This is a genomic window from Rhizobium sp. BK379 (genome assembly GCF_014193955.1).
Lineage (GTDB): Bacteria > Pseudomonadota > Alphaproteobacteria > Rhizobiales > Rhizobiaceae > Rhizobium.
The window spans coordinates 1,443,173-2,171,198 of record NZ_JACIAD010000001.1; the positions used below are offsets into that span (position 1 = coordinate 1,443,173).

Consider the following 728,026-nt stretch of genomic DNA (forward strand, 5'->3'; position numbering starts at 1 on the left):
AGCGCAAGGATGGAAAGAAGCAGTGGGCCAAGGACGGCATGCCGCTCTATTACTGGGTGAAGGACACGAAGTCCGGCGATATCACCGGCGATGGCGTCGGCGGTTCCTGGGATGTCGCGAAGCCCTGATGAGGCCAGCGTGAAGACGCCCCCACCCGATACGTTCGAGGGCCAGATCCTGGCCCTCCTCCCCTCGCTTCGCCGCTATTCCCGCAGCCTCACCCGCTCGGATGCCGAAGGCGAGGATCTGCTTCAGGATTGCGTGGAAAAGGTCCTGGCCCGGCGCGGCCAGTGGCGCGGAATCAACCTGCGCGGCTGGGTCCTCACGACGATGACCAACCTTTACCGCAACGCCCGCCGCGCAAGCCCCCGCGACCGGCTGGTCGAACTCGATGCCGCCGAGGATATCGCCAATTCCGATACCCAGGCCGATCCGCTGGAGCGCCTGCGGCTGGAACAGGCTCTCGACAGCCTGTCGGAGGACTACCGCTCCGTACTGATGCTCGTGGTCATCGAGGGCTACAGCTACAGCGAAGTCGCCGCCATGCTGGAGATCCCGATCGGCACCGTCATGTCGCGCCTGTCGCGCGCACGCCAGCGCATGAGCGAACATATGAAAGCCGACAACGTGATTACGCTTCGGAGACCGAAATGAACGAAACCAATCGAGCCGTGACCGAAGCGGACCTGCACGCCTACGCCGACGGGCAATTGCCGGAAGCTGCCCGCGCCCGCGTGGAAGCCTACCTCGCGGAAAACCCGGAGGAGGCCGCCATGGTCGCCGCTTGGCAGACGCAGAATGCCGGCATCAAGTCGCTTTTTGCAGGTTATGAGAAGAGCCGCGATGCCGATCTCCGGATGGTGACATCAGTAGTTCAGGCAACCTCCCCCTGGAAGATACGCTCGGCATTCGCCGCAGCCGCCGTGATCCTCTTTGCGCTTGGCGCCGTCAGCGACCGCTTCATCCCGCCGCTCTTTGAGCGCCCACCGTTACAGCTTGCCGAATCCGAGACCCTGCCGAAGCAGGCCGAAACCGCCTTCCTTGTCTATGCGAGCGAAGTGCGCCACCCGGTCGAAGTCTTCGCCAATGAGGAAGCCCATCTGGCGACCTGGCTCGGCAAGCGTCTGGCGATCCCCGATCTCAAGGTTCCGGACCTGAAATCCCTCGGCTTCCACCTTGTCGGTGGTCGCCTGCTACCGGTCGATGACAGGCCGGGCGCCATGTTCATGTACGAGGATCAGGGCGGCGAGCGCCTGACGGTCATCGTCGGCCGCAACAAGGAAAACAGGACGACGAGCTTCCGCTTTGCCTCCGCCAAGGATGTCGAGACCTTCTACTGGATCGACGGCGAACTCGGCTATGCGGTGACGGGCGAAATCTCCCGCGACATGCTGCGCAAGGTGGCAGAGGAATGTTATAGGCAGTTCCCATCCTGAGGCGGGAACTGCATCTGAAACTCAGCGCAGCGGATCGTTCGCAAGCTCGATCGGCTTGCCATGCGGCGTTGCTTCCGCCGCCCTTTGCCAGCTCTTCTGCAGGTCGACGATCACGGCGGCATCCGCAACGCCGCGGCTGACGAGCAGTTCGGAAAGAGCAGCCACCCAGCAGTCGAAATAGTCGCTCCCGTCTTCGGCGCGGCCGGGTTTGTGCAGTTCCTTCGACAGGGTCTCAGCCCATTCGTTCCAGGCAAACAGCCCCTTCTCATGCAGATGCACGGTCATGGCGAAGGCCTCCGCAGCCCAGGGCTCCGGGAAAACCGGATCGCCTTCCGGTGACTTCGGCAGGCTGGGCGATTGGGCCAGTTGAGACGGCACCTCACACACGCTCAAGATAGCTCTCCCACGCATCGATCGAGACCGTCAGCGATGGGTCTGCCCCCTCGCCCCAGATCTCGCCACCGTCGAAGACCACGGTATAGAGCCATTGCGGGTTCTCGCCCTTGCCATGCGCATTGTCATCGGGGAAGACGAAGGAGCCCTGCACCGCCTCGATGGTGCCGGTCTTGGCGCGGGCATAACGCGGCAGCCGGGTATGGGTGGCCGGATTGAAATTCTTGGTCTTTACAGTTTCACCGACGACGAAGAGCGGCGCCGCCTCGACAGGCCGGTCGCAAGGCCCACCCTTGGCGAGCACGCCGGCGACCATGTCGGCCTTCAGCACTCGCTTCGGCACCGAGCCATCCTGCAGCTTGGAGCCGGACAGCAATTCCTCGCGGCTCGCAAAGCCATGGCGCTCCAGAAGCATGTCGATGCCGCGGATCCAGATCTCGTAATAGCTTGCTGCAAGATATTCGGCCGGCGGAATGCTTTCGCGCGCATGCCGGCTCTCGTCGATCGTCCAGGCACCAAAAGCGCCACAGGAGAGCGTGATGCCGAGCGCCCGCTTCTCCCATTCGGCATGAAAATAGGGTTCGTTGACTTCCGGCGCGACGGGGCCGAAGCCCATCTGGCCACCGAGATCGTGTGGGCCGTTCATCGGGCCACCTCCGGGTTGCCGGCACCCGAAATTTTCGGGCTTCCCGCAATTGCAGTGCCGATCATCGCATCGCGGCTGACGAGATCGGCAAGCGCTTCCTCATCCATGCCCTCCGTTCCCTCGGGCCGCTCGGGGATGACGAGGTAACGCAGCTCCGCCGTCGAATCCCAGACGCGAACCTTCTTGCTCTCAGGCAGCGTCACCCCGAATTCAGCCAGCACGCCGCGCGGATCGATGACGGCACGCGAGCGATAGGCGGGAGCCTTGTACCAGACCGGCGGCAGGCCGAGCACCGACCACGGATAGCAGGAGCAAAGCGTGCAGACGACGAGGTTATGCGTGTCAGCCGTGTTGAAGACGGCGCGCATGTGCTCGCCCTGCCGACCAGTATAACCGAGGCTCGCAATCGCAGCCGTCGCGTCCCGCTTCAGCCATTCGGCAAAGTCGGGATTGCTCCAGGCTTTCGCAACAACACGCGCACCATTGCGCGGCCCGACCTTTGTCTCATAGGTCTCGACAATCGCATCGATCGCCGCCGGATCGATCAGCCCCTTCTCCGTCAGCAGCGTTTCCAGCGCCTTCACGCGCGCCTGCATGTCCGAATAATGGTTGTCGTGGTGATGATCATGGTGATCGTGGTCATGATCTGCGTGGTCGTCTCTGTGCCGCATGGCGCTCTCCAGGCTAGAGCGCTCGATCTTATGCGGCGATCGGAGGACCGCCAAGCGCATTTCTCGTCAAGAAGTGTCCCAAATGAATGCCGTCGGCAATGACTGAAGATGCAGCTAATTAAGCAACTCCTTATTTTTCGCCGTGATCCTAACCAAACGTTAACGGCTTCATCTCAACATCGCACACATGAAACTTCCGACATTCGGCCGCAGCACCAGATCAAACGCGCCTCCGTCCGCGCCTCCGCGAGACGAGATGGAGAGCCTTGCCGATAGCTCGGCCTCTGTCGATCCGCGCCGGCAGGAGACCGAAGATACTGTCGAGAGCCCAGGGCTGGTTGCACGCGCCCTGCTGGATCATGTGATTCAGGAAATGGCGACGGACGGCCATGTTCAGCCGATCGATCTGTTTGGAGCCCTGGGATCGGTTGGCGGTTTTTCGTGCGTCCTCACCGCCTTTGATATTGCTTCCGCAGGAGATCTCAGCGACGACGCTGATCTCATCGCCATGGAAGCCGAAGACGGCTCCCGCTATTATACCGGCAACCTGCCCAATGCCTTCCTTCTGGAAAGCCACGATTCCCTGCTCAACCTGACATACGGCGCGGCGAGAAGGTCCGGTGCTCTGATCTCGCAAGAGATGGCGATGGAAACGCTTCGTTACGTGGTCTCAACAATCGGACATCCGCAGTTCGGAATACCGCGATTGACCGATGAGAACCGTCCAGCCGAGACGCCCGTTGCCTACGTTCGCCGCCTGTGGCCGAAGTTGGCCGATGCTCTCGATCGAAATCGCGTACCCCTCAGCAGGCGACCTTTCGCGATCGGCCTGGCGCTGGAACTTGCCTTCTTCCACGTCAGGCCGCCGCTTGACCCGTCCCTGGCGGCCCGGATCGTCACCGAATGCGCTATTCCCATGGCGAGACTCGATCCCCGCCTTATCGCTTGAGCTATCCGGCATGAAAGGCAGACAATTTCTTGCAGGCGTTATACCGCCCGCCCCTGCCCGACATGCCGTTTTTGGGTAGTCTCCCATCATGAACATCCTGATTCTCGGTGCCACAGGCTTCATCGGCTCGGCGATCGCAGCGCGGCTGCTTGCGGACGGCTGGACCGTGACCGGGCTAGCCCGCAATCCCGACCGGGCGCGGGTTCGCCAGCCCGCTATCCGCTGGATCAGGGCCGACCTGGAGAAGATGACCAATGTGGCCGACTGGGCCTCCGTGCTGGAAGGCCAGGACGTGGTCGTCAACAGTGCCGGCGCCCTCCAGGACGGTCTTTCTGACAATCTCGCGGCCACCCAGCAACGCGCAATGATCGCGCTCCAGCAAGCGGCGCGACCGGCCGGCGTAACGCTCATCGTCCAAATATCCGCCCGAACGGATGGCGCCGGCAGCGACTTGCCCTTCCTCGCCACCAAGCGCGCTGCCGATATCGCGCTTGCGGCATCCGGCCTGCCTTATGTCATCCTTCGCCCGTCCCTCGTGCTCGGCCGCAATGCCCATGGCGGCACCGCACTTCTGCGCGCACTCGCATCCTTCCCGTTTGCCCTGCCGCTCATCCATGCCGACAGCCCGGTTGAAACGGTCGCCGCCGAAGATGTCGCCTCTGCAGTCTCGGCTGCGATTTCAGGCACGCTTCCCTCCGGCAGCGACATCGAACTGGCTGCTACCGAACGGCACACGCTGACAAGCCTCGTCAAACTGCATCGTTCCTGGCTTGGCCTGCCGGATGCGCCTGTTATCTCTATCCCGCCGGCACTCGCACGGCCCGTCTCATGGCTTGCCGATCTCGCCGGCCATCTCGGCTGGCGCTCGCCGCTGCGCTCCACCGCCATGACCGTAATGTCCGAGGGCGTCAGGATGGACCGCCCCACCCGGCAGGATCTGCCGACGTTTTCGGCCGCAGAGACGCTTGCCGCCAACCCCTCCGGCGTTCAGGACCTGTGGTTTGCCCGCCTCTATCTCCTGAAGGCGCCCATCATTGCCGGCCTGTCGCTCTTCTGGCTGCTATCGGGCCTCATCCCGCTTCTGGCACCTGAACAGGCAAGCGCCCATTTCCTGCCCTTCATGCCAGCCGATGCGGCCATGGCGATGACGATCATCACCTGCCTGATCGATATCGCGCTCGGCGCCGCAGTTCTCGTGCGCCCCTTCGCCCGTCGCGCCCTTGCCGGCATGCTCATCGTCTCGCTTGCCTATCTCGCAGGCGGCACCGTTCTGGAGCCGGCGCTCTGGCTCGATCCGCTCGGGCCGCTGGTCAAGGTGCTGCCGTCGCTGCTGCTGACACTTGCGGCACTCGCAATCCTGGATGAACGCTGATGCTCGCCGAATTGCTGCTTCTTGCCCATGTCGTGGGTGCCGCCGTGCTCTTCGGCACCGGCGCCGGCATCGCCTTCTTCATGGTGATGGCCCATCGCACCCGTGATCCCGGGCTTATCGCACACGTCGCCGGCACTGTGGTCGTTGCAGACACGATCTTTACCGCCACTGCCGCCATTCTCCAGCCGGTGACAGGCTATCTTCTCGCCCGTATCATCGGCTGGGACCTGACGGAAAGCTGGATTGCGCTCTCACTTTTGCTCTATGTCGTGACCGGCATGTTCTGGCTGCCGGTCGTCTGGATCCAGATCCGGCTGCGCAATCTGGCGCGGGCCGCTGCGGCTTCGGGCACCGCCCTGCCATCGGCCTATTTCAGCCTTTACCGCGTCTGGTTCGCCTTCGGCTTCCCGGCTTTCTTCGCGGTAACAGGCATTCTCTGGCTGATGCTCACGAAGCCGACGCTATTTTAGCATCGGCCAGAGGCTGAGAACGAGCAGCAATGCCATGGTGATATTGAACCATTTCAACCGCACCGGATCGGACAACCACTCGCGAAGCGCCGAGCCGAAGCCAGCCCAGGTGGACACGGAAGGCACGTTGACCGCCGCAAAAGCAAGACCGACGAGCAGCACGCTGGCCAGATAAAGCTCAGGATTGGTATAGGTCGCCATGGCCGTCACCGCCATCACCCAGGCCTTCGGATTGAACCACTGAAAGGCCGCGGCACCGAGGAAGGACATCGGCTTCACGCCGCTCGTGCCCTCGCCCAGCGAGCGTGACGTTCCGATCTTCCAGGCGATCCAGACGAGATAGGCGCCGCCTGCGAACTTCAGCGCGGTATAGACCGCCGGCACCATATGCAGCAGCGCTCCGAGCCCAAGCCCGACGCCAAGAAGCAGCGACAGGAAACCTGCCCCGATGCCGAACATGTGCGGGATGGTGCGACGGAAACCGAAATTCACGCCCGAGGCAAACAGCATCATATTGTTCGGCCCCGGCGTGATTGACGTTGTGAAGGCAAAGAGCAACAGAGCCAGAAACGTATCCAGCGGCATGAAACCTCCCGGAAAGCATGTGTCGATGATGTGGCCGACTTATTGGATTTAGGTCAGCATAACTGCCCTAAACCCTTGTCACCATAACATGATTGTCACGGTGACAGGATTACCTGATAGTCTGCCGGAGACGCAAAGGACCAGAACCGCCATGGACGACCCGATCCCCGCCATCACTTTCCCCGATGGCACCGAAGTCCCCGCTCTCGGCCAGGGAACCTGGGGCATGGGCGAGGATGCCGGCCACGCGAGGCAAGAAATCGCAAGCCTCAAGGCCGGCCTCGATCTCGGCATGACGATGATCGATACCGCCGAAATGTATGGTGACGGCGGCGCCGAAGAAATCGTCGGACAGGCAATCAAGGGCCGCCGTGAGGAGACCTTCATCGTCAGCAAGGTCTATCCCTGGAATGCCAGCCGCACCGGCACGATCACCGCCTGCGAAAATAGCCTCGAGCGCCTCGGCACCGACCGCATCGACCTCTACCTGCTGCACTGGCGCGGCAACTATCCGCTCGCCGAGACCGTCGAGGCCTTCGAAACGCTGAAGGCTTCGGGCAAGATCCGCGCCTGGGGCGTCTCCAATTTCGATACCGACGACATGCAGGAGCTGCTGTCTGTTCCCGGAGGAAAGAACGTCGCCGCCAATCAGGTCCTCTACAATCTCGCCCGTCGTGGTATCGAATACGATCTCCTGCCCTGGTGCCAGAGCCGCAATATCCCCATCATGGCCTATTCGCCGATCGAACAGGGCCGCATCCTGCACCATCCGGACCTGATCCATATCGCCAAGGCCTATCAGGCCACCCCGGCGCAGCTGGCGCTTGCCTTCGTGCTCGAACGCGACGGCGTCTTCGTCATCCCGAAGACCTCCAACATCGAGCGCGCCCGCGAAAACCGCGACTGCGTCTCCCTCGACATCACCGACGAGGACTGGGAAGCGCTCGATGCCACCTTCCCGCCACCGGCAAGGAAAACGCCGCTGGAAATGCTCTGATCTCCAACGGCGCAATTGTTTTGCTATTGTGTTGCAGTTTCTACATGCCCCGGCTGTAGTTTCTACATGCCCGGGCTGTAGTTCCTACATGCCGGGGCTGTAGTTACTACATGCCCTGAGCGCCGCGGTTCATCGCGGCAATGCCGGTGCGGCAGACTTCGATGAGGCCGAGCGGCTTCATGATCGCGATGAACTGGTCGATCTTCGAAGACTTGCCGGTAATTTCCAGGATGAAATGATCGATCGTTGCATCCACCACCTTGGCGTGGAACGCATCGGCAAGGCGCAGCGTCTCGGCGCGGGTCTCACCGCTGCCGATCAACTTCAGAAGCGCCACTTCCCGTTCGATCGGCCGGTCCTGGCCGAGTTCACGGGCACGCACCGTCAGGTCCACCACACGATGAACAGGCACGATGCGCTCCAGCTGCGCCTTGATCTGCTCCAGCACCTGCGGCGTGCCGCGGGTCACGACGGTGATGCGCGACAGATGCGCTGCATGCTCCGTCTCGGAAACCGTGAGGCTTTCGATATTGTAACCGCGGCCGGAAAACAGGCCGATCACGCGGGCGAGAACGCCCGGCTCGTTATCGACGAGCACCGAAAGCGTATGGTTCTCGACGGCCGCCGTTTCCGGAGAGATGAAATAGGCAGAGCCGGTGGGTTGAAGGTGTGCGTTCATGATCCTGGGGTTCCTACCTATCTGTTTTTATACTAGCTGACGGCCCTTGGCGTCGATCGCATTAGCGACCGCCTCGTCGGTGGCTTCGTCCGGCAGCAGCATTTCATTATGCGCCTTGCCCGATGGGATCATCGGGAAGCAATTGGCGAGATTGGCGACGCGGCAATCGACGATGACCGGCTTCTTGACATCGATCATTTCCTGGATCGTCGCATCGAGATCATCAGGCTTTTCGCAGCGCAGGCCAACCGCGCCATAGGCTTCGGCGAGCTTCACGAAGTCGGGCATCGCTTCCGTATAGGAGTTGGACAGGCGGTTGCCATGCAGGAGCTGCTGCCACTGGCGCACCATGCCCATGTACTGGTTGTTCATGATGAAGATCTTGATCGGCGCATTGTGCTGGATCGCCGCCGACATTTCCTGGATGCACATCTGGATCGAGGCATCGCCGGCAATGTCGATGACGAGGCTCTCCGGATGGGCGATCTGCACGCCGAGGGCTGCCGGCAGGCCGTAACCCATCGTGCCGAGGCCACCCGAGGTCATCCAGCGGTTCGGCTGCTCGAAACCGTAGAACTGGGCTGCCCACATCTGGTGCTGGCCGACTTCGGTCGTGATGTAGGTGTCGCGATCCTTGGTCAGTTCATAGAGACGCTCCAGCGCATATTGCGGCATGATCACGTCGTTGCTCTTCGTGTAGGCGAAGGAATTGCGCGCGCGCCAGCGGGCAATATCGGCCCACCACGCGTCCAGGCGCCCCTTCTCCGGCTTCTTCGGCAGCGCCCGCCACAGGCGGATCATGTCTTCCAGGACACTGCCGACATCACCGCGGATGCCGAGGTCGACGCGTACGTTCTTGTTGATCGAGGACGGATCGATGTCGATATGGATCTTCTTGGAATTCGGGGAGAAGGCATTCAGGCGGCCGGTGATACGGTCGTCGAAGCGCGCGCCGATGCAGACCATGACGTCGCAATCATGCATTGCCATGTTGGCTTCGTAGGAGCCGTGCATGCCGAGCATCTTCAGCCAGTTCTTGCCTGAGGCCGGATAGGCGCCGAGGCCCATCAGCGTCGAGGTGATCGGGAAATCCGTCAGCTCGACCAGTTCGCGCAGCATGCGGGAGGCTTCCGGGCCGGAATTGACGACGCCGCCGCCGGTGTAGAGGATCGGCCTGCGGGCATTGGCCATCAGCTCGATTGCTGCGTGAATCTGGTTAATGTCGCCCTGAACCTTCGGCTGGTAGCTCTTCTGGATCGCGTGATCGGCCGGCGGCGTGTAGGTGCCGGTGGCGAACTGAACATCCTTCGGAATATCGACGACGACGGGACCGGGGCGGCCGGACTGCGCAATGCGGAAGGCTTCATGGATGACGGCGGCGAGCTCGTTGACATCCTTGACCAGCCAGTTGTGCTTGGTGCAGGGGCGCGTGATGCCGACGGTGTCGCATTCCTGGAAGGCGTCCGAACCGATGAGCGAGGTGGGAACCTGGCCGGAGAGGCAGACGAGCGGAACCGAATCCATCAAGGCGTCCTGCAGCGGTGTCACGGCATTCGTGGCACCCGGACCTGACGTGACCAGCATGACGCCGACTTTGCCGGTGGAGCGGGCATAACCTTCGGCCGCATGGCCGGCACCCTGCTCATGGCGCACGAGGATATGCTTGATCTCTTCCTGCTGGAAGATCTCGTCATAGATCGGAAGAACCGCACCGCCGGGATAGCCGAAGATGTGCTCGACACCATTATCCTTCAGCGCGCGGAGAACGATTTCCGCTCCCGTCATTCGATTGCTGTCCGCTTGATTGTCCGTGCTCGCCATGTATCTGTTCCGTTTGATGCTGAGGAGTTGAGGTTCGTGCCGGAAGCCCTGATTTCGGGCATAAAAAAAGGCCCCTGAGGAGCCTTCGTCTTGCGCATGGGTGGCTACCGCCGGATGGTTACACCATCCTGCCCATGCGCTTTCCCACCACGATAAGAACGTTCGAAATTGTCATGGGCGGAATTGATAGACAGAAAATTTCGCAGCGTCAACGCATTCCGCAATAAAAAATCCGCGGCCGGCCCACCGATCACCCCTCCCATAGCCCGTCCAATTCTGGGGCTGAAGGATTTATTAAAGGATCGGTCATATCCTGTCCTTTACTGCGGGGAGTAACCCTTTGCTGAACAACGACATGATGACGACAGGCAAGGCAGGCGAACAGGATCGCCGCGATAGCCTTACGCCGGGGAACCGCTTCCTCGGGCGTGTCGTTGCGTGCAGCGGCTCGCGCGCCACCATCGCCGCCGTGGCGGAAGCCGGTGGCACCGATCTCACCGAACTATGGTCCGTCGGTCGGCTGATTTCGATCAGCGTCGGCAGGAATCGTGTCGTCGCCCTCGTCTTCTCCATGAATACCGGCAACCAGGGCTGGGGCGAAGGCCAGGACAATGTCTTCCGCATCGAGACGGAACTGCTCGGCGAAGTCCGCGTCGACGAAGACGGCCGCGAGGAATTCTCGACCGGCATTTCGTGTTATCCCCATCTCGGCGCCATCGCCCATCGTATCCGCGCCGCGGACCTGATGCGCATCTATGATGCCGGCAAGGGCGCCACCGCCGTCATCGGCAACCTGACACAGGATGAAAGCATCGAAGCGGCGATCCATGTGCCCTCGATGCTGTCGAAGCACTTCGCCGTGGTCGGCTCGACCGGTGTCGGCAAATCGACTGCCGTCTCGCTGCTTCTGCACAAGGCGATCGAGGCCGATCCGAAGCTGCGCGTGCTGATCCTCGATCCGCACAACGAATTTGCCGCCGCCTTCCCCAAACACGCCGTTACGATCGATACCGATACGCTTGACCTGCCCTTCTGGCTGATGCGGCTCGAGGAGTTCGCCGAAGTGGTCTTCCGCGGCCGCCCGCCGGTACCGGAAGAGCTCGACATGCTGCGCGATATCCTGCCGGAGGCCAAGCGCGCCTTCCGTGGCAGCGACAGCTCGCTGGTGCGCCGCCAGACGGAAAAGAGCTCGATCACTGCCGATACGCCGGTGCCATACCGCATCGCCGACCTGCTTGCTCTCATCGACGAGCGCATCGGCCGGCTGGAAGGCCGCACCGAAAAACCCTTCCTGCGCTCGCTGAAGATGCGCATCATCGCGGCGATCAACGATCCGCGCTACCACTTCATGTTCTCCAACAACACGATCAGCGACACGATCACGGAGACCATCGCCCAGATCTTCCGCATCCCCGGCGACAACAGGCCGATCTGCACCTTCCAGCTCGCCGGCATCCCCTCCGAAGTCGTCAATTCGGTCGCGTCCGTGCTCTGCCGCATGGCCTTCGAAATCGCGCTCTGGAGCGAAGGCGCCATTCACATGCTGGTCGTCTGCGAAGAGGCGCACCGCTATATACCCTCGGATCCGAACCTCGGCTTCGTTCCGACGCGCCAGGCGATTGCCCGCATTGCCAAGGAAGGCCGCAAATACGGCGTCTCTCTGGGCATCATCACCCAGCGCCCCGGAGAGCTCGACCAGACGATCCTGTCGCAGTGCTCGACGCTGTTCGCCATGCGCCTTGCCAACGACCGCGACCAGGAAATCATCCGCTCGGCCATCCCCAATTCCTCGATCTCGACGACGAGCTTCATCTCCTCGATCGGCAACGGAGAGGCAATCGCCTTCGGCGAGGCGATCCGCGTGCCGATGCGCATGCGCTTCCTGCGCGTCGATGAAACCCTGCTGCCGAAGGCCCATAGTGCCACCAGCAAACATGCCGAGGAAGACCCGGACACCGTCGACCTGCGCCGCATCGTCACCCGCATGCGGGCGATCACATCAGGCCCCGATATTTCCACCTTCCAGCAGAGCTACAGCTCCGCGATGACGGATTACGAGCCGGACGAGGATTTCGAGGACGAGGACGCCGCCCAGCCCTACGCCGCTCCGTCGGCAACCGAGGCGCCGCTCGAGCCTTATCGGCCAGCACTCCTGCCACAGACCCGGGCCCCACTGCCCGAGCCTCCGCCGCTCTCGCCGCAAACCTCTATCGACGCGCGCCTGGAAGCGCTGCGCCGGGAAATGCGCCGCGACGAGCAGCCGAAGCCGGCCTTCGGCGAACAGACATCACAGCCACGCCGCGAGGGTGGCATGTCACTGCGCGAAAGCATCCTGAAGAAGCCGCTGAGCAGCCTTTATAATAAGGATTGAGCCGTTGGCTCAGTGGAAATAGGAGATCGCCTCGATCCGCATGGTCTCGTCTGCGACCGCCAGCTTTATCACGGTTGGCATCGTGAGGAGCTTCCACAATTCGTAACCGGACGTCCCAGAGAGATTCCCGAGGAAGCTGCAGAGAATGCGGCCGTGGGAAACAACGGTGCATCGCGTCGCTCCGTCCAGCCGAGAGGCGATATGGCTCAGACCGGCTCTGAATCGCGCTGCCGTTTCGGCATGGGAATCGCCCCAGACCCGGTTCTCCCGATCGCTGAAATAGCGCTCGACCGATATCGCGAAATCGTCGCTTGATATCCACGCCACTTTGTCGGATCGATGCTCGCGAAATTCTTGAACAGCCGTCACCTCCAGGTGCGTCAACTGTCTTGCCGTCTGCATTGCCTTCGCTTCGGGGCTGCTGAAGACCAGTTCGGGCAATAGGCCTTTGAGAGATGCAGCCACGGTACGGCCAGCCTCGGTCAACTGCCAGGAGGCGGGAGGGCGCTCCGGATCGGGCATCGTCTCTGCATGGCGAACAAGATATATTTCACGCATTTCTGGAACACTTCATGTCAACCGCTCCCAGCTTTCATCCATCTGGTTGCGGAACCATGTCATCTGCCGCTTGGCATATTGCCGCGTGGCGGCCGACCCGCGCTCGATCACCTCGCTGCGGCTCATCTCACCGCGCAGCATCGCCGCGATCTGCGACACACCGATCGCTTTCATGACAGGCATCTCGGCGGGAAGATCGAGCGCCAGCAGCGCCTTCACCTCTTCCTCTGCTCCCTGCTCCAGCATCTTCTCGAAACGGCCATTGATGCGCTGGTGCAGTACGGCGCGATCCGGCAGCACGACGATCTTGCGCGCCGTCTCGGGATCGACGATGACTGGCCCCGCCTGCCCCTGGAATTCGGCGATCGACTGGCCCGTCGCCTCGAAGACTTCAAGCGCCCGCACGATCCTCTGCCCGTCCTGCGGATTGAGGCTTCGGGCGACGGCAGGATCGGCCTTGGCAAGGTCCGCATAGAGCACATCCTGCCCCTCCTGCAGCAGTCGGCCCCTCAGCCGCTGGCGGATCGCCTCGGGGATGACAGGCATCTCCGAGAGCCCGCCTGTCAGCGCCTTGAAATAGAGCCCCGTGCCGCCGACGAAGACCGGCAGCTTTCCCTCGGCGCGGATGCGCGGCAAGAGCGCCGTCACATCCCGCAGCCAGGCGCCCGTCGAATAGGCCTGCCCCGCCGGCACATGACCGTAGAGATGGTGCGGCACGCCTTCCATATCCTCTTCCGAAGGCCGTGCCGTCAGCACCCGCAGCGTGTCATAGACCTGCATGCTGTCGGCGTTTATCACCACGCCGCCATGCTGTTTGGCCAGTTTCGCAGCGAGCGCGGACTTGCCGCTGGCAGTCGGCCCGGTTATCAGGATCGCATTCAAAGTGCTCAGAAGGTTTTCCATCATGGCCCTCGTTGCCACGCTTGTTGCCAATCCGTCAAACCCCGTTCTTTCGCCTGCGATCGCCGAGCGCGCCGCCGACGCCGTCAAGTCATCGGGGCTCTATTGGCTGGCGGACGGTATTGCCTGCGATATCGTGCTCGCGGACGGCTCCGACGGCAAGGTGGCCGAAGCCAGCCTGCACGCCGTAATCGCCGGCAACCCGATCGATCTCGTCATCCAGGAGCAGGAGACTCGCCGCAAGAAGCTTTTGATCGCCGATATGGATTCCACCATGATCGGCCAGGAATGTATCGATGAACTCGCCGCCGAAGTCGGCCTCAAGGACAAGGTCGCGGCGATCACCGCCCGCGCCATGAACGGCGAGATCGCCTTCGAGCCGGCATTGCGCGAACGCGTCGCGCTCCTGAAGGGCCTGCCGATATCGGTCGTCGATGAAGTCATTGCCAAGCGCATCACGCTGACCCCGGGCGGCCCGGAACTGATCGCCACCATGAAATCGAAGGGCTATTACACCGCCCTCGTCTCCGGCGGCTTCACGGTCTTTACCAGCAAAATCGCCGCGACCCTCGGCTTCGACGAAAACCGCGCCAATATCCTGCTTGAGGAAGGCGGCGTCCTCTCCGGCTATGTCGCCGAACCCATTCTCGGCAAGCAGGCCAAGGTCGATGCCCTCAACGACATCGCCGCCCGCCTCGGCATCTCCCCTGAAGACGCCATTGCCGTCGGCGACGGCGCCAACGATCTCGGCATGCTGCATCTGGCCGGCTCCGGCGTCGCCTTGCACGCCAAACCGGCTGTCGCCGCTGAAGCCGGCATGCGGATCAACCACGGCGACCTGACGGCGCTGCTCTATATCCAAGGCTACCGCAAGACGGATTTCGTCACGGCTTGAGCGCAGGGAGCCACATCTGAAAACAGAAAAGGAGCGGCTAACCGCTCCTTTTTGATCTTCGGAACCGTATTCGAAGCCCTTACTCCATCGGCACGGCTACGAAGCGCAGATCGCCGTTGGCAGCGGCGACCATCATCTGCGCATTGCGCCGGCCTTCCTGCTTCAGCGTCTGCACTTTCGTGGCAACCGCATCCGGCGACTTCATGAATTCCTGCGCGACTTCGACGATCACGTCGCCGGGCTTGAGACCCTTTTCGGCCGCAGCAGAACCCGGAGCGACCTCGGTCACGACGACACCGTCGACGCTTTCGGCGATGCCGAAGGCCTTGCGGGTTTCGGGGCTAAGCAGCGAGAGCGACAGGCCGAGCACATGCTTTGGCGTGGCCTGGCCCGGTGTCGCCTGATCCTGCCCCTTTTGATTCTGACCCTTTTGATCTGGGCCTTTCTGATCCTGTCCTTGATCCTGCTGGTGCGGGTCCTGGCCGTCCGGCGCGGTCTGCCCCTGATCGCCGCCCTGATCCGGTTCGTCCATATCGTTGTTTTCGCCGGGATCGGGATTGATGACGCCGTCATCGCCGGAATTGTCGCCGGCAGCAGCCGCCTGATCGCTGTCTTCGAGACGGCCGAGCGTCACCTTCACGGTCTGCTCCTTGCCGTCGCGCAGCACGATGACATCGACCTCCTTGCCGACAGGGCTTTCGGCGACCACGCGCGGCAGGTCACGCATCTCGCCGACGACCTTGCCGTCGAATTTCAGGATCACATCGCCCGCCTTGATCGAACCGTCGTCGACAGGTCCGCCCTTGATGACCCCGGCAACCAGAGCGCCCTTGGCGCTGTCGAGGCCGAGGCTGTCGGCCACCTCGTCGGTGACGGGCTGGATGCGTACGCCGAGCCAGCCGCGGCGCGTCTCGCCATATTCACGAAGCTGATCGACGACGCCTGAAGCGAGTTCCGACGGCACCGAGAAGCCGATGCCGATCGAGCCGCCCGAGGGAGAAATGATCGCCGTATTGATGCCGATCACCTCACCCTTCATGTTGAAGAGCGGACCGCCCGAATTGCCCTTGTTGATCGCCGCATCCGTCTGGATGAAATTGTCATAGGGGCCGGCATTGATGTTGCGGCCGCGGCCCGAAATGATGCCGACCGTGACCGATCCGCCGAAACCGAACGGGTTGCCGATCGCCATGACCCAGTCGCCGATGCGCATGACGCTGGAATCGCCGAACTTGACGGATTTCAGCGGCTGCTTCGGCTCGACCTTCAACACCGAAAGATCGGTCTTGGTATCCGTGCCGATCAGCTTGGCCTTGAGCTTGGAGCCGTTGGCGAAATTGACCTCGATGTCGTCGGCGCCTTCGATCACGTGGTTGTTGGTGACGATATAGCCGCTGGGATCGATGACGAAACCGGAACCAAGCGAGCTGACATTGTGGTTGGGACCGCGATTGCCCTGCTGCTTATTGAAGAAATCGTTGAAGAATTCCTGGAACGGCGAGCCATCCGGCGCGCGCGGAGCCGGCCCTGCCCCCTCGTCATCCTTCACGTTCTGCGAGGTCGAAATATTGACCACGGCATCGAGCAGTCCCTCGGCGAGATCGGCAACGGAAGCCGGCCCGTTGCCCGGCGCCGTCATCTGCACGGGCGGAGCCGCGGGTGCGACCGCAGCAGGAGAAACCGCTGGTGCTTGAGGCGCCGCAGGGGCCGGTGCTGCCTGTTCAGGTGTCGCTGGTGCGGGAGCGGTTTGCGCATGCGCAACACCGCTTGCGCCGACATTTGCCAGAAGGGCGGTGCCGGCCAGGAGCGCGAGCGTTCGTCTGAAGGGCGAGCGATTCGTGGGGGCCATCAAGCTTCCTCTGCTGGGGTAAAGGCGCACATACAGCATCAGCATACGGCGGAATGATGGAGGGCGAAATCACCTTTTCGCGAAATCCCCTTCCGAATGTGACCTACCCTCGCAAAAGCCAGACCCCTCCGACGCCAAGCGCCGTCGCTGCCAGGCCGAAGGCTCTCAATTGCCACTCTGGAATGCTGGGAAGAAGCTTCGCCATCCCGACAAGAAAACGAGGGGCCAGTGCATAGACCAGCCCCTCGATGATGAGGAAGAATGCAAGTCCCGTCAGGAAATCCTGCATTCTCTATGTCGTCAGTTCGCCGCCGGAGCAGGCGCAGGCTGCGCGGCCGGCGGCGGCACAAGGCCACCCGTCTGGCCGGGTACTGCAGGCTGATTGCCGTTCGAATTTTCGAAGTAGCGGAAGAACTCCGAACTCGGCGACAGAACCAGCGTCGTATCCTGCGAGGACATGGCCGTGGAATAGGCCGACATCGAGCGATAGAACTCGAAGAAGGCCGGATCCTTGCCGAAGGACTCTGCGAAGATGCGGTTACGATCCGCGTCACCCTGACCACGCAGGATTTCCGAGTCACGCTGGGCATCAGCGGTGATCTCGACGACCTGACGGTCGGCGACGGCCCGGCGGCGCTGGCCTTCTTCGTTACCCTCGGCGCGAATACGCTCGGCCTCGGCCAGACGCTCGGAGCGCATGGCGTTATAGGTATTCGGAGCCACTTCCGGCGACAGGTCGGTCCGGCGAATGCGGACATCGTCGATATGCAGGCCGAGATTTTCGGCGTCGGTGCGCAGATCGTCCCGGATTTCGAGCATCATCGCCACGCGCTCTTCGGAAAGCGCGGCATTGTAGTCGCGCAGACCGTAGACGCGGCGAAGCGAGGAATCGAGTTGCGCGCGCAGACGTGCCTCGGCAGCGTCACGATCACCCGACACCGTTTCGCGGAAACGGCGCACATCCGAGATGTTGTAGATCACGAAGGCATCGACATCGAAGGTCTGGCCGTCCTGAACCTGAACGCGGATATTGTCGAGGTCGAGCCTGAGTGCGCGCTTTTCGACATACTGCACCCGATCGGCATCCATGAAGCCGAAGGGCAGCTTGAAATAGAGGCCCGGCTCGCTCTTGACCGACTGGATCTGACCGAAGCGGACAACGATTGCCTGCTCACGCGCATTGACCACGAAGATCGACGAATAAAGAATGGCGAGAATGATCGCGAGCCCGATGAGGATTACGGGAAGTCTGTTCGATAGCATGGTTCAACCTCCCTGCCGTGCCGGTGCCGCCGGTCGATTGATCTCGTTGAGCGGCAGGTAGGGCACGACGCCCTGCTTGTCGTCGATCACGACCTTCTTGGAGTTCTTCAAGACCTGTTCCATCGTTTCCAGGAACAGGCGCTTGCGCGTCACGTCGGGAGCTTTCGAATATTCGTCATTGATGGCGGTAAAGCGCTGGGCCTCACCTTCGGCTTCCTTGACGACGCGATCCTTGTAGGCGGCTGCGTCTTCGCGGATACGGGCGGCATCGCCTCGCGCCTGGCCGAGCTTCTGGTTCGTATAGCGGTTGGCGTCCTCGATCGTGCTGTCGCGGTCGCGGCCGGCACGCTGCACTTCTTCGAAGGCATCGGCGACTTCACGCGGCGGCGCCACGTTCTGGATCGTCACACCGGTGACGGTAATGCCCGCGCCGTAACGGTTCATCGTATCCTGAACGATGTTGAGGACCTGTGTCTCGATCGGCTGACGATTGCTGCGGAACGCATCCTGTGCCGGACGGCGGCCGACGATCTCGCGCATGGCGCTGTCGGAAACCTGCTGCAGCGTCTCGGCCGGATTCTCGACGCCGAAGAGGTAGGCCTTCGGATCGCTGATCGTGTAGAAGACGGCAAACTGTACGTTGATGACGCTCCTGTCACCCGACAGCATCAGCCCGCTCGAAGAGCCGGCCGTGGTGGCGCCGATATTCTGCTGCTGCACCGTCACCTTGACCATCTCGACAGTTTCGAACGGCCAGAAGTGGAAATGCAGGCCCGGCATGGAAATTTCTTCCTTCGGCTTGCCGAAGCGCAGTTCCACGCCGCGCTCGTCCGGCTGGACGACGTAAATGCATTGGAAAAGCCAGAAGATCGCAATGACCGCGACGATGATCGCAACGACACCGCCGTTGAAACCACCGGGAACAATGCCCCGCAACTGATCCTGTCCGCGACGGATGATATCTTCCAGATCGGGCGGACCGCCCTTGCCGCCGCCACCGCCGCGTGGACGGTTCGGCCCCTGCCCCCATGGTCCCTGATTGTTATTTCCGCCGCCGCCGCCCCAAGGGCCGCCGCCGCCATTCTGATTGCTCCAGGGCATCAAAACCTCGTTGTTCGTTACGTCATACACATCCGACCGCCGTGGGGGCTACCGGCGGATGCGATGGGACCGTTATAGGTATCACCGCATCTGCTTTCAACGCGGCGTCAGAAACTTGGTCAATATAATTGGAAAATAGTTCCTTTTCAGGCATCTCGACGTTCATAAACGACGAAACGCGTGGGATAGGTATCCCTCTCCCCTGCCGGAACATCAAGACTTTCGGTCGCCACCCAGGCGGCCGCATCGATCGCCGGAAAGACAGTATCGCCATCCACATCGGCCTCGACATGCGTGATGCACATGCGATCGACGAAAGCTATGGCCTGCGCGTAGATCTGCCCGCCGCCAAGGATGGAGATTTCGTTTTCGCCCTGCTTGCGGGCGAGCGCCTCGGCCATTGTGATCGCTTCGTCGAGCGAGCGGGCCATATGAACATCGGGATGGTCGATATCGGCATCCCGCGAGATCACCACGTGCTGGCGTCCCGGCAGCGGCTTTCCGCCGAAACTCTCGAAGGTCTTGCGGCCGACGACGACGGGCTTGCCCACCGTCATCGCCTTGAAGCGCTTGAGGTCTGTCGAAAGCCGCCAGGGCATGTCACCGTCGCGGCCGATGATGCCGTTGCGCGCAACGGCGACGAAGATGGTCTTGCGGATATCGGACATCGGCCTTCCCGGCTTGGAGCATGCCACGCAAACCTGTGAAGCGGTCCGCGGTCACGACATGCGAAACAGAAACCTGAAGCAGGCGATCTGAAAGATCGCAACACGCTTTAGACGGCGATCGGCGCCTTGATACTGGCATCGGCCTCATAGCCGACGAGCTCGAAATCCTCGTAGACGAAGCCGAATATATCCTTGACGTCGCGCTTGATCACCATGCGCGGCAGCGCATGCGGCTGGCGCGTCAGCTGCAGTTTCGCCTGTTCGAAATGGTTGTGGTAGAGATGCGCATCGCCGAGCGTATGGACGAATTCGCCATATTTCAGCCCTGTCACCTGCGCCACCATCATCGTCAGCAGCGCATAGGAAGCGATGTTGAAGGGGACACCAAGGAAGATATCGGCCGAGCGCTGATAGAGCTGGCAGGAAAGCTTGCCGTCGGCCACATAGAACTGGAACAGGCAGTGACAAGGCGGCAGCGCCATCTCGTCCACTTCGGCCGGGTTCCAGGCCGAGACGATGTGACGGCGCGAGTTCGGATTCTTCACAAGGCCTTTGACGAGATTGTCGATCTGGTCGATATGGCCGCCATCCGGCGCCGGCCAGGAGCGCCACTGGGCACCGTAGACCGGTCCGAGATCGCCGTTCTCGTCGGCCCATTCGTCCCAGATGCTGACGCCGTTTTCATGCAGGTAGCGGATATTGGTCTCGCCCTTGAGGAACCACAGTAGCTCGTGGATGATCGAGCGCAGATGCAGCTTCTTCGTCGTCAGCACCGGAAAGCCGGCATCGAGATCGAAGCGCATCTGGTGACCGAAGACCGAGCGCGTGCCGGTACCCGTACGGTCGCCGCGGTCGGTGCCGTTTTCCATCACATGGCTCAAGAGGTCGAGATATTGCTTCATGGTCGCCACCGATTCCTTTTGCGCCTAATTTAAGGGGAAAACGGCCGCAAACCAATGCGCGTTGCTGATTATCCAAGCAAAATCGCTGGAAAGCACGAAGCTTTTGTGACGTATCCCCTTTCCTTGCGATCACAAAAACACTATATCACCCGTGCCGGCTTTCGGGCCGGCTATGGCGATAAACGGGCGATGGAATAAGCCTATTGGACCCGGGGGCGGTACCCGGCGCCTCCACCAAAAACAGACGGCTTCCCTGATGGGAAAAGGACTGCTTTTGATGGGGGCGAAATAGGATCGACAAGGGTGTAAAGATCGACTTTTTGCTCGGCATGATACCGCCGTTATCGGGTCACAAGTGTAGTTGCAAACGACAACAACGCTAAGGAATACGCTCTCGCTGCCTAATGGCGGTGTGAGAATTCCGAACTAAGCCCTTACGGTTAGCCCCGTAAGGCGGGGTCCGAAGGCACCTGGCAACAGAAGCCTTCACCTTCTCCCCTTTTTCGACGAAATCATGTATGCTGATGGGTGCATGAATCGGCTTGCGCCTTTCCCAAAGCGGCCGGACGTGCCATAGAAGTTCGTGAAAAGACTTCCAAACCGACGAAAGACAGGAAAAGCATGGGGCAGGATCATATCCGCTACGACATTCTGGCACAGGACGCGTTGCGCGGTGTCATCCGCAAGGTCTTGACCGAAGTCGCAACGACGGGCCGTCTGCCCGGCGACCATCACTTCTTCATTACGTTTCTGACCGGTGCTCCCGGCGTGCGCATCTCGCAGCACCTGAAGTCCAAATATCCCGAGCAGATGACCATCGTCATCCAGCACCAGTTCTGGGAACTGAAAATTACGGAATCCCACTTCGAGATCGGCCTGTCCTTCTCGGACGTGCCGGAAAAGCTCGTCATTCCCTTCAATGCCATCAGAGGCTTCTACGACCCCTCGGTCAATTTCGAGCTGGAGTTCGATGTACCGCTGAGCGATGGCGAGGAACTGCCGGCAGCCGAGATCACCGCCTATCCGGTCGATGCAGCCAAATCCGAGGATGCGGCGGCAAAACCTGCCGTGGAAGGCGAGGAAAAGAAACCGGGCTCGGTCGTTTCACTCGATTCTTTCCGCAAGAAACAGTAATGCCAAGGGAGGCGAAAGCCTCCCTTTTTCTTTCATGACGGAGGCAACCGCATGAGCGCCGAAATCGTCAACCTGCGCCAGTTCCGCAAGCAGCAGGCTCGCTCCGAAAAGGAGAAGCAGGCAGAGCAGAACCGTATCTCGCACGGCCGTACCAAAGCTGAAAAGCAATTGACCCGTGCCCTCAACGAGAAAGCCGAAAAGGTGCTCGATCAGGGCCGGATCGAAGACGACAAGACCTGATCGCCGACGCCTGAAAGGCTTGGGCGATCAAACAGATGCGATTCCTTACTGAATCACTTTCTCAATCAAGACGAAGCAGGGCCGATGATCCGCAAACATTCGGCGACGTTGCACGGGCACCGCACCAGTTTTTCGCTGGAAGATGAGTTCTGGACCGAGTTGAAGGCGATTGCCGCGAGCCGCTCCATGCCGCTCGCGGCACTGATATCAGAGATCGACGATAACCGCATGCCCGACAGCAACCTCTCCTCGGCATTGCGGCTGCACGTCTTGTGCTGGCTGAAAAATGCCGCGGCGAACGCCTGATTGGGCGTGTTTGACCGCCGCCCTTTTTACTGCGCCTGAACGCCTGGCAGCTGATCGAAATTGAGCTGGCCGGGCGGCGACGGTCGTTCGGTCCGGCGGGCAGCCTCGGCCTCCGACGCAGCCCTCGCCTCCGCCTCCGCCTTGGCACGCGCCGCCGCTTCAGCCGCTGCCTTCGCCTCGGCTTCGGCCTTGCGCTGAGCCGCATCCTGCGCCAGAGCCCGCAGCCGCTGTTCTTCTGCCTGCCGCTGCCGCTCGATCTCGGCAGCTGCAACCCGCTGGGCGTCATTGAAGCGATAGAGCGCCACCTCGCGCCGCAGCCGCTGCTTCTCCAACACGTTGGCCTGCAGGCGTTCGACGCGCCGCCGCTCGCGCTCGAAGGCACGCAGCGAAAGATAGCTGGTAATGTCGGTCACATCCATCGTCTTGCCGGGCGAAGCCAGCAGGCCGGAGAAGTTCAGGCGGATACCCGGCTCCGCGCCTGAAAGCGCCTCGGCGCCAGGGTTGAAACCGATGCCGAGCGTTGCGCTGATACGCTGCTGCGGCAGCTCGATCTGCGCATCGGCGCTCAGATGCGCCAGATCGTTGGAGACACTGACGTTCTGGATACGCAGCGTACCGTCGGTCACGTTGAAGGGAATACCGAGTGGCGGCAGTTTTGCCTCGCCGTTGTTCAGCAGCGTCTCGACGATCGGATGCACCTTGCCGGCATTGATCTGGTCCTGCATCGGATCGGTCGCAGCCAGAAGCGGCGCCAGGATCGCAAGGTTCAGCCCGCGAACGCTCGTTTCGCCAAGCCGGATTTCACCCGAGCCGTTCAGCGAGCTCGCAATCTCCGAAACCGTCTTGCCCGAGGCTTCGAGCGCCAGAGACATGCCGAATTTTCCGTTGGCGACAGGTGCGCCGTCGCGCGGCCAGATGACGCCGCCGAGATCGGAATCGGCAAGTGCCAGTCGCGACTGCAGGAAGCCCGTGCCATTGGCATTGGTGAAGAGCAGGTTGCCGGAGAGTGTGCCGCCGTCCCAGTTGCCCGCAATGTCGTTGAGCTGCAGCTCATCACCCTTGTAGGCAACATTCGAGCTGAAATCGTTCACAGCCGTGTTGAAAACACTCGGCCAAAACTGCTTGGCTGTGAGCTTCAGATTGACGTCGAGATCGCGGAAGAGCGGCATGCCAAGGGCTGCCGTCGTCAGCTGGCCATTGGCGGGATCATTGATCTGCCCGAACACGGCCTCCCCGAGCCAGCCGAGATCGGCCGTGGAAAGCGCAAGCGCGCCGCTCGCCGTCGTCTTTGCCGCCTTGCGATCGAAGGTCAGCGCACCGGCAAATTCGTTGTCGGCCGCGTGCCCGTTGAGATCGGCCAGCACCACCTTGTCGGCATCGATGGTCGCATTGGTTTGGAGCTTGAAGGGCAGCCCGGTGCCAAGCTCGGGCAGCGCAATGCCGTTCATGACCAGATACGGGTCGAGATCGGCACTTTCGAGCGACACGGCGACCTTGCCGTTCATGAAAGTGTCAGGCCGAACGTCGACCTTGCCGTTTGCCGTAAACGAGGTCCGATCGGTCGCAAAGGTCAGCGCGGCGTCGGCGGGATCATTGTCGGTCGCCGTCACCTTCAGCGTCATGCGGCCATTGGCGCCGGCATCGACCGGTAGCGGATCGAGGCCCGCCTGCCCGAACAGGATCGACGGCACGGCATTGTCGAGCGTTGCCTCCAGCGTCGTCGTGCCGTTGCCGGTCAGCGCCAGCAAGTCGGACATGCGGTAATCGAGATTGACGCGGCTGCCGTTCGAAACGCCCGCGAGCGTCACCGCCAGCGCATCGCCATCATCGCCGCCGAGCGTCAGCGCACCGCGCAGCGCCGTATTGCCATACCAGCCCGCATTGCGCACCAGCCGGTCCATGACGGGATGATGCGGCAGGTGCTCGCGCAGCATGGCGAAGAAGGCGCCGGGATCGGCAGCCTTGAAGGTGATCTCACCGGTGCCCTTATAGTCGAGCAGCGATCCCTCCGCCTTGCCCGTCGCCGTCAGTTCGGCGCCAGCAAGGTTCTTGATCGCCAGCCGGTCGACTGAAAGCGCCCCGTCTGCGAGCGTGAAAGTCGTTTCGACATTGTCGGCCTGCACGCCGAAGGCGGTGAACTTGTCGGCCTTGAGCTGCGCGGCGATCTTGTGATCGAGCACGTTGTCACCGGCATCCTGGCCGGTAAAGAGACCGGTCAGCGCCCTCAGCGCATCGAGATCGAGTGAATCACCGTTAAGCGCAACGGAAAGCGACGGTGTCTGGCCGTTGGTCGCCTGCCGCTCCAGGCGCCCCCTCAGCGTCGCGGCACCGATCGCGATCTCCAGATTCTCGAAACGCTGCAGATCGTGCGTCAGGCTGACATTGGCGGAGAAACCCGCCTGCCTTAGTTGGCGGATCGCCGGATCGACCGAACCTGCCAGCCAGGAAGCAAGCCCGGTCGGCTGGTTGGAGGCAACCACCATCTGACCGTTGAAGGACGGTTCGCCCGTAAGCGTCAGCTTGCCCTTGCCTTCCACCTGCGTGCGGCCGGGCAGCGTGCCGACAGCACTGTCGATCATCCAGCCGTTGCCGGCAGGCTCCAGTTCCAGAGCCACGTCGCGGATCGTCGTATCGCCCGCAACGATCGCCGGCAGGCGCACGGTCGCCTTGCCCGGCACCTGCGGGATCGGCACCTGGCCGACAATTTCAAGCAGCGAATTCAATCGCTGACGTGCCGAAACCGCTGGGTCGCGGTTGGTCTTGCCGGCGGCACCCTGATTGCCGATACGGTTGACGTCGATTTGCTGTCCATCGGCGGTCAGCAGGAATTCCGGCGCCTTTCCGGTATCGAGCGTCGCCTCGCCGGTGATCACATAGGGGTCGCTGGTGGAGCCGACCTCCATGCGGTATTCGGGAATGCGGATGCGGTCGTTGGTAAGCTCGAAACGACCCTTGAGGCGCGGCGGCGCCTCCCCTTTTTCAGTCTTGCCCTCGCTGCTCTCGATCGCGGCCGAGAGCGTGCCCTGGTAATTCGGCCGGCTGTCGACGAGCTTGAGTTCACCGTCGAGATCGATGCTGACGGGATGTTTGTCGGGCGCAAGTCGGGTGCGCACGCGCAGCACGCCGTTTTCGTCCGGCTGGTTGCTGGCAATCGAGAAGCTGCCATGCTCGCCGTCAAGCGCGCCGTCGCCCTCGATGCGCCAGGGACCGGCGAGCGACTTTGCCGACATCTCGGCATTCAGCCCGGTTACATGGCGCGAACGGCCGGATTGATCATCGATGAACTCGATCTCGCCGCCGCTGACATGGACATTTTCCAGAACCACCGTCTTGGCTGGAATTTCCGGCTGACTGCCGCGCATCCAGTCCAGCGAACCGTCCTTCAGGAGCCGCAGCTGCACCTTGGGATTGACCACGCGCATGTCGAAGATCAGCGCTTCGCCCGAAAGGAAGGGCGCAAGCTCGGCATCCATGGAGAACTGCTCGACCTGCACGACCGGCGTGCCGTCTTCCTCCTGGCCGACGCGCACGTCATGCAGCGTCACAGAGGGAAACGGCAGCAGCCGAGCATCGACCGTGCCATGCACAGTCACCTTCTTGCCGATGATGCGGCTTGCCTGATCCTCGAAATTCTTCCGGAAATCCGTCCAGTCGATGAATAGCGGTGCCAGCAGCGCCACGAAGAGCACTACGACGATCACTCCTCCTAGAAAGACGAGGAACCGGCCTATCAAGTCAGGGATTCTCCATTCGGGATTCTGTTGCCGACACTAGCGCTATTCATGCCGGGGGCAAGGGCCAAGATCATGAGATTGTTCCATTTTCAGCCCAGATGAAAAATCTTGCCGGGATTGAGGATATTGTCCGGGTCGAGCGAGCGCTTGATCTGGCGCATCAGATCCACCGTACCCCCGAGCTCCTGCTCCAGAAATGCCATTTTCCCCTGCCCGATCCCGTGTTCGCCAGTGCATGTCCCGTCCATTGCCAGCGCCCGCGCATTCAGCCGGGCGACGAATTCCTCGGCCGTCGCGATGTCCGCGGCGCTCTTGTCGTCGAACAAAAGCTGCACATGGAAGTTCCCGTCGCCCGCATGGCCGACGATCGGCGCCAGCAAACCATTTGCCTCGATATCCGCCTGCGTTTCGGCAACGCAATCCGCAAGCCGGGATATCGGAACACAAACATCGGTCGAAAGTACGGCAAGCCCGGGCGCCAGCGCCCGCACCGACCAATAGGCATCGTGACGCGCCTTCCAGAGCTTCGTGCGCTCCTCCGGGCTCGACGTCCACTTGAATTCACCGCCGCCGCATTCGGCCGCAATCTCGGCAAAGGCGGTCGATTGCAGCGCCACCGTCTCGTCCGTGCCATGGAATTCGAGGAAGAGCGCCGGGCTCTCCTCATAGGGAAGATTGGCATAGGCAATGCTGGCGCGCATCTGCAGCGCATCGACAAGCTCGATACGCGCCACCGGAATGCCCATCTGGATCGTCATGATCACGGCGTCGCACGCCGCTTTCACGCTCGGGAAGGCACAGACACCACCGGCGATCTTCTGCGGAATGCCGTGCAGCCGCAGCGTCACCGAGGTCAGAATGCCAAGCGTACCTTCCGCCCCGACGAAGAGCCGCGTCAGATCGTAACCCGCCGACGACTTGCGGGCGCGGCGCGCCGTGCGAATTTCCTCGCCGGAGGCCGTCACTGCCGTCACGGCAATCACATTGTCCTTCATCGTTCCATAGCGCACGGCATTGGTGCCGGAGGCTCGCGTCGAGGTCATGCCGCCGATCGAGGCATTGGCGCCGGGATCGATCGGGAAGAAAAGGCCGGTATCGCGCAGATGGGTGTTCAGCGCCTCGCGCGTGACGCCCGGTTCGACCGTGCAGTCGAGATCCTCAGGATTGACTTCAAGCACTCGATTCATGCGGTTGAAATCAATGGAAATGCCGCCATTCGGCGCGTTGACCTGCCCTTCGAGCGAAGAGCCGGTGCCGAACCCGATGACCGGCACCTTATGATCGGCGCAGGCCCGCACAGCGGTCTTCACATCGTCGGCCGTCTCGGCAAAGAGCACGCCGTCGGGCAGCTGGGCGGGAATATAGGTGGTCGTGTGCGCATGCTGGGCGCGAAAAGCCTGGCCGGTCTGGAAGCGCTCTCCGAAGCGCTGTTTCAGGATACCGGTGACGGCCTCGATACCCGCCTCGTTTCGCATCCCAGCCTTCGCGTCGCGCAGTGCCATGCCCTTGATCTCCCTGCATTCCACAGCCTGCTACAGCATCTGTAGCAGGCCGGGTATGAGGCAAGTCAAAGCGGCTGTCCAGCCAAGATTCAGGGAAGATTTCATCCCATCCTTGTTGTGGGGATCGCGGGCGGGTTCAGCCGCGCAAAGCCCTCCTGCCGATAATAGGGGAAATAGGGATAGGGCGGTGTCACGGCACTGACGGCATCCAGCCGCCCGATCTGTTCCGGCGTGAGGCTCCAGCCTACCGCGCCGAGATTTTGGCGAAGCTGTTCCTCGTTGCGTGCGCCGATGATGACGCTTGAAACCGTCGGCCGGCCGATCAGCCAGTTGATGGCGATCTGCGGCACCGTCCTGCCGGTCTCGGCGGCAATCTCGTCCAGCACGTCGACGATATCGAAGAGCCTTTCGTCATCGACAGGCGGGCCGTGTTCCGCCGTCTGATGCAGGCGGCTTCCCTCGGGCAAAGGCGCACCGCGGCGGATCTTGCCGGTCAGCCGGCCCCAGGCGAGCGGGCTCCAGACGAGTGCACCGACCTGCTGATCAGCGGCAAGTGGCATCAGTTCCCATTCGTAATCCCGTCCGGCGAGCGAATAATAGACCTGATGGGCCACGTAACGCGGGTAGCCATAGCGCTCGGAAAGCCCGAGCGCTTTCATCAGCTGCCAGCCGGAGAAATTGGAAACACCGATGTAGCGAACCTTGCCGGCAGCCACGAGCCCATCGAGCGTCGCAAGCACCTCTTCGACAGGCGTCGAGGCATCGAAGGCATGAAGCTGCAACAGGTCGATATAGTCAGTGCCGAGCCGGCGCAGCGCATCCTCGGTCGCGCGGATCAACCGCGCCCGCGAGGTGCCCCAATCATTCGGCCCCTCGCCCATCGGCAGCGCCGTCTTGGTCGAGATCAGCACGGAGTCGCGCTTTCCGGAAATCGCCTGCCCCAGCACCTCCTCTGAAGCACCGGCCGAATAGACGTCCGCCGTGTCGAACAGCGTCACACCCGCCTCCAGGCAGATATCCACCATCCGCCGCGCCTCTTGCGCATCCGTCGTGCCCCAGGCACCGAAGAGTGGACCGCTGCCGCCAAAGGTGCCGGCCCCGAAGCTCAGCACCGGCACTTTCAAGCCCGATGCGCCCAGATTTCTGTATTCCATGGTTCGATCTCCTGTTTCCCAAAGAGATAGACCCGGCCGGAACGATGATATAGATTGCCTTAGAGCATATCATCTGTGATTTGAATTCATCATGAGCCGTCAGGACATCAATCGATCGGGCGAAATGGAAGTCTTCGTCAGCGTCGTCGAACGCGGCGGTTTTTCCGCTGCCGCGCAGGCGCGGCGCATGACGCCATCGGCCGTCAGCAAGCTGGTCGCCCGGCTGGAGACAAGGCTCGGCACCCGCCTCGTCAACCGCTCGACGCGCAAGCTGCAGCTGACACCGGAGGGATGCGCCTTCTATGAGCGCAGCGTGGCGATCCTTGCCAACATATCGGAGGCGGAGCGTTTCGCTTCGGCGGGAGAACAGGCGGCCGGCCGCATCAGCATCAACACCAGCGGTTCCTTCGGCAATCATGTTCTGGCCCCGCTCGTCCCAGCCTTCCTCGCCGGGCATCCGGGGGTGACGCTCGATATCACCCACACCGACAAGGTCGTCGATCTGCTGGAAGAGCGTGCCGATGTGGCGATCCGCGCTGGACCGCTGAAGACATCGAGCCTGATCGCGCGCAAGCTCGGCGCCGCCAGGAAGATCATCGTCGCCTCCCCCGATTATCTCGCGCAATATGGCGAACCGCATTCAGCCGCCGAACTCCAAAACCATCGCCGCATCGGCTTTTCCTATGCTCGGGCGCTGGAAGGCTGGCCGATCCTGGAGAACGGCGGGGAAATCACCATTCCCCTTACCCCGGGCCTGCAGGTCGGCGATGGCGAGGCCATGCGTTATCTGGCGCTCTCGGGCGCCGGCCTTGCCCGCATGACGGAATTCACCGTGCGCGCCGATATCGCCGCCGGGCGGCTCGTTCCCCTGCTGGAAGACCTCAATCCCGGCGATGTCGAGGAATTCTACGCAGTTTATATCGGCCAGGGCGGGCCACTGCCGGCCCGTGTTCGCGCCCTGCTTGATTTCCTCGCGAAACACACCCGCCTTTAGGGGCAAAGGGCCAGATTCTGCAATTGACCCTTTGGCTGCCGCGTGCCTATACCGGGTCTGCGCTTGCCGGCCCTCAGCCGGCCTCTTCATGCTGCCGGGGCCTCCTCCCGCCTCCGCCTTCGGGCTCGCTCCGGTCGAAAAGTTCGGGGATCACAATTTTGGACGCAAGCAGCTTCCAGCAGAAAGCGAGCCTGCCCAAATGGGCATTGCTGCTCGTCTTGTCCGCCATTCTTGTCCTGTTCCTCGAACTCTTCGCCCTGCCCGCCTCGCTGCTGATCGGCCCGATGGTCGCGGCAATCGTTCTCGCCCTTACCGTCAGCAAGGGGCAGTTGCGCGTCCCCTACTGGCCGCTGCAATTCGGTCAAGTGCTGGTCGGCCTCCTGATGGCGCGCAACATCACGCCCGATATCCTCGGAACCATGGCCAAGGATGCGCCGCTCTTCTTCGTCTTCATCGTCTCTGTGGTCGCCATTGCCGCCGGTCTCGGCTGGCTTTTGACACGTTGGCAGGTTCTGCCCGGCACGACGGCTGTCTGGGGCTCCACGCCCGGCGGCGCCTCGGCGATGGTCATCATGTCCGAGGCCTATGGGGCGGATGCCCGCCTCGTCGCCTTCATGCAATATCTGCGCGTTGTCTTCGTCGCCGTCGGCGCCTCCGTCATCTCCCGTCTCTGGGCCGCCGCCGATGGGCAAGAGCCGCCGCCGGTCATCTTCTTCCCGCCGGTTGACTGGCCGGCCTTCGCGATCACGATCATCTTCGCCGCCCTTTGCTGCTACGGCGTCTTCCGCTTCCGCATCCAGGGCGGCAATATCGTCATCCCGCTGATCGGCGGAGCCGTTTTGCAAGGTTTCGGCCTGCTGAAGATCGAACTGCCGACCTGGATCCTGGCGCTCAGCTACGCGCTGATCGGCTGGAGCATCGGCCTGCGCTTTACCCGCTCGATTCTCGAACACGCCGCCCGCGCCCTGCCCCGTGTTTCCGCCTCCATCATCATCCTGATGGCACTCTGCGGCTGCATGGCCGTCGCCCTCCACAAATTCGCCGGCATCGACCCGCTGACGGCCTATCTCGCCACCAGCCCCGGCGGCGCCGATTCCGTCGCCATCATCGCCGCGTCGAGCGATGTCGACGTGCCCTTCGTCATGGCCATGCAGACCGGCCGCTTCATGATGATCCTGTTGATCGGCCCGGCTGTCGCCCGCTTCGTCGCCCGCCGCTCCGGGCTTGCGGAAAACGCTGCTTGAGCATCAAGACTCTCGGCAGCCCGCAGCCACTCAACGACCGCTGAAGCGTTGCCTCGCGGCCTCCGTAACGGGTGTATAGAGCGCCACGCGGGTTCCCTCCGGGTCCGAGAACTGGACCGTGCGATTTCCCCACGGCATGTCCCTGGGCTCATGCACCACCTCGACATGATCCTTGAGCCGAGCGAATTCAGCGTCGACATCAGACACCATGAATTCAAGAATGGCGGTTCTGTTGGCCCGCGGCTCCGCACTGCCCTCTTTGAACAGGGCGACCGTCTCCACGCTCCCTATCGCCACGACGGCCCCGGGTGTGACGATCTCGGCAAAGACGGGAGCAAGCCACTCCGCGCGATAGCCCGTCACGAGCTCATAGAAGGCCACCATGCTTTTAATATCCGAGGCGACAAGACGGGTGGATGCGAGCTTCATCAATTTCTCCTTCAGGCGTAACGATCTCTTTGCCCGCTCTTGTGACATAGTCATCCTGCCAGCGTTGTGGCAGCAGGAGTCACCAGCATGCGGAAAGCGGAACGGCTTTTTCAGATCATCCAGATACTTCGAAGATCAAACCGTCCGGTCACCTCGGCACAGCTTGCCGATGAACTCGAGGTCGCGCGACGTACCGTCTATCGCGACATCGCTCATCTGATCGGCCAGCGTGTTCCCATAGAAGGGGAAGCGGGGTTCGGTTACGTCCTCGATCCGCAATACGACATGCCGCCACTAATGCTGACACCAGAGGAAATCGAAGCCGTTCTGCTCGGCGTCCAGATGGTTGCAAAACTGGGTGACCCGGCGATCACGAATGCCGCCAGAGATGTCATCGCCAAGATTACCGACACGGTACCCGACGACCTCCTTCCGTTCATCGCCGAACCGGCAGTCGGCCTGAAGCCCGAGGAGGTCACCAACAGCCTGACGTTCGATACCCGCCCGGTCAGGCGGGCGATCAGGGAGGGGCGAAAGATCGACCTCGAATATCGCGCAGCCAGTGGCGAGATAAGCCACCGCATCGTGTGGCCGGTGCTTCTGGGCTATGCAGACACGCATTGCCTCCTGATCGCGTGGTGTGAATCGAAGCAGGCCTTCCGCCATTTTCGCACCGAACGCATCCTCGACTTCGAGGTTCTCGAAGAGACTATCGGCGTATCCAGAGGCAGGTTGAGACAACAATGGCTGCATTGGCGTGAAACCGAACTATCCCGTTTGCGCGCTGCTCGGTGACTGGCGGTCTGCGGAAAGCGCCGTCTAAATGCGGGGACCCATCAAACTGCGTGGCCTTCGAAACAGGCTCTGAATTGTCCCGCCTATGCCTGACTAGCCGCGGGCCCGGTTATTCCCTAGACTGGCTTAATGAACATCACTGTGCTGAAAAATGGATAACACCGGACTGTCTCTCGACCGAATGCGCACCTTTGTTCGCGTGGCCGAGCGCGGCAATCTGTCTTCTGTGGCAAGGGAGCTCGGTATCGGTCAATCAACCGTGACGCGGCACCTCAATGAACTCGAGGAGGCAGTCGGCGTACCTCTCCTCAGCCGAACCACGCGTCGCGTCATCCTAACCGATGAAGGCAGCCGCTATTATAGCAGCTGCCTTCAGGTATTACGCCTGGTCGAGCAGGCTGCCGAGGAAGCCAGGAATGCCCGTCGGGCGGCTGCAGGCGCTGTCAGGCTTTCATGCACTGCAGCGCTTGGCGTGATGCACATCACCCGCCTCATCTTCGAATTTCAGGACCAGCATCCTGATATCAGCGTCGATCTCAACCTGACCGACGAGCGCATCGATCTGGTTCGCGAGGGCGTTGACGTGGCACTGCGGCTCGGACCTCTCACCGACAGTTCCATGAAGCTTCATGCGCTCGGAAAAAGCCATCGGCTGATGGTCGGCGCTCCCGCTTATTTCTCCATCCATGGGCGGCCGGAGCGACCGGACGATCTCTCGCGATACGAAACCGTCATAATGTCCAATGTGGCCGGGAGCGATCAGATTGCTCTCTCCTCCCGCCATGGCGCAATGTGACGGTTCCAGTCAACGGGAAGCTGCGCGTCGATCACGGGCTTGCGGCGCGCGAAGCCTTGGCCGCAGGACGCGGCATCGGCCCCGCTCACCTTTGGCTGGTCCACGATCTCCTGGATCGCGGTCGGCTCGAGGCCGTGCTCGAAGACTATCGTCCGGCGTCCGTGCCGCTGAGCCTGCTCATCGTGCCCGAGCGTTCAGCCATTGCCCGTGTCCGCCTTCTCACCGACTTTCTTGTCGCCGAGATCCCCAAACTGCCGGGAATCCGCCCATCATGACTCAGAGCCCGAACGATTTCTTGTCGCCGCGCCAGCCCGTGGTGCGAAGATACTGCTCCCAGTCGAGTGTATCGGGATCCAGTCGGCGGCTCCATTCCAGGTCATGCCCCTTGCCGAAATAGCCGTATTCGACGGCATACTCGACCATCCCGACAAGCTCTCGCACGAGGAATTCGTTGGCGGCAAACTCCGGAAAATACTGCAGCAGGCCATCCCTGGTGAAAGCGTTTCGATATTCTGCCCTGAGGCCGGTTACCGCTCGGAAAGTCTCGACCATCTCCCGGGGCGAGATGATATCGCCGACAACAGGCAGCGTTTTCCCGTTGTATCGCTCGGGATTTGAGAAGATTTCGAGCACGACCGGCCCGGTCGCCGTCAGTGGATCGACGAAAGGCGCCCGGAAATCTTCCGGCAGATAGATCGGCAGCACGAGCGTGTCGCCTTCCATACGCGGCGGATAATATTCGAGAAGGTTCGTGTAGAAGAATGCCAGCATGACGAAGGAATGCGAGATCGGCAGACCGCGAATATAATCTGCAACGCGTGCCTTGTCGGTGAAGTGCGGAGCAAACTTCGTCCCGCCCGAGATCGCATCGACATTTTCGAGCGTGCTGAACACGATATGTCCGACGCCTGCCTCAACCGCGGCATCCGCCAGCTGGCGGCCGATAGGAGCCTCTATCGTTGCCGGCGGTGTAACGGGCGGCGTCATCAGGAACGCCCCGTCCGCGCCTTCGAAGGCAGCGACGAGATCTTTCTGGAAGCCGATCTGGAGAGGAACGGTTACAATTTCAGCTCCAAGCTTCTCCAGGCTCAAAGCCTCGGGTGAATCCTTTTGTCGGGTCAGGGCGCGCACGCGGAAACGCCCGCTGCGAAGGAGCGTCGTTGCGACGCTGCGACCCTGTTTGCTGGTTGCACCGACAATTGCGATAAGTGGCTTATCATTTACAGACATAGTTGCGCCTTGAACCTTTTCCCTGTCGCTCGCCGCAGACTGCGTAGCCAAGCGTCATTTCGGGGAGAGCATTCGGCTGATGCCGCTAGCTCCAACTCGGGAGCAAGTTATCTCATCAGGTTTTCTTGCTGTAGGCATGCGCAATGCATATGATAATGCCGTTTTCTGGATAGATGCCACGGCTTCACACGTCAGTATCAGCGACTGAACGGGCCAGTCTCTGTCGTATAAAGACGTTGAAGCCCCGCCCATCGCCCGGGCGTTACCCCATAGGCCTTCTTGAAATGCCGGATGAAATGCGCCTGGTCGGCAAAGCCGGTAGCCGCCGCCACATCGGCAAACCCCTCGCCCTCGCCCATCAGCGTCTTTGCCTGCTGCAGCCGCCGCATCAGCATGTAGCGATGCGGACTGGTGGCGAAGGCCGTGCGAAAATGCCGTGACAGCGTGAAGCGGTCGAGGCCGGTAACGGTCTCCAGCTCGCCGGAGCGCACCGGCCGCAGTGCATGTGCCTCCAGATAGTCGCGCGCTGCCCGCACCTGTTTCCACGCAACCGCGCCCAGCGCACGGCGGCGCACCTGCGAATGCCGCGACAGGCCGCCTGCCACGCGGCTGACGAAGTCGTCGACGAAGAGGTCGTCCAGCTCCCGGTCGAGCTCGCCGAGTGCGGCAAGCAACACCTGCGCCAGCGCCCCATCGGCAATGACCGGCTGGTCGACGAAGGGAAGGCCGATCTTCTCTGCCGCCAGACACTCCATCAAGAGCGCCGGCTCCATGTAAAGCATGCGGTAGTGAAGGCCTGCCTCGGTCGCTGCCCCGCCGTCATGTTCCTCGTCCGGATGCAAGACGATCACCTGGCCTGGCATGCTGAAGCGCCGCTCGCCGCGATAGGTGAAGGTCTGCACGCCATGAAGCGTGACGCCAAGGGCATAGGTATCGTGCCGATGCGGCTCAAAAACATTGCCCGAAAACTGCGCCTCGATACGCTCGATGCCTGGAAAGGCAGGCGCAGTCAGAATGCCGCTGCCGGCAGGTGCCGCCAGCATGCCGCTGCCCACGGGCGCGGTCAGAATGCCGCTGCCCCCCTGCGGCGCGCACAAACGTTCAAGACCCTCGAAGACCTGCGGCGTTAGATCCTGGCTCAACGCGTTTCGATACCTTGATGAGAGAGACTGGAATGTTTGATACCAAAATTGCGATCGTCCTGCGAAACAATCTTGCCGGCTGGCAGAAGCTGAATGTCACGGCCTTCCTCTCGACAGGCATTGCCGGGCAGTATCCTGAGATCATCGGCGAGCCTTACAAGGACCGCGCCGGCAACCTCTACAACCCGCTATCCATCCAGCCGATCATCGTCTTGTCGGCCGACGAAGCGACGATATCGACGATCCATCGCCGCGCGCTGGAGCGCGACGTGACCTCTTCCGTCTTCATCGAAGAAATGTTTGCAACCGGCCATGACGTAGCCAATCGCGCTGTCTTCGCCGAATACGCCCCCGATGACGCCAAGGTGGTCGGCATCGCCCTGCGAGCCGACAAGAAGATCGTCGACAAGATCACCAAGGGCGCAACGATGCAGCATTGAGGCAATCGGCGGAAACGAAAAAAGGCCGGGCGATGACCCGGCCTTTTGTCGTCTGAAGGCGACCGATCAGCCCTGCGTGATCGGCGCGATCTGGATTTCGACGCGGCGGTTCTGCGCGCGGCCGGCTTCGGTCGCGTTGGAAGCAACCGGCTGCGACGGGCCAAAGCCGACGGCCGAAACGCGGCGCTGGTCGATGCCCTGGCTGCCGAGATAATCGGCAACGGACAGCGCGCGGCGCTGCGACAGATCCTGGTTGTGCTGCAGGCTGCCGGTAGAGTCCGTATGACCGTTGATGTCGATAAGTGTCCGGTTGAACTTACGCAGCACGATCGCCACCGAATTCAGCGTCGGATAGAAGCCCGCCTTCACTGCGTCCTGGTCGACGTCGAAGGTGATGTTCGACGGCATGTTGAGAATGATGTTGTCGCCCTGGCGGGTGACCGAAATGCCGGTGCCTTCGAGCTGGGCACGAAGCTCGGCTTCCTGCTGGTCCATGTAGTTGCCGATCGCGCCGCCGGCGAGCGCGCCGATGCCGGCGCCGATCAGCGCCGCGTTGCGCTTGCCATGGCCGCCGCCGCCGACGGCGACGCCGACGAGAGCACCGCCAAGCGCGCCAAGGGCAGCACCGCCAGCGGTATTGGATACCTTCTGCTCACCAGTATAGGGATCGGTCGTCGTGCAAGCTGAGAGGTAACTCGCCGCAACGGCCAGAAGGATGAATTTCTTGATCATGGACAGGAGGTTCTCCGTTCGAAGCTGGTGCGAGCAGATATTAGGGAATGCGGCAACAAGATGAAGATACCAATCTGATAAGCCAAATTCCCCATGGGAAACATCGGTCTGTTGCAGCCGCGCACCGATATCACCAGCTTTATTGGCAAACCGCAGGTCTTCAGTCGAGGCCGCGACGTTTGGCATAGGCCGCCCGTGCCTCGTCCATGCGTGCGGAGTTTGCAACGACCCACTCGGCAAGCCCCCGAACCGGATCCAGGAACTCCCGGCCGAGATCCGTCAGCGCATACTCGACCTGCGGCGGTGTGGTGGGCGTGACGGTCCGGGAAACAAAGCCGTTCTCCTCCAGCTCCCGCAATGTCGATGCCAGTACCTTCTGGCTGATTTCGCCCACTTCGCGACGCAAGGCGTTGAAGCGGAGCGGACCGTGACCCAGCACACGCACCACCAGCAAGCTCCACTTGTCGCTGATGCGCGCCAGCATGCGGCTGATGTGATCGCAGGCGTGAACCTGCCCGCAGTCTTCGGCGCCCTCGCAGCCAGCGGTTTCCTCGTGGTTATCTGGTTTCAATAAAGTGCCTCCTTGTGCTGCTCCACGAACCATCCGTAATCTGGTTACTGTTGGAAACCAGCATACAGGAGGTTACTATGAATTCTAAGCCCCGTATCGCCGTTATTATCGGCTCTACCCGCCCCACCCGTTTCGCCGATGCCCCGGCACAATGGATACTGAAACAAGCTCAGGCACGTGACGACTTCGACGTCGAGCTGGTCGACCTGCGCGATCACCCGCTCCCCTTCTTCGAGGAAATGGCATCTAACTTCTGGATGCCAAGCCAGAATCCGGAAGCGGTGCGGTGGCAGGAAACGATCGGCCGCTTCGACGGCTATATCTTCGTCGTCGCCGAATACAATCATTCGATCACCGGCGTTCTCAAGAACGCGCTCGACCAGGCCTACAAGGAATGGATGCGCAAGCCGTTCACCGCGATCGGCTATGGCGGCACGGGTGCCACGCGCGCGGTCGAACATCTGCGTGGGATCGGCGTCGAGCTCCATATGGTCTCGACCCGCAGTGCCGTGCATATCGGCGGCAGCGACTTCATGTCGATCCACCCGGCCTTCGGCAACAAGCCGATCGAGGAGATCGAGGCGAACCTGCTGCCGACGGCAAAGGCAGCCCTCGACGAACTGGTCTGGTGGGCCAAGGCAACGATGGCCGCCAAGGCTGCCTGAAGCCAAAGAAAACCGCGCGGCGAGCATCGCTGGCCGCGCGGCCGGCACTACAAAACCGAAATCAGAAATTCTGGAAGAGCTGACGAACCGTGTCGTAGGATGCGTTGGCGATATTCAGCGATTGCAGACCGAGCTGCTGCTGGGTCTGCAATGCCTTGAGTTTGCTCGATTCCGTCTCCATGTCGGCATCGACGAGGCGGCCGATACCCGTGGTAAGATTGTCGGACAGGTTCTTGGCGAATTCGTCCTGGATGCTGATGCGCTTTTCCAGTGCGCCGAAAGCCGAACCGACGGTCGTCAACTGTCCGAGCGCGGCATCGACGACGCTGATCATCTCGTTCAGGTCCTGTTTGCTGGTACTTGCCGTCAGGCCGATTTCCACCTGGCCGGCCGTGTTGCCGTTCTTGCTCTTCGTCAGCACCCAATTCTGCGCCGCGCCCAGTTCGCTTGCGAAGAAGTCGGAAGTCAGAACGCCATATTCGCCGGTGCCGCCTGCCCGGTCGTCGATCACATAGCGTGCATCCTTGGAGGAGGTCGCGCCGCTCGGCGGGATATCGATATGATAGCTCAGCATGCCCACCGATACCGTCCCGTCCGAATTGCGGATGAAGGAGGCCGGGATCTGGCGCGGCTGCGTCGGCGTCGTCGTATTGTCGAGGATGATCCAGTTGTCGTTGTTGAAGCCCGCACCCTCGGAAACGCTGCGCAGCTGCGCCTTCAACTGCTCGAGCTCTTCACCGATCTTTGTCTTGTCGACGCCCTGCTCGGTTGCCGCCACAAGCTTTGCCTTGATCTCGGTGACGACGTCGACGACGCTGTCGACGCCCGCCGATGCTGTACCCATGGTGGCAGCCGCCATGCCGAGGGCATCCTGAATGGCGGAAAGCGCCTTGTTGTCGTGGCGAGCTGTCGTCGCAACCGACCAATAAGCGGCATTATCTTTTGATTTTTCGACGCGCAGACCTGTCGTGACATGGTTCTGCGTCACCGTCATGTTCCGATTAATATCACGCAGCACATTAAGCGCCGCATCCACGGAGGTGCGCTGATAAATACTCACGGTACGAACTCCAAAAACACAACAAGACGCAACACAACAGGATGTACCGAAATCAAGCGGACGCTCATGTCCGCCGTCGCTGGAAAATCAGCGCAGTGGCCTTCGGAAAAACTGGGGAAGACCGGCCGGTTACTGATCGCGATCATTGCCGCTTATGCTTAATAAACGGCTAAAGTTCAGAAGTAATTTATCTTATTTCACAAGACTTCATACACCATAAAAACGCCTGCCGGAGAGATACGGCAGGCGTTTTCGAAAGTATTAAAAAAGCTTGTTCGCCCTCTTACTCGGCAGCCTGAAGCTGCTGCGGATCCGGCTTCGGACGCGTCGCATGCGTCATTTCCTCGTGCAGGCGCGCTTCCTCATGGGCATGCGGCTTGGCGAACCGGGCAATCAGGAGATAGGCAACCGGCGTGATGAACAACGTCACCAGCGTCGCGAAGCCGAGGCCGCCGACGATGACCCAGCCGAGCGCCACGCGCGCTTCCGCACCCGCACCATGCGCAAAGACCAGCGGAACGCCCCCAAGAATGGTCGCGATCATCGTCATCATGACCGGGCGCAGGCGAAGCGCGCAGGCCTTCTCGATGGACGAGCGTACGTCCTCGCCGCGGTCACGCAGCTGGTTGGCGAATTCCACGATGAGGATGCCGTTCTTCGCCATGACGCCGACAAGCAGCACCAGGCCGATCTGGCTGTAAATGTTGAGACTGGAGCCGGTGATGACAAGCGCGAAGACCGCGCATGCAAGACCGAGCGGCACCGTCGACATGATGATCAGCGACGACAGCACGCTTTCGAACTGTGCCGCGAGCACCAGAAAGATGATGACGATCGCAAAGCCGAAGGTCAGCGCCATGCCGCTGGAGTTCTCCTCCAGCGTCGCAGCTTCTGCGAGCGGCAGCAGGCGCGCGCCGGCCGGCAACAGCGGTGCTGCCATTTGCGTGACATTCTTCACGGCGTCGCCAAGCGACATACCGTCCTTCAGGCCGGCGGTGATCGCCACCGAGGCGAGCTGCTGTTCACGGTTGAGCTGCGGGGCGACCGAGCCTTCCTTCAGCGAAGCGATGACCGACATCGGCACGATCTTGCCGTCGCCGGTCTTCAGGAAGACGTTTTCAAGATCGGTCGGGTCGTCGATCGGCCGCATCGTCGAGGTCAGAAGCACCGGATAGGATTCGCCATTGACGAAGACGTCGACCACCGATCTTCCTTCGAGCAGCGACTGGATGGCGGTCGAAAGGCCGGTGATATCGATACCGAGATCGGAGGCCCGTTCACGATCGATTGCGACGGAGACTTGCGCCTGCGACGGTTCGTTGGTCAGGCGTGGCGTATCGTACTGGCCGCTGGCATCGAGCTGCTGCACGAGCTTGGCGGCCGCCGCCGTCAGCGCCTCGTGATCATTGCCGATCAGCGCCATCTGCAGGCCGCTGCCGGCGCCGCGAATACGCAGGCTGTTCGACGAGATCGCATTTCCGCGCAGCGCCGGCACCTTTGACGCAGCCTGGTTGATGTCGCGGACGATATCGGCCTGCGTGCGGTGGCGCTCGCCCCAGGGCGCCAGCGTCAGCACCATGAAGCCGCTGTTGGAAGCGCCGCCCTGACCGGAGATCGAGAAGACGTTCCTGATATCGCCGCTGTCGACAAGCGGCTGCAGATATTCCTCCACGAGCTGCAGCTTGTCGCGCGTATATTCGAGGCTGGAACCCTGCGGCGTTGTCAGCCGCATCATCACCATGGCGCGGTCTTCCTCCGGCGTCAGTTCGCTCTTGACCGTGCCGAAAGCGACAACAGCTGCACCGCCGAAGATAAGGGAGAAGACGATGACGACGACAGGCGCGTTCAGGCAGGCATGCAGCGCCCATTTGTAGAGGCCGGCGAAAGCCTCGCCGAAGCGGCCGAGCAATCCGTGGTCCTCGATCATCGGCTTGGTCAGCATGCGAGAGGCGAGCATCGGACACAGCGTCAGTGCCACGATCGACGACAGGCCGACCGAGAAGGCAAGCACGAAACCGAATTCGCGGAAAAGACCACCCACCTGCCCCGGCAGGAAGGACAGCGGAATGAAGACGGCGGCAAGTGTGGCCGTTGTCGCGATGACGGCGAAGAAGACTTCGCGCGTGCCGAGCACGGCCGCCGCGCGCGGCCCCATGCCCTCCGAGCGTCGACGCACGATGTTTTCGAGCACGACGATGGCGTCGTCGACCACGAGACCGGTCGCGAGCACGATCGCAAGCAGCGTCAGGATGTTGATCGAGAAGCCGACCATATAGATCGCCGCCAGCGTGCCGATCAGCGCCACCGGCATCGAGACGGACGGGATCAGCGTTGCGCGCCAGTCGCGCAGGAAGAGATAGATGACGACGGTGACGATGACTGCCGAAAGCAGCAGCGCCAGCACCACTTCATGGATCGCGCCCTCGATGAACACGGCATCGTCGCTGGTGATTGCGATCGTCGTGCCCTTCGGCAGCGTCTTCGAAAGCTGGTCGACGGCAGCATGAATGCCGGTGGAAATATTCAGCGTATTCGACTGCGCCTGGCGGATGATACCGAGACCGATGCCCGGTTTGCCATTGGAACGCAGCGCCGTCTCGCCGTCGCGCGGCCCGAGCGTCACGGTCGCAACATCGTCGAGACGCACATTGTGCTGCAGGATGACGTTCTGGAAGTCCTCGGGTGTCTGCAGGCTGGCGGTTGCGCGCACCACGATATCCTGCATCGGGCTCTTCAGCGAACCGGCCGGCACGTCGAGCGCGGCATTGTCGAGCGCCTTGGTGAGATCACCGATGGTCAGCCCGCGGCTTGCAAGTGCCCCCTGATCGACGTCGACACGGAAGACCTTTTCCTGATCGCCGTATTCTTCGACATCGGCAACGCCATCAACAGAGGCCAGACGGTCGACCACCTCGTTCTCGACGAGCAATGTCAGATCGTCCATGTTGAGCGTATCCGACGTCACCGCGAGGCGCATGATCGCCGAAGAGTCCGAATCCGCCTTGACGATCTGCGGCGCATCCGCCTCATCGGGCAGGTTCTGGGCGATGCGGCCGATTGCGTCACGCACGTCATTGGCGGCAACGGCCAGATCGATGGAATCGGAAAATTCCAGCGTGACACGGCTCTGGCCGAACTGGGAACTGGAAGAGATGGATTTGAGACCGCTGACGCGCGCGACCGCGCCTTCGATGACCTTGGTCAATTCCTGGTCGATCGTCTGCGGCGAAGCGCCGTCGAATGTCGTGCGCACGGTCACGACCGGCCGGTCGACATCGGGCAGCTCGCGCACTTCGACGCCCACATAGGCCGCAAGACCGGCCACCACCATCAGCGTATTGAAGACCAGCGCCAGGATCGGCCGGCGCACGAAGAGTGCGGTGAAGGTCGCCTTGCCGGATTCCGGTTTGTCCTGGTGGATCTCTGTCACGCTCATTGGGCGGCGACCTTGTCGTTTGCGGCAACATCGGTCGCCGTGCGCACAGCGCCGTTCTCGCGCACGCGCTGCAGGCCCTGGGTGACGATCTGATCGCCATCCTTCAAGTCAGCCTTGACCAGCACATAGTCCGGATTGCGCTGCACGACCGTGACCCGCACCTTGTGCGACTTGTCGTCGGTCACCCGCCAGACGAAGGAGCCTTGGGCATCCCACTGGACGGAAAGCGGGTTGACGGCTGGATATTTATCGCCGGCAAACTTCATGCTGACAGCGAAGGACATGCCCGCGCGCAGCTCGTCCGAGCTGTTGTCGATCCGGCCGCGCAGGCGCAGCGTCCGGCTTGCCGCGTCGATACGGTTGTCGACCGCTTCAAGCACGCCCGAAAAGATTTTGCCCGGCCGCGCCACGGACGTTGCCTCAACCACTTGGCCAACGGAAACCGTATTGGCGAAACGCTCCGGCACCCAGTAATCGACGAGGATTTCGGTGCGATCGTCCAATGTCACGATCGGCGTCGAGGTGGTGACATTGTCACCGATATTGACGGGCACGATGCCGACGATGCCGTCGATGGGGGCCACGATATTGCGGCGCTGGAGATTGAGATCGGCGGCCTGCAATTGCAGCCGCGCATTCTGCTCGGCGATCTCGGAATCGAAGACATCCATGCGCGAAACGCTGGACTTGATATTGTGGTAGAGGCTGGATTTCTCGAGCGCGCTATTCAGCGCCACCTGCGCCTGCCCCTGGGCAATGACCTGCTCCTCGCTGTCGAGCTTGGCGAGAACCTGCCCCTGCTTCACCATATCGCCTGACTTGATCAGGATCTCGCGGATCGTACCCGTCGCCTGCGGCGTGACCGCAACGGAGCGGATCGCGTCACCCGTGCCGATCGCATTCAGCCGGTCGTTGACGACGCCCTGCACCACGGCCTGGGTGACGACAAGCACCGCGCCATTGCGTCCGCCGCCACCGCCGCCATTGCGGCGGTTCTGCCCCTGCCCCTGCCCTTGCGCTTGGCCACCTTGAGTCTGCCCCGCGCCGGCATCGGCTGCCTCTTCGCTCTTCGGTGCGATCCTGGAAACGATGCTGTCGGGAATACCGGCATTGCGCATCGTCTCGCCGGCGCCGGGCACAAAATAGACCCACGCGGCAAAGCCGGCGATAATGACGACAAGACAAAGTACAAATTGCTTCCAAAAGGGCATTCACGTCTCCGGAGGGACTCGAGGTTGTCCAGGGTCGGTCGAAAGAGGCGCGCGAGACAAAAAGTCTCACCTGGTGCGACAATATCGCACCTTTCCCCGGCCGGCAGCAAGCACAACCACCCGTCATTACCGATTTGTAATATCAGCAAACTTTGAAAATAACCCGTGCGCTCACTTTTACTTGAACGACGCTAAAGCAGTGTCGGCAAAACTGCGCAGCGATTTCCGTCCGGCACCGCGCCAGGCTTCAGATGCGCCTCTCCCGTCGCCATGTTCCGGGCGAGACGCCGTGGAGCGCGGTGAAGATACGCGTCAGATGGCTCTGGTCGGCAAAACCGCAGGCAACCGCGATCTCGGCAATGGAGGCGGTGCCAAGCAGCATCTGTCGCGCTTTCTCCGCCCGATATTCGAGCAGCCACCGGTGCGGCGTGCGGCCGGTCGATTTCTTGAAGGCGCGAATGAAATAGCTGGTCGACAGCCCGCATTGCGCCGCGACATCCGAGATCGTCGCCTCCCGCGCCGTCAGCGAAGCAAGGAAAGCTGTCGCCATGTTGAGCTGACGCCCCGAGAGCCCGCCGCTACGTTCGGCCGGCAGGTTGATCTTGCCGTAACGCGTCACAAGATGCGCCTGCAGCGCCAGCAGGATGTGATCGATGAAGAGCGCGCTCGCATGCGCCGGCTGGCTGAGCGCCGGGAGCAACGCCGTCGCAAGCGCCTGCACGACAGGATCAAGCTGGCCCTGCCCGCAATCGAGCCCATTGAAGCCCGACCGTCCCGCCTCGTAGCTGAAATCGGCAAGCCCCTGCCGGGAAATATTGAAGCGCATATTGTCGAAAGAGGAGCGATGGTGGCAGCGCCATTCCTCCCCGAGATCGGTGATCGCCAGCGCGCCTGCCGAATGGCCGCCGTCGTGAACGAGCTTGCCGCCGCGCCAGAGGCGATGATTGTCGAAAGGTTTCAACTGGGCGATGACGCTGAAAGCCTCCGCCTGGGGAATCGGCCCGCTTTCGTCATGGTCGGCGCTGGTGCTGCGCATGCGCACGATCGAGACTGCACCGGCTTTCAACAATGAAACCTTTGGCCGAGATGCCAATTCAATCACCCCCGTTTTCGAATTGCCTCCCACTGTCATAATCGCATTGTTTGCTTTCGAAATCCACCTGGCGAAATCGAAACGGCAGCCCCTTCGAGGCTGCCGTCCGCTCGCGTCGCATCGATTCCCTGGTGTCAGGCGGCTTCCTGAAACGCCTGCTCCAGGGTAGCGACGTCGATCTTGATCATCTTCAGCATTGCTTCGGTCATCTTCTTGGCATTGCCCTTGCGCGTGCCGCTCATCATCTCGGCCAGCGCCTTGGGCACGATCTGCCAGGAGAGACCCCAGCGATCCCTGAGCCAGCCGCAATGTTCGGCCGTTCCGCCATTGGCGAGGAAGCCATCCCAGATGCGGTCGAGCTCCGCCTGATTCTCGCAGACGACCTGCACCGAGAAAGCATGGTTGAACTGCTCGAACGGCCCGGCCTGCATGGCGATGAAATTCTGATTGCCGAGCGTGAATTCCACGATCTCGACGCTGCCGGGAGGCCCGCTCGGGGTTTCAGATGGCACTGTCGTGATATCGCCGATCGAAGAATCGGGAACCAGCGAGACATAGAATTCGACCGCTTCGCGCGCCTGTTCGGCAAACCAGAGAAAGGAAATGACCTTGACCATGAACTGTCCTCCTTGAGCTGTTGGTCACTATGGCCCTAGGACGCATGGGCATGGCCTCTCCCGACAGGACGGCGCAATTTTTTCTCGAATAGCGATTTTTCAACGTCTCCGGGGCCTTCCGCGGAGCCTCTTCAGCCGAGAGCAATTTTCGACAAAAGAGGGTCAGAACCGACAATCGGATTTGCCGTTTGCCAAGTAGGTTCGCCGTCAATTCGCAGCCTCGCTCTTGCGGGGAAGCGATGCCGACCGACGCCCGCCAGCCTCTTTTGGCGACAGCCCGGCAGCCCGTTTATTGGCCGCAAGGCCCCACGACCAGGGAGAACGCTCAATGTCCAGATATCTCGAAGTCCTGACACCGGAAAACAGCCAGTTGATCTTCATCGACCAGCAGCCGCAAATGGCCTTCTGCGTCCAGTCTATCGACCGCCAGGCGCTGAAGAACAACGTCGTCGGCCTCGCCAAGGCGGCCAAGACCTTCAAGGTTCCGACCACCATAACCACGGTCGAGACCGAAGCCTTCTCGGGCCACACCTATCCGGAGCTGCTCGCCGTCTTCCCCGAAAACACGATCCTCGAACGCACTTCGATGAATTCCTGGGACGATCAGAACGTTCGCGACGCATTGGCGAAGAACGCCGCCGACGGCCGCAAGAAGGTCGTCGTCTCAGGCCTCTGGACGGAAGTCTGCAACACCACCTTCGCGCTCTCCTGCATGCACGACACCGATTACGAGATCTATATGGTCGCCGATGCCTCGGGCGGCACCTCCGCCGATGCCCACAAATACGCCATGGACCGCATGGTCCAGGCCGGCTGTGTGCCCGTCACCTGGCAGCAGGTGCTGCTCGAATGGCAGCGCGACTGGGCGCGCCGCGAAACCTATGATGCGGTGACGGCTATCGTGAAGGAACATTCCGGCGCTTACGGCATGGGCGTCGATTACGCCTATACCCATGTCCACAAGGCGCCCGAGCGCATCGCGCATGGCAAGCGCATCGGCCCGAACCCGGCCAGGTGAGTTCTCTCCGGGGAGCGGCTTCGTCGCCGCTTCCCCGTTGCCGCATGCCGAAATGAATCGAGGCCCCAAATGAAAATTTATCTCCTCTCCCTCGGCGCCGGCCTGCTCGTCGGCATTGTCTATAGCCTTCTCAATGTCCGTTCGCCTGCGCCGCCGGTCGTGGCCCTCGTCGGCCTGCTCGGCATCCTCGTCGGCGAGCAGGTCATTCCTTTCGCCAAAACGCTGATCAACAAGGAACCGGCAGCGGTCTCGTGGTTGCATCAGATCAAGCCGCACATGTTCGGCCACATGCCCAAGGGCAGCACGCCTTCCGACGCCAAGCCCTCCGACAAGGCTTGATAGCGCTCGCGCTCGAGGACGAAGACCATGGAAAACACGACCGCCGACCTCATCCTGCATCACGGGCTGATCACCACGCTCGACCGCTCCAACCCGGCCGCCACCGCCGTTGCCGTGAAGGACGGCAGGTTCCTCGCCGTCGGCCACGACGCCGAGATCATGGCGCTCAAGGGACCGGAGACCAGGGTCGTCGATCTCAAGGGCAAACGCGTCCTCCCCGGCCTGATCGACAATCACACCCACGTCGTCAGAGGCGGTCTGAATTTCAACATGGAGCTGCGCTGGGACGGCGTGCGCTCGCTCGCCGACGCGATGAACATGCTGAAGCGCCAGGTGGCCATCACCCCTGCACCGCAATGGGTGCGAATCGTCGGTGGTTTCACCGAACATCAGTTCGCTGAGAAGCGCCTGCCGACCATCGACGAAATCAACGCCGTCGCGCCCGATACCCCGGTCTTCATCCTGCATCTTTATGACCGCGCCCTTCTGAATGGCGCCGCGCTGCGCGCCGTCGGCTATACCAGGGACACGCCGAACCCGCCCGGCGGCGAGATCACCCGCGATGCCCAAGGTAATCCGACCGGTCTGCTGCTTGCCAAGCCCAATGCCGGCATTCTCTATTCGACGCTATCAAAGGGGCCGAAACTGCCCTTCGACTATCAGGTCAATTCCACCCGCCACTTCATGCGCGAGCTGAACCGCCTGGGCGTCACAGGCGTGATCGATGCCGGCGGCGGTTTCCAGAACTATCCCGATGACTATGCCGTCATCCAGAAACTCGCCGATGACGGCCAGATGACCGTCCGTCTCGCCTACAATCTCTTCACCCAGAAGCCGAAAGCGGAGAAGGAGGATTTCCTGAACTGGACGGCGTCGGTGAAATACAAGCAGGGCAACGACTATTTCCGCCATAACGGCGCCGGCGAAATGCTGGTCTTTTCCGCCGCCGATTTCGAGGATTTCCGCCAGCCGCGTCCCGATATGCCGCCGGAAATGGAAGGCGAGCTGGAAGAGGTCGTGCGCGTGCTCGCCGAAAACCGCTGGCCCTGGCGCCTGCACGCCACCTATGACGAGACGATCAGCCGCGCGCTCGATGTCTTCGAGAAGGTCAATCAGGATATCCCGCTCGAAGGCCTCAACTGGTTCTTCGACCATGCCGAGACCATTTCCGAACAGTCGATCGACCGCATCGCAGCCCTTGGCGGCGGCATCGCCGTGCAGCACCGCATGGCCTATCAGGGCGAATATTTCGTCGAGCACTACGGCGTGGGCGCCGCAGAAGCCACCCCGCCCGTTGCCCGCATGCTGGAAAAGGGTGTGAAGGTTTCGGCCGGCACCGATGCCACGCGCGTTGCCTCCTATAATCCCTGGGTCTCGCTCTCCTGGATGATCACGGGCCGCACCGTCGGCGGTTTGGCGATCTATCCCCGCCGCAATTGCCTGGACCGTGAAACGGCCCTGCGCATGTGGACGGAAAACGTCACCTGGTTTTCCAATGAGGAAGGCAAGAAGGGCCGCATCGAAAAGGGCCAGTTCGCCGACCTCATCGTGCCGGACAAGGATTTCTTCGCCTGTGCCGAAGAGGAAATCTCCTTCCTCACCTCGGAGCTCACCATGGTCGGCGGCAAGATCGTGTATGGATCAGGCATTTTCGCCAGTCTCGACGAAAACCCGGTTCCGCCGGCCATGCCCGACTGGTCGCCGGTGCGCAGCTTCAGGGGATATGCTGCCTGGGGCGAACCCGAAGGTGCCGGCAAGAACTCGCTGCACCGCCGCCTGATCTCCGCCTGCGGCTGCGCCAATGATTGCAATGTCCATGGCCATGCCCACGCTGATGCCTGGGGTTCGAAGGCGCCCGTCTCCGATCTCAAGAGCTTCTGGGGTGCGCTCGGCTGCGCCTGCTGGGCCGTTTGAGGATAGATGCATGCATGCCTTTGAAATCCAGCTTGCATCCTTCGTCCGCCCTCTTTTCGGGGCAGCGTGGATGCGCTTCATCGCCTATCTCGGTCTCTGCGCCGCCTATCTGCAGGGCGGCCTCAACAAGCTCACGGATTTTCCGGGCGCGATTGGCGAAATGACCCATTTCGGCCTGTCGCCGGCACCGGTCTTTGCGGCGATCGTCATCATCATGGAACTTGCCGCCTCGCTCATGATTCTCGCCGGATTCCTGCGCTGGCTCGGCGCTCTCGCGCTCGGCGGCTTCACGCTGATGGCTACTTTCCTCGCCCTGCGTTTCTGGGAATTGCCCGTGGGAATGGAGCGCTTCATGGCCACCAATTCCTTCTTCGAGCATCTCGGCCTCGTCGGCGGCTTCCTGCTCGTCGCCTGGCTCGATCTTGGGCACAAGGCATAGGCAACCTACACCAAAGGATCGCTTACACGGCCATTTGAAACATGTTTCCTGATCGCGTCACGCACCACGGTGCAGAAAATCGCGCCAGCAGGCGAATACCTCCCAACCCCAAGCATAGGACAGAGACGATGCCGACGATCACCACCAAGGACGGAACGACGATCTATTATCAGGATTGGGGCAACGGCCAGCCGATCCTCTTCTCCCATGGCTGGCCGCTCTCGGGCGATGCCTGGGAAGTGCAGATGCTTTATTTCGCCCAGCAGGGCTACCGTGTCATCGCTCATGACCGCCGCGGCCATGGCCGTTCCTCCCAGCCGTGGAACGGCAATAATATGGATCAGTATGCCGATGACCTCGCCGAGCTCATCGAGAAGCTCGATCTGAAGAACCTCGTCATGATCGGCCACTCCACCGGCGGCGGCGAAGTCGCCCACTATATCGGCCGCCATGGCACGAGCCGCGTCGCCAAGGTCGTGCTCGTCGGCGCCGTGCCGCCGCTGATGCTGAAGACCCCTGCCAATCCCGAGGGCACGCCGATCGAAGTCTTCGACGGCATCCGCAAGGGCACGGCCGGCGACCGCTCGCAGTTCTACCGCGATCTGACAATGCCCTTCTACGGCTTCAATCGCGACGGCGCCAAGGTCAATGAGGGCCTGCGCGAAACCTTCTGGCTGATGGGCATGGCCGGCGGCATCAAGGGCCATTACGACTGCATCCATGAGTTCTCCGAGGTCGATTACAGCGACGACCTCAGGAAGATCGACGTCCCGGCGCTGCTCATTCACGGCGATGCCGACCAGATCGTGCCGATCAAGGCCGCCGCCGAAAAGGGCATCAAACTTTTGAAGAACGGCACGCTGAAGGTCTATCCGGGTGCCCCGCACGGCCTTGCCCAGACCGAAGCCGACAAGTTCAACGCCGACGTTCTCGCCTTCATCAAGGCGTAATCCATGAGAGCGGCCGGCCGGGCCGAAGGAGATACATACATGCTTCGTCTATCGTTAGCCCTTGTTGCCCTTCTCGGCCTGACCGGCGCTCCGGCCCTTGCCACCTCGCCACAGTCAGGCGTCGGCCCGCAATATGATACGACCCATGTCTATGTCGCCCCCGGCGACGTGGACGCCTTCGCCAGGAGCTTCCTCGCCACGTTCGGCGGCACCAGCACCAGGCAGGTGACGGCAACGGTGACGCCGACGCCAAGCAGCACCACGTCGCAGCTCCTGCAGACACCGGTTGGCACCGTCTCGCTCTTCGGCTTCAAGACGCCGATCCCCTACCCCTTTGGAAGCGAACGCACAGGCTACCTCGTCACCGATCTCGACAAGGCCGTGGCCGCCGCCAAGGCTGCCGGCGCCGATGTGATCGTCTCAGCCTTCCCCGACCCGATCGGCCGCGACGCCGTCATCCAGTGGCCGGGCGGCATCAACATGCAGCTTTACTGGCACACGACCACGCCGAATTATCCGGCCTTCACGACAGTCCCGGAAAACCGGGTCTACGTGTCGGCTGATCGGGCCGCGGCTTTCACCCACGCCTTCCTTGCCTTCTCGCACGGCAGGGTCGTTTCCGATGAAGAGAAGGCGCCGGGTATCGAGATCGGCCTTCCGGATCAGACCTTTCACCGCTTGCGCATCGAATCCGTTTTCGGCCGCATGACCGTACTGGTCACCGACGGCCATCTGCCCTTCCCCTACGGCCGCGAGATGACCGGCTATGAGACGGCCGATCTTGACGCGACGCTCCAGAAAGCCAGGGACAGCGGTGCCGAGATCCTCGTCGAGCCCTATCAGTCTGGCGAGCGCCGAGCAGCCATGGTGGAATTTCCGGGCGGCTATATTGCCGAAATCCACGCCGCCGCGGCACACTGACGAACGAATATACAGAGGGGGAAAAGACCGATGCGCCCAGCCCTGCCCGTGCTTCTGAGCTTTACCGGTGGTTATGTCGATACAGCAGGCTTCCTGGCACTTGGAGGTCTCTTTCCCGCCCATGTCACCGGCAACTTCGTCACCCTCGGTGCAGCGCTGACCCACGGCACATCGGGCATCATCGCCAAGCTTCTGGCGCTGCCCGTCTTCTGCCTGACGATCCTCCTGTTGCGCTACCTCACCTACAAGGTACCCGCCGGTGACGAGAAAGGTTTGCGCATCCTGCTCGTCATCAAGCTATTGTTCCTGATCGCTGGCGGCGCCTGCGCCATCTGGCTTTCGCCCTTCACCAATCCGGATGGCCTGCCGCTGGTCGCAACCGGCATGCTGCTCGTCATCGCCATGGCGGTCCAGAACGCCGCTCACCGCATCCATCTCGGCGCGTCACCGCCGAGCACGCTGATGACCGGCACGACGACGCAGATCATGATCGATCTCGGCGATCTCGCCCATGGCATGTCAGGAGATCAGGCAAAGACAGTGAAAGGCCGCCTGTCGCGCATGGCAATTGCAGTGGCCGCTTTCGCGCTCGGCTGCGGCCTGGCCGCCCTGCTCTTTGCCACCGTCGGCATCTGGTGCCTGGCGCTACCGCCGCTCTTTGCCCTGGTGTCGGTCTGCCTGGCCTTTGCCGGGCCGAAGGCTGCCTGAGAACAGCGCTTAGCCGCCGATGCCGCTGCCGGCGGTCGCAGCCTCAGCCACGGCAATGCGCTGTCGCAGTGTCGCCTTGCGTGCCCGAATCTCAAGCGAAATGAGTTCAGCAACCGATCCATTGCGGCGCAGCAAGGCGATCGTGCTCAACACGGGAGACACGATGGCGGCGAGGACGGTTCCGAGGCCTTCACCACTGTCCGGCAAACCATTCGCCGCGATCAGCGCGACAACGGCGATCAGCAGGATCAGATTGGCAAGAATGGCGATGACATGCATATGGCTCTCCCGACGGCTGGCGCGAAACCATAGTTGAGGTCCAGGAGGACCACAACTCCTGCGCAGGCTTCCCGACCGGGCAACCAAACCTGCTGAGGATAGCGCAGCCGCTGGGAATGAAAGCAGAACATCTTTTCTGGTCTTTCCTTCCCGAATCACTACATTACGCGCCATGAGCAATAGTTTCGACGATATGCCCTTCTTCGACGAGGAACCGGGCGATGCGCCGCGCAAGCCGCAACAGCCTGCCGCTCCAGCAAGGGCGCCCGCCGCCGGCGGCGGCATTGCCGCCCGCGCCATGGCAGCCCGCGACGGCGGCCGCCCCGATTATCTCACCGGCCTGAACCCGGAACAGCGCGAAGCAGTCGAGACGCTGGAAGGCCCTGTTCTCGTGCTCGCCGGCGCCGGCACCGGCAAGACGCGCGTGCTCACCACCCGCATCGCCCATATTCTCCAGACCGGCCGCGCCTTCCCCTCGCAGATCCTCGCCGTGACCTTCACCAACAAGGCCGCCCGCGAGATGAAGGAGCGTATCGCGCTTCTCGTCGGCGGCGCCGTTGAAGGCATGCCCTGGCTCGGTACCTTCCACTCGATCGGCGTCAAGCTCCTGCGCCGCCATGCCGAGCTCGTCGGCCTGCGCTCCGATTTCACCATCCTCGATACAGATGATGTGGTCCGCCTCATCAAGCAGCTGATCCAGGCCGAAGGCCTCGACGACAAACGCTGGCCGGCCAAGCAGTTCGCCGGCATGATCGATACCTGGAAAAACAAGGGCCTCGGCCCTGCCGATATTCCTGAGGGAGATGCGCGCGCTTTTGCCAATGGCCGCGGCCGCGATCTCTATTTCGCCTATCAGAACCGCCTGTCGACGCTGAACGCCTGCGATTTCGGCGATCTCCTGATGCATCCGATCGCGATCTTCCGCAAGCAACCGGACCTCTTGAAGGAATATCACCAGAAGTTCCGCTACATCCTCGTTGACGAGTACCAGGACACCAACACCGCCCAATACATGTGGCTGCGGCTTCTCGCCCAGCGCGCCAAGGGCGAGCCACAGAATGTCTGCTGCGTCGGCGACGACGACCAGTCGATCTATGGCTGGCGTGGCGCTGAGGTGGACAATATCCTGCGCTTCGAAAAGGATTTTCCAGGCGCCAAGGTCATCAAGCTGGAGCGCAACTATCGCTCCACAGCCCATATCCTCGGTGCCGCCGCCCATCTCATCACCCATAATGAAGGCCGCCTCGGCAAGACGCTCTTCACCGATCGCTCCGATCCTGACGACGTCAAGGTGCAGGTGCATGCCTCCTGGGATTCCGAGGAAGAGGCCCGCGCCATCGGCGAGGAAATCGAGCGCCTGCAGCGCGGCGATGCTGACGGCAAGAAGCATCTGCTGAACGACATGGCGATCCTGGTGCGCGCCTCCTTCCAGATGCGCGAATTCGAAGACCGCTTCGTCACGCTTGGCCTGAACTACCGCGTCATCGGCGGCCCCCGCTTCTACGAGCGCCTCGAAATCCGCGATGCCATGGCCTATTTCCGCCTGGTCTCGCAGTCGGCCGACGACCTCGCCTTCGAGCGCATCATCAACACGCCCAAACGCGGCCTCGGCGATACGACGGTACGCGCGCTTCATGATTATGCCCGTGCCCGCGATATCCCGATGCTGGCGGCCGCTGCCGACATGATCGAGACGGACGAGCTGAAGCCGAAGGCCCGCAAAGCCCTTTTCGACGTGATTCAATCTTTCCGCCGCTGGCAGGAACTGCTTGAAAACACACCACATACCGAGCTTGCCGAGCAGATCCTCGAAGAGTCGGGCTATACCGACATGTGGAAGAACGACAAGAGCGCCGAAGCGCCGGGTCGCCTTGAAAACCTCAAGGAACTCATCCGCTCCATGGACAGCTTCGAATCCATGCGCGGCTTCCTCGAGCACGTCTCCCTCGTCATGGATGCCGAGACCAACGAAAATCTCGACGCCGTCTCCATCATGACGCTGCACTCGGCCAAGGGCCTCGAATTCGACACCGTCTTCCTGCCCGGCTGGGAAGAAGGCCTCTTCCCGCATCAGCGCTCCCTCGATGAATCCGGCCGTGCCGGCCTGGAGGAAGAGCGCCGCCTCGCCTATGTCGGCATCACCCGCGCCAAGCACCGCTGCCACATCTGGTTCGTCTCCAACCGCCGCATCCACGGCCTCTGGCAATCGACCATCCCCTCCCGTTTCCTCGACGAACTGCCGGAAACCCATGTGGAAGTGGCCGAGATGGAGCAGAATTACGGTGGCTACGGCCGCGGCGGCGGTTATGGCCAGTCCCGCTTCGACAAGGCCGACCCCTTCGCCAATTCCTATTCGACGCCGGGCTGGAAACGCGCCCAGGCCAACAAGACCGACGCCACCCGCGACAACTGGGGTACACGCTCCGGCCATGCCGTGGAACGCATCGGTTACGGCGAAAGCGGCCCGCGCGGCCGCACCATCGAGGGCGAACTGGTGGCGAAATCCACAGCCACCGAACCCTCACGCTTCGCCCTCGGCGACCGCGTCTTCCACATCAAATTCGGTAACGGCTCCATATCTGGCATCGAAGGCAACAAGCTGACGATCGATTTCGATCGCGCCGGCCAGAAGAGGGTGCTCGACGGATTTGTAGAGCGGGTCTGACCGCTCACCTTCCTTGGCGTGTGGTCGGGAATCACATGCGCAGCCGAACGCGCTTCTCCAGATGACAAAACGCCGCTTTGACCCGACTCGCGAACAGGCTTAGCCCGGTCATTGCCCGCCCATGAAAGGCAGGCTTCACAAGACCTTCAAAGGAGGTTCAAGTGACCAGTGTTTCAGCTCTGGGCAGCACGCTGACCCAGTACCAAGCCCCTCTCAATCCTCTCGACAAGAACGGTGACGGCGTCGTCTCTGCGGACGAGCTTGCCGCCGCTTCAAAGTCCTCATCCACCAACGCCTCGTCCGCCGGTGATGACGATTCGTCCGGCTCCGATGTCGTTCAGAAGATCGCAGCCGATATTCTGGCGCTCATGCTCTCGCTCCAGAAGACGGACGACGACAACAAGGCCGGCACCGATGACAACGGTGACGATTCCAAGGGTGCGCTCACTGCCCTGGATGCGAATGGCGACGGCAAGTTGACCACATCGGAACTTCTTTCCGCCGACCCGCAGAAGATTGCCGCCGCCGGCGGTGACGATCAGGACGGCGGCCTGATGGCCAAAGTCCTGACCGACATGCAGACCGCGCTTCGCGCATATCAGACGACCTACGGCAACTCGCCCACCGCAACCGGCGACAGCGACCAGACGGCCTGATACAATGAGGCTCCGCCGGGGGAGCCTCGCTGATCGGGCCAACGCTTTACGAAGTCGCAGACTTCTCCCTTCGCCTCTGCTTGCGCGGGCCCGATTTATCGGAGAGGCTGCAGAAATGGCTGATCATTCAACAGTTGATATGAAAATACTGCGCCGGATTGGCTGGGATCACTGGGATCCGATCGGCATCAGGCAAGTCGATGATCCGGCATGGCGAACCATCGCCACCAGCGAATACGATTCCTATCTTCTACACGCCGCCAATATGCTCCTTCACGGCTCGATGCCCGCGGCAGTCGCTGCTTACCTGGAAGAGATCGTCGTCATCAAAATGGGCCTCGGGCCCGTTAATGATGCGATTCAAGGTGCCGCGATTCAAACCGCGGATGCAATTGCGACTTACCTTCAGTCCAGGTCCACGCAGGCACAAGACATCCGATGACGACCATACCGACCCTTCACACCGAACGATTGATCCTGCGGGCTCCCGCAATGGCGGACGGGCCGGACTATCATGCACTGATGATCTCCGACCGCGCCCTCTATATGGGCGGTCCGCATTCGACCAAGGTCGCCTGGGGCATGTTCTGCCACGATGTCGCGCTCTGGACGCTCGAAGGCCATGGCGCCCTGATGATGGAAGATCGGGTTACGGAGCAATGCCTCGGCCAGGTCGGCATCAATCACGGCCCGCTGTTTCCTGAAAAGGAACTCGGCTGGCTCGTCTATCCGCAGGCCGAGGGTAAAGGTTATGCCTATGAGGCAGCCGTCGCCTTGCGCGATTGGGCCTTCGCTGTGCGTGGCCTGAAGACACTGGTGAGCTATGTCGCCCGCCCTAATGTGAGGTCAATCCGGCTGGCCGAGCGGCTGGGCGCCGTGCCGGATGCAACGGCAGCGCGCCAGGAAGGCGATCCCGATGATCTCGTATTCAGGCATCCGGCCCCATCATCGCATGCATAAATCCTAATATAAAACGCGAAATACTTGCCGCTTTCGCGTAAAGCGCGAACGGCAACAGAAAAATACGTTGATGCAGCGATTTGCCACTCTTCATACTAGAAATAGGACTTGCGCCCGGCCCCCCGGAAATCCACTAGTTGATTGCGCCGAATGTGATTGGCATTTTGCGATGCGATATGCGTAAGGGATAGCTTGATGAAGGCGCTGCTGCTTGTCGATATTCAGAATGGCTTCTGCCCCGGAGGCAACCTGCCGGTTCTCGAAGGCGACGAAGTCGTCCCCGTCGCCAACAGCCTCATCGACAGCGGCAAATACGATCTTATCGTCGCCTCGCAGGATTGGCATCCCGCCGATCACGGAAGTTTCGCCTCCTCGCATCCTGACAAGCAACCTTTCGAGATAGGCGAACTCTCCGGCAAGCCGCAGATGTTGTGGCCGGATCACTGCGTGCAATATACGCGCGACGCCGAGCTGCATCCCAAACTCCACTCGGCTCAAATCGACCTTATCCAGCAGAAGGGCGAAAACAGGAACGTCGACAGCTATTCCGCCTTCCGCGACAACGATCAGCATGCCCTGACAGGCCTGGCCGATTTCCTGGTCGATCAGGGTGTGACGGAGCTCGATGTCTGCGGGCTGGCAACCGACTATTGCGTCAAATTCTCTGCGCTCGATGCGCTGGAACTCATTCCCGGCGTCAAGGTCCGTCTCATCGAGGACGCGAGTCGTGGCATCTCGCCCGAGGGTGTGGCTGCTGCGATCGACGAGATGCGCGGGCACGGCATCGATATCGTCAAGAGCGCGGATATTCTCGCCTGATGCAGGCCGCGTAAAGCTTTTGCGATAAAGACATGCGCAAACTATGGCTTGTTCAGTCTTTCGTCCCTTCCTCACGCTCCAGCAGATAAATCTCTTCGCCGAAATCCTCCATCTTCTTCACGAAGGCGGCGTGCGCGTCTCTGAGCCCGCGATTATAGAAATAGGGTCCGATCTTCTCGGCGAAGAATTCCAGCAGGAATTCGGCCGGCAGCACGCCGATCGGGTCGAGTTCGCGATCGAAATATTGGCGGATGTGCGAAACGATCTCTGCCTTTTCTTCCTTGGAAAATTCGATCTTCTTCATTGTCTCCCTCGCCTTGCCGGTGACGTAAACCGGTAACGCTTCAGCAAAATCGATTGGTGAATCAAGGAAATTCAATTGCCGCCGCAGGTGAGACACCATAGAGGGAAATTTCAATTCCAACAGGACGTAATCCCATGAATCGCGCCGACTTTGTCGAAGGGTTGCGGGGCGGCTTTCCCGTGGCGCTCGCCTCTGCCCCGTTCGGAGCGTTGTTCGGCGCCCTTGCCGCCGAGCAGGGCATGTCGCTATCAGAACTTACTTTCATGAGCGCCTCAGTCTATGCAGGCGCCAGCCAGCTGGTCGGTATCGAGCTTTTCGGCCATAATGTGCAGGCTTGGGTGATCGTTCTCTCCATCCTCGCCGTCAATTTCCGCCACGTGCTCTATTCAGCAGCAATTGCCCGCTACATCAGGCACTTCACCGCGCTGCAGAAGTTCTTCACCTTCTTCCTGCTGGTCGATCCGCAATTTGCCGAAACCGTCAAGCGCGGCGAGGCAGGGACGCCGGTTACCTTCACCTGGTATCTCGGCTTCGGCATCATCATCTACATTCCCTGGGTTCTGATCAGCCTCATTGGTGGCATGCTCGGTACCCTTATCGGCGACCCCAAGACGATCGGCCTCGATATCCTGCTGCCGACCTATTTCCTCGGCATCGTGCTCGGCTTCCGCAAACGCGACAATTTCCTGCCGGTGGCGCTGACGAGCGCCGTCGCCTCGGTCATTGCCTATCATTTCGTGGGCTCGCCCTGGCATGTCAGCCTGGGGGCTGCAGCCGGCATCATCCTTGCTGCGCTGATGCCTCTGCCTGCCGAGGAGCCGGATCTCGAAGCCGACGCCCTCAACACCGAAAATCACGAGGTCTGAGATGCAATTCGATCTCCACATGGCTCTCGTGATCCTGGCCGCCGCAGCCGCGACCTATGCGACGCGCATCGGCGGCTACATCCTGATCACCAAGATGAAGCGCATTCCGCCGCGCATGGAAGCAGCACTCAATGCCGTACCGGCGGCGGTGCTGACGACGCTGGTGGCGCCCGCCTTCTTCATCGGCGGCTGGGATTCGAAACTGGCGCTCGCCGTCGCCCTCGTCATCGGCCTGCGCTTCTCGCATACCTGGATGCTCGTGGCCGCCTGGATCATCGTCATGACCTGGCGGCACACGATCGGTCTTTAAACCTCAGGCTCAGTATTCCAGCGGCAGCGTCGCATTTTCCAGCCATGCCTTGACGTCATGGTCGTGGATCAGCGGCATCAGCGCTTCGCGCGTGCGATGGTGATAGTCATTGAACCAGTGCAGCTCGTCATGCGTCAGCAATTCAGGAATGACGATGCTGCGGTCGATCGGGCAGAAGGTCAGCGTTTCGAAGCCGAGCATCGGCATGTCGCCGCCCTCGACGGCTTCCGCCTCCCGCACATAGATCAGGTTCTCGATGCGGATGCCGAAATGGCCCGGCCGGTAATAACCCGGCTCGTTTGACAGGATCATGCCCGGCAGCAGTTCCTGCGTCGAAAGCCGCGAAATGCGCTGCGGCCCCTCGTGAACCGAGAGATAGGAGCCCACGCCATGGCCGGTGCCATGCGCGAAATCAGCCCCTGCCCGCCATAGCGCGATGCGCGCCAGCGGATCGAGATCGCAGCCGCGGGTGCCCTTCGGGAAACGCGCCGTGCTGATCTGGATCATGCCCTTCAACACCAGCGTGAAGAAGCGCTTGTGCTCCTCGCTGACGGTACCGATGCCGACCGTGCGGGTGATATCGGTCGTGCCGTTGATATATTGCGCGCCGGAATCGATCAGGAAGAGCTCGCCCGGCTGGATAGGGCGGTCGGTCGCCGTCGTCACCCGGTAATGCATGATGGCCGCATGTTCGCCGGCACCCGAGATCGTGTCGAAGGAAATGTCCTTCAGCGGATTCTGCATGCTCTGGCCCATCCGGGCGCGAGCCGCCTCCAGCCGCTCGGCAGCACCGATTTCGGTGATCGTGCCGGGTTTGCTCTGCGACAGCCAGTAGAGGAATTCCACCATGGCGGCACCATCCTGCAGATGGGCTGCAGCCGAGCCGTTGATCTCGGTACTGTTCTTCACCGCCCGCGGCAGCTTCGCCGGATCGGTGCCCTCGACCACCTCGCCGCCCGCCTTGCGTATGATCTCGGCAAGCGCATAGGAAGCGATATCGGGATCGATGAGGATACGCCCGCCTTCCTTGGCGACCGCAGCAAGCTTCTCGTCAAGCAGCGAAGGCGCAAGCTGGGTGGCGATCTGCGCCAGATAGGCTTCCGGCTCGATACCGGTCTTGCGCTTGTCGAGGAAGATCTCGGCCTTGCCGTCGGCATGGATGATGGCGCGCGCCAGCGGATGCGGCGTGTGCGGCACGTCGGCGCCACGAATATTGAAGATCCAGGCAATGGAAGAGGGATCGGCGATCAGCACCGCCTTGAGGTTCTTCTTGCCGAGATCGGCGGTGATCGTTGCGATCTTGTCTTTTGCAAGGACACCGGCCTGGGCGACGTTCTGGATGGTGACCGCCCCGAGCGGCTCTGCAGGACGGTCGGCCCACAGCTTGTCGAGCGGATTATGCGGCAGGAACACCAGTGCGCCGCCGATCTCCGACAGTGCCTTTTCGAGCTTGCGAACGTCCGCACCCGAATGCAGCCATGGATCGATGCCGAGCTTCAGCCCCTTTTTGCCATGCGCCGGAAGCCAGACATGCGGCGGCTCGTTGACGAGATCGCCGCCGGTAAAGACCGAGCCGTCCACCTGCTCCGCAAGCTGCGTCACGTAGCGGCCGTCGACATAGACGATCGCTTCCGTGCGGGTGATCAGCGCAATGCCCGCCGAGCCGGTAAAGCCCGTGAGCCAGGAGAGCCGTTCCGCACAGGCAGGCACATATTCGCCGTTGAACTCATCGGCGCGCGGCACGAGGAAGGCATCGATGCCTAGCGCGTCGAAACTGGCGCGCAGTGCGGAAACCCGTTCCCTGCCGAACTGTGGCGTGGAGGTGACTTCGAAAGACTGAAACATGCTGGAAACCCGAATGAATGAAACGAATCCGGTTAATGGGATAGCGGCCATGTTAGCGAAATTTCAGTTATTGGGGAGAAAAAGCGACGCGAAGCACCCGGAAAGGCTCGGCCGCCCAATAATTTGGCAGAAATGTGTCTCGATGTGGGAAACTGGCACGCTTCATGCATTGCACGCATGGCTGCAATGAAACAAACCCTCTACCACCGCATGTCGGAATAGCTACATAGGGCGCATCGAACGGTTCACGACGAACCACAAACAAAGGATTTTTTGAAATGACCGCCTCTCTCTCGCGCTTCGCTTACAGCAGCCCGGTACAGGCTGGCGAACGCCAGACTGTGCGTCATATCATCGGCGCCCGCCGCCCGCAGCATGAGGACAGCCTCAAGGTGCTCGCAGCAGGCCAGCGTTCCACGCGCCACAAGGGCGCACCGAGCTACGCATTCTGAGCTTAAAGCCTTTCCGATCCTCCTCCCCTCCACCGGACGGGCCTATCGGAATGCAGTAGTGCCCGCTTGAGCATCCTCCTCCTTCGAGCTCGCGGGCAAGACCGGATTTAAATGCCGGTCCAAGGCGGTGCCACTGGCACCGCCTTTTTTCTTGTCTCGATTTCTGGAAAACAAACCCTCGCGGACGCGTCAGGGACGATCCAGATGGATCGTCACCCAGCCATTGCGCCAGATGGTGCGCACATGCCGCAGCCTCGCGCCATTATAGGCGGCCAGCACCTTCCAGCGCTGACTGGCGAGAATGCCGGACAGGACGACCGATCCGCCCGGCGCCAGGTTGGCGACGAGCTGCGGCGCCATCTTGATCAGCGGCCGCGCCAGAATATTGGCGATGATGAGATCGAAGGGCCCGTTCTCCGAAAAAGCCGTCGAATGGAAGCCGGGCGCCGTCACCGTGCGGATGCCGCTGGCAATGCCATTGCGGCGAACATTCTCTGCCGCGACACCAACTGCGATCGGATCGATATCCGTTGCCAGCACCGGAATATCTTTGAGCTTGCGCACGGCAATCGCCAGAACGCCGCTGCCGGTCCCCAGATCGAGCGCATTGCGCACCTTGCGCGCCCTGACAACCCGGTCGATCACTTCAAGGCAGCCGGCGGTCGTGCCGTGATGACCCGTGCCGAACGCCTGGCCGGCATCGATCTCGATGGCGATATCGCTTGATCGCACCTTGTCCCGGTCATGCGAGCCATGCACGAGGAAGCGCCCTGCCCTGACGGGCTTCAGCCCCTCCAGAGATTTGACGACCCAGTCCACATCCGGAATGACCTCACGCGACAGCACGGCATCGGGAAATGCCGGTCCCAGCGCCTCCTCGATGCGACTGCGCACATCCGCCTCGTCCTCCGCCATCATGTAGACGGAGGCTTCCCAGATATCTTTCTTTTCGTCGATCTCGGTGGTGCCGATGGCGAAATCTTCTTCGCCGAAGACCTCGCTCAGAAGGTCGAGGATCTCTTCGGCCTGCTTTTCACTTGTCGACACGTAAAGGCGGATTTCACTCACGATAGGCAATCTTTCCGGTTGCGTCGCTCGCGACCGGCGCGATGCTTCAAGCTGCCGATCATCCCTTGGCGACGAGATTCTCAAGCTTCTTTATCGCCGTATCCGGGTTTTCGCCATAGGAGATCGTTCCCGAAAAACGCCCGGCTGAATCGAGCAGGAAGACCGAGGCCGTGTGGTCCATCGTGTAGTCTCCATCAGGATTGTTCTCGTCCACCGGCACCTTCTTGGCATAGACGCGGAAGCCCTTGATGACGTCGGCGACCTTCTCCGGCGAGCCGGAAATGCCGGTGATGCGCTTGGAAACGTTGGATACATACTGGTTCATGATCTCGGGCGTATCGCGCTCGGGATCGACGGTCACGAAATAGGCCTGCAGCTTGTTACCCTGCGGATCGACCTTCTCCATCCAGCCGTTGAGCTCGAAGAGCGTCGTCGGGCACACTTCGGGGCAATGCGTGAAGCCGAAGAACAGGGCGGTAGGCTTGCCGCGCAGTGCCTGCTCCGTAATCGGCTGGCCGCTCTGCGATACCAGCGTGAACGGCACGCCGAACGGGCCCTCGGCCACCACCTCCCTCGTCCGGCTCTGGTCCAGCGTGAACCAGCCGAGCACGCCCGCAAGCGCAAGCACGGCGATCCAGACGGCGATACGGAAATTCTTCATGATACTTTCCTTACTAGCAACTCCAGCAAAAGTGCGCAGCGGTTTTGCGTCCGGAATTGCCTAAAAACAAAAGTGCGGATGCCCCATCCGTCCCGCCCGTGTGATTATAGTCGCGATCGCAGCCACGCAATTCAAGAATGCGTTTTCTCACCCGTGATTAATTGCCCCACCTTGATGAATGCCAAATGCGGGCAAACGCGCCGCGAAAAGGTCGTACAAAGACGAATTATCACGCCTTTCTAAAGGCTTGCCGCGAAGACCTCCAAGCAACCCCAAGAAATACATCGTTAGGAAAGGCTTAATAGCGCATATCTATATTTAGTAATGCACACAGCGCTTCGTCGCTGTTCCGACATGATGTCGGCCGGAACACGGACCGGATCAGCATAAAAATCGAGGGAACTGAAAACCGCCTGGGGCGGAGGGTGGCTTTATGACAAATTCGACGGTTCGCAGAAGCCTTTCGGTCGGCCAGCGGCTCTGGACGCTCGGCGGGGCCGCTTTCATCGGCTTCGGCTCGATGATCGCCATCGGCTGGTACGAGAATATGCAGGTCGATGCCGGCCTGCGCCGCACGGACGAAATCCAGCAGAGTATCGACACCGTCAACGACATGCGCGTTGCCAATCTGACGCTGGTCCTTACCGCCATGGACATGATCGTCGACAAGGACGAGAAGACCATCCAGCCGGGCCGCCTGAAGCTCATTACCGACTCGCTCGCAACGCTGTCCAGCGGCTCGAAGGGAATAGGCGCGCTCGCCGAGGAGCTGAAAGCCGGCGACCTCCTGAAGAGCTACGATGCCGATGTCGACGCGCTTCGCCAGGCCATCCAGGTGGATCTCAAGGCGCTCGTCGAACAGGGCGCCGCCGATGACGAATTCGACAAGATCGACGACCGGATCGACAGCGCCGGCGACAAGCTCACAGGCACCCTCGACAAATTGGCCAATGACGGCACCGCCATTGCCCGCAATCGCATCGAAAGCGCCAACGACACCTCCCACAGCTCGCTGATCATCCAGATCGCGCTCGGCCTGATCGCCATCCTCACCATGGCCGCCCTGCAATACATTCATGGCGGCTCCATAAGCCGCGGCATTGCTTCCGTGCGGGAAAGCATGCTGCGCATTATGAACGGCGACCTGACGACCAATGTCGCCGGCAAGGAGCGTGGCGACGAGATCGGCGAAATGGCCCGCGCTGCCGAAAGCTTCCGCCTTGCGGCAATCGAAAAGATCGATCTGGAAGCACGCACCGAGACCGACCGCAAGCGCAGCGATGCCGAACGCCGCGAGCGCGAAACTGCCAAGCTTGCCGATACGGAAGCGCTGAACAACGCTGTCACCGCTCTCGGACAAGGCCTGACCCGCCTTGCCAACGGCGACCTGACCGCAAGCATCGACCAACCCTTCCGCGAGGAGCTGGAAAGGCTGCGTCAGGACTTCAACCAGACGGCCGTGCGCCTGCGCAGGGCGATGAGCGACATTGCCCTGAACAGCACCTCGATCCAGGCCAACAGCCATCAGATGCGCGCCGCCGCCGATGATCTCGCCAAGCGCACGGAGCAGCAGGCCGCCTCGCTGGAAGAAACCTCAGCGGCGCTGGACGAGATCACCGCCACCGTGCGCAACGCCACAAGCCGCGCCGAAGAAGTCGGCAACATGGTTGCCCATACCCGCCAGAATACCGAGAAATCCGATGCCATCGTCGGCGATGCCATGGCGGCGATGGAGCGAATCGAAGGTGCTTCCCGCGAGATCGGCACCATCATCAACGTCATCGACGAGATCGCTTTCCAGACGAACCTGCTGGCACTCAACGCCGGCGTCGAAGCCGCACGTGCGGGTGAAGCCGGCAAGGGTTTTGCGGTCGTCGCCCAGGAAGTGCGCGAACTGGCCGGTCGCGCGGCCGGAGCAGCCAAGGATATCAAGGCCTTGATCAGTAAATCCGGCGCCGAAGTCAAAACCGGTGGCGAGCTGGTGACAGCTGCCGGCGAGGCTCTGCGCCAGATCGGCGAAGATGTTCTTCGTATCGACGGTCATGTTAAATCAATCGTAACCTCTGCGCGCGAACAATCAGTCGGACTGAACGAGATCAATACAGCCATCAGCCAGATGGATCAGGCGACGCAGAAGAATGCGGCCATGGTGGAAGAAACGAACGCCGCCAGCCACACTCTCGCAACCGATGCGGAAAACCTGACGCAACTGGTACGGCAGTTCAATATCGGCGAGGGCATGAACGCCCGTCAAACGCCGCGAGAAGCCTCCGCAGCCTCGCATCCGAAAACCTCACCCGCACGGAGCCTGATTGGCAAGGTCGCGGGCGCCTTCACGGGCGGCTCCGCCGCCAAGAAACTCGCCTCCTCTCCGGCCGGAGACAACTGGGAAGAATTCTGATCATGAGCAACAACAACGCCATCAAGCAGTCGGGCGCCTATCTGGAAATCGTTTCGTTCCACCTCGGCGATCAGGAATTCTGCATCGATATCATGGCCATCCGCGAAATCCGCGGCTGGGCGCCGGTGACTCCGATGCCGCACACCCCGCCCTACGTCCTCGGACTGATCAACCTTCGCGGCGCCGTGATCCCGGTCATCGACATGGCCTGCCGCCTCGGCATGAAGATGACGGAACCATCCGAGCGCTCCGCCATCATCGTAACCGATATCGCCGGCAAGCTTGTCGGCCTGCTGGTCGAACAGGTCTCCGACATGATGACCATCAAGAGCGAAGACCTGCAGCCGGCGCCAGAAATCATTCCGGAGGCCCAGCGCGCCTTCTGCCGCGGTATCGTCGCGCTGGAAAAGACCATGGTCTGCTTCCTCAACCTCGACACCGTCATCGCCGACGAACTGGCGCGCGAGGCTGCCTGATACGTTTCGATATCTCGAATGCGAAGGCCCGGCTTGTCCGGGCCTTTTTCATTGCGGTTTCCCATTCTTCCAAACCACATCCTGGCCATAGAGCGGGATCGTCGAAATCGACATCTTCGCCGACCCATCCGTCACCTGCCGCGAATGGGCGAGATAGATCAGCGTGTTGTTTGTCCTGTCATAGATCCTGTTGACGGCAAGCGTTTTCCAGATCAGCGACATGCCCTGACGGAACACCTCGCTGCCATCCTTGGACATATCGATATTGCCGATCTCGATCGGCCCCGTCTGGCGGCAGGCGATGGAATTGTTCGAAGGGTCTTCGAACCAGTTGCCGTTCTTGAACCGGTCGATCAGGCTGCGGTCGAAATAGGTGACATGGCAGGTCACCCCCTTCACCTCAGGGTCGGAAACCGCCTCGATGATGATGTCGTTACCGATCCAGTCGACCCCGACCTTGCCGACGACTTCCGCAGAAGTCGCGCCTGCGGAAATGGTCAGGAACGCTGCAGAGAGGAAAAGATTGCGCAAAGCGGACATGGCAACTCCCGTGTTGATCCGGAAGCTAAGATAAGAATGGCCGGACCCTTTGCAAGAAAGCGCCCGAGCCTTTGCAGGAAAGCAAAAATCACGCCTTGCGGCAGGTGCAGGGCTCGTAGCCGGCAGAGGTCAGCCGACCGGGTTTCATGCCGATCGCAGCGGGAATGGCGGCAACCGTCGCAGCCTTGACGGCCCTCGCCATCTCGATTGCTGCTGCAGCGCAGACGGCGGCATCCTCGGCTGCATTATGGTGAACGAAGCGCAGACCGAGATGTTCGGCAATCAGGTTCAGCCGGTGCGACAGAAAATGCGGCCAGATGCGCTGCGCCATCTTCAGGCTGCAGAGATAGGTGAGCTCCGGATAGGACTGCCGGTAAAGATCGAGGCTCGCCCGCCACACGCTAAAATCGAAGGCGGCATTGTGGGCGATCATCGTCGCGCCCCGGAAATCCTCGTGGAATTCGTCCATCACCTCGGGAAACTCAGGTGCATCTTCGACATGCTCGGGGCGAATGCCGTGGATCGCGATATTCATGCCGGAAAAGCGCATGTCCCGCGGTCGGATCAGCCGCTCCTCGACCCGCGTCACCTGCCCGTCCTCGATCCAGGCAAGACCGACCGAGCAGGCACTGCCGCGCTGTTCGTTGGCTGTCTCGAAATCGATGGCGATGGTCTTCACGGGCAAACATCCGAATCGTCTATCCTACCGGAATAAAGACTGCCGCATCCGAAGGCAAATTTTGACCTGTTGACATCTGCACGCGAATGGCGAAACTTCCGCTCATGATCAACTCCGTGACCCACAATATGCATCTTATCGCCACGACCCTTGCAGGGTGCGCGGGAGAGATGGTGCGTCACTAGCCGTCTGATCATCCCCGAGAACCCTGCCGAGGCGAGCAGGGTTTTCTGAAACTCCGCTCTCCTCCTTTTGAAACCCAAGGAGAGCATGATGTCAGTCAATCAGGATACCCCGCCCGAAAAGCCTTCTCTGGAGGGCCTTAACGTTCGTGCCCTGCGCATGAGCGACGCCGAAGCCGTCACCGAACTGATAAACCTGCCGGGCTACCGCGCCGGTACGCTGCGCCCGCCGTTTCAAGGCATCGACGCAGTGCGCAAGCGCATGGAGAACCCCTCACCCGGCGCGCTCAACCTCGTCGTCGAACTCGATGGCAAGCTCGTCGCCAATGGCGGCATGAACCGCTTTGAAGGACGGCGCCAGCACGCCGCCAGTCTCGGCATGGGCGTACACGATGATTTCACCGGTCGCGGCATCGGAACCTTCCTGATGGCCGCCATGCTCGACGCCGCCGACAACTGGCACGATATCAAGCGGGTGGAATTGACCGTCTATACGGATAACGAGACAGCCATCCGCCTCTATGAGAAATTCGGCTTCGAGAAAGAGGGCCTGCTCCGCTCCTTCGGCTATCGCGACGGGCAATATGTCGATGCCTATACGATGGCGCGGCTGAGGGCGTGAACCGCTCACACGTCATGCTCGGGTTCGTGTCGCAGAGGATGACACCGAGGAGGAAGCGGGCGCGCCAAACAGAAACGCGGTGTCTGGCACAGAGCTTCCTCACCCGCCGATCAACGCCAGCCACTCATCCTCGTCCATCGTCTGGACGCCGAGTTCGCGTGCCTTGTCGAGCTTGGAGCCGGCGCCGGGGCCGGCTACAACGATATCGGTCTTCTTGGAGACGGAGCCTGCAACCTTGGCACCAAGGCTTTCGGCCCTGGCCTTCGCCTCTTCGCGGGTGAATTTCTCCAGCGAACCGGTGAAAACGACGGTCTTGCCGATGACCGGGCTCCCGGTGGTCACCGGCTGTTCGGCCTCCTGTGGCGTCACCTCGTCAAGCAGGCGGCCGATCACCTCGATATTGCGCGGCTCCTTGTAGAATTCGACAATGGCGCGCGCCACCACCTCGCCTATGCCTTCGATGGCGTTGAGGTCATTCCACGCATCGCCGGAAAGCGTTGCCGCTTCCTTCATGGCCGTCGCAAAGGCCTCATAGCTGTTGTAGGAGCGCGCGAGCAGCTTTGCCGTCGTCTCGCCCACATGGCGGATGCCGAGCGCGTAGATGAAACGATGAAGGGCAATGCTGCGCCGGTCGTTGATCGCCGCATAGAGCTTGCCGACGCTGACCTTGCCGAAGCCGTCGATATTCTCCAGCTTGGTGATTGACTGCTGCTGGCGCTTCTCCAGTGTGAAGATATCAGGCGCGGTGCGGATCTGCAGCGCAGCATCGTCGCTCTCGAAGAAGAAGTCGATCTGCTTGGAGCCGAGCCCCTCGATATCGAAGGCATTGCGCGAGACGAAGTGCTTCAGCTCTTCCGTCGCCTGCGCGCGGCAGATGAAACCGCCCGTGCACCGGGTGACGGAATCGAGCTTGCCGGTCTTCTCGTGCCGCTCACGCACCGCATGCGAACCGCAGACCGGGCACACCTTCGGAAACTGATAGGGCGTGGCATCCGCCGGCCGCTTTTCCATGACGACGTCGAGCACCTGCGGGATCACGTCGCCGGCACGCTGCACGATGACGGTATCGCCGATGCGGATATCGTGCTCCTCCTCGCGGATGCGCTCGCCGCTATTGCCGATGCCCTTGATATAGTCTTCGTTATGCAGGGTCGCATTGGTGACGACCACGCCGCCGACGGTAATCGGCGTCAACCGCGCGACCGGCGTCAGCGCACCGGTGCGGCCGACCTGGATGTCGATATTCTCGACGACGGTGAAGGCTTGTTCGGCCGGGAACTTATGCGCCGTCGCCCAGCGAGGGCTGCGCGAGCGGAAACCGAGGCGCTGCTGCAGCTCGAGGCTGTCGACCTTGTAGACGACACCGTCGATATCGTAATCGAGCTCCGGCCGTTCGAGGCCGATCTCGGCATAGTGGGCGAGGATATCGTCCACCGAGCTCAGCCGCTTCATCAGCGGATTCACCGGGAAACCCCACTCCCTGAACTTCTCGACCATGCCCAGCTGCGTATCCGCGGGCATCTCCGACATCTCGCCCCATGCATAGGCGAAGAACCTCAGCTTACGGCTCGCCGTCACCTTCGCATCGAGCTGGCGCAGAGAGCCTGCAGCCGTATTGCGCGGATTGACATAGGTCTGCTTGCCTTCGGCTTCCATCTGCGCATTGAGCGCCATGAAATCGCTCTTGGCCATGTAGACCTCACCGCGCACTTCCACGACGGAGGGAACGCCCTTCGGCAGTTCGTTCGGAATTTCCTTGATGGTGCGGATATTGGCCGTGACATTCTCGCCGGTCGTGCCGTCGCCGCGGGTCGCGCCCGTCACCAGCTTGCCGTTCTCGTAACGGATCGACATGGAAAGCCCGTCGATCTTCGGTTCGGCCGTGAAGGCGATGGAATTGTCCGGCAGGCGGCCGAGGAAGCGATAGACACTGGCAACGAAGTCGCGCACATCCTCCTGTGAAAAGGTGTTGTCGAGCGACAGCATCGGCCGGGAATGAACGACGGGCGCAAAGGTGTTGGACGGTTCGGCCCCCACGCGGCGCGACGGACTGTCCTCGCGGATGAGCTCTGGAAAGCGCGCCTCGATCGCATCGTTGCGGCGCTTCAGCGCGTCGTAATCCGCATCCGAAATCTCCGGCTGATCCTTGCCGTGATAGAGCGCGTCATTGCGCGCAATCTCCTTGGCAAGCCGCTCCAGTTCGGCGGCGGCGTCTTCAAGCGTCAAGTCCTCAACAGCGACGGATTCGGTCGACATGCAGCTTCACTCCAGAGAATCTGCAATGGTTTTAGAGCAAAATTCGGCGATTGAAATAGTACCGAGGTTTGGAATTTACGGCCGGGCGTTGCTGAGTCTGATGGCGCTCACATGTAAAGTCGTATGCTGCAAGGCCTTCATCGGCAGAAGACTGTCGACCACCTTTAGCTCGATACCGCGCGGTGCAAATTCCCGGTCGAGCCCGGAATGGGCCGTGAGCGCGAGCGGCACGACATTCCTCCGCGATACCCACATTCCCGCGTCCTCCAGATCCTCGAAACTCTCGGTCGGCATCTCGTAGCGGTGGATGGTCCCGGCCCGCAATCGCTCCAGCCAGCCTCGCTCGACATAGGCGGCACCCCGCCAGTTCCCGAGCAGGCGACGATCCTCCTGCGATGTCTCCGGCTTTGCCCAAACAAGGATGCGCGGGCAATCACGCGGGAAGAGATACATGAAGTCGTGGACTTCATCGATCGCCCAGACGAGCGGCCCGTTCAGCCACGCCTGGCCCGGCCGCCGTTCGGAAGAAATGCGAACCGGACGCGGCTCGAAAACATCGATCGTGGGATCGTCGCTGAAATGGAAAAGCCGCATGGATAGACCTCACCGGTAGCTGAGGTCAGATAGCGCAACGCCTTGCGCTTGTCACCGATGGGGAAACCTACCCGTTACCTGCCAGCAGCCGCGCGGCAGCAGCCCTCGCCTCTTCCGTCACGGAGGCACCGGCAAGCATGCGGGCGATCTCTTCCGTGCGGTCCTTTTGCGCCATGGTGGCGACGCGCGTGGCGATCTTGTCGGCCCCCTCGCCTGATGGTCCCTTGGAGATCAGAAGATGCGTGGCCGCACGGGCCGCTACCTGCGGCGCATGAGTGACGGAAAGAACCTGCACCTTTTCGGAAAGCCGCTTCAGCCGCTGTCCAATCGCATCCGCCACCGCGCCCCCCACACCGGTGTCGATTTCGTCAAAGACGAGGGTCGGCGCCGAACCGCGATCGGCAAGCGCCACCTTGAGCGCCAGCAGGAAGCGCGAGAGTTCGCCGCCCGAAGCGACCTTCATGATCGAGCCGGGACGCGTGCCGGGATTGGTCTGGACATGGAATTCGACGACATCGATGCCCTCGGCCGTCGCCTCCCCTCCATCGGTGGTGATCTCCACCATGAAGCGGGCGCGCTCGAGCTTCAGTGCCGGCAGCTCGGCCATGACGGCCTGCGCCAGCGCATCGCCGGCATGATGACGCTTCTCCGAAAGCCAGCGGGCAGCCGTATCGTAATTCGCCTTGGCGACCCCCACCTCCGCATCGAGCTTCGACAGTCGCTCTTCGCCGGCATCGAGATCGGCAAGATCGGTGATCATGCGCACGGCAAGAGCAGGAAGCTCGGTGACCGGAACGGAATATTTGCGGGAGGCAGCGCGCAGCGCAAACAGCCGCTCCTCGACACGCTCCAGTTCCTTCGGATCATATTCCGTCTTGCGCAGTGCCGCCTCGACTTCCATCTGCGCGTTGGAAAGCTGGTCCAGCGCCGCATCGAGCAGCGCTACGGTGTCTTCCAGCAATCCGGGCGCCTCGTGGCTCTTGCGCTCGAGACGGCGCACCAGCGAGGCGATATGGGGCACGGGAGAGGCGTTGCCGTTGAGGAACTCGGAAGCCTCGGCAATATCGCCAGCAATGCGCTCTGCCTTCATCATCTTCTGGCGGCGATCGGCAAGCTCGTCTTCTTCGCCGTCGCGCGGTGACAGCTTTTCAAGCTCCTCGACGGAGGAGCGCAGATAATCCGCCTCGCGGGCAGCGGCTTCGACCTTTTCGCGGTGTTTCTTCAGCGTGCGCTCGGTATCGCGCCACTGGCGGTAAAGTGCGCCGACACCCTGCACGTCATCGCTGATGCCCGCAAAGGCGTCCAGCAACGTCCTGTGTGCATTTGTATCGACAAGCGCGCGGTCGTCGTGCTGGCCGTGGATCTCGACCAGCATCTGGCCGGCCTGACGCATCAGCTGAACGCTGATCGGCTGATCGTTCACATAGGCCTTGGTGCGCCCGTCGGAGGATTGCTGGCGGCGAAAGATCAGGTCGCCTTCGTCATCGATGCCGTTTTCGCGCAGGAGCTTGCGGGCGCCGTGATCCATGCCCACATCGAAGACGGCCGTCACCTGCCCCTTGTCCTCGCCGTGGCGCACAAGACCGCCATCGCCGCGCCCGCCAAGGGCCAGCGACAGACTGTCAAGCAGGATGGATTTGCCCGCGCCCGTCTCACCCGTCAGCACGGAGAGGCCGGTCTCGAAGGCAAGATCCAGCCGCTCGATCAGAACGATATCGCGGATCGAAAGCTGGATCAGCATTGGCCTCAGGAACCGAGAAGGAGTTTCTTGCCCGCTGCCGCGATCCACGAACCCTTGTTTTCACGCGGCTCCGCGCCACCCGACTGCAGCAGCTTGTAAGAATCAGCATACCACTGGCTGTCGGGATAATTGTGACCGAGAACGGCAGCAGCGGTCTGCGCCTCCTCGACGACACCCATCGCGTAATAGGCTTCGACGAGACGGGCGAGCGCCTCCTCGACCTGATTCGTGTTCGGATATTTCTCGACGACGATGCGGAAGCGCGAGATCGCGGCGAGATATTCCTTGCGTTCCATGTAGTAGCGGCCGACCTGCATCTCCTTGCCGGCGAGCTGGTCGCGCGCAAAGCGCATCTTGGCCTGCGCATCGTCGACATATTCGGAGTCAGGATAATTGTCGACGACGGCCTGCATCGCCTCGATCGTCTTTTGCGAGGCGCGCTGGTCCTGCGTCACGTCGACGATCTGCTTGGAATAGGTCAGGCCCACCAGATACTGGACGTAGGCGGCATCCTTGGACTTCGGATATTGCGCCATATACTTGTTGCCCGATGCCAGCGCATCGTCGAAGCGGCCCTGGCGGTACTTGACGAAGGTGCTCATGACAAGTGCCTTGCGCGCCCATTCGGAGAAGGGATTCTGCGCATCGATCGCGTCGAACTTGCGCGCCGCCTCGGCCATGTTGCCGGCCTTCATGTTGGCGAGGCCCTGCGTGTAGAGCACGTCCGGCGGATCGGTTTCGAGGCCGAGCTTGGTGATGTCGATATCAGGGTCCGACTGGCAGCCGGAAATCAAGGCACCTGCGCTCAGCACCATCAAGGATGCGAGCAAAGCACGCGCTGTCTTCATCATCATGTCAGACCTTGCATAAGCCATTCGAAAGAATCCCACCGCCGCCGTCCACTCCACAGCAGCCACGCCTAGCTGGCGTTTCTAGCCACAAATACCTATCGAGAGCAACGCAATGATCACGCATTAACGCATTTTTGTGGCAGCATTGCCGAGAATGTCGGGCTTTTCACCGCCATTCACATGAGGAGCGGCTAAATATATGCCGCGAAACATCTATCGACGCGCTGTCTGCCCCTTCCCCATAAAAAAACCGCCCCCGTTAGGAGGCGGCCCTGGCCTTAATTGGTATACTGGAGGTCATGCCGACCAGGGGGCGAATTCCGGAGCGCTGACTGCAATGAATTCGCGAACGGCAACGCGCTGGCGCGGCGTCGATGTCTCGACTACTTCATAGGCCGAGGGATCGCTGAGCAGAGCCTTGAGAGCGTTGGCGTTCATCTTGTGGCCGCCGCGATAGGAACGGTAGCAGCCGATGAACTGTGCGCCGGCAAGCGCCAGATCGCCAACGGCATCGAGCGTCTTGTGACGCACGAACTCGTCCTTGGCGTAGCGCAGGCCTTCGACATTGATGACGGTGTTGTCGTCGGAAATGACGACAGAGTTTTCGAGCGAGGAACCGAGAGCATGGCCCGAAGCCCAGAGGCGCTCGACATCACGCATGAAGCCGAAGGTGCGCGCGCGCGACAATTCGGTCTTGAAGACGGAAGCAGTGAGATCGCCTTCCCACTTCTGGCGGCCGATCAGCGGGCATTCGAAATCGATCTCGACTTCGAAGCGCGTGCCGTCATAGGGACGGAACTCGCTCCAGGAACCGCCATGCTCGATACGAACCGGCTTGGTGATGCGGATGTAGCGGCGCTTGACGCCGAGAGAAACGAGACCGACCTGTTCGATGGCTTCGACGAAGGGAACCGAGCTGCCGTCCATGATCGGCATTTCGGCGCCGCTGACTTCAATGACGACATTGTCGAGGCCGAGAGCGTAAACGGCCGCCATGACATGTTCGATCGTCGCGACGGAATGAGCAGGCGAGAAGCCGAGAACGGTGCAGAGATCAGTATTGCCGACTTGTGAGGAAACAGCCTTCAGTTCGGTGACATCGCCATTTTCATGCACGCGCTGGAAAACGACGCCGGTGCCGGCTTCGGCCGGATTGAAGGTGATCGAAACATCGGCACCCGAATGCACGCCGATGCCCGAAAGTGTCACCGGACGCGATACCGTCGTCTGAAAGCCCAGCAAGCCAAGTCCCATAAAATTATGCCCTTATTCTTCCATACCCGTCGTTGCCAACCGGTCGGATCTTTCTTCTATACTGCCCGCAGCGCTCGAAGCGGACTCTTGGAGCAGTTCGCTTGCCTCATACTTACGTGGAGCGGCGCTGCAATCCAAATCACTGTTCGTTTCGATTTGTTACGAAATCCGCAGCGGCAAAAGCATTTAGAATTCAAGCATGTAGAAATGCAAACGCCCGGGGTTTCGGTCCCGGGCGTTTTCTGTGGAGAAGTGCTTTCTCAGTTCGACTGGCGGCGCAGGAAGGCCGGGATTTCCAGCTGGTCATCTTCCTGCATCATGCGGGCCTGCGGAACCGCACGGCCCTGGTCGTCAAGGTTGCCGCGACGCGGTGCGTAGAGGCTTGCTTCCGGCGACAGCGGACGGCGCTGCTGCGAAGAAGCAGCCGGCGCAGAGGTCATTTCCGGAGCGACTTCCTCTTCGCGACGGCCGAGCGAGTTGGTGATTCGCTTGAGCAGACCCATCGGACCGCGCTCTTCCTGGACATGCGCGGCAGCAGGCTGCGTGCGATGATCGATCTCAGCCTGGACGACCGGCGGGAAGTCCTCGACCTTCGGCATGCGGACCTGCTCGGGAGCCTGGCGAATGACCGGCTCATGGCGAACTGGCTGGTGCATCGGCTGCTGCATGACCGGCTGCGGAGCCGGCTGGTGCATGACGGGAGCCTGCTGCTGGACCGGAGCCTGACGGAGAACCGGGGCCGCTTCCGGCGCAGAAGCGAAGATCTTGCTCTGCGGACGGAAGGTTTCCTGCATCACCGGCTGCTGCACCGGAGCGGCGGCACGCGGGGCCGGGATTTCCAGTTCGCGTTCCATCGCGACTTCAGCCTCGCGGATGGTCTGCGCAATCTGGTCGGCCTTCGGTGCCTGCATTACCGGAGCAGGCTGAATTGCGGCCGGTGCAGGAGCAACGGCCGCGGAGGGGCGGATAACCGGCTTTGCTGTCGGCTGGAATACGCGGTCGGTGCCCTCGCCCATGGCGCGGTCGATGCCGGTGGCGACAACCGAGACGCGGATGATGCCTTCGAGCGATTCGTCGAAGGTTGCGCCGAGGATGATGTTGGCGTCCGGATCGACTTCTTCGCGGATGCGGGTCGCAGCTTCGTCAACTTCGAAGAGCGTCAGGTCGCGACCGCCGGTGATGGAGATCAGGAGGCCCTGTGCACCCTTCATCGAGGTTTCATCGAGCAGCGGGTTGGCAATTGCCGCTTCGGCGGCCTGCATGGCGCGGCCCGAACCGGAAGCTTCGCCGGTACCCATCATCGCGCGGCCCATTTCGCGCATGACCGAGCGGACGTCGGCGAAGTCGAGGTTGATGAGACCTTCCTTCACCATCAGGTCGGTGATGCAGGCAACGCCCGAGTAGAGAACCTGGTCAGCCATGGCGAAAGCGTCGGCGAAGGTCGTCTTGTCGTTAGCGATGCGGAAGAGGTTCTGGTTCGGAATGACGATAAGCGTATCGACAGACTTCTGCAGTTCCTGAATACCGGATTCGGCCAGACGCATGCGGCGTCCGCCTTCGAAGTGGAACGGCTTGGTGACGACGCCGACCGTCAGGATGCCCTTGTTGCGGGCCGCCTGCGCGACGACAGGAGCAGCACCCGTGCCGGTGCCGCCGCCCATGCCGGCCGTGACGAAGCACATATGCGTGCCGTTCAGGTGGTCGATGATCTCATCGATGCATTCCTCGGCAGCCGCACGACCGACTTCAGGCTGCGAACCGGCGCCGAGGCCTTCGGTGACGTTGGCGCCGAGCTGGATGATCCGTTCGGCCTTCGTCATGGTCAACGCCTGGGCATCCGTGTTGGCGACGACGAAGTCGACGCCCTGGAGGCCTGCTGAAATCATGTTGTTGACGGCATTGCCGCCGCCGCCGCCGACGCCGAATACAGTGATGCGCGGCTTCAGCTCAGTGATGTCAGGCTTTTGCAGCTTGATAGTCATGGTACCCGTTCCTTCTCTCTCTGGCCGCATCGCCACGCCGGCCAATTCACTCAATTTCAAAAGCTTTCCTTCAGCCACTGGCCCATGCGGGCGATACGGCTGTTATTACCCCCAAGCGACATGAGCAGATTGCTCTGTGACGCATGTGTCTCCATGTCCGCGACCTGCGGATAGATCATCAGCCCGACGGCCGTCGAAAAGGCCGGCCCCTTGGCTGCCGTCGGCAGACCCGAGACACCCATCGGACGGCCGATGCGAACGTTGCGGGCCAGAATGCGCCGCGCCACTTCGGCAAGGCCGGTCAGCTGGCTGGCTCCACCCGTCAGCACGACACGCTTGCCGACGATCGGGCTGAAGCCCGAACGCTGGATCCGGTCGCGGATGAGCTCCATCGTCTCTTCGATGCGCGCCGAAACGATGCGCGAGACCAGAGCCCGCGGCACCTGCGTCGGCTGATCACGATCATCCTCACCGATCGGCGGAATGGAGATCAGCTCGCGCTCATCGGAAGAATTGGTCAGCGCCGAAGCGTGGACCACCTTCAAACGTTCAGCATCCTCGATCCGTGTGGAAAGGCCGCGTGCGAGATCGGTCGTCACATGATGACCGCCGAGGCCGACAGCATCGGTATGGACAAGCTTGCCCTCGGCAAAGACCGAAATCGTCGTCGTGCCGCCGCCCATGTCGATGGCCGCACAGCCAAGTTCGACTTCATCGTCGACCAGTGCGGCAAGACCGGATGCATAAGGTGTTGCAACGATTCCTTCCACCGAAAGATGCGCCCTGTTGACGCTCAGTTCGAGATTTTTGAGCGCCGAGCGCTCCGCCGTCACCACATGCATGTCGACGCCGAGCGCATCGCCGTACATCGCCAGCGGATCGCGGATGCCGCGCTCGCCATCCAGCGAGAAGCCGGTGGCCAGCGAATGCAGGACGGCGCGGTCCTGACGCAGCGACTGCTGGCAGGCCGCCGAAAGCACCTTCTTCAGGTCGTTCAGTTCGACTTCCTGGCCGCCGAGATCGATGGTGGCCGTGTAGATGTCGCTGCCGAGACGGCCGGCCGTCAGATTGACGATCAGGCTCTCAACGGTCAGGCCCGCCATGCGCTCAGCCGCATCGACGGCGAGACGAATGACGCCTTCAAGCGCGTCGAGATCGGCGATCACGCCGGTCTTGATGCCGCGCGAACGCTGATGGCCGATACCGATAATCTCGATATTGTGCGTGCGGCCCGGCAGGATCTGGCTTTCCTCGCGCGGCGTCAGCCGGCCGATCATGCAGACGACCTTGGTCGAGCCGATGTCGAGCACCGAAACGATATGCGACCGCTTCGACGAAAGCGGCTTCAGGCGCGGCAATCCAAAGTGGGATGAACCGAACAAGCTCATATATTCTGCCCCGCCTTCTTCAATTCCTTGGTACGCGTTGCGACCGCTGCCTCCCGGCGCGCTGCCGCCTCCGGTGTCAGCTGGATCGTCGTGCGATCCGGCAACCTGAGATCGACTGCGGCGATATCGCGCTCCAGAAGCTGCTGATCCCTGTCGAATTTCGAAAGCGTCGCGAGCGCCTGGTCGATATCATCTTCCGGCAGCTTGACGACGACGCCATTATCCATGTGCAGGTCCCAGCGACGGCCGGAAACCCAAACGAACGCCTTCACGCGAGCCTTGACATCAGGCCACTTCGAGAACGCGTCCTCGATGGAAGCCGCGGCCGTTTCAGCGTCACGGCCGACGACCAGCGGCAGGGTAGAAAATTTATTGTCACGAAGCGGCGCGATCACGCTGCCGCTCTTCTCAATCAGAGAAAGCTCCTGGCCGTGTTGCCAGATAGCGTAGGCAGCGCGCTCCGAGAGCTTCACCTCGATCGTCTTCGGATAAATCTTGCGGACTTCGACATTCTCGACCCAGGGAAGGCGCGCAATCTTCTGGCGCGCAGCATCGACATCGAGCGCGACGAGCGATGTCGCGCCATCGAGGCCGAGAAGCTGAAGAATCTCGATTTCCGAGGTCTGGTTATTGCCGGAAACCTTCACATCCTCGATGGCAAATCCGACAGCGCTGGTCGTCGCCTGGGCGACCGCTTCCGTATGGCCGCCAAGCGACATGCCGTAGAGACCAGTCGCAGCCAGGAAGCCGAGCGCGGAAACGGTACCCGTATGGGCCGGAATGTCGATACGGCCACTTCCGAGACTTACAAGGAAGCGGACGACGCGACGCAGCGGACGCGGCAGCACGCGACGGTCATCGGCTTCCACATAGGGAAGCTCGGCATGACGGCTGGGGCGTCCTATTTTTTTGACCGTCAACGCAAACAAGACGCGTCCTCCACCATCCACCGGAGAAATGCACCAAAGGAATATCCGGCATGGCCGGCCATTTCGGGCACAAGGGAGGTTGGCGTCATGCCTGGCTGGGTATTGACCTCCAGCCAGATGAGCTCGCCATCTTCGGAGAAACGATCGTCGTAACGAAAGTCGGACCGACTGACGCCGCGGCAACCAATTGCTTGATGCGCCCTTAACGCCAATGTTTGTATTTTTTGGTAAATTTTCGGTGAAATTTTAGCCGGCAAGACATGTTTTGAACCACCTGCCGCATACTTGGAGTCGTAATCATAGAAATTGTGGCCCTGCGGCACCACCTCGATGACATCCATGGGTTGATCGCCCATGACGCCGCAGGTCAATTCGCGACCATGAATATAACGCTCGACGATGACTTCCTCGCCATAGCGCCACTCGGCCGAACCAATGACCTGAGGCGGGTGCGCCTGATCCTCGCCGACGATGACGACGCCGAAACTGGAGCCCTCGCGCACTGGCTTGACCACATAGGGCGCCTTCATCGGATGATCCGACGGGAACGAGAAGCGGTTCAACACCTGCGATTCGGCAACGGGAACACCGGCGGCAGCCGCCACACGCTTTGCCCGGCTCTTGTCCATGGCAAGCGCCGAGGCAAGCACGCCAGAATGCGTATAGGGGATCTGCAGATATTCGAGAATGCCCTGTATGGTGCCATCCTCGCCGAACGGCCCATGCAAGGCATTGAAGACAACATCGGGCTTCACGGCAGAGAGCTTCTCGGAAATGTCGCGCTCGACATCGATGCGCGTCACCCTGAAGCCCTCACCTTCGAGAGCATCGGCGCACGCCTTTCCCGAGGAAAGGCTGACAGGCCTCTCCGAGGAAAATCCGCCCATCAGGACAGCTACGTGCTCGCGACTCATCAACACCCCCAAAAATAACTTCCACTCTGCCGGACCAAGGCTTGCGCGGAGCTGGTCTGCGCGGTTCGTGGCCTTTGTCTGACTTGGGTGCATTAGAGCATCATTATGGTTAACGAACCGTTTACTTTCGTTAACTGTTGGCTCCTACCCTCTGCAATTTTTTGCCTTCTGCAGATTTGCAGGCTTCGCGGCCTCACGTGATACGCAAGCTTGAAAAACACCGGAAAAACCCATGCCTTCAAGGACATATGGAGTCGCGCTCATCCGCACCGGAATAAGGCGAGCGAAGCGGCGGTCCTGTTTGAACCGTCGACTTGCGGGAACGCCGACAAGACACGGCGCCGTCATTAATTAATGCGAGTCGCCCCTCGCATGCCTGTCCGCACCCGTTGAGGTCAACGCAAGAGAAGCAAAATGACCTGGATGGAAACAAATCCGCCGCCTGAAAGGGGATGCTCTGATCGGCGGAGGCAGCGGCGGAAAAATAGTACAATTTCCGTTATATTCTTGCGTCTTTTGGCGTTGCGCGTGATGAAAATTGCGTTAAGACCCGTGGGGCCTTCCCGAGGCAATCTGTAAACTGAATGGAATAATAATGTCTGACGCGGTATCCGTATCGCCGACTCCCGCTTCGAACAGCACGCAAGTCAATTCCCCGGCTCGTGTTCTGATCGCGAGCCTCATCGGCACCACCATCGAATTCTTTGACTTTTATGTCTATGCAACGGCAGCGGTCATCGTCTTCCCACACCTGTTCTTCCCGTCGAGCGACCCGACTTCTGCGCTCCTGCAGTCGCTGGTGACCTTCTCGATCGCCTTCTTCGCCCGCCCCTTCGGCGCCGTGGTCTTCGGCCATTTCGGCGACAAGGTCGGCCGCAAGGCGACACTCGTGGCGGCCCTCATGACCATGGGCCTGTCGACCGTCGTGATCGGTATCCTGCCCGGCTACGATGCGATCGGCATCGCCGCGCCGCTGCTGCTTGCGCTGTGCCGCTTCGGCCAGGGCCTCGGCCTCGGCGGCGAATGGGGCGGCGCCGTGCTGCTCGCAACCGAAAATGCTCCTCCCGGCAAGCGCAGCTGGTACGCCATGTTCCCGCAGCTCGGCGCGCCGATCGGCTTCATTCTTTCTTCCGGCTTCTTCCTGATCCTGGCGGAAACCATGAGCAACGAGGACTTCCTCGCCTATGGCTGGCGCATTCCCTTCATCGCCAGCCTCGCGCTCGTCGCCGTCGGCCTTTATGTTCGCCTGAAGATCGCCGAAACCCCGGAATTCCAGAAGGCTGTCGAAAAACACGAGCGAGTCGCCGTTCCGGTCGCGACCGTCTTCCGCGGTCATCTGCGCAGCCTAATCCTCGGCACGTTCATCGCCGTTGCCACTTTCGTCCTCTTCTACCTGATGACGGTCTTCACACTGTCCTGGGGCACGACGAAACTCGGCTACACGCGTGAGCAGTTCCTGGTCGTCCAGCTGGTCGGCGTCGTCTTCTTCGGCCTGACGATCCCGCTCTCCGGCTGGCTGTCTGACCGCTACTCGCGTCGCATGATCCTGACTCTGACGACGATCGCCATCGCCATCTTCGGCTTCTTCTATGCAAGCCTTTTGACGGCTGGCCTGACCGGCGCCTTCCTGTGCTCGATCATCGGGCTCGGCCTGATGGGCTTCACCTATGGCCCGATCGGTGCGGCCCTTGCCGCCCCCTTCCCGACCATGGTGCGCTACACCGGCGCCTCGATGACCTTCAACCTCGGCGGCATCTTCGGCGCTTCGCTTGCTCCCTATATCGCCACCTGGCTTGCGACTACCTACAGCCTCAATTACGTCGGCTACTATCTCACCGCCTCGGCTGCGATCTCCCTGATCTGCATCCTGCTGTCGGGTCGCGAAGAAGTCTGAGCTACTGACTGTCTGGACAAAAAGCCGCGACGGTCGCCGTCGCGGCTTTTTTTATTGATGCGATCGGCAGTTCCGGCTAGCGAGAGCCTCCATCGGCAAACAGGGAGAAGATCATGCGATGCCTCGTCACCGGCGCTGCCGGCTTCGTCGGCGCCCCTCTCGTCGAGCGTTTGCACAGGGAACGGATTTGGGACGTGACGGCCACGACACGATCCGCAAATTCTGCCTTCCCATTGGATGTCAGGCATGTTCCCGTCGACATCACCGAGACGACCGAGTGGACCGCTGCCCTCCAAGGCATCGACGTTATCGTCCATCTCGCCGCCCGCGTTCACATTATGAACGACAAGTCGAGCGATCCATTGGCGGATTTTCGCCGCGTCAACACTGCCTCTACCCTCAATCTCGCCGGACAGGCCGCCCGCGCCGGCGTGAAGCGCTTCGTCTTCATCAGCACGATCAAGGTCAATGGTGAGGAGAACGATCGCCCCTTCCGGCACGACGACCAACCGAAGCCCATCGATCCCTATGGCATTTCGAAAATGGAAAGCGAAATCGGCCTGCGCGAGATTGCCGCGCTCACCGGCATGGAGGTCGTCATCGTCCGCCCGCCGCTGGTCTACGGCCCCGGTGCACGCGGTAACTTCGCCCTGCTCGTTGGCCTTGTCCGCAAGAAGCTGCCGCTGCCCTTCGCGTCGCTGAAGAACCGTCGCACACTGGTCGCTGTGCAAAACCTTGTCGATCTGATCATCACCTGCATGCAGCACCCCGCCGCTGCAGGAGAAACCTTCCTTGCAGGAGATGGGGAGGATCTTTCGACACCAGAATTGATCGAAGGGATCGCCGCAGGGCTTGGCGTAAAGCCAGCACTCCTTCCCTTCCCGCCGTCGCTGATGCACATGGCAGCGAGGATTACGGGAAAGGAAGCCGTCTTTCAGCGCCTCTGCGGCTCATTGCAAGTCGACATATCCCACGCACGCGACGTCCTGGGCTGGTCGCCCGTCGTCACGCCGCGTGAAGGCCTCAAGCTCGCGGTGAAGTGAAGCCTATTCTGACGTAATGCCATGGAAGGGGCGAACCTCGCGGCCCGGCATGAAGAGGCCAAGACGCTTGATTTCCCACTCGAGCTTGATGCCGGCCGTTTCGAAAACCTTGCGACGCACTTCCTCGCCAAGATATTCGAGATCGTAGCCCGTAGCCTGCCCCATGTTGATCATGAAGTTGCAGTGAAGCGACGACATCTGAGCGCTGCCGATGACGAGGCCGCGGCAGTCCGCCTCGTCGATCAGCTTCCACGCGGAATGACCCTCGGGATTCTTGAAGGTCGAACCACCGGTCTTTTCACGAATAGGCTGCACCGTCTCGCGGTGATTGCGCACCGCATCCATTTCGGCGCGGATCTTCGCGCGATCATCCGGATAGCCTTCGAACAGCACCGAGGTGAAGATCAGATCATCGGCAGCATCCGAATGGCGATAGGAATAGCCCATCTCGGCATTCGTCAGCACATGCTTGTTGCCCTTGCGGTCGATCGCACGGACCTCGACCACACGATCCTTCGTCTCGGATCCATTGGCGCCGGCATTCATGCGGGCAGCGCCGCCGATACCGCCCGGAATGCCGTAATAGAAGGCAAAACCACCGATGCCATTATCCATCGCCATGGCCGCCACATGCTTGTCCGGGCAGATCGCGCCGGCAACGATGCGGTTTTCACCGGCGAGCTCGACAAAGCCGAAGCCCTTGGCCGAGAGGCGCAGCACCACGCCCGGGATACCGCCGTCACGCACCAGGATGTTCGAGCCGACACCAACCACCGTCAGCGGCACTTCATCCGGCAGTATCTTCAGGAAGGCGATCAGGTCTTCCTCGTCATGCGGCTGGAACATCAGCTCGGCCAGACCGCCGGCGCGGAACCAGGTGACGCGATCCATTGGAGCATCCGGCGTCAGCCGGCCACGAATGTCCTTTACGCCCTCTCCAAGAGAGGCAAGTAGCTTTTCTCCGTTAACCTGTTTCATGCGGATTTTCCTGAAAGGTCTTGCAACTGCTTCGGCAGCGCTGCTGCCCAATATGTAATGCTACCAGCACCCAACAAAACTACAAAGTCTCCGGGTTTTGCAATCTCTGCTACCATCTGCGGTAGAGCTTCCGCCGAAGGAAGGAAGCGCGCATCGCGATGGCCACCCGATTTGATGCGGGAAATCAGCGATTCCGAATCCGCGCCCTCGATCGCATCCTCACCCGCGGCATAGACGGGTGCGATGAAAATGCTGTCGGCATCGTTGAAGCAGGCCGCAAATTCCTCGAACAGGCTCGACAGGCGGGTGTAACGGTGCGGCTGGTGCACGGCGATGATCCGGCCCTTGCAGGCCTCGCGGGCAGCGCGCAGCACTGCCTTGATCTCGACCGGATGGTGGCCGTAGTCATCGAAGATCTGCACGCCGTTCCACTCGCCCGTCAGCGTGAAGCGACGCTTCACGCCGCCGAAGGAGGCAAGCCCCTTGGCGATATCCTCACGGGAAATGCCAAGCCGGTTGGCAACGGCAATGGCCGCGGTGGCATTCGAGATATTGTGACGGCCAGGCATTGGCATGACAAGATTGTCGAGCCGTGTGACCTGTCCCGTGCGGCGACGGCGGATCTCCACATCGAAGATCGAGCGCGTGCCATCAATGCGGACGTTCATGAAGCGAACGTCGGCCTGCGGGTTTTCGCCGTAGGTAATGACCTTGCGGTCTTCGATCCGACCGACCAGCGCCTGAACCTCCGGATGATCGAGACACATGACGCCGAAACCGTAGAAAGGCACGTTCTCGACGAACTGGCGAAACGCGGCGCGGACGGCATCGAAATTGCCGTAATGGTCGAGATGCTCGGGGTCGATATTGGTGATAACGGCGACATCGGCTGGCAGTTTCAGGAAGGTGCCATCGGACTCGTCGGCCTCGACCACCATCCACTCGCCCTCGCCCATGCGCGCATTCGTGCCATAGGCATTGATGATGCCGCCGTTGATGACGGTCGGATCCAGCCCGCCGGCTTCGAGAAGCGTAGCGACCAGCGAGGTCGTCGTCGTCTTGCCATGCGTACCGCCGATCGCGATGGCATTGCGGAAGCGCATCAGCTCGGCCAGCATTTCGGCGCGACGGACGACCGGCAGGAGCTTTTCGCGCGCGGCAACGAGTTCCGGATTGCTCTTCTTGATCGCGGTCGACACGACGACCACTTCGGCGTCACCGAGGTTTTCCGCCTTGTGGCCGACGAAGACCTCGATGCCCTTGTCACGCAGGCGCTGGACATTGGCGCTGTCGGACTGATCCGATCCCTGCACCCTGTGGCCGAGATTGTGCAGCACCTCTGCGATACCGCTCATGCCGATACCGCCAATGCCGATGAAATGGACAAGGCCTATTGCCTTCGGCAGCTTCATGCGCGTGCCCCCTTGAATTCTGCAACTGTCTTGCCGGCCGCAATAGCCTCAACCATGTCGGCAAGCAAGTTTGCTGCATCCGGTTTTCCCGCGAGTTTGGCGGCCGCCGCCATGTTGGCAAGTTTTTCCGGGTCGTTCATCACATGCGTCAGGATGGAGGCGATACGCTCCGGAGACAACTCCGACTGTGCGATCACCTTGGCCCCACCGGTTGCCGCGAGCGCCGCCGCATTCGCCGCCTGATCGTGGTCGAGCGCATGCGGATAAGGCACCAGCACCGCCGGACGCCCTATCACCGAAATTTCCGAAACCGTCGAGGCGCCGGAACGGCAGATGACGAGATGCGCTTTGGCAAGGCGCTCCGCCATGTCGTTGAAAAACGGCGCGATATCCGCGCCCATCTGCAACTGCGCCACACAGCCGCTCACCATATCCATATCTTCAGTGCGAACCTGCTGCGTCACCTTCAGCCGCGCGCGCAGCGCATCGTCGATCAGGCTGATGGCCGTCGGCATCGCCTTGGAGAAATATTGCGCGCCCTGGCTGCCGCCGAAGACCACGAGGTTGAAATCCTCGCCCGGATGCGAAGGCTTGTAAGGCTGTTCGGCCGCGGCAAGGATGGCCGGCCGGACGGGATTGCCGGTCGCAACCGTCTTGTCGGAAAAAGTGCCGCCGCTTTCAGGCAGGAAACCGCCGGCAATCGCCCTGACGCGCGGCGCAAGCGCCTTGTTGGCGCGCCCCATCACAGCATTCTGCTCATGCAGCATGGAAGGCACGCCGAGGCGCGTGGCGGCAAGCAGCGGAGGCACGGTCGGATAGCCGCCGAAGCCGACGACGACCACCGGCTTCAGCCGCTGGATCAGCCGCTTTGCGCTGCGCATTCCGGTCCAGAGCGTCCACAGAGAACGGGCAACGGCCACAGGGTTCTTGGAACCGATCGTTGCCGACGGCACGACATGGATCTCGTCAGCCGGGAACTTGCCGGCATAACGCTCGGCGCGGCTGTCAGTTACGAGATGCACGGAATAGCCGCGCTCTCTCAGCTTGAAGGCCAGCGCCTCCGCCGGAAAGACGTGGCCACCGGTGCCCCCGGCGGCAAGAAGGACGATGCCCCTGCTCATAATACCCTTACTCCGCCGGCATGCCGTGCGGCACGCGGAAGAGGCTCCGGTCCTGCGCACGTTTTTCCGGGCGATGGCGTGTCAGCGCCAGAATGAAGCCGGCCGTCACGCAGATTGCCACCATGGACGAGCCGCCATAGGAAATCAGCGGCAGCGTCATGCCCTTGGCCGGCAAAAGTTCGAGATTGACGCCGATATTGATGATCGACTGGATGCCCATCTGCAGCACGAGGCCGGCAACGGCAAAGCGGTTGAAGTCGTTGCGTTCGCGATAGGCATGAGACAGGCCACGCAACACCAGCACGGTGAAGATGGCAACGAGCGCGATGCAGAAGACGATGCCGAACTCCTCGGCCGCGACCGAGAAGATGAAGTCGGTATGCGCGTCCGGGATGATGCGCTTGACGATACCTTCGCCCGGTCCCTGCCCGAACCAGTCGCCGCGAATGATCGCTTCGCGGGCCGTATCGATCTGGAAGGTGTCGCCTTCGCCGGTGAGGAACTTGTTTATTCGGCCCGCCACGTGCGGGAAGACGTAATAGGCGGTCACGAGGCCACCGGCACCCCCTGCGCCCAGCACGATGATCCATAGCCACGGCATGCCAGCCATGAAGAACATGCCGCCCCAGACGGCCGTCGTCAGGATCGTCTGACCAAGGTCTGGCTGAGCGACAAGAAGAGCGACGACAATGCCAAACAGGATGATGGCGAAGAGATTACCCGGTATCTCCGGCTGGCGCGCATGTTCGGCAAAGAGCCAAGCGCAAACGACGACGAAGGCCGGCTTCATGAATTCCGACGGCTGAATGGAAAGTCCGGCGATCCAGATCCAGCGCCTGCCGCCCTTGACCTCCTGGCCGAAGAACAGCACCAGCAGCATCATCGCGAGTGCAACGATCAGCAGGATGATGGCGGTGCGCCGTATCTGGCGCGGCGTCAGGAAGGAAAGGCCGAGCATGACCGCGATCGACGGGATCATGAACGCGGCATGGCGCTTGACGAAGTGGAAGGGTTCGAGGCCGATGCGCTCGGCAACCGCCGGCGACGCCGCAAAGGACAGCATGAAGCCGATGCCCATCAGGAAGAGGAACAATGCCAGGAAAAAGCGGTCGATGGTCCAGAACCAATCGGCCAATGCTCCACGTTCCGCGCGGCTCACCATGTCATTTGCCTCCTGTTGCCGAATTGATCAGCATGGTCACGCCGTCAAGGGCGGCCACATGGCCGACAAAGGTATCGCCCCTGACTTCAAAATTCTTGTACTGGTCGAAGCTTGCGCAAGCCGGGGATAACATCACGGCCACGGGACCGGTCTCATCCTTGTCCGCATCAGCTGCCGCATGCGCTACGGCCCGTTCCAGCGTGCCGGATATCTCGTAGGGTGCTGCCTCGCCTAGCGTCGCGGCAAATTCCGCCGCCGCCTCGCCGATCAGATAGGCCTTGGCGATGCGCGGAAAATAGGGCGCAAGTGTCGTGATGCCACCGGCTTTCGGCAATCCGCCGGCAATCCAGTAGATCCTGCTGTAGCTCGAAAGTGCCGGAGCCGCAGCATCGGCATTCGTCGCCTTGGAATCGTTGACGAAGACGACATTGCCGCGCTGGCCAACGGGCTGCATGCGATGTTTGAGACCGGGGAAGGATGCAAGGCCGGCGCGGATCTCTTCGGCGGAAACGCCGACGGCAAGGCAGGCGGCGACTGCAGCCGCCGCGTTCTGCGCATTATGGCTGCCGCGCAGCGTCTGGATGCCATCGAGATCGACGAAGGGCAGCATGGCGCCGCTCGTGGCCTGGATGAGTTTCGTGCCCTCGGCGTAGATGCCGTCGGCCAGAACATTGCGGCGCGAGATCCTGATAACCTTTACCCCTGCCCGCTCGATGCGATCGGCAATCAGCGCCGAATGGCTGTCGTCGACGCCGACAACAGCGACGCCGCTACCGGCGACCAACCGTTCCTTGACATCGGCATAATGCTGCATCGTGCCGTGGCGATCGAGATGATCGGGCGTCAGGTTGAGAAGGATCCCCGCGGACGGGTTGAGCGTTGGCGCAAGATCGATCTGATAGGAGGAGCATTCGACGACGAAGTAGCGCTCGGCCTTCGGGGGATCGAGTGTCAGCACGGCCGTGCCGATATTGCCGCCGAGCTGCGTGTCACGGCCGCTCGATTTCAGGATATGGGCAATCAGAGCCGTCGTGGTCGATTTACCGTTGGTTCCTGTGATCGCGATGAAAGGGCAATCGGGAGCATGCGCCCGCCGCTCGCGCACAAAGAGTTCGACGTCACCGACGATATCGACGCCGGCGGCACGCGCGAGGTCGACCGTCCAGTGAGGCTTCGGATGGGTGAGCGGCACGCCGGGCGAAAGCACGAAGAGCGCCTGAGCGCTCCAGTCGATCCCATGCAGATCGGCAGTGGTGATGCCCTCTGCCGCGGCCTTGGCGACGCTGTCAGGATTGTCGTCCCAGGCAATGACATCGGCGCCACCCGCAACGAGCGCCTTGGCGGTCGCGAAGCCGGAACCGCCGAGACCGAAGAGGGCGACCTTCTTTCCTGCAAGCGTCGTGACGGGGATCATGACGGCCTCACCGGAGCTTCAGGGTGGAAAGGCCGAGCATGGCAAGGCCGACGGCGATGATCCAGAAGCGGATCACCACCTGGCTTTCCGTCCAGCCCTTCTTTTCGAAGTGATGGTGGATCGGCGCCATGAGGAAGACGCGCCGGCCTGTCATCTTGAAAAAGCCGACCTGGATGATGACCGAGAGGGTCTCCATGACGAACAAGCCGCCGACGATCGCCATGACGATCTCATGCTTGGTGGCGACAGCGACGGTACCGATCGTGCCGCCGAGCGCGAGGGATCCGGTATCGCCCATGAAGATGGCGGCCGGCGGCGCATTGAACCACAGGAAGCCGAGGCCGGCACCGATGACGGCGCCCAGCACGACGGCAAGTTCGCCTGTACCGGGCACAAAATTGATCTGCAGGTAATTTGCAAAGACGGCGTTACCGGCGAGATAGGCGATGATGCCGAAGGCGGCCGCGGCAATCATGACGGGGACGATGGCAAGCCCATCGAGGCCGTCGGTCAGGTTCACGGCATTGCCAGCGCCGACGATGACGAAACCGCCGAAGACAACGAACATGATGCCGATATTGATCATGAAGTCCTTGAAGAAGGGGAAAGCGATCGAGGAGCCGAAGGTCGAGCCGGCGGGGCCGGAGGCAAGGGCCGCGCGCATCATGAAATAGACGGCAATACCCGCAATGATAAACTCGATGCCGAGGCGCGCCTTGCCGGAAAAGCCCTTGTGGTTCTGCTTGGTGACCTTGAGATAGTCGTCATAGAAGCCGATCGCGCCGAAGCCGAGCGTCACGAGCAGCGTCGCCACCACGTAGACGTTGGAAAGATCGGCCCAGAGCAACGATGCGCCGACAATGCCGGCCAGGATCATCAGGCCGCCCATGGTCGGCGTGCCGGCCTTCTTGAAATGCGTCTGCGGCCCGTCGGCGCGGATCGGCTGGCCTTTTCCCTGCCGGATGCGCAGCGAGTTGATGATGGCCGGGCCGAAAAGGAAGACGATCAAAGCGGAGGTGAAGAGAGCAGCACCAGCTCGGAAGGTAATGTACCTGAACAAATTCAGAAATTTGAAATATTCCGACAGTTCGACTAGCCAAATCAGCATTCAAGGCCCCTTTTACCCGATCATAGTTCGCGTTGCGTGTCTGAAACTGGTGGGTACTTGTCAAGGAGCGCGGCGACAATCTTGCCGAAACCGATCCCCAGAGACGACTTCACCATCAACACGTCGCCAGGTGCGACCGAGTTCAGTACGAATTCCAGCAATTCTTCCGTCGTCTCGCGGTGCTCGACCGCGACGCTGTCGGGAAGCGATTCTTTCAGCGCCACCATCTCGGGCCCGGCGAGCCAGACATGTTCGAGACCGGCAGCCAGCAGCGGGCCGGCAAGTTCCGTATGGACCTGCTCGGCAAATTCACCCATTTCCAGCATGTCGCCGAGCACGGCAATGCGGCGTCCGCGGCCGCTCGGTTCGGCATCCGCAAGCAGCGCGATCGCCGCGCGCATGGAGGCCGGATTGGCGTTGTAGCTCTCGTCGATCAGCGTGAAGCTGCCATTGCCGATCGGAAGCCTATGGCGCTTGCCCCTGCCCTTCTCCGGCTTCAGCGTCGCAAGTGCCTCGATTGCCTTGTCGAGGCTGGCGCCGACGATCGTCACCACGCCCAACGCGGCCAACGCGTTTTCAGCGATGTGGCGCCCGGGTGCGCCGATGCGCACCTCCTTGGTATCCCCTCCGACGGTCATCCAAAGCGTCGAGCTTTCGTCCGAGCCGTTGAATTCAGCCAGCCGGAACTCGGCCTTGGCATGCTGACCGAAGGAATGGATCTTCATGATGCCGAGCGCCTGGGCGGTTTGCTCCAGGAAATTGAACTGATCGTTGTCGCGGTTGAGGATGACGTCGCCGTTGGGTTCCAGCCCTTCGAAAATCTCCGCCTTGGCGGCAGCGATTTCCTGAACGTTCTGGAAATTGCCGAGATGGGCTGGCGCAATCGTCGTGATGACCGCGACATGCGGGCGGATCATCTTTACCAGCGGCCGGATCTCGTCCGGATGGTTCATGCCGACCTCGAAGACCCCGAAATAGGTGTCGATCGGCATGCGTGCCAAGGTCAGCGGCACACCCCAGTGATTGTTGAAGGACGCAACGGATGCGTGGACCTTGCCGGAGGGAGAGAGCACATGGCGCAACATCTCCTTCGTCGTCGTCTTGCCGACCGAACCGGTGACGGCGATGATCTTGGCCCGCGAGCGCTCGCGTGAAGCCAATCCCAGCTTGCCGAGCGCGGCAAGCACGTCCTCGACCACAATCATCGGCACCGTCAGGCGCCCCATGGCCGGCAGGCGGGCTTCGCTCACGACAAGCAGCGATGCACCGTTTGCCATCGCCATCGAAGCATAATCGTGGCCATCCACGCGGTCGCCCTTGATCGCGAAGAAGGCCTCACCGGGCGCGATCGAGCGGCTGTCGATGGAAATGCCGGTGATGCCCTGCGGCAGCGAGCCGAACGGACGGCCCGCCATCGCGGCGATCATGTCTTCGGTGGTCCAGAGCCAGTTCATGGTACCCGCTCCTCCAAAGCCTTGCGCACTTCGGCATGATCGGAAAACGGCAGCGTGACGCTGCCGACCGTCTGCCCCTCTTCATGTCCCTTGCCGGCAACAATCAGCGTATCGCCGGATTTCAGCTGCAGAACCGCTTCACGGATAGCCTTGGCACGGTCGCCGATCTCCGAAGCGCATGTCGCCGCCGTCATGATCTCGGCACGGATCGCCGCTGGTTCCTCCGAACGCGGATTGTCATCGGTGACGATGACGACATCAGCGAGCCGGCAGGCGATCTCGCCCATGATCGGCCGCTTGCCGCGGTCTCGGTCGCCGCCGCAGCCGAACACGACAATCACCCGACCCGTCGTAAACGGACGCACCGAGCTTAGCACATTTTCCAGGGCGTCGGGCTTGTGCGCATAGTCGACATAGGCTAGCGCGCCGTCTTTGGTATGACCGACCAGCTCAAGACGGCCGGAAGCGCCCTGCAGCTTTTCGAGTGCCGCCATCGCGACCTTTGCCGGAACGCCTGTAGACATGGCAAGAGCAGCCGCAACCAGCGCATTGGCGATCTGGAAATCACCGGCCAATGGAATATCGACCTCGAAAATCTCACCCTCGGCGTGAATTTCCGCGACCTGCTTGTGACGAAAATGCTCGACGCGCTTCAGCGCCAGATAGGCACCCTTGCGCCCGACCGTGCGAACATCGTGGCCGGCGGCCGTTGCCGCCTTGATCGCCTGCTCCGACCATGGATCGTCGGCGAAGATGATCGCGGGCGAACCCTTCGGCAGCACCCGGTCGAAGAGGTGCATCTTCGCCGCCATATAGTCTTCGACCGTCGGATGGTAATCCATGTGGTCGCGGCCGAGATTGGTGAAGGCGGCTGCCGCGAGCTTCACGCCATCGAGGCGATACTGGTCGAGGCCATGGCTGGAAGCCTCCATCGAGGCACGCGTGACGCCTTCATCGGCGAGTTCGGCGAGCAGCTCGTGCAGCGATACTGTATCGGGCGTCGTCAGCGAGCCGTATTCATTGCGCGTCGGCGAGATGACGCCGGTCGTACCGATCATTGCGGCGGCATGGCCGGCATGCGCCCAGATCTGCCTGACGAAGGAAGCAACAGAGGTCTTGCCGGCCGTGCCCGTCACGGCAACCATCGTCGCCGGCTGACGGCCGTAGAAATGCGAAGCGGCAACGGAGAGAAAACGGCGCGGCTCGGAAACGACCAGAACCGGTACGGAGGCCTGAGCCGCATGCGATGCGATAACGACGGCAGCACCCTTTGCTACCGCATCGGCGATGAAGCCCGCGCCATCCGCCTTGGAGCCCGCAATCGCCACGAAGGCCATCCCGGGTACGATCTTCCGGCTGTCGGAAGACAATCCCGTTACATCCAGCGCGCCGGCCGGCCCTTCGAGTTCAGCTTTGAGTTCCGGAAACGCATTTCCGGCGAGGTCCCGCAATTTCATCGAATGCACTTCTCTGGTTCAGGTCGACCGCCCCTTACGAATCGACGCCGACATTGATTCACACTCAATAAGACACCAACAAGGCCGAGCCGTCTTCGCCAAATTCCGGCTCGACACCGAGGATGGGCGCAGCACGGCGCACGATGTTCTTGACCATGGGGGCTGCCGTATAGGCGGCGATACGCTGATGCTGCTCGCCGTCAAGCGGTTCGTCGCAGAAGGTCAGCACCACATATTTCGGATTGTCGATCGGGAACGCCGCCAGAAAAGCGTTGAAATTCAGGTTGCTGGCGTAGCGGCCGTTGACGACCTTGTCGGCCGTGCCGGTCTTGCCGCCGACATGGAAGCCCGGCACATCGGCGTTGCGGCCGGAGCCCTTTACGCCATTCAGCTTGAAGAGATAGCGGATATCGTCGCTGGTGCTTTTCTTGACGACCATTTCGGCGACTTCATCGGCCTGCTCGCGATTACGCGGCAAAAAGGTCGGCTCGATCAGCTTGCCGCCATTGATGAGCGCGGCACCGGCGACCGCCGTCTGCAGCGGCGTCGTGGCCACGCCATGGCCGAAGGAGATCGTAATCGAGTTGATCTTCTTCCAGACACGCGGCTGGCTCGGCATCTTCACTTCGGGAAGTTCCGTCTGCATCTTGGTCAGCAGGCCGAGGCGCGTCAGATAATCCTTCTGCATCTCCATGCCGACGATATCGATCATTCTCGCCGTGCCGATATTGGAGGAGTATTCGAAGATTTCGGGCACGGTCAGCCAGCGGCGCTGGCCATGGAAGTCGTGAATGGTGAAGCCGCCGATGCGGATCGGGTTGGTGGCGTCGAAACTGTCCTTCAGCGAGACCTTGCCGCTATCGATCGCCATGGCGGTGGAAAAGGTCTTGAATGTCGAGCCCATTTCGAACGTGCCGTTCGACATGCGGTTCAGCCAGCCGTCCTTGGAGCCTTCCTGCGGATTGTTGGGGTCGAAATCCGGCGCGGATGCCATGGCAATCACTTCGCCGGTATGCGCATCCAGCACGACTGCCCCTGCCCCCTTGGCCTTGTAATTGACCACGGCATTGGCAACGACATCGCGCAGGATTGCCTGCACGCGCACATCGATCGAAAGACGCACCGGCTCCAACGGCTGGTTGCTCGTCATGCCCACCGAAGCGAGATCGGCGAGCCCCTGATCGTCTATATATTTTTCCATACCGGCAACGCCGCGGTTGTCGATATTGACGTAACCGAGGATATGGGCGGCCGTCGCGCCGCCCGGATAGAAGCGGCGCTTTTCCGGACGGAAACCGATGCCGGGAATGCCGAGTGCCAGGATCTGGCTCTGCTGCTTCGGCGTCAGCTGACGGCGCAGCCAGGCGAAATGCGAGGTGCGGTTCGAGAGCTTCTTGTATGTATCCTTGACGTCGAGGTCGGAAAGCACCGTCTGCAGCTTCTCGACTGCCTCGTCCGCATCGACGATCTTGTTCGGCTCGGCAAACAGCGAAACGGTGCGGATATCGGTCGCCAGCACTTCGCCGTTGCGATCGACAATATCGGGGCGCGATGCCATCAGCCGGTCGGGCGGCAGGATAGACGAGACCGATTCCGGCTCCTTCATCGCATATTCGACCATGCGTGCGCCGATGACGGCATAAAGCGCGGTAAACCCGACGATCAGCAGGCCGACACGGCTTCTGGCCTGCCCCGACTTGCGTTTGCGCGAGCCTTCGATCGCCATACCCGAGGGAGCGCCGAAACGATTGTAAACGCCAGCGGAAAAATGCGCCTGGCTCTTCAGCACCATGATGCGGGAAAGAAAGGACATTATTCCAGCGCCCCCGTCTCGATCTGGTCCGCGTCTTCGGCTTCGCGTGGCGCCCGCGTTGGGACCGGCTGAGACTTGGCGACGGCACCCGGCTTGGCGCCGGCCTTTGCTTCGGTAATGTCTGGCGGCGGAACCTGCGATTTCAGCATCGGCAACTCGCGCGCATGGGCAAGCGATGTCGAATCCGTCGGCTGCAACTGCAACTCGCTGTTATAGGCATTGACCAGCCGCTCCAGCCGGTTGGGCTGCGACTGCAACGCCCAGTCGGCCTTCAGGAGATCGATCGTGTCCTTCTCCAGCTTGATCTCCGCCTCGAGGCGGTGAACCTCCTCGAGCTTCAGCTCGGCGCGGTGCTTGATCGTATAGGTGACGGCGGCTGCCGCCGTCATGATGCCGATGAGGACAAGATCGAACGTTCTCAGCATATCAAGCTCCAAGCTTTCCGAGGCTGGCAAGATTGGGGAATCCGAAGAGCGACATGTCTTCGGCTTCAGCGGGAGCGCTGGTGCGCTGGCCGGCGCGCAGCTTGGCGGAACGGGCGCGCGGATTGACCTGGGCTTCCTCTTCGCTGGCGGAAACCATCGGCTTGCCGACCGGCTCGAAGGTCGCGGCGCGCTCATGCGCAATGGGCAGATGGCGGGAGCCGGAGGCCTTGCCGGCCCGGTCGGAGAAGAATTTCTTGACGACCCGGTCCTCCAGCGAATGGAACGTGACGACAACGAGACGACCGCCGGGCTTCAGAGCCCGCTCGGCGGCAAACAGTGCCTGCGCCAATTCGCCGAGTTCGTCATTGACGAAGATGCGCAGCGCCTGAAAGACGCGCGTTGCCGGATGGATCTTGTCCTTCATCTTGCGCGGCGTCACCAGCTCGATGAGGCCGGCGAGATCCCGCGTCGTCTCGAAGGGCTTCTCGGCGCGATGCTTCTCGATGGCATGGGCGATGCGCGGTGCCTGGCTTTCCTCGCCGAGATAATGGAAGATCCTGATGAGATCGGCGACTTTGGCGCGATTGACGACATCGGCGGCAGAAACGCCTGAAACCGACATGCGCATATCGAGCGGGCCGCTCTTTTGAAAGGAGAAGCCGCGCTCGGCCTCGTCGATCTGCATGGAGGAAACGCCGATATCGAGCACCACGCCGTCGAGCCCACCTTCCGGCGCATGATCGGCAAGTTGCGAAAACTGCGAATGGATGAGCTTGAGATGACCGCCATGCGCTGAGACAAGCGCCTGGCCCGCGGCAATCGCCGTCGGGTCGCGATCGAGCGCGATCACATCGGCGCCGACGCCAAGAATGGCGGAAGTGTATCCGCCCGCACCAAAAGTGCCGTCAAGAATGACCTTGCCGGAAGAAGGCTCCAGCGCCGCAAGCACTTCCTTGAGAAGAACCGGAATGTGGCGAACCGGTCCGCCACCGGCTTCAGTTGAACCTCCGCCAGGATTCGCCACCATTCCGTTCCCTCGTCCTCTCAGGAACGCTTGCCCGCCAGCTTGCGCTCCCCTCGTGCCTGCGCCTGCGCGGCCGCGAATGCTTGCGGCTGCCAGAGCTGAAAGTGATCCGCCCGACCCACGAAGGTCACCTCGTCCGAAATGCCGGTGAAGTCGCGAATGAAATCCGTGACCATCAACCGCCCCTCGGCGTCGAGCTTCATGAAGACCCCGCCCCCATGAATGAGAAGCGACATCTCGTTTGCCTCCGGCGAAAACGGATCTTCCGCCGCAATCTGCCGCTCGAACCTCTCCAGAAGATCCGGGCCGCCGACGCTGATCGCCGGAAACACAAAATCCTGGAAGCAGTAAAGCTCCGGGATATTGCGCTGCGCCAGCACGGAACGAAACGCCGCCGGCACGGAAACCCGGCCCTTGGTATCGATCCTGTTGGTCGCATTCGAAAGGAAGCGGCTCATGACACGAAACATCCGTTTCCGAAAGAGCCCGGAAAGCATTTTGCCGCCCGAAACCCCTTAAGTCAGGCACAGCTTCGCAAGCCGGAAGAACCAAGGTCCTCCCGACGCTTCCGGTCCGGAAGGCGCCTTTGCTTTGCGATGAATGGGCAGATGATTGCCCTGATGCAGTGCGCATTTGGGATAGCATGGGACCATATGGGCGTCAATGGGATGAGCCCCTTTTAAGGTGGGCGCAGTATCGAACATTTATAAGCTGTTAAGTTTAACAAAGGGTTAGGAAAGCGATTCTCCGACGCCGCCTGAAGTACCGCAGCCGAACGGGAAAATCGGCCGCGCAAGACCCGTAGACCTCGCCTCGGTTTCAGGCATTTCAATGACTTGTCAGGAAAGAAATCGGATTTTGCGGCAATGGAAACGCCGCGGTGTTAATCGCCAGTTGGCCTGTAAGCCGGGTTCTGTATGGCTCCGGCGAACCGGAACGTGGCAGCCATTCATCTGGGACAGCGCTTGCACGCTGCCTCACGCAACCCACCCGGATGACTGACCCAGAAACAGGCCGGAAGGCTTTCGCCAACCGCGTCATCCCTATTCGGTTTTGCTCCCGGTGGGGTTTACCGTGCCATATCCGTTGCCGGAGATGCGGTGGGCTCTTACCCCACCCTTTCACCCTTACCTGTCATGACAGGCGGTTTGCTTTCTGTGGCACTTTCCCTGAGGTCGCCCTCGCCGGACGTTATCCGGCACCGTGTTTCCGTGGAGCCCGGACTTTCCTCACCCTACCGCCTTTCGGCATTGGTAAAGCGCGGCTGCCCGGCCAACTGGCAGGGGCTCCCTTAAACGAGGAAGCCCGTAAAAGCCAACGAAATATCGGGGGCAGGCTTAACGGAAATAAGGTGCGAAATCCGTGGCGTAGCCCTGATCATTGATTCCGCCTGCCAGAATGAGTTCAGCCCCCAGCCTGCCGATCTCGTCGGAGCTCTTGGCTGACGTCCCCATGCAGCCGGTCAGAACAGCGATATGCGGCGAAGCGGTATAGCCGATCATCGGGTAGCGGCTCCTGGTATAGGAGACGACGCAGGATGCACTGGAAATGGACCGCGCCTCGAGTTCGGGCAATATGCGTGCGACAATGCTCTTGAAGTGTTCGCGGGCAACCTCCCTCCCGTCGGTGCGGAACCAGGAACGCATGTCCTTGTCGTTGTTCAGCACGAGATTGTCCGGATCACCACCGATCTTCAGATAGAGCTTGCCATCGGAGTAACGGATTGGCGGCAGCAGATAGATATCGATGCCGGGCGCATCGAGGATTAGCGACGGCATGCCGGCAAAGCGGTGCGCATCCTCTTCCGCCACCTCGAAAAGGGTCACGGTGCGCCCGTAAACCGTCATATCAACGGATTGCGGCAAGAGATTCTGCGAAATGGAAAAACCACCGGCCGCAAGCAGCACTTTCTCGGCTCGCCAAACCTCGCCGCCATCAGTCGTGACGACAGCCACCCCACCCTCCTCCCGGATCGAGGTGGCGTGATCGCGGATGACAGTCGCACCTACCTTTTCCAAGAGCAGCGACTGCGCCTTTACCAGCTTGCGCGGACTGATATGGCCTGCGCCCTTTGCTTGGAAAATGCCGGTACTGCCGGCAGGAAAATCAAAGTAGGGAAATTGTCTCCTCAGCCCGGCTTCCTCGAAAGAAGCGGTGTCGACACCGAGCGAGGTTGCAGCCCGTCGCGTGGCGGCAAGATAATCGCTGCCCGGAGGCCCCACAGCGAGGCAGCCGACTTGCGTATAGAAATCAACGCCACTTTCTTCGGCAATCTCGCCATAGCGGGCGATGGAGCGGTTGGCGAGCAAGGCCCAGTCGCGGTCCGGATCGATGGTGCGGGTGATGCGGCCTTCGTCATAGTGACTGGCGAAGACGCCTTCATGCGCCTTGCGGTCTTCAGGCTCATCCGGGCCGATGACGGCAACGCCGTCGGTCCGGCGGGCCAGATATTTTGCGGCCGCGGCACCCATCATGCCGCGGCCGATAACGATGAACCTGAAGTCGACTGCCATATCTCACCTCTTTTGGAGGTAGCGATAGCATGGCAATCGCCGTGAAGCATCAAGCTCCTGTCAGAGACGGGCGCCTGCGGTTCAGAGCATCGCAAGAACCTTGCCGCAATAGGATTTGGAGACAGGGTTCATGCGCGTCGCGCCGTGGCCGGCATTGTACTTGAGGATGGTATTGCAGGTCTGCCCACCACCGAGATCATGGGCGGCCGCCAGGTACTTCATGCCGTACTTGATGTTGGTTTCCGGATCGAACAGGCCCTTGGCGCTGCCGGAATAGCCCATCATGCGGGCCGTTGCCGGCTTGATCTGCATCAGGCCGATCTCGCCGTGGGTGCCGCGCGCCATCGGATTGAAATTGCTTTCGACACGGATGACGGCAGTCGCAAGAGCCACCGGCACATCATACTGATTGGCATATTTGCTGATCAGTGCGGAATAGGAATCGCCGGAAACTTCGGCGACGGGATAGCCGCTCTGGCGCTCGACCGTCTTCAGCGGACGCTGCGCTTTCTTCTGCACGCGCTGCGCCGTCTTCTGCGGGCGTTCTTTCTCGTGCACGCGCTCCGCAGTCTTCTGCGGACGCTCGATTTTCTTCACAGGCGCATCGGCCCGCACACCCCAGTCATTCGCAAAGGCAAAGCTATTTCCTGCCAGCACCATGCCAACGCATGCTGCAGCAACAACAATCAGTTTTCTCATGTAGTCTTGATCACTCCGACCCAAAGAATTACCGGACTGCGCGCCTCGCGGTCCTGATGTATTCCTGACCAATAACTGATCAGGCCTCGCAGCAATTCTTATCGTTTCACATGACGCCTTCGATTTAGCTTGGGAACAACCATCGGCGTCGCTTAGCGGAAGCCCTTAGACCATCGCAATGAGGAGATAATAGGGAAATGATGTGGCAGTCCGATTTTCGCGCCCAAACATGGAAAATCGGTAATGTTGGAAACTGTGAAAAATCAGGAATAACGCGGCAGCGCCGAGAGCAGGCGATGCAGCGTGTCGATCGTCGAGAAATCGGCGATTCCGTCCACCTGTTCGGGGCGGAAATGCCGCTGGAAGGCTTCCACGTCACCCGCCGTCTTGTCACTGAATTCGCCCGTGATCTCAGTGCCGTAACCATAAAGCGAGAGCATGGATTGCAGCGCCTCGATCGGTTGCCCGCGGTCACCGCGCTGGAAGAAGCGTCCGCCGGTAATAGCGGCCGGTTCCACCCAATGGCCGACGCCAGCCTCGTAGAGTTCGCGCCAGGGGAATTTTTCGCCGGGATCGACCTTGCGAACGGGGGCGACATCGGAGTGCCCAAGCACCCTTTCAGGCACGATTGACCAGCGATCGCCGCAATCACGACATAATTCGATCACGGCAGCAATCTGCTCTTTCGGGTAATCTGGAAGCCCGCCCGGATGGCCGGCATTGGCGATTTCGATGCCGATCGACCGCGAATTGATATCCGTCTCGCCGTGCCAGAAGCTCTTGCCCGCATGCCACGCGCGGCGGCTCTCCGGCACGAGTTGCAGGACCTCGCCGTCAGGCTGCACGAAATAATGGCTGGAAACCTGGCTTTCATCCCGACAGAGCCAGTCGAGCGCTCCTTCAGCGCTCGGCATGCCGGTATAATGCAGCAGGATCATATCGGGTTTTTGGCCATCGGCACGTTCGCCATGGTTCGGCGAAGGCCGGACGCGCGCTCGGCTGTAATCGGCCTCGAATGAGGTCATGCGGCGCGGCGTTCCTTTTCGATCGCCGCATAAGCGTCGTTCAGCGCTGCCATCCGTTCGTTGGCAATCGCATGAAACTCTTCCGGCACGCCGCGCGAGATCAGCCGATCCGGATGATGCTCACTGACGAGCACATGGTAGTGGCGGCGGATGGTCGGGAAATCGTCTGCCGGCGAAACGCCGAGAACCTTGTAGGGGTCGCGCCCATCAGAGACGTGGCGGGCGGCGATCTGATCGAAGCGGGCGTCGCTCATCTGGAAGATTTCCGCGATATGGCGCAGGAAATACATTTCATTCTCGTGGATCAGCCCGTCCGCCTTGGCAATATGGAACAGGCCATCGAGCACGTCTTCCAGAACCGGGCAATTGGCAGCGCAGGTCGAGCAGAGCGTCGACAGCTTGGCCGCATAGGCTTCGTAACCGGCAACGTCCTGGCGGGCGAGATTATAGAGACGCGCGACATTCTTTGCTTCGCTCGGCGGAAACTCGAAAATATCGCGGAAAGCCTGAACTTCCTTTTCGCTGACAATGCCATCGGCTTTTGCCATCTTGGCCGAAAGCGCGATGACGGCTACGGAAAAGGCGACCTTGCGGCGCGTCTCCGGATCGCCTTCGAAAACTGTTCGAATAGCCTCGACCACCGCAAAGAGCGCATTGCCCGCGGTATTGCCAATGGCATTCACCAGTTTTTCCCAGAAAGACATCGTCATCTTCTCGCAATGCAGCAAGTTCTAGAAGAAACACCTTGACCAAATAATCGTTGCCATTGCAAGGCGGCTATTGGTCGTAGGTTTGAAAACAGTTTTCACAATTCGGTAATTGTCGCTGATCCCGCGACCATCCGCTGTGTCCGCTATTTTCTGTATTATTCGCAGAACGCCCGGCGATTTCCACAACACTTATGGATAGGTGGACCGGCATTGAACCGATTATATCGACGGTTCCGGCACCTGCACTGCAGAATGGTCCGTTTTTCGTAAATTCTTTACTTTACAGGGCACTTTCCCTGCCGCATCCATGCGTTACCGGAAGCATGTCGCGCAAAAACGTGCAGCGGTTTGCGATACCGGCATGCGTAAAACAGAGACTTGAGCCGCCGCAATCGCGCGCATCGGGCGCCAAAGGAGGGATCTATGGCCAAACAGAAAGTCGCAATGCTGACCGCCGGAGGCCTGGCGCCCTGCCTCTCATCCGCCGTCGGCGGCCTGATCGAGCGCTATAGCGACATCGCACCCGATATCGAACTCATCGCCTACAAGTCCGGCTATCAGGGCGTGCTGCTCGGCGACAGCGTTGTGATCGCCAAGGAGATGCGGGAGAAGGCGCCGCTCCTGCACCGTTATGGCGGTTCGCCGATCGGCAACAGCCGCGTGAAGCTCACCAATGCTGCAGACTGCGTGAAGCGTGGCCTTGTCAAGGAAGGCGAAAATCCACTGCGGGTCGCCGCCGAACGTCTTGCCAATGACGGCGTCACCATTCTGCACACGATCGGCGGCGACGATACCAACACGACCGCTGCCGATCTCGCCGCCTATCTCTCGGCCAATGGCTATGACCTGACGGTCGTCGGCCTGCCGAAGACTGTCGACAACGACGTCGTGCCGATCCGCCAGTCGCTCGGTGCCTGGACGGCCGCCGAAGTCGGCGCCCATTTCTTCGACAATGTCAGCAACGAACAGACCGCCGCTCCGCGCACGCTCGTCATCCACGAGGTCATGGGCCGCCACTGCGGCTGGCTGACTGCCGCGACCGCCCGTGCCTACCTGCAGCGCACCAAGGGCAACGAATATGTCGACGGCCTGATGATGAACGCGCATATGAAGAGCATCGACGCCGTCTACCTGCCGGAAATGGCCTTCGACCTTGATGCCGAAGCCGCGCGCCTGAAGGAGATCATGGACAGGACCGGCCATGCCACCGTCTTCGTGTCGGAAGGCGCCTGCCTCGACGCCATCGTCGCTGAACGCGAAGCCGCGGGCGAGACGGTCAAGCGCGATGCCTTCGGCCATGTCAAGATCGACACGATCAATGTCGGCGCCTGGTTCCAGAAACAGTTCGCGAGCCTGCTCGACGCCGAACGCTCTCTCGTCCAGAAATCCGGCTATTTCGCCCGCTCGGCACCGGCAAACGGCGAAGATCTGCGGCTGATCCAGAGCATGGTCGACCTCGCCGTCGAAAGCGCCCTCAACAAGATTTCGGGTGTAACCGGCCATGATGAAGCGCAGAACGGCAAGTTGCGCGCAATAGAATTTCCCCGCATCAAGGGTGGCAAGCCGTTTGATCTTTCAACGGCATGGTTTGGTGAAGTAATGAACCAGATCGGGCAAAAATACACCGGGGCATGATTGACGGATGGCTAATATGATGTCTTTGCTTGTTCTCTAGGAATAGGAGGAGATTCCATGTCGCTTGAAGCTTGGCTCGCTTTTGCAGCCGCATCCGCCATCATGCTGGCCATACCGGGACCGACCATTCTTCTGGTCGTTTCCTATGCGCTTGGTCATGGCCGGAAAACGGCGCTGGCGACCGTTTCAGGCGTGGCTCTCGGCGATTTCACGGCCATGACGGCATCGCTTTTCGGATTGGGCGCCCTGCTCGCCGCATCCGCGACGCTGTTTACCGTGCTGAAGTGGGTCGGCGGCGCCTACCTCATCTGGCTCGGAATCAAGCTCTGGCGGGCACCGATCATTGGCGAGCACATCGCTGACAACGATAACCTGCCGGAAGAAAAGTCCTTGCGGATCTTCCTGCATGCCTATGTGGTGACTGCGCTGAATCCGAAGAGCATCGTCTTCTTCGTCGCCTTCGTACCGCAGTTCCTGAACCCTGCCCTTCCCTTCTTCGATCAGATGCTGATCATGGAAGCGACCTTCCTCGTGCTCGCCACCATCAATGCCTCCTGTTACGCCCTTGCCGCTCACGCCGCCCGCGGCCTGATTCGCAAGGCGAGCGTGCAGCGTGCTGTTAACCGCACCGGCGGCACTCTGCTCATCGCAGCAGGCGCCGTAACCGCCGGGTATCGCCGTATTGCAGCTTAGAGCCTTTCCCGGTCAGATTGCAGCATTCTGCCGGAGCAGGTTTTCGACAGGGCAAAGGCGATTGGCGAAGGGCATACCTCCAGGTACGTCCGAATCGACCGCCTTTGATCCTGGCGCAAAGATGCCTGGCCCTTCGGGTTGGCTGAAACGGGCCGCCTGATCGACCGGCCGGCTTGGCCGTAGATCTGGGCTGCGACGTGCGCCTGCCGGTCGACCATCCAACTCCGTTTGAGCCAACAGAATGCCGCAATCTGACCGGGAAAGGCTCTAATAATTTTCCGTGGTTGCTGGAAAGCCACGAATAGGTTAATGGCTATCCCCGGGCTTAAGGTATTTGATAACTTTTAAGACGCTGCCGGGGCGGCGCGATTCACGAAAGTGAGAGAATGGTAGCGATCGGATTTTCCGGCCTGAAACGCAGTCTCGTGGTCTCGACCATGCTCTGCGGCGTCATTTCCGGATGCGCGAGCGTTGAATATACCTCTCAGGCGGAACTGACCGCCGCACAGACCGTGATTCCCATGCCGAAGCCGGGTGAAGACGCAACGCTGGCTGCTATCCCGACTGCCGAAGGCGCAACTGCTCCGGCCGTCGCCACGCTCAATGCGCAGGCAGCAACTGCCGCACCTGTTCTCACCGCAGCAGCCATGCCGAATGTGGTGTCCCCCGTTCAGCAGCAGGCCGGCGATTTCGCCATGCAGGGCGGCGTACAGCAGGTTGCCGTCAATGGCTATGCTCCGATCCCGCTGACACCCGAGATGACGGCAATCCAGTCCGTCATTCCGACGCCGCGTCCGGGCTCGCCCGCAAGCCCCTCCACACAACTTGCCTTCGCTGCAACGACACCGCAGAACGGCGCGCTCGCAGCGCTTGCCGCCGTCGATACCACGCCGCGCTTCGCCATGGACTACGGCTTTGACGAGTCCGGCCCGATCGATCCGCCGGCCGCGCCGCCGATGTTCAGCGATGACGACGGCGACGATGCTCCGACCGTCGAAAAGAGCCTCGTCAGCAAGCTCATCAGCAAATATTCCAAGCTTTACGCAATTCCGGAATCGCTGCTCCACCGCGTCGTCCATCGCGAGAGCCGCTACAATTCCAAGGCCTATAACAAGCGCGGCTACTTCGGTCTCATGCAGATCAAGTACAACACCGCAAAGTCGATGGGTTACGATGGTAATCCCGCCGGCCTTTTCGATGCCGAAACCAATATCAAATATGCAGGCAAGTACCTGCAGGGCGCCTGGCAGGTTGCCGACAGGAAGGAAGACGACGCCGTTCGTCTTTACGCCCGCGGTTACTATTATGACGCCAAGCGCAAGGGCATGACCGACATCGCCCAGGGCAATTACTGATCGTCCAATAATTGATACAGACTGTCTGTGATGGGCCTCAGCCGGCTTTCGCCGCCTGAAGCGTATTGAGGATTTCCTTCAGCACGATCTGCGGCCTGTAGCGCAGCCAGCTCGGGGTCAGTCCCATGCGGACGAAGACGAGATTTGCCGAGGGAACGATTGCCATCGTCTGGCCGTCATGCCCCTGCAGCCAGAACGTATCCTGCGGCAGGCCGAACTCCGCGCTCGTGCCGCCGCCAGGTCCGGCAAGCCAGGCCTGGCCTTGCGTATATTTGCCCCCCGAACTTGCTGTCGGTGTCCGCATCGTCGCAACAAAGCCTTCCGGCAGAAGCCTCTGTCCGTTCCACACACCGTCCTGCAGCAGGAACTGGCCGAAGCGTGCCCAGTCATGCGCCGTGGCATAAATATAGGAACTGCCGGTAAACGTCCCGCGCTCATCGGCTTCGAAGACCGCGCTCGTCATGCCGAGCGGAGAAAACAGCGAATCGCGGGGATAATCGAAGGCTGCCCGCGGATCACCGACCTTATCCATCCAGATACGGGACAGAAGCACCGCCGTTCCACTGGAATAATGGAAATCCGTACCCGGCGCGGCCACCAGAGGTGCGCCCGCCGGCAGGGAAACCATATCGGGGTCGAGATAGAGCATGCGCGTCACATCGGCGACGGCGCCATAATCTTCGTTGAAGGCGAGCCCGCTTTCCATGCCGAGCAGGTCGGAGAGTTTGATGTCTCCGCGCGGATCACCGGCCCATTGCGGCAGGAGATGCGTGTCATCGAAGGAGATCTTGCCTGACAGCATCAGCCGGCCGATCAGCGCCGCATTCACGGTCTTCGTCATCGACCAGCCGATGAGCGGCGTATCGACGCCGAAACCCGGCCCATAATTCTCGGCAATAACGCGACCATCCTGGATGACGACCATCGCCCGCATGGCAGGCCCGGCAAGCGCGGTATCGGCCAGAAGGGCTGCGACCTTCGCATTGCCGGTCGCAGGATCGACACCCTCACCGTCCGGCCATGATGCATCGTTCGCCCCCGCCCGCAGCGCCGGCACCAGTGGCACGGCTCTGGCGGCGGCATCGAAATTGCCGTCAGGCACACTCGTGCAGCCGAGGGCGCCGCGATAAAGCGCGTAGCTTGGCGCAAACAGGCCCATGAAACGCGAAGTCACCCGCCCGCCGTCGCGATCGATCTCGACGCGCATCAGCCTGAGCAACGGATTTCCTGGTGCCTGGACATCATCGTGGAGAACTGTGTCGGGATCGCGCCCCGCGATGAAGACATTGGAGCAGACGATCTTGGCGGCATAGCCATTACCCACCTTCAGGAGTTCCGGCGGAGCTATGGAGAGCCACGCGACTGCGCCTACGACGACGAGAATGACGAGCAGGGCCAAGCCCTTGAAGATACGCGGAACAACTCGCATGCAATCCTCCACGGAAGGGAGAGAAGCAGGAAACGCTCCCCGCGAAAAGGGCGAAGCGAAAAAGAAGTGTTTCAATCGCCTTCAATTTTCGCTGAGGTCTTCGCGGAGCGCCGTTGAAACCCTGGCCCACAGGGCGCGTCATCAAACTGTAGCAGAGGCGGGTTACACGCCCTGAACGCTAAAAAGGTGACAGACTCATGTCGGAATTTGCACCGGATACCGGCTTCCGCAAGAACCGGAAACTCAAGGCAGCGCTTCTCCGCCACAAGGCTTTTTCCAAGGACGGCTTCTCGGAGCGTCTCTTCGGCATGCTCTTCTCGGGCCTCGTCTATCCGCAGATCTGGGAAGACCCGGACCTCGACATGCAGGCAATGGACCTGAAGCCCAATCACCGCATCGTCACGATCGGTTCCGGCGGCTGCAACATGCTGGCCTACCTCTCCAAGGCGCCGGCTTCGATCGACGTTGTCGACCTCAATCCGCACCACATCGCGCTGAACAGGCTGAAGCTTGCGGCCTTCAAGAACCTGCCAGGCCATTCTGATCTCGTCCGTTTCCTGGCCATGCCGAACGAGAAGTCGAACAGCCGGGTTTTCGACCGCTATCTGTCATCCAATCTCGACGATACGACGCGCGCCTACTGGAACACCCGCAAGTTCGGCCGCCGCCGCGTCACGGTCTTCGACCGCAACATCTATGAAACCGGCCTGCTCGGCCGCTTCATCGGCGCCGCCCACCTTCTTGCCCGACTGCATGGCGTAAAGCTGCAGGAAATGATCAAGGCCCGTACGATCCGCGAGCAGCGCCAGTTCTTCGACGACCAGATCGCTCCCCTCTTCGAAAAACCCATCGTTCGCTGGATCACCAACCGCAAGAGCTCGCTTTTTGGCCTCGGCATTCCGCCGCAGCAATATGACGAGCTGGCAAGCCTTGCCGCCGACAATTCCATCGCGCCTGTTCTGAAGCACCGCCTTGAAAAACTCGCCTGCCATTTCCCCATGCGCGACAACTACTTCGCCTGGCAGGCTTTCGCACGCCGCTATGCGGATGGCGAGGAAGGCCCGCTCCCGACCTATCTGAAGCCCGAGCATTACGACGTGATCCGCGCCAATGTCGACCGCGTCAACGTCCATCATGCAAGCTTCACCGAGCTTCTGGCCGGCGAGCCGGCTGCCTCGCGCGACCGTTACATCCTGCTCGATGCACAGGACTGGATGACCGACCAGCAGCTCAACGATGTCTGGCGCGAGATTACCCGCACCGCCCGTGACGGCGCCCGCGTGATCTTCCGCACGGCGGCCGAAAAGAGCATCATCGAAGGCCGCCTCGCCCCTGTAATCCGCGACCAGTGGCACTATTTCGAAGAGCAGTCACGTGAAATGACCAGCCAGGACCGCTCGGCAATCTACGGCGGCTTCCATATCTACGGGAAGAAGGCGTGAGCAAAGTCAGCGAGATGACCGTCAAGAGCGAGGAACATGCCGACCTGATGGACGGCATGTATCGCTACCAGCGCCATTTCTACGATCTCACACGCAAATATTATCTTCTCGGCCGCGACCGTACGATCCGCAACCTCGACGTTCCCAAGGGCGGCACGCTGCTTGAAGTCGGCTGCGGAACCGGTCGCAACATGGCGCTCGCCCACAAGCATTTTCCGACGGCCAAACTCTACGGTCTCGATATTTCCCAGGAAATGCTGATCTCCGCCCGCAAGACCTTCGCCACCAAGGCGACGATACCGGATTTCCGGGTCGCGGATGCCACGGCCTATACGCCGCGCGAATTCGGCGCTGCCGGTTTCGATCGCATTCTGATTTCCTACGCGCTGTCGATGATCCCGGATTGGGAACGCGCGGTGGATGCGTCGATCGCCGCGCTCAATCCCGGCGGCCAGTTGCACATCGTCGATTTTGGCCAGCAGGAAGGCCTGCCTGCCTGGTTCCGCCGCCTGCTGCAGGCATGGCTCGCCAAGTTCCACGTCACACCGCGCTCCAATCTGCGCGAGGTTCTGGAAGCGCAAGCAGCTGAAAACAGCGCGACATTGTCGTTCGACAGGATCGGCGGCGGTTATGCGTGGCGAGCCGCTATTATCAGCAAGCGCTCATAATTCGCTTGTAAATAACCAATTTTTTACGTTGATATTAGAAAAGAGGGTTATACCCTCTGCTGGGCGCGTGTATTCGAAGGTCAGGCTGTGGGGCAGATCCATCATCACGACGGGACATTCATGCGTCGGCTTCTGTTTTGCGTCGTGCCGCTTGCCCTGCTGCTCGCCGGTTGCAGCTCCACGGGTTACGATTATCTCGAGACCGCTTCCATAAAGCCGAAGACCCGCTTCAAGGATACCGATCCGCAGGATTTCGGCCCCAAGCGCCCGCAGCAAAACGCAGTCCACGGCATCGACATCTCCAAATGGCAGGGCGATATCGACTGGCAGACGGTGCGCAAATCAGGCGTTGCCTTTGCCTTCATCAAGGCGACCGAAGGCAAGGACAGGATCGACCCGCGCTTCGACGAATACTGGCGCGAGGCAGCGGCCTCAGGCATTCCGCATGCGCCCTACCACTTCTATTATTTCTGCTCCTCCGCCGACGACCAGGCCGACTGGTTCATCCGTAACGTCCCGAAGGAATCGATGCGCCTGCCGCCGGTGCTGGATGTTGAGTGGAATGCAGAATCGAAGACCTGCCGCTTCCGCCCCGATCCGGCCACGGTGCGATCCGAAATGCAGCGGTTCATGAATCGCCTGGAGGCCTATTACGGCAAGCGGCCGATCATCTATACCTCTGTCGATTTTCACCGCGAGAACCTCGCCGGCTATTTCCAGGACTATCATTTCTGGGTCCGCTCCACCGCCAAACATCCAGACGTGACCTATGCCGACCGCCGCTGGGCCTTCTGGCAATATACGTCGACGGGCGTCATCCCCGGGATCCGGGGGCCGACGGATATCAATGTCTTCGCCGGTTCTGCGAAAAACTGGAACAACTGGGTGGCTGACGTTTCCAAGGATAGAAATTCTTAGTAACGTACCCTAATCTTTCTTGCTTCCGTCACATTCCTCTGGGAAAGCGACGGAATTCCATGTGTTTTTACGAGGATCGTTTCATGCACCGCTCGCTTAAAGGCCGCTCTGCACTTGCCCTTCTGTTTGCCTGCGCCATTGCAACAGGCGCTGCCGCCCAGCAGGCTCCGAATGCGGCAGCTTCGGCCCCTGCGGCACCCTGCGGCGGCGATCTCTCTGCCTTCCTCGAGGGCGTCAAGAAGGACGCGATTGCAGCCGGCGCCAGCGCCGAAGCTGCAGACCAGGCGCTCGCCGGTGCTCAGATCGACCCCAAGGTTCTGAGCCGCGACCGCGCCCAGGGCGTCTTCCGCCAGACCTTCCTCGAATTCTCGCAGCGCACCGTTAGTCAGGCACGCCTCGACATCGGCCGCCAGAAGATGAAGCAATACGCCGATGTCTTTGCCCGCGCCGAGCAGGAATTCGGCGTTCCCGCCGGCATCATCACCGCCTTCTGGGCGATGGAAACCGATTTCGGCGCCGTGCAGGGCGATTTCAACACCCGCAACGCGCTGGTGACGCTCTCGCATGACTGCCGCCGGCCGGAGCTCTTCCGCCCGCAGCTGATCTCCCTCATCGAGATGGTCCAGCACGGCGACCTCGACCCGCAGACCAATACCGGCGCCTGGGCCGGCGAAATCGGCCAGGTGCAGATGCTGCCGCGCGATATCATCGCTTATGGCATGGACGGCGACGGCGACGGCCATGTTCGCCTCAAGCAGAGCGGCCCGGACGCGATCCTGACGGCTGCCAAGTTCATCCAGCATCTCGGTTTCGAGCGCGGCCAGCCCTGGCTGCAGGAAGTCACCGTGCCGGATAATCTTCCCTGGGAAAAATCGGGCCTCGGCGGCACGATGACGGCAGGCGAATGGTTCAACCTCGGCGTCAAGCCGCGCGACGGCAACACTGCCTTTGCCAATCTCGAAGGCGATCTCGTGCTGCCGCAGGGCCGCCTCGGGCCGGCCTTCATCGCCTATCCCAATTTCAAGATCTATCTGGAATGGAACAAGTCGTTCATCTACACGACGTCGGCCGCCTATTTCGCGACCCGCCTCTCCGGTGCCCCGACCTATCAGAAGGGTACGCCGGAACAGGGCCTGTCCAACGAAGAGATGAAACAGCTGCAGACCAAGCTCGACTCGCTCGGCCATGACGTCGGCGAAATCGACGGCATCCTCGGTTCCGGCACCCGTGTCGCGATCCAGAAGGAACAGCAGCGGCTAGGCATGCCGGCAGACGGCTGGGCCACCCCCACCCTGCTCAACGCGCTCTGAGTAACGAGACGACCTCCTGCCACCCGGTCGCATGAATCGGGTGGCGGTCTCCTGCCGATCGGATATCAGTACTCCAACATCGGGAGGCATCGGCATGGAACAGAGAATGACCGCATTGACCTGGGGCCTGCTTGCCCTGCTCGGTCTCATCTGGGGCGGCTCCTTCTTCTTCGCGCGCATTGCCGTCATCGAGGTGCCGCCGCTCACGCTCGTCTTCCTGCGCCTTTCGATTGCAGCCCTTGCGCTGCATATCTATATCGCCGGCCGTTTCGGCATCTACCCGCTCTTGAGGAGCCGCTGGCGCGAATTCCTCGTCCTCGGCATCCTCAACAACGCCCTGCCTCATGCGCTGATATTCTTCGGCCAGACGCGCATCGGCGCCGGCCTCGCCTCCATTCTCAATGCCACGACGCCGATCTGGACGGTGTTGATCGCCAATTACCTGACATCGGATGAGAAGCTCTCTTCGGCCAAGATCATCGGCTGCCTGACCGGCCTGCTCGGGACGGCCGTGCTGATCGGCCCCAGTGTCGCGGCTCGTGGCGATCTGCCGGTATGGGCGCTGCTTCTGCCGGTGATCGCCGCAATCTCCTACGGATTTGCTGCAACCTACGGCAAGCGGTTCCGGGGCATCGCACCGCCGGTTATTGCCGCCGGGCAGATGACGGCCTCCTCGCTGGTTGCATTGCCGCTGTCGCTCGTCATGGATCACCCCTGGACACTCGCCATCCCCTCGGGCAACGCGATCGCCACGATCCTGGCAATCGCCCTCCTGTCGACGGCCCTGGGCTATATTCTCTATTTCCGCATCATGGCAGTAGCGGGCGCGACCAATACGTCGCTGGTGACACTGCTCGTACCCCCGAGCGCGATCCTCCCCGGCTTCCTGTTCCTTGGGGAACGGCTGGAAACAACCGAGATCGCCGGCATGGCGCTGATCGGCCTCGGGCTAATCATACTCGATGGGCGCATCTATAGTCGCTCACGCGCCCTCGCCTGAAAGGACTATGCTGCAGCGCGCCATTCTTCCGCCAAAAGGATGAATCCCGATGCGCGGTATGTAACAAAGTGTTAAATTTTGAGAGCGCGATTTTCCGATTAAATTTCAGAAACTTACCGGATCGTCTCTAGACTTATCCACTGCCCTTTTCGGCAGTGCAGCACAAGAAGCGCTTCCCAACTAACACATTTCCGACATATTATTAGCTGGTTAACGCGAGGAGGCAGACATGGGACTTACGCAATCCTTGAATGTCCTGTTGGTCAGTGCAGCGTTCGCATTCGTCGTATCCATGCTCTTCATTTGAGCGGTTGCGAAGCGTAAAGACTGAAATACCGAACTCCTGAAACAATCAGCCCCAGATATTGAAAAGCGCATGCCCCGCCCGGCATGCGCTTTTCCTTTGTCCACGGGCGACTGTTGGATCAGGCCGCCGCGCCGGCGCTTCTGGCCGTCTGGCGCGAGAGGCCGAGATTGTCGAGAACGGCAGAGACAAGCGGAGCGCGGTTCATCGTATAAAGATGGAATTCGTGCAGACCGCGACGCACGAGATCTTCGATCTGCTCGGCTGCGACATCGGCGGCAACCTTGGCCCGCTCCTCCGGCTTCTCCTCATACCCGTCAAAGCGCTCGTCGAGGAAGGCCGGAATGATCGTGCCGCAGGCGCCGGCAAAGCGCTTCAGCTGCGTCAGGTTCTGGATCGGCATGATACCAGGTACGACAGGGATCTTGACGCCGGCCGCACGCACCTTTTCGAGGTAACGCTCGAAATTGTCGTTGTCGAAGAAGAACTGCGTCAGAGCGCGATCGGCGCCATTGTCGGCCTTCCGCTTCAGCATCTCGATATCGGCCGCCTGGTCGCGGCTTTCAGGATGCTTTTCCGGATAGGCCGAGACGGAGATCTCGAAATCGCCGATCTGCTTGAGGCCGGCCACCAGTTCGGCTGCGTTGGCGTAACCACCCGGATGCGGCTGGTACGGCGCACCAACGCCGCCAGGCCCATCACCGCGCAGTGCCACGAAGTGCGTAACGCCTGCCTTGCGGAAGCTGTCGACCACCTGATGCGTCTCTTCCTTGGTGGCGCTGACGCAGGTCAGGTGCGAGGCTGTTGCAAGCGGTGTGTCGGTCAGGAAGCGCGTGACCGTGGAAAGCGTCGGCGCCTTGGTGGTGCCGCCGGCACCATAGGTCACGGATACGAATTCCGGGTTCCAGTCCTGCAGCTCGCGGACCGTGTTCCAGAGCTGGCCCTCCATCTCCTCGGACTTCGGCGGGAAGAACTCGAAGGAGATCGCGATATCGCGGCGGCGAGCGTCGTTGTTCTGGGTCATTTATTCTCTCCCGGCAAATGTAGGTATGGCGCCTTCGCTCTCCAGCGAGGCCATCAGGCGCCTCGGGTCGCGCGCGAGCCAGATCGTGACCGTGAGGCCCTTCTCGCCCTGCTGACCCGGATGAAGATCGACGACCTGCTCGACATCCAGCCCTGCCTTGCGCACCCATTCCGACATGGCCTGATGCGAGAAGCCGAGACGGACATGGGCATGCTCGTCGCGAAGATATTCAAGGCCGTGCGGCGCCAGGTCGATGATAACAAGGCGACCGCCCGGCCGCAGCATGCGCGCAGCTTCGGTGATCGCGATCTCGGGCTGGTCGAAAAAATGCAGCACCTGGTGGATCGTCACCAGATCGAAGTCCTGCCCCTCGAAAGGCAGATTGAGGATATCGGCGTGGCGTACCGAAGCCGTGGTGATGCGGGACTTGTCGAGATTGGCGCGTGCCACACTCAGCATGTCGCGGCTGGCATCGACGCCAATTGCCCGGCGATAGCGGCCGGAGAGAAGCTCCAGCATGCGGCCGGTGCCGGTGCCGAGATCGAGCAGGGAATCGATCGGATTGCTGCCGAGCAGCTTGATGACGGCGGCATCCACCTCTTCATCAGCCGCATGCAGGCGGCGAAGCTCGTCCCATTCGGCAGCGTTACGGCTGAAATAGGCCTGTGCCCGCTCGGCGCGGTGGCGTTTGACGGAGGCAAGACGCTCGCCGTCCCGCTGTACGACCGGATCGTTTTCGGAGACATGCTTCAGGAGGTTACGCACCAGCGCGGCGGCCTTGCCCTCATGCGCCAGCCGGAAATAGGCCCAGGCGCCCTCCTGATAGCGATCGATGAGCTCTGCCTCGCCGAGCAGCTTCAGGTGCCGCGAGATGCGGGGTTGGGATTGGCCCAGGATTTCAGTAAGATCGGTAACGGTGAGATCACCTGCCGCCAGCAGCGCCAGCAGCCGCAGGCGCGTCGGTTCGCCGGCCGCCTTCAAGACGTCCACCAGCGCATCCAGTCCAAGCCTCAGGGGTTCGCTCATACTCTACCCAATCAAGATATAAAGATATCTTTATGTGATTTGGGTAGCTGAGGCAAGCGGCATTTCACCGAATTGCGAACTTGCCTGTGCTGATCGCGCCAACAGAAGGGAAGATCGCGAGGCATCAAAAAAGCCCCGGAACAGCCGGGGCTTTTGAAAGCGGTGAAGAACCGATCAGCGCGTCAGGCGCTTGTGAGCCTGGCTGCCCGGGTTCAAGGCATCAGGGCCGAGGCGGCGAACCTTGTCCTGCTCGTAGTCCTCGAAGTTGCCTTCGAACCATTCGACATGGCCCTCACCTTCAAAGGCGAGGATGTGTGTCGCCAGACGGTCGAGGAACATGCGATCATGGCTGATGATGATGGCGCAACCGGCAAATGCTTCCAGCGCGCTTTCCAGCGCACCGAGCGTTTCCGTGTCGAGGTCGTTGGTCGGTTCGTCGAGCAGCAGCACGTTGCCGCCGGCCTTCAGCATCTTGGCAAGGTGAACGCGGTTGCGCTGACCACCCGAGAGATTGCCGACCTTCTGCTGCTGATCACCGCCCTTGAAGTTGAAGGCGCCGCAATAGGCACGCGAATTCATGTCGAACTTGCCGAGCTTGATGATTTCGGCGCCGCCAGAGATTTCCTCCCAGACGGTCTTGTTGCCGTCGAGCGCGTCGCGGCTCTGGTCGACATAACCGAGATGTACGGTTTCGCCGATGCGGACCGAACCGGCATCCGGCTTTTCCTGACCGGTGATCATCTTGAACAGCGTCGTCTTGCCGGCGCCATTCGGACCGATGATACCGACGATGCCGCCCGGCGGCAGCTTGATCGACAGATCGTTGATCAGCGTGCGGCCTTCGAAGCCCTTGGTGATGCCTTCCATCTCGATGACCACCTGGCCGAGGCGTTCGCTGACCGGGATGATGATCTGCGCGTCGCCCGGACGCTGCTTCTCGGCGGCCTCAACCAGCTGCTCGTAGGACTTGATACGCGCCTTCGACTTGGCCTGACGGGCCTTCGGGCTGGAAGCAATCCATTCCTGTTCGCGGCTGATTGCCTTCTGGCGGCCGGCTTCTTCGCGGTTTTCCTGCAGCATGCGCTTGGCCTTCGCCTGCAGATAAGCCGAGTAGTTGCCTTCGTACGGGATGCCGCGGCCGCGATCGAGTTCGAGGATCCAGCCGGTGACGTTGTCCAGGAAGTAGCGATCGTGGGTGATCATCATCACGGCGCCCGGATAGTCGCGCAGGTGCTTTTCGAGCCAGGCGATGGTTTCGGCGTCCAGATGGTTGGTCGGTTCGTCGAGCAGCAGCAGGTCCGGCTGCGAGAGCAGAAGGCGGCAGAGCGCGATACGACGGCGTTCACCACCCGACAGGCTGGTGACTTCGGCGTCGCGCGGCGGGCAGCGCAGCGCTTCCATCGCCATCTCGACCTGGCTTTCCAGATCCCAGAGGTTCTGGCTGTCGATGATGTCCTGGAGCTTGGCACCCTCTTCCGCCGTCTCGTCGGAATAGTTCATCATCAGCTCGTTGTAGCGATCGACGATCGCCGTCTTGGAAGCAACGCCTTCCATGACGTTTTCGAACACCGTCTTGTTCGGATCGAGCTTCGGCTCCTGCTCCAGGTAGCCGACCGTCGCACCTTCGGCGAGCCAGGCTTCGCCAGTATATTCCTTGTCCTGGCCGGCAATGATGCGCAGCACGGTGGACTTACCGGCGCCGTTCGGGCCGAGAATACCGATCTTTGCATCGGGATAGAAGGAAAGATGGATGTTCTCGAGGATCTTCTTATTGCCATAGGCCTTGTTGAGGCCGGACATATGATAGATGAACTGACGTGCCATGCTGGGATGCTCCGGGCGGAAACTTGAAATCGTGGCCGCTATGTAGGCGAAACCACGCCCGCGGGCAACGCCGAAACCCTGTTTCGTCAGGATTTCGGCATGTTTCCGTCAGAAGCCGGCTGCATCCACAAGGCCTTCGTCACAGCCGAAGGACGTCTGCCCTGCCCCCTGGATCAGCCCGCCGAGACCCTTCTCCTTCGCTTGGGCCGAAACGGCATCCTGCGAAAGTCCGATCGTCAGTTCGCTGATCACGCGCTTGTTGCCGACGCGCCGGCAGCTCATCTTCACGCGGTCGCTGGCACCGGCCCCAAAGCTCTTGTCGAAAGCCGCCTTGATCGCGTCGGATTTCAGCGTCTTGCCGACATTGGCGGCAAAGAGATCGCGCACCGCCGAAGCATTGAGATCGCCCATCAGGTGGATAGCAGTGGCAAAATAATCATCGGCACTCATCTTGGTGCACGTGCCGTGTTTGATCCACTCATGCCGCTCGAGCCCGGATTGCGTGCCGGGCATTGCCTTGTCGAGAGCGGTCTTCGTCTCGGCTGTAAGGTCTACTGACGGCAGGTCCGTCCACTGGCCGTCCTTGTCGGCGGCCTTCTGCTCGGCAGGCACGCCGCAATAATCCTGGCGCATCGGCCACAGACCGTGGAGAGAAAAATTGGTGGCATCATAGCGCTCGCCGCTCTGCGTGGCGCATTCGGCCTTCTTCTGATTGGTCTGGCAGAATGCCGGCTGCCAGCTTGCGGCGAGAATGAAGCGCGTTCGCCCGCTTTCTTCGGCGGATACGGAGCCGACAGACGACAGCGAGAGGAACAGGATGGAAACCGAGAGTAGAAACTTGACCATTATTAGCCCCGAAATAGTTCCGACAAAGAACAATACAAGAACAAACAAGCACGAAGCCGTGACTTGCGCAACCCTGAATCGCAGCAGGAAGCACGCTTTCTCGTGTATGAGCGACGCCGCAATATTGCATTTGCCTTGATATCTGGTCTTTTGGGCCCGGGAGGAATGCATGTTTTCCGAGACATTGCGGCTTCAAAACGCCGGGGCTTCGCTTGCCTGTCACTACCAGCCTGCAGAAGGACAAGTGCAAGCTATCCTGATGATTTCACACGGGCTTGCCGAACATTCGCGTCGCTACCGGCGCTTTGCCGAGGCCATGGCGGCAAGAGGCTACCACGTTTACGCGCATGACCATCGCGGCCATGGCGAGACAACCGCATCCGATGCGCCGCTCGGCCGCTTTGCGAGACGCAACGGCATCGAACACGTCGTCAGCGATATCGCCGCCGTGCACAGCTTCGCCACGGGCCGTCACCCCGGCCTGCCCGTCATTCTGTTCGGCCACTCAATGGGCGGCCTGATCGCACTCAATGCCGCAGCCGATCTTGCCGGCCGTTTCGCCGCCGTCGCCATCTGGAATTCGAATTTCGCCGTCGGCCTTTCCGGCCGCGCCGCGCAGGCGATCCTGCTTGCCGAGCGCGCGCTGAAGGGCTCCGACGTGCCGAGTGACATGCTGCCAAGGTTGACATTTTCCGCCTGGGGCAAGTCCGTCCCCAATCATCGGACGGAGTTCGACTGGCTGTCGCGCGATCCGGCCGAGGTCGATGCCTATATCGCCGATCCGCTTTGCGGTTTCGATGCTTCGGTATCGCTGTGGTTGGACGTCTTCGCGCTCACCTTCCGCGGCATCGCGAAGGAACAACTCGCCAGACTGCCGAAGGACATACCGATTCACCTGGTCGGCGGTGGAAAGGACCCGGCTACCAACAATGGAAAAGCTGTGCTCTGGCTGTCAGAGCGTTTGAAAAGCCAGGGCTTCTCCCGTATCAGCACTGAGATATATCAGGATATGCGGCATGAGACGCTGAACGAAATCGGCGCCGGCGCGGCAATAGCGGATTTGGCCGACTGGTGCGACGAGGCGATCCGCAACGGTCCGGAGCGAAAGGACTGAGATGACAAGCCCGAGCTATACCCCCCATCACGCCTCCTCCGAAGTGACGTTCGGCCTGCTTTTCATGCTGCTCTCGGTCCTGATTTCGCCGCTGATCGACATTTTCTCGAAGCTCGCAACGGCAACGATCTCGTCCACCGAGGTCGCCGCCTTCCGCTTTGTCATCCAGTCGCTCACCATGCTGCCCATCGTCTTTCTGCGCGGCGCCAAGATCCAGTTCTCGCTGAAGCAGAGCTGGTATCATGCAATCCGCGGCGCCATGGTCACGACGTCGATGATAAGCTTCGTCACCACGCTGAAGGTCATGGCGGTTGCCGATGCGATCGCCATCTTCTTCGTCGAGCCGATCATTCTGACGATCCTCGGCAGCATCTTCCTGAAGGAGACCATCGGCTGGCGCCGCTACAGCGCCTGCGCCGTCGGCTTCCTCGGCGCCATGCTGATCATCCAGCCGAGCTTCGAAGAGGTCGGCTATATTGCCCTTCTGCCCGTCGTCAGCGCCTTCTGTATCGCCGTCTTCGCGCTGATGACACGCGTGCTCTCGCACCGGGAAGATCCCTGGGCCATGCAGTTCCAGACCGGCCTCTGGGGCATCTTCTTCTGCGCCGTCATCCTGTTCTTCGGCTATGGCAGCGGTTCCAACATCATCGACACCACCATGCCCGATCTTCCCGCCTTCGGCTACCTGCTGGGTACGGGCATCGCCGCCGCCATCACCGGCATCCTCGCCGCCTATGCCTATCGCGCCGCACCGGCTTCAACGCTGGCACCGCTGCAATATCTGGAAATCGTTTCGGCCACCGCCTTTGCCTGGCTGGTCTTCGGCGATTTCCCGGATGCACTGAAATGGCTCGGCATCCTCATCGTCATCGCGTCGGGCCTCTACATCATCTGGCGTGAGCAGCGCTTTGCTTCCAAACCCGTATCCGATACATCTGAGGCAACGCGGGCGCCCTGAAATCCGACAGCCATGGGAGAAGCCCGGGAGGAAACTGGGAGGAACATGACGCAGGACGAAAAGAAGAAGCCGCCGCTTGCGGGCATCCGGGTCATCGAGCTCGCACGCGTGCTCGCCGGCCCCTGGGCCGGACAGATGCTGGCTGATCTCGGCGCCGACGTGATCAAGGTGGAAAACCCCGACGGAGGTGACGACACCCGGCATTGGGGGCCGCCCTTCGTCGAAGGAGCGGATGGTGAAAATCTCTCGGCCGCCTACTACCATTCCACCAATCGCGGCAAGCGATCCATCACCGCCGATCTCAAGAGCGAGGAAGGCCAGTCGCTGGTGCGCCGCCTCGTCGCCACCGCCGATGTGCTGATCGAGAATTTCAAGCTCGGTGGCCTCGTCAAATATGGTCTCGACTATGACAGCCTGAGAGCGATCAATCCCCGTCTCGTCTACTGCTCCATCACCGGCTTCGGCCAGACCGGCCCCTATGCCAATCTCGCCGGCTACGATTATATCGTTCAGGGCATGTCCGGCTTCATGTCGATCACCGGCGAGCGGGATGGCCAGCCAATGAAGGCGGGTGTGGCAATCGCCGATATCTTCACCGGCATCTATGCGGTATCGGCGATCGAAGCCGCCCTCATCCATGCGCTGAAGACGGGTGAAGGCCAGCTGATCGACATGGCGCTGCTCGATGTACAATCGGCAGTGCTTGCCAACCAGAACATGAATTACCTGGTCTCCGGCCGCGCGCCCGTGCGGCTCGGCAACGCGCACCCGAATATCTCGCCCTATGAAGTCGTGCCGACGGCTGACGGCTATCTCATCCTTGCGGTCGGCAATGACGGTCAGTTCCGCAGGCTTTGCACCATCCTCGGCCTCGTCATCGGCGATGACGAGAATTTCGCGACAAACAAGGCACGCGTTGCCAATAGAGACGCGGTGCGCCGGATTGTCTCGACCGAAACGCTGAAATGGCAAAAAGCCGATCTCCTGAAAGCCTGCGAAGACAATGCCGTTCCGGCAGGTGCCATCAACACGATCGAGGAAATGTTCGCCGATCCGCAGATTGCCGCGCGCGGCCTGCGCATCGACCTGCCGGATGCCGCAGGCACGGTGATCCCGGGTGTACGCACGCCGGTTGTTCTGTCGGAAACGCCACTGCGTTACGAACGGCCGAGCCCGCGCCTCGGCGAGCACAATGAAGAGATTCTGGCCGAACTTCTGCAATGGGAGAGGAAGACATCGCCATGAGGAGAATGGGGCCATGAGGAGAATGGGGCCATGAGGAGAATGGGGCCATGAGGAGGAAGAGGCCATGAAGAGGACAGGCGGACAATTGGTCGTCGAGGCGCTGAAGGCAAACGGCGTCAAGCGCCTCTCCTGCGTGCCCGGGGAAAGCTTTCTCGCGGTGCTCGACGCCCTGCACGACAGCGACATCGACGTGATCGTCTGCCGCCAGGAAGGCGGGGCGGCGATGATGGCGGATTGCTGGGGCCGGCTGACCGGCGAGCCCGGCATCTGCATGGTCACCCGCGGCCCCGGTGCGACCAATGCCTCTGCCGGTCTGCATATCGCAAGGCAGGATTCGATCCCGATGATCCTCTTCATTGGCCAGGTCCAGCGGGAAGCGCGCGAGCGCGAAGCTTTCCAGGAGGTCGAATTCCGCCGCGCCTTCACCGAATTCGCCAAATGGGTCGGCGAGATCGATGATGCCGCCCGTATCCCGGAATTCGTCACCCGCGCCTTCGCGATCGCAACATCAGGTCGTCCGGGTCCGGTCGTGCTGACGCTTCCTGAAGATATGTTGCGCGACGAGGTCGAGGCTCCGAAAGCCAGGCGCTACGCGCGCGTCGAAGCCCATCCCGGCCGCAGCCAGATCGACGATCTCTATCTGCGCCTGCTGAAGGCCGAGCGGCCGATGGTCATCCTTGGCGGCACCCGCTGGGATGCTGATGCGGTCGCCGATTTCCAGACCTTTGCCGAGCGCTTCCGCCTGCCGGTCGGCTGCTCCTTCCGCCGGCAGATGCTGTTCGATCACCTGCATCCGTGCTACGCCGGCGATGTCGGCATCGGCATCAATCCGGCGCTGGCAAAGGAGATCAAGGAGAGCGACCTCCTGATCCTGCTCGGTGGCCGCATGTCGGAAATGCCCTCCTCGGGCTATACGCTCATCGATATCCCCTACCCGGCGCAGTCGCTCGTCCACATCCATCCGGATCCGTCGGAGCTTGGCCGCGTCTATCGCCCCGATCTCGCGATCTGCGCCAGCCCCGCCGATTTCATCGCGGCACTCGCCGATCTCGAAGCTCCTGCCGAGCCGCGCTGGGTCGAACGCACCGAGCGCATGCACCAGGCCTATCTCTCATGGTCGAAGCCGCCGGCGACAGGTCCGGGCGCCGTTCATATGGGGCCGATCATGGAATGGTTGGAGGCCAATACCGGGCCGGACACGATCTTCACCAACGGCGCCGGCAATTACGCCACCTGGGTGCACCGCTTCCATCGCTTCCGCCGTTTCAATACACAGGCGGCCCCGACCTCAGGCTCCATGGGTTACGGCCTGCCGGCAGCAGTCGGTGCCAAACAGCTCTTCCCCGACAGGGACGTCATCTGCTTTGCCGGCGACGGCTGCTTCCTGATGCACGGACAGGAATTTGCGACCGCCGTGCGCTACGGCCTGCCGATCATCACGGTCGTGGTCAATAACGGCATCTACGGCACGATCCGCATGCACCAGGAGCGGGAATATCCCGGCCGCGTCAGCGCGACCGACCTCACCAATCCGGACTTTGCAGCCCTTGCCCGCGCTTATGGTGGTCACGGCGAGACGGTGGAAAAAACGGAGGATTTCGCGCCGGCTTTCGAGCGCGCACGCGACAGCGGCAAGCCAGCGATCATCGAGGTCAAGCTCGATCCTGAAGCCATTACGCCGGCGCGGACACTGACGCAGATCCGCGAGAAATCCTAATTGAAAAATCAGCGCATTGGAGAACGAGAACTCAGCGCGCAAGCTCGCGTTTCAGCATTCTATCCAGCTGATCGCAGCTCTCTTTGGAATATTGCCGGGTCGATTGCTGCGTAACGCCGCGGCGAGCCGTGCTGAAGGCCCGTTCCGTTGCAGCTTGCGGGTCTTGCAGTTCCTTTCGAGCAAACTTCAAAAACAGCGCTTTTGCATTCCGAACGAGCTGCGGGCGCTTGTAATTCATGTCGCAGATCAATGCGATGGTCATGCTCATAGAGGCGACGCCAAGCCCATCGCCCTTGGGAATGGGCGGAAGCTCCTCCGTAAAAGCCACGGAAGCAACGAGGCAACCGGCAAAACACACCGTCAGCAGGCGCCTCGTTGACATTCCGTGTCCTTAAGATCAGATCGCCGCGGTGACGATGAATTCAACCTTGTACTTCGGCGCAGCGAGCTTGGCTTCGCTGGTGGCACGGGCCGGCGGGTTTGCCGGGTCGATCCAGCCTTCCCAAACGGCGTTCATCTCAGCGAAATAGGCGATATCGGAGAGATAGATGATCGTCTGCAGGATCTTCGACTTGTTGCTGCCGGAAGCGGCGAGCAGACGGTCGACTTCGCCGAGTGCAGACTTGCACTGATCGGCAACGCTTTCGCCTTCGCCGACCTGGCCTGCGAGGTATACGGTGTTGCCGTGGATGACGGCGCCGCTCATGCGGGCACCGATGTCGATACGCTTGATGCTCATCGTGTTCTCCTGTTCATCAAATAAAAGCGCCGCGTTAGCGCGGCGCAGGACTGGTTCGGGTAAAACCGGCTCAGGCGCGGATGTGGTGCGTCTTCTGATAGATCGCCGTCGAGCGCGCGCCGGAGCGGCAATAGCCGAGCATCGGCCGCTCGAATTCGTCGAGCGCGTCGACCATGCCCTGCACGGCCTCCTCGGTCACACCCATCGGCCCGACCGGCACATGGGTGATCTGCAGGCCGATTTCCTTGGCGCGGGCTTCGATGACGGCAAAGGGCGTCTGGTCAGGGCTTTCGCCATCCGGACGATGGCAGACGATGGACTTGAAGCCGAGTGCCTTGATCTGGTCGAGTTCGTCAACCGTGATCTGGCCGGAAACGGAGTATTCATCGTCGATCTGGCGGATATCCATCGTCTCAATCTCCTCTAAAATGGTGGGCTGAAGGTCTACGACGCGTCCCCTTGGGCGTCAACACGTCTTCGCCGAACGCCCCCGGATTAGGCTATAAGCTTAGACGAAGCCGAAACGAAGGCCGTAGCTGCGGCTTTCGCCCGGCTTCAGCCAGTTGAACTCACCGGCCGCCTCCAGCTCATGGCGCAGCACCCAGCGGTGCGACACCGGCTCGATACCGATAATATCAGCCGGCGCCTTCTGGTTCCGCCAGATCTGCAGATGCGGCAACGTATCGGCACGCACGCGCACCCTGAGCGTCTTGCCGCCGATTGCGGCAACCGGCCCGAGCCGGACTTCGGCAAGACCGTCCTCCGTTGCCGGAGCCTCGACGCAGAAGATGCCGCCCGGCTCCTCGCCGAAGGTCCAGGGAAAACCGCTGCCCTCGAGCATCCTCCCCTCGAGCCGCGTGCCCGCGTCCAGCCATTTGCCGCCGATATTCATATGGTACATCAGAAAGGTCGGCACCTTTTGGTCGCTCGTATTGACGACGCGATCCTCAAGCGAGACCTCGCCCGTTTCCCCGTCGATCCGCCACAGGCGCTCGATGCGCTGGGGCAGGCCCTCGACCGTGATGATGTCGATATCGGCGCGGCATTCGGCATTGCCATTTTCGAACCTCGTCCACAGCACTTTGGCGGCATGGCCGGAGGCAGACCCGTGCAGGGGATAGATCTTGCCGTCCGTCCCGGGAACAGGTTGACGATGACGTATGTGATCGGGGCCGCAGGTGAAGAGAAAGCCTTCCAGAGAATGATCGATTCGCGGATCGCCATCGTCGGGGATGGCGCGCTTGGGCGCGATATCGATGCCCTCGACGATGCAGCCGCCGATATCCAGCACCGATCTTTCATCCAGCATCAGGCGCGGTCCGCGTGCGGCGGCAAATTCGATCATCGGCTTATCCTCCCGGGAATCTTGGCTGCGGTAGGGTTAGGGGGTGCCGTCACCCTAGTCAATCAAGGACAGGAACGGCGATCGGCAGCACCGCAACCATCGCCTTCACGGGAACGCCATCTTCGCGCAAGCGTTTATGAGTAAACGCAAAACACCGTTGTTTTTATCTTTTGTTCAGCACGGCTTAAGAAATTCCACACTAGCGTCAAAATTCGCAGGTGTGTGTCTGCCGAGCCACTGATCGAGGTGTGAGACGTGAATCGCTTTATGAAATCGGCCCTTTCCCTTTCGGCCCTGCTTTTGGCGCTCGCCGCGTTCACGCCGCAGCAGGCCGACGCGCAGCAATACGGTCGCAACAGAAGCGATATCGTACTGGTGACGCCGACCGGCGAAATCCTCGAATACGTCCCCCCCGGCCGCGGCTTCGTTTATGCCCACGACTATCGCGGCAATCGTGTGCTGATTGACCGCTACGGCAACATCGTCGCGACCGAGATGCGTGCTCGCGGCTACTATTCGCCGCGCACCAATCGGGAAGTCTATAACGACGCCTACAATAACGACCCCTATTATTCCGACGACAACCGCTATGGCGATACGCGCTATTCCGAGCGCGGCCCGGTAACGGGGTCCATCCCGCAGGACGCCTCCATAGAGCGTCGGCCACTCGATCAGGCCTACCCCGGCGATCCGCAGGGCCAGGATGATTATGCAGCGGTCGAGCCCGACCAGCAGATTCCACCCGCCGACGAGCCGCGCGCGGCGCCACAGGATCCTGTGATCACGCTCAAGGACAAGTCCAAGCCTGAGATCGTCGCCCTTCAGGTGTTTCTGGATCGCGCCGGCGTTTCTCCTGGTGTCATCGACGGCCACATGGGCTCCAACGTCACCAAGGCGATCTACGCCTATGAACAGATGACCGGCACGAAGCTTGATCCGAACAATACGGATGCGATCCTCGAAGAACTGCGCATGAATGGCGGCCTGCCGGTCGTCAACTATACGATCACGGACGCGGATGCGGCCGGTCCCTATGTGGCGCAGATACCGGAAGATTATTCACAGAAGGCACTCCTGCCGTCGCTTGCCTATACCACGGTCACCGAAGCGCTCGCCGAGCGCTTCCACATGGACGAGAACTTCCTGAAGGAAATGAACCCCGGCGCGGATTTCACGATCCCGGGCACAGTCATCAAGGTCGTCAATCCCGGCGCGAACAAGACCGGCGCTGTTTCAAAGATCCTCGCCGATAAGGGCCGCAAGCAGGTCTTTGCCTATGACGACGCCGGCAATCTTGTTGCCGCCTACCCGGCCTCGATCGGCTCCACCGACACGCCTTCTCCGTCAGGTACCGTGACCGTCGAGCGTGTCGCCTTCAATCCGGGTTACACCTACAATCCGAAGATCAATTTCCAGCAGGGCGCCAACGATAAGATCCTCGACATTCCGCCAGGCCCGAATGGCCCGGTTGGTACTGTCTGGATGGCGCTTTCCAAGCCCACCTATGGCATTCACGGCACTCCGGACCCTTCCAGGATCGGCCGCACCCAGAGCCACGGCTGCATCCGCCTGACGAACTGGGATGCGACGGAGCTTGCTAAGATGGTCAAGCCCGGCGTGACGGTCGAATTCGTCGACTGAGGAAATCTATTCGCCCGGTGTTTCTGGCGGGCGCTCGCCGAACTGGATCAGACGCAGGAGCTCCACCTGCTTCCTGGCACCCGTCTTCAGATAGACGGACCGCACCTGCGAGCGGATCGTCTCGCGCGAGCGGCTGGTTTCGGCAGCCAGGCCCGAAACCGAGCCTCCCGAAACCAGCGCCCTCACGACCCTGATTTCAGCCTGCGTGAGACCGAAATCTCTGCGCAGTTTCTCATCGCTCAGCCCTGCAGAGCTTTGTTTCGGCTCGATCAGGATGGCGACGACCGGTCGCTCGAAGAAGCGTGGCTGGTGGCTCTTCTCAAGCTTGAGCAAGGTGATCTTCCGGCCATCGTCCAGAACCGTCTGTTGACGCTCTGCCTCCTCCTCATGCCGCAGCATCAGTGTGAGACGGTCGTCAGCATCCTGGTCGGCAAGATGCAGCATTCCGAGCGGTGAAAGCCAGACACCCGCCCCCTGTTCGAGCACCTGCTCTCCGAAGACAGAGGTGGAGACCAGTTGCCGCTCCGAATTCAGCAGCAGCACACCGACGCCAATAGCATCGAACAGCCTCCCGTTGATCTCCGAAACATTCTTCTGTCGGCCGCCGGATTCGACCGCGATGAAGGCGCGCCTCAGATGAGGTCCGATCCGTGTCAGAAGCGCAGCGCAGGCCCGGCTCTCATCCGGGTCGGTCCAGCGGGTCGTGGTGATCGAAAGATTGAACGACCGGCTGCCCTCCCGCAGGATCGCCATGCCGACGGCGCCGTGACCTTCATGCCGATGCCAGAAGTCGTTGAAGAACTCGGTCCTGGAAAGCTCTGCATAGGATATGAAATCCTCGCCGATTGCCCCCTGCCCGGGGGGCGTTCTGTTCAGGCCCGATATCCAGGGGTTCAGCCGGCAGTAATAGCGTGTGTAGGTGTCGATCCACGCCTGATCCATATTGATGTGGAATTGCGACGAACCTTCCGCCCGCGCCGCATCATGATAGAAAAGGCTGGTTCCCGCCCCTGGCAGCAACCCGTTCAACTCTGTCAGAAACGTATCCCATCGCGCTTCACCAAAAACGATCCCGTAAATAGAATCGATAAGCTTGTCGTCGACTTGCTGGCTTATGCTCATGCGTTGCTTCGCGCGTGAAGAGATTTTTACAACCTGATCATCATTACAGCAGTGAGCAAATGTAATTTCAAATAGAAAATGCCCCGGCCGAAGCCGAGGCATCAATTTCCCTACCCCTGTCTATTCTGATCAGGCAGCCCGGCCCATGGCATTTGCCAGGCGGATCGCAACCGGCAGCCGGCCGGGCACCTTGCGAATGATTTCCTCTGCGAAACAGAGAGCGTTTTCACGGGCCTTGTCGAGATTGCTGACACGCGTTGGATCCATCGTATGCAGCGTGCCGCCACAATCGAAGATGTCACGGAAGGCGGAGCGTTCGATGATGGCCGTATCCAGAACCGACACGTGGCGTTCGTTCAACAGGGCCTTGACCAGCTGCAGTGCGCGGGTCGTGACCATGGAGTTGACGCGGGTCAGCACGACCGAATGCCCGATCTTGATGCCGGCCTTCTCCTCCAGATATTGCAGCAGTTCGAGAACCTGGGCGCCGCCACGAGCATCCATGGCGCAGCCCTGGATCGGGATCAGCACATGATCGGAAAGGCCGACTGCCGTTGCCAGCAGCGGGTTGCGCGCGCCGGGCAGGTCGATGATGAAATAATCGGTATTATGTTTGTTTTCGCTGATGTGCTGCGGCAGCGAGGCGGTTGTTACGAAGTCGATGACGCTGATGTTGGGCACATGACCGGAGATTTCGTGCCAGCGCGAAATCCAGTGCTGCGGGTCGGCATCGAGGATGGTGACACGGTAGCCCTGACGGGCCAATTCGGTTGCAAGCAGCAACACGGCTGTGGTCTTGCCGGCGCCGCCCTTGGTATTTGCGAATGTGATGACTGGCATATTCTTAGTCCTCGAACGGAATGGGCGTGAGCCGGCATCGCTCTTGTTGATCGCACAGTCGGAGCATCGTGCGGTTAACCCATCCTTTCCAATCGTGGTTAACAAATTCTAAACGCGCCCGCCGAAATTGCGGTCCGCATTTTTCACATCATCAAAAAATGGGATGGCCCGAAGCGCGAAAAACAACAAAAAAGCCCGGAAAACCGAGGTTTTCCGGGCCAGTTTAGAGGTCCGCCTTTATCTGTTCAGAAGCAATCCTTAAACAGGGTCTTGGTATTTTCGAGCGTCAATGCAACCGGATTGCCACCAGCACTCGGATCTTCGATCGCCATTGCGGCCAGTTCGTCGATCCGGTCGGGGGTGATTCCCATCGCAGTGAGATTTTCGGGCACGCCGAGTTCGGAGCGCAGCTTCAGCACGTAGTCGTAGAAGCCGTCGAAACCGCCGGATATGCCGAGATAGGCAGCCGCACGCGCAATCTTCTCTTCAATAGCCGAGCGGTTGAAGCGCAGCACCGCGGGCATGACGACGGCATTGGTCATGCCATGATGGGTATTGTAAACCGCGCCGATCGGATGCGAGAGCGCATGAATGGCGCCAAGCCCCTTCTGGAACGCAACAGCGCCCATGGCGGCTGCCGACATCATGTTGGCGCGGGCTTCCAGATCCGTACCTTCCTTGTAGGCGCGCGGCAGGAATTCCTTGACGAGGCGCATGCCTTCCAGCGCGATGCCGGCTGACATCGGGTGATAGAAAGGCGAAGAATAGGCCTCCAGGCAGTGCGCGAAGGCATCCATGCCGGTGCCGGCCGTGATGATCTTCGGCATGCCGACCGTCAGTTCCGGATCGGCGATGACGACGCCCGGCAGGAATTTCGGATGGAAGATGATCTTCTTCACATGCGTTGCGGAATTGGTGATGACGCTGGCACGGCCGACTTCCGAACCTGTGCCGGCCGTCGTCGGCACGGCAACGATCGGCGCGATGCCTGCGACATCAGCCCGCGTCCACCAGTCACCGATATCCTCGAAATCCCAGACGGGGCGCGTCTGGCCGACCATGAAGGCCACGCACTTGCCGAGATCGAGACCCGAACCGCCGCCGAAAGCGACGACGCCGTCATGGCCGCCGTCGCGGAAGGCCTTGATACCGGCTTCGAGGTTCTTCTCATTCGGATTCGGATTGACATCGGCAAAGATCGCCCGGCCGAGGCCGGCATCTTCGAGAATGTCGAGCGCGTTCTTGGTGATCGCCATCGCAGCGAGGCCGCGGTCGGTGACGAGCAGCGGCTTCTTTATGCCGAGGCTCTTGCAGGCGTCTGCGAGTTCCTTGATGCGTCCGCGGCCGAGCTTGACGGATGTCGGATAGCTCCAGTTGGCGGTGATGTTGGCGCTGCTCATGCTGTGACTTTCTTCAGGTGGTAGGATTTCGGGCGCGTCAGATTGTGGAAGCCGATGATCGACAACGAGCCGCCGCGGCCGGTTTCCTTGACGCCGGTCCAGCAGAGAGCCGGATCGAGATAATCGGCGCGGTTCATGAAGACGGTGCCGGTTTCGATGTCGCGGCCGAGCCGCCCTGCCCGCTCCGCGTCCTTGGTCCAGAGCGACGCCGTCAGCCCGTACTGGCTGTCATTCATCAGCGCCAGCGCCTCATCGTCGTTCTTCACCTTCATGATGCCGACGGCCGGGCCGAAGGTTTCTTCGCGCATGAAGGCCATGGAATGATCGACATTGACGAGGATCTGCGGTGCCAGATAGGCGCCGCCGTCATCGGCCGGGAAGAGCTTGGGATCGACGAGCGCCTTGGCGCCCTTGCCGACGGCATCGGCGATCTGCTCGCGCACCACCTTGGCGAAGCGCTTGTGCGCCATCGGGCCGAGCGATGTCTCCGGATCGAGCGGATTGCCGAGCTTGTAGTTCGAAACCCAGGCAACCGACTTCTCGACGAAGGCGTCATAGAGCGATTCATGCACATAGATGCGCTCGATGCCGCAGCAGCACTGGCCGGAATTATAGGTCGCGCCATCCATCAGCGTATCGACGGCAGCGTCGAGATCCGCATCTTCCATCACATAACCCGGATCCTTGCCGCCGAGCTCGAGGCCGAGACCGGTAAAGGTGCCGGCCGCAGCCCGCTCCATCGAGCGGCCGCCTTCGACCGAGCCGGTGAAGTTGACGAAGTTGAAGCTGCCGGCGGCGATCAGCGCCGAGGTCGTCTCATGATCGAGGAACACGTTCTGGAACACATCCTCGGGAACACCCGCCTCGACGAAAGCCTGCACCAGCCGCTCGCCGACGAGCAACGTCTGCGAGGCATGCTTGAGCACGACAGTGTTGCCGGCCATCAGCGCCGGCGCAATCGTGTTGATCGCCGTCATGTAAGGATAGTTCCAGGGGGCAACGACGAAGACGACGCCATGGGCTTCGCGCTCGATCCGGCGCTCGAACTTGTCGCTTTCCTCGACGACGAGAGGCGCGAGCGCATCGGCCGCAATCGAGGCGACATAATTGGAACGCTCGTTGAAGCCCCGATATTCGCCGCCATACTTGATCGGCCGGCCCATCTGCCAGGCAAGCTCGGGCACGACGACGTCGGACATCTCGTTGAGACGGGCGACACCTTTCAGCACCAGCTGGACACGATCTTCTAGCGGGCGCCTGGCCCAGGTCTTCTGCGCCTTGCGCGCACGCGCAACGGTTTCCTTCGCCGCTTCAAGCGAAAGCGCCGGACGCTCCGCATAAACAGAGCCGTCGATCGGCGAAATGCATTGGATCATTGTCATGATCTGAATCCTGTTTTCTTCTGAGCCGCAGGGAAAGACACCATGACCGATCCCCGAGAAGGAATCCGGTCAGGCGGTTTTCCGCTTCGGATATGTTCTTAAGCTCTCTCGAAGCCGCGCGCCACTTCCCAATCGGTGATGCGGCGGTCGTATTCTTCCTGCTCCCATTCGGCAGCGCGGGTATAGTGATCGATGACCTCGTCACCGAAGGCTGTGCGCAGCATCTCCGATTCCGTCATCGCCTTGGTCGCAGCCCGCAGCGTACGCGGGATTTCGCGGATATCCTTGCCGAAATAGGCGTCACCCACATAGGGCGCCTCCAGTTCCAGCTTCTTCTCGATGCCGTCGATACCGGCGGCAAGCAGGGCTGCGAAGGCAAGGTAAGGATTGAGGTCGGAGCCGCCGACGCGGCATTCGATACGAATTCCCTTGGTCTCCTCGCCGCAGAGACGGTAGCCGGCCGTACGATTGTCCTTGCTCCAGACGGCCTTGGTGGGCGCGAAGGTACCGGCCATGAAGCGCTTGTAGGAATTGATATAGGGCGCCAGGAAATAGGTGATCTCGCTCGCATGGCTGAGCAGCCCGGCAATATAGTGCTGCATCAGCGGCGACATGCCGTGATGGCCGGTATGATCGAAGAAGAGCGGCTTTTCTTCGAGACTCCAGAGTGACTGATGGATATGCGATGAGCTGCCGGCGGCATTGTAGTGCCACTTGGCGAGGAAGGTGATCGCCTTGCCCTTCGACCAGGCGATTTCCTTGCAGCCGTTCTTGATGATCGCATGGCGGTCGGCCATGGCGAGTGCATCGGCATAACGCACGTTGATTTCTTCCTGGCCGGCAGATGCCTCACCCTTGGAATTTTCGACCGGAATGCCGGCTCCCTGCAGGCCCTTGCGGATCGCCCGCATGACCTCTTCTTCCTTGGTCGTCTGGAAGATGTGGTAATCTTCATTATAGGCGCTGGCGAGTTTCAGGTCGCGGTAACCCGACGCCTGCGCCGCCTCATAGGTCTGGTCGAAGAGGAAGAATTCGAGTTCGGAGGCCATGTAGGCCTTCATCCCCATGTCTTCGAGCCGCTTGACCTGCTTCTTCAGGATCGCGCGGGGCGAATGGGCCACTTCCTCATGCGTATGATGATCCAGCACGTCGCAGAGAACGAGGGCCGTGCCTTCGAGCCAGGGAATGACCCGCAGCGTCGAAAGATCGGGCTTCATCGTGTAGTCGCCATAACCTTTTTCCCAGCTGGTCGCCTTGTAGCCGGAGACGGTCTCCATCTCCATATCGGTCGCCTGGAGGTAGTTGCAGCTGTGCGTTTCCTTCCAGGCACTTTCGAGGAAGAATTCGGCCTGGAAGCGCTTGCCCATCAGGCGCCCCTGCATGTCCACCTGGCAGGCCAGCACCGTATCGATGCGCCCGTCGGCAACGTCCTGTCTGAGATCGTCGAGAGTATAGTTGCTCATGATGTATCCGCCTGAAATTGAACTTGGAAATCGGGACAACGAAACGGCATGCGACGCCGGGATCAACCCATCCGATGCCTTTTCGTTGAACCGTGAGGGGGCCGCGTGACGCGGCCCCGCCATGTGAGAGGGAAGCCTTGATCTATCAGTGTTCGCCGACAGCCTTTTCGGCCGCTGCGATTTCGGCCTGGCGTCGTGCCACTTCCTCGCCGATCGGCGGCCCCTTGAAGCGGCGGCTTTCGAAGCCAAACCAGACAATGCCGGTCAGAACCAGGAAGCCGACCGTCACATAGAGTGCCGGTCCGTTCGGCGGTTGAATGCCGAGTACGAAGATCAGGATCATCGCGAGGATCGAGAGAACCGCGAAGAGCTTGAACATGCCTTCGCCGAGGTTCCACGGACCCATCTTGTCCCACTTCGACGTGCCCCAGGCAAAGAGGCCGAGTGCGATCGGGATCGCGAAGGAGAAGAATAGGAAGATGACCGTGCACGACACGACGATCGTGTAAACTGGCGTCTCGCCGATCGAAACGAGCGACGAGCCCCAGACGAAGAGCACCGAGAGGATCGAGCCCGTCCAGATGGCGGCAACCGGCGTGCGGTAGTTCGGGCTGACCTTCGACAGTCCCTTCGATGCCGGCAGGCCGCCGTCACGCGAGAAGGCGAAGATCATGCGTGAGACCGAAGTGACGGTCGCAAGACCGCACAGCCACTGGCTGATGAGGATCGCGAAGTAGAGAATGTCCTTCACGGTCGAATTGACCTGCGTGTCCATCGCCCAGAAGAACACGTTCCAGCCCTGCTTTGCAGCATCGTCCATGTTCGGCAGCATGAGCACGAAGGAGCACAGCATGATGTAGCCGAAGAGCGCCGACCAGAGGACGGAAGAGACCATACCGCGCGGAACGGAATGCGCCGCCTTGACCGTTTCTTCCGACGTATGGGCCGAAGCGTCATAGCCGGTGATCGTATAGATCGGCAGCAGCAGGCCGAGCAGGAAGACCCAGAGGCCCGAGGTCGAGGGCCAGACATTGCCGCCCGCTTCGCCCGAATAGTTGGCGAAGGTGAAGAGCCGGCCGAACTCGTAAGACGGCGCCGAAATCAGGCACACCGCGGCAAGCGCGATAGAGGTCGCGAAGATGAGATAGCCCGAGAAATCGGTGAGCTTGGCCGTGAGGCCGATACCCATATGGTTCACGAGGGCCTGCGCGCCGGTGATGATCACCAGGAAGACGATGCGCACCGTCGTCGTGTCCGTCAGGCCGAGATAGCTCGTGCCGAACGTGCCCATGAAGAAATAATAGGTACCGACATTGATGGCGCCGAGAACGGTGACGAGGCCGAGCAGGTTGAACCAGGCGGTCAGCCAGCCGGTGAAGCGGTTACCGAGGATCGAACCCCAGTGATAAAGCCCGCCTGCCGTCGGATAGGCGGAGCTGATCTGCGCCATCGCAACGGCGAACACCAGCGAGACGAAGCAGCCGAGCGGCCAGCCGATACCGATCGCGGCACCGCCTGCACCCGCGGTTGCCTGCGCGAGCGAGTTGATGCCGCCCGACAGGATGCAGATGATCGAGAAGGATACGGCAAAGTTCGAGAACGAGCTCATGCGTCGTTCAAGTTCCTGGGCATAGCCCATGGAATGCAGGATGCTCATATCCTGCTTCTTATCATTTTCGGAATAGTCCGACATGACTTCCCCCTGTTGACAATCGCCCGCGGAATTGCGGCCGATCCTGTGCCAAAAGTGCCCGTGGCTTTTCGCCTTGCGGGCTGTTCGCAGTTAAACTGCTCCCCGGGGTCTTCTTTTATTCAGGCATCCAGACTCTGCTGGAGAAGCCTTGTGAGATAGTCGGCCACGACCCCTTGGCCGGTATCTTCACTGATAAGGTCGTTACGGACCTCGATCATGACATTGCGAAGCCCGTTGGAAATGCCGTGCAGGATCAGCGTGTGGGTCACGCCGTCAGCAGGCCCGTAGGGTTCGTTGCGTTCTGTACGATAAAGCGGCGCCTCGGCCGCAAAATCCAGCATGCGGTCGGCGAGACGGCTGTCCTCGTCATGGAGGATGCCGAGTTCGACGGCGCGCTGCTTTCCATTATAGACCGGAGTGAAGCTGTGGATCGTCACGATGACGCTATCCTGCCCCCTCGCCTGCCGATCCCGGATCAAGGCGCGCACGCCATCATGGAACGGCAGGTAAAGCGCCTCCGTGCGGGCCAGGCGCTCGCCCTCACTCAAATCCTTGTTACCCGGAATCGCATAGATCTCGCTGACCTCGGGCATGGCGCCCGGCGAGCTCGGCGGCCGATTGCAGTCATAGATCAGGCGCGAGAAGCGCTGGTAGATGAGCGTTGCATCGAGCGCTGCGGAAATGGCGCGCGCAACCGCAAGGGCGCCTGGATCCCAGGCGATATGGCTGGAAAGCGCTTCCTCGGAGAGGCCCAGATCGCCGAAATGTTCAGGAAGCGTGCGCGATGCATGCTCGCAGATAAGCAGCACGGGACTCTTGCCGTGGACACGCTCGATTGCAACGCAATCGCCGTCCGCCTCGCTGAGAATTTTGGCCTGAGCCAGCACCAACGGCGCTTCCCCCATCGCTTAATAAATTCTTTACAAGAAAAGAATTCTTCAGCTTCACCGCAGTGTCAAGCGCACTCTGAAAATTTCTTTTCATGACAGTTATTGACATGGATTGTGACAGCGTTGTTAACTTTCAGTGGGAAAGTGGCACTAGACCATCCCGGGGAGCAAAATCACGTGAGTGTCGCGGCAAAGACCGTTTCGGACGTCATTCATTCGCATTTCGGCGTGCTCACGCGCGCCGAGAAGCAATTGGCTGAAAGCCTTCTCGACAACTATCCCGTCTCAGGTCTCGGCAGCATCACCACCATCGCTGAAAATGCCGGCGTTTCCACGCCGACAGTCGTGCGCATGGTCCAGAAGCTCGGCTACAAGGGCTATCCGGATTTCCAGCAGCATCTGCATCAGGAAGTCGAGGCGACGATCTCCAACCCGATCGCCAAGCACGACCGCTGGGCCCAGAACGCGCCAGGCACCCATATATTGAACCGCTTCGCCGATGCCATCATGGGCAATCTGCGGCAGACGCTTTCCGATCTCGACACAGCGACCTTCGACAATGTCGCCACCCTGCTCTCGGATCGCAAGCGCACGCTCTATTTCGTCGGCGGACGCATCACCGGCGCCCTGGCCGAATACTTCTTTACCCATATGCAGGTCATTCGCCCGAACACGGCGCTGTTGTCGTCCAATTCGTCGAGCTGGCCCCAATACGTCCTCAACATGAACCCGGGCGATCTGCTCATCATCTTCGATATCCGCCGCTACGAGCAGGAGATGGTGAGCCTGGCCACCGCCGCCCGCAAGCGCGGCGCCGAAATCATAGTCTTCACCGACCAATGGGCCTCACCCGCCGCCAAGCTCGCACGGCACGTCTTCCGCGTGCAGATCGAGGCGCCGTCGGCCTGGGATTCCTCCGTTGTGACACTCTTCATTGTCGAGGCGCTCATCGAAGCGGTGCAGAACTCGACCTGGGACGAAACGAAGGAACGCATGAAAACGCTGGAAGGCCTGTTCGAACAAACCCGGCTTTTCCGCAAACCCGGTTAGGAGGGACAGCTAAAAAAAGGGCAAAAACAATGGCGGCTTTCGCGGAAACAGGACAGCCTGTCGCAAATGAAACATTTGCCGCAAGCGACTGCTATTCATAGAAAAATTAACGTCATGCAACTGTCACACAAGCTTCATCTAACGACAGTAACAGCACATCGGACACTGAAAACCTGAAGGAGAACAACAGTGATCTCTAACATTTCTCGACTGCTTTCGCTTTCTACTGCGATGATCGTAGCTTCGACTGCGATCGCAGCCGCTGAACCGAGCGCCGATCTTATCGCTGCCGCCAAGAAGGAAGGCACGCTGACGACGATCGCTCTCCCGCATGACTGGTGCGGCTACGGCGATGTTATCGCAGGCTTCAAGGCGAAGTACGGTATCGAAGTCAACGAACTGAACCCGGACGCCGGTTCGGGCGACGAAATCGAAGCCATCAAGGCCAACAAGGGCAACACCGGCCCGCAGGCTCCTGACGTGATCGACGTTGGCCTCTCCTTCGGCCCGTCTGCAAAGGCTGAAGGCCTGATCCAGCCCTACAAGGTTTCCACCTGGGACTCTATCCCGGACACCGCCAAGGACGCCGACGGCTTCTGGTATGGCGATTATTACGGCGTTCTCTCCTTCCTCATCAACAAGGATCTCGTCAAGGAATCCCCGGCTGATTGGGCTGACCTTCTGAAGAGCGATTACGCAAACTCGGTTGCCCTCGCCGGCGACCCGCGCACCGCCAACCAGGCAGTTCAGGGCGTTTATGCGGCCGGTCTGTCGCGCAGCAATGGCGATGCGGCAAAGGCTGGCGACGAAGGTCTCAAGTTCTTCGCCGAACTGAACAAGGCCGGCAACTTCGTACCGGTTACGGGTAAAGCCGCACCGTTTGCACAGGGCTCGACGCCGATCATCATCTCCTGGGACTACAATGCTCTGTCCTGGGGTGAGAGCCTGAAGGGCAACCCTCCGTTTGAAGTCGTCGTTCCGAAGACGGGCGTTGTCGCAGGCGTGTACGTTCAGGCGATCTCCGCCTTCGCACCGCATCCGAACGCTGCCAAGCTCTGGATGGAATATCTTTACTCGGACGAAGGTCAGATCGGCTGGCTGAAGGGCTATTGCCACCCGATCCGCTTCAACGATCTTGCCAAGAACAACAAGATCCCGAAGGAACTCCTCGACAAGCTGCCGCCGGCAGCGGCCTATGAAAAGGCTGTTTTCCCGACTCTTGAGGAACAGGCTGCCGGCAAGGAAGCCATCAGCAAGAACTGGGATTCTGTCGTCGGCGCCATCGTCAAGTAACACCTGATCCTGCCTCCTCGCCTCAGGGCGGGGAGGTTTTCTCACTCCGACGCCCCAGGATGAGCTTTCCATGAGTACCGTTTCAACACCTATGGTAAGCAGCGCCCCCTTGATCAACAAAGACCGCGTGATCGACTGGCTGGGCATTGCACCCTTCATTATTTTTTCACTACTGTTCCTGATTATCCCCACGCTTTATCTCGTGGCGGGCGCGTTCTTGACGCCCGAGGGCGAACTCACGCTGAAGAATATCGGCGATCTCTTTACGCCATCCATTTTGAGCGCTTACTGGATCAGTATCCGCGTCTCGGTGGCGTCCGCCCTTGGCGGCGCCCTGATCGGTTTTTTCCTCGCCTGGGCCGTCGTGCTCGGCGGCCTGCCGAACTCGGTGCGCTCGACGCTTCTGACATTCTCCGGCGTAGCCTCGAATTTCGCCGGGGTACCGCTCGCCTTCGCCTTTCTCGCAACGCTCGGCCGCACCGGCCTTGTGACCCTCTTCCTGCGCGACTGGTTTGGCTTCAACCTTTACGGCACCGGCTTCAACCTCCTCTCGTTCTTCGGCCTCACCATCACCTACATGTATTTCCAGATCCCGCTGATGGTGCTGATCCTGACGCCGGCGTTGGACGGTATGAAGAAGGAATGGCGCGAAGCCTCTGAAATTCTCGGCGCTACCAACCGTCAATATTGGACGATGGTTGCCCTGCCGATCCTCTGGCCGAGCCTGCTCGGTACCACGCTGCTGCTCTTTGCCAACGCTTTCGGCGCCATTGCCACCGCTTTCGCGCTGACCGGCAGTTCATTGAACATCGTGCCGATCCTGCTCTATGCGCAGATCCGCGGCGACGTTCTGCACAATGCCAACCTCGGTTACGCGATCGCGCTCGGCATGATCGTCATAACCGGCGTATCCAATGTCCTTTATCTCATGCTGCGCATGCGCGCCGAACGGTGGCAGAAATGAAAGCTCAACGTCTCGGAGCCTGGATCGCCATCATTCTCGGCGCGTCCTATTTCATCATCCCGCTGATCGGCACGATCGAATTCTCGCTGCGCATGCGCCGCGGCACCTATAGCTTCGATGCCTATCAGTCAGTCTTCTCGGACGCTCAGTTCCGCGAGACCTTCGGCTACTCCATGGGAATGGCGTTTCTGACCATCATCTTCGGCATGCTGCTCGTCGTGCCGACAGCCTACTGGGTGCGGCTGCGCCTACCGCAGATGCGTCCGGTCGTCGAATTCATCACACTGCTACCGCTCGTCATTCCGGCGATTGTCATCGTTTTCGGCTACCTCAGGATGTACAATTCATCGTCCTATCTGCCGCTGACGAATTCGTCGATGGGCACCAACGTCCTGCTGGTTTTCTCTTACATCACCTTGTCGCTGCCCTACATGTACCGCGCGGTCGATACAGCCATGCGCGCCATCGACGTCCGCACACTGACGGAGGCGGCTGAAAGCCTCGGCGCTCGCTGGACCACCATCATGTTCAAGTGCATTTTCCCGAATGTCATGAGCGGCGTGCTCTCGGGCGCTTTCATCACGCTCGCGATCGTCATGGGCGAATTCACCTTCGCCGCGCTCCTCAACCGTCCGGCCTTTGGCCCCTATCTGCAGCTCGTCGGCGCCAACAAGGCTTATGAGCCTTCTGCGCTCGCCGTTATCGCATTTTCGATCACCTGGCTCAGCATGGGCCTGCTCAATCTCGTTTCGCGCTTTGGCAAAGCCCGCCCGGCTAAAGCATAAGGTATTTGGCTCATGTCCTTTCTTACGCTGACCAACATTCAGAAATCCTTCGGCCAGACCCAGGTCGTCAAGAACTTCAACATGAACATCGAGAAAGGGGAATTCGTTTCCTTCCTCGGCCCGTCGGGCTGCGGCAAGACGACCGTGCTGCGCATGATCGCCGGTTTCGAGACGCCGACCGGCGGCACGCTGACGATCAACGGCAAGGACCAGCGCGCCCTGAAGCCGAACCAGCGCAACATCGGCATGGTCTTCCAGGCCTACGCCCTTTTTCCGAACATGACGGTGCATGACAACGTCGCTTTCGGCATGAAGGTCGCGGGCGCTGCGAAGCCGGAGATTGACAAGCGCGTCAAGGAAATGCTCGGCCTGATCAAGCTCGATCACCTGGCGGACCGCTTCCCCTACCAGATGTCGGGCGGCCAGCAGCAGCGCGTCGCACTTGCCCGCGCCCTTGCGGTCAAGCCGCAGGTTCTGCTGCTCGACGAACCGCTCTCGGCGCTCGATGCCAAGATCCGCGTGTCGCTGCGCGAGGAAATCCGCCAGATCCAGCAGTCGCTTGGCATCACCACGGTTTTCGTCACGCACGACCAGGAAGAAGCGCTCTCGATCTCCGACCGCATCGTCGTCATGAACGGCGGCAAGGCCGACCAGATCGGCACGCCCTTCGAAATCTACAACACGCCGGCAACGCGCTTCGTCGCCTCCTTCGTCGGCACGCTGAACCTCATCGAAGCCAAGGTCGTCGATCCCGACAGCAACCGCATCCAGATCGGCGATCAGGGCATCACGCTGAAACAGTCGGTCCAGACCTACAAGGCTGGCGACACCGTTCAGCTTGCGCTCCGTCCGGAAGCCGGTTCGCTCGCCGAAGGCGCCCAGAGCGACACCGCCCTGACCGGCGAGGTCGTATCTGCCCACTTCCTGGGTTCGGTCATCCGCACCCGCATGAATGTCGGCGGCAACGTGATCTCCTTCGACATGTTCAACAGCCCCGGCGTCAGGCCGCCGGCCGCTGGCGAGACCGTGACGCTCCGCTTCATGGCCGCCGACCTGCTCGTCATCCGCGACTGATCGAGACGGACTGAAACAAACGAAGGCGCCGCAACGCGGCGCCTTTTGCATGCCTGCTACCTATTTTTCATGAGCCCCTGCCCCTCCGAATATCCAGATCGGGGAGATAGCATCGAAACGGAAGGCAGCGTAAAGACCAAACGGCTTGCCTCGAATCCGGGCAAGCAATACAGACCGGACGGACATCCGCTCGGTCGTTCCACAACGGGGTCTTTCAATGATTACCTGCCATCTGCGATACGTCATCGACCCCTACAAGCTCGCCGAATTCGAACAATACGCCCGGCTCTGGATCCCCATCGTCAACAGGATGGGGGGCGCCCATCACGGCTACTTCCTGCCATCGGAAGGCGCCAACAACATTGCAATTGCGCTGTTTTCCTTCCCTAGCCTTGCCGCTTACGAGGACTACCGCACCCGAATGGCAAGCGACCCGGAATGTCAGGCCGCCTTCGAGCTCGACAAGCGCAACCGCAGCATCATCAGCTATGAGCGCAGTTTCATGCGCCCGGTTCTCGGCTGAGAGCCCCGGAATTTAGTCCAGGCATATCAATCCCGCCGATCGGGTTAGGACAGCACCAGATTCCATAGAATTCGGATATCGGGATCGTTCCGTCGCTGTTGCCCGCCCGCACGGGAGATAGACTGCAGGGCTTGTCTCCATTCATGGATGAGGCTTTGCGCACCGAAGCGATGACACAGTCAATGTCAGCGAAGGATTGGGGCCAACTAACGCTCCTGGGCGCACTTTGGGGCGGGTCCTTCTTCCTCGCCCGCGTCGCCGTGTCCGAAATTCCGCCGTTGGCCCTCGTGCTTTATCGCGTGGCGATTGCCGCGCTGGTCCTGCATCTCTGGTTGAGGCTGCGCGGCATTTCCTTCGCGCCCGTCCTCGCCCGGCCGGGCTCTTTCCTCTGTCTCGGCCTTCTCAACAACGTCATTCCGTTCTCGCTGATCTTCACCGGCCAGACGGAGATCGGCGCCGGTCTCGCCTCGGTCTTTTATGCAACGACACCTCTTTGGACGATCCTGTTAGCAAACACGCTGACGCCGGATGAAAAGATCTCAACCGCGAAGATCGCAGGCGTCGTCATCGGCATCGCGGGCGCCGCCGTCATGATCGGCCCGGGACTTCTGTCCAATCTCGGCGGCCCCACCTGGGCAAAGCTCGCGGTCATCGGAGCCGCTGTCTCCTATGCCTTCGCCGTCGTCTACGCCAGACGCTTCAAAGGCATAAGCCCGACAGTCGTTGCCACCGGCCAGCTGACAGGTGCTGTCATCCTCATGCTGCCGATCGTCTTCATTTTCTACAGCCCGGCCGACATCGTCACATCGTCTGCTCCGATATGGATGGCCGTGCTTTTTCTCGCGATCCTGACGACCGCCTTCGCCTTCATTCTGTATTTCAATCTCATCGCCTCGGCCGGGGCGACCAATGCATCGCTGGTGACGCTGCTGGTGCCTGTCAGCGCGATCCTGCTCGGCACGGTCTTTCTCGGCGAAAGACTGGACACGTTCGAGCTTGGCGGGATGATCCTGATCATGACGAGCCTGATCGTCATCGATGGACGGCTTTTACGGCGCTGATTTGCCTTCAATACCGCCTTAAACAAAAAGCCCCGCTCGATGGCGGGGCTTTTCGTTCCGGTTGCAATCAGCGGATTGCCCTGTCGTTCGCATCGAAGCGGTGAATATGGCTGCCATCCGGCGTCGCATAGACGATCTCATCCGGTTCGTACTTGTGTTCGCCGAAGAGACGTGCGGTCAAGAGACCGCATTGATCCGATTCCAGATAGACGATCGTATCGGCGCCGAGATGCTCGACATGCACGGTCTTGGCCTTCCAGCTACCGCTGTCGCGCGAGAGCGTCAGATGCTCCGGACGAATGCCGACCGTCTTGGCCTGCGCATCGCCGACCTTGTCGGCAGGGATGAAGTTCATTTGCGGCGAGCCGATGAAACCGGCGACGAACGTGTTGGCAGGGCGATTATACAGTTCCATCGGCGAGCCGATCTGCTCGATCGCGCCGGCATTCAGCACCACGATCTTGTCGGCAAGCGTCATGGCTTCCACCTGATCGTGGGTGACATAGATCATCGTCGCCTTCAGGCTGCGATGGAGGCGAGCGATTTCGAGACGCGTCTGCACGCGCAGAGCCGCATCGAGGTTGGAGAGCGGCTCGTCGAAGAGGAAGAGTTCCGGCTCGCGCACGATCGCACGGCCGATCGCCACGCGCTGGCGCTGGCCACCCGAAAGCTCGGCCGGGCGGCGCGCCAGATATTGCTCGAGCGACAGCATGGACGAGGCCTTGGTCACGCGCGTCTCGATTTCATCCTTCGCCGCCCCCGCCTGTTTCAGACCGAGGCCCATATTGTCCTTGACCGTCAGGTGCGGATAAAGCGCATAGGACTGGAACACCATGGCGATGCCGCGCTTGGCCGGCGGCGTCAGCGTCTCGTCGCGGCCATTGATGATGACGGCGCCCGAGGTGACGTCTTCCAGGCCGGCAATGCTGCGCAGCAGGGTCGATTTCCCGCAGCCTGATGGACCGACGAAGATGACGAATTCGCCGTCCTTGACCTCAAGGTCGATGCCCTTCAGCACTTCGTGCTTGCCATAGGCCTTGCGGATGGATTTGAGTTGAAGCGATCCCACTAGTCTTTCCTTATAGTCTAACCGGTCGGCCGGTGCGCACGCTTTCGTCAGCGGCAAGGCAGATGCGCAGCGAGGCCACCGCATCATCCATATGGCGGTTGAGGTCCAGATCCTCGTTGATGGCGCGCAGCACGAAGGCCTGTTCCAGGTCGCAAAGCGCCTGATGGCCGGGCTCGCCTTCCATCGTCATGTCCTGATCGGGACGAACGAACTTGCCGTCAGGCCCGGTCTCCGCCGTATGCAGGCGGATGACGGAGGTTTTTGTATGCGTGTCGATATCGTCGGACTTCGCGTTCGGATCCATGACGATCGAGACGGCGCCGTTCGGCGACATCACATCCTTCACGAAGAAGGCCGTCTCGGAAATCATCGGCCCCCAGCCGGCCTCGTACCAGCCGACGGAACCGTCCTCGTAGAGCACCTGCAGATGGCCGTAATTATACATGTCCGGCGCGATCTCGTTCGACAGGCGCAGGCCCATGCCGCGCACTTCGACCGCCCTTGCATCGGTGATCTGGCACATGACATCGACATAGTGGACGCCGCAATCGACGATCGGCGAGGTCGTCTGCATCAGCGACTTGTGCGTCGCCCAGGTCGGCCCGCTGGACTGCTGATTGAGGTTCATGCGGAAGACATAGGGACCACCGAGCTTCCGCGCCTCCTCGATCAGCTTCTTCCAGGACGGGTGATGACGCAGGATATAGCCGATGACCAGCTTCTTGCCCGCCTTCTTTGCGGCAGCCACGACGCGCTCGGCATCGGCAACGGTCGTTGCCAGTGGCTTTTCGACGAAGACGTCGCAGCCGGCCTCGAAGGCGGCGACGGCATAATCGGCATGGCTGTCGGAATAAGTATTGATCGAGCAGAGATCCGGCTTCAGCTCGGCAAGCGCCGTGATGAAGTCGGGATGGATAGTGTACTGCTCCAGCTCCGGCGCAAGCTGGCTCGGCTTGGAGCGGTTGACGAGGCCAACGATCTCGTAGCCCGGATTGTTGTGATAGGCGAGCGCATGGCTGCGGCCCATATTGCCGAGGCCGGCAACAAGGACACGGATCGGCTTGTCGGATTGGCTCACTTGACGGCTCCCGAGGTAATGCCGCGGATCAGCTGCCGCGAGAAGATGACGTAGAGGACGAGGATCGGCAGGATCGCCAGCGACAGGGCAGCGAGAACCGCATTCCAGTTGGTCACGAACTGGCCGATGAAGATCTGCGAACCGAGCGTCACGGTCTTGGTGGCTTCTGACGGAGCCAGGATCAACGGGAACCACAGATCGTTCCAGATCGGGATCATCGTGAAGACAGCGACCGTCGCCATGGCCGGCCGTACCAACGGCAGCACGAGGCGGAAGAAGATCGCATATTCCGAAAGCCCGTCGATACGCCCGGCATTCTTCAGGTCGTCGGACACGGTGCGCATGAATTCCGAGAGAATGAAGATCGCCAGCGGAATGCCCTGCGCCGTATAGACGAGGATCAGTGCCGTCAGCGTGTTGACGAGACCGGTCGCGACCATGCCCTGCAGGATGGCGACCGTGCCGAGGCGGATCGGGATCATGATGCCGATCGCCATATAGAGACCAACAAGGGTATTGCCCTTGAAACGGTATTCCGACAGCGCAAAGGCGGCCATCGCTCCGAACAGCAGCACAAGGAAGATCGCAACGATCGTTACGATGAAGCTGTTCTGGAAATAGGTGGCGAAGTCACCCTGCCCCAGCACCGTCTGGTAACCAACGAGGCTGAAGGTCGAGGGGGTCGGCACCTGCAGCGGCGACCGGAAGATCGAGTTGCGGTCCTTGAACGAATTCACGATCGTCAGGAACACCGGGAAGATCGCAATCAGCGTGTAGCCGATCAGCGCCAGATGTACGAGGCCGGTGCGGATGGGGGATGTGCGCGCTCTGTTCGACATGGGCTCACACTCCTCAGAACTGGTAGCGGCGCATGCGCCGCTGGATGGCAAAAAGATAGAAGGAGACGCCGGCGAGGATGATCAGGAACATGACCGTCGCGATCGTCGCGCCCATGGAGCGGTCGCCAAGCTGCAGCTGGAAACCGAAGAAGGTGCGGTAGAGCAGAGTGCCCAGAATATCCGTCGACATGTCGGGGCCGGCAAGCGCACCCTGCACGGTATAGATCAGGTCGAAAGCGTTGAAATTTCCGACGAAAGTCAGGATCGAGATGATGCCGATCGCCGGCAGGATCAGCGGCAGCTTGATTTTCCAGAACTGCGCCCAGCCGGTAATGCCGTCGCATTCGGCAGCCTCGATCACTTCCTCGGGAATGCTCAGAAGTGCCGCATAGATCAGCATCATCGGGATGCCGATATATTGCCAGTTCGAGATCAGCGACACCGCGATCAGCGCCGGGCCGGACTGGCCGAGCCAGGGAGCGAAGGCCCACTTGAGGCCGACGAGGCTCATCAGCCAGGGTGCGACACCCCAGATCGGCGACAGGATCAGCTTCCAGATGAAGCCGACAATGACGAAGGAGAGCAGCGTCGGCAGGAAGATAGCAGTGCGGTAGAAGGCAACGAAGCGAAGCCGGGGCGTCGACAGAAGTGCGGCAAGTGCAATCCCGATCGGGTTCTGCACGCACATATGGATGATGAAGAAGATCACGTTGTTGCGCAGCGCATTCCAGAAGTCATGCACCCAGCGGGCATCGCCGAAGAGAACCTTGTAGTTGGCAAAGCCAACGAAGGCCGGTGCGCCATCGACCGTATTGTAGAAGGAAAGTCGGAGCGTTTCGATCAGCGGCAGGATCATGATCGCCGTATAGACGATGAAGGCCGGAAGAAGGAAGATTCCGATATGCCAGCGAATGGGACGCTTGATCGGGATCACGTCGACTGCGGTGTCGGCTTCGCTCATGGCTTTTGCCTGTTTTTATTGGCTGGACCATCAGGCGCAGCGCAGGTGGAAATCTTGCCCCTCATTCCCCTCTCCTTCTTCGGAGAGTCGGACCATGCCCATACCTGAAAACCACGGGCCAGGAGGCGGCTGCGAGTCTCTTGCCCCTCGCGGGACAAGATGGCCGGCAGGCCGATAAGGGGCGGTCCAACAGGCCGCCCCTCACCTTCAAAACCTTACTTGCCCGGCTTGTACCAGCTGTCGAGGCCCTTTTGGAGCTTTTCGGCAGCGACGGCCGGAGTGTCCGTGCCGTTGATGACGTTGGCCGATTCAACCCAGGTCTCGTTTTCGAGGTTCGGCGTACCGCGCGACAGGATCTGATAGGTCGAGCGGACGGTCGACTTGTACGGGCCGCGCCAGGAAACGAATTCCTGAGCGAGCGGATCGCTCATCTTGACCGGGTTGGAGTTCAGGCTGAAGAAGCCCGGCAGGGAGTTTGCGTAGATGTCGGCAAACTCAGGCGAAGCGACCCAGGTGAGGAACTTCTTGGCTTCTTCCTGGTGCGTGCTCTTGGCATTCAGGGCAACGCCGATATCCGGATGGTCGGAGATGTAGCCCTGGTCGCCAGCCTTCGGAACCGGCGGCGGGAAGGCGCCCATCTTGAACTGAGCCTGCGTGTTGAACAGCGCGATTTCCCACGAACCGGCCGGGTAGATGGCGGCGCGGCCGAGCGTGAAGAGGTTCTGGCTGTCCGAGTAGGTCTGGGCTTCGAAACCGTCGCCGAGATAGGGCTTCCACTTGGCAAGCTCTTCATAAGGCTTGACCCAGTCGGCGTCGGTGAGCTTCTGCTTGCCAGAGATCAGGGCTTCGCGGCCCTCTTCACCCTTCCAGTAGTTCGGGCCGATGTTCTGGTAGCCCATGGTTGCGGCTTCCCAAAGATCCTTCGTGCCCATGGCGAGCGGGATGTAGGTGCCGTCAGCCTTGATCTTGTCGAGGGCTGCGAAGAACTCGTCTTCCGTCTTCGGAATAGCGATGCCGAGCTTGTCGAAGGCATCCTTGTTGTAGATGAAGCCGTGGATGACCGAAGCCATCGGCACGCAGAAGGTCGACTTGCCGTCGTCCGTAGACCATGCAGCCTTGGCGACCGGCGAGAAGTTTTCCATGCCGGAAAGGCTGGTGAGATCGACGAGCTGCTTCTTGTTGAAGAGTTCGAGCGATGCGTCGAACGGACGGCAGGTGATGATGTCGCCTGCAGAGCCGGCATCGAGCTTGGCATTCAGCGAAGCGTTGTATTCAGTCGGGGCGGTCGGCGAGAAGACGATCTTGATGCCCGGGTTCTTGGCTTCGAAAGCCGGGATGATCTTTTCCTGCCAGATCTGCAGGTCGTCGTTACGCCAGCTTTCGACGGTGAGCGTCACGTCGGCGGCATGAACGAGGCCGGCTGACGACAGCAGGCTGGAGGCAAGCAGCAAACTTTTCAGAGCAGTGTTTTTCATTTCCCTCTCCTGTTTTACGCGCCGCTAGGCGCTGTTTTCGGTCTGAAACAAGCGGTTGGCGTGCCTGAGGAAACACCCAACGCCCCTTTTAGAGCCGCCAAGACTGGCGGCCCTGAAGCTCTGCCGACACGAAGGACGCTAGCCTCCGGCCGAACGGTGCGCCCTCCCGATACGCTGAACCGGGCGCTTGAAATAAGCGAAAACTTGGAAAGATACCGCACGCCTCCGCGAGCCATTCCGGCTCCTGCGATCACCGTCTGCACCTTTCTCGAAACATGGCCGACGCTGTTTTTCTTTGCCGGTTTTCACATGCCTCGATACGCTGTTCCCTTTTCCGGAATTAAGGCCAAAAAAATACCAATTGTCCAGCCAAAATTAACTTCTGAACCCGAGAAAATTCATTAAAAATTTTTATCGTTTGAAATCAATAAGATAAAAACGGCATAATTCACGGTCATTTCCGCTTGGTAAATGGTATTTTTTTGGTATTGTATAAGAAAACATAAGGGAACGGCTTAACCGGAGGTCCGATGACGGAACTTGCAATCGGCATAGATGGTGGCGGAACAAGCTGCCGGGCAGCAGTTGCGGACAGAATGGGCAATGTCATAGGCCTCGGCAAGGCTGGCCCTGCCAACATCCTTTCCGATCTGGAAAACTCTCTCGTCAATATCGTCGAATCCGCGCGCCAGGCGCTGCGTGACGCCGGATTTGGGGATGAAACCGCTTCCACAATCTCCGCAGTCGTAGGTGTTGCCGGCGCCAATGTCGGCGATTACGGCAAGCGCATCGAAAGGGCCTTGCCCTTTGATGACGGTCGGGTTGTCACCGATGCGCTGATATCGTTGCAAGGGGCACTCGGCGATGCCGACGGCATAGTCGGCGCCGTCGGAACCGGCTCCGTCTACAATGCGCGCCGAGAGGGCAAGCTGCACGGCATCGGCGGCTGGGGTTCGATTGTTGGCGATCAGGCGAGCGGCGCACGCCTCGGCCGCGACCTTCTGGAAAGGACCCTGCTTGCCTATGACAAGGTTCGCCCCACCTCACCTCTGACGGAAAAGATCATGGCCGAATATGGCAATGATCCCGAGCGGGTCGTCGAATTCGCCCATACCGCCCGCCCCCGGGATTTCGCACGATATGCACCGACAGTATTCGAGGCTGCAGAGGCCGGTGATGCGATCGCAATTGAAATCGTCAGGGAGGCGGCAGATGCGATCGATGCGAGCCTCGACGCGCTCTCATGGCCCGAATGCCCGACGATCTGCCTGCTCGGCGGCCTTGCCAGACCCTACCATCCCTGGCTCGCGGATCGGCACAAGACGTTGCTGGCAGAGCCGAAAGCCGATGCGCTGCAGGGTGCGGTCGATCTCGCCGTCAAACTGATGAACGACCGGCAGGGAGGTGTGGCATGACCGATGATCTCGCCTCCATTCTGTCTCCCGAGCGCCTGCAGGCCGGCGGCACTGGCCCCCTCTATGTAAAGCTCCGCCGTACTCTGGAAGAGGCCGTCCGCACCGGCACGCTCGCCCATGGCGATGCCCTGCCCCCGGAACGCGACATTGCCGAATTTGCGGCCGTCAGCCGCGTGACCGTGCGCAAGGCGATCGACGAACTGGTAGCCGACGGCCTGCTCGTGCGCCGTCACGGCTCCGGCACCTTCGTCGCTAAGCCGGTGTCCAGGGTCGAACAGCGCCTGTCCCAGCTCACCTCCTTTACGGAAGACATGGCCCGGCGCGGCATGACCGCCCGCTCCGAATGGCTGCACAAGGGCGTGCACACACCATCGCCCGACGAGATGATGATCCTCGGCCTCGGCACGGACATCAAGGTTTCACGCCTGTCGCGCCTGCGCATCGCCGACGACCAGCCTCTGGCGATCGAACATGCAAGCGTATCGGGCGAATTCCTGCCTGATCCCTCTGCTGTCACCAATTCGCTCTATGCCGAGCTGGAGCGGCTCGGCGTGCGCCCCGTCCGCGCCGTCCAGCGCATATCTGCGACCAACATGAAGGAAGCCGACGCTCAACTGCTCGGCGTACCCGTCGGCCAGGCCGGGCTTTCCATCGAGCGTATTTCCTATCTCGGCTCTGGCCGCGCGGTGGAATTCACTCGCTCGCTCTATCGCGGCGACGCCTATGACTTCGTCGCCGAGTTGACGATCGGCGCGACCTGATTTTTCTTCCAATTCAAAAAGATGAAGCCGGAAAGTGAATCACTTCCCGGCTTCATCGTTCATTGAATCAACGACTGAGCGCGCCGCCTCAAGCGACGGAAAAGACTCCGCAATCAGGCAGCGTCTTCGATCTCTTCAGCAGTCTTGCGCGGCACGTAGTTGAGCACCGGTCCGAGCCAGCGCTCGACCTCGGTGACATCCATTCCCTTGCGCTTGGCATAGTCTTCGACCTGATCGCGCTCCACCTTGGCGACACCGAAATAGTAGGAGTCCGGGTGGCCGATATAGATGCCGGATACTGAGGAGCCGGGCCACATCGCATAGCTCTCGGTCAGCTTCACGCCGGCAGTGTTCTCCGCATCGAGAAGACCGAACAAGGTCTTCTTCTCGGTGTGATCGGGCTGGGCCGGATAACCGGGCGCCGGACGGATACCGGCATAGGCCTCGGTAATCAGGTCCTCGTTGGAGAGATGCTCGTCCTTGGCGTAACCCCAATATTCGCGGCGCACGCGCTCATGCATGCATTCGGCGAAAGCTTCGGCGAAGCGGTCGGCAAGCGCCTTTACGAGGATCGAGGAATAGTCGTCGTTCGAACGCTCGAAACGTTCGGCAATGGCGATCTCCTCGAAGCCCGCCGTTACTACGAAGCCGCCGACATAGTCCTGCACGCCGCTGTCCACGGGCGCGACGAAGTCCGACAACGCCACGTTCGGACGGCCATCGCGTTTCGAAAGCTGCTGGCGCAGCGTGTAGAACGTCGCCAACTCCTCCTTGCGCGCATCGTCCTTGAATAGGCGGATATCGTCGCCAACGGTACCCGCCGGCCAGAAGCCGATGACGGCGCGCGGGCGGAACCACTTCTCGTCGATGATCTTCTTCAGCATCGCCTGTGCGTCGGCCCAGAGTGCGCGGGCTGCTTCGCCCTGCTTCTCGTCTTCGAGGATCGCCGGGTAGCGGCCGCGCAACTCCCAGGTCTGGAAGAACGGCGTCCAGTCAATGTACTTGGCAAGGTCGGCCAGATCGTAATCTTCGAATACCTTGGTTCCGAGGAAGCTCGGCCTGGTTGGCTTGTAGGCCGCCCAGTCGACCTTCTGTGCGTTCTCGCGGGCACGTGTGAGCGGCAGACGCACCTTCTCGGCTTCGCTGCGCGCATGGGCCGCGGCGACCTTGGCATATTCGGCCCTGATATCGTCGATATAGCCCTGACGGGCGTCCGGCGACAGCAGCGAGGACACGACGCCGACAGCACGGCTGGCATCCGTCACGTAAATGGACTGGCCCTTGTTGTAGCCCGGATGGATCTTGACGGCGGTATGCACACGACTGGTCGTGGCCCCGCCGATCAGCAGCGGGATATCGAAGCCCTCCCGCTCCATTTCAGCAGCCACATGCACCATCTCGTCAAGCGAAGGCGTGATCAGGCCCGACAGGCCGATCACATCGACCTTCTCGGCGATGGCGGTCTCCAGGATCTTCGTCGCCGGCACCATGACGCCGAGGTCGATGATCTCGTAATTGTTGCAGGCGAGCACGACGCCGACGATGTTCTTGCCAATATCGTGCACATCGCCCTTGACGGTCGCCATCAGGATCTTGCCGGCGGACTTGCGCTCCTCGCCGCCATTCAACCGCTTCTCCTCTTCCATATAGGGAAGGAGAACGGCAACGGCCTGCTTCATGACGCGGGCGGACTTGACCACCTGCGGCAGGAACATCTTGCCCGAGCCGAAGAGATCGCCGACGACGTTCATGCCGGCCATCAGCGGCCCTTCGATGACGTGCAGCGGACGCGCCGCCTGCTGGCGGGCTTCCTCGGTATCGGCCTCGATATATTCGGTGATGCCGTTGACCAGGGCATGTTCGAGGCGCTTCGCAACGCTCCATTCGCGCCAGGAGAGATCCTGAACCTTGCCTTCCTTGCCGGCGGCACCGCGGAATCGCTCGGCCACTTCCAGCAGCCGCTCGGTTCCGTCGGGACGGCGGTTCAGCACCACGTCTTCGCAGGCCTCGCGCAATTCCGGATCGATCTGGTCATAAACGGCAAGCTGGCCGGCATTGACGATGCCCATGTCCATGCCCGCCTGGATGGCGTGGTAGAGGAACACGGCATGCATCGCCTCGCGCACCGGTTCGTTGCCGCGGAAGGAGAAGGACAGGTTCGACACACCACCCGAGATATGGACGAGCGGCATGGTCTTGCGGATCGTGCGCGTCGCCTCGATGAAGTCGACGCCGTAATTATTGTGTTCTTCGATACCGGTCGCGACAGCGAAGATGTTCGGGTCGAAGATGATGTCCTCGGGCGGGAAACCGACTTTCTCGGTGAGCAGCTTGTAGGCGCGCGTGCAGATATCCACCTTGCGCTGGTAGCTATCGGCCTGCCCTGTCTCGTCGAAGGCCATGACGACGACGGCAGCGCCGTAATTGTGCAGGAGGCGCGCCTGGGCGAGGAAATTCTCCTCGCCTTCCTTGAGCGAGATCGAGTTGACGATCGCCTTGCCCTGCACACGCTTCAGGCCGGATTCGATGATCGAGAACTTCGACGAGTCGATCATCACAGGCACGCGGGCGATGTCAGGCTCGGCGGCGATCAGGTTCAGGAACTCGACCATCGCCTTTTCGGAATCGATCAGGCCTTCGTCCATATTGATGTCGATCACCTGCGCGCCGTTCTCGACCTGGTCGCGGGCGACATCGAGCGCTGCCGTGAAATCGGCATTGGTGATCAGCTTGCGGAACTTGGCCGAACCGGTGACGTTGGTGCGCTCGCCGACATTGACGAAAGGAATGTCCTTGGTCAGCTCGAAGGGCTCGAGGCCCGACAGCGACATGAAGGGGCGATGCTCAGGGATCGGCCGCGGCTTGTACTTGGCCACCGTCTCGGCGATGACGCGGATATGTTCGGGCGTCGAGCCGCAGCAGCCGCCGACGATATTGACGAGGCCTTCGCGGGCGAAGCTGTCGATCTGCGCAGCCATCAGTTCCGGCGTCTCGTCATACTGTCCGAATTCGTTCGGCAGGCCGGCATTCGGATAGGCGCAGACAAACGTGTCGGCAACGCCAGAAAGCTCCTGCAGATGCGGGCGCATCGCATTGGCACCGAGCGCGCAGTTGAGGCCGATCGTAAAGGGATTGGCGTGGCGCACGGAATTCCAGAATGCAGTCGGCGTCTGGCCCGAAAGCGTACGACCCGAAAGGTCGGTGATCGTACCGGAGATCATGACCGGCAAACGAATGCCCTTGGCCTCGAAACGCTCTTCGCAGGCAAAGATCGCAGCCTTGGCGTTCAGCGTGTCGAAGATCGTCTCGATCAGGATGATATCGGCGCCGCCATCGATCAGGCCATCGATCTGCTCGGCATAGGCATCACGCAGATCGTCAAAGGTGACGGCGCGGAAACCAGGATTGTTGACGTCAGGCGAGATGGACGCCGTGCGGTTCGTCGGGCCGATAGCGCCGGCGACAAAACGGCGCCTGCCATCCTCGCGCTCTGCACGTTGCGCGGCGCGGCGCACGATCTCGGCGCCTTCCTTGTTCAGCGCATAGACCTCGCCTTCCATCGCATAATCAGCCTGCGCGATGCGGGTCGAGGAGAAGGTGTTGGTCTCAAGGATATCGGCGCCGGCCTTGGCGTATTTGTAATGGATTTCTTCAATGGCGTCCGGCTGCGACAGGATCAGCAGGTCATTATTGCCCTTCTGATGGCAGGCACAGCCGATGAAACGCGAACCGCGGAAATGGTCTTCATCGAAGCCCAAACCCTGGATCTGCGTGCCCATGGCACCGTCAAGGACGAGAATGCGTTCGCTGGCGGCCTTCTTCAGCGCCGCGAATACTTCACTGCCATCACGTTTGCCCCCTTCGGGGCCAAAGAGATTATCGAACACGGGAAGGCTCCTTGATATTACAAGATCTAAAACGACCAATCACATAAAGATATCTTTATGTCAACATATGCCTGTTGCTTTAGGGACATTACGAGCCTTGGCGGATGACAGACTCGCACGACCTCTATATAGGCGTTTTCCTAAAGGCATTGTGCACGAATTCGGAGGAGTATCATGGCACCTGCACTCGGCAACTGGTCTACCCGCGCCTACCACCGAGGCTGGCTGCTTGCGCAGGCCAACGGTCTCTTCGATTTCTTCCAGCACAATTCCATCAATCCCAAAGGCGGCTTCTACGACCTCGACGACGCCGGCAAGCCGCTCAATGCCGAAGGCCAGGTACGGCCACTCCATATTGCCTCGCGCGCCGTGCACTGCTTCTCGATCGGGACGCTTCTCGGCCGCCCCGGTGCCGCAGATGTCGTCGATCACGGCATGAACTACATCTGGGACCAGCATCGTGACCGCAAGAACGGCGGTTACTTCTGGTCGCTGGACAACAACGGTCCCGTCGATTCCAACAAGCAGGGCTACGGCCACGCTTTCGTCCTTCTCGCCGCCTCTTCGGCAAAGACGATCGGCCATCCGCTCGCCGATGGCATGCTCACCGATATTACCGAGGTCCTGAACACGAAGTTCTGGGAAACCAGGCACGGCGCTATCGCCGAAGAGTTCACCGCCGACTGGCAGCCTCTCGATGGCGGCACCTATCGCGGCCAGAATTCCAACATGCATCTGACCGAAGCGCTGATGGCCGCCTTCGAGGCGACAGGCGACCGCGATTACCTCACCAAGGCCGAAAGCATCGCCGATCTCGTCATCCGCCGTTCGGCCGGTTCCGTCGACTGGCGTGTTGCCGAGCATTTCGATACCGAATGGAACCTCGATAAGGATTACTATCATCCGAACGAAATGTTCCGCCCGGCCGGCACGACGCCCGGCCACTGGCTGGAATGGACCCGCCTCATCCTGCAGCTCTGGGCGCTCGGCGGCAAGAAGATCGACTGGATGCCGGATGCGGCAAAAGCCCTCTTCGAGCAGTCAATGGTGCTTGGCTGGGACAACGACAAGGGCGGCTTCTTCTATACGCTCGACTGGGCCGACAAGCCGGCCAAGCGCAACAAGCTCTGGTGGCCGGCCTGCGAGGGTGCTGCCGCCGCGCACTTCCTCAACGAGCACCTGCCGAGCGATTATCATGAAGAATGCTACCGCAAGATCTGGAATGTGATCGAGCGCAGCTTCATCGACCATGAGCATGGCGGCTGGCACGAGGAACTGACGGAAGACCTCGTTCCCTCACACTCGCTCTTCCCCGGCAAGGGCGACATCTACCACGCCCTGCAGGCCTGCCTCATCCCGCTCTTCCCGGCAACGGGGAGCCTGACCAAGGGCATTGGCGAAGCCGGCGGCAAGCTCTGAGGCGAAAGCCTCAGTAGCCAGGCATGGCAGGCGGCGCTGCGTTCGGATTCTGCTGGAACCACTGCACTTCCGCGCTGGTATCGTCGAGTTCGTCCTGAACATCACGCTGCTCCCTGCGGATGCGGCGCATATCGTCTTCGAGATCGTCCATTCGACGGCGGATATCGCGCCGGTCTGCATCCGGCGCATCCTTGAGCTTGCGCGACAGGTCGTCGATCTCTGCTTCCTTCGATCCGTAGTCGCTCTGAAGCGAACTCAGCCGCGACTGCTGTGAATTCTGGCGGTTGCCGAGCGTGTAGCCACGCAGAAAACCGGGCGCTGTCTCTGGCGGGCAGACATTGGAATAGCCGTGACCCGCCTGCCCGTGCATCAGCCCGCTCATCGGCGTGCAATAGCGCACAAGACCTGCCTGATAGCCCTGATACCAGATGGTCTGGTCGGGTACGATCTTCACCCGCTCGCAGGACTTGGCATGCGCGGCAAAACGCTCCTGCGGCTCGTATCCGGCAGCGCCGTCGGATTCACCGATCACCCGCCAGTCAGCGGCGACGCATTCTTCCTTCGAGAGCGTATTGCAGGAGGCGAGGAAAAGGCTGAAACCAATGGCAGCAAAGGCAAAGAGCAAACGTAACATGGCGTCCCGGCAATAACTTACAAATCCGGGCGCACCTTATCGTCACGAAATACGTCAGTCACCGGGAACGGATCGCGATCTTGTGCTTTTCGTGGCTTTTATTTGTCAGAAATGCGGCAGAATTCACGCCAGCCGCAGCGTATCGAGATCCTTCGCCAGAATCAGCGCCAAGGCTTCGACCGCGAGGTTGTGATCGTCCCGCTGCGGCAGGCCCGAGACGGTGACGGCGCCGATGCAGCCAGTGCCTCTGACGTTGATCGGGAAACTGCCGCCATGTGGCGCGTAGTCGGTGCCGGAAAGACCGTTGTCCTCGACCGTCTTGCCTTCCTTCTGCAGCTTGAGGCCGGAAGCGTAGCTGCTGCGGAAATAGCGGAACACCATGTTGCGCTTGCGGCGCACCCAATTGACGTTGTCAGGTGTCACGCCCGGCAGGGCCGCGTAGAAGACCGGCATGGAATGCAGCGTGATATCGATCGCGATGCCGAGCCCGCGTTCGGTGGCAAGCTCCTGCAAGAGCTTGCCGAGCTGCCATGCAGTCGTCAGATCGAAGGCATCGAAGCTCAACGCCTTTTCCTGTTCCGCAATACGGATCAGATCCTCGTCGATCGACATGGCACGGCTCTCCTCTAACGTGATAATCGGCTGCGACAATTCTCACGCGAGGGGAAAAAGTAAAGTCAAAACTTGGCGCTATGCACCATCAAGAGTTTTCGCCTTATGTTCAGCCGGCCGCCTGGATCGGCGCAAAACCGCTCATCGCGCCCGTGAAATGTTTCGGCAGCGGCGAGGCATAGGAGCCGCGTTTGCTGGTCGAAAGACCGAGCGAAACCAGCGCTTCCGCCTGCTTCACGGCAGCGGCAACCCCATCGATGACAGGCACCCCGTAGACATCCTGCAGTTCGCGCGCCAGATCCGTCATACCGGCGCAACCGAGCACGATCGCCTCCGCTCCATCTTCCGAAAGCGCCCGTTCGATTTCCGCTTTCAGCCTGCCGATCGCGCCAGATGCAGCATCTTCCAGCTCCAGCACCGGAATATCCGATGCCCTCACCTTCGCACGATCGCCCATGCCATACCGGCGCACGAGATTGTCGATCAGCACCCGGGACCGTTCCAGCGTCGTCACCACCGTAAAGCGTTGGGCGAGGAAACCCGCTGTAGCGACAGCGGATTCGCAGAGCCCGAGAACGGGCACGTCAGCGAAGGTGCGTGCCGCATCAAGCCCGGTATCGTCGAAGCAGGCGACGATCGCCGCATCGTAACCGGCGTCCTGCCGCTCCTTCATCTCCGTCAGCAGTCCGGGGATGGCGAGCGCGCCGTCGTAGTGCCCCTCGATCGAGACCGGCCCCATGCGCGAGGTGGCGGCGATGATCTCGGTGCCGGCGGCGGCGACCGCACGGGCGGCGGTTGCCGCCTTCTCGGTCATGGAAGCGGTCGTGTTGGGATTGACGATCAATATGCGCATGTCAGCGTGTCTTTGCCTGCCGCCGGCCGAGCATCGTCATGATGCCGAGCGCGACGAGAATGATGGTGAAGGAGAAGAGCGTCGTGACCGTGCCGAGCGCATAGAGCACCGGCGTCGTGACGTTGGTGGTCATGCCGTAGATTTCGAGCGGCAGCGTATTGTAGGTGCCTGATGTCATCAGCGTGCGGGCGAATTCGTCATAGGAGAGTGTGAAGCCGAACAGACCGACGCCGATGAGACTTGGAGCGATCATCGGCAGAACGACATGGCGGAAGGTTTGCCACGACGTCGCGCCGAGATCGCGCGCGGCCTCCTCGTACGCCGGCGAGAAGCGGTTGAAGACGGCAAACATGATCAGCACGCCGAAGGGCAGCGTCCAGGTCAGATGCGCGCCGAAGGCTGAGGAATACCAGGCAGGTCGCAAGCCGCCCTGCTGGAAGACCACGCCGATGCCGAGCGAGATGATGATCGACGGCACGACGAGGCTCGCGACCGTCGCATAAAACAGCACCGACGAGCCGCGGAAGCGCCGGCGGAAGGCAAGGCCCGCCATCAGCGAGACGACGACGGTCACAATCATCACCATCAGGCCAAGAATGAACGAACGCTGGAAGGACGCGCCGAAATCGCCGACCGCCTGCTTCTCGAAGAGATTGAAGAACCAATGCGTCGAGACGCCGTTCAACGGAAAGGTCAGGCCACCATCCGGCCCCTGGAAGGAGAGAATGACGATCGCCGAGAGCGGCCCGTAGAGAAAGAGAACGAAGACGGCGAAGAAGATGGCGAGCACATAGAATTCGAGGGAGCGTTTTTCGCGGTACATTCTAAAGCTCCTTGCGGATATCGACGACACGCAGGATCGCCGCGACCATCATCAGCACCACCACCAGCAAGACGACGGCATTGGCGGCAGCGGCCGGATATTGCAGCAGCGACATCTGGTTCTTCATCATCAGCGCCACCGAGGCGCTCTGCCCGCCGGACATGACCTGCACGGTCGAGAAATCGGCCATCACAAGCGTGACGACGAAGATCGTGCCGATCGCCATGCCAGGCTTGGCAAGCGGGATCACCACGTTCCACAGGACTTGCCAGCCGGAGGCCCCGGCATCGCGTGCCGCTTCGAACAGCGAACGGTCGATGCGCATCAGCGTGTTGAAGATCGGCGTGACCATGAAGAGCGTGTAGAGATGCACCATGGCGAGCACCACGGCGAAATCCGAATAGAGCAGCCATTCCACCGGCTGCGGCACGATGCCCATGTCCACCAGCGCCGAATTGACGAGCCCGTTGCGCCCGAGCACCGGGATCCACGAGATCATGCGGATGATGTTCGACGTCATGAAGGGCACGGTGCAGACGAGGAAAAGGATCATCTGCGTCGAGGTCTTGCGGATATGAAAGGCCAGGAAATAGGCGACCCAGAAGCCGATGAAGAGCGTCAGCGCCCAGACGATGACGGTGAATTTCAACGTATTGAGATAGGTCTTCCACGTCACCCATGAACCGAGCGTGTCGGTATAGTTCATCGTCAGGAAGTCGGGATAGATGCCGGCGAAATCATAGTCCCAGAAACTGACGACCGCGATCATCAGAATCGGCAGGATGAAGAAGAAGCCTAGAATGGCGATCAGCGGCATGGCCTGCAGATAGGAGATCGCCCATGGCGCAAGCCGGAATGCGCGTTTGGGCGTCTCCGCTGCCGGTATCGTCTGCTCTGAAGCGATCGTGGCCATGCCTGGTCCTTTCCTTCATCGAGGTGAGAAAGGAGAGGTCATCAAAGACCTCTCCCTAACCCTCCCCACAATGGGGAGGGAGAACGGTGCCGCGCCCTCGACAAGTTCCCTCCCCTTGCGGGGAGGGTTAGGGAGGGAAAGCCGCAGATATTTAAGCCGCGATGAACTCGTTCCAGCGGCGGACCATGTAGCGGTCTTCGTCCATGACGGAGTTCCAGCAGGCGATATGGCCGATACGGTCTTCGAAGGAACCGCCGTCGCGTACAGAGCCGGCCTTCTCCATGACCTTGCCTTCGGGCGAGAGGATATCGCCCTGCGCTGCCTTGCCTTCCATCCAGTAGCCCCACTCGTCGGCGGTCATGAAACCCTTGGCGGTTTCAAGGCAGGCCGAGTAATAGCCCTGGCGGTTGAGATAGGCGCCGACCCAGCCGGACGTGTACCAGTTGATATATTCATAGGCTGCATCGAGCTGCGCACCCTTCAGATGCGCGGCAAGGCCAAGACCACCGCCCCATGCGCGATAACCTTCCTTGAGCGGCTGGAAGCGGCACGCAATGCCCTTGGAGCGGACGGCGGCAACGGCCGGCGACCACATGGACTGGATGACCACTTCGCCCGAGGCCATCAGGTTGACCGACTCGTCGAAGCTCTTCCAGAAGGCGCGGAACTGGCCGTCGCCCTTGGTCTTGATCAGGAATTCGATCGTCTTGTCGATCTCTTCCTTGGTCATGTTGCCCTTGTCGGCATATTTGATCTTGCCGGAGGCTTCGGCGATCATCGCCGCATCCATGATGCCGATCGACGGCACGTTGATGATCGCCGTCTTGCCCTTGTAGGCCGGATCGAGAATATCGGCCCAGGAGGTGATGTCGCGGCCGGTCAGATCAGGACGAATGCCGAGCGTATCGGCATTGTAGATCGTCGGCATCATCGTGAACCACTGGGTCTGCTCCTTGGCGAACTTCTTGGAGTCCTGCGCCTCGACGAAGCCGACCGTGTGCGGCGCCGTGCCCTGCGCGATCGTGCTGTCCGCCTTCAGCTTGCCACTCGTGAAGATCGGCACGACCTTGTCGAAATATTTGAGCTTCTTGACGTCCATCGGCTGAAGAACGCCGGTCGGGAACACCTTCTTGCAGATCCAGTATTCGATATCGGCAATATCGTAGCTGTCGGGCTGGGTGACGGCACGCTGGGCGGCGGCATCGGAATCGGTCGCGGTCATCTCGAGCGTGATGCCGAGGTCCTGCTTGCACTTCTCGGCAATCGCATTGATGTTCGAAACGCCGGTGCCGAACTGGCGAAGCGTGATGTTGGACTGCGCCCAGATCGTCGGGAAGCCGGTGATGGCACCCGAGCCGGCGATGGCGCCGACGGCGGCGGCACCCGTCTTCAGAAGCGAGCGTCGGGAAATTCCCTTTTCCGCCTTGGTGGTTTTCGTTTCAGTCGTCATGGCAGTTCCCCTTTTCTTGATATTGAAGGTCATGCGGAAACGCGGCCAAGGAGGACGGCATCCTCCAGGGCCCAACTCAGAGCCACCGCATCGCCGACCGAAACCGGCTTTGCGAAGTAATCGCTGTCGCTTGCGATGACGGTGAAATCGTCGCTGCCAGCCCCCAAAACGGTGATCTTCACCGAGGAGCCGCGATATTCGATGTTGGAGACGATGCCGTTGAAGCCGAGGGTCCATTCGGTCGCCACCTGAAGGCGCACGCGGTCGGTGCGGATGCCGATATCGACGGCTTCGCCGACCTCCCTGCCCGTCCCGCGTACGGAAAAACTCTGCCCTTTCGGCACAGTCATCACGATCACGCCGTTCTCGCTCGAAGTGACCCGACCGGAGAGCACATTGTGATCGCCCATGAAGCGGGCGACGAAGGCGGTTGCCGGCTTTTCGAACACCTGCCGCGGAGACGCGGCCTGCTCGATCTTCCCGTCATTCATGATCACGATGATGTCGGCGAGCGCCATCGCCTCTTCCTGGCTGTGCGTCACATGTACGAAGGTAATGCCGAGCGTCTTCTGCAGCTTCTTCAGCTCTGCGCGCATGCGGATCTTCAGGAATGGGTCTAGTGCGGAGAGCGGCTCGTCGAGCAGCAGTGCCTCCGGATCGGTAATCAGTGCGCGGGCCAGGGCGACACGCTGCTGCTGGCCGCCAGAAAGCTGTGCCGGCCGCCTGCTGGCGTAGGCCTCCATCTGCATCAGCTTCAGCATGTCCAGCGCCTTCGCACGGCGCTCGTCCTTGTCGACACCCTTCATCTTCAGGCTGAAGGCGACGTTGTCGACGAGGTCGAGATGCGGAAACAATGCATAGGACTGGAACATCATCGCCGTGCCCCGCTTGGCCGGTGGGAAATCGGTGACGACGACGTTGCCGAGGCGGATATCGCCCGATGAAATCGTCTCGTGACCGGCGATCATGCGCAGCGTCGAGGTCTTGCCGCAGCCGGACGGCCCCAAGAAGCAGCAATAGGAGCCAGCCGGGATTTTCAGGCTGATGGCATGGACCGCCGTGGTCGCGCCATAGACCTTGGAAACGGATGCTATATCGATCTCTGCCGCTTTCGACATCGTGTCTTCCCCTGTTCGAGAAAGACAATGCATCTGCCGTGCCAGTTTGGTGGGCGTATCTTAAACCCTTGCAAACCAAGAATTTTTAATAGCTTCATCTGGACTGGCGAAATTTCTCGCACTTTTCGCACTGCACACAAAATGGGCTTTCGTCCTCAATTCGTGCAGAAAATCGTATACGATTTGGCCGATGCAGTGCGTACAAATTCATTTAACTTTTGAGACGAAGGCAGCTATAATTTGCTGCCATCAAGGAAACCGATTTCATGAAATCCGCCGCCAGCGCCATAAGCCAAGACGACCCTCAGGAAACGGGCGTCCCGCAGATTCGCGATGCAATCAGGGAAGCTATCGTCGAGAGGCGCCTGTCACCCGGAACGAAACTGTCGGAAAGCGATGTCGGCAATCTCTTCAGTGTCAGCCGCACGCTGGCACGCGCCGCCTTGCAGGCGCTGTCCTACGAAGGTCTCGTCAGCGTCGAGAAAAACCGTGGCGCCTTCGTCGCCTATCCCTCTCCCGATGAAGCCCGGCAGATATTTGCCGCCCGCCGCCTGGTCGAGCCCGGCATCCTTCGCGAAGCCGCCGCCCGCATCACGACATCGGATATCCAGCACCTGAAGCAATTGCTTTTGGAAGAGGGCCGGCTGATGAGCGAGCGCGGCCAGACGGCAAGGCGGGCCGAGATCAAGGCATCGGGCGATTTCCACCTGACGCTTGCAGTCATATCGGGCAATGCGATCATGCAGCGCTTCATGGAAGAACTTGTCGCCCGTTCATCGCTTGTGATCGCGCTTTATGGGCAATCGACCGTTTCGAGCTGTGGCCATTCCGAACATGGGGACATTATCGAGGCGATCGAAAGCAGGGAACTCGATCGAGCCTGCCATCTGATGCTCCACCACATCGCCCATATCGAGGCCGACCTCGACCTGCGCGAACGCAAGAGCCTCGGCCTCAAGGAAGCATTCGAACTCTAATGGTTCGGCGAAGGGATATCGGCGGCGCGGCTGATATCCTCCACGCTCATCGGCTCGCTGGAACGCAGCTTCACTTTGCCGTCAGTGCCGACAAGCACCAGCCCGAATTCACCGCTGAGTGGCCCCTGCAGCTCATCGCGCACATCGTCGGCATCGAGATCATGTCCGTCCTCGAACAGAGAAAATGCGCCGCCGCCGGCAATCGTGAAAACTTCGATATCTTCTTCGATGAGCCGCATCTGTGATTTGCGCAGCAATTCGTCCTGAATGATCGGCCTGTCGTCCTCTGCATCTGCGAAGACGATCAGCACGTTCTTTTGGCCGAGGAACTGTTCCAGCGACCGCGGCAGACCGGCCTCGTGAACGCCTGTTCCCATGATTTCGTGAAGAATGGATCTCAACATGGTGCTCATTCCTTTTCTGCCTGTTTCAACGGCTGGAAATGAGCTGGGTTCCCTGCGGGAAACAGGATCGCGGCCAGTGCCGCGATCCCGAATGCCTAATCGCGGGGTTCCGCTTCGGATCCGCGCGTCGACAGCGCGACGATATCAGGCGTGCCATTGGCAAGAAGGCGCTTGCGCACCAGAACGCGCATCACGCGCGCCGCCGTAGAGAAAGTCATCTGGTCCAGCGGCCCCTCGCCTTCCCACGGCTTGGTCAGCCGTTCGGTAACGGCGCCGACGATATTGGCCGGGACGATATCAGTGCATTCCCGCATGGCTTCGAAAACGAAGCTGATCGGAATGACCCTGCCTTCATGGGTGACAATAGGCTCCGTCAGTTCGCTGTCCCATTCCTCGTAGGCATAGAGGGCCTCACGGAACAGCTGTTGCAGGGTAAACGGGGCATGTCCGTTGTGAAGTGGCGGCAGTGCATTCATCATGTCTGTCTCCTCTGATGGATTAAGCCAGCTTCCTCAAGACCCGGCCCGGATCGACGCGGAAACAACAGCTCGGCTCCTCCCTTCGGACCGGATACACGATTCATTTTATAGAGTAACACACGTGTGATAAAGCCATTTCTGGCTGTCCGGCCGGCGCGAGGATCTAACCGATTGAAATTCATGCACACTCAAGAGCATTTTTTTGCTGCGGGATGCGATGCGGGGCTCTTTTCCTCTGTAAACCCGCACCGAATCCGGTTTCGGAACTTTTAACGGACTGACTGGTTTTTCCTAGGCATAAAGCCTGGGGAGATTAGCAATGACGGAAATTCACCAACCTGAACGCCGTAGTCGGACCCTGCGTGGTCGCCCTTACAGCCTTCACGAGTTCGCCGCCAAATATGGCTTGAAAAACGAACAGGCAGAAAGCCTCTTTACCCGCTTCGGACCCTCTTCCATAGAGCTGGACCTGCTGATGGCCGCCAAGCGCCGGCCGCCGGTATTACCGGACCACATGAGCGAATAGCCATGACGAGCGATGGCAAGAACAAGATCCGCAAGGACGCCGAAGGACAGTTCGCACGTTCTGACGAGGGCCGCCGCAACAGCGGCGTCTCCAGCGCCAAGCCGCGTGATATCACGCATTCCGACGACGCGACCGTTCATCGCACGCCGCCCGGCGAGAAGCCGCGCAAGGATTGGGCCGTCAAGCACGACGAGGCCAACAGCGAGCGGTCCCGGTCCGAATGATCGCCCGATCTCAGGGCAAAATTTCACGAAATATATCTGGAACACACGTCGGGTGAAAACCGTTCCTACCGCGAGCATGACCAAAAGCCATGCCGCCCATCGAAATCCCGGCGCATTGCCGGGTCCATCTACAAGGTGAGCTTCAGGTACCGTCTTCGGCGGGAGGCCAGCCGTGTGGATTCGATGAGGTCAAACAGCGGCTCAAGAAGGACGCAACGATGAGCAATACCTCCCGGCACGACTGGATATGCAAGCGCGCCTACGCGATTTGGGAAGCGGAAGGAAGGCCGAATGGCCGCGACGCTGAGCATTGGCTTCAGGCAACTGCCGAACGCGACAGGCTGGAGCGGACGCGCGCTTCGACCGATGGCAACGAGGTTCTTGTCAAATTCCGCCCGAAAGCCCCAGAACCTCGCAAACCTGCCGCCCAGATCGGCGAACGCCACAAGCTTCCGCGAGCGGTATGACCAGGCCGTCTAATCCAGGCTGAGTCGGAAACGGGTGGAAAAATCGCCTTCCCACCACATGGGGAAGTTGGTTCCCCACTTGTTGTTATGCAGGTTGAAACGGATTCCCTCTTCAAAATCCGGCAATCCCCTGCAGAATGTCATGAAATCCCAGCTCTGCGGGGCAACCAGCGGCGTGTCGAGCGGCTGAACGACGACAGGTCCGACATCGGCGATTTCGCCGCTGACGGCGTTGACCGCCTGCAGCTGTGCACCCCCGGATCTGGCGAAACTGCCGGCCGGGTGCCACAGCCCCATCTTCCTGAAGAGCCAGTCCTTTGCACCGGCAGGCATAAACGATAGGAAGCTCGCCTCCGGCATGCGATTGGCCGGCTTGTCGCGCAATGAGAGCCGCAATTGCAGCACACCGTCATCCGGCAAAAACTCCAGAGCCAGTTGCCTTGGAGCCCCAAATCGCTCGACTGCTTCGGCCGGCATCGACAAGAGAACGCCGCCATCGCCCGTGCTTTCGAGGCTCGGCACAAAAACCGTCGAAAGCGCCGCCCCCGAAGCGCCAAGCCCCGGCTTGTCGTGATCAAGCACGGCCCATTCCTGCCGATGCGTCAGATAGGTGTCCATATGCCTGTTGATGTCGTCAGCATCGTAGCTCTCGTAGCGATAGGCGATCAGCGAACCACTGCGGCCGGCAATCCGGCGCCCTTGCGGCGATGTAAGCGTAGCGATATCGCCCGTCACCTCATTGAGCTCGATCGACCAGCCGCCAATGGCGAGCTGCGTCTCGCGGCTCGCAGTTCCGACGAGCGCTGGCGCAAAGAGTTCCGCGAGCGCTGCCTGTGCCTGCTGCTGGTCGTCGGCATCGAGTTCGGCCACAGCCTGGTCAACATACCCGCGCTGCTCATCCCATGACGCTTCGGTATAGGCAAAACGGTAATCCGTTTTGCGGGCGGCTTCGAAATCGGCTCTCGCCCAGGCCTTGTCGTCGCGCAGATAGGATTTGATATCAACGCCGCAGGTATGCTCCGCCACCATGGCGAGCCCGCGGCCGAAGGCGAGCCTGCGCCCATTGAGCCCCTCGCCCGCAAAGCGATCATAAAGCCGCTGCAAAGCGAGAAATTTCGCCGTTTTCAACGGATCGGTGGCGCTGCCATGGATCCAGCTATCGCCCAGTTCCAGCTCCAGCACCGGGAAACGCTCACGCTTTTCCCAGAGGATCGCACCATAATCCTCCAGTGTCGCGCCGCGGATGACGGCATCGGGCTCGATGCGGTGAATGTCGCGATAGGCTTCAGCCGTCTGCGGCACGCTCTGCGGACCGATATTATCCTGCGTATGCGCAAAGCTCAGCCCATCGTCGAAACCTTCCGGGAAATAGGTCTCGCCATAAGAGCGCTGGTACATGACAACGACTTCCGCGCCATCAGGCGCGCGCCAGCGGAAAATGTCCGGCACCTCGGGCGGCGGGGAAGCCGTGTTGACGCCGAGATGCAGGAAGCGGATGCCGGCCTCGGCCAGCAAGGGCACCATGCCGAGCGTGTGGCCGGGAACGTCGGTCATCTTCGCCGCAATCGTCTGCTTGCCGAAACGGCGGTCGAGCTCCTGTGAGTACGAAAGACCCGCTCGGAAAAGCTCCGGCGACATCAGCTCGGTATGGGTGGTGAACGGCAGGCCGTGCCAGCGGATGAGCCCGCGTTCGATCGCCTGTTCCAGTGCCGCGACTTCGGCGGGCGAACGGGAATTCAGATGATCCCAGATCAGCCAGGCGCCCGTTGTCCAGATGAACTTCGGCTCCTCGGGGTTTTCGGCATGGAAATGCGCACCGGTCTCGATCGCCTGCGGGATGAAGCGCTCGTGATATTGACGCCGGACCTTCTCGGCATGGTCGGTAAAACCGATATCGAGATGGGTCTTGAAGACCAGGTGCACGCGCTTTTCTGTCATCTGCATTCCGCTAGATCAGTCCTGCCGTCGTCAAGCAGCTCTTGCGAGACACAACGCAAATGATTTTGCGCACGACACGCAATCCTGATCCCCTCCCAATATGGCACAATGGCATTTTGTGTAATCGTTTCCACAAACACCTTTGCGCTTCACGGTAACGATCCGTCAAGCATATTTGCTGGAGGAACCCCGAATACACTGGATATTTCGTCGGCCAGGACTTCGGCCATCTTGCTTCCAGCAGGCAACGCAACTTAAGTGACGACAAAATGTGAAAACGTGTTCATACGCCATTAACCTGACTGACCATGGCGATGCACGCGCGATACACCTGTCATCTTGCTGCTTTACACGACATAGCCGGGACCTTCGCCAATGGCATCTTCATGATCGAACTCACCGTCCGTGCCGCACGTTCCGATCAGGCGAACGAACGCCTTGTCCCGCGTGCAATTCTGCTGGGAAATGTCGGCACTGCCATATCCGGGCGCGCCTCTCCAAAGGCAGTTGCGTGCCATCGGGATAAAGCCGCGATCCATCCGGTGTACGAACGTCGATATCGAAGGAATTTCGAGACCGAAACAACGGCAAAGAAGCGGCTACTTCTCTTCGCAGAGTGCCCGGTGAACCTCTGTCCAGAACAAGGCGAGCAACGTATCGCCGTTGCGCTCGGCAACGAGCGCGCGGATCAGCGCCTCGGAGCCAGCCATGTCCTGCCAACTCGATCTCAGCCCTTTTGCTGCCTGATGGCATTCGGCGATATCGAACGTTCTCTTGCTGTCCATCTGGAGCCTCCCCGAAAAAGGCGCTAACAGACGGACCTGGAAAAGTCATTCCCCGCATATGTGGGGATGCCTTGTATTTTCGACATTCCTCGCGGTAGGATTGAATGGTTTAAGGCAGGCGACACGATGACGGAAAACAATTATTCCCAAAAGTTCGAACCCGTTTTCGAACAGATCAAGGCCGCGGCCAATGTCGATGCTTCCATCCGCATTTTCCAGGCAGACTATGCCGTTGACTATGTCACCTATCACCTCGCTCAAACCATTGCGGCAAAGATCGACGCTCCTTTCGTGCGCACCACCTATCCGGATGCCTGGGTGTCGCGGTATCTGCTCAACAGCTATGTGAAGGTCGACCCGATCGTCAAACAGGGCTTCGAGCGCCAGCTGCCTTTTGACTGGAGCGAGGTGGAGCCGACGCCGGAAGCCTATGCCATGCTCGTCGATGCGCAGAAGCACGGGATCGGCGGCAACGGCTATTCGATCCCCGTCGCCGACAAGGCCCAGCGCCGGGCGCTGCTGTCGATCAATGCCCGCGTTCCGCTTGATGATTGGAACGCCATGGTCAAGCTCTATCGCAATGAATGGATCGAGCTCGCCCATATCATCCACCGGAAGGCCATCTACGAGCTTCACGGCGAGAACGACCCGGTACCGACGCTGTCCCCGCGCGAAATCGAATGCCTGCATTGGACCGCACTCGGCAAGGACTATAAGGATATCGCCGTCATCCTCGGCATTTCCGAGCATACGACCCGCGATTATCTGAAAACCGCCCGCTTCAAGCTCGGCTGTGCCACCATTTCCGCGGCCGCCTCGCGGGCCGTGCAGCTGCGCATCATCAATCCCTAGCTTTTCCTTCCGGCCGGATCGAAACCCTCGCTGGTCAAGCGTCGGACGTGCCGGAAGGCATGGCCTCCCCCGATCTTTTCCACACTGACGAGATCCGCTCTGCGGCATGCTTCCGGCTGCCCGCAAGAGGCTTGAGCGATCCCCCCATATGCGGGGGCTCATCTGTAGGCGCCCATATGAGGGAATTTCCGATCCCGCCGTCCTGAACCATTCTGCTCTCACGAACCCAACACGCTGGAGGGAAAAATGTTCGTTATCATTCAGGCACATGAGTATCAGAAATACGCTTTCATACTCGACCAGATGTTCCGCCTGCGCAAGAAAGTCTTTGCGGACATCCTTGGCTGGAACGTTCCGGTAATCGGCCCCTTCGAGCGCGACAGCTATGACTCGCTCTGCCCGGCCTATCTCGTCTGGTGCGACGAAACCCGCACCCGCCTTTACGGCGGCATGCGCCTGATGCCGACGACCGGTCCGACCCTCCTCTATGACGTCTTCCGCGCAACCTTCCCGCAGGCAGCCAATCTCGTCGCCCCCGGCATCTGGGAGGGCACCCGCATGTGCATCGACGAGGAGGCAATCGCCGACGATTTTCCCGAAGTCGATGCAGGCCGCGCCTTCTCGATGCTGCTGCTGGCACTCTGCGAATGCGCCCTCGATCACGGCATCCACACCATGATCTCCAATTACGAACCGCACCTGAAGCGCGTCTACAAGCGCGCCGGCGCAGAAGTCGAGGAACTCGGCCGCGCCGACGGCTACGGCAAATATCCGGTTTGCTGCGGCGCCTTTGAAGTTTCCGAACGTGTGCTCACCAGGATGCGCGCATCCCTCGGCATCGATACACCCCTCTACACCCGCTACGTCCCGACGCGTTCCGTCGTGACTCAATTTCTGGAGATGGCAGCATGAACCGCTTGAGCGAAACCACCGTACAAAAAGACATCGGTGCGCTGGAACGACATATCCTCGCATCCCGCGATATCGCAACGCAGATGGGAGACCCCTTCCTCTCCTATCTCCTCTCGATGGCTCTCTTCACGATCTATGAGAAGAAGGCGCATCAGGAAAACGACCTGCTGAAGAGCAGCTATAATTAAGGCCCCCCGGGGCCAGCGGCCGGGCTTGAAGCAGACCTCCCTTCAGGCTCGGCCGCACCTCCCGATCTCAGGCACCTCGCCGGAACATTCGGCTCCCCCACCGGTTTTGCGATGATCGAAACCACGGGAGATAGCCATGACGGACCGGAACGAGGACAGCGTGCGCGAGCGCGCCTACGCAATCTGGGAAGAGGAAGGCAGGCCGGACGGCCAGGATTTGCGCCATTGGAGCGATGCCGAAGCCGAACTGCACGGCGAAGCGACGAGGGCCAACAAACAGGCTCGCAGACAGATCGAAGAAACCGAGGCCGCGACCGGAGCAACCGACGTTCCCATCCCGCCGCCGTCTTTGTCGAGCCCGGATTGACCGCTCTCGCCTTACTACCGCGTCATGGAATCAATCGCCGAAATCAGCGCCTCGTGCTGATAGGGTTTCGGCAGGAAGGCCGTGTTGGCCGGCAGCGACATGGGATCGAGCCGCACCATGCCCGAGGTGATGATGATGCCGATATTCGGCCGCATCGCCCTCACCCGCTTGGCCAGTTGTATGCCGTCCATCGAGCCGGCCATATTGACGTCGGTAAAGAGAATATCGACATCGTTACGAGCCTTCAGGAGCACCATCGCCTCGTCCGCATTCCCGGCCTCAAGCGCAACGTGTCCCACGTCTTCAAGCACATCCAGAATATTGAACCTGATCAGCGGCTCATCCTCGACGATGAGCACCACGGCACCTTGGGAAGCCACCATTCTGCGATTGCCCTCTTCAGATCCAGTCTGACGGGAGTAAATGTAGCCCGCCTGCGAAGGTTCCAGAGGGCAAACCGGAAATATGCATCGTCCACAGATGCTTGCGCTCATGGCTTGTGACTGTCCCGGATTTGGGTTAAGCGGACAAAAGCCGCGGGTGCCATTGCCCCGGCTCACCGCACCCTGGGTGCCGGGCCTGTAGCTCAATGGTTAGAGCCGGCGGCTCATAACCGCTTGGTTGGGGGTTCGAGTCCCTCCGGGCCCACCACTCAATTTCTATCCGTTTGATTTGACAAAGGTTTTGGTCTTACTTCCCGCACCGGAAACTAGGTGCGGGGAAACTTTGGTCCTGATCTGTTCTTCGACCAGTCGCGAAGAGGCCTTGCCGAGGAGCGCCCGATCGGCTCCCTTGGTGTAGATTTCGGCTTGCTTGACCGTGACCCAACCGAATTGCGCCATCAATTGATGACTCGTTGCGCCCGCCTCTGCGGCCAGGGTGGCACTGAATTTCCGCAATCCGTGGGCGCTCTTGTGAACACCCGCCGCCCTACATGTATCTCGGAACCAATTGCCGAACGACTCTTTCGTCATCGGTAGGCCTTTTTTGCCAACAATGAATGCCAGGTCTCCGGTCTGAGTTTGCTCGATGAGGTCCAGAATTCGCGGCGAAAACTCGATCGTCACTTGCGTGTTCGTTTTCTTGGTGCTGATCTTCAAGACGTCGGCGGTCATATGCTGGCGTCCAGCACGGACGGCGTCCGACCTCCTCAGGCCTGACGCTACGATGAGTTCAAATGCCAGTCGTTCTCGGGTCCCCAGAGGCCAGTGGCTAATGAATTTTTCGATTTCTTCGATCGTCCAGATCGGAAAGCCATCAGTGCTCAAAGGTTTCAATCGTTTGACACCAACGGTGGGATTTGCGCTGACGTGGCTGTTGTCCACTCCCCAATTGAAAAGGGCTGACAGCGCCTTCTTGAAATTGTTGGCAAGGGATGGCGTCGTTTTTCTGCGCTCCAAAGCCTTCTGGACGTCGGCCTTTGTCACAGCCCTGCAATCCACGTTTCCACTGGCGTCAACAACTTGCTTGTAGAAAAGGCCGCGCTGCTTCCGTGTGGCGACGCTCAGTCCAGCCCATTCTGCGCTCTCCATGTATTGCTGGACGAGCCACCGCAAAGACCGGACGATCGTGGTTGCCTCCACATGCTCGATCTTCTGGCCTATCAGAGCCGCCTGGTATGCCTTCTTGAATTCCTTGGAACCGGGTATGCCCGGCAGCCGGACGCGGTCCCCTTTTCCGATGCGGAAATAGAAGACGATCTTGCCGTGTCTTGTGGTTTCTTTGACGACATGGAGAGGGAGTTTTCTGGGCATGAAGATGGTCATAGCACAACTCCCCCGCGTCTTGTATACGAGGTGCCACCATAATCTCCCATCGGCATCGGAGACACCCGAACAATACGTCCGTCGAACTCCATCTCCACCATGACCTGCTCACGCTTCGCAATATCTGCCAGACGTGCAATGTCAGCCTTGCTAATTTGCTTTCGAGATACCCCGAGACCCGCCAAGTTCTTGCCGGTGCCCGTGTCGTCGTTCTTTATCAAGTCAATTTCCATGTTCTCTGCCGCCGTGCGGGTTTATGAGAAAATGGTGAGTCCAAAGCCTGCGTGTTGCAACAAAAAAATTCATTGCAAATCAAAAACTTAAAACAGAGCAGGAGTTTACTGGCGCACTTTACTATGGCTAGGAAGCGGCCATAGTAAACTGTGGCCCCCGTTCTAGTGAACAACGTGATTACTGACCGGTGTGGCCTGTCTTCAGGGCCGCCTGACAGACACGAGGTCGTTGCATGGCTCTGGCGATGTCCGCCTTCCCGGCCTCATTTCCGCAACGGACATGAGATGAGCGACGCCCTTGTCGGCCAACGCTGGGTCTTCGCTGATCATGGTGCGAACATGGTCGATGCACTCCAAGATTTCACGAGCGCTCTTGTGCTTCCGGCTCACATTTCGGACCTGCTCGGAATGAAGCTCCTTAGCCTGAGCTTCTTCGCGATATAGCGCTGACTCGCCTCCTGAGACGGCTATTTGCAGCCGCTGCTTCTCCTTCTCAGCGGCGATTAATGCTCGTTCGAGGTCTTGAATTCTCCGGCGGCGGCGGGCCGCCAATCCGATGGCGTAACACCACCATTGCACAGGAGGGGCTTTCGAAAGCTGTTCGTGGATGTCCCAACGACGGTCTCGTGTAGCCTTCAACTTCGCGTTCCCATCCCTGAGTTCTTCCTTTATCCGCTTAATCGCTGACGTCGGTTGGAACACCGGAAACGACGTCAATAGGTCATTCGACGCCTTCCTCTCCATAACCCTGAGTTCCTCGGCTATCTGGGCAAATGAAGACCTCGCAATGTGCGGCGGTTCTGGCTGCGTCGGTTGCAACGGAACAATGAAGTCCGGGGCCCTCCTTTCTTTGGGTCCTTGTGAAATCGAATGGTCTTTGCTCGTCGGCGGCTTCTCGACTGGTGCAGTCGAAACAGCGGGTTCCATCAGCATATTGACCTCTAACTTGCGTCGGCTGGCCAGCATATGCAGTGCGCCCACCAAGATGCCGTCGACAGTTTTCACGACGATCCACGTTCCCGGCTTGTCCCCGGCTTTGACGTCCAATCCCGCAGTCGATAGCGCCTCTACGAGGTCAGCTCGCGTAGTTGCGTCACTTGCAGCGTCTCTTACGATCTGCCGCAGCGCGGGCAGGTCTAATCTAAGACGTTTCTTCTCCTGGTGTTGAGCATGGGTGAACGCCTCCGCCGGGATCGGGGGCATCGGAAGCAGCGTCCGCTCCAGACCATCGGCAGCGCAAGTCATTCCTCGCTTGCGTAGCCCCTTGATGACCGTCTCGGTGTGTTTGCCTGCGACGAACGGATGGCCGAAAGCATATTCGCTCGCTCTCGCCACCAGCTCGTGCACCACCCGATCAAACGACGATTTCAGAACGCGACCGGTCACCGGGTCAACTTCGCCGACGAGCACATGCCAATGAAGGTCGGTGGCGTCTTGAGTAGATCGCTTCTTCCGATGCTCAACCACTACAGCACGGTGGGCGTCGAACTCGAACTCGTTGGCGATCATATCGAGCACTTGTCGCATCTGCGGCCTGTCCATCATCTCGTGCGGTGCAACGATCCAATGCCGCACCGAATAGGCCGCACCCCTAGCGAGGGAGTCCCTGTGCATGTCTTGAATATCCGCCGCCGTGCCTCGCAGGAACGTGACCGTCTCGTTGTCGTCGCCATTTTGCAAATGCCGGATTATGCGGTTGACGCCCGATTTTGAGCGAATGCGCAGCCCCTTGACGATCATTTGCATTGTATCAGCTCTTGAGCCGCTTTCCGCAGCGTTGCGGCTTCCTCACGCACCCGGCGAGGATCGAGCGGCGTCGAATTCATGAAGTCGAGCAGCCGATTGGCGGAGCGGCGGACGTCGGCGCAGGCTTGGCGGAGTTTGGTGCCAGGGACCTCGCCGCGAACAGCGTCGGCTGCAGCTCGGCGCAGAATCTCGGAAACAGAACTACCGATCCGTCGCCCGCAGTCTTCAATTCGGCACTTCTCGACCTCCGAAATCCTGAAACGTATAGATGAGTCCTTCATCGCTCTTCCTTTCTTGGGGTTCCACAGGGGGCAGCGCCCCCTTGGCCTGCTGCGTGTGTTCACACACGCATGGCTGGCAACCGCAGGTCACTCGAAATAATGTGCCTACAGAAAGAGTCCGCCGATACGCTGCCGGCGGCAAGTCGAATGCTATGAATATAATATCGGGCGGGCGACCACCTAAGCCGCCAAGGCGAAGCCGCTTAGGTAATTCGCCTCATCGTTGGTGATTTTCGTCAACACTTGGGGGGGGTGAAAGCCATCACGCATGACACGAAGATACTCAATAGAGATTGGCTCGATTTTCTGCACCGATGACAACTCAATGCCGACGCCCCGATCTGTACCCAAAAAATACGCATCGAAGTCGTCTCGCGGGATCGCTGCGTGTCTCGCGTAACGAACCCATAGTTCGGCCGGCGAAGCGTAGTGAAAATCCTGCGCGATCGCAGCTCCTACAACCGCGCCAACTGGAAGAGTCGCATAAATCCAGAGCTTGGTTCCAATATCGATCGATGGGATTCGCCGCCTGAGCTCGACTGTTTTCGCTCCCGATAAAATAGCGTCTACAAACAGCGGTCGGATTGAGATGATCGCGTTATGTGGCAATAGGCCATCCCTCAGCAAAAATTTTGCTCATCCTGTCACTGTTTAAAGCGACTGGTGAAACAAGATTGGCACGTCCCATGGCATCAAATTCTTTCAGCTTTTTGACCATTACGGGATGTGGGAAGACCATGAGATTGTCAAAGGTCGTCAGCAGCACATCGCTCGTCTTCGAAAAACGGTCGACGTCATCGACCACGAGCCGGCGCATGCCATCGGTTGAAATCTCGCTCTTCTTCATGATCAACGAGTCTACGACGCGCCCGCCAGCTACGACAGCGCCCCGACCTTTACCGTCCCGTTTCGATTCGTAAAACAGTATTGGCATATCGGGGCGGATCAATTTGGAAGACCTGGGGTCATTTACGTAGCCTCGCTTCGAAAGAAATGCTGCGTCACCGCTTTCAACAAAAGAAAATTGCTGTTGTCGATTGGTTCCGAGGAGCTCATCCGCGTACGCTTTGGTAATTGGCACGATCACGCCCTCTCGATCCGGCCCAACAATCAACGTAGGGCTCAGCAGAGTTTCGAGTTGCTGCAACGACAAGTTCAAGTTTTTGCCGCTCCCATCGATAACCGACATCTTATCGCCAATGCCGCTCGTAGGGATGGTCAGCCCAGCGCGCCGCCTCAATTCCTGGGCAGCACGAGCCCAGTTGCTATTAGTTAGCGGTCTGCCCAATGCTACTTTCGCAAGACCTCCCGAGCTGCCGCTGGACACGAAGCCACGTGATTTAGCGACCTGATTGACAATTGTCTGTCCTGGAAGATGCTCAAGTGCCAACCTTATCGGTAGGTGTTCGCATGCTTCTCGAATGAGAACGTCGAGCAGATACTCAGCAAAAAGTCCGCTTTCTGGGTGTTCAGGGCGAACGTGAACAAGCAGTTCCCCTGTTGGTTCGATCGACCGTGGAAGGCGCAGACTGCCAATCGCGAGGGTGTTGCCGTGCTGAAAAAATCCCAAATAGCGTGCAGACCCGCCTTCAGCCGGCAGCGGACATGCCTTTGCTATAATTGTCTCGTTGACACCAACCGAGGAGAGGTAGCGCCGAGCATCCTCCGGTGACATTTGGCCAAAGGAGAACTCGCGGCCAGAAACAGGTGGTTGCGGTTGTGGCATTGCTTGGGCGGGAAGAAGGCTTACAAGCTCATCTAATGAAATGACGTCAATTCCTACATTCGCTAACAACTCGTCCCGAGCCCCAATGAGAGCTTCATCGCGGGTTATAAACGCTGATGCACGGGTGAGAGCTGCGTGCGCGAGATGCTGGGCGTCGCTACGCGCCTGCACCGTTCCGGCGTCACGGTGCTTTCGTTGAGTGAACACGAGATCATGAATTTCGTCGGCAAGTCCGTTGCAAGCCTCGATCGATACATTCGGTAGTCGCGGAAGAGCCAATGCCATTTGTAAGATCGGATCGCTTTTCACGTCCCTCGATCGCTTGGCAAGTTCTTTAGCGAATTCGTCTGCGACGACCAATCGGAGATCGTGACCGAGGGCCGCGGAGAATAACTGTCTCGCTGCATCACTGTGTTGTCGTTCCTTCACCAGATCGAAGAAGACATTAAGGTCAAACGCATATATCGGCGAGTTGCCCGCACTCCTTCTCCGAATCCCTAAATCAAGGCCCTCACGTTGAGTTTGATTGGCAAGCGAGAAAAGGCTGTCATTTTCAAGTTCCCTAACATGGACCAGGATTTTCCTGCTTCGTGCTTGTCCTCCTGCACGTTCTGTAACAATTTCGAAGCCGTTCCTTGCATAAAAACTACGGGCTTGCGTCAAATCCGATGCAACATCTGCACGCAAAGCCATGAAGCCCCGCGCTTCTAAGTCCGCCACCAAGGTGTTCATCAGAGCGCTGGCAACCCCTGCAGATCGATACTCTGGGGCTACCGCTATTTGCTGTATCTTCGCGTTGGGAAACACGCCGCTAAAGAGAAGATAGCCGGCGAGAACCTCTTTTTCGGCAGCATGCGATACCATCGCAAAGAGTCTGCGTCGAACTATGGCATCTCGAAAGGCAGTCTCGGGGAGAAATCCAAGAGCGTTTCGTTGGGAGTCCGCCAGTGCCTGTATCTCGGAAAGTATCCCAACTAGCCCTTCGATGTCTTTTTTGATGACAAATCGCCTATTTGACATGGCGGCCTCTTTTAAGCAGGGATGACCGGCGCTTCCGGCGCATGAGGCCCCGGCACATGCCCCGCAGGCACGACACCGGCGGCACTTAGGACATGTTTTTCTTGATCGTCGAAAAAGATATGCGCGCCGAATGCTTTTAAGATCGGGCCCTTTGGCCACGTGCCAACGAAATGCGCTTCATCCGCCGGCGTACCCCAAGCGCGCAGCGTGTGCACTACTCGGGCGTGTGCGTGCCTGTCGCGCGCCGTGACGATACCTATGCGGACTTTGCTGACGCCATCATCGTTCATGTAAATCTGGCGTAGGATCGACAGCTTTTTCAGGAACTCACCGAGCGGCCCGCCTTCCATGGGCTTTGTAGCGTTATCCTGTTCGTGTCTCCGAAATGCTTCTAACCCCGACGTCTTATATATCTCGTCGGACTCTGCGCTGAAGACAACGGCGTCGCCATCGAATGCAATACGCACCTCATCGGCGGGCACGTATTCCCAGTTCCTCGATATAGGGCCGAGATGTGCAGCCGCTGTTCCAGCCGAGACAGCGGATTGGACGTCGCTTCGATCATTTGAGAGGAATAGGTCGATTTCCCACGCAGGAATAAACGGTGCCAGTGAACCGCCACTGGTGAAACTCCCAGTAATTACGGTTAGACCGTAGTGCTCTATCGACAGGAAAGCGCGGAGAGATAGGTCAGGAGAGTTCTTCGACAAAAGCACGACTTCGACATACGGCTTTTCGCCGGTCTCATTGAGTTTGAGTAATCGCTCAATGACTTCGAAACCCGAGCCGCGGCCGACAATAGTGCTCTCTCGTTCCCGCTGCATCTGGGCGTATGCCTGGACGCCACGAGATCGAAAGACACCGTGCTCTTCTTCGAGGTCAAACAATGCCCTAGTCGAAATTCCGATACGTAGCGGGCTAGAACGCAATTTTTGTTTGAGGTCTTGGATTTCCGTCACCTGATTTCCCCGCGCAGCGTGGTGGGTCAGCCAATAGTAAGGCGCGCTGCCACTATCGGCTCGATTTTTAAACGTTGCCCGTCGTCTGTTATCCAGACCAGATCGCTCCCTTTCGACAGGATTGCATCGTGCCGGAAGATGTAAGCCTTGGGCTTAGGTAATAGCGCTTGCGGAACCACATAGATGATGTAGTCCGCGCGATGCTCGGACGAGTGCATTTTGGCGTATTCATTGGGCGTCAACTCGACTATGAGGTCTTTGCCGGAAAGTCCCTTGACCTCGACTTTGAGGACGCTGCCTTCGTCAGCGAACGCTTCCAGGTCCCATCCGACGCCGTCTTTCTCGACGGACTCCACCCGGTGCGAGCCTCCCTCGTCGGACTTGAAATATGCGATCGCATGGTTGATTGCGGCTTGTTCCACCTTACGGCGCAACTCGGGGTCAGTCTGCCGTGGGGACTTGGTCGGTCGTTTGGCACGTCGTCCGCCTCGGCCGATGTATTCAGCGACGTCCTTGTTGAAGGCCTCTCCCTTGCCGTACCAGACCGGGCTTTGGCCCAAGTTGCCAGACTCCTTCGCCGTCGGAATGACATACGATCTGGCATCGACTGGCAGCAGCACCGCGTCGGCAGCAGGCGCTTCGATCTGATAGCCGACATCGAAACCTGACGAACGTTCGAGACGTCGATTTTCGGCGTTCCGGTTTATGCGAGCGTTCCGATACCAGCCGACGATGACTGTCTTCTTGGTGCGTGGATTTCGCGCGATCCAGACAACCGTGACGCCATCGATCGTGGCATCGCCTCTTTGGGCTCCCAGTCTTGAAATCTTGATTTCGGCAGAACGGGGCACATAACCATAGACCTTGCCCCTGAGCGGCTCGAAGTTCCATGATTCATGCGCGATCTCATTAGTCTTCAGAAAGCCGAAATTGCCCTCGGCCTTGTCACCCTTCGGCCCCCGGTAATACGTCATCCAGGCGTGGTTTATAAAGACCAGTTTCTCAGTCAACACGTCCCCCTGCCACATCTACCGGATTCTTCGGATCAAATTTCCAGTTTGGGCAGCGCCCGCACGATCTTCATGGTCTCAAGACTTACCGTGATGACACGCTGGAAAAGTTCAAGCGGATAAGCCGCGTCTCCTATCGTTTCGATAGCATACCGGTTGGCATCATTGACAATCCCGCTCGCGGCGTCGGTCTTGACGCCCTGCCTCTCCATGACCCATTCCAGCGCCGGCTTGCCGTTAACGACGTAGTCGTATGCCTCAATGGGAATACCGGTCATTGTGATGTTGCTGTTATAGACGACAGTCGTCTTGTCGACGTTTGGGCGCTTACCGCCGAACTTCATCTTCTCCACCCGGTAAAAAGCTTCGCGGTCTTTTATTACCGCAAGCTCTAAGCTGCCCTGCTTGAACGTAACGGGATAGGGATCAGCCTGTTCATAGTTGCAATGGAGCTCGCCAAGTTTACGTCCTGCCTCGGCAATAGCACGGAAATCTGCAGCATTCTTCACGGCCGGAATTCGGGGCAACTGTTTAGACAAATTATCTGCAAAGCGGCTGAGGTAATCCTCTGAGTGCAACAATCCATAAACATAGTAGAACAGTTCATCTTTAGTTACAGTAACTCCTGGATAAAGTGCTTGAAAATGCGCAAGCCCATAGTCGGTGATGCCGTCGTTCATCCCACGTTGATGGGTACCTAGAAGGTCGCCACTCCTCTCTTCAAGGACATATAGAGGGAAGCACTGACAACCTCCGTCGGGCATGAGCGCGTGAATGCTGTCACACATGATTGCGAGATAGCCGTTTTGCCGCCAGCTTCCCTCAATTACGATCATTCGGTTTTTGGTGACGCGGTCAGGAAAAATGAGCGGCATTCGATACGCGCTCCAGTTCAATGTCTTGTCGAAGTATAGCCATTGCCTGAAGAACGGACGATAGGTAGCCAAGGTTATCTTCGAATTATCAAACGTATATGATTTTCCAGCCCGATAGTCTTTTATTGTGTTTTCACACCATTTGAACCCGTCAACTGATTCTACCGGACGTTTCTCCGCTTGACTGCGGTTAAATGTTGAAATGCTTCTATCGACGATGCGGGCAAGAGTATCTTTGGAAGAATTATAAACCCAAGCATCACGAGCTGTAGCTACGCCGCGTGAGTAGGTTTTGAACAAAGAGGTTCCGCTCTTGTCCCTCTTATCACCAATATTGATATAGGCATCGAACTCAGCTTCTCGTTTTTGGAGCCAATCGCCATGCTTGTCGGGATGAATTTTGAGCCATTGGCCTTGCTCCTCGATTCCTTTGATCGATCCTAACGATGAAACCCTCTCAAGCTTTTCTTGCCTAGTCAGGTAATCACCGATGTCGTGGAAAAAAATGTTCCCAGTCGTTGAAGCGTCGGGGTTCTTCACGAGGATATTAATGGAAATAGGAGCGCGGCTACCGGAACCAAAAATCTTGCCGCCTTCCTTCCTTGACCTTTCCCCGGATGTGCGTTGGTTGCCTCTAAGATGGAAAACAAAAATGGATGAAAACTCAGCTTCCAAACTTTTCCTGAGGCCGTCCAACGCAGTGCCATCAACCCATGCTGCGCTCGTCACGAACCCGACGACGCCGCGGTCGCCAAGGCGATCGGAGGCCCATCTAATGGCTCGGGTATAGCTATCGTAGATCGCACGTTTATTCGCGTTTCCGGATAGTGCAACAAAGGTGTCACGAATCCGCTCGTCAAGTTTCGGATAATCTATGTTGGCAGCGTGGTCGTTTGCGCTGTTTTGCCCTGAAGAATAGGGCGGATTGCCCACGATCACCCGAATATCTAGCTCTTTTTGCTTGGTGCGACGGCTGCTGTTATCCGCCATAAGGTCGCTGACAAGATCGCGTTCTTGCTCGTAAAGCTGGAACGTATCCGTAAGGCAGATGCCCTCGAACGGCACGTAGTCACCGCCCGCCAAGCCGTGATAGGTCGCTTCTATATTGATCGCCGCGATGTAGTAGGCCAACAGCACGATTTCGTTAGCGTGAATTTCTTTCCGGTATTTGTGCTCAAGCTCGTCTGGCCTGATAAGGCCGGATTGCAGCAGGCGTGTGATAAACGTCCCCGTTCCTGTGAAGGGGTCAAGGATATGGACGCCCCGGCTGCCGAGGGTCTGGCCAAACTCCGATTGCAGGACCTCATTGACCGAGTGAATGATGAAGTCCACTACTTCGACAGGGGTATAGACTATGCCAAGGCGCTCGGTCATCTTCGGAAAGGCGTTGCGGAAGAACTTGTCGTATAGTTCGACGACGATCCTCTGTTTACCTTCTGCGTTGTCGATGCCAGATGCCCGAACTCTGACATCGGCATAGAATTTCTGAAGGCTGGCGGATTCCTTTTCGAGATTATGCTCGTGCAAAGCGTCCAGAACGCCCTGCATGGCGCGGGAAACCGGGTTTTCCTTGGTGAAGTTGTAGCCTTCGAACAGTGCCTCAAAGACTGGCTGGGTGATCAGATGCTGCGCGAGCATTTCAACAGCTTCGTCCTCGGTAATGCTGTCATTGAGATCGTCGCGCAGTTCTGCAAGGAATTCTACGAAAGCTTTCCGCTCGCCGCTGTCGGGCTGATCCACCAAGGCCTTAATACGGGTAATGTGAGTTTGGGCGACCCGGCCGATGTCCGTTGCCCAATCTTCCCAATAGGAACGACGTCCACATTTCTTGACGATACGGGCCAGAATGGCCCGGGAGATTTCGTCGAATACGAACGACGTCTGCGCCGGCTCGGATATTGACGCCCCGGTGGTGTCTTCCCTTTCGTCGGCGCTGCCGCCCTGACCAATACCGAGTCCGGCCCTCTCTGGCTTATTCCTGTTCGGCAAATCATTGGTGACCGCAACGATTTCGATTTGGTTTGAGACGTCGACGCCCAAATCCATTTTGTTGATAGTGGCATCGAACCTGTCGTCATGGGCGCGAAGTGCGTTCAAGATTTGCCAGACGACACGGTATTTCTCGTTGTTGTTCAGCGCCTCCTCGGGCTCGACGCCAGCCGGAATGCCGACCGGTAGGATGACGTAACCCATCTTCTTGCCGGGGGCACGCCGCATGACGCGGCCGACTGATTGCACGACGTCAATCTGGGATTTGCGCGGATGCAGGAACATGATGGCGTCCAGCGCCGGAACGTCAACGCCTTCTGACAGGCAACGTGCATTGCTGAGGATACGACACGTGCTCTCGTCAGTGTCTTCTTTCAACCAATTCAGACGTTCGTTGCGCGCCTTGGCATTAAAGGTCCCGTCGACATGCTCCAGCTCACACTGGAGTCTATATTTTTCGGCAGCGAAGCCATCCATGACGTTGCCGCTCGTCAGGTACTCATCGAGAACCTTGGCGAATTCGTCGGTAATCAGCTTCGAGCTCTTGATGTCTTTGCAGAAGGCGAGCGCCCGTTTCATCGGCAGGGGATCAGTCGAGACGTCCTGCTTGAGGTCTTCCTTTGTCAGGGCCTTGTAGCAGCCGATGATCTTGGTGGCATCATCGAGGACAAGTTCGCTGTGCTCGTCGGCGAGCCGGTGCTGGACGCCAGCAGAGACCACGGCCTCATCCACCGCCAGCACGACAACCTTGTAGTCCGTCAGAAGACCATTCTGGACGGCCCAGGAGAAGCCTCGTTGAAACAAGACCTCGCCATAAAGCGAGGCATCGTCCATTGAACAAAGCTCGACGGACGCTTCGCCCGCCTTGGTCTTGACCGCGTCACCGAAAATGCGCGGCGTCGCGGTCATATAGAGGCGCTTCTTGCCTTGAATGAAGTCCTGATTGTGGACCTTGATGAAACTGGACTCTTCCTCGCCTTCGAATTTCGCGCCGGTCGTCCGGTGCGCCTCGTCGCAAATGATCAGATCGAATTCCGGAAGGTCGAATTTTTTCTGGGCGTCAGATATGGTTTGGATGGATTGATAGGTGGAGAAGACAACTGTCATCCGGAGATCGGGATGTGCGTTGACTTTAGCGGCCAGTACCTTCGCGTCCGTCGTGGCCGGATAGGCGAGGTCATGAATATCGATGTCGCCAAGGTCGTCGCCGCTCCTCCGCCTGCCAACTTGGACGTCGGAACAGACAGCGAAGCAACGCAGCGGCGTCTCGGTGTCAATGGACCATTCACGGACTGATTGAGACATCAAGGCGAGCGATGGCACGAGGTAAAGGACCATTTTGCCGACGCCCGCGAAATCCTCGGCAATCTTCAAGCCCGTAAAAGTCTTACCCGTTCCGCAGGCCATGATCAGCTTGCCACGATCGGCGGCGGCAAAGCCGTCCTTCACAGCAGCGAGCGCCTCCTTCTGATGAGGCCTAAGTTCTTTCTTTTGGGTAAGGACGACTTTCGAGTCCTTGATATAGGTCGTCCAGTCGATTGGGCTCTGCTGGATATCCGAAAAGCCGATCCGCTGCGTGCTGATGTTCTGGTCCTGCAACGCACCCTCGGCGTGCTCACTCCAGTTCGCGTTGGTCGTGTCGATTATGAGGCGTTCCGTGAAAGGCCTCTTGCCCGAAGCCGTGAAGAAAGAGTCGATATCGCTCTTTTGGATGCGATGACCTTCGCGATAGAATTTGCACTGGATGGCGCAGAATCCGCCTTCGTCCCGCACCCGGGCTACCAGGTCGATGCCCGTGTCTTGGGCGCTGATGTCTTTCTCAGACGCGAACTCGGCATAGGTCCAAACTTTGTCGAATCGCTGCACGTATTGGGGGTCATTCTCAAAGAAGACCTTGGCAAGGTTTTCGAAATACGTTCCTTTCTCACGTTCGCTCTTGGAGCCGGTGCGATAGCGGTCGAAAAGTTCTTTGAGTGCACTGGACATGGAATCGCTCGAAATACGGGAATCTTCGGAATCTTGTATCGCATCGAGATTTTCATGTGTCCACGACGTCTTCGCCGCCTGCTAGAGCAGGCCACAAGAGAATTGTAGAGAGCATCGGAGCCGGGAGCATAGCGCCCTCAACTACGACCCGGCGGGAATTGGCGCATGTGAAATCGGGAAGACTGGTAACCGCACGAGCGATAGATGTCGCGGGACCGACTTCCCCCGATTTCGCATTCCATCTTTGATCTTGCTCGAACGGTTTGTGCCACATAGAAAAAATGACGAAATTCGTGACGGCTTGCCGCCGATGAAAACTAGATTCACCATCAGTCTCATAAACGACCGTATTCGTGACGGATTGAAGAGGCGATATCTATGGGTGAGTTGATTGGGTATGTTCGGGTATCGAAATCTGACGGTAGCCAAATCCTAGACCTTCAAAAAGACGCGCTCCTTATCTCCGGCGTCGAAGTCCCGATGATTTATGAAGACCTTGCGTCCGGAAAGAAGGATATCCGGCCTGGACTTGAGGCCTGCCTGAAGGCGCTGCGATCAGGCGACACGCTCGTGGTTTGGAAGCTGGATCGGCTCGGCCGTGATCTTCGCCACCTGGTCAACACCGTAGACGATTTGTCGAAGCGCGGCGTCGGATTTAAGGTGCTCTCGGGGCAGACGCCAATCGACACTTCGACAGCACAGGGTAAGCTGATGTTTGGCATCTTCGCGTCCTTGGCGGAGTTCGAACGTGAACTGATACGAGAGCGAACGATAGCTGGGCTTGCCTCCGCCCGCGCCCGCGGTCGTGTCGGTGGTCGAAAGCCGGCGATGACGCCTGCTAAAATAAGGCTTGCGCAGGCAGCAATGGGTAAGCGAGAAACTGTCATATCTGAACTCTGCCACGAACTCGGAGTGTCTCGCCAAACGCTTTATCGCTATGTTTCGGCCGACGGCGACCTACGCGAAGACGCTAGGAAGCGCCTTCGGTGAAGAGGTGTGCAGCTCGATGGGGCGCTCAATGCTTGAAATTCGGTGTCGTACTGCGAACCCCGAGATAGAGGGTCGGAGCCTCAGCCAGCCCGTCTCCACCAACATGAGACAGGAGGCTATTAGGCCCTGTCAACCACCAGTCGAACGCCCTGTGTGCCGCTTGGGCGATATTTGCCAATATTCTCCCTGCTGAACGGATTTCCAAGCTCGTGAACTGAAATGAGCGATGGATTGAGCGCGAATGACACGTAGAGTATCTTCCATACCCCCTTACGCTCGTTAGCATGCTCCGTCGCGGCAGCAACCTGACTGCGACCAAGGTCCACGTAACCTGGATCGCCAGTGTGGGCCTTTACTTCGAAGAAGAGGCCGCCACGGCTGCGCGGGATGTGGAAGTCGTAACCGTCATCATCTTGCTTGGGCGAAAGAGCCAAGTATCGTCGGCCAAATGCAGATATCCAGTGATCATCCGCAAAGTTTTTCACTGTGCGCCGGAGGTAGTGATAAGCGGCGAACTCGCCAGCAAAACCAATAAGATTGCGCTGCTCGTCACTCAGATAAACTGGATCGGTCTCACGCTCTTTGGTCGAACCTCGGCCGCGATTCCGTTGCGGGTTCTCAGCAATTGGCTTGAGCTCCGCTGTACCCGACCGCTGGCGAAATGCCTTATCTTCAAGGCCTTCGCGTAGCGCCTTCGCAATTTCTTCGAAATCTCCCTGCACACCGCCGCGGATACTCGCGCCTCCGATCACCACAGAGCGCTTTCGTGCATCTTCCTTTTCTTGCCTTCGTCTTTCCGCAGCCGCTTGATGATCCAGATCGTCTTCAACCAGTCCCAAATCAGCAAGGTTGAGAGACTTGGGCATGCCGAACGGCCAGAGGCCCGCGTGGCCGAGTGCCGAAGGCAGGTCATCCGCCGCCAAAGCCACGAAATCAAAAATCCCGGACGCGAGCGCTTCGCGGGTGACTTGTTCTGACTTGTCACTCCAAACAGATTTCGCTGATCTTTCAATGGGTGCCTTCGCGACCCAAGCTGAAATCACCTGACGTAAGTGGTCCAAATTCTGAGAAATCAATGCTCGGTTTGTCTGCCGTAGGATATCGATGCTGACAGAGGTTCTTTGCGAGCCCGCTGGGAGCGCTACAGCGCTAAGGAGTGTGACCCGATCGTTGAACTCCGTTTCCGACAACTCGTCATTTGTATCAAGCCAACTTTCATCAAAGCTCAGCCAGTCAAGGTTCCGCGCACTTCCGTAATCTTGCAACCTTATCTGCGACAGCTCCGCCATCCAGTAGCTATCCCTAACGCGCGCCGCCAGTTCATGCCTCGCTTCCTCTTTGAAGTCATCGAATTGCTGGCGCAACTGTCGCTCGAATCTCAGCGGACGGAATGATGCTCCCAGCGCGAATATGGCTTCGTTGAGGGCTACAAGCGTAATTCCCAGCTCTCGCCGGAACCCGTTCAACGACTCTGCTTCGCGACATTTTTGGATCATCCCTTTCACGTCGTCAGGATTTACGACGCCGGAAAGGGCGGCAACGATGTCTTCGTCGTCGACGATGACATGCTCTCTGTCTAGGATTCTGGCCGACGCGGCGTCTCCGAAACGGGCCTGCAAACCTGGTAGAAGCCAGTCCAGTAGGCGTCTACTGCTGTTTCGGAGCGATCTTCGAAGTTCCGTGATGCGCTCTTCCGGTTGTCCGAAAGCCCTCGCGAGAATGTCATCGTCAGGTGGTCCCACCACTCCTGACGGATCGAGTCCAAGATTTGAGATGGCGTAGATCACCGCTTGAAATGCCGCGGCTAATGGCGGCCGTCTGATTGCCGCCGCCAGGCCGCGGGACAGCCGCGAAAGCTTTGCCCATGTCAAAACCCCGTCGGGACTTTGCAAAATTATAGCAGGATTCTCAGCGTCGGGAATTGGTAGGACGCCATCAAGCGCGTAGGGTAGTCTTCCCCGCAAACCGTTGATCTCCACCTCGATCGCGTCCCCTTGGACAAGGCGGAGCCTCCGGAAATCTTCATAGATTGCCTGACGCGTTCGGCTAGTGCTTCTAAATGTCAACGTGCTGTTGAACTCGAGGACAAGGACGGCAATCTCGGCGAGCCAGTCTCTCCCTTCATCGATCAAACGCTGATGGGAGCTTTGGGGATCAAATAGCTGCCCATCGATAATAATCTTGGGTTTGACGTCGTCGATTAGCAAGAATTGCGTGGGAAACGCGCTTTCAAGGGCGTCGAACGCCTCGCGAGCGGTCCCGGGAGGCAAGGAAATTTGCCGGTGCCCTAACGCCAGCAGCAAATTCTCAAGGAACGGGTGCGCGTTCTCGCCCACAAATATCGGCTCGGCAACAGGGGTTTCCGCGTCAATGCTTTCGGCGATCAATCGCCCGCCCTGTTGTATTGCCATTGTTATTGGTGATTGGAGCGATAGACGTGGTTCGTGGTCGTGCCAGTCGAGCCACGCTTGCCTCCAAGCGCTTCTGAAGACCTCCAGTTCGTGCTCTGTCAGTCCCCGAGAAAGGATTTCCCCGAGGACGACCAGCCTTTCTACTGCCGTAGTCGGGTTCGCCCAAAACTTCATTCCCAGTTGTTCGGAAAAAGAACGGCGCAGCGCTTGGGAACTTTCGAGCTCGTCTCTAATCGATCGGTCAATGCGAGGAAGAAAACGAGGGAGTTCCTGTCTGCTCGCAAACCAGCAATCGCAGGGCCTTTGCCAGATAGTCTCTTCGTTTACAACGACGGGAATCCAGGCCGCTTCTCGAAGGAAAGCAAGCAAGGGACTTGGAAAGCGAACATTGTCATAGCTCCCCCCTGTTCGCCGCAATGAAGTCTCGAAGTACCTACTCAAGCCGTCGGCCGCGGCACCTATCACCAACCTAGCATAGGCTCTCTTCGCTCTGTCGTTCATCTGAGCGAAATCGGCCTGCATCTGGAGAATGTAGAGGGTGTTCTCCGATGTGTATGCTCCGCTTTTATAGCTGAAACGAAGCTGTACGTCCGGTCTTCTGATCGCCTGCTGCCAATACGGGCCGCTGGCCTGCTCAAGTGACTGCTGCTTAGACCGACCGCTTCTAATCGCTTCCCATTCCCACTGGGACATCGACAGTGTTTTGTGATGAAAGACCGCCAGGCCATCCTTGACGCCGAGCAATGTCATAAACTTCGTCCAGTCGACCGCCGATCCTTTGTCCTTTAATGGCCAGGATTCCCAACTCGGTAGAAGGCCCTCGCAGATTGGTTTGGCCCGCGCTAGCCCAGCGACGGCGTCACAGAATTCGGCCATCACCGCACCTCTGGTGTCGCGCCAGCCGTGGGAGAAATATGCCGCTTGTGCTTTCCTTAATCCGCCGGCACACGGGATCGGAAGAGAAGCTGACCGCAGGGCCGCCTCGACTTCCTGAGTGGGATGTGATTTCCACGCGTCAAACGCCCATCCAATTGCGGCGATAGCGACTTGGCGCATGGGACGCTTGCCTTGCAGCCTCCCAAGGCCCGCAATGACGCGCGTGACATTAAACTCGGTGGCTAAACCAGCGGCTATAAGCGCCTTCGTTACGGCAGGAGGCCACCGTAGGGATGGGTCAGCAAAATGCATCCGTTTGGCGATGCTCTTGGGCGGAAATCGCGTGCTAGCCTTGCGGCTCCTTTTGTTCGAGCCACTGATGTCGGTATCGGGGTCTATGAATACTTCGCGATCGAAAAGCGTTTCCTGAGAGTTGGCATTGCCCAATTCACCATCTTCCAACCTGAATATTGGCTTGCCCCGCATTGCAGCCAAGGCTGCTGGATCAAATCGTGCTAAATCGCCGTAATATTTTTCCCAGTCGTCGCGAGACGTTTTCCGCCGACGCTCTGCCAGACTTGCCGCAACGGCCGTTCCCCAGTCTGCGCAAGTCTGTGTTTCTGGCTCGAAGCCGAAATCCGTAGAGAGCACAAACTCGCGAAGCGCTTCCATACGCGCCTCTCCCAGCCCCCGCCGCAGCATCGGCACGTTGCACACCCGAGAAAGTAATCTTGCATCCACTAGATCGAATTTCTCGTCATCCCAATCAAAGACTTCGCCGAGAATACTCCATCTGGTTTCGGGCCGACGGATGGCGGGTAGCGGAATTTGTCCGGCATCCCCGAGGGCGCGGATGCTGGCATCCACCATCCGCTGGGAATCCGAAAACCAAGCTACGCAATCAACTGCAGCCGCGGCCAACTCGGCGGCCGGTTCGTCAGAAGATGAGATTGTCCTTGCCAAGGCAAGAGAGAGGTCAGCAATACAGTCCAGCAAGTATGAGTTCAGCGGATTATCGAGGGACAGCCCCTTACGATCGGCATCCGGGTGAAACGGAGCATCAAGGCAGCCGTTGAAAGGTGCACGCGTCTCCATCGGCAGGAAAGCGAAGAAAAAGCCTGCTTTAGCGTCTTGGGAAAGAGGCAAGGCTATCGACACCACAGGAGCGCCTTTCCATTCCAGCCACTTTTCGACTGGATCGCTCCTATCGACGGCCGCCTGAACACTGGCCTTGAACGCCTTTTCGTCAACAGCCATGCGCGCCAACAGGAACCGACGCTTATCGACCGTAATCTCCTCAACTGTCATCGACTGACCAAACGCGGACGGACGCCTATTCTTCGAGGCCCTTGTAAAAACCTTCCTGAGAACCTCGCCGCTCTTCTGCACGTGCTCGATCGTCAGCGAATGCAGTTGCTCCAGAAAAAGCACGAGCGGAGCGCTCTCATTGATCAGCCCGCTGATTTCCTCAATGACCCGCTCGCCAGCCAGTTGATCCTTCAGCTTTAGTCGGACTACCGTTGAAAATCCGGCAGCAGCGAATGGGGGGATGTCGCGAGGATCATCTTGGATGGGCACCGGAAGCTGAAGACGATGGGCACGGCCGACAACCGACGAGGAGAACACTGACTCCCCACGATCAGCTAGCCAAGCTTCTTCGTCGGATGGATTCGCAAACCGAAAGCAGAAACCGTCGAAAACGTTGCTTGATTGATCGTGTTTCGAATAAATCTGGACGTCCTGAGACAATAGCTCAACACTTCGGAACCCAAGGCCCTTGTGGCCGATGAAATTTCCGGGAAGCTTGTTGCTCAGGGCGGGATTCGTGATCGCGACAACGTTGTCTTCTGTGAAGCCGGAGCCCGTATTGGCAACGTAAAGGGTACCGAACCCTTCGCTTTGATCATATTTGAGGAGTATGCGTGGCTCGGGCGACTGTGCCGCTGCATCAAAAGCGTTTTGGATGAGTTCCCTAAGGATACGCTTTGAATAGAGGTTCGCGGCCTGCTTCGTCAGCTCGCGCATGGCATCATCGCGCTTCGAACCTGCCTGGGAGTTGCGAAGCGTAACATCCATCTCGCGGTCAAAAATCGATGCTACGAACGCCTGAGCGATCGCTCGGGTCGAATAAGGGGTCGACACCCCGTACGAAGCACGCCCCACCGCTTCCTCCACAATTCCTCCTTTGCAACTCAAACCCACAACAACGAATCTTCCATTTACTAGATTCGCGGTTTGCGGGAAAAGCAATTGAAGAAATTGCAGTCGAACTGGCAGCTCTTCGAATACGTGTACAATGGTGGGGGCCACCGGCAAATGCTGGGGCCACCACTATTAGCTATGCTACTACACGAACAAGAAATCGAGCTGTACCCAACGCCGGAACTTATCCCAAGAGGTGTCGTCAAGAGGTAGTCTGCAGTCAAATTCCGCCCGACGACCGTTGCGTAAGGCATAAGCTTTGAGTGCTTCAATCTCAGACTTGAGTTCGTCCTGCAGGCTCCACGCTTCTGCTTGAAGGCTAGGGCTTTGGTCCGAGAACGATTCGACCAAAGGGATGGCCATCGCGATGTAACCGTCGCTATCCCTGGCAACGAAATGGGTTTGTGCGAACAGACGCATGTATCCATCCTGATCTTCGTACTCACGACTGACCAAGACGACGTACTCTCCCGGGGTCCCATTCTCGATCCGCTCGACGAATCTTACGCCGTGCTCATCAATTGCAAATTGTCCCACCGAAAAGATGATATCTTCAAGTTCACGCATGCCATATTCCTTCTAGTTCGTGAGGCGTCCATCGCGGTGCGTTGGTTCGCTGCCCAGAATCTAGCCGGCCTCATTCGGAGAGCACTACAGACGATTGATTGAATTTAATAAATAAAATCAGAGTCTTGAATTATTTTTAATCATCGCGAATGCAAGACGCTGGAGTCTTCCAATTTGCCGTTCGGAAGACTCCGAGACTACTTTCGGTGTGGTGTTCTCAGCGACGCAACTGTGGCGGAAGCAACGAAGGCATCGATGAAGCTCAACCTTTGCTTGCGCATCAGTTACCTGTTCGTCGAGTTGATTCGGCCCTTTTCGGTGTTTTCGCCTCGTGTTAGCAAATCGTGTTTCGCGCGCTGCCGTCGCGACCGCGGCAATAGACTTGATCCGAATGCCGATAAGCCTGACGATTTCGGCTGCCTTAGCCCAAATTTTCGAAATTCGGCTTTTCGTGTGTCCTGGAGCCGTTGTGGCAGCCTTCTGACTGGTCCCAGATCGCCCCTCGCACCGCTCTTCACTGGCGTCGTCGTTCGCGGACGTCACTTCCTGAGTTGCGACAATAGTCGCTGAAGAACACTCTGGAGCTCGGTCGTTTCGAACGTCTTCTGCGATTAAGGGGGCCATCGACTGGGTTTCGAAAAGAAGCGCGGCAATCTTCGTGCCTCCAAAGCGCACCCTTACTCTGGACAACAACCTATCGCCTGTTTGAACCGGCTGCCTCGAATATGCGGTATCTTGACGATTGCGTTGTATCGCCGCCTTGTCCAGGCCGGGCACTGACTGCGCGGCAGATGCTGGACGAGATGATCTCCACTTGGCGAACACACCTCCAGTGCGAAAAAACCGAAACCGATGCTGGGTGAGGCTCCAGGCAGATTGCAGGGCATGATCAGGCCACGTCAACATGTCCTTGTTTCGCCAGATACCCCACAGCATGTAGGTCGATACCGCTGCCGCGTTTCTTATGGGGGCTGTCCTCAGGTCGATCTTAGAGAATTTGGTCATCAATCTGCGGTGAACCGCTTCCCGGTGGCCAGGCGGTACCCGGCACACGAAATGGGCGTGCAGGTCGAAAAGACCGGTTTGGTGATCAAAACGGGGATGAATGGCAATTAGCAAGACTTCGAACGAATGCCTCTTTCGAAGTTCGCTGAACTCGGTGTTGATTGTGCAATTGAAGGTTTTCATTGCGGTCGTTAGATCGTCCGGCGTCGCTTTGTGGCCTGGGAGACCGATGCACCAGAACATACAATCTGCAAGGCCATCCGCACGAGCGAAGTCCACGAAGTCGGCGACTAGGGGGATATTTTTCCGGGTAGCGTGGGTGCCGAAAATTCGGGTACCCCGAAGCGGTTTGCCGAGATCGATAATTTCCCCGGGGCTGTCTTGAAGAAGGACTAGGTAACGCTCGTTCCGTGAGGCAAAGGCGTCAATGCCCATCCCTTCGAACCGTCTCGCCAATTCGCGGGCGTGGACGCCAAGCCTTTCATTTCCTGATGCTGAATCTAGCATTCTGAAGCGCTCTTTCGGTCAAGAGCGGTGCGGGGTGTGTTCCAATTTAGGAAATCAATTCAATAGCCGCTTTTCTGTAGGTGCGGGGCTTTAAGTAACTGAATTCCTTCGATTATGTGACAACCTCCGGGCCCACCATTTCTCGAGATTACGCACACCAAGCCCGATTTGTAGGGTTGCCGCACCAGACGCGGCGCTGTTTGCTGGCTCAGTGAACCGAATGGATTGTTGTCGATCTTGTTCCACGTCCTTTGCGAGCTCACGCGGATGCTCGCCTTAGTCCCAGTGAAAAGTTCCCCAGACCTTAAGGGACTCAATATAGCTGATGACGTCGCCGTTTATTGCCGCCCCCTCATATTCATGATAGCTTAACTACACTTTCGCGCTTGTAAGCCAGTAATGGCAAGACGGGGGTGCGCGATGAATGTCTTTTGGGTCAGCTTCATTTGTTTCGGCATTGGAATTTCCGCAGCGTCCGCGGGCCCATTGCACGATGCCGCGCGCGAAGGCAATGTCGAGCGCGTCAAGCAGCTTGCCGATCAGGGCGCGAACCTCGCTGAACTTGATAATACCGGCGAGCCGGCGCTGCTGATCGCGGCGCTATCAGGCAAGGCCGATGTCGTTACCCTTCTTCTCGATCGCGGTTGCGACATCGAGATCCGCAACAAGGGCGGGCTCACGGCGCTGCATGCGGCCGCCTATGGCGGCCATCTCGATATCGTGGAGCTGCTGGTGGCAAGAGGTGCTTCCGTCAACGACCACGAGAACTTCTACAATATGACCCCGCTGCATGCGGCATCCGAGGAAGGTCATGCCGATGTCATTGCTTTCCTGCTCGCGCAGAAGGCCGATATCGAGCCGAAGGAAAGAAACGGCTACACGCCGGTGACCCAGGCCGGATGGCGATCGCATTGGGACGCCGTCACTCTTTTGTTGAAAGCAGGCGCCGCCTGTCAGGGAGCCGACCTCACGGGTCAGTGGCTCTATGACGAATGCACGAAGCGAAAATGAGCGTGCGCGCCTGAAAAACGGGAGCATTGAAATGTCTCACTGGAATGGATTTGTGAAGGCTGCAGCGATAGGCGGCATCGCCGTCCTGCTGCTGGCGAACGAGGCCACGGCGGAAGACTTCGTCAACACCGGCTATTTCGGCGATGTAGCGATCAAGGGCTATGACCCTGTCGCCTATTTCACCGATGATAAGGCCGTGGAAGGATCGCCGCAATATTCCCACCACTGGCTTGGCGCCACCTGGTATTTCGCCAGTGCCGAGCATCGTGACATGTTCGTCAAGGATCCCGGCAAATATGCCCCGCAATATGGCGGCTACTGCGCCGACGGCGTGTCCTTCGGAACGGTGACCACCAACATCGATCCGAATGCCTGGCGCATCATCGAAGGCAAGCTCTATATCAGCTATGATCCGGGTGCCGCAGAAGGGTTGGTGAAGAACCCCACCAAGGTGGTCGACTCCAAAAAGCACTGGTCGGAAGTGCAGAACATCCTGATCTCGGAAAAGACACAGAAAGACTGGCAGCACCCCTCTGCCCAATAGCTGTCCGCGGCAGTCAGCCCCCGATCGAGAAGAATTTGAGCGCCTGCGGCGTGACATGCACATATGTCGCGCCGGGCTCGTCGGGAGCGCGATTGCGATAGACGTTGCCGCAGACCATCCTGTCGAGGAAATAGCCCGCGAATTTCTCGCAGAGCCAGTCTCCCCTGATCTCGACGGTGCCGGTAATATTCGTGTTGGCGCTGCGATAGGCGGTATTGCCCGCTTTGTCGAAGAACTGGACGAACTGTGTGCCGTTGCGGTGTTTGCCGGCCCAGCTCTTGTCGCTGATGAGATCGCGCAACTGCTCGCCGGTAACCTGATCGGCCTTCTCGCCCTGAAATCCGAAGGGCCATTCGGGAATGCCCGCCTTCTGCAGCCTGCTCAAATGCAGGTTCAGATCGTCCTTGCGCCAGTAATCGTAGAGATAGCTGTAGTAGGTGAGATTGCTTTCGGGAAAGAGCGCCAGCAGCTTCGTCTTCTCCTGCAGGCTGCGTTTCCTGTCGCCATCCTCGATATAGGCCGCGGTCAGGAATTCGCGCGCAGCCTCCGCATTGGGAAGCGCGTCGCGGGCCGCCTCCATCAGCGAAATCGACCGGTCGTCATCACCGATGATGTAGAAGACGATACCCGCCAGCAACTGGAAGCCGGGCGATGGCGAAGGATCGAAGCGTAGCGCCTTTTCCATTTCGGTGGTCGCCTGGTCATGATTGCCGATATGAGCGAGCACGAGGGCCAGATTGCCATTGGCTTCGGCGTCGCTCGGCTGCGCCTGCACGGCACGGTTCGCCGATATCAGCGCCTCCGTCTGGCGACCATCTACCAGTTGCAGAAGAGCAAGGACGGTATGCGCCCGCGCATTGTTCGGGTCGATCTTCAAAGCCTGCCCTGCAGCGTCATAGGCGATCTTGCGGGCGACTGCCGCCGACCAGAGGATATTATAGTCGTTGCGCCAGACATCGACGGCGATCCGCGCGATCCCCGCATGCGCATCGGCAAAATTCGGATCGAGGTCGATCGCCTTCTGGTAATAGGACAGCGCTTCGCGGTAGGTCGCGACGTCTCCATAGGTGAGGCCCGCCTGCTCGGCGCGCATATAATAGTCGTAGGCCTCGAGATTCTCCGTAGGGATCTGCGCCAATTGCGTGCGCTCGCCCTCGCTGAGCCGGATGGCAAGTGCTGCGATGATCTTACTGATGACATCATCCTGGACCGCGAAAAGGTCGGCATATTCCCGGTCGTAGCGCTCGGCCCAGAGGGAAAGCCCGGTCAGGGCGTCGATCAGTTTGACGTTGATGCGCAATCGCGAGCCTGCGCGCTGCAGCGTGCCTTCGAGAACGTAGTGAACGCCGAGCTCGGCTGCCACATCCTGTATCTTGCCGCCATCGTCACCCACCGCAAAGACGGAGTGGCGCGCGATGACGAAGAGGCCGGAGACCTTGGAGAGCTCGGTAATCAGGTCGTCGGTCAGGCCTTCGGCAAGATGATCGTGCTCGACGTCGCCGCTGACATTGATGAACGGTAACACGGCGACGGACGGCTTGTCCGGCAGCGGATAGGCAAACCGCCCGGCAACCGAAGGGCCTTCCAGCAACGCCCATGGCTGCCACCATAGCGCAGCTCCGGCAAGAACGAGCAGCAAGGCGCCAGCAGCCATCGCCACGATGCTCCGGCGGCCCGGATATCGGCGCGCCTTGGCAGCTCTTTTTGCTGCCAACGGGCTGAGTACGACACGATAGACTCGCACGGGCTCGGCAAGGCTTTTGACCTTCTGCTCGCCAAGCGAGATGAAACCGACATCGAGCTTCGATCTCACCTGGTCGTAGGCTGGGCCCGTGATCGCTATTCCGCCGGGTTCGGCGAGCGACTGCATGCGATCGGCGAGGTTGACGCCATCACCGTGGATATCGTCTCCCTCGACGATGATATCACCGAGATTGATGCCGATGCGGAAATCGAGACGACGGTCGTCCGGCATCTCAGCATTGTGCCTTGCCTTCAGCCTCTGGACATCCACTGCGCAGCGCATGGCATCGACGACGCTGTGAAACTCGACCAGCAGCCCGTCGCCCATGGTCTTGACCAATCGTCCGCTATGCTCGGCTATCGAAGGTTCGACGATCTCCCTCAGGTCTGCCTGGAAACGCAGACGCGTCCCCTCCTCGTCGACCTGGCTCAAACGGCCGTAGCCCACGACATCGGCAATCAGGACAGCGGCAAGGCGGCGCTCCATGTCAGTCTCTTCCCCCGAAAGGACGACAGCGGGAAGCATCTTACAGCACCGCCATAGCCGATACCATCGACGGCGAGAGGAAGGTCGCCGGCCCGTGACGGGACGGCAGACGGAGCCATTGTCATATAACTGTCATATTATGCATAGGTGGCATGCCAAAATGCCCATTGTTGGAGCAACGCGCACAAATTATATGCTCGCCGGCTAACAAAAATAAAAAAAGTGAGCTTGATATGCCTTTGATTTTCAAACGCCGCAAAAGCGGCCTCATGCGACGGATCGTCAATGGTCTTGGTTCTGCCCAGCAGCGCTATCGTGATGCGCGCGAGGCAAGGAAGACTGCGATCCATCCTTCGTTTCTTGACGATTTCGGTATCTGACCAGACGGGCGCTCAGCTTGAGAGCGCTCGAATCCCTTCCAGGCGGGCTTCCATCGCCCTCTCAGGCAGCCTTCTGATCCCGGGATATCATCCCGGTATCCTGCCCGATCTCCCCCTTCTTCAGCATGATCCCGCAGGCAAACGCGACGGCGGAGAATACGAAGAAGAACGATTCGCCGATTGCCAGCCGGTTGTTGGAATTGGACAGGATCGTTCCGAGGAAGAATAGTGTCACCATGCTATAGGCCAGCAGCGCGCTGAGGCTGATCAGCCCGGCCCTCCAGGCAGCGAAAACCCGCCTATACATGGCTGTTGCCAATATGGCGAAAACGATGATGCCGAACAGCCCGTGGCGAACAAGCATCTCGAAGTAGCCGTTATGGAGCAGAGTATAGGGCACGCTGGCATAGGTGGTCGAATTCCAGAGGATGAGCCAATGATTGCCGGCACCAAAGAGAGGCGCCTGGGCAATCACTTCCGAAGCATTCGCCCAGAGCTGCAGCCTTTCACTCATCGATTCCGGCGTAGCTCTTGACGCGATCGCAGCAGCGACGGCATCCCGAACGCCATGTGCGGAGATTTCGGTCTCGATCCGAACGGTGGCCTCATAAGTGGGGCCGGCAAACCTCCAGATATCATCGCCGCCGACAAAAAGCGCTGCTGCCACGAGAGCAACGACAGCAGCTCCTACCAGCGCAGCCCGGCGTCTGTTTGCATAAAGCAGCATCGAGGCCAGCATGAGAGGTCCGACAAGGACAAGGCTCAGCCAGACGCCTTTCGCCTTCGAGCCGTAAATGTTGAAAAGGCAGAGCGCGATGATGAGCGTCGCGACGGCAATGATCCAGGTGCCGGAACGGCGCTCGAGCTTGCCGGTCTCCCAGGCGTGCAACAGCCAGTAGAAGGCGCCGATCATCAGAAAACCGCAGCCGATGGCGCCATGGATCAGGTTGTTATGGAAGAGCGGCGAAATACGGTCGTCGCCTGCAAGAATCGGTTGGTAGTCGGTGGAGATCAGCAGCGCTGCAAGTGCGATCGGGAAATAGATCGCCAGGACCGTCCCGACCTCTTTCCGGCTGGAATAAAGCGCGATGCCGACGGCTGGGAAAAACAGCGGAAAGGCGTAGAGCCAGTCCGACGCACCCTTCTCGCCGTAGACGATCAGGCCGAAGAGGAAGCGCAGCAGCGCATAGGCGCCCCAGGCAACGCAGGCGTTGGCCAGCCAGTCTCGCTTCAGCAGGCTCAAATTCGGTTTGAACCAGACAAAGGTCGTCCCGATCAGCAGCAGCGCCGCATAGCGATAGCTGTCGCTTTCCAGAATGGGTGCCGAAATCAGCAGCAGCCACAGGATGATGAGGACAGGCTTGAGGCGGGAGGGCGTGGCGGTGGGCTCTTCGCTCGCTACCATGGAGAATATTGCACCCTTCTAGCATAGTCGGCAGCACGAAGCAGTTGGGTGACGGAGCGGTGTATTCCCTTGAATTACTGCCGCCTGTAGTCGAGCTTCGTCGCAATCGCCGTGTCGTGGCTGTTCGGCCCTAGCTCTATCAGATTGTTCTTGACCGTAAAGACATTAACCTCGGCCGACCACCACCCGCGCTCTAACGCCACATCGAAGGGATAGACCGGGATGGTCATCGTCCGCAGGAGCAGCGAGAGGTTCGGATTGTCTACCATGCGTTGATTGCCCTTACACTCTTTGGTCGAAACCAACCATCATGATAAAGCAGTCCCCGCATCGATTTCTGCCGCAATAGCTTCACAATCCGCAGACACAAAGCTCGCAGGGACGCAAACAGCCGAGGAACAAACATGGCGCCGAACTACACCAAGACTGCCCTTCTGACAGCCTTTCTGAGCCTGCCGCTCGCGGCATCCGCTCCACTTCTCGCAGAGGAGAATCAGCCGCGCGAAGCGGTCATTAACGTGTCCGGAGAGGGCGAATCGGCATTGGCTCCCGATATGGCCGTCGTCAATCTGTCCGTGGTCAAGCAGGCCAAGACTGCCCGCGAAGCGCTTGATGAAAACAACAAGGCAATGAACGAGGTGCTGGCCGCACTGAAGAAGAGCGGTATCGCCGACCGTGACCTGCAGACGTCAGGCTTTTCGATCCAGCCGCAGTACAATTACCCGCAGCCGGTCGACAATCAGCCACAGCCGCCGCAGTTGATCGGCTACCAGACCAGCAATTCGGTCACCGTTCGCGTCCGTGACCTTTCCAAGCTGGGCGAGATCATCGACCAGTCCGTCACCCTCGGCATCAATCAGGGCGGTGATATCCAGTTCACCAACGACAAGCCGGAAGCAGCCCTGGAGGCAGCCCGCAAGAACGCAGTCGCCAATGCGATCAAGAAGGCGAAGACACTGAGTGAAGCCGCCGGCGTGAAGGTCGGCCGCATCGTCGAAATCAGCGAAAATGTCGTGCGTCCGATGCCGCAGCCGGTTTATCGCGCAGCGATGATGAAGGAAGCTTCCGACGCCGCTGCCGTTCCCGTTCAGGGCGGCGAGAACAGCTACAATGTCACCGTCAGCGTGACTTTCGCAATCGAACAGTAAGTCTCCGCAGGGCGCTTCGGCGCCCTGCCCCGACGGGAAAGCCGCTCAAAAGAAAACCGCCCCTGCTGTCTGCAAGGGCGGTTTTTTTACGCACTGAACGATCGCGCCTGGCTTCAGCGGCGCAGGAGCGGGCAGCCGCGAACGTTGCCGAAAGTCATCTCGCTTGGGCCACGGCGGCTCCAGCCCTGCACGATCACACGACGCGGCGTGATATCAACGACGCGCGTACGGCGCAGGCCGTAATCCTCGGCGATGTTTGCAGCGATGCGCGGATCGCAGCCGCCACGGGGCGGACGCCCGTAACCCGGCGGAGGCAGAGGCGGACGGCCATAGCCCGGCGGCGGTGGCGGCGGACGGCGCCAATCCGGCGGGGGCGGACCACGGTCCGGTTCACCGATAATGATGTTTACCTGTGCTGCAGCCGGCGCAACGGTGCCGGCCAGCGCAGCGGCGGCAAGAAGGGCGGCAAGCCCAGCCTTCGCCATAAACTGCATCATAAAAAAGATCCTCATGGTTGATAGCCACGCGGGCAACTGCCGGAGCCTATTTCGGAATCACTTGCATACGGTTCCGAGAGAAGACGGGCGAAAGCATCGCGGTCAAGGCAAAACAGGCGGAGGCGAGGTTTTCCTGCTTCAAGTTCCCCTGCCTCCGGTCCACCGATCAGCGATACATAAGCGGGCAGCCGCGCACGTTGGCGAAGGTCATGCGATCCCAGCCACGGCGGTCACGACCGGCAACGACGACCCGGCGCGGTGTGATGGTTGAAATGCGCACATCGCGCAAACCGGAATAGCGGGCTTTGCGGATAGCCTGCATCGGCGAGCAGCCGCGAACCGGCGGGCGATTATACTGCGCCTTGACGACAAAATCGGACTGCGGCGCCGCGAAAGCGGCGGAGCCAGCAAAAGGAATGGAACTCAGGGCAAGCAGTGCGGCAAGCGAAGCCTTGGCAAGGAAATGCGACATTCGGGTTTGTCTCCTCGTGGTGTTTCCTCAATCTCCCTTTTGGGATTGTCTCGAGACTAAACGCATGAAGCTGAATGCTGTTCGAACCGGCCATTCAGTTGGCATTCAGGACGGTTAACGGCGCAGAAACAATGCCCGGCAAAGCGGCGCAGTCGCTTTCGTCCCGGAATGCGCAAGCCAATCTACGGGCCGAGATGCAGGACCACGTCGCGCCGATGCGGGCGATCACGGTGTTCGAAGAGATAGATGCCTTGCCAGGTGCCGAGCATCAGCCGGCCGTTGCCGACGGGAATGCTGATCGAAACCTGGTTCAGCGCCGCCTTTATGTGTGCCGGCATGTCGTCCGGCCCCTCGCTCGTATGGATGACCCATCGCATCGATGGGTCGGATGATGGCGGCACGAGGCGGCGGAAAAAATTGTTGAGGTCCGTCTTCACGTCAGGGTCGGCATTTTCCTGAACGAGCAGCGAACAGGAGGTATGGCGCACGAAGACAGTCAGCAGCCCCTCGTCCATGCCGGACTGTCGCACGAAGGCATTAGCCTGATCGGTGAATTCGTAGAGGCCCTGACCGCGGGTGGATAGTGTAAGCATCGTCTGGGGCAAGGCGGTCTCCGTCGCAGATTGTCTCTCGCGAGGTGGCGTGCCTTGCCCCCGAAGTCAATGCCGCATCTCTGAGGTTACAGCCGCAGCAGTTCCTCGAAGCCGCCATAGATCATGCGCTTGCCGTCAAAAGGCATCTGCCACTTGTCGCTGGAAAGGCGTGGATCGGCCATTACCTTGGCATTGACCTCGTCGCGCTGCTGCTTGGACTTGTAGAGGATCCAGGAAAAGACCACGACCTCGTCGTCCTTGGCCATCACGGCGCGTGGAAACGAGGTCAGCTCACCATAGGGCACCTCGTTGCCAAGGCATTCGACATATTCAAGCGCGCCGTATTCTTTCCAGATCGATCCGGCATAGGCAGAGAATTCCTTGTAGGCATCGACATTCCCGCGGGGAACGGCGACGATGAAACCATCAACATAGGACATTGCAGATCTCCCTTCGTTTTAACGTCCGAAGGACGTTCGACGCCGGCGGCATCCGACATAGGCGCGTCAATTAATGCCCACGGCCTATGCGGCAAGGAGATAGGGCCTAGCCCTGAAGGGTCTTCACCTTGAGGAGATCCGGGAAAAGCCGCGTCCACAGGAGCACGACGGCAATCGTACCGACCCCGCCAACGATGCCGGCCACGACCGGGCCGATCACGCCGGCAAGCATGCCGGACTCGAATTCACCGAGCTGGTTGGATGTGCCGATGAAGAGCGAATTCACGGCATTGACGCGGCCACGCATCTCGTCAGGCGTCAGAAGCTGCACGAGAGAGCTTCGCACGACGACGCTGACCGTGTCGGACGCGCCGACGACGAGCAGCGCGATGACGGAGACCGCTATATTGGTCGAGAGCGAGAAGACGATTGTGGCGACACCGAAGACCGCCACTGCCATCATCATCTTGCGGCCGACATCCGATGTCAGCGGCCGGCGGGCCAGCACGATGGACATGGCAAGCGCACCGATCGCTGGTGCCGCCCGCAGCAGGCCAAGGCCCCACGGGCCGGCATGGAGAATATCGCGTGCAAACATCGGCAGCAGGGCCGTCGCGCCCCCGAGCAGCACTGCGAAGAGATCAAGTGAGATGGTGCCGAGCATCACCGGTCGGCTGCGGATGAAGGAAACGCCGGCGAAGACGGAAGTAAGTGTTACCGGCTCGCGTTTCGAAGGCGTCCACTGCATGCGGATCGAAATCACATTGAAGCTCGCCACCGCAAAAAGCACGGCTGCGACCGCGAAGGGCGCAATGGGGCTCACGCCATAGAGAAGGCCACCGAGCGAGGGGCCGATGATCAGCGCCGTCTGCATCATCGAGGTCGACGTGGCAACGGCTCTCTGCAGCATCGAAACCGGCACGATACTGGGCAGGAGTGCCGCCATGGTCGGCCGCTCGAAGGCGACAACGGCGCCCATGATGGTGACTGCGACCAAAATTCCGGCCGGTGTCAGCCATTGCTGCCAGGTTGCGATCGCCAGAACCAGCGAGGTAACAGCCTCGATCAACTGACAGGCAAGCCCGATCCGCCGGCGATCGAACCGGTCGGCGACGTGACCAACGACAAAGGTCAGCACGGCCATCGGCAGAAACTGGCAGAAACCGACGAGCGCGAGCGCGAAGGCGCTATGCGTCTGATCGTAGATCATCCATCCCATGGCGATCGCCACGGACTGGAAGGAAAGTGAGGAAAAGACCCGGGAGGCGGCGAAGTTCAGATAGCCGGGATGGCGCAGAACGCTTTCCCGCTCTTTCACTGGTATGTCCATGGTTCAGTCACCGGCCTGCGGCCAAGCCACAGGCGCCTATAGGAATCTTATAAGAGCGGAACGGTGTTCTGCCTGAAAGTGATCCATGTCAACCGGAATAAGCTCCGATGCGTAATTGCCGCATCAAGTCGAGCGCGGACAGCAGCCGACCATCTGGCACGCCGCAGTATGGAGCTGGTCGCGCATATCGAGCAGCCACATGGTCTCTTCCATGACGTCAATGATTGCCATACGCAAATCCGGACCAATGAGAGCGAGCAGCTCATTTTGCGAACTGCCTATGGTCGCTGCACCACCAAGAAGCTTCCTCATCTGCTCGACAGTGGGGGCGGTGGAAATCTCGACCCTATCCAGAATGTCGGGAGATGGAATGCCCATCCAGGAAAGTGCGGAGGCGACCAGCAGCTTGGAAAGCGCTCGGCACAGAGGACAGGACAATTCTTCGGATGTATTGACGATCTTCCGCTTGAAGCAGGCGATCGTCGCCCGGACCTTGCTGTTGACGGCTGCAAACATGCCGACAGCAATCCTGCGAGTAGCGTCGACCGGTCTCAGTATATAGACCCTTTGCCGGCTCCGGAGGGATGTGGCCGCGCTATTTTCTTCACTGAAACCCTGAACAAGGAAATCACCCCTTCCCGCCAGTATTTCCAGCAGGATCAGAACATATCCGTCACTGCGAAAGACATCGAACTCAAAATTGAAAGAACCATCGCCGATGCTCTCTACGATGCGGATATCCAATACTTCGGAACGAAGCTCCACCTGGTCCAGTTTCATAGGGCCCCCGGGTCTGCAATACCCCGCGCGCGGCAAAGATACTGCAACCTGAAGGGTATTCATATTAACCCAATACGCTTACGCATCCATCGTCATTTGACTGATGCGTAGGTCATAGGTGGAAGTCCGGTTATCCCTTAGAACTGGCCTGCTTCGGGCGACGGCAGCTCTTCAATGGAATCGACCCTGTCAGGGTAAAAGGCCAGATGGTCCCTGATGTTGGCAACGGCGGGATTGGGCGCCTCGTAGGTCCAGATCGCATTCGTCGAACGCTCGCCGCCATCACGAATGCTGTAATAGGAGGCATCTCCCTTATAGGGGCAATGGCTCTCGTGTTCGGTGCGTTCCAGCAGCGACATATCCACATCCTTGCGTGGAATATATTGCACCGGCGGATAGGAAGCCTCGCGCAGGGTCAGCGCATCATGCGTATCGGCGATCACGCGGCCGCCGAGCTTGACGACGACACGGGAGGGATTGTGTTCGACGGTGATCGGATGATCCGGCCCGGGAATCTTGATCGGCTTGCCTGACATGGACGTCATCTCCGGATTGATATCTCTCCGAAAGAGATAGGGTGTGCAAGCGACCATCCCAAGGGGCCGCGCGACCATTCTCGTTCGGCAGATTTCATAGGCCGCAGATGTGCGCATCGACGATGCGGAAAGAGCCGCGGAGACGTTGACCTCCGCGGCTTGTGACCTGCTATCTGCTTACCAGCGGTCGAGGCCGAGCAGCTTGCGGCCGAGCGGCGTCAGCTCGGCGGTCTTGGCATTGTGCTTTTCCCATTCGCGCGGATCGCCGGGGAAGGCATCGCGCTTCGGATGATCGAGCTCCCGCCACAGGCGAATGCGCTCTTCGCGCTCTTCGGCATTATCGTATTCGGCCGGATGCATGGAGATATATTGCGCCATGCGCACACGGTTCTCCGCATGGTTCGGGCGAACGCCATGGGCGAGCAGCGAGTTGAAGATCATCAGGTCGCCCGGCTCCATGTCGATATTGACAGTCGAAAGACCGGTCATGTCTGGATGCATCGGATCGCGGTCCTCGGGCTGCGTCTTCACCCATTCGTCGAAATGCTCGAAGAGATAGGGTACGCACTGGAAGCCGCCGACATCGCCGTCCTGCTTCTTCAGGCTCAGGACTGCCTGCACGCCGATCGGCATCGGCCGGATGGACGTATCGACATCCCAGTGGATGAAGCCGTTGGGATTGCCCTTGACCTTCTTCGGCGGGTTGAGATTGGCGCGGTCGATCGTCACCCACAGGTCTTCGCGGTCCCAGATATCGACGAAGACGTCATAGACGCGCTTCTCCATCCGGTTATCCCACATTGCCTGGTGATTATAGATTTCCAGCATGCCGGTATTGTTGAGCTCTTTCATCTTGTGCTCACGGCGCTGCGGCGCATACCAGGTGGAGGAATCGTTCGGATCCTTCTCGTCAAAACGCCAGAGCACCTCCGCAAGCCGCTCGACATTGGCTGCAGGAACGGCCTGGCGAACGATGACATAGCCCTTCGTCGTCCAGTGCTGCCAGTCCGCTTCCGAGAGCACGCGCAGCGGCAGTCTCTTCTTGATGTCCTTGAGCTGCGTGGTGACCGACGAGGCCGTCGGATGAGCGTCGCGTTTCACTGCCAGTTCCATGAGATCCTCCCATCATTTGATCCATTCCTGTTGTTTCAGGCGATGGAGAGAGTGTAGCGGCTCATCGCAGCTCATGTTGTGCCAACTTGGCAAATTATGATACTATCATGGCGTCAAATATCTGAGAGGCGCTTGATGAGGCCGTATCTCGAAATCCTGCCACGCCACGCCGACAGCTCCTGGAGCATGCTGAACCGGCGGCTGGATGACGCGATCCCCTTCCAGTGGCACCACCACCCCGAATTCGAACTGACGCTGACGCTGAACTCCATCGGTCAGCGCTTTATCGGCGATCACACGGGGGAATATGAGGATGGCGACCTCGTGCTCGTCGGGCCGAACCTGCCACATACCTGGGTATCGCGGGCCAAATACGACGAGGCAAACCCGCATATCGCCCTCGTGCTGTGGTTCCATCCGGACTGGATGCGGCAAATGACATCAGGCGCGGTGGAACTGCGCCCCGTCGAAGCAATGCTTGCTCGTGCCGATCGCGGCTTGCACTTCTCGAAGGAAGCGGCCGCTGCCGTCCGCAGCAATATCGAGGCCATCTTCGCAAAGCCCCCAGCCGAACGGCTGCTCTTGCTCTTTAACATTCTCGACGCCATTGCCGCAGACCGGCAGGCATCTCCGCTTGCCAGCACACCCGGCCAAAGCCGTGAATTGCAGGAAAGCCGCGAACGGATCGACAGGGTGCTAACGTATGTGCATCTGAACTATGCCCGCACAATCACGCTGGAAGAACTTGCCGATATAGCCGCACTCAGCGTCTCGGGCCTGCACCGGCTGTTCCGCCGCCACACCGGCACCACCGTCTCGGACTATCTGATCCGCATGCGCATCGGTGATGCCTGCGCCCGCCTTTCGGCCACGGTCCAGCCCGTCGGCCATATCGCCGATGCCGTCGGCTATGGTTCGCTTGCCAATTTCAACAGGCAGTTCAGGACGCAAACCGGAATGACGCCGCGGCAATACCGCAACGTCTTCCGCCCCGCTTAAACCTTGGCCGTTCGCCGCAGGCTGGCGAGGCCAAGGCCTATGACCGCGGCCAGAACGCAGGCGATCCCGAAAATCTGGTTGGCACCAACCGCCTCTCCAAGAACCAGGAAGGCAAAAATGACGGCTGTTGCCGGCGCAACAGCCGTAAACAGGGAGGCCTCCGCGCCACTGACGCGCTCCGCTCCCGCATACCAGAGGATGAAGCCACCGACAGTCGGCACCAGCGCATAATAGAGGACCGCAAGCAGAGCAGGCTGCGAAGCGATGCCAATATCGTGATGCTCAAACAAGGCGGGCACACCCGCGACGACGAAGCCGATGGCTGTCATCAACGCCGACTGCGTCAATGGCGGAATCGACGTGCCAAGCCGCTTGTTGAGCAGGATGAACAGCCCCTCGCAGATGACCGCGCCGAAAATCAGCATGTCACCGACGAGAGACCCGCTACCGGCAGCCGGCGAAAAGGCAATGGAAAAGACGCCGGCAGCCGCAAGCCCGATTGCCAGAAGCAGGAACCGTTGCGGCCTCTCGCCAAGCACGAGAATGGAGATTGCCGCCGAGACGACGGGGAGCGTGCCGATGATGACGCCTGCATTGGCCGCCGATGTCAGCGACAGGCCCGAAATCAACAGGGTCGTGTAACTCACGCTCCCAGCACCTGCCTGCGTGACGAGGATCAGCCAATCCCGTCCGGAAAGCTGTAACAGCCGCGCTCCTGTCCATCGCATCAGGAAGACGAAGAAGGGAAAGGCCACCGCAAAACGCAGGGCCGTCGCCGTAAAAGGCGGCAACCCGGAAGCAATGACCTTGCTGGCGACAACGGTACTGCCGACCGTCGTCATGGCCAAAGTGAGATAGATATAACCTTGAAATTCCCTGCTCATCTGCCGCTCCCTTAGAGACAGCGCAAGCAAACAGGCTGAAAGGCCAGGGGTCTTGAACGAAATTGCAAGGAAACAGGCAAGCGATCAGGAATGCCCGCGTGCATAGGTGCCGGGCGTCAGGCCATAGCGGGAAACGAAGGCGCGCGTCATATGGCTCTGGTCGGCAAAGCCGCTTTCCGCTGCAGCCTCCGCCAGTGCAGCACCACCGGCGATCAGCCGCCGGGCAAGATGCACGCGGGCCTGAACGTGATAGGCATGCGGCGTGAAACCCGTCTCCCGCGCAAAGGCGCGCAGCACCTGAAACCGGCTGAGGCCGCTCTCCCGTGCCAGATCGGAAAGCGAGATCTCGCCCGCCGGATCATCATCGATCATGTTACGCGCATGGACAATGGAATGCGGTGCCGGCGCCGGCCCCTCCGTCATCGCGGTTTCCCGCAGGGCATCGGCAATGACCGACAGAAGCAGCTCTTCGCAGCGCATCCCTTCCTCATCCTCGGTCACGGCGGAAAATAGCGCGCGAAATCGATCGGCGAGCAGCCTGTCATGAATGACAGGGCGCGGAATTTCCGACCGATTGGTCCCGCCTTCTGCAACCTCGCGCGCAAGCCCCTCCATCACCGCAGGATCAAAATAGAGAATGCTCCAGGAGCGCGCCTCGCCGATCGGCGCGCCGTCATGAACCTCGTTCGGGTTGACGGTGATAAGATCGCCGGCCTCCGCCTCGACCATGCCGCGCCCGCTCAGCGATCTTTGAGCCCCGGAAAAGATGAAACCAATGCCGAACTGCTCATGCGTGTGGCGCGCGAAACGATGGCCTGATGTCGCCACCACCGCCTCCACGCCGGGCACGGACGAACGCAGCATTCTGAACTGGCTGGCGGGCATGGAAAACTCCTTCGCGACCGACTGTGCCAGCCGGCAGCGAGCCTAGCAAGCCCAGAATGGGCAGCAGTTTCGCGTGCGGAATTGCGCCAAAACAGGAGTTCTAAAAGAACTCATCGAGGAGCTGATAATAGTCCATCTTCACAGGATCGATGATCGAAAGGCCATAGGAATTGAGAAACAGCCGTACGAATTCCTCGCCGAAATTATAGCCGATGCTATGGCAGGCGAGCGCGACATCCTGATAGCGGTCGGCAACACCAAGGCGGCAGCAATCGATATAACCGGCAAACCGCCCCTCTGCGACCATGAAGTTCGGCAGGCAGGCATCGCCATGCGCAATAACAAGATTTTCGCTTTCCGGTCGCAGCCGCTGCAACTCGCCGAAGAGGGAGAAGGCGCTTTTGCCGAGCCGTTCCTCGTCGAAATCCGCTTCGTCGACAACGCCGGCCCGCATGCGCACTGCAGCGGCGGCAAGGCGCTTCTCCAGCCGATGATCGAACGGACAGGCATTGATATCGAGGCTATGGAGCGCACTGAGCGCAGAGGCGAGGATCTCGATGCGCTCTTCGGGCAACAGCGTTGCGGCAGTGACGAGATCCACGCCCGGCAGCGCCGTCATCAGAAGAAAATTGCGCTCTCCGTCGCTCTCATGGGCGATGACTTCAGGGCAGTCGAGGCCCTGGCTGCGAAGCCAGACAAGTCTCTCGGCTTCCTCGGCGAGCTCGCAAAACGGTCCGGCCTCTTCGACCTTCAGGTAAAGCCCCGGACGCCCTTCGCCCTCCAGACGAAAAACACAGGCCGAGGACCGCCCGAGAGCGTCCCGTCGCCATTCATAGCCATCGAGATGGTTCCGGAGCGAGGCCGGAAGCCTGCCATATTCCTGAAGCGGAACGACCATGATGATCCCTAGGGGAAAAGGCTCCTTCGGGAGCTTGGGTGACGGCCTTAGTGAAAGGTTCCGACCGGCGCGCTTTCAGCGAGAATTTCGAAAGCTTCTTCCAGGGCTGCGACGAGAATATCGGTCAGCTCGTCGGCCTTATTTTCCAGAAACATCAGGCTGACAGCTTCTTCCTGGCGCTCGAAGAAGTGCTCGATCTCGTTCGACATATCATGTGTCCCTTCGCTACCGTACCATAACGGCTATGGGGAAACGATAGAGATGATGCCTTGCGTGTGGCTGTTGCGCGAATGAAGCAAGGCTAGCGAACAGCTATCGGCGAGAGTTGTAAATCGGATACTGGCTCTCGGGAAGCGGCCCACCGAACTTAAATGCAAACGACAGTATCCTCTTTGCGTCGGGATCCACTTCACATCGGAACTGTACGTTGTACCATTTTCCGCTCTTGAAAAAGGCCCCCTTCCTCGTTTCGATAACAGTTTCGTTGGTTAGCGAATATGACGGTAGCTCGGCACCCCGAAATCTCGGATTCTCATGAATTATCTGCTGATCGAGTTCTGACCTGCATAATTGGTTCATGCGCTCGCCGCGCTGCATGTTACCCATTGCCGTCTGCGCAATCTGATCGTCCGTCATATTCTGCGAAAACAACGTTTTTACCTCGGGCAATGGCGCCTTCGACACTTGATCTTTTTGCAGTGCGGGCTTCTTGGGCACCGAAGGCTTTTCGGGTTCGAAACTGGTCTTCACCTCTTCGGTTGTCGCAGCGGCAGGCGCGTCGCGTTCCGAATGTGTATCGGCAGCAGCGATCTGCGGCGGTTCTATTTCTTTTGGAACCGGATTTCCGGCGGGCTGCTCAAGCGGCTGAGACGTACTGGTAGCTTCCGCTGTCTGCTCTTCCGGTGGCTGCGGAGGCGAAGGCGGTGGAGGAACCGGTGTATCCTTTTTCTCTCCTTCCGAGGCGTTTCCATTCACGGACTTCATCGGGCCGGTGTTCTTGTCTCCAAATTCGAAAACAGGTGAACTCCCGCCCGCCCGCTTCTCGGACGAAGGTGGAGGCAGACTCGGTGGCGACGGAGAAGGAGGCGGTGCTGGTGGCGGTGGTGGTGGCGGTGGTTCGGCCTTTGCCTGTTCCTGTGGTTTCTTTTCCTCTTTTGGCTTTTCCTCCGGCTTTTTCTCGTCTTCCTTCTTCTCTTCCGGCGGCGGCACGAGCTCGACCTTCACGCTCTCGTCCTCGGCGGGTTGCGCCTGGATCTTAGGGAGGCCGAAAATCAACAGCGCGACGATGGGCACATGCACCAGCACGGACGCGATAACACCCCAGCGAGCGCGGGGCTCCTGGTGTTCCGTCTCGTGATCGGTATCTGCCGGTTCGACTTCTTCTTCTGTCACAGCAGCGATGTGGCCTTTAAAACCGGCAGCATCAAGCCACAAATGGAAAAAACCTTGTGATGATGACCTTCGTGACTGTTGGCAGCGGACTCACTGATCGGCCTCGCCATCCTCGGCCACCAGATTGTGCTCCTGCCACAGGTCCTTCGGAATGGCATCGCCAATCGCAAAGGCAAAGGCGGTGACAGTCTTTCCCGCGGGATCCACCTCGCAATGGAAGCGGATATTGAACCAGTTCCGCTTGCTTCGGAAAGCCCCGCCATCCACCTCGATGCTGTTGCCCCTCACCTTCTCCGGCTTCATGGCGTAAGGTGCCACGAGATCGGGCACCGATCCCGGACGGGAACGGTTGACCTGCTCCAGCGCTTCGAGGTTGCAGAGCTGCAGATTGCGCTCCTCACCGGACAGCGTGCCAAGCAGCTGACGTGCGTTGCGGCTGCGCGGGCTGCCGAGTGTTTTTGCGGAAAAGAGTTCCGTCGCCTGCATCAGCGGCGGTGGACCTGATACCGCCGGCTTCGCCAGCGCCGGCGCAGACGGAAGCACCTCTCTGGACGCCGTCTCGGGCATCAACGGCAGGATGTCCCCATCCGCCGGACTTCCGCTGTCCCCACGGCTTTGCGGCGGCGACAGGGCCGCAGGCTGCGGAACGGGAATTGCGGTGGCAGGCGGCGGTGATACGACCTCGACGTCGACACTCTCCTCCGGCGGCGCCCTGAGCGGCTTCACGTCGGGCAGGAATGCCAGCAGGATTGCGATGATGGCAAGATGCAGTGCGAGCGATGCCGGCCAGGCCGGATCGAATCTTCCTCTCTGCAACAGGCCGGCATGTTCCATCGAAGGCAAGTCCATGCTCTGGGTTCAAGGCGCAACGACACTGCCAGCGCTGCGGACCAGCCACAACGCCATATCTGGCTCATCACCACTTATCGACCATCCTGATCTATGCGAGCGACGCGATGATGTCGCGATAATTCACTTCCGAAAATGCCTTCAAGGTTTTCGTGCGCACATTGCCGCCCATGCCAAGCGATAGCGTAAATCGCGCTATCACCCGGTCGTCGGGTGCCTCGCAAATAGCCACCATGTCATATTCGCCCATGGTGAGATAAAAGCGCTCGAAGGAGCCGCCCAAGCTGCCCATCAGAGCTTTTGCCGCATCGAGCCGTTTGGCAGATTCCTTCACATTGCGGATGCCCTGATCCGTCCAGTTTATCATGAGAATGTAAGTGGTCATGTTACACCTCCCGGCGGAGGCCATGGTCATCCAAGCAGGCTTGCGAAACCGTTCGCATGCTGCGACCGCTCAATTCCCCCGCGAGGGAAATTATAGGCCCATCACCACAGGGCGACAACAAAAAGCGAGCCATCAATCCGGCTTAGCAATAGCCCGAAAGGCTCATTTGTAGTGACTGAAACCAAAGAAAAACCCGGTCAGCAAGGCTGGCCGGGTTCTGGTATCGGTCGTTGGATGCGTGAAAACGCTCAGCTGTCCAGGAACGAGCGCAGCTTGCGCGAGCGGCTCGGATGCTTGAGCTTGCGCAGCGCCTTCGCCTCGATCTGTCGGATACGTTCGCGGGTGACCGAGAACTGCTGGCCGACCTCTTCGAGCGTGTGGTCGGTGTTCATGCCGATGCCGAAGCGCATGCGCAGGACGCGCTCTTCGCGCGGCGTCAGCGATGCCAGAACGCGGGTCGTCGTCTCGCGCAGGTTCGCCTGGATGGCGGCGTCGATCGGCAGCAGCGCGTTCTTGTCTTCGATGAAATCGCCGAGGTGCGAATCCTCTTCGTCACCCACGGGGGTTTCGAGCGAGATCGGCTCCTTGGCGATTTTCAGGACCTTGCGGACCTTTTCGAGCGGCATGGCGAGCTTTTCGGCCAGTTCTTCCGGCGTCGGCTCGCGGCCGATTTCATGCAGCATCTGACGCGAGGTACGAACGATCTTGTTGATCGTTTCGATCATGTGCACCGGAATGCGGATCGTACGGGCCTGGTCGGCGATCGAGCGGGTGATCGCCTGACGGATCCACCACGTCGCATAGGTCGAGAACTTGTAACCGCGGCGGTATTCGAACTTGTCGACCGCCTTCATCAGGCCGATATTGCCTTCCTGAATGAGGTCGAGGAACTGCAGGCCGCGGTTCGTGTACTTCTTGGCGATGGAGATGACGAGGCGAAGGTTCGCTTCGACCATTTCCTTCTTGGCGATACGCGCTTCGCGCTCGCCCTTCTGCACCATGTGCACGATGCGGCGGAATTCCGAGATCGAGATGCCGGTTTCCGTCGCGAGATTCTGGATCTCCTGGCGGATGTCGCGGATCGTCGTGTTTTCGCTCTTGGCAAATTCCTTCCAGCCGCGAGCGGCCAGATTGCCGATCGACTTCATCCAGTTCGGATCAAGTTCAGCGCCCTGGTACTGTTCCAGGAACGAGTCGCGCTTGACGCCGTAGGATTCAGCCAGACGCAACAGGCGGCCTTCGTTCTGCACGAGGCGCTTGTTGATGTCGTAGAGCTGCTCGACCAGCGCATCGATGCGGTTCTGGTTGAGCGACAGCGACTTCACGGCCTTGATGAGTTCGTCCTTGAGCTCCTTGTAGCGGCGCTCCTGGGCGGAAGACAGCGTGCCGGTGGCGGCAAGGCGCTGCTCGACCTGCTGGTCCTGCAGCTTGCGCAGCTTCTTGTAGGTCTCGGCGATGATGTCGAGCGTTTCCATGACCTGCGGGCGCAGCTCAGCTTCCATCGCCGCGAGAGAAAGGTTGGATTCGTCCTCGTCCTCTTCTTCCTCTTCAGGAGGCATGCCTTCGCCGCCGACATCGGTGATGTCGTCGTCACCAGAGCGCGCGCGCCGGGTCTTTTCCTTTTCCTCGGCAGCCTTGCGGTCGGCCTCGATCTTCTCGGGGCTCTGGAACTGCGGGGCAGCCTTGGCTTCCGGACCGGAATAGGTGGTTTCGAGATCGATGATCTCGCGCAGCAGCGTCGTGCCTTCGTTCAGTTCGTCGCGCCAGATGATCAGCGCCTGGAACGTCAGCGGGCTCTCGCAGAGGCCTGCGATCATTGTTTCGCGGCCGGCCTCGATGCGCTTTGCGATGGCGATTTCGCCTTCGCGCGACAGAAGCTCGACGGAACCCATTTCGCGCAGATACATGCGCACCGGGTCGTCGGTACGGTCGGTCGGCTCTTTCTTCTTGGCGGTCGCAAGTGCGGTGCCGCTGGAAGGCGCAAGCTCGCCGCCCTCGCCGTCTTCGCTGTCGGAGCTGTCGTCGTCATCGCTACCGGAAGCGCCGGCTTCCTCGGCTTCTTCGTCTTCGATGACGTTGATGCCCATGTCCGACAGCATCGACATCGTGTCTTCGATCTGTTCGGACGTCACTTCTTCGGAAGGCAGGACGGCGTTGAGCTCGTCCATCGTCACATAGCCGCGCTTCTTGGCGGCCTTGATCATCTTCTTGACCGCGTCATCGGAAAGATCGAGAAGAGGGCCGTCGCTTGCGCCGTCGCGTTCGACTTCCGCTTCTTCGTTCTCTTTGACCTTCGTTGCCATTTATATCGTCGCCTTCCTGACGCTATTCATACTCGCTGCGGTGAATGGCCCTGTCGTGGCCTGGCACGTGCGCGCCGGCCTCGAATCACCTATACCCCACCTAACGGGATGACATTTAAAGCCTGATTAACCACGATTGCCGGCATCGGACAGCAAAACTTCATTGCCATTGGATTTCCGGCCATGGTTGTGCGATCCGCCTTGACCCAGTTCACCGCTCAAGTGGAACGGTGATTCCCACAAAATTTGTTCTCGTCAAGCTTTTCCAGAAAAAAAGCCACCGAAAACCCGGAAAAAGCCTTATCCACAGGCTTTGAACCGCGCCAGCGATTGCGAAGCTTATCTAGTATGTCACGGGCAAAAGACAAGGGCTTTTGCGCAAACACTGGAAGAACCGCAACTCGCTCCAACCGTACGCCATAGATTCTTCGCAAATCGCCAACATGAGTTGTGAAAAAAGAGGCGCGCACGATTATGGCGAATTCCGCTCCGGTTCTGCTTGCACTTGTCGCGTTGTTCGCCGTCTTCCCGGCAAGCGGCTATCCCGAGGATACCAGCAGCACAATCAGCTTCGGGATTTTGTTCGCAGATCGCGATCCGATAGCTGGGTCCGCCACTTGCTATAACGGCAAGACCTGCGAACTGGTCAAGGACATCGGACCAATACATTCGCTGAACATTACCGACTTCTCGAAATCACCCGATCGCGGAAGTCAGCTGAAAATCGAATGCGCCTCCGATTGCTCCTTCGGCAATCAGCAATTCAGCACGGAAATAGGCCGTGAGCGTAAATTTCACTTCTTCAACGGGTCCGACACATATACCGCGAAGCTGCTGGTCATCAGAATACGCGATCCCATCGGGCAGATCCTGCTCAACTACTGACGTGGCATTCGGCTAAAACGGTGTGGCGATTTCGTCAGCTCAAGGATTGGGATCGTGATGTTCAGAAGAAAGTTGATCATTTCAGCCACCGTCGCCCTCAGCGTGCTCGCCTATACGAAAGTCATGGCCAAGATCAGCTCAGGCACCCCGCCCCCGGATGCGCCCTTGGAGCAACAAGCCAACCTAATTCGCGTTGATAAATCCGATCGCCGCATGGTTCTCCTTCGAGGCGAAACCCCTCTTTCGGCATATCGGGTTTCTCTTGGAAGCGCTGCCGATGAAGGGCCAAAGCAGCGAGAAGGCGACGAGAAGACACCGGAAGGCCGCTATGAGATCGACTGGAGAAATCCCCGGTCCATGGCGCATCTCAGTCTGCATATCTCCTACCCCAATCCGGCCGATCGGCAGAATGCCGAATTGAAGGGCTATCCTCCCGGCGGCGACATCATGATCCACGGCCTTCCCAATGGCTGGGGCTTCCTTCAGACAATGCACCTGCTTTGGGATTGGACGGATGGCTGCATTGCCGTCACCGACCAGGAGATGCGCGATATCTGGGCACGCGTCCCCGATCATACGCCCATAGAGATCACGCCCTGAACCGCCGACCTAACGCGACAGCCCATCGTATGCATTCACCGTCAGGGCAGACAGATCGAGCGCTGGAATGCAGCGCAGATTGACGGATGCCATCTCCATGCCATTGGGCGCCGTTGCTTCCCCGAAGGGCGCGATGCCGCACTTGGCGCAGAAGTGATGTTTGATGGCATGACTGTTGAACGTATAGGTCGAGAGGTTTTCTTCCGGCACCGTCAGGTGCAGCTTCTCCCGCGGCACGAAGCCCAGCAATCCGCCGCGCCGGCGGCAGAGCGAACAGTTGCAGTCGAGCGCTTCGGTGAATGCGCCTTCCACCGTGAAGGCGATATTGCCGCAATGGCAGCTTCCCTCGTATTTCATGCCCGTCTTCTCACATCCAATCCATCACGACCTTGCCGGAATTGCCCGAGCGCATCGCCTCGAACCCGTCGCGGAATTCGTCGATCTTGATGCGATGCGTAATGACCGGCGAAAGATCGAGACCGCCCTGCACGAAGGCGATCATCTTGTACCAGGTCTCGAACATCTCGCGGCCATAGATGCCCTTGAGGTTCAGCATCTTGAAGATGACCTTGTTCCAGTCGATCTCGAAACCAGCAGGCGCAATGCCGAGAATGGCGATCTTGCCGCCATTGTTCATCTTGTCGATCATGTCGCGGAAGGCGGGTGCCGCACCCGACATTTCGAGGCCGACATCGAAACCTTCGGTCATGCCGATCGCCTTCATCACATCGGCAAGGTTTTCCTTGGATGCATCGACGACATAGTCGATGCCGAGCTTGCGGGCGAGATCGAGCCGGTTCGGATTGATGTCTGTGATGACGACCTTGCGTGCGCCGGAACGCTTGGCAACGAGCGCACCCATGATGCCGATCGGCCCCGCACCGGTGACCAGCACATCTTCGCCGACGAGATCGAAGGAGAGAGCGGTATGGACGGCATTGCCGAACGGATCGAAGATCGCTGCGATTTCATCCGGGATATCGTCCGGGATCGGTACGACATTGGCTTCCGGGATACAGACGAATTCGCCGAAGGAACCCGGGCGGTTGACACCGACGCCGAGCGTATTGCGGCAGAGATGCCCCCTGCCCGCGCGGCAGTTGCGGCACTTGCCGCAGACAATATGCCCTTCACCCGAGACACGTTCACCGACATGATATTTTGTGACGGCAGAGCCGATCTCCGCTATCTCGCCGCAGAATTCATGGCCGACGACCATCGGCACCGGGATGGTCTTCTGCGCCCACTGGTCCCAGTTCCAGATGTGCACGTCCGTGCCGCAGATCGCCGATTTCTTCACCCGGATGAGCACGTCGTTCGGGCCGACCTCCGGCACCGGCACATTCTCCATCCAGAGGCCGACTTCAGGCTTCGCCTTGACCAGCGCTTTCATCATGTTGGACATGATCTTTTCTCCTCAAGGCTCTCAGATAACACCGAGTTCGCGGCCGGCTTCGGCAAAGGCCGCAATCACCCGCTCGACATCCGCCTTCGAATGCGCCGCCGACATCTGCGTGCGGATACGCGCCTGCCCTTTCGGCACGACCGGGAAGGAGAAGCCGATTACATAGACGCCCTTCTTCAGCATCAGCGCGGCCATATCCTGTGCGAGTTTCGCATCTCCCAACATGACCGGGATGATCGGATGCCCTTCGCCGGCAAGCGTGAAGCCGAGCTTGGTCATTTCGGTGCGAAACAGCGCGGCATGGGCAGAGAGCCGCTCACGCAGCGCATCGCCATTGTCGATGAGGTCGAAGACCTTGAGCGAGGCAGCCGCGATAACAGGCGCCAGCGTATTGGAGAATAGATAGGGGCGCGAGCGCTGCCGCAGCCACTCGACAATCTCGGCTTTGGCCGACGTATAACCACCCGATGCACCGCCAAGCGCCTTGCCGAGCGTACCCGTGATGATATCGACACGGCCTTCGACGCCACAATATTCCGGCGAGCCACGACCATGCTTACCGACGAAGCCTACGGCGTGGCTGTCGTCCACCATGACCATCGCACCATATTTTTCGGCGAGATCGCAGACGCCCTGCAGGTTGGCGATGATGCCATCCATCGAGAAGACACCATCGGTCGCAATCATCTTGAAGCGGCTGCCTTCGGCCTTCTTCAGTTCTTCTTCCAGAGCCGCCATGTCATTGTTGGCGTAACGGAACCGCTTGGCCTTGGAGAGACGCACGCCATCGATGATCGAGGCATGGTTCAATGCATCGGAAATGATCGCGTCCTCTTCACCGAGTAACGTCTCGAACAGGCCGCCGTTGGCGTCGAAACAGGAGGAATAGAGGATCGTGTCTTCCATGCCGAGGAAGGAGGAAATGCGCGCCTCGAGTTCTTTATGCTCTTCCTGCGTACCGCAGATGAAGCGAACCGAGGCCATGCCGTAGCCATAGCGGTCGAGCGCCTTCTTGCCGGCTTCCGCGAGCTCCTCATTATCGGCAAGGCCGAGATAGTTGTTGGCGCAGAAATTCAGCACCCGCTCGCCCGAGGCGATGGCGATCTCGCCGGCCTGCTTGGAGGTGATGACACGTTCGGACTTGTAGAGGCCAGCATCCTTCAGCGCAGCCAGTTCGCCGCGCAGGTGCGAGAGGAAATTCGAGGTCATTGAGGGCCCTTCTCTTGATGTTTCCCGTCTGAGCGTCGGTTAGCACATCGCCACCGGCTTGTCTTGTTCAACGCTCGGCCATGACAAGCAGAAACATCGGCCGGTCGAGTTCTTCCACCCATTCCGGATGCTCGGCCAGATCCTGCTCGCTCGGCGCCCATTCCTGGACATGGCGAATGGTGAAACCCGAAGATATCAGCGTATTGAGCGTGGTGCCGAGACGACGGTGCTGCTTGACGACACCCTTGGCGAGCCAATCCGTCGTGCGGCTTCCTTCGATAGCATAGCTGTCCAGCGGCCATATGCGCCGCCCATTGGCATCAGTGCTCCAGCCGGCATTGCGCGGCGCCATGAAGATCGGATGCTCGATCGTAAAGACGAAACGTGAACCGGGAACGAGCGCCCGATAAACCGTGGTGACAAGCCGCTCGAAATTATTGACATAGTGAAAGGCGAGCGAACTATGCGCGAAATCGAATGAGGTTTCCGGCAGTTCCAGCTCTTCGAGATCGGCGATCCCATAGGTGATCGCCTCATCATGCGTATCCGCCCTCGCGCGGCCGATCATGTTCTCGGATATGTCGAGGCCGAGGACGCTTGCAGCACCCACCGAGCGGGCATAGCGCGCAAACCAGCCGAAGCCACAGCCCAGATCGACAACGCGTTTCCCTGCGAGCTCCGGCAATTGAGCGCGGACCGCCGGCCATTCGGCGGCGCCCTCCAACCCCTCGATCGAGCGGCGCATGGTGCTGTATCCGGCGAAGAACTCCGCCGTATCATAGATATTCTGGCTCATGATAATCCTCCGGACGGTACTTATAGGATACCACCCATCATGATCTCAAGGATCGGGCATCTTAAGGATCAGGACCGTCGCCGATCTCAACGAGGCCGAACCTGTTCTGGATCGGCAAGATCGCTTCAGGGGTCGCCGCACCAGCCCGTTCGAGCTCCAGGAAGAAATGCTCGAACCCACCAGGCGTGACGAAGCCCATCATCCGGCCCATGCCATCGCTGACATTGCGCCAATGATGCGGAACATTCGGCGGCAGTACGACGACGGAGCCGACGGGCGCCTCGATCATCTCGTTGCCGCACCAGAAACGGTAGTTCCCTTCGATGACGCGAAAGACCTCCGTCTCCCGCGTGTGCATATGCCGCGAGGGGCCGGTGCCTGGTGCCGAAAAGGTCTCCCATATGCCGTAAGCACCGGCGGTTTCCTCCGCCGTTGCATGAATGAACACCTGCCCACCATGCGGATGTCTGGCAATCCGCTCGCGCCCGGGCAGTGATGCGACTGCTCTGTTGAAATGCGCCATTGAAGTTCCCCCAAACTCTGAAACGACCCTAGCAGAGATCCGTGCAGATTGCAGCGGAAGGTACGTGCAACCGGACTATTCGTCGTGGGAGAGAATAATATCGAGGAAGGCGTCGCCGTAGCGCTCGAGCTTCGACTGGCCGACACCGGAAATACCAAGCAACTCCTTGCGGCTGCGCGGCCGCTCGGTGGCAAAGGCAATCAGCGTCGTATCCGGGAAGACGACATAGGGCGGCACGCCGAGCGACTTGGCAATCGACATACGCTCGGTTCTCAGCGCTTCGAAGAGCGAACCATCCGCCCCCGAAAGCCCGGTCCTGCGCTCCGCGCGCTCGGTTTTCTTTGCTCTTCGCTCCGAGGGAGCGCGGTCCTTGCGGAAAAAGACTTCGCGTTCGCGTTTGAAAACGGCCCGCGCCTCGGGCTCGAGTTTCAGGGCGCCGAAAGCTTCATGATCGACCCGGATCAGCCCCATCGCCATCAGCTGGCGATAGACCGATTGCCAGGTACGAACAGCAATATCCTTGCCTGCGCCGAAAACCGGCAGATCGACATGGCGGAAGCGTTCCGTCTTCTCGTTGACGTTGCCGACAAGCACATCGATGACATGGCCGGCGCCGAAGCGCTCGCCGGTGCGGTAGATCGCAGCCAGCGCCTTGATTGCCGCTTCCGTCCCATCCCAGGTCTCGACCGGCTTCAGGCAAGTATCGCAGCCGCCGCATTTGCCGCTATGCGCTTCGCCGAAATGCGCCAGGATTGCCTGCCGCCGGCAGGAGGCCGTCTCGCAGATCGCCAGCAGCGCATTCAGCTTGCCACGCTCTATGCGCTTGATCTCGTCGGCCGCGCTACCCTCGTCGATCATCCGCCGGCGCTGGATCACATCGGCCATGCCGTAGGCCATCCACACCTCGCACGCCAGGCCGTCACGCCCGGCGCGGCCCGTCTCCTGATAATAGGCCTCGACCGAGCCCGGCAGATCGAGATGGGCGACATAACGCACGTTCGGCTTGTCGATGCCCATGCCGAAGGCGACGGTCGCAACGAGGCAGAGCTCTTCTTCCTTCAGAAAGGCATCCTGGTTGGCATCGCGCAGCGCCCGATCCATGCCGGCATGATAGGGCAGCGCCCGGATACCTTGCGTGTTCAGCCAGTCCGCCGTCTCCTCCACCTTGGCGCGCGACAGGCAGTAGACGATGCCGCTATTGCCCTTGTGGCCGGAGAGAAAGCGCAGGAGCTGCTGGCGCGGCTGATCCCGCTCGACGATTTCATAGGAGATATTCGGCCGGTCGAAGCTTGTGGTGAAGACCGCGGCATTATCGAGCATCAGCCGCTCGATAATGTCCTCCCGCGTATGCGGATCGGCCGTCGCCGTCAGCGCAATACGCGGGACGCCTGGATATTGCTCGGCGAGCTTGCCGAGTTCGCGATATTCCGGCCGGAAATCATGACCCCATTGCGAAACGCAATGGGCCTCATCGATGGCAAAGAGCGCAATCTTCGCGCTACCGATCAGTTCGCGGAACCCATCCATTAGGATGCGCTCGGGCGTGACATAGAGCAGGTCAAGATCGCCGGAGGAAATACCGCGACGGATGGCGACATATTCTTCACGCGAAATGGAGGAGTTCAGCGCCGCGGCCCGAATTCCAAGCTGCTTCATCGCCTCCACCTGATCGCGCATCAGCGCAATCAGCGGCGAAACGACGATGCCCAGACCCGCGCGGCAAAGAGCCGGGATCTGGAAGCAGAGCGATTTGCCTGCACCTGTCGGAAAGAGCACAACCGCATCGCCGCCGGCAACGACATGCTCCACCACTTCTTGCTGCCTGCCGCGAAAGGCCGAATAGCCATAAACGCGCTTCAGCACGTCGAGCGGCTTGGCCGCGCCTGTAAACAGCGCATCGGATGCGGAGAAGGATGTTTCGCTTTGCTCGGCCTGCGACATCAGTGGCTCGCAGCGCCCTTGACGCGGCCCGAGAGCACACCGAAACCGTCGATGATGGCTTCCTGGTTTTCAAGCCGCAACGCCTCATAATGCACTTCCTGCGAGGCGCGCATCAGGCGGTCGATCTCGGAATCATCCCCGGCTTCGGTCGCCTGGGCAATGTCGCGCTCCAGCTCGATCTTCTGCCAGCGCAGATCCTTGGCACGCTTGTGGAAGGCAAGCGCCTGGCGGTAACCCTCGCGCGCGTCTTCCGTCGCCGCTTCCTCCGTTGCCGTCCAGAGCCGGGCATTGCGCACCTGCTGGTCGAGGTTTTTCAGGAGCGGCGCAAAACCCGCAACGTCGAGGCATTCCAGGAGATAGTCGCGCGTCAAATGCGGCCCGGCAACGACGGCGGCCGCGCCCAGCATCGCCGACCACAGCTTCTGAAGCTCGCGATTGTCGTAGTCGATGGCGGCAATCTCGTCATAGTCGTCGAGCATCAGCGACGGATGGTTGATCACGGTCAGCGCGAGCACGCATTCTCTCAGCGCCGCATTGTCCTGATGGCCGCGCACGAGGCCCGAACGGGTCAGGCGATCCGATGCCGCAACGGGGGTACGAGGCCCTGCAGGAGCTCCGCCCTTCTGTCCGCGGAAATTGCCGCCGCCGAAATTGCGCCGTTCGCCGCCTCCGCGATTCTGGAACTGCGGCTGGAAGAAGCTGTTCAGCCGGTCGCGCATGTCCTGCTGGTAGTGGCGGCGCACATTCTCGTCGGCAATCACCGCGACGAGCTGTCTCAGCCGCGCTTCCAGCTCGGCGCGCGCTTCCGGAGTATCGAACTTGCCGCTGCGTGCTTCGCGATCCCAGAGCATTTCCGAGAGCGGCTTGGCCTGCGCCATGACCTTGTCGAACGGGGCCCTGCCCTCGTGCTTGACGAGATCGTCCGGATCCTTGCCATCGGGCAGCAGGGCAAAACGCACGCTGCGTCCGGGTTTCAGGTGCGGCAGCGCCAGATCGGCAGCGCGGTTGGCCGCACGAATGCCGGCGCCGTCGCCGTCGAAGCAGAGCACCGGCTGCGACGTCATCTTCCAGAGCAGATCGAGCTGGTTTTCGGTCAGCGCCGTGCCGAGCGGCGCGACGGCGTTTTCGACGCCTGCCTGATGCAGCGCGATAACGTCCATATAGCCTTCGACGGCAATGATCGTGCCTTCGCCATTCGCGCCCTGCATCGAGCGGCGCGCCCGCGCGAAATTGTAGAGCACGTTGCCCTTGTGGAAGAGCTCGGTCTCATTGGAATTGAGATATTTCGCCGGCGCATCCGGCGACATGGCGCGCCCGCCGAAGGCGATGACCTTTTCGCGCGAAGACAGGATCGGGAACATGATGCGGTCGCGGAACCGGTCATAGGAAACGGGCACATTCTCGTGCACGACAAGGCCGCAAGCCTCGATCTGCTCCTTGCTGACACCTTTGCCGGCCAGGAATTCCTTCAGCGCATTGCGGCTGTCAGGCGCAAAACCGAGCCGGAATGTCTCGATCGTACGCCCCGTCAGGCCGCGATCGCGCAGATAGGCGCGAGCGCGGGCGCCATTGGCCGTCTGCAACTGATCCTGAAAGAACTGCGTTGCCATTTCCATGACATCGAGAAGCGAGGTGCGCTCCTTCTCCCGCCTTTCCATCTGCGGATCGGCAACCGGCATCGGCACGCCGGCCATATCGGCAATCGTCTGCACCGCCTCGGGGAAACTCTGGCCCTCAAGTTCGGTGAGGAATCGGAAATGATCGCCGGTAACGCCGCAGCCGAAGCAATGGTAGCGGCCCTTGCGATCTTCGCAATGGAAGCTCGGCGATTTCTCGCCATGGAACGGGCAGCAGGCCCAATAGTCGCCACGCGACACATTGGTCTTGCGCTTGTCCCAGCTCACACGCCGCGCAATCACGTTCGAAATGGGAACGCGGTCGCGGATATCGTCCAGGAAGGTGGGGGAAAAGCGCATCTCTACCTCTTGCAGAACATCCATATAAGCAGCTTTGCCGCGCCGCGCCACGAAACTTCTGCCGTAAATCCCGCTTTTCACAGGGCGCGAGAGATTGTCACAAACGCCTGCCAACGCCACTCAACAACCTGTTATCGGACCCTCACAGGGGGTGCGACATTTTTGACATTTTCCAAGTCGGGAGAGGTCGCAGATGTCAATCTTGCCGAAAGCTGGCACGGAAAAATAACACGCAGAAACAATAGGTTAAAAGAAAAATTGCGGGATTGCACAGGCTTTCTCGGCATGCGTGGCCCAACCACATTGTCGCGTCCGGAAAGGCCGAATCCGAGATTATTATATTTTTGTAATTTGAATAAGCCGGGGGCTGGCCATAAGTTCGATCTCAACAAAGCGATCCCCAAGCGAGGCACCATCCCTACCCCCGGCGCCGCCTCGCAAGGGTGCCTTTGCAAATACCCGCCGGCTTGGGTTTCGACCCTGCGTCGCTGACGGAAGCAAAGAGCAAGAAGGCAGGAGCGCCCCCAGCTCCTGCCTTCTTTATTTTGGGCTTATGCGCTGCAGCTTTTATTGAGCTTTACCTTACCAATTAACCCCTGAAATACAAAAGCATTGACACTTCCAATAGGCGTGGCAAATGAATGCGCGGAAATCCTGGACAGCGCTATGGCCTACACCGCAGAAAATCTTGCAGCCAACGATAATTTTCTTGCTGCAATTCTTCATTGTGCCAATGAAATGCTCGCGATTTATCGCGACAGCCCGCGTATTGCGTCGATATTCGCAGCACAGCAGCGCTGGCTGATGGCGCATACAGGTTTTGCTCTCTATTACGGCTATCCTGGTGATGAGAAGCGCGGCCTCTATTCCGGCCGCTTCATCGATTTCGTCATGCAGAACAAGATCGCCAGCCGCAACACGGCAGCCGCCTTCGTGCAGGAAATGCTGGCCTACCGTTTTCTGCGCCCCATTCCGGGCGATGACAAACGCACCCGCTTTCTTGAGCCGACGGAAACGGCGGAGCACCATTTTACCAAATGGCTGGTCGCCCACCTGATGATTCTGGATAGCCTGGATGGCGGCGGCCGCGCAGAAAATCTGACGGCCGATCCCACGTTGATCGCCCGCCTGCAGCCGCTCATCGCCAAGAAGATCATCGAAACCGAAGCTGTGCGCGATCCGGGCGCTACCTTCAATCTCTTCAACTGGGCCAATTCCGGCGGCCTCGTGATGGATTATCTGATATCGCGCCTGCCGGGCTTTCCGCGTTCTGCCGACCGCATCATCGTCGGTCCGGTATCGCTGCGCGAGATTCGCGACCAGTTCATGATTTCCAACACGCACCTGAAACGCCTGCTCACACAGGCCGCCGAGATGGGAAGCGTGGGCTGGACCGAGCCGCCGAGAAAGGGCGACTTCTGGCTCTCGCGCGGTTTCGTACTCGAATATTGGAACTATCAGGCGGCGAAATTTGCCATTATCGATTCTGCCGCCGAAGCCGTGCTTGGGCCTGCGGTCGAAGAACAACCGCAGGCAAGACGTCTTACTTCAAGAGCTCTTTGACCGTACCGGAAGCCTTGGCGAAATCCATCTGGCCCGCATAGCGCTCCTTCAGAGCAGCCATGATCTTGCCCATGTCCTTCGGCCCTTCAGCGCCGACTTCCTTGATGATGGCGGCGATATTGGCACGCACCTCATCGTCGGAAAGCTGCTTCGGCATGAAATCCTGGATAACGACAATTTCTGCGCGCTCCTTGGCTGCAAGCTCGGGACGGGCGTTCTCTTCGTAAATCTTCGCCGACTCATCGCGCTGCTTCACCATCTTGGCGAGGATCTGCAGCACTTCGTCATCGCCCGCCTCTTCCTTGCCGATGCCACGATTGGCGATGTCGCGATCCTTGATCGCGGCCTGGATGAGGCGGATGGTGCCGAGACGGTCCATCTGCTTCGCCTTCATGGCTTCCTTGAGCTGGGTGGCGAGTTGATCGCGCAGCATATCTTTACTCCTTCTGAAGCACCGGGCCGAAAAGTGTGAGAGAGCTTTTCCGATAGGCCGATGCTTGAACAAAAACTTCAAGCGGCGAATCCGTTTCCCGGCCCGCCGCTCTGGAATGGCGCTTTCATAAACCACGCTGATGTGTGGGATCAAATAAATTGCGAGAATCCCGGCAATATCGGCAGGAAAAGTGCCGCAATCTGCAGTACAAAGATTGACCTAGGCAGAGAGCGTGGCTATCTACCGCCACCTGCACCAAAATTCGTGATCAGGCGTCAAACGCGGCCAAAGCCGCGCGCCTGCACCTGCGAGATCAAATGGCCGGCTCGCGTTGCCAGAACGCCAAGCCCGCCGGAAACGGGATGAAGATGACCGCGACAGCACCCTGGACAACCGAAAAGCCGACCGCCCTGCTCGTTCTTGCCGACGGCACCGTCATCGAAGGCAAGGGTATCGGCGCAACCGGCAAGATCCAGGCGGAGGCAGTCTTCAATACGGCACTGACCGGCTACGAGGAAATCCTCACCGACCCCTCCTATCTCGGCCAGATCGTTACCTTCACCTTCCCGCATATCGGCAATATCGGCACCAATGACGAAGATATCGAAGACCTGACGCCGGCAGCACGCCATGGCGCGGTCGGCGTCATCTTCAAGGCCGATATCACCGAGCCTTCGAACTACCGCGCCGCCAAGCATCTCGATGCCTGGCTGAAAGCTCGCGGCATCATCGGCCTCTGCGGCATCGACACCCGCGCACTGACCGCCTGGATCCGCGAAAACGGCTCGCCGAACGCCGTCATTGCTCACGAGCCCTCCGGCAATTTCGACGTCGAAGCGCTGAAGGCGGAAGCCAAGGCCTGGAGCGGCCTCGAAGGCCTCGACCTCGCCAAGATCGCTTCGTCTGGCCAGTCTTCGCAGTGGTCGCAGACCCCTTGGGTCTGGAACGAGGGCTATGGCGAACTCGGCGCCGCCGACACGAAGTACCATGTCGTCTGCCTGGATTACGGCGTGAAGCGCAATATCCTGCGCCTCTTCGCCGGCCTCGACTGCAAGGTCACCGTCATGCCGGCAACGACGAGCGCAGAGGACGTGCTTGCCCTGCAGCCCGACGGCATCTTCCTGTCGAATGGCCCCGGCGATCCGGCAGCTACAGGCGAATATGCCGTTCCCGTCATCAAGGATCTGATCAAGACCGATATCCCCGTCTTCGGCATCTGCCTCGGCCACCAGATGCTGGGCCTTGCGCTCGGTGCCAAGACCGAGAAGATGCACCAGGGCCACCACGGCGCCAACCATCCGGTCAAGGATCACACGACCGGCAAGGTCGAGATCGTCTCCATGAACCACGGCTTTGCAGTCGACACGAAGTCGCTGCCCGAAGGTGTTGAAGAGACTCACGTATCGCTGTTCGACGGCACAAATTGCGGGTTGCGCGTCCTCGGCAAGTCGGTCTTCTCCGTCCAGCACCACCCGGAAGCCTCTCCCGGCCCGCAGGACAGCCACTACCTCTTCCGCCGCTTCGTGAACATGGTGCGCGAGAAGAAGGGCGAACCGGCACTCGCCGAACGCTGACATCAGATCAAGGCCCGCACAATGCGGGCCTTTTTCTTTGCCCGCGTATTGACCTCAACTTAACTTGAGGAATTACAGAACTGCCTTCAACACATCAGATGCAGGAGAAGACTGGATGAGCGGAGCTTTCTACAGGATAGACAAATTCGTCGTGCCGGCTGCGGCGCGCGAGGAGTTTCTCGTCAATGTGATGATGACCCATAAGGTGCTGGAGGCACAGGACGGCTTCATCAATCATACGGTGCTGGAACAGATTGCCGGTCCCGGCGAATTCAATTTCGTGACTGTTGCCGAATGGGAGAGCGCAGACGTCGTCGAACGCGTTCGGGCAGTCATTGCCGCAGCCCACAAGGCGGCCAATTTCGATCCTCAGGAAATGTTCGCGCGGCTCGGAATTCGCGCCGATATCGCCAGCTACAAACCGGTTGCGGCATGACAGCTGAGATATGACGGCCGGCTTAAGCCCCGGCCGTCGCGCCCTCGCGGCGTACGAGAATATAGAAGCGGGCGCAGAGCATGGCGGCAGCGGCCGCCAGCCCGACGAGAAAGCCATACCAGATTCCAAGCCCGCCGAAGCCGAGCGGGAAGGCAAAGGCCCAGGCGAGGAAAAAGCCGATCGGCCAATAGGCGATCAGCGCCATGACCATCGGCACGCGCGCATCCTTCAGTCCACGCAGCAGTCCGCTGGCGATTGCCTGCAGGCCATCGACGAACTGGAAGAGACCGGCAACGACGATCAGCGGGCCGGCATAAGCCAGCACCTCGGGTGCCTCCGGCAGACTGACATCAAGGAAGAGCCGCGCCAGAACCTGCGGTATGGCCGCAAAGATGATGCTGCCGATGATGGACGCAGCGGCGGCAATGATGAGCACTGTGATAGCCGCCCGCACCAGCCCGGCATGATCGCCCTGCCCGTGCGCAACGCCAACACGAACGGTTGCCGCCTGGCCGAGGCCGAGCGGGATCATGAAGGCCATCGAAGCCCATTGCAGGGCGATACCATGCGCGGCAAGTTCGATCGTACCGATACGGCCCATCAGCAGCGAGGCTGCCGTGAAGAGGCTGACTTCGGCCAGGATGGTGATGCTGATCGGCAGACCGAGGCGAACGACCTCGAAGAAGGCATGCCAGTCCGGCTTCCAGAAGCGCACGAAGATCTCATAGCGGCGCGTCTCGTCCCTGCCCTGCACATAGGAGAGGATGAAGAGGAAGCCCGCCGTCTGCACCACGACGGACACGATTGCGGCCCCCTCCAGCCCCATGACCGGAAAGCCGAAATGGCCGAGCACGAGGATATAGGCGCCGATCGCATTCAGCACCAGCATGGCAATGGTGACATTGAGGATGACGCCGGCCTTGCCGATGGCGCTGACGAGCGCACGCATGACGTTGTAGAGCAGCCCCGGCAACACGCTGAGCTGGCCGATGATGATATAGCCATGGGCAAGCTTCGCCACTTCAGGCTCCTGCCCGAAATAGCGCAGGATTCTCTCGGAGTTATAGAAGGCAGGCTGCATCAGCAGCCAGTAGCAGATGACGACCCAGATGCCCATGCGCAGCGACCGGCGCACGGTCACGACATCGCCGCGGCCATAGGCCTGGGCCACCATCGGAATAACGGCAATCGCAAAGCCCGAACCGAAAATCAGGATCGTGAACAGGAACTGCGCAGAAAGCACCATGGCGGCAAGATGCTCGGCTCCGAGCTGACCGACGATCATTACGTCGGTCATGCCGATGCCGAACTGCGCGAGCTGGGCGCCGATCAGCGGCACGCCGAGCATCAGCGTGGCGCGAAAATGCGCAGACCAACGGTTGTCCTTTGCAGGCGCGACGGCGCGCACATCGATTGGCGTGTCCATGACACTGTTCCTGAGATTGAATTATTGAGAGCCGCAGTGCGGCAAAATATCACGCTGGCTTAAAGCAAGGCGGCGCAAAGAACTACCCCAAAACAAGCAGATGCTGAAAAATTCATCACAGCTTCATTGTTTTTGATGGATCATTCCGCCGCGTTGAAGGCTTGTACCGGCGCTTTCGCTATCCTCACACGCGTCAGAAATACAACCGTCCCAACCATGATGAAGAAAGCGGCCAGCAGATAAGGCGCACCGGCAAAGGTGATCGGCGCATCCGGCTTGGTGAAATAGCCGAACATCTGCGTGAAGATCAGCGGGCCGATGATCGTCGTGATGCTGCTGATACTCGTGAGCGCACCCTGCAACTCGCCTTGCGCCGACGGCGGCACCTTGCCGGCGGCTATGCTGCGCAGCGGCGGATCGGCGACATTCTCCATGACGGTCAATACGATCACGGTGTAGACGACCCAGCCCGCCCAGGCGAAAGCGTAGCCTGAAAGCGCCACCATCGAGAAACAAAGGCCGAGGACCGCCGTCTTCCATTCGCCGAGAACGGGCACGACACGCGGCAGGACAAGCCCCATGACGACAGCCGCACCGATGCCGTAGATGCCGAGCGACAGGCCGATCTGCCCTTCGCTCCAGCCATAGCGGAAGGTCGAGACGAAGGGCCAGACCGAGGGATAGACGGCATGGGCGAGGAAGAACAGGAACATCACGAGGCAAACCCAGCCGATCCCGGGATAGTGCCGCATCTGCCGCAAAGCGCCGAGCGGGTTTGCGCGCTTCCACTCGAAGGTACGGCGGTTCTTCGCTTCGAGCGTTTCCGGCAGCAGGAAACAGGCGGCAACGAAATTGACGAAGGAAAGCGCGGCCGCACCATAGAATGGCACGCGCGGCCCGAACTCGCCGAGGAAACCGCCGATGACGGGACCGACAGTGAAACCGACACCGAAGGCGATACCGATCAGGCCGAAATTCTTGGCGCGGTTCTCTTCATTGCTGATGTCGGCAATATAGGCCGAGCAGGTGGCAAAGCTGCCGCCGCTGATGCCGGCGAGCACACGGCCGACGAAGAGCATCCAGTAACTGGTGGCGATGGCGCAGATGAAATTGTCGAACGCGAAGGTCAGCACCGAGAGCAGCAGGATCGGCCGTCGCCCGAAACGGTCGCTCAGGTTTCCGAGCAGCGGCGCAAACAGGAACTGCATCAGCGAATAGATCAGCATCAGCCAGCCGCCGTCGACGGCTGCATCGCTGACCGTGCCGCCCGTCAGTTCCTCCAGATAGACAGGCAGGACCGGCATGATGATCGCGATGCCGATAACATCCAGAAAGAGAATGATGAAGACCAGGAAAAGGCCGCGGCGAACGAATTTCGGATCAAGCATAAGACATCTCTACAGCCGATATTTTCTGGAAAGACGATCTCGTCGCCGAATATATGACATAGCCGATTGAATTGAGCGAAACAATCCGTGAACATTTCAATGTTTTTGATGGAGAAGCCGCCAAAACAGATCATTCACGCGCTTTTTCGCTGCTCCACCCGCACGAAGTCCACAAAGGCCCGCAATGGCGCGGGCATGTGGCGGCGGCTCGGATAATAGAGAAACGGGCCGGAAAATTCGCTGTCCCACTCACTCAGGATCCGCACCAGCCGGCCTTCCGCAATCCCCGGCGCGAGCAGTTCTTCAAAGGTGCGGATGACACCAAGACCTGCAAGCGCGGCCTCGATTTCCATCTCCACTGCATTGGCGATGACGGGACCGGACGGCGCGATCACGAGCGTTTCGTCACCCCTTTCGAATTCCCAGGCAAGCGAAGCGCCGCTGATGAAGCGATGGCGAATGCAGCTATGTTCCAGCAGATCCCGTGGATGCTGCGGTGTGCCCCGCCTTTCCAGGTAAGCGGGAGCGGCCGCCGTGACGTAGCGCTGCCGGCGCGGACCGATCGGCACGGCAATCATGTCCCGTTCCAGCCGCTCGTCATAGCGAATGCCGGCATCGAAGCCGGCGGCCAGCACGTCGATGAATGTATCTTCGCCAATGATTTCCAGGGTGATCTGTGGGTAGAGCGTCAGAAACCGGGCGGCGAGTTCCGCCATGAAAAGTTTGACGACAATGCTCGGCACGTTGAGCCTGAGCGTGCCCGCCGGACTATCGCGAAAACTGTCGAGCTGACCGAGCGCGGCGGCCACTTCCGAAAGCGCCGGAGAGAGCTTCTCAAGCAATCGCTGGCCGGCTGCCGTCGGCGTGACGGAACGCGTCGTGCGATTGAGAAGCCTGACGCCGAGCCGCTCTTCGAGACGTCGCAGAGAATCGCTCAGCGACGATGCGGAAACCCCGCGCTTGCGGGCTGCGGAGCGGAAGCTGCGCTCTCTTGCAATCGCGGCAAAGGCATCCAGATCACTGAGGGGAAGATCATCCATTGTGCATTTTTCCGTACGGCCCGTTCGATACCATCCGGATTATCGCACAAACATGGCTGCTATAAAACGGCATCCGAAGACGCCATCGGGGCGTCGCTGAAGGAGAAGAAGATGCAGACCTATCGTTTGGGAAAAACCGGTCCTGATGTTTCGGCCATCGGTCTCGGCTGCATGGGCATGTCGGGCATGTACGGCCCGTCCGACCGTGCCGAAAGCATAGCAACCATCCACGCAGCACTCGATGCCGGCGTCAATCTGCTCGACACAGGCGATTTCTATGGCATGGGCCATAATGAAATGCTGATTGGGGAAGCGCTCAAGGGCCGCAAGCGCGAAGAGGCCGTCATCAGCGTCAAGTTCGGCGCCTTGCGCGATCCCTCCAGCGGCTGGAATGGCTACGACGCCCGCCCGATCGCCGTGAAGAACTTCCTTGCATATACGCTGCAGCGCCTCGGCGTCGACTATATCGATATCTACCGCCCTGCCCGCCTCGATCCTAACGTGCCGATCGAGGACACGGTGGGTGCCATCTCCGATCTCATCAAGGCCGGCTACGTCCGCCATGTCGGCCTCTCCGAAGTCGGCGCCGATACGATCCGCCGGGCTGCGGCCGTCGCACCGATTGCCGACCTGCAGATCGAATATTCGCTGATCTCCCGCGGCATCGAGGATGAGATCCTGCCTGCTACCCGCGAGCTCGGCATCTCCATCACCGCTTATGGCGTGCTCTCGCGCGGCCTCATCAGCGGCCACTGGCAGAAAGGCCAGCAGGGTGCAGGTGACTTCCGCGCCGTCAGCCCGCGCTTCCAGGAAGGCAATATCGATGAAAATCTCGCTCTGGTCGAGGAGCTGAGAAAGATCGCCACCCTCAAGGGCGCCTCAGTTGCGCAGGTGGCAATCGCCTGGGTGGCGGCGCAGGGCAAGGATATCGTGCCTCTAGTCGGCGCCCGCCGCCGAGACCGGCTGACGGAAGCACTCGGTTCGCGTGCCGTCGAGCTCACCAAGGATGATCTCTCTGCCATCGAACGCGCCGTACCAAAGGGGGCTGCCAAGGGCGCCCGCTATCCGGAAGCCCAGCTCAAGCATATGGACAGCGAAAAGTAAGCTGCCCGGCGTACCGGCACCCCGCCTGCAGGCAGGGTGCCGGATATTCCGCTCAAATCGGGTTGGAGAAAGTATCGCAGGCCGAAAGCTGCCCGCTGTCGAAGCCCCGCTTGAACCAGCGCACGCGCTGCGCCGACGTGCCGTGGTTGAAGCTCTCCGGCACGACATAGCCCTGCGAACGCTTCTGCAGCGTATCGTCGCCGATCTGCTGCGCAGCGTTCAAGGCCTCTTCGAGATCGCCGGCATCGAGAATGCCCTTCTGCTGTGTGAACTTGCCCCAGATGCCGGCAAAGCAATCCGCCTGCAGCTCGACGCGGACCGACATCTTGTTCGCATCCGCCTCGCTCATGCTCTGGCGTGCCTGATTGAATTTCGGCAGGATGCCGAGCAGGTTCTGCACATGATGGCCGACCTCGTGGGCGATCACATAGGCCTCCGCAAAATCGCCTGAAGCGCCGAACTGATCGGAAAGCTGCTGGAAGAAGGCAGTGTCCAGATAGACTTTATGATCGCCGGGGCAATAGAACGGACCGGTCGCAGCCGATGCGAAACCACAGGCCGATTGCGTCTGGCCGGAGAAGAGAACAAGCCGCGGCTCTTCGTAATCCTTGCCCTGCGACTGGAAGATGCCATGCCATGTATCTTCGGTTTCGGCGAGAACCGTGCGCACGAAGGCGGTCATCTCGTCATTGGCAGGCGCCTGCGGAGACGATTGGCTTTGCTCGTAACCGGGACCTCCGACCGAACCGCCGCCATCCATCACCTGCATCAGGTCGATACCCATCGCCTTGAAGATCAGGTAGATGACGACGAGAAAGATGATCGTGCCGATGCTGAGCCCGCCACCGCGACGGCCAACCCCGCCGCCCGACGGAAAACTGAAACCGCCACCGCGGCCAAAGGGATTGCCGCCACCGGACGGATCGCTGCGGCGATCCTCGATATTGTCGGATTGACGCCGGCCTTTCCATTCCATCTTCGATCTCCCCGGCTATGCATTGAAGCATGCTCTTAGGAGTCAGTTATATATCCGGTGCGAGAACGAATTCCAGCCGCCTCCTTACGCCGCCCGGCTGCGGCGCGGCGCGAACCGGATGGCACCGACGACCGCAACGGCGACCAGCACGAGCACCGCTACCGCCATCCAGCTGTCGCCGGAAAAGGCGACGGCATTCATCAACCGGCCCGGCAGCAGAGTGGCAAGGCCGGCAACGACGATGCCGCCGAAATACATGCCCGATACGACCCGGCGATGCGTACGGATATCGTGCCGCCGTGCAGCCAGAATAGCCCGCCAGCTTCCAGCAAGCACCGCGATGGAAAGAAGGTGGATCGGGCTGAAGCCATGGAACAGATTGATCCTGTGGATGAAGAAGCTCGAGAGCGCCGTGATGACCATCAGCGCCATCCAGACCTTGCCGAGCAGCCGGTGCCTTGGCGTGCCCTTCGGCCGGGCCAGCAGATAGGCGCCAAGGATTGCTGCCGGCACGACGGCAAGGACGTGGATCTGAATGGCAAGGGGCGCATTGAACAGTGGCTCGAGGGTCATGGTCGGCTCCGGTTGAAATCGCCCCCTGTTTCCGGCATGACTGCGTTCCTCTCAACAAAGATGGCGTAAACGACGAGGAAACTTCGTGGATCACCCGTCCTTGCAATCCACGCTTCGCGAATTGCAGGTTTTCTGGCGCTCTCCGCGCTTCTGGGGAACCTTCCTCGCCGTCGTTTTGATCTTCGCGGTGACCGGCCCCTACGGCACGATGGAAAGCATGCCGGCCGGCAAGCGCTTCGCCTATTGGCTGATCCTGCACGCTGCCGCATGGTCGATCGCCATCCTGTTTTCGGTGTTTGCCGATGCTCTGCTGCGCAAGGTGCTGGACGGTATGTTCTGGCGCATGATGATCGGCTCGCTGGTCGCAGCCTTGCCGATCGGCTTTGCGATCGGTCTCGTCGACTACATTTTCAGCGGCGATCCGGTCCTGCTGGAAAGCAGCCTCTACAGGGCCTTCTTCGCGCTGCCGCTCTGCGCCCTCTTCTGCTTCCTGACCTATCTCACCATGCATCGCCAGATCGAACAGGCAAAGGCGGAAATATCCTCATCAACCTCGATCCTCGATCGGTTGAAGCCGCAGAATCGCGGCGCCCTGCTGCGTCTATCCGTGCAGGATCACTATACCGAGGTCGTTACCAGCCGCGGTCGCGAGCTGGTGCTGCTGCGTTTTTCCGACGCGCTGCGCGAGATCAGCGGGACACCAGGCCTCCAGGTGCATAGGTCACATTGGGTGGCCGACGCCCATGTTGAAGCCCTGAAACGCGATAACGGCAAGATCCTGATCCTCACGCGCGACGGCACGCAGATTCCCGTCAGCCGGAGTTTTGCCGAGGAAGCCCGCCGGCGCTTCGGCTGAAGAAATGCCGGCAACTGCTTGACGCGACTCCTGCTTTCCCGCTTCCTGATGATGAGGAGACCTTGAGGAGAATGCCGATGAAAGCCGTGCGCCTGGAAGCGACCGGAAAGCTGTTCCTGCGCGAGGTCGAAAAGCCCGTTCCCGGACCGGGTGACCTGCTGGTGCGCGTCGAAGCCTGCGGCATCTGCGGCACCGATCGCCATCTTTTCCTCGGCGAGTTCCCCTCCCATCCACCGGTGACCCTTGGCCACGAATTCGCCGGCATCATCGAAGCGGTCGGCTCCGAGGTCAGCGGTTTCCGCCCCGGTATGCGCGTTACGGGTGATCCCAATATCGCCTGCGGTCGCTGCGAAGAATGCCACAACGGCCGGGTCAATCTCTGCCGGAACCTACAGGCGATCGGCATCCACAAAGACGGCGGTTTTGCCGACTATGTCATCCTGCCGCAGAAACAGGCCTTCGCCCTGCCGCCTGGCCTCGATCCGCTGCACGGCGCCTTTTGCGAGCCGCTCGCCTGCTGCCTCCACGGCCTCGATCTCGCAAATATAAGGACCGGCGCTTCCGTCATCGTGCTCGGCGGCGGTGTAATCGGCCTTCTCACCCTCCAGCTTGCCCGGCTTGCCGGCGCGACGCATGTTCTCCTCGTCACCCGAAATTCAGATAAACGGACGCTCGCTGAAACACTTGGCGCAACGGCCACCTTCGATCCATCGTGGAAGGATCCAATCAGCGGCATTACCGGCGAAGGCGGATTGCTGCCAGGCGGTGCCGACGTCGTCTTCGAATGCGCTGGCGTGCCGGAAACCATGATGCAGGCGCCGAAGCTCGCAAGGCGTGGCGGCACGGCCCTCATCCTCGGCGTCATGCCGCAAGGCGCAAAGATCGAGGTCGAGCCCTTCGATCTGCTGTTCCGCGAGGTGAGCCTCGTCACTTCCTTCCTCAACCCTTTCACACACGGGCGTGCGGCCGATCTTATCGCGTCGGGCGCAATCAGGGTCGAGCAGCTGATTTCGCGTCGGATCACGCTGGAACAGGCGCCCGAAGCGATCGCCAATCCGGCGCTCGGCGGCGAGATTCGCGCGCTCGTCGTGCCCGGTCAGCAATAGGCTTCCAAAGGGCGGTCCGGATTCCTGTCGATTCCTTGATTTATGGGGTTCCGTTTGCAAAAACATTTGCCTATAAGCCGCTTCTAGCCTGAAAAGACCCTCAATGCGCGACCCGACCCGGTGACCTCCCACCCTGGCCGGCTTTTTGCGCAGCTAGAAATGGATATCGCCCATGCCGAAGCGCCAAGACATCAAATCGATCCTCATCATCGGCGCAGGACCGATCGTGATTGGCCAGGCTTGCGAATTCGACTATTCCGGCACCCAGGCCTGCAAGGCGCTGAAGGAGGAAGGCTACCGCGTCATCCTCGTCAACTCCAACCCGGCCACGATCATGACCGACCCGGGTCTCGCCGACGCCACCTATGTCGAGCCGATCACCCCTGAAGTCGTCGCCAAGATCATCGCCAAGGAGCGCCCCGACGCACTGCTGCCGACCATGGGCGGCCAGACGGCGCTGAACACCGCGCTCTCGCTGAAGCGCATGGGCGTGCTCGACCGCTATAATGTCGAGATGATCGGCGCCAAGCCCGCCGCCATCGACATGGCCGAGGACCGCGCGCTGTTCCGCGAGGCGATGGCCCGCATCGGCCTTGAAACGCCGCGCTCGATGCTGGCAAACGCCACCGACATCAAGGACGCCGACCGCAAGACCCATGAAGCCGAGCGCACCAAGCTGCGCGAAAGCCTCTCCGGCGCCGAGCTCGACAAGGCGCTCGACGAACTGGAAAACCAGTGGAACCTCGGCGAGAGCGACCGCAAGCAGCGCTACATGAGCCATGCGATGGCGATTGCCGCCCAGGCGATCGACCATGTCGGCCTGCCGGCCATCATCCGCCCGTCCTTCACCCTCGGCGGCACTGGCGGCGGCATTGCCTATAACCGCTCTGAATTCTTCGAAATCGTCGGCAGCGGCCTCGATGCTTCGCCGACCACCGAAGTGCTGGTCGAAGAATCCGTCCTCGGCTGGAAGGAATATGAGATGGAGGTCGTCCGCGACAAGGCGGACAACTGCATCATCATCTGCTCGATCGAGAACATCGACCCGATGGGCGTCCACACCGGCGATTCGATCACCGTCGCCCCGGCGCTGACGCTGACGGACAAGGAATACCAGATCATGCGCAACGCTTCGATTGCGGTGCTGCGCGAGATCGGCGTCGAGACCGGCGGCTCGAACGTGCAGTTCGCCGTCAATCCGAAGGACGGCCGCCTCGTCGTTATCGAAATGAACCCGCGCGTATCGCGCTCCTCGGCGCTCGCCTCCAAGGCTACTGGGTTCCCGATTGCCAAGATCGCCGCCAAGCTCGCCATCGGCTATACGCTCGACGAACTCGAAAACGACATTACCGGCGGCGCGACCCCTGCCTCGTTCGAACCGTCGATCGACTATGTCGTCACCAAGATCCCGCGTTTCGCCTTCGAGAAATTCCCCGGCGCTTCCCCGGTTCTGACCACAGCCATGAAGTCGGTCGGCGAAGTCATGGCGATCGGCCGTACCTTTGCAGAATCGCTGCAGAAGGCGCTGCGCGGCCTCGAAACCGGTCTGACCGGCCTCGATGAAATCGAGATCCCCGATGCCGAAGAAGGCGAATCCAGCCTGAACGCCATCCGCGCCGCGATCGGTACGCCGACGCCGGATCGCCTGCGCATGGTCGCCCAGGCGCTGCGCATGGGTCTGACCATCGAGGAGGTGCACGAAGGCTGCAAAATCGACCCATGGTTCATCGCCCAGCTGAAGAATATCGTCGACATGGAAGCCCGCATCCGTGAACACGGCCTGCCAACCGACGAAACCAACCTTCGTATGCTGAAGGCCATGGGCTTCTCCGATGCCCGCCTCGCCACGCTGACCGGCAAGCGCCCGAAGGAAGTGGCAGAGCTGCGCAACTCGCTGAACGTCCGCCCGGTCTTCAAGCGCATCGACACCTGCGCTGCCGAATTCGCCTCGCCGACCGCCTACATGTACTCGACCTACGAGACGCCCTTTGTCGGCGCTGCGCGCTCCGAGGCGCTGGTCTCCGACCGCAAGAAGGTCGTCATCCTCGGCGGCGGTCCGAACCGTATCGGCCAGGGCATCGAATTCGACTATTGCTGCTGCCATGCCGCCTTCGCGCTGAAGGATGCCGGCTATGAAGCGATCATGATCAACTGCAACCCGGAAACGGTTTCGACCGACTACGACACCTCCGATCGCCTCTATTTCGAACCGCTGACGGCCGAAGATGTGATCGAAATCCTGCGTGCCGAGCAGGAAAAGGGCGAAGTCGTCGGCGTCATCGTCCAGTTCGGCGGCCAGACCCCGCTGAAACTCGCCGAAGCACTCGAAAAGAACGGCATCCCGATCCTCGGCACCGCGCCCGACATGATCGACCTTGCCGAAGACCGCGACCGCTTCCAGAAGCTTCTGATGAAGCTCGACCTCAACCAGCCAAACAACGGCATCGCCTATTCCGTTGAACAGGCTCGCCTGGTCGCTGCCGAAATCGGCTTCCCGCTGGTCGTTCGCCCCTCTTACGTGCTCGGCGGCCGCGCCATGCAGATCATCCATGCCGAGAGCCAGCTGCAGAGCTACCTGCTCGATACGGTTCCGGAACTGGTGCCTGAGGATATCAAGGCACGCTACCCGAACGACAAGACCGGCCAGATCAACACGCTGCTCGGCAAGAACCCGCTCCTCTTCGACAGCTACCTGACGAACGCCATCGAAGTCGACGTCGATTGCCTCTCCGACGGCACCGACGTTTATGTCGCCGGCATCATGGAACATATCGAAGAAGCCGGGATCCACTCCGGCGATAGCGCCTGCTCGCTGCCGCCACGCACATTGTCTCGCGAGATGCTCGACGAGCTGGAGCGCCAGGCCAGGGCCATGGCGAAGGCGCTGAACGTCGGCGGCCTGATGAACGTGCAGTTCGCCATCAAGGACGACACCGTCTACGTACTCGAAGTCAACCCGCGCGCCTCCCGTACCGTGCCCTTCGTCGCCAAGACCATCGGCGCGCCGATCGCCAAGATCGCCGCCCGCGTTATGGCCGGCGAGAAGCTCGATGCGACCTTCGCCGCCTATGGCGAGAAGCCGGATCCCCGCGCGCTGAAGCACATTGCCGTCAAGGAAGCCGTCTTCCCCTTCGCCCGCTTCCCGGGCGTCGATACGCTGCTCGGCCCGGAAATGCGTTCAACCGGCGAAGTCATCGGCCTCGACAGCGATTTTGCGCTGGCCTTTGCCAAGTCGCAGCTCGGCGCCGGCGTCGAACTGCCGCGTGAAGGCACGGTCTTCGTATCCGTGCGCGATGCCGACAAGCCGCGCGTTCTCCCCGCGATCCGCATCCTTGTTGAACAAGGCTTCAAGGTGCTGGCAACCGGCGGCACAGCCCGTTTCCTCGGCGAAAACGGCATCGAGGCGACGAAGATCAACAAGGTTCTGGAAGGCCGCCCCCATATCGAGGACGCCATCCGCAACCGTCAGGTCCAGCTCGTCATCAACACGACCGACGGCAACAAGGCGATCTCGGATTCGAAGTCGCTCCGCCGCGCCACGCTGATGCAGAAGGTGCCCTACTACACGACGATGGCCGGCGCCGAAGCCGCCGCCCAGGCGATCAAGGCGCTTAAGGCTGGAAATCTCGAAGTCCGCCCGCTGCAGAGCTACTTCTGATCCCGCGAAGAGGCATGGCCTCTTCGCCTTTATCCTGGCGTCGCAGTAAAAACTGCGACCCAAAATTGCAGAGGCGAAAACTTGATGTTAGCCTGCTCCCGAGCTGTATCGGGGGAGCAGCATGTCGAAGAACATCGTCATCCTGTTCGACGGCACGTCGAACGAGATATCCGCAGACCGCACCAACATTCTCCGGCTGTTCGGAACGCTGAAGCGCTCCGACGAACAGATCGTCTATTACGACCCCGGCGTCGGCACGCTTGGCGCGGCAGATGCCTGGTTGCCCCTCTACCGCAAGTCCATTGAGGTCTGGGGCCTTGCCACCGGATGGGGTCTCGATGAGAACGTCAAAGGTGCCTACCGTTTCCTCGTCGAAAATTACGATGCCGGCATGCCCGATGATCACGGCGGCCATCCCGACAGGGACCGCATCTATATTTTCGGCTTCAGCCGCGGCGCCTATACGGCCCGGGTTCTCGCAGGTTTCATCCACGCCTTCGGGCTCTGCAGCAGATATCACCTGAACCTGCTCGACTACGCTTACAGAACCTATAAGGGCATTCCCGAACAGGAACAGCACGCAGATGGCGGAGATCCGTCATCTGCCTTCAAGAGCATGCGGCTCTATGAGCGCATGCTGCGCAACGACCGCCCGCCGATCAAGCTGCTCGGTCTGTTCGATACCGTTGCCTCGGTCATCGAAAAGGGCAAAGGGCGAATCCAGTTCAAGACGCACCCTTTCACCAGAAAGAACCCCAGTGTCGAATATGTGCGTCACGCCATGGCAATCGACGAACGACGAACGATGTTCCAGCCGGAATTGTGGACGCCGGATCAGGATTATCGCGGCAATCCTTTCAAGCCCGCGACCGCAAAGCAGGACTTCAAGGAGGTCTGGTTTGCCGGTGTCCATGGCGATATCGGGGGCGGTTATCCGGAGGCTGAAAGTGCTCAGATCAAGATACCGCTCGATTGGATGATCCGTGAAACCGGGCTTGCAGGCCTGCTTTACGTTTCGCGCACGGTCAACAATATCGTCCTTGGCAGGAGCGACAACAGCTATGTCGAACTCAACGCCGCCGCACCGCTGCACGACTCGATGACTGCGGGCTGGAAACTGCTCGAATATATTCCGCGGCGAGTCCCTGAAAACTCCTGGCGCAAACGCGGCAACAGAGGAGGAATTTATCTGCCCCTCGAGGACCGGCGTTTCATCCCCGATCGCGCAAACCTGCATGAATCCGTGAGAGTGCGCATGGTGACCGGATACAATCCGTCCAACATGCCGAAGGATCCGGTCTTCGTTCCCTGAATCGAATTCTACGCTCAGTGAGCCAGAGCCTTGATCTGATTCATGTCTTGCCGGAAACGGGCAAGCTCGTGCGCCTTCCTGTCCTCGTCCGGAAGCCGCAACAAGTAGGAAGGATGCACCGTCACGAAAAGCAGCCGTCCTTCCTCCATCGCAATCGGCCGACCGCGCACGTCTTCCAGTTTCTGCTTGTCGCCGGTCAGCGAGTAAAAGGCGGTTGCGCCCATCGCCACGATCAGCTTCGGCTTGACGAGATCGAGTTCCAGCTTCAGCCACCAGCGGCAATGCTGCACCTCGCCAAGATTGGGCTTCTGATGAATCCGCCGCTTGCCACGCGGCTCATATTTGAAATGCTTGACGGCATTGGTGACGTAAAGCCGTGACCGATCGATACCGGCCTGCGCAATGGCCTCGTCGAAGACCTTGCCCGCCGGTCCGACGAAGGGTCGGCCGGCAAGATCCTCCTGATCGCCCGGTTGCTCGCCGACGAACATGATGTCTGCATCGGCAGGACCTTCGCCGAAGACGGTCTGCGTCGCCCTGGCATGCAGCGGGCAGCGATTGCAGACCGCAGCTTCGTCGCGAAGTGCCTCCAGCGTCCCGGCCGGCGCCATTTCCGGCATCGGCAGACGAGCCGCCGCTTCCTGAATTCGGTTGTGATAGGGGAGCGGCATCGTCGCTTCGCGCTCCGCCATGGCGAGTACCTTTGCTTCCGCATCGGCAATAAGGCCGGGAATGAGATCGGCCTCCGGCAGGTTCTTCCAGTATTTTTTCGGCATCTCCGCCTGCATGGCCTTCACCTTCAGCCGCGCCGGATTGAAGATGCTGGCATAATAGATGCGCCAGAGATCGTCGGTCGCGTCGCTGATATCAGGCTTTTCGCAAGGCGCATCGCTCGTCGTCAGCCGCTCGCCATCCCAGGCGGCCGATCCCTTTGGCGTTGCGATCAGCCAGTCCATGTCGGTGAAGCGGCGCTGGAAGAACGGAGCCGTGCGCGCGACGATGTAGTGATCGGGCTCGAACCAGGCGATGAATTTACGCCGCCCGCCGGCAGCGGCCGCCACCTCCTTGAAGCGGACGAAGGCCGTCATCTTGTGGGCGTCGCGATGCACGCTCTTCTGCATCAGCCGGGCGCGCGACACCTCTTCATCGGATGCCAGCTCCAGCAGGTTCCGGTTTTCCTGTGTTCGCCAGAGCAGGCTGTAAAGCAGTGAGAAGCGCCTGGCATCGCTATGGCAGATCACCGCCTCGGCCAAAGCCATGAAGGCCGGCGGTACGCTCATCGTCCTGGCATCGACGGGAGGATCAGGCGGCAAGGCATCACGCTGGAAGGCAAACCCCGGTTCGCTGCTTCTTTCATGCCAGTCGATTTCATCAGGCAGAATTCCAGCTGCGGCAAAGGCGCGAGCTGCCTTGCGCCACTCCTCGAAATTCCCCCTGCCCTCCAGAACGACACGGCGCATCATAGCAGCGACAATTGTTCGGGTTGCGGTTCGAACATGGCGCGCAGGTCCGGTCGATCGGCCAGGCGACGCGGCGTCCAGCCCTCGGCAGTGATGAAGGCCTGCACCTTGCGAAGGGAGACACCAAGCCGCGGCAGATCCTCGAGCCGCAACCGGCGCTGCCGCCTCTCCGTCAGGATCGCCTTCACCGTTTTGGTGCCGAGCCCCGGTACGCGCAGGAGCTTCTCGCGATCGGCGCGATTGATATCGACAGGGAAGTCCTCGCGATGGCCGAGGGCCCAGGCAAGCTTGGGATCGAGATTGAGATCCAGCATGCCGCCCTGCTGTGTCGAGGTGATCTCGTCGATGCCGAAACCATAGAAGCGATAGAGCCAGTCCGCCTGATAGAGCCGGTGCTCTCGCATCAGCGGCGGCTTGATGAGCGGCAGGTTCTTCGAACTGTCGGGGATCGGGCTGAAGGCGGAATAATAGACGCGTTTGAGACCGTAGCTGCTGTAAAGCTGACCGCTGGTCGACAGGATCGTCGCATCATTGGCGCCGTCAGCGCCGACGATCATCTGGGTACTCTGCCCGGCCGGCACGAAGCGCTTGCGCCGCTTGGTCTGCAGCGTCGGCTCTCCCGCCGCCTCGATCTTCAGCCTCAGATCGCCCATCGAGCGGCGGATGCTGGCGGGCTTCTTCTCCGGCGCAAAACGGCTGATGCCGCTATCGGTCGGCAGCTCGATATTGAGCGACAGGCGATCGGCATAAAGCCCCGCCTCCTCGATCAGATGTGGAGACGCCTCCGGAATGGATTTCAGGTGGATGTAGCCGCGAAAATGATGCGTGACGCGCAGTTCGCGCACGATGCGTACCATCTCCTCCATCGTATGGTCGGAAGAGCGGATAATGCCCGAGGAGAGGAACAGGCCTTCGATATAGTTGCGCCGATAGAATTCCAGCGTCAGCCAGACGACCTCTTCCGGCGTGAAACGGGCGCGCTCGACATTGCTGGACGAGCGGTTGATGCAATAGGCGCAATCGTAGATGCAGAAATTGGTAAGCAGGATTTTGAGCAACGAAATGCAGCGCCCATCCGGCGCATAGGCATGGCAGATGCCGGCGCCTTCGGTTGAGCCGAGCCCGCCGGAGGCAGCCGAATCCCGTTTGACCGTGCCGCTGGAGGCGCAGGATGCATCATATTTGGCGGCGTCGGAGAGGATCGCCAACCGTTCTCTAAGCGATTTCTTCATCATCTTGTTCACTAAATGTTCACGGTGGCGAAATCAAGACGAAGAAATGAGCTTCCCTGCAAGTTCCCTTCAAAAGCAGGCACTTCTGCTGATGATAAAAAGCGCCGATACGAATTTTATGGAAATTGCGCGTGCCGATCTGCTATAAGCAATGAACTAGGTTTGTAACACGGTTCCGAAGTCCCCTTCGGGACCTGTTTTCTTTTGTGTCTGCGCGAACTGCGGATGCGGGGAGAGAAGGACGAAAAAATGGTTGATAAGGTACCGATGACACAGGGTGGTTTCGTCAAGCTGCAGGAAGAACTGCGCTGGCGTCAGCAGGAGGAGCGCCCGCGAATCATCGAGGCAATTGCGGAAGCGCGCGCCCATGGCGACCTTTCGGAAAATGCCGAGTACCATGCGGCCAAGGAAGCACAGAGCCATAATGAAGGCCGCATCACCGAGCTCGAAGACCTGACGGCGCGCGCCGAAGTCATCGACCTCTCCAAGATGTCGGGCGACAAGATCAAGTTCGGCGCCAGGGTGAAGCTCGTCGACGAGGACACCGAGGAAGAAAAGACCTACCAGATCGTCGGCGATCAGGAAGCCGACGTGAAGCAGGGTCGCATCTCCATCTCCTCCCCGATCGCCCGCGCGCTGATCGGCAAGGAAGTCGGCGACTCCATTGAAGTCAATGCGCCGGGCGGCTCGAAGGCCTACGAAATCCTTTCCGTTTCCTGGGGCTGATCGCCCTCGCCTTTCTTCGCACGAGCAGCCAGTGCCGGACATCAGTGACGTCGAGATCATCGCGCCCAACCTGAAACGCCGGCTCTCCGGCGTCACGTCCACGATCGTTCAGCTCATCCCCTGCCAGATCCGGTTGGGGATCAAGATCGCCGCTCTCGGCCCTGGTCTTCCGCCGGAACTTCCGCGGTTGAAATGGCCGCAACTTGCCGGCCTCTGGCGCCCGCCTGCCGGGCGCCGGCAGCGCGTCTGGCATGCGCGCCGCAACAACGAAATGGCCGTCGGCATCCTCATGCGCCACGTCCTGCGCATGCCGCTGAAGCTCGTCTTCACCTCCGCCGCCCAGCGCCGCCACACCTCCTATACCCGCTGGCTGATCCGCCGGATGGATGCCGTCATCGCCACCAGCAGCCGCTCCGGCTCCTTCCTCAAGGTGCCGCATGTGATCATCCAGCATGGCGTCGATCTGACGCTTTTCCATCCGCCCGAAGGGGCTGACGATACGATCGCCGCCAGCGGTCTGCCCGGCCGCTATCTCGTCGGCTGTTTCGGCCGCGTGCGCCATCAGAAGGGCACCGATCTTTTCGTCCAGGCGATGATTGCGCTGCTGCCGCAGCACCCGGACTGGACGGCCGTCATTTCCGGCCGCGTCACGCCGGAGCATACGGCATTTGCCGACAAGCTGAAGGCCGATATCGCCGCAGCCGGTCTGACCGACCGCATCGTCTTCATCGGCGAAGTGCCTGATATCAAGGTCTGGTATCGCCGCCTGAGCCTCTATGTCGCCCCATCCCGCAACGAAGGTTTCGGGCTGACGCCACTGGAGGCCATGGCTTCGAATACGCCGGTCGTGGCATCCGACGCCGGCGCTTACGCCGAAATGGTCGTACCGGGCGAAAACGGCGTCATCGTGCCGCCCGGCGACGGCGACGCACTGACGGCGGCCATCGCCACCTATCTTGCCGATCCTGCGCTGACTTCAGCTCAAGGCGAAACGGCGCTCCGGCATGTGCGTGAAAACTTCGCGCTGGAAAAGGAAGCAACGGCCATCAACCGGATTTACCGGCAGCTTCTCGGCGCTTAAGCCGATCCCAGGTGACGGACAAATCAGGAAGGCGGAGAGACGGAGATGTCGACCGCAAATAGAAACGACACGTGAAAACAAGAGCCTGAAGCGTGGCAAGCGGATCTGAAAGATCGCGACACGCTTTGGATTATAGCTCGACGAGCCCGAGCTTCTTCACCTGTCGGATCGTCAGCATGGTGCGAACAGTATCGACATGCTCGTTGGCCGTCAGCACTTCGATGACGAAATCCTGGAAACGGGTGAGGTTCTGGGCCACGCAATGCAGCAGGAAATCGCTGTCACCGGAAACCATCCACGCCTGGCGCACCAGCGGCCACTCGGCGGTGGCGGCAGCGAAGGCCTTCAGATTGGCTTCGGACTGGTGCTTGAGGCCGACCATGCAGAACGCGACGAGATCGAGCCCGAGCCTCGGGCTGTTCAACATCGCGTGATAGCCTTCGATGACGCCCGCTTCTTCGAGTTTACGCACCCGACGCAGGCAGGGCGGCGCTGAAATTCCCACCCTGTCGGCAAGTTCCACATTGGTCATGCGGCCGTCGGCCTGCAGTTCCCGCAATATCTTTATGTCGATAACGTCAAGTTCAGCGCGAACCACGCTCAGGCCTTTCTTTAATTCCCCGTGGGCAGCTTCTATATAAAGCGACGGAATACGCAAGAAAGTTTCAGGCCGATGACGGAATCTTGCACGGCGCCTGCATTTGCCTTGTTGGTAATGCAAGGCTGCCCTTGAATAAAAGCATTGGTCGTTCATAAATGGCGCAGGGATCGCGAAACGGCCTTATTCGCCTCTTAGCCGCCGCATCCTGCTATCGAAAGGAAATTCCATGTCTGCCCGCCATACCAAGGTGCTCATTATCGGTTCCGGACCTGCCGGTTATACGGCAGCGGTCTATGCCGCGCGCGCCATGCTGAAACCGGTTTTGATCGCCGGTCTGGAACAGGGCGGCCAGCTCATGATCACCACGGATGTCGAGAACTATCCGGGCTTTGCAGATCCCATCCAGGGTCCCTGGCTGATGGACCAGATGCTGCAGCAGGCTCAGCATGTCGGCGCCGAAATCGTCAACGACCTGGTGACCGAAGTCGACCTCAACCAGCGCCCCTTCGTTGCCCGCACCGATAGCGGCCAGGTCTGGACTGCCGATACGCTCGTTATCGCGACCGGCGCCAAGGCCAAGTGGCTCGGCATCGAGAGCGAGCAGCATTTCCAGGGCTTCGGCGTGTCTGCCTGCGCCACCTGCGACGGCTTCTTCTATCGCAACAAGGATGTGATCGTGGTCGGTGGCGGCAACAGCGCCGTCGAAGAGGCACTTTATCTCTCGAACATCGCGAAGTCAGTCACTGTCGTGCACCGCCGCGACAGCTTCCGCGCAGAAAAAATCCTGCAGGAGCGTCTCTTCTCCAAGGAGAACGTCAAGGTTCTCTGGAATACCGAGGTCGCCGAGATCACGGGCACGCCGGCAAAGCCCCCCATGCCGCCGTCCGTATCCGGTGCTCGCCTGCGCGATACCCGCACCGGCACTATTACCGATGTCGCCGTTGACGGTGTCTTCGTGGCAATCGGTCACGCGCCCGCAACGGAACTTTTCAAGGGCAAGCTGAAGCTGAAGGACAATGGCTACCTCTGGACCGCACCGGATTCGACTGCGACCAGCCTGGAGGGTGTCTATGCCGCAGGCGACGTGACGGACGACACCTTCCGCCAGGCAATCACCGCCGCAGGCTTGGGATGCATGGCCGCCCTCGAGGCAGAACGTTATCTGACGGGCCATATGCCCGTTGCCGTAGCAGCGGAGTAATAGTGGCATGAGGGGTGGGGGAATGCCATTGGACTGGGACAAGCTGCGTATTTTCCACGCAGCTGCCGAAGCCGGATCGTTTACGCATGCGGCCGACAAACTGCATCTGTCCCAGTCGGCCATCAGCCGTCAAGTAAGTGCGCTCGAGCAGGACGTGGGCACCAAGCTCTTCCATCGCCACGCGCGCGGCCTGATCCTCACAGAACAGGGCGAGCTGCTTTACCGCACCGCCCACGACGTGCTGCTCAAGCTCGAAACCGTCAAGATGCAGCTGACCGAGACGACGGAAACGCCGTCCGGCAAGCTGCGCGTCACGACGACAGTCGGCCTCGGCCAGGGCTGGCTGACCGACAAGATCCAGGAATTCCTGCAGCTCTATCCCGACGTCCAGATCCAGCTCATCCTCGACAACGAGGAAGTGGACGTGAACATGCGCCATGCCGATTGCGCCATCCGCCTTCGCCAGCCGCAGCAATCGGACCTGATCCAGCGCAAGCTTTTCACCGTGCATATGCACGTCTACGCCGCCCCCTCCTACATCAATCGTCACGGCGAGCCGCAGACGATCGAAGATCTCGACAACCACCGCATCATCACGTTCGGCGAGCCGGCGCCAAACTACCTGCTCGACGTGAACTGGCTGGAAATCGCCGGCCGCTCGTCGGACAACAAGCGCATCCCGCATCTGCAGATCAACAGCCAGACCTCGATCAAGCGGGCCTGCCTGCTCGGTATCGGCATCGCCTGCCTGCCCGATTATATCGTCGGCCGCGACCCTGGCCTGATCCAGCTGGCGATCAATGCCGACGTCCCCTCTTTCGACACCTATTTCTGCTATCCGGACGAGATAAAGAACGCCGCCAAGCTGAAAGCCTTCCGCGATTTCATCGTCAGCAAGGCCCGCAACTGGAACTTTTGATTTCCACTTTTGTGGAATGAATCTCAAATCATGCAACCCACGCATGACTGACATGCACAAAAAAGGGTTGTTGTTTGCTCATTAAAGCACCATATCGCACATAGCTGATGCACACGGTGGCTTTTCCTCCCAGTTCCACCGCATTAGCTGTTCCCCTCTGGAGGTTTTTGACCTTCACACTTATAAAGGGCCCTGGTTTTCCGGTGGCCCTCTTTTTTTGCCCGATTTTTGCTTTTTGCCTGAATTTTTATCGGAAGATACCGCAGTGCGGAAAAATTTTGTGCAGCGCATAGCTGGCATGCACAAAAGGCTATTGAAAGCTGCACAAAGAACCACCATATCGCTCATAGCCGATGCAATTCGTGGTTCTCTCCCAGTGCCACCGCGTTGGCTGTTCCCCTCTGGAGGTTTTTGACCTTCACACTTATAAAGGGCCCTGGTTTTCCGGTGGCCCTCTTTTTTTGCTTAAGATTTAAGCAGAGCCAGGAAATCAATCGCTCACGCCTCCGTGATTTGCATATCGAAAATCATCGATCCATATATCGGGAAAATCCGATTTATAGTTCGATGAACGACGATGGACAAAGACGAGATTCTCAAGGCCCTGGCCAATCCTGCCCGGATGGACATCCTCAACTGGCTGAAGAAACCGGAAGAGCACTTTCCGACGCAGGAACACCCGTTTGAAATGGGCGTCTGCGCCAGCCAGTTCGAACGCTGCGGCCTTTCCCAATCCACTGTTTCCGCCCATCTTGGTACCCTGCACCGCGCCGGCCTCGTTACCAGCAAGCGTGTCGGCCAGTGGATCTTCTACAAGCGCAATGAAGAAACGATCGCTGCCTTTCTCCAGCAGCTAACGCAGGATCTCTAGTCATGCCCCTTGCCCTGCTCGTCCTTGCCTTGAGTTCATTTGCCATAGGCACCACGGAATTCGTCATCATGGGCCTCCTGCCCGAAGTCGCCGCCGATCTTTCTGTGACGATCCCCCAGGCTGGCTGGCTGGTGACGGGTTATGCCCTAGCCGTCGCGCTCGGTGCGCCGATCATGGCGGTCTCCACCGCTAAGCTGAAGCGACGCTCGACGCTCATCATGCTGATGGCCTTCTTCATCGCCGGTAACCTGCTCTGCGCAATCGCGCCCAATTACTGGGTGCTGATGATCGCCCGCATCGTCACCGCGCTTTGCCATGGCGCCTTCTTCGGCATCGGCTCGGTGGTCGCCGCCAATCTTGTGAGCGAAGACCGCAAGGCCCGCGCCGTCGCCCTGATGTTTACCGGCCTGACGCTGGCAAACGTTCTCGGCGTTCCAACCGGCACTGCCATCGGCCAGGCTTTCGGGTGGCGCTCCACCTTCTGGGTCGTTACCGCCATCGGCGTCGTCACCATTGCCGGCCTGATCGCCATCCTGCCGCGCGACAAGCAGGAAACGCAGAGCAGCATCCTGCGCGAGATCGCGGCATTGAAGAACGTCCGCCTCTGGATGGCGCTCTCGGTGACCGTCTTCTTCGCGGCCTCGATGTTCACGCTCTTCACCTACATCGCCCCGCTGTTGCGTAACGTGACCGGCATCTCGCCGGAAGGCGTCACCTGGACCCTGTTCCTGATCGGCATCGGACTGACAGTCGGCAATCTCATCGGCGGCAAGCTTGCCGATTGGCGGCTTGGAGCCACGCTTGCCAGCGTCTTTGCTGTAATCGCACTCACCTCCGCAGTCTTTTTCTACACCAGCCGCTTCGTTATCCCGGCCGAGATAACGCTCTTCCTTTGGGCTGCCGCAACCTTCGCTGCGGTCCCTGCCCTGCAGGTCGGTGTCGTCGGCTTCGGCAAGGATGCGCCAAACCTCGTCTCGACCATCAATATCGGCGCCTTCAACACCGGCAATGCGCTGGGCGCCTGGGTCGGCGGCATGGTCATCAATGCCGGTCTCGACTTCGTTCATGTTCCCCTCGCCGCTGCCGCCATGGCCCTGATCGGCCTCGCAGCGACGGCGCTCACCTATCTCTCCGGCCGGGCACAGACTAACCCCGCTACCGCCGAGTGATCCCCCAAGCAGAAAGGACCTTCCATGGCCAAGCTTTTCCAGCCGACGCAGGTCGGCGATATTTCCCTCAGGAACCATATCGTCATGGCGCCGCTCACCCGTAACCGCTCGCCGGGCGCAGTCCCGAACGATCTCAATGTCGAATATTACCGCCAGCGCGCTACAGCCGGCCTCATCATCACCGAAGCGACCGCCATCACGCATCAAGGCCAGGGTTATGCGAACGTTCCCGGCCTCTACAGCAAGGAAGCGCTCGACGGCTGGAAGCGCGTGACGGATGCGGTCCACGCCGGAGGCGGCAAGATCGTTGTGCAGATGTGGCATGTCGGACGCATCTCCCACAACACGCTGCAACCCGACAATGCCAAGCCGGTCTCCTCGACCAACCGCATCGCCAAGGCCAAGACCTATCTCGTCAATGCAGACGGCACCGGCGCCTTCGCCGAAACGTCCGAACCGCGTGCACTCGAAACCTCCGAAATCCCCGGCATCATCGAGGATTACCGCAAGGCCGCCCGTGCTGCGATCGACGCCGGCTTCGATGGTGTCGAAATCCACGGCGCCAACGGCTATCTGCTCGACCAGTTCATGCGTGATGGCGTCAACGACCGCGCCGATCAATATGGCGGCTCGATCGAAAACCGTGCCCGTTTCCTCTTCGAAGTCGTTGAAACCGTGACCAGGGAAATCGGCGCGCGCCGCACCGCGATCCGCATCTCGCCGGTGACGCCGTCGGGTGAATCCTATGATTCAAACCCGCAGACACTCTTCACCCATGTCGTTGAAGGCCTTGCCAGGTACGACCTCGCCTATATCCACGTCATCGAAGGCCAGACCGGCGGCGAGCGTGATTATCGCCAGGGCGACAACCCCTCCTTCGACTACAAGGCACTGCGCGCTGCCTATGAAAAGGCTGGCGGCAAGGCTGCCTGGATGGTCAACAATGGCTATGTCAGAGACATGGCGATCGAAGCCGTCGAAAACGGTACGGCCGATCTCGTCGCCTTCGGCAAGCCCTTCATCTCCAATCCTGATCTCGTTGAGCGTCTGGAGAAGAATCTTCCGCTGAACCCACCGGACCAATCGACCTTCTATGGTGGCGATGCCAGGGGCTATGTCGACTACCCCTTGCTTGAAAAGGTCGCCTGATCCTTTTCGCCGAAGCGAAATCCCGCCATCCGGCGGGATTTCCATTCGTGACCATTGCCGCTAGCATGCGCGCATGTTCTCACCCTATCTCGAACGCTGGTCGCTTACCTCGGACGGCGAACCCATCATCACCCATTCGAGCCGCCTCCTGCCGGTCACCTGGCAGGACAAACCCGCCATGCTGAAATTCGCAACCGACAGCAGCGAGCGCGAAGGCGCATTGCTGATGAAATGGTGGGATGGTGACGGCGCGGCCAAGGTCTATGCGCAGCAGGACGACGCCGTTCTTCTCGAGCGCGCGGCCGACAGGCACTCGCTGCTGGAAATGGCCCTGAACGGCGAGGATGATGAAGCAAGCCGCATCATGGTGCGCACCGCAGCAAGGCTGCATGCGCCGCGCCCTACGCCTCTCTCCGGTTCCCCGACACTCGAGCGCTGGTTCCGCAGTCTGGAACCGGCAGCGCGCACCCATGGCGGTACGTTTGTCGATAGCTGGAGGATCGCCAACAGCCTGCTCGCAACACCGCAACAGCTCAGCATTCTCCACGGCGACATCCACCACCGCAACATCCTCGATTTCGGCGAACGCGGCTGGCTGGCGATCGATCCCAAGCGGATCTACGGCGAACGCGGCTATGACTTTGCCAATATCTTCGCCAATGAAGACCTGCCGACGACGACGGATCCCAAGCGGCTCCAGCGCCAGCTTCCGATTGTCTCCAAAGAGGCAGATATCGAACCGTCAAGGCTGCTCAAATGGATCGCTGCCTATTCCGGTCTTTCCGCTGCCTGGTTTCTTGAAGATGGCGACCACGCCTCGGCGGAAAAACCTCTGACGGTTGCCCGTATCGCCCTCGCGGAACTGGGCTAGCTTAATTTCCGATCGTGAGAGAGTGCGCTGGCGTCGCTGCAGAATGCGGTTCCGGCAGAGATCCCTGCGCGATGAGGGTTGCGCGCACGGCCTCGTCGATCGGCGTATGTGGCTCGGTTCCGATTTCGGCCACCAGCTTGTCGTTCCTCATACGCACCGTCACCTTCCACAGGTAACGCATCTCCTTCAGCTCATGCATGACGGTCATAAAAGGAGCGAGCAGCGGTACAATGAACCAGGGGAAGCGACCGATCTTTGCCGCGCCGCCGGCAACACGCCGGACAGCCTCCGCCATCTGCTGGCCGTCACCATCCCAGAAGCCGTTCAGGTGATAACAAGCGAAAGCTGGCAGGCGCGCTGCCCGCTCGACGAGTTGCACCATCGTCTCGGCAACATCGGGCAAATAGGCCCATTGGTGACCAATGCCCGGTCTCGCCGGATTCTTGATCGTACCAACAGGCTTGCCCGGCGTGGCGAAGGCGGCGGAGAACCAGCTATTGCTCGTCGCGCCCGGCCCGAAGAAATCGCCGGCGCGAACGATGATCACACCTATGCCGGTCTCTGAAGCCGCCTTCAGACACTTCTCCATCTCGACACGTATCTTGCCCTTCTTCGTCACCGGATGCTGCGGACTATCCTCCGTCACAACGGGAAACGCATCGGGCCCGAAATTATAGACGGTGCCCGGCAGCACGATGCGGGCGCCAACGGCACGAGCTGCGGCAATCGTATTATCAAGCATCGGCAGAACCAGCTTCTCCCAGTCGCGATAACCGGGCGGATTGACGGCATGCACGATAAGGCTGGCACCCTCAGCCGCCTTGCGCACATCCGCCGCATTCATCGCGTCCCCCTGCATCCAGTCGAAACCCTGCCCGCTCGCCGATGCTTTCGCGGCGTTGCGGTTGAGCGCCCTCACCGTCCAGCCGCGGGCCTGCAGCTTGCGGGCCACCGCACCGCCGATGCCGCCGGTAGCGCCGAGAACCAGCGCCAGTTTCTTATCCTGATATTCACTGCTCATGATCATCTCCTTGTTCGATGAGACGACTATGCCTTCTATCCACGATAAACAAAATTGACGAAATAAGTTCCGTCGCTATACATAATTATATGGATACCGAACCAAGCTGGGATTTCTATCGCTCTTTCCTCACTGTCCTGCGTCAGGGATCGCTCTCGGCTGCCGCGCGCGAACTCGGCCTGACCCAGCCGACGATCGGCCGTCATATCGACGCGCTGGAGCAGGCTGTCGGTGCGGAGCTTTTTACCCGCTCTTCGAATGGCCTGCTGCCGACCGATATGGCGCTCGACCTGAAACCCTATGCCGAGACGCTCGCAACGACGGCCGACGCCTTCCTGCGCACGGCATCCAGCCGGCGCGACAGGGTGGAAGGCACCGTGCGCATCAGCGCCAGCGAAGTGATCGGCATCGAAGTGCTGCCGCCGATCATCGCCGATCTGCAGGAGGCCTATCCGGGTTTGCAGGTGGAGCTGTCGGCATCGGATGCGCTGGAAGACCTCATGAACCGGGAGGCGGATATTGCCGTGCGTATGACCGAGCCGCAGCAGGATGTGCTGCTGGCGCGGCGCATCGGCGATATCCCGCTCGGCTTCCACGCCCATCGCCGCTATCTTGAACGCCACGGCACACCGCAGACAATGGCCGATCTCACTGGTCATCGTATCATCGGCTTCGATCGGCAGACGGCCTATATCCGCATGATGCGCAAGCTCTATCCGGCAGTTGACGAACTCGCTGCGGCCTTTCGCACCAGCAATCATCTCGCCCATCTGGCCGCGATCCGCGCCGGGATAGGCATCGGCATCTGCCAGACGGGGCTCGCCCGCCCGAACCATGATCTCGTCCACATTCTGTCGGATGAATTCGAGATGCGGCTTGGCACGTGGGTTGTCATGCACGAGAGCCTCAGGACCTCGCCGCGCTGCCGCGTAACCTTCGACGCGCTGGTTGATGGTCTGCTGAGCTACATCAAGTCATGCAGGGGAAACGCGCGCCTGATGACGCGCTGAATGAGGTCAGAAAATCGGCGGGAGATCAGGGCTCGGGGGAAACCTCGGGCGAACGGCTCTTGGTGAACCCGTCCACAACCTCGGTTTCGGGACGATCGCCACCTTCGGCATATTCCTCGTGCCACTTGCCCTGCGCGTCCTGCCAGCTGATCTCAGCGGAGTCGCCGCCGACCTGCTGCTCGGCCGCAACGATGCGGGCAGCTTCTAGCGCCTCGGAGTGGCTCGGAAATGCCTCGGAATAGACGTCTCCAAGCTTGTAGGCCCAGCCGCCGTCATGCGGTACGACCTCATAAACCACCTTGACCATGCATGTGTCTCCTCTTTCTTCTCGTTGCGCATCCGTAGGCTCCCGGATCATGTCCGGTTCAGCGCGGGCCGCTTGAGAAGATTTCGAGGACGCCGCGATCTGGGTTCGGCTGCCGTATGAAAAGCAGTATTTCATTAATCGTCACAGACTGCAAATTCCATCAGTTACGACTCTGCTTGCCTAGAAAAATCACCGGCTTAGATTCCCGGAGGGAATCAAACTCGGCGCTGGCGGTAGACATGGCATTGCATCTTAAGGAAGAAAAATTCTTGATCGTGGCGGTCGTGGTCGCGATCATCGCCTACATGCTGGAGCATTCGGTCATGGAGGCCGGCCGGACCATGGCGCTTGTCGCGGCCGCCGCTCTGATCGCGACCATTGTGCTCGCCTCCATGCGCGTCGCCCATCACGCCGAACTGTTGGCCGTCAAGGTCGGCGATCCCTACGGCACCATGATCCTGACGCTCTCGGCCGTCGCCGTTGAAGTCATCATCCTCGCCATCATGATGAGCGGCGAGGAAACGTCGCCAACGCTCGTGCGCGATACGATCTATTCAGCGCTCATGCTCGATATCAACGGCATCCTAGGCCTGGCCGCGCTGCTCGGCGGCCTGAAACATGGCGAGCAACCCTATAACGACAATTCCGGCAAGACCTATGGCGTGATGATCCTGACCGCCATGGGCATCTCGATGATCGTTCCGGAATTCGTGCCCGACGACAAATGGCACTATTATTCCGGCTTCACCATCATTGCCATGATCGCCCTCTACGGCCTCTTCCTACGCATGCAGGTCGGGCAGCACAGCTATTTCTTTTCCTACAGCTATCCACGCTCGGAACGGCAGAAGGAGCGTCCCGAAGAACACCACGACGAGGGGTCGGTCGCGACCTCGATCACCATCATCCTGATCGGCGTGGTCATCATCGGTGCGCTCGCCGAGTTCATGTCGGGCTTCATGAATGAGGGCCTGCGGGATAGCGGTGCTCCTGTGGCCGTGACCGCGATCGTGGTTGCCGCTATATCCGCCGCTCCTGAAATTTTGACGGCCCTGAGGGCCGCACTCCGCAACCGCATGCAGGCAACCGTCAACATCGCCATGGGCGCATCCCTCTCGACGGTGATCCTCACCGTGCCGGTCATGGAAGCGATCGCGCTCTATACCGGCCAGCCGTTCATCATGGCCATGTCGCCGGTCCAGACGGTGATGGTCATGGTCACGCTGATCGCCGCGGCAATCAACCTCAACGACGGCGAAACCAATGCCATCGAAGGCATGACACACTTCATCCTCTTCGCCACGTTCATCATGCTGACGGCGATCGGACTTTGAACCTGAAATCAGCGACTTAGCGCCAAGAGCGGAATCGCTTTCGAAGCACGTTGAATCAAAAAGTGAGACAAAGAAAAAGCCCGCCATCTCTGGCGGGCTTTTCGATAGGGCTGATGCTGCCGATCACTTGCAGGCGCCGCAGAAGCGCTGGATGCGGCGGCAAGCTTCCTCAAGCAATTCTTCCGACGTCGCATAGGAGATGCGGAAGTTCGGGCCGAGGCCGAAGGCCGAGCCATGAACGACGGCAACGCCTTCCGATTCCAGCAGTTCGGAAACGAAATCCTCGTCCGTCTCGATCACCTTGCCGGACGGGGCTGTCTTGCCGATGAGACCGGCGCAGGACGGATAGACATAGAAGGCGCCTTCCGGCACCGGGCAGACGATGCCCTTGGCCTGGTTCAGCATGGAAACGACGAGGTCACGGCGGCCTTCGAAGATCTTCTTGTTCTCGGGGATGAAGTCCTGTGTGCCGTTCAGCGCTTCGACGGCCGCCCACTGGGCGATCGAGGTCGCACCCGATGTCTGCTGCCCCTGGATCATGTCCATGGCCTTGATCAGCTGGATCGGGCCTGCCGCATAACCAATACGCCAGCCGGTCATCGCGTAGGCCTTGGAGACGCCGTTCATCGTCAGCGTGCGGTCGTAGAGCTTGGGCTCGACTTCGACGGGCGTGACGAATTTGAAGTCACCATAGGTCAGGTGCTCGTACATGTCGTCCGTCAGCACCCAGACCTGAGGATGCTTCATCAGCACGTCCGTCAGTGCCTTCAACTCGTCATGCGTATAGGCAGCGCCCGTCGGGTTGGACGGCGAATTGAAGATGAACCACTTGGTCTTCGGCGTGATCGCCTTTTCGAGATCGGCGGGCTGGAGCTTGAAATTATGCTCCTGGGTGGCCGAAACGAAAACCGGTGTGCCGCCGCAGAGCGCCACCATCTCGGGATAGGATACCCAGTAAGGCGCGGGGATCACGACTTCATCGCCGGGGTTCAACGTCGCCATGAAGGCGTTGAAAAGGATCTGCTTGCCGCCCGTGCCGACAATCGTCTGCTCCCAGGAATATTCCAGACCGTTCTCGCGCTTGAATTTGGCGGCAATCGCCTTACGCAGCTCGGGGATACCGGATACCGGCGTGTATTTCGTTTCGCCGCGATTGATCGCGTCGATCGCCGCTTTCTTGATATTCTCGGGCGTATCGAAATCGGGCTCGCCGGCGCCAAGGCCGATCACGTCGCGTCCTTTTGCTTTCAGTTCGCGCGCTTTCTGAGAAACGGCGATGGTGGCTGAAGGCTTCACGCGGGAAAGGGCATCGGCAAGGAAGGCCATGATATCGGTCCTACAAGGTTGAAACGGGCAGAAGGCCGGGACCGGAGTTCTGCGCTAAGCTCTATGTCCAATGTATGACATCATTTCAAGCGCAAAGGCATGATTGCCGCGATGATTCTTATTGATCAATTGCCGCATCTGCGTCTGGAAATTTGAATGGAGCTTTGAAGTGGCGCTGCGGGTGGCCGACCCACGCACACGGGAAGTTGATTCAATTTCTGAGGTCGGCCCTAATTTATTACTAAAAATCAAGGTTATCGCCCGTTTACCATTTGCCATGAATAAGCCGCAACAAATGCCGTGGCGCGCCGCAATTCGGTCGTGAGAGTGCCGAGATCGAAACGATATTCTCCGCCATCCGACACTGGTTATTGAGGGCATACCATGTTTCTGGAAGACGAACGCGCGGCAGAACGCCTGCGTGCAATCCGGGTTTCCCTATCGCTGATGGTGGCAGTCATTGCTTTTGCAAGTTGCATCGTCGCGACGTTCTGCCTGTTTTCGGCCGCCGAAGCAGGGCCGGCCATGGCCTCCAGCTCCCTCAAAACGTCCTATGCCGATCAGAAGATCCTTGATGGCGCAACCGTACTTTTGGCCGCGTTCGTCGCCGCGAACGGACTTGCCATCTGGCTGCGCCGCATCAAGGGCCGTCTCTCGGAGGGGCCGCGCCATGTCCGTTAAGCCGCAGCGGTCCGGCTGGACCGAGGAAACGGGCTCGTTCGAGCCGCTGCCGACCTATCTCGAACTGGCAATGGCTGCCGCGTCTGCCCATGAGGCCCCGCCTTCACCGCCGAGACCTCGCCTCCCCGGGCTTTCTGTCGTCGAAAAACTGGTCGCCGTCGGCATCGTTTGCCTCGCCTTCTACGGCATGGCCCTGATCGGCTGCGGCCTCTTCCTGAAAGCGGAAGCAAAGCGCACCGGCTTCATCACACAGCGGATGATGAGTGCGGAGCTGCAGGATGCCGATTTCGATATCCGCTTCTCTCCCCGCATAATCAACTGACCCGCACTCGTTCAACCCGAGAACACAAAACCGTTATGAGCGGCGATTGCGGTTGAAGCGCCCCATGCCCCGCGCCAACTTCCCCTCAAAATGACGACGGGGAATATGATGGATACGATCTCGCCATTCCGTTTTATCCTGCTCCTCGGCGGGGCCATGGCTTTTTCGGGGCCAGCCCTTGCCCAGATTGGAGACATTGTCAGGACAAAGGAAGTTTCGGTTCGAGTCGAAAAGCTCGCCGAAGGGCTCGAGCATCCGTGGGCGGTCGAGGTCCTGCCCGATGGCAGCTATATCGTCACGGAGCGACCGGGGCGGCTCCGCATCATCCGTGACGGCAAGGTTTCCGATCCGATCCGCGGCGTGCCAGAAGTCAGCGCCCAGGGCCAGGGCGGCCTGATGGATGTCGCCCTCGCCCCGGATTTCGCGACCAGCCGAAAGCTTTATCTGACCGCTGCAACCGCCAGCGACCGGGGTTCGGGCACAGAGGCGTTCAGCGCAACACTTTCCCCGGATGAAAAGAGCCTCGAGAACGTCACGCCGATCTTCACCATGCGGCGCTTTACCCGCGGCAACATCCAGTATGGCTCGCGCATCGCGATCGCCCCAGACGGCTCGCTGTTCATCAGCGTCGGCGACCGCGGCAACCGCAACCGCTCGCAGGATTGGAAGGATGATGCCGGCTCCATCGTCCATCTCAACGCCGATGGCAGCATTCCCGCCGACAATCCCTTCAAGGATAGCAATAAGGTCCTGCCGGAAATCTGGTCCAAGGGTCATCGCAACCCGCAGGGCATCACTTTCGACAGCGCCGACGGCAAGCTCTACACTGTCGAACATGGCGCGCGTGGCGGTGACGAGATCAACAATCCCGAACCCGGCAAGAATTACGGCTGGCCTGTTATCACCTATGGCCGCGATTATTCCGGCGCCAAGATCGGCGAAGGAACAGCCAAGGAGGGCCTCGAACAGCCCCTGCATTACTGGGACCCGTCGATCGCCCCGGGCGCCCTCGTCGTCTATCGCGGCAAGATGTTTCCGGAATGGAACGGCAATTTCATCGTCGCAGCGCTGAAGTTCCAGTTGCTGTCCCGCATGCAGCGGGATTCGAGCGGCGCCTTCACCGCTGAGGAGCGCTTGTTTGAGGGTGACTATGGCCGCATCCGGGACGTCATCGTCGCCCCCGATGGCGCATTGCTGATGGTGACCGACGAGAATGACGGCGAACTGCTCCGGGTTTCCCGCGCTGAAAGCCGGGCCGGCTAGAGCGCGTTCCGCAACTCCTTGCGGATCATGAATTTCAGCCCGGACCAGACATCATCGACAGCGCAGACTTTGACGTCGACGAGACCTGTCGGCAACAGGACCTCCCTAAGGGCGTCCTCGGTGATGCTGGTCGGGACTTTCGAACTCTTCTTCGGCCAGGATATCCAGACCATGCCATCCGGCTTGATCGCGGAAAACAAAGCCGCTGCCATGTCTTCCAGCACCGCGCGCTGCGTCTCAAAGATATGGACATAGTCGAACTGCCGATGAGACCCTTGCGATAAGATACGTGCGACCGAAACAAAGCCCTCGAACTCGTCGATCTCCTTCAGCCCATCGGGGACATTGACGAGCAAAGCCGCCTGCCCCGCTTTAAGCCCCAGCTTCTTTGCGAGCGGCGTGCCGGAATAGCCTGTCGTCATTGGCGCTTCCACACGAGCGGCCACGTTGCCGGACCGCCGTCGGCCCTGGCATCGCATTCTTCCTTGATGCGCACTTCCTCGAGAACGAGAAAATCCGTGCTATCGAGCCCGGCGGCACGCCACGCATAATAGCTGCCGCAATCGCCCAGGCCGCGCCCCTTCAGCAAAGAGGTGAAGCGTCCTTCCGCAGCGTCGTAGCGGATATTGACGGCCGTATCGCCGGTCGTTTCCGAAAACTTCAGCGGAAAGACCGTTCGAGAAATCCGGTCGCCGTAACCGCCATAGATCGCGAAAGGCATGTTGTAGGCGCCGGACTGGCCGCAAGGCACGATGATCAGTCTCTTCCCGGTCTCGCCGGTCACTTCGAAAGCATCGCCATAGGCTAGCCGCTGCTCTTCGATGTGGCAGTCGCCGTCATCGGGCTCGACATCCGCGCGCACCACATCGGGCAAATCGGCAAAGTGTGCAATCGGCCGGACGGGTGATGAAGCCTCGGCCGAAACATTCCCGGGCCCAGCCAGGGCAGCTGCCGTAACGGCCGCAATCAGTTGCCGCTTCATCCGTGCCTCCGAACCATTTGAGGAATTCCCATCCTTGTCGAAAAGAGATGCGCCTGCTAACCCGGCAACACAACTCTTAAATGCTTCCCGAACATCGAGGGCGAGATGACGCGCGTTCAGGCGAACCTCCTTCTATTGCTTGCAGCTGCCATCTGGGGCGGCGGCTTCGTCGCGCAGTCGACGGCAATGAAGGCGATCGGCCCCTTCTGGTTCATCGGCCTGCGCTTCGCCATCGCCGCATTTGCCGCCCTGCCTTTCACACTGATCGAAGCGCGCAAGGCGAAGGTCGCAACCAGCCACCGGCATCTCGGCCTCTATCTGATGATCGGGCTGGCGCTCTTCGGCGGTGCTTCGACACAGCAGATCGGCCTGCAGACGACGACCGTCACCAATTCCAGCTTCATTACCGGGCTCTATGTGATCTTTGTGCCGCTGATCGCAGTCTTCTTCCTGCGCCGCTCGCCGCACTGGATCATCTGGCCGGGCGCCATCATGGCCGTATCGGGCATCTACATGCTGTCGGGCGGCCAGCTTTCGGCCCTGACGGTGGGAGATCTGCTGACGGTCGTCTGCGCCGTCTTCTGGTCGATCCAGATCACGCTTGCCGGAACGACGGTCAGCGAAACGGGACGGCCGCTTGCACTGTCCAGCGCCCAGTTTGCGGTCACGGCAGCCTGTGCGCTCATCATCGCCGCCCTTTTCGAACCGGTGAGCCTGACAGATATCCGCGTGGCTGCACCCGAAATCCTCTATGTCGGTATCTTCTCCTCGGGCGTCGCCTTCGTGCTGCAGGTCGTCGCCCAGCGCTACACGACGCCATCACAAGCGGCGATCTTCCTCTCCGCCGAAGCGCTGTTCGGCGCCACGCTTGCCGCACTTCTTTTGGGCGAGAGCATGCCGCCACTCGGCTATATAGGTTGTGCGCTGATGTTTATCGCTATGCTTGTAGTCGAGCTCGTGCCCGAAATGACCCGCCGCCGCTCCCCCACGGCCTGAACACGCGTCCATTTATGGGGCGTTCAGTACCATCTGAAATTTTTTTTAAGCCAACAACAAGACGCGCTAGCGTTGCATTTTTGGTAAAATCTGCCCGGAACTTATATTGCAGACGATATAAAACGTTAATCAATTGCTCCCGACGAGGATTTTTTGGCGTTTTTGCGAAAACAGGCCATATTTGCGGGGGTCTTCTTAGGAACCCGTTAAAAAACTTTTGCTTGCCAAAATCCTTCAAACGCAGCACTCTTCGCGCGTTCGGGCATTTTGCGAGCATGGGAAGTCCTTAAGAATTTGCGAGCCGGAAACGCTAATATTCCGGTCAGCCGGTCCCAATGAAAGCGGGCGTTAAGTCCTGCCTGGAACCGGTGGAGGTAGAGGGGACCTTTTTCTCACATTTCAAGATCTGCCTGCCAGCGTCTTCGCGAGAAGGCAATAGCGTAATGCTGCCCGTGTGGATGGCGGGCGGAGACAAAAGGACCTGAGGCATGGCCGAGACTGGCACTGTAAAATTCTTCAATACCGACAAGGGCTTCGGCTTTATCAAGCCGGACAAGGGCGGCGCCGATATCTTCGTTCACATTTCTGCCGTTCAGGCTTCCGGCCTGGCCGGTCTGACGGAAAACCAGAAAGTAAGCTTCGACACAGAGCCGGATCGCCGTGGCAAGGGCCCGAAGGCCGTCAATCTGCAGATTTCAGGCTGAACCCTCGCATAGGCGTGGAATCGAGTTGAAGCCCGGCAGCCATGCCGGGTTTTGTCGTTCAGACTCCATTCAGCATGCCGCCGCTAGTTTCGGAACCATAGAGAAGGGACCGCTTCCGGTTTCCGATACTGGGATTTTACGCGATGAACAGGCTTGCAAAGACCATTCTTCTGACAGCAACCGCCGCTGCCCTGACCCTCGCAGCTATCGGTGAAGCTTCGGCTGGAGATCGCTACTGGCGTCATGGCCACGACCACGGCAACGATGCACTGGTCGGCGGCGCTGTCGGCCTTGCGACCGGCCTGATCGTCGGCTCTGCCATCGCCAATGCCAACAACGGCCCGGTATATGAAGAGCGCCGCTACATCGACCCGCCGGTCTATGAGCCTGAATATGCTCCGCCGCCGGTCTACCGCGCGCGTCCCGTCTACTCCGAACCCGTCTATTCCGAGCCGGCCTATGGCCGCCCGGTTTACGGACGCCCCGTCAGCGCCATGGAACCCTGGAGCGCCCAGTGGCAACGCTATTGCTCCTATCGCTATCGCAGCTTCGATCCGCAGAGCGGCACCTATGTCGGCAATGACGGTCGCGAGCACTTCTGCGTCGCAAGCTGATCGGCTGAAGATGTTTTGACGAAAAGCGCCGCCACAATGCGGCGCTTTTCTTTTGTCCGCACCTCAGCCGGCCTTCTTATCCCAAGGCATGGGCCGGGCATCGCCGCTCTGTTCGAAATCGGTCGACTGGCTGACGACACGCCAGTTGCGATCGGCCTCCATTCGCGCTGCATCCGCCTTTTCCACGGCTGCGGCCGCATCGCTGCCGAGCAGCAATCTCAGCGGCGGCGTATCGAGCGAAGCGATATGCAGCACCGCGGCGGCCGCCCTGGCCGGATCGCCGGGCTGGCGGCCATTATAGTTGCGCTGATATTCCGCCATGGCGCCGACCGTTTCGGCATATTCCGGACGGCCTTCGTAGATCGCCGTCGATGAACCTGCAAAGTCGGTGCGGAAGCCGCCGGGCTCGATCACCGTCACCTTGATGCCGAGCGGCCCGACCTCCTTGGAAAGCACTTCGGAAAAGCCCTCAACGCCCCATTTCGCTGCCGCGTAGGGCGCGCGCCCGACAGGCCCGATCCTGCCGCCGACGGAGGAGAACTGGATGATATGGCCTGCCCCCTGCCCGCGCATGACCGGGATCGCCGCCTTGGTCATGATGATCGTGCCAAAGAGATTGGTCTCGATCTGCGCCCGGAATTCGGCAAGGCTCGTATCCTCGATCGGCGCGACATTGCCGTAACCGGCATTGTTGACCAGCACGTCGAGCCGGCCGAATGTATTGACCGCGGTCTTCACAGCCGCTTCCGCCGCCGCCTCGTCGGTCACATCGAGCGCCAGGGCGAGAACGCGCGAGCCATACGCATCAACAAGATCGGCAAGCTGGGCGGGATCGCGCGCCGTCGCGACCAGCTTGTCGCCGGCCTCAAGCACGGCATTCGCGAGCGCGCGGCCAAGGCCACGCGAACTTCCGGTAATCAACCAAATCTTTGACATGGGAAACCTCCTTTTCGGTTCTCAATCCATTTAGGATCTATTGTTTCCTTTAGAAAGAAGGTACCCAATGGATCTATACAAACCTGAAGGTAACTGTAATGAAAGACGACATCTTTGATTTCTGTCGTAACATGAGCGATGAGCAGGATGCGCGAGCCCGGCAGATGCTGGAACGTGCCGCTGCAAAATGGCCGCTACGCGTCCTGCACGTGCTTTCGGAAGCGAACGGGCCTCTACGCTTTTCAAGAGTGCTGGAGCGGGTGGAGGATATCAGCCAGAAAGTCCTGACACAGACATTGCGCACGCTCGAAAGCGACGGCCTCGTCATCCGCACGCTCTATCCGCAGGTACCGCCGCGCGTCGAATATGAGTTGACGCCGCTTGGCCGCGAATTGCTGACGCAGGTCGTCTCGCTCTGGCGCTGGATCGTCGTCCACCTCAATGAGTTTGACGCCGCCAAACCTGCAGCCAGCCGCTAAGCCGGAATACGCACCGTCGCCCTCAGCCCGCCAAGCGGACTGTCGCCGAGCGTGATATTGCCGCCGTGGCTACGGGCAATGTCCCTGACGATGGCGAGCCCGAGACCGGTACCCGAGGCATCGAGATTGCGTGCACTGTCCAGCCGGAAGAACGGCTTGAACACGTCCTCCCGATACTTCTCGGGGATGCCGGGGCCATCGTCGTCAAAGACAATCGTCAGCCACTTTGCGCTATGCTTGGCCTCGATATGAAGCGTATCGGCATAACGCCTTGCATTCGAGGCCAGATTGGTAACAAGCCGCGTAAAGGCATTGGGGCGCACGGCGATATGGTCCTCGCCATCGATGGAATAGGTCAGCGCCTTGCCGTGCAGGTCGAAATCGGCCTCGAGTTTCTCGAAGACTTCACTGAGCTTCAGCTCCCCGACATCCTCCTCGACCTCGCCCCTGGCAAAGGCCATGTAGGCCTCCAGCATGGTCTGCATGTCGTTGACGTCTTCGTTGAGGCCGGCAAGATCGGGATTCTCGCCGGCGAGCGCCAGCTGCAGTTTGAAGCGTGTCAGGATGGTCCTAAGGTCGTGGCTGACACCTGAGAGCATCGCCGTGCGCTGCTCGATCTGCCGCTCGATTCGCTCACGCATGAGGATAAAGGCAAGACCGGCGCGCCGCACTTCATCGGCGCCGCGTGGATAGAAATTGTCCGCCTTCTGCCCCTTGCCGAAACTTTCCGCCGCCCGTGCGAGATTGAGGATTGGCCGGATCTGGCCGCGCAGGAACAGGATCGAGATGGCGATCAGCACAAGTGACGCGCCGACCATCCAGAGAATGAAAATATGCGTGTTCGATGCATAGGCCTGACTGCGTTTCGTGATCACGCGCAGGATGCGATTGTCGAGTTTGATACGGATCTCGATGAGATTGGAATTGCCCACCGTATCGATCCAGAACGGCCGGCGGATTTCATCGGTGATCTCGTCGCTCAGGATGCCGTCGAGGATCGAGAAAAACGGCTTGTTGCGCGGCGGCGGCAGATCGCCATCCGGCTCGATCGAAATTTGCAGGCTGAGCTGGTCGCGGGCGATGCGGGTTATGTCGCTGTAATCGGCATCCTGCGGATAGGTGTCGATGACCTCGATGATGGCGGCAATATCGCGGGTCACGGCGAGCGACAGCCGCTCCGTCACCATCTGCCAGTGACGTTCCATGAAGACGGCTGCGACGACCGACTGCAGGAGCACCATCGGAATGATGATGATCAGCAGCGAACGCGTATAGAGACCCGTCGGCAATCGCCGGCGCAGCCAGCGGACGAACCAGCGCCAGCCGGGTGCAGGAGAGCGGTCTTCCCGCCGCAAGCTGTCGAATGTCACCATTTGCGCCGGTCCCGAACCCGTCGTTTCAGTCGATACTCAGTCTGTATCCGATCCCGCGCACCGTTTGCAGCCAGACCGGATTGGCGGGATCATCCTCGATCTTGCGGCGCAGGCGGTTGATCTGCACGTCGATCGTACGTTCGCCGACTTCGGCATCGTCTCCGATCAGCTCGTGGCGCGGGATCGTGTCGCCGGCCCGGCGGGCAAAAAGCAGCATGATCTCCTGCTCACGGTCCGTCAGGCGGATCACTTCCGCAGCCTTCTTCAGCTCCTTGCGCGTGAGCGAGAAGGTGTAAGGACCGAACATGATCTGCTCGATCTTCGGCGTATCGCCACTGCTGTTGCGCCGCAGGATATTGTTGACGCGCAGGACAAGTTCGCGCGGATCGAAGGGCTTGGGAAGATAATCGTCGGCTCCGGCTTCAAGCCCGGCAATACGGCTGTCGGATTCTGCAAGCGCCGTCAGCATGATGATCGGCACGTTCTTCACGGCCCTGAGCCCGCGTGTCACTTCGATGCCGGATTCGCCGGGCATCATCACGTCCATGATGATCAGGTCGAAATCGAGCCCTTCCAGCTTGCGCTGCGCCTCCGCCCCGTCAGAGGCAATGGTCACCCGAAAACCGTTTTCCGTCAGGTAGCGGTTCAGGAGCGCACGGATACGGGTATCGTCGTCGACGACGAGAAGATGCGCCGCGTCATCGGAAATGCCTGTCTTGACCGCCATTCAATCCGCCTTCTGTCTGTCTCGCATGCCTCTGAGGAATGCCTTTACGCCCTCCCGTGCCTCCGGGGTAGATCCCCCGAATGCCCGTTCAATACGGCGTGATTGCGGCTCGGCGAGCGCCAGAGCCAGCTCCCTGCCCGATTTGGTGGGATAGAGCTTGCGCTGTCGGCGATCCTCCGGGCCTGCCACCTGCCGAATATAGCCTGAATCGATCAATTGTTTCAGCACTCTTGCAAGGCTCTGCTTGGTGATCTTCAGCGTATCGAGCAGATCGGCGACCGTCATTCCCGGATTTCGGTTGACGAAATGTACGACGCGGTGATGCGCGCGACCAAAACCACTCTTTTCGAGAATGGCGTCGGGATCGGATACGAAGTCACGATAAGCGAAGAAGAACAGCTCGATGATCTCGAAATCGATGATCCCGGTATCTTCCATCGGCGTGGCCAGCGGCTCAGGTTTGCCTGCTTTCGAGCTGGTCTGTCGTGGCACTCGGCATTCCCTTCCTCTTGGCGCGATATAGCGAAGCTTGCACAAAAGCATGCCCGCCTTATTGGCATTACGTCGGTGGTCGCTTCCCCGGACGTTGCAGGAGGCCTCGCACGGACTCCTCCTTCCGGAAACTAAAGCCCGCCCGGCAAATCTCCAATACAACGCGCAATTTCCCCCAACGTCAGTGGATAGAACGTAATGGGGACAACAATCAACTGACATGGCGCAAAAGCGCCGGGAGAGGCGAGGATGCATTCTGATCTGCGGCCGATCGCATGGCGCAGCTGCGATGGCGTTTTGTGTCAGGCGAACCGCAATCGAGGTCCATCCCGGCCTGTTTGAGGACCGGCACACCCGCAGACGGTGATCAAGTTCACCGGCCGCCGCGGCATTGAAGCCGTCGAACAATCAATCTTCCCGGAAGAGCCAAGCGGCTTCTCCGGATGCGTCCTACGGGCGCGGAAATTACTCCCGTATCCGGAATCGGTTGTAGCATCGCGCCGGCGACCATCTCCGAACGCTTGAGGAGCAACCCATGGAGGAAATCTATCCGGCCGCGGCAATCGCTGCCGAATAAATCAGTCGCCAATCATGACAGCCCAGCCAGACGTGTCGTCCACGGGCCATTTGGTTGTCCTGCGTCGGGCGTGCCGAACCTTCAGCGTGCCTTGGCCATGACCAGCCCGGCAAGCGTCGAAAGGATGCCGCCGCCGATCAGCCCGCCGATACCGTCGGCGATCAGCCCGGTCGCTGCAGCTTCACCGCCGAGCATGCTGAGCAGCATGCCGCCGCCAATACCGCCAATTGCGCCCGCAATCGTTCGAGCAACGACGTTGATCGCCGTCTGTTTCAGTGCGGCGCTCGCAGCATTGCCGCCGACTGCCCCTGCAATCACTTGTGTGATGAGCGGAAGTAGAGCTTCCATCATTTCCTCCTCTGGCGATCTCCCCGATCGCCGACTCATGCCATCACCGGATGACATGTTAGAATATTATCATATTCCAGAGAGGAAGTAGAGATACATAACAACCCACGCGGGAGCTGTGACATATGAGAAAGGCGGCCCGAAGGCCGCCTGTCACTTCTGCCGCTTATTGATAGACGTAGACGATGCGGCGCGTGCCCGGGTCGACCAGCACCGGTCGATCGTTGATGCGCACGTAGCGATACTGGTAATCCGGAATCGTCTGGAAGGTTACGTCCGCGGGCACTTCGGCGCCGACGACCACATCACCGCCAAGCTGTACCGCCTGCCCCGGCGTCGTGTCGATATAGGTGCGGACTTCCTCCGGTGGCGTGATGGTCTCGACCGAGCCGACCGGGCCAATGAGTTCGTCGCCTGGCGCAGGCATCGGCTCTGCCGGCACGACGCTGGCGGTTGTCTCATAGGTCACCACAGGCACACCGAGATCGCCGCGATGCTGCTCTACGATGACGGGAGAACCGCCCTGATCGACCTGCAGATATTCGGCATAGACCCAGCCGCGCACGCCATTCACATCGACGCGGCACCAGCGGCTGCCTTCAATGCAGCCATCGAGAACGGCGGTCGAGCCACGCGTGGCAAGACCGACGGACGGATATTGCGGACCAGGCCCCGAACGGATGTTCAGGTCGTTGATGGACGTCGCCACCATCTCCGCCTGAGCAAGGCCGGCACTCGCAGCCAGAAAGGCGCCTGCCAGCAAAAGGTTTCTCTTCAAGGTCATTGTAAGGTCTCCTTGTTGCGATGGGCTGACAACGCGCGGGTTGCGTGGTTGTTCCGCGGCATCAGGCAAGGCGGAAGAATGGCGTAAAGAAGACAGTGGCAAACATTTGAAATCGCTTCATAAAGCGTCCACAAGTCGAAGCCGCGCAACTCTCCCGAACCCGATAAATTCCTGTTGCGACCTGTCGTTTCCGCGTGAACCAGCCGAAAATTCCGGCTGCCTTCGACCGCAATTGCGCCTATAGAGACAGGCGATTGAAAAGACGAAACGAGGCATTCATGGGCATGCTCCAGGCCGGCATCATTCCGGTAACCCCCTTCCAGCAGAACTGCACCATTCTCTTCGATCCCGATACGAAGGAAGGGGTGGTCGTCGATCCCGGTGGCGACGTCCCGGTCATTGTCGGGGTAATCGAGGAGCACGGCCTGAAGATCAAGGAAATCTGGCTGACCCACGGTCATCTGGACCACGCCGGCGGCGCCAAGGAACTGAAGGAAAAGCTCGGCGTCGATATCGTCGGCCCGCACGAGGACGACCTGCCGCTCCTGCAGCGCATCGAAACTCAGGCCACGAAATACGGCGTCGAGGGCCTGCAGAATGTCGTGCCCGACCGCTGGCTGAAGGATGGAGACAAGATCTCCTTCGGCTCTCACGAATTTGAGGTCTATCACACGCCGGGCCATGCGCCGGGCCACGTCATCTATTTCAACCGTGCGCAGAAATTCGCCCATCTTGGCGATGTGCTCTTCAACGGCTCGATCGGCCGCACGGACCTGCCCGGCGGCAATCATCGCCAGCTTCTGGACTCCATCAGGGACAAGGTGCTGCCGCTCGGCGACGATGTCGGCTTCATCTGTGGTCACGGCCCGGGAAGCCGCATCGGTGACGAACGCCGTGAAAATCCCTTCCTGAAGGAGATCTAATCATGAAGCACATGAGCTGGCTGAACCCGCCGCCCTTCTTTGAAGAGTGCGACGGCGCGCTCCATGTCCGCTCCGGCGAAAAGACCGATTTCTGGCAGGGCACCTATTACGGCTTCCATCGCGACGATGGTCACTTCCTGCATGAAAGCCGCAAGGGTGACTTCACCGCCGAGGTTACCTTCTCCGGCAATTACGAAGCGCTTTACGATCAGGCCGGCCTGATGATCCGCGCCAATGAGAAGCACTGGATGAAATGCGGCATCGAATATACCGACGGGGCCAGGCACTTCAGCACCGTGGTTACGAACGGCAATTCAGACTGGTCGGCTTTCCGCATAGGCCATGATTTCGATGCCATATCGATCCGCGCCACCCGCAACGGCGACGCCCTGTTCATTCAGTACAGTACGGACACTATGGACGAATGGCGCATGGCCCGCCTCGCCTGGTTCGATCCGGCCCTCGAGGAAGTGCTGGTCGGCCCGGTCTTCTGTTCACCGCAGCGTGCCGGCTTCGAAGCCGTCTTTCACGATTTCACGATGGGCGATCCGCTCTCGCGCGACATTCACTGAGGCTGCTTGCCGCGATGCCGGTCGACGATAGGGAAGTCTGACGACCTACATCAGCTTCTGGCCGTTCGGCACCGGCCGCTCGACCGCAGCAAGGACGATATCGCCCTTCTCATCGGCAAAACCGAGTGTCAGCACTTCCGAGCGGAACGGACCGATCTGCCGCGGTGGAAAATTGACGACGGCGAGCACCTGCCGCCCGACGAGCCGTTCCGGCGAATAATGAATCGTGATCTGCGCCGAAGATTTCTTGACGCCGATCTCGGGGCCGAAATCGATCAGAAGCTTGATCGCCGGCTTTCGTGCTTCCGGAAATGGATTTGCCTCGATGATCGTGCCGACACGAATGTCGACGCGCTCGAAATCTCCAAAGCTTATCTCTTCGGCCATGACCGCCTCTCAGCCGGCAAGTTCTTCGGCGCGTTTGCGAGCTGCCGCAAGCGCCTGGTCGAACAGCGGCTGCATACCGTCTTCCGCCATCAGCACGGAAAGAGCGGCAGCGGTCGTACCGCCGGGAGAGGTCACATTCTGGCGCAGGCGCGCAGCGTCGTCGGGGGACTGGTGCAGCAGCTCACCAGCCCCCGCCACAGTTTCCCGCGCAAGACGCATGGCAAGGTCCGCCTGCAGGCCAAGTTTGCGGCCTGCTTCTGCCATGCACTCGACGAGATAGAATACATAAGCAGGCCCGCTGCCGGAGACCGCCGTCACGGAATCGATATCGGATTCGGAAGGCACCCATTCGACAGGACCGGAGACACGAAGAAGCGCATTGACGCCATCGCGCTGTTCGGCGCTGACACGCGCATTGGCAAAGGCGCCCGTCACGCCGCGCCCGATCATGGCAGGCGTGTTCGGCATGGCGCGCACCATCGCCGCCTCGCCGAGATGCTTTTCAAGAAAGGCCAGTGTCTTGCCGGCCGCGACCGAAACCACCACTGTCTGAGGCCCGACGACACTTTTGACCGTGGGAAGCACGGCTTCCATCACCTGCGGCTTCACCGCAAGAAATAAGACGCCGGCTTTAAGATCGGCAGGAGCGGCAGTGACATGCGCGGCGCCGGCATCGGCAATCGTCGACATCATCGCCGGCGATGGGCCAGGATCGACAACGACGACAGCAGAGCCCGGAACTCCGCTCTTCAGCCAGCCCGAAAGCATCGCTCCGCCCATATTGCCGGCCCCGATGAGGACGACCGGATTGGTGGCGGAAAAGGTAATCGCAGGCATGTTACGCCTCGCCGACAGTTTCGAAGAGTACGGCCTCCATCGCCTTGTTGGCTTCCATGCCGGACCAGACGACGAACTGGAAAGCCTGATAATAGGCCTCGCAGGTGTCGAGTGCACTCGAAAGCAGCACCTCGACCTGACGATTGGTGGGCTCGGCACCGCCGGCAAGCAGCAGCGACTGCCGGAAGATGACGACATCTTCCTGGCGCCACAGGTCGAAATGACCCATCAGCACCTGGCCGTTGATCGCCGAGAGCAGCTTCACCACCTCGTTGACCCTGATTTCAGGAACCCGGATGTCGAAGGCGCAGCCGAGATGCAGCGCTTCGAATTCCTCCATCCAGGAGAAGGAGACGTGATAGTCGGCCCAGCGGCCCTCGACCGTCATCGCGATCTCGTCTTCGCCGGAGCGCTCGAAGGCCCAGTCATTGTTTGAAGCCACGTACTCGATCATGTCGACCGGGTTCGACTGGCGTTCGACTTCCAATTCCATAAGGCTCATGCAGCACCTTCTTGACCGGAATGAATGCGGCCTAACTTCGTGAAAAACACAAAACGAGACACACGCAATACCGGAAACAACCACTGGGGATGATCGTTGAACCGCTGCCAGACTAACGCAGTGAACCTGCCCGGAGCTTACCATTCGCTTCGAATCATCATTTAAAATCAGTCTATAATGGCCCTCGCGGCCTGCCAGCCCCCTTCACGGAAATTTGGCCGGACCTGCTGTGGAAAGCACTTATGGAATCAGATTCAGCGGGGGAGGTAAAAGACTCTGCCCATTGGCTTTTTTGGCAGTGTCCACAGGTGAAAAATCACACCCGATTTTTTTATCGAGGATGCGGCATGTTACATATGGGCCACGCCGCACCTTATACAGCATCTTCTTTAAGCTGAGATCACTTGCCCTTTGCGGCGAGCTTGGCTTCAAGCACAGCGATGCGGGCGGCGAGCGCCTCGTTCTCGTCCCGGGCCTTGATAGCCATTTCGCGCACGGCTTCGAATTCCTCGCGCTTGACCACATCCATGCTGTTCAGCCAGCGCTCGGCATGGGCGTTGAAGGCGGTTTCGACTTCCTTGCGCACGCCCTGCGCGGCCCCCGCGGCATCGGTCATCAGCTTGGCGAATTCATCCATGATGCGGTTCGTTCCGGTCGTCATGGCGTATATCTCCCTTCGCACGACGTGAATATCAGGCCCTGCGGCCTCTGAAATGGAGGTAGGGCTTCGCCGTTAAGGATGCAAGCGCTTTACACGGGATAAGCCCTTGCGCGCAGGGCCGTGACGAACAATGCACTTGACCCCCAGAGATCGCAGGGTCATGTTCCGCGCATCTCAACGGGTGGGAAAACCTTGCCGATAGCCGCTGATCTTCTTGCTATAATGCCTTTCCCTGATATCGATCCGATCGCTTTTTCGATCGGCCCAATGGCGATTCATTGGTACGGCCTGGCCTATGTCGCCGGCATCCTGCTTGGCTGGGCCTATGCCCGGCGTATCGCGGCAAACGATGCGCTCTGGCCGGACAATAAATCGCCAATAACAAGGGCCCAGCTCGACGACTTCATCGTCTGGGCCGCACTCGGCATCGTTCTCGGCGGGCGCATCGGCTACATCCTTTTCTACGACCTCGGCGCCATTATTGAAAATCCGATCCGCGCCGTGCAGATCTGGAACGGCGGCATGTCCTTCCATGGCGGCCTGGCCGGCACGACGATCGCCATGATCCTCTTTGCTCGCCGCAACCACATTCCGATCTGGAACCTTTTCGATATCGTCGCGACTGTCGTGCCCTGCGGCCTGTTTTTCGGCCGTATCGCCAATTTCATCAACGGTGAGCTCTGGGGCCGGTTGACGGATGTGCCATGGGCAGTGGTCTTTCCGACGGGAGGCCCTTTTGCCCGCCATCCGAGCCAGCTCTACGAAGCCGGCCTTGAAGGTATCGTGCTGCTCCTCGTCCTTGCCGCCCTCGTCTATGGCCCCAAGGCGCTGAAAAGTCCTGGCTTGATCACCGGCGTCTTCGTCTGCGGCTACGCGCTCTCGCGCATCTTCGTGGAATTCTTCCGCGAGCCGGATGCGCAGCTCGGCTACCTGCTGGGAACGAACTGGCTGACGATGGGAATGGTCCTGTCGTCCCCGATGATCCTGCTCGGCCTTTGGGCGATCTTCCGCGCCCGCCGACAGGCCGCTGCCTTGCAGCACTGAAGCTACCGGAATTGTTGCCATGACCACCGCTTTGGGCGAAAAGATCAAGACGATCATCCAGGCAAACGGGCCGATCAGCGTCACCGACTACTTTTCGCTTTGCCTGGCCGATCCCGAACACGGCTATTATCGCACCCGCGAACCCTTCGGCCGCTCCGGCGATTTCGTCACCGCGCCTGAAGTCAGCCAGCTCTTCGGTGAAATGATCGGCGTTTTCGTCGTTCACGCCTGGCAGCGCCATTCAACGCCTGCTGGCGTTCGCCTGGTCGAGATCGGCCCGGGCCGCGGTACGATGATGGCGGACATGCTGCGTGTGATTTCACGTATCGCTCCGCCGCTCTTCGACAACATGACGATCCATCTCGTCGAAACCAGCGAACGCCTGCGCGATGTCCAGAGCCAGGCGCTGGAAGCCTATGACGGCAAGATCAGCTGGCATGCCGGCTTCGACGAAGTACCGCCGGGCTTTACCCTGATGGTCGCCAATGAACTCTTCGACGCGATCCCGATCCGCCAGTTCATCCGCACGTCGACCGGCTTCCGTGAACGCATGGTCGGTCTCGATGCCGATGGCGAGCTGATGTTTGCCGCCGGCGTCGCCGGCATTGATCCGGCGCTGCTGCCGGAGCCCGCGCAGAATGTCCCCGTCGGCACGCTCTTTGAGATTTCGCCTGCCCGTCAGGCGGTCATGAGTGCCGTCTGCGAAAGGCTGCGGGCCTTCAGCGGCACGGCGCTTGCAATCGACTACGGACACCTCGTCACCGGCTTCGGCGATACGCTGCAGGCCGTGCGCATGCATGAGTTTGATCCGCCGCTTGCCCATCCCGGGGAAGCGGACCTCACAAGCCACGTCGATTTCCAGCAGCTGGCAGAAACGGCGGCGTCCGCCGGTCTCCACATCAACGGCGCGCTGCATCAGGGCGATTTCCTGACCGGCCTTGGCATCCTTGAGCGCGCCGCCGCACTCGGCCGCGACCGCGAGCCGCATACTCAGCAGATCATCCAGAGCGCCGTCGACCGTTTGGCAGGAGCTGGGGAAGGCCGCATGGGCGAACTTTTCAAGGTGCTGGCCGTCTCGCATCCGGCAATCGACCTGATGCCGTTCCGCCCGGTGGATTGACAGACAACGTCGCGCTCGCCAACATCCAGGCAAATGACAGTGCTTCGCCGGACAAGAGCCGGCGGAGACGACGTCGATCCCTCTCCAAAAAACCGGAATATCACATGACAGATGCGGACTCTCCGGCACCGATCGAAAGCGCGCTGCTGAACGACGCGGCCGGCAGCACGATCCGCCACGGCTATTTCACCCGTGCGGGTGGCGTTTCCCAGGGAATCTATCGCGGCCTCAATGTCGGCCTTGGCTCGCATGACGAACGCGAAAATGTGCAGGAGAACCGCAGACGCGTCGCCGCCTGGTTCGGCCTGCCGGTCGAGCGGCTGGCGACGGTCCATCAGGTCCATTCCCCCGATGTCGTCACAATCGGACCGGACTATGATGGCGACCGGCCGCAGGCAGATGCCATGGTCACGGCAACACCGGGCATCGCGCTCGGCGTGCTTGCGGCCGATTGCGGCCCGATCCTGTTTGCCGATCCGGAAACTCGGGTGATCGGCGCGGCCCATGCCGGATGGAAAGGCGCGCTGACCGGCGTGCTTGAAAACACCATCGATGCCATGGAGGCCCTTGGCGCGACCAGGGACAACATCGTCGCCTGCCTCGGCCCTTCGATCAGCCAGGCAAGTTACGAGGTCGGCCCGGAATTCGTCGAGCGCTTCCTTGCCTATGATCCGACCTACGAACGCTACTTCATCCCCTCCCCGTCAGCGGGCCATGCAATGTTCGATCTGCCGGCACTGACCGTCGAACGGCTGAAAAACGCCGGCGTGCGCGCCGAAAGCTTGGGGGTCTGCACTTATCCCGACAGCGAGCGCTTTTTTTCCTATCGCCGGACCACACATAAAAAGGAGCCGGATTACGGCCGCCAGATTTCGGCGATAAGCATCAGGGAGATGTAAGCAGCATGGCACTTCATTTCGAACCGGCTGAATTCGCCAGCCGCCTCGCCCGCCTGACGGACAAGATGAAGGAAGAAAAGCTCGATGCGCTGCTGCTTTTTGCACAAGAGAGCATGTACTGGCTGACCGGCTACGACACCTTCGGCTACTGCTTCTTCCAGACGCTGGTCGTCAAGGCTGACGGCACCATGGCGCTCCTTACCCGCTCGGCCGACCTGCGCCAGGCCCGGCACACCTCCGTTATCGAGGACATCCATGTCTGGGTCGATCGCGTCAACGCCGACCCGACGATGGATCTCAAGAATCTGCTGGTCGAAATGGACCTGCTCGGCGCCCGTATCGGCGTCGAATATGACACGCATGGCATGACCGGCCGCGTCGCCCGGCTGGTCGACGCGCAGTTGACGACCTTCGGCCAGATCAGTGACGCCTCCTACCTCGTCAGCCGCCTGCGCCTCATCAAGAGCCCGACCGAAATCGCCTATGTCGAGCACGCGGCCGTGCTGGCCGACGACGCGCTGGATGCTGCGATCCGCCTGGCCAAGCCCGGCGCCGACGAAGCCGATATTCTTGCCGCCATGCAGGGCGCGGTCTTCACCGGTGGTGGCGACTATCCGGCCAACGAATTCATCATCGGTTCAGGCGCCGACGCCCTGCTCTGCCGCTACAAATCTGGCCGTCGCAAGCTCGATGCCAATGACCAGCTGACACTCGAATGGGCCGGCGCCTACGCGCATTATCATGCCGCCATGATGCGCACGATCGTCATCGGCGAGCCGACACACCGCCACCGCGAGCTCTACAATGCCTGCCTCGAGACGATCCAGGCGATCGAGACCGTGTTGAAGCCCGACCACACCTTCGGCGATGTCTTCGACATGCATGCAAGGATCATGGACGAGCGCGGCCTCGCCCGCCATCGCCTCAATGCCTGCGGCTATTCGCTGGGAGCCCGTTTCTCGCCCTCCTGGATGGAGCATCAGATGTTCCATGCCGGCAACCCGCAGCCGATCGAGGCCAACATGTCGCTCTTCGTGCACATGATCATCGCCGATTCCGATACTGGTACGGCCATGACGCTCGGACAGACCTATCTGACGACAGATGAAGGCCCGCGTGCGCTTTCGCGCCATCCGCTGGATTTCATCGGCGCCTAAGTTCTGCAATCACCGGCAAGAATCCGGAATTGACAGACAGGTCCCCCCACCCCCATAAATTCGCACGGGGCTGATGCTGACGTGGGAAGGGACGAACCGAGGGATGACGCGAGTTGCGACTGCGCCCACGCTCCTGATCTGTCTTGCCTTGCTTTCTGCTTGCAACACGACCGATGCATTGACGCTCACGCCGCCGATGGAAATCGGCGACTCCTCGACGGACCAGCGCTCATCCACACCGGTGACGCAGGGCGAAGCCGAACGCATGGCCGGAGCGCCGCAGCAGACATTTCCAGCCGCACCCCGTCGGAACGGTTATACGCCAGCCTATAGCCAGCAGACATATCCGACCCAGCCAGATTATCAGGCGCAGACCTACCGGCCCGGCACCGGCGCTCCGCCGACGACCATGCAGGCCCAAGCCGATGCGCTGTCCCGCAACGGCTCTTCGCCCGCTGCGTCCGGACCGATCGAAAGCGGGTCGCTTGCGCCACCGACCGTCGCTGCCGAACAACCGCCGTCGCGTCAGCCGACACAGACGGCAGCGCTTGATCCGTCCGTTTCTTCATCGACGTCGGCGCGCGGCAATACCGTGCGCTTCCTGCCCATCATCGGTGCGCCGGTGCAGGCCGTGACCCCGCTGTCCCGCCAGCTCGGGACGGAAGCCCGCGCCCATGGCCTTGCCATCAAGAGTTCCAACGACACCAGCAGCGACTATATTCTGAAGGGTTACCTCTCCGCCTTCAGCGACGAAGGCAAGGTCACCGTGGTCTATGTCTGGGATGTGCTGGACAATGCCGGCGGCCGGCTGCACCGCATTCAGGGACAGGAAAGCGTGCCGACGGCGGCGACCGATCCCTGGGCCGGCGTGCCCGCCTCCGTGATGCAGCAGATCGCCTCCAAAACGATTTCGGAATTTACATCCTGGCGGCAAAGCCAGGGCGGTTAGTCACAAGCTTTTTATAAATATAAAAGTATGTGATGCCTTAGCCCTTGCATTCACCGGGAAGCTGGCTAAAAAGCGCGGCTATCAGCGCATAACAGGCGGACCAAGATGAAGGTTTTCGCAGGCAATTCGAACCGGCAACTCGCCGAAGCGATCTGCAACTATCTCAATGTTCCCTTAGGGAAAGCCAGTGTCCGAAGGTTTGCCGACCAGGAAATCTTCGTGGAAATCCAGGAAAATGTCCGCGGCGAGGACGTCTTCCTCGTGCAGCCGACCGCCTTTCCTGCCAATGACCACCTGATGGAGCTGCTGATCATGATCGACGCCATGCGTCGTTCGTCAGCCCGCCGCATCACCGCCGTGCTGCCGTATTTCGGCTACGCCCGCCAGGATCGTCGCGCCTCCGGCCGCACGCCGATCTCCGCCAAGCTGGTCGCAAACCTGATTACTGAAGCAGGCGCCGACCGCGTCATGACGCTTGACCTCCATGCCGGTCAGATCCAGGGCTTCTTCGATATACCGACAGACAACCTCTTCGCCCTGCCCGTTCTGACGCGCGACATCAAGAGCCACTATGACCTCAGCAACGTCATGGTCGTCTCGCCTGACGTCGGCGGCGTGGTGCGCGCCCGCGCGCTCGCCAAACGGCTGGACTGTCTTCTGGCCATCGTCGACAAGCGTCGCGATCGGCCCGGTGAATCCGAAGTCATGAACATCATCGGTGACATCACCGGCAAGGACTGCCTGCTGATCGACGATATCGTCGATTCCGGCGGCACGCTCTGCAACGCCGCCGACGCCATGCTCGCCAAGGGCGCTTCCAGCGTCACCGCCTACATCACCCATGGCGTGCTCTCCGGCGGCGCGGTCACCCGCGTAACGTCGTCGAAGCTGCGCGAACTCGTCATCACGGATTCCATCCAGCCGACGACGGCCGTCCTCTCGGCCCACAACATCCGCGTCGTCACGACAGCACCGCTGATCGGCGAAGCCATCAGCCGCACGGCACAGGAAGAGTCCGTCTCGAGCCTCTTCGACTAAAAAGAGCCGGTATTCGACCGGCTCTTTTGTTTCGGCTTGCATGCTTGTTACTGTCCGGTCTCACTCAGCCCTATCAAGGGCTGATTATTCACCGTCACAGAACCATCCGGATGTCGAACAACGGCCCACAATGGTCGGCCGTCCCCCTCTTGAGCAAAGCCCTTCGCCACTGTCATCCAGAGGCTGACTTGACCTCGACTTTCGGTGCCGGATCTAAAAAGCCGGCACGGAGCCGGCTTTTCATTTTCAGATTGCAAGCCGAAGGCCTTATTGCGGCTGTGCCGGCTCCTGACCTTGTTCCTGTTCCTGATCGGGTTCCTGCCCTTGATCCTGATCCTCGCTCTGATCCGGCTCCTCGGCATCCGGTCCCTTGATCTGCTGACCGTTGACCGCCACCGAACCGTCGCCGGCAACGCTGATATCCCAGCGCGAGCGGCCATCCGGATCGGTCTTGGCAAAGCCCTTGGCCATCATCATGCCGAAGGAGACCTGCTGGAGGTTCGGATCGCTCTTGGCAAGCTCCTGAATGGCGGCGATCGACTTGTCGAGATCGCGCGCAAGGACCGAAGCCTGAACCGAATAGTCCTTCTGCGTATCGATGCGGCCCAGCAGTTTGCCGGTGACGTCGATATCGTAGACGTCGGAGACCGCGGTAAACTTCGGCAAGTCGACGACGAGCATACCATCATGGAAAAGCTTCTCGGCCGCCTGCTTGCCGCTTTCCTCCGAATTGCTGCCGGCCGAGAAATCGATCTTCATGAACTCGTCGCCGAAAGCGGCAAAATCCATATCGGGGACGGCGATCTGCATATCGATGCTCTTCGGCAGGAAGGCGTGGTAGCTCGCCGGCACGACAGGGCTATCGAGCGTCACATCTGCAGCGTTCATACCGAAGGCAAAGCGGACGGCGTCGCTCGGCCCGGCGATCGAGAAATCATAGCCGAAGGCCTTCGCGCCACCGTTACCCGCGGCGGTACCGACCGTCAGGTTGTTCGCCGTGATCGATTCATTGAGGGAGGAGAATAGCGGGAAGGATGCCTTGAGCACCGATTTCAGCTTTTCGCCATCCTCCTTGCTCAGTTCCTTCTCGTCCATATGCTCCAGGATGAAGAAGACGATATCGCGGATTTCCTTCGCCGGCAGGCTGGCGACATCGGCGTTGAAGTCTATCGAATCCGCCTTGATGTTGACCGGTGGCATCTGCGGGCTCGTGACGGTCTCCGACAGCGCGGAAAGCGAACCGTTGGCCTTGAAATCGAGACGACCATTACCGCTGGCGCTGTCGGTCGAATCGAGCCGGTAGTCCATGCCCGCAAATGTCGCGTCGACCTGGTCCATATCGGACTTTGACGTGACGCGGATGTCAGTGGCCTTGAAATTGCCGGAGCGCAGATAGGCGATCGCAGGATCGAAAACGCCGTCATAGACCATCGATGCTATCGAGTAGGTAAAATCCGTGGCCTTGTCATCCGGCCCCTTGAGGTTGCCGGAGATATTGAAGCTGTTATTGCCTTCAAGGTTCCACAGACCGCTGTCGAGCGGCGTGGCAAAAACCGACCATGGTGTCAGGCCATTCACCACGACCTTGGTCGTGTCGACCTTGCTGAGCAGCTTGGCGAAATCATAAATGATCTCGTAGCGGCTACCCGCCGGGTTGACGGTTAGAAAACCGCTCTTTGCAAAATCGTCAGGCAACACTTTCGTCAGGCTGTCGCGAAGCTTGTTGGCTCCATCCTGATTGATCTCAGCCGCATTCGCTGCCCCGAACAGCGATAGGGCAATAATGCTCGTCGTGGTGACAAGTTTGAGACGCATCCGTACTCTCCTCAGCCGCTTTGAATGCGGCATAGGAAGATCGGATATCTTCCGGTGTCAAGCCGCAGTGTTGAGTGCAGCGGCTTGTTTTTCCATTCGTGCCGGGCGGCCAAAGTAGTAGCCCTGAGCCTCATCGCATCCTTCCGACGTCAGCAGCTCGAGCTGGCTCAGCGTTTCCACGCCTTCCGCCAGCACCGGAATCGACAGCCCGCGTCCGAGGGCAAGGATGGACCGAATGACCGCTTTCGCCTCCTGGCTCGTCTCGACTTCGTTCATGAAGCTGCGATCGAGCTTGATCTTGTCGAAGGGGAATGAGCGAAGGGTCTCGAGTGACGAATAGCCTGTTCCAAAATCGTCGATGGCGATAGCGACCCCCTGCTGCTTGAGCGCGCGCATTGCAACCAGCGCCTTGTTCTTGTCGACGATGATCGACGACTCCGTTATTTCAAGTTCGAGCCGCGATGCCGGCAGGCCGGTTTCCTGGAGCACGGCGCGAACGAGTTCGGCTATGTTTGCATGGGCGATCTGGATGGGCGAAATATTGACGGCGATCTTGATGTCGTCCTTCCAGCTGATCGCTTCCCTGCATGCCTCGCGAAGGACCCATTCGCCGATGGGCACGATCGCGCCGCATTCTTCGGCAATCGGAATGAAATCGACGGGCGAGATGTTTCCGCGTTCAGGATGGTTCCATCTGAGCAGCACCTCGTAGCCGGTCGTCTTGCCGGTCGCGACCGACTTCTGCACCTGATAGTGAAGGTACATCTGGTCACGCTCGATCGCGGTCCAGAGGTCACGCGCCAGCCTTCGTCTGTCACGAGACGCTTCATCCATGGATTCTTCATAGAAGCAGACATTGCGCCCGACCTCGTGCTTTGCGCGATACATGGCCAAATCTGCGTTTGCGAGAAGCGTTTCGGTATTTTCGCCGGCCTCGGGGTAAAGTGCGACGCCAACGCTGGCGCCGGGGACGATATGGTGTCCCTCGAAATCCATCCTCTCCATGAGCGTGGCTTCCAGCCGCGCAACGAAGTCGTCAAGCTCTGCCATGTCGTTGAAGCGCTTCACGGCTGCGAACTCATCGCCGCCCAGCCGGGCGACGAGCTCCTCGTCACGCAGGATCCCGTTCAAGCGCGCGGCCAATGTGCTCAACACGAAATCACCTGCGACATGACCCATCTGGTCATTGATTTCCTTGAACTTGTCCAGGTCGATGCCAATCACCGCAACCTTGCTCGACAGCCTTTTGGCGATTGTCAGCTGATGTGAGAGATAGTCGTTGAACGTGGGACGGTTCGGCAGGCCGGTCAACGCATCGTGCTTGGCCATGAACGCGATTTTCTCTTCGCGTGCCAGCCGTTCGGTAATGTCTTCGAATGTCGTAACCCAGCCGCCATCCGCCAGAACGTTGAATGTCGCAAGAATTGAGCGACCGCTCGTCGTCTGATGCACCAGGGTCTTCTGGCCGGAGCGCATGGTCGCCATATGCCGGCGATAATGATCGGTCGCCCTTGTATCTGCGGCGTCGCCATCGCCAAAGACGATCTGATAGCCGCTGCGAACGATCTCGGAATAGGCAAGGCCCGGGCGAATGAAATTCTCGGGAAACCCGAAGAGCTGGCTATATCTGGCGTTTGCGAGGATCAGTCGCTCATTGCGGTCGAACATCGAGATGCCCTGGCTCATATTCTCGAGTGCCAGATCGAGGTTCCTCGATACTTCCCTGATCCGATCCCCGTCGATCTTTGCCTGCGTGATATCGCGGGTAATCTTCACGTATCCGATGAGATGATGGTCATCATCATACACGGGTTGGATGACGACATGTGCCCAGAACGAGGATCCATCCTTGCGAAAACGCAGCCCTTCCGCTTCAAATCTGCCGTTGGCGAGAGCGGATTGGAGCGCGCGCTGCGGAAGACCATTCTTCTGATCCTCTTCGGAGTAGAACCGTGCGAAGCTCTGGCCGACGATTTCGGCGGCGCTATAGCCCTTGGCGCGTTCCGCCCCGGTATTCCAGTTCGACACGATGCCTGAAGGGTCGAGCATGTAGATTGCGTAGTCCGTCACGCCCTGCAGGAGCAGCTCGAACCTGGTTTCGCTTGCACTCGCGTGCCTGGCGGCGCGAAACGCAATGATCGATGCCGAAATGCCCGAGGCGAGCATTGAGATCGATACGGCAAGAATGGTCGCCAGAAGAAACGGCTTCGAAAGCGCCTGCGGCTCGATCGCGTTTGCGCCTCCTTCGATAATCGTCAGCGCCCCCATCGCGGTGAAATGCATGAGGACGATGCCGAGTGACAGCGCGGACGCTGCAGCGAGAATGCTCCAGTTCGAGCCCTTCCAGTTCTTTGTGAGCGTAAATCCCCAGGTCGCCATGGCCGCCGATATGATCAGCGCAACAACAACGAGATACCGATCCCAGACGATGGTCCCTGGAACCTGGAGTCCGGCCATGCCGATGAAATGCATGGCTGCGACGCCGACGCCAAAAGCCAGGCCCGCGGCAATATTGGCCTGGGAGCCTACAAGTGACACGGCAGCAAGGCCGGCCACAAAAGTGGAGGCAAAGGCCGCGCCGAGTGAAATAAGCGTCAGGTCGCGATCATAACCGACGACGATGCCCGGATCATAGGCGAGCATCGCGACGAAATGCGTCGACCAGATACCGAAGCCGCCCGCTGCCCCGGCCACGGAAAGCCAGATCCAGCGCGGCACGCCTTTTGACCTGCCAGCGCTTCTCAAGAACAGGATCGTTCCCAGATTGGACACGAGGCATAGTGCGGCAGCCAGGAGAACCAGCGTCAGGTCATGTTGGTATGTCAGGCAGTATGCGATCGCAAACATGAGAAAACCCATTCTTTTCAAGCCTGACATCGGTCTGACCGCGTTAAAGAAGGGATAATCCGGCGCCTTTGCAGGCAAAGTGGAACCTTCTGTTCGACTTTGTGATTAACGCCCGGACAACGAAAGCTTATCATTGGTTTTGGAGTGACCCTCTCAATACCAAAGATTGCATCGCGCGGTTTTTCGGGTGTATTACTGCAAGACGCGATCGGCAGGATATGGCCGACGGCATGCTCTTCTCGACAGAGCCTGTCACCGCTTGCGTTTCCGTGACACTTATATTATAGGCCACGCGTCCGCGTAGACACCCTTGGAGGCAACGCGGATGAGGACGGGCACGCCCGCCTCCGGTCCGATGGCACAAGGCTTTTTGCCAGCCGCGGGCTCTCCAAATAACCTCGAAAGGACTAGCCATGAGCCACGAAACTTACGAGCTCAAGGCCGAGGCGCGCGAACGGGTTGGTAAGGGGTCCGCCCGTGAACTCCGCCGCAACGGCTTTATTCCCGCTGTCATCTATGGTGACAAGCAGGCCCCGATTTCCATCGCTATCAACACCAATGAGGTGACGAAGCGCATTCATGCCGGTGGCTTCATGACCACCGTTGCGACCATCGACGTCGACGGCAAGAAGTACCAGGTTCTGCCGAAGGACTACCAGCTCGATCCGGTCCGCGACTTCACGATGCACGTCGACTTCCTGCGCGTATCTGGCAACACCCAGGTTACCGTTGAAATCCCGGTTCACTTCGTCAACGAAGACAAGTCCCCTGGCCTCAAGGTCGGCGGCGTTCTGAACATCGTTCGTCACGAAGTCGAAGTTCAGTGCCCGGCAAACGCGATCCCGGAATTCTTCACGGTTGACCTCTCCGGCCACAAGATCGGCGACAGCATCCACATTTCGGAAGTCACGCTGCCGAAGGGTGTTACGCCCACTATCGCCGATCGCGACTTCACGATCGCAACGATCGTTGCTCCGGCTGCAGGCATCGACGAGTCCGCTGCCGAAGGCGAAGCAGAAGCCTGATCGCTTCTACCAATTTGTAAAGCATAAGCCCGTTTTCCCTGAGGAAAGCGGGCTTTTTCATTTCCGGAAAAGGCCCATTTCAGCAACATTTAACACATTCATGGAAGCATGTTCCGGCTGGTTGCGAAGTCCCCGCCCTGCTGCGTGACCGCAGAATATTCCGACCCCGTGGAGCAAACGGAACCATGAATAATTCCGTTGAGAACAGATTTTTTGCGATTGTTTGCGGCGCGCTGCTTGTTTTTGTAGCCCCCCTTTTTGTTCTTTTTCTTTTCCTTTCCTCCGAACGCGCCGACAAGGAAATACGCGACCATATTTCCGTTCTTCTTGTTGCCAATGCCCAGGCGCTTGCCAAGCCGCTTTGGGATCTTGATGCTGACAGCGTAACCCAGATCAGCGCGACGGTCGTTTCGCAGGGTGCCATCGTCAAGGTGGAAGTCCGCGATCAATCCGGCCAGCTCGACGTCAGCCAGTCGACCATTCCGAGGTCATTCGACGGCAAGCTGGTTCAGGTATCACGCGCCATCATCTACAACACCGTCGATGGGCCGAAAAACCTCGGCAGCATTTCCGTCTTCTATCCGGCACTCGGCCTGTTTTCCGGCCTGAAGCAGGAAGAGGTCGTTTTCGTCTCGATCTTCATTTTCGCGGTGCTGGCTGTTTTCGCCACCGCGCTCATCGGCAACCGCATCTTCGTCATCCAGCCCCTGATGCGCCTGACGGCCGCAATCGAGGCGACACGCCAGCTCGGCTCCCGCCATCATGTCGACTGGCGGTCGAACGACGAAATGGGCCGCCTCGCCCAGAGCTTCAACGAAATGCAGACGAAGCTCGAGAATGAGGAAACCGAGCTGAAGCTCGCGCATCGCCGCACCACCGATATCTATGACCTGACGCCCGCCATGCTCTTCTCGCTCGACGACGAAGATCGCATCACCGCCGTCAGCGACTATTGGCTGCTTGCAACCGGTTATCACCGCGCCGCCGTCATCGGCCGGAATTTCTCCGATCTCGTGACCTCCTTCACCCGCGACAAGTTCGTCAATCGCAAGAGCCAGCGTGAGAACGGCACCGGTGACGTCACCGTCAAGTTCATCTGCATGGACGGCCGCATCATGGACGTCCTGATCATGGAGTCGGCGCTGACGACCCAGGGACAGGAAGGTCAGTCGCTCTCCGTTATGACCGATGTGACGGAACTGAAGGCCTCCGAAGACCGCAATCATCGCCAGGCGATATCGGACCATCTGACAGGTCTGTTGAACCGCCAGGGCTTCGAAGCCGTACTCGACAGCAAGATCGCAGCCGCCGATGCCGCCGATCAAGAACTCGCCTGCCTCTTCGTCGACCTCGACCGCTTCAAGTGGATTAACGACAATATGGGCCACGCCGCAGGCGACGCGGCCCTCATCGAACTCGTCGAGCGGCTGAAGACGCTGCTTGCTCCCTCCGATGAAGCTGCCCGTCTCGGCGGCGATGAATTCGCCATCCTGCTGCCCGCCAAGAATGCCGAGAAGCGCGCTCGCGCCATGTGCGACCAGATCGCTTCGATCTTCGAGACCCCTTTCGGCCCGGACATGCATCTCAGCGCCTCTGTCGGCATCGCCATCTATCCGCGCCATGCTGCGACGGCAGCCGAACTGCTGCAGAAGTCCGACATGGCCATGTATGCCAAGAAGCGCGACGGCAAGAACGGCGCACGGATTTTCGACAATGGCATGCTCGACCATGCCCGCCGGCGCGCCGAGATCGAAGCGCATATCGAAGCCGGCCTCGCCGACGACTGGTTCGAGGCCTATCTCCAGCCGATCGTCAACCTGAACGGCCGCGGCATCGCGGGCTTCGAGGCGCTGATGCGCCTCAACCATCCGCAGAAGGGTCTCATGCCACCGGCCGAGATCATCAGCGTGGCCGAAGAGACTGCCAAGATCGTTCGCGTCGGCAATGTCATCATGGAAAAGGCGATCGCCAATCTGGCGAAGATTTCTCGCCTGCCCGGCATGCAGAATAGCTATCTCGCCATCAATTTCTCGCCGCTGCAATTCGAGCCGGCGCTCGCCGCGCGCCTCGCCGCCATCCTCGGCCGCCACGGCATCCTGCCGGATCGTATCGTCGTCGAGATCACGGAAGCGGTGCTGATGCACGACAACCCGCAGATCCGCATGATCGTGACGGAACTGCGCCGTTTCGGTTGCCGCATCGCGCTTGACGATTTTGGTACCGGGTACTCGTCGCTGAGTTATCTCAATCGTTTTCCGGTCGACATCATCAAGATCGACCAGTCCTTCACCCGCGCCATCAATGACGCTGACGATGACGTGCGCCAGAAGAGCCGCATGCTGATCGAGGGCATCACGACGCTGTCGCACAAGATGAACTGCACCGTGATTGCCGAAGGCATCGAGACCGAGGAGGAATGCGGCACCCTGCACCAGATGGGCCTCGATTATGGTCAGGGCTATCTGTTCCACCGTCCGCAGAACGCCGCCAGGCTGATCGAGGAATTGAGCAGCTCGCTCTCGGATGTGGCGCGCGCTTCATGAATTGACGAGATACGGGAGGTATCGCAATGAAAAGGCTGCTGCTTCTTGCACTTCTTGCCCTGCCCTGCTTTTCCGCGTCGGCGTCAGCCCAGACGGTAGCCTTCGTGACCGAGGAATACGCCCCTTTCAACTACCGCGACGGAAAGGTTATCAAGGGCGCGACCGTCGAACAGGTTCAGAAGGTGATGGCCGATATCGGCGTCGATTATACCCTCGACGTCATGCCCTGGGCCCGTGCCTTCAGTCTCGCACGCACGACATCGATGACCTGCGTCTTCGCGACCGCCCACAATGCCTCGCGCGACGGCCTGTTCAAATGGGTCGAGCCGCTTCTCGTCGACCGCAACATCCTGATTACCCGCCAGGGTTCAGGCGTCTCTGCCGCCAACCTCGAGGCGGCAAAGAAATACGTTATCGGCACACAGCGTGACGACTATACCGAAGTGACACTCAAGGAGAAGGGCTTTACCAAGCTCGACGTCGCCAGCGATTTCAACGCGACGCTGCGCAAGCTGCTCGGCGGCCGTATCGACATGATGCCGATCTCCGAACTCTATTTCGACAAGCTGAAGGCTGACCAGCCGCTGGAAATGGTGACCGTGCTGTCCTCCCAGCCGATGGGAATTGCCTGCGAGAAGAACTTCCCGGACGATCTCCTGGCCCGCATGCAGGCCTCGCTGGACAAGCTGATTGCCAGCGGCGAACAGAAGCAGATCTTCACGAAATATGGCCTGCATCTGCTGAATTGATCGGCCGCCCGCCGTTCAGGCCCGCCTTTGCCACTTGACTTTGCCGCCGTTTCGCGGTGGTGAACGCCAACAGCTCTTGCAAGGAAGACAGGCCATGCTGATCATCGCGGGTCTCGGCAATCCCGGCGCGAAATATGCCGGCAACCGGCACAATATCGGCTTCATGGCGGTGGATGCCATCTATCGCCGCCACAGCTTTTCGCCCTGGTCGAGGAAATTCAAGGCCGAGATATCAGAAGGTGAGCTGGCGGGTGAGAAGGTGCTGCTGATCAAGCCGCAGACCTTCATGAACCTGTCGGGCGAAGCGGTCGGCGAAGCCATGCGCTTCTACAAGCTGCAGCCTTCCGATCTCGTGGCGATCTATGACGAGCTCGATCTCCCGGCCGGCAAGGCGCGGCTGAAGACCGGCGGAGGCCATGGCGGCCACAATGGCATCAAGTCGCTCGACGCCCATTGCGGCAAGGAATACCGCCGCCTGCGCCTCGGCGTCGGTCATCCAGGCGCCAAGGAACTCGTGCACAACCATGTGCTTGGTGATTTCGCCAAGGTCGACCGGGATTGGCTGGAACCGCTGCTCGACACGCTCGCCGACAACGCCGACATGCTGGTCCGCAATGAAGATTCCCAGCTGATGAACAAGATTGCACTCGCGCTCGGCGGCAAGGCGGAAGAGGAAAAGCCGAAGCCGGAGAAGAAGCCGGCAGGAAAGTCCCACATTCACCAGGCCCGCAATCACGGCCAGCAGAAGCTTCCGGCGACTGGCCCCATGGCCGAGATGCTGAAAAAGATGTTCGGCAACAAGGGCGACTGAACGCGATGGCAGGCGGGGACTTCAGCATCCGGCCCGCGGCCGTCGGCGATTTACAGGGCCTGACCACCCTCTACCAGCACCTCAACCCGACCGATCCGGTCCTCTCTGCCCATATGGCAACGGAACGTTTTTCCGCCATTCTGGCGCAGCCCGGCATGACGGTCTTGATCGGCTTTGCCGGCGAGATCGCTGCCGCGACCGTCACGCTGGTCATCGTGCCCAACCTGACGCGCAATGGCGCCTCATACGCACTGATCGAAAACGTCGTCACCCACGCTGATCACCGCAAGCAAGGTTATGCCGGCAAACTCATCCGGCATGCGATTGAAGAAGCCTGGAACGTCGGCTGCTACAAGGTCATGCTGCTCACCGGATCCAAGAATCCGGCAACCCTGCGCTTCTATGAAAACTGTGGTTTCATGCAGGACAAGACCGGCTACCAGATCCGCCGCCCGTCTTGAGACGCACGTCCTTTCCTCCGGCCACTATTCCTCAGGCTCCGTCGTGAACATCAGTGGAAAGCCCATCTCCTTGGCAAGGTCGATGGCTTCCTTGGCCTTCGTCTCCGCAATATCTTTGGTACAAACCACGACCACGCAGGAGCCGAGCTTGTGGGCCGTCATCATCACGCGGTAACCGGCCTCTTCGCTCATGCGAAAAACGACCTTAAGAACCACGGTGACAAATTCGCGTGGCGTATAATCGTCATTGACGAGAATGACCTTGTAGAGCTTCGGCTTGTCCAGCTTCGGCTTCACCCTGGTCTTGGGTTTTAAGGCAATGTCGTTGTCAGCCATCGGAAATCCGCCCGTTGATGACATGGGAAGGGGTTTGGATCTAACTAAGCTTTTTAGATTGCAGAATTTCGACACCTGGTGCCGGGGGAAATCCCGCGAGGGTAAGAATAATGCTGCTAAGCCCCGACGGCAAGGGAGCGGCGAGAAAAGCGCTCTAAGACTTGACCGCTCCCCTCCTTTATCCCATAGCCACGGCCAAGGATTTCTTGAGAACAGCAGGTTTCAGCCATGGGCTTCAAATGCGGTATCGTCGGTCTGCCGAATGTCGGCAAGTCGACCCTCTTCAACGCACTCACCAAGACGGCGGCAGCGCAGGCGGCGAACTATCCCTTCTGCACGATCGAGCCGAACACCGGCGAAGTGGCCGTTCCCGACGCCCGCATGCAGAAGCTTGCCAATATTGCCAAGTCGAAGGAAATCATCCCGACCCGCATCAACTTCGTCGATATTGCCGGCCTCGTGCGTGGCGCATCGAAGGGTGAAGGTCTCGGCAACCAGTTCCTCGCCAATATTCGCGAAGTCGATGCCATCGTGCATGTGCTGCGCTGCTTCGAGGACGGCGACATCACCCACGTGGAAGGTCGCATCGATCCGGTTGCCGACGCCGATACGATCGAGACCGAACTGATGCTCGCCGATCTCGAAAGCCTTGAGCGCCGCACGGAGCAGACCCGCAAGCGCGCCGCCGGCAAGGACAAGGAGTCCTTGGCCATGCTGCCGATCATGGAAGCCTCGCTCGCCCTGCTGCAGGACGGCAAGCCGGTTCGCACCCTGCTCGCGAAGCTGGACGCGGAAGAGATCCGTATCCTCCAGGGCCTTAACCTCCTGACCTCGCATCCAGTCCTCTATGTCTGCAACGTCGCCGAAGGCGACGCTGTGACCGGCAACCAACATACCGAGGCTGTCGCCGTGATGGCGAAGGCGCAAGGCGCCGAAACCGTCATTATCTCGGCTGCGATCGAATCCGAAGTCGCCCAGCTTCCAGATGAGGAAGCCAAGGAGTTCCTTTCAGCCCTCGGCCTTGACGAAGCTGGCCTCGACCGTTTGATCCGCGCAGGCTACAAGCTGCTCGACCTTATCACCTATTTCACGGTCGGCCCGAAGGAAACGCGCGCCTGGACGATCGCGCGCGGCACCAAGGCGCCGCAGGCAGCCGGCGTGATCCACTCGGATTTCGAACGCGGCTTCATCCGCGCCAATACGATCGCCTACGACGACTACATCCAGTTCAATGGTGAAGTCGGCGCCAAGGAGGCCGGCAAGGCGCGCGACGAAGGCAAGGAATATGTCGTCCAGGACGGCGACGTCATCCACTTCCGCTTCAATACCTGATGCATAGGCATGTCGCGCAAAAGCCCGCAGCGTTTTTGCGATAACGACATGCGTCAAACAGAAAAACCAAAGCTGCCGCTCAGCCGGGCGGCAGCCTTTCTACTGCGCCTGACGGCAAGGCACGCAACACGATGCGCCGAAGCGGCATCCAGCCCGTACCGATGATGAGCACGATCACGCCGACGATAATGAGCGTTCCGAAAATATAGGTATCGACGGTCGCACTCCCCTGCCGGAATATCCCATAGATCGCCAGTCCCAGCGTCAGCAGCCCAGACGTGACGAAAGCGCGCCGGTCGATGATCAAGCCGATCAGCATCAACAGCGCGACAATTACGACGACAACCGGGGTCTTGAACGAGTTGGCGTCCATGATGTCCAGCCAGCCGCCGTCGAGTGAGAGCAAGATCCGGATGCTGTAGAGCAGCGCAGGTGCGGCAACGAGATGAAGCCAGAAGGCGACATCCGATCGCGTCGTGCGGCGAAGCCTGTCGCTGAGATCGAAACCGAGTGCAGCGATGAACAGGCCGACGGCGCAGGCAAACAGGATGACCGACACAAGAGTCGGATGGTTGAGGATGAAGGCATCGTCGCCGCTCGCCCATTGCAGCAGGCGGAAGACAAGCGCAAGCACGAGGGCCAGACCCGAGAAGATGGAAAGCGCAAGCGCAAGCGGCACACGGTAGCGCAGATAGAAAAGCCCCATGATAACGGGGAATGCGACGATGAACCTGTCGATGCCATCGCCGGTCAGCCACAGATCGGCATTGGAGGGATAGATCGACAGCATCATCCGGAAGGTCCAGGCAAAAACCGCTAGCGTCAGCACCACGGCCGGCAGCGCGAGGCGCTGGCGCTTCACGAGGATTTCTGCCAGCACAAGAATTGCCGGCAGCACCGCATAGAGCGAGGCAAGTCCCCAGAGGCCCGCCAGCGCGATCAGGATGCCGATGGTGATGAGGACGTCATGAAAGCCCCTGACGAAGCGTGGCGTCTCTGTATCCGACCATGCCGGCTCCAAAGGCCCCGCCGCACGCGCGTCGACGACAACACCGCGTGCAGCCAGGAACGGCACCAGCCGCTCGCCAGCCTCGGCGGTAATCAGCCCCTCGCGCGCCGCCTCGTCGAGTATCGACCTTAGTTCAGCCATGCCGGTTCGTTCCTATGGAATCATTGAGCCCGCGCGGATGCTATTGTAAGCAATGACGCCTGCCTATGATGAGGACCCCTAATGCCTGCAGAAAAGCTCGCCTATGAGGATTTCCAGCCCGGCCGGCGCTTTCCGCTTGGCCCGAAGCCAGTGACGGCACCCGAAATCATCGAATTTGCCGCAGAGTTCGACCCTCAGCCCATGCATCTGGACGAGACCGCGGGCCGTGCCAGCATCCTTGGCGGCCTCGCCGCTTCCGGCTGGCATACGTCGGCGATGTTCATGCGCATGATGGCCGACAGTTTCGTCCTGAACTCGCTTTGCGAAGGTGCACCGGGCGTCGATTTCATGGAATGGCGCAAACCGGTGTTGGCAGGCGACACGCTCTCCGGCCATTCGACGGTGCTGGAGGCACGTCCGATGCGCTCGCGTCCAGGCCTCGGCATCGTTAAATTCCGCCACGACGTGGAAAACCAGCGCGGTGAACTGGTCCTCCTGTCGGAAAATTCCGTCATCTTCGGCATGCGTGGCAGCCTGGAGGTCAGCGCATGAGAATGACCGAACTCTACGCCGCCGGTGAGAAGAGTGAGATCGGGACCTATGTCTTCACCGAAGAAAAGATCCTCAGCTTCGCCCGGAAATACGATCCGCAGCGCTTCCATACCGACAAGGATGCGGCCGGCGACACGATGTTCGGCGGGCTCTGCGCCTCCGGATGGCATACGACGGCCGCCTGGATGCAATGTTTCCTCAAATACTGGATGGCGGAGATCGACCGGCTGAAGAGCGAGGGCCTGGCCCCGCCGAACCTCGGCCCCTCACCCGGCTTTCAGAAGCTGCAATGGCTGAAACCGGTCTTTGTCGACGAGACGGTCAGCTATTCCGTGACCTTTCTCTCCGGCCGCCCGCTGGCGTCGCGGCCGGGCTGGCATGTCAACAGCATCCTCTGCGAAGGCGTCAATCAGGACGGTATTGCCGTCATCCGCTTCGAAAGCAGCGTGCTCGAATTCGAGTGATGCGGGCAGAAGCAATTCCAGCAAACGCCTAAAACGGCTCTGCTGGAATTGACAGGTTCAATGGCCGGAAAACTCGACGAGCGTATGCACGTCGACCCCGAGATCCTCAAGCTTCTTGCGGCCGCCGAGATCCGGCAGGTCGATGACGAAGCAGGCGCCGACCACTTCCGCGCCGATCTGGCGGAGAAGCTTTGTCGCCCCCACAGCCGTGCCGCCCGTCGCAATCAGATCGTCGACGAGGATCACCTTTTCGCCTGGCTCAACGGCATCGCGATGCATCTCCATTTCGTCCACGCCATATTCCAGGCTGTAGGCGATGCGCACCGTGTCATGCGGCAGCTTGCCCTTCTTGCGGATCGGCACGAAGCCCGAGGAAAGCTGATGCGCAACCGCGCCGCCGAGGATGAAGCCCCGCGCTTCCATGCCGGCAATCTTGTCGACCTTCAGACCAGCATAGGGCTGCACGAGTTCATCGACCGCGCGGCGGAAGGCCCGGGGATTGCCGAGCAACGTGGTGATGTCGCGAAAGATGATGCCGGGCTTGGGATAATCCGGAATGGAGCGGATGCTGGCCGCAAGCTCCGAAAGCGTGTTGTTCATCGAAAATCCGTATCTGCGAGGGGCACAAAACGCCCGCACACTATCAATTGCGCCGGGTCAAACCAAATAAAAAAGGCGGCTGAAAAGCCGCCTTTTCCCATGAGACCGATTATATCTCAGTGGTCGGTGCGCCCGTAGATCGAGCGCTTGGTCAGATAGACCAGCACCGTGAAGATCAGCAGGAAGACCATGACCATGAAGCCGGTACGCTTGCGCTCTTCGAGATGCGGCTCGGACGCCCACATCAGGAACGACGAGACATCCTTGGAATACTGATCGACCGTCTGCGGCGAACCGTCGTCATAGGTGACCTGGTCGTCGGAAAGCGGCTTCGGCATGGCGAGAACGGCAGCGGCATGGAAATACGGGTTGTAATGCGAACCTGCCGGAACCTGGAAGCCGGCCGGCGGCTCTTCATAGCCGGTCAGCAGCGAGTGGATATAGTCCGGACCGCTTTCCTGATACTGGGTGAAGATATCGAAGACGAACTGCGGGAAACCGCGTTCGACTTCGCGGGCCTTGGCAAGCAGCGACATATCCGGGGGAGCCGCACCGTTGTTGGCAGCAGCGGCAGCTTCCGCATTCGGATAGGGCGATGGGAAGTGGTCGGATGGAACTGCCTTGCGGGTGAACATTTCACCGCTGGCGTCAGGGCCGTCCTGAACTTCGTAATTGGCTGCGAAGGTCTTGACCTGTGCATCCGAATAGCCGAGTGCGCCCAGCGTACGGAAGGGCACGAGGTTCATCGAGTGGCAGGCGGAACAGACCTCGGTATACACCTTCAGGCCGCGTTGGAGCTGGCCCTTGTCGTAATGGCCGAACGGGCCGGCAAAGGTCCAGTCGATTTCCTTCGGTTCCTTCAGCGGATAGTGCGGGGTAGCACTTTCCTCATGATGGGCAGCCGGGGCGGCAGCTTCCTGGGCGAACGCGACGCCGCCAAGGCCGGCTGCGACAGCGAGCGAGAGGATGCTTGCAACAAGCTTTTTCATATTTCTATTCCTTCCCGTCCGCTCGCTCAGGCCTTGATCGCAGCAGTCTTGTTGCGCTTTTCGAGCACCGCTTCAGTGATCGAGTTCGGAATGCGGCGCGGTGTTTCCACCAGCCCAAGGACCGGCATCGCGACCAGGAAGAATGCGAAGTAGAGCAGCGTGCAGAACTGCGAGATCGTCGTGTACAGGCCTTCCGCAGGCTGCGAGCCGAGCCAGCCGAGGATGATCGCGTTGATCACGAACAGCCAGTAGAACAGCTTGAACCACGGACGATAGACCGCCGAGCGCACCTTTGAAGTGTCGAGCCAGGGCAGGAAGAACAGCACGATGATGGCGCCGAACATGACCAGAACGCCGCCGAGCTTGGAGTCGATCGGGCCGACATTGAAGGTGATCGAGCGCAGCATCGCGTAGAACGGCAGGAAGTACCATTCCGGAACGATGTGGGCCGGGGTCTTCAGCGGATCGGCCGGGATGTAGTTGTCGGCATGGCCGAGATAGTTCGGCAGGTAGAAGACGAAGTAGGCATAGACGATCAGGAAGACCGAAACGCCGAGCGCATCCTTGAGCGTTGCGTAAGGCGTGAAACGAACCGTATCCGTCTTGGTCTTGACCTCGACGCCCGTCGGGTTCGTCTGGCCGGTAACGTGCAGCGCCCAGATGTGCAGGACGACGACGCCGGCGATCATGAAGGGCAGCAGGTAATGCAGCGAGAAGAAGCGGTTCAGCGTCGGCTGGTCGACGGCAAAGCCGCCAAGCAGGAACTGCTGGACCCATTCGCCGACCAGCGGAAAGGCCGAGAAGAAGCCGGTGATGACGGTTGCGCCCCAGAAGGACATCTGGCCCCAGGGCAGGACATAGCCCATGAAGCCGGTTGCCATCATCAGGAGGTAGATGACGACGCCGAGGATCCAGAGGATTTCGCGCGGCGCCTTGTACGAACCGTAATAGAGGCCGCGGGCGATGTGCAGGTATACGGCGACGAAGAAGAAGGATGCGCCGTTGGCATGCAGGTAACGCAGCAGCCAGCCGTGATTGACGTCACGCATGATCTTTTCAACGGAGTTGAAGGCGATCGTGGTGTCGGCGGCATAGTGCATGGCGAGCGTTACGCCCGTCAGGATCTGCACGATCAGCATGACGGCGAGCATGGCGCCGAACGTGTAGGCATAGTTCAGGTTCCGCGGAACCGGATAGGCAATGAAGCTGTCATAGACCATGCGCGGCAGCGGAAGGCGCGCATCGACCCATTTTTCCAAGCCGGTTGATGGCTCGTAGCTGGAATGGCCACTCATTAATCAGTCTCCCCTCAACCGATCTTGATCTTTGTGTCGGACAAAAATGAAAAGGTCGGGATCGCCAGGTTCTGCGGCGCCGGGCCTTTGCGGATACGGCCGGCCGTGTCGTAGACCGAACCATGGCAGGGACAGAACCAACCATTGTATTCGCCGGCCTGACCGAGCGGAACGCAGCCGAGATGGGTGCAGGTGCCGATCATGACGATCCAGTTTTCCTTGCCCTTGCCGCCGGAGCGGTCATCGCCCGTTGCAGGCGCGTCGGCAGGAAGGTTTGCATTGCGGGCGATCGGATCCTTGAGGTCCGACAGCTGGACATCGGCTGCAGCCGTGACTTCTTCCGGTGTGCGGTTGCGGATGAAGATCGGTTTGCCGCGCCACTTGACAGTCAGCGACATGCCGGGCGTAAGGCTTGTGACGTCCACTTCGATGGAAGCCAGCGCGAGCGTCGACGCATCCGGACGCATCTGGTCGATGAACGGCCAGGCAACCGCAACGGCGCCGACCGCACCGGCCATGCCAGTGGTGAGATAAAGGAAATCACGGCGAGTGGGCTCTGAAGCCTCGCTTGTCGTTACGTGTTCGCTCACGGCTTAACCATCCTCTGCGCAATTGTCGCGGAATTCCGCCCTGCCCCTCCAGAGGCGGCGAATCTATCAGAACATATTTCGGCCATAGATTCCCCACCAATCCGGCGCGTTCTATGCTTGATCGCAAATTATGTCCAGCCTTGACAAGGGGATGGGGGCACAATGTCGCGGGAAATTTGAGTGAATTTTTTAAGGCAATCACTGGCTTGCAACTTTGCTGCATTGCAACAAACTGGGGCGCGTGTTAGGCGCTGGTGAGTTTGCCATACGAATTTGGATTTGCGCCGATGAGGCATACTGTTTTCTGCGTATTGAGCGTCCTCATCACCATTGTTCTCGCCCTCGTTTCGCTCCGTTATCTTACCGATTTCTGGCTGCTTTCGCTCGTTTACAGCTTCCAGGTTCATCTCAGCATCATCTGTGCTGTCGGTGCCGTTATTGCCCTCTTTTTCAAGCGGCACTGGTATGGGTTCCTGATGCTGGCGGTGGCAACCTTCCTGAATATCCACGGCGTCATCATGCTGCGCGAATTCGCCGGCAAGCCGCCTTCGGAGAACGCCCCTCGCCTTTTCCGGCTCATGTCCTTCAATATTGAGAATGACAATTTTGAAAACGGCGGGCGGATTGCTGATGCCATTCTGGCCTCGGGCGCCGACGTGGTCGACATCATGGAGGCCGAGCCGGTCTTCGCGCAGTTGCCACGGCTTCAGCAGCTCTATCCCTACCGGATCGGCTGCGATGCGAGCGCGACATGCGATACGCTCGTGCTGTCGAAACGTCCCTTTGCCCGGCAGGAGATCCGCGACATTGGCGAGCTTTGGAAACAGCGGCTCGTGTCGATTTCGATCGACTTCGACGGGACGCCTGTCGATCTGCTCTTCCCCCATCTCTCCAAGCCGTATTTTGATGATTTTCAGGCTGACGAGCTCGAGGATCTCACCGCTTTCATGAAGCCTCATACAGGCGCACTGGTGGTTGCCGGAGATTTCAATTCTTCAATCTTGGCGCCGACCATCCAGCACTTTTTGCGCGGAACGGGACTGAAGACGGATTTCCCGGAACCAACCACCTGGCCCGTCAGCGCCGGTTCATTCGGCATCAGCATCGACCATATCTTCGCAAGGCCGCCGCTGCTCATCCGCTCGACGAGCCGTCTGGAAGACAGCTTCGGCTCGAACCATTACGGCCTAGTCAGCGATTTCGTTCGCGAACACTGAACGCGTATCGTCGTCGTCGGAAGCGAGGAAGCCGCCGGACTGGCGTGCCCAGAGCTCGGCATAAAGGCCGCCCTGTTTCAGAAGCGCATCATGCGTGCCTTCCTCGATGATCTTGCCGCGATCGATCACGACAAGCCTGTCGAGCGCGGCGATGGTCGAAAGCCGGTGAGCGATCGCAAGCACCGTCTTGCCTTCCATCACGCGATTGAGGTTCGACTGGATCGCCTCTTCCACTTCCGAATCGAGCGCCGAGGTCGCCTCGTCGAGAACGAGGATCGGCGCATCCTTCAGCATCACCCGTGCAATGGCGATACGCTGACGCTGGCCGCCCGAAAGCTTGACGCCACGTTCGCCGACATGGGCATCAAAACCCTTGCGCCCCTGCTGGTCTCGCAGCCGCTCGATGAAATCGAGCGCCTCGGCGCGTCTGGCGGCCTCGACAAGCCGTTCCTCACCGGCATCAGGCCGACCGAACAGGATATTGTCCCGCACGGAGCGATGCAGCAGCGACGTATCCTGGCTGACCATGCCGATCTGCATGCGCAGCGATTCCTGGGTGACGCCGGCAATGTCCTGCCCGTCGATCAGGATGCGCCCGCCTTCGAGATCGTAGAGGCGCAGGAGAATGTTGACGAGCGTCGATTTGCCCGCACCGGAGCGGCCGATGATGCCGACCTTTTCGCCCGGACGGATCGTCAGCGAAAATTTGTCGATGACGGCATTCTCCTTGCCGTAATGGAAAGACACGTTCTCGAAACGGATGCCTGGCTGCTTGATGACGAGTTCTTTCGCATCGGGGCGGTTGACGAGATGCAGCGGTTGGGAGATCAGCTCGGCCGCGTTCTGGATGGTGCCGAGATTGCGCATAATGCCGTTGAACTGCGTCATTAGACGTCCGAGCAGGAAGTTCAGTCTCAGAACCAGCGTCAGCGAGAAGGCGACGCCCCCGGAACTGATCAGTCCGCGCAGCCAGAGATCCACACTGATTCCGGCCATGGTCACGATCATCAGGCCCGAAAGCAGCGCCATCGAAGCGCGCACGCCGGTGATGAAGCGTGTGAACTGCAGCACCGTGTCCTGATAGGTGTTGAAGCCATTGAGCATATAGCGATCGCTCTCTTCGTCGCGGGCGAAGAGCTTCAGCGTCTGGATATTGCTGTAGGCATCGACGATGCGGCCATTGAGCAGCGAGGCTGCCTCAGCGGTTTCACGCGAATGATAGCGGATACGCGGCACGAAATAGCGGGCAAGCACGCTGAACGCCACCAGCCAGAAGAGCACCACCGCAGCCAGTGAGAAATCAAGCTGCCCGACCAGAACCAGCGTGGTGACGGCATAGATGCCGACAAACCAGACGCTTTCCATCAGCGATGTCACGAGATCGCCCGTCGCCTGGCCCGCTGACCAGACCTTGGTGACGATGCGCCCGGAAAAATCGCTCTGGAAGAAGGCGAGCGACTGGCGCGACACATGCAGATAGGACTGCCAGCGCGCAAGATTATAGAAACCGGGCGTAATCACCTGCTGGTCGATGAGCGCGATCAGGAAGGCGACGACGAAGCGAACGATGCCGATCAGTGCCAGCATGCCGAAGATCTCGCCGCCATGGGCGGCCAGAAGCGTGCTCCAACCGGCTCCCGGCTTGATCGTGCTGAGGATGTCGACGAGCCTGCCGACGAACCAGAAGAGCGCCGCTTCGATCGCAGCCGACATGCCCCCGAGGATCAGCATGGCGATAAACGGCCACTTGGCCTGGCCGATATAGAAGGCGATGAATCCAAATGTACTGCGCGGCGGCTGAAGATTGTCGCGAGCGCGGAAGGGATCTATCCAGGTTTCGAACAGGCGAAGGATCGGAGTGAGCAGCATCACCGCGATATAGGCCCGTTCAGAATTGTGGCAAAGAGAATATAGGGCCGCCAAAACCTTATATTTTGGTAATGATCGGTAATATCGGCGTCATCACCATTGATACGGGTGGCAGCGACCACGATCTCGTGCCATGATCGCTACTTACCGGAGACCGCGGATATGGAAACGAAAACGCTCAATGCGCATCTTCCGCTTCCCCTTGCGGAAAAGCTCGACGCCCTGGCCGACGCGCTCGATGTGCCACGCGACAGCATCGTGACGGAGGCGATCGCGAGCTGGATCGAACGGGAAGAGCGGCAGCGCATCTTCACGCTGCAGTCGCTTGCCTCGAACTCAATCATGGTAGTGGAACATCATCGCGTCATCGACTGGGCCGATAGTCTCTGCGCGGATCGGGTCCGCACGCTCTAGCGATATGGCCGGACAAGGAAAAGCCCTCCCCGCTCATGCGGGAAGGGCTTTTTTATTGGGCTGCGACTTCAGCCTCTTCCTCGTGATCGGCAAGGAAGCCGCCGGACTGGCGGGTCCAGAGGTCGGCATAAATGCCACCGTGGCTCACCAATTCGGCATGTGTGCCGCTTTCGATGATGCGGCCCTTGTCGAGCACGATCAACCGGTCCATCTCCGTCAGCGTCGACAGGCGGTGAGCGATCGCGATAACGGTCTTGCCTTCCATCAGCGCGAAGAGGTTTTCCTGGATCGCCGCTTCCACTTCGGAATCGAGCGCCGAGGTCGCCTCGTCGAGCACCAGGATTGGCGCATCCTTCAGGAAGACACGCGCGATCGCGATACGCTGTCTCTGGCCGCCGGAAAGCTTGACGCCGCGCTCGCCGACCTGTGCATCCAGCCCCTTGCGGCCCTGCATGTCGACAAGCCCTTCGATGAACTCCCAGGCGTTGGCCCGCCTTGCCGCCTCGATGATGTCCTCGTCACTCGCATCCGGGCGACCATAGGCGATGTTGTCGCGGATCGAGCGATGCAGGAGCGAGGTATCCTGCGTCACCACGCCGATCAGCGCACGCAGGCTGTCCTGCGACACCGCAGAAATATCCTGTCCATCAACGGTGATGCGCCCGGACTCAAGATCGTAGAACCGCAGGAGCAGGTTCATCAGCGTCGTCTTGCCAGCACCCGATCGACCGACGAGACCGACCTTTTCGCCGGCTCGGATGTCGAGCGACAGGTTCTCGATGATGCCCTTGCCCTTGCCATAGTGGAAGCCGATCCGGTCGTAATGGATCGCACCTTTCTTCGCCGTCAGTGGGGCGGCGCCCGGCTTGTCGACGATATCGTGCTGCTTCGACATCATCTCCATGCCGTCATAGACGGTACCGATGTTTTCGAAGAGCGCGGAGACTTCCCACATGATCCATTGCGACATGCCGTTGACGCGCATCGCAAGACCAATGGCGATGGAAATCGCGCCGACCGAGATCGTACCGTTCAGCCACAGATAGATCGACAGGCTGGAGATGACGAACAACGAGATGCAGTTGTTCAGATAGACGCTCATGTGAAAGAGCGTCACCTTGCGCATCTGCTGGTGAACCGTATCCAGGAACCCGTCCATGCTTTCCCGCGCATAGACCTCTTCACGGCCGGCATGGGAAAACAGCTTCACGGTCGCGATATTCGTATAGCTGTCCACCACGCGGCCCGTCATCAGCGAGCGTGCATCGGCCTGCTGGGCCGCGATCTTGCGAAGCCGCGGCACGAAATAGGCAACGATACCGATGTAGATACCAAGCCAGGCGAGGACAGGCAGCATCAACCGCCAGTCGGCGGCCGCTATGATGACGATCATCGAAAGGAAATAGGTCACGACATAGACGAAGACGTCGAGGATCTTCATGACCGTTTCGCGCACGGCAAGCGACGTCTGCATGACCTTGGTGGCAACGCGTCCGGCGAACTCGTTGGCGAAGAAGGTCATGCTGTGACGCAGCAGGAAGCGGTGCATCTGCCAGCGCGCGATCATCGGGTAATTGCCGAGCATCATCTGGTGCATGATAAGCGAATCGAGACCGGCAACGAGCGGCAGGCCGATCAGCACCAGCGCACCCATCCAGATGAGCTTGTGGCCTTCGTTCTGCAGGAAGGTCGCGCGGTCGGCATTCGTCAGCCAGTCGACGATATCGCCGAGGAACTGGAACAGCGCCACTTCGCCGATGGCGATCGTCGCCGTCAGAACGGCCATGAGTGCAAGCCATCCTGCCGCCGGCTTCGTATAGTGCCAGCAGAAGGCAAAAAGGCCTTTCGGGGGAGCAACCGGCTCCTCGCTCGGAAAGGGATTAAGTCGCTGCTCGAACCAGCCAAACATGAAAATCGCTCCGGAATTTCCGCGTTCCGGCCCCGTCTTCGCGCCCGCAGGGGCGCATGCAAGCACATATGGGAACCGGAGGCTCAAGGGGCGAGGCCATAACGGCCGCGCAATGAATCAAATGGGCAATTAGGGAAGAAAAGCGCTTTATACGCGCCAGATCACCAACAGCGGCATCACAGGCGGGAGACGCATCAGCACAAAAATATCCATGTCGGCGCTCCCTGTTGGCGATTGAAGATATGCACCGATAACGCGAAAATGCCCAAATTTCCAGCCCCGCCGCATCGGAAAATGACCATCAAATGGTCAAAAAACGTCCTGTTGCGTCAAAATCACAGTTCGGATAGGCCATTTTTGCATCATCGCAACGGACAACTTCCCATGGCAGACCTCAGGCTTGCGCTCTACCAGCCCGATATTCCCGGCAATACCGGCACAATCCTGCGCCTAGCCGCCTGCCTTGGCTTTGCAGTCGACATCATCGAACCGGCCGGCTTCGACATTTCCGATCGCAACCTGAAGCGCGCGGGCATGGACTATCTGGCCGCTGCCGCACTCACGCGCCATGTCAATTGGGACCGCTTCGAGGAATGGCGTGCAGCCACCGGCCGCCGCCTGATCCTCGCCACGACGAAAGCATCGCAGCGCTACACGGATTTCGCCTTCCGCACCGACGATATCCTGCTCTTCGGCCGTGAAAGCGCCGGCGTTCCCGACCACGTGCATGAACGTGCCGATGGGCGCGTCCTGATCCCGATGGTGGAAGGCCAGCGTTCGATCAACCTCGCCGTCTCCGCCGCAATGATAACAGGCGAGGCAATGCGCCAGACCGCCTGGTCGTGAACCTGCACCCATGCCGATGCTTGGCGGCCTCGATGTCGCAAACACCGCTTTGAATCGACGCGAAATCGCCTATATTAATTAGCCAGGCAATCAATAAATCTGCACAAGCGGTGAGATTCCAATAATTTACTCGACTGCGCAAATGTAGAATCGGGAAAAGCTTCTCAAGAAGAAGAAAAAGACCAGGACCATGGAATCCACAATCGTCATGATCAATCTGTTCGGCGCGATCGCGCTGCTGCTCTTCGGCCTAGCACAGGTCAAGGACGGCGTCACGCGCGCTTTCGGAGCACGTCTGAGGACCGGGCTTGCAACCGGCACGGCGAGCGGCCCACGCTCGATCCTGTCAGGCTTCCTGGCAACCATCGCCCTTCAGAGTTCGACGGCGACGGCCCTGATGACGGCGTCTTTCGTGGAGCGCGATCTCATCAAGCCGCGCATGGCGCAGATCGTGTTGCTCGGCGCCAATGTCGGAACGGCTGTGACCGCCTGGATCGTCGCAACCGGCATCGAGTGGCTGTCGCCGCTTCTCATCCTCCTCGGCATCGTGCTCTATCGCGGCAAGTCTGCTGCCCGCCACGGCGGAGGTGCGGCCATGATCGGCATCGGCCTGATGCTGCTCTCCCTGCATCTGCTCAGCAACGCGACGGAACCGATGCGCAGCTCTCCGGCGCTGGCCGCCTTCATCGGCCTTCTCGGAGATGCCTGGCCGGTCGCTTTGGCCCTTTCGGCGGCCCTCGCCTTCATCTCGTCGTCCAGTCTCGCCGTCGTCGTGTTGATCCTCTCATTGGCCTCGACCGGCATCGTCTCGCCTGAACTGATCGTCATTCTCGTGCTTGGAGCCAACCTGGGCGGCGCAATCCCGCCTGTCATCGCCACCCTTTCCGGTCCGGCATCGGCAAGGCGGGTGACGCTTGGCAATCTTATCGTTCGTACGGCCGGCTGCCTCGTGGCGTTGCCGCTTGCCGGCTACGCGGCGCCGCTCCTCGAAATGCTGCCTTTTGGCCCTTCCAAACTGCCGGTCGATACGCATCTGATCTTCAATATCCTGCTCGCCGCCGTCGCGTGGCCCTTTTCCCCGATGCTTGCCGCTTTGACCAGCCGCCTCGTGCCCGACGATGTTCAGCCGGATCAGGGGCCGAAGTTTCTCGACATGCAGGAATTGTCCACACCCGTGGTGGCGCTTGCGAGTGCCACCCGCGAAGTGCTCGGTGTCGGCGACCTGATCGAACGCATGCTGATGCGCAGCTCGGAAGCTTTCCAGCACAACGACATGTCGAAGCTGGCCGAGATCCCATCTCTCGAGAAGAGGGTCGATCTCCTGCAACAGGAGGTGAAGATCTATCTTTCCAAGCTCGGCCGCGTCGGCCTGAGCGACGAGAATGCACGGCGCTCGATCGTCATCATCGACTACGCGATCAATCTCGAGCACATCGGCGACATCATCGAGAAGGGCCTGCTGGAACAGGTCGGCAAGAAGGTCTCGCTCGGCCTGAAATTCTCGGAGGATGGTTACAGGGAACTGCACAAGCTGTTTGACCTGACGATCGACAACTTGCGCGTCGCGCAGACGATCTTCGTCACCCGCGACTTCAACCTTGCCAAACAGATGATGGAAGTGAAGGTCGAGGTCCGCCGCATGGAGAAGCAATCTGCCGAGCGACATCTCGAGCGGCTTCGTGACGGGCGTGCCGACAGCCTGCAGACGAGCTCACTCCATCTCGACATGCTGCGGGATCTGAAGCGTATCAACGCTCATATCGTCTCGGTAGCGCACCCGATCCTCGATGAAAGCGGCTTGCTGATCGAAAGCCGTCTGCGTGATGCGGCGGAATAAGGTCAGTCGGCGGATGGCAGGCGGCGCATGGTGAATTCGATCTGGTCGCCTTCAAGCTGGCGCCAGCTCTCCACCTCTGTCCAGTAGGCAGCTTTGGGATATTCATCGAACCATTCGCGCGCCTTGGCGCGGGCTTCCAGAAGCCCCATCCGATAGGTCTCGCGGACGAAGTGATCTTTCTGACGGGCGGACGCTTCTGCCCGATGCTTTGCGATCCTGCGCTTCAAGCCTTCAAAGGGCGGAGGCCCCGGAATTTTCGCCATAAAACCTACCTCTTGATCGAAAGGTAGTATCGAAATCGCCCCTTTGCGAGTCGAATCTTGCAAGCCCTTGCAGCTGCCTCCCTGTGCTGGCGGGCGCCTGCTGCACCTGCTAAACGATAGTCATAATCAGGAAAGAGCGAATCGCATGGAAAGACCGGAACTGCCGATCGGCCTGCCCGAAGACATAGAGGACAAGAAGACCGCCGCCCGAACATGGTTCGAAGGATTGCGCGACACGATCTGCTCTTCCTTCGAGGCACTGGAAGACGAACTCGAAGGCCCGCTATCCGATCAGGAGCCCGGCCGTTTCGTCGCCAAGGACTGGTCGCGCGAAAACGGTGCAGGTGGCGGTGGCCGCATGTCGATGATGGAAGGCCGGGTCTTCGAGAAGGTCGGCGTGCACACCTCCACCGTCTACGGCGAGTTCTCGCCGGATTTCCGGGCGCAGATACCAGGCGCCGGTGAGGATCCGCGCTTCTGGGCGTCAGGCATTTCGCTGATCGCCCATCCGGTCAATCCCAATGTGCCGGCCGTTCACATGAACACCCGCATGGTCGTCACCACCAGCCGCTGGTTCGGCGGCGGCGCTGATCTGACCCCGGTGCTCTCTCGCCGCCGCACGCAGGAGGACGAGGACACGCTGCTCTTCCACAAGGCCATGGAAATCACCTGCCGCAACCATACGGTCGCCGATTACGACGCCTACAAGAAATGGTGCGACGATTATTTCTTCCTGAAGCATCGCAATGAAGCGCGTGGCGTTGGCGGCATCTTCTACGACTGGCTGCATTCCGCCGAGGAAGCCGGCGGCTGGAATGCCGATTTCGCCTTCACGCGGGATGTCGGCCGGGCCTTCGCCATGGTCTACCCCAAGATCGTCCGTTCAAACTTCAACAAGGATTGGACGGAAGCCGACCGTGACGAACAATTGATTCGCCGTGGTCGCTACGTCGAGTTTAATCTGCTCTACGACCGGGGAACGATCTTCGGCCTGAAAACCGGCGGCAATGTCGAATCCATTCTCTCTTCGCTGCCACCCGTCGTGCGCTGGCCATAAGCCAGCGCCAAGCGTGCAGGCAAAGACCGGCACGCTGATAAATTTGAAACACAATTCCGGTAAAATCGCGTTGAAAGGCCTTCATCAGAACTGAGTGCGTCCTAAATTAGCTTCTGTGCGTTACAATCGGAGGAGGATTGTCATGACGGTACAAAGCAGCCCCCCTGCTTCTGCAGGTGTTCAGGAAACGTCCCGCGCAATCGAAGCGCCCGAGTTTCTAACGCGCATCGCCGAAGACTTGAGAGCGAAAAGCGGCTCCGACCTGCCGCTGTCCTGCTTTGTCGAGCAGGTGAAATTGCAGCTCGCAGGCGGCAAGACCCCGGAAGAACTTGAACAGCAGGCAACAGGTGCTGCCAACAGCAACAAGCCCGCACACCTTTCGGACACTTACATGGCCTGGGCAATGCCCCACCAATAACAGAGCCTTTCGGCCGACTTCCAGGTCGGCCGGAGCTTTCCTCCGACGGAACCTTCTCCATTGCCGCACATTCCCCAGTCGCGCGAAAGCGCGATGGTTCTGCATTTCAGAGACAGGAGAAGACCATGCGACTTTTCGAATGCGGTACGCTCGTTCCCGGATGCGATTGGCACACAAGGGCCGATAATGATGCTGAAGTTGTTCGCCGCGCCGTCGAGCATATGAGAACCGCCCACGGCGAAACGACCATTCGCGAAAACATGGTGGACAATATCAAGGCCCGCATCCGCGACGAGGCGAACGCGGCCTGACCTCAACCTGCAATCTCCGAGAGCCGGGCGAGCAATGCCGCCCGGTCGGAGACGAAATTCTCTTCCACCCACTGGTTTTCCAAGGTCGACAGGATTTCGCCGACCTTCGGGCCGGCCGGTATGCCTGTGGCCATCACGTCCCCACCATTCAACGGAAACTGCGGTTTTTTCCAGATACGCGCATGATCCAGAAGCTTTGAAAGCCGCGCCGAACGGCTCATCTCATCGAAACTGCCATTCTCTGCCTTGCCGCGGGCAACGCCAAGCGCCAGCTTCAGCCGCACGACGATACCGTCTGGGCCGTCTCTGTAGAGCAGCTTTTCGAAGGCTGCGGCGGAAATCTCGTCATTGACCGGAGCAGCCTTCGCCCAGGCCCGCAAATAGGCCGCTTCCGTATTTGAGAATTTCAGCCGTGCGGCCAATTCCTCCAGCCGCGCCGCATCGGGCGGGACGATCGAGGCAAGCCGCAGCAGGGGATCAGGCGTCCAGCCCAGCGCTTTTTCGGTTGTAACGAGCGCCGGAATGGCATCGATGCCCCATTTCTCCGTTTCCGGCAGGATTTCCGAGAGAACCGCAACCTGTCGCATCCAGAGAAGCGCCCGGCCTGGATCTTCGGCCGAGAGCAGCTTCCGCAGTTCAGACCAGACCCGTTCGGCCGACAGTGTCTTCAGCTTCGACCTTGCAGCCGAAGAGGCCTTCAGTCCCTCCGCATCGGGCCGGCCGGAACCATACCAGGCAAAGAAGCGGAAGAAGCGCAGAATGCGCAGATAATCCTCTTCGATCCGCGTCGCTGCATTGCCGATGAAGCGGATGTTGCGCTTCTCGATATCGGCAAGTCCTCCGACGAGATCGATCACCTCACCCGAGGCATTCGCATAAAGCGCGTTGATGGTGAGGTCGCGCCGCTCGGCATCGGACTGCCAGTCCATGCTGAAAGCGACCTTGGCGCGGCGTCCATCCGTCTCCACGTCGGTGCGCAGCGTCGTCACCTCGAAGGGCCGTCCGTCGATGACGAGCGTCACGGTGCCATGCGCGATGCCTGTCGGCACCGCCTTGATGCCGGCCGCAGCCGCCCGTTCCATCACGGTCTCCGGCAGCAGGGTTGTTGCGATATCAATATCGGCGACCGCAAGCCCCATCAGGCTGTTGCGCACGGCACCGCCGACAACGCGCCCTTCTCCGCCATCGGCGTTCAGGAGCGCAAAGACGCGGCCGAGCGCCGGATCCTGAAACCATGGCTGATCGACCACTGAGGTCATGCATAGAGCCTTTCATAGAGCGTGCGGACGATGCCGGCGGTGATGCCCCAGATCATCCATGTTTCATATGGCATGCGATAAAAATGCCGGTCGATGCCATCAACAACGCGCTTGTCCCTGTTGTGATTGGCCGGATTCATCAGGAAGGAAAGCGGCACCTCGAAAACATCGTCCACTTCGATCGGATTGAGTTGCAGTGAGAAACCGCGCTGCACCACGCCGAGGACGGGCGTGATACGGAACCCGGTGGATGACAGATAGTTCGGCAACCGCCCGACCGTCTCGACGAAACCGCCGTCAAGGCCGATCTCCTCTTCGGTTTCGCGGATCGCGGCCTTCTCGGGCGAGACATCGTCCGGATCGATCGAACCACCGGGAAAGGCGATCTGGCCGGAATGCTTGCGCAACGTCGACGTCCGCTTGGTGAAGATCACCTTCGCCTCATCGCCATCGTCGACGACAGGCACCAATACGGCCGCATCGCGCAGCTTCAAGGTCTCGGCCAGCGCCACGATATCGGGATTGAGCACATGGTCGCCATGGTCGCGCCAGGCATGGTCGACAGGCGCGCCGACCTGATTGAGCGCGCGGCGGCGGAACTCGGCAGCCGAAAACGGGGGATAGATCCTGCTGATCGCTTCGCTCATCGGGAGGCTGCTTCCAGTTCATCCGCCGGCATGATCGGAAAGATCTCGCCGCCGGAGCGAACGACGAACATATCCCGGCCGGCAACCTCGGCCACTTCCCCGAGTTCTACCATTTCATACATCACGGCGCGTGACACGAGCGCTTCAAGCCGCCCCCGCACATGCAGATAGGGCTTCAGTTCGCTGTCTTTCCCATCTGCTGGCCCATCTCCCGGCCCATGCCCTGGAAAACGCAGAGGATGATCCTTGCCGGCCTCTATGACATCGCCGACGTTGGTGCGGAAGGTCAGAACCTTCTGTCCGTCCTTCTCGCTCGCATTCATCTCGACGGCGACAAAGGGCGCGTCGACGACCCTGATGCCGACCTTTTCCACAGGAGTTACGAGGTAGGTCTTGCCGTCTTCATCTTTCCTCAAAACGGTGGAAAAGAGCTGAACCAGCGGCTGCCGGCCAATCGGGGTGCCCATATAGAACCAGGTGCCATCCGCCCTGATTTCCATGTCGATATCGCCGCAAAAGGGCGGATTCCATTTCTCGACAGGCGGCAACCCGCGCTTTTTTCCGGATTTCGCCTCGGAAGCGCGCGAAATCAGCGCGGCAAGCCCCGCTGCATCCGCCATATGCTTCATTTCCTCGGCTGCCATTCTTCTGTCCCGGTTTGCTCTTAACGAAATAAGTCACGAGATAGTCATTTGAAACAAACTTGTCAGCCCGCAACATCTTCATAACTGTATCGGGTATGAGGCACGCCTAGTAAAATCAGACGATTCGCAGCCGAATGATTTCAGCCGTTGGAGACGCCCGTGGGTATGATCAAGACCGAAGCCAGCCTCGATGAACAGGCGATTGTCGCCGCCGCAGAACGAGCGCTATCCGATATCGCCGCCATCCGCACGGAAGTTTCCAAAGTCATCTTCGGTCAGGAAAGCGTGGTTGAAAATACGCTTCTCGCCGTTCTCTCCGGTGGTCATGCCCTTCTCGTCGGCGTTCCCGGCCTTGCCAAGACCAGGCTCGTGACGACGCTTGGCGAAGTCCTCGGCCTTGCTGCAAACCGCATCCAATTCACCCCCGACCTGATGCCATCTGATATCCTTGGCTCTGAAGTCATGGACCAGGACGACAGTGGCCGCCGCTCCTTCCGTTTCGTCAAGGGTCCCGTCTTCGCCCAGCTTCTGATGGCTGACGAAATCAACCGCGCCTCGCCACGCACCCAGTCTGCTTTGCTGCAGGCGATGCAGGAATATCATATCACCATTGCCGGCCAGCGTTATGACCTGCCCTCGCCCTTCCACGTTCTGGCAACGCAGAACCCGCTGGAGCAGGAAGGCACCTACCCGCTTCCCGAAGCCCAGCTCGACCGTTTCCTTCTGCAGGTCGATGTCAACTATCCTGAACTTGCCGCCGAGCGCCAGATCCTGCTGGAGACCACAGGTCTCACCGAAGCCAAGCCGGAACCGGTCATCAATGCGGCACGTCTGTCCGAAATCCAGACGCTCGTCCGCCAGATGCCGGTCAGCGACACCGTCGTCGATGCCATCCTCTCGCTCGTACGCTCAGCCCGCCCGGGCCAGGGCAATGCCTCCACCGACAAGCATGTCGCCTGGGGCCCCGGCCCGCGCGCCGGCCAGGCGATGATGCTCTGCGCCCGCGCTCGCGCGCTCTACGAAGGCCGTCTGGCACCCTCGCTCGACGATATCTACGCACTCGCCGAGCCCGTTCTCGAGCACCGAATGGCCCTGACCTTCGCCGCCCGTGCCGAGGGCATGTCGGTGCGCGACGTCATCGCCGGACTGGTCAAGCAGGCAAAGGGATAAGGAAGCGTAGCGCGTGGCATCCATCGGACAGATCGTCAACCCGACGTCAGGCAATGATGCCCTTTCCCGCGCAAGGCAGCGGGCCGCTCTCGTGCCGGATTGCCTGGTTGAAGCCAAGCGTATCGCCAATACCGTGATTGCCGGCTGGCATGGCCGACGCAAACGCGGCATCGGCGAGAATTTCTGGCAGTTCCGCCCCTATAGCGAAGGCGAAAGCCTGTCGCGCATCGACTGGCGACGCTCCGCCCGCGACGACCATACCTATGTGCGCGACCGCGAATGGGAGGCCGCCCACACGATCTGGCTCTGGGCCGATATGTCGCCCTCGATGATGTACAAGTCGACCTATGGCAGCGCATCGAAGGAGAGCCGTGCGCTGGTCATCATGCTGGCGCTGGCCGAGATCCTCGCCCGCTCCGGGGAGCGTATCGGTTGTCCCGGGGTGATGGAGCCCGTCTCCGCCCGCAACGCCGCCGAAAGGCTTGCAGCTGTCCTGATGCACACGCCGTTGACCGGCGGCCTGCCGGAAACTGCGATGGTGCGCGGCTGGAGCGATCTCATCCTCATCGGTGATTTTCTTGATGATGCACCCGCCATTATGGCCCGTCTCGGGCCGCTTGCCCGCCGCGGCCTGCGCGGCCATGTAGTCGAAATCGCCGATCCGGCCGAGGAAATCTTCCCCTACAACGGCCGCACCGAATTCACCGATCCGGAAACCGGCGAAAGGCTGACCTCCGGACGAGCCGAGAGCCTGCGCGAAGCCTATCGCAACGCATATCTCGCCCGGCGCGAAAACCTCGGTCAATCACTGCGCCATCTCGGCTGGACCTTCGTCAGCCACCGCACCGATCACCTGGCGTCCGAAGCGCTGGTCGCAATCCACATGTATCTTTCGGGAATGCCGGCAAAGGCAACGCATGGAGGACAGCTTTGAGCGCTCTTCCTTTCGCCTTTGCCTATCCCGCCATCCTTGGCGCGTTGATTGCCCTTCCCGTTATCTGGTGGTTGCTCCGGCTCACGCCGCCGCGTCCGCAGGCAGAAGTCTTCCCACCGCTGAAGATCCTCGCGACCGTGCTGAAGCGCGAGGAAACGCCGGCGAAAAGCCCCTGGTGGCTGACGCTGCTGCGCATGCTTCTGGCCGCCGCGATAATCTTTGCGATCGCCGATCCGGTCTTCAATCCGCGGACCAGCACGCTTGCGTCCGGTGGTCCGCTCGTCCTTTTCGTCGACAATAGCTGGGCTTCGGCACCCGACTGGGAGCGCCGTGTCCAGACGGCCGACGCACTGATCGACGATGCCGAGTCCGCCGGTGCTGTCGTCTCGGTCGCCTTCACCGCAGAGCCCACAAACGACGCGACACCCGGGACGGCCTCGGCCGCCCGCGAAAAACTGCGTGCCGCCCAGCCGAAGCCGCTCGTGCCCGATCGCCAACGGGCATTCGAGGCCCTGCGCTCGGCGCTCAACGGCACGCATCCGGGTACGCTTGTCTTCCTCACCGACGGCGCGGCAAGCAGTGATAACGACGCCATCGTGCGTCAACTCTCCGACCTTCAGCCCACCGAACTGCGCGTGATCGAAGGCGATGCGGCCCAGACGGTCGCAATCTCCGGCGCCGCCAATGCGGCTGACGCGATGACGGTCAAAGTGACCCGCCTCAGCCCCGGTGGCGCGATCTCCGTCCCCCTCAACGCGCAGGACGCACAGGGCCGCGTGATCGCCACCGGCAGGGCAGATTTCGCCCCCGGCGAGACAGCCGTCAATGCCGGCATTTCCGCTCCTTTCGAGATGCGCAACGATTTTGCCCGCGTCAGCATCAATACTGGCGCCACCGCCGGCGCCGTGCATTTGCTCGACGATGCCTTCAAGCGTCGCAGGGTCGTGCTGCTGTCGGGCGAAAGCGGCGATGAATTCCAGCCGCTGCTATCCCCGCTCTACTACATTCAGCGGGCGCTTGAACCCTATGCGGACCTGGTGCGGCCGACCGATGCCAATCTTTCGGTCGCCATCCCGAAACTGCTCGCCAACAATCCCTCCGTCATCATCATGGCCGATATCGGCCGTCTTCCGGAGGATACCTACGCGCCTCTGCAGCGCTGGATATCGAATGGCGGCATGCTGCTGCGCTTTGCCGGCCCGCGCCTGGCTGCAGCCCCTGCCGAAGACCCGCTGATCCCGGTCACTTTGCGACAAGGCGAACGGGCGCTTGGCGGCAGCCTGTCCTGGAGCGAACCGCAGGCGCTTGCCGAATTCCCCGCTTTCGGCCCGTTTGCCGGCATACCGCGCCCGACCGACGTCACGATCAACCGTCAGGTTTTGGCGGAGCCGACGCCTGATCTTGCCGAACGCACATGGGCAAGCCTTGCCGATGGTACGCCGCTCGTAACGATGAATAAGATGAATGCCGGCCAGATCGTTCTCTTCCACGTCAGCGCCGAAGCCACCTGGTCGAACCTGCCGATTTCAGGCACTTTCGTCGAAATGCTGCGACACCTCATCCAGATCTCGCGTTCTGGCGGCGTGACCTCGGAATCGACAGGCAGCGCGCGTGTCGCCGAAACCCTGCCGCCCTTCCGCATGCTGACGGCCAAGGGCACGTTGGTGACGGAAACCGGCAATGCCCGTCCGCTGATACCGAATGCCAAGGCCGCACCCCTTGCCAATTTTGACAACCCGCCCGGCCTCTACGGTTCGGAAGATGGCTTTGCGGCACTCAACGTGCTGCCCGAAAACGCGAACCTGAAACCACTCGACATTGCTGGCGTAAATGTCGTCCGCGCCGGTCTCATCGGCGGCGAAAGCTGGTCTGCCAAGCCCCTGCTCTTCTTCATCGCCTTCCTGCTGCTCCTCGCCGACAGCCTGATCGTGCTCTTCATGAACGGCGCCTTCTCCCGCATGCGCCCGCGCGCCAGGGCTGCCGCGACGATCGCCGTGGCGCTTGCGGCCGGCCTCATGCTGCGGCCAGACATCTCGCATGCCAATGATACCCAGCCGGGCGACGACATCATCATGCAGCGGCTGGACAATACCCATCTCGCCTATGTCGTGACCGGCGAACAGGATGTCGACAATATTTCCGAAGAGGGGCTCGACGGCCTCACGAAATTCCTGACTTACCGCACGACGCTGGAGCCGGCTCCGCCCGTCGGCGTTGACCTGAACAAGGACGAGCTGTCCTTCTACCCGATCATCTACTGGCCTGTTTCCGCAACTGCGCCGATGCCGTCCAACGCCGCCATCAGCCGTATCGACGCCTACATGCGCAACGGTGGAACGGTGCTTTTCGATACGCGCGACCAGATCGACTCTCTCGAAGGCGGCAGCGACACGACTGCCAACGGTCAGCGCCTGCAGCAGATCCTCGCCAATCTGGATATTCCGCCACTGGAACCCGTACCGCACGACCACGTGCTGACCAAGTCCTTCTATCTGCTGTCCAGCTTCCCCGGCCGCTACGCCGGCAGCCCGCTCTGGATCGAAGCGCGGCAGGGAGGTCAGAACCAGAGCAATGCCAATAGGCCGGCCGCTGCCGCAGACGGCGTCTCGCCGATCCTGATTACCGCGAACGATTTTGCCGGTGCCTGGGCCGTCGACGATAATGACACACCGCTCCTGCCCACTGTGCCGCCGGATGAAACGCAGCGCGAATATGCCTTCCGCGCAGGCGTCAACATCATGATGTACATGCTGACCGGCAACTACAAGACGGACCAGGTCCACGTGCCCGACCTGCTCGAACGGCTGGGGCAGTGACATGACGATCGATTATTCGCCTTTCCTTCCCTGGCCCTTTCTGGCGGTGCTGACAGGCATCGTCCTTCTGATCGCAATATTCGCGATCTGGCGCGGCATTCGCGGCGCGTGGATTCGCACGCTTGCCGCTCTCGCCCTCCTCGCAGCACTTGCCAACCCGGTATTGCTGCAGGAAGACCGCGATCAGCTGTCGACCATCGTCCCCGTTATCGTCGACCGCAGCCAGAGCCAGCAGACGGCCGATCGCATGACGATGACCGATGAGGCGCTCGCCTCTCTGAAGACGCAGCTGGCGCGCTTTCCGCAAATCGAGCCGCGTTTCGTGGACGTGAACGAGGACCGCAATTCCGATGTGCCGTCCACCCGTCTCTTCGATGCGCTCTCGGCCTCGATCGCCGATGTGCCGCCTTCGCGCGTCGGCGGCGCGATCATGCTGACGGATGGCGAAGTGCATGATGTGCCCGGCGTCAATCAGGCGCTCGGCTTCGACGCACCGATCCATGGCCTGATCACCGGCAAGCCGAACGAGTTCGACCGCCGCATCGAAGTCATCAAGGCCCCCCGCTTCGGCATCGTCAACGAGGAGCAGCAGCTCGTCCTGCGGGTCTTCGACGACGGCCCGAGCCCGGGCGGCACGGCAAATGTGACGGTGCGCCTTAATGGCGACGAGATCGCCACCCTTCAGGCAACGCCTGGCCAGGATACACCCTTCTCCTTCAAGGTGGCCCGCGGTGGCCCGAATGTGCTGGAATTCTCCGTTGCCGGTATTCCCGGTGAGGTGACGGATGCCAATAACCGCGCCGTGCACATCATCGATGGCATCCGCCAGAACCTGCGTGTCCTCCTCGTCTCGGGCGAACCGCATGCCGGCGAGCGCGCCTGGCGCAACCTCCTGAAATCCGACGCGTCGGTCGATCTCGTGCATTTCACCATTCTGCGCCCACCGGAGAAGCAGGACGGCACGCCGATCAACGAGCTGTCGCTGATCGCCTTCCCGACGCGAGAGCTCTTCGTCGACAAGATCAAGGATTTCGATCTGATCATCTTCGACCGCTATCAGGACCGCGCCAATGTGCTGCCGATGCTCTATTACGATAACATCGCGCAATACGTGGAAAACGGCGGCGCGCTGCTGATTGCCGCCGGCCCCGAGCATGCAAGCCCGGAATCGATCGCCATGACGCCGCTCGCCTCCGTGCTGCCGGCAGAGCCGACCGGCCGGATGATCGAGCAAGCCTTCTACCCCCGCCTGTCAGAACAGGGCCGCAAGCATCCTGTCACGCGCGGGCTTGACGGCTCCGGCGACGAGCCGCCGCATTGGGGCCGTTGGTTCCGCAGCGTCGATGTCGACCGGCCACAGGGCCAGACCGTCATGGTTGGCGCCGACAACCATCCGCTGCTTGTTCTCAACCGCGCCGGGCAGGGACGGGTCGCCATGCTGCTTTCCGACCAGGGCTGGCTCTGGGCGCGTGGCTTCGAGGGCGGCGGCCCGCATGTCTCGCTCTATCGTCGCATCGCCCACTGGCTGATGAAGGAACCGGCGCTGGAAGAAGAGGCACTGACGGCCCGCACCTCCGGCCGCACGCTGGAAATCACCCGCCAGACGATCGGCGATGCTCCCGGTGACGCGGTCGTGCGCTACCCCTCGGGCAAGACCGAGAACCTGCCGCTGACGCAGACCGAGCCCGGCCTCTACAAGGCCGAAAAGCGCATGGACGAGATCGGCCTTTTCGAAATCCGCAATGGCGACCTGACGACACTCGCCCATGTCGGAGCCGTCGATGCCCCGGAATTCAAGGCGATGATCTCGACGACGGCGGCTCTGAAGCCTATCACCGACAAGAGCCGCGGCCTCGTGACCCGTGTCGTCAACAATGCCGGCGCCATCAGTGTCCCGCCGATCCTTCCCGTGCGGGGTCAGGTACGCGTCACCGACAATGACCGCATGCAGATCCGCATGACCAACGAGACCGTGTTGAAGGGCATCAACACCTTGCCGCTCTTCGCAGGCTTTGCAGGTGTCGGCATTCTGCTTCTTGCCTTTGGCGCCATGTGGTGGCGCGAAGGACGATAACGATGCCGGAATTCGAGCTCACCGCTTCCCCTTCACCGGAAGAGCTCGCCGTCATCACCGATGGGCTGACGGCTTTCAACACCGAGGATGTCGGCCCGTCCGAGCGGCAGGCGCTTGCCGTTCTGATCCGCGATACCGACGGCAAGGTTTCCGGCGGTCTGTCCGGCTACACGGCCTGGGGCTGGCTCTTCGTACAGTTGCTCTACATTCCCGATACGCTCCGCGGCAGCGGCATGGCCGGCAAGATCCTTGCAAAGGCGGAAGAAGAAGCCGCTGCCCGCGGCTGCCGCGGGGCCTGGATCGATACGTTCAATCCGAATGCGCTCAGCGCATACAAGAGTCAGGGCTACGAGGTCTTCGGCGAACTGCCGGATTTTCCCGACGGCCGAACGCGGACCTTCCTCAAGAAGATGCTGTGACGAGAGCAATTCCAGCAAAAAAGGACGGAAATGCCCTACTTCCGCCAGGCAATCTTGCCCTTCAGCCGGGCATGCGCATCTTCCGCGAATGGCACGACGAGAACGCGGCCCGGATCGACCGGACCGGGAAAGGTCAGCGCGCCATAGGCGACCTTTTCGAAGCCGAGCGGGCAATAATAGGGCGGGTCTCCGACCAGTATGACGGCTTCCGAGCCCTTGCGTTTGGCAGCTTCCACCGCAATGCGCACCAACTCCCGGCCAATGCCCTTGCTTTTGTGCGACGGCCGCACCGCAAGAGGTCCGAGCAGGTGCCCCTTCACCGTTCCGGCCATAACCGGCGTCATCCGCACAGAAGCGATCGTTTCGCCGTCATCGGCGCAGATGAAGGAGAGCGACAGGTCATGCGGTCCCTGCTCGCGGATGCGTGCAGCGGCGCGCGTATGCCGGCCCGGGCCGAAGGCTTCTTCGTTGATGTGTTCGATAGCAGCGTCGTGAGACGCATCCTCGGTGAGGTAGACGAGATCGTGCTTGTACATGAGCATGGGAACAGAGACCGTATAGACGCAGATATATGGGTTCGCGAACACGCCCTCAGGCGTTCGGGAACATCAGCGTCGTCGCAGGCCTCTGAGAATAGACATCAAGCAGGATTCCAGAATTTTGTGAGGAAGGCGGATAGCAGGAAAAATTTCCGGCGTCCATTGCAAAAATTCGGTCAAGAGCTGGGTGGCCGAGACGCAGTGTTCAATCTTTGCCAACCTGCAAAATGCAGCGCACTGCAATATCTATGCTGCAACAACCAATTTCAGAGGTAGAAAACATGGGCATGCTGGTAGACGGCGTCTGGCATGACGTCTGGTACGATACGAAGGAAACGAAGGGTCATTTCAAGCGTCAGCCATCGCAGTTCCGCAACTGGATCACGGCCGACGGAGAAGCCGGTCCCAGCGGCAAAGGCGGCTTCAAGGCGGAAGCGGGTCGCTATCATCTCTATGTTTCCCTCGCCTGTCCCTGGGCGCATCGCACGCTGATCTTCCGCAAGCTGAAGAAGCTCGAAGACTTGATTTCCGTTTCGGTCGTCGATCCGCTGATGGTGGAAAACGGCTGGGAGTTCAAAGTCGGCAATGGCGCCACCGGCGATCATCTTTTTGGCTCCAAAGCGCTCTGGGAAATCTACGTGAAGGCCGATCCGCACTATTCCGGCCGCGTCACTGTCCCTGTTCTCTGGGACAAGCAAACCGGCACGATCGTCAACAACGAGTCGGCCGAAATCATCCGCATGTTCAACAGCGCCTTCAATCACCTGACGGGCTCAACAGCGGATTATTACCCGGAAGCCCTGCGGGCAGACATCGATGCGCTGAACGACGTGGTCTATGACACCGTCAACAACGGCGTCTACAAGTCAGGCTTTGCCACCACGCAAGCAGCTTACGAGGAAAATGTCGTCAAGCTCTTCGAAACGCTGGACAGGCTCGATGAGCGCCTTGGCAAGGGCCGTTACGTTTTCGGCGACCGCCAGACCGAAGCCGACTGGCGGCTCTTTACGACGCTCGTACGTTTCGACCCCGTTTATGTCGGCCACTTCAAATGTAATATCCGCCGTATCGAGGACTACCGCAACCTGCCGGCCTATCTGCGTGACCTCTATCAGACCCCTGGTGTTGCCGACACGGTGAACCTGCGACACATCAAGGAACACTATTACCGGAGCCACAAGACCATCAACCCGACCGGCATCGTGCCCGTTGGTCCGGCGCTCGATCTCGACCGGCCGCATGGCCGTGACAAGCTGGCAGCCGCAGCGTGAGCTTTACCAGTAATGTGCCGGCTCCGCCTCGCCGCGGAGCTCGGTCAGCCTCCTATGCGTCGCTTCGGTCGTTTCCGCCGGCAGGTTGTCGATCTCGAAAAAGCCGCTATCGGCAATTTCCCAGTCCGGCGGTCGAGGCGCCGTCTGTTCCACGGTGGCCCTATAGAAGACCACATGGTCGCGCCGGGTGATAGTGGTGTTGAAATAGACGTGGAAGAGCTTCGGCTTGCCCACGATCCTGAGATTGCCCTCCTCCCGCAATTCCTTGATGAGCGCTTCTTCTGCCGTCTCGTTTCGCTCCAGCCCGCCGCCTGGCATATGCCATCCGCCGGTATAGCCGTGACGAACGAGAAAGAGGCGTCCCTGCTCGTCGAAACAGGCTGCACGGACCCCCATCGTCATTCCGCGCGCAATGGAAAAATACACGTGCAGCAGCCGCACCAACACTTTCATGTGAAGGGGCCATGTTTGTTTGTCTGCCATGGGCTCTTTCATACTCTCATCGCGCGGATGTGTTTGAATTGTAAATAAGCTGGTCTATGTGTCGTTGCATGTTCAAGCTAGCGCATATCTCCGACGTCCATCTCGGACCCCTGCCCCGCCTTTCCATTCACGAACTTTTTTCAAAACGTATTACGGGCTTTGTGAACTGGCACCGCAACCGGCGCAAGCATCTTTTCGGCAGCACGCTCGATCTGCTGCTGAACGATATCCGTTCGCATAAGGCTGACCATCTGGCGGTGACCGGCGACCTCGTCAACCTCGCAAGCGGCATCGAAATCCGCGCCGCCGCAGCCTGGCTGCGCGAACTCGGCGATCCCGCCGCGACCTCGGTCGTTCCCGGCAACCACGATGCCTATGTGCCAGGCTCCTATGAGAAGTCGATGCGCGCCTGGTACGACTATGTGCGCGGTGACCTCGCTCCGCCGCAATGGGAAGAAGACCGGCACATCTTCCCCTACCTTCGCATCCGCGACAAGGTAGCAATCGTCGGCTGCTCGACCGCCGTTGCAACCCCGCCCTTCGCGGCCTCCGGCTTCTTCGGCGCACGCCAGGCGCGCGATACGGTCAACATGCTGCGCGCTGCCGGTGAAGCCGGCCTCTTCCGTGTCGTCATGATCCACCATCCGCCCATCCGCGGCGCGACCTCCTTTTACAAGCGCATGATCGGCATCCGCCGTTTCGCAGCCGTCATTTCCACCGGCGGAGCGGAACTCGTGCTGCATGGCCATACGCATCTCAATACGCTCTACTGGCTGCGCGGGCAGACAGGTCCCGTCCCTGTCATCGGCATCGCCTCTGCCTCGCAGGGACCTGGTGGTATCAAGCCCCGCGCCGCTTACAATCTCTTCTCCATTTCCGGTTCTCCCGGCGCCTGGGAGGTGAAGGGCGAGCGCTTCAGCATCAACGACACCGGTGACGGCATGATGCCGGAAAGCGCTGATATTTTCGCATTTTAACGGCGATTGCGGAATCAGTTCCGACAGCGATTGAAGCAACGCGTGAAGAGCGTTTGCCAGTGACGCAAGATCAGCAATAAAGGCCGCCGGGGCTCTTGGTATTTTCAATCGTCGGCGTACAATCCAGCAACCGCAGCGTTTCAAAACGGAGTACGCCCGATGACTGCTTCTCTTCGTCGCCTGTGCAGACTTTCGCTTGTTTCCGTCTTTGCTTTAGGCCTCGCCACGTCCGCCTTCGCGGTCGGCGACAACAATGACGAGACCTCGCCGCCGCAGAAGACCCAGACGACCAAGACCTGCACCAAAGGCAAGGTGTGGGATGCCAAGAAGAAGGAATGCGTCGACCCGAAGAAGCAGAGCTTCAACGATGACGATCTCTACAAGTTCGCTCGCGAATTCGCCTATGCCGGCCAATATGAAAACGCCATCACGGTGCTCAATCTCGCCAAAAATCAGGACGATCCGCGCATCCTGAACTATCTTGGCTATGCCAACCGCAAGGCCGGCCGCGTGGAGCTCGGCATGTCCTACTACAAGAAGGCGCTGCAGCAGGATGAGAACTACATCCTCGCACGCTCCTATATGGGCATGGCGCTTGCCGAGCAGGGCGACATCCAGGGCGCCCGCGTCCAGCTCGTCGAGATTCGCGATCGCGGCGGCGAAAACACTTGGGCCTATCGCGCTCTGCTGCAGAGCCTGAACGGCTACAGGACATATTGAGACAAGCTCCGCGGGGTATCGTGCGGAAATCCCCTGGCAAGGGATGGATGAAATGAACCCCGCGCTTGCGAACTACAGGCGACCTGTTCCATAAAAGCCGCCTGTATGGCCGGGATGAATACGATGGCTTCGCGCCCGCCGGGCAAGCCCCGCATGCGAAGCTGGCCCATATTCGATGCTGGTATGAGTTTCGGCCAATGTGAATGCTTCTTGGAAAGACCATGCGCCAACCCGCAACCACCACCGATATCCGGCGTGACCTCGTCGGTCTCTTGCCCCGCCTCCGCCGCTTTGCCATTACGCTCGCGGGAGAGACGACCGCGGCCGATGAGCTTGTTCAGTCGGTGTGTCTGCGCGCTATTTCCAAGGGACATCAGTGGAACGGCGAAGGCCGGCTCGAAAGCTGGATCTATATGTTGGCCCGCCAGCAATGGGCGGAAGACAGTCGCAAGCGCAAGCCGCGTCCGGCCGCGCGAGGCAATGTGACCGATATCCGCGACGCCATTCGCGACCGCGTGGCCGCCGTCGATACCGACGCACTGCACCGCATGCTTGCGGAGATGCCCGAGGGCGTGGCCAGCATTTTCGTGCTGATCGACGTGGAAGGCCACAGCTATCAGCAGGCAGCCGAAATCATGGGCATCGCAATCGGCAATATTGCCGGCCAGCTTTCCACCGCACGACTCCATTTCGCCGCATTGTCCGGTCACAATCCGCCCGTTCACAGGTACTGACTGATTTGCTCGATTTCAAAAAACAGCCGCTCGAAGCCCAGCTCGCCGCCCTCCTCGATGGCGAAACCACACCGGAACAGAAGCTGGAGCTGGAAGGCCGGCTGGCCACGGATGAAAGTGCCCGCAAGATCTACGACAAGCTCCGCCACGGCGTCGATTTCGGACGCCGCAAGCTGGACGACATGTTGAAAGAACCTGTTCCGCTGGCGCTTGTCCGCTCCATCAAGAGCACGCAGCCGCCGAAGACGCCGATCGCCCCGCGCAGCGCGCGCCCGCAGCTGAAGCTCGCGCCGAACGGCCGCCAGGCGCTTGCCGCTGCCCTCATTCTCTTCGTCGTCGGTGGTGGCATCGGCTATTTCATCGGCAATGCGCCGGATACGGATGACGCTGCACCGGTCGCCGCGGCGCAGATCAACACCAATGACTGGCTGGGCGACGTCACCGCCTTTCAGCGGCTTCTCGTGCGCCAGCCGCGTCACCTCGTCGAGGTGCCGGCCTCCCAAGCCGAGGAAATCTCCTCCTGGCTGACAACGGCGATCGGCGTGCCGTTCCGCGTGCCGGATCTTTCCGCTGGATCCTGGACCTTCCAGGGCGCGCGCGTGATCCTTGGCGACAACCGCCCTGTCGGCCAGCTTGTCTATTCCAACACAGATGGCGATATCATCTCGATATGTTTCCGCAAGGATGCGCAGCCGCCGGAAACGGAAGATTTCAAGGAAACGATCCGCGACGAAATTGGCCTTGTGACCTGGCACAATGCGGGCACGTCCTATGTATTGGCTGGCCCCTCCGCCGAGGCTTCTCTAGGCCAGCTCGCCATGGAAGTCGCCGCCGCCATTTGATGGTCAAGGCACCAGAACGACTTTTCCGCTGACCCGGCGCTCTTCGAGCACGCGATGCGCCTCAGCCGCTTCATCAAGCGAAAAACTTCCGCCGTGCACGACCTTCAACGCTGCGGTTGCGGCGAGATCGAAGAGGAGAGCGAGATCGCTCTTCCATTTGTCGGCGGCAATCAACGGCAGCAGCGAAAAGCCCTTCAATGACTGGTTTGCATCCAGCATGGAGCGGATTTCGGAAAGCTCGAGCGAGAACCGCCCCATGGCCGCCAAGAGCATTTCTCCGGCCGGAGCAAGTGCGGCCAGAGACGCCCTCGCGACATCGCCGCCGACCGTCTCGTAAATGACATCGGCGCCCTGCCCTCCGGTCGCTGCCTTGACGGGACCGGCCCAATCTCTGGCGGTGTAATCGACCGCCAGGTCGGCGCCGAGCGAAAGTGCGATCGTCCTCTTGGCCTCGCTGCCTGCTGCGGCAATGACCTTGCTCGCTCCTTCCAGCCTGGCAAGCTGCAGCAACAGCGATCCGACCCCGCCGCCGGCAGCGTTGACGAGCACCACCTTTCCCTTCGGCGGACTACGACGCACCATGTGCAGAGCCGTCAGGCCCTGCACCATCAACGCCGCCGCATCTGCAAAGGAAAGGCTGTCCGGCAAACGCACCGCCGCTCCAGCATCAACAACCACATATTCGGCATAACCGCCAAAGCCACGCCCGATTGCAAAGAGCGGGACAGCGACGCGCGCACCGGAGAGCGACGGATCGGCATCCGCCCCAATGTCTTCGACGATGCCTGCCACTTCCACGCCGGGAAAGACAGGCAGCGGCGGCGTGACGGCATAACGATCCGCCCGCATCAGAACCTCGAAGAAATTGACACCGGCAGCATGGACACGCACCAGCACCTCACCGCCTTTGGGTTCCGGTTTCGGCACCTCGATAGCTTCGAGAACTTCAGGCGGACCGAAGCGGGTGAATTGAACGGCTTTCATGGCGGACCTCACGTTTTGATGGCGTGAAGCAGGCCTTAGCACTCGATTTACAGTTCAAATACACACATATCAGTGCCATACCCACCAGGAGGTGACCATGGCCGAGCCCATGAAAAGATTGCCGAAACTGCCTGTGGAACGCGCTTTGAAGGTCATTTCCGGGCGATGGAAACCCGTCATCCTCTATCACGTCTTCTCAGGACCCAGGCGACTTTCGGAACTCAAACGCATGATGCCTGACATCACCCAGAAGGTGCTGATCCAGCAGCTACGGGAAATGGAAGAGCACGGCCTTGTACGCCGGGAGATCTTTGCCGAGGTGCCGACGCGGGTGGAATATAGCACAACCGAACTCGGCCTCGGACTGGAGCCAATCCTTCTTGCTCTCTGCCAATGGGGACAGAACCACGCGGAGGCGCAGGGCGAACTCGATGAGCTCGCCGATTGCATCGTCAGGCCGCGTCATCCTGAGGCGATCGCGGCCTGATCGGAATTGCGTCAGGCCTTGCCGGCCTTCACGTCGAGCACGCGGTTCGCAGCCGACACGATCGCTTCGAGCGATGCCGCAACGATATTGGTGTTGATGCCGGCACCAAAGAGCTTGCCGCCCGGGTAGGACGTCTCGACATAGGAGATAGCGGCAGCATTGGAGCCGTGCTGCAACGAATGTTCCGAATAGTCTTCGACTGACATCTCGATACCGAGATAATGCGACAGCGCATTGATGAAGCCGTCGATCGGGCCATTGCCGCGGCCTTCGATACGCTTGATCTCGCCATTGTCGGTGATTTCGGCCGCGACGATCCTCTGTCCCTTGCGCTCGGTGTCAGGGTAGGTGTGATGATCGACGAACTTCAGGCGGCCATCCGGCTGGGTCACATAGCGCTCGATGAAGCGGTCGTGGATACGCTTTGACGGAAGCTCCTTGCCTTCTTCATCGGTAATGCGCTGGATGTCTTCGCGGAATTCGACCTGCAGGTTGCGCGGCAGGTTGAGCCCGTAGTCCTGCTGCAGGATATAGGCGATACCGCCCTTGCCGGACTGCGAATTGATGCGGATGATCGCCTCGTAGGAGCGGCCGACGTCGCGCGGGTCGATCGGCAGGTACGGCACTTCCCAGACCGGATGGTTAGCGACTTGTGCTGCCTTCATGCCCTTGTTGATCGCATCCTGATGCGAGCCGGAGAAGGCCGTGTAGACCAGCTCGCCGACATAGGGGTGACGCTCGGTGATCGCCATCTGGTTCGAATATTCGAACACTTCCTTGATGCGCTCGATATTGGAGCAGTCGATCTGCGGATCGACACCCTGCGTGAACATGTTGAGCGCCATGGTGACGACATCGACATTGCCGGTGCGCTCGCCATTGCCGAACAGCGTGCCCTCGACGCGGTCCGCACCAGCCAGCAGAGCGAGCTCGGCAGCGGCGATCCCGGTGCCGCGGTCATTATGCGGATGCAGAGAGATGATCAGGTTCTCGCGGTTGTCGAGATTGCGGCACATCCACTCGATCTGGTCGGCATAGACGTTCGGCGTCGCCATCTCTACCGTCGAAGGCAGGTTGATGATGAGCTTGTTGTCAGGCGTCGGCTTCATCACCTCGATGACGGCGTTGCAGATTTCCAGCGCCACATCCAGCTCGGTGCCGGTGAAACTTTCGGGCGAATATTCGAAACGATAGCCGCCTCCGGCCTTGGCCGCCATGTCGCTGATCATCTTGGCGGCATCGACGGCAATTTGCTTGATGCCGTGCACATCCTTGGCGAAGACCACGCGGCGCTGCAATTCACTCGTGGAATTGTAGAAGTGCACGATCGGCTGCTTTGCGCCTTCCAGCGCCTCGAAGGTGCGGGTGATCAGTTCGGGCCGGCACTGAACCAGCACCTGCAGCGAGACGTCGTCGGGCACATTGCCCTCTTCCACGCACCAGCGGGCGAAATCGAAGTCGGTTTGCGAGGCGGACGGGAAACCGATCTCGATTTCCTTGAAGCCCATTTCCAGGAGCAGGTGGAACATGCGCGCCTTGCGGTCATGGCCCATTGGATCGACGAGTGCCTGGTTGCCATCGCGCAGGTCGACGGAGCACCAGATCGGCGCCTTGGAAATGGTCTTGGTCGGCCAGGTGCGGTCGGGGATATTCACCTGCGGATAGGGCCGGTATTTGACGGCGGCGTCGGGCATGCCCTTGGCGCCTGCGGAGGATCGGCGGGTGGTCGTGTCCATTGTCTTGTCTCCTCGTCCCGGCATTTGCCTCGCGTCTTAGCCGATCATATCAGGCTTGGCGACTGCAAATGCGGACCTTTGATCGGTCGTTTGGTCAATTTTGAATGTGAGTCGCGAGGAGCGATGGCCGGGCGGGCTTTCGGCCGCCGGGCGCTCCTCAAAGGACCCGGCAACCGCGCGTAAGGCCGAGGAGAAGAAGCGAGGTCAGGGCGCGCGTATTATCACGCAGGGCCGTGCGGCCGCGTGCAATCGTCTCGGAAATCCGTGCGCTTGTGCTCTTCATGTCCGCGCTTATAGCCTCCGCCGGAAAATCCGGCAACCCCTCGCCTATTTTTTCCTCGCCTGCACGATACGGGACAGCGCCAGCATCAGCCCGCCCGCGATCAGCCCCCAGAAGGCGCCGGATATGCCGCCGAAGGAAACGCCCGACGCAGTGACGAGGAAGGTAATTGCCGCTGCCTCACGCGATTCCGGTGCCTGGAAAGCCGCCATGGCCGAACTGGAGAAGGCGCCGACAAGTGCCAGACCGGCCACGGCCTCGATCAGGATCGGTGGCGCCAGCGCGACAAAGGCCGTCACCGCTCCGGCAAGCAGGCCGAAAATGATGTAGCCGACGCCCGAGATCAGCGCCGCCCAATACCGCCGCGTGGGATCGGCATGCGCGTCCTGCCCGGCGCACATCGCTGCGGTGATCGCCGCCAGGTTGACCGCATGGCCGCCAAAAGGCGCCGCCAGAAGCGAGAAGACGCCGGTTACCGCGAAGAGCGGCCCCGGCATCGGATCATAGTGATTGACCTTCAGCACCGCGATGCCAGGAATATTCTGCGACGCCATGGTCACGATGAAGAGCGGCAGGGCAATCGACACGAAACCCGAGAGATTGAAGACCGGATGCACGATATCGATGACCGGCACCAGCGACTGCTCGAGCGAAGAGAAGGCACCCGCGGGAATATCGACACCGAAGGCCAGTACCAGCACGAAAGCCACCAGCGCCGCCGGCACCGCCCAAAGGCGCTTGAAGGCGCCGACCACGATCCAGGTCAGAATGATCGGCAGACCGAGCAGCGGATTGAAGGCGACGGCCTTGACCGGCGCAAAACAAAGGCCGAGCAGCACGCCCGACAGCATTGCATTGGCAAGCGGCGCAGGAATGGCGGCAACCGCCCGTCCGAGCGGCTTGAACAGCCCGGCAACAACGATCAGCACGCCGCAAAGAATGAACGCGCCGACCGCTGCATTGAAGCCACCATCAATCGTTCCGATGCTCGCAAGCAGCGCAGCCCCAGGTGTCGACCAGGCGATACTGACCGGCAGACGCGTGACGGCGCTGAGTACGACAGCGCAAAGACCCATCGAGATCGACAACGCCATCAGCCCCGAAGCCGCCTGCGCATCCGTCGCACCCACCGCCTGAAGCCCATGCAACACGACGGCAAAGGAACTGGTGAACCCGACGAAAGCCGTCAGAAGCCCCATGAACAGGCTCTGTACGGAGAAATCTTTGAGCATGGCGCGACTCCGGCTGCGAAGATTGCGCATGGAGCAGCATAAGCGAATTGCGCGCAAGCCGGATTGCCCCTGGAAATGATCGCTTACGCGGCAATCCCGCGAGATTGCATGGCAGCATGCGGGCAGACATGGAAACGCCCCGCCTGCGGATCGCAAACGGGGCGTCAATTCAAGGCAAAATCAGCGAAAAAATCAGATTTCGCTCTGCGAGGTCACGACGCGAGCGACGAGACCATAGGCAACGGCGTCTTCAGCCGAGAGCCAGTAATCGCGGTCGATATCCTTGGCGATCTTTTCTTCCGACTGGCCGGTAGCCTTCGAGAAGATCTTGATCAGGCGCTCGTTCATCTTGATGATCTCGCGTGCCTGGATCTCGATATCCGAAGCCATGCCGCGGGTGCCGCCGGACGGCTGGTGCAGCAGGAAACGGGTGTTCGGCAGGCAGATGCGGCGTTCCTTCGGAGCTGCGGCATAGATGAGCGCGCCGGCCGAGGCAACCCAGCCCGTACCGATCATCCAGACCTTCGGCTTGATGAACTTGATCATGTCGTGAATGGAATCGCCGGATTCGACGTGGCCGCCGGGCGAATTCACATAGATGCGGATGTCTTCGTCATTGGCAGCGGCGAGCGCCACGAGCTGGGTGCAGACCTTCTGCGCCAGTTCCTGCGTGATCGGCCCGTAGATGAAGATCGAACGCGACTTGAAAAGGTTCGCCTCCGTTTCCTTGCCGAGCGGCAGTTCCTTCGTCTTGTCGTCCTGTTCTTCTTCGTCGTTCATTCGAACCTCTCTCGTCCAATGCGGTTCCTCGCACATAGTGCGACTCAATGCGTAAAACAATGCGGGAAAAAGAGGAAGCAGGAAGCGGTGAAGATATTCTTATGACAAACGGACGATATCATCGCATCATCTGAAAAGCCCGGGAGAAACATAAAATGGCCTCCTCCTTTCTGCGTGCTGCCATCAGCAACAATGCATTCTGGTGCGATGCCGTCTGCAAGGCGCTGGGCTCGCCAGGTGAGTTCACGTCCACACTCTGGTTTCACCGCCGGGACACGCCGCCCTTCTATCCCGACATCGTGACGCTGACGGAGGCGGATAGCGAGCAAGCGGAGGCGATCGCGACGCTGGTCAACAGCGAGGAACGCGTTTGGGCGATCAAGGATAGCTATGCGGCCCTCGATCTTGAGCCGCTCGGTTTCACGCTGCTGTTCGAGGCCGAATGGATCGGAATGCGCACGCCAGTTTCAGTGCCATCCCCCATCTCCTGGAAGCGCATGGAAAGCGCTGCCGATCTTGCCCGATGGGAGGTGGAATGGAGTAAGGCGAACGGCCCGGTAGCGCAGAGGATCTTTAGCGAACCCTTGCTCCACGCCCCCGAAATCGCCTTTCTGCTCGGCTTCGAACACGACAAGCCGATTGGCGGCGGCATCCTCAATCTCGATGCCGGAGTAGTCGGCCTGTCGAACCTGTTTGCCGAAGGCCGGCACGGCGAAACTATCCGCCGCGGGCTGATTGCGCAGGCGGCCGAGCTCTATCCGCGAGAGCCGCTTGTCGGTTACGAACGCGGCGACGATCTGGACGAAGCGGTGCGCGCGGGCTTCGAACTTCTGGGACCTCTGCGCATCTGGCTGAAGGAGGTCTGAGCTTACTGAAATGTAAGTCGCCAAGGCTTTGAAATGCCCTAATCGCTTCCTAACTCAGCTTTACGCGGCCCATCCGCCGAATGTCAAGGCCGCAGAACTTTAAAGGAGACAGAACATGTCACCGGAAGAACGCCAATTGCTGACCTCCCTTTTCGATCGCGTCCGCACCGCAGGCACAACACCGCGCGATCCGGAAGCCGAAGCGCTGATATCGGAAGCGACCCGCACGCAGCCCTCCGCCACCTACTATCTGGCGCAGGCCGTCATCGTGCAGGAAAAGGGCCTGGAGGCGGCGGCCAACCACATCAAGGAACTGGAAGAGCGTGTACGGCAGTTTGAAGCAGGCGCCGGTGATCACCGCCAGGCCGAGCAGGGCGGCTTCCTGAGTTCGATCTTCGGCAGCACCCAGACGCAGCAGCCGGCCCCCGCTCCCGGTCCCTGGGGCAGCGCGCAGAGGGACAGCTACGAACAGCCGCCGCGTGGCTATGACGACAGTCGCCAGATGCCACAGCAGCCGACCGGCCCTTGGAGCCAGCAGGCCTCTGCACCCTCTGCCGGCGGCAGTTTCCTGCGTGGCGCTCTCGGCACCGCGGCCGGCGTGGCTGGCGGCATGCTTCTCGCCAACTCCCTCTCAGGCATTTTCGGCAACCACATGTCGTCGCTCGGCTTGGGTTCGCCTTTTGGCGGCGCCAATCCCTTCGGCAATGCCAGTGCGCCCACCGAGGAAACCGTCATCAACAATTACTACGGCGACAACAGTCAGGCGGATGATTCCAGAGCTGACAACAATGATAACAACGACAACATCCAGCAGGCCGATTACGACGACAACGATGACTTCACGGATGATTCCGGTGACGACACGACGGATGTTTAGGATTTAGCTTTAAGGAAAGAGTGGCAGTTGGTTTCAATTGCCACATCGTTTCCCGGCCCTTCGCCTTAAGCTCAGGGCGTTCGCCGTTGCAATCGATTCACTGGATCGATCGCTGGCTGCGCCCGACCACGTCTCACCCACGTCCACGATAGGTGGCGACACCCTGATCCGGCAGCCATACGCCTTCCGGCGGCTTACCGGTCTGCCAGAAGACGTCGATCGGAATGCCGCCGCGCGGATACCAGTAGGCGCCGATGCGCAGCCACTTCGGATCCAGAAGCTCGACGATGCGCTTGGCGATATAGATCGAGCAATCCTCGTGGAAGGCGCCGTGATTACGGAAGGAATGCAGGAAGAGCTTCAGCGACTTCGATTCCACCAGAAATTCATTGGGAATGTAATCGATGACGATATGGGCGAAATCCGGCTGTCCGGTCATTGGGCAGAGCGAGGTGAATTCCGGCGCGGTGAAGCGCACGACATAATCGGTGCCGGCATGATTGGATGGCACCTTTTCCAGAATCGCCTCTTCGGGGTTCTTGGCGGTTTCCGTCTGCTGGCCCAGCATCGAAAGGCTGGAAACGTCTGTATTGGGCATTACGCCTCCTTGATCACTTTAACACGGATGCCATGGGCCTTTTCGCCCTCCGGCTCCACGTGAATGGCAATTGTCGCGCCCGCATGCACGGCGCGGATGGCATCTTCAAGGCGGTCGCAAATATCATGCGCTTCGCGAACCGTCATCTTGCCGGGCACGACGAGATGGAAATCGACGAAGGTCACCGAGCCGGCACGCCGGGTCTTGAGATCATGCACACCGATAGAGCCTGCCGCATGGGTGGCGATCGCCTGCTTGATCGCCTCCTGTTCCTGCGGCTCGACCGCCTGATCCATCAGTCCGCCGATCGACTGCGAGATCACTTTCCAGCCTTGATAGAGAATGTTGAGCGCAACGAGAATGGCGAGAATGGGATCGAAGATCGCATAACCGGTCGCAAGCGCCAGAAGCAGGCCAACGAGAACGCCGACCGAAGTGACCACATCCGACATGATGTGCTGCCCATCCGCCGTCAAGGCTGCGGAGCGGTGCTGTCGCCCGGTACGGATCAAAAGCCGCGCCCATACGGTATTGATGACACCAGCGGCAATATTGATTGCAAGGCCGAGCACGGGCGCCTCGAGCATGCGCGGGTTGGCGAGATGGCTGACGGCCTGCTGAACGATCAGCAGCGCGGCAACGACGATCATCACGCCTTCGGTGACGGCCGAAAGATATTCAGCCTTGTGATGGCCGAAGGGATGGTCATGGTCTGCCGGCTTCTGCGCATAACGGATGACGAAGAAGGCGATGAAGGCCGCCACCACGTTGACGAAGGATTCCAGCCCGTCCGAAAGCAGAGCCACAGAGCCCGTCACCCACCAGGCGACCATCTTCAGTCCCATGACGCCAAGCGACATGGGAATGCCCCAGAACGCCAGTTTCCGAACCGTGAGATTGCCCTCGTCGCTCATATCGTCCCCCTGCGGTTGCGAATGAATTGCAGCATTTAAGCCATTGAAACGCAAAACCGCCCGCGCGGGAATCGCGCAGGCGGCTGATGCGGGTGATATGGGCAATCGCACTCGAAATGTCAAAGGCTTTGGCACTTCGGAACAAAGACAGATCTGATTGACGAAAATTTTATAACCATTTATATAACCTGTAATGCAAATGGGAGAAACGGCCTTGGTGGAAGATGTCGTGAAATCGCTGGGCTACCTTTGCCTGGGCAGCCGCTTCCGCCGCATTGGTGAGCGTCTGCAGGCCGATACGCAACAGGTGATCGAGGAACGGGGCGTCTCCATCCAGGCGGCGCAATATCCTTTCCTCGGCGCCATCGACAGGCTCGGCCCGCTGACGATAGGCGAACTGGCGCAAGCCGTCGGCATCACCCAGCCCGGCGCGACCCGCACCGCCTCCCAGCTGATGGAACTCGGCCTCCTCGACATGCAGCCATCCGCTGAGGATCAACGGCGCAGGGTCGTGTCGCTGACACCAAAAGGACAGGAACTCGTCGATTATTCCAGGCAACAGGTTTGGCCGCATATCGCGGCCGCCGTTGCCGATCTCTGCCGGGATCTCAACGGCCCGTTGCTGGAACAGCTTGCCGCAATCGAAGACGGCCTCGCCGAAGCACCGCTTACTCGCCGGACGAGCGCCCTGAAGGAGAAGACCCCATGAGCCATATTCTCGATCGGCCTATCTGGAACGCGCTCCACACCGCACATGCCGATCTCGCCGAAGGCGGCGAACGGGCGATGCGCTATCCGCCGTCAATCGTCCCCTTCGCGGCCGCCGCCGACGATACGCGCGAAAGCCTCGAAGCGCTGGAGAACCTTCCTGCCGTTGATGAGGCCATGGCGATTGTCGAAGCCGGCCCCGTCATCATACCGCAGGGACTGACGGTCGTCGCCGAGGGAAAGCTGGTGCAGATGATCGCCGAGCGGCCTTACGAGCGCATTTCCGACAGCCGGTTGCAGCCACTGACCTCTGACGATGCGGAGGAAATGCTCGCGCTGGCGACGCTGACCAAACCCGGCCCCTTCACACTCCGCGCCCAGAGCCTCGGCACTTTCTGGGGCGTGAGGATCGATGGCCGTCTCGTCGCCATGGCTGGACAGCGCCTGCGCCACCCGGGATTTGGCGAACTCAGCGGCCTCTGCACCCACCCGGATTTTCAGGGACGCGGCCTCGGCACCCTGCTCTTCCGCTATGTCGCGGGCGAAATCTCCGCCAGGGGCGACACAGTTTTCCTGCATGCCTATTACACCAACACGCCGGCCATCACGCTCTACAAGGCGCTCGGCTTCAAACTGCGGTCGGAAATGAACCTGCGCGTCGTCAAGCGAGGCGCATAGGTCGGCCAAAACGCCGCGGTCTCCTGCTTTTGCCGTTTGTGCCATGATAGCGACCCAATTGCATGGTGTTGACGGCCCTGCAGTCAATTGGGGACCGCGCGGATATGCATTGGATCAATCGCTACATCGACCAACCGTTGCTCGACGGTGCGGCCAGCTCCTTGCGGGCCTGGCATAGTCGCACCGGCCTGTCGCCTGAGCGGCTGGAGCCGCTCTGGAATATTGCAGTGACAGGCCTCCTGCTCTTTGCTGCCGGCCATTTCCTCTCCGGGCCGGCGCTGCTTCTATGTTACGGCGGCCTGGTCATGTTGACGCTTCCCTCCGTCTGGATGCTCTTTACATCCGGCCGCGACGTGGGCGGCTACGACGTTGCTGCCTACAAGAAGCTGAGAACCAGGGCGTTCATGAAGCGCGAGGCGGAATGGGCCGTACGGCTCGCCATCCTCTTCACTGCTATCTGCCTTCCCTTCGTCTCGCGCTCGGATGATGCGACGGCCGCCTATTTCATGATCGGCGCCAGTCTCTGGTTCGTGCTGACCGGCCCGGCCAGATCCTATCTGGCAGCTGCCGAACCGCCGATGCCGCGTGACGGCGATCCCTCATTCAAGGCCGACCTGCAGTTCAGCTGAAAAGCACTGGTCCAGCACGTAATTCAATTGGTCGCGGCACCAATGGAACGAAGCGCTCTCGTTTCCGTTATATTGCCAGCAACCGATAAAGGAGATCGCGATGCTGTATTATGCTCTGGTATTTCTCGTCGTAGCCCTGATTGCAGGCGTCCTTGGATTTGGCGGCATTGCCGGCGCATCCGCTTCGATCGCCCAGGTCCTGTTTTTCATCTTCCTGGTGCTGTTCGTCGTATCCATCGTCGCCCGGCTCATGCGGCGCGTATAGACGAACATCCCAAACACAAAAAACCCGCCGTTTCCGGCGGGTTTTTTGTGGGTTCAAGAGGCCGCCGGCCGTCAGGCCGCCTTGGTCTTGGCACGGCGGGCGAGATGCGCCACCACATTCTCGATCATGCGCATGCCGGCATCGCCGCCGAGCGTCATGATCGATTCCGGATGGAACTGCACGGCCGCGATCGGCTCCTTGGCATGCTCGATGCCCATGATCGTACCGTCCTCGCTTTCGGCAGTGATGATGAAATCCCGCGGCAGCGTCGAAGGATCGGCAAAGATCGAGTGATAACGGCCGACCGTGACTTCCTTGGCAAGGCCCGAGAAGACGATGCCCGGCTCCAACACGCGAATGCGTGACGGTTTGCCATGCATCGGCAGAGCCAGATGACGAAGCTCGCCGCCATAGGCTTCGGCCAGCGCCTGCAAGCCCAGGCAGACGCCAAAGATCGGAAGGTTGCGAGCGCGGGCCTTCTTGATCGTCGCCTTGCAGTCGAAATCCTTCGGGTTCCCAGGTCCCGGCGACAGAACGACGAGATCAGGGTTCAGCCGATCGAAGATTTCTTCCGGCACCGGCGTACGCACAGTCGAGACGGTCGCCCCCGTCTGGCGGAAGTAATTCGCCAGCGTATGCACGAAACTGTCTTCGTGGTCGATCAACAGGATGTTGACGCCCTTGCCAACAGAGGCGACATCGCGCTGGGTCTTGCCGGAATTGCCGGTCTTGGCATCGCGGATGGCGGAAAGCATGGCAGAGGCCTTCAGTTCGGTTTCGGCTTCTTCTTCCTCGGGAATGGAATCGTTGAGCAACGTCGCACCGGCGCGCACTTCGGCAATTCCATCCTTGATGCGCACGGTGCGCAGCGTCAGGCCGGTATTCATGTCGCCATTGAAGCCGACCATGCCGATCGCCCCACCATACCATGCGCGCGGGCTCTTCTCATGCGCTTCGATGAAACGCATGGCCCAAAGCTTCGGCGCACCGGTTACAGTCACGGCCCAGGCATGGCTCAGGAAGCCATCGAAGGCGTCCATATCGTCCCGCAGACGGCCTTCGATATGGTCGACCGTGTGGATGAGGCGCGAATACATCTCGATCTGGCGGCGACCGATGACCTTGACCGAACCCGGCTCGCAGACGCGGCTCTTGTCGTTGCGGTCGACGTCCGAGCACATGGTGAGTTCGGACTCGTCCTTCTTCGAGTTCAGGAGCTTGAGAATCTGCTCACTGTCGGCGATCGGATCGTCGCCGCGCTTGATCGTGCCCGAGATCGGGCAGGTCTCGATGCGGCGACCGGAAACACGCACGAACATTTCCGGCGAGGCACCGACCAGATATTCCTGGTTTCCAAGGTTGATGAAGAAGGAATAGGGGGACGGATTGATCGCCTTCAGCCGCTTGGAAATATCCGAAGGCTTGCTTTCGCAGCGCTCCATGAACTTCTGCCCGGGCACCACTTCGAAGAGATCCCCCTTGCGGAAGCTCTCCTTCGCCTTGACGACGAGCTCGGCATATTCCCCCGGACGATGATCGCTCTTCGGCGGGATCGTATCCGTTCGGATAAACGGCTCGGCTGCAATGTCGCCTGCCCTGCCCTCGGTCGTCTTGCCGTTCTTGGAGAAATCGTAGCGATCAACCCAGGCCTTGGCAGCATAGTTATCAACGACGAGGATTTCATCCGGCAGGTAAAGCACCATGTCGCGCTGGTCGGAAGGTCGTTCCAGCTTCAGATCGATCGCGTCGAACTGGAAGGCGAGATCGTAGCCGAAAGCGCCATAGAAGCCGATGCTGGCATCGGCTTGCGAATAGAAAAGATCAGTGATGGCGCGAAGTACGGTAAACACCGTCGGCATCTTCGAGCGCTCTTCTTCGGTGAAAACGCGGTCAGGCATCTTGACCGTCAGATCGAGCCTGCGCGCGGTCAGTGCGCCGAGTTCCAGTTCGCTGACGGTCTTCAGTCGCTCGACGATGAACTCGAGGATGACCTCGCCGCGCTCGTTATAGGCTTCGATCCAGACATTGCGGCCGAAGGAGGAGACACCGAGCGGCGGATCGACGACAGCCGTATCCCAACGCGTATAGCGGCCCGGATATTCGTAGTTCGACGAGAAGACGGCGCCGCGCCGCTCATCGAGCTTATCGACATAGGACGAAACAGCATCGGCATAGGGAATGGCCCGCCTTTGCCGCGTGACGGTAATACCGCCCTTTGTCTCGTAGATTTCCGCACCATCATCCCGCAGGATCGTTACCATAGTTCCACTCCGTTATCGGGCCCGGACGAAAGGCGGCCTTTGAAACAAAAAAGCCGCCTCGAAGTTTCGGGCGGCTCGTTCGTCGTCTTTGGACACGATTGGTCGAGGCCGCCTCAGCGAGCCCACCACCAAACTGCAATGTTCAAGGACTTCTTCATGGGCGAAATTGTTAGCCTGAGATGAAGCCAAGCGCAAGAGGCGATCAGCCCACGAAAAAGGGCGGCCCGAAAGCCGCCCCTGCCCCAGCCTTGAAGGCTGATTTCTCATCAGAATGTCTTGGTGACCGAGATCTTGAAGGTACGGCCCGGCTCCGAATACCACTCCTTCGGCTGCGAAGACGTCGCGCTGAGGTTCACGTCGCGAACGGCGAGCGCACTGTAATATTCCTGATCGAAGATGTTGTAGACACCACCCTGGATGCGCAGTCCCTTGACCTGCTCCGGCGTCCACCATGCCGTCAGGTCGACGATACCATAACCAGGTGCGTCAAACGACGTCAGTGCATTGTCGTTGCCGGTCATCTGGGACGAGAGCGTCGAGGAAAGGTCGAAACCGTATTCGTCATTGCTCCAGCCACCGCCGATGATCGCCTTGAACGGCGCCACGGAACGCAACCGCTCCTGCGTGTCGTCATTGCGGCCATAAGTGTAGGCCAGCGAGGTGTGAAGGTTGATACCGTTGTCGAACGTCTTGATGAGGTTGGCTTCGAGACCGGAGATCGAAGCTGAAGAAACGTTCGTGTAGTTGAACGTCGTAAAGCCGCCCGCGTCAACGGTTGTCACGGTCTCGATGAAGTTCTGATAGCGGGTATGGAAGGCCGCAACCCGCCCCTGCAGGCCACCTGTGTCGAAGTTGGCGCCAATCTCGATACCACGGCCGATTTCCGGATCCAGATCCGGATTGCCGAGCTGTGCGTAGCGACCGGTCGGGTTGTAGAAGCGGCTGTAGAGTTCATCGACGGTAGGAGCACGGAAACCGACGGCAAGCTGTGCGTAGAGCTGCACGTCGGGCGTCAGATCATAGGTCGCAAGCAGCTTCGGCGACATGGCGGCTTCCGTGCGGTCATGCAAAGTGCCGAAACGCGTAACACCGGTATTTGTCGCGAAGCCACCGCCGGCCGAAGGATTGTAATTGAACCAATCGAAGCGGAAGCCGGGCGTCAAAGCGAAACCGGTATTGCCGATCTCGATCCGGTCTTCAAAAGTCAGCGCAAGATTCTGGCTGTCGACATCAGGCACTTCCGCCTGGTTGTTGAGCGACGGGCACGTGGTTGGGGTCGGGCAAAGGGCCGAGCTATACTGCGTCCACTTGGAAACACCGATATCAAGACCGATGCGAACCGAGTGATTGAGGCCGGAATATTCGAAATCCTTGGTCGCCGTGCCGCTGAAGCCCCAGGTTTCGTTTTCGATCTCGTTGTTGCGACCGTAGGCAACGTTGGCAGCAGTTCGACCGTGGCTGCCGGCTTCCTTCTTCAGATCAAGCCAGTAGAGTGTCGCCCGAGCACTGCTGAAAAAGGCGTCGGAAGACTGCGCTTCATAGTCATAATCGAGCGAGACACGATCACGATCTCGCAGGTCGCGGCCGTCGAAATTGTTGATCATGTAGGTGCGGCCAGTGCCCTGCTGCTCCCGGAGATCGGTTTTCAGGTCACGCCGGAAACGCTCGGCCGTCAGCCCGATGCGATGACCGCCTTCGAGATCCTGACGCAACTTGAAGAGCAGGTTGTGCTGATCGAAATCCGCAGGATCCGCCTCGGTGCGCAAACGCCCGTAGCTGTCATTGTCACCCTTGTTGTCGCGCTCATGGCCCTTGCGGTAGCTACCTTGGAAGAGGATCGACGTATTGCCGACCTTCTTGGCAGCGGCTGCGGATCCGGAAATGCTGCGATCTTCGCTGTCATAGGTCGATTTGACGATCGCGCCCCAGTCGCGGTCTTCCGGAATGAGGTCTTCGGGCTCGAGCGTATTGAGGACGAAGGCGCCGCCCAGCATGCCGGAACCACCCTTGCTCGAATCCGCGCCGCGCACGATGTCGAGAGAGGAAAGTGAATCGAAATCGAACGTGTCGCCGCCGCCATTGGCGTTGCTGGTCGCAAAAGCCCCCTGCCGGGAGCTGTTGGACAGATACGGGATCGGGATCCCGTCGATCGTCGTCAGGATACGCGGGCCGGAAAGGCCGCGCAGATTGAAGCCGGCGTCTGCACGCGAATAGTTCACCGTCGCATCGACGCTGCGGCCGATATCGTCGTAATTCGTGACCTGCTTCTGCTCCAGTTCCTTCTTGTCGATCTCAGTCGCAAGCGGCGTGTCGGCAATACTGCCGGGAGCCGCGCGATTTCCCTTGACGACGATTTTCTGAAGGACCGTTGCGCCTTCGGCATTCGTGGCCGGCGTGCTTGCCGGAGCGCTCTGAGCGAAAGCGTTTGAAACTGGAAAAACAAGTGCGGCTGCTGTGCAGACCATTAGAACCGAGCGCCAATGCCGGACGATCATAACCTACCCTCAAATGGAAATTACCGGGCTGGCTGTCGTGGCGTTTCGGGCGCTCGAGGGGCTGGCTAGGTTTGCGGACGACGGCGGAGATTTCCGCCTTCTTTTTGCCGCATAAAAAACATGAGTTTTATTGTCAATATATTCAGCCAATTTATGTTGAATAATACAATCAAGTTTTACCGATGTCGACAAAACGTTGCGCAATTGCAACGAAACCGGTCCTTTCGCGTTAACTCTCCGCTCGATCAACGACGGGAAACGACGTGTGAGAGAATTTCGGAAGATGGCGGTCCTCCTCGCCGCACTCGCCCTGCTCCCTGGTGCAAGATTGCCGCGAACCGGCCCCTTGCCGGAACCCAAGCCAGAGACGGCAACCGAAAGCCCTTCGGTCCAGCCTGAAAAAAAGCCGGAAACGGAGGCAGTTCCTGAAGCCAAACCGGAGCTAAAACCCGATACGCCGCCGCAGGCTTCCGACATTCCGACGCCGGAGCCGAAGCCCAGCGAAGCCTCTGCCACGCCATCGGCTGAAAAATTTGGCCCGCCGCCGCCCCCGCTGGAAGACCAGAAACCACCGAGCCCGGCCGAGCAGACGCTCGAAGAACAGCACCTGACCATCGAGCCGGAGAGCGACGCGGACCATGCCGAATGCGTGAAGGAATTGCAGAGCCTTGGCGTCGTCTTTCGCGAAACACCCCGCATCGACGACGGCAACGGCTGCGGCATCGACAAGCCCATCATTGTCTCGCAGGCTTTGCCCGGTATTACGTTGAAACCCGAAGCCACACTTCGCTGCCCGACGGCACTGGCGCTTGCACAGTGGATGAAGGGTAGTGTCATTCCAGCAGCTTCGGTCGCACTGCCGGCCAACGGTGGCATTACCACCATCAATCAGGCTTCGGCCTATATCTGCCGCCTGCGCAACAGCGCCGAGACCGGCAAGATTTCCGAACATGCCCGCGGCAATGCCATCGACATTGGAAGCTTCAGCTTCAACAAGGGCGAGCCTGTCGAGGTCCGCTCACGACGCGAGGACTCGACACTGACAGGCGCATTCCAGCGTACCGTCAGCGCCGCAGGCTGCCTCTATTTCACGACCGTGCTCGACCCCGAAAGCGATGCCGCCCATGAGACCCATTTCCATCTTGACGTGATCGAGAGAAAGGGCGGTTATCGCTACTGCCACTAGAAATTTCAGACACTTGAGATGACAGCTTGAATCAGATCCTCAAATACCCAGATCAAAGTCTCGGGACGACGATGTCGAGGATCGCAAGTGCATGAAGGCTATCGCAGCCTGCATTATCTTCGGACTGCTTGTTACTGCCATAGGCTTGCTGTTTTCAGGCCATGTCTTTTGGCTCCTGCCGATAGCGATATTGGCTGGCGGAAGCTTTCAGCGGCTGTTCGTTTGGCTATTCATCGACCCCGACGACGAGAAGCGTCGACGCCATCTCGTCACGAGCAGCGCGAACGCCACTGGGGATCAGAACAACCCTTCGATATAACCCTGATCGTTGAGGAAAATCCGTTCCGCCGACGGCGATTTCGGCAGGCCGGGCATAGTCATGATCTCGCCGGTAATGACGACGACAAAGCCGGCGCCCGCCGACAGCCTTACTTCGCGCACCGACACTACATGCCCCTCCGGCGCACCGCGCAGGTTCGGATCTGTCGAAAAGGAATATTGCGTCTTCGCCATGCAGACCGGCAGCTTGCCATAGCCTTGTGCTTCCCAGGCCGCCAGCTGGTCGCGGACCGCCTTGTCGGCCGTCACCTCGCCGGCATGATAGATCTTCGAAGCGACGATCTCGATCTTTTCGATGAGCGGCAGGTCGTCGCCATAAAGCGGCTCGAACCTTGCCTGTCCGGATTCGGCTAGCTCCACGACCTTGTAGGCAAGGTCCTCGATGCCGGCAGAACCTTCCGCCCAGTGACGGCAAAGGATGGCTTCGGCGCCATGACGCGCGACATATTCCTGCACGGCGGCGATTTCAGCATCGGTATCCGAAACGAAATGATTGATCGCAACGACGACAGGAACGCCGAACCTGCGCACATTGGCGATATGGCGGCCAAGATTGGAGCAGCCGCGAACCAGCGCCTGAACATTCTCCGCGCCGAGATCGTCCTTCTTGACGCCGCCATTCATCTTCAGCGCCCGGACTGTCGCGACGATCACCGCGGCACTCGGTTTCAAGCCGGCCTTGCGGCATTTGATGTTGAAGAATTTCTCCGCGCCGAGATCCGCTCCGAAGCCCGCTTCCGTCACGACATAGTCGCCGAGCTTCAACGCAGTCTTCGTCGCGACCACCGAGTTGCAGCCATGGGCGATATTGGCGAATGGACCGCCATGCACGAAGGCCGGATTATTTTCGAGCGTCTGCACGAGGTTCGGCTGCATGGCATCCTTCAGCAGGACGGCCATCGCGCCATCGGCCCTGAGATCGCGGGCATAGACCGGCGTCTTGTCGAAGCGGTAACCGATGATGATCTCTCCGAGCCTTCGCTCCAGATCCTTGAGATCGGTCGCAAGGCACAGGATCGCCATGACTTCGGACGCGACGGTGATATCGAAGCCGTTCTGCCGCGGGAACCCGTTGGATACGCCGCCGAGCGAGGACACCATGCTGCGCAGTGCCCGGTCGTTCATGTCCATCACCCGTCGCCACGTGATGCGGCGCAGATCGATATTCTCTTCGTTGCCCCAATAGATGTGATTGTCGATCATCGCCGCCAGCAGATTATGCGCCGAGGTGATCGCGTGGAAATCGCCGGTGAAATGCAGGTTGATGTCTTCCATCGGCACGACCTGGGCATATCCGCCGCCTGCCGCTCCACCCTTCACACCGAAGCAGGGACCGAGCGAGGCCTCGCGCACGCAGACGATCGCTGTCTTGCCGATGCGGTTGAGCCCGTCGCCGAGACCGACGGTGGTCGTCGTCTTGCCCTCGCCTGCCGGCGTCGGATTGATGGCAGTGACAAGGATCAGCTTACCGTCCTTCTTGTCCTCCTGGGCGGCGATGAATTCGGCGCTGATCTTCGCCTTGTCGTGACCGTAGGGAACGAGCTGCTCCGGCGGGATGCCGAGCTTGGCGCCGATCTCGAAAATCGGCTTCTTTGTTGCCTCACGCGCAATTTCGATATCGGATTTGATGGCAGCCATGGATCGTGTTCCCGTTTTCTCTGCGCGCCCGATTTCTCTATGCGCGACGGACTCGGCGCTTATTTCAATCGGATAGCGAAATATGCCCAAACTGTGAATAGCGCCGCGCCTTGCCCTGCGGCTATTCCATTGTTTATTAGGGGTCAGCGATTCTAAGACTTACGGGGGTAGACCGTGAAATCACTCGAACTTTTGGTCGAGCGCATCATCCTTTCCAGCCGTTGGCTGCTTGTGGTCTTCTATATCGGCCTTGTCCTTGCCTTGGCCGTCTATGCCGTGGCCTTCGCTTTCAAATTCCTGAAGGTCGCAGGAAGCGTGTTCGAGCTCGGCGAGGCCGAAATGATCCTCGCCATGCTCGGTCTCATCGATGCGGCACTCGTCGCAAGCCTCATCGTCATGGTCATGATCTCCGGCTACGAGAATTTCGTCAGCCGCTTCGACGAGGCTGAAAAGGAAGGCGAAGTCTCCTTCCTCGGCAAGCTCGATTCCGGCAGCCTGAAGATCAAGGTCGCCTCCTCCATCGTCGCCATCTCCTCCATCCACCTGCTGCAGGTCTTCCTCAACGTCGATCAATATACCGACGGCAAGATCATGTGGCTGACCCTCATGCATCTGGCCTTCGTTGTGTCTGCGGTCATGCTCGGCTTCCTAGAAAAGTTGATGAGCGTGACCTCGAAGAACGACCTGAAGGACAAGGGCTAAAGCGGCGTCAGGCCGTGAAAGACGGCGGTGTGAAGCAGAAGCGCCGTGTCGCGGCGGCGCCTCTTTTCGAAACTCGGCATCAGTTAACTGAAGCAGACGCCGGAACGATTGCCGCCTCGGATTTTCTGGGGCACAGAACGCTTTCCTTAGCGTTTGGTCCGCAGACATGAAGGCCGGGCTCCTCATCGTAGGGGATCACACCATCGATGATCTCAAGCCTGAGCGCCTGAGGCGGATATATATCTCCTCTCCCGAAAGACGGCGTTATCATCATCGTGTCGAATGTGTCGGGACTGACGCCCATCTCACTGAAATAGGCAATGAATTTTCCGCGCTCAGTCTCCGTAACCTTGCTCGCCGGTTGGCTGAGGCCGAGAGCGGAAGTTCGTCCCACGAGCCGCGACGTTCCGCCCATAAAGGCAATGGTGCAGCTCGAAAAACAGTACGCCCCACCGGCAAAGACTTCCCCCTCGGTCGGCCCGCTTTTGGCCATGCTCGCGGTACAACGCGGATCCTGCATCGGACAATTCGGCAGGCGCGTTCTGCCAATTGACGTATCGAGGCCCGCAGCGCGGATCATACGTCCCATTGCGAAAGCTGCATCCTTGTCGCCACCAAAGGACTGAAAGACGACCGGCAACTTTCTGTCGCCGAGTGTCTTCAAGATCGCTTCCAGCTGAGCCGGTGTATCCGGCATGATGTCGCCATCCGCCGAGATCCACTGCGTGCATTCTTCCTGGCAATTGCCTTTGTACATCAGGAGGAAGTCCATCGGATGGGTTTTAGGCGCAGGATAGCTTGGGGATACGGTCGCACTCTTCACGGGCGGCTCAGGCACAGCAGCTTTGGGCGCCGGATGGCGATAGCATGCGGCATCGGCCGCTGCGTCCTGCGCGCAGAGCGGCATGCCGGGCCATTCATTGTAAGCCAGCATATCTGTGATCAGACCTGTCCGAAGTGCTTCAGTCGGCACGACCATCGCCATGCTGTCGGGTGTGGCGCTCATCATCAGGTCAACGATGTCATCGCTGACCCCCATCTCTTTCAGATACGCCTTCAGGGTCGCGCTAGCTTTTTTGCCGAGCTTGGTGGAACTGCTCTGCCCGGTAACTTTGCGGCCAATCTCCTTACGGGAAACTTCCTGCTTCTTCCCATTCACCATCTTGTATTCGATGCGATAGGAGACGCGCATCTTGTTGTAGACGGTCGTGATCTGATGGACGCCGATATAGGCCCATTGAGACGAGACTCGCGTCGTGCCGCCCGCCAAAGCCAGCGGGCACGCAGAAACGCAATATGCGCCATACGAATAGGTGGATCCAGCTGCAGCGCCATTCCGGCCGATGGCAGCCGCGCAACGCAAATCCTCAGGCGGACAGCCTTCCAGCCGCGTACCACCGACCGCCGATTCCAGCCCAGCCTTGCGAATCATTCGTCCCATTACATAGGCGGCATTCACATCCCCACCTTCGGAACGGAACACGATCGGCAATTTCCGATTCCCGATCTTCCTGAGAATTTTTCTCATTTGGGCAGGTGTGTCGGAGGTTATGCGCCCCTCTGCCGAAATCCATTCCGGACAGTCTTGCTTGCAGACAGATTTATGCACGATGACGAAGCTCATCGGTGGATGTTCCGGCTGCTTCTGCTCTGCGGCCTGCAATAGCGCAATTGGAAGGCTGGAAAGAACTAAAGCAAGTATTATTCGAGAAAACAGATACTTTACGGAAAGGAAAATTGCAAAGCGCACGAGTAGATTGCCTCAGTTGCATCCGATCATACGCTTAGCAATTGGTTTGAACGGCAGCAAGCGGGGTTCCCACAGACTTGCTGCCATTTCATTACTTCATTCGCCCATCGCGATCAGGCTGGCATTGCCACCAGCCGCGGCGGTGTTTACCGAGATCACCTGTTCCAGCGCAAAACGCTGCAGATAGGCCGGACCGCCAGCCTTGAAGCCGGTGCCGGAAAGGCTAGAGCCACCAAACGGCTGGGTGCCGACAACGGCGCCGATCATGTTGCGGTTGACATAGATATTGCCGGTATCGAGCGCATCGGTGACGGTGCGGATCGTGGATTCGATACGGCTGTGGATGCCGAGCGTCAGGCCGTAGCCGGAAGCCTGGATCTCCTGCAACACTTTCGGCAATTCCTTCGCCTTCCATCTGACGATGTGCAGAACCGGACCGAAGACCTCCTTGGTCAGCGCGGCAGCCTTGTCGAGCTCGACGATATGCGGCGCAAAGAAGCTGCCGCCCGCAGGCGCCTTGCCGGCAAAACGCACCTTCTGCGTCTTCTGCATGTCGGCGACATGGGCCTCCAGCATAGCCTTCTGCTTGTCGTCGATGATCGGGCCGACATCGGTGGTTTCGAGTGCGGGGTCACCGAGCTGCAGTTCGCGCGCCGCGCCTTCGATCATCTTCGTCATGTGCTCGGCCACATCCTCCTGCAGGAAGAGCAGGCGCAGTGCCGAGCAGCGCTGACCGGCAGAACGGAAGGCCGAGAGGACCACGTCGTCAGCCACCTGCTCACCGAGAGCCGTCGCATCGACCACCATGGCATTGAGCCCACCGGTTTCGGCAATCAGCGGCACGATCGGCCCATCCTTGGCGGCGAGCGCACGGTTGATCGCCCAGGCCGTCTTCGTCGACCCGGTGAAAGCCACACCGGCAAGGGCTGCATGTGCCGTGATCGCAGCACCGACATCGGGACCGCCGGGCACGAAAAGCAGCGCATCTTCCGGCACGCCGGCTTTGTGGAACAGCTTGACCGCCTCATAGGCAATGAGAGGGGTCTGCGGCGCCGGCTTTGCGAGCACGGCATTGCCGGACACGAGGGCTGCCGAAACCTGCCCGAGGAAGATCGCCAGAGGGAAGTTCCAGGGCGAGATGCAGGCAAAGACGCCACGCCCGCGCCAGAGGTAGCGATTGTCCTCACCGGTCGGCCCCGGCATCTTCGTGACAGTGCCAAACAGCCGGCGTGCCTCATCGGCATAGTAGCGGCAGAAATCCACGGCTTCGCGTACTTCGGCCACACCGTCATCGAGCGTCTTGCCGGCCTCAGCTGCCAGAAGCACCAGCAGCCTGTCGCGGTTTTCCTCCATGAGGTCGGCCATGCGCTCCAGTGCCGATGCACGTTCCTCGACGGAGCGCCGCGACCATGTCTTGAAGCCCTTGGCCGCAATCGCAAAAGCCTTGTCGATATCGGCTGCGGTGGCATTGCGCACCGAACCGACGGTCTTCGAATGATTGGAGGGCGAAACCACGGAAACGTCGGAACCGCTGGCAGCGACGCCGGGGATCAGCGGCGTGGCGGAAATGGCAGCAATGCCCTTGCCGATATTGCCCATCAGCCTCTCGAGCGTCGCGCGATGGCCGAATTCCAGCCCCGCACTGTTCTTGCGCTTGCCATAGAGCTGCAATGGCAACGGAATCTTGCTGTTGCGCGCGCTGGCCCCGACATCGAATTCGAGCTTGTCCACCGGACGCTCCAGCAGCGCCTTGATCGGCACGTTCTTGTCGCCGGCCATGGCGACGAAGGAAGAGTTGGCGCCATTTTCGAGCAGACGTCGGACGAGATAGGCGAGTAGGTCGCGATAACCGCCGACCGGCGCATAGATGCGGCAGGCGATGCGGTCGTTGGTATCAAGAAGATGATTGTAGAGGCTCTCGCCCATGCCATGCAGGCGCTGGAACTCGAAGCCGGAGCGATCATTGCCCGCAAGCTCGAGAATGGTGGAAACCGTCAGCGCGTTATGCGTGGCAAATTGCGGAAAGATGCGCGCCCGTTTGGCAAGCATGTGCTGCGCACAGGCAAGGTAGGAAAGGTCCGTCGCCTGCTTGCGTGTCCAGACCGGATAATCATCAAGCCCGCGCTCCTGGGCGCGCTTCACCTCGGTATCCCAGTAGGCGCCCTTGACGAGACGCACCATCATGCGGCGCCCGAGCTTTGCGCAGAGTTGGTCGATATAGTCGATCACGGCAACTGCACGCTTCTGATAGGCTTGGATAGCCAGGCCGAAACCATCCCAGCCGGCGAGCGACGGATCGGAAAAGACGGCGGCGATCACGTCCAGCGAAAGCTCCAGCCGGTCGGCCTCTTCGGCGTCGATGGTGAAATTGAGCTGATGCGCCTTCGCCATCTGCGCGAGCTTCAGGAGATCCGGCACCAGCTCCTTCATCACCCGGTCGCGATGCGTGGCGAGATAACGTGGATGCAGCGCCGAAAGCTTGACGGAAATACCCATGCGGTCGGGCAGATCCTTGCCCTTGCCGTTCTTCGCCATCCAGCCGCCGATCGCCTCGATCGCCATCGCATAGGATTGCCAGTAACGCTTGGCGTCTTCGGCGGTGCGGGCACCCTCGCCCAGCATGTCGAAGGAATGGCGATAGCCCTTTTCCTCACTCTTGGCAGCGCGGTTCAGCGCGTCCTTGATCGTCTCGCCAAGCACGAAATGATGACCGAGGAAACGCATGGCCTGCTTGGTGGCGTTGCGGACGGTCGGCAGGCCCATGCGTTTGACAAGACCCCGCACCACACCTTCAGGCGTTTCGCCGGGCCTGATGATGCGGGCCGAAAGGCCAAGTGCCCAGGCCGAAGCGGAAACGAACCAGCTGTCGGCCTTGCCCTCATGCTCGCTCCAGCCGCCTTCCTTCAGCTTGTCCTCGATCAGCTTGTCCTGCGTCAGCGCATCGGGTACGCGCAGCAGCGCTTCGGCAAGCACCATCAGTGCCAGGCCCTCCTTGGTGGAAAGCCCGTATTCCCTGAGGAAGTCCTCCACGCCGCCGATCGATCCGGAATTGCCGCGGATCGCCTCGATCATGCCGCCGGCGCGCTTGTCGATCGCCCCGTCCTGGGAGGCCGAAAAGCGCAGGCCTTCAGCAAAACCATGCAGCAGTCGGTCATCGTCACCGGCAAATGGAGCGTTGAACAGGGCAAAAGGCGTGGAAATCTGGGTCGGCATGTAGTGTTCTCCGTGATTTCGGCAACATAGCTGTTCATTCGTGGTGTTTTTCACTAAACTGAGGCCGACCAACACGATCTTCGCCTACCGACCGCCTGAAAGGCCGCGAAAAATGAAAGAACTCGACCGTCTTGACCGCAAGATTCTCCGCGCACTGCAGAAGGAAGGGCGGCTTTCCAACATAGAGCTCGCTGAACGCGTCAACCTGTCTCCCACGGCCACTGCCGAGCGCGTCAAGCGACTGAGCCGGGACGGTTATATCACGGGCTATATGGCAATCCTTTCACCGGAAAAACTCGGCCGCAGCCTCCTCGTCTTTGTACAGGTTAAACTTGACCGCACCACGCCTGATGTTTTCGACGCATTTGCTGCGGCAGTAAAACGCAGCGACGACGTGATGGAATGTCATATGGTCGCGGGAGGATTCGACTATCTTGTAAAGGCGCGCATGGCGGGGATGGATGCTTATCGCCAATTCCTCTCGGAAGTGATTCTTTCCCTCCCCGGCGTACGCGAGACACACACCTATGCGGTCATGGAGGAAGTGAAAGGGACGGCGCTTCTACCCGTATAGGCGGTAAATCAACTTAGGCGCGTTTTTCGCTGGTTAATTTTTCAGAAAATGAATTAATCAGTGTGTGCTAAGTCAATTAGGGCTAGCATGCCCGCGTATTTACGTATTTGATAGCGGTAACATGGGGACCTGCGGGGGCACATAATGTCTTACATGACTACCTCTGAAAGGCAGTCATTGCTATCGAGCGAATTGGCAGTGGCCCGCACGCGCGGCCTGTTCGGGCAAGCGCTTGGAAGGGTGGCAGCCGCATTCGGTTTTGAGCATATCACTCTGCTGAACGCCCCGGCGAAAGAAGATTTGCTGCTCAAACCACTGATCATCGAGAGCTCGCTCCCGGTTTCCTACATCAGGGATTTCGATCGTGGACATATGTTGCGGGCATGTCCCTTCGCCGCGCGCATGAGAGAATCGGCGGTGCCGCAGGTCTGGCATCTCAACGATCCCGCCCATGCCCAGTCTTTCCCGGCCGGCATCAGGAATTTGATGCTGCAGCATGGCATGACCGCCGGTATCGCGATGCCCGTCAACTCCGGGGATGGACAGCGCCTCGTCTTCTGGTTCGGTGGCGAACGCGCATCCCTTGGACAGAGCGAGATCAATGAACTCGCGATGATTATTCTCTACGCCCTCGACACCTACAATACGGTCAAGCGCAATGAGGAGAGCTCCCACAACGCGCTCTCGGCACGCGAGCTTGAGGTCGTGCGATGGACCGCGCAAGGCAAGACCTCGATCGAGATCGGCCAGATCCTGGCGCTCTCGGATCACACGGTAAATGCCTATATGACCAACGCAATTAAAAAACTCGATTGCGTCAACCGCACTCAGTTGGTAGCAAAAGCCATCCGATTGAAGCTGATCAACTGAGGAATCAGAAGAGAATCAGCGCGTCATCCCAATCAGGGGGAAACCGTGCCTCTTCGTTTCGAACAGCCGGCCGTCGAACATCGGCTGCAATCGCGTGCCCACATTGGTGTGACAGATGCCGAAGCGCTCACCATGTTCGCGGCCTACCGCCTCTTCGGCTTCTGGCGGATGAACATCGAGACCGGACATTTCTTCGCCAGCGAAGACGTACATGAGATTTTCGATCTTCCCTACAGCGAAGGTCCGGTCAACCTGACCGAACTCATGTCGCGCATCCATCAGGAAGACCGGCTACTGATCGCCGAAACCTTCGAGCAGGCGAGCCTTCACCGTGTCGGCTTCCACTATGTCTATCGCGTCGACAACGGGCTCGGCGGCTACAAGATGGTGCGCTCCGTCGGGCAGTTCCGCGACGATGCCAGCGGCGGCGGCATCGTCGGCATCACCTATGAATTCGTCGAGAAGCTGCGCATCCTCGGCTTCGAAGACAACGGCGATCCTGCTTAGCGGCTAAGAAGCCAGGGCATCTGCCGTGCGTCCGAATGGACGTTCCGCGCTCTAGCGGTCCAATACCGAGCGAATTTCAACGAGATTCGAACGCACCCTCAATATGTAGAAGCCCATCGTGGCGAGGTGGCTCGGCATGATCCAGCCGTCTTCACGTCCGTTGGAAATGATCGCCGGCTGGATGCGAAGTGCTGCCTGGAACTGGCGTGTCGTACCCGACCAGATGGCGCCGAGATTTCGCTCCGACACAACCTGAGAGAAGTCTGCCTGTGCGGCCGACAAAATCGCGTAATAAGCGTAGAGCTGACCATATGCGAACCAGAATCGGTCGTCAGCACGCGTGTCGAACCAGCCGCGATCATGATTTTCCGAGCGTTCGGCCAGCATGTCGGATGTGCTGCCGAGATCGTTGGCGATACGGTCGATGAACTGGATGAGGTTGTCGGCGCGACCGTCGAAAACGGCATTGCAGGCAGCCAGATCCGTATTGAATTTCCGCAGGCTATCAATCGCCGTGCGATAATAGGCCGGCGTCGGTGTCTTCGGTCCGAACGGGTTCAGGCCGAAATACCAGCTATATTCATCGAACTGCAGATTGCCGCGCGCATTCTGCAGATCGCTATTTATGCCGGACGTACCGCGTACGCGCCCCAGCGTATCCACCAGTTCCACGGACGTACGGCGAACGGCCTGATTGATGCCGCGCTGGAAGGATGCCTTGTTGTCGAGAAAGGGCGTGTGATCCCAATCGATGCCGAAGAAGCCCATCTTGTAGAGCACCATCGACGAAATCCAGGCATTCTGGTTGACGTTGAAATCCGTCAGATCGGCAGCGACATCGACGATTGCCGAACGCTGGCAGCTCTTGGCAGCAGTCCCGTCCGCCGTCGGAATTTCCTGCCCTGCCGGCACCTTTCGATCCGAAAGACGATACTGGTCGACAAAGTTCGTGTTGAAATTCGACCAGACCTGCGTCTGCCAGATGAAATAGCCATAGAGGACGACGAGAAGTGCGAGAAAGCCGATTATCGGCAGCCGGATCGCCCAAGTCCGCCGCGCATACCATCCGTGCGCGGCCAGGAAGGGCCAGAAGGCCCAGGCGGCAAAAAGGCGAACCCAGCGGCCGATCGTCTGGCCGATCAGTCTGAAAAAACCGGCAATCCGGTCGAACATCGTCGTCTCCTGTCAGGCGGCGAAATGAGGGTATCCCTACCCACCACATATGCGCTCGATCGCTCAAGTACAACAACAGACAAGGATATTTCGGCCGATGGCACGCGATCTGTCAGGGACGGCAGCCTGCCCTCGCCACCCTGTCAGGAACGCAGCGAACGCAAGAAACCGAGGCCGAATACGGGAGATTTTCGCACCACGTCGATCAACGGTGCATCCGAGGGCTCATCGGCATAGGCCGGAAATTTGCGGGCAAAGTCCTGGTCTGCGCGGCTCTTTCGCTGGACCAGATCCTGAGGCACCAGCATGCCCTTTTCGAAAAGCGCTATGGATGCGGCGATATTTGGGAAAAGCTCCGGCTTGATCCTTACTTTCATGCCCGGACGGTCGGTGTCGACCTGTGCCTGGTAGATGACGAGCCGCTCCTCCGTATCGACCGAAAGCTTGCGGATGAGCGCATTGCAGCCGGCGATACGGCCATTCAATCTGTCGACGAAGGTCTGGAACATGCCGATGAAGCGTTCGCGCCGCTGGCTTTCGTCGCGCATCGCATGTTCCTCGACGGAAATGCGCTCTGCCTCCGCTTTCAGCGCGAGGCGCTCCGCCTCCATCTGCTCCCAATGCGCCTTGTTGCCGTAGACGCCGATGCGACCCTGTGCGTTCAATGCCTTGGCGTTGAGCTCCTTCATCCGCATTCGCGCAATATCAATCTCGTCGACGAGTCGTCGCCGGTGCTCGACAATGTCGACGAGGCTCAGTTCGGCGCTCTTGTGACGCTCGACAAGCGATTGCCTCTGGTCCTTGAGCAGCGTTGCCAACAGATCGGATTTCGCCAGGAGATCGAGCAGTTGCTCCACGACCGGTGCCTCGCGCACCCGCGCGCTGTGCATACGCCACATGCGCTGTCGGGAAAACCAGCCGGCGATCTTTTCGCGCCGCGTCAATCCGCGAAAACTGTCGAGGTCCGCCGAGACTTTGGCAGTGAACTGGTCGAGCGAGAAGACGAGTTCCGCAAGCAGCACATCAAGCGTGGAACTGTCGGTTAAGAAGGCCTGGAATCGCGCATTCTGCTCCAGGAAAAGCTCATCGGACGAGCGCTGCCCGTCACCATCGAAGCCTGCGATGCAAGCGGCACAATAGTCCGCCTCCCCGCCCATGGCCTCGGCAAGGTCGCGGGCGGCATCATACTGGCTGTCGAAGGGCGGGCTCTTGCGCACCGGGCACTCCAGGGAATCTACGGATTGCAGATTAGTCATTTGCATCGCCGAAGAAAACAGGCCTTTGCCTGCTCAGACCGGCTCGGCAATCCATTCGCCGTTCATCGCGTCATCCCAATGGCGGCGACACAGCGAAACATATTTCTCGTTCCCCCCGACATCGATCTGTGCGCCTTCGTGCAGCACCTTGCCCTCCGCATCGAGCCGCACCACCATGGTGGCCTTGCGCCCGCAATGGCAAATGGTCCGCACCTCCCGCATCTCGTCGGCGATTGCCAGGAGTTCCTGAGAGGCCGGGAAGAGCTTGCCCTGGAAATCCGTTCTCAGGCCGTAGACCATGACGGGTATGCCAAGCCTGTCGACCACGCGGGCAAGCTGCCAGATGTGATCGCGGGTCATGAAATGTGCCTCGTCGACGAAGACGCAGGAGATCGCCTGCCCTTCACTGCTGAGTTTGCGCACCAGCGCATAGAGATCGCTGTCGCCTTCGAAGGGGATTGCCTCTGCCTCGAGCCCGATGCGCGAACCGATGACACCCCGCCCGACCCGATCGTCGAAGGCCGCGATCAGGAGAACCGTGCGCATGCCGCGCTCGTGGTAATTGTAGGAGGCCTGCAGCAGCATGGTCGACTTGCCGGCATTCATCGTCGAGTAGTTGAAATAGAGCTTTGCCATCGAATTCTCCTTATCTGGCTTCTTGGAAGCTGGAGAACGCAAAGAAAAGCCCCAAGAAATCGATAATCACAGGAAATCCAGGCGGCGAAATCGCCAAAAGCCTTGAAATTCAAGCTTTCTCAAAAAACGCCGGAGCGTCGCAATCATATAGTCCGGAACGCCGCAAACGCGCCGAGATCGCTTGTAAAACTGGTCTATTGATGGTTGGCTTGGGAACGTAAGACTGGGAGTCTAAAATGAAAACAACAAGCGCATTCAAACTCGTCACCGCAACTGCAGTCGCCGCGCTCTCTGTCGCGACCGCTGCTTTCTCCGCAGATCCTGAAAGCTGCTCCACCGTCCATCTCTCGGACATCGGCTGGACGGACGTCACCTCGACCACTGCGACCGCTTCCCTGCTTCTGAAGAAGCTCGGTTATGAGGCCGATATCAAGGTTCTCTCCCTGCCGGTCACCTATACCTCGATGAAGAACAAGGACATCGACGTCTTCCTCGGCAACTGGATGCAGTCCCAGAAGGCCGATATCCAGCCCTATCTGGACGACAAGTCGGTCGAATCCTACGGTCCGAACCTCGTTGGCGCCAAATATACGCTGGCGACCAATGCCAAGGGCGCCGAACTCGGCATCAAGGACTTCAAGGATATTGCCGCTCACAAGGACGATCTCGACGGCAAGATCTACGGCATCGAGCCCGGCAACGACGGCAACCGCCATGTCATCGACATGATCGACAAGGACACCTTCGGCATGAAGGCCATGGAGCTCGTCGAATCCTCCGAGCAGGGCATGCTGGCGCAGGTCGCCCGCGCCGAGAAGGAAGGCAAGCCCATCGTCTTCCTCGGCTGGGAACCGCATCCGATGAATACCAACTTCAAGATGACCTATCTGTCGGGTGGCGACGACACGTTCGGACCGAATTTCGGCGGCGCCGAAGTCTATACCAACGTTCGTGCCGGCTATCTCGGCGAGTGCCCGAACGTCGGGACGCTGGTCAAGAATCTCAAGTTCTCCCTGAAGATGGAGAACGAGATCATGAACAAGATCCTGAATGAGGGCGAAGATCCGGAAAAGGCAGCGGGCGAATGGCTGAAGGCCAATCCGTCCGCGGTCGAGCCCTGGCTCGCCGGCGTCAAGACGCGCGATGGCAGCAGCGACGGCCTCGCAGCCGTCAAGTCCGGCCTCGGCCTCTGATGAAATGAACGGGGCGGGTCTGCCGCCCCGTTTTCGTTTTCATCCCGATCTTCGTTCTCAAAAGACAGGCGCGCCTCGTGAATTGGATCACCGACGCTAAAATTCCCATTGGCCCCTGGGCTAAGTCCTTTGTCGATTGGCTGACATCGAACGGCGAATGGTTTTTCAACCAACTCTCCGCCCTGTTGTCGCACGTCATCAATGCCTTGCTTTTCGTGCTGCAGACGCCCAATCCGCTGGTTGCGGTCCTTGCGATCAGTCTCCTCGCCTGGTGGCTGCGCCGGTCGATTGCAGTAGCGGTCTTCACCTGTCTTGGGCTGCTGCTCATCATGAATCAGGGCTACTGGAAGGAGACGACGGAAACGCTGGCGCTCGTGCTCGCCGCAACTTTCGTCAGCATGGTGATCGGCATTCCGCTCGGCATTGCGGCTGCCCGCCGCGCCTGGATCTATGCCGCCATGCGGCCCGTCCTGGACCTCATGCAGACCATTCCGACTTTCGTCTATCTGATTCCAGCGCTTATCCTTTTCGGCCTCGGCATGGTGCCGGGCCTGATTGCAACCGTCATCTTCGCCATCCCCGCTCCCATCCGCCTCACCCGCCTCGGTATCATCTCGACGCCCCCCTCCCTCGTCGAAGCAGCCGTCGCCTTCGGCGCAACGCCGATGCAGGTTCTGCGCAAGGTAGAGCTGCCCTTCGCGACGCCGCAGATCATGGCCGGCCTGACACAGACCATCATGCTCTCCCTCTCGATGGTCGTCATCGCCGCCCTCGTCGGCGCTCCCGGTCTCGGCGTACCGGTGGTACGTGCCCTGAACACCGTCAATATTGCCAAGGGTTTTGAGGCAGGCTTCTGCATCGTTATCCTGGCAATCATTCTGGACCGCATGTTCCGCACCGCAGGCGAAGGAGACGGCGCATGACCGCGGTCAGTTTCAAGGACGTCAGCATCATCTTCGGCGACCGGCCGGAAATTGGGCTCGCGATGGTCGATCAAGGTCGCTCACGCGACGAGATCAGCGCTGAGACCGGCCTCGTTCTCGGTGTCGCCAATGCCTCGCTGACGATCCAGGAAGGCGAAATCCTCGTGCTGATGGGCCTTTCAGGCTCCGGCAAGTCCACGCTCTTGCGCGCCGTCAACGGACTCGCCCCCGTCGTGCGCGGCGACGTCGCCGTCTCGGCGGCAACGGGACTGGTAAACCCCTACAGATGCAATGCCAAGGCGCTGCGCGACCTGCGCACGCATACGGTTTCCATGGTGTTCCAGCAGTTCGCCCTTCTGCCCTGGCGCACAGTCGCGGAGAATGTCGGCTTCGGCCTCGAACTCTCGGGCGTACGGGAAGCCGAACGCAAGAGCCGGGTCGGCGAGCAACTCGAACTCGTCAACCTGACGAAATGGGCGGACCGCAAGGTCAACGAACTCTCCGGCGGCATGCAGCAGCGCGTCGGCCTTGCCCGCGCATTTGCCACCGGCGCCCCGATCCTCCTGATGGACGAGCCGTTCTCGGCACTTGATCCGCTGATCCGCACGCGACTGCAGGACGAATTGCTGGAATTCCAGCGGCGACTGAAGAAGACCATTCTCTTCGTCAGCCACGATCTCGACGAGGCCTTCCGCATCGGCAACCGCATCGCCATTATGGAGGGCGGAAGGATCATCCAGTGCGGAACGCCACAGGAGATCGTCAAGAACCCGGCCGATCAATATGTCGCCGATTTCGTGCAGAACATGAACCCGATCAACATGCTGATGGCCTCTGACATCATGCAGCCCGGGCTTGGCGAGGCGGCAATCGGCATGTCGGTCAGCGCCACCGCGCGCCCCACGACGCCGCTCGTCGATGTCCTCGATGCCCTCGCCCGGCAGCCCGGCAGTATCGGTGTCGTCGACAACGGCCAGATCGTTGGCACTATCTCGGCGCAGGATGTCGTCACCGGCCTCACCCGGCACAGGCGCAAGGCCTGAAACAGGTTGGCGATACGGCACCGAAAACAAAGCACTGAAGCGCGGCGAGCAAATCTCGGAGATCACGCCACGCTTTAGACTTGATCCTTCCACTCCGCTTTGCGACAACGCGGATATGAAAGAGCCATCCTCTACGCTTCACGAAACCGACGACGAGGCCCGCAAGCTGGCGCGCACCCTCTTGCGCTCTGCCCGCTATGCGGCTCTCGCCGTTCTCGATCCTGAAACCGGCTTTCCCTTCGCAAGCCGGGTTCTCCTCGGCACCGACATAGACGGCGTTCCAGTCATTCTCGTTTCCGCGCTCTCGACCCACACGAAAGCACTTGCCGCCGATACCAGAGCCTCGCTCCTGACCGGCGAGCCCGGCAAGGGCGATCCGCTTGCCCATGCGCGGTTGACGACCCAGTGCCGTGCGGAACGGGTGGAGCGGGATACGCTCCTTCATACGCGCATCCGCAGCCGCTTTCTCGCACGTCACCCAAAGGCGAACCTCTATATCGACTTCCCGGATTTCCGCTTCTTCCGCCTTGTCCCGCAATCGGCGAGCCTCAATGGCGGCTTCGGTCGTGCATACATTTTGGACGGCAGTGATCTCGTGATTCCCTCCGCGGCAAATGATGACATCGCGGAAAAAGCTGACGCCGCAGTGCAAGATTTAATAGCGCGCCATCCGGACCTGATGTCAGCGCTGACATTGAGGCTAAAGGCTCCGGAAGCAGGTCCCTGGCGCATAAGCGGTGTCGATTCCGCCGGTTTTGATATGATTTCAGGTGACTTATTGTTGCGTTGCGAGTTCGATATACCCGCTGAGGATTTGGATCACATTTGTTCAAACATATCTAAAATAGCATACCTGATACCTTAAATTTAGGTATATACAATCTTCAAACCCAATTGCTAGTTTTCGCCGTCAGTCAAAGAACCGTCTGACGGCCTGTGCCTGTACGGATGATGTACGTTTCGCATTAGGAAGAAGAAAATATGGAAACCTCTGATTTGGCCGAGCACACCAATGTGGCGGCAGCTTTATTATCGGCCATGGCCAACCCCAAGCGTTTGCTGATCCTCACCAGCCTGGTAAAGGGAGAAGTGCCTGTCGGCGTTCTCGCTACCCAGGTTGGCCTGAGCCAGTCGGCCCTCTCCCAGCATCTGTCGAAATTGCGCGCTCAGAAGCTGGTCAAGACCCGTCGTGATGCACAGACGATCTACTATTCCAGCAACTCCGAGCCGGTCATGAAGATCCTTGCAACACTCGAGGATATCTACGTGGCTCAGAACCGGAGCAGGTCTGCAGCCTGATGTTAGCGCTGACATGATGTCAGTCTGAGCAACGTTCAAGGAGATGTTTCCGCGGACGCTGCTTATGCTATTTTCAGCACGTGAAGCCTTAGAGGCCGGCAATTCGCAAGAATTGCCGGCCTTGTTTGGTTGGAGAAGCGGGCTTAGCTGCCCACCACTCCGTTCTTGCTGCGCGTCAGCACGACAAGCGACGGACGGGCCGGTACGCCCGGCTTGAAGTCCGGCCAGCTGGTGCCGGCATCTTCCATCGAAGTCGCATCCTCGTTGTCGGCCATGCGCAATTCGCCCGGATGTTGGACCGAGAGGAAGACGCTGGAACCATCAGAGGTGAAGGTCGGAGAGCAGGTCTCCGAACCGACGGGCGCGATATAGATGAGCTTCGGCAGCGCGCGGCCCGGACCTTCTGTATCCATCACATAGACGGAATCGGCGATGCCTTCCGGCGGCGGACCGTCGGTCGTCACCCAAAGACGACCTGCCGGATCGACGGCAAGATTATCAGGATCAGTAAACCATCCGGCCGAAGTGGTCGCCGGATGGAACATCGCCTGGTCTTCGGGCTTTGCCGGATCTCCGCAAAGGACGAAGACATCCCATTTGAAGCTCTCGGCTGCGTAGTCAGGCTTGTCCGGACCGCCGGGGGTTACGAGTTCCAGCAGGTGCCCATGCGGATTGGGGCCACGCGGATTGGCAACGTTGACCTGTTCCTTCTCGTCGTCACCCTGGCCCTTCGGCAGGCGGTCCTCATTCTCCGTCATGGCAACATAGAGCTTGCCGGTGCCGAGATGCGGGATGAAACCTTCCGGGCCGTCCATCGGTGTCGCACTGACGAGATCGGCCGCAGCGCGCGTTGCGAGGACCACATCGGCCTGCGTCTTGAAACCGGCTTCCGCCGTCAGCGGGCCTTCGCCGGCAACGAGCGGGATCCAGCGCATCGTGCCGTCGCTCTCGAACTTGGCGACCGACAGCGTGCCGTGGTCGAGCAGGTCCTTGTTGGCGGCACGATCGTCAGGGTTCCACGGATCGCGGGTGACGAAGCGATAGATATATTCGAAATCGTCATCATCGCCCATGAAGACCACGACGCGGCCATCCGGCGCCACGCAACACTGTGCGCCTTCATGTGTCATGCGGCCGAGCGATGTACGCTTGACCGGCTTTGCCGAGGGATCGAAGGGATCGATTTCGACGACCCAGTCGAAACGCATCCATTCGTTCGGCTCTTCCTCGAACTTGAAGCGCGGTTCGACGCGGCTGACGGAATAGATGTCGTTCTCATCCTCGTCCCAGCCCTGGCGCTCGACCAGTTCCTGGTTCGGGAGCTTTTTATAGTCGCCGGCAAAGACGTCCATTGCGCCTTCTTCACCTGAGAGCATCGTGCCCCAGGGCGTGATGCCGCCATTGCAGTTCGAGATCGTGCCGAAGACGACCGTACCGGTCGGATCGGCCTTGGTCTTGAGGCGGTCGTCACCGGCAGCCGGGCCGGAAATGCCGATTTCCGTGCTCATGTGGATGCGGCGATTATATTTGCCGTCCTTGACCACCTGCCACTGATTGCCGTCCTTGCGCACCTCAAAGACGGAGACGCCGACAGCGGCCATGACCGCACGGATCTGGTCCTCGGTCAGCTTCTCGCGATAATTCTCCGCCGTCAGGCCCGGGAACATCAGGAAGGGCGTCGCATATTCGTGGCTGACGACCATCAGGCCGTGGTCCGAGCTCTTCTCGCCCCAGGGCAATGGCAGGAACTGCGTGAAGTCGTTATTGTAGCCGAACTGGCGTTCGGCGGCCTTGCCGTTGAGCTTGGCCACGTCGAATTCCGGGCTGTCGGCAAAGAGTGCATCGCCCCAGCGAATGAGGATTTGGCGCTCGTAGCCTTCGGGCCAGTGGTCGGCCGTGTCGCGCACGCGCTTCAGTTCTGGGAAAGTGAGCGTCGACTCGGCAGCTTCTGCCTTGGTGGCTTCAAAAGCCGGCGCAAAGGCGGCCGCGCCCATGGCTGCGATGAAGCCTTTCAGAATGGTACGGCGACGAACGCCTTCTTCGAGAATGGTGCCGTAGCTCGGCGCAAATGCACGCCGCGGATTGGGGCGCGGCCTGGTTTTCTGGCGGTCCGTCATGACTACCTCCGGTAAAAACGGTTGAATTTCAAGGAAATGAATGAAATGCCCTTGGCCATTGCGGCCATCGATTTCTGTAGCAATGCCCAGCGAAGGATTGATGACGCTTCAAGCGTCTCGGGAACGGCATTTGGCGGCGCTTCTTCGGCTTGACGCCTTGCCCGGCGCTGATAATTTGACCGGGCAGTAAAAATAAACGGCGCCAAGCCTTGAACGGGATGGCCTCCCCAACGGCCAGGAGAACAGCATGTCCAACCGCCTGAATGCAACGCCAAACGACCTTCGCGCCTTTTGGATGCCCTTTACCGCAAACCGCCAGTTCAAGAAGGAACCGCGCCTCTTCGTGAGTGCGAAGGATATGTACTACCAGACCCATGACGGACGTCAGGTTCTGGATGGTACGGCTGGCCTCTGGTGCGTGAATGCCGGACACTGCCGCCCGAAGATCACCGAAGCGATCCGCGAGCAGGCGGGCGAACTCGATTACGCCCCCGCTTTCCAGCTCGGTCACCCCAAGGCCTTTGAACTCGCCAACCGCTTGGTCGACATCGCCCCCGAGGGATTGGATCACGTCCTCTACACCAATTCCGGTTCTGAATCGGTGGAAACGGCGCTCAAGGTGGCGCTTGCCTATCACCGCGTGAAGGGCAATGGCTCACGCTTCCGCCTGATCGGCCGCGAGCGCGGCTATCACGGCGTCAACTTCGGCGGCATCTCCGTCGGCGGCATCGTCACCAATCGCAAGATGTTCGGCACGCTTTTGACCGGCGTCGACCACATGCCGCATACCCACCTGCCCGGAAAGAACAATTTCACCCGCGGCGAGCCTGAAATTGGCGGCGATCTCGCCACTGAACTCGAGCGCATCGTCACCCTGCATGACGCCTCCACGGTCGCCGCCGTCATCGTCGAGCCGGTCGCCGGCTCCACCGGCGTGCTCATTCCGCCGAAGGGCTACCTGCAGAAACTGCGCGAAATCTGCACTAAGCACGGCATCCTGCTGATCTTCGACGAAGTCATCACCGGCTTCGGCCGCCTCGGTGCTCCCTTCGCGGCCCAGTATTACGACGTGAAGCCCGACATGATCACCGCCGCCAAGGGCCTGACCAACGGCGTCATCCCGATGGGCGCCGTCTTCGTGACCTCGGAAATCCACGATGCCTTCATGAACGGCCCCGAGCATATGATCGAGTTCTTCCACGGTTATACCTATTCGGGTAACCCGATCGCTTCGGCAGCAGCCCTTGCAACGCTCGACACCTACAAGGAAGAAAGCCTGCTGACGCGCGCAGCCGAACTCGCCGACTATTGGGCCGATGCGCTGCATTCGCTGAAGGATTGCCCCAACGTCATCGACATCAGAAATACGGGTCTCATCGGCGCCATCGAGCTCGACCCGATTGCCGGCGAGCCGACCAAGCGCGCCTTCACGGCCTTCCTCAAGGCCTATGAAAGCGGCCTGCTGATCCGCACGACAGGCGACATCATCGCGCTCTCGCCGCCGCTGATCATCGAGAAGAAGCACATCGACGAGCTCTTCGGCAAACTGCGCACGATCCTGCAGAACAACATCTGAGCGCAATCATCCCGGATGAATTCAAGGGCGAGGCTCCGGCCTCGCCCTTTCTTTTTGATGTCGGCGACCTCGATCGCGTTATCGGTCTCCGGTGTGACGGATTTCCTGCAGACAGGGCAAATCACCCCAATGGAGATCCCATGCAAAGACTCGTCTTCCTTCTCTCCCTCGCCCTGCTGCTGGCACCTGCAGCACACGCCGGAACCGGTTTTCGTGAAATCACCCTGGCCGACAAGAATAGCGACAGCCCTGTTCATGTCAGCATCTGGTATCCAACCGCATCCGACGCCGCGCCGGTTCTTCTCGGCGAAACCCCGGCCTTTATCGGTCAGCCCGTGATCCGGGATGCCGCACCCATGACCGGCCCACATCCGCTGGTCGTCCTCTCCCATGGTTACGGCGGCAGCTGGCGCAACCTCGCCTGGCTTGCCGCCGACCTCGTTGACGCAGGCTATGTCGTTGCCGCGCCCGATCATCCGGGTACGACGACATTCGACATGCGGAAACCCGACGCCGTCGAACTGTGGAAACGCCCCGGCAACCTCAGCCGCGTGATCGATGCTCTGCTCGGCAATCCCGATCTGACGGGCGGCGTGGCATCCGGTCGGATTGCCGCCATCGGCCATTCACTCGGCGGCTGGACGGTCGTCGAACTGGCGGGCGGACGCTTCGATGCGGCCAGGGTAACGAGGAATTGCGCGGCTGAATTCAGCCCGATTTATTGCAAGATATTCGAGGCACTGGGTGTCGGCCGCGATGCAGCCTCCAGCGCGGCGCTGGCCGCCGATCTCAGCGATACGAGAATCCGCGCCGTCGTGGCACTCGACCTCGGCCCCGGCCGCGGGCTGACGCCGGAGAGCCTTGCGGCAATCCACATCCCCGTCATGGTGCTGGGTGCTCAGGCGGACGTCGATGCGGAGACGGCAACCAAGGCGGACATCGCCGCCACGAACAAGGACTCCGGCTATATTGCCCGCTATCTGCCGCCAGCAACCACTACCTACAGCCTGATCCCCGGATCGCTGCATTTCAGCTTCATGCAGACATGCAAACCTGGCGCCGCCGAACTGATCGAGAAAGAGGCGCCCGGCGAGAGCATCGTCTGCCGGGATGGTGTCGGCGCCGATCGCGCAGCCATTCACCGGCAGGTTTCCGGCATGGTTACGGATTTCCTGGGAACTGCGCTCGCGGATCAATAGACAAGGCCCCTCATCCTCGCGCCTCAGAGAGCCGTGAATGACGAAGACGCAGGCTGCGGATCAGATCCGCAGCCTGCCCCTCAAAACGGATACGTTCAGGAGACGGAGGCGACCGAAAGGCAGAGGGCAAACTTTTTGACGAGCCGGCGATCGAAATGTCCTTCGTTGGCCAGCATCCAGGTCAGCGCCTCTTTCGCGCTCCACGCTGACTTGTAGGGGCGCGCCGAAGTGACCGCGTCATAGACATCGCAAATCGCCGCAAGGCGTGCGTGAAGGCTGATTTCGCCATGGGAGAGCTTGCGCGGATAACCCTTGCCGTCGATCCGTTCATGATGATTGAGGCAGACGTCGAGAACAATTTCCGACATGCCCTCCTGACGCGCCAGGATCGCATGCCCCTTTTCCGGATGATCGCGGATCAGTTGCATCTCGTCTTCGTTCAGGCGCCCCTCCTTATTGAGCACTTCGAGCGGAATTTCGAGCTTGCCGACATCGTGCAACAGCCCCGCCGTACCGAGCGCCTGCACCACTTCCTCATCCAGTCCGAGGTGGCGGCTGAAAAGGATCATCAGGGCACTGACAGAAAGGGAATGCAGAAAGGTGACTTCGTCCTTGGATTTCAGCCGGGTAACGCTGATGAAGACGGCAGGATGGTCATCCATCGATTTGGAAACAGAGGAAATTACCGGCTCGACCTGGTCGACGGAGATCGCATCTCCGCCCCGCAGCCGGCCGAAGACATTTTCCAGCACTTCCACGGATTTCTGAATGGTCTCGCGCGCCGCCTTGATGTCGATCTCGATCTTGCGGGAGGTACCTCCGACATCGATACCCTTGGTGGTGTTGATCACGACACCTGCATCCGCACATTCATTGAGCTTCAGCGTATCGCTCTCACGCCGCAGTAAGAACCGTCGCCGGGATAGAAGAGGATGGTCCCAGACACCCTCGACCATCTCGATAAACATTCCGGTCCGCACTTGCCTAGCTTCAATACGCTTGAGCATTCAGATATCTGTTCCCGCTATATGTCTGAATCGACAAATCGAATATTTTATTGCACCGCAACAATATACTAGGGAATAGTAGTTATACTCGGATTCTCAGAATCAATTGTTAACTCGCTAAAACAGCAAAGCAAAAACAGCGGTCAGCGGCGCCATGACCAGATATGGGCTTATCCTCAGCCGCCGATATGCTCTGTTGAGGACAGCTTCGCCCTACAAGTCCGCACGACTGAACGTATGGGGCCGGAAGAACCCAACTCTGACAATTGCGGATTGAGATTGCCCTGACAGGGGTGCCGTGATCTGCCGATCAGCCGGGCAGGACAGACCGAAAATTGCGAGAAATGGACTGAAAAATCAAAAAATCGGGCGCAATCTTTTCAGATTTGGCGAAATCGGCCCCGATCTTGTTATCATCTTGCGGAATCTCACCGAAATTTCTAGAAATCTTGCCATGCGCCGGGCGAGCCAAATATGGCCGCGGGGCTCATTGATCGTGCAGCTTTTCCTCGTCCTTGGCACGCTCCCAACGGGATCGCTGACAAAAGAATGGCCTGCGCGACAAGCAACCGGTGGTCGAAGACGACCCTACCCAAGGAGACAGAACATGACCCTGAAGACTCTGACGGCGACGCTGGTCGCCTCGCTGGCATTTGCCCCGCTCGCGCATGCGGATATCGTCATCGGCCTCATCGCGCCGCTGACCGGTCCGGTGGCAGCCTATGGCGACCAGGTAAAGAACGGCGCGCAGACCGCCGTCGATGAAATCAACAAGAGCGGCGGCATTCTCGGCGAGAAGGTCGTGCTCGAACTCGCTGACGATGCCGGTGAGCCGAAGCAGGGCGTTTCTGCTGCGAACAAGGTTGTCGGCGAAGGCATCCGCTTCGTCGTCGGCCCGGTCACCTCGGGCGTTGCCATCCCGGTTTCTGACGTTCTGGCCGAAAACGGCGTGCTGATGGTCACCCCGACCGCCACGGCGCCTGACCTCACCAAGCGCGGCCTGACCAATGTTCTGCGCACCTGCGGCCGGGACGACCAGCAGGCCGAAGTCGCCGCCAAATACGTTCTCGAACATTTCAAGGACAAGCGCGTCGCCATCATCAACGACAAGGGCGCTTACGGTAAGGGTCTCGCCGACGCCTTCAAGGCAACGCTGAACGCTGGTGGCATCACCGAAGTCATCAACGACTCCATCACGCCCGGCGACAAGGACTTCTCCGCGCTGACCACCCGCGTCAAGGCTGAGAAGGTCGATCTCATCTATTTCGGCGGCTACCACCCGGAAGGTGGCCTGCTTGCCCGTCAGCTGCATGACCTTTCGGTCAATGCCCAGATCATCGGCGGCGACGGCCTTTCCAACACGGAATTCTGGACGATCGGCACCGATGCGGCAGCTGGCACGCTGTTCACCAATGCCTCCGACGCCACCAAGAGCCCGGACTCCAAGGCTGCAGCTGATGCGCTCGCCGCCAAGAAGATCCCGGCCGAAGCCTTCACCCTCAACGCCTATGCTGCCGTTGAAGTCCTGAAGGCCGGCATCGAGAAGGCCGGCAGTGCTGAGGATGCAGAAGCCGTTGCTACTGCCTTGAAGGGCGGCGAGCAGATCCCGACGGCGATTGGCAAGCTCACCTATGGCGAGACCGGTGACCTCTCCTCGCAGAGCTTCTCGCTCTACAAGTGGGAAGGCGGCAAGATCGTTGCTGCCGAGTAATCGGAACGAATGGAACATGCGACCGGGCGCCAATGGCGCCCGGTTTCGTTTGCGGGCATCGAATCCGCAAGCAGATGCGCTATAACTCGCGGAATCGATTGCATCGCGAGGGTAGTCATGACCACCAAGCTCGAACGTCTTATTGATCAGGGTGTGGGTCGTGTGCCGGCCGACATCGTGCTGAAAGGCGGACGCTTCTTCGATCTCGTAACCGGCGAACTCGTCCAGTCGGACATTGCCATCGGCGGCGACCGCATCGTCGGAACCTGTGGCAACTACAGCGGCCAAACCGAGATCGACATTTCCGGCAAGATCGTCGTTCCCGGCTTCATCGATACGCATCTGCATATCGAATCCTCTCTCGTCACGCCGCACGAATTCGACCGCTGCGTCCTGCCCTATGGCGTCACGACCGTGATCTGCGACCCCCACGAGATCGCCAATGTGCTCGGCAAGGAAGGCATCGAGTTCTTCCTCGCTTCGGCGCTGGAAACGATCATGGATATCCGCGTCCAGCTGTCCTCCTGCGTGCCGGCTACCCATCTGGAGACATCAGGCGCCGACCTGCCGGTCGAAAGCCTCCTACCCTACCGCGACCATCCCAAGGTCATCGGGCTTGCTGAATTCATGAATTTCCCGGGCGTGATCCATAAGGATCCCGTCTGCATGGCAAAGCTCGATGCTTTCCAGGGCGGGCATATCGACGGCCATGCGCCACTGCTCTCAGGCAATGATCTGAACGGTTATCTCTCGACAGGCATCCGCACCGAGCACGAATGCACGAGCGCGGCCGAAGCCCTGGAGAAAATCCGCAAGGGCATGCACATCCTCGTCCGCGAAGGCTCCGTCTCGAAGGATCTTCACGCCCTGATGCCCATCATCACCGAGCGCCTCTCGCCCTACCTTGCGCTCTGCACCGATGACCGCAATCCGCTCGATATCGCCGAGCAGGGCCATCTCGACTACATGATCCGCACGGCGATCACCCATGGTGTCGAACCACTCGCTGTCTACCGCGCCGCCTCGATCTCGGCTGCCCGCGCCTTCGGCCTGCGCGACCGTGGCCTCGTCGCGCCCGGCTGGAGAGCCGATCTCGTCGTCATCGACAGCCTGGAGAATTGTCGGGCGGAAATGGTCTTCTCGGCCGGCCGTCACGTCACCGATGCGCTTTTTGCCACCCGCAAGTCCGTGTCGCCAGTTGGCCTCGACAGCGTCAAGGCTCGCCCCGTCAATGCAGCCCATTTCGGCGTGCCTGTTTCGGAGGGAGAAACGCCCGTCATCGGCGTCATGCCCGGCAAGATCATCACCGAGCATCGCCGTTACCGCCTGCCGGCGAAAGGGAATCAGACGACCGTCGATCTCGGCAACGACATCATCAAGGTCGCCGTCATCGAGCGTCACGGCAAGAACGGTAATCACGCCAACGGTTTCGTTCAGGGATTCGGATTAAAAAAGGGCGCCATCGCCTCGACGGTCGGCCATGACAGCCATAATATTTGCGTCGTCGGCGTCAGCGAGGATGACATGGCGCTTGCAGCCAATCGCCTGGGTGAGATCAAGGGCGGCTTCGTCGTCGTCGAAGACGGCAAGGTCACGGGTGAGATTGCGCTCCCCGTCGCCGGCCTGATGAGCCTGGAACCCTATGAAACCGTGCGCGACACGCTGCATGATCTGCGCAAGGCAGCCTATGCCCTGGGCACGACCCTGGAGGAACCCTTCCTGCAGGTCGCCTTTCTGCCCCTGCCCGTGATCCCGCATCTGAAGATCTCGGACAAGGGGATGGTGGACGTCGATCGCTTCGCGCTGATCAGCTGATACGAGCGCAGAAGGCGTCAAGCGCCTTGAGCTGCACTGTCTTGGCGCTGGCGGTGGCTTTGAACCCGGGCATGGGCAATGGAGCGCCCAGCACCATGCCGGCAGGAAGCTGAAACTCCGCGGCCTCACGCGTCAGGTTGAAGACGAAGAGCAGTTTCTCGTCTCCCTTCTGCCTGATGAAGGCGAGCAGGTCCTGATTGCTGCCAACGAATTCCATGCTGCCGTCGATCAGCACCGGATAGGTCTTCCGGAATTCGAGCGTACGCCGGTAATGATGCAGCACGGACCTGTCATCATTTTCCTGGGTGTCCACGGAAAGCGCCGCCTGTTCATAGGGCACCGGCAGCCAGCTCTTCTCAGCGCTGGTAAAACCGGCATGCGCCTTGCCGGCTTCCCATGGCATCGGCGTACGGCATCCGTCACGGCCCTTGAAGGCCGGCCAGAAGCGAATGCCATAGGGGTCGCGCAGGTCTTCGAAGGCAAGCTCTGCCTCCGGCAGGCCCAGCTCCTCGCCCTGATAGAGGCAGATCGAACCGCGAAGCGCTGCCAACACCGAAATCGCCAGCTTGGCGATGACGGGCCGCTCCTCTTCCGTTAGCGCGAAGCGGCTGACATGGCGGTTGACGTCGTGATTGGAGAAAGCCCAGCAGACCCACCCATCTTTCACCATGCGCTGGAAGGTCTCTACGCAGCTTCGGACATGCGTGGCGGTAAATTCGGGGCCGAGCAGATCGAAAGTGTAGCACATATGCAGCTTGTCGCCGCCGGTCGTGTAGGCAGCAACGGTCTTCAACGAGCGCGCCCCATCGCCCACTTCACCTACCGTCGTGCGTCCCTCGTATTGATTGAGAAGGGCCCGGAAGCGCTTGAGGAATTCGAGGTTTTCCGGCTGCGTCTTGTCATAGAGGTGGTTCTGCATGCCATAGGGATTGCTGTCGGGCGCATCGAGACCGGCCTGATCCGGATCCGGAACATGCGGCGGATTGTCCCGGAGCAGCTTGTCGCAGAAATAATAGTTCACCGTGTCGAGGCGGAAACCGTCGACGCCGCGGTCGAGCCAGAACTTTACCGTCTTCAGCAGTGCATCCTGAACCGGCTTGCTGTGGAAATTCAGGTCCGGTTGCGAGGTCAGGAAGTTGTGCTGGTAATATTGCCGGCGCACGCCATCCCATTCCCATCCCGGCCCGCCGAAGATCGACAGCCAGTTGTTCGGCGCCGTGCCGTCCGGCTTGGGATCGGCCCAGACATACCAGTCCGCCTTGTCGTTCGTGCGGCTGGAGCGGCTTTCCACGAACCATGGATGCCGGTCGGACGTATGGGAAATCACCTGGTCGATGATGATTTTTATGCCGAGCCTGTGGGCTTCCGACATCATTGCGTCGAAATCGTCGAGCGTGCCGAAAATCGGATCGACATCGCAATAGTCGGAGACGTCATAGCCCATGTCGGCCATCGGCGACTTGAAGAAGGGGGAGAGCCAGATCGCATCGACGCCGAGGCTTGCGATATGGGAGAGGCGCCGGGTTATCCCCTTGAGATCGCCGAGCCCGTCACCATTCGTATCCTGAAACGAGCGCGGATAGACCTGATAGATCACCGCGCCGCGCCACCAATCCGCATTCCCGCCTGTCTGCAACGCCATGAGCCGCCGTCTCCTGCTTCATTTCGCCCGCAAGACTAATGGCGGCGAAGCAAAAAACAACAGTTCAATGGCCCATTCTCGAGCAAAGATCAGCTAGTCGCGATCGGACAAAAGGGAGACGCTTATAAGCTTGTCCACACCCGAATGCTACCCACTGGTTTAGGGGTTGCAACGCCAAACCTTTGCGTTAAGGTGCCGTTGACCTGCACGTAACAGGTCAAACCGGGAACAAATGACCAAAGAAAAGGCGAAAAGCCTAGAAAGGTGGACCCTCCATGTCCTTTTTCACGAAAAAATTTCTCGCGTCTGCAATGGTTGGCTCATTGCTCGCATTTTCGGCCCATGCGGCCACACTGAATATCCATAATGGTGGCGACCCCACCTCGCTGGATCCGCAAAAGCTCTCCGGCGACTGGGAAAACCGTATTGCCGGCGACATTTTCGAAGGCCTTGTCACTGAAGACGCCAAGGACAACCCGGTTCCCGGCCAGGCCGAAAGCTGGACCATTTCCCCCGATGGCAAAGTCTACACTTTCAAGCTGCGTGACGGCATCAAGTGGTCCGATGGCCAGCCGGTAACGGCAGGCGATTTCGTCTTCGCCTTCCAGCGCCTCATCGACCCGAAGAACGCGGCCGACTACGCCTATCTGCAATTCACCATCAAGAACGCGGAAAAGATCAACAAGGGCGAGATCACCGATCTCAACGAACTCGGCGTCAAGGCGATCGACGACAAGACGCTCGAGATCACCCTCGAGAACCCGACCCCCTACTTCATCAACGCCCTGATGCACTACACGGCCTATCCGCTGCCGAAGCATGTCGTCGAGGCCAAGGGTCAGGACTGGGTCAAGATCGGCAACATCGTCACCAACGGTCCGTACAAGCCGACCGAATGGGTCCCCGGTTCGCACGTCACGACCGTCAAGAACGACCAGTATTACGGTGCCAAGGACATCAAGATCGACGGCGCGAAGTTCTTCGTGCTTGAAGACCAGGAAGCCGCCCTGAAGCGCTACCGCGCCGGCGAATTCGATATTCTCACCGACTTCCCGACCGACCAGTATGAGTGGATGAAGAAGAACCTGCCGGGCCAGGCGCATGTCGCTCCCTTCTCCGGCCTTTACTACTACGTCATCAACTCGACCAAACCGCCCTTCAACGACAAGCGCGTCCGCCAGGCTCTGTCCATGGCGATCAACCGCGAAGTCATCGGCCCGCAGATCCTCGGCACCGGCGAACTGCCGGCTTACTCCTGGGTCCCGCCGGGCACTGCAAACTACGGTGAGCCCGCCTATGTCTCCTGGAAGGATCTTTCCTACAAAGACAAGGTCGAAGAAGCCAAGAAGCTGCTGAAGGAAGCAGGCTTCGGCCCGGATCACCCGCTGACCACCGAGCTCAAGTACAACACCAACGACAACCACAAGCGCATTGCCGTCGCGATCGCCTCCATGTGGAAGCCGCTTGGCGTCAATGTCGAGCTCGTCAATGCTGAAACGAAGGTCCACTACGATCAGCTGCAGCGTGGTGAAGTGCAGATCGGCCGTGCCGGCTGGCTCGCCGACTACAACGATCCGGACAACTTCCTGAACCTGCTCGTCACCGGCGTTCAGATGAACTACGGTCGCTGGTCGAATGCCGACTATGACAAGCTGATCAAGGACGGCAACGCTCAGACCGATCTGACGAAGCGCGCCGAGATCTTCAAGAAGGCCGAACAGCTCGCGCTGGACGATTCCGCAGCACTTCCGATCTACTACTACGTCTCCAAGAACGTCGTCTCGCCCAAGATCGAGGGCTTCGTCGACAACGTTCAGGACATCCACCGCACGCGCTGGCTGTCCATCAAGGAATAAGGATGAAAGGCTCTTCCCGGTCACCCCGGGAAGAGCCGCTCCACGCCCATGATCAAATATGCACTCCGTCGATTGCTGTCGACGATCCCCGTCCTGTGGATCGCCGTCACAGCTTGCTTTTTCGTTTTGCGCCTCGCCCCCGGCGGCCCCTTCGATGGCGAAAGGCCATTGCCGCCGGTGATCCTGAAAAACCTCGCGGTTCATTACAACCTGGATAAACCGCTCATTCAGCAGTACCTGATCTACGTTGGTGATCTCCTGCACGGCGACCTCGGCCCCTCCTTCGCGAGCGAGGATTTCACTGTCGCCCAGCAGATCGCGATCGGTCTGCCCTACACCTTCACCATCGGTACGGCTGCCTTCCTGATCGCCATCATCGTCGGCGTCGCCGTCGGCTGTCTTGGGGCGCTCTATCAGAACAAGGCACCGGACTATATTCTGAGTGCTCTCATTCTGGTGGGCGTCGTTCTGCCGAACTTCCTGATCGCACCCATCATGCAGCTCGTCTTCGGCATCCATCTCGCGTGGTTTCCGGTCGGCGGCTGGGGTGATGGCTCGATCAAATATCTCGTCCTGCCGATCTTCGTTCTGGCGCTGCCGCATGCCGGCCGCATCTCGCGCATCACCCGAGGCTCGATGATCGAGGTGATGAACCAGAACTTCATCCGCACTGCCAAGGCCAAGGGCATCGGCCCGCGTCTGACGGTCATGCGTCACGCGCTCAAACCCGCCATGATGCCCGTCGTGTCCTATCTCGGACCGGCGGCAAGTTATCTTCTCACCGGCTCGCTGGTTGTCGAAAGCATCTTCGGATTGCCCGGCATCGGCCGCTATTTCGTCAACGCAGCGCTGAACCGCGATTACGGCATGGTTCTCGGTACGGTCATCTTCTACATGGTGCTGATCGTGTTCCTGAACCTTCTGGTCGACATTGCCTATGCCTGGCTGGACCCGAAAGTGAGAAACAGATGATCCTCAATCCCGCAAAAAGGGAGCTGCTCGCAGCCGAACTGCTGGAAGCCGAAGGCCTGTCTCCGGAAGGCCGCTCGCTGACCAAGGATGCACTGCGTCGCCTCTCGCGCAACAAGGCGGCCGTCATCTCCATCGGCGTGCTGGTGCTGCTCATCATCGTAGCCTTCCTCGGCCCGAACTTCATCCCCTTCAACTATGAAGACCCGGATTGGGCCGCCTTCCGCGCGCCTCCGTCCTTCGAAAGCGGCCATTATTTCGGCACTGACCCGAACGGCCGCGATCTGCTCGCCCGTGTGCTCTACGGCACGCGCGTTTCGCTTGCCGTCGCGCTGACGGCCACGCTCGTCTCCGTCGTCATCGGCGTGCTCTATGGCGCCGTTTCCGGCTATATCGGCGGCAGGCTGGACTCGATCATGATGCGCTTCGTCGACATCATGTACGCGCTTCCCTACATCCTCTTCGTCATCCTGCTGATGGTGATCTTCGGTCGCAACGTTTACCTGCTCTTTGCGGCGATCGGTGCGCTCGAATGGCTGACCATGGCCCGCATCGTGCGCGGCCAGACCCTGTCGCTCAAACACCGCGAATTCGTGGAAGCCGCGCGCGCCTCCGGTCAGAAACCCTTCAAGATCATCACCAAGCACATCATCCCGAATCTCGTCGGCCCCGTCGTCATCTTCGCGGCGCTGACGGTACCTGAGATCATCGCGACCGAGAGCTTCCTCTCCTATCTCGGCTTCGGCGTGCAGGAACCGCTGACCTCGCTCGGCACCCTCATTGCCGAAGGCACCGACGCCATGGAAAGCATGCCCTGGCTGCTGGTCTTCCCGGCAAGCTTCCTTGTGGCCCTGCTGCTCAGCCTGCTGTTCATCGGCGACGGGCTGCGCGACGCATTCGACCCGAAGGATCGATAGGATGACCCAGGAAAACAAAAACGAAAAACAGCAGGATACCCTTCTCGAGCTGAAGGACTATTCGATCACCTTCGAGACGCCGGAGGGTCAGGTCAAGGCGGTCTCCAACATGAACCTGACGGTCCGTCGCGGCGAGCGCATCGCCATCGTCGGCGAATCCGGTTCGGGCAAGAGCCAGACCTTTCTCGGCGTCATGGGCCTGCTTGCCAAGAACGGCAGGACCACCGGCCAGGCCCTGCTCGAAGGCAAGGACGTGCTGGCGCTGAAACCGCGCGAGCTCGACCATGTCCGCGGCAAGGACATGGCCATGGTCTTCCAGGATCCAATGACGGCACTCAACCCGTCGCTGCGGATTTCCCGACAGCTGACGGAACAGCTCGAAATCCACCGCGGCTTCACGGCCAAGGCGGCATCGGCTGCGGCTCTCGACATGCTGAAGCGTGTCGGCATCCCCGACCCGACGCGCCGTTTCGGCCTCTATCCGCATGAGCTTTCGGGCGGCATGCGCCAGCGTATCGTCATTGCCATGGCGCTGCTCACGAAGCCGAAGCTCCTGATCGCCGACGAGCCGACGACAGCGCTCGACGTGACGATCCAGGCGCAGATCCTCGATCTCTTCAATGATCTGACGGCAGAGATGAACACGGCGCTGATCATGATCACCCACGACCTCGGCGTCGTGGCCGGTCTCGCCGACAAGGTGGCCGTCATGTATGCCGGCCGTATCGTCGAGGAGGCCCCGGTCGACGAACTCTTCGAGAACCCGGCGCACCCCTATACCGCAGCCCTGCACGCGTCGATCCCGCGCCCGGATCAGGATGTCGACGACCTCGTCGTCATCCCCGGCCGCCCGCCGAACCTGCAGCACCTGCCGAAGGGCTGCAATTTCTCGCCGCGCTGCTCGCAGGTTCAGGACGATTGCATCGACCGACCGCCGCAGCTTCAACAGCAGGGGGCAAACCACTGTGCCGCCTGCTTCCATCCCTTCCCCCGCCGCGAGGAGTTGCTGGTCCATGGCTGAACGCTCGCTTCTGAGGGTCGAGAACCTGACGACCCAGTTCGAGATTCCCTCGAAATCCTTCTTCAAGCCACCGCTGATGCTGACGGCCGTCAACAATGTCAGCTTCGATCTCGCCGAAGGCCGCACGCTTGGCATCGTCGGCGAATCCGGGTGCGGCAAGTCGACGCTCGGCCGCTCGATCCTGCGTCTCCTGAAGTCGCAGAAGGGCCGTATCCTCTGGCAAGGCCGCAACCTGCTCGACCTGTCGGATGAGGAAATGCGTGCCGCACGCCGCGACATGCAGATCATCTTCCAGGATCCAATTGCCTCGCTCGACCCGCGCATGACGGTCGGCGACATCATCGCCGAGCCGCTAACCGTCTTCGAACCGAAGCTTTCGAAGGCCCAGCGTCTCGACCGCGTGCGCGAGATCATGACCGCCGTCGGCCTGGTGCCGGAGATGATCAACCGCTATCCGCACGAATTTTCGGGCGGACAGGCGCAACGTATCGGCATTGCCCGCGCCGTCGTCACCAAGCCGAAGCTCATCATCTGCGACGAGCCGGTATCGGCTCTCGACGTGTCGATCCAGGGTCAGGTCATCACGCTGCTTCGCAAGCTGCGCAAGGAGTTTGGCCTCACGCTGATCTTCATCAGCCACGACCTCTCGGTCGTGCGCCTGATCTCCGATGACGTGCTGGTTCTCTATCTGGGCAAGGTGGTCGAAGCCGGCGATTGCGCCACCGTCTTCGAACATCCGGCCCACCCCTATACGCAGGCGCTGTTCTCCGCGGCCCCGATCCCGGATCCGAAGCTCGCGCGCCAGCGCAGCCGCATCCGCCTGCAGGGAGACCCGCCCTCGCCGCTCAACCCGCCGAAGGGCTGCGTCTTCTCGCCGCGCTGCTGGAAGGCGACCGACGTCTGTCGCACCGAAATGCCGCCGACGGAACTGGTCCGTCCCGGCCAGACAGCCGCTTGCTATCATATGGACCGGCCCTGACATGATATTCTCCATCGCCCCGCCCTCGGGGCGATGGACTTTCAACTCTCCTTGACTTGTCTCCTCCCGCCTCTTCGCGTATCCGCAAGAGCAGAAAAAATCCGGGAGGAAAGCTTGAGCGGACGGTTTCTATCGATCGGCGAATGCATGGTGGAGCTCTCGCAGGCCGGTGAAGGCCTGCTGCGCAAGGGCTTTGCCGGCGACACTTTCAACACCGCATGGTATGCTCGCGCCTGCCTGCCGCCCGCCTGGTCGGTCGACTATTTCACCGCGCTCGGCGATGATCCGATGTCCGACGAAATGGCAGCTTTCATGGACAAGGCCGGCGTCGGCACCGGTCTCATCCGCCGCATCAAGGGCAAGACGCCCGGCCTCTACATGATCAATCTCAGGAACGGCGAACGCTCCTTCAGCTACTGGCGCGACAGTTCCGCCGCCCGCAGCCTTGCCACCGATCCTGATCGCCTGCGTGAGGCAGTGGAAAGTGCTGACGTCGTCTATTTCTCCGGCATTACGCTCGCCATCCTCTCCCATGACGACGCCGACACGCTGCTTGCAGAAATCCGTCGCGCAAAGGCAGTCGGCAAATTTGTCGTCTTCGATCCAAACATCCGTCCCCGCCTCTGGTCGAGCTACGATGTGATGCACACGACGATCAGCGAAGGCGGCCGCGCTTCCTCGCTGGTCATGCCGAGCTTCGACGACGAGGTTGCCCATTTCGGCGACGCCTCCATCGACGCCACCATTGAACGCTATCTTGCACTCGGCGCCTCGCACGTCGTCGTCAAGAACGGTGCGGAAGGTGCAACGCTGAGCTTCGCCAACGACAAAACCCATGTGCCGGCAGAAAAGGTCGAAAAGGTCGTCGACACGACAAGCGCCGGCGACAGCTTCAACGGCGCTTTCCTGGCTCATTATCTGGAACATCGCGATGCACCGACAGCCGCCGGCTTCGCTGCGAAAGTCGCGGCTCGTGTGGTCAGCGAACACGGCGCGCTGGTGCCGAAGGAAAAGCTCGGCCTTTGACATCAGGTTGAAGCCTGCGCATGTCGCTTTATCAAGCGGCCCGCGCAGGCTCGCCCCCGCCTTAGCGGTCAATCATATCAATCGTCAGATCAGGAATTGGGCTTCTTGTCGTCGGTGCGGACGGCCTCATCGTGATACCAGCAGCTGTCGAGCGCATCGCACACTCCGGCAGCCTCACGCTCCATCATCCGAAAGCGCTCGAAGCGGTTCGAGGCCTGAACGGCCTTGATCGGAAACTGGTAGATCGTCGCAGATTCGCGATGGAAATCGATTGCCATGAGATAGCCTTTCTTCAGCTCGGCCTATCAACATTCACGGTCGCTACAATAGCACAATGCACATAGTTTATGCAAATTGCACAAAATAGATGCAATGTCGCAATTATAAACGCTCGATGCGGCATTTGCTGATTAAGGCCCTGCTGATTTGGTCAAAACTTCATCCATTGCTGACAACGCCGGAATTTTGATCTGGTTCCTGCCTCTTAAATGGCCTCTGCCAAGGACGATAGCCGCGAACCCTCATCGCCTCGCGGGCCGGAAACCTCTCTCGCAAACGACTGCAACACGGTGATTCGTAAATTTTTTATGTCAGCCGTCCGAACTGGCACGCTACGTGCTTTAGAATAGGCATCCCCTGGCGAGAGGGCGCGCGCTTGCGCCCTTGCCTCAGGATTGCTCAAGTTCGCAGCAGAGAGAGACGCGATGACAAAGTATAAGCTCGAGTACATTTGGCTCGATGGGTACACTCCGGTACCGAACCTGCGTGGCAAGACTCAGGTCAAGGAATTCGACAATTTCCCGACACTCGAACAGCTCCCGCTCTGGGGCTTCGACGGTTCGTCGACGATGCAGGCCGAAGGCCGCAGTTCTGATTGCGTGCTGAAGCCGGTTGCCATCTATCCGGATCCGGCCCGCACCAACGGCGTTCTGGTGATGTGCGAAGTCATGATGCCGGACGGCGTCACGCCGCATGCGTCCAACGCTCGCGCCACCATCCTCGACGACGAAGATGCCTGGTTCGGCTTCGAACAGGAATATTTCTTCTACGAAAACGGGCGCCCGCTCGGCTTCCCCGAGTCCGGCTACCCGGCTCCGCAAGGCCCCTACTACACTGGCGTCGGCTATTCGAACGTTGGTTCGGTTGCCCGCGAAATCGTTGAGGAGCACCTCGATCTCTGCCTCGCTGCCGGCATCAACCACGAAGGCATCAATGCCGAAGTGGCAAAGGGCCAGTGGGAATTCCAGATTTTCGGCAAGGGCTCCAAGAAGGCCGCCGACCAGATCTGGATGGCGCGCTACCTCCTGCAGCGCCTGACCGAAAAGTACGGCATCGACATCGAGTATCATTGCAAGCCGCTCGGCGACACCGACTGGAACGGTTCGGGCATGCATTGCAACTTCTCGACCAAGTTCATGCGCGAAGTCGGCGGCAAGGCCTATTTCGAAGCGCTGATGGCCCAGTTCGACAAGAACCTGATGGACCACATCAACGTTTACGGCCCTGACAACGACAAGCGTCTGACCGGCAAGCACGAGACGGCTCCGTGGAACAAGTTCTCCTACGGCGTTGCCGACCGTGGTGCCTCGATCCGCGTTCCGCACTCGTTCGTCAAGAACGACTACAAGGGCTATCTCGAAGATCGCCGCCCGAACTCCCAGGGCTGCCCCTATCAGATCGCCTCGCAGGTTCTGAAGACGATCTCGGAAGTTCCGACCTCCGGCTTCGCTTCGGCTGCAGCCTGAGTTTTACTGCGGCGCCGACCTCCCCGTCGGCGCCGTTCCTTTTTCAAGGCACAGCGCCCGAAGGCGATCCATCGCGGACATATTTGCCGGTTTCTCCTGCCATAAAGCCCTGTAAATACTCGCAGAGGGCTGTAATATTTCCATCATGCACTTCCGCCAAAATAGATAAGCGGGAATCGCCATTCCGGAACCCCGCCAGGGGTGGTGCGTTGCCAGAACCAAGCGACGCTGATGGAAATAAAAGCATGCTGCAACGTCCGTCAAATTCATATAGCGGCGAAAGCTGGGCTAGTGCCGCAGCCGCTGGAGCCGTGCCGGAGCGGCTGGTGATCGTGACTGACGCCTGGCACCCGCAGGTCAACGGGGTCGTCCGCTCGATTGAGAATACGAATCGGGAACTCGCCAGGATGGGCGTTGAAGTCTCGATGGTGACGCCGGAGCGTTTCGCCAGCATCCCCTGCCCCACCTATCCCGAAATCCGCCTGTCGATCGCCTGGTACAGCCGCATTGCCCGCGAGATCGAAAAGCACAAGCCTTCCTATGTTCACATCGCGACGGAAGGCCCGCTGGGACTGACGGCGCGCCGCTGGTGCCTTCGCAAGCGCATGCCTTTCTCCACCAGCTATCACACCCGTTTTCCCGAATATGTCTCGGCCCGGCTGCCCATCCCCTCAAGCTGGCTCTACGCCTTCGTGCGCTGGTTTCACAATGGTGGGGCCGGCTGCATGGTCGCGACCCCGAGCCTCGCCCGCGAGCTCTCCGCAAAGGGTATCAAGAACCTCATGCCGTGGAGCCGTGGCATCGATGCCACGCAGTTCCATCCGATGCCGCTGGAAGAAAAACCGTTCGGCCTTGCCCGCCCGATCTTCATGACAGTCGGCCGCGTGGCGCTGGAAAAGAACCTGCCGGCTTTCCTCGACCTCGACCTGCCCGGTTCGAAGGTGGTGGTCGGTGACGGCCCAGCGCGCGCCGAGCTGGCAGAGCGCTATCCGAATGTGCATTTTACCGGCGTAAAATTCGGTGAGGAACTGGCAAAAGCCTATGCGCAGGCCGATGTCTTCGTCTTCCCGTCGCTGACGGATACGTTCGGCAACACCATTCTGGAAGCGCTGGCCTCAGGCGTCCCCGTCGCGGCCTATCCCGTCACTGGCCCGCTGGACATCATCGGCGAAGAAAGCCTTGTCGGCGCGCTCAACGAGAACCTGCAGACTGCCTGCCTGGCCGCTCTGTCGGGCTCGCGGGAGAAGGCGCGCGAGCTTGCCATGCAATATTCCTGGGAAGCAGCCACACTGCAGTTCATCAACAATATCCGCGCCGCCAATGGCGTCATCACGCCAAAGTGGAAGAAAGCGTGGCAATATGCCACCAAGTCCCTTCCAAGAAGCAGAAAGCCCGGCGATAGCACCGGGCCTCTTCCATCATCTGATTGAGCCTTACTTGTGAAGGGCGGCCCGCAGCGTGTCGTTGGCCACTGAAATTGCGCTTCGGACAGCAGGCGTTTCGGCAATTGCATTCAAGAGCACGAAGTCATGGATCGTGCCATTGAAGCGGATCGATGTGACCTTTACGCCTGCCTGGGACAGCTTGCGGGCATAGGCCTCGCCTTCGTCACGAAGCACGTCATTTTCGTCGACGATGACAAGCGCCGGCGGCAGGCCGTTCAACTGCTCGAGCGAGGCCTGAAGCGGTGAAGCGGTCGGTTCCTGGCGCTTGGCCTCGTCAGGCAAATAAGCATTCCAGAACCACTTCATCGCTTCCTTGGTCAGCCACGGGCCGTTGGCGAACTGGTTGTAAGAACCGGTATCGAAATTGGCGTCGGTGACGGGGTAGAACAGCACCTGCTGGTCGATGGCAGGTCCGCCGCGCTCCTTGGCGAGCAGCGTCACCGCAGCCGTCATATTGCCGCCGACGCTATCGCCGGCGACGGCGAAGCGGCTGGCATCGACGCGGAATTCCTTCGCGTGCTCGGCGACATATTTGGTCGCGGCGTAAGCCTGTTCGATGGCAACAGGATAACGGGCTTCCGGCGAACGGTCATAATCGACGAAGACAACGGCGGCCTGTGCGCCATTGGCGATCTCGCGCACCAGCCGGTCATGCGTATCGGCGTCACCCAGCACCCAGCCGCCGCCGTGGAAATACATGACGACAGGCAGCATGCCCTTGGCGCCTTCCGGGCGGATGATGCGCAGCTTGACGCTGCCGGTCGGGCCAACCTTGATAACCTTGTCTTCTTCCTGGGCTGCGAGCTTCTTCACTTCGCCCTTCTGGGCACCGGCGAGAATGTTGCGGGCATCGGCAGGCGAGAAGGTGTAGATCGGCTTGGAGCCGGCCAGGCTATCGATGAATTTCTGCGTTGTCGGTTCGAGCACCGGATCGGCAAACGCTCCGGCTGCGGAAGCTGCCAGGATTGCTGCTGCGGAAACTGCGGTCTTGATGCCAGACATTGTCGTATCCTCTTGGTTCGTTGCGTTCGTCCTGAACACGCCTTTAATATCGCACGCGATTATTTATTGTACGATATAAATTGTTGCATGGCTGCCATGCACTAAAAGCGGATACGATTATTTATCGCACGATATAACATCGGCGGGTTCGGAGATTGAGCCATGTCAGACCAGCTGAAACTCGACACTTTCATCTGCTTTGCCGTCTATACGGCCAGCCACGCCTTCAATCGTGTCTACAAGCCTCTGCTCGACGAGCTCGGCCTCACCTACCCGCAATATCTGGCGATGGTCTGCCTGTGGGAAGAAGACGGCCAGACCGTCGGCGGCCTTGGCGAAAAGCTCTTCCTGGAATCGAGCACGCTGACTCCTCTTCTGAAGCGCCTGGAAATGGCCGGCTACATCCACCGCGAACGCAGCAAGCAGGACGAGCGCGTCGTCGTGTTGCGACTGACGGAGGAAGGCAAGCGGCTGAAGGAAAGGGCGGAGACCGTGCCGGGCTGCATCATCGACGCAAGCGGCCGCAACGCCGACCAGCTCGCACGACTGCAGGCAGAGATCGTCGCGCTGCGGGAAGCACTGAACAAGAGCGCATCCTGACGCCACGCCTGCTCGGGCAAGCTCATCCCGGCTTGCCCGGCAACGCTGGAAAACGCGCTAGGTCCGCTTCTTCTTCCCCTCAAAGGGATTGTCCGGCGAGCGGTAATGGATCCGGATCGGTACGCTCGGCATATCGAAATCCGCACGCAGCCCGTTGATCAGGTAGCGCGTATAGGATTCCGGCAGAGCATCCGAGCGGGTGCAGGACACCATGAAGGCCGGCGGACGGGCCTTTACCTGCGTCATGTATTTGAGCTTGATACGGCGACCGGAAACGGCCGGTGGCGGGTGCTGCACCTGCTGCTGCTCCAGCCAGCGATTGAGCTTGGCGGTGGAAATGCGCTTGTTCCAGACACGGTCCGTATCGATGATCGACTGCATGAGCTTGTCGAGCCCCCAGCCTGTCTGGCCGGAGATCGGAACGGCGCGGATGCCGCGTGCCTGCGGCAAGAGGCGGTCGGTCTTTTCGCGCAGGTCCGCCAGCACCGCCTGACGGTCCTCGATCATGTCCCACTTGTTGAAGGCGAGCACGGCCGCGCGTCCTTCGCGCAGCACGAGATCGACAATATGGAGATCCTGCTTCTCGAAGGGGATCGTCGCGTCGAAGACGATAACCACGGTCTCGGCAAAACGAATGGCGCGCAGCGCATCGGCGACCGAAAGCTTTTCGAGCTTTTCAATCACCTTCGCCTTGCGGCGCATGCCTGCCGTATCGAACATCTTGATCGTGCGACCGCGCCATTCCCACTCCACGGAGATGGAATCACGCGTGATGCCAGCCTCCGGGCCGGTCAGCAGCCGGTCCTCGCCGAGGAAACGATTGATGAGCGTCGACTTGCCGGCATTGGGGCGACCGACGATCGCGACACGCAGCGGCTTGCTGTCATCGTAGACGGGTTCGTCGTCTTCCTCGTCCTCCTCGCCTGATGACTGCGGCAGATCGACATCGGTGACCGCGACATCATCCTTCGGCGGAAAGGCAATATCCTCGCCGACTGCCGCGACGATGGCATCGCGCAGATCGAGCATGCCCTGCCCGTGTTCGGCTGAGATCGCCACCGGTTCGCCAAGCCCGAGCGAAAAGGCGTCGTAGAAACCGCTATCGGACCCGCGCGCTTCGGATTTGTTGGCAACGAGCACGACGGGCCTTCCGCGTCGGCGCAGCATCTCGCCGAGAGCCGTATCAACAGGCGTCAGTCCCGTCTTGGCATCGACGATGAAGAGCGAAAGGTCGGCTTCGTCGATCGCCGCTTCGGTCTGCTGGCGCATGCGGCCCTGCAGGCTTTCGTCGGTCGCCTCTTCCAGACCCGCTGTATCGATGATCGTGAATCGCAGATCGACAAGGCGCGCTTCACCCGGCCGGCGGTCACGCGTCACACCCGGCGTGTCATCGACAAGCGCTAGCTTCTTCCCAACCAGACGGTTAAAAAGCGTCGACTTGCCGACATTCGGGCGTCCGACGATGGCGACCGTAAAACTCATTCTTTTCCCTTAAGCCTTAACCCTGCGCGGCGGGCGCCTTGCCGGATGCGGTGATGAGATCAAGCATCATATGAGCACGATTGCCAACAGCGCGCGGGCTGTCCGGATCGTCAACGATAGCCTGGAACCACTGGCGCGCCTGCGCCATGTTGCCGGCCTTGTAAGCGGCAAGACCAAGCGCCTCGCGCGCCGAGTGGCGGAAGGCGTTGCCTGGGACGGCCATTTCCTCGACAGCAGCAGAAACCTGGTCGTAGGTGCCGTTCTCGATCAGCAGCCAGCCGGCGCGCATCTTGGCGGCATCCTGCACGGCAGCCGGAACGGACTTGTCCTTGGCTATCTCCTGGAACGAGGCGATGGCACCGGCATTGTCGCCCTTCTGGGCCTGGACGGTCGCGGCACGCATACGCGCCAGAACCGGATAGGCGCCATGGCCTTCCTTCTCCAGTTTATCGAGTGCAGCAAGCGCCTCGTCGGTCTTGTTCTCGTCGGCAAGCTTCATCGCCGCCAGGAACTGGTCGCCGGCGCCGGAGGACGCGTTATTGTCCCAATATTCATAGGCAACCTTGCCGATGGTTCCGAGCACGATAAGAACGGCAATGGCAATGATATAGCGGCCAAACCGGCGCACTGCGCCCTTCATCTGGTCGGAACGCAGTTCCTCGTTGACTTCACGAATGAAGCTGTCGTCGTTGAATGCCATTCTCGTCTCCGGCCGCGGATACCCATACACAGTGCAAAACGCACATTGTCGGGCCTTCTACTCCATTTTGCGGCCGTTGTAAGGGGGATATCGCAGAATCGTCACGAAGCAAGCATCGGCAGTGGCGCAACGCCGATCAGCCATTCGTGAACGCGCCAGATCATCAGCGCCCAGACCACCACGCCGATGATGACGGCATAGACGTCATATTTGGCCGAAACGAAAGCCGGCAGCGTTATCTCGCCGCGGCGCTGGCGCCGCTTCAGCGAAATGCGCAGCACCACACCCCAGGCAAGGAATGCCGCAAAGAGCAGAACCGAATAGGCCTCGCCATTCGACAGGAGATGGGCCAGCGCCCAGATCTTCACCGACAATACGATCGGATGTTTCGTCTTCGTCTTGATGTAACCGGCCGGCAGGAAACCAGCGACGAGACAGATTACCGCAATCAGCATCAGGGTGACGGTGAGATGCGCCATACCCATGGGCGGATTGTAGAGCATGCCGATCGGCTCTCTGCGTGCCGCCCCGAAGGCATAGATCACGAAGATCAGCGTCAGGATGCTCGCGATCGCATGAAAAGCGATCCAGGCCGGCTTGCCGACCTTGTCGATCATCGCCTGCCGGAAGCCCGGCACGACGACGCGGATCAGGTGCAGGCCGAGGAAGAGAATAAGACTGAGGACGAGCAGAGCCATGGTGATCTTGTTTTCCCGTTTCTTGGTCAGCCATGAATTACCGGCACAAGATGAAAAATGCCAGCGAGACCGCAGCTTCGCCGCATTTCTGTAACAGGAAAACCGCAATGCAAATTGTCGCGGTGCCCATGTTTCGTTCCATTTTTTCTGCGTCCCTCGCCCTCTCCCTGTTTTTTCCTGCTGTCGCTGGCGCCGCCGACAAGCCGAAGCAGCTTGTCATCATTTCCTTTGACGGCGCACACGACAACGCGCTCTGGCAAAAGAGCCGCGAGATGGCGGCAAAGAACGGCGCCCATTTCACCTATTTCCTCTCCTGTACCTTTTTGATGAATCAGGAAGCGAAGCAGGCCTACCAGGCGCCTCATCAGAAACGCGGAAGATCCAATGTCGGCTTCGCACAGACCGACGACGAAATCCGCGAGCGGCTCGGCAATATCTGGCACGCCCACCTCGAGGGGCATGATATTTCCAGTCACGCCTGCGGCCATTTCGACGGCCGCCAATGGAGCGAAGCGGACTGGTCAGCCGAATATACGACTTTCAAGACCACACTGAAGAACGCCTGGAAAAGCGTCGGCCTGCAAGAGCCGGCCGGCTGGCAGGATCTTGTCGATCGCGGCATCAGCGGCTTTCGCGCCCCCTACCTTTCGACAGGCGGCGGCGCCGACATGATCGCAGCCGAGAAGAAGGCCGGCTTTACCTATGACGCAAGCCTCGTCACCAAAGGCCCGGCCCTGCCGGTTGATGAAGACGGCATCATACGTTTCGGCTTGCCGCTCATTCCGGAGGGCCCGGGCGAGAAGCCGATCATCGGCATGGATTACAATCTCTTCGTGCGTCACTCCAAGGGCGAGGAGGATGCAGCCGACAGCGCCGCTTTCGAAGAGCGCGCCTATGCGGCGTTCAAGGAAGCCTTCGACAAGCAATATGCAGGCAGCCGCATCCCCCTGCAGCTCGGCTTCCACTTTGTGGAAATGAACGGTGGCGCCTACTGGCGCGCGCTCGACAGGCTGGTCAGCGACGTTTGCCACAGATCAGATGTTGCCTGTGTCAGCTATTCCGACGCAATTCCGATGATCAAGGCCCGCGGCAAGCTGCAGGAGACATCCGGGTTGTAAGCTTCTGCGCTTAAAACCTCTGGATATCAAAAACAACCGCACGTATTGATTGCATCGCGGCCACACTTCGATAAACATTGCCTCAAACGTGCTGCAAGCATGGGGAGGTGACGTCATGACCTTTATAGAAAACCTGGAGTGCCTGGCCGACAAAGACGAATTTCCGGTCTGCGAAACCGGCTTTTTCACCTGGGATATCGTTGCCAATCTGCTCTATGGCGACGGAGCAGTCGCCGAAATCTTCGGACTCGACGCCGCGGCGACGGCAAGCGGCCTGCCGCTCGAAGCCTATGTCGCCCGCATCCATCCAGACGATCAGCCCGCCGCCGCCAAAGTCATCCGTGATACGATCCTCACACAGGAGCCGGAGCAACAACGCTACCGGGTCCGTCGCGCCAACGGCGTCTTCCAGCAGGTCATGGCATTCGGCCGGTGCTTCCGCGACAAGAACGGCGTCCCGTCTCTTTACGGCGGAATCATCTTTCCGCTCCCCGAGGAGGCCCCTGCGGCGGCGACACCGCTGCTCGATCATTGCCTGGCCGCCTATGACATCGCCATCAAGGAGGGCAACATGGCCGTGGCCGACCACATCGTGGAAGCCCTGATGGCTATGGACTGGAAAAATACGGGCTGCACGCGCCCGAACTGACAGTTCTTGAGGAGATGATAAAAAAGAAGGGCCACCGCAGCGGTGGCCCTTTTTCATTCCGCGTCAGCCGTCGACATGTACGACACCGGCCTCGCGCTCGAGATAGCGCTGGTCGATATCCGGCAACGGCTCGTCGTCGATCGCCGCCTCAAAGGCCTTGAGACGCTTGTGGATGGACAGCAGTTCGATGATCGTCGTCCAGGAGTTTACGAGATACTGGAAGGAATTGCTGACCTGTCCAAAAGCCGTCGCGATCTGCTGGAAGATACCGTAGGTGATGGCGCCGGCAACGATGGTCGGGGCCATAAAGAAATAGACGAAAAGATTGTCGGCCTGCAGATAGAACGAGCGGGCAACATTGAAATACAGATAGTGAAAATAGAGCGTGAAATAATTTCTTCGCACTCTTGAGAACAACTCCTGCATCGTCGGCGGCTGTGCTCGGTCGGCATGATCCTCGCCATAGACCAACTCTTTGCGATAGGCCGCCTCTACGCGCTGGTTCTTGAAGTTCAAGCCAGGCAGCTTGATACCCGCGAAAGCCAGCAGAACGGTACCAAAAGCCGACCAGAAGATGGCAAGCCAGAAGAGAGAGTTCGGCACTTCACCGAGAAACGGCAGGCTCGTCACGTAATGTGACAGCGCCAGCATGATCGGCAGGAAGACGACCAGCGTCATCACTGAATTGATCAGGTTGATGCCGAGCCCTTCCAATGTCTGGGAAAAGCGCATCGTATCTTCCTGTACGCGCTGAGATGCGCCTTCGATATGACGAAGCTTTTCCCAATTGGCCATGTAGAAATTGTTCATCGCCGTTCGCCAGCGGAAGATGTAGTGGCTGGTGAAAAAGTCGGTCAGGATCGACACGAGCATGCTGAGGAAGGCGATTTGCGCGAAGATCAGAAATAGGTCGTAGAAATTCTCGACGGTGATACCCGGCTTTTTCGTCAGCGCATTTTGCAGCAGATCGCCGAACGGCCGGCGCCAGTTGTTGATGACGACAGTGATCTGCACGCCAAAATAGGTCACGAAGATGATCAGCGCCGAGCCCCAGATGGACCACATCTTCCACGGATGGCTGAGTGCCTTCAGATGCCAGAAACCGCAAAAGATCAGAGCCGCTAAAAGGAAGTATCCGTAAAACCAGAGATTTTCCGGCAGCAGAAAGAACGAGAGATCGATCGGCTGCTGCTCTTCGGGAACCGCCGTAAAACCAAGTGAAGCACCGAGACCGGCGGCGAAGAAATACCAGCCGAAAATTGCGGCCAGCGTCCAGACTACGAGCGAAGTAAAGAACGCCTTTGGCTGGGGAAAGAAGGAATGAAACACGGGAGGTTTTGCTTTCCTGAACAGGAGTCACGGAAGAGTGGCGAACCACTGATTGCCCGGAAATTAAGGCAGTTCGAAGAAAGCGGCAATGGGCTCAAGCCATTGTTACGCACTTGTAACCACTTAAGGGATTTTCTTCATCACAGGCATGACGAGAGCCGCGCAGAAAACCAGCACAACCGCGGCAATAATGGTCGGCAGCACGAAATTACCCGTTACCTGCGCGATCCAGCCGGCGACGACAGGCCCGATGATCTGGCCGACACCGAAGGCGGCTGTCATCAGCGCGAGAATGCGGCGCGGGCTATCGGGCGAGAGCCGGCGGCCGATCTGCAAACCATAGGCGGTGATGGCAAGGAAGGTCGCCCCGAACAGTGCGCCGCCGATGAGCGGCGCCACCGAATGCGGCAGCGCTACTGTCGCAAGCACGCCGATCGCTTCGATGATGAGAGCCGCGACATAGACGCCGCCAAGTCCGAGCAGCCGCACGAAAGGCTTCCAGATGAACAGCGCGATCGTTGCCGTCACCCCGGCAATGAACCAGCAGAGAAATTCGACGATCGGCCCTGAGGCGCTCATGCGGGCGATGGCGACGAGGAAGGTCGCGGTGATGACATAGCCGAAGCCGAAGGAGCCGTAAGAGAGCGTCAGCAGCACCATCGGCCGGTTCCAGACAAGCGCTGGTTCCTTCGCCTGGCCCGTATGCACCGGCGCCTTCGGCAGCAAGGCCCAGGCCACACCTAAGCTGACGAGGCAGAAGAGCGCGCCACCGATCCAGTCCGCGCGCCAGCCGCCGGCCGCGTCGTCAAAGACATAGCCGAGCGCAAGCACCATGACGGAAGAAATCGCAATCCCCGCCCCCGGCCCGCCGAAATGCGCGGCCTGGACATGATCGTTGCCTGCGACAGCCCCGTGGCTCAGCACGATTGCAGACGTGAAGACCAAAGTGAAGGCGCTCGCCACGCCTGCAAGGAACCGGATGACCGCAAAGACCAGGACAGATTCCGTTGCCGCCATGGCAGCCAGCAGGATCGCAGTCGCAAGGAGGGAAAGAAGCGCCACCAGCCGCTCGCGCCCTGCCGCCCAGCCATAGGCGCCGAGAACCGCACCGACGAGATAACCGATAAAATTGGCCGAGGCGATGAAACCGGCATCGGCCGCCGATAGCGGCACGCCGGCCATCATGCCAGGCAAGATCGGCGTGAAGGAAAAGCGCCCGAAACCCATGGCCGCCGCCATGGCGACGGCGCCTGCTAGCGCTGTGGTGAAGAGATTGACCGGACGGTCATTATTGGGAGCCAACATGCCACTTTTATCGCGCCGCAACATGGTCGTCTCAAGTGAGTAATTCTGATGGCTTCTTCAATTTCACGAACAGATTTTTCGCACCGCCCCTTGAACGACATATCTTACGATATATGTTTTACGACATAGTGAGCGATACATCTGATACAAAGGAGTTCGTTATGAGAGGTTTTCGAGGCGGCTTCGTCGGCGAGGCCATGCGCATGGGAATGGGCCGCAGGTTTTCCGCGGGCGAATTGCAGACGATCCTGCTGGCGCTGCTGGAAGAGCGTCCCAGCCACGGTTATGAACTGATCAAGACGCTGGAGGAGCGCTCCGGCGGCTTTTACGTCCCGAGCCCGGGCGTCATCTATCCGGCGCTGACCTACCTGGAGGAAACAGGACTGGCGGAAGTGGAGAACGACGGGACAAAGAAGCTCTACAAGATCACCGATGCCGGCCGCCAGAAGGTGGAAGAAAACCGCGTCATGATCGACCAGGCACTTGCCAAGCTGGAGCGCATTGCCGAGGGCATGGCGTTCGTCAACCGCATGTTCGACCCGGAGCAGCACCAGGGAGGTGGCGGTGGAGGGCGCCGGCGCGACGACGAGGACGACGACTTCGGCCGCGACGACGGCAACGTCCGCGCCGCCCGTCAACTGCTGCGTTCGGCACTGCGCATGCGCCATCCCTGGTCGGCAAGCGAAGCAGCCAGGATTTCCGGAATTTTGGAGCGCGCTGCCATGGAAATCCTGCAGGGCGGCAAGACCGAGCCGCAACGGGATTGAGGCCATATCGACGATTGGCGGCGTGAACCGCCGCCCCGTCGGTGTCAGGTCTTCAGCAGGCCACTCGCAAGATCGCGAAAGGCCTCGACAACCTTGGCGAGGAGGCTGTGCGGGTCTTCCACGGCGGCGATCCAGAGAGCAGCGCTAAGCGACGCCCCGTTGAGCAAGCGCGCGGCAGCTTCCGCATCGACAGGCTTGACGATGCCCTCATCGATCAGCGCCTGAATTGTCTGGGTTGTCGTTCGAAGGCACACATTCTGACTGGGCCACTGCGAGGGATCGCCGAGCACCGCCGGCCCATCGAGCAGCATGATGCGCTGGATTTCCGGCTCCAGAGCCATTTCGATATAGGCGGTATATTCCGCCAGCAACCCGAGCCAGGTCGTCTCGGCGCGATCCCGCTCGATACGCAACCGCTCCCCCATCTCGCCGTCGATCTGGTCGATCACGGCCTGCAGCAAGCCCTTCTTGTCACCAAAATTGTGGTAGAGCGCGCCGCGTGTCAGCCCCACATCGGCGGTCAGATCGTCCATGGAAGCAGCCGCGTAGCCCTTGACTGCAAAGGCTTTTCGGCCCGCCTGGATGAGCTTCGCCCGCGTCTCCTCCATCATCTGCGCCCGGGTCTTTGCGACCATCACTATCTCCCAAAATACACATACGGACCGTATGTGTATTGACATACGCGTCGTATCTCTGATTATATCCACATACGGAGCGTATATCAATTGCTCCGGAATGGGCTGGCCATACCCACAAATCCTCGTCGCCATCGACGAGCAAATGCCCGGCGAAAGGCACCCTTTTGCCTGAACAGGAGAAAAGCAATGACCAAACGCGAAGCAATCTTTCCCGCCGGCCGGCAGGCTCTCTATGAGATCAACCGCTATTCAGCGGCGATCCGCTCCGGTGACCTTCTCTTCGTCTCCGGCCAGGTCGGCAGCCGTGAAGACGGCTCGCCCGAACCCGATTTCGCAAAGCAGGTACAGCTTGCCTTCGATAATCTGAAAGCCGTGCTGAAGGCCGCCGGCTGCAGTTTCGACGACGTTGTCGACATCACGTCCTTCCACACCGATCCTGCCGCGCAATGGCCCGTGATCTCCGATATTCGCTTCAAGGAAATCGGCGAAGCGCCCTATCCGAACTGGACGGCCGTCGGCGTGAACTGGCTGGCGGGCTTTGATTTCGAAATCAAGGTCATTGCTCGCCTTCCTCAGGCTGCCTGACCGGCCCTCTCAAAAGCAGTGAATTGAACGCGACGCCGGAAACGCGTGCGGCGGTCAGGAAATCTCGATGATTTCGAGTTCCTGATCGCCGACGACAGCGATATCGCCGACGGCCTTGCCCGTGAGAACCCGGGCGACCGGCGCGACATAGGAAACCGACCCGGCTTTCGGATCGGCTTCATCCTCTCCCACGATACGATATGTCTGGACGCGCCCATCGTCACGGCTGAAGGTGACAGCGCTTCCGAAGGCGACCGTCTCCGTCGATGTCGGGGCCGGAACAGGCTGGGCCGTGCGAAGGCGCTCGACGAAATAACGCAGGTCACGCAGAGGATTTGCTTGCTGCCGCCGCCGTTCGTTGACGTCCTCGATCGTACTTGCCGCCTCATAGGCCTGGCGCGCTTCCTGCATTTGCAGTTCGAGAGCTTTCAGCCCGGCCTCCGTCACGAGATTTGGATGAGGCGAAATCGCGCGGTCGGGTAGCAGCGTTTCCGCTGCGGTTTCGGCACTCTCTTCCTTGGTGAAGGCAACTGCCATCTCGACCTCCAACAGCGAGGGGAAATCCCCCTCAAGCCGCCAATGTCAGAATGATCGGTCCGTTGCGGGTCGCAACGACCGTATGTTCGTATTGCACTGTCGGGGCCTTGGGATCGGCGTAAAGCGTCCAGGCATCATCGCCGCCTTCAGCCCACGTGGCACCAAGCGAAAGAAAAGGCTCGACGGTAAAGACGAGGCCTTCCGTCATCATGCGCCGTTCTGAAGGATCAGGCCAGGTGGAAAGTTCGGCCGGTTCCTCGTGCAGCGAGCGGCCGACGCCGTGGCTCGCGAGATTGGCAACGAGCGTATAGCGGTTCTTCTGTGCGAAGGCGCCGACGGCATTGCCGATCTTCGCCAGCGGCTCGCCCGCCTTGATCTGGTTGAGACCCACCCAGAGCGCCCGTCTGCCGTCCCGGCAGAGCCTCTCGATGCGGGATGCGACCGGCGGCACGGCGAAGGAGGCGCCGGTATCCGCAAAGAAGCCGTCCTTTTCCGCCGAAACGTCGATATTGACGAGATCACCTGGACGAATGACGCGCGGGCCAGGAATGCCGTGGGCGATTTCCTCGTTGACGCTGATGCAGGTCGCACCCGGAAACTGGTAACAGAATTCGGGTGCCGAGCGCGCACCGGCGTCTTCCAGCACCTTGCGGCCGATCTGGTCGAGCTCCAGCGTCGTCATGCCCGGCTCCATCGCTGCCGCCATGACCTGGATGGCATTGGCGCAGATACGGCCGATCTCTTTGAGCTTGGAAAGTTCTTCGTCGTTCTCGATAACCATAGACACGTTCCGGCTTTGCCGAGAGCGACAGGCTCTTCGTCAGGCGGTGGCTTTCGCGCCTTCGGAAGTTTCAGTCAATGCCTTTCTGACGATCGGCGCCACTTTTGTCCCGTAGAGCTCGATGCCGCGCATGACCTGATCATGCGGCATCAGGCCGATCGCCATCTGCAGCAGGAAGCGATCGTTGCGGAAAACCTTGTGTGCAGCAACGATCTTCTCAGCCACGAGTTCCGGATCGCCGAGGAAGAGATTGCCGGTCGGGCCGCGCGACATGTCGAAATGCGCCCGGCTCGTCGGACCCCAGCCGCGCTCGCGGCCGATGCGGTTCATCACTTCAGCCTGCGGACCGTAAAACTGGTCTGCCGCCGCCTCGGTCGTATCGGCGATGAAACCATGCACATTGATGCTGGTCTTCAGCTTTGCCGCATCCTGCCCTGCCCGGCGGGCGGCCTCCCGATAGAGGTCGAAGAGTGGCGCAAAGCGCGGGTATTCGCCGCCGATGATGGCAAGCGCGACCGGCAGACCAAGCGCGCCGGCACGCGCCACGGACTGCGGCGTGCCGCCGACGGCGATCCACAAAGGCAGCGGATCCTGGAGCGGCCTCGGATAGACGCCGCGCCCATTGATCGGCGCGCGCAGTTCGCCCTGCCAGTTGATGATCTCGCTGTCGCGCAGAGCCAGAAGAAGATCGAGCTTCTCTTCGAAGAGCTGATCATAATCTTCGAGATTGTAGCCGAAGAGCGGGAAGGATTCGATGAAGGAACCCCGCCCCGCCATGATCTCGGCGCGCCCGTTGGAAATCAGGTCCAGCGTCGCAAACTGCTGGAACACCCGCACCGGATCGTCGGAGGAAAGAACTGTGACGGCGCTGCTGAGACGGATGTTCTTCGTCTTCGCCGCAGCCGCCGCAAGCGCCACCACCGGCGCCGATGCCACATAGTCAGGCCGATGATGTTCGCCGAGCCCGAAGACATCGAGCCCGACCTGATCGGCAAGCTCGATCTCCTCGATCAGTTGCTTGATCCGCTCGGCCGCTTCCACGCCCTTGCTGCGGGACGGATTGGGGTTGACGTCCGCGAATGTATAAAGGCCCAGTTCCATGGTCGGCATCCTGTTTAACTTGCGCCTGAGATAAGGTCCGGCATGGCTCGGAGCAAACGGAAATTCTGGAACGGATTGTTCGATAAAGTTGATGGCCGCGTCGGACCGATACCCACCACGGATCGAAGATTTCCACGCCAGTGCCCCGAAAGTCGCGGGCGGCATCGCATGAAGGTACAGCTTATTTCGCCGCCGGCTGCGCCGCTTCTTCCTGCATCTTGTCGATCTGCCGGCGGATATGGGCAGCTTCCGCCGCCGAGTGCGCAAGCGCAATGGCGCGGTCGAAGGCAATGCGGGCCGGTGCGATACGGCCAAGCTGCTTGAGCAGATTGCCGCGCAGCCCGTGATAATAGAAGTAGCCGTCGAGCTTCTCGCCCAGAGGTTCGATGAGATCGAGCGCTTCCTGCGGTCCATTGAGCTTTGAGACCACGACCGCCCGGTTGAGCGTCACGACCGGTGAAGGCTGGACGCGCTCCAGCGCGCGGTAGAGCAGATCGATTTCCACCCAGTCAGTATCCGCGGCGCGTTTTGCACGGGAATGGACGGCGGCAATTGCTGCCTGGAGCTGATAGGGGCCGGGCTTGCGGTGACGCAGCGCCTTGTCGAGCAGAGCCAGCGCTTCGTTGATCAAGGGCTGGTTCCAGAGCGAACGGTCCTGATCCTCGAGCAGCACGATCTCATCTTCGGCGCTGAAGCGTGCCTGCCGACGCGAAATCTGCAAGAGCATGAGGGAAAGCAGCCCCATGAGTTCCGGTTCGGCGGGGAATATATGCAGCATCAGCCGCGCAAGCCGGATCGCCTCGTCGCTGAAGGCAGCCGCCTCCTGTTCCGGATCCGCCTGACTGTAGCCCTCGTTGAAGATCAGATAGATCATCGTGCTGACGATCACCAGCCGCTCGGCCCTCTCCTGCGGGCTCGGTGTCTCGAACGGCACACCGGCTTTCGCCACGCGCGCCTTGGCCCGTGTGATGCGCTGCTCCATGGCGCTTTCGGAGACCAGGAACGCACGCGCGATCTGTGTCACCGACAGGCCGGAAACGATGCGCAGCGCCAGCGCGATCTGCTGGGTGGCCGGCAGGTCCGGATGGCAGCAGATGAAGAGCAGCCGCAGGATATCGTCGCGATAATGGGAATCGTCCAGCCGATCGGCAATATCGCTTTCGGCGTCCTCTTTGTCCGAAATCTGATCCTCATCCGGCAACGCCTGGATTTTCGCCCGCTTGCGCACCGCATCGATGCCGCTGTTGCGACCAACGAAGATCAGCCAGGCCGTCGGGTCGCGCGGCGGCCCTTTTTCCGGCCAGGTCCGGATCGCCCTCAGGCACGCCTCCTGAAACGCCTCTTCCGCAGTATCGAGATTGCGGAAATAGCGTAGCAGAGCGCCAAGAGCCTTCGGCCGGGCCGAGGCAAGCGCGAGGTCGATCCAGGCAATGTCTGTCATGATGCGATCTCTCCCGGCCTGAAGGTGTAGAACGGCCGAATTTCGTAAGAGGTGGAACCCGGATTGACCGCCGAAAGCTGTTTGGAGAAGGCGATCGCCTCATCCAGCGTTTCGAAATCAACCGTATAGAAGCCGAGAAGCGCCTCTTTCGTTTCCGCAAACGGACCATCGACAACGAAGGCCTCGTCCCTGCCCTTGCGCACGGTCGCTGCGGCCGTCGTCGGCATCAGCCGGCCGGTCGGGCCAAGCTTGCCGGCAACGGCGAGCGGCTCGATCACGGCATGCAGATTTCCCATGACGGCAGCCTCTTCCTCCTCGGTCCAGGCAAAAACGGTTTCCTCGTTGGCGTAGCAAAGGATTGCGTAAAGCATCGGTAACTCCTCTTTCCGAATGACGAAGGAGTAACCGTTTGGCCGACAGGCCGCATCAAAAAATTACGAATAGGAAAATCAGTAAATCTGATCGAAGCGCTGCAGTTAGCCTATGACAGGGCTTCGAAATCCACGCCATTGAGTTGCCTGATTTGACCCTGAGAGCTGTCGGCGCTTCCATCACCTTTCCATTCGAGAACGCCGTGAACAAATCTCAGAAACTTCTCGCAGCACTTGCCACCCTCATATTGTCGACGCAGGCTGCCCATGCCGCGTCCGCCCCGGAAAATTTCCTCTATATGGGGGCCGGCGACCTCGCAGCTGCAAAGGCGACACTCGCCCGGCCCGATATCGGTGGCGTACAGGTCGTCTATGCCTGGAAGAACCTGGAAACGGCAAAAGGTCAGTATGATTTTTCGGCAATCGAACAGGACCTGGCCATCGCCAAAAGCCTGAACAAGAAGATGTTCATCCAGGTGCAGGATCGCTTCTTCAATCCGAAGGCGCGCAACATCCCTGACTATATGCTGACCGAACCGGAATATGATGGCGGCCTGACCCCGCAATTCGACAATCCCGGCGAAAACAAGCCGGTGGGTTCCGGCTGGGTCGCCCAGCAATGGAACCCGGCCGTTCGAACTCGCTATCAGGCTCTGTTGCAGGCACTTGCCGAAAAGTTCGACGGCCAGGTCTATGGCATCAACCTGCCGGAAACCTCCATCGATCTCGACCCGAAGCATGAACCGAAGGGCTTCTCCTGCGACGCCTATTTCTCGGCCGAGATGGAAAACCTCGCCTTCGCCCGCAAGGCCTTCGAAAAGTCCTTGGTCGTGCAATATGTGAACTTCTGGCCCTGCGAATGGGAGAATGACCATAATTACATGGGCCGCCTCTTCGATTTTGCGGCGAAGAACAATGTCGGCCTCGGTGGCCCTGACATCGTACCGAACCGCAAGGCGCAGATGAAGAATTCCTACCCCTTCTTCAACAAGTACAAGGGCAAGCTCTCCTATGTCGGCCTCGCCGTGCAGGAGCCGACGCTGACCTACAGGAACCCCGCGACCAGGAAGCCCTTCACCAAGGAAGAGTTCACTGCCTTCGCAGAGGACTATCTCGGCGCCGACGTGATCTTCTGGAGCACGGCAACGCCCTGGCTGAAGAAATGACGATAACAGGCAGGCGGTCACCAAGCCGCCTGCCACCGCCCCTAGGGCTTAGCCGCCCCACGCCGAATTGCGGATCACGCTGCAGAAATTACCCCTGTGGAAATGCGGTTCCTTGTCGGCTATCACATCCGCCTTCACATTGCCGAAGGTCGTTTCCGGCTTGTGCTTGATGCCGTCATAGAAAGTCTGGATGATATCCTCCTTGAAATGCGGCGTGCGCGGATGGGCGTGCACCACCGCTTCGCGATCGGCATCACCGAAGCCGTGATAGTCGATGCCGAGCACATCCATCTCCACACCTGCCGTCACCAGGGCCACGACCGGATGCATATGCTTCGGAATACCGGCTGTCGTATGCAGCGCGATTGCCGTCCAGACGGTGTCGATATTGGCCTGCGAGATGCCGTAGCTTTTCAGGAAGTCACGAGCGGCATTGGCGCCGTCGACCTCGAAACGCTCATGCTCCGAACTATGCTGGTGTGTCAGCCCCATGTCATGGAACATGGCGCCGGCATAAAGCAGTTCCGGGTCAAAATTCAGCCCGCGGCGTTGGCCCGAGAGCGCACCGAAATAATAGACCCGGCTGGAATGATGAAAGAGCAGCGGCGATTCCGTGTCCCTGACAAGTTCGGTAATGTCGCGTGCCAGCTTGCTGTCGGGAATGCTGATGCCGCCGATCGTCAATGTCATCGTCTTTCTCCTTGATGGTGGATGCCAAGGAGCGTAAAAGCGGCTGGATATGTCAGCAATCGACGCTATCCGTCATTTTCTGCCAAAACCATTCCGCTGCGGACATGAGGCCGTCAGATGAAGCCCAGGACCATCGCCATCCTTGCCGTTCCCGGCGTTCAGCTTCTGGACGTTTCCGGTCCGCTCGATGTTTTCGCCGAAGCCAATCTGCAGAGTGGCAGGCAAGTCTATCGCCCCGTCGTCATCGCCACCACGCACGGCCATATCCGCAGTTCCTCCGGCATCCGCCTGATCGCCGACTATACGATCGAGGACGAGACCGGCCCGCTCGATACTCTGCTTGTTGCAGGCTGCCCCAATGCGGCTGAAATCGAGCATGATGCAAAGCTGCTGGCATGGCTCGGCAAGGCCGGACCCGGCGCCCGCCGTTACGGCTCGGTCTGCAGCGGCGCATTCCTGCTCGCAGCCGCCGGCCTGCTGGAGGGCCGGCGGGTAACCACGCACTGGGCCGTCGCAGAGAGGTTGAGACAGGCCTATCCCGCCGTGATGGTAGAGGAGGACGCGATCCATGTGGCCGACAGAGAGTTGAGGACCGCTGCCGGCGTCACAGCGGGACTGGATCTTGCCCTCTCCCTTGTCGAAGAGGACCTCGGCCGTGACGTGGCGATGCGTATTGCAGCCCAGCTCGTCATGTTCTTCAAGCGCCCCGGTGGCCAGATGCAGTTCAGCCGCAAGGGCGAAGCTGCTCCTGCCGGACGCTCGGCCCTTCAGGAAGTACAGCGCTGGATCGCCGCCAATCCCGCTGCCGACCATAGCGTCGCAGAACTCGCCCGCCGGATGGAACTCAGCCCGCGGCATTTCGCCCGGCTCTTCCGCGACGAGGTTGGCATGACGCCGGCAGCCTGGGTCGAATCCACCCGCATCGCCGCCGCCCGCCGGTTGCTCGAAAGCGGCCATGCGCCGAAACAGGTAGCCGGCGAATGCGGCTTTGCCGATGACGACACCTTGCGCCGCGCCTTCACGCGCCATCTCGGCGTCACGCCTGCGGAATACCGCAAGCAATATGCACACATGAGCCCGGTGAGTTGAGCGATCAGAGCTCGCTCAACGTCCGCTTCACCGCATTCCTCCAGCCCCTGAGCTTTACGGCACGGGTCTTCTCGTCCATCGAAGGTTCGAAGCGCCGGTCACGCTTCCAGGTCGCGGAAAACTTCTCCCTGTCCGGCCACACCCCGGCTCTGCTGCCGGCCAGCCAGGCAGCGCCCAGCGCCGTCGTCTCCAGAATGACGGGGCGGTCGACCGGTGCTTCAAGCAGGTCGGAGAGACGCTGCATCGTCCAGTCGGAAGCCACCATGCCGCCATCGACACGCAGCACCGTGTCGTCTGTGCCGTTCTTCCAGTCCTTTTGCATCGCCTCCAGGAGATCGCGCGTCTGGTAACAAACAGCCTCCAGCGCCGCCCTCGAAAGCTCGGCCGGGCCGCTATTGCGGGTCAGGCCGTAAATCGCGCCGCGCGCCTTGGCATCCCAATGCGGCGCACCGAGGCCGGTAAAGGCGGGTACGAGATAGACCTCCTGTGTCGGATCGGCTTTCTCTGCCAGGCCATTGGTATCGGATGCCCTGTCGATGATGCCAAGGCCGTCGCGCAGCCATTGGACCGCCGCGCCGGCAATGAAGATCGAGCCCTCCAGCGCATAGGTCGTCTCGCCGTCAAGGCGATAGGCGATGGTCGTCAGCAATCGGTTCTTCGATCGCACCATATCGCTGCCGGTATTCAGAAGCGCGAAGCAGCCGGTGCCATAGGTCGATTTCAGCATGCCTGGCTCGAAGCAGGCCTGACCGATGGTCGCCGCCTGCTGGTCGCCGGCAACGCCGAGGATGGGGATCGCGGCACCAAACAGCTCGGGATCGACGATGCCGAAATCATCGGCACAATCCTTCACTTCCGGTAGCATGGCGGCCGGTACGCGCAGGATGTCGAGCAGATCCTCGTCCCATTCGTTGGTGGCGATATTGAACATCAGCGTGCGCGAGGCATTGGTCGCGTCGGTCACGAAGCTCTTGCCGCCCGTCAGCCGCCAGATGAGGAACGTGTCGATCGTGCCGAAGCAGAGGTCGCCGCGCGCTGCTCTCGCCCGCGCGCCCTTCACGTTTGCAAGCATCCAAGAGAGCTTGGTGCCCGAGAAATAGGGATCGAGAATGAGCCCGGTCTTCTTCGTGAAGGTGCGCTCCAGATCCTGCCGCTTCAGATTGTCGCAATAGCTTGCCGTGCGCCGGTCCTGCCAGACGATGGCATTCTGGATCGGCTTGCCGCTCTCGCGCTCCCAGACGACGACGGTCTCGCGTTGGTTGGTGATGCCGAGTGCTGCAATATCCTTTGCCGTCACCTTGGCTTCGCGCAGCGCCATATGGACGGTGGAAACGACCGAATCCCAGATTTCCTCGGGATCATGTTCCACCCAGCCGGAGCGCGGATAGAACTGCGTGAATTCCTTCTGGCCCATGCCGGCGATCTTCATGTCGCCATCGAAGACGATCGCCCGCGTCGAGGTCGTTCCCTGATCGACCGCCAGAACATATCCACCCATGCGATTCCTCCCGCTGCATGCTGTTGCCGTGGCAAATCAATAGGGCAGGTCCGCCCGGCTTGGAAGGGCGTAACTGGCAGTGGCGCCCTCAACCACTTCCCGATTGCCAGCCCGACGCCTTTGAGCATAACCTCGCTCTAACGCTGCAATGCAGCATCTCATTGTCAGGGAGGAAGTAGCATGAGCAGATCAGTCGTCGTCACCGGGTCCACCAGCGGCATCGGGCTTGCGATTGCCACTGCCTTTGCCGCCAGGGGCGACAACGTCGTCATCAACGGCTTCGGAAAAGAAGATGAAATCAAGGCGATAGTCGAGCGCCTTGAATCATCGTCGAAAGCCAAGGCCCTCTATCACCCGGCCGATATGACGAAGCCATCAGAGATTGCCGATCTGGTCGAAACTGCGGCCAAGACCTTTGGGACAGTCGATGTGCTCGTCAACAATGCCGGGATCCAGCATGTCGAAAAGATCGAGGATTTCCCGATCGAAAAGTGGGATCAGATCATCGCCATCAATCTGTCCAGCTCTTTCCATACGATGCGTGCTGCGATCCCGCTGATGAAGGCGAAAAAACACGGCCGCATCATCAACATCGCTTCGGCGCATGGCCTGGTCGCCTCGCCCTTCAAATCTGCCTATGTAGCGGCGAAGCATGGTATATTGGGTCTGACAAAGACGGCCGCCCTTGAACTCGCCGAATTCGGCGTGACGGTAAATGCGATCTGCCCCGGTTACGTGCTGACCCCGCTGGTCGAAAAACAGATCCCGGATACAGCAAAGGCGCGCGGCATGACGGAGGAGCAGGTCAAGACCGAGGTCATCCTCAAGGCGCAACCGACGCACGAATTCGTCAAGGCCGAGGAGATCGGCGCGCTGGCGCTCTACCTCGCAAGCGAGGAAGCCCGGCAGGTGACCGGCACGCATATCTCGATTGACGGGGGCTGGACGGCGGCATAACGATTTTAGAAAACATCCGGGAATATCATGAACGACAGCATCCGTTTCATCCTCAATGGCGAGGACGTTACTTTGGGCAACGTCCGGCCGACGGAGACTCTTCTCGATTTTCTCCGGCTGAAGCGACGGCTGACAGGCACCAAGGAAGGCTGCGCCGAGGGCGATTGCGGCGCCTGCACCGTGCTGATCGGCCGGCTCATTGACGGCAAGCTCTTCTATGAATCCGTCAATGCCTGCATCCGCTTCATCGGCTCGCTGCACGCGACCCACGTCGTGACGATCGAGCACCTGGCTGCAAAGGATGGCACGCTGCATCCGGTGCAGCAGGCCATGGTCGATTGCCACGGTTCCCAATGCGGCTTCTGCACGCCTGGCTTCGTCATGTCCCTGTACGGGCTCTGGCTCTCCAACGATAAGCCGGATCGTGCCGAGATCGAAAAGGCGCTGCAGGGCAATCTCTGTCGCTGCACCGGCTACGAGCCCATCGTCAAGGCCGCCGAGCAGGTGAGCCTGCAGCGCCCAAGCACGCTTTTCGATCCACTTGAAAAGACCCGCGCCGAAATCATTGCCCGTCTCTGGGCCATGCAGGCATCCGAGACGATCTCGATTGCGTCAGAAGAGGGCCGCCTCATTGTGCCCCGCTCTGCCGACGCGCTTGCGCGGGTGCTGGCCGCCGAGCCGACGGCGACCATCGTTGCCGGCTCCACCGATGTCGGCCTCTGGGTGACGAAGCAGATGCGTGAGCTAGATCCCGTCATCTTCATCAATCATCTGACGGAGCTTCAGTCGATCATTGCAGGCGAATACGGCATTACCATCGGCGCCGGCGTCACCTATACCCGTGCGCTTGAGACCATCGCCCGTAAGATACCCGCCTTTGCCCGCCTCATAACACGCATCGGCGGCGATCAGGTGCGCAACATGGGCACCATCGGCGGCAACATCGCCAACGGCTCGCCGATCGGCGACAGCCCGCCGCCCCTCATCGCGCTCGGCGCACAACTGACGCTGCGCTCGATCGAAGGTGTGCGCAGGCTGCCGCTCGAGGACTACTTCATCGCCTATGGCAAACAGGATCGGAAACCGGGCGAATTCGTCGAGAGCGTCTTCGTGCCCTACCCGGTCGCAGACGCCAAGTTCGCCGCCTACAAGATCAGCAAACGCCGAGACGAGGATATTACCGCCGTGCTCGGTGCCTTCTATCTGGTGCTGGACGAGGCCGAGCGCGTCACCGAGATCCATATTGCCTTTGGCGGCATGGCGGCAACACCGAAGCGCGCCCGCAGCGTCGAGGCCGAGCTGATCGGCAAGCCCTGGCGCGAAGCGACCATCGAGGCTGCACGCCCTGCCTTTGACGCCGACTTCCAGCCGCTGACGGACTGGCGCGCCACAGCGGAATATCGCCAACTGACAGCCAAGAACCTGCTGACGCGGTTTTACCTCGAAACGGTCGGTGCGCCCGCCGAGCTGAAGCGGTTCGAGGAGGTGGCGTAATGGACAAGTCCACCTTCGAGGATCGCAAGCTCATCAACGGCCAGATGCATGTCTCGCTACGCCATGATTCAGCGCATAAGCATGTCACCGGAAGTGCCGATTATATCGACGATATTCCAGAACCCGCAGATCTCCTGCATGGCGCGCTCGGAATGTCTGACCGCGCCCATGCCGAGATCCTCTCGATAGATCTCTCCGAGGTCGCGGCCTGCCCCGGCGTCGTCTGGGTCTTCACCGGCAAGGACATTCCCGGCGTCAACGACGTCAGCTCGAACGGCAGCCACGATGAGCCGCTGCTTGCCGAAACCAAGGTCGAATTCCACGGCCAGCCGATCTTTGCGGTGATCGCGCAAACCCGCGAGATCGCGCGGCGCGCAGCGCGCAAGGCGAAGATCGAATATCGCGATCTCCCCCATTGGAGCGACATCGACGGCGCCATTGAAAATGGCAGCCCGCTCGTCATAACCCCGATGACGCTGCAGCGTGGCGAAGCGAAAGCGGAAATGGAAAATGCTCCGCGCCGGCTGAAGGGCCAGATGCGCATCGGCGGCCAGGAGCATTTCTACCTTGAGAGCCATATTGCCATGGCGATCCCTGGTGAGGACGATGAGGTCGCCGTCTGGTCCTCTACCCAGCATCCGAGCGAAATTCAGCATATCGTCGGGCATGTGCTGAACATTCCCTCGAACGCCGTCACCGTCAACGTGCGCCGCATGGGCGGTGGCTTCGGCGGCAAGGAAACGCAAGGCAATCAATTCGCAGCGTTGGCCGCAGTGGCAGCCAAGAAGCTGAAGCGCGCCATCAAGTTTCGCCCGGACCGTGACGAGGACATGAGCGCCACCGGCAAGCGGCACGACTTTCGTGTCGACTATGAACTTGGTTTCGATGAAGAAGGCCGGATCCACGCGGTCGACGCCACCTATTCGGCCCGCTGCGGCTTTTCCTCCGACCTGTCCGGCCCCGTCACCGACCGCGCGCTGTTCCATGCCGATTCCAGCTATTTCTATCCGCATGTGCATCTGATCTCGCAGCCGCTGAAGACCCACACCGTCTCCAACACCGCGTTTCGCGGTTTCGGCGGCCCGCAGGGCATGCTCGGCGCCGAGCGCTTCATCGAAGAGATCGCCTATGCCGTCGGCAAGGACCCGCTCGATATCCGCAAGCTGAATTTCTACGGCCAGCCGGGCTCGGGGCGCACGACCACGCCCTATCATCAGGAGGTCGAGGACAACATCATCGCCCGCGTCGTCGAGGAACTCGAAGACAGCGCCGACTACCGTGCCCGGCGCAACGCCATCGTCGCCTTCAATCGCGACAACCGCTATATCCGCAAGGGCATTGCGCTGACGCCAGTGAAATTCGGCATCTCCTTCACCATGACCGCCTTCAACCAGGCCGGCGCCCTCGTCCATATCTATCAGGATGGCTCGATCCATCTGAACCATGGCGGCACGGAAATGGGCCAGGGCCTCTACACCAAGGTGGCACAGGTTCTGGCCGACAGCTTCCAGGTCGATATAGACCGCGTGAAGATCACGGCGACCACGACGGGCAAGGTGCCGAACACATCGGCGACCGCCGCCTCCTCTGGTTCGGACCTGAACGGCATGGCCGCCTATGATGCGGCCCGCCAGCTTAGGGAACGGCTGGTCGCGTTCGCAGCGGAGAAATGGGAAGTGCCGGTCTCGGAGGTCATCTTCCTGCCGAACCGCCTGCGGGTCGGCGAGATCGAAATCCCCTTCCCTGATTTCATCAAGCAGGCCTATTTCGCCCGTGTTCAGCTGTCGGCCGCCGGCTTCTACAAGACGCCGAAGATCCATTGGGACCGCAAGGCCGGCCGCGGCACGCCGTTCTATTATTTCGCCTATGGCGCCGCCTGCACCGAGGTCACGATCGACACGCTGACCGGCGAATATCTGATCGACCGCACCGATATCCTCCACGATGTCGGCCGTTCGCTGAACCCGGCAATCGATATCGGCCAGGTCGAGGGCGCCTTCGTCCAGGGCATGGGCTGGCTGACGACCGAGGAACTCTGGTGGGATGACAAGGGCCGCCTGCGCACGCACGCCCCCTCCACCTACAAGATCCCGCTCGCCTCCGACCGGCCGAAGATCTTCAACGTGCGCCTCGCCGAATGGTCCGAGAATGCGGAAGCCACGATCGGCCGTTCCAAGGCCGTCGGCGAACCGCCCTTCATGCTGGCGATCTCCGTGCTGGAAGCGCTCTCCATGGCCGTCGCCAGCGTCGCCAACTACCGCGTCTGCCCCCATCTCGATGCCCCCGCAACGCCCGAACGCGTGCTGATGGCGGTCGAGAGGATGAAGAGGGTGTAGCCATGACCCGGCGCGAAATCCTTTCCGGTTTTGTGCCCGGCAGCGACTTCCGCGCCTTTCTGACCCTCCAGCCCGATGTGATCCTTGTCGAAATAACTGGCACGCAGGGCTCGACACCGCGCGAGGCCGGCGCCTTCATGCTGGTTTCGGGCAGCAGCCTCTGGGGCACGATCGGAGGCGGCCAGTTCGAATTCATGGCGATCGGCAATGCCCGCGACCTGCTCGCCGGCACTGGCGGTACTGACACCATGGATATTCCGCTCGGCCCCGAAATCGGCCAGTGCTGCGGCGGCCGCACGCAACTGCGCTTCCGGCCTGTAACGGATGCAGTCAGGAACGAGCTGGAGAAAAAGCGGGAAAGCGAAGCCGAACAGCTGCCGGAAGTCTATGTCTTCGGTGCCGGCCATGTCGGCCGTGCGCTTGCCGCGGCACTCGCGCCGCTGCCGCTTTCGGTCACCGTCATCGAGACCCGGAAAGACGAACTCGCCAATCTTCCGGTCTCGACAAAAAGCCTGTTGGTGCCGATGCCCGAGGCATTGGTGAAGGACATGCCTGCAGGTGCGGCACTCGTCATTCTCACCCATGACCATGCGCTGGATTTTCTGATCGCGCGGGAAGCACTCGCCCGCGCAGACTTTGCCTATACTGGCATGATCGGCTCAGCCACCAAGCGGGCGACCTTCGCGAACTGGCTTTCCCGCGAGGCAGGCGGCGAACGCTCCTGGCTCGATCGCCTTACACTGCCGATCGGCGGATCGGCAGTGAAGGACAAGCGCCCTCACGTCATCGCCGCCATGACGGCCGCCGAGATCCTGACCGCACTGGCCTCCTACCGCGACCGATCGTCCTCGTAGTGCGGATCGCGTCCGTCCAGGAAACCGAGATCGCGCTTGATGCGATCGGGCATGGCATCCATATCCAGCCGCGGTATCCGGCTGCCGATTCCGCCGGCCAGCCGGCGAATGACGGTGGTGATTAGCGCCTCTCTTGCTGGAGTACGGCTGTCGTCGATAGCTTGGCAATCCATGACATCACCTCGATGGCTTGATGAGATGATTGCAGTTTGCCGGGAAAAATGCTGCAATTCCAATCGAACAACCGTCTGCATCCATAAAGAGAACTTATTCATGAAACTGTCGAAACAGTTCCCGCTGAATGCGCTGCGCGTCTTCGAAGCCGTGGCCCGGCTCGGCAGCTTCACCAGGGCCGGGGATGAACTCGGCATGACGCAGACGGCCGTCAGCTACCAGATCAAACTTCTGGAAGAGAATATCGGTGAGCCCCTCTTCCTTCGCCGCCCGCGTCAGATCGAGCTGACCGAAGCAGGCGAACACCTGGCGCCGAGGGTCTCGGATGCATTCAACATCCTGATCGAAGCCATGGCCTCGATGCGCAAGACGACGGAGGAAACGCTGACGATCCATTCGACGGCGACTTTCGCCCAGCAATGGCTGTCGCGCTATATCGGTTCCTTCCAGCTGCAATACCCCAATATTGCCGTCAGGCTGGTCACCTCGGGCAATATCGTCGATTTCCAGAAAGAGGCCGCAGATGTAGCGATCCGCTGGGGTCGCGGCGACTGGCCGGGGCTCATCAGCCACCGGCTGATGAAGCTCGACTATTCCCCCATGCTGAGCCCCAAGCTCGCTGTCGAAATGGGCGGCATTCACGAACCCGCAGATCTCCTGAAACTGTTCCTGATCAGCGCCGGCGATTCCTGGTGGGCGGAATGGTTCGCGGCCGCCGGCGTCAAGGATGCCGATCTCTCCCGGTATCCGAAAAGCGAATTCGGCACCCAGATCCTCGATGCCAGCATCGCGATCGCCGGCGGCGGTGTCGCCATGCTCAATCCCGGCCATTTCCAGGACGATGTCGCGGCCGGCAGGCTTTACCAGCCCTTCGAACTGACCGGCAATGACGGACGCGACTATTGGCTCGCCTATCCAGAAAACAGGCGAAACGTTCCGAAAATAAGAAATTTCCGGAAATGGCTGCTCGAGAAATTCAACGTCGAGCAAGCCTGACTATACAGCGCGTTAAGAAATGCGCATCGCTCAGTATCCCATGTCGGGCGCATAGAAACATCGCGGCGTATCCTCGTTCGGAAACAGGCAGAGATGGTAGTCGCTGTCACCCGAATGCATCGCCTTGGTCATCGGCAGCAGAAAAACATGGTCGCGCGTCACAAGCCGGTGATCGCCGGGCCTTAACGTCAGAAGATAGCCATTGGGAGTAATGGCCACGGTTTTGGACGGGATCATCTGGCAATCGCCGTTATGAGCATCTCCATTGCAACAGTAAGGGTCGTAACTCCAACCCGTAGCGGCGTCGTGGGCCGTCGCAAACGACGCATATGCAATCATCACGCATGTCAGAATGCTGCGCATGGGCATCTTCTCCGTCGATGAATGCGCCGCCAGTGTCGTGCGGTTTCCACCTCGTTCCGGCGGCCCAATATTTAACAACTGTAATTCGATCTGCACATTTCAAGGAACCTTCTGTTCCACGTTGAGGCATTCACGACGGATAAAATGTCGCAGAAATCGGCCGTTTTTTAAGGCACGCGAAACACACGTCTGCTTGGCAGCAGGATGCACAACCAGATTGCCACCTCAAATTGCGCGGATATAAGTATTCTGATGGAAGACCCGCGATATGCTTTTGGCCGTTTCATGCTCGACCCCGCCAGCGGCATTCTGCGGCGGGATGGGCAGCCAGTCCCGCTCGGCCAGCGCGCAATCGCTCTGCTCACGGCACTGCTGGATGCGGACGGCAGACCGGTCGGAAAGGATGCCTTGATCGAAGCGGGCTGGCCGGGACTGATGGTCGAGGAAGGCAATCTTTCCGTACAGATCGCGCATCTGCGCAAGGCGCTCGGGCAGCGACCCGACGGGCAGGAATGGATCGTCACGCTGCCACGCCTCGGTTATCGCCTCTTCAGGAGCCAGACGCCGACCTCTGATATCGGCGACGACATATTCCCGTCTCTCGCGATACTGCCTTTCGAAAATCTCAGCGGCGACCCCGAGCAGCAATATTTTGCCGATGGGGTTGTTGACGATGTCATCACCGCGCTCAGCCGCTTCAGGTCCTTTGCGGTCATTGCCCGCAATACCAGCTTCGTCTATCGCGGCATGGGTGACGTCAGGAAGATCGCCGGAGAACTCGGCGTCAAATATGTGCTGGAAGGAAGCCTGCGCAAATCCGGCAACAGATTACGCATCTATGCCCGGCTGGTGGATGCCGCCGCCAATATGCAGCTCTGGGCGCAAAGCTTTGACGGCGATCTCGAAGATGTCTTCGAGTTTCAGGACCGCATTACCGAATCCGTCGCCATAGGGATCGAGCCCCATGTCCAGCGCGCCGAACTGGAACACGCACGGCGGGAACGGCCCGGCAGCATCTCCGTCTATGATATCTGCCTGCAGGTCCTGCCGAAGATTCTTGCCGAGACCTCCAGGCAGAATGCAGAAGCCCATGCTCTGTTGACCGAGGCGCTCGAACGCGAGCCGGATAATGCCCGCATTCTGGCGCTCGCCTCCTATACTCTCGAACATCGCAGAACGATGGGCTGGCCGCCCTTTGGGCCGGATGATGCAGAAAAATGTGTCGCGCTCGCGCGCCGGGGCATCGAACTGGCCAGAGGCGACGCCACGATCATGGCCACCTGCGGCATGTCGCTCATTCAGGTCGGGCGCGAATATGATTGGGGTCTGGCAATCATGCAGGCCGCCGTCGATCTCAATCCCAACAGTCTGAGCGTTGTCGTAAGAGCCGGAATTGCCCACGTTCATTGCGGCAATCTTGATCGGGGGCAGCAATATCTCACGCGTGCCCACCGGCTGAGCCCGCTTGATCCCTACGCCCACATCACCTTCTGCGGCCTCGCCGATATCGAGATGATCCGCGGCAATTATGAGCAATCGCTTCTGTGGGCATCGCGTTCACTGGCATTGAACCCGAATTTCGATCCGACGGTCTGGATCCTGATCACCGACAATATGAACCTCGGTCGTGTCGAAGAGGCCAAACGCTTCCTGCAACATCTGTTGCGCATCGCGCCCGATAGCACGCTGGCAAGCATCGCGGCCGGGCAGGCGACCAAAATTCCCGAACGCCGGGCCCTTGTCCTGGAGGGTCTACGCAGCGCCGGCCTGCCGGAGGCTTAGGGACGCTTCGGAATTTTTTGGATCTTTTAGGGGGTCGCTAAAGGACCCTGCGCACGCCCGCGAAGCAATCTCCTCTTACCGCGCAGGGAGCGCGGCACTTTGGGAGGTTTCGATGTTATCGCCCTTGATGATACTGTCACTCGATCAGGGCAGGCCCGCCCCTGCACCACGATCCGTCGGCCAATTCGATGCCCGCCTGCTGGAGGACATTGCCGACTGCATCGCCGAGCCAGAGGTTCGAGCCTCAGCCGATCCGAAGATTGCAGGAATGATTGCCTTCATCCGCAAAAGCTTGCGAAATTGGCCAGCGCTCCCCGGGTATGGGATTTTGCTTCGTCCGGCTCAGCCGCACCGGCCGAAACCGTAGATCAGTGTTTCTTCTGCTGCTGTTCGGCAGCGGCAACCCGGTTCAGCATCGCCACCATCTTGGTCTTGATCGATCCGTAAGTGCCGAGTTCGAAATTGCAGCTGAAGCAAGTGATGATGTCGCTGTCGATCGGCTGCGGGCGCGGAAATTTCATGCGCGTGTTGCGGCACTTCGGGCAAGGGACTTCGATCTGCATGTTTCAGCGGCTCCTTATTAGCTTCGTTGCGATGCCTTAGCACATATGCCGCACCCGGCAAGCTCTTACTGCAACGTCCACTGCGGCAAGAAACCCCAAGTTCCCCCTTTCCTCCCGCTTGAATTTCTCGCAATCTCACGAGTCGGGAAGAAGAACAGGGGAACTGAATGTATGAGTATGCAATAGCCTGGGAATGGCTGGCCTTTGCGGCGCGATGGTTCCACGTCGTTACCGCGATCGCCTGGATCGGATCGTCCTTCTATTTTATCGCTCTCGACCTCGGCCTGGTGAAGCGCCCGCATCTGCCAGCCGGAGTTCACGGCGAGGAATGGCAGGTCCATGGCGGCGGCTTCTATCACATCCAGAAATATCTGGTGGCGCCGGCCGAGATGCCGGAACACCTGACCTGGTTCAAATATGAGAGCTATTTCACCTGGCTCTCGGGCTTCCTGATGCTCTGCATCGTCTATTACGGCGGCGCCGACCTCTTCCTGATCGATCGCCACGTGCTGGATATTTCCAAGCCGGCCGCCATCCTGATCTCGCTCGCATCGCTCGGCTTCGGCTGGATCGTCTACGACCTGCTCTGCAAGTCGCCGCTCGGAAAGAACACCTGGGGCCTGATGGCGGTGCTCTATGTCGTGCTGGTCTTCATGGCCTGGGGCTATACCCAGGTCTTCACCGGCCGTGCCGCCTTCCTGCATCTCGGCGCCTTCACCGCCACGATCATGTCGGCCAACGTCTTCATGATCATCATTCCCAACCAGAAGATCGTCGTGGCCGACCTGATCGCAGGCCGCACGCCGGATGCCAAATATGGCTATATGGCCAAGCAGCGCTCGCTGCATAACAACTACCTGACGCTGCCTGTCATCTTCTTCATGCTGTCGAACCACTATCCGCTGGCCTTCGGCACCGCCTTCAACTGGGTGATCGCCGCACTGGTGTTCCTGATGGGGGTCACGATACGCCACTGGTTCAACACCACCCATGCCCGCAAGGGACGACCGACCTGGACTTGGATCGTCACAGTCGTGCTCTTCATCCTCATCATGTGGTTGTCGACTGCACCGAAGATCCTGACCGGCGAGGATCAGAGCGCATCCGTGGCACCCGCCTTCCAGCAATTTGCCGGCGATCCACATTTTCCCGCCGTCAAACAGCTGATCGGCACGCGCTGTTCCATGTGTCATGCGGCAGAGCCGGTCTATGAAGGTATCGCCCGGCCGCCGAAGGGCGTAATCTTGGAAAATGACGCAGAAATCGCTGCGCACGCCCGCGAAATCTATATACAGGCGGGCCGCAGCCATGCCATGCCGCCGGGGAACGTGACCGACATTACACCGGATGAGCGCAAGCTGCTCGTCGCCTGGTTCGAAAGCGCAGTCGAAGGCAAACAAGAATGACCATGACACTCCTGCGCGGGCGCCTGCTCTCCTTCCGCCGCGCTCCGCTCAGCCTCGCCGATAGCGAGAGCTATTTCTACGAGACAGACGGCGGTCTGTTGATCGAGAATGGCATCATCGCTGCTATCGGCGCCTATGCTGACGTCAAGGCCAAGGCGCCTGCCGAGGTCGCCGAAATCGATCACCGTCCGCATCTGATCATGCCCGGCCTCATCGACATGCATCTGCATTTCCCGCAGATGCAGGTGATCGCTTCCTATGCCGCAAACCTTCTGGAATGGCTGAATACCTACACATTCCCCGAGGAATGCCGCTTCGTCGAAAGCGCCCATGCCGAGAAGATTGCCACGCATTTCTACGACGAACTGATCCGTCACGGCACGACGACGGCCGTTGCCTATTGCTCTGTGCACAAGACCTCGGCGGATGCCTTTTTTGCGGAAGCCATGCGCCGAAACATGCGCATGGTCGGCGGCAAGGTGATGATGGACCGCAATGCGCCGCAAGGCCTGCTCGATACGCCTGAGATGGGCTACGACGAGACCCGGCAGGTGATCGCCGACTGGCACGGCAGGGGCCGCAACCACGTTGCCATCACGCCGCGCTTCGCAATCACCTCGACGCCGGAGCAGATGGAGGCGACGGCAGCGCTTGCCCGCGAGTTTCCCGATCTGCACATCCAGACGCATCTGTCGGAAAACCACGACGAGATCAAGTTCACCTGCGAACTCTATCCTGATGCGGCCGACTACACCGATATCTATGCCCGCTATGGCCTGCTCGGACCGAAGAGCCTCTTCGGCCACGCCATCCATCTTTCAGACCGTGAGGCCGATGCCATGAGCGAGGCCGGAGCGGTCGCCGTCCATTGCCCGACCTCCAACCTTTTCCTCGGCTCCGGCCTCTTCCCGCTGAAGGCGCTCGCCCGCCGCGAGAAGCCCGTTCGCATCGGCGTTGCCACCGATATCGGCGGTGGTTCCAGCTATTCCATGCTGCGGACCATGGACGAAGCCTATAAGATCCAGCAGCTTCTCGGCGAACGGCTGAACCCACTCGACAGCTACTATTACATGACCCTCGGCAATGCCGAGGCGCTATCTTTGGCGGACAGGATCGGCACGCTGGAGCCGGGCTCGGACGCCGACCTGGTCGTTCTCAACGCGGCCGCAACACCGGCCATGGCCCTGAAAATGGATGTCGTAAAGACGCTTTCGGAGGAACTGTTCCTGCTGCAGACCATGGGTGACGACCGCGCCGTTGCGGAAACTTACGTCGCGGGCGTCGCGATGAAAAGCGGGCTCTAGCAGGGCGGTGGCCTGACGGCAAAATCCTCTGAAATCAAATACCAAAGGCTGAACAAGCGTGGTATTCGACCACGTCTCAGATGTGAAAGTTCGCTCATGACCAAGCCGCTGACCATCGCCGATCTCAAGAAAATGGCTCAGCGCCGCGTTCCGAAGATGTTCTTCGACTACGCGGATTCCGGCGCCTGGACGGAATCGACCTACGCCGCCAACGAAGCCGATTTTCGCGATATCAAACTGCGCCAGCGCGTGCTGGTCGACATCACCAACCGCACGCTTGAAACCACGATGATCGGCCAGAAGGTGTCGATGCCGGTGGCCCTTGCCCCGACGGGCATGACCGGCATGCAGCATGCCGATGGCGAGATGCTGGCGGCGCGCGCGGCGGAAGAATTCGGCGTGCCCTTCACACTCTCGACCATGAGCATCTGCTCCATCGAGGATGTCGCCTCCGTCACGACGAAGCCGTTCTGGTTTCAGCTTTATGTCATGCGCGACAGAGGCTTCGTGCTCGATCTCATCAACCGCGCCAAGGCCGCCAAATGCTCTGCGCTGGTGCTGACCGCCGACCTGCAGATTATCGGCCAGCGCCACAAGGACCTGCGCAACGGCCTCTCGGCACCGCCGAAACTCACGCCGAAACATATCTGGCAGATAGCGACGCGCCCCTTCTGGTGCATGGAGATGATGAAGACGAAGCGCCGCAGCTTCGGCAACATCGTCGGCCACGCCAAGGGCCTCGCCGATCTTCCCTCGATCACAACTTTCGCGAATGAACAATTCGACCCGCAGCTGTCGTGGAGAGATGTCGCCTGGATCAAGGAACAGTGGGGCGGCCCGCTGATCATCAAGGGTATCCTCGATGTCGAGGATGCCAGGCACGCCGCCGAAACCGGCGCCGATGCCATCATCGTTTCCAATCACGGCGGCCGTCAGCTCGATGGCGCCCCCTCTTCGATCAGCATGCTGCCGAAGATCGTCGATGCAGTCGCCGATCGTGTCGAAGTGCATATCGATGGTGGTATCCGCTCCGGTCAGGATGTGCTGAAGGCCGTGGCACTCGGCGCGCGTGGCACCTATATCGGCCGCCCCTTCCTCTATGGCCTCGGCGCCATGGGCAAGGACGGCGTTACGCGGGCGCTCGAGATCATCCGCAAGGAGATGGACATCACCATGGCGCTCTGCGGCAAACGCGACATCAAGGATATCGATTCCTCGATCATTGCCGGCCGGCAGTAAGTTACGGCATCCGGCCCGTCGCGAGTGCCACGGCCCATTCCGGGCGACCATTGGTTCTTGCCAGCGCCGACATGGCCATGTTGTCATAGCGGATATTGCGGAAATGCGCCGTCCATCCACTGGCTAATTTTTCCAGCACCGCGTAACTCGCCATCGCGTGGCCGGTCTCGACCTTGTGTGGATAAGGCTTGTCATCGTCATAGGCCGGGCCGCCGACACTGCCGGGATTGACGACAAGACGACCGCCGGAAAGTGCTGCCATGCGCGGAATATGCGTGTGGCCACACAGGATCAACGGGCTTTTGATGCCTTCCGCCAGCGCCTCGATCTCCGCCTGCGGCCGCAGCACCACGCTGCCATCGGCAACGGCCATATCCAGCCAGTAGAGATTGTCGTCCTCAGGGGTCGCGTGGCAGAGATAGACCTCGTCCCTGTAGATCAGGTCGACCGGCAGCGATCGCAGCCAGTCGAGATGCGCCGCGCCAAGCTGCGCATAGGCCGCGGCATCCGAAATATGCATTTCTTCCGGCTGCTGCTCGATCAGATAGCGGTCGTGGTTGCCGCGCACGGTCGGAATGGAGAGCGACAACAACCGCTCAGCCACCCTGCCTGCCTCCAGCGGACCGCTGAAACAATCGCCGAGATTGACGATGCCAGTAATCCCCTGGGCAGCGATGTCAGCCAGCACGGCTTCAAGCGCAAGGTAGTTTCCATGGATATCGGCGATCGCGGCAAAGCGCATGTCAGCTCCCGCGATAGGTGGAATAACCGTAGGGCGAGATCAGCAGCGGCACATGATAATGCGCCGCAATGTCGGCAATGCCGAAACGGATCGGCACGAGATCGAGGAAGGCCGGATGCGGCAGAGGCGTCCCGCTTGCCCTCAGATAATCTCCGGCGTGAAAAAGCAGTTCGTAGGTGCCGGCACGAAAGCTCTCGCCGGTCAGGATTGGCCCGCCATCGACGCGGCCATCGGCATTGGTCTCCACCGTCTTGATAAGGTGGCGAAGCTCCCCCTCGATGTGAAAGAGATCGATCCGCAGCCCTTGGGCCGGTTTGCCGAGAGCCGTGTCGAGAACATGGGTGGTCAGTCCGGTCATGGCGCGGGCTCTCCGATGATGAAGGCGCTGTCGAAGAAGAATTCTTCCAGATTGTTGCCCGGACCGTCACGGTCGACAACGAGAAAGTCGCTCGGCTCGCCGAGCGCCATCAGCGGATGATGCCAGACATTGCGCCGATAATTCACGCCCTGGTCGCCGCCCGCGAGAAAGACCTGCGGACGCCCCGGACGGCCGCCTTCATCTTCGGAAACGACGACGAGGAAGGGTCGGCCCGATATCGGCGAGAAGCTCTGGCTACCGAACGGGTGCCGCTCCATCATGCCGACCTCGTAAGGAAAGCTGCGCGGCTGGCCGCGGAAGAGATTGATGATGACGCGCGCGCCCTCGCCCGCAGCCTCGGGCGCTGCAAGCGCATGGAAACGCTCGGTATTGCCGCCGTTGATATAGCGCATGCTCGTAGGATCGGCTTCGATCACGTCGCCGAAGGGCGCGAAGGCGGATTTTGTTAGAGACTGTATTTCGAGATATTTGGACACGGAATTACTCGCCCTGAACGCGCCAGTGGCGAACATTTTCAAGTTGGGAAACCAGAGCCGGAAGGTCGGTCCTCGCCGTCTGCCAGATGACGGGCAATTCTGCCCGATAATAATCGTGAACGATCAGGTCTCGCATGCCCTTTATCCGGGTCCACGGAATATCCTGATGATCCTGAATAAAGCCGGGGTCGCCAGCCGCAATTCGCGCCGCCGCTTCGCCGACGAGGACCAGCGACATCGTCACTGCCAACTGGGTGCGAATATCATGGAGAAACTGCTCCTGGCTCATGCCCTCTGTCAGGTCGAAGGCCTGCTGCGCGGCCTCCTGCATGCGATCCACATGTTCAAGAAGGCGCTCGCGGCTCATATGGCGGAGGCTTCCGACAGAACACGGTGTTTGATGCGCTCCGGCAATCCACCCGCAGTAACCAGATCCACCTTAACCCCCAGAATATCCTGCAATTCTTCCAGCAGCCCGCCAAGATCGAACAGCGTTGTCCCTGGCAGCGCATCCACGAGAATATCCAGATCGCTGTCCGGCCGATCCTCGCCGCGGGCAACCGAGCCGAACACACGCGGGTTTGCCGCGTTGAAGCGCTTGGTCGCTTCGCGGATCGCCTGCCTGTTCTTCTCCAGCACTTCCGACGGTCTCATCGCGGCATCACTCCTGATGCCGCGAATATAAGGGACGGGACTGAAAGAGGAAAGAACTCAAGCCTTCACTCCGAAGAGCCTGAGGCGCATCGTGCCGCCATCCGGATGCATGGCATAACGCACATGCGTGATCGGGCCGATATCGGCAATCGCGTCGCTGCCATATTCATGGATATGGTCCATCTGCAGCTTGCTGCGCGGCAGGATCGGCTTCCAGTTTTCCGAAGCCGCGATATCGGCCTCAGACAGCGTATCGCCGAGATCGGGCAGATAGGCGCCGAAGAGTTCGCACGTATCGGGGAAATTGCCCTTGAAAAAGGCAGTATCGACGATCACGCGCTTGATCGTGCCGGCATGGCCAAGCCGAATGATCGCCCAGTCGTGACCGGGACCACGGCGGCGCTTGGTTTCCCAGCCGTCGCCCATGTTGAGGCCGCGTCCAGGACCGAGCAGCTTGTCCGGATGGCCATAATGGGCATCCGACCAGGCAAGCGCTTTTGCACCGTTGAAAATATAGGCGAGATCGACTTCCTCGCCGGCGCCGACTTTCGACCAGTCGAAATAGGCCGAGCCATAGACGCGAAGACGCGCCACACCGCCATCCGGATAGATATGCAGGCGAAGATGCGTCCAGATCTTCTGCTTGTCGGCATTTTCGAAGAAATGGTGCGCGCTGGAGCCGAGCGGCGACTTTACCAGGATTTCGGTCCACTGGGTCGCATCATCAGGATCGCCGCTTTCGAGAAAGGCAGCCTCGATCGAGCAATGCGGCGGATAATTGCCGGTGAAATAGCTGGTATCGACATCGAAGCCGAAGATGCGGCCCGGCATGGCGAGCTTCACGATCGCCCAGTCATGGCCGGGGACGCGCTTGCGGCGGCTTTCCCAGCCGTCCATGTACTTGCCGTTATCGTCATAGAGATCCGGATCGAAGCTTGCCGGCACGTCCTGCAGCATGCGCTCCAGCGGCGCGAAGAATTCGTCCGTGGCGTAGAGACCCTTGGCGCCGAGACGGGCCGAGGCAAGATTGATGGCGCCCGTGGCGAAAGCTGGCAGGCTGGTATCGGTCGTATCGGTCATTCAGGTCTCCGGAAGCATGGATGTCAGGCGCAGCAGCGCGATCTTTTCGACCTCGGCTGCAGCAGTCACGAATTCTTCGTCGCTGGTATTGTCGATCCGCTTTTCGAAAGCGGCAAGAATATCGTCCTTGTTCAGCCCCTTCACAGCGATGATGAAGGGAAAACCGAATTTCTGCGTGTAGGAGGAATTAAGGTCGGTAAAACGCGCATGCTCTTCAGGGCTCAACCGGTCGAGCCCGGCACCGGCCTGTTCCTTCTTGCTGTCTTCCGTCAGCTCGCCCGCGACCGCCAGCCGTCCGGCAAGATCGGGATGAGCGCGCAACACACCGAGGCGCTCTTCCCTGCTCGCCGCGCGGAAAATGGCGACGAGCTCCGTATGCACACGATCCACCGTCAGCTTCTCACCGACAAAGCCATCGTCATAGGCCCGCTCGGCGATGAAGGGCGAATGCTCGAAGACGCCACCGAAGCGAGACACAAATTCGTTGCGCGAAATCATCAGATCGTTTCCGGCTTGTGGTTCGCATGCCAGTGCTGCGCAATCTCGATCCGGCGCGGGACCCACACCTTGTCGTGCTTCAGCACATATTCCATGAACCGCTTGAGCGACGCCACGCGTCCCGGCCGGCCGACGAGGCGGCAATGCAGTCCGACCGACATCATCTTCGGGCTGCCCTCCTTGCCTTCCTCGTAGAGCGTATCGAAGGCGTCCTTGAGGTAGGTGAAGAACTGGTCGCCGGAATTGAAGCCCTGCGGCGTGGCAAACCGCATGTCGTTGGTCTCGAGCGTGTAGGGAATGATGAGGAACGGATTTTCATCGGCACTCTTCACCCAATAGGGCAGATCATCGGCGTAAGAATCCGACGAATAAAGGAAGCCGCCCTCCTCCTGCACCAGCCGCAGTGTATTGTCCGAAGGCTTGCCCTGGTACATGCCGTAGGGCCGCTCACCCGTCAGTTCCGTATGCAGGCGCACGGCTTCGAGGATGTGCTTGCGCTCCAGATCCTCCGGGAAATCCTTGTATTCCAGCCAGCGATAGCCGTGGCTGGCAATCTCCCAGCCCGCCTCCTTCATCGCGGCGACCGCTTCCGGATTGCGGGCCATGGCGAGCGTGACGCCATAGACGGTCGCCTGCATCTTGAGATCGGTGAAGAGGCGCCAGAGCCGCCAGAAGCCGGCGCGCGAGCCGTATTCGTAGATCGATTCCATGTTGAGATTGCGCTGGTTCGGCCAGGGCTGCGCGCCGACGATTTCCGACAGCAGGTTCTCCGAAGCCGGATCGCCGTCGAGGATGGAGCTCTCGCCACCCTCTTCGTAATTGATGACGAACTGTACTGCGACGCGTGCCTCGCCCGGCCATTTCGGGTCGGGCGTGTTGCGCCCGTAACCGACGAGATTGCGCGGATAGGTCTCGGATACCATCAAATCACCTTTTGAAAAGACAGGTGAAACGGTAGCATCCGTGACCGGAATGTCGAGGCGTAAAAGTGCGTATTTGGCCTTCGACTTGTCGCGTGTAACTCAGGCGATCTTGCGCGCGCTCACCTTGCCCATCGGATGCAGCGAGTGCACCCGGAACGGGCCACCGGCCCCTTCCTCGATCATCAGCGCGACATTCGAGACCGTTACCGGCTCGGCAAGAACCGGATCGAACATCGCCCGTAGTGCCTGCTCGATGCGCGGCATATCGACCGCGTTCACCGGGCCGGTAACCGGCATATGGAAACGGAACTCGTCCATCACATAGGGGTTGCCCCAGCGATGCAGGTTGGCAAATTGCGCCGCCGAAAGTCCGTCAGGATCACTGCGCTCGATATCCGCCTCGGAGAGTGGCGCACGAAAACGGTCGAACTCCTGAACGATCGCCGAGGAAAGAAAGTGAACCTGATCACAGGGGCGGATCGGTGACAGGCTGTAGAAAGTGCCGAGGCGCGCAACTTCCAGACGCGGAATCTGGAAGGGTGACAACGTCCCGCAAAAGCGCATGAGGTCGCGCAGGAGTTGCGGTTCGGAGACCTCGCACGAAAGGTGGAAAGGGGCTTTCAGCACGCCGTGGAATCCATAGCGACGCGGCACCGCCGTATGAAAGGCGATCTCGTGGATGCCAAGCCCGCGGATTGCCGGCGGTTCGACCATCTCGCCTGAAAATACGTTGCGGCCAAGCCAACTGGCCGCCACATGCGAGAGCGGATCGCTCGCTGATGGCGTGAAGCAAATGGCATAGCGCATGCGATTTCCTCCATCTGACTGAGGTAGGCGCGGACCAATTCCCGCGCCATCGATGCGCAAGCAGATAGGTGATTTGCATGACAGAATAACGAAGCGGAGCGCCTTCTAATTCACGTTTAACGTGAAGAGACCGCGATGTGGTTTGAAATTGCAAAGCTTTCCGGCAATAAAAAATCTGTATTTACATCGCTTGCAATGCATATCGCCGCTTCCGCCAGCCGATGTGCGAGCCCGAAACTGACCTTGAAACCGCCGGTCAGGGCGATGAGATTTTGATTCTCCGGATGCGCGCCGACCATCGGATCGCGGTCGATCGCCTTGGGGCGCAATCCGGCCCAGCGCTCGATAACGGGCGCATCGCGCAAGCCGGGAACCATGTCGCGGGCGGCTTCGATCAGCGCATCGAGCTGCTCGTCGGTGGAAAAGGGATCGGCAAAGCTGTTCTCGCTGGTGCTGCCGACGGCCACATGCCCACCCTCATGGGCAACGACATAGAGCCCGTCGCGAAATATCGTGGGCAAGCCGGGGTCGACATCAGCGACAAGCAGTGCCGCCTGTCCCTTGACGGCCTGCCCGAGAGGTTTCTGCAACCCCGATGTCAGCGACTCCAGTAACGGAAAGGACCGATATCCGGCGGCAAGGATTGCACGGCCGAAGGCGAGACTTTTGCCGCCTATGGATACCGTTCCCCGCGCCGGATCAAGCGACGTCATCTCGGTACTTTCGAGTATGCGAACATGCCGTGCCGTGCGCAGAAACGCCGCCAGTGCCGCGACCAGCGAGCGCGGTGCGACGCGGGCTGCGAGCGTGTCATGCACGAAACCGCTTTCGCCTGCAGCCGGATCGATCCAGCCGTCACCCGGTGGCCAATCGAGCACATGCCAGTGAAAGCACCGCTCTCCCGCTCTCCAATGTGCCTTTGCATCTTCGGAATGGCCGAGCGCGATCTGGCGCAAATGCGCCTTCGGCAGCGGGATCAACCGGCCAGAGCGCCGGTATCCGGCCGAAAGCCCGGTCGCCGCTTCGATATCGCCAATGTCGGCTTCCAACGACACCAGCGCATCGAACTGGAACTGTTTCTTTTCCGACCAGCGGTCCGGCATATGCGGCATCAGCGCGCCGAGCAGCCCGCCGCTTGCCCCGCCGCCGAGACGCCCGGCATCGACAAGCAGCGTTTTCATGCCGCGGCGCTCGGCATGCACGGCCGCCCACAGGCCCATGATGCCGCCGCCGATGATAATGACATCGATCGATGATTGACCCGAGGCCGGGGCAGGACTATCGGCTTTTTCCATGACAGACATCAATCCGGATCAGATCGGCGCGGGCAAGCCGCAGCCTCTCGAATGGCGCGACGGCGATATGCCCTATTCGACCGCCTTTGGCGACCATTTTTATTGCCAGACGGACGGGCGGCTGGAATGCGGCCATGTCTTCCTGTCGGGAAACGGCCTACCTGAACGGTGGAGCGGCCGCTCGGCCTTTCTCATCGGCGAACTCGGCTTCGGCACGGGGCTGAATGTCTCGGAAACCTGGCGCCAATGGAAACTTCACCGCCTGCCCGGACAGCATCTGCATTTCATGTCCTTCGAGCTCTATCCGATGCGCCGCGAGGAAATCGACCGAGCGCTTGCCCACTGGCCCGAGATCGATGCCGAGCGCCAGGCGCTGGCCGCCCTCTGGCCGGAGAGTCCCGAAGGCATTGTCTCACTCGCCCTGGACGAGCAGACGAAGCTCAGCGTCGTCTGCGGCCAGGCCTTCGACGGCGTTTCTCGGGCTGCCGCCGAATTCGATGCCTGGTATCTCGATGGCTTCGCTCCGTCGCGCAACGGCGACATGTGGTCGGCAGAGTTGATGCGCCTCGTCTGCGAAAAGACCGTTCCGGGCGGAAGCTTTGCGACTTATGCCGCAGCCGGCTTCGTGCGCCGCAACCTCGCGGCGGCCGGATTCACTGTCGAACGGCGCCAAGGGTTCGCAGGAAAGCGGGAAATGCTCTGCGGCACAAAGCCTCAATAACCGGAACGGCCGGGCTTCAATTCGCCGCCAAGCCATTGGCGGATCTTGTCTTCCAGGAGTTCCGGGCTGATCGGCTTCGACATGTAGTCGTCCATGCCGGCATCGAGGCAGAGTTCCCTGTCGCTTTCCAGCGCATGCGCCGTGACACCGATAACAGGCACGCGATGGCCCTGCCCCTGCTCCTTCTCGCGGATCAGCATGGTTGCCTGATGGCCGTTCATGACGGGCATTGAGACATCCATCATGATCAAGCGTGGCGTATGCCGCTCCCATGCCTCCACGGCCTCTTCGCCATTATTGACGACGAGGAAGGAAAGCCCGGTACCTTGCAGGATCTGCGTGAAGACGATCTGGTTGACCTCGTTGTCTTCGGCCACGAGCACGTCGACGAATTCGGCAGCCCGTTTTTGCGGAACAGGCGCAGGTGCCGGCGGCGGTACCTCCGCCTCTTTCTGCAGCCGCGTGATCTCGGCCTCGGAAGCCTGTTTGACACGGCTTGCCCGCACCACCTCGACGACCGTATTGCGCAGCAAGTTGGCGCGCGCCGGTTTCATCAGATGCGCATGGCCGTTCAGCGCCGCAAACTCCTTCTCGGTGCCCGAAATATCCATCGAGGTCAGGAAGATGATCGGCAGCTCCGCGAAACGGCTGTCAGCGCGAAGACGGCGGGCGACCTCGGCGCCGTTCATGTCGGGCATATGATAGTCGAGCACGACGGCATCGACCTTGATGCCGAGATCGGCAGCAGCCTCCAGAATGGCAAAACCGGTGGCGCCGCCTTCCGCGGCAACGCCGTCGAAGCCCCAGAGGCCCAGCTGTTCAGTCAGGATACGGCGATTGACCTCGTTGTCATCGATGACGAGGATACGCGCACCCTGCACATTGATCGGCAGCGGTTTCGGCTCGATCCGGGCGGCAGCGACCGCAAAGGGCAGCCTGACGGTGAAGACCGAACCCCTGCCCCATTCGCTTTCGACATTGATATAGCCGCCGAAGAGGTCGACGAGACCCGCCGTGATCGCAAGACCGAGGCCCGTGCCCTCATGCCGCCGGGTCGATGAGGAATCGACCTGAGAGAACTTGTCGAAGACCGACTCCACCTTCTCGGGCGGAATGCCGATGCCGGTATCCTCGATGCGGATGCTGGTCATGATCTCGTCGCCGCCGGAAGCCTCGAAACCGATATCGACGAAGACATGGCCGCGCTCGGTGAATTTCACGGCATTGCCGACGAGATTGGTGACGATCTGGCGGAAGCGGCCAGCGTCGCCGATGACGGCAGCCGGCAGATCCGGTGCTGCCCGAACCAGAAGCTCGATATCCTTTTCCGCCGCAGGCGAAGACAGCAGCGTCGCCACGTCCTCGACGGCCTCGACGAGATCGAAGGCGGCCTTGCGCAGCTTCATCTGGCCCGCATCGATCTTCGAAAAATCGAGGATGTCGTTGATGATCGTCAAGAGCGCATTGCCCGATTTGACGATGATATCGACAAAGGTCTTCTGGCGGGTATCGAGATTGGTCTTGGCGAGCAGTTCCGCCATGCCGAGCACACCGTTCATCGGGGTGCGGATCTCATGGCTCATGTTGGCGAGGAACTCGGACTTGGCGCGGTCGGCAGCCTCGGCGCGCGACAGAAGCTCAGTCAGATCCTCTTCGCGCTGCTTGAGTTCGGTCACGTCGGTAAACAGCGCCACCCAATGCTGCCGTTCGCTGATGGTGGCTTCCATATTCACCCAGCGCTCGCCGCCGACATGGAAGACGGTCGAGATCGGCTGGCGCGCGGCAATGTTGGCGCGCCACTCCTCGAGCGTTTCGACTGCATTGTCGTGGAAATCGCCACGATTGGCACAGAACTGGAAAAGGTCGATCCATTCCCTTCCCGCCTCGGTCAGCTCGGCCGGGATGCGCAGTACTTCGGCAAGCCCGTCATTGGAAAGCTTGATCACGCCGTCCCGAACGATCGCGAGCCCCTGCGACATGGCATGCGTCGCGTCACGCATCATCTCGCCGAGGCTTTCCAGTGCGGCGCGCGCCTCGTGGATTTCCTGCTCGCGCTCGCGCACGGCGGAAATATCGGAATAGGTCAGCAGGATGCGGTTTGAGGAAATGCGCCTGGAGTCGAAGATGACGGACTTGCCGGCAGCCCAATCGAGCTGGATCGGCTCGGGGTTTTCATCTTCGAAAAGCCCCTTGCGGAACGAATAGATTTCGTCCGGCGTCTGCGTATCGCCGTAGCGGCCGAGCTCGTAATTGCGCTTGACGACATCGATGAACGGCCGCCCATCGAAACGGTCGTCGAGCGGCAGTTCCCAGATGCTATAGAACTCATCATTGACGTAGAGAATGGTGTGATCATTGTCGAGGATCAGCACGCCGACCGGAAGCGAGCGCAGGATGCTCTCGATTTCCTGATGTAGGATTTCCTCTTGCTGGCGCGCGTCTATCAGTTCCTTCTCACGCGCTTTCAGCGGCGTGATATCGGAGAAGGAACCGACGACATAACGCTTGCCGTCAGGCGTGACGACCCGGTTGACGCGGGAGATCACCTGGAAGATTTCGCCGTCCGTATTCGGCAGATAGCTCTCGACCTCGATCAGCACGCCGTTTTCGAGCGCGAGGAGGTTTTCCCGATAGATCGCCTCACCAGCCGCCGGTCCGAACATGTCGTGCTCGGTCAGGCCCAGCGCCCTGGAACGGGCATGACCGGTGAAGGTCTCGTAATACTGGTTGGCATAGACCAGCCGATGGTCTTCGTCGCGCACGAAAGCCGCGACCGGAAGATCCTCCATGATGGTGCGCAAGAGGTCGCGCTCACGCACGCTTTCGTGCCAGGAGGCTTCACCTGCCGGCACGGTAGTGGCGCCCTCGGGCGCAAACTGGCTGCCCTCAGGCGCATACCTGCTGCCCTCGGGCGCATACCTGCTGCCGCCGCGGTAGGCGGCATTGACGACCAGCGGACGGCCGTCTTTGGCAAAGATGCCGATCGGGTGATCGAGATTTTCAAGCGCCTCGCGGATATGGCCAAGATCGGTCGCCATCGTATCGGCGACCTCGGGAATGGCACGTCGCGGTTCGCGTATATCGAAGATGCCTAGCACGTAAGCCCGGTCCTGCGAGGGCGAAAAACTCTCGATCAGCACGCGCTCATGGCTGAGGCCGGCGGCATCAAAGGAGATGGCGCTCTCTTCGGTACCGAACACAAGCGCACGACGTTCGCGATCCTCGCGCTCCTCTTCTTCCGGTCGGTCGAACAATTCGCGGCTGCGCCGCCCGATGAAATCGGAAATCTCGCGGCCGAAGAAGCGGGCATAGGCCTCGTTGACGGCGACATAGCGGAGTTCGCTGTTTTTGACATAGGCCGGGGTATCCAGATCAGCGATCCGGCGGCAGGCCAGTTCCAAGAGTTCCCCGGTAAAGTTCAAAAAATCTTCACTCCCGCAATGAACGAAATATCCCCCACAACAACTATAACGCCAAGGCTTTTAACAAGCTGTTAACCATAAAATTCCACTGACAAAAATTCCAAGCCGGCTCATGAAGTTGATGAATCAGACTGACAACAAAGGCTTGCACGAAACTGAAATGGCTTGAAGATTCACGGGGAAACCCGGCCGGACATGGCGAACGCGCCATCCGACGACGGCCGAGCATGGAGAAAATTTAATCCCGGCACGGCTTGCGCAACCATCAGCGCGCCGCGATCGCAGCAGATTCTGGCAATGGCTTCAATGACGAGCCTACCACGAAAGGGATTCGACATGTCCGTTCTTCATAAGACAATGGCGGCGGGCCTGGTTGCACTGACATTTGCAGGCGCCTCGCTGGCAACGGCCGATACCGCAAGCGCTCACTCCGGCGATGCCTTCTGGGGCGGTGTTGCCGGCGGTGTCGTCGGCGGTCTCGTGGGTGGAGCAATCGCCTCTGGTCCGGCCTATCCGGCACCTTACGCCTACTATCCCCGCCCCTATGCTTATTATCCCGCCTACCCTGCCTATTACGGCCCGCGCTACTGCCATCCGGAATGGCGCTATGATCGCTGGGGCCAGCCCTATCGCATCGAAATCTGCAGACGCTGAGGGCTTTCCAGGCATCGCTTGACCTCTCGCCTTCATCGGGCCATGCATCGCATGACCCGAGGGGAGATTGCGCCGATGCCCGAACCACTGAAGAACCTTCTGCATCCAGCGCTCGTACGCGCGATGGCGGACATCATCTCGGCAAATGCGCCCTCCTTCGACCGCGACCGCTTCACCGCACTCGCAACGGATGGCATCGAATCGCTGGAGCTCATGGAGCGCGCCACACTGATCCGCGACGCGCTGTTTGCGACCCTGCCCGAAAGCTTCCCCGAGGCGGCAGCCATTCTCGGCGCAAGCCTGCCGGCCGCCGGCAAGGCCGGGCTGACAGGCTGGATGCTCCTGCCCGTCAACCAGTTCATCGCCGCGCGCGGCCTTGGGCATTTCGATATCGCGCTTGATCTTCTCAAAGCGCTGACGCGGCATTTCACGGCGGAGTTCGGCATCCGTCCGTTCATCCATCAGGACCAGGATCGCGCGCTGGCGACGATCATCCGCTGGGTCGACGACGCCAACCACCATGTCCGCAGGCTCGCGAGCGAGGGCACACGCCCGCGCCTGCCCTGGGCGATGCGCCTGCCGCAATTGATCAAGGACCCCTCGCCGATAATCCCGATCCTTTCCGCGCTGATGGACGATCCCGAAGACTATGTCCGCCGCTCCGTCGCAAACAGCCTGAACGACATCGCCAAGGATCATCCCGATCTCGTCGCGGCCTTTATCGCCGAGCATATCGAGGGCGCCTCGGCCGAGCGCCGCTGGCTACTGAAACACGCCTCCCGCACGCTGCTGAAGAAGGGCCATGCTCAGGCGCTTGCCAATTTCGGCTTCGGCGCGGCTGCCGCTCTGGAATGCGAATTGCGGCTGCCAAATCCATCGGTGCTTTTCGGAGAAGGCGTGGATTTCGAAATCCGCCTGCGCAATGCCGGCGATATCGCGCAATCGCTGATGATCGACTATGCCATCCATCACGTGAAGGCGGACGGCTCGCTCTCGCCGAAGGTCTTCAAATGGAAAACGGTCACGCTGGCTGCAGGCCAAGACCATGCCCTGCAGCGCCGACACGCCATGCGGCCGATCACCACGCGGCGCTATTATCCCGGCCAACATCGCATCGTCATTCTCATCAATGGTGCCGAAACGGCCTCGGGTCATTTCGTCCTCTCCATGCCCTGAGGCACCGAATGGCGGCGCATGCTCTTGACTTCCGGCGGGAAATAGACCACATGCACCGCAGCTTTCACCTTCCGGCCGCCGCGTGAGCGTGCCACTGCAACAGATGCTGAAGAAGGATAGAGCGCATTCGACAATGCCGCGACCCAAGAGCGGCAAGACGCGCAGGAAGCTTTTTCCAACTTACAAGTTCCCATTTCACGCGGGGTTCTTGACGCCAGATTGACACCGGACCGCAATGTCGCGATCCGGCGTTTATGTTTGGCGCGCCCTAAAAGGTTATGACTTGACCAATTTTGAATCGCTCGGTGTCTCCAAGCCGGTCGTCGCCACCCTGTTTCAGCTCGGGATCGAAACGCCGACGCCCATTCAGGAACAGGCTATCCCCCTTCTCATCCAGGGCCGCGACCTGATCGGCCTTGCCCAGACCGGCACCGGCAAGACCGCTGCCTTCGGCCTGCCGCTCATCGAGCGCCTGCTCAAGGAAGAAAAGCGTCCCGACAACCGCTCCGTTCGCACGCTCATCCTGGCCCCGACCCGCGAACTGGTTAACCAGATCGCCGACAACCTCCGGAAATTCATCCGCAAGTCGCCGCTGCGCATCAATGTCGTCGTCGGCGGCGTCTCCATCAACAAGCAGCAGCTGCAGCTCGAGAAGGGCACCGACATTCTCGTCGCCACGCCCGGCCGCCTGCTCGACCTCTGCAACCGCAACGCCATCACGCTGACGGCCGTGCGCTACCTCGTGCTCGATGAAGCCGACCAGATGCTCGACCTCGGCTTCGTGCATGACTTGCGCAAGATCGCCAAGATGGTACCGAAGCGCCGCCAGACCATGCTCTTCTCGGCCACCATGCCGAAGGCGATTGCCGATCTCGCCGGCGATTACCTGACCGATCCGGTCAAGGTCGAAGTGACGCCTCCGGGCAAGGCTGCCGACAAGGTCGAGCAGTATGTTCACTTCGTCCCAGGCAAGAACGACAAGACGGTTCTGCTCAAGAAGACGCTGACCGAAAACCCCGATGGCCGCTCCATCGTCTTCCTGCGCACCAAGCATGGCGCCGAAAAGCTCGCCAAGCATCTGGAGCAGGTCGGCTATTCCGTTGCCTCCATTCACGGCAACAAGAGCCAGGGCCAGCGCGAGCGTGCGCTCAAGGGCTTCCGCGACGGCGCCATCAAGACGCTGATCGCCACCGACGTCGCCGCCCGCGGCATCGATATCCCGGCCGTCAGCCACGTCTTCAACTACGACCTGCCGGAAGTGCCTGACGCCTACGTGCATCGCATCGGCCGCACGGCGCGCGCCGGCCGCGACGGCATTGCCATTGCCTTCTGCGCCCCCGATGAGGCTCGCCTGCTGCGCGACATCGAAAAGCTGATGGGCATCGACATCACCGTTGCCAGCGGCGAACCGCCGGCTGACCTGCGTGCTGCACCCCGCAGCAACAATCGCGGTCGTGGCGGCCAAGGCCAGCAGCGTGGCCAGGGCGGTCGCGGTGAAGGCCGTGGTGAAGGTGGACAGCGTGGCGAACGCCGTGAAGGCGGCCGCAGCGAAACCCGCAATGGCAGCGGCCGTCCCGCCGGCCATGGCGACCGCCGTCCGCGCCATGAAGGCGATGTCTCGGAAGTGCGTGGCGGTGAAGAACGTCGCGCTCGCCCCCAGCGCAACAACCGCAACCAGGACTTCCGCGGCCAGCGCCGTAACGAGCAGGCACCGGATCTCGGCCCGGACAATGATCTGGCCTCGACCTCGGATTTCCGCCCGGCTCGCAATCAGCAGCAGCGCCCGGCCCAGACGGAAGCGACCGGCCATCACCGGGGCAACAAGCAGCACGTCCATGGCCGCCCGCCGCGCAACCACGGCGACCAGCAGCCGCAGGGCGAACAGCGCCGTGACGGCAATGGCGGTCTCCGCCGCAAGGGCCGCAATGGTGGTGGCCCGCGCCGCGAACGCGCTTAAGCCAATGATATCAGGAAGGGCCGGAGTGATCCGGCCCTTTTCTTTTGACCGCCTCGGTCACAGGCGCGGGCAGAGTTTGGTCCGTCGCCCGGGCATGAAATGATCACCTGCCCATCTTTTGTGCGCCAAGTCAGGATTGCCAAAAGCACACCTCGCACCAACTGCCGATAAATGCCCAGTTTTTGACCCGTTTTTGCATTGCAGAAGATTTTATGAATCTTCCATGCGAACTGTGCATGGTTCTTGCATTGCCTATTGCGTTGTATTCAAATGAACAAAAAAGGGGAGCCACACCTTTGGCATTTGATGAAATGATCACCGGAGACGAAAGTCCCCGAGCGCCATATGACAAATACTTTGAGTGGTACAACAGCCAAGACCGGGCACACCTGATTTCAAAGTCCCGCGACGCTGAAAACATCTTCCGCAAAACCGGCATCACCTTCGCGGTTTACGGCCACGCCGACAGTTCCGAAAAACTCATCCCCTTCGATATCATCCCGCGCATCATCTCGGCCCGCGAATGGCGCAAGCTCGCCCAGGGCATCGAGCAGCGGGTGATCGCGCTGAACGCCTTCCTCGACGATATCTATCATAAGCAGGAAATCATCCGCGCCGGCCGCATTCCGCGCGAACTGATTGAGAAGAACGTTGCCTTCCTGCCCGAGATGATCGGCTTCCGGCCGCCGGGCGGCGTCTACACCCATATCGTCGGCACGGATATCGTACGAACCGGCGAAGACCAGTTCTATGTGCTGGAGGATAATGCCCGCACACCCTCCGGCGTCAGCTACATGCTGGAAAACCGGGAAACCATGATGCAGATGTTCCCGGAACTCTTCCATGAGAACAAGGTGCAGCGCGTCGAGGACTACCCCTATCTCCTGCGCCAGAGCCTCGCTTCGCTCGCCCCTCCCGGCTGCAAGGGCAAGCCGCGTGTCGCCGTTTTGACCCCCGGCATCTACAACTCCGCTTACTACGAACATTCCTTCCTTGCCGACACGATGGGTGTCGAGCTGGTCGAAGGCTCTGATCTGCGCGTCATCGACGGCAAGGTGAAGATGCGCACGACGCGCGGTTACGAGGCGATCGACGTGCTCTATCGCCGGGTCGACGACGACTTCCTCGATCCCCTCACCTTCCGCCCGGAATCGGCCCTCGGCATTCCCGGCATCATGGATGTCTACCGCTCCGGCAATATCACCATCGCCAATGCGCCCGGCACCGGCATTTCAGATGACAAGGCGATCTATTCCTACATGCCGGAGATCGTCGAGTTCTATACCGGCCGCAAGCCGATCCTCGAGAACGTGCCGACCTGGCGCTGTTCGGAAGCCGGCAGCCTGAAATATGTGCTGGAGCATCTGGAGGAACTGGTGGTCAAGGAAGTGCATGGCTCCGGCGGCTACGGCATGCTCGTCGGCCCGACCGCTTCCAAGAAGGAACGCGCCGATTTCGCCGAGAAGCTGAAGGCCAAGCCCAGCAATTACATCGCCCAGCCCACGCTTTCTCTGTCCACCGTTCCGATCCTCGTCAACAAGGGCATCGCACCCCGCCATGTCGACCTGCGCCCCTATGTGCTGGTCTCCGACAAGGTGCAGATCATTCCGGGCGGGCTCACCCGCGTGGCGCTGAAGCAAGGCTCGCTGGTGGTCAATTCCAGCCAGGGCGGCGGCACCAAAGACACCTGGGTATTGGAGGACTGATGCTCGGAAGAACTGCAAACGGGCTCTACTGGATGTTCCGGTATATCGAGCGCGCCGAAAATATCGCACGTCTTGTCGATGCCGGCCTGCGCATGTCACTGACGCGCAGCGACGCCGGTGATGACAATTGGGACGGCGTGCTGCAAAGCGCCGGCGTGCGCGAACTCTACGACGAGAGCCATTCGAAGCTGACCGGTCCTGATGTCATCGACTACATGTTGCGCGACCGCCAGAACGCGTCGAGCGTCATGTCCTGCATCGATTTCGGCCGCAACAACGCCCGCATGGTGCGCACCGCGCTGACGCGCGAAACCTGGGAAGCAACCAACGAATGCTGGATCGATCTCAAGGAGCTTCTGTCGAAAAAGCTGAAGCCGGCGGAACTGCCCGAGGTCATCGATGTCATCAAGCATCGCGCCGGCCTCATCCGCGGCGCCTTCCATGGTTCGATGCTGCGCAACGAACTCTATAATTTCGCCCGCATCGGCACCTTCATCGAGCGCGCGGACAATACGAGCCGCATCCTCGACGTGAAATATTACGTCCTGCTGCCGTCGATCTCGCAGGTCGGTTCTTCGGTCGACAACGTTCAGTGGGAGTCGATCCTGCGTTCGGTCTCTGCCCACCGCTCCTACAGCTGGGCCTATGACGGCGAATACCGGGCCATGAACATCGCCGACTTCCTGATCCTGAACGGTCAGATGCCGCGTTCGCTTGCCTATTGCTACGAGAAGATCGTCAGCAACCTCGGCTATATCGCCAAGGACTACGGCGAGCGGCTTGCAGCGCACGATACGGCGGATGCCATTCGCGCCACGCTGCAGACCCTGAAGATCAAGGATGTCATGGATCAGGGCCTGCATGAGTTCCTCGAAGATTTCGTCTCGCGCAACAACAAGCTCGGCAACGAAATCTCCGATGGCTACCGGTTCTATGTTTAAGCGGGTCAGATCATGAGACTGAAGATCAGCCACCTCACCGAATACCGCTACGACGAACCGGCGCAGTTTTCGCTGCAGCGGCTGCGCCTGACGCCGCCGAATGCCGTCGGCCAGACCGTGCTCAACTGGTCGCTGCATGTCGAGGGCGCCAAGCCGGAAGTCGAGTATGACGACCAGTTCGGCAATCACGTGAACCTCGTCTCGCTGGAAGGCGAACAGCAGGTGACGCGCATCGTCGCCGAAGGCGAGATCGAGACTGAAGACCGCAACGGCGTCACCGGCCCCCATACCGGCTTCTGCCCGCTCTGGCTCTTCCTGCGCGAAACGCCGCTGACGAAGAGCGGCAAGCTGGTGAAGGAATTGATCAAGGGCGTGACAGGTGAGAACGATCTTGCCCGCATGCATGCGCTGATGACGGCAATCCACGAGGCGGTGGAATACAAGCCCGGCACCAGCAGTACGGAGACCACGGCCGAACAGGCACTGGAGAAGAAGAGCGGCGTCTGCCAGGACCATGCCCATATTTTCGTTGCCTCCGCCCGCGCACTGGAGATCCCGGCGCGTTATGTCTCCGGCTACCTGATGATGGAAGAAAAGGTCGATCAGGCCGCCACTCATGCCTGGGGCGAGGCGCATATTCCCGGCCTCGGCTGGGTCGGCTTCGACCCTGCCAACAAGATCTGCCCGGATGACCGCTATGTTCGCATGGCCTCCGGCCTCTGCTACCGCGATGCCGCGCCCGTATCGGGCATGCGCATAGGCACGCCGGGCGAGAAGCTCTCGGTCACGGTAAAGGTCGAAAATGGCGACCAGATGCAGAGCCAAAGCCAGAGCTGACAAAAGCAGGCGAAGTTGCCATGGCGATTATGCGCGTTCAAACACGCAATAATTGCTGTTGCAACCAATTCTCTACTTCAAACTAACCCGATATTAAAGCCGCAGACGGAAGCTGTGCGCTGTGAGCTCGCATTTGTGGGCACCGGCGCAAAGCGCGCCGGCCAGTTTTGAGATTTCAGTAGGTTGTTTTATGTCTCTTCTTCTTATCGATGACAGCAAATCCAGCCTGCTTGCCCTTGAAACCGCCGTCCGCCGCTTTGCCGGCTGCGCGATCGAAAGCTTCACCAATCCGCTGGAAGCACTCGAGCGCACGACGCACGTCGAATTCGATCTTGTCCTGGTCGACTATATGATGCCCGAACTCAACGGCGTCGCCGTAATCCGCCGCCTGCGCAGCCAGCGCGGCTATGAGACCGTGCCCATCGTGATGATCACCTCGCAGACGGAACGCGCCGTGCGGCTGGAAGCGCTCGAGGCCGGTGCCACGGACTTCCTCGCAAAACCCTTCGATCCGCTGGAGCTCGAAGCCCGCATCCTGAACCTTCTCGCCCTGCGCAGCGCCCAGCTTGCCCTCGTCGATCGTGCCCGCTCGCTTGATCAGGCCGTCCGCCGCGCCACCGAACGGGCCGATATCCGCGAACAGGAAATCGTCTGGTGCCTGGCGCAAGCCATGGCCTCGCGTGACGGCAATACCGGCGATCACATCGAGCGTGTCGCCAACATTGCCGAACTGATTGCCGAAGGCCTCGGCATGGACCGTATCCAGCGCCGCAACATCTATCTCGCTGCCCCCCTGCACGATATCGGCAAGATCGGCATTCCCGACGCCATCCTGCAGAAGCCAGGCAAGCTGGAGCCGGATGAGATCGAAAAGATGCGCGAGCATGTGCCGATCGGCGTTTCGATCCTGCGCAATAGTTCCGCCGAGCTTTCGCGCGTTGCTACCGCCATCATCGGCGGGCATCACGAAAAATGGGACGGCACCGGCTACCCGCAGGGCTTTGCGGGCGAAGAGATACCGATCGAGGCCCGTATCGTCGCCGTTGCCGACGTCTTCGATGCACTCTGCTCCGAACGCCCCTACAAGCGGGCATGGCCGATCGACGAAGCCTTCCGGGAAATCATCGCCTGCAGCGGTACGCATTTCGATCCGGCTTGCGTGGCGGCTTTCCGCCGCAAATGGCCGGAGATCCGTCTGCTCTTCGATCAGTTTGAGATGGAAGAAGACCGCCTGCGCTCCAGCGGTTGACATCCGATCGGGTTCCGCGACGCTTTCCCCGCAGGTCGGCGATCCGGTACCGGCAGCCAATTGCCGAAATCCTCCGTATGAGCCTATGGTGCAGTCATGTCTCGCATGAACCTTCATTTTCTTGATGCACGCGGCGCGCTCTCGGACCTGCGGGATTGGCTGGACGACCGGCTGTCCGACGCATTCGATAAGGGGAGCGCTTTACTGCGCATAGAGCCCGTCGATGTCGTGGTGAAAGCCGGAGCCCGCGTACTTCCTGAAAAAGGTCATGTTGGATATGCGCCGGAGCCCGGCTTGATCTATGTCACGGTCGACCCCGCCAACCCGGTTCTTGCTGCAAACGCTGACGCATCCCTGGAGCGGATGTTTGTGCATGAGCTGCATCACGCCGCCCGATGGGATGGACCCGGATACGGAAATTCACTGGGGGAAGCATTGGTCTCTGAAGGCCTGGCGGGGCATTTTGCGCAGGAAATCTATGGCGGCCCGCTTGAGCCCTGGGAAAGACTGCCGAGGGATGAAATCCGCAAATATGTGACGCATGCGGCTGGGGAGTGGGACAGCCGCAGCTATGACCATGAGGCCTGGTTCTTCGGCACTGCCGATTTCCCTGGCCAGCTGGGATATTCGATGGGTTTCCAGCTCGTCGCTGATCACCTGATGCGAACGGGCCAAAGATCATCTGCTCTGGTTCACGAGGCAGCATCGGCATTCAGACCTTCTCTGGATCAAATCTAGAATTCGCTCCGCCCGGCGTTTCAGCCAACACAGGTGACATTTTCGGGATAATTGGTTTGGCGAAACTATAGACGAGGGAGAGGCTATGTCGCTTAGCGAGCAGCAATTCATGGAGTCTGTCCGCCGCAACCCGATAAACGCCGAATTGTTGACCCGGTTGCGCACCCTGGGGGTTCCCGAGGCCATTCTGACTGCCGGCTGCCTCGTGCAGACGGTCTGGAACCTGAAATCGGGTTATGATCCGCAGTACGGGATAAAGGACTACGACGTCTTCTACTTCGATGACGCCGACCTGTCATGGGAGGCCGAAGACCTCGTTATTCGCAACGTGCAGAAGGCGGTCGACGATCTGCCCGTCAAGGTGGAGGTCAGGAACCAGGCTCGGGTCCATCTCTGGTATAGGGACAAGTTTGGAGCCGAATACCCAAAGCTACAAAAGGCGGAGGATGGCATCGACCGTTATCTCACCCTTTGCACAAGGGTCGGCATCCGCCTTCATGACGGCAGCCTTTATGCGCCTGACGGCCTGGATGACATGTGGAACGGCATCCTGCGCCTGAACCCTGCCAATCCTCAGCGTGGCCTATTTCTGGATAAATGCGCACAGTACGTGCAGCGATGGCCCTGGCTGACGATTATCGATGATCAGATCGGGGGGTGCGATCCGCAGCCACATTGACGGTTCGCATTTTCCGCGTTCCGTCTTCTTTGCGGAACTCGGAACCTTCAAGACGAAAGCGTCGGCCCTGACCTTCCCGCAAATTTCTGTCGCGAAACACCACGAGGGGCGGAATTTCGCGACAGAAGTATTTCACGATAGCGGGGTTCTCACCCCGCCTTTCCATCGGCCTATGTCTGGAGGACGGGCCTGTTAGTGGCTATCCTTGCCGACTGCACTTCCGCGACATCCCTTCAGGAAGTCGAGGTCGGCGCCGGTATCTGCACCTTCGACATGCTGCTGATGCAGGAAGGCGTAACCCGAGGTCGGCAGGTCATGGTTCGGCTGCCATTCGGCCAGACGCTTCGCCAGTTCCTCTTCGGAAATGTCGAGATGCAGGCGGCGGTTCGGCACGTCGAGCTCGATCATGTCGCCGTTGCGGACGACGGCGAGCGGGCCGCCGACGGCAGCTTCCGGCGAGGTATGCAGAACGACGGTGCCGTAGGCCGTACCGGACATGCGGGCATCGGAGATGCGCACCATGTCGGTGATGCCCTTCTTGAGCACCTTCGGCGGCAGACCCATGTTGCCGACTTCGGCCATGCCCGGATAGCCCTTCGGACCACAGTTCTTCATGACCATGACGCAGTTCTCGTCGATATCGAGATTGTCATCGTTGATCTTGGCCTTGTAGTCGTCGATGTCTTCGAAGACGACCGCACGGCCCTTGTGCACCATCAGATGCGGCGAAGCGGCGGACGGCTTCAGAACAGCGCCCTTCGGCGCCAGATTGCCGCGCACCACGACGATGCCGCCGGATTGCGTCAATGCCTTTTCAGCCGGCAGGATGACGTCTTCGTTCCAGTTGACGACATCCTTGACTTCGTCCCAGACGGTCTCGCCCGAAACCGTCACTGCATCCTTGTGCAGGAGGCCGGCTTCGCCGAGGCGCTTCAGGACGACGGGCAGGCCGCCGGCATAGAAGAACTCTTCCATCAGGTACTTGCCCGACGGCATCAGGTTGACGATCGTCGGCACGTCGCGACCACAGCGGTCCCAGTCGTCGAGCGTCAGATCGACGCCGACACGGCCGGCCATGGCGAGCAGGTGGATGACGGCATTGGTCGAACCGCCGATGGCCGCATTGGTGCGGATGGCGTTTTCGAAGGCCTGCTTCGTCATGATGTCGGAAGGCTTCAGGTCGTCCTTGACCATCTGCACGATACGGCGGCCGGTCAGCTGCGCCATCACCTTGCGGCGGGAATCGACGCCCGGGATTGCGGCATTGCCTGACAGTGCCATGCCGAGCGCTTCAGCCATGGACGCCATGGTGGAAGCGGTACCCATTGTGTTGCACGTGCCCGACGAGCGGCTCATCGAAGCTTCAGCCTCGAGGAATTCGGCCTGCGTCATCTCGCCGGCCTTCACCATTTCGGAGAACTTCCACAGATGCGTGCCCGAACCGACTCGCTCGCCGCGGAAATAGCCGTTCAGCATCGGACCGCCGGTAACGACGATCGACGGCAGGTCTACGGAGGCAGCACCCATCAGGAGCGAAGGCGTGGTCTTGTCGCAGCCGACGAGCAGCACACAGCCGTCCATCGGCTGGCCGCGGATCGCTTCTTCGACAGCGAGCGCCGCGAGGTTGCGATACATCATCGCAGTCGGACGGAAGGTGTTTTCAGAGGCCGAGAAAACGGGCACTTCAAGCGGGAAACCACCGGCTTCCCAGACACCGGCCTTCACCTTTTCGGCGAGCTCGCGCAGGTGGCCGTTGCACGGCGTCATGTCCGACCAGGTATTGAGGATACCGATGACCGGGCGGCCGTCGAACAGGTCGTGCGGGTAACCCTGGTTTTTCAGCCAGCCGCGGTGGTAGATCACGTCGCGGCTCGTGCCGCCGTACCATTCCTGCGAGCGCAACTTGCGCGGCCATTCTGCTTTCTTCTTCATAATTTCTGTCCCTCAGGATATCCCCTGACCGCCTCGTACGATCAGGGTTATCGCGCTTTGTCTTAGGCCAGCGTATAGGCGGTTTTGACGGTTGTGTAGAATTCGGCGGCGTACTTGCCCTGCTCGCGCGGGCCGTAGGACGAGCCCTTGCGGCCGCCGAAGGGAACGTGGAAGTCGACGCCGGCGGTCGGCAGGTTCACCATCACCATGCCAGCCTCGGAGTTGCGCTTGAAATGCGTCGCATGCTTGAGGCTGGTCGTGGCAATGCCGGCAGACAGGCCGAATGGCGTGTCGTTGGCGGTCGCGAGTGCCTCTTCGTAATCCTTCACGCGAATGACGGAAACGACAGGTCCGAAGATCTCTTCGCGCGAGATGCGCATCTGGTTCGTCGCTTCGGTAAAGAGAGTCGGCTGAAGGTAGAAGCCGGGTGTGTCGCGCGAGATGAGCTCGCCGCCGAAGGCGAGCTTGGCGCCCTCTTCCCTGCCGATCTTGATATAATCGGTATCGGTCTGGAGCTGGCGGGCATCGACGACGGGGCCGATATGGGTGCCGGGCTTCATGGCATTGTCGACGACGACGGTCTTCAGCTTTTCCGTGAGCGCCGCAACGAACTTGTCGTGAATGCCTTCGGTGACGATCAGGCGCGACGAAGCGGTGCAGCGCTGGCCCGTGGAGAAGAAGCCGGAATTGGCGGCGGCCTCGACGGCAACGGTGAGATCAGCATCGTCGAGCACGACCATCGGGTTCTTGCCGCCCATTTCCAGCTGGAACTTGCGGTTATGCTCGATGGAGGAAGTGGCGACGCGTTTGCCCGTACCGGTCGAACCGGTAAAGGTGATGCCGGCAATGTCAGGGCTGTCGAGCATGGCCTGGCCAACGACCGAGCCCTTGCCCATGACGAGGTTCAGAACGCCCTTCGGCAGGCCTGCGCGATGCAGGATGTCGGCAATCGCCCACGAACAGCCGGGGACGAGATCGGCCGGCTTGAAGACGACGGTGTTGCCGTAGCAGAGCGCCGGCGCGATCTTCCAGGCCGGAATGGCGATCGGGAAATTCCAGGGCGTGATAATACCGATGACACCGAGCGGCTCGCGGGTGATCTCGACGCCAATGTTCGGGCGCACCGAGGGAACGACCTCGCCCGCAAGGCGCAGCGCTTCGCCAGCGAAGAATTCGAAGATCTGCGACGCGCGGATCGTTTCGCCGATCGCTTCGGGAAGCGTCTTGCCTTCCTCGCGGGCGAGAAGAGCGCCAAGCTCGTCCTTGCGCGCCATGATCTCGTCGCCGGCCTTCTTCAGGATGACGTGGCGCTCCCAGATGCCGGAACGCGACCAGGCCGGAAAGGCAGCCTTCGCGGCAGCGATGGCAGCCTTCGCATCCTCGGCGCTCGCCTGAGCGTAGAGACCGACGACTTCGTTCGTGTCGGACGGGTTGATGTTCTCGGCGGCATTCGTGCCGGTCCATTCGCCGGCAATAAGATTCTGATGGACGGTCATGGCCTTGGAGCCTCCTCTATGTCAAATGACCGGCGGCTTTCGCGGCGGCCGGCCCCTTGAGATCACAGTTGAAATCAGAGCTGCTTGACGGCGATCTCTTCTTCGGCGGCAACCTTCAGCGGATTGCGCAGCGGCAGGCCGAATTCGGCAACCTCGATTTCAAAGACATCGCCCTCTTCCGCCTTGATGCCATCGGCAAAGGAAAGCGTCGCCGTACCGAACATATGTACATGCACATCACCCGGCACGCGGAAGAGGCCATATTTGAAATGGTGATATTCCAGATTGGCGAAAGTGTGCGACATGTTCGCTTCGCCCGACAGGAACGGCTTTTCGAAGATGACCTTGTCGCCGCGCTTGATGCGTGACGTCCCGCGGATATCCTCGGGAGCTACGCCGATCCGGATTTCCGGACCGAAGCTTGCCGGGCGCAGCTTGGAATGGGCGAGGAAGAGATAGTTGATCCGCTCGGTGACGTGATCGGAAAATTCGTTCGACAGCGCAAAGCCGATACGGAACGGAGTGCCGTCCTTGGCGATCACGTAGATACCGGCCATTTCAGGCTCTTCGCCGCCGTCGAGCGCGAAGGACGGCGAGACGAGCGGAGCGCCCGGAGCAGCGGCGCCATAGCCATTGCCCTTGTAGAACCATTCGGGCTGCACGCCCTTCTGGCCGGCCGCCGGCTTTCCGCCTTCGAGACCCATCCTGAACATCTTCATGGAGTCGGTCAGCGTTTCCTCTGCCGCTTCCGTGGTCTTCTTGTGCATGGAATCGCGCGTTGCGGCCGAACCCAGATGCGTCAGGCCCGTGCCGGTCAGGTGCAGGTGTGCTGCATCCGGATGCGTGATCGGCGGCAGGAAACGGCCTTCGGCATAGGCCTTTTCAAGATCGACGGCGTCGCCATATCCATGCGCCTCGATAACGGAGACGAGCGACTTGCCGCCATCTGCGGCTTCCATCGCCAGAGCGTAGACGCTCGTAGCACCCTTGACGGTCTTGGCGGCGGCACCCGGCTCGCGCGCGGCGACGATGATCTCTCCGTTGGAGCCTTTGATCTGCGAAATAAGCACGGTCCTGATCCTTTTCGTTCGGCGACGGCAAAGCTACGCCGCTCCGGCTCCCCGAGGAGCCGGAATTCGTTTTCATACGACTGCGAATGCGCAGGCTGAGTTAGGCCTCAGCCCTTGTTCTTGTTGTAGACGTCGAAGAAGACGGCAGCGAGAAGCACGGCGCCCTTGACCATCTGCTGGAAGTCGATGCCGAGACCGACGATCGACATGCCGTTGTTCATGACGCCCATGATGAATGCGCCGATAACCGCACCGGTGATCTTGCCGACGCCGCCCGAAGCCGACGCACCGCCGATGAAGCAGGCCGCAATGACGTCAAGTTCGAAACCGACACCGGCCTTCGGCGTTGCCGAGTTCAGGCGCAGCGCAACGATCATGCCGGCGAGACCCGCAAGCACACCCATGTTTACGAAGGTGAAGAAGCTCAGGCGCTCGGTGTTGATACCGGAAAGCTTGGTCGCCTTTTCATTGCCACCCATGGCGTAGATGCGACGACCAATCGTCGTGCGGCGGGTGACGAAGCTGTACGCCGCGATCAGGACCAGCATCACGATCAGAACGTTCGGCAGACCCTTGTAGGTCGACAGCAGCCAGCCGAGCCAGACGATGGCGAGCGAAATGAGGACATTCTGGCCGATGAAGAAGCCCATCGGCTCGACGTCGATGCCGTGGCTCTCATTGACCTTGCGGCGGCGCCAGGCGAGGTAGAAGAGGATGACCGGCATGATGACGGTCAGGATCAGCGAGGTGAGCTGGGTCGGAATACCGAAGATGTCGATCATGTCGCCCGGCAGGAAGCCGGTGCTGATGACCTGGAATTCCTTCGGGAACGGGCCGATGTTCTTGCCACCGAGAACGGTGAGCGTCAGGCCGCGGAAAACCAGCATGCCGGCAAGCGTCACGATGAAGGACGGGATGCGGTGATAGGCGATGAAATAGCCCTGTGCCGCGCCGATGAAGCCGCCGATGATCAGGCAGAGCAGACCCGCCAGCCAGAAATTCATGCCCCAGGAAACGGTGAAGATGGCCGCCAGCGCGCCGACGAAGGCAACGATGGAGCCGACCGACAGGTCGATATGCCCAGCAACGATCACCAGCAGCATGCCGAGGGCCATGATGATGATGAAGGAGTTCTGCAGCACGAGGTTCGTCAGATTGACCGGCTTGAACAGGATACCGCCAGTGTAGAACTGGAAGAATATCATGATCGCGACGAGTGCGATCAGCATGCCATATTCGCGGATGTTGCCGCGGATATAGTCGGCAATCGAAACGACGTTGCTTTCCTCTGTGGATGTCGGGTTGACAGGAGTCATTGTTTCTTCTCCCCTGAGCGCATGATAGCGCGCATGATGGTTTCCTGGCTTGCTTCTCCTTTCGGCAGTTCGGCGACGATGCGTCCTTCGTTCATCACGTAGATGCGGTCACATGTGCCAAGCAGTTCAGGCATTTCTGACGAGATCATCAGAACGCCCTTTCCATCGGCGGCAAGCTGGTTGATGATAGTATAGATTTCGTATTTTGCGCCAACGTCGATACCACGTGTGGGCTCGTCCAGGATCAAAACATCGGGATCGGAGAACAGCCACTTCGACAGCACGACCTTTTGCTGGTTGCCGCCCGACAGGTTGACCGTTTCCTGGAAGATGCCCGATGACCGTATGCGCAGCTTCGAGCGATAGTCCGTCGCGACTTTCATCTCCTTGATGTCGTCGATGACGGTGTTCTTCGAAATGCCGAGCAGATTGGCGAGCGTGGTGTTGTGCAGGATGTTGTCGTTCAGCACGAGGCCGAGATGTTTGCGGTCTTCCGTCACATAGGCGAGACCGGCGTCGATCGCCTTACGCACCGTCGACGTATCGACCTTCTTGCCGTCGACGAAGACGTCGCCGGTGATCTTGTGGCCATAGGACTTGCCGAACACGCTCATGGCGAATTCGGTGCGGCCAGCGCCCATGAGGCCGGCGATGCCAACGACCTCGCCCTTGCGGACATTGACGTTGATGTCGTGAAGGACCTGGCGGTCGCGATGCTGCTGGTGGAAGGCGTTCCAGTTCTTCACCTCGAAGATGGTCTCGCCCACCGGCACGGAGCGCGGCGGATAACGGTCGGCGAGGTCGCGGCCCACCATATTCTTGATGATGATGTCTTCGCTGATCTCGTCCTTGTGACAGTCGAGCGTCTTGACGGTCATACCGTCGCGCAGGACCGTGATCTGGTCGGCGACCTTGCGGATCTCGTTCAGCTTGTGGGAAATGATGATCGAGGTGATACCCTGCCTGCGGAATTCCATCAGCAGGTTGAGGAGCGCGTCTGAATCGCTTTCGTTCAGCGATGCCGTCGGCTCGTCGAGGATGAGCAGCTTGACGCTCTTCGACAGCGCCTTGGCGATCTCGACGAGCTGCTGCTTGCCGACGCCGATGTCGGTCACGAGCGTATTCGGAGATTCGCGAAGGCCTACCTTCGCCAGAAGCTGCTTGGTGCGATTGAATGTGTCTTCCCAGCTGATGACGCCCTTCTTGGCGTTTTCATTGCCGAGGAAGATGTTTTCGCCGATCGACAGGAGCGGCACGAGCGCCAGTTCCTGATGGATGATGACGATGCCGATTTCTTCCGAATCCTTCAGGACTTTGAAATTGCGGACATCGCCCTCATAGACGATCTCGCCTTCATAGCTTCCTGCCGGATAGACGCCGGAGAGCACTTTCATCAGGGTCGACTTGCCGGCCCCGTTTTCGCCCACCAATGCGTGGATCTCACCCTGGCGAACCCTGAGGTTCACATTCTCGAGCGCCTTCACGCCCGGGAACGTCTTGGTGATGTTCCGCATTTCGAGGATTGTATTGTCCATGACTAAAAACCCAACGCCGCGACCGAAACTGGCCCGGCGATCATAGAATCGAAGACCGGAACCCGCAATCACGCGGGTTCCGGCCATTCATAATTACTTCAGCTGATCTTCCTTGTAGTAACCGCTGTCAACGAGAACCGTCTTGTAGTTCTCCTTGGTCACGGTAACCGGCTTCAGCAGGTAGGACGGAACGACCTTGACGCCGTTGTCGTAGGTCTTCGTGTCGTTGACTTCAGGCTCCTTGCCGGACATGACGGCGTCAACCATCTGAACGGTGACCTTTGCGAGGTCGCGGGTATCCTTGAAGATCGACGAATACTGTTCGCCAGCGATGATCGACTTGATCGACGGGATTTCCGAGTCCTGGCCGGAGACGACCGGCAACGGCTGGTCAGCCGAACCGTAGCCGACGCCCTTCAGCGACGAGATGATGCCGATCGACAGACCGTCGTACGGAGACAGGACAGCGTCAACCTTGGCGTCGGTGTAGTTAGCCGAGAGCAGGTTGTCCATGCGGGCCTGGGCCGTTGCCGGATCCCAACGCAGCGTGCCGACCTTGTCCATGCCGGTCTGGCCGGACTTCACGACGAGCTTGCCGGAGTCGATGTAGGGCTGCAGGACAGACATCGCGCCGTCATAGAAGAAGAAGGCGTTGTTGTCGTCCGGCGAACCGCCGAAGAGTTCGATGTTGAACGGGCCCTTGCCGTCCTTGAGGCCGAGCTTGTCGACGATCGTACCAGCCTGGAGAACGCCAACCTGGAAGTTGTCGAACGTGGCGTAGTAGTCAACGTTGGCAGAGTCGCGGATCAGGCGGTCATAAGCGATGACCTTGATGCCGGCGTCATGGGCCTTCTGGAGAACGTCCGAAAGGGTCGTGCCGTCGATCGAAGCGATGACGAGAACCTTGGCGCCCTTCGTGACCATGTTTTCGATCTGCGAAAGCTGGTTCGGAATATCGTCGTCAGCATACTGCAGGTCGGTCTGGTAGCCGGCTTCCTGGAGCTGCTTGACGATGTTGTTGCCGTCGTCGATCCAGCGAGCGGAGGACTTCGTCGGCATTGCGATGCCAACCAGGCCCTTGTCTGCCGCCAGAGCAGGCATAACGAACGATGCGACGCCGAAGGCGGCCGCAGCCATCAATGAGATAATGGATTTCATTTCTCTCTCCCTTGTTAAAGATTCACGGACGAAAAATCGCCCGCCCCGAAACTGTGGCAGGTTCCGTATTGGATAGTTACTTCAGATGGTGAGAAACGAAGTAGGTCTCCTCCACGATCTCACACGTGTTGAGTGCCAACCAGCACACGGCGGCAAACTGGTATGGATTCCTATAACTGTCAAATAGAATAACTGGTAATGTGCATAACAATTTTGGTATATCGTTAAAAAGTATTACTTTTGATGGAACGCAGTGGGGAGGCTGCAACCATGACGATTATCTCCGAGCTCTTTTCATTGGAACATGTCGACATTCATAGCGACAATTTTGGCGATGACAGCTTTCTACGAGCGGGCCTTAAGCTGAATCACCTGCGTATGATTGTCGCAATCGAAGATAGCGGGCAGATTTCGGCTGCCGCGGAAGTACTCAACATATCGCAGCCGGCAGCCTCCCGAATGTTGTCCGATATGGAGTCGATCGTGAAGACACCACTCTATGAGCGGGTCGCCCGTGGCGTGGTGCTGACGACCTTCGGGGAAGCGCTCGCGAGACGCGCTCGCAAGATCCTTCTGGAGCTTCGTGAGGCAAGCCGTGAGATCGGCGAATTGAAGAGCGGCAAGGGCGGATCGGTCTTCATCGGCGCGGTCACCGCACCCGCCATGAGCCTCGTCGTTCCCGCCATCAACACGGTGCGCAAGACCTTTCCCGGCATCGAGGTCAACATCCAGGTCGAGACCAGCAATGTCCTGGCGCGCGAACTTCTCGCCGCCCGCCACGACTTCATCATCAGCCGCATCCCCGACGATCTCAACCCGCGCCTTTTCGAAGTCCGCGAGATCGGCGTCGAGAAAGCCTGCCTCATCGTCCGCAGCCGCCATCCCCTATTGAAGAAGAAGACGGGCCCAAGCAGCCTGTCGGAGATCAAGGATTACGACTGGGTGTTCCAGCCGCCGGGCACGCTGCTGCGCCGCACGATAGAGGATATCTTCCTGTCGCGCGCCGTTCGGCTTCCGGAAAACATCGTCAACACCTCTTCGCTGCTGCTGACCTGCGCGATCATCTGCGAGACGGATGCAATTGCCCCCGTCGCCGTCGATGTCGCACAGTTTCTCGCCTCGCAGAGTTCGAACGCCTCGGACGTGCGCATCCTGCCGATCGATTTCGAGATCAACGTCAAGCCCTACAGCCTGATCACCGTCCGCGAACGCGCCCTGCCCCCGAGTGCCCGGCTCCTCTACGATCTCATCCTGGAAGAAAGCATCCGGCAGGCAGAGGGCTAGCGCCGAGCCCCAGACTGCGATCGTTACGACAACCTTCTATAGACGCCAGGATAGTCCAGCACGATGCCGTCGCCATCGACCTCAAGCTCGGCGGCAAAGCCGGTTGACAGGCCTTCATAGAGAAAGCGGTTCCCGGCAAGTTTGGTATAACGCTGCTGGACAGGTTCGACGATCAGGTTCGGCAGGGAAACATAGGCAACGCTGATCTTCTCGGCGACACCGGTTTTTTGCCCTAGCCGTCGAATTGGCAGGGTATTGGTGAATGGTGTCGCCGCAATATCGACATCCAGGCATCCGGCCAGCTCGGAAAGCTCCGCGCCATCCTCGCTGATCCAGCGACCGCGCCCGTCGGACAGAATATGCAGTCGCTGACCATTGGCGATCTGAACTCTGACGTCTCGCACCCGCCACTGCCGATCTATCGTCAACCGGTAGGTCAGATCGTATTTGCCGGCTTCGAACTGTCCACTCACGATACCTTCCGCAAGCACGCCCTCGTCATTGTGGGCGATGGAAAGGGTCTCAAGTCCGTCTCCGTTCCAGTCGGTCCATTGCACTGTCCGTTTCCAACCTGCCATCCATGCCCCCTTTTCTCATCCGCATCTGTCTCCTGCCGCGGCATCCGGCTCTGGAGAGATCCCGTGATCCTGCCTCGAATCCAGCCCTGCGCCAACTTGGCGCCGTTTAATGCGCCGCTCGAAAAGGAAGGCGCATGCTGTTCGGACAATCGATATTCCAATCCGTTCTCGAACGGCTGAAGGCGGAAGACGAAGCCTCCGGCGATGCCCAAGAACCGGCCGTCCATCGCGTCTCCGGCTTCTCGACCGGCCTCGCCTTCGATGTGATGGAGGGTGTCTCGGCCGGTTCGCAAAGGGTCGGCGAGGCCTATTTCGACAATCTCGGTGCCGAACCCGCGATCGCAGAGCCGCCGGCGCCCGAACCCGAACCGGTCATGCCGGCGCATCTGGGCCGCATTGCCCCGGAACAGATCGCCGCCGAACTTGCGATTTCCGCCGCCGACACGCTGCAGATACTCAATGAGAAGCGACGCGCCTTCGCCAAGGCCAATCATCCCGACAGCGTCGCCCAGCCGTTCCGCGACAATGCCAACAGACGCATGATGATCGCCAACCTCTTGATCGACGAGGCGACGCGCCGTCTGCCGCGCAGCTGAAACTTCCCCCTCCGACCGGAGGATATGATAGATTCCAGCGTTTGAAAGACTGGAGCTTTCGACGCGTTTTCGATGGGTCTTCAAGCTGCTTCGCCCGATGGCCCGGGCGGCGCATCTAGGTGGTGTGCTGTGTCGTCATTTTTTCGCGCATCGATTGCATATACCTCATCAGCTTTTGGTGCGTGTGACGGCATAACTTCTACAGGTCCGCCATACTACGCCCTACTCCCTTTTCATTAACCCTCGCGCTATTAGGCGAAGTTGTATGCAATGCAACCTATTGTAACATGGCTCGATGTGATTGTTTTCAAAGGAGATCGCCATGTCATCCACGGAAGATCCGAAACTTCTGCCGCACAATACTGCGCGCAGACATTTTCTAGGTGTCGCTGCTGCCGCCGGTGTTCGGCTCGCCGGCGTGGCGGCATTGGCCACGGCAATTTCCACATCTCCCGCGAGTGCATTGGGACGCCGTTGGGGGCACGGTGGCTCGGGTGGACACGGCGGTTCCGGCGGGCATGGAGGCTCCGGGGGGAGCGGTGGTTCCGGCGGAGGTGGTGGCGGCGGCGGTCCGCAGTGCTTCCTGCGGGGAACGGGGATCCTCACGGATTGCGGTGAAAGGCCTGTCGAGGATCTGCGTGCCGGCGATCGCGTTGCCCTTCCGGATGGAAGCACTCGTCCGATCAGGTGGGTCGGCCGCCAGGCCTTCAGGAAGAACGGCGCACGCTGGCAGGAAGCCGTCGTGCCGATCCGCATTCGCCGCCATGCGCTGGACGGCCGCACCCCGCACTCCGATCTCTACCTGTCATCCGGCCATGCGCTGTTTCTGAACGGCGTCCTGATCCGCGTGAAGGATCTCGTCAACGGCACGACCATTGCGCCGGTCACTCCGGCCGACGACATGCCGCTCGAATATTATGCCGTTCTGCTCGATACGCATGAGGCCATCCTGGCCGAAGGTGCGGCGGCCGAGAGCTTCCATCTCGTGGACAACAACCACGAGGCCTTCTCCAATTTCGCCGAGTTCAAGCGCCTCTATGGCGAAAGGCCCGGCGTGATGACATCTTATGCCCCGGTGCTGGGCGAGGAAGGTGGCTGGAAGCACCTGAAAGCGCTCCTCCTCCTTGGCGTTTCGCCCCTGGTGCCGGCGCGCGACCCGTTCGGGGATGCCTGCAGGAAGATCGACGCGCAGGCCAGGGAACTGTCGCTCTGATCTGCAGCCGGCTTGCTCGCCGGGGCGCATCTCGAACCCGGAGAGCTCAGTCGCGCAAACCGCCCAGCGGTCTTGCCAGACGACATGCATAGAAGAAAGAATAGCGTGGCGCGCATCGGAAAGATCGCGCCGCGCTTTTCTTATTCGCCCTTCTTCTCTTCTTCCGTTGCCGGCTTGTCTGCCTCTTCCTCATCATCGGAAGTGACCACTGCCGCCGTCTCCGGCGGTTTCGGATCAAAGGTCCAGATCAGCATATAGAAGGAATAGGCGCCGGCGCCGCCCGCGAGCACGCCCCAGAAGGGGTCGCCGCCGATGAATTCGAAGATCGCCCATCCGAAGCAGACCACCACGATAAGGATACGAACCCAAAGGTGTCGATAGGTCGGATGGTTGGGATCGATCAGCTGCATCTTTGTCTCATTGTTGTGATAACGCGCCTCACTGCTGTGATGACGCCCGTCTCGCTGTTGCGATGACATCACTTGTCTTTAGGATGGAATTCACAAATGTGAAAGAGCCGCGGGCTTGACGCGGCGAATGGAAAATGGAATGAAAATTCCAAACTTATATCAATTCGGTTTATTTGTTCCGAATATAGGGAGGCAGTAAATGACAGTGAGATTTGGTCTTCTCGGCGCCGGCCGCATCGGCAAGGTCCATGCAAAGGCCGTCAGCGGCGATGCCAATGCAAAGCTCGTAGCCGTCGCCGACGCCTTCCCGCAGGCTGCCGAAGCAATCGCTTCCGCCTATGGCTGCGAAGTGCGCACGATCGAAGCGATCGAAGCCGCCAAGGATATTGACGCCGTCGTCATCTGCACGCCGACCGATACCCATGCCGACCTGATCGAGCGCTTCGCCCGCGCCGGCAAGGCGATCTTCTGCGAAAAGCCCATCGATCTCGATGTTGCCCGCGTCAAGGCCTGCATCAAGGTCGTGGAAGAGACCGGCGCCAAGCTGATGGTCGGCTTCAATCGCCGCTTCGACCCGCATTTCATGGCCGTGCGCAAGGTCATCGACGACGGCAAGATCGGTGACGTCGAGATGGTGACGATCACCTCGCGCGATCCGGGTGCCCCGCCGGTCGATTACATCAAGCGTTCGGGCGGCATCTTCCGCGACATGACGATCCACGACTTCGACATGGCCCGCTTCCTGCTCGGCGAAGAGCCGGTCTCGGTCGTCGCAACCGCCGCAGTCCTGGTCGACAAGGCGATCGGCGAAGCCGGCGACTATGACAGCGTCTCCGTCATCCTGCAGACCGCCTCGGGCAAGCAGGCCATCATCTCCAACTCGCGCCGCGCCACCTATGGCTATGACCAGCGCATCGAGGCACACGGTTCCAAGGGCGTCGTCTCGGCCGAGAACCAGCGCCCGGTCTCGATCGAAGTCGCAAATGGCGAAGGCTATACCCGCCCGCCGCTGCACGATTTCTTCATGACCCGCTACACTGAAGCCTATGCCAACGAGATCGCAAGCTTCATCTCCGCGATCGAAAAGGGCTCGAAGATCTCTCCGTCGGGCGCCGACGGCCTGGCCGCTCTCGCACTCGCGGATGCCGCCGTCCAGTCCGTCAAGGAAGGCAAGCTCATAAAGATCGGCTGACCGCCCTCTCCCGACGGTCGCCATCATGAGAAATGGCCGGGCACCCGCCCGGCCATTTCTCGTTTGATGACATGGGTAACTGGATGATGATCCGAAGACCCCTCCCAACAAGGCAAAGGGAGATTGCCACGGTGCCTGTCCCCTTCGCCCCATCGGGGAGAAGGTGGCCCGAAGGGTCGGATGAGGGGGCCGAGAGCATAAAGGTCGGCTGGTCCAACCTAGCAGCGTGCATTTAGGCATAAAACATTATTATAACAGATACTTAAAGAAATACCTGTCGGCGGTTAGGCCCCCTCATCCGCCCTTCGGGCACCTTCTCCCCGATGGGGCGAAGGGGGGAGCGACTAATCTCCGCCCTGCACACCCGCCACGACGATATCCTCATCAATCACCGCCAGCGCGCGATTCAAATGTCCTTCGAAGACGAGAATCTGCTCGTCGGCGACGACCCTGAGGTCAGGCATGCCTTCCATGCGCACCACATGGGATTGGCCGAGCCCCTCCTCGATCCCCTGCCGCAGCAGATCGTAATAGCGCGTGCCCGGCCCGGTGATCGCGATCGGCATGCGCTCGGTCAGGCTCAGCATGCGCGACAGGCCGTTTCCGAGGGCAAGCCCCGCCTGCCGGAACGCAAAGCCCGAAATACGATGGCCCTGCCGCGCCCTGGCTGCGATCTTGTCGAGCTCGGCGAGCGGCACGAACTTTGCCGGGATCGTATCCAGCGGCACTTCGAAGGCGGTACGCAGGATGGCGTAGAAACCGGCATAGGCCTCGATGCAGCCGCGCGTGCCGCAGCGGCAAAGCCCGCCATTGGCCATATGCAGCATGTGCCCGAAATTGGGCGCCGAGACGTCATGCCCGCCATGGCTGGTTCGCCTGATAATGCCGAGCCCGATGCTGTGGCCGAGCGAAAGGGCCGCCAGCGAGCGGAAATCGCCGCCCTTCACATTCTCCTCATGCGCGCCCAGCGCCGCGGCGACCAGCAGCGTCTCGTTGTCGAGAATGACCTTCGCCTTCCACTCCGGCTTGAGCGCCAGTTCGAAATCGATCTGGTCGCTGCCGAAGATCGGCGACCAGACGAGAACCGGCTCGGAGGAATTGACCAGCCCCTTGCTGCTGATCGAGATGAGCAGCACCTTGTCCCGCTCGATGCGCGAGCGTGACAGGATGCGCTCGAGCCCCTGCCGCACCCCGTTCACGAACCGGCCCGCGCCTGCGGGATCATGCGACCTGTCTTCGCTGAAACGATCGATCAGCTTGCCCGAATAATCGACCAGCGAATATTGCACGGCATCCGAGGAGATGATGACGACGATGAGATAGCCGCAGTCGCGCCGCTGGCGCAAAAGCACGCGCGGGCGCCCTCGCCCGCTGGCCGCCTGCTGCTCGGATTTTTCGATCACATGCGCCTTTTCGAGATCGGCCGTGATCGCAGAAACGGTCGCGGACGAAAGCCGCGTAAAATCGGATATTTCAGTATGAGCAAGCGCCCCGTGGCGGCGGAGAGTGGCGAGCACGAGCACGCTGTTTCTCTGCCGTACGAGCTCCGTGCTCGACTTGGTCAGCATCTATCGCCGCCCTCTTCCCCGTTCGTTCCGCCCCTCATTGCCACAGCATCTCCGGCCGCTTTCGTCAAAGGAAATTAAGCCGGTAGTGCGGTGTTGACAGTTGAAAAAATCTCTGACACTAAATTTCTCGACTGTCGAGAAAAAAATCCAAACCTTTCTGGACAGGCTTTCGCGGTGGCCGGAGGAGCAATGGCTGGGCCGGCTGCAATTCACTCGGGAGGACATTATGAAGTCTATTTATAAGCTGATGGCAGGCGCTGCCATCCTCGTTTCGCTGCAGTCGGCTGCCATGGCTGCCGACCTCGTCGTTGGCGTTTCCTGGTCGAACTTCCAGGAAGAGCGTTGGAAGACGGACGAAGCAGCGATCAAGAAGGCTCTGGAAGCCAAGGGCGCAAAGTACATTTCCGCTGACGCACAGTCTTCGGCTGCAAAGCAACTCACCGACGTTGAGTCGCTGATCTCCCAGGGCGCAAACGCTCTCATCATTCTCGCTCAGGACTCCGACGCAATCGGCCCGGCTGTTGAAAAAGCCGCCAGCGAAGGTATCCCGGTCGTCGGTTACGACCGCCTGATCGAAAACCCGTCTGCCTTCTACATCACCTTCGACAACAAGGAAGTCGGCCGCCTGCAGGCTCAGGAAGTCTTCAAGGTCAAGCCGGAAGGCAACTACGTCTTCATCAAGGGCTCGTCCTCCGACCCGAACGCTGACTTCCTCTTCGCAGGTCAGCAGGAAGTCCTGAAGGCTGCAATCGACGCCGGCAAGATCAAGAATGTCGGCGAAGCCTATACCGACGGCTGGCTGCCGCAGAACGCTCAGCGCAACATGGAGCAGTTCCTGACCGCCAACAACAACAAGGTTGACGCCGTTGTTGCTTCCAACGACGGTACTGCCGGTGGCGCCGTCGCCGCTCTCGACGCACAGGGCCTCGCCGGCTCCGTTCCGGTTTCCGGCCAGGACGCCGACAAGGCTGCTCTGAACCGCATCGCTCTCGGCACGCAGACGGTTTCGGTCTGGAAGGACAGCCGTGAACTCGGAAAGCGCGCTGCTGAAATCGCTCTCGATCTCGCCGGCGGCACGGCCCTCGACAAGGTTGCAGGCGTGCAGACCTTCGAAGGCGGCCCGAAGAAGGTGAAGATGCAGTCGATCTTCCTGACCCCGCTTGCCATCACCAAGGACAACCTGAACGTCGTCATCGACGCCGGCTGGATCTCCAAGGCTGAAGCCTGCCAGGGCGTCAAGGCCGGCTCCGTCAAGGCTTGCGACTAATCATCGCCTGACGATCTGAAATACCGGCGCCGCAGCGGCCCTCCGCTGCGGCGCCGGATACGGATGAAGCCCGCTCGATGGGGCTTCTCCGTTCTCGCGCACATCGCGGATGCTTTGATTCCCTGCCAGAATAGTGCCGTTGTGATCGGCTATTTTCGGAAGCGTCCCGGTGGTCACAACAAGAACAGGGCGGTCATCGGCCAGCTATTCCCATCAGGAGCAGGCCTGCGCCCAAACAAATGGGGGAAACGGCAAACCCATGGCAGACATCACCCAATCGACCTCGTCCGGCCCGCGCACGGCAGTTGAAGGCCCCTTCACGCGCTTCCTGCGGGCAACGGAAATAGACACCCGCCTTCTCGGCATGATCGGCGCATTGCTGGTCATCTGGGTCGGCTTCCACTTCTATACCGGCGGCCTGTTCCTCACGCCCCGAAACCTCTGGAACCTCTCTGTCCAGACCACCGAAATCGCGGTTCTCGCGACCGGCATGGTGCTGGTCATCGTCACCAGAAACATCGACCTGTCGATCGGCTCGATCCTTGGCTTCGTCGCCATGATCATGGGCGTGGTCCAGGCGAAGTTCCTGCCGCAATATCTCGGCTTCGACAATTCCTTCACCTGGGTGATCACGCTCATCGCCGGCCTCCTCGTCGGCTCGGCCATCGGCCTGCTCCAGGGCGTCATCATCGCCTTCCTCGGCGTGCCGTCCTTCATCGTCACGCTCGGCGGCTTCCTCGCCTGGCGCGGCCTTGCCTGGTATGTGACGAGCGGCCAGACGGTCGCTCCCCTCGACACCACCTTCCGCATCATGGGCGGCGGTGCCGAAGGCGCGATCGGCGCCACCTGGAGCTGGATCATCGGTGCGGCTGCCTGCGTGCTGATCGTCGTCTCGATCATCGGCTCGCGCCACCAGCGCCGGCGTTTCAACTTCCCGCGCCGTCCGCTCTGGGCAGAATATGTCCTCGGCATCCTCGGCTGTGCCATGGTGCTCGGCGCGATCTGGGTATCCACGATCTATTACTGGCCGCCGGCGATCGCCAAGCGCTATGCCGAGGCCAATAACATCACCATGCCGGAAGGCGGGCTGATGATCCCCTACGGCATTGCCGTGCCGGTGCTGATCGCCATCCTCGTCGGCATCGTCATGACCTTCATCGCCACGCGTCTCCGCTTCGGCCGCTATGTCTTCGCGATCGGCGGCAACCCGGAAGCAGCCGAGCTCGCCGGTATCAAGACCCGCTGGGTCACCGTGCGCATCTTCGCGCTGATGGGCTTCCTCGCAGCCGTCGCCGCCGCGATCTCCACGGCACGCCTCAACGCCGCCGCCAACTCGCAGGGCACGACCTACGAACTCTATACGATCGCGGCAGCCGTCATCGGCGGCACGTCTCTGGCAGGCGGCACCGGGACGATCGCCGGCGCCATGCTCGGCGCGCTCGTCATGCAGTCTCTGCAGTCGGGCATGGGTCTCGCCAATGTCGACACGCCCATCCAGAACGTCGTCGTCGGCGCGGTGCTCGTCATTGCCGTCTGGCTCGACACTGTCTATCGCTCCCGTGCGAAGTAAGAGGAGTACGAACCATGGCTGAACAACGCACTCCCCTTGTCGAACTGAAGAACATCTCGATCTCCTTCGGCGGTATCCACGCCGTCGACAATGCCTCCGTCGATCTCTACCCTGGTGAAGTCGTGGCCCTTCTCGGCCATAACGGCGCCGGCAAGTCGACCCTGATCAAGATCCTCTCCGGCGCCTACAAGCGTGATAGCGGCGAGATCCTGATCAACGGCGAACCGGCCGACATCCGCAATCCGCGCGATGCCAAGAAGTTCGGCATCGAGACGATCTACCAGACGCTCGCCGTCGCCGATAACGTCGACGCCGCCGCCAACCTCTATCTCGGCCGCGAGCTGAAGACCCGCTGGGGCACGCTCGACGATGTCGCGATGGAACATTCCGCCCGCGAGGTGATGGGCCGCCTGAACCCGAACTTCAAGCGCTTCAAGGAGCCGGTCAAGGCACTGTCGGGCGGCCAGCGCCAGTCCGTCGCCATTGCCCGCGCCATCCTGTTCAACGCCCGCATCCTGATCATGGACGAGCCGACGGCAGCCCTTGGCCCCCAGGAAACGGCGCAGGTCGGCGAACTCATCAAGCAGCTGAAAAAGGAAGGCATCGGCATCTTCCTTATCAGCCACGACATCCACGACGTCTTCGACCTCGCCGACCGCGTCTCTGTCATGAAAAACGGCCAGGTCGTCGGCCACGCCCGCACCGAGGATGTCACCAAGGACGAGGTGCTCGGCATGATCATCCTCGGCAAGGTGCCGCCGAAGGCCATCCCCGGCCCCGGCGCCATGCAGGTCTGACATAAGCAGCATCCAGCAAGCAAACTCCGCCGCCCGAAAGGCCCGGCGGAGTTTTCATTTGTGGCATCAGTCCGCAGCCGCAGCACCCGCAGCAAGGGTCGCAAGCCGCGCCAGCCTGACCGGCTCATCCCGCACGAAGGACGCATTCTCCGAGAGGATCGCTTGCGCCCGCGCCGCAAAGCGCTGCGCTTCCGCCATCTCGCCCTTTACCGCATAACACTCGGCCAACTCTTCATAGACATAAGGCGCCGCATCATTGGCCGCATCCGCTAGCGCCACGACCCTCTCCCCAAGCGCAATCGCCTCATCCACCCGCGACAATGCGCGGAGCGTACGCACGACCGCATACCGCGCCACCTTCAGCGTCTGTGCGTTGCCGGAGGTCTCCCGGATCGCCTCATCCCGCCGGAAGGCGCCAAGCGCATCCTCGAAGCGCCCCGCCTCGAAATAGGTCCAGCCGAGATTGTGATGCAGCATGCCTCGCCAATGCGGGCTTGCGCGTTGCGCCTCGATATAATCGAGCGCCACCTCCACCCACCGTTCTGCCGCCTCGACATCGGACGCGATCGCCAGCATATGCGCCGCATCGACAGCCAGATCATGGTCCCCTGCCCGCTGCGCTAGTTCCCATGCCTCGCTAAAGAACGGCAGCGCCCGCGCCGGCTCCCCCGCACTGTTGAAAAGCCGCCCCCGCTCGATCGCAATCCACGCCCGCGCCCCGGCATCCTCGCCAGCCTGCGCCACGGCTCCATCCAGGATCTCATGCCCCAGCGAAAAATTCCCTGAAAGCCCCGCAAACCGCGCCCGCCGCGCCAGATCGAAAACCGCTTCGCCCATCTCATCCCCGATGAAAACCTAACCATCAGAGGAAGCTTTTAGCGACGCCCCATCGCCTTGAAAATCCCGGATAACAGCAACGAGCCGAAATTCCGCGAACTTCGCGATTGAAGCAGAGCCAAAGCTAGGCTAAGAACCACGACATCGGACGACGAGTCACATCGTCAGGCATGCACCCGTAGCTCAGCTGGATAGAGTGTTGGATTCCGATTCCAAAGGTCACAGGTTCGAATCCTGTCGGGTGCGCCATATTTCTCACGCTTACCGTCTTTGCGAAATGGCTTGGCACATAAGCCAAACCGGCTTGGCATCCGTGTGAAACGGCCCCGCGACGTCGTATTTCGCCCGCATCGCCAACTCCATAGTATCTAACCAGATCATTATGTTGAAGGATTCACCGCTTTGCGGAGTCTTCTCGGTCGAGCATTGATATTTTCGCGTGACGATGCGGACTGAATCCTTCAAACAGCATTGTGACCTCGCCGCTTTGCATGGCTCGCAAATCTGTACTTCGGCGGCACCGCATAGATCGTTCAAGTGGATTTGAGGTGCTGGCGACCAGATCGAAATGTAGGCGAAGCATCGTAATGTAAATGTCGCGCTCGACCGTCTTCTTATATACCAGTATTTGTCTGCCGATCGCCCGACAACGGGAAACGCCCCTAAAATATCTCGGGATCCGCGTCGAATCCTGTGGAATATCTCTGAAAAGCAGGGATTCGAGATGCTGTATGTTCGCCAGAACCAGATACCTTGGTTGCAGTGATTCGCCTCAATTAATCTAGCGAGAATTGCATGGCCAAGGGCACGACAGGAAAGACCGGCGGAACCTCCAAGATACGCTTTATAATGGTCGAAGCGGAGATTGCCGATGGAGACATCGGACAGATCACCCAGGCGATCCAAAACGCTCTGAAGACGTCTGCTCCCGTCACCGCCCAGCGCATCGCCGGTCCGAGTGTTAAGGCGGTCGCCAGAGATGCCGAGATCGACGCGGACGACGAGGTAGAAGAAGCCGAGGTCGTGGAGATCGAGACGCCGGTGCGAGCGCCGCGGCCGAAAGTGCAGCGCGCCGCCAAGCCTGCTCCGGAAGTCCTCGAACTCGACATGACATCCGGGACGTCTCTCGCAACCTATGTGCATGGAGCGAACCCCAAGAGCAACGTTAAGCGTTACCTGCTCATAGCTGCCTGGTTCAAGGGGCACCGGGAGACGCCCGCGGTAACGGCCGCACACATCTATACGGGGTTTCGGAGTCTTAAGTGGTCCGTGAATATCCCGGACTTTTCGCAGCCACTACGCGATCTAAAGTTCGCGAAGTTGATGACCGCGCCCGAGAAGGGGCACTATGCCATCAACCATCTCGGCATCGCCGAGGTCGAAACGATGCTCTCGGGCGGCGATTGATGCTCCTTGCCGATTTCGTGCAGCAGGTCGATGGATTCGACGCACTATCGCCGAAGGACAAGATTAAGGTCTTCGGATGGTATCTCCATGTCCACAAGTCGCTGGCGTCTTTCGACAACGAAGCGATCAGAACGTGCTTCAAGCAGCTTCATCTGACGTCGCCAGATGTTTCGGTGTACCTGCCACGCATGGCCGCCACGAAGCCTCCGGAGCTCCTCAAGGAGCGAAGCAGATATCGGCTGGCGCGCAACGTGCGTTCCGATCTCGACAAGAAGTACGGCGTGCATCAAACCGTCATACAGGTTGGCAAGCTTCTGTCCGATCTTCCTGACCGCGTACCGGATATCGCCGAACGGGCCTTCCTTCGTGAAGCGCTGGCCTGTTACCGGGCTGAGGCGTTCCGCGCCTGCATCGTCATGTCGTGGAACCTCGCCTTCGATCATCTACTTCGTTGGATCCTCGCCGATATAACGCGACTTTCGGACTTCAATGCCGCCATCGCTCGCCGCTTCCCGAAGAAGACCGGCACCTCGATCTTTACAATCGAGCATTTCGAGGAACTGAAGGAGGCCGAGGTCGTCGACATCTGTCAGACGGCATCGCTGATCTCGAAGAACACCACCGAAATTCTCCGGGAGAAACTAAAGAAGAGGAATATGGCGGCCCACCCCTCGCAGGTGACCATTCAACAGTCCCAGGCCGACGACGTCATCACCGACCTGGTCAACAACGTTGTTCTCGCGCTGAGCTGACAACAATCGCTCGCCACGCAAGCTTAAACGGTCAAAATGAGATCTCCCCGCTTCAACATTCGCGCGAAGAAGCTGCGCTCGATCTTCTCGGCTAAAAACATCGAAAGAATCTGGAAGGATAAAGTCAGAATCTCGATGCGAGAGCAGTTCATATGTGACGGGATCGAAAACTTCGACTTCCATGTTGCCCGTAGCGTCGAGAGCCAAAAGCTTTCTCACCTCATCCTGTCCGGAGATTATGTACCCCAGAAGGCTCAGCGCATCCTCGTCGAGAAGAGCAAGGGTTTATGCCGACAGCTTGTCATCCCGAGTGTGCGGGATGCAATAGTTCTGCAGTGCCTCTCTGACGCTCTTTACGCCGAGATCAAAGGCAAGGCACCGACTACGAAAGCATTCTTTGAACCGAAGGATCACAAGTTCTCATCCCCACCAAGCGGATACGGCACGTTTGCCTCGTGGTTGAACTTCCAGAAGGGCCTCTTTGAATTTTCCAAAACACGGAAATTCGTCGTCGTGACGGATATCGCGAATTACTACGATAGCATTTCCTACGTGCATCTTCGCAACGCCATTGCCTCGATCAGCGGCGTTGAGGAATGCGTCATCGATATGCTGATCTATATTCTTGGCGATCTGCTTTGGCAGCCGGACTATACGCCTCGAATTGAAGTCGGTCTGCCGCAGGTCAACCTCGACGCGCCTAGACTGCTTGCACATTGCTTTCTATATGAACTCGACGCCTACCTCGCGAGCGACCCTGACCGCGATTTCGTCCGATACATGGACGACATCGACATTGGCGTAGATACAATTGTTCATGCAAAGCAAACCTTAAGATCCGTCGACCTGGTCCTTCAGACCAAGCAGGTTCGATTGAATAGCGGAAAGACGCTGATCCTAACTCAGCCAGAAGCAATTCGACATTTCAGGGTCTTGGAAAACGCCAGGCTTGATTCAGTCCAGGCCAGTGTCGATCACCGCCTGAAGCATGGGCTTCCGTTGGATCGCCAACGCTCGCTCGTCGAGGCTAGGATTCGACAAGGAGCTCGAAAGAAAGCATTCGACGCGGGCAACGGCGAAAAGGTCCTGAAACGATGGCTGGGGCTTGCCGACAAAACCGACGCCGTCGTAAAGCCAGAGCTTCTCGAAGACCTAATCAAACGGAGACCGTCCGTTCGAAGCAATGTCTACTCGCTAATTCGAAGCCGCCCTCTCGTCCCGTCTACCGCTAACCTTCTATCGCGTTGCGCGCAGTCTGGGCTCCTTGTCGACGACGCAGCGATGGTGGAGATGAGCAACTATCTTGTAGAGACATTGGTCAAAACAAGGCGGTGCCAACCGATGCTTGCGACGATCATCAATAGCAACGACCAAGAAAGCTATTTCGGTCTGTACTCGAAGCTCTGGCTTCAATCCAAATACGGCACGATGTCCGAACTTCTCGCAACGCTTCGAAGCACACAGAACGTCTGGGTGCCTCACGAACGGTTGGGACGCCTTGCCGGTTCATTCTTTCCTCTTTTCCGAGGCACCGCGGAGGAGGCTCCATTCAAGACGCTTCTTTCGTCCACCCTGAACGCGGGAGTGCGCGAAGCTTACAAGTTTCATGATAACCTCAGCAGCGACCTCCAAACGTTCAATGCTATGTTTCAGGCGCTGGAAAAACCCAATCCATCGCGCGGCACCGGTATCACTCACGCGAAGTTCCTATGCTTGCTGTCTGCGATGAGGAACACCGCTGCTCCGGCTGCTCGGGTAGCAACTCTGAGAGCAAACCATTCGCTCGCGTTTCAGGATAGCTACTATAAAGCCATCGGCAAACGTCTGGGCGTGTAGAAACCGCATAGGAAGCGTGGACAGTCGGCGGATGAACGGCAAGCTGCGCGGCAGGATTCAGGCTCCCTGGAAGCTCGCCGCTGATGAACTCGTCGGGCTGGCTGCGCAGCAGCTTGACGTTCGGTCGAGATTGACGGGGAAGGCGGTGCTGAAGGAAAATCGTTGTCCCGGACGGCTGGTGAACTTCGTGCTTGCTCGATAGCATCAAGCCGTTCTGGCTCGTGGCCGAGACTGTCGGTCACGGCTTCCTTTGCAACTGGTCGCCCAGGTTTGGTCAAGACAAGCGGACCAGGGCATTCTCATGAAATAGAGTTTCGTTGCTTGAAGCTGCCGCAAGGGAGGCCTGCTTTTCCTTGTAAAGGCGCTCCCTGCTATGGAACTTCGGCATAGCGGATGATGCTCTGATTTTGAACGTTGGCGACCAATTCATCAGAGCGAGACAAAAATCGGCGGAGCAAAGGCGAGGAATTTGAATCGTTGTATCCTAAGGTGAGATCAATTGTCGGAGGCACACCCTCAAGTGCTCTGGCAACGACATTCGGTGTAAGCATATTTTGCGCATAAAGCGGAATAAGCGTTATTCCACCCGTCGATACGACGAGTGACATTGCTGATGGCAGGCCTTCGCCTTCGTACTCTGCCTTGAGGGTGATCCCGACGTTCGACGCGTAATCCTGGATCACGGATTGCAGTACGGGAGAAATTCTAGCCGAACTGACGTAAGTTTCGCGGGCAAGGTCCTGCGGCAGGATCTTTTTGCGCGACGTCAAGCGATGGTCCGCCGGCAGCACGGCGATCAGTGGCTCCTTGGCCAGAAACTTGAAGGACACACCGACACTCTGCGTCTCGGGGCGAAGGAAAGCGACGTCCAGCTTGCCCCGCATCAGTGCCAGAGCAAGGTCCGGGGAAGACTGGCTGGACAATATGATTTCAACCTCCGGCGCTTCCTCCCGAATAATGCGCAATGCATGGGGTAGCCACACGACCTCTTGCCCTGCGAGAAAACCGATCGTGAACGACTGCTTTTCCGGCCGCTCTGCCCGCCGGGCCCCTTCCGCAGCCGCCTCGACTTGCAATAACGCCAGCCGCGCGTGATCAAGAAACACTTTACCGGCGGCGGTGAGCGTCACGCCGCGCGACTGCCGTTCTAACAGTTTGACACCGACTTCGGTTTCCAGATCGCGAATTTGCCTGCTGAGCGAGGGCTGGGACGTGTGAAGCCGCCGCTCTGCTGCGGTCAGTAGGCTTCCCTCCTCCGCAACGGCAACGAAATAGCGCAAATGCCTGAGTTCCATCGGGTCCTCGCTATACCTTTGAGGCATAGCTCGAACGTACAAGGTATTTGTCTTCGATAAAGAGGGAATTTAACTAACGTCGCAATTTTCGGATATGATCGAACACGCCTCACCGGAGGTATTTCGCAATCAACTGTATCCCAAAACGAATGTTCAACAGGGCAGATGGAGCGACACGATGCCTACAATCACGACCACGGACGGCGTAAACATCTTCTACAAGGACTGGGGCTCGGGCCAGCCGATCGTTTTCAGCCACGGCTGGCCGCTGTCGGCGGACGACTGGGACGCCCAGATGACCTTCTTTCTTGGCCACGGCTACCGGGTGATCGCCCACGACCGGCGCGGTCACGGCCGGTCCGACCAGCCCGGCACCGGCAACGACATGGACCACTGGGTTGCCGACCTCGCGGCCCTGACCGAGCACCTCAACCTGCGCGACGCGATCCACATCGGCCACTCCACAGGCGGCGGTGAGGTCGCTCGCTATGTCGCCCGCCACCAGGAGCGCGTCGCGAAGGCGGTACTCGTCGCTTCCCTGACGCCGAACATGTACCGGAGCGAGGAAAACCCGTCCGGTCAGCCGCCGGAGTGGTTCGAAGCGATCCGTGCGGGCGTGCTGGGCAACCGGTCGGAATTCTACCGTTTCGTCCCTGAGAACCCGTTCTACGGGTACAACCTCGATGGCGCCAAGCCTTCGGAGGCGATCATTGCGAACTGGTGGCGCCAGGGCATGGGCGGTGGTGCTCTCGCTCACCACGCGACTGTCGCCTCCTGGCTGGAAGATTATACCGAAGACCTCAAGAAGATCACCGTGCCGGTGCTGGTGATGCATGGCGAGGCCGATCAGGTCGTCCCCTTCGCAAGCTCCGTGCCGCGTGCGGTCAACCTGCTCAAGAACGGGTCGCTGAAGACCTATCCGGGCTACCCCCATGGCATGCTGACCACACATGCGGATGTCCTCAACCCCGACCTGCTCTCGTTCATCAGGTCTTGACGACATTTGACATGCGCATCGCCGATGTTATGCGCCGGCGCAGTTCCGCGGTCTCGCCTAGGAAATCGGTCTCCTACGCGCCGATTCTAAACGAAAGGCGGAAACGGCAGATTACTCGGGATAGGCCTCAGCGCCCTCCAGCGCCGCCTTGTGGAAGAGGATGAAGACCAGGGGGTTGCCGGGCTCGGACATTGCGTCGCTGCGCTGGCCCGTTATCTCCCCGGCCACGCCGCTTGTATATTCCGCGACCACCTCGCCGAAGCTGTTGCGCTGGATGGCCACCTTCTGTCCCGGTTCGACCTTGTCGTTGAGCTTGACAAGATGCTCGACGATCCCGCCCTCGGTTGCCAGGATCGGGAAGGCGCTGTTGCCGACGAAGACAGTCACGTCCTTGCCTGTCCGGCCCATCGGCCCGGCAACGATGCCGTAATGCTTGAGGACGTTCATCGTGCCTTCCACGAAGAGCGCGATCATCTCGAGGTCCAGAACGCGGGCAGCACCGATCTCCGGCGTAAACGAGGGGATACCCACCTCCATGAAGGCGTTGTGCAGGACACCGGGATAGACATGGTTGTCGAAGATCTGGCCGACGGGATAGAGCTCCAACATGGCCTTGACCTCGGGCACATCCATGCCGCCGATATTGAATGCGGTGACTTCGAACCCGGTCGTTCCGGTGTGAAAGTCGATCGCGAAGTCGGCGTTCGGCCGCAGCAGCCGGTTGAACAGCAGCCCGGCATGCCGGCTGGGCGCGGTGAGACCGTTCTCGTTCCCCGGCCATTCCCGGTTCATGTCGACCAGATCGACGCCCCTGCCCTGATTGGGCCACCTGCGCTGCATGCTTTCAAGGGCCGGGCGCGCCACATCGGTGACCGCCATGACCGTGCCCGACATCTGTGTCGGATCGAGTTGGTTCATCACGGTTTGGACCGTGTGAATGTTGCTCATTTCGTCGCCGTGCACACCACTGGTCAGGATGCCGCGCTTGCCCGGCCTTGCCCCCTTGGCGACGGTCACGGACACATACCAGTACTGCCCCGTGGGCATCTGCGCACCCTGAAAATACAGGAAATGCTTCTGCCCCGGCTCCAGATCGTCGACGTCGAGCGCGCTGACGACCTTTTTCCCTTGGATGACATCGCCGGTATAGACCGTTCCCGAGGCCGTATTGGCAGCGGGTTTCGCTGCCTCCTCTGCGTCAGCGGCATCCGCGCTGACCGCGAGAGCAGCCGACGCGCCGACCGTTGCCAGTGATGCAATCATGAAATCACGGCGATCGATGCCGTTCTTCGATTTGTCCGACATGATGGAAGCCCCTCTGTGATTTGAAAAATTCAGTTAGAACAATGGCATGTGCATCGGCCGAAAAGTTCCGTACGTCTTCAACTCAGGGTATGCTGCTGAAAATTAGGGCACGCTGCCGAGTTCACAAGTCCAAGCGGATCGGACGGCGGGCGGGCAAGCAGCATCGTCCGGTCGCTGAATTCATCCAGCGCGAGCATTCCTCGCGCGTCGGGGTGGTGCTCCAGCATCACGGTCCAATTGAGCGTGAGGCCAGGAAGGGGATTGCCCTTGTCATTCGTCTTGAGCATGGCGAGCCAGTCGCGCGGCGGCGCGTATGCAGTCATATGTGGCATGAGGTTTCCGTGGGGAATGTGGGCGTCCTCGTCTCCCCGGCGGGGAGAAGGCGAAGCCGCATCCGCCGCAAGCCCGTCCTGCTCTGAACACTCGGACGGCGGATGATCCTCCTTGCCATTGACCGGTTCCCTGTCTGGAGTCTTTCCGACCTCGCCAGACCTATTTGGAAACACTCGGGAAATAGAAATGAGACCGGGAAAGAAGGGATCGCGGTGGCGCGCAATGATCGATATCAGGCCGCTCGTCCACCGACATTTCGGCCCCATTGTCCTTTGCCCACTACGCAGGAGTGGAGCTTCAACACCATCTGACACCCGGAAATCAGATCGCCGGCTACGGGACAAGCCGGCGGTCTGACCTCAAGTGGTCGCCATCTGTTTTTCGCCTGTGCCGTTTCCGCGGGCATCAGGTGCTTTCGGCGCGGGGTGTCGCCGTCTTGGCTTAATGACCACTCAAATTGGGGTTCATTGCCGAAGTTACGTCTTTGCCAGGGCCTCCAGCGCATCCGCCACGGTGCTGGCTGGATTGCTCTTGCAATAGGCGGCGACCTTTTCCGCGTTCGCGTGCGCCTTGTCACTGTCGACTGTCGGATTGCCCGCCTTGCCGTGAACGTAGCCGTTCACCCACATGGCAACGGCAATCGATTTTGCAGGCGCCATTGCGCCGACCTCTTTACAAGTGAGCTTCGACGCATCCGCTTCGGCGGCCAGTGCTTGGCAAGCCAAGCCGATACCTGCAAATGCGAGTGCAATTGAAAGATGGTGTTTCATCGTCCTCTCCCAAAAAAGCGCTCCTGAATCGGAGCAACTGGTTGCGCTTTGCTAAGTATTTTCCGAAAAACCATCGATACCAACCAATCAAGATAGACGATACCAGATCACGATGAGTTTTACGGCAGCAAACCATAACATATTATTTGAGCTAATGCTTATATATTCATCGAAGCAGCGCATTATTTTCCGAATTAGATTACGAATCTGCAGCAATACATAAATTTATACACAGTTATACACCGCTCGATTTCGATGATACGCTGATAGCATCGAATCAAGGTGTGCAATGTTTGCAAATCTATAGGCGCCGTTGCCGGCCTGCTTACCCAGCCAGGCCGCGGCGACTCCCCATTCATCTCTGTCTGTGGCCACTCCGGATTAAGCATCGTGAGACGTCGAACCACCCAGACCTCGGCTCTCCGCCATCTGGACGAATCCCAGATCTTCCGAATGGCGAATGTCGCGGCCTGTTCGAGGGTCGCTCCGGGCCGAAGGCGATCGGCGGTCGGGAAAGTGGGGCACACGGTCGCAACGCGGCACGGCTGCCCCTCAAGCGCGAGCGTTCACGCCTTCGAACCAGAAGCGGCTATAAATCAGTATTTGAGATCACGAGCTGTCTGGCGGCCGCCTTGCTTGGTCTGTCGCTTGTCCTGTCGGCACCCGGCATTGCTCTTTTCGTTCGACGCGCGACACGCCTGTTTCGTGTCACGTGCGCCTTGCCGCGTATCCTGTCTGACGTCACGCCCGGCGCGCCGTTGCTGGGCCTGTTCTGTGCCCCACGACAAATCCGGCAGAGTTGCAAGAAACATCGTGGCCAACAGAGCGGTAAACAAAAGTTTCAATCTGACCATTGCCTGACTCCTCTGAGCAGCCTCCGAATCCCTTCGGAAGGCCTCGGTTTCAGATGGGGCGCAAGCAAGACATGATCATAGACGCGAGCATCCTTGCTGTGCGGACTCCCGTAGAAGATCTTGATTGAACAAATCGCCTCCCATTCCCGATCCACGAAGATCGGGACGAAGAATTATGCATCAGGCGACGGGATACTGGAGGTATATTACTGTATTATACCCTCCTGCGGGCGACCCGGCCGGAAGGTGTCCAGTTGTGCTTGCGCCCATCCATCCTCAACCGCATCGACGCAGCCCGGGCCGCGACAGCGAAAGCGGTCCGCCCGCCAAGGGCGCCCGAGAGGGCAGGATCAGAAACGATTGTCAGGCGGTAAACGCCGTCGTCAACGGTTTCAGTGCCGCCACCGGGCGGGCCTCGGCTTGGAAATGAATTCGTTCTGCGCCTTCCGCAGAGGCCCATCGGGCCGAGAGTGAACCGGCTTGTTGCAAGCCTCCGATATCGTTGAGGCAATTGCGTCGAATAGGTACTCGCCACAGTTGCTTGTGGCGGTGGTTTGGGGAATATTCGTGCTCTGGCCCTGAAGGCCTGCGCGGTGACTGATAAGGGGGACAATGTCATGTCTGCAAGATACCTTTTGGCCGCGGTAGCGATCGCGCTTCTGACCCTTTCAGGGTGCGCGACCACCGGCACCGGCGGCGACAACACGACCTACGCAACGCCACTGGGTATTGGTCCCGTTCGCGGCAATTACGGTGGCTATTAGTCGCTGCTGAATACCGTTGAGAGCAGATCCACCGCTGGGTTCGGGAAACCGGCCTGTCGATCACGGTTTTCGAAACCTGTCTGGTCAGAGCAATTCCAGCAAAAGTGCATAGCGGTTTTGCGTCCGGAATTGCGTAAAAACAAAGAGATAGAGTGGTTCCATACCCACTTCCGGCTGCCTGAGGCTTCGCTTGAGCGGCAGGCCCGACAAATGTCTCGGCATCGGGGCCGTAGTTCTCCGCAACAAATGATGGATATATGCGGTGAGCGGAAAACATTCGTAAAGCTCTATCGCCGCGACAAGGCGAGGAGCCGTTCAGAAGCGGAGCCTGGGATTGCTTTCATGGTAGATGACGTGAGCGCGGTGCGCCGCCAAAACGCCGCCGGTCTGCGCGGGTTGCTCGATCTCGATCAGCAGCGCGATTGGATGCTGGGTGGGACGATCCCGGCCGACGCCGACGAGCGTCCGGAATCCCTGGAATTGCGTCTCAAATACGTCGCGAAGTTCGAGAAGCTGCTGCGCCGGCCGCAGGCACAGGCGGTTCTCGACATTCTCAGGCGCTACGGGAGCGACTGCATCCCGATCCCGCGCCGGACGGAGCGGCATTATTGGTCGGTTTCCTGTCTGCCGTCGACACCGGGCAAGGCCCTCATTCGCGTCAATGCGAGCTGGATGGAGCTCTTCTCGCTCTATGCCGATGGTGACGATATCCGCGCGCTCTTCCTGGTGCATCTTTCCGATTTCACCACCGACCACTCGCTCGATCACGGGCAGGTGGATGAGGATTTCCTCGGGTCCTGTGTCATGACGCCTGAAGACGTCAGCTATTTCTTTCCCAGAGGCCAGGACATTTTCGGCGTCAAGGTCCGCGGCTTCTCCTCGATCGGCAAATTCCTCGCCACGCCCCGTGCGCTGCAGGCGATCCGGGCGTTCAACCTGACGCACATGAACCGCGGCCGGAACGCCTATCAGGCGAGCCACTGCTACAGGCTGGCGGATTACATGCTGGGTGACGACGGTCGCTGAACAACGGACCGGAACCGGCATCCCCTCCGATAAATGCCCGCCCATAAACCGTCGCGCGCATTGGCACGCCTCTTGCTCCGTTAAAATTACACTATCCCATCTGGAGTATTGTGTAATGGAATGGGACACCCCGATCGAATTCGCGCCTGTGATCCTGATGTTCAAGGATCCGGAAAGGGTGTTTTCCATCAGGACGGCAATGGGGGCCGCCAATGCGCTCATAAGGGAATTCCCCTGCGATGACGGAGAGGAGTTTCTTCTGGCCATCAAGCTCTGCCTCGATGTCGTCAAGGGCATCGCTGATCCCGAGCAGCTCAGAGCCGCGATCATTCGCGCTGCAGAAGAGGCTGGCGTTACCGCGATCGCCGTCCTGCACTGACCGCCTTTGAGCAGCGGCGGCATTGAAGCGTCGGGAATCCACTATAATTCTGCGCCATGAGCCACTGGCGTGCCAAAGGACGTGCGGTTCACCGAACGGGAGCGAAATGGGCGTCAGGAACTATCTCATCGAAGGCGTGTCCGGCACCGGCAAGACCACGGTCGCGACCGAACTCCAGCAGCGCGGCTACCACGTCATTCATGGCGACCGTGAGCTGGCCTATCGCGGCGATCCCCGCACGGGCGAGCCGCTGGACAGGCCCCGGCACGAGCAGGAGGATGTCGCCTTCGTGCACAGGCAGCACCTATGGCATGTCGGCAAGGTCCGATCGCTCGCGGCCGATAAAAGCCACCCGGTCTCCTTCTTCTGCGGCGGCTCGAGGAATTCCCATCACTTCATCGATCTGTTCGACGCCGTCTTCGTTCTCGAGATCGACCGAGAGACGTTGGAGAACCGGCTTGCAGGCAGGCCCGAAGACGAGTTTGGCGGAAGGCCGGCCGAGCGGGACCTTGTCCTGCACCTGCATGCGACGCGGGAAGACATTCCGGCGAATGCGACTACCATCGACGCCACTCGGCCGCTCGCCGCAGTCGTCGACGATATCCTGTCGAAATGCCGGGGGGCCGGCTGAAGCCGGGCTCGCTGCTCTCTAGAAAACCGCTCGAAACAAGCAAATCCATGCTAGTCTCGCAGGCCATCAGACCGATGGTGGATGCAGCGATGCTGGAAACGGACAAGATCTTCGCCGGCTCGATCCCGGAAAACTACGACCGCTATATGGTGCCACTGATTTTCGAGCCCTTCGCGGCAGACCTTGCCCGGAGAGCAGCGGTCTTGTCGCCGAATGCCGTCCTGGAAATCGCCGCAGGCACCGGGGCTCTCACCCGCGTTCTCGTCCCGAAACTGTCCTCGGGCGCAAGCTATACCGCAACCGACCTCAGCCAGCCGATGCTCGATTATGCCGCTTCGCAGCAGGCTTCCGACCGCCGTATCGAATGGTGCCAGGCGGATGCTCTGGCGCTGCAATTTGAAAACGCAGCCTTCGATCTCGTCTGTTGTCAGTTCGGGGCGATGTTCTTTCCCGACCGTGTAACTGCCTATCGCGAGGCAAGACGGGTTCTGAAGCCCGGCGGGCACTTCCTCTTCAATGTCTGGGATCGCATCGAGGAGAATGACTTTGCGAATGATGTCACCAATGCTTTGGCGGAGATGTTTCCGGACGATCCGCCGCGTTTTCTCGCGCGCACGCCACACGGCTATCACGACAAGGCCGTGATCCGGCGCGATCTCGAGTCAGCGGGTTTTCAAAGCCTGGCGATCGAGACGACGACCGAGCAGAGCCGGGCGCCCTCCCCGCGTCTTCCTGCCGTTGCCTATTGCCAGGGGACCGTTCTTCGCAACGAAATCGAGGCGAGAGACGCCGGAAAGCTGCAGGCTGCGACCGATCACGCCACCTCCGCGATCGCCGGCAGACATGGCAGCGGCGCGGTGGCCGCCAGGATCCAGGCGCATGTCATCATGGCCGTGGCATAGGCCGGGCAGGCGCTGGCGCCGCTGCGCCTAATGCGCAGTATAGGCGCCGTCCGCCAGGTAGTGCGCGCCGGTGATGAAGCTCGCCTGTTCGGAAAGCAGGAAGCAGACGAGGTTGGCGATCTCGTCAGGCGTCCCGCGCCGGCCCATGGGCTGAAGGGATGCCATCCGGCGCGTGCTCGCTATGTCCAGATGCTCTGACAGCAGTGGCGTATCGATCCAGCCGGGGCCGACAGCGTTTATCCGGATGCCGAACCTCGCATATTCTATCGCGGCAGCCTTCGTCAGACCGACAACTCCGTGCTTGGCCGCCGTATAGGCCGCTGCGGTCGGCAAGCCGACAGCGCCGAGCGCCGAGGACATGTTGACGATTGCGCCCCCGCCCGATCTCAGCATCACGCCGATCTGGCATTTCATGCAGTAGAAAACGCTGTTCAGATTGACGTTCATCAGCTTGTGCCAGTCATCGAGCGGATAGTTCCCAACTGCCGCCCTGACACCATCGATCCCGGCATTGTTGACCGCGAGATGAAGGCCGCCGCATGTCTCGACGGCAAAATCGACAAGGCGCTGCACGCCCTCGAAATCGGTCACATCGACAACGAATGCCCGCGCCCGGCCGCCATCAGCGCAGATTGCCGCCACGGTCCGGTGCGCAGCCTCCTCATTGATATCGGCAATGACGACCTCGGCTCCCTCAAGTGCGAGCTGCCGGGAAACGGCCGCCCCGATACCGGAGCCCGCCCCCGTCACAACTGCGACTTTTCCTTCCAAGCAAAGTTTCATCGCTTCCTTCCATCTAGGTATTCTAATATTCTTGCAAAACGAGTGGCCGAAGCAAGGAGATTCGTGCATGGTCGAAATGCATACTATTGCAAGTTGCGCAGCTTGTCCGCCTGCCAGATAAGCAATTCCACAGAAGCGAATGGGCCGGAAACGGGCCCGCCACTGAACGGAAAACATCGAAGCTGACTGAGGGTAAGTGGAAATGAACGAAAGGGCAGTTGTGACACGCCGGGGTCTGGTCTTGGGTAGCCTGGCTCTGATGCTTCATGGATGCAGTACGACATCGGATGGCCCGCCGCTGGGCTACCGGGTTTTGGGAAGGGATCCGGATGCCGATCCCCGCTATCGGCGGCAGGAAGTGGCTTATGACGGAGGCGAGCCGCCCGGCACCATCGTCGTCGATACGCGTGCACGCTATCTCTACTTTGTCGAGAACGGCGGCTTTGCCACGCGCTACGGCGTTGCCGTCGGCGAGGAAGGGTTGAGCTTCAAGGGCGAAGCCACGATCGGCCGCAAGGCGGAATGGCCCTCCTGGAAGCCGACCGACGACATGATCGCCCGCAAGCCGCGGCTTGCCCAATATGCCGAGGGCGTGCCGGGTGGTCCGGACAACCCGCTGGGGGCTGCCGCGCTTTACCTCTACCAGGGCGGCCAGGACACGCTCTTCCGATTGCATGGAACCAATGCTCCCTGGTCGATCGGCCAGGCGGTATCCAACGGCTGCATCCGCCTGACCAATGCCAATATCGTCGACCTCTACTCCCGCACCCGCATCGGTACGCGCGTACTCGTCATTTGAACCATGTCGCGCAAGACCGGGCCACGGTTTCGCGATACCGAGATCGCGAAATCGACAGCCGGAAGTGTGGCAGGTAAGCCACAACGATCACGGCATGCTTCAATGGCGTTTACCATGTGAAATTGCAGGGTTGGCCACACCGGTAAGTATCTGCTAATGTAGATTCGTTGCACATTGCATCACTGCCGCACTGTCCAAGGTGCCGATTATCGTCAAACTATGAGGTGCAGACTTTCAAGCCTGCACCAGGATGAGGAGAGGACTTAATGAGCAGAATTTTATTCTTGATCCTCGCAACGCTTGCGGTGGCCAATCTGAGTGCCTGCGGGTCGATTGGTAAAGGCAAGGGGAAAGCTCCACCGCCAGCAACAGCCGTCTACAAGTAAAATTCGCATAACGCTTGGGAAGGGCTCGGTAGGCCCTTCCTCTCTCTCTAACATCCCAAAACGGCCAGGATTGATCCCGCCTGCCATTCAGGACGCAGGAACGGCGCATCAGCCGGCATCAGGCCCGCATTCGCAGGAGCCTGCACATGGAGCGTGTTGATGGCGCTTGAAAGAAGCCGCTTGTGCGTGGTCGCCATTTTGGCGGTTGTGGTATCATCGTGTCAGTCAGAAGACAAAGCCCCCCAGCCACATTATACATCCGATGCCCGTGACCTTGGGAAACCGGCCGCGGCTCAAGCCCAGGCGGGGCGGCGCTTCATCGAATTCCGCTCGCGTTACGCGCTGACCTACGGTCACACTTATGTCGTCTTCGGCAGTGCCGACAGGAACGGAAGAATGATCAGTCCCGAGGTTGCGGGACTTGCCCCGGCATCGCCAGATGCCGCGCCCTATGTGTTGGGCCACTTTATCCCCGTCCCCGCCACGACAGGCGAAACGGACGGCGATCTCGAAGAGCAATACCGCTCGGCGAGCTGGCGCGTGATGTTGACGGACGCCGAATATAACGACACGGTCGCCTATATTCGCAAACTCCAGGCGCGCAGCCGTCTCTGGGAAGCGACCGTCTATAATTGCAACGCTTTCGTGGCCGATATCGCCAAACATATGGGCTATAAGACGCCAGGCATCTGGCTTCGCCCGCAGCAATTCATTACAAATCTGCGGGAGATGAATACGGGTTGATAGAAAAGCAGAGCGATCCCGGAAAGAAGCGGATCGTGGAAAGGTTCTGGTGCCGATTTGAGCTTGTCAGTTCACACCATTGGCGAGATCGTCTGGGTCCTCGGAATTATCGCATGGTACGTCATCCGCTACCCATTTGAGCGCCGCGGCAAGCGCGTGCCCATCGTGAGCAGCCAGCGGAGCGCGGCAGAGAAGATCGCGCTCGCGACGGCCCTTGCCGGGCTTGCGATCGTGCCGGCCTTCTACGTCGCGACAGGCATCCCGAGAGCTGCCGACTATCCTGCCCATATCTGGGCGGTCGTAGTCGGAGCAATCACATTCGCGCTCGCCATGTGGGTCTTTCGGCGAACGCACAAGCAGCTCGGCCGAAACTGGTCCATCACGCTGGAAATCCGCCAGAAGCATGAACTGATATCGTCAGGGCCCTACGCGCTGGTGCGCCACCCCATGTACACGTCCTTCATGCTGATGGGGCTGGCGCAGGCCTTCCTGCTGTCGAACTGGGTGGCGGGCCTTGCGGGCCTCGTCGGCTTTGCCGTGCTTTTCTTCCTGCGGGTGGACAAGGAAGAGCGTATGATGCTCGACGTTTTTGGTCCTGAATACCGCGCCTATATGGACAGGACGAAACGGATCATTCCTTATCTCTACTAGGGCAGTTCCAGCAAAACTGTGCAGCGCTTTGCGTCCGGAATTGCATGAAAACAAAGAGATGGATCATTTGTGCGTTTCGAGGGAAAACGGAAGTGATCTAGGGGGAGGACAAGGATGAGGGGACGGACAGTCAGGCTTTCGGCTGCGAGGCGGCTTGTCGGAGATCTCATGCGGTTTTCGATCGGCATACCGCGCGTCACCGTGCAGCGGCAGATGAACTTGCGCGCGCTGGTCGACGCCAGGAGCGCCTGCGACCCGCGCCCGTCATGGACCGTGCTGTTTCTGAAGGGATATGCGCTCCTGTCGAAGGAGACCCCGGACCTGCGGCGCGCCTATATCAAGTTTCCGAAGCACCAGCTCTATGAATATCCCGAAAGCGTTGCCTCGGTCGCCCATGAGCGCGAGCACGAGGGCGAGCGAATCGTTCTCCTGAGCACGATCAAGGGTCCCGAACAGCGCCCCATCCCGGAACTGGAAAAACTGATCCAGGAAGCGCGCTCGCGCCCGATTGCCGAGATCAAGGAATTTCGCCGCTCGCTCAAGCTTGCCCGCGCGCCGGCCTTTCTCCGCTGGTCGCTGATGTGGCTCGGGCTCAACCTGGGGCGAAAGCGGGCGCGCTATTTCGGCACCTTCCAGCTGTCGGTCTATTCCGGCCTCGGCGCCGAATCCCTAAACCCCCTGACGCCGCTCACCACGCTCCTGAACTACGGGCCGATCGACGCGGATGGGACGGTGACGGTCCGCATCCACTACGACCACCGGGTCATGGACGGCGCCAGCATTGCCCGCGCGCTGGAACGGTTCGAAAGGATCCTGAACGGCGGTGTCGTCGACGAGGTCAGGGGGCTCAAGCAGGCGGGAAAGCCTGCCGGCATATCGATTGCTGGAAGGGCACCATGAGCGTCGGCGCCGAACTCCGCCTGGCTGTCGTGGTCCTCGGTGCATCCCGGGGCATCGGGCGGGCCATTGCCCGGGTTGCCGCGCGCGATGGCAATATCGTGGTTCTGGTGGCGCGCTCCCCCGAGGACCTTGCGGCGGCGGCCGCCGAAATCGTCGGGGCAGGCGGAGAAGCCTTCACGATCGAACTCGACCTTGCCTCCCAGGATGCATCGTCGCGCATGGAGGCTTTTCTTGCCGCAAAAGGTCTGGCCTGCGGCGTTCTGGTCAATAGCGCCGGCTATGGCCTGCGCGGCGCCGCTACCTCCCTGCCCGCCGATGAGCAGCTCGGCATCATCGACGTCAACATCCGCGCGCTCGCCGACATGACCCTGCGCTTCCTGCCGGGCATGGTGGCGCGGCGCAGCGGCGGCGTCATCAATCTCGGCTCCGTCGCCGGTTTCGCGCCCGGCCCCTACATGGCCTTCTACTACGCCAGCAAGAATTTCGTGCGCGCCTTCTCGACCGCCCTGCATGAGGAGGTCCGCCGCTTCGGTGTGACGGTCACCTGCGTCGCCCCCGGCCCTGTCTCGACCGACTTTCTGGAAAAATCCGGGGCCGACCGGGCTGCCCTCTTCAAGGTGCTGCCCAAGCTCGATGCCGACTATGTGGCCCATGAGGCATGGCAGGGTTTCAAGTCCGGCCGCCGCCTCGTCGTTCCCGGCATCTCTTCGAAGCTCGCCGCCTTCATTGCGAGAATCTTGCCCTCGGCGATGGCCCTGCGCCTGATCGGTCGCGCTCAGCGCCGCAAGAGGGATCCGAACCCCCGTCGGCCGGAAACCAGCATTGCGGCACCGGCTCGTAAACCGGAATCGGCTTTCGGAAAGCCCGACGCCTAGGCTCCGGGAGTTAGGGCATCCTTCGTGCCTGCGGCCGGACATGCAGCGCTTCAGCTAAGGCTGCAATGCCCGGGATCATCGCTGGTCGGTGCTGCGCGCAAAAACCTGCTTCGAACCCTCAGGCTGATCGGCCTGCGGTGCCTCGCGCCTGATCCGCAGCCACCAGTTCGCGCTTAGCCGCGGGGCCGTCAGCTGTCCATCATGAGGAGATGGTTTGACCACCTCGTTCTGAATGCGATTGCCTTTTCCGGGCGCAATGTCGTCAGCGCAAGCCATGGTCAAGGGAAGAGCAAGAGCCGCGCTCGCAAGGAGCGCTCTCCAGGCATGTCTCGCAGTGCTCGGCATGACGGGCAGGTTTCTCATCCTCCCATTCAGCCAGAATATTAGCCTTTACGGAAGTACGAAACGGTAAATGTATCGGCAGTAGACGTAAATATACTGACGGTTGGCCCCCGCAACGCTCATTCCCAGGGAGCGCAGATACGGCAAGATAAACATTCATTCGATTGACTGAAATCTCCGTTGGAGTTATAAGTCAGTCATGAGCGATGAACAAAACCAACCGAACCGCGCCGAAATCACCCGGGAAAAGCTGCTTGCCGCAGCACTCGACGTCTTCGGCCGCCATGGCTTCGACGGCACCTCGACACGGCAGCTGAGCGAGGCGGCGGGTGTGAACCTGCAGGCCATTCCCTATTATTTCGGCGGCAAGGAAGGGCTCTATATCGCGACGGCGGAATATCTGGTGTCGCGCATCGAGCGTCATGTCGGCGCCCTGCGCCAGCAGATCGTCGCGCATATCATGACGCTCGATGCCGCCGGGCAGATGCTGACGGCAGACGATGCCCGCCATTTCCTGACACAGCTCACGGAGACGATGATCGGCATCTTCGTCAGCAAGGAATCGGAGCCCTGGGCGCGCTTCATCACACGCGAACAGATGGAGCCGACGGAGGCCTTCACCCGCATCTACAAGGGCCTGATGGGTCCGATGATCGAGATGGCGCGACGGCTGATCGGCACCATCCTGCGCGAGGATCCGGCTTCCGAGCATGTGCGCCTGCGCACGCTGGCCTTTGTCGGCAACATCATGATCTTCCGCCTCGCCCACGCCGCCGTCCTCGCCCAGATGGAATGGCAATCGGTCGGATCAGAACAACTCCAGAGCCTGCGCAAACTTGCCGCAGAACTTGTCGGCCTTTTGGAGCCGGCGAAAGGAAATACCCCATGAAACGGATCGTCCCCCTTGCCATCGTTATTCTCGTAGCCGCCGGCGGTGCCGCCTGGTGGTACGGCCTGCCGCAGAAGTTCGGCTGGTTGCCGGAACGATCAAAGGAATTCGCGCTCTACGGCAATGTCGATATCCGCCAGGTCTCCCTCGGCTTCCGCGTCAATGGACGGCTGGCCTCGCTCGCCGTCGATGAAGGCGATACGATCAGCAGCGGCCAGGTGCTCGGCAAGCTCGACGCGACACCTTACGAGGCTGCCGTTACGTCCGCAGAAGCCAATGTTGCCGCCCTGCAGGCCACGCTCGACAAGCTGAAGGCCGGCCCGCGCCAGACGGAAATCGCCCAGGCCCGCGCTGCCTATGACGAAAGCGTCGCGGCGCTGCACAATGCCAATCTCACCTATGAGCGCGCCCGGCAGCTTCGCCCGCAGGGCAATATCTCGGAAGCGAACCTCGATCTGGCAACCGCCAATCGCGCAATGGCCGCGGCCCGCGCCGATTCCGCCAACGAAGCGCTGAAGCTGCTGCAGGAAGGCAGTCGCGTGGAAGACATCGATGCAGCCGACGCCCAGTTGAAGGCAGCGCAATCCGCTCTGGTCTCCGCCCGCATCTCGCTTGCCGATACGGAACTGCGCGCGCCGAATGACGGCGTCATTCTGTCCCGCGTACGCGAACCCGGCGCCATCGTCGCGCCCGCCGACAGCGTCTATGTCCTGTCGCTAACGCAACCGGTCTGGGTGCGCAGCTATGTGGCGGAAGGCGATCTCGGCCGCCTGCATCCCGGCATGAAGGTCCAGGTGACCTCGGATACGCAAGCCGACAAGCCCTATGACGGCACGATCGGCTTCATTTCGCCGGTCGCCGAGTTCACGCCGAAATCGGTCGAAACACCGGAACTACGCACCGATCTCGTCTATCGCCTGCGCATCGTCATCGACAAGCCCGGCCCGGATCTGCGCCAGGGCATGCCGGTCACCGTGCACTTTCCCTCGCTGGCAGCGCGATGAGCCCGGTTCCCTCCAAGGCAGATGAAGCGCTGGTCCGGCTTGCCGATGTCACCAGGCGCTTCGGTGATGCCCCGCCGGCTCTCGATGCCGTCTCCGGCGAGGTCAGGGGCGGCGCCATCACCGGCCTCGTCGGCCCCGACGGCGCCGGCAAGACGACGCTGATCCGGCTGATGACCGGCCTCATGCTGCCCGACAGCGGCACTGTCGAGGTGCTGGGCTTCGACACAGCCCGGAACCCGGCCGCCATCCAGGCCTCGATCGGCTACATGCCGCAGCGCTTCGGCCTCTATGAGGATCTCTCGGTCCAGGAGAACCTCGATCTCTATGCGGATCTGCGCGGCCTGCCGAAGGCCGAGCGCGCCGCCGCCTTCGACGAGCTTCTGACCTTCACCGACCTGAAGCGTTTCACGACCCGGCTCGCCGGCAAGCTCTCGGGCGGCATGAAGCAGAAGCTCGGCCTTGCCTGCGCGCTCCTGAAAAAGCCGCGCCTGCTGCTGCTCGATGAGCCGGGCGTCGGCGTCGACCCGATCTCGCGCCGCGACCTCTGGAAGATGGTCGAGAACCTGACGCAGGAAGGCATCGGCGTGCTCTGGTCCACGGCCTATCTGGATGAGGCCGAAGCCTGCGATCATGTCCTGCTGCTCAACCAGGGAAAGCTGCTCTTTTCCGGCAAGCCGCACGACCTGACCGGGCGCGTGGAAGATCGTGTCTTCAAGGTCTCCGGCGTCAGCGGCCGCAGGCGCCAAGTGCTCGCCGAACTGCTGCAGACGAAAGGCGTGATCGACGGCGTCATCCAGGGCGATGCCATCCGCCTCGTGACATCGAAGGATGAGACGCCCGATATCGGCAAAACCGGCGGAGTAAAGCTGACACCCACCCCTCCCCGCTTTGAGGATGCCTTCATCGATATGCTTGGCGGCGGCCCCGGCGGGCGCTCCAAGCTCGCGGAGGCACAGGGCTCGCCGAGCGAGACGGGCGACCGCCCCGTTATCGAAGCCCATGGCCTGACCAAGCGTTTCGGCGATTTCACCGCCGCCGACAATATCACCTTCGATATCGGCCGCGGCGAAATCTTCGGCCTGCTCGGGCCGAACGGTGCCGGCAAATCCACCACCTTCAAGATGCTCTGCGGCCTGCTGAAACCGTCAGGAGGCGAAGGCCGGGTCGCCGGTTTCGACCTTCGCAAGGATGCCGCCGAGGCGCGCAACCAGCTTGGCTACATGGCGCAGAAATTCTCGCTCTACGGCGATCTCACCGTCATGCAGAACCTCGAATTCTTCGCCGGCGTCTATGGCCTCTCCGGCAGCCGCCGTCGCGAGCGCATCGAACTGATGACCGAAATCTTCGATTTCGGCCGCCACGGGCGCTATTCGGCCAAGGACCTGCCGCTCGGCCTGAAACAGCGCCTGGCGCTTGCCTGCGCCGTCATGCACGAGCCGCGCGCCCTGTTCCTGGACGAACCGACCTCCGGCGTCGATCCGATCACCCGGCGCGAATTCTGGACCCATATCAACGCCCTCGTCGAAAAGGGCGTCACCGTGCTGGTGACGACGCATTTCATGGACGAGGCCGAATATTGCGACCGCATCTCGCTGATCTATCGCGGCCGCTCGATCGCACTCGGCTCGCCCGACGAGTTGAAAGCGCGGGTCGCCACCAGGGAACAGCCGGACCCGACGATGGAGGATGCCTTCATCGCCCTCGTTCAGGACTCCGAAAAGGGCCAGGAAAAGGAGAAAGCGGCATGAGCGCTTCCTCCCGCAGCCGCCGCTTCATCGCCCTCGTACGCAAGGAAAGCTATCAGGCGATCCGCGACCCCAGCACCATTCTCATCGCCTTCGTACTGCCGCTGATCCTGCTCTTCCTCTTCGGCTACGGCGTGTCGCTCGATACGACCCGCACCCGCATCGGCCTCGTCCTGGAGCAGGCGACGCCGCTGACGCAGGATCTCGCGGCAAGCTTCCAGGCCTCGCGCTACTTCTCCGTCACTGTTGGCCGCGACCGGCGCATGTTCGAAGACGATCTCGTGCTCGGCAATGTGCGGGGCATCGTCGTCATTCCCGCCGATTTCGCCGCGGACTACGCCGCCGGCAATCACCCGCAGGTCCAGGTCCTCGTCGACGGCTCCGATCCCAACACCGCCAATTTCGTCCAGAACTATGTGCAGGGCGCGGTCGCCAACTGGGAGCGCCAGCGCCAGTCCGAAACGGTCGCCGCCGGTCCCCCCATCTCCATCGAGCAGCGTTTCTGGTTCAATCCCGAGCTGACGAGCCGCAACTTCCTCGTCCCCGGCTCGATCGCCATCGTCATGACGCTGGTCGGCACGCTCTTGACCTCGCTGGTCGTCGCCCGCGAATGGGAGCGCGGCACGATGGAAGCGATGATGGCGACGCCGGTGACATCGGCCGAACTGCTCGCTGGCAAGATCCTCCCCTATTTCCTGCTCGGCCTTGCCTCCATGACGCTCTGCGTGCTGCTCGCCGTCTTCCTGTTCGGCGTGCCGTTTCGCGGTTCCGTCATCGCGCTCTATGCGCTCTCTGCCGCCTTTCTCATCCCGGCGCTCGGCCAGGGCCTGTTGATTTCGACGGCGACCAAGAACCAGTTCCTCGCTTCACAGCTTGCGCTGATCTCCGCCTTCCTGCCGGCCTTCCTGCTCTCGGGCTTTCTCTTCGAGATCAATTCCATGCCTGAAATCATCCAGTGGATCACCATCATCGTGCCAGCGCGCTATCTCATCCCCAGCCTGCAGACAGTCTTTCTCGCCGGCGATATCTGGCCGATGTTTGCCCGCGCGATCGCCGTGATGCTCACGATCGGCGGCATCATGTTCCTGCTGGCTGCCCGCAGCACCAGAAAGAGGATCGGCTGAGATGTGGTGGACCCGGCTGAAAGCCCTCATCATCAAGGAACTGCTGGCCGTACTGCGTGACCCCAAGGGTCGCTTCGTGCTCATCGTGCCGCCCGTCATGCAGCTTCTCGTCTTTTCTTATGCGGCGACGCTCGAGGTGCGCAATGTCGATATCATGGTGCTCAACCGCGACAGCGGCCATTGGGGGCAGGAACTGATAGAGCGCATCCACGGATCGCCGACCTTCCGCCGCATCAACACAGCAGACAATCAGACCGATATCCGCGAAGCCATCGATGGTCAGTCGGTCATTGCCGCAATCGAGATCGGCCCCGATTTCTCCCGTAATATCGAGGCGGGCATTCCGGCCGATCTTCAGATCATCCTCGACGGTCGCCGCTCCAACGCCTCGCAGATCGTTTCCGGCTATCTCACACAGATTGGCATGACGCTCTCGGCCGAGACGCCGGCAGGCCAGCGCGCCATGGCCAAAACAGTGGCGACCGTGCCGCGCAACTGGTTCAATGCCAACCTCACCTATCAATGGTTCATGGTGCCGAACCTGATCGCCAGCATCGCGCTCCTCATCGGTCTCATCGTCACCGCGCTGTCGATTGCCCGCGAGAGGGAACTCGGCACCTTCGATCAGCTGATGGTCTCGCCGCTGCGCGTCCATGAAATCCTGGTCGGCAAGCTCATTCCGCCAATGATGATCGGCCTCTTCCACATGACGCTCTATATCCTGGCGGCGCTATTCATCTTCGGCGTGCCGCTCAGGGGATCGCTCTTGCTGCTCTATGGCAGCTCCATCTTCTATCTGGGTTCGGTCGCCGGCCTCGGCCTCTTCATCTCGGCGCTCTCGATGACGCAGCAGCAGGCAATCCTCGGCGCCTTCCTGTTCATGGTGCCCGCCATGCTGCTGTCGGGTTTCGCAACGCCGATCGAGAACATGCCGGCATGGCTGCAGCCGGTGACGACAATCAATCCGCTGCGTTATTTCCTCATCATCGTCAAAGGCGTCTTCCTCAAGGATCTTCCCGCGGAGGAAGTGCTGAACCAGACGATTCCGCTGGCCCTGATCGCGACCGCAACCCTCGGCGCCGCCGCCTGGCTGTTCCGCCGCAGGCTGGAATAGCCATCTCACGCACTATAACCCGCACGGCCAATCCGTGACTCCTGCGATCAGGAACAACGACTGATCCGGCTCGTTTCCTCAGCGCAAACCAAGGCAATTCCCATAGCGCTTATCTGCCCGGAATTGCTGAAGAAGCAATGAGATAGAGCATTTCCGTCTTTCCCTGAAAAACGCAAATGCTCTCGATCGAAGGAGTATCAAAATGCATAAGATCATTCTCGTTTCCGGCGCGCTGGCGCTTTCGTCGCTCGCCACCAATGCCATGGCCGACGGAGCGGTGACGGGTGCAGCCGGCGGCGCAATCACCGGCGCCATTGTCGGCGGCCCCGTGGGCGCTGCAATTGGCGGCGTGGCAGGTGGTGTAGCCGGTGCCGTCGTCGATCCGCCGCCGCGCGAGGTCGTAACCTACGTCCAGCAGCAGCCGGCCCCGCCGTCGGCAGTGGTGGTGCAGCAGCCGATCGTCGTTGGCAAGCCGCTGCCATCAGATGTCCAGGTGATCCCGGTGCCGGATAATCCGCGCTATGCCTATACCGTCATCAACGATCGCCATGTGATCGTCGAGCCGCAGACCCACCGCGTGGTTCAGGTGATCGAATAAACGCAAAAGGCCCCGCTTTTCGGCGGGGCCTCTTTCATGCGCAGTTTTCAGAAATGTCAGGGCTTGCGCGGCGTCGTCAGAGCCGCGTCAGCCGTATCGACCACAAACACGGCCAGCAGCTTTGCCGGTTTCGTCTTGCTGGCGTTGGCGCTGACATCGTGCCGGTCGCCGGGAAGTTCCGTGAAGTTCATTCCCTTGGTGAAGGTCTTCACCTCGCCGCCATTCACGCCGCTCAAAATGGCGCCTTCGAGAACAGTCGCATAAATAAGCGCCGATTTGGCATGGGTATGCGCCGAGCTGTAGCCGCCGGGCTCGTACTCGACCAGGACACCTTTCACGCTCTTGCCCGGAACATCCGGAAGCGCGTGCGCGTAAACCTCCGTCACTTTCGCGCCCTTCGACTCGTAGACGAGTTCACCCTTGGTGAGGTCGTGCGCCGAGGCGACGGTGACCGGCAGAACGAGTGCCATCATGGCATAAAGGATCGTTTTCATTATGCTTTCTCCACTTGCGATGCATGATTCTGGTGGCGGAGCCAATCCGCAAGCGCGGTCTGCCCCTGCATGAAGGCGCCCGTCGGAACGAGCGAGGTGGCCGTGACCGGCGCCCCGAAATAGCCAAGGGCTGCATCGACGCCGACGCTGCGGCTGTCGCCCTTTGCGGCCAGGTATGTCCGCATGCATTCGCCAAAGCCGGCGCGGTCCGGGCCGGCAAGGTCGACGATGCCATTGTGCGGCTTGCCAAGCGCAACGCTGACCAATGCCGCCGCGACATCATCAGCTGCGATCGGCTGGAACTGGATATCGGGGACATTTACCGCGCCGTCAGCGGAATAGGCCTCGGCCAGCGTCTCCATGAATTCGTAGAATTGGGTGGCGCGAACGATCGTATAGTCCTGGCCGGAGGCCTGCACCGCATCTTCCTGCGCCTGCTTGCCGCTCACATAGGGATTGCCCGAGAGGTCGCTGGTGCCCACGATGGACAGGACGACATGGTGGCGAACGCTGGCCGATTTCTCGGCTGCGGTCAGGTTGCGGGTGGAGGTCGCAAAGAAATTGCGAATGACCGGCTCGTCATAGGAAACGATGTTGGAGACGTCGATGACGGCATCCGCCCCTGAAAGGGCGGCTTCGAGCCCCTCGCCGGTAAAGGCATTGATCCCGTTTCTGGAGCTGGCGACGACGACCTCGTGCCCGGCATTGCGAAGAATGGTGACTGCCCTGGAGCCGACGAGGCCCGTGCCGCCAATGACGACAACCTTCTTGGACGTGCTTATTGTAGCTTCTCCTGTGACGAGGCCCGATTGCCCGTCTTTCTTTCGTTGAGTTCAAGGAAAGCGCAGCCGCGGGCGGCGATACCGCCGTCGTCGTCTGCCATGACATCAGCCGCGATGTCTGCGATGGTCACTTTGGCGAGCTCGGCGCGATACGCTCTTTCCGCCTTCAGCATCGCGGCATTGATCTGGCAGGGCTTGGTGAAGTACCGCCCCGGCAGAGGATTGGGTCCGCGCTGGCGGATCTCGGCACAGCGGAAGGCCGGTGCGGGACCTTCCACCGCCAGCACGACGTCGAGGAGAGTGATCTCCTCCTTCGCCCTCGCCAGCCTGTATCCGCCCTTCGGCCCCGGCGTCGTCACGAGCAGCCCGGCGCCCGACAATGCCTGCAGATGCTTCAGCAGGTAGCTTGGGGAAACCCCGTGAAGCTCCGCAAGTGCTGCCGCCGACAGCACCCCCTCCTCCGACAATCCGGAGAGGAAAGTCACACAATGAATTGCCTGCTCTACGCCGTCGCTGAGTTTCATGTGCCGTCTCCAATCATGGATAAACTTTATCCGCGATTTAGAGCGTCGTCAATATGCCCGGGGTGAACGATGCGTTCAGCGAAGTTTCCACGCGGAACGGGCGCGCAATTCCGGTCAGCGAACAAAAGAAAAAGGCCCCGCATTTGCAGGGCCTTAAGCAGGTGCACGACATCGAAAAGGCGGGAGGTCTTGTCCTAACCGCGATTGCGCAGCGCTTCCGCCTGCGCGTAGAACTTCTTTTCCCATTCCTTGTGATTATCGAGCCCTTCGCGGATGAACGGCGTGAAAATCGCAAGATTGAGCAAGGTCCAGTTGATCAGCCGGGCCGGGAATTTCAGCGGCTTGACGAAATCGATGAAGAGAACGACGCGCGTCTTGTCCGTGTGGTTCCACGCTTCATGCTCATAGGCATCGTCGAAGATCAGCGCCTTGCCTTCCTGCCAGTGGCAAATCTGGTCCTTGACGCGGATGGCAAGCTTGTCGGCCGGCTCTGGCACGATCATGCCGAGATGCAGGCGCAGCACGCCATTATAGGGGCCGCGATGCGCCGGCAGGTGTTTGCCGGGTTCGAAGATCGAAAACATCGCAGTCTTCAGGCCGGGGATCTTCTGCACCGCCTTCCAGGTTTCCGGGCAGGCCTGGATGTTCTGCTCGGACTTCACCCCGAAACCGACGAGAAAGAAGGTTTTCCAGCGATTGTCCTTGGAGATGGTCTGCACGTCGGTGGAGATATCCTGGAAGCTCGGCAGCTCGCTCTGGCGCACCAGCACGCGGTCGAGTTCGGCGCGGATCTGCGGCCAGGCCTTCTCGACCTCCTTCGCCCAGGGAAAGGCGGCATTGTCGTAAACCGGCGGATTGCCGAGTTTGGCATATTTGAAATTCAGGCCCTCGGCCCATGCGACGATGCCCATGAAGAAGCGCGTGATAGCGCTCGGCCGGTCCATGGGAGAGATCCCGGCAGTGGCAAAGTCTTGTGTCTCGGGGGCGGTTTTTGCGGGAAGGGATGTATTGGCGATAATGTCAGTCATGTGTTTTCCGTTGCCGACTAGAGCAATTCCAGCAAAAATGCACAGCGGCTTTGCATCCGGAATTGCGTCATAACGAAGAAAAGCGCGCTTCCGTATTTTTGAGGAAAGACGGAAATGCTTTGGGTATGACATGGCCTTCCGCAGGAGCCGTTAGGACGGTTTCCGCGTTGGCCATCGAGTAAATATGGCTAGTGCTGGGCGTCGCTCAAGTACACTTAAGTACAGGTTTTAGCGATCAATTGCCGCATGACACCGCCGCGCTGCGAGCGCGTCGGTGTTCAATCTGCAAGGGAAAATATCAGACTTTAAGCTCGCGGCGTTCGCGCTCGGTTACCATGGCAAGGTCGAGCACCTTCTGCAGGTTCGCCGCATGACGGAAGTTCGGATCGAGCTGCACGCCTGTTGCCACAGCCTCGGCAAAGCGCTGGTAATTGGTTGGAACCGGCGGCACGTCGACCGGCTTCCAGGTCGCCGTTTCGACATCGTCGCCGAGGCAGCCATGCAGCTCGGAACCGCTTGGGCGGTGGATGACTTCCAAGCTGCCTTTCTCGCCATAGATGCGCAGCTTCAGCTCGTTCAGATGACCGGTCGCCCAGCGGCTGGCATGGATGACACCGAGGGCGCCATTGGCGAAATCGACCGACATGGTGAAGCTGTCATTGGCATCGAGCATGTATTCGCCGATCTGCCCGCCGGGTGCCTTGTTGAAGGTCTTCAGTCGCGCAAAGACGTGATCGATATCGGTCGCCGCGCCATAGGCGGCAAAATCCAGGATATGGATACCGACATCACCGAGCACGCCGTTCGATCCGTGGCCGGTAGACAAACGCCAGAGCCAGGTCGATTCCGTGCGCCAGTCGCCCCAGGCGCGGGATACCAGCCAACTCTGCAGGTAGGACGCCTCCACATGCTTGATCGTGCCGAGCTCGCCCGATAGCACCATCTCGCGGGCGCGCTGCAGGGGAGCGACATTGCGGTAGGTGAGGTTCACCATGTTGATGACGCCGGCCGCTTCCGCGGCTTCCGTCATTTCCAGCGCCTTCGGATAGTTCTCCGCCAGCGGCTTCTCGCACAGCACATGCTTGCCGGCAGCAATCAGCGCCATGGTGGTCGGATGGTGGATCCGGTCAGGCGTGATGTTGGTCGCCGCATCGAACTCGCCCCAGGCGATCGCCTCGTCGAGCGTCAGAAACCGCTTCTCGATGTTGAACTTGTCGGCAAAGGCGGCCAGACGGTCTGAATCCGTATCGACGGCACCGACTACGGTCACGCCGTCGATATTCATGAAGTGGGCGAGCTGGTTCTTCGCCATCACGCCCGTACCAAGAACGAGTAGTCGCATGGATGCTCCTCAGCGGTAACCGGCTTCGCCGGCCTGATGCAGTCTCGGGCCGCGTTCGACGATCGGCTCCAGTGCTTTTTCTACCGGCACATTTGGAGCATCGGTGATGCTCTTCAATGCACCCTCGGGGTTATAGGCCCACTTCACGCCGTTGATCAGCACCTTCTGCACGGTTGCATCGTGATAGGTCGGGTAGGTTTCGTGGCCCGGACGGAAATAGAAGATGTTGCCGGCACCACGCCGCCAGGTCAGGCCCGAACGGAAGACTTCGCCGCCCTGGAACCAGGAGATGAACACCGTCTCCAACGGCTCCGGCACGGAAAACTGCTCGCCATACATTTCCTCGTTTTCAAGTTCGAAATGCTCGCCGATACCGGCTGCGATCGGATGGCGCTGGTTGATCGTCCACAGGCGCTCGCGCTCGCCCGCTTCACGCCACTTGAGTGCGCAGGGAGTGCCCATCAGCCGCTTGAAGATCTTCGAGAAATGGCCGGAATGCAGAACGAGAAGGCCCATGCCTTCCCAGACCCGCTTGGCGACACGCTCGACGACGACATCGGAAACCGCGCCATGATCCTTGTGACCCCACCAGGTCAGGACATCGGTTTCGGCAAGCCGGGCTTCGGTGAGGCCATGCTCGGGCTCCTGGAGTGTCGCCGTGGTCGCCGAAATCGCCGGATCGGTGTTCAGCGCCTTGGCTATGGTCGTGTGCATGCCTTCGGGATAGATGCCCCGGACGATCTCATTGGTTGTCTCATGGATGTTCTCTCCCCATACGACGGTGCGAATGGCCATGACTATGCTCCTCTAGAACCTTTGGATTTTTGGCAAGCAGGAAGGCGGGATTCAAAGCGCTTTGGGAAGATGGCCAGCCAAAGCAGTCCCTCCTCCGCATCAGAGGAAGACATAGACCTTTGTCGGTATTTTGACAAAGAGGATTTTTCCCGTCCCTGCGGTCGGGAAAAACCCCTTTTCACATCAATGGGAAACGGTCTTGGAGAACAGGTTGACGACGACCACGCCTGATATGATCAGGCCGAGACCGATAATGGCGGGCGTATCGAGCCGCTGCTTGAAAAACACGAACCCGACGGAGGAAATCAAGACGATTCCCAAAGCGCTCCAGATCGCATAGGCGATACCAACAGGGATATGCTTCAGCGTCAGCGACAGGCAGTAGAAGGCAGCCCCATAGCAGGCGACAACGAGCGCCGTCGGCCCGAGGCGGGTGAACTGCTGGGAGAGCTGAAGGGCGGTTGTGCCGATAACTTCAAGCACGATGGCTGCAACGAGCAGCCCATAGACGGCAGCCGGGTTCATGACGGTATTCCTTCTTGATCTACTTGTGGGTCAGCTCGATGAGGCGGGCAATCAACTCTCGCCTCAGAGCGCCACTGATATCATGGCTTTCCAACGTATCTGCGAACCACAGACCGTCGGCGGCAAAACGCACGATCAGCGTGTCGAGCGCGGAATCGGTACCGATATATTCCTCGGCCCTCGCCGCCACCCATTGGCGCCATCGCAGGCGCAGCCGGGGTTCGGCGAGAAGCGCGATCGTCACCTGCGTCCAGCTTCTGGAATCGTCGGGACGATCCTTCAGCCCGGATACCGCCTGCAGATAGGCGCGAGAGAAACGGCCCTGCGGCAGCGGATCGGCGCGCATCAGCTCGTCTATATCGGCGTCGAACTTCTCCAGCAGGCTTTCGAACAGGGCGTCCAGCAGCGCATTCTTCGTGGGGAAGTGATGCAGCAACCCGCCCTTGCTGACGCCTGACGCAGCCGAAACCGCATCGAGCGTGACAGCGCCCATGCCACTCTCACCAGCAAGACGCGCGGCGACCTCCAGCAACTGCTGGCGCACGAGCACGGGTTGTTTCTTGCGATGATGAGCGTTTGACATGAATTTATAAAGATACCGTCTGGACGGTTTTGTCAAGGAGAATCGACTGAAGGCGCTGCCTCGCAAGGGATTATGCGCGAAATGCCGCGGTGTTTTGATGACAGTTGCGATCCTTTTTGATCGGGTGCATCTAAGCGGTGGGCCGATAAGCCGGAAACGGCGTTCGGATGCTATTAAAACCTGGAGCGGCGCAGGGGACGTACCGCGCCGGGACTGGTATTGAGGGATGGTTTTGTGCCGGAAGAGAAGACCACTACGAACGTCACCACACTATACGACGCGATCGGCGGTGATCCTGTTGTCCGCGCCTTGACGCATCGCTTCTACGAACTGATGGATACGCTGCCGGAGGCTAGGCACGTGCGTGCCGTGCATCCGCCGAGCCTTAAAGGCAGCGAAGAGAAATTCTACGAATATATGACCGGCTATCTCGGCGGCCCGCCGCTCTATACCGACAAACGCGGCCACCCCCGCCTGCGCAGTCGCCATTTCGTCGCCAAAATCGGCCCCGTCGAACGCGACGAATGGCTGCTCTGCTTCCGCCAGGCCATGGATGAAACGATCGCCAGCCAGGCATTGCGAGACCTCATATGGGCGCCGGTCGAGCGCCTCGCCCATCACATGCAGAACAAGGAATAGCCATGAGCCTGAACGCGCGCCTGGAGCCGGTGCTCTATCTCTTTGCCGGCCTGTTCGGCCTTGCGGGCGTGGCCCTTGCCGCCCTTGCCGCCCATGGCGGCGGCGATGCACATCTCGCCGCCTCGGCCTCCGCCATGTGCCTCGCCCACGCCCCCGCCCTGCTGGCGCTGGCAATTGGCGCCGCCAAGATTAGAACCGCCTGGCTCGCCGGTTTGCTGATGATTGTGGGAACGGTGCTGTTTGCGGGTGACCTCGTGACGCTGCGTTTCACCGGCTCCGGCATGTTCCCCTATGCGGCCCCGACAGGTGGCTGGGCGATGATGCTGGGATGGCTGGCGGTCTCAGCGAGCGCATTTTGGCGGGTGCGGGCGTAGAATTTCGGAAGGCTACAGAGCGGGCCTCCCCTCTCCCCGTGGAGAAGGGGATGCTAGCTGTTCGCCTGCGGTATACGCCCGAAGCGCAAAAGATTGCCATGCGGATCATGGATATAGAATTCCTCCATGTTCCAGGGCCGCACCGCCATATCCGACAGGCGCTCGATACCCTTCGCACTGTATTCCCTATGAAGCGCGCCAATACCGCCGCCACGTAGATAGACGGATGTCTTTTCCGGCAGGCTTCGATCGTCGGTCAGCCAGAAATGCAGTTCCATCTCACCGCGTCTGACGATCAGATAGTCACTCGCCTCGTAGACGATTTTGATGAAGCCGAGTTGGTCCCGATAGAAGGCAAGCGTCTCGGCGATATCCAGCGACGGCAGAACCGGCATCACCTCGATGCGATCGGGATCGCAGCTCATATGCCATCCACAACGTTGAAGCCTTCGAACACCGGCGGTCCCTTGTACAGGCCCTTGTTGTCGCCGGCATTGCGGTGGGCTGCGCGGAAATTCTCCGACTTCGTCCAGTTCAGAAAATCCTCTTCGCTGCGCCAGAGCGTGTGCGAGGAAAACAGCGTATAGCCCTCCTCCGCATTGGCCTTGCCGCGCAGCAGGCGGAATTCGACGAAACCCGGAACCTGCGACAGGTTGGAATCACGATTGCGCCAGATACTCTCGAAATCGCCCTCAGCGCCGGCAGCCACCTTGAAACGGTTCATCGCGATATACATCAAAAGCTCCTCACGCCTTTTTCTGGGTCGCACGTCCGGCATAGGACGGAAAGGCGACGATATTATTGCCGTCGGTCGCGTCCGCGCCAATGGGCTTTACAGACGCTTCGCCGGGCATGCGTGCTTCCCAGGCGGGAAACAGCACGACATTGGGATAGCTGCGCTGGCGGGCGGCATTCTCAAGGAAAACTTCGTAAAGCTCCGGCACAAGGCCGTCACCACCGTGAGCGGCGAGCTTGTGCAGGCCGATCATCGTAAACCCGTCAGGGTGCCCATCATTCATCGGGAATTGTCTCGTTCGTTCATCGTCTGCAGCGCACGTTCCAGGCTGGACTTGCTGCCGTTACGCAGCGGAATGAAGGCCTTGCTGAATTTCTTGCAGCCGGTCTTCACGCGCAGGCAGGCATCATGGCTGATACAGTCGATCGGGCAGAAGACGCAGTCGACGGAAGGAAGCAACGTGTCGATGCGCGAAACGGCTTCGCGAAGGCCGCCGTCGTGGTGGATCAGCTCTGCGCCGAAGCTGCTGGCGATCTGGCGAAGATGCGCCACCTGGCAATCGCGGCCGCCGACATAGAGGAAACTGCGGCCATCCAGCTTGGAGCGCCCCGAGGAGGACTGTTGCGCCTCCTGATCGGCCTGAACGCGGATCTCCCGGTTCGCCCCCTTCTTCGCCTTTCGAGCCATTTACCACCCGTTCGCTCGTTGATCGTCACACGATTCCTGCGTGTGCGAGCGGGACCTTATTAAACTTGATTTTTAGAGTAAAGTATAAAGTTGATTATTTTTATCATATTTAATTCCTACCAACCTGAATTTCCTGCTTGAAACTCACGGATTGCCCACCCGGCGGCGGGCTGAACGGCGATGCGCGCCGCACGGCATCGGTAGCGGCCTGATCGATCTCAGGAACGCCGGAACTCCTGTAGATGACGGCAGAGACAAGATTGCCGCCGCCGCCGATGGTCAATGTCACGCCGGCCGTCCCGTAGACGCCGCGAGGCTCGCGAAGCGCGCGGCGAATGCGGGCGCGAACCTTGCCGCCGTAATTGGCGCGCTCAGCGGTGCCGATCCCGTTGTTGTTGCTGGCGGCTTGCGAATTGCGGTCCGACTGGGCCGACGGATCGCCGTCGGCAACGCCGCGCTGCGAATTCTGCTGCTGCTCGCCATTCCTGCCGGCAGCCTTCTGCGGCGGACGCTTCTTCTCAACCGGCTTCGGCTTTTCCTCTGCTGTCACCTTCGGCTTAGGGGTCGGCGTGACAACCTCCTCGGGCTGTTCCGGCTCCGGCTGGACTTCAGCCGTTTCGACAGGTTTCACCTCTTGCGGGGTCTGCGCAACCTCGGGCTGGGTCTCGGCAGGCTGCACCTCGGTCGGCTGGACCTGAGTGGGTTGCACCGCAGTCGGCTGTATCTCGGTCGGCTGTACTTCGGAGGGCTGTATCTCCGGCGAAACCGCATCGACCGGCACCTGCTGCTGTTCCGGAACGATCGTGGACATCGGCTGCGCGACGGACTCCTCCGCCGGCACTTCGGATACCAGGATTTCGGGCTCGACAGCCGCGGCATTTTCCGGCGAGACCCGCGTCACTTCCGGCGCCGGCGCCTGTTGAATGGCCTCCTGCATCTCGACGGGCGAAACCTCGCTCGTCGTCACAGGCGAGACCTCGGTCGGCTGCACGGTCTCCGGCTGCGCCTCCGCTGTCTGCATCGGCTGGATCGTGTCGGGCTGGACAGGCTCTGGAATAATTTCCTGCTGCACGGTCGTTTCCGTCTCGCCAGCTGCCGCTTGGTCAACATCGGAATCGCCGTACATGACGACGCTCATCGCCTGGCCGGCTTCTTCGATCGCCTCTTCAGGCGCTTTCGGAAAGGCAACGATCAGCGCAGTCGCCAATGCTGCATGAAAAATCAGCGAGCAGATGCAGGTCAGTGTCAGCCGCCGCCGCACCGGCGCCTTCTCGTCCTCCTGCTTCTCCACCGCCGCATCCATCGGCAATGGTGTCACCGGAGCAGCGGGAGCGGCTTCCGGGTGATCGGGGAAGGAGGAGATCTGCGCAAACCGCGCATAGTGGATGACCTGTTCTCCGGCCGGCTGGCGCTGCGCGTTGCGCAGATCGGCCAGCTCGTGGCCGGGATGCATGCCGGGATTGTTGTCGTTCAGGCCCTCGTCAGCGCCCTCCTCCTCGATGAGCACGTGTCTCGATCTGGATTTCGCTGATATTGCCATTTGACGCCTCGGACAACCTGAAACATGCGCACCGGGTTTCCTCCCGGCCCGGTCTTGGCCTTCGACCTGGTCTTAGCCTTCGAAAGGAACTGAAATCTGCGAGCGGGTCACGAGCCCCTTCATGCATTCGCCGGCTGCCGGCCCGTCACAGACGGGCGTGTCGTTGATCAACACGCGCGTGACCGTCTCGCACTTTACGTTCGGCATATCGAACTGGCGCACGCGCTTCTTGCCCTGCGGCAAGTCACGGAAATCGAGCACCGTGATACGGTCGACGGCATTCTTGTCGTTGAAGAAGGCAAGCTCGAAGGAGACCTTGTTGATCGGCGTCGCCAGATTGTTCTCGGCAACGAAGGTCATCATGCAGCCCTTCTGCGAGGGCGTCAGCGCGTTGAGCTCGACATCGAGCTTGGAAGCCGCTGCATCCTGCGCAAAGGCCTGCGCCGCGCCCGAAACCGAAAACAGCACACCAGCCGCAAAAGCGGCAAACCGACCCGTCATTATCGCCTCTCCAAAGACCAAATTGACCGCCATCAGGCGGCTTCAAAACAGTGCCGTCAAAAACTTGACTGCTTTTGTCTTCTATTATTGCGTCTTTAAAAAACTATGAGTATGAGAGTCAAGATAAATGTAGCCGGAACGGGGCCTTCAACCCCGCAATCACGGGAAAAGCCGACCGAAATGATGGTTGAAAAGCCAGATAATTTTAAGCTCGCACAGCTGCGCAACGAGCCAGCAGTGGCCGAGATCCGTGTTCTCGAAAGCGGCGATCTTTTTGCCGGCACCAACGAGATCATGATCAGGCACGACGGCGTGATCTACCGCCTGAAGATCACCCGTCAGGGCAAACTCATTCTCAACAAGTAAGCTCACAGCAGGGTAGAACATGACCGAGCAGACCAGACCGGCACCATCAGAAATCCGCGCGTTCCGCGCCGAAAATCCGAAGATGCGCGAGCGCGACATTGCCGCGCAGCTCAAGATTTCCGAGGCCGCCCTCGTCGCCGCCGAAGTCGGCATCAGTGCCGTGCGCATCGATGCCAGTGCCGCGAAACTCCTGCAGCGCGTTGCCGATCTCGGCGAGGTCATGGCCCTGTCGCGCAACGAAAGCGCCGTGCACGAAAAGATCGGCGTCTACGAAAACATCAAGATCGGCGAGCACAATGCCATCGTGCTCGGCGAGAATATCGATCTGCGCGTCTTCCCGAGCCGCTGGGTTCACGCCTTTGCCGTCACCAAGAAGGATGGCGACACAACACGCCTCAGCCTTCAGTATTTCGATAAGACAGGCAACGCCGTCCACAAGATCCACCTGCGCCCGGCATCCGATGTCGAAGCCTATCATCGCATCGTCGCCGAACTGAAGCTCAACGACCAGAGCCAGGAATTCGTCGAGGCCGAAACCTCCTTTGCCTCCGACGAAGACGGCAATGTCACCCAGGAAGAACTGCGCGACAACTGGAGCAAGATGACCGATACGCATGAATTCTTCGGCATGCTGAAGCGCCTGAAGATCGGCCGCCAGGCCGCGGTGCGTTCCGTCGGCGACGACTATGCCTGGAAGCTCGACAATACGGCGACGGCAGAGATGATGCATGCCTCCGTCAAGGCAGGACTGCCGATCATGTGCTTCGTTGCCAATAACGGCATCGTGCAGATCCATTCCGGCCCGATCTTCAATGTCCAGCCGATGGGTCCGTGGATCAACGTGCTCGACGAAACCTTCCATCTGCATTTGCGCCAGGACCACATTGCCGAGACCTGGGCCGTACGCAAGCCGACCAAGGACGGCCACGTCACCTCGCTCGAAGCCTATGATGCTGACGGCAACATGATTATCCAGTTCTTCGGCAAGCGGAAGGAAGGTTCCGACGAGCGCAGCGAATGGCGCGAGATCATGGAAAACCTGCCGCGGGCCGCAAGCGTCGCCGCATAGGGATCAAAGCGATGAAAATCCGAAACAACCTGCGCCGGCTCCGTCTTTGGGAACTGGCTTTGACTGCGGCTGTCATGATCCTGCCGCTGGTTCCGATGGCACTGACCGGCGGTGCCTTTGTGCGCGCCGCCCATGCAGAGGACAAGAAGCTCGATACATCGCGGCTCGTTTCGGTCGGCGGTGACGTCACCGAGATAATCTACGCGCTCGGCGAGGAGAACAGGCTGATCGCCCGCGACACGACGAGCCTGTATCCGGAAGCGGCGCTGAAGCTGCCCGATGTCGGCTACATGCGCGCGCTCTCGCCGGAAGGCATTCTTGCCATGAACCCGACGGCGATCATCGCCGTCGAGGGCTCGGGCCCGCAGGAAGCGCTGAACGTTCTGAAGAATGCCAGCGTGCCCTTCGAGACCGTTCCGAATGCCTATACGCGCGACGGCATCATCGCCAAGATCGATCGTGTCGGCACGCTGCTAAACGTGCCGGACAAGGCGAAAGCCCTGGAAGAAAAGGTCGGCGCCGATCTCGATGCCGCCGTCACCGATGCCGAAAAGCGCCCCGAGGCCGAGCGCAAGCGCGTGCTCTTCATCTTGAGCGCCCAGAACGGCCGCATCATGGCATCAGGCACCGGCACGGCTGCCGATGGCGTCATCAAGCTTGCCGGCGCCGTCAATGCGATCAGTGAATTCCCGGGTTACAAGCCGCTGACCGACGAGGCGATCATCAGCGCCAGGCCTGATGTGATCCTGATGATGAACCGCGGTGATGGCGCCGGCACGAAAAACGACGACCTGCTTGCCCAGCCCTCGATCGCGCTGACACCGGCCGGCGAGAAGAAGGCGATCATCCGCATGGATGGTCTGCATCTCCTAGGCTTCGGTCCGCGCACGGCAAGTGCAGTTCGTGAACTCAACACGGCAATCTACGGGGGCTGATGATGGCCGTACCGGAAGCCATGATGGAAAACAGGCGATCCTTTTTGCCGGTCTTCCGCAGAAACCGGCAGGCGGGCGACAGAACCGAGCTTGCCCTGCTGGCGATCGCCTTCCTCGTCCTGGCTTCCGTTTTCGCCCTGCTCTTCTCCGTCACGACGGGAGCGTCCGACGCCTCCATTCTCGACGTCGTCAGAAACATGGCAGGCAACGAAACGGCGCTCAGCGCCCGTGACCGGATCATCATCTTCGACATTCGCCTGCCCCGCGCCATCCTCGGCTTCCTGATCGGCGGATCGCTCGCCGTCTCGGGCGCGGTCATGCAGGGCCTGTTTCGTAATCCGCTCGCCGATCCCGGCCTTGTCGGCGTCTCCTCGGGCGCTGGCTTCGGCGCGGTCGTGATGATCGTTCTCGGCGGCACGGTCGCCGCCCCCCTCTACCTCGCACTCGGCATCTACGCCCTGCCGCTCGCAGCCTTCGGCGGCGGCCTGATCACCACGCTGCTGCTTTACCGGGTCGCCACCAGCAACGGCCAGACCTCAGTCGCCACCATGCTGCTTGCCGGAATCGCGCTCGGCGCTCTGACCGGCGCGTTGACGGGCGTGCTCATCTATATGGCCAACGACCAGCAGCTGCGCGACTTGACCTTCTGGGGCATGGGCTCGCTTGCCGGTGCGACCTGGATCAAGATCGCGGCGGCCGGTCCGATCATCCTCCTCTCCTTCATCGCCCTACCCTTCATGGCCCGTGGCCTGAACGCCATCACGCTCGGCGAAGCGGCTGCCTTCCATATGGGCGTGCCGGTCCAGCGGCTGAAGAATATCGCCATCGTCACCGTTGCCGCCGCAACCGGCGCCTCCGTTGCCGTCAGCGGCGGCATCGGCTTCGTCGGCATCGTCGTTCCGCATATCCTGCGCATGGTGATCGGCCCGGACCATCGCTTCCTGCTGCCGGCCTCGGCACTGCTCGGCGGTTCGCTGCTGATTTTCGCCGATGTGCTCGCCCGCACCATCGTCGCACCCGCCGAAATGCCGATCGGCATCATCACGGCGGCTGTTGGCGGTCCCTTCTTCCTCTGGATCCTGTTACGGCAGCGCTCGCGCCTTGCCCTGTGAGTGTGCACCGATGATCGAAGTTTTCGGCGCCAGCGTGCGCCTTTCCGGCAAGACCATCGTCCGCGATGTCGCATTCACCGCAAAGGCCGGCGAACTGACCGCCATTGCCGGACCGAACGGCTCCGGCAAGACAACCACGATGAAGGCCGTTTCCGGCGAGCTTGCCTATGAGGGCTCTGTATCTCTGAACGGCGAAGAGGTGCGCACATTGAGGCCGTGGCAACTTGCCTCCATCCGCGGGGTCCTGCCGCAGGCAAGCGCCATCTCCTTTCCCTTTACCGTTCGCGAGATCGTCCGCATGGGCCTGACCTCCGGCCTCAACCTCCACGCCGATCAGGCCGATGAGACTGCCGCAAAGGCGCTGGCCGCCGTCGATCTCACCGGCTTCGAAGGCCGCTTCTACCAAGAACTCTCCGGCGGCGAGCAACAGCGTGTGCAGCTCGCCCGCGTGCTTTGCCAGATCTCCGAGCCGGTCGTCGATGGCAGACCCTGCTGGCTGCTGCTGGATGAGCCGGTCTCCAGCCTCGACATCAGCCACCAGCTGACCATCATGACGCTCGCGCGCGATTTCTGTGAGCGCGGCGGCGGGGTGATTGCCGTCATGCACGATCTCAATCTGACGGCTCTCTTCGCCGACAGGATCGTGCTGATGAAATCCGGCCGCCCGGCCGCTGAAGGCAGCGTCCGCGACGTACTGACAGACAAAATGTTGGAGACGGTGTTCGGTTGCCCGCTGCGCGTTAACACGGTGCCTGGCGACGGCACGCCTTTCGTCCTGGCCCATAGCGCGCTGGCCAACTCAGGAACCTTTCCAGCCTGAATGCGTTGTCCGCAATGATTTGGGTCAAAGCCGGGCGCTCTCTTCCGTGCCATTGATGGTGCTGACCCCGCGTGAAACCGGGCGGCGCTGATCGCGCCCAGCAATGGAGACAGTCATGGCCTACTCCTTCTTCCAGTCCAGCCGCAGCCGCCGCAACGGCGCTCTTCACAATCTCGAAACCAGCGTCGAAGACCAGATCGCAGCCCTGCGCGAAGAGCTCGCCGAGCTCACCCATGTTCTCGGCAAGACCTCCCGCCATCAGGGTGAGAAGCTGCGTTCTCAGGCATCCGCAAGCTATGAAGACATCCTCGGCCGCAGCGAGGATCTGCTGAACGAATTGCAGCAGCGCTACCTGCGCGGCGCCGGCGAAGTGCGAAACACCGTGCGTCGTCATCCGCTCGCAACTGTCGGTGCCGCTGCTGCCTTTGGCCTGCTCGTCGCCATGCTTGCGCGCCGCTAGGAGGCTCGATGCTCTTCCCGATCCTGAGCCTGCTCGTCGGCAACAGCGTTCACCGCACGGTGGAACGCACCAAGCGCAACGGCATCTTCATCGCCGTTGCGTTGCTTTTTCTGCTGACTGCCTACGCGCTTGCCGTCACCGCCGGAGCCATCTGGCTGGCAGGCATCTACGGCGCCATCGGCGCATCCCTCTTCCTTGCGGCCTGCGCTCTACTGATCGCGATCATCGTTTTCGTGATCATGACGATCATGAACCATCAGGAAGCCCGCCGCGCCCGGGAACGCCGCGCAGCACTTGAATCGCTGGCAACCGTTGGCCTCGGCTTCGTTCGCACCCAACCGCTCCTGACCGCGGGCGTCGTGGCTGCTCTCGTGGCTGCCAATCTGGTGGGTTCGAAGCGGGACGACTAATCCGCATCCTCCTCATTTTTCGATTGCCGCAAGAAGCGCAGCGCGCGCAATGATGCGCTGCGCTTTTTCTCTGTCGTTGATTGAGGCAATCGCGCTATCGGTCCAACAAAAAAGCCGGCGCCCCGCAGGGCAGCCGGCCATCCTTCCTCCCAGGAAAGGCGTCGTTCAGAAGGCAAAAGCCTTCGAGGTAAGTGGCGCCGACGTAGCGTCGGGACCGAAATCCGCCTCGCCTGATATCTGCAGGAGATCCTGCAACCGCTGGCGCGCGCGGTTCACGCGGCTCTTGATGGTGCCGACGGCACAGCCGCAGATTTCCGCCGCTTCCTCATAGGAGAAGCCCGATGCGCCGACGAGGATGATCGCTTCGCGCTGGTCCGGCGGCAGCTGGTCCAGCGCCTTCTTGAAGTCCTGCAGGTCGAGTGCGCCATATTGGGAAGGGTGCGTCGCCATGGATTCGGTAAACAGGCCATCGCTGTCCTGCACCTCGCGGCCGCTCTTGCGCATCTGGCTGTAAAGCTCGTTGCGCAGAATCGTGAAGAGCCAGGCCTTCATGTTGGTGCCCATCTCGAAATGATCCTGCTTGGCCCAGGCTTTCATAATGGTGTCCTGAACGAGGTCGTCGGCGCGATCATGCCGGCCGATCAGTGATATGGCAAATGCACGAAGGCTTGGCAGGGCCGCCAGGAGTTCGCGCTTGAAGCTCGGTTGCGCTTTTTCCATGCGGGTATTCCTATTCGGCCATCTTTGCGGAAGCCATCATTTCGGCCTGATCAAGCTTTTCCAGCAGGTCGAGGAAACGGTCGGGAATGGTCTCCTCCTGCGCGGCAGCATAAAGCGACCGCAACCTGACGCCGATCTGGTTGTTCGGGTCCAATAGGTCGCTCGCCCGCAGCTCCAACTGGCGCTCGTCCGGTGCTTCTGTCTTTTGTGTCGTCATCAACTGATCACTTCTTGCCTGTTGTCTTGGGTTGAAAGGCAAAGTCGCTGTAAAAGGTAAATGGAACGGATAAGCGATCGATCAAGCAGGTTATTTCAAACCCTTGATGTCGTAGATCCATTCCGTTCACATGGGTCAAAACGTGACGCCCTTCATTTGTCGGCTAGGATAATGCAACGCCGCAAAAATAGTTCCTCACCTCAGGAACTTTTTTATGGAGGCCGCGTTTTCTGGTCATTGCAGCCATTTACCTGCCTGTAGACGGGAGTTTTTAATGACACTATCCACTCGAATTGCGCCGCACCTTCCTTATCTGCGTCGCTATTCCCGCGCTCTCACCGGCACTCAGACTTCTGGCGATGCTTATGTCGCCGCCGTTCTGGAAGCGATCATCGCCGATCTCTCCATATTCCCGGATACCGCGAATGACCGCGTCGCACTCTACAAACTCTTCACGCAATTGTTTGGTTCCACTGCGGTCGAGATTCCCGAGCCTTCCTCACCCTATGCCTGGGAACAGCGCGCAACGCTGAACCTCTCGAAGGTTTCGCCGCTTGCCCGCCAGGCTTTCCTGCTCGCCTCTGTCGAGAATTTCCGCGTCTCCGAGATCGCAGACATTCTCGAAATCACCGAAGAGGAAACGATGCAGCTGCTCGACAAGGCCTCGCATGAAATCTCGCGTCAGGTCGCGACCGATATCATGATCATCGAGGATGAACCGCTCATCGCCATGGATATCGAGCAGATGGTCGAAAGCCTCGGTCACCGCGTTACCGGCATCGCCCGCACCCATACCGAGGCCGTCGCACTCTATAACAGGACCAAGCCGAGCATGGTGCTCGCCGATATCCAGCTTGCCGACGGCAGCTCCGGCATCGATGCCGTCAACGATATCCTGAAGACCTCGAGCGTGCCCGTGATCTTCATTACCGCCTTCCCCGAGAGATTGCTGACCGGGGAGCGACCGGAACCCACCTTCCTCGTGACCAAACCCTTCAATCCCGACATGGTCAAAGCGCTGATCAGCCAGGCTCTTTTCTTCAACGAAACGACCCGCGTGGCGGCCTGAAACATGAATCTTGGCCATACCGGAACTATTCCGGCAACGATGCGTTCCGGCTCTGCCGGAGCGTATTGGCGGCTTTAACGGTTTTTGCAGCGCTTGCTTTTAGAATGACCGGCAGGTTTGTCGGGAGAGCAACATCCCTCCGTTAGTTCGAAGGGACCGAGGAGAGGCGGCCGAGTGAATACGACTGGACCATTGTCCGGAACGCCTTTCACCACTGAAGGCAAGGCGGCAATAATGGAGCGCGCGCTCGCCAGCGCGGCTATCTCGATTCTCTATCAGGATGCCAGCCTTGCCATCATATACGCCGAAAATCTTCTCCCCTATTTCCAGACCCGTTTCGTCGCCGGCGGCGATGACGGCTCGCTGTTTGGCGAAGCACATGGAAAATCGCTTGCCGCGATAAAGCGGACGGTGCTTGAAACCGGCGCCTCCAGCAATGCCGAGGTAGATGTTGCAATCGACGGCGAAGTCAGGACGTTCGAACTCAACGTTCAGCGCACCGGCGGGCGCGGCAATTACGGTCTGCTCTCCGTCATCTCGGAGATTACCGAAAGCCGGCATCGCGAAAAGGTGCTGAAATCGCTGCTTCGCGAGCTTTCCCACCGCTCCAAGAACCTGCTTGCCATCATCCAGGGCATCGCCACGCAGACCGCCCGCAATACCATTTCTCTCGATTCTTTCCTGATGAAATTCCGCGGGCGTCTTCAATCGCTCTCGAACTCTCAGGATCTGATTACCGATTCCAGTTGGCGCGGCGCCTTTCTGTTCGAACTTGCCGAAAAACAGTTCGCCCCCTATTGGCCGGAAACATCAGGCTCCCTGCCGATATTCGGCATCAACGCGCATCTGACGCCGAATGCCGCGGTCCATCTCGGACTGGCCCTGCATGAATTGATCGTCAATTCCGCCTCCTATGGCGCAATCGCCAGCGGAGCGACCTCGATCACCCTGAACTGCCGGGAGGCTGAGATCGCCGGCCGCCAGGCAATCGAACTCGCCTGGGTGGAAGTGCTTCCAAACAGTGGCGACGTCCACGAATTCAGCGAAAACAGTTTCGGCCGTACAGTGCTGGAGCGCGTCGTGCCCTCTTCCGTCAATGGCAAGGCCGAATTGGCGCTCGTACCCGGCCGCATCGAATATCATCTGACGGTACCGGAAACGGAATTCGAAATCCTGAAGCGCACCTGAGATTCCGTGGTTTTACGCGGTTCCGGACTCGAACCACACGTTTCTGCTGGAATTGCCTGAGCCAAACGGAGAAACAGCCGGTGCGAGGGCGGCGCACCGGCTGTCTCCACTCACCGGGAGGGGACCGTGAGTTCGTCCGAATGATGGGTTGGGGGCGCGCATGTTGGGTCGATGCGGTCATCATTCGGATATCGCATTAACTACGCTCGTTAACTTTGGTTCCCTCCGATTGGAAAAAAATTGGACTTTCGTCAATTTTTTTCTCGGATGGCCGATTTGGGTTGCTGCTCATATCCATCCAATCGGAATTCAAAGCATGCCTAAAGAAATAGCACGGCAAACAAATTCAATTACTTACACTGAACAGACGAAAGAAAATTGCCAAAATTTTACCGTTTGATAAATTTTTGAACCTGAGTTACGATTCCCTCACTAGTCGTTACCAATAAAGAGGGAACTTCAATGGAACGCCTGGAAACTGGGATTCGTGCCGGCCGGCTTTCGTCCGCCGAGTACGAGGCTAATTTTTCCGATCTTCATCCGCGCCTCGACAATCACGAAGCGCTGGTTGCCGCCGACCGCTGTTATTTCTGCTATGACGCGCCGTGCATGACGGCCTGTCCCACCTCCATCGACATTCCGCTCTTCATCCGCCAGATCTCGACCGGCAATCCGATCGGCTCTGCGAAGACCATCTTCGACCAGAATATCCTTGGCGGCATGTGCGCCCGCGTCTGTCCCACCGAAGAGCTCTGCGAACAGGCCTGTGTGCGCAACACCGCCGAAGAGCGTCCCGTCGAGATCGGCCGCCTGCAGCGTTATGCGACGGATGCGGCGATGACGGCCGACAAGCAGTTCTACCGGCGCGCGGAACCGACCGGCAAGAAGATCGCCGTCGTCGGCGCCGGACCTGCCGGTCTCGCCGCTGCCCATCGCCTTGCCGTTAAGGGCAATGATGTCGTCATCTTTGATGCCAAGCCGAAATCCGGCGGCCTCAACGAATATGGCATCGCCACCTACAAGACAGTCGACGACTTCGCCCAGAAGGAAGTCGATTACGTCCTATCGATCGGCGGCATCGAGGTGAAACATGATCAGCAGCTCGGCCGCGATTTCTCGCTCGCCGACCTGCAGAGTCAGTACGATGCCGTCTTCCTCGGCCTCGGCCTTGCCGGCGTCAACGCATTGCGCGTCGATAACGAAACCCTGCCCGGCGTCGATGACGCAGTCGATTTCATCGCTGAGCTTCGTCAGGCCGGGAACAAGGGCGACATCGCCATCGGTCGCCGCGTCGTCGTCCTCGGCGGCGGCATGACGGCGATCGACGCCGCCGTGCAGGCAAAGCTGCTTGGCGCGGAAGAGGTGACCATCTGCTACCGCCGCGGCAAGGAACATATGAACGCCTCGGAATTCGAGCAGGATCTCGCCACCTCCAAGGGCGTCATCATTCGCCACTGGCTGGCGCCGAAATCCATCCTCTCGCAGGATGGCAAGGTGGCCGCGATCGAGGTGGAATATACTGCTCTCGTTGATGGCCGCCTCACCGGCACCGGCGAGACCGGCGTCATCACCGCAGACCATATCCTGAAAGCCATCGGCCAGACCTTCGAAGCCTCCAGCCTCGGCGCGCTGCGCATGGAATCCGGCCGTATCGCCGTTGACCCGGAAGGCCGCACATCGCTCGAAGGTGTCTGGGCCGGCGGCGACTGCGTGTTCGGTGGCGAAGACCTCACCGTATCTGCCGTCGCCCACGGCCGCGACGCGGCCGAATCCATTCACCGAACCCTCACTGCTGCAGCCGCTCCGGCTGTCGCTGTCGCCTGAAGGGGAGAATGAACAATGGCTGATCTCCGCAATAATTTCGTCGGCATTAAGTCTCCGAACCCCTTCTGGCTCGCCTCCGCACCGCCGACCGATAAGGCCTACAATGTCGAGCGCGCCTTCAAAGCCGGCTGGGGCGGCGTCGTCTGGAAGACGCTGGGCGAGGAAGGCCCGCCTGTCGTCAACGTGAACGGCCCGCGCTACGGCGCGATCTGGGGTGCCGACCGCCGCCTGCTCGGCCTCAACAACATCGAGCTCATCACCGACCGCGACCTGCAGACCAACCTGCGCGAAATGAAGCAGGTGAAGATGAACTGGCCGGATCGTGCTCTCATCGCCTCGATCATGGTTCCCTGCGAGGAACAGGCATGGAAGGCGATCCTGCCGCTGGTCGAAGAAACCGGTGCAGACGGCATCGAGCTTAACTTCGGCTGTCCGCACGGCATGTCCGAGCGCGGCATGGGCTCGGCCGTCGGTCAGGTGCCTGAATATATCGAAATGGTCGTGCGCTGGTGCAAGCAATACACGCGCATGCCCGTCATCACCAAGCTGACGCCCAACATCACCGATATCCGCCGCCCTGCCCGCGCCGCCAAGGCCGGCGGCACGGATGCCGTCTCGCTGATCAATACGATCAACTCGATCGTGTCGGTCGATCTCGACAACTTCGCCCCCAACCCGACCGTCGGTGGCAAGGGCAGCCACGGCGGCTATTGCGGCCCGGCCGTCAAGCCGATCGCGCTCAACATGGTCGCCGAGATCGCCCGCGACCCGGAAACCTATGGCCTTCCGATCTCGGGTATCGGCGGCATCACCACGTGGCGCGACGCAGCCGAATTCCTGGTGCTCGGCGCCGGCAACGTGCAGGTCTGCACAGCTGCCATGACCTACGGCTTCAAGATCGTGCAGGAAATGATCACGGGCCTCTCGGACTGGATGGATGAAAAGGGCCACAAGACCCTCGACGACATTACCGGCCGCGCCGTCCAGAACGTCACCGACTGGCAGTATTTGAACCTCAACTACATCGCCAAGGCGAAGATCGACCAGGACGCCTGCATCAAATGCGGCCGCTGCTACATCGCCTGCGAGGACACCTCGCACCAGGCGATCACCAACTTCGTCGATGGCGTCCGCCATTTCGAGGTGATGGACGAGGAATGCGTCGGCTGCAATCTCTGCGTCAGCGTCTGCCCGGTCGAAAACTGCATCACCATGGAAGAGCTTCCGGCAGGCGCCCTCGACAAGCGCACCGGCAAGCCAGTCGATCCGAACTACGCCAACTGGACGACGCACCCGAACAACCCGATGGCCCGCCAGGCCGCGGAATAACCATTCGCTCAATGTATATAAGATCGACGCCCTCCTGGAGGGCGTCGATTGCTTTTAAGACCTAGGCATATTGCCTGCTGTCAAAGCTTGAAGGCCTTGACCTCATTGCCACGCTCGATCGTGCGGTTGGCAATGAAGCGCCCGGCTTTCGCCGCCTCCTGCTTTTCCGCTTCGATATCCTGCAGCATTGCCTGCAGACGCCGGATTGCCAGCGCCTTGTTGCGATGCTGCGAGCGCTCGTCCCGGGCCGTCACAACGAGACCGCTCGGGCGATGCAAGGCGCGAACAGCGCTGTCGGTCGTGTTCTGGTGCTGCCCGCCAGGCCCGCCTGCCCGCAACGTCTCGAACTGCAGGTCGGCAGGATCGATCGTCACCGCAACACCTTCAGCCGGAAGATCGATGCGCCGCACGGCCACATACCAGTTTTGCCGCTTGTGGCCGGGGCGGACCCCACTCTTGAAGGTGAAGCGGATCGTACCGCAATAGCCTGTTGCAATCCGCTGTGCCGCTTCGCCCTCGATAGTGACGATCGCCGACTTCGCACCATGATGATCCGGCATAGGCCCGAGGTTGACATGGACGACGCACCCTTGCTGTTTCGCCTCGTCTTCAAGGATGCGTAGAAGCGCGGAGACGGCGATCCGGCACTCGACCGGACCGTTGCCCGACGTGATAAGGAGATCAATAGCGCTCACGGCTACGCCCTCCTTCCCGACGGTACTCCGGCTTGCGGCGACGCTGCTCGACCTCGGCTTCGTCCACCGCCTTTTTAAAGGTGACGAGCGGCCGGAAGCTGGCAGCGACGCTCACCAGCTTTTCGTTTTCGAGATCGGCAACCACCTGCCCCGCATCCTTGTAGGCGGACGCCGCCTCTTCGACGACGAGAGCCCGGTCATCGCAAATGGCGATGCCGCCCCAGACATTGCGCAGCAGCTGCTCACGCTCGGACCTGTTACGGCCTGTCCGCCCATGCATGCTGGCCCGGTCATATTTGCGACCGGCCCCATGCGATATGCCGCCGAGCGAACGGGATACATCCGCTGTCGGGCAAACCACATAGCTGAGGCTCGCACGCGATCCGGCGATAGGCGCGAGTTCCCCCGGCGTGACCGCCGCGGCCCCCTTGTAATGCACGAAATCACGTCCGGAAGACCGGACGAGATTGTGCGGCACATCGGCGACGAGGCGCAGATCCGCACGCAATGCGGCGGCTGCCCGTGCTGCGATCAGTCGACGGTTCAGCGATGCCCAGACAACGCACTGGTCATGACTTGCAAGCCACGTGACAGCATCTTGTGAACCCGGCACGAGCCCGGCCGCAAGATCGGGATGAGCGCTGATAGCCTCGGAAAAGACTGCAGCACCGAGGGAACGCGAGCCGGAATGGACAAGCAGGTAGAGAGCCTGACCATCCAGAGCAGCGGAAGCACCGCCATCGCCAAGCGTATCGATGGCCTGCAGCTCGCAAAAATGGTTGCCGCCGCCAATCGTACCGAGTGCATCCGGCGCCAGGGAGGCTGGCAGGCGCGCCTCCTCCAGCAAGACAGCGGCATCGCCGATCTCCTCAGCCTCAAGCTGGCGAAGCCGTTCCGCCGCCTTATCGATCTTCAGTTTGCGCAGCGGCAGATCGAGCTGGAAAAGCGACATGCCGCAGCCAATATCATTGCCGATAAGCAACGGAAGCAGCCGGTCGGACGCCAATGCGACACCGGTTGCGCCATATTTGCCGGGATGCAAATCCGGAAAGGCAGCGATCTGCGAAACGCCCGGAAGACGGGACATTTCGCCAAGTTGATCTAGCGCCGCGCCTTCGATCCAGGTGCGGCCGGAAAAGAAATGATGGATGAGCGCAGGCGCATTGGCCTGCGTCGTCGGGGAGCTTCCGCCCCCGATGGAATTGCCCATGATAATGAACTCTGGATATGAATGGTCTTTCATCGCGCAGACGGCGATGGTCAACCGGCATGCGTCAGCCCAGAGGCTGAGTTACGCCGAAACCCTCTCGGGGCGTGCTGAGATTTTTGTCATCGTGCGCTCCCTTTCCAGAAACAAATGATGCCGCCCCTTTAAGCGATGCAAAAAACAAATGCAAGCCTGGGACGTATTAATTGCCGAACGACTTCCGATAAGTGCTCGGGCTGGTGCCAAGCCGCCGGCGGAAATGGTGGCGCATGGTTGCAAGCGTCCCGAAGCCGCTGGCAAGCGCAATATCGTCGAGCGACACCGCAAGCTCCTTCTCCAAGAGATCGCGGGCATGCCGTAACCGCTCCTTCAGCAGCCATTCGCCGACGCTGTCGCCCGTCGCCGCCTCGAAGCGGCGCTGGAAGGTGCGCATGCTCATCCCGGCCTTGTCGGCAAGCAGGCTGATGGGCTGGTCTTCGGACAACCGCTCGCGCATCCACTCGATCAGCGGCCCGAGGCGAATGCCCTCGCGCTCTTCCGGCACGGGAGCGGCGATGAACTGCGCCTGCCCGCCTTCGCGATGCGGCGGCACGACGAGCCGTCGCGCCACGCTGTTGGCGGCATCGGGGCCGAAATCGCCGCGCACCACATGCAGGCAGAGATCGATGCCCGCCGCACTGCCGGCCGCCGTCAGGATGTTGCCCTGGTCCATGTACAGCACATCGGCATCGAGCGCGATGTCGGGGTAGCGCTCGGCAATCGAGGCGACATAGCGCCAGTGCGTCGTCGCCCGCCGTCCGGCCAGCAGGCCGGATGCCGCAAGCACGGCAACACCCGAGCAGAGCGACATGACGCGTGCACCGCGCTCATGTGCTGCCCGCAAGGCTGATGTCAGCGGCTCCGGCACCGGCGCATCGATCGCCCGCCATCCCGGCGCGATGATGAGATCTGCCTTATCGAGCAGTTCCAGCCCGTGATCGACAGCAACCGTCAGCCCGCCGGCAGCGCGCAGCGGTCCCGGCTCGATACCGGCGACGGAGAAGCGATACCAGCCCTCCCCCATCTCCGGCCGCGACAGGCCGAAAACCTCGTAGGCAATGCCGAATTCGAAGGTGCAGAGCCCGTCATAGGCGAGCGCCACCACATGTGGTCCCTGCGTTCGATGGAGATCCGATTTTGGCATGATCTTTACGCTGTCAGTCACGATGGCCAATTTCGCCCATCCGTAGCATCGGCAATGATCGGCTGCAACAGCAACCAGGAAAGGACAAGACCTATGCCAAGCCCCGTCTCCGATATCCCTGCCGCTTCTCCCGAATCCGCCGCCGATCATTTCGCCGGCAAGCTCGCCTTCGAGACCGATTGCTCCGACGTGAACGCCGCCTCCGCCTCCGGCAAGGTCGATTTCGTGCTGCTCGATGTGCGCTCGCCCGCACTCTTTGCGCAGTCGCATGTGCCGGGCGCCCTCAATCTGCCGCATGGCAAGATGACCGCGCACCGCATGTCGGAATGGCCCTCCGATACGCTCTTCGTGGTCTACTGCGCCGGCCCGCATTGCAACGGCGCCGACAAGGCCGCCCTGCGCCTCTCCCGTCTCGGCCTCTCCGTCAAGCTGATGATCGGCGGGCTGACCGGCTGGGCCGATGAAGGTCTCGCCTTTGAAGGCGAGGCAAGCGCCGCCGCCTGATCCGGGATCCCCGCGGCGAAGGAAAATTTCATCCGTCACCGGACATGCTTCTCGTGCCGGCGACGGATGACACCATAGACAACCAGTCATGGCAGACAGATCCGGAGAAATCGGATTGCCAAGCACGCCGAAATCCATGTTTTTCTATAGGTTTCTCTGGAAATAAGCAGAGGCTGCCGTATATCGCTAGTTTCGCCGACCCTATCCGGCCGGCATACTATGCGACATTACTTGGAACACGGTCAGCATGTCACTTCGCAGTGCCCTTCGTGCACAAACAGCAGATTGCCATGCCGGGGTGGACGCCCTTTTCGGCAATTTCAGCCTCTTCGATATCAGGACCTATAAAACCTTCTTGCGCGCCCATGCCCGCGTGGTTCCGTCCGTCGAAGCCGCCCTGGAGCAGGCCGGTATCGAGCAGCTGCTGCCGGATTGGCCGGAGCGACGGCGCGCGCACCTTCTTCTTGCCGATATGGCCGAACTCCAGGAGCCCCCGCCTCCGCTTCTTGCCAGGCCCGATCTACGCGGCGGGGCCGCGCTCTGGGGCGCGGTCTATGTGCTGGAAGGATCGAAGCTTGGCGGCGCCATGCTGGCAAAAGCCGTGCCTGATGACCTGCCGAGCAGCTACCTCAGCCCGCACGGTCCGAAGGGTTCGATGCGCGCGTTTATGGAACGTCTTGATACCAGCGGCATTGACGATATGGCAGCCGCGGTTGCGGCTGCGCGCGGCGTTTTCGATCTCTTTCTGAAGGCTGCGCAACTCGAACTGGAAGCTGTCTGATGAGCAATGCGACCGGACCTGTCGATCTGACCAATTGCGACCGCGAGCCGATCCATCAACTCGGTTCCGTCCAGCCCTTCGGTTTTCTGCTTGCGGTATCCTCTGACTGGATCGTCACTCGGGCCTCGGCAAATCTCGCCGAATTCCTGGGCATAACTCACAGCGAAGCCGCGGGCCGGCCCGTGTCGTCGATCATTGTGCCCGAAGCTCTCCACGCCCTCCGCAACAAGCTTGCAACCCTGCGCGGCCCCGATACCGTCGAACGCATTTTCGGCATTGCCCTGACATCAGACCCTCAGCGTTTCGACGTCGCAGTGCATGTGAGTCACGGCCAGGTCATCATCGAAGGCGAGCGCTGCAACGAAGGCCAATCCAGCGCCCCGTCGCTCTCAATCCGCAGCATGATGTCACGTCTTGATCAAACGGAAACGCTGGAAGCCTTTTTTCGCGAAGGCGCACGGCAGGCCCGCGCCCTCACCGGTTTCGACCGCGTCATGGTCTACCGATTTGATGACAGCGGTTCCGGTGAGGTCGTGGCGGAGGCTGCCCGGCCGGGCATCGGCTCGTTCCTCGGCCTGCACTATCCTGCCTCGGATATTCCTGTGCAGGCGCGCGCGCTCTATCTGCGCAATCTGTTCCGCATCATTGCCGACATCAACGCGACACCGGTTCCGATCCTGCCCGAACTCGACGAACATGGCCGGCCCCTCGATCTCTCGATGTCGGTGCTGCGTTCGGTGTCGCCCATCCATATCGAATATCTCGCCAATATGGGCGTCGGCGCCTCACTCTCGATCTCCATCGTCGTCGATGGCAAGCTCTGGGGCCTGTTTGCCTGCCATCATTATAGTGAACGCCTGCCTTCGGCCGAAAGCCGCTCCACTGCCGAACTCTTCGGCCAGATGTTCGCATCCCGCCTCGAAAGCCGCGAGCGACGCCTGGCGCTTGACTACGAGACCAAGGCACGTCGCATCGCCGACCGGCTCCTGACGTCCGTTGCCGACAATGCAAGCCTGCTCGACGATCCGACCTGGCTGATCGATGCCCTGGCGGACGCCATTCCCGCAGATGGTATCGGCGTCTGGATCAATGGACGGCTGGCGATTGCCGGCCTCGGTCCGGACGAGAAGAGCTTTGCCGCTCTCATCCGCCACCTCAATCGCAATGCTGCCGGCCGGGTCTATGCGGTGGACCGGCTTGCGGAGACCTATCCCGATATCGAAATCGATGATGCCGTGGCGGGCATGCTCGCCATTCCGATCTCCCGTTCGCCGCGCGACTATGTCGTGTTGTTTCGTCAGGAGATCGTGCGCACCGTCCGCTGGGCCGGCGATCCGCACAAGCCGGTGGAATATGGCCCGAACGGTCCGCGGCTTACCCCGCGCAAGAGTTTCGAGGCCTGGTCCGAGCTGGTACGCGGCCGCTCCCTGCCCTTCACCGAAGCCGAGCGTCGCGTGGCAGAAACGATCCGCGTGACCCTGATCGAGGTGGTTCTGCGCCTGACGGACGAAGCGAGCATGGCGCGCCAGCTCGCCAACGAGCGGCAGGAGCTGCTGATCGCCGAGCTGAACCATCGTGTCCGCAATATTCTCGGCCTCATCGGCGGTCTGATCCGACAATCGCAATCATCGGCCATCAGCCTGCCGGATTACGTCCGGCAGCTCGAAGGCCGCGTCCAGTCGCTCTCCAGAGCCCACGACCAGATCACCCGCGACCACTGGGCGCCGGCTTCGCTGCGGCAGCTGCTGCTGGCCGAAGCCGCCGCCTATCTCGGCAAGAACGCCGAGCGTATCAGGATGACCGGCGAAGACGTGCTGCTGGAGCCGCAGGCCTTTTCGACGACGGCGCTTGTCTTCCACGAGCTGGTTACCAACAGCGCCAAATATGGAAGCCTGTCGGGATCCGGCTTTGTCGATCTCGGCTGGCTGAGGGATGAAGAAGGCAATCTCAATATAGGCTGGCGGGAAAGGAATGGCCCTCCGGTCACCGAGCCCAAGCGTCAGGGCTTCGGCTCGACGATCATTCGCCGCTCCATCCCCTACGATCTCGGCGGCAAGGCTGAGATCCGCTACATCAAAGAAGGGCTGGAAGCCGATTTCTCGATCCCGGCGAGGTATGTTGAAACAGTCAGCTCGGCAGACGAACACCCCGTTTCTGCGCCTGTCGAAACCGCGGCAGGCAAGGTCGTTGCTTCAGACAAGGAACCGCTCGCTGGTCTCAATGTGCTGCTGGTCGAGAATAACCTCATCATCGCCATGGATGGCGAAGACATTCTGCGCCGCTTGGGCGCGGAAGTCGCAACAGCGCCAAGCGTTGCCGATGCGATGGAATTCCTCGCCGGCCAGTCCTTCGATCTGGCACTTCTCGATGTCAATCTCGGTGACGAAACCAGTTTCGCGATTGCCGACCGGCTGGCCGCCAACAACGTGCCCTTCGTCTTCGCGACAGGTTACGGCGAGGGTATAGCGCAGGCCCACAGCCATTCGGATGCACCGATCCTGCAGAAGCCCTACACGATCGAGGGGGTGACGGACATTCTTGTCCGCATTTCGCTTCCGGCCAAGCTCTGAAGAAATTCGAACAAACGCGTAACCGTTAGACCGCCGATCGGCAGCTCAGTCCGGCCGCAACCCGCTTATGAAGAGCTGCTCCAGGAAACGCGCCGCATCCTCGAAGCGGCCGTCGCCGGAATGCGCTTCGCCGAGCACGGCGCGAACCTGCACGTCGAAATCGGCATAGTGCTGCGTCGTCGACCAGATCGAGAAGATCAGGTGATAGGGGTCGCAACGGGCGATCTTACCGCTTTTGATCCAGGTGCGGATGACCGCCGCCTTTTCGTCGACCAGCTCTTTTAGCGGCCCTTTCAGCATATCGAGAACATGCGGCGCACCCTGCAGCATCTCGTTGGCGAAGAGCCGGCTTTCCCTGGGGAAATCGCGCGCCATTTCAAGCTTGCGACGGATATAGCTGCGGATCTCCGATTCCGGATTGCCTTCCGCATCGAAGGCCCTGAGCGGCTCCAGCCAGTTGAAGAGCACCCGGTCGATCAGCGCCCGGTGCATCGCCTCCTTGGTGCGGAAATAGTAGAGCAGGTTCGGCTTCGACATGCCGGCCACTTCGGCGATCTGGTCTATCGTCGAGCCACGAAAGCCGCTGACCGAAAACACATCGAGCGCCGCTTCCAGGATTTGCTCTTCCTTCTCTTCCTGGATCCGTGTCCGCCGAAGTGTCTTCGCCGCTCTCGGTATGGCCATCCGCTCTTTTCCCCTTGAAATTCAACTTCTTCGCTCAAGATTCGAAGAACGGCCCTCCTGCCGCTTTAAAAGGCAACTGCCCGTATTTTTTGCCGGTATTTTCTAGCTGTTTTTCGTGATTTTCGTCTTGAGCGCGGCGATGGAAGTTGTAATGTTTACCAATCGGTCAAATTATCTGCCAGATAAAAAACAAAGGCAACTGGCGATTTTCCGGCGCTGAACAGAACAGAAAGCAGCAGCTGGATTTGACCACGGGAACATGGCGGCATGTACTTTGCATGACTGCCGCAAAACAGGTGAGGACTTTCAATCATGGTGGCAGCGCCAGGCGAAAACATGCGCGTCAACGGGGACCGTCTCTGGGACAGTCTCATGGACATGGCGAAAATTGGCCCGGGAATTGCCGGCGGCAACAACCGCCAGACGCTGACGGATTCGGACGCGGAGGGCCGTAGCCTCTTCCGCAAGTGGTGCGAAGACGCTGGCATGACGCTTGGTGTCGACAAGATGGGCACGATGTTTGCGACCCGCTCCGGCACCGATCCGAACGCTCTCCCCGTTTATGTCGGCTCGCATCTCGATACGCAGCCGACCGGCGGCAAATATGACGGTGTCCTCGGTGTGCTCGGCGCACTTGAAATCGTCAGGACAATGAACGATCTCGGCATCAAGACGAAGCACCCCATCGTCGTTACCAACTGGACCAATGAGGAAGGTGCGCGCTTTGCGCCTGCCATGCTGGCCTCCGGCGTCTTTGCCGGCGCGCACAGCCTGGATTTCGCCTATAACCGCAAGGATCCCGAAGGAAATCTCTTCGGCGACGAACTGAAACGCATCGGCTGGGTCGGTGACGAGGAAGTCGGCGCCCGCAAGATGCACGCCTATTTCGAATATCACATCGAGCAGGGCCCGATCCTCGAAGCCGAAGACAAGCAGATCGGCGTCGTCACCCACTGTCAGGGCCTGTGGTGGCTGGAATTCACGCTGACCGGCAAGGAAGCCCATACCGGCTCGACGCCGATGAACATGCGCGTCAATGCCGGCCTTGCCATGTCGCGCATCCTGGAAATGGTGCAGGGTGTCGCAATGGGCGAACAGCCTGGCGCCGTCGGCGGTGTCGGCCAGGTCTTCTTCTCGCCGAATTCCCGCAACGTGCTGCCAGGCAAGGTGGTCTTCACCGTCGATATCCGCTCGCCCGACAAGGCCAAGCTCGACCGCATGCGGGCAAAGATCGAGGCCGAGGCGCCCAAGATCTGCAATGCGCTAGGCGTCGGCTGTTCCGTCGAGGCGATCGGCCATTTCGAGCCGGTCACCTTCGACGAAAAGCTCGTCACCTCGGTCCGCTCCGCCGCCGAACGCCTCGGCTACTCCCACATGAACATCATCTCCGGCGCTGGCCACGACGCCTGCTGGGCCGCCAAGGTCGCACCCGCCACCATGGTCATGTGCCCATGTGTGGGTGGTCTTTCGCATAACGAGGCTGAGGAGATTTCCAAGGAATGGGCAACGGCTGGCGCCGATGTGCTGTTCCATGCTGTGGTAGAGACGGCGGAGATCGTCGCGTGATGGCGTCAGACTTGCCAACGACTTATCTCGACTATGCCGATGCCTTTAAGTTCGGAATTCAACGAACTGCCGACGATCTCGCATGGGCCACCGCCAATGCGACGCCAATGACTGAAGGACCGTGGGGCGACGTCCCCAGTGTGGAGGTCTTCTACATTGGCATCGATGCAGCAGGCAAGCGGATCAGCCTTCCGCAAATATCGAGCTTTTGGCGATATAAACCTTCGGGGGTTCAACTGGCCAATTCAGATGACCACGACCCAAATGCACCCCTTCAAACCTATTATGTCTATGGACCTGGACCCCGTGTCGTTCGCATCGAACTCGGCCCTTCCATGCCCGGGATGCTGATCAAACGCCCCCAGGGCAGCCACCCCGTACAGTCGACTGGGCTGATCGACGGCAAGGATTTCTACTTTCGCGAAAGCGACGGTTTCTGGTCATTGTCAGTCGGCGGCGCTGATGTCGTTGGCCAACCCGACTGGTATTACGAGGAAGAGCATGACGCGCACGATGAACTGAGTGAAGATGCAGTTTACCGCCTCATCACCAAAGGCGCAGCGCTCCTGCGAAGTGGCACGCCCACGATGGCAGTCGAGCAGTAACAGCTAGGAAAAGGAGCAGCAGCCATGACTACAGTCATCAAGAACGGCACCATCGTCACGGCCGACCTCACCTACAAGGCGGATGTGAAGATTGACGGCGGCAAGATCGTCGAGATCGGCCCGAACCTTTCCGGCAACGAAGTGCTTGATGCCACAGGCTGTTTCATCATGCCCGGCGGCATCGACCCGCACACCCATCTCGAAATGCCCTTCATGGGCACCTATTCCTCCGACGATTTCGAGAGCGGCACGCGGGCGGCCCTTTCCGGCGGCACGACCATGGTCGTCGACTTCGCCCTTCCCTCGCCCGGCCAGTCGCTGCTCGAAGCGCTGACCATGTGGGACAACAAGTCCACCCGCGCCAATTGCGACTATTCCTTCCACATGGCGATCACCTGGTGGGGCGAGCAGGTCTTCAACGAGATGAAGACCATCGTTCAGGACAAGGGCATCAACACCTTCAAGCATTTCATGGCCTACAAGGGCGCGCTGATGGTGAATGACGACGAGATGTTCGCCTCCTTCCAGCGCTGCGCCGAGCTTGGCGCCCTGCCGCTCGTCCATGCCGAAAACGGCGATGTCGTCGCCTCGCTGTCGGCCAAGCTGCTCTCGGAAGGCAATAATGGCCCGGAGGCCCATGCCTATTCGCGCCCGGCCGAAGTCGAGGGCGAAGCCACCAACCGTGCTATCATGATCGCCGACATGGCCGGCTGCCCCGTCTATATCGTCCACACCTCCTGCGAACAGGCGCATGAAGCGATCCGCCGCGCCCGCCAGAAGGGCATTCGCGCCTATGGCGAGCCGCTGATCCAGCACCTGACGCTCGACGAGACCGAATATTTCGACAAGGACTGGGATCATGCCGCCCGCCGCGTCATGTCCCCGCCCTTCCGCAACAAGCAGCATCAGGATAGCCTCTGGGCGGGCCTCGCCTCCGGTTCGCTACAGGTGGTGGCGACCGATCACTGCGCCTTCACCACGGCGCAGAAGCGCTTCGGCGTCGGTGATTTCACCAAGATCCCGAACGGCACCGGCGGCCTCGAAGACCGCATGCCGATGCTTTGGACCTATGGCGTCAATACCGGCCGTCTGACGATGAATGAATTCGTCGCCGTCACCTCGACCAACATCGCCAAGATCCTCAACATTTACCCGAAGAAGGGCGCCATCCTCGTCGGCGCCGATGCCGATCTGGTTGTCTGGGATCCGAAGCGCTCCAAAACCATTTCGTCGAAGCGCCAGCAATCGGCGATCGATTACAACGTCTTCGAGGGCAAGGAAGTCACCGGCCTGCCGCGTTACACGCTGACGCGCGGCGTCGTGGCCATCGAGGAGGATACGGTTAAGACCCGCTCGGGCCACGGTGAATTCGTCAAGCGCGAGCCGGTTACCGCCGTCAGCAAGGCGCTGTCGACCTGGAAGGAGATCACGGCTCCGCGCAAGGTCGAGCGTACGGGCATCCCGGCAAGCGGGGTATGATATTGATGCGCGGCCATCTGCTTTTGACAATCGTCTGCCTGGCCGCTCTTTCCACTGCGGCAAATGCAGATACGCTGCCCATCAAGGGCAGTTACGGCAACAAGGATGGCTGCGCCTATGCCAAGACCGGCGAAAGCACCGGCTCCGACAACTTCTTCCTGCTGACATCGGAGGCCATCACCACGGCTGCGTCCTATTGCGAGGTCAAGAAGATCTTGAAGACCGAGGGCAAGAACTTCTCCGCAACCGTTGCCTGCCAGGCAGAAGGCGAAGAAAGCAGCTCCGACGATACCGCCAGGATCACGTCTGGCCCGAAAGGCTATACGATCGGGCTTGCCTCGGATGCCAATATCAAGTGGGGGCCGCTGCCGCTATGCAAATAGCCTCACGCAGGCACCAGCTGATCGAGCTCGGGCAGCAGGACGACACTCTCCTGCTCGTTCGGATCGGTGCGCGCAATGATCGCCGTGCACGGCGTACTGCTGAGGTTTGCCGGGAGATGCGGCACGCCGGCCGGAATATAAAAAAGCTCGCCGGCGCGCACGATCACATGGTTTTCAAGCTTGTCGCCGTACCAGGTATGGGCCTCGCCGGAGAGCATGTAGATCGCCGTTTCATGCGCCTCATGCAGATGCGCCTTGGCGCGCACGCCGGGCGGGATCGTCAGAAGATGCATGCAGATGCCCTTCGCGCCCACGGTTTCGGCCGCAATACCCTCGAAATAGCTGAGCCCCTGCTTGCCGTCATAGGTGTGGTTGGGGCGAACAATATGGCAGGTGGGCTTTGATTTTGCGTCCATCCTCATCCTCCAAGGACTGTGCTGCCGGAAAGGCCGGCGGCGATGATATCATGGAAAACCGCGCAGGCGCGGCGAAAACAAGACTGGTTTATTGATGCAAGCACCCTCCGTCGTATCCGCCAAGGATCTCTGTCTCACCTACCAGACGAATGACGGGCCGGTGCATGCGCTGAGCAATGTCAATCTCGATATCCGCAAGGGCGAATTCGTCTCCTTCATCGGTCCCTCCGGCTGCGGCAAGACGACCTTCCTGCGTGTCATCGCCGATCTCGAACGCACCACATCGGGCGAGATCGCCATCAACGGCATGACGCCGGAAGAGGCGCGCAAGGCGCGCGCCTATGGCTACGTCTTCCAGGCGCCGGCGCTATATCCCTGGCGCACGATCGAAAAGAACATCGCCCTGCCTCTGGAGATCATGGGCTATTCGAGGTCCGACCGGAAGAAGCGCATTGCCGATGCGCTCGATCTCGTTGAACTCTCAGGCTTCAACAAGAAATTCCCCTGGCAACTCTCGGGCGGGATGCAGCAGCGCGCCTCGATCGCCCGCGCGCTTGCCTTCGATGCAGATCTGTTGCTGATGGACGAACCCTTCGGGGCGCTGGACGAAATCGTCCGCGACCACCTGAATGCAGCCCTTCTGAAGCTGTGGGCGCGCACCAACAAGACAATCTGCTTCGTCACCCATTCCATTCCGGAGGCGGTCTATCTCTCCACCAAGATCGTGGTCATGTCGCCCCGCCCCGGCCGCGTGACGGACGTGATCGACTCGACCCTGCCAAGCGAGCGTCCACTCGATATCCGTGAAACCCCGGAATTCCTGGAAATCGCCCATCGTGTGCGCGAAGGGCTGAGGGCGGGGCATAGTTATGAGCAGTAAGGCTTTGCATCCGGTTGCCGGCGGAACAGGGTGGGGCAACCTCAACCTCCCCAAGTGGAGGGACGCCGCATGAAACCCGACACCTTCAAGGACAAGATCGTCCCCGTCCTCACAATCCTGCTGGTGCTGGTCGCGATCTGGTATGTCGCAGCCGTCATCCTGAACACGCCGTTTCAGCGCGACATGGATACGCGCAACAGCATCACCTCGACCACGATGGAATTTGTCGGCAAGACGCTCTCCCAGCCGAAACCCGTCCTGCCGGCGCCGCATCAGGTGGCGCAGAATGTGTTCGAAAACACCTTCCTCAGAAAGCTCTCGAGCAATCGCAGCCTCGTCTATCACGCAGGCGTCACCCTCTCGTCCACCGCACTCGGCTTTGCCTTCGGCACGCTGCTCGGTATCGTCATTGCCGTTGCCATCATCCACATCAAGGCGCTGGACCGCAGCCTGATGCCCTGGATCATTGCCTCGCAGACCGTGCCCATCCTGGCGGTTGCGCCCATGATCATCGTCGTTCTCGGCTCGATCAACATCACCGGCCTGATCCCCAAAGCGCTGATATCGACCTATCTCTCCTTCTTCCCGGTCGCCGTCGGCATGGTGAAGGGCTTGCGGTCGCCCGAGGTCATGCATCTGGATTTGATGCGCACCTATAATGCCACCGCCGCACAAACCTTCTGGAAGCTGCGCGTGCCCGCCTCCATTCCCTTCCTCTTCACGTCGATGAAGGTGGCGATCGCCGCAAGCCTGGTCGGTACCATCGTCGGCGAACTGCCGACCGGCGCTGTTGCCGGCATCGGCTCGAAATTGCTTGCCGGCTCCTATTATAGCCAGACCATCGACATATGGGCGGCACTGGTCGCAGGTTCGGTCCTCGCGGCGATCCTCGTCACGATCGTCGGCCTCGTTGCGAAGATCGTCGATCGCGCCATGGGCGGGAGACCGGCATGAAACAGATGACGCTTTCCTGGCAGGGCCTGGTCGCCCTCCTCTGCGCCATAGCGGCCATGTTCACGCTGCCTCTCTATGCGGCCGGAGCCTCTGAGCCTCCATCATCCATGACGACCACGCTGATCACCCTGTTCGTCGTCGCCGCGGCGCTGATTTCCTTCGCGCCCATATCCAGAGCGCTCACCGCCACGGTCCTCTTCATCGGCGCCCATGGCGCAGCCTGGCTGTTGCTCAACACGCTCTCGGGCAACGAGCGCTTTGCCACCCTCTCCTTCTTCCTGCTGCTTGCCGCAGGCTGGCTGCTTGCCTCGCGCTGCGTCACGGAACTGTCCGAACTCCAGCCGCCAACGCCTGTCGGCAAATGGTTGTTGCGCCTGCTGATTCCCGCCATTTTCGGCGCCTGGATCCTCATCATCTGGGAAGCGGCCACGCGCGGCCTCGGCATTCCCTTCGTCATCCTGCCGCCGCCAGGCGCGATCTGGGCGCGCATATCAGGCTCGCTGCCAACCCTTGGCGAAGATATCAGGCAGACGATCTTCAAAGCGGTCCTCATCGGATACGTCATCGGCTGCACGAGCGGCTTCGTGGTTGCCATCCTCGCTGACCGCTTCGCTTTCCTGCGTCGCGGCCTGCTGCCGATCGGCAATATGGTGTCCGCGCTGCCGATCATCGGCGTCGCACCCATCATGGTCATGTGGTTCGGCTTCGACTGGCAGTCAAAGGCCGCCGTCGTCATCATCATGACCTTCTTCCCCATGCTGGTGAACACGGTCGCCGGCCTCGCCGCCTCCGGCAACATGGAGCGCGACCTGATGCGCACCTACGCATCCAACTATTGGCAGACGCTGCTGAAGCTCCGGCTTCCCGCCGCAATGCCCTTCATTTTCAACGCACTGAAGATCAACTCGACGCTGGCGATGATTGGTGCCATCGTTGCGGAATTCTTCGGGACGCCGATCGTCGGCATGGGCTTTCGCATCTCCACCGAGATGGGCCGCATGAATGTCGACATGGTCTGGGCCGAGATCGCCGTCGCGGCGCTTGCAGGCTCGATCTTCTATGGTGTCGTCGCCCTTGCCGAGAGGGCGGTGACGTTCTGGCATCCGTCTATCCGTGGTGGTTAGGCGCGCCCCGGCCTCCCATAGCGGCCTGGGCATAACTTCAGAGGGAAAAAAGAAAATGAAAAAGTTGATGGTTGCAATGATGGCGAGCGCGATGTCGCTTGCCGCGGCCCATGCAATGGCCGCCGACAAGGTGACGCTGCAGCTGAAATGGGTCACCCAGTCGCAGTTCGCCGGTTATTACGTCGCCAAGGACAAGGGCTATTACGAAGAAGAAGGCCTCGACGTCGATATCAAGCCGGGCGGCCCCGACATCGCGCCGGAACAGGTGATTGCCGGCGGCGGCGCCGATGTGATCGTCGACTGGATGGGCGGCGCGCTGGTCGCCCGCGAAAAGGGCGTTCCGCTCGTCAATATCGCCCAGCCCTATCAGAAATCCGGCATGGAAATGATCTGCCGCAAGGATGGTCCGATCAAGACCGAAGCCGACTTCAAGGGCCACACGCTCGGCGTCTGGTTCTTCGGCAACGAATATCCCTTCTTCGCCTGGATGAACAAGCTGGGCCTCAAGACCGATGGCGGTGCTGACGGCGTGACCGTGCTGAAGCAGAGCTTCGACGTGCAGCCGCTGCTGCAGAAGCAGGCCGATTGCATCTCCGTCATGACCTATAACGAATACTGGCAGGCAATCGATGCCGGCCTCAAGCCGGAAGACCTTGTGGTCTTCAACTATACCGCCATGGGCAATGACCTTCTTGAGGACGGCCTTTATGCAATGGAAGACAAGCTGAAGGATCCGGCCTTCAAGGAAAAGATGGTCAAGTTCGTCCGCGCTTCCATGAAGGGCTGGAAATACGCGATGGAAAATCCTGACGATGCAGCCGGGATCGTCGTCGACGCCGGCGGCCAGGACGAAAACCACCAGAAGCGGATGATGGGCGAAGTCGCCAAGCTGATCGGGGATGGTACCGGCAAGCTCGACACCACGCTCTATGACCGCACGGCCAAGGCCCTGCTCGACCAGAAAATCGTCAACAAGGAGCCGTCGGGCGCCTGGACCCACGACATCACGGACGCTGCCGCCAAGTAGCAGCATATCGATGCCGAAATGCAACGCGCGCGGGAGAATCTCCCGCGCGTTTCTGTTTTTTGCACTCGATGGAAAAAATCGCCTTGCAACTGTCGCATTTGTCAGGCGTCAAACGTCAAACCTTGTGCGGGCCGATCAATCATCGTCATGTTCACATAACCCTTAGGTGATTGATGGGCATCGCAATGGTAATTAATGGTATCTCATGGGGAATTATTTTCTGCCGGGCTTGCACGTGGAGCAAATCAATACCACGTACTAGCCGGATTTGCCGGATTGGGACCATAAGTTCCGGCGAACGGGATGCGGGTAAATACCTCTGAGATTTGGAAGACGGCATTCGCCCGACCGCGAGCCTGTTTGAGAACGCGCGAGTTCGGCCGATCCCGTCAAGAGATTGGACGACGACGCATGGCACTCAAGCCGCACGCATTACTACGCGCCTCCACTTTTCCCATCGCCGCTTTTGCGGCCTCGGCTCTTCTTGCCGCTACTTTTGCGGCCCCGGCTGTATTTGCCGAGGAACCCCAGGCCACGCAGGCCCAGGCCTCCCAGAACCTGCCCGCAATCGTCGTCACCACAGCGGCGAACCGCACCCTCGTCGACCGTGTCATCGGTACCGGAACGGTCAAGCCCGTCGAGGAAGTCTATATCCAGCCGCAGGTGGAAGGCCTCTCCATTCGCAGTCTGAAGGCTGATGTCGGCGACAAGGTTCAGGCCGACAGCACACTGGCGACGCTGAACGATGACGCTCTGGTCCTGACCAAGAGCCAGATGATGGCGACGAAAGCCAAGGGCGAGGCAAGCCTCGCTCAGCTGCGCGCCCAGCTCATCGAGGCGCAGGCCAATGCCGAACAGGCAAGGCAGCAGCAGGCTCGCGCCCAGGAAATGGGCAAGAAGGGCACGGTTTCGACCGCCCAGGTCGAACAGGCCGATGCGACCGCCGCCGCCGCCAACGCGCGCGTCGCTTCCGCCGAGCAGGCGATCGAAGTCGCCGAAGCCGACCTCAAGGTCTTCGACAGCCAGATTGCCGATGCGGATCTGAAGCTCGCTCGAACCGACGTGAAGACGCCGGTCGCCGGCACGGTCTCGGCAAAGAACGCCAAGGTCGGCGCCATTGCCGCCGGCAACGGCGATCCGCTATTCACGCTTATCCGCGACGGCGATATCGAGCTTGTCGCCGAAGTCGCCGAGAGTGACATCGTCAGGATCATGGCCGGCCAGAAGGCGACGATCTCGCTTTCCGGCAGCCGCGAGAAGCTTTCCGGCGCAGTGCGCCTGGTGTCGCCGACCGTCGACCCGGTCACCCGCCTCGGCCTCGTCCATATCTCCATCGACGATGACAGCAAGGCGCGTTCCGGCATGTATGGCAGCGCCGAGATCATCGTCCGCGAGACTGAGGGCGTGTCCCTTCCGCTGACGGCAGTGCTCACCGGCAGTGAAGGCTCCTCCGCCCGCAGGGTCGAGAATGGCGTGGTGAAATTCGCCAAAGTCGAGACCGGCATCCAGGATGGAGCCTATGTCGAAATCACAAGTGGATTGAAGACCGGCGACGAAGTCGTGGCCAAGGCGGGCGCCTATGTCCGCGACGGCGACCACATCACTCCGGTGCGCGAACAGCCTTCGGCTTCCAACTAAAGAGACCATCCGATGAATTTTTCAGCCTGGTCCATTCGAAATCCGATCGCACCGCTTCTGGCCTTCTGCCTGTTGATATTCATCGGCATGCAGTCCTTCAACAAGCTGCCGATCACGCGCTTCCCGAACATCGACGTACCGCTCGTTTCGATCAGCGTGACGCAGAGCGGTGCTTCGCCGGCGGAACTCGAAATGCAGGTGACGAAGGAGATCGAAGACGCGATCGCCTCGATCACCGGTATTGACGAAATCCAGTCGACGGTGACCGACGGCAGCTCGCAGACCAACGTCATGTTCCGGATGGAAGTGCCGACGGAACAGGCTGTACAGGACGTCAAGGACGCGATCGACCGCATTCGCAGCGATCTGCCGGCAACGGCCGAGACACCGATTGTCACCAAGGTCGATGTCGAGGGCCAGGCAATCCAGACCTTCGCCGTTTCCTCGCCTGATATGTCGCTCGAAGAACTCTCCTGGTTCGTCGACGATACGATCAAGCGTGCGCTGCAGGGCCAGGCCGGCATCGGCCGCGTCGACCGTTATGGCGGCGCCGAACGCGAAGTGCGCATCGAACTCACGCCCGGCAAGCTCGATGCCCATGGCATCACCGCTGCAAGCGTGAACCAGCAACTGCGCGGCACCAACGTCGATCTCGGCTCCGGCCGCGGCCAGGTGGCAGGCAGCGAGCAGGCGATCCGCGTTCTCGGCGACGCCCGCAATGTCGCCGAGCTTGCAGACACGACGATTGCGCTGCCAAGTGGCCGTTTCGTCAAGCTATCCGATCTCGGCGTCATCAAGGACACCTACGAGGAGCCGAAATCCTTCTCGCGCTTCAACGATACGCCTGTCGTCACCTTCGGCGTCTTCCGCTCGAAGGGCGCCAGCGAAGTCAGCGTCGCCGAAACCGTGGCGCAGAGCCTCGACAAGGTCAGGAGCGAAAACCCGAATGTGAAGATCGAGATGATCGACGATTCGGTCTATTTCACGTACGGCAACTATGAAGCCGCCATTCATACGCTGCTCGAAGGCGCGCTGCTCGCCGTCATCGTCGTCCTTCTGTTCCTCAGGAACTGGCGCGCGACCCTGATTTCAGCCATCGCGCTGCCGCTCTCTGCGATCCCGACCTTCTGGGTCATGGACATGATGGGCTTCTCGCTGAACCTCGTCAGCTTCCTGGCTCTGACGCTCGCGACAGGTATTCTCGTCGACGACGCGATCGTCGAAATCGAAAACATTGCCCGCCATATCAAGATGGGTAAGACGCCCTATCGGGCGGCGATCGAAGCGGCGGACGAAATCGGCCTTGCCGTCATCGCCACCACCTTCACGATCATCGCCGTCTTCGTGCCCGTTTCCTTCATGCCGGGCATTCCGGGTCAATACTTCATCCAGTTCGGCCTGACGGTCGCTTTCTCCGTCTTCTTCTCGCTGATGGTCGCGCGCCTCATCACTCCGATGATGGCCGCCTATCTGATGCGTGCCGAAGACGGCATGGAAGACCATCATGACAATGACGGTCTGCTGATGCGTGGATACACGCGTCTCATACGCGGCACGACCGGCCACTGGTACACGCGTTATGCGACGTTGCTTGTGGCGATCGGCTTTCTGGTCGGTTCTGTCATGTTGCTCATGCAGGTGCCCGGCAGCTTCCTGCCGCCGGAAGATGCCTCGCGCATCGTTCTTTCGGTCGAACTGCCGCCCAACGCACGGCTTGACGACACGGAGAAGACGACGGATGCGATCTATGACCGGGTCAAGGACATCAACGGCGTCGATAGCGTCTTCGTCCTCGGCGGCGCGTCTCCGAAGGGCGAACTCGAACTGCGCCGAGCGACCATCACGCTCGCACTCGACAAGCTCGACCAGTCGCTGGTCAAGAAGGTGGTCAATGACGTGCTCGGCCATCTCCCCGTTATCGGCCCGATGCTGCCGAAGGTGGAGGTCCACGGCCGCGAGCGTCCGCAATGGGATATCGAAAAGGAAGTCTTCGCCAAGCTGCGCGACATTCCCGACGTCCATATCCTGAAGCTCAACGACCGCGGCGAACGCGACCTCTCGTTCAACTTCCTTTCCAAGAACGAGGAGGACCTGAATAACGCGGTCGGCATTCTGGAATCCAAGCTGCGAGCTGATCCGCTGCTGGCCAATGTCAGCGCCGATGGCGCCCTTCCCCGTCCGGAACTGCAGGTCCGTCCGCGCAAGGACGAGGCCGCTCGCCTCGGCATCACGCCGCAGCAGATCTCCGAGACGATCCGCGTCGCCACCATCGGCGACGTCGATGCGGCCCTTGCCAAGATCTCGCTCGACGATCGCCAGATTCCGATCCGGGTTCAGGCCTCACTCGACATGCGCCGCGATCTCGCCGCCATCCGGGCATTGAAGATCCAGACGGCCAGTGGCGGCACCGTGCCGCTCGCGACCGTCGCCAATATCGACTATTCGGAAGGTGTGAGCTCGATCAAGCGCAACAACCGTTACCGCGTCGTCTCGATCGGCTCTGACCTGCCGCAGGGCGTGGCGCTCGACACGGCTTCGGCCCGCTTCCGCCAGATCGTCAACGACGCCAAGCTTCCCGCCACCGTGCACCTTGCTGAAAGCGGCGACACCAAGGTGCAGACGGAGATGCAGCAGAGCTTCGTCAACGCCATGCTGATGGGTCTCCTCCTGGTGCTGACGGTGCTGATCCTGCTCTTTAAGGATATCATCCAGCCCTTCACCATCCTGTTCTCGCTGCCACTCGCAATCGGCGGCGTGGCCGCAGGCCTGATCGTCACCAGCAACCCGCTGTCCATGCCGGTCATGATCGGCATCCTGATGCTGATGGGTATCGTCACCAAGAACGCCATCCTGCTCGTCGATTTCGCGATCGAGATGCGCCACCAGGGCATGGCTCGTGTCGAGGCCATGGTCGAAGCCGGCCGCAAGCGCGCCCGCCCGATCATCATGACCTCGATCGCCATGTCGGCCGGCATGCTGCCTTCCGCCCTCGGCGTCGGCGAAGGCGGCTCGTTCCGCGCACCGATGGCGATCGCGGTGATCGGCGGCATCATCGTCTCGACGGTGCTCTCGCTTGTCGTCGTGCCCTCCTTCTTCCTGATCATGGACGATCTTTCCCGCCTCCTCGGCTGGATCTTCGGTCGTCTGGTCGGCAAGAAAGACAAGGAGGACCTGCCGATGTCGAGCGACGACCTCACCCGCGCTGCCCGCGAGAACCGCAGCGACATCGACTCGCTGGAGGAACGCCTGACCGCGATCGAAAGACCGGAAAGCAAGCGTAAGACGGGCAACGACACCAACGTGCTGCGCCTGCCGCCCTTCGCGGCTGAATAGGACAGAAATCATAACGCAAGAGGCCGGGCATCGACCCGGCCTTTTGTTTTTCGAATTAGCGCGATCGCGGCGGCGCCGTGCTGTCTCTTACGACAAGCTCGAGATTGAGCGCCTCGTGGTTCTCAGGCAACGCATTTTCGAGGATCGCAGTCACCGAGCGGCGGGCAATTTCGGCAAAGGGCTGGGCGACGGTGGTCAGGCGCGGAAGCGAGGTTGCGGCTTCCGGCACACCGTCGAAGCCGATGATGGATACGTCTTTCGGCACTTTCAGCCCGCGCTCGGCGAGCCACTGCATGGCAAACAGCGCAACCTTGTCCGACATTGCCAGAATGGCCGTCGGCGGACTGGCGGAAGAGAACAGGGTCTCCATGGCCATGATAGTGCTTGGCCTGTCATGCAGCGTCCCCTGGATCGGAACGGCTTCGCGAGGAATGCCGTATTCGGCCAGCGCCTGCCAGTAGCCATGCATGCGGTCACGCGGGGTCGCCTCCATCTCGGGATCGACACGCTCAGGCGCCACCGGGCCGACAAGGCCATCGACATCGCCGATCGACAGGATCGCGATGTCACGGTGCCCGAGCTCCAGCAGATGCCGTGCAGCCGCCGCTCCGCCCGCCACATTGTCGATGCCGATTGCCGGGATCGTCTCATCCTCGATGCCGAGCGCCAGCGCGATGAACGGCAGCTGGCGCTGACGGGTGAGTTCCACGAGCCTCTCTCCGCCTTCCACGCAAAGCAGAATGAAGCCGTCGACGAGCGCGCTGTTGATGTTCCAGGCAAGCCGCTCCTCGTTCATCGCCGATACGACAGCGATCCCAGTACCGCTGGAATCACAGACTTCACCGATCGCCGTCATCAGTGAACGCGCCCAGGGATCATCGAAAAAATAGGTGAGCGGCTCGACGGCGGCGACACCGATTGCGTTCACCCGCCCTGCCCTCAGCAGCCTGCCCTTGACGTCAGGCCCGCTGTAACCGAGCTCCCGGGCGACCTTGAGCACCCGCTCGCGTACTTCCTCCCGCACCACGTCCGGACGGCTGAAAACATTCGATGCCGTGCCCTGCGATACGCCTGCTGCCTTGGCGACATCAGCCAGTCTCACATGCCCTTTGCCCAAAGCTGCTCCTTGCTGGCGCCAAAATCCGATCTACTCTAGCAAAAGATTGTATCGGTTCAAAATAAACTTGACAGGACGGCGGTCGAGGAACAGAATTGAATCGGTTCAAAAACTCCATCTGAGTTTTGAATCGATTCAACAACCAGGAGAATGAAGCGATGATTCCGGTCAGTTCGCTTTTCAAGGATCTCTATGAGGATCGCTGGGGCAACCCGCGCGACAACAAGCCCGCTGAAGAAACCGAGCACGGTAAACGCCTGTTTGTCTTCCTGCCGTTCATGCGCCGGTTGATGAGCGGCCGCGAACACCCAAACGCGTGGTCCTTCACCATTCCAACCGATCACAGACCTCGATAGAGGTGCGCAACGCCAGCGTTTGATCAAAATCAATTTCCTCGCGCCTTGCTTCCCCTATTCTGGCATCATCAGGGGAAAATTGGTGGCGTAGATCGCTGCCGGAGGTCGGAACATGAACAGGATGCTGATGCCAGGCAGCCGCGAGCGGGCGCTGCTCTCAAGGGCTGGAATTTTTGCGGAGCTGAATGGTGCTGAGGCCGAGGCCTTGCGTGCCTGCTCCACGGTAATCTCTTCCGCTTCACACGACATTCTCTTCCAGGAAGGCGAACCCGGCGTTTATTTCTACAGCGTGCTGGAGGGCTACGTCCGGCTCTTTCGCCTCAACGGCGAAGGCAGGGAAGCAGATATCCGTATCTGCGAGCCAGGCGACAGCTTCGCCGAATGCCTGATCCAGGCCGGCGGCACCTATCGTTACGGAGCCCAGTCGATGGACAACACGGTGCTTGCCCGCTTCCATATCGGCAAGGTGCGCGCTCTTTTGGCGGAATACCCGCAGATCGGCACCGCGATCATGCACAGCCTGTCGCTGCATCTGCTGGCAACTATGGAATGCCTGGCCAACGACCGCATGCAGACTGCACCGCAACGCGTCGCACATTACATTCTCTCTCATTGCGTAGAGGAGAGCGCCGCAGCGGCTTCGCTACGGCTGCCATTCCCGAAGAACCTGCTCGCCCGAAAGCTGGGGCTCGCCCCCGAGGCGCTCTCGCGCGCCTTTTCGACGCTCAAATCCGCAGGCGTGACCGTGCGCGGCCGCGTCATCGCCATCAGTGACGTCAACACGCTCAGGCGTATCTAGCCCTTAAAGACCGCCCTGCACGCGCAGAAAGTCGACAATCGAACTGATGCCATCACCGCGCTTCATGTCGGAAAAGACGAACGGACGCGTCGCGCGCATGCGCGTTGCATCCCGGTCCATCACTTCGAGGTCAGCCCCGACATAAGGCGCCAGATCCTTCTTGTTGATGACGAGAAGATCCGATCGGGTAATGCCCGGCCCGCCCTTGCGCGGAATTTCCTCACCCTGGCAGACGGAAATCACATAGATGGTGATGTCGGCAAGATCAGGCGAGAACGTCGCCGCCAGATTGTCACCGCCGGATTCGATGAAGACGACGTCGAGATCGGGAATGCGCTCGTTGAGGTTGGCAATGGCCTGCAGGTTGATCGTCGCATCCTCGCGGATGGCCGTATGCGGGCAGCCGCCGGTCTCAACGCCGACGATCCGGTCTGATGGCAGCGCCTGCATGCGCACCAGTGCTTCGGCATCCTCGGTCGTGTAGATGTCGTTCGTCACGACGGCGACCGAATAATCGTCGCGCATCGCCTTGCAGAGCTTTTCCGTCAGCGCCGTCTTGCCCGAGCCAACCGGTCCGCCGATGCCGACCCGCAGAGGTCCGTTTCTTGATTTCATGTGTCTTACTCCAATCGAAGTCGGATGATAGCGAAGCGCCAGCTTCCCGCCACCGTCAAATGACGCAGATGCAGGGACGATCTCCCTGCTCAGGAGCGGAACAACCGGGTCTGCTGAGTCTCGTGGCGAAGCCCAGCAATGTCGGCCTGAACCGTTGCCGAACCCAGATCGTCGAGGCTGGAGCGGGCAGCGCGCGCGGCAATATCCATCACATGCGCTTCAAGCCCGGCGAGAATGGCAACGCCATCCCTCTGTCCTGCGACACCAAGCCGGATGCCGGCAGATACCGCCTGGGAAAGATAGGCGTGAAGAAAAGCAGCGAGCGCCTGCTCAAGCGCTATCCCATGTGCGCCCGTCACCGCACCGACAGCCACCGGATAGGCGACCCTCTTCGGCAATCGGCTGAACACGTCGTCAGGCCAGGCCTGTGCAGCCGTCAGAAAGGCTTCGCCAAGCAGCATCGTCTCCTGATGCCGCTCGCGCGAACCGGCAAGCGCTGCAGCAAGCCCGGCGAGCTCCGCAAGACGATCGCCATCGTGATAACCCCGATGGCTCCCGGCAAAAAGCACGGCGTCGTTCCAGACGGAGCCGTTGCCGGTCAGCGTCTGCAGCCAGCGCCGCAACATGTCGGCATCGCGCACCAGCCCATCCGCCACGGCCCGCTCCAGCCCGCCGGAATAGGCGAATGAACCAACGGGAAAAGCCGGCGAAAGCCACGCCGTCAGGCGCAACAAGGCCTGCAGCTCACGATCCTCGGCCATCAAGCGTCAATCGTGTTTATGATTGTGGTGGCCGTGGTCATGCCCATGCTCATGGTCATGGTCATGACGATCATGGTCGTGATGGTCATGGTGATCATGGCCGTGGTGATCGTGGTCGTGGTGATCGTGACCATGGTCATGGCCGTGATCGTGATCGTGATGATCATGACCGTGCGAATGTCCGCCATGGGAATGATAGGCGCCACGCGCCGGCTGGAAGGGCTCTTCGATGTCGAGCACCATCGCGCCCAACCCCTGCAGCATGGTGCGGATGACATGATCGCGCAGGATCACGATGCGATCCTCCTCGATCTGCGCAGAGAGATGACGGTTGCCGAGATGCCAGGCAAGTTCGATCAGATGCGCGCGGTCGCGGCCGCGCACCTCGAACAGCTTTTCGTTTGCGGCAAGGATTTCGATCAGTTCACCATCCTCGCGCACCAGCATGTCACCATTGGCAAAAAGCACCGGCTCCTTGAGATCGAGCATCACCATCTCGCCGTTCTCCAGATGCAGGAGCTTGCGGCGCAGGTGCCGCAGATCGTGCGGCAGCTTGACCTGTGAGGTCGGGTGGGAAGAAGGGGTGCCGGCGGGCAGATAAGATGTAACGCGCTGCATGAGATATCCGTTAAACTGGGACCTAGACCATGCAAAATAGCCCTTCGCGATGCAAGCACCAATGCACGTTTCGTAACTGGCAGCTCTAGATTCCCGACGCCTGCAGCAGGCCCGCCTCGTCAGGCGCAATACCCTGAACGCCGAGGCCATTTTCGACGAGCCCGTGCCAGGCGTGATTCAGCCCTTCCCTCTCGTGGACGACACGATTGCGGCCGAGTGCCTTGGCGAGATAGAGCGCCTTGTCGGCGGAGGCATAGACCGCCTCTTTGTCGCGCCCCTCATGGAGATCGGCAATGCCGCCTGATATCGTGATCGTGACGTCGTGCCCATCCGCCGGAATGGGCTGCGCTGCAATCTGCGCCCTCACCCCTTCGATGCGCGCTACCCGCTCCTCCGGCGTCCCGCCCTGAACGACGACACCGAATTCCTCCCCGCCGAGCCGCGCCACGACCGAAGCGCCATCGAAAGCCGCAGAAAGCATGGCTGAGACGGCCGTAATGACGGCATCACCGCAGCCATGGCCGAAACGGTCGTTGATCGCCTTGAAGCGGTCGACATCGAAAATGGCGAGGCAAGCGTCTCCCTCCACCCTCTCCAGGGCATCGGTGAAAGCGCGCCGGTTCAGGAGCCCGGAGAGCGTATCGGTGCGGCTGAGCTTTTCGAATTTGGCACGGGAGACAGTCAGGTCATGGATGGCAAAGCCTGCCACGAGCGACAGCACGCCGGACACCATTCCGCCGATCAGCCAGGAGAGGATGATGGCAAAGATCATGGCATGCCCGAGGGTAATCGGCAGCACACCCATGAAGTTGAGCGGCGGCAGCGTGATCACGATGATGAAGCCGGACAGTATTACTGCCAGAAAACTCATCTTCAGCGCAAAAGTATAAACGGTTTTGCGATGCTCGAAACTGCCTAGCTCAGCCTGAAGCGATATCCAGTTTTCCATGAGAATCGGCCTTCCTGCCCAGCGTCTTCAGGCCATTGATAGGGTCGCAGTTGCTGCGGAGGTCTTAATTCAATCGCTAAAATTCGAGTGATTTCGGGGGATTCAACCGTTCTGTTTTTTCTAGCAGGAAGTGCAACTTTTCGGCACAGACCTGACCACTATGGGAAATACATCTAAAAACTTGATTTCAAAGGGATTTTACGGAGCACAATCGGTGCCTGTTCCAGAATGACCTATGGCTTAAAAACCACAGTCTATCCACTGATTTTCACAACTAGTCGGGGAATGATGCTCAGAATTCACTTTAAGGGTAACAGCGGGGGACAGTGCGTCGAAAACACAAGGGTTAAAACGAAAAATAGCGCCGCGCCGTCAGCGGCGCCAGGTTGCAGGAGATCCTCTATACTTCAATTATAGAGGCTAAGCGAAAGCACCAGCGTCTGCGGCAACGGGTTCCAGAAACCCGTTCGCAAGCCGCCTGTCCGTAGCGCAGCGGCAGTCCATGTATTGCAACCAAATAGCGCATTGAAATAGCCCCTCGCCTCGAAGAACCTGTCGTAATCGCCATATCCCCTGTCGCCGACCGACACGACAACTCCGTTTTCCCGGATGAAACTGTCATTGATGAAGCCGAGCAGCTTCTCGAACCGTTCGCCATCGACATCGAGAACTTTCACCGCTGGATGGGTCTCCGAAATACCTCCGGCAACATCGACATGCATCACCGAGTTGTCGATCGTCAGGGCGCGAAACACCGGCATCGGCTTCAGATCGGCCCAGGTCGGCGTCTCCAGATAGAATGAGCGCCCGCCCCACCCGAAGACCAGCCATTGTGCGGCAGGATCGCTCACCGGAATGCCGGCATCTTCGAGGAATAGAAAGGAAGCCCGGAGCCGATCATCGAGCGGGATCGCTATATCCGTGTGGATCGGCCCGGAAAGCAGCAGAATATGCTTTGAAGGCACTGCCGCCGAAGATGCTTCGGCTGCCACGAGCAGCGGTCTTGGGATGAAGGTGCCGCCGGCCATCAATAACAAAAGCACCGCGACTGCCCGTATCAGCCATCGCACTGCCAGCTTCGCACCGATCATGAAGGAAACTCAGAACAGGAAATAACGCTGCGCCATCGGCAGCACTGTCGCCGGTTCGCAGGTCAGCAACTCCCCATTCGCCCGTACTTCGTAGGTTTCCGGATCGACCTCGATATCGGGAGTGAGGTCGTTGTGGATCATCGACGCCTTGGAGATGCCGCCGCGTGTGTTCTTTACGGCAACCAGATTCTTGGCGACGCCGAGGCGACCCTTGAGCCCGGCATCGAGCGAAGCCTGGGAGACGAAGGTGACGGAAGAATTCGTCAGGCTCTTGCCGAAAGAGGCAAACATCGGACGGTAATGCACCGGCTGCGGCGTTGGGATCGAGGCATTCGGGTCGCCCATGGGGGCTGCCGCAATGGAGCCGCCAAGCAGTACCATATCCGGCTTCACGCCGAAGAAGGCCGGATTCCAGAGGACGAGGTCGGCGCGCTTGCCGACTTCGATCGACCCGATCTCATGCGACAGGCCGTGCGCAATCGCCGGGTTGATCGTGTATTTGGCGACGTAACGGCGGACACGGAAATTGTCGTTATCGCCCTTTTCTTCTTTCAGACGGCCGCGCTGGCGCTTCATCTTGTCTGCCGTTTGCCAGGTGCGGATCAGCACTTCGCCAACTCGGCCCATGGCCTGGCTGTCGGAGGAAATGATCGAGAAGGCGCCGATATCGTGCAGGATGTCTTCCGCCGCGATCGTCTCCTTGCGGATACGGCTTTCGGCAAAGGCGATATCCTCCGGGATCGATGGCGACAGGTGATGGCAGACCATCAGCATGTCCAGATGCTCGGCAATCGTATTGACCGTGTAGGGCCGCGTCGGGTTGGTGGACGAGGGAATGACGTTCGGCTGGCCGCAGATCTTGATGATGTCGGGCGCATGACCGCCACCCGCACCCTCCGTATGGAAGGCATGGATGGTACGGCCCTTGATGGCGCCGATCGTATCTTCGACGAAGCCGCTTTCGTTCAGCGTATCCGTATGGATCATCACCTGCACGTCATATTCGTCGGCAACCGAAAGGCAGCAGTCGATGGCGCCGGGTGTCGTGCCCCAATCCTCATGCAGCTTCAGCGAGGTCGCGCCGGCGAGCACCATTTCCTGCAATGCGCCGGGCAGCGACGCGTTGCCCTTGCCGGCAAAAGCGAGGTTCATCGGGAAGGCATCGGCCGCCTCGATCATGCGGGCGATATGCCAGGGGCCGGGCGTGCAGGTCGTCGCAAGCGTGCCGTGCGCCGGCCCGGTGCCGCCGCCGAGCATACAGGTGAGCCCGCTCATCAGCGCTTCCTCGATCTGCTGCGGAGCGATGAAATGGATATGGCTGTCCATGCCGCCGGCTGTGAGGATCTTGCCCTCGCCGGCGATCGCTTCCGTACCCGGGCCGACGATGATGTTGACATCGGGCTGCATATCCGGATTGCCAGCCTTGCCGATCGCGGCAATGCGACCATCCCTCAGGCCGATATCGGCCTTGTAGATGCCGGTATGGTCGACAATGACGGCATTGGTGATGACGGTGTCGACAGCCCCGCCTGCCCGCGTCACCTGGCTCTGGCCCATGCCATCACGGATAACCTTCCCGCCGCCGAACTTCACCTCTTCGCCATAGGTGGTGAAGTCGTTTTCGATCTCGATGAATAGCTCCGTATCGGCAAGGCGGACCTTGTCGCCGGTGGTCGGACCGAACATGCCGGCATAAGCCGCGCGGGAGATCTTGTATGGCATCTATCAGGCTCCTTGGGAGGAAGAGGCGAGCGGCTTTCCGGCAAGCCGCGTCAGGCGGCCGGCCGCAACATAGGAATCGACGAGCTGCTTTTCTGCGGCAAAGGGATGCCACGCCCAGCCCACATGGCCGAAGCCGGCAAGCGTCACATCATCGTCGGGAAATCTGTCGAGCACGTCGCCGATCACGATCATGCCGCTGCTCGGCACGACGTAAGGTGCCGGCGAGAAGGCAGAAAGCGCCTGATCGATGCTTTCATGAATCTTGATATCAACGACCCGATGTAGCTTGCCAGCTTGCACGCAGAAGTCGTTGAATTGGCTTGTGTAGTCATCGCAGAAATCATCGAGCTCAGGATGCGAGACGGCAAGCGGCGCGCGCAGGGCTGCAAATTTTTCGGGATCGCGCACGCTCCAGATTTCCGCGGCTTCGAGTGTGGCCGGATGGATGCGCCAGCTTTCCGAAGCGAGCATCGCCTTGGCGGGCCGACCGGTATTGCACACCGCAATCACATCGGTGCGCGTGCCGCCGGCGCCATAAGAACGGCACTCGTTGAAGCGGATGACGAAGTCAGCGGCGTCGATGACCTCTGCTCCGCCTTCTCCCACGTCGCCATTACCCACGATCATGATTGCCCTGCCCACCTTACTGGCCCATCCCTTCGGCAAGCTCCTTGAGCTCCTTGGTCCTGGCATCCGTGAGGTCGGCCAGGCAGCCCGCCACCAGCATCGGCTCCATCGTGCCGCCGCGGGCCTGGAAACCGTAATTCTCGCATTGCGCGTCGCGATAGTTGATCCAGGCGCGCTGTGTCTTGAGCAGCGCCTGCTCGGCACCCTTCATGTCATCGTCGAGATCCTTGTCGATTGCCACCATGGCGGCGCGCGTCAGCTTGTACTGGGCGTTGAGGCCCTTGTCGGCCTCGTCATAGCGCGCCTGCGCGCAACTGGTCATATCGGACTGTGTCTGCGCATTGTCGCAATCCACGTCCTCGGCATGGGCGCCACCTGCGGCCAGCAGCATCAGCGCCGCACCGATGAACCCGATCTTCAAGCGCATGTATTTCCTCCTGTCATTTTCTTTTTGATCAGAGTCGGCCCATGACCAGCTGGCGGAAGCCATAGACTTCACGCTTGCCGGAGACCGGTATGAGCGTCACCGAACGGGTCTGGCCCGGCTCGAAACGCACAGCCGTGCCGGCGGGAATGTCGAGGCGCATGCCGTGAGCCTTGTCACGATCGAAGGACAGGCCGGCATTGGCCTCGGCAAAATGATAGTGGCTGCCAACCTGAACCGGACGGTCACCGGTATTGGAAACCTCCAGCGTCACGGTCGGCACGCCGGCATTGAGCTCGATCTCGCCGCTTGCAGCAATGATTTCGCCAGGGATCATTTGTCTCTCCTTAAGCCACCTTGGGCGCGCAGCCCTCGGCCTTCAGAACACGCTTCGTGGACGCCGGATTATTCAGGAGCTTCGCCGCAGGCCGGATCGGTCTGGCTACGAGGTTGCCGCCGCAATTCGGGCATACGCCCTTGAGGACATTGTCAACGCAATCCGCACAGAACGTGCACTCGAACGTGCAGATCATCGCTTCCGCACTGTCGGGCGGCAGATCCTTGTCGCAGCATTCGCAATTGGGTCGAAGCTCCAGCATGGCGTACTCCTCAGCGGATCGGCTCGTGAACGGTCACCAGCTTCGTGCCGTCGGGGAAAGTCGCCTCGACCTGCACGTCGTGGATCATCTCGGCAATGCCTTCCATCACCTGGTCGCGGCTGATCACATGGGCTCCGGCCTCCATCAGTTCGGCGACCGGGCGGCCATCACGTGCGCCTTCGACGACGAAGTCGCTAATGAGGGCTATGGCTTCCGGATGGTTCAGCTTGACGCCGCGCTCCAGCCGCTTGCGCGCCACCATGGCGGCCATGGAAATCAACAGCTTGTCTTTTTCTCTCGGAGTGAGGTTCATCGTCTACCCGCTTGTTGAACTTACAGATTCCAGACTTTCGGCACAGGCGCTCCGTTGCGCAAGGCGGAAATGACCGGGATCAGGATTTTTCTCAGCGCAAAACCATCGGCTGCCGCAAGGCGCACGACGATCTTGTCGCTCCAGGCACTCGCTCCGCCCATATGCCCGTCCAGCAGCGGCCGCACCTTGGCGAGATAGGGTTCGGACATCGGCCCTGCGTAAAGCACCGTCGCAAAGGCCACCTGCCCGCCGAGCACCGCCTGCTCTGCAGCAAGCAGCGCCACCGCATCAGAAAGGCGCAGTTCCTCGGCATGAACAAGCTGGCCCGAGCGGCGGATGCGCCAGCGGTCGCGAAACAGCCCCGTCTCCATCGTTTCGCCCATGGCGGTGCGGCCGAGCAGGATGGCTTCGACGGCAAGGAACTCCGCGCTGTCATCGAGATCGACATCCAGCCGGCGAAACAGCGAGGCACGATCGAAAAGAATGGTCTCCTGCGGCAGCCAGTCGACGCGGGCGCCCGGTCCGACCGCGATCTGTGTCGTCACCTCTGCCGTTCCGGCCGATGCCTTGTAGATCTTCTCGCAGGCTTGCGTCGTCACATCAATGCGCGTACCCGCTCCAGCCGATATGCTCCAGTTCATCCGGTCGCCGCCGGTCAGCCCGCCGGCCGTATTGATGATGACGGCCTCCATCGAGGCATCGAACGTATCCGGCAGGCGGATCTTTGCCGCACCTTCCTGATAAAGCTCTTGAATCCGCGTACGCCCGCCCTGCACCTTGGCGGCGAGATGCCCGCGTCCTTCCGCTCTTTGCGGTCTCGTGATGCCCGCCGCCGCACCTGTCATGCCACCCCCGTGCAGAAGCCATCCTGTCTGGCAACTTGCGTTGAATGTCTCTGTTGATTGCAACAAAGCAAGTCCCGTGCCGCTTTCCAAAAGCCCATGCCCCCACGGGCCATAAGGATGACGCGCAAGGCATCTGCCGCAAAATGCGGCATCTGCCAGCGCGATCGCCAGAGAGGTCATACGGTCAGATGGCGGCGCGCTTCCGGCGTATCCAGCGTTTCGGCAAGGCCCTCATGCACGATCTCGCCGCGGTCCATGATGTAGACGTAGTCGGCAAGCTCGCGGCAGAAGTCGAGATACTGCTCGACAAGCAGGATCGCCATGCCGGTGGAATCGCGGAGATAACGGATCGCCCGGCCGATATCCTTGATGATCGACGGCTGGATGCCCTCGGTCGGCTCGTCGAGCACCAGGATCTTCGGCCGCGTGACCATGGCACGTCCGATCGCCAGCTGCTGCTGTTGCCCGCCCGAGAGATCGCCGCCGCGACGCGACAACATCGACTTCAGCACCGGGAAGAGACTGAAGATATCGTCGGGGATGTTGCGGTCGCGGCGGCCAAGCGGAGCAAAGCCGGTTTCGAGGTTTTCCTTCACCGTCAGCAGCGGGAAGATTTCACGCCCCTGCGGCACATAGCCGATGCCCTGCTTGGCACGGGCAAAGGGCGGCAGGCCGTTCAGCTTCGCATCGTTGAAGGTAATGGTTCCCGCCGATATCGGATGCTGGCCGGTGACTGCGCGCAAGAGCGAACTCTTGCCCACGCCATTGCGCCCGAGCACACAGGTGATCTTGCCCATCTCGGCCTTGATCGAGATGCCGCGCAACGCCTGGGCCGCGCCATAATGAAGATTTGCGTTTTCGACTGTCAGCATCCGTTCACCCATTCCCCATCAGTTCATCAGCGTACGCCTCAGCACCTGCAAGGCGTTTTCCTGTTCTTTCGTTTTCTCGCCACCGACGGCGGCCACGTCCTCGGCAATGCCGATGAGTTGCTGACGCTCCTGCATGTCGAGCGCCTGCAGCCACAGGTCGCGGAAGCGGCGGATCGGGTCTTCGGGGCTGATGGCGTTCTTGGACGCCCATTCGCCGAAAACCAGCACCTCTTCCATGTCGCCCGGCCGGATGATGCCGTGCATTCGATCGCGCACGACATCCTTCGCCGCGTCGAAATACATCGGCTTCTCCTTGGCGAGGCAGAAGAAGAAGGCCACTGCCGCAATCGCCGGATCGGCAATCGAAGCGAGCGGTGCCACCGCTGCCTGCTTGCGGAACTTTCCGCGCTTGTAGGCCCCGCATGCGCTCGACGGAATCGATGATCTCCCTTCCTGCCTCACGCATCATTTTCAAACGCCAATACCAGACGGCCGCGCCGCCGATCGCCATGACCAGAATTCCGAGAAAAGCCATTATGAAACCCCACCGTAAAATCCGCTCGTTCTAGAGCGCCTTCTCCTGCCAGGTTCAAGCCTAGAAGTTGCATTTTTAGCGACCTAGATAGTTCTCGATCACCTTCGGATCGTTACTGACGAAGTCGATCGATCCCTCGGCCAGCACCGAGCCTTCCGCAAGGCAGGTCACTTTCACACCGAGATCGCGGATGAAGCCCATATCGTGCTCCACGACGACGACAGACCGCGTCTTGGCGATATCCTTGAGCAGGATTGCCGTTTCCGCTGTCTCGGCATCGGTCATGCCTGCCACGGGCTCATCGACAAGTAACAGCTTCGGCTCCTGCGCGAGAAGCATGCCGATCTCGAGCCACTGCTTCTGACCATGCGAAAGGTTGGCCGCAAGCTCATCTCGGCGATGCGTCAGACGCACCGTTTCCAAGATCTCATCGATACGATCCTTGTCCTCGCCGGAGAGGCGATAGAAGAGCGTCGAAAACACCGTGCGCCGGCGGTTGAGCGCCAGTTCCAGATTGTCCCAGACCGTATGGCTTTCGAAGACCGTCGGCTTCTGGAATTTCCGGCCGATGCCAAGCTGGGCGATATCGGCCTCGTCCTTCTTGGTGAGATCGATCGTGCCGTTGAAGAACACCTCACCCTCATCCGGCCGGGTCTTGCCCGTGATGATGTCCATCATCGTCGTCTTGCCGGCGCCGTTCGGGCCGATGATCGCCCGGAGTTCGCCGGGTTCGATGACGATGGAGAGCGAGTTGAGTGCCTTGAAGCCGTCGAACGAGACCGAGACACCGTTGAGATAGAGCACGCTGTTGGGTTTGACGTCGGGGATCATGGGTCTACTCCGCAGCCTGGATTTTTGCTTCGACGCCCTCCTCGGCGGCAACAGGCGTCACGCCGTTCGAGACCAGCTTCCGCTTGCCGAGATACTGGGCGATCGTGCCGACGATGCCCTTCGGCAGGAACAGCGTTACAAGCACGAAGAGGCCGCCGAGCGCAAAAAGCCAGTAATCGGGGAAGAGGCCGGTGAAAATTGTCTTGCCGCCATTGACGAGGATGGCGCCGATGATCGGCCCGATCAGCGTCGCCCGCCCGCCGACAGCCGTCCAGATGACGACTTCGATGGAGTTGGCTGGCGCGAATTCGCCGGGATTGATGATGCCGACCTGCGGCACATAGAGCGCGCCGGCAATGCCTGCCATCATCGCCGAGACGACGAAGGTGAAGAGCTTGAAATGCTCGACGCGATACCCGAGGAAGCGGGTACGGCTTTCCGCATCACGCACGCCGACCAGCACCTTGCCAAATTTCGAGCGCACGATCGCCGAGGCAATCATCAGCGAGAGCGCAAGGAAGATCGCGGTCGCCGCAAAGAGCGTAGCACGCGTGCTATCCGCCTGCACATTGAAGCCGAGGATTTCCTTGAAATCGGTCATGCCGTTATTGCCGCCGAAGCCCATGTCGTTGCGGAAGAAGGCGAGCAGCAGCGCGTAGGTCATGGCCTGGGTGATGATCGAGAGATAGACGCCGTTGACCCTGCTGCGGAAGGCAAACCAACCGAAGACGAAGGCAAGCAGGCCGGGTACGAGCAGCACCATCAGCGCCGCAAACCAGAACTGGTCGAAGCCGTGCCAGAACCAGGGCAGCTCCTTCCAATTCAGGAACACCATGAAGTCGGGGAGGACAGGATCGCCATAGACGCCGCGCGGGCCGATCTGCCGCATCAGATACATGCCCATCGCATAACCGCCGAGTGCAAAGAACGCGCCATGCCCGAGCGAGAGAATGCCGCAAAAGCCCCAGACAAGATCGAGCGCCAGCGCCAGCAGCGCATAGGTCAGGTACTTGCCGAACAGGGCCATAATGTAGGTCGGCACATGCAGCGGATTGTCCGCCGACGTCGCCAGGTTGAGCACCGGCACGAGAACTGCGACCACCAGCAGGATGGCGATGGCAATGGAAATCCGGCGATCGAGAGACCGGAGAAGGAAGGCCGTAATCATGCTTCCACCGCCCTTCCTTTGAGTGCGAAGAGCCCGCGCGGACGCTTCTGGATGAAGAGAATGATGAGGACGAGCACCAGGATCTTGCCGAGCACGGCGCCGGCGAAGGGCTCGAGGAATTTGTTGACGACACCGAGCGAGAGAGCGCCGACCAGCGTGCCCCAGAGATTGCCGACACCGCCGAAGACCACGACCATGAAACTGTCGATGATGTAGCTCTGGCCGAGGTTCGGCGAGACGTTGTCGATCTGCGAGAGCGCGACACCCGCCATGCCGGCAATGCCGGAGCCGAGCGCGAAGGTGAAGGCATCGACCCAGCCGGTGCGGATACCCATGGAGGAGGCCATGCGGCGGTTCTGGGTGACAGCGCGCATCTGCAGGCCAAAGGCGGAGCGCTTAAGCAGCATCAGCAGCGCCACGAAGACGGCCATGGAGAAGACGATGATCCAGAGACGGTTCCAGGTGATCGACAATCCGCCGAATTCAAAAGCACCCGACATCCAGCTCGGATTGCGTACTTCGCGGTTGGTCGGGCCGAAGACCGTGCGCACCGCCTGCTGCAGGATCAGAGACACGCCCCAGGTGGCGAGGAGCGTCTCCAGCGGCCGGCCATAGAGGTAGCGGATGACGACGCGCTCGATGATAAGGCCGACGAAACCGGTGAACACGAAGGCGGCAGGCACGGCAAAGGCCAGCGAATAGTCGGCCATGCCGGGAAAATTCGCAGTGATATATTCCTGCACGACATAGGTCGTGTAGGCGCCGATCATCACCATCTCGCCATGCGCCATGTTGATGACGCCCATGACGCCGAAGGTGATGGCAAGGCCGATGGCCGCAAGAAGCAGCACCGAGCCGAGCGACAGCCCGTACCAGACGTTTTGGACGATATTCCAGAGGGCCAGGCTGCGGTTGATGGTGCTGATATGCGCCTGGATGGCAGGCTTGAGATCATCCGGAGCCGTCGCCAGCGCCGTGGTCAGGATAGTCAGCGCATCACGGCCGCCGCGCGCGGCAACCGTATCGATGGCCGCCCTCTTCTCGTCGGCGCTCATATCGCTCTTCAGCACCATGACGGCGCGGGCCGCTTCCATCGTGCTCTTGATCTCGGCGTCCTTTTCACCAGCCAAAGCGGAATTCAAGAGGTCGAGATTGGCCGGATCGGCATCCTTCAAAAGCCCCTGGGCAGCCGCAAGGCGGGCGCCGCGATCGGGGCTCAGCAGCGTCATCTGGCTCGTCATCGTGCCGATGAGCGTGCGCAGCGAATTGTTGATCTTCACCTTCGACATCGTATCGGGATCGATATCGGCAACGGCTTCGCCGGTGAGTGGATCGGAATAGGTCGGCTCATCATCCGTGCCGCCCTGAACGAGCACAGGACCGCCCTCGTCGGAATTCACATAGAGCAGGCCGTCGCTCAGTTGCTGCAATATCTGGCTGACATGCGCATCCTTGGAAGCGACGAGCGCCTTGATGGCCGCTTCACGCTCCGGAAAGCCGCCAACGCCAAGCGCATCGACAAGAGCGTGGACATCATCCTGGGCCTTCAGACCAGCCGTCAGTCCTGTCAGTGTCAGGCAAACAGTCAAAAGAAAGATCTTGATGGCGCGATACATCGGCTTTCCCGCCTAAATTATCATGGCAACCGCTAGGACGAAGCTTCCGCCCGGATTTGAAGTCCGGACGGAAGTCTTGTGGCTCATGTCGGACGGGCTAACTCAGGAACCCTTGCCGCCGCACTTGCCGGTGGCAACGTTGAAGTTGCCGCAGTTCATCGGCTTGCGCCAATCGGAGATCAGATCCTTGGAGTCCGGCAGGAAGTCGGACCATTCGTCGCCGACGACTTCAGGAGTCTGCTGGACGATTTCGAACTGACCGTTGGCCTGGATTTCACCGATCAGCACTGGCTTGGTGATGTGGTGGTTCGGCATGACGGTTGCGGTACCGCCGGAGAGGTTCGGAACGGAGACACCGATGATATGGTCGAGAACTGCATCCGTATCTGTCGTCCCGGCAGCCTGAACGGCCTTAACCCAGGCATTGAAGCCGATATAGGCAGCTTCCATCGGGTCGTTGGTCACGCGCTTGTCGTTCTTGGTATAGGCATGCCACTCCTTGATGAACTTCTTGTTGATCGGCGTATCGACCGATTCGAAGTAGTTCCAGGCGGCGAGATGGCCGACGAGCGGCTTGGTGTCGAGACCGGCAAGTTCTTCTTCGCCGACCGAGAAGGCAACGACCGGAATATCGGTTGCCTTGACGCCCTGATTGCCAAGTTCCTTGTAGAAGGGAACGTTGGCGTCACCGTTGATGGTGGAGACGACAGCGGTCTTCTTGCCGGCCGAACCGAATTCCTTGATCTTGGAAACTTCCGTCTGCCAGTCGGAGAATCCGAACGGCGTATAGTTGATCAGGATGTCTTCCTTCGGAATGCCCTTGGATTCGAGATAGGCTTCCAGGATCTTGTTGGTCGTGCGCGGATAGACGTAGTCGGTGCCTTCGAGCACGAAGCGCTTCACGCCTTCGGTGTTCATCAGGTAGTCGACCGCCGGGATCGCCTGCTGGTTCGGCGCGGCACCCGTGTAGAAGATGTTACGCGAGGATTCTTCCCCCTCATACTGGACGGGATAGAAGAGCAGCGAATTCAACTCTTCGAAAACCGGCAGGACCGACTTGCGCGAAGAGGAGGTCCAGCAACCGAAAACGGCCGCAACCTTGTCCTTTTCGATCAGCTCGCGTGCCTTTTCGGCAAAGAGCGGCCAGTCGGAAGCCGGGTCGACGACGACGGCTTCAAGCTTCTTGCCGAGGAGACCGCCCTTCTTGTTCTGCTCGTCGATGAGCATCAGCATGGCGTCTTTCAGCGTCGTTTCGGAAATCGCCATCGTGCCGGAGAGCGAGTGCAGAACGCCGACCTTGATCGTGTCGTCGGCAGCAACTGCGCCATGGAAGGCAGCCGATGCGGCCATGACCGCGCCGAGTGCTGCGCCCGTAATGGTGGATCTGAGATTCATCTGGTTGAACTCCCCTCTTCTTGTTCCGCAACAGGCCGGAAACGGTGATTAACTGTTGCTTAAAGAACTATCGGGTGCTGCACCGCAAAACCGTATACGTCGATTGACGTAGTCGACGGGGCGAAATGTGCAGCTTTGCGCTGCATCGCACTCTTAAGCCCCGGAATGATCCGTGTTACGAAAGCGTCATAAGGGGAACGAAAGCCTGAAGGAGCCGTATGGCAGCGCGCCAACGCATCATTCCTGTGCGCCGCGAATACAATCGCTGGGTCGCCAACCAGACGCTTGAAGACTACGCGCTGCGCTTCACCGCCAAGAGCGCCCGGCGTTTCTCCTCCCAGCGCATCTCGCAGACGGCGATCGGCGCCATCTCCTTCCTGGCGCTGGAGGCGATCGGCGGCGCCATCACGCTCTCTTACGGTACCACCAATGCCTTCTTCGCCATTATCGTCGCCTCCATCGCGATGCTGGCGATCGGCCTGCCGATCAGCCGCTACGCCATCCGCCACGGCGTCGACATCGACCTTTTGACCCGCGGCGCCGGCTTCGGCTATATCGGCTCGACCATCACCTCGCTGATCTATGCCAGCTTCACCTTCATGCTCTTTGCCATAGAGGCCTCGATCATGTCCGGCGCGCTGGAGCTGACGCTCGGCATACCCCTATGGATCGGCTACATCATCAGCGCCGTCATGGTGATCCCGCTCGTCACTCATGGCGTGCGCCTCATCAGCAAGTTCCAGCTGATGACCCAGCCCTTCTGGATCGTCCTGAATATCCTGCCCTTCATCTTCATCGCCCTGATGGACTGGCAGCAATTCGATGTCTGGCGTGCCTTTGCCGGCATTCGTCACGCCTCTGGCCCGCCCGGCACGACAGCGGATTTCAACCTCGTCGAATTCGGCGCGGCATCGGCCGTCATCCTGGCGCTGATGTCACAGATCGGCGAACAGGCGGACTTCCTGCGCTTCCTGCCGCCGGACCCGCAGCGCAAATGGCGCCATCGCCTCGCGATCTTTCTCGCCGGTCCGGGCTGGGTCATCATCGGCGCGCCGAAGCTGCTCGCCGGTTCCTTCCTCGTGGTGCTGACCTTCACCTCGGGCGTACCTGTCGACCGCGCCGCCGACCCGGCACAGATGTATTTGACCGCCTTCGGCTACATGATCCCCTGGCACAATGCCGCTCTGCTGCTGATGGCCGCTTTTGTCGTGGTCTCGCAGCTGAAGATCAATGTGATGAATGCCTATGCCGGGTCGCTTGCCTGGTCGAACTTCTTCTCGCGCCTGACCCACAGCCATCCCGGCCGCGTCATCTGGCTGGTCTTCAACGTGGCGATCGCGCTGCTGCTGATGGAACTCGGCATCTACCGGCTGCTCGAGGAGACGCTCGGCATATTCTCGATCATCGCCATGGCCTGGCTTTGCACGATCTCGGCCGACCTCTTCATCAACAAGCCGCTCGGTCTCGCCCCTCCCGGCATTGAATTCAAGCGCGCCCACCTCTACGACATCAACCCGGTCGGCCTCGGCGCCATGACACTGTCGGCAGGCGTCGCTCTGATTGCCCATTTCGGGGTTTTCGGGTCGGTCGCCGCCTCGCTTGCCCCCTACATCACGCTGGTGATCGCACTGATCGCCTCACCTGCCATCGCCTTTATAACGAAGGGCAAATTCTATCTCGCCCGCAAGCCGCGCCATGCCTGGAAGAACCTGACAACCATCACCTGCTCTGTCTGCGAACATCCGTTCGAGCCCGAGGACATGGCCTGGTGCCCTGCCTATGCCGCGCCAATCTGCTCGCTGTGCTGCTCGCTCGACAGCCGTTGCCACGACATGTGCAAGCCGAACGCCCGCTTCAACGCGCAGGTCGGCGCCGTCGCAAAGACCCTGCTGCCGGAAACCATCGTCCAGAAACTAACCACACGCCTCGGCCGCTACGGCATCGCTGTGGCATTGGCGCTGACGGGCGTCGGGGCAATCCTTGCGATGATTGCCCATCAGGTGAGTTCCGCCTCGCCGGAGACAGCCGAAGTGGTCAACCGCACGATCCTGATCGTCTTCTTCGTCTTCTCTGTTATCGCCGGCATCGCCTGCTGGTTCTATGTGCTTGCTCATGACAGCCGCGTCGTTGCCGAGGAGGAATCCTCCCGCCAGAACACGCTGCTCCTCAAGGAGATCGCCGCCCACAAGAAGACCGACGCCGCGCTGCAGACTGCCAAGGAAACGGCCGAGGCCGCCAACCGCGCCAAGAGCCGCTACGTCGTGGGCCTCAGCCACGAATTGCGCACACCGTTGAATGCCGTTCTCGGCTACGCGCAGATCCTCGAGCGCGACGAGACGATCCCGCCGCCGCGCCAGTCTTCTATCAAGGTCATCCGCCGCAGCGCCGAACATCTCTCCGGCCTGATCGATGGCCTTCTGGATATTTCTAAGATCGAGGCCGGCCGCCTGCAGGTGTATTCGAACGAGATCAACATCCAGGACTTCCTCGATCAGATCATTGATATGTTCCGCCCGCAGGCGCAGGCAAAGGGCCTCACCTTCATCCACAACCGCTCTCAGGCACTGCCGCAATTCGTGCGTACCGACGAGAAGCGGCTTCGCCAGATCCTCGTCAACCTGCTTTCGAACGCCGTCAAGTTCACCGATGAAGGCAGCGTCACCTTCGATGTCGGCTATCGCAGCCAGGTCGCCACATTCACTGTCTCCGACACAGGCCGCGGCATTGCAGAGAAGGATCTGGCGCGCATCTATGAGCCCTTCCAGCGCGGCGAGGCCGAGAGCGTGCGCCCGATGCCCGGCCTCGGGCTTGGCCTCACCATAACGAGACTTCTGACCAACACGCTCGGCGGTGAAATCTCCGTGGCGAGCGAAAAAGACAAGGGATCGACCTTCCGTGTCCGCCTCATGCTGTCGGCGGTCATGCGCCCCGCTGCCCCGCCGCAGGAGAAGAAGATCGTCAGTTATGACGGCCCGCGTCGCACCATCGTCGTCGTCGATGACAACGAGGACCATCGCGAGATGATGCGCGAAATTCTTGTCCCGCTCGATTTCATCGTGCTGACGGCCGCAAGCGGCCCCGATTGCCTGACGCTGGTCGAAGGCATCGAGCCGGATCTCTTCCTCGTCGACATTTCCATGCCCGGCATGAACGGCTGGCAGCTCGTTTCCCGGCTGCGCGAAACGGGGCGCACTGCACCGATTGTGATGCTCTCAGCCAATATCGGCGATGCCGCCGCTCACAGCGACAGCGACGACAGTCATAATGATTCGATCGGCAAGCCGGTCGATCTCAAACAACTGCGCGACAAGCTTGCCCTGCATCTCGGCCTGAAATGGCTCTATGCCGACGATCAGACACCGGTGCCGGCAGCAACCAGCTTGCCGCTCAGGAGCCCCGGTGCTGCACATGTGCAGGAACTGCTGCGCCTCGGCGAAATAGGCTACATCAGGGGCATAGAAGCCAAGCTCGCAGACCTTGCCAAGGTAGAGGCAAATCAGCCATTCACCGAGGAACTCCGTTCCTATGTTGGCGCCTTCGATCTCGCCGGCTTCCTGGATTTCCTGCACAAGTTCGAAGAAAAGGGTGAACCCGTTGGCTGAGCTTCCGCGCGATATCGTTCTGCTGGTCGACGATTCGCCAGAAGCGCTTGGTTTCCTGACGGATGCGCTGGAACAGTCTGGTTTTTCCGTCCTGATCGCCACATCGGGCTCGGCGGCTCTCAGTATCGTCGAGCGCATCACGCCCGATCTCATCCTGCTCGATGCTGTCATGCCGGCGATGGATGGTTTCGAGACCTGCCGCAGGCTAAAGGCCAATGCCGCCGTCGCCCAGGTGCCCGTCATCTTCATGACCGGGCTCACCGAAACCGAGCATGTAGTCCATGCGCTGGAATCCGGTGGCGTCGATTACCTGTCGAAGCCCATCAACATCGACGAGCTGCGTGCCCGCATCCGCGTTCACCTGCGCAATGCCCGCTCGGCGCAAAGCGCCCGCGTCGCCCTCGATGCCGCTGGCCGCCATTTGCTGGCTGTGAAAGGCAACGGCGCGATCCATTGGTCGACGCCGCAGGCAACCCGCCTCGTCAACGCCGCGATGGGGAGCGACGACGGTATGGAAGTCGTCTCCCGCACGATCGGCAACTGGATGAAGGAACGCGCCGCAGCCGCGCGCGATGCCCTGATTTCCATCGCCCATGCCGGCCAGGCTGCCCTGCAGCTCGCCTTCCTCGGCGCCATCGGCCCGGACGAATATCTCTTCCGCTTGACCGCCGCCAATCAGCGCAACGACGACGAAGTACTGCGCCAGCATTTTGCGCTGACACAGCGCGAATCCGAGGTGCTGATGTGGATCGCCAAGGGCAAGGCCAACCGCGATATCGGCGAGATCCTCGGACTTTCTGCGCGAACGGTGAACAAGCACCTCGAACAGATCTATGTGAAGCTCGGGGTCGAAAACAGGGCATCCGCCGCCGTCAAGGCGGCGCATGCCCTGCATGAGATGTGAGGGATAGCAAGCAGCGCCCTCAGATGACGCGGTCCGGCGCCTCGCGGCCTTCGAAAAACGCCGTCACATTATCCACGACCTTCATCCCCATCGCCGTGCGCGTCTCTTCCGTCGCGCTGCCGAGATGCGGCAGCAGAACGACATTCTCCATCCTTCGCAGCGCTTCCGGCACTTGCGGCTCCGCCTCGTAGACATCGAGCCCGGCGCCGCGGATCGTGCCGTTCGCGAGCGCCGCTGTCAGCGCCGTCTCATCGACGACATCGCCCCGCGCCGTATTGATGAGGAAAGCGCCCCGCTTCATTGCTGCAAATCGCTCTGCATTCATCAGATGCCGGTTCTCGGCTCCTCCAGGGCAATGGAGCGAAACGAAATCGGAAGCCGCGAGCACCTCTTCCACCGAACCGAGCTGACGCGCACCGTAACGTGCCGCCTCCCCCGGGTCGACCTGGGAACGGTTATAGAACACGATGTCCATGCCGAAGCCAAAATGGCAGCGCTGCGCGAAAGCCTTGCCGATTCGCCCGAAGCCGATAATACCCACAGTCTTGCCGGACACCTTCGTGCCGATCATATGCGTCGGGCACCAGCCCTTCCATTCGCCGGCACGCACCTGCCGCTCGCCCTCGCCGCCGCGACGGGCCACGGAAAGCAGAAGCAGCATGGCGATATCGGCAGTGCAATCGGTCAGTACCCCAGGCGTATTCGTCACCACAATGCCTTTGGCCTTTGCGGTGGCAATATCGATGTGATTGAAACCCACCCCGAAATTACCGAGGATCTTCGTACGGATATCGCCGGCAAACACCGCTTCCGGCAGCTTGTCGGAAACGGTCGGCAGCACCGCGTCATGGTCCGCCAGCGCCTGGCGTAGCTCGCTTTCGCCGAGCGGCACATCATCCCTGTTGAGCGAGACATCGAAACGCTCTGAGAGCACGGCCTCTACCGAGGCGGGCCAGCGCCGGGTGACGAGAATGCGGGGTTTTGGCATGAATCTGGGTCCTCCATCCTTTACCTTGGCTTAGGCCATGAAAGCCAGGAATGGAATGGCCTTCAAACCCGTAGAGACTGCGATCTTGAACTGCGCAGGCCAAACGAAAGAAGCCCGGTCGATGACCGGGCTTCCATGAAAGGCATATCTGCCAGAGACTGAAATTAGTCGGCCTTCTGGAAGTAGCTGTACTTGCCGTCGTCGCCCTTCTTCCATTCGTACATGACGTAGCCCGGAAGCTTCGGGTCGCCCTTTTCGTCGAAGGAGATCTCGCCGAGAACGGTCGGGAACGGACCCTTTTCCTTCATGGCCGCGGCAACGGCTTCAGCGTCCGTAGAACCGGCAGCCTTGGCAGCAGCAGCGATCGTCTGCAGCGCAGCGTAGGAATAGAGCGTGTAAGCTTCCGGGTTGAAGCCGGCGGCCTTGAACTTCGCGACGAGGTCCTTGTTGGCCGGGTTGACAGTCGGATCCGGGCCGAAGGTGTTCAGCGTACCGGCAACGGCGTCACCAGCGATGGAGGCGAGTTCGTTCGAGACGATACCGTCACCCGAAACGAGCGCTGCCTTCAGGCCCTGGTCGGCCGACTGGCGGATGATGAGACCGGCTTCGGTGTGCAGACCGCCCCAGTAGATGATCGAAACGCCGGCTTCCTTCATCTTTGCGATGAGAGCCGAGAAGTCCTTGTCGCCGACGTTGACGCCTTCGTACATGGCTTCGGTGACGCCAGCGGCATTCAGAGCCTTCTTGGTTTCGTCAGCGAGACCCTGGCCGTAAGGTGTCTTGTCGTGAATGACGGCGATCTTGGCGTCCTTGAAGTGGTCGGCCAGATACTTGCCGGCAATGGCGCCCTGCTGGTCGTCACGGCCGCAGGTGCGGAAGGTGTTCCACAGGCCACGCTCGGTGAAAACCGGGTTCGTAGCAGCCGGGGTGATTTCGAGGATGCCGTTTTCGGCGTAGACTTCGGAAGCCGGGATGGAAACGCCCGAGTTGAAGTGGCCGATAACGAACTTCACGCCGTCAGCAACGAACTTGTTCGCGACGGAGATGCCCTGCTTCGGGTCGGAAACGTCGTCGCCGAGCTCGATCTTGATCTGCTCGCCGTTGATGCCGCCAGCAGCGTTGATGTCGGCGGCTGCCTGCTCGGCACCCTTCTGAAGCTGTGCGCCGAACGCAGCGTTTGGACCCGTCAGCGGGCCGCCAACGCCGATCACGATGTCAGCTCGTGCGACGCCGCCGAACGCGACGATCGCCGTCAGTGCCACCGCTGACAAGAGAGACTTCTTCATATTGTTACTCCCAATTTTTGGGCGGGTTCTTCCAAGGCCCGACGCAAACCCCACCTTTGACTGCGCCGGGAAAGCTGTTCCGCTCTGAAGGCAATTCATGCCTAGTTTCAACGGGCTGTCAATGTTTCTCCTTCCACGAAAACGCGGAAGTTTTTTCGTACAGCCAGTAATAGTTGTTGACCATTTGATTGGTACGGCGATAGCGGAACCCGGCTGTCGAGAAGACCAGCAGAGTTACGAAATCGATGATGTAGAAGAGGGCGCTGAGCATCGGGCCGTCAAACAGCGCATGATGCAGGAACTGCATCGCCCAGGCGAGCAGGAAGGTGTAGACGACAACCAAGGAGTAGTTGTTCCAGCCGTCCGCAACCGCCCTGCCGGCGCGCCACGCCGTCCAGAAACCGATGAGCACAACGAGCGCTCGGATGACGAGCTTCACGCCGTTGTCGCTTTCGAAGAAAAGTCCCTGCATAATCAAACTCTCCCTTCTGCCGCGATCAATGCCGCCCGCCTTCGAGATAGGCAGCACGCACCTCGGGATTCGCAAGCAGTTCCTTGCCGCTGCCGCTCATCGTTACCTTGCCGTTGACCAGCACATAGGCCCGGTGCGACAGCTTGAGCGCTGCGAATGCGTTCTGCTCCACGAGGAAGACGGTCAGCCCCTCCTTCTCGTTCAGCATCTTGATGGCTTCGAAGATGCCCTTCACGATCAGCGGAGCGAGGCCGAGCGACGGTTCGTCGAGCAGCAGCAGCTTCGGGCGCGCCATCAACGCGCGGCCGATCGAAAGCATCTGCTGTTCGCCACCCGAAAGCGTGCCGCCACGCTGCGACTGACGCTCCTTAAGACGCGGGAACATAACGAAAATCTTTTCTACATCCTCATGGAAGTATTTGAGATTATCGAGGCCGGCGCCCATCTGGAGATTTTCCAGCACGGTCATTCGCGGAAAGATGCGTCGTCCTTCGGGCGACTGCGCGATACGCAACCGCGCGATCTCATGCGTGGGCAGCTTGGTGATATCCTGGCCGTCGAAGACAATCGAGCCGGTACGGGCCTGCGGGCTCCCGCAGATCGTCATCATCAGCGTCGACTTGCCGGCGCCGTTGGCGCCGATCAGGCTGACGATTTCGCCCTTCTTCACCTCGACATCGATGCCGGCGAGCGCGCGAATATTGCCGTAATAGGTCTCGACGCCCTGAACCTTGAGAAGCTGTTCACCGGCCGCCATCAGATTGCGCCCCCTTCTACGGTCGCAATGACCTCTTCGACTTCTTCATCCTCGACACCAAGATAGGCTGCAATAACCCTCGGGTCGTTCTTCACGTGGTCGGGGCTTCCGTCGGAAATCTTCTGGCCGTATTCCAGAACGATGACGTGGTCGGAAATTTCCATGACCACCGACATGTCGTGCTCGATGAGCAGGATCGAGGTGCCGGTTTCGGTGCGAATGCCTTTCAGCAAGGCATTGAGCGCTGCCGATTCACGCGGATTGAGACCGGCAGCCGGCTCGTCGAGGCAGAGCAGCTCCGGGCCGGTGCACATGGCGCGAGCGATTTCCAGACGACGCTGGGCGCCGTAAGGCAGGTCGCCGGCCGGATCGTCGGCGCGGTCGATAAGGTCGGCCTTCTCCAGCCAGTGACGCGCAAGCTCGATGGCAGCAGCCGCTTCACGCTTGTAGGGACCGATACCGAGCAGACCAAGCACCGTGAAGCCCGAAGCCTTCATCAGTTTGTTATGCTGGGCGACCAGCAAGTTTTCCAGAACGGTGAGGCCCGAGAACAGGCGGATATTCTGGAAGGTACGGGCAACCTTGGCTTCCTTGGTGATGCGGAAGTCCGGCAGGCGCTCGAGAAGGTACTGCTTGCCGCTGTTCTGCGTCAGCGTAATCATGCCCATCGTCGGCTTGTAAAAACCGGTGATGCAGTTGAAGACGGTCGTCTTGCCCGCACCGTTCGGGCCGATCAGCGCGGTGATTTCACCGCGCTTGGCCTCGAAGGAGAAGTCGTTGATGGCCATCAGGCCGCCGAACTTCATCGACAGGTGCTCGACCTTGAGCAAAGTGTCATTCGACATCGTGTTCTCGACAGGGCTCATCAACCATGGCCCTCCTTGGTAAAGCTTCCGGAGACCGCTTTGCGCTCCTTGAGGAAGGCGGTCGGCTCACGCGAGCCGACGAAACCGCGCGGCTTGAACAGCATGACGATGACCATCGCAAGGCCGAAGAGCAGCATGCGGTAGAGTTCCGGCGTGAAATCCGGTCCAAAGACCATCTTGAGGAAGTCCATTTCGCGCAGCACTTCCGTACCGCCGACCATGACGACAGCGGCGATAGCGATGCCCGTCAGCGAGCCCATGCCGCCAAGGACGACGATGGCGAGAATGACGGCCGATTCCAGGAACACGAAGGATTCCGGCGAGACGAAGCCCTGACGAGCGGCGAAGAAGGAACCGGCGAATCCGCCGAACATCGCGCCGGTGGCGAAAGCGGTCAGCTTCGTCGTCACCGTGTTGATACCGAGCGAACGGCAGGCGATTTCATCTTCGCGAAGCGCTTCCCACGCACGGCCGATCGGCATGCGGCGCAGCCGAATCGTCACATAGGCGGTCAGCATGCAGAGAGCCAGGATGACGTAGAACAGGAAGATCTTGTAATAGGCCGAAGACGACGGCAGGCCGAAGACCTTGGCGAAATTGTTCGCCTTGCCGACATCGAAGCTCCAGATGCCAAAGACCGAAGCCTTGGCGATACCGGAGATACCGAAGGTGCCCTTGGTGACTTCCGTCCAGTTGATGATGACGAGACGAATGATTTCACCGAAGGCAAGCGTCACGATCGCCAGATAGTCGCCGCGCAGGCGCAGCACGGGGAAGCCGAGAATGACGCCCCAGAGAGCGGCAAAAATACCGGCGAGCGGCAGCAGCACCCAGAAGGAAAAGCCGAAATGGGCCGACAGCAGCGCATAGGAATAGGCGCCGACTGCGTAAAAGGCGACATAGCCGAGGTCGAGCAGACCGGCGAGACCAACGACGATATTCAGACCCCAGGCGAGCATCACGTAGATCAGGATCTGGATGCCGAAATTGTCGACCCATTTCAGCGCGCCCTGCGGACCGAGGAAATAGGCTGTCAGCAGCGGATAAACCACCAGGAAAAGCAGGGCAAACTTCAGGAAATGCGTCCGGAAGAAGCCTTTTTCCGTCGAGATCTCCAGATCGCCATGACGCGCCTTCAAAAGCTTGCGCTGATCGAGATGCGGCCTGACGAAAACGACCACGATGAAACGGCCGATGGCGGCGACCAGCACGAAAATGGCCAGCAGTCCCCAACGCTGAACGATAATCAGCTCGTTGTTGATGTTCTGCTGCGTGCCGAGACCGACATAGAGAACGAACAGGCCAAGTGCGATGAGGCCGGAGAAGAAGGCTTCCCTAAGCCCCTTCTGGACAAGCCCGGCGTCGGACTTGCCAGCGGAAGTGTCGATGTTTGCCATGACTTATACCTTCTCGACTTCCGGCCGGCCGAGAATGCCCGTCGGCTTGAAGATCAGCACGAATGCAAGAATGGCGAAGGTAGCGACATCCTTGTACGCGATGGTGAAATAGGCCGACCACAGGGATTCGATGAGGCCGATCATCAGCCCGCCGAGAACAGCACCCGGCAGTGAGCCGATGCCGCCGAGAACGGCTGCGGTGAAGGCCTTGACGCCCGGGATGAAGCCATCGTTGAACGATGCGACACCATAGTACATCAGATACATCGTGCCGGCGACGGCCGCGAGTGCCGCACCCATGATGAAGGTGATGGAGATGGTCTGGTCAACATTGACGCCCAGAAGGGCCGCCATCTTGCGGTCCTGTTCGGTGGCGCGCTGAGCACGTCCGAGTGCCGTCTTGTTGACGAGATACCAGAAGGCAGCAAGCAGGACGACGGTCACGACAATGATGATGATCTGCTTCAGCGAGATCGAGAGACCACCAACATTATAGACCGTGCCGACGAGCGGCGGGATCGGCTTGTTGCGCGGACCCTGCGTCACCTGGATGAAGTTGGACAGCGTGATCGACATGCCGATCGCGGTAATCAGCGGCGCCAGGCGGAATGAACCGCGCAGCGGGCGGTAGGCGACGCGCTCAATCGTCCAGTTCCACAAACTCGTCATCAGCATCGCGACCACAAGCATCGCCAATAGCAGCACGGCTACCGGAAGACCTGCAAAGATGGATGTGAGAACGAGAAAGACGATAAGAGCAGCGAAACCACCAAGCATGAAAATATCGCCATGGGCGAAGTTGATCATGCCGATAATGCCGTAAACCATCGTATAGCCAATAGCCACAAGGCCATAGATGGATCCGAGAGTCAGCCCATTGAAGAGCTGCTGGACGAAATACTCCATATGTCATTTCCCCTGGATGCGAACCAAATTTAAGTTGCATCTCTTATTGGTTTTATCGCTCATGCTTTCACATGAGCCTCTAGCTCGCATTGCATAGCGGTTTCGTTGGAAATGTGAAGACAAAAAGGATTTACTGCGCCAGAATCTTGGGCAAACAGCGGTAAATGGCGCAATTCAAACCAAAATCCACACAAAAGCGGCATCGTTTGGCAATTTTTTAGTCAGATCCGGCTTTGTCAATTAATCTTTGTGCACTGAACCAAGCCAGAAACGCTCGCGTCGCGCGTAAACTGTTCCACAAGTAAGGAAGTTGACGAAATTTCAAACTCCAAGATGCTGTTAATTGCAAATGCCATTTCACCGACCATTGCCGCTGACGGCTTCATGCAAATCCTGCGGGCCTGTGTTAATGTTACGGGATTCCGGCAAGGGGTGCGGCAACACCTCCGATAGACTATATATAGCGCAGTAGTCTCAGGACAGATTTACGGGCGAACGGCAGGAATATGCTGAAGACATTCGAACGGGCGGCACTCGAAGCCGGCAAGGCCATCACAGAGGTCTTCTGCGACGGCTGCCCGGTGGAAATGAAGGCCGACGAAAGTCCGGTGACGATCGCCGACCAGGAGGCAGAGCGCATCATACTGGCGCATCTGGAACGCGATTTCCCCGAGATCCCCGTCATCGCCGAAGAGTCAGTGGCTGCGGGCAAGGTGCCCGACATCGCCGGAAAGTCCTTCTTTCTCGTCGACCCGCTCGACGGCACCCGCGAATTCCTGGATAAGCGCCGGGAGTTTACCGTCAATATTGCCTATGTGGAAAATGGCATTCCGGTCGCCGGTATCGTCTACGCCCCGGCGCTGGGCATCGCTTTTTCCGGCGAACGCGGAAGCGCGGAAAAACTGGTAATCGACGAAAACTTTGCAGTAACGGAGCGAAATCTTATCAAGGTGCGCAAGCAGCCGGCAGAGAGCATGGCTCTTGCAAGCTTTCGCCACGATAGTCCCGAGACTGGCCTTTTCCTGGCCAGGCATGCCATCTCCAAATGCACCAACATCGGCTCGTCCCTGAAATTCTGTCTGCTGGCAGAAGGCAAGGCCGATGTCTACCCGCGGTTCACCCGCACCATGGAGTGGGATACAGCGGCTGGCGATGCGGTGCTGCGCGCAGCCGGCGGATCGACTGTCACTATGGACGGCCAACCGCTCCTCTACGGCAAAACCGGTACGGCTGCCGATTTCGACTTCGCAAATCCCCATTTCGTCTCTTGGGGCGGTACGAAACCTGCAATCGCACAGACGCGGTGATCGTAGAAAGTCGATATCTTCCAACTCTTTTCCCGCAATATCCCGGCGGTCATCGGCGATCGGTTCTTCGATGTCTCCGGCCGGAAAAATCCCTGGGCACTTTCCGAAATCGGTCGTTCCCTTGATTCGAGGGGTGCGCCCTTCGGTTTTCCGATGGCATGTTTTCTTGCCACGTTCTCGCCACAATTGACGCCGCCGCCGTGATGTGACTTCGGTAACATCTTGGCACACACAGACGCAATTATGGAATCAATATCTTAATTACAGAATATCGTCGCCGATAACTTTTCCCGCTCTTATCCCCTCAGGCTGGACGGCAAATTCGATCCCGGCCGGACCATGATCTCTCAGGCGCCGTGGGCAATGGAGCGTTTTGGTACGGTGTAGCCCTCAACCTTTGCAACCGTCGTCTGCCGTCCCGAATCCGGTCAAACACCTAAGATTCCTAATAAAAATCCCGGTTGAAAAATAAAACTCCTGATTTTGCATAAACTTAACGCAACTGCGAAGTTTGCTGCGATGCGAAATTTCTCTGGACTCGGTTAAACAAATGTCGCAAATTTAGGATGTAGTAGGGTTAAACGTCGCCTAACATTCTGGCGCCTTAATGTGGCGCTAACCAAGCCATCTAATCACACCGCCGAAAGCTTCAAAATACAAAGGGTAGATCCTTGAGCGTCATGGACCTTAACAAGAGTATTTCTGAAGAGAGCTTTCGCGTTACGCCTGTTCGACAGGGCAACGCGAGGTTCCCAGTTACCGCACTCGACAGCATCGTTCCGCCACCTGCCTCCGTGCAGTTCTTGATGAAGCGCGCCTTCGATATTTTTGCCTCGATCAGCGCGCTCGTCGTGCTTGCTCCACTGCTTCTCGCCGTCGCAGCCCTGATCAAGATGGACAGCCCCGGTCCAGTCCTCTTCAAGCAGACGCGCTGGGGCAAGAACTGCCGGGCCATCAAGGTCTACAAGTTCCGTTCCATGCGCACGGACATGCAGGATGTCAGCGGCGTTGCACAGACGGTCAAGAATGACCCACGTGTCACCCGCGTCGGCGCCTTCCTGCGTCGCTCTAACATTGATGAGCTCCCGCAGCTTCTCAACGTGCTGAAGGGTGACATGTCCGTTGTTGGACCGCGCTGCCATGCAATCGGCATGCGTGCCGGCGGCATGCTCTATGAAGAGCTGGTTCCGGAATATCATCACCGCCATGCCATGCGTCCGGGCATTACCGGCCTGGCGCAGATGCGCGGCCTGCGCGGCCCGACGGACCGCCCGGCCAAGGCGCGCGCCCGCATCGCCAGCGATCTCCACTATGTCGAGAACTTCTCGGTATTGATGGACATCCGCATCATCTTCGGAACGCTGATTTCCGAACTGAATGGCGGCAAAGGCTTCTGATTGGAAAAGAAGGGTATCGGCTGTTACAGCAGCCGATACCGAAATGCCCGGGCAACGGCCTGCATCCGGTTGACCGAATCCAGCTTGCGCATCGCGCTCTTCAGATATCCCACCACCGTATGAGACGAGAGATCGAGAATGATTGCGATCTCATCGCTGCTCTTGCCGGCAGCCGACCAGCGCAGACATTCGATCTCCCGCCGGGTCAGACTTTCCGATGGCTGGTCCTCGGGCTTCTCGTCGCTCGGCAGCGTGTCCAGAAGCTCCATGCAGCCATAAAGCAGCGCCATTGTTTCTTCGCGAGAGGGCATAGCCTGTGCGCCTGAAAAAGCAAAAATGTATTGTTTCAGGTCAGCGTCGTGCAGGGCGAAGGCAAAGGTATGCTTCAGCCCGTGCATCTGAAACATCGTGTTCAGACGGCGATTTTCCTGATTCGCTGCATTGCCACCAAAAGGGCCCTCCTCACAGAAGACAGGCATGATGGTTTGTTTCATGACAGCGACCAGCTTGCTGCAATAGAAGAGGTCCGCCTCCTCGTAAAAGTTGACGAGGCTCTGAGGCCAGTTGCTGATCAGCTTGTTTTCGAGAAAGGCCGTCCTGTCCCCACGCGGGAATACGGAAAACAGGTAGAACTCGAACCCCGCAGCCTTCGCCAGCTCGTCCAGGCGGTTTGCGCCGTCGACGGCGGAAACGCCCGCAGAACGGGCTCCAAAAGGCGAAAATGCAGCATCATCGGCGCAGTCGCGGACTGCGCGTTCACGTCTCTTCATTCTCTTGTTCCTTCACGGGCCTGGCTTCGGCTCGGTCTCGCAGCCGGCCGCGGGTTGGACGCGCCGGACGATCACGAAAGACGCGATTGCCCCGCATCCGAAGGATACGAAGCATTCAAACGGCAATCTTCAATGATACTGCGAGAAGAACGGAGACGAAGTCTTTGCGCTCATGCTTATGTTGCAGCGCTTATAAATTGTCCGGAAAATAATATGTAACATTTATTCCGCATGGCTCCCATGCAGCCGGGTCAAACTGACGCAACGGCAGGAGCCGGCAAATCAGCCTCGGACGCGCGTCTAAAGTTGTTATCAAAGTCTTACGATGCGTTTAGGCAATTTTTAAATGTGGCAAGTTAGAGTGGCACCCGTGGTCTTGCGTTGTGTAGAGAGTCCAATGACCGAAATGATACGTCCCCGAGTAAAATATGTCATCGGCCCCGATGGCAGCCCCCTGACGATTGCGGATCTTCCGCCGCCCAATACGCGGCGCTGGGTCATCCGCCGGAAGGCAGAGGTTGTCGCGGCTGTGCGCGGTGGCCTGTTGAGCTTGGAAGAAGCCTGCGAGCGTTACACGCTCACTGTCGAAGAATTCCTTTCCTGGCAGTCCTCCATCAACAGCCACGGCCTTGCCGGCCTGCGCACCACGCGCATCCAGCAGTACCGCCACTGACCCCACTCCCTTCGATTTGATCATTTCGGGCCGGACGCATTTCCCTTGAGGGAATGAAGAAGGCCCGAAATCATTGCCGAGGCCGCGTAACACCAGAGGCCGGGCTGCGTGAACGCATTTGCAAGTCCTGTCGTCTTCGCCGCCGCAATCACGATCGCAACGAGCAGCACATCCATCATGGACCACTTGGACAGATGCGGCACGACGTTGCGATAAAACAAGCTGCCGGTGCTGCCGGCAGCCGTCAATTCAGCCGCGATCCCGATCATTTTCAAGACCGGCAGTACGATCGAGACGAGCCCTACCAGCGCCGCAAGCGCAACGTCGCCGCCATTCCAGAGCGAAACCACGATTTGCAGGAGCGACGGCGTCTCGTCGAAGAACCAGAGCTTCTCGAAACGAATAAGCGGAAGCACAAGGCCGAGCGCCAGAAGAAACGGCGCCGTCACCAATAGAACCGGCCGAATCACTAAAAGCCTGTTCAATTCCCGCCTCCCCTTTTGAACACACTGTCTCCCACCGCCATGGCTTGGCATGCCGATGCCGTCGTGTCACGTTCCCGACCACACAATTCGTCAGGAGACACGGACATGGATATCAGGATTGAGGAAAATACCTCCGGCGGCCGCTACGTTGCGGTGCTGGAAGGCCATGAAGCGGAAATGACTTATTCCCGGACATCGCCGAAACTCATTATCATCGATCATACCGGCGTGCCGGACGCTTTGCGTGGCAAAGGCGTCGGCCAGGCACTCGCCCTCCACGCGGTCGAGGCAGCCCGCCAGGGCGGCTGGAAGATCATTCCGCTCTGCCCCTTCTTCAAATCACAGGCGCAGCGCCATCCGGAATGGAACGACGTGGTAAACTGAAGAGGCCACCTCACACGACAGAAACACCAAAAGCCATGCATGACGGACACTTAGCCCGTCATGCATGGCTTCTGTGGTTATCCCCCAGGGCGCCGGTACCGGCGCCTGCAATATTCGTCAGGCCCGGGCGCGAACTGCGCCGTCGCGCTCTTCGAGCGCCGTTGCCCTGGCATATTCCGCCTGCATTTCCTCAAGCGCCAGTTCCAGCGCCTCCTCCTGAACCTTCAGTTCCTTGATCGAGACCTGAAGATTGTCGGCGCGCTGACGTGCGGCCTTGGCGAAGGTCGGATATGCAAAGTGATTCGGGTCGGAAATACCGGACTTCTTTTCCTCGACGACGATCTGGCTCTCCAGATCCTTCGTCATCCGTTCAAACTCGGACATCATCATCTGCAACTGCTGCAGCTGACGACGCTTTTCGTTAACCTGAAACTCTTTCAGGCGAACGAGGCTCTCTCGCGACTTCATACGCATTACTCCCGTGATGCGAGACCCCGGCTCAACTTGAAACCGCCCTTGCGCGCCGCTTTGACACGGTTTGCCGAAAAATTTCCTGCGATATTAACAAAAACCTACCGCTGGTAACCTTTCGTTTACGGGCATCGTTAATGATAGGTGAGATGATTTAAGGCTCGGTAAACACCAGGACAGGAAAACCGAACCTTTTCATTAGCGAGTCGGATGAATCACTTAGCTCGATTTCTTAATGTCAAAGTTGAGAACTGAGTTTCGAGATTCCCATTGGAAAACAGAGAAATGGAAAAATTATTTAATAAATTCGATACTCCTTGCCAGAGTGAATTAGAATTTGTTAACCATTTCGTGGCAGCTTCCAAATCACGTAGCTTATTCGGTATCGCGTAGGGGGCCATGCCACCTTTCGGCGGCGGTAAAGGGGATAATTATGCGGGTACTTCTCATCGAGGATGATAGCGCTACGGCGCAGAGCATCGAACTGATGCTCAAATCTGAGAGTTTTAATGTTTATACGACAGATCTCGGCGAAGAAGGCGTGGATCTGGGCAAGTTGTATGATTACGATATCATCCTTCTCGACCTGAACCTTCCCGACATGTCCGGATACGAAGTGCTGCGCACTCTCCGTCTGTCGAAGGTCAAGACTCCGATCCTGATCCTCTCGGGCATGGCCGGTATCGAAGACAAGGTTCGCGGTCTCGGCTTCGGTGCCGACGATTACATGACCAAGCCCTTCCACAAGGATGAGCTCGTCGCTCGCATCCATGCGATCGTCCGCCGCTCCAAGGGCCATGCACAGTCGGTTATCATGACCGGCGAACTGATCGTCAACCTCGATGCAAAAACCGTCGAAGTCGGCGGCCAGCGCGTTCACCTGACGGGCAAGGAATACCAGATGCTGGAGCTTCTCTCGCTCCGCAAGGGCACCACGCTCACCAAAGAAATGTTCCTGAACCACCTTTATGGCGGTATGGACGAGCCCGAACTGAAGATCATCGACGTCTTCATCTGCAAGCTGCGCAAGAAGCTTGCAAATGCCGCCGGCGGCGCCAACTACATCGAAACCGTCTGGGGTCGCGGCTATGTGCTGCGCGAGCCCGATGGTGCCGAATACGCCGAAACCGCCTGATCCGCCAAATCCGCTTATCCCTAAAAATCCCGCCCTTGTGGCGGGATTTTTGTTTTGGTGCTCTATCCCGAAATGAAAAAGCCGCCCGGAAGGACGGCTTGCGTTAACGATTTGCGCGACCTGCTCAGGCGGCGATTGCGCGATTTCCGAACACGGCGGTGAGGATCTTGCGGTCGAATGGCTTCAGCAGGAAGTCGGTTGCCCCTGCCCGCTTGCCGGCCATCAGCTTCTTCAGGTCGGCTTCGATGACGCAATAGTAGATCTTCACCTCTTTGCCGCCGTCCAGGGCGCGGATGGCGGCGATGAGCTCGAGCGCCCCCTCCATACCTGAATCAACGATCAGATATTCGGGAAGCTCGGCCTGGCAGCGTTGCAGCGCCTCTTCGGCATTCGACGCTTCGCTGACCAGGAAATCGAGTTCGGAAAGGATTCGCTTGCCGACCTTGCGAACAATGTCCGAACTGTCGGTGATCATGAATCTCTGCATGGCGGCTCCTTATCCCTCGCGCTGTCTCCATCGAGGGCCTTCCTGACCTTCAAGGATAGGTTGATCAGGCTAAGGAATCGTTACCGCCGTTGCTTCGATCAGCAATCGGTAAACTACGCTGCAGCGATCTTGGCAGTGAAGATGATCTCTTCGGCGCTGACTTCGTGACCCAGAACCATGCCGCATTCTTCAGCCAATAGCACGGTATAGTAGGGCTGGATCGAATGCGCATCGATCGCTTCTTCGACAGTGCCGGTAGCGATTTCGATGAACTTCGGCGGCATGCGCATCAGCTTGCCCTTGGCGACGAGCTTGAAGCTTGCATCGAATTCGGGATTTTCCAGAGTGATATCCAGATTGCCGCCGCGCGGTATGGAAGAATATGCGACGAGGAAAAGGTTCAGAAGGAGTTTGACCCTGTTCTTGGCGACGATCGCGCGCGGACCGCTCCAGGTCACCTCGGTCTTCTTTTCGGCCACAGCGAAATCCTTGGCCGCACGTTCGGCCTCACCGGTATCGATCGAGGCGCCGACGGAACCGGAAGCACCAAAGGCAAGGCGTGCGAATTTGAGACGGACCGAGGCATTCACTGCGCTGGTGCGGATGAGATCCATCGCATCCGAATCTGCTCCGCCTTCGTCCAGAAGCTCCAGGCCGTTGTTGATGGCGCCGACTGGTGAGATCACGTCATGGCACACGCGGCTGCACAGAAGTGCTGCCAGGTCCGGACCGGACAGAGTGAGATTGGGGTTCTTGGACATCATCGTCTCCTGAGGGCGGCAGTGTCATTCCACCCGGTAGTGTGCCTGATCAAAATTGAGCGAAGTTTGCGACCGTACTCACCGCCATAATGACACCATATTTGGTAAACCGATTGTTAAGACGATCGGCGCAAAATGCATCAAATGCTAATACTCCTGACAATGACGAATGGATGACATCATGCGCCTCCAATTTCTCGGAAGATTTATCGGCTTCTGCAAGTTGCTGACCGCAATCGTGATCTCGTCGATGATGATTACAGGGCAGGCCGCAGCGCAGCAGAGCAACGGCCAGTATACAGTGCAGGAAATCGTCGATGCCGGTCATTCCTTCTTCGGCGAGACCAGCGGCGGCCTTGCCAAGGTCGTTGAAAGCGCCTTCCAGAAATATGGCCTGCCGAACGGCTATATTCTCGGCCAGGAAGGCGGCGGCGCCTTCATCGCCGGCCTGACCTACGGCGAAGGCCAGCTCAACACCAAGAATGCAGGCGAACACCCGCTCTACTGGCAAGGTCCGTCCCTCGGTCTTGACTACGGCGGTCAGGGCTCGCGCGTCATGATGCTGGTCTACGACCTGCCGTCCATCGATTCCATCTATGCCCGCTTCGGCGGCGTCAGCGGCTCGGCCTATGTCATCGCCGGCTTCGGCATGACGCTTCTCAAGAACAACAATGTTCTGGTCGTACCGATCCGCACCGGTGTCGGCGCCCGTCTCGGCATCAATGTCGGCTACCTGAAGGTCACCGCGAACCCGACGTGGAACCCCTTCTGAAAAGCTCAGATCAGCGCTAATATTCCTGGGAATATGGTCCTGCCGACGCCCGCAGCCTTGCCGATGTGCCCCCTGCGTGCTTAATCAACGGACTGTATCAACCTTCGAAGCGATGGCCGCGCCGTGATCGAATATGCTCTTTTGTTCGGATTGGGTTTCCTGACCGCGGCCTTCCTCGTCTTTCTGGTCTCGCCTGCTGTCCATCGCCGCATCGTCTGGTACACCGAGAACCGCCTCAAGGCGACGATGCCGTTGAGCCCGCAGGAAGTGCGGGCGCAGAAGGACATGGTGCGCGCGCTCTACGCCGCTGAAAATGCCCGTACTGCGCAGGATCTGCAGCGCGAACGCGAGAAGTCGCTCTCCCTGCAGCTGCGCCATGACGCGCTCGCCGTCGATGCCGGCAGGCTGGCCTCCGAAGTCAACGAGGCACGCGCGCAGATCGGCGAAATGCAGGTGGAGGCCGCAGAGCAGCGCTCCCATCTTCGCAAGGACGAAAACTATATCAGCCAGCTGAAGACGAGCCTGCATATTGCCGAACAGGCAGGCTCCAACAAGGATAGCGAGCTGGAGACGCTGCGTGCGCGGCTTTCCAAGCTTGCGGAACAGGCCGACAGTCTGAAGATCGACCTTGCCGCCCGCGAGACTGAAGCCGAGAACCTGAAGTTTCGCGCCAATGCCATGCGCGACGAACGCGACACGATGCGCAAGGACGTGACCGTTCTGCAGAAGCGCGCCAAGGATGCCGAGCAGAAGCTCAGCCAGCAGCAGCACATGGTCATTCGCCTCGAGGACAAGGCCGCCCGAGAAACCGCCTCCGCCGCGGACAAGGAAGCCCTGCTCGGCCGCCGGCAGCAGGAAATCGCCAAGTTGAAGGACCAGCTGAAGGCGGCCAATGCCGAGCTGCGCAAGATCACCAAGCTGCTGCGCGATGCCGGTCTTGCCAACGCTGTTGCCGATCTTCCCGCCGAAGCGAGCAGCGAAGCCGAAACCTCGGAACTCGATCTCACATCTATCACAGCGCAGATGAGCGACAATGTCCGCAGGCGCAGCGCGGCACTGGCCGAGCACCTGCAGAAGGCAAGAAACAATACCAGTCGTGATGGTGCGCTTCGCGAGGAAATCACCTCGATCGCCGCCAGCATGGTGGCGCTTACGGCGCTCAACGAAGGTCCGTCCTCTCCGATCCTCTCCCTCCTGCCTGACAGCGGAGAGAAGAAGGGAGCGAACGACCGCGTGAATCTCGCTGACCGCGCAGCTGCGATCATCGCCGATCCGCAGCGCTGACCCCTGTCAGATTCGAGCCATAGCCGAAGATATGGCAAAGAGACCAATGCCGGTCGCTGTCGCCACGTTGAGACTGTCCAGCCCTTCAGATTGCGGAATGCGCGCAGTGCGAAAACGGGAAAGCACGGCCTCCGGCAGTCCCTCACCCTCGGTGCCGACGACGAGCGCCATGCGATCGGACGCCGGTATCTGCCGGATATCCGTCTCGCCGCGTGGCGATAGCGTCCAGATTGCAAAGCCGCGCCCGGCGAGGCTTGAGAGAAGATCAAGCGCATTACCGCCGCGGCGATAGGGCGTGCTGAGGACCGAGCCGACCGAAACGCGCAACGCCTTGCGGTAGAGCGGATCGCAGCAGGTCTCATCAAACAGGATCGCATCCGCTTTGAAGGCAGCGACGTTGCGAAACATCGAGCCGGCATTGTCGTGGTTGGAAATGCCGCAGCCGACGAGGACAAGCGCCCGTTCAGGCAGCGCGTCGAGAAGGACACTTTCCGCTGCCTGCTCCCGGCGGCCAAGGGCGAGCACGCCGCGATGCATGTTGAAGCCGACGATACCATCAAGAACGTCGCCATCCGCCACATAGACCGGCACGTCATCGGGAAAGCGTTCGAGAATCTCGGACACTCCGTCGAGCCGATTACGCAGCAGCAGGATCTTCTCGGCCGAAAATCCCGTGCCCGCCGCATGCGCTTCGGCAAGCATGCGCAGCACGACCGTGCCTTCGGCGATGAAGCGGTTCTGCCGGCCAGTCAGGTCGCGTTCGCGAATATCGCGAAATTCCACAATCCGCGGATCCTCGGGACTTTCGATCGTGTGCGGTATCGCGGCCATACCGGCCTCAGTTGCCCGACAGCGTGATGTCGGCCACGATGCGGCTCGCATTGATGTCGAAGACCAGCGCCTTGCGCTTGCCATTGACATCAGTGCCGTAAAATAGGATCTGCCCGCCCGAAAGCGACGTCTGCTCGATCTTGAAGCCAAGCGGCAGCGAAGCCGTTACCGACACCGGCGCGTCCGAAGGCACGCCCGAAGAGTTCGTCGATGCTGTGGCCTGGGATGGCTCCGTGCGCGTCACCTTGTAGACAACGGCACCGAAGACCGCCATAAGGCTCACGAACATGATGGCGCCCGAGACGATCTGCAGGCGAACCATCTTGCGCCGGACATTTTCCATAGCCGGGTCGAGGGGCTTTTCTTCCTGCTCATCGTCAGCTGGCTCGAATTTCGTCATCTATGGCGTCCCGTTCTAAAAATACGTCGGAGAAGAAGCGTCTTGAGCGACCCCTTTAAACAAGCAGATGACAATAGAAAAGTCCTGACCGCTGACGAGACCGCCGAAGGCCGCCTGGACGCCTGGCTGACAGCACAGGTCGGCGAGGAGTTTTCCCGCAGCCGCATCAAGGCGCTGATCAAGGATGGCCAGGTCCTTTTGAAGGGCGCACCGGTTACCGATCCGCAACGAAAGGTGCGAGCCGGCGACAGCTACGAGATCACCTTGCCGGAGCCCGAAGATCCGGCGCCAAAGGGCGAGAATATCCCGCTCGATATCCTCTATGAGGATGAAGACGTCATCGTCATTTCCAAGCCGGCCGGCCTCGTCGTCCATCCCGGCCCCGGCAACTGGACAGGCACGCTCGTCAACGCGCTGATCCACCATTGCGGCGACACCCTCTCAGGCATCGGCGGCGTGCGGCGCCCCGGCATCGTTCACCGCCTCGACAAGGATACGACCGGCGTCATGGTCGTCGCCAAGAACGATATGGCACATCGCCATCTCTCGCTGCAGTTTGCCGATCACGGCCGCACCATGCCGCTGGAACGCGCCTATCAGGCGATCGTCTGGGGGCGTCCGCGCTCGCTCTCGGGAACGATCGACGCGCCGCTCGGCCGTGCCACCGGCGATCGCACCCGCCGCGCCGTCAAGCGCCCCGAAAACGAGAGCGCCGACGAAGCGATCACCCATTACGAAGTGCTCGAGCGCTTCCATGAAAGCCCGGATGCGAGCGCGCTTGCCTCCCTCGTCGAATGCCACCTGGAAACCGGCCGCACGCACCAGATCCGCGTCCACATGGCACACATCGGCCATCCGCTGCTGGGCGACGCCGTCTACGGCGCCGGCTTCAGGACCAAGGCCAATCTTCTGCCCGACGAGGCTCGCAGGATCGTCAAGGCGTTCGACCGCCAGGCGCTGCATGCCTACATGCTGCAATTCGAGCATCCGCGCACCGGCAAGGTGATGCATTTCGAAGTACCCCTGCCGGATGACATGGTGGAGCTCGCAGACGCCCTACGCGGATGAGAGATGATCGCCGTTACTTTTTGGAGCCGGCGCCCAGAACCCGATGCGTGGCATTATCGAGAGCGTGGCTGGTGTCGCGCCCGTCCTGTGCAAGTCCCCTTGCAGTGTTGCCGCAGGATATAAGAGCAGCGGAAAGCGAAAGCAGCAGTATGGCGGCAAAGGCTGGTCTGATCATCTGGTTCCCCTCATGAAAGCGCCCGGCGCAAGAGTGCCGACGCCACCGGAAAAATGCGGCAGCAGCCAATAAAATCAATGCCTCCGGCTCACTCTGGCCGAGCCCGGATAACGCCCTCGTGAACGCCGGGGCGACCTTGAATCCCTGTTTTGCCATACTTATCTGTACATAGACTTATTGCGGGCTTGGAGAGAGCCGCATGTCCCGGTTTGCCTTTAGCGCGAGGGCGCGTTCCATCGGGAACCGGAATCCATATAAGGAGGGTGCATCATGGCCCGAAATAACTTGCCGTCCATTACCGCCGGCGAAGCCGGTCTCAATCGTTACCTCGACGAAATCCGTAAATTCCCGATGCTGGAGCCGCAGGAAGAGTACATGCTCGCCAAGCGTTACTCAGAACACGGCGATCGCGATGCAGCACACAGGCTCGTCACCAGCCACCTTCGCCTTGTTGCGAAGATCGCCATGGGCTATCGCGGCTACGGCCTGCCGATCGGTGAAGTCGTGTCCGAAGGTAACGTCGGCCTCATGCAGGCCGTCAAGAAGTTCGATCCGGAACGTGGTTTCCGTCTTGCCACCTATGCAATGTGGTGGATCAAGGCCTCGATCCAGGAATATATCCTGCGCTCATGGTCTCTGGTGAAGATGGGTACGACAGCGAACCAGAAGCGTCTGTTCTTCAACCTGCGCCGCCTGAAGGGCCGTATCCAGGCCATCGATGACGGCGACCTGAAGCCGGAGCATGTGACCGAGATCGCGACAAAGCTGAACGTCTCCGAGGAAGAGGTCGTTTCGATGAACCGCCGCCTTTCTGGCGACGCATCGCTGAACGCTCCCATCAAGGCCTCCGAAGGTGATAGCGGCCAGTGGCAGGATTGGCTCGTGGACGACCACGACAGCCAGGAGGACGTGCTGATCGAGCAGGATGAGCTCGATACCCGTCGCCGCATGCTGTCGAAGGCCATGAGCGTGCTGAACGACCGCGAACGCCGCATCTTCGAGGCCCGCCGCCTCGCCGAAGATCCGGTGACGCTGGAAGACCTTTCGGCCGAGTTCGACATCAGCCGCGAGCGCGTCCGCCAGATCGAAGTCCGTGCCTTTGAAAAGGTGCAGGATGCGGTCCGCAAGGAAGCGCTGGAGCGTGCCAAGGCAGTGCGTGTGGTCGAAGCCACCGCATAAGCTGGTTCGTCATTCGAAATCAGAAAGGCGGGTCCTTGCGGCCCGCCTTTTATTTTGCGTGATTTCCGAAGTTCGGGGCGACTGGCCTTACTGGCTTGTCGAGAGGTCTCCGAGCGCCGTCCATTCCTTGATTGCCGTGTTGAAGGCATCTCCGCCTGTGGCGCCCTTCTGCATGGTCAAAAGCGCACGGCGGCCGTTGCGATAGGTGATCGGAATGTCGATCCAGTCGCGTGTGGCAAGCAGGTCCAGGTTGGCCTTGCGCGCATCCGGATAGTCATTCAGCGCGATCATGTGGAAATCGTCGGTGATCTTGGCCGGCACTGCGATCAATGGATCACCCCGATCCTGCTCCGTACGCTTCATCGAGATGCGCTGAACGCTGTCGATGCTTCCGCCTTCGAAATTCGGGGGAACGGAGAAGACGATCTCGACAAGATGGCTTGCGGGCAGCGAAGGGTCGGAATTGCGCTTGAAGGTCACAAGCGCCGAAAGATTGCGCTCCGGCACGGTGACGTTGCCCTGCACTGTCGCTTCCTGGCGGCCATCCTGTCCTGCTTCATGCTGCACGGTCCAGACGACCGACCCCTGGATCGCCGTCGGCGAACTTTCACCGATCCGCTCCTCATAGAGGAACATCTTTTCCGTAGCGCCGATCGGCGTGTTCTGCGCAGCAGGTGCGGCTGCGGGACCATTCGGCGTCAGGTTTTCCGCAGGCGCAGCATCGGACTGGACGCTCGGCGAGCTGGTATCGGCTGCGGCGACGTTCTGCTCGGCAACCGACTTGCCTTCCGCCGTCGGCGTTCCCGGTACTGCTGCCGGACCGTTGTCGACTTCGGTACCATCGGCGAGCAGCCGCTGGGTGAACTTGCTATTGGCAGCCGAACCGTCCAGCGAGGCAACCTCCTGGTTGGGTCGCGCCGGCGGTGTTGTAGCACTGTGATCTGGCGACTGGGTCGTGGCCGGCGCGCTGTTTTGCTGCGCCGGAGGTGTCGTCGCCGGCGTTGCCGTATCATCACGCGCCGCCTGTGACGGTGCGGAGCTGACGAGACCATCGACCATTTCCATCACCGCCTGGCGGTTCATCCAGCCGGCATAGGCGCCGCCGCCAAGGATGCCCAGCGTCACAAGGATGGCCAGGATCGTGCCGATGCCGAAGCGGCGGCGCTTGGGCTCCATGCGGAAGCTCTTGCCCTGCAGCTTGGAAGCGACGATCTGGTCCAGATCCATCGGCGGATTGCTGTCATCGTCATCGGCGGCAGCATTGCGGCGGTCGTAACCACGCAGCGCACGCGCCTCGCGCCAGTCTTCGCTCGGCGTCGCGGCCGGTGCGGGAGCTGCAGAAGCGGAACCATTGCCGGCATGCACTTCCGCAAAGATATCGACGTCGTCGAAATGCGCGGAAGCTGGTGTCTTCTTGTCCGTGCCTGCCTCGATCGGCGGCAAGTCGTCGAAAGCGGCAGCTTCCCAGGAGAAGTTTTCCTTGGCTGCCGGCATGACGGCCGGCGAACCGCCATTTCCGAGCGTCGAGATTTCATCAAAAGCGCGTGCCGAAGCATCGGCGGGAACGGCAGGCGTGGTCTCGGCATAGGAATGGAGCTCTTCGCGCGCCCATTCGGTCTCGGCCTCCTGCGGCAAAGGCGCGGGCGTGTCGGCAGCCGGCTCGGACCACATGCGATCGAAATGTGCTGCTGCATCCACCGCAACAGGTTCTTCGCGCGCGTGCTCGATGAAGTCGCTGGTTTGCGCCTGCGATTGCGGCTCGAAATCGGCCATCGGCTCAACGAGCCGATTGGACGCACGATCTAGGCCACGCGGAGCCGGCTGTTGATCGTCCTCGCGCTGCAGCTCCTCTTCCACCTCATGGGTGGTTTCGGCCACCGGCTCGGCAGCAACCTCTTCAGGCCGGCCTTCCGCTGGATAATATTCCTCCGCCGGCTCATGACGGCTCTCGGGCTCGGCATGAATCTCTGCCTGCTCCGGGGCACGCCATTCTTCTGCAGGCGCTTCTTCCTCATGAGGCGGATGCCATTCAGCATGCTCGGGCACCACCTCCTCGGAAGGAGCGGCCGCCTGAGCGACCTCTTCCGGCTCGGCAGGCTGCTCGCTGACGGTATCTTCTACGCCCTGCTGCTCATCGCTCTCGTAGACAGGTGTCTCGGCAACGGGAGCCGCCTCTGCGACAGGCTCATGCTCTGCCGCAGGCTCTTCGTGGATTTCGGGTTCCAGAGCGGCTGCAATCGGTTCGTCGATCGGCCCCGCTTCTGAATGTTCACCCTCGACTTCGCGGATTGCGGCCTCGAGCTTTTCAAGCTGGCGCTGCAGCATGGCTTCCGGCGGACGCGGCTTCATGTTCTCGAGCTGCCGCTGCACCGCGCCGCGCGCACGCTCGTAGACCTTCACCCGCATCTCGGGGGTATTTTCAGACAGGCCGTCGACCGCCCGCCGAATAACTGCAATAAAATCCGCCATCAGTACTTTCTCAAGAAGTCCGGCATACTCCCGAACGGTCGCCTTAAGTGACCCGCGACATTAATCCTCAAACGGATCGGTCACAAGTATGGTGTCGTCACGCTCGGGGCTGGTGGAAAGGAGTGCGACCGGCGCTCCGATCAGCTCTTCGACCTGGCGAACATACTTGATCGCCTGCGCCGGCAGATCCGCCCAGCTGCGAGCGCCGACCGTCGATTCCTTCCAGCCTTCCAGCGTGACGTAGATTGGCTCGACACGAGCCTGAGCCGCCTGGCTTGCCGGAAGATGGTCGATCTGTTCGCCGTCGAGCATGTAGCCGACGCAAATCTTCAGTTCATCAAGGCCATCGAGCACGTCGAGCTTGGTGAGTGCGATGCCGCTGATGCCGTTGGTGGCGACCGACTGGCGCACGAGTGCAGCGTCGAACCAGCCGCAACGGCGCTTGCGGCCCGTCACCGTGCCGAATTCATGGCCCTTCTCGCCGAGGAACTGACCGATCTCGTCCGTCAGTTCGGTCGGGAACGGACCTTCGCCGACGCGCGTCGTATAGGCCTTGGTGATGCCGAGGATGTAGCCGAGCGAACCCGGACCCATGCCCGAACCGGCAGCGGCCTGACCGGCCACCGTGTTGGACGATGTCACGAAGGGATAGGTGCCGTGATCGATATCGAGCAGGCTGCCCTGCGCCCCTTCGAAGAGGATACGAGCGCCCTTGCGGCGCTCTCTGTCGAGGAACAACCAGACCGTATCCCGGAAAGGCAGCACGCGGTCGGCGATCGAGGTCAGTTCGTCCATGATCGTCTGATGGCTGACCTCGGCAACGCCGAGACCGCGGCGAAGTGCGTTGTGGTGCGTCAGAATGCGGTCGACCTTGCCAGGCAGGGCTTCGAGGTCCGCAAGATCCATGACGCGGATAGCGCGGCGGCCGACCTTGTCTTCATAGGCCGGGCCGATGCCGCGGCGGGTCGTGCCGATCTTGGTACCGCTGTTGGAGGCGGCATCTTCGCGATAGGCATCAAGCTCGCGGTGCAAGGAAAGGATGAGGGTGGCATTGTCGGCGATGCGCAGGTTCTCGGGCGTGACCTTCACCCCCTGCGCTTCCAGCCGGCCGATCTCGGCGATCAGCGCATGCGGATCGACGACGACACCATTGCCAATGACGGCCATCTTGCCGGGGCGCACGACGCCGGAGGGCAGCAGCGAGAGCTTGTAGCTCGTGCCGTCGATCACGAGCGTATGTCCGGCATTATGTCCGCCCTGATAGCGCACAACGATGTCAGCACGTTCCGAAAGCCAATCGACAATCTTGCCCTTGCCTTCGTCACCCCACTGCGAACCGACCACGACCACGTTCGTCATCAAACTCTTCCTGTTATCGGCGGAGAACCGCACACCTGCTCAAACCCGCGCATCTATAAAGCTTTGTTTTTGGGAAAGCGACCCTGTTATCACCGCAGATTCGGCTTTTTACGTGACAAATCAGCCGCCGGCAGGCTAAGCCCGCTCACAAAGGCCCGCCAGCGACGACAAAGACGGAAAGAGCACCCTTGCAAGCAACAGCCTATATCTGCCTCGTCATTGCAACTCTCTGCTGGGGCGGCAATGCGGTCGCGGGCAAGCTGGCGCTCGGCCACGTCAGCCCGATGATGCTGACCTTCCTGCGCTGGTTCCTGGCTGTCGTGCTGATCGGCGCCATTTCACTGCCGCAGTTGCGGAAGGACTGGCCGGTGGTGCGCAAGAACCTGCCTCTCCTCTTCTTCTACGGCGTGATCGGCTACACGACCTTCAATGCCATGCTCTATTCGGCCGTGCAGTACACGACGGCAATCAACGTTGCGATCGAGCAGGCCGGCATTCCGATGCTGATCTTCCTGTTGAATTTCGTCTTTTTCCGCACCGGCGTTTCGCTGGCACAGGTCGTCGGCTTCGGCATGACGCTTATCGGCGTGGCGCTGACGGCAGCGCATGGCGATCTCGAAACTCTGCTGCAGCTTAGTCTGAACCGCGGCGATGGCTTGATGCTGATCGCCGTCGCCGCCTATGCCGTCTATACGATTTTCCTGAGATGGAAGCCTGTCGTTGACTGGCGCACACTGATGGCGGTCCCGGCTCTCGGCGCGGCGCTGACCGCATTGCCTCTCCTTTTGTGGGAGACTTCACGCGGCACCGTCCAGTGGCCAGATGGTGAGGGCTGGGCGATCGCCGTCTACACTGCAATCTTCGCCTCGCTGCTCGCGCAGATACTTTATATCAGGGGTGTCGAGGAAATAGGCGCCAATCGCGCCGGCCTGTTCATCAATCTGGTCCCGGTTTTCGGCACGCTGCTCTCCGTCGCCCTGCTCGGCGAAACGCTGCAGCTTTTCCACATGATTGCGCTGGTACTGACGCTCGGCGGCATCGCCATCGCCGAAAAGGGCCGCCCGAAAACGGCCGCGCCCACCGTACCGGCTTCGCCTGTCGACTAACCGAGCTCTAGCGTCGTCACACCATAGACATTCTTCAGCTGGATTCCCGGCGCCGGGCCGCGATACATGCGCGCGGTTTCCATGACGGGTTCGAGCCCCACGCTTTCGGCTAGCGCAATCGCCTCGGAATTGACGGCGGGGATATCGATATAGATCGACGCACCATGTGCCTGGGGAATGAGGCCTGCCAGAAGGGCGGCGGCGCTATCCGTATCATTGGCAAAAAGCGGACCGATCTTGTAGCCCTCGTAACAGCGGCGGATCGTGCCGTAACCGCGGATCTTGCCGCTCTTGCGCACGACGACCGAGGCGCGCCCCTTTCGCGCCGTGCACCAGGCGGCAAGGAAAGCCGCACGGGGCTGCGGGAAAATGCCGCTGTCGTAGCGCAGCAGGCCTTCGAGCCGTGCGTCCGGTACCGGCTGCGCGACGAGTGACGAATCCGGCACCGATGTCGGGACGCCGCCATAACGAATCGTGTTGTAGGCGACCTCGAAACCGGCCTTGCGATAGGCTGCCTGCTGGGCCGCAACGCCATCGAGGCCAATCGTACGGTCTTCGGCCGAAGCGATGCCGGCGTTCCAGATCGCCTTGCCGAAGCCCCGGCCGCGGAAATCGGGATGCACGATGTAGAGACCGAGGAAGGCGAAATTGTCGCCATATTTGACGACCGAGATGGAGCCGACCGGCACCTCACCGATGGCGCCCACGAAAAATCCGGAGGGATCAGCCTCGTGGAATGCGATCGCATCGTCGAGGCCGGGATTCCAGCCCTCCTGACGTGCCCATTCCAGCGCAAGCTCCAGTTCGCCGGGCCGCATGGAACGAACGGCAAATTCCGAATTCATGCAACCTTCCCAGATTGAAACCCGCAAGTCCATTCCGTCATGCGCCAAGCAACCGTCAAGTCGATTGTCCCTGCGCTCAGACCGGTCATGATGAACTCACGTTCACGGCTTGAACGATGCGTGTCGTCGTTTTGAAATGCAATGCAAAAGAACTTCGATCTCGCCTTACCATGAAACAATGTAATTGCAATCTCAAGAAAATTACTGCACCCGCAGGATCCTTCCGGCGGGTGCAGACCAAATGACGCCAGGATCCGGCTTTCAGGCCTTAGCGCAGAAACGGACCCAGCGCTTCAGCAGTGCCGATGGTCTGGGCAGCGTGGTTGAGAACGCTGTCGAAAACGAAGCCGACGACGATGGTCAACTGCTGTGAATAGGCCTTGAGCTGATAGCCCTCGCCTTCGACCTGTGCCGGCGCGCTGAGGGCAAAAGGCATGTTCGGGCGGACGAAACCGGCACTCGTCGTCAACGGCTCCTCCGGCAGGTGGCCGATGGCTGAAGTGTACATCAGATCACGGCCGAAACCGCCCGGGCCAAAGGCGAAAGCCGGCTGGCCTGCAGCCGATATCGTGATTGCGAGCGTTGCGGCAAGAAGAAGTCTGCTCATCTCAAGTCCCCGTTTCCAGCCGGCCGGCAATTTCTGCCTGGCCGCAGCGCCGGTCGCATCTGTCCATGCCCGGCCGCTTTCATGAGGGTCACTCTACATGCCAGTATTTGCAGGCTTTTTAAGCAGATCCGTACAATTTTATTGAAACGCGACTTTTTAGACTGCGCCTGTTCGGGCAGGAAACAATCTTTACCATACGCCTTGACGGTATCTTCGCATCCTTACTTTTAAGGTGCCTCAAAACGAAACAGGGGCAAAAACGATGCACGAAGTTCCAGTCAAATCCAGGATTATCCAGAACGTCTATTTCAGCCAGGAAGACGGGCGACTGCGCATCTGCTTCCGCAACGGCGAAGAGCGTCTCTTCGAAGGCGTGCCGGCCGCCGATGTGAGCACCATGGTGAAGGCGCCTTCGCCGGGCCAGTATTATATTGACCGGATCAGAACGCGGTATCGCCGTATCGCAGCCTGACAGGCTTCGATCGCTCCACCGGAGCGGCCTTAAATCGATTGTGTCACGCTCCGGTCGAGATCGATTGCCACATCAGCGCGAGCCTTATAAATGATGACTTCCATTGTCCGAGGTCTCGCGAACTGACGATGCCATCGTCCGATCAGAACATGAAACTGGCGCCGCAGCCGAAAAAGGGCCGCGCCGTCATGTGGCTGCTGATTGTTCTATCCCTTTCCATTGTTGGCGCAACGGTGCTGCTGTCGAACGACATGCGGCACCTGAAATCGCTGGCCCACTATTTCGGCATAGAGCTTTTCCCGCCCGCGCCACCTCCGCCTCCCCCGCCACCCAAGGTCTTCCGCCGTACCGAACCGGTCAGCATCAAGATCGCACCGCGCATGTTCGATCTGCCACAGCCGGCACTTGCGAGTGTTTTCCTGCGCACCTGGCGGATTTCCGGCCCGGCCATGTGCGAAGCGCTGCGCTCGGCCGGTATCGAAACCAGCGAATGGAAGGAAACAGCCTTCAATTCCGACACGTTCGAATGCTCCCACGAACAGATTTTCAAGAAAGATAAGGATCACATCGTCAGCTCGCTTTTTCTTGTCGTTCGGGGCAACGGCAATGGCGCGATATCGAGCATGCGCGTGAAACTGGTCGGCCCGGCGACCAACAGCGACGGGCAGCTCGATGCGGGAACGATGCGCATCTTTGAGACCATGCTGACGCAGCCGGCCTGGCTCGATTTTCATGATACGCTGGCGGCGATCCGCAATCTTAAGGATGTGAAGGAGGAAGGCTTCGGCGCGCTCATCAACTTCACCCAGGAATTTTCGCGGCCAGGCGCCTTCAACTTCACGCTCCTGCTTCAGGAGACCTCCCCCCAACAGCGCCGCACGAAGGATTACTTCTCCCCCAAGACCTGGCTGCCCGCGCCCGATCCCTCATGGCAGGTGCCGGAACTCATTTTCTGGCGACGCGCGTAATTACCTTACGCTGGCAACGAAGTGCGACCGGGGCGTGCCATTGAGCAGACCGGCGAGATCCTGGCCGTCCCGTCGGCAACTCACCATGAACAGTTTCGGCGCCAGCGCCTTGCGGCTGCATTCGATGAAGCTGCGGCGCAAGGCAGTCCGCAGCAGGCCTGCCGCGTTCTGGCCGCAGGCAAGGCGCCGACCCTGCAGATCTGCACATAGCGCCCGCGGAGCGACCCGCGTGACGCCGGCAATGACGAAAGTATCGCCCTTCAAGGAGAAGGTTGCATTGTCGATGACCTTCAGGGACGGACCGGCAGAAAACTTGAATGGATAGCGATCGGGCTCGCGTTCATAGGGCTGATGGCTCGGGTCGATATGAACCGGCACGGAAGTCCAGATCGCTCCACTTTCCGCATCCATCCGCGGCGTCGCATCGACAGGAGAAGCAACCAGATGGGAGGAGAAAGCCATTGCGCCGACAACGGCCGCGAGCACACCGCAGACACGGCCGAAAAGAATGAGCAGCTCTGCAATCACCCGCAACGAAATCACCATGGTTGAAGCTGGATGGAACGTTTTTGAACGCGCGTTGGCGGATGATTGTTCCGTTGTGGGGCGTGCTTCATTTTCATAGCGATCGCGCCCTAATTTGGCGCGTCAAACTTCAGACGCATTTAACTCAAAATAGGTGCGGCTCAGCTCTTTCGATCCTTGACTTGAATCGACCAGAGATTAGCTTTGACGCTGTCTTGAACCGCTCGTCGGATCCAGCAGCCACCTCTCTCGCGCGAAATACATCGGGGAGTACCGCATGGAAACTAGACTGCAGTCCAAACTCATTGAGGCAATCGATTACAAGCGCGAGACTCGACACCTCACGCTCTACCTGACCAACGGCCAACGCCGCCATTACGAAGATGTCCCCGAAGGCATCGTCGTCGGACTGACAGCAGCAGCTTCTCCTGGCGACTTCTACATGAGCCAGATCCGGGGCCGCTTCCGCACCACCTGAAAAATACGGCACGCACCCAAGGCGTGCCGTGTCGGCGTCCCCGGAAGCAAACTGAAGAGCCCGCCAACCGGACCGTTCAAACCGAAATCGGCCTTATCTTGCATTCATCGACTGAGTTTCAGAGCCCGATTTCAGCGGGCCACGCTTCGCGATTTGCCGTCGTGGCCGGTTGACGCGAGAAGGCGCCCCGTATCGGCGGCGCTGGAAGGGTAGCCGAGCGCAAAACCCTGCAAACTGTCGCAGCCGAGCCATGACAGCGTTACGGCATGGGCCTCAGTCTCCACACCTTCGGCAATCACTTCCACATCGAGAGCCTTGGCGATCTCGACGATCGATCCGATCACCCGCCTCTGCTCAGCCGATTCCACCACATCGGTCACGAGCTGGCGGTCGATCTTCAGCCGCTTCGGCTTCAGCCGCACGAGACCGATGAGCGAGGCATGGCCGGAGCCGAAGTCATCGATCTCGATATCGATGCCCATCTCCTTGATGAGGTCGATATTGGCGAGGAATTTCTCATCGCAATCGTCGAGGAAGATCGTCTCCACCAGTTCGAAGACAATGGCGCCGGGCGGAATGGCCAGCCCGCGCAGCTTCTCCAGCAGGGCAGGATCGGCAAGACGTCCGGGTGAGATGTTCACCGCGATGTGCGGCACATGGTAGCCCATGGCCTGCCAGGCGGCGCGATCTTCAAGCGCGCGCTGCAGGACCGCGGCATCGATATCAGCCGAAAGCCCGTATTCATCCGCAATGCGCAGGAAGACGCCCGGCGCAAGCACGCCCTTTTCCGGATGGTCCCAGCGCGCCAGCGCTTCCAGCCCGGTGATCTCGCGGGTGCGCGCATCGAGCTGAACCTGGTAGTAAGGAATGACCTCTCCCTTTTCCAGGGCTTGGGCAAGCCCCTCAGCAAGGCGTCGCTTGCCGCGCAGGTCGTCCTGAAGCTGCCGGCTGAAGAATTCGATGCGATTGCGGCCGAGCTTTTTTGCCTGGTAGAGCGCCAGATCGGACTCTGCAAGCAGGTTGCGCGCCCGCCTGTCGCTGCTCCAGGACACGCCGATCGATGCACCGGACTGCAGCATTTCCTTCCCGAAGCGAATTTTCTTCCGCAACCGCTGCTGCACATCCTCGACTATCGCCGTGAGCTCCTCCAGCCCGGCGAAATTCATCAGGACAATAACGAATTCGTCTCCACCGACGCGCGCAGCCATGCCGTTGGCGGGAATGGCGGCAGCAATTCTGAGCGATGCCGATCGCAACACTGCGTCACCCGCCGTGTGGCCGTGGCTGTCATTGATCTGTTTGAACTGGTCGAGATCGAGATGCAGGACGGCAAGCGTGGATATGCTCTTGTCCCCGGGCAATTCGGCAAGTCGCTTGTCCAGCAGGCGTCGGTTCGGCATGCCCGTCAGGTAGTCATGATCGGCGACGTGCTCGATGCGCGCATTGCTTTCCTCGAGCGCCAGCGCTCGCGCCTCGGCCACCATCTTCTGCTTGCCGAGTTCGGCATTGAGCAGAACGTCGGCCGTTACGTCCCATTCGGCACCGATGAAGGATGGCATGCCTTCCTCATCGACGTAGAAATGTGCACGCGATCTGATGTGCCTGATCTCGCCACTCGGCAGAATGATACGAAACTGAGAATTGTAGGCACCGCGAGTAGCAATCGCTTTTTCGAAATCCCGCTCGGCCCGTTCCCTGTCGTCAGGATGTATGGCGTTCGCCCAGATAAGGGTCGGCGCTTCTCGATCTGTCTGACCGGTGCCGTAGAGACGATGCATCTGTGCATCCCAGAGAATAGCATCCTTATTGATGCTGTGTTCCCACACACCAATTTGCGAAGCATCAAGCGCCAGCTCCAGTCGCCGAAGAAGATCCTGGAACTCTCGCTCTGATCGCGTTGGTTTATTCTCGGGCAATTGGTTTCAGCCTTCGAAGCCTGCACAAACTTATAATATAGTCCCAAGCCCCCATTAATGAAGCCTTTTCGTAAGTACCGAACTAGTTACTAGGTGAACTGTTCGTTACGACTGCCTTCTTTTCGACCAATATTGTTTTGCCCGGAACCCCCGCTCAATCAGTGATTGTGCCGCGGTGGATTCTTGGCAATCTGCCGGAAGTCAGCCGCCCCTTCGATGACCGCACCATCAGAAAGTTGCGTCACCGTATTGCGGTAAATGCGCTGCCATGGCGTTGCATCGGCCGGCACCGGCGGAATTCCATCGCCCTTGCGCCGCTCGATTTCAGCCTCGTCGACCAGCATATCGCAACGCCCCTGATTGAAATCGATGCGAATGATGTCGCCGGTCCTTAGCCATGCAAGCCCGCCGCCCGCCGCACTCTCCGGCGAGGCATTGAGGATTGAAGGGCTGTCCGAAGTGCCGGACTGGCGCCCGTCGCCGATCGTCGGCAAGCTCTTGATGCCGCGTTTGAGGATATGATCCGGCGGCTGCATATTGACCACCTCGGCAGAACCCGGCCAGCCGAGTGGACCGGCGCCGCGGATGGCGAGGATCGTGTTCTCGTCGATGCCGAGTTCCGGATCGTTGATGCGCTTGTGATAGTCCTCAGAACCGTCGAAGACGACCGCCTTGCCTTCGAACACGCCTTCGCGGCCGGGCTCCTGCAGGTAACGCTTGCGGAAATCCTCTGACACGACGCTCATCTTCATGATGGCGAAATCGAAGAGATTGCCCTTGAGTACGAGGAAGCCCGCACGCTCCTTCAGAGGCTCGTCGTAGGACTTGATGACATCGCGATCGCGCGATTCACGGCCCTTCAGGTTGTCCGCCATGGTCTTGCCGGTGACCGTGCGACAGTCACCGTCGAGCTTGCCGGCCTGCAGCAATTCCCACATGACGGCAGGCGTGCCGCCGGCACGGTGGAATTTCTCGCCTAGATAGGCGCCTGCAGGCTGCACATTCGCCAATAGCGGAATGTCGAAACCATGCACCTGCCAATCCTCGGGATACAGCTCCACACCTGCATGCTTTGCCATGGCGGCAAGATGCGGCTGGGCGTTTGTCGAGCCGCCGATCGCCGAATTGGTCTTGATGGCGTTGAGGAAGGCTTCACGTGTCAGGATATCCGACGGCTTCAGATCTTCGAACACGATCTCGACGGCGCGGCGGCCGGTGCGATATGCCATCTGGCCGCGCTCGCGATAGGCAGCCGGAATATTGCCGCAGCCTGTCAGCGACAGGCCAAGCGCCTCGGCCAGCGCATTCATGGTCGAGGCCGTGCCCATCGTGTTGCAATGCCCGACGGAGGGGGCCGAATCGAGCGCCGTCTGCAGGAATTCCTCTTCGTCGATCTCGCCTGCTGCGAGCTTCCGGCGCGACTGCCAGATGGCCATGCCCGAGCCTGCGAGTTTTCCTTCGTGCCAGCCGTCGAGCATAGGTCCGCCCGAGAGAACGATCGCCGGAATATCGACTGTCGAAGCCGCCATGATCGCAGAAGGCGTGGTCTTGTCACAGCCTGTCGTCAGCACGACGCCGTCGAGCGGATAGCCGTAAAGAATTTCGACAAGGCCAAGATAGGCGAGATTGCGATCAAGTGCTGCCGTCGGCCGCTTGCAATTCTCGAAGATCGGGTGCGTCGGAAATTCGATCGGAATGCCGCCTGCATCGCGGATGCCATCGCGCACGCGCTTTGCGAGCTCGATATGGACGCGATTGCACGGTGTCAGATCGCTGCCGCTCTGGGCAATGCCGATGATCGGCTTGCCGGACCGCAGCTCTTCCGGCGTCACCCCGTAATTCATGAAGCGCTCCAGATAGAGCGCCGTCATGTCGATATGATCGGGATTATCGAACCAGTCCTGTGAACGCAGGCGGCGCTTTTCGGTCTTTCTGTCTGTCATTTCTTTCCTCCCTGTGAGGCATTCCTGTCTTCGAGATGGAGCAGCAAGGCGCTGTGATCCATCTCGCCGTTGCCTTTGGCAACAAATTCGGTGAACTCGGCGTGAACCGCTTCCGTCAACGGCAATGTCAGAGACAACGCCTTTGCCGTCGCCATGACGGCATCGAGGTCCTTCAACTGGTTGGCCGAAGAGCCTCCTGGTGCGAACTGCCGCTCAATCATGCGTTTGCCGTGGATGTCCAGAATGCGGCTGTCTGCAAAGCCTCCGCGCACGGCGTCCCGGAAGGCGGCCGGCGAACCTCCGCCCGCCTCGATCAGCATCATCGCCTCCGCAACGGCACCGATGGTCACGGCCACGATCTGCTGATTGGCGAGCTTGGCAAGCTGCCCGGCGCCAGCTGGCCCGACATGGGTGACGCGGCCCATCGGCGCGAAGATATCGGTGAGTTCGGCGATGACGGACGCATCCCCTCCCGCCATGATGGCAAGTGTTCCGGCCGCAGCGCCGACCACGCCGCCGGAGACCGGGGCGTCGATATGGCCGATTCCGCGTTCGGCCAGCTTCCCGGCATGCTCGCGTGCAAATGACGGGGCGATGGAACTCATGTCGATGATAACGGCGCCCGGTCGCATAACATCGACGGCGCCCATGTCGAACAACACCTGTCCGACGACCTGGGCGTTGGTCAACATGCAGATGACGATGTTGGCTGTAGCAGCAGCCTGCGAGGGGGTGGCCGCGATCACGGCGCCGTCGCCGGAGAGCGCCTCGGCCTTGGTACGATCACGGTTCCAGACGGTGACGGAAAAACCGGCGCCAAGCAGCCGCCGTACCATCGGCGCACCCATAAGCCCCGTACCGAGGAAAGCGATCTTCCGCTTTCCACTGTCTTCCGATGCGTGTGTCACCCAGCCTTCCCGAACTGTTGCCTGCCCTTGATACCCCCCTCACCTCAGCATGCAACCGTTTTGATGAACGTAACGCATTTTTGTCGCATCCCTCAAAACGAAACGGGCGAGGACCAAAGTCCCCGCCCGATTTACCCGACAAAGGAGAGATTATTCCGCAGCGACCCGGATGTGGTCTTCCTCATCCTGCGGATGATTGTCGTTGTGCTGGATGAGAGGACGGTTGCCCGTCATCCGGCGCAGGAGCACGTAGAATACCGGCGTCATGAAGATGCCGAAGAAGGTCACGCCGATCATGCCCGAGAAGACCGCGACACCCATGGCCGCGCGCATCTCGGCACCGGCGCCCGTCGAGGTGACGAGCGGCACGACACCCATGATGAAGGCCATTGAGGTCATCAGGATCGGGCGCAGCCGCAAGCGGCTTGCCTCGATTGCGGCTTCACGCGGCGTCCTGCCTTCAAACTCCAGTTCGCGGGCAAATTCCACGATCAGGATCGCGTTCTTGGCCGATAGACCGACAAGGACGACGAGGCCGATCTGCGTGAAGATGTTGTTGTCTCCACCGGTGAGCCAGACGCCGGTCAAGGCGGCGAGAACACCCATCGGCACGATCATGATGATCGCAAGCGGTAGCGTCAGGCTTTCATACTGGGCAGCCAGCACCAGGAAGACGAGCAGCAGCGCCAACGGGAAGACGACGACGCTGGAATTACCGGCAAGGATCTGCTGGTAGGTCAGGTCCGTCCACTCGAAGTCGATACCCGCAGGCAGGGTCTCGTGCAGGATCTTCTCGATCGCCGCCTGGGCCTGGCCGGAGGAGAAGCCCGGAGCCGGACCGCCGTTGATATCGGCAGCGAGGAAGCCGTTGTAACGGTTCGCACGCTCAGGACCGGTACTTGCATCCACCTTCAGCAGGGCTGCAAGCGGGATCATCTGGCCCGATGCCGAGCGAACCTTCAACTGGCCGATATCTTCCGGCTGGGCGCGGAACTTGGCATCGGCCTGCACACGGACGCTGTAGGTGCGGCCGAAGGCATTGAAGTCGTTCACATAGAGCGAGCCGAGATAGATCTGCAGCGTCTGGAAGACATCGGTGACGGAGACTCCGAGCTGTTCGGCCTTGGCGCGGTCGAGGTCAGCATAGAGCTGCGGCACGTTGATCTGGAAGCTGGAGAACAGGCCGGCAAGTTCAGGCGTCTGATAGGCCTTGGCAAGAACTGCCTTGGTTGCTTCGTCGAGCGCCTGGTTGCCCAGACCCGCGCGATCCTCGATCTGCAGCTTGAAACCGCCCGTCGTGCCGAGGCCGTTGACCGGCGGCGGCGGGAACATGGCGATGAAGGCATCCTGGATGGCGCCGAACTTCTGGTTCAGAGCCATGGCGATCGCCCCGCCCGAGAGGTCAGGCGTCTTGCGCTCATCGAAATCCTTCAACGTCACGAATACGATGCCGGCATTCGAAGAGTTGGTGAAACCGTTGATCGACAGTCCCGGGAAGGCGATGGCGTTGGCGACGCCCGGCTGCTTCAAGGCGATGTCCGTCATGCGCTTGATGACGTCTTCCGTACGGTCGAGACTTGCGGCATCCGGCAACTGGGCAAAGCCGATCAGATACTGCTTGTCCTGCGACGGCACGAAACCGCCGGGAACCGTATTGAAGATGCTGTAGGTCGCACCGACGAGCGCAAGATAGATCACCATAACGATGCTCTTGCGCGAGACGAGACCGCCGACACCCTTGCCGTAGGCATTCGAGCCGGCACCGAAGGCGCGGTTGAAGCCACGGAAGAACCAGCCGAAGATCGCGTCCATGAAACGCGTCAGCCAGTCCTTCGGCGCATGGTGACCCTTCAGGAGAAGAGCAGCCAGAGCCGGAGACAGCGTCAGCGAATTGAAGGCAGAAATAACGGTCGAGATCGCAATCGTCAGCGCGAACTGGCGGTAGAACTGACCCGACAGACCGGAGATGAAGGCGAGCGGCACGAAGACCGCGACAAGCACCAGCGCGATCGCGATGATCGGACCGGATACTTCCTTCATGGCCTTGTAGGTCGCCTGACGCGGACTGAGCCCGGCCTCGATGTTGCGCTCGACGTTTTCGACGACCACGATCGCGTCGTCGACGACGATACCGATCGCCAGCACCAGGCCGAAGAGGCTGAGCGCGTTGATCGAGAAGCCGAACATGTACATGACCGCGAATGTACCGATGATCGATACCGGAACGGCAATCAGCGGAATGATCGAGGCACGCCATGTCTGCAGGAAAAGGATGACGACGAGAACGACGAGCGCGATGGCTTCGAGCAGCGTGTCGATAACCTTCTCGATCGAGGCGCGCACGAACTTCGTCGTATCGTAGACGATCTCGTACTTCACGCCCGTCGGCATGGCGAGCTGCAGTTCGTCCATGGTGGCGCGAACATTATCGGCGATCTCGATCGCATTCGAACCCGGCGCTTGGAGAACGGCAACAGCCACAGCAGGCTTGCCGTCGAGCAGCGAGCGCAACGTATAGTCGGCAGCACCAAGTTCGATGCGGGCAACATCGCGCAGACGGGTGATCTCGCCATTGGCGCCTGTCTTGACGATGATATTGCCGAATTCCTCAGGCGTGCGCAGGCGACCCTGTGCATTCACGTTGAGCTGCAGGTCGACGCCCTTCTGGCTCGGCGAAGCGCCGATGATGCCGGCAGCGGCCTGGACGTTCTGCGAGCTGATCGCATTGCTGATGTCGCTTGCGGCAAGATTGTGCTCGGCAGCCTTCTGCGGATCGATCCACACGCGCATCGAATAGTCGCCGGCGCCGAAAACCTGCACCTGGCCGACACCGGCGATGCGGGCCAGACGGTCCTTGACGTTCAGTGTCGCGTAATTGCGCAGATAGGTGATGTCATGGCTGTCCCCATCGGAGACGAGGTTGACGACCATGATGAAGTCAGGCGAGCTCTTGACCGTGGTGATGCCGAGCGCACGAACTTCCGCAGGCAGGCGCGGTTCGGCCTGCGACACGCGGTTCTGCACGAGCTGCTGTGCCTTGTCCGCATCGGTGCCGAGCTTGAAGGTGACCGTGACGTTCAAGGCGCCGTCAGACGTCGCCTGGCTGGACATGTAGAGCATGCCCTCGACGCCATTGATCTGTTCTTCAAGCGGCGTGGCCACCGTTTCGGCAATAACGGACGGGTTTGCGCCGGGATAGGTGGCATGCACGACGATCGACGGCGGCACGACCTCGGGATATTCGGAGATCGGCAGCGCCCGAAGGCCAATAAGGCCGGCGACGACGATGAGGACCGAAAGAACACCGGCAAAGACCGGACGGTCGATAAAGAATCTGGATATGTTCATTTTGACGCCCTCTCCGGGGTGAACATGGATGCAAAGTCCCTCGCCGGTGGCTTGAAGGCACACCGGCAGGTCATGTTATCTAGGGAAACGGCCGCCTCCCCGAGGGAAGGAGGCTCAGATCTTACTGAGCGGTCGCGACCTTCTCTTCCATCTGGGGCGCTACGACGGCGCCCGGACGGATGCGCTGCAGTCCGTTGACGACAATCTTGTCGCCGACATTCAAACCGCCTTCGATCACGCGCTGACCATCGAACAGCGAGCCGAGCTGAATCTGCCGGTAGTTGACCTTGTTCTGGTCGTCGACGACGAAGACGAACTTCTTGTCCTGGTCGGTGCCGATGGCACGATCACTGATGACGATCTTGTTTTCGGCCTTCGGCTGGCCCATGCGCACCCGCACAAACTGGCCGGGGATCAGCTTGCCGCCCGGATTGTCGAAGACAGCCCGCACTGCAATCGTGCCGCTGGCCGCGTCCACCTCATTATCGACGAGTTGTAGCTTGCCCTTGATCGGCGTTCCTTCATCGGCAAGCGTACCGATTTCGACCGGGATCTGCTCGACAGCCGGCAGCGCCGCGTCGGTTGCCGGAAGCTCCGAAAGCGCCTTGGTGACCATCTCTTCGCTTGCATTGAAGCTCGCATAGATCGGTTCGACCGAGACGAGCGTCGTCAGCTCGGGCGATGCTGAACCGGCCGCAACAATGTTGCCGACCGTCACCTCGATCTTGCCGATACGGCCGGAAACCGGCGCCTTGACCTGCGTGTAATCGAGATCCAGCTGCGCGGATTGAAGGGCTGCCTGTGCCGAACGCAGGCTCGCCTGGGCTTCAGCCAGCGTGCTCTGGCGCTGGTCGAGATCGCTCTGCGAGATCGTCCGGTTGTCCGAAAGACGGCGGCCGCGGTCGAGTTCCGTCTGCGCCAGGCTTACCTTGGCTTCCGCCGAAGCGACCTGGCCTTGCGCCTGGGAGACGGCCGCCTGATAGGGAGCCGGGTCGATGGCAAACAGTAGATCACCCTGCTTGACCAAGGCACCTTCACGGAAATGCACGGACTGGATGGCGCCTCCGACACGGGGGCGAATCTGCACGCGGTCGATAGCCTCGAGACGACCGGAGAAATTCTCCCAGTTCGTCACGTCGCGGCTGGCGACGACAGCAACCGTCACCGGCACAGCGGGAGGCTGCGCAGGTTCAGAGGCGGCCGTGGCGGTTGCGCTCATCGGCAGTTCGAAAAAGATGGCAGCGGCCGAAATGGACGCAGCAACACCCAGACCGGCGCCCACCAGGGCCCAGCGTTTACTTCTGGACGTCATTGGTACTCTCCTTGCGGCCGAACGGCCGTAAAAATCAGTTCGTTTTCAATGCAATTGTGGCTGAACGCTCACGTCCTGAAGAAAATCTCCAAAGTGGCGGCTGACGTTGCCCTGCCACGTGGAAGTCCCCTCAGATTTTCCGCCGTAAATGGATGGCCAACCTGTCCCGGCGGGGAGAACATGCTGGCGCACGGCAACGCCTGCCTTCTTCAGGCGAGCGGCGTAACCGATAGTCTCGTCGTGCAGCGGATCATCCTCCGCCGTAAAAATCAGAGCTGGCGCAACACCTGATATCCGTGAGCACAGGCAGGGCGCAGCATAGGGATGGCAGCCGCCGCCGCTCAGGTAATGGCTCCAGCCTTCCGTCCAGCGCTGGCGCATGCCGATCTTGTCCGCCTTGCGAATGGAGGATGTTCCCATGAAGGGATCGAGAAGAGGAGAAAGTAGGATCTGGCCGTCGAGCGCATCCGGCATCTGGTCACGCGCCTTCAGCGCAACACCGGCAGCGACGTTACCACCCGCCTCTTCGCCGGCAACGAAAAGCAGCGACTTGCGGTCGCCGAGACCGGCTTTCTTGAGTGCGAGATAGGAAAAGATCGAGAAGGAAACTTCGAGCGCCTTCGGAAAAACATTGCCCGAAAGCGTGCTGTAATCGGCAGAAACGACGATCGCGCCGGCTTTTGCGAGGCTGCTTGCAATCGGGCGATCGGCATTCGGGTCCTTGTCGAGAAACGCCCCGCCGTGCAGATAAAGCACGATCGGCGGACCCTTGCCGAAGTCGGCACCCATGTAGACGCGCGCAGAAACGGGGCCAGCGGCCACCTTTTCCAACACCATGTCTTTGATCTCGGGCACCATCGTCACTATCTCTTGCTGCCTACCACACCTCGACAGACAACGCCTGTCTCTTGCATTTTGCACCAAAAAGATATTGTTATTCAAATCGGGGAATAAGAAGCGATATCGCGATAACACTATTCCGAATCCTGAACAATGTTGCAACGCAAACTGCGGAATTGAACCGATGGATCAGCTCTCGGCAATGCGCGTCTTCATCCGCGTGGTGGAGACGGGCAATTTCACCCGCGCCGCCGACATGCTCGCCATGCCCAAGGCGACGGTGACCAATCTCATTCAGGGGCTGGAGGCGCACTTGCGTACCAAGCTCCTCAACCGCACCACCCGCCGCGTCATGGTGACGACAGACGGCGCGCTTTATTACGAACGCGCTGCGCAGATCATTTCCGAGCTCGAGGAGCTGGACGGCAGCCTCTCAAACTCACAAAGCCTGCCGACGGGCAGGCTGCGCGTCGAGATGGCCGGCGCCTTTGCCGATTCCATCCTGGTGCCCGCGCTCTGTGATTTCTACGAGCGTTATCCCGATATCCGCATCGACCTCGGCGTTGGCGATCGTACTGTCGACTATCTCGCCGAAAACGTTGACTGCGCTTTGCGCGCCGGCACGCCGGCCGATCAGTCGCTGATCGCCAGGCGCGTCTCGGAAATCGAAATGATCACCTGCGCCGCACCGCTCTATGTGGAGAAATTCGGCCTGCCGCAGCGGCCGGAAGAGCTTGAAACCGAACACTACTCGGTCAATTACTTCCGCGCTCAGAACAATCGCACGGTGCCTTTCGAATTCCGCAAGGGCAATGAGACCATCGAGGTCAATCCGCGCTATATCGTCTCCGTCAACGACAGCCGCACCTACATGACCGCGGCACTCGCCGGCCTCGGTCTCGCCCAGATCCCGATCTTCATGGCCCGTGAGCCGCTGGCGAAGGGAGAACTGGTGCAGACCCTGACGGAATGGACGCGCGAGTCGCTGCCGCTCTACGTTGTTTATCCCCCGAACCGGCATCTCAGCAACAAGGTCCGAGTCTTCGTCGATTGGCTGGTGAAGCTGCTGGCGGACGCCAAGCTCAACGCTCGCTGACAAACGCCGCCACAAAAGAAAACGGCCCGTGATGGGAGGGATAACCGTCACGAGCCTTAATCTGATGTCTGAAACTGAAGGCCTGTCGCACCGCAGGAAAGGCGCGGCAGGCCCTGGAGTGGAGGTCGGGAGGCCGGCGACGATTTGCCGTCTTCCTCCGTCCAATCTGATATAGGTGCGCTTAGCCGGATAGTAAGAGGCAGCACGAAAGAGGCCGTTCACAACTTTGCGACAGGCGGTTATCTGTTGACAACGGGCTTCAGCAGATCCTCGATGCCGATGCGGCGGAAGAGTTCGGCACGCACGCGGTCGGCAACGCCGTTGACAATTTCCGCACCGTCTTCCGACGGATCGATATGGGTGCGGAACGGGCGCTTGCCAAAGGGCATATTCACCACATCGACGATCGCGGTCGCAACGGAAGCAGCATCCGCGTCGGCAGGTTCAAGCGAGGCAAGGCCCTTCAGCGCCTGGTCCGGCACCCCTTTATAGGGACCGTCATTATATTCTGCAGCTCGAGCCGTATCGGCGGGCGAACCGGAATGGGCGAAGTGGTTCGTGCCCTTGGTGAAGGCACCGGGAACGATGATTGCCGTTTCGATGCCCCAGCGGGTCAGTTCACTGGCATAGGAGACGGCAAGCGAGTCCATGGCGGCTTTGGCGGCGAAATAGGGAGCAAGGTATGGAGGTGTGCCGCCACGAGTGGACGAGGAGGAAACCCAGACGACGAGACCCCTGCCCCGGTTGCGCAGGTGCGGCAGCACAGCGCGGTTCACACGCTGGGTCGACAGCACGTTGATGTCAAAAAGCTCGGCATATTGCTCAGGCGTGAAGGCCTCGGCCGGACCGAAGGACATATGGCCCGCATTGTGGATGATCGTATCGATGTGCCCCTCAGCGGAAACCACCTTGGCAATGCCTGCTTCGACGGAAGCATCGGACGCGACATCCAGTTCGACGGCCTTGAGATCGACACTGTTCTCTTTCGAGAAGGCTTCGACGGCCTCGACCTGCGGCCGGTTACGGCCTTCTGTTTCGCGCATCGAGGCATAGACGGTGTGGCCGGCCTTGGCGAGCGCGCGGGCGGTAAGAGCGCCGAAGCCGCTGGAAGCACCGGTGATGACGATGACTTGCTTGCTCATGATACTGTTCCTTCTATTCGAGTGGGTTGGCTGTTCGAATGGGGTTGATTGAAACAATGCGAGGGAAGAGCGTGGCGGCGCTCTTGCCGCCACGAAATCTGCGTCAGACCATGCCGCCATTGGCACGCAGCACCTGACCGTTGATCCAGGCGCCGTCAGGGCCGGCGAGGAAGGCAACCACACTGGCGATATCCTCAGGCGTGCCGAGGCGTTCGAGCGGGTTTGCCTTTGCAAGGCGATCGATCAGCTCATCGGACTTGCCATTGAGGAAGAGATCGGTGCCCGTTGGGCCAGGAGCGACCGTGTTGACGGTGATCTGGCGGCCGCGCATCTCCTTGGAGAGGATGGCGCCCATGGTCTCGACGGCAGCCTTCGTTGCGGCATAGACGCTATAGGTTTCCGGCTTCAGGCCGACGACCGAACTCGAGAAGTTGATGACCCGGCCACCGTCACGCAGGCGCTTGGCAGCCTCGCGCAGCGTATTGAACGTGCCCTTGAGGTTGACGCTGATCTGGCGGTCGAAACTGGCATCATCGACATCGGCAAGGCGCGACAGAAGCATGATGCCGGCATTGTTGACGAGGACGTCGACACCGCCGAAGGCTGTCTCTGCCGCGTCGAACATGCGGCGCACAGCCTCGGCATCGGCGACATCGCCCTGTGCTGTCAGCGCCTTGCCGCCGGCCTTCTCGATCTTCTGGGCCAGTTCTTCGGCAAGGGCAGCGTTGCCGGCATAGTTGATGACGACGGTAAAGCCGTCCTTGGCGAGACGTTCAGCAATCGAAGCACCGATGCCGCGAGAAGCGCCGGTAACGAGAGCGACCTTGTTTTGATTGGCAGACATTTTCTTCTCCTTTGCTTCGGCGCCGCAGCGCCCTTTCGATGAGAAGAAGATGCCCCTTTATGTCTTGCGGATAATCAGCCATTATTCGGCATCACTATCCGGGAAATGCGAACAAATTCGATGGACAGATTCGATGCCATGCGGGTCTTTTCCCGCGTCGTGGAGCGCCGCAGCTTCACGCTTGCTGCAGAAGATACCGGCCTCCCGCGCTCGACCGTGACGGACGCGGTCAAGCAACTTGAGGCGCGCCTCGGCGTGCGCCTGCTTCAGCGCACCACCCGTCATGTCAGCCCGACGCTCGATGGCGAAGCCTACTACCAGCGTTGTCTGTCGATCCTTGCCGATATCGAGGAGGCTGAAGGCGCCTTTGCCGGCGCCAAGCCGAAAGGCCTGCTGCGGGTCGACGTGCACGGCACGCTGGCCCGCCATTTCGTATTGCCGAGCCTGCCGTCGTTTCTGGAGACCTATCCCGATATCGAATTCTACATGAGCGAAGGCGACCGGCTGGTGGACCTGGTGCGCGAAGGCATCGACTGCGTGCTGCGCGTTGGCGTACCGCAGGATAGCGACATGGTCGCCCGGCGCGTCGCCATGCTGGACGAGATCACACTGGCCTCTCCCTCTTATATCGCCGCTTTCGGCAAGCCTGACCACCCGGAGAGGCTGGATACACACCGCATGGTCGGCTTCCGCGCGACGGGCAGCGCCGGCCCGCTGCCGCTGGAATTCATCGTCGATGGCAGCGTGCGCAACATCACCATTCCCGCGACCGTCACCGTCAATGCCGCCGAAAGCTATATTTCCGCTGCCCGCATGGGCCTCGGCATGATCCAGATCCCGCGCTACCACGCCGAACAGGATCTGGCCGCTGGTAGCCTCGTTCACGTGCTCGCCAATTTTCCGCCGACGCAGACGCCTGTCTCGTTGCTCTACCCGCGAAACCGCCAGCTTTCGCCGCGCGTGCGCGTTTTCATCGACTGGCTGGTGAAGGTCTTTGCTCGACAAACCGCCGAAAACGCGGTTCACTCATATTAGCATCTTCGGAGAAAGAGATATGGCACTCAGCGATATCATCGTCTACCAGGCCGACGAAGGCTTCATCGTCGAATTCGGCGGCGAAGGGGAAGACAGGATTGCGGTGACACTGCGCGAAGCGCCCGATCTTACCCCCGACAATGCCATCGCCAAAGCCAGGGCACTGATGACCTTGGCTTTAGAGCCCGTTCACGGAGATAGCGCCCGCAGCAAGGATCCAGCCCTGCTGGAGGAAGAGCTGAACGAAGGCCTGGAGGATTCCTTCCCGGCAAGCGACCCGGTTTCCGTCACCGTTTCCTCCATTCCCATGCGCGATCCGAATACCGGCCACTAGATCTGCATCGGTATCTATTGCCGATGCCGTGAGGGCCAGGACGTTCCGGCTGGCGGATCATCGAAGGGGATGGTATCGCCAGTCTCCATGAGCATCGAGACGATCAATGGCGCGATCGGCGCCGGCCCGCTTGCCGGGGAGAGCCTGCGCCAGTTCTTCGAACGCGATGCGATCGAGGTCGCCCGCGATCTGCTCGGCTGCCAGCTCATGGTCAATGACGCGGGCGGACGGATCACCGAAACCGAAGCCTATTACCCGGACGACGAGGCGTCCCACAGTTTCCGGGGACCGACCAAGCGCAACGGCGCCATGTATGGCCGGCCGGGCAATGTCTATATCTACCGCATCTATGGCATGTATTGGTGCCTGAACTTCGTCTGCACGCCGGGCTCGGCAGCGCTGATCCGTGCCTTGGAGCCGGAAACCGGACTGGCGACCATGGCGGAAAGGCGCGGCACAGATGTGCTCACACAGTTCTGCAGCGGTCCGGGAAAACTCTGCCAGGCGCTCGGCATCGATATCGCCATCAACGACCGGATGCTCGACCAGCCGCCCTATGCGATCTCGCCATCCGCGCCTGTTCCGATCGTCTCGGGCAAGCGGATCGGCATTACGAAAAATGCCGAAGCACCATGGCGCTTCGGCATTCAGGGATCGCGATACCTGAGCAAACCGTTCCGCTAACGCGGAGGCTGCAACGTCATTCCATGACGGCACTATGGTCCATGGCCGGCGGCGCCTTCGGCTTCCTCAAAAGCAGCACCAGCGGCATGACGGCCAGCGACATCAGCATCAAGAGCTTGAAGTCATCAATATAGGCGATGATGGTCGACTGTAGCGTGATGAGGTCGTTGAGGGCGGCACGGCCGACTGCCGTCAGCGGACTGAGGCTCTGGGCAGCCGTCGCATTGAATGCATGGTTGAACGGCGTCACGTAGGCTGCAATCGACTCGTGATTGCTCTGCGTATTCTCGACGATCAGCGCCGAGACGATCGAGATTCCGACCGAGGAGCCGATGTTACGCGACAGGTTGTAGAGGCCGGTCCCGTCGCCCCGCATCTGCGCCGGCAGCGTGGCAAAGGCGATCGTCGTCAGCGGCACGAACAGGAAGCCGAGGCCGGCACCCTGGATGAAGCCGACCGAAACGATCGTCCATTGCGAAACGTCAGGCGTCCAGCCGGTCATGTCGTACATTGCCCAAGCGGTCAGACCGAGGCCGAGCAGCAGCAGCCAGCGCGTATCGACCTTGCCGATCAGCCGGCCGACGATGAACATGCATAGCATCGTCCCAAGGCCGCGTGGCCCCATGACGATGCCCGCCGTGATGACCGGATACCCCATCAGCGTCTGCAGATAGGGCGTCATCAGCGCCAGCGAGGCGAGATAGGTGATGCCGATCACGAAGATGAAGATCATGCTGACGGTGAAATTCTGGTCGAGGAACAGCCGCGGATTGACGAAGGATTTCTCCGCCGTCAGCGTATGCACCAGAAGCAGATAGAAGGCCGCAGCGCAGACGATCGCTTCGACGACGATTTCGCCCGAAGAGAACCAGTCAAGCTGCTCGCCGCGATCAAGGAAGAGCTGCAGCGCGGCGATGAACAGGCTCATCATCCCGAAGCCGAACCAGTCAAGCTTGGCGAGCGCATCCCTCTTCGTCTCCGAAACAAAGATGACGATACCGGCAAAGGCAAGTGCGCCGATCGGGATGTTGATGTAGAAGACCCAGCGCCAGCTGATATTGTCGGTCAGCCAGCCGCCGATGACAGGCCCCAGAACCGGCCCGACCATGACCGAGACGCCGAATAGGGCCATGGCCGAGCCGCGCTCCTCGACGGAATAGATGTCGAGGAGGATGCCCTGGGAAAGGGGAACGAGCGAGGCGCCGAACAGGCCCTGCAGCAGCCGGAAGGCAACGATTTGCGGCAGCGACTGCGCCAGACCGCACAGGATGGAGGCGACGACGAAGCCGACGATCGCCGTCAAAAGCACGCGCTTGCGGCCGAACTTGGCGGCAAGGAAGCCCGATGGCGGCGTCATGATGGCGGCCGCGACGATGTAGGAGGTCAAGACCCAGTTGATCTGGTCGGCGGAAGCCGAAACGCTGCCCTGGATATAGGGCAGCGCCACGTTGGCGATCGTCGTATCCAGCGCCTGCATGATGACGGCCAGAATGACGCAGGCCGTGATCGCGCCGCGATTGGCAACAGGGGTTGCCGGTGATTCAGGAGCATTGCTCATGGCCGTTACTCGTGGCTCTTGGCCTGGCCCAGAAGGTTGCTGATGAAATCGGGAAGGCCGCGTGCATGGCCGGTATCGACATCGACGACCGTGCTCATGCCGACGCGAAGCGGCGGCTTGCCTTCGGTCTCATCGATGCTGACGCGCATCGGAATGCGCTGCACGACCTTCACCCAGTTGCCGGTGGTGTTCTGTGCCGGCAGCAGCGAGAAGGATGAGCCGGAAGCCGGGCTGATGCTCTCGACCTTGCCCTTCCAAACGACGCCCGGATAGGTATCGACATAGATGTCGGCCGTCTGGCCCCGCTTGACATAGGTGAGTTCGGTTTCCTTCGGGCTGGCGGAGATCCACAGATGGGTGGTCGAAACCAGTGAGAAGGCCTGCTGCGAAGTCTGCAGGTAGGAACCGACCTGCAATGCGTTCACATTGGTCACGATACCGTCGAACGGTGCCTTGACGATGCTGTGGTCGAGTTCGCGCTGGTCGTTGTCGACCTGCGATTTGGCCTGCAGGTAAAGCGGGTTCTCCTCGACCGGTTGATCGGCATTGCCGCCGAGCTGGGCCAGTGTCGTTGCGGCTTCCGCCTTGGCGACGGAAACCTTCTGCTGCGCGACCTCAAGATTGTGCTTGGCTTCGTCATAGGCCGACTGCGTGGCGCTGCCGTTGTTGACGAGGTTCTGCTGCCGGTCGAACTGGTCCTGATAATAGGGCAGATCGGCTTCGGCCTGGGTGATTTCGGTCAGCGACTGCCGGTAGCTGGCCTGCATATTCATGATCTGGTTGCGCTGTGCGCCGAGCTGCGCCTTGGCGCCGTCGAGCGCGATCTTGAAGGAATCCGACTGCAGGCTGAAGAGCACCTGCCCTGCCTTGACCTGCTCGTTCTCGTGCACGTTGATCTTGTCGACGATGCCCGAAACGTCGGTGGTAATGCCCACCATGTCCGCCTGGATATAGGCATTGTCGGTCGACATGATCTGACCGCCATTGACGTAATAGTAGCCGCCGACGACGAGCGCCACGGGCAGCAGGGCAAAGAGAACGGGACGGGTGAAGCTGCGCCGGCGGCGGACCTTATTGCCGCCAGGCGCAGCCACCGCGACAGCCGCAGGCGCTGAATTGGATGAAGGCGCCTCAGCTACCGTTTCCGGTTGTTGGGTAATTTCTTCGACAGGTGTTTTGGCATTAGCGTCGGACACGACGCGCAAGGAGGATTGATCAGCCATGATTCGTCTCATTCTCGGCGACCGGGGACCGGCACGCCTGCACCAGGTTCGTCTTCATTACGGATAGGATATGGAAAAGCTGCTCGCGCTGTTCCGGCGCGATGCTTTCCAGCGCTTCGCCGCGGGTCACGTCGCCGATCTCACGCATTTCGGCGAGAATCGGATGGGCAGCTTCGCGCATGTAAAGCAGCCAGATGCGCCGGTCGGTCGGGTGCTGGCGGCGCTCGATCAGGCCGCGCTCGGCGAGCTTGTCCAGGATGCGGACCAGCGTGATCGGCTCGATTTCGAGGATTTCGGCAAGCCCGCTCTGATGGATGCCCTCATTGTTGGCGAGATAGGCCAGCGTCTGCCACTGAGACCGCGTCAGCCCAAGGTCCTTTGCGCGCTGTTCGAACCGCTTGCGCAGCAGGCGGGCGACGTCGTGCAGAAGAAAACCGAGTGTTGGATTGTTGGTCATTTACCTTCGCCGGCTAGTCATAAGCATCCTTATGATAATGGTAGATATATTGAGCATGTGCAATGCACAAGCATGCGGCCTCAAGATTCCGCAGCTGCGGCCAAAATGCCGCAGCCCACCGTTCGGCGAGCCTTCCGATCTGGTTTTGAGAGACCCAAGCTGGCGTCGAAACGCCTCGCGCAAATGTGATAACGCGACACATCCGCAGAAATGCAGGGGTTTGCGGAACGCCAAATCAATGCGAACAATTGGCGTTTGCAATTTTTGGATTCTCCCGTTTATAGTCTGTCTTCATAGGGTTACGGAGATCAGGATTTTCTCCTTCCGGTTGATTTCGAGGTGCTGGCTTGCACCTGTCATCTTCCCGGCAGCCACGCATGAGTAGAATTCGGACTTAGGACGAAGGCTCATGCTTTCGTCCCGGCAGACATGAACAGCAATTTTCTGGCATAGGTTCAGGCGGCTGCATTCGGCCGCCCGCAAGGGGGACCGGAATGGCTTATTCGTTTCGACAGACACTGGCGCTCGGCTGCTTTGCGGCCCTCCTGCCGCTTATCGCTGAAGCGCAGCAAGCGGCTGCCCCCCCGCCCGTCACCGTTGCCAAGCCCGTGGTGCGCGATGTGGTCGACAATGACGAGTTCATCGGCCGTTTTGAACCGGTCGACGAGGTCTCGGTCCGCTCGCGCGTCGGCGGCTACCTGCAGGAAGTCGACTTCACCGACGGCGCTCTGGTGAAAAAGGGCGACCGGCTCTTCGTCATCGATCAGAGGCCGTTCGTCACCGCACTCAATCAGGCCAATGCCGCACTTGAAGCGTCGAAATCGGCTCTGGTCTTTGCCGACGCACAATATAAGCGCGCCCAGTCGCTGGCTTCGAGTGGCAGCCAATCGGCCCAGACACTGGACGATCGCCGCCGTGAGTTCGATTCGGCGCAGGCCAATGTCCGCGGCGCGCAGGCTGCAGCCGATCGTGCTGCTCTCGACATGGAATATACCGAGATCGCCGCCCCCCTCAGCGGCCGCATCGACCGGCGCCTGATCTCTGCAGGCAATCTCGTGCAGACCGACCAGACAGTGCTCACGACGATTGTTTCTCTCGACCCCATCGATTTCTATTTCGATGTCGATGAGCGCCGCCTGCTCAACTTCGCAGATACGGCACGCAAGCTCGGCAAGGATCTCCAGCAGGGCGGCGGCGGACTGGATGTCACCGTGACGATCTCGGATCCCAATGCAAAACCGTTCCAGGGGAAACTCGATTTCGCCGAGAACCGGATCGACAATGAGAGCGGCACCATTCGTCTGCGTGCCCGCTTCCCCAATCCCGATCTCGTTCTTCAGCCCGGCCTCTTCGGCCGCATCCAGGTTGAAGCCTCCAACACCTACCAGGCCATTCTCGTCCCTGACGAGGCAATCGGCTCTGACCAGAACGAGCGCGTCGTCTACGTCGTCGGCGCCGATGGCACCGTTTCGACCAAGTCCGTGAGGCCTGGTCCGCGGCTCTACGGTTACCGTGTCATTCGTGAAGGCCTCGACGGCACCGAGACGATCATCGTCAACGGCCTGATACGCGCCCGACCGGGTGCGAAGGTAACACCTCAGATGACCGAATTGCCCAAGCAGCGGACGGATGCTCCGCCGGAAACAGCCGGCGCGGAGAGCGGCCAATGAGATTTGCCCATTTCTTCGTAGACCGGCCGATCTTTGCGGCCGTCATCTCCATTGTTCTCCTTGTTGTCGGCAGCATTGCCTACACGCAATTGCCGGTCTCCCAATATCCGGAGATTGCACCGCCGACCATCGTCGTGCGCACCTCCTATCCGGGCGCCGACCCGCAGACGATTGCCGATACGGTTTCGACCCCGCTTGAACAGCAGATCAACGGCGTCGAAGACATGCTCTACATGTCTTCCTATTCCAGTGCCGATGGCGCCATGTCGCTGACGATCACCTTCAAGCTCGGCACCGATCTCGACAAGGTCCAGGTTCTTGTGCAGAACCGCGTTTCCATCGCCCTGCCCCGACTTCCCGAGGAAGTCCAGCGTCTTGGCGTGACCACCGACAAGAGCTCGCCTGACCTGATGATGGTCGTGCACCTCCTGTCCCCGTCGCATCGCTATGACCAGCTCTACGTTTCGAACTATGCCCGCAACCGCATACGCGACGTTCTTGTACGACTTGATGGCGTCGGTGACGTGCAGCTCTTCGGTGAGCGCCAGTATTCCATGCGAATCTGGCTGGACCCGGAAAAGCTCTCCGCCTACGGGATGACATCCGATGATGTCGTCGCCGCATTGAGAGACCAGAACGTCCAGGTATCAGGCGGCAAGATCGGCGCTCCGCCGGTGACCGGCAAGAATGCGTTCGAATATACGGTGCGAACGGACGGACGTTTCTCGGATGTGCGCCAGTTCCGCTACGTCATCGTGAAATCGACGGCCAGCGGCCGACTCGTGTCGCTGCAGGATGTCGCCCGCATCGAACTCGGCGCGCAGGACTACGTCACCAACAGCTACCTCAACAACGACCCTGCCGTTGCCCTCGGCATTTTCGCCCGACCGGGAACCAATGCGCTGGATACGGCCCATCAGATCCAGGGCATCATGAAGGATCTGTCGCAGAACTTCCCGCAGGGTCTGGAGTATCGCATTGTCTACGATACGACCGAATTCATCTCGGATTCGATCAATGAAGTCTACAGGACCATCGCCGAGGCTGCGATCCTCGTGGCGATCGTCGTTCTCGTCTTCCTGCAATCCTGGCGAACCGCCCTCATTCCGATCATCGCCATTCCCGTGTCGCTGATCGGCACCTTCGCCGTCCTGCTCGCCTTCGGCTTCTCTCTCAATATGCTGACGCTGTTCGGCCTCGTCCTAGCAATCGGTATCGTCGTCGACGACGCGATCGTGGTCGTGGAAAATGTCGAGCGAAACCTGGCGCGCGGCATGACCCCGAAACAGGCGGCGCACGTCACGATGGACGAAGTCGGGACCGCCGTGGTCGCCATCTCGTTGGTGCTGATCGCCGTGTTCGTGCCAACGGCCTTCATTCCGGGCATTTCCGGACAGTTCTACAAACAGTTCGCGGTGACGATTTCAGTCACGACGGCGATTTCCGCATTGAATTCGCTGACGCTTTCGCCCGCACTGGCAGGCATATTGCTGAAAACCCACGATCACGAGACCAAGCGCAAGAACATCTTCTCCCAGTTGGGAAGCGGGCTTGCGAATGGCTTCAACCGCGGATTCGATCGGATGAGTTCCGGATATTCCTGGATCGTCCGGCACCTCGTCAGCAGTTGGGTAGGATTGACAGCTTCGCTTGTTGTCTTCGCCGGCTTGCTGGGAGCGACATGGTATATGGGACAGAAGGTTCCCTCGGGCTTCATCCCGACAATGGACCAGGGTTACGCAATCGTCGTCATCCAGCTTCCGGACGGCGCCTCGCTGGCGCGTACCGACGCCGTCGTCAAGCAAGTGGGCGATATCGCCCGTACGGTGCCCGGCGTCGGCAATGCCGTGCAATTTGCCGGTTTCAGCGGAGCCACCTTCACGAACGCTTCGAATTCCGGCGTCGTCTTCGTCCCCTTCAAATCCTTTGCTGAACGTGAAGAGGGCGGCGAAACCGCCAACAAGATCATCGGCGAACTGTACGGCAAGCTGCAGAGCATCCAGGAAGCCTTCATCATTGCCATCCCGCCGCCATCCGTGCGCGGCGTCGGCAATTCCGGCGGCTTCAAGATGCAGATCTCGGATCTTGAAAACGCGGACATGACGCGCGTCCTTGGTCTGGCCCGCCAGATGATGGGTGCGGCTGCAACCACACCCGGCCTGACCGGCGTCTTCACGACATTCTCGGATGCAAGCCCGCAATATTTCCTGGCGATCGACCGCGACAAGGCACGGTTCCTGAATGTACCGATTCCCAATATCTTCAACGCGCTCTCCATCAACCTCGGCACTGCCTATGTGAACGATTTCAACGCGTTCGGACGCGTCTACCAGGTTCGCGCCCAGGCCGACCGGCAATACCGCATGGACAGGGACGATATTCTCGCCCTGAAGGTTCGCTCGGCAACCGGCGCGCTGGTTCCGCTCGGCACCCTGATGGATATCCAGGATTCCAGCGGTCCGGCACTCGTCCAGCGCTACAACATGTATGTCTCGGTGCCGCTGCAGGGCAATCCGACACCCGGTACATCGACGGGCGACGCCATCAAGAAGATGGAGGGTCTGGCTGCGCAGATCCTGCCGCCGGGGACGACCTTCGAATGGACCGAGCTAGCCTATCAGGAAACCCACACCGGCAATACCGCGATCTACATCTTCGCCCTGTCTGTCATTTTCGTCTTCCTTGCGCTTGCCGCGCAATATGAAAGCTGGGTCCTGCCTCTGGCGATCATCCTTATTGTTCCGCTGGCAGTGCTCGCCGCGTTGATTGGCGTCTGGCTGAGGGGAATGGACAACAACGTCCTCACCCAGATCGGTCTGATCGTCCTGATCGGCCTTGCGGCCAAGAACGCCATTCTGATCGTCGAGTTTGCAAGACAGGCAGAAGAAGAGGGGAAAAGCGTCGTCGATGCCGCAATCGAGGCAAGCCATCTTCGCCTGCGCCCGATCCTGATGACGGCCTTCGCCTTCATCTTTGGCGTCCTGCCGCTTGCCATCGCCACCGGCCCCGGTGCTGAAATGCGCCAGTCGCTCGGCACGGCCGTGTTCTCGGGCATGTTGGGTGTGACGATTTTCGGCCTGTTCCTGACGCCGGTTTTCTACGTCGTGCTGCGCCGCTGGCGCAAAAAGCCGGCAGAAGCGCCGGCTCACGTCGATGCTGAGGAGAATGCCGCCTGAGCTAGTTTCAGGTGGAAAACAGGTAAACCTGTCCCTGCCAGAAACGGGCGACGGAGAGCCTGCCGCTTCGAAAGGCACGGGTATCGAGATTGAGCCGCATCGGCTGCACGTCCGGCTGGTCGCTGGGCGTGTGACCATGCACGATGAGTTTCGGCAATGGCAGCGAGCTTTCCAGGAAACGCTGGCGGATGAAGGCCATGTCGTCATCGGCCTGTTCTTCGAGCGATACCCGCGGGTCGATGCCCGCATGTACGAAGGCGACATTGGGCGTATCGAGCATTATCGGCAGGGTGCGGATGAAATCGATATGCGTATGCGGCAGCGACTGGCGGATGAAGGCGTCAAGTTGCGCACCTGAGCGGAAGACGAGCGGCAGGTGATCGGGATCGAGACCGTAGGAGCGCAGAAGCTCAGCCGCCCCCATCGTCATCCAGTCGTCGTAGGACGCCCAGCCGTCAATATAGTCGAGCATGACGATTTCATGGTTGCCGGCAAGGCAAATGCGCTCGAATCCTTCCGGCGCCGGGTCCATGAGATGGCTGATGACATGTGCCGATTGCGGACCGCGATCGATATAATCGCCGAGCATGACGATGAGCTTCTTGCCCGGCAGATGTTCTGCATCACGTACGATCGCCTCTTCCGCTTTCTGCAGCAGGTCGAGACGACCATGCACGTCGCCGATGGCATAGGTCGGGATCTCTGCTATATCCATGCTCACGCGCGGGCGCGGCTGACGACCAGCCTTCGAACCCTCGCGGCTTCGTGCAAGAGAATCACTCATCATCATTCCTGATCAGTTCGCCGTCCCTTAACCATAACTAGAGCATACGGCAAGGCGATCAAGCTGGTAAGAAAATTCAACCAGCAGCGCTTTTGTGAAAAAACCGGCCTTACGCAAGCCGATGCAATCACGCACTTTTTTAGCTTTGGGAAAGAGTGGCAGATGGGCACCGTATCGCAACTGCATGACAATGTGCGCCCTCCGGCGCACCGTATCGAGACCGAGGAAGAAGCTGTTTCCGCGGCACGCCAGCTTGCGGTCGTCTTCCGCCAGCGGGCCAACGAGCGCGATATCAACCGCCTCATGCCGAACGCCGAACTCGACGCGCTCTCGCAATCCGGCCTCACTGCAATCACCGTTCCGCCCGAATATACAGGGCTCGATATTTCCAACGCTTTGCTCGCCGAGATCGTCGCCATCATCGCCGAGAGCGATGCCTCGATCGGTAGTGTGCTGGCATCTCACTTCCGCGTGCTGGAAGGGCTGCGCAACCAGCCCTCCGAAGAACTGAAGACCGCCCTCTTCAACCGCGCGCTCGACGGCGACCGTTTTGCCGCAACCCGTTTTGCCGATCAGGCAGGCCTCGTTGCCGAGGGCTCCGGCTTTCGCCTGACGGGCAGATCGGAGCAGGCAACCGCCATCCTTTTCTCCGACTGGATCGCCGCAGCAGCGATCGATCCCGCAGGCCGCCGGGTGACGCTGCATCTGCAGCGCGACAGCGATGAGTTGCAAACCGTGGACGACTGGGATGCGTTCGGACTGCGCACCAATGGCACAGCAACGATGATTGCCGGCAAGCTGCATGTGAATGCCGATACCGTTAGCCCGGCCCCATCCGGCAGTCACACGACGGAAAGTTCCTTGGGCCTTCTCCTGCAAGCAGCCGTCAGCCTCGGCATCGCCCGTGCGGCTTTTGCCGACCTGCTCGTCATGGCGAAGGACCCCTCTGCCCTCTTCGGCAAAATCGGCGAGCGCGGTGTTCGTATCGAAACAGCGACCGGCGCGTTGGAACGGGCCGGCCGCAAACTGGATATGGCCCAGGTAAGTCCCGCCGAGCCCGCCATGGCGGACGCCTATTTCTCTGCCTCCTCCGCCTGCCTGGGCGCGACCGAGGCGGCGTTGGACACCGCGAATGCCCTTTTCGAACTGGCCTGTGGTGCGACCGGCAGTATAGCGCTCAACCTCGACTGCCACTGGCGTAACGCTCGCATCCACGACATGACGATTCAGCGCGAGCCGCTGCTCAACACGGCGGGCGCATATGTTCTGAAAATGAGAGAGAGCTGACGCAATTCCGGCAAACCGTGACGCGCTTTTGCATCCGGAATTGCGTGAAGATGAGAGGAGTGCGGATCAGCTTGCGGCGGAAACCGGAAGCTTTTCCTCGACCGTTTCGACACCACCGCCAAGGACGAACTGTTCGAGCGTCATATTGTCGAGAATGGCAGCGATCGCGTCCCGCACTTCGGTCATCGAACGCCGCACCTGACAGGTCTCGGGATCAGAACAGTCGTCGCAGGCCTCATAAGCTGTTCGGCTTGCGCAGCGGATCGGCGCAAGTGGCCCGTCCAGCGTGCGGATGACATGACCAATGCGGATCTCAGAGGCTGGCCGCGAAAGCGAATAACCACCACCCGGTCCCTTCTTCGATCGAAGGATACCGACATTGCGCAATTCCAGGAGGATCGTATCAAGGAATTTCTTCGGGATGTTGTTGCGCGAAGCGATGTCATTGATAAAGGCGGTCTCGCCCGGCGCCAGCCGCGCCAGATCAACCAGCGCCTTCAATCCGTATTTTCCCTTTTTCGTCAACATCTCGATCGCCCTGCACTTTGCGGCATTATGCTTGCGTAATAACAGGGAAATAGAGTCAAAACCATGAAGAGACAACAAAATAACCCGTTTTTATAGGTTATTTCGACTATCTATGTTGCCGTAAAACCGCGCCTTCAAGTCTCTCGGCACCTACCAAGATTGATGAGCCGGCCCCGCCCTGGACACGCCTAAGCGGGACCGTAAACACGAACTATACCGTCTTCAGCATACCGCCATCGACGAAATAGGTAGAGCCGATGCTGTAGCTCGACCGGTCGGAGCAGAGGAAGACGAAGAAATTTGCAAGCTCCTCCGGCGTGCCGAACCGCTTGGACGAGGCATGTTCATCCGCCACGCTCTGCAAATATCCCTCCCAGTCGCCGCCCGTCTCAGCCGTCAGCTGCTTGGCGGTCTTGATCCAGTCGGGCGTCAGAATAAGGCCGGCATTGACGCAGTTGACGCGAATCTTATCCTTCACGAGTTCCGTCGAGAGCGTCTTGGAAAACATCATCAACGCCGCCTTGGTGACGTTGTAGATCGGCTCGTACCAGAGCGGCTGCACGGCGCAGATGGAGGCGTTGTGAAGGATCACGCCGCCGCCGCGCCTCTTCATTTGTGGGGCGATCCCACGGGCGAGACGCACGGCTGCCATTACATGCAGATCAAAATAGGCCTGCCATTTTTCATCGGGCGCTTCCATAACCGTCTCGTTGGAGCCGGTGCCGGCATTGTTGATCAGAATGTCCGCGCCGCCGCGCTCGGCAGCTGCAGCAATGATTGCCTCCGTACCTTCTACGGTCGCAACATCGCTTTCGACCGCAATGGCGCTGACGCCGTATTTTTCGGCGATGCGCACCGCCTCTGTATCCAGCCGCTCGCGTCCACGCGCAGACAAGATGAGGTTGGCGCCTTCTGCTGCCAGCCCTTCGGCGATCGCAAGCCCGATGCCGACCGAGCCGCCGGTGATGACAGCGGTCTTACCCTTCAATCCGAGATCCATGAAATCCTCCCAATCCGGCCGGCGGTCCGGCCAATTCGCCAACTCTTCCGGCATTGGCTCTGCCCGTCAAGCCGTGGCGAAAAATCATCTGCACCGGGAGCCGATCCCTCTTGTCGCAGGCCGGGATCTGTCGCATGCCTGCAGCGATAGTGGAGGAGTTTTCATGCGACTTTATTCAGCTTGCATCGAATGGCTGTTTGCCGAGGAAGGCGACGTTTTCGCGGACCGGATCCGCCGTGCCCATGCCGCGGGCCTAAAGGCCATCGAGTTCTGGCGGTGGACCGATAAGGACCTCGGCGCGATCGAAGCCGCGGTGAAGGAAACCGGTCTCAAGGTAACGAGCCTCGTGGCCGAGCCGATGATCGCTCTGACCAATGCCTCAAATCGCGAGATTTGGCTGAAGGGTCTTGCCGATTCTGTCGCCGTTGCAAAGCGCCTCGGCGCGCCGGTGCTGATCGCACAGGCGGGCGACGACCTCGCGGGTTTCACGCGGGGCGAACAACGCAAGGCGCTGACGGAAACTCTGCGGGCCGGTGCCGATATTCTTGACGGCAGCGGCGTGCGCCTCGGAGTCGAGCCGCTCAACATCCGCATCGACCATATCGGTTATTTCCTCGATTCCACCCGCGAGGGCCTGGACATCGTCGATGATGTCGCCCGTCCGGAAATCGGCATCGTCTATGATATCTATCATTCCGCCGTCATGGACGAACGCACGGAAGATGTTCTGGTTGGCCGCATGGACCGCGTGTTTCACGTCCATGTGGCCGATCACCCGGGCCGCAACGAACCTGGTACCGGCACGATCGATCTCGCTCACCGCCTCAACTGGATCTTCGCCAATGGCTATACCGGCGCTATCGGCCTGGAATACAAGCCGATAGCACCGGGTGCCGATGCGGTGAAGGCGGCCATTGCGACGCTGGGCTGACGCTCAGCTTCTGCCACCACCCGGCAGCACGGCCCCATCACTTAACGAGCGCTCCGAGCGATTTCCGATTGCGGCTTTTCTGGATCGGTCGCTACCGCGACCTTGCACGGACCGGCTGAACGGCGCTCGACGATCCGCGAAGCGATCATCACCCGGCGGGCCGGCATGCCGGGCAGGCGCGGATTTTCGATCCGCTCGAGAAGCAGCCGGAGACCGACAGCTCCACCCTCCTGTCCTTCCATTTTCACCGTCGTCAATGGCGGCGAAATCTGCGTAGCCGGCGAGAAATCGCCAAAGCCGACGACCGAGACGTCATCGGGAATGCGGTAGCCCTGGCCCAGCAGCTCGGAAACCACCGTCAGCGCCAGCCCGTCATGGGCACAGAAGAAGGCCGTCGGGTGAATGCCCTTTGCCTTGAGGTCGCGGAAAGCTTCACCGAAGCCGACTTGCTCGTCGAACCGCAACACATGCAGCGAAACATCCTCGCAGCGTTCGGCAATCTCTCGCGCCCCATAGAAGCGCTCGCGCCGACCCCGGAAACCGGGCGTGCCGTTGACATAGCAGATCGACCGGTGGCCAAGCCCGATCAGATATTGAAGCACCGCCTGGCCCGCCTCATGGTCCGTACCGGTGATCTGGTCAGCCTGCTCCAACGGATCAACCCAACCGAAACGCACGATCGGCACCCCGATTGCGGTTGCTGCGGCGATTGCCTCCCGGTCATGCGGGCCGACAAGCAGCAGCCCGGCGCAGGAACGCGCCAATTCCTCAAGCTGATCGGGGCTATGTGTCCAACGGACGCGGAGCGCCATGCCCAGCCTGTGTGCCTCACGCTGCACGCCATTCTGGATCTGCATGTAGAGTTCGCTGTTGACTGCATCGAGGTCGTGGAAAACGACAGCGATATCGTTCGTCTGGGATTGGCCCGCAGGACGCGTGTAACCCAGCCGCTCTGCCGTCGCGCGGATCAGCATGCGTGTTTCCTCGCTGACGCCGCTCTTGCCGGCAAGCGAACGCGAAACCGCATATTTCGAGAGACCGACCTCCCGCGCGATCGTCTGTAAGGTAACCCGCCCTCTGCTTCCCACTCTCCACCTCGATAGTCACCTGGCGCTCGGAGCGCTTCGCTACACGTTCTCTGCCAAAATTGCAAATTCTTGCACTAACAAAACATAACGCTTTACCTAACAATATCCAAATGTATTCTTTCCGTTATCCAAGCCCGAGAGCAAAAATAACGATAAGGGCTGAGGATTTTTGGAGGAGAACCCTATGATCAAGCTGAAACGTCGTGCGTTTCTGGCCGGGACTTCGGCCGTTCTGATCCTGCCGGCCCTGCCGGTTTTCGCCGCGGACTTCAGGGAAGCGGATATTCTGAAGGAGAAAGTTTCAAGCGGCGCGTTGCCGGCTCTGAAGGACCGACTGCCGGAAAATCCGCTCGTTATCAAGCCGGTCGAAAGCGTCGGCAAATACGGCGGCGACTGGAATATGGCGCTCGTCGGCGGCGGTTCGCTGTCTATGCTGTTCCGCTATCAGGCCTATGAGCCGCTGCTGCGCTATACCCCTGACTGGTCCGGCGTGACGCTGAACGTCGCTGAAGCCTTCGATGGCAATGCGGATTCCACCGAATATACTATCCGCCTGCGCAAGGGTATGAAGTGGTCGGACGGCCAGCCCTATACCACCGCCGACGTGAAGTTCTGGTACGATACGATCCTGACCGACAAACGCGTCGCCGTGAACGGCCAAGGCCATTGGAAAACGGCAGGCAAGCCGGCGAAACTCGAAATCGTTGACGAACAGACGTTTAAAGTTATCTTCGCAAAGCCTAACGGTATGTTCCCGTTGCAGGTTGCTTGGGCGAACAGCGACCATACGACCCGTTGCCCCAAACATTACCTCGAGCAGTTCCATATCGATTATAATCCGAAGGCCGATGAGCTTGCCAAGGAACGCGGTTTCGAAAGCTGGATCGCCGCCTTCCAGTCCGCCTCCGGCTTCCAGGACGACAACGCCTTCTTCCTGAATTCCTCGAAGAAGCCCTGCCTGCATGCCTGGATGTTCACGACCGCGCCGGGCGAAAATACCGAACGCGCTGTTGCCGAACGCAACCCCTTCTATTGGAAGGTGGATACGGAGGGTAACCAGCTCCCCTATATGGATCGCATCGTCTACCAGATGGTCGCCGATCCGCAGGTGCTGCTGCTGAAGGCCATGCAGGGTGAAGTCGACCTGATGGACCAGTATATCGCGACACCGAACAACAAGTCGGTGCTCTACGATGCGCGCGAGCAGGGCAAGTATGATTTCTACACGCTGACTTCGACCGAAGCCAATGTGATGAACTTCATTTTCAACCTGAACCACAATGACGAGACCAAGCGAAAGCTCTTCCGCAACAAGGACTTTCGCGCGGCCCTCTCGATGGCACTCGATCGCCAGTCGCTGATCGACGCCGTGCTCGTTGGCCAGGGCGCTCCTGCCCAGCCGTCCATCAAGCAGGGCGATCCGCTCTACAACGAGCAGCTTGCCACTCAGTTCACGAGCTACGATGTCGACAAGGCGAATGCCATGCTCGACACGTTGATCCCGAAGCGCGACGACCAGAACTTCCGTCTCGATGAAAAGGGCCGCCGCCTGACGGTGATCTTCGAGATCGACCAGGCGCGCGCCGTCTTCCTCGATCTCTTCCAGCTGGTCATTCCGATGTTCCAGGCCGTCGGCATCGATGCGCAGATGCGCACCATGGACCGCTCGCTCTGGGAAACCCGCGTCCGTCAGGGCCGCGATTTCGATGCCACGGCTCACCAGTTCGGCGCCAATGGCGGCGTCGCTGCCATGCTCGATCCGCGCTACTACGTACCGACGGATTCGAACGCCATGTATGCTCCAGCCTGGCAGCTCTGGTATCTCGACCGCAACAACGCCAATGCTGAAGAGCCACCGGAGGAAACGAAGAAGCAGCTTGAGCTCTACGACAAGCTGAAGGCAACCTCCGATCCTGCCGGCCAGCAGGAGATCATGAAACAGATCCTGCAGGGTGCTGCGGAGAACTTCTATGTCTTCGGCATTTCCCAGCCACCGGATGGCTACGGCGTCGTCAAGAACAACATGAAGAACATCACGAAGACCATGCCGAACTCCTTCGGCTGGCCGACCCCTGCTCCCACCATGCCAGAGCAGTTCTACAAGGTCTGATGGCCTGCGACAGCAATGATGTTTTCCAGGCGCCGGCCTCACCGGCTGGCGCCTTGGTCCCTCTTTTGCCAATGATTGGATGAAGACGATGCTCGACGCCAGAAGACAGAATACAGACACGCTGCGCACACCAGACTGGTTCAAGACCGCAACGCGCTGGACCCAGCTCACTTTCGTCGAAGACGATCCAGAGAAATACGATCCGGCCTTCTGGGTCGATGTCTTCAAGCGCACGAAATCCAACGCGGTCTGCCTCAGCGCCGGCGGCTACATCGCCTATTATCCGAGCGAAGTGCCCTATCACTACGTGAGCAAATATCTGGGTGATAAGGACATCTTCGGCGCGCTCGTCGATGCCGCCCGCAAGCTCGACATGCATGTCATGGCCCGCGTCGATCCGCACGCCATTCACGACGATGCCGCCAAGGCGCATCCCGAATGGGTGATGATCAATGCCGACGGCACACCGCGACGCCACTGGGCCTATCCGGATGTCTGGGTCACGAACGCCTATGGCGATTACAACACCGTCTTCATGCCTGAAGTGGTCAAGGAGATCGTCCGCAAATACGATATCGACGCCGTCTTCGCCAATCGCTGGCAGGGTCACGGCGTCGATTACAGCGAAGACAGCGCGCGCCGCTTCAAGGATATGTTCGGCCACGCGCTGCCGAAGAAGCCGGATGCCGACGACCCGGCCTGGCAGGCCTGGGTACAGTGGCGCCGTCGGGTTCTGACGGACATGATCGCCCAGTGGGACGATGCAGTCAAAGCGATCCGCCCTCATGCGAGCTTCATCCCGAACATGGGCGGCGCTTCGCTGATGGAATTCGACCTTTCGGTCATCGCCAAACACTGCCCCTTCCTCGTCGTCGACCATCAGGGCCGCAAGGGTCTGGAACTCGGCTGGTCGGCCGGCCGCAACGGCAAGCGCATCCGCGCCACTTTCCCGGATCGTCCGGTCGTGCTCATCACTTCGATCGGACCGGAAGAGGAATATCGCTGGAAGGATGCCGTCACCTCTGGCGAGGAAATGCAGCTCTGGATCAATGACGGCACGGCCCACGGCCTCTATGCCTGGTTCACCAAATTCAACGGCGTCGTGCCCGACAAGCGCTGGGTCGAACCGGTCGCCGATGCTTTCGCGCTGCAGGCTGCCGTCGAGCCGGTCCTTGAAAGCATGCATCCGACGGCCGAAATCGCCGTCATCGACCCCTCGACGACGCTCCGCCACTGGGCGCCGGAAGAGCGCCACAACGCTGAGAAGCATGATCTTGGCTTCTACCATGCGCTCGTCGAAGCCCGCCTGCCCTTCGAGCTTCTCTCGGATCAGGTTCTGACCAAGGAAAACCTCGACCGCTTCAAGCTGATCATCCTCGCCAACGCCTCCTGCCTTTCAGATGTGCAGAACGCGGCGATCCGCGCCTATGTCGAGCGCGGCGGTAGCGTCATCGCGTCCTACGAGACCTCGCTGCGCGACGAATTCGGCAAGAAACGCAGCGAATTCGGCCTCTCAGACGTGCTCGGCGCCAAGTTCGTCTCCGGCCCACGCGGCATCGTCAAGAACACCTACGTGGCTCTCTCGGGCGATCATCCGGTCAATCAAGGCTATGACGGTGCCGAGCGCATCATGGGTGGCACGCGCCTGATCCATGCCGATCCCATCGGCAACGCGACGACACCCTTCCTCTATGTGCCCGACTTCCCGGATCTGCCGATGGAGGAAGTCTATCCGCGCAAGGCCCCCGAAGGTGCTGGCGTTATCGCCCGTGAAACCGGCAAGGGTGGCCGCACCGTCTATATGCCCTGGAATATCGGCGAGATCTTCTGGGAAGTCTTTGCTGTCGACCACGGAAAGCTGATTGCTAATGCAGTCCACTGGGCACTTGGCAAGACGCCGCGCGTCACCGTCGAAGGCCCCGGCGTCCTCGACATGGCGTTGCGCGAAAATGCTGAAGGCGTCGCGCTCAGCCTCTTCAACCTCACAAACCCGATGATGATGAAGGGGCCGATACGCGAAAATTACCCTCTGGCGGCGCAGACGGTTTCGGTGGAAATTCCTCCGGGCAAATCGGTAGCCAAAGCATGGCTTGTTGTTACCGACCGCGCCGCAAACTTCAGCGTCAAGGACGGCCGTGCACAGGTGGAGGTGCCCGGCATCGAACGGCTGGAGGTGCTGCACCTCACCTGGAAATGAGGTGCTGAAGCAAGGAGGAGCGCTTTCGGCCTGAAGGGGCCGAAAGCGGATGGAGATCCGAAGGAAGCGCCTGACCGGGCGCTCTCAACGGGAGGAGAAACATTCCGATGCTTGGCTATATTTTCAAGCGCGTGCTCTACATGATCCCGACGCTGATCGGCATGTCGCTGATCTCGTTCCTGATCATCCAGCTGCCGCCGGGTGACTACCTGACCTCGATGATCGCCACGATGAGCGACAGCGGCCAGGCTGTCGATCCTGCGCAGATCGAGCGGCTGAAAGAAATCTACGGCTTCGACGACCCCTTCTATATCCAGTATCTCAAATGGATGTGGGGCATCGTTAGCCGCGGTGATTTTGGCTGGTCGTTCGAGTGGAACCGGCCCGTCTCCGGCCTCATCTGGGCGCGCATGGGCTCGACGTTGGTCATCTCACTGCTGAGCCTCCTCTTCGTCTGGATCGTCGCCCTGCCAATCGGCATCTACTCGGCTGTCCGCCGCCATTCGATCAGCGATCACGTCTTCACCTTCTTCGGCTTCATCGGTCTCGCCGTACCAAACTTCATCCTGGCGCTGACACTGATGTATGTCGCCTACCGCTATCTCGGGCAGAGCGTCGGCGGCCTCAACTCCCCCGAATATGCCGAGGCGCCCTGGAGCCTCGGCAAGATCGGCGATTTCCTTGCCCATCTCTGGATTCCGATCATCATCATCGGCGCCTCGGGCACGGCCGCCCTCATTCGCATCCTGCGCGCCAATCTGACGGACGAACTGCACAAGCCCTATGTCATCACCGCCCGCGCCAAGGGCCTGCCGGAATACAAGGTGATCATGAAATATCCGGTGCGCATTGCGCTGAACCCCTTCGTCTCGGCGATCGGCTGGGTGCTGCCGCATCTCGTCTCGGGTGTCACGATTACCGCCATCGTGCTGAACCTGCCGACCGCCGGCCCGCTGCTCTTCCGTGCGCTGGTCTCGCAGGACATGTATCTCGCCGGCAGCTTCATCCTGCTGCTCTCGGCACTGACCCTCGTCGGCATGCTCCTGTCAGACCTCCTGCTTGCGCTGCTCGATCCGCGCATCCGGTTCAATTGAGGAGGCGCCGATGACGCACGAAACATTCGGAACCCATACCGGCCCCCTGCATGTCGTCGCCGACGGCCCCTCGATCAGCCCGCTGAAACAGGGCAAGACCGTCTCGACTGCCGCGGTCGGTCCCTGGCGACTGATTGCCGGTAAACTGATCCGCCAGAAGGTGGCGATGGTTGCAGGCGTAATCATCCTGCTGCTTTATCTCATCGGCCTCTTTGCTGAATTCCTGGCACCCTCTTTGCCCGCGACCTCGAAGCCACAATATACCTACGCACCGCCCCAGAGCCTGAGCTTCTTCGTGACCAAGCCGGATGGCAGCTCGGAATTCAATTTCCATGTGAAGGGCTACAAGGTGGAGATCGACAAGGTGGCGCTGCGGCGTACCTTCGTTGTCGATGATAGCAAGGTCGTGCCGGTCGGCTTCTTCGTCAAAGGCCCGGCCTATCAGCTCTGGGGCCTGATTCCGATGACCACGCACTTCTTCGGCCCGATCAACCCCAATGACCCAATGTACCTGCTCGGCGCCGATCGCCTCGGCCGCGACGTTCTCACGCGGTTGATCTACGGCACCCGCATTTCCATGTCCATCGGCCTCGTCGGCGTCGCCATGTCGCTGGTGCTCGGTGTCGTGCTCGGCTCTATCTCCGGCTTCTACGGCGGCTGGGTGGATACGCTGATCCAGCGAGTCATCGAAGTCGTCAGCGCCATGCCGACGATCCCGCTCTGGCTCGGCCTTGCGGCGGCGATCCCGCTGACATGGTCGCCGGTCAACGTCTATTTTGTCATCACCATCATCGTCTCGCTGCTTGGCTGGACCAGTCTTGCCCGCGAGGTGCGCGGCCGTTTCCTGGCGCTGCGCAGCGAGGATTTCGTCACCGCCGCAAAGCTGGACGGATCGAGCGAGGCACGGCTGATCTTCCGCCATATCCTGCCCTCGCTGACGAGCCACATCCTTGCCGTCGTCACGCTTGCGGTTCCGACAATGATCGTTGCCGAAACCTCGCTCTCCTTCCTCGGCATCGGCCTCAAGCCGCCTGTCGTCAGCTGGGGCGTGCTGCTGCAGGACGCCCAGAATATCCGCACGGTCGCGACCGCGCCCTGGCTGCTGATCTGGCCGTCTCTGGCAGTCGTCATTGCCGTGCTGTCCTTCAACTTCTTCGGCGACGGCCTGCGCGATGCAGCCGACCCCTATGACAATTGAGGAGGAAGCCATGACCGATCTTCCCGATGACGTCGTTCTCTCGGTTGAAAACCTCTCGATCGATTTCCGGCTGCGTACGCATATCCTGCATGCCGTCGAAGATGTCAGCTTTCAGCTCAAGCGCGGGCAGACGCTCTGCCTCGTCGGCGAAAGCGGTTCGGGCAAGAGTGTAACTGCCCGCTCGCTGCTGCAGATTGTCGACAAGCCAGGCACGATCGTCGGCGGCCGCATCCTGCTGCGCAACGGCAGCGAGATCACCGATATCGCCACGCTTCAGCCCGGCAGCCGCGCCATGCGCGAGATCCGCGGCCGGCGCATCGGCCTCATCTTCCAGGAGCCGATGAGCTCGCTCTCGCCGGTCCACACAATCGGCTCGCAGATCATCGAAGCGATCCGCCTGCACAGCAATCTCGACAAGAAGGCAGCCCGCGCCCGCATGGTCGAGCTGCTGCGCCAGGTTGAGATCCCCAATCCCGACAAAATGGCCGACCGCTACACGTTCGAATTTTCCGGCGGCATGCGCCAGCGCGCCATGATCGCCATGGCGCTCGCCGGCAACCCCGATATCCTGATCGCCGACGAGCCGACCACCGCTCTCGACGTGACGACGCAGGCCGAAATCCTCGACCTCATCAAACGCCTGCAGGTCGATCGCGGCATGGCGATGCTGCTTATCACCCACGACATGGGCGTGGTGGCGGAAGTGGCGGATGATGTCGCCGTCATGCGCTTCGGCCACATCGTCGAGCGTGGCCCGGTCGATGCGATCTATCATGCAGCCACCCATCCCTATACACGCCAGCTGCTGGCCTCGACGGTGAAGCTGACACATCATGTCGAAGGCAGATTGCCGGCCATCGCCATCTCTTCACAAGCACCGCAGCCGATCCTCTCGGTGCGCAATCTCAGCAAGACCTTCGGCTGGCATGGGAACGCCAACACGCTGCGTGCCGTGGATGACGCCAATTTCGACCTCTATCCCGGTGAAAACCTCGGCATCGTCGGCGAAAGCGGTTCCGGCAAGACGACGCTCGGCCGCCTGATCCTGCGCACCGTCGAGCCGACGACCGGTACCGTCCTCTATCGCGACAAGGATGGCGGTAAGACCGACGTCACCAAGCTCGGCAAGAAGGAACTGCGCAACTTCCATCGCGAAGTCCGTCTCGTTTTCCAGGATCCATTCGCCTCACTGAACCCGCGCATGACCGTCAAGGAGGTGATCGCCGATCCCTTGATCGTCAACGGCCTAGCCAAGGGCAAGGCGCTGGAAGATCGCGTCGCCGAACTGATGCGCCTCGTCGGCCTCGATCCGATGGGCATGGAGCGTTACCCGCATGCCTTCTCGGGCGGCCAGCGCCAGCGCATCGGCATTGCTCGCGCCCTTGCCCTCGATCCCCGCATCATCATCGCCGATGAGGCGACCTCGGCGCTCGACGTGTCGATCCGCAGTCAGATCCTCGATCTGCTGCTCGACATCCGCCAGCGGCTGAACCTGAGCTTCATCTTCATCTCCCACGATATTTCCGTGGTACGCTATTTCTGCGACCGTGTAGCCGTCATGCACCGCGGCAAGATCGTCGAACTTGGCGAGGCCGAGCAGATCTGCACCGCGCCGCAGGAAGCCTATACGAAGAGCCTCATTTCAGCCGTCCCCAATCCCGACCCACGCGACAAGCGCATGCTGCACCGGCATCGGTTTGTCGCTCCCGCCAATGCCTGAGGATGTTCCAGTGCCGAAATTTTCCGCCAATCTTTCCTTCCTCTATCAGGATCTTGCCTTCCTCGATCGTTTCGCCGCCGCCGCAAAGGACGGCTTCGGCGCGCTCGAATATCTCGGCCCCTATGCCGAACCGAAGGAAAAGGTCGCCGATGCGCTCAAGGCAAACGGCCTGAGGCAGGCACTCTTCAACGTTCCCTCGGGTGACTGGGCCGGCGGCGAGCGCGGTATCGCCTGCCTGCCGGATCGCATTGAGGAGTTCCGGAGCGGCATCTCGCTGGCGCTTGACTATGCCAAGGCGCTCGATTGCCCGCAAGTCAACGTCATCTCCGGCCTGGTGCCAAAGGGCGCCGATCTTGAAACGCTGGAAAAAGTGCTGGTCGAGAACCTGAAATATGCCGCCGAGCGCGCGGCCGACGCCGGCGTGAAGCTGCTGATCGAGCCGATCAATCTGCGCGATATTCCCGGCTTCTTCCTGTCGAACACAGATCATGCCGAGCGCATCCTCGAAAAGGTCGGCTCCGACAATCTCTACATCCAGTATGATTTCTACCACATGCAGATCATGCAGGGCGACCTGATCCCGACCTTCATCCGGCTGAAGGACAGGATTGCCCATGTGCAGATCGCCGACAATCCCGGCCGCAACGAACCCGGCACGGGCGAGATCAACTACGGCTTCATCCTCTCCGAACTCGACCGCCTCGGCTACGACGGCTGGGTCGGCTGCGAATACAAACCGAAGACCGGCACCAGCGAAGGCCTTGGCTGGATGAAACCCTATCGGAAGTGAGCACGACATGAATATCGGTTTTATCGGACTGGGCGTCATGGGCCGCCCAATGGCGGAACACCTGATCGATGCCGGCCATACGCTGCATCTGAGCCGCGTGAAGGAAGCCTCGCAGCACCTCGTCACCAAGGGCGGCAAGGCTGCCCATAGCGCAAAGGCTGTTGCTGAAGCCTCCGACATCATCATCCTGATGCTGCCGGATACGCCTGACGTCGAAGCCGTGCTCTTCGGCGAAGGCGGCGTCGCCTCCGGCCTTTCCTCTGGCAAGCTCGTCATCGACATGAGCTCAATCTCACCTGTCGCCACCAAGGATTTTGCCCGGCGCATCGAAGCGCTCGGCTGCGATTATGTCGATGCGCCCGTCTCCGGCGGCGAAGTCGGCGCCAAGGCTGCCTCACTGACGATCATGGTCGGCGGCAAGGAAGAAGCCTTCGAGCGCGCCCGTCCCCTCTTCGAGAGGATGGGTAAGAACATCACGCTGGTCGGCGGTGTCGGCGACGGCCAGACCGCCAAAGTCGCCAACCAGATCATCGTCGGCCTCACCATCGAAGCCGTCTCCGAAGCACTGCTCTTTGCCAAACACGCCGGCGCCGATCCGGCCAAGGTGCGCACCGCGCTTATGGGCGGTTTTGCCGCCTCCCGCATTCTCGAAGTGCATGGCGAGCGCATGGTCAAGGAAACCTTCGATCCCGGTTTCCGCATCCGCCTGCACCGCAAGGACATGACGCTTGCCGTGGACGCCGCCCGCGCGCTTGATCTGTCGCTGCCGAACACGGCGGCCACCCAGCAGCTCATGAATGCCGCTGTTGCCAATGGCGACGGCGAACGTGACCATTCCGCCCTTATCCGCACGCTTGAGCTCCTCGCCGGAGGACCGCGCTAGATCAGGACCACCTAGAACACCCGGACGACATCTTCGATTGCCTCCTGCCGGAGCCTTTTCTCCGGACGGCGAAGCCATGTCCGGACATCGATAGAGAAGGACAGGACAATGCTTAGAAACGATATCCAATTCCCTTTCGGCGCCGTCTATTTTCGCAAGTCCAATCCGCCCCGCGACGATTGGGAACGCGACTACACGACGGCAGGCGAAGATGGCCTGAACATCTTCCGCCACTGGTTCATGTGGAGTGCGATCGAAGTCGCTCCCGGTGTCTACGACTGGGAGGAGTATGACCGCCAGCTCGATCTCGCCGCCAAGAACGGGATCAAGACGGTCATTGCCGAACTCATTCACGCCGTACCGGATTGGGCGGTGCGCAAATATGCTGATGCGCTGCAGGTCAATGCCGACGGCACCAAGCTCGGCTCTTACATGGGCGTCTCGGCAGCGACTGGCGGCTTCTCCAACAATGGCGGCGGTGCCGGCGCGTTGACGCTGAATTGCCCGGAAGTGAAAGAAGCAGCCGGCAAGTTCCTGACGGCACTTGCCACGCGTTACAAGGACCATCCGGCGATCTATGGCTATGACGTCTGGAACGAGGTCAACTATTCCGCCGATGTCGATTACAGTAGCTATGCCAAGGCCGCCTTCCGCAAATGGCTGGAGAAGAAATATGGCAGCCTGAAAGTGCTGGCCAAGGCATGGCATCGCTACAGCTATGCAGAATGGGACGATGTCGAGCCACCGGTTCACATGGCTCCCTACCCGGAATGTATCGACTGGCTGCAGTTCAAGCGCGACAATTTCTATGGCCAGATGCAGTGGCGCATCGACACGATCCGCGCCGTCGATCAGAAGAATGTCATTGCCGCGCACGGCATATCAGGCGCGATCCCGAACATGGCCGCCAATGGCTGCGACGACTGGCTCGCCGCCTCCAAGGTGGAAATCTACGGCTTCACCTGGATTCAGGCGCGTAAGGGCACAGAACCGTGGAAGACCTGGTACGGCGTCGATATCAATCGTGCCGCCGCCCGCGGCAAACCCTTCTGGCACGCAGAGCGCCAGGGCGGTCCGCTCTGGCTGCAGCCGCAGGTGATCGGCCGCGACAGGGAAGACGGCCGTGTCGCCGAGCCCGAGGACATCAGAATCTGGAGCATGACCTCCTTTGCCGGCGGCGCTCGCGGCGTCTTGAACCTGCGCTGGCGCCCGCTGCTCGACGGCCCGCTCTTCGGTGCCTTCGGTGCCTATGGCATGGACGGCAGCCGCACGCCGCGCTCCGACATGCAGAGCGCCATGGCGAAATGGGCGAATGACCCGGCTCAGAAGACGCTCTGGGACGCAAAGCCCGTTCGTGGCGAGGTCGGTATCCTCGTCGTCCCGGAAACGCAGGAATGGGATTACCTTCTGAACTACGACCGCAAGGAAAAGCCCTATCCCGAAGCCATGTGGGGCGCCTATCGCGCCTTCCTCGGACAGGGCCTGCAGCCGGATTGGGTCCATATCGACGATATCGACGCCTACGATTTCCTCTACTTCCCCTACCCGATCATGTTCACCGCCGAGCAGGCAGCCCGCCTGAAAGCCTGGGTGGAAAAGGGCGGCACGCTGATATCAGAAGCCTGCCCCGGCTATTTCGGTGACCGCGGCCATGTCGGCCAGGTGCAGCCGAATATGGGGCTCGACGAAGTCTTCGGCGCTCGTGAGGAAGAAGTGGAATTCATGCCCGATATAGGGGATCGCATCCATTTCAAGTTCGATGATATGGCCGTCGATGGCGGCGGTCTCCTGCAGTCCTACCGCCTGACCGACGGCACCGGGCGCGGCGCTTTCGATGGCGGCCGTCTTGCCGTCGTCGAAAACCGCTTCGGCAAGGGTCGCACCCTGCTGATCGGCACCAATCCCTCCGTCGCCTTCTACCGCACCAACGGCAAGGCCAATGCCGCGTTCTTCGCCGAACTGGTGAAATGGAGCGGCCGGACGCGTCATGCGAGCTTGTCCAACGACGCGCTCTTCGCCCGCATCCACAAGGGCGAAAATGGAAGCTTCCTCTGGCTGGTCAATCCGACACGCAAAGTCCAGACGACGACGGTCACGCTCGCAGCCGGAAAACTGTCGGGCGGCAAGCCGGCTTGGCCTGTCAACCATGCCTATGATGCCGAGCGTATCGAAGTGCCGGCCCGTGATGTCCTGATCCTGCCGATCAGCTAAGCAATTCCAGCAAAACTGTGCAGCGGTTTTGCGCCTGGAATGCGCCAAAGCGATAGAGCATCCGGTATTTCGAAGAAAACCGGATGCTCTACTAGCGGACGGCAAGCTGCTCGACCCAGCCACCTTGCGAAAGCGCAGCTCGGTCGAGTTCGCTCTCGATGCGACCGGCCTCCATCAGCACGGCCCGGTCGCACATATGCGCGACGACGCCGGGATCGTGGCTGACGAGCACGAAGGTCATGCCATGCGAAGCCTTCAGGTCGTTCAGCAGGTTCAGGATCTCGGCCTGCACCGAGACATCGAGCGCCGAGGTCGGCTCATCGAGCAGCAGCAGCTTCGGCTTCAGGAGCAGCGCACGGGCGATTGCTACACGCTGCCGCTGCCCGCCGGAAAGCTGGTGCGGATAACGTCCGGCAGCAGCAGCCGGCAGGCCGACCTGATCGAGCGCGATACGCACCTCATCCTCGACATTGCGCACACCCCGCAACGCTAGCGGCTCCCCGAGAATGCGTGAGACGCGATGGCGCGGATGCAGCGAGGAATAGGGATCCTGAAACACCATCTGGATGTTGGACCGCAACGCCCCAGTGATTTTTTGCCCCGGCTGCAGCGCCTCGTCGAAAACCGTAATGGAGCCCTGCCAACGGGTGTTCAGCCCGGCAACGGCACGCAGCGCCGTCGTCTTGCCGCAGCCAGACGGCCCGATCAGCCCGAATGTCTCGCCCGGCGCGACGTCGAAACTGATGCTTCGCACAGCAGTAAAACCCTTCCCGCCAGCGTGAAAGGTGACGGAAAGATCGGAAACGGAAAGCGCGTTCATGCCTCGCCTCCGTAGACCGGCAGCCGTGTCCCGTAGGTCGCAGCCGAAGGCCGCGCCGCCCAGAGCGCCCGCGTATAATCCGATCTGGCATTGGCAAGATCGGCAGACGCCATCTGCTCCTCGATCTTCCCGTGCCGCATGACCATGACCCGATCGGCATAACGCGATACTTGCTGCAGGTCGTGGCTGATCAGCAGCAGCCCCATGCCGAGCTCTTCCGTCAGCGACCGTAGCAAGGTCAGGATCTGGTCCTGCAGACCGCGATCGAGCGCCGAGGTAGGCTCGTCGGCGATCAAGAGTTTCGGCCGGTTGATCAACATGGCAGCAATCATCACCCGCTGCCCCATGCCGCCCGAGAGAGCAGCCGGATAGCTCGTATAGACGCGCTGCGGATCGGGAAGACCGACCTTGTCCAGCATGTCGAGCGCTCGCTCGCGCCGTTCGGCAGCAGAAAGCTTCGTGTGCAGAAGCAACGCTTCTTCCACCTGTCGGCCAACCTTATGGGCCGGATTCAACGAATATTTCGGATCCTGCAGGATCAGCCCGAGACCGCTGCCGCGCAGCCTATTCCAGCTGGATGTGGCCAATGTCGTCAGCTCATGCCCATAGAAGGCGAGACGCTTTGCTCGCAACTCTGCTCGGCGCGGCAATAACCCCATGATCGCCCTGCCCGTCATCGATTTGCCGGAGCCGGACTCACCGACCAGTGCTACGACCTCGCGGCCCACCGAGAACGAAATGCCATCGACGACGCGCACCGGCCCAGCCTCGGATGGAAAGGCGATCGACAGATCCTCAACTGATAGTAGCGGCTCAATCATGGCGCGGATCCAGAATATCGCGCAGACCATCGGCCAGCAGGTTGAACGCGAAGGAGGTGATCAGGATGGCAAAGCCAGGCACGGCCGCCACCCACCATTGATCGAAGATCACCTGCGTGCCCTCCGAGACCATCGAGCCCCATTCCGCTGTTGGCGGACGCACACCTAGACCGAGGAAACCAAGGCCGGCGGCAGCAAGAATGATACCCGAGAGATCGAGTGCCAGACGAATGATCGCCGAAGGCAGCACCAGCGGCAAGATATGCCCCCAGAGCAGCCGCACGCCGCGGATACCAACCATTTCGGCCGCCGCCAGATAATCGCTGCGTCTGAGCGCCGCCGTTTCGACGCGGGCCTGGCGCGCATAGGCGGGCCAGCTCGTCAGCGCCAGCGCCAGCGCACCATTGATCAGCCCTGGCCCCATGATGGCAACGAAGGCGAAGGCGAGCAGCAGTCGTGGAAAGGACATGACGATATCGGTGATCCGCATCAGCACGCGCTCGGTGATACCACCGAAAAAGCCCGAGAGGATGCCAACGAGAATACCGAGCGGCGCCATCAGCAGCACGACGACCAGCACCAGCAGCAATGTCGGCCGCGCGCCGTAAATGATGCGCGACAGAATATCCCGACCGAAACCATCCGTGCCGAACCAGTGCGCGGCATCAGGCGGCATCAGGCGATTGGCCGTCTCCTGCAGGTTCGGATCGTAGGGCGCAATCAGCGGCGCCAGCAACGCTAGCGCCAGAATGAAGAGCACCACCGCGCCGCCAGTCGCTGCGGAAGGCGAACGCAGCGCGCGCCGCAGGAAAGATGGACCGCCTGATGGCGCCTGGACGATTGCACTCATCGCTTCTTCCCTGATTCCAACCGCGCTACCCCGAGATCGGTCAGCGCGTTGAGAAGCACGAAGGAGGCGCCGACCACAAGCGTCGCCCCGAGGATCGCCGGCATGTCGCCGGCAAACATCGCCGTCGTCAGATAGCGGCCGATGCCTGGCCAGGCAAAGACGGTCTCTGTCAGCACGGCACCCTCCAGCAGGCTGGCGTAAGAAAGGGCGATGACGGTCAGCAACGTGCCGGAGACATTCGGCAGGATATGGACGAAGACAATGCGGCGGAGACTTGCGCCCTTGGCCCGCGCCGTCGTCACATATTCCTGGCCAAGCTCGGTGAGGATCGCAGCGCGCGTCAGCCGCGAAATTGCAGCAAGCGCGTGGAAGGCAAGCACGATCGCCGGCAGCGCCAAATGCGCCAGTGCATCGCGAAAGGCGCCCGCCTTGCCCGATATCCACGTATCAACAAGCGCAAAGCCGGTGACCGGTTTGACCGTATATTGGAAGACGACATCGGCCCTGCCCGGCCCCGGCGCCCAGTGTAGCCGCGCGTAAAACAGGAGCAGCATCAGCAGGCCGAGCCAGAAGATCGGCACGGAGTATCCGAAAAGCGAGACGAAACGAGCAAGCCCGTCCACCCACGTCCCCTGCCGCATGGCGGCGGTTATGCCGAGCGCCAGTCCTACGCCGGCACCAAGGATGATCGCGGCCGTAGCAAGCTCTATCGTCGCCGGAAAAGTCCGGGCAATGTCCTTCGCCACCGGCTGGCCGGTCGAGATCGACTGCCCGAAATTGCCGGAGAGTGCCGTCTCGACATAGCGGAAAAATTGCACCGGCAGCGGCTGATCCAGGCCAAGCTCCAGCCGCGCCTGCTCATAGGTGGACTGGCTGGCATGGTCGCCGACAAGCTGCAGCGCCGGATCGATCGGCGACAACCGCGTCATCGCAAAGGTTACCAGCGCCAGCCCGAAGAGTGTCAGCGCAAAGGACCACAGCCACTTCGAAAGCGGCCAGACGAACGACAACTCCCGCCAGCTGTTGCGCTGGCGGGAGTTGGTCATGTCGGCATTATCAGGCACTGCCGTCTGCGGCACTTATTTCGCTACCTTGTCGTAATAGACCTGGTCTGCGTTGAGACCTTGGGCATAGTTCTTCACCTTGTCGCTTAGCACGACCTGGTCATTGCCTTGAAGCATGAAAACGAAGGGCGAGCTTGCCTGGATCTTCTTCTGCAGATCCTGATAGAGCGCGGCGCGCTTGGCGGCATCCTGCTCCTTGACGGCTGCAAGCGTCTCGTCGGTCAGTTCCGGGATCACCCAGCCGGCCTGCTTGGCAACGGTATTGGCCGAGTTGTCCTTGTTGATTGCAAAGGCGCTGGCGTTGGAATGGGCGTCGAAATAATCCGGGATCCAGTAGCGCAGCGTCATCTCGAACTTGCCGGCGCGGCCGCGGGCATAGATGTCGCTCGCAACACCCGGCTGGATATCAAGCGTAATACCGGCTTGGGCGAAGGTGGACTGTAGCGACTGGGCAATCGACAGGAACGGCTGGTCGTTAAAGACGATGAATTCGATCTTGAATGGCGTCTTGATGCCGCCATCGGCAAGGATCTTCTTGGCCTTCTCGACATCGAGCTTGAAGGGCGTGTCACTGAGTGCGCCTGGGAAGCCGTTCGGCAGGAAGGCCTGGTGAACGCTGCTCTGGCCACGCAGCAGGTTCTTGGTAATGCCGTCATAATCGACGAGATAACGCGCCGCTTCCCAGAAAGCCGGGTTGCCGAGCGTCGGGTTCGCCTTGCTGTTCAGCAGGATATAGTCCTGGCGGGCCGAGGGAACGGAGAGCACCTTGATGCCGCTCTTGTCCTTCAGCGCCTCGATCTGGTCGGCAGACAGGCCGCGGGCGATATCGGCATCGCCCTGCTCGACGAGCAGGCGGCGAGCACCGACGTCAGGCACGTTGCGGATGATGACGCTTTCGAGCGTCGGCTTGTCGGAGGAATTGGCATTGGCCTGCAGCACCAGCGCCTCATGCGGCGTGTAGGTGGCGATCGTATAAGCGCCGCTGCCGGCCGAGTTGGTCTTCAGCCATCCATTGCCGAAGTCATTGTCTTTGGCCTGCGGCGAAACCGTCTGCTCATCGACGATGGAGGCAATCGGCGCCGTCAGGATCGAGAGCGCGAAGCCGGAGCCGACATCCGCCGTCCAGGTGAGCTTGACATGCTTGTCGTCAACCTTGGTGATCGCGGCTTCGACATTGTCGGCCTTCCAGCCGAGTTCGTTGAGGATGAAGGCCGGCGACTTGTTGAGCTTCACGGCGCGCGTCAGCGAGAAGATCACGTCTTCGGGGCGAACCGGATTGCCGGAGGCGAACTTGGCGTCGGCGAGCGCAAAGGTCAGGCTCTTGCCATCGCTACCTGCTTCCCAGGAAGCGGCAAGTCCTGCCTCGATCTTGGTGCCGTCATCGCGGTTGGACTGCACGAGACGCTGATAGATGTTGTTGAAGGACTGGACGGTCGTGAGCTCGAAACCTTCAGCCGGGTCGAAACTGACAGCATCGTCAATCGACTGAGCGACGACGAGCACATCAGGCGGCGTCTCGGCGTGAACAACCGGCGCGCTGAAAGCGAGCGCCAGGCTGAAGACGGTGCCGAGCAGCTTGGCGCGGCTGGAAATGATGGACATGGAAAACTCCCCTTGGGTGATGAAAAAATCAGTTAGCGCCTTCGGCAAAGGCCTCAAGCTCGGGATCGAAATCGACCTCGACAACGTTGATGTAGACGGCAGTGGCGATCATGATGCCGGCAAAGGCGACGAGATCAACGAGAACCTTGGTGTCATGGCGTGCCTTCAGGTTCGCCCAGATATCGGCAGGAATAGCCTTGGAATCGGCGACAATCGCCGTGCCAAAACGTTTAAGCAGCAATTCGCTCTCGCTGAGTTCCAGAGCATCCGGGTTGAACCCGTTCTTGATCAGCGCACGGCGAAAGAAGGTGACGGCGATATCCGACTTCAGCGCCTTGGAAATCGAATGCGAGAAGATCCAGATCTCGCGATCGCTGATGGCGGGGTCGAGCTCAGCCCGGAGCGTGAACCATTCGGCATAGATGCGGTGCGCTTCCGGCGAATGCAGCAGGGTTCGCTTCATGTTGGTCATGTTGCCGCGAACCCGCACCTCCTCGTCATGCGCTGCGCGAATCTCTTCGGAAGCGGTGTCGTAATCGATGTGAGGAAGCTGGCTCATGCGGATTGCTCTTTCTTTGTGCGATAAAGGCTAACGAGGTGGCGCGATATTGTGCAGTCCATATTCATCCAGCTTTTTCGCCTTTTGACGAAAATTATTCCGCGGAACGTTACCGGCAAAAACGAACTTTTCGTCACAGATATATCAGCATTTCACATTAAGCGTTCTTGACATCAATGCGCACAAACGACACGATGAAACCGGTTTCAATCGTACATAGGGAGTGATCGTGCGGTTCGACCTTTCGATCCTCTTGCCCCATCTGGGCTTTCTCGCGCAAGGCGCGCTACTGACGGCGGAAGCCTGTGCTCTGGCGCTGATCGGCAGCGTCATCATGGGCGCTTTCGTCGCCATTGCGCGCACGTCTTCCTCCGCTCTTCTGCGCAGGATCTCCTTCGTTTACGTCGATATCTTCCGCAACGTGCCCTTCATCGTACAGCTGTTCTTCTTCTATTACGGCCTGCCCGAGATCGGCATCTATATCGATGCCTTCACCACGGGTGTCGTGGCACTGTCGATTGCCGGCGGCGCCTATGCGTCCGACGTGATCCGCGCCGGCATCCTGGCAATCGATCCCGGCATTATCGAAGCCGCTGAAGTCAGCGGCCTTTCGCGCCGGGTAACCTTTACCAAGATCGTGCTGCCGATCGCGCTCAGAACCTCCGTTCGCCCGCTCGGCTCCGTGCTGATCAACATGATCCTGACATCGTCGATCCTCTCGACGATCACGCTGAACGAGCTGACCGGCTCGGCGCAGATCGTCGTCTCGCAGACTTACAGGCCCTTCGAGGTGTATGTCGTGCTGCTCGTGGTCTATGCCTTGCTGACCTATCTCGTCTCGCTCGGAATCGCCCTCCTCCACCGCCGCCTGAACCGCGACATGATGGAGGCTGTAGCCTGATGCGTTTTTCCGATTTCACCCCCTTCGATATCTGGCTGCTCCTGCAGGGCCTCGGCGTCAGCCTCGGTCTGTTTCTCTCGACGTCCCTCATCGGTCTCCTGATCGGCACATCATGGGCGATCTGCCGCTTCTACCGCGCGCCGGTGCTGACCCCGGTCATCACTTTCATTGCAGAACTCCTGAAGAACTCGCCCGTTCTGGTGCAACTCTTCCTCGTCTTCTTCGGCCTGCCTGGTCTCCTGCATATCCGCATCACGCCGACGACGGCAGCGATGATCACGCTGTCTGCGAATTCGGCTGCCTTCGTCTACGTCATCGCGGTCTCGGCCATCGAATCCATCGGCCGCGACCAGATCGAGGCCGCCCGCGTCTTCGGCCTTACCCGCTGGCAGGTTCTGCGCCATGTCGTGGCACCGCAGGCCATGGCCTTCGCCATCGGCCCGCTGACCGCCCTTCTCGTCAACCAGCTGCAGGTCACCTCGCTGATCTCGGTCATCGGCGTCGTCGATCTCACCAAGATCGGCAACATCCTGAACCTGCGCACGCTGAAACCCTTCATCGTCTGGACGGTGGTCGGCCTGCTCTATTACCTCTGCGCCAAGCTGCTCGCATGGCTCGGCGCCCGCTTCGAAAACCGCCTCAGGGCGCATGCCGCCTGGAGAGGGCTTTAATATGCTCAAAGTAGAAAACGTCAAAAAGGCCTTTGGTCCTACGACCGTTCTCGATGGCGTCAACCTTACCATCAATCCCGGCGAGGTCGTGTCCATCCTCGGCTCCTCCGGCTCCGGCAAATCGACGCTGATCCGTTGCATCAACGGCCTGGAAAAGTTGAACGGCGGCAGTATCACCGTCGATGATTTCGACGTCGGCAAGCCGAAGGAATTGGCCGAAGCCCGCAAGCGCTCGGCTACCGTTTTCCAGCTCTTCAATCTCTATCCGCACATGACCGTGCTCGGAAACGTGACGCTGGCTCCAGTCGAAGTGCTGAAAAAGCCGCGTGCCGAAGCCGAAGCCACCGCCCGTGCGCTGCTGCAATCCGTCGGCCTCGGAGACCGCGCCGATGCCTATCCGGCCCAGCTTTCCGGCGGCCAGCGTCAGCGCGTCGGCATTTGCCGGGCGCTTGCCATGCAGCCGCGTTACCTGCTGCTTGATGAAGTCACCAGCGCGCTCGACCCGGAAATGACGGCCGAAGTGCTGGCTATCCTCGCCAAGCTAGCAGCCGAAGGCACAACCATGCTCTTCGTCACCCACGAGATCGAATTCGCGCGACAGATTTCCAACCGCATCGTCTTCCTCGACAAGGGCAAGCTGCTCGTCGATCTGCCGACTGCGGATTTCTTCGCCGCCGAGGGCGGCATGACCAACCCGCGTATCGCCCAGTTCCTGTCCAAAATGCGTAAAGATTAGAGGTATTCATGCTGCTCTTGGCCAATAAAGAAGCCTGGCCCGGTTTCCCGACGACGGTGCAGATGCTGCGCGAAGGCGCTATCAGCCTCGACGCCATGGTCGCCGGCATCAGCAAGGTGGAAAGCGAAGTCCGGGTTCGCAGCGTCGGTTACGGCGGCTGGCCGAACATGCTCGGCAATATGGAACTCGACGGCGCCGTCATGGATGGCAACACCCGTGATGTCGGCACTGTCGGCGCCGTGCCGAATACGCTGCCGGTCGCCCGCCTCGCCCACGAAGTCATGAAGCGCCTGCCGCACGTGATGTTGACCGGCGATGGCGCTCGCCGCTTTGCCAGTGAAATCGGTTTCTCCGAAGATGACGTGCTCTTCGAAGACAGCAAGCGCGTCTGGTGGGAGCGCCTGGAAAAGGAACTGTCACCGGAGGAATTGGCGAAATTTCCCGATATCCCGTTGGCGCCGCTCAGCCGCACCATCACCGACCCGGAGCGTGTACGCGACACGACCGTCTTCCTGTCCGCGGACCCCACACGCGGCATCCACGCCGCGACCTCCACGTCCGGCTGGGCCTGGAAATATCCCGGCCGCCTTGGCGACAGTCCGATCCCCGGCGCCGGCTTCTATGCCGACAGCCGTTATGGCGCGGCTGCCTGCACCCATACCGGTGAGATGACCATGCGCTGCTCGACTGCGCGCACCGTCGTGCTGGCGCTCAAATTCGGCTATTCGCTTTCCGACGCCGTCAAGCTGGCGGTCGAGGAGCTCAATGAACTGTCCTCCGGTTTCCTGGCCGGCGTGGTCATCCATGCTGTCGATGCCAAGGGCAACCATGAGGTCGTGAATTTCAGATGCGAGGGCGAAATCCGCTACTGGCTCTGGGAGGACTCGATGCCCGAACCGGAACTTCGGGCCGCGAAACAGGCATAATCAAGAAGAGGGAAATGGAACCATGAAACGCATTCTCACAGCCATTGCCGCGCTGGCCGTCGTTGCCGGCTCTGCGCTTCCGTCCTTTGCCGGCATGCTCGACGACATCCGCTCACGCGGCGTCGTGCGCATCGGCGTATCGCTTGGCGGCGAGCCGATCGGTTTCCGCGACGCGCAGAACAACCCCGTCGGTTACGACGTCGATGTCGCCAACCGTCTGGCCGAAAAGCTCGGCGTACCGGTCGAATTCACCGACGTCTCGGGCGATGCGCGCATCTCTATGCTGGTTTCCGGCCAGATCGACGTGGCGATCGCCAATACCTCTGCCACGCTCGAGCGCGCCAAGGTCGTCGACTTCTCGATCCCCTATAACCGCGCCGGCCTGCGCGTTATCGTCCAGAAGGACGCCGGCATCAAGGAACTGAAGGATCTCTCGGGCAAGAAGGTTGTCGTCGGCCGTGGTACGACGGGCGAGACATTCCTCAAGTCCGCCGTTCCGGATGCGCAGCTCGTCTATGTCGACCAGTTCGCTCCCGATGGCGTACTGCAGCTCCAGCAGAAGCGCGTCGATGCTGCGATCGAAGATTCCTCGCTGCTGGACTATCTCGCCACCAAGAACCCGACGCTGGTTACGCTCGCCGGCCTCTATTCCAACGACCCGATCGGCATGGCTGTCGCCAAGGGCGATCCGGAATTCGTCCGCTGGCTCGACATGTTCGTTTCCGACTACATCCAGTCGGGCGCTTATGAAGCCAATTACAAGAAGTGGTGGGGCGCAGAAGCCAACCCGCCGGCTCTGAACCCGCAGTGGTAGGATGATCCTCACAGGCCGCCTTCGGGCGGCCTGTTTGCTGTCAGGAGGTCATTTCTATCAGGCGGTCAGGCGCGGAAAATAGGTCGTCGGCACGATGACCGGTGGCTGGCCGGGGTGAAAATCGCCAGGATTTGCGATGAAATCCACGATGTGCTCGACATAGACACTCTTGTCGTAACCGATCGAGGAAATCGGATAGGCGTCGAAATCGGTGAGCGAGAGATTGTCGAAACCATAGAGCCGGAAACGTGTCGGCCGGTTGCGGGGAAAATCGGCGCGGCAGACATCGAGAATGCCCATGGCCATCGCATCTGACGTGCAGAAGATCGCATCCGGACAATCAGCGCCAGCCAGTTCCTCTGCCGCCGCATGCCCGCTCTCATAGGAATAGTCGCCTTGCACCGTGCGCACCAGTTCTATGCCGCTCTCCGCGAAGGCCCGCTTGTAGAAGCCTATGCGCGCCTGTTCCATCGGCGAGGACGAACGGCCGGTGACGAGACCCGCCCGCTTCACGCCCTTCTTCGCCGCATCGGCGACGGCTTCGGCAATGCCGCTGCCCTCGTCGGGCATGACGACGGGCGAGAGATCGTCATGCAGACCGTTCAGCATGACAACGAGATCGGAGCGGAACATGCGCCTGACAGTCGGAGCGTCTGCAAAATCCGAAAAGACCAGTGCCGCATCGACATGATAGGCAACGCCGTTGCGCAGGAACTCCTCGACGCGGGCGACCGAGCCGATGCGGATCATGATGACCTGCTTGCCGATCGACTGGATCTGGTCGAGCAGCCGGTCGAAGAGATCGAGGTCCGAAAGATCATGGATGTGGTTGACGACGACCGCGATGAGGTTGACCGTCTTGGTCGTCAGGCTCTGCGCCAGGAGGTTCGGTTTGTAACCGAGCCGGGCGGCCGCCTCGACCACTCTCTCACGCTTGTCCGCCGAAACCGGTCGCGGCTCGTTGGAGAGCGCCCGGCTGGCAACCGCTCGCGACACCCCGGCCAGCTTTGCAACATCGGCAATCGTCGGAGCGGCATCGCGGCCATTGTTCTGTGTCATATTCGAGCACTTTCCAACCTGTCATGGCGTGATAGCGCACAGTCGTGCATCTTCGCTATCGGAAACTTGCAATCATCCACTTTCATGGCACTGAAACCGGTGCCACAGCCCTTTTTCGTCGATGCCAGCCTGAATGGAGGAACCGCATGGCAATCAACCTCGCACCCGTCACCCTGCCAGATTTCGGACCTGTAACCGCCGATCAGCCACGGATCCCGGCCGAGACCTATGCCGCCCGTGCCGATACCGCGCTGAAAGCCGCCGGCACCGACTGGCTCGTCGTCTACGCAGACCGCGAGCACTTCGGCAACATCATGTTCCTCTCCGGTTTCGAACCACGCTTCGAGGAAGCGCTTCTGCTGCTCGGCCCCAAGGGCAAGCGTGTCGTCATCACCGGCAATGAATCCGAAAGCTATACGGTTCTCGCCGGGCTGCCCGGCGTCGAAGTACTGCGGGCGCAAAGCTTCAGTCTGATGGGCCAGGACCGCAGCCAGAACCCGCGCCTTGTCGATCGCCTGAAAGACGCCGGTATTGGCAAGGGCCAGAGTATCGGGCTCGTCGGCTGGAAATACCTTTCGGTGGAAGAGGACGAAGACCACGCAAACTGCTTTTTCGTTCCCGACTTCATCGTCTCTGTGCTGCGCCGTCTCGCCGGCAGCGTCACCGACGCGACCACCGTCCTGATGCATCCGGAAAACGGCCTGCGCTCTGTCGTCGATGTCGATCAGCTCGCCGCTTTTGAATGGGCCTCGGCCCGTTGCTCACGCGCGCTCTGGCGCGTCGTCTCGGGGGTTCGTGAAGGCGACAGCGAGTTCGAAGCGCTCGGACGGCTTGGTTATGAAGGCGATCCGCTGAACGTCCACACCATGTTCGCCTCCGTCAGCAAGGGCGAAAACATCGTCGGCCTGCGCAGCCCGACGGCGCGGCGCATGAAGAAGGGCGATGGCGTCACAACTGCGCTCGGCTACTGGGGCGCCCTCTCCTCGCGCGCCGGCCTGCTGACCGATCATGACGAGGCCTTCCTCAATCCCGCCAAGGCCTATTTCGAGGCGCTGATCACCTGGTACGAAACCGCCGATATCGCCACGACCGGCGGCGAACTCTTCACGGCAGTGACCGAAAAGCTGAAATCCGCCGGCCTGAACTCCGCCCTCAACCCGGGCCACCTCGGCAGCCACGAGGAATGGCTGCATTCGCCGGTTCGCCCCGGCTCCACCGAGCGCCTGCGTTCCGGCATGCCCTTCCAGGTCGATGTCATCCCCGTGCCCATGCCGGCCGGCTGGGCGCTGAACTCGGAAGATGCGATTGCCTTTGCCGATGCCGATCTGCGTGACGCCATCCGCAGCCGCTATCCGGAAATGCATGCTCGTATCGCCGCGCGCCGCGCCTTCATGGCCGACAAGCTCGGCGTTGCCCTGAAAGAAAACATCCTGCCGCTTTCGGATACGCCGCTTTATCTGCCGCCCTTCTGGTTGAAAGCCAATCACGTGCTGATCCGCGAATGATGGATAAAGGACCGGCAGCCCTTGGCCGCCGGTCCTGCCTTGCCTAGATTGCTCTGAAAGCAGGAGGAGCGGCATGAGCGACGATCACGACCACAAGCATATCGACTGGCGCGAACATGGCGTGAAGGTCATTCCCGGCAATGCGCTCGATCCGAACACCGCCCAGACGCCGGGCATGAACCGCGCAACCGCCATCAACAATGCACGCGCCGGCGCCGAGAAGATCTGGGCCGGCACGGTGACGATCCATGCCAATGCCAAGACCGGCGCCCATCATCACGGCGATCTCGAAAGCATCATCTATGTGGTGAAGGGCAAGGCCCGCATGCGCTGGGGCGAGAACCTCGAATTCACCGCGGAAGCCGGCCCCGGCGATTTCATCTATGTGCCGCCCTTCGTGCCGCATCAGGAAATCAATGCCAGCCGCGACGAGACGCTGGAATGCGTGCTCGTGCGCTCCGGCCAGGAACCCGTCGTGGTCAATCTCGATATCGAGCCGGTCGAAAAGCCGGAGAATGTGCCGTGGATCGATCCGATCCACAGACACTGAGACCAGTTTTCAGGCAGCAGCGAGGATCATCGCTGCGCCCCTCTCCGCCACCATCATCGTCGGCGCATTGATATTGCCAGCCGTGATATTCGGGAAGACCGAAGCATCGACGATCCTGAGCCCGTTGATGCCGTGCACCTTGAGCGATGCATCGACCACGGACGACGAGGCGTCCGGCCCCATCGCTGCCGATCCGCAGAGGTGATAGATCGAGCCGGAATTGCCGCGGAAATAGCTAAGCAGTTCCTCATCGGTCTGGGCTTCCACTGAAGGCGGCATCTCCATTTCGGTAATCGCCCGCAGCGCCGGCGCCTCCATGATACGCCGCACCAGTCGGCTGCCCTGGATCACCTCTTCCTCGTCATGGACGGTTCCGAGATAATTCGGCCGGATCTGCGGCGCGTCCGTCAGCTCTGGGGAGACGATGTTGATCGAACCGCGGCTCGTCGGCCGGCACGAATTGAAGGCCAGCAGAAAGCCCGAATAGGGCTCAGGCTTCAATCCCGCCTTCGGATCGGTCGGAATGCGATAGGAGAGCGGATTGAAATAGAGCTGGATATTCGGCCGCTCTTCCTCAGGGCTGCCGCGCAGGAAGGCGCCAGCCTGATTGACGCTGAGCGCCAGCGGTCCCCGTCGCGTCAGAATGTAACGCAAGGCCTGCCGCGCCTGTCCGAAGATCGTGCCGAGTTCGTCATTCAGCGTCGGCACGGTGGAACGATAGTAGAAGCTGGCGCAGAGATGATCCTGCAGGTTCTTGCCGACCGCCGGCAGATGCCGGACGAGCGGAACGCCAAGGGATTGCAGATGCGCGCCGTCACCGATGCCGGAAAGCTGCAGGAGCTTCGGCGTATCGACCGCGCCTGCCGAGAGGATAACCTCCTGCCGTGCCGAATAGCTGGTAATGCCACCCGGCCCGATCACCTCGACGCCGGTGGCACGCGCCTCCGCATCGACGATCACCCGGCGCACCCGGCTGTTGCGCAGGATCGCGAGATTCGGCCGCCCGAGCGCCGGCCGCAAATAGGCGAGCGACGAGGACGAGCGCACGCCGTTGCGTGTATTGATGTCGTAGATGCCGGCGCCCTCGATGTTTTCGCCGTTGAAATCCGCATTCAGCGGCATTTGCAATTCGGCGCACGCCTCCAGAAATCGGTCGGTGATCGCATGCGACTGGCCGCGCATCGGCGTCACATGGATCGGCCCGCCACCGCCATGATACTTGCTCTCGCCGCCCGCATGGGTCTCCAGCTTGCGGAAGAAAGGCAGCACGTCCTCATAGCCCCAGCCGAGATTGCCCGCGGCCTTCCAATCGTCGAAATCATCCGCGGCACCGCGTACGAAGATCATCGCATTGATAGAGCCCGAACCGCCCTGCACCTTACCGCGCGGCGCGTAAATGCGCCGGCCGTTGAGCGCGGCCTCGGGCTCACTCCAGTACATCCAGTTGACCTTCGGATCGTAATAGGAGCGCGCATAGCCGACGGGAATGCGAAACCACGGCGAACTATCGTTGCCGCCGGCTTCGATCAGCAGCACATTGTGCCTGCCGCTCTCGCTGAGGCGTGCCGCCAGAATGCAGCCGGCCGAGCCGGCGCCGACGATGATGTAATCGTATGTCGTCATCTTCGTTCTCAGCCGCGGGCCGGGGCAAAAGCCTTCACGTCGGCGGGCTTGTCATCCATTTGCAGATGCAGTCGCTGCCCTTCGTAAGGCGAGTGTTTGGCGACGACATCGAGATTGAGTTCCACGCCCAGCCCCGGTTCGTCTGACGGCATCAGATAACCGTCCTCGAAGCGCAGCGGCGTCTTCAGGATCTCTGCATAGAAGCCCGAGAAATCGACGATCGCTTCGTGGATCAGGAAATTCGGCGAGGACGCGGCAAGCTGGATGCTGGCCGCAGCGCCAATGGGGCCATTGTAGAGATGCGGCGCGATCTGCGCGTAATGCGCCTCCGCCATGCCGGCGATCTTCTTGGATTCCAGAATGCCGCCGGCACGCGCCACGTTCATCTGCAGGATCGAGGCAGCACCGGTTTCCAGCACACGCTGGAACTCGTATTTGGTCGTCAGCCGCTCGCCGGTCGAAATCGGGATCGAGGTCTTGCGGGCAACTTCCGCCATCGCCTCTTCCTGACCCGGAGGTACCGGCTCCTCGAACCAGAGCGGGTCATATTTCTCCAGCCGCTGCGCCAGCCGGATCGCCGAAGACGGCACCATCTGACCATGCGTGCCGAAGAGCAGATCGGCACTGCTGCCGACAGCTTCGCGAATTCTGGCGCAGAATTCCTCGCAGCGGTCCATCACGCCGAGCGAAACCTGGTGGCCGGAATAGGCCGTATAGGGGCCGGCCGGGTCGAACTTTACGGCGGTAAAGCCCATCTCCACCATTTTCACTGCGCATTCGGCGGCAAGGTCCGGATCGTTATAGTCATATTCGCCGGCCGCATTCTTCGGATAGAGATAAGTGTAAGCGCGCAGCTTCTCATGCACGCGCCCGCCGATCAGTTTGTGGACCGGCTTGCCGGCCGCCTTGCCGATAATGTCCCAGCAGGCGATCTCCAGGCCAGAGACGATACCCATCATCGTCGGATCAGGCCGCTGCGTGAAGCCGCTCGAATAGGCAAGCCGCCAGAAGCGCTCGACATCATGCGGATCATGGCCGAGCAGGTAACGCTGGAAGACGTCCTCGATCAGCGGCACGAGCGCCTGCGGATGGAAGGCAGTCGAGTAGATTTCCCCGACGCCCTCGATACCGTCTGCCGTCGTCAGCCGCACAAAGATCCAGTACATGCCGCCAATATGCGGCGGCGGGACGGCGACGAGATGGGTGGAAAGCGATGCGATCTGCATGGCCGTGATCCTCAATGCTTGAGTATGACGAGGCGCGTCTGGGTGAATTCGAGCATGCCGTGTTTGCCATCGTCGCCGCCGAGGCCTGAGCGCTTCCAGCCGGCGTGATAGCCCTGATAGGGGTCGGCCGGGAAACGGTTGACGTAGAATTCGCCGGCCTCGATCGCATCGGAAAAGCGCATGATCGTACGATGATTGTTGGTGAAGAGCACCGAGCTCAGACCGAACTGATGGTCATTGGCGAGCGCCAACGCCTCCTCGGTCGTATCATAGGCAACAACAGGCAGAACCGGCCCGAAGATTTCCTCGGCAATGATCTCCATGTCCTGGCGGCAATTGGAGAGCAGCGTCGGGGGATAGAAGAAACCCGCGCCTTCCGGCAGAAGACCGCCGGCCTCGATTAGCGCGCCCTGCTCGACCGCCTTCAGGACAGCCTTGTGCACATTCGTCTGCGCGGACTTGGTGGCAAGCGGCCCGACACGGGACGCATCAACCGAGCGATCGCCGAAAGCGCGCGCGGCAAAGCCTGACGTCAGCTTGGCAAGCAGCGCGTCATGAATGGAACGATGCACATAGACGCGTTCCGGCGCTGTGCACAGCTGGCCGCAATGATTGGTCTTGGCAGCAACGAGCTGTGCGGCGACCGCATCGAGATCGGCATCCGGCTCGATGATGACGGGCGTCTTGCCACCGAGCTCCAGCGACGGCTTGGCGATATTCGCCTTGCAATATTCGAGCACGACGCGGCCCGCCTGCAAGCTACCGGTCAAAGTGATCATCCCGACCTTCGGATGCGTGCAGAGCGTTGCCGCAACATCATGCGACATGGTGAGAACATTGACGAGCCCGGTCGGCAAGCCTGCCTCGGCGACGGCTTCGGCGATCTCGAACGCCGACGTCGGCGTCGAATTGCTCGGGCGCACGACGACGGCATTGCCGGCGATCAGCGCCGGCGCGATCTTGCGCACCAGCGTATAGATCGGGAAATTGAAGGGGATCAGGCAGACGACGACGCCGATCGCTTCGCGTTTCAGGAGCAACGTCTCATTGGCATTGTCGCTCGGGATGATTTCGCCCTCGATACGCCGCGCCCATTCGGAGTGATAGCGCATCAACTCGGCGCCGTAGATGGCCTCACCCGTCGCATCAGCAAGGCTCTTGCCGGACTCCTGCGCCAGCGCGGCACCGATCTTTTCCGCCCGCTTCTCGATAACCGCGGCGAGCTTGCGCAGCGCATCGCCCCGCGCGATGGCGGGCAGCGCCCGCCATTCTTTTTGTGCCTTTGCGGCAGCTTCGACCGCCTCGATAGCCTCTTCGGCAGTCGCCGACGGCACCTTGGCGAATTGGGCTTCAGTTGCCGGATTGAGCACCGGCACCAGCGTGCCGGAAGGCCGGAATTCTCCGGCGATGAAATTGCGATATTCCGTCATGACGGCATCCTCAGGACAATAGACAACCACGCGCATGCCGGCCTCTGCCGGCCATGCGTTGAAACGAAACAGGGTGCCGACGCCCGGAAGCGGCGGCTAGAACGTGCTGCGGCCCGGCGCCGCGTCGAGAAGTGTTCTCGTATAGGGGTGTGTCGGCGCCTGCAGTACCTGGGCCGCACTGCCGCGCTCGACGATTTCCCCCTTCTGCATCACCACGATCTCGTCGCTGATCTGGGCAGCGACGCGCAGGTCGTGGGTGATGAAGACGATGGCGAGTTGCAGCTTCTCCTGCAGTTCGCGAAGCAATTTCAGAACCTGCGCCTGAACCGACACGTCGAGTGCCGAAACGCTCTCGTCGGCGATCAGCACATCCGGCCGCATGGCAAGCGCCCGGGCAATGCCGATACGCTGCCGCTGACCGCCGGAAAATGCAGATGGCTTGCGCCAATAGGCGCTCTTCTGCAGGCCAACGAGATCGAGCAACTCCTCCGCGCGCCGTCGTGCCTCGCCCGCCTCGACACCGGCAAGCATGGCGGAACGGGCGATCATCGGCCCGACGCGACGGCGCGGATTGAGCGAGCCGAACGGATCCTGGAAAATCATCTGGATCGACCGGCGGCGAGCCCGCAGCGGCGCCGGCGAAAGGCCGAGGAGATCCGCCCCCGCCACTTCTACCCGGCCGCTTTTCGGTTCGATCAGACGGATCATGGCCTTGGCAAGCGTGGACTTTCCGCAACCGGATTCACCGACGATGGAGAGAACCCGGCCCGGCGGCAATGTGAGCTCCACGTGCTTCAGAACCTGAACGCTGCCGTAGGAATGCTGCAGATCACGAACTGCAAGCACCGGCTCCGCGGTTGTCGGCGCGGCAGGACGATCATGTGGCGTCAGGCTCGGAACCGCAGCGATAAGCTCCTTGGTATAGGGATGGTTCGGGGCCGTCAGCACTTGCTTCGCCTCACCGATCTCGACGATCTCGCCATGGCGCATCACCGCCACGCGATCGGCAATATCGGCCACCACACCGAAATCATGGGTGATGAAGACGATGCCGTGGTCATGCAGGTCGCGCAGTTCGCGCACCAGTTTCAGCACCTGCGCCTGCGTCGTCACGTCGAGCGCCGTCGTCGGTTCGTCTGCGATCAGCACGCGGGGGTTCATGGCAAGCGCCATGGCGATGACGACACGCTGGCACTGGCCACCGGAAAGTTCGTGCGGATAGGCCTGCAGGATACGGTCAGGATTCGGCAGATGCATGGATTCGACCAGCGCCCGGGCACGTCTCCTGCGCTCGGCGGCATCGAAATCCGAATGCAGTTCGAAGACCTCTTCGATCTGCGCCGAGACCGTCATCGCCGGATTGAGCGAAGCAATCGGCTCCTGGAAGATCATGGCGATGTCGCTGCCTCGGATAGCGCGGAACGCCCGTTCGGAGAGACCGACGAGATCAGTATCCCCAAGCATGACCTTACCGCCGGCAACCTTCAGCCCTTCCGCGACCGCGCCCATCAGCGCGCTCGACAGGACCGACTTGCCCGAACCGGACTCGCCGACGATACAGAGGATTTCCCGCGGCTTCAGATCGAAGCTCGCAGCTTTCACGGCGTAGGGCCGGTCGGCTCCCTTCGGCAGGGCGACGCTCAGATTTTCAACCCGAAGAATCGGCTGGTTTTCGTTGCTGCTCATGCACGCCTCCCCTGCGCTTCCGAGACTTCCCGCAATCCGTCCGCCAGCAGGCTCAAGCCCAGCATCAGAGATGAGATCGCAAGGCATGGAAAAATCACGAGATGCGGGAAAGCGATCGCCATGGCGCGGCCTTCATTCACCATCGTGCCCCAATCCGGTGTCGGTGGCGGCAGGCCGAGGCCGAGGAAGCCGAGCGTGCCGATGGTGATCGCCGTGTAGCCAAGACGCAGGCAGAAATCGACTGCGAGCGGGCCGCTGGCATTGGGCAGAATATCGAAGAGCATGATGCGCCAGGTGCTTTCGCCCTGCGTCACCGCCGCAGCCACGTAATCGCGGCTGGCGACATCGATGGTGATGCCGCGCACGATGCGGAAGATCGCCGGTGCACTGCCGAAGGTAACGGCGAGCACGATGTTGAAAGGCGAAGAACCGACTACGACGATGATGACGATATAGAGAACCAGCACCGGGAAAGAGAGCACGACATTGGCGATGTAGGACAAAACCGCATCGCCCCAGCCGCGCCAGTATCCGGCGACAAGCCCGAGTGCTACACCGACCACGTAGGCCGTCAGCGTCGCAAGTGTCGAGAAGATTACCACCGTGCGCGCGCCATAGATAAGACGTGAGAGAATATCGCGGCCGAGCTTGTCTGTACCGAGCCAGAAGATGTTACCGGATTTATCGGCCATACCAGGCTTTGCGAGCGGCAGCAGCGTGCGGATCGGATCGTAGGGCGCAAGCAACGGCGCGAAGATCGCCACCAGCAGCCAGCCGATCGTCAGGAAACCGCCGATCACGACGACCGGGTTGGAAAGATAGGGTTTTACAGCTTTCCGCATGGCGCCCTCACTTCCGTCCCTTGGCCGCATCAAGCAGCGAGACACGTGGGTTGAGCCAGCCATAGGCGAGGTCCGAGAGGATCTGTGTGGCAACGACGACTACGACGCTCACCATCGCGCAGGCCTCGACGAGGCGGATGTCGCTGTTGAGCGCGGCGTCATAGAGCAGCGTGCCGAAGCCCTTGTAGGCATAGAAGACCTCCACGACGATGACGCCCGACAAGAGCCAGGGAAACTGCAGCATGATCACGGTAACAGGCGTGATCAGTGCATTGCGCAGTGCATGACGCCAGACAATGCGCGCGGTGCTCGCACCCTTCAGCCGCGCCGTACGAACATAATGCGTGCCCATGACTTCGATCATCGAGGCGCGAGTGACACGCGCCAGATAACCGGTGGAATAGAAGCCGAGCACCAGAACCGGCAGGATGATCTGCTGCAGTGAAAAACCGGTCAGCATGGTGCTGGCGCCGGGCAGCCAGTGCAGCCAGAACACGAAGACGGCCGAAAAGAAGACGGCGGAAGCGAAATCCGGGATCGAGGTCGTGGCGATCGAGATGAAGGAAATGACGCGGTCGAGAACCGAACCCGGACGCATGCCGGCGATGATGCCCGCGAACAGGCCGACCGGAACGATGATGAGCAGCGCTCCGCCCGCAAGGATGCCCGAAGCCGCAAGGCGGTCGGGGATCAGTTGGGAAACCGGCGCACGATAATAGGTGGACATGCCCCAGTCGCCGGTCACGAAGGACCAGAGCCAGCGGCCGTAACGGATGATGAAGGGATCGTCGTAACCATTGGCCGTCAGCCACTGCGCGCGCTGGGCCGGTGTCGAGAACTGGCCGAGGACCTTGACGGCGACGTCGCCGACATTGACCTCCAGCGCCAGGTAAACGAGCAGCGATACGGTGAACATCACCGCGAGAGCGCTTGCCAGTTTACGGAGAATGAAAAGTAAAACGGACACGAACCACCTCTTTGCCGGTTCGGGGCCGCCCTGATGGCGGCCCCGCCGAAGATCAAGCCTTGGCGAGCCAGACGCCATCCATACGGAAGTAATCCGCCGGATGGAGCACGTAGCCGCGGACGGTGGTGGCTGCGGCGCTGAAGCGGTTCGGCCAGTAGGGCTGAACGATGACGCCGGAATCCTGCAGGATCTGCTGGACATCCTTCATGGCTTCGGGGCGCTTGGCCGGATCAACGACGGCGAGAGCCTTGTCGAGCGCAGCGTCGAATTCCTTGCTGGCGAAATGGCTCTCGTTCCAGGCGCCGCCCGAGCGGTAGGCCAGATCGAGCGTCATTGCACCGAGCGGACGGTGCGCCCAGTAGGTGAGACCGAAGGGAACCTTGTCCCAGATCGGCCAGTATTGCGAGGCCGGCAGGACGTTGAGCTTCAGACGGATACCGGCCTCTGCCAGGTTCTGCTGCAGCACCTGCGCGGTATCCTGTTCCCAGGTACCCTGCGTGTTACCAAGCGTCAGCTCGATATCCAGGCCGTCCTTGTGGCCGGCTTCTGCAAGCAGGGCCTTGGCCTTCTCGACATCGCGGGCGACCGCCGGCAGCGCGAAGTAATCAGGCTGAACCGGCGAGACGTGGAAATTGGCGCCGACTTCGCCTTCGCCGCGATAGGCGACGTCGAGCATCTGCTTGTTGTCGGCGGCAAGCTGCACGGCCTTGCGGACGCGAACATCGTCGAACGGCTTCTGGTCGGACTGCATACGCATGACGAGCGTATGCGCTGCCTTGCCGGTCAGGATCTGGATGTTCGGCAGCGACTTCATGAGATCGTATTCGGCGATCGTCGCGCGGTAGATGATGTCGATCTGGCCGCTCGAAAGGGCTGCGAGATGCGTGGTGATATCGGTGCCGAGGTCGATGTACTGGATGCCGTCAAGATGAGCGGGCGTGCCCCAGTAATCGGCACGCTTGGAAAAGACAGCCTGACGGCCGACTTCGTAAGCGTCCAGCTTGAAGGGCCCGGTACCAACTGGATTGGCCGGCCAGTTGGCGCCGCCCTTGACGAAGTCGCGATGCAGCATCGGGCAGGTGTAGGAATAGAGCTGTTCGGGCAGCGAGGAGACCGCGCGCGACAGCGTGATGCGGACCGCATGATCGCCGGTCTTTTCGACCTTTTCGACGGCCGAGAAGGCAGTCTTGTTCGAAGACTGCGAATCAGGCGCGATCCAGCGCTGAATGTTGAAGATCACGTCCTCAGGCGTGAAGGCATCGCCGTTCGACCATTTTGCGCGCTCGTCGAGCTCGAAATCCCAGGTCTTGAGATCGGCAGACGGCGTCCAGCTCTTGGCCAGATAGGGATGCGTGACATTGTCGGCATCGACGAAAGTGAGGAATTCCAGGCTATTGCGATAGAGGTTCGAGGCCTCGATCCAGCTCGTCATCATCGGATCGGTCAGCTCCTGGATCTGACAGCCGAAACGCAGCGTGCCGCCATCCGTCGGCGTTTCCTCGGCGAGTGCCGGCTTGCTGTCACCAAGGAAGGCGCTGGCGGAGGCCGCCGTCACACCGAGCCAGGCGACGGCACGCAGGAAGCCGCGGCGGTCGATCTTGCCGGCGCGAACCTGCTCGCACAGTTCCGGCACCGAGGGATGCAGCGGCTTGCCGCTGTTGGTTTTCAATTCAGTCATGATCTGCCTCCTCCTTGATTGGCAGTATGGTCGCTATCAGACACCCTCTGTGCCAGACACGATGCGCAGGGCGGGCTTTTCACCGTCGTTCACCATACGATTGCTGAAGCGGCTGATGATCCAGGATCGAAATCCTGCAATCAGAGGATCCACCAGCCCTTCCGCATCGGTCTTCAGGTAATAGCCGAAGCCTTCGTAATAGTGTGCGGTAACCGGCGCAACCAAGCGGCCGCTTTCTATTTCCTCCCGAAACAGCGCCGGATCAGCGAGCACCAGTCCCTGCCCCGACAACGCGTACTGGACCCCGAGACTGGCGCTGTCGAATGTCACGCCCCGCGCCACGGCAACCCCGGCAAGACCGTTCTGCACGAGGAAGCGCTGCCAGGTAAGGTAGGGCTCCATGTCGACGATCTTGACGTGGATGATCTCGTTTGCGGCTATGAAACTTGCCGGATCCGAAATCCCTCCCCGCACCAGATCGGGATGGCACAGGATCGTCGGCCGCTCCTCCCAGAGCAGGTCGGTGATCCATTCATCGACGGCCGGACGTGCATAGACGACCGCCACATCGAATTCGCTGTCCGGCACCCCGTAAGGTGTTGAAACCTCCAGAAGCACCTCAGGAAAGCTGCGTCGGAAATCCGTCAGCAGCGGCACGGTGAGCTTCATCGCAAAGCTCGGCGGCAGGTTGATGCGCAGCTTGCGCTGGCGCTGCTCATCCGGCGCACAGACCTCCTTCAGTGCCTGTTCGATACGGTCGAAGCCCTTGCCGATGCCGGCGGCAAGCGAGCGCCCGGCATCCGTCAGCGTCGTCGCCTTGTGCCCTCGTTCGAAAAGCTTGCGCCCGATGCTCTCTTCCAGACCGATGACATGCCGAGAAAGCGCGCTCTGCGAAATGTTGAGCGCAGCGGCTGCCGCCGTGAAGCTGCCATGATGCGCCACAGCCTCGAAGGCCCTGAGCGCATTCAACGGCAACCGGCGGCGATCGACCGCCGGATCCTTCTTCATCTGTGGAGAGCGATCCTCCGTCATTATCCCGCAAGCCCGCCGAACAAGACGTATTTGCTTTCCAGATATTCATCGAGCCCTTCGGCAGCACCTTCGCGACCGAGGCCGGATTGCTTGACGCCACCGAATGGCGCGACTTCCGTCGAGATCACGCCTTCGTTGATGCCAACCATGCCCGCTTCCAGCGCTTCGGCAACACGCCAGGCGCGGCCGAGATTCTGCGTGAAGAAATAGGCCGAAAGGCCGGTCTCGGTATCGTTGGCAAGCGCGATCGCCTCTTCTTCGCCCTTGAAGCGGAAGAGGCCGGCGACGGGACCGAAGGTCTCTTCGGTCGCAAGCGCCATCTGGGTCGTCATGCCGGTCAACACCGTCGGCGCATAGAACAGGCCGCCGCGTTCGTGCCGCTTGCCGCCGGTCAGCACCTTGGCGCCCTTTTCGACGGCATCACTCACATGCCGCTCGACCTTCGTCAGCGCCGGCGCATTGATGAGCGGCCCCTGCAAAGCGCCATCTTCGACGCCCGGCGCCACCTTCATCGCCGCAACCGCCTTGGCAAGCGCCTCGGCATAGCGGTCGTAGATGCCGTCCTCGACAAGGATGCGGTTGGCGCAGACGCAGGTCTGTCCGGTATTGCGGAATTTCGAGGCGATCGTGCCGCGCACGGCCTGATCGATATCGGCGTCGTCGAACACGATCAGCGGCGCGTTGCCACCGAGTTCGAGGCTGATGCGCTTCACCGTATCGGCACTCTGTCTCATGAGCAGCTTGCCGGTTGCAGTCGATCCCGTGAACGAGAACTTGCGCACGACCGGGCTCTTCATCCAGACGCCGACGACATCGGCCGGCGACTTCGTCGTTACCACGCTGACGACGCCGGCGGGAACGCCGGCCTTTTCGCCGAGACGTGCAAGCGCCAGCGCCGAAAGCGGCGTATCCTCGGCCGGCTTTATGATGATGGTGCAGCCGGCAGCGAGCGCCGGACCGACCTTGCGGGTGATCATCGCCAACGGGAAATTCCACGGCGTGACCGCAGCCACGACGCCAACCGGCTCCTTCATCACGACAATGCGCGCATCAGCCTTGTGCGAGGGCACGACGCCGCCATGCGAGCGGCGGCCTTCCTCGGCAAACCAGGTGAGGAACCCGGCAGCATAGGCGACTTCGCCGCGCGCTTCAGCCAGCGGCTTGCCCTGCTCGGCCGTCAGGAGCCGCGCGAGGTCTTCCTGATTGGCGAGCATCAGCTCCGCCCAGCGGCGCAGCACGGCGGAGCGCTCCGAGGCTAGCGTCTTGCGCCAGGTCTTGAAAGCCCTGGCGGCAGCATCGACCGCCTGCTGGGCTTCCGCAGCGCCGCAATCCGGCACCGTCGCAAGCTCGCTGCCGTCGGCAGGATTGAGCACGACGAAGCGCTTGCTATCAACAGCACCTCCCCAGCCTCCGCCGATCAGCGCATTATCTTCGATGAGTTTCATGTCAGGCGACCTTAGGCGTAAAGAACGGATTGCCGACCGTTGCTACGCCTTCGGCAAGCTCGGCACGCGACGGCCAACCTTTCATCAGTGCGCGCTTGGCGGCAAGATGCGTCGCAGCCTTGTTGTTATGATATACCTCTTCTGCGTCGTTTGCCGATGGATTGACCCATACGGCTGCAATCGCGACCCAGTCGTCCTCGGCTTCTGCCGGCAGCGAGCCGTCGAGCAGTGCCGCAGTAATACCGGCGGCGACACCAGCCTGGGCCGGCCCCCACGTCATCAATTCATGCGAAGAGCCTGACTCCATCACTGCCTTGGCGATGAAGAGCGTCACCGGCTTTGCCGGCAGGTTCGGCTTCAAGACCGCCTGGAACGGCAGATGGCCGGGACCGGGGCTTGCTGCCGCACCAGCGAGCGCGCCGGAAATCGGACCGTTCTTCGGGCCGAGATAGAGATTGATATGAGCAGCATTCGGGCCTGAACCCTCGAAGCCTTCACCGATGTAAAGCATTGAAATCTCCAATAGCGATGCAAGTCGAACCCAGTATGCCTTCGCCCATCACGCCTTTGAAAGCGCGCGCGGACGACGGATCGGATTATAGTCGTTGATCATGTCGCGCGGGCGGTAGGGCTGCTCAAGGAAGGCGCGCTCTTCGCCCGTCAGCTCGATCGCCGCAGCCTCGATGGCGGCAGTGACGTGCTCCGGGCTTTCCGTGCCGACGATCGGAACCGTGCTGTTGCCGGAGCCAATGACCCAGGCCTGAGCGATCTGGCTTGCCGTTTTGCCGCGCTTGGCAGCAAGCTCGTTGACGCGCTTGGCAATCTCCTGGTCGATCTCGTCGCCGAACCAGTCGAGATAGAGGTCATGGGCGATGCGCGGCGCCGAACCGCCGCCGGCGAGATAACCGCGGGCGAGCGGCGAGAAGGTCGTGACCGCAATGCCCTCGTCCTGGCAGTAAGGCATCATTTCGCGTTCTTCTTCGCGATAGAGCAGCGAATATTGGCACTGCATGTTGACGAACCGTGTCCAGCCGTTCTTGTCGGCCACATGGTTCATCTTGGCGAACTGCCAGGAATACATGGTGGAAGCCCCGATATAGCGTGCCTTGCCCGACTTCACGATGTCATGAAGCGCGCTCATCGTCTCTTCGATCGGCGTTTCCGGATCGAAGGCGTGGATGACATAGAGGTCGACATAGTCGGTACCCATCTGCTTCAGCGACTTATCGATCGAAGCCATCAGATGCTTGCGCGACAGGCCCTTGTCGTTCGGATCGTCGCTCATCGGGTAGAAGGCCTTGGTGGCGAGCACCAGCTTTTCGCGATCCGTCAGCGACAGCAGCGTGCGGGCAACGACCTGTTCGTTGACACCGATCGAATACCAGTCCGCCATGTCGAAGAAATTGATGCCGACATCGAGCGCCTTCTTCAGGATCGGTACGGACTTCTCCTCGTCGAGCACCCAACCCTTCCACTTGGATGTCCCGATACCCATGGTACCAAGGCAAAGCGACGAAACCTTCAGGCCGGTCTGGCCAAAGCGCACATATTCCACAGCAATGTCCTAAAAGTGTTTCTCCCTTCTAAGACTATGCAGTGGCGACACTATTGTGACAAATAGGTTTATTCGATGCGGCTATCTCAAAATGAGATACGGTGCCATCAACCGGCCGCAGGAGCTTGTGCCGCAGGCTTTCCCCTGGCGGATCTGATGTCCAGCAGCACCGCAAGAAGCCCGTAAACTGCAGCAAGTATCCACAGCGTAAGGAAAGGCCCCCGGACTGCCTGAAGCGGAGCGCCAAGCTGCGACACCTCGACGATGCCATTGATAGCGCTGGTGCTCGGCAGAAGAACGGTCAGCGTTCGCAGCGGCTCGGGTATGGCTTCGCTCGGCCATGAAAAACCGGCAAGGAACATGAAAGGCAGCCCTAGCGTGGCACATACGAGCTGAACCGCGAGCGGCCTGCGGAACAAGGTCGCAATCACCATGCCGAGCGCGGCGACTGCCAGGACGAACGGCAGGCAGAAAGCAAAGATCGTCAGCAACCCGCCCAGGCGGGGAATGCCGTATAGGTAAGGCAGCACGATCAGATAGAAGGGCAGCACGATCGCCTCGATGACGAGATAGGCAAGCAACCTGCCGCCGACACGGGCAAGCGGGCCAGCCGCCGAAGCAGCCGCGTTGCGCACCGCGGCATCATTGCCGATCGTCCCAAGTAGGCCAACGCCGATCAGCAGTGTCTGCTGCAGGATCAGAACAAAGGCCGCGGGCAGGATATAGGTGGCATAGCCGCCCTGCGGATTGAAGAGCGCGACCGCCGTCAACGGCATGGGATCGGGGGCAGCTGCCGCCAGCACCGGGTCGATATTGGCCGCAATCAGCCGCGCCGTCTCGATTTCGGCACCCATGGTCCTCGCAACTGCAACGACCGCGCCGGCAATGCGCTGATAGATCAGGAAATAGCTGGCATCGCCATAAAGTGCCACTGGCGACTGTCGTCCATGCAAGAGATCACGTTCGAAATATTGAGGGATGACCAGAATGCCGTAGAGCTGGCGTCCTTGCACCGCTCGCTCCGCACTGACCTGATCCGGCAGCGTCGCAGCCACCGCGACATCGCTCGACGCATCGATACGGCGCACCAGTTCACGGCTGCTCGTCGTATCGTCGAGATCGACGACGGCGATCGGCACGTCGCGTAGCGCCTCATTGGCATAGGGCTGCGGATAGTAGAGGGCATAGATCAGCGGCCCGAAGACCAGTACCGCGAGCGCAGGGCGCAGGGTCAGGATGCGGATCAGCTCGATACGGAAGATCGCCAGCAAGGCCCTCATGGCGTGACCTCCCTCAATCTCCGCGCCGCCCGTCGCTGCCGGCGGATGCGGAACACTTCAAGCCGCAGCGCCGTCACGATTGCCAGCGTCAGGACGAATATGCCGAGCACGATCAGCGGCTTCAGCGACAAGTCGACGGGCGTGCCACGGATCGTCTGATCGATCCTCGCCATCAGATACCAGGTGCCGGGAATGAGTTCGCCCCACCAGTAGGAAAAGCCGTTCATTGCCAGACGTGGAAAGCCGATGCCCATATAGCCGAAGGACGGTGCGAAGATCAGCGTGCCGACGCTGATGGCGCTTGCGACCGGCCGCAGGAAGAGCGCCAGCAGCACGCCGATGAACTGGTTTGCGAGGATGAAGAGCAGCCCGGCCACGACGAGGATCCAGCGCTCGCCCCGGAGCGGCATGTCGAGCAGGCCGAAGAGAATGGCGTCGGACAGGCCAAGGACCACGAGGAAGATCAGCGTGTAGGGCAGTATCTTGCCGGCCATCGCCGGCCAGAGACCGCCGCCGAGCCGCCGCAGGATGACAAGGCGGTGCATTGTTTCCGCATCCATGCCGACCGTGTAGGCCATGGTGGTAACGATCACCACCTGCAGCAAGGCGGGCATCAACGCTGCCAGCAGAAAATGCGCGTAGTTGAGCGTCGGATTGAAGAGCGGATTGACCTGCACGGGGATCGGAGAAAGATCGGCTTGCGCAATCTCGACCGGCTGGCCCTGTGCCGTGCGCAGCGCCAGGCGGATGCCCGCGGCCACGGTCGGCACGGCGGCACTGACGCCCCTGAGCGTAAGATTACCGGTTGTCAGCGTCTGCGTATTGTAAAAGAACACCACCTCCGGACGCCGACCGGCAAAAACATCGCGCTCCAGATTGAGTGGCAGCATCAGCAGTCCGTGAACCTTGCCGGACAGGATGAGCGCACGGCCTTCCGTGAGATCGCTGACATTGACGGCGACAGCGGTATCAGGCGTCGCGTCGACGGCCCGGATGATCGTTCTCGAAAGATCGCTGCCGTCGAGGTCGAGCACGGCGATCGGCAGCCGTGTCGCCAGCCCCGCGCTGAAAACGATGGCAAGCACGCCCATCAGCAGCAGCGGGAGCAGCGTCGTCAGGAAAAGCAGAAACGGCCGGCGATAGAACCAGTAGAACTCCCGCCGGAACACCAGGAGGAAGCCGGGGCGAAGCCCGCCGGGCGGCTTCATCTCAACGCCCCGCCGGCGGCCAGGAAGCGATGACACTCATGCCCGGCCGCAGCCCTTCGAGGGGATTGGCCGGAACGGCGCGCACCTCGAAGGTGCGCAAGTCGAAATCCCCGGTCGCGCGTGTCGCACGCCACGTCGCATATTGCCCCTGCGCGTTGATCATCGTTACCTTGACCGGAATCGAGCCACTGCCGAGCGCAGGAACGGTGACATCGAAGCCATCCCCCACCTTGAGGCCCTTCAGCAGGTCCTCGCGAAGATTGAATGTGAACCAGGGGTTCTGCAAGTCGATGATCGAAAACAGAGGCGAACCGGCACTGAAATTTTCGCCAAGCTCGGCGACGCGCGTCGTCACCTGGCCTGATATCGGCGCATGGATGACCAGTTCCGAAACATCGACCTGCCGCTGATTGAGGGACGCGCGCGCTTGCTCCACCTGAGCGGCGGCAAGCGCTTTCTCTTCCTTGCTGGAACCGGCTATCGCAAGCCGTGCATTGGCGGCTGCAGATTCCTGCTTGCGGATCGCGGCTTCCAGATTGCGGGCAGCCTGCTCAACCTGCGCCTGCGTGGAGGCGCCCGTCGTGATCAACCGGGCCTGACGAGCAGACTCTTCCTGATAAAGCGTGACATCGGCACTTGCCGCTGCAAGCTCGGCATTGGCCGCATCGATGGTTTCGGGGCGCGTGCTGTTGACGCGGGTGAGATCAGCCTCTGAAACGCCGACTGCCGCTTCGGCCAAATGCAGCGTCGCCGTCAATTGCGGGCTTTCCAGCTCGGCGATAACGGTGCCCTTTTCGACATTGTCGCCGACATCCGCGTTGAGCTTGAGAATGCGGCCGGCAACCCGCGGGCTGATATCGACGCGGTTGGCGGATACCTCGCCCTGTACCACCAGCGGCGGCGGTCGCGTCGCAAACCACAAGAGAACACCAAGAACGATAAGGGCTATAATCCCCACGACTGCCCGAACCATTCCTGCTGCCTTCATCGGTACCCTCGTTCAGATGGAGTGTTCCGGCTGACTGTGTCTCAGGATTATTCCGCTGGCAATATGACAAGCACGCAGCGGCGCCTCCGCACGCCATGAAGTCTTGATCGCGTCCGGGGAACTTCATCGGCTCCACTTGCCACCTATTGCGATTGCGGAAGTCGTCCGGAAAGGTTCCAAGACCGTTCGGCCGAGCAAACGACCTGCCGCTTTGTATGGCCGGACCAAAACCTAAGTATAGTTATGTCTCAGGGCTCTTGGATCTAACTTCTACTCGTAGCTCGGAACCGACCTGACCATTCACGGTTCCAAGCTAACCCGGTGGCACCGCCCCTTGCCACCTCCAGGGCAGGCGTCCCCCTCCGCCGAAGCCCCGCGGATACTCCCATCCGCCATAGACCGTCCCGCCGCCCGGGACGGTCTTTCTTTTTGACACGAGCAGACAATTTGGCCCATGCTTCCAACACTTTGGTATAGTTTTGCGCCGATAAACACGTCATTAAAGTAACCGCGCACTAGACTGTATGGATAGTAGACCGAAACCAACGGCGAGCGGGTATGGTATCATCAATTACATTGAAACTTATCAACCGGCGGGGAACAGTCTCGCATGAGATCGCGCTCGGCCTGATCGCACTGGCGCTGGCTGTCGCCGTGTTCTATGTCGATGCCTTCACCGAGATCGAAAGCGCCATCGCCGTTCTCTATGTTATCGTGCTGCTGCTAGCAGCCGAAATTCTGACGAGGATCGGCACCACCCTCCTTGCAATTGTCTCCATCATCCTTACGCTTTTCGCCTATTTCTATTCGCATGGCTTTGAGGAGAATGTCCCCGCCCAACTACGGTTGGCTGTTTCCCTCGCCGCCATTACAATCACCTGTGCCCTAATCCTCAGAAACGAAACCGCGCGCGTCGGCCTCATCGAAGCCAACTTGCATCTTCGTGACAGCGAAACCCGCTATCGCTACATCTTCGAGCACAGCCGTATTGCACTCTGGGAGCGCGATTATTCTGCAGTGCGATCCTTCCTGATGTCTTTGAAGGCGGAAGGTGTGAGCGATCTCAAAGACTATTATCGAACAAATCCAGGCGTCATCGTTGCCTGCACAGGCCTTATTCGCACCATCGCCGCAAACGACGCGGCAATGGAGCTGCTGGGCCATATGACCGACGGCCTGCACTCGCGCACGATGCGCCGCTACATCGCGCCCGATGACGATACCTTTTTGGACCTGATGGATGCGATCTTCTGTGGCGAACGTCATTTCGAGGGCAAGGGCAATCTGATCACGGAGAATGGCGAAAGCAGGCTTGTCATCATGAGCATGAGTTTTCCGGAAGATCCCTCCGCCTTCAATCGCGTGGTGGTGGGCATGGTGGATATCACCCAGCGGGAAATGATGCAGAAGGCCCTTCGCGAGGCTCAGGATGAGCTTGCCCGTGCTTCACGTGCCGCGACCGTCGGCACACTGTCCGCCTCGCTCGCTCACGAGCTCAATCAGCCGCTTGGCGCCATCGTCGTCAACGCCCAGACGCTGCTCAGATGGCTGAACCGCGAGCCACCGGATCTCGCCGCCGTGCGCCGTTCGGCCGAGCGCATCATTCGCGACAGTCAACGCGCGAGCGAAATCATCCACAATACCCGCTCCATGCTGACGCAGGGCGATCGCACGCCCGAACAGGTCGACCTCGAGACGCTGATCGAGGAAACACGCGCCCTGATGGAGCACGACTTCCAGCGCGACATGGTCGAGTTCGATGTGAGCCCAGCCGAAACGCCGCTCGCGGTGAAGGCGATCCGCATCGAACTGCAGCAGGTCCTCATCAACCTCGTCACCAATGCAGTCCAGGCCATGCGAGAAACGGCAATCGACCGGCGCAAGATTCTGGTCTCGCTCGGCAGGAAGGATGATATATTCGTCAGCCTCTCCGTCAGGGATTTCGGCCCCGGCATCAGCGAGGAGGCCATGGCGAAGCTCTTCACACCCTTCTTCACGACCAAGCCCTCTGGAATGGGCATGGGGCTCTCCATCTGCCGCAGTACGCTGGAAGCAAGAGGCGGCCAGTTGATTGCCGGCAATCATCCTGAAGGGGGCGCCATCTTCGAAATGATCATACCGATTGAGGACGACCATGACCAACACTAGCGCCGCATCGAAGGCAACCTCTCAATCGGCATCGCCGATTGTCTATGTCGTCGATGATGACGAATCCATTCGCGAGTCGCTTGTCGACCTCTTCCGGTCGATCCAGATGGATGCCGTCTCCTTCGCGACGACGACCGCCTTCCTCGATACCGCCGACCTGCGCCGGCCGGGCTGCATTCTCCTCGACATACGCCTCCCAGGTCTCAGCGGACTGGATTTCCAGCTTCATCTGGAGCGGATCGGCAGCAGGATGCCGATCGTCTTCATGACCGGCTTCGGCGATATTCCGATGAGCGTGCGCGCCATGAAGGCCGGTGCTGTCGACTTCCTCACCAAGCCCTTCCGAGACCAGGATATTCTCGATGCGGTCGGCATCGCGATCGAGAAGGATATGGGCCGCCGGCGGGAAATGGCGGCAAGCGATGCGGTCGCCTCACTTGTCGATACGCTGACACCCCGCGAGCGGGAAGTCATGGCCGCCGTCGTCAAGGGTCTGATGAACAAGCAGATCGCCTACGATCTCGGCATCAGCGAGATTACAGTGAAGCTCCATCGCGGCAACGTCATGCGCAAGATGCAGGTTCGATCGGTGGCCGATCTGGTGCGCAAGGCCGAAATGCTGGAAGGCAGATAGCGGAACCTAGACCCTTGTATGGTACCGCGACATGGCCTCGATCTCTTAATATAGCCTAACGTAATGTAAGAATAAGCAAGGCTAGCAATCTCGTGTCACATACATCCACAATCGCTGTCGTCGATGACGACCAGGCTATCCGGGAGGCGCTTGACGATCTGATCCAGTCCTGCGGCTACCAGAGCAAGCTTTTCTGCTCGGCGGAAGAGTTTCTGGCCTTTAATGACAGGGCGGCCATCGACTGCATGCTGGTCGACGTCAAGATGCCCGGACTGAGCGGGATCGAACTGCAGGCAATCCTCAACGGCGAACCTGAAAAGCCGCCGATGATCTTCATGACATCCTACCGCGACGAAAGAACCCGCACAGCCGCCATGGAAGGCGGTGCGCTGGCCTTTCTGGGCAAGCCGGTCGAATTCGATTCTCTCATCAACTATCTTGAAATGGCTTTGAAGCCGTAAGGCTCAGCAGGGGAGTATTGTTTCCGCCAAAAGATCAAATCAAATTATACACCTATGTATAATTCAGGATGGAAGCAATAAAGACTACAGTTAACCTCGTTGTATCCGGTAAGGCGGACAGAAGAAACGAGGTGAACGCCATGATAAAGCTCAAGCGCCCAATATTTATCAGCGTCGGAAAGAACATCCTCATGGATGTGATCTTTTCGAACATCGTGACCGGTGTGAATTACAAGTTCCATTGTGCGCTTCTGCGCCTGGAACCGGAAAACCCGATCTACGAATACCAGCCAGTCCGCATTGCCGCGTACCGTCGCCCGGAAGAAATCAACCGGACGCCTTTCTGATCCTCCCTCCTCCTGGCGCTGACCGGCTCCCTCCCGGCCGGTCAGTGCATTTGCCGGCAGACGATCCATGATCCTCAAGAATAGGGCAAAGTTCTCCTTACCAGGGGACGCAGCCAGCGCCACAGTCCAGGCCGATCCCACGAGAAGTTTCTCCGCTGCCCTCCAGCATGTCATGCAGGCACATGGCTTCCGCTTCTTTCTGGCTGCCAGCTTTCCGCAGGCTGACAAGCTCGGCTTTCGTGCCAACATCATCGCCGGCAACTGGCCGCAGGAGCTGATCGACCGCTACGACGCTTCCGATCTCTTTTGGCGCAGCCAGCTGATCGAGGATCTGAAGAAGACCATCATGCCGATCTATTCCGGCACGGGCATGTTCGCCCAGCCCGGCAACGCAAGCAACTCGGAAAAACTCGCCCGCAATTTCGAGGATCTCGGCCTTCACAACACGATCAGCTTTACACTGCATGACGCCATTCTCAGGCACTACGTCATCATGTTCTCTGGTCTGCGCAGCCCGCCCGACGAGCAGGAATGCGCGCGCATGGTCTTTGCCGTATTGAAGTCGCTGGACAGCTTCAGCCTGGCGACCGAGCCACCGCTCGCCGATTACGAGCGCCTGACGGTTCGCGAGATCGAATGCCTGCGCTGGTCAGCCTCCGGCAAGAGCAGCGAGGAGATCGCCATCATCCTGCATATTTCCGCCCATACGGTGAACGGTTACCTGAAGACGGCGATGCGCAAGCTCGATGCCGTCAACCGCATGCAGGCCGTCGTGAGAGCCTATCGTTTCCGCCTCATCTGAAGGCCTCCGGGCTCTAAGACGCTCCCTGGATTGAGGCCGCCTCAAGCAACGCCGCGCGGCCGCCGACGAGATATCTGCCGCCGCATATCAGCGGAGATCGGCATCAGGGAAAGGGGCCAGATTCCGCCAAACCGGGTGTGAACCGCCTCAACCTGCGCATGCAAGGCAATTACTTGCCTTATAGTTTTCGTTGTCGACAGAGCATGCTAAGCTCCTGGTGGGAGGGACATTTCCTAGGAGTTCTCTTGTCCGCCGAATACACGTCAGCCGATATAGTCCACGCCGCGGGCGATCCGCGGTATACAGACTCGCGTCAGCGCGCCGAAGCGGTTGCCGCGCGTCTGGTCACTGAACAGCATGACAGGCCATCACTCGTTTCCACTATCGTACGCGAAGTAGCAGCCGAGATCATCGAGGACATTCGCAAACCGGGCGATGACCTCAACTCCGTCGAGCTTGCACGGCGCTACAAGACAAGCCGGACGCCGATCCGCGAAGCATTGATGCTTCTGGAAAAGGAAGGGCTCGTCGAAATCCCGCCGCGCCGTCGCCCGCGCGTTGCCAGCCTTTCGATCAAGGAAATTCGCGATATCTACCGCGTCCGCGCCAATCTCCTGGAACTGATCGCAGGCGATATTGCGCGGGACGTGTCGCTGGACGATATCCGCACCCTCCAGCCAATCGTGCGGCTCATGGAAACCGCGAGCAAGGCCGGCGACGTGAACGCCTATTTCTGGGCAAATATCGACTTTCACGAACGCAACACCGAACTCGCAGGTAATCGCACGGTCAAGAAGATCGTCGATTCCCTGCTTTTGAGAACACTTCGCTTGCGCCGTATCAGTCTATCCCAGCCCGGCCGCCTGCAGAAATCCTACGAGGACCACGAACGCCTGTGCCGTGCCTATGAGGATCGCGATCCGATACTCGCAGCTGCGCTCATCCGATCCAACCATGTGACCGGTCTTTCGGTGCTTGAGAACATCTTTTCACAGTAAGGGACATCAGGGAAAACGGCATGACAGGCATTACCGACCTCTCAGTCCTTCTCGCGACGATGGAGCCGGAATTGGTGGCAGGCGAATTCGTCTATTGTGCCGTGCCGGCCTCGCGGCTGGAAGACTATCTCCATCTTCGCCCGCTTGCCCTGTTTCATGAAAAGGAAGGCCTGACACTCATCCTGCCGCAGGATAGGGCGACCGGGGCCGGCCTGCAGGCAAGCGCGCCGCTGCGGCAGATCACGCTGAAAGTGCATTCCTCACTTGAAGCCGTAGGCCTGACAGCCGCCTTCTCCCAGGCCTTGAAGGAGGTCGGCATCAGCGCCAACGTGGTCGCGGGCTATTACCACGACCACATTTTCGTGCCGGCCGGCGACGCCGATCGGGCCGTCGAAGCGCTGAGGCGGCTTTCGGCGGCGAGCCGGAGCTAAGCAATTCCAGCAAAATCGGTTTAGCTGGAACTGCTTGCAAACAGAAAATCAGGTCGGCGGTGCGTCGAGTGCGTGCAGAATGCCGCGCAACTCTGCAAGGCCGCGAAGACGGCCGATTGCCGGGTAGCCGGGTGTGACATTCTTCTGCAAGTCGTCAAGCATGCGGTGGCCGTGATCCGAACGGAAGACGATCGACTGGTCGGCGCTGCGGCGGCGGTCCTCAGCCACCAGTTCCTTCAGCACGGAAACCATGTTCACGTCGCCTTCAAGATGCGCGCTTTCATGGAAGGTGCGACCATCGCCCTCGCGGGTCGTGGCCCGAAGATGCGCGAAATAGATACGCGAGGCGAAACGGCGAGCAATCGCCGGCAGGTCGTTGCCGGCGCGCACGCCGAGGCTGCCGGTGCAATAGCACATGCCGTTGGCGGCCGCCGGGACGGCATCGAAAAGCGCCGCATAGTCCTCTGCCGTCGAAGCAATGCGCGGCAGACCAAAGAGCGAGCGCGGCGGGTCGTCGGGATGCAGCGTCAGCTTGACGCCGCGCGCTTCCGCAACCGGCACCACGGCCTCGAGGAATTCGATGAGATGCTGGCGAAGCTTCTTCGCGTCGATGCCCTGATAGGCAACAAGCTTCTCGCGGAAGGCCGGAATGGTCAGCGGTTCGGTTGTCGAACCGGGCAGAGCCGAGGTGATGATGCGGGTGACTTCGGCAATCTCCGCTTCCGTCATGCTTTCATAGACAGCCTTGGCTCGTGTCTTGTCTTCTTCAGAATATTCTTCGGCAGCACCGGGACGCTCCAGCACGAAAAGCTCGAAGGCGGCAAAACGCTCATGATCGAAGCGCATGGCGGTGGCGCCGGTCGGCGTCACGTAATCGAGGTCGGTGCGCGTCCAGTCAACGACCGGCATGAAATTGTAGCAGACAATCGGGATGCCGCAGGCGGCCACCGCCTCGAGGCTGGCGATCCAGGCCTCGATCTCCGCCTTTGCCTGACCACCCCTGCGCTTGACCGCATCGGGGATCGGAATGCTTTCGACGACGCTCCAGGTCAGCTGCGAACGTCCGGCCGGCGTGGTTTCGATCAGCGCCTGGCGCTCGCGTACTTCCGCCTCTGTCCAAGCACGGCCGATCGGCACCTGATGCAGCGACGAAACGATGTTCGTCGCACCCGTCTGGCGCACCTCATCCAGCGTGACCGGTGCCTCCGGCCCGAACCATCTCCAACCTTGCCGCATCTCGTCTTTCTCTCCTTTTGTATCTGCGTTTTGTCGTTCCGCCGTCAGCAGAAATAGTCGGGGAACTGCGAGCGCAGCTCCGCGACGTCAGGTATAACGGCGCTTAGGTGATGAATCATGGCTTCTCGCGCCGCCCCGATATCATGGGCAGCAATGGCGTCGCGGATCACCATATGTTCGCGCACGACATTGTCCATGCGCCCGAGCACCGGCAGCGTCAGCCGTCGTGCCCGGTCGATCTGCACCTTCACCGTCTTCAGAATGGTCCAGATGCCGGGATAGCCGGCAATCTGTGCGATCGCCTCGTGGAAGGCCTCGTCTTCTTCGTGAAAGCTCGAAGCGTTGCCGAGTGCGGCATGCGTCTTCTGGCGGGCGATGATCGCATCCAGCCGCGCAATATCGGCCCCCGTCGCAATGCCAGCGGCTATCTCGACCGTCGTCCCCTCAAGCGCCTTGCGCACGACGACCGCTTCCGGAATGGCCGAGACCGGCACTCGCGAAACCACCGTGCCCGATTGCGGATAGATATCGACGAGTCCACCCTCGGACAGTCTCAGCAGCGCCTCGCGCACCGGCGTTCGGCTCACACCGAAATCCTCTGCGATCCGCTTTTCCTGCAGCACGGTACCGGGCGGGATCCTCAGAGAGACGATATCGGCATGCAACCGCTCGTGGATTGCGACGGCCGTCGTCACGCGGCGGATCTTTCCGCCCGCGTCGTGGGGCGCCGGGAAGGCAAGGATTTCAGGGTCGGAAGCTTGCCGCATGCATGGTCTCGGGACGTTGACACTTTCGTGCATACTAGTATATCAATTGAACCCTGTTGCCAAGATATGCCGCGGAGGAGAACGGCGACATGGCATTGCACCCGGAGGAAAAGCTTCGAGCTGCGAGCATTTGATGCTGCCGGAAAGCCGGCGCATCGAAGCATTGGACGTGCATTGCGATGCAAACGGGCGGGCTCGGGGCAAAGGCCGGCACCGCCGCAAAGGAGGAGGATAGAATGAAGATTACACGCAGAACCTTCGTCGGCGGAGCTGCCGGCGTCGCCGCGGCCGGAATGTTGCCGCTTCGCGCTTTCGCACAGGCCAAGGCGCCGGCAAAGCCGGTCACCATCACCATCGTCGACGTCGCGGGCAACCTGGCGCTGACGCAGGGCATGTTCGAGAACTACGCCAAGGCCAAGCCTGAATTCGTCGCCAGCTTTTCCTTCACCAAGGCCCCCGCTCCGGAACTGCCGGCCAAGATCCAGGCCCAGCAGGCTGCCGGCAAGGTCGATATCGACCTCGTGCTGACAGGCACGGACGCGCTTTCGGCCGGTGTCGACCAGGGTCTCTGGGTCGACCTCTCCGCCAAGAAATCCGCCCTTCCCAATCTTGAAAGCATCCTGCTGCCGCAGGCTTTCAAGATGCAGGCACTCGCCAAGGACCAGGGCGTCGTCATCACCTACTACCCGTCCGGCCCGCTGATCGAATATATGCCGGACAAGGTGGCGACCCCGCCGAAGACGGCGCAGGAGTTGCTCGACTGGACGAAGCAGAACAAGAACAAGTTCCTCTATGCGCGCCCCGCCAATTCCGGCCCAGGCCGCACGCTGCTGATGGGACTGCCCTATCTTCTCGGCGACAGCAATCCGCGCGATCCGGTCAACGGCTGGGCCAAGACCTGGGAATATCTCGCCGCTCTCGGCGAAAACATCGAATATTACCCGACCGGCACCGCAGTGGTCTTCAAGGAACTCGGCGAAGGCACGCGTGACATCGTCGCAACCACCACCGGCTGGGACATCAACCCACGCGCGCTCGGCATCGTTCCCGAGGAAGCCAAGGTCGGCAAGCTCGAAGGCTTCCATTGGGTCACCGACGCTCACTATGCGGCGATCCCGAAAGGCGTTTCCGACGAGAAGGTTGGCGTTCTGCTCGACGTCCTGAACTTCATCTATCAGCCGCAACAGCAGGCAATCGCCTATGATGCAGGCTACTTCTATCCAGGCCCGGCGGTAAAGGATGTCACGCTCGAGATGGCGCCTGCAGAAAGCCAGGAAATCATCAAGGAATTCGGCCGGCCGGAATATGCCGACTGGATCGCCGGCAGCCCGCTGGAAGTGCCGCTCGAGCCCAAGCAGCTCGTCCAGGCTTTCCGCATCTGGGACGAGAAGATCGGCGCCAAGAAGGGCTGATTATCGGTGATTGAAATGAGCCGGCGCCGGGTGTCTCGGCGCCGGATTTCTAACGGCCATGGTTGCCGATAAATGGAGATTGCATTGACTTTGCCGGTTCAGAACGCAGCAACAGCGTCATCGCGGAAGAATGCGCGCCTTGAGCTCGATGGCATCAGGCGATCTTTCGGCGCCTATAACGCCCTTGATGGCATCGACCTCACGATCGAACCCGGCGAATTCATCGCACTTCTCGGCCCCTCCGGCTGCGGAAAATCCACCGCGCTGAACTGCATTGCCGGCCTGCTTGGCCTGTCCGGCGGCGAAATCCGCCTCGGCGGCAATCGCATCGACCAACTGGAGCCGGAAAAGCGCGGCTTCGGCATGGTCTTTCAAAGTTACGCCCTTTTCCCGCACATGAGCGTGCGCAAGAATGTCGGTTTCGGCCTTGCCATGCAGGGCATCAGCGGCGCGGAAGCCGACAAGCGCATCATCGATGCGCTGGCGCTCGTGCGCCTCGAAAGTCAAGCGGACAAGCTGCCCGGCCAGCTCTCCGGCGGCCAGCAACAGCGCGTGGCGATTGCCCGCGCAATCGTCATCCGCCCGCCGATCGTATTGATGGACGAGCCGCTCTCCAACCTCGACGCCAAGCTGCGCCTGGAAATGCGCGCCGAAATCCGCGGTATCCACGACCAGATCGGCTCGACGACCATCTATGTCACGCATGACCAGGACGAAGCCCTGTCGCTTGCCGACCGCATCGTTGTCATGAGCCAGGGTCATATCCAGCAGATCGGCACGCCTCAGGATCTCTACCAGCGCCCGGTCAATCTCAACGTCGCCGATTTCATGGGCTTCCGCACCCGCATTCCCGGGCGCGTCGTCTCCATCTCCGGCAGCGAGGCCGAAATCGAGGCCGCGGGTGCGCGGCTGACCGGCACGATGCGCGACACATTGAAGGTCGGCGATGCCGCAGTGCTCTCCGTGCGTCCTGAAGATCTCGTTGCGACCACCGACGACAGCGGCATTCCCGTCATTGTCGCGAACACCGAATATCGCGGGCGCGCCTTCTTCGGTATGGCTCGTTCGGCGGACGGATCGGAGCTATATTTCCGCTCCGATGATGCGTTGCCGCGCGGCTCTGCCACCACTCTGCAGCCCGTCGCGGGCCGTTCGCTGGTCTTCAAAGGGGCGCCAGCATGAATGGCGGTCCCTCACTGAAAACCCGGCTTGCCGCTCAGGGCCTTGACGGCACGACATTGCTGGTGCTGCCAGGCCTGATCTTCATGATCGCCCTCTTCATCTACCCCTTCGTCTACGGCGTTGCGGATTCACTGATGCCGAAGGATGGCGGCGTCTGGTACGAAAATTACGCGAAGTTCTTCTCGGACCAGTTCCAGTACGGCACGATCGCCAATACGATGTGGCTTGCCTTGCCGGTCACGATCGTCAACCTGGCCTTCGCCGTCCCGGTTGCGTTTCGCGTCCGACTGATGCGGCGACAGCGGCTACTGACGACAATCCTCGTACTGCCGATTACGCTCGGTACTGTCTTCGTCGCCGATGGTCTGCTGACTTTTCTCGGCCCGCGCGGCTGGTTCAACGAGACGCTCATCCTGTTCGGCATCCTGGATTCACCGGTCAAGCTCACCAACAATTACTGGGGTGTTTTCGCCTCGCTGCTGATTACCGGCTTCCCCTTCGCCTTCCTGCTGACGTTGTCCTATATCACCGGCATCGACCCGGCGATCGAGCAGGCTGCCGCCACGCTCGGCGCCAATGCGCGCCAGCGCTTTACGCGCGTGTTCCTGCCGCTCCTGGTGCCCGGTCTCGCCGTGACTTTCTGCCTTTCCTTCGTGCAGGCTTTTGCCGTCTTCCCGTCCGCCGTCCTGCTCGGCGCGCCGGCTGGTCCGACACGCGTCATCTCGATTGCAGCCTATCAAGCCGCCTTCGAGCAATATGATCATTCCTACGGCACGGCGATCGCCATTATCATGGGTGGCGTCGAGCTCATTGTTGTCGTCGCCGTCCTCGGTGCGCGTTCCTTCTTCTACCGCGGCCCGGCCGGCGGCACGAAAGGCTAAGCCATGATCCGTGACCAGGGCCTTACCTCGAAGATCTGGCGCATCGCCGTCTGGGCGCTCGCGACCCTCTTTGTCCTCAACCTGCTTGCGGTCATCGCGGCCGTGATCGTCAACTCTTTCGCCACACGCTGGCTCGGCACATGGCTGCCGCGCGGCTGGACGGATCGTTGGTATTTCAGCGCCTGGAGCGAATTCCAGCTATCCAGCGTCGTCATCGTTACCTTCGAGATGGCCTTTGTCGTCGTCATTATCTCGGGCATTCTGGGCGTATTGACAGCCTATGCTCTGGCGCGGCGCGATTTCCCGGGCAAGCGCGCCATCATTCTGCTCTTCCTGCTGCCGCTGCTGATCCCACCGCTGACCTACGGCATTCCGCTGGCAACAGTGCTCTACCAGCTCGGGCTCGGCGGCACCTTCTGGGGCGTGGTGCTGATCAACCTCGTGCCGTCTTTCCCCTTCGTCGTGCTCGTCATGATCCCGTTCATCGAGCAGATCGATCCGCGCATCGAGGCCGCCGCCCGTGTCTTCGGTGCCGGCACCACCAGCCTCTTTATCCGCATTCTACTGCCGCTCCTGCTGCCCGGCATGCTGGCAGCACTTCTGCTCGTCCTGGTGCGCACGCTCGCGATGTTCGAGCTGACCTTCCTCATCGCCGGACCGCAGACCCAGACGCTTGTCGTCTCTCTTTATTACGCGGTCTTCGCATCCGGCGTACGAGCCAGCCAATCAATCGATGCGATGGCGGTGATCTATATGGTGACGACGCTCTTCTGGCTCATCATCGCGCTGCAATTCGTCAATCCGACCCAGATCGTCGCCCGCGCCAAGCAGCAATCGGCGCATTAAGGCATGTCGCGCAACGCGTGAATCGGTTTTGCGCGACATGCTGAAAAGACGCCGCTGCCGGAAACCGGCCGCAGCCATTTCAATCAGTAGACTTCGGGAACATACATTTCCGGCGGAACCGGGGTGCGGTGGTAGTCATCGTGACGCACGCGATCCGGCAGCACGATCCCTTCCTTCGGAACGTCCTCATACGGGATCTGGCCGAGCAGATGGGCGATGCAATTGAGGCGCGCGCGTTTCTTGTCGACGGCCTGAACAACCCACCACGGCGCTTCCTCAATATGGGTGCGGGCGAGCATTTCTTCCTTGGCCTTGGTATATTCCTCCCAATGGACGCGGCTCTGCAGGTCCATCGGCGAGAGCTTCCACTGCTTCAGCGGATCGTGGATGCGCATGTTGAAGCGGAACTCCTGCTCCTCATCGGTGATCGAGAACCAGTACTTGATGAGGATGATGCCGGAGCGGACCAGCATGCGCTCGAATTCCGGCACGGAGCGGAAGAACTCTTCCAGCTCGTCCTTCGTGCAGAAGCCCATGACCCGCTCGACGCCGGCACGGTTGTACCAACTGCGGTCGAAGAGCACCATCTCGCCCGCCGACGGCAGATGCGGCGTGTAGCGCTGGAAATACCACTGGTTCCGCTCGCGTTCGGTCGGCGCCGGCAGCGCCACGACGCGGCAGACGCGCGGATTGAGGCGTTGGGTCACACGCTTGATTGCACCGCCCTTGCCGGCGGAATCGCGGCCCTCGAAAAGCACGACCACCTTCAATTTCTTGTACTGGACCCAGTCCTGAAGACGGACCAGCTCATGCTGCAGGCGGAAGAGCTCGCGGAAATAGAGTTTGCGCTCGAGCGTCTGTTCCGCTTCGCCGGACATGCCCTCGGCGACCAGCTCGTCGAGCCGGTCCTCCTCCATCTGCATTTCCAGCTCCTCGTCGAAGCTGTCGGCGATTTCGTTCTTGATACGGTCGAGCTGAGTGTTTTCGATCATGGCACGCTCCCTGTTCAATTCGCTCGATAAAGCACGTTCTCGCCATAGCTATATGACAGAGTTGCGACGATCGAAAATTTGCTTTGACAAAACGCAAAACTGGCAAGCGCAAAAGACCGTCCGCCGGGCCTTTGGTGATCAGCCAGCCAGGTAGCGGCAGCTTGTACCAAGTCAAGTTTTATGTATACATTGATACCGCTGAGCAATTTTCGCGACAATGGCGTTTTCCTCTGGAGGAGAGAAGAAAAACGTTCAGGTCGCGGCATATCTCCGGGAGAGAGATATGATGCGCAACAATGGGAGGAGTATACATGATTTCGTTTTCAAGAAGACTATTGATAGCAGGCGCGGCGCTCGCCACGCTTGCTGGGGCGCCTGCATTTGCGCAGGAAACGGTGAAGATCGGCGTGATCCTGCCGATGACAGGTCCTTTTGCCTCAACCGGCCGTCAGGTCGAGGCCGGCGCCCGCGCATACATGGCAATCAATGGCGACACGGTTGCAGGCAAGAAGATCGAGCTCGTGCTGCGTGACGACGCGGGCACGGCCGACCAGACCCGCCGCATCGCCCAGGAACTCGTCGTCAATGATGGCGTCAAGATGCTCGTCGGCTTCGGCCTGACGCCGCTTGCCATGGGTGTCGCCCCGGTTCTCAACCAGGCAAAGGTTCCGGCGATCATCACCTCGGCCACGACCTCGGCCATCATGAAACAGTCGCCCTATTTCGTGCGCACCTCGATGGGCGGTCCGCAATCCGCCGTTCCGGTTGCCACCTGGGCAGTCCAGAACAACCTCAAGCGGGTCGTCACGCTGGTAACCGACTATGGTCCGGGTATCGACATCGAGAAGGGCTTTACCGACCAGTTCAAGAAAGAAGGTGGCACGGTTGTCGAAGCACTCCGCGTTCCCCTGCAGAACCCCGATTTTGCACCCTTCCTTCAGCGTGTACGCGACGCCAAGCCCGATGCCCTCTTCGTCTTCGTGCCATCGGGTGTCGGCGCAATCTTCATGAAGCAGTTCGTCGATCGCGGTCTTGCCGACGCCGGCATCAAGCTGATCGCCACCGGCGACGTCACCGATGACGATCTCCTGAATGGCATGGGACCGGCCGCCAGGGGCGTCATCACCGGTCATTTCTATTCGACCGATCACGACAGCCCGGAAAACAAGGCTTTCGTCGCCGAAGTGCGCAAAGCCAACAAGAACATGCGCCCGAACTTCATGTCGGTCGGCGGCTATGATGCCATGCATGTCGCCTATGCCGCCCTCGAAAAGACCGGCGGTGGCACCGATGGCACCAAGCTCGTCGATGCCATGAAGGGCATGGAATTCGTCAGCCCGCGCGGGCCCATCACCATCGATCCTGATACACGCGACATCGTGCAGGATATCTACATGCGCGAGGTCAAGGAGAAGAACGGCGAACTCTACAATGTCGAGTTCGCGACCTATCCGAAGATCCACGATCCGAATACGGCTGCCAAGTAAGCCAGGGAACAGGCGGCGGAAGCAATTCCGCCGCCTGGATGCAGTGAGGTCTCATGCTGACAATCCTGTTCGACGGCATCGCCTATGGCATGCTTCTCTTTGTTCTCGCCTGCGGATTGTCGGTCACGCTAGGTCTGATGAATTTCGTCAATCTGGCGCACGGCGCCTTTGCCATGGCTGGCGGCTACGTCACCGTCATCATGATGAACCGCTATGGCATTTCCTTTTATTGGTGCCTGCCTGCCGCCTTCATCGTCACCGCACTCGTTGGCGTCGCGCTGGAACGGTTACTGTACCGGCGCCTCTATTCGGCTTCCCATCTTGATCAGGTGCTATTTTCGATCGGCCTCGTCTTCATGGCGATATCGGCCATCGATTATTTCATGGGCGGCCAGCAGCAACTGATCAACCTGCCACCCGAACTCAGCGGCCGCTTCGGCTTTCTGGGCATCGATATCGGCCGTTACCGGCTCTTCATCATCGTCATCTGCGCGGTTCTGACCGTCGCACTGCAATTGGCGCTCACCCGCACCCGCTTCGGCAGCCAGCTTCGCGCCGCTGTCGATGACGGACGTGTCGCACGCGGCATGGGCATCAATGTCTCCGTCATCTTCGCACTGACCTTCGCGCTGGGCTCCGGCCTTGCCGGCCTCGGCGGTGCGCTCGGCACCGAACTGCTGGGTCTCGACCCGAACTTTCCGCTGAAATACCTGATCTATTTCATGATCGTTGTCACTGTCGGCGGCACCTCGTCGATAACAGGCCCCTTCATTGCCGCGTTGCTGCTCGGCATTGCCGATGTCGCCGGTAAATACTACGTGCCGCAGCTCGGCGCCTTCATCATCTACGCCGTGATGATCCTCGTGCTGATCGTCAGGCCCCATGGCCTCTTCTCCCGGGAGGGCGGCCGATGAGCGGCGAACACGGCAACGCCTCCAGCAAGGCCATGGAACTCCTGAAGCGCGCCGGCCGCTGGCAGATCTGGGAATTCGCTCTCTGGCTGGTCGCCATCGCCGCGATCTTCACGTTGCCGTCGCAGATGCTGATCCTGACGGAGATCGCCATTCTTGCACTCTTCGCCGTCTCTCTGGATCTCATCCTCGGTTATGCCGGCATCGTCTCGCTCGGTCATACCGCCTTCTTCGGCCTCGGCGCTTATGCCGCTGGTCTGTTTGCAATTTATGTCTCAGGCGAGCCCGTCATCGGCCTGGTGGCCGCCGCCCTCGTCAGCGGCCTCTTCGGCTTGCTGACGAGCTTCCTCGTGCTGCGCGGCTCCGACCTTACCCGCCTCATGACAACGTTCGGCGTCGCCATGCTACTCGCCGAACTCGTCAACCAGGCCGCCTGGCTCACCGGCGGCGCCGACGGCCTGAGCGGCGTGATGCTGAACCCGATCCTGGGCTATTTCGAATTCGATCTCTGGGGCCGCACCGGATACATCTACTGCCTGATTGTGCTTGTCGTTCTGACCTACATTGCACGGCGTATCGTCAACTCACCCTTTGGCCTGTCTCTCAAGGCGATCAAGCGCAACCAGCGCCGAGCCTCCATGCTCGGCATCTCGCCCACCCGCCGCATCGTCGCGGTCTATACGATCTCGGCTGCCTATGCCGGCATCGCGGGCGCGCTGCTGACGCAGACGACCAGCTTCGTCTCGCCCGACGTGCTTGCTTTCCACCGTTCTGCAGAGGTGCTGCTGGTGCTTGTCATCGGCGGCGTCGGCTATCTCTATGGCGGCGTCTTCGGAGCCGTCATCTTCTCCATCCTGCGCAACTGGCTGTCGGTCATCACGCCGCAATATTGGATGTTCTGGATCGGTCTCGTCCTGATCATCATCGTTCTGGTTGGCCGCGAGCGTCTGACCCGCTGGCAGACCTTGTTGCCCGGTGCTGCGCGCCACCGGCAACAGGCAAACATGCAGCATACCATTGCGGAGGAGAGCAAATGACGATTGCCCTCGAAACACGCCATCTCATCAAACGCTTCGGCGGCTTCGTCGCCACCAACGATGTCTCGCTGCAAATCCGCCATGGCGCACGCCACGCCCTCATAGGCCCGAACGGCGCCGGCAAGACCACGATCATCAACCTGCTGACTGGCGTTCTGACGCCGAACAGCGGCGAGATCCTGCTTGCCGGCGAGGATATCACCGGCGTTTCCTCCTATCGCCGCGTCGGCAAGGGCCTGTCCCGCACCTTCCAGATCAACCAGCTCTTCGGTGATTTCACGCCACTCGATTCCGTCATGCTGGCGATCAGCGAGCGCAAGGGCCATGGTCGCTTCGCCTGGCGGCCGCTTTCGGCAGACCGCGAAGTTGCCGATGAAGCAGCCGCCTTGCTTGAGCGCTTCCGCCTTGTCGATGTCATGGGCATGCCGACGACGCTGCTGCCCTACGGCAAGCAGCGCCTCCTGGAGATCGCCCTTGCGATTGCGATGCAGCCGAAAGTGCTGCTGCTCGACGAGCCGGCCGCCGGCGTTCCCGAAGAAGAGCGCCATGAGGTTCTCGGCATCGTCCGCGAACTGCCCGCCAATGTTACGGTCGTGCTGATCGAACACGACATGGATCTCGTCTTCTCCTTCGCGGACCGTATTTCGGTGCTCGCTGCCGGTGCTCTCTTTGCCGAAGGCACCGTCGCCGAAATCTCCAAAGACCCGCAGGTCAAAGCCATCTATCTCGGGGAGGATGCCTGATGGCCGAATTGCTTCGGGTCGAACGCCTCATCGCCGGTTATGGTGAAGCCCATGTGCTTGCCAAGGTCGATTTTACGCTGGAGGAAGGCCGCTCTCTGGCCTTGCTCGGCCGCAACGGCGCGGGCAAGACGACCCTGCTCAACACCATTATCGGCGTCACCACCCACCACGCCGGTTCCATCCACCTGCAGCAGCGCGACATCACCCGGCTGCGCGCGGAAAAGCGTGCTCCCCTCGGCATCGGCTGGGTGCCGCAGGAGCGCAATATCTTCCGTTCGCTGACGGTAGAGGAAAACCTGACGGCGAGCGCGCGGCCCGGCGCCTGGAATGTCGCCCGCATCTACCAGATGTTCCCGCGGCTGCAGGAACGTCGCCGCAACCTCGGCAACCAATTGTCAGGCGGCGAGCAGCAAATGCTCGCCATCGCCCGCGCCCTGATGCTCAATCCGAAGGTGCTGCTGCTCGATGAGCCGCTGGAGGGCCTCGCGCCGATCATCGTCGATGAACTGCTGGCAGCGCTGCGCCGCATCGTCACCGGCGAAGGCATGTCGGCAATCATCGTTGAGCAGAAGGCCCGTAAAGTATTGCCGCTGACGGACGAGGTCATCGTGCTCGAACGTGGCGCGGTGACCTACCGCGACACATCCGAAGCACTTCTCGCCTCACCGGAAATCCTCGAAGCACATCTCAGCGTCTAGATTTATGCCTCGCGCGGCGGCACGCGGGTAATGCGCGCGCCGAGCGCGTTGAGCCGCTCCTCGATCCGCTCATATCCCCGCTCGATCTGCTGGGCATTGTTGATGACGCTCGTTCCTTCGGCGCACATGGCAGCAATCAGCATCGCCATGCCGGCGCGAATGTCGGGGCTCTCCACCTGCGCAGCACGCAGCTTGGACGGGCCGGCGACGATCGCGCGGTGCGGATCGCAAAGCACGATACGCGCACCCATGGTAATCAGCTTGTCGACGAAGAACATCCGGCTTTCGAACATCTTTTCGAACATCAGCACCACACCATCGCACTGCGAGGCGGTGACGATGGCAATCGACATGGTATCGGCCGGGAAAGCCGGCCAGGGCTGATCCTCGATCTTCGGAATATGCCCGCCGAAATCCGGCTGGATCTTCATTTCCTGACCCGCCGGTACGACAAGATCGTCGCCCTCGATGCGGCAGCGGATACCGAGACGCTCGAAGGTCATCAGCGTCGAGCGCAGATGCTCAACACCCGCGCGTCGGATGACGATCTCGGAACCGGTGACGGCAGCAAGGCCGATGAGCGAGCCAATCTCGTTATGGTCAGGGCCGATGCGGTGTGAGGCACCGCCGAGAGGCTGGCCGCCATGAATGATCATCGTATTGGTGCCGATACCTTCGATCTTGGCACCCATGGCGATGAGGAAATGGGCGAGATCCTGGACATGCGGCTCGGAGGCGCAATTGCGCAGAATCGTCTTGCCTTCGGCGGCCACAGCCGCGCAGAGCGCATTTTCCGTGGCAGTGACTGACGGTTCGTCAAGGAAGACGTCCGCACCGCGCAGGCGCCTGGCGCGAAAACTATAGGATCCGTTGACGCTGATCTCGGCGCCTAGCTGTTCAAGTGCCAGGAAATGCGTGTCGACGCGGCGGCGGCCGATGACATCGCCACCCGGCGGCGGCAAAGTGATCTCGCCGCAACGAGCCAGCATCGGGCCGGCAAGCAGGATGGACGCGCGAATGCGGGCGCACAACGCCGGATCGAGATCGGCCGGCTTGAGATCGCTCGGCTCGATCTCAAGTTCGTTGCGGCCGAGCCAGCGCGCCTTGGCGCCGACGGACTGGATCAGTTCGACCAGCGCTTCGACGTCGCGGATACGCGGCACGTTGGTCAGATACACAAGCTTGTCGGTCAGCAGCGAAGCGGCAATGATCGGCAAGGCGGCATTCTTGTTGCCGCTCGGCTGGATCTCGCCGGCAAGGCGATGGCCGCCCTCGACGATGTACTGAATTCGCTCATGCGGCTGGGCCTGTGCCACTGCTGTCATCCTTGTTCGATTCGATTTTCAGGAGGCATATCTGCGTTGTCTTTGTGACATCGGAGTGATCGCCGATCGGGAAGAGTGGCTGTTCTAACAGCTGCCATGCGTGGTCGGCTAGAGGCAATGCGCGAGGACGAATCCATGAAAAACGGCGCCCTCCCGAGCGCCGTCGTTAACACCGTGGATGGTGGTGTCGGAGTTCAGCTCTTCTTGCTACGCCAGCTGTCGGCGTAATTCTCGCGAGCTTCACGGGAATAGGGAGTGGGCGAAACACGCACGCGGATTTCCGCCTGCTTGTGCGGTTCGACCGAGGTCTTGCCTGACCCACCGTCGGGTTCGCCCCAGACGAGGGTCAGCACATCGCCAACCTCAACATCGGCATCGACAATGCCGAGCGAGAGCATGCAGCGCTCATTGTAGCTATAGCCATTGAACATCGACATGCCGACCATCTTGCCGTCGCGCATGATCTTGTCGGCGCTGGTCGAGGCATAGTTCGGCTGCGGGAAATCGATCCACTTGAAATGATCCTCACCCGGACGGAAGGCCGAGGCGATGACGTTGACGACATCTTCGGCATTCCACTCGAAGGTCACCTTCTTGCGGCTCGTCTGGCCCTTCATTTTTTCGAGTGCCGACTTGCCGACGAAGTCGTCCTTCTTCCAGCCGATGTAGAAGTCGTAGCCGAGTTCGAACGGATTGACGTAATAGTCCTCGATATTGCTGGTAACGAAGCTGCCGCCGATGGCGCCTGTCGCCTCGTAGCTGTCGCCGCCGAGCCAGTCGCGATAGGCAGCCAGCATGCCATCACCTGTATAGATGCCCGGCAGTGGCGACGGGATCCAGCCGGATTCCAGCGTATTGGTGGAATAGGCGCGGCTCCCGCAGCGTACGAGATCGACGCCCGCCGCCTTTGCCGACTCCAGGATGACCGAGTGGATATAGGCCTTGTCCTCGTAGGGACCCCAGATTTCCAGGCCCGGCGCGCCGGACATGCCGTGACGCAGCGCATTCACGGTCTTCGAGCCGACCTTGATCTTGTCGACATGGAAGAACTTGATGTCGGGGATCGGTCCGCCATTCATCCTCTCGAAGATCTTTGGGGCATCCGGTCCCTGGATCTGATAGCGGTAATGCGTGCGCAGCACGCGTTCGCCTTCAGGTCGCGAGGGCGAGCGCGGATCATATTTCAGGCGCACGTTCCACTTGCCGTAAGCGGCGCAGAACATCAGCCAGTTGGAGGTCGGCGAGCGGCCGACGAGGATGAACTTGTCCTCGCGTTCGCGGAAGATGATCTGGTCGCCGATCACATGACCGGCCGGCGTGACCGGCACGAAATGCTTGGCGCGGTTCGTATCGAAATTCGAGAAGGAGTTGACGCCGTGATAGGCGAGGAACTTCTCCGCGTCAGGACCTTCGACCGTCAACTCGTCCATATGGTGCGACTGATCGAAGAGGACGGCGGAGTTGCGCCATGCGGCCTGCTCCGAACGCCAGTTGGAGAACTCGGCCGCAACGACCGGGTATACATACATGCCGACCTTGGAATTGCGCAGCAACTCCACCGTATTGCCAGCCGACTTCAAAACTTCGGATAGGTTCGATCTCGCCACCTGATGTCCTCCCATTGGCATGCGATAATGTATACATGAAATGCCCAATGCGATCAGATTGCAAGCCTATTTTGTCCCGACAACGCCCAGGCCAATGCTCCGAAAATGAAAAAAGGCGGCCACAGGCCGCCCTTCAGAACCGGGAATTATCTGAAATTACCGATGAATCAGCGCGAGTCCCCTGATCTGTTCGATCAGTGTTGGGTCTTCCGCCAGAATGTATTCAAGATTGCGCCGCGCCGTACGGGCATGCTCCCTGGCGATCGCTTCCGCGCGGCTGCCTTCGCGCGCTTCGATCGCGCTGACGAGCGCCCTGTGCTGGTCCTGCGCGGAGCGCAGCGAACGACGGAAGGCGGTGATATCAGCTTTGTCCGGCAGGAACGCCGAGGGCGAGGCAAAAGGCAGCGAGCTTGCCCGCTCCACCTCACGCCTGATGATCTCGCTGCCGGCAAGCGCTGCAAGCTGATGGTGGAATTTTTCGTTCAGGTCGGAATAGGCATCGAAATCAACATCGTCGAGCTGCTCGCCGAAACAGGCGTCGAGCTTCAGCACCGTCTGCCTGATATCTGCGAGCGCATCGGGTGCGGCGCCGCGTTCCGCAGCGAGCCTTGCCGCCATGCCTTCCATGACACCGCGCACTTCTATGGAATCAACCACATCGGCAAAACCGAAGCGGCGGACGACAAAGCCGCCATTTGGCAGGCGATCGAGCAGCCCCTCCTCCGTCAGCCGGGACATGGCCTCGCGCACGGGAGTGCGTGAAATATCGAGCGCCTCCGCCAGCGGCACTTCGAAGAGGCGCGTTCCGCCCTGCAGCTCACCGCTCAAAATCTTTTCCCGCAACTCGATAACGGCGCGACGGCCATGTGTTGCGGCTTCACTCTGCTTCATCGGCGCCTCCAATCCCGGCTAAATGTATATAGCAGCCGGAACGCATACAAAACCCCACCCTGAGCCGGCATCCTAACACATAATTGTATGCATCATACCAAAGTCTCTTCGCCAAATTGGCGTTTATGAAAGTCGATCCACTCCCATCTCTTGACACAATGTATACATTTATGATGTCTGATTTGCGGGAGGAAAATCGATGGCAACGCTCGCGCTCATTCCGGGGCTCGTGTCCGACAGCATTGTCTGGGCGCCGCTTGCCGATGCCGTTGGGCACCGCATGCCCGTGCACGCGGCTGATGTTTCGCGTGCTTCCTCGATATCGGGCATGGCAGAAAATGTTCTCGCCGCCACTGAAGGCGATTTGATTGTGGTCGGCCATTCCATGGGCGGACGCGTCGCCATGGAAATGGCTCGTATCGCACCGGATCGCATTCGCGGACTGGTCCTTGCCAATACCGGCCACCATCCGAAACGCGATGGCGAGGAAGTCAAACGCCAACAAATGATGGATCTTGGCCATCGCAGCATGGATGAACTGGCGGATCAATGGCTGCCGCCCATGCTCCATCCTGACCGACTGTCAGATGCCGGCTTGATCGGCCATCTGCGCACCATGGTGTTACGGGCCGGCGCTGATGTCCATGAGCGACAGATTCGAGCGCTTATCAATCGGCCGAACGCCGGCGCCTATATGGCCGAACTCAGCTGTCCCATCCTGCTCATTGCTGCTCGTCAGGATGGTTGGAGCCCGATTACCCAGCATCAGGAAATCGCCGAAGCAGCACGCGATGCGGAACTCGTCATCATCGAAGATGCTGGCCATTTCGGCCCCGTGGAGCGCCCGGCCGAGGTGACGTCCGCGATCATCGATTGGCTGACGCGCAGATTTGGAGGAATTTATGCCTGAGAATAGCGGGACCATCCCCGATACGCCGCTTTTCGACCGCGCCGGGTCGATCCGCGGCTACCGGCTCAACAAGATGGCGATGGCGCTCGGCCAGGCGGAAAATCGCGACGCGTTCAAGGCGGATGAGGATGCCTATCTCACCCGCTTCGGCCTGAACAACGAGGAAAAGGTCGCCGTCAAAAACCGCGACTGGCACGAGATGGTCCGCATTGGCGGCAACCTGTTCTTCATCCTGAAGATCGCCGCTGTCGACCCGACGCCGATCACTCAGATCGGCGCCGCCCAGGCCGGCATGTCGCATGAGGATTTTCTCTACGAAAGGCTGGGAAAGAAAAGACATGGCTAGGATCATAGGTGGCCTTGGGACGAGCCACGTCCCATCGATCGGTGCCGCACTGGACAAAGGCCTGCGCGACACCCCGGACTGGAAGCCCTTCTTCGATGGCTACGAAGCCGGCAAGCAATGGATGCGTGAGGCAAAACCCGATATCGCCGTCGTGATCTTCAACGACCACGGCAACAGCTTCTTCCTCGACCGCGTGCCGACTTTCGCAGTGGGCGTAGCGGAAACCTATCAGCCGGTCGACGAAGGCTGGGGGCCACGCCCCATTCCCGCCTTCGACGGTGCTGCCGATTTCTCCTGGCATTTTGTCGATAGGCTGGTCGAGCGCCATTTCGATCCGCTGGTCTGCCGCGAGATCGAGGTCGATCACGGCTTGCAGGTGCCCATGGAACTGTTCTTCGGCCGGCCGGAGCGCTGGCCGGTCAAGGTTCTGCCGATCTGGGTGAACACCATCCAGTATCCGATCCCCACACCGCAGCGCTGCTGGGAGATGGGCAAGGTGCTGCGCGAGGCGATCGAAAGCTGGCCCGGCGACGAACGCGTTGTCATTCTCGGCACCGGCGGCCTGTCGCATCAGCTGCAGGGCGCGCGTGCCGGCTTCATAAACCAGGCGGCTGACCGCGCCTGGCTTGACGGCATCGCCGCCAACCCGGAACCTTACCGCGCCATGAGCCGCGAGGATTACGTCGAGCAATTCGGTTCCGAAGGCGCCGAACTCATCATGTGGCTGGTCATGCGCGCCGCCATGAACGAGCAGGTCAATCTCATCCACAAGCACTATCACGCGCCGGCCTCCATGACCGGTGCCGGCATGGTCGTGCTGGAAAACGCCGCCTGATGCCGGTCTTTTTCCTCATGCGCTGCCTGCATCATCAAGGGCAGGATACTGCCCGCGATCTGCAGCGCGCGGCCCATCGCGCCTGGGTCCAATCCGGCGGCGAAGGCCTCGCGACAGTGCTGATCGGCTCTGCCTTGCACGATGACGGTGGAGTCTCTATCGGCAATTTCGGGATACTGGAGACGGCAGGTCTTGCCGAAGCAAAAGCCTTTGCTGAAGGCGACCCTTTCAACAAGGCAGGCATTGTGGCAAAGATCGAACTTACGCCATTGCCGGCGACATTCCAGGCCGGGCGCATCAGCGATCCGATGACACCAAGGACATAGAATTCGAGTTCCGCACCAGCGGGAGGGGGTGCCCCGGAGAGGGGCAGATGAGGGGGCTGGCAAAGCAAGGTAGGGAACGATCGAAACGAGAGTGACGGTCGCTTGTGCGCTAAGGCCCCCTCATCCGCGCTATGCGGTCCCGAACCGATTGCTCACCCCTTCTGGGGCTTCCGCCGCAATTCCAGCACACGTCCGACAGTTTCTTCCAGCCCGCCAGTTTGCCCGAGACCGCACGCTCCTATGCGTTCCTGCACCTCGGCAATCTCCATCGCCAACCCGCCACGAAGCCCAAGCGCATCGAGCGTCGCAGCGCTTTCGCGCATCTCTGCCGCCCGCCGGCGCCCATGTCGCGTCGTGCGCTCCATCTGATATTCGGCAAATTGCGGCCAGTTGAGGCCAGGGAAAGAACCGGAAAGAGATGAAAGGATCTCTTCGTAGCAACCTGACGCCTTCGCCGCGAGCAAGGCCTCGACTGTGATCGCCTCCAATCCTTTGACGAATAGCGAGCGCACCATCTTGATTGCTGTCGCAGCACCAGCTGCCGGGCCTGCAATCTCGGCAGAAAACCCTAGGGCCAAAAGCTCCGGCAGCAACCTCTCAGCAGGAGCACCGGCAAGTAAAACGGGCGTCTGGTGTTTGCGAGGATGGACCGGCGCCATGACAGCCATGTCGAGATAATCGCAGCCTGCGGCTTCCACAGCGGCTGCCGTCTCCCGCTTTCGGCCTGGTGAAACGGAATTGATATCAATCATCACCTGCCCCTGCCGCAGATGTGGCAGGAGCGGTTCGACGGCAAGCAGGCTCTGGTCGGCGGTCACAGCGCTAAACACCCAATCCGCTTCCGAAAGTCCCGCGATGCCCTCGGAAATCTCGGCGCCACGGGTGCACATCGCCTCGCGTATAGCTTCGCCCCCTGAAGCGAGCAGGATATCATAGGCGATGAAACTCAGACCCGGCCGGCTCAACCCCTCATGAAGCGCTCTTGCTGCTTCGCCATAGCCCAGAAACCCGATCCTCATCTCAGTCTCCTATTTTGCGAAGGACGACGCCGCAACGAGACGCTGCCACAATCACGCAAAGACAAATCCGTCGAAAAGCTTGCGGGCGGTGCGCAACACTGCAGCATTGGTCACGGCGCCGCTCCTGACCGTCGCGATCACGCTCATTTCTCCGGTCGGATGCTCGACCGAGATCAGTTTCTCGTCGCCATCAGGCACGACCGCCAGTTGCGCCGCCGGCCCTTCCGGCAGAAGGCAGGCTGTCGCAAGGCTGACGGCACCGAGCACGCCGATCGCATCATGGCAGCGATGCGGAATGAAGGTGCGCGTCGAGATCGCGCCCCCGGCCTTTGCCGGCGACACCATCGTCATCTTCGGCACCGATTTCTTCGCGACATCACCAAGATTCATCATCGGCCCCGCCCGTAGCCGGATCGCCTCCAGCTTCGATTTGAGGTCTCCATTGGCTTCGAGCACGCCAGGCGTTTCTGTCCCGTCGATACCGAGATCACTGGCCAGCATGACGACACAGGGCATGCCGTTGTCGATCAACGTGCATTCGATGCCCTCGATAACGTCAACGACACGGCCGGTGGGCAACAGGGCTCCGCAGCTCGAACCCGCCGTATCCGCAAAGGTGATCGGCACCGCCGCGGCCGTGCCTGGCACGCCATCGATGCGCGCATCCCCCGCATAGGTCACCCGCCGATCCGGCGTGGCAATCTTCGCGGTGGCGATCTGTCCGGTGTTTTCCATGAAGATACGCACTTCGGTCTGCCCGTCTTCGGCCTCGATCAGACCGCGCTCGATGGCAAAGGGTCCGACACCGGCAAGGATGTTGCCGCAGTTCTGCGCATCGGTGACGATGGGTTCATCGACAAAGACCTGCAGGAAGAGATAGTCGATATCGACGCCGGGCCGCTCTGATCGCTTGACGACCGCGATCTTTGAGGTCAGCGGATCCGCTCCGCCCATGCCGTCGATCTGCCGCGGATCGGGCGAGCCCATGACCCGCAGCAGAAATCCGTCACGATCCTCAGGCAGATCTTCCGCCAGGAAATAGCCGCCCTTGGAGGTTCCGCCGCGCATCCACATGCAGCCCACGCCTTCCCCAGCGCTGGGCCTAGACATATTTCAGCCCCTTCTCCGCCAGCCGTTCGCGCATCCTGTAGATATCGAGCCCGAGTTCGCCTGCGGCCAGCCGCCGGCGCTTCTCCTCTTCCGCCGCGAGCCGCTGTTCCGCCTTGTCGGCAATGTCGGCCGCCTCCTCCCGCCGCACCACGCAGACGCCGTCATCGTCGGCGACGATCACATCGCCCGGATTGACGAGCGCTCCGGCACAGACGACGGGTACATTGACCGAGCCCAGCGTCTCCTTGACGGTGCCCTGCGCAAAGATCGCCTTCGACCAGACCGGAAAATTCATCGCCTTGAGATCAGCGACGTCACGCACCCCGGCGTCGATGACAAGCCCACGGCAGCCTCGCGCCATGGCCGAGGTCGCCAGGAGATCGCCGAAATAGCCGTCTTCGCAGGGACTGGTCGGTGCAAGCAGCAGGAGATCGCCCGCTCTGATCTGCTCGATCGCAACATGCAGCATCCAGTTGTCGCCCGGTGGAGCAGAAATGGTCACCGCGCTCGCGGCAATCCTCGCGCCCGGATAGATCGGTCGCATGTAGCTTGCGAGCAGGCCCTTGCGGCCCTGCGCCTCGTGAACCGTCGCCACGCCGCAGGCAGCGAGGCGATCGATGACGGATTGTTCCGCCCGCTGAATGTTTTGAACGACGACACCCATCAGAGCTCGTCCACCGTTCGCGGAAAGACAGACTGGAAGCCTTCCGCGTGCGTCGCCTTGCGACCGCCCGACTGGCCGCCGGAATTGCGCATGAAATGGTTGCCGCGGTTTTCGGCGACATTCTTGTAATAGTGCCAGAGGTGCTCCTGCCCCTCCATGCACTGGATCGCCGCCCATTTCTTCTCCCAGACCGGCGAAATATCGAGGAAGACGTCGGGTTTCCATTCCATCTGCTCGGTCTGATGTGGCTCGAAGAGATAGAGCTGCGGGGCGCCGAGGACCTTCTCGCCGGGATTATGGCCCCAGGCCTGCGCGATCATGCGCGCCTCGAGCGCCACCTGCGTCGCGTACATATGGTCGGTATTGTAGGGATCCCACTTGGAATGGCTGAGCATGAATTCCGGCTGCACGGCACGGATCACATCGACCAGCTGGAACTTTGCCTCCTGATCGACGACCAGCGGATAGTCGCCGAGATCGAAGAACTGGATGTCGTGCACGCCAAGCGCCTTGGCGGCATTCTCGGCCTCGACACGCCGAGCCGCCTTCACCTTCTCCAGGGTCATCCCGGCATGCTTCCAGAGCTTGGCGCTCTCGCCACGTTCGCCATAGGACAGGCAGAGAACGGTAACCTCGTAGCCCTTCTCCTGATGCAGCGCGATAGCACCGCCGCATCGCCAGACGAAATCCGCCGAATGCGCGCTGATGACCAAGGCCGTCTTCGCCATGAACTAGTCCTTCCTCGCCACGGGGGGCGTGCCATGCGTGTGAAATGTCTCGATCGTCTTCAGGCCCCAGGCCTGGCCCTTCTTGCGCTCAGTCTCCGTCCAGGTGACGGTCGGCCAGTCGGGCCTCAGGATCAGCCGCGCCCCGGCATTGGCGAGCTCGACGCGATTGCCCGCCGGCTCCCAGACATAGAGGAAGAAGGTACCCTGGATTGCATGCTTGTGCGGCCCGGTTTCAATGTGGACGCCGTTTTCGAGGAAGATATCTGCCGCGCGCAGAATGTCCTCGCGCTGATCGACGGCGTAGGTAACGTGGTGAAACCGCCCCCTCGCCCCGGTATGGTCCTCGGAATAGGCGATATCATAGGTCTTGTTGTTGACAGTGAACCAGCAGCCGCCAAGCCGTCCATTGTCGAGCTGGATCTGCTCCGTCACACGGCTGCCGAGCGCCCTGGTCATGAAATCACGGATCGCCCTGACATCGCTTGCAAGCAGGTTCAGATGGTCCAGTCGGCGTGGGCTGGCGCCACGCCCATGATAGCGCTGGGCAATATTCTTCAGCGCCGGACGCTCCCCTTCAGGGGCCTCGTAGACATGCGTGTCGTAGTAGAGCTCGAAAACATGACCGTCCGGATCGGTGAAGCGATAGGCGCGGCCATGTCCGGCATCGCCCTCCACCCAGCCGATGCCGCAGCCCATCTCCTCGATCACTTTCACTCGCCGCTCCAGGGCTTCCGGAGACGAGGCGCGATAGCCGACATGACCGACACCCGTTGTGTGATGGCGCACGAGCTTCAGCGTATGGAATTCGTAATCGTCGAAAGCGCGCAGATAGGCGACGCCGTCTTCGATCAGGCTCGGCGTCAACCCGTAGACCCGCGTGAAGAAATCGAGGCTTTCGTCGAAGCGGTCGCTGTAGAGCTCAACATGCCCGAGATGAGCGACATCGAAGCAAGGCTCGGTCATGGGCCAAAACCCCAAGCGACGGCTTCGTCGGCTTTCAAAAATCTCATGACAATCCTCCTCGCAGGCGGATGCCTCCACGCTCACCTGTCGTTGAAGACACTAGGAAGGTTGGCAGCGGCGGGCAATTTCGTTCTGCTGACGGGTCATAAGCTGAGGTTACAGATCGATACGGAGCTAATCTGACAGGAGCGATTCCATTCCAGAGAATGCATACTTTCTGACTGAGGTCGTGACGAATTTATCGTGTTTTCATATCAAATCGACTCACAGTGATTGAAATAGAATTCATTATGTATACATTTTGAAAGGCGTGGAGGACGCCGAAAGGGAGCGATGGAATGGCTTTGTTGAATTTTACCGGCAAATCCAGGGAGCGTATTCCGGAGCCGGAATTCGCAGACATGATCGCGGGTTGGTCGATCGAGGTCATGCCACGCACGGCCGCCAAGGTTGACGATTTTCGCGAACTCCTGCCGGCCGGGACTCGCGTCTATATCGCTCACCTCGACGGCACCCCGATCGAGGATATGGTGGCGACAGCAAGACGGCTGAACCGACAGGGCTTTCCGGTCATGCCGCATCTGCCGGCGCGCAGCATTCCTGATGTCAGCACATTGGCGGACTGGCTGGAACGATATCGCGGCGAAGCCGATGTTCGCCAGGCTCTGCTGCTCGGTGGCGGCAGGGCCACGCCTGTCGGCGATTTTCACAGCTCCATGCAATTGGTCGAGACCGGGCTTTTCGACCATCACGGCTTCACTCATCTGCATTTTGCCGGTCATCCGGAAGGCAGCCGCGATGTCGATCCGAACGGATCAACTGCAATGGCCGATCGGGCACTGCGCTGGAAGCAGGATCTCGCCTCCCGAACCGCCGCCAGGCTTGCTATCACCACTCAATTCACCTTCGATCCTCAGCCTGTCATCGACTGGGCCGAACGCATCCAGGCAGCCGGCGTCACCATGCCCATCCATGTCGGCATTGCCGGTCCTGCCAGGCTGCAGACGCTGATCAAATACGCCATCTCCTGCGGCATCGGCCCCTCCATGAAGGTGCTGCAGAAGCGCGCCATGGACATGAGCAAGCTGCTGCTCCCCTATGAACCGACCGATCTTGTCGCCGCATTTGCCGATTACAAGGCAAGAAGGCCTGAAAGCCTTATCAGTCAACTGCACATCTTCCCACTCGGCGGCATCCAGGTGGCGGCTGACTGGATGAACAAACACCGTTCCGCCGAAACTCCTATCGCGCTACCCTGACGCGGCCCGGGCTGCGGGCTTTCAGGAAGAGCCATGTCGAAGCCGATCCATCCGAACCTCCGCCACATCAGGCTCTTCACTGCTTGCGCAGAGACCAGCTCGTTGACATCGGCCGCGAGCGCCCTTGGCATCACCCAGCCGGCGGCGTCTCAGGCCCTGCGGCGGTTGGAAGAGCTTCTGGACGCGACCCTGATCGAACGCGATACCATGGCACTGACGGTGGAAGGAAAGATCGTCCTGCCGCGGTTCCGCCGCCTCTGCGACCTCATCCGCCAGGCATGCATATCGACCGCGAAAGCGGCAAGCGACATCACCGAGGCGCGTCTGACATGGCCGCACCTGCACGCCATCACTTCCTTTGCCGAGCACGGCAGCTTCAGCGCCGCAGCTCGCACGATGGAACAATCGGAGCCGGCCGTGCAGCGCGCGGCGCGCGAGGCCGAAGCCGTTATCGGCATTTCCCTCTTCGAAAATTTCGGCCGCAACGTCCGCTTGACGGTTGCAGGTCTTTCAGCTGCTCGCTGGTTCAGCCTGGCGCTAGCTGAATTCGAAAGCCTGCGCGACGAACTCCAGGAGGCCCGCAATCACTATGCCGGCCGTATTTCGATCGGTACCCTGCCGCTGACCCGAACCTTCCTGGTGCCTGACCTAATCGCGCACCTTGCCAACCGCCATCCGCTCGCACGCTTCGAAATCGTGGAGGGCAGCTACGAGGTGCTGATAGACGATCTCGAGCGAGGTCGCGTCGATATCCTTGTCGGTGCGCTGCGCAAAAACCTCGTCTCGAAAACCCTGCATCAGGAACCGCTCTTCGATTTCGAACTCAGCATCGTCGGGCGCGCCGACCATCCCTTGACGCGGCATCGGGGGATCACCCCTGACGATCTCGCTGACTACCCTTGGGTCGTCGCCCGTCGCGATACGCCTTCGCGCGAAACCTTCAACGCAATGGCAGCAACCTTCCCGAAGGACAAACCCGCCCGCCAGAGCGTCGAGACCGGCTCGCTCAATGCCATCAGGGGCGTGCTCCTGAAATCCGATCACCTCGCCCTGCTCTCACGCCACCAGATCCGTTATGAGCTGGAGGCAGGCTTCCTCGCTACGATGGATCATCCGCTGCCCGGTTCCCGCCGTCCCGTCGGCGTCACGTTACGCCGCCATTGGCTGCCGACTGCTCTACAGGCGGAATTTCTTTCTCTGCTCAGAAAGCATTCGGCAGAACTCATCTAGCCCAGACGTCTTTCACGATTGCGCGAGCGGCCCCCATATTCTCGGAATATGCGGTAATGGTTCTCTGGCCGGACAGCCAGTAACGATGTTTCATGGAGTTCTTCGAATGCTTTTACGCTGCGCCATTCTCGATGATTACCAGCGCGTCGCCCTGTCCATGGCCAACTGGAGCAGCATCGAGGCGAAGGTCGAGATCGACTGTTTCAACGACGGTGTCGCAGACACAGACGCCCTCATTGCCCGGCTCGCGGACTACGAGATCATCGTCGCCATGCGGGAGCGCACCGTCTTCGATGCCGAACGCCTTGGCCGCCTGCCGAAGCTCAAACTGCTGATCACGACCGGCATGGCCAACGCCTCGATCGACATGGCCGCTGCCGCCCGTCTCGGCATCACCGTTGCCGGTACAGGCGGCTTCGTCGGTTCAGCCGCGGAACTCGCTTGGGCGCTGCTGATGGCGATGGTTCGCCATATCCCCTCGGAAGTCGTCAATTTCCGCGCAGCAAAGGACCCATGGCAACTGTCGTTCGGGCGCGACCTCAGGGGCCTGACGCTCGGCGTCGCCGGTCTTGGCAAGCTCGGCCGGCAGGTAGCTGCTTACGGCCGCGCTTTCGGCATGAACGTTATCGGCTGGTCGCGCTCCAACACGCCGGAGAAGAGTGCCGAACTCGGCATCGGCTATGCCGCTACCCTCGACGAATTGCTGCGCGCCGCCGATATCGCCTCGTTGCATCTGACCCTGAATGCGGAAACGACAGGCATCATCGGCAAGCGCGAGCTCAGCCTGATGAAGCCGGGCGCCATCCTCCTCAACACATCCCGAGGGCCGCTTGTCGACGAGCAATCACTGATAGCAGCACTTGAAAGCGGCCATCTCGGCGGCGCCGGCCTTGATGTTTTCGACGCGGAGCCGCTGCCCACAAATCACGCCTTTCGGCGGCTCGCCAATGTCGTGGCAACCCCGCATCTCGGCTATGTGACGGAAGAAACCTATCGCATTTTCTACGGGGACGCGGTGGAGGATATCGCAGGCTGGATCGACGGAAAGCCATTGCGTGTCCTCAATGCACAGCATTGAGGGGGCTCCCCGCTTTGCAGCGGGGAGTTTTCGTCAAACGGGCGCGCGGGGATCATGCCGCGCAAGCCGGCGCAGCAGATAGTCGACCTCGGACCGCGCGGTGGTGCTGAGCGCACTCCCGGGCTTGCGCTGCGCATCGGAGGTGATGACACCCCGACGCATCAGGACATGCTTGCGAACCGCAAGGCCGACGCCGAGTTGCTGCTCGTAGCGGATCAGCGGCAAGTGAGCGTCGAATAGATCGTGGGCCTCATCACGTTTGCCGGCGGCAAACAGATTGACGAGTTCCACCAGCATGTCGGGGAAGCCATAGCCGGTCATCGCACCATCCGCACCGCGTTCCGGTTCGAAATCGAGGAACATGCCGCCATTGCCGCAGAGGATCGAGAAGGGACGGAGATCGCCGGCCTTCTGCATGGCACGCAGTTTCGAGATTTTTTCCAGGCCCGGCCAGTCCTCATGTTTGAGCATGAGGCAGGACGGATGGTCGGATATGATCTTGGCAATGACGCCCGAGGACATGACGACCGTCAGCGTCAGCGGATAGTCTTGCAGCACCCACGGAACGTCCGTGCCGACGGCCTCGACGGCTTGCGCGAAATACTGGATGATCTGCTCGTCAGTGCGGAGCGCCGGGGTCGGCGCGATCATGACACCCGCAGCACCCATGTCCATCGCATCGCGGGCGAGCGAACGCATCGCCGCAAAACCGGGTGCGGAAACACCGACAATAACCGGCACCCTTGAACGGCCGACAACCTGACGGATGATTGCCCGCGATTCGGCGGGCTCCAGTTTCGGCGCTTCACCCATGATCCCGAGAATGGTCATGCCTGTAACGCCGCTGTCCTGATAAAAATCGGTCAGCCGGTCGATCGACGGCGTATCGAGACTCCCATCCGGCAGGAATGGCGTGGTTGCGATAGCGTAGACGCCCTTGGCGTCAGTCCCGAAGCTCATTGTGCATCCTTCCACGCCTGATAGCGTGCCTTCGTTTCAGTATTCATGGGATAGAGACCGGGCAGCGGTACGCCCCGGTCGATTTCGGTCATGATCCAGCCTTCCATACGCTCCTGCTCCGGCGCTTCGGCAAGCACCGCATCCAGCAGAGCTGCCGGGATAAGGACGGCGCCGTCCTTGTCTGTAACGACGATATCGCCGGGGAAAACCGCAACACCGCCGCAAGCGATCGGCTGCTGCCAGCCGACGAAGGTCAGCCCGGCGACGGAAGGCGGTGCCGCCATGCCGTCGCACCAGACCGGCAATCCGCTCGCAAGTACGCCTTCGAGATCGCGCACGACGCCATCGGTCACCAGGGCCGCGACCTTGCGCTTCATCATCCGGGCGCAAAGGATATCGCCGAAAATGCCGGCATCCTGCACGCCCATGGCATCGACCACGGCAATGCATCCCTCGGGCATGTCTTCGATTGCCGCTCTTGTAGAAATCGGTGAAGCCCAGCTTTCAGGCGTCGCCAGATCCTCACGCGCCGGTACGAAACGCAGCGTGAAGGCCGGACCGACGACCCGCTCCTGACCGGGCCGTAGCGGCTTGGTGCCGCGCATCCAGACGTTTCTGAGCCCCTTTTTCAGAAGCACGGTTGTCAGCGTCGCCGTGGAGATGCCCTTCAGAGTTTCTATGGCAGCCGGATCGAGAGACATTGTCAGCACCTCATATGCTCTGGATGAGGCCGCCGTCGATGCGGATGACGGAGCCGGTAATGTAGGATGCGCGCGGGCTCGCCAGAAAAGCAACCGTGTCGCCATATTCCTCTGGCCGCCCATAGCGTCCGACAGGGATAGCGGCCGTGCTTTCCGCCGTAACCTCTTCCACCGGCCGGTTCTCCCGCTTGGCCTTCTGTTCATCGAGGAAGGTGATACGGCCGGTCGCGATACGTCCCGGCAGCACGATATTGGCGGTGAGGCCGTCACGTCCGATTTCGCGTGCAAGCGTCTTCGACCATCCGACCAGCGCCAGGCGCAAGCTGTTGGAAATACCGAGATTGGGAATCGGCGCCACGACGCCGGACGAGGTGGAGGTAATGACGCGGCCCCAGCCGCGCTCTTTCATGCCGGGCAGCACGGCATCCGTCACGGCAATCACCGAGCGCACCATCATATCGAAATATTTCGACCAGGTTTCTGCCGATTGACCGGAAGCCGGTGTCGGTGGCGGCCCACCCGTATTGTTGACGAGGATATCGACGCTTCCTAACGTATCGGCGATCACAGCCAGCCTCGCCTCGATGACGGAGAGATCGGCAATATCCCAGCCGATCGCCAGCGCCTTTCCTCCCGAAGAAACAATGCCTTCCGCCGTCTTCGTTGCGGCACCTTCGTCAATATCGGCGACGGCAACGCGAACCCCCTCTGAAGCCAACGAGCGGGCAATCGCCCCACCCAGTCCGCCACCCGCGCCGAACACCAAAGCGGTCTTTCCGTTCAATTGCATATCCAAGGCAAATACTCCCGTTTGGCCCGCATTATGGCGATCGGAAAAAGAAGAAAAATCTCGCTTTTTCTGGTTTCAGAAGATAGAAAATCTATCCTTATGGAGACGCGGTTTCTCGATACGTTTCTACTGGTTGCCGAGCTTGGGTCACTGGCCGAGGCCTCCCGCCGCCTCGGCATTACGCCTGCCGCGGTGGCCCAACGCATGCAGGCACTGGAAGACGATGTCGGCGTGCCGCTGCTGACCCGCGTCGGCCGCCGTGTCCGCCCGACCGATACCGGTCACGCCATTATCGAAAAGAGCCGCAGGATCCTTGCCGAGGTGCGAGATCTGCGCAGCCTCGCCAATGCCGACCTGCACTCCGGCGAGCTTCGCCTCGGCGCCATCACCACCGCGCTGACCGGACTGCTGCCATCAGCCCTGCACGACGTCTTCGCCAGCATGCCGCTTGTCGAGGTCTTCCTGTTGCCAGGCCCGTCGACCGATCTCTACCAGCGGCTGATAGATCGGGATATCGACGCGGCAATCATTGTAAAACCACCTTTTTCGATACCGAAAACATTGGAATGGGAGCTACTGCGGGCCGAACGTCTGGTTCTCGTGGCCCCCGCCGATTGCCAGGGCAAGAACCCGCACGAACTCTTGAAGACCCGCCCCTTCATCCGCTACGACCGGAACAACTGGGGCGGCCGCCTTGCCGACGAATATCTTCAAAGACAGGGTTTGAAGCCGGCTGAACGTCTGGAACTCGATTCCCTCGAAGCAATCTCAGTCATGGTCGCCAACGGGCTCGGCGTCTCGCTGGTGCCGGACTGGGCAAGGCCCTGGCCGGAAGGCCTCAACCTCGCCGTCCTCGAACTGCCCGTACCCTTTCCACCGCGAGAGGTCGGAATGCTCTGGCCGCGCAGTTCCCCGTCGCGTCGGCTGACGGGCATCGTACTCGACGCGCTCAAACGCTCGCAGACCGCCATCAGGCCCTAATCGTTTTTGGCCGAAATCAGGTTCTTGCGCTGATAGACATGGATATAGTCGACCAGCAGATAGGATGGGTTCGGCGTTTCATCGATCGGCCAGCCCGATCCGAGCGCAAGATTGACCAGCGGGTAGAACGGCATATGGAATTCCGGCGGCGTATCGAAGCTCCACAACGGTTGACGATCCAGATAGAAAGTCGATTTCTGCGGACCGATATCGACGCCAAACGTATGGTAGTCGCTGCCGAGCGAGCCTTCAGGCACATTTGTCAGATGACCGTCCGTCGTGTGCTGGTTGCTTGGTCGCCAGACATGATAACCCATGCTGAACTCGCCGGGCGCGCGACCATAATATTCGATCACGTCGATTTCAGAGGTAAATTTGGACCGGTCGAGGCCGATCAGCCAGAAAGCCGGCCAGACGCCCTTGCCGGGCGGTAGCTTCATGCGTGCTTCAAAATAACCGAACGTCTGCGAAAAGCCCTCACCCTTCGGATTGGTCGACGCAAGCAGGCCGGAGCGCCACTTGCCATCCGCATCCTTCCGGGCCTCGATGCGCAGGATGCCGTCATTGACCGTAAAAGGGAAACCGTCCATCGGGTCGGTAAACTGTGCATCGCCGAAATCACCATTCCATGGGGTGTGGGCAATCCAGCGCGATCCCTTCTCGCCCCAGGCCGAAACGTCAAGCGTGTTGAAGTCTTCGGCGAAGGTTAGCTGGAAATCGTCGAGATTGAGCGGCTCTTCCGCTTCGCTGGGCCGGGGGCCTGGCGGACCGAAAAGGCCGATGATGATCAGAAGTGCAAATCTTCCGGCAAATTTCGAGTGACGCATTGTTCTCCCTCCCGGAGATTTCGAGCCCGTTGCGGGGTTTTGCGAGCCGATCATGAAACGACGACTCCGTTTCGCCAGGGTACGATCTTTCTGACGATAATAGCTTCGAGCCCGTCTGGCCTTCCGACGGCCTGCCACAGGAGCAGCGAGAAAACCCAGAAGAGCGCCAGTGCGCCAATGCTGCAGAAACCGACGACGACGACGAGTTCCAAGCCGAGCGGCATGGCTACGAGAACTGGCTGGACCAAAAGCAGAAAGCCGACCATCGGTACGCAGGCGACAAGCGGACGGACGAACGCGAAAAGCTGCGCGCCGATCGAGACGCCGATCAGCCGCTGCATGATGACAAGGCAGACGAGATAAGCGACGACGGCGGCGATGACGCGTGCCGCCAGGGCGCCTTCAAGCCCGAACATCACGACACCGACCACCGTAACCGGCGCTCTCACTGCGAATTCGGCAAACATCCGCAGCGCCACATAGCGGGTCTTGTCGAGAACCATGACGAGCGAAGGCATGATAGTGGTCGGCAGGCCAATCAGGCTGACGATGCAAAGCCACTGCAGGATCGGCGCTGCAACGATCCATTTCTCGCCAACGACGATTCGCACAATCGGCTCGGCCAGAAGAATAATCACGAGCAGGATGGGCGCCGCCACGACCATGATCGCATTTGTGGCCTTCAAATAGGCGGTGATCTGCTGACCCCGGTCGGCGACATTGGAAAAGGCAGCCATCAGCGGACGCATCAGCGGGCCGACGAACGTCTGATAGGGGATGCCGGCGAGATTGTCGGCGACGCTGAAGGCACCATAGGTGGAAAGGCTGGTAAAGCGCGGCAGCATCAGCCTGTCCATCTGCCAGTTGAGCGAGTTGAGAACCTGAGAAACCGTATTCCAGCCAACCATGTCCTGGAAATGCTTCCATTCCGAAAGACTGACCCTCGGTCGCATCGGCGCAAAAATATAGGAGACGATGGTAGACGTCGTCGGCCCGGCAACGGCGCCAATCGCCAGCCCCCAGTAACTGTCGGTCGCAAGCACGACACCGACGCTGAAGATCAGCGTCGCCCCCTTGGCAAGGAGGTCGAGGGCGAATTCACGCCGGAAGTCGAAGCGCTGCATGAAGAGCACCATGCGCGGGCTGATCACGCTGCGCATCGCCGGCGCTATCGAAATCACGGCGACCAGCGGAAAAAGCCGCGGATCATTGTAGAAGAGAGCCATCGGCCAGGCGACGACGATCATCAACAGGCTGATCGCCGTTCCTCTCATGAGGCTCAACGTAAAGGCTGTTGCAAACATCCGCTCGGATGGCGAGGGAATGCGTACCAGCGCCTGGGTGAGCGGAAGATCGAGAATCGCCTCGACGATGACGAGCACCGACGTAGCGATCGCGACGATCCCGAAATCCGCCGGGCTCAGAAGTCTCGCAAGCACAAGCAGGCTCACGAAGTCGAGCAGTCGTGCCAGGAATTTTCCGCTTATTGTCCATATGCTTGCTGTCGCCGTTCTATGCGATACGCTTGACACGATTTATTCCTTGGCCATCTACAACGAACCTCTTCTGGGAGCGCCGCAGTACCGCCGCTCCGGGGTTTTGCCGGCCCTTTGGCCAGTTGTGCGTGTCAGCTTACTTTCTTCCTGACGGGACTTGCGGCCTGATAGCCATGCCTGACGAGTTGCTCGTCGATGAGCGAGCCGAGGCGGTCGCGGAAAACCGCTGCGGAGAATTTCAGGGCGTGGTCATGGATCGCCGCCGGATCGAGCGCATCCTCGACCGCTTCGAACGCTGCTATCGTTTCCATCAGCGCTTCCACGCTTTGCTCGGCAAAGCGGAAACCGACATGCGGCGCGCAGACGGTCTCGCGTGCGCCGCCGGCGTCAAAGGCCAGAACCGGCCGGCCGGACGCCATTGCCTCCACCGGCAGAATGCCGAAGTCTTCGATGCCGGGGAAAAGCAGTGCACGGCAGCGCGACAGATGATCACGCAGAGCCGAGAATGGCTGATGACCGAGAAACTGCACCGTCGGTCCAGCGATCGATCTCAGATACGCTTCCTGCTCGCCCTCCCCGATCACGATTAGGTTGCGGCCCATTTCGGTGCAGGCCTTCACGGCAATATCCGGCCGTTTGTAGGCAGTGAGCTGGCCCGCATAGAGATAGAACTCGCCCTTGCCCAGCCCGATGACGAAATCGTCGGTCGCAACCGGCGGATAGATGACGACGGCATCGCGGTCGTAGAAGCGGCGGATACGGCCCGCGACATAGCTGGAATTCGCAACGAACGTATCGACGCGCGCGGCGGTCGTCACATCCCAGGCACGCAGCACCGGAGCCGTGAGCGACATCATTGCCTTGCCAATCCAGGAAACGCCGCGCCGGTACAGGTGAAACTGATCCCAGATATAGCGCATCGGCGAATGGCAGTAGCAGATGTGAAGCGCATCCGCCCGCGTGATGATACCCTTGGCGGGACCGGATTCGCTTGAAATGACAAGATCATAGTCCTGAAGGTCGAAGTGCTCGAGCGCAAACGGCATGAGCGGCAGCATCTTCGTGTAATGACGCGTCGAACGCGGAATCTTCTGCAGGAAGGACGTATGGATGTTGCGGCTGTTCAGGAAATCACTGGTGCGTTCGGGATTGTACACCAGCGTGAATATGTCGGCCTGCGGGAACATGCGGCACAGTTCTTCGACCACCTTCTCTCCGCCGCGCATCGATACCAGCCAATAGTGGACGATCGCGACGCGAAGCGGTTTCGCATCGGCCCTGCCGCCGGCTTCGACGGGCCGACTTCTTGCCACGACGGGCGCATCGCCACGGAATGCCATTGTTTCGGGGAGAGAGCTTGCTGCTTTGACAGTCACCTGAACGCTCCTTGTACAATTGCCTCGCCCTTCGGCTCGGGCACTACATGTGTCGGAATCAGACTGCGGTATTGTGCGAGAAGGGCATCGCGCCATTCTTCGTGCGTTGTTGCCAGATTGGGCGACAGCCGGAAGGCGCGCTCGCTCATGAGGCGAACATCCTCCTTCGGCATGTGCCGGAAGGCCGCAAGCGTTGCGGCAAAGGCCTCCTCGTCCATCGTATTGCAGGAGATCGCCATTCCGGCCCTCTCCATCTCCTCGGCAAGGAAGGCGCCCTTGGTCATGATGACGGGAAGGCCGCTGCGTGCCGCCTCGATTGCCACGAGGCCGAACGGCTCCGGATAGCGGGACGGCATCACGAGCGCACTTGCCGTGCGGATGATACGACCGATCTCGGCATGCGACTGCCAGCCCATGGCCCGGACATGATCGCCGGCCGCCACGACATCAGGCATCAGTGGCCCATCGCCGATCACACAAAGCCTTGCTCCGGCTCTGCGCGCAGCGGCAAGCGCGTCTTCGATACCCTTTTCCTCATCCAGCCGGCCAATGAAGACGAACTCATCATTGTCCTCGGCTGCGACACGCTCTGCCGTCAGCGGCGCGATCGGATTGCGGATGGTGATGAGCCGTTCCGGCTGGTAGCCGGAGCCCTCAAGGAACTCGGCCATCTTTTCATGGAGCAGGATGATTCGGCCGAAGGCGGGACGGCTTCTCAGGGCACGGAAGAGATTGGCACCGCGGGCCGTCCGCCACAGTTTCTGCGCATAGCTGCGCTTGTCGCAGGATGTGGCAATACAACTCGCTCCAAGCGGACGCCGCTGGCAGATCTCTTGCGCCTGATAATCAAAAAACGCCCCGTTCGGGCAACCGGTGAAAAAGTCATGTGCGTGAACGACGCATCGGCCGGCAACGGGCGCAAGCGCGTCGAAGACGGCCGGCGACAGGATCTGATGCCAGCCGTGGACATGATAGGCCGTCCTCGGCGTATCATTGGCACGCACCCAGGCGGAAATCATGCTGGCGGCGGCAGGATTGTGAATGCCGGTCGCGAAGGCCTTCACTCGGTTGGCGCTCAAGAGGTCTCGACTATTGAGCTTGACGATGGAGACGTCGAGAGACTCGAGCTCTTCACTGGCGCCGTCATCACCGCAGATGTAGGTGACGGCAAGGCCCAGTCCGCGGAAGAGCTTCGCTGAGAGTACCGCAAGTGCAGTCGCCCCACCCCTCGCCGTCGAATAGTCGTCGATGACGACCACGCGGTCGAGCGCCGGGCCGGCGGCGATGCCGTCTCTCCATATTTTCGCGTAGCGTCCGGAAGCCGGCCACCGCAAGGTCGAAACGGCAGGCCCATTCTCATCAGGACGCAGTTGGCCGATGTCGTTCATAGAAGCTCTCCGACGACAGACACAATGGATGCTTTTGACGGCTAGGCCCCTAGGCCGTCCATGAGGGGTGAAGTGGTCGCGATCCGGCTGCGGACGGCAGCTGGATCGTGACGAAGTGCATCATTTGGCCAACGCTGCACCGTCGGCATAGGCTTCCAGCGCCTTGCGGTTGAGGATACGGATCCTGCCCTGGGCTCCGTCGATCACCTTGCATTCACGCAGGCGCCGCAAGCACTGGTTGACTTTTTCACGAGAAGCCGGAAGCGTCGCCGCCAGATCGTTCTGCGAAATTATCAGCACGTCCCGGTTGGCTGGCGTGTCCTTTCCGTAGACCGAAGATAACCGCAGCAACATCGCCGCCAGCCGCGACTGCAGGCTGGATCCGGCGTTCGAAATGATGCGGCGCTCAAGCTCGGAAACACGCGCAAGCGTTCTCGAGAAAACCTTCTCCTGAAACTGCGGATCGGTGGCGTACCTTTCGCGCAGCAACCGACCTTCGAAGAAGTATAGCTCGCAATCCGAACTGGCTCTATACTCCAAATTCAGCATTTGCTTGCGTAATACTTCGAGTTCGCCGATCAGACCTCCCCTCGGAATGATCTCGACGATGAACTCCCTGCCATCCGGCAGCATCGTACTGGCACTGACCAGCCCGCGCTGCACGCGAGCGAACATGTCCACAAAGACTCCAGCGCCAGCAATAAGTTCGCCGCGACGGAAGTTGCGTACAGTCGCGCGGCAGAACGGGAAGTCGTCGTCACTTGAGATGCGATTGTTCAGAGATGTATCCGGAACAACGCTAATAGCCGCTTTGCCCATAGCGACTCTATAGTCTCTCGTTTGTGTAGCTCCGTCCATGCGCATAACTCCCCAACAAAACAGATTGGTCGTAGCTGATGCTGCACTGCATCATTTATATTGTCCTAACTTGAGAGTCAAATAACAATCGAAGATGACAAGAGCATCTCAAATAATAGTGACAATACCACCAGTTATGTAGATTATATTTTTTCTAGTATCCGTCGAATTCAGGGGGAGTACTACGTCAACCTGCCCATTTTTGGGGCTATTGGGATTAAAATTGCCCAAAAATAGCTACAACGCCCGGCTTCATCTATTCAAGCCGTGCGCGCAAGACGTCATATAAGTTAAATTTTCGAATAAATTAGGGTGTAGAAATCCCCTGCCGCCGAATTCGTAGAGAACTCTGTAGCATTACAGTATTAGCATAAATAATTTGCTAATCATTATGACCGCGGTCACAGACAAGCACATTGCGCTGCACCAAACTTCACGAGGTTCTAAACTTTTGGAGTCGGTCGATGACTTGGGAAGCACAGAGTATTGAAGTTCGTGAATCCTGGCCGAACGTTGACCAGTCCGGGCCGAATAACAATCCTCGCAGAGTATCGCGGCCTCATGTGGTCGGCAAAGCATCCAAGCGGGCAGTTGATATCGTATTGGCAGCCGCTGCTCTGGTTTTGCTGTCGCCTCTGATGCTCATCGCGGCACTCATCGTAAAGTTGAGTGACCAGGGGCCAGTCTTCTATTCGCATACGCGTATCGGATATGGGGGCGCCGCCTTTGGCTGTCTCAAGTTCCGCACCATGAAGACCGACGCCGCCGAAAGGCTCGCCGAGCTGCTGCGCGCCAACCCGTCAGCGCGGGCCGAGTGGGAAACGACACGGAAGCTGAAGAACGATCCGCGCATCACCGCTGTCGGCGAAATCCTGAGGAAGTCCAGCATTGATGAGCTTCCGCAGCTCATCAATATCTTGCGAGGCGAAATGAGTATCGTGGGCCCGCGGCCGGTGACGGCAGAAGAACTCGCCCGCTACGGCGAGCATGTCACGAGCTATATGGCCGCTAGACCTGGCCTGACGGGACAATGGCAGACCAGCGGCCGCAACGATGTGAGCTATGAACACCGTGTCGCGCTCGATGTCCAATATGTCCGTCATTGGTCGCTCGCGCGCGATTTCATCATCATCGCAAAGACCGTTCCCGCCCTGTTCTCACAGCGCGGCTGCTACTGATCCAGCCCGGACGCCGTGTGGCCCGACAGGGTCATGCGCACCAGCTGGATACCAATGAAGAAGATACTCTTGCCCTTTGGATCAGGACACTATGAACTCAAATCACGTCTTCAGTAGCGTCGCCCCGATATCCTTGCCGGCCACCGCCAGCAGTAGTTCGTCGTTGACACTGCGGGACATGTCCTTTTTCGTCAGGATGCGTTGGCCGTGGATTGTATTTACCACCGTGGTCTTCCTTGCCCTCGCCGCCGCCTATCTCTTCATCGCCAAACCGACCTATGTGGCCAGTACCCAGCTGATGGTCTTCCCGCAGGTGAACGGTTCGGACGCCCAAAGAGCCTTCGCCGAAGACGCCTTCATCGATGCACAGCTTGAAATAGCAAAGTCGAGCGATGTCCTTGGCGGGGCCGCCAGCGCGCTGAACCTTGCCAACGATCCGGCCTTCTCCAATCAGACCCTTTCCCTGCAGGATAAGGTCAAGGACTGGCTGACCGGCAATCTCGACGCCGCTCAGCCCCGGACTGCACAGGGAGATGCGACCTCGGGCAATGCCCAGCCTGCCAGTGCAAACCAGGAAGAGGCGGGAATCGACCGGGCGATCGCTCGTCTGCGCAACATAGTTGCGATGCGCCGCATCGGTCAGTCGACAATCCTCGAAATATCCGCATCCGCATCCAGCCCGCAAAAAGCGGTCGAGATCGCCGATGCGGTTGCCCAGCAATATATCCGCAAGAATGTGCAGATGAAGGCCGCTGCAGCCCAGCAATACAGCGAATGGCTAGAGCAGTTCGTCAACGAGCAGCAGCGTGGGCTCGCCGATGCCGCGAGCGCGCTCGCAACCTTCAAGGCCAATCCGCGCGACCAGTTCAAGCTCGCTGAATTGCAGAGCGCGACCGACGCCCGGCGCACCCTCTTCGAGAACACCCTGACGCAGTATACCGAGGCCAAGCAGCGGATCTCCTATCCGGTTTCCGACGCGACCATCGTTTCGCGGGCGACCTCGCCACTCTCCAAGGCGCAGCCGAACAATTCGCTGATCCTTGCTTTCGCCCTGGTGGTTGGCGCCGGTTCCGGCCTCGGCCTCGCCATGATCCGCCATGTCAGCGACCGGCGCATCATGCGCACCCAGCAGCTCTCGCATGCGACGGGCCTGTCTTTCGTTACGCCTCTCGGACGCGCAAAGAGGACGAGCCGCGCGGCGGCGCTATCTACGTCCAACGACAGCGGCACCGTCGCCTATCCGATGATCCCAGGAATGGCCGAGCTTGGGGCGACTGTCACCGGCTTCCGCCGCAGACGGCGCGTGGTAATCGGTATCGTGGCCGTCAATCCGGGCGGCGGCGCATCCACCATTGCCTGCGAGCTCGCCGTGCTCTCGGCAATATCCGGTTCGCGCACCCTGCTGATCGATGCCGCGGCGACAAAGTCTTCTCTGAGCAAGTCCATTGCGCCGAACAGTTCGGCTGGCCTGATTGACGTGCTCGACAACGTCGAGGCGATCCGCACCGCCACCCTGTCGCTGACGCCGACATTGAAATTCCTGCCTCTCGGCAAGGTCCGTGCCGTGACGCCCGCCGTCCGTCTGAGCTCGCGTCGCACCCAGCTCAACTTCAACGATCTGAAAAAGGAATTCGACGCCATTTTTGTCGATATCTCCGCCTTCACCTCGTCGCCGGACGCAAACGCGCTCGCTCCGGAGTTGGACGGTGTTCTCGTTGTAACCTCTTACGGCCGCACGTCGATTGACGAGACGGTTCGCGTCATCGACAGCATGCGCAATGTCGGTGCCGAAATCCTCGGTGCGATCGTCAACAACACACCATCGAGTGTTCAGATATGATGGCTCCGACCCCACAAGCAGCAAAGCTGAAGGTCGCCGTCGGCATTGCCTCGGCCGGCCGGCCTGCGACGCTTTTGGAGACGGTAACCTATATTGAGGGTCTTCAGCCTCACCCGGAGCGCATCATCGTCTGCGTCCCCAACCTGGATGACGCTGCCGGACTTGCCAATCGAAAGGGCGTGGAATTGATGGCCGGCCCCCGTGGCCTGACCTGCCAGCGCAACCGGATCATCGAAGCCGCCGGTGCGGACATGGATGTGCTGATCTTCCTCGACGACGACTTCATTCCGGCTCCTGGCTACATCCCACGCATGGCGGCGGTCTTCGCCGACAACCCGGATGTGGTCATTGCGACCGGCGACGTCCTGGCTGACGGGATTCTCGGCAAGGGGCTGACCCAGTCCGAAGCCATGCATGTCATCAAGACCGCAAGCGAAAGAGACGAGCAGGTGACGGAAGTCTATAACGCCTACGGATGCAACATGGCGGTTCGGCTGGCGCCAATTCTAAGTCACGGGCTCGCTTTCGATGAAGAATTGCCGCTCTATGGCTGGCTGGAGGATGTCGACTTCAGCCGATCTATAGCGCGCTACGGACGGTCGGTGCGTATTTCGGGCGCTTGCGGCGTACATCTCGGCGTCAAGTCCGGACGCCAGCCCGGCAAGAGGCTCGGCTATTCGCAAGTCGCAAATCCCGTGCATCTGCTGCGTAAGGGCACGATGTCCCTGACCCGTGCTCTGGCGCAGATCGGCCGCAATATCCTGGCCAACGCCCGCGGCACCCTTCTCAATGATCGCGCAGTTGACCGTCGTGGCCGACTGAACGGCAATTTCCTGGCTTTGTCCGACCTTCTGATGGGACGCGCATCACCCATGCGCATCCTCGAACTCAGCCAGTCCTCAAATCGCGAGATGTCTTCGCCATCCATCGCGGCAAAACGGAGGTAACAGACGCCATGAGGCTTATGTCTTTCCCTGATCGTCTTACGCTCGCTGGCCTTGCCGCCGTCTTCACCTGCCTGCTGGGATGGACTGCCGCCCATGCCGACAACTACACGCTCGTTCCCGAGGACAAGATAAAACTTCGGGTCGTGGAATGGCGTTCCACCGACTCCAAATATGCAAGTTGGGAAGCTCTCGACGGAACCTACAACGTCGATGATGCCGGCAATCTGTCGATCCCGATTGCCGGTCAGATCAGGGCCTCCGGGCAGACGACCGAGCAATTGTCGGAGACCATTTCAGACGCGTTGGCTGAAAAAGCCGACCTTCCCGGAAGACCTTTCATCGCTGTCGAGATCGACCAGCATGCGCCGATCTTCGTCAACGGCAGCATCGAGCGGCCGGGACGCTATCCCTTCGAGGCCAACATGACTGTCATGAAAGCCGTCAGCATTGCTGGCGGCTATATGCGGGCGCGTGACGAGAGCAGCTACTATGACAGGGACCGCATTCAGGCAGCCGGCGACTATCGCACAGCCGTCTTGAACCGCCGCGATCTCCTGATGCGCGCTGCGCGCCTGCGGGCCGAGATTGCCGGTCAGCCCGATTTCGACATTCCCTCGGAGATCGGCGGTGTGCCCGACATCGGCAAGCTCAAGGCAGAGGAACTGAACCTGATGCGCCTGAGAGCTGTCGAGACCAACAGCAAGGTCGAGGCGGCTGATGATCTGAGCCGTCTCTACACCCAGGAAATCCAGTCTCTCGAAGCCAAGGTTGTCTCCCAGAAGCGGCAGATCGATCTCGCACAGCAGGAGCTAAACAACGTCAACAGCCTCGTCAGCAAGGGCTTGACCAGCAATACCCGCCAATTTTCCGTCGATCGGAGCTTGGCCGAAACTCAAAGCGAACTGCTGGATCTGGAGATCGCACTCACCAAATCCCGTCAGGGCTTGAACGAGAGCCAGCGCGAAAAGGCTGATGTCATCAACAAGCGCAATGCCGAAAACCAGCAGGAGCTGAACACGATCAGCCTCGCGATCAACAAGGCGGGGATCGACATGCAGGTGGCGCAACTGCTCGGCGACCAGGCCGGATATAGTGCGGAACTCGCCCGCATGGGCGCGGAATCGACCCTGCTCGGAACGACGAAGAAGAACTTCAAGATCGTTCGTCGCAACGAGGATGGCAGTTACAGCAATATCGTCGCAGACGAGAACACGGCCCTGTTGCCGCACGACATCATCGAAATCGGCGTCGAGGCAGCCGCGGATGCCTCCTCTGCGGCATCGCAGCCTCAGCAGCCGGCCGGCGCCCTCGTTCCCAATGTAGCCCGAAGCGATGCGCCCCGTCCGGAATGGGTACCGCAGACGGGATCGAACTAGGAGACCACGGTAGGAATATGCCTGTTAGCGTCGGAATTGAGTTCATGTCCGCATCTATGGAAAATCTTCGACCCGGCTCGGAGGTTTCTGCATGACAATTGAACCGATCGGCTTCCTCGTCTTCCTGCTTGGCCTGGCGCTCGTCTATTATGGATTCCGCTTTGCGATCACGGCGCTCTGCATCTCCACGCTGCTCGGCGCGGCCGCAGCCTTCCAACTTCCCGCCCTCGGCGGCAGCAGCATTCAGCCGAGCCATCTCCTGCTGCTCTTCGTGACGATCGGTGTGCTGCTGCGTCCGCGGCAGAAACAGGCGGCGCTGACAAGTCTCGCCTATCCCGGCCCCGGCTTCTGGTTTGCTGCCTATGTCCTGTTTTCTGCGGTATCGGCCTTCTTCCTGCCGCGCATTTTCGCCGGCGCGACATTGGTGTATTCATCCGCACGCAGCAGTTCCGGCTTGATGTCGATCATGGCGTCGCCGCTGGCGCCGGGTTCCTCCAATCTCACGCAGTCCGTCTACTTGCTCGGCGATCTCATATGCTTCGCCATTGTCTGTGGTTTTGCCCGGCTTGGACATGGACGCTTCATTGCCCGCCAGCTCATCGTTACGGCGCTCATCTGCCTCGGTTTCGCCCTCGTCGATATTGCGACCTTCACGATCGGCCAGCCCGACCTGCTCGATTTCATTCGAAACGCCAACTACACGATGCACACGGCCGAAGTGATCGGCGGTTTCAAGCGTATCGTCGGCTCCTTCCCGGAGGCAAGTGCCTACGGCGCAGCAGCCTTGGTCTTCTTCTCTTTCACACTCATCCTGTGGCTTGAGCGCTTTCCGAGCCGTTTCACCGGCTTTGCGACGATATCGGTCGGCCTCACCGTCATCCTCTGTACCTCGACGACCGCCTATGCCGCCGGTCTCTTCATGATCGTGGTTGCAGTGCTGTTCAGCCTGAGGCGCCTTCTGAGCGGCCAGGCGACTCGTCCCTATGCAACCTTCCTTTTGATCATGCTGCTTATGGTGCCCTGTCTAATCATGGCCGTGGCGCTGATCCCGAGTGCCTGGAACGCCATTGGCGACCTGGCGAATGCAACAGTTGCCAACAAGCTCGAATCCCAATCCGGCGAAGAACGTACCGCCTGGAACACGCTGGCGCTGATCTCCTTCATCGAAACGGCGACCTTCGGAGCGGGGCTCGGTACGGTGCGGGCATCGAGCTTCGCCGCAGCCCTTCTGTCGAATGTCGGCCTTACCGGCACTGCTCTCTTCCTGCTCTTCCTCTATAGCCTGCTGAAGGCTGCGGCTCGCAGCAAACTGGTGAACCGTGAAAACCGGGCGATCGGCATGGCGGCGGTTTTCGCCTCCGTCGCACAGATCGCCTCGGCAACGATCTCCGGAAGCAGCACCGATCTCGGCCTGCTTTTCAGCATCACGGCTGGACTTGCAAGCGGTTGCCTGACCGCGCCCTACCCGCTGACGAACCGTATGGCCCGCCTGCAGAGGACACCGGCATCTCTGATGAGTACGCCGGTATTTTCGTCGCGATGATGCGCGGGGCGGAAAAAATGTCGGTTACGTCAGCCTTGCCGCTCGCTCGGCACAGGCGCCTGATCGGTGATGGCGCTTTCCTTGGACGACTTGCGGCTGCGGCGCCAGAAGCCGGTCGCAAAGACCCCCGTCACATAGCAGACCTGCATGAGCAGGAGGATACCGAGACCATAAAGCGCGGCTTCAAGCAGCGACGTGTTTTGATGGGCTACGATGCCGAAACCAAGAGCTACAATAATCGCGAAAATCGCGAAGGCCCAGGCGCGAATGGCTGCTCCGGCTGCGAGCGAAATCAGTATCACAATGATTGTGCCGTTCAGCATTGCGATGCCTTATTCCTTTCTATCGTCCCACCGAGCCCTGCGCCGGTTTTCACATTACAGGACCAGATCCACAACACCCAGCTTTTGGTAGTGGAGCGATAGCAATGGTTAATTTTCCCACAATCCATCGTGATCAAACCGCCGAAGAGGCACGATTGGCTCGCGATCGGATGAAAAATTTCCCGCTTGCGACAAGTGGGAGACAGCACCTCAACAACGGTAAATTTTTGACGGATTTGAATAAAGGCACTTCGAGACGAAGAACTGCGAGAAGGATTGTACCATGAGTAATCAGTGCGTGGCCTACGTTACGGATGTCGAATATTCTTTCCCCACTATTCTTTCGGCACTGCAGGCGCGGAAGTTTGCAAATCCCGAGACGGATGTCTGTGTTCTCATGTCGGAACACCTCGACAATTTCGAAGAGCTGAAAAGCCTGCTGGCGCTTAGCGGCGTCACGTTGATGGACGCGACGGAAGCGCTGCACGAATCTCTCGGCAAGCTCGACGGTTCGCATTTCATGGGCCGCATCAGCGTCAGCACCATGGCCAAGCTCGTGCTCGCACAGATCCTGCCTGACAACTATACCCAGATCATCTATCTGGACGGCGACACGCAGATCGTCAGCAGCCTTGCCGATCTCGAAAATGCGTTCGCTCCTCCCGGAAAATTCTTCGCAGCCCGCGATTACACGTCCATTCATGGACTGCTGCAAAACGGCAAGGACAGCAATTATTTCAATGCCGGCGTGTTGAAATTCCACCGCGACGGCTGGATCGGACCGGAAGCACTGCAGCTCTTTGCCACGAACCCGGAGGCTTGCGATGGCAAGCATGATCAGGGCGCGCTGAACTATGTCTGCGGCTCCTCGCTCATCCTGGTGTCGAACCGCTGGAACTTCCCCAAGCAATTTCTGCATCTGGTGGACATGTCCTCGCTTGCCATCGTCCACTACATGGCGCATCCCAAACCCTGGCACGGCACCTTCTTCCCGTGGAGCGACACCGAAAGCCAAGTCTACATCGACCTGCGCAAAACGCACCCGGCCTACAACGCGCTCTACCGGGGCATCAGCTTCGATCGCAAGATGGTCTACAAATATCGTTCGATGCGCGAGCGCGTGAGACATGCCCTGCAGAATGAGATGCCCAATCCACGCGTGCAGACGCTGCTCGCCGGCGACTATGTCGTCTGACGAAAAATTGGCCCGATCCCTGCAGGCAGAGCTGGTCATCAGAGCCGGCGCGAGTGTTCAGGAGCAGAAATGAGTGCTTTGACGACCAGCATCTCACACTACGCCAAGGCCCGTCTGCGCCGTTCGCTGAAGGCCGGCCAGATCGGCTATGCCGGCCTTCGCGACAGCCTGAAGCAGGCACGCCACGTGCTGATCTGCGTGATCCGCGACGAAGGACACCGGATGGAGTTCTTCCTGCAATATTATCGCGATCTCGGTGTCGAGCATTTCATCTGCATCGACAACGGCTCAAGCGACGGCACGGTCGAGCTCCTGTCCGGGATGGAGGATGTTTCACTGCTGTCAGCCAACGGTTCCTACAAGGCTGCGCGCTTTGGCAATGACTGGATCAACGCTGTCATGAACCGTCACTGCCAGGAGAAATGGGTTCTCTATGTCGATGCGGACGAGTTTCTGGTCTATCCGCATTGCGATACGCGTTCGATCAGCCAGTTGACCGCCTACATGGAATCCGTTGGCGCCCGCTCGCTGCGCTCGGTCATGATTGACATGTACAGCCGCAATCCCGTCAGCGAAAACGTCTGCGAGCCCGGCCGCAATCCGCTCGAAGTCTGCAGCCTCTTCGATCGCTCAGGCTATGAATCGCATTTCGACAGGAACAGTCGCACCATCTGGATCAAGGGCGGGGTACGAGGTCGCGTCTATTTTCGCGGCCGCATCTGGGATGGCCCTGCGCTCAACAAGATCCCGCTGATCTACGTATCCGGCGAGCGCCTCTATCTCAAATCCTCGCACCAGGTCTGGCCGCTCGCACTGAACCTTGGTGAAATGCGCGGCGCCGTTGGTATCACCAGCGCCCTCCTGCACTTCAAGTTTCTGTCGAGCTTCCTCAACAAGGTCGCCGATCCCGCCAACCGCTCGGAGCATACTGCCGAATACACGATGTATTCCTCCCCCGAAGACGCCCGCAATTTCGTCTATACTGGTACTGGCACCTTCAGCCACTGGAAGGATCTCACCGACAGCGGTCTTATACAGGGCGAAGGCTGGCAATTCTGGCGCAGCGCCTCCGATAGCGAGGTGCAGCAGCAGACCTTGCTCTCACAGGAAAAAGCAGCCACCCCGGCGCAGGGAGGCGCAGTCATCGTGGGTGAAGCGCAGGCCTCCCGTTGAATTCGCGCCCCTTCACCTCGTCGCTGTCGAGGCTGCTATAAAGACTCGTATTAACACCCGCATTTACGGTAACTTACTTCCATCCGCGATTTGCCGCGGCCTAGAGTGCCGGACTGTTGAACCAGGAAGTGATCATGCTGCGACGCATTCTCCTCGCCGCACTTTCCGTGCTGGCAGGCTGCGGCCATCCGACCGGGGTGATGACCCCTGTCGTCCTCACGGCCAATACTCCGAAAACCTCACAGGTCGAAATGCTGGTGGCGACCACCCGTCAGCCTTCCGCAAATCCTGCGACGCTTTTCAATGGAGAGCGCAGTCCGAAACCCTACCTGACGGATATCGCAATTTCCATTCCGCCGAAGCGTGCGGCCGGCACCGTACAGTGGCCCGAAAAGCTGCCGCCGAACCCGGCGACAGATTTCGCGGTCACGCGGGTCGAGCAGCTCGAGACGCGGGCTGAAGGGCGTGCCTGGTTCCAGCAGCATCTGGTCGACGGCCACGCACTCGTTTTCATACACGGCTTCAACAATACCTATGAGGACTCCGTCTTCCGTCTCGCCCAGATCGTTCACGACAGCGGCATGAAGGCGACGCCGGTCCTTTTCACCTGGCCTTCGCGTGCGAAGCTGACGGCCTATGAATACGACAAGGAAAGCACGAACTATTCGCGCACGGCACTCGAACAGGCGCTGCGAATCCTCGCCCAGGATCCAAGCGTCAAGGATATCACCATTCTTGCGCATTCGATGGGAACCTGGCTTGCCATGGAATCCCTGCGCCAGATGGGCATCCGTGACGGGCATGTGAACACCAAGATCCGCGATGTCATTCTTGCCTCCCCCGATATCGACATACAGGTCTTTGCCAAGCAGTTCGTGGAAATGGGCACACCCCGTCCGAAATTCACGATCTTCGTCTCGCAGGATGATCGGGCTCTGGCAGTCTCGAGCTTCATCACCGGAAAAGTCTCCCGGCTCGGTGCCATCGACCCGTCCAAGGAGCCCTATCGCAGCCGGCTGGAAGAAGCCGGCATTACCGCGATCGATCTGACCAAGGTCGACACCGGCGACAAGCTCAATCACGGCAAGTTTGCCGAAAGCCCCGAAATCGTGCAGCTCATCGGCCAGCGGTTGATGACGGGCCAGACCCTGACGGATTCCAACATCACGCTCGGCGAAGGCGTTGCCGCCGTCGTAGGCGGTACGGTGCAGACTGTGGGCAAGGTCGCCGGCACGGCGGTAGCCGCGCCGCTGACGATCGTCGGACAGCCTCTGCCAACCGCCGCAAAACCAGTAGAAGTCGAAGATACTCTTCGCGCCGATCCGCAATCGCAGCCGCTGACGCAGTAACGAACGCGATTTACGTGGGCGGTTACGTCCAGCAACATCGGCATTTACGGTAACGTACTTCCGCAGATGGCCTCAAAGTAGAAGTCTCTCCCGGTCGAATGGCGACGATCCAGTTCCGGCGGGCTCCGGCCTGCCCGACACCAGGGAGAGCGTAATGTTGAACGACCTTGCGGCGGGGAGAACGTGATGGCCACGACACTCTCCGGCAGACTTCTTTCGGCGACGGCAGCAGTGGCAATGAGCCTTGCCGCAGCACCTTTCATTTCATCGGCCTATGCCCAGGAAGCGTCCCCCGCCGCCCCGGCCGCGCCAGCCCCTGCACCGACACCCGACAAGCCGAACATTCTCGTCATCTTCGGTGACGATATCGGCCAGACCAATATCAGCGCCTATTCCTTCGGCGTGATGGGCTACAGGACCCCGAATATCGACCGTCTGGCCAAGGAAGGCCTGATGTTCACCGATTATTACGCCGAAAACAGCTGCACGGCCGGGCGCTCCACCTTCATCACCGGCCAGGTCTGCCTGCGCACCGGCCTCTGCAAGGTCGGCATTCCCGGCGCCACCGTCGGCCTGCAGCCGCGGGACATCACCATCGCCCAGGCCCTGAAGCCGCTCGGTTATGCGACGGGCCAGTTCGGCAAGAACCATCTCGGCGACCGCGACGAATTCCTCCCGACCAATCACGGCTTCGATGAATTCTACGGTAATCTCTACCACCTCAACGCCGAGGAAGAGCCCGAACGTCCCTATTATCCGAAAGACGACGCGGAATTCGTGCGCACCAATTCGCCACGCGGCGTCCTGAAGGCGTCTGCCGACGGCAAGATCGAGGATACCGGCGCGCTCAACACAAAGCGCATGGAAACGATCGACGACGAGACGACCGCAGCCGCGATCGACTTCATGGACAGACAGGTGAAGGCCGGCAAGCCCTTCTTCACCTGGATGAACACGACCCGCATGCATGTCTTCACCCACGTGCGGGAATCGATGAAGGGGCAAAGCGGCATGCCGGGCAACGACTATGCCGACGGCATGGTCGAGCATGACGGCGATGTCGGCAAGCTGTTGAAAGCGCTCGACGACCTGAATGTCGCGGACAACACGATCGTCGTCTACACAACCGATAACGGCCCCAACCAGTTCTCGTGGCCCGACGCGGCAACGACCGCATTCCGCAGTGAGAAGGATACGAACTGGGAAGGCGCGTTCCGTGTTCCCGCGATCATCCGCTGGCCCGGCAAGATCAAGGCCGGCGAAGTCTCGAACGATATGATGTCCGGGCTCGACTGGTTCCCGACCCTGCTCGCCGCCGCCGGCGACGGCGATATCAAGGATAGGCTTGCGAAAGGCACCTCGATCAGCGGCAATCAGTTCAAGGTTCACCTCGACGGCTACAACCAGCTCCCCTACCTGACGGGACAACAGCCGAAGTCGGCGCGTGACGAGTTCTTCTACTTCAACGACGACGGTGAACTCGTCGCCTATCGCTACGGCAACTGGAAGATCGTCTTCTGCGAACAGCGCCAACCGGGAGGCTTCGTGGTATGGGCGAACCCCTTCACCTGCCTGCGGGTGCCGAAAGTGTTCAACCTGCGGATGGATCCCTACGAGCGCGCGGATGTCGTGTCGGATCAATATTATGACTGGGTGATGAAGAATGCCTATATCGTCCAATATGGCGTCTACAAGGTCGCACCCTTCCTCCAGACCTTCCGCGAATACCCACCGAGCCAACGGCCCGCAAGCTTCAGCGTCGACCAGATGATCGCGGCCCTGATGAGTTCGCTCGACCAGAATCCGGGAGGAAGTCGGTAGCTCTTTCTCCCGACCAAGACCGGCGCGGCGATTTCGCCGCGCCCCAACGCAATTGGCGAGGCTCCCATGACGGCACGCGACGACATCCTCGATCTCGGCAAGCGCATCGGCCAGTCGATCATCGGCCAGGAGGCGATGGTCGAGCGCTTGCTGCTCGGTCTGCTCGCCAACGGCCATCTTCTTGTCGAAGGCCTGCCGGGACTGGCCAAGACGCGGGCGATCAAGAGCCTCGCAAAAAACCTCGATTCAGAGCTTTCGCGCGTCCAATTCACGCCGGACCTGCTGCCTGCCGATATTACCGGATCGGAGATCTATTTCTCGGAAGGCGGCAAGGGCGAATTCAAGTTTCAGCAGGGACCGATCTTCGCCAATCTCATTCTTGCCGACGAGATCAACCGTGCGCCCGCCAAGGTGCAGTCCGCCCTTCTGGAGGCGATGGAGGAACGGCAGGTCACCGTCGGCGGCAAGAGTTATCCGCTGCCTGATCTCTTCATGGTCATGGCGACGCAAAACCCGATCGAGCAGGAGGGCACCTATCCCCTGCCCGAGGCGCAACTCGACCGCTTCCTCATGCATGTCGAGGTCACCTATCCCGATGAGCAATCGGAAGCCGCGATCATGCGTCTCAACCGGGACGAGGAGAACAGTGCCCACAGCAAAGGCGCCGCTCCGGCCACCGAGCGACTGAACCCACAGGCGGTCTTCGATGCCCGCAAGGAAATCGGTGCGGTGACGGTCTCCGAACCGGTCGAGAAATATATCGTCGCTCTCGTCTTCGCCACGCGTTACCCGGATCGCTACGACAAGGATCTGGCGAGCCTCCTGCAGGTTGGCGTCAGCCCGCGCGGCGCCATCAGCCTCGACAAGGTCTCCCGCGCATATGCCTGGCTGAAGGGTCGCGACTATGTAACCCCCGACGATGTGAAGGCGATTGTCAACGATGTCTTTCGCCATCGCCTCATCCTGTCTTACGAGGCCCATGCCGCCAATACGAGCGCCGATCAGGTCATCGATCGCATCACCGAACTGGTTGCGGTCTCATGAGCACGGGCGCCCTCAGCAGCGACGGCGTCTATGTCACGACGGAACAGCTCGTCGCTCTCGAGGGTCGTGCCCGCAATCTGACTTTCGTCCAGAAAGCAAAAAGCCATCAGCAGCTCGCCGGCCGGATGCAGTCAGCCCTACGCGGCCGCGGCCTGATCTTCGAGGAATTGCGGGATTATCTGCCGGGCGACGATATCCGCTCCATCGACTGGCGCGTGACGGCGCGCACCGGCACGCCGGTCGTCCGCATCTACGGCGAGGAGAAGGAGCGGCCGGCAATCCTCGTCGTCGACCAGCGGATCAATATGTTTTTCGGCAGCCGCCGCGCCATGAAATCCGTCACTGCCGCCGAAGCAGCCATGCTCTGTGCCTGGCGCATCCTGGGATCAGGCGATCGGGTGGGCGGTTTTATCTTTGGGGATGGCGACATCGAGGAAGTAAAGCCGCATCGTAGCCGCAATGCCGTCATCGCTCTTGCCGACAAGATCGCCACCAGGAATGCCGCGCTGAAAGCCGCCTTTGCCGGCACGCCCTCGCCGGGTTCACTCGATGACGTGCTGCGCCGCGTCACAGGCATCGCCCATCACGATCATCTCGTCGTCATCATCAGCGATTTCAGCGGACACGGCGAAGCGACCCGCGACCTGCTTTTGGCGCTCTCCGCCCGCAACGACGTGATCTGTCTTTTGATCTACGACCCATTCCTTCTGGAGCTTCCCAAATCCGCCGATATCGTCATCAGCGGCGGCGGATTGCAGGCCGAACTGTCACTGAGCCAAGCCGGCGTGCGGAAATCCATCGACACTTTCGCTCGCAATCGCGGTCGCGAACTGATGGCCTGGCAGCGTGAACTCGGCCTCCCCATGCTCCCTGTCTCGACGGCGGAGGAGACTGCCCCGCAGCTGCGCCGCCTGCTCGAACAATCCGCCTGGCGGCAGCGGAGGCGCTGATGGAGCAGACAGTCCAACTCGATCCAATGACCCAGACGGCGCTCCGCTCTTTGCATGACATCGCAGTTCCGCCGCCGGTCTCCTGGTTGCCCCAAACCTGGGGTTGGGCGGCATTGGGTGCATTGCTCGTCATCGCGCTGCTATCGGCCATCCTTGTCTGGCTCAGGCGATATCGCCGCAATGCCTACCGGCGGGAGGCGCTCCGGATGCTTGCCGCTATCGAAACCGACATCCGCAACCCGGCACGCCGCGACAAGGGCATCCACGAACTCACGGAACTGCTCAAGCGGACGGCGCTCGCGGCATGGCCGAGGAGCGATGTCGCGTCGGTGACCGGTCGGGCATGGATTGAGCGTCTGAACCAGAGCGGAGGGGCCGGCGCACTGGCGCGCCTGCTTGATGATCTCGAATATCACGACAGCGCGGCCATTGCCGCTCTTCCTCCTGATAGCACCGATGAACTCGTCCTCAAGTCAAGGCGATGGATCAGGGGGCACCATGTATCAGCTTGAGTATCCGTGGCTGCTTCTGCTGCTTCCGCTCCCCTTGCTGATCTGGTGGCTGCTGCCGCCTCATCGAGAAACATCGGCATCAATCCGCCTGCCGTTCTTCGATCAGGTCACACGTGCCGCAGGGGTTCAGCCGACCGAAGGTTCGGTCGTGCCGAAACGGACCCTGCTGCAGACGATCGCCGAGGGGCTTGCCTGGTGCCTTGTTGTGCTGGCGCTTGCCCGGCCGCAATTCGTCGAGCCACCCCTCGAAAAGACGGAGCCGCAGCGCGATATCCTGCTTGCGCTCGATCTCTCGCAATCGATGGAGACGCGTGATTTTCCGGTGCCCGATGGCAGCCTTGGAGCACGTGTCGATGCGGTACGGTCCGTGGTCTCCGATTTTGTCACGAAACGGCCTCACGACCGCCTGGGCCTGATCGCCTTCGGCGATGCGCCCTACCCGCTTGCACCTTTCACCATGGACCATGAACTCGTCCGGCTGATGATCAACGGATTGCTGCCCGGGATCGCCGGCCCACGCACATCGCTCGGGGATTCGATCGGCCTTGCGCTCAGAATGTTCGAAAAGACCACGGCACGCGAAAAAGTCCTGATCCTGCTGACCGATGGCAATGATACGGCAAGCAAGATGCCGCCGCTGAAGGCGGCAGAGATCGCCGGAAGAAATGACATTACCATTCATGCAATCGGCATCGGTGATCCCGCCGCGACAGGCGAGGACAAGCTGGATACGGCCACATTGCAGAAGATCGCCACCGATACCGGCGGACGCTATTTCTTCGGCGGCGACCAGAACCAGCTCGCGGCAATATACGACGTTCTGGATCAGATTACGCCTGACGAACAGAAGGTGGTGTCCTGGCGGCCGCGTATCGAACTTTTCCATTGGCCGTTGGGCGCTGCGATCGCCATTCTCGCGCTCTATCATCTCTTCGCAGGCTCTCTGGGCCTGATCCGCCGGAGGGCAGCGGCGTGATCACCGATCTTCATTTTCTGCGCCCGTGGTGGCTGCTCGTCTTGCTCGTTCCGCCCCTCATCCTCTGGCTTGCAGCCCGGTCGGACGATATTCGCGACCGCTGGAAGGGCATGATCGCGCCGCACCTGCTCGACAAACTGATTGTCGAGGCAAACCGCCATAGCCGCATCAATCCCTCATGGCTTCTGGCCGGCTTGATGGCTTTGGGCACGATCGCCGCGGCAGGTCCGTCATGGCGGCGCGAAGCACCGCCCTTTGTCGAGGATACCGCGCCCCTCGTCATTGCCGTTGATCTTTCCTCGACCATGGATGCGATCGACATCAGCCCCAGTCGCATCGAACGCGCCAAGCTGAAGATCCACGATATTCTCGCTGCGCGACCAGGAGCAAAGACCGCGATCGTCGCTTATGCCGGCACCGCCCATCTCGTCGTTCCGCTGACGGAGGATGCCTCCCTGATCGAGAGCTATTCGGATGCGCTGGCGACACGCATTATGCCCAAGCCCGGCAAGAGCACGCCCGACGCACTTTCGCTATCGAACAGCCTGTTCAAGTCGGAGAATACGACCGGCACGATCGTCTTCCTGACCGACGGCATCGAACCGGCCGGGGTCGATGCGCTCAAGGCGGCGAATGCCAACGGCATCATCATTCTAGGTATCGGCACCGCCGAGGGCGGACCGGTCAGGACGGCCGACGGAAACTTCCTGACCAACGCCGGTGGCGGGCGTCTATTGCCCAAGCTCGATATGGGGGCCCTGAAACAGCTGCAATCGGCAACGGGGGCTGACGTCGCCACCATCAGTGACGACGATACCGATGTGCGCTGGATCATCCAGCGCGTCAGCAAGAACTTTTCCGATGCGCAGGCGTCCGAGGGCAATCGCTGGCGTGATGCCGGCTGGTGGCTGGTCGCCCCGATTGCCTTGCTGCTTGCTTTTTCCTTCAGGCGTGGCTGGGTGGTCAGGGTCGGCGCCGTGCTTCTCGCTTTCCGGCTACTGATGCCATCTCCGGCGGAAGCGGCTGGTTTCGTCGATCTATGGCTGACGCCGGACCAGCAGGGCCGACTGGCTTTTGAACAGGGTGATTTTGAGGGGGCAGCCGACCATTTCCGAAACCCGATGTGGAAGGGTGCAGCACTTTACAGGGCCGGCCGCTTTCAGGATGCACTCGATGCCTTTGCCGCCGTCGATACGGCCGAGAGCTGGTACAATCAGGCAAACACGCTTCTGCACCTCGGCAAATTCGAGGAGGCCGTCACGGCCTATCAGAAGGCGATTGAAAAACGGAAGGACTGGCCGGAGGCTCAAGCCGATCTCATTATCGCAGAGCGATTGCTGAAAGAGCAGCAGGACAAGGAGCAGGAACAACAGCAACAGGACCCGAATCTGAAGCCTGACAGCGTTCAGTTCGACGACAAGGGAAAGCAGGGCAAGGAAGGCCAGGTAAGCATCGCCGAACAGACGTCGGAAATGTGGATGAAGAACATCCAGGCGAGCCCGGCGGACCTCATGGCGCGCAAGTTCGCCCTTGAAGCACAGGGACAAAAGCCATGATGCGCTTTACCCTGTCGCTTTGGTTGCTCCTGTCGGGAAATGCGCTCGCCGCCGAACCTTTTGCTCGTGCCGCGATCGAAGGCAGCGGCGAGATCGTGCCGGGACAGCAGGTACGCCTGACGGTGGATGTCTTCGTGCCCAATTTCTTCACCTCACCGCCGCAGTTTCCTCTGTTCGACGTTCCCAATGCCATGGTCACCCTGCCGGAGGAGCGCAGCGTGAACCTGACACAGACCATCGACGGTGTGCAATATTCCGGCATCCGCCGCAGCTATGCGATCGTACCGGAAGCATCCGGCCCCTACAGCCTGCCGGATATTCCGATTGAACTCGGATATGGCGTGGACGGAAAGCCGACGAAGGCGACGGTGACCATGCCCGGCATTTCCTTCACCGTTGGCGGCAACGCCCTGCCAAGCCAGCCGGGTTTTGTCGCACACGGCCTGACGATCGAGCAATCCTTCGATCGCGATCCAACCAAGCTGAAGGCCGGCGATGCGTTTTCGCGCACCATCACCATCACGGCCCTGGACACGCAGGCGATGATGATGCCGCCGGTGGAACTCGGCAGCGCAGCCGGCCTGCAGCAATATGTGAAGCCGCCGAAGATCGAAGACGGCATAGAAATGAACCGGGAAACAGCCAGCCGGCACACCGAAACGATCGTCTACACAGCCCCCGCCGCCGGCACATTCGACATACCGGCGGTTTCCTACCCCTGGTTCGATGTGGACAGCAAAGCCGAGAAAACCGCGACACTTCCCGACATCAAGGTCACGGTCGGCGCCGCAGCGGCCAAAGAGGCGATCGCACCGCAGCTTGAACAGCAAGAAGACCGTCGATCGCAGCAGATCAGCATCTGGCTCATTGCCGCGGTAGCCGTTGTCCTGGCAGCTGTCGCCTTCCTTCTCCGGCAGCTCATTCCCCGCTTCGCAGCATGGCGCACGAAACACCGGGATCTCAGGCAAAATTCCCGCTCATACCGGCTTCACCGGATGAAGCAGACCATCAGGAGCGGCAACGAAACCGCGGTCTATGCGGCCCTGCAGGCCTGGGCCTTCCAATGCGGATACCGGACCATCGCCGACTGGGTCGCAAGGGAAAGTTCCCCCGTCCTCAGGCACCAGATTGAGCTTTTGGAACGCAAGCTTTTTGGAGCACAGGTCGGACCTGACATCGACAGGGCGGCGATCATCAGGGCCGTCGCCCGGAGAGACGCAACGATCAGAGATAGAAAACCGCCAGCGCTGCCGCCGCTCAATCCGATCGCCGTCAACGGAAGAGACCTGGCCAGATAATACGCCGCGGTCCCTGCTTAACAATGCAGGAAGGGGCGTAGCCAGCCGGAGCAGCTGGTGCCGTAAATTTACGCCTGCCGTTACACCATCCGCGGGCGTGTTTACCGTAACGTACTTCCTTCCCTTCTACATACGCGCGAAGCTTCCGGCGCATATTCCGGAGGCGGTGATGGCATTGGCATTCGACGATCAGCAGAGGCCCGGTGCGGCGCCCGAAGGCATGGTCTGGATTCCGGGCCGGACCTTCATGATGGGCTCCAATGACCACTATCCCGAAGAGGCTCCCGCCCATCCGGTAAAGGTCGATGGCTTCTGGATCGACGAAATCCCCGTCACGAACCGCAGGTTCACCGAATTCGTCAGGGCGACCGGTTACGTGACGTCAGCCGAGAAGGCACCTGAGGCAAAGGACTATCCCGGCGCCAGGCCAGAGATGCTGCGCGCCGGATCGCTTGTCTTCTTTCAGCCGAAAAAGGTTGAAGGCCCCGATATCACTCAATGGTGGACCTTCAAGTTCGGCGCGAACTGGCGCCGGCCGCTCGGCGGTCTGAGCGACCTGCGCGGCAAGCTCGACCATCCTGTCGTGCACATCGCCTGGTGCGACGCGAAGGCCTATGCGGATTGGGCCGGCCTCGACCTGCCGACTGAAGCGGAATGGGAACTCGCAGCCCGCGGCGGTCTCGACGATGTGGAATTTGCGTGGGGCGACGAACTGATGCCTGGCGGCATTCCCATGGCCAACACCTGGCAGGGAACCTTCCCCGTCATGTCGGCAAAGCCGAAGGGCCATGAACGGACTTCGCCCGTTCGCAGCTTCCCGCCGAATGGTTACGGGCTTTACGACATGATCGGCAATGTCTGGGAATGGACCACTGACTACTGGTCCGACGGCCATCCCGAGCCCGCCGCAAAAGCCTGCTGCATTCCTGCCAATCCGCGCGGCGGCGGCGTGGAAGCCAGTTACGACCCGCGCCAACCGAGCATCCGCATTCCGCGACGGGTCTTGAAGGGCGGCTCGCATCTCTGCGCACCGAACTACTGCCGCCGCTATCGCCCCGCCGCGCGCCATGCCGAGCCGGAGGATACCTCGACCAGCCATCTCGGTTTCCGCTGCATTAAGAGAATTTCAGCTTCACCGGAGGATGTCCATGAGACGATCCGTTCGAGCCTTTGATGCCTGCCTTGCTTGCCTTGCCATCGCAGTCATTCTTCTGATCACGGCCACATGCAGCCCAGTGTCCGCGCAAGAGGTATTGCCCTCCTGGAACGACACATCCGCCAAAACACGCATCACGGATTTCGTTAGGGCAACCACGACGGAAGGCGGAGAGGCTTATGTGGCGCCGGAGAACCGCATCGCCGTCTTCGACAATGATGGCACGCTCTGGTCCGAGCAGCCCTATTATATCCAGCTTGGTTTCGTACTCGATCGCGTCAAGGCGCTGGCACCCCAGCATCCGGAATGGAAGACCAAGGAGCCCTTCAAGAGCGTTCTCGATGGCGATCTGAAAGGCATAGCCAAGGCTGGTGAAAAGGGCATGGTGGAACTCATGATGGCAACGCATGCCGGCATGACAACAGACGAGTTCACCAAGATCGCCACGGACTGGTTCGCCACGTCGAAACATCCCAAGACAGGCAAGCCTTTTACCGAGATGACCTACCTGCCGATGCGCGAGCTGCTGGACTATCTGCGTGCCAACGGCTTTCGCACCTATATCGTCTCCGGCGGCGGCATCGAGTTCATGCGTCCCGTCACGCAACAGCTCTACGGCATCCCGCCCGAGCAGGTCGTCGGCAGCACGATCGCGACCGAATACGAACTCGTCGGCGATGTACCGGTTCTCAAACGTTTGCCGAAGATCGACTTCGTCGACGACGGCCCGGGCAAGCCCGTCGGCATAAACAAGTTCATCGGCCTCAAGCCGATATTCGCGGCCGGCAACTCGGATGGAGATTACGAAATGCTGCGCTGGGCGACGTCAGGTAAAGGCTCGAGCTTTGGCCTGCTGGTCCACCACACCGACGCAGCCCGCGAATATGCCTATGACCGTGAATCAGCCTTTGGAAAACTGGACAAGGCGCTCGACGAGGCGGAGGGCCGCAATTGGCTGGTGGTCGACATGAAGAAAGACTGGAAGAAGGTTTTCGCCTTCGACCAGTGAAAAAGCACTCGCGACAGCGCCGCGAGTGCCTTCATCCGATCTCAGAAATGGAAGACGACGCCAAGGATCGGGCCGTGCTCGACGATGTCGCTGGTCAGGGTGTCGTCACTGTAGTTCACGCCAAGAGCGCGATAGCCGGCCATTGCCGAAATGGAGTCATTCCATTTGTAGCCGATACCCGCCATCACATCCCAGTCCAGATCGGCGCCACCGGCACCGATCAAACCCCACCCTGTCAGATAGACTGAAGGCGTAATCGAATAGACGCCGCGCAATCCTGCCATGGCATCGACCCAGGTGGCCTCATCGGTGCCCGACACGCCATCCAGCGGCCCGCCGGAAAAGGAAATCGTCGTTTCAGTGTACCAGATCTTCACGCCGCCGATGACATCGAGGCGACCACGGGGATCGTCAATCACCGCGTAGCCTGCACCGATCATCGCCGTGAACGTTTCCTCTTTCAGGTCGACCTCATCGGCCAATATACCGCGCGGTGTGGCGGAATCCGTGGTCACGCGGACATAGGCGATATCGGTAACGACGCTGAAACGATCGTAGCGCGCTTCGCCGGCGGCCATAAAAGCAAAATCGAGATCCGACAGAATGTCGCTGAAACTTTCGTTGGTATGAACTTCGGGAAGGCCGAAGACGGCGGTATCGCCGGTAATGCCGGCTACCCAGAAATAGGGCGATACTGAAAAAGTCCATTTATCCGGCTCGGCAGGCTGCGGCTGGGGTGCCAGAACAGGAGCAATATCCGCAGCCTGCACGACTACGGGTGCAGCCAGAATGGCCGCGGAAAGCAATAGTACGGTGGTTCGCATCCAATATCCCTCTGCTGACCCACGAAATGAACTTTGCCCCTGTGTCGATAGGATACATCTCCAGCTTCCGGCGTAAGTACGTTACGGTAAACCGCACCGTAAACGCCGCCGTAAACAGGCCTATCGTCTTTGGAATCTTGTGTCGCCCTTGCCATGGAAGCCGACAGGAGAGGCGCTTGCAGTTTTCCCATAGCACCGGCGGACTGGCTTTCAGATGAGCTTTGCAGCCAGCGGACGCGAGCATCTGGTCCCATCTATCGGCTCACGGCTCCGGTAACGTCATTGAGCGCAAACACTGCTCCAGCCTTGGCGAGCCCTTCCTCAATCTCTGCCGAAAGCAGCGGCTGGAAGCGTCTCGCCTCCAGCTTCCGCCGCAGGGTTCGTTCGAAATCAGGATCGCTGCCCCTAACATCGGCAAGCCGTTCTTTCGCCTGATCCGAACCGAGCTGGCCGAGTGCTGCGGCGCGCAAAGCGCGCACGACAAAATCAGTGCAGTTCACTTGTTCGGCAAGCAGTGACGCCTCCGACCAATCCCCTCGGCGATAGGCATCCAGCGCAAGAACGAGCATGGCATCGCGCGGCACGATATCGACAGCCCGTGCCGCATCCTGCGCCATGGAGACGCCGGCATCGAAGTAGCCGACCGAAAACAGCACAGAGGCAAACTTCGCCACCGCATCGGGATTGCTCGGATTGAGCGAAATCGCCCGGTTTCCTGCCTGCAATGCGGCATCGATCCGCCCATCGGCGAATTGCGCCATCATCAGCGCCACATGGGCGCGATCCGACATGGGAGCGATCGAAACCGCGCGGTTTGCCAAACCGAGAGCGCGCGCACGCACCGTGGCATCTCCGGCAGCAACCTCCGGCGCGATGAGAACGCGAGCAAGAAGCGCATTTGCATCGGAATTGCTCGGATCGGCCGCAAGCGTCCGTTCCAGGCAGGAGCGCACCGCCGCCATATCGTTCGAGCTGCCGTCATCGAGTTGGTATTCAGCGCGCAGAACACAAGCGTTTCCGATCGACTCCGCGCTGCTGGCATGCGTTTCGATATTGTTGATCGCCCCCCGCGTCGCAGCAAAGCGGCGAGCAAGAACATCGACAATTTCCTGGCGGGCAGCGGCAGGGCTCTTGCCGTCGATGGCGATCGTTTCGAGCCCCGATTTCAGGAGGTCACCAGAGCGACGGTCAACGATCTGCCACCAGACGCTCCTGATATCGCCGTCGCCATAATATTTCATGTCGATTTCATAGGTCATTCCGACCACTTTTTGGGTACGCACATCCGCATAACCGGACTTTGCAACCGTCAGCGTCTGGAATTGCGTCAGCGCCGTCAACAGCATGTCGCGCGTCTGGCTGGCTTCGCCCTGCAACCTGGTGTCGACGGCATCCATGGAAAGAGTGACCGACGGACGAACCGTGAGAGGCGGCTTCGATGCGTAGACGACAACGCCTGCGGCAATCGCGGCGCAGAGCAGCAGCGCTACACCCGCATGCATCGCCAATGGTCGCCCGGAGGGTGGAGCGGTAACAATGCTCTCGGCAACTTCGGAAACCGGAACATCATCCGGCATCTCAGGCAAATCACCTTCCAGCGCCAGCTCATCCTCTTCATGTTCGTAAGACAGGTGTGACCGGGGGAAAAGCGTCACATACGTCCCCTTGGGGATATGGATTGTCACATCCCGCTCGGCACCGAAGGCTTCGTAATAGTTCTCGACCGACGAGCGCAGCCGGCTGACCTCAATGCGCACGATTGGATCGTTCGAAGCATCGAAATTGCTCGCTCGCCCGAGAACATCCAGAGCGATGGAATAGGCCTTCACGCCCTCCTCGCAGCCGGCAAAACGCCTTTCCGCAAGATAGCTGAGGATGGCCCGTTGCCGTTCCGTAGCATGGAATCTAGGGTCGGACAGAATTCGTTCGAGTTCCGCCCTGGCCTCTGACAACGATACTTCGGATGCCCTTGCGTAGTGTACTTCAGCACCCATGACCGCCCCGTATGCGCTGATTAGGCTAAAGTAGAACAGAGATGTTTATCGCCGAGACGGTGGCCGGTTGCAACCGAAAATGCTAACAAAACCAGCAGGCGATCGATTTTAACGGGAGTTTACACCTCAATCCGGCACATTTGGGCGGTGTTCCAGCACGTATTGGATGATGTCGGATTCGATTTCGGCACAGATGGTCTCGTACTCGACCACCATCGGACAGTGTTCCTCTCCCTGCTGCCGCATGAGGCGTTCCAAGGTGAGGCTCGCTTCCTCATAAGCCTCGAAGAGATCGTTGAGCGAGCGGGATTTCGATGCGAGAAGCTGCAACCGACCCCGCATCGCGGGTAATTTCAGCATAAGCCGCCACAGCCCGCGCTGTGCGGTTTCCGTAGCGTTCCGCTTGATGCCTCCTTCCTTGTCCATTGGAGATCCGTGCCTCCTGCTCACCCAGCTCGACTATGAAGTGACAGGTGCAAGATGGAAGTACGTTACCGTAAATCCGCCGCCATTTACGCCTTTTCCCCGCCTTTACGCCAGAGTTTACAGTAAAGTACTCCCATAAACGCGTCGGCTGTGCGCATTCTTCCAGTATGGAAGGAGCCGTGCATGAACAGATCGGTAACGAGCTTTTCTGCGGCCGGCGGCTCCGCCGGGAGACATGGCAAATGATCAGGCTGGCGGTATTTTTTCTGGCTTTCCTCATCGGGACTTCGGTAGCGGCGCAGACCACGCCACCGCCGCCCCAGCAGAAGATCGACCAGTTGATAGGTTTGCTGCAGGATCCCGAAATCCAGGCCTGGCTGGAAAATCGCAAGAAGGAACAGGACGCGACAGCCGCAGCCGCTCAGCCATCGGGTTTTGCGACTTGGGAGGCACAGGCCCGCGCGCGCATCGACGGCATCCTTGCTGCAGTTCCGCGCATCCCCTCTGAAATGTATCAGGGCGCTGCCCGTGCGCGCCACGACGCCATCTCGCACGGCTATGCACCGATCTTCCTGATCTTTGCCGGTTTGGTCGCCATCGGCGGGGCAGCCGAATGGCTCTACAGGCGCGTCCGGCCTGCATCGATCGGCCCGATCGCCCGGCTTGTCCCGGTGGCGGTTTTCACCGTGGTCGTGGCAATCATATTCTTCGCCGTTGAATGGCCGCCGCTCGCCCGGCTCGTGCTGCTTGCCTACCTGGTTGCCTTCATCGTCTATCGCGTCGGTGCAGTGCTGATCGGTCTCGTGGAAAGCGACCGCCCCGCGCTCGCCATCCGTGCGAAGATCTTTCTCGGCATCGCCTTGTTCGCCGCGGCAACTGCAACACTTGGAGGACCGCTTGGTATCGATCCCGCTGTCACCGAGGCGATCGCCTACTGCTTCTCCATCCTTTTGCTGGTACTCGCCATTGAAACTGTCTGGTCGGCATTAAGCCACCCCCTCGCCATAAAGGCCGGCTTGACCGTTTTCCTGGTCCTCCTGTGGGGGCTCTGGTGCCTGGCGCTGCAGGGCCTTTTCTGGATTGGCGTCTACGCCCTTGTTCTGCCGGATCTGTTGCGGGCCACAGGCCGGGCCGCGGCAACGCTGACGACGGCCCCGCCGGAAAGCCCTAAGAGCATATTGCTTGTGCGCGGCAGCCGCGCAATTGTCACCGCGCTCGCCGTGGGCTGGCTGGCGCTCGTCTGGCGCTTCAACCCCAGTTCCATCGCACAGCAGAACCCGACGGTATCAGCCATTCTCTCCGGATTGCTGAAAGGTGTCATCGTGCTCCTGATCGCCGATCTTCTCTGGCAGCTTGCCAAAGGCTGGATTGACCGCACCATCAAGACCTCGGGAGATTCCACCGGTCTCGCACCTGCCGACGCCGCCAAACGCGCGCGGTTCCGCACGCTGCTGCCGATCTTCCGAAATGCGCTCGCCGTCATGGTCGTCGTCATGGCCGCCCTTATCGTACTCTCCCAGCTCGGCGTGGAGATCGGGCCGCTCATAGCCGGCGCCGGCATTTTCGGCGTTGCCATCGGCTTCGGATCGCAGACCCTCGTCAAGGATATCATCAGCGGCGTCTTCTATATGTTCGATGATGCCTTCCGCGTCGGCGAATATATTCAGGCGAAAAACTACAAGGGAACAGTGGAAGGCTTCAGCCTGCGCTCGGTACGGCTGCGCCATCACCGAGGCCCCGTCTTCACGGTGCCCTTCGGGGAGCTTGGTGCCGTGGAAAACATGAGCCGCGACTGGGTGATCGACAAATTCCGTATCTCAGTCGCCTATAACACCGACATCAACAAGGCCCGGAAAATTACCAAGGCGATCGGCGCCGAGCTGAAAGAAGATGCCGAGGTGGGGCCGCTCTTCATCGAGCCGCTCAAGATGAAGGGCGTCGAGGAATTCGGCGATTATGGCATCGTCCTCAGCTTCGCGATGACGACGGTGCCTGGCATGCAGACTTATATCCGGCGCAAGGCCTATGCGATGATCCGTGAGGCCTTCCAGAACAACGGCATCGAATTCGCCCAGCCGATGGTGCAGGTCGGCGGCGAGGACAAGAATGGCGCTGCCGCCGCCGCAACCACCTTACGAACCGCCCAGCAGCAGGCGAAAGCCGCGGGCGCAGAGGGCTGAGGCTCCGTGGCAGAATACTCGTCCGATGGACGGCTGCTGTTCCCGTCGCCGGCCCGACCTAGTCGGCTTCAACGAGATACCGCGTCAGCTTGGCGCTCGACATTTCGCGTGCAAGGCTTGCGGCCTGACCAGCCCACATATTGCTGAAATCCGACCTGCCTTCCTTCTCGGTCACTGCCCTCAGCGGCGCAAGCGCGCCGCCGGCGGTCGGAAATGCTGGTGCAGTCTCGGACAGCGGTCCGATCTCTCGCATGATGCGATTGACGATGCCGCGTGCGGGACGACCGGTAAAGATATTGGTCAGGGCAGTATTGTCGTCTCGCGCCGATTTCAGCGCATCGCGGTGAAAGGCCGTGACCTTTGCTTCCGGCGTCAAGAGATAGGCAGTCCCCACCTGAACGGCAGACGCACCAAGTGCAAAAGCGGCACGAACACCCCGGCGATCGCTGATGCCACCTGCTGCGATGACAGGCACGGAAACAGCATCGACGATCTGCGGCACGAGCGCCATCGTGCCCACTTGGGTTATCATGTCGTCGTCAAGAAAATTGCCGCGGTGCCCGCCGGCTTCCAACCCCATGGCGATGACCGCATCGACACCTCGCTCCACCAGCCAGCGCGCCTCCGCGACTGTCGTCGCTGAAGCGATGATCTTCGCACCCGTGCGCCGTACGCGTTCGAGCAGGTCCGCCCCCGGCAGGCCGAAATGGAAGCTGACGACCTCGGGCCGATAGCTTTCGACAAGCGCGCAATAGTCGTTGTCGAACGGCGCCCGCCCTGCCGCCGGAACCGGCGCAGCAGGATCGAGCCCCAGCTCGACATAATAGGGAGCAAGCACACTGCGCCATTTCATCTGGGCAACGGGATCTGTTGCCGGATTGGCATGTGCGAAGAAATTCACGTTGATCGGCTTTGATGTCGCCGAGCGTATCTGGTCGAGCGCCGCTTTCGTCTGTTCGATCGTCAGTAGCGCAGCAGGGAGGGATCCGAGACCGCCCGCCTCACTGGCCGCAATCACCATTTCGGGTGTGGTGGCCCCCGCCATCGGCGCCTGAATGATGGGAAGCTCGATTCCGAAGAGGTCGATGATACGATTGTCCTGCCAGTTGCCCATGAGACGATGCTCCATGCCTTGCGCTTGATAATAAAGCGAGTGGCGACCTTGCGGGCCGCCACGACACTATTTCTGCTTAGCTGCTTTTTCCGCAAGCTGCTTGCGATATTCAGGTACGGGCAGCCCACCCACACCCCAGCTTTCCATCTCCACCTCATCGATGACGACGAAGGTGCTGTCATGCGGCTTGCCCATGATGTCGAAGAGCAGATCGCTGACACCCTTGATCAAGGCTGCCTTCTGCTCCGGCGTCGTGCTGTTTGCACCCGGAGCCGTGCCTTCACGCGTCACTTTGATATTCACATAGGGCATTGTCGTTCTCCTTGAAGGACGGGGCAATGAGCGCCCCGTCCGTTGGCCACTCTCTCGGTTTACCAGCGACCAGCGTGCTGGCCGCCATCGACATTCAGCGTTTCGCCGGTGACGAAGCCGGCACGCTCCAGATAGAGCACGGCATCGGCAACTTCGCTCACCTCACCCAGGCGGCCCACAGGATGCAGGGCGCTGAGGAAAGCATGCGTTTCCGGCGCATGCATCGGCGTCCTGATGATGCCGGGCGCCACTGCATTCACGCGAATGCCGTTCTTGGCATATTCGATGGCAAGCCCGCGCGTGACAGCGTCAAGCCCCCCCTTGGTCAGGGTCGCAAGGCCCGTCGGAACATCGGCAATCGGCTGATCCACAAGGGCTGTCGTGATCTGAACGATGTGACCATGGCCTCGCTTCAGCATCTCGGCAATGGCAAATTGCGTGACATGGAAGAAGCCGGCAACGTTGACGTTGATGACATTGTTGAAATCTTCGACGGTATAATCGGTAAACGGCTTACCGATGAAGATGCCGGCATTGTTGATCAGCGTATCGACGCGACCAAAACGCTCGACGGCCGTCTTCACGACCTGTTCGGCGACACCACGCTCGCCGATGCTGCCGGGTACTGCGATGACACCTGCATCCGACGACGGCTGGATATTGCGGGAGTTGGCAACGACGACATAGCCTTCCTTGCGATAGGCTTCGACGATGCCTGCGCCGATACCCTGCGAGGCACCGGTAACGATTGCGACTTTCTGTTCATTGCTCATGGTATGTCTCCTTGGAAGATGACGCTTTGCGCCATGTTTGAGAGGTGATCAGGCCGTCAGGTCGACGGCGAGCGGCTTGCCTTTTTCGAAGAGCTGCAGGCGATCTTTGAGTTTGAAAACCGAGAAAGTGTGCGCGAGCTGATCCTGAGTTTCGCGGAAGTGCACCCAGCCTTCGTTATGCGCGGATAAGAGGAGAGCGTTCGGGAAGGCGTGCGCTGCCTCCAGAGCATCTTCGCTGCCCATCGTCACGTGGAAGCGGCCACGGGGCTCGGCAGCCCCCGTAAACAGCAGCACGACTTTGGGAGAAAAGAGCCGCGCGACCTCGGCCGTGCCCTCGTACCAGACCGTATCACCGGTCACGTAGAGGAGGTCGCCCGGCTTTTCGCGGCCGAGTGCGAAGCCCACGACATCGCCGGAAATTGGCTCGATACCAACGGGGCCGTGGCGAGCGGGCGTTGCCGTAACCAGCAGCTTCTCACCACCGGCGCCTTCCAGCGCGACGGTTTCGAAGGGAGCGAGACCTAGGGCATTGCCGCCCAACCGCTCTGCTCCAGCCTTCGTCGTGAAGGTGGTGCCAACGCCAGGAAGCATTGCCCGGCCGGCATTGTCGAGATTGTCGAAATGCTGATCGTGGCTCAAAAGAACTGCGTCGAGCCTGCCGATCTCTTCGATTGACAAGGCCGGGCCAGACGTCTTTTCGAAGCGGACAGGCGCTTCCTTGTAGAGGCCCGGCGGGTCGAAGGTTGGATCGGTGAGAAGCCGAAGGTTACCGTATTCTATCAGCACGGTTGGCCCGCCGATCAGCGTAAGTGTGAGACTGGAGGAGGTCATGTCGGCAACCTTTCTGTTTCGAGGTCGCCTCTATTTAGTCCCATTCCCTTCTGCGAAAAATTCGCTATTCTTTGCCAATGGCTGATAAAAAACGCACAGAGCCGGACTGGCAGGACATCCGAGTTTTTCTGGCGCTGGGGCGGCACGGCAGCCTGTCTGCCGCCGCCCGCACCTTGCGCGTCAACCACGCAACGATTGCCCGCCGGCTGCATTCTCTGGAGGAAACTCTCGGCGAAAAACTGGTCGAGCGCCGCCCGGACGGCTATGTGCTTACACCCGCGGGAACCCGCGCATTGACGGCAGCAAGCGATATGGAAGCCTCTGTCCAGACGCTTGGACGGGGCTGGAAGGATGACACGCCGAAAGGCCTGGTGCGCATCAACGCATCGCCCGCACTCTCACAGGGCTTCCTGATTCCCCGTCTGGCGGAAATCACCAAACAATATCCAGGCCTCGACATCGACCTTGCAACTGACCTGCGCACCATAAGCCTTGAACGCCACGAGGCCGACATCGCCATACGCCTGACAAAACCGCAGGACGGCGATCTCATTGCCAAGCAGCTCGCGACGATCGGATACGGATTTTACGGAACGCAGGAGGTTTGCCGACAGGTCGAAAGCGGTGCGGAACCCGTCTTCGTCGGATTTGATGAGGTGAACGGCTATGTGCCCGAGGCGATCTGGCTGGCCCGCCAGTTCCCGCATGCGCGCGTGTCTTTCCGCGCCAACAATCAGGTTTCCCAGGCGATGGCTGCCAGATCAGGCGCAGGTCTGGCACTCCTGCCGCATTACATCGGTCGCAGCGAAAAAAACCTCTATGCCTGCTCGCTTGAGCTCGTCCCGCCGCCGCGGGAGGCATGGCTTCTCACCCGACGCCAGCAGCGCAAGGATTTGCCGATCCGGACCGTTGCCGAATACATCACCAAGATATTCGCGACGGAACGGGTTTTATTCGAGGAATGAGGCCTCGAGTCCACCTCCCTAAGCCGCCTTCCTCAGAAGGACAGGTCGAGCACGCGTCCTTCGAACAGACGGTCGCGTGAACCTTCCAGGTGAGCGCGCATCAGGTCACGGGCATTCTCTGCCCTGCCCTCGGCGATCGCTTTGTAGATTTCGTTATGCTCCTGATACACCTGCTCAAGGCCGGGCCGCGGGCCGAGCAACGAAAGTCCGTGCAGATGCATGCCAACGGCGATATGCGCTTTCAGCGCATCCATGGAGGCAGTGTAATAGTGATTGTTGGCTGCCTCGGTGACGGCGCGGTGAAAGACGAAATCCGCATCCACCCGGTGCAGCTGATGGCTCGTCGCTTCGCGCAGATCGGCAAGGGCTGCGGCGATCTTCTGGATCGCGGCATCGTCGCGGCGCTTGGCGGCAAAATAGGCGGCAGCCGGTTCGATCGTCAGGCGGAATTCGTAGCAGCGTTGGATATCGGCAATCGTCTTGACCGGTGAATAGGCAAGCTGCGCGGTTGGCGAACCATGTGCACTGACGAAAGTGCCGGCCCCCTGCCTTGCATAGACGATTCCTTGCTCCCGCAGACGCGCCAGTGCATCGCGCACGATAGGGCGTGAAACGCCAAGCAGCGAGGCCAGCTCATGTTCACCTGGAAGGCGTGAATCCGGCGGATAGTTGCCGGCGCGGATCCGCTCCATCAGCTGATCGAAGACACGGTCGACCAGCTTCACGGCCCTGCCCGGCCGGGCTGCAGGCGCCGCTTCCGGATTCACCGATCCGCCATTCGCTTCATCCACTCTCATTCTCCCTGCTGGCATTCGCTCAAGCCGCCTGATTCCGAACGATCAGTCTTAGCAAACTATCGGAATTGCCGAAGCCCCCCGACTTGACCGCGCAACGAAATTGCCGCCCGTCGGCGCCGGTCACATCGAACCACGGAATGCCCGCCTCGATTTCACCCTTAGGCAACAGAACCGAAACGCCCAGTTCGCGGAAAACGGCAAGCGCGGTATCGCCGCCGCCCACCATGATCATGTTCGGATTTGTATCATCTATGACCGATTTCACTCCCTGCGCAAAGCGAGCGGCAACGAGCGCGGCCTCGGTCTTCATTTCGCCCGTGCAGCGCATCAGCGCCGGCAGCGCCAGACCCTCGCCGCTTTCGACCACGCCCATTGGCGCATCGACGACGACGCGCAGAGCGCCCGACGCTTCGAGACGATCCATCTGCGCAGCTGTGATCGGATCGCGGGACCCGAAGGCGAAAAGCGTCTTTCGCGCCGCGAGAAATTCCGGCGTTAGCCGTGCAGGTCCGCCGAGCCGGCGCGCGAGCGCCGAACCCAGACCACGAGCCCCGACGGCAAGGGTGAAACGCCAGTCATTCTCTGCGACCACAATGTCGAGATCCGCATCGTCTTCGGCATCGGCAACCATGACGTCACGGCCAGATCCGGCAAAGAGCGCGGCTATCGGCAATGGATGGTCCACACCGCGCCCGACCACGCAGCCACGGTAGGTGATCCGCTCCTGATCGGGAATGGCGGGCGCCATGAGGATTGTCTCGAGACCAAGCACATCGGCGAGCGCGATGCTTTCGACCGCGACATTGCCCTTCAGCCGCGAATCGATCTTCTTCATGAAGACGGCCGATCCGGCAGCGCGCAGGATCTCGGCAACGGCTCGTACGCGCGCGGACGCTTCAGTTTCCGGCAATCCGCGCGAAGCGGTATTGACGACAACGACTTCGGCGCCGGTTTCAAGTGCCTTGCCGACAGCTTCGACATCGATGGCCACGGCAACCGACAGCCCAGCCTCCACGAAGGGCGTCCCGGTATCGAGCGAGCCGGTCAGGTCGTCGGCAATGATGGCGACTTTCAGCGTCATGAAGTCTGCCCCGGATTGACGGCATGGCAGGCGACGAGATGGCCGGGCTTTGCTTCCTTCCATTCCGGAATGACCTTGCTGCAAACCTCCATCGCGATCGGGCAGCGCGTGTGGAAACGGCAGCCGGTCGGCGGGTTCAGCGGGCTCGGCACATCGCCCTGCAGGATCTGGCGCTTGCGGCTGCGCTCCAGCTCAGGATCGGTTTCCGGCACGGCCGAAAGCAGCGCCTTCGTATAGGGATGCAGCGGATTGTCGAAGAGTTCTTCGCGCGTTGCGAGCTCGGCCAGCCGACCGAGATACATGACGCCGACGCGCGTGCTGATGTGGCGCACGACGGCCAGGTCATGGGCAATGAAGAGATAGGTCAGGCCATATTTTTCCTGCAGATCAAGCAGCAGGTTGATGATCTGCGCCTGGATCGACACGTCGAGCGCCGAGATCGCCTCGTCGCAGACGATGAATTTCGGCTGGCAGGCAAGCGCACGCGCAATGACGACACGCTGGCGCTGGCCGCCCGAGAGCTCGTGCGGGTAACGCTGGGCAAAACGCGTCGGCAGGCCGACATCGGTCAGCAGGGCTGCGACCTTGTCCTTCAGTTCCGCCTTGGTGGCAAGCTTGTGGAACAGGATCGGCTCGCCGATCGCCTCGCCGACCGTCATGCGCGGATTGAGCGTCGAATACGGATCCTGGAAGACGATCTGCAGGTCGCGGCGGAAGGGCCGCATCTGCTTTTCATCGAGCGTGGCGATATCCTGGCCCTTGTAGACCACCTTGCCGCTCGTCGCCTTGTAAAGATTGAGGATGGTGAAGCCGGTCGTCGATTTGCCGCAGCCGGATTCGCCGACGAGGCTCAGCGTCTCGCCTTCCATGATCTCGAGATTGACATTGTCGAGCGCATAGACGGTCGCCGAACGCTCACCGAAAGCGCCGAGCTTGACGTGAAAATGCTTGACGAGGTTTTCGACCTTCAGGAGCGGTTGAGCACCCATCACGCAGCCTCCTGCATTTTCTGGACGACGAAACAGGCGGCGCGGTGCGCTTTGTTGCCGGCAATCGGCTCAAGACGCGGCACGCGTTCATGACAGACGGCTTCGGCCAGCGGGCAGCGCGGCGCAAAGGGGCAACCCTTCGGACGACGGCCAGGCTCCGGCGGCGTGCCGCCGATCGAGGAGAGCCGGCTTGCCGGCGCATCCGAAAGCTTCGGGATCGAGGACAGCAGGCCACGCGTATAAGGGTGGCTCGGACGAGCATAAAGCTCGTCCACCGGCGCATCTTCCACGACCGTGCCGGCATAGAGCACGGCGACGCGATCGACGAGGCCCGCGATCAGCGCGAGGTCGTGGGTGATCCAGACGACGGACATGCCGAGCTTGGCGCGCAGATCCTTCACCAGATCGACGATCTGGGCCTGGATCGTCACGTCGAGCGCGGTGGTCGGCTCGTCGGCGATCAGAAGCTTCGGATTGCAGGCAAGGCCGATCGCGATCATCACACGCTGGCGCATGCCGCCCGAAAGCTCGTGCGGATAGGCCATCAGTCGTTCTTCCGGGCCGGGAATGCCGACGAGGCGCAGAAGCTCGACGGCGCGAGCCTGTGCCTCTTTCTTCGACATCTTGCGATGATAGATCAGCGGCTCGCAGATCTGGTCGCCGATGCGCATGACCGGATTGAGCGAAGTCATCGGATCCTGGAAGACGAAGCCGACATCGCCGCCGCGCACCTTGCGCAACTCGCTGTTCGACATCTTCTGCAGGTCGCGCCCGTCGAACGTCGCCGTTCCCTTCGTCACCTTGATCTTGTTGGGCAGGAGCCGCATCAGGCTCAGCATCGTCAGGCTCTTGCCGCAGCCGGATTCACCGACGACGCCGAGCGTTTCGCCCTTGTTGACGTAGAGGTCGATGCCGTCAACCACGACGGCCGGGCCACGGCGCGTATCGATCTCGATGGTGAGATCCTTCACGTCCAGCAGGCGTTCGTTGCTTGTTGCATTCATCATTTGCTGCCCCGCGGATTGAGTGCGTCGTTGAGGCCGTCGCCGAGGAAGCTGAAGGCCACCGAGGCAAGACCGAGCACGGCCGCCGGAGCGGCGAGGAGATGCGGATAATGCTGCCAGACGCGCAGGCCGTCCGAAATCATGTTGCCCCAGCTGGGGGTCGGCGGATTGACGCCAACACCGAGGAAGCTGAAGGCGCTTTCCAGCACCATGGCCGTGCCGAGGCCGGCGCTGACGGAAACGATCAGCGGACCGAGCGCATTCGGCACGATGTAGCGGAGGATGACGATCCAGTTGGAAAGGCCAAGCGCCTGGGCCGCCATGACGTAAGGACGGTTACGGATCGACAGGACCTGGGCGCGCACGAGGCGCGCATAGGGCGGCCAGGAGATGAGTGCCATCGAACCGAAGACCAGGATGAAATCCACCCAGACCGTCTGGCGATAGAAGGGATTGAGGGTCGCAAGATACTGCGCCTCCATCCACCGGGTGATCGGCGTCTTCAGCGATGCATTGATGACGACGACGAGAAGCAGGTTCGGCACCGACATCGTCACATCTGTCAGCCACATGATGACCCGGTCGAAGGGATTGCCGAAGAAGCCAGCGATGGCGCCAAGCAAAAGCCCGATCACGACAGCGATAAAGGTGACGATGACGGCAACGAGGAACGCCGTGCGCGTGCCGAAGACGATACGGCTGAAGACGTCGCGGCCGAGATCGTCGGTGCCGAAGAAATGCGCCAGTGACGGCGGCGCGTTGCGCGAAGCGAGATCCTGGCTGAGATAGTCATAGGGCGTCAGAGACGGACCGAAGATCGCCGCGAAGGCAAGGATTACGATCACGATCAGGCCGAAGATCGCAAGCTTGTTGCGCTTCAGGCGATGCCAGGCATCACGCCACAGATTGACGGGCGGTTCCTCGGCCGTGTCGATCGTTGAAAGAGGAATGGCGGACATGGTCAGCGGCTCCTTCTGGAATCATTGGCGCGCGGATCGAGCAGCGGGTAGAGCACATCGACCAGCAGGTTCGACGCCATGACGAGGAAGGATCCGATCAGGGTAATCGCGAGAATGACGGGATAATCGGAGTTGGTGAGCGCCTGCACGGTCAACCGGCCGAGACCCGGCAGGCCGAAGACGAGCTCTACGAAGATGGCCCCATTGACGATCGTGATCATGATGAGACCGAGCTGTGTCACGACAGGTGTCAGCACCGGACGCAGGATATGCTTCAGCGCGACGACGATTTCCGGCACGCCCTTCGCGCGAGCCGTGCGAACGAAATCTTCGGACAGCACTTCAATGACGGCGGCGCGCGTCTGGCGCACGATGAGCGCGACCGGCTGGAAGGACAAAACGATGAGCGGCAGGAAGATGCGCACATCGAAGATGCCACCCCAGCCATAGGGCACCTTGATCATCGGTAGAAGCACGATAAGCGCCACCATCAAAAGCGGACCGGCGACATAGGCCGGGATCGCCCAGAGGAAAAGCGCCGTACCGAGGATTGTGTAGTCGACACGGTTGTTCTGGTTCAGAGCGGCGATCATCCCGAGCGGGATCGCAACGACCGCCGTCAGGATGATGGAACAGAGAGCGAGCTGGAAAGAGACGGGCGCGGCGGCAGAGACCATGGCCCACACCGAACGACCCGAGCTCAGCGAATTGCCGAACTGGCCGTGCAGGAGATTCCAGATGTAAAGACCGAACTGCTCGATGAAAGGCTTGTTGAGACCTGCACTTTCGCGGATCGCCTCGATACGCTGCGGGTTATAGGCGACGTCACCAGGCGCGCGCAGGAAGATCAGCTTGATCGGATCGCCCGCACCATAGAAGGCCATCGCGTAGACGGCCATCATCACGACCAGGACGGACGGAATCCAGATGGCAAATCGCGTGAGCACGTAGCGTAGCAAGGCCACCTCCCATTCTTGCCCGGCGCATTCCCGCGGGAGGCCGCAGCCGCCGGTTCTTCTTGAAACGTGGCGCGAAGACCTTTCGGCCTTCGCGCCGCTGCTTTGGCCGCATCATGCGGCCCTGCTATCGGCCTCAGCCGATGGAAACGTCCCAGGGAGCCACGACCTGCCAGTCGAGGTTCTTTTCCATGGCCTTGACTTCCTTGGTTGCCCAGCGCGACATCGCCTGAGAATACCATGGAAGGAAGGCCCAGTCGTCGCGGAACACCTTCTGGGCTTCCTGTGCCAGCTTCACGCGATCCGGGTCGTCGGCAGCCTTGGTCGCCGCTTCGGCAAGCAGGCTATCCACCTTGGCGTTCTTGTATCCGCCGAGCTTGTTCTGGGCATTCGAAGACGAGGACGCGATGGAGCCTGCAAGATAGGAGACGGCATCTGGAACACGTGTGCCGACGTCGTCACGGAAGATCTGCACCGCGTTCTGGTCCGGACCGGCATAGGAGTCCTGCTGCGGCTTCATATCGACTGCGGTGATGCCGAGGTTCTGGCGCCACTGCTCGGCGATGAACTGGGCGGCCGCCTGGATCGCCGGGCCGGAAATGCCGACGAACAACAGCTTGGGAAGACGCTCCGGACCACCATAGCTCGATTCAGCCAGCAGCTTCTTGGCCGCTGCCGGATCATACGGATAGGGTTCGAAGCCGGAATTGTCCGCTCCCGGAACCGAGTTCAGGATCTGGTCGGCCTTCTTGTGCGGACCATCCGGATAGGACGCCTTGAACAGACCATCGCGATCGACCGCCATGATCAGCGCCTGGCGAACCTTGGGGTCATCCATTGGCGCGCGCGACGTGTTGAACCAGAAATGCTGGCTGGTCGGGATCAGCGGGCCTGCGGAAAATTCCGGGCCGAGATCCTGGATGATCGTCGATGTGACGAGCTCGGTATGAGCATTATATTCGCCCGATTTGATCAGCGAGGTCGCGGTGACATTGTCTTCGATCGAGCTGATCTCAATGCGGGCGAGCTTCGGCTTCGGGCCGAAGAACTTCTCGTTCGGCTCGAAGGTGAGTGTGCCGGCATCGATATCGATTGCCGTCAGCTTGAATGGGCCGGAATAGACGGCCTTGCTGTCTGGCTTGTACCAATCAGCTACTTCCTCGCCGTCGCTACCGCGCGACTGCTCAGCCTTGGTGATCGGAACGATATGGTTGGCGAGACGCATGAAGAAGATCGGATCGGCTTCCGTCAGCGTGCAGACAACGGTCGATTCGTCAGGCGTTGCAACGCCGGTCAGCTCATTGCCGGAGCCGTCAGACATTTCCTTATAACCGGCGACCTTGCTCAGAACCTGATCGACGCGCTGGTTCTTCGTATTGGGCATGGCGGAAACCTGCCACGAGCCCTTGACATCGGCCGAGGTAATCTTGCTGCCGTCGGAGAAGACGGCCTTCGGGTCGATCTTGAAAGTCCAGACCTTCTTGTCCGGCGAGTCCCAGCTCGTGAAGACGTAAGGCTGGATCTTGCCTTCCGTGTCGAAATACATCGGCGAAGCCCACCAGAAGGAGTTCCAGCGGAAGGTTCTGCCGCCGCCGCGCAGCGGCGACCAATCCTGGTCGAAGGCCGGATTGATGGCCTTCAAGACCTGGCCGTCCTGCGCCATGACGATGCGGGCGCTCGCGCCAAAGAGCGAGAAGCCGACGCCGGCCGCAAGCCCGAGCTTCAGCGCGTTACGACGGGAAATCTGCGAAAAGTTTTGGTCGTTACCAATTGTCATTTGCTCCTCCGTGGCAAATAGCGCGCCTTTCGAAAGACCTCCCCGAAGCTGCGCGATATGGCCCTGACATTTGCGCGATAATGTAAATCTGTCAATGGAAAATAACGAATGAAAGATTAAATGCGACAACGTCAATTATTTATATATATAAATCAATATGATAAAGATCGGCTCTCGAAGTTTTCAGATTTGTAAGATTGACAACTCCGCCACATTGGGATGAATACGACAGCGTAGGAACGCGCCTGGAGGGCCCGATCTGACGAGGAGGACAACTTTGAGCAATCACAAGATTACAGGCGTTTATAGCGCCGCTACCACCCCTCTCAACGCCGATGGCAGCCCGGATCTCGGCCTGTTCACCGAACATTGCCAGCGACTGATCGAAGAAGGTTGTCACGGCGTGGCACTGCTCGGAACGACGGGCGAAGCCAACTCCTTCTCTTCCGCTGAGCGCCGTGTGATCCTTGAAGCCGCACTGAAGGCTGGCATTCCCTCGGACAAGCTCCTGCCGGGCACTGGCGTTGTCGCCATTCCCGAGACAGTCGAGTTGACGAAACATGCGCTCTCGCTCGGCGTTACCAAGGCGGTCATGCTGCCCCCCTTCTATTACAAGGGCGTCTCCGACGAAGGGCTGTTCACCGCCTATGCGCAGATTCTGGAGAAGATCGGCGATACCAGGCTGCAGGTGATCCTCTATCATATCCCGCAGGTCTCAGGCGTTCCGCTCTCCATTCCGCTGATTAGCCGCCTTGTCGAAGCCTTCCCGGAGACGGTCGTCGGCATTAAGGAATCTGCCGGTGATTTCAATAACATGCAGGAAATCATCGCAACCTGCCCTGGCTTCTCGGTACTCTGTGGTGCCGACCCGCTGCTGTTACCACTCCTGAAGGCTGGCGGCGCCGGCTGCATCACCGCCACGTCGAACCTCGTCGCAAACTCGCTGCGCACGGTTTACGACCACGTTCACGACGAAACGAAGGGTGCTGAGGTTGAGGCCGCACAGGCGCGCATCAATGCCTTCCGCACCCTATCGAACTCCTATGTGCAGATCCCGACGATCAAGGCCATGGTCGGTCTGAAGACCGGCAATGCAGATTGGAGACGCACGCGCCCGCCGCTGGTGCCGCTCAATGATGCCGAATACGCGGCACTCGCCGAAGGCTATGCCAAGCTGCCGTAAAGGAGGAATGCCATGCAAACGACAGGTTTGAAGCCCGAGGACGTGCCGGCTTTGATGGACGGTGTCCTCAGGACAAATACCGCCCAGACTGGCCGTTTTGATGCCTATCTGCCCTCTCCCTGCATTCAGAACCATGCCGCCAATCTCGCCTTTCTGGCCGATGGCACGCTGACCTGCGTCTGGTTCGGCGGCACGATGGAGGGCATGGGTGACATCTCGATTTACATGTCGCGGCTCGCTCCCGGCGCGGATCGCTGGTCCGAACCTGAGAAAATGTCTGATGATCCGGCGAGATCCGAGCAGAATCCCTTGATTTTCAACGCACCGGATGGCCGTGTCTGGCTGCTCTATACTTCGCAAACGTCTGGCGACCAGGACGGCGCAGTTGTCAAATGCCGGATCTCCTCAGACGGCGGCAAGAGTTTTGCCGCACCGACCATCCTCTGCGACCTGCCCGGCACCTTCGTGCGCCAGCAAATTATCGTGAATGGCAATGGCGACTGGCTGCTCCCCGTCTTCCGCTGCATCAGCTTACCCGGCCAGAGATGGAGCGGCGACGCCGACACGGCAGGCGTTCTGATCTCCCGCGATCGCGGAAAAAGCTGGCAGATGAAGGAGATAGAAAACAGTCTGGGTGCCGTGCACATGAATATCGTGCCGGTCGGTGCCGACAGGATGATCGCTTTCTTCCGCGACCGGTATTCGGAAAACATTCGCGCTTCGCTGTCATCAGACCAAGGCGAGACCTGGAGTGCGCCGGAGCCGACCAATCTGCCCAACAACAATTCCTCGATCCAGGCCACAAGGCTGACGGACCGGAGAATCGCGATGGTTTACAACCACAGCAACGCCGCCTCCTCCGACGCCAGACGTCAGTCCCTCTATGACGAGATTGAAAGCGACAAGGCGCCTGTCGCAGAAATGTCGAATATCCCGGCCAGAAAGGCCATCTGGGGAGTTCCGCGCGCGCCGCTCAGCCTTGCGGTTTCTGCCGATGCAGGCGGTCATTTCGAACGTAAACTCGATCTCGATACCGGCGACGGCTACTGCCTGAGCAACAATTCGAAGGATAGGCTCAATCGCGAGTTCTCCTACCCCTCCATCACGCAGGGGCCGGATGGCGCACTTCACGTGGCCTACACCTATTATCGACGCGCCATAAAACATGTCCGCCTTCCATTAGAATCAATTACTTAGAAGTCATCACAAATAGCCGACTGCGAGTATTGGCGGGCCGAATGTTTGAAGCAATTCGGCCCGCCAATACTCGCAGTCATTTTACAAATGAACCAGACGCGATTGACAAGCTGAGCCAGTTAGACGAAGCGCCGTCTCGGAATACATACATTTATATATATCAACATGTTGCGCTGAATTCGAGGCTCAAGAAACCCTTTGCGATCACCGAAACCAATCAACATGCGATAAAAATCCGCATTCATTCTTGCCAAAAACCATCGGACAGGATAACAACTTTACATGATAGACGGTCAAGTCCGTCGCGCATCGGGAGGACCGTTTATGGTCAGTTTGGATTCACCTGTTACCGTTGTTCGGCCACACCTGATCGAGTTCGGCGTCGGAACCTCGAGGAAATTGGGCGCCTGGGCGGCCAGTAAGGGTTATCTCCGAACGCTGATTATCTCGGACGCCTTCAATGCCGCACGCATCGATATGTTGCAGTTGAACGGCGAAGTTTCGGTCTTCTCGGATGTTACGCCCGAGCCGGATATTGCCAATCTCGACAAGGTGCTTGCTGCGGCCGAAGCGACACAGGCTGAGCTCATCGTCGGCTTCGGCGGGGGCAGCGCCATGGACCTGGCCAAGCTCGCTGCCGTACTTGCCGGCTCTCGGCAGACGCTTCGCGAGGTTGTCGGCCCCAACAAGGTGCAGGGTCCGCGAAAGGTAGCGCTCGCGCAGGTTCCGACGACATCGGGCACGGGCAGCGAGGCCGGCATCCGCGCTCTGGTAACAGATCCCGAGACCAAGGCCAAACTCGCGGTCGAGAGCCTTCACATGCTCGCCGACATTGCCGTCATCGATCCGTCGCTGACCTTCTCCGTTCCGGCCCGCACCACGGCGGCAACCGGTGTCGATGCCATGGCCCATTGCGTCGAGGCCTTCACCAATCGCAAGGCGCATCCGATGATCGACATGTATGCGATCGAAGGAACGCGGCTTGTCGGCAAATATCTTGCGCGCGCCGTCCGCGACGGCTCGGATGCCGAAGCCCGTGCGGGCCTTTCGCTGGCCTCGCTCTATGGCGGCTTCTGCCTCGGCCCGGTCAATACGGCAGGCGGCCATGCGCTTGCCTATCCGCTCGGCACCCGCTGGCACGTCGCTCACGGCGCCGCCAATGCGCTGATCTTCCCGCATGTACTTGCCTTCAACACACCGGCCGTACCGGAGAAGACAAAGGCGGTCATGGAAGCGCTCGGCTATGACACGTCCGATACCGTCCAATCGGTCTTCGATGCAGCCTATGCCTTTTGCGCCGACCTCGGCATCGAAATGACCTTGTCGGGCCTCGGCGTGCCGAAGAACGATCTCGACGCCATGGCTGACGACGCGTTCGCCATCCGCAGGCTGCTCGACAACAATCCGCGCGACTTGACGCGTACTGACATACGCTCGATCTATGAAGCGGCCTATTGAGGCGGGGCTTTCAAGAGGAATTTGATTGATGGACAGAAATGCAAAAGTCGCGGTGACCCTTGGTGACCCCGCCGGCGTTGGCCCCGAAGTGATCGTCAAGGCGCTGATCGCCCTGCCGGCAGCCGAACGGCGCGATTTCGTCATCGTCGGCAACACAGAAGCGCTGGAGCGAGCTGCGCGCGCGGCCGATGTCAGCCTGAGCTTCGGCCCCTCAGCCTCCGACGATGGAAATACCATCGCCGTCGATGAGGTGCCGCTTGATGCCCCCCTCCCCGAGATCGGCAAGGTCAGCCCTGTTGCGGGCGATGCGTCGGTTCGCTACATCGCCCGCGCCGTCGATCTGGCAATGTCGAAAGAAGCCGACGTCATCGTTACGGCGCCGATCAACAAGGAAGCGATGAACCTCGCCGGCCATCATTTCGATGGCCATACCGGCCTGCTGGCACACCTGACCGGTTCCAAGAGCTCCTTCATGCTGCTCGCCTCCGAGCGGCTGAATACCATTCACGTCTCCACCCATGTCTCGCTGAAGGGTGCGATCGAGCGGGCGAAGACCGAACGCGTGCTGGCAACGATCGAAGCCGGCCACAATCACTTCATGCGCCTCGGCAAGAAGGCTCGCATCGCCGTTGCCGGTCTCAACCCGCATTGCGGCGAAAACGGCCTCTTCGGAACCGAAGACACGGAATTCCTGGCACCTGCCGTCGAACTCGCACAGGCGAAGGCTATAGACGTGGTCGGCCCCATCTCCGCCGACACGGTCTTTGCCCGCGCTTATAACGGTGCCTTCGATCTGGTGATCGCGCAATATCACGACCAGGGTCACATCCCGATCAAGCTGGTCGCTTTTGATACCGCCGTGAACGTCTCCCTCGGCCTGCCAATCGACCGCGTCTCCGTCGACCACGGCACCGCCTTCGACATCGCCGGAACCGGCCGCGCCAACCACGTCAACATGTTGTCGGCCATCGCTTATGCACGGCTGATGGCGAGGTCTCCACGCCGGGCGGCAGTGCCTGCCTCCTGAGCAATGGAGGCCTAATTCAGTGCCTGGCCGCAAGAGCCGCCAGCAGCCGGCTTTTCCGCCGGCATACGCGATAGAGGCCGTCCGGCCCATCCTCGGCGCGATTGGATACCAACGTCTATCGCGACCACCGTGCTATAATGTGGTCTGTATTCGCCAGCAGCTTGCGGACGGCGTTGCGCGCCATGTTCGGTCGTTGCAATCGGACGCTTTTCTCAATGTTTTCATGAAGCTTGATAACGTATTGCAAGTCGTCTTCCTCTCGCGTGACATGGGCGAAAAGGTGGTTCAGCGCCGATTCGATCAATACGCCGAGCGGCACCAGCAGATCATTTCCCGAGGCGTGTAAGATCGCGATGTGAAATCGCGCATCGGCTTCTGTTCGCTGCTGGAGTGACGTCGCCTGATCCATGTCTCGCAGGGCTTGACTGATCGCCTCCATCTGGGCCTCGCTTCGGCGCGCAGCAGCAAGCGCTGTCGCTTCCGGCTCGATCATGTGCCTGAGTTCTTGCACCGCCCGTAAAAATGATTCACGATCGGGAGAGGCCACATACCAGCCCAAAACATCGCGATCCAGCAGGTTCCACCGCTCCTTGGGTTCGACCCAACTGCCGATTTTCGGGCGCGAGGAAAGCAGGCCCTTTGCCATCAGCATCTTGATCGCCTCGCGCACCGCCGACCGGCTGACGTCAAAGACTTGTGACCATTTTGCCTCGTTTGGCAGGATCGTGCCGGGCGGATAATCACCACGCACTATCCTGAGGCCGATCTCGCCTGCCAAAGACAGATGAACACTCGCTCCGGTCATGCGGGCGGCATTTGGGCGCCTTGTGGTAGCTGAGCTGTCAGCCGTCGCCACCTCGACCGGGGTCGTCGGCCTTCCCGATTTCTTGTCAGGCATTTATTTCTACTGCCTCAGCATTCTTTCGACTGTCCGCATGGACCATCAAAACAATTGTAATAACGAGGAAGTCGCCTGCGATTGGATCCGGCGCAGCGCGCGGAATTCAGGGCGCGTCAAGCCCTGCAGATCTTTCGATCCGTCACATGAAGGCAATCGGCGCACCCTGACCTGGTGCGCCGAGCCATGAGCCTACTTTTGAATGCAGGTATCAACCGTGTCCTTCGTGCACTCATCGAGGCCGGTGAAGACCGGATCGTCGACTGCCTTGCCCGCAATCAGATCCATCATCACTGTCGGTGCCTTGTAGCCCATCTCGAACGGCCGTTGACCGACGAGTGCAGTCACCAGGCCTTCCTTCGCAATGGCAATCTCGTCGCCGATCGTGTCGGCCGCACCGATGACGAATTCATTGCTGCCAATCTTCTCAGCCATCGGCTTGAACAGGTCGCGATAGGGTTGCGGTGCGCCGAACAAGGGCCAGCCACCCATGATGCCGAATGCATCGAGGTCGGGATTGGCCGCGAGGATATCGGTCATTGCCTGCACGCCCTTGGCACCGTCGTCATTGGTAAAGACCGGGCAGCCGGCGACTTCCGTCCAGCCGCCTTCGCCTTTCAATTCCGTAAGGCCCTTCTGGCCGGTGAGCGTGTCACGCATACCCTGCGCGCGACGCAGGATATTGTCTGCTCCCGGATTGCCTTCGATCGTGCAGATCTTGCCACCCTTCGGCTTGGCCTTCTTGATGTACTCACCGATACGCGCGCCCATCAGATAGTTGTCGGTGCCGAGATACGTCTTGCGCAAGGCTGCGTCCTCGGCTGCAAGATCGGCATCAAGCGTCATCACCGGAACGCTCGGATTGGCGGTCTTCAGTGTCTGGGCGATGAGCTTTGCGTTTGACGGCGAAATCGCGATTGCGGCAGTGTCTGCCTTACCCAACATATCCTGTACGATCTGCGCTTCGCCGGCTTCATCGGATGTTGATGCCGGACCGGTGTAGAAGCACTCATATTCCGCGGAAGGGTTCTCCTTGTTCCACTTCTGGCAACCCTGATTGATTGCTTCGAAGAACGGATTGTCGAGACCCTTCACGACGATGACGAGCTGCTTCTTCGCCAAGGCCTGCCCTGCGGTCAATGCTAAAACTGCGGCTGTAAGTAGTAATGCCTTCCTCATGGTTTCCTCCCTTGAAACAGACGGGCACGGCATGCCCGCCATACGAAATCAACCCGGATACCACACGATACGAGGCTCCTCCTTCGAACGCTCGTATTGCCACGCCGAGTTGATAAGCATTTCGAGATCGTAGTCTGGCCGCCAATTGAGCAGGTATTTCGCCTTGCTGTTGTCCATCCAGTTGGAATGGAAGCGGCTTGGTATCTCGACCGAGTCGAGATTTCGCGTGCGGGACAGGTAAGCGGCGACTTCAGCATAGTCGACGGGTCGGTCCATGCAGATATTGAAGAGTTGCCTCTCCGCCCTGGGGTTGTCGATCGCTGCCAAAATTGCCGATACGAGGTCGTCGACATGCACGAAGTTGCGTTTCAGCGGACGACCGTCAGCATCGAGCAGCAGCGGCACCGTGCCCACGGCCGCATAGCGTCGCGCCGCTTCTTCCGGAACGAGCGTCTTCCAGTCCGGGCCGCCAAAGACGTCATCCCCAAAGGACAACGAATACTTGAAATCGTCCTTCTCCATGATCCATGGCGCCCGGAGGCAACACCCGTTAAGGCCATACTGAATGCCGAACTGCTCCAGCATGACCTCCTCCAGAACCTTGGAAAGCGCATAGCTTCCGGGATAGGCGCAATGGGGCGCGCTCTCGGTGATTGGACCGGAATGGCGATAGTGGAAATGCCCAATGCCCGCGTCGCCGCCGATCAGGATGAACTGACGTGCCGTGACGCTTCCACGGAACTCTTCGAGAAGCCAAAAGAGACCCTTGACCGTAACGTCCATGACGTCTTCAGGGGTTTCCTTACACGTGGCGAGATGCACGACATGGGTAACATCGTTCAGCGCTGCTGCCACGATATCACGATCGGCGATCGAGCCACGGATGACTTCGACGCGATCGGTCGCCTCGCACAAGCGATTATGACAAAGCGCGCGAACACGGGCTTTGGAAAATCTCGGATCGTCAAGCAGCCCAGCAATGAAGCGCTGCCCGACCTTGCCCGTCGCACCGGTAACAAGGATCAGCATGCTCTCTCTCCCAGTGATAGCTAATATTCACGCGCCACTTCCGTCAATTGATATTTGTCTGACAAAACAGATTTTTGTTACAATAGGCTCAGCATCTCGGACAATGAGTTGACGCTGTCGCAGGGTTTTGCGTAAATGCTCATATTCGCTTTTCCTGGGAGGATATTGGAGAAGCGAATTCGCCCGAGCCTCGCATCAAAAACAGGCTGGGCTTGGAGCGAACGGATAGCGACAGTTTTGGGAGGCCAGAAGGCTGGTGGCGGTTCTCGAGCTCACCAATATTTCCAAACATTTCGGTGCCATCCAGGCCGTCAACGACGTTTCGTTTTCACTCGAAGCGGGACAAGTCGTCGGCCTCATGGGCGACAACGGCGCGGGCAAGTCCACGCTGGTCAAGATGATCGCCGGCAACTTTCGACCGAGCCACGGAACCATGAGTCTCGATGGAACCGAGATCGTGCTGCATAAGCCGAAGGAGGCGCGGCTGCATGGCATCGAAATCGTTCATCAGGATCTGGCGCTCTGCAATAACCTTACGGCGGCGGCCAACGTGTTCCTCGGACGAGAATTGCGACGCGGCATATGGCCCATTCGCATTCTCGACTACAAAGCCATGTACAAGCGCGCCGGCGAGATCTTCCGCGAGCTCAAATCGGAGACGCGGCCACGCGATCTCGTCAAGCAGATGTCAGGTGGCCAGCGGCAAGCCGTCGCGATTGGCCGGACGATGCTGTCGGAAGCGAAAATCGTGCTGATGGACGAGCCGACGGCCGCCATTTCCGTGCGCCAGGTCGCCGAGGTTCTCAATCTGATCCGCGAATTGCGTGACCGGGGCATTGTCGTCGTCCTGATCAGCCACCGCATGCCCGACGTCTTTTCGGTCGCAGACCGTGTGATCGTGATGCGGCGCGGTAGAAAAGTAGCCGACAAGCCAATTGCGGCAAGTTCGCCTGAGGAAGTGACGGGGCTTATCACCGGCGCCATCGAACAGGTGTGATCAATGCTATCCGCCGCAGCGAGAAAGAAGAAGGTCGACGATGGCGATTACACTTGACCAGACGATCGGGCAGAAGCAACGGAGCTGGCTTGCGTCGATCTTGGGCGGCCAGACATTCTGGGTTCTGATTGCCGTCATTCTCGCCTGCATCTTCCTGTCGATGACGACAGATTCCTTTGCAACGTCGAAGAACATCTACAACATCACCCGCAACGTCACGTTTGTCGCAATTATCGCGCTGGGCATGACGCTGGTCATCATCACCGGGGGCATCGATTTGTCCGTTGGCTCCGTGCTCTGCCTGTGTAGCATGGTGCTGGCGGTCGTCATGCATGCGGGATACAGCATTGAGATCGGCATCGCCGCGTCGATCGGGACTGCTCTTGTGGTCGGAGCGTTCAACGGCCTATTGATTGCGTATCTCGGCTTCCCACCCTTCGTCGTCACGCTCGGAATGTTGTCGATTGCGCGCAGCCTGGCGATGGTCGCATCCAACAACACCGTCGTTTTCCAGTTTGGGCCCGATCACGACAAGCTGCTGGCGCTGGGCGGCGGCGCCTGGCTTTTCGGCATCGCCAATCCAGTGCTCTACATGATCGTACTGGCGCTCCTTACCGGCTTTGTGCTGCGCTGGACCAAGTTCGGCCGCTATGTGTTTGCCATCGGCGGTAATGAGCATGCCGCGACGCTGACGGGTGTTCCCGTACAGATGATCAAGGTCGTTGTATATATGATATCCGCCCTCTCGGCGGGGGTCGCCGGCATCATTCAAACCGGCTGGCTCGGAGCAGTCACCACAAATATCGGCGCGGGTATGGAACTCCAGGTCATCGCCGCCGCGGTCATCGGCGGCGCCAATCTGGCTGGCGGGGTCGGCACTGCCTTCGGGGCGTTGATCGGCGCCGCGCTCATCGAGGTGATCCGCAACAGCCTCGGCCTGCTCGGCATCAACGCGTTCTGGCAAGGCTGCTTTATCGGCGGGGCGATTGTGCTCGCCGTTCTCTTCGACCGAATTCGCAACCTGCGACGCGATGAATAGGCGAACGCGGTTCCTCAAGCTGTTGCAAAGCGGGTCCCGTTAAATGTTTCCAGGCTCGCTCTTGCGTCACGATTAGCCATATTCGGTAATTTGCTAGCCGCACCGACAATAAGCGTTCGGGCACGGCAAGCCCGGCTGCAGACACACCAAAGCCCTCCGAGATGGAGGGCTTTTGTTTTGATCTTTTAGGAGACTGTTTGTTTGGGTTACCGGTTTGCGGCATCCGCTTCACTTGGCCTTGAGGTTATGGTCCGCAGGACGACGAGTCACCCTCGCCGGCGGCGCAGTTGTTTTCGGCGCCGGCGATAGTCACGGCGCGATGTCTTTCGCAAGACGAGAGAGGGGAAGATTTGTGGGGTGCTCTGGCTTTGCAGCTTTCTGTTTTGCTGCGTCGGCTTTGGGCGTTTTGTCGGTTTTCGAGGCGTTGCATGCTCGCCGTGTTATCAAACAAAAAAAGCCCGCTTGGATGCGGGCTATATGTTTGGTTGCGGGGGCAGGATTTGAACCTGCGGCCTTCAGGTTATGAGCCTGACGAGCTACCGGGCTGCTCCACCCCGCGTCCAGCGCAAATCCCTT

Annotated in this window: 696 protein-coding genes, 3 tRNA genes, 2 other RNA genes and 4 pseudogenes (1 of these 705 only partly in view); 337 read left to right on the forward strand and 368 right to left on the reverse strand. The window is 60.3% G+C overall.

The window, feature by feature from the left end; translation table 11 throughout:
- The 3 genes in view from FHT93_RS07480 to FHT93_RS07490 are tightly spaced (at most 10 nt apart) and all read left to right on the forward strand, a layout consistent with a single transcriptional unit that may run on beyond the window.
- Nucleotides 1-128: the 3' portion of a hypothetical protein gene (locus FHT93_RS07480; protein ID WP_018115647.1), read on the forward strand. 253 nt of this gene lie to the left of the window's left edge; 128 of the gene's 381 nt are visible here — the last part of the coding sequence; its start codon lies off the left edge, out of view; it ends in the stop codon at nucleotides 126-128.
- Between the two features lie 10 nt (nucleotides 129-138).
- On the forward strand, nucleotides 139-654 hold the full coding sequence (locus tag FHT93_RS07485) for an RNA polymerase sigma factor (protein ID WP_112969552.1): 516 nt from the start codon (nucleotides 139-141) through the stop codon (nucleotides 652-654).
- Complete coding sequence (locus FHT93_RS07490; protein WP_183846920.1) at nucleotides 651-1,436, forward strand: anti-sigma factor; 786 nt, start codon at nucleotides 651-653, stop codon at nucleotides 1,434-1,436. The genes FHT93_RS07485 and FHT93_RS07490 overlap by 4 nt, the downstream gene beginning before the upstream one ends.
- A 21-nt stretch (nucleotides 1,437-1,457) precedes the next feature.
- On the opposite strand, the gene FHT93_RS07495 is transcribed toward FHT93_RS07490, so the two are convergent.
- From FHT93_RS07495 to nthA, 3 genes are read right to left on the reverse strand one after another with little or no spacing between them, the layout of a single operon-like run.
- Nucleotides 1,458-1,829, reverse strand: coding sequence for a nitrile hydratase accessory protein (locus FHT93_RS07495; protein WP_183846922.1), 372 nt, complete (start codon nucleotides 1,827-1,829; stop codon nucleotides 1,458-1,460).
- The gene (nthB, locus tag FHT93_RS07500; protein WP_183846924.1) at nucleotides 1,816-2,475 is read right to left on the reverse strand and encodes a nitrile hydratase subunit beta; all 660 of its coding nucleotides are present in this window, start codon (nucleotides 2,473-2,475) and stop codon (nucleotides 1,816-1,818) included. Before nthB ends, FHT93_RS07495 begins: the two co-directional genes overlap by 14 nt.
- Nucleotides 2,472-3,146 (reverse strand): nitrile hydratase subunit alpha, encoded by a 675-nt coding sequence (gene nthA, locus FHT93_RS07505; protein ID WP_183846926.1) that lies wholly within the window; start codon nucleotides 3,144-3,146, stop codon nucleotides 2,472-2,474. The genes nthB and nthA overlap by 4 nt, the downstream gene beginning before the upstream one ends.
- Before the next feature lie 256 nt (nucleotides 3,147-3,402).
- Between nthA and FHT93_RS07510 the strand changes: the two genes are divergently transcribed.
- From FHT93_RS07510 to FHT93_RS07520, 3 genes are all read left to right on the forward strand, one after another.
- Nucleotides 3,403-4,095 carry a hypothetical protein gene (locus tag FHT93_RS07510; protein ID WP_113204777.1) on the forward strand — a complete coding sequence of 231 codons (693 nt, stop codon included), beginning with the start codon at nucleotides 3,403-3,405 and terminating at the stop codon, nucleotides 4,093-4,095.
- Between the two features lie 88 nt (nucleotides 4,096-4,183).
- Nucleotides 4,184-5,467 (forward strand): SDR family oxidoreductase, encoded by a 1,284-nt coding sequence (locus FHT93_RS07515; protein WP_183846928.1) that lies wholly within the window; start codon nucleotides 4,184-4,186, stop codon nucleotides 5,465-5,467.
- Nucleotides 5,467-5,937 (forward strand): DUF2269 domain-containing protein, encoded by a 471-nt coding sequence (locus tag FHT93_RS07520; RefSeq protein ID WP_183846930.1) that lies wholly within the window; start codon nucleotides 5,467-5,469, stop codon nucleotides 5,935-5,937. The genes FHT93_RS07515 and FHT93_RS07520 overlap by 1 nt, the downstream gene beginning before the upstream one ends.
- Here FHT93_RS07520 and FHT93_RS07525 read toward each other — a convergent pair.
- Entirely contained in the window at nucleotides 5,929-6,522 is a 594-nt protein-coding gene (locus FHT93_RS07525; RefSeq protein ID WP_183846932.1) for a LysE family translocator, read from the reverse strand. The two genes, FHT93_RS07520 and FHT93_RS07525, sit on opposite strands and share 9 nt — an antisense overlap.
- 151 nt (nucleotides 6,523-6,673) lie before the next feature.
- Here FHT93_RS07525 and FHT93_RS07530 point away from each other — a divergent pair, with 151 nt between their 5' ends.
- A complete protein-coding gene (locus FHT93_RS07530) occupies nucleotides 6,674-7,519 on the forward strand; it encodes an aldo/keto reductase (RefSeq protein WP_183846934.1) in 846 nt (281 codons plus the stop codon).
- A 106-nt stretch (nucleotides 7,520-7,625) separates the two neighbouring features.
- Here the strand turns inward: FHT93_RS07530 and ilvN are convergent, their stop codons facing one another.
- Together ilvN and FHT93_RS07540 are read right to left on the reverse strand one after the other, a co-directional pair.
- Nucleotides 7,626-8,198, reverse strand: a complete 573-nt coding sequence (gene ilvN, locus FHT93_RS07535) for an acetolactate synthase small subunit (RefSeq protein ID WP_018115658.1) — start codon at nucleotides 8,196-8,198, stop codon at nucleotides 7,626-7,628.
- Between the two features lie 27 nt (nucleotides 8,199-8,225).
- Nucleotides 8,226-10,019: an acetolactate synthase 3 large subunit gene (locus FHT93_RS07540; protein WP_018115659.1), complete on the reverse strand. Its 1,794-nt coding sequence runs from the start codon at nucleotides 10,017-10,019 to the stop codon at nucleotides 8,226-8,228.
- A gap of 340 nt (nucleotides 10,020-10,359) precedes the next feature.
- Here FHT93_RS07540 and FHT93_RS07545 point away from each other — a divergent pair, with 340 nt between their 5' ends.
- Nucleotides 10,360-12,390 (forward strand): ATP-binding protein, encoded by a 2,031-nt coding sequence (locus tag FHT93_RS07545; protein ID WP_018115660.1) that lies wholly within the window; start codon nucleotides 10,360-10,362, stop codon nucleotides 12,388-12,390.
- 9 nt (nucleotides 12,391-12,399) lie between these two features.
- Here FHT93_RS07545 and FHT93_RS07550 read toward each other — a convergent pair whose 3' ends face one another.
- Together FHT93_RS07550 and miaA are read right to left on the reverse strand one after the other, a co-directional pair.
- Nucleotides 12,400-12,948: a histidine phosphatase family protein gene (locus FHT93_RS07550; protein WP_183846936.1), complete on the reverse strand. Its 549-nt coding sequence runs from the start codon at nucleotides 12,946-12,948 to the stop codon at nucleotides 12,400-12,402.
- A 12-nt stretch (nucleotides 12,949-12,960) separates the two neighbouring features.
- Nucleotides 12,961-13,854 carry a tRNA (adenosine(37)-N6)-dimethylallyltransferase MiaA gene (miaA, locus tag FHT93_RS07555; protein ID WP_183846938.1) on the reverse strand — a complete coding sequence of 298 codons (894 nt, stop codon included), beginning with the start codon at nucleotides 13,852-13,854 and terminating at the stop codon, nucleotides 12,961-12,963.
- On the opposite strand from miaA, the gene serB reads away from it, so the two are divergent.
- On the forward strand, nucleotides 13,853-14,743 hold the full coding sequence (serB, locus tag FHT93_RS07560) for a phosphoserine phosphatase SerB (RefSeq protein ID WP_183846940.1): 891 nt from the start codon (nucleotides 13,853-13,855) through the stop codon (nucleotides 14,741-14,743). The two genes, miaA and serB, sit on opposite strands and share 2 nt — an antisense overlap.
- A 79-nt stretch (nucleotides 14,744-14,822) precedes the next feature.
- Here serB and FHT93_RS07565 read toward each other — a convergent pair whose 3' ends face one another.
- From FHT93_RS07565 to FHT93_RS07590, 6 genes are all read right to left on the reverse strand, one after another.
- Nucleotides 14,823-16,592, reverse strand: coding sequence for a Do family serine endopeptidase (locus FHT93_RS07565; protein ID WP_183846942.1), 1,770 nt, complete (start codon nucleotides 16,590-16,592; stop codon nucleotides 14,823-14,825).
- Nucleotides 16,593-16,695: 103 nt separating this feature from the next.
- The gene (locus FHT93_RS07570; protein ID WP_018115664.1) at nucleotides 16,696-16,881 is read right to left on the reverse strand and encodes a DUF2065 domain-containing protein; all 186 of its coding nucleotides are present in this window, start codon (nucleotides 16,879-16,881) and stop codon (nucleotides 16,696-16,698) included.
- An 11-nt stretch (nucleotides 16,882-16,892) separates the two neighbouring features.
- On the reverse strand, nucleotides 16,893-17,855 hold the full coding sequence (locus FHT93_RS07575; protein WP_018115665.1) for a protease modulator HflC: 963 nt from the start codon (nucleotides 17,853-17,855) through the stop codon (nucleotides 16,893-16,895).
- A gap of 3 nt (nucleotides 17,856-17,858) precedes the next feature.
- Nucleotides 17,859-18,956, reverse strand: coding sequence for an FtsH protease activity modulator HflK (gene hflK, locus FHT93_RS07580; RefSeq protein ID WP_112969551.1), 1,098 nt, complete (start codon nucleotides 18,954-18,956; stop codon nucleotides 17,859-17,861).
- A gap of 146 nt (nucleotides 18,957-19,102) precedes the next feature.
- Nucleotides 19,103-19,624, reverse strand: coding sequence for a dihydrofolate reductase (locus FHT93_RS07585; protein ID WP_018115667.1), 522 nt, complete (start codon nucleotides 19,622-19,624; stop codon nucleotides 19,103-19,105).
- A 107-nt stretch (nucleotides 19,625-19,731) separates the two neighbouring features.
- Nucleotides 19,732-20,526 (reverse strand): thymidylate synthase, encoded by a 795-nt coding sequence (locus FHT93_RS07590; protein WP_112541303.1) that lies wholly within the window; start codon nucleotides 20,524-20,526, stop codon nucleotides 19,732-19,734.
- 114 nt (nucleotides 20,527-20,640) lie between these two features.
- Between FHT93_RS07590 and ssrA the strand changes: the two genes are divergently transcribed.
- The 4 genes from ssrA to FHT93_RS07610 all read left to right on the forward strand — a co-directional run bounded on the left by ssrA (nucleotide 20,641) and on the right by FHT93_RS07610 (nucleotide 22,206).
- Nucleotides 20,641-21,017: a transfer-messenger RNA gene (ssrA, locus tag FHT93_RS07595) on the forward strand.
- A 130-nt stretch (nucleotides 21,018-21,147) separates the two neighbouring features.
- A complete protein-coding gene (locus FHT93_RS07600; protein ID WP_018115669.1) occupies nucleotides 21,148-21,660 on the forward strand; it encodes an SspB family protein in 513 nt (170 codons plus the stop codon).
- A 51-nt stretch (nucleotides 21,661-21,711) separates the two neighbouring features.
- The gene (locus FHT93_RS07605) at nucleotides 21,712-21,900 is read left to right on the forward strand and encodes a DUF4169 family protein (protein ID WP_018115670.1); all 189 of its coding nucleotides are present in this window, start codon (nucleotides 21,712-21,714) and stop codon (nucleotides 21,898-21,900) included.
- An 84-nt stretch (nucleotides 21,901-21,984) separates the two neighbouring features.
- The gene (locus FHT93_RS07610; protein WP_018115671.1) at nucleotides 21,985-22,206 is read left to right on the forward strand and encodes a ribbon-helix-helix domain-containing protein; all 222 of its coding nucleotides are present in this window, start codon (nucleotides 21,985-21,987) and stop codon (nucleotides 22,204-22,206) included.
- A gap of 26 nt (nucleotides 22,207-22,232) precedes the next feature.
- On the opposite strand, the gene FHT93_RS07615 is transcribed toward FHT93_RS07610, so the two are convergent.
- The 3 genes from FHT93_RS07615 to FHT93_RS07625 form a co-directional block, all read right to left on the reverse strand.
- The gene (locus FHT93_RS07615) at nucleotides 22,233-25,940 is read right to left on the reverse strand and encodes an AsmA family protein (RefSeq protein WP_183846944.1); all 3,708 of its coding nucleotides are present in this window, start codon (nucleotides 25,938-25,940) and stop codon (nucleotides 22,233-22,235) included.
- 89 nt (nucleotides 25,941-26,029) lie between these two features.
- Nucleotides 26,030-27,442: an FAD-linked oxidase C-terminal domain-containing protein gene (locus FHT93_RS07620; RefSeq protein WP_183846946.1), complete on the reverse strand. Its 1,413-nt coding sequence runs from the start codon at nucleotides 27,440-27,442 to the stop codon at nucleotides 26,030-26,032.
- Nucleotides 27,443-27,543: 101 nt separating this feature from the next.
- The gene (locus FHT93_RS07625; RefSeq protein ID WP_183846947.1) at nucleotides 27,544-28,596 is read right to left on the reverse strand and encodes an aldo/keto reductase; all 1,053 of its coding nucleotides are present in this window, start codon (nucleotides 28,594-28,596) and stop codon (nucleotides 27,544-27,546) included.
- Nucleotides 28,597-28,687: 91 nt separating this feature from the next.
- On the opposite strand from FHT93_RS07625, the gene FHT93_RS07630 reads away from it, so the two are divergent.
- Together FHT93_RS07630 and FHT93_RS07635 are read left to right on the forward strand one after the other, a co-directional pair.
- Entirely contained in the window at nucleotides 28,688-29,590 is a 903-nt protein-coding gene (locus FHT93_RS07630) for a LysR family transcriptional regulator (RefSeq protein WP_113210703.1), read from the forward strand.
- A gap of 149 nt (nucleotides 29,591-29,739) precedes the next feature.
- Entirely contained in the window at nucleotides 29,740-30,834 is a 1,095-nt protein-coding gene (locus FHT93_RS07635) for an AbrB family transcriptional regulator (protein ID WP_183847573.1), read from the forward strand.
- 30 nt (nucleotides 30,835-30,864) lie between these two features.
- Here FHT93_RS07635 and FHT93_RS07640 read toward each other — a convergent pair whose 3' ends face one another.
- Nucleotides 30,865-31,263 (reverse strand): VOC family protein, encoded by a 399-nt coding sequence (locus tag FHT93_RS07640; RefSeq protein WP_113204834.1) that lies wholly within the window; start codon nucleotides 31,261-31,263, stop codon nucleotides 30,865-30,867.
- An 87-nt stretch (nucleotides 31,264-31,350) separates the two neighbouring features.
- Between FHT93_RS07640 and FHT93_RS07645 the strand changes: the two genes are divergently transcribed.
- Both FHT93_RS07645 and FHT93_RS07650 read left to right on the forward strand, forming a co-directional pair.
- A complete protein-coding gene (locus FHT93_RS07645; protein WP_183846949.1) occupies nucleotides 31,351-32,058 on the forward strand; it encodes a YafY family protein in 708 nt (235 codons plus the stop codon).
- A gap of 151 nt (nucleotides 32,059-32,209) precedes the next feature.
- Nucleotides 32,210-33,129 (forward strand): annotated as a pseudogene (locus FHT93_RS07650) (LysR family transcriptional regulator).
- Nucleotide 33,130: 1 nt separating this feature from the next.
- Here FHT93_RS07650 and FHT93_RS07655 read toward each other — a convergent pair.
- On the reverse strand, nucleotides 33,131-34,084 hold the full coding sequence (locus FHT93_RS07655; RefSeq protein WP_183846951.1) for an NmrA/HSCARG family protein: 954 nt from the start codon (nucleotides 34,082-34,084) through the stop codon (nucleotides 33,131-33,133).
- A gap of 197 nt (nucleotides 34,085-34,281) precedes the next feature.
- On the reverse strand, nucleotides 34,282-35,226 hold the full coding sequence (locus FHT93_RS07660) for an AraC family transcriptional regulator (protein WP_183846953.1): 945 nt from the start codon (nucleotides 35,224-35,226) through the stop codon (nucleotides 34,282-34,284).
- Nucleotides 35,227-35,258: 32 nt separating this feature from the next.
- Here FHT93_RS07660 and FHT93_RS07665 point away from each other — a divergent pair, with 32 nt between their 5' ends.
- Nucleotides 35,259-35,666, forward strand: coding sequence for a DUF2000 family protein (locus tag FHT93_RS07665; RefSeq protein ID WP_018115682.1), 408 nt, complete (start codon nucleotides 35,259-35,261; stop codon nucleotides 35,664-35,666).
- A gap of 66 nt (nucleotides 35,667-35,732) precedes the next feature.
- On the opposite strand, the gene FHT93_RS07670 is transcribed toward FHT93_RS07665, so the two are convergent.
- Both FHT93_RS07670 and FHT93_RS07675 read right to left on the reverse strand, forming a co-directional pair.
- Nucleotides 35,733-36,398, reverse strand: a complete 666-nt coding sequence (locus FHT93_RS07670; RefSeq protein WP_018115683.1) for an OmpA family protein — start codon at nucleotides 36,396-36,398, stop codon at nucleotides 35,733-35,735.
- 160 nt (nucleotides 36,399-36,558) lie between these two features.
- Nucleotides 36,559-36,969, reverse strand: coding sequence for a helix-turn-helix domain-containing protein (locus FHT93_RS07675; RefSeq protein ID WP_112541291.1), 411 nt, complete (start codon nucleotides 36,967-36,969; stop codon nucleotides 36,559-36,561).
- A 77-nt stretch (nucleotides 36,970-37,046) separates the two neighbouring features.
- Between FHT93_RS07675 and FHT93_RS07680 the strand changes: the two genes are divergently transcribed.
- Nucleotides 37,047-37,634 (forward strand): NAD(P)H-dependent oxidoreductase, encoded by a 588-nt coding sequence (locus FHT93_RS07680; RefSeq protein ID WP_112541290.1) that lies wholly within the window; start codon nucleotides 37,047-37,049, stop codon nucleotides 37,632-37,634.
- 61 nt (nucleotides 37,635-37,695) lie between these two features.
- Here the strand turns inward: FHT93_RS07680 and FHT93_RS07685 are convergent, their stop codons facing one another.
- From FHT93_RS07685 to FHT93_RS07705, 5 genes are all read right to left on the reverse strand, one after another.
- Nucleotides 37,696-38,694 (reverse strand): flagellin, encoded by a 999-nt coding sequence (locus FHT93_RS07685; RefSeq protein ID WP_018115686.1) that lies wholly within the window; start codon nucleotides 38,692-38,694, stop codon nucleotides 37,696-37,698.
- Between the two features lie 283 nt (nucleotides 38,695-38,977).
- A complete protein-coding gene (locus FHT93_RS07690; RefSeq protein WP_183846955.1) occupies nucleotides 38,978-42,130 on the reverse strand; it encodes an efflux RND transporter permease subunit in 3,153 nt (1,050 codons plus the stop codon).
- Nucleotides 42,127-43,341, reverse strand: coding sequence for an efflux RND transporter periplasmic adaptor subunit (locus tag FHT93_RS07695; protein ID WP_112969276.1), 1,215 nt, complete (start codon nucleotides 43,339-43,341; stop codon nucleotides 42,127-42,129). The genes FHT93_RS07690 and FHT93_RS07695 overlap by 4 nt, the downstream gene beginning before the upstream one ends.
- Before the next feature lie 247 nt (nucleotides 43,342-43,588).
- Nucleotides 43,589-44,407: an AraC family transcriptional regulator gene (locus FHT93_RS07700; protein WP_246781566.1), complete on the reverse strand. Its 819-nt coding sequence runs from the start codon at nucleotides 44,405-44,407 to the stop codon at nucleotides 43,589-43,591.
- Nucleotides 44,408-44,568: 161 nt separating this feature from the next.
- Complete coding sequence (locus FHT93_RS07705) at nucleotides 44,569-45,051, reverse strand: VOC family protein (RefSeq protein ID WP_018115690.1); 483 nt, start codon at nucleotides 45,049-45,051, stop codon at nucleotides 44,569-44,571.
- A 328-nt stretch (nucleotides 45,052-45,379) separates the two neighbouring features.
- Here FHT93_RS07705 and FHT93_RS07710 point away from each other — a divergent pair, with 328 nt between their 5' ends.
- From FHT93_RS07710 to FHT93_RS07740, 7 genes are all read left to right on the forward strand, one after another.
- Complete coding sequence (locus tag FHT93_RS07710) at nucleotides 45,380-46,069, forward strand: hydrolase (protein WP_183846957.1); 690 nt, start codon at nucleotides 45,380-45,382, stop codon at nucleotides 46,067-46,069.
- A gap of 69 nt (nucleotides 46,070-46,138) precedes the next feature.
- Nucleotides 46,139-46,408 carry a XapX domain-containing protein gene (locus FHT93_RS07715; protein ID WP_018115692.1) on the forward strand — a complete coding sequence of 90 codons (270 nt, stop codon included), beginning with the start codon at nucleotides 46,139-46,141 and terminating at the stop codon, nucleotides 46,406-46,408.
- Nucleotides 46,409-46,435: 27 nt separating this feature from the next.
- The gene (locus tag FHT93_RS07720) at nucleotides 46,436-48,322 is read left to right on the forward strand and encodes an amidohydrolase (RefSeq protein ID WP_112541285.1); all 1,887 of its coding nucleotides are present in this window, start codon (nucleotides 46,436-46,438) and stop codon (nucleotides 48,320-48,322) included.
- 10 nt (nucleotides 48,323-48,332) lie between these two features.
- Nucleotides 48,333-48,761: a DoxX family protein gene (locus FHT93_RS07725; RefSeq protein ID WP_112541284.1), complete on the forward strand. Its 429-nt coding sequence runs from the start codon at nucleotides 48,333-48,335 to the stop codon at nucleotides 48,759-48,761.
- 128 nt (nucleotides 48,762-48,889) lie between these two features.
- Nucleotides 48,890-49,711 (forward strand): alpha/beta hydrolase, encoded by an 822-nt coding sequence (locus FHT93_RS07730; RefSeq protein WP_029868989.1) that lies wholly within the window; start codon nucleotides 48,890-48,892, stop codon nucleotides 49,709-49,711.
- Between the two features lie 39 nt (nucleotides 49,712-49,750).
- A complete protein-coding gene (locus FHT93_RS07735; RefSeq protein WP_183846959.1) occupies nucleotides 49,751-50,632 on the forward strand; it encodes a glyoxalase in 882 nt (293 codons plus the stop codon).
- 30 nt (nucleotides 50,633-50,662) lie between these two features.
- Nucleotides 50,663-51,340 (forward strand): YoaK family protein, encoded by a 678-nt coding sequence (locus tag FHT93_RS07740; protein ID WP_113016608.1) that lies wholly within the window; start codon nucleotides 50,663-50,665, stop codon nucleotides 51,338-51,340.
- 9 nt (nucleotides 51,341-51,349) lie between these two features.
- On the opposite strand, the gene FHT93_RS07745 is transcribed toward FHT93_RS07740, so the two are convergent.
- Complete coding sequence (locus FHT93_RS07745; RefSeq protein ID WP_018115698.1) at nucleotides 51,350-51,619, reverse strand: hypothetical protein; 270 nt, start codon at nucleotides 51,617-51,619, stop codon at nucleotides 51,350-51,352.
- 172 nt (nucleotides 51,620-51,791) lie between these two features.
- On the opposite strand from FHT93_RS07745, the gene FHT93_RS07750 reads away from it, so the two are divergent.
- The 5 genes from FHT93_RS07750 to pncA all read left to right on the forward strand — a co-directional run bounded on the left by FHT93_RS07750 (nucleotide 51,792) and on the right by pncA (nucleotide 56,719).
- Nucleotides 51,792-54,284 carry a UvrD-helicase domain-containing protein gene (locus FHT93_RS07750; RefSeq protein WP_112541280.1) on the forward strand — a complete coding sequence of 831 codons (2,493 nt, stop codon included), beginning with the start codon at nucleotides 51,792-51,794 and terminating at the stop codon, nucleotides 54,282-54,284.
- A 161-nt stretch (nucleotides 54,285-54,445) separates the two neighbouring features.
- The gene (locus FHT93_RS07755; protein WP_183846961.1) at nucleotides 54,446-54,940 is read left to right on the forward strand and encodes a hypothetical protein; all 495 of its coding nucleotides are present in this window, start codon (nucleotides 54,446-54,448) and stop codon (nucleotides 54,938-54,940) included.
- A 115-nt stretch (nucleotides 54,941-55,055) separates the two neighbouring features.
- The gene (locus tag FHT93_RS07760) at nucleotides 55,056-55,382 is read left to right on the forward strand and encodes a hypothetical protein (protein ID WP_183846963.1); all 327 of its coding nucleotides are present in this window, start codon (nucleotides 55,056-55,058) and stop codon (nucleotides 55,380-55,382) included.
- Nucleotides 55,379-55,900, forward strand: coding sequence for a GNAT family N-acetyltransferase (locus FHT93_RS07765; protein WP_183846965.1), 522 nt, complete (start codon nucleotides 55,379-55,381; stop codon nucleotides 55,898-55,900). The genes FHT93_RS07760 and FHT93_RS07765 overlap by 4 nt, the downstream gene beginning before the upstream one ends.
- A 195-nt stretch (nucleotides 55,901-56,095) precedes the next feature.
- Nucleotides 56,096-56,719 carry a bifunctional nicotinamidase/pyrazinamidase gene (gene pncA / locus FHT93_RS07770; RefSeq protein ID WP_018115703.1) on the forward strand — a complete coding sequence of 208 codons (624 nt, stop codon included), beginning with the start codon at nucleotides 56,096-56,098 and terminating at the stop codon, nucleotides 56,717-56,719.
- Nucleotides 56,720-56,771: 52 nt separating this feature from the next.
- Here pncA and FHT93_RS07775 read toward each other — a convergent pair whose 3' ends face one another.
- Nucleotides 56,772-57,023, reverse strand: a complete 252-nt coding sequence (locus FHT93_RS07775) for a DUF2164 domain-containing protein (RefSeq protein WP_018115704.1) — start codon at nucleotides 57,021-57,023, stop codon at nucleotides 56,772-56,774.
- A gap of 134 nt (nucleotides 57,024-57,157) precedes the next feature.
- On the opposite strand from FHT93_RS07775, the gene FHT93_RS07780 reads away from it, so the two are divergent.
- Both FHT93_RS07780 and FHT93_RS07785 read left to right on the forward strand, forming a co-directional pair.
- Nucleotides 57,158-57,889, forward strand: coding sequence for an AzlC family ABC transporter permease (locus FHT93_RS07780; protein WP_018115705.1), 732 nt, complete (start codon nucleotides 57,158-57,160; stop codon nucleotides 57,887-57,889).
- 1 nt (nucleotide 57,890) lies between these two features.
- Nucleotides 57,891-58,199 carry an AzlD family protein gene (locus FHT93_RS07785; RefSeq protein WP_018115706.1) on the forward strand — a complete coding sequence of 103 codons (309 nt, stop codon included), beginning with the start codon at nucleotides 57,891-57,893 and terminating at the stop codon, nucleotides 58,197-58,199.
- A gap of 9 nt (nucleotides 58,200-58,208) precedes the next feature.
- Here the strand turns inward: FHT93_RS07785 and FHT93_RS07790 are convergent, their stop codons facing one another.
- Nucleotides 58,209-60,044 carry an aminopeptidase P family protein gene (locus FHT93_RS07790; RefSeq protein WP_183846967.1) on the reverse strand — a complete coding sequence of 612 codons (1,836 nt, stop codon included), beginning with the start codon at nucleotides 60,042-60,044 and terminating at the stop codon, nucleotides 58,209-58,211.
- A gap of 278 nt (nucleotides 60,045-60,322) precedes the next feature.
- Between FHT93_RS07790 and FHT93_RS07795 the strand changes: the two genes are divergently transcribed.
- Nucleotides 60,323-60,496 (forward strand): hypothetical protein, encoded by a 174-nt coding sequence (locus FHT93_RS07795; protein WP_018115709.1) that lies wholly within the window; start codon nucleotides 60,323-60,325, stop codon nucleotides 60,494-60,496.
- A 189-nt stretch (nucleotides 60,497-60,685) separates the two neighbouring features.
- Here FHT93_RS07795 and FHT93_RS07800 read toward each other — a convergent pair whose 3' ends face one another.
- Together FHT93_RS07800 and FHT93_RS07805 are read right to left on the reverse strand one after the other, a co-directional pair.
- Entirely contained in the window at nucleotides 60,686-61,564 is an 879-nt protein-coding gene (locus tag FHT93_RS07800; RefSeq protein ID WP_112969263.1) for a 50S ribosomal protein L11 methyltransferase, read from the reverse strand.
- A gap of 58 nt (nucleotides 61,565-61,622) precedes the next feature.
- Entirely contained in the window at nucleotides 61,623-62,225 is a 603-nt protein-coding gene (locus FHT93_RS07805) for an SCO family protein (protein WP_112541273.1), read from the reverse strand.
- A 433-nt stretch (nucleotides 62,226-62,658) separates the two neighbouring features.
- On the opposite strand from FHT93_RS07805, the gene FHT93_RS07810 reads away from it, so the two are divergent.
- The gene (locus FHT93_RS07810; protein WP_183846969.1) at nucleotides 62,659-64,626 is read left to right on the forward strand and encodes a HAMP domain-containing methyl-accepting chemotaxis protein; all 1,968 of its coding nucleotides are present in this window, start codon (nucleotides 62,659-62,661) and stop codon (nucleotides 64,624-64,626) included.
- Between the two features lie 2 nt (nucleotides 64,627-64,628).
- A complete protein-coding gene (locus FHT93_RS07815; protein ID WP_018115713.1) occupies nucleotides 64,629-65,102 on the forward strand; it encodes a chemotaxis protein CheW in 474 nt (157 codons plus the stop codon).
- Between the two features lie 48 nt (nucleotides 65,103-65,150).
- Here FHT93_RS07815 and FHT93_RS07820 read toward each other — a convergent pair whose 3' ends face one another.
- Together FHT93_RS07820 and FHT93_RS07825 are read right to left on the reverse strand one after the other, a co-directional pair.
- The gene (locus FHT93_RS07820; protein WP_113016598.1) at nucleotides 65,151-65,642 is read right to left on the reverse strand and encodes a CreA family protein; all 492 of its coding nucleotides are present in this window, start codon (nucleotides 65,640-65,642) and stop codon (nucleotides 65,151-65,153) included.
- A gap of 88 nt (nucleotides 65,643-65,730) precedes the next feature.
- Nucleotides 65,731-66,321, reverse strand: a complete 591-nt coding sequence (locus FHT93_RS07825) for a 3'-5' exonuclease (RefSeq protein ID WP_112541269.1) — start codon at nucleotides 66,319-66,321, stop codon at nucleotides 65,731-65,733.
- A gap of 273 nt (nucleotides 66,322-66,594) precedes the next feature.
- Between FHT93_RS07825 and FHT93_RS07830 the strand changes: the two genes are divergently transcribed.
- Nucleotides 66,595-67,125, forward strand: a complete 531-nt coding sequence (locus tag FHT93_RS07830) for a GNAT family N-acetyltransferase (protein WP_113016597.1) — start codon at nucleotides 66,595-66,597, stop codon at nucleotides 67,123-67,125.
- Nucleotides 67,126-67,224: 99 nt separating this feature from the next.
- Here the strand turns inward: FHT93_RS07830 and ligA are convergent, their stop codons facing one another.
- From ligA to FHT93_RS07875, 9 genes are all read right to left on the reverse strand, one after another.
- Nucleotides 67,225-69,381: an NAD-dependent DNA ligase LigA gene (gene ligA, locus FHT93_RS07835; protein WP_113016596.1), complete on the reverse strand. Its 2,157-nt coding sequence runs from the start codon at nucleotides 69,379-69,381 to the stop codon at nucleotides 67,225-67,227.
- A 75-nt stretch (nucleotides 69,382-69,456) separates the two neighbouring features.
- Nucleotides 69,457-69,975: a DUF6886 family protein gene (locus FHT93_RS07840; protein WP_113016595.1), complete on the reverse strand. Its 519-nt coding sequence runs from the start codon at nucleotides 69,973-69,975 to the stop codon at nucleotides 69,457-69,459.
- Between the two features lie 67 nt (nucleotides 69,976-70,042).
- Nucleotides 70,043-71,716: a DNA repair protein RecN gene (gene recN, locus FHT93_RS07845; protein WP_183846971.1), complete on the reverse strand. Its 1,674-nt coding sequence runs from the start codon at nucleotides 71,714-71,716 to the stop codon at nucleotides 70,043-70,045.
- A gap of 5 nt (nucleotides 71,717-71,721) precedes the next feature.
- Nucleotides 71,722-72,591, reverse strand: coding sequence for an outer membrane protein assembly factor BamD (locus FHT93_RS07850; RefSeq protein WP_018115721.1), 870 nt, complete (start codon nucleotides 72,589-72,591; stop codon nucleotides 71,722-71,724).
- A gap of 273 nt (nucleotides 72,592-72,864) precedes the next feature.
- The gene (gene lpxC, locus FHT93_RS07855) at nucleotides 72,865-73,821 is read right to left on the reverse strand and encodes a UDP-3-O-acyl-N-acetylglucosamine deacetylase (protein WP_018115722.1); all 957 of its coding nucleotides are present in this window, start codon (nucleotides 73,819-73,821) and stop codon (nucleotides 72,865-72,867) included.
- A 260-nt stretch (nucleotides 73,822-74,081) separates the two neighbouring features.
- The gene (ftsZ, locus tag FHT93_RS07860; RefSeq protein ID WP_112541264.1) at nucleotides 74,082-75,803 is read right to left on the reverse strand and encodes a cell division protein FtsZ; all 1,722 of its coding nucleotides are present in this window, start codon (nucleotides 75,801-75,803) and stop codon (nucleotides 74,082-74,084) included.
- A gap of 56 nt (nucleotides 75,804-75,859) precedes the next feature.
- On the reverse strand, nucleotides 75,860-77,191 hold the full coding sequence (gene ftsA / locus FHT93_RS07865) for a cell division protein FtsA (RefSeq protein ID WP_018114328.1): 1,332 nt from the start codon (nucleotides 77,189-77,191) through the stop codon (nucleotides 75,860-75,862).
- On the reverse strand, nucleotides 77,188-78,120 hold the full coding sequence (locus FHT93_RS07870; RefSeq protein ID WP_281413512.1) for a cell division protein FtsQ/DivIB: 933 nt from the start codon (nucleotides 78,118-78,120) through the stop codon (nucleotides 77,188-77,190). The genes ftsA and FHT93_RS07870 overlap by 4 nt, the downstream gene beginning before the upstream one ends.
- Nucleotides 78,108-79,034, reverse strand: a complete 927-nt coding sequence (locus FHT93_RS07875; RefSeq protein ID WP_183847575.1) for a D-alanine--D-alanine ligase — start codon at nucleotides 79,032-79,034, stop codon at nucleotides 78,108-78,110. Before FHT93_RS07875 ends, FHT93_RS07870 begins: the two co-directional genes overlap by 13 nt.
- Nucleotides 79,035-79,629: 595 nt before the next feature.
- On the opposite strand from FHT93_RS07875, the gene FHT93_RS07880 reads away from it, so the two are divergent.
- Together FHT93_RS07880 and FHT93_RS07885 are read left to right on the forward strand one after the other, a co-directional pair.
- A complete protein-coding gene (locus FHT93_RS07880) occupies nucleotides 79,630-80,928 on the forward strand; it encodes an MFS transporter (protein WP_112969255.1) in 1,299 nt (432 codons plus the stop codon).
- Between the two features lie 113 nt (nucleotides 80,929-81,041).
- Entirely contained in the window at nucleotides 81,042-81,971 is a 930-nt protein-coding gene (locus tag FHT93_RS07885; RefSeq protein ID WP_113145956.1) for an SDR family oxidoreductase, read from the forward strand.
- Nucleotides 81,972-81,974: 3 nt separating this feature from the next.
- Here the strand turns inward: FHT93_RS07885 and murB are convergent, their stop codons facing one another.
- From murB to FHT93_RS07970, 17 genes are all read right to left on the reverse strand, one after another.
- Nucleotides 81,975-82,949 carry a UDP-N-acetylmuramate dehydrogenase gene (gene murB / locus FHT93_RS07890; protein WP_112969254.1) on the reverse strand — a complete coding sequence of 325 codons (975 nt, stop codon included), beginning with the start codon at nucleotides 82,947-82,949 and terminating at the stop codon, nucleotides 81,975-81,977.
- Nucleotides 82,946-84,361, reverse strand: coding sequence for a UDP-N-acetylmuramate--L-alanine ligase (gene murC / locus FHT93_RS07895; protein WP_112969253.1), 1,416 nt, complete (start codon nucleotides 84,359-84,361; stop codon nucleotides 82,946-82,948). Before murC ends, murB begins: the two co-directional genes overlap by 4 nt.
- Nucleotides 84,358-85,482 (reverse strand): undecaprenyldiphospho-muramoylpentapeptide beta-N-acetylglucosaminyltransferase, encoded by a 1,125-nt coding sequence (gene murG, locus FHT93_RS07900; protein ID WP_183846973.1) that lies wholly within the window; start codon nucleotides 85,480-85,482, stop codon nucleotides 84,358-84,360. Before murG ends, murC begins: the two co-directional genes overlap by 4 nt.
- Before the next feature lie 7 nt (nucleotides 85,483-85,489).
- Nucleotides 85,490-86,644, reverse strand: coding sequence for a putative lipid II flippase FtsW (ftsW, locus tag FHT93_RS07905; RefSeq protein ID WP_112541257.1), 1,155 nt, complete (start codon nucleotides 86,642-86,644; stop codon nucleotides 85,490-85,492).
- A 1-nt stretch (nucleotide 86,645) separates the two neighbouring features.
- Complete coding sequence (murD, locus tag FHT93_RS07910; protein ID WP_183846975.1) at nucleotides 86,646-88,058, reverse strand: UDP-N-acetylmuramoyl-L-alanine--D-glutamate ligase; 1,413 nt, start codon at nucleotides 88,056-88,058, stop codon at nucleotides 86,646-86,648.
- A gap of 7 nt (nucleotides 88,059-88,065) precedes the next feature.
- The gene (gene mraY / locus FHT93_RS07915; RefSeq protein ID WP_183846977.1) at nucleotides 88,066-89,166 is read right to left on the reverse strand and encodes a phospho-N-acetylmuramoyl-pentapeptide-transferase; all 1,101 of its coding nucleotides are present in this window, start codon (nucleotides 89,164-89,166) and stop codon (nucleotides 88,066-88,068) included.
- A gap of 20 nt (nucleotides 89,167-89,186) precedes the next feature.
- The gene (locus FHT93_RS07920; protein WP_183846979.1) at nucleotides 89,187-90,620 is read right to left on the reverse strand and encodes a UDP-N-acetylmuramoylalanyl-D-glutamyl-2,6-diaminopimelate--D-alanyl-D-alanine ligase; all 1,434 of its coding nucleotides are present in this window, start codon (nucleotides 90,618-90,620) and stop codon (nucleotides 89,187-89,189) included.
- Nucleotides 90,617-92,077, reverse strand: coding sequence for a UDP-N-acetylmuramoyl-L-alanyl-D-glutamate--2,6-diaminopimelate ligase (locus tag FHT93_RS07925; RefSeq protein ID WP_183846981.1), 1,461 nt, complete (start codon nucleotides 92,075-92,077; stop codon nucleotides 90,617-90,619). The genes FHT93_RS07920 and FHT93_RS07925 overlap by 4 nt, the downstream gene beginning before the upstream one ends.
- 64 nt (nucleotides 92,078-92,141) lie before the next feature.
- Nucleotides 92,142-93,890 (reverse strand): penicillin-binding protein 2, encoded by a 1,749-nt coding sequence (locus FHT93_RS07930; RefSeq protein WP_112541252.1) that lies wholly within the window; start codon nucleotides 93,888-93,890, stop codon nucleotides 92,142-92,144.
- The gene (locus FHT93_RS07935) at nucleotides 93,890-94,315 is read right to left on the reverse strand and encodes a hypothetical protein (RefSeq protein WP_112969248.1); all 426 of its coding nucleotides are present in this window, start codon (nucleotides 94,313-94,315) and stop codon (nucleotides 93,890-93,892) included. The genes FHT93_RS07930 and FHT93_RS07935 overlap by 1 nt, the downstream gene beginning before the upstream one ends.
- Nucleotide 94,316: 1 nt before the next feature.
- Entirely contained in the window at nucleotides 94,317-95,342 is a 1,026-nt protein-coding gene (rsmH, locus tag FHT93_RS07940; protein WP_113115194.1) for a 16S rRNA (cytosine(1402)-N(4))-methyltransferase RsmH, read from the reverse strand.
- Nucleotides 95,343-95,359: 17 nt separating this feature from the next.
- On the reverse strand, nucleotides 95,360-95,797 hold the full coding sequence (gene mraZ, locus FHT93_RS07945) for a division/cell wall cluster transcriptional repressor MraZ (RefSeq protein WP_246715469.1): 438 nt from the start codon (nucleotides 95,795-95,797) through the stop codon (nucleotides 95,360-95,362).
- A 428-nt stretch (nucleotides 95,798-96,225) separates the two neighbouring features.
- An RNA gene (gene rnpB / locus FHT93_RS07950) (RNase P RNA component class A) lies at nucleotides 96,226-96,619 on the reverse strand.
- Nucleotides 96,620-96,676: 57 nt separating this feature from the next.
- Nucleotides 96,677-97,852 carry an FAD-dependent oxidoreductase gene (locus FHT93_RS07955; RefSeq protein WP_183846983.1) on the reverse strand — a complete coding sequence of 392 codons (1,176 nt, stop codon included), beginning with the start codon at nucleotides 97,850-97,852 and terminating at the stop codon, nucleotides 96,677-96,679.
- Nucleotides 97,853-97,933: 81 nt separating this feature from the next.
- Complete coding sequence (locus tag FHT93_RS07960; RefSeq protein ID WP_112969245.1) at nucleotides 97,934-98,551, reverse strand: lytic transglycosylase domain-containing protein; 618 nt, start codon at nucleotides 98,549-98,551, stop codon at nucleotides 97,934-97,936.
- 263 nt (nucleotides 98,552-98,814) lie between these two features.
- Entirely contained in the window at nucleotides 98,815-99,576 is a 762-nt protein-coding gene (locus tag FHT93_RS07965) for an N-acetylmuramoyl-L-alanine amidase (RefSeq protein ID WP_183846985.1), read from the reverse strand.
- The gene (locus FHT93_RS07970) at nucleotides 99,573-100,280 is read right to left on the reverse strand and encodes a DnaJ family molecular chaperone (protein ID WP_029868979.1); all 708 of its coding nucleotides are present in this window, start codon (nucleotides 100,278-100,280) and stop codon (nucleotides 99,573-99,575) included. Before FHT93_RS07970 ends, FHT93_RS07965 begins: the two co-directional genes overlap by 4 nt.
- Nucleotides 100,281-100,709: 429 nt before the next feature.
- Between FHT93_RS07970 and FHT93_RS07975 the strand changes: the two genes are divergently transcribed.
- The 3 genes from FHT93_RS07975 (at nucleotide 100,710) to FHT93_RS07985 (ending at nucleotide 103,969) form a co-directional block, all read left to right on the forward strand.
- Nucleotides 100,710-101,921, forward strand: coding sequence for a pyrophosphate--fructose-6-phosphate 1-phosphotransferase (locus FHT93_RS07975; RefSeq protein WP_183846987.1), 1,212 nt, complete (start codon nucleotides 100,710-100,712; stop codon nucleotides 101,919-101,921).
- Between the two features lie 57 nt (nucleotides 101,922-101,978).
- Nucleotides 101,979-102,614, forward strand: coding sequence for a LysE family translocator (locus tag FHT93_RS07980; RefSeq protein WP_112541244.1), 636 nt, complete (start codon nucleotides 101,979-101,981; stop codon nucleotides 102,612-102,614).
- A gap of 386 nt (nucleotides 102,615-103,000) precedes the next feature.
- Nucleotides 103,001-103,969 carry a lytic transglycosylase domain-containing protein gene (locus tag FHT93_RS07985; RefSeq protein ID WP_183846989.1) on the forward strand — a complete coding sequence of 323 codons (969 nt, stop codon included), beginning with the start codon at nucleotides 103,001-103,003 and terminating at the stop codon, nucleotides 103,967-103,969.
- Nucleotides 103,970-104,006: 37 nt separating this feature from the next.
- On the opposite strand, the gene FHT93_RS07990 is transcribed toward FHT93_RS07985, so the two are convergent.
- On the reverse strand, nucleotides 104,007-105,398 hold the full coding sequence (locus tag FHT93_RS07990; protein WP_183846991.1) for a serine hydrolase: 1,392 nt from the start codon (nucleotides 105,396-105,398) through the stop codon (nucleotides 104,007-104,009).
- Between the two features lie 197 nt (nucleotides 105,399-105,595).
- Between FHT93_RS07990 and FHT93_RS07995 the strand changes: the two genes are divergently transcribed.
- From FHT93_RS07995 to FHT93_RS08015, 5 genes are all read left to right on the forward strand, one after another.
- The gene (locus FHT93_RS07995; RefSeq protein ID WP_183846992.1) at nucleotides 105,596-106,840 is read left to right on the forward strand and encodes a DUF3419 family protein; all 1,245 of its coding nucleotides are present in this window, start codon (nucleotides 105,596-105,598) and stop codon (nucleotides 106,838-106,840) included.
- Nucleotides 106,837-107,508 (forward strand): class I SAM-dependent methyltransferase, encoded by a 672-nt coding sequence (locus FHT93_RS08000; RefSeq protein WP_113016577.1) that lies wholly within the window; start codon nucleotides 106,837-106,839, stop codon nucleotides 107,506-107,508. The genes FHT93_RS07995 and FHT93_RS08000 overlap by 4 nt, the downstream gene beginning before the upstream one ends.
- 120 nt (nucleotides 107,509-107,628) lie before the next feature.
- Nucleotides 107,629-108,426 (forward strand): GH25 family lysozyme, encoded by a 798-nt coding sequence (locus FHT93_RS08005; RefSeq protein WP_112541239.1) that lies wholly within the window; start codon nucleotides 107,629-107,631, stop codon nucleotides 108,424-108,426.
- Nucleotides 108,427-108,509: 83 nt separating this feature from the next.
- On the forward strand, nucleotides 108,510-109,736 hold the full coding sequence (locus FHT93_RS08010; RefSeq protein ID WP_112541319.1) for a lytic murein transglycosylase: 1,227 nt from the start codon (nucleotides 108,510-108,512) through the stop codon (nucleotides 109,734-109,736).
- A gap of 94 nt (nucleotides 109,737-109,830) precedes the next feature.
- The gene (locus tag FHT93_RS08015; protein WP_183846994.1) at nucleotides 109,831-110,736 is read left to right on the forward strand and encodes a DMT family transporter; all 906 of its coding nucleotides are present in this window, start codon (nucleotides 109,831-109,833) and stop codon (nucleotides 110,734-110,736) included.
- A 425-nt stretch (nucleotides 110,737-111,161) separates the two neighbouring features.
- On the opposite strand, the gene metF is transcribed toward FHT93_RS08015, so the two are convergent.
- The 4 genes from metF to FHT93_RS08035 form a co-directional block, all read right to left on the reverse strand.
- Nucleotides 111,162-112,064 carry a methylenetetrahydrofolate reductase [NAD(P)H] gene (metF, locus tag FHT93_RS08020; RefSeq protein WP_183846996.1) on the reverse strand — a complete coding sequence of 301 codons (903 nt, stop codon included), beginning with the start codon at nucleotides 112,062-112,064 and terminating at the stop codon, nucleotides 111,162-111,164.
- The gene (locus FHT93_RS08025; protein WP_112541236.1) at nucleotides 112,065-113,090 is read right to left on the reverse strand and encodes a metalloregulator ArsR/SmtB family transcription factor; all 1,026 of its coding nucleotides are present in this window, start codon (nucleotides 113,088-113,090) and stop codon (nucleotides 112,065-112,067) included.
- Between the two features lie 174 nt (nucleotides 113,091-113,264).
- Nucleotides 113,265-114,914, reverse strand: coding sequence for an energy-dependent translational throttle protein EttA (gene ettA, locus FHT93_RS08030; protein ID WP_112969236.1), 1,650 nt, complete (start codon nucleotides 114,912-114,914; stop codon nucleotides 113,265-113,267).
- A gap of 108 nt (nucleotides 114,915-115,022) precedes the next feature.
- Nucleotides 115,023-115,760 (reverse strand): ribonuclease, encoded by a 738-nt coding sequence (locus FHT93_RS08035; RefSeq protein ID WP_113016575.1) that lies wholly within the window; start codon nucleotides 115,758-115,760, stop codon nucleotides 115,023-115,025.
- A gap of 169 nt (nucleotides 115,761-115,929) precedes the next feature.
- Between FHT93_RS08035 and FHT93_RS08040 the strand changes: the two genes are divergently transcribed.
- The 4 genes from FHT93_RS08040 to FHT93_RS08055 all read left to right on the forward strand — a co-directional run bounded on the left by FHT93_RS08040 (nucleotide 115,930) and on the right by FHT93_RS08055 (nucleotide 120,794).
- Nucleotides 115,930-116,874: an alpha/beta hydrolase gene (locus FHT93_RS08040; RefSeq protein ID WP_183846998.1), complete on the forward strand. Its 945-nt coding sequence runs from the start codon at nucleotides 115,930-115,932 to the stop codon at nucleotides 116,872-116,874.
- A 1-nt stretch (nucleotide 116,875) separates the two neighbouring features.
- Nucleotides 116,876-117,832, forward strand: coding sequence for a DMT family transporter (locus FHT93_RS08045; RefSeq protein ID WP_113016573.1), 957 nt, complete (start codon nucleotides 116,876-116,878; stop codon nucleotides 117,830-117,832).
- A gap of 45 nt (nucleotides 117,833-117,877) precedes the next feature.
- The gene (locus FHT93_RS08050) at nucleotides 117,878-119,077 is read left to right on the forward strand and encodes a CaiB/BaiF CoA-transferase family protein (protein ID WP_113016572.1); all 1,200 of its coding nucleotides are present in this window, start codon (nucleotides 117,878-117,880) and stop codon (nucleotides 119,075-119,077) included.
- A 64-nt stretch (nucleotides 119,078-119,141) separates the two neighbouring features.
- A complete protein-coding gene (locus tag FHT93_RS08055) occupies nucleotides 119,142-120,794 on the forward strand; it encodes a thiamine pyrophosphate-binding protein (protein ID WP_113016571.1) in 1,653 nt (550 codons plus the stop codon).
- Nucleotides 120,795-120,825: 31 nt separating this feature from the next.
- Here the strand turns inward: FHT93_RS08055 and FHT93_RS08060 are convergent, their stop codons facing one another.
- The 4 genes from FHT93_RS08060 to FHT93_RS08075 form a co-directional block, all read right to left on the reverse strand.
- A complete protein-coding gene (locus tag FHT93_RS08060) occupies nucleotides 120,826-121,176 on the reverse strand; it encodes a hypothetical protein (RefSeq protein ID WP_112541229.1) in 351 nt (116 codons plus the stop codon).
- Nucleotides 121,177-121,191: 15 nt separating this feature from the next.
- The gene (locus FHT93_RS08065; RefSeq protein ID WP_112541228.1) at nucleotides 121,192-121,533 is read right to left on the reverse strand and encodes a RidA family protein; all 342 of its coding nucleotides are present in this window, start codon (nucleotides 121,531-121,533) and stop codon (nucleotides 121,192-121,194) included.
- Between the two features lie 70 nt (nucleotides 121,534-121,603).
- Nucleotides 121,604-121,942, reverse strand: a complete 339-nt coding sequence (locus tag FHT93_RS08070; RefSeq protein ID WP_112541227.1) for a TIGR01244 family sulfur transferase — start codon at nucleotides 121,940-121,942, stop codon at nucleotides 121,604-121,606.
- Between the two features lie 99 nt (nucleotides 121,943-122,041).
- Nucleotides 122,042-122,878 (reverse strand): DUF4432 family protein, encoded by an 837-nt coding sequence (locus FHT93_RS08075; RefSeq protein WP_112541226.1) that lies wholly within the window; start codon nucleotides 122,876-122,878, stop codon nucleotides 122,042-122,044.
- A 255-nt stretch (nucleotides 122,879-123,133) separates the two neighbouring features.
- On the opposite strand from FHT93_RS08075, the gene FHT93_RS08080 reads away from it, so the two are divergent.
- The gene (locus FHT93_RS08080) at nucleotides 123,134-124,519 is read left to right on the forward strand and encodes a L,D-transpeptidase (RefSeq protein WP_112541225.1); all 1,386 of its coding nucleotides are present in this window, start codon (nucleotides 123,134-123,136) and stop codon (nucleotides 124,517-124,519) included.
- Between the two features lie 6 nt (nucleotides 124,520-124,525).
- On the opposite strand, the gene FHT93_RS08085 is transcribed toward FHT93_RS08080, so the two are convergent.
- The 7 genes from FHT93_RS08085 to FHT93_RS08115 all read right to left on the reverse strand — a co-directional run bounded on the left by FHT93_RS08085 (nucleotide 124,526) and on the right by FHT93_RS08115 (nucleotide 133,309).
- Nucleotides 124,526-125,641, reverse strand: a complete 1,116-nt coding sequence (locus FHT93_RS08085; protein WP_183847000.1) for a hypothetical protein — start codon at nucleotides 125,639-125,641, stop codon at nucleotides 124,526-124,528.
- 129 nt (nucleotides 125,642-125,770) lie between these two features.
- Nucleotides 125,771-126,481, reverse strand: coding sequence for a ParA family protein (locus FHT93_RS08090; protein ID WP_162709945.1), 711 nt, complete (start codon nucleotides 126,479-126,481; stop codon nucleotides 125,771-125,773).
- A gap of 245 nt (nucleotides 126,482-126,726) precedes the next feature.
- Entirely contained in the window at nucleotides 126,727-127,881 is a 1,155-nt protein-coding gene (locus FHT93_RS08095) for an iron-containing alcohol dehydrogenase (RefSeq protein WP_183847002.1), read from the reverse strand.
- Nucleotides 127,878-129,263, reverse strand: a complete 1,386-nt coding sequence (locus FHT93_RS08100; protein WP_183847004.1) for an aldehyde dehydrogenase family protein — start codon at nucleotides 129,261-129,263, stop codon at nucleotides 127,878-127,880. Before FHT93_RS08100 ends, FHT93_RS08095 begins: the two co-directional genes overlap by 4 nt.
- 98 nt (nucleotides 129,264-129,361) lie before the next feature.
- Nucleotides 129,362-130,726, reverse strand: coding sequence for a glutamine synthetase family protein (locus FHT93_RS08105; protein WP_113205681.1), 1,365 nt, complete (start codon nucleotides 130,724-130,726; stop codon nucleotides 129,362-129,364).
- 145 nt (nucleotides 130,727-130,871) lie between these two features.
- Nucleotides 130,872-132,419 carry an amino acid permease gene (locus FHT93_RS08110; RefSeq protein ID WP_112541220.1) on the reverse strand — a complete coding sequence of 516 codons (1,548 nt, stop codon included), beginning with the start codon at nucleotides 132,417-132,419 and terminating at the stop codon, nucleotides 130,872-130,874.
- A 119-nt stretch (nucleotides 132,420-132,538) separates the two neighbouring features.
- Nucleotides 132,539-133,309, reverse strand: a complete 771-nt coding sequence (locus FHT93_RS08115; RefSeq protein WP_113016821.1) for an N-formylglutamate amidohydrolase — start codon at nucleotides 133,307-133,309, stop codon at nucleotides 132,539-132,541.
- Between the two features lie 177 nt (nucleotides 133,310-133,486).
- Here FHT93_RS08115 and FHT93_RS08120 point away from each other — a divergent pair, with 177 nt between their 5' ends.
- From FHT93_RS08120 to FHT93_RS08150, 7 genes are all read left to right on the forward strand, one after another.
- Nucleotides 133,487-134,359 carry a MurR/RpiR family transcriptional regulator gene (locus tag FHT93_RS08120; RefSeq protein ID WP_112541219.1) on the forward strand — a complete coding sequence of 291 codons (873 nt, stop codon included), beginning with the start codon at nucleotides 133,487-133,489 and terminating at the stop codon, nucleotides 134,357-134,359.
- Nucleotides 134,360-134,548: 189 nt separating this feature from the next.
- Entirely contained in the window at nucleotides 134,549-135,652 is a 1,104-nt protein-coding gene (locus FHT93_RS08125; RefSeq protein WP_112541218.1) for an ABC transporter substrate-binding protein, read from the forward strand.
- A 70-nt stretch (nucleotides 135,653-135,722) separates the two neighbouring features.
- The gene (locus FHT93_RS08130) at nucleotides 135,723-136,616 is read left to right on the forward strand and encodes an ABC transporter permease subunit (RefSeq protein ID WP_007824097.1); all 894 of its coding nucleotides are present in this window, start codon (nucleotides 135,723-135,725) and stop codon (nucleotides 136,614-136,616) included.
- Nucleotides 136,613-137,401 carry an ABC transporter permease gene (locus tag FHT93_RS08135; RefSeq protein WP_112541217.1) on the forward strand — a complete coding sequence of 263 codons (789 nt, stop codon included), beginning with the start codon at nucleotides 136,613-136,615 and terminating at the stop codon, nucleotides 137,399-137,401. The genes FHT93_RS08130 and FHT93_RS08135 overlap by 4 nt, the downstream gene beginning before the upstream one ends.
- Nucleotides 137,402-137,413: 12 nt before the next feature.
- Nucleotides 137,414-138,475 carry an ABC transporter ATP-binding protein gene (locus FHT93_RS08140; protein ID WP_112541216.1) on the forward strand — a complete coding sequence of 354 codons (1,062 nt, stop codon included), beginning with the start codon at nucleotides 137,414-137,416 and terminating at the stop codon, nucleotides 138,473-138,475.
- Nucleotides 138,476-138,692: 217 nt separating this feature from the next.
- On the forward strand, nucleotides 138,693-138,998 hold the full coding sequence (locus FHT93_RS08145) for an NIPSNAP family protein (protein ID WP_112969222.1): 306 nt from the start codon (nucleotides 138,693-138,695) through the stop codon (nucleotides 138,996-138,998).
- A gap of 182 nt (nucleotides 138,999-139,180) precedes the next feature.
- On the forward strand, nucleotides 139,181-140,059 hold the full coding sequence (locus FHT93_RS08150; RefSeq protein WP_183847006.1) for a DMT family transporter: 879 nt from the start codon (nucleotides 139,181-139,183) through the stop codon (nucleotides 140,057-140,059).
- Between the two features lie 67 nt (nucleotides 140,060-140,126).
- Here FHT93_RS08150 and FHT93_RS08155 read toward each other — a convergent pair whose 3' ends face one another.
- From FHT93_RS08155 to FHT93_RS08175, 5 genes are all read right to left on the reverse strand, one after another.
- Complete coding sequence (locus tag FHT93_RS08155) at nucleotides 140,127-141,128, reverse strand: ABC transporter ATP-binding protein (RefSeq protein ID WP_112541214.1); 1,002 nt, start codon at nucleotides 141,126-141,128, stop codon at nucleotides 140,127-140,129.
- A 10-nt stretch (nucleotides 141,129-141,138) separates the two neighbouring features.
- Nucleotides 141,139-142,206: a Gfo/Idh/MocA family oxidoreductase gene (locus tag FHT93_RS08160; protein ID WP_183847008.1), complete on the reverse strand. Its 1,068-nt coding sequence runs from the start codon at nucleotides 142,204-142,206 to the stop codon at nucleotides 141,139-141,141.
- Complete coding sequence (locus FHT93_RS08165) at nucleotides 142,203-143,045, reverse strand: carbohydrate ABC transporter permease (protein WP_112541212.1); 843 nt, start codon at nucleotides 143,043-143,045, stop codon at nucleotides 142,203-142,205. Before FHT93_RS08165 ends, FHT93_RS08160 begins: the two co-directional genes overlap by 4 nt.
- 13 nt (nucleotides 143,046-143,058) lie before the next feature.
- Complete coding sequence (locus tag FHT93_RS08170) at nucleotides 143,059-144,006, reverse strand: sugar ABC transporter permease (protein WP_112541211.1); 948 nt, start codon at nucleotides 144,004-144,006, stop codon at nucleotides 143,059-143,061.
- Nucleotides 144,007-144,221: 215 nt separating this feature from the next.
- Nucleotides 144,222-145,481 carry an ABC transporter substrate-binding protein gene (locus tag FHT93_RS08175; RefSeq protein ID WP_112541210.1) on the reverse strand — a complete coding sequence of 420 codons (1,260 nt, stop codon included), beginning with the start codon at nucleotides 145,479-145,481 and terminating at the stop codon, nucleotides 144,222-144,224.
- Between the two features lie 530 nt (nucleotides 145,482-146,011).
- On the opposite strand from FHT93_RS08175, the gene FHT93_RS08180 reads away from it, so the two are divergent.
- Nucleotides 146,012-146,896, forward strand: coding sequence for an N-acetylglucosamine kinase (locus FHT93_RS08180; RefSeq protein ID WP_183847009.1), 885 nt, complete (start codon nucleotides 146,012-146,014; stop codon nucleotides 146,894-146,896).
- Nucleotides 146,893-147,657 (forward strand): GntR family transcriptional regulator, encoded by a 765-nt coding sequence (locus FHT93_RS08185; protein WP_112969218.1) that lies wholly within the window; start codon nucleotides 146,893-146,895, stop codon nucleotides 147,655-147,657. Before FHT93_RS08180 ends, FHT93_RS08185 begins: the two co-directional genes overlap by 4 nt.
- 113 nt (nucleotides 147,658-147,770) lie before the next feature.
- On the opposite strand, the gene metH is transcribed toward FHT93_RS08185, so the two are convergent.
- Nucleotides 147,771-151,544 carry a methionine synthase gene (gene metH / locus FHT93_RS08190; RefSeq protein ID WP_183847011.1) on the reverse strand — a complete coding sequence of 1,258 codons (3,774 nt, stop codon included), beginning with the start codon at nucleotides 151,542-151,544 and terminating at the stop codon, nucleotides 147,771-147,773.
- Nucleotides 151,545-151,718: 174 nt separating this feature from the next.
- Here metH and FHT93_RS08195 point away from each other — a divergent pair, with 174 nt between their 5' ends.
- Complete coding sequence (locus FHT93_RS08195) at nucleotides 151,719-152,963, forward strand: AGE family epimerase/isomerase (protein ID WP_183847013.1); 1,245 nt, start codon at nucleotides 151,719-151,721, stop codon at nucleotides 152,961-152,963.
- Nucleotides 152,964-152,973: 10 nt separating this feature from the next.
- Here the strand turns inward: FHT93_RS08195 and FHT93_RS08200 are convergent, their stop codons facing one another.
- The 7 genes from FHT93_RS08200 to FHT93_RS08230 all read right to left on the reverse strand — a co-directional run bounded on the left by FHT93_RS08200 (nucleotide 152,974) and on the right by FHT93_RS08230 (nucleotide 159,366).
- Nucleotides 152,974-153,597: a DUF2799 domain-containing protein gene (locus FHT93_RS08200; RefSeq protein ID WP_183847015.1), complete on the reverse strand. Its 624-nt coding sequence runs from the start codon at nucleotides 153,595-153,597 to the stop codon at nucleotides 152,974-152,976.
- A gap of 123 nt (nucleotides 153,598-153,720) precedes the next feature.
- Nucleotides 153,721-154,209 (reverse strand): heme-degrading domain-containing protein, encoded by a 489-nt coding sequence (locus FHT93_RS08205; RefSeq protein ID WP_112541204.1) that lies wholly within the window; start codon nucleotides 154,207-154,209, stop codon nucleotides 153,721-153,723.
- Nucleotides 154,210-154,318: 109 nt separating this feature from the next.
- Complete coding sequence (locus FHT93_RS08210; RefSeq protein ID WP_183847017.1) at nucleotides 154,319-155,062, reverse strand: aspartate/glutamate racemase family protein; 744 nt, start codon at nucleotides 155,060-155,062, stop codon at nucleotides 154,319-154,321.
- Between the two features lies 1 nt (nucleotide 155,063).
- On the reverse strand, nucleotides 155,064-155,885 hold the full coding sequence (locus tag FHT93_RS08215) for an ABC transporter permease (RefSeq protein ID WP_183847019.1): 822 nt from the start codon (nucleotides 155,883-155,885) through the stop codon (nucleotides 155,064-155,066).
- Between the two features lies 1 nt (nucleotide 155,886).
- Nucleotides 155,887-156,798 carry an ABC transporter permease gene (locus FHT93_RS08220; protein ID WP_183847021.1) on the reverse strand — a complete coding sequence of 304 codons (912 nt, stop codon included), beginning with the start codon at nucleotides 156,796-156,798 and terminating at the stop codon, nucleotides 155,887-155,889.
- A gap of 151 nt (nucleotides 156,799-156,949) precedes the next feature.
- Complete coding sequence (locus FHT93_RS08225) at nucleotides 156,950-158,248, reverse strand: PotD/PotF family extracellular solute-binding protein (RefSeq protein WP_113016559.1); 1,299 nt, start codon at nucleotides 158,246-158,248, stop codon at nucleotides 156,950-156,952.
- Between the two features lie 29 nt (nucleotides 158,249-158,277).
- A complete protein-coding gene (locus FHT93_RS08230) occupies nucleotides 158,278-159,366 on the reverse strand; it encodes an ABC transporter ATP-binding protein (RefSeq protein WP_183847023.1) in 1,089 nt (362 codons plus the stop codon).
- Between the two features lie 266 nt (nucleotides 159,367-159,632).
- Between FHT93_RS08230 and FHT93_RS08235 the strand changes: the two genes are divergently transcribed.
- A complete protein-coding gene (locus tag FHT93_RS08235) occupies nucleotides 159,633-160,343 on the forward strand; it encodes a GntR family transcriptional regulator (RefSeq protein ID WP_183847025.1) in 711 nt (236 codons plus the stop codon).
- On the opposite strand, the gene FHT93_RS08240 is transcribed toward FHT93_RS08235, so the two are convergent.
- Together FHT93_RS08240 and FHT93_RS08245 are read right to left on the reverse strand one after the other, a co-directional pair.
- A complete protein-coding gene (locus FHT93_RS08240; protein ID WP_112541315.1) occupies nucleotides 160,340-160,747 on the reverse strand; it encodes a DUF4174 domain-containing protein in 408 nt (135 codons plus the stop codon). The genes FHT93_RS08235 and FHT93_RS08240 overlap by 4 nt on opposite strands.
- 95 nt (nucleotides 160,748-160,842) lie before the next feature.
- Entirely contained in the window at nucleotides 160,843-161,226 is a 384-nt protein-coding gene (locus FHT93_RS08245) for a hypothetical protein (RefSeq protein WP_112541197.1), read from the reverse strand.
- Between the two features lie 319 nt (nucleotides 161,227-161,545).
- On the opposite strand from FHT93_RS08245, the gene FHT93_RS08250 reads away from it, so the two are divergent.
- The 3 genes from FHT93_RS08250 (at nucleotide 161,546) to FHT93_RS08260 (ending at nucleotide 162,443) form a co-directional block, all read left to right on the forward strand.
- Nucleotides 161,546-161,752, forward strand: coding sequence for a hypothetical protein (locus FHT93_RS08250; protein ID WP_113145989.1), 207 nt, complete (start codon nucleotides 161,546-161,548; stop codon nucleotides 161,750-161,752).
- A 2-nt stretch (nucleotides 161,753-161,754) separates the two neighbouring features.
- The gene (locus FHT93_RS08255; RefSeq protein ID WP_183847027.1) at nucleotides 161,755-161,976 is read left to right on the forward strand and encodes a hypothetical protein; all 222 of its coding nucleotides are present in this window, start codon (nucleotides 161,755-161,757) and stop codon (nucleotides 161,974-161,976) included.
- A 218-nt stretch (nucleotides 161,977-162,194) separates the two neighbouring features.
- Complete coding sequence (locus FHT93_RS08260) at nucleotides 162,195-162,443, forward strand: DUF2934 domain-containing protein (RefSeq protein WP_113146011.1); 249 nt, start codon at nucleotides 162,195-162,197, stop codon at nucleotides 162,441-162,443.
- 9 nt (nucleotides 162,444-162,452) lie between these two features.
- On the opposite strand, the gene FHT93_RS08265 is transcribed toward FHT93_RS08260, so the two are convergent.
- Together FHT93_RS08265 and FHT93_RS08270 are read right to left on the reverse strand one after the other, a co-directional pair.
- Entirely contained in the window at nucleotides 162,453-164,381 is a 1,929-nt protein-coding gene (locus FHT93_RS08265; RefSeq protein ID WP_183847029.1) for a DUF5054 domain-containing protein, read from the reverse strand.
- Nucleotides 164,382-164,980: 599 nt separating this feature from the next.
- Complete coding sequence (locus FHT93_RS08270; RefSeq protein WP_112541194.1) at nucleotides 164,981-165,166, reverse strand: hypothetical protein; 186 nt, start codon at nucleotides 165,164-165,166, stop codon at nucleotides 164,981-164,983.
- 126 nt (nucleotides 165,167-165,292) lie between these two features.
- On the opposite strand from FHT93_RS08270, the gene FHT93_RS08275 reads away from it, so the two are divergent.
- From FHT93_RS08275 to FHT93_RS08290, 4 genes are all read left to right on the forward strand, one after another.
- Nucleotides 165,293-166,018, forward strand: a complete 726-nt coding sequence (locus FHT93_RS08275) for a LuxR family transcriptional regulator (RefSeq protein ID WP_113016816.1) — start codon at nucleotides 165,293-165,295, stop codon at nucleotides 166,016-166,018.
- Nucleotides 166,019-166,264: 246 nt separating this feature from the next.
- A complete protein-coding gene (locus FHT93_RS08280; protein WP_183847031.1) occupies nucleotides 166,265-166,930 on the forward strand; it encodes an acyl-homoserine-lactone synthase in 666 nt (221 codons plus the stop codon).
- Nucleotides 166,927-167,118, forward strand: coding sequence for a hypothetical protein (locus FHT93_RS08285; protein ID WP_007824152.1), 192 nt, complete (start codon nucleotides 166,927-166,929; stop codon nucleotides 167,116-167,118). The genes FHT93_RS08280 and FHT93_RS08285 overlap by 4 nt, the downstream gene beginning before the upstream one ends.
- Before the next feature lie 136 nt (nucleotides 167,119-167,254).
- Nucleotides 167,255-167,485: a DUF2934 domain-containing protein gene (locus FHT93_RS08290; RefSeq protein ID WP_112541192.1), complete on the forward strand. Its 231-nt coding sequence runs from the start codon at nucleotides 167,255-167,257 to the stop codon at nucleotides 167,483-167,485.
- Between the two features lie 14 nt (nucleotides 167,486-167,499).
- On the opposite strand, the gene FHT93_RS08295 is transcribed toward FHT93_RS08290, so the two are convergent.
- The gene (locus FHT93_RS08295; RefSeq protein WP_112541191.1) at nucleotides 167,500-167,868 is read right to left on the reverse strand and encodes a response regulator; all 369 of its coding nucleotides are present in this window, start codon (nucleotides 167,866-167,868) and stop codon (nucleotides 167,500-167,502) included.
- 192 nt (nucleotides 167,869-168,060) lie between these two features.
- Between FHT93_RS08295 and FHT93_RS08300 the strand changes: the two genes are divergently transcribed.
- Nucleotides 168,061-168,136 (forward strand) — tRNA-Ile (locus FHT93_RS08300).
- 8 nt (nucleotides 168,137-168,144) lie between these two features.
- Here FHT93_RS08300 and FHT93_RS08305 read toward each other — a convergent pair.
- The 8 genes from FHT93_RS08305 to FHT93_RS08340 form a co-directional block, all read right to left on the reverse strand.
- Complete coding sequence (locus tag FHT93_RS08305; RefSeq protein WP_183847033.1) at nucleotides 168,145-169,251, reverse strand: tyrosine-type recombinase/integrase; 1,107 nt, start codon at nucleotides 169,249-169,251, stop codon at nucleotides 168,145-168,147.
- A complete protein-coding gene (locus FHT93_RS08310; RefSeq protein ID WP_183847035.1) occupies nucleotides 169,248-169,484 on the reverse strand; it encodes a hypothetical protein in 237 nt (78 codons plus the stop codon). The genes FHT93_RS08305 and FHT93_RS08310 overlap by 4 nt, the downstream gene beginning before the upstream one ends.
- 201 nt (nucleotides 169,485-169,685) lie before the next feature.
- A complete protein-coding gene (locus FHT93_RS08315; RefSeq protein WP_183847037.1) occupies nucleotides 169,686-171,230 on the reverse strand; it encodes a hypothetical protein in 1,545 nt (514 codons plus the stop codon).
- Between the two features lie 461 nt (nucleotides 171,231-171,691).
- Nucleotides 171,692-172,120, reverse strand: coding sequence for a hypothetical protein (locus FHT93_RS08320; RefSeq protein WP_183847039.1), 429 nt, complete (start codon nucleotides 172,118-172,120; stop codon nucleotides 171,692-171,694).
- Entirely contained in the window at nucleotides 172,110-174,257 is a 2,148-nt protein-coding gene (locus FHT93_RS08325; RefSeq protein ID WP_183847041.1) for a GNAT family N-acetyltransferase, read from the reverse strand. The genes FHT93_RS08320 and FHT93_RS08325 overlap by 11 nt, the downstream gene beginning before the upstream one ends.
- A gap of 11 nt (nucleotides 174,258-174,268) precedes the next feature.
- Entirely contained in the window at nucleotides 174,269-175,216 is a 948-nt protein-coding gene (locus FHT93_RS08330; RefSeq protein ID WP_348649763.1) for a 5'-nucleotidase, read from the reverse strand.
- Nucleotides 175,217-175,242: 26 nt separating this feature from the next.
- Nucleotides 175,243-176,226 (reverse strand): DUF3883 domain-containing protein, encoded by a 984-nt coding sequence (locus tag FHT93_RS08335; protein WP_183847043.1) that lies wholly within the window; start codon nucleotides 176,224-176,226, stop codon nucleotides 175,243-175,245.
- Nucleotides 176,227-176,261: 35 nt separating this feature from the next.
- The gene (locus FHT93_RS08340; RefSeq protein WP_183847045.1) at nucleotides 176,262-181,076 is read right to left on the reverse strand and encodes a type ISP restriction/modification enzyme; all 4,815 of its coding nucleotides are present in this window, start codon (nucleotides 181,074-181,076) and stop codon (nucleotides 176,262-176,264) included.
- A gap of 378 nt (nucleotides 181,077-181,454) precedes the next feature.
- Between FHT93_RS08340 and FHT93_RS08345 the strand changes: the two genes are divergently transcribed.
- Entirely contained in the window at nucleotides 181,455-182,066 is a 612-nt protein-coding gene (locus FHT93_RS08345) for a recombinase family protein (RefSeq protein ID WP_183847047.1), read from the forward strand.
- 119 nt (nucleotides 182,067-182,185) lie between these two features.
- On the opposite strand, the gene FHT93_RS08350 is transcribed toward FHT93_RS08345, so the two are convergent.
- From FHT93_RS08350 to FHT93_RS08360, 3 genes are all read right to left on the reverse strand, one after another.
- Nucleotides 182,186-187,663, reverse strand: a complete 5,478-nt coding sequence (locus FHT93_RS08350) for an ATP-binding protein (protein WP_183847048.1) — start codon at nucleotides 187,661-187,663, stop codon at nucleotides 182,186-182,188.
- 36 nt (nucleotides 187,664-187,699) lie between these two features.
- Nucleotides 187,700-188,122, reverse strand: a complete 423-nt coding sequence (locus FHT93_RS08355) for a hypothetical protein (RefSeq protein ID WP_183847050.1) — start codon at nucleotides 188,120-188,122, stop codon at nucleotides 187,700-187,702.
- A 117-nt stretch (nucleotides 188,123-188,239) separates the two neighbouring features.
- On the reverse strand, nucleotides 188,240-189,634 hold the full coding sequence (locus FHT93_RS08360) for a hypothetical protein (protein WP_183847052.1): 1,395 nt from the start codon (nucleotides 189,632-189,634) through the stop codon (nucleotides 188,240-188,242).
- Nucleotides 189,635-190,054: 420 nt separating this feature from the next.
- Here FHT93_RS08360 and FHT93_RS08365 point away from each other — a divergent pair, with 420 nt between their 5' ends.
- Both FHT93_RS08365 and FHT93_RS08370 read left to right on the forward strand, forming a co-directional pair.
- On the forward strand, nucleotides 190,055-190,645 hold the full coding sequence (locus tag FHT93_RS08365; protein ID WP_183847054.1) for an ankyrin repeat domain-containing protein: 591 nt from the start codon (nucleotides 190,055-190,057) through the stop codon (nucleotides 190,643-190,645).
- 31 nt (nucleotides 190,646-190,676) lie between these two features.
- Complete coding sequence (locus tag FHT93_RS08370) at nucleotides 190,677-191,189, forward strand: YHS domain-containing (seleno)protein (protein ID WP_113016554.1); 513 nt, start codon at nucleotides 190,677-190,679, stop codon at nucleotides 191,187-191,189.
- Between the two features lie 13 nt (nucleotides 191,190-191,202).
- On the opposite strand, the gene FHT93_RS08375 is transcribed toward FHT93_RS08370, so the two are convergent.
- The 4 genes from FHT93_RS08375 to FHT93_RS08390 form a co-directional block, all read right to left on the reverse strand.
- Entirely contained in the window at nucleotides 191,203-193,419 is a 2,217-nt protein-coding gene (locus tag FHT93_RS08375) for an adenylate/guanylate cyclase domain-containing protein (RefSeq protein WP_183847056.1), read from the reverse strand.
- 137 nt (nucleotides 193,420-193,556) lie between these two features.
- Entirely contained in the window at nucleotides 193,557-193,769 is a 213-nt protein-coding gene (locus FHT93_RS08380) for a hypothetical protein (protein ID WP_183847058.1), read from the reverse strand.
- 91 nt (nucleotides 193,770-193,860) lie between these two features.
- Nucleotides 193,861-195,204: an O-antigen ligase family protein gene (locus tag FHT93_RS08385; RefSeq protein ID WP_183847060.1), complete on the reverse strand. Its 1,344-nt coding sequence runs from the start codon at nucleotides 195,202-195,204 to the stop codon at nucleotides 193,861-193,863.
- Nucleotides 195,205-195,278: 74 nt separating this feature from the next.
- A complete protein-coding gene (locus FHT93_RS08390) occupies nucleotides 195,279-195,473 on the reverse strand; it encodes a hypothetical protein (RefSeq protein ID WP_113016551.1) in 195 nt (64 codons plus the stop codon).
- Nucleotides 195,474-195,608: 135 nt separating this feature from the next.
- Here FHT93_RS08390 and FHT93_RS08395 point away from each other — a divergent pair, with 135 nt between their 5' ends.
- On the forward strand, nucleotides 195,609-196,352 hold the full coding sequence (locus FHT93_RS08395) for an SIMPL domain-containing protein (protein WP_112543641.1): 744 nt from the start codon (nucleotides 195,609-195,611) through the stop codon (nucleotides 196,350-196,352).
- A 113-nt stretch (nucleotides 196,353-196,465) separates the two neighbouring features.
- Here the strand turns inward: FHT93_RS08395 and FHT93_RS08400 are convergent, their stop codons facing one another.
- The 8 genes from FHT93_RS08400 to FHT93_RS08435 all read right to left on the reverse strand — a co-directional run bounded on the left by FHT93_RS08400 (nucleotide 196,466) and on the right by FHT93_RS08435 (nucleotide 202,113).
- Entirely contained in the window at nucleotides 196,466-196,849 is a 384-nt protein-coding gene (locus FHT93_RS08400) for a hypothetical protein (RefSeq protein ID WP_112543640.1), read from the reverse strand.
- A 166-nt stretch (nucleotides 196,850-197,015) separates the two neighbouring features.
- Entirely contained in the window at nucleotides 197,016-197,321 is a 306-nt protein-coding gene (locus FHT93_RS08405; protein WP_112543639.1) for a hypothetical protein, read from the reverse strand.
- Between the two features lie 182 nt (nucleotides 197,322-197,503).
- Nucleotides 197,504-197,926 (reverse strand): secondary thiamine-phosphate synthase enzyme YjbQ, encoded by a 423-nt coding sequence (locus FHT93_RS08410; protein ID WP_183847062.1) that lies wholly within the window; start codon nucleotides 197,924-197,926, stop codon nucleotides 197,504-197,506.
- A 74-nt stretch (nucleotides 197,927-198,000) separates the two neighbouring features.
- On the reverse strand, nucleotides 198,001-198,354 hold the full coding sequence (locus FHT93_RS08415) for a DUF1428 family protein (RefSeq protein ID WP_183847064.1): 354 nt from the start codon (nucleotides 198,352-198,354) through the stop codon (nucleotides 198,001-198,003).
- 106 nt (nucleotides 198,355-198,460) lie between these two features.
- Nucleotides 198,461-199,684, reverse strand: a complete 1,224-nt coding sequence (locus FHT93_RS08420) for an MFS transporter (protein ID WP_112543636.1) — start codon at nucleotides 199,682-199,684, stop codon at nucleotides 198,461-198,463.
- Between the two features lie 123 nt (nucleotides 199,685-199,807).
- Entirely contained in the window at nucleotides 199,808-200,464 is a 657-nt protein-coding gene (locus tag FHT93_RS08425) for a hypothetical protein (RefSeq protein ID WP_183847066.1), read from the reverse strand.
- A 137-nt stretch (nucleotides 200,465-200,601) separates the two neighbouring features.
- Nucleotides 200,602-201,000, reverse strand: coding sequence for a DUF427 domain-containing protein (locus FHT93_RS08430; RefSeq protein WP_183847068.1), 399 nt, complete (start codon nucleotides 200,998-201,000; stop codon nucleotides 200,602-200,604).
- 177 nt (nucleotides 201,001-201,177) lie between these two features.
- A complete protein-coding gene (locus FHT93_RS08435) occupies nucleotides 201,178-202,113 on the reverse strand; it encodes a phytanoyl-CoA dioxygenase family protein (RefSeq protein ID WP_112543633.1) in 936 nt (311 codons plus the stop codon).
- 135 nt (nucleotides 202,114-202,248) lie between these two features.
- Between FHT93_RS08435 and FHT93_RS08440 the strand changes: the two genes are divergently transcribed.
- The gene (locus FHT93_RS08440) at nucleotides 202,249-203,112 is read left to right on the forward strand and encodes an AraC family transcriptional regulator (RefSeq protein ID WP_113204952.1); all 864 of its coding nucleotides are present in this window, start codon (nucleotides 202,249-202,251) and stop codon (nucleotides 203,110-203,112) included.
- Here FHT93_RS08440 and FHT93_RS08445 read toward each other — a convergent pair.
- From FHT93_RS08445 to rpoD, 8 genes are all read right to left on the reverse strand, one after another.
- Nucleotides 203,109-203,996 (reverse strand): DMT family transporter, encoded by an 888-nt coding sequence (locus FHT93_RS08445; protein WP_183847069.1) that lies wholly within the window; start codon nucleotides 203,994-203,996, stop codon nucleotides 203,109-203,111. The genes FHT93_RS08440 and FHT93_RS08445 overlap by 4 nt on opposite strands.
- An 84-nt stretch (nucleotides 203,997-204,080) precedes the next feature.
- A complete protein-coding gene (locus FHT93_RS08450; protein ID WP_183847072.1) occupies nucleotides 204,081-204,881 on the reverse strand; it encodes an AraC family transcriptional regulator in 801 nt (266 codons plus the stop codon).
- 100 nt (nucleotides 204,882-204,981) lie between these two features.
- On the reverse strand, nucleotides 204,982-205,779 hold the full coding sequence (locus FHT93_RS08455; protein WP_183847074.1) for an APH(3') family aminoglycoside O-phosphotransferase: 798 nt from the start codon (nucleotides 205,777-205,779) through the stop codon (nucleotides 204,982-204,984).
- Nucleotides 205,780-205,826: 47 nt separating this feature from the next.
- Nucleotides 205,827-205,988 carry a hypothetical protein gene (locus tag FHT93_RS08460; RefSeq protein WP_018114155.1) on the reverse strand — a complete coding sequence of 54 codons (162 nt, stop codon included), beginning with the start codon at nucleotides 205,986-205,988 and terminating at the stop codon, nucleotides 205,827-205,829.
- Between the two features lie 103 nt (nucleotides 205,989-206,091).
- Nucleotides 206,092-207,213, reverse strand: coding sequence for a DUF930 domain-containing protein (locus FHT93_RS08465; protein ID WP_183847075.1), 1,122 nt, complete (start codon nucleotides 207,211-207,213; stop codon nucleotides 206,092-206,094).
- Between the two features lie 48 nt (nucleotides 207,214-207,261).
- Nucleotides 207,262-208,020 (reverse strand): DUF930 domain-containing protein, encoded by a 759-nt coding sequence (locus FHT93_RS08470; protein WP_246781567.1) that lies wholly within the window; start codon nucleotides 208,018-208,020, stop codon nucleotides 207,262-207,264.
- Nucleotides 208,021-208,111: 91 nt separating this feature from the next.
- Nucleotides 208,112-208,405, reverse strand: coding sequence for a GYD domain-containing protein (locus tag FHT93_RS08475; protein ID WP_018114106.1), 294 nt, complete (start codon nucleotides 208,403-208,405; stop codon nucleotides 208,112-208,114).
- 248 nt (nucleotides 208,406-208,653) lie between these two features.
- Nucleotides 208,654-210,708, reverse strand: a complete 2,055-nt coding sequence (rpoD, locus tag FHT93_RS08480) for an RNA polymerase sigma factor RpoD (protein ID WP_112543627.1) — start codon at nucleotides 210,706-210,708, stop codon at nucleotides 208,654-208,656.
- 450 nt (nucleotides 210,709-211,158) lie between these two features.
- On the opposite strand from rpoD, the gene FHT93_RS08485 reads away from it, so the two are divergent.
- Nucleotides 211,159-211,593, forward strand: a complete 435-nt coding sequence (locus FHT93_RS08485) for a hypothetical protein (protein WP_183847077.1) — start codon at nucleotides 211,159-211,161, stop codon at nucleotides 211,591-211,593.
- A gap of 57 nt (nucleotides 211,594-211,650) precedes the next feature.
- Complete coding sequence (locus FHT93_RS08490) at nucleotides 211,651-212,193, forward strand: L,D-transpeptidase family protein (protein WP_183847581.1); 543 nt, start codon at nucleotides 211,651-211,653, stop codon at nucleotides 212,191-212,193.
- A 9-nt stretch (nucleotides 212,194-212,202) separates the two neighbouring features.
- On the opposite strand, the gene FHT93_RS08495 is transcribed toward FHT93_RS08490, so the two are convergent.
- The 7 genes from FHT93_RS08495 to dnaG all read right to left on the reverse strand — a co-directional run bounded on the left by FHT93_RS08495 (nucleotide 212,203) and on the right by dnaG (nucleotide 220,043).
- Nucleotides 212,203-212,550, reverse strand: coding sequence for a GFA family protein (locus tag FHT93_RS08495; RefSeq protein ID WP_183847079.1), 348 nt, complete (start codon nucleotides 212,548-212,550; stop codon nucleotides 212,203-212,205).
- Between the two features lie 10 nt (nucleotides 212,551-212,560).
- On the reverse strand, nucleotides 212,561-213,598 hold the full coding sequence (tdh, locus tag FHT93_RS08500; protein ID WP_113016541.1) for an L-threonine 3-dehydrogenase: 1,038 nt from the start codon (nucleotides 213,596-213,598) through the stop codon (nucleotides 212,561-212,563).
- A 21-nt stretch (nucleotides 213,599-213,619) separates the two neighbouring features.
- Nucleotides 213,620-214,807 carry a glycine C-acetyltransferase gene (locus FHT93_RS08505; protein ID WP_183847081.1) on the reverse strand — a complete coding sequence of 396 codons (1,188 nt, stop codon included), beginning with the start codon at nucleotides 214,805-214,807 and terminating at the stop codon, nucleotides 213,620-213,622.
- Nucleotides 214,808-214,874: 67 nt separating this feature from the next.
- Nucleotides 214,875-215,603 (reverse strand): class I SAM-dependent methyltransferase, encoded by a 729-nt coding sequence (locus FHT93_RS08510; RefSeq protein WP_183847083.1) that lies wholly within the window; start codon nucleotides 215,601-215,603, stop codon nucleotides 214,875-214,877.
- Nucleotides 215,604-215,664: 61 nt separating this feature from the next.
- On the reverse strand, nucleotides 215,665-216,126 hold the full coding sequence (locus tag FHT93_RS08515; RefSeq protein ID WP_113201844.1) for a cupin domain-containing protein: 462 nt from the start codon (nucleotides 216,124-216,126) through the stop codon (nucleotides 215,665-215,667).
- A gap of 75 nt (nucleotides 216,127-216,201) precedes the next feature.
- Nucleotides 216,202-218,067: a DNA helicase RecQ gene (gene recQ, locus FHT93_RS08520; protein WP_183847085.1), complete on the reverse strand. Its 1,866-nt coding sequence runs from the start codon at nucleotides 218,065-218,067 to the stop codon at nucleotides 216,202-216,204.
- The gene (gene dnaG, locus FHT93_RS08525) at nucleotides 218,067-220,043 is read right to left on the reverse strand and encodes a DNA primase (protein WP_183847088.1); all 1,977 of its coding nucleotides are present in this window, start codon (nucleotides 220,041-220,043) and stop codon (nucleotides 218,067-218,069) included. The genes recQ and dnaG overlap by 1 nt, the downstream gene beginning before the upstream one ends.
- A 666-nt stretch (nucleotides 220,044-220,709) precedes the next feature.
- On the opposite strand from dnaG, the gene FHT93_RS08530 reads away from it, so the two are divergent.
- Entirely contained in the window at nucleotides 220,710-221,606 is an 897-nt protein-coding gene (locus FHT93_RS08530; RefSeq protein WP_113016536.1) for a hypothetical protein, read from the forward strand.
- Here FHT93_RS08530 and FHT93_RS08535 read toward each other — a convergent pair.
- On the reverse strand, nucleotides 221,587-222,039 hold the full coding sequence (locus FHT93_RS08535; protein ID WP_112972249.1) for a GatB/YqeY domain-containing protein: 453 nt from the start codon (nucleotides 222,037-222,039) through the stop codon (nucleotides 221,587-221,589). The genes FHT93_RS08530 and FHT93_RS08535 overlap by 20 nt on opposite strands.
- 368 nt (nucleotides 222,040-222,407) lie before the next feature.
- Between FHT93_RS08535 and carA the strand changes: the two genes are divergently transcribed.
- Nucleotides 222,408-223,613, forward strand: a complete 1,206-nt coding sequence (carA, locus tag FHT93_RS08540) for a glutamine-hydrolyzing carbamoyl-phosphate synthase small subunit (protein WP_112543656.1) — start codon at nucleotides 222,408-222,410, stop codon at nucleotides 223,611-223,613.
- Nucleotides 223,614-223,728: 115 nt separating this feature from the next.
- Complete coding sequence (locus tag FHT93_RS08545; RefSeq protein WP_112543616.1) at nucleotides 223,729-224,049, forward strand: antibiotic biosynthesis monooxygenase; 321 nt, start codon at nucleotides 223,729-223,731, stop codon at nucleotides 224,047-224,049.
- Nucleotides 224,050-224,071: 22 nt separating this feature from the next.
- Here the strand turns inward: FHT93_RS08545 and FHT93_RS08550 are convergent, their stop codons facing one another.
- From FHT93_RS08550 to FHT93_RS08560, 3 genes are all read right to left on the reverse strand, one after another.
- Nucleotides 224,072-225,475 (reverse strand): MATE family efflux transporter, encoded by a 1,404-nt coding sequence (locus tag FHT93_RS08550; protein WP_183847090.1) that lies wholly within the window; start codon nucleotides 225,473-225,475, stop codon nucleotides 224,072-224,074.
- Between the two features lie 140 nt (nucleotides 225,476-225,615).
- Nucleotides 225,616-226,863 carry a TCR/Tet family MFS transporter gene (locus tag FHT93_RS08555; RefSeq protein WP_183847092.1) on the reverse strand — a complete coding sequence of 416 codons (1,248 nt, stop codon included), beginning with the start codon at nucleotides 226,861-226,863 and terminating at the stop codon, nucleotides 225,616-225,618.
- A 134-nt stretch (nucleotides 226,864-226,997) separates the two neighbouring features.
- The gene (locus FHT93_RS08560) at nucleotides 226,998-227,903 is read right to left on the reverse strand and encodes a LysR family transcriptional regulator (protein ID WP_183847094.1); all 906 of its coding nucleotides are present in this window, start codon (nucleotides 227,901-227,903) and stop codon (nucleotides 226,998-227,000) included.
- 111 nt (nucleotides 227,904-228,014) lie between these two features.
- Between FHT93_RS08560 and FHT93_RS08565 the strand changes: the two genes are divergently transcribed.
- Complete coding sequence (locus FHT93_RS08565; protein WP_112543612.1) at nucleotides 228,015-229,007, forward strand: aldo/keto reductase; 993 nt, start codon at nucleotides 228,015-228,017, stop codon at nucleotides 229,005-229,007.
- A gap of 52 nt (nucleotides 229,008-229,059) precedes the next feature.
- On the opposite strand, the gene FHT93_RS08570 is transcribed toward FHT93_RS08565, so the two are convergent.
- Nucleotides 229,060-229,983: a neutral zinc metallopeptidase gene (locus tag FHT93_RS08570; protein ID WP_112543611.1), complete on the reverse strand. Its 924-nt coding sequence runs from the start codon at nucleotides 229,981-229,983 to the stop codon at nucleotides 229,060-229,062.
- A gap of 84 nt (nucleotides 229,984-230,067) precedes the next feature.
- On the reverse strand, nucleotides 230,068-230,556 hold the full coding sequence (locus tag FHT93_RS08575) for a DUF2306 domain-containing protein (protein ID WP_183847096.1): 489 nt from the start codon (nucleotides 230,554-230,556) through the stop codon (nucleotides 230,068-230,070).
- 85 nt (nucleotides 230,557-230,641) lie between these two features.
- Here FHT93_RS08575 and FHT93_RS08580 point away from each other — a divergent pair, with 85 nt between their 5' ends.
- The 4 genes from FHT93_RS08580 to FHT93_RS08595 all read left to right on the forward strand — a co-directional run bounded on the left by FHT93_RS08580 (nucleotide 230,642) and on the right by FHT93_RS08595 (nucleotide 237,488).
- A complete protein-coding gene (locus tag FHT93_RS08580; protein WP_183847098.1) occupies nucleotides 230,642-231,412 on the forward strand; it encodes a LytTR family DNA-binding domain-containing protein in 771 nt (256 codons plus the stop codon).
- A gap of 77 nt (nucleotides 231,413-231,489) precedes the next feature.
- Nucleotides 231,490-232,518, forward strand: a complete 1,029-nt coding sequence (locus FHT93_RS08585; protein WP_183847100.1) for a zinc-dependent alcohol dehydrogenase family protein — start codon at nucleotides 231,490-231,492, stop codon at nucleotides 232,516-232,518.
- A gap of 172 nt (nucleotides 232,519-232,690) precedes the next feature.
- Nucleotides 232,691-236,176 (forward strand): carbamoyl-phosphate synthase large subunit, encoded by a 3,486-nt coding sequence (gene carB, locus FHT93_RS08590; protein WP_183847102.1) that lies wholly within the window; start codon nucleotides 232,691-232,693, stop codon nucleotides 236,174-236,176.
- Between the two features lie 121 nt (nucleotides 236,177-236,297).
- On the forward strand, nucleotides 236,298-237,488 hold the full coding sequence (locus FHT93_RS08595; RefSeq protein WP_183847104.1) for a DUF2235 domain-containing protein: 1,191 nt from the start codon (nucleotides 236,298-236,300) through the stop codon (nucleotides 237,486-237,488).
- A gap of 14 nt (nucleotides 237,489-237,502) precedes the next feature.
- Here FHT93_RS08595 and FHT93_RS08600 read toward each other — a convergent pair whose 3' ends face one another.
- Both FHT93_RS08600 and FHT93_RS08605 read right to left on the reverse strand, forming a co-directional pair.
- Complete coding sequence (locus FHT93_RS08600) at nucleotides 237,503-238,948, reverse strand: UdgX family uracil-DNA binding protein (RefSeq protein WP_183847583.1); 1,446 nt, start codon at nucleotides 238,946-238,948, stop codon at nucleotides 237,503-237,505.
- Nucleotides 238,948-240,180 (reverse strand): putative DNA modification/repair radical SAM protein, encoded by a 1,233-nt coding sequence (locus FHT93_RS08605; RefSeq protein WP_113147188.1) that lies wholly within the window; start codon nucleotides 240,178-240,180, stop codon nucleotides 238,948-238,950. Before FHT93_RS08605 ends, FHT93_RS08600 begins: the two co-directional genes overlap by 1 nt.
- Nucleotides 240,181-240,429: 249 nt before the next feature.
- Here FHT93_RS08605 and greA (FHT93_RS08610) point away from each other — a divergent pair, with 249 nt between their 5' ends.
- Both greA (FHT93_RS08610) and FHT93_RS08615 read left to right on the forward strand, forming a co-directional pair.
- Nucleotides 240,430-240,906: a transcription elongation factor GreA gene (gene greA / locus FHT93_RS08610; RefSeq protein WP_112543605.1), complete on the forward strand. Its 477-nt coding sequence runs from the start codon at nucleotides 240,430-240,432 to the stop codon at nucleotides 240,904-240,906.
- A gap of 31 nt (nucleotides 240,907-240,937) precedes the next feature.
- Complete coding sequence (locus tag FHT93_RS08615; RefSeq protein ID WP_183847106.1) at nucleotides 240,938-241,987, forward strand: glycosyltransferase family 4 protein; 1,050 nt, start codon at nucleotides 240,938-240,940, stop codon at nucleotides 241,985-241,987.
- A gap of 130 nt (nucleotides 241,988-242,117) precedes the next feature.
- Here the strand turns inward: FHT93_RS08615 and FHT93_RS08620 are convergent, their stop codons facing one another.
- Entirely contained in the window at nucleotides 242,118-242,585 is a 468-nt protein-coding gene (locus tag FHT93_RS08620; RefSeq protein ID WP_112543653.1) for an Lrp/AsnC family transcriptional regulator, read from the reverse strand.
- Nucleotides 242,586-242,814: 229 nt separating this feature from the next.
- On the opposite strand from FHT93_RS08620, the gene trxB reads away from it, so the two are divergent.
- The 6 genes from trxB to FHT93_RS08650 all read left to right on the forward strand — a co-directional run bounded on the left by trxB (nucleotide 242,815) and on the right by FHT93_RS08650 (nucleotide 248,768).
- Complete coding sequence (gene trxB / locus FHT93_RS08625) at nucleotides 242,815-243,789, forward strand: thioredoxin-disulfide reductase (RefSeq protein WP_112972239.1); 975 nt, start codon at nucleotides 242,815-242,817, stop codon at nucleotides 243,787-243,789.
- A 22-nt stretch (nucleotides 243,790-243,811) separates the two neighbouring features.
- Nucleotides 243,812-244,708 (forward strand): LysR family transcriptional regulator VtlR, encoded by an 897-nt coding sequence (locus tag FHT93_RS08630; RefSeq protein ID WP_112543602.1) that lies wholly within the window; start codon nucleotides 243,812-243,814, stop codon nucleotides 244,706-244,708.
- 577 nt (nucleotides 244,709-245,285) lie between these two features.
- Nucleotides 245,286-245,579 carry a metalloregulator ArsR/SmtB family transcription factor gene (locus tag FHT93_RS08635; RefSeq protein ID WP_112543601.1) on the forward strand — a complete coding sequence of 98 codons (294 nt, stop codon included), beginning with the start codon at nucleotides 245,286-245,288 and terminating at the stop codon, nucleotides 245,577-245,579.
- Between the two features lie 2 nt (nucleotides 245,580-245,581).
- Nucleotides 245,582-246,748 (forward strand): MFS transporter, encoded by a 1,167-nt coding sequence (locus FHT93_RS08640; RefSeq protein ID WP_112543600.1) that lies wholly within the window; start codon nucleotides 245,582-245,584, stop codon nucleotides 246,746-246,748.
- 24 nt (nucleotides 246,749-246,772) lie between these two features.
- A complete protein-coding gene (locus tag FHT93_RS08645; protein WP_183847108.1) occupies nucleotides 246,773-247,897 on the forward strand; it encodes an alkene reductase in 1,125 nt (374 codons plus the stop codon).
- 73 nt (nucleotides 247,898-247,970) lie between these two features.
- Complete coding sequence (locus FHT93_RS08650; RefSeq protein ID WP_183847110.1) at nucleotides 247,971-248,768, forward strand: aminoglycoside phosphotransferase family protein; 798 nt, start codon at nucleotides 247,971-247,973, stop codon at nucleotides 248,766-248,768.
- Nucleotide 248,769: 1 nt separating this feature from the next.
- Here the strand turns inward: FHT93_RS08650 and FHT93_RS08655 are convergent, their stop codons facing one another.
- Complete coding sequence (locus FHT93_RS08655) at nucleotides 248,770-249,789, reverse strand: NAD(P)H-binding protein (RefSeq protein ID WP_183847112.1); 1,020 nt, start codon at nucleotides 249,787-249,789, stop codon at nucleotides 248,770-248,772.
- Nucleotides 249,790-249,878: 89 nt separating this feature from the next.
- Between FHT93_RS08655 and FHT93_RS08660 the strand changes: the two genes are divergently transcribed.
- On the forward strand, nucleotides 249,879-250,799 hold the full coding sequence (locus FHT93_RS08660) for a LysR family transcriptional regulator (RefSeq protein WP_112543597.1): 921 nt from the start codon (nucleotides 249,879-249,881) through the stop codon (nucleotides 250,797-250,799).
- Nucleotides 250,800-250,824: 25 nt separating this feature from the next.
- Here FHT93_RS08660 and FHT93_RS08665 read toward each other — a convergent pair whose 3' ends face one another.
- Nucleotides 250,825-251,106: a DUF2188 domain-containing protein gene (locus FHT93_RS08665; protein WP_112543596.1), complete on the reverse strand. Its 282-nt coding sequence runs from the start codon at nucleotides 251,104-251,106 to the stop codon at nucleotides 250,825-250,827.
- Between the two features lie 239 nt (nucleotides 251,107-251,345).
- Between FHT93_RS08665 and FHT93_RS08670 the strand changes: the two genes are divergently transcribed.
- Nucleotides 251,346-252,440 (forward strand): calcium:proton antiporter, encoded by a 1,095-nt coding sequence (locus FHT93_RS08670; protein WP_183847114.1) that lies wholly within the window; start codon nucleotides 251,346-251,348, stop codon nucleotides 252,438-252,440.
- 123 nt (nucleotides 252,441-252,563) lie between these two features.
- On the opposite strand, the gene FHT93_RS08675 is transcribed toward FHT93_RS08670, so the two are convergent.
- Nucleotides 252,564-253,766, reverse strand: a complete 1,203-nt coding sequence (locus FHT93_RS08675; RefSeq protein WP_007824321.1) for a pyridoxal phosphate-dependent aminotransferase — start codon at nucleotides 253,764-253,766, stop codon at nucleotides 252,564-252,566.
- Nucleotides 253,767-254,150: 384 nt separating this feature from the next.
- Between FHT93_RS08675 and FHT93_RS08680 the strand changes: the two genes are divergently transcribed.
- From FHT93_RS08680 to FHT93_RS08690, 3 genes are all read left to right on the forward strand, one after another.
- Entirely contained in the window at nucleotides 254,151-254,447 is a 297-nt protein-coding gene (locus tag FHT93_RS08680; RefSeq protein WP_113208170.1) for a hypothetical protein, read from the forward strand.
- The gene (locus FHT93_RS08685) at nucleotides 254,437-254,769 is read left to right on the forward strand and encodes a sortase (protein ID WP_183847116.1); all 333 of its coding nucleotides are present in this window, start codon (nucleotides 254,437-254,439) and stop codon (nucleotides 254,767-254,769) included. Before FHT93_RS08680 ends, FHT93_RS08685 begins: the two co-directional genes overlap by 11 nt.
- Before the next feature lie 108 nt (nucleotides 254,770-254,877).
- Nucleotides 254,878-256,032, forward strand: coding sequence for a PQQ-dependent sugar dehydrogenase (locus tag FHT93_RS08690; protein ID WP_183847118.1), 1,155 nt, complete (start codon nucleotides 254,878-254,880; stop codon nucleotides 256,030-256,032).
- Here the strand turns inward: FHT93_RS08690 and FHT93_RS08695 are convergent.
- Nucleotides 256,029-256,511: a DUF3052 domain-containing protein gene (locus tag FHT93_RS08695; RefSeq protein ID WP_112543591.1), complete on the reverse strand. Its 483-nt coding sequence runs from the start codon at nucleotides 256,509-256,511 to the stop codon at nucleotides 256,029-256,031. The genes FHT93_RS08690 and FHT93_RS08695 overlap by 4 nt on opposite strands.
- On the reverse strand, nucleotides 256,451-257,014 hold the full coding sequence (locus FHT93_RS08700; RefSeq protein WP_183847120.1) for a DUF1176 domain-containing protein: 564 nt from the start codon (nucleotides 257,012-257,014) through the stop codon (nucleotides 256,451-256,453). The genes FHT93_RS08695 and FHT93_RS08700 overlap by 61 nt, the downstream gene beginning before the upstream one ends.
- A 105-nt stretch (nucleotides 257,015-257,119) precedes the next feature.
- Here FHT93_RS08700 and FHT93_RS08705 point away from each other — a divergent pair, with 105 nt between their 5' ends.
- The 3 genes from FHT93_RS08705 (at nucleotide 257,120) to FHT93_RS08715 (ending at nucleotide 259,328) form a co-directional block, all read left to right on the forward strand.
- Nucleotides 257,120-258,010, forward strand: a complete 891-nt coding sequence (locus FHT93_RS08705) for a DMT family transporter (RefSeq protein WP_183847122.1) — start codon at nucleotides 257,120-257,122, stop codon at nucleotides 258,008-258,010.
- A gap of 488 nt (nucleotides 258,011-258,498) precedes the next feature.
- Nucleotides 258,499-258,714 (forward strand): cold-shock protein, encoded by a 216-nt coding sequence (locus FHT93_RS08710; RefSeq protein WP_007824341.1) that lies wholly within the window; start codon nucleotides 258,499-258,501, stop codon nucleotides 258,712-258,714.
- 143 nt (nucleotides 258,715-258,857) lie between these two features.
- Nucleotides 258,858-259,328 carry a BA14K family protein gene (locus FHT93_RS08715; protein ID WP_112543588.1) on the forward strand — a complete coding sequence of 157 codons (471 nt, stop codon included), beginning with the start codon at nucleotides 258,858-258,860 and terminating at the stop codon, nucleotides 259,326-259,328.
- Between the two features lie 63 nt (nucleotides 259,329-259,391).
- Here FHT93_RS08715 and FHT93_RS08720 read toward each other — a convergent pair whose 3' ends face one another.
- On the reverse strand, nucleotides 259,392-260,264 hold the full coding sequence (locus tag FHT93_RS08720; protein ID WP_183847124.1) for an oxidoreductase: 873 nt from the start codon (nucleotides 260,262-260,264) through the stop codon (nucleotides 259,392-259,394).
- Nucleotides 260,265-260,335: 71 nt separating this feature from the next.
- Between FHT93_RS08720 and FHT93_RS08725 the strand changes: the two genes are divergently transcribed.
- A complete protein-coding gene (locus FHT93_RS08725; RefSeq protein ID WP_112972226.1) occupies nucleotides 260,336-260,743 on the forward strand; it encodes a helix-turn-helix domain-containing protein in 408 nt (135 codons plus the stop codon).
- Here the strand turns inward: FHT93_RS08725 and FHT93_RS08730 are convergent.
- The 5 genes from FHT93_RS08730 to FHT93_RS08750 all read right to left on the reverse strand — a co-directional run bounded on the left by FHT93_RS08730 (nucleotide 260,740) and on the right by FHT93_RS08750 (nucleotide 265,044).
- The gene (locus FHT93_RS08730) at nucleotides 260,740-262,116 is read right to left on the reverse strand and encodes an ATP-binding protein (RefSeq protein WP_112543585.1); all 1,377 of its coding nucleotides are present in this window, start codon (nucleotides 262,114-262,116) and stop codon (nucleotides 260,740-260,742) included. The genes FHT93_RS08725 and FHT93_RS08730 overlap by 4 nt on opposite strands.
- A gap of 25 nt (nucleotides 262,117-262,141) precedes the next feature.
- Complete coding sequence (locus tag FHT93_RS08735; RefSeq protein ID WP_112972225.1) at nucleotides 262,142-262,843, reverse strand: response regulator transcription factor; 702 nt, start codon at nucleotides 262,841-262,843, stop codon at nucleotides 262,142-262,144.
- Complete coding sequence (locus tag FHT93_RS08740) at nucleotides 262,844-263,335, reverse strand: MarR family transcriptional regulator (protein ID WP_113016511.1); 492 nt, start codon at nucleotides 263,333-263,335, stop codon at nucleotides 262,844-262,846.
- A gap of 658 nt (nucleotides 263,336-263,993) precedes the next feature.
- Nucleotides 263,994-264,260 carry a hypothetical protein gene (locus tag FHT93_RS08745; RefSeq protein WP_112543582.1) on the reverse strand — a complete coding sequence of 89 codons (267 nt, stop codon included), beginning with the start codon at nucleotides 264,258-264,260 and terminating at the stop codon, nucleotides 263,994-263,996.
- 166 nt (nucleotides 264,261-264,426) lie between these two features.
- Nucleotides 264,427-265,044, reverse strand: a complete 618-nt coding sequence (locus tag FHT93_RS08750; RefSeq protein WP_112543581.1) for a DUF1236 domain-containing protein — start codon at nucleotides 265,042-265,044, stop codon at nucleotides 264,427-264,429.
- Between the two features lie 278 nt (nucleotides 265,045-265,322).
- On the opposite strand from FHT93_RS08750, the gene FHT93_RS08755 reads away from it, so the two are divergent.
- Entirely contained in the window at nucleotides 265,323-265,967 is a 645-nt protein-coding gene (locus FHT93_RS08755) for an MBL fold metallo-hydrolase (protein WP_113016510.1), read from the forward strand.
- 2 nt (nucleotides 265,968-265,969) lie between these two features.
- The gene (locus FHT93_RS08760; protein ID WP_183847126.1) at nucleotides 265,970-266,539 is read left to right on the forward strand and encodes a DUF1349 domain-containing protein; all 570 of its coding nucleotides are present in this window, start codon (nucleotides 265,970-265,972) and stop codon (nucleotides 266,537-266,539) included.
- Between the two features lie 45 nt (nucleotides 266,540-266,584).
- On the opposite strand, the gene FHT93_RS08765 is transcribed toward FHT93_RS08760, so the two are convergent.
- The 4 genes from FHT93_RS08765 to FHT93_RS08780 all read right to left on the reverse strand — a co-directional run bounded on the left by FHT93_RS08765 (nucleotide 266,585) and on the right by FHT93_RS08780 (nucleotide 268,926).
- Nucleotides 266,585-266,926 carry a tRNA-binding protein gene (locus FHT93_RS08765; RefSeq protein WP_112543578.1) on the reverse strand — a complete coding sequence of 114 codons (342 nt, stop codon included), beginning with the start codon at nucleotides 266,924-266,926 and terminating at the stop codon, nucleotides 266,585-266,587.
- Nucleotides 266,927-266,935: 9 nt separating this feature from the next.
- On the reverse strand, nucleotides 266,936-267,763 hold the full coding sequence (proC, locus tag FHT93_RS08770) for a pyrroline-5-carboxylate reductase (RefSeq protein ID WP_112543577.1): 828 nt from the start codon (nucleotides 267,761-267,763) through the stop codon (nucleotides 266,936-266,938).
- A gap of 1 nt (nucleotide 267,764) precedes the next feature.
- Complete coding sequence (locus tag FHT93_RS08775) at nucleotides 267,765-268,265, reverse strand: YbjN domain-containing protein (protein WP_112543576.1); 501 nt, start codon at nucleotides 268,263-268,265, stop codon at nucleotides 267,765-267,767.
- 400 nt (nucleotides 268,266-268,665) lie between these two features.
- Nucleotides 268,666-268,926, reverse strand: a complete 261-nt coding sequence (locus tag FHT93_RS08780; RefSeq protein WP_112543575.1) for an accessory factor UbiK family protein — start codon at nucleotides 268,924-268,926, stop codon at nucleotides 268,666-268,668.
- 192 nt (nucleotides 268,927-269,118) lie between these two features.
- Between FHT93_RS08780 and lgt the strand changes: the two genes are divergently transcribed.
- From lgt to FHT93_RS08810, 6 genes are all read left to right on the forward strand, one after another.
- Nucleotides 269,119-269,970 carry a prolipoprotein diacylglyceryl transferase gene (gene lgt, locus FHT93_RS08785; RefSeq protein WP_183847128.1) on the forward strand — a complete coding sequence of 284 codons (852 nt, stop codon included), beginning with the start codon at nucleotides 269,119-269,121 and terminating at the stop codon, nucleotides 269,968-269,970.
- A gap of 19 nt (nucleotides 269,971-269,989) precedes the next feature.
- Nucleotides 269,990-271,090, forward strand: a complete 1,101-nt coding sequence (locus tag FHT93_RS08790) for a class I SAM-dependent methyltransferase (protein ID WP_113115258.1) — start codon at nucleotides 269,990-269,992, stop codon at nucleotides 271,088-271,090.
- A 104-nt stretch (nucleotides 271,091-271,194) separates the two neighbouring features.
- Nucleotides 271,195-271,989 carry a peptidoglycan editing factor PgeF gene (pgeF, locus tag FHT93_RS08795; RefSeq protein WP_183847131.1) on the forward strand — a complete coding sequence of 265 codons (795 nt, stop codon included), beginning with the start codon at nucleotides 271,195-271,197 and terminating at the stop codon, nucleotides 271,987-271,989.
- Nucleotides 271,990-271,994: 5 nt separating this feature from the next.
- Entirely contained in the window at nucleotides 271,995-273,146 is a 1,152-nt protein-coding gene (locus FHT93_RS08800) for a Xaa-Pro peptidase family protein (RefSeq protein ID WP_183847133.1), read from the forward strand.
- 103 nt (nucleotides 273,147-273,249) lie between these two features.
- On the forward strand, nucleotides 273,250-274,095 hold the full coding sequence (locus tag FHT93_RS08805; protein ID WP_113016503.1) for a hypothetical protein: 846 nt from the start codon (nucleotides 273,250-273,252) through the stop codon (nucleotides 274,093-274,095).
- A 105-nt stretch (nucleotides 274,096-274,200) separates the two neighbouring features.
- Nucleotides 274,201-275,133 carry a ribose-phosphate pyrophosphokinase gene (locus FHT93_RS08810; RefSeq protein ID WP_007824382.1) on the forward strand — a complete coding sequence of 311 codons (933 nt, stop codon included), beginning with the start codon at nucleotides 274,201-274,203 and terminating at the stop codon, nucleotides 275,131-275,133.
- Nucleotides 275,134-275,400: 267 nt separating this feature from the next.
- On the opposite strand, the gene FHT93_RS08815 is transcribed toward FHT93_RS08810, so the two are convergent.
- Both FHT93_RS08815 and FHT93_RS08820 read right to left on the reverse strand, forming a co-directional pair.
- The gene (locus FHT93_RS08815; RefSeq protein ID WP_183847135.1) at nucleotides 275,401-276,948 is read right to left on the reverse strand and encodes a hypothetical protein; all 1,548 of its coding nucleotides are present in this window, start codon (nucleotides 276,946-276,948) and stop codon (nucleotides 275,401-275,403) included.
- Between the two features lie 57 nt (nucleotides 276,949-277,005).
- Entirely contained in the window at nucleotides 277,006-279,795 is a 2,790-nt protein-coding gene (locus FHT93_RS08820; RefSeq protein ID WP_183847138.1) for an EAL domain-containing protein, read from the reverse strand.
- A gap of 413 nt (nucleotides 279,796-280,208) precedes the next feature.
- Between FHT93_RS08820 and FHT93_RS08825 the strand changes: the two genes are divergently transcribed.
- The 5 genes from FHT93_RS08825 to FHT93_RS08845 all read left to right on the forward strand — a co-directional run bounded on the left by FHT93_RS08825 (nucleotide 280,209) and on the right by FHT93_RS08845 (nucleotide 285,384).
- Nucleotides 280,209-280,820 (forward strand): 50S ribosomal protein L25/general stress protein Ctc, encoded by a 612-nt coding sequence (locus FHT93_RS08825; RefSeq protein WP_112543567.1) that lies wholly within the window; start codon nucleotides 280,209-280,211, stop codon nucleotides 280,818-280,820.
- A 185-nt stretch (nucleotides 280,821-281,005) separates the two neighbouring features.
- The gene (locus FHT93_RS08830) at nucleotides 281,006-283,363 is read left to right on the forward strand and encodes an EAL domain-containing protein (protein WP_183847140.1); all 2,358 of its coding nucleotides are present in this window, start codon (nucleotides 281,006-281,008) and stop codon (nucleotides 283,361-283,363) included.
- Between the two features lie 26 nt (nucleotides 283,364-283,389).
- The gene (locus FHT93_RS08835; RefSeq protein WP_112543565.1) at nucleotides 283,390-284,112 is read left to right on the forward strand and encodes a transporter substrate-binding domain-containing protein; all 723 of its coding nucleotides are present in this window, start codon (nucleotides 283,390-283,392) and stop codon (nucleotides 284,110-284,112) included.
- 94 nt (nucleotides 284,113-284,206) lie between these two features.
- Entirely contained in the window at nucleotides 284,207-284,923 is a 717-nt protein-coding gene (gene pth, locus FHT93_RS08840) for an aminoacyl-tRNA hydrolase (RefSeq protein WP_183847142.1), read from the forward strand.
- Nucleotides 284,924-284,928: 5 nt separating this feature from the next.
- Nucleotides 284,929-285,384 carry a GNAT family N-acetyltransferase gene (locus tag FHT93_RS08845; RefSeq protein WP_113016499.1) on the forward strand — a complete coding sequence of 152 codons (456 nt, stop codon included), beginning with the start codon at nucleotides 284,929-284,931 and terminating at the stop codon, nucleotides 285,382-285,384.
- Between the two features lie 24 nt (nucleotides 285,385-285,408).
- On the opposite strand, the gene clpS is transcribed toward FHT93_RS08845, so the two are convergent.
- The gene (clpS, locus tag FHT93_RS08850) at nucleotides 285,409-285,720 is read right to left on the reverse strand and encodes an ATP-dependent Clp protease adapter ClpS (RefSeq protein ID WP_112543562.1); all 312 of its coding nucleotides are present in this window, start codon (nucleotides 285,718-285,720) and stop codon (nucleotides 285,409-285,411) included.
- A gap of 228 nt (nucleotides 285,721-285,948) precedes the next feature.
- On the opposite strand from clpS, the gene ychF reads away from it, so the two are divergent.
- Nucleotides 285,949-287,052 (forward strand): redox-regulated ATPase YchF, encoded by a 1,104-nt coding sequence (ychF, locus tag FHT93_RS08855; RefSeq protein ID WP_112972212.1) that lies wholly within the window; start codon nucleotides 285,949-285,951, stop codon nucleotides 287,050-287,052.
- Between the two features lie 79 nt (nucleotides 287,053-287,131).
- Here the strand turns inward: ychF and FHT93_RS08860 are convergent, their stop codons facing one another.
- Nucleotides 287,132-288,202: a hypothetical protein gene (locus tag FHT93_RS08860; RefSeq protein WP_113016498.1), complete on the reverse strand. Its 1,071-nt coding sequence runs from the start codon at nucleotides 288,200-288,202 to the stop codon at nucleotides 287,132-287,134.
- 81 nt (nucleotides 288,203-288,283) lie between these two features.
- Here FHT93_RS08860 and FHT93_RS08865 point away from each other — a divergent pair, with 81 nt between their 5' ends.
- Nucleotides 288,284-288,754 (forward strand): MaoC family dehydratase, encoded by a 471-nt coding sequence (locus FHT93_RS08865; RefSeq protein ID WP_113016497.1) that lies wholly within the window; start codon nucleotides 288,284-288,286, stop codon nucleotides 288,752-288,754.
- On the forward strand, nucleotides 288,751-289,218 hold the full coding sequence (locus tag FHT93_RS08870; protein WP_113016496.1) for a MaoC/PaaZ C-terminal domain-containing protein: 468 nt from the start codon (nucleotides 288,751-288,753) through the stop codon (nucleotides 289,216-289,218). Before FHT93_RS08865 ends, FHT93_RS08870 begins: the two co-directional genes overlap by 4 nt.
- A gap of 57 nt (nucleotides 289,219-289,275) precedes the next feature.
- On the opposite strand, the gene FHT93_RS08875 is transcribed toward FHT93_RS08870, so the two are convergent.
- From FHT93_RS08875 to petA, 4 genes are all read right to left on the reverse strand, one after another.
- Complete coding sequence (locus FHT93_RS08875) at nucleotides 289,276-289,818, reverse strand: adenine phosphoribosyltransferase (protein ID WP_112543557.1); 543 nt, start codon at nucleotides 289,816-289,818, stop codon at nucleotides 289,276-289,278.
- A gap of 116 nt (nucleotides 289,819-289,934) precedes the next feature.
- Complete coding sequence (locus FHT93_RS08880; protein ID WP_112543556.1) at nucleotides 289,935-290,807, reverse strand: cytochrome c1; 873 nt, start codon at nucleotides 290,805-290,807, stop codon at nucleotides 289,935-289,937.
- Between the two features lie 26 nt (nucleotides 290,808-290,833).
- The gene (locus tag FHT93_RS08885) at nucleotides 290,834-292,102 is read right to left on the reverse strand and encodes a cytochrome b N-terminal domain-containing protein (RefSeq protein ID WP_112543555.1); all 1,269 of its coding nucleotides are present in this window, start codon (nucleotides 292,100-292,102) and stop codon (nucleotides 290,834-290,836) included.
- Between the two features lie 14 nt (nucleotides 292,103-292,116).
- A complete protein-coding gene (gene petA, locus FHT93_RS08890) occupies nucleotides 292,117-292,692 on the reverse strand; it encodes a ubiquinol-cytochrome c reductase iron-sulfur subunit (RefSeq protein ID WP_113016495.1) in 576 nt (191 codons plus the stop codon).
- 287 nt (nucleotides 292,693-292,979) lie between these two features.
- On the opposite strand from petA, the gene FHT93_RS08895 reads away from it, so the two are divergent.
- Nucleotides 292,980-293,909 carry an endonuclease/exonuclease/phosphatase family protein gene (locus FHT93_RS08895; RefSeq protein ID WP_113016494.1) on the forward strand — a complete coding sequence of 310 codons (930 nt, stop codon included), beginning with the start codon at nucleotides 292,980-292,982 and terminating at the stop codon, nucleotides 293,907-293,909.
- Here FHT93_RS08895 and FHT93_RS08900 read toward each other — a convergent pair.
- Entirely contained in the window at nucleotides 293,880-295,778 is a 1,899-nt protein-coding gene (locus FHT93_RS08900) for an ABC transporter ATP-binding protein (protein WP_112543552.1), read from the reverse strand. The genes FHT93_RS08895 and FHT93_RS08900 overlap by 30 nt on opposite strands.
- A gap of 162 nt (nucleotides 295,779-295,940) precedes the next feature.
- On the opposite strand from FHT93_RS08900, the gene FHT93_RS08905 reads away from it, so the two are divergent.
- The gene (locus FHT93_RS08905) at nucleotides 295,941-296,192 is read left to right on the forward strand and encodes a ribbon-helix-helix domain-containing protein (RefSeq protein ID WP_112543551.1); all 252 of its coding nucleotides are present in this window, start codon (nucleotides 295,941-295,943) and stop codon (nucleotides 296,190-296,192) included.
- Between the two features lie 52 nt (nucleotides 296,193-296,244).
- Here FHT93_RS08905 and FHT93_RS08910 read toward each other — a convergent pair whose 3' ends face one another.
- Nucleotides 296,245-298,101 carry an ABC transporter ATP-binding protein gene (locus FHT93_RS08910; protein WP_112543550.1) on the reverse strand — a complete coding sequence of 619 codons (1,857 nt, stop codon included), beginning with the start codon at nucleotides 298,099-298,101 and terminating at the stop codon, nucleotides 296,245-296,247.
- A 384-nt stretch (nucleotides 298,102-298,485) separates the two neighbouring features.
- Here FHT93_RS08910 and FHT93_RS08915 point away from each other — a divergent pair, with 384 nt between their 5' ends.
- Entirely contained in the window at nucleotides 298,486-298,947 is a 462-nt protein-coding gene (locus tag FHT93_RS08915; RefSeq protein WP_113016493.1) for a tRNA (cytidine(34)-2'-O)-methyltransferase, read from the forward strand.
- Nucleotides 298,948-299,137: 190 nt separating this feature from the next.
- Nucleotides 299,138-300,784 (forward strand): Na/Pi cotransporter family protein, encoded by a 1,647-nt coding sequence (locus FHT93_RS08920; protein WP_112972204.1) that lies wholly within the window; start codon nucleotides 299,138-299,140, stop codon nucleotides 300,782-300,784.
- A 2-nt stretch (nucleotides 300,785-300,786) separates the two neighbouring features.
- On the opposite strand, the gene FHT93_RS08925 is transcribed toward FHT93_RS08920, so the two are convergent.
- On the reverse strand, nucleotides 300,787-301,047 hold the full coding sequence (locus FHT93_RS08925) for a hypothetical protein (protein WP_112543547.1): 261 nt from the start codon (nucleotides 301,045-301,047) through the stop codon (nucleotides 300,787-300,789).
- Nucleotides 301,048-301,192: 145 nt separating this feature from the next.
- On the opposite strand from FHT93_RS08925, the gene hemF reads away from it, so the two are divergent.
- From hemF to FHT93_RS08940, 3 genes are all read left to right on the forward strand, one after another.
- On the forward strand, nucleotides 301,193-302,104 hold the full coding sequence (gene hemF / locus FHT93_RS08930) for an oxygen-dependent coproporphyrinogen oxidase (protein WP_113016492.1): 912 nt from the start codon (nucleotides 301,193-301,195) through the stop codon (nucleotides 302,102-302,104).
- 142 nt (nucleotides 302,105-302,246) lie between these two features.
- Nucleotides 302,247-302,522, forward strand: coding sequence for a hypothetical protein (locus tag FHT93_RS08935; protein WP_112543545.1), 276 nt, complete (start codon nucleotides 302,247-302,249; stop codon nucleotides 302,520-302,522).
- Between the two features lie 125 nt (nucleotides 302,523-302,647).
- Nucleotides 302,648-302,833, forward strand: coding sequence for a DUF1059 domain-containing protein (locus FHT93_RS08940; protein ID WP_007824454.1), 186 nt, complete (start codon nucleotides 302,648-302,650; stop codon nucleotides 302,831-302,833).
- Nucleotides 302,834-302,835: 2 nt separating this feature from the next.
- Here the strand turns inward: FHT93_RS08940 and FHT93_RS08945 are convergent, their stop codons facing one another.
- Genes FHT93_RS08945 through FHT93_RS08955 form a run of 3 tightly spaced genes read right to left on the reverse strand, consistent with a single transcriptional unit; the run spans nucleotide 302,836 to nucleotide 305,383 of the window.
- Nucleotides 302,836-304,092 (reverse strand): CCA tRNA nucleotidyltransferase, encoded by a 1,257-nt coding sequence (locus tag FHT93_RS08945; protein ID WP_183847144.1) that lies wholly within the window; start codon nucleotides 304,090-304,092, stop codon nucleotides 302,836-302,838.
- Nucleotides 304,089-304,739, reverse strand: a complete 651-nt coding sequence (locus FHT93_RS08950) for a CoA pyrophosphatase (RefSeq protein WP_113115275.1) — start codon at nucleotides 304,737-304,739, stop codon at nucleotides 304,089-304,091. The genes FHT93_RS08945 and FHT93_RS08950 overlap by 4 nt, the downstream gene beginning before the upstream one ends.
- A complete protein-coding gene (locus FHT93_RS08955; RefSeq protein ID WP_183847146.1) occupies nucleotides 304,736-305,383 on the reverse strand; it encodes a DUF1285 domain-containing protein in 648 nt (215 codons plus the stop codon). The genes FHT93_RS08950 and FHT93_RS08955 overlap by 4 nt, the downstream gene beginning before the upstream one ends.
- A gap of 159 nt (nucleotides 305,384-305,542) precedes the next feature.
- On the opposite strand from FHT93_RS08955, the gene FHT93_RS08960 reads away from it, so the two are divergent.
- The 5 genes from FHT93_RS08960 to FHT93_RS08980 are packed head-to-tail and all read left to right on the forward strand — an operon-like array spanning nucleotide 305,543 to nucleotide 312,796.
- Entirely contained in the window at nucleotides 305,543-306,553 is a 1,011-nt protein-coding gene (locus tag FHT93_RS08960) for a MoxR family ATPase (protein WP_113016487.1), read from the forward strand.
- Between the two features lie 13 nt (nucleotides 306,554-306,566).
- Nucleotides 306,567-307,487 carry a DUF58 domain-containing protein gene (locus FHT93_RS08965; RefSeq protein WP_112543540.1) on the forward strand — a complete coding sequence of 307 codons (921 nt, stop codon included), beginning with the start codon at nucleotides 306,567-306,569 and terminating at the stop codon, nucleotides 307,485-307,487.
- Complete coding sequence (locus FHT93_RS08970; RefSeq protein ID WP_112543539.1) at nucleotides 307,484-310,303, forward strand: DUF4159 domain-containing protein; 2,820 nt, start codon at nucleotides 307,484-307,486, stop codon at nucleotides 310,301-310,303. The genes FHT93_RS08965 and FHT93_RS08970 overlap by 4 nt, the downstream gene beginning before the upstream one ends.
- A gap of 1 nt (nucleotide 310,304) precedes the next feature.
- Nucleotides 310,305-312,377, forward strand: a complete 2,073-nt coding sequence (locus tag FHT93_RS08975; RefSeq protein WP_112543538.1) for a hypothetical protein — start codon at nucleotides 310,305-310,307, stop codon at nucleotides 312,375-312,377.
- Between the two features lie 2 nt (nucleotides 312,378-312,379).
- A complete protein-coding gene (locus FHT93_RS08980) occupies nucleotides 312,380-312,796 on the forward strand; it encodes a GNAT family N-acetyltransferase (protein ID WP_113210839.1) in 417 nt (138 codons plus the stop codon).
- A gap of 35 nt (nucleotides 312,797-312,831) precedes the next feature.
- Here the strand turns inward: FHT93_RS08980 and FHT93_RS08985 are convergent, their stop codons facing one another.
- Nucleotides 312,832-313,332 (reverse strand): N-acetyltransferase, encoded by a 501-nt coding sequence (locus tag FHT93_RS08985; protein ID WP_112543651.1) that lies wholly within the window; start codon nucleotides 313,330-313,332, stop codon nucleotides 312,832-312,834.
- A 284-nt stretch (nucleotides 313,333-313,616) separates the two neighbouring features.
- Here FHT93_RS08985 and FHT93_RS08990 point away from each other — a divergent pair, with 284 nt between their 5' ends.
- Complete coding sequence (locus FHT93_RS08990) at nucleotides 313,617-314,606, forward strand: glutathione S-transferase family protein (protein ID WP_113210838.1); 990 nt, start codon at nucleotides 313,617-313,619, stop codon at nucleotides 314,604-314,606.
- Between the two features lie 3 nt (nucleotides 314,607-314,609).
- Here the strand turns inward: FHT93_RS08990 and FHT93_RS08995 are convergent, their stop codons facing one another.
- Nucleotides 314,610-315,089, reverse strand: a complete 480-nt coding sequence (locus FHT93_RS08995; protein ID WP_183847148.1) for an NUDIX domain-containing protein — start codon at nucleotides 315,087-315,089, stop codon at nucleotides 314,610-314,612.
- A 68-nt stretch (nucleotides 315,090-315,157) separates the two neighbouring features.
- On the opposite strand from FHT93_RS08995, the gene FHT93_RS09000 reads away from it, so the two are divergent.
- The 4 genes from FHT93_RS09000 (at nucleotide 315,158) to FHT93_RS09015 (ending at nucleotide 318,362) form a co-directional block, all read left to right on the forward strand.
- Nucleotides 315,158-316,066 (forward strand): metallophosphoesterase, encoded by a 909-nt coding sequence (locus FHT93_RS09000; protein WP_112543534.1) that lies wholly within the window; start codon nucleotides 315,158-315,160, stop codon nucleotides 316,064-316,066.
- Between the two features lie 159 nt (nucleotides 316,067-316,225).
- Nucleotides 316,226-316,786 (forward strand): hypothetical protein, encoded by a 561-nt coding sequence (locus FHT93_RS09005; protein WP_183847150.1) that lies wholly within the window; start codon nucleotides 316,226-316,228, stop codon nucleotides 316,784-316,786.
- A gap of 221 nt (nucleotides 316,787-317,007) precedes the next feature.
- Nucleotides 317,008-317,520 (forward strand): RNA polymerase sigma factor, encoded by a 513-nt coding sequence (locus FHT93_RS09010; protein WP_112543532.1) that lies wholly within the window; start codon nucleotides 317,008-317,010, stop codon nucleotides 317,518-317,520.
- 5 nt (nucleotides 317,521-317,525) lie between these two features.
- Nucleotides 317,526-318,362: an anti-sigma factor gene (locus FHT93_RS09015; RefSeq protein ID WP_183847152.1), complete on the forward strand. Its 837-nt coding sequence runs from the start codon at nucleotides 317,526-317,528 to the stop codon at nucleotides 318,360-318,362.
- A 3-nt stretch (nucleotides 318,363-318,365) separates the two neighbouring features.
- On the opposite strand, the gene FHT93_RS09020 is transcribed toward FHT93_RS09015, so the two are convergent.
- Complete coding sequence (locus FHT93_RS09020) at nucleotides 318,366-319,346, reverse strand: zinc-binding dehydrogenase (RefSeq protein ID WP_183847154.1); 981 nt, start codon at nucleotides 319,344-319,346, stop codon at nucleotides 318,366-318,368.
- Nucleotides 319,347-319,404: 58 nt separating this feature from the next.
- Here FHT93_RS09020 and FHT93_RS09025 point away from each other — a divergent pair, with 58 nt between their 5' ends.
- Complete coding sequence (locus FHT93_RS09025; RefSeq protein ID WP_348649769.1) at nucleotides 319,405-319,833, forward strand: helix-turn-helix domain-containing protein; 429 nt, start codon at nucleotides 319,405-319,407, stop codon at nucleotides 319,831-319,833.
- An 11-nt stretch (nucleotides 319,834-319,844) separates the two neighbouring features.
- Here the strand turns inward: FHT93_RS09025 and leuA are convergent, their stop codons facing one another.
- From leuA to FHT93_RS09040, 3 genes are all read right to left on the reverse strand, one after another.
- Nucleotides 319,845-321,569 (reverse strand): 2-isopropylmalate synthase, encoded by a 1,725-nt coding sequence (gene leuA, locus FHT93_RS09030; RefSeq protein ID WP_183847156.1) that lies wholly within the window; start codon nucleotides 321,567-321,569, stop codon nucleotides 319,845-319,847.
- A 327-nt stretch (nucleotides 321,570-321,896) separates the two neighbouring features.
- Nucleotides 321,897-323,111, reverse strand: a complete 1,215-nt coding sequence (locus tag FHT93_RS09035; protein ID WP_183847158.1) for a benzoate/H(+) symporter BenE family transporter — start codon at nucleotides 323,109-323,111, stop codon at nucleotides 321,897-321,899.
- Nucleotides 323,112-323,273: 162 nt separating this feature from the next.
- A complete protein-coding gene (locus FHT93_RS09040; RefSeq protein WP_112543526.1) occupies nucleotides 323,274-323,861 on the reverse strand; it encodes an ATP-dependent Clp protease proteolytic subunit in 588 nt (195 codons plus the stop codon).
- Nucleotides 323,862-324,016: 155 nt separating this feature from the next.
- On the opposite strand from FHT93_RS09040, the gene FHT93_RS09045 reads away from it, so the two are divergent.
- The gene (locus FHT93_RS09045; protein WP_183847160.1) at nucleotides 324,017-324,727 is read left to right on the forward strand and encodes a hypothetical protein; all 711 of its coding nucleotides are present in this window, start codon (nucleotides 324,017-324,019) and stop codon (nucleotides 324,725-324,727) included.
- A gap of 115 nt (nucleotides 324,728-324,842) precedes the next feature.
- Nucleotides 324,843-325,604 carry a DUF2076 domain-containing protein gene (locus FHT93_RS09050; protein ID WP_183847162.1) on the forward strand — a complete coding sequence of 254 codons (762 nt, stop codon included), beginning with the start codon at nucleotides 324,843-324,845 and terminating at the stop codon, nucleotides 325,602-325,604.
- 133 nt (nucleotides 325,605-325,737) lie between these two features.
- On the opposite strand, the gene queF is transcribed toward FHT93_RS09050, so the two are convergent.
- Both queF and emfA read right to left on the reverse strand, forming a co-directional pair.
- On the reverse strand, nucleotides 325,738-326,202 hold the full coding sequence (queF, locus tag FHT93_RS09055) for a preQ(1) synthase (RefSeq protein WP_112972187.1): 465 nt from the start codon (nucleotides 326,200-326,202) through the stop codon (nucleotides 325,738-325,740).
- Complete coding sequence (emfA, locus tag FHT93_RS09060) at nucleotides 326,202-327,116, reverse strand: CDF family cation efflux transporter EmfA (protein ID WP_183847165.1); 915 nt, start codon at nucleotides 327,114-327,116, stop codon at nucleotides 326,202-326,204. Before emfA ends, queF begins: the two co-directional genes overlap by 1 nt.
- A 214-nt stretch (nucleotides 327,117-327,330) precedes the next feature.
- Here emfA and FHT93_RS09065 point away from each other — a divergent pair, with 214 nt between their 5' ends.
- From FHT93_RS09065 to FHT93_RS09080, 4 genes are all read left to right on the forward strand, one after another.
- On the forward strand, nucleotides 327,331-327,825 hold the full coding sequence (locus FHT93_RS09065; RefSeq protein WP_113016475.1) for a MarR family transcriptional regulator: 495 nt from the start codon (nucleotides 327,331-327,333) through the stop codon (nucleotides 327,823-327,825).
- Nucleotides 327,822-328,502 (forward strand): GNAT family N-acetyltransferase, encoded by a 681-nt coding sequence (locus tag FHT93_RS09070; RefSeq protein ID WP_113016474.1) that lies wholly within the window; start codon nucleotides 327,822-327,824, stop codon nucleotides 328,500-328,502. The genes FHT93_RS09065 and FHT93_RS09070 overlap by 4 nt, the downstream gene beginning before the upstream one ends.
- 104 nt (nucleotides 328,503-328,606) lie before the next feature.
- A complete protein-coding gene (locus tag FHT93_RS09075) occupies nucleotides 328,607-329,131 on the forward strand; it encodes a hypothetical protein (RefSeq protein ID WP_183847167.1) in 525 nt (174 codons plus the stop codon).
- A 100-nt stretch (nucleotides 329,132-329,231) separates the two neighbouring features.
- A complete protein-coding gene (locus tag FHT93_RS09080) occupies nucleotides 329,232-329,396 on the forward strand; it encodes a DUF1328 domain-containing protein (RefSeq protein WP_007824505.1) in 165 nt (54 codons plus the stop codon).
- A gap of 71 nt (nucleotides 329,397-329,467) precedes the next feature.
- On the opposite strand, the gene FHT93_RS09085 is transcribed toward FHT93_RS09080, so the two are convergent.
- Both FHT93_RS09085 and FHT93_RS09090 read right to left on the reverse strand, forming a co-directional pair.
- Complete coding sequence (locus tag FHT93_RS09085) at nucleotides 329,468-331,657, reverse strand: anthranilate synthase (RefSeq protein ID WP_113144414.1); 2,190 nt, start codon at nucleotides 331,655-331,657, stop codon at nucleotides 329,468-329,470.
- Between the two features lie 266 nt (nucleotides 331,658-331,923).
- Nucleotides 331,924-334,152 carry a TonB-dependent hemoglobin/transferrin/lactoferrin family receptor gene (locus FHT93_RS09090; protein WP_183847169.1) on the reverse strand — a complete coding sequence of 743 codons (2,229 nt, stop codon included), beginning with the start codon at nucleotides 334,150-334,152 and terminating at the stop codon, nucleotides 331,924-331,926.
- Between the two features lie 283 nt (nucleotides 334,153-334,435).
- On the opposite strand from FHT93_RS09090, the gene FHT93_RS09095 reads away from it, so the two are divergent.
- Together FHT93_RS09095 and FHT93_RS09100 are read left to right on the forward strand one after the other, a co-directional pair.
- Nucleotides 334,436-335,338 carry an extensin family protein gene (locus tag FHT93_RS09095; protein ID WP_183847171.1) on the forward strand — a complete coding sequence of 301 codons (903 nt, stop codon included), beginning with the start codon at nucleotides 334,436-334,438 and terminating at the stop codon, nucleotides 335,336-335,338.
- 91 nt (nucleotides 335,339-335,429) lie between these two features.
- Entirely contained in the window at nucleotides 335,430-335,657 is a 228-nt protein-coding gene (locus tag FHT93_RS09100) for a hypothetical protein (protein ID WP_183847173.1), read from the forward strand.
- On the opposite strand, the gene FHT93_RS09105 is transcribed toward FHT93_RS09100, so the two are convergent.
- Entirely contained in the window at nucleotides 335,636-337,315 is a 1,680-nt protein-coding gene (locus tag FHT93_RS09105) for a formate--tetrahydrofolate ligase (RefSeq protein ID WP_113016469.1), read from the reverse strand. The genes FHT93_RS09100 and FHT93_RS09105 overlap by 22 nt on opposite strands.
- Before the next feature lie 174 nt (nucleotides 337,316-337,489).
- Here FHT93_RS09105 and FHT93_RS09110 point away from each other — a divergent pair, with 174 nt between their 5' ends.
- Entirely contained in the window at nucleotides 337,490-338,017 is a 528-nt protein-coding gene (locus tag FHT93_RS09110) for a TIGR00645 family protein (RefSeq protein ID WP_112543515.1), read from the forward strand.
- Between the two features lie 79 nt (nucleotides 338,018-338,096).
- Here FHT93_RS09110 and FHT93_RS09115 read toward each other — a convergent pair whose 3' ends face one another.
- Both FHT93_RS09115 and putA read right to left on the reverse strand, forming a co-directional pair.
- Nucleotides 338,097-339,767 carry a hypothetical protein gene (locus FHT93_RS09115; protein ID WP_183847175.1) on the reverse strand — a complete coding sequence of 557 codons (1,671 nt, stop codon included), beginning with the start codon at nucleotides 339,765-339,767 and terminating at the stop codon, nucleotides 338,097-338,099.
- A 96-nt stretch (nucleotides 339,768-339,863) separates the two neighbouring features.
- A complete protein-coding gene (putA, locus tag FHT93_RS09120) occupies nucleotides 339,864-342,980 on the reverse strand; it encodes a bifunctional proline dehydrogenase/L-glutamate gamma-semialdehyde dehydrogenase PutA (protein WP_112972177.1) in 3,117 nt (1,038 codons plus the stop codon).
- A gap of 112 nt (nucleotides 342,981-343,092) precedes the next feature.
- Here putA and FHT93_RS09125 point away from each other — a divergent pair, with 112 nt between their 5' ends.
- The 3 genes from FHT93_RS09125 (at nucleotide 343,093) to FHT93_RS09135 (ending at nucleotide 344,931) form a co-directional block, all read left to right on the forward strand.
- Nucleotides 343,093-343,554 (forward strand): Lrp/AsnC ligand binding domain-containing protein, encoded by a 462-nt coding sequence (locus tag FHT93_RS09125; protein WP_112543512.1) that lies wholly within the window; start codon nucleotides 343,093-343,095, stop codon nucleotides 343,552-343,554.
- A 144-nt stretch (nucleotides 343,555-343,698) separates the two neighbouring features.
- The gene (locus tag FHT93_RS09130) at nucleotides 343,699-344,424 is read left to right on the forward strand and encodes a LuxR family transcriptional regulator (RefSeq protein WP_113016467.1); all 726 of its coding nucleotides are present in this window, start codon (nucleotides 343,699-343,701) and stop codon (nucleotides 344,422-344,424) included.
- Between the two features lie 45 nt (nucleotides 344,425-344,469).
- A complete protein-coding gene (locus FHT93_RS09135) occupies nucleotides 344,470-344,931 on the forward strand; it encodes a diguanylate cyclase (RefSeq protein WP_113115295.1) in 462 nt (153 codons plus the stop codon).
- A 51-nt stretch (nucleotides 344,932-344,982) separates the two neighbouring features.
- On the opposite strand, the gene FHT93_RS09140 is transcribed toward FHT93_RS09135, so the two are convergent.
- The 3 genes from FHT93_RS09140 to FHT93_RS09150 all read right to left on the reverse strand — a co-directional run bounded on the left by FHT93_RS09140 (nucleotide 344,983) and on the right by FHT93_RS09150 (nucleotide 347,996).
- Nucleotides 344,983-346,104 carry a DUF2333 family protein gene (locus tag FHT93_RS09140; protein ID WP_113208131.1) on the reverse strand — a complete coding sequence of 374 codons (1,122 nt, stop codon included), beginning with the start codon at nucleotides 346,102-346,104 and terminating at the stop codon, nucleotides 344,983-344,985.
- A gap of 143 nt (nucleotides 346,105-346,247) precedes the next feature.
- Complete coding sequence (locus FHT93_RS09145; RefSeq protein WP_113208130.1) at nucleotides 346,248-347,321, reverse strand: hypothetical protein; 1,074 nt, start codon at nucleotides 347,319-347,321, stop codon at nucleotides 346,248-346,250.
- A 72-nt stretch (nucleotides 347,322-347,393) separates the two neighbouring features.
- The gene (locus FHT93_RS09150; protein WP_112543507.1) at nucleotides 347,394-347,996 is read right to left on the reverse strand and encodes a thymidine kinase; all 603 of its coding nucleotides are present in this window, start codon (nucleotides 347,994-347,996) and stop codon (nucleotides 347,394-347,396) included.
- 236 nt (nucleotides 347,997-348,232) lie between these two features.
- Between FHT93_RS09150 and FHT93_RS09155 the strand changes: the two genes are divergently transcribed.
- The 5 genes from FHT93_RS09155 (at nucleotide 348,233) to FHT93_RS09175 (ending at nucleotide 352,454) form a co-directional block, all read left to right on the forward strand.
- A complete protein-coding gene (locus tag FHT93_RS09155; protein WP_112543506.1) occupies nucleotides 348,233-349,189 on the forward strand; it encodes a choline ABC transporter substrate-binding protein in 957 nt (318 codons plus the stop codon).
- 77 nt (nucleotides 349,190-349,266) lie between these two features.
- Complete coding sequence (gene choW / locus FHT93_RS09160; protein WP_113115299.1) at nucleotides 349,267-350,112, forward strand: choline ABC transporter permease subunit; 846 nt, start codon at nucleotides 349,267-349,269, stop codon at nucleotides 350,110-350,112.
- Nucleotides 350,109-351,155 (forward strand): choline ABC transporter ATP-binding protein, encoded by a 1,047-nt coding sequence (gene choV / locus FHT93_RS09165; RefSeq protein ID WP_183847177.1) that lies wholly within the window; start codon nucleotides 350,109-350,111, stop codon nucleotides 351,153-351,155. Before choW ends, choV begins: the two co-directional genes overlap by 4 nt.
- 115 nt (nucleotides 351,156-351,270) lie before the next feature.
- Complete coding sequence (locus FHT93_RS09170; RefSeq protein ID WP_183847585.1) at nucleotides 351,271-352,020, forward strand: pyridoxamine 5'-phosphate oxidase family protein; 750 nt, start codon at nucleotides 351,271-351,273, stop codon at nucleotides 352,018-352,020.
- A 116-nt stretch (nucleotides 352,021-352,136) separates the two neighbouring features.
- Nucleotides 352,137-352,454 carry a metalloregulator ArsR/SmtB family transcription factor gene (locus FHT93_RS09175; RefSeq protein WP_007824533.1) on the forward strand — a complete coding sequence of 106 codons (318 nt, stop codon included), beginning with the start codon at nucleotides 352,137-352,139 and terminating at the stop codon, nucleotides 352,452-352,454.
- A gap of 143 nt (nucleotides 352,455-352,597) precedes the next feature.
- Here FHT93_RS09175 and FHT93_RS09180 read toward each other — a convergent pair whose 3' ends face one another.
- Nucleotides 352,598-354,571: a PhoX family phosphatase gene (locus FHT93_RS09180; protein WP_113016463.1), complete on the reverse strand. Its 1,974-nt coding sequence runs from the start codon at nucleotides 354,569-354,571 to the stop codon at nucleotides 352,598-352,600.
- 247 nt (nucleotides 354,572-354,818) lie between these two features.
- On the opposite strand from FHT93_RS09180, the gene FHT93_RS09185 reads away from it, so the two are divergent.
- Together FHT93_RS09185 and FHT93_RS09190 are read left to right on the forward strand one after the other, a co-directional pair.
- Nucleotides 354,819-356,147 carry an aspartate aminotransferase family protein gene (locus FHT93_RS09185; RefSeq protein WP_183847179.1) on the forward strand — a complete coding sequence of 443 codons (1,329 nt, stop codon included), beginning with the start codon at nucleotides 354,819-354,821 and terminating at the stop codon, nucleotides 356,145-356,147.
- Nucleotides 356,148-356,287: 140 nt separating this feature from the next.
- Nucleotides 356,288-357,346 carry a lipoprotein signal peptide gene (locus tag FHT93_RS09190; protein WP_183847181.1) on the forward strand — a complete coding sequence of 353 codons (1,059 nt, stop codon included), beginning with the start codon at nucleotides 356,288-356,290 and terminating at the stop codon, nucleotides 357,344-357,346.
- Between the two features lie 95 nt (nucleotides 357,347-357,441).
- Here FHT93_RS09190 and FHT93_RS09195 read toward each other — a convergent pair whose 3' ends face one another.
- The gene (locus FHT93_RS09195) at nucleotides 357,442-358,353 is read right to left on the reverse strand and encodes an HD-GYP domain-containing protein (RefSeq protein WP_112543499.1); all 912 of its coding nucleotides are present in this window, start codon (nucleotides 358,351-358,353) and stop codon (nucleotides 357,442-357,444) included.
- A 607-nt stretch (nucleotides 358,354-358,960) separates the two neighbouring features.
- Here FHT93_RS09195 and FHT93_RS09200 point away from each other — a divergent pair.
- Nucleotides 358,961-360,064, forward strand: coding sequence for a branched-chain amino acid ABC transporter substrate-binding protein (locus tag FHT93_RS09200; protein ID WP_112543498.1), 1,104 nt, complete (start codon nucleotides 358,961-358,963; stop codon nucleotides 360,062-360,064).
- A gap of 117 nt (nucleotides 360,065-360,181) precedes the next feature.
- Complete coding sequence (ade, locus tag FHT93_RS09205) at nucleotides 360,182-361,879, forward strand: adenine deaminase (RefSeq protein ID WP_183847183.1); 1,698 nt, start codon at nucleotides 360,182-360,184, stop codon at nucleotides 361,877-361,879.
- On the opposite strand, the gene FHT93_RS09210 is transcribed toward ade, so the two are convergent.
- Nucleotides 361,872-363,521 carry an alpha-glucosidase family protein gene (locus tag FHT93_RS09210; protein WP_183847185.1) on the reverse strand — a complete coding sequence of 550 codons (1,650 nt, stop codon included), beginning with the start codon at nucleotides 363,519-363,521 and terminating at the stop codon, nucleotides 361,872-361,874. The two genes, ade and FHT93_RS09210, sit on opposite strands and share 8 nt — an antisense overlap.
- Before the next feature lie 275 nt (nucleotides 363,522-363,796).
- Between FHT93_RS09210 and FHT93_RS09215 the strand changes: the two genes are divergently transcribed.
- The 6 genes from FHT93_RS09215 to FHT93_RS09240 all read left to right on the forward strand — a co-directional run bounded on the left by FHT93_RS09215 (nucleotide 363,797) and on the right by FHT93_RS09240 (nucleotide 370,289).
- On the forward strand, nucleotides 363,797-365,377 hold the full coding sequence (locus FHT93_RS09215) for a peptide ABC transporter substrate-binding protein (protein WP_112543495.1): 1,581 nt from the start codon (nucleotides 363,797-363,799) through the stop codon (nucleotides 365,375-365,377).
- A gap of 48 nt (nucleotides 365,378-365,425) precedes the next feature.
- Nucleotides 365,426-366,349, forward strand: a complete 924-nt coding sequence (locus FHT93_RS09220; protein ID WP_112543494.1) for an ABC transporter permease subunit — start codon at nucleotides 365,426-365,428, stop codon at nucleotides 366,347-366,349.
- A complete protein-coding gene (locus FHT93_RS09225; protein ID WP_112972163.1) occupies nucleotides 366,346-367,263 on the forward strand; it encodes an ABC transporter permease subunit in 918 nt (305 codons plus the stop codon). Before FHT93_RS09220 ends, FHT93_RS09225 begins: the two co-directional genes overlap by 4 nt.
- A 1-nt stretch (nucleotide 367,264) precedes the next feature.
- Nucleotides 367,265-368,284: an ABC transporter ATP-binding protein gene (locus FHT93_RS09230; protein ID WP_113210813.1), complete on the forward strand. Its 1,020-nt coding sequence runs from the start codon at nucleotides 367,265-367,267 to the stop codon at nucleotides 368,282-368,284.
- Nucleotides 368,277-369,263, forward strand: a complete 987-nt coding sequence (locus tag FHT93_RS09235; RefSeq protein WP_113210812.1) for an oligopeptide/dipeptide ABC transporter ATP-binding protein — start codon at nucleotides 368,277-368,279, stop codon at nucleotides 369,261-369,263. The genes FHT93_RS09230 and FHT93_RS09235 overlap by 8 nt, the downstream gene beginning before the upstream one ends.
- 114 nt (nucleotides 369,264-369,377) lie before the next feature.
- Nucleotides 369,378-370,289 (forward strand): sugar kinase, encoded by a 912-nt coding sequence (locus FHT93_RS09240; RefSeq protein WP_113208123.1) that lies wholly within the window; start codon nucleotides 369,378-369,380, stop codon nucleotides 370,287-370,289.
- A gap of 89 nt (nucleotides 370,290-370,378) precedes the next feature.
- On the opposite strand, the gene FHT93_RS09245 is transcribed toward FHT93_RS09240, so the two are convergent.
- The gene (locus FHT93_RS09245; protein ID WP_112543489.1) at nucleotides 370,379-370,567 is read right to left on the reverse strand and encodes a DUF2735 domain-containing protein; all 189 of its coding nucleotides are present in this window, start codon (nucleotides 370,565-370,567) and stop codon (nucleotides 370,379-370,381) included.
- Nucleotides 370,568-370,993: 426 nt separating this feature from the next.
- Here FHT93_RS09245 and FHT93_RS09250 point away from each other — a divergent pair, with 426 nt between their 5' ends.
- Entirely contained in the window at nucleotides 370,994-372,034 is a 1,041-nt protein-coding gene (locus tag FHT93_RS09250; protein WP_112972159.1) for a glutamine synthetase beta-grasp domain-containing protein, read from the forward strand.
- Nucleotides 372,035-372,279: 245 nt separating this feature from the next.
- Nucleotides 372,280-373,464 carry a glycosyltransferase family 1 protein gene (locus FHT93_RS09255; RefSeq protein WP_183847187.1) on the forward strand — a complete coding sequence of 395 codons (1,185 nt, stop codon included), beginning with the start codon at nucleotides 372,280-372,282 and terminating at the stop codon, nucleotides 373,462-373,464.
- Nucleotides 373,465-373,467: 3 nt separating this feature from the next.
- On the opposite strand, the gene FHT93_RS09260 is transcribed toward FHT93_RS09255, so the two are convergent.
- Nucleotides 373,468-374,481 (reverse strand): alpha/beta hydrolase, encoded by a 1,014-nt coding sequence (locus FHT93_RS09260; protein WP_183847188.1) that lies wholly within the window; start codon nucleotides 374,479-374,481, stop codon nucleotides 373,468-373,470.
- Between the two features lie 162 nt (nucleotides 374,482-374,643).
- Between FHT93_RS09260 and FHT93_RS09265 the strand changes: the two genes are divergently transcribed.
- Nucleotides 374,644-375,081, forward strand: coding sequence for a MarR family transcriptional regulator (locus FHT93_RS09265; RefSeq protein ID WP_112543485.1), 438 nt, complete (start codon nucleotides 374,644-374,646; stop codon nucleotides 375,079-375,081).
- 57 nt (nucleotides 375,082-375,138) lie between these two features.
- Here the strand turns inward: FHT93_RS09265 and der are convergent, their stop codons facing one another.
- The 3 genes from der to FHT93_RS09280 form a co-directional block, all read right to left on the reverse strand.
- Entirely contained in the window at nucleotides 375,139-376,563 is a 1,425-nt protein-coding gene (der, locus tag FHT93_RS09270; RefSeq protein ID WP_113210809.1) for a ribosome biogenesis GTPase Der, read from the reverse strand.
- Between the two features lie 16 nt (nucleotides 376,564-376,579).
- A complete protein-coding gene (locus FHT93_RS09275) occupies nucleotides 376,580-377,263 on the reverse strand; it encodes a tetratricopeptide repeat protein (RefSeq protein ID WP_112543483.1) in 684 nt (227 codons plus the stop codon).
- 101 nt (nucleotides 377,264-377,364) lie between these two features.
- Nucleotides 377,365-377,961 carry an NnrU family protein gene (locus tag FHT93_RS09280; RefSeq protein ID WP_112543482.1) on the reverse strand — a complete coding sequence of 199 codons (597 nt, stop codon included), beginning with the start codon at nucleotides 377,959-377,961 and terminating at the stop codon, nucleotides 377,365-377,367.
- A gap of 128 nt (nucleotides 377,962-378,089) precedes the next feature.
- Between FHT93_RS09280 and FHT93_RS09285 the strand changes: the two genes are divergently transcribed.
- Together FHT93_RS09285 and FHT93_RS09290 are read left to right on the forward strand one after the other, a co-directional pair.
- Nucleotides 378,090-379,079 (forward strand): polysaccharide deacetylase, encoded by a 990-nt coding sequence (locus FHT93_RS09285; RefSeq protein WP_183847587.1) that lies wholly within the window; start codon nucleotides 378,090-378,092, stop codon nucleotides 379,077-379,079.
- 115 nt (nucleotides 379,080-379,194) lie between these two features.
- Nucleotides 379,195-379,728: a PAS domain-containing protein gene (locus FHT93_RS09290; protein WP_113201915.1), complete on the forward strand. Its 534-nt coding sequence runs from the start codon at nucleotides 379,195-379,197 to the stop codon at nucleotides 379,726-379,728.
- Between the two features lie 63 nt (nucleotides 379,729-379,791).
- On the opposite strand, the gene sbmA is transcribed toward FHT93_RS09290, so the two are convergent.
- Both sbmA and FHT93_RS09300 read right to left on the reverse strand, forming a co-directional pair.
- A complete protein-coding gene (gene sbmA / locus FHT93_RS09295; protein ID WP_112972154.1) occupies nucleotides 379,792-381,057 on the reverse strand; it encodes a peptide antibiotic transporter SbmA in 1,266 nt (421 codons plus the stop codon).
- Nucleotides 381,058-381,180: 123 nt separating this feature from the next.
- Entirely contained in the window at nucleotides 381,181-382,362 is a 1,182-nt protein-coding gene (locus FHT93_RS09300) for a YbfB/YjiJ family MFS transporter (RefSeq protein WP_183847190.1), read from the reverse strand.
- A gap of 161 nt (nucleotides 382,363-382,523) precedes the next feature.
- Here FHT93_RS09300 and FHT93_RS09305 point away from each other — a divergent pair, with 161 nt between their 5' ends.
- Nucleotides 382,524-383,129 carry a PadR family transcriptional regulator gene (locus tag FHT93_RS09305; RefSeq protein ID WP_183847192.1) on the forward strand — a complete coding sequence of 202 codons (606 nt, stop codon included), beginning with the start codon at nucleotides 382,524-382,526 and terminating at the stop codon, nucleotides 383,127-383,129.
- Nucleotides 383,130-383,173: 44 nt separating this feature from the next.
- On the opposite strand, the gene FHT93_RS09310 is transcribed toward FHT93_RS09305, so the two are convergent.
- On the reverse strand, nucleotides 383,174-383,764 hold the full coding sequence (locus tag FHT93_RS09310; RefSeq protein ID WP_183847194.1) for a TetR/AcrR family transcriptional regulator: 591 nt from the start codon (nucleotides 383,762-383,764) through the stop codon (nucleotides 383,174-383,176).
- A 189-nt stretch (nucleotides 383,765-383,953) separates the two neighbouring features.
- Here FHT93_RS09310 and FHT93_RS09315 point away from each other — a divergent pair, with 189 nt between their 5' ends.
- On the forward strand, nucleotides 383,954-384,352 hold the full coding sequence (locus FHT93_RS09315) for a RidA family protein (RefSeq protein ID WP_112543476.1): 399 nt from the start codon (nucleotides 383,954-383,956) through the stop codon (nucleotides 384,350-384,352).
- Between the two features lie 54 nt (nucleotides 384,353-384,406).
- Here FHT93_RS09315 and greA (FHT93_RS09320) read toward each other — a convergent pair whose 3' ends face one another.
- The 5 genes from greA (FHT93_RS09320) to FHT93_RS09340 form a co-directional block, all read right to left on the reverse strand.
- Nucleotides 384,407-384,889 (reverse strand): transcription elongation factor GreA, encoded by a 483-nt coding sequence (greA, locus tag FHT93_RS09320; RefSeq protein ID WP_183847196.1) that lies wholly within the window; start codon nucleotides 384,887-384,889, stop codon nucleotides 384,407-384,409.
- Between the two features lie 31 nt (nucleotides 384,890-384,920).
- A complete protein-coding gene (gene map / locus FHT93_RS09325; RefSeq protein WP_112543474.1) occupies nucleotides 384,921-385,670 on the reverse strand; it encodes a type I methionyl aminopeptidase in 750 nt (249 codons plus the stop codon).
- Between the two features lie 39 nt (nucleotides 385,671-385,709).
- Entirely contained in the window at nucleotides 385,710-386,771 is a 1,062-nt protein-coding gene (locus tag FHT93_RS09330) for an LLM class flavin-dependent oxidoreductase (RefSeq protein ID WP_113144416.1), read from the reverse strand.
- A 181-nt stretch (nucleotides 386,772-386,952) separates the two neighbouring features.
- The gene (locus FHT93_RS09335; protein ID WP_112543472.1) at nucleotides 386,953-388,212 is read right to left on the reverse strand and encodes an RNA polymerase sigma factor; all 1,260 of its coding nucleotides are present in this window, start codon (nucleotides 388,210-388,212) and stop codon (nucleotides 386,953-386,955) included.
- On the reverse strand, nucleotides 388,209-388,583 hold the full coding sequence (locus tag FHT93_RS09340) for a YciI family protein (protein WP_183847198.1): 375 nt from the start codon (nucleotides 388,581-388,583) through the stop codon (nucleotides 388,209-388,211). The genes FHT93_RS09335 and FHT93_RS09340 overlap by 4 nt, the downstream gene beginning before the upstream one ends.
- Nucleotides 388,584-388,786: 203 nt before the next feature.
- Here FHT93_RS09340 and FHT93_RS09345 point away from each other — a divergent pair, with 203 nt between their 5' ends.
- Nucleotides 388,787-389,749, forward strand: a complete 963-nt coding sequence (locus FHT93_RS09345; RefSeq protein ID WP_183847200.1) for a hypothetical protein — start codon at nucleotides 388,787-388,789, stop codon at nucleotides 389,747-389,749.
- 48 nt (nucleotides 389,750-389,797) lie between these two features.
- On the opposite strand, the gene FHT93_RS09350 is transcribed toward FHT93_RS09345, so the two are convergent.
- Nucleotides 389,798-390,439, reverse strand: coding sequence for an HD domain-containing protein (locus FHT93_RS09350; protein ID WP_183847202.1), 642 nt, complete (start codon nucleotides 390,437-390,439; stop codon nucleotides 389,798-389,800).
- Nucleotides 390,440-390,556: 117 nt separating this feature from the next.
- Here FHT93_RS09350 and FHT93_RS09355 point away from each other — a divergent pair, with 117 nt between their 5' ends.
- Entirely contained in the window at nucleotides 390,557-391,528 is a 972-nt protein-coding gene (locus FHT93_RS09355; protein WP_113210801.1) for a helix-turn-helix domain-containing protein, read from the forward strand.
- A gap of 4 nt (nucleotides 391,529-391,532) precedes the next feature.
- Here FHT93_RS09355 and glpK read toward each other — a convergent pair whose 3' ends face one another.
- Nucleotides 391,533-393,026: a glycerol kinase GlpK gene (glpK, locus tag FHT93_RS09360; protein ID WP_113210800.1), complete on the reverse strand. Its 1,494-nt coding sequence runs from the start codon at nucleotides 393,024-393,026 to the stop codon at nucleotides 391,533-391,535.
- Nucleotides 393,027-393,206: 180 nt separating this feature from the next.
- Here glpK and FHT93_RS09365 point away from each other — a divergent pair, with 180 nt between their 5' ends.
- The 4 genes from FHT93_RS09365 to xdhC are packed head-to-tail and all read left to right on the forward strand — an operon-like array spanning nucleotide 393,207 to nucleotide 398,667.
- Nucleotides 393,207-393,983 (forward strand): 3-hydroxybutyrate dehydrogenase, encoded by a 777-nt coding sequence (locus FHT93_RS09365; RefSeq protein ID WP_183847204.1) that lies wholly within the window; start codon nucleotides 393,207-393,209, stop codon nucleotides 393,981-393,983.
- 27 nt (nucleotides 393,984-394,010) lie between these two features.
- Nucleotides 394,011-395,477, forward strand: coding sequence for a xanthine dehydrogenase small subunit (gene xdhA / locus FHT93_RS09370; protein WP_183847205.1), 1,467 nt, complete (start codon nucleotides 394,011-394,013; stop codon nucleotides 395,475-395,477).
- Nucleotides 395,477-397,813, forward strand: a complete 2,337-nt coding sequence (gene xdhB, locus FHT93_RS09375; protein ID WP_183847207.1) for a xanthine dehydrogenase molybdopterin binding subunit — start codon at nucleotides 395,477-395,479, stop codon at nucleotides 397,811-397,813. Before xdhA ends, xdhB begins: the two co-directional genes overlap by 1 nt.
- A gap of 2 nt (nucleotides 397,814-397,815) precedes the next feature.
- The gene (gene xdhC, locus FHT93_RS09380) at nucleotides 397,816-398,667 is read left to right on the forward strand and encodes a xanthine dehydrogenase accessory protein XdhC (protein WP_246781568.1); all 852 of its coding nucleotides are present in this window, start codon (nucleotides 397,816-397,818) and stop codon (nucleotides 398,665-398,667) included.
- On the opposite strand, the gene FHT93_RS09385 is transcribed toward xdhC, so the two are convergent.
- Nucleotides 398,643-398,840, reverse strand: a complete 198-nt coding sequence (locus FHT93_RS09385) for a hypothetical protein (RefSeq protein WP_183847590.1) — start codon at nucleotides 398,838-398,840, stop codon at nucleotides 398,643-398,645. The two genes, xdhC and FHT93_RS09385, sit on opposite strands and share 25 nt — an antisense overlap.
- 100 nt (nucleotides 398,841-398,940) lie before the next feature.
- Here FHT93_RS09385 and FHT93_RS09390 point away from each other — a divergent pair, with 100 nt between their 5' ends.
- Nucleotides 398,941-399,837, forward strand: coding sequence for a LysR substrate-binding domain-containing protein (locus FHT93_RS09390; protein ID WP_183847209.1), 897 nt, complete (start codon nucleotides 398,941-398,943; stop codon nucleotides 399,835-399,837).
- A 30-nt stretch (nucleotides 399,838-399,867) separates the two neighbouring features.
- On the opposite strand, the gene FHT93_RS09395 is transcribed toward FHT93_RS09390, so the two are convergent.
- Complete coding sequence (locus FHT93_RS09395; RefSeq protein WP_029868753.1) at nucleotides 399,868-400,200, reverse strand: hypothetical protein; 333 nt, start codon at nucleotides 400,198-400,200, stop codon at nucleotides 399,868-399,870.
- Between the two features lie 252 nt (nucleotides 400,201-400,452).
- On the opposite strand from FHT93_RS09395, the gene FHT93_RS09400 reads away from it, so the two are divergent.
- Entirely contained in the window at nucleotides 400,453-401,982 is a 1,530-nt protein-coding gene (locus tag FHT93_RS09400) for a winged helix-turn-helix domain-containing protein (RefSeq protein ID WP_113016950.1), read from the forward strand.
- A 368-nt stretch (nucleotides 401,983-402,350) separates the two neighbouring features.
- On the opposite strand, the gene FHT93_RS09405 is transcribed toward FHT93_RS09400, so the two are convergent.
- Nucleotides 402,351-402,545: a hypothetical protein gene (locus FHT93_RS09405; protein WP_049811456.1), complete on the reverse strand. Its 195-nt coding sequence runs from the start codon at nucleotides 402,543-402,545 to the stop codon at nucleotides 402,351-402,353.
- A 167-nt stretch (nucleotides 402,546-402,712) separates the two neighbouring features.
- Here FHT93_RS09405 and FHT93_RS09410 point away from each other — a divergent pair, with 167 nt between their 5' ends.
- The 3 genes from FHT93_RS09410 to FHT93_RS09420 all read left to right on the forward strand — a co-directional run bounded on the left by FHT93_RS09410 (nucleotide 402,713) and on the right by FHT93_RS09420 (nucleotide 406,494).
- Entirely contained in the window at nucleotides 402,713-403,951 is a 1,239-nt protein-coding gene (locus FHT93_RS09410; RefSeq protein WP_113016949.1) for a urate hydroxylase PuuD, read from the forward strand.
- Nucleotides 403,948-405,255, forward strand: coding sequence for a guanine deaminase (gene guaD / locus FHT93_RS09415; RefSeq protein ID WP_183847211.1), 1,308 nt, complete (start codon nucleotides 403,948-403,950; stop codon nucleotides 405,253-405,255). Before FHT93_RS09410 ends, guaD begins: the two co-directional genes overlap by 4 nt.
- A 96-nt stretch (nucleotides 405,256-405,351) precedes the next feature.
- Nucleotides 405,352-406,494: an alpha-hydroxy acid oxidase gene (locus FHT93_RS09420; protein WP_112972137.1), complete on the forward strand. Its 1,143-nt coding sequence runs from the start codon at nucleotides 405,352-405,354 to the stop codon at nucleotides 406,492-406,494.
- Nucleotide 406,495: 1 nt separating this feature from the next.
- Here FHT93_RS09420 and FHT93_RS09425 read toward each other — a convergent pair whose 3' ends face one another.
- From FHT93_RS09425 to FHT93_RS09470, 10 genes are all read right to left on the reverse strand, one after another.
- On the reverse strand, nucleotides 406,496-407,236 hold the full coding sequence (locus tag FHT93_RS09425; RefSeq protein ID WP_113117974.1) for a metallophosphoesterase family protein: 741 nt from the start codon (nucleotides 407,234-407,236) through the stop codon (nucleotides 406,496-406,498).
- Between the two features lies 1 nt (nucleotide 407,237).
- A complete protein-coding gene (gene uraH / locus FHT93_RS09430) occupies nucleotides 407,238-407,594 on the reverse strand; it encodes a hydroxyisourate hydrolase (RefSeq protein ID WP_112972135.1) in 357 nt (118 codons plus the stop codon).
- Nucleotides 407,591-408,127: an ureidoglycolate lyase gene (locus FHT93_RS09435; protein ID WP_183847592.1), complete on the reverse strand. Its 537-nt coding sequence runs from the start codon at nucleotides 408,125-408,127 to the stop codon at nucleotides 407,591-407,593. Before FHT93_RS09435 ends, uraH begins: the two co-directional genes overlap by 4 nt.
- Nucleotides 408,096-408,458: a HepT-like ribonuclease domain-containing protein gene (locus FHT93_RS09440; RefSeq protein WP_112543456.1), complete on the reverse strand. Its 363-nt coding sequence runs from the start codon at nucleotides 408,456-408,458 to the stop codon at nucleotides 408,096-408,098. Before FHT93_RS09440 ends, FHT93_RS09435 begins: the two co-directional genes overlap by 32 nt.
- Nucleotides 408,455-408,745 (reverse strand): nucleotidyltransferase family protein, encoded by a 291-nt coding sequence (locus tag FHT93_RS09445; protein WP_112543455.1) that lies wholly within the window; start codon nucleotides 408,743-408,745, stop codon nucleotides 408,455-408,457. Before FHT93_RS09445 ends, FHT93_RS09440 begins: the two co-directional genes overlap by 4 nt.
- A 57-nt stretch (nucleotides 408,746-408,802) precedes the next feature.
- Nucleotides 408,803-409,825 (reverse strand): allantoicase, encoded by a 1,023-nt coding sequence (gene alc / locus FHT93_RS09450; protein WP_113016943.1) that lies wholly within the window; start codon nucleotides 409,823-409,825, stop codon nucleotides 408,803-408,805.
- A complete protein-coding gene (gene uraD / locus FHT93_RS09455; protein WP_113016942.1) occupies nucleotides 409,826-410,323 on the reverse strand; it encodes a 2-oxo-4-hydroxy-4-carboxy-5-ureidoimidazoline decarboxylase in 498 nt (165 codons plus the stop codon).
- On the reverse strand, nucleotides 410,323-411,246 hold the full coding sequence (gene puuE / locus FHT93_RS09460) for an allantoinase PuuE (RefSeq protein WP_112972129.1): 924 nt from the start codon (nucleotides 411,244-411,246) through the stop codon (nucleotides 410,323-410,325). The genes uraD and puuE overlap by 1 nt, the downstream gene beginning before the upstream one ends.
- 99 nt (nucleotides 411,247-411,345) lie before the next feature.
- Nucleotides 411,346-412,053, reverse strand: a complete 708-nt coding sequence (locus FHT93_RS09465) for a DUF1045 domain-containing protein (RefSeq protein WP_113016941.1) — start codon at nucleotides 412,051-412,053, stop codon at nucleotides 411,346-411,348.
- A gap of 116 nt (nucleotides 412,054-412,169) precedes the next feature.
- A complete protein-coding gene (locus tag FHT93_RS09470; protein ID WP_113016940.1) occupies nucleotides 412,170-413,348 on the reverse strand; it encodes an FAD-dependent oxidoreductase in 1,179 nt (392 codons plus the stop codon).
- Here FHT93_RS09470 and mnmD point away from each other — a divergent pair.
- The gene (gene mnmD, locus FHT93_RS09475; RefSeq protein WP_018114780.1) at nucleotides 413,347-414,069 is read left to right on the forward strand and encodes a tRNA (5-methylaminomethyl-2-thiouridine)(34)-methyltransferase MnmD; all 723 of its coding nucleotides are present in this window, start codon (nucleotides 413,347-413,349) and stop codon (nucleotides 414,067-414,069) included. The two genes, FHT93_RS09470 and mnmD, sit on opposite strands and share 2 nt — an antisense overlap.
- Here the strand turns inward: mnmD and FHT93_RS09480 are convergent.
- The gene (locus FHT93_RS09480) at nucleotides 414,063-417,491 is read right to left on the reverse strand and encodes a response regulator (protein WP_049800900.1); all 3,429 of its coding nucleotides are present in this window, start codon (nucleotides 417,489-417,491) and stop codon (nucleotides 414,063-414,065) included. The genes mnmD and FHT93_RS09480 overlap by 7 nt on opposite strands.
- Before the next feature lie 336 nt (nucleotides 417,492-417,827).
- On the opposite strand from FHT93_RS09480, the gene FHT93_RS09485 reads away from it, so the two are divergent.
- The 9 genes from FHT93_RS09485 (at nucleotide 417,828) to FHT93_RS09525 (ending at nucleotide 427,428) form a co-directional block, all read left to right on the forward strand.
- Nucleotides 417,828-418,145 (forward strand): hypothetical protein, encoded by a 318-nt coding sequence (locus tag FHT93_RS09485; RefSeq protein ID WP_018114782.1) that lies wholly within the window; start codon nucleotides 417,828-417,830, stop codon nucleotides 418,143-418,145.
- A gap of 75 nt (nucleotides 418,146-418,220) precedes the next feature.
- Nucleotides 418,221-419,321, forward strand: coding sequence for a DNA alkylation repair protein (locus FHT93_RS09490; protein WP_183847213.1), 1,101 nt, complete (start codon nucleotides 418,221-418,223; stop codon nucleotides 419,319-419,321).
- 235 nt (nucleotides 419,322-419,556) lie between these two features.
- On the forward strand, nucleotides 419,557-421,278 hold the full coding sequence (locus FHT93_RS09495) for a DEAD/DEAH box helicase (protein ID WP_183847215.1): 1,722 nt from the start codon (nucleotides 419,557-419,559) through the stop codon (nucleotides 421,276-421,278).
- A 296-nt stretch (nucleotides 421,279-421,574) separates the two neighbouring features.
- Entirely contained in the window at nucleotides 421,575-422,984 is a 1,410-nt protein-coding gene (locus FHT93_RS09500; protein WP_018114785.1) for a circularly permuted type 2 ATP-grasp protein, read from the forward strand.
- Nucleotides 422,984-423,925 carry an alpha-E domain-containing protein gene (locus FHT93_RS09505; protein WP_018114786.1) on the forward strand — a complete coding sequence of 314 codons (942 nt, stop codon included), beginning with the start codon at nucleotides 422,984-422,986 and terminating at the stop codon, nucleotides 423,923-423,925. Before FHT93_RS09500 ends, FHT93_RS09505 begins: the two co-directional genes overlap by 1 nt.
- A 12-nt stretch (nucleotides 423,926-423,937) precedes the next feature.
- Nucleotides 423,938-424,762 carry a transglutaminase family protein gene (locus tag FHT93_RS09510; RefSeq protein ID WP_183847217.1) on the forward strand — a complete coding sequence of 275 codons (825 nt, stop codon included), beginning with the start codon at nucleotides 423,938-423,940 and terminating at the stop codon, nucleotides 424,760-424,762.
- Nucleotides 424,763-424,952: 190 nt separating this feature from the next.
- On the forward strand, nucleotides 424,953-426,011 hold the full coding sequence (locus FHT93_RS09515) for an HD domain-containing phosphohydrolase (protein WP_183847219.1): 1,059 nt from the start codon (nucleotides 424,953-424,955) through the stop codon (nucleotides 426,009-426,011).
- Nucleotides 426,012-426,107: 96 nt separating this feature from the next.
- Nucleotides 426,108-426,749 (forward strand): DUF2268 domain-containing putative Zn-dependent protease, encoded by a 642-nt coding sequence (locus FHT93_RS09520; RefSeq protein ID WP_112972118.1) that lies wholly within the window; start codon nucleotides 426,108-426,110, stop codon nucleotides 426,747-426,749.
- Between the two features lie 85 nt (nucleotides 426,750-426,834).
- Complete coding sequence (locus tag FHT93_RS09525) at nucleotides 426,835-427,428, forward strand: nucleotidyltransferase family protein (RefSeq protein WP_113016937.1); 594 nt, start codon at nucleotides 426,835-426,837, stop codon at nucleotides 427,426-427,428.
- A gap of 192 nt (nucleotides 427,429-427,620) precedes the next feature.
- On the opposite strand, the gene araD is transcribed toward FHT93_RS09525, so the two are convergent.
- From araD to chvE, 6 genes are all read right to left on the reverse strand, one after another.
- Nucleotides 427,621-429,360, reverse strand: coding sequence for an L-arabinonate dehydratase (araD, locus tag FHT93_RS09530; protein ID WP_112543442.1), 1,740 nt, complete (start codon nucleotides 429,358-429,360; stop codon nucleotides 427,621-427,623).
- A gap of 62 nt (nucleotides 429,361-429,422) precedes the next feature.
- A complete protein-coding gene (locus FHT93_RS09535) occupies nucleotides 429,423-430,856 on the reverse strand; it encodes an aldehyde dehydrogenase family protein (protein WP_018114305.1) in 1,434 nt (477 codons plus the stop codon).
- Between the two features lie 74 nt (nucleotides 430,857-430,930).
- Complete coding sequence (gene araD1 / locus FHT93_RS09540; protein WP_113117960.1) at nucleotides 430,931-431,926, reverse strand: AraD1 family protein; 996 nt, start codon at nucleotides 431,924-431,926, stop codon at nucleotides 430,931-430,933.
- A gap of 107 nt (nucleotides 431,927-432,033) precedes the next feature.
- Nucleotides 432,034-433,242 (reverse strand): multiple monosaccharide ABC transporter permease, encoded by a 1,209-nt coding sequence (gene mmsB, locus FHT93_RS09545; RefSeq protein WP_018114775.1) that lies wholly within the window; start codon nucleotides 433,240-433,242, stop codon nucleotides 432,034-432,036.
- Nucleotides 433,239-434,777 carry a multiple monosaccharide ABC transporter ATP-binding protein gene (mmsA, locus tag FHT93_RS09550; protein WP_029616409.1) on the reverse strand — a complete coding sequence of 513 codons (1,539 nt, stop codon included), beginning with the start codon at nucleotides 434,775-434,777 and terminating at the stop codon, nucleotides 433,239-433,241. The genes mmsB and mmsA overlap by 4 nt, the downstream gene beginning before the upstream one ends.
- Nucleotides 434,778-434,870: 93 nt before the next feature.
- Nucleotides 434,871-435,935, reverse strand: coding sequence for a multiple monosaccharide ABC transporter substrate-binding protein (gene chvE / locus FHT93_RS09555; RefSeq protein ID WP_018114773.1), 1,065 nt, complete (start codon nucleotides 435,933-435,935; stop codon nucleotides 434,871-434,873).
- A gap of 270 nt (nucleotides 435,936-436,205) precedes the next feature.
- On the opposite strand from chvE, the gene FHT93_RS09560 reads away from it, so the two are divergent.
- Nucleotides 436,206-437,219: a LysR family transcriptional regulator gene (locus tag FHT93_RS09560; protein ID WP_113117959.1), complete on the forward strand. Its 1,014-nt coding sequence runs from the start codon at nucleotides 436,206-436,208 to the stop codon at nucleotides 437,217-437,219.
- Between the two features lie 23 nt (nucleotides 437,220-437,242).
- On the opposite strand, the gene FHT93_RS09565 is transcribed toward FHT93_RS09560, so the two are convergent.
- A complete protein-coding gene (locus tag FHT93_RS09565) occupies nucleotides 437,243-437,797 on the reverse strand; it encodes a putative glycolipid-binding domain-containing protein (protein WP_183847221.1) in 555 nt (184 codons plus the stop codon).
- A gap of 134 nt (nucleotides 437,798-437,931) precedes the next feature.
- Between FHT93_RS09565 and FHT93_RS09570 the strand changes: the two genes are divergently transcribed.
- Entirely contained in the window at nucleotides 437,932-438,393 is a 462-nt protein-coding gene (locus tag FHT93_RS09570; protein WP_183847223.1) for a hypothetical protein, read from the forward strand.
- 322 nt (nucleotides 438,394-438,715) lie between these two features.
- Entirely contained in the window at nucleotides 438,716-439,606 is an 891-nt protein-coding gene (locus FHT93_RS09575) for a Hint domain-containing protein (protein WP_183847225.1), read from the forward strand.
- A 140-nt stretch (nucleotides 439,607-439,746) separates the two neighbouring features.
- Here FHT93_RS09575 and FHT93_RS09580 read toward each other — a convergent pair whose 3' ends face one another.
- A complete protein-coding gene (locus tag FHT93_RS09580; protein ID WP_018114768.1) occupies nucleotides 439,747-440,016 on the reverse strand; it encodes a hypothetical protein in 270 nt (89 codons plus the stop codon).
- Between the two features lie 199 nt (nucleotides 440,017-440,215).
- Between FHT93_RS09580 and iolG the strand changes: the two genes are divergently transcribed.
- Nucleotides 440,216-441,208, forward strand: coding sequence for an inositol 2-dehydrogenase (gene iolG / locus FHT93_RS09585; RefSeq protein WP_037104761.1), 993 nt, complete (start codon nucleotides 440,216-440,218; stop codon nucleotides 441,206-441,208).
- 344 nt (nucleotides 441,209-441,552) lie between these two features.
- On the opposite strand, the gene FHT93_RS09590 is transcribed toward iolG, so the two are convergent.
- Entirely contained in the window at nucleotides 441,553-442,776 is a 1,224-nt protein-coding gene (locus FHT93_RS09590; RefSeq protein ID WP_183847228.1) for an ROK family protein, read from the reverse strand.
- 226 nt (nucleotides 442,777-443,002) lie between these two features.
- Between FHT93_RS09590 and xylF the strand changes: the two genes are divergently transcribed.
- From xylF to FHT93_RS09605, 3 genes are all read left to right on the forward strand, one after another.
- Nucleotides 443,003-444,043 carry a D-xylose ABC transporter substrate-binding protein gene (gene xylF / locus FHT93_RS09595; protein ID WP_029616408.1) on the forward strand — a complete coding sequence of 347 codons (1,041 nt, stop codon included), beginning with the start codon at nucleotides 443,003-443,005 and terminating at the stop codon, nucleotides 444,041-444,043.
- A 259-nt stretch (nucleotides 444,044-444,302) separates the two neighbouring features.
- Nucleotides 444,303-445,613 carry a sugar ABC transporter permease gene (locus FHT93_RS09600; RefSeq protein WP_112547899.1) on the forward strand — a complete coding sequence of 437 codons (1,311 nt, stop codon included), beginning with the start codon at nucleotides 444,303-444,305 and terminating at the stop codon, nucleotides 445,611-445,613.
- 14 nt (nucleotides 445,614-445,627) lie between these two features.
- Nucleotides 445,628-446,410: an ATP-binding cassette domain-containing protein gene (locus FHT93_RS09605; RefSeq protein ID WP_007815343.1), complete on the forward strand. Its 783-nt coding sequence runs from the start codon at nucleotides 445,628-445,630 to the stop codon at nucleotides 446,408-446,410.
- A gap of 66 nt (nucleotides 446,411-446,476) precedes the next feature.
- On the opposite strand, the gene FHT93_RS09610 is transcribed toward FHT93_RS09605, so the two are convergent.
- Entirely contained in the window at nucleotides 446,477-447,247 is a 771-nt protein-coding gene (locus FHT93_RS09610) for a hypothetical protein (RefSeq protein WP_183847229.1), read from the reverse strand.
- Between the two features lie 172 nt (nucleotides 447,248-447,419).
- On the opposite strand from FHT93_RS09610, the gene FHT93_RS09615 reads away from it, so the two are divergent.
- From FHT93_RS09615 to FHT93_RS09635, 5 genes are all read left to right on the forward strand, one after another.
- Nucleotides 447,420-447,496 (forward strand) — tRNA-Arg (locus FHT93_RS09615).
- A 546-nt stretch (nucleotides 447,497-448,042) separates the two neighbouring features.
- A complete protein-coding gene (locus FHT93_RS09620; RefSeq protein WP_183847231.1) occupies nucleotides 448,043-448,654 on the forward strand; it encodes a hypothetical protein in 612 nt (203 codons plus the stop codon).
- Nucleotides 448,654-449,406 carry a hypothetical protein gene (locus tag FHT93_RS09625; protein WP_183847233.1) on the forward strand — a complete coding sequence of 251 codons (753 nt, stop codon included), beginning with the start codon at nucleotides 448,654-448,656 and terminating at the stop codon, nucleotides 449,404-449,406. The genes FHT93_RS09620 and FHT93_RS09625 overlap by 1 nt, the downstream gene beginning before the upstream one ends.
- 36 nt (nucleotides 449,407-449,442) lie before the next feature.
- Entirely contained in the window at nucleotides 449,443-451,242 is a 1,800-nt protein-coding gene (locus FHT93_RS09630; RefSeq protein ID WP_183847235.1) for an RNA-directed DNA polymerase, read from the forward strand.
- A gap of 31 nt (nucleotides 451,243-451,273) precedes the next feature.
- Nucleotides 451,274-451,444 (forward strand): hypothetical protein, encoded by a 171-nt coding sequence (locus FHT93_RS09635; protein ID WP_183847238.1) that lies wholly within the window; start codon nucleotides 451,274-451,276, stop codon nucleotides 451,442-451,444.
- 169 nt (nucleotides 451,445-451,613) lie between these two features.
- Here FHT93_RS09635 and FHT93_RS09640 read toward each other — a convergent pair whose 3' ends face one another.
- Nucleotides 451,614-452,537 (reverse strand): LysR family transcriptional regulator, encoded by a 924-nt coding sequence (locus FHT93_RS09640; RefSeq protein WP_112972715.1) that lies wholly within the window; start codon nucleotides 452,535-452,537, stop codon nucleotides 451,614-451,616.
- Between the two features lie 178 nt (nucleotides 452,538-452,715).
- On the opposite strand from FHT93_RS09640, the gene FHT93_RS09645 reads away from it, so the two are divergent.
- Nucleotides 452,716-453,534, forward strand: a complete 819-nt coding sequence (locus FHT93_RS09645) for an alpha/beta hydrolase (protein WP_112547893.1) — start codon at nucleotides 452,716-452,718, stop codon at nucleotides 453,532-453,534.
- A 111-nt stretch (nucleotides 453,535-453,645) separates the two neighbouring features.
- Here the strand turns inward: FHT93_RS09645 and FHT93_RS09650 are convergent, their stop codons facing one another.
- The 4 genes from FHT93_RS09650 to FHT93_RS09665 form a co-directional block, all read right to left on the reverse strand.
- A complete protein-coding gene (locus FHT93_RS09650) occupies nucleotides 453,646-454,839 on the reverse strand; it encodes a succinylglutamate desuccinylase/aspartoacylase family protein (protein WP_183847240.1) in 1,194 nt (397 codons plus the stop codon).
- A gap of 77 nt (nucleotides 454,840-454,916) precedes the next feature.
- Nucleotides 454,917-455,171 carry a hypothetical protein gene (locus FHT93_RS09655; RefSeq protein ID WP_183847242.1) on the reverse strand — a complete coding sequence of 85 codons (255 nt, stop codon included), beginning with the start codon at nucleotides 455,169-455,171 and terminating at the stop codon, nucleotides 454,917-454,919.
- Nucleotides 455,172-455,648: 477 nt separating this feature from the next.
- Entirely contained in the window at nucleotides 455,649-455,942 is a 294-nt protein-coding gene (locus FHT93_RS09660) for an HdeA/HdeB family chaperone (protein ID WP_183847244.1), read from the reverse strand.
- 596 nt (nucleotides 455,943-456,538) lie between these two features.
- Nucleotides 456,539-456,796, reverse strand: coding sequence for a hypothetical protein (locus FHT93_RS09665; protein ID WP_112972712.1), 258 nt, complete (start codon nucleotides 456,794-456,796; stop codon nucleotides 456,539-456,541).
- A 617-nt stretch (nucleotides 456,797-457,413) separates the two neighbouring features.
- Here FHT93_RS09665 and FHT93_RS09670 point away from each other — a divergent pair.
- The 5 genes from FHT93_RS09670 (at nucleotide 457,414) to FHT93_RS09690 (ending at nucleotide 460,498) form a co-directional block, all read left to right on the forward strand.
- Nucleotides 457,414-457,560, forward strand: coding sequence for a hypothetical protein (locus tag FHT93_RS09670; RefSeq protein ID WP_183847245.1), 147 nt, complete (start codon nucleotides 457,414-457,416; stop codon nucleotides 457,558-457,560).
- A 342-nt stretch (nucleotides 457,561-457,902) separates the two neighbouring features.
- The gene (locus FHT93_RS09675) at nucleotides 457,903-458,586 is read left to right on the forward strand and encodes a hypothetical protein (protein WP_183847247.1); all 684 of its coding nucleotides are present in this window, start codon (nucleotides 457,903-457,905) and stop codon (nucleotides 458,584-458,586) included.
- Between the two features lie 115 nt (nucleotides 458,587-458,701).
- The gene (locus FHT93_RS09680) at nucleotides 458,702-458,965 is read left to right on the forward strand and encodes a DUF982 domain-containing protein (protein WP_113117757.1); all 264 of its coding nucleotides are present in this window, start codon (nucleotides 458,702-458,704) and stop codon (nucleotides 458,963-458,965) included.
- Between the two features lie 106 nt (nucleotides 458,966-459,071).
- Nucleotides 459,072-459,596 carry an AAA family ATPase gene (locus tag FHT93_RS09685; protein ID WP_183847249.1) on the forward strand — a complete coding sequence of 175 codons (525 nt, stop codon included), beginning with the start codon at nucleotides 459,072-459,074 and terminating at the stop codon, nucleotides 459,594-459,596.
- Between the two features lie 89 nt (nucleotides 459,597-459,685).
- On the forward strand, nucleotides 459,686-460,498 hold the full coding sequence (locus FHT93_RS09690) for a class I SAM-dependent methyltransferase (protein WP_183847594.1): 813 nt from the start codon (nucleotides 459,686-459,688) through the stop codon (nucleotides 460,496-460,498).
- A 27-nt stretch (nucleotides 460,499-460,525) separates the two neighbouring features.
- On the opposite strand, the gene FHT93_RS09695 is transcribed toward FHT93_RS09690, so the two are convergent.
- Nucleotides 460,526-461,281, reverse strand: a complete 756-nt coding sequence (locus tag FHT93_RS09695; RefSeq protein ID WP_112547885.1) for an SDR family NAD(P)-dependent oxidoreductase — start codon at nucleotides 461,279-461,281, stop codon at nucleotides 460,526-460,528.
- A gap of 202 nt (nucleotides 461,282-461,483) precedes the next feature.
- Between FHT93_RS09695 and FHT93_RS09700 the strand changes: the two genes are divergently transcribed.
- From FHT93_RS09700 to FHT93_RS09750, 12 genes are all read left to right on the forward strand, one after another.
- On the forward strand, nucleotides 461,484-462,080 hold the full coding sequence (locus FHT93_RS09700; RefSeq protein ID WP_018113981.1) for a L,D-transpeptidase: 597 nt from the start codon (nucleotides 461,484-461,486) through the stop codon (nucleotides 462,078-462,080).
- Between the two features lie 266 nt (nucleotides 462,081-462,346).
- Complete coding sequence (locus tag FHT93_RS35515) at nucleotides 462,347-462,466, forward strand: ABC transporter (protein ID WP_112547884.1); 120 nt, start codon at nucleotides 462,347-462,349, stop codon at nucleotides 462,464-462,466.
- Between the two features lie 159 nt (nucleotides 462,467-462,625).
- Nucleotides 462,626-463,210, forward strand: a complete 585-nt coding sequence (locus FHT93_RS09705) for a hypothetical protein (RefSeq protein WP_029616318.1) — start codon at nucleotides 462,626-462,628, stop codon at nucleotides 463,208-463,210.
- Between the two features lie 63 nt (nucleotides 463,211-463,273).
- Nucleotides 463,274-463,861: a protein-S-isoprenylcysteine O-methyltransferase gene (locus FHT93_RS09710; RefSeq protein WP_113117755.1), complete on the forward strand. Its 588-nt coding sequence runs from the start codon at nucleotides 463,274-463,276 to the stop codon at nucleotides 463,859-463,861.
- 114 nt (nucleotides 463,862-463,975) lie between these two features.
- Nucleotides 463,976-464,761, forward strand: a complete 786-nt coding sequence (locus tag FHT93_RS09715; protein ID WP_183847251.1) for a hypothetical protein — start codon at nucleotides 463,976-463,978, stop codon at nucleotides 464,759-464,761.
- The gene (locus FHT93_RS09720) at nucleotides 464,758-465,636 is read left to right on the forward strand and encodes an SDR family oxidoreductase (protein ID WP_183847253.1); all 879 of its coding nucleotides are present in this window, start codon (nucleotides 464,758-464,760) and stop codon (nucleotides 465,634-465,636) included. Before FHT93_RS09715 ends, FHT93_RS09720 begins: the two co-directional genes overlap by 4 nt.
- Nucleotides 465,637-466,177: 541 nt before the next feature.
- The gene (locus FHT93_RS09725; protein WP_112547878.1) at nucleotides 466,178-466,867 is read left to right on the forward strand and encodes a CerR family C-terminal domain-containing protein; all 690 of its coding nucleotides are present in this window, start codon (nucleotides 466,178-466,180) and stop codon (nucleotides 466,865-466,867) included.
- Nucleotides 466,864-467,871 (forward strand): secretion protein HlyD, encoded by a 1,008-nt coding sequence (hlyD, locus tag FHT93_RS09730; protein WP_112547877.1) that lies wholly within the window; start codon nucleotides 466,864-466,866, stop codon nucleotides 467,869-467,871. The genes FHT93_RS09725 and hlyD overlap by 4 nt, the downstream gene beginning before the upstream one ends.
- A complete protein-coding gene (locus FHT93_RS09735; RefSeq protein WP_183847255.1) occupies nucleotides 467,868-469,619 on the forward strand; it encodes an ATP-binding cassette domain-containing protein in 1,752 nt (583 codons plus the stop codon). The genes hlyD and FHT93_RS09735 overlap by 4 nt, the downstream gene beginning before the upstream one ends.
- Entirely contained in the window at nucleotides 469,616-470,740 is a 1,125-nt protein-coding gene (locus FHT93_RS09740; RefSeq protein WP_183847256.1) for an ABC transporter permease, read from the forward strand. Before FHT93_RS09735 ends, FHT93_RS09740 begins: the two co-directional genes overlap by 4 nt.
- A gap of 1 nt (nucleotide 470,741) precedes the next feature.
- Nucleotides 470,742-471,854: an ABC transporter permease gene (locus tag FHT93_RS09745; protein WP_183847258.1), complete on the forward strand. Its 1,113-nt coding sequence runs from the start codon at nucleotides 470,742-470,744 to the stop codon at nucleotides 471,852-471,854.
- A 202-nt stretch (nucleotides 471,855-472,056) separates the two neighbouring features.
- A complete protein-coding gene (locus FHT93_RS09750; RefSeq protein WP_183847260.1) occupies nucleotides 472,057-472,452 on the forward strand; it encodes a DUF1236 domain-containing protein in 396 nt (131 codons plus the stop codon).
- A gap of 56 nt (nucleotides 472,453-472,508) precedes the next feature.
- On the opposite strand, the gene FHT93_RS09755 is transcribed toward FHT93_RS09750, so the two are convergent.
- The 8 genes from FHT93_RS09755 to FHT93_RS09790 form a co-directional block, all read right to left on the reverse strand.
- Nucleotides 472,509-472,946: a cupin domain-containing protein gene (locus FHT93_RS09755; RefSeq protein WP_112972701.1), complete on the reverse strand. Its 438-nt coding sequence runs from the start codon at nucleotides 472,944-472,946 to the stop codon at nucleotides 472,509-472,511.
- Nucleotides 472,946-473,728 carry an SDR family oxidoreductase gene (locus tag FHT93_RS09760; RefSeq protein ID WP_183847596.1) on the reverse strand — a complete coding sequence of 261 codons (783 nt, stop codon included), beginning with the start codon at nucleotides 473,726-473,728 and terminating at the stop codon, nucleotides 472,946-472,948. Before FHT93_RS09760 ends, FHT93_RS09755 begins: the two co-directional genes overlap by 1 nt.
- Nucleotides 473,725-474,252, reverse strand: a complete 528-nt coding sequence (locus FHT93_RS09765; RefSeq protein ID WP_112547870.1) for an Rrf2 family transcriptional regulator — start codon at nucleotides 474,250-474,252, stop codon at nucleotides 473,725-473,727. The genes FHT93_RS09760 and FHT93_RS09765 overlap by 4 nt, the downstream gene beginning before the upstream one ends.
- Nucleotides 474,253-474,446: 194 nt before the next feature.
- Nucleotides 474,447-475,280, reverse strand: a complete 834-nt coding sequence (locus FHT93_RS09770; protein WP_113208629.1) for an aspartyl/asparaginyl beta-hydroxylase domain-containing protein — start codon at nucleotides 475,278-475,280, stop codon at nucleotides 474,447-474,449.
- Between the two features lie 298 nt (nucleotides 475,281-475,578).
- Nucleotides 475,579-476,622 carry a Gfo/Idh/MocA family oxidoreductase gene (locus tag FHT93_RS09775; RefSeq protein WP_183847262.1) on the reverse strand — a complete coding sequence of 348 codons (1,044 nt, stop codon included), beginning with the start codon at nucleotides 476,620-476,622 and terminating at the stop codon, nucleotides 475,579-475,581.
- Between the two features lie 9 nt (nucleotides 476,623-476,631).
- Nucleotides 476,632-477,417, reverse strand: a complete 786-nt coding sequence (locus FHT93_RS09780; protein WP_113138828.1) for a ThuA domain-containing protein — start codon at nucleotides 477,415-477,417, stop codon at nucleotides 476,632-476,634.
- Between the two features lie 183 nt (nucleotides 477,418-477,600).
- Complete coding sequence (locus FHT93_RS09785; RefSeq protein WP_183847264.1) at nucleotides 477,601-477,942, reverse strand: SMR family transporter; 342 nt, start codon at nucleotides 477,940-477,942, stop codon at nucleotides 477,601-477,603.
- 19 nt (nucleotides 477,943-477,961) lie between these two features.
- Nucleotides 477,962-478,525 (reverse strand): TetR/AcrR family transcriptional regulator, encoded by a 564-nt coding sequence (locus tag FHT93_RS09790; RefSeq protein ID WP_183847266.1) that lies wholly within the window; start codon nucleotides 478,523-478,525, stop codon nucleotides 477,962-477,964.
- Between the two features lie 234 nt (nucleotides 478,526-478,759).
- On the opposite strand from FHT93_RS09790, the gene FHT93_RS09795 reads away from it, so the two are divergent.
- Entirely contained in the window at nucleotides 478,760-479,164 is a 405-nt protein-coding gene (locus tag FHT93_RS09795; protein ID WP_183847268.1) for a group II truncated hemoglobin, read from the forward strand.
- A gap of 2 nt (nucleotides 479,165-479,166) precedes the next feature.
- Nucleotides 479,167-479,538, forward strand: a complete 372-nt coding sequence (locus FHT93_RS09800) for a DUF423 domain-containing protein (protein WP_112544045.1) — start codon at nucleotides 479,167-479,169, stop codon at nucleotides 479,536-479,538.
- Between the two features lie 53 nt (nucleotides 479,539-479,591).
- On the opposite strand, the gene FHT93_RS09805 is transcribed toward FHT93_RS09800, so the two are convergent.
- From FHT93_RS09805 to FHT93_RS09830, 6 genes are all read right to left on the reverse strand, one after another.
- On the reverse strand, nucleotides 479,592-479,963 hold the full coding sequence (locus FHT93_RS09805; protein WP_183847270.1) for a VOC family protein: 372 nt from the start codon (nucleotides 479,961-479,963) through the stop codon (nucleotides 479,592-479,594).
- On the reverse strand, nucleotides 479,960-480,274 hold the full coding sequence (locus FHT93_RS09810; RefSeq protein WP_183847272.1) for an antibiotic biosynthesis monooxygenase: 315 nt from the start codon (nucleotides 480,272-480,274) through the stop codon (nucleotides 479,960-479,962). The genes FHT93_RS09805 and FHT93_RS09810 overlap by 4 nt, the downstream gene beginning before the upstream one ends.
- Before the next feature lie 10 nt (nucleotides 480,275-480,284).
- The gene (locus FHT93_RS09815) at nucleotides 480,285-480,557 is read right to left on the reverse strand and encodes a hypothetical protein (RefSeq protein ID WP_113116712.1); all 273 of its coding nucleotides are present in this window, start codon (nucleotides 480,555-480,557) and stop codon (nucleotides 480,285-480,287) included.
- Nucleotides 480,554-480,961: a DUF2325 domain-containing protein gene (locus FHT93_RS09820; RefSeq protein ID WP_113147607.1), complete on the reverse strand. Its 408-nt coding sequence runs from the start codon at nucleotides 480,959-480,961 to the stop codon at nucleotides 480,554-480,556. The genes FHT93_RS09815 and FHT93_RS09820 overlap by 4 nt, the downstream gene beginning before the upstream one ends.
- 109 nt (nucleotides 480,962-481,070) lie before the next feature.
- Nucleotides 481,071-482,501, reverse strand: coding sequence for an energy transducer TonB (locus FHT93_RS09825; RefSeq protein WP_183847274.1), 1,431 nt, complete (start codon nucleotides 482,499-482,501; stop codon nucleotides 481,071-481,073).
- A 72-nt stretch (nucleotides 482,502-482,573) separates the two neighbouring features.
- Nucleotides 482,574-483,002: a hypothetical protein gene (locus FHT93_RS09830; protein ID WP_112544041.1), complete on the reverse strand. Its 429-nt coding sequence runs from the start codon at nucleotides 483,000-483,002 to the stop codon at nucleotides 482,574-482,576.
- Between the two features lie 180 nt (nucleotides 483,003-483,182).
- Here FHT93_RS09830 and hemP point away from each other — a divergent pair, with 180 nt between their 5' ends.
- The 7 genes from hemP (at nucleotide 483,183) to FHT93_RS09865 (ending at nucleotide 488,174) form a co-directional block, all read left to right on the forward strand.
- Entirely contained in the window at nucleotides 483,183-483,368 is a 186-nt protein-coding gene (gene hemP, locus FHT93_RS09835) for a hemin uptake protein HemP (protein WP_112544040.1), read from the forward strand.
- A gap of 19 nt (nucleotides 483,369-483,387) precedes the next feature.
- The gene (locus FHT93_RS09840) at nucleotides 483,388-484,437 is read left to right on the forward strand and encodes a ChuX/HutX family heme-like substrate-binding protein (RefSeq protein WP_183847276.1); all 1,050 of its coding nucleotides are present in this window, start codon (nucleotides 483,388-483,390) and stop codon (nucleotides 484,435-484,437) included.
- An 11-nt stretch (nucleotides 484,438-484,448) separates the two neighbouring features.
- Nucleotides 484,449-485,372, forward strand: coding sequence for a hemin ABC transporter substrate-binding protein (locus FHT93_RS09845; RefSeq protein ID WP_183847278.1), 924 nt, complete (start codon nucleotides 484,449-484,451; stop codon nucleotides 485,370-485,372).
- 2 nt (nucleotides 485,373-485,374) lie between these two features.
- Entirely contained in the window at nucleotides 485,375-486,484 is a 1,110-nt protein-coding gene (locus FHT93_RS09850; protein WP_183847280.1) for an iron ABC transporter permease, read from the forward strand.
- A 10-nt stretch (nucleotides 486,485-486,494) separates the two neighbouring features.
- Entirely contained in the window at nucleotides 486,495-487,304 is an 810-nt protein-coding gene (locus FHT93_RS09855; protein ID WP_183847282.1) for a heme ABC transporter ATP-binding protein, read from the forward strand.
- Between the two features lie 115 nt (nucleotides 487,305-487,419).
- Nucleotides 487,420-487,764, forward strand: coding sequence for a DUF883 family protein (locus FHT93_RS09860; protein WP_112544035.1), 345 nt, complete (start codon nucleotides 487,420-487,422; stop codon nucleotides 487,762-487,764).
- Between the two features lie 8 nt (nucleotides 487,765-487,772).
- Nucleotides 487,773-488,174, forward strand: coding sequence for a hypothetical protein (locus tag FHT93_RS09865; protein ID WP_183847284.1), 402 nt, complete (start codon nucleotides 487,773-487,775; stop codon nucleotides 488,172-488,174).
- A 165-nt stretch (nucleotides 488,175-488,339) separates the two neighbouring features.
- Here the strand turns inward: FHT93_RS09865 and FHT93_RS09870 are convergent, their stop codons facing one another.
- Both FHT93_RS09870 and FHT93_RS09875 read right to left on the reverse strand, forming a co-directional pair.
- The gene (locus FHT93_RS09870) at nucleotides 488,340-488,894 is read right to left on the reverse strand and encodes an RNA polymerase sigma factor (protein ID WP_007815244.1); all 555 of its coding nucleotides are present in this window, start codon (nucleotides 488,892-488,894) and stop codon (nucleotides 488,340-488,342) included.
- A gap of 10 nt (nucleotides 488,895-488,904) precedes the next feature.
- Nucleotides 488,905-489,111, reverse strand: a complete 207-nt coding sequence (locus tag FHT93_RS09875) for a NepR family anti-sigma factor (protein ID WP_112544033.1) — start codon at nucleotides 489,109-489,111, stop codon at nucleotides 488,905-488,907.
- A gap of 274 nt (nucleotides 489,112-489,385) precedes the next feature.
- Here FHT93_RS09875 and FHT93_RS09880 point away from each other — a divergent pair, with 274 nt between their 5' ends.
- The 4 genes from FHT93_RS09880 to preA all read left to right on the forward strand — a co-directional run bounded on the left by FHT93_RS09880 (nucleotide 489,386) and on the right by preA (nucleotide 494,521).
- Nucleotides 489,386-490,180 (forward strand): response regulator, encoded by a 795-nt coding sequence (locus FHT93_RS09880; protein WP_112544032.1) that lies wholly within the window; start codon nucleotides 489,386-489,388, stop codon nucleotides 490,178-490,180.
- A gap of 192 nt (nucleotides 490,181-490,372) precedes the next feature.
- Nucleotides 490,373-491,368, forward strand: a complete 996-nt coding sequence (locus FHT93_RS09885; RefSeq protein WP_183847598.1) for a sensor histidine kinase — start codon at nucleotides 490,373-490,375, stop codon at nucleotides 491,366-491,368.
- Between the two features lie 462 nt (nucleotides 491,369-491,830).
- On the forward strand, nucleotides 491,831-493,192 hold the full coding sequence (locus FHT93_RS09890; protein WP_183847285.1) for an NAD(P)-dependent oxidoreductase: 1,362 nt from the start codon (nucleotides 491,831-491,833) through the stop codon (nucleotides 493,190-493,192).
- A gap of 15 nt (nucleotides 493,193-493,207) precedes the next feature.
- Nucleotides 493,208-494,521: an NAD-dependent dihydropyrimidine dehydrogenase subunit PreA gene (gene preA / locus FHT93_RS09895; RefSeq protein ID WP_113016899.1), complete on the forward strand. Its 1,314-nt coding sequence runs from the start codon at nucleotides 493,208-493,210 to the stop codon at nucleotides 494,519-494,521.
- An 80-nt stretch (nucleotides 494,522-494,601) separates the two neighbouring features.
- Here the strand turns inward: preA and prfH are convergent, their stop codons facing one another.
- The 3 genes from prfH to ftrA all read right to left on the reverse strand — a co-directional run bounded on the left by prfH (nucleotide 494,602) and on the right by ftrA (nucleotide 497,627).
- Complete coding sequence (gene prfH, locus FHT93_RS09900; protein WP_113147601.1) at nucleotides 494,602-495,216, reverse strand: peptide chain release factor H; 615 nt, start codon at nucleotides 495,214-495,216, stop codon at nucleotides 494,602-494,604.
- The gene (locus FHT93_RS09905) at nucleotides 495,203-496,426 is read right to left on the reverse strand and encodes an RNA ligase RtcB family protein (protein ID WP_113147600.1); all 1,224 of its coding nucleotides are present in this window, start codon (nucleotides 496,424-496,426) and stop codon (nucleotides 495,203-495,205) included. Before FHT93_RS09905 ends, prfH begins: the two co-directional genes overlap by 14 nt.
- Before the next feature lie 199 nt (nucleotides 496,427-496,625).
- Nucleotides 496,626-497,627: a transcriptional regulator FtrA gene (ftrA, locus tag FHT93_RS09910; RefSeq protein WP_183847600.1), complete on the reverse strand. Its 1,002-nt coding sequence runs from the start codon at nucleotides 497,625-497,627 to the stop codon at nucleotides 496,626-496,628.
- A 72-nt stretch (nucleotides 497,628-497,699) separates the two neighbouring features.
- On the opposite strand from ftrA, the gene FHT93_RS09915 reads away from it, so the two are divergent.
- The 3 genes from FHT93_RS09915 to FHT93_RS09925 all read left to right on the forward strand — a co-directional run bounded on the left by FHT93_RS09915 (nucleotide 497,700) and on the right by FHT93_RS09925 (nucleotide 501,461).
- Nucleotides 497,700-498,110, forward strand: coding sequence for a rhodanese-like domain-containing protein (locus FHT93_RS09915; RefSeq protein WP_183847287.1), 411 nt, complete (start codon nucleotides 497,700-497,702; stop codon nucleotides 498,108-498,110).
- A gap of 247 nt (nucleotides 498,111-498,357) precedes the next feature.
- Nucleotides 498,358-498,891, forward strand: coding sequence for a biliverdin-producing heme oxygenase (locus tag FHT93_RS09920; protein ID WP_183847289.1), 534 nt, complete (start codon nucleotides 498,358-498,360; stop codon nucleotides 498,889-498,891).
- On the forward strand, nucleotides 498,891-501,461 hold the full coding sequence (locus tag FHT93_RS09925; protein WP_113204463.1) for an HWE histidine kinase domain-containing protein: 2,571 nt from the start codon (nucleotides 498,891-498,893) through the stop codon (nucleotides 501,459-501,461). Before FHT93_RS09920 ends, FHT93_RS09925 begins: the two co-directional genes overlap by 1 nt.
- 45 nt (nucleotides 501,462-501,506) lie before the next feature.
- Here the strand turns inward: FHT93_RS09925 and FHT93_RS09930 are convergent, their stop codons facing one another.
- On the reverse strand, nucleotides 501,507-502,145 hold the full coding sequence (locus tag FHT93_RS09930; protein WP_112544025.1) for a TetR family transcriptional regulator C-terminal domain-containing protein: 639 nt from the start codon (nucleotides 502,143-502,145) through the stop codon (nucleotides 501,507-501,509).
- A gap of 312 nt (nucleotides 502,146-502,457) precedes the next feature.
- Here FHT93_RS09930 and FHT93_RS09935 point away from each other — a divergent pair, with 312 nt between their 5' ends.
- Genes FHT93_RS09935 through FHT93_RS09950 form a run of 4 tightly spaced genes read left to right on the forward strand, consistent with a single transcriptional unit; the run spans nucleotide 502,458 to nucleotide 506,178 of the window.
- Nucleotides 502,458-503,711: a Zn-dependent hydrolase gene (locus tag FHT93_RS09935; protein ID WP_113016895.1), complete on the forward strand. Its 1,254-nt coding sequence runs from the start codon at nucleotides 502,458-502,460 to the stop codon at nucleotides 503,709-503,711.
- Complete coding sequence (locus tag FHT93_RS09940) at nucleotides 503,708-504,316, forward strand: hypothetical protein (RefSeq protein ID WP_162728623.1); 609 nt, start codon at nucleotides 503,708-503,710, stop codon at nucleotides 504,314-504,316. Before FHT93_RS09935 ends, FHT93_RS09940 begins: the two co-directional genes overlap by 4 nt.
- 24 nt (nucleotides 504,317-504,340) lie before the next feature.
- Entirely contained in the window at nucleotides 504,341-505,795 is a 1,455-nt protein-coding gene (hydA, locus tag FHT93_RS09945; protein WP_112544022.1) for a dihydropyrimidinase, read from the forward strand.
- Nucleotides 505,796-505,800: 5 nt separating this feature from the next.
- Entirely contained in the window at nucleotides 505,801-506,178 is a 378-nt protein-coding gene (locus tag FHT93_RS09950; RefSeq protein ID WP_246715472.1) for a hypothetical protein, read from the forward strand.
- Between the two features lie 2 nt (nucleotides 506,179-506,180).
- On the opposite strand, the gene FHT93_RS09955 is transcribed toward FHT93_RS09950, so the two are convergent.
- On the reverse strand, nucleotides 506,181-506,594 hold the full coding sequence (locus tag FHT93_RS09955; RefSeq protein WP_112544020.1) for a cupin domain-containing protein: 414 nt from the start codon (nucleotides 506,592-506,594) through the stop codon (nucleotides 506,181-506,183).
- Nucleotides 506,595-506,688: 94 nt separating this feature from the next.
- Here FHT93_RS09955 and FHT93_RS09960 point away from each other — a divergent pair, with 94 nt between their 5' ends.
- The 6 genes from FHT93_RS09960 to FHT93_RS09985 all read left to right on the forward strand — a co-directional run bounded on the left by FHT93_RS09960 (nucleotide 506,689) and on the right by FHT93_RS09985 (nucleotide 515,550).
- Nucleotides 506,689-507,474 carry an ABC transporter ATP-binding protein gene (locus FHT93_RS09960; RefSeq protein WP_112544019.1) on the forward strand — a complete coding sequence of 262 codons (786 nt, stop codon included), beginning with the start codon at nucleotides 506,689-506,691 and terminating at the stop codon, nucleotides 507,472-507,474.
- Between the two features lie 69 nt (nucleotides 507,475-507,543).
- Nucleotides 507,544-508,428, forward strand: coding sequence for an ABC transporter permease (locus tag FHT93_RS09965; RefSeq protein ID WP_112971161.1), 885 nt, complete (start codon nucleotides 507,544-507,546; stop codon nucleotides 508,426-508,428).
- Nucleotides 508,425-509,552, forward strand: coding sequence for an ABC transporter permease (locus FHT93_RS09970; RefSeq protein ID WP_113116700.1), 1,128 nt, complete (start codon nucleotides 508,425-508,427; stop codon nucleotides 509,550-509,552). The genes FHT93_RS09965 and FHT93_RS09970 overlap by 4 nt, the downstream gene beginning before the upstream one ends.
- Before the next feature lie 55 nt (nucleotides 509,553-509,607).
- The gene (locus FHT93_RS09975) at nucleotides 509,608-510,579 is read left to right on the forward strand and encodes an ABC transporter substrate-binding protein (protein ID WP_112544016.1); all 972 of its coding nucleotides are present in this window, start codon (nucleotides 509,608-509,610) and stop codon (nucleotides 510,577-510,579) included.
- Nucleotides 510,580-510,990: 411 nt separating this feature from the next.
- Nucleotides 510,991-512,217: an efflux RND transporter periplasmic adaptor subunit gene (locus FHT93_RS09980; RefSeq protein WP_113116699.1), complete on the forward strand. Its 1,227-nt coding sequence runs from the start codon at nucleotides 510,991-510,993 to the stop codon at nucleotides 512,215-512,217.
- A gap of 12 nt (nucleotides 512,218-512,229) precedes the next feature.
- The gene (locus FHT93_RS09985; RefSeq protein ID WP_183847291.1) at nucleotides 512,230-515,550 is read left to right on the forward strand and encodes an efflux RND transporter permease subunit; all 3,321 of its coding nucleotides are present in this window, start codon (nucleotides 512,230-512,232) and stop codon (nucleotides 515,548-515,550) included.
- 55 nt (nucleotides 515,551-515,605) lie between these two features.
- Here the strand turns inward: FHT93_RS09985 and FHT93_RS09990 are convergent, their stop codons facing one another.
- On the reverse strand, nucleotides 515,606-516,667 hold the full coding sequence (locus FHT93_RS09990) for a LacI family DNA-binding transcriptional regulator (protein WP_183847293.1): 1,062 nt from the start codon (nucleotides 516,665-516,667) through the stop codon (nucleotides 515,606-515,608).
- 158 nt (nucleotides 516,668-516,825) lie between these two features.
- On the opposite strand from FHT93_RS09990, the gene FHT93_RS09995 reads away from it, so the two are divergent.
- Together FHT93_RS09995 and FHT93_RS10000 are read left to right on the forward strand one after the other, a co-directional pair.
- The gene (locus FHT93_RS09995) at nucleotides 516,826-517,023 is read left to right on the forward strand and encodes a hypothetical protein (RefSeq protein WP_183847296.1); all 198 of its coding nucleotides are present in this window, start codon (nucleotides 516,826-516,828) and stop codon (nucleotides 517,021-517,023) included.
- Between the two features lie 112 nt (nucleotides 517,024-517,135).
- Complete coding sequence (locus FHT93_RS10000; RefSeq protein WP_112971167.1) at nucleotides 517,136-517,822, forward strand: Crp/Fnr family transcriptional regulator; 687 nt, start codon at nucleotides 517,136-517,138, stop codon at nucleotides 517,820-517,822.
- 3 nt (nucleotides 517,823-517,825) lie between these two features.
- Here the strand turns inward: FHT93_RS10000 and ureG are convergent, their stop codons facing one another.
- The 18 genes and pseudogenes from ureG to urtA all read right to left on the reverse strand — a co-directional run bounded on the left by ureG (nucleotide 517,826) and on the right by urtA (nucleotide 532,803).
- Nucleotides 517,826-518,437 carry an urease accessory protein UreG gene (gene ureG, locus FHT93_RS10005; RefSeq protein ID WP_112544010.1) on the reverse strand — a complete coding sequence of 204 codons (612 nt, stop codon included), beginning with the start codon at nucleotides 518,435-518,437 and terminating at the stop codon, nucleotides 517,826-517,828.
- A gap of 89 nt (nucleotides 518,438-518,526) precedes the next feature.
- The gene (locus FHT93_RS10010; protein ID WP_183847298.1) at nucleotides 518,527-519,198 is read right to left on the reverse strand and encodes an urease accessory protein UreF; all 672 of its coding nucleotides are present in this window, start codon (nucleotides 519,196-519,198) and stop codon (nucleotides 518,527-518,529) included.
- A gap of 6 nt (nucleotides 519,199-519,204) precedes the next feature.
- Nucleotides 519,205-519,816, reverse strand: coding sequence for an urease accessory protein UreE (gene ureE / locus FHT93_RS10015; protein WP_183847300.1), 612 nt, complete (start codon nucleotides 519,814-519,816; stop codon nucleotides 519,205-519,207).
- Nucleotides 519,817-519,901: 85 nt separating this feature from the next.
- The gene (locus FHT93_RS10020) at nucleotides 519,902-520,765 is read right to left on the reverse strand and encodes a GGDEF domain-containing protein (RefSeq protein WP_112544007.1); all 864 of its coding nucleotides are present in this window, start codon (nucleotides 520,763-520,765) and stop codon (nucleotides 519,902-519,904) included.
- Nucleotides 520,766-521,172: 407 nt separating this feature from the next.
- Nucleotides 521,173-521,856, reverse strand: a complete 684-nt coding sequence (locus FHT93_RS10025) for a TIGR02117 family protein (protein ID WP_183847302.1) — start codon at nucleotides 521,854-521,856, stop codon at nucleotides 521,173-521,175.
- 9 nt (nucleotides 521,857-521,865) lie between these two features.
- Nucleotides 521,866-523,578 carry an urease subunit alpha gene (ureC, locus tag FHT93_RS10030; RefSeq protein ID WP_183847305.1) on the reverse strand — a complete coding sequence of 571 codons (1,713 nt, stop codon included), beginning with the start codon at nucleotides 523,576-523,578 and terminating at the stop codon, nucleotides 521,866-521,868.
- Between the two features lie 3 nt (nucleotides 523,579-523,581).
- The gene (locus FHT93_RS10035) at nucleotides 523,582-524,205 is read right to left on the reverse strand and encodes a Urease operon accessory protein (protein WP_183847307.1); all 624 of its coding nucleotides are present in this window, start codon (nucleotides 524,203-524,205) and stop codon (nucleotides 523,582-523,584) included.
- A 16-nt stretch (nucleotides 524,206-524,221) separates the two neighbouring features.
- Nucleotides 524,222-524,632 (reverse strand): lysozyme inhibitor LprI family protein, encoded by a 411-nt coding sequence (locus FHT93_RS10040; RefSeq protein ID WP_183847309.1) that lies wholly within the window; start codon nucleotides 524,630-524,632, stop codon nucleotides 524,222-524,224.
- Between the two features lie 28 nt (nucleotides 524,633-524,660).
- Nucleotides 524,661-524,966 carry an urease subunit beta gene (locus FHT93_RS10045; protein ID WP_183847311.1) on the reverse strand — a complete coding sequence of 102 codons (306 nt, stop codon included), beginning with the start codon at nucleotides 524,964-524,966 and terminating at the stop codon, nucleotides 524,661-524,663.
- 10 nt (nucleotides 524,967-524,976) lie between these two features.
- Complete coding sequence (locus tag FHT93_RS10050) at nucleotides 524,977-525,228, reverse strand: DUF1272 domain-containing protein (RefSeq protein ID WP_113016880.1); 252 nt, start codon at nucleotides 525,226-525,228, stop codon at nucleotides 524,977-524,979.
- Between the two features lie 10 nt (nucleotides 525,229-525,238).
- Nucleotides 525,239-525,541, reverse strand: coding sequence for an urease subunit gamma (locus tag FHT93_RS10055; protein WP_112544001.1), 303 nt, complete (start codon nucleotides 525,539-525,541; stop codon nucleotides 525,239-525,241).
- A 20-nt stretch (nucleotides 525,542-525,561) separates the two neighbouring features.
- The gene (locus FHT93_RS10060) at nucleotides 525,562-526,386 is read right to left on the reverse strand and encodes an urease accessory protein UreD (protein ID WP_112544000.1); all 825 of its coding nucleotides are present in this window, start codon (nucleotides 526,384-526,386) and stop codon (nucleotides 525,562-525,564) included.
- A 176-nt stretch (nucleotides 526,387-526,562) separates the two neighbouring features.
- A complete protein-coding gene (gene urtE / locus FHT93_RS10065) occupies nucleotides 526,563-527,258 on the reverse strand; it encodes an urea ABC transporter ATP-binding subunit UrtE (RefSeq protein ID WP_007816041.1) in 696 nt (231 codons plus the stop codon).
- Nucleotides 527,259-527,276: 18 nt separating this feature from the next.
- On the reverse strand, nucleotides 527,277-527,639 hold the full coding sequence (locus tag FHT93_RS10070; RefSeq protein WP_246781569.1) for a hypothetical protein: 363 nt from the start codon (nucleotides 527,637-527,639) through the stop codon (nucleotides 527,277-527,279).
- Nucleotides 527,640-527,868: 229 nt separating this feature from the next.
- The gene (gene urtD / locus FHT93_RS10075) at nucleotides 527,869-528,624 is read right to left on the reverse strand and encodes an urea ABC transporter ATP-binding protein UrtD (RefSeq protein ID WP_112543998.1); all 756 of its coding nucleotides are present in this window, start codon (nucleotides 528,622-528,624) and stop codon (nucleotides 527,869-527,871) included.
- A 103-nt stretch (nucleotides 528,625-528,727) separates the two neighbouring features.
- Nucleotides 528,728-529,792, reverse strand: a pseudogene (gene urtC / locus FHT93_RS10080) (urea ABC transporter permease subunit UrtC); the annotation flags it as partial.
- A complete protein-coding gene (urtB, locus tag FHT93_RS10085) occupies nucleotides 529,789-531,408 on the reverse strand; it encodes an urea ABC transporter permease subunit UrtB (RefSeq protein ID WP_112971176.1) in 1,620 nt (539 codons plus the stop codon). The pseudogene urtC and the gene urtB, both read right to left, overlap by 4 nt.
- A gap of 102 nt (nucleotides 531,409-531,510) precedes the next feature.
- Nucleotides 531,511-532,803 carry an urea ABC transporter substrate-binding protein gene (gene urtA / locus FHT93_RS10090; RefSeq protein WP_112971177.1) on the reverse strand — a complete coding sequence of 431 codons (1,293 nt, stop codon included), beginning with the start codon at nucleotides 532,801-532,803 and terminating at the stop codon, nucleotides 531,511-531,513.
- Nucleotides 532,804-533,021: 218 nt separating this feature from the next.
- Between urtA and FHT93_RS10095 the strand changes: the two genes are divergently transcribed.
- Together FHT93_RS10095 and FHT93_RS10100 are read left to right on the forward strand one after the other, a co-directional pair.
- The gene (locus FHT93_RS10095) at nucleotides 533,022-536,405 is read left to right on the forward strand and encodes an ATP-binding protein (RefSeq protein WP_183847315.1); all 3,384 of its coding nucleotides are present in this window, start codon (nucleotides 533,022-533,024) and stop codon (nucleotides 536,403-536,405) included.
- The gene (locus tag FHT93_RS10100) at nucleotides 536,398-537,309 is read left to right on the forward strand and encodes a response regulator (RefSeq protein WP_112971179.1); all 912 of its coding nucleotides are present in this window, start codon (nucleotides 536,398-536,400) and stop codon (nucleotides 537,307-537,309) included. The genes FHT93_RS10095 and FHT93_RS10100 overlap by 8 nt, the downstream gene beginning before the upstream one ends.
- 19 nt (nucleotides 537,310-537,328) lie before the next feature.
- On the opposite strand, the gene FHT93_RS10105 is transcribed toward FHT93_RS10100, so the two are convergent.
- The 7 genes from FHT93_RS10105 to FHT93_RS10135 form a co-directional block, all read right to left on the reverse strand.
- Nucleotides 537,329-538,297: a D-glycerate dehydrogenase gene (locus FHT93_RS10105; protein WP_183847317.1), complete on the reverse strand. Its 969-nt coding sequence runs from the start codon at nucleotides 538,295-538,297 to the stop codon at nucleotides 537,329-537,331.
- Nucleotides 538,298-538,461: 164 nt separating this feature from the next.
- Nucleotides 538,462-539,583 carry a branched-chain amino acid ABC transporter substrate-binding protein gene (locus FHT93_RS10110; protein ID WP_112543991.1) on the reverse strand — a complete coding sequence of 374 codons (1,122 nt, stop codon included), beginning with the start codon at nucleotides 539,581-539,583 and terminating at the stop codon, nucleotides 538,462-538,464.
- Between the two features lie 118 nt (nucleotides 539,584-539,701).
- Nucleotides 539,702-540,055: a DUF6867 family protein gene (locus FHT93_RS10115; RefSeq protein ID WP_112543990.1), complete on the reverse strand. Its 354-nt coding sequence runs from the start codon at nucleotides 540,053-540,055 to the stop codon at nucleotides 539,702-539,704.
- A gap of 25 nt (nucleotides 540,056-540,080) precedes the next feature.
- Nucleotides 540,081-540,812 carry an ABC transporter ATP-binding protein gene (locus FHT93_RS10120; RefSeq protein ID WP_112543989.1) on the reverse strand — a complete coding sequence of 244 codons (732 nt, stop codon included), beginning with the start codon at nucleotides 540,810-540,812 and terminating at the stop codon, nucleotides 540,081-540,083.
- Nucleotides 540,812-541,678, reverse strand: a complete 867-nt coding sequence (locus FHT93_RS10125) for an ABC transporter ATP-binding protein (protein WP_112971180.1) — start codon at nucleotides 541,676-541,678, stop codon at nucleotides 540,812-540,814. Before FHT93_RS10125 ends, FHT93_RS10120 begins: the two co-directional genes overlap by 1 nt.
- Nucleotides 541,678-543,075, reverse strand: coding sequence for a high-affinity branched-chain amino acid ABC transporter permease LivM (gene livM, locus FHT93_RS10130; protein ID WP_112543987.1), 1,398 nt, complete (start codon nucleotides 543,073-543,075; stop codon nucleotides 541,678-541,680). The genes FHT93_RS10125 and livM overlap by 1 nt, the downstream gene beginning before the upstream one ends.
- A 3-nt stretch (nucleotides 543,076-543,078) precedes the next feature.
- A complete protein-coding gene (locus FHT93_RS10135) occupies nucleotides 543,079-543,981 on the reverse strand; it encodes a branched-chain amino acid ABC transporter permease (protein WP_029869102.1) in 903 nt (300 codons plus the stop codon).
- Nucleotides 543,982-544,487: 506 nt separating this feature from the next.
- On the opposite strand from FHT93_RS10135, the gene cysQ reads away from it, so the two are divergent.
- On the forward strand, nucleotides 544,488-545,288 hold the full coding sequence (cysQ, locus tag FHT93_RS10140) for a 3'(2'),5'-bisphosphate nucleotidase CysQ (RefSeq protein ID WP_183847319.1): 801 nt from the start codon (nucleotides 544,488-544,490) through the stop codon (nucleotides 545,286-545,288).
- 671 nt (nucleotides 545,289-545,959) lie between these two features.
- Nucleotides 545,960-546,685 (forward strand): sugar transferase, encoded by a 726-nt coding sequence (locus tag FHT93_RS10145; protein ID WP_162710076.1) that lies wholly within the window; start codon nucleotides 545,960-545,962, stop codon nucleotides 546,683-546,685.
- Between the two features lie 23 nt (nucleotides 546,686-546,708).
- On the opposite strand, the gene FHT93_RS10150 is transcribed toward FHT93_RS10145, so the two are convergent.
- Complete coding sequence (locus FHT93_RS10150) at nucleotides 546,709-547,455, reverse strand: LuxR C-terminal-related transcriptional regulator (RefSeq protein ID WP_112543985.1); 747 nt, start codon at nucleotides 547,453-547,455, stop codon at nucleotides 546,709-546,711.
- A 397-nt stretch (nucleotides 547,456-547,852) separates the two neighbouring features.
- On the opposite strand from FHT93_RS10150, the gene FHT93_RS10155 reads away from it, so the two are divergent.
- Complete coding sequence (locus FHT93_RS10155) at nucleotides 547,853-548,128, forward strand: DUF1153 domain-containing protein (RefSeq protein WP_007533628.1); 276 nt, start codon at nucleotides 547,853-547,855, stop codon at nucleotides 548,126-548,128.
- A 20-nt stretch (nucleotides 548,129-548,148) separates the two neighbouring features.
- On the opposite strand, the gene FHT93_RS10160 is transcribed toward FHT93_RS10155, so the two are convergent.
- Nucleotides 548,149-548,613 (reverse strand): paraquat-inducible protein A, encoded by a 465-nt coding sequence (locus tag FHT93_RS10160; protein ID WP_112971183.1) that lies wholly within the window; start codon nucleotides 548,611-548,613, stop codon nucleotides 548,149-548,151.
- A 105-nt stretch (nucleotides 548,614-548,718) separates the two neighbouring features.
- Between FHT93_RS10160 and FHT93_RS10165 the strand changes: the two genes are divergently transcribed.
- Nucleotides 548,719-548,997: a GNAT family N-acetyltransferase gene (locus tag FHT93_RS10165; protein WP_112971184.1), complete on the forward strand. Its 279-nt coding sequence runs from the start codon at nucleotides 548,719-548,721 to the stop codon at nucleotides 548,995-548,997.
- Nucleotides 548,998-549,114: 117 nt separating this feature from the next.
- Here FHT93_RS10165 and FHT93_RS10170 read toward each other — a convergent pair whose 3' ends face one another.
- Nucleotides 549,115-549,465 carry a flagellar export protein FliJ gene (locus tag FHT93_RS10170; protein WP_112543982.1) on the reverse strand — a complete coding sequence of 117 codons (351 nt, stop codon included), beginning with the start codon at nucleotides 549,463-549,465 and terminating at the stop codon, nucleotides 549,115-549,117.
- 436 nt (nucleotides 549,466-549,901) lie between these two features.
- Between FHT93_RS10170 and ctrA the strand changes: the two genes are divergently transcribed.
- Nucleotides 549,902-550,603: a cell cycle two-component system response regulator CtrA gene (ctrA, locus tag FHT93_RS10175; RefSeq protein ID WP_003542362.1), complete on the forward strand. Its 702-nt coding sequence runs from the start codon at nucleotides 549,902-549,904 to the stop codon at nucleotides 550,601-550,603.
- Between the two features lie 124 nt (nucleotides 550,604-550,727).
- On the opposite strand, the gene FHT93_RS10180 is transcribed toward ctrA, so the two are convergent.
- Nucleotides 550,728-551,090, reverse strand: a complete 363-nt coding sequence (locus tag FHT93_RS10180) for a response regulator (protein ID WP_112543981.1) — start codon at nucleotides 551,088-551,090, stop codon at nucleotides 550,728-550,730.
- Between the two features lie 113 nt (nucleotides 551,091-551,203).
- A complete protein-coding gene (locus tag FHT93_RS10185) occupies nucleotides 551,204-551,854 on the reverse strand; it encodes a histidine phosphotransferase family protein (RefSeq protein WP_183847321.1) in 651 nt (216 codons plus the stop codon).
- 178 nt (nucleotides 551,855-552,032) lie between these two features.
- On the opposite strand from FHT93_RS10185, the gene FHT93_RS10190 reads away from it, so the two are divergent.
- Nucleotides 552,033-552,623, forward strand: a complete 591-nt coding sequence (locus tag FHT93_RS10190) for an EipA family protein (protein ID WP_183847323.1) — start codon at nucleotides 552,033-552,035, stop codon at nucleotides 552,621-552,623.
- A 123-nt stretch (nucleotides 552,624-552,746) separates the two neighbouring features.
- Nucleotides 552,747-553,907 (forward strand): hypothetical protein, encoded by a 1,161-nt coding sequence (locus FHT93_RS10195; protein ID WP_183847325.1) that lies wholly within the window; start codon nucleotides 552,747-552,749, stop codon nucleotides 553,905-553,907.
- Nucleotides 553,908-553,913: 6 nt separating this feature from the next.
- On the opposite strand, the gene FHT93_RS10200 is transcribed toward FHT93_RS10195, so the two are convergent.
- Together FHT93_RS10200 and FHT93_RS10205 are read right to left on the reverse strand one after the other, a co-directional pair.
- Entirely contained in the window at nucleotides 553,914-554,738 is an 825-nt protein-coding gene (locus FHT93_RS10200; protein ID WP_183847326.1) for an RNA methyltransferase, read from the reverse strand.
- A 7-nt stretch (nucleotides 554,739-554,745) separates the two neighbouring features.
- A complete protein-coding gene (locus FHT93_RS10205; protein ID WP_183847328.1) occupies nucleotides 554,746-555,138 on the reverse strand; it encodes a hypothetical protein in 393 nt (130 codons plus the stop codon).
- 42 nt (nucleotides 555,139-555,180) lie between these two features.
- Between FHT93_RS10205 and FHT93_RS10210 the strand changes: the two genes are divergently transcribed.
- Nucleotides 555,181-556,206, forward strand: a complete 1,026-nt coding sequence (locus tag FHT93_RS10210; protein WP_112543976.1) for an RluA family pseudouridine synthase — start codon at nucleotides 555,181-555,183, stop codon at nucleotides 556,204-556,206.
- Nucleotides 556,207-556,219: 13 nt separating this feature from the next.
- Here FHT93_RS10210 and FHT93_RS10215 read toward each other — a convergent pair whose 3' ends face one another.
- Complete coding sequence (locus FHT93_RS10215; protein WP_183847330.1) at nucleotides 556,220-556,381, reverse strand: entericidin; 162 nt, start codon at nucleotides 556,379-556,381, stop codon at nucleotides 556,220-556,222.
- Between the two features lie 270 nt (nucleotides 556,382-556,651).
- On the opposite strand from FHT93_RS10215, the gene rpoH reads away from it, so the two are divergent.
- A complete protein-coding gene (rpoH, locus tag FHT93_RS10220; RefSeq protein WP_037104500.1) occupies nucleotides 556,652-557,560 on the forward strand; it encodes an RNA polymerase sigma factor RpoH in 909 nt (302 codons plus the stop codon).
- An 87-nt stretch (nucleotides 557,561-557,647) separates the two neighbouring features.
- Here the strand turns inward: rpoH and FHT93_RS10225 are convergent, their stop codons facing one another.
- Both FHT93_RS10225 and FHT93_RS10230 read right to left on the reverse strand, forming a co-directional pair.
- Complete coding sequence (locus tag FHT93_RS10225; protein WP_183847332.1) at nucleotides 557,648-560,029, reverse strand: hypothetical protein; 2,382 nt, start codon at nucleotides 560,027-560,029, stop codon at nucleotides 557,648-557,650.
- 60 nt (nucleotides 560,030-560,089) lie between these two features.
- The gene (locus tag FHT93_RS10230; RefSeq protein WP_112543974.1) at nucleotides 560,090-561,388 is read right to left on the reverse strand and encodes an adenylosuccinate synthase; all 1,299 of its coding nucleotides are present in this window, start codon (nucleotides 561,386-561,388) and stop codon (nucleotides 560,090-560,092) included.
- A gap of 188 nt (nucleotides 561,389-561,576) precedes the next feature.
- Here FHT93_RS10230 and FHT93_RS10235 point away from each other — a divergent pair, with 188 nt between their 5' ends.
- On the forward strand, nucleotides 561,577-562,494 hold the full coding sequence (locus FHT93_RS10235) for a DMT family transporter (RefSeq protein ID WP_183847335.1): 918 nt from the start codon (nucleotides 561,577-561,579) through the stop codon (nucleotides 562,492-562,494).
- On the opposite strand, the gene FHT93_RS10240 is transcribed toward FHT93_RS10235, so the two are convergent.
- Nucleotides 562,491-563,339, reverse strand: coding sequence for a GNAT family N-acetyltransferase (locus FHT93_RS10240; protein WP_183847337.1), 849 nt, complete (start codon nucleotides 563,337-563,339; stop codon nucleotides 562,491-562,493). The two genes, FHT93_RS10235 and FHT93_RS10240, sit on opposite strands and share 4 nt — an antisense overlap.
- Nucleotides 563,340-563,607: 268 nt before the next feature.
- Nucleotides 563,608-563,946: a hypothetical protein gene (locus FHT93_RS10245; RefSeq protein ID WP_183847338.1), complete on the reverse strand. Its 339-nt coding sequence runs from the start codon at nucleotides 563,944-563,946 to the stop codon at nucleotides 563,608-563,610.
- A 262-nt stretch (nucleotides 563,947-564,208) separates the two neighbouring features.
- Between FHT93_RS10245 and FHT93_RS10250 the strand changes: the two genes are divergently transcribed.
- Nucleotides 564,209-564,418, forward strand: coding sequence for a KTSC domain-containing protein (locus FHT93_RS10250; RefSeq protein WP_007815154.1), 210 nt, complete (start codon nucleotides 564,209-564,211; stop codon nucleotides 564,416-564,418).
- Between the two features lie 128 nt (nucleotides 564,419-564,546).
- Nucleotides 564,547-565,386 carry a DUF6030 family protein gene (locus FHT93_RS10255; RefSeq protein ID WP_183847340.1) on the forward strand — a complete coding sequence of 280 codons (840 nt, stop codon included), beginning with the start codon at nucleotides 564,547-564,549 and terminating at the stop codon, nucleotides 565,384-565,386.
- Here the strand turns inward: FHT93_RS10255 and FHT93_RS10260 are convergent, their stop codons facing one another.
- Nucleotides 565,387-565,920: a hypothetical protein gene (locus FHT93_RS10260; RefSeq protein ID WP_162733329.1), complete on the reverse strand. Its 534-nt coding sequence runs from the start codon at nucleotides 565,918-565,920 to the stop codon at nucleotides 565,387-565,389. It lies immediately after the preceding gene.
- 268 nt (nucleotides 565,921-566,188) lie between these two features.
- Between FHT93_RS10260 and FHT93_RS10265 the strand changes: the two genes are divergently transcribed.
- The gene (locus FHT93_RS10265; protein WP_051942244.1) at nucleotides 566,189-566,389 is read left to right on the forward strand and encodes a KTSC domain-containing protein; all 201 of its coding nucleotides are present in this window, start codon (nucleotides 566,189-566,191) and stop codon (nucleotides 566,387-566,389) included.
- A 131-nt stretch (nucleotides 566,390-566,520) separates the two neighbouring features.
- Here FHT93_RS10265 and FHT93_RS10270 read toward each other — a convergent pair.
- The 6 genes and pseudogenes from FHT93_RS10270 to FHT93_RS10295 form a co-directional block, all read right to left on the reverse strand.
- Nucleotides 566,521-568,331 (reverse strand): annotated as a pseudogene (locus FHT93_RS10270) (EAL domain-containing protein).
- 132 nt (nucleotides 568,332-568,463) lie between these two features.
- Nucleotides 568,464-570,248 (reverse strand): IlvD/Edd family dehydratase, encoded by a 1,785-nt coding sequence (locus FHT93_RS10275; protein WP_113014922.1) that lies wholly within the window; start codon nucleotides 570,246-570,248, stop codon nucleotides 568,464-568,466.
- Nucleotides 570,245-571,171, reverse strand: a pseudogene (locus FHT93_RS10280) (NAD(P)-dependent oxidoreductase); the annotation flags it as partial. The gene FHT93_RS10275 and the pseudogene FHT93_RS10280, both read right to left, overlap by 4 nt.
- A gap of 135 nt (nucleotides 571,172-571,306) precedes the next feature.
- Entirely contained in the window at nucleotides 571,307-574,504 is a 3,198-nt protein-coding gene (locus FHT93_RS10285) for an efflux RND transporter permease subunit (protein ID WP_113014920.1), read from the reverse strand.
- Nucleotides 574,505-574,625: 121 nt separating this feature from the next.
- Nucleotides 574,626-575,816: an efflux RND transporter periplasmic adaptor subunit gene (locus tag FHT93_RS10290; RefSeq protein ID WP_112543964.1), complete on the reverse strand. Its 1,191-nt coding sequence runs from the start codon at nucleotides 575,814-575,816 to the stop codon at nucleotides 574,626-574,628.
- Nucleotides 575,817-575,861: 45 nt separating this feature from the next.
- Nucleotides 575,862-576,674 (reverse strand): alpha/beta hydrolase, encoded by an 813-nt coding sequence (locus tag FHT93_RS10295; RefSeq protein WP_112543963.1) that lies wholly within the window; start codon nucleotides 576,672-576,674, stop codon nucleotides 575,862-575,864.
- 166 nt (nucleotides 576,675-576,840) lie between these two features.
- Here FHT93_RS10295 and FHT93_RS10300 point away from each other — a divergent pair, with 166 nt between their 5' ends.
- Nucleotides 576,841-577,752 carry a LysR family transcriptional regulator gene (locus tag FHT93_RS10300; RefSeq protein ID WP_112543962.1) on the forward strand — a complete coding sequence of 304 codons (912 nt, stop codon included), beginning with the start codon at nucleotides 576,841-576,843 and terminating at the stop codon, nucleotides 577,750-577,752.
- 239 nt (nucleotides 577,753-577,991) lie between these two features.
- Here FHT93_RS10300 and FHT93_RS10305 read toward each other — a convergent pair whose 3' ends face one another.
- Nucleotides 577,992-578,894, reverse strand: a complete 903-nt coding sequence (locus FHT93_RS10305; protein ID WP_183847347.1) for an SDR family oxidoreductase — start codon at nucleotides 578,892-578,894, stop codon at nucleotides 577,992-577,994.
- Between the two features lie 103 nt (nucleotides 578,895-578,997).
- Nucleotides 578,998-579,738 (reverse strand): SDR family oxidoreductase, encoded by a 741-nt coding sequence (locus FHT93_RS10310; RefSeq protein WP_113116726.1) that lies wholly within the window; start codon nucleotides 579,736-579,738, stop codon nucleotides 578,998-579,000.
- Nucleotides 579,739-579,858: 120 nt separating this feature from the next.
- Between FHT93_RS10310 and FHT93_RS10315 the strand changes: the two genes are divergently transcribed.
- The 3 genes from FHT93_RS10315 to FHT93_RS10325 all read left to right on the forward strand — a co-directional run bounded on the left by FHT93_RS10315 (nucleotide 579,859) and on the right by FHT93_RS10325 (nucleotide 581,791).
- Nucleotides 579,859-580,773 carry a LysR family transcriptional regulator gene (locus FHT93_RS10315; protein ID WP_112543959.1) on the forward strand — a complete coding sequence of 305 codons (915 nt, stop codon included), beginning with the start codon at nucleotides 579,859-579,861 and terminating at the stop codon, nucleotides 580,771-580,773.
- A 19-nt stretch (nucleotides 580,774-580,792) separates the two neighbouring features.
- Nucleotides 580,793-581,107 carry a hypothetical protein gene (locus FHT93_RS10320; protein WP_112543958.1) on the forward strand — a complete coding sequence of 105 codons (315 nt, stop codon included), beginning with the start codon at nucleotides 580,793-580,795 and terminating at the stop codon, nucleotides 581,105-581,107.
- A 69-nt stretch (nucleotides 581,108-581,176) separates the two neighbouring features.
- Nucleotides 581,177-581,791 carry a DNA-3-methyladenine glycosylase gene (locus tag FHT93_RS10325; protein ID WP_113014918.1) on the forward strand — a complete coding sequence of 205 codons (615 nt, stop codon included), beginning with the start codon at nucleotides 581,177-581,179 and terminating at the stop codon, nucleotides 581,789-581,791.
- Between the two features lie 16 nt (nucleotides 581,792-581,807).
- Here the strand turns inward: FHT93_RS10325 and FHT93_RS10330 are convergent, their stop codons facing one another.
- Genes FHT93_RS10330 through FHT93_RS10340 form a run of 3 tightly spaced genes read right to left on the reverse strand, consistent with a single transcriptional unit; the run spans nucleotide 581,808 to nucleotide 585,029 of the window.
- Nucleotides 581,808-583,349 carry a DHA2 family efflux MFS transporter permease subunit gene (locus FHT93_RS10330; RefSeq protein WP_183847349.1) on the reverse strand — a complete coding sequence of 514 codons (1,542 nt, stop codon included), beginning with the start codon at nucleotides 583,347-583,349 and terminating at the stop codon, nucleotides 581,808-581,810.
- A 5-nt stretch (nucleotides 583,350-583,354) separates the two neighbouring features.
- Nucleotides 583,355-584,572, reverse strand: a complete 1,218-nt coding sequence (locus tag FHT93_RS10335) for an HlyD family secretion protein (RefSeq protein ID WP_183847351.1) — start codon at nucleotides 584,570-584,572, stop codon at nucleotides 583,355-583,357.
- Complete coding sequence (locus tag FHT93_RS10340) at nucleotides 584,565-585,029, reverse strand: MarR family transcriptional regulator (protein WP_112543954.1); 465 nt, start codon at nucleotides 585,027-585,029, stop codon at nucleotides 584,565-584,567. The genes FHT93_RS10335 and FHT93_RS10340 overlap by 8 nt, the downstream gene beginning before the upstream one ends.
- Before the next feature lie 494 nt (nucleotides 585,030-585,523).
- Here FHT93_RS10340 and FHT93_RS10345 point away from each other — a divergent pair, with 494 nt between their 5' ends.
- Together FHT93_RS10345 and FHT93_RS10350 are read left to right on the forward strand one after the other, a co-directional pair.
- Complete coding sequence (locus FHT93_RS10345) at nucleotides 585,524-586,699, forward strand: efflux RND transporter periplasmic adaptor subunit (protein WP_112543953.1); 1,176 nt, start codon at nucleotides 585,524-585,526, stop codon at nucleotides 586,697-586,699.
- Nucleotides 586,696-589,875, forward strand: a complete 3,180-nt coding sequence (locus FHT93_RS10350) for a multidrug efflux RND transporter permease subunit (protein ID WP_113204096.1) — start codon at nucleotides 586,696-586,698, stop codon at nucleotides 589,873-589,875. The genes FHT93_RS10345 and FHT93_RS10350 overlap by 4 nt, the downstream gene beginning before the upstream one ends.
- Nucleotides 589,876-589,882: 7 nt before the next feature.
- Here FHT93_RS10350 and FHT93_RS10355 read toward each other — a convergent pair whose 3' ends face one another.
- Nucleotides 589,883-590,659: a metallophosphoesterase gene (locus FHT93_RS10355; protein WP_112544054.1), complete on the reverse strand. Its 777-nt coding sequence runs from the start codon at nucleotides 590,657-590,659 to the stop codon at nucleotides 589,883-589,885.
- A 162-nt stretch (nucleotides 590,660-590,821) separates the two neighbouring features.
- Here FHT93_RS10355 and FHT93_RS10360 point away from each other — a divergent pair, with 162 nt between their 5' ends.
- A complete protein-coding gene (locus tag FHT93_RS10360; protein ID WP_183847353.1) occupies nucleotides 590,822-591,946 on the forward strand; it encodes an acyl-CoA dehydrogenase family protein in 1,125 nt (374 codons plus the stop codon).
- Nucleotides 591,947-592,012: 66 nt separating this feature from the next.
- Here FHT93_RS10360 and FHT93_RS10365 read toward each other — a convergent pair whose 3' ends face one another.
- Nucleotides 592,013-592,474 carry an Rrf2 family transcriptional regulator gene (locus FHT93_RS10365; RefSeq protein WP_112543950.1) on the reverse strand — a complete coding sequence of 154 codons (462 nt, stop codon included), beginning with the start codon at nucleotides 592,472-592,474 and terminating at the stop codon, nucleotides 592,013-592,015.
- A 211-nt stretch (nucleotides 592,475-592,685) separates the two neighbouring features.
- Nucleotides 592,686-593,474 (reverse strand): SDR family oxidoreductase, encoded by a 789-nt coding sequence (locus FHT93_RS10370; RefSeq protein ID WP_029869198.1) that lies wholly within the window; start codon nucleotides 593,472-593,474, stop codon nucleotides 592,686-592,688.
- Nucleotides 593,475-593,637: 163 nt separating this feature from the next.
- Here FHT93_RS10370 and FHT93_RS10375 point away from each other — a divergent pair, with 163 nt between their 5' ends.
- On the forward strand, nucleotides 593,638-594,405 hold the full coding sequence (locus tag FHT93_RS10375; protein ID WP_183847354.1) for a TIM barrel protein: 768 nt from the start codon (nucleotides 593,638-593,640) through the stop codon (nucleotides 594,403-594,405).
- Nucleotides 594,406-594,446: 41 nt separating this feature from the next.
- Here FHT93_RS10375 and FHT93_RS10380 read toward each other — a convergent pair whose 3' ends face one another.
- The gene (locus FHT93_RS10380; RefSeq protein ID WP_183847356.1) at nucleotides 594,447-595,493 is read right to left on the reverse strand and encodes a LacI family DNA-binding transcriptional regulator; all 1,047 of its coding nucleotides are present in this window, start codon (nucleotides 595,491-595,493) and stop codon (nucleotides 594,447-594,449) included.
- A 184-nt stretch (nucleotides 595,494-595,677) separates the two neighbouring features.
- Here FHT93_RS10380 and FHT93_RS10385 point away from each other — a divergent pair, with 184 nt between their 5' ends.
- From FHT93_RS10385 to FHT93_RS10420, 8 genes are all read left to right on the forward strand, one after another.
- Nucleotides 595,678-597,603, forward strand: a complete 1,926-nt coding sequence (locus FHT93_RS10385) for an ABC transporter substrate-binding protein (RefSeq protein WP_112543947.1) — start codon at nucleotides 595,678-595,680, stop codon at nucleotides 597,601-597,603.
- Nucleotides 597,604-597,691: 88 nt separating this feature from the next.
- Complete coding sequence (locus FHT93_RS10390; RefSeq protein WP_183847358.1) at nucleotides 597,692-599,800, forward strand: alpha-amylase family protein; 2,109 nt, start codon at nucleotides 597,692-597,694, stop codon at nucleotides 599,798-599,800.
- Between the two features lie 107 nt (nucleotides 599,801-599,907).
- Nucleotides 599,908-600,894 carry an ABC transporter permease gene (locus tag FHT93_RS10395; RefSeq protein ID WP_183847360.1) on the forward strand — a complete coding sequence of 329 codons (987 nt, stop codon included), beginning with the start codon at nucleotides 599,908-599,910 and terminating at the stop codon, nucleotides 600,892-600,894.
- A gap of 10 nt (nucleotides 600,895-600,904) precedes the next feature.
- On the forward strand, nucleotides 600,905-602,092 hold the full coding sequence (locus FHT93_RS10400; RefSeq protein ID WP_183847362.1) for an ABC transporter permease: 1,188 nt from the start codon (nucleotides 600,905-600,907) through the stop codon (nucleotides 602,090-602,092).
- Between the two features lie 10 nt (nucleotides 602,093-602,102).
- A complete protein-coding gene (locus FHT93_RS10405) occupies nucleotides 602,103-603,812 on the forward strand; it encodes an ABC transporter ATP-binding protein (RefSeq protein WP_183847364.1) in 1,710 nt (569 codons plus the stop codon).
- Nucleotides 603,813-603,822: 10 nt separating this feature from the next.
- Nucleotides 603,823-604,602: a 2-oxo-tetronate isomerase gene (gene otnI, locus FHT93_RS10410; RefSeq protein WP_183847366.1), complete on the forward strand. Its 780-nt coding sequence runs from the start codon at nucleotides 603,823-603,825 to the stop codon at nucleotides 604,600-604,602.
- Nucleotides 604,603-604,609: 7 nt separating this feature from the next.
- A complete protein-coding gene (locus tag FHT93_RS10415; protein WP_183847368.1) occupies nucleotides 604,610-605,485 on the forward strand; it encodes a 2-hydroxy-3-oxopropionate reductase in 876 nt (291 codons plus the stop codon).
- Nucleotides 605,486-605,593: 108 nt separating this feature from the next.
- Complete coding sequence (locus FHT93_RS10420; protein WP_183847370.1) at nucleotides 605,594-607,696, forward strand: beta-galactosidase; 2,103 nt, start codon at nucleotides 605,594-605,596, stop codon at nucleotides 607,694-607,696.
- A 91-nt stretch (nucleotides 607,697-607,787) separates the two neighbouring features.
- Here the strand turns inward: FHT93_RS10420 and FHT93_RS10425 are convergent, their stop codons facing one another.
- From FHT93_RS10425 to FHT93_RS10450, 6 genes are read right to left on the reverse strand one after another with little or no spacing between them, the layout of a single operon-like run.
- Complete coding sequence (locus FHT93_RS10425) at nucleotides 607,788-608,516, reverse strand: ABC transporter ATP-binding protein (protein ID WP_183847372.1); 729 nt, start codon at nucleotides 608,514-608,516, stop codon at nucleotides 607,788-607,790.
- Complete coding sequence (locus FHT93_RS10430) at nucleotides 608,513-609,337, reverse strand: ABC transporter ATP-binding protein (RefSeq protein ID WP_183847374.1); 825 nt, start codon at nucleotides 609,335-609,337, stop codon at nucleotides 608,513-608,515. Before FHT93_RS10430 ends, FHT93_RS10425 begins: the two co-directional genes overlap by 4 nt.
- On the reverse strand, nucleotides 609,330-610,187 hold the full coding sequence (locus FHT93_RS10435; protein ID WP_183847376.1) for an ABC transporter permease: 858 nt from the start codon (nucleotides 610,185-610,187) through the stop codon (nucleotides 609,330-609,332). The genes FHT93_RS10430 and FHT93_RS10435 overlap by 8 nt, the downstream gene beginning before the upstream one ends.
- Nucleotides 610,184-611,266, reverse strand: a complete 1,083-nt coding sequence (locus FHT93_RS10440) for an ABC transporter permease (protein WP_183847378.1) — start codon at nucleotides 611,264-611,266, stop codon at nucleotides 610,184-610,186. Before FHT93_RS10440 ends, FHT93_RS10435 begins: the two co-directional genes overlap by 4 nt.
- Nucleotides 611,267-612,853 carry an ABC transporter substrate-binding protein gene (locus FHT93_RS10445; RefSeq protein ID WP_183847380.1) on the reverse strand — a complete coding sequence of 529 codons (1,587 nt, stop codon included), beginning with the start codon at nucleotides 612,851-612,853 and terminating at the stop codon, nucleotides 611,267-611,269.
- 28 nt (nucleotides 612,854-612,881) lie between these two features.
- Nucleotides 612,882-613,412 (reverse strand): hypothetical protein, encoded by a 531-nt coding sequence (locus tag FHT93_RS10450; protein WP_183847382.1) that lies wholly within the window; start codon nucleotides 613,410-613,412, stop codon nucleotides 612,882-612,884.
- Nucleotides 613,413-613,641: 229 nt separating this feature from the next.
- Between FHT93_RS10450 and FHT93_RS10455 the strand changes: the two genes are divergently transcribed.
- From FHT93_RS10455 to FHT93_RS10475, 5 genes are read left to right on the forward strand one after another with little or no spacing between them, the layout of a single operon-like run.
- Nucleotides 613,642-614,313 carry an amino acid ABC transporter permease gene (locus FHT93_RS10455; protein WP_112544053.1) on the forward strand — a complete coding sequence of 224 codons (672 nt, stop codon included), beginning with the start codon at nucleotides 613,642-613,644 and terminating at the stop codon, nucleotides 614,311-614,313.
- Nucleotides 614,313-614,984, forward strand: a complete 672-nt coding sequence (locus FHT93_RS10460) for an amino acid ABC transporter permease (RefSeq protein ID WP_183847384.1) — start codon at nucleotides 614,313-614,315, stop codon at nucleotides 614,982-614,984. Before FHT93_RS10455 ends, FHT93_RS10460 begins: the two co-directional genes overlap by 1 nt.
- 1 nt (nucleotide 614,985) lies before the next feature.
- A complete protein-coding gene (locus FHT93_RS10465) occupies nucleotides 614,986-615,720 on the forward strand; it encodes an amino acid ABC transporter ATP-binding protein (RefSeq protein WP_018114488.1) in 735 nt (244 codons plus the stop codon).
- Nucleotides 615,721-615,728: 8 nt separating this feature from the next.
- Complete coding sequence (locus tag FHT93_RS10470; protein ID WP_113204116.1) at nucleotides 615,729-616,646, forward strand: isoaspartyl peptidase/L-asparaginase; 918 nt, start codon at nucleotides 615,729-615,731, stop codon at nucleotides 616,644-616,646.
- A gap of 22 nt (nucleotides 616,647-616,668) precedes the next feature.
- Entirely contained in the window at nucleotides 616,669-617,460 is a 792-nt protein-coding gene (locus FHT93_RS10475; RefSeq protein WP_113116746.1) for a transporter substrate-binding domain-containing protein, read from the forward strand.
- Between the two features lie 57 nt (nucleotides 617,461-617,517).
- Here the strand turns inward: FHT93_RS10475 and FHT93_RS10480 are convergent, their stop codons facing one another.
- Nucleotides 617,518-618,519, reverse strand: a complete 1,002-nt coding sequence (locus FHT93_RS10480; RefSeq protein WP_183847386.1) for a LacI family DNA-binding transcriptional regulator — start codon at nucleotides 618,517-618,519, stop codon at nucleotides 617,518-617,520.
- A gap of 146 nt (nucleotides 618,520-618,665) precedes the next feature.
- Here FHT93_RS10480 and FHT93_RS10485 point away from each other — a divergent pair, with 146 nt between their 5' ends.
- A complete protein-coding gene (locus tag FHT93_RS10485) occupies nucleotides 618,666-620,024 on the forward strand; it encodes a Xaa-Pro aminopeptidase (protein WP_183847388.1) in 1,359 nt (452 codons plus the stop codon).
- Between the two features lie 73 nt (nucleotides 620,025-620,097).
- On the forward strand, nucleotides 620,098-620,574 hold the full coding sequence (locus FHT93_RS10490; protein WP_112971247.1) for a cupin domain-containing protein: 477 nt from the start codon (nucleotides 620,098-620,100) through the stop codon (nucleotides 620,572-620,574).
- Between the two features lie 9 nt (nucleotides 620,575-620,583).
- Here FHT93_RS10490 and FHT93_RS10495 read toward each other — a convergent pair whose 3' ends face one another.
- The 14 genes from FHT93_RS10495 to FHT93_RS10560 all read right to left on the reverse strand — a co-directional run bounded on the left by FHT93_RS10495 (nucleotide 620,584) and on the right by FHT93_RS10560 (nucleotide 637,534).
- Nucleotides 620,584-622,197, reverse strand: coding sequence for a GMC family oxidoreductase N-terminal domain-containing protein (locus FHT93_RS10495; RefSeq protein WP_183847390.1), 1,614 nt, complete (start codon nucleotides 622,195-622,197; stop codon nucleotides 620,584-620,586).
- A gap of 8 nt (nucleotides 622,198-622,205) precedes the next feature.
- Complete coding sequence (locus FHT93_RS10500; RefSeq protein ID WP_183847392.1) at nucleotides 622,206-623,423, reverse strand: mandelate racemase/muconate lactonizing enzyme family protein; 1,218 nt, start codon at nucleotides 623,421-623,423, stop codon at nucleotides 622,206-622,208.
- An 11-nt stretch (nucleotides 623,424-623,434) separates the two neighbouring features.
- Nucleotides 623,435-624,853: an aldehyde dehydrogenase gene (gene aldA / locus FHT93_RS10505; RefSeq protein WP_183847394.1), complete on the reverse strand. Its 1,419-nt coding sequence runs from the start codon at nucleotides 624,851-624,853 to the stop codon at nucleotides 623,435-623,437.
- 96 nt (nucleotides 624,854-624,949) lie between these two features.
- Nucleotides 624,950-626,539, reverse strand: coding sequence for an ABC transporter ATP-binding protein (locus FHT93_RS10510; protein ID WP_183847396.1), 1,590 nt, complete (start codon nucleotides 626,537-626,539; stop codon nucleotides 624,950-624,952).
- The gene (locus tag FHT93_RS10515; RefSeq protein WP_018114498.1) at nucleotides 626,536-627,381 is read right to left on the reverse strand and encodes an ABC transporter permease; all 846 of its coding nucleotides are present in this window, start codon (nucleotides 627,379-627,381) and stop codon (nucleotides 626,536-626,538) included. The genes FHT93_RS10510 and FHT93_RS10515 overlap by 4 nt, the downstream gene beginning before the upstream one ends.
- A gap of 7 nt (nucleotides 627,382-627,388) precedes the next feature.
- Nucleotides 627,389-628,348: an ABC transporter permease gene (locus FHT93_RS10520; RefSeq protein WP_348649764.1), complete on the reverse strand. Its 960-nt coding sequence runs from the start codon at nucleotides 628,346-628,348 to the stop codon at nucleotides 627,389-627,391.
- Nucleotides 628,349-628,400: 52 nt separating this feature from the next.
- Complete coding sequence (locus FHT93_RS10525; protein ID WP_113116752.1) at nucleotides 628,401-630,026, reverse strand: ABC transporter substrate-binding protein; 1,626 nt, start codon at nucleotides 630,024-630,026, stop codon at nucleotides 628,401-628,403.
- A 36-nt stretch (nucleotides 630,027-630,062) separates the two neighbouring features.
- Nucleotides 630,063-631,034 (reverse strand): LysR family transcriptional regulator, encoded by a 972-nt coding sequence (locus FHT93_RS10530; RefSeq protein WP_246781571.1) that lies wholly within the window; start codon nucleotides 631,032-631,034, stop codon nucleotides 630,063-630,065.
- Nucleotides 631,035-631,057: 23 nt separating this feature from the next.
- On the reverse strand, nucleotides 631,058-632,503 hold the full coding sequence (locus tag FHT93_RS10535) for an NAD-dependent succinate-semialdehyde dehydrogenase (protein WP_183847398.1): 1,446 nt from the start codon (nucleotides 632,501-632,503) through the stop codon (nucleotides 631,058-631,060).
- Between the two features lies 1 nt (nucleotide 632,504).
- Nucleotides 632,505-633,014 carry a formaldehyde-activating enzyme gene (gene fae, locus FHT93_RS10540; RefSeq protein WP_018114704.1) on the reverse strand — a complete coding sequence of 170 codons (510 nt, stop codon included), beginning with the start codon at nucleotides 633,012-633,014 and terminating at the stop codon, nucleotides 632,505-632,507.
- A 48-nt stretch (nucleotides 633,015-633,062) separates the two neighbouring features.
- Nucleotides 633,063-634,058, reverse strand: coding sequence for an aldo/keto reductase (locus FHT93_RS10545; protein WP_183847400.1), 996 nt, complete (start codon nucleotides 634,056-634,058; stop codon nucleotides 633,063-633,065).
- A 107-nt stretch (nucleotides 634,059-634,165) separates the two neighbouring features.
- Entirely contained in the window at nucleotides 634,166-635,338 is a 1,173-nt protein-coding gene (locus FHT93_RS10550; RefSeq protein WP_183847403.1) for an ABC transporter permease, read from the reverse strand.
- Nucleotides 635,335-636,546 (reverse strand): ABC transporter permease, encoded by a 1,212-nt coding sequence (locus FHT93_RS10555; protein WP_183847405.1) that lies wholly within the window; start codon nucleotides 636,544-636,546, stop codon nucleotides 635,335-635,337. The genes FHT93_RS10550 and FHT93_RS10555 overlap by 4 nt, the downstream gene beginning before the upstream one ends.
- Before the next feature lies 1 nt (nucleotide 636,547).
- Complete coding sequence (locus FHT93_RS10560; protein WP_183847407.1) at nucleotides 636,548-637,534, reverse strand: efflux RND transporter periplasmic adaptor subunit; 987 nt, start codon at nucleotides 637,532-637,534, stop codon at nucleotides 636,548-636,550.
- A gap of 558 nt (nucleotides 637,535-638,092) precedes the next feature.
- Here FHT93_RS10560 and FHT93_RS10565 point away from each other — a divergent pair.
- From FHT93_RS10565 to FHT93_RS10595, 7 genes are all read left to right on the forward strand, one after another.
- Nucleotides 638,093-639,682 carry an ATP-binding protein gene (locus FHT93_RS10565; RefSeq protein ID WP_113014885.1) on the forward strand — a complete coding sequence of 530 codons (1,590 nt, stop codon included), beginning with the start codon at nucleotides 638,093-638,095 and terminating at the stop codon, nucleotides 639,680-639,682.
- Nucleotides 639,669-640,316: a response regulator transcription factor gene (locus FHT93_RS10570; RefSeq protein ID WP_018114708.1), complete on the forward strand. Its 648-nt coding sequence runs from the start codon at nucleotides 639,669-639,671 to the stop codon at nucleotides 640,314-640,316. Before FHT93_RS10565 ends, FHT93_RS10570 begins: the two co-directional genes overlap by 14 nt.
- Before the next feature lie 92 nt (nucleotides 640,317-640,408).
- Nucleotides 640,409-640,777, forward strand: a complete 369-nt coding sequence (locus FHT93_RS10575) for a response regulator (RefSeq protein WP_018114709.1) — start codon at nucleotides 640,409-640,411, stop codon at nucleotides 640,775-640,777.
- 140 nt (nucleotides 640,778-640,917) lie between these two features.
- Nucleotides 640,918-641,124 (forward strand): hypothetical protein, encoded by a 207-nt coding sequence (locus tag FHT93_RS10580; RefSeq protein ID WP_112543918.1) that lies wholly within the window; start codon nucleotides 640,918-640,920, stop codon nucleotides 641,122-641,124.
- Between the two features lie 67 nt (nucleotides 641,125-641,191).
- Nucleotides 641,192-641,926 (forward strand): helix-turn-helix transcriptional regulator, encoded by a 735-nt coding sequence (locus FHT93_RS10585; protein ID WP_112543917.1) that lies wholly within the window; start codon nucleotides 641,192-641,194, stop codon nucleotides 641,924-641,926.
- Between the two features lie 245 nt (nucleotides 641,927-642,171).
- Complete coding sequence (locus tag FHT93_RS10590; RefSeq protein ID WP_183847409.1) at nucleotides 642,172-642,924, forward strand: GntR family transcriptional regulator; 753 nt, start codon at nucleotides 642,172-642,174, stop codon at nucleotides 642,922-642,924.
- Nucleotides 642,925-642,944: 20 nt separating this feature from the next.
- Nucleotides 642,945-643,355 (forward strand): ACT domain-containing protein, encoded by a 411-nt coding sequence (locus FHT93_RS10595; protein WP_113014883.1) that lies wholly within the window; start codon nucleotides 642,945-642,947, stop codon nucleotides 643,353-643,355.
- Nucleotides 643,356-643,403: 48 nt separating this feature from the next.
- On the opposite strand, the gene uxuA is transcribed toward FHT93_RS10595, so the two are convergent.
- Both uxuA and FHT93_RS10605 read right to left on the reverse strand, forming a co-directional pair.
- On the reverse strand, nucleotides 643,404-644,591 hold the full coding sequence (gene uxuA, locus FHT93_RS10600; protein ID WP_183847411.1) for a mannonate dehydratase: 1,188 nt from the start codon (nucleotides 644,589-644,591) through the stop codon (nucleotides 643,404-643,406).
- A gap of 44 nt (nucleotides 644,592-644,635) precedes the next feature.
- Nucleotides 644,636-645,358, reverse strand: a complete 723-nt coding sequence (locus tag FHT93_RS10605) for a GntR family transcriptional regulator (RefSeq protein ID WP_018114715.1) — start codon at nucleotides 645,356-645,358, stop codon at nucleotides 644,636-644,638.
- Between the two features lie 236 nt (nucleotides 645,359-645,594).
- Here FHT93_RS10605 and FHT93_RS10610 point away from each other — a divergent pair, with 236 nt between their 5' ends.
- The 4 genes from FHT93_RS10610 to FHT93_RS10625 all read left to right on the forward strand — a co-directional run bounded on the left by FHT93_RS10610 (nucleotide 645,595) and on the right by FHT93_RS10625 (nucleotide 649,679).
- Nucleotides 645,595-646,770, forward strand: a complete 1,176-nt coding sequence (locus tag FHT93_RS10610) for an extracellular solute-binding protein (protein ID WP_113209962.1) — start codon at nucleotides 645,595-645,597, stop codon at nucleotides 646,768-646,770.
- Nucleotides 646,771-646,842: 72 nt separating this feature from the next.
- Nucleotides 646,843-647,952 carry an ABC transporter ATP-binding protein gene (locus tag FHT93_RS10615; protein WP_112543914.1) on the forward strand — a complete coding sequence of 370 codons (1,110 nt, stop codon included), beginning with the start codon at nucleotides 646,843-646,845 and terminating at the stop codon, nucleotides 647,950-647,952.
- Nucleotides 647,949-648,833: an ABC transporter permease subunit gene (locus tag FHT93_RS10620; RefSeq protein ID WP_018114718.1), complete on the forward strand. Its 885-nt coding sequence runs from the start codon at nucleotides 647,949-647,951 to the stop codon at nucleotides 648,831-648,833. Before FHT93_RS10615 ends, FHT93_RS10620 begins: the two co-directional genes overlap by 4 nt.
- Before the next feature lie 3 nt (nucleotides 648,834-648,836).
- The gene (locus FHT93_RS10625; RefSeq protein WP_018114719.1) at nucleotides 648,837-649,679 is read left to right on the forward strand and encodes an ABC transporter permease subunit; all 843 of its coding nucleotides are present in this window, start codon (nucleotides 648,837-648,839) and stop codon (nucleotides 649,677-649,679) included.
- Nucleotides 649,680-649,762: 83 nt separating this feature from the next.
- Here FHT93_RS10625 and ppk2 read toward each other — a convergent pair whose 3' ends face one another.
- Nucleotides 649,763-650,671 carry a polyphosphate kinase 2 gene (gene ppk2, locus FHT93_RS10630; RefSeq protein WP_018114720.1) on the reverse strand — a complete coding sequence of 303 codons (909 nt, stop codon included), beginning with the start codon at nucleotides 650,669-650,671 and terminating at the stop codon, nucleotides 649,763-649,765.
- A gap of 311 nt (nucleotides 650,672-650,982) precedes the next feature.
- On the opposite strand from ppk2, the gene FHT93_RS10635 reads away from it, so the two are divergent.
- From FHT93_RS10635 to FHT93_RS10655, 5 genes are read left to right on the forward strand one after another with little or no spacing between them, the layout of a single operon-like run.
- A complete protein-coding gene (locus FHT93_RS10635) occupies nucleotides 650,983-652,158 on the forward strand; it encodes an ABC transporter substrate-binding protein (RefSeq protein ID WP_183847413.1) in 1,176 nt (391 codons plus the stop codon).
- A 53-nt stretch (nucleotides 652,159-652,211) separates the two neighbouring features.
- Nucleotides 652,212-653,072, forward strand: coding sequence for a branched-chain amino acid ABC transporter permease (locus FHT93_RS10640; protein WP_018114722.1), 861 nt, complete (start codon nucleotides 652,212-652,214; stop codon nucleotides 653,070-653,072).
- Entirely contained in the window at nucleotides 653,069-654,106 is a 1,038-nt protein-coding gene (locus FHT93_RS10645) for a branched-chain amino acid ABC transporter permease (RefSeq protein ID WP_183847415.1), read from the forward strand. Before FHT93_RS10640 ends, FHT93_RS10645 begins: the two co-directional genes overlap by 4 nt.
- Nucleotides 654,103-654,849, forward strand: a complete 747-nt coding sequence (locus FHT93_RS10650; protein WP_018114724.1) for an ABC transporter ATP-binding protein — start codon at nucleotides 654,103-654,105, stop codon at nucleotides 654,847-654,849. Before FHT93_RS10645 ends, FHT93_RS10650 begins: the two co-directional genes overlap by 4 nt.
- A complete protein-coding gene (locus FHT93_RS10655; protein ID WP_018114725.1) occupies nucleotides 654,849-655,547 on the forward strand; it encodes an ABC transporter ATP-binding protein in 699 nt (232 codons plus the stop codon). Before FHT93_RS10650 ends, FHT93_RS10655 begins: the two co-directional genes overlap by 1 nt.
- Nucleotides 655,548-655,549: 2 nt before the next feature.
- On the opposite strand, the gene murA is transcribed toward FHT93_RS10655, so the two are convergent.
- The 3 genes from murA to FHT93_RS10670 form a co-directional block, all read right to left on the reverse strand.
- A complete protein-coding gene (gene murA / locus FHT93_RS10660; RefSeq protein ID WP_348649765.1) occupies nucleotides 655,550-656,863 on the reverse strand; it encodes a UDP-N-acetylglucosamine 1-carboxyvinyltransferase in 1,314 nt (437 codons plus the stop codon).
- Between the two features lie 203 nt (nucleotides 656,864-657,066).
- A complete protein-coding gene (locus tag FHT93_RS10665) occupies nucleotides 657,067-658,479 on the reverse strand; it encodes an aminomethyltransferase family protein (RefSeq protein ID WP_113204136.1) in 1,413 nt (470 codons plus the stop codon).
- Nucleotides 658,480-658,635: 156 nt separating this feature from the next.
- Complete coding sequence (locus tag FHT93_RS10670; RefSeq protein ID WP_113204137.1) at nucleotides 658,636-659,370, reverse strand: GntR family transcriptional regulator; 735 nt, start codon at nucleotides 659,368-659,370, stop codon at nucleotides 658,636-658,638.
- A 199-nt stretch (nucleotides 659,371-659,569) separates the two neighbouring features.
- Between FHT93_RS10670 and FHT93_RS10675 the strand changes: the two genes are divergently transcribed.
- From FHT93_RS10675 to FHT93_RS10690, 4 genes are read left to right on the forward strand one after another with little or no spacing between them, the layout of a single operon-like run.
- Nucleotides 659,570-660,280 (forward strand): alpha/beta hydrolase, encoded by a 711-nt coding sequence (locus FHT93_RS10675; RefSeq protein WP_113204138.1) that lies wholly within the window; start codon nucleotides 659,570-659,572, stop codon nucleotides 660,278-660,280.
- Complete coding sequence (locus FHT93_RS10680; RefSeq protein WP_113204139.1) at nucleotides 660,273-660,626, forward strand: extradiol ring-cleavage dioxygenase; 354 nt, start codon at nucleotides 660,273-660,275, stop codon at nucleotides 660,624-660,626. The genes FHT93_RS10675 and FHT93_RS10680 overlap by 8 nt, the downstream gene beginning before the upstream one ends.
- A complete protein-coding gene (locus FHT93_RS10685) occupies nucleotides 660,619-661,461 on the forward strand; it encodes a class III extradiol dioxygenase family protein (protein ID WP_112971269.1) in 843 nt (280 codons plus the stop codon). The genes FHT93_RS10680 and FHT93_RS10685 overlap by 8 nt, the downstream gene beginning before the upstream one ends.
- On the forward strand, nucleotides 661,461-661,787 hold the full coding sequence (locus FHT93_RS10690; protein WP_113116773.1) for a YciI family protein: 327 nt from the start codon (nucleotides 661,461-661,463) through the stop codon (nucleotides 661,785-661,787). The genes FHT93_RS10685 and FHT93_RS10690 overlap by 1 nt, the downstream gene beginning before the upstream one ends.
- Nucleotides 661,788-661,939: 152 nt before the next feature.
- Here FHT93_RS10690 and FHT93_RS10695 read toward each other — a convergent pair whose 3' ends face one another.
- Genes FHT93_RS10695 through FHT93_RS10715 form a run of 5 tightly spaced genes read right to left on the reverse strand, consistent with a single transcriptional unit; the run spans nucleotide 661,940 to nucleotide 666,271 of the window.
- A complete protein-coding gene (locus FHT93_RS10695) occupies nucleotides 661,940-662,806 on the reverse strand; it encodes a DUF1932 domain-containing protein (protein WP_113146639.1) in 867 nt (288 codons plus the stop codon).
- A 51-nt stretch (nucleotides 662,807-662,857) separates the two neighbouring features.
- Entirely contained in the window at nucleotides 662,858-663,916 is a 1,059-nt protein-coding gene (locus tag FHT93_RS10700; RefSeq protein ID WP_210299206.1) for a 4-oxalomesaconate tautomerase, read from the reverse strand.
- Complete coding sequence (locus FHT93_RS10705) at nucleotides 663,909-664,580, reverse strand: 4-carboxy-4-hydroxy-2-oxoadipate aldolase/oxaloacetate decarboxylase (RefSeq protein WP_210299207.1); 672 nt, start codon at nucleotides 664,578-664,580, stop codon at nucleotides 663,909-663,911. Before FHT93_RS10705 ends, FHT93_RS10700 begins: the two co-directional genes overlap by 8 nt.
- Nucleotides 664,580-665,308 carry a PIG-L deacetylase family protein gene (locus tag FHT93_RS10710; protein ID WP_183847419.1) on the reverse strand — a complete coding sequence of 243 codons (729 nt, stop codon included), beginning with the start codon at nucleotides 665,306-665,308 and terminating at the stop codon, nucleotides 664,580-664,582. Before FHT93_RS10710 ends, FHT93_RS10705 begins: the two co-directional genes overlap by 1 nt.
- Before the next feature lie 3 nt (nucleotides 665,309-665,311).
- Nucleotides 665,312-666,271 (reverse strand): VOC family protein, encoded by a 960-nt coding sequence (locus FHT93_RS10715; protein ID WP_112543900.1) that lies wholly within the window; start codon nucleotides 666,269-666,271, stop codon nucleotides 665,312-665,314.
- A 338-nt stretch (nucleotides 666,272-666,609) separates the two neighbouring features.
- On the opposite strand from FHT93_RS10715, the gene FHT93_RS10720 reads away from it, so the two are divergent.
- From FHT93_RS10720 to FHT93_RS10730, 3 genes are all read left to right on the forward strand, one after another.
- Entirely contained in the window at nucleotides 666,610-667,530 is a 921-nt protein-coding gene (locus FHT93_RS10720) for a methylenetetrahydrofolate reductase (RefSeq protein ID WP_183847421.1), read from the forward strand.
- 33 nt (nucleotides 667,531-667,563) lie between these two features.
- A complete protein-coding gene (locus tag FHT93_RS10725) occupies nucleotides 667,564-668,760 on the forward strand; it encodes a LysR family transcriptional regulator (protein WP_183847423.1) in 1,197 nt (398 codons plus the stop codon).
- 106 nt (nucleotides 668,761-668,866) lie between these two features.
- A complete protein-coding gene (locus FHT93_RS10730) occupies nucleotides 668,867-669,838 on the forward strand; it encodes a D-2-hydroxyacid dehydrogenase family protein (RefSeq protein WP_183847425.1) in 972 nt (323 codons plus the stop codon).
- Nucleotides 669,839-669,871: 33 nt separating this feature from the next.
- Here the strand turns inward: FHT93_RS10730 and FHT93_RS10735 are convergent, their stop codons facing one another.
- Genes FHT93_RS10735 through FHT93_RS10745 form a run of 3 tightly spaced genes read right to left on the reverse strand, consistent with a single transcriptional unit; the run spans nucleotide 669,872 to nucleotide 672,289 of the window.
- Entirely contained in the window at nucleotides 669,872-670,798 is a 927-nt protein-coding gene (locus tag FHT93_RS10735) for a dihydrodipicolinate synthase family protein (RefSeq protein WP_183847427.1), read from the reverse strand.
- Nucleotides 670,795-671,499, reverse strand: coding sequence for a ribonuclease activity regulator RraA (locus FHT93_RS10740; RefSeq protein ID WP_183847429.1), 705 nt, complete (start codon nucleotides 671,497-671,499; stop codon nucleotides 670,795-670,797). Before FHT93_RS10740 ends, FHT93_RS10735 begins: the two co-directional genes overlap by 4 nt.
- Before the next feature lie 10 nt (nucleotides 671,500-671,509).
- Nucleotides 671,510-672,289, reverse strand: a complete 780-nt coding sequence (locus FHT93_RS10745) for an SDR family oxidoreductase (protein WP_183847604.1) — start codon at nucleotides 672,287-672,289, stop codon at nucleotides 671,510-671,512.
- A gap of 99 nt (nucleotides 672,290-672,388) precedes the next feature.
- Between FHT93_RS10745 and FHT93_RS10750 the strand changes: the two genes are divergently transcribed.
- A complete protein-coding gene (locus FHT93_RS10750) occupies nucleotides 672,389-673,270 on the forward strand; it encodes a LysR family transcriptional regulator (protein WP_183847431.1) in 882 nt (293 codons plus the stop codon).
- On the opposite strand, the gene FHT93_RS10755 is transcribed toward FHT93_RS10750, so the two are convergent.
- The 5 genes from FHT93_RS10755 to FHT93_RS10775 form a co-directional block, all read right to left on the reverse strand.
- A complete protein-coding gene (locus FHT93_RS10755; RefSeq protein WP_183847433.1) occupies nucleotides 673,267-674,097 on the reverse strand; it encodes a glycoside hydrolase family 16 protein in 831 nt (276 codons plus the stop codon). The two genes, FHT93_RS10750 and FHT93_RS10755, sit on opposite strands and share 4 nt — an antisense overlap.
- Before the next feature lie 50 nt (nucleotides 674,098-674,147).
- On the reverse strand, nucleotides 674,148-675,629 hold the full coding sequence (locus tag FHT93_RS10760; protein WP_183847435.1) for a lipopolysaccharide biosynthesis protein: 1,482 nt from the start codon (nucleotides 675,627-675,629) through the stop codon (nucleotides 674,148-674,150).
- A 95-nt stretch (nucleotides 675,630-675,724) separates the two neighbouring features.
- Nucleotides 675,725-676,969 (reverse strand): glycosyltransferase, encoded by a 1,245-nt coding sequence (locus FHT93_RS10765; RefSeq protein ID WP_113014862.1) that lies wholly within the window; start codon nucleotides 676,967-676,969, stop codon nucleotides 675,725-675,727.
- Nucleotides 676,966-678,357, reverse strand: a complete 1,392-nt coding sequence (locus FHT93_RS10770) for a glycosyltransferase (RefSeq protein WP_183847437.1) — start codon at nucleotides 678,355-678,357, stop codon at nucleotides 676,966-676,968. Before FHT93_RS10770 ends, FHT93_RS10765 begins: the two co-directional genes overlap by 4 nt.
- 120 nt (nucleotides 678,358-678,477) lie before the next feature.
- Nucleotides 678,478-679,221 (reverse strand): Crp/Fnr family transcriptional regulator, encoded by a 744-nt coding sequence (locus FHT93_RS10775; protein ID WP_183847439.1) that lies wholly within the window; start codon nucleotides 679,219-679,221, stop codon nucleotides 678,478-678,480.
- A gap of 458 nt (nucleotides 679,222-679,679) precedes the next feature.
- On the opposite strand from FHT93_RS10775, the gene FHT93_RS10780 reads away from it, so the two are divergent.
- From FHT93_RS10780 to FHT93_RS10800, 5 genes are all read left to right on the forward strand, one after another.
- Nucleotides 679,680-680,393 (forward strand): sugar transferase, encoded by a 714-nt coding sequence (locus tag FHT93_RS10780; RefSeq protein ID WP_029868884.1) that lies wholly within the window; start codon nucleotides 679,680-679,682, stop codon nucleotides 680,391-680,393.
- Between the two features lie 91 nt (nucleotides 680,394-680,484).
- Nucleotides 680,485-682,233, forward strand: coding sequence for a polysaccharide biosynthesis tyrosine autokinase (locus FHT93_RS10785; protein ID WP_029868885.1), 1,749 nt, complete (start codon nucleotides 680,485-680,487; stop codon nucleotides 682,231-682,233).
- The gene (locus FHT93_RS10790; RefSeq protein WP_113146627.1) at nucleotides 682,230-683,180 is read left to right on the forward strand and encodes a glycosyltransferase; all 951 of its coding nucleotides are present in this window, start codon (nucleotides 682,230-682,232) and stop codon (nucleotides 683,178-683,180) included. The genes FHT93_RS10785 and FHT93_RS10790 overlap by 4 nt, the downstream gene beginning before the upstream one ends.
- Nucleotides 683,181-683,188: 8 nt before the next feature.
- Nucleotides 683,189-684,556, forward strand: a complete 1,368-nt coding sequence (locus tag FHT93_RS10795; protein WP_112543887.1) for a polysaccharide biosynthesis/export family protein — start codon at nucleotides 683,189-683,191, stop codon at nucleotides 684,554-684,556.
- Nucleotides 684,557-684,647: 91 nt separating this feature from the next.
- The gene (locus FHT93_RS10800) at nucleotides 684,648-686,099 is read left to right on the forward strand and encodes a hypothetical protein (protein ID WP_112543886.1); all 1,452 of its coding nucleotides are present in this window, start codon (nucleotides 684,648-684,650) and stop codon (nucleotides 686,097-686,099) included.
- 29 nt (nucleotides 686,100-686,128) lie between these two features.
- Here the strand turns inward: FHT93_RS10800 and FHT93_RS10805 are convergent, their stop codons facing one another.
- Nucleotides 686,129-686,422, reverse strand: a complete 294-nt coding sequence (locus FHT93_RS10805; RefSeq protein WP_112543885.1) for a hypothetical protein — start codon at nucleotides 686,420-686,422, stop codon at nucleotides 686,129-686,131.
- A gap of 283 nt (nucleotides 686,423-686,705) precedes the next feature.
- Between FHT93_RS10805 and FHT93_RS10810 the strand changes: the two genes are divergently transcribed.
- The 12 genes from FHT93_RS10810 (at nucleotide 686,706) to FHT93_RS10865 (ending at nucleotide 700,461) form a co-directional block, all read left to right on the forward strand.
- Nucleotides 686,706-687,617 carry a glycosyltransferase gene (locus FHT93_RS10810; RefSeq protein ID WP_113014859.1) on the forward strand — a complete coding sequence of 304 codons (912 nt, stop codon included), beginning with the start codon at nucleotides 686,706-686,708 and terminating at the stop codon, nucleotides 687,615-687,617.
- Nucleotides 687,618-687,686: 69 nt separating this feature from the next.
- Nucleotides 687,687-688,790, forward strand: coding sequence for a glycosyltransferase family 2 protein (locus FHT93_RS10815; protein WP_183847441.1), 1,104 nt, complete (start codon nucleotides 687,687-687,689; stop codon nucleotides 688,788-688,790).
- A 134-nt stretch (nucleotides 688,791-688,924) separates the two neighbouring features.
- Nucleotides 688,925-690,139 carry an alpha/beta hydrolase gene (locus FHT93_RS10820; RefSeq protein WP_113116789.1) on the forward strand — a complete coding sequence of 405 codons (1,215 nt, stop codon included), beginning with the start codon at nucleotides 688,925-688,927 and terminating at the stop codon, nucleotides 690,137-690,139.
- Nucleotides 690,140-690,325: 186 nt separating this feature from the next.
- Nucleotides 690,326-691,960, forward strand: a complete 1,635-nt coding sequence (locus FHT93_RS10825) for an arylsulfatase (protein WP_113014857.1) — start codon at nucleotides 690,326-690,328, stop codon at nucleotides 691,958-691,960.
- Between the two features lie 66 nt (nucleotides 691,961-692,026).
- Nucleotides 692,027-693,004 (forward strand): MoxR family ATPase, encoded by a 978-nt coding sequence (locus tag FHT93_RS10830; RefSeq protein WP_183847443.1) that lies wholly within the window; start codon nucleotides 692,027-692,029, stop codon nucleotides 693,002-693,004.
- Nucleotides 693,001-693,954, forward strand: coding sequence for a DUF58 domain-containing protein (locus tag FHT93_RS10835; RefSeq protein WP_018115124.1), 954 nt, complete (start codon nucleotides 693,001-693,003; stop codon nucleotides 693,952-693,954). The genes FHT93_RS10830 and FHT93_RS10835 overlap by 4 nt, the downstream gene beginning before the upstream one ends.
- A complete protein-coding gene (locus tag FHT93_RS10840; protein ID WP_113116792.1) occupies nucleotides 693,954-694,466 on the forward strand; it encodes a DUF4381 domain-containing protein in 513 nt (170 codons plus the stop codon). Before FHT93_RS10835 ends, FHT93_RS10840 begins: the two co-directional genes overlap by 1 nt.
- A complete protein-coding gene (locus FHT93_RS10845) occupies nucleotides 694,453-695,442 on the forward strand; it encodes a VWA domain-containing protein (RefSeq protein WP_183847445.1) in 990 nt (329 codons plus the stop codon). The genes FHT93_RS10840 and FHT93_RS10845 overlap by 14 nt, the downstream gene beginning before the upstream one ends.
- Nucleotides 695,439-696,998, forward strand: coding sequence for a VWA domain-containing protein (locus tag FHT93_RS10850; protein ID WP_183847447.1), 1,560 nt, complete (start codon nucleotides 695,439-695,441; stop codon nucleotides 696,996-696,998). Before FHT93_RS10845 ends, FHT93_RS10850 begins: the two co-directional genes overlap by 4 nt.
- A complete protein-coding gene (locus tag FHT93_RS10855) occupies nucleotides 696,995-698,296 on the forward strand; it encodes a BatD family protein (RefSeq protein WP_113014851.1) in 1,302 nt (433 codons plus the stop codon). The genes FHT93_RS10850 and FHT93_RS10855 overlap by 4 nt, the downstream gene beginning before the upstream one ends.
- 169 nt (nucleotides 698,297-698,465) lie before the next feature.
- Nucleotides 698,466-699,470 (forward strand): formylglycine-generating enzyme family protein, encoded by a 1,005-nt coding sequence (locus FHT93_RS10860; protein WP_113014850.1) that lies wholly within the window; start codon nucleotides 698,466-698,468, stop codon nucleotides 699,468-699,470.
- Nucleotides 699,445-700,461: an HAD family hydrolase gene (locus FHT93_RS10865; protein ID WP_183847449.1), complete on the forward strand. Its 1,017-nt coding sequence runs from the start codon at nucleotides 699,445-699,447 to the stop codon at nucleotides 700,459-700,461. The genes FHT93_RS10860 and FHT93_RS10865 overlap by 26 nt, the downstream gene beginning before the upstream one ends.
- A 41-nt stretch (nucleotides 700,462-700,502) precedes the next feature.
- Here the strand turns inward: FHT93_RS10865 and FHT93_RS10870 are convergent, their stop codons facing one another.
- The 3 genes from FHT93_RS10870 to FHT93_RS10880 form a co-directional block, all read right to left on the reverse strand.
- The gene (locus FHT93_RS10870; RefSeq protein WP_018115131.1) at nucleotides 700,503-701,285 is read right to left on the reverse strand and encodes a DUF481 domain-containing protein; all 783 of its coding nucleotides are present in this window, start codon (nucleotides 701,283-701,285) and stop codon (nucleotides 700,503-700,505) included.
- A 254-nt stretch (nucleotides 701,286-701,539) separates the two neighbouring features.
- Nucleotides 701,540-703,279, reverse strand: coding sequence for a hypothetical protein (locus tag FHT93_RS10875; RefSeq protein ID WP_183847451.1), 1,740 nt, complete (start codon nucleotides 703,277-703,279; stop codon nucleotides 701,540-701,542).
- A gap of 126 nt (nucleotides 703,280-703,405) precedes the next feature.
- Entirely contained in the window at nucleotides 703,406-703,705 is a 300-nt protein-coding gene (locus FHT93_RS10880) for a hypothetical protein (protein WP_018115133.1), read from the reverse strand.
- Between the two features lie 242 nt (nucleotides 703,706-703,947).
- Between FHT93_RS10880 and FHT93_RS10885 the strand changes: the two genes are divergently transcribed.
- Complete coding sequence (locus FHT93_RS10885; RefSeq protein ID WP_183847453.1) at nucleotides 703,948-705,885, forward strand: mechanosensitive ion channel family protein; 1,938 nt, start codon at nucleotides 703,948-703,950, stop codon at nucleotides 705,883-705,885.
- A gap of 58 nt (nucleotides 705,886-705,943) precedes the next feature.
- On the opposite strand, the gene FHT93_RS10890 is transcribed toward FHT93_RS10885, so the two are convergent.
- The 4 genes from FHT93_RS10890 to FHT93_RS10905 form a co-directional block, all read right to left on the reverse strand.
- Entirely contained in the window at nucleotides 705,944-706,999 is a 1,056-nt protein-coding gene (locus FHT93_RS10890) for a nitronate monooxygenase family protein (RefSeq protein WP_113014847.1), read from the reverse strand.
- A gap of 66 nt (nucleotides 707,000-707,065) precedes the next feature.
- The gene (locus FHT93_RS10895; protein WP_112543869.1) at nucleotides 707,066-707,311 is read right to left on the reverse strand and encodes a 4-oxalocrotonate tautomerase family protein; all 246 of its coding nucleotides are present in this window, start codon (nucleotides 707,309-707,311) and stop codon (nucleotides 707,066-707,068) included.
- Between the two features lie 59 nt (nucleotides 707,312-707,370).
- Nucleotides 707,371-708,084, reverse strand: a complete 714-nt coding sequence (locus tag FHT93_RS10900; RefSeq protein ID WP_183847455.1) for an SDR family oxidoreductase — start codon at nucleotides 708,082-708,084, stop codon at nucleotides 707,371-707,373.
- A 48-nt stretch (nucleotides 708,085-708,132) separates the two neighbouring features.
- A complete protein-coding gene (locus FHT93_RS10905) occupies nucleotides 708,133-708,915 on the reverse strand; it encodes an MBL fold metallo-hydrolase (RefSeq protein WP_112543868.1) in 783 nt (260 codons plus the stop codon).
- 77 nt (nucleotides 708,916-708,992) lie between these two features.
- Between FHT93_RS10905 and FHT93_RS10910 the strand changes: the two genes are divergently transcribed.
- Nucleotides 708,993-709,880 (forward strand): LysR family transcriptional regulator, encoded by an 888-nt coding sequence (locus tag FHT93_RS10910; RefSeq protein ID WP_113014844.1) that lies wholly within the window; start codon nucleotides 708,993-708,995, stop codon nucleotides 709,878-709,880.
- Nucleotides 709,881-709,912: 32 nt separating this feature from the next.
- On the opposite strand, the gene FHT93_RS10915 is transcribed toward FHT93_RS10910, so the two are convergent.
- The 7 genes from FHT93_RS10915 to FHT93_RS10945 all read right to left on the reverse strand — a co-directional run bounded on the left by FHT93_RS10915 (nucleotide 709,913) and on the right by FHT93_RS10945 (nucleotide 717,443).
- On the reverse strand, nucleotides 709,913-710,671 hold the full coding sequence (locus FHT93_RS10915) for a FadR/GntR family transcriptional regulator (protein WP_018115140.1): 759 nt from the start codon (nucleotides 710,669-710,671) through the stop codon (nucleotides 709,913-709,915).
- A 25-nt stretch (nucleotides 710,672-710,696) separates the two neighbouring features.
- Complete coding sequence (locus FHT93_RS10920) at nucleotides 710,697-711,758, reverse strand: four-carbon acid sugar kinase family protein (RefSeq protein ID WP_183847456.1); 1,062 nt, start codon at nucleotides 711,756-711,758, stop codon at nucleotides 710,697-710,699.
- On the reverse strand, nucleotides 711,755-712,747 hold the full coding sequence (locus FHT93_RS10925; protein ID WP_018115142.1) for an oligopeptide/dipeptide ABC transporter ATP-binding protein: 993 nt from the start codon (nucleotides 712,745-712,747) through the stop codon (nucleotides 711,755-711,757). Before FHT93_RS10925 ends, FHT93_RS10920 begins: the two co-directional genes overlap by 4 nt.
- Complete coding sequence (locus FHT93_RS10930) at nucleotides 712,747-713,754, reverse strand: ABC transporter ATP-binding protein (protein ID WP_183847458.1); 1,008 nt, start codon at nucleotides 713,752-713,754, stop codon at nucleotides 712,747-712,749. The genes FHT93_RS10925 and FHT93_RS10930 overlap by 1 nt, the downstream gene beginning before the upstream one ends.
- Nucleotides 713,751-714,710, reverse strand: coding sequence for an ABC transporter permease (locus FHT93_RS10935; RefSeq protein WP_112543864.1), 960 nt, complete (start codon nucleotides 714,708-714,710; stop codon nucleotides 713,751-713,753). The genes FHT93_RS10930 and FHT93_RS10935 overlap by 4 nt, the downstream gene beginning before the upstream one ends.
- Nucleotides 714,711-714,712: 2 nt before the next feature.
- Nucleotides 714,713-715,669: an ABC transporter permease gene (locus FHT93_RS10940; protein WP_029616464.1), complete on the reverse strand. Its 957-nt coding sequence runs from the start codon at nucleotides 715,667-715,669 to the stop codon at nucleotides 714,713-714,715.
- Nucleotides 715,670-715,802: 133 nt separating this feature from the next.
- A complete protein-coding gene (locus FHT93_RS10945) occupies nucleotides 715,803-717,443 on the reverse strand; it encodes an ABC transporter substrate-binding protein (protein ID WP_112971305.1) in 1,641 nt (546 codons plus the stop codon).
- A 277-nt stretch (nucleotides 717,444-717,720) separates the two neighbouring features.
- Here FHT93_RS10945 and FHT93_RS10950 point away from each other — a divergent pair, with 277 nt between their 5' ends.
- The 4 genes from FHT93_RS10950 (at nucleotide 717,721) to pdxA (ending at nucleotide 722,308) form a co-directional block, all read left to right on the forward strand.
- On the forward strand, nucleotides 717,721-718,626 hold the full coding sequence (locus FHT93_RS10950; protein ID WP_113116806.1) for a dihydrodipicolinate synthase family protein: 906 nt from the start codon (nucleotides 717,721-717,723) through the stop codon (nucleotides 718,624-718,626).
- A gap of 12 nt (nucleotides 718,627-718,638) precedes the next feature.
- The gene (locus tag FHT93_RS10955) at nucleotides 718,639-719,823 is read left to right on the forward strand and encodes an exo-alpha-sialidase (RefSeq protein WP_183847460.1); all 1,185 of its coding nucleotides are present in this window, start codon (nucleotides 718,639-718,641) and stop codon (nucleotides 719,821-719,823) included.
- Nucleotides 719,824-720,147: 324 nt separating this feature from the next.
- The gene (locus FHT93_RS10960) at nucleotides 720,148-721,281 is read left to right on the forward strand and encodes an iron-containing alcohol dehydrogenase (protein WP_183847462.1); all 1,134 of its coding nucleotides are present in this window, start codon (nucleotides 720,148-720,150) and stop codon (nucleotides 721,279-721,281) included.
- A gap of 28 nt (nucleotides 721,282-721,309) precedes the next feature.
- The gene (gene pdxA / locus FHT93_RS10965) at nucleotides 721,310-722,308 is read left to right on the forward strand and encodes a 4-hydroxythreonine-4-phosphate dehydrogenase PdxA (RefSeq protein WP_183847464.1); all 999 of its coding nucleotides are present in this window, start codon (nucleotides 721,310-721,312) and stop codon (nucleotides 722,306-722,308) included.
- A gap of 115 nt (nucleotides 722,309-722,423) precedes the next feature.
- On the opposite strand, the gene FHT93_RS10970 is transcribed toward pdxA, so the two are convergent.
- The 3 genes from FHT93_RS10970 to FHT93_RS10980 form a co-directional block, all read right to left on the reverse strand.
- On the reverse strand, nucleotides 722,424-723,206 hold the full coding sequence (locus FHT93_RS10970) for a FadR/GntR family transcriptional regulator (RefSeq protein ID WP_018115151.1): 783 nt from the start codon (nucleotides 723,204-723,206) through the stop codon (nucleotides 722,424-722,426).
- A 192-nt stretch (nucleotides 723,207-723,398) separates the two neighbouring features.
- Nucleotides 723,399-724,385 carry a substrate-binding domain-containing protein gene (locus tag FHT93_RS10975; RefSeq protein WP_029616466.1) on the reverse strand — a complete coding sequence of 329 codons (987 nt, stop codon included), beginning with the start codon at nucleotides 724,383-724,385 and terminating at the stop codon, nucleotides 723,399-723,401.
- 48 nt (nucleotides 724,386-724,433) lie between these two features.
- Nucleotides 724,434-725,414: an NAD(P)-dependent oxidoreductase gene (locus FHT93_RS10980; RefSeq protein ID WP_113014836.1), complete on the reverse strand. Its 981-nt coding sequence runs from the start codon at nucleotides 725,412-725,414 to the stop codon at nucleotides 724,434-724,436.
- 256 nt (nucleotides 725,415-725,670) lie between these two features.
- On the opposite strand from FHT93_RS10980, the gene FHT93_RS10985 reads away from it, so the two are divergent.
- Both FHT93_RS10985 and FHT93_RS10990 read left to right on the forward strand, forming a co-directional pair.
- Nucleotides 725,671-726,411, forward strand: coding sequence for an ATP-binding cassette domain-containing protein (locus tag FHT93_RS10985; RefSeq protein WP_112971311.1), 741 nt, complete (start codon nucleotides 725,671-725,673; stop codon nucleotides 726,409-726,411).
- 40 nt (nucleotides 726,412-726,451) lie between these two features.
- On the forward strand, nucleotides 726,452-727,450 hold the full coding sequence (locus FHT93_RS10990) for an ABC transporter permease (protein WP_183847466.1): 999 nt from the start codon (nucleotides 726,452-726,454) through the stop codon (nucleotides 727,448-727,450).
- Between the two features lie 482 nt (nucleotides 727,451-727,932).
- Here the strand turns inward: FHT93_RS10990 and FHT93_RS10995 are convergent.
- Nucleotides 727,933-728,009, reverse strand: a tRNA-Met gene (locus FHT93_RS10995).
- Nucleotides 728,010-728,026: the final 17 nt, after the last annotated feature.

Excerpts from the sequence above, each read along its gene's own strand:
- FHT93_RS08235 (WP_183847025.1), top strand. The coding sequence starts at position 159,633 with ATGAAATCCGCCGCCAGCGCCATAAGCCAAGACGACCCTCAGGAAACG.
- FHT93_RS09140 (WP_113208131.1), bottom strand. The coding sequence starts at position 346,104 with ATGTTCGACCGGATTGCCGGTTTTTTCAGACTGATCGGCCAGACGATC.
- FHT93_RS10845 (WP_183847445.1), top strand. The coding sequence starts at position 694,453 with ATGTATCAGCTTGAGTATCCGTGGCTGCTTCTGCTGCTTCCGCTCCCC.
- FHT93_RS08430 (WP_183847068.1), bottom strand. The coding sequence starts at position 201,000 with ATGTCAGGCAAGCCGATCAAGATTCCCGGGCCGGATCATCCGATCACC.
- FHT93_RS09095 (WP_183847171.1), top strand. The coding sequence starts at position 334,436 with ATGGCGGTCCTCCTCGCCGCACTCGCCCTGCTCCCTGGTGCAAGATTG.
- FHT93_RS10725 (WP_183847423.1), top strand. The coding sequence starts at position 667,564 with ATGTCGAAGCCGATCCATCCGAACCTCCGCCACATCAGGCTCTTCACT.
- FHT93_RS07600 (WP_018115669.1), top strand. The coding sequence starts at position 21,148 with ATGGGGCAGGATCATATCCGCTACGACATTCTGGCACAGGACGCGTTG.
- FHT93_RS08390 (WP_113016551.1), bottom strand. The coding sequence starts at position 195,473 with ATGGTAGACAATCCGAACCTCTCGCTGCTCCTGCGGACGATGACCATC.
- FHT93_RS09070 (WP_113016474.1), top strand. The coding sequence starts at position 327,822 with ATGAGCCATATTCTCGATCGGCCTATCTGGAACGCGCTCCACACCGCA.
- FHT93_RS09235 (WP_113210812.1), top strand. The coding sequence starts at position 368,277 with ATGGCTGAACGCTCGCTTCTGAGGGTCGAGAACCTGACGACCCAGTTC.
- FHT93_RS09355 (WP_113210801.1), top strand. The coding sequence starts at position 390,557 with ATGAAGCCCAGGACCATCGCCATCCTTGCCGTTCCCGGCGTTCAGCTT.
- FHT93_RS10510 (WP_183847396.1), bottom strand. The coding sequence starts at position 626,539 with ATGAGCAGCAACGAAAACCAGCCGATTCTTCGGGTTGAAAATCTGAGC.
- FHT93_RS07995 (WP_183846992.1), top strand. The coding sequence starts at position 105,596 with ATGTCGGAATTTGCACCGGATACCGGCTTCCGCAAGAACCGGAAACTC.
- mmsB (WP_018114775.1), bottom strand. The coding sequence starts at position 433,242 with ATGACTCCTGTCAACCCGACATCCACAGAGGAAAGCAACGTCGTTTCG.
- FHT93_RS08550 (WP_183847090.1), bottom strand. The coding sequence starts at position 225,475 with ATGGACACGCCAATCGATGTGCGCGCCGTCGCGCCTGCAAAGGACAAC.
- FHT93_RS10470 (WP_113204116.1), top strand. The coding sequence starts at position 615,729 with ATGCTGCTCTTGGCCAATAAAGAAGCCTGGCCCGGTTTCCCGACGACG.
- FHT93_RS07490 (WP_183846920.1), top strand. The coding sequence starts at position 651 with ATGAACGAAACCAATCGAGCCGTGACCGAAGCGGACCTGCACGCCTAC.
- dnaG (WP_183847088.1), bottom strand. The coding sequence starts at position 220,043 with ATGCGCTTTTCCCCCACCTTCCTGGACGATATCCGCGACCGCGTTCCC.
- FHT93_RS10000 (WP_112971167.1), top strand. The coding sequence starts at position 517,136 with ATGAACAGGATGCTGATGCCAGGCAGCCGCGAGCGGGCGCTGCTCTCA.
- FHT93_RS10335 (WP_183847351.1), bottom strand. The coding sequence starts at position 584,572 with ATGGCTGATCAATCCTCCTTGCGCGTCGTGTCCGACGCTAATGCCAAA.
- FHT93_RS08105 (WP_113205681.1), bottom strand. The coding sequence starts at position 130,726 with ATGAGCAACTATACTCTCGACGATCTCAGACAGGACGTTGCCGACGGG.
- mnmD (WP_018114780.1), top strand. The coding sequence starts at position 413,347 with ATGACAGACATCAATCCGGATCAGATCGGCGCGGGCAAGCCGCAGCCT.
- FHT93_RS10730 (WP_183847425.1), top strand. The coding sequence starts at position 668,867 with ATGCTTTTACGCTGCGCCATTCTCGATGATTACCAGCGCGTCGCCCTG.
- FHT93_RS09850 (WP_183847280.1), top strand. The coding sequence starts at position 485,375 with ATGGCCGTACCGGAAGCCATGATGGAAAACAGGCGATCCTTTTTGCCG.
- FHT93_RS09525 (WP_113016937.1), top strand. The coding sequence starts at position 426,835 with ATGTCGCTTAGCGAGCAGCAATTCATGGAGTCTGTCCGCCGCAACCCG.
- FHT93_RS09640 (WP_112972715.1), bottom strand. The coding sequence starts at position 452,537 with ATGGAACTCAGGCATTTGCGCTATTTCGTTGCCGTTGCGGAGGAGGGA.
- FHT93_RS09755 (WP_112972701.1), bottom strand. The coding sequence starts at position 472,946 with ATGAAAACGATCCTTTATGCCATGATGGCACTCGTTCTGCCGGTCACC.
- FHT93_RS09335 (WP_112543472.1), bottom strand. The coding sequence starts at position 388,212 with ATGACAGACATTGCCTGGATCGACCTCGCGCTTGCCTCGGCCCGGCCG.
- FHT93_RS10805 (WP_112543885.1), bottom strand. The coding sequence starts at position 686,422 with ATGCTGAACGGCACAATCATTGTGATACTGATTTCGCTCGCAGCCGGA.
- FHT93_RS08935 (WP_112543545.1), top strand. The coding sequence starts at position 302,247 with ATGACGGTACAAAGCAGCCCCCCTGCTTCTGCAGGTGTTCAGGAAACG.
- FHT93_RS08165 (WP_112541212.1), bottom strand. The coding sequence starts at position 143,045 with ATGTCGAACAGAGCGCGCACATCCCCCATCCGCACCGGCCTCGTACAT.
- murD (WP_183846975.1), bottom strand. The coding sequence starts at position 88,058 with ATGATCCCCGTCACGACGCTTGCAGGAAAGAAGGTCGCCCTCTTCGGT.
- FHT93_RS08090 (WP_162709945.1), bottom strand. The coding sequence starts at position 126,481 with ATGCCAGTCATCACATTCGCAAATACCAAGGGCGGCGCCGGCAAGACC.
- FHT93_RS09565 (WP_183847221.1), bottom strand. The coding sequence starts at position 437,797 with ATGGCAGGTTGGAAACGGACAGTGCAATGGACCGACTGGAACGGAGAC.
- FHT93_RS08575 (WP_183847096.1), bottom strand. The coding sequence starts at position 230,556 with ATGACCCTCGAGCCACTGTTCAATGCGCCCCTTGCCATTCAGATCCAC.
- FHT93_RS08880 (WP_112543556.1), bottom strand. The coding sequence starts at position 290,807 with ATGAAAAAGCTTGTTGCAAGCATCCTCTCGCTCGCTGTCGCAGCCGGC.
- FHT93_RS10315 (WP_112543959.1), top strand. The coding sequence starts at position 579,859 with ATGGACAGATTCGATGCCATGCGGGTCTTTTCCCGCGTCGTGGAGCGC.
- FHT93_RS08035 (WP_113016575.1), bottom strand. The coding sequence starts at position 115,760 with ATGGTCAAGTTTCTACTCTCGGTTTCCATCCTGTTCCTCTCGCTGTCG.
- FHT93_RS07980 (WP_112541244.1), top strand. The coding sequence starts at position 101,979 with ATGTCGCTTGAAGCTTGGCTCGCTTTTGCAGCCGCATCCGCCATCATG.
- FHT93_RS09385 (WP_183847590.1), bottom strand. The coding sequence starts at position 398,840 with ATGGATTGCCAAGCTATCGACGACAGCCGTACTCCAGCAAGAGAGGCG.
- FHT93_RS08510 (WP_183847083.1), bottom strand. The coding sequence starts at position 215,603 with ATGAGCCAGAATATCTATGATACGGCGGAGTTCTTCGCCGGATACAGC.
- FHT93_RS09605 (WP_007815343.1), top strand. The coding sequence starts at position 445,628 with ATGGCTGAACAACGCACTCCCCTTGTCGAACTGAAGAACATCTCGATC.
- FHT93_RS08445 (WP_183847069.1), bottom strand. The coding sequence starts at position 203,996 with ATGAGCAGGGAATTTCAAGGTTATATCTATCTCACTTTGGCCATGACG.
- FHT93_RS10450 (WP_183847382.1), bottom strand. The coding sequence starts at position 613,412 with ATGAGCCAGCTTCCTCACATCGATTACGACACCGCTTCCGAAGAGATT.
- FHT93_RS07665 (WP_018115682.1), top strand. The coding sequence starts at position 35,259 with ATGTTTGATACCAAAATTGCGATCGTCCTGCGAAACAATCTTGCCGGC.
- mmsA (WP_029616409.1), bottom strand. The coding sequence starts at position 434,777 with ATGGACAATACAATCCTCGAAATGCGGAACATCACCAAGACGTTCCCG.
- FHT93_RS10770 (WP_183847437.1), bottom strand. The coding sequence starts at position 678,357 with ATGAACGACATCGGCCAACTGCGTCCTGATGAGAATGGGCCTGCCGTT.
- FHT93_RS10785 (WP_029868885.1), top strand. The coding sequence starts at position 680,485 with ATGAACTCAAATCACGTCTTCAGTAGCGTCGCCCCGATATCCTTGCCG.
- FHT93_RS07965 (WP_183846985.1), bottom strand. The coding sequence starts at position 99,576 with ATGACCTCATTCGAGGCCGATTACAGCCGAGCGCGCGTCCGGCCTTCG.
- FHT93_RS09445 (WP_112543455.1), bottom strand. The coding sequence starts at position 408,745 with ATGAGACCGTCGGAAGTGCTGGAGAAGAACAGGCAGGCGATCCGCGAA.
- FHT93_RS07530 (WP_183846934.1), top strand. The coding sequence starts at position 6,674 with ATGGACGACCCGATCCCCGCCATCACTTTCCCCGATGGCACCGAAGTC.
- FHT93_RS10980 (WP_113014836.1), bottom strand. The coding sequence starts at position 725,414 with ATGCTGATCCTTGTTACCGGTGCGACGGGCAAGGTCGGGCAGCGCTTC.
- FHT93_RS08805 (WP_113016503.1), top strand. The coding sequence starts at position 273,250 with ATGACGCGAGTTGCGACTGCGCCCACGCTCCTGATCTGTCTTGCCTTG.
- FHT93_RS09780 (WP_113138828.1), bottom strand. The coding sequence starts at position 477,417 with ATGGCCATTCGCACCGTCGTATGGGGAGAGAACATCCATGAGACAACC.
- FHT93_RS09085 (WP_113144414.1), bottom strand. The coding sequence starts at position 331,657 with ATGGTAACGATCCTGCGGGATGATGGTGCGGAAATCTACGAGACAAAG.
- FHT93_RS09925 (WP_113204463.1), top strand. The coding sequence starts at position 498,891 with ATGAGCAATGCGACCGGACCTGTCGATCTGACCAATTGCGACCGCGAG.
- FHT93_RS08685 (WP_183847116.1), top strand. The coding sequence starts at position 254,437 with ATGTCCGTTAAGCCGCAGCGGTCCGGCTGGACCGAGGAAACGGGCTCG.
- FHT93_RS10550 (WP_183847403.1), bottom strand. The coding sequence starts at position 635,338 with ATGAGGGCCTTGCTGGCGATCTTCCGTATCGAGCTGATCCGCATCCTG.
- FHT93_RS09020 (WP_183847154.1), bottom strand. The coding sequence starts at position 319,346 with ATGAAAGCCGTTCAATTCACCCGCTTCGGTCCGCCTGAAGTTCTCGAA.
- FHT93_RS10400 (WP_183847362.1), top strand. The coding sequence starts at position 600,905 with ATGACGCACGAAACATTCGGAACCCATACCGGCCCCCTGCATGTCGTC.
- FHT93_RS07795 (WP_018115709.1), top strand. The coding sequence starts at position 60,323 with ATGACCGCCTCTCTCTCGCGCTTCGCTTACAGCAGCCCGGTACAGGCT.
- FHT93_RS09750 (WP_183847260.1), top strand. The coding sequence starts at position 472,057 with ATGCATAAGATCATTCTCGTTTCCGGCGCGCTGGCGCTTTCGTCGCTC.
- FHT93_RS08530 (WP_113016536.1), top strand. The coding sequence starts at position 220,710 with ATGGCCTACACCGCAGAAAATCTTGCAGCCAACGATAATTTTCTTGCT.
- FHT93_RS08640 (WP_112543600.1), top strand. The coding sequence starts at position 245,582 with ATGCCCCTTGCCCTGCTCGTCCTTGCCTTGAGTTCATTTGCCATAGGC.
- FHT93_RS08245 (WP_112541197.1), bottom strand. The coding sequence starts at position 161,226 with ATGATGAATGCACTGCCGCCACTTCACAACGGACATGCCCCGTTTACC.
- hflK (WP_112969551.1), bottom strand. The coding sequence starts at position 18,956 with ATGCCCTGGAGCAATCAGAATGGCGGCGGCGGCCCTTGGGGCGGCGGC.
- FHT93_RS08250 (WP_113145989.1), top strand. The coding sequence starts at position 161,546 with ATGACGGAAATTCACCAACCTGAACGCCGTAGTCGGACCCTGCGTGGT.
- FHT93_RS08585 (WP_183847100.1), top strand. The coding sequence starts at position 231,490 with ATGAAAGCCGTGCGCCTGGAAGCGACCGGAAAGCTGTTCCTGCGCGAG.
- FHT93_RS09590 (WP_183847228.1), bottom strand. The coding sequence starts at position 442,776 with ATGCTGACCAAGTCGAGCACGGAGCTCGTACGGCAGAGAAACAGCGTG.
- FHT93_RS09010 (WP_112543532.1), top strand. The coding sequence starts at position 317,008 with ATGCGCCAACCCGCAACCACCACCGATATCCGGCGTGACCTCGTCGGT.
- FHT93_RS09130 (WP_113016467.1), top strand. The coding sequence starts at position 343,699 with ATGTCTTACATGACTACCTCTGAAAGGCAGTCATTGCTATCGAGCGAA.
- FHT93_RS08845 (WP_113016499.1), top strand. The coding sequence starts at position 284,929 with ATGGCAGGCGGGGACTTCAGCATCCGGCCCGCGGCCGTCGGCGATTTA.
- urtA (WP_112971177.1), bottom strand. The coding sequence starts at position 532,803 with ATGAATCTCAGATCCACCATTACGGGCGCAGCACTCGGCGCGGTCATG.
- FHT93_RS10775 (WP_183847439.1), bottom strand. The coding sequence starts at position 679,221 with ATGCGCATGGACGGAGCTACACAAACGAGAGACTATAGAGTCGCTATG.
- FHT93_RS10930 (WP_183847458.1), bottom strand. The coding sequence starts at position 713,754 with ATGATGAATGCAACAAGCAACGAACGCCTGCTGGACGTGAAGGATCTC.
- FHT93_RS09300 (WP_183847190.1), bottom strand. The coding sequence starts at position 382,362 with ATGTTGGCTCCCAATAATGACCGTCCGGTCAATCTCTTCACCACAGCG.
- FHT93_RS07735 (WP_183846959.1), top strand. The coding sequence starts at position 49,751 with ATGCTTCGTCTATCGTTAGCCCTTGTTGCCCTTCTCGGCCTGACCGGC.
- FHT93_RS07630 (WP_113210703.1), top strand. The coding sequence starts at position 28,688 with ATGAGCCGTCAGGACATCAATCGATCGGGCGAAATGGAAGTCTTCGTC.
- FHT93_RS10325 (WP_113014918.1), top strand. The coding sequence starts at position 581,177 with ATGGTATCGCCAGTCTCCATGAGCATCGAGACGATCAATGGCGCGATC.
- FHT93_RS07705 (WP_018115690.1), bottom strand. The coding sequence starts at position 45,051 with ATGGTCAAGGTCATTTCCTTTCTCTGGTTTGCCGAACAGGCGCGCGAA.
- FHT93_RS10050 (WP_113016880.1), bottom strand. The coding sequence starts at position 525,228 with ATGCTGGAGCTTCGACCCAATTGCGAATGCTGCGACAAGGATCTGCCG.
- FHT93_RS08920 (WP_112972204.1), top strand. The coding sequence starts at position 299,138 with ATGGAATCCACAATCGTCATGATCAATCTGTTCGGCGCGATCGCGCTG.
- FHT93_RS09485 (WP_018114782.1), top strand. The coding sequence starts at position 417,828 with ATGTCCGTTCTTCATAAGACAATGGCGGCGGGCCTGGTTGCACTGACA.
- FHT93_RS08735 (WP_112972225.1), bottom strand. The coding sequence starts at position 262,843 with ATGGCGGTCAAGACAGGCATTTCCGATGACGCGGCGCATCTTCTCGTC.
- pdxA (WP_183847464.1), top strand. The coding sequence starts at position 721,310 with ATGGACAGAAATGCAAAAGTCGCGGTGACCCTTGGTGACCCCGCCGGC.
- FHT93_RS09230 (WP_113210813.1), top strand. The coding sequence starts at position 367,265 with ATGACCCAGGAAAACAAAAACGAAAAACAGCAGGATACCCTTCTCGAG.
- FHT93_RS09035 (WP_183847158.1), bottom strand. The coding sequence starts at position 323,111 with ATGCGCAATCTTCGCAGCCGGAGTCGCGCCATGCTCAAAGATTTCTCC.
- FHT93_RS10740 (WP_183847429.1), bottom strand. The coding sequence starts at position 671,499 with ATGTCTCTCGATCCGGCTGCCATAGAAACTCTGAAGGGCATCTCCACG.
- FHT93_RS09855 (WP_183847282.1), top strand. The coding sequence starts at position 486,495 with ATGATCGAAGTTTTCGGCGCCAGCGTGCGCCTTTCCGGCAAGACCATC.
- der (WP_113210809.1), bottom strand. The coding sequence starts at position 376,563 with ATGAGTTTTACGGTCGCCATCGTCGGACGCCCGAATGTCGGCAAGTCG.
- FHT93_RS10110 (WP_112543991.1), bottom strand. The coding sequence starts at position 539,583 with ATGAAGAAGTCTCTCTTGTCAGCGGTGGCACTGACGGCGATCGTCGCG.
- FHT93_RS08260 (WP_113146011.1), top strand. The coding sequence starts at position 162,195 with ATGAGCAATACCTCCCGGCACGACTGGATATGCAAGCGCGCCTACGCG.
- FHT93_RS08980 (WP_113210839.1), top strand. The coding sequence starts at position 312,380 with ATGCCGGAATTCGAGCTCACCGCTTCCCCTTCACCGGAAGAGCTCGCC.
- FHT93_RS09815 (WP_113116712.1), bottom strand. The coding sequence starts at position 480,557 with ATGAATGATGGGCACCCTGACGGGTTTACGATGATCGGCCTGCACAAG.
- FHT93_RS09100 (WP_183847173.1), top strand. The coding sequence starts at position 335,430 with ATGAAGGCTATCGCAGCCTGCATTATCTTCGGACTGCTTGTTACTGCC.
- FHT93_RS07620 (WP_183846946.1), bottom strand. The coding sequence starts at position 27,442 with ATGGCACTGCGCGACGCGAAGGCTGGGATGCGAAACGAGGCGGGTATC.
- putA (WP_112972177.1), bottom strand. The coding sequence starts at position 342,980 with ATGCCGACCCAGATTTCCACGCCTTTTGCCCTGTTCAACGCTCCATTT.
- FHT93_RS08780 (WP_112543575.1), bottom strand. The coding sequence starts at position 268,926 with ATGACGACCGGAACGAACCGCATCATGGATGAATTCGCCAAGCTGATG.
- FHT93_RS09645 (WP_112547893.1), top strand. The coding sequence starts at position 452,716 with ATGCCTACAATCACGACCACGGACGGCGTAAACATCTTCTACAAGGAC.
- FHT93_RS07610 (WP_018115671.1), top strand. The coding sequence starts at position 21,985 with ATGATCCGCAAACATTCGGCGACGTTGCACGGGCACCGCACCAGTTTT.
- FHT93_RS10755 (WP_183847433.1), bottom strand. The coding sequence starts at position 674,097 with ATGCGTCACTCGAAATTTGCCGGAAGATTTGCACTTCTGATCATCATC.
- FHT93_RS09770 (WP_113208629.1), bottom strand. The coding sequence starts at position 475,280 with ATGACTGACATTATCGCCAATACATCCCTTCCCGCAAAAACCGCCCCC.
- FHT93_RS09830 (WP_112544041.1), bottom strand. The coding sequence starts at position 483,002 with ATGACGGGTCGGTTTGCCGCTTTTGCGGCTGGTGTGCTGTTTTCGGTT.
- hemP (WP_112544040.1), top strand. The coding sequence starts at position 483,183 with ATGATGGTTGAAAAGCCAGATAATTTTAAGCTCGCACAGCTGCGCAAC.
- FHT93_RS07785 (WP_018115706.1), top strand. The coding sequence starts at position 57,891 with ATGCAATTCGATCTCCACATGGCTCTCGTGATCCTGGCCGCCGCAGCC.
- FHT93_RS07710 (WP_183846957.1), top strand. The coding sequence starts at position 45,380 with ATGTCCAGATATCTCGAAGTCCTGACACCGGAAAACAGCCAGTTGATC.
- FHT93_RS09955 (WP_112544020.1), bottom strand. The coding sequence starts at position 506,594 with ATGGACGCAAAATCAAAGCCCACCTGCCATATTGTTCGCCCCAACCAC.
- FHT93_RS10830 (WP_183847443.1), top strand. The coding sequence starts at position 692,027 with ATGACGGCACGCGACGACATCCTCGATCTCGGCAAGCGCATCGGCCAG.
- clpS (WP_112543562.1), bottom strand. The coding sequence starts at position 285,720 with ATGGCTGACAACGACATTGCCTTAAAACCCAAGACCAGGGTGAAGCCG.
- FHT93_RS08555 (WP_183847092.1), bottom strand. The coding sequence starts at position 226,863 with ATGCTTGATCCGAAATTCGTTCGCCGCGGCCTTTTCCTGGTCTTCATC.
- FHT93_RS08800 (WP_183847133.1), top strand. The coding sequence starts at position 271,995 with ATGGCACTTCATTTCGAACCGGCTGAATTCGCCAGCCGCCTCGCCCGC.
- queF (WP_112972187.1), bottom strand. The coding sequence starts at position 326,202 with ATGCCCAATACAGACGTTTCCAGCCTTTCGATGCTGGGCCAGCAGACG.
- FHT93_RS09880 (WP_112544032.1), top strand. The coding sequence starts at position 489,386 with ATGACACTATCCACTCGAATTGCGCCGCACCTTCCTTATCTGCGTCGC.
- FHT93_RS08985 (WP_112543651.1), bottom strand. The coding sequence starts at position 313,332 with ATGTACAAGCACGATCTCGTCTACCTCACCGAGGATGCGTCTCACGAC.
- FHT93_RS08210 (WP_183847017.1), bottom strand. The coding sequence starts at position 155,062 with ATGCGCATATTGATCGTCAATCCCAACACGACCGCTTCCATGACCGAG.
- FHT93_RS09720 (WP_183847253.1), top strand. The coding sequence starts at position 464,758 with ATGAGCGTCGGCGCCGAACTCCGCCTGGCTGTCGTGGTCCTCGGTGCA.
- FHT93_RS10860 (WP_113014850.1), top strand. The coding sequence starts at position 698,466 with ATGGCATTGGCATTCGACGATCAGCAGAGGCCCGGTGCGGCGCCCGAA.
- FHT93_RS08715 (WP_112543588.1), top strand. The coding sequence starts at position 258,858 with ATGAACAGGCTTGCAAAGACCATTCTTCTGACAGCAACCGCCGCTGCC.
- FHT93_RS09260 (WP_183847188.1), bottom strand. The coding sequence starts at position 374,481 with ATGTCTGGCATCAAGACCGCAGTTTCCGCAGCAGCAATCCTGGCAGCT.
- FHT93_RS10535 (WP_183847398.1), bottom strand. The coding sequence starts at position 632,503 with ATGAAACTCATCGAAGATAATGCGCTGATCGGCGGAGGCTGGGGAGGT.
- FHT93_RS08720 (WP_183847124.1), bottom strand. The coding sequence starts at position 260,264 with ATGTCAAAGATTTGGTTGATTACCGGAAGTTCGCGTGGCCTTGGCCGC.
- FHT93_RS08085 (WP_183847000.1), bottom strand. The coding sequence starts at position 125,641 with ATGAGCATAAGCCAGCAAGTCGACGACAAGCTTATCGATTCTATTTAC.
- FHT93_RS09075 (WP_183847167.1), top strand. The coding sequence starts at position 328,607 with ATGCATTGGATCAATCGCTACATCGACCAACCGTTGCTCGACGGTGCG.
- FHT93_RS08660 (WP_112543597.1), top strand. The coding sequence starts at position 249,879 with ATGGATACCGAACCAAGCTGGGATTTCTATCGCTCTTTCCTCACTGTC.
- FHT93_RS08765 (WP_112543578.1), bottom strand. The coding sequence starts at position 266,926 with ATGGCCGAAGAGATAAGCTTTGGAGATTTCGAGCGCGTCGACATTCGT.
- FHT93_RS08265 (WP_183847029.1), bottom strand. The coding sequence starts at position 164,381 with ATGACAGAAAAGCGCGTGCACCTGGTCTTCAAGACCCATCTCGATATC.
- FHT93_RS08055 (WP_113016571.1), top strand. The coding sequence starts at position 119,142 with ATGAAGAGGACAGGCGGACAATTGGTCGTCGAGGCGCTGAAGGCAAAC.
- FHT93_RS07670 (WP_018115683.1), bottom strand. The coding sequence starts at position 36,398 with ATGATCAAGAAATTCATCCTTCTGGCCGTTGCGGCGAGTTACCTCTCA.
- FHT93_RS09790 (WP_183847266.1), bottom strand. The coding sequence starts at position 478,525 with ATGTCAAACGCTCATCATCGCAAGAAACAACCCGTGCTCGTGCGCCAG.
- FHT93_RS09290 (WP_113201915.1), top strand. The coding sequence starts at position 379,195 with ATGACCTTTATAGAAAACCTGGAGTGCCTGGCCGACAAAGACGAATTT.
- FHT93_RS10835 (WP_018115124.1), top strand. The coding sequence starts at position 693,001 with ATGAGCACGGGCGCCCTCAGCAGCGACGGCGTCTATGTCACGACGGAA.
- FHT93_RS08975 (WP_112543538.1), top strand. The coding sequence starts at position 310,305 with ATGACGATCGATTATTCGCCTTTCCTTCCCTGGCCCTTTCTGGCGGTG.
- FHT93_RS08425 (WP_183847066.1), bottom strand. The coding sequence starts at position 200,464 with ATGAAACTGGACCAGGTGGAGCTTCGTTCCGAAGTATTGGATATCCGC.
- nthA (WP_183846926.1), bottom strand. The coding sequence starts at position 3,146 with ATGCGGCACAGAGACGACCACGCAGATCATGACCACGATCACCATGAT.
- FHT93_RS08360 (WP_183847052.1), bottom strand. The coding sequence starts at position 189,634 with ATGCTAGATTCAGCATCAGGAAATGAAAGGCTTGGCGTCCACGCCCGC.
- FHT93_RS08345 (WP_183847047.1), top strand. The coding sequence starts at position 181,455 with ATGGGTGAGTTGATTGGGTATGTTCGGGTATCGAAATCTGACGGTAGC.
- FHT93_RS10035 (WP_183847307.1), bottom strand. The coding sequence starts at position 524,205 with ATGATCGTGGGTAATGGCGACGTGGGAGAAGGCGGAGCAGAGGTCATC.
- FHT93_RS07695 (WP_112969276.1), bottom strand. The coding sequence starts at position 43,341 with ATGCCCTTTTGGAAGCAATTTGTACTTTGTCTTGTCGTCATTATCGCC.
- FHT93_RS10250 (WP_007815154.1), top strand. The coding sequence starts at position 564,209 with ATGCACGAAGTTCCAGTCAAATCCAGGATTATCCAGAACGTCTATTTC.
- FHT93_RS10705 (WP_210299207.1), bottom strand. The coding sequence starts at position 664,580 with ATGGGTGTCGTCGTTCAAAACATTCAGCGGGCGGAACAATCCGTCATC.
- FHT93_RS08255 (WP_183847027.1), top strand. The coding sequence starts at position 161,755 with ATGACGAGCGATGGCAAGAACAAGATCCGCAAGGACGCCGAAGGACAG.
- FHT93_RS08285 (WP_007824152.1), top strand. The coding sequence starts at position 166,927 with ATGAACCGCTTGAGCGAAACCACCGTACAAAAAGACATCGGTGCGCTG.
- FHT93_RS07790 (WP_183846967.1), bottom strand. The coding sequence starts at position 60,044 with ATGTTTCAGTCTTTCGAAGTCACCTCCACGCCACAGTTCGGCAGGGAA.
- FHT93_RS10800 (WP_112543886.1), top strand. The coding sequence starts at position 684,648 with ATGACAATTGAACCGATCGGCTTCCTCGTCTTCCTGCTTGGCCTGGCG.
- FHT93_RS10570 (WP_018114708.1), top strand. The coding sequence starts at position 639,669 with ATGACCAACACTAGCGCCGCATCGAAGGCAACCTCTCAATCGGCATCG.
- FHT93_RS10115 (WP_112543990.1), bottom strand. The coding sequence starts at position 540,055 with ATGCAGGGACTTTTCTTCGAAAGCGACAACGGCGTGAAGCTCGTCATC.
- FHT93_RS08380 (WP_183847058.1), bottom strand. The coding sequence starts at position 193,769 with ATGGATCGCAGTCTTCCTTGCCTCGCGCGCATCACGATAGCGCTGCTG.
- FHT93_RS10935 (WP_112543864.1), bottom strand. The coding sequence starts at position 714,710 with ATGTCCGCCATTCCTCTTTCAACGATCGACACGGCCGAGGAACCGCCC.
- FHT93_RS09535 (WP_018114305.1), bottom strand. The coding sequence starts at position 430,856 with ATGACCGTCCATCAGAATCTTATTGCCGGCGAATGGACCGGCACGAAT.
- FHT93_RS07570 (WP_018115664.1), bottom strand. The coding sequence starts at position 16,881 with ATGCAGGATTTCCTGACGGGACTTGCATTCTTCCTCATCATCGAGGGG.
- FHT93_RS07775 (WP_018115704.1), bottom strand. The coding sequence starts at position 57,023 with ATGAAGAAGATCGAATTTTCCAAGGAAGAAAAGGCAGAGATCGTTTCG.
- FHT93_RS09470 (WP_113016940.1), bottom strand. The coding sequence starts at position 413,348 with ATGGAAAAAGCCGATAGTCCTGCCCCGGCCTCGGGTCAATCATCGATC.
- FHT93_RS08645 (WP_183847108.1), top strand. The coding sequence starts at position 246,773 with ATGGCCAAGCTTTTCCAGCCGACGCAGGTCGGCGATATTTCCCTCAGG.
- FHT93_RS09630 (WP_183847235.1), top strand. The coding sequence starts at position 449,443 with ATGAGATCTCCCCGCTTCAACATTCGCGCGAAGAAGCTGCGCTCGATC.
- FHT93_RS08630 (WP_112543602.1), top strand. The coding sequence starts at position 243,812 with ATGCCATTGGACTGGGACAAGCTGCGTATTTTCCACGCAGCTGCCGAA.
- ligA (WP_113016596.1), bottom strand. The coding sequence starts at position 69,381 with ATGTCGACCGAATCCGTCGCTGTTGAGGACTTGACGCTTGAAGACGCC.
- FHT93_RS08700 (WP_183847120.1), bottom strand. The coding sequence starts at position 257,014 with ATGAAGCGGCAACTGATTGCGGCCGTTACGGCAGCTGCCCTGGCTGGG.
- FHT93_RS08070 (WP_112541227.1), bottom strand. The coding sequence starts at position 121,942 with ATGGATATCCGCCAGATCGACGATGAATACTCCGTTTCCGGCCAGATC.
- cysQ (WP_183847319.1), top strand. The coding sequence starts at position 544,488 with ATGCTGAAGACATTCGAACGGGCGGCACTCGAAGCCGGCAAGGCCATC.
- FHT93_RS10010 (WP_183847298.1), bottom strand. The coding sequence starts at position 519,198 with ATGGCCGAGGATCGTGAGCTGCAGGCCTTGTTGCGCCTGACGGCGTGG.
- FHT93_RS07655 (WP_183846951.1), bottom strand. The coding sequence starts at position 34,084 with ATGTCTGTAAATGATAAGCCACTTATCGCAATTGTCGGTGCAACCAGC.
- FHT93_RS10445 (WP_183847380.1), bottom strand. The coding sequence starts at position 612,853 with ATGTCCATCATTTCCAGCCGCGCCAAGCTGCTCGGCACCGTCTTCAGC.
- FHT93_RS10040 (WP_183847309.1), bottom strand. The coding sequence starts at position 524,632 with ATGCGCTTGAAGATCGGGTTCATCGGTGCGGCGCTGATGCTGCTGGCC.
- FHT93_RS07765 (WP_183846965.1), top strand. The coding sequence starts at position 55,379 with ATGACGACCATACCGACCCTTCACACCGAACGATTGATCCTGCGGGCT.
- FHT93_RS09995 (WP_183847296.1), top strand. The coding sequence starts at position 516,826 with ATGATTCCGGTCAGTTCGCTTTTCAAGGATCTCTATGAGGATCGCTGG.
- FHT93_RS08225 (WP_113016559.1), bottom strand. The coding sequence starts at position 158,248 with ATGACGACTGAAACGAAAACCACCAAGGCGGAAAAGGGAATTTCCCGA.
- FHT93_RS10490 (WP_112971247.1), top strand. The coding sequence starts at position 620,098 with ATGAGCGACGATCACGACCACAAGCATATCGACTGGCGCGAACATGGC.
- FHT93_RS08835 (WP_112543565.1), top strand. The coding sequence starts at position 283,390 with ATGAAAAGGCTGCTGCTTCTTGCACTTCTTGCCCTGCCCTGCTTTTCC.
- FHT93_RS09930 (WP_112544025.1), bottom strand. The coding sequence starts at position 502,145 with ATGGCCATACCGAGAGCGGCGAAGACACTTCGGCGGACACGGATCCAG.
- xdhC (WP_246781568.1), top strand. The coding sequence starts at position 397,816 with ATGACCCGGCGCGAAATCCTTTCCGGTTTTGTGCCCGGCAGCGACTTC.
- FHT93_RS10025 (WP_183847302.1), bottom strand. The coding sequence starts at position 521,856 with ATGATCGGTGCGAAGCTGGCAGTGCGATGGCTGATACGGGCAGTCGCG.
- FHT93_RS08895 (WP_113016494.1), top strand. The coding sequence starts at position 292,980 with ATGAGGCATACTGTTTTCTGCGTATTGAGCGTCCTCATCACCATTGTT.
- FHT93_RS09215 (WP_112543495.1), top strand. The coding sequence starts at position 363,797 with ATGTCCTTTTTCACGAAAAAATTTCTCGCGTCTGCAATGGTTGGCTCA.
- FHT93_RS10185 (WP_183847321.1), bottom strand. The coding sequence starts at position 551,854 with ATGATGTCCAAGAACCCCAATCTCACTCTGTCCGGTCCGGACCTGGCA.
- greA (WP_112543605.1), top strand. The coding sequence starts at position 240,430 with ATGGTTGATAAGGTACCGATGACACAGGGTGGTTTCGTCAAGCTGCAG.
- FHT93_RS10275 (WP_113014922.1), bottom strand. The coding sequence starts at position 570,248 with ATGACAGACAGAAAGACCGAAAAGCGCCGCCTGCGTTCACAGGACTGG.
- murC (WP_112969253.1), bottom strand. The coding sequence starts at position 84,361 with ATGAAGCTGCCGAAGGCAATAGGCCTTGTCCATTTCATCGGCATTGGC.
- FHT93_RS09680 (WP_113117757.1), top strand. The coding sequence starts at position 458,702 with ATGGAATGGGACACCCCGATCGAATTCGCGCCTGTGATCCTGATGTTC.
- FHT93_RS10480 (WP_183847386.1), bottom strand. The coding sequence starts at position 618,519 with ATGACACAGAACAATGGCCGCGATGCCGCTCCGACGATTGCCGATGTT.
- FHT93_RS08885 (WP_112543555.1), bottom strand. The coding sequence starts at position 292,102 with ATGAGTGGCCATTCCAGCTACGAGCCATCAACCGGCTTGGAAAAATGG.
- FHT93_RS08760 (WP_183847126.1), top strand. The coding sequence starts at position 265,970 with ATGAAGCACATGAGCTGGCTGAACCCGCCGCCCTTCTTTGAAGAGTGC.
- FHT93_RS10290 (WP_112543964.1), bottom strand. The coding sequence starts at position 575,816 with ATGACGTCCAGAAGTAAACGCTGGGCCCTGGTGGGCGCCGGTCTGGGT.
- ilvN (WP_018115658.1), bottom strand. The coding sequence starts at position 8,198 with ATGAACGCACACCTTCAACCCACCGGCTCTGCCTATTTCATCTCTCCG.
- FHT93_RS08730 (WP_112543585.1), bottom strand. The coding sequence starts at position 262,116 with ATGGTGACATTCGACAGCTTGCGGCGGGAAGACCGCTCTCCTGCACCC.
- FHT93_RS10495 (WP_183847390.1), bottom strand. The coding sequence starts at position 622,197 with ATGACGACATACGATTACATCATCGTCGGCGCCGGCTCGGCCGGCTGC.
- FHT93_RS09515 (WP_183847219.1), top strand. The coding sequence starts at position 424,953 with ATGTCTCTTCTTCTTATCGATGACAGCAAATCCAGCCTGCTTGCCCTT.
- FHT93_RS10530 (WP_246781571.1), bottom strand. The coding sequence starts at position 631,034 with ATGAAGAAGGATCCGGCGGTCGATCGCCGCCGGTTGCCGTTGAATGCG.
- FHT93_RS10345 (WP_112543953.1), top strand. The coding sequence starts at position 585,524 with ATGGCTTATTCGTTTCGACAGACACTGGCGCTCGGCTGCTTTGCGGCC.
- FHT93_RS09340 (WP_183847198.1), bottom strand. The coding sequence starts at position 388,583 with ATGCTTTACGCAATCCTTTGCTACGCCAACGAGGAAACCGTTTTTGCC.
- FHT93_RS10890 (WP_113014847.1), bottom strand. The coding sequence starts at position 706,999 with ATGGGCAACTGGCAGGACAATCGTATCATCGACCTCTTCGGAATCGAG.
- FHT93_RS10415 (WP_183847368.1), top strand. The coding sequence starts at position 604,610 with ATGAATATCGGTTTTATCGGACTGGGCGTCATGGGCCGCCCAATGGCG.
- FHT93_RS09810 (WP_183847272.1), bottom strand. The coding sequence starts at position 480,274 with ATGTATATCGCGATGAACCGTTTCAAGGTGGCTGCCGGCGCTGAGGGC.
- FHT93_RS09635 (WP_183847238.1), top strand. The coding sequence starts at position 451,274 with ATGAACGGCAAGCTGCGCGGCAGGATTCAGGCTCCCTGGAAGCTCGCC.
- FHT93_RS08450 (WP_183847072.1), bottom strand. The coding sequence starts at position 204,881 with ATGCCCGCCAGCCAGTTCAGAATGCTGCGTTCGTCCGTGCCCGGCGTG.
- FHT93_RS09610 (WP_183847229.1), bottom strand. The coding sequence starts at position 447,247 with ATGGGCGAAGCGGTTTTCGATCTGGCGCGGCGGGCGCGGTTTGCGGGG.
- FHT93_RS08060 (WP_112541229.1), bottom strand. The coding sequence starts at position 121,176 with ATGTCAACGAGGCGCCTGCTGACGGTGTGTTTTGCCGGTTGCCTCGTT.
- FHT93_RS10460 (WP_183847384.1), top strand. The coding sequence starts at position 614,313 with ATGCGTTTTTCCGATTTCACCCCCTTCGATATCTGGCTGCTCCTGCAG.
- FHT93_RS10925 (WP_018115142.1), bottom strand. The coding sequence starts at position 712,747 with ATGGGTGCTCAACCGCTCCTGAAGGTCGAAAACCTCGTCAAGCATTTT.
- FHT93_RS08025 (WP_112541236.1), bottom strand. The coding sequence starts at position 113,090 with ATGAGCGAACCCCTGAGGCTTGGACTGGATGCGCTGGTGGACGTCTTG.
- FHT93_RS09690 (WP_183847594.1), top strand. The coding sequence starts at position 459,686 with ATGCTGGAAACGGACAAGATCTTCGCCGGCTCGATCCCGGAAAACTAC.
- FHT93_RS10710 (WP_183847419.1), bottom strand. The coding sequence starts at position 665,308 with ATGGCGAAGACGGCCTTGGTCATCAGCGCGCATTCGGCGGATTTCGTC.
- FHT93_RS08600 (WP_183847583.1), bottom strand. The coding sequence starts at position 238,948 with ATGCGCCGTGTCGTTCTGGAGGGCAGGGGGAATTTCGAGGAGTGGCGC.
- FHT93_RS10515 (WP_018114498.1), bottom strand. The coding sequence starts at position 627,381 with ATGCGGAAAGCTGTAAAACCCTATCTTTCCAACCCGGTCGTCGTGATC.
- FHT93_RS09365 (WP_183847204.1), top strand. The coding sequence starts at position 393,207 with ATGAGCAGATCAGTCGTCGTCACCGGGTCCACCAGCGGCATCGGGCTT.
- FHT93_RS09005 (WP_183847150.1), top strand. The coding sequence starts at position 316,226 with ATGACTGCTTCTCTTCGTCGCCTGTGCAGACTTTCGCTTGTTTCCGTC.
- FHT93_RS07745 (WP_018115698.1), bottom strand. The coding sequence starts at position 51,619 with ATGCATGTCATCGCCATTCTTGCCAATCTGATCCTGCTGATCGCCGTT.
- FHT93_RS09280 (WP_112543482.1), bottom strand. The coding sequence starts at position 377,961 with ATGGCTCTGCTCGTCCTCAGTCTTATTCTCTTCCTCGGCCTGCACCTG.
- FHT93_RS10340 (WP_112543954.1), bottom strand. The coding sequence starts at position 585,029 with ATGACCAACAATCCAACACTCGGTTTTCTTCTGCACGACGTCGCCCGC.
- FHT93_RS08040 (WP_183846998.1), top strand. The coding sequence starts at position 115,930 with ATGTTTTCCGAGACATTGCGGCTTCAAAACGCCGGGGCTTCGCTTGCC.
- FHT93_RS07875 (WP_183847575.1), bottom strand. The coding sequence starts at position 79,034 with ATGAGTCGCGAGCACGTAGCTGTCCTGATGGGCGGATTTTCCTCGGAG.
- FHT93_RS09400 (WP_113016950.1), top strand. The coding sequence starts at position 400,453 with ATGGAAGACCCGCGATATGCTTTTGGCCGTTTCATGCTCGACCCCGCC.
- FHT93_RS08405 (WP_112543639.1), bottom strand. The coding sequence starts at position 197,321 with ATGTCGCATTTCCTTGCCAAGGCTTCGCTTGCCGCACTGCTTGCCCTG.
- FHT93_RS09620 (WP_183847231.1), top strand. The coding sequence starts at position 448,043 with ATGGCCAAGGGCACGACAGGAAAGACCGGCGGAACCTCCAAGATACGC.
- FHT93_RS09410 (WP_113016949.1), top strand. The coding sequence starts at position 402,713 with ATGTATGAGTATGCAATAGCCTGGGAATGGCTGGCCTTTGCGGCGCGA.
- miaA (WP_183846938.1), bottom strand. The coding sequence starts at position 13,854 with ATGATGGAAAACCTTCTGAGCACTTTGAATGCGATCCTGATAACCGGG.
- FHT93_RS09170 (WP_183847585.1), top strand. The coding sequence starts at position 351,271 with ATGAAAGAGCCATCCTCTACGCTTCACGAAACCGACGACGAGGCCCGC.
- FHT93_RS09960 (WP_112544019.1), top strand. The coding sequence starts at position 506,689 with ATGCAAGCACCCTCCGTCGTATCCGCCAAGGATCTCTGTCTCACCTAC.
- FHT93_RS09190 (WP_183847181.1), top strand. The coding sequence starts at position 356,288 with ATGCAAAGACTCGTCTTCCTTCTCTCCCTCGCCCTGCTGCTGGCACCT.
- FHT93_RS10465 (WP_018114488.1), top strand. The coding sequence starts at position 614,986 with ATGCTCAAAGTAGAAAACGTCAAAAAGGCCTTTGGTCCTACGACCGTT.
- ade (WP_183847183.1), top strand. The coding sequence starts at position 360,182 with ATGACCACCAAGCTCGAACGTCTTATTGATCAGGGTGTGGGTCGTGTG.
- FHT93_RS08435 (WP_112543633.1), bottom strand. The coding sequence starts at position 202,113 with ATGGAACTGGCAGTGAAACGCGACGCTCATCCGACGGCCTCGTCGGTC.
- FHT93_RS10365 (WP_112543950.1), bottom strand. The coding sequence starts at position 592,474 with ATGTTGACGAAAAAGGGAAAATACGGATTGAAGGCGCTGGTTGATCTG.
- FHT93_RS10245 (WP_183847338.1), bottom strand. The coding sequence starts at position 563,946 with ATGAGCAGACTTCTTCTTGCCGCAACGCTCGCAATCACGATATCGGCT.
- FHT93_RS08680 (WP_113208170.1), top strand. The coding sequence starts at position 254,151 with ATGTTTCTGGAAGACGAACGCGCGGCAGAACGCCTGCGTGCAATCCGG.
- FHT93_RS08045 (WP_113016573.1), top strand. The coding sequence starts at position 116,876 with ATGACAAGCCCGAGCTATACCCCCCATCACGCCTCCTCCGAAGTGACG.
- FHT93_RS10635 (WP_183847413.1), top strand. The coding sequence starts at position 650,983 with ATGATTTCGTTTTCAAGAAGACTATTGATAGCAGGCGCGGCGCTCGCC.
- FHT93_RS10170 (WP_112543982.1), bottom strand. The coding sequence starts at position 549,465 with ATGAAGTCGCGAGAGAGCCTCGTTCGCCTGAAAGAGTTTCAGGTTAAC.
- FHT93_RS07680 (WP_112541290.1), top strand. The coding sequence starts at position 37,047 with ATGAATTCTAAGCCCCGTATCGCCGTTATTATCGGCTCTACCCGCCCC.
- FHT93_RS07990 (WP_183846991.1), bottom strand. The coding sequence starts at position 105,398 with ATGCGAGTTGTTCCGCGTATCTTCAAGGGCTTGGCCCTGCTCGTCATT.
- FHT93_RS07525 (WP_183846932.1), bottom strand. The coding sequence starts at position 6,522 with ATGCCGCTGGATACGTTTCTGGCTCTGTTGCTCTTTGCCTTCACAACG.
- FHT93_RS07510 (WP_113204777.1), top strand. The coding sequence starts at position 3,403 with ATGGAGAGCCTTGCCGATAGCTCGGCCTCTGTCGATCCGCGCCGGCAG.
- FHT93_RS08705 (WP_183847122.1), top strand. The coding sequence starts at position 257,120 with ATGACGCGCGTTCAGGCGAACCTCCTTCTATTGCTTGCAGCTGCCATC.
- FHT93_RS10735 (WP_183847427.1), bottom strand. The coding sequence starts at position 670,798 with ATGAGCTTCGGGACTGACGCCAAGGGCGTCTACGCTATCGCAACCACG.
- FHT93_RS09420 (WP_112972137.1), top strand. The coding sequence starts at position 405,352 with ATGACCAAGCCGCTGACCATCGCCGATCTCAAGAAAATGGCTCAGCGC.
- FHT93_RS09820 (WP_113147607.1), bottom strand. The coding sequence starts at position 480,961 with ATGGCTCGAAAGGCGAAGAAGGGGGCGAACCGGGAGATCCGCGTTCAG.
- aldA (WP_183847394.1), bottom strand. The coding sequence starts at position 624,853 with ATGACGGAATATCGCAATTTCATCGCCGGAGAATTCCGGCCTTCCGGC.
- FHT93_RS09185 (WP_183847179.1), top strand. The coding sequence starts at position 354,819 with ATGTCCAACCGCCTGAATGCAACGCCAAACGACCTTCGCGCCTTTTGG.
- FHT93_RS08905 (WP_112543551.1), top strand. The coding sequence starts at position 295,941 with ATGGAAACGAAAACGCTCAATGCGCATCTTCCGCTTCCCCTTGCGGAA.
- FHT93_RS09220 (WP_112543494.1), top strand. The coding sequence starts at position 365,426 with ATGATCAAATATGCACTCCGTCGATTGCTGTCGACGATCCCCGTCCTG.
- FHT93_RS10895 (WP_112543869.1), bottom strand. The coding sequence starts at position 707,311 with ATGCCCTATGTGAATATCAAAGTGACGCGTGAAGGCACGGCTCCGGGT.
- FHT93_RS07920 (WP_183846979.1), bottom strand. The coding sequence starts at position 90,620 with ATGAACTGGCTCTGGACCACCGAAGACATGATCGCCGCGATGGCGGGC.
- FHT93_RS09490 (WP_183847213.1), top strand. The coding sequence starts at position 418,221 with ATGCCCGAACCACTGAAGAACCTTCTGCATCCAGCGCTCGTACGCGCG.
- FHT93_RS10310 (WP_113116726.1), bottom strand. The coding sequence starts at position 579,738 with ATGTCTGCCAATCAAAACAAGGTCGCTCTCGTTACCGGCGCTTCTCGC.
- FHT93_RS10305 (WP_183847347.1), bottom strand. The coding sequence starts at position 578,894 with ATGAGCAAGCAAGTCATCGTCATCACCGGTGCTTCCAGCGGCTTCGGC.
- FHT93_RS09785 (WP_183847264.1), bottom strand. The coding sequence starts at position 477,942 with ATGAACCCGGCTGCCGTCTATGGGCTGCTCGTTGCAGCCATCGTGCTT.
- FHT93_RS07645 (WP_183846949.1), top strand. The coding sequence starts at position 31,351 with ATGCGGAAAGCGGAACGGCTTTTTCAGATCATCCAGATACTTCGAAGA.
- FHT93_RS09685 (WP_183847249.1), top strand. The coding sequence starts at position 459,072 with ATGGGCGTCAGGAACTATCTCATCGAAGGCGTGTCCGGCACCGGCAAG.
- FHT93_RS10525 (WP_113116752.1), bottom strand. The coding sequence starts at position 630,026 with ATGACTGAATTGAAAACCAACAGCGGCAAGCCGCTGCATCCCTCGGTG.
- FHT93_RS08315 (WP_183847037.1), bottom strand. The coding sequence starts at position 171,230 with ATGCAAATGATCGTCAAGGGGCTGCGCATTCGCTCAAAATCGGGCGTC.
- FHT93_RS09915 (WP_183847287.1), top strand. The coding sequence starts at position 497,700 with ATGCCAAGCCCCGTCTCCGATATCCCTGCCGCTTCTCCCGAATCCGCC.
- FHT93_RS10640 (WP_018114722.1), top strand. The coding sequence starts at position 652,212 with ATGCTGACAATCCTGTTCGACGGCATCGCCTATGGCATGCTTCTCTTT.
- rsmH (WP_113115194.1), bottom strand. The coding sequence starts at position 95,342 with ATGGTGGCGAATCCTGGCGGAGGTTCAACTGAAGCCGGTGGCGGACCG.
- FHT93_RS08135 (WP_112541217.1), top strand. The coding sequence starts at position 136,613 with ATGAAAGCTCAACGTCTCGGAGCCTGGATCGCCATCATTCTCGGCGCG.
- FHT93_RS10120 (WP_112543989.1), bottom strand. The coding sequence starts at position 540,812 with ATGGCGGCCGGTGAACAGCTTCTCAAGGTTCAGGGCGTCGAGACCTAT.
- nthB (WP_183846924.1), bottom strand. The coding sequence starts at position 2,475 with ATGAACGGCCCACACGATCTCGGTGGCCAGATGGGCTTCGGCCCCGTC.
- FHT93_RS08145 (WP_112969222.1), top strand. The coding sequence starts at position 138,693 with ATGATTACCTGCCATCTGCGATACGTCATCGACCCCTACAAGCTCGCC.
- hemF (WP_113016492.1), top strand. The coding sequence starts at position 301,193 with ATGGAAAGACCGGAACTGCCGATCGGCCTGCCCGAAGACATAGAGGAC.
- FHT93_RS08240 (WP_112541315.1), bottom strand. The coding sequence starts at position 160,747 with ATGTTGAGATCCATTCTTCACGAAATCATGGGAACAGGCGTTCACGAG.
- FHT93_RS09670 (WP_183847245.1), top strand. The coding sequence starts at position 457,414 with ATGTCTGCAAGATACCTTTTGGCCGCGGTAGCGATCGCGCTTCTGACC.
- FHT93_RS10095 (WP_183847315.1), top strand. The coding sequence starts at position 533,022 with ATGGCAGCGCGCCAACGCATCATTCCTGTGCGCCGCGAATACAATCGC.
- FHT93_RS10045 (WP_183847311.1), bottom strand. The coding sequence starts at position 524,966 with ATGATCCCTGGCGAAATCATTGCTGCAAGCGGCGAGATCGAGCTCAAT.
- FHT93_RS08270 (WP_112541194.1), bottom strand. The coding sequence starts at position 165,166 with ATGGACAGCAAGAGAACGTTCGATATCGCCGAATGCCATCAGGCAGCA.
- FHT93_RS08595 (WP_183847104.1), top strand. The coding sequence starts at position 236,298 with ATGTCGAAGAACATCGTCATCCTGTTCGACGGCACGTCGAACGAGATA.
- FHT93_RS07885 (WP_113145956.1), top strand. The coding sequence starts at position 81,042 with ATGCGATGCCTCGTCACCGGCGCTGCCGGCTTCGTCGGCGCCCCTCTC.
- FHT93_RS07960 (WP_112969245.1), bottom strand. The coding sequence starts at position 98,551 with ATGAGAAAACTGATTGTTGTTGCTGCAGCATGCGTTGGCATGGTGCTG.
- FHT93_RS08200 (WP_183847015.1), bottom strand. The coding sequence starts at position 153,597 with ATGTTACGTTTGCTCTTTGCCTTTGCTGCCATTGGTTTCAGCCTTTTC.
- FHT93_RS08275 (WP_113016816.1), top strand. The coding sequence starts at position 165,293 with ATGACGGAAAACAATTATTCCCAAAAGTTCGAACCCGTTTTCGAACAG.
- FHT93_RS08955 (WP_183847146.1), bottom strand. The coding sequence starts at position 305,383 with ATGGCAGCCGAGGAAATGAAGCATATGGCGGATGCAGCGGGGCTTGCC.
- FHT93_RS08675 (WP_007824321.1), bottom strand. The coding sequence starts at position 253,766 with ATGGCCTTCCTTGCCGATGCCCTTTCCCGCGTGAAGCCTTCAGCCACC.
- FHT93_RS08565 (WP_112543612.1), top strand. The coding sequence starts at position 228,015 with ATGCAGACCTATCGTTTGGGAAAAACCGGTCCTGATGTTTCGGCCATC.
- FHT93_RS10870 (WP_018115131.1), bottom strand. The coding sequence starts at position 701,285 with ATGCGAACCACCGTACTATTGCTTTCCGCGGCCATTCTGGCTGCACCC.
- FHT93_RS10295 (WP_112543963.1), bottom strand. The coding sequence starts at position 576,674 with ATGGTGCCCGAGATCAAAGACATGGTGTTGGAAAAGGTGGCCGCTGGC.
- FHT93_RS08385 (WP_183847060.1), bottom strand. The coding sequence starts at position 195,204 with ATGGTAGCGAGCGAAGAGCCCACCGCCACGCCCTCCCGCCTCAAGCCT.
- tdh (WP_113016541.1), bottom strand. The coding sequence starts at position 213,598 with ATGTCCAACATGATGAAAGCGCTGGTCAAGGCGAAGCCTGAAGTCGGC.
- FHT93_RS09155 (WP_112543506.1), top strand. The coding sequence starts at position 348,233 with ATGAAAACAACAAGCGCATTCAAACTCGTCACCGCAACTGCAGTCGCC.
- FHT93_RS09650 (WP_183847240.1), bottom strand. The coding sequence starts at position 454,839 with ATGTCGGACAAATCGAAGAACGGCATCGATCGCCGTGATTTCATGATT.
- FHT93_RS35515 (WP_112547884.1), top strand. The coding sequence starts at position 462,347 with ATGAGCAGAATTTTATTCTTGATCCTCGCAACGCTTGCGGTGGCCAAT.
- FHT93_RS09150 (WP_112543507.1), bottom strand. The coding sequence starts at position 347,996 with ATGGCAAAGCTCTATTTCAACTACTCGACGATGAATGCCGGCAAGTCG.
- FHT93_RS07760 (WP_183846963.1), top strand. The coding sequence starts at position 55,056 with ATGGCTGATCATTCAACAGTTGATATGAAAATACTGCGCCGGATTGGC.
- FHT93_RS07830 (WP_113016597.1), top strand. The coding sequence starts at position 66,595 with ATGTCAGTCAATCAGGATACCCCGCCCGAAAAGCCTTCTCTGGAGGGC.
- FHT93_RS07955 (WP_183846983.1), bottom strand. The coding sequence starts at position 97,852 with ATGGCAGTCGACTTCAGGTTCATCGTTATCGGCCGCGGCATGATGGGT.
- FHT93_RS10375 (WP_183847354.1), top strand. The coding sequence starts at position 593,638 with ATGCGACTTTATTCAGCTTGCATCGAATGGCTGTTTGCCGAGGAAGGC.
- FHT93_RS09765 (WP_112547870.1), bottom strand. The coding sequence starts at position 474,252 with ATGAAACTCAGCGACGGCGTAGAGCAGGCAATTCATTGTGTGACTTTC.
- metF (WP_183846996.1), bottom strand. The coding sequence starts at position 112,064 with ATGACCCAGAACAACGACGCTCGCCGCCGCGATATCGCGATCTCCTTC.
- FHT93_RS08355 (WP_183847050.1), bottom strand. The coding sequence starts at position 188,122 with ATGCGTGAACTTGAAGATATCATCTTTTCGGTGGGACAATTTGCAATT.
- xdhA (WP_183847205.1), top strand. The coding sequence starts at position 394,011 with ATGAACGACAGCATCCGTTTCATCCTCAATGGCGAGGACGTTACTTTG.
- FHT93_RS10355 (WP_112544054.1), bottom strand. The coding sequence starts at position 590,659 with ATGAGTGATTCTCTTGCACGAAGCCGCGAGGGTTCGAAGGCTGGTCGT.
- FHT93_RS07840 (WP_113016595.1), bottom strand. The coding sequence starts at position 69,975 with ATGCGGCTTTTCCATTTCAGCGACGATCCCACGATCGATGTTTTCGAG.
- map (WP_112543474.1), bottom strand. The coding sequence starts at position 385,670 with ATGGTTATCGAGAACGACGAAGAACTTTCCAAGCTCAAAGAGATCGGC.
- FHT93_RS10790 (WP_113146627.1), top strand. The coding sequence starts at position 682,230 with ATGATGGCTCCGACCCCACAAGCAGCAAAGCTGAAGGTCGCCGTCGGC.
- FHT93_RS07780 (WP_018115705.1), top strand. The coding sequence starts at position 57,158 with ATGAATCGCGCCGACTTTGTCGAAGGGTTGCGGGGCGGCTTTCCCGTG.
- FHT93_RS08655 (WP_183847112.1), bottom strand. The coding sequence starts at position 249,789 with ATGAGCAGTGAATATCAGGATAAGAAACTGGCGCTGGTTCTCGGCGCT.
- FHT93_RS08830 (WP_183847140.1), top strand. The coding sequence starts at position 281,006 with ATGAATAATTCCGTTGAGAACAGATTTTTTGCGATTGTTTGCGGCGCG.
- FHT93_RS09200 (WP_112543498.1), top strand. The coding sequence starts at position 358,961 with ATGACCCTGAAGACTCTGACGGCGACGCTGGTCGCCTCGCTGGCATTT.
- FHT93_RS08690 (WP_183847118.1), top strand. The coding sequence starts at position 254,878 with ATGGATACGATCTCGCCATTCCGTTTTATCCTGCTCCTCGGCGGGGCC.
- FHT93_RS08545 (WP_112543616.1), top strand. The coding sequence starts at position 223,729 with ATGAGCGGAGCTTTCTACAGGATAGACAAATTCGTCGTGCCGGCTGCG.
- FHT93_RS09265 (WP_112543485.1), top strand. The coding sequence starts at position 374,644 with ATGTCAGACCAGCTGAAACTCGACACTTTCATCTGCTTTGCCGTCTAT.
- FHT93_RS09580 (WP_018114768.1), bottom strand. The coding sequence starts at position 440,016 with ATGCAGCTGATCGATCCCAACCATCCGACCTATCGACACCTTTGGGTT.
- FHT93_RS09000 (WP_112543534.1), top strand. The coding sequence starts at position 315,158 with ATGTTCAAGCTAGCGCATATCTCCGACGTCCATCTCGGACCCCTGCCC.
- FHT93_RS09715 (WP_183847251.1), top strand. The coding sequence starts at position 463,976 with ATGAGGGGACGGACAGTCAGGCTTTCGGCTGCGAGGCGGCTTGTCGGA.
- FHT93_RS08290 (WP_112541192.1), top strand. The coding sequence starts at position 167,255 with ATGACGGACCGGAACGAGGACAGCGTGCGCGAGCGCGCCTACGCAATC.
- FHT93_RS07720 (WP_112541285.1), top strand. The coding sequence starts at position 46,436 with ATGGAAAACACGACCGCCGACCTCATCCTGCATCACGGGCTGATCACC.
- pncA (WP_018115703.1), top strand. The coding sequence starts at position 56,096 with ATGAAGGCGCTGCTGCTTGTCGATATTCAGAATGGCTTCTGCCCCGGA.
- FHT93_RS10385 (WP_112543947.1), top strand. The coding sequence starts at position 595,678 with ATGATCAAGCTGAAACGTCGTGCGTTTCTGGCCGGGACTTCGGCCGTT.
- FHT93_RS07540 (WP_018115659.1), bottom strand. The coding sequence starts at position 10,019 with ATGGCGAGCACGGACAATCAAGCGGACAGCAATCGAATGACGGGAGCG.
- FHT93_RS10645 (WP_183847415.1), top strand. The coding sequence starts at position 653,069 with ATGAGCGGCGAACACGGCAACGCCTCCAGCAAGGCCATGGAACTCCTG.
- FHT93_RS09195 (WP_112543499.1), bottom strand. The coding sequence starts at position 358,353 with ATGCTCAAGCGTATTGAAGCTAGGCAAGTGCGGACCGGAATGTTTATC.
- FHT93_RS08810 (WP_007824382.1), top strand. The coding sequence starts at position 274,201 with ATGAAGGTTTTCGCAGGCAATTCGAACCGGCAACTCGCCGAAGCGATC.
- hydA (WP_112544022.1), top strand. The coding sequence starts at position 504,341 with ATGACTACAGTCATCAAGAACGGCACCATCGTCACGGCCGACCTCACC.
- FHT93_RS09395 (WP_029868753.1), bottom strand. The coding sequence starts at position 400,200 with ATGCGCAGCATTCTGACATGCGTGATGATTGCATATGCGTCGTTTGCG.
- FHT93_RS09845 (WP_183847278.1), top strand. The coding sequence starts at position 484,449 with ATGAAAATCCGAAACAACCTGCGCCGGCTCCGTCTTTGGGAACTGGCT.
- FHT93_RS07730 (WP_029868989.1), top strand. The coding sequence starts at position 48,890 with ATGCCGACGATCACCACCAAGGACGGAACGACGATCTATTATCAGGAT.
- FHT93_RS08305 (WP_183847033.1), bottom strand. The coding sequence starts at position 169,251 with ATGACCATCTTCATGCCCAGAAAACTCCCTCTCCATGTCGTCAAAGAA.
- urtD (WP_112543998.1), bottom strand. The coding sequence starts at position 528,624 with ATGATCCCCGACGTCAAACCCAACAGCGTGCTCTATCTCAACGGTGTC.
- FHT93_RS09700 (WP_018113981.1), top strand. The coding sequence starts at position 461,484 with ATGAACGAAAGGGCAGTTGTGACACGCCGGGGTCTGGTCTTGGGTAGC.
- FHT93_RS10425 (WP_183847372.1), bottom strand. The coding sequence starts at position 608,516 with ATGAACGCGCTTTCCGTTTCCGATCTTTCCGTCACCTTTCACGCTGGC.
- ctrA (WP_003542362.1), top strand. The coding sequence starts at position 549,902 with ATGCGGGTACTTCTCATCGAGGATGATAGCGCTACGGCGCAGAGCATC.
- FHT93_RS09840 (WP_183847276.1), top strand. The coding sequence starts at position 483,388 with ATGACCGAGCAGACCAGACCGGCACCATCAGAAATCCGCGCGTTCCGC.
- glpK (WP_113210800.1), bottom strand. The coding sequence starts at position 393,026 with ATGGGTGGATATGTTCTGGCGGTCGATCAGGGAACGACCTCGACGCGG.
- FHT93_RS10610 (WP_113209962.1), top strand. The coding sequence starts at position 645,595 with ATGAAGATTACACGCAGAACCTTCGTCGGCGGAGCTGCCGGCGTCGCC.
- FHT93_RS08950 (WP_113115275.1), bottom strand. The coding sequence starts at position 304,739 with ATGAGCGAAGCGATCAGCAGGATCTATCCCCCGTTTTCGGCTGCCGAG.
- FHT93_RS10255 (WP_183847340.1), top strand. The coding sequence starts at position 564,547 with ATGCCATCGTCCGATCAGAACATGAAACTGGCGCCGCAGCCGAAAAAG.
- FHT93_RS08170 (WP_112541211.1), bottom strand. The coding sequence starts at position 144,006 with ATGAGCGAAGCCGACACCGCAGTCGACGTGATCCCGATCAAGCGTCCC.
- FHT93_RS07605 (WP_018115670.1), top strand. The coding sequence starts at position 21,712 with ATGAGCGCCGAAATCGTCAACCTGCGCCAGTTCCGCAAGCAGCAGGCT.
- FHT93_RS10285 (WP_113014920.1), bottom strand. The coding sequence starts at position 574,504 with ATGAACATATCCAGATTCTTTATCGACCGTCCGGTCTTTGCCGGTGTT.
- FHT93_RS10795 (WP_112543887.1), top strand. The coding sequence starts at position 683,189 with ATGAGGCTTATGTCTTTCCCTGATCGTCTTACGCTCGCTGGCCTTGCC.
- FHT93_RS10690 (WP_113116773.1), top strand. The coding sequence starts at position 661,461 with ATGCCGGTCTTTTTCCTCATGCGCTGCCTGCATCATCAAGGGCAGGAT.
- FHT93_RS10475 (WP_113116746.1), top strand. The coding sequence starts at position 616,669 with ATGAAACGCATTCTCACAGCCATTGCCGCGCTGGCCGTCGTTGCCGGC.
- FHT93_RS09980 (WP_113116699.1), top strand. The coding sequence starts at position 510,991 with ATGGCACTCAAGCCGCACGCATTACTACGCGCCTCCACTTTTCCCATC.
- proC (WP_112543577.1), bottom strand. The coding sequence starts at position 267,763 with ATGCCTGCGATTACCTTTTCCGCCACCAATCCGGTCGTCCTCATCGGG.
- FHT93_RS07515 (WP_183846928.1), top strand. The coding sequence starts at position 4,184 with ATGAACATCCTGATTCTCGGTGCCACAGGCTTCATCGGCTCGGCGATC.
- FHT93_RS09805 (WP_183847270.1), bottom strand. The coding sequence starts at position 479,963 with ATGAGCTGCGATCCCGATCGCATCGAGGTGATGCCGGTTCTGCCGTCG.
- uraD (WP_113016942.1), bottom strand. The coding sequence starts at position 410,323 with ATGATTTCGCGCAACGAATTTGTGTCTCGCTTCGGTGGCGTCTTCGAG.
- FHT93_RS09505 (WP_018114786.1), top strand. The coding sequence starts at position 422,984 with ATGCTCGGAAGAACTGCAAACGGGCTCTACTGGATGTTCCGGTATATC.
- FHT93_RS08150 (WP_183847006.1), top strand. The coding sequence starts at position 139,181 with ATGTCAGCGAAGGATTGGGGCCAACTAACGCTCCTGGGCGCACTTTGG.
- FHT93_RS08745 (WP_112543582.1), bottom strand. The coding sequence starts at position 264,260 with ATGGAAGCTCTACTTCCGCTCATCACACAAGTGATTGCAGGGGCAGTC.
- FHT93_RS09210 (WP_183847185.1), bottom strand. The coding sequence starts at position 363,521 with ATGGCGTTGCAGACAGGCGGGAATGCGGATTGGTGGCGCGGCGCGGTG.
- FHT93_RS08940 (WP_007824454.1), top strand. The coding sequence starts at position 302,648 with ATGCGACTTTTCGAATGCGGTACGCTCGTTCCCGGATGCGATTGGCAC.
- FHT93_RS09740 (WP_183847256.1), top strand. The coding sequence starts at position 469,616 with ATGAGCGCTTCCTCCCGCAGCCGCCGCTTCATCGCCCTCGTACGCAAG.
- FHT93_RS10750 (WP_183847431.1), top strand. The coding sequence starts at position 672,389 with ATGGAGACGCGGTTTCTCGATACGTTTCTACTGGTTGCCGAGCTTGGG.
- FHT93_RS08755 (WP_113016510.1), top strand. The coding sequence starts at position 265,323 with ATGGGCATGCTCCAGGCCGGCATCATTCCGGTAACCCCCTTCCAGCAG.
- FHT93_RS09655 (WP_183847242.1), bottom strand. The coding sequence starts at position 455,171 with ATGCCACATATGACTGCATACGCGCCGCCGCGCGACTGGCTCGCCATG.
- FHT93_RS10560 (WP_183847407.1), bottom strand. The coding sequence starts at position 637,534 with ATGAAGGCAGCAGGAATGGTTCGGGCAGTCGTGGGGATTATAGCCCTT.
- FHT93_RS08215 (WP_183847019.1), bottom strand. The coding sequence starts at position 155,885 with ATGTACCGCGAAAAACGCTCCCTCGAATTCTATGTGCTCGCCATCTTC.
- FHT93_RS10565 (WP_113014885.1), top strand. The coding sequence starts at position 638,093 with ATGGTATCATCAATTACATTGAAACTTATCAACCGGCGGGGAACAGTC.
- FHT93_RS08130 (WP_007824097.1), top strand. The coding sequence starts at position 135,723 with ATGAGTACCGTTTCAACACCTATGGTAAGCAGCGCCCCCTTGATCAAC.
- FHT93_RS08875 (WP_112543557.1), bottom strand. The coding sequence starts at position 289,818 with ATGAACAACACGCTTTCGGAGCTTGCGGCCAGCATCCGCTCCATTCCG.
- FHT93_RS08195 (WP_183847013.1), top strand. The coding sequence starts at position 151,719 with ATGGCACCTGCACTCGGCAACTGGTCTACCCGCGCCTACCACCGAGGC.
- FHT93_RS10405 (WP_183847364.1), top strand. The coding sequence starts at position 602,103 with ATGACCGATCTTCCCGATGACGTCGTTCTCTCGGTTGAAAACCTCTCG.
- FHT93_RS08790 (WP_113115258.1), top strand. The coding sequence starts at position 269,990 with ATGACCACCGCTTTGGGCGAAAAGATCAAGACGATCATCCAGGCAAAC.
- FHT93_RS10395 (WP_183847360.1), top strand. The coding sequence starts at position 599,908 with ATGCTTGGCTATATTTTCAAGCGCGTGCTCTACATGATCCCGACGCTG.
- FHT93_RS10780 (WP_029868884.1), top strand. The coding sequence starts at position 679,680 with ATGACTTGGGAAGCACAGAGTATTGAAGTTCGTGAATCCTGGCCGAAC.
- FHT93_RS10655 (WP_018114725.1), top strand. The coding sequence starts at position 654,849 with ATGGCCGAATTGCTTCGGGTCGAACGCCTCATCGCCGGTTATGGTGAA.
- FHT93_RS10920 (WP_183847456.1), bottom strand. The coding sequence starts at position 711,758 with ATGACGCTGAAAGTCGCCATCATTGCCGACGACCTGACCGGCTCGCTC.
- FHT93_RS10700 (WP_210299206.1), bottom strand. The coding sequence starts at position 663,916 with ATGTCTAGGCCCAGCGCTGGGGAAGGCGTGGGCTGCATGTGGATGCGC.
- FHT93_RS08395 (WP_112543641.1), top strand. The coding sequence starts at position 195,609 with ATGGCGCCGAACTACACCAAGACTGCCCTTCTGACAGCCTTTCTGAGC.
- FHT93_RS09125 (WP_112543512.1), top strand. The coding sequence starts at position 343,093 with ATGAAAGAACTCGACCGTCTTGACCGCAAGATTCTCCGCGCACTGCAG.
- FHT93_RS10595 (WP_113014883.1), top strand. The coding sequence starts at position 642,945 with ATGACAGGCATTACCGACCTCTCAGTCCTTCTCGCGACGATGGAGCCG.
- FHT93_RS08185 (WP_112969218.1), top strand. The coding sequence starts at position 146,893 with ATGACCGATGATCTCGCCTCCATTCTGTCTCCCGAGCGCCTGCAGGCC.
- serB (WP_183846940.1), top strand. The coding sequence starts at position 13,853 with ATGGCCCTCGTTGCCACGCTTGTTGCCAATCCGTCAAACCCCGTTCTT.
- FHT93_RS08475 (WP_018114106.1), bottom strand. The coding sequence starts at position 208,405 with ATGACCACTTACATTCTCATGATAAACTGGACGGATCAGGGCATCCGC.
- FHT93_RS10135 (WP_029869102.1), bottom strand. The coding sequence starts at position 543,981 with ATGGAGTATTTCGTCCAGCAGCTCTTCAATGGGCTGACTCTCGGATCC.
- ychF (WP_112972212.1), top strand. The coding sequence starts at position 285,949 with ATGGGCTTCAAATGCGGTATCGTCGGTCTGCCGAATGTCGGCAAGTCG.
- FHT93_RS10060 (WP_112544000.1), bottom strand. The coding sequence starts at position 526,386 with ATGACAGGTGCGGCGGCGGGCATCACGAGACCGCAAAGAGCGGAAGGA.
- FHT93_RS09225 (WP_112972163.1), top strand. The coding sequence starts at position 366,346 with ATGATCCTCAATCCCGCAAAAAGGGAGCTGCTCGCAGCCGAACTGCTG.
- alc (WP_113016943.1), bottom strand. The coding sequence starts at position 409,825 with ATGACCGATACGACCGATACCAGCCTGCCAGCTTTCGCCACGGGCGCC.
- FHT93_RS08815 (WP_183847135.1), bottom strand. The coding sequence starts at position 276,948 with ATGCGTCTCAAACTTGTCACCACGACGAGCATTATTGCCCTATCGCTG.
- FHT93_RS09045 (WP_183847160.1), top strand. The coding sequence starts at position 324,017 with ATGGCCTCCTCCTTTCTGCGTGCTGCCATCAGCAACAATGCATTCTGG.
- FHT93_RS10125 (WP_112971180.1), bottom strand. The coding sequence starts at position 541,678 with ATGAGCCCTGTCGAGAACACGATGTCGAATGACACTTTGCTCAAGGTC.
- FHT93_RS08915 (WP_113016493.1), top strand. The coding sequence starts at position 298,486 with ATGGCAGACCTCAGGCTTGCGCTCTACCAGCCCGATATTCCCGGCAAT.
- FHT93_RS08400 (WP_112543640.1), bottom strand. The coding sequence starts at position 196,849 with ATGATGCAGTTTATGGCGAAGGCTGGGCTTGCCGCCCTTCTTGCCGCC.
- FHT93_RS09390 (WP_183847209.1), top strand. The coding sequence starts at position 398,941 with ATGAAACTGTCGAAACAGTTCCCGCTGAATGCGCTGCGCGTCTTCGAA.
- emfA (WP_183847165.1), bottom strand. The coding sequence starts at position 327,116 with ATGAGCGACGAGGGCAATCTCACGGTTCGGAAACTGGCGTTCTGGGGC.
- FHT93_RS08670 (WP_183847114.1), top strand. The coding sequence starts at position 251,346 with ATGGCATTGCATCTTAAGGAAGAAAAATTCTTGATCGTGGCGGTCGTG.
- FHT93_RS10055 (WP_112544001.1), bottom strand. The coding sequence starts at position 525,541 with ATGAACCTCACTCCGAGAGAAAAAGACAAGCTGTTGATTTCCATGGCC.
- FHT93_RS08865 (WP_113016497.1), top strand. The coding sequence starts at position 288,284 with ATGCCTGCAGAAAAGCTCGCCTATGAGGATTTCCAGCCCGGCCGGCGC.
- FHT93_RS09245 (WP_112543489.1), bottom strand. The coding sequence starts at position 370,567 with ATGGCAATCGATTTCCATCGCGAATCTGCGACGATCTACCAGTTTCCG.
- FHT93_RS09625 (WP_183847233.1), top strand. The coding sequence starts at position 448,654 with ATGCTCCTTGCCGATTTCGTGCAGCAGGTCGATGGATTCGACGCACTA.
- xdhB (WP_183847207.1), top strand. The coding sequence starts at position 395,477 with ATGGACAAGTCCACCTTCGAGGATCGCAAGCTCATCAACGGCCAGATG.
- recQ (WP_183847085.1), bottom strand. The coding sequence starts at position 218,067 with ATGTCGCAGGCCGAGCAAAGCGAAACATCCTTCTCCGCATCCGATGCG.
- leuA (WP_183847156.1), bottom strand. The coding sequence starts at position 321,569 with ATGGACACGACCACCCGCCGATCCTCCGCAGGCGCCAAGGGCATGCCC.
- FHT93_RS07585 (WP_018115667.1), bottom strand. The coding sequence starts at position 19,624 with ATGTCCGATATCCGCAAGACCATCTTCGTCGCCGTTGCGCGCAACGGC.
- FHT93_RS09665 (WP_112972712.1), bottom strand. The coding sequence starts at position 456,796 with ATGGTCAGATTGAAACTTTTGTTTACCGCTCTGTTGGCCACGATGTTT.
- FHT93_RS09175 (WP_007824533.1), top strand. The coding sequence starts at position 352,137 with ATGGAAACCTCTGATTTGGCCGAGCACACCAATGTGGCGGCAGCTTTA.
- FHT93_RS10620 (WP_018114718.1), top strand. The coding sequence starts at position 647,949 with ATGAATGGCGGTCCCTCACTGAAAACCCGGCTTGCCGCTCAGGGCCTT.
- ftsA (WP_018114328.1), bottom strand. The coding sequence starts at position 77,191 with ATGAGCTTGTTCGGTTCATCCCACTTTGGATTGCCGCGCCTGAAGCCG.
- FHT93_RS10605 (WP_018114715.1), bottom strand. The coding sequence starts at position 645,358 with ATGCGGCAAGCTTCCGACCCTGAAATCCTTGCCTTCCCGGCGCCCCAC.
- uxuA (WP_183847411.1), bottom strand. The coding sequence starts at position 644,591 with ATGCGGCAAGGTTGGAGATGGTTCGGGCCGGAGGCACCGGTCACGCTG.
- FHT93_RS10745 (WP_183847604.1), bottom strand. The coding sequence starts at position 672,289 with ATGCAATTGAACGGAAAGACCGCTTTGGTGTTCGGCGCGGGTGGCGGA.
- FHT93_RS10555 (WP_183847405.1), bottom strand. The coding sequence starts at position 636,546 with ATGAAGCCGCCCGGCGGGCTTCGCCCCGGCTTCCTCCTGGTGTTCCGG.
- hlyD (WP_112547877.1), top strand. The coding sequence starts at position 466,864 with ATGAAACGGATCGTCCCCCTTGCCATCGTTATTCTCGTAGCCGCCGGC.
- FHT93_RS09935 (WP_113016895.1), top strand. The coding sequence starts at position 502,458 with ATGGTGGCAGCGCCAGGCGAAAACATGCGCGTCAACGGGGACCGTCTC.
- FHT93_RS08440 (WP_113204952.1), top strand. The coding sequence starts at position 202,249 with ATGAGGCCGTATCTCGAAATCCTGCCACGCCACGCCGACAGCTCCTGG.
- FHT93_RS07935 (WP_112969248.1), bottom strand. The coding sequence starts at position 94,315 with ATGCTGAGAACGTTCGATCTTGTCCTCATCGGCATCATGACGGCGGCA.
- FHT93_RS10615 (WP_112543914.1), top strand. The coding sequence starts at position 646,843 with ATGGAGATTGCATTGACTTTGCCGGTTCAGAACGCAGCAACAGCGTCA.
- FHT93_RS08825 (WP_112543567.1), top strand. The coding sequence starts at position 280,209 with ATGAGCCACGAAACTTACGAGCTCAAGGCCGAGGCGCGCGAACGGGTT.
- FHT93_RS07810 (WP_183846969.1), top strand. The coding sequence starts at position 62,659 with ATGACAAATTCGACGGTTCGCAGAAGCCTTTCGGTCGGCCAGCGGCTC.
- FHT93_RS10695 (WP_113146639.1), bottom strand. The coding sequence starts at position 662,806 with ATGAGGATCGGGTTTCTGGGCTATGGCGAAGCAGCAAGAGCGCTTCAT.
- FHT93_RS10155 (WP_007533628.1), top strand. The coding sequence starts at position 547,853 with ATGACCGAAATGATACGTCCCCGAGTAAAATATGTCATCGGCCCCGAT.
- FHT93_RS10330 (WP_183847349.1), bottom strand. The coding sequence starts at position 583,349 with ATGAGCAATGCTCCTGAATCACCGGCAACCCCTGTTGCCAATCGCGGC.
- FHT93_RS10625 (WP_018114719.1), top strand. The coding sequence starts at position 648,837 with ATGATCCGTGACCAGGGCCTTACCTCGAAGATCTGGCGCATCGCCGTC.
- FHT93_RS07740 (WP_113016608.1), top strand. The coding sequence starts at position 50,663 with ATGCGCCCAGCCCTGCCCGTGCTTCTGAGCTTTACCGGTGGTTATGTC.
- rpoH (WP_037104500.1), top strand. The coding sequence starts at position 556,652 with ATGGCCCGAAATAACTTGCCGTCCATTACCGCCGGCGAAGCCGGTCTC.
- FHT93_RS09745 (WP_183847258.1), top strand. The coding sequence starts at position 470,742 with ATGTGGTGGACCCGGCTGAAAGCCCTCATCATCAAGGAACTGCTGGCC.
- ureC (WP_183847305.1), bottom strand. The coding sequence starts at position 523,578 with ATGCCATACAAGATCTCCCGCGCGGCTTATGCCGGCATGTTCGGTCCG.
- FHT93_RS08650 (WP_183847110.1), top strand. The coding sequence starts at position 247,971 with ATGTTCTCACCCTATCTCGAACGCTGGTCGCTTACCTCGGACGGCGAA.
- FHT93_RS08005 (WP_112541239.1), top strand. The coding sequence starts at position 107,629 with ATGCGTCGGCTTCTGTTTTGCGTCGTGCCGCTTGCCCTGCTGCTCGCC.
- FHT93_RS08460 (WP_018114155.1), bottom strand. The coding sequence starts at position 205,988 with ATGTCGAACGAGATCGAGCACTTCTTCGAGCGCCAGGAAGAAGCTGTC.
- FHT93_RS09705 (WP_029616318.1), top strand. The coding sequence starts at position 462,626 with ATGGCGCTTGAAAGAAGCCGCTTGTGCGTGGTCGCCATTTTGGCGGTT.
- FHT93_RS09510 (WP_183847217.1), top strand. The coding sequence starts at position 423,938 with ATGAGACTGAAGATCAGCCACCTCACCGAATACCGCTACGACGAACCG.
- FHT93_RS08990 (WP_113210838.1), top strand. The coding sequence starts at position 313,617 with ATGGGCATGCTGGTAGACGGCGTCTGGCATGACGTCTGGTACGATACG.
- FHT93_RS10715 (WP_112543900.1), bottom strand. The coding sequence starts at position 666,271 with ATGACCGAGCCTTGCTTCGATGTCGCTCATCTCGGGCATGTTGAGCTC.
- FHT93_RS07590 (WP_112541303.1), bottom strand. The coding sequence starts at position 20,526 with ATGAAGCAATATCTCGACCTCTTGAGCCATGTGATGGAAAACGGCACC.
- FHT93_RS08605 (WP_113147188.1), bottom strand. The coding sequence starts at position 240,180 with ATGAAGAAATCGCTTAGAGAACGGTTGGCGATCCTCTCCGACGCCGCC.
- FHT93_RS08665 (WP_112543596.1), bottom strand. The coding sequence starts at position 251,106 with ATGGTCAAGGTGGTTTATGAGGTCGTACCGCATGACGGCGGCTGGGCC.
- FHT93_RS10650 (WP_018114724.1), top strand. The coding sequence starts at position 654,103 with ATGACGATTGCCCTCGAAACACGCCATCTCATCAAACGCTTCGGCGGC.
- FHT93_RS09800 (WP_112544045.1), top strand. The coding sequence starts at position 479,167 with ATGAGCCTGAACGCGCGCCTGGAGCCGGTGCTCTATCTCTTTGCCGGC.
- FHT93_RS08325 (WP_183847041.1), bottom strand. The coding sequence starts at position 174,257 with ATGTCAAATAGGCGATTTGTCATCAAAAAAGACATCGAAGGGCTAGTT.
- FHT93_RS08420 (WP_112543636.1), bottom strand. The coding sequence starts at position 199,684 with ATGGACATACCAGTGAAAGAGCGGGAAAGCGTTCTGCGCCATCCCGGC.
- FHT93_RS10900 (WP_183847455.1), bottom strand. The coding sequence starts at position 708,084 with ATGAGCAATGAACAGAAAGTCGCAATCGTTACCGGTGCCTCGCAGGGT.
- FHT93_RS09825 (WP_183847274.1), bottom strand. The coding sequence starts at position 482,501 with ATGGCAATATCAGCGAAATCCAGATCGAGACACGTGCTCATCGAGGAG.
- FHT93_RS08455 (WP_183847074.1), bottom strand. The coding sequence starts at position 205,779 with ATGGTCGTTCCGCTTCAGGAATATGGCAGGCTTCCGGCCTCGCTCCGG.
- FHT93_RS09870 (WP_007815244.1), bottom strand. The coding sequence starts at position 488,894 with ATGGAAAAAGCGCAACCGAGCTTCAAGCGCGAACTCCTGGCGGCCCTG.
- FHT93_RS10855 (WP_113014851.1), top strand. The coding sequence starts at position 696,995 with ATGATGCGCTTTACCCTGTCGCTTTGGTTGCTCCTGTCGGGAAATGCG.
- FHT93_RS08515 (WP_113201844.1), bottom strand. The coding sequence starts at position 216,126 with ATGGCGCATTTCAACAGAGCAGTCGCATCACTGCCCGGGCGCGAGCGG.
- FHT93_RS07970 (WP_029868979.1), bottom strand. The coding sequence starts at position 100,280 with ATGTCTTTCTGGGAAAAACTGGTGAATGCCATTGGCAATACCGCGGGC.
- choV (WP_183847177.1), top strand. The coding sequence starts at position 350,109 with ATGACCGCGGTCAGTTTCAAGGACGTCAGCATCATCTTCGGCGACCGG.
- FHT93_RS10840 (WP_113116792.1), top strand. The coding sequence starts at position 693,954 with ATGGAGCAGACAGTCCAACTCGATCCAATGACCCAGACGGCGCTCCGC.
- FHT93_RS10205 (WP_183847328.1), bottom strand. The coding sequence starts at position 555,138 with ATGACGAAATTCGAGCCAGCTGACGATGAGCAGGAAGAAAAGCCCCTC.
- FHT93_RS09570 (WP_183847223.1), top strand. The coding sequence starts at position 437,932 with ATGCTGTTCGGACAATCGATATTCCAATCCGTTCTCGAACGGCTGAAG.
- rpoD (WP_112543627.1), bottom strand. The coding sequence starts at position 210,708 with ATGGCAACGAAGGTCAAAGAGAACGAAGAAGCGGAAGTCGAACGCGAC.
- FHT93_RS09330 (WP_113144416.1), bottom strand. The coding sequence starts at position 386,771 with ATGGAACTGGGCCTTTATACATTCGCGGACGTCAACCCCAATCCGTCC.
- FHT93_RS10910 (WP_113014844.1), top strand. The coding sequence starts at position 708,993 with ATGGCTGATAAAAAACGCACAGAGCCGGACTGGCAGGACATCCGAGTT.
- FHT93_RS08140 (WP_112541216.1), top strand. The coding sequence starts at position 137,414 with ATGTCCTTTCTTACGCTGACCAACATTCAGAAATCCTTCGGCCAGACC.
- FHT93_RS09905 (WP_113147600.1), bottom strand. The coding sequence starts at position 496,426 with ATGGGCAATTCCATCGGGGGCGGAAGCTCCCCGACGACGCAGGCCAAT.
- FHT93_RS08065 (WP_112541228.1), bottom strand. The coding sequence starts at position 121,533 with ATGAGCATCAAGCGTATCGACATCGGTGCCCGCATGAGCGGCGCCGTC.
- FHT93_RS10825 (WP_113014857.1), top strand. The coding sequence starts at position 690,326 with ATGGCCACGACACTCTCCGGCAGACTTCTTTCGGCGACGGCAGCAGTG.
- urtB (WP_112971176.1), bottom strand. The coding sequence starts at position 531,408 with ATGTATCGCGCCATCAAGATCTTTCTTTTGACTGTTTGCCTGACACTG.
- FHT93_RS08945 (WP_183847144.1), bottom strand. The coding sequence starts at position 304,092 with ATGACCTCAGTGGTCGATCAGCCATGGTTTCAGGATCCGGCGCTCGGC.
- FHT93_RS09970 (WP_113116700.1), top strand. The coding sequence starts at position 508,425 with ATGAAACAGATGACGCTTTCCTGGCAGGGCCTGGTCGCCCTCCTCTGC.
- FHT93_RS09080 (WP_007824505.1), top strand. The coding sequence starts at position 329,232 with ATGCTGTATTATGCTCTGGTATTTCTCGTCGTAGCCCTGATTGCAGGC.
- FHT93_RS10370 (WP_029869198.1), bottom strand. The coding sequence starts at position 593,474 with ATGGATCTCGGATTGAAGGGTAAGACCGCTGTCATCACCGGCGGCTCG.
- FHT93_RS10360 (WP_183847353.1), top strand. The coding sequence starts at position 590,822 with ATGGGCACCGTATCGCAACTGCATGACAATGTGCGCCCTCCGGCGCAC.
- FHT93_RS10105 (WP_183847317.1), bottom strand. The coding sequence starts at position 538,297 with ATGCCAAAACCCCGCATTCTCGTCACCCGGCGCTGGCCCGCCTCGGTA.
- FHT93_RS10955 (WP_183847460.1), top strand. The coding sequence starts at position 718,639 with ATGCAAACGACAGGTTTGAAGCCCGAGGACGTGCCGGCTTTGATGGAC.
- FHT93_RS08820 (WP_183847138.1), bottom strand. The coding sequence starts at position 279,795 with ATGTTTGCGATCGCATACTGCCTGACATACCAACATGACCTGACGCTG.
- FHT93_RS10815 (WP_183847441.1), top strand. The coding sequence starts at position 687,687 with ATGAGTGCTTTGACGACCAGCATCTCACACTACGCCAAGGCCCGTCTG.
- FHT93_RS08205 (WP_112541204.1), bottom strand. The coding sequence starts at position 154,209 with ATGTCGATCGACGAGGATCTGATCCGTATTGCGGAACAGGAAAAGGCG.
- FHT93_RS09305 (WP_183847192.1), top strand. The coding sequence starts at position 382,524 with ATGAGAGGTTTTCGAGGCGGCTTCGTCGGCGAGGCCATGCGCATGGGA.
- FHT93_RS08870 (WP_113016496.1), top strand. The coding sequence starts at position 288,751 with ATGAGAATGACCGAACTCTACGCCGCCGGTGAGAAGAGTGAGATCGGG.
- FHT93_RS08900 (WP_112543552.1), bottom strand. The coding sequence starts at position 295,778 with ATGCTGCTCACTCCGATCCTTCGCCTGTTCGAAACCTGGATAGATCCC.
- FHT93_RS10865 (WP_183847449.1), top strand. The coding sequence starts at position 699,445 with ATGAGACGATCCGTTCGAGCCTTTGATGCCTGCCTTGCTTGCCTTGCC.
- urtE (WP_007816041.1), bottom strand. The coding sequence starts at position 527,258 with ATGCTGACAGTCGAAAACGCAAATCTTCATTATGGCGCGGCCCAGGCG.
- FHT93_RS10420 (WP_183847370.1), top strand. The coding sequence starts at position 605,594 with ATGCTTAGAAACGATATCCAATTCCCTTTCGGCGCCGTCTATTTTCGC.
- FHT93_RS08095 (WP_183847002.1), bottom strand. The coding sequence starts at position 127,881 with ATGAGCAGCGCCAACATCACCGCCAACTGGAGCTATCCGACATCCGTC.
- FHT93_RS08365 (WP_183847054.1), top strand. The coding sequence starts at position 190,055 with ATGAATGTCTTTTGGGTCAGCTTCATTTGTTTCGGCATTGGAATTTCC.
- FHT93_RS08910 (WP_112543550.1), bottom strand. The coding sequence starts at position 298,101 with ATGTTTGGCTGGTTCGAGCAGCGACTTAATCCCTTTCCGAGCGAGGAG.
- FHT93_RS09985 (WP_183847291.1), top strand. The coding sequence starts at position 512,230 with ATGAATTTTTCAGCCTGGTCCATTCGAAATCCGATCGCACCGCTTCTG.
- FHT93_RS08100 (WP_183847004.1), bottom strand. The coding sequence starts at position 129,263 with ATGACAATGATCCAATGCATTTCGCCGATCGACGGCTCTGTTTATGCG.
- ftsW (WP_112541257.1), bottom strand. The coding sequence starts at position 86,644 with ATGGTGAGCCGCGCGGAACGTGGAGCATTGGCCGATTGGTTCTGGACC.
- puuE (WP_112972129.1), bottom strand. The coding sequence starts at position 411,246 with ATGGTATCCGAGACCTATCCGCGCAATCTCGTCGGTTACGGGCGCAAC.
- FHT93_RS10435 (WP_183847376.1), bottom strand. The coding sequence starts at position 610,187 with ATGAGTGCAATCGTCCAGGCGCCATCAGGCGGTCCATCTTTCCTGCGG.
- ppk2 (WP_018114720.1), bottom strand. The coding sequence starts at position 650,671 with ATGATCGAAAACACTCAGCTCGACCGTATCAAGAACGAAATCGCCGAC.
- FHT93_RS08995 (WP_183847148.1), bottom strand. The coding sequence starts at position 315,089 with ATGGCAGACAAACAAACATGGCCCCTTCACATGAAAGTGTTGGTGCGG.
- FHT93_RS08505 (WP_183847081.1), bottom strand. The coding sequence starts at position 214,807 with ATGACCTCGAATTTCCTCTCGCACCTGCGCGGCGAACTGGCTGCGCTG.
- fae (WP_018114704.1), bottom strand. The coding sequence starts at position 633,014 with ATGCTTTACATCGGTGAAGGCTTCGAGGGTTCAGGCCCGAATGCTGCT.
- FHT93_RS07550 (WP_183846936.1), bottom strand. The coding sequence starts at position 12,948 with ATGCGTGAAATATATCTTGTTCGCCATGCAGAGACGATGCCCGATCCG.
- greA (WP_183847196.1), bottom strand. The coding sequence starts at position 384,889 with ATGGCAGTTGCCTTCACCAAGGAAGAGAGTGCCGAAACCGCAGCGGAA.
- FHT93_RS07725 (WP_112541284.1), top strand. The coding sequence starts at position 48,333 with ATGCATGCCTTTGAAATCCAGCTTGCATCCTTCGTCCGCCCTCTTTTC.
- FHT93_RS08050 (WP_113016572.1), top strand. The coding sequence starts at position 117,878 with ATGACGCAGGACGAAAAGAAGAAGCCGCCGCTTGCGGGCATCCGGGTC.
- FHT93_RS08710 (WP_007824341.1), top strand. The coding sequence starts at position 258,499 with ATGGCCGAGACTGGCACTGTAAAATTCTTCAATACCGACAAGGGCTTC.
- FHT93_RS08695 (WP_112543591.1), bottom strand. The coding sequence starts at position 256,511 with ATGCGATGCCAGGGCCGACGGCGGTCCGGCAACGTGGCCGCTCGTGTG.
- FHT93_RS09425 (WP_113117974.1), bottom strand. The coding sequence starts at position 407,236 with ATGCGCTTTGCCGCGATCGCCGATATCCATGGAAACTACCTTGCGCTT.
- FHT93_RS09090 (WP_183847169.1), bottom strand. The coding sequence starts at position 334,152 with ATGATCGTCCGGCATTGGCGCTCGGTTCTAATGGTCTGCACAGCAGCC.
- FHT93_RS08635 (WP_112543601.1), top strand. The coding sequence starts at position 245,286 with ATGGACAAAGACGAGATTCTCAAGGCCCTGGCCAATCCTGCCCGGATG.
- carB (WP_183847102.1), top strand. The coding sequence starts at position 232,691 with ATGCCGAAGCGCCAAGACATCAAATCGATCCTCATCATCGGCGCAGGA.
- FHT93_RS07820 (WP_113016598.1), bottom strand. The coding sequence starts at position 65,642 with ATGTCCGCTTTGCGCAATCTTTTCCTCTCTGCAGCGTTCCTGACCATT.
- FHT93_RS07930 (WP_112541252.1), bottom strand. The coding sequence starts at position 93,890 with ATGTCCTTTCTTTCCCGCATCATGGTGCTGAAGAGCCAGGCGCATTTT.
- FHT93_RS10880 (WP_018115133.1), bottom strand. The coding sequence starts at position 703,705 with ATGGACAAGGAAGGAGGCATCAAGCGGAACGCTACGGAAACCGCACAG.
- FHT93_RS07925 (WP_183846981.1), bottom strand. The coding sequence starts at position 92,077 with ATGAAATTGCGGGACCTCGCCGGAAATGCGTTTCCGGAACTCAAAGCT.
- FHT93_RS10685 (WP_112971269.1), top strand. The coding sequence starts at position 660,619 with ATGGCTAGGATCATAGGTGGCCTTGGGACGAGCCACGTCCCATCGATC.
- FHT93_RS08775 (WP_112543576.1), bottom strand. The coding sequence starts at position 268,265 with ATGAGCCTTATGGAATTGGAAGTCGAACGCCAGTCGAACCCGGTCGAC.
- FHT93_RS09560 (WP_113117959.1), top strand. The coding sequence starts at position 436,206 with ATGACGATTATCTCCGAGCTCTTTTCATTGGAACATGTCGACATTCAT.
- FHT93_RS09520 (WP_112972118.1), top strand. The coding sequence starts at position 426,108 with ATGTCTCGCATGAACCTTCATTTTCTTGATGCACGCGGCGCGCTCTCG.
- FHT93_RS10990 (WP_183847466.1), top strand. The coding sequence starts at position 726,452 with ATGGCGATTACACTTGACCAGACGATCGGGCAGAAGCAACGGAGCTGG.
- FHT93_RS09865 (WP_183847284.1), top strand. The coding sequence starts at position 487,773 with ATGCTCTTCCCGATCCTGAGCCTGCTCGTCGGCAACAGCGTTCACCGC.
- FHT93_RS07985 (WP_183846989.1), top strand. The coding sequence starts at position 103,001 with ATGGTAGCGATCGGATTTTCCGGCCTGAAACGCAGTCTCGTGGTCTCG.
- FHT93_RS08220 (WP_183847021.1), bottom strand. The coding sequence starts at position 156,798 with ATGGCCACGATCGCTTCAGAGCAGACGATACCGGCAGCGGAGACGCCC.
- FHT93_RS08180 (WP_183847009.1), top strand. The coding sequence starts at position 146,012 with ATGACGGAACTTGCAATCGGCATAGATGGTGGCGGAACAAGCTGCCGG.
- FHT93_RS08230 (WP_183847023.1), bottom strand. The coding sequence starts at position 159,366 with ATGTCGAAAGCGGCAGAGATCGATATAGCATCCGTTTCCAAGGTCTAT.
- FHT93_RS09600 (WP_112547899.1), top strand. The coding sequence starts at position 444,303 with ATGGCAGACATCACCCAATCGACCTCGTCCGGCCCGCGCACGGCAGTT.
- FHT93_RS10180 (WP_112543981.1), bottom strand. The coding sequence starts at position 551,090 with ATGCAGAGATTCATGATCACCGACAGTTCGGACATTGTTCGCAAGGTC.
- FHT93_RS07640 (WP_113204834.1), bottom strand. The coding sequence starts at position 31,263 with ATGAAGCTCGCATCCACCCGTCTTGTCGCCTCGGATATTAAAAGCATG.
- FHT93_RS07805 (WP_112541273.1), bottom strand. The coding sequence starts at position 62,225 with ATGAAGAATTTCCGTATCGCCGTCTGGATCGCCGTGCTTGCGCTTGCG.
- FHT93_RS07575 (WP_018115665.1), bottom strand. The coding sequence starts at position 17,855 with ATGCTATCGAACAGACTTCCCGTAATCCTCATCGGGCTCGCGATCATT.
- FHT93_RS08295 (WP_112541191.1), bottom strand. The coding sequence starts at position 167,868 with ATGGTGGCTTCCCAAGGTGCCGTGGTGCTCATCGTCGAGGATGAGCCG.
- FHT93_RS10215 (WP_183847330.1), bottom strand. The coding sequence starts at position 556,381 with ATGATCAGACCAGCCTTTGCCGCCATACTGCTGCTTTCGCTTTCCGCT.
- FHT93_RS07975 (WP_183846987.1), top strand. The coding sequence starts at position 100,710 with ATGGCCAAACAGAAAGTCGCAATGCTGACCGCCGGAGGCCTGGCGCCC.
- FHT93_RS10960 (WP_183847462.1), top strand. The coding sequence starts at position 720,148 with ATGGTCAGTTTGGATTCACCTGTTACCGTTGTTCGGCCACACCTGATC.
- FHT93_RS09495 (WP_183847215.1), top strand. The coding sequence starts at position 419,557 with ATGTCGCGATCCGGCGTTTATGTTTGGCGCGCCCTAAAAGGTTATGAC.
- FHT93_RS10350 (WP_113204096.1), top strand. The coding sequence starts at position 586,696 with ATGAGATTTGCCCATTTCTTCGTAGACCGGCCGATCTTTGCGGCCGTC.
- FHT93_RS08470 (WP_246781567.1), bottom strand. The coding sequence starts at position 208,020 with ATGGACTTGCCTTCGATGGAACATGCCGGCCTGTTGCAGAGAGGAAGA.
- FHT93_RS07690 (WP_183846955.1), bottom strand. The coding sequence starts at position 42,130 with ATGAGCGTGACAGAGATCCACCAGGACAAACCGGAATCCGGCAAGGCG.
- FHT93_RS10300 (WP_112543962.1), top strand. The coding sequence starts at position 576,841 with ATGGATCAGCTCTCGGCAATGCGCGTCTTCATCCGCGTGGTGGAGACG.
- FHT93_RS09310 (WP_183847194.1), bottom strand. The coding sequence starts at position 383,764 with ATGGTCGCAAAGACCCGGGCGCAGATGATGGAGGAGACGCGGGCGAAG.
- FHT93_RS09180 (WP_113016463.1), bottom strand. The coding sequence starts at position 354,571 with ATGACGGACCGCCAGAAAACCAGGCCGCGCCCCAATCCGCGGCGTGCA.
- FHT93_RS09050 (WP_183847162.1), top strand. The coding sequence starts at position 324,843 with ATGTCACCGGAAGAACGCCAATTGCTGACCTCCCTTTTCGATCGCGTC.
- FHT93_RS08015 (WP_183846994.1), top strand. The coding sequence starts at position 109,831 with ATGGAACAGAGAATGACCGCATTGACCTGGGGCCTGCTTGCCCTGCTC.
- FHT93_RS10320 (WP_112543958.1), top strand. The coding sequence starts at position 580,793 with ATGGCACTCAGCGATATCATCGTCTACCAGGCCGACGAAGGCTTCATC.
- FHT93_RS09695 (WP_112547885.1), bottom strand. The coding sequence starts at position 461,281 with ATGAAACTTTGCTTGGAAGGAAAAGTCGCAGTTGTGACGGGGGCGGGC.
- guaD (WP_183847211.1), top strand. The coding sequence starts at position 403,948 with ATGACCATGACACTCCTGCGCGGGCGCCTGCTCTCCTTCCGCCGCGCT.
- xylF (WP_029616408.1), top strand. The coding sequence starts at position 443,003 with ATGAAGTCTATTTATAAGCTGATGGCAGGCGCTGCCATCCTCGTTTCG.
- FHT93_RS08925 (WP_112543547.1), bottom strand. The coding sequence starts at position 301,047 with ATGGCGAAAATTCCGGGGCCTCCGCCCTTTGAAGGCTTGAAGCGCAGG.
- mraZ (WP_246715469.1), bottom strand. The coding sequence starts at position 95,797 with ATGAGCCGCTTCCTTTCGAATGCGACCAACAGGATCGATACCAAGGGC.
- murB (WP_112969254.1), bottom strand. The coding sequence starts at position 82,949 with ATGAAACAGGTTAACGGAGAAAAGCTACTTGCCTCTCTTGGAGAGGGC.
- FHT93_RS08495 (WP_183847079.1), bottom strand. The coding sequence starts at position 212,550 with ATGAAATACGAGGGAAGCTGCCATTGCGGCAATATCGCCTTCACGGTG.
- FHT93_RS10150 (WP_112543985.1), bottom strand. The coding sequence starts at position 547,455 with ATGAAGAGACGTGAACGCGCAGTCCGCGACTGCGCCGATGATGCTGCA.
- FHT93_RS08570 (WP_112543611.1), bottom strand. The coding sequence starts at position 229,983 with ATGGAATGGAAAGGCCGGCGTCAATCCGACAATATCGAGGATCGCCGC.
- FHT93_RS08370 (WP_113016554.1), top strand. The coding sequence starts at position 190,677 with ATGTCTCACTGGAATGGATTTGTGAAGGCTGCAGCGATAGGCGGCATC.
- FHT93_RS09575 (WP_183847225.1), top strand. The coding sequence starts at position 438,716 with ATGTCATCCACGGAAGATCCGAAACTTCTGCCGCACAATACTGCGCGC.
- FHT93_RS09950 (WP_246715472.1), top strand. The coding sequence starts at position 505,801 with ATGCGCGGCCATCTGCTTTTGACAATCGTCTGCCTGGCCGCTCTTTCC.
- FHT93_RS10225 (WP_183847332.1), bottom strand. The coding sequence starts at position 560,029 with ATGGCGGATTTTATTGCAGTTATTCGGCGGGCGGTCGACGGCCTGTCT.
- FHT93_RS10265 (WP_051942244.1), top strand. The coding sequence starts at position 566,189 with ATGGAAACTAGACTGCAGTCCAAACTCATTGAGGCAATCGATTACAAG.
- pth (WP_183847142.1), top strand. The coding sequence starts at position 284,207 with ATGCTGATCATCGCGGGTCTCGGCAATCCCGGCGCGAAATATGCCGGC.
- FHT93_RS10820 (WP_113116789.1), top strand. The coding sequence starts at position 688,925 with ATGCTGCGACGCATTCTCCTCGCCGCACTTTCCGTGCTGGCAGGCTGC.
- FHT93_RS09350 (WP_183847202.1), bottom strand. The coding sequence starts at position 390,439 with ATGACATTGACGATCGGCGGCATCAGCATTCCCGACAGCAAGCTGGCA.
- FHT93_RS08560 (WP_183847094.1), bottom strand. The coding sequence starts at position 227,903 with ATGGATGATCTTCCCCTCAGTGATCTGGATGCCTTTGCCGCGATTGCA.
- FHT93_RS08110 (WP_112541220.1), bottom strand. The coding sequence starts at position 132,419 with ATGTCGGACTATTCCGAAAATGATAAGAAGCAGGATATGAGCATCCTG.
- FHT93_RS10585 (WP_112543917.1), top strand. The coding sequence starts at position 641,192 with ATGATCCTCAAGAATAGGGCAAAGTTCTCCTTACCAGGGGACGCAGCC.
- FHT93_RS08075 (WP_112541226.1), bottom strand. The coding sequence starts at position 122,878 with ATGATCGAATTTGCCGCCGCACGCGGACCGCGCCTGATGCTGGATGAA.
- FHT93_RS09435 (WP_183847592.1), bottom strand. The coding sequence starts at position 408,127 with ATGTTCGCCACTGGCGCGTTCAGGGCGAGTAATTCCGTGTCCAAATAT.
- FHT93_RS08750 (WP_112543581.1), bottom strand. The coding sequence starts at position 265,044 with ATGACCTTGAAGAGAAACCTTTTGCTGGCAGGCGCCTTTCTGGCTGCG.
- ureE (WP_183847300.1), bottom strand. The coding sequence starts at position 519,816 with ATGCAGCGCGTTACATCTTATCTGCCCGCCGGCACCCCTTCTTCCCAC.
- FHT93_RS07520 (WP_183846930.1), top strand. The coding sequence starts at position 5,467 with ATGCTCGCCGAATTGCTGCTTCTTGCCCATGTCGTGGGTGCCGCCGTG.
- FHT93_RS08860 (WP_113016498.1), bottom strand. The coding sequence starts at position 288,202 with ATGGCTGAACTAAGGTCGATACTCGACGAGGCGGCGCGCGAGGGGCTG.
- FHT93_RS07850 (WP_018115721.1), bottom strand. The coding sequence starts at position 72,591 with ATGGCTTATGCAAGGTCTGACATGATGATGAAGACAGCGCGTGCTTTG.
- FHT93_RS08010 (WP_112541319.1), top strand. The coding sequence starts at position 108,510 with ATGCACCGCTCGCTTAAAGGCCGCTCTGCACTTGCCCTTCTGTTTGCC.
- FHT93_RS10720 (WP_183847421.1), top strand. The coding sequence starts at position 666,610 with ATGGCTTTGTTGAATTTTACCGGCAAATCCAGGGAGCGTATTCCGGAG.
- FHT93_RS08280 (WP_183847031.1), top strand. The coding sequence starts at position 166,265 with ATGTTCGTTATCATTCAGGCACATGAGTATCAGAAATACGCTTTCATA.
- FHT93_RS10190 (WP_183847323.1), top strand. The coding sequence starts at position 552,033 with ATGCGCCTCCAATTTCTCGGAAGATTTATCGGCTTCTGCAAGTTGCTG.
- FHT93_RS08535 (WP_112972249.1), bottom strand. The coding sequence starts at position 222,039 with ATGCTGCGCGATCAACTCGCCACCCAGCTCAAGGAAGCCATGAAGGCG.
- mraY (WP_183846977.1), bottom strand. The coding sequence starts at position 89,166 with ATGCTGATTTGGCTAGTCGAACTGTCGGAATATTTCAAATTTCTGAAT.
- FHT93_RS10680 (WP_113204139.1), top strand. The coding sequence starts at position 660,273 with ATGCCTGAGAATAGCGGGACCATCCCCGATACGCCGCTTTTCGACCGC.
- FHT93_RS07880 (WP_112969255.1), top strand. The coding sequence starts at position 79,630 with ATGTCTGACGCGGTATCCGTATCGCCGACTCCCGCTTCGAACAGCACG.
- FHT93_RS10165 (WP_112971184.1), top strand. The coding sequence starts at position 548,719 with ATGGATATCAGGATTGAGGAAAATACCTCCGGCGGCCGCTACGTTGCG.
- araD (WP_112543442.1), bottom strand. The coding sequence starts at position 429,360 with ATGAAGAAGAAAGCAGAATGGCCGCGCAAGTTGCGCTCGCAGGAATGG.
- trxB (WP_112972239.1), top strand. The coding sequence starts at position 242,815 with ATGTCTGCCCGCCATACCAAGGTGCTCATTATCGGTTCCGGACCTGCC.
- FHT93_RS09255 (WP_183847187.1), top strand. The coding sequence starts at position 372,280 with ATGCTGCAACGTCCGTCAAATTCATATAGCGGCGAAAGCTGGGCTAGT.
- FHT93_RS08415 (WP_183847064.1), bottom strand. The coding sequence starts at position 198,354 with ATGTCCTATGTTGATGGTTTCATCGTCGCCGTTCCCCGCGGGAATGTC.
- FHT93_RS08490 (WP_183847581.1), top strand. The coding sequence starts at position 211,651 with ATGTTCAGAAGAAAGTTGATCATTTCAGCCACCGTCGCCCTCAGCGTG.
- FHT93_RS10230 (WP_112543974.1), bottom strand. The coding sequence starts at position 561,388 with ATGACGAACGTGGTCGTGGTCGGTTCGCAGTGGGGTGACGAAGGCAAG.
- FHT93_RS10670 (WP_113204137.1), bottom strand. The coding sequence starts at position 659,370 with ATGAAGCAGAGTGAAGCCGCAACACATGGCCGTCGCGCCGTTATCGAG.
- recN (WP_183846971.1), bottom strand. The coding sequence starts at position 71,716 with ATGCTGATCCAGCTTTCGATCCGCGATATCGTTCTGATCGAGCGGCTG.
- FHT93_RS09315 (WP_112543476.1), top strand. The coding sequence starts at position 383,954 with ATGACCAAACGCGAAGCAATCTTTCCCGCCGGCCGGCAGGCTCTCTAT.
- murG (WP_183846973.1), bottom strand. The coding sequence starts at position 85,482 with ATGAGCAGGGGCATCGTCCTTCTTGCCGCCGGGGGCACCGGTGGCCAC.
- FHT93_RS09965 (WP_112971161.1), top strand. The coding sequence starts at position 507,544 with ATGAAACCCGACACCTTCAAGGACAAGATCGTCCCCGTCCTCACAATC.
- FHT93_RS09920 (WP_183847289.1), top strand. The coding sequence starts at position 498,358 with ATGTCACTTCGCAGTGCCCTTCGTGCACAAACAGCAGATTGCCATGCC.
- FHT93_RS09735 (WP_183847255.1), top strand. The coding sequence starts at position 467,868 with ATGAGCCCGGTTCCCTCCAAGGCAGATGAAGCGCTGGTCCGGCTTGCC.
- FHT93_RS09775 (WP_183847262.1), bottom strand. The coding sequence starts at position 476,622 with ATGCGACTACTCGTTCTTGGTACGGGCGTGATGGCGAAGAACCAGCTC.
- FHT93_RS10975 (WP_029616466.1), bottom strand. The coding sequence starts at position 724,385 with ATGAGGAAGGCATTACTACTTACAGCCGCAGTTTTAGCATTGACCGCA.
- FHT93_RS08375 (WP_183847056.1), bottom strand. The coding sequence starts at position 193,419 with ATGGAGCGCCGCCTTGCCGCTGTCCTGATTGCCGATGTCGTGGGCTAC.
- FHT93_RS10945 (WP_112971305.1), bottom strand. The coding sequence starts at position 717,443 with ATGACAATTGGTAACGACCAAAACTTTTCGCAGATTTCCCGTCGTAAC.
- ettA (WP_112969236.1), bottom strand. The coding sequence starts at position 114,914 with ATGGCACGTCAGTTCATCTATCATATGTCCGGCCTCAACAAGGCCTAT.
- FHT93_RS08175 (WP_112541210.1), bottom strand. The coding sequence starts at position 145,481 with ATGAAAAACACTGCTCTGAAAAGTTTGCTGCTTGCCTCCAGCCTGCTG.
- livM (WP_112543987.1), bottom strand. The coding sequence starts at position 543,075 with ATGGCAAACATCGACACTTCCGCTGGCAAGTCCGACGCCGGGCTTGTC.
- carA (WP_112543656.1), top strand. The coding sequence starts at position 222,408 with ATGACCGCGACAGCACCCTGGACAACCGAAAAGCCGACCGCCCTGCTC.
- FHT93_RS07750 (WP_112541280.1), top strand. The coding sequence starts at position 51,792 with ATGAGCAATAGTTTCGACGATATGCCCTTCTTCGACGAGGAACCGGGC.
- FHT93_RS10675 (WP_113204138.1), top strand. The coding sequence starts at position 659,570 with ATGGCAACGCTCGCGCTCATTCCGGGGCTCGTGTCCGACAGCATTGTC.
- FHT93_RS08340 (WP_183847045.1), bottom strand. The coding sequence starts at position 181,076 with ATGTCCAGTGCACTCAAAGAACTTTTCGACCGCTATCGCACCGGCTCC.
- FHT93_RS10500 (WP_183847392.1), bottom strand. The coding sequence starts at position 623,423 with ATGCAGATCGCATCGCTTTCCACCCATCTCGTCGCCGTCCCGCCGCCG.
- FHT93_RS09465 (WP_113016941.1), bottom strand. The coding sequence starts at position 412,053 with ATGCGCTATGCCATTTGCTTCACGCCATCAGCGAGCGATCCGCTCTCG.
- FHT93_RS07815 (WP_018115713.1), top strand. The coding sequence starts at position 64,629 with ATGAGCAACAACAACGCCATCAAGCAGTCGGGCGCCTATCTGGAAATC.
- FHT93_RS09675 (WP_183847247.1), top strand. The coding sequence starts at position 457,903 with ATGGTAGATGACGTGAGCGCGGTGCGCCGCCAAAACGCCGCCGGTCTG.
- FHT93_RS10485 (WP_183847388.1), top strand. The coding sequence starts at position 618,666 with ATGGCAATCAACCTCGCACCCGTCACCCTGCCAGATTTCGGACCTGTA.
- FHT93_RS10875 (WP_183847451.1), bottom strand. The coding sequence starts at position 703,279 with ATGGGTGCTGAAGTACACTACGCAAGGGCATCCGAAGTATCGTTGTCA.
- FHT93_RS09440 (WP_112543456.1), bottom strand. The coding sequence starts at position 408,458 with ATGAGCCGCGAGCGCCTTCTTGAACATGTGGATCGCATGCAGGAGGCC.
- FHT93_RS10905 (WP_112543868.1), bottom strand. The coding sequence starts at position 708,915 with ATGACCTCCTCCAGTCTCACACTTACGCTGATCGGCGGGCCAACCGTG.
- FHT93_RS09725 (WP_112547878.1), top strand. The coding sequence starts at position 466,178 with ATGAGCGATGAACAAAACCAACCGAACCGCGCCGAAATCACCCGGGAA.
- FHT93_RS10580 (WP_112543918.1), top strand. The coding sequence starts at position 640,918 with ATGATAAAGCTCAAGCGCCCAATATTTATCAGCGTCGGAAAGAACATC.
- uraH (WP_112972135.1), bottom strand. The coding sequence starts at position 407,594 with ATGACCGGACTGACCACCCATGTTCTCGACACGGCTCTCGGCAAACCG.
- FHT93_RS10810 (WP_113014859.1), top strand. The coding sequence starts at position 686,706 with ATGAGTAATCAGTGCGTGGCCTACGTTACGGATGTCGAATATTCTTTC.
- ureG (WP_112544010.1), bottom strand. The coding sequence starts at position 518,437 with ATGAAATCAAGAAACGGACCTCTGCGGGTCGGCATCGGCGGACCGGTT.
- FHT93_RS07625 (WP_183846947.1), bottom strand. The coding sequence starts at position 28,596 with ATGGAATACAGAAATCTGGGCGCATCGGGCTTGAAAGTGCCGGTGCTG.
- FHT93_RS09105 (WP_113016469.1), bottom strand. The coding sequence starts at position 337,315 with ATGGCTGCCATCAAATCCGATATCGAAATTGCGCGTGAGGCAACAAAG.
- FHT93_RS09275 (WP_112543483.1), bottom strand. The coding sequence starts at position 377,263 with ATGGCATTCAACGACGACAGCTTCATTCGTGAAGTCAACGAGGAACTG.
- FHT93_RS07565 (WP_183846942.1), bottom strand. The coding sequence starts at position 16,592 with ATGGCCCCCACGAATCGCTCGCCCTTCAGACGAACGCTCGCGCTCCTG.
- FHT93_RS07715 (WP_018115692.1), top strand. The coding sequence starts at position 46,139 with ATGAAAATTTATCTCCTCTCCCTCGGCGCCGGCCTGCTCGTCGGCATT.
- FHT93_RS09660 (WP_183847244.1), bottom strand. The coding sequence starts at position 455,942 with ATGAAACACCATCTTTCAATTGCACTCGCATTTGCAGGTATCGGCTTG.
- FHT93_RS09890 (WP_183847285.1), top strand. The coding sequence starts at position 491,831 with ATGGAACGCCTGGAAACTGGGATTCGTGCCGGCCGGCTTTCGTCCGCC.
- FHT93_RS09040 (WP_112543526.1), bottom strand. The coding sequence starts at position 323,861 with ATGAACGACGAAGAAGAACAGGACGACAAGACGAAGGAACTGCCGCTC.
- FHT93_RS08310 (WP_183847035.1), bottom strand. The coding sequence starts at position 169,484 with ATGGAAATTGACTTGATAAAGAACGACGACACGGGCACCGGCAAGAAC.
- iolG (WP_037104761.1), top strand. The coding sequence starts at position 440,216 with ATGACAGTGAGATTTGGTCTTCTCGGCGCCGGCCGCATCGGCAAGGTC.
- FHT93_RS10200 (WP_183847326.1), bottom strand. The coding sequence starts at position 554,738 with ATGGCCGCGATACCGCACACGATCGAAAGTCCCGAGGATCCGCGGATT.
- FHT93_RS10390 (WP_183847358.1), top strand. The coding sequence starts at position 597,692 with ATGCTCGACGCCAGAAGACAGAATACAGACACGCTGCGCACACCAGAC.
- FHT93_RS09860 (WP_112544035.1), top strand. The coding sequence starts at position 487,420 with ATGGCCTACTCCTTCTTCCAGTCCAGCCGCAGCCGCCGCAACGGCGCT.
- FHT93_RS09405 (WP_049811456.1), bottom strand. The coding sequence starts at position 402,545 with ATGCAGATCGAAGTCCCTTGCCCGAAGTGCCGCAACACGCGCATGAAA.
- FHT93_RS10430 (WP_183847374.1), bottom strand. The coding sequence starts at position 609,337 with ATGATTGAGCCGCTACTATCAGTTGAGGATCTGTCGATCGCCTTTCCA.
- FHT93_RS09250 (WP_112972159.1), top strand. The coding sequence starts at position 370,994 with ATGACAAAGTATAAGCTCGAGTACATTTGGCTCGATGGGTACACTCCG.
- FHT93_RS10020 (WP_112544007.1), bottom strand. The coding sequence starts at position 520,765 with ATGGAAAACTGGATATCGCTTCAGGCTGAGCTAGGCAGTTTCGAGCAT.
- FHT93_RS10970 (WP_018115151.1), bottom strand. The coding sequence starts at position 723,206 with ATGCCTGACAAGAAATCGGGAAGGCCGACGACCCCGGTCGAGGTGGCG.
- ftsZ (WP_112541264.1), bottom strand. The coding sequence starts at position 75,803 with ATGACTATCAAGCTGCAAAAGCCTGACATCACTGAGCTGAAGCCGCGC.
- pgeF (WP_183847131.1), top strand. The coding sequence starts at position 271,195 with ATGACAGATGCGGACTCTCCGGCACCGATCGAAAGCGCGCTGCTGAAC.
- FHT93_RS10885 (WP_183847453.1), top strand. The coding sequence starts at position 703,948 with ATGATCAGGCTGGCGGTATTTTTTCTGGCTTTCCTCATCGGGACTTCG.
- lpxC (WP_018115722.1), bottom strand. The coding sequence starts at position 73,821 with ATGGGACTTGGCTTGCTGGGCTTTCAGACGACGGTATCGCGTCCGGTG.
- FHT93_RS09975 (WP_112544016.1), top strand. The coding sequence starts at position 509,608 with ATGAAAAAGTTGATGGTTGCAATGATGGCGAGCGCGATGTCGCTTGCC.
- FHT93_RS10240 (WP_183847337.1), bottom strand. The coding sequence starts at position 563,339 with ATGAATTCGGAATTTGCCGTTCGTTCCATGCGGCCCGGCGAACTGGAG.
- FHT93_RS09875 (WP_112544033.1), bottom strand. The coding sequence starts at position 489,111 with ATGACGACACAAAAGACAGAAGCACCGGACGAGCGCCAGTTGGAGCTG.
- FHT93_RS09285 (WP_183847587.1), top strand. The coding sequence starts at position 378,090 with ATGTTTCGTTCCATTTTTTCTGCGTCCCTCGCCCTCTCCCTGTTTTTT.
- preA (WP_113016899.1), top strand. The coding sequence starts at position 493,208 with ATGGCTGATCTCCGCAATAATTTCGTCGGCATTAAGTCTCCGAACCCC.
- chvE (WP_018114773.1), bottom strand. The coding sequence starts at position 435,935 with ATGAAATCCATTATCTCATTGATGGCTGCGGCCGCCTTCGGCGTCGCA.